This window comes from Candidatus Thalassolituus haligoni (genome assembly GCF_041222825.1).
GTDB lineage: Bacteria > Pseudomonadota > Gammaproteobacteria > Pseudomonadales > Oceanobacteraceae > Oceanobacter > Oceanobacter antarcticus.
The window spans coordinates 1,366,103-2,288,848 of sequence record NZ_CP139482.1 but is presented as its reverse complement, the minus strand read 5'-3'; the positions used below and the strand labels follow the sequence as shown (position 1 = coordinate 2,288,848).

The following is a 922,746-nucleotide window of genomic DNA, read 5'->3' as shown; positions in this document are numbered from 1 at the left end:
GCGGTGACTATCCTGGCCATGAGGGAGTTTGTCGAGTGCGGCCAGTGTGTTGATTGCCCCCAGCATTAACAGTCGTGCGGTGTCTTGCGTGCGGCACCACTGACTGACGAACAGTTGCGCACTGTTGATGCCGTGCTGGCGTAGGGCGTCGCCGATGCGGCTGGCGTGTTTTTCGCCATCGTCGGATAAATTTCTCTGGGTGGTGCAATCGGTCAGGTCAAAGTTGGCCGGGTCACCAAATCCGGGAGCACGGGCAGAGCGCATCATCAGAAAGTGGCCGGGTTGCTGTAATTGTTGCCACAACTGGGCCTCGGTGAGGGCAGGGTCTGCCTGCAGGGTAACGGGCAGGATCATTAATAGCAGGATGCGCTGCAGGTATGAAGACAGGCTGTTGGGTGCAAAGCGGTAGGTCTTGTTCTGAAAAGTCATAACGTCGACTCCTTGCCGGGACAGCGTAAGTGATAAAGCCTGGAACGCTGCCCGCAAGCAAGTCGCGATTGGTCAGCGTCGATAACGTCTGGTCAGGTCGCCGTAGGCATCTACCCGGCGATCGCGAAAGTAGGGCCAGATGCGTCTGAGTTGTTCAGTACGGCCCATGTCGATGCTGGCCATCAGCACTTGTTCGGTGGTGCGGTCTGCCTGGGCCAGGAATTCACCCTGGCCGCCACAAATAAAACTGTTACCCCAAAACAGAATGCCGTCAGTGACGCCGGTCGGGTCTGCTTCGTGGCCAATACGGTTGATGGCAATAACCGGCAGGTTGTTGGCCACGGCATGACCCCGTTGAACGGTGATCCAGGCGTCGGTCTGACGTTCGTTCTCATCCGCCTGTTCTTGGGGTTCCCAACCGATGGCGGTCGGATAGATCAGGATGTCGGCATCTGCCAGCGCCATCAGACGGGCGGCTTCCGGATACCACTGATCCCAGCACACCAGTACCCCCAGTTTACCGATAGACGTTTCAATCGGATGAAAACCTGGCTCATCCGCATCGCCAGGGGTGAAATAATATTTCTCGTAGAAGCCGGGGTCGTCCGGGATGTGCATTTTGCGGTAAAAACCGGCCAGTTCAGCCGAGCCATCGAATACCAGCGCGGTATTGTGGTAAACGCCCTTGGCACGGCGTTCAAAAATGGAACCGACGATCACCAGCTTCAGTTCAGCGGCCAGTGCTCCCAGGCGTTGTGCGGTGGGTCCGTCGATGGCTTCTGCCAGATCAAAGACACCAGCGTCCTGATGCTGGCAAAAATACGGCCCGGCATGCAGCTCTTGCAGGCACACCAGTCGGGCGTGTTGGGCCGCGGCATCCCGAATCAATTGCTCGGTACGATCCAGTGTGGCGGCCTGGCTGCCATGCCAGGCTTGTTGGATAGCAGCGACTTGTAACTGGGTTGAGTCAGACATGGCTGGTCTCCTGATGAATTTGCATGGTTAAGCAGTGCAGGGAACCGTACTGCTCGACGACGGGGCGGCAGTTGATCGGGTGAACCCAGTGGCTGGGGAAGGCCTGCATGATGCGCTCGACAGCGATGGCATCTTCGGCAACCCCGTAGATCGGTAACAATATGGCCTGATTGATGATCAGAAAGTTGGCATAGGTGGCGGGCAGGCGTTCGCCGTCACTGCTCAGAATCGGACTGGGCAGCGGCAGTGGAATCAGCTGATAGGGCTGGCCATTACGCTGGCGCAAGGTGTGTAATTCCTGCTCCATGGCATGCAGGGATGGGTAGTGGTCATCGGACTGGCGAGCCTTGCAGTAAGCAATGCTGGTTGGTGAACAAAAGCGCGCCAGGGTATCAATATGAGCGTCGGTGTCGTCGCCTTGCAGATGGCCGTGCTTGAGCCACAATACCCGGTCAATGCCGAGATCTTCGGCCAGTCGTGCTTCGATCATGCCTTTGGTCAGGGTGGGGTTACGATTCGGGTTCAGCAGGCAGTTTTCGGTGGTCAGCAAGGTGCCACGACCATCGGTTTCGAGGCTGCCACCTTCCAGAATCCAGCTACCAGCATGTAATTGGGTGTCGCCATAGGCACCCAATTGCTGCAGTGTCGCACTGATCTGGTTGTCTTTGTCATGACTGTATTTGCCACCCCAGCCATTAAACAGAAAGTCCACCAGCGTCAGCTGGCCGTTGCGATACACACTGATCGGGCCATGGTCGCGTGCCCAGGTGTCGTTGTTGTCGGCGCGAAAAATGGCTACCTGGGCATGATTCTGGTAGAGATGCCGCAGACGACTGGCATCCTGATCAGAGCCGCAACTGATGATGACTCGCTGATGCTGGCTGATGCAGGAAACCAGGGCGTGAAAGACCGGCTCGATACGAGGTAAAAAGGGTGCCCAGTCACTGGTTCTGGTCGGCCAGGTGAGTTGTACGGCAGTTTGCGGTTCCCATTCGGCGGGCATGCGTTTCTTCAATGACGGGCTCTCTCGATGCTGCTGCCGCTGCTGGCGGCAAACGAATGTGCTGAACTCTGGCCAGGGGGCAGGTTCTCAATGGCGCGATTATCGCAACTTTTGCCGCCGGGTACAGGGCGAGATTCGCCTTTGTCGTCGCTCTCGGGCAAACTTGCGCCTCCCTGAGTGGCTGGAGTGCCATCAGATGTCTTTCGGATTACAGGAACGGGTTAATTATGTCGTTGTCTCCGGGCAGTTTGCCGCTGGGAATTGGTCTGCGTTATCTGTCGGCCAAGCGCCGCAATCACTTTATTTCGTTTATATCAGCATCCTCCATGGTGGGCATGACTCTGGGGGTGGCGGTGCTGATTCTGGTGTTGTCGGTGATGAACGGATTTGATCGGGAGTTGCGCCAGCGCATTCTCGGGATGGTGCCACACGGTGTGTTGTATCAGGCCGGTGGCATTCAGGACTGGCAAGAGCTGGCCGCACGGGTGGATCAGTTTCCCGGTGTAGAAGCCAGTGCGCCGCTGACACGACTGCAAGGCATGATGGGGGCGAACGGTCGTGTCAGGGGAGTGATTGTGACGGGGGTGGCACCCGAAGCGGAAGCACGGGTCTCTATTCTTCCTGAACATATGACAGAAGGTTCGATAACCGATCTGTTACCCGGTGAGTACGGTGTGCTGCTGGGTGATTTGTTGGCACGCAGCCTGAATGTGGTGGTGGGTGACAAGCTGACGCTGATGCTGCCAGAGGCAACCCTCAGCCCGGCGGGTGTTATTCCCCGTGTACGGCGGCTGACGGTGGTGGGTATTTTTTCCGTCGGTGCCGAACTGGATTCCAATCTGGCGGTGATTCATTTGCAGGATGCGGCCAAGTTGGGCCGCCTGAACGGTGAAGCCGAGTCGTTACGCATCAAGTTCACTAATCTGTTTGAGGCACCGACATTGATCTGGCAGCTGGTGAATAAACTCGACGGCTTGTATTCCGGCAGTGACTGGACTCGTACCCAGGGCAATCTGTTTTCTGCCATCCGTATGGAAAAAACCATGATTGGTTTGTTACTGCTGATGATTGTTGCGGTGGCGGCCTTTAATATTATTTCTACCCTGGTGATGGTGGTCACCGACAAACAGGCAGATATTGCCATACTGCGCACTATGGGTGCCAAACCCCGTACGATTATGGCGATTTTTATGGTGCAGGGGTTGTCGATCGGAATCGTCGGGGTGGTGCTGGGTACGGTGTTGGGTGTGATTGCTGCCTTGACGATTTCGGATCTGGTGGCCTGGGCGGAGAAGCTGTTCGGTTTTCAGATTCTCAGTTCCGATGTCTATTTTATTTCCTACCTGCCATCACAATTGTTGTTGAGTGATGTGGCGGTGATCATGTCGGCGTCCTTGTTGTTGAGTTTTCTCGCCACACTTTATCCATCCTGGCGCGCTTCTCGAGTACAGCCTGCGGAGGCTCTGCGTTATGAATAATTCGGTTGCGGTTCTGATTGCCAGGGGATTACGTAAAACCTACACCAGTGGCCCACAGTCGGTCACTGTCTGGAAAGACGTGGATATAGAACTGGCGGCTGGCGAGACGCTGGCGATTGTTGGTTCGTCTGGTTCCGGAAAAACCACCTTGCTGAATGTGCTGGGCGGGCTGGATTCGCTGGATGAAGGACAGGTACTGCTGGCCGGTGAAGATGTTCATGCGCTGGGAGAAGCGGCGCGCACCCGTTTGCGTAACCAGAGTATTGGTTTTGTTTACCAGTTTCACCATTTGCTGCCGGAGTTTTCTGCGCTGGAAAACGTGATGCTGCCACAATTGCTGGCCGGGATTGCGACGCCCTTGGCCGAGCAGCGTGCATTAGAATGCCTGGAACGTCTGGGGATGGCATCGCGGCGTGATCACAAACCGTCCGAATTGTCGGGTGGCGAACGACAGCGTACCGCTATTGCCCGAGCAATCGTCAATCGGCCACGGCTGGTGTTGATGGATGAGCCAACCGGTAATCTCGATCAGCAAACCGCTGCTCAGGTTGAGGCGGTGATGCTGGAGCTGATCGAACAGGTAGATACTGCTTTTGTACTGGTGACTCATGATGAATCACTGGCGCGGCGCATGAATCGCTGTTTGCGGCTCAAAGGGCAAACACTGGTGCCTGTCGAGGTGGATGCCGTGGTGGCGTCGGCCTGACACCACTACCAACTCTCTCCTTGTTCGCTCTTTGCCGGTTCAGGGCTTGTTGTCGATTTCTTCGTTGGTGTCGGTAACACTGTTGTGTGTGTTGCTGGCGGGAGGGGTGGCAGTGTCGTGATGACCTGTCACCGCTTCCTTGACGGCTTTCGGGACTCGGGCCGCGCGTTTTTTCCAGTTGTCCCAGACGTGCTTGCGCCAGCTCCAATCGACAATAAAATAGCCGATAACTCCCAGTACAATACCGGTCGTGAGTGAACCGACCACCAATGGCTCCCAGACCTGGGCGAGTTCGGTCAGTACCCAGTTTAACGACAATTCGATATGAAATTCTCGCGTCGGGGTGCTGAGCATCCAGGTTCCGAGCAAGTAGGTGGCGTAAAACAGCGGTGGAATGGTCACCGGGTTACTGATCCAGACCAAGCCAACCGAGATCGGGACGTTGGCGTTGGCGTAAAATGCGATCAGTGCGGCTATACCCATTTGAAATGGCAACGGCAGGAATGCCGCAAATAGCCCAACCAAAAACGCTCTGGCGACGGAGCGACGATTCAGGTGCCACAGGTTGGTCTTGGCAAATAACGGTGACAGGAACTGCAGGGACTTGTTGGCCTGAACCTGTTCCGGTGTCGGGAAAATACGCTTGAAAAATTTCTTTGGCATGAGAGCCGCCGTTGCTTGAATGCGCGGCGATTATGCCGATTCTGCCAGGGAGTGGCAATGCAACATCTGTGTGTGGCAGCGGGCGCGGGCGTGATACTGGGAGTTCTGGTTCCTGGGAGCGGGTGTTTTTTACTGGCTCTGTGGATCATGCTACTTGTCGGGCGGCAGTTATGCCGTATTTGTCTGGCTCCGTCGGATGTTTCGTTAGCGGGCGCAGCTTGCCGTATTCTCAACAATGTCCGGGTTTTGGCTGTCGTGTCGGCGTTGTTGATCGCCAGCCTATATGGCCAGATCTGGCTGTCCTTCCAATTGCAGCACCGCTTGTCAGCCAGTCTGGATGGTACTGATGTCGAGCTGGTTTTGCGTATTGTTGCTCGCGAGGGCGACAGCTCGCCAGCATCCGGCTCATCAAGCAAGCCAGCACAACCAAATATCTATCAAAAAGTGACCGTTGATGTGGTGCAAGTGTTGTCGGTTGCTGACTTGCCGGAGGGGCAGGCCTTGCCACCCTTGCGGCGTCTGGTGCTTGGTTATTATCAGGGCGAGCCTGAGCTGCGAGTCGGGGAGGCACTTCAGGTGCGTGTCCGGTTACGGGCGATCCGCGCTTTTGCCAATGCCTTGCCGTTTGATTATGAAGCCTGGATGCTGCGTCAAGGCGTGGATGCCCGTGGCTATATTCGCGCTGTTATTCCAGCTGAGGGTGAGCTGAAAGAGCCACATCCTCTGGTCAGCGAGTCTTTGCTGTTGAATCTGCGCCAGCGCTGGTTGACACAATTACAGCAAATCCCCTCTGAAGCCGTTAGACGCTGGGTGTCGGGTCTGGTATTTGGGGTTCAGGATGCCTTTTTGCCCCGCCACTGGCAGTTGGCGCGGGATACCGGAACCCTGCACCTGTTGGTGGTGAGCGGCTTGCATCTGGGGCTGGTTGCCGGTGTATGTGGCGTGTTGGTTGGACTGGTCGTGCGCTTGCTGGCACCGGCGTATGAAATCAACGCCCGTTGGCGTTTGTGGGGAAGCGGGTTGTTGATCGCCGGGATGTGTCTGGTTTATGCGGTATTGGCAGGCGCTGGCATTGCCTTGCAGCGCGCCTGGATCATGTTATTGGTGGTATTGATTGTGCTGGGGCTCAGGCGTCGTCTGGCGCCGGTGGCTGCACTGTCCTATGCCTTTCTGATTGTACTGCTGGTTAACCCGCTGATGTTTACCGCCGCCGGATTTGGCTTTTCCATGATGGCGGTGGCCGCTTTGCTGTTGTTTCTGGGCGGGCGCCGTGTGAGCTGGCGGCAAGGCGTCTGGTTGCCGCAATGGCTGGTGTTTTGTGCGCTGCTGCCACTGATGTTGTGGTGGGGGCAGGCAGTTGGACTGGTACATCTGTTGTGTAATGCCGTTGCCATTCCGCTGCTGGGTCTGACGTTATTGCCGTTGGCTTTTCTGGTGCTGATTTGGCCTGCAGAGTGGGCGATCGAATGGATTGAACAGCTGGATCGTTTCTGGTGGCAGGGGCTGGAGATGGCTCTCGATTGGCCCTTGCCAGTGGTTACAGCGCTGCCTGATACCTTGCTGATCACTTTTATTCTGTTGCTACCGCTGGTGTATCTGGGATTGCGGCCCGGGGTGTCTTTTCTTGTGATGCTGGCGGCTCTGGCTGTGGTGTTTTCCCCCGCAAGCTGGCACGCCCCGGTAGCGCCACAGTTGCGCTTGCTGGATGTCGGCCAAGGCCAGAGTCTGGTTGCCAGTGTTGGCGGGCGGGCGCTGGTGTATGACCTTGGCCCGGCATTCGGGCCCGATTTTAGTGCCACAGAATTTATGCTATTGCCGTCCTTGCGGCGGCTGGGTAATCCTCAGGTAACCGACTTGATTCTCAGTCATAGCGATATTGATCATGCCGGTGGGCTGGAAGTCTGGTTGCAGCAATCGACGCATCATGTCAGTGGCTTTTCCGGTGCCGCCGCCCGGATCTGGCTGGGGCAACCGCCAGAGGCTTATCGGTCATTGATCCGGGATACGGCTGTGCGGTGGCCAACAGCCGCCGTGCGCAGCTGTCATAATGACGATCGATGGCGCAATTTGACCGATGATCACACTGCGGTGTTACCGGTTCGATGGCGGTTTCTGCGGACGTCTGAGCGTCTTCATGAGAATGACAATGATGCCTCCTGTGTGATGCAACTTGAGTGGTTTGGGCATCGAATCCTTGTGCCAGGCGATATTTCCCGCACGGCTGAGCAAACCCTGGTCGATCGTTATGGCGCTGAGTTGCGCTCGGACGTGCTGGTTGCGTCCCATCATGGCAGTGCCAGCAGCTCATCGGAGGTGTTTTTGCAACAGGTGGATCCACAGCAGGTGTGGATTTCGGCAGGATTTAACAATCGCTACCGGCATCCGTCCCCCGTCGTTATTACCCGCCTTGAACACTTGGGAATGGACTGGCTATCCACCATTGATAGTGGCGCAATCTCTATGGATCAGCGCGGGCGCGTGACGGCTGTTCGGGATGCCTGGTTACCCCCTTGGCGGCAACCTTGAGCGTCAGATTAAAAACGGGCCAGTAGTCAGGTGATGATAATGCAACAGCAACATGACCGGGCTGTCAGCGGAGATGTGACCGGGGTTTCAGCCTGTCGGGAAGGCACTGGTGATAGGCTTATACAAGCCGGGGGCTTGTGCTAGAGTAGCGCGCAAATTGACTTATGGAGAGACTGTGCATGTTTGAGATCATCCAGAGCGGTGGTTGGATGATGGTACCAATCATTCTGTGTTCGGTACTGGCATTAGGCATCAGTGTGGAGCGTTTCTGGACGCTGCGTGCAGTACAGATTGCTCCCCCGGACTTGTTGGCCAAGGTCTGGTCGTGGATGAAAAATAAGCAGTTAAATGCTGAACGTATCCGCGAGTTACAGGATTCCTGTCCGCTGGGGCGGGTATTGGCTGCTGGCCTGGTTAACTCCCGTCACGGTCGTCAAATCATGAAAGAAAGCATTGAGGAAGTGGCTTCCCACGAGATTCATGCCATGGAGCGCTATCTGAATGCACTCGGTACGGTTGCCGCTGTTGCCCCCTTGCTGGGGTTGCTGGGTACCGTTATTGGCATGATCAAGGTGTTCTCGGAAATCATGATTCAGGGCACAGGGCAGGCGAGTGTACTGGCTGGCGGTATTTCAGAAGCACTGGTCACGACGGCAGCGGGTCTGGTGATTGCCATTCCGGCCTTGGTTTGCCATCGCATGCTGCAGCGCCGGGTAGATGAAATTGTCGTCTTTATGGAACAGGAAGCCATCAAGCTGGTCGATGTTCTCCATGGTGATCGGGAAGTCGTCGATAACTCAGAGGCCCGGAAGTGAATTTCAAACGCCAGCAGCGAGAGGAGGTGACCGTCAATCTGACGCCTCTGATCGACATTGTTTTTTTGTTGCTGATTTTTTTTATGGTATCGACCACCTTTACTCAGGAAAGCCATCTGAGTATCGACTTGCCGGAAGCTGCCGCCAATGACCAGCGCGTGCCACCGGCATCGATTGAGGTGGTGGTCTCAACGGCAGGGGATTACTCCGTTAATGACCAGCCGCTTGTTAACCAGCAACTGGAGACGTTAAAGAGAGCCATTTTCAAGGTGCTGGATGGTCGCAAGACCGCCCCCCTGATTATCACCGCCGATGCCAATGCGACGCATGCGTCAGTTGTCCGGGCGATGGATGCGGCCGGTCAGCTGGGGCTGATCAATATCAGCATTACCACTCGACAGCCAGCCAATGAGCATTGATACCGATGACGCCCAGGTGGCGAACACGACATTGACGTTCGACGTCCAGACCCTCTATAAACGTCTGTTACGCTATGTCTGGCCCCATAAAGGGGCTTTTTTGATCAGCGTTGTCGGGCTGGCTCTGTACGCATCGGCGCAGCCGGTACTGGCTCATTTGATGGGGCTGGTTGAAGAGACGCTGCGCGAGCCAACGGAGCAGAAAATACTGTTGCTGATCGGCTTGTTGATGGGGACGTTTTTTTATCGTGGCCTTGGCACGTTTCTGGGCAAGTATTTTATCGCCATTGTTGGTCGTAATGTCGTACACGCCTTGCGGGTTGAACTGTTCAATAAAATGACACGGCTGCCAAGTGCTTTTTACGACGGCGAGTCGAGTGGTCGGCTGATCTCACGGGTCACCTTTGATGTTGATCAGGTGTCCGGGGCGTCGACCAGAGCTCTGACCACACTGATCCAGGAAGGTCTGACGGTCATTTTCCTGATGGGCTATCTGATTTATCTGGATTACACCCTGACGCTGGTGTTTCTGGTGCTGGTGCCGTTTATTGTGGCGGTGGTGGGGTTGGCCAGTCGCTTCTTTCGCCGCTACAGTCGCCGGGTGCAGCAGTCGGTAGGGGATGTTACCCAGGTGACCAACGACAGCATCAAGGGTTATCGCGAAGTACGCACCTTTGGCGGTCTGGGATATGAGCGCAAGCGCTTTATGGTGGCCAGTGAATACAATCGCAAGCAGGCGCTCAAGTTTGAATTGACCAACGCCATCAGCGTGCCACTGAGCCAGCAGATTGTATCCATCGGTCTGGGTGTGATGATTTATATCATGTTTCAGCGCGTTGCCGATGGCTCAATGACCAGTGCGGACTTCTTCCAGTTTATTACCGCAGCGTCGCTGATTGCCAAACCGTTACGGGCTCTGACCGATGTCAACGCCATGATTCAGCGCGGTATCGCGGCGGCGGAATCGATCTTCACAGTGCTGGATGCTGATGAAGAGCACGACCAGGGAACTCGGGAAATTGACCGGGCCAAAGGGGACGTGTCACTGGATGACGTGGTCTTGCGCTACGACGGCGCGGTTGAGCCAGCGGTTAACTCCGTAAGCCTTGATGTCACTGCCGGTACTTCGGTCGCCATTGTTGGTAAGTCGGGTAGTGGTAAAACCAGTCTGGTGAACTTGCTGCCCCGATTTTACGATGTCAGCGCCGGGGTCATACGGCTCGACGGCATTGACTTGCGCGAGCTGACGTTGGCCAATCTGCGCCAGCAAATTGCTATTGTCGGCCAGCAGGTGACCCTGTTTGATGGCTCGGTACGTGACAATATCGCCTATGGTACGTTGGGGAAGTATTCCGACGAGCAAGTACTGGCTGCTGCCCATGCAGCCCATGCGGATGAATTTATTGAGCAGTTGCCCGAAGGGTACAATACCCGCTTGGGTGAAAACGGTGTTTTGCTGTCGGGTGGTCAACGCCAACGAATCGCTATAGCCCGAGCCATTCTCAAGGATGCACCGGTGCTGATTCTGGATGAGGCAACGTCGGCTCTGGATACCGGCTCTGAACGTCATATTCAGGCTGCCATGGAAGAAGTCATGAAGGGGCGAACAACCTTTGTGATTGCTCATCGTCTCAGTACGATTGAACGTGTTGACCGGATTCTGGTAATGGATGGCGGACAAGTGGTTGAAGATGGAACCCATCATGAATTACTGGAGCACGGCGGCATCTATTCCCAGCTGTATCTGATGCAGTTTGGATCGGAAAGCTGATATGCCGGTCGCGGGAAAAAAACCAACCAGACTGGCAAGCTGGATCGAACAGCACTGGTACCGTTCGCCAATTTTTAACGCCTGGTTGTTGCCACTGCAATGGCTGTTCTGGCTGCTGGTGATGTCGCGGCGTATTTTTTATGCGCTGTTCCCGCCAGCGGCGGTGGCGGTTCCGGTGATTGTGGTCGGTAATATCAGCGTTGGTGGCACGGGTAAAACGCCACTGATCGTCTGGCTGGCCAATCGCGCCCGCGAGCTGAATATGCGGGTTGGTATTGTCAGTCGTGGTTATGGCGGCTCTGCTGAACATTATCCTCTGGAAGTAACACAAGACACACCTGCTGACGTCTGTGGCGACGAACCTCTCTTGTTGTTTGAACGCTTGGGATGTCCGGTGGTGGTGGATCCGAAACGCCGACGGGCAGTGGAATATCTGGCCGATAAGGTTGATCTGGTGCTGAGTGACGACGGCCTGCAGCATTACGCCATGCCAAGGGTCGCTGAGTTGGTTATTGTCGATGGCAAGCGCGGTTTTGGTAATGGTTGGTTATTGCCTATTGGGCCGTTGCGGGAACCGCAAACCCGACTCGACAGTGTTGATCGGGTGATTGTCAACGGCAAGGATTTTGTACTCCAGCCATTGGCGATGATCAACGCAGTCACTGCCGAACGAGCTGACCTGCTGACACTGGATGCCGGAGAGGTACACGCCGTGGCGGGCATTGGCTCTCCGGAGCGATTTTTTGGCACCTTGCGGCAACTGGGAATGACACCGATTGAGCATCCGTTTGCCGATCACCACCCCTTTACGCCAGAGGACTTGATGTTTGGTGATGACAAGCCCGTGGTAATGACCGAAAAAGACTGGGTGAAATGCCGGTCGTTTGTAAATAAAAATTGCTGGTATCTACCCGTAGATGCGGTGCCCAACCGTGCTACCCGACTGGCGCTGGATACCTTGCTGACAACCTGGGGAGAGAAATACCATGGATAAACAATTACTGGCGATGCTGGTGTGCCCACTGTGCAAGGGCAAATTGAAATACGAGGCCGAGGCACAGGAGCTGCTGTGCACTTTTGACGGGTTGGCTTTTCCAATCAGTGATGGGGTTCCGGTCATGCTCGAAGGTGAGGCTCGTCGTCTGTCGGTCGATGAAAAACTCGACAAGTCGCAATCATCCAATGTCGCCCGCTAGCATGGTAAAGAGAGTCGAACCGTCTTGATCCACCCTGAGGTGATACGTTCAGACGTTGATCTTTCTGCGATGAACACGCTGGCACTGCCTGGCTGTAGTGACTATTTTTCTCGCTTTGAAAGTGCTTCCGAGCTGCTGGATTGTGTTGAATGGGCGTTTGCTCAACAACTGCCAATCCGGATGTTGGGGGGGGGCAGTAATGTCCTGATGCCTCCTCGAGTATCCGGGCTGGTGCTGCAATCCGGTATGACCTCGATAGCGATGCGCTCGGCAACAAAAGAGATGATAAGCGTGGCTGTTGATGCTGGAGTCTGCTGGCATGACTGGGTATTAAAAAGCCTCTCGTTTGGCCATGGTCTTGAAAATCTGGCGCTGATCCCTGGCACTGTTGGTGCAGCACCGGTACAAAACATTGGTGCGTATGGCGTTGAAGTGGCTGAGTTGATTGAGCAGGTAGAAGGCTTTCAGCTCAGTACGCGTCAGTGGCGCATACTGTCGCGCCAGGAATGCCGCTTTGATTATCGGGATTCCATTTTTCGCCATGAGTTGGCGGATGATTTTATTGTGGTTCGGGTGGTGTTTTCACTCAGGCGGCAGTTCGTTGCCAATGTCTCCTATGCGCCGCTGGCACACTGGGCCGCTGAATATTTGTCCGACAAGAATGAACCAATGCTCACTCCTGAAGCCTTGGTCTCGGCCGTCTGTGCCATCCGTCAAACCCGCTTGCCCGATCCTCTGCAACTACCTAATGCCGGGTCATTTTTCAAAAATCCGTTGGTGACTGGCGTGATGGCAGCAGAGTTAAAAGCCTGTCATCCCGATTTGCCGCTGTATCCGGCACGTTTGAAACAGCAGCAAAAGCTCGCCGCTGGCTGGCTGATTGATCAGTGTGGCTGGAAGGGGCGGGGGCTTGGGCCAGTGCGTATGCATCAGCAGCAGGCGCTGGTATTAACCGCCCCAGAACCGGCAACGCTGGCGCAGGTACAGGCTTTGCAACAGGCTGTGGCGGACTCGGTACGGGCGCGTTTTGGTGTTGAACTGGAGCCTGAGCCGCGAATTTTTGGCGATTAGAAAGAGAATTCGCTCAGTACCAGTCCAGATTCTACGGTCCAGCGAATCATCCAGCCATGACTGTCGCTCCAGTCACCCAGAACCCAGCGTTGACGCTGGACACCCTGTTGTTGCCATTGGTGGGTGGCAGGGCGGTGGGTGTGGCCATGAATCATGCTATTGACGTTCGCATTATCCAGCGCCTGGTCTACTTCTGACAACGTAACATCCATGATGTTATTGTCTTTCATCTGGCCGCTTTTCTGGCTTTGGTCGCGGACTTTGCGAGCAAAGGCAATTCGGTCGTCAATGCTTTGGCTGAGGAATTGCTGCTGCCATTGTGGGTTGCGAAACATTTGCCGTACTTGCTGGTATTCCGTATCGCGAGTGCAAAGACTGTCGCCATGGAGTAGCAGGATCTTCGAATCGCCCAATGCGATGGTGGTGTATTCATCAATCAGACTGCCACCAATGCGCTGGCAAAAGTCGGATCCGAGCAGAAAATCACGATTACCATGCATGATAAAAATGTGGCAGCCGCGCTGGCTTAAATCAGCCAGCGCTTGCTCTACCTGACGGGTGAGTCCGGTAGCGATATCATCCCCGATCCAGACCTCAAAAAAATCACCCAGAATGTACAATGCCTCGGCATCGTCCAGTTGCTGGACAAATGCCAGAAAGCCAGCCGTCATCGCTGGCTTTTCAGGGGTCAAGTGCAGATCGGAGATGAAATAAACAGCCATTAGTCGATGATTTCCGCTTTTTCGATAATAACGTCTTCGGCTGGCACGTCCTGGTGGCCCATCTTGGTGGTGGTTTTTACTGCTTTGATACGGTTAATAACATCCATGCCATCAACGACCTTACCAAAGACACAGTAGCCCCAACCTTGCATGTTTTTGCCGGTGTGGTTGAGGAAATCATTGTCCTTGATGTTAATAAAGAACTGGCTGCTGGCAGAATGCGGATCCGAGGTGCGTGCCATTGCCAGTGTGCCGACGGTGTTTTTCAGACCATTGTCGGCTTCGTTTTCAATCGGCGCCTTGCCTTCGGGTTTTTCAGTCATGCTTGGGGCAAAACCACCACCTTGAATCATGAAACCATCGATGACGCGGTGAAAAATCAGGCCATCGTAAAAACCGTCTTTGACGTAGCTTTCAAAGTTCGCTGCAGTTTTTGGGGCTTTTTCGTGGTTCAGCTCAATCTTGATGTCGCCGAAATTGGTTTTAAGCAGGATCATATTCTGTCTTCCGGTTGTTGCATCACCTGTGGTGATACGTATGAATTCGTGTAACACATGCGTGTACGGGCGGGTATAATAGCGCCTTTTTTACGGGCTTACAGCGTTGCAAGCACTTGTCTGGCATGAGCGAATGCCATTCCGGTGACAGTAGCGGGTGTTGGCTTATTATTTTCTGCTTTAAGGTGGTTATGACAGACGCTCCTGCTCGTGGTAACAACTTCGTTGCCAAAATCATTGAAGAAGATCTCGCCAGTGGCAAAGTACAGCGGGTAGTTACCCGTTTTCCGCCGGAGCCTAACGGTTACCTGCATGTGGGTCATGCAAAATCCATCTGTCTGAATTTTGGCGTGGCCGAGCAGTTTGGTGGTGGTTGTAACCTGCGTTTTGATGACACCAACCCGGAAAAGGAAAGCCAGGAATTTATTGATGCCATCAAGTCTGATGTGCAGTGGCTGGGCTTTCAGTGGCAGGGCGATATTCATTACGCCTCGGATTATTTTGACCAGCTGCATGAATGGGCGCTACACCTGATCAAAACTGGTAATGCCTATATCTGTGATCTGAGCCCGGAAGAAGCGCGTCAGTATCGTGGCACCTTGACCGAGGCTGGTAAAAACAGCCCGTATCGCGAGCGCACGGTTGAAGAGAATCTGCAGCGGTTTGAACAAATGCGCCTGGGTGAATTTGATGAGGGCGCCTGTGTTTTACGTGCCAAAATCGATATGGCCTCCGGCAATATGAATCTGCGCGACCCGATTATTTATCGCATCCGCAAGGTGACTCACCATCAAACGGGTGACAAATGGTGTATTTACCCGACCTACGACTTTACTCATGGTCAATCCGATGCCATCGAAGGGGTAACTCATTCCGTCTGTACGCTGGAGTTTGAAGACCATCGCCCTTTGTACGAGTGGTTTATCGAGCATTTGCCGGTGCCGGCGCAGCCAAAACAGTATGAGTTTGGGCGCCTGAATCTGGATTATACCGTTACATCCAAGCGCAAATTAAAAGCGTTGGTTGATAATAGGGTTGTCAACGGCTGGGATGATCCACGTATGCCGACCATTTCCGGCATGCGCCGTCGCGGCTTCACCCCGCGTTCTGTGCGTAATTTCTGCGAGATGATCGGTGTCACCCGTTCCGATGGCATGGTAGATGTTGCCATGCTGGAACACGCCGTGCGTGATGATCTTAACCGCCACGCGCCGCGGGCTATGTGTGTGATCAATCCACTCAAGGTGGTGATTGATAATCTTGAAGAAGATCATCTGGAAATGCTCACTGCGGATTATCATCAAGAGCTGGATCTCGGCAGTCGTGAGATGCCTTTTACTCGCGAACTGTTTATTGATCAGGATGACTTCAAAGAAGAGTACAGCAAAAAATTCAAGAAGAAATTCACACCCGGCAAGCGTATTCGCCTGCGCCATGGTTACGTCATCGAGGCGACTGGCTACGAAAAGAACGATGCCGGTCAGGTCGTACTGGTGTGCGCCAAGCTGATAGCCAACACCTTGGGTGTTGATCCAGAAGATGGCGACAAACCGAAAGGCGTGGTGCACTGGGTATCTGCTACCCGGGGTGTTAAAGCTGAATTACGGCTGTATCAGCGGCTGTTTACCCACGCAACACCGGACAAGGTCGATGGCGACCTGATGCAGTTTGTTAATCCTGAATCCTTGATGGTTGTTCATGGTTGGATAGAGCCAGCACTGGCGGCGGTAACTCCTGAAACCCACTTCCAGTTTGAGCGTGAAGGTTATTATGTGTCCGATCGTCAAGACCATACGACGGCAGCGCCGGTCTTTAACCTGACCATCGGCCTGCGCGAAGATAAAGAACTGAAAAAGGATTAATCCCCGTTATGACACTGTCTATTTACAATACCCTGACCCGTCAGAAAGAGGCATTCAAGCCTCTGGTGCCCGGCAAAGTGGGCATGTATGTCTGCGGCATGACGGTTTATGACTTCTGTCATCTGGGCCACGCCCGTGTGATGGTGGCGTTTGATGTGATCGCGCGATATCTGCGTCATCGCGGTTTTGAGGTGAATTACATTCGTAATATCACTGACATCGACGACAAGATCATCACTCGTGCCAATGAAAACGGCGAGGCGTTTGATGCGCTGACCGAACGTTTTATTACCGAGATGCACAAGGATTCTGAGCTGCTGGGCGTCGAAATGCCTGATGCCGAGCCGCGTGCGACGGCCCATATCGACGATATTATTGCATTGGTTGTAACTCTGATCGAAAAGGGTTTTGCCTATCCAGCCGAAAATGGCGACGTCTACTATTCGGTGCGCAAGTTTGAGGGTTACGGCAAATTATCCGGCAAGGTACTGGATGAATTGGAAGCCGGTGCCCGTGTCGGGGTGGATGAGCACAAGCGGGATCCACTGGATTTTGTACTCTGGAAAGCCGCCAAGCCGGATGAGCCGCACTGGGAATCTCCTTGGGGTATTGGTCGCCCGGGTTGGCACATTGAATGTTCTGCCATGTCCAAATGCTGTCTCGGAGATACCTTTGATATCCACGGCGGCGGTCCGGACTTGAAGTTTCCACATCACGAGAATGAAATTGCCCAGTCTGAGGCAGCCAATGGCAAGCACTTTGTGAATACCTGGATGCATGCCGGGGCGGTGCGTGTTGACGGCGAAAAAATGTCCAAGTCATTAGGCAACTTTTTTACCATTCGGGAAATTCTCGACAAGTATCCCGCTGAAGTGGTGCGTTTTCTGCTGCTGTCGAGCCAGTATCGCAGCGCCATCAACTACAGCGAAGACAGCTTGAAAGAATCCCAGACCCGCTTGGAGCGTTTCTACAACGCCCTGGATGGTATTGGAGTGGGAGCGGTCGCCGATGTAGAAAACGATTTTTCGCTACGGTTTCATGCATCTATGGATGATGACTTTAATACACCGGAAGCCATTGCAGTGCTGTTTGAGTTGGCTCGCGCCATCAATAAGTCTGAAGGTGAAGAACAGGCAGCTTTGGCTGGGCAGTTACGTTATCTGGGGGGGGTTCTGGGTTGTTTGCAGTCTGATCCACAGGCCTTCTTTCAAGCGGGTGCTGGCGATGATGCGGGCTGGATCGAGGAGATGATCCAGAAACGCCTGGACGCCAAAAAAGCCAGGGATTTTGTGACGGCAGATGCGGTGCGCGATGAGCTAGTGGCAAGGGGGGTTGTTTTGAAAGATGGCCCTGAAGGCACTAGCTGGATCAAGCAGTAGCGCTTGTCGTCGCTTCTGGTTGTTTGAAAACAAAGCAGCCCGGCAAATAGCCGGGCTGCTTTGTTTTGTCGCGGAAAAATCAGCTATGAAGGTTTTCGCAGGCAAACAGGGTGTTTTCAAGTAGTTTGGCTCGGGTCATCGGGCCAACCCCACCCGGTACTGGTGTGATATGGGAGGCTCTGGCGGCTGCGCCAGCAAATTCCACATCGCCAATCAGACGGCCTTCCGGGGTGCGATTAATGCCCACATCAATAACAATGGTTCCTGGCTTGATCCATTCGCTATTCACGATGCCGGGCTTGCCGACGGCAACTATCAGCAAGTCGGCCTGACGGACATGCTGCTCCAGGTTTTTGGTGAAGCGGTGGCAGGTGGTGACGGTGCAGCCACGTAATAACAGTTCCAGCCCCATTGGCCGACCAACAATATTGGACGCGCCAACCACAACAGCGTGCATGCCGGTAATATCCTTGCCGGTGGTGTCTAGCAGATCAATGATGCCTGCCGGTGTACAGGGACGAAGCAGGGGGATGCGCTGGGCAAGGCGGCCCATATTAAATGGGTGAAAGCCATCGACATCTTTGGTGGGGTCTATTTGTTCGAGGATTTCATCAGCCCGCAAGCCGGCAGGCAGTGGCAACTGAACCAGAATGCCATCTACGGTGGCGTCCTGGTTCAGTTGTTCGATCAGATCCAGCAATACCTGCTGAGAGGTTGTGGCCGGCAGATCATAGGCCTTGCTGACAATCCCCACCTGCTCACAATCACGACGCTTGTGAGAAACGTACACCTGGGAGGCAGGATCCTCACCTACCAGAATGACGGCCAGCCCCGGCGGGCGTTTTCCCTGCTTCAGGCGCTCGGATACCTGCAGGTGAATATGGTTACGGATAGCTTCCGCCCTGGCTTTGCCGTCAATCAGTTGTGCTGTCATGAAATGAAAAACCTGTTGTATAAGTGCATCTGTGGCGATTTTCTCATGCTGGCGAAGGAAAACAAAGCGGCACGCAAGTGTCGTGCCTGTCATCAGGCTTTTTCTCTGCAAGTAGTGTGAAGTATTTGTTTTATCGAATTATTTTTAAATTTCAGTTGACCTGTAAAGGGGTGATCTATAATATGCGCAGCCACTTGAGGGGGTTGGTCGAAACACTGACTACTTTCAGGTTGTGTGACGGGGTATAGCGCAGTCTGGTAGCGCGCCTGGTTTGGGACCAGGATGTCGGGAGTTCGAATCTCTCTACCCCGACCATTTAATCTAAATGGTTAGATGGACATGCGCCCGTAGCTCAATTGGATAGAGCACCGGCCTTCTAAGCCGGGGGTTGCAGGTTCAAGCCCTGCCGGGTGCGCCATCAAGGCATCCCGAGCATTGATATGGTGGCCGTAGCTCAGTCGGTAGAGTCCAGGATTGTGATTCCTGTTGTCGCGGGTTCGATCCCCGTCGGCCACCCCACTTATCAAGCATATTCAGCAGTATCTACCGACTTGGCCGCCCAGGCTTGGGTGTATCTGTTCGATGGTTACTCCTCTGTTTTAATCTTCAGCTTTTCTCATCATTTTTTGTTCAGGTTTTCTGCGGTCGTTATTGACGGTCATTACTTTATGGCTCGTCTTGACCAGTCCGCCGGGATGCTGTTTTTGCCATGTTCCGTACCCAGTCATTCGTCTTGTTTTTTCGTTTTGTGTTTTGCCTGTGATGGCAATTTGCAGCGGTTTGTTTTCTCTCGTTTATTCGTCCTCTGGCTTGCGCTATACTTCGCGGCTTTCTGAATTGATGACCGGCGTTTGTCCGGTAGTGATCGTAAAAAACACTTTATCTGAGAGGCATCTATGCAAGTGTCCATCGAGACAACCAGTGGTCTTCAGCGTTGTATGACTATTGGCGTTCCTGCTGCGGAAGTAGAACAAAAAGTAACAGCAGAACTGAAGAAACTGGCCAAAGGTCGTCGTATTGATGGTTTTCGCCCAGGCAAGGTTCCTCCTGCAGTGATCAAGCGCATGTTCGGTCAGCAAGCTCGTTACGAAGCCATCTACCAGCAAATGCAGCAGTCTTTTTTCCAGACGGTGCAAGAGCAAGGAGTCAAGCTGGCAGGAATGCCAAGTTTTGAGCCTGTCGTCAATGAAGATGGCAAGGATTTGGAATTCAAGGCCACGTTCGAAGTGTATCCCGAGGTGGTTCTGGGTGACTTCTCAACCATCTCCGTTGAGCAAAAAACCGCTGCCGTCACTGACGAAGACATGGAAAAGATGGTGGATACCCTGCGTCAGCAGAACACCACCTGGTCAGAAACGGATGCGGCCGCTGAAGACGGTGATCGCGTAGTCATCGACTTTGAAGGTTTTGTCGATGGTGAAGCCTTTGATGGCGGCAAGGCCAGTGGCCACACGCTGACATTGGGTTCCGGTTCAATGATTCCTGGTTTTGAAGAGGCAATTGTCGGCTTTGTCGCTGGCGATGAGAAAACTATTGATGTGAACTTCCCTGAGGATTACCACAAGGAAGAGCTGAAAGGTAAGCCTGCACAATTCAAAATTACTGTGCAAAAAGTCGAAAAGGGCGAGCTGCCCGAGATGAATGAAACGTTCTTCAGCTCATTCGGTGTTGAAACTGCAGATGAAGCTGAATTCCGCGTTGAGATTCGCACCAATATGGAACGCGAACTAAAGCGCGCTTTGCGTACTCTGACCAAGCAACAGGTGATTGATGCTCTGGTTGCTGGTAATGAGATTGATGCACCTACGCCTCTGGTTGAGAGGGAAATCGATCGCCTGCGACAGCAGGCTGTCAAGCAGTTTGGCGGCCAAATGGATGCTTCACAGCTGCCTGCAGAGATTTTCAAGGGCCAGGCTGAGCAACGCGTCAAGGTTGGCTTGTTGATGAGTGCTGCGATTGAAGCGGCAGACATGAAGCCTTCCGAAGAAAAAGTGGCAGAGCTGATTGAAGAGATCGCTTCAACGTATCAAGAGCCTGAACAGGTACGTGAGTATTATTCAACTAATGCAGAGCAAAAGGCCCAGGTAGAATCTCTGGCGCTGGAAGATCAGCTGATTGAAAAAGTCCTGGCTGCAGCGACTGTTTCTGTGGTTGAAACCTCATACGAAGACGTGATTCGTTCTGCCAATGCCAACCAAGCAATGTAATAGTTGGTATTTTGGGGACTGACATACTCGTCTCCAATGGCTAAACTCGAAAACAGCCGCTAAATAGCGGCTGTTTTTGTAATAATGGTTCGATACTGGTTTTGTATGGGAGTAATGCTTTATGAATGATCAATTCACTCAGGGATCAGAAGTGATTCAGAATGCCCTGGTTCCTATGGTAGTAGAGCAGTCTGCTCGCGGCGAGCGTTCTTACGACATTTATTCCCGCCTGCTGAAGGAACGGGTGATTTTTTTGGTGGGGCCTGTTGAAGATCACATGGCCAACCTGGTGGTTGCCCAGCTGCTGTTTCTTGAGTCTGAAAATCCGGATAAGGATATTCATCTGTATATCAACTCGCCAGGTGGTTCGGTATCAGCAGGTTTGTCGATTTATGACACCATGCAGTTTATCAAGCCGGACGTCAGCACCATGGTGATTGGGCAGGCATGCAGTATGGGGGCTTTCCTGCTGGCTGCTGGCGCGGCGGGTAAACGCTACAGTGTACCAAACTCACGAGTAATGATTCACCAGCCAAGCGGTGGTGCTCAGGGACAGGCAACGGATATCCAGATTCATGCCCGTAATATTCAGCATACCAAGGAACGCTTGAACCGAATTCTGGCTCATCATACCGGCCAGAGTTACGACACCATTGCTGCCGATACCGAGCGAGACAACTTCATGACAGCGGATCAGGCACTCGAATATGGTCTGATTGATAAGGTTTTGACCCATCGAGGTCAATAAATTTTGCCTGACATGGGGTGGGAGGCTTGAAACCTGGCCAGTGTGCACCTATATATGAATGCTATGTACCAGAATGAGGCAGTCGAATGACCGACGATACTAAAGGCAAGGGCGAAGACGGCGGCAAGCTGCTCTACTGTTCGTTTTGCGGTAAGAGTCAGCATGAAGTGCGCAAGCTGATTGCCGGGCCTTCGGTGTTTATTTGCGATGAGTGTGTTGATCTTTGTAATGACATTATTCGCGAAGAAGTCCAGGAAGCCGATAACAAGGGCAGTTCTGACAAACTACCTACGCCACAGGAAATTCGTCTGACTCTGGATGAATACGTTATCGGTCAGGATAAAGCCAAGGTAGTTCTGGCGGTAGCGGTTTATAACCACTACAAACGCCTGCGCTTTGGCGAGGGCAAGGGAAAAGGCGATGTCGAGCTGTCTAAAAGTAATATCCTGCTGATTGGCCCAACGGGTAGCGGCAAGACTTTACTGGCAGAGACGCTGGCACGTCTGCTGAATGTGCCGTTCACAATTGCTGATGCAACCACGCTGACAGAAGCCGGTTACGTTGGTGAAGATGTGGAAAATATCATTCAGAAACTGTTGCAGAAGTGTGATTACGACGTTGAGCGTGCTCAGCGCGGAATTGTCTATATTGATGAAATTGACAAAATTTCACGCAAGTCTGACAACCCGTCAATTACTCGTGATGTTTCGGGCGAAGGGGTTCAGCAAGCGTTGCTGAAGCTTGTCGAGGGGACCGTTGCATCCGTGCCGCCACAAGGTGGTCGAAAACACCCGCAGCAAGAATTCCTGCAGGTCGACACCTCCAATATCCTGTTTATTTGTGGCGGGGCATTTGCCGGGTTGGATCAGATCATTCGTGATCGATCGGAGCGTAGTTCGATTGGTTTTGTCGCAACCGTAAAAGGCAAGGAAGACCAAAAATCGATTGGTGCTGCCTTGCGTGAAGTAGAACCGGTCGATCTGGTCAAGTTCGGTCTGATTCCTGAATTTATTGGCCGTTTGCCAGTGGTGGCAACACTGGATGAACTCGACAAGGACGCCCTGATTCGAATTCTTACCGAGCCGAAAAACTCTCTTGTTCGCCAATTCCAGAAACTGTTTGAAATGGAATCGGTAGAGCTTGAGATTCGTGACTCTGCTCTGGATGCCATTGCCAATTGTGCGATGGAGCGAAAGACCGGCGCACGGGGCTTGCGGTCAATACTAGAGGGAGCGTTGCTACAGACCATGTACCGCGTTCCTTCTGAGCCTGATATTGCCAAGGTCGTCATCGAAGATACTGTCATTAATGGTATTGCCGAGCCGATCATGATTTATGAGAGTGGTGATGTTGCTCGGGCTTCTTCAGAAAACGATTGATGCCTACCCAAAAATAAATAAAAAGGAGCCAATGGCTCCTTTTTATTTATTTGTCGCTTGTTTTTGGTAGTCGAAGCCCCCACTCTCAGAATATTGCTTTGTAGCAGAGACCTAATCTGATGAATCAAGAAGTGTTACCTCTCCTGCCACTACGTGATGTAGTGGTCTTTCCCGCTATGGTTATTCCCCTGTTTGTGGGGCGGGAAAAATCAATCAATGCTCTGGAAGAAGCGATGGCGGGTGATAAACGCATCATGCTTGTTGCCCAGAAGGACGCGGCCGATGACGCGCCTGGTATTGATGGGCTGCATTCCGTCGGTACGGTGGCGACCATTTTGCAGTTGCTGCGCCTTCCTGATGGAACGGTCAAGGTGCTGGTCGAAGGTGAAGAGCGGGCCACGCTGGAGCGCCTGATCGATGAAAGCGATCTGTTTCGTGGTCAGGTGCTGCCAGCCGGGACGCGAATACCCGATGAGCGTGAGAACGAGATTCTGACTCGCTCACTGACCGGCCATTTTGAACAGTACGTACAGCTGTCGAAAAAAGTCCCCAGTGAAGTGCTTTCCACTATTTCCGGCGTCGAAGATGTCAGTCGCCTGAGTGACACCATTGCCGCACATATCTCTCTCAAGCTGGAAGAAAAGCAGGAAGTGCTTGAGATGTTTGATCCGAAAGAGCGGGTTGAGCACTTGATGGAGCTGATGGAATCTGAAATTGATTTGCTCAAGGTCGAAAAGCGTATTCGCGGCCGGGTCAAAAAGCAGATGGAAAAAAGTCAACGTGAGTACTATCTGAATGAGCAAATGAAAGCCATTCAGAAAGAACTGGGCGACCTTGAAGATGGCGGCAACGAGTTTGATGAGCTGGCTGAGAAAATTGAAACCGTCGGCCTGACTCGCGAAGCAAAGGAAAAGGCTGAAGCAGAATTACGCAAGTTGCGCATGATGTCACCGATGTCGGCTGAGGCCTCAGTCGTTCGAGGCTATCTTGACTGGGTATTGAACCTCCCCTGGAAAAAACGCTCACGCCTCAATCACGATCTGATACGTGCCAAAGAGATACTTGATTCCGATCACTATGGTCTGGAAGAGGTTAAGGAGCGGATCCTTGAGTATTTGGCGGTGCAGAATCGTGTCAAGAAAGTAAAGGGTGCAGTTCTGTGCCTGGTCGGGCCTCCAGGTGTCGGCAAGACTTCTCTTGGCAAATCGATTGCGCGGGCAACTAACCGGCAGTTTACGCGTATGTCGCTGGGCGGAGTTCGGGATGAAGCCGAAATTCGTGGCCATCGTCGTACTTATATTGGCTCAATGCCGGGCAAGCTGGTACAACGCATGACCAAGGTCGGCGTACGTAACCCTTTGTTCTTGCTGGATGAAATCGACAAAATGGGGATGGATCATCGCGGTGATCCGGCTTCTGCGCTGCTGGAAGTGCTTGATCCTGAGCAAAACAACACCTTTGCCGATCATTACCTTGAGGTTGATTATGACCTCTCCGATGTGATGTTTGTCTGTACCTCGAACAGCATGAATATTCCTGGCCCGTTACTGGATCGTATGGAAGTCATCCGCATTCCCGGCTATACCGAAGCGGAGAAGGTTCATATTGCCCAGCGCTATTTGTTACCTAAACAGATTAAGCAAAATGGTTTGAAAACGGATGAAATTGAGCTTCCGGAAACTCAATTACGCAGCATTATTCGCCACTACACACGTGAAGCGGGTGTTCGTGGTCTTGAAAGAGAACTGGCCAAGTTGTGTCGCCGTGTCGTCAAGGCAAACATGCTTGATCAGACCACGACAACACGCGTGATTACCGAAGAACTGCTGGAAGAATATCTTGGTGTCACCAAGTATCGCTACGGCCTTGCGGGTGTCAGTAATCAGGTGGGACAGGTAACAGGACTTGCCTGGACCTCCGTAGGTGGCGAATTGTTGACGCTTGAAGCTGCAGCAACCGCTGGCAAGGGTCGTATTATCAAGACAGGCTCGTTGGGTGATGTAATGCAGGAGTCCATTCAGGCAGCTCTGACGGTCGTTAGAAGCCGTGCTGAAAGCTTGGGGATTAATGCGGAATTTTTTGAAAAGAATGACATTCATGTGCATGTGCCGGAAGGTGCGACACCCAAGGACGGCCCAAGTGCTGGCATTGGGATGGCAACAGCGCTGGCATCTGTCCTGACGGGTATTCCGGTTAAGGCCGAAGTAGCCATGACGGGTGAGATTACCCTGAGGGGCAAAGTGCTGGCGATTGGAGGATTAAAAGAAAAGTTGCTCGCCGCACATCGCGGTGGCATCAAGACGGTTATTATCCCCAAGGAAAACGAAAAAGACCTTAGGGATATACCGGAAAACATCAAGCAAGACCTGAAGGTCATTGCTGTAGACTGGATCGACGAGGTTCTGGATTTGGCGCTTGAGTCAAGCCCGGATGGTGTTTCTGCGCCAATTGTTCCGACAGAAGATGCAAGCGTCAGTAAGGACGAGGGTTCTCGCCCAAAGACGCATTGAGTCTGCTTGACGGTACATAACCCAGTTGGTATAAATCGACGCTCTTGAATTTCCTGTAGCGATCGCCCAGTCGCATAACAAGAATCTAATACTGCACACAGAGTGAGGGGATAAGTGTGAATAAGTCCGAGTTAATCGACGCCATTGCCGCATCAGCTGATATTCCAAAGGCAGCTGCTGGTCGCGCACTGGATGCCATGATCGAAAGTGTTGGTACTGCGTTAAAAGAGGGTGATCAGGTTGCCCTGGTTGGTTTTGGTACATTTATGGTGAAAGAGCGTGCAGAGCGTACTGGCCGTAACCCTCAAACAGGTGAGCCCATTCAAATCAAGGCAGCCAAGGTTCCTGGTTTCAAGCCAGGAAAAGCGCTTAAAGATGCAGTCAACTGATTTATCTGGTTTGATCTGGTAAGTTGGTTGGTTGATAGGCGGTCTGGCATGCCGGACGGGGTAATAACAGAAGACGTTGATGTTTAGCTGTTTTTATCCACCCAGAAAAAGAGCGCATCCTGGATGCGCTTTTTTTTATGTTGCTGTAGCGAATACCTGGAGGAACCATGCTACAAACAATGCGTGATAATGCTCAGGGCATTATTGCCAAGGTCATCGTGTTTTTTATTATCTTCGTTTTCGCCCTTTGGGGGGTCGAGAGCATTGTCAATATCGGGTCTGGCGATACGCCGGTTGCTGAAGTTGGTGATATCAAGGTGTCAGAACCTGAAGTTCAACGGGTGATCGAACAGCAAAAAGCCAACCTGCGTCGTCAGTTTGGCGAGCAGTTTGATGAAAACCTGTTTAACGACCAACTGTTGCGCCAATCGGCTATTGAACAGCTGATTCAGCAGAATGTGGATGCCGTTCAGGCCGATCGTCTGGGCTTGTATGCAGCCTCTGCTGTTGTCGATGAAGCCATTGTCAATATTCCGGCCTTTCAGCTGGATGGTCGTTTCAACAAGGAACAGTTCCTTAGTGTTCTGCGTCTGAATGGCTGGACACCTTTGACCTTTCGCGCCAATCTGGCCGAAGACATCAAGGTAAATCAAGCCCGACAGGCGCTCACCATGACCTCCATTCCGACGCCGTTCCAGGCCCGCTTTGGCGCCATGCTGAATAACGAGTTGCGAACAATTTCTTACATTGAAATCCGTGCTCGCGACCTGATGGATGATATTCAGCTCACCGACGACGATGTGCAGTCTTACTACGATGCTAACAGCTCCCGCTTTCAGACGCCGGAACAGGCCAAAGTCCGATACGTTGGCTTTGATCGTGCCGCCATGGCAGCTGATGAGAGTGTTTCTGAAGATGAGATCAGCAAGGCGTATGAAGACTATCTGAGCGATCTTTCTGAAAAAGAGCAGCGCAGTTCTCGTCATATTCTGATTGAGGCGGGTGCTGACCGCTCCAGCGAAGAGGCACTGGCCAAAGCGAATGAACTGAAGTCCAAGCTGGATGCCGGAGCAGATTTCGCCGAGTTGGCAAAATCGGATTCTGATGATATCGCCAGTGGCAGTAACGGTGGCGACCTTGGTTATGTTAGCCATGGGGCGTTTGTACCAGAATTTGAAGCCGCATTGTTTGCATTGCAAAAGGGCGAAGTTTCCCAGCCGGTCAAAACCGAGTTTGGTTACCACATAATTCAGTTGCTCGACATCAAAGCGCCTGAAGCAGACAGCTTGGAGAAGCGTCATGACGAGTTGGCGGAATGGATTCGTAATGAAAAAGCCGGTCAGCAGATTGCCGAGCAAACCCAGGAATTGAGTAATCTGGCATTTTCATCGGGTTCTGTTGATGAAGTTGCTGATGCCTTGGGGCTGAAGGTTCAGGAGTCTGGTCTTTTTACCCGTGATTTTGGTGAGGGCTTTGTGGCGAGTGATGCGGTGCGCCAGCAGGCATTTGCGGAAAACATGTTGCTGGATCGGGAGTTGAGCGATCTGGTTGAAACGGAAGAGGGAGTCTATGTTTTTGCCGTCTCCGAACATGATGAGCCGAAAACCCTGCCATTAACCGTTGTTCGTAATCAGGTTGAAAACCTGATTAAGCGCGACAAGGCTGGAGAACTGGCGCGTGCGATGGCTGACAAAATTGCAGCGGGTGAAGAAACGTCGGCAGCATGGGTATCGGTCGCGGTGAACTACTCGCAATCTGCCGAAATTCCGCGCGCTGCGCAGTCGCGGGCCTTCGCACTACAGCAGGGAGAGTTGGACGTAGTTGATGTTCAGGGTGGCGCTACCGTTGTCCGGGTTGATGCTATTCAGATTCCCGAATTGGCTGACCTGGTTGCCAGTGATGAAGAGCGAACCCAGATCGAAAATCGTTCGGCTCGTAACAGCATGACCAGTTACCGCAAGTGGTCGCAGGAAAATGTCGAGATCAAACGTCCAGGCGCCTGATTCGAACCGGTACGTCAAGAAAACAAAAAAGCCCGCGTTGATTGCGGGCTTTTTTGTTTTTACCGATCTGGCGGGGGATTACATATTCGGGTAGTTCGGTCCGCCGCTGCCTTCTGGTGTCACCCAGGTAATGTTCTGGGATGGATCCTTGATGTCGCAGGTTTTGCAATGGACGCAATTTTGCGAATTGATCTGAAAGCGCTTGCCGGCTTCATCTTCAATGATTTCGTAAACACCGGCCGGGCAGTAGCGTTGGGCTGGCTCATCCCACTGAATCAGGTTTACCTCCAGGGGAATGTCTTCGTCGGCTAATTTAAGGTGACAGGGTTGGTCTTCGGCGTGGTTAACATTGCCGATAAAAACCGAGTCCAGTTTGCTGAAGCTTAATTTGCCATCCGGCTTGGGATAGTCGATGGGTTTGCATTCTGATGCTGGACGCAGGGTGTCATGATCCGCTCGGGTGTCATGCAACGTCAGCGGCAAGGCCATGATGTTCTGATCAATAAAGTTGAACGCAGCACCACCCAAAGTACCCAGCTTGTGGAGTGCCGGGCCAAAGTTACGGCTGCGCTGCAGCTCTTGCCAGGCCCAGCTGCTCTCAAATGCCGTCGTAAATTCAGTCAGTTCATCATGACGGCGATCGGTGGCAATCGCAGCGATAACCGCATCGGCAGCCACCATGCCACTTTTCATTGCAGTGTGAACGCCCTTGATTTTGGCAAAGTTGAGCGTGCCAGCGTCACAGCCAATCAGCAGGCCGCCAGGGAAGGTCATTTTAGGCAGGCAGTTCAGGCCTCCTTTGGTAATGGCTCGGGCACCATAGGAAACGCGTTTGCCACCCTCCAGATATTGCGCAATCACCGGATGGTGCTTCAGGCGCTGAAATTCATCATAGGGGCTGACGTGTGGATTGGAATACGACAGATCTGTGATCAAGCCGACCACGACCTGACCGTCATCGCTGTGGTAGAGGAAAAAGCCACCGGATGATGAGGATTCATTGAGTGGCCAGCCGGTACCGTGCATGACCAGCCCTGGTTGATGTTTGGCGGGGTCGATATCCCACAGCTCCTTGATGCCTATGCCATAGTGCTGGGGATCCTTGCCTGAATCCAGTTGATATTCGCTGATCAGGCGCTTACCCAGATGACCACGACAGCCTTCTGCAAACAGAGTGTAACGTGCGCGCAGTTCCATGCCAGGCATGTAGCTGTCTTTCGGGTTGCCGGCAGCGTCGACACCCATATCGCCAGTGACGACCCCTTTTACCACACCGTCTTCAACAATCAGGTCTGCGGCCGCAAAGCCCGGGTAAATCTCAACGCCAAGCTCTTCGGCTTGCTGGCCCAGCCAGCGACAGAGGTTACCGACACTGACGACATAGTTGCCGTGGTTGTGCATTGGTTTGGGCACCGCCCAGCCGGGTGCTTGCACAGAGTGGCGGTCACTGAGCAGGAAGTAAACTTCATCTTTGCTGACAGCCGTTGTGAGTGGCGCACCGGATTCTTTCCAGTTCGGGAACAGTTCCGTCAGGGCGCGGTCTTCAATGACGGCACCCGACAAGATGTGGGCGCCAATTTCGGAGCCCTTTTCGACCAGGCAGACCGAAATATCATTGCCTGCCTCGTTGGCAGCCTGCTTGATGCGGCAAGCGGCTGCCAGACCAGAAGGGCCTGCGCCGACGATTACAACGTCATACTCCATCACATCACGGTCCATTCGGATCTCTCCTGTTAACAGTTAGAATTATTGGCTAAAGCGGTGCTATTCAGATTTGATTTCTTGTTGACGATTAGCAAATCATCGAGAAAACACATATTGTTTAATTGTTTAAAGGTGCAGCATTATACGTTCGTCCCTGTTTCAGGCAACTGAATCGCTTGGGAATGCTGCCGTTTTGGAAACAAACAGACCTCACTATTGACGTAAAGGTAAAAGACCAGAATAATTCTGCTGGTCGAAAGTCCCCTGAGTAGCGCCGTATCATCGCGTTATTGTGCAAATTGGGGTTGGAAATCCAATCATTTGAAGATAAGAGGAATCTATGAAGGTTCTCGTCGCTGTAAAACGCGTCATCGACTACAACGTCAAGGTGCGCGTCAAGCCGGATAATTCGGATGTTGATCTGAATAACGTCAAGATGGCCATGAACCCATTCTGCGAAATCGCTGTTGAAGAAGCGGTGCGCCTGAAGGAAAAGGGTATTGCCACAGAAATCGTCGTTGTTTCCATCGGTCCCAAGGTGGCACAGGAACAGATTCGCACCTCTTTGGCGCTGGGTGCTGACCGTGGCATCCTGATTGAAACCGAAGACAAGCTGGAATCGTTGACCGTTGCTCGCTTGCTGCAGGCAGTGGTCGAGAAAGAAGCCCCGCAGTTGGTGCTGATGGGTAAACAGACCATTGATAGTGACAACAATCAGACCGGCCAGATGCTGGGTGCCCTGACCGGCATGGCACAAGGCACCTTTGCCTCTGAAGTGCTGATTGATGGCGACAAGGTCAAGGTGACTCGCGAAGTGGATGGTGGCTTGCGTACCGTTGCACTGGATCTGCCTGCGATTGTTACAACAGATCTGCGTTTGAACGAACCTCGCTACGCGTCTTTGCCTAATATCATGAAGGCCAAGCGCAAACCTCTGGAGCTGACTACGCCAGCAGATTTGGGTGTGACCATGGGTTCAACCCTGGCGCTGCTGAAAGTCGTTCCACCGGCAGAACGCCAGGCGGGTATCAAGGTGGCCGATGTTGCAGAGCTGGTCGAAAAACTGAAGAACGAAGCGAAAGTGCTGTAAACAGGAGTAGATGAAATGAGTATTCTGGTAATAGCGGAACATGATAACGCTACTCTGAAAGGCGCCACGCTGAACGTTCTGGCAGCGGCTGCCGCGATTGGTGGTGACGTAGAAGTACTGGTTGCAGGCGCTGGTTGCCAAGCCGTTGCAGATGCAGCAGCGGCAGTAGCTGGTGTTGGCAAGGTGTTGCTGGCGGACAATGCTGTTTATGAACATCAGCTGGGTGAAGTAATGGGGGATCTGGTTGCCAACATCGGCACCAACTACTCGCATATTTTGGCGGCAGCCACCACGACAGGCAAAGATTTCCTTCCCCGTGCTGCGGCACTGCTGGGCGTTAACATGCTGTCTGATGTGATTGAGGTGGTATCTGACGATACCTTCTCTCGTCCGGTGTATGCGGGTAACGCTATCGCAACCTACCAAAGCAGCGACGCCATCAAGGTACTGACTGTGCGTACTACGGGCTTCGATGCCGTTGATACATCAGGTGGGGCGGCTGCCATTGAAACGGTTGCTTATATTAGCGATTACGCCAAGGCCGTCTTTGTTGGTGAAGAGCTGGCCAAGTCGGATCGTCCGGAATTGACCGCAGCCAAAGTCGTCGTTTCTGGCGGACGTGGCATGCAAAATGGCGATAACTTTGCCATGTTGTACAGCCTGGCTGACAAGCTGGGCGCGGCAGTGGGTGCATCCCGCGCAGCAGTAGACGCCGGCTTTGTACCCAACGATCTCCAGGTCGGCCAGACCGGCAAGATTGTTGCGCCAGGCTTGTATATTGCGGTGGGCATCTCGGGTGCGATCCAGCATCTGGCTGGTATGAAGGATTCCAAAGTGATTGTGGCAATCAACAAGGACGAAGAAGCACCTATCTTTCAGGTTGCGGATTACGGCCTGGTTGCAGACCTCTTTGATGCGGTTCCCGAGTTAGAAAAACTCGTTTAACATCAAAGTGTTGAAGGAGCCCGGCTGAGTCCGGGCTTTTTTTTGTCACCGATTTGTCATTAAATGGACATAAGCTGCGCCGACGTGCCGCCTTGTTGAAAAAGGATTGTTTTGTGGAAATTGTCGTTATTGGTGCTGGCTATATTGGATTGGTCACTGCTGCCTGTTTTGCCGAGATGGGTAACCGGGTGCATTGTGTCGATCCGAGATCAGAGGTCATCCAGCAGCTGAATAATGGTCTGGTGACTGTTGCTGAACCAGGCCTGGAACGTATCGTTCTCGATAATTACCGGGCTGGCCGACTGTTGTTTGGTACCAACCTCGGCCCGGCTGTAGCAAATGCTGCCGTGTGTTTTCTGGCCATTGGTAATCCGGGTGAGAGTGAAGGCGTTGCCGATGCTGCCGAGATTATTGCGCAAGCGGCACAGCTGGCTGATTGGCTGCAGGGTTATACGCTGATTGCCACAAAATCCACCGTCCCTGTTGGTACCACTGAAAAGATACGCGATGTCATGACAGCCCGTCTTGCCGATAGGGACGGCGTATCGTTTGACATGGTCGCCAATCCTGAATTTATGAAAGAAGGCAGTGCCATCGACGACTTTATGAGTCCGGATCGTATCATTGTGGGTCTTGATTGTGATCGCGCCCGTACCTTGATGGAAGAGCTGTACCAGGGGTTCTCTCGCAACCGTGACAAAATGCTCTACATGGGTATTCGCGATGCCGAAATGACCAAGTTTGCCGCTACGGCAATGTTGGCCACCCGGATTTCCTTTATGAATGAAATGGCGACGCTTTCCGAGTATCTCGGTGTGGATATCGAGCAGGTTCGCAAGGGTATCGGCTCGGACAGCCGGATAGGGTACTCGTTTATCTATCCGGGCTGTGGCTATGGTGGTTCCTGTTTCCCTCGCGACGTTCGCACGCTGATTGGTATGGCTCGGGAAAACGGCTTTGAAGCGACCCTGTTGGACGCGGTAGAAGCCCGTAACCAGGCGCAAAAGCGACGTCTGTTCGAAAAGCTGGCTGAGCGGTTTGGCGAGGACATGCAGGGTAAAACGATTGCCGTCTGGGGTTTGGCCTTCAAGCCCGGAACGGCCGACATGCATGAATCCAGTGCCATTGCCCTGATTAATCAGCTGGTTACTGCCGGTGCACAGGTGCGCGCCTATGATCCAATGTGTAATGAACTGGCTCGACAGCACTTTCCATCGCAATATTTTACCGATGGAGTGTTAGAGCTGGCGAACCATCAGTATGATGCAGTGGTCGATGCTGATGCATTGGTGCTGGTCACCGAATGGAAACCTTTTCGACAACCAGACTTCATCGTTATCAAGAAGCTGCTCCGGCAGCCAGTTATTATTGACGGTCGCAATCAGTATGATCCCCAGGTGCTTCTGGCCCAGGGATTTGATTACTCAGGTGTTGGCCGCAACGTTGGATAATTCATGAGCTCTACCCTTTTACAAGATCAATCCGCAGACGCCCTAGACAGTGCAGTAGCGTCACTGGTCGGCCAGTCGTCACTCCTTGAAAACGGCCAGAATACACCATCTACCAGTCTGGCTACCCGTGTGCCCTTTGGCTTCGCCAAACGCTTTGGGGTGCTGGTTGAAGGGGCTGCCGATGGTCTCAAAGTGGTTCACCGGGTGCCAGTTAGTGCCGAGGCCATCATGGAGGTGCAGCGTTTTCTGTCGCTGCCATTCAGGCTCGAAGGCGTTGCCGATGATGAATTTGACCGTCGCCTGGGGCTTTCCTATCAAACCGACTCGTCCGAAGCCATGGAGATGGTCGAGGGGTTGGGTGATGAAATGGATCTTGCCAGCCTGGCTGACTCCGTTCCTGAAACGGAAGACTTGCTGGAGCAGGACGGCGACGCACCCATTATTCGGCTGATCAATGCCTTGCTGACCGAGGCCATCAAGGAAAATGCGTCGGATATTCACGTCGAAACCTATGAAAAGCGCCTGGTTGTGCGTTTTCGGGTTGATGGCGTATTACGTGAAGTTGTGCAGCCCAAGCGCGCCCTGGCAGCCTTGCTGGTCTCCCGTATCAAGGTCATGGCCAAACTGGATATCGCTGAAAAACGGGTGCCGCAGGATGGTCGTATCGCCTTGCGCATTGGTGGCCGAGAGGTCGATGTCCGGGTGTCGACCATGCCGTCCAGTCATGGTGAGCGGGTCGTCATGCGATTGCTCGACAAAAAGGCCGGTCGCCTCAGTCTCTCCCAGCTCGGTATGTCAGAACGCGATCTGCGCACCATGCGCAATATCATCAGTCGGCCTCACGGCATTATTCTGGTGACCGGCCCTACCGGGTCGGGTAAAACCACCACACTGTACGGCGCACTGAGTGATCTGAACGACACCAGCCGTAACATTCTGACGGTTGAAGACCCGATTGAATACAGCCTGCCGGGGATTGGTCAGACCCAGGTCAACACCAAGGTCGAAATGACCTTCGCCAAGGGCTTGCGGGCTATTTTGCGGCAGGATCCAGACGTCGTCATGATTGGTGAGATTCGTGACCTTGAAACGGTCGAAATTGCCATTCAGGCATCCTTGACCGGCCACCTGGTATTGTCGACGCTACACACCAACACCGCCGTGGGTGCGGTAACCCGTTTGCAAGACATGGGCGTTGAGCCATTCTTGTTGTCATCCAGCCTGGTGGGTGTTCTTGCCCAGCGACTGGTGCGCGTGCTCTGCAGTGACTGCAAGGTGGCAGCCATCGCAGATGCCAGCGAATGTGAATTGCTGGGCATTCCCCAGGATCAGGCTCCGGAAATTTTCCACGCCAAAGGCTGTGACAAATGCAATCAATTGGGGTATCGCGGACGCCAGGGGATTTACGAAATTATTGAGGTGGATGAAGGCTTGAAAACCCTGATTCATGATCGGGCAGGGGAGCAGGCGATGACGTTACATGCCCGTAACCTTGGCCCCAGTATTAATCAGGATGGCATTCGCAAAGTGTTGGCTGGCAGCACCACCATCGAAGAGCTGCTGCGGGTTGCCAAGGGATAATTATGGCTGCATTTCTTTATCAGGCGCTCGATGCAAAGGGCAAGCAGCTTAAAGGCGTGATTGAGGCCGACAGCGCTCGGCAGGTGCGTCAGAAGCTGCGTGACAAGGGTTGGATGCCACTGTCGGTGGAATCAACCAGTGTCAAGCAGAAGAGCAGTGCCGGCGGACGAGGCCCCGGTATGTCGGTGCCGGATCTGGCATTATTGACGCGGCAGCTGGCAACCTTGATCGGTGCCGGATTACCCATTGATGAGGCGCTGAGAGCACTGTCCGAACAAACCGGCAAAGCCAAGATAAAGGCGATGATCCTGGCGATCAGAGCCAAGGTGCTGGAAGGCTACACCCTGGCCAAGGCATTGGCGGAATATCCCAAGGCGTTTCCGCATCTGTATCGATCAACGGTCAGTGCCGGCGAGCACGCCGGACATCTGGATGGCGTCTTGAATCGTCTGGCCGATTACACCGAAGCACGGCAGTCTGCCGATCAGAAGATCAAGCTGGCGGCGATGTATCCTCTTATTCTCAGTATTGTGGCGATTGGCATCGTTGTTGGCCTGCTGACGTACGTTGTCCCCGACATTGTTGATGTGTTTGTGAAAAATGGTCAGGAACTACCAGCACTAACGCAATTTATGCTCGACCTCAGTCATCTGATTACCGATTACGGCCTGTATATTCTGATTGCCGTTGTTGCCGCCGTGCTCTTGTTTGGCCAGGCCATGCGAAGTCCGGTATTTCGGGGGAAGTTTCATGCTTTTATGTTGGCAATACCCGGCATAGGTGGTTTTGCCAAGGATGCCAATACCGCACGATTTGGCAGTACGTTGGCGATTCTGACCAGTTCCGGTGTGCCACTGGTTGAAGCCATGCGTATCGCCAGCCAGGTGGTTGAAAACATACCAATCCAGAAAGCATTGGCCGAAGCTACAGTAGAAGTCAGCGAAGGTGGCAGTCTGCACAAGTCGCTGGATCACACCGGCTACTTTGCCCCGATCATGCTGCACATGATTGCCAGCGGTGAAAACAGTGGTGAGCTTGATGCCATGTTGGCAAAAACCGCCCAGCAGCAGGAAACTACGCTGGAAAATACAGTCTCAGCGATGGTCAAAATTTTTGAGCCCATGATGCTGCTGACCATGGGGGCGATTGTTGCCCTGATTGTTGCCGCTATCATGATGCCCATTCTTGAATTGCAAAATATGGTTCGTTAGGAGAAATACATGCAAACCCGCAAGCGCGTACAAGGTTTTACCCTGCTCGAAGTGATGGTGGTACTGGCCATCATTGGCAGCATCATGGCACTGGTCGCCACCAACATTATCGGTTCCGCGACGGATGCTCAGGTTAAAACCACCAAGAGCCAGATGAAGCTGATTGAGGGCGCTCTGGATATGTACAAGCTGGACAACTTCACCTACCCAACCACCGAACAAGGCCTGGAGGCATTGGTCAAGAAACCATCCTCTTCGCCGGAACCAAAGAACTACCGGAGCAGTGGTTACCTGAAAGGCAGCAAGGTGCCGACCGATGCCTGGGGTAATGAATTTTTGTATTACCTAGAGAAAGGTCAATACGAAATTGTCTCTCTGGGCGCGGATGGACAAGAAGGCGGTGAAGCAGAATACGCCGATATTTCTTATCCGGAATAATGTCTTACCTGGTGCCGGGCCTTGCCCGGCAAATGGTTCCTTGTTGTGACATCTCCCCGTCAGATCGTGTATCCACTCAGGTTGCGGCGTCAGTCGAGCGGATTTACCCTGCTTGAATTGATGGTTGTGCTGGTGATCATCGGTGGCCTGTTATCGTTGGTGAATCTGAATGCCAGCGACACCCAGATCCAGGATGAAACCGGGCGCTTTGCCACCACGCTGGTGATTGAGATGAATCTTTACCGGGAAGAAGCGGCCTATCGCAATCTTGACCTTGGTCTGGCAATGGATCGGGACGAGTTGATATTGCTGTCGTGGCAAGATGTTCGCCAGCAGGCCAACAAGGGCACTCTGTCAGTTGAAGAACTCAGCGAGATCGCCAAAAATCCCTGGCAGGCTTACTCCAGTGCTTCCCTGGGGGCACCCGAAGTGCCTGAAGGTATGACGATGACACTGGAGGTTGACGATGCCGAAGTCGACTTTGAAGCGTTGCTGGACAACGACAACGGTCCATTACCCGCCTTGCAGTTTCTATCATCCGAAGAATATACCGCGTTTGACCTGACCATCGGTCATGACGCTGACAGTCGCTTTGCCTTTGTCATTCATGGTGATGGATTTAATCCGGTCTGGAAGGAGCTGGTGCGTTATGAGCATTAACTCCAGATCAGGAGCGGGTGGTTTTACGCTGCTGGAAGTAATGATTGCACTGACCATTTTTGCCTCCATCGCCATTGTGATCAGTGGCACCACCAGCCAGGCCGCCAATACGCTGCTGACGCTGGAAAACAAAACGATGGCGTCCTGGGTCGCCGAAAATCGCCTCACCGAGATGCGTCTTAGTCATAGCCTGCCAAAAACAGGCTCCACCCGGGATTCCGTCAAAATGGTCAACCGTGAGTGGATTACTCTGACCAAGGTGGAAAAAACCGATTTTCCCGCTGTCGTGCGCGTGACTGTATCGGTGTCACTGGACAATGACCCTGATTATTCGCTTGTTAACCTCACTACGGTGATGGGTGAGCACGGATGATGCATCGTCCTCTGGGTTTTACCTTGCTGGAAGTGATTGTCGCCGTGGCCATCACGGCCTCAATCAGCGTCGGCTCGGTGCAACTGCTGAATACCATCATTGTGGCACGGGATTCGACGGAAGCACGGTCGGAACAGCTGGTCGCGTTGCAACGCCTGAATGCCGTTGTCAGTCGTGATGTCGAGCAATTCATCAATCGGCCTATTCTTGATGAGTACGGCGATGAGCAATCATCGCTGCGGCTCGAAGATGGCGATTACCTGCTGGAGCTGACCCGCACCGGCTGGCGCAATCGGCCCGGGATAGAAAATCCTCGCTCGGAATTACAGCGTATTGCCTACCGGCTGGAAAGCATCGACAGCGATACCTGTGAGGCGGCCAGGCGTCGACTCGCTGGTTGGGGAATAGAAGAACCTGAGGGTGATTGTCTGGTGCGTTATGTCTGGCCGGTACTGGATCGTGGTTACGACAGCGAGCCAAGAAGTATGGTGGTACTGGATCAGATAGATGGACTGCAAATATCCTTGCTGGCCGATACCATCAGTAGTGATGGCGAACGCACTGGCTCGGAGTGGTACAGCAGCTGGCCGGTATTGCAGAGCAGTAATGAATCCGTCATCCCACAAGGTCTGCGCTGGGAAATGACCTTGCCGGTGATTGGTGATGCAACGCGACTCTGGGTCCTTCCCCATGATGGCGAGGATCTCTGATGCGCCGCCAACAAACCGGAATAGCCTTGCTGATTGTGCTGCTGATTTTTGCCGTAGTCAGCGTTTTGGCAACGGTGCTGATTGAGCGCCAGTCGCGGGATATACAGCGTGCCACGGCGCAACTGGCACGACAGCAAGCGCGGGTGCTGTTGCAAGGCGTCGACAGCGTTGTCCGTAGTGGCCTGTATCTGGATTGGGAGAATGACCCGGATATCGACCATGGGCTGGAAGATTGGGCTATTGATCGTACCTTCCCGATGGATAACGGTCTGGTGTTTGTTCGTATTGCCGATGCCCAGGGTAAATTCAATCTCAACTGGTTGGCACCGGCTGCTAACAATCATACCGTGTGGCAACAGCGCTTTTATAATCTGCTGAATGAACTGGGGCTGGATGTTGATATCGCCGGGCGACTGGCTAACTGGATGGACGCCGACAGCCAGGTCGAGAACGATTATCTCAGCCTGGAGCCGTCCTATCGGCCAGCCTACCATACGTGCAAACATACCTCGGATCTGATGTTGCTCGAAGGCGTCGATCTCGATACCTATACTGCCCTGGAACCCTATGTGGTGTGCCTGCCGGTGACCACCCAGCTCAATATCAATACCGCGTCGGAGCTGGTGATGTCCGCACTGGATGCGAACTTCTCCATTGCCGATGCACAAGCGGTTGTTACCGCTCGTGGTGATAGCGGCCTGGCCAGTGTCAGTGATTTTATGGCGCTGGATGCCGTCAAAGGTTTTGCTTCAGGTGAAGACAACAGCACAACAGACAATACTGACGACTCTGACAATCAAAACAGCAGTACAAGCTCATCCAGCACCGCCAAAAACAAATGGTCAGCGGATGATTTCACCATCAAGACAGAATATTTTGAAGTGTTTGGTCGGGTAGATATAGGCACCTCCGGCGACTGGTCTGGCACCTGTGAATTCCTGCTGAAACGGGATGCCGGTAATGGCAACTTCAGCACCCTGTATCGCGACTATTCCCGTCGGGAGGCAAGACGTTTACCAGAGTTGCCCAACCAGAACGTATTGACCAATTAAACCTAAGCGTAAGTGATATGCAGCGAGAAACAGCATGAACACAATCAAAGTGAGCTGGCACGGGCGTGACGCCCAGTGGCTGGTGACGGATATCAGCAGCAATGCCGGCCCGGCTCGCAGCCTTGAAAGCTGGGCTGCAGAACAGCCCGAGCTGACCCAGATACGCATGGTGCTGTCGGCCGCCAATTACAGCTGTCACTGGATCGAGCTGCCAGGTGTATCTGGCCGACATCTGGCGCGGGCCTTACCTTTTGCGTTGGAAGAAAACCTGATCAACGACATCAGTGAATACCTCATCGTTCCAGCTGGCAAGATAGGAATCCGGGCACGGGCCTACGTAGCCTCCTGCGATCTGGTCGAACGCTTGCTGGAGCAAGCCGAACATTTACACCTCAGCGTGCGCGAGCTGATACCGGAAACCCAGCTGTTACCGGAAGCACCCACGGCGGTCTGGCAGGATCAGGGCTGGCTGGTAAAGTTGCCTGGTGTGTTTGAAGGTTGGGTGAATGAATTTGCCATGATGCCGGTGCTGGAATCGGTACTGGAAAACCAGCACGATCTGGGCATACTGACCATTCATACGGCGGGTCTTGATCAAGCCAATCTGCTGCGCACCACCATTGAAACCGGGTTTGCCGATGCCTTTGAGCGCATTGATATTTCCTCCGCCGCCAGTGAATCACCGCTGTCGTTAACCGCCAATACGCGCATGGTTAATATGCTGGTTGGCCCGTTTCAGATTCGCCAGACGCAGGAAGACAATCCGCGCTCCTGGTGGCGACCATTGGCAGCCATGACCGCAGCCTGCCTGGTGATCGCAGCTGCGACGCTGTTTGTTCAGAATCAACACCTGAGCAGTCAGGGACAGTATGTTTATCAACAAAGCCTGTCACTCTATAAACAACTGTTTCCCGGCGTTCGGGTGCGGGCGCTGGAGAGGGAGTTTCGCGGCAAGTTGGCGGAAGGGAATGGTAACTCCAGTCATGGCTTCGCTTATCTGATTAATGTCACTGCCAGTGCCTTTCAGGCAGTCAATATCAAAACCATCAAACTGGACTCAGCACGTTATAACGAGCGGCAGCAAGAGCTGGTTATCGAGGTTCAGGCCAGTAATCTCAACGATTTACAGACCTTGCGACAAGCCTTGTCCGAGCGAGGTCTGAGTGCTGAAGTGGCATCGGCCAGCAACGAGAACAACCTGGTTAAAGGTCGCCTGAAAATAGGAGAGTCGGCATGAGTTCATTGCTTGAGCTGCGCCAGCGCCTGACTGCCATTCCGCAGGTTCAGAGTGCAACAAACTGGTATGGCGCATTACCACCGCGCGACCGTCTGGTGGTTCGCGTTCTTGCCTGGCTGTTGGCTGCCGCACTGGTCTATATACTGGTGCTTGCCCCCTTGATACGGGAAAACCACATGGTGCAGCGGGATCTGACCAAAAAACTGGAAGTCTACAATTTGATTGCGGAAAACGCAGGCAAGTTTGGCGGGGCATCGCTCGATAAAACATCAGGGCCAATTCTGCCATTGGTGACACAGGCCGCACGCAGCGGCAATATCAAGCTGGATCGGTACGAGCAGGATGGCAACGGCGTGCGTATCTGGATCGACAAAATCGAATTTGATGTATTTATCGCCTGGGTTGAATCCTTGCAAATTCGTCACAGCATCCGGGTTAGCCAGATCACCGTCGATGCAGCCGAGATGCCTGGTCGGGTTGATGTGCGGGCTACGTTGGCGAGTGACTGACGACGCTGCCGGATCGCTTGACAAAGAATGGCTACCAATTGATAGCTTATAGCTATAACAATTTCGCAATTGACCCGAAACAAGCTAGCATGTGGCCCAGATTCCATTGCAGAGTGGCAGCCCGAACTATACTGCTTCGGGTGTCGACTGCAGTTATTTGACTGGCTCCCCGAAGCGGCTGGTCACTCACGGAGAACCCTTATGTCGTTTGATTTTGATTTGCTGGTGATAGGTGCCGGTTCCGGTGGCGTGCGTGCCTCACGTATGGCCGCTGCCAAAGGAGCAAAAGCTGCCGTGGTGGAGAACCGTTACCTAGGTGGCACCTGCGTTAACGTCGGCTGTGTCCCCAAAAAGCTGTTTGTCTATGCCTCGGAATACGCCGAAAAATTTGCCGAAGCAAAAGGGTTCGGTATTGACGGAGAATTAAAAAGTTTCGACTGGCCGACCCTGCGTGACAACAAAACCCGTGAGATAGAACGTCTGAACGGCATCTACGGCACGATGCTGGGTAACGCTGGTGTCACCACAATTAACGGCACCGCCAGCATCAAAGATGTCCACACCGTTACCGTCGAAGGTAAGGATTACAGCGCCGAGCGCATTCTGATCGCCACTGGTGGCTGGCCTTTCAAGCCGGATGTTCCCGGAGCAGATCTGGCCATCACTTCCAACGAAGCCTTTTTTCTCGAAACCTTCCCACAACGCGTTGTCGTCGTCGGTGGGGGCTATATCGCCGTGGAGTTCGCCGGTATTTTTAATGGCCTTGGTGCTGAGACAGACTTGCTGTATCGCGGCGAACAAATTTTGCGAGGTTTTGATTCCGGCGTACAGGCCTTTGCCGCCGAGCAGATTGCCAATAAAGGGATTCGTATTCAGACCCACGCCGACATCGAGGCAATCAGCAAGAATGAGCAGGGAGAACTTGTCTGCAAACTGAACAATGGCGACACCTTGATCACTGACTGTGTGATGTACGCAACCGGTCGGCGGCCGATGACCGATGGCCTGAACCTGGCAGCCCTGGGGGTTGAAACCCGCCAGGACGGTACTATTGTTGCGGATGATTTTTTCCGTACATCGGTGCCAAGTATTTACGCACTGGGTGATGTGATTGGAACGCCCGCATTAACGCCAGTAGCACTGGCTCAAGGGATGAAGTTTGTTGGTCAGCAGTTTGACAATGATACCCAGCCTCTGTCGTACGACAACATCGCCACCGCTGTTTTTTGTCAGCCCAATATTGCTACGGTAGGTCTGACCGAAGACGCTGCTGCCGAGCAGTTTGCCGGTGATCTGAGTGTGTACGAATCCAGCTTTCGTCCGATGAAACATACCATCAGCGGCATGCCGGAGCGTTCTTACATGAAGTTGCTGGTGCAAACCAGCACAGACAAGGTACTGGGTGTGCATATGGTAGGTGCGGATGCGGGTGAAATCATGCAGGGCCTGGCGGTTGCCATCAACGCCGGTGCTACCAAGGCCGTGTTTGACAGCACCATCGGCATCCATCCAACGGCAGCGGAGGAGTTTGTTACCATGCGGTCGAGGGCACGTTAACCTGTCGTAGGGACCGGCACCGTCCGTGTCCGTAAACCGGCACCGTCCGTGTCCGTAAACCGGCACCGTCCGTGTCCGTAAACGGGAAATCCTAAACAAAACCCCGAATTCCTCCATAGCAAATAAGAATCATTCGCATATATGGCCGATTACCTTTTAGGGTGTTACAGCAGACTGACAAGTTTTGGCTTGGTGATATTTAGATGTTTATGCTGGTATCGAAGCGCGGGATAATTTCGGTTAGTACTAGAGTCCCATCAGGCCGACGGCGTAAGGCAGTTATTGAAAGATTGTGGCCAAATCTTTCCTTACTCCAACGACCGTTTCGAATAGCTGCAAACTTAGCTTTGCCGCTAGTGCGTTTTTTTTGAAACGTCGTTTGGTTGGGTTATTCTAAAGATTCTTTGATGTTCATCCGGCAACCGGCGAAAAGCTGACCATGCGTTTTTTGAATCGTCCAAATAGCCCAAGGGTAGTTTCGTAGGCTTCTGCCAAGCTGGTAAAGGGAAGAGGAGTATTGCCATCGTCTGGGTCACCTAGCGCTAAAGATGTTAGATCAGACAAGTTTTCAATATGTTCCGTGGTGTCTTGCGGGACTGCAGTAAAACCTTCTTCTGCAGTGGAGTCCGGCGCTATGCTCTCCTCCATCATCTTTATCGAGACCGCAGTGGACGATGGGATATCCTCGGCGATACGGTGCGCAAATTCCATTAATTTAGGTTCGGCGGGCATGAGGAGCAGTGCGTCTTCATGTGCATTATTTTGCACTCTCAAAATTCTCCCCAGAACTTGTCGAAAATACAATTCCGTCTTGACTCTAGTAAGGTGACAGCACACCTGTAAACGCGGAATATCAGTCCCTTCGCTAATCATTCCTACCGAAACAATCCATTTGGTGTTCGCATTACGAAATTGTTGAATTGCCTGCTGGGAGTCTTCATGCATGTAGGTAACTATGGCCGGAATCTCTCCACAGATGTTTTCTAAAATTGTAGCGATGAGCATGGCATGCTCTACTGAAGCCGCCACAATAAGTCCACCCGCGTTGGGATTGGACTTCCTAATTGAGCTTAGGCTTTTCTGACTAAGTTCTATTAAGTATTGAATGAGCGTTCTGTTTTCAAGAAGTTGCTGGTAGGTGCAATGCGAGCTCTTTAGGAGATCATTAATCGAACGATACACATCCTCCTTGCCTTCGCATTTCACGGAAATTTTTTCATTGTCAATGCCGGTAATTCTAGGAGTGCGGCACACGCCATCCTTGATTGCTTGCGCCAAGCCGTAGGTATAGTCGCAATGGACCGTTCCTTCATGACATTAGGACGTCAATGCAATAGGGATGCGATCCGAACGCCATGGAGTGCCCGTCAGCGCAAGACTATATGTCGCATTACCTTGAATATGCTGGATGATTTTTTGGCCCCAGGCATTGGCGTTACCGAGATGATCGCCTGCGCAGTGGTGTATTTCATCAAATATCACCAGCGTACGGTGCGACGTCAGTAGTGACCAGAACGTTTGGTCGAGGTTGAGCATGGATTGATAGGTCAGCACATGGCCTTTCGCTCCCAACAGTCCATCCAATCGATATCCGAGAACGCCCTCCAATGTGGCCTGAAAGGAGCTGGAAACATTGATGGAAGGGGAGAAGCAGAACACTAGATCAATCTCACCACTATTCAGTAGTTTTTTCGCAACGGTAGACGCCATGAAAGTTTTACCTGCACCAGGCGTGGCCAGACAGAGAAAGTGGGCTTGACCATTACGGTGCCGAGATAAACAGCGTGACACAGCTTCACGCTGCCAACGTCTTAACTTCATAAGGGGTTACCGCAAATTGTTCGATGAGAGAAGACTTTCCAATGCCTTGATTTTTCCGAGGAGCAGGGCGCTACGTTCCCTTGCCTCAGCATAAAGAGACTGTGCTTCTTCGCTGAATTCAGGCAATTCTTTACAAAGAGATTCGTATTCCTCTGCCTCGCCCAATGCACACAACATGTCGGATCGGTGCTTGCTGAGTCTCTCACGTAATGCCGCGACAGGTTTTTTGGGCGGAATCTCTTTGGGTTTTGCTTTTGCTAGTGCTTTTACTGGCGGGGCAGCTTTGGGTGGCAAAGTAGAGAGTGCACTGGCCGGCTTCTTTATACTGGAATACTGAGATCTAAACTTTTGAGTAAGCTGGTATTTAGGCCAACCACCATCGTCTGGCAATTTCTCCATTAGTCCCGCTTTCATCAAACGCACCATATTTCGATAGACAAACTGTCTCGCCGGCTTCTTACTTTTGTGCGGACTTTCTGGGCGATCCAGATAGTATGTCGTCAACACCGCTACCGTGAAGGAGTCTCCTTGTAGCTCGGTGAGCGCATGAAGGAGTTCGGGTTTTATCTGAATCGTACTCATGAGGTATTTTGTCGCGTGTTTTGTCTCGAATTTCGCGACATTCTACATTGTCTCTATCATCGAGACAATGAAACCGTCCTCCTACTCACCTCATTACGATAAACTGCGCGCTTGGATGAAGCAAAAGCGTGAGGAGAGCGGTTTGTCCTTAAGAGCGGTCTCCGAGGAATTAGGCCGTCATCATTCTGTGATCGGGAAGATGGAGCAGGATCGCCGCAAGATCGAGCTTTTAGAATTTGTAGAGTACTGTCGTGTCATCGGTGCCGATCCCCATGAAGGACTTGACGTAATGCTCTCAAAAATCCGCTGAAAACGGAGCTTCACTTTCCATGCACAGTTACAGCGTGCTAGGCGCAGTTAGACCTAGCCAAATCAATCCAATGACTATGTGTATCTAATCCCCTCATTCGCTCCCTTCCCGGACCTCAGAGCACAATCATACTGAATCGCCCGGTTTTGATTTGGGTCAAGCTCTCAAGTGTAGGTTTGAACCATTATGCAATTGGGTTATCCTATGTAGAGATTGATCTTAATTTGGGTTGATGTGTGACTTCAAAATATACCAACAAAAGGCGCCTTCTTTGGGTGTTCATCGCGCTACTGGCCTATTCGGTACAGTCGTTAGCGTTTGTCGGTACCATGGATAATCCAGCATCTGCTCCTGCTGACCAAATGATGAGCGGGTGTCATGGTGACCACGATAAGTCGGTCAAACCCCACAGTGATAATACCCCTGCAGATTGTTGTGAGGATGGCTGTACTATGATGGGCTGTCACACCGCCAGCGCACTAGTCGGCAGCCTGAACACTCCTGTATTTAACGTGCGTCAAATGCAAAGTCAGAATGTTAACTTGGGTTTAGTCGCAAAACTATCCAGCTCCCTCTATCGTCCCCCAATTCTCCGCTAACACAGGATTAGTCCGTCTAAAGTCGGACCGTTAGCGGGGGCATTTGCCCTCAAAAATTTCATGCTCCGATTAATGGAGCCGAATATCGAGGGTATTCTCGTGAATCTTTTAACCAAAAGTCTAATTCTATTTGTTTTTGCCGTATTGGCTGCCTGTTCTGCGTCTGAGGCGCCAAAGGCGCAGGAAGGAATTGCGCTTGAAGTCTTCAAAAGTCCAACCTGTGGGTGTTGTGGTAAGTGGGTCACTCATCTTGAGGAATCGGGCTTTAACACCACCGTTCGAAATCAAAACTCGCTTGATAGCATTAAGAAAAAGCTGGGTGTTCCCGCCAATATGCAATCTTGCCATACCGGAGTGAGTGCGGATGGCTACTTTTTTGAAGGGCATATTCCTGCAAAGTTTGTTACGGCTTTTTTAGCTAACCCGCCGGAAAACGCCGCTGGATTGACCGTGCCAGGAATGCCAACCGGAAGTCCGGGAATGGAAATGGGCGATCGTTTTAAACCATACAGTGTGATTCTGGTGAAAAAGGACGGTACTACCGAGGTATATGCCGAAGTCGCGTCCCTTGAGGAGCAACATCAATGATCGGCAATTCACAATACAAAATACGCCCTTTGTGCGTGGCGCTCGCGCTAGTTTGGAGCGGCATTTCAGTCGATTTGCATGCTGAGCAATACAGTTTGCTGGAGGCCATCGAAAAAGCACAAACACAGGACCCATGGCTCGATGGGAGCCGGTTTCGTGAGGAAAGCTTAGAGTCTTTGAGTATTAGTGCGGGCACACTTCCCGATCCGACGGTCAGTCTCGGGATTGCTAATTTACCTATCGATAGCTTCGATTTTGCACAGGAAGGAATGACGCAGTTTAAGGTGGGTGTTAGCCAAATGTTTCCGCGGGGCAAGACACTGGCCCTGCGCCAGGAAAAGTTAGAAAAAATGAGCCAAATGCAGCCGCTTGTTCGGGAGGATAGAAGGGCACAAGTGTCGGTGACAGTGGCTCAGCTTTGGCTGGAGGTGTATCGCAGTCAAAAGACCATCGCATTAATAGAGCAAGATCGAAGCTTGTTCGAGCATCTTGTCGATGTGGCGCAGTCAAGTTACACCACGGCATCTGGACGAACTCGGCAGCAAGATCTGATTCGGGCGCAGCTTGAATTGACCCGTTTGGAAGACCGTTTGACGGTGCTGCGACAGCGACGGGAATCGCAATTGGCACAATTGGGGGAGTGGTTGGCAGATTCCAGCTATGAACTGGATATCGAAATGCCGAGCAATTTGGGAGCTGGACATCTCAACGATCCCCTGATTAATGAAATTGAGACAGACATAAGGACTCAGAAACTCGCACAAATATTGATGGCACACCCAAAGATTCGAAGTGTTGACCAGAAAATCAGCGCCGAAGAATCGGGAGTGAAACTGGCGAAGCAAAGCTATAAGCCACAATGGGGAATCAATGCTAGCTATGGGTATCGTGATGCCGATCCAATGGGTAATGATCGAGCCGATTTTTTCTCTGTTGGGGTGAGTTTGGATGTACCGCTATTCACCGGTAAGCGTCAAGACAAACAAGTGCAAGCGGCAGTCGCAGAGCGCGAAGCTATTAAAACCGAACGTACCTTGGTGCTACGTCAATTGCGTTCAGGCTTTGAAGCGGCCGAAAGTCAGTACCGCCGCTTACTCGATCGACGAGAACTCTACCGCTCACGGCTTTTGATTGAAATGTCTGAGCAGGCGGAGGCCTCATTGACAGCCTACACCCACGACGACGGTGATTTTGCCGAAGTGGTTCGTGCACGTATTGCTGAACTCAACGCGCGTATTGAGGCACTGAATGTCGAGGTCGACATTCACAAAATCGTTGCGCAGCTGAACTACTTCCTGAATCCCTCCCACAACAAAAATAGCGCAGTACTGACCGATGTGTCCAGTGCTTCTGGAGAGCTAATTGACCATGAATAACTCAAAAAAACTCACTCCCATTTCTATCGCGGCAGCAATTGGAGGCCTCGTCGCAGGTATTGTACTTACGTTGATATTTGCAGGAGGAGGAGAAACCAATAGCGGGAAATCCGCCTCAACGGAAAAACAACCACTGTATTGGGTGGCCCCAATGGACCCCAATTACCGCCGAGATAAACCTGGTAAATCGCCCATGGGCATGGACCTAATTCCCGTCTACGAAGGTGGTGAAAAGGCGAATGACGAAGGGCCCGGTACGATCAGCATTTCACCTGATGTCATCAATAATCTCGGTGTGCGGACTGGGCTGGTCGAGCGCAAGCCTCTGCACAGTGAAATCGTCACAGTAGGGTACGTCAAGTATGACGAAGATCAGCTGGTTCATATTCATCCTCGCGTTTCCGGTTGGGTTGAGAAGCTTTACGTGAAAGCGGCGGGGGACCGAGTCGACTTGGGTGCGCCACTGTATGCACTTTACTCTCCTGAATTGGTGAATGCGCAAGAGGAGTTAATGCTCGCCTTAAACCGTAAAAATTCGCGTTTAGTTCAGGCCTCAGAAGATCGTTTGAAAGCCTTACAAATACCGCCGGCGTTTATTCAGCAACTTAAGCGTACTCTCGCGATTCAACAAACAGTAACTTTCTATGCACCACAAAAAGGGGTAGTTGATAACCTTAATATCCGAGAAGGTTTTTTTGTTCAGCCGGGCACGACCATGCTGAGCATTGGAGCGCTCGACCAAGTGTGGGTTGAGGCGGAAATTTTCGAGCGTCAAGCCTCGCTTGTGAGTGTCGGCGACCCCGTCACGATGACCCTGGATTATCTACCGGGTAAGACCTGGACAGGACGCGTCGATTATATATACCCAACACTAGACAGTAAGACCCGCACAGTGAGATTGCGCCTGCGTTTCGACAATCCAGATGAAGCGCTTAAACCGAATATGTTTGCCCAAGTTTCGGTGCATGCAGATAGCTCCGAGCCGCTGTTGGTCATTCCTCGTGAAGCGCTGATACGTACTGGGAGCCAGGATCGCGTCGTACTCGCACTTGGAGAAGGCAGTTTTAAATCGGTTGCCGTGAAGGTCGGTCGGCAGGACCAATCCATTGCTGAAATACTCGATGGCCTTAAAGAAGGTGAAAAAGTCGTGACGTCGGCGCAGTTTCTCTTAGATTCTGAATCCAGCAAAACCTCGGATTTCAAACGTATGCATCATGGCGATGACAAGCCAAGTTCGGTGTGGGTCCCAGGCGAAATCCAAAGTCTTATGCTCAATCATCGAATGGTTACAGTCACCCACGAAGCCATTGATGCCTGGGAGTGGCCAGTTATGACCATGGATTTTCAGGTGAATCCTAAAGTGGATATCGAGGCTTTATCCCCTGGAACACGTTTACATATGGAAATTACCAAGTTGGACAGTGGTCAGTACGAAATAACGGGAACACATATTATGTCTTCTGCATCCGAAAAGGATGATGCTTCGAAAGCAGCCGATCACTCCACGAAGGGTCACAGTCAAATGAATCATACGGAAATGAACGATGGTCAAATGAATGAAACAAAGGCAACTAGCAGTCAAACGGATAATGGCGAGATTGATCATTCTCAAATGGACCATAGTCAGATGGATCACTCCAACATGGACCAAGACAACATGAACCACGGAGGGCAATAGATCATGATTGAATCCATTATTCGTTGGTCTGTGGGCAACCGTTTTTTTGTGCTACTCGCTACATTTATTCTTGTCGGTGTTGGACTGTTTTCCTTGAAGCAAACACCGGTGGATGCAATTCCGGATTTAAGTGACGTCCAAGTTATTATTAAAACGTCTTACCCCGGACAAGCACCACAGGTGGTCGAAGATCAAGTGACTTATCCACTGACGACAGCCATGTTGTCAGTGCCTGGCGCGGTTACTGTGCGTGGTTATTCCTTTTTTGGCGACTCATTCGTTTACATCATTTTCGATGAAAAAACGGACCTCTATTGGGCGAGAAGTCGTGTATTGGAATATTTAAGTCAAGTCGCTCCGTCTTTACCTCCTGCCGCTAAGCCACAATTAGGGCCGGATGCAACGGGTGTGGGCTGGGTGTACATTTATTCGCTGATTGATAGAACAGGCAAACATGACCTCAGCCAGTTGCGCAGCTTGCAAGATTGGTTTTTAAAATATGAATTGCAAACCGTGCCAGGCGTATCTGAAGTTGCTGCTATTGGCGGAATGGTTAAGCAATACCAAGTGACCGTGAACCCAGAAAAGCTGCGCGCGTTTGATATTCCACTATCGCATATTCAAATGGCCATTAAGCGCGCGAATCAGGAAGTAGGGGCTTCTGTAGTAGAAATGGCCGAAGCCGAATATATGGTTCGGGCGACCGGCTATATTCAGAGTGAAGAGGACCTTAGGAATATCCCGCTGGGTGTTAATGAAAACGGTACGCCTTTGCTATTAAAAGATGTTGCGGATATCGGTATCGGCCCACAAATGCGTCGCGGAATTGCCGAGCTCAACGGCGAAGGTGAAACCGTTGGCGGAGTTGTGGTGATGCGCTTTGGCGAAAATGCTCAAACAACCATCGATGGCGTCAAGGCAAAGTTGGAGCAATTAAAACAAGGTCTGCCAGAAGGGGTGGAAATTGTCACCGTATATGATCGTTCGGGATTGATTGATCGTGCAGTGGAAAATCTATGGCACAAGTTACTTGAAGAATTTGTGGTTGTGGCGTTGGTCTGCATGGTGTTTTTGTTTCATATTCGCTCATCTTTAGTGGCTATTTTCAGTTTGCCCGTCGGCATACTAACAGCATTTATGATCATGCACGCGCAAGGCATAAACGCCAACATTATGTCCCTAGGAGGTATCGCGATTGCGATTGGAGCGATGATCGATGGTGCTATCGTCATGATTGAAAATATGCACAAACATATGGAAAAAACACCACTGACAAACGAAAACCGCTGGCAAATTGTGGCTGAATCCGCGTCAGAAGTCGGGCCCGCTTTATTTTTTAGTTTGCTCATTATTACGGTGAGTTTTGTCCCAGTGTTTACGCTGGAGGCCCAAGAAGGTCGGATGTTTAGTCCGCTGGCATTTACCAAGACTTATGCCATGGCGGCGTCGGCTGCACTCGCAATCACTTTGGTCCCTGTTCTCATGGGCTACTTTATTCGGGGTCGAGTATTGCCCGAACATAAGAACCCGATAAACCGTTTTCTTACGGCCGTCTATATGCCGGTACTGAAAAAGGTGCTCACTTTTCCGAAAATGACGCTGGTTATCGCTGTATTGCTCCTTTCTACAGTGATGTGGCCGCTCGGAAAGATCGGCAGTGAATTTATCCCGCCATTGGATGAGGGGGATTTGATGTACATGCCCACCACTTACCCCGGTATTTCAATTGGTAAAGCCCGAGAGCTGTTGCAGCAAACCGACAAATTAATCGCGAGCGTGCCGGAAGTTAAAACTGTATTTGGGAAAATAGGGCGAGCAGATTCCGCTACTGATCCCGCTCCACTAACGATGATTGAAACGTTCATACAACTAAAGCCACAAAGTGAATGGCGCGACGGGGTTACTACCGAATCGTTGAAAAAGGAACTTGATGCTCTAGTAAAACTACCCGGTGTTACAAACGCTTGGGTAATGCCCATTAAAACCCGCATTGACATGCTGGCAACCGGGATTAAAACCCCCGTGGGGATAAAAATCGCCGGTCCGAATTTATCGGTTATCCAAGATATCGGCAAGCAGTTAGAGGTGATACTCAAAGATGTAGAAGGCACAGCGTCGGTGTACTCTGAGCGTGTTGCTGGCGGACGATATCTTAATGTGGATATTGATCGCGCTAAAGCGGCTCGTTATGGTTTGAATATCGCTGATGTGCAAGAAGTTATTGCATCCGCTATTGGTGGAATGAACGTTACCCAAACGGTAGAAGGGCTTGAACGCTATCCAGTCAATATACGGTACCCCCAGTCCTATCGGGATTCTCCACAGCAACTTGCTTTGCTTCCTATTGTCACCGCCCGAGGTGAGAGGATTGCCTTGGGTGATGTTGCTGATGTCATCATTGCCGACGGACCTCCAGGAATTAAAAGTGAAAATGCCCGGATCAATGGGTGGACATTCGTTGATATTGACGGCATCGATGTCGGCACTTACGTGGTAAATGCACAAAAAATCGTAGCAGAACAACTTGATTTGCCAGCGGGGTATTCAGTGGGTTGGTCGGGTCAATTTGAATATATGGAAAGAGCCAAAGAAAAATTAAATTACGTTATTCCTTTGACGTTGGCCATTATTGCCATTTTGCTGTTTATAAACTTCCGAAGTTTTATTGAGGTCGCAATTTTAATGGGCACCTTACCCTTTGCATTGATTGGCAGTATTTGGCTTATGTACTGGCAAAACTTCAACTTTTCTATCGCGGTAGGTGTGGGTTTTATTGCACTGGCAGGTGTAGCCGTAGAAATAAGCGTAATCATGTTGGTGTACCTCAATCAAGCTTGGCTTCGTGCTAAAGAACAGTCAGGTAAAGAGACTTTGTCCTTAGATGAGCTGCGTCAGGCTGTTACCGATGGAGCAGGACTTCGTGTTCGACCGGTAATGATGACTGCAGCGGCTGTGATTGTAGGCTTGCTCCCAATTTTATATGGGAGCGGCACAGGTTCAGAAGTAATGAGCCGTATTGCAGCACCGATGGTCGGCGGTATGGTGAGCGCTGTATTTTTAACACTACTAGTTTTGCCCGCAGTTTATTTTATGTGGAAAAAACGTGTCTCGTAACAACCAAGCCAGGTGCATTTAACTATGCACCTGGCTAGTTTTTAACAAGAAAGGAAATGAATAAATGAAAAATAAAATGTTACTTTCAAGTGTGGTTTTAGTCGTTATTATTGCATTGGGTGCATGTAGCTCGCAGACCTATCATAAAGCCCTAATGAAAGGTCAGATTGTAGATGTTGAAGATGGGAAGATAATGATGTGTATCGGTAGCCGAGAAGGCGCGAGTGAGGGGGATGAGTTTCGTGTTGTGCGTTCAACGTTTAGAAAAGATGTGGTTGAAGACGGAGAGTCGGATTACGAGCTAGTCGAAGTCGGGACCGTAAAAATATTAACTATCGTAAATGAACATTACGCTACAGCAAAAGTGCTGGATGGGGATGTGAAAATATACGATATCGCAGAAAAATAAGTAGTTTGTGGCTGCACTTAACCTTGTGACTTCGGGGTTAAGTGTCGTTTTGTCTTGGTTTTCGGGTAAGAATCGTAATTGTCCAGATTTGTTAGCAAGAAGAGAAAAGAAATCGATGCTGGATGAGTTTGGCAATAAATATCGCTCCGTGCGCCTGGTCTTACTCGCGTCGGGGAAGGCGTAAACGTATTTACAATGGGACAAACGTATGGCTAGTATAAACGACGTACCTGATCACGGCAGTGAGCCCGTGAGTGATAGCATTGCGGACCGATTAAATCGAAGTTGTTTTTGTAAAACATTGGACCGCACGCAGCTCCACACCTTTTTGCAGACCGATACTCTCAATCAAGATGTACTCGCCACCCATCCACAATTGTTCTCGAATACGAGCGTCTTTATTTCGCCACTTCATGCAGAGCAAATGCGTCACATTATTGGTGCGATTGCACAAGTTGTTAAACTTTCTGGATACGAGCGACAAGTATTAGAGCAGGCTCCTAACATAGGGACGAATGGTATGGAGACCGAAGGTGTATTTATGGGCTATGACTTTCACATGAGTGAACAAGGCCCAAAACTTATTGAAATTAATACCAATGCAGGTGGTGCATTACTAAATGCAGCGCTAGCGAATGCTCAAGTAAAATGTTGTCGTGTAGAAAATATACCTTTACCACTATTAAAAACAGACATTGAAGCAGAGTTCATGGCTATGTTTTTACACGAGTGGGCATTACAGCGCGAAGACAAGCCGCTTAAAGTCATCGCTATTATTGATGAAAATCCAAAGCAACAATTTTTATATCCTGAATTTGTAATGGCGCAACGTTTGTTCGAAAAAGCAGGATTAACCGCCGTTATTGCCGACCCTAGTGAGCTAGAACTTATTGATGGTAAACTTCAATGTCAAAATCAGATTATTGATTTAGTTTACAATCGGTTAACTGATTTCACCTTAGAACAGAAAGAAAATCTAGCACTGCGCCAAGCTTTTGAAACTAATGGAGTAGTTGTGACGCCAAATCCATATCATCACGCACTCTACGCAAATAAGCGTAATCTCATTCTATTAAGTGATGGGTATGCATTAGCTCATCTGGGAGCAAATGAAGGGGATATTGCTATTTTACAGGCAGGTATTCCAGCCACATATAGAGTTACGAATGAGAACGCTACGGAGCTATGGCAAGACCGAAAGCAACTCTTTTTCAAGCCTGCTGCGGGCTTTGGTAGTCGTGCGACTTATCGTGGCGACAAACTCACCAAGCGAGTATGGAATGAAATATTAAAAGGTGACTATGTCGCGCAAAAAATAGTGATGCCGAGTAAGCGAGGTATATTAGTCGATGGACAAGAAACGACTTTGAAGATGGATCTTCGCGCTTATGTTTATGCCGGCGAAATTCAATTATTGGCGGCCCGTCTTTATCAAGGGCAAACAACTAATTTTAGAACTGAGGGTGGTGGCTTCGCGCCAGTCTTTATTGCTGACCTAGCTCCTGACTGACGACTAAATCCAGGACCGACAATCTTTTGTTAAAAGTAGGGGAACAGTGACGCATCTCCCTGATCATTAGTACTGAAGGGCTAATAGATTAACCATAGTAAAGTCGACTGCAATAATGATCTATTGATTTCAATTTACTTTTAGTATTTAAAATCAAGAACTGGCCATCTACATATCCTCAAAGCGATTTGTCGATTGCACCATGCGCATCATTTCGTGCTCTTCTAACAATCGGAGTGACGTCAACATTTCCCGAGCAGAAGGTATATCCGCCCGCGAGGCGAGAAAACGATAAAGTTCAATTACCTGCTGGTGCTGATTGACAATTATCTCGATTATCTGCTCGGAATCAAGCTCGGAGAAAGGTGCATCGCAGTGTGCATGCTGAACGATAGGCCGTTTGTTGACATATTCGTAGCACCAAGTATTCAGTGCGTGTTCATTACCTGTGGTTTCAAAGCCATTGACAACCTTTGTCAGGCTTTCTTCGTGATCTGAGAGATAAGCTAGAATCATCCTAGCTCGTTCGTCGGTGTTCTTATCTGCACAGTGAGATAGGCACTGACTTAAGTGTTGGTGAAATTCCTTGGTCCAGATCAGTACATCTCTTAAGGTTTCAATTTGCATGATAATATCCTCTAACTATTTTTGTTTAGTTCCCGACTATTGATGTTAAATCGGCTGAGCGCACGCTGTACTCATACTCTTGTTAATGATGCGCATGCTCATTTTTATTGCTTTTTCCATACTTGAGAAAAGCCCATTCAGTGATCAAAATAGCCGTCATTGTTAGTATTGAAATGATGATAACGAAAGCATCAGAATTTATTTTTACCCAAACGAATCCACCCAAAACCACCAAATTTAAAAAAATAGAAATGCTGGGTATCACTGCATTTGCCTTTAAGTCTTCACGCAAGTGACGTAGAACACCCCATTGAATAGCGATATCCATAATCAAGTAAAAAACGATGCCTAAAGCAGCAATGCGCGTGAGGTCAAAGAATATTGTGAGAATTAAACCCAACACAACGGTGTAAACAAGCGTATGCTTTTGAATCCTACCTGACATGCCAAAATGGCTATGAGGTACAAGTTTCATTTCCGTTAGCATCGCGAGCATACGTGACACCGCAAAAATACTTGCAACGATGCCACCGGTTGTTGCCATGATCGCGATCGCAACGGTGAACCAAACGCCAATGTCGCCGAGTGCTGGCTTGGCTGCTGCGGCCAAAGAGTAGTTCTGGGTCTCGATGATTTCATCAAGTGATAGATTGCTGGAAACTGCGAACCCCACTAATAAGTAAATGACCACGCAAGCAGAAATGGAAATAATTATCGCCTTGCCGATATTTTTTTTGGGGTCTTTAACTTCCGATCCACTATTTGTAATAGTGGTAAACCCTTTAAATGCAAGGATGCCGAGTGCCGTAGCGCCAAGAAAATTGCCGATGCTACCTCCCGCTTCAGATTGACTGGCGAAGTCAACGTTAATTGAGTCTGCAACCCACACGCCGATCAAACCAAATATTATGATGCCAGAGATCTTGAGAACGCCAATAAACGAAGCAATACTCTGAATTAGTTGATTGCCTAACAGGTTGACAATAAAAGCAAAAATAATAAGACCTGCGCCAAGAAGTGAAACCATGTAACCGTCTTGATCTCCTCCGAACAATTGCATGCTATATGAACCGAATGTTCGTGCGAGAAAACTTTGAGCAATCACCATTGAAAAGTACATTAATAGTGCGTTGAAGGCCGTGGGCAAACTGTGACCATAAGCTTTATGAAGATACATGCCTATGCCTCCAGCGGAGGGGTAAGCAGACGATATCTTAATGTAGGAATAGGCGCTAAAAGACACAACAATTGCTGCAGCCAGAAAGGCCAACGGAAAAAGTGGGCCGGTCATCTCGGCGATCTGACCGGTAAGCGCAAAAATACCCGCGCCGATCATGACGCCTGTGCCTAGCATTACAGTGCCCCATAAAGACAAACTATTCGATTTATAATGACTTGATCGTTCAGTTTCTTGAGACATATTTTGTCCTTTCAATTTATTTTAATGAGAAGGGCCATCGACTGGAAGATGTATGGTGAATGTCGTGGAATGGCTATTGGATTGTGCGTGAATTACACCCTTGTGAGCTTCAACGATGGTTCTAACAATGGCGAGTCCTAACCCGGTACCGTCCCCGTGCCGTTGCCGAGAAGGGTCGACGCGATAAAATCGATCAAAAATACGCTCCAAATGTTCCGATAAAATTGTACTGCCTTCATTCGTGATAGAAATACCAACCATATCATTGGCAGTATCAACGAGAACTACCTTTATAGTTTTTCCTTCTGGTGTATGCCGAATGGCGTTCGATAGTAAGTTGGTCAATGCTCGTCGTATTAATTCACGGTCCCCAGATATATTGGAGGTGTTGCCAGAGATCGCCAAGGTGATGTGAGTATCTTCTGCGAGTGCTTCGAAAAAATCGAAAAGCGACTGAACTTCCTCCTGGATATTGATTGTCTCGAAGCTTGGGGTGATTAATCCGTTTTCACTTTTGGCAAGCCACAGCATATCGCTCGCCATTTTGCTCAGTCGCTCCATGTCTTCAAGATTTGAGTACAATAGTTCTTGGTAGTCTTCAGTTCTTCTTTCTTTACTTAATCCCACTTGTGTTTGCGTCACAATATTAGTCAGCGGCGTCCTTAACTCATGGGCTATATCAGCAGAGAAATGAGATAACCGAATAAACCCCTCTTCAATACGCGTTAACATATGGTTAAACGATTGAACTAGCGGTTTCAACTCTACAGGGACTGAGTGCATATCGAGCCGAGAATCTAATTTATCGGTCTGGATAAAATCCACTTGATCGCTTAGTCCTCGTAGAGGCTTCAGCCCTTGATGAACGCCCAGCCAAGCCGCGAATAATGTAAGAACACCGGCACCAAATAGAATCAACGCAACACTTTGCGTAAAGTTTTCGAGAAAGCCTTGGTGAAAATCTCTGTCGATCGCGCTTATAATACGATATTGATTTTTATCGATGGTTACCAAGGTTACGATGCCTCGATAGCCTCTATCTTTATTTCTCCATGTTTGCAGTGTGTTTGCCGTAATATTTTTTACCACAGGAAAGTCCGTGGTTGGCGGACGAAAATTTATATCTGATGAGCTGTAATGCAAGACGCCATTGCGTTCGACTTGATAATAAACGCCATGATGTCCAGATATCGCTTGAGAGAGTGCCTCTTGATTCTTGAGTATGTCAGTGGGCGATTGGTGAAGTGCTTTTTTAATCGAGTTAACCATCACATTAATTTCGTCCGCATCTTGTTCGATGAAATGATGTTCTATGGAAGAAAGCAATAATTGGCTGATCACTACCAGGCTTACACCAAATGCGGTAGCAACAAAAAAAAGCACACGCAGCGTCAAAGAGAGCGGTCGTCGTGTATGGCTAATCATCATTGCGTTCCAAGTCTAGGGTGTAGCCCATTCCTCTTATGGTATGGATGAGCTTAACGTCAAAACCTTCGTCCACTTTCTTGCGTAAGCGGCGAATGGCGACATCAATGACGTTAGTGTCACTATCAAAGTTCATATCCCACACTTGGGAAGCGATGAGTGAGCGGGTGAGTACTTCACCTTGTCGGCGAACCAATAATTCCAGCAAGCAAAACTCTTTGTGGCTTAGGTTAACTTTCTTTCCTTGTCGTGTGACGCGTCGTCGAGGAATATCCAGTATTAAATCGCCAATTTGAAGCTGATCCACTATTGCAGGAGCTTGACCTCGACGCAACAGTGTACGAACTCTCGCTAATACTTCTGCAAACGCAAAGGGTTTAACCAAATAGTCATCTGCGCCAAGCTCTAATCCTTTAACTCGGTCGTCGACATTGTCTCGGGCTGACAGAAAAAGCACGGGTGTCTTTTGCCCCGATTCGCGTATTGACTGAAGAATACGCCAACCATCCACGTCGGGAAGCATGACATCAAGAATCAAAAGGTCGAATTCTTCTGTCATGGCTAAATGGTGTCCATCGAGTCCAGTTCTCGCAAGCGACACGAGGAACCCAGCTTCACTCAATCCTTGTTTCAGATAATCGCCGGTCTTTTGTTCATCTTCTACTATTAAAAGTCGCATGCCGCTCCTCGATATCCTAAGCGTATAGTATGTCAAATCTAACCAACAACAAGGTGACGGTAAGATTACAGAATTGTCATCTTTGGGTCATGTGTGTGAAAGCCTTGGGCAGTATGGTGTATAGCATTGTTTAGTTCGAGAGTGATGTATGAGTGATTCCGATATGACCAATCTTATGTTGCCACGCCGACGCTTTGTTAAGGGGCTAGCGCTTGGTGGCGTTCTGGCGACAATGCCAAGTGTTTTGAGGGCTGGGCAGTTGTCTCCCCATACTCGCTTAGGCTCCGCACCTGTATTGCAAGGTTCAGAGATAAATTTAGTGGTTGGGCAGTCGCCGGTGAATTTCACGGGTGTGACTCGTCTAGCCACTACAATTAATGGGTCAATTCCTGCGCCAACGATCCGTCTGCGTGAAGGGGATGACGTCACGATTCGCGTAACAAACCGACTATCAGTGCCTACATCGATTCACTGGCATGGGATTATTCTTCCGTTTCAGATGGATGGCGTTCCGGGCATCAGTTTTAGAGGTATTGCGCCGGGTGAAACGTTTGTCTATCGGTTCACGCTCCAGCAAAGTGGTACATATTGGTATCACTCTCATAGTGGGTTCCAGGAGATGACAGGGATGTATGGTGCCCTGATTATTGAGCCCCGTGAAAAAGAAGTCATTCAATCAGACCAGGATTATGTGGTGCAGCTATCCGACTGGACTGATGAGGACCCGATGCGTGTCTTCAGTAAATTGAAAATCCAGGGTGACGTTTATAATTTCAACCAGCCAACGGTTATAGATTTTCTACGTGACGCTTCAAATGGCGGCATAAAAGACGCCATGCAAAAGCGACGGATGTGGAACCAAATGCGTATGAATCCTACGGATTTGGCCGACCTATCCGCATCAACACTGACGTATCTGATGAATGGCACCACACCTGCCGGAAATTGGACCGGTCTGTTCAAGAAGGGCGAGCGAATTCGGCTGCGGTTTATTAACGCCGCGAGCAACAGCTTTTACGATGTCCGTATTCCAGGGTTGGCAATGACGGTTGTGCAAGCAGATGGGCAAAATGTCGAACCTGTCAGCGTTGACGAATTTCGTTTTGGTCCCGGTGAAACTTACGATGTTTTGGTGGAGCCTAAAGACGATGCGTATACGGTTTTTGCACAGAGCATGGATAGAACAGGGTATGCGCGTGGAACATTAGCGACCGAGCGAGGCCTTAGCGCAGAAATTCCAGACCTCGACCCCGTTGAGTGGCTTGAGATGAAGGATATGATGGGTTCGATGTCTCACGGTGATGACGGCGCTGCGATGGATCACGCGGCGATGGGTCATTCCATGCCGGGTATGAATCACGGTGGCATGGCGATGGACCACAGCGTTCATTCCACACATCAAAACCCTTTAGCAATGCCCTCACAAACCGTGCGTCATGCCAGCACGGAATTTGGTCCTTCTGTCGATATGCGTGTGGATATGCCTCGCACCAGCCTCGACGATCCGGGCGTTGGTTTACGTAATAATGGTCGGCGAGTGCTGACGCTATCCGACCTGAGATCGCGAGATGGCATTCTTGATAGTGGCATACCCGAGCGTGAAATCGAACTGCATCTCACCGGTAATATGGAGCGCTATAGCTGGTCCTTTGACGGCTTAGAGTTCGGCAAAAGCACGCCGGTGCATCTGAAGCACCGTCAACGCGTGCGCGTCATTTTGCAAAACGACACCATGATGACCCACCCAATGCATTTGCACGGAATGTGGAGTGATCTGGAAAACGATAAAGGTGAGCCGCTGGTTCGCAGACACACGATTCCTGTTCAGCCAGCTCAGAGGATAGGCTTCGTAACGACACCGCACGATCTCGGGCGTTGGGCATGGCACTGTCACCTACTTTTTCATATGGATGCAGGCATGTTCCGCGAAGTGGTGGTGTCATGAGAATTATGAAAATTGAACAAATTATTAAAACAGCTTTTGCAGTTGGTGCGTTAACGCTTATAAGTCCGTTACTTCAGGCTCAAGAACATTCTGGTCATGGAACGATGAACCAGGAAAAAGTGACCGAAGAAAAAATGGACCACAAAAAAATGGGCCATGAAAGCGAGCTTGAGACTGAAATGCTAGAGACGTCCAAACCTCATTTAAGTGGAAATTCCGGATCAATGGATAACGACACAAATATGGGAGCAAATGTATCTGATCTTCGTGATCCGCATGCCTACTCTGGCGGATATACCCTTACCGAAGGGCCATATGTGCAAAGCGGGCCGCGACAATTAAAACTTGCTGATGAGCATGTCTTTAAATCGTTTCTCGCCAATCGCTTTGAATACGATAGTGACAGTGAAATAAGTCTTTATGATGTGCAAGCTTGGGTTGGCACGACTTACGATCGATTGGTTGTTAAGGCTGAAGGCGATATTAACAAGGGCACGCTCAAAGAAAGTCAAACCGATATTCTTTGGAGTCATGCTATATCCACTTTTTGGGACACCCAAATAGGCGTTCGAGTTGACAGTGCTGAAGAGGGCGAGTCCAGACAATGGCTGGCCGTGGGAGTACAAGGTTTAGCGCCTTATTGGTTTGAGTTGGATGTGGCGGGCTACGTTGATGTTGATGGTAGAACCGCGCTCGCTGTAGAGGTCGAATACGAGTTGATGCTTACACAGCGACTGATACTGCAGCCTCGCGCTGAAATAACCGGCTACGGTAAAGACGATGAATTCAACGGTGTTGGACAAGGCCTTTCTTCATCAGCATTCGGTGTGCGGTTGCGTTATGAATTTTCTCGACAGTTTGCACCGTATGTCGGCGTTGAACGAACAAAAATGTTTGGCAACACAGCCGACTTTGCGCGTTCTGCTGGTGAGACAAGCTCTGAAACACGTTATGTCGCGGGCTTGCGTTTTTGGTTTTAATTGTAAAAAAGTAAGTAATATTTTTAATTAGAGGATTTAAAAAATGAAAAAGAACATCGTCATATTATGTCTAGCATTTTCAAGTGCGTTGTACACAGTGTCCACGTTAGCGCATGATCCGAAAGAGCATATGGAACAAGCTGCAAAACCAGATTGTGCACCAATGGAAAAAATGGACCACAGCAAAATGGATATGAATGATCCTGTTATGCAAGCGATGATGAAAAAGTGTATGGGTAAGATGAAACATGATGAATCTAACAGTATAAAAGAGGTTGGCGAAGCCAGCGAAAACCATGGTCATGATCATCAAGAGGATTCATCCACAAAAAATGATAAATCGTCATCCCATGATCATGGATCCCACTGATTTGTTTGAATATATTTCTAGGACGTTTATATTTTTCGTATAATTGAATCGCATGGCTGTATCATTTTTATAAAAAGAGATCTCTATGAAAATCATTAAATACACTGCAATAATTTCCTTTGCTATTTTTATTGGCGGTGTTGGATTTATATATTCGGGAATTTATCCAATGGGGGCAGATGTTCCGCACAATAAATTAACCTATTGGGTGCTGGAAACTTTACGAGAGCAGTCTATAGCTAGAGCGGCAAAAAATGTAGTTGTGCCAGCCAATTTGGATGATCCAGATCGTTTACTGGCTGGTGGTGCTGACTATAATGATATGTGTTCGAGCTGCCATTTGAAGCCAGGGAAAATGCGATCTGATTTCAGTGAGGGCTTGTATCCAATGCCGCCAAATTTAAGCATGCAAAATGACGAACATGGTCATGCGCATGAACTGAGTGACGAAAAAGCAGCGGCGCGTCAATTTTGGATAATTAAGCATGGTATCAAGGCGTCAGGAATGCCTGCTTGGGGGCTAGGCCATGATGATAATCGGATTTGGTCAATGGTGGCATTTCTTCAGCGCTTACCTGATCTAAGTACAGAGCAATACCAAATAATTACCGCACGAGAACAAAGTGAAAAATGATGGGCGTCATTAAAGAAGGCTCCATCGCCTGATATTAGCTATCCGCTTAGTTGCTGGTTTGGGTAGCCATTTTTTAAGGACAATGAGCATTATCATGAATGAGAGATTAAAATTAATACCAATAGCCCTATTTTTAATAGTTTCTGCTGGAAAAGCTTATGCACACAATGGTGAGGATCCAAACAGGGAGTTGAGGAAGAGTACGGAGTACATTACTACGTATCAATCGGAATTTGAGTCCGAGAGTGATTTAAAGGGGATGAGAAAAAGTTTGGATGCTCAGCTAAATTCACTTCGATCGAGATTGCTCTTGTTGCGCAACGAGCTTGCGTCGGACTCCTCCGTACGCCGGTGCATAAATAAAGATTCGGAAATAGATTATTTTAAGGAGCTGGATCGTACATTAAAATCAAGCGATCGTTTTCTTAAGCAAGTAAACAAACTGTTGGATAGCGTAAAATAGCGTGACGGTGCAATGTCGCGATCACATTATTAATCAATTGAGAATATACGATGAAAAAACATCTTTTATTCGGGCTTATGGTTTTAGGGGTTATAGGTACATTGAGCGCTTGTGAAACGACAGGTTATACGCCAAGAGATAGTGGCGGTCATGGCGGTCATGGCGGTCATGGCGGTCATGGCGGTCATTCGCACTGATAATTATACTGGGGAGAATATCGTTGCTTTCCTATACGGAGAAACTATTCGCGTATAGAGTAATACATCTTCAATGTTCATTCGCTTAGGTTTATTGGTGTGCCAAAAAGGTTTGAGATATTTTGTGGGTTCCGTTTCTGCCGAGTTGAATGACGGTTGATTTTAAAACACATGTTTTCGTTGGCTCTATGCAAGACAAAAAATAACTCCTAGGTCTAATCTGATTGACTTAAATCAATATAATGAAAGCTCAAAACTGAGATAATACCCTTTACAATAGCGAAAGCTAATATTCTAGGTGAGACTATGACAAGCAAGCGATTTAAAGCGATAGTGTTAGTCTGGGTGCTGCTCAGCCAGCCCCTACTATCGCTTGCGTTTGCTTGTTCACCTGCAAGCGATTCACATGATCATAGTTCTCATGATCATGCTTCCATTGAGAACAACCTAGGCCAAATGGTGCAAGAAAAGCATCATAGTATTGACACTCACGAAACGTCAGCGCATGACCATCATGCTGCTACAAAAGTGATGTCCACGCATGACTGCGGCCCCTGTTTAAATGGAGATATGAGCCATTGTCAGTGCCATGCCGTAACGCACATGGGGCTCGGGGTAATGCTTAAAAGCTTTTCTGACTTTGAACCTACAGTTCATTACACTTATGTATTGGCTGCACACGATCAGTCTCTTATTCGTCCTCCCATTTTTGCCTAACCTAGGGCAAATCCGTCTGTCGTTTCCAAATTTGTTATCTGGAAAATAAATCCTCTTCCCGTGCATGTGTCTACCGCGGCATGTGAAGCTGAAGCGACAACATTTTTACCCTCCCTCTTTATACCAATATTATTTTTTTCATTTTTTTCATTTTTTTCATTTTTTTGTGCATGTGCAATATTGCGCCGGCATGTAAGGGGAGATATTCAATGCCTGTTAAATATTTGGCGGCGATAACCGTCGCTGCGTCTTCGTTATCAGCTGCAAATGCTAGTGAAATTGATAGCGCGCGATTCGTACTTAGCGGTTACGGTGACGTGAAATACGCGAAACCAGCGAGCTTCAGGACAGTAGTGCTTATAGCGCACGTTTCGTGCCGATATTTTTATTTAGTCTAAGTGACAAGATTCATGTCGAAGCTGAAACGGAGATCAGTCTAAATGCAGAAGGCGAAACCGAAGTTGAACTGGAATACGCCGATTTGCATTATTTTCTTACTGATACCACCACGCTTACGGCCGGTAAGTTTTTGGTTCCTTTTGGTCAATTCGGGCCAAACATTCACCCCAGTTGGATCAATCGTTCCCCTTGGACGCCAGGAATTTATGGCTCTCACGGTAGTAGCCAGGCAATGGAAGCATTGCTGCCCATTTTGAGTGATGTTGGGGTTGCCATTCAGCAAACCTTTGTTATAGGTAATCATCAAAAAATCTTTGTCGATTTATACAGCACCAATGGTCCAGGAATAGAAGCGGATGAGCATGAGGAAGATCTCGCAGAAGAAGCTACGGAAGAAGATGGACATGCAGAGCTTCCAGAGCTTGCGTTCGAAGCTGGTAGTGGTGACAACAATAAAAATAAGGCGTTTGGTGGACGCGTGGCTTATGCCATGTTGCCGGGTATTGAGGTCGGCACTTCCTATTACAGCGCCACGTATGATGACGATGAAATCTTAGATTTTACGGCCCAAGGATTTGATGTAAATCTGATTGGATCACATTATTTGGTGCGTGGTGAGTATATCGAAACTCAAACGGATGGTCTTGAGGAAGAGGAAGGCGAGACTGAGATCCACACCTTTAAACGAGATGGTTGGTATCTACAAAGTACTCTGCAAACAGGAAAGATTTGGTCATCGTTAGCGGGAACTGAATTGGTTCTCGAATACGCAGAAACCAATAAATTGGCAGAAGCCAGCCGATGGATGGTGGGCGTTAATTATTGGTTAGATGCCCGCGCGGTTATCAAGATCGCTTATGACGACACCGATGTGGAAGAGGGTGAAGATGATCAGCGCCTTGCCATTCAATTAAGTTACGGCTTCTAGGAGAATTTAACCATGAAATCATTTTCAAAAATATTACAAAAATCACCACTATACATTTCTGGATTCGTGTGGCTGGCGTTTAACGTAGCGTGGGCGAACGCAGAATCACAGCCCATAAACGGTGCGGAGGTGTTCAACAACAACTGCACGCGTTGCCACAATGCGCGTTCACTGGATGAGTTTTCTCTCGAAGAGTGGGCCGTGATCATGCCGCACATGCGTGAAAAGGCACATTTAACGGGTAAAGAAACGGATGCCGTGATGCAGTTTGTTGCATTGGTTAAAAATGATATTGGCGAAAGTAATACCTTTCAAAACAACCAACCAACCTTAAGCGGGAAAGCATTATTTACAAAATACAGTTGTCAGGGTTGTCACAGTATAAAAGGTAAAGGCGGTAGCGTTGGTCCAGCTTTAGATTCAATTGTTGGCAGCAAGAGTGAGGAATTTTTTATCCAAAAACTCAAAAACCCCCAATTCAATAATCCTTCGTCGCCCATGCCAAAAATGCCGTTGAATGGCGCAGAAATCGATGCGTTGTTGGATTATCTAAAAAACCTATAACTTAACTAAATACTAAAGGTACTAAACAATGAAAACTCAATTTGCAAGAATTACTACAGCTTCAATTATTTCAGTGGTGTTTGGTTTTTCTGTCGTCGTTTTGGCGGACGAAAATGAGCAACATAAACATTACAAGGCAACCATGCCAGAAAAATCGCATCAGGAATATGTGGATAAAAACGCAGAGCAAAGTAAGCAAGATGTTTCGACTGAGGAGTCGAAAAAGACACACCATAAGCATTACAAGGCCACCATGCCAGGTGAGTCTCATCAAGCCCATACCGACCAATCGAAAGATAAAAAGGAGGAAGAAAAGACTAAAGATGATTTAGAGCAGGCTAAAACACATAAGCATTATAAAGCCACGATGAAAGGAGAAAAACATAACCCATAAACTACTTGACCTGTGTCTTGCACGCAGGTTTAGAGTGCAAAAAAAGATTAAACATAGGATTAAAACCTAGGAATTTCTTTTTACTGTGATTGAGAGAGCCACATTATGCGAGTCAAAGAGTTAGCCAAAGAGCTTTGCGTCAGTGCAGAAACCGTTAGGTTTTATACCCGTAAAGGCTACTTGTCACCCACTAAGAGTCCCGGTAATGGCTATAAGGAATATGGTGCGAGAGACCAGGCTCGCATGCGTTTTATTCTCAGTGCGAGGGCACTTGGGTTTACGGTGGCAGATATTGGTGAAATTTTAGCGGTGGCGGACAAAAAGAGCACGCCGTGTCCTGTTGTGAGGTTGTTGATCGAGCAGCGTTTATTGGAAACTGAGGCACAATTTTCGGAAACCAAGAAATTGCGGGATCGAATGCGCCACGCGGTGCGTGAATGGAACGGACTACCTGATGCCGAACCCACGGGGCATATGATTTGCCACTTAATCGAAATTTTTTCACCTAATAACACGCGAGGATTAAACGATGAGTGAAACCAAAGGCCATTGCCATTCTGAGCAAGCCGAATCTTCCGCAGTGACATCAACGTCGTCGCTGATGACTGAATTAATTATTGAAGGAGCGGGTTGCGCCAGTTGCGTAGGTAAAATTGAAGGTGCACTGAAAGCGGTATCGGGTGTTGAGCACGCGGAAATGAATTTTGCGCAGCGTACCGTAAGTGTCTCAGGGACGGCAGATCCAGAAGCGTTAATTCACGCCGTGGAAAGTGTAGGGTACAACGCTAAAGTCGGTTCATCCGGCTCGGATCCAGACGCATTGGATGAAAAAGAACAAGCAGATCTGGCGTACTACAAAAAATTAATGCGTGAGACGTGGATAGCGTTAGCCTTGGGCGCACCACTAATGGCTTATGCGCTAATTACTGGTGAGATGAGCGTTAATACGACAACGGAACGAATTGTATGGTTGATTATTGGGATCCTCACCCTCGGGGTACTGCTTGCGTCTGGACGTCATTTTTATGTGGGTGCCTGGAAATCTTTCCTCAATCACTCTGCCAATATGGACACGCTAATAGCGCTAGGAACCGGTACTGCCTGGCTGTATTCCATGGTAGTGGTGTTTTTCCCAGAGGCTGTACCAGCCCAAGCGCGACACGTCTATTTTGAGGCGACGGCGATCATTATTGGCCTCATTGACTTGGGCTTGGCGCTTGAAATCAAGGCACGAGGTCGTACCAGTGAAGCCATAAAACGTTTAATTGGATTACAAGCTAAAACTGCACGCGTGATTCGAGACGACAAAGAGATCGATCTACCCATTGAACAGGTTTTATTGGGTGATTTGGTACGAGCCCGTCCCGGTGAAAAAGTTCCGGTGGACGGTACGGTAACGGACGGACACACGGCGATCGATGAATCCATGCTAACCGGTGAACCCATGCCAGTCGAAAAAGCGGAAGGTGACAAGGTGGCCGCAGGTACGCTAAACAAGACCGGTAGCATCGTTTTTAGGGCAACCCGTGTTGGCAAGGACACGGCGCTGGCGCAAATTATCAATATGGTGAAACGCGCGCAAAATTCGAAACCGCCAATAGGACGCTTGGCAGACCTTATCTCTGCGTATTTTGTCCCTGTTGTCATGATTGTCTCTGTCATAAGCGCTTTAGCATGGCTCAATTTTGGGCCGGCACCCGCGATAGCATTTGCCATTGTATCCGCCACGACGGTTCTGATTATTGCCTGTCCTTGTGCTTTGGGCCTCGCTACACCGATGTCGGTGATGGTTGGGGTAGGTAAGGCTGCTGAAGCTGGTGTGCTTATCCGCAATGGCGAAGCGCTGCAAACGGCTTCCAAAATTACCGCAATGATCCTCGATAAAACCGGCACGATAACTCTGGGATCACCCAAAGTTACCGATATTGTTGTAGCCCCTGGCCGCACCGAAGAGGAGGTGTTGCAGTTGGCGGCAAGTGTTGAAGCAGGTTCCGAGCACCCCTTAGCGATCGCCATTATCGAAACAGCGCAAGAAAAGTCTATCGAATTAAGTAAAGCCTCTTCCTTCAACGCCATTACCGCTAGGGGAGTCGAAGCAAACGTTGACGGGCATGAGGTGCTGTTTGGCAATGAAAAGCTCATGCATGAACGTAATATTTCGTTGGTCATAGAGGGAGTTAATTTTGTCGAAAAAGCCCAATTGCTAGCGGCCGAAGCAAAGACACCCATGTACTTTGCCATTGATGGTCAGTTCGCCGGCATTATTGCAGTCGCGGACCCCATTAAAGAAGACTCCATTTCAGCGATACAACGTCTGCAAAAAAATGGGATTCGCGTCGTCATGCTCACCGGCGACAACCGAGATACCGCCAAAGCGGTGGCAGAAAAAGTCGGAATTTCGGAATTTATAGCCGAAGTTCTCCCAGAGGATAAAGCAAAAAAAGTACAAGAATTGCAAATGGCCGGTGAAATTGTCGGGATGACAGGCGACGGTATCAACGACGCGCCTGCGTTGGCATTGGCTAATGTCGGGTTTGCGATCGGTACCGGAACAGACGTAGCCATTGAAAGTGCGGACATCACACTTATGCGCGGTTCGCTGCACGGCCTAGCCGATGCCATTGCCGTAAGTAAAGCCACATTGCGCAATATTAAACAAAATCTATTCGGAGCCTTTGTTTACAACATGGCGGGTGTTCCTGTGGCTGCCGGTATTCTTTATCCCGTGCTAGGGATATTGATGAACCCTGTCATCGCTGGTGCCGCGATGGCTTTCTCATCATTGACGGTCGTGACTAACGCAAATCGTCTACGTCTATTTAAAGCTAAAGAACACTGAGGGTAAATAGTATGTTAATTGTAAATATAGGTGGACTAATTTTAATTGCACTCATCGTGTGGTGGTTTTGGTTGTACAAGCCTAAAGCGGAAATATTGGGTGGAAATGACGTAGTCGTGGTTGTCGAAAATGGTGTGTATAAGCCCTCTCATATTTTATTGGATGGGAGTACTTCTCACGACATCACCTTTCTTAGAAAAGATGCATCCCCTTGTTCAGAAACTCTATTGATTCCTGAATTGGACATCAGTGAAACGTTACCACTCAATAAGCCGATTAAAATTCATATTCCAAATTTAAGTATTGGTGAGTACGCATTTCACTGCCAAATGCAAATGTACAAAGGCTCCATAAAAGTGGAAGGGGGTACAGCATGAGTCTATGTAAAGTCGTCGCTATTTTTGATGAGTTTCGTTTGGAAAATGTAGAAAATGAATTAATCAAACACGGCGTTCATGGTTTTACCTTACATCCCGTTAGGGGTCGTGGTCGCTACTTTGATAGCTTTAACGAAAACCATTTGATTAAACATATTCAGATGGAAATCTACGCAGCCAATGAACAGGCTAATGACCTTTGTCGCTTAATTTCAGAGGTAGCTTACAGCGGTTCTGAAAGTGAAGGTCTTGTATCCGTTGTTCCTGTGCAGGCACTGAGCTGGATTCATGATAAGAGACCGGCGCGAGCGAGTGATTTTTCGTTTAAGGAGTCTCGCAATGAACATTAATTCAATAAAAATCGCCACAGTTACCGCAGGTTACGTTGCTGGTGTTTGGGTACTTTGTTCAATAGCAGTCGTAATTGCGCCAGATACGTTGCGCTATATCTCCGGCGCCATGATGCATCTTGATCTTTCTCAATGGGATTGGGAAATGGGGATGGATACATTCGTAGTCGGGCTGTTGGCCTGGTCTTTTTTTTCATGGGTAACAGTGTGGTGCATTGTTACTCTCTATCAATATTCTCTGAGGAGCTTCTCATGAGTAACCAAAAACAATCGTTTTGGATGAGCCCTAAGGGCTTTGCATCTATGGGACTTATTGCATCGGTGACGTACTTTTTGCTGATGGAACATCGGCAGCATCTGTTTCTGTATTTGCCTTTTATTATTATTTTACTCTGCCCACTAATGCACATTTTTATGCACGGAGGTCATGGAGGGCACGATGATCATGCTGAGCACGATGAACAGGGTGAGGGTTCAGGTAATGAGTCCGAAGCCTATAAGCGTGGCCTGGAAGAGGGTCGCAAACAAACTCATAAACATAACTCACATTAAGGAGGCGTATTATGCACGGCGAATCTTCATACGGTTTGTGGACTTTGGTGATTTTAAATTCCGCCATTTTTATTTTTTTCGCATTTAGTTTTGTTAAACCGAAAACGAAAACGGATTGGCGAAGCCTTACCGCCTTTTCCGCTTTTATTGTCGCGTTGTTTACAGAAATGTATGGCTTTCCACTGACGATCTATTTTTTATCTGGCTGGTTGGCGGAAAAATATCCGGGTGTCGATTTTTTAGCACATGAAAACGGCCACTTGCTGCATACCTTATTCGGATTTGAGGGGAACGCACATTTCGATCCCTTGCATATCGCGAGCAATCTACTCATTTTCCTTGGGTTTATTCTATTGTCCTCCGCCTGGGCGGTTTTGCATAAAGCTCAGCAAACGCGATCGCTCGCAACCTCTGGCTGGTATGCGCGCTGCCGACACCCTCAATATATTGCTTTTATTCTAATTATGTTTGGATTTTTATTGCAGTGGCCAACCATTCCTACCGTCGTCATGTTTCCGATATTGGTCTGGGTATATATCCGTTTGGCCAGGCGTGAAGAGGCCATGGCCTTGGCCGAATTTGGTGACGAATATCGGGCTTATCAAGACCGTACGCCTGCATGGATTCCCGCGTGGAATGTCGCAAAAGAACCAACACATTCACACTAGTAAAGGAAAATTCTCATGACAAACACAGAACATCGATTAGGCGTTTCAGAAGTAAGCTTGGTAGTGCGTCATTTGAAGCTTGAAACAACTACGAAAGAAACGTTGGAACAGGCATTAGCTGAAATTGATCAGGTTTATGGAATTGACGCAGTATCGTTTGATGAAAAGTCTCACGTGCTCAACCTCGCGTACGACGCGACCAGAACCTGTATTGACGGGCTGGAAGAGATCCTCAAAGGACATGAAATTGAAGTCAGTCACGACTGGTGGACGCATTTCAAAGAAGGCTACTACCGCTTTGTTGATCAAAATATCCAGGAGAATGCAAAGACAGAGCCTTGGAGTTGCCATGGCAGTGCAAGTCAACCTACAAAGCGAAAAAAATAATAATTGCGGTGATAGGACGAAAATATGTTAAACGACTTTATCAATAAATCTCGTGTTGCCTATTTCTCCATGGAAATCGCGTTGCATGAAAATTTGCCGACGTATTCCGGGGGATTAGGCGTGCTTGCTGGCGACTCCATGTTGTCCGCAGCCGACTTGGATTTGCCAATGGTAGGAGTGACTTTGGTAAGTCGTGAAGGCTATTTTCGTCAGCATCTTGATTTGCACGGTAGGCAAACGGAATCACCCGAAACGTGGGAGCCTTCTGAGCATGCAACTCGTTTACATGTAAAAACGTCCATTCATTTGGATGGCGAAGACGTTTGGATCGGAGCGTGGTTGTACGAACTCAACGGACATATGAATGGAACCATACCTATCTTGTTGTTGGATACGTATCTTGATGAAAACACTCCCGAAAACCAAAAACTAACGCATTATTTATATGGAGGTGATTCACGTTACCGATTAAAACAAGGAGCCATTCTAGGTATAGGAGGAAAACGGATTCTACAGTCCTTGGGATTTAGTGTGTTTCGATACCATATGAACGAAGGGCATGCTGCACTTTTGGTTCCCGAACTTCTTAAACAATTTCCATTCCGGTCGGATGATGTTAAGGCTGGCGAGTTTCCGTTTGACCTACCGCGTGTTCGAGATTTATGTTGTTTTACGACGCATACTCCGATTGGTGCAGGACATGACAGCTTTGGTTACGATTTAGTGGAGGACGTGATTGGCGCCGAAATCGAAGTAACTATTCTTAAAAAAATGGCTGGCGACGAAAGTCTCAATTTAACGCGCTTGGCATTGAACGGAAGTCAATACGTGAATGGCGTGGCAAAAAAACACGCTGATGTCTCGCGTGAGATGTTTCCTGGTTACCGTATTCACGCGATTACAAATGGCATTCATCCACATCGATGGGTATGCCCGCAACTCGCTGAATTGTTTGACGAGTATTTACCTGGTTGGTGTCATGAGCCTGAATTACTACGAAACGTTGATGTAATCCCATGCGATCAATTATGGGAGGCCCATCAAACCGCAAAAACTCAGTTGATCAATCATATTAATCAAACTCAAAACGTATTACTCGAAAATGATTTACCGGTACTAGGGTTTGCTCGACGAATGACATCGTATAAGCGCGTGGATTTATTGTTTACAAACATCGACACCCTTAAGCAGATAGCGGCCCGGTACCCATTTCAGATAGTCCTTGGTGGTAAAGCGCACCCAAATGATCTTGATGGAAAACACCTTATCCAACAATTGCATATTCTCAGTGAGTCGCTTCGAGGCGATATTCCTGTTGTTTTTTTAGAAAACTACGATATTAGACAAGCCAAATTGCTCGTAGCGGGCAGTGACATCTGGCTAAACACGCCGTTACGACCTTTTGAAGCCTCGGGCACCAGTGGAATGAAAGCGGCTATTAACGGTGTTGCCAACTTGAGTGTCATGGATGGATGGTGGATAGAGGGATGTGTCGAGGGACAAACTGGTTGGGCTATTGGCGGTGTCTCGGAATCAGAAAACGGTAACGATGCGTTAAGCCTTTACCAAAAGCTCGAATGTGATGCTTTGCCAATGTATTACGAGCGTCGCTCCGACTGGGTCAAAATGATGAAAATCTGTATTCAAAAAAATGGAACGTTTTTTAACAGTCATCGCATGATGCGCCGTTATGTGTGCGAGGCGTATTTGTAGTAGTAAAAAGTCCAGTGAGCTCACAATAAGATGTTTTAGAGTGACCAGACAATCCCAACAATTTGTCTGTATAACAAGGTGAAAGTGTGGAACGTAAAGAACCCAATGACAATCGACGACGCTTTTTAGGCGTCGCCACCGGTTTTGTTGCAGGAGTCGGTGTGATGGGGGCGGCGATTCCTTTTATTGGATCGTGGCAGCCCAGCGCCAAGGCGAAAGCCATCGGCGCACCGGTGCAAGTGAATGTCGATAAAATTGAGCCGGGAGAGATGGTGAGTGTAGCGTGGCAGGGTAAACCTGTTTTCTTATTACGTCGAACTGAAGAGAGTCTCGCCATATTGGAAAGCGAAGAACACCTTGGTCAACTGCGTGATCCCGCATCTGACATTAATAATCAGCCCGAATATACCAAAAACAACACGCGAAGTATTCGGCCAGAGATTTTAATTGTTGTGGGTATTTGTACGCATCTAGGATGTGTGCCGGAGTATCGGGCGAACGGAATGATAGGTGTGATTCACAGCTTGTACTTTTGTCCCTGCCACGGTTCGAAATTTGATCTTGCAGGCCGCGTTTATAAAGGTGTGCCCGCGCCTACCAACCTCATCGTACCACCACATACATATATTAACGACAGTATCGTTGAAATCGGTACTGATAAAGCCACTTAGGAGTATCCCATGTCAAAAGCACAGCAGGAGTTACCCGATTTAAATTTGTCCCCTAAAACCATAGTGCTCGGCATTGTTGCCGCAGTTGTTTTATACCTTGGTTACAGTAGTTATTACACGGTTTCCGCAGAATCTGTCGGCGTGTTACAGCGCTTCGGACACTACCACCGTGTTGTAGAACCAGGGTTGCATTTCAAAATTCCCTTTGGTGTTGATACTGTTATTCAGGTGCCAATCAAGCGACAACTTAAAGAAGAGTTTGGTTTTGGAACGCCAGGAGCAACGTTTAAAGATCAAGTTGGTTCGAAGCAACAGTGGGCCTTGGAAACTACGATTGTAACTGGTGATTTAAATACGGCACTTGTCGAATGGGTGATTCAATTCCGCATTGAAAATGCCTTCGATTTTCTTTTTAAAGTGAGGGATCCCGGTGAAGCTCTTCGTGATATATCGGAGTCGGTAATGCGTGAGGTTGTGGGTGATCGCACAGTCGATGAAGTACTGACGATTGGTCGTCAGGAGATTGAAACCAATGCTCAAATACAGATGCAAAAAGTGGTTAACTTATACGAAATGGGGCTGCGTATTGACCAGGTACAACTCAAAAACGTAAATCCGCCCAAACCTGTGCAGGCGTCATTTGACGAAGTGAACGAAGCCCAACAAGAACGCGAACGCATGATTAATGTTGCACGAGGTGAGTATAACAAAGCGGTACCGCGCGCACGGGGTACGGCAGATCAAAATATACAGGGTGCTCAAGGTTATGCTATTCAACGTGTGAACGAAGCGCAAGGTGATGCATCAAAATTCGATGCCTTACTGGCAGAATATATTAAAGCTCCGAAAGTCACAGAACGCCGCCTGTATCTTGAAACTATGGCGGTAATCCTGCCAAATGTTGAACAGAAAATCATCCTCGATGCTAAGGCCGGAAATGTGCTGCCTCTACTCAATCTTGATCGTCAAAAAGGAGCAAGATAATGAATAAATTGCTGAGTATTTTTGCGCTATTAATTTTCCCCGTCATTCTTCTTTCCGTGCAGTCGTTTTATCGTGTTGATGAAACGGAGCAAGTCATCATTACGCAATTCGGAAAACCTGTGGGTAAGATCATTTCGGATTCAGGGCTGAAGTTAAAGATACCGTTTATTCAAAAAGTGAATCGTATCGAAAAACGTATTCTACTGTGGGATGGCGCGGCAAATGATATGCCCACAAAAGATAAATTGTATATTACGGTTGATACTTTTGGGCGGTGGAAAATTAAAGATCCACTGCAGTATTTCTTACGGCTTCGAGATGAGCGTAGTGCACAATCACGACTTGAAGATATTCTGGGCAGCGAAACTCGCAACGCTGTAGCCAAACACGAACTCATAGAGATTATTCGTACAACTAAAGATCGTAAGCCTGAGGTAGACCCTTTGTTGGAGATCGCAAAGATTAGTACCTTGCTTCCGATTCTGAGAGGCCGCCGACAAGTGGAGAAAGATATTTACACCGCTGCATCAAACAAACTATCTGAATTTGGCATAGAGCTTTTGGATATTCGTTTTAAAAGAGTAAATTACAATGAAAGTGTGCGCCAAAAGATATATCAACGCATGATCAGTGAGCGGCAACAAATTGCTGAGAGATTTCGTTCCGAAGGTGCAGGCGAGGCGAACAAAATTATCGGTAATAAAGAAAAAGACCTTCAAGAAATTGAATCGGAAGCCTATAAAACAATTCAAACAATTCAGGGGGATGCCGATGCAAAAGCCACGGAAATTTACGCCAACGCATACAATAAATCGAAAGAGTCTCGCGCACTTTATGACTTCGTAAAAACACTGGAGACCTATCGAAGCGTTGTCGACAATAAAACTACGTTGGTGATGACGACGGACAGCGCCTTATACCGAATTCTGAGTGAGGCTACAACGAGAGATGTAAAATGACTCGCGTTAAGTATTTCGTTGCAAATGAGCGCCTCTGTCCCGTGTGTGGCATGGAAGCCATACACGATGACTTATGGCGAATACATCTTGGTGTTCAGTACTATTTTTGTTCCCAACAGTGCGTAGATCGCTTTATTGCGCACCCTGGGTTGTATTGCGGTCGTCCGAAAACAGGTCCATCGGAAAAGCAGCAAGGCCGCATTCAAATTAAACGCCACCAGATTGTTTTTTCCGAAACAATCTCGACGGAAAACATTACAGAACTATCCAAGGCCGTGAGCGGTATGATGGGCGTTAAGGAATTTAATGCGAATCGCGAAGCTGTTTATGTAACTTACGACCTGATGGAAGTCTCGCTAGAGGATATTGAACGAACAATTGAGGGTGTACTTGGAAAGCTTGGTTCTCCTATGGTGGATCGTATCAAGCGGGGTTGGATTCATTACACCGAAGAGTGTGAATTAGAGAATCTGGCGCACCCCGCTGAAGAAGGGGGCTGCCATTAGTTCTATGCGTGAAGTGGTAAAAATGTATTTGCGCAAGCGAGCTGTCACAGTATTTTTCATATGTAATTGTCGCGTCAATTGATACCAGAGGAAACTATTATGCAAGTTGAAACATTAAGAGATGTTCTGCATTGGACCAAAGAATTTCATCAGCACCTAAGCCAGTGCTTATCGCATTGCGCTGAAAATAATATTAATGAGCGCGCACGCATGATTCTGGCCTATTTGTCCGATCACGAAAAACACCTTACAGATGTCGTTAACGGATTTGAAAAGTCGGGCGAAGAACATGCCCTTAATACATGGTTTTATGAATATGTTCAAAAACATCCGATCGTTCAGCATGTGCATTGTGACAAGCCCTTTGCCGAACTTGATGCCACGCAAATCATGGCGGTGATTGTCGAACAACACCAACAAGTTATCGAGCTGTATCGCGACCTTGCATCACGGGCAGACATTCCGTCATCGAGAGAGTTGTTGGAGGGGCTCAGCTCGCTGGAGGAGCACGAAATGATGCGAATGTCTCAATCGGCCAATCGTTTTGAAGACATGTAAAAATCTAATTTTATACTTACATACTACTACCACGTACGGAGATCACCATGACACTCAGCGTATTCAAGTTTGGTATATCCAGTGCAGTCAGTGCAGCGGTTTTGTGGCTGATTTGCAGTGTGTTGGTTATGGTAATACCGACCACGATGCTATCTATGTCCGGCGATATGTTGCATATGCAACTTAATGATATGGGCTGGCACTTGACGCTTTATGGGTTCGTTAAAGGACTGGTTGCTTGGTCCATTGCGGCGGGTGTCGCCGGATGGCTGCTGGCCGGGATTTACAACCGTTTGCAATAAGTGTTGATGTTCGTACAGCGGGTAGGTATCGCGCTAATAGTATCAATACGACGGGATTAGACCGTTGGAGCGCTTGCGCGTGCTTCCGTAAGTCGTCAAATGAGAGAAACGGCAGACGCTAATTAACTAACTCCTTCGAGTAATAGGGTGGCCACGACACAGATCAGTGTTACATCAATGATTTTAGGAGGTCTTTATGACCATAGACTTAAAAGGTAAAAAAGGGCTGGTCGTTGGCATCGCCAATGAGAATTCGATTGCATGGGGCTGTGCCAAAGCGTTTTACGAAGCCGGTGCCGAGCTGGCGATCACCTATCTCAATGGAAAAGCGGAACCCTATGTTCGGCCTTTGGCCGATAGGGCTAACGCCGCCATCATTGCGCCGTTAGATGTGTCGGATGAAACGCAAGTCACAGCGCTGTTTGATCGTATCCACAGCACCTGGGGTGAGCTGGACTTTTTAGTACATGCCATTGCATTTGCGCCAAGAGAAGACTTGCAAGGACGGGTTACGGATTGTTCGCGGCAGGGCTTTCTCAAGGCTATGGATATTTCCTGCTATTCGTTTATCCGGCTGGCACATCTGGCTGAGCCATTGATGAAGAGAGGCGGATCTTTACTCACCACAACGTATTATGGTGGCGAAAAGGTGGTGGGGCATTATGGTCTGATGGGGCCAGTAAAAGCTGCTCTCGAAAGTACAGTGAAATATCTTGCGGCGGAGTTGGGTGAAAAACACATTAGGGTCAACGCGTTATCCCCAGGACCAATTGCTACCCGTGCTACGGGCGGTATTGCCCATTTTGATGAACTGTTACAGCGAGCAAAGCAAAAGTCGCCGGAGCATGAGCTTGTTTGCATTAACTGCGTAGGGTCATATGCCCGATTCTTGGTAAGTGATGAAGCGCGCCTGGTTACCGGCAGTACCGTCTATATCGATGCCGGCTATAACATTATGGGAGCATAAGATGCGGATATTAGTCATCAATGCAGGCAGTTCATCGGTTAAATTTAGCGTCTTTGCGGATGACAAGAGCGTTTTTAAATCATCATTGGATAAGCTGGATGACGTCGTAGCGGCGGTGTCGCAGATTCCTGATATTTTGATAAAGAACGACATCGACAATCCGCAGGCGGTAGCACACCGCGTCGCGCACGGCGGGGAGGTGTTCAAAGATGCCTGCCTGATCGATGATGCGGTTATCAGCGGCATCGAGGCCAACAGTCCGCTGGCACCTTTGCATAATCCACCCAATTTGGCGGGTATTCGGATGGCGCAGACATATTGGCCGGACGTGCCACAAGTGGCGGTGTTTGACACAGCATTTCATCAGACTATGCCGCGTTATGCCACTACCTACGCCGTACCGAAAGCATGGCGGGATATGGGGCTGCAGCGGTATGGCTTTCATGGCACGTCCCACAAATATGTCATGCATCGCGTCGCGCAGGAATTGAATATATTGCCCACGGATTTACGCATCATCAGTTGCCATCTTGGCAATGGGGCCAGTGTGTGCGCCATTGATCGCGGCGTATCGGTGGATACTTCGATGGGTATGACGGCGCTGGAAGGCTTGGTGATGGGGACACGCTCTGGTGATGTTGATCCCGGCATCTTTGCTTTTTTAGCGCGTGAGGTGGGGCTGCCCGCCAAGCAAGTGGAAGATATTTTATATCATGGTAGTGGTCTCAAAGCGTTGTCTGGTATCGGTAATGATATGCGTGATATTGAGCAAAAAGCCGCTGCAGGGCATGTCAATGCCCAGCTGGCCATTCAGGTTTATGCGTACCGCGTCCGTAAATATATTGGTGCCTATGCCAACGCGATGGGCGGGGTTGATGTACTGGCATTCACCGGTGGTATTGGTGAAGGGTCTGCTTCAATGCGTGCCCGCATCTGTCAGCGCATGGAATACCTCGGTTTATATTTTGATGAGGATACCAATCGCGGGGTAAAACTGGAGGGGTTTGAAGCGCCGCAGCTACAGCAATCCCACTCGCGTATCCGGGTGATGGTCACCCGAACCCGCGAACAATGGATGATCGCGCAGGAAGCCTTACGGGTGCTCAAAGGCGAAGAAAAACGCAAGCCTCTGCCGTCCATCCCGATGGCGGTTTCTGCGCATCATGTGCATTTAACCGAACAAGCGGTTGAGGCGTGTTTTGGCAAGGGCCACACACTCACCAAATATAAAACATTATCTCAACCGGGTTTCTGGGCAGCGGAAGAAAAAGTCGATGTTATTGGCCCCGATGGCGAAATAACTAATGTGCGGGTGTTGGGGCCATGCCGCACACACAATCAAATTGAAATCGCAGAAACGGAAACCTTCAAGCTCGGTATTCATGCCGATATACGGCTTTCCGGTGATGTGGAAGATACGCCCACCGTAACATTGCGTGGGCCAGCGGGCAGCGTTGAAACGGATGGGCTGATTGTCGCCAAGCGGCACATCCATATGAATACCAAGGATGCCGAGAAATACAAGTTACAACACGGTGACGTGGTGGCGATGGCTGTTGACTCCGATGGGCGTGACCTGATTTTTCGGGATGTTGCCATTCGCGTCCACCCTGATTTCGTTACCGAAATGCATATCGATACTGACGAAGCCAACGCCGCCCATATTGAACATGGTAGCAAGGGCGATTTAACCCCAACTGCATGTGAAGCGACTGTTATTAGCTGCACATCCCATGCGCCGCAAACCTGCTGCGATAAACAATCTAGAAACCAGGATACTCATCATGCCTAAATCAACAAGCAAATCGAAAATGGCTCATATCACCCAAGCCACGCAATCACCCGCAGCACCATCAGTTGCGCTAGTCGCGACAGACAAAGAGAAAAAAGAGGGGGCTGAGAAAATCACATCATCACGTGACTGGGTATTTGACGCTTTGAACTATCATGTCGATGCGTGGCAGCGCTCGGTATTGTTTTTAGATACGCTGCGCCAGCGCGCCGATAACATGATCGAACATGAAAAAAATGGTATGCCGCCACTCTTGGATTTTCACTACGAAATGGTGCTTGATGCCCGGACCTTTGACTCGCCTGCCAATTACGCACTGCTGAAAATCACTCAGGTTGAAGATGTTTGCTTGGCGGACTGCTTAGATCCCGAAAAGCCACCTGTGATAATTGTTGATCCTCGTGCCGGACATGGCCCAGGTATTGGTGGTTTTAAACGTGATTCGGAAGTCGGGATCGCTATTCACGAAGGTTATCCAGTCTATTTTGTAATTTTTTATCCCGACCCTGCGCCTCACCAGACGGTCAATGATGTACTGCAGGCACTCAGGGTGTTCATAGAGGCCACCAAAAAACGCCACGAGGGTAAAGCGCCAATTCTTTATGGTAACTGCCAGGCGGGATGGATGCTGACCATCCTTGCTGCTGACTGTAAGGGGTTAACCGGCCCAGTGATCACCAACGGCTCACCGCTTTCGTATTGGGCAAGCAGTGAAGAGGGCAACCCCATGCAGATGCATGGCAGCCTGGCGGGTGGAGTTTGGCTAGCGCGCTTTTTTGCGGATGTGAGTAATGGCACACTTGATGGCGCATGGCTGGTGCAAAATTTTGAGAACCTAAATCCCGCCAATGCGTTATGGCAGAAATACTATAATCTCTACGCCAATATTGATACCGAGCGAGAGAAATTCCTGGACTTCGAGCGTTGGTGGACGGGCTTTTATAGCCTCAGCGAGGAAGAGATTACCGCCACCGTGGAAAATCTGTTTATTGGTAACAAGCTCGAACGAGGCGAGCTGCAGTTGGATGACGGATGCACGATAGATCTCAAAAATATCGCTAATCCACTGCTGATTTTTGCCTCACACGGTGACAATATTACCCCACCTCGTCAGGCATTACACTGGATACGCCAAGTCTATCCTAGTACCGATGCGCTTAAAAATGCAGGCCAGAGAATCGCCTATATGATCAATCCGAATGTCGGGCATTTGGGTATTTTTGTCTCAGCAAAGGTGGCCAAGCTGGAGCACCGCGCCATCCTGGAGCATGTGCGGGAAATGGAGGATTTAAGCCCAGGCCTATACGAAATGAAAATCATCAACCCGACCGGCGACCCGGATTGCAGCCATGATCAATATGAAGTACGTTTTGAAGAACGCCAGATTGAAGATCTGTGTGAGAGTATGCCAAGTGAGCCATTTGATACCGTGCGCCGCATTTCAGAGCTAAATGATAGACTCTATCGAGGGATGCTGCGCCCGTGGGTGCAGGCATTTGCCAACCCACTGAGTGCTGAGATATTGAAGAACATCCACCCTATGCGCGTAAGTCGGAAAATTTTTTCTGAAAAGGTCAACCCATGGATGTGGCATATAGAACAGTTGGCAAAAACAGTGGAAGAGCATAGAACCGAAACTCACCCCGAAGGTATTTTCTATAAAGCTGAACAAACGACCGGCCAGCACATAGCCAACGCCCTGCACGATATGAGCGATGCGCGAGATGATGGAATGCGCAAACTGTTTTTGCAGCTATTTGGTAAGGCGGATGTGTAAACGGGCAACGGATCAAGTAGGAGAGGGGACGAGTGACAATTAATCGCGCTTCGGACGCCGAAGTTCTGAACGACACACCTACGATGCGAATTGTGATTGTGGGTGGCGGAGCAGGGGGGCTGGAGTTGGCGACAAAGCTTGGCCGTGCTTACCGAAAGTCGACAGCTGTATCTGTGTTGCTTCTGGATAAACACCCTTTCCATGTATGGAAACCCTTGTTTCATGAGGTTGCCTCAGGATCACTGGATGTGGACATGGATGGCATAGATTTTCGCTCACACGCGGCTAACCACGGATTCGAATTCCAGCTAGGCACACTCGATACTTTAGATCGAACACGCAAAGAGATCACACTTGATTCGATCCTGGATGATGACGGCGCGGTTCTGATTCCTGAACGTTATATCGATTACGATATTTTGGTGATCGCTATTGGCTCGATCACTAATGATTTTGGTATTCCTGGTGTACGCTCGCACTGCTTGACCATTGATGACACCCATGAAGCGGAGCGCTTTCATAAAGGGCTCTTGAATCAATTCCTCAAAATTAAAGCCGAAAAAAAAGATTCACCTTTAACAGTCACTATTGTTGGGGCTGGGGCGACCGGGGTAGAACTCACCGCCGAACTTTATAAGGTAGCAGACTATTTGCGTGCATATGGTTTTACAAACATTGATCGCTCTTCGTTGATTGTTAATTTGATCGAAGCTTCCGGACGGATACTCAATGCGTTACCGCCGCGGATTGCGGTGATGGCCGAGCGGGTACTCAATGAGTTAGGTGTTCGAATCTTGGTGAACACAAAAGTCCAGAGTGTTGGCGCAACGGGTGTTTTTGTTGATGACGGTGCATTTCTTCCCTCGGATATTACTGTCTGGTGTGCAGGCGTAAAATGTCAGGAAGTGCTTGATCATATTGGCGGATTACCCACAAACCGCAACCACCAAATTATTGTCAACTCGGTTTTGCAAGCGGAAGACGACGAGTCAATTTTTGCACTGGGTGATTGTGCTGCATTCGAACAAGGCGACGGTACCTTAGTGCCACCGCGAGCACAATCGGCGCATCAAATGGCAGCGGTTGTCGCTACAAACATTCAACGACAGCTTAAAGGCCAAGCACTAAAACCCTTCCGGTACCGGGATCACGGCTCTTTAGTGTCATTCGCTGAATATACTTCTGTGGGTGTGCTGAGCTATATGACCAAGCATCGGGTTTTCGTGGAAGGAGGCATCGCCAAATACTTGTATGTCTCGCTCTATCGACTTCATCAGGTCGCGCTCCATGGCTATTTTAATACCTTTTTAATGATGATTGTTGGACGGATCAACCGCAAACTTCGGCCAAGGTTAAAACTGCATTAATGGCTATTCATACGTTCGGTTGCAATGTGATTTTCCTTTCTGAAAAACAGAGTGACGTGCACCATGCCAATTAACGTTACAGACGTTCTTTTTGTCGTGCTTGTACTCGGTGTAGTCGCGTTGCGTCCAGCGCTGGAAAAGCTCAGGCTTCCCGTGTCCGCCCTAGTCATTCTTGCTGGAATAGTAGTTGGGCCAGCGGGATTATCGCTCTTGGGTTTTACGGAAAGTATTCGTCTGTTTTCTGAATTGGCCGTGGTCTTAATTCTCTTCTATGCAGGACTAGAAGTGCAATGGGATCGCTTCGTTGTCGCTCTGAGGCCAGGATTTTGTGTCGCGCTGTCAGGGATCGTTCTGAGTGCCGTGCTTGGAATTCTTGTAAGCCTGAACTTCGAATCGAGTATGGAACAAGCCCTTTACGTTGGTGTGGCGCTGGCGGCCACCAGTATTGGGCTGAGCGTGCCCCTGCTAAAACAGGCGAATTTACTTAATACCCGGATGGGTCAAATACTCCTCGCCGCGGCAATTATTGATGATGTGCTTGCAATGTATTTTCTTTCGGCATTGCATACAAGTTTAAGCGCACAGGGAGATCTAGGGCGCATGTTTTTTGGCTTAGTCATAGGCGCCGTTGTACTGTTGCTCATCACCCTAGTCAACATCGGCTTTGCGGGATTGCTAAAGAAAACTTATTTCCATCAAAAAGTCATCATAGTGACGGTCTTGCTTTTTCTTGCCGCACTGGGATCTGGTCTTATTACTTGGTATGTCGATATGTCCATAGCGGTGGGCGCTTTTTTATCGGGTGCTGTGATGGCTTGGTCCGGTATAGCCCAGAAGTTTACTTTTCCTAAAAGCGTTTTCGAGCGCATATTCAGCGTCGCAACACCGGTATTCTTTTTAGCCATTGGCTTGCAAATCACAGCAGTTTCCATTGCGTCACAAACATTGTGGATATTTTCTATCGCGGTGACACTTGCCGCTATTGTCGGGAAAATATTTTCCGTATGGGCCGTTCCCTTGTCGATTTCAGCCAGGGACCGCTGGCTACTGGGTGTCGCGTTAATCCCACGTGGTGAAGTCGGATTGATCATTGCCGCATTAGGGCTCAAGCAGGCACATCTTACGCATCACGCCATGATGGCACTGGTTGTGATGACTGTGATCACAGCTTTGGTTGCTGCGATCGTGGTTCCCATCCTTGCACGGGGAAGAGAGTCGGTCACGAGTAAGGTATCCGAATAATGGGGAATAGACACTTTATGCTAGTCACTGACAACGCATCTTACAACGGGCATGTTCAACCGTGATCATTGTCGCGTTGGGAGCAAGCCTCGTCATGCTACTTTGGGCTGTCTGTTATCCACTGATTGTTCTGAGTATGCCTTATGCTCCCTTGATGCAAACGGCTTTCTTGCGAGCACTCCTCGGTGGACTGTTTCTATTGTTATGCGCTCTTGTCTTGCGGCGCCCATTTCCCAGATCCCTGCATGCTTGGGTGGCTATTACAGCGATTGGCTTAACCGCTACCACCATCGGCTTTTGGGGCATGTTCTACGCGGGGAGCTTGATTTCTCCGGGCTTGGCCACAGTACTGACGAACACCCAGCCGCTCATTGCCAGTGTTTTGGCAGGGATCATTCTCAAAGAGGTCATCCATCGTAAAGTGCTCGTAGGTATTCTTATTGGATTTTCTGGTATTTCCATTATCGGACTCAACGGCGCACTGGAACATAATGCGCAGACTGTATATGGCGTTATCTACGTAATCTGCGCGGCCCTCGGCATTGCGATCAGTAATATCTTGCTCAAAAAAGTGGCTAAGCGGATAGATATTTTCTATGCCATGGGCGGCCAACTGGTGATCGGTTCACTGCCACTGTTGGCCTTGGCTCCTTCACTAGAAACATTTCCTGTACTTTTCGTAAATTTAAATTACATAGTCATTCTTACGACACTGGCCATTCCGGGCACAGCGCTACCCTTCTTATTGTGGTATTGGCTGATGGATAAAGCGCCACTCAATCAACTCAATGTATTCAGTTTCTTAACCCCCATATTTGGTTTAGCTCTAGGGTGGGTTTATTTTTCGGAATCACTGCTTCTTTGGCAATGGGTAGGCGTGGTGGTAGTGTTTGTTGCGATAGTCCTTTCGATTCTTCCAGGCATCGAACGCTCACAGGCCGACTCTCGTGCGCGTTAACAAACCTGAACTCGGACAAAAGCGTGTGCGTCATGAGAAAGTGATTACCTAGACAGGGTTGAAGGTATTGACTTGCGTCTTGGACCAGCTTTTATTATCCGGTGGGTCATTCCAATCTAAATTGATGGCCGCTTTTTATTGATATGTTCAACTGAGGAGATAAAAATGACTGAAGTAAAAGAAAAAACACGCAAGAAGAGTAATAAATTAAAAAAGGAACTTCCTAAAATTGAAAGTGGTAAGTCTAAGAAACGTATAGAAGAATCCGAGAGTGTTGGTGATGAACTATCGGTTGAAGCGCGACAAAAGCTAATCGAAGAGACCGCCTATCGGCGTGCACTGGCACGAAATTTTGAAGGTGATGCTCAACTTGATGATTGGTTAGAAGCAGAAGCTGAAGTAAACGAAAAGTTTACGAAGGCTAAGGCTCTAACATAAGCCTTATGACCAAAAAAACTGGGGCCCGGGAAGCCAATTTCGGTCCGGGCCGTCCTTTACCTCTGGGCGTATCTCATGATTGCGATGGAATCAATTTTTCGTTGTTCAGTCGTCATGCGAGTGCGGTGACCTTATTGCTTTTTGAAACGCCTGAAGATGAATCGCCGCGTGCGATTATGAGATTAGACCCTGTTGAAAATAAAACAGGTGATATTTGGCATCTTGGTTTCGCCTCATCGGATGCCACACTGCTCTATCTATGGCAGGTCGATGGTCCCTTTGATCCAAGGGCAGGGCATAGATTCAATGGCAATTTGGCGTTGCTTGACCCTTATGCAACAGCCTTGGTGGGAACGGATTATTGGGACTTTGGTCGTTGCTGTACACATACATTTCAAGAGGCAGGAAGGGCAGTGGTGGCCCGTGATGCCGGCTATAAACCCAAGTGTTTGGTTCAGCATAAACAATTTGATTGGCAGGGTGATCGTCCACCAAAACATGCGTGGTCCGATACCATTATTTACGAGATGCACGTGCGTGGATTCACTGCTCATCATTCGTCAAGCGTGGAGAACCGCGGTACATACTTGGGTGTTGTGGAAAAGATATCGTATCTGCAATCGCTTGGAATTACTGCTGTCGAGTTATTACCTATCCAAGAGTTTCATGAGAATGAACTGCCGCGTACGAACCCTGTCGACGGAACGATGTTAAAGAACTATTGGGGGTATAGCACCGTTGGTTTTTTTTCCCCAAAAGAAAGTTATTCAAGTCGCGATTACCATGGCGCCGCCGTGAATGAATTCAAGACGATGGTAAGAGCGTTACATAAAGCTGGTATCGAAGTCATTCTCGATGTCGTATTTAATCATACCTCCGAAGGAAACCATTTGGGACCGACGTTAAATTTTCGAGGTTTAGATAATTCGATTTTCTACATCCTGGAAGAGGATAAGACATATTATAAAAATTATTCAGGTACAGGAAATACGCTGAATTGTAACCATCCTATTGTGCGAGATTTTATTCTAGATTGTTTGCGCTATTGGGTGATTGAAATGCATGTTGATGGGTTTCGTTTTGATCTTGCTTCAGTGCTAGGACGAGATGAACACGGTGATTTGTTATCGAACCCACCCTTGCTAGAGCGCATCGCTGAAGATCCGGTATTACGTGATGTTAAGTTAATCGCCGAAGCGTGGGATGCCGGCGGCGCCTATGAGGTTGGCAATTTCCACGGAGTGCGTTGGTCGGAGCGGAATGGACGATTTCGCGATGATGTTAGACGATTTTGGCGTGGTGACACCGGCATGAAGGGTGCGATGGCGAGTCGATTTTGTGGAAGTGCTGACATTTATCAAACGAACAATAAGCAACCCCTACACAGTATCAACTTTGTTACCTGTCATGATGGGTTTACCTTGGCGGATCTCGTCTGCTACGAACACAAGCATAATCTCTCCAATGGCGAAAATAATACTGATGGTACACACGACAACTTCAGTAGAAATTATGGCGTTGAAGGACCGTCAGATAAGCTTGAAGTTGAATCTCTACGGTTGCGAAATATTAAAAATATGTTGGCGACTTTGTTACTGTCTCGCGGCGTTCCTATGTTATTGGGTGGGGATGAAGTTCGCCGCAGCCAGAGAGGTAACAATAACGCCTACTGCCAAGATAATGAGTTATCTTGGGTGGATTGGACTTGTGTTGAAAAGAATGAGGAGCTGTTGGCTTTTACGCGTCAATTGATCGCGCTGCGCAAACGGTATTCGGTTTTTCGCACGCAGGATTTTTACAGTGAAAAAACGATCCGCTGGTTTGGTTCTTCATATGAAAACACACCAGAGTGGGACCAAGGAGAAGGGGTTTTGGGTTGCCTCCTTGAAGCAAGCGAGGACAATCAAGAGAAGTTCATTGTTTTGTTTAATGCGAGTGATCACTCAATCGAATTTAGTTTTCCAGAAGAATTAAATGTTCAGCAATGGATTTCGCTATTTGATACTTCTTTTCTCGTTGAGTTCAAGTTGGCTAACGAGGAGGGTGGCCCGAGGTTCGAGAAGAACAAGTATCAGCTTAGCGCCTACTCGCTCGCCATGTGTGTTGATAGGTTATAGATGTAATAATCGATGTTTTTTAAGCGAATTCAGAGAATAGGCGAGTAGCGGGTCTTATGGCAATTGTAGTCGTTATTTTAATAATATTGCTTAGCGTTAGTATGCATTATTATGTGTTGAATCGGTTGAACGCAGTGATCGATAAGAAAAAAAGCACGCAGCAATGGATGGTCTTGCTGACGGTTGTCTCTATCTTAATAGTGCACTTTATCGAAATATTGGCATTCTCCTTGGTCTATTGGCTATTTGATATCCACTTTGGAGTTGAAACACTGGAGGAGGCTGTATACCTCTCATTTCTATCGTATACCACGCTTGGTTTTTCAGATTTTGAGCTAAGTGACTATTATCGATTAGTTTTAGGTGCCGAAGCATTGTGCGGACTATTACTTATTGCATGGTCGGCTTCATTTACCTTTATTGCCATGCACCGATTATGGGAGTGTGATCAATGTGAGCGTTGAGGTTTGTTCACTATGATTTATTTGTCTATTTACAAAATAACAGGTTGCTACTATAGATTTGAGAGCATGCTCAACCGCCATACGGTACTTTCGGCCAGTAGGTATCGATCAATATAGGACACCGGTTCCCCCTAATTTAATAGATTTAACAACACGGCTTTTTGCGGTTTTCACCATCATTTGCATTAAGAGCTCAATGATCTACCGTCATTTACCTCAATAGTAACATGAGCCAACTCATCGACATCCTTTAGCGACTCTTTCACGTTTGTTATTGTAGGCTTACTCAGGGATGAGAAAACCTCAACTAATATGAGCGATCAAGAACAACAACTACCCTCTGATTGAATCGGTGGACATGGCACTGTGCCGTACGAGCAGAAAACACAGCAATCGCCTATCTGGGGTTTTAGGATGGAGTGACACTGCTGGCATTCATAAAACCATTGGCAGGCGTCGGTCGGCATGACTTCTGTTTTCTTGTATCCGCAACTGGGACAAGTCAATTCGGATTCCAGTACAACATTACGGTTCATTTGAAATAGTCTCAGCCAGTGTTGATGGATAGCCTGCATCGGTCGTGGTTTGTATTAGCTCTTGAACGGTTGTTTTTCGGTTTTCGAATCGTATAACGGCCCGCTTGGTTTTATAGCTTACGTCCGCACTTAATACACCGTCGACTTTTTCAAGCGCTTTTTTTATGGTGATAGGACACATAGCGCAATTCATTGTTGGTAGATGGAGTTCTACAACAATATTTTCTGCGTGCGCGCCAATTGCAGCAACAAACATTGCAATTGCAACTATTGAGCGGATGATCGTGTTTTTCATTTCTTCCTACCTGGTGACTAAACGAGTATTGGTATCCAGTATGGGCTGCTCACCATAGCGAATGCGATAAAAAGTGTGATTATGTAAATTATTTTCCGTCTGCGTCTTACTTTGGGAAAAGAGCACGCAGTACCTGAGTCACAGAGTGCTTGAGGTTTAAAAATTTGCCAGCCCGCGAATGTAAAAAATGATAGTACGAGCACGATGAAAAAAGGGCTATAAGGCTCTAGCACTGTTAGATTGGCGATCCATGCACCGTTAACGCCAATGACCAAGAGGAAGAGCGGCCCTACGCAACATAGGCTTGCACCAATTGCAGCGCCAATGCCACCAATAATCGACATGATGGGCGAGATTTTCAACATCAATTCCTTATTAATTGAATTCAACGAGTGTCAATGTCAACAATATAGATGCCGTACCTAAGTACGGAGTCAAGTCGTATGCTAAAAAAATAACGAACTAGGGTTGAAGGGAATCAATGATGGGGCAGTGGGATTTGTCGTCATTATCAGCGCATTGGTTCAGCAGCGTGGCGAGCGCTTTCTCAAGACGTTTCAAGTCATTCATTTTATCCTGAATCGTTAGTAATTTATGCTCTGCAAGCGCTTGAACCTGAGTGCAGGGGCGTTCCTCTATGCTCAATAGTGATATGACTTCGTCTAGTGTAAAGCCGAGTTCCTGTGCACGTTTTATAAAGCGTATTTTTGCAATCGTTTCATCTGGGTAGTGGCGATATCCTTGTGTCGGTTTTTCGGGCTGCACAATGAGCCCTTTCCTTTCATAAAAACGTACTGTTTCCACGTGAATACCAAGTTCATTGGCGAGCTTGCTTATCGTACGAGGCATACGCGATTTTGGCATTATTGTGTTTTTGCCTGTGTGTTGACTTCCACTGTGATGTGCGCCAACTCTGTTTGATTTTTTAGTAAACGTTTAATTTGATCTGGCTCCGTAGCCGAATCAGTCGCAACTGAAAGTATGCAAGCATAATGTGTTTTCCCAACACGCCATAAATGAAAATCGGTAACTTGCATGTCGAAGGGCATTTTGTGTACCTTTTCTTTAAGTTGTTGTGCAAAGGGTTTATCCATTTCAGCGTCGAGTAATACATTGGCTGTGTTTTTAATTAAGCCAACAGCCCAAATCGTTACCAGGATGGCTCCTACAATCCCCATCACAGGATCGAGCCAATTCGCCCCCCAAAGCTTACCGCCGAATAGTGCTACGATGGCCAAGAGCGAGGTTAAAGCATCTGTGATCACGTGCAAATACGCCGCACGCAGATTTAGATCGTGGTGGTGATGATCGTGATCATGATGACCATCATCGCCGTGATGGTGATGATGGCCGTCTTTCAATAGCCAGGCGCATACAAGGTTGACTAGTAGGCCTAGCACGGCCACAAGAATAGCTTGATCGTATTGAATGGGTGTTGGAGCTAAGAGTCGTGCCACCGACTGAAACAACATTAGCCCGGCAATACCCACCAGAAAAATAGCGCTGGTGTACCCGCCGAGCACCTCGATTTTCCAGGTGCCAAAAGCAAATCGTGGGTGTTGCGCAAACCGTCGTGCTGCGGCGTAGGCCGCAACAGATAGCCCCAGGGCCAATGCATGTGAACTCATGTGCCAACCATCGGCCAGCAAAGCCATGGAGTTAAACATCCATCCACTGGTGATTTCGGCCACCATCATGATGACAGTCAGAACCACCGCCCAGCGGGTATTGCGCTCGGCAAGTGGATTACCCTCGTCAAAAACATGATCGTGGATACGGTGGTTGGCTTCAACTTGCATAGTGTCTTGTTCCAAAATTTTGTGTAATATACTATACCCCAGTATACAATAACGCCGGAACCAATCAATGTCTCACACCGTCAAACAACGTGAAAAACTACTTGCTCGCGTTCGCCGAATCAAAGGGCAGGCCGAAGGGCTGGAAAAGCTACTTGCGAAAGACGGCGAGTGCAGTAAGGTGTTACAGCAAATTGCCGCTGTTCGAGGTGCCGTCAATGGATTAATGGGTGAAGTATTGGAAAACCACATTCGAGAGCATTTAGGTGTCCATGATATTACGCCTGAGGAACGTGATGCCGATGTTGAACAAGTTGTGAGTGTTTTACGCTCTTATCTGAAATAAAAAACACTGACATCCATGACATGCTAAAGCCTACTCGACTCAACATAAGATTAGAATCACCTTGCTTATTCTGAATTGTCGAAAGGTGGATTGCGAGCTTGGTATATGGAGTGCTAAACCAAACATAAAAAATTGCACTGAGTGCGTACAACACGCTAGTGGCTAATACGGCTACTTAACACCTTCAAATTCACCGGTAAAGTTCGCGTCGTAGACTTCACCGACGTCAGATATTAAAACGTACAATGTTTTTTTCTCACTTTCATTCAGCACCAATATAATGTAATAACCTTTACCCTTTTTAGTAATAGCTATGTTCTCGGCTGGTACCGAAGCCCAGGTAATTGGAAGTTGGCCAAAACCAAGCCCTGCGTCACGAGTGGTTAGATTAGTGGCAACATCAAGCGCTAGCGACTGTGCAGCAGATTCGGAAATGGGGCCATGGTCGCTATGCGCGAACAATGATTGAGATGTAAGTAGTGTCAGTACCATTAAAACGGTCGATAGAATTTTCATAGGTATGTCCTTTCGTTAATTTTTGGTGAAGCAGTTAATGGGAGTGATAATGTTCACCATCATGTGAATGCTTTTCAGGCTCAGTTTCTTGCTGCTCTTTTTGCTGTTCTGGCACTATCTCTGGAAACCTGCTCTGATTGAGGTCAAACTTCTTGGGGTAGTTTGCTAAAGGTGAGGATTCTCGCTGCATATTTTCGTGAGTATGGTGGTGGTCATCTTGATTCAGCGGAAAGTCATCGGAATAAGCGGTGTGCTGATAACCGTGTAATTGCATTAGTAACAGCAAGCCACCCGCCAGCATTAATGCCACATTGGCAGCCTTACTGAATCGCTGAAACGACGCCGTTTTTCGCCACGCAAGCAAAATGATCAGCATCACGCACAAGGCAATGATTTGTCCCACTTCAACACCCACATTGAATGAGAGGATTTTCAACACAAGGCCATGATCACCCAAGGGGAGTTGTTGCAGGCGTGTCGATAAACCAAAACCATGGATTAAGCCAAATATAAACACCATCCACGTTAAATTGGGTGATGACATTTGGAAATATTTTTTAAACCCGTCCAAGTTATCGAAAGCTTTGTAACAGACGGTTAAAGCAATAACGGCATCAATTAAATAGTAATTTGCGGTGATTCCCCACAGTGTTGCAAATACCAAAGTAATTGAATGGCCAACAGTAAACGCGGTAATAAATTTCAAAATATCGCGAAAGCGAGTTAAGAAAAACATCACGCCGAAAAGAAACAGCAAGTGGTCGTAGCCAGATAGCATATGCGTTGCACCCAGGTGCATATATTCAAAATAGCCTGCATTCAATATTCTGGCTTGATCTTCAGTCGACATACCGTGTGACATAGCATTGGTGCTAATGAAGCACAGCAAACCCATCGTTAATAGTCTTATCATAATGTCCTCAAACATTGTTATTTAAACGTTACTGTTACGTTAAAGATGCTTTATGCTTCTAAGCGTAATTAAGTTGTCGCTTATCTCGATGTACCAAGCGATAAAGCACCGGTAATACAAATAGTGTTAATAATGTTGATGAAATAATCCCGCCAATGACCACCGTGGCAAGTGGACGCTGCACTTCTGAACCTATACCAGTATTTAAGGCCATGGGTACAAAACCTAAGGACGCAACCAGTGCCGTTGTTAATACTGGGCGTAACCGTGTCAACGCACCTTCAACAATGGCTTTTTCAACACTTAAACCGTCGTGAATTAATTCACGAATAAACGACACCATCACCAAGCCATTTAAAATAGCGATGCCCGACAGGGCGATAAAACCAACCGCTGCGGAAATGGAAAACGGGATATCGCGCATCACCAAAAACAGAACACCGCCGGTAAGTGCAAGTGGCACACCGGTAAAAATAATAAGGGCGTCTCTAAACGAACCGAGCGCAAGAAACAGCAAGCCCACAATCATGATTAGCGTGATTGGTACTACCAGCGTTAAGCGTTTTGAAGCGGATTGTAACTTTTGATAAGTGCCGCCGTATTCCACCCAATAGCCCGCAGGAATGTCTACGGAGTCTTTAATTTGGGTTTGAATATCCGCAACAAAAGATCCCAAATCACGTCCGCGTACATTAGCGGTAACAAAGACACGGCGTTTGCCGTTTTCGCGGTTGATTTGATTAAAGCCTTCCAACAGCTCCATTGATGCTAATTCTTGCAAGGGAACAGCGCTGTCGTTCGCGAGCTGAATAGGTAGGTACTTTAAACGATCCATATCCGTTCGACGTGCTTCCGGTAAACGCACCACAATATCCGTGCGCCGGTCGCCTTGATAAAATTGGCCAGCGACTTCACCACCCAATGCAATAGCCAGCTGATCCTGCAACTCGCTCACCGCCAAACCGTATTGCGCTAGCACATCGATTTTGGGCTGCAAGGTCATAATCGGTAAGCCCGTGGTCTTCTCCATTTGCACATCGGCAATACCTTCCACACTGGAAATCGCTTGCTGAATGTCATTACCCAGTTTGTCCAATTGCTCAAAATCATCACCGAATATTTTAATAGCCAATTCTGCACGAACGCCAGAAAGTAACTCATTAAATCGCATCTGAATGGGCTGTAAAAACTCGTAGCGATTACCGGGAATGGGTTCAACCAATGCGGCTAAATCGTCCACAACTTGAGCTTTGGTTTTATTTGGATCTGGCCATTCATGGCGAGGTTTTAAAATAATGAAGTTATCGGCCACGCTAGGGGGAACAGCGTCTGTTGCTACATCGGCCGTACCTACCTTGGCGAAGATGCGTTCAACTTCTGGCATTTCTTTTATTTTTGCTTCAAGCGTTTTTTGCAAGTCTACGGCCTGACTCAACGAGGTTCCAGGAATGCGCAGCGCGTGCATCGCAATATCGCCTTCATCTAAATTTGGTACAAACTCACTGCCCAAGCGCGTAGCCACCCAAGCGGAACCCACTACCAATACAAGCGCGATCGCCACTACCGCCCAGCGCGCTTTCAATGCGATGTTCAATAGCGGTTCGTAAACAGAACGCGATACTTTAATAATCGCACTGTCTTTTTCTGTCACAGGTTTTTTGAACAACAACGCGATACACGCTGGAACAAAAGTAATCGACAACACAATGGAGCAGGCTAAGGCGATTACTACGGTTAACGCCATGGGGTGGAACATTTTTCCTTCCACGCCGGTCAGCGCAAAAATGGGCAAGTAAACGGCCGTGATAATAAACACCCCGAATAACGCAGGACGAATCACTTCACGTGTTGCCTGAAAAACAATGTCAAAGCGTTCTTTGGTGTCCAAGGTTTTACCGGGAGAAGACGCATGACTGAGGCGTCGTAAACAATTTTCAACAATGATAATGGCTCCATCCACAAGCAAACCAAAATCCAGCGCGCCCAGACTCATTAAATTGGCACTGACACCGGCATGCACCATGCCTGTCACCGTCATTAACATAGCGATCGGAATAACTGCGGCGGTCAACAGCGCCGCGCGTACATTGCCCAATAAAAAGAACAAGATGACAATGACAAGTAAAGCGCCTTCGAGTAAATTCGTTTGCACCGTTTTTAAGGTTTTATCGACTAGAGTGGTTCGATCGTAAACGGCCGTTGCCGTAACGCCTTCTGGCAAGCCTTGTTTGATTTTATCCAGTTTTTCTGCCACTGCTTTGGCCACGGTGCGACTGTTTTCCCCGACCAACATAAATACGGTGCTCATCACCACTTCGCGACCGTTTTGGGTGGCCGCGCCGCTGCGTAATTCTTTACCCTCTTCAATATTGGCAATATCTTTAATGCGTAGCGGCACACCTTGATCGCTGCGAATCACAATATTCCCGATGTCGTTGAGCGTTTCTTTTTGTCCGGGGACACGTAATAACCATTGCGCCCCGTTGTGTTCAACAAAGCCAACACCGCGATTTTGATTGTTATTTTGAATCGCCCGAATCACATCTTGTTGGGTGAGTTCGAACGCCAGTAGCTTTTCAGGTTCAAACGCCACTAATATTTCCCGCTTGTAACCGCCAATAGGATTCACTTCGACCACACCGGGTACTCGAAGCAGTTGCGGTCGAATAATCCAGTCGTGCACTGAACGTAAATCAGTGGGCGTTACCAGTGAGCCATCTTTATTGAGTGCGCCGGGTTCGGCGTCCACCGTAAACATAAAGATTTCACCCAAGCCTGTGGCGATAGGACCCAATTCAGGCTCGAGCAAGCGAGGAAGATTGGATCGTGCACTGGATAGGCGCTCATTCACCAACTGACGGGCAAAGTAAATGTCGGTGTCATCACTAAAGATAATGGTGACTTGCGAAAGCCCATAGCGGGAAACCGAGCGTGTGTATTGCAGGTTGGGCAAACCCGCCATAGCGGTTTCAATGGGAAACGTCACCCGCTGCTCAATCTCTTGTGGTGTGAAGCCTGGAGCCTCAGTGTTGATCATCACCTGTACGTTGGTGATATCGGGAACAGCATCAATCGGTAATTTGGTGAAATTCCAAATACCTAAACCACTGATGGCCAGCACCGCCACCATAATTAAGGCCCGACGCTGGATAGCAAATTGAATCAAATATTCAAGCATGATATTTCCTTAAAACGGGTAAACCTTAGTGGTCGTGAGAAGCGCCGGACTTTTCAATATCGGCTTTGATAATAAAACTGTTTTCTGTCACGTATTCGGTACCGGGATTTAGTCCCCCCAATACCTCCACCCATTCTCCGGCTTCACGCCCAAGCTCCAACATCCGCACCTCATATTCGTCGCCCACTTTTGCATACACCACGGTAAAGTCTCTGAAGGCCTGTAAGCCAACCCGTTTCACGGCAAGTGGTACGCTAAAGCGCGCGACTTCAATGTCACCAGTAATAAATTGACCCGCTGATAGCGTACTATTTTTATTGTCGATTTCTACACGTACGGTACTGGCTTGATTTGCCTTTAGCTGCGCATCAATTGCGTTCACACGCGCGGTCAATGCAGTCTCTTGCCCATTCACATGCAGGGTGACTTCGGCGCCCACAGCAACGCGTTTTCGATCAACTGAGAATACCGATAGCTCTGCCGTAAGTTTTGAGGTGTCAACAATCGACATCAAGATTCGGCCGCCACTTTGCTCACCAGGATTAGCAGCTTTGCTAGTGACGACGCCATTAATCGGTGAGCTAATGGTGAAACTTTTTAAGCTCTCATTGCTGTTGATGGTAATGAGCTTATCTCCAGCCTTTACCGTTTGTCCTAAGCGCGCATGTACTGTTGTTATTTCACCCTCAAAGCGCGCGCTAATGTTGCGCTCGGCGTCAGGTTGTGGGACCAACTTGCCGAACGATTCGATGGTTTCAACCAGCGTGGCTTCACCGGCTATGTCGGTTTGTATCTCCATCGCCTCCGCCACTGCGGGTTCGATACGTGTTCGACCTTCAAAGTTATCGTATTGCCATTGATGCGCAGTGCCCTGGTGGTTTGCTTTAATTGTGACTACAAACGAGTGCGGTTCATAAATCTCCATATCGCCGCGTAAAAAATCGGCTTGTGGTTTGAAGTTGATCGTATCAACTACATTACCTAAGCGAGTGAGCGTTACCACAAGCGAAACATCCTCCGGCTTGACGGGCTGTCCATCATTCATAATCCACACACGAAATTCCGGCGGTACACCCGTTTCAAAAATAGCGAGCTCCAGTACAAAATCTCCATCTTTCAATAGACGTCCGCGATGCTCACCTTTTTGAGGCTCCGCTTCTTTAGCTTCTGTTTCGGCGGCCAGACTGAAAGAGGTATACCCAAGAAAAGCTAAAGCAATAAGCGTAATCATAAAGGAGCGTAGATACATAAAAGGGCGTAGAAGAGAGTTAATCATTGGATATCCCCGTTGTTTTCAAATTCTTTTACAGATGAAGTTCCCATTAAATTCAGCCCCGTTAAACGCTCAATTTCCGTCAAATTGTTGTGCGCTTTTAAGCGTACATCGATCAATTCCATTTTCGTATCGAAGACTTCGTTTTGTAGCGCATACCACTCTCTGTAGCTGTATTTGCCGAGTGAATAAGCTTTTTGTGTTTCAACAAGCGCTCGCTCTAGGCGGGGCAATATTTTGTGTGTGAGTGCATAGTTGAGGTGATAGCTGTGTTGGAGTTCTTCGTACAACACGTAAAGCTGGGTAGAAAGTTGAATCTCTTTAGCGCGAGCGTCAGCCACGTAACGTGCCTGCTCGGCGCTAAGTGCCGAAATTTGATGTTTATTACGGGTGGATTTACCCAGTGGCAGGGATACGCCAAATGTTAGACCGTAATCTTCTGTCGCCTCATAGCGTCGGACCCCGGTATTGAATCGCCAGCGATTTTTTACCTCTTCACGGGCGAGTGTGATTTCAGTCTCGACAACCCGTTGTTGCGTTAAAAAATATTGAACTTGAGGGTTTTTGCTTATCCCGTTTTCCAACGCGTCATAACTAATCACCTGTTCTTTCAGCGTTAGCGCTCCGTTAACTCCAACAAAATCGACGCTAGAATTTCCCCACTGCGATGCCAATACCTTTTTAGCCGATTTTAATTCGTGCTGAATATCTTCCACCTCAAGTTCACGTCGCTCCAAATTAACCTCAGCTTGAAACTTATCAGCAGACGGAGAGCGCCCGGCATCCACCCGTTTTTGTATTTCTCTAAGTATTTGAACGGCGTGTTGCTGTGTGTTTTTAGCCACAACTAATCTTTCCTGATAGGCCAGCACTGTTAAAAACGCATGCGCCGTTTGCGCTGCAACATCGTAACGTTGAATGTCACGTTCAATTTCCAGTACGTTAGCCTTGGATTGGGCAGACTTGACGCGCTGATCAAGCAGTCCACCCTGTAAAACCCAACTGATACTGAGCGTTGATTGCGCGTTGTCGAGACCCGTGTGTTCGCCCGTACCGAGCGCATCTTCAAGCGTCAGATTAATTTCCGGCTTTTCACCAATAGCGGCTTGTTGGGCCTGCGCATTTGCACTCTTTACGCGGTATTGATAAGACGCAAGCGTTGGGTGGCTTTGCAAACTAAGCTCTACAGTTTGTGTGAGCGTCAATTCGTCACGAGGAGTTTCAGCTGCCATAAGGGGGGCCGATAGTGCGAAATAAATTGCTGTTCCGGAGAAGCTTGCAAGCTTAAGTAAACAACCAAAAAACCGATTGGTAGTCGGTTTTTTGGTTGTGCTAAAGGGGATAAACAATCGCATTAGCGTTCCTTTAAAAGCGTAAAGTTAAAATAGGTGATTTAGTGGCTAAATAGCCGTTCAAGCGCGTGATGAAGTAGATCTACAGAAAACGTGCTAAGTAGGGCTGCCGCTATGGAAAACGAAAAAAATAATAAGATCGGAAATGACTGACCTTTGTTATCGTTGAGGAGATACTCAATGCGTAAAGTCAATGGATGGGTAGAAAAATGGCAATTTGACAAGGGCATCGAACCTATAGACCGTTGACCTAAACTGAAAACGTTAAGCAGAGTTTTAGCGATTACCGTTTCATCGCTCATCGTAGATAACACAGATTCATCTGCGGCCTGCTCCAAGGCGAGTGAAAAATCATTATTCAGCTGTTGAGCAATAAACTTCGGGAAAAAAGCAGCCAATAGTGAAAACCCATATTTTCTTAATGGATCGTACGACCTTGCATGCGCTAATTCATGCTCAGCCACAACGATTGCTTCTTGTGAAGTTAACTGAGCGCTAAGACCACTTGTAATATATGACCTAGGGCTAAAAAGACCTGAGGTGAACGCCCGCGACTCCTCAGATTCGATCACCGTCAGGCCCTGCTTAGAATTAGTATTCTGTATAAAGAAATCGAGCTGATTAAGTTGCGTATTGGCCTTAACGGCTTTTACGATCTTGGTTAAGCATACGCTAAAAAAAACTATGCAAAACACACCTATCGATGCGCCGTGCCAGCTTAGAATTTCAAATTGGTAAATGTGATGCCAGTGAAGAAAAGTGGAAAACCATGTACCGCTATTTGACGTCAATTCTGGGAGAACGAGCAAAATAACACTGAATAAACTGATAACCCAGGGGAGAATACCGATGCACCACAAAATACCGATTTTGGTATTAGCCTGAAAGCGGTTAAGCGAATTCGAGATGAAATATATCGTCACGCTAATAAAAATCAGCGACGCGCTAAGACTGACAAAAATAATTGACAGTATATTCAAGCTCAACCCCCAATAGCCCAAAATCATTTAACGCCACCAGCCCGTGAAGCCGCACGCTTTTCTTCTATCAGTCGCTCGAGTTCATCCAGCTGTTCATTATCAAGATCCGACGACAGAGAGGAGAAGGCGGCGAGCAAAGGACTGTCTTTTGTTGAGCCAAAGTCACTGGCGATATCATTGATTAGCTGCCCTATAAAAGCACCGCGATTTATTGCAGCTTTGTATAGGTAAGCGTGCCCCTGTTTTTCTCGACTCAACAAACCCTTTTTGAATAAGCGATCTAGCGTGCTTTGGATGGTATTCAGCGTACCGCCGCGATTTTTTTCAAAATGTGCGAATACTTGTTTGGCATCCACTTCGCCAGTATCCCAAATATGCTGAAGCACTAATTTTTCGAGTTCGCCAAGATTCATAACATCAATCACACAGAATTTATACGGGCGCTACGGTAGCACACCAAAAACCGATTGCCAATCGGTTTTTGGTGTGCCTGCTTAACGGAAGAGCCCCTGATAATTAAGCTAGGTAGTTCAATCCATAGGCCTGACAGTGGCTCTGCAACGCGTAAATGCCAGCCTTGAGCGATTTGTGTCAATGCGCAAAACTCTGATCAATCGAGGCAAAAACCTGTCCGTAGCCGCAATTCGCGTGGAGCTACGCATTTGACAGGATAAGACGGTTGTTTGCTCTTATCGCTGATCACCTCAGGCCACACCGACCTTTTTGTTGTTTGGCGACGGGAAAGGCTCATGCGCAGTCAGCGGTGATCCTAACTAAATTCACAGCGCATTCAAATTATCATAGACGATTAAAATTAAAACCAAAGAGTTTGGTTAATTCGGGCTCATTTTTCCGGAATGACGACTAACCCTTTCATTCTTGCTCACCACCAAGCAACAAATGCATTTTCTCCATGAGTATTACGGCTGCGTTATTATTGAACTGCTGGCCTTCATCGATGTATTCCCAGACTGTGGCATCACTTTTCCAGCCTCCTTGTTTTTTGATCAACTCAAAATCGATCCGCTCTCTTGCGGCCGAAGTTGAAAGCCCCCTGCGAAAGCTGTGGCTGCTTAACTCTGGAACAAAGTCAAAACCGCACGACGTACCCAGTGTTTTTAAAAGCGCATTGATCGCTCCCGCGCTTAGCGGTTTATCTTTTATCTGATCCCAGCGATTGATCGGGCGGAAAAGCGGACCAGAATTGATCTCTGCGACCTCCAGCCAATCCTTTATTGCCATCGCCGCACAAACTTCGCGGGCGCCGTAGGGTAGGGCGCGCGTTTGCCCCAAGGCGTTCTGGTCCGTTTTTGAACGCGGCATCCTGATAACCAAGCCCTCAGGCTCCCAAACCAAATCTTGAACCCGAATGGACACCAGCTCACTCCTCCGAAAGGCACCGAAGAAACCGGTTAGGACAAGCGCCAGATCTCGGCATCGCTTATTAGCGGAGGGTAACTGCCTGAGATGGCTGACCATTGTCGCGATATGCTCGAGCCTTAACGCTTTGGCTTTACGTTTAGGTTGGCCGTGAGAACGTCTAATTCCTTCCATGGTTTTACGCACAAGGGGTGTATCAATCGGGTTTGACAGGCCTTGGTATCGATGCCATTGGCTCATAGCTGTGAGATGTAAATCCAGGGTGCGAACACTCAACGTAGGCGCCTTCGCCAGCAAATATTCAATTACCGAGTGTTGTTCTGTCGGCAAGCGGCCGCCCCATTTTTCGAACTGCTTGATAGCAGAGCGATAGGCTTTGCGCGTGTTCTCCGAGGTCGCAGCGCTGAGGTATTGTCGAAGGGTTTCTGACGCGCCTGGCGAAGGAAGGTCTGTACCGACAGTAAGCAACGGTTTTTCTGGGTAGGGACGGTTGTCAGTCATTGATCGCTCCCATAAGCGGAATACATTGAGATTCGGGGTTTGTACTGCAGTGGTACATGACAAATATATACGATTCTACTCTAACCCACGATAAGGGTGATTATCGTGGGTTTAAAAATCAAACTCAACTATACTTTCATAATCGTTATATTATGTTATATTACGGAATACATAATACGGTACTAAATTCTCACAGGTAAAACTAATGGCCCGACCCGGTGTGACTTACTATGACATCAGTCGAGCTGCTGAAGCGGTCAAGGCGCGAGGCAGCGACCCCACTATTGATCGCGTTCGGGAGCAGCTCGGAACGGGTAGCAAAAGCACAATTGCACCCTTGCTAAAACAATGGCGAAACAATGTTGAGTTGAGCATTGAGGAGTCTGATACTGGCTTGCCTTCGGATCTTATCAGTGCCGTGAAATCCTTGCGCGATCGCATCCAGCAAGCATCAGAAGAAGTGGTTGAGCAGGCGAAGAAGGACTATCAATCCCGAGTCCAGACGCTTGAGCGCACACTCGCTGACACACAAAAAGAGCTGTCTGAAGCCTTGGGTCGAGAACGAACCTTAAAGCAGCAAGTCACTGATCTTGAAACTAAATCTAGCAAATTAAATGGTGAGCTTAACGGCTTAGAATCCCGCTTCGCGGTGACCGAGTCCGAACGTAATGCGCTGCAAGCCCGTGCGCAGGAGCTAAAGGAAACAGTTTCTGAGTTAAAGGATGAAGGCAGAACGGTGCGCGATCATTTTGAGCATTATCAGGAAAAAATGGCAGAGGACCGCCAGCTTGAAAGAGGCCAGTTTCAGTCTCAGCTAAAGCAGCTACAGTCTCAGATTGAAGGTCAGGCCAGGCAACTGACACAGACTCAGAAAGAAAAAGAAGCTTATCGATCTCGGTATGAAAGCGCTCAGGGGCAGGCCGAAAAAGTTGCTTATGAAAATCAGGAGCTAAGACACAAACTGGAATCCGGAGGTACTCGGATCAAAGAACTAGAAGCGGAATGTGGCGCCAAGAACAAAGAGGTTATCGAATTTGATCGAAATATCAGCCAGTTAATGGCTCAAGTTCAGGGCCTGAAAGAACAGCTAGCATTCAAAAGCGTGACTTTAGAGGGTATTAAAACGGATTTTCAGGAGATTCGTGATTATGCAGATCGTCTTGAAACTGAGAATAAAGAAATTGCTGAAGAAAAAGCAGTACTTCATGGGCGTCTAGTACAATTGCAGGAATCCCTCGGATAGGATTACTGTCGATGCTGAACAGATAACATGTGGTCACAATGGCGTGTTGATAATGGCGAAGTCTATTCGGTTCAAAAATTGGGTTAATTAAAACTTCTGGTATGGATGTAGAGATAGTGAGTGAAACAAAAGAAATCCCACCTTTGCGTAAGATTAAGCAGAATGGTGAACGGTATTATCGCCGGCAGCCGATTGAGACCATGCTGGCCGAATGCGCGGCCGTGCCATTTGAATTGCTTGCAGACCGTGCACGCGTTACTGATAGACGTTCACAAGATTACATGCCTTCAGAAATTTTAGTTCATTTGGTTAGGCAAACGAAACACCAAAACTCGGACGCACAATTTAATGTACTTTACCCGTTGCTTGAGCGACGAATCCGTCAAGCGTGTCCGGCGAAGGAAGTTCGTGCGAACGGCACTGTTGCAGAGGTTGGCACATATGCTGATCTTCAGGAACATGTTCTTGAGCGTGTTGTGAAGCTCCTGCTTCGCGACAGATCAAAGTACGAGGAAAAGTTAGATATTTACGAGGTGGTATTTGATCGTGTCGTAGCGAAGCTGCGTGATAGTGCTTTTCGTAGTATGTTTTCCAAATACAACCCGTTGACTCCAATCGAATATGATGAAAGTGGCGAGGTAACGAAAGAAGTAGAGGAAAGTCTGGACCGGTATCGGCCAGATAATATGACACAAGAAGAGGAGTTTACTTACCGGTTTCAGTTACGTGCTGCGATTGGCTCTCTCCCAGAGGATGAAAGAAGGCTCGTTGATCTGGAAGAAGCTGGCTATCCTGACCAAAGTGAAAATCCAGAAGTAGAAACGATTGCGAAGCTACTTGGACGTACACCAAAAACAGTTCGAGCGATGCGTAAACGTGCTTATCAAAGCATACGTGAACGTCTCTGCATAGAGGTTGAAAATGACTAACAATATTAACTTTGACGACATACTCGATGAGTTCATAATGGAAGAACTGCTGGATCATTCGGTTCTTAAGAGCTATATCGACAGATACCCGAGCTTGGCACTGGAGTTGACAGATCTTTACCATGAGTTGGCACTGGCGGATGCTCGTAATAATTTGGCAAGCATACAGTTGGAAACAAGGCATTTAACTTCTGCAACAGCGCCTGACCATAATCGTGTTGAAGCAGCACTTGCTGGTGATGAACTCCGATCCCTAGCTCGGAAAGTTGGGTTGCCTAGAGATTTTTTTGCTGGTTTTCGCGACCGCAAAGTTCGGCTTGGCTCAATACCAGAGCCAGTTGTAACAGGTTTAGCCCGCGAACTGGGTGTTGCGGTTCATGTTTTGGTTGACTTCTTGCGAAGTCAACCTCGAACGAACACTGGTTTTGCTTTCAAGGCCGATGGAAAGCCAAACGAAGGAGTTGTTCTCGAGTACGATGAGTTTCTTGACAGTCTCGCCTTTACGGATCAGGAAGGACACGCACTGGATCGTTTTTGTCAATTAGATGGACATAGTTGAATTCGCACGACAGCGTGCAGCCGCGCTGCATGATGAGCTCCTCTGTGCTGGATATGATCCAGCACAGTCATATAAGTTTGTCTTGGCGGAAGCTGGGAGGCGGGATATCGAGGTTCGGGGGTATCCGGCAGGACACGCGATGCTCAATGGTGGTCGAGCCCTTTTTGACCCTGCCGGAACCATTCGTCACGAACGTACAGGCGATGTATTTCTGGATGCATTTTTCGTTGCTCATGAAATTGGACATGCCGAGCTCGGTGGACACACTGAAATCACGTCGAGTGTAGAGATTGATCCTACCCGTCCATCGGACGGCGGTGCATCCGGTGCCGAACGAGCGGTTGATTACAGTCGAAAAGCTCGGCAGGAAGTACAAATGGACCTCTTTGCGCGCGAATTTCTGTTTCCACGAGCGCTCGCTCGGCGCTGGTATCTCGAAGAAGGACTCTCAGCTCAGGCGATAGCGGAAAGGCTTCGAGCACCTTATGACATGGTCGCGGTTCAAATATTTGATGCAATCTGGCTTCCCACAATTAAATCGCAGGTTTCAGAGGGCGATCCGCCGAAACCATTAAATGACGCACAAAAACGTGCTGCACGCCACCGTGGTGGACCGCTGCTTCTGCGGGCAGGGCCCGGCACGGGGAAAACCCAGACGCTCATCGGTCGGTTGGAGGAACTTAGGAATTCTGCTGTTAAACCATCTTCCATTCTTGTTCTGACATTTTCAAATAAAGCTGCTGGTGAAATGACTGACCGGGCGATGTCCGCCTGGCCAGAAGCAGCCGGAGAGCTGACCATCGGGACCTTTCACTCATTCGGGCTAGACATTCTTCGGCGATTTCATGAGCGAGCCTCACTGCCGGCTGAACTGAGGCTACTTGATACCGCCGAAGCTGTCGCCTTGGTCGAGAATGAGTTTATTCGGCTGAACCTCCGACATTTTAGGGAGCTGCGTGATCCAACAGATGTTTTGAGGGACCTGCTAGCTGCAATTTCCCGTGCCAAAGACGAGGTGGTCGGTGATCAAGATTATAAAATACTTGCTCAATCGACATACGACACAGCTCAAACCGATGAAGAACGGATTCATGGCGAGAAGTGTTTAGAAATTGCTGAGGTATATGAGGCATATGAGACGCTTAAAGCCGAGCGTGGTGCGGTCGATTTCGGCGACCTGGTATCCCGTACCGTGAGGCTTATCGAGACTGACGCAGATGTGCGTGGGCAGTTATGCTCACGTTACTCTCATGTCCTTGTAGACGAGTACCAGGATGTCAATCGCGCAAGTGTCCGGTTGTTGAAGGCGTTGAAGCCTGACGGACAGGGACTGTGGGTTGTGGGGGATGCCAAACAGTCGATTTATCGCTTTCGTGGAGCATCATCCTTCAATATGGTGCGGTTTGAGACCGACGACTTTCCCGGGGGGCAGGCGATGGGGTTGACGGTTAACTACCGTTCTGTCCAAGAGGTTTGTGATGCATACGCAAGATTTGCGTGTGCAGATATGAGAGCTGCGGAAACTGGATTTCAATCGGAAGCACATCGAGGCTCATCCGGCCAAAAACCCGTTTTCGTAAGTGTGGGCACGAAAGACGACGAACTGAATGAGCTTGTTGCTCGGATCAATGCCTGCAAGGATAGTGGTATCACCTACATGAATCAGGCAGTCCTTTGTAAGTCCAATGATAGGCTGGCTGAAGTGGCCGCTTGCCTCGAAGCGCAAGGTGTACCTGTCCTGTTTCTGGGGCCTTTGTTCGACCGGCCGGAAACCAAAGAGGCGCTTTCACTGCTTTCTCTCCTCGTCGACCCGCGGGCGATGGCACTGGTAAAGGTTGCGACAACTCCAGAATTTTCAGTGCCGTTGGCGGACGTTGAAGCTGCTGCAAAGGACCTAGCTGATGCCTCTTCCCTGGAGCCACTTGCCTGGCTCAACATACTTCCCGCAAGTGAGGGCATCTCCTCCGAAGGTGCTAGCGGCTTTGCCGCTCTTGCAAAAGCGTTTCAGGGGCTTACGCCCGAGTTAACGCCCTGGAGGGCTTTCGCTTCGATCTACCTTGATCGCACTCGCCTTGCTGCCCGGTATGCAAATGGCCTGGCCGAAAATGAGTCGTTGCCTGCGATCGCACTGTGGCAACTGCAAAATTTTCTAAGATCGACGTATATTGAACGGCATGGTTACCCAATTGGAGATCTGCTGAACCATATTCGTCGACTCGTCATTTTGTCGGACGAGAGAGATTTGAGGGACCTTCCGGTCGCCGCTCAGTCCCTTGACGCCGTCCGCCTATTAACGATCCATAAGAGCAAGGGGCTTGAGTTCAAAGCCGTACATATGCCCTCGCTGTCCGCCGCTTCACTGCCTCAGTCTGCTAATCAAATTCGTGCCTTACCGCCTCCAAATGGATTAATTGATGGGGAAGGTATTCGGGGCCTCGATGCACTTAAGCCCGGACATGTTGAAGAACAGGAGTGCCTCTTCTTTGTCGCTTTATCCCGTGCAGAAGATCGCCTCTTTCTATACGCGCCCTCGAAGCAGCGAGGCGGTCGATCCCAGAAGTTGTCACCATTCATTGATCGCCTCGGCGATACGCTGAGGACTGAGGAGCCGTTGGTTAAAACCGATGCATCCCAAACGACCCCAAGGCGTGTAGACATCCAGTTTGAGGAAACGGTTACCCTGACGCCGGCACAGCTCACCCTCTATGACAGGTGTCCGCGACGCTTCTTGTTTACTCACGTTCTCAAGTTGGGAGGGCGTCGTACGGAAAGCGCTTTCATGCAAATGCATGCCGCCGTTCAACGTGCAATCGACGCTCTCTTGACCGACCCTTCGAATGAGACTCCCGACTTTGATGAGCACTGGCAGGCACGTGGTCCGGCTGAGAACCCAAATTCAGAAGACTATAAGGCGGCTGGACGTAGGCTATTCGATATTTTGATTGCCCTCCGCAAAGGCGACAAACCACTCACCCCGCGCGACCTCAAAATCGACATTGGAACGGCGAAGATAGTGGTTAAGCCCGATGACCATGTTGAGAAGAGCGACGGTCGGGTCGTTGTTCGTCGCATCTGGACCGGTCGCCAGACTTCTAAGGCTACTGAGTCACTCGATGCTGCTGCATACCAGTTGGCGGCTGGTCGGGATGCTGAAGTGGAGTTTGTTTTCCTTACCGATGAGGTCGCCGCTCCGGTCTCCTTGAGCCAGAAGATGCTCAATAATCGCCGCGACCGGATTGGCGAAGCAGTCGGCAAAATCCTGTCTGGAGATTTCCCTCCGAATCCCAATCGAACTTGCCCCCGGTGCCCGTACTTCTTCGTTTGTGACGATCCCCCAGAAGGGCTGCTCGTCAAAAAAAATCTCTTCTGATTTACCGGTCTGGTGAAAATGCTGCGATTGCCCTCCTGAAAGCGGGAGCATATTGCCCCCGCAGCTAACTAGAAGGACATGTCTTATGACAGATAATTCTCAAGACCAGAATCTCGATGAAATCGCTGACGCTGTTCATGACGGGCGTCCGCTCAAGCCTGGAGCCCGTTTTCGGGTATTGATCGCGGATGAAACGTTGGACTTCAAAAATCATATTTTTGCTGACCCCATGCCTTTGGGACGTCAGTTTATCGAAGCGACAGGTGGTGCCCCCGTTCACGAATATACCGCAACAGCTATCCTTCCCAGTGGTGATTTCGAGGATATTCGCCTCGATGAACCCTATGATCTGCGTGGTCGCGGTGCTGAGCGGGTACTGGTGGCCCGGACCGACCGCAAGTTCCTTTTCAAGATTGATGATAAGGATCTCGAATGGCCGAAGCGCTTCATTTCCGGTTTCGTCCTCAAAAATCTTGCTGCCCTTGCGGCTAACTACGCGCTTTGGCTGGATGTTCCAGGTGGCCATGACCAGAAAATCAACGATTGCGATCTCGTCGATCTCGGAAAACCTGGTGTTGAACGCTTCATCTCGATCATTGATCAGACAACAGAGGGCAGGGAGTTGATCCCATCCGGCGATCATGCCTTTCTTGAAAGCCGAGACCTTAGTTTCGACGTCATTAAGAGTGGCGGCACGTTAGGGGTGATTCTTAAAAGTTACTCGCTACCGAAAGGCAAGTACGACCATGATGTGGCTGATATCCTGATTATCTTGCCTCCCGGATATCCTGACTCGCCGCCCGACATGTTCTATACATCACCACGGATCAAGCTGACTGCTAGCGGACGGGAAGCTCGTGCAACGAATGTGAACCACAATTTTGCTGGCCGAGTCTGGCAGCGGTGGTCGCGTCACTGCCCTGCCTGGCGTCCTGGGGTCGATGGCCTGCAAACGATGGTGGCCCGGGTTCGTGTTGCCTTGGAAGAGGCACTCTCATGATAGTGGACTTCGATTTGGTTCTTCAGGCGTCACACGAAATACAGATCAGGTCATTGCTTGAAAGTCCAGACGGCCATGAGGCCGCGGCAACATTGCTATTTGGTGTTGCCGATATTGAGGAGGATCCATGGTCTGGAGTCCGACGTCGCCGGTTTGTCAGTCATGCCTTCCGGCCTATCACCCGGAGCGAAGTGGTCGACACCTCGCCGGTTCACATCACATGGACGACCGATAGCTTGATGCACCTCTTTGGGGAGGTCGCGCGGGAAGGATGGATTCCCGCCATCGTTCACACGCATCCAGGTGGGATGGCTGAGTTTTCGGAGCAGGATAATCGCAATGAAGCAGAGCTTGCCCGTACGGCAGAATTGAAGGGTACGCATGGCCTGATCAGCATCGTAATCAACAGCGATGGGGTGATGGCCGCACGGATATGGATTACGCGGGATCAGGTTGAGCCGATCGTCCGTATTCTTCATGCTGGATCACGCATTGCCTTAACCTCACCGGAAGCCAACATCGGACCGCCTGATTTTCTCGACCGGCAGCATCGGCTTTTTGGGGATGCCGCAAATCGCACGATTTCCAATCTTCGCGTTGGTGTAGTCGGCGGTGGTGGCACAGGCAGTGCGGTGCTTCCACTACTGATGCGTCACGGAGTTCAGAAGGTGATATTGTTCGAAAGAGATAAGGCGGAGCTTTCCAATCTTAATCGGCTTCACGGCAGCCGTCGCAAGGATATCGAAGACCAAACGTCCAAGGCTGAAATTCACCAACGTATGGTTCAAGAAACTGACATTGGAATGAAACTTGTCACGATCGACGCATTTGTTGGTGATCCTGGCACAGTGGATGCCCTAAAAGCGTGTGATGTCGTGTTTTCCTGCACAGATGATCACGCTGGCAGACTCGTCCTTAATAGGTTCAGTCGATTCTATGGTATTCCTGTTATCGATGTCGGCCTTGCCATGCAGCGCCGGCCGGACAGCGGCTTTGATCTCTTTGCTCGCGTCTCAACCTTAGTCGACGGCCATCCGTGCCTGCTATGTGGTCGACATATCGACCCGCGGCGTGCTCATGAGGAAGCACTTAAACGCCGTGACCCGGCAGGGTATGAAGCCTTAAAACAGGAAGCCTATGTACTTGGTGAGGGAGACCCGGCTCCAGCGGTGGCTGCATTTACGACGGAGGCCGGATGCATGGCTATCGGCGAACTCCTCGCTGCGCTTACCGGCTTTCATGGGCAGTCGGGCATGCATGCGACGCGTGTTCGGCGCTTTCACGCCGGTGACGATCGGTTTCCTGGTGTGACCTCAACACCTGGCTGTCCTGCTTGCCAGGATCCCAACACCCTTGGCCGTGCGGATGTCGAACCCTGTCTAAATATGGTGATCTGATTATGAAAACGTGGATTATAAATACTGCGAGACAGCTCGGCTTGCTCAAGGCAGATTTCACTGCGACTGAGAGAATGAGGTTGCCCTCGCATGGACAACGTGAAGATGAAGAATTTATTTTGGTCCGTGACGGCAGTGTATCTAAATGGGCCACATTTCGATGCCCAGGAGCTTGCGGAGAGCGGATTGACCTTTCTCTCAATCCTCACCAGCGCCCTCACTGGAAAGTTACTTTGGATTGGTGGCGTAGACCGACTGTTTCACCTTCAGTTCATCAACGTAACACCTGTGGCTGCCACTTTTGGATTCGTAAGGGGAACGTGGTTTGGTGTAAAGGGGGGTAACCCCACCCATAGTTCTAAATTATTATGAAGAGACAACTATGGGGCTGGTGGTTCAGCGTTGGGCCTGCAGTGGTGGCTTCAGCCTACGGTCGGAAATTTGCGGGTCAAATGCCGAGGGATCGTGTGGTTTCTAAAAGTGATGGATCATTTGCCCAAATTCATGGAGTACCAGTAATGCCATGGAAAGCTGTCAATGTGCCAGCCGATCTTGCCAAGATATGAAAAAACCTCACTAATAGCAGATGGATTTAAAGAAAAATACTTTAGGGGGTTGCAGGTAGGTGCGGTAGAAGGATTGCGATTCCTCCGTATGCTTACTGGCTCTCGCATCGATTCTCTTGTAAGGCCATGCTCAAAGGGGTCAGACTGAATACTTATATAATGACCAGGATTTACTGTGGGCGATTAAATATTTTACCTAAAACTGACGGAGGATGAGAAATCTATGGGAATCAAAACAGGTCCAAAAAGAATTGCAAAATCAACTGGTAAACCAGATAGGCGTCAGCGTGACAATAAAAGTACTCCTGGTAACACACCTTCGCTGAAGCCTCACAAACATAAGAAGGGCGATTAAGTATGTTTCTCAATTGGATGGGTTATGCTCGCGCTTACTCACCGCATTTTACCAGCTGCATTATTTATAACTATTATTGACGGATACGTTCCACCCAAGTGGCCGATATCCAACATGTGAAATGCAGTACTGAATCCATAGGAGGCGAGTTAGTGAAATTTATCCACGCAGCAGACATCCATCTCGATAGTGCTTTGCACGGATTAGAGCGATACGAGGGTGCCCCCGTAGAAGAAATCCGCAGTGCTACGCGCCGTGCCTTCGACAACTTGATTGAGCTAGCGATCGATGAGCAAGTGGCATTCGTGTTGCTGGTCGGGGATCTGTATGACGGGGACTGGAAAGACTATAACACCGGCCTTTATTTCGTTGAGCGCATGGGAAGGCTACGCGATGCCAGTATCCGTGTCTTTATCGTGGCTGGCAACCATGACGCAGCCAGCCAGATTACAAAGCACCTTCGCTTGCCTGACAACGTTACTCTATTTTCAACGAGAAAACCTGAGCGGGTTGTCCTGGACGATCTAGGTGTGAGCCTTTGCGGACAAGGTTTTGCAACAAGGGCTGTCACGGACGATATTTCACAAGGTTATCCGCAAGGTGACCCACAACTCCTGAATATCGGCTTGCTGCATACCTGCCTTGACGGTAAGCCAGGCCATGAGCCCTATGCTCCTTGCACGATTGATGGGCTGCGCTCCAAAGGATACCAGTATTGGGCATTGGGGCATGTGCATAAACGGGAAGAAATTAGCCAAGACCCATGGATTGTATTTCCGGGCAATATCCAAGGAAGACACATTCGTGAGATAGGACCAAAGGGCTGCACTTTGGTCACGGTGGATGGTGGGGAGATTGCTGAGGTAGTACACCGCGACCTCGATGTGATGCGTTGGTCCATTTGCGAGCTTGATGTTTCTGCTGCTGAGACGGTCGATGACATTTATGAACAAGTGCAAGAGGAGTTGCAGTCTTCATTGGATGCTGCTGATGGGCGGCCGGTGGCTGTGCGTCTGGTCCTGTACGGGACTTGTTCTGCACACCTGAAGTTGCATGCTGACCGTGAACGCTGGATCCAAGAGTATCGAGCCTTGGCAACCGGGCTCGGCGGTGCAGGTATCTGGTTAGAGAAAATTTCCATCAAGACGAAGCCCGGACTTTCTAGGGATGAGGTTCTTGACCGCGAAGATGCATTGAGCGGCCTGCTGCGAGCCATACAAAACATGGAGCTGGATTCCTCGGTTCTGGACGATCTGGCAGAGGAAATGTCCGTGCTTCGTCAGAAACTCCCTGCCGAACTGCTGGCGGGCGATGACCCCTTTGATCCAGCTAATCCGGAATTCCTCAAAGAGACGTTGGAGGATATCAAGGAGCTTCTCGCCAATCGTTTGCTGTCCACGGAGAATAAGTCATGAAGATTCGGGCATTGAATCTGGCAGCATTCGGGCCTTTTTCTGAGCGGGAGCTGGTGTTTGACGAGGTGGGGTTACATATTGTCTATGGCCCTAACGAGGCGGGGAAGAGCTCGGCTCTGCGCGGTTTAAAAGCTCTGCTTTATGGTATCGATGAGCGTACGCTTGATAATTTCAATCACGCGAATGATAAGCTCCGTATCTACGGCCATTTACAGAATGCTGATGATCGTGAACTTGCTTTTGGCCGGCGCAAAGGCCGGAAAAACACCTTGTTGTCTCCCGATGGTGAAGCGCTTGACGAACAGGCACTGGCGCCTTATCTCCAGGGCGTCACACCGGAACTGTTCGAATCGCTTTTCGGGATCGATCATCAGGCATTGGTGCAGGGAGGGAATGAGATCCTCGAGCAGAAAGGGGAGGTCGGCCAGGCACTGTTCTCTGCGTCGCTCGGTAGTCATACACTGCACGCCGTACTTGGGGATCTGGATGATTCAGCGAAAAATCTTTTTCTTCCCGCTGGTTCAAAGCCGCTGATCAATTCAGCTATTCGAACTCATGCGGATCTGAGAACAGAGATTAGAAAGTGTTCGCTCTCGTCCAGAGAGTGGGATGAGCATCGTCGTATATTGGCACGCACAGAGGAAGAGCTGAAGCGAATTCAAGCTGAACTGGCAGACCACCGGGCGGAGATAAATCGTTTACAGCGTATTCAGCGCGTTTTACCAAAACTCTCAAAGCGACGTGAGCTTTTTCAGGAGCTGGAATCCCTGGGCGACGTTGTCATCCTTCACGATGATTTTTCTGGACGTCGTCGTAAGGCAATCAATGAATTGGAGACCGCTCAAGCCATTGTGGGTAAGGCAGCCCCTCGTCTCGAAGGATTACAACAGCAACTGGCTGGGTTATCCACCAATCGGGCCTTGCTGAAACAGGCAGAGAATATTGAAGATCTTCATGCGCGCTTAGGTGGTCATCGAAAAGCAAAGCAAGATCGACCCCACCTTGAAGCAGAAACCAAGCAGTTAGTGGCGGATGCCGAGTCCATACTCAAAGAGAATCGCCCTGATCTCGAATTCAAGGACATTGAGCAATTGCGTCCCGTAGTGGCAAAGCGACTGCCTATTGCCAATTTGGGCAATAAAGAAGCCGTCCTGAATGCTCGGGCAGAACAGGTAGAGACCAGTCTGCGTGAGACAGAAAAGCGCCTACAGGCCGCCCGCAAGGAACGTGACGAGATCGCTGAATCAAGTTTGACGGATGCACTGCACCGTGCAATAACCGCCGCCAGGAAGCAAGGGGAGTTGGACGCATCGATCCAGTCCACTAAGAGTCAACTTAAAAGCCAGCGAGCAGAATGTGTTGCCGACCTTTCAAGACTCACGCTTTGGCAAGGTGAGCTGGATGAAATGGCCCATTTGGCGTTACCCAACCGAGAAAGCATCCATCAATTTGAAGAGAGCTACGCTGATCTCTCAAAACGTATTCGGCGGCTTGAGGAGAAAAAAGACGAGCTAATCGATGCTTTGCAGGATACAACGCAGAGGCTCGATGAAATCGAGCGCGTCGGGGAGGTGCCGACGGAGGTTTCTCTCAAACAAGCTCGATCAGAACGTGATGCAATCTGGCAGTTGCTGCGTCGCCAGTGGATAGGTTGTGAAGACGTATCAGTCGATGCGAATGAATACCAGAGTGAAGGCGCATTGCCTGATGCCTTCGAAAATCGCCTTGCAAGTGCTGATAAGGTATCTGATCGGCTGCGCCGTGAAGCGGACCGGGTTCATACGCTGGCAGGCCTTCAGGCCAAGCAGGAGGGAGGGCAACAGCAAGCTCAGAAGGTAGCTGAGCAGCTTGAGGCAACAAGCGCTGAAAAAGCTCAATTGGATTCAGATTGGCAGGAATTGTGGGCACCCTGTGAAATTGATCCACGGACTCCGCGAGAGATGCGAGCCTGGATGGATGCCTTTGAAAAACTTCGTGATCAGGTGGCACAGCTTAAGCTGTTGCGCCAAAAAGAGACTGAGCTTGAGCAGAATCGTAACACGCACCTCCAGAGGCTTAATGCACAACTGATTCAACTGGAAAGCGCAGCGTCGACATCAAACGAGCTTGAAATCGTACTCCTAGAATGCGAGACGTTAGCCGATAACCTGAATCAAGCCAAACGCAAACGGGATGCATTGAGTAAGGAAGTTAAGGATCGGGAATCTGACGTTGAATCTTTGAATGAAGAGCATCGATTGGCAACAGAAGCGCTCGAAGCATGGAGGGCACAGTGGGTAGCGCAGATGCAGAGTATTGGTTTGCGAAGCGAGACATCACCATCGGAGGTTGATGATTTCTTTGAAAATCTCAGAACATTGTTTTCGAAGCTGGGGGAAGTGGAGAAATTGCGGATAAGGATCGGTGCCATCGACGAAGATGCCGCAGCATTTCAAACCCAGGTAGAGGCGATGGCAGCCACTATTGCACCCGAACTGGGTGAGTTGCCGGCCGATGATGCGGTTGTGCGCCTCAATGCACTGCTATCTGAAAACCGGTCAAGACACACAAAACGGCAACAGATCGAAGAACAGGTCGAACAGGCAGCACAGGAAATACAGGATTCGAACGCTTCCATCCAGACAATGACTGATCGCCTGGATGCGTTATGTGTGGAAGCAAAATGCGATGGTCATCCTCAACTTGAGGCTATGGAACGTCGCTCGGCTGATTACCTCCGAATAAAGGCAGAAATTGATTCGATAGAACAGGAGATCCTGGATGCAGGTGAGGGCAGCACAATTGTCGAGTTGGAAACTCAAGCGGAGGGCATCGATCCGGATAGTTTGCCGGGACGAATTAGTGAATTGACAAACAGGATCGAGGATGAGCTCGAACCGAAACGTACTGAACTCGCATCGGCAAAGGGGCGTGAAGAAAAGGAATTGGAGCTTATGGACGCAAGTGATCAGGCAGCCACGCTCGCCGATCAGGCTCAGGCTACGCTTGCAGGTATTCGCTCAGGCGCTGAGCGCTATATTCAGGTGAAATTGGCTGGCAAGATATTGCGTGATCAGATTGAGCGTTATCGCCAGGAAAACCAAGGACCACTGGTCAAGCGCGCCAGCGAGCACTTCTCTGCACTGACACTTGGTTCGTTCGATGGTCTCAGGACCGATTTCAATGAAAGAGATGAACCCATCCTCGCTGGCTTTCGCTCAGGGGGAGAGCGTGTGACCGTGGAGGGCATGAGCTCAGGGACGCGGGACCAGCTCTATTTGGCGTTGCGTCTTGCATCATTGGAAAAATACATGGGATCATCTGAACCTATGCCGCTTATTGTCGATGACATCCTTGTGGAATTTGATGATGCTCGTTCACTAGCAGCATTAAATGCTTTAGCGGAATTGTCCGAAAAGACGCAAGTCATTCTGTTTACACATCATTCTCGGATTGTCGAGCAATCGAAAAAAGTTCATGGGCCGGTTTATGTTCAAGAGCTGTAGTTTGCGATGCGATTACCTTTTCTTCAGATTGGTAAGGCGAATAATTGACTCTCATTCGACGCTTAACTGTTGGCCGGGGTTTGAGTCGGCGCTATGCGTCCATGGCAGCTCACACCATAATTCCTCCTTTTTCAATTTGTACTTACTTATTTGCACGCGTTTTCGAACAATAGGAGCAACAGGTATGCAGCTCAATGACAAAAGATGAACCACCATCGCCAGGTTCACAAGCAGCAGGATTGCAAAGAATTATCTGTATCGATGCGCATATAGCTCGCAAGCGGATGGAGGTGAAGCTATCTGGTCACGCAAATATCAGTGGCAGCAATGGGTCTGGCAAAACAACACTGCTGAAGCTCGTGCCCTTTTTTTATGGGGCCACCCCTATCGAGCTGGTTGAGCGAGTTGGTAAAAAAACCAGTTTTACGGACTACTACCTAGCTCGTCCCACTAGCTTGATCATCTTTGAATACATGACCGCGCGCGGACTTAAGTGTGCTGTTGCCTATCGCCACGCCTCGGGGACGAAACCTGCATATCGATTTCTTGATGAGCCATTTTCTGTTGAAAACTTCAGCGAGATAAAGGACCGCGAGCCTGTGTTTATCGAAGGTCCTGCTCTTGGGCGGCATTGGACTCTCCTGCAGCTGGGACACAGTAAACAGCTAGATACGGTTATTGATTATCGAGCAGTTATTCAGGGAGACCGTAGTTTGGTATCTCGTTCCACTCAGGCACGAGAATTACTTGGGCTAGTCGCTATGTACTCTCTGGGTGGCGCCAAAGGGTCCATGGGACACATCAATAAAATGACTGCCGCCATCCTTTCTCGCCGGGGCAATATGGAAGGCATTAAGCAGATGATTGCTGAAATTATGCGAGAGGATCAGATTGAGTTGCCGCAAATTCAGCTTCATAAAAGTGTTCGTGAAATCGTAGCAGAGCTTACCGTGCTAAGGAACTTAGAGAAAAACGAAAAGCTGTTCCGTAAAGCCGTTGACCTAGGCACCAATTACCAAGAAAACAGCAAGCTATTGCGAGATGGTGCAAAAGAGCTTCGTGCTCACTTTGTCAAAGAAAGCGAGCTGGCTGAATCCTTAGAGAAGGCGATGCAGAGCAATAGAACGAGCATGGATGTGCTGAAGGCTAGGTGGGAAGAGGAGGGCGGAGCGATCAGAATGGAGCTGCAGGATACAGAACACGCGCGGGATAACGCAGAGAAGGATCGCGACCATTTGGATGACGCCAAGCAAGCCTGGATTGACGCAGATATTTTCAATAAGCTCCACAAGTTTGACAGTCTTGGTGAATTTGAGGCGGCGCTATCGGAATCTGAACACCACAAGCGAGTTTTGGAGGAGGGTGTTCGCGACCTTAAGCTTCACTATGATGAACTAGAGCAAAAAGAGACGCGTCGACACAATGAAACGAACACTCGCCTCACTGCCATCAAAGCCGAAAAAACAATGGCTGTTAACAGCGAAGAAAAACGCTGGCTTGAGGAAAAGAACGAAATTGATGGCCTCCGGTATCGCGCCGATACCAAGCACCGTCAAATGCGGGCAGACGATATCTCCAGTTTCAAAGGCAAAGTTACGGAGGCAGAATTTACAGCATTAAATATCATTCCAAGCGAAGACGAGAAACGTACAGAAGCCTTCGCTGAATCCGAGCGAGACCAATTCGAGCACAAGCTGGTTGATGCCAATGCTGCAGTGGAGCAAGCAAGAAGCCTTGTGGCCACGAAAAAGCAAGACGAAGAAAAAGCCGGGCAATTGCGCACAAGCGCCCACAAAAAAGTGAGCGAAGAAGACGAAAAGCTGGAGCGTCTAAAAGCACTGTGCAATCCAAAGTCTGGGAGCCTGTTATCGGAGCTTCGCAAGCATGATGAGGCTTGGCCCAACTCAATTGGCAAGGTGATTAGGGAAGACTTATTGGATAGGAGGGATTTATCGCCGGTGTATACCGAGGACAGCACTGGCAGCATTTTGGGTTGGACTCTCAAACTGGAGAGCTTGGATAAGCCTGATTGGGCCACATCACTTGAAGAGCAGGAGATGCGATTCGCCAAACAAGAAGAGTGTCTTGATCTGGCACAAAAGCAGCTTGAACTCAAAGTGTCTGAACACAATGGCGCCCTCAAGGCATTGAGCGATGCTCAAACTCAATATGAAGAGCGAAAGCGCGAGGCGGGACAGACTAATCGGCAGTACCAATCAGCCAAAGAAGCAGTACGAGCGCTTAGGTCTCAAAATCAATCAGCTGCAAACGAGAGGAAGGTTGCGGCGGTAGATCGTCACAAGGCGTTAAAAAAGTCGCTGAAGGAGTTAGAGCAACAAGTTGATAAGGAACTTGAGGACATCAGGGAAAGGTTTGCGATAAACCTGAAACTTGCTCATGATCAGTACCTTGTCCAGCTCGCGGAGTTGGCAGAGGCTGAGACGCTCGCGCAAGAGGCGGTAAAGGCGGAGACTCGTCATCACGAGAAAAGACTAAATGAAATTATCCACGAGTATAGAAACCAGTGCGCTCAAAACGGGCTGGACGAAGAAGCCTTAAACACAGCGATCAATCGCGTAAAGGAAGCAAAAGAAACATGTGTGAAAGTCAGGGGCTATCAGCAAGCAGTGTTGGAATACGGGCACTGGTTTAAAAATGAGTGGCCACGCCGGCCAGAGTATGAAGCAAGGCGCGCAGAAGAAAGTAAAAAGGCCGACGAGTTGAGTGCTCAATACAATGAGCAGGAAAGAAAACACAAGGCCGAAAGAGATGAGCGAAATGCCGCGTACGCCGAACTGCGCAACGCTAAAACGAAGGCAACAGAAAATAGTGAAAAGTGCGACCAAATGCTTAAGCGCGCTGAGTATACTTGGTTAAAAGAAACGGCAGATCAACCGCGGCCAATTGAGTCGGTGTTGGCGGATGTAGAATCCCTACTGCAGGAGCAGCATGATACTCTGAAAGAGGTGCGCAGTAGTGTCGGTAAAGTGGAGTCTGTCATCTCCGGGCAAGGGGACCGCAGTCAGATCACTGAGGTTTGGGAGCAGCTGCGTAAAAAGGCGGAGACCGCTACCAACGATATCAATAATATAGATGCACTGAATATCAATCTTACCCAAAGTATAGGTGAGCTCATTGGCGTACATCTACCCCAGAAAAAAGAAACCATCGGCTCATTTGTCCAGACCATCAGCGGTCAGTTGGAGGATTTTTATGTCGGACTCAAACATATTTCCAAACTGATCCAACAGCAATCTCGTGCTATTTCAGCATCGATCAGCGAAAAACAATATTTCGAAGCTATTGGCAACATTGATGTAAGCCTAAGCAGTCGCATCGATAGCCAGGACTATTGGCCTCACCTGGAAGAGTTTGCGGTGCTCTATGCCGAGTGGCGGGATGATGAGGGCATAGCCCTGCCTCCGGAGAGGCTTGGCGACTTGCTCATTAAAGTCACCGATATTTTACATCGCTCCAGAGTAGCAACTGGTATTGAGTCTGTATTCGACCTAGCCATTACCCTAGAAGAAAATGGACGTAAAGTGACAGTTACCAATGGGCGAGATCTGGAGAACGCCTCTTCTAACGGCTTGAGTTACCTGATCTTATGTTCAATTTTTGCTGGCATTACGCGCATGCTGTGCAGAGATTGGAGTATTCGAATCCATTGGCCAGTGGATGAGCTTGGCGTGATTGATTCCGTCAATATCGCCGGCTTATTTAAAATGTTAAATGATCACAACATTGTGATGGTTGGCGGATTCCCCACAACCGACCCTTTGTTGTTGCAACACTTTTTGGAGCGACATGAAATGCGCAAGGGTGTAGGGCTGGTGGATATTGCGGTGCCGGAAGATAAATTAGTGGCGCTAATGGAGGCACGACGTCACGCAGCGAACAACCAAGGAGTGACTGATGTCCAATGATGTGACTGAAGGAGTATTTTCAACGGTAGTGGAGGCCTTACTCATGGGCCGATTTATTTGTGAGTTCACCGATAGGGTTGCTTTTGACTACCTCCAAAAAGAAGTTTATCGCGATAATGTAAATGACTACCTAAACAAGATTGGACGCAAATTACAGCTAAGTAGTGCAGAGGATGTTTTTTACTGTGCGTACAGCACGATTGATTGCGCGGATAGAAAGTCCTCTGTTAAGTCGCAGTTCAACACGACCATAAATCAATTGGAGCCATTGGTACGCTGGTTGAAGCTGGCAATGTCTGCTTTGCAAAAGGAGGAGTCGATACAACCCGGAGATACCCTGCGCCAGGGCGAGCTGCTTACAGCGATCGAGGGCGCGCAAACATTAGCGGATGATTTGGCCAAAATTGTTAGAAGCGGTCACTTCGCTACGACTAGGGCAACGCCCAGGGACCAGCTCAATCACATTATGACGAAGCTGGTAGACGGCGAGTATCTAAAGCCCAATGAAGCCAAATCTACCACCTACACCGCTACTGGCAAGTGGTCGTATTTGTATGACGTGCTTGATTTTATCCATATACACGAAAGCATGGGCTCGGAGGACGATGAGCCGAGAGAAGAACAACAGGAGCTGATGCTTTGAGCTCGCGCGATGACGGAGTAAAAGTACTCCGTGCATTGGCCAAATATGGCGAGATGATTATGACAGCCTATGAAGAGAATAAAGGCTGGCTAAGCTATACCAAGCAGGATGCACGCGCGATCGATGATATGGATCGACTGCGTCTTGTTGTTGCTGATCATGGAGGTGATCGATATCGCTTAAATACTACAGTTGTAGAACTTCTCGATCAAAGTTTACGCACCAGTCGACTAAAGGTAGTGAATGCGAACATTGGCGAAGCCATTGAAGGTATTTTGTTTCTTGCTAAACAGTATCTAACAGCAAAGCAATCAAGAAGCCGGGCAGATGCCGATGGCTACCTAAATGAAATTGAATCCAATGTGATTGCTCTGTGTGACAGTATCGTTGGCCAAGCGCAGCTGATTTGGCGTCAAATAGATACAGACTTTGGCACTGTCTCGCAACTCTCAAGCAAGATTGCGCTCAACAAAAACACGCTGGAAAAGGTCAAGGCGCTTATCGCATCGCTGGAGCTCATTGACACGGAGGCGCTCTACGCTCTGGGCAGCCAAGACAAGGAGCTGCGCCTACTGCAAGTGCGATTGCCGATTGCCATCGACCAGGGTAGAAAGAACTTGAGCGATGCACTGCACCGTCTAAATAAAATGCTTTTCAGGCTGGGCCAGCTGGAGAGCAGGGCAAAACAGGTGGATGATTTTGTCCGCTATTGCGATACAGAATCAGCTACAGCGCTGCCAGAATATTCAGACAAAACCGATGTTCCAGTAGTGTTTATGGCGGTCCAGCCGCTTGACGCGTTCGGTGCCCCTGACCCATTGAATGGAATGCTGGAGCTTGATCTGGCTGATCTTGTGAGCGGTGTTCGCAGAGAGTTAGTTGAAAAAGAAGCGGCAGACGATATTGTGCCCATATCAACTGAAGCACCAGAAAATGCATTGGAGACTCTTGTTGTAACGCCATTTAAAGACGCAGTGAGAAATGTGTTTTTCAAAAGTCTGGAAGAAAGCCAAAGTATCAGTGGTATCGATAGCTTTGAAATGGCTCCGGATGGCATTTCTGTGGATATCTGGATTTACGGATTAATTGCTGAATACGCCGCAATGAGTGACTCGGATCGTTCGTTTTTTAAAGTTACATTCCCCGGTAAGGCAGGTGAGTTTTTTAACGGAAACTACTATGCCCAGGATGTTGTCATTTGCCCTCGATAAATAAAAAGCAAGTAAACATTATTGTTACTGCTATAAAAAATCAAGCTCGCGAAATTAAAGCCACAAGAACATGGTTAGAACTTGTAGCAGAGTTTTCACTTGGCAAAGTTAGCGCAAATAAGATTATCTTTAATAGGGATGATTATAAAAAGTGGCGAGAGATTTTAATTTCGCACTGTGGTTATGACCCTATAGCGACGACACTACAAGGAAATCGCACAGAAGTAACCAAGCTCACGCACCACGACAAGTGGGCGGGCGAGTCGGAACTGGCTAAACAGCTTTCAGTTACCGTGATAGGCGGAGACCTTATAACCGCTAACGGTCGATGCGCGGTAATCCCCGAAGTGGATTATCGGGTGAATAAGGAATACTTGAATCCAAGTGATTATGAAGCCTGTATGGTTGTCGAGAATTTCGAAGCCTTTATTTTTATTTACCGTTTTAACCTACCAGCGCTGGGTCATGTGCTTGTGCTTTACCGTGGTCACAATACCACCGCGCGATCAGTGACTGATTTTTTGCAGGTAGTTCAGGGTATTCCAATTATCGGGTTCACCGATCCCGATCCTGCAGGACTGGGTATTCTCAATGATTGGAACTGTTTCACTCATGCACTAATACCCGATCCTGCTAAAATCAAAGCAATCCCAAGCTTACACGATCGTTTTAAAGTGCAGCTACGAGCAAGGCCAAATATGAAGGCGGAACTTGAGGGAAAATCATTGCAATATGAAGCGTACGCAAACTGGATATTAGAAAGTGGTTTTGCCGGAACACAGGAGTTTTTGTGCAGCCGAGGAATTCCTTTAAAAATGGTGAAGCTACGCTGAAATTTTATCTAACTGGAAGCACTATTTCTATCCATATCTAAACGGAGGATTACTTGGCCCAGCAGGTGACATCTTTACATGCGTTTTTTGGGTTTGAGATTGGCACAGACCGAAGAGCATAAACTATGAAATTATTCTAAAGAAATATATTACCGATGAATTTCGGAGTATTTTTACCGATTATATTCAGCAGCAAGGCAAGATTCAAGGTAACCTGCTTGAGAAAGCTGATAGATGCAAGATATTATGTATCGCTAAAATTAATGGTGAATCAGTTGCAATTGGTGCTATAGAAATCAAAACATCTTCAGATTTTCCAATTCAAAAATCGGGACTCCCAAAATTAAGAAATGATTTCGAATGGGAACTTGGTTACATGTTTACAGCCTCAAAGAATACTGGGAAGGGCATAGCGAAAGAATGCTGGTTGAGAAATTTAGCAAAGGTAATCTAATGGCATCGACTGAAGTTTCAGATAATCCAGGAATGGCGAGCATATTGAAACAATTAGGCTTTTGTCGGGACGGAAAGACTTGGAAAAGCGACATTCATGGTAAAGACCTTTCTCGGAATGTGCCCAACGAATATGGATAGCCATGGACTGTTAGTAGCCTTAAAACGCACTGCATAGGCCTCTGAACAATGTTTTTCTGAGCCCAATAAAAAGCAGGGTATGCTAGATACCCCTTACTAATTCACATACGGTTCAGTATTCGACATAGTGTATATAAGCCTGTAAAGTAGTACCTCCTTAAGATCGCAGGTTTTACTATGGCCATCCCACAAACCAAACCTATTGCTTTATATCCCGCGTTCTCTGAACTCAAATCTTTGGATTTTGGCGAATATAAAGACCTCAAGCAGTTTCTGGAGTCTGGCGAGTCCTGGTGGCAAAACCATTGGGCTTGGGGCCGTGAGTTCCTTAGTTATGTTGGGCGCAACAAATCCGCACACACGTTTACACGGTTCAGAAATGAAACCGAGCGTTTTTTACTGTGGGGTTTTCTGTTCAAGGCCAAGCCTATGGAGCAATTGCGTAAAGCCGACATATTGGAATACGCTGATTTTTGCTGGCAGCCGCCGGTGGCCTGGATTTGTACGGCGAATCACGAAAAGTTTGTTTTTCGCAACGGTTATTACACACAGAATCCTTTATGGGCGCCATTCAAGCTTCAGCTTCCCAAAAAAACTCTGGAAGAACAGCTTCCAGACAAAAAGAAGTACAAGCCATCTCAGCAAACGCTCATGGCAACATTTACGGCCATTATTGCGTTTTATAAGTACCTAATGAATGAAGAATATCTTTATGGGAACCCCGCTCAAATCGCTAAGCCTGACTGCCGTCATTTCATAAAAGATGCACAAGTAAAGGAAGTCAGGCGTTTATCTGAATCCCAGTGGCAATATGTGTTTAATGTGGCGCTGGAATTGGCCGATCAGGACAGGAGTTACGAGCGCAGCCTGTTCGTGATTACCGCCATGAAAACCCTGTTTTTGCGGGTTTCAGAGCTGTCTGAACGGCCAAACTGGACACCGGTGATGAGCCATTTTTGGCAGGATTCCGATGGCAACTGGTGGCTAAAGATATTTGGTAAAGGCCGAAAGTTACGGGATATTACGGTGCCCAACAGTTTTATGGATTATCTCAAAAGATACCGACAGTTTCGGGGCCTGAGCCCCTTGCCGTCATCAGGTGAAAATCATCCCATTGTAGAAAAGATTCGTGGTCAAGGTGGAATGACGTCCAGACAACTAATTCGAATTGTCCAACACGTTTTCGATATGGCTTACGACAATATGAAACAAGCCGAGGGTGAAGACAATGCGCGTAAATTAAAGGAGGCCTCATCACACTGGTTAAGACACACTGGAGCCAGCATGGAGGTTGAACGCGGTCGTGCGCTGAAAGATCTATCTGAAGATCTAGGGCATTCAAGCATGGCAACGACCGATACTGTCTATGTACAAACCGAAAATCGCGTTCGCGCCGAAAGTGGGAAAAACAGAAAAGTAAATTAGTGACTTGCTGCTCTCAAGCTCTGTAGGCTATTTGCTCTTATTGCAGGCCACCTCGGGCGCTTCGCAGATTCCATTACTGTTTTAAAACAGGAGGAACTCATATCCGGTCGACGCGCATGTTAGCCAATCCGCCCACGCAATTCAAAGCCCACCGCAACTGATCCCATCTCATTCCTAACGGCCGCGCCTAGGTCATATATTTCAAGCTTCAAAAACCAAAACTATCAATCAGCTACCAATCAGCTACCGCTAAAAGATTGACGATGTCACCTTATGACCAGATTTGGAGACGAGAACACTCAATTGAATACAGACTACTTTTTTCCCAGTATCATTCGTTCTAAAATTGTATGAAATATTTTTAAAAAAATGGCTAAGGCCAGCTTGTCAGACTAAAAAATAAGCAGATTCACAGATAGTGCACAGATGTGGTGCGTTTTTTGGATCATACAATCCAAAATTTGCACAAAATTGAGGCGTGAGGCGTAAAGCGGGTGCTAGAAGAAAAACCGACAACAGAATGTTACCAGACTATTTCGAGCGCGTACGACTATTTTAACAGCGCGTTGTTTGCCGGGCAATTGCCTGATGTCATCATCACATTTCACCGACAGCGCAAAGTGATGGGCTATGCCTCCATCGGCCGGTGGGTCAACGAAAAGCGCCAGTATGTTGATGAGCTAGCCGTCAATCCCGAATACTTCGCAAAATACCCACTGATAGAAATTTGCCAAACCCTGTGTCATGAGATGACGCACATCTGGCAGGCTCACTATGGTTCACCCGGACGACGGGGTTACCATAACGCCCAATGGGCCAAAAAGATGGTGCAAATAGGATTGATCCCATCATCCACTGGGAAACCTGGCGGGCAGAATACGGGCGAATGGATGATGGACTATGTCTTACTTGAAGGCCCATTTCACAACGCCTGTAAAGAGCTCCTCAAAAAGGGTTATCGTCTGCCCTGGGTCGACCGCTACCCTGTCTATCGCCTGGAGCTACCTATTACTGCCTACGATGACAAAGGCACTGAATACGAACTGACCGAGAACTTAAATCCCAGACCAACTGCAGCAATCGCGCCCATGCGAGCTGAGAAAGACGCTTATGAAGACGACAATCTCAGTGAGCTGATCACTTCAAAGCCAAAACCGCGATCAGGACGCATTAAATATGCGTGCAAAACATGCCATATCCAGCTTTGGGGCAAGCCGGGATTGAACGTAGTTTGTGGAGACTGTAACAAAAAACTAAGTGAGGTAATTTAGAACTTGGGATAGGGGTTTTCAGGATGGATAATAACACTTCCTTAAATAGAATAACATTAGGAGTGTTCAATGTACACCAAAAAAATCAGTTCCACCGATAAAGAGTTCCACGATACCCCACCCCAGTTCAAAGCTGTAGACCGCAAGCGCTTTTTCTACGTCGAATCTCACTTCAAACAACTCATCACGCAGAACGTTCGTGGGCATGCCAATATTGTTTACTGCATCGTCACCTATGGCTACTTCAAAGCCACGGGTCAATTTTTTAATTCTGCGATCCAGGAAGATGTTGACTATGTAGCGGGCCGACTGAAGCTCAAGCAAAGTTTTCGCTGGGAAAGCTACAATACAAGCACCAGAAATCGCCATAGAGAAATGATTCTTGATGCGCTGGGTTTTAAGCCATTTAATCAAACCACCATTCAACCACTGTTGCCACTGATAAGAACGGACGCACGCTCACAGAAAAATCCCGATAAATGCTTTATTTCCGTCTGCGAATGGCTCTTTGAACACAAAGTCGAGACACCCGATTATAAAACAATTTGTGACACGGTCGAGTCGGTCTATAAAACGCACATGGACCAACAGATTGCCGTTGTTAAAAATATACTCTCGAACGATGGTGCTCAAAAACTCGATGCATTATTTTCAAAAGGAAAAAATACTTATGATGAGATGGAAACTTACAGAATTACGTTGCTGAAGAAACTCAACCAGTCAACCAAGACGTCTAAAATACGCGAGAATGTCGCGATATATGATACGCTCAAGCCGCTCTATGATATTGCACTTCCAATAGTAAGCGAGCTGGATTTTACAAAAGATGGACTTAAACGCTACGCACTATCCGTTCATCGGCGGCAGGTTTTTCAGATCAATCGCTTGAAAGATCATGACCGCCACCTTCACCTTGTCATTTTTATCACTCATCAATTTCAACAGCTGGTCGATATTCTGGTCGAAACGTTTTTGGCCTCGGTGAAAACGGCAGTGAACAAGGCCGAGAATCTTGCAAAAGAAGAATACTACAAACAACGCCAAGAGCAATCTGGCCATACGCAAGCGTTAGTAAAGGATACTGTTGATTTAGTGTCGTTGGTGGAAAAACTTAAAGAAACGCTGAACAACCCTATTCTGAGTGATTCAGAGAAAGTCGAAAAAGCGATTCGCTTGATAAGCCCGTCAAAAATATCCACAGAAAACGTAAACTCTCATGTAAAAGATGTCCAGGAGGACTTGGATAAAATCAGCGGGCAGGCTCTTGAAATGCTCTTTTTGGAAGAAGGAGCCACGTCGCTTCAGCTCAAGTGTAGCGATATTCTTCGGCGGCTCAATTTCGATTGTGATGTAAAAAGCAACAAGCTGCTAAAAGCAATATCGCAGTACCAAGCGAAAAACGGAAAGGTGGATGATAAATTCTCGGTCGGGTTTCTTACGAATTCAGAAACCGGCTACGTTGACACAAAAGACTCCTTCCGCGCAAAACTGTATCGCATTCTGCTCTATAAGCACACTGCCGCCGCCATTAAAGATGGCACACTGAGCATTGTTAACTCAAATCGTTACCGACAGCTAGAGCAGTATTTGATTTCGCGGGAATACTTTCATAAAAACCGGGATCACATTCTAAATTTAGCGGACATGGCTGATTTTAAAGATGTTAGAAAATTGGTTGAGCGCTGGGAGCTTGAACTGGATGCACAATACAAGGAGACAAACGAGCACATACTGGAAAATATAAATGAATATATTGAGACAGATGGTCTTGGCGGATTTAAGCTAACGTACGAACGAAATACTCGGGCTGAAGTGCTTTCAGAGATGGAAAGCGACGTGGCTTTGTTTCCGGATGATCAATACATTCGTATAGCAGAAGCGCTAAGTACAGTGAATGCCGCTTCAGGGTTTCTGGACGAGTTTGAACACAACAGTATCCGATACCGCAAGCCAAGACCCGAAGATAAAAATTTCCTGGCGGGAATAATTGCGCTAGGTGAACATTTGAGCGTGCCCAAATTATCTAAATTGGCGAGGGAAATTGAACTTGCAACCCTGGAATCCACGACCAATGGTTTTTTTACGCTTGAGAATTTGAGACGAGCAAACGATGCCGTTATCCGCTTCGTCAATCAACTTCCACTGGCCAAAGTGTTCATTGGAGACTACGGTCTGCAGACATCGAGCGATGGTCAGAAATGGACCGTCGCATATGAATCACTCAATGCAAATAAGTCATTTAAATATGGCGGTCGTGACCCCGTTGTATCGGCCTATACGTTCATAGATATCCGAGGCATGTTCCCTTACTCAATGGTGATCAGTGGCGCCGAATTTGAAGCGCACTATATGGTGGATGGGTTATTGAAAAATGATGTAGTGAAATCAGACCTTCACTCCACTGACTCTCACGGATACACGGAAGCCATATTTAGTCTTACGCATTTATTGAAATTTTCATTTGGGCCACGCATAAAAAATCCCGGCAAAAGAGTTTTATACTCCTTCAAAACCCCAACTTTCTATAAGAAAAAAAGCTATCCGATCTTTCCAAAGGAGCGGATTAATAAAGATAAAATTATTGATAATTGGGAAGATATTCTTCGTCTATGCGCGTCAATTAAGCTAGGCGAAGTTACAGCGTCTCAAATCTTCAAACGAATGAACTCATACTCAAAAAACAACCCTCTTTACGAAGCACTAAAAGCATTTGGAGGTATTCCAAAAACGTTGTTCTTGCTCCGGTATGCCGACGACGTGGGTATGCGAAAAGCCATCCACCGCCAGTTAAATAAAGGGGAGGCAGGGAATAAACTTGATCGAGCGCTGGCCATTGGACGAGCAGATTATGTGCAGACAATTAAAGAAGATCAGGAGATCGCAGAGACCTGCAAGCGACTACTTAAAAATGTCATCGTTTGCTGGAATTTTATGTATCTCTCCAAACGTCTGTCAGAAGCCAAAACAGATGTTGAGTATTCCCTGCTACTAAAGAAGATTAAGGCGTCGTCTATGCTGGCATGGGAACATTTTGTCTTTCATGGCGAATTTGATTTTTCACAGAACTCGCTAAAAGACTCTCAACAGATAGATCTACAAAAAATCCTTGATCCAGACCTGATCAAAGAATAATCGATCTTCGCTGTTTTACAGGAGAGTGGCCGCCACTCTCCTCGTTTTCCCAGATTTAACACCGATTTTTAGCATCGTTCCGGGAAAACAAATACTATATAACTTATTGTATTTAAACGTTATTTACGAAAACCTATCGTTGATTTTCGTGTTTTGTTTAGGATTTCCCGTAAACCGGCACCGTCCGTGTCCGTAAACCGGCACCGTCCGTGTCCGTAAACCGGCACCGTCCGTGTCCGTAAACCGGCACCGTCCGTGTCCGTAAACCGGCACCGTCCGTGTCGGCGGTGCACAAAATTCACCGCCGTCACGGACAGCCACGGTTAGCCGCAGAATACCAAGCGTACGCTGTCCATTTGCAGCTGGGCGGTTTCAATGGCTGTCAGTACCGAGAGGCGCTCCTGCTGTACATCAGTAATCAGTTGCGCTGGAATATTCGGGTTGTGCTGCGCCAGCGCTTGCAGACGCTGAAGGCGATCGTCAAAGGCTTCGTTGGCCTTGTTCGTCGCTCGCTGAATCATTTTGCCTAGCTGGCCGCCACCCAGTTTCTCAAGCTTGTGAATCAGCGGCTTGATCTCGTTCATCTTCTGTTCTGCCAGCCCCTTCGCAGTACCGCGTTTCAGAGGCAAGACAAACCCAGCCAAGTCTGGCTCGTTCACCTTCAGCTCACCCTTTGGGGTAAAGGTGAGGTGCATGGCGTCTGCTGGCAAATAGCGTTCAATCTGCAGATGCTTGGGGGCAGGGCAGGAGGCCACAAACTGTAATTGAATGAAGCAATCACCGGTTTTGTAATCGTGCTGCTCGACGTACCCGACGGAAGCATTACCAATAGGGCCGCTGGTGATCAGCTCCAGTGCCTGGTCTACAAACGGATGTTCCCAGCTGAGGAACTGCACATCATCGCGAGCCAGTGCCACTTCGCGGCGAGTGGTCGCCATAAAGCCGTCTTCCGGCAAGTATGGCAGATCCGGCACCAACATATGATCGCCGGGTGCCAGAGTGATGCAATCGTTGCCAAGATCAGCGACTTCAACACCAAAGGCGTCCGCAAACAGTTCAATAAAATCATTGAGTTCGGCTTCGTCTTCGATATGGGTAATGGTCATATCCCGAGCCAGCGAGCGGGAGCGTTTCGGGTGACAGGAGTGCAACTCCAGCAAGCGGTCACGTCCTTGCTCAAGTTGTTGCTGCAGTTCGATACATTCGTTGCTGAGCGTCTTGATCAGATCGTCAAGGTTGCCACCGGTCAGTACCGCGTCGTGCACCTGCTGACGATGGCGCTCCAGCAGAGTTTGTGCGGCCGGATTGGGCTGAGTAAACACATCCAGACCCTGATGCAACAGCTGCTGCCAACGGCCGGTCGCATGATCCTCAAATGCCAGACTATGAATCTGGATCTCACTGGCCTGGCCAATACGGTCAAGACGGCCGATACGCTGCTCGATCAGATCGCAGTTAAACGGCAAGTCAAATAACACCAGGTGATGAGCAAACTGGAAGTTACGGCCTTCGCTGCCAATTTCAGAGCAGAGCAACAGTCGCGCTCCCTGCTCTGTATCGGCAAAGTAGGCGGCTGCACGATCGCGCTCGACCAGATCCATTTGCTCATGGAACACCGCCACTTGCATGCCGTGTTTTTCCCAGAGATAGGCCTCCAGGTCGAGCACTGTGCTGGCGTGATGACAGATCAGCACCAGTTTGGATTTACCGGTTTGTTTTAACAGCGAGATCAGGCTGCTGACTCGTGGATCGTCCAGCCACCACTGCGCCTGGCCACGCTCGGGAAACAAGACCGCATTGATATCGTCTGGAGTTGGTTCGTAGGCCGGAGCAGCAAGTTGGCTCAAATTGGCGATGCGAGCAGGGAAGCCGGCGACACCATGGCGGGTGTTACGGAACATTGCCCGGCCAGGGCCACGTCGGTCTATCAGGGTATCAAGCAAACGGTTACGACCGTTGTCCTGCTCCAGTTCTGCTGCCATGTCTGGCAGCAGCTGCTGTAATTGGAGCTGTTGATCGGCGTTCAGTATCTCGTTTTCGACCAGTGCACCGGCCAGTTCGGCAATCGGCTGGTAGGCCTGTTGCTCTGTGAGGAATTCTTCCAGTGACGGGTAGCGTTCGGGATCCAGCAGCCGTAAACGGGCAAAGTGACCTTCAATGCCCAGCTGCTCCGGGGTGGCGGTCAGGAGCAGAATACCAGCACTGGCTTCAGCCAGATTCTCTACCAGCTGATAGGCGGGATCCTGATGTTCTGGCGTCCAGGTCAGATGGTGGGCTTCATCCACAACAATCATGTCCCAGTCGGCGTTGATCATGGCAACCGCCACGTCGGGTTCGTCCGCCAGAGACATGGGGCACAGATGGAGTTGGGAGCCGCCAAACAGATCGGTATTACCGTCTTCAATCGCTTCATCTATATCGGCTTGCTGCAAGATACTGAAGCGCAGATTAAAGCGGCGAATCATTTCAACCAGCCACTGGTGCAGCAGATGATCCGGCACCAGTACCAACACCCGCTGGATACGTTGTTGCAGTAACAGCCGGTGTAAGATCAAGCCGGCTTCAATGGTTTTACCCAGGCCAACTTCATCGGCGAGCAGCACTCGGGGAATAGCATCCTGAGTAACTTGCTGGGCAATATACAATTGATGTGGCAGCAAGCTGGTACGAGCGCCCAGCAGGCCATAGAAAGGGCGCTGGCGTAATTTGGTGATTTGCTGAAAACACAGCTGGCGTAGTTCATACAGACTGTTGTTGTCGATCTGGCCAGAAAACAGGCGATCAGCCGGCTGATTAAGCTGGATGGCACCGCTGAGCTGGATTTCAGAAACCGAGCGGCCGTTAGTAAAATAGAAAGCGATGTCGTCCATCACTTCAACATCATCGACCTCAATGACTGAGCCATCCTGAAGCGGCACGATATCACCAACTTTGAAAATTACCCGGGTCAGCGGCGCATTGTGGCTTGCGTAAGTGCGAACATCGTCAATTGTAGGAAAATAGAGAGTGACAGACCGAAAATCGACGCTTTGAACAAGACCCAAACCGAGATCGGTTTCAGCTTCGCTGATCCAACGCTGGCCAACTGCATACATAGTGATATTTATCCCGAGCTTTAAACAAGAACAGACGTCAGAGCGTGTGAGTTGCAAAACAGATCAAACGCCCGCGAGCGGCGCGAAGTCTACCGCATGCTCGCTTGTGAGGCCATGGAGACCGGCTGTTTGATGCGGGTTTCTGTGGGCGATAGATATTTTGGCGTATCAGCATGAATCAATGCCAGTACCCGTAAATGTCGGCAGCGGCTAGATAGTGAATCCTTGCGGATGTGAGTTATCAGGTAAGTAGGCATATAGAACGTCTCAAAAAACCCCAATACTTCCGATAATTGATATTATCGGAAATATTTGGTTGAGCAGTTTGGGCGGGCTATTAACGTATTTATTTAGGTTCTATTCCTGCCAGCTGGATCTCCAATTGCCGGATCCGGCCCAGGCTTATTGCTCCAGCTTCCGCCAGTTGGCGATTGTCAGCTGCCAGTCTTTCCTGTTCGGCGTTGCTGTTGACCACTGCCTGCGTGGCGCTTTCCAATAGCCCGTTCAGCCGCTGCTGTTCGTTTTGCTGTTCGGTCAGTTGTTGGCGGCTGGCGTCCAGGGACTCAAGGATATCCTTGTACTGCTGTTGTAGCTGGGCCAATCCGGTACGGCTGTGCTGCAGATGAATATCCGTTTCTCTGTGCGCCTGAATTTCTTTGTTCAGGGCTTGCTTCAAGGTATCAGCTTGCTGCGTTTGCTGTTCCAGTTGTTGTGCCTGGTTGGTATTGAGCGTGATCAGCTGGTGATGACTTGCTTGTGCTGCGGCCAGTTGTTGCTGCAAATCCATCAGTCTGTTTTCCAACTGCTGCCGGGAAAACTGGAATTGGTCGCGTTCCTGTTGGCGATCGCTGGCGATCTGCTGCTGGTAATGCTCGAAGTGCTCCCGGATGTCGCGGCTTTCCTGGCGCAGTTCGGTAATGGTTGCTCGGCACTCGACCAGTTGCTGGCGGGCTTCATCCAGTGTCGCGTCGCTTTTCACCAATTTCAGACTCTTCTGCTCCAGCGCCTGTGAAACCTGCTTGCGTTCGGTCTTGAGTCTTTCGACCCGCTCATCCGTATGGGCTTTTTCAGTCTCGGTCTGTTGCTGCAAAGCAACGACTTGTGCCAACTGCTGTTGCATTGCTGTCAGTTGTTGCTGGGTATCGGCCTCGATTTGGGCCACCTTTTTGTCGGCCAGTCCCTGGGTGTGTGCATGCACCGATTTGAGTGCTTGCACTAGCTCAACCGGCAGTCCGTCACTAGCTGTGCTCTCTTCGCGCTGCTGTCTCCAGCGTTTCAGCAAAGGCGCAATGGTGCTCTTGCTGCCAGTGCCGAGGTATTCCCGAACCTTGTCGACGGTGGGCTCTGTACCGGATTGGCTGATGGCATCGGCTGCCTGTTGTATGTCGCTGTATGCCACGCCTGCTCGTCCCATTTTTCCGCCTCAAAAACATATTACGTATTATGTAATATTACATAATTTTTCTAAAAAATACTTTTTTGATTGGTAAAAAATTAACCTACGATAATCAATGTTATCGTAGGTTAAAGACGTAAAAGCGTAAGCGCCCTTAAATCAGCCCCCTGTTACTCAATCTCATTCCTTGCTACAAACTCAGCTTAATGTCGCATTCCACGGCAGCAGTGCTTCAAGCCTTTCCAGGGTATCCGCCTCGGCGATGTGATCCAGTACATGCTGAATATATATTGACGGCTCCAGTCCGTTGGCCTTGGCGGTTTCGATCAGGGAATAGCAGGTGGCACTGGCACGGGCGCCTTGTGGTGTATCGGCGAACAACCACGCTCGGCGACCCACGGCGAAGGGGCGGATGGCGTTTTCGGCCAGCACGTTGCTGATATGCACATCGCCGCGCTCACAGTAACCCACCAGATAATCCCACTGGTTCAGGGTGTACTCCATGGCTTTACGGCTCAGGGAGCCTTTCATCACCTTACCGACATTGGCTTCGAGCCATGTTCTCAAGTCCTTCAGTTGGGGCAGGCTTATCTCCTGGCGGACACGGTGGCGCTCGGGAGCGCTCAGGTCTTTGATCTGTCGCTCGATCACATACAGCTTGTTGATGTGACTTAAGCCTATATCGGCTTTGGAGACCTTGGCCTTCTTGCCTTTCCCCTTTGTCTGCGCCGCTTTGGAGGCTTCGACGAACTTACGACGGGCATGATCCCAGCACCCAATTCGGGTGATGCCGTTGGCAGAGCACACCGGCCCATAACCGGAGTAACCGTCCGCCTGCAGGATGCCAGTGAAGTCGTCGAGCAGGCGCACAGGGACGCTGCCGGCACGGGACGGATCATAGGCAAACAACACGGATGGCCGATCGGGTGGCCCGCCCCGGATGACCCACATCCACTTGTCGGACTGGGCCGTTTTGCCATCCTCTTTCAGCACCTGTATCCGAGTCTCATCGGCCTGCAGGTAGTCACTGCTGTTCTGCACTTCGCGCATCAGGTTGATCAGCGGACTGAACACCTCGTCCAGCCGGATGATCCAGTGCGCCATACTGGTACGGCTGACTTCATGGCCGTGCCGCTTGAGCATCTGCTCCAGGCGGTACAGGGGGAGCCCGTCGGCGTACTTGGAGATGATGATGTAGGCCAGCAGTGATGTCGTCGCGATGCATTTGCCCAGCGGGTGAAGCGGTCGCGGTGCCGCAAGGATACGTTCTGCGTCATCGTGCTCGAAGACGGCTTTTTCCTGCCAGTATTCCAGCACCTTCAGCTGCGCCGGAATGAACTGCAGTTCTTCCTTCACCTTGGTGAAGAAGGTCTTGTTGGCCCCCGTTTTCTCTTCATCGCTCAGAGTCAGTTCGATGCGCTCACGCAGCAACGTATCAGAGAAGCCACGGTAGCGGCGCTTGCTCGAAGTGCGAGGATTATTTTCGTCGACATCATCTGGAAGCTGATCGCGTAGGGCCTCGATCTCGGCTTCCAGCTCGACTTCATCGAAGAGGTGGTGTTGGTGAGCCTGCTTCTCGCTGCTGGCGGCGAACTTCTGGACCTGCTTCAGACGCAGCAGTTCTTCGAGGAGTTGGATGTAGTTCTCGCGTTGCTTGATCGTCTGGTCGCGTTGCGCAAGTGCTTGATCATGCTCAGCCTCTTGAACGACCAGTTGTTGTTGCAAATCAGCCACAAACGACAGCAGTTCAGCGGCAGACAAGCCGCTGATACCGGGTGTTCCAACACGCTGTTTCGGTGATCTTTGCATGCCGTAAGTTATAGCAAAAACAGCCAGTTATGGCATGTAATAAGTGCTATCCAAGGGCCTCATACTGGAGGGTTTTATGACCCTTGAGCAGGCTGATGTCATAGCCGTCGAGTAACCAGTTGATCTGCTCACCGGTCAGCGGCAGCAGTTCGTCTGCCACCTTCGGCCACTTGAACTTTTCCTCGGCCAGCGCCTTGTAATAGAGCACGAAGCCGTTGTCTTCCCACATCAGGCATTTGATCTTGTTGCGCTGGCGATTGGTGAAGGCATAGAGCGCGCCGGTAAAGGGGCTGCGCCCCAGTTCCTGCTCGACCAACAGCGCCAGGCCACTGGCCTGTTTGCGAAAATCGACCGGTGCACGGTAGAGATAGATCTCGGGTGTGTCCACTGCCGGACGCAGATAACGGGATTTCATCAAAGCTGCCTCAGGATCATGCCCAATAGCTCAATATTGCCAGCGTGCATGCCAGTGATCGTCAGGCCACCCGGGAGGGCCAGGGTCAGCTCATCCATCGGCTGACTTGGCAGGCATGTGACACGGGCAAACCCCGAGGTGCCCTCTGATTGAAGTGGGTCACCGTCAGCCTTCAGGCGCTTGCGACGCCAGTAGGTGAACTGATGGTACGACAGCTCATGCTGCTTGCAGAAGACGGCCCCGGATAATCCAGAGTCGCGCCAGTTATCGAGTTGCTGTTGCCAATGCTGAGTGCGTTCTTGATGGGTCATGACGGATTCCTCGTGTGTGTGACGATGGAATCAGTCTGGAGCGGCGACTGGATGAAAAACAGGTGCTGATTCTTGGGCGCTTACGTAAAAGCGCCTTAGGCTCTGTTGTCTAACCGCAGTGATGGCTGCGTTACACGGGCAGCAATACCACGCCAACTCAGACTTCGTTGCGGAGACGATAATTCATGAGCAAGCCCCCGATCAGTAGTCCAGCCCTGCCCACCTCTGGCCAGAAACTATTGGCGCTGACGAATCAAGAGACCTTGCAGCAATACCTGTCTCAGGCAACGTCTGACAACACACGAAAAGCTTACCGCTCCGCTGTTCGCCAATTTGAAAAATGGGGCGGCCGCTTGCCAGCCAGCAAGGATGCCGTTATTCAGTATCTGTTGGCACGAGCACAAACATTGAATCCACGAACGCTGAACTTACATTTAACCGCTATTAGCCAGTGGCATTTACATCAAGGCGTTGCCGATCCAACCCATGATCCACTGATTAGAAAAACAATGACTGGCATTCGCCGCACCCATGGCAAGCCACAACAGAAAGCCCATGCCTTGCGCCTGGAGCATATTGCCAAGATGATCCGATGGTTGGATCAACAGCCGGAGCCACTGACACCAGCCAGAGACGCTGCCTTGGTGCTGACCGGTTTTTTTGGTGCCTTCAGGCGCAGCGAGTTGGTCGCCATTCGGGTTGAAGATCTTCAATGGGAGCCGGAGGGGTTGGTTGTTGCGTTGCCCAGGTCAAAAACCGATCAGCAAGGTCGCGGCCTATACCGGGCAATCCCCTTCGGGCCTGACAGCTGCTGCCCGGTTCGATCACTACGCCGGTGGCTGGCTGTCAGTGGCATCCAGTCCGGCCCTGTGTTTCGGGCCATCAACCGCTGGGGGCAGTTGCAGCCAGGAGCACTTAATCCGGCATCGGTTAATGAGTTGCTTAAAAAGCTGGGGCAACGCTGTCAGTTTGATTTTGCCGCAGAGCTCAGTGGGCACAGTTTCCGGCGCGGGTTATCGACCTCTGCAGCCAGAGAGAATGTAGAGGTCCGGCCGGTAAAAGCGTTGAATTTAGCCACTTCTAGCCTAACCTATTGAATATTATGGATTAATCAACCAGCAGTTCAAAAGTCATGGGCTTAACCTGCTTGGTTAGATCCAGCTCAAAACTTCCTAGCCGCCCCAAATGCTCGGTATGATACGGTGAGAATTCGGCCATAATGTCGCGGGTAATATTGTACCCTTCCGACTTCAATTGATTGAACACTTCGGTCATCGCGTTTACGTTGTATAAGATCGCGAAGTTGGCCAGCAAATGATTGTATTTAACGATTTTGCTTTGTTCGTGTCTCAAGTTTGCAGGAATTTTCCCGCCATTAGCAAAAAACAACCACCGGGCAAACTCATTGAACTCTTCGCTCTTACAGGTCGCTGCCTGGATTGTTTTGCGCAGATCAACGTCGGTAATGTATTCCAGCAAAAACATGGTTCTGACCACGCGCCCGAGTTCACGGAACGCAAAGTACAGCTTGTTTTTCCGGTTCTTTGTGCCGAACCGACGCAGGATTGTCGATGCGGTGATTTTCCCGGCTTTGACCGACATGGCCGTTCGCATCATATCCGCATAGTGCTTTTCAATGAGATCCCACTTGATTGGCTCTTTGAATAAGGACTGAATATGATCGAGAGCCATAGCGCGGTCAGGCTTGTAGAAACTGAGATCTTTAATATTTCGGATGCGCGGCATAAGCTTGATGCCCAGCAGGTACGCCAGACCAAACACCGGTGTAGATTGCGCTTGTGTATCCCCGTGAACGGTGTCCGGATTAAAGTCAGATTCGTCGTTGAGTAGACCGTCCAGGATATAAATAGCCTCATAAACACCACAGGGAATAAACCGGCTGAACAACGCAATGTAGGTATCTGAGACGTGGTAATAGGCAATGCCGCCATAGCTGCCGTAACGAATATGGTATTCCGATAGCAAATTATCTTCGTAGAGATCCCAGAGCTTGCCATCAGCGGACACACTATTGCCTGATCCCCAACACTCAATGAGCCGGTATTTTTTGTACTCGTTATTGATCTTCGCAATCGCTTTATCGAGACGGGCTTCCGTGGTGCGCTTTAAGTTAAGCCAGGCGACTTGCTTGCGGGAAACACCCTGCACAGATCGCACGGTTTCTGTGGGACCAATGTTGGTACCGTAACAAAACACGGTCAGGACAAAACGTAACTCCGGGTCGCTGATACGTGATTCGAAGCCCGACAACGGGCCAAAATGTTTATTCAGGTTCAGCCACTTTTCGACGTTAATAATCACATCAAGCAGGTTGATTTTGTCCAACCGATCGCGCAAAAGCGCTCCAATTTCTTCGATTTCTGGTAAGGGTTGATCAGGCTTTGGTTTACCGATAATCAGAGTCCCGTTTTCAATACGAACCAGTTCGTCCTCCGGGAATTGGCTGTCAGCTTTCCGGCAGCTCGTTTCCATGGACTCCTTCAGCGTTGTTGTAAATTCAGTATCACCGGCGACGAGCCCTACCTCCTCGCAATAGGTAGGCAACTGCGCTTCGTATTCTTCCCAGGTGATCATCTGCTCCCGGTAATCATCGAAGGTTTCACTGTAGGGAATGAACAAGTCACCGGTACTCAGTTCTTCAGCGATCCGTTCAAACACACACAGCTCAAAACAGGTTTTATTAACCTCCGTCACCTGTGCTGATTTGGTTGATTTTCCCGTGACTAATTTCCACCAGCTTTCGCGAATCCAGCGAATATTAATGACATTTCTGGAAGATGGATCGCTCGGATCGCATTGAATTGACAGGAACTCCGTGCGACGCTTTTTGTGCTTCAAAATAAACTGGAACGCATTGAGCAAGTCCTTGTCTTCCGTGGCCGATGCCAGGTTGAGTATTTCAATCGTACGAAACAAGGTCGATCGTTGCTTTTTATAGAGTTGAACCATAAACGGCAAATAGTTGTTACCTGCGAATGCCATATATTGTTCGCACATTTGCATTAGCTGATCACTGTTCTTTCCCAGTATCGGATCAAAAGCTGCCACCGAATCGGGTTTATCCAGATACACCTTGACCGTCCCAGACAACACAGAAATCAAATGATCGGTTTGCTTTTGATGGTCTGCAAGGTACTTCTCCAACAGCTTCTGCGCCGAGCGATCCATTTTTAACAGCAACTTGATAAAAATATCGGCGGCGTTATCCAGTGTTTGTGCGTATTGGTGCCGGATTAAAACGATGACGAGTGCGAGTCGCTTGTTCAGCTTTAGTTTCATCAATTCGGCGTAATCCAGGGCCTTGGCCTCGTTGATAAACTGCTGGTGTTTAACTGGCGGCAATCCCAAATCCGTGGGCAAAAGTGTCTGCAAGGACGTCAACCATTCCAAGTATTGGATATACGAATGGATATTGCGAGGGGTCGGGCGTTTGGGTTCATTTTTCAGCGTGCTCCAACCAAAACCATTCAGTCCTGTGCTGGATCGAAGAATATCGTTGATGCATTGGCGACTTTCAGACTCTAAAAAGCCACACAATTGATCGTAATACCGGGTGTTGACTTCAGATCTAGCGGTTTGGCAAATCCGCTCAAGCACGCTAAACGCCGGCAGCTCGTATCGCTCTTTGACCAAATATTCCAGAGTGACATTGATGATGTCCGGTAATGCCTCCTTGGTGGTCGCTGCTTCCAGTGCCCAAGTCTGCGCCAGTGCAGAGGTCTTGGCCGCATCGTAGGCTTTGATATTGAGATGGCGTCGAATCAGTTTTACATGGCGATCCTTCGCGCCCGATGTGTAATAAGTTTGGAGATCCTTCAGTGTCACCCGCGAACGACACTGGTTTTTGATGTGCGCGATGATCGGCTTGGGAACTTCGCCAAGACCAACGAATCGGCCCAAACGTTGTGTCGTCTTCAACTGAACCAGCAATCCCAAAAAAGAGGCACTTGACCGTCTACAGTGACGCAAAGCCCATTGCTGATCTTCCGTTGTGGGTGTGTAAATATCCCCCAACTCGTCTTCTGTGATATCTGATTTGATCCGTGGATAGGCTGTCTGATAGATGGCGACCATCGACTTAAATTTCCGCTGATAGTGGCATCAACGGATGACGCAGTCTGGCTAACAGGTTTTTAGCGGTCATTGGGATTCCTGGTGTTCAGTTTCGCCGACAATTTCTATAGCTCGTTTCTATTAGAATTTTCGATAAGCGCTAACCGCATGGCAGTCTTTTAGCAATTAGACGCTATTGTAATAACGAATGGACGATATTAAAATACCTAATAGACGTTTTTCAACCATCAATTAGCCGAGCGCTTATTTTATGTACCCACGTTATTCTGAAATCAATGTCAAAGAAGCGCTGAGCGACACCCCGGTGGTCTTTGTGATGGGGCCGCGCCAAGTCGGTAAAACCACTCTGGTGAAGGCGCTGATTGGTGAGATGGGCGCTGAAAACTGGGAATACATTACCCTGGACGATCAGGCCCAATTCGAAATTGCACAAGCTGATCCCGTCGGGTTCATCCGTAATCTGCCACCGAAACGAATTGCGCTCGATGAGGTTCAGCGCCTGCCTGAACTGTTCGTCTCCATCAAGCAGGCTGTGGATGAACAACGCACGGCAGGTCGCTTTCTCCTGACGGGTTCTGCCAATGCCTTGTTATTGCCCCGGCTATCGGATTCCCTGGCAGGCCGGATGGAATCGATACGCCTGATGACGCTTTCGGAGTGCGAAATCCAGGGTCGGCAAGCGGGCTTTCTGGCCAAACTGCTGGATCAGAAGGCACCCACCACCCAGGACATCCGTGTGCGGGAGCATCTGCTCCATCGCTTGGTGACCGGTTGCTTTCCAGAGCCTTTACAACGGACCAGCGAGCGGCGTTGTCAAGCCTGGTATCAACAGTATCTGAGCACCTTGACCCAACGGGATATCCGCGATCTGACCCACATCGATCACCCGGATCTCATGGCCAAGTTGCTCAAGCTCACCGCGTTCTATGCCGGCAAGCTGGTTAATTTGACAGAGTTGGGTGGCAAACTGGGCTTGGATCGGCTGACCATCAAAAAGTACATGGCCTTACTGGAGCAGTTGTTTCTGGTGGAACAACTACCGGCCTGGCATTCCAACGAATACAAACGCCTGGTGAAGACACCCAAACTGCACTCGGTCGATACCGGCATGATGTGCGCCGTGCGGGGCCTCAATCGGGAGCGTCTGCTGAAACAGCCAGGTGATTTTGGGTTGGTGCTGGAATCCTTCGTCTACAACGAATTGCGCAAACAGGCGGTGTGGATCGAGGAGCCCTTGAACTTCTACCACTACCGTGACAAGGACAAGGTGGAGGTCGATGTGATCATTGAAAACGCCATGGGCGATTGTTTTGCCATTGAAGTCAAAGCGGCGGCAACCTTGAGCACGAAAGATTTTACCGGCTTGAAACGCTTTCAAAGTGTGGCCGGCAAGCGCTTTAAAATCGGTGTCCTGCTCTACGATGGCGATCATACGACGGCCTTTGGTGACAATCTCTTTGCTGTCCCGCTGGGAGCGCTCTGGTCATGAACGAAAACCACACCATTGGCCAGCTGGCCAAGACAGCAGGTGTCAACGTCGAAACCATCCGCTACTACGAACGCCGTGGTTTGATCCGTCAACCACCCAAACCCGCAGAGGGATACCGTACCTACCCAAACGCAACCTTGGCTCGGATTTTATTCATCAAACGCGCCCAGGAACTGGGTTTTACGCTGGAGGAGATCAACAACCTGCTGTCATTGGGCGAGTCGCATTGCTCGGAAGTCCAGGAGCTGGCCGAAGCAAAGCTGGCCAGCGTGCGTGAAAAAATTAACGATCTACACCGCCTGCAACAGGTGTTGGAAGAGCTCGTCACACAGTGCCGGACCAATCCTGACAATGCGGCATGTCCTATTGTTGAATCCCTCCAACCTGCTCCTCGTCAATAAAAGGCATTGGACTTGACTCCGTACCTTGGTACGGGACTTACACTGATTTCACTAGGTCAATAAAGTGGAGTCGGCGATGGCAGGAAAAGAGTCATTCACCAACACAAGGCTACCTATCATCGGTGGCATTACCGCTGCCACCGTCGCCAGCCTGTGTTGTGTTGGGCCTTTTGTGCTCCTGTCACTGGGTATCAGCGGGGCCTGGATCGGTAACCTGACTGTATTGGAGCCCTACCGTCCCGTATTCATCATGCTTGTTATGTTGTTGCTCGGTTGGGCTGGCTGGCAGGTTTATCGACCGGTCGATACCTGTGAACCGGGAACCGTCTGCGCTGTGCCGCAAACTCGGAAACGGCGGCAAATGGTTTTCTGGATCGCTGCAATCGTGGCGCTGGTGCTCGTCACCAGCACCTACTGGATTCCTCTGTTCGCATGAACACTCTGGAGCTAACCATGCAGAAAATCATTCTCGGTCTCGTATTCACCATCGCCAGCTTCTCGGCCTGGGCCAAGCCACAAACCATCACGCTGGATCTGCCAACCATGAACTGTGCCATGTGCCCGATCACGGTCAAAAAGGCACTCACCAAGGTCCAAGGCGTAACAAAAGCCGAGGTCAGTTATGAGCATAAGCAAGCCGTAGTAACCTTTGAGGATTCCCTGACCAACGCTGACAGATTGGTCGAAGCGACCACCCATGCCGGTTATCCATCGACCATCGTGAAAACGGAAACACCATGATGCCAGAGGTGATTTTGCAGTCCGAGCTGACTTGTCCCGAATGCGGCCATAAAAAAACAGAATCCATGCCCACCGACGCGTGTCAGTGGTTCTACGAGTGTGAGCAGTGCCATGTTTTATTGAAGCCGAAGCTCGGTGACTGCTGTGTCTACTGTTCCTATGGCTCGGTACCATGCCCGCCCATACAGTTCTCACAAGGCAATAAAGACACAGGAACCTGTTGCGGCGGTTAAGTGGACCTCGCAAATCTGCATGTCACTCACCCGGTTAAGTCGATGATTTTCCAGTATCAATCCACCTTCAATGATCTCTGTAAGATTAAGGAGCGAGCCTTGGTAAGGCCTCTCTATCAAAACGGTTTCCAACCGACTGTAATTTTTACTTCTCTTGACTCTATAGCGCTATAGAGTTTACAATTGCGATCAATAATCATTAGCGATTCATGAATAAGAGAACACCGAGATGTTTGATTGCAGATTGCAACGCCTGAAACGAGCCACCCTTCATGCCATCATATTTCTGATGCTGCCACTTTCTCTATCTGCCGGGGCGAATGAAGCTGAGATCCCAGACAACGTTACTCAACTCCGGCAACTGGCACAGCTCGCTGAATACATAGGCGTTGATTATGCCGAAGCGGTGAAAAACGGTCAGGTAATTAATGACAATGAATATCAGGAGATGGTGGAGTTTTCACAACTGATTGTTAGCAAGAGCTCGCTGGCCGCCACTGCTGATGCAGAGTCACTCGCAGTGCAAGCAATGGCATTGCAGAGGGCCATCCATGATAAGAAAGGTGTTGATGAGATCCGTCAAATGAGTGCCAGCCTACGCGGCACATTGTTGGGATTGATGCCACATTTATCCCTGCCGGAACGGATATTACCTCAAGAAAAAATCCGGCCGGTATTTGAGACTAACTGCGGATCTTGCCATGGAGTATCTGGTCAAGGTGACGGAGTGCTGGCAGCACAACTCGATCCCGCACCCACGGACTTTACCGATAAAGAGCGGGCATTAAATCGATCAATTTTGGGTTTATACGACGCCATTACCAATGGCATTGACGACACCGCCATGCCATCTTTTCAACAACTAACGGAGCAAGAGCGTTGGTCAATGGCATTCTATGTCGGTGGACTCGCTTTTCAATCCAGCGAACCTACTCACAATGATTTGAATATTACCAAACTGCAGCTGATTAATCACAACCCACTGCAACTGGCAGCAGCACGCCCTGATATAACCCTACAAGCTTTGGAGAGTTTACGCGCTAACCCCTCGGCATTATTCAAGGCATCCCAAGATCCCTTGGCAATCACATGGAATCGACTTCAAGCCGCCCAAAAAGCGCATCAGAAGGGAGATTTTTCAACCGCAAGTGAACTCGCCGTCAGTGCTTATCTGGACGGTTTTGAACTGATTGAAAACAGCCTCGATGCGCATGACAAAGCACTGCGCCAATCCATCGAGTCCAACATGATGGCACTACGACAATTGACCAGCCGCCCCGACGTAAACGGAGAATTGGGTGCGCTAATGGCGGAGACGCGGCATTTGTTGGATGACGCACAACGTTTGTTATCAGAGTCCACCTTGTCCGAAGGAGCTTTATTCACTGCTAGTCTGGTCTTATTGTTGCGCGAAGGCCTGGAGGCATTGCTGGTTATCATTGCCTTAACGACGGTTTTGATAAGAACCGGGCGTCGGGATGCGCTTAAATATGTCCACATAGGCTGGATTGCGGCATTACTTGCCGGTGGTGCCACCTGGATCGCCGCTCAATCGTTGATCACGATCAGTGGTGCCAATCGTGAAATCATGGAGGGAATTGCCGCTTTATTGGCCGCGTTGGTACTGCTCTATGTTGGGATCTGGATGCATAGCAAAACCCAGGCTGCACAATGGCAAGCCTACATTCAGCAACATGTCGATACCCAACTTAAGTCTGGCACCTTGTGGGGGCTGGTGGCGTTGGCATTTGTGGCGGTTTACCGGGAGGTGTTTGAAACCGTATTATTTTATCAATCGCTGTTAACGCAGGCGGTATCAACCCAATATTCTTCTGTTGGTGGTGGCTTTGCGCTCGGTTTGTTGCTGTTAGCCATATTGGCGTGGGTGTTGATTCGCTTTTCCGTCAAGCTGCCGATCGCCAAATTCTTTTCAGCCACCACCTACTTGCTGCTAGCGCTCGCATTTGTCCTGATGGGCAAAGCTGTGTCGGCATTACAGGAGGCGGCCATCATCGGTATGACGCCATTACCTGTGAGTTTTGAGATTGACTGGATTGGCGTCAAATCCACCTGGCAAGGCGTGCTTGCGCAACTTTCGGTACTTCTGGTTTACCTGGTATTTTTAATACTATCCAAATCAAAACGCGCAACATCACCGCCGATAACACAGGCGTCCGATTTCAAGCGCGTAAGTGTTACCGCTTCTGATGCTGATTAGTGGTTAACGTTTGCAAGATGCCGCACTGTTCGATCGTCCTTTCACTGGAGCAGCTGCGGCGAAGTACTTTCAAATGCTCGCGCAGCTGAACCAGCTCCTGAATGCGCGTTTCCACTTGTTGAATGTGCGTATCCATCATGCGATTGACTTGATCACATTGCGCACCCGGTGAGCGTTTTAATGTGAGTAGCTGGCGGATCTCGGACAAACTGAGATCCAGGTTACGGCAGAGCTTGATAAATAGCAGCTGTTCGACAGCAGCTTCATCGTAAAGTCGAAAATTGCCGTCACTACGCTGTGTCGTGCACAGCAACTGTTCTTTTTCATAGTAACGGATAGTTTGCACCGAGCAATCCGTCTTTTTTGCCAGCTCGCCAATCTTCATTTATTCAATCTCTGTGCTTGACTCTATAGTAACTATAGAGTTTAAACTGCCCACCTTGGATAGAACAAGGGTTTTTTATGACGACCACATGCGGTGGCAATTGCCAAAATAACGCGACGGAGAACACTCCCCAAATTGCCGAAGTACACGACGCTTCTCATGGCGGCTTTGTTAGTGAGTATCATGTCCCCAAGATGGACTGTCCTTCAGAGGAAGGCATGATCCGTATGGCGTTGGACAGTGTGCATCCTAAAGTCACATTGGAATTCGATACCCCCAAGCGCAAGGTGAGTGTCTACCATGGTGATAACGCTGACCTTATTAAAAAAAGAATGCAATCAGTCGGTCTGGGCGCGAGACTTGTCAGTACAATGCCCGTCGCCAGCGAGTCCATCGCCCGTGCGCAGGCGTCTGCAAAACAGGAGGCAGAAAGAGAAGCTGGCATTCTCAAGTGGCTACTGGCAATCAATGGCATCATGTTTGTCATTGAAATTACTGTCGGCTGGTGGGCGCAATCCACTGGTTTGATTGCGGACTCCCTGGATATGTTCGCTGATGCCGCCGTCTACGGCGTGGCGCTGTATGCCGTAGGGCACAGTGTGCGGATGAAGTTGCGTGCAGCCCATTTTTCCGGTTGGCTTCAGATCATTCTCGCCTTGGGCGCTTTGGGCGAGGTGGTAAGGCGATTAGTATTGGGTAGTGAACCGGTTTCCACTTTGATGATGAGCTTCGGGCTTGTTGCCTTGGCGGCCAATGTGACCTGTCTGCTGTTGATTGCCAAAAGCCGGGATAGCGGCGCCCATATGAAAGCCAGCTGGATTTTCTCCGCCAATGACGTGATTGCCAATCTAGGGGTGATCCTTGCCGGTGGATTGGTGGCCTGGACGGGCTCACGTTATCCAGACTTGGTGATTGGCCTTATCATCGGTTTGATTGTGTTGAATGGCGCGCGCCGCATCTTGCAACTTAAGTCCTGAGACACCGCGCACAATATGAACAACAAGCAATCGTCTTATTGATACACCGCCAATAATAAAGATCCTCGACCTGGCTCGCTTTGACAGGCGGATAACAGGTAAACGAAAGGCGCCGGGACAATCTTTGATTGACTCCGCAATCAAAGGCGGTATGCTTTGCAGGTTATTCCATTTCATTGGGGTTATATTCGGTTTATGAGTCGAAAAGCACTGTCTTATCTGCTGTTAGTCTTGATTGCACTGCAATCAGTGACAGCTATGGCTGACGTGCATCCCCTTGATTATTCGGATACAGCCCCTTATTCCTCCGATGGCTCATCATCGGCAATGCTGGATAGCTCGACCGTTATTGATCCTGCAGATCAAAATACCGCGCCTGACGATCTGTTTCATTGCCATCACCATGGCTGCCATTGCCATGTCTATTTATCCGGTAACCTGACTCACTCAAACTTTTTGCATAAACATTCGTTGCATAACGACTCTCAAGCCCTCATTCCCGAGGCCCCATCCTCGTCGCTGTACCGCCCTCCAATCGCCTGATTTTACCGATTAAGTTTTTTCTGTGTTGCCGTTATCGCTGCAACGCGCGGTTTGAATTATCTTAAATAAGTAGGATCTACCATATGCTATCAATACGTACTGCGCCGGGTTCTGGCGCTACGGGTCGGCGGAATATCAAAAGCCGCTGCATTCTGTTCAGTTTATTATTTTTTATTTCTTCGTCGGGGCTTAACGCCGCACCTGGGGACTCAACGATCACGCTGACCAATGCGGTGCAGCGCTCCCTGTCACAAAACCCGTCTTTGAAAGTTTTTCCCTACCGCTACGCAGCCCTTCAAGGGCAGGCCGAAACAGCCGGGTTAAGACCGGCGTATGAGCTGGGATTTGACGCTGAAAATGTCGGGGGCACTGGGGACTTCAGCGGCGCAGGTGGTGCTGAACTCACCATTGCGCTGTCTTCGGTCATCGAAATGGGGGATAAGCGCGCGGCACGGCAAGGTGTAATCTCCCACAGTCGGTCGGTGCTCAATGCCAGCCGACAGGTGGAATCCTTGGCCTTATTGGGCGAAGTCACCCGCCGTTACGTCGATGTGCTAGCGGCACAGGAGCAGGTCACCCTGGCTGGCGAGGCCGCCCAGTTGGCGAGCGAGAGCTTACGCATTGTGAAAAAGCGGGCTACGGCGGGAGCGACACCCGAGGCGGAGGTCAAACGGGCACAGGCTGCTGCCGAGCAAGCCAAGCTCGCTTTGCTTTCGGAGCAGCAACGGCTCGCTTATTTGAAAGTGTCGTTGTCTGCATTGTGGGGGGTAACCTCGCCGGACTTTAACAAGGTGGAAGGTGATCTATTCCAGTTTGGCGAGGACGTGGCATTCGACCTGTTGTACGCCAAAGTTGAAAAAAATCCTGCGATAGAAATATTCGCAGCAGAGTCCCGCCTCAAAGAAGCGGAAATACGCCTTGCTCAAACCCAATCCAGTGCCGATATCAGCTGGTCGGTGGGTGTTCGTCGCTTGCAGGAAACCGATGATACCGCGTTGGTAGCGGGTTTCAGCATGCCGTTGTTTTCCGGTAAGCGAAATGCTGGCGCCGTTTCGATCGCGCTGGCCGAGAAAAATCAGGTGTTGGCAGAGCGCGACGTAATGCTGCTGGATTTACACACCCAGCTGTTCCGCGCCTATCACAACCGCAAACAAGCCATTGTCGCGGTAGAGACACTGCACACTGCCATCATTCCCGCCCTTGAGCAGGCCCTGATAGACACTCAGGCGGCCTATCAACGCGGTCGCTACGGGTATCTCGACTATGTCAGCGCGCGGCAGGAATTATTGAGCGCCAGGCGCACCCAGATCGAAGCGGCCGCAGCCGCCTTAACCTATGGCGCAGAAATTGAGCAGCTAACAGCAGAGCCCCTGGCCTTGACTCTGTATGGCGAAGACGACACATTTTCAGGATCAGAACAATGAAATCAAAAAACCACGTTAACAAATCTATCATCCATCTTCTGTTCAGTTGCTTCGCGATTGCGCTGCTATCCGGGCAAGCACTTGCCGAAACAGGTCATGGGGAGGAAGCAGAGCACGGCGAAGAAGGTCATATTGAACTGACCCAGGAGCAGATCCAACATTCAGGCATTACCCTGGTAACCGCGACTTCGGGCACCATCCGCGATGTTTTGCCAGTATATGGCGTCGTCGCCACCAACGCAGAGCGTGTACAGTCGGTAACGGCACGCTTCGACGGCGTTATTCGGGAAGTTAAAAAAAGTGTTGGTGATCCGGTTCGCAAAGGCGAAACCCTGGTGACTGTGGAAGCGAATGAAAGTCTGAAAACCTATTCGATAGTATCCGCACTCAATGGTGCCGTTACCCAGCGTAATGCAAACGCTGGCGAGCACACTACGGATATCCCGTTGTTGGTAGTACAGGATTTTTCAACGGTTTGGGTGGAGCTGTCGGTTTTTCCCAAGGATGTTGCTCAGGTTGAATTAGGCCAGCGGGTTCGCATTCTCAGTCTCGATTCGACCCAAATCGCAGAGGGAAAAATCATCTATATTGCGCCGCTTGGCCAAACTGGTAATCAGGCCATTATGGCGCGCGCTTTGATCGACAACCCGAATGGCATTTGGAAACCCGGTCTCTTTGTCAACGCGCAAATCACCCGCGCCGAAATAGCCGCTCCAATGGTGATCCGCAACGAAGCCTTGCAAATCGTCGAGGATAATCCTGTCGTTTTTGTTCGGGGTGAGGAAGGTTTTGAACCACGTACAGTGACTTTGGGGCGAACCGACGGTGAGCTAACCGAAGTGGTGGCAGGTCTGTCCGCAGATGAAGTGTATGTCAGCAAAAACAGCTTTATTCTGAAATCGGAGCTGGGTAAGGAGGATGCTGAACATGGACATTAATCAATGGCAATTAGCGGGGCTTACAGCGCCGAAATACCGTCAGAACTCTAGCCGGTCATACGAACCAAAATTAGGAGTTCAGCATGATCGATAAACTGATCCAATTTTCCATTGCACGCCGCTGGCTGGTGATGTTTCTGGTCTTGGTGGTTGGCGCCGTAGGTGTTTGGAATTATCAAAACTTGCCGATTGACGCGGTACCCGATATCACCAACGTCCAGGTGCAAATCAATACCGAAGCTCCCGGTTATTCACCGCTGGAAGTGGAGCAACGCATTACCTATCTGGTGGAACTGGCGATCACGGGGTTACCCTATGTGGAGAGCACCCGTTCGATATCACGTTATGCTCTGTCTCAAGTGACCGTAGTATTTGAAAAAGGCACTGACATCTATTTCGCCCGCAACCTGATCAACGAACGATTACAGCAGGCGAAAAGCGAGATGCCTTCCGGGATTGAGCCGGTAATGGGGCCTGTTGCCACAGGCCTTGGTGAAATCTTTCACTATGCGGTGCATGCAAAACCGGGCGCCTTGCAAGAAAACGGTGAGCTCTATGATGCAACGGCCTTACGCACCTTGCAGGATTGGGTGATCCGTCCCCAGTTGCGTCTGGTTCCTGGCGTCACCGAAGTCAATACCATTGGCGGTTTCGAAAAGCAGTTCCACATTACCCCTGAGCCTGCAAAGCTGCTGGCCTACCAGCTCAGCTTCGACGATCTGGTGGCGGCATTGGAGAAAAACAACGCCAACATCGGTGCCGGATATATCGAAAAAAATGGCGAACAATACCTGATTCGTGCCCCCGGACAGGTAGCTGACATCCCGGCGATCGAAAAAATCATCGTCGCCCGTCGTGACGGCCTACCCATAACCGTGGCTGACGTGGCCGAGGTTGGATTTGGTAAGGAACTTCGCACCGGTGCTGCGACACTCGACGGTGAGGAGACAGTACTGGGTACCGCCGTTATGCTGCTGGGCGGCAACAGCCGGACGGTTTCCCAGGCGGTGTCGGCCAAGTTACTGGAGATCAATAAAACGCTGCCTGAAGGCGTGATTGCCGAGCCGGTTTATAACCGTACGGTGCTGGTCGATAAAACCATTGCCACGGTACAAGCCAACCTGGCCGAAGGCGCGATATTGGTTGTTGTCGTGCTCCTGGTCATGCTGGGCAACGTCCGGGCGGCCTTGCTCACCGCAATGGTGATCCCTTTATCCATGTTAATGTTGATGACAGGCATGGTGCAAACCAAGGTCAGCGCCAATCTGATGAGTTTAGGTGCGCTCGATTTTGGCTTGATTGTGGATGGCGCGGTGATCATTGTCGAAAACTGCATTTTGCGCCTGGCCGGACGCCAGCACCATCTTGGGCGCACCTTAAAGCTGGACGAACGTTTTCAAACGGTGTTTGCGGCCACCCGCGAGGTATTTACACCGAGTTTGATCAGTGTATTGGTAGTGATTCTGGTGAACTTACCCATCCTGGCGTTAACCGGCGTGGAAGGCAAAATGTTTACGCCCATGGCCATGGCGGTAATCATGGCCTTGTTATCCGCATTGGTCTTGTCACTCACCTTCGTCCCAGCCGCTGTGGCTTTGTTTATGACGGGGCATATTGAGGAAAAAGACAATTTTATTGTTCGTCATTCCAAGCGGTTTTACGCTCCCGTATTGACCTGGGCGCTCAAGTTTCGCGTGCTCGTACTGACTGCGGCACTGATCTTTGTGGTTTTGGTCGGCGCACTGGCAACGCGGATGGGTACGGAATTTATCCCGAATCTGGATGAGGGGGATATTGCCATCCAGGCGCTACGGATACCGGGTACCAGTCTCACTCAATCCCTGGATATGCAATTTCGTCTGGAAAAGGCAGTTCTGGAAATCCCTGAAGTTAAAACCTACTTCGCGCGCGTCGGCACGGCCGAAGTCGCCAGCGATCCCATGGGGCCGAACATTTCCGATGGCTATGTGATGCTCAAGGATCACAGTGAATGGCCTGACCCTGACAAAACCAAAGCGCAGTTGCTGGAGGAAATCGGTGAGAAGTTATCATTATTGCCGGGTAATGCATTTGAAATCAGTCAGCCTATCCAACTTCGCTTCAATGAATTGATTTCGGGCGTGCGATCAGACCTCGGGATCAAAGTGTTTGGCGATAACCTGGAACAGTTGCTTAAATCGGGCGGCGAAATCGCGGCAGTTTTAAACGGTATCGAGGGTGCCGAAGGGGTTAAGGTCGAGCAGGTGTCCGGCTTGCCTATTCTGTCCATCAATGCGGATCGTTCAGCCATGTATCGCTATGGCCTGAACGTTGCCGATGTACAGGACGTGGTGGCCGCCGCCACCGGTGGTGAAGAAGCCGGCCTGATCTTTGAGGGCGATCAACGTTTCTCGATAGTGGTGCGGGTGGCCGAGCGCGTCAGGGGCGACTTGCGCGCGTTGGAGCGTTTGCCGATACCGCTGCCAGATGGCGGCTACGTGCCGCTGCGCGAAGTGGCTAGTCTCACGCTGGCCCCCGGACCGAATCAGATCTCTCGTGAAAACGGCAAGCGTCGACTGGTAGTCAGTGCCAATGTTCGCGGTCGTGATTTGGGTGGCTTTGTGGCCGAAGTTCAGGACAAAGTGGCGCAACAAGTGAAATTGCCACCTGGCTATTGGCTGGAGTACGGCGGCACCTTTGAGCAATTGCAATCGGCGTCCCAACGTCTCAGCCTGCTGGTGCCGGTGACACTGGTTATGATCTTTGCGCTATTGATGATGACCTTCGGTTCGGCAAAAGATGCGGCGTTGGTCTTTAGTGGTGTGCCGCTAGCGCTAACCGGTGGCGTTATCGCTTTGTGGTTACGGGATATTCCCCTCTCGATTACCGCAGGTGTTGGGTTTATTACCTTATGTGGTGTATCGGTACTGACCGGGGTCATGATGGTGTCGGCCTTTCGGGATGAACTCAATCGTGGTGAATCCGTCGAGCAGGCGATTCTGGGCGGCGCCATGTTGAGATTGCGGCCCATATTGATGGTCGCTCTGGTGGCCGCATTAGGCTTTCTGCCGATGGCACTTAATACCAGCACCGGAGCCGAAGTCCAGAGGCCACTGGCCACGGTGGTTATCGGCGGCATTATCTCTTCTACGTTACTCACGCTGTTGGTGCTCCCCGGCCTGTATCGACTGGCTTGGCGAAGGCCAAAAGCGATTGATAACAATGGCGAACCGATCGCTGAGTAATACCCGCTGGATCGCGGCAAGTATCCTCTTGCCGCGATCCATCTAACAGTAATAGCGAATTTTTTTGGAGTATTTACATGAAACAAGTTACGGCCTTTATCCACCACGTTCGATCCGCCGATGTCATCGATGCATTGCGTGATGCAGGCTACAAAAACCTATCAATACTCGATATCAAAGGGTCCTTGAAGCCTTTAGGGGAACGGGAACTGGCGTATTCAGCCGAAGCTGGCGTGGTTATCTCAGAAGTCCAATTGTCTCTGGTATGTGAAGACAATCAGGTGGATGAGGTGACCTCGATCATTCGAAAAACCGGGAAAATCGGACCTGACATATCCGGCTGGGTCTATGTCAGCCCAATCGAACAAGCCCTGCCCATCGGCGGCACGGAGGATCATTAATCGTTTAGCTACCCAACGCCAAGCCAATCATCGACTGGAGAAATAACGTATGCATCAACATTCGCACGATGATAGCTCCAAGCGAATGGGCTTGGCTTTTTGGTTAAACCTGATTTTTACCGTTATCGAATTCGTTGGCGGTTGGCTGACTAACAGTACGGCCATCATGGCTGATGCGGTGCATGATCTGGGCGACAGTCTTTCCATTGGCAGTGCATGGCTGCTGAACCGTCTGGGCCAGAAGTCCGCCAATCCTGAGTACACTTATGGTTATCGGCGGTTGTCGCTGTTCGGCGCCCTGATTAATGGTCTAGTGTTAATCGCGGGATCTATCTGGGTGCTGATTGCGGCTATTCCCCGTTTGTCCGATCCAGTCATGCCACATACCGAAGGCATGCTGGCGCTCGCTGTGCTGGGCGTGGCGGTAAATGGCTACGCCGCCTATCGTCTTAGCCAGGGAAAAACCTTGAACGAAAAAGTACTCAACTGGCATTTGCTGGAAGACGTACTGGGTTGGGTGGCTGTGTTGATTGTGGCAACGGTCATGCAATTCGTTGACTGGCCCATTCTCGACCCACTGCTGTCAATCGGCTTCACCTTGTTTATTCTGATCAACGTACTGCGTAACCTGTGGGCAACAGGGCGGTTGTTTTTTCAGGCAGTACCTGATCCAGATTTGCTGGAGAGCGTTCGCGAGTCCCTGATGTCACTCAAGGAAATCGACGACGTACACCATTTGCACCTCTGGTCCCTTGATGGAGAGCACCACGTACTGACAGCTCATGTCAAAGCCGTGCTGACGCAAGATCTGGCGAGATACGCACAGCTCAAGGCCACCCTCCAGTCAGCCCTGGAAACCTACGATCTGGCTCACACCACCATTGAGATCGAGCTGGCAGAAGAAGCTTGCCGGGATCAACCCGTGTCCAGCCAAATGGACCCGCATTAACAAGAGAACTTCGTATGTCCATCCTCTACACGCTCGGTTTGTTCATCATCACCGCTATAGCGGAAATAGTCGGCTGTTATCTTCCATACCTCTGGCTGAAGAAATCGGCATCCGCATGGGTTCTGCTGCCGGCAGCGCTCAGCCTGGTGCTGTTTGTCTGGTTGCTGTCTCTTCATCCGATCGCCGCGGGGCGGGTTTATGCGGCCTATGGCGGCGTCTATGTGTCGGTGGCCATACTGTGGTTGTGGGGTGTGGATGGGATTCGCCCGCATCTGTGGGATTTTGTTGGCGTGACCGTCACCCTGGCAGGGATGGGCATTATCATGTTTGCACCAAAATGATGTCGATCCTGCGGATTTACTTTCCCTTTTTTAGGGATTCAGCGTTCAGCAGCAAACTCATTTTCTCCATGAGTACTACAGAAGCGTTATTGCTGAGTTGTTGTCCTTCCTCGATATATTCCCAGACGGTGGCATCGCTTTTCCACCCACCTTGTTTTTTGATCAGCTCAAAATCGACTCGCTCTCGGGCTGCCGATGTAGAGAGACCTCGCCGAAAGCTATGGCTGCTCAAATCCGGTACGAAATCGAACTGACAGGCGTTGCCCAGTGTCTTGAGTAATTCATTAATGCCACCGGGATTCAGTGCTTTGGGTTGAACCTCATCCCAACGGTTAATGGGGCGAAAAACCGGACCTTCATTGATATCAGCCAATTCTATCCAGTTCTTCATGGCCGTAGCAGGACAGCAGCCTGGCGCACCGAAAGGTAATGCTCGCACTAAGCCGGCCCCTTGTTGATCGGTCTTGGAACGGGGCAGCCGAATAATCAAGCCTTCCGGCTCCCACACCAAGTCATTGGCTTTTATTGCGACCAGTTCGCTGCGACGAAAGGCCCCGAAAAAGCCCGTTAGCACCAGTGCGACATCCCGATACTTCTTCTTGCTGTCTGGTAGTTGCTGTAGATGCTTCAACATCAGCGCAATGTGTTCCAGGCGCAGCGCCTTGGCTTTGCGTTTGGGCTTCCCGTGGGTGCGACGGATGCCATCCATGGTCTTACGCACCAGAGGATCGCGAACAGGATCACCCAGTCCCTGATAATGGTGCCACTGGCTGATCGCAGTGAGGTGCAGATCCAGGGTCCGCGGATTGAGTGATTCGGCTCGGGCCAGCAGGTAGCGCACCACGGTGTCCCGAACCGTCGGAAGGCGACCACCCCATTTTTCAAACTGCCGGATGGCCGACCGATAGGCTCTGCGGGTGTTGTCGGATGTGGCTGCCTGGAGGTATTGCTGCAATGACTCGGCTTCCTGGCGTGCAACCAGTCTCGAATGTTCATTACGTAATGACGGTTCAGTGACCATTTTTGGCGATTTGCTGTTCATGAATAGGTCTCCTCTCGGCGTCGCTGAAAAGGCAGCTATGTACCGGTGTTACAAGTCGAAAATTTAAGGCTCAATCCATTAACCAACGATAACATTGATTATCATTGGTTAGATAATGAAATTCAAGCAACATTGAAAAGAGGAAATATAATGTTATATTACGTGTTATGGAATACATTACTAAATAATCTGAGAGGAACCTGCCATGGCCCGCGCCGGAGTCACGTACCACGATATCGCCAAAGCCGCTGAAGCCGTTAAAACGCAAGGCCAGGAGCCCACGGTAGATCGGGTACGGGAGCATCTGGGCACCGGCAGCAAAAGCACCATCGCACCACTGCTCAAGCGTTGGCGGTCGGACAACGGGGAAGCAGCCGCTGTCAGTGGACTGCCGAACGACCTCGTCGAAGTGGTAAAGTCCCTGCATGAGCGGGTACAGCAGATGGCGGATCATCGTATCGAACAAGCCCGCCGGGAATTTGAGGCATTAAATGAAGAACTCCGCAATGAGTTGACCCAAGCCAACAATGCCATCGCGCAACTTACTGCCCGACAACAGGACCTAGAGAACCAGGCAGAACGGCTGAGCAAAGAAAAAAGCGAGCAAAGTCAGTCCCTGGAAGACGTGCGTGTCAGCCTGGCAAATGCCGAGTCCCAACGGGACGAAGCTCTTACGCGAGCCAACGACTTGAAGGAGAGTGTCAGTGAACTCAAGCAAGAAAACCGGGATATCCGAGATCATTTCGAACATTACCAGCAGCGCACTGCCGAAGATCGCCAGCAGGAGCGCGAACAGTTCCACTTGGTAAGCCGCGGCCTGAAAGACCAGATTCAAGACCTGCAACTGCGACTATCACAGGCTGATTCAAAAGCGTCCGAGCTGGTTGACGCCAATGAGTGGTTACAACGACACACCCATGAACTCGAACAAGCCAATGCGATACAAAAAGGCACTCTGGATAGACAAGTGGCCGATATCCAGAAATTAGAGCATCAACTTAACGACGCCTCGGCAAAAAGCCGGGAGCAGCAGCATAAAAGCGAACAATTGGTGGATAATATTGCCGCACTCACCAGCCAGAAAGCAGACGTCGATAAGCAAGTGGCCGTACTATCTCAAGCGTTCGAGACCACTAAAGCCGATCTGATAGCCTCTCAGAATAGAGTGGAAGTTCTGTCCGATGAGTACAAGTTGATTCTTCAGGAAAAAGCGGTGATTCAGGGGCAGTTTAAGCAGCTTCAGGAGTCACTATCGCGATAAGGGCATTAGTCAGACTTTTGTCTAAAAAGCTTTATTAATCAATATGTTATATGCGAAGTGGCTAATTCCAACGCTTTTACCGGCCGGACCTCAATGTAGATTTTGAGCTGATCAAGCAACAGGGTGGCTGGAAAAGCGATGCAACGGTGCGCGGTTACATTGAGCACGGTGAACAGTTTAATAATAATGCTGCCCGCTCGTTAATGGTTCGACTGGCAGACATCATGGCTAACAAGTAACGACTACTCGGGTCTCGGGTAACAAGTCGCCTCGCCTGAGACGCTGATAGTTGCTATAACGGTTATTATATTTCCGATAATTTCAGGGTGCTGGCATTTCATGTCTACTGTTTCGTCCCCAATCCCCTTCATCGACAATCTGAATTATCTCAGTAGCCCGCTGACTGATGCTCGGCAGGTTATGTTGCGCCAGCCAGAGCTAAGAGAGATTGAAGGCTGTTTTGATGATCTGGTGCATTCGTTTGAATTCCTGGTCAGCTTTAATGGCTCAACAGCCACCTTTAATAGCTACCGCCGTGAAATTGAGCGCTTGCTGCAATGGACGTTCATGGTACGCCAATGTTCTCTCGGCGAGCTAAGACGGGCAGATATAGAAGATTACATCGGCTTCTGTCAGTCTCCCCCTCCTGGCTGGATCGGCACCAGTCAGGCGGCACGTTTTGGTAACAGTCAGGAAGGACGTATGCCTAATGACAAATGGCGTCCCTTTGTGATTCAGCCAGACAAGTCTTCGTTGTCAGGAGAGCGCCCGGATGTATTTGCGTTATCACAAAAAAGCCTCCAGTCGCTATTTGCCGTACTGTCCAGTTACTTCAATTACCTGATTCAGGAAGATTATCTCCAAACCAATCCGGTTGCCCTGATACGACAAAAAAGCAAATACCTTCAACGCCACGCCTACGCTGAACCCATTCGACGAATCTCCAATTTGCAATGGGACTACATTCGGGAAACCGTTGATTTGCTGGCACGAGAAAACCCGAAAGAGCACGAGCGCTCGCTATTTATCATGCTTTGCCTGTTTGGTATGTACCTGAGAATTTCAGAACTGGTTGCGGATGAACGCTCCTCGCCGATGATGGGAGACTTTCAGTGCGATCCGGATGGCAACTGGTGGTTGCGGGTTGTCGGTAAGGGCAACAAGGCCCGCATGGTCACTGTATCGGACGATATGCTGGATGCGCTGATTCGTTACAGAAAGCATCTTGGCTTGAGCCGCCTTCCACTTCCGGGCGAGCAGACACCTCTGGTGCCAAAACTGAAGGGGCGCGGCGCGGTCACCAGTACACGACAAATCCGCTATCTGGTGCAATTCTGCTTTGATACGGCGTTTGCGCGAATGAAGCAGGAGGGACTGGAAGATGAAGCGCAGGAGTTGCGGGTCGCCACGGTTCACTGGCTCAGGCACACCGGCATCTCAGAAGATGTTCGAACCCGTCCGAAAGAGCATGTCAAGGAAGATGCGGGGCACGCCAGTATGGCAACGACGGATCGTTACATTAATACGCAAATGCGCGAGCGCCATGCCAGCGCCCGCAATAAAAAGCTGAAGCCCGAGTATTAACCCGGGCCGGTATCAGGACATATGCTGCCCGCCATTGGCGGAGATATTGCTACCGGTTACAAAACCAGAATTCTCGCCAGCAAGGAAGCTGATTACATTTGCAATTTCTTCAGGCTTGCCGAAACGACCCACAGGAATGCCTTTCAGGATCTGATTACGGACTTCTTCAGGCACGTCCATAATCATACTGGTAGCAATATAGCCAGGCGATACGGTATTCACGGTAATGCCCTTGGCAGCAACCTCTTGGGCCACCGCCTTGGTAAAGCCATGCATACCCGCTTTTGCGGCTGAGTAGTTGGCCTGGCCAAACTGCCCCTTCTCTGCATTAACAGAAGAAATATTAATGATACGACCCCACTTCTTCTCCAGCATATCGTTGATTACCAGACGCGTCATATAAAAGACAGACGTCAGATTGGTGGCAATCACATCGTGCCACATATCTGGAGTCATTTTCTTCAGGGTTGTATCACGTGTGATACCACCATTATTAATCAGGATATCGACGGTTCCAAAGTCCTTGCGAATATTGTCGATACAGGCTTCACATGATTCCCAGCTGGTAATATTGCCAAAGCCAAGAGCGATGTCATAACCCTCGCTGCTTAGTTTTGCTTGCCACGCCTGCGCTTTCTCGTGCTTGCCTCCTGCATAGTAGCCCGCCACAACCTGATAGCCATCATCGTGCAATTGCTTACAGATGGCAGTACCGATGCCGCCGGTTCCACCGGTGACTAATGCAACACGTTTTGACATTCATCCACTCCTTTTGCTTTGCGGTTCACTAGAATTCCTAGCTTCGTACCAACTTATGACAACCCGGTGACCAGACTATGGCATATCGGGGCAACTGTCCCCTCGCAGTCATGCCAAATATTGACTCTGGCTCGTTTGGCTACACCTTACACCAGTTAGGATGAATGACGCATTGAGCTGGGTTATACTCCCTGCCCTTTTTCTGCCAGTCATCGCCTTTCATGAAGTTTGTCGTCAAGTTCTTCCCGGAAATCACCATCAAATCCAAGTCAGTGCGTAAGCAGATGACAAAAATCCTTCGTGCCAATTTACGCACTTTGACGCGCAAACGAGGCATTTCCGCCGACGTCCAGGATCGCTGGGACAGTTTGGTGATTGAGGTAAATCTATTAGACAACGAAGACGTTGTTACGGTTCATCGCCGTATGGTGCAAATCCTTTCTCACACACCGGGCATTGGTTATGCGCTTGAAATTGACGAACACCCGTTCGAATCATTGGATCAAGCGTACCAGTTGGTGCGTGAAGCCAATCGCGAGCAACTCGAAGGCAAGACGTTTTGCGTCAGGATCAAAAGGGCTGGCAATCACGACTTTACCTCCCATGATGCGGAAGTCTATATGGGCGGTGGATTGCTGAAAGAAACCGGCGCCACGGGTGTATCGTTGAAAAACCCGGATGTGGTGGTTCATGCTGAGTTGCGTAATGACAAGGTTCAAGTCGTCAAGCAGCGCATACCGGGATTAGGTGGTTTTCCACTGGGTAGTCAGGGAGATATTTTATCACTGATCTCCGGAGGCTTTGACTCAACGGTGGCCAGCTACCTGTTAACCCGGCGCGGTTTGAAAACACATTTTTGCTTTTTTAATCTTGGTGGTAGTGCCCATGAAATTGGCGTCAAACAAGTCGCCCACTATCTTTGGTCCTGCTATGGCGAAAGCCATCGGGTGAAGTTTGTTACCATTCCATTTGAAGCAGTTGTTACTGAAATTCTTGCCAAGGTCGACAATGGCCATATGGGTGTTGTACTCAAGCGCATGATGATGCGCGCAGCGTCACGGGTGGCCGACAATCTGAAACTGCCCGCCCTGGCAACTGGAGAGGCTGTTGCCCAGGTTGCCAGCCAGACCATTTCCAATCTGGCGATTATTGATCGGGCTGCCGAGCATATGGTGTTGCGCCCTCTGGCAGCGATGGATAAACAGGATATTATTGCTATTGCTCGCCGCATTGGTACAGAAACGTTTGCCGCCAACATGCCGGAGTACTGCGGCGTCATATCCGTCAATCCACTCACCCACGGTGAACGCAGCAAAACCGAAGCCGCCGAACAAGCCTTTGATTTTGCGGTATTGGAAGACGCCTTGCAGCGCTCGACCTATCAACGTATCGATAACGTTCTGGAAGAGATCGGTAGCGGACTGGAAGATGTCATGTTGCTAACCACGCCGGCGCTGACGGATGAAATCATCGATATCCGCCACCCAGCTGAAGCCGCTGATGCGCCACTGGAACTTGCCAACAATCCAGTCAGACTCATTCCCTTTTATGAGCTGGAAAGCCGCTTGGCGGATCTCGACACCAGTGGCAAGCAACGTTATCTGTTGTACTGTCAAAAAGGCACCATGAGCAAGATCCACGCGCATCACCTGAACCAGCAACATCAGGGACTGTTTGGTGTTTTTGCCGAAGGCAGCTGAGCGTCCCGAACCCTGGAGTCAGCAGTAAGCAGACAAAAAAACACCGCTCAGTAAGCGGTGTTTTTTTGGTAACGCTACGAACTCACGACCGATCTGCTAACCCAAATTACAGCCGGTTCAAGCCGTTTAATGCCGCCACGCGATACGCTTCTGCCATGGTCGGATAGTTAAATGTATTATTAACGAAGTAGCTCATGGTATTACCTTCGCCCTTCTGGTTCATGATTGCCTGACCAATATGAATAATCTCTGCCGCCTGGTCACCAAAGCAGTGAATACCAAGAATTTCCAGCGTCTGACGATGAAATAACAATTTCAGCATGCCGACACCCTCTCCCGTAATTTGTGCACGGGCGATATTCTTGAAAAATGCCTGACCTACTTCATAGGGTATCTTCTCTTCCGTCAGTTGACGCTCGGTTTTGCCAACCGAGCTGATCTCGGGAATGGTGTAAATGCCATTAGGAACCGAATCAACGTAATGAAAATCTGACGGACAGGCAATAACCGACCCGGCTGCACGGCCCTGGTCATAGGCTGCAGATGCCAGTGCCGGCCAGCCGATCACATCACCAATGGCGTAGACATTCTGTACCGCCGTGCGATATTCCTTGTCGACATCGATTTGGCCACGGGAGTTTGTTTCCAGGCCGAGATTTTCCAATCCCAAGTCTTTGGTATTACCACTGCGACCGGCTGCCCACAAGAAGGCATCTGCCTTGACTTTTTTACCGGACACCATGGTCATGGTGACATAACGATCGTTGCCTTCAACCGAGTCAAATTGCTCGTTGTGTCGAATCAGCGCACCCTTGTCACGCAGGTGATAGCTCAGGGCATCCGAGATTTCATCATCAAGGAAATTCAGTAATCGATCCCCAGGGTGGATCAGGTCAACCTTGACCCCCAGGCCAGAAAATATTGATGCGTATTCACAGCCAATAACACCGGCACCATAAATAATAATAGTGCGGGGAGTATGGCCCAGTTTGAGAATGGTGTCGGAGTCATAAATACGTGGGTGATTAAAATCAATACTGCTTGGACGCCATGGACTGGAGCCTGTTGCAATAACAATATGCTCCGCATGCAGACGGGTATTACTCATATTGCCTTGGTAAACGTCCACCGTATTGGCATCAGCAAACTTGGCTTTGCCGGTGTATACATTAATCCGGTTACGCCCATAAAATCCGGTTCGCAGCTTGACCTGTTTACCAATGACCTTTTCGGCACTTTTTAGTACCTGGGGAAACGAAAACCAGCGAGGTTCGCCAATTTCACGAAACATATTATTGGTATTGAACTGAATAATCTGTTTAACAGCGTGACGCAGTGCCTTGGAGGGAATTGTCCCCCAATGAGTACAATTACCGCCGACCATGTTCTTGTCTTCAATGACGGCCACCTTCTTGCCGTGCTTGGCAGCGTACATGGCTGCCCCTTCTCCCGCAGGACCGGCGCCAATAATGACTACATCATAACGGTAATCTGCCATCTAACAGTGCTCCCATCTTCCAGTTATTATTCAATTCCCAGCCCGGCCATAGTCTAGTGGAAATGACCCGACCGCGTTGTTAGCGTTTGGTCGCGTCGTAAAACTCGGCACTGGCCGACCGGGCCGCAGCAGCCTTGCTTTCTTTTTCGCATTTCTGCTTGTCACCACCGCAGACATCACAGGCGGACTCCATGCCAATCGCTGCCATGCCACCGCAGGAACCTGATATTGGTTTACGACCAAACAAAACACCAACGGCCATTGCCGCAACAATCATCAGCATGACCGCAAAGGCCACAATTATCATAGTCATAGGATTATCCTCATTGCTCGCTTCCATGAATAAGACCGGGGAAGCGATGTAAAAATTCGTCGGAGGCCAGTTCGGTAAAACCATTCTCAGTACGCACAATAGCGTAGGCGGTCAGCTTGTAACGATTGGCGAGTAAAATCGCCTGCTCCGGCCCAGCGACGTTAAGCGCCGTTGCCCAGGCATCCGCAAGGGCACAACTCGGATTCAGCACGGTGACGGAGGCCAGCTGATGAGTGATGGGATAGCCAGTATGCGGGTCGATCGTGTGGGAGTAGCGCACACCCTGCTCTTCAAAATAATTGCGATAGTCACCGGAAGTTGCCAGCGCAGAATCGCCTGGCTCCAGCACCAGCTGTACCTGTCGATCCATGGCATCCAGCACCGGTCGCTCAACAGCCACCCGCCAACCATTGCCATCGGACTTGGTGCCACGGGAGCGCAGTTCGCCACCAATTTCAACGAGATAAGAAATAATGCCCTGCTGCTCGAGCAGATAGCCAATCTGGTCAACGGCCCAACCCTTGGCAATGGCCGACAAATCGATATACAGCGGCTTGTCAGTTGAAAGTACACGATCATCAAGATGGATAGCGCTGGAGCCTATGCCAGAGAGTAATGCGTCGACTTCTTCCTTGGACAACTTTTGATCCCGATGTTTTCCTGGACCAAATCCCCAAGCATTCACCAAGGGGCCAACCGTAACATCAAAACGTCCTTCACTCTGAATGTACACTTCCAATGCCTGGGCCAGTACATCAGCCAATGCTGCGGAGACGACTTCAGCATTCAGTGCCTGGTTACGCCGATTCAACCGCGATAACTCCGATTCTGGATCGTAGGTGGACATGATTCGGTTGATGTCCAGCAGGCGTTGATCAACCAGCTGCTGAATGTTTTCAGCTCCTTCACTCTGGCCGATCCAGCTGATGTGGTATTGGGTTCCCATCGTCGGACCAGCGATCTTGACGACCGAATCTGACTGACTGCAACCCGTTATGGTGAAAATCACCAAGAGAACGATGAATAAATGCTTTAACATGGCAACCCCTGAAATGGCGGCGCCAGTATACAGCGAGTTAGCCCCGGATGCCCACCGCCCGCCAGTATTCTGACATGGAGTCCTGATCGATGAAAAAGATGATCTATACGGCGGTGCTTTTTTCTGTTGGTACCCTGCTGCTGTTCGTCGCTTGGATTTATTTCAGCACCTATCATCCCGCCGAACTGGAAAGTGCCAAACTCTCCTGCCCGACCGCGACGCCCAGCTATACCATCTCGGACGGGCCATTATCTGTCATGAGTTACAATGTGCAGTTTTTTGCTGGCAAGCACTATGTTTTCTATTTTGATTTGCCGGATAACCGCGGGCCGGATGATCGGCCAACGTCTCAGGATATCGCTACAACCACGACCGGGATTGCTGCGTTATTACAGCGAGAAGCGCCGGACATTGTTTTTCTCCAGGAAGTCCACCACAACGCGGCGGCAACTGACCATGCCGATCAGCTGGCAGAGCTGCTCAAGCAGCTTCCTGACGACATGTACCCCTGCATTGCCAGCACCTACTACTGGAAAGCCGATTATATTCCACACCCGAGGATCATGGGCAGCGTCGGCATGAAACTGATTACCCTCTCACGTTACAAGATCAGCGACGCTTTGCGTTATCGCCTGCCACAACCCCCTATGGATCTCGTGTCGGCACAGTTCTATCTCAAACGTGCGATTCTGGGCGTCAGTTTGCCGACTATCGATGGTCCCGAATGGCGACTGTTCAATACGCACTTTGATGCATTCGCCCAGGGCAGCGACACCATGAAAAGGCAGGTTGAAGTGGCAGTCAGCCTGATGCAGGAACAGGATCTGAGCGGATCACCATTTATATTGGGTGGCGACCTGAATCTGTTAATGCCGGGACAACTGGCGCAATTACAACCCAGTCAGCATTATCTCTACCAGGAAGCCACTGAGCTACAACAACTGCTTCGATGGCCATCTGTACCCGGTCAAGACAATATCCGCGATGCCGCCGCAGACTGGTTTACGCACTACCCGAACGACCCAGAAGTGACCGGGCCAGATCGAACCCTGGATTATTTGTTTTATAGTCAACGGTTATCTGTCGAATATGCGAGTGTCATTCAGTCGCTGGAGGTGCAGCAACTGTCAGATCACCTTCCGGTGAAAGCAGACTTCGTCATCACTAATAACAAAAAAGAATAACGACTACAGAAAAAGTTCCAGCAAATATATCTTTATGACTATATTTGAATTTTCAGACATGCCGTACACTCTCCACCAAGAAGGAGAATAATCCATGCAAGAAAATCTGTCTGAAGAAATGCTGGAACTGATCGCGCAGAGGTTTCGTTTGCTGTCTGATCCAATGCGCCTGAGAATTTTGCACCAGCTGCAACCGGGAGAAAAATCGGTTGGCCAACTGGTCGAAGCAACGGGCGCATCCCAGCCCAATGTCTCCAAGCATCTGTCTACACTGAGAACTCATGGCCTGGTGCGCCGCCGCCAGGAAGGCAACATGGCTTACTTCAGCATTGGCGCGCCATTTATCTTTGAGTTATGTGACTCAGTCTGTGACAGCATGAGAGAGGAGTGGGAGCAGCGGCAGTCGTTACTGGGGAGTTCTGGCAGCAGCCGTTAAGTTGCCGCCAATCCGCCAAGAGCCACTATCGCAATCAAGCCGGATGTTGCCACACCGACGGGTAACCGCCGGCATTACTCCTATCAGACCGTACGCACCTGTGCCAGATCACTATTGGCAATCCAGTAGTGGCGCCCGGCTTTTTCTGTATGCGCTGCCAGCCCAAGGCGCTCCCAGGTTTCCATAATCGAACGAAACTGGGATTTACTGACCCGGATATCATCCACTGCATGGGCATTGGGGCGACGACCAAGGAGCTGCTTTCGTACAGTGTCGGCGATAAAAGTTTCCAGGCACCCCCTCAGTCGATCCTCGCTTATATTACCGGCAAAGGAACTGTGCAGGGCCCGATACAGCTGATCCAGCCGGGCTGGCAGTATCATCTCCTCGCGAGAAAGATTACCGCCCTGGTACACTTTGGCGGAAACCATCAGGTTGACGGGTTTGCGGCTCATTTCAAGACGCTCTCGAACCGTCAGTGAGCCACCACCAAGATCAACCACGGCTGCGTCACCGGTCATGGCCGCATCCTGGCTACCGGTGACTGGCTCCTGCTTTTCCATCTTTTCGGTCCAGCGCACCCAACCAAAATCCAGTCGCGGCTCGATATTGTTGATAGCGGTTCTGGCATAGGACAATAACTCATCGCGTAAATGCCACAACTTGTAACTGACTTGCTGCGTCACCAACTGATAGAACCCTTTCAGCCGCCCTTGTTCTGGCGTCAGGGAGCCACCAACAGGAAGGTTTTTCAGAAATGCCAGTACCGGCTTGCCGATGGTTCTGGCATGGACAAATTCCCGGTGCAGATAACTGATCCCTGTCGGCGCCATGGGGCCGTACTCATCACCAACCAGCAGAATAAACAAATCTGCCAATTCGATTTGCTGGCGAGCCAGATCCCAATCGTAGCCATCACCATCCTCGCGACAGGAAAAACTGACGTTTGTCATGTTCAACCGGGCTAGCAAGCGTTCAATTTCATAACGCTCTAACTCAAGCCCTCGTTGATTGGATGCCAAATAAACCAACTGGCGTTTCCCATCTGGCATTTACACCACCGATCCCAAAATTGTCAAAAACAGCCTAAGATTGTCACTATAGCAGTGACATAATACGTAAAACATAGAAAATTCCACCCATCGTCAGCATTGAACCCAAAGTACTGACCGCAATGGCATTCGCAGTCAGCACATGGTTCGCCCCCATCGCTCGAGCCATGACAAAAGCAGCCGCGGCTGTCGGGCTGGCCATCATCAAGGCAACGACCCCAAGTTCAACACCGCGAATTCCCACCGTAATGGCTGACAACACGATCAGTACCGGCAAGATAACAAGCTTCAACAGGGATATTTGCAGCGCCGTTGAGTTGGCCGCCCTGAGAGCTCGGAAGTCCAGCGTACCGCCAACACTGATCAACGCCAGGGGTAATGTCATCTGCCCCAGACTACTGGCAGCACTGTGCAGTGGCTTGGGTAACTGCCATCCAAACAGACTGAAGGGCAATGCGAGCACAATGGCGATGATCAGCGGGTTTTTTGCAATCAGCAAGAGCTGGCCAGACCAATTTACACCTTGTCCTCTAGCCAGCACCATGACCGACAAGAGATTGTACATAGGGACACCAATGGCAAGTACCAGAGCACCGATCTGCGTGCCCTGGTCACCAAACGCGTACACCACCATCGAGATGCCGATAATACCCAGATTACCCCGAAACGAGGCTTGCACAAACGCGCTGATATCGGCCTCATCCACACCGGCTATCCGCGCCCATATGCCACTGAAGATGCAGCTGAATAAAATAGCCAGGGCGACAAAAATCACCAGGCCAAGATGAACACCGGAATCAAAATGTACTTTTGATATTGCCAGAAACACCAGTACGGGGAGAGTCAGTGTAAAAACCAGTCGGGAACTGACCGTAACAAAATGATCATCGATAAGACGACGCTGGCGCAAGATAACACCCAGAACCACAAGAAGAAATACGGGGAGTACTATTTCTCCTGTAAAAACAAGGGATTGCCAATACATTTGAATGTGGTTTCCTGTATATAAAGTCAAGGTTAAGTCAATCAGCCGGACACAATAACGCGCCAGTACCAGATGTAAATACAGTCCCGCTTTGTTATCATTCCGCGCTTGTTCACTTACCCTTGTTGATGTAGCCAATCATGACCCGCCTGAAAAAAAACCGATCACTCAAACGCATCCACAAGGTAAAGACCGGCAACGCTGCCAAATTAAAGCGTGAGGCTGGCAATGATCGCCAAACCGGCAAACGCGTCAAAAATCGCGTTCCCTCTGTTTTTGAGAAATTTCTGGCCGAAAACCCGGAAGCCAAAGCCGCATTAAACAAAGAGCAAGCAGAAAAAACAGCTGACAACCAAAAAAATCTCGTCAGCAACAAACCTGCTGCAGAAACTGTGGAGCCAGCGGTTGCGGCCCGACAGCCCAAGCCTGACTTGCCAGAACGCTCGTTGCTCGATCAGCTGGAAGACAAAGATTTCAAAGATATTTACTGATGAGCTGGTGGCAGGCCACGTCACTGGAACTTGAGTGTTTTCCTGCCGTACCCGAGCAGATCGCGCGCCCCTGGGACAGCGCTGACGAATACCTGATGGATCACCTTGATTGCGACACGCCCACCTTGCTGTTTAATGATCGTTATGGCGCACTGGCTTGTGCGCTGCAGCAACCTGTTTGCTGGCTTGATAGCGCCTGCGCACACCAGTCCAGTATTAATAACCGTCAACGCAACGGTCTCGACCAAACAGACGCTCGCTGGATCAATACCCCCCAACAACTGCAAGACAGCGATATTAGCCAAGTCATTATCCGGCTACCCAAAAACTTTGAACAGCTGCGTTACTGGCTGCAACTCTGTCGGGAACACCTTGACAGCCAGACCACTATTTATCTGGCGGGCATGGCCAAGCACATTCCCGTTCGCTGGTTGAACTGGCTGGAACAGCATTGCGCCCACTACCAGCAACTGCCTATCAAACGTAAAGCCAGACTGGTGCAGGTTCGCCACCCCGCCAACGATCCGGGCTTACGCTTGTGGCAGGAATATCAGGTTGGCCCGCTAAACATCCAATCCCTTCCAGGTGTGTTTTCCCGGGCCAGCCTGGATCCCGGCGCTGAGTTTCTGCTGCACACTCTGTCCAGCCCAGACACAATAACGCAAGCACAACTACCTGACGTTACCGGGAGGCTGTGTGATCTTGGCTGCGGCAACGGCATTCTTGGCTTATGGCTCAAGCAACGCCACCCGGAACTTCAGGTTATCCAGACCGATGACTACCTTCCTGCCGTTGAGTCGGCACAACAGAATGCGCTGAATGCAAACGTGGATATTGCGTGTCGTCACGGTCACAGCCTGAGTGCAGTCAGTGAGCCGCTGGACTGGGTCGTATGCAATCCACCTTTTCATGACGGCCATAAACAACTAAACAATATTGCCAGCGACATGTTCAACGACTCCGCCCGCCAACTGAAACCGCATGGCAATTTGCTGGTGGTTGCCAATCGCCACCTGCACTACCCACCCCTGCTCAAACGCCTGTTTGCACGGGTTCAACGGATTAACTCCGATCAGCGCTTCGTTATATTCTGGTGCCAGTCGCCCAGATAATGACCCCCTGACACCCATTACAGGACCTTCTTCCCTATGACACCTGAACATGCCGCCAGCCGCAGCGCCTATTGCCTGCTGTTAGCCCGCATCAATTTACCGCATATACAAATGTGGCAAGATGACCAACAGCTTGATGTTAGCCCCTACACCAAGCTGCTCAATAAGCAAACCGCCTTTCTCAAGGGTGAGCTGACCTCCCGCGCCAACCTGGAACGTTTTTTTGCCCAGTTCAGTGAATGGCGCTCAGAGCTGACAGAGTCCGACACCCTGGGCTGGCAAATCGTCGATCTGTGTAACGCCGCCTTGTATGCCTCTACCGAGTGCATTTTTGATGACGCCTGTGATGATATCGAACTACTCAACCAGTACGTCACCGATATTTATGCGCAAATGACCGAACTGGGTGCAGAAACCGCCGAACTGAAACACTACTTTGCCTCGATACAAAAAGAATTCCAGAGCCAGTTCAGCAGTTTGCGACACATTCCTGTGAGCAAGGATTTTTTTGTCTGGATGGCTGAAATGGACGTCAGTCTGTTCGGAGTCGCTGAATAGACGGAACCCGGGCTGGATCAATATAACGAAGTGAAACGACGCTAAACTGGTGCGTTTATTCAAGGGTGCATCTAAAGACGCACCCTCAATTCACTATCCAACCCGTACCCAGAACCAACACCATGATCCCTGAACTGCTCTCCCCCGCCGGCACCATCAAAAACATGGAATACGCATTTGCTTATGGTGCCGACGCGGTTTATGCCGGCCAGCCGCGCTACAGCTTGCGAGTGCGCAACAACGACTTTACCCTGGAGAAACTGAACCAGGGCATTTCTCAAGCCCATCAATTGGGCAAGAAGTTCTATGTAGCCAGTAATATCGCGCCCCATAACAGCAAGGTCGATACCTACATGGGGGATATTGCACCGGTGATTGCCATGCAACCCGACGCCCTGATTATGTCTGATCCCGGCCTGATCATGCTGGTCAAGGATCGCTGGCCAGATACCGTTATCCACCTGTCCGTGCAAGCCAATGTCGTCAACTATGCCGCCGTAGAGTTCTGGCGACGTCAGGGTGTGAGCCGGATTATTCTCTCCCGCGAGTTGTCGTTGCACGAGATCGCCGATATTCGCCAGCGCAGCCCGGAAATGGAAATCGAAGTCTTTGTTCACGGCGCCTTGTGTATTGCTTACTCAGGCCGCTGCTTGCTGTCCGGCTACATGAACCACCGTGACCCCAACCAGGGTAGCTGCACCAATGCCTGCCGCTGGAAATACGATGCTCATGAAGCCAGGGAAACTGACGCTGGCGACGTCATTCCTGCTGGAGCGCAAGAATTCGACCCGTCCGGGCCAGTATTCCGCCCGGATAAAACACCGACCCTCGGCATGGGCAGCAGCACCGACAAAATCTTCCTGTTACAGGAAGCGGGTCGCAGCAACGAATACATGCCAGCGTTCGAAGATGAACACGGCACCTACATCATGAACTCGCGTGACCTTCGTGCCATTCAGCATATTGACCAACTGGTCAAACTAGGCGTTCACTCGCTTAAAATCGAAGGCCGAACCAAATCTCACTACTATGTTGCCCGCACTGCTCAAGCTTACCGAAAAGCCATTGATGACGCGGCCAACGGACGAGATTTTGACAAAAACCTGATGAATACCTTGGAGAACATGTCTAATCGTGGCTATACCGAAGGCTTTTTTCGCCGCCACGTTCACGACGAATATCAAAATTACGAACGTGGTACATCGACCAGCACCGGCCAGCAATTTGTCGGTGAAAGCATGGGAATGACCGACGGTCGCTTGCGTATTGATGTGCGTAACCGCTTTGAAGTGGGCGACAGGCTGGAATTGATGACCCCAACGGGCAATATTTCGTTTATTCTCGAGCACATCCAGGATCGTCAGGGCAAATCTCGTCACGATGCACCAGGATCCGGTTTTATTGTTGATATCAATATCCCGGCAAATAGTGTGATCTCAAATGCGGAAAAGGTCATGCTGGTGCGAAACTTGCCCGATATTTGCTTGTAAGCCAGACTGTCCCTTTCAATTTACAGGATTAACCCACAGGATTTGCCATGCCGTTTCGTCGCTATCTGATCCAACTTGTCCTGCTGGCTTCACTGCCCTTCTTTGGCGTTAGCGCAGGTGCTGCTACCGAAACCGCACCGGATGAGCTGGTCAAATCAGCTGTCAGCCTGGTCACCAGCCACTTGACCAATGACAGGGCTCTGATCGAGACACATCCCGGCTATCTGGATCAACTGCTGTCGACCAGCATCCTGCCCTTGATTGACACCCGGCAAATGGGGAAAAAAGTGCTTGGCAAGTACTGGCGCAGAGCTTCTTCCGAGCAGCAAAGCCTGTTTCTGGAAGCGTTTCGCCGCAAACTGCTGAAAACCTATGCCGGTGCCTTCCGGGCTTATGATGACCAACCGGTTCACTTCCTGGACACCCGATATAACGGCCACAACAAGGCGCTGGTTCCCAGCCTTATTGAATTGAATGGCAAGCCGCCGTTGACCGTTGACTATCGCCTTTACCACAGCGCTCAGTGGCGTGTCGATGATGTCACCATCGCCGGTATGAGCCTGGTAAAAAGCTTTCGCGATCAGGTTCAGGCAATGATCCAGGAAAACGGCTTCAGTCAGGCCATGGTCAAACTGAGCAAGGAATATCCAGATGACCGGCCTGTGGTACGACTCGGATCCGATAGCTGGGCACCGTACGCCGGCAAGCAATTACTTGGTGACGGGATTGCAACCGAACTGGTGACAACGGCACTTTCCCGTCTTGGCTATCGCGTTGAAGTTGAATTCATGCCCTGGATGCGCGTACTGGAATCCACCAACAGTGGCGAAATCCAGGGTGTATTATCGACCTGGCCAGGTCAGCAAGATGATAAATGGCTGCTGTCCGATGCCTACCTTCATGGTCAGTTGCGCTTTATCAAATCCAAGAGCAGTGACTTTGAGTATCAGGGCAAAAATCATCTGAAAATCACCACACCAGCATTGCGCCTGGGCATCTACTCAGAAATAAATTATGGCCCCTGGCTGGACAACATAGATCGTTACTTCGCGGTTGAACCACGGGATTACTGCTCCCAGCTATTCCGTGACGTTGCCAACAACAATCTTGATCTGGCTCTGGTTGACGAATGGGTAGCCAGCACCGAACTGGCCAGCAATCCGACCATTGCCGAACATCTGGTGCTCGCCCCCGGCGACATTGCCAGAACCAGCATTCATCTGGCGATCAATCGCCAACTCAGCAACGCTTCCGCCCTCATTACTGGCTTCAATCACATGTTGCAACAGATGAAACAGGACGGGAGTTATCAGCAGATACTGGAAAAACACCAATACCCTTACCATGATTAAACAACGTATTCTTTATCAAGACAGCGAAATCGTCATTCTTAATAAACCGGGCGGGTTACTCAGCGTGCCCGGCTTGTATGACAAAGACTCGGCTTTTGGCCGTCTGCAAGCGTTGCTCGGTGAGTTGCATATTGTGCATCGCCTTGACCGCGACACCTCTGGCATTATTGTTTACGCCCGCAACAAACCGGCTCTGACCTGTATCCAGCAGCAGTTTGAAAAGCAGACCACTCGCAAGGTATATGAGGCGCTGGTAAGCGGGGAACCAAAAGGTAGCGGCGGGTGTATCAATCTGCCGATCATTGTCGACTGGCCCAACCGGCCATTACAGAAAATCAGCCATACAGACGGACGCTATGCCCTGACCCGCTGGCACAAGCTGGATGTTGATACTGACACGGAAGGCCGACGTACTACCCGGATTGAGATGTACCCCAAGACCGGCCGCTCCCATCAATTACGCCTGCACATGCAGCAAATTGGCCACCCGATCATCGGCGATCCCTTTTACAGCGCCAATTATTCGGAACAGACAACACCCACCATGCAGCTGCATGCCCGAGAATTGTCCTTTCGCCACCCCACTACCGATGAGCGCATGGATATTGTGTCGCCACCACCGTTCTGATTCGGCGTTATTGGCTACCCTGGCGCCGCTGCCAACCGGTCAGCAACAGCAGGTAAAACCCAAACAGAATGACGCCGCCCATGACAATGACAAGGGCAATGCCACCAAACAGATCCGGCGCTTTCATCAAGGTTGCCATCAACGAGTCCTGATAGTAAAAAAACCAGGCATGATCAGCTGGGAAAATCATTTCATGCAGGTGATAGAACACCTGCTTCGGCCCAATCAGGATAATCGACAACACCGACAGACTCATCAGCCCGCCCAGCAACGCCCCCTGAATTCGCCAGCGGGGTTTATGTCGCCGTAACAACAAGGTTCCGCCAACCACGACCACGGCAAAAAAAACGCTGACCAGCCGCAAGACATCGATTAAATTGGCAACATCCTGTAAATGAACCACCTCCGGTTGTCTCAACAGCGGGCGAGTGCTGCCACGATACTCAAACGTTATTTCTTTTAGCCCCTCACCCTGATGATGAACTGCTTCACTGATGGCATTAAACAGTCGGACATGTTCCGCCTTGTCGAGGCTGTCCAACCCACGAATAAAACGATTTTGCGGGCCATACCGATCGATATGCTCGCCAATATCATAAATATCGTACCAGCGTTCAAAGCCGTAATGAGCTGCCGCCAAACCAAACCACGATAATGCCAGCGACAGCAGCAACGCCGCGATTAGCACGACAAACCAGCCAAGCTGGTGTACGTTTTTCATCCTGCGCGCTCCCAGAAAGCAAGTAGCGATTTGGCCAACAATGCCGATTTTTCCGGTTCCAGATGCAGATGATGATGCCCCTCAACATCAAGGCGCTCTGCCATCGGCATCAATCCGAGTCGACGACAAAAAACAGCTTCGGGAACGATGCCCTCATGGGCACGAACCACTAACGTGGGCAAAGTCATTGCTCGCAGAAATTCCTCCACCATGGGCTCCGTCAGACGAAAAGCCGAAGGACGACGCAAAGCCGGATCGGTACGCCAGAACCAGCGTTGGTTACGCGGCTCCAGGTTACGCAGAATAACGGGCGCAATAACTTCCGCACCAACAAACGGCGTAGCCTTTATCCGTGCCGCAATGGCTTGTTCCGGATTGAGGTAACCCGTAAAACCAGCGCGAACCGATGTCTCCACATGACGCCGAAAGGTGTCGACAGCTTGTTCGTTGGTTTGGGTGACAGGGCCAATACCATCCAATAAAACGGTGCTGGCAAAACGTTCAGGGAAAGCCCCGGCCGCCAACACCAGCGCCGCAGCCCCCATCGAATGCCCCAGCCAGTGAACCGGTTGAGGAAACTGTTCGGCGACCCAGGCAATGGCTTCCGCAGGCGCCCAGATGGGATAGCCGCCTGGTAGCCAGGCCGATAAACCATGACCCGGCAAATCAATCGCTATCAAATAAATACCCGGTAACTGGTCAGCCAAGGCCGCAAAGCTGGCGGCATTATCCAGCCAGCCATGAACAGCAATCACCGTTGGTTGACCGGGTTCACCCCATGCCAGCCCTTCGATAGAACCACCTGGATAATCAAACTGTATCGCTTTCAAACTGGAACACCACCGACAACATTGCAAGCGGCTATTATGACAACTGACTTGATTGAGTACAGCTCGGAGGGAGCAATATCAGAGTCCTTCCAGTACCGGATACCAGACTGACTCTACGGACAAGCAACCGGGCCCGGCAATATCACCACTCAACACCCAACATTCAGCCGGTGACCAGGGTTGATCAAATACCTGCCCTTCGACCAGATAGGCTGCCAATCGTCCGACCAGCGGCAAATGGGACACCAGAATCACATCACCGTCCCGTTCAATCAGTTCATCCACTATCGGAGTAACATCGGATGACGGTATCAGCGAAGCATGATTTTCCATATCTAATGGCATCGATTCTGAAATCAGCGCCGCCGTTTGCTGGGCCCGATAATAAGGACTGACCCATATCTGTGGATTCTGCCATTCCTGCTCCGCCAGCCAACCTCCGGCGGCCTGAGCTTGATGTCGTCCCTTGTCGGTTAGACCCCGATGTTGATCATCAAGACTCCCGACGACTGCAGAACCATGGCGAACTATACAGATTTTCACAAAATATCAGCCTTTTTGTTCAAGGCGCTTCTTTATTGTTGGATCATCATTGACTACTGATCGGGCGACGTTGGAACGTTTTCTTCCGCAGTCGCAGTCAGTGTTGAAGGCCACTCCCGGAAGGGAAATGGCTTTTCGTCACTGCAGCCGGTCAGGTAATGCACCACCTGCTGGTAGTAAATTCCCAGCGCCTGGCAGAAACCACCCAACTCCTTGTGCGGATGGCCGGTCAGTAATCGTGACACCCATTGCACCAGTGTTGACAGCAACAAGACCAGGTCGAGGAGTCTTATGACAACAATAAAGATAACGGTATAAATTGTTCGAAGCCAAAAAGCATCTGAGGTGACATTGGTTTTGAAATTCGCGTCTGACATTTAACCCGCTCCTGTTAGATTTCGTGCTTGGGTAAGGCAAATTCTACATCTGACGCATGTTCACCGGTCATCAGCCCTCGAGCGACCATTCCGGGATCGGCGCCATTAAACAAACATTCGTAAGCACCCATCACCAGAGGCATATAGATACCTGAATCTTCTGCCTTGGCCCTGACATAGCGCAAGGTATTCACACCTTCAGCCACTTCACCCAACTCTTCGATCGCCTGATCAAGGGTTTTACCCTGGCCGATGGCATAACCGACACGAAAGTTGCGGCTCAGGGGGGACATACAGGTCACCACCAGATCCCCCACGCCCGACAAGCCAAGAAACGTCAGCGGGTTGGCTCCCATGGCATCCGCAAAGCGACTCATTTCTGCCAGCGAGCGGGTAATAATCATACTCTTGGTGTTTTCCCCCATGCCCAGTGCCGCCACGAAGCCGGAAACAATCGCGTATATGTTTTTTAACGCCCCACCCAGTTCGACGCCATAGACATCATTGGAGGCGTAAACACGCAAGTAATCACAACTCAAGGCTTCTTGAATATCGCGACGCAAGTCACTGTTTTCACTGGCAATAACGGTTCCTGCCAGTTCCTTGCGAGCAATTTCCTTGGCGAGATTGGGGCCACTGAGAACACCCACCGGGTTATCAGGGAACACCTCACGAATGACCTGACTCATCAATAAAAAACCGTCGGGTTCAATTCCTTTGGTGGTGCTGACCAATGCTTGTTGCGGGCTGATCAGATGAGCAAATCCGGAAATAACGTCTCTGACGGACTTGCTGGGTACAGAAACAAAAATTACATCTGCACCAACGACTGCTTCTTCAATAACCGTTGTTGCCTTGAGTGACGGGTTGAGGGCGATACCGGGCAGATATTGTTCATTGACGTGCTGTTGATTAATGCTGTCCGCAATATCCTGATTTCGTAACCACTGAATGGCCTGAATATTGTTATCTGCAAGAATATTGGCCGTGACCGTGCCAAAACTGCCTCCACCTATGATGGCTGCTGTACGGATGCCCACAAAAAATCTCCTGATGGGTTATTGGGTTCGACTGCATTCCAGAGTTTCAACCAGCTCACTGAAGGTATCGCGATTGCTGTCGTTAAGATCCATCAATACCTTGTGAGCTGAAATAATCTGATCGCGAGCGGCTTCTTCATCTACCGTATCATCTACCCAGTCCCGAAACTCGGCTTCATTGGCAAATGGCTCTTCCAGAATATGAAAAACATGGTCGAAACCCATGCTCATAAGAATTCGCGTAATACTGGGATCCGGGGAAAACACCGTCGGGGTGATATCAAACCGATCCCGACTTACGATGGATATTTTTGCCAGTTGGCCCAGCGTCGTGCTGTCGACGCCCTCAGCCGCTGACAAGTCGATCAACACATTGGCAAACATGCCATCGGAAAGCACCTGCCGAATGTATCGATCAAAGGCGACACACAGATTGAGTCGCACATCCCCTATCAGGCGCACAATCTCGACGCCGTGATACTGGGCTACCTGGATCTGACCCGACGTCATAGTTCACCTCGACCAATAGAGACCATCGCAATATCGTCAGGAACTTCCAACGCTTGTTCTGTTTCCAGCTCCAGCACAGACGTCAGTCCGTCCAGATCGCCCTGCTGGCCTTTAACCATGTCCAGCAGGCTTGCTTCTTTCTCTGTCAGGCTGGCAGCGGGAATAATTTCCAGCACACCATCCGAAAACAGTAGAAGCCGGAAGGCATCAGGAAGTTCCAGTCGCATGGTTTTGTATTCTGCTTCACGGAACAAACCAACCGGCATGCCTCGCCCTTCCAGATAATGACAACCTGAGGCATCCAGCAGCGCCGGCATCGGCAAATGGCCGCCGACGCTGTATTCCAGAACCAACTCCCGCGTATCCAGTATGCCGTAGAAAATGGTCAGATGCTTGTCCAGCCCGGTTGCCAGCATCTCGGAATTCATCCGCTCGAGCACCTGGGCCGGATGCAACAGATCATCGCTGGAGCCTCGACGAAAGTTACGCCGCAGGCGATAAGTGAGATTTTTAAGCAGGACAGTGACAAATGCCGATGAAGAACCATGACCAGACACGTCGGCGATATAGAAAACCAGCCGATGTTCTCCCAACTCAAAATAATCGAGAAAATCACCACTCAACATCAGTGAAGGAAAAATCCGATGGTCACATTGCAAACCGTTGTAGTTCAGGGGGTCGGGCAACATCCGCATCTGAATTTGACGACCGGCCATTTGATCGGTTCTCAGCTCATCCAGACCGCGCTTCAACTCCGTATTGGTTTTTTCCAGATGCTCACGATACGCAATGTTTTCTGCCTCAAGATCGGCACGCTCCAGCGCCCGCCTGAGCGCATGATGCAGCACTTCCAGATCGAGTATGGGTTTCACCAGGAAGTCATCAGCCCCCAGCCGCAAGGCTCGCACCACATCGTCCATTACCCCGGCACCGGATACCACGATCACTGGTAGCTCGGGGCGGCATTTTTTTAGCTGCTCCAGCCACTCGATACCGCTGGTACCAGGCATTCGCAAATCACAAATCGCAATATCAATATGATGACGATCGAGTTCTTGCCAGGCAGCTGCAGCGGAAGGTGCAGTTACCACCTGGTAATCGTAGTCCACTAAAAACGTGGCGATACTCTCGAGCACCGAGGGGTCGTCATCAATGACCAGCACATTCGCGGCCATTCGCATCTCCTAACACCGGAAAGCATTCAGAATAAGAGGTACACCTCGACAAGCAAGCCCACTACCAGACACAAATATCCGTGTCACTGGACCAACCCATCGTTGCCCCTACGGGGCAGGCAACATGGGTGCGAACACTAACGCCAAGCGAATCGCCATGCAATCCCCCACTTGTCCTGTAACCAGGGAATATTGAACTATACTGATTGGCATAATAGAAGAAGCCGCATACCGGCAAGCTATCAAGGAGGCAGCCATGAGCTGGCGTAATCACTATTCCGAAAAACGCGATTTCATCCGGATGTCGGTTAACACCGAAGCCAGTCTGGTGATAGAAAGTCACACATTGTCTTTGACCTGTATTGATTTGAGCACCACGGGTGCCCGCCTGATCTGTCATGCCGACAGCGGCCTGGAAGCTGGACAGCAGGGTGTGGTGACAATATCCAGCGGCGGCGGAACGACGACCCCTCTGGTTGCTGATGCCTCCGTCGTGCGGGTCAGTCGAACAGAAAATGAGAGCGAAGATATTGCCGTCACCCTAACAAACCTGCGATAGCGTCAATCAGCAGAAAGCCGACCACCAAAACGCTGCCAAGCTGTCGGGGCCGGGGCCGGCGTCTGAAGAAGCCTGGCAGAACGCCTGCGTTTTTACTGACCGCCCTATTTGAAGTAAGCCTGATCTGTCACGGTATGATCCGTCACATCGCGAACCCCCTGAACCTCAGGAATCTTGGCAATCAGACTGGCCTCGACGCCGTCTTTCAAGGTCATATCCACGGCACTGCATCCCTGGCAACCACCGCCAAACTTGAGAATAGCCAAACCGTCTTCAGTGAATTCAACCAGGCTGACTTCGCCGCCATGAGACGCCAGTCCCGGATTGATTTCGGTGTAGAGCAAATAATTGATGCGCTCTTCAATCGGGCTGTCTGCCGTCACCTTGGGCATCTTGGCATTGGGAGCTTTGATGGTCAGCTGCCCGCCCATGCGATCTTTGGCGAAGTCGATAATCGACTCCTCCAGGTACGGAATACTCATTCCCTCAACGTAAACCTTGAGCAGCTCCATCTGCTGCAACTTGTCATTATCATTCACTTCTTCCGGGCGACAGTAAGCCAGACAGGTTTCAGCGTAACGGGTACCGGGCTGAGTGATAAACACACGGACGGACATATCTGCTGCGGGCTGCTTGCTCAGCAAATCAGCCAGGTAAACTTCAGCATCCGGGGTAATCTTTACGTATTCGGTCATAAACGTATCCTCAAAACTGACCGCCATTGTAACGAAACCCCGTAGGTAGCGAAATACCCCACCAAAATAGTTGGATAAGACAATCTTATGCACCTCTGATATAATCTTGCGCCTTTTTTAATGTCGATCTGCAGTTCATCCGAGTGAGTCAAAGAGCAATGTCCAACGTCAGTCGCCAACGTCGCATCCAGCAGTTAAAAGAGAATCTTACCCAGCGCATCCACATCCTGGATGGTGGTATGGGCACACTGATTCAGTCGCATCAGCTGGAAGAAAAAGACTATCGCGGCGAGCGCTTTGCCGACCTGAGCCAGGAGATCAAGGGTAACAACGACCTGCTGGTATTGACCCAGCCTGACATTATCGCTGGCATCCACCGCCAGTACCTGGAGGCCGGTGCTGACATCCTCGAAACCAACACTTTCAATAGCACCCGAGTTTCGCAAGCAGACTACCAGCTTGAAGATCTGGTACCGGAATTAAACCGCGAAGCTGCTGCCCTCGCCCGCAGCGTCTGTGACGAAGTGGAAGCTGCGACGGGCATTCCGCGCTATGTTGCCGGAGTACTTGGCCCGACCAGCAAGACCTGCTCAATTTCACCGGACGTCAATGATCCCGGCTACCGGGCGATCACCTTTGATCAGTTGGTTGACGAATATACCGAAGCCACCGAAGCGCTGATGGATGGTGGTGCCGACCTGATTCTGATTGAAACCATTTTCGACACCCTCAATGCCAAGGCCGCCATTTTTGCGGTACAAGGAGTCTTTGAAGCGCGCGGCGAAGAATTACCCATCATGATTTCCGGCACGATTACCGATGCGTCCGGTCGCACCCTGTCAGGCCAAACCGCCGAAGCCTTCTACAATTCGCTGATTCATGCCCGGCCGTTGACTATCGGGCTGAACTGCGCCCTGGGAGCAGAAGAGCTTCGCCCTCACATTGAAGAGCTGAGCAACAAGGCCAAGTGTTTTATTTCCGCCCACCCGAATGCCGGCCTGCCCAACGAGTTCGGCGAATACGACCAGACTCCGGCAGAAATGGCCGCCATCGTTGAAGAATTTGCCGCCAGCGGCTTCCTCAACATTCTGGGCGGCTGTTGTGGCTCCACACCGGCACACATCAAGGCGATTGCCGCAGCGGTGGCAAAACACCCGCCACGGGTTATTCCAGAGATAAAGCCGGCCTGCCGACTGGCCGGGCTGGAGCCGTTCAACTTTGACGAAACCAGCCTGTTTGTTAACGTCGGTGAGCGCGCCAACGTCACAGGCTCAGCGGTATTCAAACGCCTGATTGTCGATGAGAATTACGACCAGGCCTTGACGGTAGCTCGTGAACAGGTAGAAAACGGCGCCCAGATCATCGACATCAATATGGATGAGGGCATGCTGGATTCTCAGGCCGCCATGGTGCGCTTCCTGAATCTGATTGCCGCCGAGCCGGATATTGCTCGCGTACCGATCATGGTGGACTCCTCCAAATGGGAAATCATCGAAGCTGGCCTGAAGTGCATTCAGGGCAAGGCGGTGGTCAACTCCATCTCGCTAAAAGAAGGCAAGCAAGAGTTTGTCGAAAAAGCCAAACGCTGTCTGCGTTACGGCGCGGCGGTGGTGGTCATGGCGTTCGACGAACAAGGTCAGGCAGATACTGAAGCCCGCAAGAACGATATTTGTGAAAAATCCTACCGTATTCTGGTCGATGAAGTGGGCTTCGATCCAGCCGATATCATCTTCGACCCGAATATATTTGCCGTTGCCACCGGCATTGAAGAGCACAACAACTACGCCGTTGATTTCATCAACAGCTGTCAGTTTATTACCAAAAACCTACCCCACGCCAAGATCTCTGGCGGTGTTTCCAATGTTTCATTCTCGTTCCGGGGCAATAACCCGGTGCGCGAAGCCATCCACTCTGTCTTCCTTTATTACGCCATAAAAAATGGCCTGAGCATGGGCATTGTTAACGCCGGTCAGCTGGCGGTTTACGACGATCTCCCGGCCGAATTAAAAGAGCTGGTTGAAGACGTCATCCTCAATCGCCGCGACGATGCCACCGACCGCCTGCTGGCGGTCGCCGAAAACTACCGTGGCGATGGCTCGGTCGCGGAGAAAGAAACCGAAGAATGGCGCACCCTGCCAGTCACAGAGCGACTGACTCATGCCTTGGTCAAAGGCATTAACGCCTACGTTGAAGAAGATACCGAGGCCGCCCGCCAAATGTTTGCACGGCCGATTGAAGTGATCGAAGGCCCGCTGATGGATGGCATGAATGTGGTTGGCGACCTGTTTGGCTCCGGCAAAATGTTCCTGCCGCAGGTGGTAAAAAGCGCCCGCGTCATGAAACAGGCAGTAGCTTACTTGCTGCCCTACATCGAAGAAGAAAAAAACGGCAAGTCTGAAACCCAAGGCAAAATCCTGATGGCTACCGTCAAGGGCGACGTGCACGACATCGGTAAAAACATCGTTGGTGTGGTACTGCAGTGCAACAACTTTGAAGTGATTGACCTGGGCGTGATGGTGCCTGCCGAAAAAATCCTCAAGGTCGCCAAAGAAGAGAACGTCGATATCATCGGCTTGTCTGGCCTGATCACGCCATCACTGGACGAAATGGTTCACGTTGCCCGTGAAATGCAGCGCCTGGACTACCATGTCCCCTTAATGATTGGCGGCGCCACAACGTCTAAAGCCCACACAGCGGTAAAAATTGAACCCCAGTTCAAAAATGACATTACCATCTACGTGGCAGATGCTTCCCGCGCTGTCGGCGTTGCCCAGAAACTGGTCACCCCGGAAGCCAAGCCTGCATTTATTGCCGCCACTCGCGACGAATACGTTCACGTACGGCAGCGTAATGCCAATCGCAAGGCCAAGGCTCTATTACCCTATTCACAAGCCGTGGCCAATGCCTTCAACTGTGATTGGGACAGCTACCAACCTGTCACCCCCAACCGGCTGGGTATCAGCGTATTCGATCATTTTGATGTTGCCGAGCTGGTCGATTACATCGACTGGACGCCCTTCTTCATGTCTTGGGAGTTGGCCGGTAAATTCCCCCGCATCCTGGAAGATGAAGTGGTTGGTGAAGCCGCCACCAATCTGTTCAAGGATGCCCAGGCCATGTTGCAACGTATCGTGGATGACAAACTGTTCCGCGCCCGCGCTGTCATCGGCCTGTGGCCTGCCGCCAAACGCGGCAATGACGACACCGTGATTTTCAACCCTGACAATCCAGCGGAGGAGTTGGCGGTGCTGCATCACCTGCGCCAGCAAACCGACAAGCCAAACGATCAGCCCAATTATTCACTGGCGGATTTTGTCACTCCGGAAGCCAGGCTGACCGATGGCAAACAGGATTACATGGGTGCATTTGTGGTCACCGCCGGCATCGAGGCCGAACAGTTGGCGCAAAATTACAATGCCAGCCATGACGACTACAACAGCATCATGATCAAGGCACTGGCCGATCGCCTGGCCGAAGCATTTGCCGAGTACCTGCACGAACAAGTCCGTCAGGACATCTGGGGCTACGCCCCGGATGAGCAAATGGATAACGAACAACGAATCAAGGAAAAATATCAGGGTATTCGCCCGGCTCCCGGCTACCCGGCTTGCCCGGATCACACCGAAAAGGCCACCCTGTTCAAATTGTTGGATGCAGAAGCCAACACCGGCGTATTCCTGACCGAAAGCTTTGCCATGAGTCCGGCAGCTTCCGTTAGTGGATGGTATTTGGGCCACCCGGACGCCAAATATTTTGGCCTGGGGAAAATCGGCAAAGACCAGGTTGAGGATATAGCGGCCCGCAAGCAGATGGATCTCGAGACCATGGAGCGCTGGCTCGCCCCTAACCTCAACTACGATCGCTGATTGATGCCTGCTGATCGCTGGCTCGGGCGACTGTTACAGGTTGAGCCACAGCGCCTGAGTCGTATATTTGGTATCGGCCTGCCCATTATCGGCGCCATGCTGTCACAAAGCCTGATCAACCTGATTGATGCCGCCATGGTCGGTCGCCTGGGTGATGCGGCGCTGGCTGCCGTCGGCGTTGGTGGTTATGCCTCGTTTATGATGGTCTCTATCGTCATGGGGCTATCTGCAGCGGTACAAGCACTGATTGCCCGCCGCATTGGTGCTGGCGCAACCGATAAACTACACGAACCGCTGATGGCCGGTTTGTTGTCAGCCGTCTTGCTGGCAGCACCACTGTCGTTGCTGTTTATCTTCCTCGCTCCCACACTGATGCCAGCACTGACCACCAATAGCGACGTCGCCGCCATCGCCACACCTTATTTTCAGTGGCGCACTGCGGCCTTGATTGCAGTAGCGATGAACTTTGTTTATCGGGGCTACTGGAGCGGCATTAGTGAAACCCGCCGTTACCTGCAGGTCCTGCTGATCATGCACGCAGTCAATATTTCGCTCAGCTACGTACTGGTTTTCGGAGTCGGCAACTGGCAAGGCATGGGTGCTGTAGGCTCCGGTATTGGCACTGCCATGGCGCTGGTATTTGGCAGCGCCATGTATTCCTGGCTGACCTTTACCAATCAGCGCCAGCGTCTGGGTCAGATCAAATTCCCCACCCGGCAAACACTGCTGCAGCTGATCAGACTGGCCTGGCCAAACTCGGCCCAACAAGCCTTGTTTGCCCTTGGTATCAGCATCTTGTTCTGGATCATCGGCCAGATCGGCACACAGGAACAGGCCATTGGCCACATACTGATCAGCCTGCAGCTGGTGCTGATTCTGCCTGCGGTTGGTATGGGCATTGCTGCGACCAGTCTGGTCAGTCATGCGCTCGGTGCTGGCAACCACAAGGACGCCCATCGTTGGGGATGGGAAGTCGTCAGAGTGGCCAGTTTTACGCTGGCCTTGCTTGGTTTGCCGTTATGGGTATTTCCGGAATGGATACTGAGAATTTTCACCAACGAGACGGGGCTGGTTCAGGCGGGGATTGTGCCATTGCAAATCACTGGTATTTTTATCGCCTTTGAAGTCACTGCGATGGTGCTGACCCAGGCATTACTGGGGGCGGGCGCCAGTCGTCAGGTGATGAAAATCAATCTGACCATGCAGTGGTGTGTATTTTTGCCACTGGCGTATCTGGTCGGGCCAGTCTTCGGCTTTGGGCTGATTGGGGTATGGGCACTGCAAGGCTTGCAGCGTGCAGGATTATCACTGATTTACAGTATGATTTGGCAGCGACGCCAATGGACCCATTTATCCGTCTAATATTATTCGGAGTGCCACTGCATGATTACCAGCAAGGTGATTGCACATCGAGGAGCCAGCCGCCTGGCACCGGAAAACACCTTGGCCGCGTTTCGTAAGGCCCGCGACGCCGGTGCTTCATGGATAGAAGTGGATGTGGCCTTGAGCGCTGATGGCCAGGCCGTGATCTTTCATGATGAAAAACTGAACCGTTGCAGTAATGGTCATGGCTGGCTGCTCAATCACACACTGGCCGAACTGCAGCGATTGGATGCTGGCAGCTGGTTTGCCGCTGAATTTCATAATGAGCAGATTCCTACACTCGAAGCCTTGCTGCTCTGGGCCGCCGAACAGTCGATAAATCTGAATCTGGAAATCAAACCGGTTATTGGCCGTGAAGCGGAAACTGTCGATGCCCTGGTGATTGCACTACAGGCAGCCCAGGCACGTCACAACCATATCGCCAGCCAGCTCCTGCTTAGCTCCTTCAACCCACTCGCCCTGACCCACGTTCGGGCTGCCCTGCCCACCATCCCACGCGCACTGCTGACCGAAGCCATCCCTGCCGATGCCGTTTTGCGGCTGCAACAACTTGACTGCGAGGGATTACATTTTTGCGCCGAACTGGTGGATCAAGCTGCAATCTTGGCATTAAACAACAGCGGCTTCAGCGTGCGCGCTTACACCGTCAACAATACAGCAGCAGCAGACGCCTTGATCGCAATGGGCGTAAACGCCATCTTCAGCGACATCCCGGATTTAGCCATCACATCGGCCCACATCATCTCAGACTGACTTGTTCGGTTTAGCCGAACGATATAAGGCATAAAAGTAATTACGATATAGATAAATAGTCGTTTTAAGAATAAAGCGGCTTTGGTAATGTTCGCCCAACTAATAAACATCACTGACCGTGCGCCAGTGTAAAAAAGCAACCGAGATACTATGTACCAATACGACGAGTACGATCAGCAGATCCTGAACGAGCGTGTTGCCCAATTCAAAAGTCAGACTGAACGTTATCTGGCCGGGGAAATCGCTGAAGATGAGTTCTTGCCGCTGCGCCTGCAGAATGGCATTTACGTGCAACGCTATGCACCCATGCTGCGAGTTGCCATCCCTTATGGTGCATTTAATGCCCAACAGATGCGTGTCTTGGCCAAGGTGGCCCGAGACTACGACAAGGGTTATGCCCACTTCAGCACCCGCCAGAATCTGCAGTTTAACTGGCCAAAACTGGAAGACTGCCCACAAATCCTGGCCGACTTGGCTGCAGTACAGATGCACGCAGTGCAAACCAGCGGTAACTGTATTCGTAACACCACCACCGACGAATACGCTGGGGTCGTTGCCGAAGAAATTGTCGACCCGCGCCCATACTGCGAAATCATCCGTCAATGGTCGACCTTTCACCCGGAATTTGCCTTTCTGCCACGCAAATTCAAAATTGCCGTCAACGCCGTCCCAGGCGAAGACCGTGCGGCCACTGAAGTTCACGACATTGGCGTACATATCATTCGTAACGACGCGGGCGAGCTGGGCTATCGTGTGCTGGTCGGTGGCGGCCTGGGCCGTACGCCAATCATTGGCGAAGTGGTACGGGAATTTCTGCCAGAGCAAGATTTGCTGACGTATCTGGAAGCCGTGATTCGGATTTACAACCAGTTTGGTCGTCGCGACAACAAGTACAAGGCACGCATCAAGATCCTTACCAAGGCACTGGGCGTTCAGCGCATGTCCGAATTGGTAGAAGCCGAGTGGCAGCGTATCAAGGATTCCGCCACCCGACTGACAGCCGCCGAGCTGGAGCGCGTCAAGAAACACTTTATAGACCCTGCCTATGCTGCACTGGAAAACAACCCGCCCGAACTGGTAACAGCCAAAGCAGAAAATCCTGCTTTCGTTCGCTGGCTGGGCCGTAACGTGCGCGAGCACAAGCAGTCAGGCTACGCCGTCGTAACCTTGACCCTGAAGCAGAAAGGCACCCCTCCCGGTGATGTGACGGCCGAACAGATGGATCAGATTGCCGACCTGGCTGACGTATTCAGTTTCGGTGAGCTGCGCTCTACCCACCAACAAAATCTGGTACTGGCCAATGTCGAGCAGCGTCAACTGTTCACCCTGTGGCAAAAAGCCAAGACGCTGGGACTGGCGACGCCCACCCTGGGACTGCTGACGGATATGATTTGCTGTCCGGGCGGTGATTTCTGCGCCCTGGCCAATGCCAAATCCATTCCGATCGCCGAAGACTTGCAGGTGCGCTTTGAAGACCTGGACTACCAGCATGACCTGGGTGAGATCGATCTGAACATTTCTGGCTGTATGAACGCCTGTGGCCATCACCACATTGGCAACATTGGTGTTCTCGGGGTAGATAAAAAAGGTCAGGAGTTTTACCAGGTATCACTGGGCGGCAACTCCGGTGGTCGCGGCCCGACATCGCTGGGCAAGATTCTTGGCCCATCGTTCTCACGCGAACAGCTGACCGACGTTATCGCCAAAGTGCTCGACGTGTATGTGGCGACTCGTCACACCGGAGAAAGCTTTCTGGAAGCCTACAAACGTATTGGTCATGACACATTCAAGGAGGCGGTATATGGCAAAGCTGATTAAAGATGGTGCGTTTGTAGCCAACGATGCCTGGACTCGTATAGAAGACAACGCCATGGCGGAAGAATACAGCCTGATTTCATTGGAACGCTGGACGCACCAACAAGCCGAGCTACAACCACTGGCGTCACGCGGCAAACTGGGTTTGTTTCTGAACAGCGACCAGACTGCTGATATGGTGGCAGAACAGTGCCGTAACTTTGCCGTCATTGCCGTCGACTTCCCCAAGTTTGCTGATGGTCGGGGCTACTCCATTGCCCGCCTGCTGCGCGATCAGTACCACTACGCCGGCGACTTGCGGGCTGTCGGTGACGTACTGATTGATCAACTGTTTTTTATGAAGCGAGTCGGCTTCAGCTCCTACGCTCTGCGCGACGACCAAAAAGAAGAGTACGCTCTGGCGGCTTTTTCGACATTCAGCCAACCTTATCAGGGCGCTATGGATGAACAACGGCCGTTGTTTGCACGTATCACTCGCTGATTTGATTCGCTGATTGAGTCAACCTGCCTGCAGGCTCCTTCGGGAGCCTGTGCTGTTTTCATCTCCTGTCATTACCGCCGCCCTTATCGGCGAATACTCAGCAACTCGCTATAGGCAACAAATCAAGCCATAACAGGCTGGCGGCTGCCGATCCGCTGACGTAACCTTGGTAATCTGGCAGAGGAGGCAAAAAATGCAGCAAGATATTGTTTTTTCAACTTTTTTGATTTTTGCAGGTGCCTCTGTACTGGCTACCTTCGCCTTATACACACGCCAGCCAGTGTTAATTGCCTACATTGCTCTTGGCGCATTGGTTGGCCCCTTTGGCATGGGTTGGATTGAACACCCGGAACAACTGGAAAACATGTCTCATATTGGCATTATTTTCCTGCTGTTTTTGCTTGGACTCGACATGCAGCCCAGTTCGCTCATTTCCGTTTTGCGGCAGGCCTCCACAGTCGGGCTGGTCAGCTCGCTGCTTTTCTTTATCGCCGGATTTGCCGTTACCTGGGTTTTTGGCTACAGCCAGATGGACAGCATCATCATCGGCTTGGCACTGATGTTCTCCAGCACTATTATCGGCCTGAAATTATTACCAACCACCGTTCTGCACCACAAGCACATGGGCGAATTAATGGTCGGATTACTGCTGTTGCAAGATATGCTTGCCATATTCACCCTGATTCTTCTGGGCGTCATGAAAGGTGAGAGCGACATGCCGGTCTGGCAGCCATTTCTTGCCTTGCCGCTACTGATCGGCGTCGCCTACCTGACGGTCAAAGGCATCTTGCTACCCTTGATCACCCGCTTTGATCGTTATCAGGAGTATTTGTTTATTCTGGCGATTGGTTGGTGTCTGGCACTCGCGGAGGGCGCACAACTGGTTGGGCTGACTTATGAAATCGGTGCTTTTATTGCCGGAATCACACTCGCCACAAGCCCCATTGCCCAGTTTATTGCCATCAGCCTCAAGCCGTTGCGCGATTTTTTCCTGGTGATGTTTTTCTTTGCCCTCGGAGCCGGCCTCAACCTTGGCATGTTGTCTTCCGTCGCCTTCAGCGCCATCGCCCTGGCCATCGTCGTGCTGACACTGAAACCCGTCGCCTTCAGAATACTGCTCCGACGTTTCAGCGAACGCACCAGCCTGGCCTGGGACGTGGGCTTTCGTCTCGGACAAATCAGCGAGTTCTCGTTATTGATAGGGTTTGTAGCTGTCGAAAGTGACTTGCTCACCGAACGTGGCTCACTACTGATACAAGCAACGGCCATTATCACCTTCGTGGTATCGAGTTATATCGTGGTGTTTAACTACCCCAATCCGATTGCTGTCAGCGACAAACTGAGAAGGGACTAGGGGGCGTTGATTTTTGTTTTCGAAGCAGTCAATGCAAGGCAAAAACAGGAGAAAAGGGAGCTTATGGTTGACAAATGACCGATTTGAGCCTGTTTTTAACACCGCAGTGGCAACGCAGGTAGAACATCAACAGCCTGCCAGACGGGGCTAACACCCCGTCCCTCACCATCATCAGCTTTTGCTGACCGCCTGCTGCTGCACCCGGTTCAGCACTGTGGTCACCGCCTTGCCAATTCCTCCCTGAACAGCAAAACCGATCCGCTCCTGCAGTGTCTTTCGGTATTCATAACGAACACTGAAAACATCCGAATTCGCACAGGCATCAACGATATAGTCATCGCTGGTTCCCAGCTCATCAATGAGTTTCAACTCAACCGCCTGCTGGCCGTACCAGACATCGCCATTAGCAACGGCGGTCATATCCAGCCTTGGACGATAACGTTGAATATGCTGTTTGAACAGAGTGTGCGTCTCCTCAAGATCAGATTGGAATTTGTCCCGAGCCTTGGCTGTATTCTGGCCGAACATGGTCACCGTACGTTTGTATTCTCCGGCGGTAAACAACTCGAAGTCGACATCATGTTTTTTCAGCAATTTATTGAAATTGGGCAATTGCGCCATTACGCCAATGGAGCCGACCAGTGCAAACGGCGCTGCCACGATACGATTGGCCAGACACGCCATCATATATCCGCCACTTGCGGCAACTTCATCCACGCAAATGGTCAGCGTGACACCCTTGTCGCGAATCCGTTTCAGCTGGGACGCAGCCAGACCATAGGTATGCACCATACCACCGGCACTTTCGAGGCGTAGTACTACCTCATCATCAGGTCGAATGGAGGTTAGAATTGCGGTAATTTCATGCCGCAACAGATCGACTTCACTGGCTCGAACATCACCATTAAAATCAATAACATACACTCTTTTCTTGATCGATTTAGACTCCAGCCCATCCTTGACCCGCTTGCGCTCGGCTTTTTCCTCCGCCTTGTCTTCCTTGTCGCGCTGCTTGTGCAAGGCTTTTAGTTCATCTTTCTCCAGCACCGCATCTTCAATCACTTCCTTGTACTCTTCGATATCATCATTCAGCCGCTTGACGACCAACTCCCCTTCGGTACGCGACTTATGACGCATACCCATACTGGCTACCGCCCCGAGCAACAAAATAATCGCTCCGGCAATGGTCACAGTCTTCAACAAAAACAACCCGTAGTCGGCAAGAAATTCCACGCACGATTCCTTAAATGTAAAACAGCTAGTCTACCTGAACCCGGTTAAGCAACAAGTTGCCAACCGGGAATAATCGCCCGAATTCATACGGTCGTTTGAATTCAAGTTGACACTTGTTCAAGTGCCACATAGAGTGTTGCCATGGTTAAACAAACCACTGCTAACTCGTTTAGATACCCAAAAGTCAGTGCATGACACTAACAATAAAGGAACAAGCCAATGACTTCCGTCGCAGATATTATCAACACACTGAACAACCGCTTCGATTCAGATGCCGCTGACGATCTGAATGCCACTTTCCAGTTCAGTATTGAAGACGGCGATGATTATTACATCACCATCAAAGACGGAACCTGCACCGTTGGCGAAGGTGAGAATGATGATGCTGATGTCACCCTGGTTATGAACACCGAAACCTTTGCCGGTATCGCCAGCGGTGAAACAGATGGCATGCAAGCCTTTATGTCCGGTCAATTACGCGTCGAAGGCGATATGATGCTGGCCACCAAAATTGGCGAATTGTTTCCAGCCTGATCGATCAAAACAAAAAAACGGGCTAGCGCCCGTTTTCTGACCAGTTACTTTATCCGCCTTTACCAGTCGCCACCTAGCGCTTTTTCTGCAACATCATTCAAAGGTTTGGCAGCAACACCAGTATCGGTAATATAAACCGCATACACCGCTCCGTTCGCCAGGGGCATAAAGACGGCACTCCCCATCTCTGCCTGTAACCAGAACCCGAATTTTTTGATCATGCTCCACGCATCAATAACCCCGGGCGTCGACAACTCAAACACCGTTCGTTCAGCCGTTCGCTCCTGCTCAAGTGACAAGAACCGCCCAGACAAGCGATCAAGCCGATACATCGGCGCCGCACTCAAGGCATCAAACGGGCCATACCAGGCCAGCAGTCGCACATCCAGCTGCCACTGGTCACCATGCAGGACATACCGTTCTTCTAGACCTTCTTCATCAACCAGGCTGATGTCGTAAACCTGCTCGCCGGTTTGATAAACACTGACCGTCAGCGCCGGAACATCCGGATGCGCCTGATCGTAACTCCATAAATCCAGAATGACATAAACCAGCAAGAAGCCACCGAACAACATCAGCATTCCGGCTGTACCTTTGAGCCACTGGATAAACCAGGATTTCCCCAACCACATAAACGCCACAATGACGAGAATCAGAAAAATAACAAAACCGAGAGAACTGATCAGGGTATCGTGCAACATATTAATCAGCTCTGCAGATGCACAAGACTCTCTTGCGCCAGTCGAATCGCCTCATCAGCACCCGCAGACTGACCATTAAGAGTATCGAGGAAATATTCAATTGCCGTTATCGCATCGGCAAATGCTTCCATTTTATGTTCTGCAATCGGTTCCCGAGCAGTCAGTACCTGTTGCGTAATAAACGTATTAAGTGCCAACAGGACATCATGTGCTGGCCGCTTATCCAGAAACAACAAGGCCCCGGCCACGTCGAGCAGGCTTTTACCCACATTTTTAACGTGGAGGTGATCACCATCCGACTCCAGATAACTGCCTATCGCCCGTTTGATCATCGCCAGCGCCGTCATGGATTCTGACACTACTGCAATACGGGCCTCTCTCAAGCTGATCGGGTCAACCAGCGCCTTGGTATCCAGGCCACTGTGCGATATGGCACGTAAATCCTGTTCCAGCCGGATAATACTGTCTGCCACACTGGCTGCGTTATCTTTCAGCCCACTGGAACCGGCTGCCCGCAACTGTTCTACCAGAGCCAGGGTGCGGCTGGCAGGCGGTGTCTGATTGGTGATCATCAGTGTGTCGCCAATCCGTGACAATGATGACAACAGGTCATCAAAATCTTCTTCCGTAATATCAATTCGTTCCACCAGATCAATCTGATCCTTAATGATCTGTAGCTCTTCCTGAAGTGCCGTCGCCAGGGATTCCATCGCAGCACTGTCCGGGCCACGCAATTGACTGCGGAACTCCACCAACTGGGATTCCTTGACGCCACGGCCAAGCTGAAATTCTTCCTGAATGACGCGAATCAAATCAGAATCTGGCTGGGCCAGAGAAACGATATGAATAAATTCTTTTAGCAGCCAATCTGGCTGCTTTTCGGCAAACGCCTTGCCTTCGGTGTCTTGAACGTGGCGCACCTGTTTATCAAGCTGCCCCAGCAGAATCAGACGCGCTGGCGTCATCTCAAATGATTGCTGAGACAAGGCATCCAGCGCGCCCATAACGGTATGCCAAAACAACCAGGAAGCGCCGCCCCGGCTTGCTTTTTCAAAGCGACTGATGGCGCGTGACATAACCAGCACCGGGCCACGTCGCCCCTGACCACGCATCAGGCCGAGCAACCCGAGCTGGTACATCTGACGAGCACGACGATACGGGAAACGCATCATGCCGGATTCCAGCTTCGGCATGACCACGCGCGGCCGTAAATTCACCAGGAAGAAGTAGGCTTCCGGCAGAGGCGCATCGTTACGCTCCCGCCGAATCTGGTTAATTGATGGCACCAGCAAACTGGGTGACAGCGGATAACCCGCCCCCAATAAATCGACAAATCGTTTCAGGAATACGATTGCCTGGGTAAATATCGTCAAGGTCTGATCCGACAGCCGCTCTCCACGAGCTGACCGACCGGTTTCTGCAAACTCTTCACACATACGCTCGCCAGCACGAAAATCCAGCATTTTAAAGGTGCCGCGCACCTGCTGAACCTCGGCAAAAAATGCGCGCAACTGATCTGGACTACCGGTTTCTGAATACACATCCAGCTGTGCTGCTGCCTGATCCAGTGCGTTGGCTACCTCGGCTTTTACCAGGTTCAACGACACTGCAAACGTTGACTCTTCGCTTCCGATCATTAGTTCTGCCATGAGTGTTTGTCGTATTCTGTGAACATTTGTTACCGCCATTCTATCCACTTCATATATTAATCGCGAAAGTTTTGCGACATTGAAGTGAAATAGCAGCCCGTTTGCAGGACAGAGCCATGCACAGGGTCTTTATACCCACAACTGTGCTACAGGGGACATCTATTTAATCCGGTGCTCACTCTGGGCTACCGGATGGTGCCGAATCACGAAGCCGACTTGCAGGCCTGACAGGTCAAGTCAAACGTCGGCGACACAGAGTCGAGATCATCCGGCAGCCCCCGGAGGGCGCGGGTTGCCGCCGTCCAGAGCGGTGTTGGCGAACTTGAAAAGGACTCGTCATTTCGCGGCATTCGCCGCCTTGCCCTGATCACCGGCAACACTCGCGCAGAGTCGTGCAGGATTAAATAGATGTCCCCTACAACTGCGGATAGTACACGGATAGTCCTCTAAGTATTGGACACAAGTTGCAAATAATTGAAAACCCATTACATTGCCTCGACCCCCAAAAGGGAGACGACCAAGGAATGAAGCATGACCGCGAACCTACCCTCTGCATTCATAAATAACTTTCTGGGGAACGCACCCCAGTGGTACAAGAAGACGATTATTGCCTTTCTGGCGTTTAATATTGTCAGCGTTTATACGCTGGGCACGTACATTACTGGCTGGCTTCTGATCGTGGAGTTCATCTTCACTCTGGCAATGGCATTAAAATGTTACCCGCTCCAGCCCGGTGGATTACTGGCCATAGAGGCCATTCTGCTTAATATGGCCCCTGCTGAAGTTGTCTACGAGGAAGCCCTTCATAACTTCCCGGTTATCCTGTTGCTGATGTTTATGGTGGCAGGTATTTATTTCATGAAAGACCTGCTGCTGTATGCGTTCACCAAGATTCTGCTTGGCGTGAAGTCAAAAACAGCGCTGTCTTTTCTGTTCTGTATAGTCTCCGCAATTTTGTCAGCATTTCTGGATGCGCTGACGGTAACTGCCGTTCTGATCAGTGTTGCCGTCGGCTTCTACAATGTTTACCACCGGGTCGCCAGCGGCAAACTGTCCAATACAGCTCACGACCATGGTTCGGACTCAGATCTGAAAGAGCATCACCGTCAGGATCTCGACACGTTTCGTGCTTTCTTGCGCAGTCTGCTCATGCACGGTGCGGTTGGTACTGCACTGGGCGGTGTCTGCACCCTCGTGGGTGAGCCTCAGAATCTACTGATTGCCAAAGTGGCTGGATGGGAGTTTTTTGACTTTTTCACCACCATGGCACCAGTGACCATGCCCGTCCTGGCCGCCGGCCTACTCACCTGCATATTGTTGGAAAAAACAGCGATGTTCGGTTATGGCACGCTGCTGCCCGATGACGTTCGTGGCATTTTGCAAGACTTTGATAACGAACAAAACGCCCAGATGACGCCAAAACATGCGGCACAACTGATCGTCCAGGCGATCGTTGCCCTGCTGCTTGTGCTTGGACTGGCATTCCACCTGGCCGAAGTCGGCCTGATTGGTCTCGCAGTCATTATCTTGCTGACCACGTTTAATGGCATTATCGAAGAGCATCAGATTGGCAAAGCGTTTGAAGAGGCCCTGCCATTCACAGCTTTGCTGGTGGTGTTTTTCAGTATTGTTGCCGTCATTCATACCCAGCATCTGTTTACACCCATCATCAGCTGGATTCTGGATACCAACAACGTCTCGCCATCAGCTCAACCAGGTGTTTTCTTTCTGGCCAATGGGGTTCTGTCGATGATCAGCGACAATGTCTTTGTCGCCACGGTCTATATTTCCGAAGTCAAGGCAGCGCTGGATGCTGGTCATATCAGCCGCGAACAGTTTGACCTACTGGCAACGGCCATTAACACCGGAACCAATCTCCCAAGCGTGGCAACACCCAATGGCCAGGCGGCATTTTTGTTCCTGCTAACCTCTGCCCTGGCGCCACTTATCCGCCTGTCTTATGGCAAGATGGTCATCATGGCGTTGCCTTACACCATTGTGATGACAGGTGTTGGCTTTATTGCGGTCACCTTCTGGCTCTGATGGGTTTTCCCAGACCAGGCTGACCAATGATAACAACATCATTGGTCAGCCATTCACGATCAGCCAGGCTCCCCACGACGCCAGACGGATCCTTCACTTTTTTTGTCTATCATATCCAGCATCCGGCCATGCATGGCAACTTCGTCAGCACTGGCCAGGATCACCGGCAGTTCAGCTTCTGCCGCCAGAGCCTGCAACAGACTGAGATCAAGCATTTCACCATCAGCCGAATTGTCATCGTCTACCGACAACATCAGATCCGTCTGCCCCCCCGTCATCATCAAATAGACGTCAGCGAGAATCTCCGCATCCAGCAAGGCACCGTGTAACTCCCGGTGACTATTGTCGATATCAAAACGTTTGCACAAGGCGTCCAGGGATGCCCGTGCGCCCGGAAACATCTCGCGAGCCAGTTTGAGAGTATCGAGCGAGGTACAAAATTCCAGCGTACGGGGCATACCCAGCAAGCGGAATTCGTGATCCATCATGCCAATATCAAACGCAGCATTGTGGATGACCAGTTCAGCACCCGCGATGAATTCACGAAACTCATCCACCACATTGGCAAACACAGGACAGCCTTGTTCGACTAGCCACTCCATGCTAATGCCGTGAACGGCTTGTGCCTCAGGGTCAATGTCACGCTGGGGGTTAATGTATTGGTGATAATGACGCCCCGTCAGCTTCCGCTCAATCACCTCTACACAACCAATCTCCAGAATACGGTGACCCTCACCGATACCCGTGGTTTCCGTATCAAGTACCACCTGCCTCATGACGTCACCTGCTCTACACCGCGATTGGCCAGTTGATCGGCCCTTTCATTACCTTCGTGTCCCGCGTGTCCCTTGACCCACTGCCACTCGATATGATGCTGCTGACAAGCCGAATCGAGCGCCTGCCACAAATCCTGATTTTTAACCGGCTGTCGGGCAGATGTCTTCCAGCCGTTTTTTTTCCATCCGGCCAACCATTGGTTGATACCCTGTTTCACGTACTGTGAATCGGTGGTTAACACCACCTCGCAAGGGCGAGTTAACGCTTCAAGGCTGCGAATCGCTGCCATCAACTCCATCCGGTTGTTGGTCGTATTGGCCTCACCACCAAACAACTCCTTTTCTACCTCACCAAAACGCAGTAACGCTCCCCAACCTCCGGCACCTGGATTACCTTTGCAGGCGCCGTCAGTGAAGATTTCAACTTTCATATCATGTATTCCAATTTAATCTGATGATAACTGACTGCTCTTCGCTGGCGGCAGTGTACCACCTGCCACCCGAACTGCCGGGACAGCCATGCCAAAGTCCGTGTTCAATTGCCAGCGCCGTGGCCGAATGGGTGTCATCCCGGCCACCGTCTTGCGTGCCACCATGATATAGGCATTGGCTGGCAACCAGGGATTGCCAGCCAATACCCGATCGAAGCGGCGACTGGATCCTTCCGACAGCAGCCGCAATGGCCACAAGTGCGCCACCGGCGTGACCGACTCCACCTTGAAATCCAGTAGCGTCAGCCAATCACTCAAGCGTGAAGCACCAACGCTATTAACCACCCACGGCAGGCGAGTAGACAGGGTAAAACAGCGCCGCAGCACTCCAAAAACACTGAGCGGTGAAAATCCGACCACGACCACATAACCGCTCGGCACCAGCACTCTGGCCGCCTCCCGAATCATTTGATGCGGACGGGCAGACAGATCCAGGCCATGCTGCAACACTACAACATCCACTGATTCGTTAGCCAAAGGCCAGGCGTCGTCCTGCATGCGGGCGTCACAATCAACGCCCTTGGCCCAAACCGGTGCCATCCGGAAGTAATGCCGCAGTCGTGCCCGCTTCAAAAACCGTGGCGTATTGTCCACCCCGGTATACAGCAGATGCTGACCATGAAAGTCTGCGACAACCTCTCTCAGCCAGCCGGCTTCAAGCGCCAGTAGCCGCCGTGCAGAGTCTGAATTGACCCACTGTTGATACACCTCGGATTTGATCCGGATACCCATAACACTCCCGCCGGAATAATCCGCGCAAACAAATCACTGCCGGCAACGTCTGCGATCGGGTTGCCAGCGTATGCGGCAATCTCTAGACTGTGCCGCGACTCTATCGACATTGTATGCACATGCGCCCTCTCTCTCTACCTGCACTACCTGTTCTGCTTGCTTCCTTTTTTCTCAGTGCTTGTGTCAGCCAGCCTGTTATCCCGGAAGACACGAGCTATCAAACCACCGCCACGGCCATCCCTATTGCAGAGCACTGGCAGGAGCAACCCGCCACTGCAGACTTTGATGATGTCTGGCCTCGCCTGCTGGACAATTTCGGTTTACAGCTGGAGCTAGATAACCCACGTCTCAAGGAACAACGCGACTGGTTTGTCAAACATCCAACCTATATGGAGCGAGTGACTCAACGCGCCGAGCCCTACATTTATTACATTGCCGAGCAAATCGAAGCACGACAGATGCCTGGCGAGGTAGCATTGCTTCCAATCGTTGAAAGCGCATTCGATCCCTTTGCCTATAGCCATGGCCGAGCTTCCGGGGTATGGCAATTTATCCCCTCAACCGGCAAGTATTTCGGTTTGCAGCAAGATTGGTGGTACGACGGTCGGCGCGACATCAGGGCGGCCACGAATGCTGCTCTGGATTACCTCAGCAACCTGGCCAACCAGTTCGATGGCGACTGGCAGCTGGCGTTGGCATCCTACAACTCGGGAGCGGGCACGGTTCGTCGTGCCATTCGTCGCAACCAGCAAGCAGGCAAACCTACGGACTTCTGGTCACTGGATCTGCCACAAGAAACACAAGCTTATGTGCCCAAATTATTAGCTCTGGCCCAGCTGCTCAAATACCCGGAAAAGTACAATATCCCGTTCAGCCCGGTCAGTAACACCCCCTTCTTTTCAGTGGTTGATACTGGTGGCCAGATTGATCTTGCCCAGGTGGCCGAAATGTCAGATACCGATCTGGAAGCAATCTATCGTTTGAATCCGGGTTTTAATCGTTGGGCAACCCGTCCCGACGGCCCACACCAGGTATTGGTACCCGTCGACAAACGCCAGGAACTGCAACTGGCACTGGCTGATTTACCGCCATCCAAACGCCTGCAATGGCATCGCTACACCGTCAAGTCCGGTGATAACCTGCAACTGATCAGTCGTACCTATCGCACCACACCCGATGTCATCAAAGAAGCCAACAACTTGCATAACAGCACCATTCGGGTCGGGCAGATCTTGTTGATTCCCGCCGCTCTCAAGAACCAGGAGGCATACTCCCAGAGCCTTTCACAGCGCCTCGATCGAACCAGGGCGCAACGCCAGCCGGGCAACACCAGCAAGGTTTCCTACTCCGTACACCCGGGTGACACTTTCTGGGAAATAGGCCGCAAGTACGGTGTAACCGCACGCGACATAGCCCATTGGAATGGCATGGCACCTGGCGACCCGCTCAGTGTGGGTCAAAAACTGACCGTTTGGGTGCCTCAAGGTAAAAATACCGCTGCGCGTTCAGCTCGCGAAGAAATCCGCAAGGTAACCTACAGCGTCCGCAGCGGCGACTCACTGGCGAGTATCGCGGGGCGTTTCCGGGTTTCCATTGCCGACATTCGCAAATGGAATCCAAACGACACCCGGAATAAATACCTGTACCCAGGGCAGAAATTATTACTCCATGTTAACGTGGTGCGCTGAAGGATCCATTCAGCAAACAGGGAGGGAATATGCCAGGCAGCTTCTACACTTCCCACCAGAGCCAGAACCCCCTGCGGACTGGCGGCCTCATCATCTGGCACACCCTTGTCAGCCTGTGCTGTATCGGGTTGCTGTGTGGCCCACTGACCACAAACGCAACGCAAATTGCCGACGCCGATGGGGTTATTACGGTAACGTACGCACCAGCCCCGCAGACGCTTGAGTGGCAAACACCGACGCCCACCCCTTGGGGTGACCCGACCGCAGCGTCCGGTGGCATTTTCCGCTTGTCGATTCAGGGAAAACCATCGACTCTGCGCCGATTTGGCCCAGAAACGCCAAGCGAGTTGAGCCAACTACTTGCCGATCTGCAATTACCGCTACTGGCCCGCCATCCGCAAACCGGCATGCCCATTCCCATGCTGGCCAGCCAGTGGGCAGTAGCAGATCATCGAATCACCTACCAGCTGACACCCGCTGCACTCTGGTCTGACGGCACCCCGATTACCAGCGGTGACATCGCCTTCACGCTGCAATTCCTCTCTGACTCCGCCAACAAAACCCCCTGGCAGGCGCACTCGCTACGAGCATGTATTCGCGGCATTGAAATTCATGATCAGCAACGCTTCAGTCTGATCACTACTGCGCCTGTTACCAAGCAGACATTACTTCAGATATCTGATTTGCGCGCCACGGCCCAACATTTCCACCAACCCAACCTGCAATGGCCAAGGCAATACGACTGGCGTCCTGAGCCAACCTCTGGCCCTTATCGCATCACCGAAGTAATACCCTCAGAGAGATTAATTATTAACCGCACCACCCCATGGTGGGGAGACCAACTGCCACAATTCGCCAACCGTTTTAATGCCTCTCAAATCCAGCTTCGCTTCACCAAAAGCCTGCAAGACAGCTACCAGTTACTGCAACGCGGAGATCTGGATGCGCTGGCGCTCAACAGCCAACAGAACTGGGATAGCCCAGTGGTCACGCAATTGCTTAGCCAACGCCCCATCACCCGGTATCGGCACTATTTCCAGGGTGCACAGCCGACGTCTGCATTACTGATCAATAAACAACACCTGCAGCTCATCGTTAAAAAAACCATCCTGACGCTGATCCATACAGGCTCGCTCAGCAGCCCATTTTTACAGCAACAGCTGGATGTATTCAAAACCCAGGGATATCAGATCAACGATCTGCCGCTGAGCCAGGGGGAATTGCTGGAACAGCTGAAAACCAGAACCTTTGATCTCGCCTGGGTCACACTGGATGGACTGAATGACACGACGGTTGCGGAGTACATAGCCTGGCTAACAGAGAAATCAACAGGGGCAAGTAACATTGAATTGAAACAGGATAAAAATCAGCAAGGTGTCAGCCAATATCTGGCCTGGCAATGGGCCAGGCTGCCTGCCTGGCTGGGAACACGCTACAGTAATGATCTGTTCAACCCGTTCGATCCTGTGACCGGAGGCTTGTTCTGGATCGATCAGCGGCTGAAAGCCACTGCCCTCGCGAGAGCGACAAAATTCACGCCCAACCAGACGCTCACCAGTGACGCTTACCGCGCCAAGAGCCAAACAATAAAACCCGTCGGGCCAGTTTCAGCCAATTTCAAATGACTGCCCTGCACTCGTCACCCAATAGCGTCCAGCTCGCTCTTCTGCCCAGTCGACCAGCTGATAATAGGCATTACGACCAAAGCGCGCCATTAACCCCGCCCTGATCTCAACACAGGGCAGCGGCTGCCCGCCGACCTCGGACAACTGTAAGGGGTGCTTCAATCCCAGCGTGAGCGTATCCCCCACATTGGTAATCGCATGAATGGCGTCACCATCACGCTCCAGCAAAACAATCTGAAATGGCAAATCCTCGACCTGGATACGCATTTTTTCTGCAGGGGTTACCAAAACATAGTCCTCGCCATCCTTGCGCAGAATACTGGCGAACAACCTGACCAACGCAGGGCGTCCAATCAGCCCACCTTCATGGTACCAATCGCCACGTCTATCTATGCGTATATCGATGTCGCCGCAATGTTCTGGATGCCATAGTTCAACGGGTGGCCTGGAGTCGTTCGGAACCATGCCGGCCAGCACAGACAAATCCTGCAAGGACATTTAAATCACCTGTTTGAATGTTGAAAAGAAGAACCATTACAACTGGATATGGAGGCTCGATCAATTGACGAATACCAACTGGCAAGAAATTCTGGCTGGGAGGGTGACAAGCAGAAATTCAGTGGTCACAAGACACAAAGTCAGGTGACTATTTATGACAGGAAAGTGCCTGTCGTTGGGGCGCATGAGTGAAGGATTTTTGTAACTGTTGATGGCGATACTGTATGGATTCACATACTGTATATTTTACGTTTGTGAAAAAAATATTTTATCTTTTTTTATCTTTGAGCAATGTTAGTGGGTACTTTCGCTGAAAGGCGCATGAATATTGGTGCCCGGAGCCGGAATCGAACCGGCACGACCGTAAGGTCGGGAGATTTTAAGTCTCCTGTGTCTACCGATTTCACCACCCGGGCTAACAGGCGATTACAGGTATCTGCTTTTATGTCAGATGCCTGTTAGAAACTTGGAGGCGCGAGCCGGAGTCGAACCGGCCTACGTGGATTTGCAATCCAGTGCATAACCGCTTTGCTATCGCGCCGGGAGTTCTCATCAAGAGCGAAGAAAACCGAAGAAAAACAAACTTCAGATCCAGTGCCTGGGTGACTGATGTTGAGATCCTTTCTTTTGACCACATTCTCATGAAGAGAAAATGGAGCGGGAAACGAGATTCGAACTCGCGACCCCGACCTTGGCAAGGTCGTGCTCTACCAACTGAGCTATTCCCGCAAAAGATGGGGCGCATTTTATATCAAACAAAAATACTGTCAATCTTTTTCTTAGATTTTAACCACTTAGACCCAAATCCTCACCGCTTCACGCACCTCGTAGTTGCGGCCATGCCGCTTTCAGATAGATCAACATCGACCATAATGTCAGCGCCGCCGCACCATACAGCAACACAACACCCACCCACTCGAGCACTGGATGCTCACGAGATGCCAACAGTAAAATAATGGAGATCATCTGCAACGCCGTTTTGATTTTACCCAACATGGATACTGCCACATTGGCACGCTTGCCCAGCTCTGCCATCCATTCACGCAGGGCCGAGATCACTATTTCCCGGCCAACAATAATCATCGCCGGGATCGTCATCCATGAAACGGCGTAATCCTCAACCAGCACCATCAGTGCTGCAGCAACAATCAGCTTATCCGCCACCGGATCAAGAAAGGCACCCAGAGGCGTTGCCTGGTTTAACCTGCGAGCCAGATAGCCATCAAACCAGTCAGTAATAGCCGCCAATGCAAATAACACGGCAGCCCAGCTTTTTCCTCCCCAGCCCAGCCAGTAATAACTGACCACCATCAGAGGAATCATCGCAATCCTGCCAACAGTTAACATGTTGGGCACATTCATAACACCATACCTGTTTCAACTTGATACGCCACCTTGCGTCTCCAACGACCTGTTTGCTCCATCAGGCCACTACTCACCGTGCAACTGTACAAAAATCTGATCTGCAAGCTTCTGACTAACGCCCGGCACCCTGGCGATTTCTTCTCGTGGCGCACCACGCATATTTTTCAGGCTACCAAAGTGCAACAGCAAAGCTCGTCGGCGTTTTGGACCTACACCTTGCAAGTCCTCCAGCTCAGATCGACCACGGGATTTTGCCCGCTGCTTGCGATGACCGGTAATGGCAAAGCGATGCGACTCATCACGCACCAATTGTAACAACCGAAACCCGTCATCGTGAGCGTCGGGGATTATAGGTTGTCGCGCCCCGGCTTCCCACAGAAATTCCCAACCGGACTTGCGAGTTTCTCCCTTAGAGATACCCCACAACGCGACGGTCGATATTTCAAGTTCAAGTAACACCTGTTGTATACGTGCCACCTGCCCCTTACCACCATCGACCATTAACAAATCCGGCAGATCGTTCTGCTCCTTCAGACGGGTAAGATGACGGGTAACGGCCTGCTCCAGCGCCGCATAGTCATCACCCGGTGTTACCCCCCGAATACTGAAACGCCGATACCGTTTTTTCGCCAGCCCCTCATGATCGTATACCACACACGATGCATAGGTTGCCTCGCCTTTGGAATGACTTATATCAAAACACTCTATTCGCGCAGGAGGGCGAACCAGTCGGAGCAACTCAGCCACCTGAGCCAGTTTTTTCCGGGCCACCTGATGGCCTGATATTTTAGCCTGTGCTCCAGAGCGGGCATTATCTTCTGCCATCGCACGCCACTGTCGCGGTTCGCCACGCACCCCCCGACTGTGACGTACAATACGTTCGAACCGCAGCCGAAGTGCTTCTTGCACAACAGCAATCTCATCGGCTGCGGCATCCACAATCAATTCCGCAGGCATCCCTTCGGCAGCGAAGTCGGACAGATAGAACTGGCCAATATAGCCAAGCAGCAAGTCCGCATGTTCTTCCCCGGCCGGATTATCAGGGTAATAATTTTTACTGCTCACCAGGCGTCCTTGACGAAAAGCCAGACGGTGGATACATATCACATTTTCATATTCCAGCAGCGCCCACACATCGGCGTCCTTGTTGCCGCTATCGACGCGCTGCTTCTCCTGCACCTGGCGCAACAATTCAATACGATCACGAATTTCCGCCGCGCGCTCAAAATTCAGCCCCCCTGAGGCATCGAGCATCTGCTGTTGCAGATTTTGCATCAACTGCTGGTTTTGACCGTTAAGGAATAGCGAGGCGTGATAAATATCCCGGCGATAATCCTCCTCAGAAACAAGGCCGACGCAGGGTGCCGAACAGCGTTTTATTTCGTACTGCAAACAGGGGCGACTGCGATGATTGAAGTAGCTGTCTTCACACGAACGCAACAGAAACAAACGCTGCAAATAGTTCAGCGCTTCACGCACGGCCGCCGAATTGGGATAAGGCCCAAAGTATTGACCACCACGACTGGATCGCTTGCCGCGACGATAAGCCAGCAAGGGAAAGGCATGATCTGACAAGTGCAGGTAGGGATAGGATTTGTCGTCTTTCAGCAGGATGTTATACGGCGGACGATGCTGCTTGATCAGTGTTTGTTCCAGTAGCAGCGCTTCGGCCTCACTGGCGGTGACCGTGACTTCGATATAATCAATACCGGACACCAAAGCTACCGTCTTGGTATTCAGTCCCCGCGAACGAAAGTAGCTGGAAACCCGATTCTTGAGGTTTTTGGCCTTGCCGACGTACAGTAGCTGTTGATCAGCACTGTACATCCGATAAACACCCGCTCGTTGGGTCAGCGTCTTAAGAAACGCTGAAATATCAAACCCGGACATTCAGCTACCGCTGTTGGCGTCAATCACCCCGTGACGAATCGCCAGACGGGTCAGTTCAACATCGCCGTCGATGCCTAGCTTCTCAAACACCCGGTAACGATAACTGTTCACGGTTTTGGGGCTGAGGAACAACTTTTCTCCAATCGCTGCCGGCTTCTGGCAGTTAACAATCATCAAGGCAATTTGCATTTCCCGTTCGGACAGATCATCAAACGGATTATGAAAACTCTCCTGAAATGGCTTCAACGCCATACGCTGGGCAATTTCGGTACTGATGTATTTCTGCCCGCGATGCACTTTCATAATGGCGTTGATCATCTCGTCAGCATCAGCACCCTTGGTAATATAGCCCGATGCCCCTGCCTGTAACAGACGCTGGGCAAAAGGATTATCATCACAGGCAGTCACCGCAATCACACGAATATCCTTAAAGCTGCGAGTAATCTTTCGGGTTGCTTCCAGCCCCCCGATACCTGGCATCTGAACATCCATCAGAATAACGTCCGGCTCATGGTCTTTGGCAAACTGGATTGCCTGTTCACCACTTTCAGCCTGTCCTGCGACTTCAATTCCCTTTGCGTCAGCCAGCAATGCTGAGATCCCTGAGCGCACCAGCTCATGATCATCGACTACCAACACAGAAATCAAAGGTTAACCTCGCTATTTATTAACTCACAAGCAACAAACTGCACTTATGATGATTCATTTTTGCCGAATAGTACCAAGTTGTTCACGCCGGATACATACGATTTCGTTGCCAGGCATACTTTAGCGGATTCAGATTTTTGGTCACTTCGACAACGCCCTCTTCGTGGTTGTGACGAAGAGTGAACCCAAGACGTCGATTCAAATTCAACATTCCCTGATTGTGTGGAAGCACTGTACCGAACATCTGCAGAACACCGCGATTAGTCAGGTAATCTATCATAATCTGCATAAGTTGCTTACCCAAACCTTCGCCCCGGCATTGATCGTCGACAATAACCGAATACTCTCCCGCCACATCATCCGGATCAATCCAGGCCCGTACCACGCCCATTAACCGGCCATCAATACAGGCTACGAAGGCCATTTCCCGGTCGTAGTCAATTTGGGTAAAACGCGCCAACTCGCTGTGATCAAACTGGCGACGGGCGCCAAAAAACCTCAGTCGTAATGATTCCGCGCTTAAACCACCATAAAAACGTTCCAGCAACGGCTCATCCTCTGCCCGAATGGGTCGCACCTGATAATGCGTACCACTGCGCCCCTGATACGATGACTCAAGTTCTTTAGGATAAGGCATGATGGCACTTTTGACCGGATGGCCGACTTCACCCGCAATACCAATGGCAATGTAATGCCCGACCCGTTGCCGAATGGCATTCACCTCCAGCGCGGCCAGCCATGGATGATTCAGCGCAATATGCGATAGCGCCACTAGCCAGCGCTCCAGTGTCACCAGCTCCCGCTCAATATTATCGGAGCGTTCTTGTAACACGGCGTAGAAATGACTGCGTTTGATCAGTTTTTCCGCCAGATTGGCATTTAACGGCGGCAGTGCCACCTGACGATCAACCAGAGTATCAACGGTTGTTCCACCACCGCCAAAAAACAGATAAGGGCCGATTTCAACATCGCGACCGATACCGAATGAAAACTGCAGATTATCGAGGGCTCGGTGCATGGTCTGAACGGTATACCCCAGTACCGGGCTTTTGGGAAAATGCTCGGCGATTTCAGTCTCCAGCTTTTCCGCACCTTCCATCAACTCATCCAGCGACTGGATATTCCGTACCACACTGCGCATCCGCTCTCGCGGATTACGTCCATAAGCAAAGGGATAAAGGTAATCACGGTGATGTACCCGCAACACCCACGGATCAGGTATGTCCGGTGCCGCCTCCAGCAGCTCCGACAATGACGTTCGATAGCGGTTTTCCGCAAACGCGAAGCCGTAAGCCTTGAGCAGCTTCCAGGCATAATTCGGCCATAAATAGTCGCCAGGCCGATGATTGTCGAGAATCTCCTTGTCGACATCCATATAAGCATTGGATATCGGTATCTCCAGACTTTCGGGTGTTTCTTTCAGTAATTCCTGAGTCAGCTGATGCCGTACCATGTACATATACGCCGTAATGGCATTATCCGGGGTATCGAACGTTGGCAAGCCTTGCTCGTCAAAAAAATCCCGCGATGTTTCAACCGAAAATTCACCAATCCAACTGGTGATAACACTCTTGTTGAAATTTTTGGCCACTTTTACCAACGCTTGCGCATTGGCCAGCGCATCAGTTCCGAGGCCGGGAATATAGATGACCAGCAAGGCATCCACCTGCTTGTCTGCCAGCAGGGTATTGGCAACCGCCGCCAGCTGCTGCGGTTGCAGCTCCGGATTCAGCAACAGCGGGTTATCGGTTTTGACGTACTCCGGCAACAAACCACGCAGGTGAGTACGGGTTTCGTCAGACAGGCTGGCCAGTGTCCCACCGTCTTGCAACAGCCGATCCAGCGCCAGAATGGCCGGGCCACGACCATTGGCAACCACCGCCAGCCTTGGCCCAAAAGATCCCCGCTGCCGCCGGAGCGCATCCACGCAGTGGAACATTTCATCGGTATCGTTTACCCGCAGCACACCGGCTCGTGCCAAGGTTTCATCGATCAGCGCATCCCGGCTACGTAATCCCTTGGGAGTACCGATCCGGTTCAGTGGATTTTCCTGAAAGCGGTTACTCTTTACCGCCAACACCAGCTTGTGACGTGATGCGGCACGTAGCGAGCGCACCAGCGCCTTGCCAGAACCGATTTCATCCAGCTGTACCAGAATCGTTTTAACGTGAGGTTCTTGCACCACAAAATCAATCAGATCCGAAAAACTGACATCCTGATTACGCCCCAAGGTCATGACGTGGGAGAATCCAACGTTACGACTAAAGGCCCAATCCATTACGCCAGAGGCCAGGGTTCCCGATTGACCTACATAGGCGATATTCCCGGCACGCACCGGAACATGCAGCATACTGGCATTAAGTTTTCGCCACGGCACCACCAATCCAAGACAATCTGGCCCCAATACACGAATGCGGGTTTGCTGAATGACTTGCTCAAGACGATCCGATGCCGGACGATACTGCCAGGATCGGGTTCTGGCGATGCCGCCGGTCAGTAACAACGCCGCTCCCACCCCCTTGCCATGCAGCTGCTTCAGCACCTTGGGCACTGTTTCTGCGGGCGTGCAAATAATCGCCAGATCCGGGGTTTCCTGCAATTGACTGATCCGACTCAGGGCAGGCACCCCGTAAACCTGAGTATAACCACGGGTATTGATCGGAATAATGGTGCCAGGAAACTCACCATTAAGCAGGTTACGAACAATCGCTCCTCCGACACTGCCGGGACGCTCGGAAGCACCAATCACAGCAATCACTTTGGGCCGAAAGAACAACTCGAGGGAACGAGTACCCATGTATTGTGATCCTTTAGTTGAGTTGGCCTGAGTGTAACGGCTAGATACACTGATAAAAACAGCAGAAATATGTCTTTATGAGCACAGGATACTACGCGTTTCACCAGCACTTTGGCCATGACACAGGCGAAGACCACCCTGAACATGCCAGCCGAATTCTGGCACTGGAGCAAATTCTTCACAAAACAGGCTTGTGGGATCAACTGACCATTCACGAAGGTCGATCCGCACACCTGCCTGATATTCTTCGGGCACACAACAAAGCCTATGTTAATGAATTGCATCTGATCCAGCCGGAACAGGGTCATATCATGATCGATGAAGACACCCTGATGTCTTCAGGCAGCCTGGAAGCCGCGCTTTATTCTGTGGGCACCACCACGCAGGCTCTCGATGACGTCATAAAAAACGTACATCGCAATGCGTTTGCCGCGATCCGCCCACCCGGACATCATGCCGAACGGGGCAAGTCCATGGGCTTCTGTTTTTTTAACAACACCGCCATCGCCGCACTCAGAGCCGCCGACGTTCATCACCTGCAACGCATCGCAATCTTGGATTTTGATGCCCACCAAGGTAATGGCACCATCGATATATTGCAGAATGACCAGCGTTTTTTACTGCTATCCAGCTTTCAACACCCCTTCTACCCTTACACCCACTATGAGCAAAACAAATATACCAACCTGATTAATGTCCACCTGGCTCAAGGTGCCACCGGCACAGACTTCCGCCAAGGCGTCGAAGAGCACTGGGCACCGGCACTGAAGCGCTTTGCGCCAGAGCTTATCCTGGTATCGGCTGGCTTTGATGCCCACAAGGACGACCCTATGGCCGAACTCAATTTCGAAGAGCAAGACTACGCCTGGATCAGCCAATGGATCTGCAACCAGTGCCAGAGCCGCAACATCCCATGGCTCGCCATTCTGGAAGGTGGCTACGACCTCAACGCCCTGGCACGGTCGGCAACGCTGTTTATTGCCGCCATGCTGCAAACTCAAGGAAAAGATTCTGTCGTCGGATTGGCAAAGGAGTAGAGTTTATGACTTGAGTATATTCAATCAAAAGACACTCCCAAGGTAGCAGGCTTGCCCCTGAAGAGTGTCCGGAATCATTAAGTCATCAGAACAGTTCCCCTTCATCCGCTTATTATTAAGGGACTGAGAAGCGCACTTGAATGGAAGAGCATGAGTCCTACACTCCGAGACGTCCTCAGGGAATGAAGCCAGATTTCAGAAATGAGTTCTCAGCCCGACAGTCGTAATTGTCGGATTCAAACGAATATCAGCATCGGCTCTTGCTCCCCCCATGGCAGGCAAAGTACCTGTTGCAGTGGTTTTAAGAAACACCTTGTTAATATCTATAATCAGCTCAAGCCTATTGCTAATCATCGCTTTCAAACCAGCGACTAAAACTGCTCCAGTCGCATCATTCACCTCAAACTCAGATATAAAACCGTCTTCAGTATCTGTAATCAGGGTATAATTATAACCAACACCAAGGTAAGGTTTTACCATACTATTAGTATTAAAATAGTGACTTACCGATAGAATGGCCGGACCATAGCTGACTTTGCCCAATTCGCCGGCAGATTCCAGCGCTCCCACCCCGGTCAACTTGGTCGTCATAGGAAGGCCTAATGCCAGCTTGGCAACCCATTGCGGCGATATGTCGTAAGTGACACCAAACGCCAAACCGATGTTATTGGTTGTGTCAGCATTCCCCCCCGACACTTCTATTCCACCGGCATAAGCAGTGACGTCAGTATCAAAACTTACGTAGGCAGCACCCAAATAGCCTCCCCAGCGTGAATTCTCTGCCCTAGCAGTCATGGATATACCTAGGATAGCTATAATCACGAGCCCTGCTAGAGGTTTTGTGTTGTTCATATCAGTTCTCCGGTTTTTTTATTCAAGAGTTTATTGGCCGCCGGTTGACAACCAGTCTTTAAATTGATCGTAATTTCTAGTAAATATTTAATTATTATTTGGATAAATCAAGACACACCAGGCATTATTTCCATAACTCAAGCCCACCAAATAAAAAAGGAATAACATTGATCAATTGCCGCAACCACCTCCAGAAAACTCAATAAATTTTTACTTATAAATTACCAAAAATCTCAACCGCTCACAGAAAACGATCAAAATCACTTACCTGAATCAGTGGCTTCATATTGGTATAATTCGAAATATCATTAAATATTTTATCACCACAACCAGAAAAAACCTTCTGAAAATCTTCGATTGATAAAAAGTAAATACAACCAATAACAAGGCAAGGTGCCAAATCACCAGATGGGCATCCACTAATTCCAACACCTATCTCTTGTCTAAGCAGTGTTTTTCCCATTAATGATCTCACCAGTAACATGTGGCGCTCTCGATAGTATTCATAATTTGAAATTGCACCATCATAACTCCTATTCATTAGGCCAACCTTAATCACCCACCTCCACTGAAAAATATGATTTAAGAATTAATCATAAACCCTAGAATTGTTACAACCAGATAGACCGGCGTAATATCAAAAAAATCCGTCCTCTAAGTGATCCCTATGATTCATTCTCGACAATTTACAGCACCGACCGTAATTCCATATTTATAAATCAACTTTTTCGCCACTGAACTGTAAAATCCAACCATCAATGTTTCTTTGATGAGAAAATGCACTACCATCGTTTCATTGGTACAGAAAGTATCTACATAATTTTTCTGCTCTCGCTGCTGCTGTTATTATTATCCGATCCAGCTAGCAATTGCACCTAGCTTCTTCGCTGCAACAGAATAGAACGCAAAACACCATAAAAACAATAAACTTTAGTATCTATTTTTAATGACCTACAGACAGAGACCAACCGAGCACTTAATGAAAAACACCGAAACCAGGCGAAAGGGCATTTATTCTGGCCATTTAAAATGCAAAAATAACGTCTATCAGAGATGAGGGATTACCGAGAGCAGCCCTGAAGAGATTTTCGTCCCTTCAAGCCTTGATACTTGAAATGAAAAAAACTATTTTAACCATGTGATAAAAAATAAAACTCTACCTCCAGTATCTTTAGGGGACATCTATTTAATCCGGTGCTCACTCTGGGCTACCGGATGGTTCCGAATCACGAAGCCGACTTGCAGGCCTGACGGGTCAAGTCAAACGTCGGCGACACAGAGTCGAGATCATCCGGCAGCCCCCGCAGGGCGCAGGTTGCCGCCGTCCAGTGCGGTGTTGACGAATGTGAAAAGGACGTGTCCTTTCGCTGCATTCGCCGCCTTGCCCTGAACAACGGCAACACTCGCGCAGAGCCGTGCAGGATTAAATAGATGCCCCCTTTAGCTCATCAATCGCAAAGAACGAACTAGGAGTTGAAGGTGTTAATACATCCACCCCTAAGGTATCGGAAAATTCAATTTCCGCAGCTTGAGGGATTTATTAACCCCTGCAACGCCCCAGCACAATCACCACTTAGGAGTGTGCAAATGAATATGACCACCCAAGCCCACACGTCCGAACAGTTTGACCATTGGTTGAATGATATTAACAACATCTGCGGTCGCTTTCAGGCCGAACCTGCGGGCGAACCATTCAGCGGTACCATCAAGGGGTATTACAGTGGCAGCCTCAAATTCAGTCATGTGCAAACCCAGCACTGCCGCCTATTCCGAACGGACGCCGATATTCAGGAAGACTTAAACGACCATTATTTTATGGTGTTCCAGCTGAACGGTTGCGCCCAGATACAACAGGCCGACAACCGTAGTGAACTCGCTTGCGGTGATATCTATCTGCTAGACAGTCGCCTGCCATTTGAACTGGTATTCACGAATCAGTCTCAGCAAATTTCGCTCATTTTGCCTCGCAACATCAGCAATCAGAATCAACACAATCACCCCCTGCCTACAGCAAAACGGCTGCATGCGCAGCTTCCCATGACCCGGCTGGCCAATAGCCTAATGCAGGAGCTGGGACAAAACCCCTCTTTGAACATGCTGGAAAGCGACGCTTTTCTAGATGCAATCAGTTCTTTGCTGACCCCACTACAAAGAGAAAAATTCCCTGGCAATTACGTTCAGGCGCGTCAATTTGACAAACTTCAGCGTCTGATTGACGCACATCTTACTGATGCGACCCTGACTCCGGCATGTATCGCCACCGAGGCAGGCCTCTCCCAGCGATCCCTGTATCGGCTGTTTACAGAACATGGAGGTGTAAAGACTTATATTCGAAATCGTCGACTGGATTTTTGTGCTCGAGAGTTGAGAACAGCCATTCATGTTGAAAAAATCGCTGCCGTTGGTTACAGCTTTGGTTTTGTAGATAGCAGCCATTTCTGCACTCGATTCAAGCACCGTTTTGGTCTGACGCCAGCAGCCTACCGTAAGCGCTACCGCCCCGACTAATACTTTGGCGGCAATTGATTGGTTGTTTTCGCCAGTTGGTTTCGCACCACTGCCAAACTAGTATTAGCCACACAGTATTCTTGCTATAAACAGGGTGACACTGTCGCTTACAACCACAGCGAACGATCGAACATATACAACCCAATAAAAAGAGAAAGCTTATGTATCGTTTCGATAACTACATTAACGGCATTCCTGCCGACATCAGCGCAAGCTTCCAGGTTTTTAACCCATCCACGACAGAAATAGCGGGCCATGCCCCAAAGGCAGATACAACCATCCTAGAGCAAGCAGTTGCCGCTGCTCATGCGGCCTTTCCTGTCTGGTCAGCTATTGAAGACCAGCAACGCCAACAGTATTGCCAAGCTATTGCAACCAAGCTTGAAGAGCACCATCAAGAGCTGGCAACTATTCTAACGTCCGAACAAGGCAAACCAATGCAGGGCACTGGCTCCATGTTTGAAGTGGGCGGTGCCATCGCTTGGACACAGTACACTGCATCGTTGGAGATGCCTGTAGAAGTGCTGCAGGATGATGAAACTGGCAAGGTTGAAATGCACCGTAAACCCATCGGCGTTATCGGTTCGATCACCCCATGGAATTGGCCATTGATGATTGCCGTCTGGCACATTATTCCAGCCATTCGCTCAGGTAACACCGTAGTTTGCAAGCCATCACCACTCACACCTTTATCGACTCTAAGGATGATCGAGCTGATGAACGAAGTTCTGCCAGCCGGTGTCGTAAATAGTATTACCGGCGGTGATGAGTTAGGTGCCGCAATGTCCGCTCATGAACAGATAGGTAAAATTGTATTTACTGGCAGTATTGAAACTGGCAAAAAAGTCATGTCATCGTCAGCTGAAACCCTGAAGCGACTGACCTTGGAACTGGGAGGTAACGATGCAGGTATCGTGTTGCCTGATTCCGACCCTACAGAGATTGCGCCAGGGCTGTTCTGGGGGGCCTTTCTCAATAATGGCCAAACCTGTGCCGCACTGAAACGTCTGTACGTCCACGAGTCCATTTATAGCAAGGTGTGCACGGCATTGGCAGAGTTTGCCAGCACCGTTACCGTAGGTGACGGCTTCCACCAGGACAGCGAGCTTGGCCCCATCCAGAATCGGATGCAGTTCAATAAGGTGAATCAACTGGTAAAGGATTCCGTCAATCAGGGTGGAAAGCTGCTGACCGGCGGTCCGGTGAGTGATAACAATACGCTGTTTTTCCCGGTCACCCTGATTGCCACCAGCAACCCGAATGACCCGCTGGTACGTGAAGAACAATTTGGACCAGCCTTACCTATCATTCCTTACAGTGATATTAATGATGCTATTGCCGCTGCCAATGATAATCCGACAGGTTTGGGTGGATCAGTCTGGAGTACTGATATTAATGCCGCCAAAAACATTGCTTTCCGAATGGAGTGCGGTTCAGTCTGGATCAACAAACACGGCGCGATCCAGCCGAACGCTCCGTTTGGCGGTATAAAGAGCTCTGGCATAGGTGTAGAGTTCGGCAAGGAAGGCTTGCTAGCCAACACCAATATCCAGGTAGTCTTCAGCTAAAAGGACATCTTAATCTGGTGCCAGTTTTGGGCGAGTGTTACTGCAAGCCAGAACGGTGTTGGCGAATTTGAAAAGGACTCGTCATTTTGCTCCATTCGCCGCCTTGCTCTGACATCCAGCAACACTCGCGCACGAATGCATGGATGCAGAAGCCAGAGGTTAGAGTTGTGCAGGATTTAACAAGAGCAGGAGATACCATATGATTTTACAACCTTAACCAATGCTCTCAATATTATCCAACATCACCACACAGCGGGCGAGCCACAGCTTTTATACCAACCCCATCAAAATAAAACATACCGAATCTTTTACTTCAATAGCTTGAAAAATAAAAAAATTAATCACAATAAAATTCTATTTATCATAGAGGATAAACTAAAGTTTAAATAATAAATTATTAAACCTTGGTTTATTGCGTATTCTAAAAATAAACACTACTGTAGAAGTACGACTATAAAAATATAACAAAGGGTCTTTAAGATGACTAAGAAAATTGCAATTATAGGTGCCGGAGCAGCGGGTCTTCACCTGGGTATCTACTTACGAAAAAATGATATAGACGTCACTATTTTTACTGATAGAAAGCCTGAAGAATATGCATCGTCAAAACTGCTCAACACCGTTGCACACCATTCGGTCACGATTGATCGGGAAAATTCCATGGGCATTAACCACTGGCCAAACGCTGGCTATTACGGTCATTACTACAACATAGGCGGAGAACATCCTATCAAGTTCTACGGCGATCTTAAACGCCCCAGTCGCGCAGTGGATTACCGTATTTATTTGCCGACCCTAATGCAGGATTTCGAAGAACTGGGCGGCGAGTTCAGCTATGAAGAACTGACCAAGGAAGATCTGGAGCCCATGTCCGAACGCTTCGATCTGGTCACCGTATGTGTCGGTAAATTTGCTTTTGCGGGATTATTCGAGACAAATGAGGCCTACTCGCCCTTTATCAAACCGCAGCGAGCTCTTTGCGTTGGCCTGTTCAAAGGCATTCGGGAAGATAAAACCCGTGCGGTAACTATGTCATTCGCACCAGGCGAAGGCGAGTTGATAGAGATCCCAACCCTTTCTTTCAATGGCATGTGTACTGCACTGGTTATGGAAAATCACTTCGGTGGCGACATGGAAGTGCTAATGAAGACTAAATATGACGACAATCCGCAGGCCTTCCTGGATCTACTATTGGAAAAATTGAAGAAACATCACCCGTTTGTTTATGAGCGTATCGACCGCAAAAATTTCGGTCTCGCCAGTAGCTCTCGGGATATTCTTCAGGGCGCCGTAACACCAACCCTTCGACAGGGCACGGCAACATTGCCTAACGGAAAAAGGGTGATTGCCTTAGGCGATATTCATGCCACCGTTGATCCGGTACTGGGACAAGGTGCCAATATGGCAACTTTTTCTGCCCAGATTATCGGCGAAGAAATTGTTCGTAATAGTGTATTGGATGACCGCTTTATCGAACATATTGAAGCACGCCGTGCTGATCGCGTTCAATGCGCTACCCGATGGACCAATTTTTGCTTGGACGCACTGCGTAAAATGCCAACCCCTTTCATGGAGTTTATTCAGACCATGAGCCAGAGCCGGGAGATGGCCAATGAGTTTACCGATAATTTCAACTACCCAGAAAAGCAGATGGATTATTTTTCCAATCCAGATCGCATCCAGAAATGGTGCGCAAAATACAGCTGATCGGCATTAGCTTGGGACTCAAAGATACTATTAAAACACTAACAGCGGGCGTTATGCGCCTGCCTATTTTAGATATTCAAGGTAACAATCATGACTGAAGTAGCACCCGTCGTAGACAGCCTGGATTTTCGCCAGGCAATTTCAAAATTTACCACTGGCATTGCCTTGGTAAGTAATATGCTGCCCAATGGCAAACCATATGGCATGACGATTAACAGTCTGACATCCATCAGTCTGGATCCCGCCACCCTACTGATTTCCCTTAAAAGTGGCACTATGCTCGATCTCATTGATGATACCGGTGTATTTGGTGTCAGCATCTTGAGCGCCAACCAACAAAATATTTCATCTAACTTCGCTCGCAAAGAAAAGGATGAAAAATACGATCAGAATTTTCTGATTCGTAATGATGTTCCAACACTGAAAGATTGTCTAGCCTGGTTTGAATGCACCGTTGATAAAAAGATTATTCAAGATGATCACACACTAATTCTTGGGAAAGTTAGTCTCTGTAAAAAAGCGGAGACTGAGCTGGCACCTCTAATATTTTTTTCTAGCAGCTATCATTTCCTTCCTGCAACACCAATGTGAGAGGCTGACGACATGACAATAGATCAATTTAAAATAAAAATGCTAGGGCATGGCATATTGATGATCCTTTCAACGCTGATATTCGGTATTGGTCTTTGGGTTAATCTGGTCGGAGGTTTCGAACTGTACCCAGGCTACATTTTGGAATTTAACATTCCGGGCACGCCTGAGGGATGGGCTCGAGCACACACAGGACCTGCGTTAAATGGAATGATGGTCATTGCCTGTGCCATTGCTCTACCCTACCTGAGATTTACGGAAACAAAAATCAGACTGCTGGCCTGGTTTGTTATTCTGGATGGTTGGTCTAATATAATTTTCTATCTTTTCTCCAATTTCTCCGGAAATCGCGCGCTGAGCTTTGGTAACAACATATATGGCCCAGGGGACATTTACAGCGTCATAGCACTGGCACCAGCATACCTGTTTGGTATACTGGCAGTCGTTGCTTTACTGATGATGGGTTCCAATTTGATTTCCAACAAGATCCACTCGTAACTGCATTCCTTTTCGATTCCCTTTCACCCGCAAGCCTTTTCGGGAGCAGGTTATTCTGCTCCTATTTTTTAATTTTTATAGTTCAAATACTATCTAAGAATTGAGTGCCCATCTATTAAATTTTGTGCCTGCGGTAGTTTCATATCAAAAATCCGGTTTGCAGATCAACGTGTCAATTTAAAACAAGTCGCTGTCATTCAGTAGACCCTCAGGGCGCGGGTCGCTGCCAAACAGAGCGGTTGGTGAATTTAGAGCTATCGGGACTAATAGAGGATCCTTAAGTCATTGTGATATTTTTTTCAGCAATGATGCCAGATTACAGCGCACAATGCGTGAATAGGATACGGCACCAAAAAACTAACAAGAGCAGCGCATTTATCTACTGTCTCGGCAGCCCCTTTTTTAGCCCATTGATGGCGACCGCAATTTTGGCCCACGAACGCTCACCAAGTTTCTTCATAAGATTGTGGCGATGCACCTTAACAGTCACCTCAGATATATTCAGTTCGGCACTGATCTGTTTGTTAAGCTTGCCATCCAGAACCAGTTCTAGCAGCACTTTCTCTCTTGGCGTCAGACACTGATAGCCGTTAACAATCGTCTGCTCTCGGCTTTGCTCTCTGCGAGCCTTGAGATCCTGAGCAATGGCACCTTCAATAACACCCAGCAGCGAACAGGTATCGAACGGCTTAGTAACGAAATCAAAAGCCCCCATTTTGATGGCATTTACCGCCATTCGAATATCTCCATGCGCTGTAATAAACACCATAGGGACAAAGCAAGATCGACGCTTCAGGTGTTCTTGCACTTCCAGGCCAGTCATTCTTGGCATTCGTACATCCATCAGAATGCAATAACCTCCGTCATTCAGTGCAAGGGTATCTAATGCATTCAGAAACTCACGGCCGCTACAAAATTCTTGATGGTTAATATCATGGGCTTGCAGTAAATTGGCCAGGCTTTCGCGCACCGAAGCGTCATCGTCAACCAACAGAATATTTTTTCTTATTTTCATGTGATTTTACCTACCACTCGAAAGAAGAACCTTGCACCTCTGGGCATTAGCGGTTCGTAGTCAAGAGAACTGCGGTGACTTTCAAGAATTCCGCGACAAATGGATAAACCAAATCCCAGCCCATCCTTTTTGTTGGAATAGAAAGGTTCGAATAAATTGTCGATCAGAGGGAATGCCAGACCAGGACCATTGTCTTCCACCGACATATTGACAAAGCCATCACTGGCATCACATCGCACCAGAATCTTTCCTGCAGTGCATTCATAACATCCTTCCAGTGCCTGAATGGCGTTCAGAATCAGATTTACGAATACCTGTTTTAGAGACACGGGGTCTGCGTAAATTTGGTGATCCTTCACAATGTCGAACTCAAGTTCGATACCCGCAGCCTGAGCCTCATAGGAAACGATCCTTGCAACATCTTTTAGCAGCTCGGAGGCCAAAGTAAAGTGCAGTTCCAGGGAGGAGCTTTTAACAAAATTACGAATAGAGGAAATCAATTCCACTGCACGATCTGCGTCGCGCCGAATAAGCCCCAGCGAACGATTCACGTGCTCAGGATTGGCTCGTTCGCCATTTAGCCAAAGGTCACAAGCATGAACATTCGACACAATCGCCGACAGCGGCTGATTGATTTCGTGAACAATAGAGCTGGCGAGCTCATTGACAATAGATATTCTGGAAAAACGTTCGATTTCCTTGCGTGATAACATCAGGCTTTCCCTGATGTGCTTTTTCTCGGTGATATCTTCGAAAATGCCCACTAGTAACACTGGAGCGGACACCGACGCTGGCACAACAGAAATACTCGAATTGACCCATACTTCCGTACCAGATTTGGAAATAAAGCGCATTTCATAGTGATTACTGGAACTGTCGAATTCCAACAATTCACCAAACCGGAACAAATGCGATGATACATCTTCAGTAGCGGACAAATCGAACACAGACATTCCCGTCATCTCATCGTCCTGGTAACCAAGTACCTGACTGAAGAATGGATTGGCATCTACCACATCCAGATTGCTATCGATCACAGCGATTCCAACGCAAGAATTGTTGAAAATCGCGTTCATCCGGTACTGAATTTCCTTTTGCTCGTCCAGCACATTCTGCAGATTGCTACGCGCTTCAATCAGTTCTCGAATCAGGCTGATCAAATCGTTGTTGTGTGTGGAGAGTTCCTCCCGGATTGATAGCTTGGCCTTGTGTAATTCGATGATATTGCGCACTCGCGACAAAAGCTCAGGAATAAAAAATGGTTTGGTAACATAATCATCCACGTAGCCCGACAACAAATCGATCCGTGCTTGTTCATTCTTATTGGCCGACAGCGCCAGAATAGGAACATCTTGTAGTTCAGAAGATTTCTTGATTTCTCGAATCAACTCATAACCGTCCATGCCAGGCATCATTAAATCGGTAATCAAAAGCAATGGGCGCGCCTGCCGAAGCGTTGTAAGAGCAGCTTGGCCATTACTAACAACTACAACCTGATAAGAAGAAGACAGTACCCGCAATAACATTTCAGCAACACCATCGTTGTCTTCTGCAAGCAGTACATATGACCCATCTGTCGTCAGCTGTTGCGGAGCCAGTACCTTATTGTCCTTTATCGGATCAGCAATATCCGGAGGTAATATCACCTGGTCTCCCTGAATGATTGATTCAACCGTATACACCAGGTCATCACCGTGAATGATATCCTCTCCAACTGGCAGATGAATCTCAAACCGAGTGCCGCTCGGCTGGACGTCTTCAACTCGGATGGAACCACCATGCAACTCACAATATTCTTTGACGATAGCCAATCCCAGACCGCTTCCAGCATGATAACCAGACCGCTGGTGGTTACCGGTCTGAAAACGATCAAACAGGGTGTTTTTGAGGTGTATTGGAATGCCGGGACCATTATCAGAGATAGCGACAACAACGACATCCTGAGAGCGACTAACGTCGCATTCGATCAGGCCATTGGCAGGAACCACCCGGATAGCATTACCCACAAGGTTGAATACGATCTGCCGCACCTTGGATACATCAACAGTGACTCTGACTGTCGGAGCGGCATGCAGAGTAATCTGAATAGAGCGCGATTTGGCATAACTGTAAAAATTGGATAGCACCGTCTGCACAATCTCACGAAGATCGCAGAGTTCGAAATTCATCATGGCTTTACCAGCATCGATTTTTGCGAGTTCTAACATTTCATCAACCAGATACAACATACTGAGGGCATTAGTACGGATTGACGACAATTCCATCGGGTCATCATTTTCACCGAGCCTAGACATCAGGATATCGGTATTACCTAGAATTAGGGAAAGCGGCGTTTTCAGTTCGTGGCTAAGGTTAGAGAAAAAATTCTTCTGGTTGCGCGACAATTCCTCATACTCTTCAAGCAAATTTATTAGCCGCTGGTTTTTCTGATCGACCTCTCTCTCAAGATTTTTTTTATCCGTAATATCGCGCCCTTCGGCCAGTATAAACGCCACGTCACCTTCACCATCGAACATTGGTTTCAGGCTGTAATCTGTGATTATTTTTTCACGTCCCTGGTTTTTACCAAAAACTTCCAAATCTTCACGAACAAACTGCCCGGCCAATGCCGACTGTACGAATTCACGCTGCTGATGCCCACTGAGCTCATTAACCTGAAACCAGGGAGAATCCCAGAAATACTGTCCCCGAACATCTTCAAGACGACAACCAACAGCCTCTAACGCAGGCAAATTGATATAAATAATCTTGCCTTCCAGATCCAGCAATCCGGCGAAATGGAACATATTATCCAGCACCAGACGAGCGTAATTATCAACAATATTCAGAACAGTCTCCTTTAGGGAACATCTATTTAATCCTGCACGGCTCTGCGCGAGTGTTGCCCTTGTTCAGGGCAAGGCGGCGAATGTGAAAATGACGCGTCCTTTTCACATTCGTCAACACCGCACTGGACGGCGGCAACCCGCGCCCTGCGGGGGCTGCCGGATGATCTCGACTCTGTGTCGCCGACGTTTGACTTGATCCGTCAGGCCTGCAAGTCGGCTTCGTGATTCGAAACCATCCAGTAGCCCAGAGTAAGCACCGGATTAAATAGATGTCCCCTTTAGCAAGCCACACCCATAATGTCATGACATGCAACTTTGATCCAGAATCACTGTATTCCCAATAAACCTTGGTTTATTTTTAATATATCGGCATGAATTATTACAATAATCTGAGACTGCAATTGATATGAAGCTGGACTTTAAAAAGGAGTTCGTAGTATGTAAAATGCTGAGTCGCGTCCACGCTTGTAGTGGTCAACCCATTTCGGATACGGTTTTAAGTTTTTCTTTCGCTGCGTGAGGGCTAATCCCTCCATTCGCGGTATGTTGCCGCTGCTGGTTGTAAGAACCCATCAGATAATGGCCAATATCCACCTTTGCTTCCTGTTGTGAACGATACTAAGTCACTACTGTCCGGTTAACCAAATCCCAGACCCAGCTGCCCTGTATCATCCGGCAAATCCGGTGGTTTTCTGAACACCTCCAGCAGCGGCATTCGCTGCATAAGTACCGATCCCAGTCGGATTGACACATTCCCCAAACGCCTTTCAGGGGCCACGCCTTGCTGGATCAGACGCAACAGCACATAGCTGATCATCGCCACTAAAACCTGCAATTTGACGGCGTTTTCTGACGTACCATAGAACTGTTTGATCTTGAGATTCTGCTTGATCCACTTGAAAAACAATTCAATCTGCCAGCGCTGTTTGTACAAATCCGCAATCGCCAGAGCGCTGCGTTTCAGGTCATTAGTGATGAAGACCAGCTCCTTGTCATCCTGCTGACGATGAAACACGACTCGCCTCAAGGTGCGGCCTTTCAGATACGATCGGGTCTTGTAACACACTTCGATTTTTTCATCCCTCACCACACCCACCCCTTTCGGTGGCAGAGACTTCGTGACCTTGTAATTCATATCTTTCTTCATCCGGCCCACAAACAGACAGCCCTCATTCACGAGCTTTTCGAGCCACGCCCCACCGTTATAGGCACGATCAAATACGTAAGTAGTTCCTTGAAAAACAGAGAGTTGAGAGATGGCGCGGCCATCGCTAACTCTAGCGTCGGTGATTTCAAAATAGATGGGCGTGTCGGCATTGGGATCGTAGACCGTATGGATTTTGACACCGCTTTTATTCTTCCGGAAATGGGCCCATTGGTAGCGTGACTGACAGAGGGAGATGGTGGTGGAGTCGATCAGTTGCACCTGAGTGATGACTTCCCGAAGACCTTTCTGTCTGGCCAAACGGGACAGCAAGCGAAAGAACAGCATGTAATAGACCAGCGTGGAGCGCTTTTGATTGGCATCGGCCAGTGTGCTTTTGCGAACGGGCTTCAGGCCCAGATGGTACAGACGGCGGGATTGAACATCGAGCTGTTCAACCAGCCCTCGCAGAGAGGAAGCACCACTCAGCTGACCCACCAGCAAGGCCACCAATTGCCCCCAGCATGACAAGGTTCGTGTGCGTTTGTCGGCCCGGTATTGATCGACGGTTTTCTGAAATTGATGACGAGGGATGACGTTGAGTAGCTGTGCCAGTACGGTGTTAGAATGTGCCAAGCCCGGTTCCTCTGAATGATGTCTGTGAGAAGCTTCATTTTACCGGAAACGGCATGGGAACCGGGCTCCTTTCTTTTGGCGAGTCAGTTAACCGGACAGAGGAAGGCATTTCCGATGTGACCCTGTATAGTTGGTTGAAACTATGCCGACAAGATGGAGTTCCCGTGCCCGGAAACCAGCCGACAGCCGATACCTGGTCACCCGATGCCAAGCTGGCTGTTGTCATCGAAACAGCGGGCTTGTCTGAAGTTGAGCGTGCGGCCTATTGCCGTGAAAAAGGCCTCTATGTTGAGCAGGTTCATAGCTGGAAAGCGGCTTGTTTACAGGGCGCAGCCATGCAGCAGGGCCGTGAGAAAGAAGCGCTGAAACAGCAGCGTGAGTCGAGCAAAACGATTAAAAAACTTCAGGCTGAAGTGAACCGAAAAGACCGTGCCTTGGCTGAAACCGCTGCGTTACTGGTGCTCTCAAAAAAGCTGGAAGCCTTGTACGGGGACGATCGGGACAACGAGGTCATTTGACCCCGATGACTGAGCGCACAAGGCTGCTTGAGTATTTTGATACGGCCGTGACCGATGGCGCTTCGCGTAAGCATGCTGCGGAACTGATCGGCATTCATCTCCGCACGTTGAAACGATGGCGCACTGAAAACGGTGCAGTTGCTGAGGATAAGCGACCACACGCCCCGAGATCGGAACAGCCACACCAGCTGACCCAGTCAGAGGAAGAGGCCATTGTGGACACCTGCAACCTGCAGGAATATCAGAGCCTGCCGCCCTCACAGATCGTACCGCGTCTGGCTGACAAGGGCATCTACCTCGCATCGGAGTCCACGTTCTATCGTGTGCTGAAAAAGCACCAGCAGCTCAACCACCGCGGCCGTGCTCAGTCTGCCAGAACAGTACCACAGCCCACCAGTTTTACGGCCACGGGGCCTAACGAAGTGTGGACCTGGGACATCAGCTACTGCCCATCGGAAGTGCGCGGCCAGCACTGGTATCTGTATCTGATCATGGACGTGTACAGCCGCAAGATCGTCGCCTGGGAGGTACATGATGCCGAGTCTGGCGAGCGTGCGAAACAGCTGGTTGAGCGTGCGTTACTGCGGGAGGGCTGCTGGCACAACCCGCCCGTGTTGCACTCGGATAACGGCGCACCGATGACCTCGTATACGCTCAAAGCACGGCTGGCGGAACTTGGTATGCTGATGTCATACAGTCGCCCACGGGTGAGCAACGATAACCCGTACTCCGAATCACTGTTCAGAACAGTCAAATACTGCCCTGCGTGGCCTTCAAAGGGCTTCAGCTCGCTGCAAGCGATACGCGAGTGGATGCTGGCGTTCTCGCATGCTTATAACGAAGAGCATCGGCACAGCAGCATCAACTTCGTTACGCCTGGTGCGCGTCACCGAGGCGAAGACCATGCACTTCTGGCTCACCGGAAAGTGGTGTACGAGCACGCTAAGCAACAAAATCCCAGACGCTGGTCTGGCGATACCCGAAACTGCAACGTTGCAGGAGCGGTATCACTCAATCCTGCAAAACTGCAGGAGATTGAACGGAATAAATGTGCTGCTTAAACGCAGTATTTTGGACAACTGGGTTGAAAACTACCGTAAGAAACGACGTTGTCTTTTCATGGAACACCTTTTTGGCGCAAGGTTACCACCTCTATGACTATCCGGGATTTAGTAGTAGACCACTATAGTTACGGCTGCGTTACGGCTGCCTGAAACGAAAAAGCCCTGGCTCTTACGAGCCAAGGCTTTGAAATAATGGCGGAGGGATAGGGATTTGAACCCTAGGTAGGCTATTAACCTACGCCGGTTTTCAAGACCGGTGCTTTCAACCACTCAGCCATCCCTCCGAACAGGGGCTTATATTACATTGTATTTTTATTCCGTCAACACTTTTCTATTAAATCAATGGCTTAGACGTATAGATGTTCTTCTCCCTGCATAGCTGAACGTTGGCTTTGCTAAGTAACCCGTGTCGGCCAGTAGATCCGTGACGGTGCCCAGAAGTCTGCGGCAATGCCTCGATCCTGGTCAGTGCTGGAACGATCTGCTGTTTGTCGTTTGTCGTTTGTCGCCTGGGTCAGGTGGGTGCTGACAATCAGCATCGTCTCGGCATCCACCCCGACCTGAGCGTTATAACACTGCTCAAAGCCGCCGCCGGAGACGGCATGATGCGAGACTCGTCGTCCGTCAGATTGACTTGATCAGTATCCCGAGGGCCGGGCTGCGGTGGTTTGCCCCGGGGCTTTTTTCCAGCGTCCCTCTGAGTCTGCCGTTTGGCCTCTTTTTGCAGGTAGTCGGCCTGCTCCTGTTCGAAGCGCTCTTGCGCTCGCGCCTCTATGATACGCTTGGCGTCAACCAGCGCTTCACGCCGGGCAATCTCGGCGGGGATATCCATACCACCATCAACCACAGATGCCTGATCCTCCGCCTGGACGGCGAGGGCGCTCACTTCGGCCTTGAGTTGCGTAGCCATAAATCAACAAACTGAGTAATACGGCAGGATGATGGGCCCGTGAGCCGCGCCCAGCATACTGTCGGGTTAGCTCAGACAGATCGAGCTGATCAACCACGTCGACGACAAACCGGGCCAGATGATCCTCAGGTAACCAGTCCTGAATGGATGGTGGAAGCAGGTGTCCCGATCGGCGATGACGAAATGTCCCATCATTAAACTCCAGCGGTGGCGTGCGTTGTTCCGATTATCTCACTTCGATTCTGCTTGGTTAAGTCCGACAGGCTGCTAGACACCTGATGATGCATTTCCCAAAGAACAAGGCACTTATGATCAATAACGTCAGGCCTTTATTACAGCATTCGAACCCGAAGCCGCCTCGATCACTGAGAAGTTTTCCGATTGCCGCAGATTGCCAACGATGCCTGACACTTTGGTCGCCGGTCAAATATTTTAGTCGTAACAGAAGGGCATGACATCAATCAGTCATACCCATCTGACATTCCCCAATGCTTTAAGTCAGCTCAGTATTTCTTCGATGGTGATGTAGTCACCCACACGGCCAGTCATCTGTTCAGCATCGGTATTAACCGGCAGCGTTTTCTTGCCTGGTCTCCAGCCTGCCGGGCAGACCTCGCCCGTTTTAGTGGCATACTGCCAGGCTTCTACCTGACGCAAAAACTCATTAACGTTACGGCCAACCGAATCAGCCTGTACTTCCTGTGCCACACAGACACCATCCGGGTTAAACAGGAAACGACCGCGTAATGCCACGCCTTCTTCTTCAATCAGCACACCAAAGTCACGACTGACTTCCTGAGTTGTATCGGCACCGATGGTCAACTGTAGACCGGCAAGAACCGGCTCCGTCTCGACAAAGCGCTTGTGCGAGAATTTGGAATCCACCGAAACAGCCAGAATCTCGACGCCCATTTGCTGAAACTCATCGTATTTAGCATTCATTGCCGCAATTTCTGTCGGACAAACAAAGGTGAAATCTGCCGGATAGAAACAGATCACGGCCCATTTACCCTTATAGTCTTCACTGGATACAGTAGTGTAATGCCCGCTTTTGGCATCATACGCATCCATAGTGAATTCCGGCATTTCGCGACGTACCATGGTTGAACTCATCGTCTTTTTCTCCTCAAAATTAGTCATTCCTGCATCAGCCTGCTCAGGCTTTTTTGGCTTACGTGGTTTGAGCGGTGTATCGCAACTCATAACGTTCTCCTCTGCTTGGTGCCGCAGCCTGTTGCCACAGCTCTTCGATTAGCGCCGTGGAACTCACATCGGCCGCCTATCTGCAGCCATAATATAACCAATTAGTTATATTTAAATATACAAATATTCATAAGAGCGATGGGTAAAGCCTATAGAGCAGAAAAAACACACATGACGCGCTATATACGCGCCATACAGAGGAAGGTGAGAATAAATAAAGGAGAGAAACAGACACGGATGGCAGAAAGCCATCCGGAGCCCAGCACGGGCACCGGATTAAATAGATAGTCCCAGATGGGTTACTCAGCCGCCGCCAGCGCCGTTTTCACCCAGCCATCAAAGGTCTTCTGGTTAGCTTTGATCCACAGGTCGGCATGCCGTTCGATATCAGCAACCGAGTCGTCACCATTGGCGATCATTCTGTTTTCCGCACTGACGGCATTGATCGGTAATTTCATAACGGCGAACAGTTTCGCCGCAGCCGGGTTGTTCTCCGTCCAGGTTTTGTTTGCCACAATGCGCTCGGCGTTGATATCAAAACCGTAGTCCTTGCCGTTCGCCAGCCGGGTATCCGTGCCATTCGGATTGGCAGAGTAAGGCACCTCCAGCCACACCACATCCCTGCCCGGTATCAATTTGCCAGACACCCAATATGGGGTCCAGGTGTAATACAGAACTGGCTTGCCCTCATTATAACGGGCGATGGTATCGGAAATAATGGCAGCGTATTGCCCCTGATTGTGGCTGATACGGTCACGCAGCTTGAATACATCCAACTGGTATTCAATCACGCCTTCGCAACCCCAACCGGCATTACAGCCAGCCAGATCCGCCTTGCCGTCACCGTTGGTGTCGAACAGTTGCGCCAACTTGGGATCTTTCAGGTCAGTGATTTTGCTGATGCCGTATTTTTCTGCGGTTTTTTTATCAATCAGGTAGCCCTGAGCAGCACCGTTGATATAGGTGCCCTGGCGGTAGAATTTTTCGTCACCTCCCGCATTTTTGTACATGGTGTTATGCAGCGGATACCAGTTCACGGTCGTGTAGGTCAAGTCGCCATTGGCAATAGCGGTATAACCGACACTGTAATCCACTTCCTTGATCGGCTTGATGTCATAACCCAGTTTGGCCAGTGCTTTATTGACAATGACGGTCTGGAATTTTTCTTCCGCGATCGGGCTGTGAAATGCCTGCACACGAATACCTTTGCCGGGCAGGTCAGCCCCGTTAACAACACTGCTCAATATCAGGGTAGCCACACTGGTAGCGAAGCCAGCCATCAAAGATCTGGTTTTCATAGTCGTTCCTGTTATGGGTTTCTGTTGATCAGTCTGAGCAGCAGGCCGACAGGGCCGACCTGATACCAGTGACGTGCGCCGCGTGCGCGGGCATCCTGACCCAGCGCCTGGGTCAGTCGATCGAGAATAATGGCGAGAATCACAATGCCGATGCCGCCCACTGCAGCCAGACCAATATCCAATCGGCCAATCCCCCGCAGTACCATCAGTCCCAGTCCGCCGACAGATATCATGGAGGCAATCACCACCATCGACAGACTCAGCATCAACGTCTGATTGACCCCAGCCATAATCGTGGGCATCGCCAGTGGTAACTGTACTTTAAACAGCAGCTGGCGCGGACTGGCACCAAAGGATGCTGACGCTTCAATCAGATCACCTGGAACCTGACGGATACCTAAATTGGTCAAGCGGATCACTGGCGGCATGGCAAACACAATGGTCACTACCACGCCCGGAACATTACCGATGCCGAACAGCATCACGATGGGTACCAGATAGACAAATGCCGGTGTGGTCTGCATGGCATCCAGTGTCGGCCGCAGCATGCGGTTTAAACCATTGCTACGGGCCATCAAAACGCCCAACGGCAACCCCAGCAGGATGCAGAAAAAGACCGAGGTGAGTACCAGCGACAACGTCGTCATGGCTTCACTCCAGGCGCCGATGGCACCCAGTATAACCATCCCCAGTGCTGTACCGATCGCCAGGCGGCCGCCAGCCAATTGCCATGCCAGCAGGGCAAACAGCCCTATCATCAGCAGCGGTGGGGTGCTGTTGAGCAATAAATCGATGGCGTTCAGTGTGGCATCAATCGGCACTTTGATGCCGATAAAAAACGACCGGAAATGCACCACCATCCAATTCAGTCCGTGTTCCACCCACTCTTGCAGCGGCACCCAGGCTTCTGGAAAAGGATCTGCCAAAGTGAATTCCACAGCCTCTTTGACACTGTCGTCCTGCAACCAGCTTTCGGTCTGATCGTTATCAGATGCTGGCTCCGCATTACCCCAAGGATTGGTTTCGGCACGATTATCCGCCGCAGAAGCGAATGGATTATCCTCTGGTTCACCTTTTGGCTCACCTTGGGGGTTGTTCGGTGTTGCGACGAAGGGATTGCTGTCGTCACTCATGAGGGCAGACTCCTTTCTTCATCTCCTGACGCACGGTCGAGGGTCTCCAGCAGGCGGGTTTTGGTAATACTGCCGATAAATTCACCGCCCCTGACCACCGGAACGGGATAGTCAGACTGGGCAACCGTCGCAATCAACTCGCGCACAGGCGTTCCGGCATCAACCGTTGTGGCATCGACAGCAGTGGTCAGGTAATGCTCCACCGTGGCACTGGCTTTTTCTTTTTCCAGTTCACTGAGTGATGCCACACCGACGAACTGCTGTTCGTCATCGACCACATAACCATATTCAATACCATTTTCCATCAACTGCTGCACCGCGCCTTCCACGCTGGCCGAGCTGTCGATGGTAGTCTGTGGCAGCACCTCTGCCACATGATGGGCGACATAGACATTGGCAATATCCACGCCCTTGAAGAAGGACTTCACATACGCATTGGCCGGATTTTGCAAAATATCGCTCGGAGTACCGATCTGAACCACTTCGCCGTTCTGCATAATGGCAATGCGGTCACCAATACGCATGGCTTCGTCGAGATCGTGGGAAATAAAGACAACGGTACGGCGGTGATTAGCTTGCAACTTCACCAGTTCATCCTGCATTTCCGTGCGGATCAGCGGATCCAACGCCGAAAAAGCCTCATCCATCAGCATAATGTCCGGGTTGTTGGCCAGCGCCCGTGCCAGACCCACTCGCTGCTGCATGCCGCCCGACAGTTCGTCTGGATAAGAACGGCCGTGCGCAGCCAGCCCCACCTGTTCCAGCGCAGCCTGTGCCTTACGGCGGCGTTCTTTTACGCCAGTACCCAACAGCTCCAGACCGAAGGCGGCGTTATCCAGCACACTCATATGAGGCATCAGGGCAAATGACTGAAATACCATGCTGATTTTTTTACGCCGCACGTCACGCAGCTGTTGCTGGTTAATCACAGCAATGTCCTCACCGTCGATCAAAACCTGTCCACGGGTCGGCTCTATTAATCGATTCAGTAGCCGTACCAACGTCGATTTACCGGAGCCAGACAAGCCCATAATGACGAAGATTTCACCTTTGCAGATGCTCAGGTTGACCTCTTTGACGCCAACTGTCTGTCCGGTGAGAGCGAAGATTTCGTCCTTGCCGATCCCCTGATCAACCAGCGCCAGTGCCTGTTCGGGATCAGCACCAAACACTTTGTAGAGGTTTTTTACTTCGAGTTTGATGGATGCTCTATCAGGGGGTGTCATGATTATTTATTTATAGCTGTAAGTATTTTCACCTTACAGAACTTTAGCCGTATTTTCAAAACATCGGGCCATTGACGAGACTAGAGGCAAAGATGCCTTAAAGCCGGAAAACAAGGCCAAACAGACGATTTCAAAGCCGCAAGAACGATTTTTCAGTCACTCCTACAGCCGGAGTAAAAGACATCACCTCCGCGAGAATCAGCAGGATAACCGAATTATTACATTCAACTCTAAGGAGTACCCAAATACCTTCGCACAGCTCTTCGATAGCGTTGCACCTACTGGGAATCCAGACGCCCTCTATGCGCACGCCCCCTATTGCGTCGATGCCAGGAAAGCCGCACCATTAGCGGCTACTCCAATATCCAGAACTTCAGTTTTATGGCCAGTTTTTCCTTACTGCTCACCGAAAGCCCATTCCCCGGCACTAGCCACCAACAGGCGCAGGATTTTATTCGTGCCGCGCTGGCGCTGGGGCATCAGATTCAGCGGGTATTTTTCTATCAGGATGCGGTGCTCTGTGGCAACAATCGCATTCAGGCCCCCCAAGGACAGCAGGATGTGGGTGAGCAGTGGCGGCAACTTGCCAAGGTCGGGCAATTTCCCTTGCAACTGTGTATTGCCAACAGCATTCGCAGGGGTATTGTCGACGCACAGGAAAGCGAGCGTTACGGCTTGTCGGGTGCCACTATCAAGTCCGGCTTTGAACTGGCGGGTCTTGGCGAAATGGCTGACGCCACCACTAACTCCGATCGCCTTGTGGAATTCTGATGTCAACGGATCAGCACAACCTCATTATGATTACGGCAGCACCTGTCGCCGATGCCGAACCGATCGATATGGCGCTGGCGCTGGCGGCGTTCGATCAACCCACCACGATGCTCTTTCTGGGCCAAGGTATCTACTGGCTGATCAATGGACAGCAGGCGCGCAAGCCTGGCGGCAAGTCTCCGTCTCGCCTGGTGGCAGCACTGCCGATGTACGAATGCGAAGCGATCTATTATGCCGCCAGTGACCTGGAGCCTTTGTGCCTGAATGCCGAGCAGCTCTCCAGACTGGCAACCGCTGCCACGGATGACGTCATCAGAACTCTGATCGCCTCCAGCCACCATTGTCTGAGTTTCTGATATGACCTTGCATACCCTGAACCTGGCCAACCCTGATGTGCTGCAACGCCTGCTGCGTTTTGCCAACCCGCAAGACAGCTTGCTGCTGACCGGTGATGGCGTTTATCTGCTGCCTCAGCTCAATGCCAACCCAGCGGCCATTGTCACGTACTATCGCCGCCCGGATGCCGACCAGCGAGGTCTCGATACCCGCTATTCTCCAGCTATTCCTATAGATGACGAAGCTTGGGTTAAACTGACCCTGACGCATCAGCGCCTTCTCACTTGGAAACAGTCATGACTGACACTGACAATCGCCTACTCAGCCCTCAATTACTCGACGCTCGGCTGCTCGATAAGGACGGTTTTCTGGTGAATCTTGACGACTGGAATCCGGCCATGGCAGCACAGTTGGCCCAGACAGAAAACATCCAGCTTACCGATGCACACTGGGAAATCTTGCGACTGCTACGGCAATTTCATGCCGAGTTTGACCTGTCGCCCGCCATGCGCCCGCTGACCAAATACATCAAAACCCACCTCGGTGCCGAACAAGCCAGCAGCATTTATTTACTCAAGCTGTTTCCTGGAAGCCCCGCCAAAATCGCCGCCAAAATAGCAGGGCTGCCACGCCCGGAGAATTGCCTGTGACCCAGATAAACACACCCGTCAGCTATAAAAACAAGCACCCTTTGGCGGATTTTGTCCGCATTTTTGCTCGTGGTAAAAATGCCAGCCGCAGCATGACCTTTGATGAAGCCAAATTCACTATGGGCGAATTGGTTGCCGGTCGTTTTGAACCGGAACAACTGGGTGCAATCCTGATGCTGCTGCGAGTAAAGGAAGAGACGGCGGAAGAACTGGCCGGATTTGCTGCCGCCATCAACGACCAATGGCCCGCTGCTGCTGAAGGCGCAATGGCGTATGACCTGGTCTGGCCAAGCTATGCTGGCAAGCGCCGTCAGCCTTTCTGGTGTTTGTTATCCGCACTGCTGCTGGAGCAAATGGGCTATCGCATTCTGTTCCATGGCAGTACCGCGCATACCGAAGGCAGGGTGTACCTGCACGAAGTTTTTGAACAACTCAACCTCCCCACCCTCAATACACTGGAACAGATCAATCACGGCCCCAGCCTGGCCTACCTGCCTTGCGCAGAAATCAATCCGGTGTTTCAACGCTGGCTGTCACTGAAGGCTATCCTCGGTGTTCGTTCACCCATCAATACCTTGCTGAAAACCATTGCACCGAGCGGAGTTGCCAGCGTTCAGGGGATATTCCACCCGGGGTATGCCATCACTCACGCCGGTGCCGCCGCAATCAATGGCAACGACATGCTGGTCATCAAGGGCGAAGGGGGTGAGTTTGAGGTCAATCCGGAGCGAGCCTGTCGTGCCCGTTATCATCTGAATGGTCAATCCGGGGAACTGGTCATTACCAACCAGCAAAGCCATTTTGCCGATAAACCGGAAGGCATAGAGAGCAGCCTGCTGACACGGTTGTGGCAAGGTCAGCTGACCAGCGATTACGCCTTACAGGCGGTCATTCACACCGCTGCACTGGCGCTGGTGACCATTCGCAAGCAACCAGAGCAACTGGAGGCCCTGATTGCAGAGTGTCATGCCGCATGGCAAGCACGGGACAAAACCAGGCTGGACAACAACAGGGAGTGATGACACCCGCCTGATCTGAAGATCAGGCGGTTAAAGTGCCTCATCAGCTGCGCCAGGCCAGCTTGCGATGCAGACTGACGACGCTGCCGATGATCGTCAATGTCGGTGCCTGCACCTCATTGGCAGCAATAAAGTCAGGCATATCGGCCAATGTGCCGATGTGCACTTTCTGATCGGGCAACGTACCCTTCTCAACCAAGGCGATTGGTGTTGTCGCATCCATGCCATGCTGAACCAGCTGCCGACAGATTTCCGCGATGCCGCCCAACCCCATATAGATAACCAGCGTCTGGTGCGGGTGAATCAGCTCGGACCAGGGCAGATTACAGCTGCCATCGCGCAGATGCCCGGTCACGAAACGAACGCTCTGGGCATGATCCCGATGCGTCAGTGGGATGCCGGCATAAGCAGCACAGCCGCTGGCAGCAGTGATACCAGGCACCACCTGAAAGGGAACGCCATACTGCGCCAGCAGTTCAATCTCTTCACCGCCACGACCAAAGATAAACGGGTCACCGCCTTTCAGCCGCAATACCCGCTTGCCTTTACGCGCCTCATCCGCCAGCCGCTGATTGATTTCTTCTTGTGGTACCGCATGATCACTTTTTGCCTTGCCAACATAAATGCGTTCAGCGTCACCCGCAATCAGCGCCATCACACCCGGCCCGACCAGGCGATCATAAAAGACTACATCCGCAGACTGAATCAGGCGCAAGGCACGAAACGTCAACAAATCCGGGTCACCTGGCCCAGCCCCGACCAGATACACCTCGCCCATGCTGGCTTCCTGACCGGCAAGTAACTGATTGGCCAGCAGTTGGGCACGCTCTGGCTGACGCGCCAGCACCAGCTCAGGCACGTTACTGCGCATGAATTTGCGCCAGAATGCCGTTCGCAACGGAGCAGCCAGGCGGTCTTTTACCTGACCACGCATGGCTTCAACCATTTCACCCAGCTGACGGTATTCCTGTGGCAAAAACGCCTCCAGACGCTGACGCAAATGGCGCGTCAATGCTGGCGAGGCACCACGACTGGAAATCGCGACCATCACGGGCGAGCGATCAATCACCGCCGGAAAGATAAAATCATTGTCGTCCTGATTATCAACCCGACAGACGAAACACCCTTGCTGGCGAGCAGCACTGGCGAGCACCGCATTCAGAATCTCATTATCCGTTGCCAGTACAACAAAAGCGCCGGGAGTAAAAACCTCCTGTTCACTGGCTTCACGAGCTTGCAACTGAATCGAACCCTGCTGTGCCAGACGGGCGATATCCACCCCCGCTGTTGGCGCTATCACGGTCACTGCCGCCCCCGCCTGAACCAGAGTGTGAACCTTGCGACTGGCAATCGCACCGCCACCAACCACATAAAATGGCCGAATGTCTCCTTTCAGAACCAGCGGCAATGTCATCATGGATTCAGTACCTCAAGGCCACCCATATACGGGCGCAAGACATCCGGCACGATCACACTGCCGTCAGCCTGTTGATAGTTTTCCAGCACTGCAACCAGCGTACGGCCAACGGCAAGGCCGGAACCGTTCAGGGTATGCAGCAGCTCGGGCTTGCCTGTTTCCGGGTTACGCCAGCGCGCCTGCATACGACGCGCCTGATAATCCATAAAGTTACTGCACGATGAGATCTCGCGATACTTGTCCTGTCCTGGCAACCAGACCTCGAGATCATAGGTTTTGGCCGCCGAAAATCCCAGGTCGCCACCACACAGAATCACCTTGCGATACGGCAAGCCCAGCTTCTGCAGAATTGCTTCGGCATGGCCTGTGAGTTCTTCCAGCGCAGTTTCAGACTGGCCCGCCTGAACAAATTGCACCAGCTCAACCTTGTCGAACTGGTGCTGACGAATCATGCCGCGCGTATCGCGACCATAGCTGCCCGCTTCACTGCGAAAACAGGGCGTATGAGCCACTTTTTTGATCGGCAACTCAGCCTCAACCACGCTGTCACGCAGCAGATTGGTCACTGGTACTTCGGCGGTCGGGATCAAATAAAAATCCTTGTCGCCTTGTGCTGCCGGGATACAAAACAGATCTTCCGCAAATTTGGGCAACTGGCCAGTGCCTTCCAGCGCCTCTCTATTCACCAGATAAGGGACATAGGTTTCTTCATAACCATGTTCTTCAATATGGGTATTGAGCATAAACTGGGCGAGTGCCCGATGCAGCCGGGCGATTTGGCCACTCAGAGCAACAAAACGGGAACCGGCAACCGCCGTACCCGCATCAAAGCTCATTCCCAGCGGCTCACCCAGATCCACATGATCACGGGCGCTAAAATCCAGTTTGACCGGTTCACCCCAGGTCAGAACTTCGATGTTGTCGTCTTCATCCTTGCCAGCAGGAACGTCGTCATGCGGTACGTTCGGAATGGCCATCAGCCAGTCGTGCAGGGCCGCTTCGGCTTCTTTGGCTTCGCTTTCGGCAACGGAGATATCGGAGTCAATGCCGCCCATCACCTGGCTCTTGGCGGCGTCCGGCGACATTCCCTGCTTGATCAACACACCCACCTGCCTGGAGGCTTTTTTCTTTTCGGCCTGCAAGGATTGGGCGCGGGTCAATGCGGACTTGCGACGCTCATCCATGGAGGAAAAACTGGCAGCGTCAAATTCAACGCCTTTTTTCCCCAGTGCTGCCGTTACGATTTCCAGGTTGTCGCGAATAAACTTGATGTCGAGCATGTGAATAAAGTCCGGATATGTAAAACGTCTAAATTGAGTTCGGGGCACATCCTGCAAGACCCTGTCGAGAACAGGCGTTTGCAGAGTTGCCCTCCGTATCAGCTATGGCTTTTAAGCAGACTGTTGGCCAGCACCATACCAGTACCGGTTGCCAGCAAACAGCCAATGACGGAAACGCCGATGTAGGCTGCAAATGCGCTATATCGCTGCTGCTGCAACAAGGCCACACTTTCCAGAGAAAACGTCGAGAACGTGGTAAAGGCCCCCAGAAAACCAACCATGGCCAACTGCTTGTGGTGCTCACTGCCCCACTGCTGCTGAACCAGCAAAACAAAGGCCAAGCCAATCACGAAGGAGCCTATCAGGTTCACTGACAGCGTGCCATACGGGAACGCCTTGCCCATCCAGCGGAATACGGTGCTGGCCACCCAGTAGCGGGAGATTGCTCCCAGGGCGCCGCCCAGTCCGATCCATAACAGGGCCATGATCATTCTCCTTCTATCTTGTCTATTCGGGCTGATCCGAATGATTGTGATGGTAACGCTGAATCGGCGACTGACGATTCAACTCTTTCAGGTGTTCCAGTTTCTGACCGATTTTACTCTCCAGTCCACGCTCTACCGGATGGTAAAAACAGGCGTCGCGTAATTCAGCCGGAAGGTAATTTTCTCCCGCCGCAAATGCACCCGGTTCATCATGGGCGTAGCGGTATTCCGCACCATAATCGAGCTCCTTCATCAGCCGGGTTGGTGCATTACGCAAATGCAGCGGCACCTCAAATCCTGGCTGTGAGGCAATCAGGGCGCGCACCTCATTATAAGCTTTATAAACGGCATTACTTTTGGGCGCACAGGCCAGATAAATCACGGCCTGGGCTAATGCCAATTCGCCCTCCGGGCTGCCCAGGCGCTCCTGAGTATCCCAGGCACTCATACACAGCCCCAACGCACGTGGATCCGCATTACCAATATCTTCACTGGCCATCCGCACAATACGCCGGGCCAGATACAGCGGATCACAACCACCATCCAACATTCGTACCAGCCAGTACAAGGCCGCATCCGGATCAGAACCACGAACCGATTTGTGCATCGCCGAAATCTGGTCATAAAAAGCTTCGCCGCCCTTGTCAAAGCGACGCCCTGGCTGAGTCAGCAGGGTATCAATCACTGCGGGAGTCAGTGCCTGGCCAGCAGCCAACTGCAAAGCAAATTCATAGTTATTCAGCGCTCGACGAGCATCGCCATCGGCCACCAGGGCGATACGTTGCAGGGCATCGGCTTCAGCAACAGCGGATAACTCGCCCGCTGTCAGCAAACGTTGCTCGGCCTGCTGCAATACCAGCAACACCTCGTCCTGGCTCAGGCTGCGCAGCACGTATACCTGGGCGCGAGAGAGCAAGGCGTTGTTCAGTTCAAACGAGGGGTTCTCGGTGGTGGCGCCAATAAACAGCAGCGTTCCGTCTTCGACATGAGGCAGAAAGGCATCTTGTTGGGACTTGTTAAAGCGGTGCACTTCGTCAATAAACAGCACCGTCATGATGCCTTGGGAACGATACATACGGGCCTGGTCGACCGCCGCCCGGATGTCTTTGACACCCGACATCACCGCACTCAGAGAAATAAATCGGGCATCAACATAACTGGCAACCAGCCGCGCCAGCGTGGTTTTACCGACACCTGGAGGCCCCCAGAAAATCAGCGAATGCAGTTGCCCTGCATCCAGCGAACGGCGCAATGGCGCGCCGGGACCAACCACATGGGTCTGGCCGACATATTCCTGCAGTGATTGCGGCCGCATGCGAGATGCCAGCGGTTCATAACCACCTGGCTGGGCAAACAGATCAGCAGAGCCTGAAGCCATCAGAAACCGGCACGGGCATCAATCACATCAACACCTTCTGGCACATCAAACACAAAGGCCATCCCATCCAGCGGCTGATTACGCGCAACGTTGCTGAGCTGAATATCCGTCACCTGACCGGTGGCGTCGGCAATGGTCATCGACACTAACTGATCAGCCTGATAGGCAAATTCGAGTGACTCGAACAATTGGCTTTTATCATGCGGAATCAAATGAAATACGCGCAAGCCATCCTGTTGGAACTGGCTAACCTCAAAGTTACTGGCAACATCTGCTTGCCGCCCACCCAGCAGCAAGGCAGGTGTATCCTGCACCCGCATCTCCAGATTACGGATGGTGACCTGCTCTAGATCCTGATCATAAACCCAGACCACCTTGCCGTCCGAGACCACCAGTTGCTCGTAAGGCGGACGGGTTTCCCAGCGTAATTTTCCAGGATTGGCAATCGCCAGACGCCCTTCGGTTTGTTGCAGCACTTGCCCTTGTTGATCCTGGACGGTCTGAACAAAATCAGCTTCCAGCGTCGTCGTTCCTCCCAATCGCTGTACAAAAGACGTCAGGGCAGCGTCATCGGCAGCCGCCACCAGAGAATAAAAAACAGCCGCCAGCAGTGTCAAAAACACCTTCGGCAACGGATGAAAAAAACGGTTCAGAGACAAAAAGACATCCTCAAATATTCCAGAATTTGTAACAACACCAGGGGGCGCTCTCAATGATTTGCCACAGCCTGTCAGCAGGATCGGTTTAATATTTGAGAACGTCACCGAAGTAACTTGTTGCTTTTGAGATTCATTAAAAAGGCCGATCCGGCGGCGCAGCAGCCATGACTTCACGACTGCCGTTATGGGCCGGAGGGCTCACCACTCCGGCAGCTTCCATCGCTTCAACCAGGCGCGCCGCGCGGTTGTAACCAATACGCAATTTGCGCTGTACCGATGAGGTTGAACATTTACCCGATTCCGTCACGAAGGCGACGGCCTGATCAAACAGCTCATCCTGTTCGTCGCCGCCTTCTCCAGCGGCCAGGACGGACTGTGATTCCTCCGACATCTGGGTAATTTCCTCCAGATAATCTGGTTCACCACGCAACTTCCACTCTGCCACAACCCGGTGCACCTCATCATCATCGACAAAGGCACCGTGTATCCGTTCCGGCAAAGCCAGCCCCGGTGGCATAAACAACATATCGCCATGGCCCAGCAGTTGCTCTGCCCCGCCCTGATCCAGAATGGTTCTGGAATCGATGCGGGAAGATACCTGGAAGGCAATACGTGTCGGAACGTTGGCTTTGATCAACCCGGTAATCACATCGACCGACGGCCGTTGCGTTGCCAGTATCATATGAATGCCTGCGGCACGAGCTTTCTGGGCGATGCGGGCAATCAGCTCTTCAACCTTTTTGCCCACCATCATCATCATGTCAGCGAATTCGTCGATCACGATCACAATATAAGGCAAGGGTTCCATCATTCGTGGCGTCGTGTCGTACGACTGCGAAATATCCCAAAGCGGATCCAGTAGCGGCTCACCGGCTGCAATCGCATCACGTACTTTCTTGTTGTAGCCCGCCAGGTTACGCACACCCATGGTCGCCATTAGCTGATAGCGCCGCTCCATTTCGGCCACGGACCAACGCAAGCCATTAGCCGCCTCTTTCATATCGGTAATAACCGGCGTCAGCAGATGTGGAATCCCCTCATAAACAGACAATTCCAGCATCTTGGGGTCAACCATGATCAGGCGCAGCTCTTCCGGTGTGGCTTTGAAGAGCATGCTCAGGATCATGGCATTGATGCCCACCGACTTACCCGAACCGGTAGTACCTGCCACCAGAAGGTGAGGCATTTTCGCCAGATCCGCCACAATCGAGTTACCGCCAATGTCATGCCCGAGCGCCAGTGTTAATGGCGATTTTGATTTGTCGAATTCGTTGGAAGACAGGACTTCGGAAAATGACACGATCGCGCGATTTTCGTTGGGAACCTCGATCCCCATGACCGATTTCCCGGGAATCACCTCCACCACTCGAACACTGATCATTGCCATGGAGCGGGCCAGGTCTTTTGCCAGGTTGGTAATTTTGCTTGCCTTGACCCCAGGCGCTGGCTGGATTTCAAAGCGCGTAATCACCGGCCCGGGCGCAACGGCAACCACAGCAATCTTGACGCCAAAGTCTGCCAACTTCTGCACCAGCAACTTCGACATCTCATGTAATCGTTCCGACGAGAAGCCACTTTTCTGATCGGTACGCGGAGGATCCAGTACCGCGATCGAAGGCAAGGGGGATTTTTCCTGGAACAGCGCACCTTGCAAATCGCGCTTGGCTCGTTCGCTAACCCCCGTGTCTTTTTTTTCCAGCGGCTGAATGGGAATCACCTTGTCTTCTGCAACAACACTCGCCGGTTTGGCTGCAGCATTCACCCGACTTGCTTCCTCCGGGTTGCGGGATGTTGCTGCAGCCGCTGGTGCAGCGGGTACACGCGGCGAAGGTGTCGAGGTGTCTGGCTCGGTCAACCATGGAATATCCGCATCATCCTCTTGCGGCAACGATGGACGACGGTTCGATCCTGCTGTTGCCGCAACAACTGGCTCCGGCGCTACCGCTACCAGCGGCATTTCAGACGCGGCAGAAAAAATATTATCATCGGCATCATCGTCAGCAACAGCAGAGGGAAATACATCCAGCAAACCGGCATCACCCAGCACCGGTTCCGAGCGCCCGCCACTTCGCGCCGCAGCAGTGGCCATATCGGCTTTCCGCTCTGGATCGACCTCACCAGCGTTGACCGGCTCGTCGTTACCCGCGCCCTTTTTCTTACCGATACCCAAGCGTGACCAGAACCCGGCTGCTGGGCTATCAACATCCATATCATTGCCCTGCGCATCCAGTAAATTGACATCATCACTGTCATTGTCGCTCGAGCCTAACACTGCAGCTGGCATCGAATGATCTTGCCAGTCACTAACCGCCAGATCAGACTTTTTCCTGCGGGAGAACAAGGCCAGCAGTGCTCCGCCAATCCGGTCAAATAACCCCAGCCACGAAAATTCGAGGAACAGCATCAACCCCAACGCCAAACCCGCTACAAGAATTACAACCGAGCCAGAAAAGCCAAACAGCGGTGAAAGAAAGCCAAAAACCGTTACTCCCAGGACACCACCAGAACCAACTGGCAACTCCTGCCCGAGCCAGATACTCAGGTGCGCCAGTGAACACAAAGCGGACAGCGTCAGGACAATACCGAAGCCCCGTAACAACCAAATGACCCAGCCCGCTCGATCCGGCTTACGGAACAGCAACCAGAGCTTCGCCAGTAGTAAAGCGGGCAAACCATAGGCAAGATAGCCGAAGCCATGAAACAGAATATCGGCAACAATGGCACCTACTTTCCCGACGGCATTATGCGCAGGCCCGGAGCCACTGGCAGACCAGCCCTGATCTGATGGAGAATAGCTGGACAACGCCATTAACAGCAGCAAACAGGCCAGCGTCAGCAGCAAAAACAAGGCATCCTGACGACGGCTCCATACGGCTGCAGCCTGAGCTCCGGAATTAGCATCAACGGCATCGGCCATTTCCGGTGTATCCTTAGACAAATCAATACCCTGCGACATCAATAAAGACCTGAGTTTACCACGGCTAAAACATGATTGATTGGTTGGATGAATGCGCTGATCCGCAATTTCCGGATACATCGAACGCTTTGAACGATCCCAATGGATTGTTGGCTGCCGGAGGAAAAATAACCCCTCTGTGGCTACATCATGCCTATTCCAGAGGTATATTCCCGTGGCATGGCCATGACGAGCCTCGCTTGTGGTGGACACCAGCGCCCCGAGCCGTCATTTTGGCGGACACTTTTCGTATTCCGCGCACCATTCGCAAAGAACTGAAACGCAGCCCACTGAGCTTTACCAGCAACCTGGCCTTCAGGCAGGTAATGGCCGCTTGCGCAGAAACCCACGCCAAACATTCAGGCACCTGGATCCAGCCAGAAATGATCGATGAATACCATCGCCTGGCTGCTGCCGGTTTTGCCTTGAGCGTTGAATGCTGGAACAACAAAGGTGATCTGGTTGGTGGTTTTTATGGCATCCGGATTGGCGTGGCCTTTTTTGGTGAATCGATGTTTTCCCGCCAACCCAACACCGCAAAATTGGCATTTGCCTGTGCTGCACCACAACTAATAGATAACGGTATAAAAATAATCGATTGCCAAATGCATACCGAGCACCTGGCCAGATTCGGCATTGTCACTCTCAGCCGCCGTCAGTTCGAAAGCCACCTGCACCAGGCGATTCAACGTATACCTACCAGACCTTTGTTGCCAACTTGGCTAAATAAGCCAGCAACAACCGGCTCCACCAGCCCTTCGGAGGTGCCACAGTGACCCGAATCATGCTACTCAAACCACAATCAACTCACCCCTGTGGTTATCTGACCAATCAGGAATCCGTCAGCCTGTATGTCGATCCCAAGATAGTTCCGGATGAATTCCTGCTCAGCCAACTCAACCTGAACGGCTTCCGCCGCAGTGGTCGCAGCCTCTATCGACCGGACTGCCCAAACTGTAACGCCTGCACGTCGGTGCGCATCCCGGTTGATCGATTTTCACCCAAACGTCGTTTCCGCAAAGTATTACAACGCCTGAAGCACTGGCAACTCAGTGTAGAAACACCTGCGATGAATTTGTACCCGGATTACGCAGCCTACATTGATGCACGCCATGCCGACGGCAGTATGTATCCGCCATCAAAAGAACAATTTAACGACTTCCTCGTCAACGGCTTCAACAATCATTTTTTCCTAGTTGCCAGAGAAAACGGCCACTTCAGGGCCTGCCTGGTATTTGATGTGTTTATGGATGGTTTATCATCTGTTTATTGTTTTTATGACCCGGCACTGACCCGCGAGTCACCAGGTACCTTTATGATCCTGCAACTGACCCGACTGACGGCAGCACTGAAATTGCCGCATCATTACCTGGGATACTGGGTGCCTGGCTGTACCAAAATGGAATACAAAACCGACTTCCAGCCACTGGAACAGTTCGTTAGTGGCAATTGGTGTAGTTATTCTGTCGTATAACTTTGATTATTGAAGGGAATTAGGGCAGAATGCGCCCGCTCTGTATATTCTCTAAACAGGTGATGAATGGCGAAAGACGATCATATTGAAATGGAAGGTGAGGTTATAGACACTCTGCCTAATACCATGTTCCGCGTAAAACTTGAAAACGGTCACGTGGTTACGGCTCACATTTCCGGAAAGATGCGCAAGAACTACATCCGCATCCTGACTGGCGACAAGGTCAAGGTTGAGCTGACTCCCTACGACCTTAGTAAAGGCCGAATTACCTATCGCGCCCGTTAATCGGTAGCGATATCTGTGCCCCTGCCTTAACAGGCAGGGGCACAGACTACCCCCCTCTTCAGGCAGGCACCTCTTCAGGCACGACAATCACTAACTCGCCGTCTTCGACCTGAACCAGTACATCCCCACCACGCGCCAATTCTCCGAACAGAATCTTTTCTGCCAACGGCTTCTTGACCTTTTCCTGCACCAGACGACCCATTGGGCGAGCACCCATTTTTTCGTCATAGCCATGCTCTGCCAGCCAGAAACGTGCATCATCATCGATATGCAACATCACGCGCTTGTCATCCAACTGCCCCTGCAACTCAGCCAGGAACTTGTCGACCACATTCAGAATCGTGTCTCGACCCAACGCCGCAAACTGCACGGTCGCATCCAGACGATTACGGAATTCTGGCGTAAAGAACTTTTTCAATTCTTCCGCACCATCAACCGTATGATCCTGGTGGGTAAAGCCGATACTGGCGCGACTCATGCGCTCAGCGCCCGCATTAGTGGTCATGATCAGAATTACGTTACGGAAGTCAGTCTTGCGACCATTGTTATCCGTCAGCGTGCCATGATCCATCACCTGCAACAGAATATTAAAGACCTCTGGATGCGCCTTTTCGATCTCGTCCAGCAACAAGACACAGTGTGGCGTCTTGTTAACCGTTTCCGTCAACAACCCACCTTGATCGTAGCCGACATACCCTGGAGGCGCACCAATCAAGCGTGAAACCGTATGACGTTCCATATACTCGGACATGTCAAACCGGATCAGTTCCATTCCCATCACATTGGCCAACTGACGCGATACTTCGGTTTTACCCACCCCTGTCGGCCCGGCAAACAAAAATGAACCAATCGGTTTTTGCGGTGCACTGAGGCCCGCACGGGACATCTTGATCGCAGTCGACAAGGTCTGAATTGCCTCATTCTGACCAAATACCACCATCTGCAACTTGTCTTCAAGCTTGAACAGCAGCTCTTTGTCATCCGCAGATACTGTTTTGGGCGGAATACGGGCAATTGCCGCAATCACCTGTTCTATCTCGGTGACATTGATCTGCTTCTTGCGCTTGCTGACAGGTAACAGCTGTTGCAACGCCCCCACTTCATCAATCACATCGATCGCCTTGTCTGGCAGATTGCGATCCGTGATGTAACGGTCAGACAGCTCTGCAGCGGCACGCAACGCCTTGTCTGTGTACTTGACGTTGTGGTGATCTTCAAATCTGGATTTCAGCCCCTTGAGGATTTTGTAAGTATCTTCAACGGAGGGCGCAGCCACATCAATTTTCTGAAAACGTCGTGTTAATGCACTGTCTTTTTCAAAAATCCCGCGAAACTCAGTAAACGTCGTCGAACCCACGACGCGAATCTCTCCAGAACTCAGCATTGGCTTCAACAGGTTGCTGGCATCCATGACACCACCCGAAGCGGCACCCGCGCCGATAATGGTATGGATCTCATCAATAAACAAAATGCCGTGAGGCTGGCGCTTGAGTTCTGCCAACAGGGCCTTCAGGCGTTTTTCAAAATCGCCCCGGTATTTGGTGCCAGCAAGCAAGGCCCCCATATCCAGGCTGTAAACCACGGCGTTATTAATCACGTCAGGCACTTCGCCATCGACAATACGTTTGGCCAGACCTTCGACAATCGCCGTTTTCCCGACACCGGAATCTCCTACCAGCAGCGGGTTATTCTTGCGGCGACGGGACAGAATCTGGATCAGTCGGCTAACCTCATGATCACGGCCAATCAGCGGATCAATCTTGCCTTCACGAGCCACCTTGTTGAGATTGGTCGCATACCCTTCCAGCGCATTACTGGCAGATGCTTCGCCATCTTCGTCTGCTGCTTCCGATGCACCGGCTGCGCCGGACTCATCATCCTGACCAGACACCTTGGAAATGCCGTGAGAGATGTAATTGACCACATCAATACGGGCAATATTCTGTTGTTTGAGAAAATAAACCGCCTGACTCTCCTGCTCACTAAAAATAGCAACGAGAACGTTGGCACCGGTAACTTCTGCCTTGCCGGACGACTGCACATGAAATACAGCGCGCTGAAGCACACGCTGAAACCCCAGGGTCGGCTGGGTTTCACGTTCGTCATCGGTATCCGGAATCAGTGGCGTTGTTGCATCCACAAAATCCGTCAGCTCCTTGCGCAAGCGCGGAACATCCGCCCCACAGGCTCCAAGTACGGCTGACGCTGCATCATTGTCGAGCAATGCCAACAATAAATGCTCTACGGTCATAAACTCATGCCGTTTTGAGCGAGCGTCTTTAAAAGCCTCATTCAGAGTAAGCTCTAACTCTTTGTTCAGCATTGATAGTCCCCCTAATCGTCAGCTGGTGCTACCTCGCACAGCAATGGATGCTGGCAATCTCTAGCATATTGATTCACCAACTCAGCTTTAGTTTCAGCAACATCCCGAGTGTAGATGGCACATACTGCACTGCCCCTGGTATGAACTGTCAACATAATCTGTGTGGCCTGCTCTGGACTTCTGTTAAAAAACCGTTGCAGCACGTCGACCACAAATTCCATGGGCGTGTAATCGTCGTTCATCATGATCACACTGTACATAGGGGGTTTCTTGAGGGCAGGTTTGGCATTTTCAACTGCCACCCCGCCTTCGCGATCGTCCCCAGGCTGATTGCTCATGTTTAATTCTAGTTGAGTTTCGGAAGTAAGGTACATAGCACTGATGATCTTGAAATTTGATTTCATGATACCCGTGCAAGCGAGGATGCTCTAGCGGCTTGACGCCTGACACCGCTATCAGTACTGTATTGGCCACGTCGTAATGATTGCTGCACCAACATGCGGGCAAAAAACAAGGAGGTATTGCGATGAAAACCGGAACGGTCAAATGGTTCAACAATGCAAAAGGTTATGGATTTATCCTTGCTGACGACAGCAAAGAAGATCTGTTCGCCCACCACTCCACCATCGTTATGGATGGTTACCGCACTCTCAAGGCCGGCCAGGCCGTACAGTTCGACACCAAACCAAGCGATAAAGGCACCCACGCCATCAACATCCGCGCCCTCGATGACACCCCTAATGACATACCGCTATCTGCAGATGACAATAGTCCGCCTGTATCTGCCTGAACTGGCCCACAGACACCAAGACAGAGACCTAAGCGAGCAAAGCGGACTATCACTGATTTGTTACATTTAGCGAATTATGCATTCCATGCCCAGCCTAAAAATGCGCTGACTTCCAATCAGCAGACATAAAAAAACCGCCTTTCGGCGGTTTTTTTATGTCTGAGCCATTACTTGGCCAAGCCATCCACAATGCTATTCAGCGTCAGACTGGGGCGCATAACAGCCTCAACCAAGGCTTTATTCATTTTGTAGTAACCGCCAATATCAACTGGCTTGCCTTGAACAGCAGCCAACTCAGCAACGATTTTATCTTCACTTTCCGACAGTGCCGCGTAAACAGGCGTAAAGATCGCTTTCAATTCAGTATCTTCATCCTGAGTTGCCAGCGCCTCGGCCCAATACATCGCCAGATAGAAGTGGCTGCCACGGTTATCCAGACCACCCACTTTACGAGCAGGCGACTTGTTTTCAACCAGGAACTTGCCTGTCGCGGCATCCAGCGCCTTGGCCAATACATTGGCTTTTGGCAAGCTGGCGAACTCGGCCAGGTGCTCCAGAGACGCAGCCAGCGCCATAAATTCGCCCAGCGAGTCCCAGCGCAGATAGTTTTCGTTGAGCAGCTGTTCAACGTGCTTTGGTGCAGAGCCACCAGCACCCGTTTCAAACAAGCCACCACCGCTCATCAGCGGCACAATCGACAGCATTTTGGCCGAGGTACCGAGTTCCAGAATCGGGAACAAATCCGTCAGGTAATCACGCAGAACGTTACCGGTGACAGAAACGGTGTTTTCACCCTTCTTCATGCGCGCCAGCGAGAAACGAGTCGCATCGGTAGGCTTCATGATACGAATATCCAGACCGTCAGTATCATACTGTGGCAGATAGGCGTTCACTTTCTTGATCAGCTCAGCATCGTGGGCACGATCAGCATCCAGCCAGAAGATTGTCGGCCAGCCGGTTGCGCGCGCGCGACTAACAGCCAGCTTCACCCAATCCTGGATAGGAGCGTCCTTGGCCTGACACATCCGCCAGATATCGCCAGATTCAACGCTGTGTTCCATCAGAACCGCACCAGAGGCATCAACAACGCGCACAGTGCCAGCGGCAGGAATTTCAAACGTCTTGTCGTGTGAACCGTATTCTTCGGCCTTTTGAGCCATCAGACCGACGTTCGGCACAGTACCCATGGTACGTGGATCGAACGCGCCATTTTCGCGACAAAAGTCGATGGCTTCCTGATAAACACCGGCATAACAACGGTCAGGAATCATTGCCAGAGAATCGTGCAACTTGCCGTCGGCACCCCACATCTGACCGGAAGAACGAATCATCGCTGGCATGGATGCATCCACGATCACATCGTTTGGTACATGCAGGTTAGTGATACCCTTGTCGGAGTTCACCATGGCAAGGTCAGCGCGAGATTGGTACACCGCAGCGATATCAGCTTCGATAGCTTCCCGTTCAGCATCTGGCAGAGACTTGATCTTGGCGTAAACATCGCCCAGACCATTCTTCACATCCACACCCAGCTTTTCGAAAGTGTCGGCGTACTTGGCAAACACATCCTTGTAATAAACAGACACCGCGTGCCCAAACATGATCGGGTCAGACACCTTCATCATGGTGGCTTTCAAGTGCAGTGACAGCAATACGCCCTTATCTTTGGCTTCGATCGCAGCGGCTTCGTAGAATTCGCGCAGCTTGGCAACATCCATACGAGAGGAATCGATTACTTCACCAGCCAGTAACGACAGCTTTTCTTTCAGAACCGTGGTTTCACCCGCCTCGTCCACCAATTCAATACGAACGTCGGTCACTGCAGGAATAGTTACAGACAACTCACTGCCATAGAAATCACCGTCTTGCATATAAGCAACACTGGACTTCGAGTCTTTGCTCCACTCACCCATGGAGTGCGGATTGGCGCGAGCATAAGCTTTGACAGATTCTGGCGCACGACGGTCAGAGTTACCTTCACGCAGCACCGGGTTTACTGCACTGCCTTTGATGCGATCGTAACGAACACGAATGTCTTTTTCTTCATCCGTCTGCGGATTAGCCGGATAGGAAGGCAGCTTGTAACCTTTTGCCTGCAGTTCCTTAACCGTAGCTTCCAGCTGAGGAATCGACGCACTGATGTTTGGCAACTTGATGATATTGGCATCTGGCTGCTTCGCCAGCTCGCCCAGGTAAGCCAGCTCATCCGGCTGACGTTGTTCTTCAGTCAGATATTCCGGGAACTGGGAAATGATGCGGCCAGCAAGAGAGATGTCGCGGGTTTCAACTGTAATGCCAGTCTGCCCGGCAAAAGCCTTAACAATTGGGAGTAAGGAATAGGTCGCGAGTGCCGGGGCCTCATCGGTGTCGGTGTAGATAATGGTAGGATTATTGATAGACATTCTTACTCCTGTTGTATTGTGCTGAAATTGCTATAGCGCTCGGATTCCCTTACAACCACTTTTGGCAGTTATACTTTGGCAGGAACCCGCAGACAAAGATGAAAACGAACGCGGGGATTACCCGAATTCGCCGGAATATCGCCCACTCCGACGATATTCCAATCGTGAAACGGCGCATAATTTGTAGTTTTTCTACAGAAATTGCAAGCTAGACTATCAGTTAGGTAGTTTTCCTACAGAACAATGAGCGCATATGGCCCTGCTTATTCTTGTCAACAAACCTTTTAACGTCTTGTCACAGTTTACCGATACTGAGGGACGAAAAACCCTCGCTACTTTAGTCGACATCCCAAAGGTCTACCCCGCAGGCAGACTGGATTATGACTCCGAAGGCCTGCTACTGCTCACGGATGATGGTCAATTACAGGCCAGAATTGCCAATCCGGCACAAAAAATGGAAAAAACCTATTGGGTACAGGTAGAAGGAATCCCCGACGAAAACAAACTGGAACAACTGCGCCAGGGTATTCTTCTGAAAGACGGGCCAACCCGCCCTGCCTACGCCGAGCAGATTGCAGAACCCCGACTCTGGCCCCGTAACCCGCCTATTCGCCAACGTGCCAACGATGTCACCAGTTGGCTGGAAATACGCATCACCGAAGGCCGCAATCGTCAGGTACGCCGCATGACCGCCCACATAGGCCATCCAACCTTGCGGCTGGTTCGGGCTGCCATAGGCCCCTGGGCACTCGGCACGTTGCCGCCAGGCCAATACCGCAGCGAAACGGTTCATATGCCAGCAACACCGGCACGGCCTGCTCGCGGCAACAGCAACAAGCACAACCGAGCGCACAAACCAGCAAGGAGCAAGCTGAGCAACGCCCACGCACCCAAAGCCAAACGCAAGCCCTGAAACGGAGCAGCGACACCCTGATCACACCACAAAAGCTCAGCAGGTTTTGGGGTTGCCGTCACAATCGTTTATCATTTGCCCTCGCTAACGCCAGGAGCCACCATGCCGAGTCGCTGGACACCCCACGCCACCGTTGCCACCGTTGTTGAGCAGGATCAACGTTTTCTGATGATTGAAGAGATTTGCGCTGGCGAAACGGTGATTAACCAGCCTGCCGGGCATATCGAACAGGGCGAGACCATTATCAATGCCGCCATTCGGGAAACGCTCGAAGAAAGCGGTTGGCAAGTCACCCCCACCGCCCTGATTGGCCTTTACACCTACACAGCTCCCACCAACGGCGTGACTTACCACCGTTACTGCTTCAGCGCCAGCGCCGACCAGTACCTGCCAGACAGCCCCTTGGATGACGGCATCCTTGGCCCCCGCTGGATGACCATTGAAGAACTGCGTAATTGCCCCAATCTTCGTAGCAGCATGGTTCTATCCTGCGTCGAAGATTACCTCGCTGGCAAACTATTTCCGTTAAACGCAATCGTTGAGCACCCGTAAGATGTCAAACCAGAACACCAAAGTCATTGTTGGCATGTCCGGCGGTGTTGACTCATCCGTTTCTGCCTGGCTGCTACTGCAACAAGGCTATCAGGTCGAAGGCCTGTTTATGAAAAACTGGGATGAAGATGACGGCACCGAATACTGCACCGCCAAAGACGACCTGGCTGATGCCCAACAGGTATGTGATGCCCTGGGGATTCATTTGCATCAGGCCAATTTTGCAGCCGAATACTGGGACAACGTCTTCGAATACTTTCTCGCTGAGTACAAGGCTGGGCGCACCCCCAACCCGGATATTCTCTGTAACCGCGAAATCAAGTTCAAAGCCTTTCTCGAATACGCCAAGGTACTGGGTGCCGAGCTGATCGCTACCGGTCACTACGTGCGTCGACGCGACACGGCTACCGGTCAAACCGAATTGCTCAAGGGGCTTGATCCGAATAAGGATCAAAGCTACTTCCTGCATGCCGTTGGCGGCACCGAGATAGCCCAGACACTCTTTCCGGTTGGCGAACTGGAAAAACCCGAAGTACGTAAAATTGCCGAAGCCAACGGGCTGGTTACCGCGAACAAGAAAGACTCTACCGGTATCTGCTTTATTGGCGAACGACGCTTTCGCGACTTTCTCAAACAATACCTCCCGGCTCAACCCGGACGCATAGAAACGCCCACAGGAGAGGACATTGGCGAGCACCAGGGGTTGATGTACCACACCCTGGGGCAGCGCCAGGGATTGGGCATTGGCGGGCTTGCCAACCATCCGGATCAGCCCTGGTTTGTGGCAGGCAAGGATCTCGAACGTAATGTACTGATTGCCGTACAAGGCAAAAATCACCCATTACTGTTTACCGACACCCTCACCACCGGCGCTATTTTCTGGGTCAACCAGGAGCCGGAAAACCTGCCACTACGCTGTACCGCCAAGGTGCGTTATCGCCAGGATGACCAGGCTTGTGTGATTGAACGCCAGGACAACCATGGCCAGATCGGCTACCGGGTCGTATTCGACAGCCCACAACGCGCCATCACTCCGGGTCAATCAGTGGTGTTTTATCTTAATGAAACCTGCCTCGGTGGTGGCGTCATCGAAACCACACAAAACAACAGGAAGCCAACATGACCGATCGTCGCCAGCAAGCCATCGCCATTGCCGCCGTCGTTCAGGCGGCCACCCTGGTGGAGCAACTGGCTCGCACCGGAGACATACCGCTCACCGATGCAACCCCCTTGTTGTCCAGCTTGTTTGAGCAAAACCCGGAGTCGTTTGATGCTATCTACGGCGACCCCGGTCACAGCCTGAACCTGGGTATCAACACCCTGTTGACCCTGGCTTCCGGCAAGGGCGGCGGCCTCAGCCCGGACATCACCCGCTATACCGTGGCCATCCTGCACCTTGAAAGCAAATTACGCCGCAATCAAAACATGATTACTGCCCTTGGCAATGGCATTCAGCAAGCTTCCCGCCAGGTGGAGCACTTTTCCATCAGCCACGAAAACACCATTGCTGCTCTGGCCGAACTCTACAAACAGACATTGAGCAACCTCAGCTTTCGCATTCACGTTACCGGCAACCCGACTCACCTGCAAAACGAACACACCGCCAACCGGGTGCGTGCATTACTGCTGTCCGGCATCCGCGCCGCCATTCTCTGGCGTCAGGTTGGCGGACGCCGTTGGCATCTGCTATTACGTCGCAAGCAATACCTCAACGCATTGGAACAGTTAGCGCGGCCAGAGGGTGACAACCAATGACCGCACTGAATCGCCGTTTCAGTACTGCGCCGATGATGGATTGGAGTGATTCTCATTGCCGTTTTTTTTGGCGGCAGCTATCCCGCCAGGCGCTGCTGTACACCGAAATGGTGACAACCGGTGCCCTGATTCATGGCAATCGTGAGCGCTTTTTGCAATACCACGACATTGAACACCCGATTGCCCTGCAGCTGGGCGGCAGCAACCCGGATGAGCTGGCCCAATGTGCCCGTTTCGCCCAGGATTGGGGTTACGACGAGGTCAACCTGAATGTCGGCTGCCCCAGCGACCGGGTACAAAACAACATGATTGGCGCCTGCCTGATGGGTCACCCACCGTTGGTCGCCGACTGCGTCAAAGCCATGCGTGACAGCTGTGATATTCCCGTTACCGTCAAGCATCGCATCGGTATTGATGATCAGGACAGCTACGAACATATGCGCGACTTCGTGGCCACCGTCGCCGAAGCAGGCTGTGAGGTATTTATTGTTCACGCCCGCAAAGCCATCCTGCAGGGACTCTCTCCAAAAGAAAACCGCGAAGTGCCACCGTTGAAGTACGACTACGTCTACCGGCTGAAACAGGAACTCCCGCAGCTGGAAATTCTCCTTAACGGCGGTCTGAAAACCCACGAAGAATCATTACAATGCTTGCAACACCTTGATGGCGTAATGGTCGGCCGGGAGGCCTACCAGAACCCCGGCATTCTACTGGATGTCGATGCGCTCTATTTCGAAAGTGCAGCTGCAGCCCCAAAGCCCCCGGTATCAAAAGCCGATGTGATTCGCCGCCTGTACCCCTACATTGAAGAGCAGTTGGGTAAAGGGGCAACGTTGCACCATATCAGCCGCCATACACTGGGCCTGTTTAATGCTCAGAAAGGCGCACGACTGTATCGCCGCCATCTCAGTGAAAACGCACACAAGAAAGGTGCCGGGCCGGAAGTCATGGAACAGGCGTTGGCGTTTGTCGAATAGCGTTAAGGACAACCAATGACGAAGACAGCTCAGCTTCTGTCATTGGTTGCAAATAAACACTCAACCTTTTGATTTATAAGGACTTACCTAACCAATCCGTTCAAGGTTTGGCGGTCAGCGTGGATTGATACGACCGGGCGCCATCCAGTGTCTTGACGTTTTTGACGTGGGTGAATCCCATCCCCGCCAGGGTTTCAGCAGCAATATCGGCACGCCGACCAGAGCGGCAATACAGCACCACTTCGTCATCCTTCGCCAGATTCAACTTGCCAATTTCTGCGGCTATTTGCTGAAAAGGAATATGTGCAGCGCTTTCAAGATGATCTTGCTGAAATTCCTCATCGGTACGTACATCCACAAACACGGTATCCGCCATCGTCAACGACGCTGTCAGCAGCAGCGGTACAATCAATAATTTTTTCATTGTATTTCCTGCACAAAGTAAGACATATCAATAATTCAAGCATAACTATAAAGGCATAAATAACACAGCCTAAATAGTATTCAACCGTACTTTTTCTTTTACCACAGCGATAGTCTTTAGCACTGCATCTACTGGGCCATGCTTAGGGGACGTTCTCAATTATTTGACACGGGGCCTGTCAGGGGGCTCGGTTTAATCATCGAGAACGCCCCCCTAAACATCTGTCCCCAACAACTGGTGAAACAGCAAGTTCCAGGGTGTTTCGGGTTATATCCCGGCAATGGGCAATAACTCGCAACCAAACCTTAATCATATAATACTCAGCTATGGTAAACTAAAAGGCAGGTCTGAAAACTGCGGCGCTTTATATGATGGCGTCTTAGAATCTGACCACCTCTTTATCATTTTTAACGCAGCAATCTCTACGCACACAGGCTTCAACAGCCCGCCATGACAGCGGTTTATTGTTGAACCAGGCCCATCCAGACTGAACAGGAATCATCATGCCCAAACCCAATTTTCGACTTCAGGCGCATCGTGCTCTTCGAACACCCAGCCTGCCAGCCCCACGCTTTGGCCCTCGCAAGCCCGTCACCAAATTAGTTGCTACAGTACCAGCCAGCCCGGCAGCGACAGATCTGACCGCTATAAAAACCAGCAAGATCTCCGACACTCAGCATTAATCAGGGTGTTAAAGCCCTTTCAGGCAAGCGCCAAAACAAACCAACTCCGCAACAACCCAACCCGTAACAACCCAACCCGCAACAACCCAACCCGCAACAACCCGAGATCGGATTGACACTGCGCCACGAGCAATCGTGGCGGAACCGACGGGTACGTCAAGCCAGATTCAATCTGAGAATCCGGCCATAAAATCCAGCCCCGCCTGGTGACGAATGGTCTTGCGATGATTAGCCCACAATTCTTTCACCCGCTGCTGATGACACTGCTGACGGTCCACCAACACTCGGGTCTGTAGCTGCCCCGCCCTTTGTCCCGCCATTAACGGAATCTTGCTGAATACAAACTGATTCGAAATCATGTCCATAAATGGGCCGGATTTACTGGTTGGCATAATAAACAGCAGCTGCAAGCCGAGACTTTCGGTGAGGTAGTTGATTACTTCCTTGGAGCGGGTCTCGTCCATTTTCGAAAAAGCCTCGTCCACCAGCACCATACGTAAATGCGTGTCACCGTCGTTAAAACGGAAGGCCGAAGTGATCGCCGCTGAGCGGATAATATAAGCGGGCGTTTCGAGCTGACCACCAGAGCCGGTACCGTACTGACTCAGGGCGATAGGTTCCTTGTTGGCAGGCTGTTTGTAAATTTCATAGCTGCGATAATTGCGGTAGTCCGAGATCCTTTCCAGCTCCCGCATCGCGTGCTGTTCGTCGTCGTCCAGCAGCATGGCCATCAACTGATCACGCACCCGTAACGCCGATTTCGGCAAGTCTGCATCAAACAGCGTCGCCCCCTCTCCCAGGGTTGGATTTTTGATCACTTCTTCAAAAAACTGCCAGTATGCCTTGTATTCCGGCACCCACTCCCAGTCAAACCAGTAACATTCCTGGTCGGCACCAAAACGATGGTGTGCCAACTCCTTGTTCAGGTCTTCCAGTACCCGTTTGCCATCGTTAATGGACTGATAGATTGAATGACAAAGATTGCTGACAAATGCATTATTGAAACTTTCCCGCAAGGTCGATAATTGCTGCTGCTTCGCCACCAGAATATTGTTTTTGAGGCGATTATGAATACGATCAATCTCCCGCAATAACTCACACAACGACTTGAAGAAGCCATCGCTGTGTTCCTGGCGATAATCCGGGTTATAAACAATGGCATCAAGGGTCTGGCAGTTAAGGTTGTGCTCGGCAATTTGACGTTCAACGTCATAGGCGGATCCGTTCAGTTGCTGCAACAACTCCCGCGCCTGCGCTTCAATACCATCGACCAATACCCTGCCAGCGTCACTGTCAGCCTGTTCCAGCACCTGCTCTACGTCCATCTCCGGCCACAAGGCGCTGACCCGACGCAATGCGACTTCGGCACGCTCCGCCTGGTCACTGGTGACCTCCTGGCGGGCACTGAGACTCTTGCACGTCGCTTCACTGTCTTTCAGCTGCTGGGTCAAACGCCCCAGAGAGCCATCAAGATCACGGATACGAACATCCTGTGCTTCGGCCTTTTGCTGCAGCTGTTCAAACTCCGTCTCTACATCAGCAAAATCGGTCAGATCAACCCGCTCCAGCAACTGCTCGGCTTGCTGGAGCTGATAGTGGGTATCAACCATCTCTTTCATCAGGTCGGCAAACGACACAGGGCGCAGCAGGTTGATGGCATCAAGTAGCTGTAGCGACTCTTGCCAACTGGCCTGAGCCTCATTGGCCTGATCAAGCAGCCCCGTCAGCTCCTGTTGCTTGGCCGCCAGCGCCCGATCTCTTGCCCCGACACCAAAGACCAGTTCGGCATCATCCAGATCACAGCGGTAAATCGAATAGGCACCGGAACCCAGCCCTTCACGCGTCACACCGCGACGGGTGCGCCGCAATGCCTCACTGTCGGGCACTTGCTCTACCATGCCATAGCTGGCTTGCAGATACGCTTTGGCGGTGGCGTGTTCAAACGTCATCAGCTGAATAATGGAATTGGACGGCAAGGTCAGCCGCTCGCAGTCCTTGCGCGCCTTTTCACCTTGCACCACACGGGCACGACTGCCGCCTGGAATACTGCGCACCAGCTGCGCCGCCTCGGCTTCAAACTCGCGCTCAACAATGATGGAGAAGCGTGCACCACCGATATAACCCTCAATAGCGCTTTGCCATTGTGAGTCCGAAACCTCGACGTAATCGGCCAGCACCCTTGGATCCGCCTGCGGACATTCGCGCCGGATCAGCTCCAGTGCCTGACGGACGAAGCCGGGATAATTTAATTGACGAGTTTCCAGACTGTCGATATCGGCCTGCTTCTGGCTGATCCGATGCTGCAGCTGTTGCAGCTTCTGTTCACGACGGTCTGCCAACCGCGACACTTGATCGCGAATACTCTGGCCTGAACGTTCCAGCGACTCATCAAGAAAGCGCTGACGCCAGTCATTCACCAGCCGCTGCCGTTCACGGGCGCGATCCAGATGTTGCTCCAGCGGTGACAGATCGATCCAGTCCTTGCCCAGCAAGCGCTGTAAATCGATGCTACTGTCATCGTTCAGTGCCAGCACGGCCCTGGCCTGACCCATCAGGCTGCGCTCGGCCAGCGACGGAACATCCACGCTGATACTGCTGCGCTGCATGGCGCTATAAACCTGCCCGGTTGCCTTGAATCCGGTTTGTAATTGCTGATCCTGCTCCAGCAGTGGTAACGCTTGCTGCTGTAATGCACGACGGTGCATGGCAATGGCCTGCTCGGCAGCGTCCTTGTCTTGCAAGGCACAGATGCCCAAGCGGCGCGCCTCCATGGCAATCAGCTGTTCACGCAAGGCACGGCGGCGCTCCTGCGCCAGTTCACGCTCCTGCTCGGCCTCTTGCAGGCGTGAGCCTAACTGTTGCTGTTGCTGTTTGGCGCTGAGGTAATCCCGCTGATCGGCCAGAAACCGGCTTTTGACTGCGGTGTATGTTAATACCTGATGTTCCAGCCACTGATCGATATAACGACTCGCAGACACTCGTCCACGATTCAGCCGCTCAATCGTAGCGGCGAGGGATTTTGATTCTGCTTCCATGGCGTGAATGGTTTTCATCAAGTCCGACACGGATCGAATCGCATCGCCGAGATCACGGGCTTCCAGAATTTCGTTGGCAACAAAGCCATTGATGCTCTTGACCGGTTTATAAGCCATAAAGCGCGAGAATGTGCGCGCAGCATTGATAGCCTCGCGCTCGCCAACAGCATCAAAGCGGCCACGCAACGCCCCGTACAAACGCCGCAGATACTGTTTTTTTGTGTCGTATTGTTCGATGTTTAGCGTCGTGGCACTGTCCTTGCCACCGGTAAGGCGATTCCCCAGCCACTGTTTGAGACGGTTTAAGGGCACAACCAGCCGATTGCCATCGAGATCGTCTTGCAGAAAGTCAGACAGCGTCAGCTGCTCACCGGCAACGATGTAAAACTGGATGTCATTCTGACGCGCTATTGGTTGACTGCCCGCTTTGTCGAGGGATGCCGACACGCCAATCACTGCCGTAAAGGCTTCGCCCGGCTCATTGCCGGTCGGATGAAATACCGCTGCCAGATACCCCACCGCACCATCAGGCCTGGCATAGCTGCCGTCATCACAGCCCAACACATAACTGGCCAAGGTGCGGACGTTTTTGCCCCGGCCACGCTGGGTGGCTTCATCCTGACCGGGGTTGTAGTTAAACAGCGTATCGTGGGCAGCAGTCATAATGGTCTGGATCGCATCCGCAGCCGTGGTTTTACCGGAACCGTTACCACCAGAGAGCAGGTTAATCGGGCCAAATTCAAATTCCGTCGCGGGAATATTGCCCCAATTCACATAGATAAACTTTTTCAGAAACATGGTTATTCCTCGCTGCCCTGCTGGCTGACTTTCGGCTGGCTGGCGTCATGTCTGGCCAGGTGGTCGCCAGGTGCTGTTTCAATCTCAGCAAACAGACTCGGGCCAGACCCTTGCTCTCTGTCGTCGGCTGTTGGTGTGTCTTGATTCGGGCAATTCGGGTTCTGGTCATCGACGGCAGCACCGGCAAGGTCTGGCGCTGGCTTCTCACCGTCCAGCACCTCGTCACCTAACACCTCGTCACCTAACACCTCATCAACTAATAAGGCAGACAGTACCTCGTCGGAGACATAACTCATGATCATCGGCCGAATACGTAACCAGGTATCGCCATCCGACAACTGCTCATCGCTGTTCAAATGCACCAGCCGCAGTTGGCGCAAGCGCCGGAACAGCGCCTTACGCTCGGTGAGATTGTCTGGCAGAGCCCGCTTCAGCAAGTTTTTCATGGCGATACCCAACGCCTCCAGCGGCACCATGACGCAACCTTGCTCATCCACGGCACCTTCTCTCAAGGCCTTGTCATATTGGGCGCGCAGTACCAGTGTCAAGGCAACTTCGTGCTGATTCAGCCGCACTCGAAAGGCCTGGCTGTGTTCAAAGCCGACATCCTCGGCCATACCCGGCACCACAGCACCAGGAGGAATCACCCGTAAAAAGCAAAAACGCCGGTCGTGCAATACCCGCATGCCAATCAACTGCAAGTAATCCTGCACCAGCTCATCAATACGCAAATACCGGTCGTATAGCTGTTGTTCAATCTGGCTTTCGTCACGGCAAATTACGCCGTAATCGAGTAGCCGCATCAATACTTCAGAAAAGTCGCGCAGGCTGATACCGGCCTTTTCCAGCTGTTTTTCAATCAGAGTCAACATGCGTTATTCCGTTGGCTGAGGCTGGTCTTTCGCCACCAGCTCGAAGATAAAATGATCTTTACCGATAAAATAGTGATCGGCATCACCGGGAGGCAAAGCCGCTTCTTCAGGCCGCTCCTGGCTGACGACAAAGCGGAACTCACTGCTGCTATCGGCAACCGCGCTGTCAGCAGCACCCAGACTGATGGCATGGGCGACAGCGATAAAATCAGCGGCGTTGTGAATTGGTAATTCGCGAGTGGAAACCCGTTGGCCGGAGCCAAGGTGAGATTGCAAATACCGGCGCAGCGCTTGCTGATTCACCAGAAATGCCTGATCCAGCAGCTGCTGGATATAACTTTGTTTACGCGCATCCATGTCTACCTCGCCCTGGCCTGGATCCAGTATCGCAGCCATGCGCTGACGGCTGCGAGGGGGTGCCAACCGCACTTGGGCCGGATCAATAAAGCCGATGGTGGGCACCGCCATTTGTTCACCGGCCAGGGCCAACAGCGCATCTTGTCGAGTCTGCGGCAACTCGGCCAGTCGCTTGCACACCGCCAGCACATCATTGTGCCGCTGCGATGCCAGATAGCTCATCTGCCGCATGATAATATCCGCCCGTTTGGTAAATCCCTGCAGCGCCCGCCGTAACGCCGGCAGCATGATTTCCGAGGCATTACCCAAACGCTGCTCAATGCCATCCAGAATCCACCACAGTAGCGACTGGCCAGGCTGCACCTGCTCGGGTAATAACTCACGTAAACGTTTTTCGGTGGCGATCTTGAACTTGTCATCCTTGCGCCGGATGGTACGAATCAAACCCTCAATCCGGTCACGATGGCGCTCGACATTATCCGCCGACAGCCGCACCGACAGATCCGGTTGAAAGCGGTTTTCCATAAAATCAAAAAAGGCATCACTGGCATGCTGAACCAGCAACTGGTCTTCCATTTCCTGCACCAGATCGCGCTTGCGTTCATCCAGTTCGGCAATCACATCGGTAAAATCACTGATAATACGTTCGGAATATTCAAAGGCATCCAGCAGATCATACACATCCCCGCGCTCAACAAAGCTTTCCAGCGCATTACGGGTGTTGCGGGTATTGCGATGCCGGGTGCGCGCCGTAGCGCGGGATTCGTTCACAAAAGGCTCGGTAAACTCGCGGCCGTACCGGGTCAATGAAAACGTGCTGTGTAACGTCGCCTGATCCACCTGCTTGTCGATCCAGCCATGCTCCATTAACAGGCTGAGAATCCACCCGGCCTGTTCCCGCGTGCCCCGGAACCCGGCTTGATCCTTGTCGGTTTCTTCACCCTCACCCAGATCATCGACACTGGCAAGCTGGGGCTTGCGCACCAGCACTTCCTGAAAAATCTCTACCAGCTGGTCACGCACCAGAGCATGGCCGTAATCCGCGTTGGCAGAGCTGTACGAGCGTTGATACAGCTCACTCAAACATGCGACCACCTGGGCGCGGTATTTGCCCGTCAAGGGGCGAAAAAAATGTTCTCGTTGCTGTAGAAAAAACATATGTTAGCGGGATCCATACCAAAAACAGACGTCAAGTATAGCCTGACGCCCGAGGGTTAAACGGCCAAATCAAAACAACGGCCAAATCAAAAATAGCGGAATCATAAACTGCGCGATACGCGGTTCAGCAATTCAATGGCAGCCTCGACTTCCACCTTGCGCACGGCAACACTTTCAATGTTGCAGCCCACCGGCACACCCAGAGTATCGGCAAAGGCCTTCAGTTCGCGCCAGTTGGCTTCGGAATAATTAACCGACTGTTCGAGAATATCGTGGGCATGCAGCAATTCATTTTCCAGCCAGCGTGGAATGCTGATCCCCAGCCATTTCATAAAATTCAGCGTTTGTACGGAACCACAGGGGGTCAGAGTGAAGATCACTGGCACCAGATCAATACCCTGCTCACGGCCAGCGTAATAATAATCGGACAGAAAATCTTTCGACGCCTGCAGATCGTAAACACCCTGGGAAATAAAAAACGAACAGCCCTGACGAATTTTTTCAAACACCCGCACATGTTCGTCGCCCTTGGCGCGATGACGCTCCGGGATCGTCACACCGCCCATCAGCAACTCTGGCCGTACCTGTTGTTTAAGATCGTAAGCTTCGGACATGGTCATACTGACCGACTGATCTTTTGAGGCCGCCCCGACAAACACGGTCATATTATTTGTGGCGGAGGCCTGATTGAGGAAGCGGCTTAATTCCTCACGTGAGTATTTTCCAGCGGCACGGTAAATGATTTTGGGCAAATCCAGAGCCGCCAGCTGGTGACGACTATAGTCAAAACAATCGAGGGTTTCGATGAATGGAAACGGGCGCCTTGCTGACGTCCGCGACGCCTCATCCTGAATATCGTACAGTACTAACCCGTCTATCGGCAGCGACTGCAACCGTTGCATTTGCAGCTTGGCGATCTCCACAATCCGTTCTGGATCGGTGCCTTTTTTCGGTGGCACTATGCCGTACAGCACAATGCCGCTTTCCCTGTTACGGATTTTTTCAGTAAGCATAATGACGATTCCAGAACCAGTGATCTCATAATCCACCGGCGCAGTCGGCAGATCAAACAAAGACGACATATTAACCCAGCTTGGCTTGAGGCGCTAAACCCCTGAATTGACAACTGATTTTGTAAATTCTGGGGAACCGGAGCAGCTCTCGGGTACTCCATACAGAAGGATATATATAGACCGATCGTACTGGCCCAACAGGCGGCCTGAATGGTAGGGTAAACACCTCTGAACGACAGGAAGCCTATTCACTACCCATGAACATACCCTCAACACGGCCAAACCCGCTGAACAAATTTTTAAAGATGGAATCCGCCGGTGGCATTCTGCTGATGCTTGCCGCATTGCTGGCCATTATTTTTGCCAACTCCCCACTGGAGTCCTTTTACAATCTGCTACTGGAAACGCCGGTAGAAGTCCGAATTGGTGCACTACACATCGCCAAGCCGCTGCTGCTGTGGATTAATGACGGCCTGATGGCCATCTTCTTCTTTATGGTTGGCCTGGAACTGAAGTACGAATGGCTCGAAGGTGAACTGCAAGACAAGCGCAACGTGGTATTACCCGGCGTTGGTGCCCTTGGCGGCATGCTGGTACCCGCACTGATCTATGTTTACTTCAACCACTCAAACGCCATTGATATTCAGGGTTGGGCCATCCCGGCCGCCACCGATATTGCGTTTGCCCTCGGCATCTTGGTGTTACTTGGCTCCCGCGTCCCCACCAGCATCAAAATATTCCTGACCTCGCTGGCCATTTTTGACGACATTGGAGCCATCGTTATTATTGCCGTGTTCTACACCGACAATATCTCCATGACAGCGCTCAGTGTTATCGCCTTGTGTCTGCCAGTGCTGTTCCTGATGAATCGATTTCAGGTTGAATCCAAAAGCGTTTACATGCTTTTGGGCGCCATTATGTGGGTATCGATGTTGAAGTCTGGCGTACACGCAACCTTGGCGGGCATTATTCTGGCGATGTTTGTGCCTATGCGACTGGATCGCCGCCCGGATTACTCACCCGCCCACCAGCTGGAACAAGACCTGCATCCGGTCGTGGCGTTCTTTATCTTGCCAATTTTTGCCTTCGCCAACGCGGGCCTGAACCTCACTGGAATCGGCATGGATCAGCTGCTGCACCCGGTGCCCGTCGGTATTGCGGCGGGCCTGTTCATCGGCAAACAGCTGGGTATTTTTGCGTTTTGCTGGCTCACCATCAAAGTCGGCTGGGCCAAATTGCCGACCGGTGTTTCCTGGCTAACGCTCTACGGCACCGCCACGCTATGCGGCGTCGGTTTTACCATGAGTCTGTTTATTGGTTCGCTGGCGTTTGAAGGCGGTGGCATCGACAACACCTTTGATGAACGGTTGGGCATTATTGTAGGTTCTTTGGCATCCGGCATTGTCGGCTTTCTGATCCTGAGGAAAAGCCTGGGCAAGCCTGCAGTAACAGCTAACAGCTAAACATCAGCATCAATGTTTAAACCAAAAAAAGCCCGGTCATCCTGACCGGGCTTTTTTTGAGGTGTTCCAGGGCACTGAAGGAACTCGATGGTTATAATGTAATCGCGTGATTATCTGGCATTGATCAAAGCAGCAAATTCAGTGTAGCCGCCAACGTGCTCGGCGCCGATAAATATTTGCGGCACTGTATCAACTGGCTTGCCGACGGTTTTTTCCAGATCCGCCTTGCTGATGCCTTCCACATTGATATCAATGTATTTGAAATCCAGTTCTTTGATTTCACACAGTTCTTTGGCACGACGACAGTAACCACAGCCTTCACGACCAAAAATAGTGACACGTTTCATAAGTATGTTCTCCAGCAGCAAAGGTAATGGCTGGCTGCCCAACTCAGTACCTGCATGAGTATAAAACAGGTACAAACCAGGGCCAGTCCGTAGTAGAAAGTATGCCCATAGTCTAAAGCGATAGAACACCCAGCGTTAAATCAAAATTTACTATAACAACCATAGCCATCCAGATAGTTGCCCAGATAGCCAATACACCCGACCAATCTGGCCAATGAACCCGGTGATGTGAATCACTACAGGCGGCATCAACCCGGTTGCAATTCAAATATTAGTATATTCTAATACAGGAATATTAATTCTGCGGGGCTTCTGCCGCCGCCCCAAAAGTTAACAAAGGATGCCATCTATGCTGACTTCACGTTTGATGCTGAGCCTTGGCCTGACTGCCCTGCTGGCCCTGCCTGCCGACGCTCTGGAAACCCGCACACTGCAAACCAGCCAGATTCCGGTGTTTTACGATCTCGAAGCCACGCTGGAAGCCGTTAACGAAAGTACCATATCGGCCCAAACCAGCGGTGCTATCCAGGCTGTCCATGTTGATATAAACGACCGCGTTAAAAAGGGCACCTTGCTGATCGAAATCGACAACACCCAGCAACAAGCACAATTGGCTCAGGCAGAAGCCCAGCTAGCCCAGGCAGAAGCTCAAAATGAAGACGCCCAGATTCTGCTCAAACGTAACCAGCGATTACTGAAACAAGGCACCATTTCCCAGGGCCTGTTCGATAGCGCCGAAGCCCAGGCCAAAAGCACCGCTGCGGCGGTGGCTGCAGCCAATGCCAACGTTCGCCAGGCCCGCACCCAGCTGTCCTATACCCGCGTCATTGCGCCCTATTCTGGTATCGTCAAGGCACGCATGGTACAGGTCGGCGAACTGGTGAATCCGGGTCAACCAATGATGACAGGGCTGGCATTACAGCCGTTACGTGCGGTGGCCGATTTGCCCCAGAGTATCGCCAGCCACTTTCAAGCCAGTCGTGATCAAGCCAGTCAGGCAGCAACCGCCATTCAGGTACTTGTCGGTGACCAGATGACCTCGATCAGTGCCGACAAAATCACACTTTATCCTTATGCCGATGCCCGTTATCACAGTGTCCGTCTGCGGGCCGAGTTACCGGCAGACGACAATCGTCATTTATACCCTGGCATGTGGGCACGGGTTCGCCTGCCCGCAGGTGCACGTGAAGGCATATTGATCCCCCAAAGCGCCATCGTCAGGCACTCCGAAGTGACCTCGGTTTATATTCTGGACGGCAAACAGTTAAAAATGCGTCAGGTGCGCCTGGGTAACAGCCGCAACGGCGAAGCAGAAGTTCTGGCGGGCCTCGTGGCAGGTGACATCATCGCCATCGACGGCTACGCGGCACTGGCTGCCATTGCCCAACAGGCCGTAGCGGCTACCTCCAACCACGCTGGAGAATAAACGTCATGTCCGCAGATAAGTCAGCAATGCTGGGGATTTCCGGCAAAACCGCCCGCGCTTTCCAGAATTCAGCCATCACGCCTTTACTGGCGCTGGTTGGCCTGCTGTTGGGGTTCTTCGCGGTGATGATCACCCCGAAAGAAGAAGAGCCGCAAATCGACGTAACCTTTGCCAACGTCTTTATTGGTTATCCGGGTGCCAGCGCCCATGAAGTGGAACAGCTGGTGGCCATTCCGGCAGAACAGGTACTGTCGGAGATCAAGGATGTCGACGACATTTTCTCCATCAGCCAGCCGGGCCAAGCGATTCTGACGATCGCCTTCAAGGTCGGCGTGCCACGAGAAACCGCCATCCTCAACCTCTACAACCAGGTACACAGCAACGCCGACTGGTTCCCTGAGAATCTGGGGGTCAGCCAGCCCGTCATCAAACCCATGGGCATTGATGACGTGCCGATCATGGCCATTACCCTGTCCTCGGACGATAACAGCGTTGCTGCCGCCGACCTGACCCAGGTCGCCCACGCATTGGAAACCGAACTCAAACGTATTCCCGGCACCCGTGACATCTACAGTATTGGTGAACACTCTGCCGTGGTGCAGGTAAAACTTGATCCGGCCCGCATGAATGGCTACGGCCTGGCGTTTGACGATGTCCGTAACGCGCTGATGAGTGCCAATGCCGGAGGTCAACGCCTGCCGCTGGTGCAAAACAACGAAGTCATTCAAATACAGGCCGGGGCATTCCTGCAAAACAGCGCCGATCTGGGCCAGCTGATTGTCGGCAAAACCACTGCCGGACTGGTCTACCTGGCCGACGTCGCCGACATTCACCAAGGAGCCGACACCCCTGAGCAATTTGTCATGCATCGGGATCTGGGCGACAGCAACAGCAAGGCCGCCGTGACCATTGCCATTGCCAAACAACCCGGCACCAATGCCATCGACATCACCCAATCGATTGAGCAGCGCCTGGTTGACCTCAAGGAACGCGTGATCCCCCACAATATAGATGCCGACGTTACCCGCGATTACGGCGTCACCGCCAAAGCCAAATCCGACAAGCTGATTGCCAAGCTGCTGTTTGCCACCACCGCCGTCGTGATTCTGGTATTGGCCACCATGGGTTGGCGCGAAGCCATCATTGTTGGCGGCGCTATTTTTATCACCTTGGCGATCACCCTGTTTGCCAGCTGGGTCTGGGGCTTTACCTTGAATCGGGTGTCGCTGTTCGCGCTGATTTTCTCCATCGGCATTCTGGTTGACGACGCCATAGTGGTGGTAGAAAACATTCACCGGCACCTGCACATGGGCAGCAAAAAACTGCTGGAAGCCATCCCCTGCGCCGTTGACGAAGTCGGTGGCCCGACCATTCTCGCCACCTTCACCGTCATCGCCGCCCTGATGCCCATGGCGTTTGTCTCCGGCCTGATGGGCCCCTATATGAGCCCCATCCCGATCAATGCCTCAACCGGCATGCTGATCTCGCTGGTGGTGGCTTTTGTAGTAACCCCCTGGCTGTCTTACAAGCTGCTCAAGCGCCATTTACCGGAAGGCACTGCCGCTCATGATGAAGAACAACCCGCCATCTCAAAGCTGCACCGGTTTTTCCAGAAGCTGATGTCACCGTTTCTTGAAGGCGCTGGCGCGACGAAAAAACGCATCCTGTTATTCGTTGGTATTACCGGCCTGATCGTGGTTGCCGTCGCGTTACCGGCAACGGAACTGGTGGTACTGAAAATGCTGCCGTTCGACAACAAATCAGAATTCCAGGTAGTCGTCGACATGCCGGAAGGCACCCCCGTAGAACAAACCCTTAGGGTGCTGGATGAACTGACCGACGAACTGATGCAAGTACCGGAAATCCGCGATGTCCAGCTGTATGCCGGTACGGCCGCGCCGATCAACTTCAATGGTCTGGTACGTCAGTACTACCTGCGGGGCTTACCGAATCAGGGCGACATTCAAGTGAACCTGGTCGACAAACATCATCGTGACCGTAAAAGCCACGACATTGCCCGCTCGGTACGGGAACCGCTACAAGCCATTGGCAACAGGCTGAATGCCAACGTCAAGATCATTGAAGTGCCACCCGGCCCACCGGTCATGGCCCCGATCGTGGCCGAAGTCTACGGCCCGGAATACAGTCGCCAGATCACTGCCGCCAAAGCATTACGTGGCCTGTTTGAAACCACCACCGATATTGTTGATGTCGACGACTACATTGAAGCCGATCAGCAAAAGTGGATTGTGAATATCGACCGCCAGCGCGCTTCCCTGCTCGGCGTTGCCCAGGCCAGCATCGTCCAGGCCATCAGCACCGCCCTGGGTGGCGAAGACGTCAGCTATCTACACACCCACGCCGATGCCGAAGACCACCCCGGCGCCAACAGCAAATACCCCTTGCCCATTCGACTTGAACTCAACGAAGGCGACAAGGTCGGCCTGAACCAGCTGCTGGTCATGAAAGTCAAAGCCGCCGACGGCAGCCTGGTATCGTTAGCCGACGTAGTCAGCATCCGCAAAACCATCACCGACAAGAGCATCTACCATAAAAATCTGCAACCGGTGGTGTTTGTCACCGCCGACATGGCCGGAGAACTCGACAGCCCGCTCTACGGCCTGTTTGGTATCTCGTTTGGAATGGAAGATGCCGGACTCAACTGGCAACAATGGTTTATTCAGCAACCTGCTCTCACTGACGACATCAGCATGAAATGGGATGGCGAATGGCAGATTACCTACGAAACCTTCCGCGATATGGGTATTGCCTACGGCGTCGGCATGATCCTGATCTACCTGCTGGTGGTTGGCCAATTTCGCAGCTACTTGGTGCCGCTGATCATTATGGCCCCGATTCCACTGACCGTGATTGGCGTCATGCCGGGCCACGCCCTGTTTGGTGCCCAGTTTACTGCCACCTCCATGATCGGCATGATCGCACTGGCGGGCATCATCGTGCGTAACTCCATCCTGCTGGTCGACTTCATCAATCAGCAGCTGGAAGAAGGCATGCGTTTTGAAGACGCCGTAATCACCTCCGCCGCAGTACGGTCACGGCCTATTGTACTGACCGCCGTCGCCGCCATGATTGGCGCATTCTTTATTCTGGATGATCCAATCTTTAATGGCCTGGCGATCTCACTGATTTTCGGCATCATGATTTCAACGCTGTTGACCCTGATCGTAATTCCACTGCTGTACTTCTCGCTGATGCCCAAAAACCTGGGCGAACAACTGAGGGGAGAAGTGGCAACATCATAAACGTCATCGCGTTATGACACGGTCAACCAGCTATTAGGCCCCATGTTTGGGGTCTAATAGCTGATAATGCCCCCCAAAAGATGCGGTGCTGGTTTGAAGCTGGCAGGAGGCCGGTCGTCCTGTTTTCGGTATGCCTGTTCTTTGCGTCACAAACCAGACTATTCACTCGTTACCGTTGTATTCCCACGCGGGGCATGAGAACGAGAAACTCCAGCGGCCAGTCAACCTACTTGCTTTTCCAGATTTGAGCCACGGCTCGATCACTGCCCAGCAGTCCAACGATCAGGCAGACCAGGCCTGCAATCAGAAAAATACTGCCTGGCAGTAAACCGCCCCACATGGCTGCTTTTACGGCAACGTATAACGCTCCACTGGCAATCACCAGAAACAGGTAACCGACCACCAGCAAGATTCTGCGAAATGAAGGTTTGTAACTGTATTCGCCTTCACCTTTTTCAAACAGGTTAAGAAGAGGAGCAAACAGCTGTTGTAGTTGGTTTTTCATAAACGTTATGGAGAGCCTGTATAAGAAGATCTGCGGCGGGAATCCGTTGCCAACGGCGCTTTGAGTATCGTTGGCTGTCGTTTGACCCGGCCAAAAGAGCGCTACAATATCAATCTTTGCTGTCGGAAACCAACGCCACCCCGGCCATCCACTCCGATCGCTCACTCTTGCCTCTATTGTCTATATTGCCTGCTGTCGATTACCTATCCAGTCGCCAGGAAGGGCCGTGCTGAATCTGCCATACCGCTGTGCTGAGCAGCAGTCCATACAACAAGCAAAACATCCACATGTTCCTGACGAATAGTTTTATGATGACGTAATCACACAGCATCCACATAACGACCCACACAGCTATCCCCCTCACAACGACCCAAAACCACCACAGGAGCCACTTGTGACTGATCTGATTGATATCCGCCACATCAAGGGTTGGCATGCCCATGTGTATTTTGATGCATCCACTCTGGAGCAAGCCCGCAATCTGTGTTTTGCCCTGGCCGAGACATTTCCAGCCATTCAAATGGGTCGAGTACATGAAAAACTTGTCGGCCCACATCCAGACTGGAGCTGCCAGTTGGCCTTTGCCAATGAGCTGTTTTCCAGCGTGATGGGGTTTCTGGCCTTGAACCGCCACGGTCTTACAGTGTTTATTCACCCGATTACCGGACAAGACTTGATTGACCACCGCGACCGAGCCATCTGGATGGGTGCTATTCGTCCACTCACACTGGAGAATCTGCCGGATTTTGGTGTGGTTTACGACCTGTTATCAAACCAGACTCTCTGATCGGAGGCTGCCAGGGACGTTCTTAATGAGAGAGCGGGTTACACCCGGCCCGTCGCTAAAAAAAGAGCTAACCTTGGTCTGGGAAGTTCATATGGAGCATTTATTAAATCGTAAGCTGAAAGGTAATCGTGGTACTCGCGTTAAAGAACATACACAGCGTGCAAAGAAAATAGCAGCTGTGATATGGACGAGATTTCACGTTGGCCCGTACCAATATCAAGTCAAGCATCTGAAGTGGTATCTGGATACAAAAAATTCGACACCTTAAGCCTGATACGCAGTATCGTCATGGGCTGACAGTAAAGAATATAATTATCGCATTGGGAAAGGAAAGTGACTGGAGAGGTGGGCTGGGTAAGTCTGGCTGGCGATGAAGTGTCGAACGCCTGCAATCCGACGGCACGCTTTGGTTTCCAATCAGTGCATATCGAGCAAGCTCGACACCCACTGACCGGACGCTATAGGTACTTTTTGGAATTCGTCAAACACTTACGTTTGATAACCCTAAGATTAGGTCTGCTTTGTTCTTTTATTAAACTCTCCCGCCCACACCTTTAAACTTCTCCACAAACGCAGCGATCTTTTGAAACACGTTCTGTTTTTTAGTCAGGTATTGCGGGTTTAACGGGCTCATCTTAGGCAGAATGGCATTGAGCTCTGTTCCTGCGTCGCTGGCATACTCCCGTTTAAGAGATGTCGTGATATAGCGCTTCGCGGCTTCGTGATTCAGGTTCTCAGTATTTATCAGCTCTTCTGCCTCACGCTGTTGTTCAACTTGGGCGAAGGAAAAGAAGGCTTCGATCACGCTGGCCTTCTCACCAATCTGGTCAAGGTCGGTTTGATTAATGAAGTCCACCACTAGGCTTTCTTTAGCGCGGTTGCCAAGGCTGGCACGGATCACCCGGCGCACTTCGTCAACCAAGTCGGCTTTGCTTTTAGTTTTCTTGTTGTGCTCGAAAATTAGCTCCAGAATGTAATCAAGGTTGATCTCTAGTGACTTGAGCAGGTCTACCTCAAACACCACGTCATCCCAGTCAATGGTGGATTTTTCTTTTTCCTCTGCCGATTTTTGGCGACGCTGCCAGTCACGGATGTCGTTGTAAGTAGAACGGTAATCCTGAATTTTTCGATCAGCTGGCAGGCGTATAGTCTGCAACTCAGCCAGTTTTTCATCATCTAAGTAATGTTCTGCTTTAAACGCCTCGACCGCTTCTGGGTCGCTCATGTCCACGTTTTGAAGGGCTTTCAAGCTGGCAAACTCATCATAGTTTTGCAGCACATTCTCTACGCGCAGGTATTCGCCAAAAAGTTTGGCAAAATCTTTTTTATCGGATTCTTTTTCAATGGCGGCCGGATCAGGAAAGCGCTGTTCCAACTCGCTCACCACATCCATAAAGCCGCGCCGCGCTTCACCGGTGACTACATCGGTAAAGCCATCCATGTATTCCTTGTAGCTTTTTTCTAGCACCACGTTTTTGGTATTTTTATCGCCAAACAGCGTGATAGCATCCACGGTTGCCTTTTCTAGGTCTCGGAATGTAACAATATTGCCGAAGGTTTTGGTGGCGTCATAAATACGGTTGGTGCGCGAAAAGGCTTGCATCAAACCGTGGTAACGCAGGTTTTTATCGACGAACAGCGTATTAAGCGTAGGGGCATCAAAGCCGGTGAGGAACATTCCTACGACGATCAGCAAATCAATTTCTTTGGTTTTCACCCGCTTGGCCAAATCACGATAGTAATTCTGGAAGCCGTTGCTATCGACACTGAAATTGGTTTTAAAGAAGGCGTTGTAATCGCCTATCGCCGCGTTTAAAAACTCTTTGGCGCTGCTATTCATGGCCCTATCCATGCCAGACAGATCAAAGCTTTCATCCAGAATGTCACCCACCGCATCCTGCTCTTCATTGGCGGCAAAGGAGAAAATGGTGGCGATTTTTAGCGGCTTTTCGCTATTTTTATTGGAAGGGTCAGCCTGCAAACTATTCAGCGACTCATAATAGAGCTTAGCGGCATCCACACTGCTCACGGCGAACATGGCATTAAAGCCTTTCGCGTTCGTCTGTAATCTATGGGTCTTCTGACGATAGGTGTTCAAAATGTACTGAGAAATTTCGCGAATACGCTCTGGGTGTAACAGCGCCTCTTTGTTTTCAGCGGCCGATAGTTTTTTCACGTCCTGCTCGGTTTCAATGGCCTTAAATTTGTGGCGCACATCGTTGTAGTCCACCTTGAACTTGAGCACTTTCTCATCGCGTATCGCGTCGGTAATTACATAAGAATGCAACTCACGGCCAAATACACTGGCAGTGGTTTCTGCACCTAAAGCGTTGAGCGGGAAGATGGGCGTGCCGGTAAAGCCAAACTGATAGAAGCGTTTGAACTTCTTGTTCAGGTTTTTCTGCGCTTCACCAAACTGGCTGCGGTGGCATTCATCAAAAATAAACACCACCTGCTTGTTGTAGATGGGCAGGTCGCCTTCGCTCTTCATCAGGTTGTTAAGCTTTTGGATGGTGGTGACGATGATTTTGTTATCGTTTTTATCCAGATTTTCTTTGAGCTTAGCGGTACTGTCAGAGCCGTTCACGCTATCGGGCGAAAAGCGCTGGTATTCTTTCATGGTTTGAAAATCTAAATCTTTTCGATCCACCACAAAAAATACTTTGTCGATAAACTCAAGCTCAGTGGCCAAGCGAGCCGCTTTAAAGCTGGTTAAGGTTTTACCCGAGCCGGTGGTATGCCAGATAAACCCGCCGCTTTCTGGCTTGCTCCAGGTTTTTGCCTCATAAGAGCTTTTCACCTTCCACAAAATACGCTCGGTGGCAGCAATCTGGTAGGGGCGCATCACCAGTAATGTGTCACTCACATCAAACACCGAATAATGCAGCAACACATTGAGCAGGGTGTGCTTCTGAAAGAAAGTCGCGGTAAAGTCTTTCAGGTCTTTAATCAGGTTGTTATCGGCCTTCGCCCAGTTCATGCTGAAGTCGAAGCTGTTTTTGTTACGCTGGGTGGTATTGGCAAAATAGCGGCTATCGGTGCCGTTAGAGATAACAAACAACTGCAAGTACTTATACAGCGAATCCTCGCTGTTAAAGCTCTCTTTGCTGTAACGATGTACTTGGTTAAAGGCTTCACGAATCGCTACGCCACGCTTTTTCAGCTCGATTTGTACCAGCGGTAAGCCGTTCACCAGAATAGTCACATCGTAGCGGTTGGCATGGCTGCCCGTTTGTTCAAACTGCTTGATCACCTGCACCTTGTTGCGGGTGATGGTGTTTTTATCCAGCAGATAAATATTTTTGATGCGGCCATCGTCAAACACAAAGTCGTGAATATAGTCATCGTGAATCTTTCGCGTTTTATCCACGATAGTATCACTAGGCTTATCCAGATACGTTTCCACAAAACGCCGCCACTCACCTTCGGCAAATTGCACATTATTGAGCGTTTGCAACTGCTCGCGCACATTGGCCAGCATGGCTTGCGGGTTATTCAAACCCGGCAGGTACTCATAGCCCTGATTTTGCAAATCCTGAATCAGCTCGCGCTCTAAGGCATCTTCGCTCTGGTAGCTCTCGGCCACTTTCCAATCTTTGTTGTATTTATCCAGAACGATAAAGTTGTTCGATTCAGCGATGGTTTTATAATCCATCATACGTCGTAATCCTTTTTAAGCAGTTTTTTAACTTCCCGATCAAAGTCTGATTCGATGCGTTGTTGCTTGTTAAATTGGTCGTATTCCGCATAGGCTTTTTGCTCAGCTAGCTTGCGAGACACTTTGCCGTAACCTTCAAGAATTTGATACTCATTGAATGCCAGAAACTTGTTCACGCTCTCGGTAAAGCTTTCCATGGTAAAGGTGTTACGCCGTTCAATAATGCCCTCGATGTAATCAAAAAACGCCGACACGGCACGTTCCAGCTTTTTAATGTCATCTTCACTTAAATAATTTTTCGCGACCGTCGCATCCGATTTTAATACCCGACCTTCCGGTGCATTTTTATAGGTGCTCATACCCATCAGAGGTTTGTTGGCATCGGCCTTCAGAGAAATAATCTCGGCGGCGGTATGGCCGGTAATGGCAAAATGAAACTTATCTTGCACATGGGCGTAGAACTGCTGGGTGGTTTGGGATTTTGAGTCGTAATCGATGCTGCACTCGGCGAAAATATCGGTAATCTGTTGATAGATGCGCCGCTCGCTGGCGCGTATAGAGCGCACCCGCTCCAATAGCTCACGAAAGTAATCTTTGCCAAATAAGCGGCCATTTTTTAAACGCTCATCATCCATGGCAAAGCCCTTGATGATGTATTCTTTGATCAGCGCTGTTGCCCAGATACGGAACTGGGTGGCCTGCGCCGAATTCACCCGGTAACCGACCGAGATCACTGCATCAAGGTTATAATATTGCGTCTGATAGTTCTTGCCGTCTTCGGCAGTTGTTTCCAAAATGGAAATAACTGAATCCTGCTGTAACTCATTGCTTTCAAATATGTTTTTCAAGTGCTTGGAGATAGCAGGCACCCCCACACCAAACAACTCAGCCATGCGTTTCTGGGTTAACCAGAGGGTTTCGCCGCTTAGCAGTACCTCGACTTTTACTGCGCCATTAGGGGCTGTATAGAGCAAAAACTCGGTGGTTTGGTCTTGCAGGCTCAGGTTAGGCATGGCTTTATCCTTGCGTCTCAACGGTGGCGCTGGCGGCAGCGTCTGCCTGCGGCCAAAAGCCGTAATTGCTGACCAAGTGGTTCAGTAGCAAGCCTACTGTATTCTTTTCAGGCCCACTGGATTCAGCGATGGTTTTGTATTCCTTCACAGTAGAAGCTCCCAATGGCCCGTTTTCTTAGCACCAATCCGTTTTACTAACGTTTGTTCTTTAAGCTTTTTGATTCTGCGCTCAATGGTACTGATCGCCTTACCCGTTTGCTCAGCCAACACCGCATTGGTGATGGTCGGGTCTATTCTCATAAATTCGAGAATGGTCTGATCGAGAGGAGACAATTTTAAACCCGCATTTAAACCCGCGTTTAAACCCGCATTTTTAATGGGCTGCGCCGAACCTTCCTCAATCGCATCCCGTATCATGTGCAGCATAAATTCGATAAATGGCGAACAATCGGTGTTGGCGGTGCTGCTGCGGATGGCCAGGTAATACGCCTGCTGATGCTGATACACCAGGCTTTCAACGGGGATATTGATAAAGATGGTTTGCCACTGCGACAGAATCAGGGTTTGCCACAACCGCCCCATACGGCCATTACCATCAGAGAAAGGATGGATAAACTCAAATTCGTAATGAAAAACGCAGCTGGCAATCAGAGGATGTATATCCGTATCCGCCAGCCAAGCCAGCAGTTTCTGCATCAGCTTTGGTACTCGATCGGCCTGCGGGGCCATATGCACCACCTGATCGCCCGACATGACACCCACGCCCTGACTGCGGTATCTGCCCGCTTCGTCAATCAAGCCTTTCATCAAAAGCCGGTGGGCGGCCAACAGATCCTTGTTATCAGCGGGCTGCCAGGTGCTGATAGCATCATACGCCGCAATGGCATTCTGCGCCTCCAACACCTCTTTGGGTGGTGCAATCACCCGCTTACCGTCAAGCATGGCGGTAATTTGCGTTTGTGACAGGGTATTGCCTTCAATCGCTAACGACCCCTGTACCGTGCGCATACGATTCACTTTGCGCAGACGCAGCAGTTTCTCCTGTTCAAACTCAGCGGTTAAGCGTCCAACCGCCTGGCTGATATCGGCCACAAGGTTGAGAATCTCAGCGGTGATGGTGAACGGCGGTTGATAGCCCATATCAGGCGGCTACCTCTAAATCTGGCTTGGGAAAGCTAAGCAGCAAATCGCGGTAATATTCGTATTGCTGTTGGCGCAGTTCTATTTCGCGGGGTAAGCCTTCGGTGATTGAGCTGGTTAGAGCGTCGAATTTATCCAAGATGGCGACGATGCGGGCTTGTTCGGCAAGTGGAGGAACTGGAACTTTCATTTTATTCAGTGCTGTTAGAGTAATAGTCTTTTGTGCTGCACCAACAGCTACTGCATTAGCTTGTTTAAAAAAATCAGAACTTTGAAGTACATGATATAGATATTTTGAAGTAACCACATTTTCATCCGGGCGTAAAATAGCGATGTGACGCTGAAATGTGAATTTTCTGTCATTATCTATAAAAACAGGAATGCCGAACGAACCCACAACAGTGTAGAGAATATCGTTTTTGCGTGCTTTGCGTTTATCATGAAGTGCATCATAGTAAGCCTCTGAAACAAATCGCGTATTGATAAAATCAATTTGCTTTGAATCTGAGACATTTGAAATGGTGATAAAAGGAATGCCCAAGTTGGTTTTTGGTGGTGCCTGATGATCACCATCAGCAATGCTGACGCAACAATATGACAGTTGCACCACTGGTACTTCGTCTTCAAAACTCAACAATTGGTCGCGGTAGTAGTTGTATTGTTTTTTGCGGGCGGTCAGCTCGGCGGTCAGCTCGGTGGTCAGCTCGGTGAAGGTGTCCAGAATGCGGACGATTTCGGCTTGGATTTCTAGGGATTTTTTGGGGTTTTCTGGGTAGGGGATGGGAACTGGGATCTTTTCAACCTGATGGCTCATCAATTTTGGATTACCCATACCTGAGTAAACGTGTTTCTTAGCTTCAATTGATAGCCAATAAAACAAAAACTTGTAGATCAGTATCGATTCATCATTGATTTTTATTGATCCACAAACGTTCGTAATTGAGAACTTTCCAGTTCGATGAAAGACTGTTCCAGCATTGGCTCCATCAGTGGTCCAACTAATATACTCCCCATCAAAATCAAACGTATCGATCTTTCCTATCATTCCATTATTTACAGTTTGAGAGCTATATACGGGGTAATCTCCAGCATTCTCAACGAGATAGCCTTTTGACATGACACGACCGCGTTTCAGTTTAGCTATATCTCCCAAGGCATTCCATTCCACACCAGTGCCTTCAAGCATTTTTACCATGCAGTCAATACTATTCATCGCCAACCTCTTCGCCTTCAATTTCCGCCACAATGGCGTCAATCTCGGTATGTAGCTGGTCAATTCTGGAGACAGTGGTTTTCAACTCGGCATTAAGCTTTGTTATATCCACCACTTCGCGATTGTCTTTGGCTTCTACATAGCTGCTGACCGACAGGTTGTAATCGTTGGCGGACACCTGTTCAAGGGGTACGGATTTAGCGAGGTGGTCAACATTCTCCTTGCTATCAAACACCGCCATGATTTGCTGGATGTGGTCACCGGTCATCGTGTTGGTATTGGTGTCTTTTTTAAACAAACCACTGGCATCAATAAACTGGGTGGTGGTATCGGTTTTATGTTTGGACAAGACCAGAATAGTCACCGCAATGGTGGTGCCAAAAAACAGGTTGGGTGCGAGTGAAATGACCGTTTCCACATAGTTATTATCCACTAAATATTTACGGATTTTTTGTTCGGCACCGCCACGGTAAAAAATACCGGGAAAGCAAACAATGGCGGCGCGGCCTTTGCTGGATAGGTAACTGAGTGCATGTAACACAAAGGCAAAGTCGGCTTTGGATTTGGGTGCGAGTACACCGGCGGGGGCAAAACGATCATCGTTAATCAGGGTGGGATCGTCACTGCCTATCCACTTCACGGAATACGGCGGGTTGGAGACGATGGCATCAAAGGGTTTATCATCCAGAAAGTGTGGGTCTGTTAAGGTATTGCCAAGCTGCATATTGAACTTGTCGTAGTTAATGTTGTGCAAAAATAGGTTCATACGGGCAAGGTTGTAGGTGGTGTGGTTAATCTCTTGCCCGAAGAAACCGTCTTCAATGATGTGATTATCAAAGTGTTTTTTGGCTTGCAGCAACAGCGAGCCGGAACCGGCAGCCGGGTCATAAATTTTATTGACGCTGGTTTGTTTGTGCATGGCAAGCTGAGCTATCAGTTTGGATACGTGCTGTGGGGTAAAGAATTCACCACCAGATTTACCGGCATTGGCCGCATAGTTAGAAATGAGGAACTCGTAAGCATCGCCGAACAGGTCAATTTGAGCGGCATCAGGCTTGTCATAAAAATCATGTCCAAAATCCAAACCTGCCACGCCTTTTAAAACCGCCGCTAAACGCAGGTTTTTGTCTTTAACGGTATTACCGAGTCGGTTACTGGTGGTATCGAAATCGGCAAACAAGCCTTTGATGTCCGGCTCCGAGGGGTAACCATTAGCGGAGGCCTCAATGGCGGAAAAGATGGCGGCGAGATCAGTGTTCAGGCTTTCGTTGTTGTTGGCGTTTTTAGCCACCGTGGCAAACAGCTGGCTTGGGTAGATGAAGTAACCCTTGGTTTTAATGGCATCGTCTTTGATGTCTGGAGTGATCACCTCATCGCTGAGCTTTGCGTAATGAATACTGTCGTCACCGGCCTCAATATAGAGGGCAAAGTTTTCGCTGATAAAGCGGTAAAACAGGGTGCCAAGGACGTATTGTTTAAAATCCCAGCCGTCTACTGAACCGCGCACATCGTTGGCAATGGCCCAGATTTGTCGTTGAAGGGCGGCGCGTTGTTGGGAGCTTGTCATGGTGGTGTTCCTGTTTTGTTTCTTGGTATTAGTCTTGGTATTAGTCGTTTACTGGATGTCGTTAACGTCTATTAAATGATCTTTATCGTTTAACGGGCCACCCTGTTTATTTTTGTGTAAGTTTATTGTGGTGTCAGCTCAAGTAGGTCGCCTACCTGGCATTCAAACAGCAGGCACAGCTTCTCAATGGCTTCCAGATCGACTTTCTGGGCCGTTTCCTTATAAAGCAGGGTCACCGTGGCGCGGCTGAGCCCCGTCTCTCTGGCAACGTCGGCAATACGCATCTTGTGTTCGCCCATCATGCGGGCAAGATGGCAGCGGATCATGGCTTTACCTTTAGCAGTTTGGTTTTAGAAGTAACACCGAAGCATACCACTAATTTTAAGTTTTCGTATCATTTTGTGAGTTCAAGTTAAACTATTTAAGACTGAAAGACCCCTGACTTTGCTCACTGGCAATTGAGCACGGAGCCGTTGGTTTTCTAAGGCAATCTCCAGAATGCATGCCTGAGCGTCTAGCAATTGGCTTAGCGCCTTATCGCGCTGCACCTCCAGTGCCTTCTGGTGCAAGGACTCTTGCCGGGTAAACAACCTTTCTACAAGCTGGCATCCAATGGCATCAGTACCCAGATGCTGCGCAATATGGTGCAGCAACTGGGTTACTCAAATACTCATTTTGGTGCAGCCGATCCCGAGGAACAGGGACAGGGACAGGCACTGCAACAGGCATTGGCGGCGTTATTACAACCCGCGCTGAATCTGCAACAACCAGCGCCTTCGTCGCTACGCGCCCTGGCAGAACAGCACATTATCCGCCTGTTGCAGGATCACCAGTTATCGCCGGAACGACTGGCCGATGAAATGAATATTTCCCGTCGCACGCTGTATCGTTTGTTTGAATCGGAAGGTAGCAGCATCTCGCACCATATCCTGCTGCTGAGACTGGATCGCTGTAGCGCAGAACTGGAGTGCCAGGAAGACTCTGCACTGTCGATTACCGACATTGCTTTCAAGTGGGGGTTTTCAGATGTGTCGCAATTTTCGCGCGCATTCAAACGCCAACGGGGCGTCTCACCGAGGGAGTATCGTCAACAATTACGTCAACCGGGCCTCCTGCCCGTTTTTTCTGTTTAAGACGCAGAGTAAACCGCTGACTGACAGCCCCATAATCCCGTCTGACGTCAGACGTTACTGTGCAGCCAGTGTTTATCCAGCGCAGCGATACCGGTACAGCCCATCAGGTTCAGACATCGAACCAGCTCTTGATCCAGAATATCCAGCACCCGGCCCGCACCAGAGGCACCGCCAGCGGCAACGCCATACAGCGTGGCGCGAGCCAGTAACACCCCTTCCGCACCCAGCGCCAGCGCCTTGACGATATCCGCACCGCGCCGAATACCACTGTCCAGCAACAGGCTGATTTTCCCTTTTGCCAGCGGGGCGATACGCGCCAGCGCTTCCAGGCTGGAACAGACCCCGTCCAGTTGACGGCCACCGTGATTACTGATCACCAGTCCATCCAGACCCAAGGCGATCGCCGCCAGGGCATCGTCTGGATGCATGACTCCTTTGAGGATTATTTTACCGGGCCAGCGGGCACGAATGGCTGCCAGTCGAGTCCAGTCGAGTCGGGTATCCAGTTGCTCCGCAATAAATTGCATGGCCCCCAGCGCGGTGCGTTCGCCCTCGGGTAAATAAGGATCCAGGTTCCCCATGGTCGGCAATCCGCCGGGCACCATCACCCGCCACAACCAGCCCGGATGCGCTAGCACATCCAGCTTGTTGCGCAAGGTCAGATCACGCGGACTGGCAAAATTGCGCCGATCCCATTCACGATTCCCCACCACCAGCGCATCACTGGTGACCACCAGCGTTGAGCAGCCGCTACGAATGGCACGATCCAGTAAATCTTTTTCCAGCTCCGGGGCTTTCAGGGCGTACAGCTGAAACCAGAGATCGACGTCCGGCACCTGCGCCCGAACATCTTCCATGGAAGCATTGGCAACCGTACTGAGGGTAAAGGGAATGCCCTGTGCAGCAGCAGTCCGTGCCAGTTCGATATCGGCACCGGGCCATAACATGCCGTTAAAACCACTGGGACCAATAGCCATCGGCAAGCGGCTGGGAGTGCCCACCAAAGTGGTTGCCAGTTCCGGTGGATCATTAGGCACCAGCGTCCGGCCTTGCAGCTCATAACGGCTGAAGATCGCCCGATTACGCTGCAGGGTCATTTCGTCTTCCGCCCCGCCCTGCAGGTATTCCCAGGCAAAACCCGGCAGCCGATGGCGCGCCAAGTTGGCCATTTCAGCAACACTGAGAATACGTTGCATATCGCAACCACGGTAATATCGTCGCATATCCGGTTTCCTGTCTGTCTGGTTGCACCATCAACCCGCTGCGCCATCCATTATCGGTTACAGCGGTTGCGTTCTTTTCTTTATCAACGCCCGGCGGATGATTTGCAACGTCGGCTACTGCGTTGCTAGCCGCGCCGCAGACACCGGCTCTTCAAGTTTGAAAACCTGCGTAAAAAACTGCGGCAGCTTGAGACGTACATCGTTTGCAGCGGCGGCGTTATAAGCCCACGGCCCCGCTGGCTGGACACAGTCGTCTTCCATACGGAATACCCTGCCGGTCTCCTGATTCAGCAAGATACCCTTGACCCCCTCACGGATCGTACAGCCGCGTAACGAACGCTCCAAACCGCTTCGAACCTTGTCCGACCGGATCAGATCAAACGCGTGTCCAGCATCTGGATAGCTGGTGATCTGAATATTGCCACCCGTCCCGGCACTACGACTGACGTAATGACGGCAGTTGTCGGCAGCATTCACCTGGTCGTCTGCGCCATGGTAGATCCGGATCGGAGCCTCGATCAGCACCTCATCTTCACGGTACTGAAAGCTGCAATCCGGATAAAACGAGGCAATCGCAGCAAACGACAGATCCGCCTGGCCATACAAGGATTGCATGCGCTTCATGCCAGCATACAAGGCAGCCTGACCGGATTGAGTGAACCCGATCAGACCGATACGCTTGCGGTCGATACCAGGGTGTTGTGCCAGCTGTGCAAGAGCAGCATAGGCATCCCGAATCAGCGCCATCCGGCGCAGGCTGGAGCTGGATTCGATCCGACCGTTGGTACTGTCGACCATAAAAGTGCCAATACCGCGTTGGTTCAGTAGCTCAACCCAGTCTTGCAGTTCATAGGTGTAGCCACTGGCACCGTACAACAGAATAACCACCGGATTATTTTTACCCGCTGGTAGTTTCAGAGCACCAACAATACCGGCACTCTCACCGCCCTTGCCACGCAGCAATTGCTGGTCGGACATGGTAACGGTGTTGAACGTTATTATCTGGGAAGAAACCGCTGCCCGGACACTGGTTGCAGATAAAAACAACCAGCCCAGCAGTACTGCAAGCAAGCACAGGCGGGCCCTTGTAATCAACATAATCATAGCTGTTCACCACCGTCGGGCTGCCTCTGATTGCCATCGACAGCCCGACGTCAAGACTCAGAAGTTAACGGTATAAGTGGTAGTGACGCGATATTCATCGTACCCAGAGGTAAAGCTGCGATCGATAAAGTTGCCACGCACATCAAAGGTCAGGCCTTTGAGTGACCCTTGCTGCAAGCTATAGGTCACATACAGGTTCTTCTCGGTTTCATTCTCGTCCGTCAGGCCGCCGACATCGATATCGGTACCCTTGATCATGCGCGCGAAAATCTTCAGGCCGGGCAAGGTGTCTTTGGCGTTATACATGTACACCAGACCCAGTGATTTTTCGTCCGGGCGCACAAACGCCAGGTTCGACCACTGCACCAGATATGGCTGCGGGATATAACCATTGAGGGTCGGGAAGAACTTGTCGTTATTCATTTTCTGGTAATTCACCATCACCGTGTGATTCCCCATGTTTAACGACTCACGCAGACCAAAGGCCTGGGTATCGTATTCGCCATTGCGAGCTTCACCGTCATCGCTGACGCGGAACAAACGCACGTCGGTGCGCGAGCCGACATCACCCAAACGGGTTTTATAGGTCAGACCGGCATACTGCTGCTTGTAGTAGTCGTTGAGCTTGCCCAGAAAGTAGGTGACATTCAGCGCCGTGGTGACGTCATAACTGGCACCCAAAAAGTCCAGGCCATCGGATCGCTTGTCATCGTTGCCACGAAAAATTGACATGCCTTCCTTGTCCGATGATTCGCGAGTGACGACTTCCCAATAACGACCGGCCGTCAACGCCAGGCCATCAATCTCTTTCGATTGCAGCATCGCACCTTCATAAATGGTATCCAGCTGGCGACTGGTATCATCCCAGGCAATCGGCAGGTGTGGTCGATGATCCCCGACGGTCAATTCGGTTTTGGAATATTTTGCCTTGAAGGTGGCACCGCTGCGGCCGTAGGTATCCGGTGCTTCGCCATCGGCATGAATCGGCACTGAGCCGTCATCACCATCGGCACTGATGATGTACGCCAACTGCGAAGACGCATCCAGACCAACCTGGATACGGGTATCGGTATACCCGGAGCTGTACTGCAAATCGGCAGCCTGGGACCAGCTGCCCACATCGTCGGCAGCGGTATCGTAGCTGCGCGTCAGATAGAAGTTTTTCAGGTCGAGTTTGACCTTGCCATCCGCAACAAAGTCAGCCAATGCGGTTGTTGGCAAGGCCAGCCCCGTCAAGGCTGACAGTACTATTCCGGTTTTACACAAATTGCACTTCATCATCATTGTTTCCTTCTGCTCTACATTGAGTACCAGTCATACCTGGCGTAACTTGATGCCGGCTTGCATGTGCTCACCGGCGTTCTCGCCTGGTAACAAGACGCCATGCGCCCTGTTGCCCCCGTCTACCGACGCAGTCAAATCCATGCTGCGTTCTTGTTATTGGTTACTCTGGTGCCACGCAAAAAATCATCTGCTGAAGTGATTCAAGCCATGCCGGGCGATACCGACTGTTCATTCAAACGGTGATAAGCACGGTTGAAATACATCAATCCGGCTTCCGCATTACCGATACGAAGCTCGCTGATACGGCAATAAAAAACGCTGTGGGAGCCCATTTCATGGCTCTCGTGAATACGACAATCGAAGTTGACCAGCGCCTGCTCCAGCGCCGGAGCGCCGGTTTCCAGGCAACTCCAATGATGTTTGGCGAAGCGTTGTTCGCTAGTGAGATCGCGATTGGCAAAATCCCCGGACACATCCAGATGCGCAGAACTCAGCACGTTCACACACAACACGCCGTTGCTTTTGAAATGATCATGCGCAAAGGAATTGCGGTTCATGCACACCAGCAAGGTGGGTGGCTCATCTGTCACACTGGTCACGGCGGTGGCGGTAAAACCAAACCGGCCAGCGTCACCATCGGTAGTGATCACAGTGACGGCACCACCCAGCAGGGACATGCCATTACGAAACAATCGGGTATCAACCATGGGGAATTCCTCAGTCATTCAGCCGGCTCAGATATCGAGTACCAGCCGGGGGGATTTGGCGCGTGAACAACACAACAGCATCTGGTCGTTGTCCTCTTTCTCTTCGTCGGTCAGGAAGACGTCGCGGTGATCCGGGATACCTTCCAGCACATCGCACAGACAGGTGCCACAAGTGCCCTGCTCACACGACACTTTCACCTTCAGGCCCGCTTCGGTCAGGGCCTGGGCGATGCTCTGGTGCTCACCGACGGTGACGCTGAGGTCGCTGGCTGCGGCGTACACTTCAAAGCTGCTGCCGCCGGTTTCAACCTCAACCTGGAAGAATTCTTTATGGATACGCTCATCGGCAAAACCCTTGCTGCGGGCAGTCGCCATCACCCACTCCATAAATCCGGCCGGGCCGCAGGTGTACATATGGGTGGTGTTATCGGAGCCAGCGAAGACCGCCTCCAGATTCACCCCGACGCCGTCGTGTTCGTCGTCAAAGTGGCAGTGCACCTGCTCGGCAAAGGCGCTGCTGGTGAGGTCATCGATAAACGCGCAGGAGCTGCGGGAGCGACCGCAGTACCACAGCTCAAACGGCTTGTTGGCGGCGTGCAGGGCATAAGCCATGGCGATCATCGGAGTGATGCCAATGCCGCCACCGATCAGAATCGAACGGCCGTCCGTCTGAGCCAACGGAAACAGGTTACGCGGAGCGCTGATTTGCAGTTCGGTGCCTTCAAACAGACGCTCGTGCACAGCAACAGAGCCACCACGAGAAGCGGGATCTTTTAATACACCCACCCGATAGGCGGAGACGTCAGCCGGGTCGTTACACAGTGAATACTGACGAATCAGATCATCACCCAGATGCAAATCGATATGGGCACCGGCGTCAAAACCGGGCAGCGGCTGGCCTTGTGGGTCGACCAGCTCCAGGGTAATCACACCTGGGGTGTGCTGTTCGCGCTTGCGGACGACGACCGTGAGCAGCTCGTCTGTCATGTGTATTCTCCATCCGGCCACGCCGGTTTTACTGTCGAAATCGTGCGGCTTGGTCGCAAGAAAAAGCCTTGTTGTGTGGTGTTTCTCGGGCAAGCCCGCGCCTGGGAGTGGCAAGTCAGGCAAGCCACTCTCACAGGTATCAGGTCGGGTTTGAGGCGGTCGTTTAGCGCATAAACAAGCCGCCGTTCACATCCCAGGTAGTACCGGTGGTGAAGTAGGCTTGCGGGCTGGCCAGCTGCACGACCACATCGCCAATAAAATCGGCGTCGCCGAGTTTTCCGACCGGGATGTTGGCCAACAGGCCAGGCAGGCGCTCTGCTGGTACGAGGGCTTTCACCATCGGAGAATCGATCGGGCCAGGGGCAATGGCGTTGACGGTGACACCGCCGCCAGCAAGTTCTTTGGCGAACACCTTGGTGAGGGTCAGAATGCCGCCCTTGGAGGCCGCATAGTGAGCACCGGTACTGGTGCCGCCGTTCTGTCCGGCCAGCGATGACATGTTGATAATGCGGCCATAGCCTTGTTTGGCCATGTAACCGCCCAGCACCTGACAACCGGCAAAGGTGCCGCCGAGGTTGATATTCACCACCTGGTTAAATTCTTCAAGGGTGATATCCATCACCGGAGTAGCACGGGTGACCGCAGCGTTATTGACCAGAACCTGCAGGCTACCCCACTGTTCCAGTACCACCGCGAGGGCGCTCTCAAAATCGCATTTGTGAGCGACGTTGAGGGCCACCGCCATCGCTGTTTCACCACGGATATCCAGTTCGCTGGCAGCGGCCTGGGCGGCGGCCAGATTAATATCACTCAGCACCACCTTGTAACCAGCGCCATGCAGACGCCGGGCAATATGATTGCCCAGCCCCTGGGCAGCACCGGTCACCAGGGCAACCTGAGTCGTTACAGAATCCGTCATGGAGTTATCCTTTCGCGGTTACCGATCGATCGTTAGAAAATAAAGCTGACTGTGCGCAAGAAGCCGTCGGCATGCAGCAGCTTCACAACTTTCTGGTCGATATAAAAGCCATCACTGGTGGGCTTCAGGCGGTACTCAATGTTGGCCGGGTAAGTCACCAGCTTGCCGTGACGCAGCTCGTTCAGCGTCATGGCACAGCGGACAACCACCTGGCTTTCGTCGGCTTCGAGAACACGAATACGGGACATCATGCGCACGGTATAACCCACCGCATCAGCCGAAACCGATTCACCATTTTCCAGCCGCGCCACTCGCATACGGCGCATGTCGGCGTCGTCCAGTGCCAGATTCAGGCTGTTGAGATAGTCGCTTTCGTTCAGGTCAGTGGGCACGATGTACAGACCGGCAGCGGTCCACAGCGACAACCATTCCTGATAGCCCTTGTGATCCAGCAAATCCGCTTCATAGCCGATAAATTCAGTGACCTTGGCCAGCAACTCGGTATTGGATTTCATGATTTATTACTCCCCTGGCTGTGCTGTTACGCTGGCGGCGGACATGACTTTCTTGTACTGCCGATACGCCGCTCGCATGCCGGTTTCAGAACACACCGCCCCTTGTGGATTACCGTCGGCGGAAGTCCGCAAGCGGGTCATACCCCGGTTCACCAGAATCCAGCCATCGTTACCCGCCATGGAGCCCTTTTGTACCCGTTCCCAGGCTTCGCCATCGTCCGGCGTACCAAAACCCATTGGCCCCTGAAAATGTTCGTGCAGGCGCATACGCTTGCGATTAAAGGCTTGCGGGGCACCGTCGCCACCCAGCGCTACGTGCTGAATTTCGGTTTCATTCACACTGACCGGGCGCAACACGCGGAAGAAGGCCATCGAGCAGGAAACGTTCGGGAACAGGTTGAGGTTAAAGCCAGTACCGTGGGCAGCACGCACCAGTTTTTTTACTTCATCATCGCTTCGGCCTTCGTCACGCAGGGCTTGAGCCAAGGCTTCAAAGCGCGCTGGAATCGGCTGGTCAAGATCCGCTTCAAGGTCAACCAGCTCCGGGATCATCACCATGACGCTGTGGCCGTGGCCGAGGTCTTCAACAAACCCTTCGCCGTCGAGGAAGTCAAAAATATCCGCCGTGGCATCATCCAGGGAGCTGACAAATGACTTGTGAACGATCGGAAAATGGTAGGCGTCGGTGGTATTTTCCAGCTGAATTTTCCAGTTACCCGGAAAGTTGAAGCGGTGCTCACCCAGTACTTTCATCGGATAGCCGCCGCCTTGCTTGGCAAACAGATCAATCCATTTTTTGGCGCCACCAAGAAAGTCGAGCAGAGGTTCGATGTCGTTGTTAAACGTGGCGAACACCATGCCCTGATAGGTGTCGAAGCGCAGGCTTTCCAGCGACATGTCTTTTTTGTCGAACACGCCGTCGTATTCTTCCGGCTTCGGTAATGCCCGTAATGAGCCGTCGAGGCCATAACCCCAGCCATGGTAAGGACAGGTGAGCGCTTTGGTTTTACCCTTGCGGCCTTCACACACCGTGGCCCCACGGTGACGGCAGCGGTTTTGCAATACGTGCAGATTACCTTTGCGGTCGCGGGTCAGAATCACCGGATGCCGACCGACAAACGAGGTTTTGAAGCTGCCCGAGTCTGGCACTTCGCTGTCATGCCCGACAAACACCCAGGTGTTGTTGAACACTTTATCCAGTTCTTCTTCGAAGATTGCCGGGTCGGAGTACAGCGACTTGTGGACGCGTCCTTCTTCGACCATCTCAGCCGCTTTCAGACTGATGTTGGCTAACTCTATCAATTCGCTCATGGTGCTTGTCTCTTGTTAATGGCCGGTGTTGGCAGGCAGTCAGGTGAACGGCGGAACCGGGTTACTTGTCCGGCACCGGCAGCGGTTCATCGCTTTGCCAATGGCTCACCGGGCGGCTGAACAGGTTGCGAGTCTGGAAGTGGGCAATGCGCCACTGACCCAGCTCCTTGCAAAAATCGATTTCGAGTCGAGCGCTGTTAAGGTGCGAACCACCGGCGCTGAACGTGGATACCTGAATCATGTTCCAGCTGCCGTGGGCCTGATCGCCATCCACCACAATCAGCTCGGAACTGAGGTAGTGGACGTTGAGAGCAAAATGCGGCGGTTCCACGCAATACTTGCCCAGCATCGCCACAATCGCGTCACGGCCCTGATGGCCACCAAAACTGTTGGCATAACGCCCACCCTTGCCTTCCCAGATGGCATCTTCGCTGAACAGATCCGCCAGCTGGGCCAGTGGTGTACTGCTATCCAGCACATCACACAGATCCATGTAGCGGTTGATACAGCTCCGAATGGCCTGCTCATCTTCCAGGGCAATCAGGCGTTGCCGGATCTCGGCAAACTCGGTGCGCTCGATCTCGTTCATCCCGGTATCCTCAACTGCGTTGGACGATCAGTTCACGACCGGTACGCGCTTCTACTTTGGCGTAGCGCCATAACTTGTACGGGGTCGCGCCAACGGCGGTGCTGCGGAACAGGTTGCAGCAGGCCACTACGGTGTCGTAATCGGCAACGTCGGCCATCAGGTAGGTGGTCCACGGATAGCCGGAAGAAGGGCCGACCATGCTTTGATCGTCGTCCATATTGCCGATCACGGTCACACCATCCATATCGTGAATAGCGTTCCACATCTCGCCAAAGGCCGCCCAGACATCAAGCTGTTCTTCCCGTGGGGCATCCATAAAGTTCTGGTTAATGCCCATGCAGAACAGTACGCGCAGGGGTTTCTTGTCAGTCATGGTGATATCTCCAGTCCGGTATCAGAGGTAGCCAGGCAGCGGATCATGTCCAAAAAACATGGCCCCGGCGTTTTTGTAGGTAATGGCACCCATAAAGGCGTGCTGGGTGGCCATCATCGAATCACGCACAATGCGTGACAGCGGATGGTCGTTGTAGGTGCTGGTCATGCCCGCGACCTGATAGGCAATACGAATCGCCTCGGCGCATTCATGCGTCAAGTTGCTGGTCGCCAGGCGAATCAGGCTGACCTGCTCACGAGACGGTTTTTCAGCGCCCTGGATCGTCTTCCAGGCGTCTTCAGTGACCTGATAGAAAAAGGCCCGTGATGAGCGTAATTTGGCTTCGGCCTTGGCGATCTCGATCTGGACATGTTCACGCTCGCCCAGATTCGGCGCACCGGTTACTGACTGGCGGCCAGCGGCCATGCCCTGAACCACGTCCAGAGCCTCACGCGCCAGGCCAGCCGTGGTGACAGACAACACCTGGGCCGCAAACGAAAGACTCGGATAAGTGAAAAAATCGGACTCGATATTAGGTTTGCCACCGCGCACAAACGTCCAGTCTTCTGGTACAAATACCTCATCCACCACCATGTCGTGAGAGCCGGTTCCGACCATGCCGATAACGTCCCAATTGGGTTCAATAGTGACCTGATCAGCAGGCATGACTGCCATCCGTGGCAGAGGCTCACCAGACTCCGGCTGAATGCCGACTCCGATCAGCGACGCCCCCATCGAACCGCTGCCAAATTTCCAGCGCCCACTGACGATATAACCGCCCGCTACTCGCCGCGCCGGCTGGGTCGGGAAAATCCCCCCCGCAAACACCACATCCGGGCCGTCGGCCCACACCTTGTCGATGGTCGCTACCGGCAGCGCGGCCAAATAAGCCGGGTTCATGCCAAAGCTGGCAACCCATCCGGCCGACCCGTCCGCAGCGGCGATAGCTTCCACCATTTGCAAAAATTCAAGCGGGCTGCGCTCGTCGCCTCCCAGCGCTTTTGGCACCATGGCGCGGTAAACGCCAATCTGGCGAAAACGTTCAACGATGTCCTGAGAGAGATAACGCTGACTCTCGAACTCATGTCGGCGCTGACGCACCTCGTCCAACAAGGCGTCAAATGCCGCCCCACCCCAGAGGGATTTATCGATCTGATATCCAGACATGACTCTCTGGTCTCCTGTTACTGTTCGTTGTTTCGAGTGGCTATCTGACTGGCTATCCGACTGGCTATCAGCGCTGCCACTGCACACAGCAGTTCGTCAGCTCCCCTGGCGGCCACCAGCTGTAAACCCACCGGCAGTCCGTCCTCACTGAGCAAGGGAATATTGATGGCCGGGTGGCCACTGAGATTAAAAGGTCGTACAAAAGCAGTCATACCCAGTAACGCTCGCGTATCGGCAGCGTTTTCTATCGATACCGGGCAATCCGGCATGGTGGGTAATGCCAACACCGGGCAATCGGTCAACAAGGCGTCAACCGCAGCCGAAAATTCAGTTCGAACCTGCTCTGCCAGAGCCAGCTCCTGATCCGTGGTCTGACCCGCTGCCAGCAAACGCTGGGCGACGTCGTCCCCGATCAGGCCTGACGCCAGTAAATGCTGGCAGGCGCTCCAACTTTCACGATTGATAATGCTCATACCGGCCTGATAGGCCTGCTCCATGCCTGGCAAAGTGACCAGATGAAGCGGCAGGTCCGTTGCCGCTATGGCGGCCTCAACGGTATGCTTTACCGCTGCGCTGGCATTGAGCTCAACCACCATGCCCAAACGCAGATTAGCCAACGCGGGGGCGTCGGGTTGCAGTGCCACAAAATCACAACAGATCGCTTCCATAACGGCCGTCAATGTTGGCATGTCCCGCGCCAGAGGGCCTACGCAATCCAGGGTTGACTCGGCAGGCATAACCCCGGCTCTGCTGACGCGACCATAACTGGGCTTGAGACCAAACACACCGCAACAAGCCGCTGGAATACGAACCGAGCCGCCGGTATCCGTACCCAGCCCGGCAGCGCTCAACCCGGCAGCCACGGCGGCGGCAGAACCGCTGGAAGAGCCACCGGGAATCAGGCCGGGAAAGCGTGGATTATTTGCTGTTCCGGTCCAGTGGTTCACACCGGTGGTACCGAATGCCAGCTCATGCAGGTTGGCCTTGCCGTTAATCTTCCAGCCGTTAGCCAGCAGCCGATCAACCACCTCAGCATGCTGCTGTGCTACGGGTGCCAGCTCCAGTGCCCGACTGCCTGCCCTGGTCGGGTAACCGGCGATATCGATCGTGTCCTTGACCACAACCGTCGGAGCCGCAGCAAAGCGATCAGCCGAGGTGAGGTTCAAAGCAGCAATCAGTATTGACATGAGATGTACCCTTGGTGAGTTAACCGGGGAGGCTGAAGTCTGTCTTCATGCTCCCCTGTTGCCTTTATAAAATCACCAAATTTAAAATTTATGTCAATTGAAAATTCAATTATTTTATCAAGAATCAACAAGGTGCAGAAAAACTTCAAATGTATCATTTTGGTGCATTTTAAATCTCTTGAAAAACAATCCTACAAATCCCAATGAAATATATAACTTATTGATTTATAAGTTATTTTTAAAACAAAAAGAGAATATCCAACTTTTTGAAGATCCTGAAACACCAACCAGCAATCGCCATTAAAGCTTGGTAAAACTTTACTTTCTCAAAAAAATTTGTCACCTTTTACGTCATTAAAAACAATAAAAACAAGCGTCAGAGGATCAATTACCGATGCCACCTAAACGCCCGTATTTACTCGAATTTTCTACTAAAAAACATGCCAGCATGCCCTCAGACCAATACCCGGCCATACTGACAACAGGCCCGATGGCGACGCTGAAACAGGCCGCACCAAAATTTTCTGGCACACATGCTGCTATGAGATACTCGCCCCCTCTCGACACTGAGGGGTCTATTTACCCAGCTCGCAAGGCACTGAAACAACACCGCGCAACTCTGCATACAGAATCAGGGTCGCGACCTACAACGAAACAACCTTGCCATCCTATGGAGATCGTCATGCTGTCGAAGAAACTGCTAACCACTCTGGTACTCGCTTCCTCTTTGGGCTGTTCTATTGCCCAGGCGGAAATCAAGATCGGGGTCGTTACCTCAGCCACCGGTCCGATTGCCCTGGTGGGGATCCCGCAGAAAAACACCGTCGCCCTGCTGCCAGATTCCGCTGGCGGCGAACGCATCCGCTACATTCCCCTGGATGACGGCAGCGACCCAACCGCCACCGTAAAAGCCTTCAAAAAGCTGATCGATGATGAACATGTGGATGCCATCATTGGCCCAAGCGGCTCCGGCAACGCCATGGGTGTGATCCAGTTTGCTGCCGAATCCGGTACGCCGATGCTGGCTCCGGTCGGTACTGCCGCAGTTGTGCTGCCAATGACGGAACAAAAAAAATGGGTTTTCAAAACCACCCAGAATGACGATCTGATCGCTGCCGCACTGGTCGATCACATGAAAAAGACCGGCGTCAAAACCATCGGCATGATCGGCACCGCCGACCCCTTTGGTGAAAACTGGTCAAAGGTTATGAAAGGCCTGACGGATGCTGCTGGCATCAAGATCGTTGCCAACGAACACTTCCAGCGTCAGGACACCTCCATCACAGGCCAATGCCTGAAAGTCCTGATGACCAACCCGGATGCCGTGCTGATTGCCGCGCCGGGCAGCTCGTCGGTGATGCCGCAAACCACGCTCAAGGATCAGGGTTACAAAGGCCAGATTTACCAGACTCACGGTGCTGCCCTGGATCCATTCCTGCGCCTCGGAGGCAAAGCGGTTGAGGGCACCATTCTGGCCGCCAGCCTGATGCTGGTTCTGGATGAAGTACCAGACAGCCCATCAAAAACAATCGCCCAGAAATACGTCTCCGACTACGAGCGTATTTATGGCAATAGCCCGGCGACCTTTGGCGGTAACGTCTATGACGCCGGTTTGCTGCTGCAGCATGCCATTCCGACAGCACTCAAGTCGGGCAAACCCGGCACCGCCGAGTTTCGTGCCGCTCTGCGTGACACCCTCGAAAAAACCACCGAAATGGCTGCTACCCAGGGGGTGTACAACATCACTCCGGCAGACCACAGTGGCTTTGATGAGCGTGGCCGTGAACTGATTATCGTCAAGGACGGTGATTGGAAACTGGTCAAGTAAGGCTGCGTGCTCCCGGCGCAAACGTTTCATCGTTTGCGCCTGAACGACCCCATACCTAAAAAAATACTGCTGTTGGCCCGCCCGCCAGGCCATGTTTTCTCAGTAACTCAAGGACTCAGAAGCAATGAATTTTCAGATCGCCGTTTTGCTGGGGCAGGATGGCTTAACCAATGGGGCTATTTATGCCTTGCTGGCACTGTCGATTTTGCTGGTGTTTACCGTCACCCGCATCCTGCTGATACCGCTAGGTGAATTTGTCACCTTCGGTGCACTTACCATGGCCGCCATTCAATTGGGCAAAACACCCTCCGTCGAATGGCTGCTGCTGGCATTGATGCTGGTCAGTTGCGGCATGGATCTTTATGACCAGCTGCGCACCCGCATCAATAGCCGCAAAATCCAGCACATGGTGCTCAAGGTCGGTTACGCCGTGGTAATGGTGATTCTGATGCAAACCCTGCCGCTGGCTGAACTGCCGATGGCATTCCAGGCGTTGCTCACCCTGGCGTTAATGGTGCCTCTTGGCCCCATCATGTACCGGATATTTTTTCAGCCGCTGGCCGACGCGCCGTCGCTGGTGCTGTTGATTGTGTCGATTGCTGTTCACGTCTCCATGGTAGGCGTGGGCCTGCTGTTGTTTGGCCCGGAGGGCGCTCGTACCCAGCCATTTTCCGACAGCAGTTTTGCGCTTGGCCCGGTGATGCTGAAAAGCCAGACACTCTGGGTCATCCTGGTATCCATCCTGCTAATCATTACCCTGTTTGTGGCCTTTGAACGCACGCTCTATGGCAAGGCATTACGGGCAACAGCGGTGAACCGTACCGGTGCCCGTCTGCTCGGTATTTCCCCGGTTTTTGCAGGCAAGGCTACCTTCGCCCTGGCGGCGTTTATCGGTGCTCTTTCCGGCATTCTGATTGCGCCGATCACCACCCTCTACTTCGACTCCGGTTTCATCATCAGCCTGAAAGGGTTTGTGGGTGCCATTATTGGCGGACTGGTGAGTTATCCGATCGCCGCCATTGGTGCGGTTGCGGTTGGCATGATTGAAGCGTTTTCCATGTTCTGGGCCAGCACCTATAAGGAAATTATTGTATTCACCCTGATTATTCCATTCCTGATCTGGCGCTCGATGACCAGCCACCACGTGGAGGACGACGAATGATCAAGCCACGCAATATGATGCTGGTGGGACTGGTACTGTTGATTCTGTCACCGCTGGTTTTACCCTCGTACCAGATTACCCTGCTGAACTACATCGGCCTGTATGCCCTGGTTGTACTCGGACTGGTGCTGCTCACGGGCGTCGGCGGTATGACCAGCTTTGGTCAGGCCGCGTTTGTCGGCCTCGGGGCTTACACCACTGCCTATCTGACCACCACCCAGCAGCTGCCGGAGTGGCTGGCATGGACCGCCGGTTCTCCCTGGATCGCCCTGGTGTTTGGCTTGCTGCTAACCGCTGTGGTAGCACTGCTGCTTGGCGCGCTCACTTTGAAGCTCTCTGGCCACTATCTGCCGTTAGGTACAATTGCCTGGGGTATTTCACTCTATTACCTGTTTGGCACCCTCTCCTCCATGGGTGGCCATACCGGCGTCAGTGGCCTGCCGTCACTGCAGCTGTTCGGTATCAGCCTCGACAAGGGAGAGAAGATTTTCTACCTGATCTGGGCGGCAGTAACAGGCGCCATTCTGATCAGCCGCAACTTGCTGAATTCACGGGAAGGACGTGCCATTCGTGCCCTTAAAGGCGGCCAGCTGATGGCGGAATCGATGGGAGTGAACACCTTCCGTTCCAAAATGGCGGTTTTCCTTATTTCAGCGTTATTTGCAGGCTTGTCCGGTTGGCTCTATGCCCACACCCAACGCTTTGTAAACCCGACCCCCTTCGGCCTGAGCATGGGTATCGACTACCTGTTTATGGCCCTGATTGGTGGTGTTGGCAGTGTCTGGGGAGCCTTGCTGGGTGCCGGTGTGCTCACCATGCTGAAACAATGGCTGCAAGATCTGCTACCCATACTGTTGGGCAGTGACGGTCAATACGAAAGCATTGTGTTTGGCTTGCTGATTGTATTCATGATGCAACGCGCCCCCGGCGGACTGTGGTCTCTGATCATCCGCCTGATACCGGCCCGCTATCAGGCCGATACCCGCCTCGTCGTCAATGAAGCCGCCGCCGATTTACCCCGACGACCGTTGCCAGCCCAGGGCACCCTGGTACTGGAAGCCATGAATGTCACACGCCGTTTTGGTGGCCTGGTGGCAAACAACAAGATGAACCTGCAACTGCATGCCGGAGAAGTACTTGCCCTGATCGGCCCGAACGGTGCCGGCAAGAGCACCATGTTCAACCAGCTGTCGTCGGTCGACACCCCAACCGAGGGTGAAGTCCGCTTCCTTGGCCAAAGTCTGAAAGGCAAAAATTCCCGTGCCGTCGCCGCGATGGGCATGAGCCGTACCTTCCAGCACGTCAAGCTGCTACCGGCCATGTCAGCGTTGGAAAACGTTGCCCTGGGTGCCCATATGCGAGGCAACCAAGGAGTGATCAGCGCCTCTCTGCATCTGGAGCGAGAAGAAGAGCAACGGCTGTTAAAAGAGGCCAAACATCAGCTGGAACGCGTTGGTCTTGGCGCGTATCTCTACGAGGAAGCCGGCAGTCTGGCACTGGGCCAGCAACGTATTCTCGAAATTGCCCGCGCACTCTGCGCCGATCCCTGCGTGCTGTTGCTGGATGAGCCCGCCGCCGGTTTACGCTTTCAGGAGAAGCAGGCGTTGTCGGAGTTGATCAAGAAGCTGAAGACCGAAGGCATCGCCATCCTGCTGGTTGAACACGACATGGACTTTGTGATGGGACTGGTTGACCGCATTGTGGTGATGGAATTTGGCGAAAAAATTGCCGAGGGGCTACCAGAAGAAATTCAGACCAACCCCGCAGTATTGGAAGCCTATCTGGGAGGTGCAGAATGAAAACGTCCCGCCGCACCTCGACTGCCACCAGCCACCCTCAGGAGCATGCCAACACCATGACTGATTCTACCGCGCTGCTTGATGTACGTGGTTTACGTGTTGCCTATGGCAAGGTGGAAGCCCTCACCGGCATCGACCTGACTTTGAAAGAAGGCCAGCTGGTGACCGTGATTGGCCCCAACGGGGCCGGTAAAACCACCCTGCTGTCTGCCATCATCGGCATGCTGCCCTCCAAGGGTAATATCCACTTTGATGGTCAGGACTACGTCAGCCCTGAAATCGAAACCCTGGTCGGACGCGGCCTGGGCCTGGTACCGGAAAAACGCGAGCTGTTCAACACCATGAGTGTCGAGGACAACCTGTTGCTCGGTGCCTTCCTGCGCTATCGCAATGGTGACGACAGCTACGAACAAACCCTGGCCGAAGTCTACAGCCTGTTTCCTCGACTATGGGAGCGCCGCCAGCAACAGGCTGGCACGCTGTCCGGTGGCGAACGCCAGATGCTGGCGATTGGCCGCGCCATGATGGGCAAACCGAGGCTATTGATGCTGGACGAACCCAGCCTTGGGCTAGCCCCCCTGATTACGCGAGAAATCTTCCGCATCTTTGCCGACCTGCGCCGCCAGGGAGTGTCGATCCTGCTGGTTGAACAGAATGCCCGCGCTGCCCTCAAAGTGGCCGACTACGCCTACGTGCTGGAAGGTGGTCAGGTTGCCATGCAGGGGCCAGCGGCTGAACTGGCCAACGACCCCAGGGTCATCGAAGCGTATCTGGGTCTGGCCAGCAAACACCAGGAGTTGCTCTCCAGCTAATCCGGGCAACTTGACCAGACAACCCATCTGGATAACCAATCCGGATAAAGACAGCACCCGCCCAGGCGGGGACTACCCACTTTTATCGGAAGATATGTTATGCGCATCTGTATTGCTGGTGCCGGGGCGATCGGCTGCACGCTCGCCGCCCGTCTGGCCGCATCAGGACAGCCCGTTAATGTACTGGCACGGGGAGCGACCCTGAAGCAGCTGCAACACCACGGTGTGCAACTGACCGATCTCGACGGCCAGCATCAGGTCGACGTCAATGCCAGTCATTCTGCCCAGGCGCTTGGCCCCCAGGATCTGATTCTGGTGTGCACCAAAGCCCCTGCCCTGCAGGCCATATTTGAACAGATACAGCCAATGATACATGCCGACACCGTGGTCATTCCCGTCGTGAACGGACTGCCCTGGTGGTATTTTCGTGGTATCGACAGCCGTTTTGCCAACGACCGGATTGATGCCATCGATCCCGACGGCGAATTGAATCGACTGGTGCCCGAACAGCATCTGATCGGCTGTGTGGTGTTTATCACGGCGACCCGCAAGGCTCCGGGAATTGTTGTTGCGAGCAACCCGCATCTGATGATTATGGGGGAGATTACCCACCAGCTGACAGACCGGCTGGAACAGGTGCGGCGGGTAATTGAACAGGCCGGTATTGAAGCCCGCGCCAGTGACACTATCCGTGACCAGATCTGGACCAAGGTAATCGCCAACCTGACCTCCAATCCCTTGTCCGTCGTCAGTGGTGCAACGCTGGAACAGCTCTACTCCGATCCGCATCTGCAACCACTGGTGCGTCGCATGCTGGACGAAACCTTGTTGGCAGCCGCCTCCCATGGTGCTCGCATTCGTTTTGACCCAGCCACGATTATGGCCATGGGAACCAGCATGGGCAGTGTCAAAACTTCCATGCTGCAAGACTTTGAAGCCGGCGCTCCGCTGGAGCTGGCGACCATTGGTCACGCCGTGGTCGAACTGGCCGAAAAAAATGGCATTGCCATGCCGACCACACGACACGTTCTGGCATTGGCCGAATTCCTGTCGCGCACAGCGTCTCAGACCAACCCCAACCCTATTCAGAACACCGCACAGTAAAAGGAACATCCCATGCAACAGACCATCGCCCGCCCGGATAACTGCAGTGAAGAGGAATGGGCACTGCGTATCAAACTTGCCCACTGTTACCACCTGATCGATTTTTTTGGTTGGACTGAAACCATTTTCAACCATATCTCAGCCCGTCTGCCAGCCCAGGGCGATCAGTACCTGGTCAATCCATTTGGTCTCAATTACACCGAAATAACACCGGCCAATCTGCTCAAGGTCGACGTTGATGGCCACAAGCTGGATGATTCACCCTACGATGCCAACCCGGCCGGATTCGCCCTGCACGGTGCCATCCATGCAGCACGTGCAGACATCCACTGCGTGATTCACACGCACACCAATGAAGTCTCTGCCATAGCACAGAAAAAAATCGGTTTTACCCACAACGACTTTTACGGTGCCCAGCTGTTCGGGCGCGTGGGCTACCATGCGTTTGAAGGCATTACCCTGTTCCAGGAAGAGAAACAGCGCATGCTCACCAGCCTGGGCGACAAGCATATTCTGGTACTGCGGAATCACGGCATTGCCGTTGGTGAAATGGACATTGAACGCACCCTGTTCCTGCTCTGGACTGTCCAGCGCGCGGCCGAAATCCAGGTCACGGCTGGCGCCCTGGGTGGTGAAGACAACCTGTTGGAAGAAGCCATCAGTCAGCGCTGTGCCGACCTGACCCAGATGCTGATCAAAGACAGTGGTTTCGCCAACAAATTTTTTAACGCCATGGTACGCAAAATGGAATCGGAGAAAGGCCCGAGCTGGTAATACATGCTGGCCGCACGGTTTTGGTAATACGGTTTTGGAAGCATCACTGCGGTGAAAGGCTGACACTGGTCACTTTTCACCCAGCACCCCTCCCCCACCCTTCATCGGTTACCGGGTGATCGGCGGTGCTTCCCTTTTTATTTACCGGTGCCCGGCTGAGGAGGAAGTCACCAGGGTAGCCGGCAATGCTTACCCGCGTATCGTCGCGAGCAGCGGTTTTAAGGGGCACCCTTGAGCCGGTTTCATTGACTGTGCATGTAAAACTTTTGTACAGTTTCTGCAGACCCCACGCCTGAGAGCCGGAATGACCAAGCCCATCCGATCACCCCGCAGTCAACGCTACAACCCCGCCAGTGAAGACTTTCATAAAGAAGATTTCCCTTTTTACTGGCTGGCCCGGGTTCACGGCCGCTATGTACTGGCCATGGAAAAGTCCCTGAAGAAGATCAATCTGGATATTCCACGTTGGCGCATCCTGTTTATTCTCAAGGAAGAAGGCATATCGAGCATTACCGAAATCGCTATTCATGCGGTTGCCAAATTGCCAACCGTGACCAAAACCGTCTATCGCATGAAGGACGACGGACTGGTCGACACCCGCCAGAAAAGTGATGATGGTCGGGTAACAGAAGTTATTATTACCGACGCCGGTCGCGAAGCCATTAGCAAAATCCAGCTGGTCACCCACGACCTGTTCCGTGAAAGCTTCAAAGGTATGAGTGATGCCCAGATCAAACGCCTGAACAAGCTGCTGGAAACCCTGTTCCACAACTTGCCAGAGCACTGATACCATCGCAGGCCACCGGTATTACACCAGTGGCTGCAACGCCCAAACCGTCTCATGCGCCGTCAACCGGTTTTTCATCACCCCTGCCACGTCCTGGGTTTCCAGCAGTGACAAGCGGTAATAGTCATCGTAGTGCTGATGTACTTCTTCACTGGCAACAGAGAAAGGCGGGCCATTCCGCTGCTCCTGATCGTATTCGTAACAAATCACCAGCTGCCTGGCGGTGGCGGTAATCGTTCGAAGATGCACGGTATATTGCTGACGCAGAGCGGGCGGCAAGGCAACCAGTGCGGCGCGGTCGTAAATGGCATCAACCGCTCCCAGCACATCGGCGCTGAGATCAAAAATATCGCCCACAAAAATATCAAGCGCTTCTGCCTGGTAAAGCAATAGAGACCCGACCTGGCGAATATCCGGCTCCACTCCCAGCTCATGGAACAGCCCCTGAATGGCTTTCTCACTCAGTTCCGCCCCGACGACCCGAAGGCCCTTGTCCAGCAACCAAGCGATATCCAGGGTTTTACCACACAAAGGCAAGAACACCCGTTGCCCTTGCTCCAGACCCAGATGGTCGTAACATCGAACCAGTGCAGGGTTGGCTTCACTGTTGTGAAAACCAATTTCTCCCCGCTCCCATTTTGCATGCCAGAAACTTGCGTCCATCCTGTTGCTCCCAAACGGTTATGTCACATCACCAGCGCATACGCGGTAGCGATGACTCATGCTGTAGCATACAAGTTCAGGCCGACGTCAGGTCAAGGGACTGCTAAAAATAGCATCAACAGAGTATCAGCATTGGCGTGAGACGTGAGACGCGAGACGTGAGAGATATCAGGAAAGGAGATGCAAAAATTGGCGAACCAAGCGTATACACACCGAGCAAGTGGCTGCTCCCGGTGCGCAGTGTGGTCCGTTTTTCCTGCGGTCATATCCTGTTGGCAATCCCCGTACCGTTCAGGCAGAGGTTGCCACGACTGACCGCTCAGTTATCAGCTATCAGCAATCTCTTCGTACATGCCAGTGATGTTGTCCATTTTTTCCAGCACCGCATCGGTAACCTGGTAGACATTTTGTGGTATGCAAGACCCTGAACAAGCGGCATTACACTGGGGCCGATAACTTTTCCAGCGATTGGAGGCCTGCTCCAGCGCCAGTGCAACTCTGGGAGAATTAAAACGAGAAGACATCAAGCTGTCCATCGACTCATCAAACATTTTGATGGCCGAGCGAAATTCCTGGTGAACGTCATCCGAACCCAAACCCCAGTGAATGGCGACACAGTTTTTGGCGATCCGTTGGGACAACATGCGCTGACGCCCGGCCACATTCACCAGACCGGTGAGTTTTTTATGTGACGCATGCGCAATGCCGTTAACCAGGTCATCACACATTTCCAGTAAGTCGTTGTTTTCACGTAGCAAGCTGATGGCTTTACGCTTGTCCGGCGTCCCCATCAAACGCACGCGATGCGCTGCCCATTCCTGCTCCACACGCCGGGTCAGGTACTTGATTTCTTCTGACGGGGCGTATTTTTTCAGTAATTCCAGACGCTTATCAAACAACTTAATGGCAGCTTCAAGCTGCGACAGCGCTGAATCAGGATTCAGGTTCGCCCCCACCATCAAATGGCATTTCATACAACGCTGCGTCAACATCCGCAAACTACCGGCGGTATTCACCGCCTTTGCATCCGTCATCGCAGCAGAAGACTTAGCCTTTTTATAAAGCACATTGTAAAACATGAAATACAAAATCACCGCAGCGACCGCGATAGGCAGCATACGTTCTCCTTGGCAAAGCGCCGGTCCGTCGAGCTAACTCGCGGGCCTGTTTCCCGGGATGAGAAACGACCCAAAACATTAGTTGCATTTAATAGGCGTCAAAATACAGCCGCTAATGCTGACGATCAATGTAAGATTGTCTATCAATATAAGCGAAAATAAAAAAACCTCGAACCGTACACAAAAATGACGCCAATCAACTAAAAATGGCACAAATTGGTTGCATTTATCTGCGCCAAGACACTTCAACTTACATACCGCTGTTATATAGATGACAACAACGCTCTTTAAATACTGCCAATAAAAAAAAGTAAGTTATTGATTAATATATATTTTTTAATAAAAAATACGCGACAGGCCAGATTGACCTGCGGAGGCAGATAAAAAGAGCCGAGCAACACATGGTGTAACGGATGTCATGAACACCCGCACAGAAGAGACAGAACCACGACGCCGCTGGTGCAATCGCGCTGGCAATCGTGGTGGTCTGGTGGCGCTATTGTGACCGTACCTATCAGGCAGGAAGAGGAGCTGCGGCCTGCTGCTGGCTAGCATCCCGTTGTTGCTGGTAACTCACCAGCCGTTCACACAGGTATTCGGCATCCTGACGAACCCCTGAAAAACGACCAGATCCCCAAGTGTGTAACCATGGCAAGCCGATAAAATACAAACCTGGTTGTAGCGTCACGCCGCGTTCGTGTTTCGGATGACCCTGGCCATTAAAGACCGCAGCATCAAGCCAGCTGAATTCCGGGCGGAAACCAATACACCAGATGATGGTCGAGATGCCAGAGTCGGCCAGATTCAAGCGGGTGCGCTCTTCAGGCAACTGCCAGACCGGGCGGTACACCGACGGGCCAATATCGGTCTCGATACCCTGCTTCTCGATCCAGGCGTCAATCCGTGTATTGATATTGTTGTAGGTATCGTCGGCGCTTTGCAGATTGTGATTCAGATTCGGTTCAAATATCAGCTGCGTACCATCCCAGCCGGTCATTAACCCGTACAGCTCCATACCTTCAATGGCAAATTGACGCAGATCGATATCCCGACCGCCATCACGACCAGTGACATAGTGGTTGGTGTTCTGCCGTACATTGCTACCCAACGGGTGCTCATTCACCGATATCTGGTAATAGCCCATGTCATCAAGCCACTCCACCACGTCTTTGCCTCGGTAAAAACGGGCCACACGGGGGGCATCGCCAGTAGCCAGAAACACCTGGCGACCTTCCAGATGCAGGTCTTCTGCAATCTGAGCACCGGACTGACCCGACCCCACCACCAGCACACCGCCATCAGGCAACTCGGCGGCATGTTTGTACTGGGCAGAATGGATCTGGTGCACCGTTTCCGGCAGACGTTCTGCCATCCGCGGAATCACCGGAATGTGGTAACCCCCGGACGATACCACCACCTGATCAGCGGTATAGTCTCCGTCACTGGTGGCGATGTGATACAGGCCCTGCTCGTCGGTGACCACCTGTTTAACCGTTACGCCTTCCCGTACGGGCGCATTCACCTTGCTGGCGAAGCGTTCCAGATAGGCCACCAGCTCTTGTCCTTTCATAAACCCGTGGGGATCGTCACCGTCATAAGGCAGAGCGGGCAAATCGCACTGCCAGTTTGGCGTGACCAAGGTAAAAGAATCCCAACGCTCGTGTTTCCAGCCATGCAGGATGGTGTTCTTTTCCAAGACGATATGGTTCAAACCTGCCTGCTGCAGGACATAACTCATCGATAAACCCGCCTGGCCGCCACCAATAACGACGACCTCGACATGCTGTTTGCTTGCTGTACTCATAACGATCTCTCTGTGCTGTTGCTCTGTTTGGCCCTGCTCTGCTTGATTCTGCTCTGCTTGATTCTGCTCTGCTTGATTCTGCGTCTTGACTGCTGGAACCATTACGACGCCCCCAACTCCCGGATCGCCGTGATTTCAATGCTGCCCTGCTGATCAGGGTAGCTCGCGGCCCGACGCTGGATCACTGCTAACTGGTCAGCGGCGCTGGAGCAGTAATAACCGTACTTGCTTGCCACTCGCTCGCTGGCTTGTCCCAGTGCCTGATCGGCACGCCGCACAAATTCCGCCAGCGTCATGGTGTCGCCCGGCTGGAAGTACTGCTGCAAGACGGTGGATGGTGAATAGCATTGTTCTTCCTGGCCATCCGGCCAGCGCACATAAAAATGAACGGCAGGCATATAGCCCTCCTTAAAAAAACGTCTGTCGAAAACGCATGTCGATAGTCTGCTGATAACAGCTAACGGCCAGGAGTCTGTCAGGCTCCTAGAAACCCGTGAGCGGTTGTTGCGTCAGGTCGTAAAAAATATCGTGTTGCTGATTAAAATCGACCATTAACTGGCCACCTTCGGTCAGCCTGCCAATCGCCGCAGCGGCAATATCACGACGATGAAAGCAGGCCAATAATTCGGCCAGCTGATCGGCTGTGGTGGTCAGCACATAGCCATAGCTGGGAAAGGCGCATAGCCAGTCTTGCCAGCACACTGACGCTGGTTTCGGAATCGACGCCAGATCAATCACCGCTCCGCAACGAGCGCTTTCCAGCAGCATGGTGCAGGTACCGAGCAAACCGGCCTGACTGATGTCCTTGGCAGCTACGGCCAGTCCGGCGTCGGCAATGTCCGCCAATAACGCCAGATCCCCTTGCAGTCGCTCCGCCGGAGCGGACGTTGCTGCATTCCAGTTCAGGCTGTTGCCCCGAAAGCTGCCACGCTGATCAATTGCCGCCACCAGGATCTGGCCCGGACGAGCAGCAAAACTGCTCAACAGCCGATTGGCATGGCCAACAATGGCGACCGCCAGGTTGGCGTGAGCGGCGCGTACGTTGGTGTGTCCGCCAACGATATGCACGCCGAGATGTAATGCCGCAGCACGCATGCCGCGAATCACTTCCTCCACGACACCAGGTTCTGCCGAACTCCAGGTGGCATTAACCACGGCTGTCGGGCGTCCACCCATGGCGGCAATATCACTGCAATTGACCATCACACCGCACCAGCCAGCAAACCAGGGATCCCGTTCCACCAGCTCCCCCTGCATCCCTTCAATCGCCAGCAACTGATATCCCCGACCGCCATTGGCTGCCAGAGGGATCGCGGCGGTATCGTCACCATTGGGATGCCAGTCGGCGGGTAAATCCGGCAACTGCGCACTGACGCGACGGATATCCTGCTTCATTCCCAGCCCGCTACGCTGGCGTACCACTTCCAGCAGCGCTGGCAAGGCCGGTGCATCCGTGAAAGTAAACGACTCCGTTAGCCGCGACATTATCTGGCCTCCTGTAGAGTGGCGCTGCCACTGGCAGGCATGCCCAGCAGCCCGGCCCAGCATTCGCTATTGCGCGGTTGGCGACGAGCGCGCAAAACAAACCCGCTGTTCGGAGTGTGGCAAGGCGGATACGCCGCCAGGTCCGCTTCCATCACTGCGTGCCGCTGCCCGAACAACAATGCGTAATGTCGGGTTGCCCAGTTCAGCCGCTGGAACAGAGCTTCATTCTGCTGCTGCACCGTTGCCATAAAACACTGGCAGCCCAGTGCGTGAGCACTGCTGACCGCCAACCGGATCAAGGTTGTACCGAGCTGTCCCTGACTGCGAAAAACCGGATCGACCGCCAACCGGGAGCCGTACCAAAGCCCCTCACCTTGGTGGTGAATCCGTACGGTGCCCACCACTTGCTGGTGCCAGCCGCCATAACTGCCCAATGCCACCAGCAGGTGTGCATGATCATCGGTGGCGTCGCGATCATCTTTTTCAAACAACCGCTGTTCTTCACAGAACACCTGACGCCGCAAGGCATGGGCTTGCTCAACTTCCCAGGGAAGGGTTGCCCATTTGATGGTGTAGTCGGAATAGTCGGGATAGGTCATGGGGTACTCCTCACTGCGGGTGACAGATGACGGATGAATTCAGATCAGCTGCACGTACCGGAAAACAACAAGGGCTGTGCTGCCACTGTGGCCGGTTGCAACAACGCTTGCTCATAACCGGACAAGGTTGAGCAGGCACCGCAACGGCCACAACCCGCCTTGATATCGGCGGCCAGCAGATTGCTCTGGTACAGACGCTGGCCCAGCGGTTTGAGGATGGATTCCATAAACTCCGCACTGGGCGGCGTATGGTCTTCCATCGGTGTGCCGCGAATCGGTACAAACGGCACCACAAACGGATACACCCCGATCTCTATCAGGCGATAGCTGATATCGAGAATGGCATTGGCGCTGTCACCCAGTCCCGCCAGAATGTAGGTGCTGACCTGACCGCGACCAAACACCGCCACGGCGTCTTTAAATGCCTGCATATACTGGGTGAGGTTGATCTCGGCCTTGCCCGGCATGATGCGCTGCCGCAGTTCCGGCGTGACGACCTCCAGGTGCATTCCCAGAGAGTCGATGCCAGCGTCTTTCATCCGCTGATACCAGGCCGGATCGTCCGGTGGCTCACACTGGCCCTGAATCGGCAAATCAACGGCGGCTTTGATCGCACGGGCGCTGTCGCACAAGACGCTGGCCCCACGGTCGGCTGTCGCCGGAGTGCCTGTGGTCATCACCATGTGTTTGACGCCATCCAGTTCAACCGCCGCCTTGGCCACTTCGGCCAGTTGTTGCGGCGTTTTGTGGGCAATGGTGCGTCCGGCCTGCAGTGATTGGCCAATCGAACAGAACTTGCAGGCCTTGCGGCGACTTTCGTAACGAATGCAGGTTTGCAATACCGTTGTGGCCAGCACATCGCGGCTGTGCAACGTGGCAATCTGTGAGTACGGAATGCCATCGGCAGTCACCCCGGAATAAATCCCCGGCGAGCTGGCAAAGGTGACGTCTGCAAGCGTTATCTGCTGACCGTCCTGCTGACGGATGATTTGCTCACCCTGCTCCAGACTGGCTACCGCAAACGGCGACTCCCAGGCCGACTCACTGTAAATCGGCACCATCAGCGTGGTGCCATTGATGGTCACCGCCTGATGATCCGACGGCCCGGCACCGCCCCGGCGGCTGACGTGGCGTTGATCCGGGTGCGTCAGGCGTAATCCACGAGTTTGCAGTTCGGTCAGCAAGTGCTGCTGCGATTCAGTTGAGGCATTCATCATGATCTCCCGGAACAAGAACAGCAGCAGACGTCAGCGCGGGTGCGGGTGCGGGTGCGGCGAGTGGCTGGCGATACTGCGCAGGCTGGTCGTTAATGGCGAGGCTGAGTAACTCTGGACGGGCGTAATGCCCAACCGAGTCCATCATGCGTTTACGTTTGGTAATCAGGGCAAAGTCGAGATCGGCGACCACCATGCCTTCACCGCTGGTCAGCGGTGCAGCCAGATGCTTGCCTTCCGGGGAAATAATCGCCGTGTTGCAGCCACCCCGTAACGCCTGTTGCAGTTTTTCGTCCGGGGTAATCGACTCAATTTGCTCGTCGGTCAGCCAGCCCGTGGCATTCACCACAAAGCAGCCCGACTCCAGCGCGTGATGGCGGATAGTCACTTCAATCTGGTCGGCAAACACCGGTCCGACCAGCGAGCCAGGAAACTGGCTGCAATGAATCTGCTCGTGCTGGGTCATCAGCGCATAGCGGGCCAGCGGGTTGTAATGCTCCCAGCAAGCCAATGCGCCGACCCGACCAGCGGCGGTTGCAGCCACTGTCAGTCCGGCTGCATCCCCTTGCCCCCAGATCATGCGTTCATGGTAGGTCGGCGTAATCTTGCGCCGTTTCAGCAATAGCTGACCGTCAGCATCAAAAATCAGCTGGGTGTTATACAGACTGCCGTAATCGCGCTCATTGACACCCAGTACCACCACCATGCTGTGCTTGCGGGCACGCGCTGCGACGGCATCGGTGACCGGGCCGGGAACCACCACCGCTTCGTCATACAGCCGCAGGTGTTCAGCACCACAGGCCACCGCCGGATACACAAAGGAGAAATACGGGTAATAGGGTAAAAAGGTTTCCGGAAACACGATCAGCTCCACACCGCGTGCTGCCGCCTCATCCATCGCATCCAATACCTTGGCCAGCGTACCGTCAAGGCTCCGGAGATCCGGAGCGATCTGAACGGCCGCGGCCCTTACCACCTGTTGATGGGTCGTCATGGCCGCGTTACTCCTACAAAGTCCAGGTATCGACAATCACCGCGTTGTCACGCATGTGCAGCAACTTCAGATCCATCACATCGAGCGGATTAATCGGCACGATACCTTCGATCAGGGATGGCTCGCCGTGGCCATACAGGGCTTGCAGGGCAAACCGGCAGCAATAGACCTTGCCACCTTCGGACATGAATTTTTTCAGCTGGCTGGCGTAGTTCAGATGACCCGGAAAGGCTTCATCACCCAGGGTCGGAAAACCCCGTTGCAACCCCAGCGTGACACCTGGGCCGTACAGCAAAATGGACGTTTCATAACCTTTGCGCAGCAAGCGGGTTGCTTGCAGCATGTTCACCAGGCCAATGGAGCCTTCGAACGCAACGGTGTGGAAAGTGACCAGGGCTTTCTCACCTTCTCGTGCCTTGACGTCTTCGAATACCTTTTCTTCGTAATCAACAAAAAAATCACCGTCTTTGTGTTTTGGCTGAGTCACTTTTGGCATTGTCATGCTCCTGTTAGATATAAGAATCAGATCGCTACCCTGTCGGCTTATGCAATCAATTAATGCAATCAAACTAGAGCAATCAGCTTGCCAATATCGCCAACATTGATTGCAATCAAGATACAATCAAACGTTAATAGTCTCCCTTCAAAAAGCGCTAAATTTTTTCTGACCCGGTTTTATGCGATCAATAAGCCATCAATTATTGTGCTTAAATTATGAATAAATGCCCGAAATAAGGGCCAAAAAAATGAAGATAGCACCAAAATGACACCATCAATATAATTACAAAGCAATATTCCAGCTCTGATCAAAAGCTGTGATACGATCACTTCAAATTGATTGGATCTATTGCGATGAACAATACCGAATTGCAACGCTGGACACGCCGACTCAGAAACAGCAAGGGCCAACCAGCCTACCGCTTGATTGCCGACCTGATCGCTGAAGATGTCGACAGCGGCCGGTTGCAGGCACGAGACCGGCTGCCAACCCTGCGCGATCTCGCCGCCGCGACCGGTATTAACTACACCACCGCCGCCCGCGCTTATGCGGAAGCCAAAAATCGCGGCCTGATTGACTCCCATCCCGGCTCCGGCACCTTTGTCAAAGGCAAGACCGCCAGTGTCCGCCCCAGTCTCGGCAGCTACGAGATGACCATGAACCTGATGATCGAACCGGCGATTCCGACCCTGATCGAGCAGGTGCGCGACAGCGCCATCAGTGTTCTGGCACAAAAGGATTTGTACTCCATGCTGCGCTATCAGGCGTTTGGAGGCACCCAGGAAAACAAAGAGGCCGCGCTGATCTGGCTGGACAAGCGTCTGCCCGACGCCAGCGCCGAACGGCTGTTGATTTGCCCTGGCATCCATTCGGCACTGGTCGGCCTGATGAGCACCCTGATCGACCCCGGCATGGAGCTCTGTGTCGAAAGCCTGGCGTATCCCGGAATCAAGGCCATTGCCGCGCAATTTGGCATCAAGCTGCATTCCCTGGAACGCGATAGCGATGGCCCGCTGGTACGCCCGTTTGAGGATGCCTGCAAGCAGGGCACCGTCGGGGCTATTTACCTCAACCCGACCATCCAGAACCCGACCACCTGCACCATGAGTCAAAGCCGCCGCGAAGTCCTGGCGGACGTGGCGTTACGCTATTCGATTGCGATTATTGAAGACGATGCCTACACCATGCTGGCAGACAGTCCGCCCACCAGCTTTGCCGAACTGGCACCGGAGTTGACCTGGTACATTACCGGCACCTCCAAGTGTTTTGGCCCTGGCGTTCGATCTGCCTTTTTGCACACACCGAGCAAGCGGCATTCCCAACGGGTGGCGGCGGCAATGCGGGCAATTAATGTGATGTCCAGCCCACTCACGGATGCATTGGTCAGCCGTTGGATTCTCGATGGCACCGCCGACGCCATGTTGAAGGCAACCCGTCGCGAGGCGATTGCCCGCTTGCGGATCGCTGAAGAACAATTGGGCATGCAGCGTATTGTGGCAGCCGAAGGCGCATTCCATCTCTGGTTAAAATTGCCCAAGGCCTCCGGCTGGAACCCTTCCGAGCTGGCGGTTCAGCTACGCCAGCTGGGCGTCAGCGCGGTCTCCAGCGCCGCCTTTTCAACCGACAACAACCCTCCAGATGCGGTGCGTTTATGTTTTGGTGGCCCCATCGGCCGCGATCAGTGGCAAGAAAGCCTGCACCAGGTGACCGATCTGATTGACCAACCGGCCTACCTGGCAACCGGTATGCATTAATCTTCCGCAGCGGCCGCAAAACTCTGTGACCCAAAACTCTGTGACCCAAAACGCTGCCACCAAAGACCGCTCTGGCTCAGTAGAACACGACTCTGTCGCCTACTCTGTCTCCTACTATGAGCCACTACTCTGGCGGCAACAATTCCGTACCATAGGTGGATCAGGAGCCTGTCGGACTTAGGCGTTCGTCGCGAGGGAAAGACTGGCTTGAGCAATTTTTGCGCAAATTTGAGGCGAATTGAGGCGAATTGAGGCGAATAGTGGTTCTATTTAACAATAATTTGCTCAAAAAAGAGCCAAATTCAGCTTTCCACAGTAGAGCAGCCCGAAGCCCGACCTAGCTGCGCTGCCAGTCAATACACCCTTCAGGAAGCTTGCATGGATCAGATTGCCACAACGATTCTCGCCTCTGGCAAGTCTGCCGTCGAGCTGGCGTTATTCGTCTTACTGCCGATTATGATTGTGATGCTGAGCCTGATGCGTTGGATGGAATCCAATGGCTGGCTTAACCGGATTGTCACGCTGACCGCGCCCTTGCTGAAGCCGTTTGGCCTGACCGGGCTCGGCGTATTTGCGCTGATTCAGGTAATGATGGTGAGTTTTGCAGCGCCACTGGCAACGCTGGCGGTAATGGCCCGTACGGGTTCTGCACCGCGCCATATCGCGGCGACATTAGCCATGGTACTGGCGCTGGCGCAAGCCAACGTGGTGTTCCCGATGGCGGCTGCCGGGCTGAATATCCCGATGACTCTGCTGATTGCCCTTGGTGGTGGCCTGCTGGCGGCAGCGGCGACGTATTACGTCTTTGGCCGACACCTGAGTCTGGTGGAACTGAATAACGATCAGGAACTGATGCCCGAGACCGAACCGCCACGGGGCATGATGGCGGTGATTCGCCGTGCTGGCAGCGACGCCTGGGAGATAGCCATTGGCGCCTTGCCGTTACTGGTGGTGGCTCTGGTTGCCGTCAATCTGGTGCGCCTGACCGGCGTGATTGAGCTACTGGAAGCGGCTCTGGCTCCCGCCTTTCTGACGCTGGGCTACCCGCCAGAAACCCTGTTACTGGCGATCACCAAATACGTCGCCGGTGGTACGGCGATGATGGGTATTGCCATGGATCAGTTTGCCAACGGCCTGATCGGGCCGCAACAAATCAACCTGCTCGCCGGGCTACTGCTCTGCCCGCTCGATGTCGCCGGTGTGGCGATTTTGTTATCGGCGGGCAAGCCTGTTGCTGCGGTTGCCAAACCGGCAATTTATGGCGCACTGGTTGGTGTCGCCTTTCGGGTTGTCTGTCACGGGCTGCTGTATCTGTAACTCCTAGCAGGCCGTTGAAACTCTTATTCGCTTCGCCGACAGAAGCTTTTTAACCCGATAATTCACGCTTATCTGGTTGTTTTCTGAGTGATTTTTCCGCTGGAAGCAGGATTCTCCATCCTGTTTCCGATCTTCATACGGATTGACCCTGTAACTTTGCCATTCGCACCAGGTTGTAGGCCATCATGGTCATTCTCCTGAGCGCCCTGATTTAGATGTTATCTCAAAATCCACTGGCTCAGGCTTAGGTTGACATACAGGGAACCCGTTCATCCAGTTTGATGGTGGTGAACAGAGGCTCCTGAGTAATGTCAGCGCCACGCATGGGAGTCCGGGAATCCATTGAAAAAGAGCATTTTACCGAAGCCAGTAGACATCAGGAATAAAATCAACAGCCTGCTAGAGCACCCTCAATCTCATCTATTCCTTTATTCGTTAGTAGTTTCATACTCGGAAATATAACGCCTCAAACACGGGCTTGGTGAAGTTGGCGGCTTTTTTGGAACAAAAAAGGTGACAGCTTTACCAAGTCCGAGTGCTTTGATTTGTTATAGCTTTTACTCATAGTGAGTCCACAGCCGAAGAATTTTGACCGCTTTATCCTCTTCTAGCACTTGGTAAACCAATCGATGTTGGATATTTATTCTTCGGGAGTATGCACCCGCCAAGTCACCAATTAGCTTTTCATAGGGCGGCGGCTTCTGATAGGGATCTTGCTCGATAATTTGCAGCAATTCTTGAGCTTTATTTTTAAGCTCTGATGAGGCGAGTTTGCGAGCATCTTTTTGAGCCTGCTTGGTGTAGTAGAGCTTCCAGGTCACCAATCAAGCTCCTGATTGCACTCGTCGAGCCCAGCGTCCATGCCTTCACGGATGGACTCCCGCATACCAGGCACAGCCAGCAAGTTCAGCGTTTCGCTTATGGCGTTCCAGTCCTCTTCTGCCAGAAGGACTGCATTCCCCCTTTTCCCTGTAATAACAATAGGTTGATGGCTGGCAGATGCCTCGTCAATCAAGGCATAGAGCTTAGTGCGGGCTTCTGTAGCGTTAAGTGTGGTCATAAGTCACCTCCAAATAACGAAGCGTACGCTTAAACGTACGCCGAGTCAACCAGCAGGCTATAACGCCGCCTTAAACGGCGCGAACTTGTGAGCGTCCGGCGACCAAAGGGAGCGTATTTGAAGGCTTTGTTATGCATTTTTACGTGCCAATTCCCTTATGAATTCAACGCCTTTCCTTGTAATGCCATTATTGAAGTATCCATTTTTTTCTAAATCTTCAATGTATTGATGCGGCATTTCATTCAACAACTGATCTACTTGCTTCTTAATACCAAGTGAGCTGAGATGCATAACTCGTTCAAGTCCGATTCCTTCAATAATACGTTCATATGTATATCTCTCTAACCCTGAATCAAAATCATCTCTAAGTTCCCTCTTCTTCATTCGCTCCATAAAGAGCCGCTTATTCATTCTATTTAATTCTTTCTGAGATTCTTCTAGCTCTTTTTCTTTTTCGGCCAACTCTGCAAGAACCTTCTCTTTTTCGTCTTGCTCAAGTTGGGATCTTTCTAACAGGTTACTAAGAATTGCGTTTCTCTCTTCAAGAACTTTTTCGATTTCTTGTTTCTCGCCTTCAATTTTCTGCTTTGTTTCTTTGGTCTCAGAATTGTAACTAGGGTCTCTTTGAAGCTGACTCCGCATTGCAGCGTAACCTTCATCTAGATTCCTAAGCTTTTCACCAAAACCACTTTCTATCTTTACCAAAAGCTGGGCAATGTCCTTCGTAAAGTTGTATGTATTATCATAAAAAGTGTTGCTTGTTTCTGTAGCTTTAAAATAGAAAAGCGCTGCTAAGCCAACAGAAAATAGAGCTAGAAGAAGCGAGAGGAGAGTTGGAAAATCTACCGTTAGATTAATTGGTGTCAAATATACCTTGTATGAAAACACTCCAACAATTATTAGTATTGAAATTGCTTTAACCCATTCCCAGAGAGGGAAACCTTCTTTTTTTTCTGTCTTATCGGTCAAGTTGCTACTCCTTCTTTGATGCATAACGCCGCCAACACAGGCCGAGCGATAGCGAGGTCCAGCCCATGCGCTTTTTGCATGGGCGATTGTGCTTGGCTTTGTTAGGCATTTATGTTTGATCAAACCTATAGTATAGAATGCCACTGTCAGGAAAGTAAGTTAATCGGAACCACTCATCAATATTCCGGTTAGCTCCCCAACACTTTATAACACCGTTCTGCGAAGGCAAGAATGGTTTAGTCATTCTCGGGACTACACACTGCTCTATGGGGGCTACATCGCCGGCTAAAGTTGATAGATCCAACTCTGAAACACGAAAAACAGCCTCAGAATAATAGTCCCCGTGCATATCAGGATAAGAAGAACTCTTAGCAAGTACCTCGTACCCATCATCGACTCTCAATCCCGCATTATTTTGGAGCTCGTCTTTGTAAAACGAATCCATTGGCCAAATGGCGGTAACAACAACGAACAGAAAGCCTACCAATAACAAAGATGAAACATACTTTCCAAATGGAACCTTTTTCCAAATTAAAAGAAGAATTCCGCTAAGAATAGCTAAGGGAAGGATTAAAACAATTAACCCAAGACCTATGTACGGGATAAGTTCCATGCGTATGCCTAACGCCTCGTTAAGCGGCGAAAAATAGTTGGCTATAATTTGTGAGGTACGAACAAAAGCCAACTGTTTTTTGTCCGTTTAAACGACTTGTTATGAGTATTACTCGAATTCAAGGTGCTCTGGTAGATTGCTCTTGAGCGAATACCAACTCGCTTTTTGAGAAACCCAAATATGATTTAGTTCTTTAGATTTTGGATCACCATCCAATGAACCCAAGCGTAAAACGATATGTTTAGTGCCGTCTTTTTTAGCATAGATTTGAGTTGCACAATTTGGACAGAAATATCTATTTTTGCCTGGAGATGATTCATAACAACCTAGTTTCACATCACCTACCAATTTAAAATCTGAATTTTGAACACCCGCAACACTTGAGAATGCAGAACCATGAGCTTTGCGACAAGTTTGACAGTGACAATGAACTATATCGCCTATTTGACCAGATATTTCATATTTAACATTACCGCACAAACAACTTCCAGTTACCATTGAAACCTCGATATTGGGATTACTCATAACGCTTTGCTAAGCGGAAAATAACGGTTGGCTATAATCGCGAAGCGATGGCCGACTGTTATTTTTCCGTTTAAGCAACTTGTTATGAATTATCTTCGTCAATGTCAGAATTTTCCATATCTTTCATTAAACTTTCATGTAGGTAAAATTCAAATGGCTCTCTTATATATCTTAACGGCCCCATACTTGGTCTCATTTCACTTAAAGCATCAACGATAATCTCTCGAGTATCTTCAGGTAATTCCATGAACGCTTCCCACTCTAGTGATAAGCTATGGAAAAAATCAGGTGATGTTCTAAGCTCGAAAAAAGTACCATCTTGCTTTATAAGGAACATTCTCGCTCGTGGAGAACCCATATTACGGCGTCTATAAAGAAACTCATCAGGTAAATCTGAAGCATCAATTATTTTTTCTATTTCTGCATATTGAAGCAACTCATCCCAAGGATGTTGCCCTTTAATTAAGAAGTTATGATCTTTAATACCTAATGATTTAACGAAATCAAGTAAACGCCTATATCGAACTACTCCTCGAGCAACATCTCTCTCATTTGTTGTACCTATTGAAGTCAATATTGCCGTTTTTAGATCTTCAAATTGTTCAGTTAAATTATCTAGGCGTTTAGCCTCAAATGCTTTTGTCCGTTGCTCTTGAATTAGTTTTTGAAAAAGTGAAGACCACTGTCTTCTGAGTGTGTCTTCAATATCTTGAAGTTTAGAAAAAGTAAACACACTATTTCCTCTAGCTCTATGCCTAAGGAAATTTATGAATTCAAAGATAAAAGAGGCAGTTTCTGGCTTTTCAATGGAAGGAAATGATATTTCATTAATAATTGATTTATCTTTGTTTTTTTCGTAAAGAGAATGGTCATGCCAAACTGCTGAGTCAACAAATGTAAATACTGGAATTCCAGACTCTACAGCTTTTAATATTTCAAGTTGAGTAACAGATAGATTGTCTTTTTTAATGAGAGATTTAGTACTTTTACTTTCATTATTCAGTACATCAAAATCAAGTTTTGCTAGCGCCTCAGGTACAGTTTTCCCACCAAACCTTGAACCAACAATAAGTACAACTACATCAGCATTTGCAACTTCATCGACACAACTTGTATGTGTATGTAATCTAGGATCGTACAAGAGATCACTATAATCACTCATTAAAGGCTCATGCCCCAAATTTTGTATAAATATTCTTAATTGTGATCTTATGACTGATAAGTCATAACATGTAGATGAAACAAATACTCTCAACCCTGCCATATACTCAATACTCCTTATAATTCATAACGCCGTGGTTTGGGGCCGTAGTGGAGCGCTAGCGGAACGGAGGTCCCAGCCGAAGGCGACAACACCACCTTGTTATGCTTACTCTGCAACAAGAGCTTTAACCTCATTTTCGGCACACCATTGAATTAAATGATCACTATGGCTAGTTTCACTAAAAACAACAATTGCCTCACAACTTTCTAATTTCTCTACCACCTGGAGTAGTTCTGGAGATGGAAACAAAAGGAGATATACCCATTTTTCTCTTGCGTAATATTCTTTCTTGAGTGTTACAGGTGACTCAAGGTTCACGGTAACCCCAGACTGCGAGATCGGTTTGTTGGTACGTAACTTATTGACGATTTGCTTACTAAATATTCTTTCTAGGATTTGGTCGCAATGTGATTTGTTATTTACACAAACTCGCAGATTACAGGCTCTGGTTTTTGCCTCCGATATTGAGAATTGATAGACACCTTTATGGGATGCCTCACTCAATTCAGAAAAATCCTTAATGTAACTATATCTATCGGTCATTCCTGACTCCTCTGGAAGCATAACAGTTTATTAGTGCGCATGCGCGGTTTCTGGGCAAGCCGGTTTCTGGGAAATCACCGTAACTACTTGAATAATAGGAAGTAAAATCCATTTCCAGATCAGTCCATTCTGTGAAAGCGAGCATGCGCATTAACTCCTTTGTGCCTTGCGCATTAATCTGTAAACCTGCGCAAAAAATTTCCGTGTATCAATGCCTTAACGATAACAACGTCCGGGAAAGCGCGCAAGGCTTCTGAAAAAGCGCGCATTGATTTGGGCAAACTTTCAATTATACTGGATATGCATACACATCAGATCAAGGAGTGATCAATGACTTCCAGCCCCTTTCTCAATGACATTCGCCGCTTTATGCGCACCCGCGGCTACAGCCTGCGAACCGAGAAAACCTATGTTTACTGGATTCGGTTCTTTATTCGTTACCAAAAGCGGAGACATCCCAAAGAGATGGGGGCTGCTGAGGTGGTGCAGTTTCTGGGGTTTCTGGCGAATGATCGTCATGTCTCGGTCAATACTCAGAAGCTGGCCTTGAATGCGTTGGCGTTTCTCTATAACACGTATCTGGAATTGCCTCTGGGCGACCTGGGCTTTCAACATGCCAATAAACCTGCCAAATTGCCTGTGGTGATCTCATCGCAGGAGGTCGGACGAATTCTTGCCGTGATGAACAATCGGGATCGGCTGATATTTTCGCTGCTATTTGGCTCCGGTTTGCGCATTTCTGAATGTTTACGGCTGAGAATCAAGGATTTCGATTTTTCTCGGCGAGCACTGACCGTACACAGCGGCAAAGGAAACAAGGACCGGGTGACAATTCTCTCCTTATCGCTTCAGACTGAAATTGAAGCAGCGATGGCCAGTGCCATAGAATTTCAGAAAATTGATAATACTCAGGGTGTTGGCCCTTCGTTGCCAGATGCCTTGGGGAGAAAGTATCCGAATGCCTTCCGTCAACCGGCCTGGATGTTCTTGTTTCCTTCCAGCGGTTTGTGTTTGCACCCGGATACCGGAGTGACCTGTCGGCATCATCTGCATCAGTCCGTCGCTCGCAAAGCCCTGAGCCGGGCCGTCACGGAGAGTGGTATGAACCACAAACGCGTTACCTGTCATACATTCAGGCATAGTTTTGCTACTGAGTTGCTACGTGCGGGCCGGGATATTCGTACCGTGCAAGAGTTATTGGGTCATACGGATGTTGCCACCACGCAGATCTATACCCATGTGATCGGCCAGCATTTTGCGGGCACTGAAAGTCCGATGGATCGGTTGATGATGTGAACGGCGGTTCCTGTCTATCGGATTATCGGACGGATTGACCCTGTAACTTTGCCATTCGCACCAGGTTGTAAGCCATCATGGTCATCTCAAGAGCGCTGTTGACCTTCGCCAGTCCTTTCACTTTTAACTGCCGTAAGGGGCCAACGGTCTTGCCCCAGCCGAAGGGTTCTTCGACCCGTTTACGCACAATCTGACTGGCAGCATAACCCACTTTATGACTGGTTCGACCATCGATGGCTGAGCCGCCGGGCCGTTTGTCATTGCGGGCAACATGGGGCGTGATGCGGTGCTTCCTGCATTCCTTCACAAACCCCTTGATATCGTAGTTTTTATCCGCGCCTACGGTTTTACGATGAGCCCCCGGCAGTGCTTTTAAAACCCGGACCGGATCATCAATGCTCAGGCCGACAAACCAGCGATAGAGCATGTTGTACTGAATCTGCTCGAGCAGTTGCCGTTCGCTGCGAATACTGAAGAGGATTTGCAGCAGCAAGGCTCTCAGTAAGCGCTCCGGAGGAATGGATTCCCGCCCACGCTCGGAATAGATCAGGCTGAGTTTCCAATCGATGTGGGTGAGCGCCTGATCGAACAGGGTTTTGATGGATCGTAAAGGGTGATCGTGTGGAACCCGTTCATCCAGTTTGATGGTGGTGAACAGAGGCTCCTGAGTAATGTCAGCGCCACGCATGGGAGTCCGGGAATCCATTGAAAAAGAGCATTTTACCGAAGCCAGTAGACATCAGGAATAAAATCAACAGCCTGCTAGGAGTCCGACAGGCTCCTAGCCACTCATTCAGTGTTCGTCATTGGCGATCATTTCACGCAAGCGTTTTTTGTTGATCTTGCCAACACTGGTTTTGGGAATTTCCGCCACGATATGAATGATTTCCGGAATCGCCCATTTATTGATACGACCACTGTCCACATAATCTTGCAGGTGCGCCTTCAGCAACTCCGCAGTGAGCTGGCTATCTTTCATGGCGACAACACGGGCCAGTGGCCGCTCGTCCCAGCGTTTGTCGGGCACGCCGACAACCGCGACTTCACTGACATCGGGATGCAGGCTGATCAGGCTTTCGATTTCCAGTGACGATACCCATTCACCACCGGTCTTGATCACATCCTTGATACGATCCTTGATCTGTAACACGCCACTCGGTTCGATGCTGGCAACATCGCCGGTGTGCATCCAGCCCCCTTCCCACAGCTCGGCGCTTTTTTCCGGCTCCTTGAAGTAACCTTGGGTTAACCAGGGGGCGCGCACGACGATCTCACCCATCTGTTCACCATCGTGTGGCAACTCATTCCCTTCCATATCGCGGATCTGCATATCTACCAGACCCACCGGAATACCGGTGCGGATGCGGTAAGGCATTTGTTCTTGCATCGGCAAGGCCCGCACACTGGCAGGCAGGTAACTGGCGGTGATAATCGGACAGGTTTCTGACATGCCGTAGGCGGTGAAAAACAGAATGCCGCGTTCAGCCATTTCGTTCGCCATGCCCAGTGTCGGGGCGCTGCCACCAGTCAGCATTTTCCAGCCAGACAGATCCGCCTCCTTTGCTGCCTCACAGTTCAGAATCATCTGCAATACCGTCGGCACACCGTGGGAAAAGGTGACCTTTTCGCTCTGAAACAGACCCACGAGGAAATTGGGGTCATAACGACCGGGGTATACCTGTTTGGCACCCAGCAGCGTGGCGACATAAGGCACACCCCAGGCATGAACATGGAACATCGGCGTCATCGGCATGTACACATCATCGGAACGGAATGCCCCCAGGCCGTCAATGCTGCCCAGCGTCATGGCGCTATTCAAGGTATGCAATACCAGCTGTCGATGACTGAAATAAACACCTTTGGGATTGCCGGTGGTGCCGGTGGTGTAAAACGTAGTGGCAACGGAGTTTTCGTCAAAATCCGGGAAATCATACTGTGTTTCGGCAGCGGCCAGTAATTGCTCGTATTCGCCCAGCGTATTCAGGCTGGTCTCGGTTGCACTGACACCATCGGTCAGTTGTACCACGCCGCGCAAGCGCGTCACCTGCGGTACGATCTGTTCAGCCACTGCCAGGAAATCGTCGTGTACCAACAACAGGTCGTCTTCGGCATGGGTCATGGTGTAACTGATCTGATCCGGGCTCAGGCGCACATTCACGTGATGCAACACGGCACCTATCATAGGTACGGCAAAATAGGCTTCCAGGTAACGGTGGCTGTCCCAATCCATCACTGCCACGGTGTCTCCTGCCTGTATACCCATGGTGGTGAGGACATTGGCCAGCCGACAGATACGCTGATACAGCGTGGTGTAGTCGTAGCGTATCAGGTCACGGTAAACAATTTCCCGCGTGGGTTCGTAGCGTTTGCCAGACAGCAGCAGGCTTTTGATCAGCAGTGGTGACTGGTACGCCTGCTCGGTGGGTGCCACTATTTTTGTTTTCATGGTTATTCTCCGGGTGGGACAGACAAGATAGGCTGTCTGCCTGAAACAAAAAAAGCCCTGACGCAATTCAGGGCAAATGGATCTCGATCAAGCGATGGAGAACCCAGTGTCAATTTCATCGAACTCTGTCATACCGCCGGGCATGCCGACGGCGCATCTCAGAACATAAAGCGGGTCGACAATTGCAGCGCTTTCATGCTTTTTTCAACCGCTTCACCACTGCTCATGGTGGCGACGTTCCATTTTGCCAATTCTGCACCAAAGCGCACCTTGGCCGTTGCTGTCCACATCAGGTTGGCATGCAATGACTTGGTGGTGTCAATACCGCCTTCTGCCGCGTCATCGTTGGCACCAGTGCGGGACATCATCAGCGTGGATGCCAATGCAGGCGACCAGACGTGGCGCAATGCCAGTGATGCACCCCAGCTGTCAAAACCCTGCAAACGCGGGCGAGCGGTATCTTCATTCGGGTAGCTGCCCAGGCCCATGTAACGGCCCAGCGCACCCTGATTGTATTGCAACCGGACATCATCGCTGCTGCCCAGCGGGAATTTGGCGGTCAAACTCAATGCCGAAGCGCGTTGGTGGTCAACGCCATCGGACAATTCCCGACTGACCGCTCCCAACGAGGCGTGACCCCAGCGGCCATCGGCATTGATACGCACCACCAGATCGGGCGTTTTGTTATCGTCACCGCCGTCTTCCGGATTTTCCAGCGCCAGCATCAGGCTGCCACCGCTGAACGGTTGGGTATAACGCACTTGCGTCTGACGCACAAAAATAGCTGAGGCATGTTGACCAAAGGCGTTCAGGTCACCCAATGCCGCCAGATCCATAAACGTCGACCAGGTCTGGCCAATCAACAGATTACCCCAGCTGCCGTAAGCGTGGCGCAAACGCAAACCATGACTGTTGGACACGGTTTCGGTGCCATCACTGCCGTAAAAATCCGCTTCCAGATGCGTGCTCAGTGGCTTGTCGCCCGCCATGGTGCGGGTTTTGATATACAACCGGGATTCCCGTGCAGTCATGTCCAGACGCTGACTCTGACTGTCGTCGGCCGCCTTGACATAAGGGGCACCCAGCAACGCATTTTTGCCATTAACGCCATGATCGGTGTACACCAGATCGCCGCGAACATAACCACCAATGGTCAGATGAGTATCGCCGATAACCAGAGCACCCTTGTCGCTGCTCACCAGAGCGCGCTGGCGTAAGGTTTCAACGTCATGTTCCAGTGCAGTCAAACGCTGCTGCAAGGCTTCCGGGGTGTCTGTTGCTGTACTGTCTGCAAATGCAAACGGTGACGCCAGTGTCAGTGTCTGGCCAGCCAGAATCAGGGCGATGGAAGTGCATGGGTATTTCATGGTGTTTCCTTTTTTGGTCGAGTCTTGTTGTTTTTATTGGTGTTTTTATTGGTTTTGGTGGTGTTTTTATTGTTGGTCTTGCCGTTGTTATTACTGTTGTTATCGGTGCTGCCAGCCAAGTGGCTGCCGTATGCCACAGACAACGCACTCTCCTCACCGCCGTCGCCAGGTACGGTTACTCGCGGATCGTGGCCCGGTGCTTTCGAAACAGACACGACGGCACCGGCGGTGCAAAAGCGACGATGCCGTGCACTACGTTTTCGATGGCGTAGAGGTCATCCGGGTTTTTACGCTCACGCGCGGTTTTGATACGCACCTGATACATGTCGTGCAGCAGCCGTCCGTCTGGCCGCAATCGGGCACGCTGGGCAAAAAAATCATTCGGGCGAGTACTTTTCATCGCTTTCATCACCACATCAGCCGTATCGCTGCCCGCCTGGCGAATGCTGTTCAGGTAATGACTAACGGCGGAATAGACACCAGCCTGCACCATGGTGGGCATGACGCCAGCACGGGCGAAAAAGCGTTCCGACCAGACACGGCTACTGTCGTCCCGATCCCAGTAAAACCCGGTGGTTAACCTCATATTGGCGGTGATGGCCGGATCCAGCGCTTTCACATTGGGGGTAAATACCAGCAAGCCAACCACTTCCATCGATTGCGTCAGGCCGATATCTGCCGCTGCCCGCAAAGCATTGACAAAATCTTCACCAGCGTTGGCCAATGCCACCACATCGGCCCCGGACGCAGCCGCCTGACGCACGTAAGGGGCAAAGTCGGCAGTCCCCAAGGGCACCCGCACCGAGCCAGTCACTACGCCACCCTGAGTCGTGACCACTCGGGTCGCCACCTCTTCCAACGCCAGACCGAAGGCATAATCTGCGGTGATAAAAAACCATTTCTTCTTACCCGCCTCGACCATTGGCTTGACGGTGCCATTCGCCAGCGCCACCACGTCGTAGGTCCAGTGGGCGATATAGGGCGAACAGGCACTGGTGGTAAATGCGTCCGAACCCGAACCGGATATCAGCACAATACGTTGCGCGGCATTGGTAACTGCGGTGACCGCCGATGTAACGGACGAGGCCACCAGCCCGGTGATCACGTCCACCTGCTCCCGCTCGACCCAGGTTTTGGCCTGCAAGGCGGCAGATTCCGGGCTGTTATGGTCATCGGCACTGACCACCTCAATCGGTTTACCCAACACAATTTCGCCAAAGTCCTCGACGGCCATGGTCGCGGCGGTAACACACCCTTCTCCACATACCGTGGCGTAGACACCACTCATATCCGCCATCACACCAATTTTGACCACGTCATCAGAAATAGCCGCAGGACTGGCCTGCACCTCGTCGCACACCGTGCCAACCAGCCACAACAGGGCCACCGCAGCCAGCGCTTGCTGCCAACGACGTGAAAAAAAACAAAAAGGAACAACGGACGGTGGGGCAAAGATAAAACGCATCATCTGGTTAGCCTGTTTTTATTATTTTTTGTCAGTGCCGCCGTTCACTCCGAATCAGAGCGTGTTGACGATCGCTGCGGAATCCATACTGAACAACGACTTGCACGCAGATTTGTCACAATTCCACCGAAATGTATCAAGCCGGTTTTTTGCCGGGTTTTGCCAGTACACTGCCACCACGGGATGGATGCTGCCGCGAGTACTGGCACCCCAACATATTCGCCAAAGCACCAAAGGCTCGCCGGTCGTGCCCACCCGTTTTATCCACCTGTTGCTGCTGACAAGAGTTTTCGTATGTTTTCCGGCATTCGCCTGGCGTGGCGTTTTTTCTCAGTTGTGGTACTGATCATCACCATCATGGCGGTGTCGGTGTACCTGTATTCCGTGCCACTGGTGCAAGACAAGGTGTATGAAATTGAACGCAATTCCGCCCGCCTGGCACTGGATAACGTTTATAAGCTGGCCGACAAGGCCTACGCCAATCTGGAAGGGTTCAAGGCACAGGCGCTGGACGCTAACAAAGAAAGCCTGCGCGCCGTGGTCACACTGACCGCCAGTCATATTGAATCCAGCCTGGCACTGGCCGAAGCCAACCAGATTCCAGCCGCCAACGCCTGGCAACAGGTGTTTGCCAGCCTGCGCCACTTCACCTACGGCAACGATGGTTATATCTGGGTGGTTGATCACCAGGCGCGCATGTTGTCGCACCCGGACACACGTTATAACGGCAAGACATTGGCCAGCTTTCAGGTTCCGGCAGTGGGCGTCATCGCCCCGATGATTGCCGCAGCGATCCGCAGCGGTGAAGGCTTCTATCAATACCCCTGGCAGCGAGTGGCCGGGCAGCAACCAACGGCCAAGCTGTCGTATGTCAAAGATTACCCACAGTGGCAGCTGGTGATTGGTTCGGGTCTCTATCTGGATGATCTGGAAGCCGCCGTGGCGCAACGCAAGCAACAGGCTATTGAAGAAATTCGCAAGGCACTCAGCACCATTCGTATCGCCGACACTGGCTATTTGTTTATTTTTGACCAGCAGGGCCAGATTATTGCCCACCCGAATACCAACATCGACCAGACCAATGCCATCGACCTGATCGACCCGGCCAGCGGACGCCGCATCGTGGAAGAACTGATCGAAGTGGCCGATACCGGCACCGAACTCAGCTATCGCTGGGACAAACCGGATGATCCCGGCGTTTATCGCTATGAAAAAATATCCATCGTCCGTCGCATGGCCAGTTTCGACTGGTACATCTGCGCCACCGTGTATGTCGCCGAACTGCAACACAGCTCGATGATTCTCAGCCAACGCATCATCACCATTACCGCCATCGCCATTCTGTTGGCGTTATTACTGGCGCTGTATTTTATCAACCTGATCTCGCAACCGATCCAGACCCTGGCGCGCACCGCCGAACGCGTACGTACCGGCGATCTGAGCGCCACCAGCGGCATTGATCGTCATGATGAAATCGGCACCCTGGCGCGCACCTTCGACTCCATGGTGTATCGCTTGCACAGCAACATCCAGACGCTGGATCAAAGTGTGCGAGAGCGCACCCACGCACTGGCGGCACTGGAAGAACGCCAACGCCTGATACTGGATGCCCTGCCCGCCCAGATTGCCTACCTCGACCGGCAACTGCGCTACGTGTTCGTCAACCAGGGTTATGCTGAACAATTCGATAGCAGCAAAGCCGCACTCCTGGGGCAACACATGAGCCAGATTGCACCTCCTGATCTGCTGGCAGCCATCGCCGAACCCCTGCAACAGTGTCTGAACGGCCACCCCACTACCTACGAATACAGCTTTAATCACCAGGGCCGCACACGGGTAACACGTCGCCAGCTGATTCCCGATTACGCCGGAGACCAGGCAGCCGCTGCCGAGGTGCAGGGCGTACTGGTACTGTCGCTCGACATCAGCCACGAAAAGGAATCAGAACGCCGCCTGGCGGAAGCCCAACGCATGCAGGCCACCGGGCAACTGGCTGGCGGTTTGGCCCACGACTTCAACAATCTGCTGACCATCATCCTTGGCAACCTCAGCGCCATGCAAGCCAGCCATCCCGGCGTCAACCCGACAACCAGCAGCCCCGACACCGACGCCCCACTGCAACACCACCTGGCTCCAGCTATCCGCGCCACCCACCGCGCCATCGACATCACCAAGCGTCTGCTCGCTTTTGCCCGACGTCAGCACCTCTCCCCCAGCCTGACCGACGTACGTCCCTTGCTGAAAGAAACCGCCCTGTTGTTACGCGGTTCACTGCCGGATCAGCTGGAACTGACGGTCGTCTGCCACACCCCGTTGGCGCTGTGTATTGATGCCGCCCAGCTCGAAAACGCCCTCATCAATCTGGCCTTGAACGCACGCGATGCCATTCTTCAACAACGCCCGACCGGGCCAGGACGTATCGGCTTTTACGCACACCAACAAACCTTGCCACAGGGGCTGCAACAAACCGACTCGCACTACGATGACGACGTACCCGCTGGCACCTATATCAATATTGGGGTGTACGACGACGGCCCCGGATTTCCGGCCGAAGTACAACAACGGGCCTTCGAGCCATTTTTTACAACCCGTGCCAGCAACAACTCCGGCCTCGGCCTCAGCATGGTATTTGGCTTCGTCAAACAGTCTGGCGGTTTTATTCGCATTCGCCCGGCAACGACGGATCCGGAATGGGCTGACGGGGAAGGCCGGAGTCAATCGAAAGACCCAGAGAAATCAGCCGACGGTGCCGCTATTTCATTACTGCTGCCACTAAACAGCCTTTCCTTGAGCGCGCCAACACCCCCTGAAACGACCGCCAGCGCCGCAACAGAGCCAGCACCACACCCCGAATCAGACACCGACAACACCGACAACAACCACTGGCAACTGGCCTTACTGGTTGACGACGACGCCGCCATCCGCCGCCTGGTACGGCCCTGGTTGCTGGCGCTAGGATACGTTGTGGTAGAAGCCAGCGACGCCAATGAAGCCAGCGACCTGATCGACAGCCTGGCGACCCTCGATTTACTCATCACCGACCTGTCGATGCCCGGCAACCGGGACGGCTGGCAACTGGCCCAACAAGCCCGCCAGCAACACCCCCACTTGCCCTATCTGCTGATCAGTGGCACCCCCTCGCATCCAGAACAACCAACGGATCATGGCGTATTACTCGCCAAACCCTTCACCAGAGACGCCATCCACCAGGCCATTACCCATGCTGTCACCCAATCCACTAACGGGCCATCCGCCGCTGGCAAATTGACACCACCGATCCAACCCGATCATCATCAGACAGAACAATAAGAAGAAGCACACCATGACCAACCACACCATGACCAACCACACCACGACCAACCACACCACGACCCACAGCAGCCATACCAACAAGGCACTGATCTACGTCATCGAAGACGAAGCCGACATAGCCACCCTGATTGCAGATGCCCTGCGAGCGTTCGGCTTTCGGGTAACCACCTTCCCGACCGGTCGCCAGGCACTGCAAGCGATACAACAACAGCCCGCCGATGTCTGCATTATTGACCTCGGCTTACCGGACATGGACGGCCTCACCTGCATCCGCGAACTGTCGGCCAATACCGACACCGGGCTCGTGGTACTGACCGGCCGGGACAGCCTGACAGACCGAGTGCTGGGCCTCGAACTGGGTGCTGACGACTACATCACCAAACCCTTTGACAGCCGGGAACTGGTCGCCCGCATATCACGACTGGTGCGACGGCTGGCGATCCAGCCACAACCCGGCACCTGCAGCCGCAAAGTCGCCCGGATTGCCCACTGGCAGTTCGACCCAGCCACCTTATTGCTCAGCCACGACAACGGCGACAACCACAACCTCAGCAGTGGCGAAGCCAACCTGCTGATGAGCCTGCTGCGCTCACCCAACCGCATCTTATCGCGGGAACAACTGATCTCAGACCAAACCATCCCCTACGACCGCAGCATCGACTCCCGCATGTCACGCCTGCGCAAAAAACTGGAACAAAACCCGCGCCAGCCAGTATTAATCAAAACCGTCTACGGCGCGGGCTACATGCTGGCCGGACGCGTCGAATGGCGACTGCTACAAACCGACCAGCCAGACTGAACCCACTCGCCTGAGACCACTACAAGAGAACTTGCTACCAACCGCCGTAAACTCGCAGACCGCCGTAAATTCATAGGAGGCAGCTTGCCGCTGAAACAGTATTGCTGAGCTGCCTGTGCGGCAGCGAACACAGTCAGGCCAATGCGCTCTTCACAGAGAATTTTCTGAGCTGCCTGTGCGGTGTTAACGGCCATTTAAAGTGACCCACCTCTGGCCATTAATTTTGATTCACCTTCGCGTGGCCTTTTGGCCACTTTAACCCTAACGTTCCCGGTTTTCTCTGGCCGGGGGCTCACGTAAAGGACTGGATTGTGATTCATAAAATCAAAGCGCTTCAGCTTTGGCACTGAGGTTTCTTATCCTTACAGCAACACGTACCAGTGAAGTTCTAAAAGCCGAGTGGACTGAGATCGATCTGAAAACGGCTATTTGGACGATACCAGCTGAAAGAATGAAATCGCGCCGAGAACACCGCGTTCCGCTAACAAAAGAATCAATTATCATTCTTAGAAGCCCCGCAAATCCATGGCAATCCCTATATATTTCCTGGGAGTCGATCCAATCGCCCTCTATCCAATATGGATTTACTTCAACTAATGCGTGGTATGGGTTACGGAGTCAATGAAGATCGGGGTGATTACGTCCCCACATGGATTCCGTTCGAGCTTTCGGGATTGGTCTGGAAAGGTCTCCAGCTACCCTAAAGACGTTGCAGATATGGCACTGGCAATATCAAAACAAGGTAAAAGCGGCCTACAGACGCGGAGATTTGTTCGAGAAGCCCCGAGCGATGATGGATGATGGATGATGGATGATGGATGATGGATGATGGATGATTGGGAATCATGGCTAACAAGCGAGAACTCAAAGAATGTCCCCGGAAACCAACCACGAACTTTATATGTACGTAAATCTGCCGTACAATTTCATCAATCACATGCAATGAGTACATGAGAATGGGTACAAGAACCGAGAGAATCGAAGCTCGCTTTCCTCCTGAGCTCAAGGCCTTGGCAGAACGAGCAGCCCTCGCCAGCGGCCAGACCCTGACAGACTACCTCGCCAACCTTGTACGCCTGGATGCGCCCAAGCGACTGCAATTAGCCAACGAAGTGATGTTGGCTAATGAGCAGTTTGATCAATTCCTGGTGGCCTGCGAGACAGCACAATCCCCAAGCAAAAAGCTGCTGAATGCTGCTAAAAAACTGGATGCCGAAGGCTACTGATCGGAAATATCGCATTGACACTAGAACAAGCCTTTGTCGTTGCCGATAAAGCTTCCCACGATCTGAAAACGTTTGATTGCGGTAAAACCGGAATGAACGATTTCCTTTCTCGCTTTGCGATCAAACATAACAAATTAGGTCTCAGCCGAACCTGGGTATTGCCTGAAGTTGTTTCGAAGGCAAACACAGAAACGGCCCCCACAGATTCAAAGAAAACCATTGCAGCCTATTTCACTTTATCTACTGCAACGGTATCCAGGGAAGCAATCCCCGCACAACACAGCCTACCCACCTACCCGATCCCGGTGATCATGCTTGCTCGTCTGGCTATTGATTCAAAGTATCAAGGACAAGGCTTAGGCGCTAAAACGCTGGTTACGGCATTACGGCAAGCTCGCACGCTAAGCCAATCGGGGTTACCTGCTTATGGTTTGATTCTGGATGTTCTAGACGAACAGGCACTGGGTTTTTACAACAGCTTCGAAGTCTTTCAGCCGTTTACTGATGAACCGATGAGGCTGTTTGTTGGCATGAAGACGCTTTCTGATCTTTAAATAACAGTTAATCAGCGGCTGTGGTTGCCTAACGTCTTTTCAGAACACCCAAGCGCTTTAGAAGCTTCTTTTCGTCCTCCATATTCCGTGATAGCCCAGGATGCAAGTCGGCGCTGAAACCATTTGGTTCGCTCATCCCACGAGCCTTCACCGAGCTCATGCACGGCAGAGTCATCCCGAGACCACTTGTCCCATTCTCCAATCGCCACCGTCACAGCTTCCGTTTCTGACTTCTGATCCAGCCAAACCATGATCAGTACGGCCAGTCGCTGCAAATCCCGCATATTTCCATTAAAAGGATGATGCTGGAACAACTGGTTTAATTCGTCCGTAACAGGTGCCAATTCTGGAATAGTCTCTGATCGTCGACACTCAGACCATACTGTTTGCCAATCTACGGTCAGATCTTCCCGACAAGACCGCAGAGGTGGAATTTCAACAATCAAATGTGCGATTCGATCGAGAAAATCCGGATAAAGCTAAGACCGTAGTTCATCAAAACTCAGATTACTGGCACAGACCAATTCAAAGTCACTGGTTTTCTCTTCGTTGCTGCCCAGCTGACGATATCAGTGCTTGTGATCTTGTAATGTCCTCACCAGCTCACGCTGTACATTCTTCGGCAGATCTTGCACCTCATCGAGAAATAGAATTTTCCTATCCGCTTCAGCCAAAAGTCCTTGTCGATCCCGATCCGCGCCCGTAAAAGCCCCTTTTACATGACCAAACAGCAAGCTCTCGGCCACGCTGGAATCGAGGCCACCACAGGCCAGAGCCACAACGTCCCGCTGTTTGATCTTGCTAATGTAAGTCTCGACTACACGGGTCTTACCAGTGCCTCGCTCGCCCAGAATTAACAACGGATGACCACTTAACTCCGCGTATTGCTTTAATCGTTGAAGCGACTGTTGACGAGCGATAGAGCGCGCTTCTGGCTCATAAATCGCTAGATCCGGGTTGATTGTCCGAGCCGAACGAATTTCAGCCAGATAGGTGGTGATCTTGAAATCAACCGATTTGAGGCTGGTTCTTTGCGTCTCCGGGTTGAACTGAGAAGACCACAACCGGGTTCCGGACGGAAATGCACCGCCAGCAGATACCACAACCAGACGCTGTGCATTGCGGGTGTGCCAGGAGAAATGTTGATGTGCAAACAGTCGCTGCAACCACGAACTCTCGGAACAACTGAGTCACAAACAAACAAATAGATCGCCTGATGATCCGTATCAACATTGAGAATATATTTCTGAGCTGCCTGTGCGGCAGCGAACACTTTGGAAACGTGGCTGTAATCAGCAAACCATTTCTGAGCTGCCTGTGCGGCAGCGAACTGCATGATGGTGCCTGATGGCCATGCGTTGGCTTTCTGAGCTGCCTGTGCGGCAGCGAACGTCTGCCTGCCAGCGTATGCCCAGGTCTTCCATTTCTGAGCTGCCTGTGCGGCAGCGAACAGTAATGACTTGAAGGCTCAGAAACTCGGACTTTTCTGAGCTGCCTGTGCGGCAGCGAACGCACACGCGCGGATAAACTCGGACTCAGGCCATTTCTGAGCTGCCTGTGCGGCAGCGAACGCTAACGGCGCGCCCTCGGAAATCTCCCACCATTTCTGAGCTGCCTGTGCGGCAGCGAACGTTTCAAGCTCAATCATTGAGTCGAGATCAGTTTTCTGAGCTGCCTGTGCGGCAGCGAACGCTCACAACCGAGGAACCCTGCTCGACGTTACTTTCTGAGCTGCCTGTGCGGCAGCGAACATATTCGTTTCACTCATACTCGTTATCTCCAATTTCTGAGCTGCCTGTGCGGCAGCGAACCAACACAACCGCCACATTGTCCGCGTTGGTGCTTTCTGAGCTGCCTGTGCGGCAGCGAACTGGATTATTGATGAGTTCCGCCGTAACGGCGCTTTCTGAGCTGCCTGTGCGGCAGCGAACCTGACCTGCCAAAGTTCGGCACCCTACCCACTTTTCTGAGCTGCCTGTGCGGCAGCGAACCTCGAATGTCAATTCGGCTTTGGTTTTGCGCTTTTTCTGAGCTGCCTGTGCGGCAGCGAACGACCTGCGGCCATACGGGCCGCGCGGATCTATTTTCTGAGCTGCCTGTGCGGCAGCGAACAAATCGGCGCAACCACGGGCTTGCTGCCAGTGTTTCTGAGCTGCCTGTGCGGCAGCGAACTGCCCACGGCCTGAGGACGGCGTGCGATTAGCTTTCTGAGCTGCCTGTGCGGCAGCGAACCTGCACAAGGGAAAACGCTGCCATGTGTGGCATTTCTGAGCTGCCTGTGCGGCAGCGAACCAAACCTTATTATTGAAATGTCGGAGCGGATATTTCTGAGCTGCCTGTGCGGCAGCGAACTCCTTTTGGCCCGTCCCTGTGCTCTATTTTTATTTCTGAGCTGCCTGTGCGGCAGCGAACAAGAATGCATTGTTATGTTGCGGTGCGCCTGCTTTCTGAGCTGCCTGTGCGGCAGCGAACGAGACGTTACACTGGAAGCATCAGTTGTTGATTTTCTGAGCTGCCTGTGCGGCAGCGAACAGGGCGCGGTGGGATATGCGTCTATTGAACTTTTTCTGAGCTGCCTGTGCGGCAGCGAACTTGTCGATGTTGCTATCTATGCCGCCCAACTGTTTCTGAGCTGCCTGTGCGGCAGCGAACATGCCGTGACTATATCAACATCCCGCTACTCATTTCTGAGCTGCCTGTGCGGCAGCGAACTCCGGTTCAGCGGTTACTGTCGACAATACGAATTTCTGAGCTGCCTGTGCGGCAGCGAACTCAATTGGGCTTAGCGCGGTTACACCGTCAAATTTCTGAGCTGCCTGTGCGGCAGCGAACAGGGCGCGGTGGGATATGCGTCTATTGAACTTTTTCTGAGCTGCCTGTGCGGCAGCGAACTTGTCGATGTTGCTATCTATGCCGCCCAACTGTTTCTGAGCTGCCTGTGCGGCAGCGAACATGCCGTGACTATATCAACATCCCGCTACTCATTTCTGAGCTGCCTGTGCGGCAGCGAACTCCGGTTCAGCGGTTACTGTCGACAATACGAATTTCTGAGCTGCCTGTGCGGCAGCGAACTCAATTGGGCTTAGCGCGGTTACACCGTCAAATTTCTGAGCTGCCTGTGCGGCAGCGAACAACTCCGTGCGGATGCGCTCGAATGTCAATTCTTTCTGAGCTGCCTGTGCGGCAGCGAACCTCTGGCGACATAGTGCCGTCAGTTGATGCGTTTTCTGAGCTGCCTGTGCGGCAGCGAACTGATCACGGCCAAAGCGCGCGATGGTGAGCGATTTCTGAGCTGCCTGTGCGGCAGCGAACTCGAATATGCTGGCTGGTAGGTCGATGGTTTTTTTCTGAGCTGCCTGTGCGGCAGCGAACTCGCTTGCTGATTTATCCCAATTCAATGCACATTTCTGAGCTGCCTGTGCGGCAGCGAACTGTTAGCTAATAAACGTCCAGATTAGCGGAGTTTTCTGAGCTGCCTGTGCGGCAGCGAACCGGACGAGTCTGGTCACGGCCTGCATCTGAATTTTCTGAGCTGCCTGTGCGGCAGCGAACGCCGCGCTTTCTGCGGTCGCTTTAGAATTATTTTTCTGAGCTGCCTGTGCGGCAGCGAACGACTTTATTCCGCAGTCGATCTGCTAGCTGGTTTTCTGAGCTGCCTGTGCGGCAGCGAACGAAATAGCAGCCACAAAAAAGCCCGGAGGTTTTTTCTGAGCTGCCTGTGCGGCAGCGAACGATCGGCCACCTCCGGGAATAGAGGATCACACTTTCTGAGCTGCCTGTGCGGCAGCGAACACCATGTTCTTGATGAAGTTATCGCGGTCTTCTTTCTGAGCTGCCTGTGCGGCAGCGAACCAATCTCCGACTTTGTTGTCGTCTCGCCTTCCTTTCTGAGCTGCCTGTGCGGCAGCGAACGCGGTGGTTGACCCGGATGGTGAGCCGGTGCATTTCTGAGCTGCCTGTGCGGCAGCGAACGCTAACGATGTGGCGGTGACGTTCGGCATGGTTTTCTGAGCTGCCTGTGCGGCAGCGAACGCTGTGATCATTGCGGACACGCCGGGCGGTCATTTCTGAGCTGCCTGTGCGGCAGCGAACGGTGTGCCGAAACGAACGAAGATTTACCAGATTTTCTGAGCTGCCTGTGCGGCAGCGAACGTACAGCGCAGCAAAGCACGGCCCCAATTTGTTTTCTGAGCTGCCTGTGCGGCAGCGAACGCGGTGAATGTCACCTCGCCGTCTTCCGTTGTTTTCTGAGCTGCCTGTGCGGCAGCGAACCCGGGCGGTCAGGTGGCCGGTATGCACGAATTTTTCTGAGCTGCCTGTGCGGCAGCGAACTTATCTCAAAAGGCTGGATTGTCGTTGTGCCTTTTCTGAGCTGCCTGTGCGGCAGCGAACAAAAACTCGCCAGCCCGGCGCTGCCCCATGTTTTTCTGAGCTGCCTGTGCGGCAGCGAACTGAAGTAGTTCTTGCGTTGAGCGCTGCTGGTGTTTCTGAGCTGCCTGTGCGGCAGCGAACGATTTGATTCGCAACATGCCGTCGTGGTCGATTTTCTGAGCTGCCTGTGCGGCAGCGAACGGCACCACCACCGAACTGCAACTGCTGAATCTTTTCTGAGCTGCCTGTGCGGCAGCGAACTTGGTCGCTGAGTGTCTGTAGTACGTCGGCTGTTTCTGAGCTGCCTGTGCGGCAGCGAACTGAGATCTCCCAGAACTCTGCGCCCGGCCAACTTTCTGAGCTGCCTGTGCGGCAGCGAACGTGCTCTGTTATTACACCGGCAAAAATTATCATTTCTGAGCTGCCTGTGCGGCAGCGAACGGGCTTAACGTCCATTACGGCCTGATTGATGATTTCTGAGCTGCCTGTGCGGCAGCGAACAATAACTCTAACTCTTTGCGGCCAAGCTTTCCTTTCTGAGCTGCCTGTGCGGCAGCGAACCGTCAGCGAGAATGTGACGGCCCAGGCCTGCATTTCTGAGCTGCCTGTGCGGCAGCGAACTATGGTTTTGATCGGACTGTAATCGTCTTTTTTTTCTGAGCTGCCTGTGCGGCAGCGAACTGGCGGATGCGTTTGCCAAGTTAAAGGCGTTCTTTCTGAGCTGCCTGTGCGGCAGCGAACATTGAGGTACGTGTACGCCGCGCACTATCAAATTTCTGAGCTGCCTGTGCGGCAGCGAACTCAAATGTCAGCTCGGCTTTGGTTTGGCGCCTTTTCTGAGCTGCCTGTGCGGCAGCGAACGTCGGCATTGGCCGCCAATTTCCGGTTGAATTTTTCTGAGCTGCCTGTGCGGCAGCGAACCTCGGTTTAAATCTATTTTTGCCAGAGCAATTTTTCTGAGCTGCCTGTGCGGCAGCGAACGTCTCCCTACTTCCCATCTCAAGAGGTTCTCGTTTCTGAGCTGCCTGTGCGGCAGCGAACTTGTTGAACTTGGGTTGTTTGAAAATAGCCAATTTCTGAGCTGCCTGTGCGGCAGCGAACGATTTATGAATTCCCGGCTGACATGATCCGCATTTCTGAGCTGCCTGTGCGGCAGCGAACATTGTCTCGGCAATCAGTCGTGTGCATGCCCATTTCTGAGCTGCCTGTGCGGCAGCGAACTCCACAATTCAGCCGCAACCGGTAACGATAGCTTTCTGAGCTGCCTGTGCGGCAGCGAACGTGCCATGTCTCGTTTGATATGCCGATATGCATTTCTGAGCTGCCTGTGCGGCAGCGAACTGCAAGACCATGTTCGGACTATCACCCATCGATTTCTGAGCTGCCTGTGCGGCAGCGAACGTCGCCCATGCTGGCTTTGTGTTCGGCTTTTATTTCTGAGCTGCCTGTGCGGCAGCGAACTGTAGCAATCTATAGCTAACCTGCTATTTTTTAAAGAGCTTCCTTGCTTTTATCTATTTTCACCCTATTTTTCAGAAAATATCCAAACCCTTTAAAATCAAGGGATTGGAATTCAGGCAAAAAAAAGGGTCAGAACCAGGGGATCGTCGCGGTACTGCTTAACCCATAACTGTTGAACGTCCCTGTAGCCGGTGCATCCAGCAGTTCGCCATGCTCGATATACACACGCATATCGTTGCCGTTCGATAAACTTTTGATTTGTACGAACGGCTGTTTGAGTTTTTTCTGCTGGCTATCCGGTATTTTGGCTTCAGCCTCTTCTTCATCCAGCCAGCCTTTAGCAATGGAGCGTTTACGTTTGTTCCAGGCGCTTTTGGCTTGCACTCGCCTGACGGTTCGATACCGGCGATCTACAGGAACAGGCTCAATAGTCGACACTCGGGTGTAATCACCCAAGCCTTTCATCCAACCGGTGCTCATCAGTTTGTCGAGTGCTGCGGCACTGCCATGCAAGCGCAGACGACCGCCCAGTCTTTTATCTACATCCGGAAAGCTGATGCCAACCTCACCCGCTGCAATCTGACTCATCCCCCGGTGAAACTTGGAGAACAGCGCATTCAGCAGCATCTGTTCTTCAAATTCAGGGTCTGGAAGCAATGTAATATCGAGGTAGTAGTCCATGGCTTAGTCCTTGTCTGATGAGCCGAAGACACCGCCGCGAATTAGAATGCCCATCACGTAGTGCTGATTACCGACCTCTGGCACTTCGCCTTTCAAAACCCACTTATCCAGCAGGTTGTAAAAGTCTTCCTTGGCCTTTGGCTGACGATACGCGGCACCACGGCTGGTAACAGAGCCATAGGGTTCAATGGCAATGGGGCCAAAGGTGTTGGCTTCTGAGTACCAGGTGTCGATGGTACGAATCGCGTTACCAATCTTCTGGGAGTGCATGGCGGCCTGGCCATCGACCTGATACAGAAATTTGCTCTTTTTGCTGTTACCAGAACCATCCAGAACCAGTTCTTGTGATGGGAAAATTTCTTGCCCTTCGCCCAAACGCACATAGGCTTCGACGCGCAACAATACAAACCCCTTACCGATCAGGCCGGTTTGAATCAGGTCTGCCAGCGGTTTAATGGACTCTGGTTGGGTGCCAAAATTACGCAAGTCAAAACTGTGAGCATCGAAGGTCCAGCTGTTAACTGCTTTGGTGCCTGACAGCTGGGAAACAACCACTTCAATCTGCTCAGCCCCTACCCGGTTACGCCACAGAAAGCGGCCATTAGCCAGGTTTTCAGCGTAACGAGCCGCCAGTTCGCTGAACTGTTCACGCTCAATATAGCCGTTAATGACATCCGCCAGCGCTTGCTGGTAATCGCCGTCGTTGCAGGCGGATGGCGTTGCCAGATCACCCAATACACGAAGGGTGAAACTGACTTTCAGGGTGTCACAGTCTTGTGGCAATGCAGCGGTATCGACGGTCTGCAAGTTAGGCTTCTGGATCTCGGCGTCGAGCTTGAGCGGGTCGTCGGCAATAGCCGCTTTCAGACGGTTAGAAATCGTGCCGCGTACAGACTTTTCCTGCACTTCAATTGCCTTCCATCCTTGCGTGTTGTCACGCTCTTCCCAGCGTCCGGCAAACATCGCGGCGTCGGAGTTGGCGTGCTTACGCTCAAAGGCCAATACGGATGCGGTTTTCAGCTTGGTTGCTGCCATGGTGTCTCTCCTTGATTAATACAATTCGTCGAGTGTGTTGAAGTCGTTGTCCGGGATGTCGATGTCATCGTCATCGCTGTTTTCTGCAGCCGTAACCTTCTGCGATGGAATTGCGCATAGGTAAGCATCGCCGTGGTGGCGGTACTGCCAGAGTAATTCGTCGGGTGATTGCAGACGGTGCGGGCTACACCATTCGCCAATGCTGTAAGCGCTTTCGACAAAGCGGAACGGCACCGAGTTATCGCGTGCCCGGTTTACCGTGCCTGCGTCATACAGCCGGGATATCGCCTGATAGCCCACCGCCAATGGCACCAGATAGCCTTTGCCAGTGCCGGGTTTGGGCTTGAGTTGCCATTCGGCTTTGGTTTCGCCGGGGATTGGGGCTTCGCCGTCTTCCAGCCCGGTCGGTTCTGGCTGGTAACACAGGGCAATAAAGTCGAGCCAGCTGTCCAGCAGTTCAGCGTCCGGATTCTGTTGCTGTTGCGCCTGGTGGTGCTGAGCCAGTAAGTCCGAACGATCCAGCAGCACAAATCCGGGGATCAGCCGCAGCATTTCACGGCGGAATACACGTTGACCATCGTCGCTGTTCTCATCCAGCTGCAAGTAACGAACACGGCCTGCTTGCGTGATGATGCCGCCCGCCAAACGCTGGGTAACCAGCCAATCCAGTATCTGGGCTTCAAATTGACGAATACGCTGTTCGGGCAGGTCGTCGCCCAACGACAGCGTCAACGGGTCGAATTCACACTCCAGCAGCAGACTGGCGGTCATATGCATACGGCCTTCCTCGTTGAAAGGCGCTGTGTTGCCATCCTTGGTGAGTGGATTGCGACTGAGTGCGAAGACATGTTCAAAGCCGCTGGGACGCTGGGTATGTACCTGGTGGTTATGGCAAATAATGCCCACCCCGCCCAAACTCGCCTGCTCACCCCATTTCGCCTGGCATTTACGCGACAGAGCGTGAGCAAAGCCGAGAAAGTTGGTCGGTGCCGGGAATCCCCAGGTCATGCCGGAAATGGCGTTGGCGTTTTCCACTTTCAGATGTTTGAGTAACAGCAGATGCTTCATACCAGCTCCTCCAGATCGATCATCAGCAGGTAAGCCTGACGCTGAATTTGTTGTTTGAAGTGAGCGGTCTCTACATCACTCATGCTCAGCTTTGCCTTCTTGCCTTTCTGATCAATGGCTTTGGACAACACCCGACCAAAGTTCAGGGCCAATTTTTTACACCAGGCTTTGCCTTCACGCTCGTATTGAAAGTCGGTGTCGTCGCGCGCCGGGTCTACCCAACAGGCTTCAGGGCTATTTCCCATCGGCTCTGCTGCCCAACCTGCCGGAAACTGCCGTAACTGCGCGGCGTACTGGTGCAGTTCATCGACCATCCCCGCGACCATATCCGCACGTTTTCGGCGTACATGGCGGTTGTTCAGGTCGTGCTGATTGGCCCATTCCAGAAAGCCCTTAAGCTCGTCCAGTTGCTTACGAATACGCCAGCGATAACCCGACCAGAAGGCATCGACCGATTTCGGTGGTTTGGACTGGAATTTCCAGATGGGAGGTTGAGCATTGAAGAGGTAAGTTCGACCTCCGCGCTGGCTGTTCAGCAGGGAAATATTCTGTGGTTTGGTGCCACCAAAGGTCTGAATCGCCAGATGCAGGTAATCCCGAGTGCCAACCTGCCAGAAGTTACCTTTGCGTCGGGCATCTCGCCCAGCCTTGGCATCGTCACTGAAGCGGGAGTGCTGCACACGCTGAAAGATGGCGTGATTGAGCGATGAAGCCGACAATGGGGCTAACAGGTGGTAGCCCGTTGATTCATCAAGCACAGGGAAATACAGCTGTTTGGCCAAGGTATGACTGGCGGGCTCCTTGATTTTGAGTGCTTCTTTGAAACCCGCCAACCAGTCAGCCCGTTGTTTTTCGTTGCCAAACAGTTCCAAATCCGAATGATCGTCTGCTGCCAGTTTATCCAGTAACCGCACACCGTCATGTTCCAGCAGCAATAAATTGGCAACATCCAGCGCTGCCGCATTACCCACCACATCCGCTTTAGTGACAGCCAAATCAGCCGAAGACAAGGTTCTACCTGATCCGGGCAAAGAACCAACAGCCAGCAAACTGGTGCCTTTGGCGTCGCTGTGGGTGTATTTCAGGGCATGGCTAACCAGGTTGATTTGCTTCGCCCTGCTTGCTGCATCCGTAAGCCAGGCGGCAGGTTTAAATTTGTCGAGCAGTTCTTGCTTGCGTTGATGCCAGTCCAATCGAAACTCGGCAAATTCGTCAGCCGATTTTTCTTTTTCCGCCTTGGCCAGCTCTTTTTCAAGCGGCTCCAGTTTGGTGGCACATCGCCCTTCGATGTATTCGCGGATTTTTTCAGTCAATTCCATTGCTTCTTTGACTCCAATCACTTGAGTTATCTCTATAGAATCATCATCGAAATAAATTTTCAACCAAGATATTGGTAAAGTCTAAATTTCAACTTCAACAATGACTAGCCGTGACACAATCAGCCCTTACCCAGGGCGACAACGTCTGTTGGATTAATTCAGTCAATTCCATAAACTGCCCGCCTACCGCGCAGGTAGCTCAGAAAAAGATGTCGGTTAAGTCCGAAATATTTTGCTGCCGCACAGGCAGCCATTATTGCACTTCACGGAAGACCCCTAGCCACGGATGGTATTGCCACGTTTCTGCACCGCTGTCGTTGAGCCGACGCAGGCGAATCTCACAAAACTGTTTACTGATGTCTGACACTTCCCGGCCCAGCACTTCCGACAGTTCAGCAATCAGGGCTTTTGCATCGCTTTGCAGCCACTGGGAGCAGCGCTGGGTAGCGAAAAGTTCGGGGTAATCAAATGCCAGTTTCTGTGGTGATAATTGCCCATCACTTTCCCGAATCAGATGGAAAGCCGGGTCTTCAGTGTCGTCTTGCTGATACAGCACATACGCATCGTCAGCGCTGGATTTGCGGAACGGTGTCCGTCGCTGCATTTCGGCGTGCCAGTCTGGAGACGGGGATAATTGCCACCAGCGATCAGCGGGGGTTCTGCCTGCAATCTGAACCGCCTTGTTTTCAAACAGAGAGGCAATCAGATGCAGGTGTTCAATCTGAACCAGACTGGTGCCGTCCTCAGCTCTGGCGGGCTGCACAATCCGGGGGATGGATGAAACAGCCTTCAAGTCTTGCTGATCCACACAGCGGCGTATTGCCCGATAATCGGCATCAAGACACAACCGGTTTGCGTGTCCTGCTGCTTTGGCCTCAAAACCGGGCTGGGTAAACACCAACCCGGTTTCAGAACGGTTATCTGCAAGCTGTTTAAGAGCCCGGTAGTTGTAATTCAGCACCAGCATATTCGGGCTTTGAGGTGGTTGTTTACGATGACGCTGAATGCGCCCGGCCAGCTGGATCAGCGAGCGCATGGAGCTGGGTTCGGCAATCGCCCAGTCGTAATCATGATCCCTACCCACCTCGGTTACCGGGGAACCAAGCACGACAAACAGGTGGTTTTGCTCCGGATACGTATCGAGTGCCGAACGAATTTCGGCTTGTTGCCAGAGTTGTTCCGGCTCATGGCGGCTCAGCGTAGTATCGAGCCGGGCCTCAATTTGGGATCGCACCAGCAAGGGATGCTGACTGTGATACACACAAAGATGCAGACGAGTATCCGCCGGTACGTCGCCCTCAATGAGATGTTTGGCCACAGCGGTCAGCGGGTTGATATTGGCCATACGAATCAGGCCCAGAGATACCCGCTTGCCGGTTTTCGGGTCCGTACCTGCATGGTGCTGATGCAGGCGCTGCATGCCTTGCCAGCAGCTCTCGGCTAGGGCTGCGATGATGCCGGTTTTATCCGAAGCCGTTGCAACATCCAGCACCTCGGCACAACGTAATGCCTTGCCGGGCTGTAAATCCGCTTGCAGATGTTTCACCCGTTGTTCAACAAAACCGGCGTTGGCTGTTTTGAACGCCTGCTGATCCAGACACTGGGCTGACGATGAATCAAACTCATCAAACCAGGCACAGCAAATTTGAGTGACCTGCCCAGGACTACCGCAAGCTTTGTCAAACTGTTCACGTCCGGCCCGATAGGCACTGAACAAGGCCGTCAGTATGGCAGGCGGCAAACTCGCAGAAGACAGCAACACACGACTGCCAAGCATGCCTGCCCAGTTCACCAGACGGCATAACGCGGGCAGATCGGTTGAATCAAAGTCATCCGGCTCGTCGAGCACCAAATCCGAGGTCAACAGGCGCAACATCGGAGCAATCTGTTTACCGCCTCGCACACCTTCGGTTGCTGGCATCAGGTGATCAATGGTGCAAACCAGAACAGGAGCACTGAGCAGCTGCAAGGATTTAGATGGTTTGCCATGAGCCGTTTGTCCAAGCCATCGACGCAGCGGGCCATCACTGAGCGTGCCGTCGTAGCTGACGTGTTGGGTGTCATCGAGCAGGTCTGTGGAGGATTCACTGCCGCTCTGTTGAGATTCAGTCGGTGTATCCAATTCATTGCGCCGACGATGCAACTCCTGTACTGCTTGAGAACCGACCAACACCGCCAACTCGTCGGAGTCCAGTTGCAGGCGCTCTTTCAGGGCATCGCCGGTTTGCAGGGTCAAGGTTCTCAGACCCAGGGCAATACTGAAACGACAACCGGGCTGCTCTGACGCGAGGCCGTACATAATACGGGCATTGGCGAAGGTTTTGCCCTTGCCGGTGGATGCCATATTCACACCAAAGAACCCCTGTTTGGCCGATGCCACCGACAAGCCCGTGGCGATGTCATAGGCTTTGTCCTGCCAACGATAAGCGGCGTTTTTGGTTCTGGCTTTCAGGGTTTTATGTGACACCAGTACCGGCAAACCTGAACGCAAGTTAGGGAGCTGGCGCGCCAATAACAGAGCATTCTGGCCAACGCCAATGTTGTGCTCATCCAGCCGCTGTTTGAGTGGACGCTTGCCATTGGCATCGCACTTATCAGTATTGGCGTAAACCCGGTAGCTGTCGTCCCACCATTTAGTCTGCTTGTCTGCAGCGGAGTAACTGTGGTCGGCCAGCATCAACGACAGCCGCGCCAGATGACTGCTGAAGTGATCCTGCAACAGCCAGTGATGTTCAGCATCAATCAACGCCGGTAATTTCAGCGCCCTCTGGGCCAACTGCCGCGCCTTGTCACACCAACGCTGACTGGCAATGGGCGTGCCTCTGGTGAAGGTAAACAGCTGTTCCCACTCTTCGGCAGTCCAGTCATTACGCAGACATTGGGAGGAATTCCAGGGGGCAAACCAGTCGCGGTGTTCAAGGGTGATTTTAGTAAGTTCGAGCTTTGGAATGCGGTCACTTTCGTTTTCAATTTCATCGGCTCGTTTGCCCTCACGAGTCGGATACACCGGCAACCGATGGTGACTGACAATCAGCCAACCGATGGTTTGTGCCAGTGGCATGCCCGCCAGCTGGATAAATGGATTGTTTAATGCGTCCTCTCGTTTCTGCTGGAACTCAGCCAGTCGGGTGAGACACACCTGATCATCCTTGGGCTGAATGTTTGCCAGTGTCTCCAGCCATTCTCGGTCACTTTTGCCACGTACAAACGCCACAAACATCAGCAGCGATAACCATTCATGACGTAATGGTTCCTGCATTCCACGTTGTCCACGCAGCTTGAGCTGAAACAGCACATTGGCTTTGCCGAAGTCGTGAAACAGCCCGGCAATACCTGCCATCAGCGCAATGGCTTCGGCGGTGTGCCACTGGTTCTCGGAGGCCGACTTCAGCACATCCCGCCCGGTCGAATTGGTCGGCACTCGCCCTTCTGCGTTGAATTTACGGGCGTTACCGACAATCCATTCCATCTCAACCTGATGCCTGCCCCGTACTCGATGACACACGACGGCGGTATTGCGCCGGGCGGTTTTGCGTAGCAGTTTGCGAACCGTAATCAGGCCTTCCTGCGTGACGGGGCCTTCCCAGCTCCGATCTCCCGCCCGTTCAAAAAACTGATCCAATACTCGACGGGTTTCGATCAGGGCTTTTTTGCCGCATTGGGATTTGATAATAACAATCACAGCGACTCCTTCTTGTCTGTCTGCTCGGCAACAGCCTTGATGGCGTCGATCATGCGGTCGAGTACGTCGTATTGCTGAAACAGGGTGATCAGCCGTTGGCGAAATTCCTGTTCGGAGTCCCCTTTCATGGCAGAGATAAAGGCGCAAGGCAGCACCACGGCGTCTTTGATCACATCGGCTACGTCAAATACTAACCCTCCGCGTCGGGTTTTGCCGTGTAACACCGCCAGTCCGTGGGGCAAGCCCAACACCCAGCAAGCGGTTGCCGCCAGGCCGTAAGCCAGATAGTTGCCGTGATCAAGAAAACGGTTGGCCATGTCAGTGCCGCCTCCCTGTTTGGCTCGTACGAAGTCGCCATAGCCAGTATTCAGGCATACCTGTTTGTACAGCGCCTTGGTCATGGTCGCTTCGGTTGTCAGTACGTCGGTACTGTTGCTGGCGTGCTCCAGCCGCTGTTCAAAGGATTGGATGATGGCGTTTAATCGGTCGTTAGATACCGGGAAGTCCAGTTCTCGTTGGCGCGCCAGTTTGCCCCAGATTTCGCGCAGGTTGTCGAGTCGGTAGCGTTGAAAATGGATTGCCGCATCCAGTCGTTTCTGGTCATCGAACCAGAAAGAGCACCACTGTTGCAGGTATTCGGTGGGTCGGTATTCGCTTTGTGAGGTCAGCCATTCGACATCGGTTTGTATGTCATTGGCGGCAAACAGGGGTGTTCCGCCGCCGCCACAAAACCCCAGAAGTACGCCTGCTTTGGCAAATTCGCGTACGGCAGCCTGGGTAATGGAGGTGCCAGTACCGAGCAGGATGACGGTGGTGTTGGCAATGGGGATGTTCCAGTAAAGCGATTCTTTTCCGGCTTCGGTGACGTATTCAACCCGACCGCCGTTGACCAGTACCCGGCAATATTGCAGGTAGTAGAGGTTGGCGCGTTTTGAATGCAAGATGGTTTTGAGCTCTGACGGGGAAAAATCGTCCATGGGTACACCATTCCGTGGTTTTATGTTGATTTGAGCATAGCGACAGCGGCTGGCGTTGTCATCGGCTAGAATCCATGCCTTTTGGTTTTCCGGTGCTTAGCCGTCGCGTGACTTTGTGGCGACCGTTGGGCGACCCACGCACAGGAGCGCAGGAGCCAGAGGGAGGTAGCAGGAAGGTAGAGGTGCCGTGTGAATGACCAGGAGCGGGGCTACCCACGCGGGAGCGTGGGAGCCAGGTGTAGCGCTTTAAGCAGGGGTTATTGCAGGGTCTCGAACGTGCCGTCGATATAACGAACCACCCAGGTGCCGTTTTCCTTGGTGATACGGCCGTAAACCACGTCGCGGTAGTTCAGGTAGAAGGTGGCGGTATCGAGGCTGTAGCTTTCATCCCACTCTGCCTGATTGGATGTCACGCAGCGTTCGTAGTCTCCTTCGTCGTTCACCAGGTAGGTGTACGGCAGTGGATCAGCGCCATTGGATTCATTCAGGAAGAGCGTCAGGGTGCTGTCTACCTTATCGGTGCTGCCATCATCCAGCGACAGCGAGACGCCGTCTTTGTAGATCGCCAGGCTGCCGGTGGTTTCGAAGGTGTAGTCGGTGCGGTAATTCAGGATAATCCGATCCAGAGACGAGCCACTGCCGATCGTTACATAGCCACTGGTAGAGGTACTGGAGTAGTCGTGGGACAAGGCTGCTGTTATGCGGTAGTCATCCACTGTCGGGGCATTGATGTATACATCCAGCAGGGTATCCGGCTGATTATCAAGGATCACTTCGGTCTGGAATCTGAGTGTGTTGAGGCCCAGTACCATAGGATCATAGAGGGTGCCATCCAGGTCGGCACTGCTGCTCTCCAGGTCGTCCAGTACCATGCAGCCATTGCTGTCGGTACTGTTGGCTGCCCATTCAACAAAATAGGTGCCCCGCCCGTCAATGGAGATACGCGACAATACGCCACTGGCCCACAGGGTGTTCACGTAGTCGGTAAAATCCGCTTCGCCGTAGTAACGGTTCTTTGGCTCGCAGGTATCCACGGCCCAGGTGCTGCCGTTTTGCACCAGATAGCATTCTTCGGTGTCGTAGGTGTTCACCAGTTCATCAAGATCATCATCGCCATCAACGTCGCTTTCATCCTCACGTTCAATGGTGGGATACAGTCGATAGCGTAATGATTCACCCAGCGGCACATGGATATCCAGGTACTCGACAGCCTGATTTTTGACGGTTTCTGAGCCGGTGGCATAGCTCAACAAACCGCTGGCGACGGTGCCTTTGGCAAAATCTGCGCTGCTGTTTGGTGTAAAGAAGCCGGTGAATGGAGCAAATTCCTGATCCGGGTAAAACTCGGCGGCGTTGGATGCGGCAGCACCAACGTACAGGTCGGCGTATTCATCGTCGTCGCCATTGTCACCCTTGACGTTGTCCGATACCCGGCTATCCAGTACGACGGTATCGATATTGAATCGCAGTGCTGAGGTTGCATCCAGCGGGTCTCGTACGCCCCGGTAGAACAGGCGGAAGTAACCATCAAATTCCAGCTCGTCTGCGGTGTTCAGGGTTGTCTGGTCGTAAAATTCAAAATCTCCCCAACGCAGTTCATAGCCGATAATTTCGTTGCTGCTGCTGTCTGCCAGCTGGGAAACTTCGTCGGTGTAATACACCCGCACAGCGGACGGCCGCTCAATGTCGTTATCGCTGTCATCGTTTTCGTAGTAGTGGTCAATATTAAAAACCAGATCGCCTTGCTGATAGGTGCCGACAATCAATACATCGATGGCATGGGAGGCATCTGGCTCGTCATCGTCATCGGTGGTGTTAACATCCGCGACCCGCTGACTGACGGTAATGGCACCATCGTTAAGTTTGAGTATGCCGGTTGCGCTATTGTAGCTGTCGATGCTGGTCAGCCAGGTCATGCTGCTGTCTTGGGTCGGGCAGCCAGCATTCAGATAACAGCTGGTATAAAGTTCATAGGTTTGCAGGTAAGCGTCGATCAGGGCCTGGAATTCATCGGCATTGTCGTCGCCCACGGCTTTGACCATATCCAGATAGGCATCTACGTCTTCGCGGTAGCCTTCTTCAAAGAAGCTGTCCTGGTAAGTACGCAAGGTATCGACAAACGCTTTGGTGCGCTGCAAACCGAGAATAAAGTCATCGTAGTCACCGGAACCCACCAGGTTTTCGATGGTTTCCGGGACAACAGCGGTCAGTTCGCCGTCTTGCAGCGCGGCAATATCGGTATCAAAGGTTCCGATCACTGTAGCAACATAGGTAGCTGCGGTGGTGTTGGTCACTTCCAGTGCGGCCAGGTTGTCCCGCGCCAGCTGGAACAGCTGCGCCAGACTCACAGTTTGGCTGTCACCGCTCTGCAACCACTGGCCGTCATTGGTAACGATATCGGCACCGACCTCGGCAACGAGTGTGGTATCACCAGCGTAGCTTTCTTCGAGGTGGCTCCAGGCCGAGACCAGCGCGCCATAACGAATCTGATCCAGCGTGCTGGCCTGGCTGCCGTTCCAGTTATCAATATGGGTCAGGTCAGCCGGACGGGTTGTCTGGATGTCTTCAACGCCGAGAAGGCGTGATAACTGGGAAACAGACTGCACTACTGACCAGGCCGAGTAATAGCCGGTTGTGTCCCACTCTGCCGTGGATTCCAGATACAAGCGCTCGTACGCCAATGTTGCCGCCAGATCGGTAAAGGGCGTCAGGCGAACCCGTTCATCGCTTTGCAAGTCGTAGGCTACCGTGCGCCACAGGCTACCGATAGCGCTATAGCGTTCACCAAAGGCCACCGTCGCAGCTGCCGTAACACAGCCATCCATCCACTGACACAAACGCGTTGTGCCTGGGACATCCAGATCGGTATCTTCAACCTTGCCAACCAGGGTGAACTGCTGAACTTCTTCGGATGCAATGGTCGCTTTTATCTCGCTGTCTTCATCGGTGTCGTATTCTGAGTGGCTCAAGCGACCTTCACTGTCAACAGACAGCTGCCCACCCTCAGTCACTGCCGTGGACCAAACGTAAGCGTCATCAAAATCACCCTGGCTTACCCAGACTTTGACTGACACCGTTGAACTTGAGCTACTGCCATTGGAGCAGCCCGTCAGCCCAACCACTGCCAACCCAACCACGGTCAACAGAGTTCCTGCCAACATCCCGCTATAACGCTTGTACATACGTAAACTGATCCTAACTTGCCTGGTCAAGCCCGGCGATTGCGACAGCCATCTCTGCCGATCCCAACGACCGAACCGAAAAATGGCGCTTATCATAACAGGCTTTGATCGACCCACCAGACCCGCCCGAGTTCAGAATCGTCAGTATTTGCCGGTAACTGCTGACCAATTGACGGACAATAGCGACCGCTAGGGGGGTTCTCAATGATTAAACCGAGCCTGCCGAGCATCAGTGGGTTTCAGAACAAGGCATGAGGAGCGTGGTTTGGCGAGCTAAACAAGTAACGAATAACGCCGTGCTGGAAGCTACTGGCCTCAGCCCCAAGGGTCATCAGGGTCAGGGTCAACATTCCGCCAAGCGGAGTTGTCGGATTTGAAAAGAACTCGCCATTCTCGGCGTCCAACGCCTTGCCTGACGGGATTTATCCTCCCGCCAGGCCGTGGCAAATAATTGAGAACGCCCCCTGGCAACCAATGCCGCAACTACGAAGGATGCAGAGCGCCCTCTACTCGGCTAAAATGCCCGCCCAATTCGAGGTGACCCCATCTATGCAACTGTTCGTCAACCAGCTAACCAATGTCGATTTCAGCTATCTGGACGCCCAGCGCGGGCTGGTTGGAGAAACCTGGCTTGCCTCAGTGATACTGGATGGTGTGCTGGATGAGCAGGGTATGGTCTGCGACTTTGGTGTGGTCAAAAAAACTCTGCGTTACTGGCTCGATGATCAGCTCGATCACCGTCTGCTGGTGCCCACGGAATCCGAGCGCCTCACGCATCAGTGTATTGATGGCCGTATTATTCTGACCTGGCAGTCCGACAAGGGTGATATCGAGCTGAATTGCCCACAGGAGGCGGTTACCCTGATCACGACCGACAGCATTACTGCCGTCAGTACTTCGGCCTGGTGTCGCGAACAATTAAAGGCCAGTTTTCCGGTCAACGTCGATCAGTTAACCCTGACGTTTACACCCGAGCACATCGACTCGGCGTTTTACCATTACAGCCACGGCCTCAAAAAACACAACGGCAATTGCCAGCGGATTGCCCATGGACACCGCTCGCGCATCGAGATTTTCCGTAACGGCGAGCGTTCAGACGAATTAGAACAACAGTGGGCGCAGCGGTGGCAGGATATTTATATCGGTACCGCAGCCGACCTGTGTTCTACCGACGACAGTAGCGAAGGCAGTAGCGACAAGCGCTACCATTTTGCCTACGACGCGCCTCAAGGGCATTTTGAACTGACCCTGCCGCGGTCGCAGTGTTATCTGATCGATACCGACACGACCGTCGAGCTGATTGCCGAACACCTCGCCAGCACCGTAGCTGCCAGCCTGCCCGGCCAGAGTATTCTGGTACGCGCCTACGAAGGCATCAACAAAGGGGCACTGGCTCAACAGCTGGCCTGAAATCAGCCTCGTTGCAGCGGCTGAGGCCGCTTAACATACGGTATTCAGCTGACATTATTGCCATCACCGGAGCCATATATGTCCGAGATACAACGGATTCAAAGCACAGAACGAATGAGCCGGATCGTCAAGCACAACGGTACGATTTACCTTTGTGGCCAAACCGCAGGAGAAATCGACTGGGATATTCAGGAGCAGACTCGTCGCTGTCTGACCAAAGTGGATAACCTGCTGAAAGAGGCGGACAGTGGCCGTGACAGGCTGTTATCGGTCACTATTTATGTACGCGATATGAAAGACTTCGCGGCCATGAACGAAGTGTACGATGGCTGGATCGCCACCGTCGAAAAGCCCGCTCGCGCCTGTGTTGAAGCCCGTATGGCACGGCCGGAAATTTTGGTGGAATTCAGTGTCATTGCCGCACAGTAGCGGCATTTAATAACAGTATTCAGTCACAGTGCGGCGAGCGCTCAGGCCGTACTGGCGATATTTTGCCGCAGTTTGCGCTGACCGATAACAAAGATGACCACCGCAATCGGCAGCAGCCACCAGAGCCATTCGTGCATCTGTTCGGCGTACTGACTGCCAAGCCAATACGCCACACCAAACAGCCCCGCCGCCCAGGCAATGATGGAACTGACATTGGCCACCGTAAAGGTTAAGCCGGGCACTCTTGCCAGACCGCAGGCAATATAACCGAAGGTTCGTAAACCCGGCATACAACGAATCAGCACCAACTGGTGCCAGGGCGCTTGTTGTAACGGCGTTACCTGACGCTGAATCATATCGTGCTGAAACTTGCGCGCCAGCCACGGCCAGATCAGGGCGCCGCGTCCCATCAAATACAAGGCCGAATCACCAATAAACATACCGCAACAGGTCGCCACGAATGCGACCTCTGGTTGCATCCGGCCACTGGCTGCCAGCATTGCCGCACCGATAATGGCCAGATCTTCCAGCATAAAGGTGGAGACAATCACCACTAGCACCAGCCAGGCGGGGTTATGCGATACAGCAAGCATGGAATCGAGCATAGGGGAAAATACCTTGGGAACCATCTATTCGCCGGAAAACTGAACGACCCACCATCCGACAGCCGTTGGCGGCGGCATTCTAACACCATGGACAACGACATTTGGGGGTCGTGCGTAAAAACTTCCGTCAACAGCTGAGAAAAAACGGTTTTTCCGGTAGACTTTCGCGCCTTTTTTAACAACAAGGTAACGATCGGCCATGGCCAGCCAATGCCCTGTCGTTCGCCTTACCTTCAGCAATCTGAACTCCAGCGGGAAATGTCTATGGAACTGTCTGCACTTACAGCAATTTCACCAATCGATGGCCGATACGGCAGCAAGACATCGGCACTGCGGCCGATATTCTCTGAATTTGGTCTGATCCGCGCACGGGTCGAGGTAGAAATTCGCTGGTTGCAGCGCCTGGCAGCTCACCCAGCCATCACTGAAGTACCCGCTTTCAGCGCCACCGCCAACGCCCTGCTCGACCACATTGTTGCTGACTTCAGCGAAGAGCACGCCCTGCGAATCAAAAAGATCGAAGCAACAACCAATCATGACGTCAAGGCAGTTGAGTACTTCCTCAAGGAACAGATTGCCGATAACGCCGAGCTGAATGCTGTCACCGAATTTGTGCACTTCGCCTGTACCTCCGAAGACATCAACAACCTGTCGCATGCGCTGATGCTGAAAGCGGGTCGTGAACTGATCAGTACCGACATGCAAGCCATTGCCAACGCCATCCGCGCCCTGGCCCATGAACATGCCGCTCTGCCGATGCTGTCCCGCACCCACGGTCAAACCGCCTCCCCAACCACCCTGGGCAAGGAAATGGCCAACGTGGTCGCTCGTATGGAGCGCCAGATCGCCCAATTGGGCCAGATCCCGCTGCTGGGTAAAATCAACGGTGCCGTTGGTAACTACAACGCCCACATCAGTGCCTATCCGGATGTAGACTGGCAAGCCAACGCTGATACCTTCGTCACCTCTCTGGGGCTGACCTTCAACCCCTACACCACCCAGATCGAGCCACACGATTACATCGCCGAACTGTTCGATACTATCGCCCGCTTCAATACCATCCTGATCGACTTCGATCGCGATATCTGGAGCTATATTTCATTGGGCTACTTCAAGCAGCGCACGATTGAAGGCGAAGTCGGCTCTTCGACCATGCCACACAAGGTTAATCCGATCGACTTCGAAAATTCCGAAGGTAACCTGGGCATCGCCAACGCCATCTTCGGCCATCTGGCTGCCAAACTGCCGATTTCCCGCTGGCAGCGCGATCTGACCGATTCCACCGTATTACGTAATATGGGTGTTGGCATGGGCTACAGCCTGATTGCCTACGCCGCCAGTATGAAAGGCATCAGCAAACTGGAAGTCAACGCAACTCGTATCGCTGCCGACCTGGACAACGCCTGGGAAGTTCTGGCAGAACCGATCCAGACCGTGATGCGTCGTTACGGCATTGAACAGCCGTACGAAAAACTGAAAGCATTTACCCGTGGCAAGGCGATTACCCAGGATGCCATGGGTGACTTTATCGCCAGCCTGGAGCTGCCAGACAGCGTCAAGGCCGAACTTAATGCCATGACCCCGGCCAGCTATATTGGCAATGCCGAGGCGCAAGCCAGAGCCGTTTGATCCCTGGCTCATAAAACCATTACTGTTGAGTTTTGGTGACCAGTTCCTGACACATTAAGCAACCGTCAGGAACTGGCAAACACGGCAACAACCAGCTCTTTTTCCCTTTACCGTTAGTTAGTCAAATGGCTTGGGCTGTGGCGTCCTCTCCGTTGACGGCGGCAGTATTGGCAGCATAAAAGACGGCTGCTCACCGGTCAGCGTTTTCAGGAATGCAACCACCCTGGCATTTTCTTCCGCACTGAATTTACGTCCCAATTGCAGACGCCCCATCAGATCCACGGCTTCGGTCAGCGTTTCTGCTTCGCCATCATGAAAGTACGGGTACGTCAGCTCGACATTACGCAAGGTCGGGACTTTAAACTTGAAGCGATCCGCGTCTTTGCCTGTCACGCCTGCCAATCCCTTGGCTGGATTTTTGGTGTCGTACGCAGCGACCAGACCCATTTTCTGGAAAGAATTCCCCCCCACCGCCGGGCCATTATGGCAGGCAACACAACCGGAATTTTTAAACAGCGCATAACCGGCTTTTTCATCGACGCTGATCGCACCGGTATCGCCCAACAGCCATTGGTCAAAACGGGAATTGGGCGTCACCAGTGTTTTTTCAAACGCGGCGATGGCATCAGTTACCTGATCAATGGTGAGTGTATCGGTGCCAAAAACCCGTTTGAATTCGGCCACGTACGGCGGAATCGACTTCAGTACATCCACGGCCAGCGTATGGGTAAACGCCATTTCTCCCGGATTGGCGATTGGCCCTCCGGCTTGGGCTTTCAGGTCAGCCGCACGGCCATCCCAGAATTGCGCAATATTCATACTGGAGTTCAGCACAGTGGGGGAATTAATCGGCCCCTGTTGCCAGTTGTGTCCGATGGATGTTTTCAGGTTATCGGTGCCGCCCATGCTCAGGTTGTGGCAGGAGTTGCAGGAAATAAACCCGGACTTGGACAGCCGGGGATCGAAGTACAGCTTTTTACCCAATTCCACTTCCGCCAGGTTAACATTTGCTACTGGCTCAATGGGTTGAATCGGCTCCGCCGCCACCGCACTCTGAACAGCTCCGATACAACCTAACAGTGCCAACGATGTCAGCCATATTTGTCGTTTCATATCTCTCCCTCTCTGATCGTATTGCATCAAATATTCTCCATGCCTGCATAGTTATGGCTGGCTGATTTATTAGCAATAACCTTATCAATAGAAACTTGAGCCGGATCAAAGTGGCGCGGCAGTATCCTCTGCCCCCTTGCATCTGCCCGGCAAAGCCCAAACAATACGCGCCTTTAAAATCAGCCATTTTGCATCAACGAGGCTTCTCAAAGCCTTTGCGTTGTGCACCCGTCAGGAACCCTCTGTATGCATATCCTTGGTGATCTCTCTGTTGAAGCATTCCTGCGCGATTACTGGCAAAAAAAGCCGCTGGTGATTCGCCAAGCCTGGCCGAATTTTCAACCCTTGCTGGCAGCCGATGAACTGGCTGGCCTGTCGCTGGAAAGCGAAATTGAGTCACGCCTGGTGATGGAGCACGGCACCGCTGGCCCATGGGAAATTCGCAAAGGGCCTTTTGATGAGTCCGCGTTTGCCGACCTGCCTGAAAGCCACTGGACACTGCTGGTACAAGCTGTTGATCACTGGATTCCGGAAGCTGCCGACCTGTTGGAACATTTCCGTTTTTTGCCCGGCTGGCGCGTCGATGACCTGATGATCAGTTACGCCGTCGATGGAGGCAGCGTTGGCCCGCATTACGATCAGTACGATGTATTTTTATTGCAGGCTGAAGGTCAGCGGGAATGGCGCATCGGCCAGATGTGTCATGAAGACTCCGCTATTCTCAAAGGGCCGATGATCCGGGTATTGGCGGCTTTTGAAGAAACCGAACGCTGGGTACTGAACCCAGGCGATATGCTGTACCTGCCGCCACAACTGGCCCATTACGGCATCGCCCAAGGGGAATGCCAGACCTATTCGATCGGTTTTCGTGCCCCCAGTGTTGCCGAACTGGCGCAATCCGCACTGGATCAGGTTTTAAGCACCAGCAGCGAAGACCAGCGTTATACCGATGCCGACTACAGCACTCATGAAGGCAGCAGCGGCGAAATATCTTCCGCCGCCAAAGCCCGACTGGCCAAACTGTTACAAGCGGTCTTGATGCAACCCGACAACCTCGGCGATATGCTCGGCAAGTTGATGACCGAAGCCAAGTATCCGGAGCACCAGTCCGAACGGTTGGATGACGACGATTGGGAACTCTGGCGCAGCCAGCACCAGCAACTGCCGGATTTACGCAAGAGTGAACATGGTCGTTTCGCTTTCCAGCAAACGGCAGCGGGGCTGGTTTTTTATGCCCAGGGGCAAGCGTCCACTCTCGATATTGAGGATCTGGAACTGGCACAATTACTCAGTAGTCGTCATCAGTACCCACGTGACGCGCTGGCCAACGTGCCTTGCTCGCAACAGGGTTACGAGCTGCTGCGCCGCCTTTGGTTACAGCAACTGATTTATCAGGTCGAATAACCTCATATTCAAGACAGGCTTAGCCCAATACACTGATACTGGATACACGCAACACCCCTGGAGGCACAGATGACTATTCGTATCGTTCGCACTCGCTGGACGGATCACCAGCACGGAATTCGGAGTGTCCGCGACCGCGTCTATATTCAGGAACAACAAATCCCCGCCAGCGAAGAATGGGATGACGCAGCGGATCATGCCGCCCACTACGTCATCGCCCTGGAAGGAGACACCGTGATTGGCTGCATCCGGCTGTTCAATAACGGTCACTTCGGACGCTTGGCAGTGTTGCCAGAATATCGGGCCAGCGGAATTGGTAGCCAGCTGGTCGGAGCCATCAAGACGTTGGCGGAAGAGCTGGGCATGCCCGCCCTGCTCGCCAGCGCCCAGTGCTCGGCGATGAATTTTTACTGGCAGCTCGGCTTTTATAATGACAGCAACTTTTATCTTGATGCCGATATTCCACACCTGGATATTGCCTTGCCACTCAGTGCTGCCGATTTGCCTGCGCGCTACGGCAATGCCTACCGTGCCGGCCAGGACAGCCAGCTGCATACGCTCACCACACCTTGTGAGCGGCTGGGATTTTTGCTGACCCAGTTGTGTCAACAGCCCGCGACCGTGGAGCTGGCTCTGTATGATCCGGAAAACCCGGACTGGCACCACCACTTGTTGATTTCGGCGCTGGTGAAATATCTGCGCCAGGGGCGACAACGCTTTGTGCGCCTGATTATTCGTCACGACAATCATATTGCCGACTTGCCGCTGTTCACCATGGCCCGACGTCTGGACAGCCGGGTGGCCGTAGTGATCAACAGCGAGGTCGCTATGACTCAGGGAGTATTGGGGAGGGATTGTTGGTTAGCAGAAGGAAAATCACGACCCGGTCTGGATAACGGTCACTTTATCGCCAATACCGCAGATGCTCGCAGTACCAGAACGGTGCAACAAGCCCTGACGGAGTGTTTTAACAGCGGCGCTCCCAGTAAGGAATTACGTCTGCGGTATTTGTAAGAAGCAAAGGGTACAACGACCTTACTGACTGATTTCTGCCACCCCAATCAACAGCAGGTGCACAACCACAACCACCAGTGTCAGATGACGCCGCAAACGGCGATAGACAGGCGAATACACCTCACGAAACAGCGGTTGCAGCTCCATCAGGTAAAGCACCAGATAACCGGCAACCAGTGCGATCAGGGTGAACTCTGATCCGATGATCGCAACCAGAACCCAGGCCGCCAGCCCCCATAAAAACACCGCGATCGACACGCCCGGCAGCCAATAGCCCATCCGCTGGTGATGACCCTGCCCCACGCCCCAGCAGGCACCGGCCATAAAGGCCAGAATCATTGCGGAATACGCCAGAAAAAACGCCAACGCTCCGGCAATACCAAACAGCGACAACACGGCAGCAATAATAAAAGGCAGCAGGCCGGAATAACCCAGCCACCTGACCAGACCTGGTTTGTGCTCTTCTGCCTGGCCTGATTGATCTGCCTGATCCGGTTCTGTCATGTTCCAACCCTCGTTATGTGCCGTGCACCTGGCCGCGACTGCAGACTGCAGACTGCACCCAGGAGTCTGTTGGACTTGGCGCTGATGACTACTGGCTCGCCGACATCGCCGCTAATAGCTTTTCTACCCGCATCACATCGTCCGGTGTGTCGATACCATGTCCAGGTGGCTGATCAATCACGGACAGATGAATACGTACGCCGTACCAAAGTGCCCTGAGCTGCTCCAGTGATTCGGCACCTTCCAAGGCACAAGGTTCCATTGAGGTGTATTGCTTCAGGAATGACACCCGGTAACCGTACATCCCCAAATGACGATAGAGCGGCAGTTTGGTCGTCATCACACCGGGACTGGCCTTATAGCCGTCACGATCCCAGGGAATGCTGGCGCGACTGAAATACATGGCAAACCCGGCGCGATCCAACACCACCTTGACGACATTGGTATCGAAAGCATCGTGGTCGTCGTGAATTGGCGTACACAGCGAACTCATCCCGGCTTCCGGCCGATCCAGCAAACTGGCAGCGGTTTTCTCGATCAGTTCCCGTGGAATCAGTGGCTCATCACCTTGCAGGTTTACAATCACGTCGTGGTCTTCCCAGCCACGCAGGCGGGCCACTTCGGCGATGCGCTCAGTCCCGTTTTCATGATCGACCGAGGTCATCACGACATCGGCACCAAAACCGCGGGCAACATCGGCAATACGCTGATCATCCGTGGCAACCACTACCTCATCAACACCCGCTTCCAGCGCTCGTTCGTACACGTGCTGAATCATCGGTTTGCCTGCCAGCTCGATCAGCGGCTTGCCAGGCAGACGACTGGAGGCGTAGCGTGCCGGAATAACAATTTTGTAGTTTTTCATAACATCCATCCAAATAACCTGTATCCAGTACTGCGCTTATCATAACGGCCACACACAACAATCCCACACAGAGGCAACTCTGGAAAATGTCACAACCCGTGATACTGACGATACCAGCTGACAAACCGCTCCAGCCCATCGACCAGACGCGTATTCGGTGCAAAATCAACATCGTCGATCAGGTCATCCACGTTGGCATGCGTCGCGACGACATCACCCGGCTGCATATCCATGTAATTGATATTGGCTTTGGTACCAAGGGCGCTTTCCAGCGTGGTGATAAACTCACCCAGCTCAACACTGTTGTGGTTACCGATATTGTAAATCTTGTACGGTGCCGTACTGCGGCTTTTATCGCCCGATTCAACCGTCCAGCCTTCAACACCACCCGGTATACGTTCCGTAACCCGCACCACACCTTCAACAATATCATCGATATAGGTGAAATCCCGACGCATCTTGCCGTGGTTGTAGACGTTGATGGTTTTGCCAGCAAGAATATTTTTGGTAAAGCCCCAGGCCGCCATATCCGGACGTCCCCACGGACCATACACGGTAAAAAAGCGCAAACCGGTTACCGGCAAGCCGTACAGATGGGCATAGGTATGAGCCATAAGTTCGTTGGATTTTTTCGTCGCGGCATACAGGGAAACAGGATGATCGACACTGTCCGAGGTCGCAAACGGCAACTTGCTGTTCAGCCCATAGACCGAACTGGAAGACGCAAACACCAGATGCGGCGTTTGTTGATGCCGACAGGCCTCAAGAATATTGACGAATCCCACCAGATTACTGGCAACATACACATCCGGGTGCTCAATCGAATAACGCACCCCAGCCTGGGCCGCCAGATGCACCACCCGATCAAACTGATGATGATCAAACAGCGTCGTCATCGCTGCCTTGTCGGCCAGATCCATTTCGACAAAGGTAAAATCGCCTTGTTCACGCACCCAGTCCAGTCGGGCGCGCTTTAGCGATACATCATAGTAGTCGTTCAGGTTATCAATACCGACCACTTCATAACCGTTGGCAATCAGTCGCTTGGCGACGTAAGAACCAATAAAACCGGCAATGCCGGTAACCAGCGCTTTCATTACTTCTGAACCTCAAACTCGGGCAACATTGCCTTGATATAGGCGTCTTCCAGGGGCATTCGACTGCCCAACACCAGGTCTGCCACTTCCCGCGCCACCCCACAGCCACCAGCAGCCTGGGTAACGTACTCAGCGCGTTCCTGCACCATCCAGAACGCATCAGCCGGTGCTACCGCAAAGCCGACTCGGGTCATCACTTTCAGATCGATGACATCATCACCAACGTAACAAACCTCGTCCGGGGTAATGCCAAGCAGCTGCATCACGGCTTCCAGGCAGGGCCATTTATCTTTGCTACCGGGGTAAAAATGCCGAATGCCAAGATCACGGGCACGCCTTGCCAGCGCATCGGAGCTTTTGGCAGAAATAATCGCGGTGGCGATACCAAAACTGTCGAGCAACTTGATGCCCACACCATCTTTCACATTAAAGTGTTTGACCAGCTCACCATCGGCGCTGTAAGTCAGCGTACCATTGGTTAACACGCCATCCACATCAAACACCACCAGTTTGACCCTGGCGGCGCGTTGTTGAAGGACTTCCGGTAACGGATTGATCCAGGACATCAAAACTCCTCTGTGTAAGTGCCTTACCGCTTGTAGTCGTCATTCACTCTCACCCGACCAAACGATCAAGATGATCGCCAAACAAACCGCATTGTACCCTGCAACGGCAACAACCGCACACGGCCACCAGGACGGTGTGATCCACAGAAGCAAAGCGAAACAGGTTATCCAAATGATCAGCGTGCGGAAGGACATCCGCCAAATGACAGGCACAAAAAAAGCGGCTAGCTGCCGCTTTTTTCTGATACCACATAATAGTGGTATCCCCAAGGGGATTCGAACCCCTGTTGCCGCCGTGAAAGGGCAGTGTCCTAGGCCTCTAGACGATGGGGACACATTTTTGAGAGTTTGGTGGAGCCTAGCGGGATCGAACCGCTGACCTCAACACTGCCAGTGTTGCGCTCTCCCAGCTGAGCTAAGGCCCCGTCTCAAAACGTGTGCGCATCTTACTTAGAGACCCAAAGTCCGTCAACATCTTTTTTAAAATAAATGCAAAAACAACCACTTAGACTGAAATTCACACAACGATCGGCTTATTCGCCGGCTATTTTGTCTGCCAATTGCTGATCAATAGCACGAGCCACTACGAAGTAGTCTTTCTCCATTTTTTTCAGCCGTTTCTTGCCAACACCACCCAATACATCAATCGCCACTCGTAAACGTGCCCGACTCATATCCGGCCCCAGTAACGCCATGGAATCCAGTACCGAGATCGTTGACGAGGTGCCTGCAATAGCAATAAAAAATGGAAACAGAAAATCACGGACTTTCAGTTCCAACTGCCCTGCCAGCGCAAACAAACGTTGCTCTATTTCAGGCTTGTCCCAATGACGAATGGCTTCCAACTGCCATAAACCGAACTGCAAGGTCTGCAAGCGCTTTTCTTCATCATAAGCCTTATGCTCGAACTGCTCGGCGGTTACCCTCGGCAACCCCGACAAAAAATGCCCAGTCAAAGGCACAACATCCGAAAATACTTCAACACGAGGCTGTACATGGGGTACCAGCGGCAACATGTTTTCGGCACGCAAACCCCAACTGGCGAATTTTTCACAGAACGCTTCCGGTGACAAGGCACGCAACCACAAGCTGTTCAGCCAACGCAACTTGTCGACATCAAACACCGGGCCACCCAGAGAGACACGCTGAATATCAAAGTTGGCGAACATCTCATCACGACTGAACTGTTCGCGTTCGTCGGGCATCGACCAGCCCATACGCCCCAGATAATTGAGCAAAGCCTCCGGCATAAAGCCCATACGCTCATAAAACATAATGGAGGTCGGGTTTTTGCGCTTACTCAGTTTGGTTTTATCCGGATTACGCAACAGTGGCATATGACATAACTGCGGCATTTCCCAACCAAAATATTCATACAGCAATTTGTGCTTGGGTGCCGAGTTGATCCACTCTTCACCACGAATCACGTGGGTAATTGCCATCAGGTGGTCATCCACCACATTGGCAAGGTGATAGGTTGGCATGCCGTCAGACTTCAGCAAAATCTGGGCATCTACCTGGGCCAGATCCAGTTCGATTGGGCCACGCAGCATATCATTGACGACACAGATACCCTCTTCCGGCACCCGCATACGAATCACAAAGGGAGCGCCCTCGGTTTCACGACGAGCCACTTCTTCCGCAGGCAATTCCAGGTCTGATGCTTTTAAGGCTGTATTTTTACCTTCGGCTTCACGACGAATGCGCAATTCATTCAGCTCTGCCGTGGTGCGGTAGCACTTGAACGCACATCCTTTGTCCAGCAGCTGCTGGACATGACTGAGATAGATATCACCGCGCTCGCTCTGACGATAAGGCCCATGCGGGCCACCCACATCCGGACCTTCATCCCACTCCAGACCCAACCAACGCAAACTATCCAGGATGGCTTGCTCGGACTCCGGCGTGCTGCGCTGCTGATCGGTGTCTTCAATACGCAGCAGGAACTGACCGCCATGCTGGCGAGCAAAGGCAAGATTGAAGAGTGCAATATAAGCGGTACCAACGTGCGGATCGCCCGTTGGAGAAGGCGCAACTCGGGTGCGGACTGTCATGATGTCTCTCAAAACCAGATGAATTCGGCCGGGATTATAGAGAAATCAGCTGCCGCTGGCACGGATTGTTGACAGATTCAACGGCCGTTAGCGATCGTTTCTGACAACGACCTCATATAGCCCATCAGCTGCTCGGAAGACTGCTCCATTTTCAGCAACCGGGATTTAACCTCCGTCACATTCGATCGCTTTAGCGCATCCAGAACTGCCATCCCACTTTGATGAAACGCCTGATGCGGTACCGATATACGGTCAGATGGCCCATTCCCGGCAATATGACGCTTCCCGCCACCCTCTTTCAACCAGCGGCTCAGGCGACATTCGATATGATCTGCCTGGCTTCCAAGCTGAGCCGCATCCGGTTTCAAAACAGCCTTGTAAATATCGTTTTTCCAGATCAAGTGATCAAGCGCCACCGCTTCCAGAAATGCGCCATCACTGCTATTTTTTAGCACCCGAACCGCGACGGCAGAATTGTCTTCCAGCTGAGTCAGCTGATCAGCCAGGGAAGCCACCTCTCCGGCAAGGTTGTTTCCATGTTCCCCTACCGACGATATCTGCACAGAAACCTGATCAACCTCGCTGCTTATCTGCTTGATCAGAGTACCGATTTCCTGGGTCGCCTCCGCTGTTCTACCAGCCAGCGTCCGGACTTCATCCGCCACCACGGCAAAACCACGCCCCTGCTCGCCCGCACGAGCTGCTTCAATGGCAGCATTCAGTGCCAGTAAATTGGTCTGCTCGGAAATCCCCTGAATCAAACCCACAAAATTGGCGATTCCTGCAGCGACCTGCTTCAACCCCGACACCGACTCGGCAGCATGTATCGACTGACTGCGAATATCATCAAGTTCTGCCGTTACAGAGTCCAGCGAGGCACGTACTCCGCCACCAGCCATGCGGGAGGATTGTGCACCAGCTGAAGCGTCCATCAATTCCCGCTCGGTAGTCGCCATCATTTGACCTACTTCACCAAGCTGTGCACTGCCACCCAACCATAAATCCACACACCCCAACCGGGCGACATCGTCTTCACGTTGCGCAAGCGTCGCTTTGGCGGCAGACGACTCAGACTGGAGTTGGCGCACCTGCTGGAGCAGGGCTTCCCTCTCCCGCTCCAATTTCAAAATAGCTTCATTGGCATCTGCCAGACGACGAGAACTTCCAAACATGGCGGCATTCCTGTGAACGGTACGTACGTCACTGAAGTCTAGTTCATGGTTTCAGAAATGATGGGGATTCCGCTTTCAAACGGGCCTGCCCTGCTCCTGCCGGACAGCAGGAGCAGCAATAAAAAGATCACGGGAATATAAGACTGGCCTGAAAGACCGGTTAGATAGGCTGCTATATTATAGAAGCCCGACGGGTTTCTTGTTCCATGGACATCGTAACCACCTCTGTAGATTCATCCAGAGAGTGCACCAATACTTTCTCTGACAACCCCTGACAGGCCTGCTTCATACCTTCTTCCACGTAAAAATCACCCGCAACCAAAGCCTCCCGCTTCAACCATTCAAGATACCGACGCCGAACCGCTGGCGCAGCAATATGACGACAGGTCCAGAAGTGATCAAAATCGGGCTGGCCATGAGCACAGACCGCCAACACCGGGTTGGCGTAAACAGCCTTACCGATAACCAGCAAGGGGATACCGTGGTGAATGGCCGACAAACCCGAAGTACTGTTTATCGTAATCATGCCTGCTGCATGACGGGCTAACAAACCCAAGGAACCGGTATCGATAATATCGACACAATCCGAAACACCCAGCCGCTGTGCTTCCTCATGAATGAATGACAAGTAATCGCAGTGACCCCGTTCCAGGGGATGTATTTTAAAAACCAGGCGGGTATGTAATGGAGCTGCCGCCGCAAATGAGCGCATCGATGTTGAGATCAGGCGTATCGAATTCCAGCCCAGCGCGGCCGCCTGCATATTAGAGTCTGCAGAAACCTGTAATGGCACCAGGAAAAAACGCCGGTCCCAGTGCTCCAGCAAGCCCTGGATAATCGTAAAATTCTTCCCCTGACCAGCAAAACGGCGATAGACGTTCCGACCCCAGCAAAAACACTCCTGCAGCAGCTCAAATCGTCGATGATAGAGCTGTTTCTGACGGCCAATACTCAGCAATGAACGGATGCCATAGTACACCGCGCCATAGCTGCTCATGCGTCCCAGACTTTTGTAATGTGTACCCACTTCGGGCGGTTCATCGCAAGGTTTGAGCGAGACCTCCGGCAGAACACCCGCTAAAGGTGAGCTGGCATTATTGCCACTCTCTTCCACGGTTATGAAACCTGGACGAATATAACCTTCCTCGAGAGACAGCACCCGAATACCCAAGCGCCCTGCCAGTTGTCTGGCAATACGATGAGCCGGACGCTCAGAACCAAACAGTACGATAACGTCAGGGCGAGAAGAGCCAAGGAACTCCCTCAGCCAACGACGCCAATCAGCAAAACCACCACGAAAATAAATGCGATTTTCAGGACAGGAATACAGCAAATCGCCGGGATTGAAACACACCCGCCACACATCCATACCTTCTGACGCGAAATGACGTTGCAGCCGTTTGAAAAACGGCCCGACAGGCCCCTGCAACAGCAAGACCCTGCCCGAAACCGAACGACCTTTGCTACAGGAGCCACTCCCCGCACTGGACAATTGATCCAGTAGCGTCAACGACTGGCGCAACTGCGATGTGTTATCCGTAACAACTTTCATCGAATTGGCTCCATACCAATAAATCTCACCTTTGCAATACTATTTAACGGCATGAACCAACAAAATACACCCAGACGTAAACGCCAGCTTAATCCGAACTCTGCCAGAATCAAGACTAGACCAAACAACAGACTTGGCGACTTTATTCTCCCCAAAATGGTGCAACTCAGGCGCAAGCTGGATTATCTGTGATCCAAATCAACATCCCAAACGGCCAAATCCAGCAATACAGGCAAGATGCAATTACCGTGCAAAAATAACATTTGCACCACTGACAATCACTGCACTAAAAATCCTGAAGCCTCTTTCTGCGCCAAACATCAACAGATTGCCTTAAACGATACAGCAACTCAGGACAAAACAGAGAATGCCAGATCCAACAAAAACAAAAAGGCACCAATAGGCACATAGACTCACGCAACCAGTTCATCAAAATCCTGGGAGACATCTATTTAATCCTGCACGGCTCTGCGCGAGTGTTGCCGTTGTTCAGGACAAGGCGGCGAATGCAGCGAAATGACGCGTCCTTTTCACATTCGTCAACACCGCACTGGACGGCGGCAACCCGCGCTCTGCGGGGGCTGCCGGATGATCTCGACTCTGTGTCGCCGACGTTTGACTTGACCCGTCAGGCCTGCAAGTCGGCTTCGTGATTCGAAACCATCCGCTAGCCCAGAGTGAGCATCGGATTAAATAGATGTCCCCCCTGGATTAACACCATAACGGTTTAAACACCCATCCCAAAGATTCAGAACCACAGATTCAGAACCACAGACCCTCTGCAACTGATGACCAGTGAACCAAACAGTTCCGTAAGCGGCTGAAAGCTCTGACAGCCTTTCCTCAATAAATGAAGAGAGTGTGATGAAATGCTTATTCAGGCACACGGCTGGCCGCTCAAGCCAGCCAACGAGAGCGTATCAAGCAGGACGTCGCAACCTATCGGGGGCTGCTCGACTGCGAAGAAGCTGGTTTTCTCTTAGTGATCGTGACCGCAAGCATGACCTTCTTCGTCAAAGTCGATGGCCATATACACAGCGCTTTGCGGAAAATCGGCGGGATAACACATAAAGTACTGGGTCGCATCATCGATGGGCCACCAGCAGGAGGCGGCGCGGGGAATGTCGGCCAGCTCTACACGTTCAATGCAGTAGTGTAATCCAAGGCCAATAATCTCAGGAAATTCCTGCTCAAAGCTGGCCGGAAAGCCGTCAACGGCAGTATCTGTTTTATCTTCCAGGCCCATCGCCTTGAGTTTTTCTTCCCACTCTTTTACCTGGGTGCACTCCACAAAAAAATCGGCCAGATAACGAGTGTGGTATTTTTTGGTGATACGGGCATTTGCCATATAAATTTCCTGTTGTAACTGTGTGTTGTAGCTGTGTGTTGTAACCGTAGTTGTAGCTGCGTGTTGTAGCGGCCTGTCTGTATAAAAGATGTTACCAGGGCAAAGACTGGCCATTGGCGTGCCAGAACCCACCGCTGTTATGAATCGTCAATTCGTCAATGCGGGCAACCAATCCTTCCGCTGCCTGTTGTGGCGAGATATCACCGGCAAAATTCACCATCCGGGTCTGCACAAATCCGGGGTGTAGCTGAGCCACGGCGATACCTTGAGGCTTGAGGTCTTCGGCCAGACTTTTGCCGAAGGCGTTAAGCGCCGCCTTGGATGCCCGGTAACCGTAATAACCACCGGAGCTATTATCAGCCATGGAGCCCATACGGCTGGTGATGTTGGTAATTTTGCTGCCCGCGCTCATCAGTGGCAGCAAGGTGTGAGCAAGACGCAAGGGTGCCAGGCTATTCACTTCAAACTGACGGCGAATCTGTTCAAAATCCATCTGCTCAAGCGTTTCGTTTTCAAAAATACCCGCGTTATTGACCAGAATATCCAATGGCCCGCCATCCAGCAGCTCGGCAACGATGGTTTGTAAACCCTGAACGGCTTCGGCGTCGGTCATATCGATACCGGCAATAATCTGATCCGCGAGCGTATCCAGCGCTTCGGATGATTCGCGGCAAACAGCCATAACGCGGTCTCCACGGCTGGAAAAATGGCGCACCAGCTCCAGCCCTATGCCTCGATTGGCACCGGTAATCAGTACATTCGCCATGTATTTCTCCTGTCTGGACTGTTGATCGGAACATTGCGCGCCATACTAACCAAGGGCTGTTCCGGGATGCAATGGCTACTGTGTTTATAACTGTGAACCGCAGTCCCGAGCTCTATAAACAGTAAAGCCACCCGACGGTGGCTTTACTGTTGACTGCAGGCATGAATTGGCACAGTCACACTGGATCTATTCGGTTAATCAATGGCTGATCAGATTAGGCTGGTGCCAGCTCCACCATCAATAACTGCATACGCTTGTGTTGCATTCTGAGCGCATATTCCAATTCCTGATAACGAGTTCTGATCGCGGCCTTCTCCCAACGACAAGCCAGTGACTGGCGCGTATTCGAGTAACGCTCACCTTGCAGACTGGTCCAGTCGTTCAGCATGGCCTTGAACTGGGCATACTCTTTTTCCAGCACCTCACTCCAACGCTGGTGATCGGCCTCTTTAAGTTGACGCAAGGCCAGTTCTTCCTTGGCACGCTTGAACTGCATCTGGATTTTGGCGCGCTGGATTTTAAAGTTGGACACGGTTCTCAGATTCGAGGCCAGCCCGACCCAGGAACAGGCCTGGATAAACCATTTGGTCGGATCCCAGTGATACCAGCGGATGCCGTTACGATAGTCGTTCTGAAAAATATGGTGGTAGTTGTGGTAACCCTCACCGTGAGTCAGAAAGGCAAAAAACGGATTGTCTCGCGCGGTATTTTCGTCGGTATAAGGCTGCGAACCCCATTTATGGGCGATGGAGTTAATAAAGAAAGTGACATGATGAGTGGTAAACAAACGCAGCAGCCCCGCCAGCAACAGCATACCCCAGACGTCGCCAAACACCAGTCCGAGCGCCACAGGCAGACCAACGTTCATGGCCAGCACGATCCAGACGTAGTATTTGTCTTGCCACATGACAATCGGATCTTTCAGCAGGTTTTTCACATTGGCGTAATCTGTTTTACCCGCTGGCCATTCTCGCAGCATCCAGCCGATATGAGAAAACCACAAACCGCGTTTGGCGGAGTATGGATCCTGGTCAACATCATCCACATGGCGATGATGCTTGCGATGACCAGAACACCATTCCAACACAGTATTCTGTAATGCCGATGCCCCCCACAGGGCGTACCAGATGCGTAGCGCCCAATGCGCATCGTAGGCATTGTGTGACCAGAGCCGGTGATAACCGCCCGTGATCGCCATCCCGGTTAACCAGGTAATGACAACATAGGCAACCCAGGCCGAAGTATCGTAACCATGGGTGAATCCGTACCAGGGAACCAATGTCAGTACACCCAGTGTGCTGACACTGAACATAATGGTGGGTGTCCAGTAAATGGGTGGTTTCTTGTTATTTTTACGCTGCTCAGCAGCAGATTGTGCTTGGTCGTTTTGGCTCATAGTACTCTTTCTTGTGACAATCGACGCAGTAACAGAGGTATTCATACTAAACCAGGATTGCGTAATCCGACATGCGCCTTCGGTGGAATATGGCAAGAAATTTCAAAAGGTTAGGAAAGACCGCTGTTCTACCCTTTCAGACAGCCCAAATCGGACGCCGTTCATGCTCATATACAACTTTAGTTATAATCAGCATAAATACGGTCATAAAAAAGCCGCGCATGTTGCGCGGCTTTTCAGAACGTATCAGTGATTAACCACCGAAGTCGTCCAGCATGATGTTATCAGGTTCAACACCCAAAGAGAGCAGCATGTTAATCACAGACTGGTTCATGATTGGCGGCCCACACATGTAGTACTCGCAATCTTCTGGCGCAGCATGATCCTTGAGGTACTGCTCGTACAGTACGTTATGGATAAAGCCGGTCAGACCCGTCCAGTTATCTTCTGGCAGTGGATCAGACATCGCCACGTGCCATTCGAAATTATCGTTCTCTTCTGCCAGCTTGTCGTACTCTTCCTGGTAAAACAGTTCGCGTAATGAGCGCGCGCCGTACCAGAAGCTGATCTTGCGCTTGGAGTGCAAACGCTTGAGCTGGTCAAAGATATGGGAGCGCATCGGTGCCATACCCGCACCACCACCGATAAAGACCATTTCGGCGTCAGTATCACGAGCGAAGAATTCACCAAACGGCCCGTATACCGTCACCTTATCACCTGGCTTCAGGTTAAAGACGAAGGTCGACATGATGCCAGGCTGAATACCCTGAGAACCCGGAGGTGGTGTTGCAATACGGATATTGAACTTCACCAGACCTTTTTCTTCAGGGTAGTTAGCCATGGAATAGGCACGAATAGTGTCTTCCTTGTTCACTGCCTTGATGTCGAAGAAGCCAAAACGCTCCCAGTCACCACGATATTGTTCTTCAATATCGAAGTCAGCGAAGTCAATCTCGTACGGTGGGCATTCCAGCTGAACGTAACCACCGGCACGGAAGTCAACGTTTTCGCCTTCTGGCAACGCCAGCGTCAATTCCTTGATAAAGGTCGCCATGTTGGGGTTGGAAACAACGGTTGTTTCCCACTTCTTCACACCGAACACTTCTTCAGGAACCTCAACCACCATGTCCTGCTTCACCGGTGTTTGGCACGACAAGCGCCAGCCTTCACGAGCTTCACCCTTGGTAAAGTGAGCAGCTTCGGTTGGCAGCATTTCGCCACCGCCATCAGTCACCTTGCATTTGCACTGTGCGCAAGTACCACCACCACCACAAGCAGACGACAGGAAGATGTTATTGGCCGCCAGCGTCTGCAACAGCTTGCCGCCCGCTTCCGTTTCAACTTCACGCTCGCCATTGATCATAATCTTGACGTTGCCGGAACTTACCAGTCGAGCACGAGCGCCAAGAATGATGAATACCAGTGACAAAACGATCACGGTAAACATCACTACGCCCAGAATAATTTGAATTGTTACGATATCCAAAACTTCGTCTCCTTACAGTGATACGCCAGAGAAGGACATGAAGCCAAGTGACATCAGACCTACAGTCATAAAGGTAATACCCAGACCCTGCAGACCTGCTGGCACGTCGCTGTACTTCAGTTTTTCGCGAATACCGGCCAATGCGGTAATAGCCAGAGCCCAGCCAACGCCGGAACCCACACCAAACACCGCACTTTCGGCAAAGTTGTAGTCACGTTCAACCATAAACAACACCGCACCCATGATGGCGCAGTTTACAGTGATCAGTGGCAGAAACACGCCCAGCGCGTTGTACAGCGCTGGTACATACTTATCCAGCACCATTTCCAGAATCTGCACCACAGCGGCAATCACACCGATGTAGGTCAGCAGCCCCAGAAAGCTCAGATCAACCGTCGCCATCTCCGGGGAAGCCCAGGTCAGCGCACCTTCTTTCAGCAAGTTGGTATAAATCAGGTTGTTGATCGGGGTACAAATACCCAGCACAACCACCACAGCGATGCCCAGACCAATCGCGGTCTGGATCTTCTTGGAGATGGCCATGAAGGTACACATGCCCAGGAAGAAAGACAGAGCCATGTTCTCAAGGAACACGGATCGGACGAACAGGCTGATATAATGTTCCATCAGTGACCTCCTGAGTGTTCGGTATTTGGCAGGATCTTGAATTCAGTCTGCTCAACCAGTTCTGTTTTCCAGCTACGTAACGCCCAGATAAAAAAACCGATAATAAAGAACGCCGATGGTGGCAACAGCAACAGACCATTGGACTGATACCAGCCACCGTCCTGAATCAGCGGCAGAATCTCAAAACCGAACAGCTTGCCGGAACCAAACAGCTCACGCACCGTGGCGACCAGAACCAGCATCAGGGAATAGCCAAGACCGTTACCAATACCGTCAAAGAAACTCAGCACCGGGCCATTTTTCATCGCGAAGGCTTCTGCGCGCCCCATGACGATACAGTTGGTAATGATCAGACCCACAAATACCGACAACTGCTTGCTGATCTCATAGGCGTAAGCCTTGAGGATCTGGTCAACCACAATCACCAGAGAAGCAATAATGATCATCTGCACGATGATACGAATGCTGTTGGGAATGTGATGACGGATCAGTGCAATACCAGCACTGGAAAACGCCGTTACCAGAGTTAATGCAATACACATTACCAGGGTCACATTCAGACTGGTAGTTACTGCCAGCGCCGAACAAATACCCAGAATCTGCACTGCAATCGGATTTTTGCCAAATAATGGCTCGGTAAGGACTCTCTTGATTTCAGACATATTACGCCCCCTGCCCTTTCAGTTTGTTCAACAAGCCACCAAATGCCTTGTCACTCATCCAGAACCGCACCAGGTTGTTCACACCACGACTGGTCAGGGTTGCACCTGACAGGCCGTCGACCTGATAGGGATTACCGGCTTCGGCACCACCTTTTACAACAGAGATCGCAACGTCGCCTTTGTCATTAAAGACTTGCTTGCCGACCCACAACGCTTTCCACTTGGGATTATCAACTTCACCACCCAGTCCCGGCGTCTCTGCATGAGAGTAGAAACCCAGCCCCACGATCGTATCCATATCGCCTTGCAGCGCCAAGAATCCGTACAGTGTGGACCAAAGGCCATAACCATGAACCGGCAGGATTATCTTGTCGATATGGTCTGCATCGCCCACGATAAATACCGCTGCGTATTGTTCCAGCCGCTTGATGCTGGCCTTGTCTTCATCGGAAGACAAGGCACGGGACAGCGCTGGCGTTTTTGACGATTTTTTCTGATCGAAATTTTCGATCGTCAAACCGGCATCACGGATTTGCTGAAGTTCTGCGTCGGTCGCAAAGCGTCCGGCTTCCAGATTAACAATACGGGTAGTGATCTGCTTGAACTGATCGGCTACCGGCTGGCCTTCAACGTACAAACCGGCCGCTTGTAATACCGCCGCCTTTTTATCGTTGGCCTTGTTTTCATTTTGTTTGCTACGCAGGCCTACTGCAGCACCGGCAACAATCACCGAGCACACCAGACACAGCAGAATGGCAACCGTCAGGGTTTTTTGAATGCTCTCGTTATTAGCTGACACGGGCAATCCTCCGCTTGATGTTTGCCTGTACCACAAAGTGGTCGATCAAAGGTGCAAACAGATTGGCAAACAGAATGGCCAGCATCATGCCTTCAGGGAAAGCTGGGTTAACCACACGAATCATCACCACCATGAAGCCGATCAGTGCACCAAAAAAGTACTTGCCAGTATTGGTCATGGAAGCCGATACCGGATCGGTCGCCATAAAAATCATACCGAAGGCAAAACCACCCACTACCAGATGCCAGTACCATGGCAAAGCAAACATATGATTGGTATCTGAACCAATCATGTTCAACAGCAGGCTGAACACCACCATGCCACCAAACACACCGGCCACAATACGCCAGGCCGCAATATTCATGGCCAGCAGTACCACACCACCGATCAGGATGGCCAGCGTGCTGGTTTCACCCATTGAACCCTGGATCGTGCCAAAAAACGCATCGCTCCAGCTAATGCCTGCATCAATAATTCCCTGTACCCCACCTTCGGCAGCATTACCCAGCGCGGTTGCACCGGTAAAACCATCGGCAGCGGTCCATACTGCATTACCCGACATATTGGCCGGATAAGCAAAGAACAGGAACGCACGACCGGTCAGGGCCGGGTTGAGGAAATTTTTGCCGGTACCGCCAAACACTTCCTTACCGATAACCACACCAAACGAAATACCCAGAGCAACCTGCCACAGCGGGATGGTCGGTGGTAACGTCAGCGCAAACAGCACCGAGGTCACAAAGAAACCTTCGTTCACTTCGTGGCGACGAATCGTTGCAAACAAAACTTCCCAAAAACCACCCACAATAAAGACAGTGGCATAAACCGGCAGGAAGTAGGCGGCACCAAAAACAAAGTTATCCCAGAAACTGGCCGCATTGTGAGCACCACCGCCCAGCAACACGATCAGGAATTCACGCCAGCCTTCAATGACCGTACCCGCACCCGCTGCCATGGCGTCATTCGCCTGCAGTCCGATGTTGTACATACCAAAGAGCATTGCCGGAAAGGTACACACCCAAACAGTAATCATGATGCGCTTGAGGTCAATACCATCACGCACATGTGCGGTGTTGTTGGTCACATTCGGGGGAGAAAACAGACCGGTATCAACAGCCTCATAAAGAGGATACATTTTTTCATACTTGCCGCCCTTTTCGAACAGGGGCGCCAGGTTATCGAGCATAGTTCGCAGACCCATAATCAGCCCTCCGCCTCAATTCGAGTAAGATTTTTACGCAGGATCGGGCCATACTCATATTTGCCAGGGCAAACAAAAGAACACAGAGCAAGATCTTCTTCATCCAGCTCCAGCGCACCCAGCGCAACGGCCGATTCCATATCTTCAACGATCAATGCGCGCAACAATTGGGTTGGCAGCATATCCAGCGGCATAATGCGTTCATAGGCACCTACGGGCACCATGGCACGCTCACTGCCGTTGGTAGAGGTTGAGAACGGGAACGTTTTCTTCATCAGATTGGACAGGTAAATCGGCATCACAGAAAAACGATTGGCGCCCGGTGTCAAGTAATGCAACAACGGCCGTTCACGTCCTTCGCGCAGTACACTGACCTGATTGTGGTAACGGCCCAGAAAGGCTTCAGCCCCTTCAGCCGTACGCCCACCAAACACCGAACCAGTAACAATACGATTCTCATCATCCACCAGTTCGCCAGCAGTCAACTGCTGCAAGCTGGCACCCACCAGAGTACGAACCAGACGAGGCTGCTTGACCTGTGGGCCTGCCAGAGCGACCACACGTTCGGAAGACAACTTGCCGGTGGTAAACAGAATACCGACGGCAATCACATCCTGATAACCCATGGTCCAGACGGTACGATGCTCATTTACCGGGTGCAGAAAATGGATATGGGTACCCGGCAGACCTGCGGGATGAACACCCGCAAATTCTTCCACTGCCTCGACACCAGCTGCTGGAATATTGGCACCCGCAGCCTTGCACACATACAGCTTGCCAGCCGTCAGGTTATTCAAAACCTGGATGCCATTTTTGAACGCTTCAGCCTGTTCAGCGATGATCAATTCCGGATTGGCCGCCAGTGGATTGGTATCCATGGCATTAACAAAAATTGCTTCCGGCGTGCTGTCCAGCGCCGGAACCCGAGAATATGGGCGGGTACGCAGAGTCGTCCACAGACCGGAATTCACCAGATTGGCCTGGACATCCGTTGCAGACAGGGATGACAGAGCATCCACTGGATAGCTATTAAAGGTTTCTTCATCGGAACCTTCAATTTTGATAACAACTGACAAGAATTTGCGCCGATCACCGCGATTAATCGCCTTGACCACACCCGCAACCGGTGAGGTGAACTGCACACCTTCGGTTTTCTTGTCTGTAAATAGGACTTGCCCCTTCTTAACCAAATCACCTTCCTGAACAGCCATCGTTGGCTTCATACCAACATAGTCCGCGCCCAGTATCGCAACTTCCGTTACGTTCTGGCCCGATGTGATGGTTTGCTCAGGAATTCCGGTGATAGGTAAGTCGAGACCTTTTTTAATTTTGATCATATGCCTCGCCTAATCACATGAGTGCCGACGTGCCAGATCCTCAACACAAACACACGAAAATGCCGCCAAAATCATCGTTGAAATCGGAAGCAGGCCCGTATTACTTGCAATTTGCATTGGGAAACAAGCACTTGGATACTCGTTTGCTAAGTTTACTAAGTGAAAAATCGGCGGTAAGTATAAAGATGCGCACCCGAATAATCTAGCGATCAAGGGGATCTGAAGACGATGCTTTAGAGGGAACGCTGTATACCAAAAGAGTACAAATTGACGGGGTACAACAACAAGAAACAATGACAGGGATCAATCGAAAGCAACTCAGCCGGAAGAGAAACACCCTTCTCTCCCGGCCAGCGCAGAGGCATTACCCGTCAGATTGCCCGATCAAAACAGCAACCGACGGGCAAACACTCAGTTTTTTACCGGATAGGTCGGATATTCCACGCCACACAACTGATGCGCAATACGGATCACCTGACGACTATAGCCATATTCATTGTCATACCAGACATAGAGGTTGGCATGATTGCCATTCACAATGGTGGCCTTGGCATCAACGATACCGGCATGACTGTTACCGACAAAGTCAGTAGAAACCACTTCCGGTGAATTTACCCAGTCAATCTGACGATGCAGATCTGAGCGCAAGGATGCTTCACGCAGGTACTCGTTAACATCATCAACACTGACTTCCTTGCTCAGGTTCAATGACAGAATTGCCATCGACACATTCGGTGTCGGAACCCGGATCGCATTACCGGTCAACTTACCTTTGAGTTCAGGCAGCGCCTTGGCAACTGCCTTGGCGGCACCCGTTTCCGTAATCACCATGTTCAGCGGCGCGGAACGGCCACGACGATCACCACTATGGTAGTTATCAATCAGGTTCTGGTCGTTGGTATAAGAGTGAACCGTTTCCACATGGCCACTGACGATACCGTATTGGTCGTTCATCACCTTCAGAACCGGCGTGATGGCATTGGTGGTACAGGAAGCCGCAGACAGAATCTTGTCGGTTTCGGCAATATCACCGTTATTGATGCCGTAGACGATGTTCTTGATATCGCCCTTGCCTGGCGCGGTCAGCAGCACACGGGCAACACCGTTGCACTTCAGGTGCTGACTCAGGCCATCTTCATCGCGCCACACACCGGTATTATCAATCACCAGCGCATTCTTGATACCGTAATCGGCATAATCAATCTCAGTCGGGCTGCCAGCGTAGATAATCTTGATCACGTTGCCATTGGCAATCAGGCATTCATTCTCTTCGTCAACCGACAGGCTGCCACGAAAGGTACCGTGAACCGAATCGCGACGCAGCAGACTGGCGCGCTTGACCAGGTCATCACCCTTGCCACGACGAACCACGATCGCACGCAAACGCAAACCTCGGCCACCACCGGATTTTTCAATCAAGATACGCGCCAGCAAACGACCAATACGACCAAAACCATACAATACGATATCGCGGTTTTCGCCATCTTCAGTGCTTTGACCAATCGCATCGCCCAACTCATCCGTCACAAATGCCCGCAAGTCACGGCCATTCGCTTCGGTACGGAACTTGACGGCCAGACGGCCAATATCGACGTGTACGCGGTTAACGTCCAGCTCCGCCAGGATCTGGAGAATCGGAAAGGTATCCTGAACAGAAACTTCCTGTTTCTCCATATGACGGACAAAACGGTGAGCCTTCAGAATATCAATCACAGAACGATTGATGATCGCACGGCCATACAAGGATGTGATCACATTGTGAGTGCGGTACAAACCACCAATCAGGGGAATCATGGATTCAGCGATCGTTTCGCGTTCCATCCATTCCTGCAAGCAGGTGTCGCGCATATCTTGGGTCACAGGCAAACCTTCCATTCAATTATTCGAGGGATCATTACGGTGCGGATTATGCACGCGCAGACCTGAGATCACAATCCGGCCAAAAAGCAACCTGCTTTGTAGAAAACCTACCTACTTTTTAAAACAACCTACGAAACATTACGAACCCAGCCCCATCAGCCACCAGCAAAATAACTACCTTTGCCGTCAGGCAACTCAAACCAGTCAATTAACGTAGTAAATTTCCAACAAAAAACCATACTTATTAGAAAATTTACCGGCTTTATCCCCTTTTAGCGCCTGGTTTTTGCAGCACAGGAACGCACAACCGCGCTGTTTTACGACATTTTTTACAGAAAAATCCGGCTTGATGTGACACTTTCAATACATTGGCAACAGCAGACCCTCAATTTGTGCACTATCGCTCAATACCTGTCAGTCGGATAACAATCGCCAACGACCAGTACCAAATCAGCTCATTCCGATCCATCCCGGATCAAACGCCAATATTCAGTTTCAACAACTTCGCCCACATCAAAACCGCAGCTGCTCAGCGGGAAACCTGTGACACCCTGTAAGCCATTGATTACACTTAGCCGTCTGTTGATCCTCACCCAATCACACCTGCCCGGAGAACGCATGACCAGTCCGATGACTCCCGACCTGCCGACCAAAGCTGCCGAACGTCGCTTCTGGGGCAATCTTGAGGGAGCAAGCCTGGCATTGGCCATTGCTCAGGCCGCATCGTCAAACAAGGGATTGACCCTGGTGGTTTGTAACGACACCACCAGCGCACTGCAGCTGGAAGAAGACATCCGTTTTTTTGCTGCCAACTTGCCGGTACTGTTATTTCCCGACTGGGAGACCCTGCCCTACGACGTGTTTTCCCCGCACCAGGACATCGTTTCCCAACGGATTGCCACGCTCAGCCAGTTGCAGGATATTCGTCAGGCGGTACTGATTATTCCGGTCGCCACCCTGCTACACCGCCTGCCACCCGCCAGCTTTTATCAGGGCCAAAGTTTTGCGCTGGATGTCGGTCAGCACTTTAATGTCGAGAACACCCGCAAACAGCTACAGGCAGCTGGCTATCATTGCGTCGATACGGTGTATGAACACGGCGAATTTGCCGTTCGGGGCGCCATTGTCGATATTTATCCAATGGGTCAGGAGTTGCCGTTTCGTATCGACATGTTCGACGACGAAATAGAAACCCTGAGAACCTTTGATCCCGAAAACCAGCGCACCCTGGATAAAGTCAATAGCATCCGGATTCTGCCCGCACGGGAATTCCCGCTCAATGCAGCGGCGATCAAGATGTTCAAACAGCGCTGGTTCGACTTTTTTGAACACAACCCGAACGACTGTTCGGTTTACGTCGACATCACTCAGGGTATTGCACCAGCGGGGGTCGAATACTACCTGCCGTTGTTTTTTGCCGATGATCTGGGCAACTTTTTTGATCACCTGCCCCGCAACACGCTGATCATCCACGATGCCGCTATCGAACAAGGTGCCAAACATTTCCGCAGCGATCTGGAGCAACGCCATGAAAGCCGTCGCTACGATCGCACCCGCCCGATCCTGACACCTGGCGAGTTGTTTATTGCCACCGAACAGCTGTTCAGTCACCTCAATGACTACCCGCGCATCCAGTGGTACGAAACAGAGATGCCCGCCCGTGCCGGTGCGATTCATTTTGATACCAGCCCAGCAGCCGACATCAGCGTTGATTCACGACTGGAACAACCGTTACAACGGCTGCAATCCTGGCTGCAGGCCAACCCGAACACCCGTATCCTGTTTTGCGCCGAATCAGCTGGTCGCCGGGAAGCGTTAAAGGAACTGCTCAACCGGATCAAGGTTCGAGCCAGTGAACATCCGGACTGGATAACGGCCATCAGCAGCAATGATCGCCTGATGCTGACCATTGCACCGCTCGGTAAAGGGGTCGTGATCGCCGGTAGCCCGGCGTTGGCGCTGATCACCGAAAATGAACTGTTTGGTCAACGTATTCGTCAGACCCGCCGCCGCAACAAACAAAAAACTGACGCTGACAACATTATTCGTGATCTGTCTGAGCTGAAGCCCGGCTCCCCGGTCGTTCACCTGGATCACGGCATTGGCCGCTACCAGGGGTTACAGGCACTGGATGCCGGTGGTCAGCTGAATGAATTCCTGGTGCTCGAATACGCCAGCAACAGCAAGTTGTACGTACCGGTTTCTTCACTGCACCTGATTTCACGTTATGGCGGTGCCGAAGACGGCGCCATCCCAATCAGCCGTTTGGGCACTGAAAAATGGGCCGTTGCCAAACGCAAGGCCGCCGAGAAAATCCGCGATACGGCCGCCGAGTTACTGGAAATCTATGCTCGCCGGGAAGCTCGCAAAGGCTTCGCTTTTAATGGCCCGGACGAAGAATACGAACGCTTTACCGCCGGTTTCCCCTACGAAGAAACCCCCGACCAGCAAACCGCCATTGATGCCGTAATCAACGATATGTGTTCACCACGGCCAATGGATCGTCTGGTGTGTGGCGATGTCGGTTTTGGTAAAACCGAAGTGGCTATGCGGGCGGCCTTTATGGCGGTTCAAAGTGGCAAGCAGGTCGCTGTACTCGTACCTACCACTCTGCTGGCGCAACAGCACTACCAGAACTTTGCCGACCGCTTTGCTGAATGGCCGGTCAAGGTCGATGTATTATCACGTTTCAAATCCGCCAAAGAGACCCAACTGGCACTCGAACGCATGTTGGATGGCAAAACCGATATCGTGGTCGGCACCCACAAGCTGCTGCAAAAAGACGTCCGTTTTGAGCATCTGGGGCTACTGGTGATCGACGAGGAACACCGCTTTGGCGTACAACAAAAAGAGCGTATCAAGGCTCTGCGGGCCAATGTCGACATCCTTACTCTCACGGCAACGCCGATCCCCCGGACACTGAATATGGCCATGGCCAGTATTCGCGACCTGTCGATTATTGCTACACCACCGGCGAAACGCCTGAGCGTCAAAACCTTTGTGCGCCAATACGACGAAGCCACCATCAAAGAATCCATTCTGCGGGAAATCCTCCGTGGCGGTCAGGTGTACTACCTCCACAACGAAGTCAAAAGCATCGAAAAACTCACTCGCGAACTGGATCAGCTGGTACCAGAAGCCCGCGTCGTCTTTGCCCACGGCCAGATGTCGGAGCGTGAGCTGGAAAGCGTCATGAGCGATTTTTACCACAAACGCTTTAATGTGCTGGTCTGTACCACCATTATTGAAACCGGTATCGATATCCCTTCCGCCAACACCATCATCATTGAACGGGCCGACAAGTTTGGTCTGGCCCAGCTGCACCAGCTGCGTGGTCGTGTTGGCCGCTCGCACCATCAAGCCTACGCCTATCTGCTGACGCCACCGCCAAAAGTCATAACCAAGGATGCCGAAAAACGCCTGGAAGCCATTGCATCAGCGCAAGATCTGGGTGCCGGTTTTATGCTTGCGACCCACGACCTGGAAATCCGTGGTGCGGGTGAACTCCTGGGTGAAGAGCAAAGCGGCCAGATCGAAACCATCGGTTTCACCCTTTATATGGAAATGCTCGAACAGGCCGTCAATGCCATGCGCTCCGGCAAAATGCCGTCTGACGACCTGACACCAAAACAGATGGCCGATGTCAATTTACACATACCGGCACTGATTCCTGACACCTACCTGCCCGACGTCAACACCCGACTGACGCTCTACAAACGGATTGCCAACGGCCAAAATGATAACGAATTAAAAGAACTGCAAGTAGAAATGATCGATCGTTTCGGACTGCTGCCGGATGCGGTAAAAAACCTGTTCCGCCAGACATCGCTGAAACTGCAACTCAACCCGCTGGGTATTGCCAAACTCGATGTAGGTTCCGACTCCGGTCGACTGGAGTTCAGCGCCGAAACCAAAATCAACCCCTTCACCCTGGTCAAGCTGGTACAAAGCAAATCCCACAGCTACAAGCTTGAAGGTGGCCACACCTTGCGTTTCTACTTCAACATGGACACTATCGACCGGCGCTTTAACGTCATCGACCAGGTGCTGACCGAACTGCAAAAGGAACTCTGACCCTTGAACCTGTTTCACTCCGTCAAAATGGCGTTATTTCTGAGCCTCGCCACACTGTTAACATCCCCCGCCAGCGCCGATAACCGGCAGCCGTTTGGCGACAACTGGTACCGGGCAGAAGTGATGTTGGTGGCCTACCGCAACGCCAGCGACATCGACCAGGAACTCTGGCCCAAAATAATCATCAACAGCGAATCGATATTTCCAGCGCCAACCACCAGACCCAAAAGATTTAACCCGGTGGTCGCTCTCTACCGTTACCGCCAACTCCAGAGGCAATGGCTTACTGCCCTCAAATTGCCAATCGTTATGTCCGATGAGCTATGGCAACCACTGGCACCACTATCAACACTCCAGCTGAAACGGGAAGCCAACCGCATCGACCCGCAAGCGGATATGGACGTGGTCTGGCACCAGAGCTGGCTTGAACCGGTGCAGGATGACGCCGGAGTCATCGTCCATGCAGTCAACCTGACCGATAGCGGCGAACCGGAAATACAGATTACCGGCGGCTTCAGCCTCTACCTTAGCCGCTATCTGCATATATCCACCGATTTGCATGTTCAGCATCTCAGCAGCCAAATGCCAACAGATCCGCAGCTGAAAACCCTCAACAGTAGCGTCGCCAACACCAGCACTACGTCGTTCCCCGTCATACAATCCATCGAAGAGCCGCTGACCATTCACGGCCGCTACCCGATACGGGCCACCGAAGTACGGCAGAAGCGCCGCATGCGCAGCAAGGAATTACACTATATAGACCACCCCATGCTGGGGATTGTGGTGATACTGACACCGGTTGAATTTCCAGACCTGACGGCTGAAGCAGCGCTTGACCCACAGGGCTGATACAGCCGTCTGACGCCAGAAGATTTCTCGTACCACGCTCCGCGTGGTAATGCAACGGTAGGCCGCAGCATGCCACGCAACGCGACATGGTTCCTGTAAAACTACAGCGACGGCAGTACTGCCGCCAGCAGGTCACGGACTTTATCCATACCACCATCCAACACGGCCTGAATATCTGCCATGGTAATTTCGGTGTCGCTGCGACCCGCAGCCGGGTTCACCACCAAGCACACGCTGGCATAGGGAATGCCTAACTCACGTGCCAGTACCGCTTCCGGCATACTGGTCATGCCGACCAGGTCACAACCAATACGCTCGAGATAATTCACCTCGGCAGTGGTTTCCAATCGCGGCCCCTGAGTCACTCCGATCACACCATAATCACTCACCGGCAAAGCCAGTGCCGCCGCCGCTGCAATCAGTGCCTGGCGTAATCCAGCGTCAAATGGCTCGGTAAAATCAATGTGATCCAGCGGTTGATAACTGCCATCAAAAAAGGTGTTTTCTCGCCCCCAGGTCAGATCAATCAGCTGATCTGGAATAACAAGCGCACCCGCTCCCATGTCGGCGTGAATCCCCCCTACCGCATTCACTGCCAGAATCGCTTCGGCTCCGGCTTCCTGCAATGCCAGCAGGTTGGCACGGTAGTTCACCTTATGAGGCGGAACCGCATGAGGGTGGCCGTGACGGGCCATAAACAGCACTTCACGCCCCTGCCAGAAACCTTCATGAATACTGCCCGACGGTGTGCCAAGCACCGTATTGATGTCGTGACGCACCGTAATATTTGGCCCCTCCAGACGGGTAAGACCAGTACCACCAATAATGCCGATACGCTGATAAGGCATACAAGCGCTCCTGCTAACAAATGAAAAGAGGGAGTACGCCCCAGCTCAGGACGCCAGAAAAAATCTTATATCCATCAGGACGCTGTCAGCGCCGCTAACCCGGAGCGAATACGTTCAAGTGATTTGTTTATCTCTGTCACGGCTGCCGCCTCTGCTGCCATCGGCGGCGGCTGATATTGCCAGCCCGACAGATCCAGCCGGGGCCGTCCTTGGGCCAAGGCCTGTTCGACATGCTGCAACACCTCCAACTCGCCCGACTGGCGATTACACACCACCAGCGCGTTGCAACCGGCGGCCATCGCCAGTTCTGCCCGGTGGCGGTAGCTACCATAGCGGGCGGCACCTTCCATGGTCAGATCATCACTGAAGACAACGCCGGTAAAACCCAGCTGCTGCCGCAACAGCGTCAGCCAGTGACAGGAAAACCCAGCCGTCTGCGCGTTATCCAGCGCTGGATAAACCACATGTGCGGGCATCACCCCTGCCATTCGCCCCGTTGCGATCAGGTAGTGAAAAGGCCGCATGTCGTAATCCAGCTGCGCCAAACTGCGGTGATCGACCGGCAACTCGCGGTGAGAATCGGCGACGACCGCACCATGCCCCGGAAAGTGTTTGCCCACCGCTTTCATACCAGCGGCTGCCATGCCATCAACCAAGGCAGCAGCCAGCAAGCTGACCGCCGCCGCATCGGTAGCAAAGGCACGATTACCAATCACCTGCGAACAACCACGTTCAATATCCAGTACCGGTGCGAAGCTGACATCCACACCACCACGAACCAGCTCCGTTGCCATCAGCCAGCCGATGTCCCGAGCCAGTGTCAGCGCCGATTCAGGCCGGGTCTGGAATATTTCGCCCAGCAGCGCCATCGGCGGCAAGCGGGTAAACCCCTCTCGAAAGCGTTGTACACGCCCGCCTTCCTGATCAACAAACAAGGGAATATCACGCCGGATATGACGAACATCCGCCGTCAGCTGCTGCAGCTGTTGCGGGTTCTGATAGTTGCGGGTAAACAGAATCAGACCGCTTAACGCCTCCGATTCCAGCACTGGCCAGTCTTCTTTTAGCAGTTGCGGGCCTAGCAGATCAGCAATCACCCCAATGGCTGCGGTATCCATCAAGACAGGTTGCGACATGGAATCCTCGCAAAACTGTGCGCCTGAATCCACACCAGGGTGTCGGTACTGATCAGATCAAACAACGCCAACAGATCATGATTACGCATGCGGATACAGCCATGGGAGCCGGGCACGCCCATCGGTTCGGAATCCGGAGTGCCGTGAATATAAATATAGCGGCGCATGGAATCGACCTGCCCCATGCGATTACGCCCGATTTCCAGACCCTGCAACCAGAGAATACGGCTTAAAATCCAGTCACGGGCAGGAAAATCCTTGGCCAACGCAGCGGAGTACACTTCGCCGGTAAAACGCCGACCGATAAATACCGAGTTTGCTGGTAAACCAGCACCGATACGGGCCGCCACGCGGTGCCACCCCCGTGGGGTGCAACCGGAGTTTTGCTGCTCCCCTGCCCCATTCAAGGCTGTCGATACCGGATAGATAATACAAACCTGAGCGGTTGTCAGTCGTAACTGTTGATCCGCAATTGAAATGTCAATCCGTGTTTCATCATACACAGGCTGAGACGGTGGCAACTGCTGTGGCATAACTGGCCTCCTGGCGTTAGAACGGTCGAATATCATTCCTGATGGGGCGCCTGAAAACCGGACGACAAAAAGGGCACCAGTTTGTCCACCACGCCATCAATCCCGGTACTGACACCGAGATCGTGTTTCGCCATCGCCGTCAATGACTCCACTCCCGATAGGGTAAACACGGTCGCCCCCAACATAAAGTGGATACGCCAAAAACGTTCTTCATCACTCAACTCCGGTGACGCTGCCGTCACCAGCTGCATATAACGCTCAAACACAGCGCCGTAATGGTTACGTAAAAACTTGCGCAAATGCCCCTGCTCCTGGGAATAGGCCAACCCCAGCAAACGCATAAAAATTCCCAGGCGGCGCGCATTGCCGCCACCGGCGGCCATCGAGGTTTCGGCCAGCAAGCGTAACAGCGCATCCAGTTGTGGCGACTGGCCTGCCAGACCGTGTTCGTAGCCCCGCAGCGCCTTGCCCAGATCATCACAAAACGGCGCCAGAAAACGGGCAAATACCGCCTGAATCAGCTCTTTTTTAGAGCCAAAATGATAATTCACCGCCGCCAGGTTCACACCCGCCCGAGTGGTGATATTGCGTAACGATGTTTCTGCAAAGCCCCGTTCGGAAAACAGTTCCTCGGCAGAATCAAGAATACTTCTGGCCGTGTCTTTTTGAGCCATAGTACCAGTAACCCCGGTATACAAATAGTGTTTCAAACATACGTTTAAAACACTATCCATGCAAGGTAAAGACAGGTAAGTCATTAATACCTAGTGGAAATTCACTCAATAGTTTCAGGCAACATTCGTTTTTTCTACATTTTTCAAACGTATATAAACGACCCGTCAAAGAAGGATCAAGGCGTCATACCGTTTGCTGCTACGGGTCAGAGAGAAGGGAATCTTTCGAGTTTGAGCACCATCAGAGTGCCCCTGTGCCTTGCCCACACCAGGGCGCAGGCGTATTAACGGCCTGCTTGCTTTGCGTCCTGCGCCGCCCAGAATTGTTTCTTGCGATAAATCGTTGAGGCACTGATATCCAGCATGGCAGCCGCCTTGGGAATATTACCCTGGTAGTGATCAATTGCTCTTTCGATAATCCGTTTTTCCTCAAGCCATAACGGCAAGATGGGGGTATCCGCAGCCACCGGTTCGTCTGCAACCACCGCAGGCTTCAGTACTGTTGAAAGAGCCGGAGCATTTTCCTGTTTTTGAAAAAAATCAGGCAGATGGCTCGTTTCAATCTGTTGTCCCTGGTTTAAAACAACCATGTTTCTCAGCACATTCGCCAGTTCTCGCACATTACCCGGCCATTGGTAACTCATCAGGCAATCGTTTACTTCACGACTGATGCCTTGAAAAGATTTGCCTTCGTCTTCGTTAAACATCTGCAGAAAAGCATTGGCAATACGCAAGATATCCTGCCCGCGCTCCCGCAGTGGTGGCATATGTATCGGGATCACTACTGTCCGGTTAACTGACCCGCCAAAAGAAAGGAGCCCGGTTCCCATGCCGTTTCCGGTAAAATGACGCTTACCACAGACATCATTCAGAAGAACCGGGCTTGGCACATTCTAACACCGTACTGGCACAGCGACTCAACATCATCCCTCGTCATCAATTTCAGAAAACCGTCGATCAATACCAGGCCGACAAACGCACACGAACCTTGTCATGCTGGGGGCAATTGGTGGCCTTGCTGGTGGGTCAGCTGAGTGGTGCTTCCTCTCTGCGAGGGCTGGTTGAACAGCTCGATGTTCAATCCCGCCGTCTGTACCATCTGGGCCTGAAGCCCGTTCGCAAAAGCACACTGGCCGATGCCAATCAAAAGCGCTCCACGCGGGTCTATTACATGCTGTTCTTTCGCTTGCTGTCCCGTTTGGCCAGACAGAAAGGTCTTCGGGAAGTCATCACTCAGGTGCAACTGATCGACTCCACCACCATCTCCCTCTGTCAGTCACGCTACCAATGGGCCCATTTCCGGAAGAATAAAAGCGGTGTCAAAATCCATACGGTCTACGATCCCAATGCCGACACGCCCATCTATTTTGAAATCACCGACGCCAGAGTTAGCGATGGCCGCGCCATCTCTCAACTCTCTGTTTTTAAAGGCACTACTTACGTATTTGATCGTGCCTATAACGCTGGGGCGTGGCTCGAAAAGCTCGTGAATGAGGGCTGTCTGTTTGTGGGCCGGATGAAGAAAGATATGAATTACAAGGTCACGAAGTCTCTGCCACCGAAAGGGGTGGGTGTGGTGAGGGATGAAAAAATCGAAGTGTGTTACAAGACCCGATCGTATCTGAAAGGCCGCACCTTGAGGCGAGTCGTGTTTCATCGTCAGCAGGATGACAAGGAGCTGGTCTTCATCACTAATGACCTGAAACGCAGCGCTCTGGCGATTGCGGATTTGTACAAACAGCGCTGGCAGATTGAATTGTTTTTCAAGTGGATCAAGCAGAATCTCAAGATCAAACAGTTCTATGGTACGTCAGAAAACGCCGTCAAATTGCAGGTTTTAGTGGTGATGATCAGCTATGTGCTGTTGCGTCTGATCCAGCAAGGCGTGGCCCCTGAAAGGCGTTTGGGGAATGTGTCAATCCGACTGGGATCGGTACTTATGCAGCGAATGCCGCTGCTGGAGGTGTTCAGAAAACCACCGGATTTGCCGGATGATACAGGGCAGCTGGGTCTGGGATTTGGTTAACCGGACAATAGTGCTTGGTTTTACGCGACTTGATTGAAGTGGTCATAAGGTATCCTCATTGCATTTTATATTAGTTTTTTATTAGCTGGAAAAAGCATTTAATCTTGAGCCAACCCCCATGAACGACCGATTTGCAATCAGCATTTGTTCCGGGGTTAAAAGAGGTATTGCAGTGGATGTGCCAACATTAAAAAAACGACCAAAACAGCATCAAATTCAACGACAACAGACCTTTAAAACCCACACAACTAATTGATTTACAAGGAATAAAAAAATTCAATAAATATTTATCCAGAAATTTTTCACAGATATTATTTCGTAAAAATCCTGCGTGCTTTCAAATTCACTTTTCATATTCAAACCGAAAATGCAGTTTTGATTCGCAAAATGAGAATTAATTTGGGAATGCATAATCAGCAGCCGTTTGGATCCATCTATTTAATCCTGCACAGCGCTGAGAGAGGTTGCTGGATGTCAGAATAAGGCGGCCAACACCGCTCGCACAAATGCCTACTGGTCATTCCCACGGAACCCAGCAGTTTCTAGAAAAACCCGGAATGTACCCGGCAGCTGAAGCTGTCGATGGCAAGCTGTCGATGGCAAGCTGGCACTGCAAATATCAACCACTGTGGGTTTACACAGTATTTTTTACTGTATATATTCACACCCACTGTACAGATAAACAGACATGGAAACTTTATGATCAAGCTCACCGCCAGACAGCAGCAGGTACTCAACCTGATCAAATCCGCACTGGAGGAAACCGGCTTCCCACCTACCCGAGCAGAAATCGCCAAGGAGCTTGGCTTCAAATCCCCCAATGCGGCGGAAGAACACCTGAAAGCACTGGCTCGCAAAGGCGCTATCGACATCATGCCTGGCGCGTCCAGAGGCATTCGGATTCTCGGCTCCGAACAGGAAGGGCTGCCTATTGTCGGCCGTGTGGCAGCGGGTGAGCCTATACTGGCCCAGGAACATATCGAAGAGTACTGCAACCTGCCCGCCAATTTTTTCAAACCGGCTGCGGACTATCTGCTGCAAGTACAAGGCGACAGTATGAAAAACGCTGGCATTTTTAATGGCGACCTGATTGCCGTTCACAAATGTGAAAGTGCCCGCAACGGCCAGATCGTCGTCGCACGGGTCGAAAACGAAGTCACCGTCAAACGCCTTGAAAAGAATCGTCACAAGGTCATCCTGCATCCCGAAAATGAACATTACGGCCCGATTATCGTCGACCTGCGCCAGCAAGAGTTTTATATCGAAGGTTTGTATGTCGGCGTTATTCGTCGCAATCACTAACCGTACGTCCCAGCCAGATACCACAGGGTAGTCACCATTCACGAGGTTTTGTATGCGTCAACTCAGCTTGCCAGTCGATCGTCAGCCCGCTTTGCCGTTTACGAATGCCGTGCCACTGAAAACCAGGCCAAGACCGTCTGGCAGCCTGACCGAGGTGATTGTATCGGATGACAGCACCATTCAGCCGCTGCAGTTACTGCCCATACTGGCCCACTGCAATTCCAGTGATCGCTGGCTGATGTGGCTAAGCCCGAACCGGACGCTGAACAAACAATGGCTGGCCAGTATGAATCTCGACAAGGCACCCGTGGTGCATATTGACCTGTGTGCAGATACCCAGAAAGTGTTGTGCCAACGGATCCTCGCCAGCGGCAACAGCCATTTGATCATCGAATGGCAAGGTGACATCAGCCAGCATCAACGTCGACAACTCCGTGAGTTGGCACGCCAGAGTGGCAGTCATGTCGTGCTGGTACAGATTCGCCAAAACCCCTGAGCTTATTCAGCGCAAAAAAAAACGGGCAGCAAGGCTACCCGTTTTATGGTTGATCATCAGCGCGTGATTTAATGCAGCGAATACGTATGCTCTGCTACATCAAAGTCATCGTCGACATCCATACCAGACAGCTCACTGACCTTGCGGACACCCGCTTCCAGCATGACACGCGCAACATCCATATGGTGCTCACTCAAGCTGGCCTTGGCATCCTCTGAAAAGTGAATCCGCATCAGTGCATCGCCGTCTTGCTCATCAGCCCGACGCAACGCAACGTCCCCATTGGAAAGCTCAATAATCTCGAAAAAGCGTGCCATATACCGTCTCACGAAAAATGGTCAACGAGTTTAACATAACCGGAGCGAACACACGCGAAACATAGCGTGCCACCCTTGTATTGCAGCACGCTCGCTCGTCGTTACAAGCATCACATCAAACAGGAAATCCGGGCAGACTACACCCGTGGAAAACGAGTGAAGATCAGGATTCGCGCTGATTGGCGCGCTGTTCATCAATCAACCGATGAAAACTTGCCAACCAGTGAGACACACTATCGTCTTCATCACTGCTAGCTGACGACGCAATCAACCCGGACACTTCCGTCGCCAGCGACGAATCTACCGCCTGCGTATCCGGCCAGCCGAGCTGCTCCACGACCTGCAAAAACCGACAAAACCAACTGAACGTATCCGCTGACAATGCTTGCCATTGACGCATATCCCCAGTGACCAGCGCGGTTTGTTGTAATAACTGAGTCAGTGAGTCAACCCGGTTTGTTACCCCGGCAGCCAGCGCCAACTCATTAAGATAACAACGATAGGCCGCGAACAGCTGGAGCAAGGCCGCATCGTCCAGCGCCTGCTGCAACGCAGGTTCCTGCCCGGCACAGATTTGCTCCTGCAACAGTCGGCATTGATACAGGCGTTGGTTGGTCTGGCCAACCCAGTTGATTGCGGCCATTGATCAGAAGTCCAGAGTCAGGCCAAAGTGCCAGCCATCGCCCAATTTGTAACGTTTATCCATGCCCTCCATCCGGATACCGTTGTAACGATAACCGGTGTAGATACGGGCGGTAGGAATAACGGCATACTGGGCACGCAAGTCACTGCTGATCAGATTTTCCGCATCGCCAAAAGAGACAACCGGGGGCGCGTAATAGGCATAACCGGCAACACTGACATCCGGCTGAGTCGGTAGCGCTGCCCGGAAGAAACCACCGACACCCAGCGCGGCACCGCTGTAATGATCGGTATCAAAGGCAAACGCCTTGGCACCCAGCCCGATATACAGATTGCTGTGAGGTTTGCGTAAATCGACCACATGCACACCGGCTCCCAGCATGTTGCCATCATCCATGTGATGCAGTGCTGACAGGTTGATGTGCAAACCGGAACCGGCCTGGGTGGCATCATAAGCAACCCGTACAGCATCGTCTGCCAAGCTGAGATCCAGCGCACCACCGGCCTGGGCAGAGACCGCCAGACATGCCAATGTGGAACCAGTAATAACCCGACGCATAGCCTGAGCAATTCCCTTCATAATTCCCCCGAAAAGAGTAAAACCCGAACCGCAGAACAGCGGCCGGGACATCAAAGAACAAGTGCGGGCATCTTAGCAGTGCCCGGCAATCGGTAACATGCACTGATTACAAAAACTGACGGAATACGGGGAAGATCGACACCACACGATGGTATGGTGTCGAGACGCTCTTTCTGGCAGCCTTATTTCATCAGATCCAACAGCAGCTTGTTCAGCTTGCCGACATATTCAGCCGGATTTTTCAGCTGGCTACCTTCCGCTAACTGGGCCTGAGCATGGATCAGTCCTGCCAGTTCGGCAAAACGATCTTCATCCGGTTCATTGTCCAGCCGCTCGATCAACGGGTGAGTCGGATTGATTTCCAGAGTAATTTCCGGTTCAGGCATTTTCTGGCCAGCCGCTTCCAGCATCCGCCGCATGTGACCGCCCATATCAAACTGGCCAACCACCAAACAGGCCGGTGAATCCGTCAGACGAGAGGTTACACGCACAGATTTAACCTCAGGCAATACCTTTTCCAGCCGTTCGGTCAGGTTCTTGTGGCTTTCCTGCAGCGTTTCCTGCTGTTTCTTTTCGTCTTCATCGGCGAGCTCATCAAGATCCAGCTCACCTTTGGTGATGTCCTGGAAGGATTTGCCATCAAATTCATTCAGATGGCCGACCATCCATTCATCTACCCGATCCGTCAGCAACAGGACTTCGATACCCTTTTTACGGAAATACTCGATGTGCGGGCTACCCATACCAGCGGCGTAGGATTCAGCCGTGATGTAATAAACTTTTTTCTGCCCTTCCTGCATGCGCGCAACATAGTCTGCCAAACCAACCGTCTGGGCTTCGCTGCCACTGGTTGAGGTGGCAAAACGGAATAACGCGGCAATCTTTTCCTTGTTGGCAAAATCTTCAGCCGGGCCTTCTTTCAGCACATCGCCGAACTCGTCCCAAAACTGCTGGTATTTGTCACTGTCGTTTTTCGCCAGTTTGGTCAGGGTATCCAGGATACGTTTGACCAGTGCCGAGCGCATGCTGTCGACCTGTTTGTCTTGCTGCAGGATTTCACGCGAGACGTTGAGAGACAGGTCATTGGAATCCAGCACACCCTTAACGAAGCGCAGGTACAGCGGCAGGAACTGCTCGGCATCGTCCATAATAAAGACACGTTGCACATACAGCTTCAGACCACGGGCTGTATCCCGATTCCACATATCAAACGGAGCCTTCGACGGAATATACAGCAGGCTGGTGTAATCCAGTTTGCCTTCCACCCGGTTATGCATCCAGGTCAGCGGCTCATTCCAGTCGTGGGAAATGTGTTTGTAGAACTCCTGGTATTCTTCGTCAGTCAGTTCCGAGCGCGAGCGCGTCCACATCGCCTTGGCCTGGTTGACGGCTTCTGGTGCCTTGCTGGCTTCAGCATCGGCAGCGTCGTCGTCCGCACTGATTTCCGGCGGCAAGAACACGGGGACGGCAATATGATCAGAATATTTTTTGATCAGCGAACGCAAACGGTAGTTGTCGGCAAACTCGGCTTCATCCGCTTTCAGGTGCAGGGTAATACGGGTGCCGCGCTCGGGCTTGTCGATGGTTTCCAGTGAAAACTCACCTTCACCAGCGGATTCCCAGCGAATACCTTGCTCAGCCGACTCGCCCGCACGACGGGTATCAACCACCACCTTGTCAGCGACAATAAAGGCTGAGTAAAACCCCACACCAAACTGGCCGATCAGCTGGGAGTCCTGCTTTTGATCTCCGGTCAGCTTGCCAAGAAACTCAGCGGTGCCGGATTTGGCAATCGTACCCAGATGGCTGATCACGTCTTCCCGATTCATACCGATACCATTGTCTTCAATGGTCAGGGTTCGGGCATCGGTATCAAAGTTGATATGAACAGCAAGCTCACTCTGCCCTTCAAACAGCGCATCGTTTTGTAACGCTTCAAAACGCAATTTGTCACATGCATCCGAGGCGTTGGAAATCAGCTCACGCAGAAAAATTTCCTTGTTGGAATACAAGGAGTGAATCATCAAATGCAACAGTTGTTTTACTTCGGTTTTAAAACCAAGCGTTTCTTTGCTGGCTACGGTCATGTCTGTCTCCTGTCTCAGTACACCCGGATCTGGTGCACTTCGTTACCTGTATCAAAAAAACGGCGACCACCGATTATCTCTGGCAGTCGCAACACGTCATGGCTACAAGGTGGGGACAGTGCGACGCATTTCAAGGCCAAAGCGCTGAACAGTAGGCGGAAACCAGCAACGAAGTTGCTGCAGCCGTTGCTCCAGCTCGGCATCATCGGCCAGCGCAGTGACGATCGCCGCCGAGCGTATGCCCGTGGCAGCAACCTGCTGAATGGTCTCGGGGGTAATACCTCCAATACAGGTTAACGGCACCGAGCCGCTGCGCTGTACCCAGCGAGCCAGTGTTGCGCATCCCAGCGGCGGATACTTGAGTATTTTGGAGAGTGGTTTGAATACCGGGCCAAACGCAATATAAGACGGCTGATAGTGCAACGCATGCAGTATCTCCCACTCGCTGTGGGTACTGATGCCCAGCATCAGGCCAGCCTCAGCCAACCGTTCAAGATCGGCTTCAAGCAGATCTTCCTGACCCAGATGTACCCCGTCGGCACCCAGTTCCAGTGCCAGTTGCCAGTCATCATTGATAAACAACATCACTCCGGCACGACGACACACACGAATGGCTTCCCAGGTATCGGCGCGGTAATCCGGCCCCAGTTTTTTAACCCGCCACTGCAGGCTGTCAATGCCCAGTTTGAGCAAGCGACGCAGGTGAGGAAGATTGTCAACCAGTCCATATAAACCGAGCTGTTTTGGCAACGGCGGAAAAGACCGGGTAAAAACCACGGGCGACGCGCTGGCAGTGGCTACCGGTAACAACCGCACTCCCTGTTGCTCAAACATACGGTGACGAACATCAGTAGCGAATAACTGGTGATAACCAGAGACGCGACGACTGGCAGCCGCAAGGCTGACCAGGGTATTGGCAACCGCCAGCACAACGCTGTCGTATCGACGCCATCCGGAAGCCAGCCCGACAGCCAGCGCCGCCGCCAGATGACAACCCGTACCGTGCGCAGACCAGGGCAACCGTGAGTGCAGCAGCATAAACGAGGGGGCCAATTGCTGTTCAGGATCGGTTTCATCCACGATCACATCATCCGTTACCTCGTCACCCTCTACCGAGAACGCACGCGGTGAGAGATACCAGTCGACCAACGGCGGATCAGCCTGGCGGTAACATTGACCATCACTGTCTTTCAAATCCAGTTGCGCAGCATCAATACCTGTTATCAATACCGCTTTCGCACCCGCTGCAAGCACCGTTTGAGCCGCAGCAAAAATCCCCTCCCGACTATGATCAACACTGCCGGTCAGGCGTAACAGTTCAGTGCTATTGGGAGTGACAATATCGACCAGCGCCAGCAACGCCGCATAGTCTGCCAGACGATGCCAGCTCGCCAGCCCGCCCCCGGTTGCCCCCAACACCGGATCCCAGACTATCGGAATGGCCCGTTGCTGCAACAACCTCAGCCGTTGTAGCAGCCAGCGAAACAGGTCAGCATCGGGCGGTATCCAGCCCAACCGCACCGCCTGTGGCCAGCCATCATCCAGCAATGCTGTCCATTGGGCATCCAGCATTGACAGCGTAATCGGCTCAATAGCCCGAACTCCCAGACTGCTTTGCGCGGTCATCGCAATGACCAGTGTGGCGCAATCCACGCCCATGGCCTGCGCCACCGCCACATCCGCTTGCATACCAGCGCCAGCCGAACAATCGGACGCAGTGAGTGACCAGATTCTGGCACGTTCAAGGGGTTCTGCTGGCGCATCGCAGTCACCCGCCGAAAAAAGCATTTTCATGACTCGTTTACCTCCCTGGATAACGTAGTGTGCGGCACGGCAGGCTCTGGCTGGTGCCAAAACGGCAGACCAACCGGTGGTGTTGACGGGCTGGCCTGTGGCCGTTCTGCCATCAAACCGGCGTCATAGGCCATACGCCCACCCTGCACCGCTGCAGCAAAGGCAGCGGCCATGGCGACGGGTTGCTCCGCCTTGGCGACAGCGGTATTCAGCAACACCGCATCAAACCCCAGCTCCATCGCCTGCATTGCCTGGGAGGGTTTGCCCAGCCCGGCATCAATCACCATGAATGCTTGTGGCAAGCGCTGGCGCAAGCGTTTCAGACCTTCCAGGTTTTGCAAACCACAGCCACTGCCAATCGGTGCTCCCCAGGGCATGACGCCGACACAACCGGCGTCCAGCAAACGCTGACACAACACCAGATCCTCGGTGCAATAGGGCAAGACCTTAAAACCCTGACTCACCAGTTCCCGCGCCGCGTCCAGCAACTCAAACGGATCCGGCTGGAGGCTGTAGTCATCGCCCATCACTTCCAGCTTGATCCATGAGGTCGCAAATAACTCACGGGCCAAATTGGCCATCAAAATGGCTTCCTTGGCGGAAAAACACCCGGCGGTGTTCGGTAGCAAACGTGCTTTGGTTGTCGCTACCGCCTCCTGTAGCAACGCCCAGTGGCCATTGTCTTCAATATTGCGTGCCGTCTGGCGGCGTAAAGCCACGGTCACAAAACCGGGACTGGCAGACCTGATCGCCTGTGCCATTACATCTGGAGACGGATACAGGGAGCTGCCCAACCACAATCGCCCGGCAATATTTTCCCCGGCCAATGCCACTGTTTGTCCTTCTGCTTCTGTTCGCGCTGTCATGATTCAACCTCCTGTCATTGCGCCCAACACATCAATACGCATGCCATCGGCCAGTTCCAGCTCATGATATTGAGCTGGCTGGATCAAGCACTGTTCAACCGCGACCACAAAATTGCCGTCAGCCGCAGGGCCAAATCCCTGCTGCCGCAACAGCTCGTCCAGTCGTGATACCGCCACCTCAAGCCAGTCACCGTTCAGACACACTTGCATCAGCAGACCTCCGGGTGAGCTGTCGTCCAGGCCACATGCCCAGCATCAGATTGCGATGGCAGCGCCAGACCCAGCGGTAATTGATACTCTTGCTGCAAGCTGCCCAGCAACGCCGGGGACAACAGAAAACCATGGCGATACAGGCCGTTAATGGCCAGATTCCCTGCGGTAGCGGTAATTTCAGGTTCATGGTGACTCAATGCCGGACGCAGATTGGTCGACAGTTCCAGAACCCGCGCTTCCGCCAGCGCCGGTGACAAGGCATATAAGGCACTGAGCATTTCCAGTGCGGAACGGACACTGACCGGTGAGCGATCTTGTGTTTCTATTTCGGTGGCGCCAAGGATGTAGCGGCCCTGCTCCCGAGGCACCAGATACAGGTGATATTTGGGATGCAGCAACCGCACTGGCCGCTGAATAACCACGTCCGGCGCTTCAATCCAGATCACTTCGCCTCTGACGCCACGCAACTGCGGACGCCAGGGACGGGCACCGACACCACAACAGTCAATCCACAAGGTCGCAGGGTGGCGTTGCTGGTTAACTCTCCAGCCACACACAGGGTCAGAGGCATCGTAACTCACCGGGCTGTTAGCGCGAATTTGCCCACCCATAGCGACAATGGCCTGGTGCAACAAAGCCAACAGTCGCCGATTTTCCAGATGCCCTTCCGGCTTCAGCCAGATACCACGCTGAAATTGCTCCGCCAACAAGGGCTCCAGTGCGGCTATTTGCTGACGATTTTGCCAGACAATACCCTGTTTTACGCCGATATTATGGCGCGTAAAACACCGTTCCATTTCGTCCAGCAACCCGTTATCCGCTGGGTGCGCGACCATCAGCGTGCCATCAGCACGAAAGTCTATCCTTGCCCCGGTATCAGCCGCCAGATCCTGCAGCAGCTTTGGCCACAATGCTAACGACTGCTTGCCCATACGAAAGACAGCCGGGCTGCACAGCGGCAATTCGCTGAACGGTGCGACCATCGCCGCTGCCGTATAAGCCGCTGCAGAATGAACCGCCGTCGTATGAGACGTCATTGCTGACGACGACTCAACAGCGTCGGCCTCAAACAGACAAACACGATAGCCCTGACGGGCCAGCCGCCAGCCAATCAGGCTACCCATCAACCCGGCACCGGCAATACATATTTCGTCGCTGGAGGTCAGTGACGCCAGCAAACCTGCCCTGGCCCCATTATGCATTGTCCAACGCCTCCCCCTTGCTTGCCGGGTGGTAGATTTCGCTGCCCTGCTGACGGAACTCCCTGGCTTTTTCTGCCATCGCCTGCTGCGCCTCATCGGCTGCGGCGGCGTCCCGTACTTCCTGGGAGATTTTCATGGAGCAGAATTTTGGGCCACACATGGAGCAAAAATGCGCCACTTTATGGCCTTCTTTTGGCATTGTCTCATCGTGATAAGCGCGGGCGGTTTCCGGATCCAGCGCCAGGTTAAACTGATCCTGCCAACGAAATTCAAACCGCGCTTTGGACATCGCATTGTCATGGAGCTGAGCACCGGGATGACCCTTGGCCAGATCTGCCGCATGGGCGGCAATGCGATAGGCCATCATTCCCTGTTTGACATCCTCCTTGTTGGGTAAGCCAAGATGCTCTTTTGGCGTGACGTAACACAGCATGGCGCAGCCATACCAGCCAATCATGGCAGCACCAATACCGGAGGTTATATGGTCGTAACCCGGTGCAATATCGGTGGTCAGTGGCCCCAGGGTATAAAACGGCGCTTCCTGACAGTGCTTCAACTGCTCGTCCATGTTCTCTTTGATCATATGCATCGGCACATGACCCGGCCCCTCAATAAAAGTCTGGACGTCGTGCTTCCAGGCAATTTGAGTCAACTCACCCAGAGTCCGTAATTCGGCAAACTGGGCGGCATCGTTAGCGTCGGCGATTGAGCCGGGACGTAAACCATCCCCCAGAGAAAAGCAGACATCGTAGGCTTTCATGATCTCGCAGATGTCTTCGAAATGACTGTAGAGGAAACTTTCCTGGTGATGCGCCAGGCACCATTTCGCCATAATGGAGCCGCCCCGGCTGACGATCCCCGTCACCCGTTTGGCGGTCAGCGGAATATGCGCCAGTCGCACCCCGGCATGAATGGTGAAATAGTCCACGCCCTGCTCGGCTTGTTCGATCAACGTGTCGCGGAACAACTCCCAGGTCAGGTCTTCAGCCACGCCGCCACACTTCTCTAACGCCTGATATAACGGCACCGTTCCGACCGGCACCGGCGAGTTGCGTAAAATCCACTCGCGGGTTTCATGAATATTTTGCCCGGTCGACAAATCCATAATGGTGTCGGCTCCCCAGTGGGTTGCCCAGACCAGTTTTTCTACTTCGTCGGCAATCGAGGAGGTGATGGCCGAGTTGCCAATATTGGCGTTTACCTTGGTGCGGAAATTGCGCCCGATAATCATCGGTTCACTTTCTGGATGATTGATATTATTCGGGATCACGGCGCGACCACGGGCCACTTCAGAACGCACAAACTCCGGGGTAATGGCAGCAGGAATACTGGCTCCCCAACTGTGCCCCGGATGTTGCTGCCGCACCGCCTCTTCTAACGACGGCTCAGTCAGCCCCAGATTTTCACGAATGGCGATATATTCCATTTCCGGAGTAATAATGCCCATACGGGCATAATGCAGCTGAGTGATGTTTTTTCCTGGCAGGGCACAACGTGGCTTGCGCTCAACCTTCATCCGCCATGGTTCATAACGTAAATCAACTTCGCGGGTCTGGCTGAAATGGGAACTGGGCTGGTGCAGTGCTTGGCTATCTGCACGCTCTTCGATCCAGCCTTGACGCAACGCAGGCAGGCCATGGGTAAGATCGAGAGTAAACGCCGGGTCGCTGTAAGGGCCGGACATGTCGTATACCCGCACCGGCGGATTATGCTCGGTTTCACCATTGGTCAACTGGGTTGGCGTCAGTTCGATTTCACGAACCCCCACCTTAATATCTGCGCGGGAACCGGTGATATAGACCTTGCTGGATGCGGGGTAACTCAAACGATCAAGCTGGGCCTGAGTCAGTGGTGACCCCGTGCTGGATGCGATGTCAGTCGAATTATTATTGGCGGAAGCCATACTTGATACCTCTCTGAAAAGGGAAAGGATCAGGCGGGCAAGCAGTACAAGAAAGAAAAGAGGCGGGAAATTGCCGATCACGTAACCTGGCGTCCGACCCGCTCAGCCAGTGATTGGCTGATTGCCTTGCACCGACGAGGACAAGAATATCCGCAGGCCAACATTACGTGACTTCTCTGTTCCCTACGCTGGCACTAACCAGATCAGGTTCAACGGGATCCGCAATTGCGATCTCAGCCTCCAGTGAGGCACCCCGACAGAATGTTTGCTCAAGCAGGTTAAACGCTATTTATTGCGCCGACAAGCCTTCATTGCCAAAAGACGAACTGAGCAGAAAATGCGCACGGGCAGTGGCAATCGGCTGTTGACGGTCATTCTGCCAGGCGGTGATAGCGACATTGGCGACACGGGCACCCTGACGCCAGATCTGGCAATCCACAAAGGTATCCTGATCACGTCCGGCGCGCAGATAATCCAGCGAGAAGTCGATCATTTTGGGTAATCCCATCGGTTCTGACCGAACCAGCACCTGAATCGAGGCCGCCAGTTCCATAAAACCACCGATGACGCCGCCATGGATCGCAGGTAATAACGGGTTACCGATATTGTCCGGATTTTGCGGCAGTCGGAACAATAATTCCCCCTCTTGCAGACTCACTTCGGCACCAATAACACCGGCATAAGGAATGCTGGACATCAAGGCCTGATAGTCACCCTGTATCCGGGCACGCTGGACAACATCGGCAAACTGTAAAACAGACAAGGCCGTCACAGGCTACCTCCACGAACTCCACTGGCCAAGGTACTGGCGGGCTGCAGATGCGTCAGGCGCATAAAAGTAGCGCAACATTTGGCAATTAATTCACCGTCGTTTTCCTGTATTACCCGGCAATCAGCAAACACGACGGTAGACGTAACCCGCTGAATACTGGCATAAGCCAACAGATTCTGACCGCTACGGGCAGAGCGCATGTAGTCGACCCGTAAATCCAGCGTGGGACACAACTCAAAGCCGGGTAAGGCGTTTACCACCGCCGTGCCGCACGCGGTATCCATCAGAGTGGTCAGACTGCCGCCATGCAAGGCACCCGTGACCGGGTTACCAATCAGCTCCGGCGCATACGGCAACTTCATCACCAGGCCATCCGCATCTGCGGAGACCAGCGAGATCCCCAATACCTGGCAATGCCGCAGCACCGAGATAAAACGTGTCGCACGTTCACAGCGTTCGAGATCGGAAATTGGCTCGGGAGTTTCATTGTTGCCCATAATTCACTCGTGATTTTTATAATTAACTTTTTGGAATCATACCCAAGCTGTGTTTTCGCGCAAGCGCCGTCCGGTTGCCATTTGCTGGCGTAACATCGTACGTCTCACCGGGGTCCCGTGCAGCATGCCGATTTGCCCAATGGCCAGATGGCGACTATTACTTAAAACTATTATTCCCATTCCGCCAACTGACGACCTGACTCTATGGCCACCCATATACTGATCTGTGACGACTCCAGTTTTGCCCGCAAGCAAATGGCCCGTGCGATTCCTCCCGACTGGGAAGTGGATGTTCACTTTGCCAGTGACGGTGCCGAGGGACTGAAAGCCATCCGCGAAGGCAAGGGTGAAGTAGTCTTTCTTGATCTGACCATGCCAAACCTCGACGGCTATGGCGTATTGGAGGCGATCCGCAAGGAAGACCTGCCAGCTATGGTGATTGTGGTATCCGGCGACATTCAGCCTGATGCCCAGCAACGCGTAATGGCCCTCGGCGCCATGGCCTTTGTCAAAAAACCGATCGACGCCGCCAAAGCCACCGCCGTACTGACCGAATACGGCATTATGACCCGGACCTGATATGAATACTCCTCCGACACTCGTATCACTGACCGACGATCAACGTGACTGTTACCAGGAGCTGACCAACGTCGCGATGGGCCAGGCGGCCGATCGCTTGGCACGGCTGCTGGATTCCTATGTGGTACTTCCTATTCCCAAGGTCAACCTGATAGAAATCAGTGACCTGCGCATGGCCATCGAAGGAGCCCGCGACGACGACGCTATTTCTGCAGTATGCCAGGGGTTTATCGGCTCGGGCATCGCCGGTGAAGCTCTGCTGCTGTTTAACGACACCAGTTTTTCTGACCTCGCCAGGCTGACACGTTATCAAGGTGAGCCGAATCATCAAGCCCAGTTGGAGTTGTTGATGGATGTCAGCTCCATCCTGATCGGTGCCTGTATTCAGGGCATTGGCGAGCAACTCGAAATTCACTTTAATCAGGGACATCCGGTGATCCTCGGGCAACATTGCAACGTCAGTGACATTCTCAAGATCAGCCATCAGAACTGGCGTCGAACGCTGGCAATTGAAATTCACTACACCATGGAAGCCGTCAATATCGACTGCGATCTGCTGCTGCTGTTCACCGAAGACTCAGTCGTACGCCTTAATCAGAAAATCGACTATCTGCTGGATTAACTATGAGCAATGGCAATATTGAGATGGGCGATATTCATTGGCTGATGGATATCCTGCAAAACATCGATGTGGGTCTGGTGGTGCTGGATCAGCAGTACAAGATTCGCCTCTGGAACGGCTTTATGGAAAGCCACAGTGGCATCAGCCCCCAGCTGGCCAAGGACAAGAACCTGTTCAGCCTGTTTCCGGATATTCCCGAGCAATGGTTTCGCCAAAAAGCAGAGCCGGTTTTTCAATTAAAAACCCGCACCTTTACCATCTGGGAGCAACGCCCCTACCTGTTTCATTTCAAGAACTACCGTCCTATTACCGGGCGCGCCACCTTCATGTACCAGAACACCAGCATTATCCCGCTGGAATCGGTGAACCGCAGTATCGACCATATCTGTGTGATTATTTATGACGTTACCGATACCGCACTCGGTAATGAAGAGTCTCATCGTCTCAGGGCCGAGTTAACCAAACTGACCCGGATTGATCCAGATACCGGATTGCTCAAGCACGATGCCTGGAACAACGAAGCTGAACGGGAATTATCGCGCAGCCAGCGCACCGGAACCCCCAGTTGCATTGCCCTGCTGCGGCACCCGGCTGGCACAACCACCCCACAACAACGCCAGGACCTTGCTCAGATACTGACGAAAACGTTACGGCAAACCGACCTGGCGACCCGCATTGATGACCAGCATCTGGCCGTATTATTACCTGCCAGCGATGAGGGCGACGTCCGTTTTTTTGCCGAACGGGTACGCAAAATGTTAGCAAGACAAATTAGCAATCACAGCAGTGTCAACCTTCACGCCGGAATTGCCCGAGCCTGGCCAGGATTTGCCACCGTCACCCACTGGTTTGACGCTGCCAAAAGTGTCATTCCTGCCGAGCACTCCGACCCGGATCATGTTATTCAGGTTTATGAAAAACCATCCACAGAATAAAGGGTCTATTGCTCGCCGCTCGACATAGCAGTCATGATGGCGGTAACTAACGAGTGATATAGAGAAATTATTCGACCCTTCTCTCACTCTGCCCGCTAGAACGGCTGCCGTCACACCGCTGTCATGGCAGGAATCTACCTTCAGGTTTTCACGATGGGAGCAACGGAATGAACTGGTGGCAACATGGAGTCGTTTACCAAATCTATCCACGCAGTTTTCAGGACTCCAATAACGATGGCATTGGCGATCTGCAAGGCCTGATCGACCGGCTCGACTATCTTAACGATGGCACCAGCAATTCACTCGGCATCGATGCCATCTGGTTGTCCCCCATTCATCCCTCACCGATGGCCGATTTCGGCTACGACATCACTGACTATCGGGATATTGACCCGATATTTGGCACCCTCGACGATTTTGATCAGCTGCTGCAACAGGCCCACCAGCGCGATATTCGTATTATTCTTGATCTGGTGGCGAACCATACCTCCGATCAGCACCCCTGGTTTATCGACAGCAGCCAACCCGGTTCAGACAAAGCCGACTGGTATCTCTGGCATGAGGAAAACACCCGCCCGAATAACTGGCAAGCCTGTTTTGGCGGTTCCGGCTGGAGCTGGCACCCAGGCCGTAAAGCCTGGTACTACCACTCCTTTCTGCCGCAACAACCCGATTTGAACTGGCGTAATCCGCAGGTTCAGCAAGCGATCCGGGAGGTCATGGAATTTTGGCTGGCACGTGGTGTAGACGGCTTTCGCCTTGATGTGGTCAATCTGTTTTACAAGGCGATCGATCTCAAAAACAACCCCACTGATTGGTTCAAACCAGCCCGCCCTTACGACCGTCAGAGACATATCCATGACCGTGACCAACCAGAAATGCATACCCTGCTCAAACAGATGCGTCAGTGGGTTGATCAGTATCCAAACCGTATGATGGTGGGAGAGATTTTCATCGCCGATTCCGATAACGCCAGCCTGCCCGCCAGCTATTGCGGTAACGGGGATGAATTACATCTGGCGTTTAACCTGGAATTTTTGCGCGCTCCTTTTTCGGCAGCCGCCTTCAGAAGTGTGATTCGTAAATGGATCGATTTGCTCGGCCACGAGAACTGGCCGAACTACACCCTCAGCAATCATGACGTCAAACGCCATATCAGCCGTTACGCCACCCATGAACAAACCCTTGATCGGGCGCGCTTGCTGGCTGCCATGCTGTTAACGCTGCGCGGTACGCCGTTTCTTTATTACGGTGAAGAAATCGGCATGCCGGAGCAAGCGGTTTCCCGACGCCAATTACAAGACCCGGTTGGCAAGCGTTATTGGCCCTTGCACCCTGGCCGCGATGGCTGTCGACGTCCCATGATGTGGGACTCGCCCAACGTCTTTTCCAACGTCACCAGCTGGCTGCCAGAAACCCGTTCGGAAGGAGTGACCGTCGCCGATCAGAGCCACAACCCCAGCAGCTTGCTCAGCTGGTATCGGCAGCTCGTGTGGCTGCGCAAACGCACCCCGGCCTTACACAAGGGCAAGCTCAAACTCATCGGTAGCCCCGACGAGGTACTGGCCTATGAGCGCTGCGATCAGCAGCGCTTGCTGATACTGCTGAATTTTTCCAGCCAGGCACAGCCAATTAACCTACATCGCCATGCGATTGATCAGTGTCTCGCCAACAGCCAGCTGGACGCCCCGCTCTTTCGCAACGGATCCTTGCTACTCCGACCGTTACAAGCACTGATACTGGAAATCAGCCCGGACTTTCCGCGCCGGGCCTCGGTTGCGCCATGAACTACTTAGCGTTGACCTGCAAACAACTGGTCACGATAAGCGTGTGATGGATAAATACCGAATATGCGGATATCGCGGGCGAAGTATTCCAGCTCATTCAGTGCCCGCTGCATATTGGCTTCCTCGGGATGACCAAGAATATCCGCATGAAACAAACTGGCTTCCATGCTGGCACCATCCATATAACTTTCCAGCCGCAACAGGTTAATACTGTTGGTGGCAAACCCGCCCAATGCCTTGTAAAGCGATGCAGGAATATTACGTACCGTAAACAACACGCTGGTAATATAGGTGATATCCGGCTGACGCACTTCGTGTTCATGTTCACGGGCAAAAACCAGAAAACGTGTAGTATTACCCATCACATCCTGAAAGTTTTCATGCACGACTTCCAACCCATACAACTCTGCCGCCAAAGCGGAGGCAATCGCCGCCCGATGCCGATCGTTACCTGCGGCAAGACGCTGGGCTTCCTGGGCCGTGTCCATCGTTGGCAACGCCTTCATTCCCAGATTAACGATACGCTGGTGGCATTGAGCCAACGCCTGAGGGTGAGAAGCGACGGCATCAATATCCATTAGCTGTACGCCCGGCAATGCCAGCAAACAGTGATTCACTGGTTCAAAGTGCTCGGTAATGGCGCACAGACGGGTACGGGGAATAATCCGATAAATTTCTTCCACCCGACCCGCAGTGGAATTTTCCAGCGGAATCATTGCACGATCGGCATGGCCCGCACTGACCAGCTCCAATGCCGTTTGAAAGTCTTCACAGGCAACGGCTTCCCAATCCGGAAAAACCCGACTGCAAGCAAGGTGAGAATAAGCACCCGCAGTACCTTGATAAGCGACACGGCCAGCCATGATTTTCTCCTGAATTCCTGTTCCGGCCATCACAGACGAAACCCGATATTTCGCACCAATGACGACCATTGGCACCAAAAAAGAGCGCTTTACGCACCAATTAAATACAACATCATCTTAATCTGTTGACCTGTCAAAAATTCAGCCCAACAGAGCTCGAAAGACAGAACACTGTGCTACTCGGCTAGCGACAGACTTTTCCCCGAACCAGGGCCGAAGTTCAGACATTGGCCAGTTTGACAAATGTTCTGGCACGGTCTCTGCAACAAAGCATACAGCAAGCCCCTGATATCTCAGCATAAACCCACAGCAGGGGCCAATAACCAGACGCTGACTCGTCAGCGAATGACCGACTTGCGAGGACTCTCATGACCACGACACTCTGGCCCGCAAAACGGCCTCTGGATGACCACCTGCGCACCACATTCGCCAGCAATCGTTCAGCCCTGAAGTCGTTACCTGAGCCATGGTTAAAGCAATGGCCGGACGTCTGGCTACCGGTCGCAACCTGGGTTGCCCAGCAAAAAAATACCCTCGGTGGTGTACCCGTCATTGGTATTCATGGCGGCCAGGGGTCTGGTAAATCCACCCTGAGTCAGGCACTGGCCAGCTTATACAAAGCCGCCCTGGGCTGGAACTGTGCCATTGTATCGATTGACGACCTCTATTTGGGTCATGACGAGCGCAAGGCGCTGGGCCAGTCTATCCACCCGCTATTGGCCACAAGAGGTGTCCCCGGCACTCACGACAGCGCCTTGGGTCGACAATTATTTGCCGACCTGAAACAACTGGAGCCTGGACAGTGTCTGACCATTCCTGCCTTTGACAAGGTCTCCGACGACCGGCTGCCAGAATCCAACTGGCACCAGATTGTCGGCCCGGTTGATCTGATCCTGTTTGAGGGCTGGTGCGTCGGCTGTCATGCCGTTGCAGACAGTCAGCTCGACGAGCCCGCCAACCAACTCGAAGCGACAGAAGATCCCGATGGCCACTGGCGTCGGTGGGTTAACCAACGGCTGGCCAGTGACTACGCCGACTGGTTTGCCATGATGGATCGACTGATTATGCTCAAGGTGCCTGGTATGCAAGCCGTATTAAACTGGCGTGGACAACAGGAAGTAGAAAACCGCAAGCACGCCAGAGGAGATCACGACCGCGGCCTGGATCACGCCGGATTGGTAAGATTTATCCAGCATTACCAACGCCTGACCGAAAATGCCTTGCGGGATCTGCCAGAGCATGCTGATCTGGTACTGGAACTGAATAACCAGCATGCTGTTAACCACATCAACTGATTGCCATCGCCGGGAGCGCTTTATGTCAACCCACGCAAGCAAATTTGATATTCCGACTTTACCACTGGTCGTTATGACCGATCTTGATGGAACCCTGCTCGATCATCATAGTTACAGTGCCAAGGCCGCAAAACCGGCCCTGAAGCAGTTACGGGAGCGACACATACCCGTGCTGTTCAATACCAGCAAAACCTGCGACGAAGTCACTGGCTTGCGCCACGAGCTGGATAACCGCTATCCGTTTGTCTGCGAAAACGGCAGCGTGATCCATATCCCCAAACCCGATGAAAGCGGCCTTAACAGCGAAGTGCTCGGCGTTAGCTACGTTGACATCCTCAAGACCTTGCACCAGCTGCACAAAGAAGGTTTTCGCTTCCGGGGATTTAACGACATGCCCGCCGCCGAAGTCGCAGCAATGACGGGACTGACACAAGATAACGCCTGGCTCGCCAAGAAACGGGCGGCCTCTGAACCACTGCTGTGGCACGACAGTGACGAGGCACTCGACCGCTTCCGGCAACGACTGGCGGAGTATCATTTGACCCTCACCAAGGGCGGACGTTTTTACCATGTAATGGGCACCACCAACAAAGCCAGCGGGTTAGAGTTTTTCCGTCAGTATTATCAACACCAATGGCAGACCACTCCCCGTCTCGTTGCTCTGGGCGATGGGGAAAACGACCGCGCCATGCTGGAAGCTGCCGATTACCCGATTGTTATTCCGGGTGAAAACCAGACCCTGACACTGCAGCATCCCGATGCCAGAACGGCTACCCACAAAGGGCCAACCGGCTGGAATACTGAAATACTCACATTATTAGAACAATTATCCAAGGAGCCTGGTCATGGCTGACTTTTACCAGAACGGAACGATCACCACCCTGCACAACCTGGTCGATCGCCCGCTGGAAGAAATGGAAAAAGAGCTACTGAGCTTTTCCCGCGTACGTCCGATGTCTCTGGTACTGCCCTCGCTTTACTCTGAACTTCAAGGGCCTGCTCTCGGCCACATCATTAACGAAATTTGTGAAGTTCCTTACCTTAATGAAATTGTCATCGGCCTGGATCAGGCCGATGAAGCAGAATACAAACACGCCAAGGATGAATTTTCTCGCCTGCCACAACATCACCGGGTGCTCTGGAACGACGGCCCACGACTGCGCAAGATTGACTCACTGCTGGAAGAAAAAGGTCTGGCTCCCAAAGAAATGGGCAAGGGCCGTAACGTCTGGTACTGCTACGGCTATATACTCGCCTCTGGCAGGGCGGAAGCCGTTGCACTGCACGACTGCGACATCATCACCTACGATCGCAGCCTGCTGGCGCGACTGATTTACCCAGTCGCCAACCCGTCGTTCAACTACGAATTTGCCAAAGGCTACTACGCCCGTATTGCTGATAACAAAATGAACGGACGCGTCAGCCGACTGCTGGTAACCCCTCTGATCCGGGCTTTAAAAAAGGTTCTTGGGCATAAAGAGTACCTCGACTTTCTGGACAGCTTTCGCTACCCGCTGTCCGGTGAGTTTTCCATGCGCGTCGACGTTCTGAACGATCTGAGAATTCCGAGTGACTGGGGCCTGGAAATCGGCGTATTGTCAGAGATGAATCGCAACTACAGCACCAACCGGCTCTGTCAGGTGGATATTTGTGACAACTATGATCACAAGCATCAGCCGCTATCAGCCGAAGATGCGGCGCTGGGCCTTTCCAAAATGAGTACCGATATCTGCAAGGCCATTTTCCGTAAACTGGCCACTCAGGGTGAGGTTTTTACCAACGAAACGTTCCGCACCATCAAAGCAACCTATTTTCGCGTGGCACTGGATTTTGTCGAAACCTATTATAACGACGCCCGCATGAACGGCTTGACTCTGGATCGCCACAAGGAAGAAGAAGCCGTTGAACTGTTTGCAGAAAACATCATGCATGCGGGCGATTATTTTCTTGAAAACCCAATGGAAACACCCTTTATTCCCAGCTGGAATCGGGTGATATCAGCCATTCCGGATATTCTCGATCGTCTTTACGAAGCCGTTGAAGAAGACAACGCCTGACGCTCTTTGGCAGCACCAGTCACCCGTGCGACGGAATCTCTGCCCGCAGGTGACTGGTGCTTACAGCGGCTGGTGACACCTCACTCGCTGGTTAACCACACCGTCTGATAAGGCCCCATCATCAGGGTTTCTCCCAGCGGCCCAGCCCCGGTCGCCAGCAAATCACTCATCCCCAATACCAGGAAACCCAGACTGGCCAACGGCAACTCCATGTGTCGCTCCGTCACGTTCGAGATGGCAAAAACAGTTTGGCCGCTATCGCCACAGCTGCGCTTGAGAATAAACAGATCTGAATTGATGCGGATCACCTCCTGACGGGCGTCAGGATGGAACGCAGGCTGACGCCGACGTATCCGGATCATTTCACGCAAGCGATCAAAGACCTCGGCCTGGGGAGTCACCGGGTTACCCAGCAACACATCCAGCTCTTCACGATTCCAGATGCGTCGATTAATGGATCGGGTGCGCCCGGTTTGTTCAACGTGAGCAAGATCGTTCGGACTGGCCGTCAGGCTGTGAATATAAACGGCTGGAATCCCCTGCATCGCCAGCATAATCGCCTGTGAGCACAAAAACCGCTGTACCTGAAAATGATCAGGGCCACGGCGGGTGCCCATACAGGCATCAAACAGAGCAATATTGATTTCGTATGGACTCTCTGTACCGTCGGGGTTTGCCTTCATACTGACGAAACCACCAAACTTGTGCATACAGTCAATCAGGTTTTCCACCTCGTGATCTGGCAGAATTCCTTCCACCGGACGCACGCCAATACCGTCGTGGGATGCGGTAAAATTAAGGTAGGTACAACCTTCCGGCAACGGCGGAATCTTACTGGCCCAATCGGCCAGATAATCAGACTTGCCACGATTCAGCGCATGTAATACCAGTGGCGGCAAACCAAACTGGTAGACCATGTGCGCCTCGTCTGAATGACCAAAATAACTGAGATTTTCAGCGACTGGCACATTGGTTTCAGTGATCAGCACCACTTCCGGTGCGACAGCTTCAACAATATCGTGCATCAGTTTGACCACTTCGTGAGTCTGCGGCAAATGAATGCAGTTGGTGCCGATTTGCTTCCACAAGTAGGCAATTGCATCCAGCCGAATAAACCGTGCACCCTGCTCAACGTAAAACAGCATGATGTTCATCATCTCAACCAGCACCTTGGGATTGGCGTAGTTGAGATCGATCTGATCTTCACTGAACGTCGCCCAGACATGACGAACACCACGGTGGGTATGGACGGGAGTCAGCAAGGGGGTATTTCGTGGACGGGTAACCGCTGCCACATCGGTACCCGGATCCACTTCGATAAAGTAGTCACTATAAGGCTCACAGTTCGCCACATAGTCGATAAACCACAAGCTTTCACGGGAACAATGATTAACCACCAGATCAGCCATCAGATCAAAATTTTTGGCAATACTGGCGACATCTTCCCAGTTGCCCCAGTCCGGATTCACCTGGCGGTAATCAATCACCGAGAAGCCGTCGTCGGAGCTGTAAGGGGAAAAGGGCAAGATGTGAACCGCATTCAGGGTATCTGCAACGTGTTCCTTGAGAAACCGACTGAGCGTCTGAAACGGTACCTCCCCCGCTTGCTGAACGCTGTTGCCATAGGTGATCAGTATGACGTCTTCCTGGCTCCAACGCTGTTCAGCGGCTGTTTTTCCACACCGGCTTTTGCGGCCTTCCATAAAATTAATACACAGACGTTCAATTTCAGCAGCCACATCGGCGGCCATAGTGACATCGGGATAAATATTCTGAAGACGTCTGGTAAGCCTGGTAATCAGGTCATTTGACATAAACTTTCCTGGTTAGCTGTCGCAATAGACTGAATTTACTGCCATTTTTGTGCCGTAATGACATATACGATGATAGATCGGCTCAACAAAACACTATCGGTCAGTAACGAAACGGGCCAGCAAATCAACGCCTCAGACCCCGCACACTCTCCAACACCAGTAGCCGAACCCGAACCCAGTCAAGAAGTCCGAAATATACTCAGTGGTACCTGAGACTGAAACAACAGGGTGCGAACCGGCATGGCAGCAATATTCTGGCGCTGACCCGGATCGCAGGCAGCATTGAACACCGAATTTTTTTCATCACCCTCGAAATGTAAAAAAATCTTCTGGCATTGGCTCAGCATTGCCCAGGTCAAGGTCATGCGTGGAATCGCCAGTTCGGTATCCATAACCGGGCAACTCCAGGCAGACCCACTCTCATCCAGACACCGGTCAAGCGCCGCCGAGTGCGGAAACCAGGACGCGGTATGGCCATCCGACCCCATGCCTAATACCGCTACATCCAGTCGTGATATTTGCTCGTGAAGGCTGTTTTCACAGGCCATAAATCCTGCCGCTGGCGTTAATGCCGAATTTTTGAGTGGCAGAAAATAGGCTGCCTTGGCCGGGCCTCTCAGCAGATGCTCCCGAACCAGCCCAGCATTACTGGACGGGTCAGACTCACCCACCCAGCGCTCATCCACCAACGTGACAAGAATATGAGACCAAGGCAGTTGCCGCTTGCCCAACTCTTCAAAAAAAGCCTTCGGGGTGTTGCCACCACTCACCGCCAAACAGGCCCTTCCCTTTTGTTCAACCCGCTCTTTCAGGCAAAGGCTGACCGCATCAGCCAGCTGTTTTGCCAGAACGATGGATGAATCAAAGCGATTGTCGCTCATGCAATACACTCCTAACTGTTTTCGACCCATAAACGTCCATCCTTGGCGAGCAGCAAGGTCGATGCCGCTGGCCCCCAGGTGCCCGAAGTATAGGGCTCTGGACGGAGATCCACGTCTTGCCAGTACTGTAGAATCGGATCCACCCAACGCCAGGCTTCATGCAGTTCATCATCGCGTAAAAACAAGGTGGCATTGCCACTCAAGGCATCAAACAATAACCGTTCGTAAGCTTCAGGCACCCGTGCCTTGCGATGATTAGCCGGATTCAGGCTCAGGTTCATTGGCCGGACACTCATGCCGGGCCCCACCCGTTTCTCACATAGCATAAGACGTACACCCTCATCCGGTTGCAAGCGGAACACCAGTTTGTTGGCCATGGTGCTCTTGTGCTGTAACGGAAAAATAGAGTGCGGTATTTCTTTAAAACTGACGACAATTTCACACGCCCGTTCCGCCAAACGCTTACCCGAGCGCAAATAAAATGGCACCCCAGCCCAGCGCCAGTTATCAATTTCAACCTTGGCAGCAATAAAAGTCTCGGTGTTGCTTTTGTGATGCACGCCAGGTTCCTCACGATACGGTGGAACCGGTTTACCATCCGACACACCTGCATCGTACTGACCGCGTACCACATTTCGGTTAATGGCTTCCCCGACAATGGGTTTGAGTGCCTTGAGTACCTTTACTTTTTCATCCCTGACCGCATCGGTTTCCAGTTTCGCCGGCGGCTCCATAGCCACAATACACAATAGTTGCAGCAGATGATTCTGGAACATATCGCGCATCGCGCCTACCTGTTCGTAGAACTCGGCCCGCTTCTCGACACCAATGGATTCTGCAATAGTAATTTCGATGTGATCGATGTACTTCTGGTTCCATTGAGACTCAAACAAGGAGTTGGCGAACCGCAACACCAACAGATTTTGCACCGTTTCCTTACCGAGATAGTGATCAATCCGGTAGATATGTGACTCATCAACATACTCTCCCACGGAGCGATTGATCGCCTGGGCAGACTCAAGATCGTGCCCTATTGGCTTTTCAAGCACCACATTGGTGCACGAACCAATCAAACCTATCTGCTTCAGCCCCTTGCAAATAGGCGAAAACAACGCAGAACCCGTCGCCAGATAAAAAACCCGGTTGGGATCCCCTTTCGCCAAAACATCGGCTAACACGCTATAAGCGGACTCATCCGTTGCATCAAGACTGACACATTGCAGTTTAGTGGCAAATTCAGTCCAGGCAGCTTCTTCGAGATATTCCTTGGCAACGTGCGTCGTCAATGCCTTGCGCACTTGCTCTATGTAGTCTTCGTGCTCAAGTTCCCTCCGAGTAACAGAGATAATTTTGCCTTCAGGCAAACGACCATCACGCTGAAGCAAGTAGAGTGCTGGCAGCAACTTCCGTTGCGCCAGATCGCCCATTCCGCCAAAGAGTACCAATTCAAACGGTGCACTGATCTGCATACATCCCCCGATCCCTATCTACGTAATGGAAACCAGAACCACAGCCGCTTCAGCTGAAATTCAGGCAAAAGCAGTGACTGCACAAAAAGTATAGGCAGAGTGCCACAAGTTGATTGCAATGCGACAATCAACCATCAAATACCTGCCCGGAAATGACCACTTCGGTCGACGCAGCAATCGGAGGCCATCCGGTACAGATCGTGCCGGTCTGCATAAACATAACAATCAGGCATGGCATCTGCATCTCCAAGAACCCCATACTGGCCGTGCAACGTGAGACCAACGGCCGATGTCTTCCCGGATATCGTGGCGTTTACAATCAGTTACCTTTGAGACATGATCACTGACGATCTGTGACATGACTCACAAATGACATAAACCAGCCTTAGTGTTCACGGAAATTTTTGTTTAATTGTTAATAAGAAGGATCGAATATGGTTCGCAAGTGTTTATTCCCAGTTGCCGGATACGGCACCCGTTTTCTTCCGGCGACCAAAGCCATGCCCAAGGAAATGCTGCCGATCGTTAACAAGCCACTGGTGCAATACGGCGTAGAGGAAGCCAGCGAAGCTGGCATGAACTTCATGGGATTTATCACTGGCCGTGGCAAACGCGCCATCGCCGATCATTTTGACATCAGCTTCGAGCTGGAACATCAGATTCAGGGCACCAGCAAAGAAACGCTGATTTCGTCCATTCGTAATCTGATGAATGAAAATGACTTTGCTTACACCCGGCAGAATGAAATGAAAGGTCTGGGACACGCCATCCTGACTGGACAGTATCTGATGGGCGACGAAGCCTTTGGTGTCGTACTGGCTGACGACCTTTGTGTTGCCGATGAAGGTGACGAAGGCGTATTGGCGCAGATGGTCAAAATTCACGAGAAGTATGGCTGTTCCGTTGTTGCAGTGCAGGAAGTGCCTGAAGACACCATTCACAAATACGGTGTTATCGCCGGAGAAGAGATTGAGCCAGGCGTTTATCGCGTCAGCAACATGGTCGAAAAACCAGCCAAGGAAGAAGCACCCAGCAACCTTGCCATTATTGGCCGTTACATTCTGACTCCAGATATCTTCCCTAAAATCGAAGAAACAGGTGCAGGCATCAATGGTGAAATCCAGATCACTGACGCTCTGCTGAAACAAGCCCAGGAAGGCAGGGTTATCGCCTATAAATTCCGTGGCCGCCGCTTTGACTGTGGCAGCATTGATGGCTTCGTCGAAGCAACCAACTACGTCTATCAGAATATTTTCCAGAAGTCCTGATCAGACGATCCTTCGGGGCTTCCCCGAAGGATCGCTCTCATACCAACACAACTCTCAGAATCTCTTAAGAAAAAGGCATTGACATAAAAAGAACCTGTCCGTATTATACGTCTCGCTGTTGAGAAGTTCCCCGATAGCTCAGTTGGTAGAGCAGTAGACTGTTAATCTATTGGTCGCTGGTTCAAGTCCAGCTCGGGGAGCCAATTCAACACTTCGGGGTATAGCGCAGTCTGGTAGCGCGCCTGGTTTGGGACCAGGATGTCGGGAGTTCGAATCTCTCTACCCCGACCAACTCTTCAGGGCCTCCCTGAACGATCGAATAAACATCCCCTATTGCCATTACGATTCATTTTTACATCCTCAAGTGCCAGATGTAACAAATGAGCCTTCTTATATTCATACTTTTCTATTAGCCTGTAGCGCCACATTCCAATAAATCCAATGCGATAAGCGCGGTGGCAAAACATGAGTCGTCTGGCCCGATCTGTACAATATCCGGTACCCTGCCACGAGTGCGGAGCAAACACAGCCCACACCCTTGACAACCTGATCAACACAAAAAAAATCACCTGCCGACATTGCAACCACCAATTCAATATTGATGGACAACTGAAGCGCAGAGTCAACCGGGCACTCACCGACCTGGCCGACTACATCTCTTTGCCAGAACCAGCAGAAGAAAAAACCACCACCGAAGACAACACCAACGCCTGAACAACATAGGTCATGACAAAACAGGGCCGACCGAAGCAAGACACAAAAAAAAAGCCGCCACTGGCGACTTTTTATCTTCAATCATCCGACCCTTACTTACTGATCGGCAATTTCCAGCAATTCAACTTCAAACACCAGTGCAGAGTTGGCTGGTATCTTAGGGCTCGGGCTACGCGCACCGTACGCCAGCTCCGCCGGGATAAAGAATTTGAACTTTTCACCCACTTTCATCAGCTGCACACCTTCGGTCCAACCAGGAATCACATTACCCAGTGGGAATTGAACAGGCTCGCCACGCTCAACCGAACTATCAAACACAGTGCCATCAATCAATGTACCGTGATAATGAACACTCACAGTATCCGCAGCCGTCGGCTTCGCCGCATCACCTTCAACAGCCGTCATAACTTCGTACTGCAAGCCACTTTCAGTAACCACGACACCTTCACGTTTGGCATTTTCAGCCAGGAATTCTTCTCCCGCCTTCGCAACCGCATCACTCAATGCTTCCTGCTTGCGTGTCTGCTCTTCCCGAATTTTCTCAAATGCAGACTGAATGACTTCATCAGTAATACGCTGATCCGCTTTTGACAGCGCATCCTTGATACCCGCCGCAATCGCGTCCGGGTTCATTTCAACATCTTCCTGAGACAGCTGACGGCCAATATTCAGACCCACGCCATAGCTTGCCTGGTCAATGTGGTTTTCCAATTTCACAGCTTCCTCCTGACCACATGCGGCCAACAACAGAGTACCTGCCAATACAACAGGTACTGATTTAATAAAACTCATGCTTGTCTCTCACGTTTGTTGAAATGAATGCTGGACAGGCAACTCTAAAGTCGAAAAGTTTCAATTACTGCATAATCAAAACCACTGCAGAGATACCCAGCGCACTGATTACAAGGCCTAACAGGCATAATGTCCAGACTTCGCACGGCGATCACACTCACGCTTCACGTTTGCGCACACCTGCAACTCAGCCGCGGATGATCTGGTAGCCACCTGACACTCATAATGACGATGCCTCAGGTCACGATCACTGAGATCTCCCATGACATCACCACAAGCCGCCAGAAAAAACACCAGAAAAATAGGGATAGTCAGAAACGCTTTCACAAAAAAAAAAAACCGATACATTTACATTGTTGCGAAGCCTCCCACAGCAGAGAGAGCCTGTCCAGCCTGAAAAACGCCACCACTGCTTCAAAACCTGCGAACAGCACCACAACCACTCCACCGTGCCTTTTGGCTAAGCCGTTGAAATAAATCGCAAATAAATATTTGACAGAGAATATTACACTGGCATAATACGCGCCACTTGATCGAGACAGCACTGGAATGCGCTAACACGACTCAAGTATGCAGTGGCTATGTAGCTCAGTTGGTTAGAGCACAGCATTCATAATGCTGGGGTCGATGGTTCAAGTCCGTCCATAGCTACCATTGATTCGAGGCCAGCCCTCATAAAAAGCCCATGTTCAGCGTGGGCTTTTTTGTATCTGCAAATCATACAAACCCGGCAGGGTGCCGGGTTGCATAATGGGTCAGGGATTCAGTCGCTGAATCTTCCAGATTTCCCGCTCCAGCTGGTATTCGACTCTGTCATGGAGGCGATGCTCGCCCCCCTGCCAGAATTCCATCCGGGAAGGTACCAATCGATATCCCCCCCAGTGATTTGGCACGGGAACCTCCTGATCCTGATATTCCACACTCAATTGGGTAAAGCGGGTTTCCAGCTCGGAACGACTCGCCAATGGCCTACTCTGTTGTGATGCCCAGGCCCCAAGCTGGCTTTCTCGAGGGCGAGAGTGGAAGTAGGCTTGCGCTTCTTCCCTGCTCATTGGCACGACCTCGCCCTGAATCTGCACCTGACGCTCGACCTTCATCCAGAAGAAATGCAGGCTGGCTTTCGGGTTAGTAGCGAAGTGTCGACCTTTGTTACTTTCATAATTGGTAAAAAAGACAAAGCCGTCATCGTCATATGACTTGAGCAACAATATTCGTTGCCAGGGCTGGCCATGCTCATCAACGCTGGCCACCGTCATCACCGTCGGCTCTTCCGGGGCGGTTGTACGGTAGTGCTCAAACCAGGCGTGAAATTGTGTCACCGGGTGCTCGGCGACTTTGGCTTCGTCGAGTCGTCCCTGAGTGTATTCCTTGCGAATGTCACTGAGATCAACCATGTTCTATTTACTCCGATAATTATCTCAACCGGCACCAAGTGCCGTAGCCCTTATGTAAGTGCCGCTACCATTAAAAGTGCCGTTAATAGCAGTGTGTCATCCGGGCGATGCCTCCGCATTGACCTGTCACCACCAAAGCCAGCCATGGCCAAATCTGCTACCATCCCCGCCCGGTTTTACCCACCAGCGCGGCTGGGCATCCTGACCGCAACTCACACAGGCACAACCTAAGGCAACAATCATATGTCAGATCATAACTACCCCACTGCATCCCTGACTCGCCGCCTGGCAGCACTGATCTATGACAGCCTGGTACTGCTCGCACTGTATATCGTGGTTGGTTTTGTGCTGGTAGGGATTGCAGCTGCCACCCACGACGGACAACCGCCTGGCGCCTTTTCGGCGTCGGTTAATCTGTCCGTTATGTTCTGCATCTGTTTCTTCTATTTCAGTTCATCCTGGCGGCGTGGTGGCCAGAGCATCGGTATGAAAGCCTGGCAACTCAAACTGGTCACAGAAGATACCGGGCCAATCAAGCTGTCCCATTGTATGTTGCGTACCGCGATTGGCTTTTTTTCGCTGGCTGCTTTCGGCTTGGGATTCTTCTGGGCGTTGCTGGATACTCGCGGCCGCAGCTGGCACGATATGGCATCCCTGACCCGTGTTGTGTTTATCCCGAAAACGGGTGATTAACGCGGCCCCGTTTGCTTATTCTATTGCTAACCTGCGCGCCGCAACAGCAACAACCCAACGCCCATACAGGCAGCTATCGGAATCACACTGGCCCACAGCGGTTCAAAGCCGAACACGATACTGGCGGGGGCCAGCAGTTCTTCTGCGTATTTGTACACCAGACCAACCAGAATTCCGGAGAAAATCCGGTAACCCGGTGTCACCGCCCGCAGCGGGCCAAAAATAAAGGAAATTCCCAGAATCACCAGTGCCAGCGTCCCCAGTGGCTGGGTAACCTTGCGCCAGAACGACAACAGATAGTTGTCTGCATTCAGCCCCTGTTTTTCCAGATAACGGGTATAGCTGAACAAGTTGGATATCGACATATCCCGAGGCTGTATCATTACCACACTGAGACTTTGTGGGGTCAGTTCAGTTTGCCAGTCCAGACTGTCCAGCTGTTGCTGGCTGGTCGCGGAGTCAGTGATCGTCATATCAATAACTGATTGCATTTGCCAGCTGGAGCGTTGATAAATTGCCCGCTCAGCCGACCGGATCCGTTGCAGGTTGCTGTCGTTATCAAAATCAAACAGGGTTATCCCATGCAATACCCCGTTGGGTTCGACGGCGGTAAAGCGCATAAAGGTATTACCCTCACGATGCCAGTATCCCTTCCCCTTGTTAGACAGCAAATCCCCCTTGCCTTGAGCCACCGCTTTCTGCGACTGGGCAATCCGCTCCAATACCGGAATCGCGTATTCGGCCAGGGCCATATTCAGCGCCATCAATAGCATCATCGGCTTGATCACCGCTACCGCAATACGCCCGACAGAGACCCCAGACGCTCGCATCACGGTCAACTCGCTGCTGGCTGCCATGCCGCCCAGACCCGCGAGACAACCGATCAGACAGGCCATCGGCATGTATTCATACAGCCGACGAGGCAAGCGTGTACCCATAAATTGCAGCGCATCGAGAAACTGATATTCACCTTTGAGTTGATCGAGTTCATCCACCAGCGTAAAAATAGCATCCAGCCCAACAATGACTACAGCCACAATCAGCGTAGCCACCATCACATTGTGAGCAACGTAGCGATCAAGACGATTCATAGCGCCCTCACCCGCCATTGACGCACCCACTCGGGTACCATCAGCAAGCCGATGGCGATCAACAGATAAACAAAGTGCAACCCCCACAAACCCACATCAGGGTTCAGCTCTCCCTTTTCCAGCATGCCTTTCATAGCAATCAGCAACGAGATGTAAACCATAAACAATATAATGGCAGGAAACAGCCGGGCGAAGCGCCCCTGGCGGGGATTAACGCGAGACAGGGGCACCGCCAGCAGAGTCACAATGGGCACCATCAGCACCATTGAAATACGCCACTGTAACTGTGCCTGCTGTTTGGGGTCATCGGAACCGAACAGCGCCAGCGTCGGCACCGCTTCTTTGCGCAGCTTGCTGCGCTCTTCCGGTTCATCGGCAATTTTGACACCATACAAATCAAAATCCAGCGCCTGAAATTCGAGGCTCCCCGGCGTCCAGTCGTAGCGTTTACCACGGTGTAATTCCAGATAACGGGAGCCGGTTTCGTCACTGACGTACTGGGTGCCCTTTTGCGCCAGCAACAAGCTATTGCCATCGGTAATAAACACATTGTTCATTTCGGTTTTATCATTTGAAAGCGACTCGGCATAGGTAACGCGGGTACCGCCTTTCATACTCTGAAACCGCCCCGGAGCCAGTAACTCAAACTCGGTCAGCTGTGCCTGTTTTTCATACAAGCCTTCCATTTTTTGGGCACCCCAGGGGCTGAGGTACAAGCTGAAGCTGCCCACCACCAGCATTAGCCCGAAAGCCGGTACAGCGGTATAGGCCAACAGGCGGGTATTCGAGAATCCGGTTGCGGTCAGTACCGTCATTTCACTTTCAGCGTACAATCGGCCGTACGCCAACAGGATTGAGATAAACAGCGCCAGCGGCAAAATCATTTCGAGAAACGACGGCAAACGTAATACCAGCGTAAAAAATACGATATCCAGCGAGACTTCACCGGCTGCAGCCGCAGCAAGTTGACGAATCAGACGACCACTCATCAGAATCATCAACAGCACGATGGTCACAGCAAACAGCGAGCCAGCCAGTTCCCTGGCCAGGTAGCGAAATATGATCAAAAGACTTAGACCTTGATTGAGCCGGAGCAAGAGTCGCGCACCATACCCAGAGACGGTTTGCTCTGCAACGACGACAAAACGCTTTGTTATCTGTGCCGCCCTTGAATTCCAGGAATATGGCGTCACATTATAGGGTGACTCATTATTCAGAACGAGCCGCTGAGAACAAATAGCAGGCCGTCTGCCACCAATGCCTTCCGCCAGGAGCTGACATGATTTACCAGGTATCCCAACAAACTGCCGCCGACATTCAGGCGAGCTGTATTGTGGTCACTCTCGACCAGTCAGGCAAGCTGTCTGACGCCGCCTCACAGCTTGATGAAGCCAGCCAGGGGTTTATCAGCCAGCGTTACGAACAGGGCGATATCTCCGGCAAACTGGCAGAAACCCTGCTGTTACCCGCCGTTGCCGGAGTCAGCGCTGGCCGCGTATTACTGGTTGGTACCGGCAAGGCAACACTGAAACCCGCCAGCGCCCAGAAAGTACTGGCTGCGATTGCAACGCTTACCAGCAAAATCCGTGGTGACATTGCCCTGGCGCTGACAGAAATGGCGACCGACGTACTGACAGAATCCTGGCTGGCCGAGCAAACCGCCATCGCCTACGCCAGCGCCCAGTACCGTTTTACGGCCACCAAAAGCACCGCAGACGATGATACCAAAACGCCCGACAGCGTGATCTGGCTGGGCAGTGATGTGGACGCCGCCTTCACTAAAGGCGCAGCGATTGGTGCCGGCATCAGCTTCGCCAAAGAACTGGCCAACATGCCACCCAATATCTGCACCCCTACCTGGCTGGCCGAAAACGCCGTCACCCTCACTCAGGATCAAGCCCTCGAAACCACCATTCTGGACGAAGACCAGCTGGCTGAAATGGGTGCCGGAGCGTTTGTTTCTGTTTCCAAAGGTTCCAGCGAGCCAGGCAAGATTATCGTTATGCAGTACCGTGGTGCCGATGATCCAAGCGCCGCACCACACATGATTTTGGGTAAAGGTATTACCTTTGATACCGGCGGCATCAGCCTCAAGCCCGGCCTGAAGATGGACGAGATGAAATACGACATGTGTGGCGCAGCCTCCGTGCTCGGCACCATGAAAGCCATTCTCGCCCTCAAGCCCAAGGTCAACGTGCTGGCCATCGTGACCAGTGCGGAAAACATGCCCGCCGGTAACGCCAGCAAGCCTGGCGATGTGGTGACCAGTCTGTCTGGCAAAACCATTGAAATCCTCAATACCGATGCCGAAGGCCGACTGGTGCTGTGTGATGCGCTCACCTACGGTATCAACAATTACAAGCCTGCCTCCATCGTCGACATCGCCACCCTGACCGGTGCTTGCATGGCCGCGCTGGGCGAAGTCAACTCGGGCCTGTTCACCACCGATGAAACCATGGCGGAACAACTGCAGACAGCAGCACAATACAGCAACGACAAAGTGTGGCGTTTACCGCTGGAAGAAGAGTATCAGGATCTGATCGATTCCAACTTTGCCGACATCGCCAATATTGGTGGCCCGCTGGCCGGTGCCACTACCGCCGCCTGTTTCCTGTCACGCTTTACCGAAGGTACACCTTGGGCGCACCTGGATATTGCCGGTACTGCCTGGGTGGGTGGCAAAGCCAAAGGCGCTACCGGACGCCCGGTCAGCCTGCTGGTGAACTATTTGCTGAATAAATAAAACGCCAGCTATTCAGCAAAGGTTTCTGGCGGCGGCAAAAAAGCCAACGCCAGAAGCCAATACCGCCTATACCACCTATACCACCTCGCTGTTTTTCCCATGCTCCAGCACAAAATCCACAAATGCCTGATTGGCTTTCGACAGGTAGCCATCCTTGCGCCAGGCCAAACACAAATCGAGCACAATGGGTGGATCGAACGACAAGGTAACCAGCTCCGGGTCATCTTCAGTGGCCATCTTCAGCAGTGTTGAAATACCAAACCCCTGTTTGACGATAGCGCGTATCAGCGGTAACAGATTGGTTTCGAAGTTAATACGCGGCTGGATGCCGGATTCTTCTGCCAGCCGGTCAATCACCTTGCGGTGAAAGTAGCCTTTGCGGAACAGCACCAGATCTTCCTGCAGAAACTCTGCCGGGGTAACGGCCGTTCGGCTGGCAAACGGGTGATCCTTATCGACCACGACGCGCATTTCCTCACGCATCAGGGTACGCGCTTCAATCGTGTCGGGGATGTCTTCCGCTTCAATCACAGCCAGATCCAGCTCGCCTTTTTCCAGCATTTGTTGCAGTTGCCAGGCGCCGCCTTCGTAAACCGAAAAGGTCAGGTTCGGGTAGCGATGGCGGAACGCCATAATAATCGGCGGGAAGTGATAGGAACCCAACATACTGGGAGTCCCCAGCTGCACAGCTCCCTGCTCCAGCCCGCGCAGCTCTTCCATTTCCAGATCGGCATCCGACATCACCTGCACAATACGCTGAGCTTGTACGTACAGCCGCTCGCCTTCATCGGTCAGTGAAATCTGGCGTTCATGTCGATGGAATAATGTCAGTTGCAGTTGCTGCTCCAGACGCTTGATCGCCATACTGACGGCCGGCTGGGCAACCTCCAGCACCTCGGCTGCACGGGTGAAGCTTTGTTGAGTGGCCACGTGATAAAAATAGGTCAGTGCCTTGTAGTCCATCGGCGGTCCTTTTTCAGCTCATTGGAAATCTGTCGTCCCAACCAAGTCATAATATTTATTGATACCATATATATCAAACATATATTTTTATGATAATAAACAACGTTTTATAGTGCTTGTCGTTCTGTTGTTCCTTCATCTTTGCGCGAGACTTCCATGATCACAACCGGTACCGCCGCCTGGTGGCGAATCACCATTGCCTTGTGTCTTGGCTCTTTTATGGTGTTTTCAAACCTGTATGTCACCCAGCCACTGCTACCCATGCTGGCGACGGAATTCAGTGTCACGCCACTGCAAGCAAGTTATTCGCTGACCTTGTCGACGCTGACATTGGGATTATCACTACTGGTGTATGGGCCACTATCGGATGTTATTGGCCGCAAGGGACTGATCGTTGGCAGTATGTGCGGTGCCGCGCTCACCGCACTGTTAATCAGCCAGGTAAGCACCTTTGAGCAACTGCTCTGGCTACGGGGATTACAGGGTGTATTTCTCGGCGGCTTGCCAGCCATTGCAGTGGCGTATATGGCCGATGAATTTGATGCTGATGCGCTGATGTCAGCCATTGGGCTTTATATTGCGGCCAATTCACTCGGTGGTATTGGTGGTCGTCTGATGGGTGGTTTTACGGGCGAACATCTGGGCTGGGGCAATGCATTTCTGGTGGTGGGAATACTTGGCGCTTGTACCTGGATGCTGGTCGCCTGGTTGTTACCGGCCCCTCGCCGTTTTATCGCACGGCCGTTCAATCTGCCATCCATGGGGCAAGACCTTATCAGTCACCTGACCAATCCGCTCCTTATCCCGGCCTTTCTGTTTGGTGGCCTGAATTTTTTTGTATTTATCAACCAGTACAGCTTTATTACCTTCGTACTGGAGGCCGAGCCGTACACATTATCGCCACAGTTTCTCGGCATGCTGTTCCTCACTTATCTGAGTGGCACTTGGGGTTCCACCTTGTCTGGCAAGTTCAGCCGTCGCTTTGGCCAGGCCAATTGCATGATGGTGGGGAGTGGACTGCTGATGATCGGCAGTCTCGTTACCCTGATTCCCTGGCTATCCACGATTATTCTCGGATTTCTGCTGAATGCCTTCGGCTTTTTCTTCGCCCACTCCAGCGCCAGCGCCTGGGTCAGCCGTACGGCTCAACACGCCAAAGCCAGCGCCAGTTCACTCTATCTGGTGTTCTACTATCTCGGTGCCAGCACCGGTGGCTTGTACCTTAACCTGTTCTGGCAATGGCAATACTGGCTGGGTGTCGTACTGGGATCCCTGCTGGTGCTGGCCGTTACCCTCGCCCTGGCGGCATGGCTAAAACACCAGACTTGCAAGCAACAATCCCGTCCATCCGGTCGAATAGCGCAAGAAAGCCAGTCGGTATCCTGACCGCTTTCACTGACGCCGCCAGCGGTATTCGATATTATCGGCGCTTTCCATACCGCGATGCACACAATGCCTATAACAAACCAAGCTGCTAATCGGACTGTATCTACCCGCGTCCGCTTGACCATCAAGCCGCTGATCTGGCTCATCGCCGCCATGATGACCGGTTGCGCCGCCCTCGCCAGCCAGCAATTTGAAGACCTGTTTGGTGAGTCATCACCCAAAAGTCGCTGGGTCGAAGCCGACAGTTTCGAGGGTCGGGTATTCCACCAGAATGTTCAACCACTATTGGAACAACGCTGCGTTCATTGCCACGCCTGTTACGATGCCCCTTGCCAGCTGAAGCTGACGTCGCCCCAGGGCATTGATCGCGGCATGCACTCCGAGCTGGTCTACGATGGTACCCGCCTGCTGGCCACCGCACCCAAACGACTGTATCTGGATGCTCACAACACCGAAGAATGGCGTGCAAAAGGTTTTCAACCCGTCCTGAACGAACGCCGTAATACCAGCGAGGCCAACCTTCAGGCCAGCTTGCTATTCCGCGCTATCACCCAGCGCCAGACTCAGGGAGCGTTCCATCAGACCGTGCTGCCAGACAGCTATGACTTTGGTCTGTCGCGGGATCAACAGTGCCCGACCGCCGAACAATACGATACCTTTGCCAGCCAGTATCCCGACTGGGGCATGCCTTACGGCTTGCCTGCCCTGTCTGATAGCGAATACACAACACTGACAGACTGGATTCAACGCGGAGGACTGTTACCACGACCGGCACCCTTGAACGGAAACCTGCAGGATCAGCTACAACAGTGGGAACAACGCTTTAATGCCCAGGGTGATCCGGAAAGCGAGCCGTACAAACGCCAGGCACTGGTCAGTCGCTATATTTATGAACATATCTACCTTTACAGCCTGTACCTCGGCGATGACACCAGTACTCGCTTTCATCTGGTCAGATCGCGCACGGCTCCCGGCGAACCGATTGACATTATTGCCACACGCAGACCCTACGATGATCCCGGTGTGGCCATACCTTACTACCGTCTGGTTGTCGATCAGGAGTCCCGTGTCGCCAAAACCTATATCCCGTTCCGGCTCAATGAAGCCCGCTGGGACAACTGGCATTCGCTGTTTTATGGCCATCCATACGCAGTCACCTCCTTGCCTGGTTACGATGAAGAAATTGCTTCCAACCCTTTCATTACCTTTCACGATATTCCGGTTGATGCCCGCTATCGCTTTTTGCTGGAACACTCGTTAGAAACCATCATGTCGTTTATCAAGGGGCCGGTCTGTCACGGCCAGGTTGCTGTTAATGTCATTAACGAGCAATTCTGGGTATTTTTTGTCAATCCGAACCTGCACTACGGCAGCGAGGCGTCAGACTTTCTTGAGAGCCAGGTACATCATCTCGACTTGCCTGCCAAAAACAGCAGTAACAGCCTGCCAATCAGCTCATGGATTTCCTTTTCAGATCAGCAAAAGGAGTACCTGAGTGCCAAATCCACCTTTATTCGCCAGGAAATGAAGGCTAACCACATCCTGTTGGATACCCGGCTGATATGGGACGGCGATCAGCAAACAGGCTCCAACAACCCCAATGCCGCACTCACCGTGATGCGCCACTTCGACAACGCCACCGTAATTCAGGGTTTGTTGGGCAAGCCCCCTAAAACCGCCTGGCTGATTGACTACCCGTTACTGGAACGTATCCACTACCTTCTGGTCGCCGGTTTTGACGTTTATGGCAACGTCGGCCACCAGTTGGTGACCCGTCTGTATATGGATTTCTTACGCATGGAAGGAGAAGTGAACTTTCTGCTGCTGCTGCCCAAAGAGGAACGCGAAAAGGTGCGCCGGTACTGGTATCGCGACACCAGCACCACCATCAAGGATTACATTTTCAGTGATCTGATCAGCCTCGATATTAACAGTGCCATCCCCTATCGCAGCAACCAACCGCAGATGGAGTTATATCGTCTACTGGAGCACAAACTGGCACCGGTGCTTAACCGGGACTATCAGCCGCAATCCGGCGCACTGTCGGGCACAGCATTAACCACACTTGATAGCCTGGAAGATTTGCGCGGCAGTGGCTTGCATCAGTTGCCCGAACTCAGCCTGCTGCTGGTGACACGTCAGCAGCAACCGCTGGAACTGATCAGTCTTGTCCACAACCGGGCTCATGCCAATATCTCCAGTCTGCTGGATGAGGAGGATGCGCTACGGCCGGAAGAAGACACCCTGACACTGGCGCGGGGCGCCGTGGGTGATTACCCCAATGTTTTGCTCCGGGTTGAAGAAGAGCAATTACCAGAACTGGTCAAACAGATCGCCAACATGCAAACCAGTGCCGACTACAGCGCCCTGCTCGACCGCTTTGGGGTACGTCGCAGCAGCAAGGATTTCTGGCAGGTCAGCGATGCGATTGGCCAGCTTTATCAGCAACAATGGCCGCTCAGATCCGGGATTCTGGACTACAATCGATTGCAAAACCGCTGATTCAAACAACCGTTGGTTATTTGCTGCGCTAACGCCAGGCAGAGAAAGCGCCGGGCGGGGAATCTCCGATCAGGCGTTTTTCCGCAATCCGGAGGCAACCCATAAACGCAGCACCACCCGTAACGCCCGTCGCCAGAGCGGCATTACCGACGGGCCAGATGCCTTCCAGCGCTGTAATTCCGCCACAATACGTTGTGGCGTGCTGAAGGTTCCGGTGGTGGCGCTCACATAGCAGGGATAACGTACCAGCGTGGCCGCCACCACCTCATTCAACGAACGTTGGCGAACACGTCGTGGGCAAGCCAAGATATCCTGGGTCAAGCCCCAACCGGCATAAAACGGCATACCGTAGCAGGTCACCTTTTTACCGCGCAGCAGTGCCTCAAACCCCAGCAATGAAGTCATGGTAAACACGGCATCAATATGCTCGAGCATTTGCGAGGAATCACCGTCCAATACCAGTTCGTCGCACAACGTCTGATAATCAGCAAGCGGCAAATCCTTGCTGCGCAAACCAGACACCACGTCCGGATGCGGCTTGTACACCAGCCAGGCATCCGGTTCTGCGGCGCGCGCCGACTGTAATAATGCCAGATTGGTTTTGATGCCGCCGGCCCCCATACGGATGGAGGCGTCCGACTCAACCTGGCCCGGCACCAGCACCACACGGCGAGATGGTTCAGCCAAGGCACACCCAGGCTTCCAGTCTTGTCCGGTCAGGTTATATTTGGAAATGCGGTTCGCGACGATAGTCTCGCGCAGCTGCTCTGCCAGAGCACAGTCGGCGGCTGAAAATTCATCCGTCGCCAGAATCTGCTCCAGACGAGAGGGTACCGAGGCATCGTAATACATGCCCACGTCATCCAGCACCCAGGAAAGTGGCCGGATCAGATCCGCTCCCAGCCCGGATGAGCGCAAAAAACCATCTTCAATACGCAGCACCCGAGCCGGTTGTCGCTCTGGTGCTTGCAACACTACCGGCAACCGCCGCACCCCCCACAAGGCGACGGTTGCCTGAGCCGGTATCAGGCTGGCGTCTTTACAGAAGGTCACCTCGGTGCCATTAAGAAAGGCACGCAAGATCGGTTTTTTCCAACGCGAAAAACCCAGCGCATGTACCGGCCCGAACTGATGATTACGCAACCATTGCTGCCGCTGTGCCGACAAGTAATCCAGCGTGGCTTCAATCCCGGTTTCTGCGTCCAGTTCCGGATCCCAGTAACGGCTGTAACCTACCAGAGTGGCGTGCACCAGCTGTTCCAGCGTCACGGGTGCTCCGGCCAGTGCAATCGCCAGACGGCGGCGCTCGGGTACTTCCATATCATCCTCGGTCAACCCCCATCCGGCGTAAAACGGCATACCAAAACAGCGCACCGGTTTTCCCCACAACAAGGCTTCAAATCCCATTTGTGACGTTACGGTGTAGACCTTGTCGGCATTGGCTAACAGTCGTTCTGGGTGACAGTTTTCTGCAATCAGTCGAATCCGTTGATGCGGCTGTAACGCTGCCAGATCAAAATGCCCGGCTCGGGATCGGGTAAAGGCGTCCGGGTGTACTTTCACCACCACCGTTGTTTGAGGATTTTCAGCCAGGGCAGCCTCCAGCATCCGCGTAAAAGACGCCGCACTGGCCAACCCAAAGGGAATGGAAGCATCCCCGGCCACCTGATCCACCACCAGCACAAATGACGACGGCAGCTCCCCGCTATAGTCAGGGGCGGCGTTGTATTTGGAAATACCGGCCTGTTGCCAGCGCTGAATCAAGTCGAAACTGCGCTGCTGTTGAGCCGTCGTCAGAGGCTGTGGGATCAGTTGTTCCAACCGCGAAGGCCGGGTGGCATCGTAATAGATGCCGATATTATCCTGCACCAGCGACAGTGCCTGATCTTGCCGACCTAACGAGCGTACAAAACCGTCTTCCAGCAACCACCATCGACGCTGCTGACGCACTCCTTGCTGCTCTGCCCTGAGGCCTGAACGCTTGCGCCCCCAACCCAGTATCTCGGCCTGGTTACGCTCAGAACCGTGCCCGTCCACCTGCCAGAATGCCCGCACAATCGGATTGGCCAGCAGGGCGCGGGAACTGGAGATAGCCAGCGGTCTGGGTCTGGCACGAGAGGAAACAGCAGAATCAGCAACAACAGGACGAGACGCCATGTAAATCCTTGGGCTGGCCAAATGGAGGGATAACGACCGTAACAAACAGCCAGTATTACTGGCTCCTTGAACGAATTATCATAGAACAAGTCATCAGCGAATCATAAAAAAGGACGCCGACGGCGTCCCTCTTTTATGGTTACCAAACCGGTTTACGGCTTGGCAAACAACTCGATTTACATCTGTTTTAACGACAGCTTGGCTCCAAGATATTTTTCCAGATCTGGCAATGCAAACGCGTCATCTTCAGACACCAGACTGATGGAAATACCCTTGGCACCGGCCCGGCCAGTACGGCCAATACGGTGGACGTAATCTTCAGAATCTTCAGGCAAGGTGTAGTTGAACACGTGAGAGACCCCATCAACGTGAATACCACGCCCGGCAACGTCGGTAGCGACCATAATACCCACCTGGCCTTCACGAAAGCGTTCCAGCGTTTTCAGACGCTTTTGCTGGTTCACTTCACCCGACAGCAAGGCCGCTTTAAAGCCACGCTTGATCAGCTTTTCACACAGGTTACGGGTGTGATCTCGACGATTGGCAAAAATAATACAGCGTTCCGGATTTTCTTCCTTGAGGAAGCGTTCCAGCAAGCCGAACTTGTCACTCTCGGCGACCAGATAAAAACTCTGGTCGACCCGATCAGTTGCCACCTGCTCCGGTTCAATTTCAATTTGCAGCGGATCACGGGTCCACTGGTCAATCAGGATACGCACATCAAAATTGAACGTGGCCGAAAACAACAAGGTCTGCCGATGATCTTTAGGAGGCGTCGCCCGCACAATACGGCGTACATCCGGGATAAAGCCCATATCCAGCATCCGGTCGGCTTCATCCAGCACCAGCACTTCAATCTGATCCAGGAAAACATCCTGACTACGCATAAAGTCGATCAGACGACCCGGCGTGGCGACCAGAATATCCACCACATCGTCACGCAATTTGCGCCGCTGCAACTCATAGTCCATGCCACCCATCACCGTCACGACGTTCAGGCCACTGTGTTTCGCCAGCCCTTCCGCATCCTTGCCGATTTGCATCGCCAGTTCACGAGTGGGCGCAACAATCAGTGCCCGAGGCTCACTGGCATAACGTTCGCCAGGAATAACCGTTAGCAAACGATTCAGAATCGTCAGCAAAAATGCAGCCGATTTACCCGTGCCAGTTTGCGCCTGACCAATGGTGTCGCGTCCGCGTAATGAAGCCGGCAGGCTTTCTGCCTGAATCGGCGTGCAATATTCAAAACCCAGATCATAAATGGCGTGCATGACGGACTCTGGCAGATCGAGATCGTGGAAACGGGTCTTCCCTTCCATCGGCTCAACCTTGAAGGTATCAGGATCCCAGGGTTCAACAGGCGCTTGTCTACTGCTGCCACGCTTGTCTGAACCATTATTCTTTGACGTATGTCTCTTGCTGCTCTGACTGCCGCTACGGCTGCCATGGGGCTGCTCGGCGCGTTGATGTTTTTCGTGGGCTGGTGCACCCTTGGGAGTATTGGTGGAAGTTTTGACTGCCCGGGATGGCTCTTTTGAAACAGAACGGGAAGCAGTGCCGGTGTCGGCTTTCTTGTTGCCTGCCACCGCCTTGATGATTTTCTTGAACAAAAGTGTCTCCAGTCAGAGTCGTTCCAGCACAAAAAGGTCGGCTGAAAATATTTCGTGGCGCTGATAATAGTCGAGTAGCGCGTTTTTTAATACTTCCGCACGTGCCGGAAGCCCGTGGTGATAGTAATGGCAGGCCTGCTGCCATACAGAGAGAGCAAACGCCTGGCGTCCGGCTGCGACCTCAACCGGGTCGCCGTCGAGATTATCCGTACTGATATAAAAACGTCGGCCACAGGCTTCCGACAATAACCACTCGACGGCCTGGGGTTTGATCTCTACCTGTTCAAACGCACGCTGTTGCTCGGCAGTACGGCCATCGGGCTCATACCAATAGCCAAAATCCACTTGCCGACGGCGTTGCTCGCCAGCAATACACCAGTGGCTTATCTCATGCAGGGCTGAGGCATAAAAACCATGGGCAAAAATAACCCTGTTGTAGCTGCATTGCCTGTCTGACGGCAGGTATTCAGGCTCTGCAGCACCGGCGAGCAGACGGGTGTTTTGTGCAGAGAAAAACAACTCATCAAACAGGCAGATCAAATCCGCTGTTTTCAGTGTGTCAGGGGAATAGGCGGGCTTGGACACAAACAACATCAACCAAAATCAGACAGTCGGTCATTGTATCAGGTGTGCCGGGAATTACCCGCGTGCCAGATGACGAAACGGCTATATTTTCTGCTTTTGTTAAACGTCAGGATTTCTCTCATCACCACCTCATCACCAGCAGGCGGTCTTGCAAAGTAGCAATAATCCGGGAGAATGCCGCGCTGCGCTTCAACCTTCTCTCCTTTTGCCCAGAGCTATCCGTCCCATGTCGTTTGCCAAACGCGAAACCCGCGCCCTGATCCAACTCACCTTGCCGATACTGGCAACCCAAATGGCGCAAATCGGCATGGGCACCGTCGATACCCTGATGTCTGGCTATGTCAGCACCCGAGATCTGGCTGCTGTCGCCATTGGTACCGCCTTGTGGTTGCCAGTCTGGCTGTTTCTGGCGGGCATCCTGGTGGCCCTGTCACCACTGGTTTCCGGTCTGAACGCCTCAAAGCAGCACCAGCAACTGCCTGGCCTGCTGGCTTCCTCTGTCTGGTTGGGTGCACTGTTGGGCAGTGTCTTTGGCCTATTGCTTTATCTGGCGGCTGATATTCTGCCATGGCTGATAGACGACTCGATCACGGCAACCCTGGCCGCCAACTATCTGATCGCCATCGCCATCGGCTTCCCGGCGGTCGGTATTTTTCTGGCATTCCGATTTTATGCCGAAGCCCTGAGCCAAGCCAGTCACGTCACTTGGATCATGCTCTCCGGGCTGGTTGCCAACGTTCCCGTCAACGCAGTATTTGTGTATGGCTGGCTGGGGTTGCCCGCCTTGGGAAGCGTCGGTTGTGGCATTGGCAGCAGCCTGATTTTTGTCTGCATGGCGATTGCCATGGCATTAAACACCCGTAAATACCGGCTTGGCAGCGACTCTTCGCTCAAGCATCTGATGCGCTCTCCCGCCTGGCAACATGTCCGCGACATATTGCGTATCGGGGTGCCCATCGGTATCGCCATTTTTTTTGAAGTCAGCCTGTTCACCGTGATTGCGCTGTTTCTGACCGACCTCGGGCCGGTGGTGGTCGCCGGACACCAGGTTGCACTCAACGTTTCTTCCATCACTTTTATGATCCCGCTAAGCCTGGGAATGGCACTCACGGTACGGGTTGGTCACTATCTGGGAACGGGCGATACCCTCCTGGCAAGGCAAACAGCCTGGCTCGGAGTGCGGCTGAACCTGGCGATAGCCCTATTTAACGCGATGCTGATTATCCTGTTAGCCGACACCATTGCTGGCTGGTACTCACCCGATCCGGAGGTTGTCGCCATTGGCGCGGTGCTGTTGCTGTATGCCGCCGTTTTTCAGCTGTCTGATGCAACGCAGGTAGCTGCGGCTGGCGCTTTGCGCGGCTACCAGGATACCTTTGTTGTGATGCTGATTACCTTTGTGACCTACTGGGTGATCGGACTGAGCTGCGGCTATGGTCTGGCATTTTATGGTGTGCCGTCGCTTGGCATTGAACCTGCTGGCGCGCCTGGTTTCTGGATCGGACTGGTCATCGGCCTGACTGCTGCTGGCGCGGCCTTGGTGATCAGGCTGAAACGGGTATCGCGCCTGCAACACGCAGAAAGCTGAAAGCCGGGCCAGCTACGATCACAAAACGGTTGGTGATCGTAGTTGGCCCGGCTTTAGTTGGACTCAGAAGTGAATTGGCTCAGGAAAACATAGACATAATTCTGCACAGCTCTGCGTTGCCAGGTTCAGTTAAGGACACGGATTGGAAATAACCCGGTGAATCGCGTTGATACGCCCGATCACTTCCTCACTCAGCACCACTTCTGCACTGGCGAGATTTTCTTGCAGCTGAGCCAGCGTGGTCGCGCCAATAATATTCGAGGTAACAAAATCCTGCTGGGTCACAAACGCCAGCGCCAGTGTCGCAGGTGACAAGCCCAGCTCTGCGGCCAACGCTACATACTGAGACACAGCCTCCTCCGCCTGCTCTCCCTTATAGCGGGAAAAACGCTCAAACAAGGTAATACGAGCGTTGGCTGGCAACTTGCCATTCAGGTATTTACCGGTCAGCACACCAAATGCCAGTGGCGAATAAGCCAGCAGCCCGACGTCTTCACGGATCGATACTTCAGCCATGCCAACTTCATAACTGCGGTTCAGCAAGTTGTAGGGGTTTTGCACCGACACCGGTCGCGGCCAGCCATTCTGGTCGGCAAGCTGGATCACCTTCATGGTGCCCCAGGCGGTTTCGTTGGACAGGCCATAGTGGCGAATTTTGCCCTGTTTGATCAGACCAACCAGCGCTTCCAGGGTTTCTTCCAGAGGCGTTGTGTCTTCTTGGTGGTTATGGGCGTAGCCGAGCTTGCCAAAAAAATTGGTGGTGCGCGCAGGCCAGTGTACCTGGTACAGATCCACATAATCGGTTTGCAGACGTTGCAGGCTGGTATCGATCGCTTCATTTACATGCTGGAGATCCAGTTTTGGCCCGTTACGAATATGCGTCATCCAGTCGCCAGGCCCGGCAATCTTGGTGGCCAGTATGATCTCCTCGCGCTTGCCGGAGCGGGCAAACCAGCTGCCGATATACTGTTCGGTACGGCCTTGGGTTTCGCTTTTCGGCGGCACTGGATACATTTCGGCGGTATCAAAAAAATTGATGCCAGCGGCGACCGCACAATCCATCTGTGCATGAGCTTCCGCTTCAGTATTTTGCTCGCCCCAAGTCATGGTACCCAGGCACAGCTGCGTCACATTCAGATCAGTATTGCCAAGTTTGCGTTTGAGCATGGAATCCTCCTCAAGTTGACCACAGTATAACGATAACGCGCCCGCTCGGTCGCCATACCGTCAAAACCCATTGTTCATCTGACTGCATCAATACTCGGCCTGGGCCTGTGGCTATTGCCCATAAACATTGCTAACCAAATGAACTCAGCCCCCCGCATCCGCTATATCTCGATGCGCCATCAGGCCCGTTTTATTACCCGCTATAGTTCTCCAGCACCGCATTAACCAAAGCCAGTCAATAATCCTGATGACTCTTTCATACAAAATGCAACTTATCAGACTCATGCTGTTCAGGATCAAGAAATCCGCCAACGGCCCGACATAGGATAAATTCATGGCAAGCAATCAAGGAAATAATATGAGTTTATTCAAGTGCTTCAGTACCCTGCCTGAAAATAAGGCCACCCTGGCGCTTCAAGCAGTCAAAGCAGCCAGCGCGTCACTGGATATTGATGAATCTATTCGTGCTCACAAGATTTGGCATAAACGCCTGACACACTACGTCGACCAACATGAGGCAAACTTGCTGGATCCTGAACTGATCGCTGATGACCAGAGCTGCATACTGGGACAGTGGCTATATTCGGATGGGCAACGTCACTTGGCTAACCAGCCTTGTTTTGTCAATCTCCAAAATCTTCACCAGCACTTTCACCGCGAAGCGGCTAGAGTCGTCAGCATGGGGCAAGAGCAACACGATGAAGAAGCCAGTGCCATGTTGCACGACAAACTTGCCCAGTTGAGTTCTGAAATCTACCAGCAGTTGGCCGACATGAAGACACTGCAACAGCAGCAAGACGGACATGACGAACGAGGATAGGTCGAAATTTTCCAGAAGCTGGAGCAACCCAGCAACAACACATCAGTCCGTCTGATCCGGTTCTTCAGACCAGCCACGGCGGCGTTGGTGGCTGAACCACTCACGGCGGTATCGATTGGCCCTGGCACGGTCGGGCAATATATTGATCAATTCAATCAGCAAGGCTTGGCCCTGTTTTTCCAGATTGTCAGGGCAAGGACGTCGAAGTAAACCAATCAGCAGTTTGAAGGCCTGATCGTATTGTTCTTCTGCAGCCAGTTCCTGTGCCAGTGCCAGCCGATTGGCTGGAGTGGGCCTATGCCGAAAACGCTGACGCAAGGCATCCAGGTTATTTTCACGCCGTTGCAGCAGGTGCCAACGCGACAGGGCCTGCTGTATTGCCGGGTCTCGCTGAATATGGGCAGCGGCATTATCGAGCAACACCGACACGTCTAACAGTAGTTGCGGTTGCTGTTTGCTGGCATCCATCAAGCGCTGACAATAACGCGCCACGTCAGCAGCATTACCTGGCTGCTGCTCAATCAGCTGACGCCACAAGGCCAGCCCCTGTTGCCAGTCCTGACGGGTAATACACTGCTCCGCCTGTTTGCGCAGCCGGTCACCGGGTTGCTGGATATAGGGTGCCAGCAGTTGGCGAATCTGGCCTTCCGGTAACGCTGTGGTGAAACGACTCACTTCACGACCATGATAGTAGAGCAGCACACTGGGCAGACCACGCACCTGCATGATGGCCATCAACTCTGGTTGCTGCTCCACATCCACTACCACCAGCTGCAACTGGGGTGAGAACTCCTGTTCAAGGCGTTCCAGCACCGGCAATAACGCCTTGCAGGGTGAGCACCAGCTTGCCTGGAAGTCGATCAACACCAGGCTGTTCTGCGACAGGCTGACGACATAGGGCAAAAAGGCGGAGGGTTCGGGAGGCATGTTGCTCATGAGTACGGCGTCTGAATACACCAGCAGAAGGGTACACGCGTTAATCCGGGCTTGCCAGAAAGCCGCCTGATAACCGATGGCGCTCGGGATACGTATAAAAAAGGTAGCGAACAATAAATGAAGGGACAAGGCAAAAATCGATGAAAAAGCGGACGTCTGCACAGATGTAGGCGTTCGAGTGACACCGGAAGCCAAAGCCAAGTTCAAGAGTGCCAAATAAGCATTGTGAGTCGATTTTTAACACCATCATTGCGAGTCCAGGAATTTATAGATACGCCCTTCAGGCTGTCACAGAGCATTGTTATCCAGTACAACTCACGGGATACTGCTGCCATGAATACATCCTCACCGTCTCTGCCCCCGGAACCGCCAGGTGGCAGCCATCATCGCCAACGAAATATCGTGCTGGGCCTGGTTGTTGTGTTATGGCTGGGCGGCACTGGTCTTGCCCTATGGTGGTTTCAGTCACAAACCATCCGGCCCTTTTTACCAGCGCAAAACTCCCCTGCCGCACTGAACACGCAAACACTGGAGGCCACACTGGCCAGCCTGCTCGTGCAGGCCGCTCCGACCGCTGTCCAGGCACCGGTCACCTTGGTGCATTTCTGGAATCCGGACTGTCTTTGTAATCAGGTCAGCCGCCGCCATTTTGATGGTCTGGTATCCGCCTTTGATGCCAGCCAGCTGCGGATTGTGGTGGTCGCTGCCGCCAACGCCAGCACTGAGCAATTAGCTGAATTCCGACGCCTCAACGGCCAGCGCATGGAGCTTGTCCAGGCTAATGGGCTGACCAGGCAGCTGCCATCCTCTCCCGCCCTGGCGCTGATCAAGGCAAATGGCCAGCTCGGTTATTTTGGTGCTTATGGTTTTGGTGCCTTATGCAGCGTGGCCAACGATGATTTTTTCCCCAATATGGTGCGACAAATGATCGACGGCCAGTACGGGCCGTTTGTCAATATCGCGGGCAGCGGCTGTTTTTGTCAATGGCCTGATCCGGTGTCAGGTACGAACTGAAGGGCGTTGATAACGCCGTCGCCAGACCTGACGGAGCAGTCGTTTACGGCTTTGGCGCAGCGCTTTGAGCAACTGTTTTTCGGCCTCAGCCTGTTGTCCACCAGCAGCATACAACTGCTGTTCCATGGTTTGTGCCAACGCGGATAAATCGTCGCTATCGTCACCCAGTGTTAACCCCAGCCGGGCGAGATAGTGAGTCTGACTCTCACCCATCTGAAAAGCCACTCCCAGCTGCTCACCGACGTCGACCAGTCGCTGCCAGGCCAATCCTACCGGGCTGGCTATTTTGACTGGGCGTTGCCAGCTGATCATCACGGCAATCACCAGAAACACCAATACGATGGCAGCCACCAGCCAGATCAGTAACTGCTGGTAATCGGCCCGCTGCAGGACATTACTGAGCAGGCTTTTCTGCCGTTTGCTATCGTATGACAGCACCCAGCGGTGCCAGAGGTAATTGACCGACTCCAGCTCCATACGCAGTCGGTTGAGCCAGGGAATCTGCCGAATCTGCCCCGGTGACAACAGCTTGTTTTCGAGGAAAGACCCCTCCTCCTTTAACGCCTGTTCAAGACCAAACTGAATTCGCTCCGGTGACACCACGGCCGTCGGGTCAACCCGAACCCAGCCGGTGCCATCCAGCCAGATTTCTGCCCAGGCATGGGCATCGTACTGACGTACCGTCAGATAGTTTTCGGCATCGTTCCACTCGCCCCCCTGATAGCCCACCACCACCCGTGCCGGGATTCCGGCCAGCCGTGCGGCGTAAACAAAGGCACCGGCATAGTGGGCACAAAATCCTAACCGGGTATCAAACAGAAAAGCGTCGATATCGTTATTACCCAAGGCCGGTGGCTTGAGGGTGTAGCGGAAACCCTGGGTACGAAAATAATCAATCAGCTTATTCACCAGATCCACCGGGGTATCACTGTTCGCCACCAGCCCGGCGAGCCATTGGCGCGTACGTGGATTGCCACGGCCTGGCAAATCAAGATTGTGCTGGCGCTGCTGAAAATCCAGGCGATGGCTGACCAGTTCACGGCTGAGGCCAAGGCCCTGATAACGTTTGCGCTGATACACTGGTGTGCGGTTAACCAGTACACCGGTCGAGGTCACACCTATACCGGGTTCCAGCGCCATGCCGTAACGCAAGGTGTAAAGCCAGTGGTTAGAGGTCGCTTCCTGAATAATTTCATAACGCAACACGCCAGTCGTCGCAGTTGGCAATGTTTCTCCGGAAGGAAACCAGCTCACCTCCCGATCCTGTTTCGAGAATCGCCAGGTACGTCCGTCATAACGATCCAGCACCAGCGCTCGCCAATAGAGTTGATCACGAGCCGGTTTTTGTTCACTGTCAAAGGTCGCACGAAATGCCAGCTCATCGGAGCGACTGAGTGAGGCAATATCCCCCGGTGCCATTTGATCGGTCAGCCCGGTGCGAGCCTGTTCTGACTGCAGATTGATACTCCACAATGGTGCTAAGCGCGGAAACAGCAGATAAAACACCAGCATCACCGGAATCGCGGTCGCCAACAGGCCAAACGCATAGCGGCTGGCCATCCAGGCGCCTCCCGTTTCACGGGATACCAGATGCAGTGACACCAAGGCTGCGGTCAGCAACCAGATCACTACCAGACCATACAGTCCCCAGAGCACTTCCTGTTCAAACAGAAAGCCGGTACCTGCCAGGAAGAAACAGAGAAAAACAACGATATAGCCATCGCGCTGGGTACGCATTTCCAGTACTTTTAACAAACAGGTGGCCACAAAAAAGGCGACCGCACTTTCCAGCGAGTATTGACCACTAAAACCGGCATAAACCCCACCAGCTACCGCCACCACGGCAATCAATTTGGTGATTTTGCCAGGATAAGGCAACCGGCCAAGGTGCATTTGCCAGCGCCAGAGCACGGCAGCTCCGGCCATTAGCCAGAAGATCAGCGGTAAATGGGAATAATGCGGTAACAGAGACAGCGCGCCACCACTCAGTAACCAGAACAGTGCTGGCCGGGGGATCTGCTGTTGACGGGCTAACAGCGTCATCGTCGGGTTCCTGTTGCTTCGTCAAGCCGGAACAATGCCAGTATTTTCAGACAGGCACCGAGATGGGCTTCCGAATGTGCCGGAGCCAGCTCCTGAGTCGGTAACCGCAGCCCGTATTGCCAACCCAGCTGATGAGCTTCCAGCACCCAACCACAGAGTTGCGACAAGCGCGGCTCCAAGTCGCCACGGGCATTGGCCCAGTCGAGCCAACAGCTTGCCCCTTCGTCACTGTCAAAGTCCTTGGTCATCAGCCCTTTGCCGCGTGCCAATTGTTTCCAGGCAATTTGCCGCATGGAGTCGCCGGGCTGGTACTGACGCAAGCCACGGAAATCCTGTTCGCCACGAACTTCCAGGGTTGCCCCGAGCAGTTCGCCATCACCGTCGCCACTGCGAAACACAAAAGGGGATTTTTCCGGATATGGGTACACCAGGGTGGAAAAATCCAGCTTGATCCAGCTCCAGGCACGAAATAATCCCAATGGAAACCGGCTTTCCAACAACAACCTGCCAGGTGACAGATAACCACGCTGGTGGCAACGATAACTGAGCGGGAAAGTGTCTGACTCGCCTCGATGAATGCTCAGCTGCTGCCCCGGATTATCCGGGTACTGTAGCCACAGACTGAGATGCTCCCGGCGCGGCATGGCGGCCAGACGTAGCGGAATATCGAACACCTGTCCAACGTGACCATTAATCGCTTCCCGGCTACTGATGCTCAGCCCTTTGAGATTACGAAAAGTCAGATACATGGCCGACAGGCCGATGCTGAATAACCAGAACGTCATGCCATAAATCAGGCTGTTCTGATAATTGATGGCGGTTACCAGCAACAGTACCACCAGCGCCAGATAGAGCAACCCGATCCGGGTCGGCACGATAAAAATCGACCGATGGCCCAGCACCATGGTGCGGGTTGCTGGCAGACGTCGATCAAGCCAGCGTTGCCAGCGATGGCCGAACAGACGTTTGATCGCGAATTGTCTTGCCACGTTTTACACCAGTACCGCAACCGAATTAAGTATGCGGGCCGACACACTGTGTGCCCCACCCTCCGCTGCATCGGCCAGGCGGTGGTCGACAACCGCAGGTAATACCGCCTGAATATCTTCAGGTAATACGTGCTGGCGTTCATGCACCAGCGCCCAGGCTCGAGCCGCTTGCAATAGCGCCAGTGCGCCCCGAGGCGACAGCCCATACAGATAACCGGACTCGTAGCGCGAAAAGGCAATAATACGCTGCAGGTAATCCAGTACCGATGCCGATGCGTGAATGTCGCGCACCTGCCGCTGCAGCTGCTGCAGTTGCTGCGGCGTTATTTGCGCTTGCAGCTGATTGGCCATATCCCGGCGGCTGGCACCTTCCAGTAATTGACGCTCGGCCTGCTCGGACGGGTAGCCCAGTGAGATGCACATCAAAAACCGGTCAAGCTGGCTTTCTGGCAGTGGAAACGTACCCGACTGCGACACCGGGTTCTGGGTGGCAATCACAAAAAATGGCTCTGGCAGAGGTCGGGTTTCGCCTTCTACCGTGACCTGACGTTCTTCCATGGCTTCCAGCAGTGCGCTCTGGGATTTTGGCGTGGCCCGGTTAATTTCATCGGCCAGCAATAGCTGACTGAATACCGGCCCCTCATGAAAACGGAAACGTCCCAAGTCGGAACCGGGTTCCTTTTCAAAAATACTGACACCGAGAATATCTGCCGGGAGCAAATCACTGGTGAACTGAATGCGGTTGTAATTCAGCCCCAGCACACCGGCCAGCGCATGGGCCAGGGTAGTTTTGCCCATACCCGGCAAATCCTCAATCAGCAAATGCCCATCGGCTAACAGGCAACTTAATGCCAGTTTGAGTTGCTCCGGTTTACCCAGAATAATCTGGTTAAGCTGTTGCAGGGCGGCGCTGACGGCGCTGGTCATATCGGGTCTCCGTTGTAATAACTGATCAAGTGGCTACGGCAGATGCCTGGACGGTCAAGAGTTTATGCCAGACCTGGAAAAGCAGGTCGAGAGTTAATAACCAATCACACGACAAACCGGGATATTACTGACGAGCAATGACCAGCAAGCAATGACCAGCGAGAAGTTGCGAACAAAATACGGTAGCCATAAAAAACGGGGCCGCAGCCCCATGTGATTCAGATCGGCTCAGAGTGCATCCAGCCCGCGTGCCAGATCTTTACGCACGTCGTTAATGTTTTCCAGCCCCACCGCAACGCGAATCAAGCCCTGGGTAATACCCGCCGCCAGACGTTCTGCTTCCGACAAGCGTCCGTGGGTCGTGGTGCCCGGATGCGTAATGGTGGTTTTGGCATCACCCAGATTCGCCGTAATCGATATCATCCGGGTGGCATCAATCACCTTCCAGGCTTCTTCCCGACCGCCAGCGACTTCAAACGACAGTACTCCGCCCGGCAGGCTTTGCTGCTTCTGGATCAGCTCGTACTGTGGATGCGAGGCCAGACCACAAAAGTTGACCTGTTTTACCTTCGGATGCTGTTGTAACCAGCAGGCCAGAATCGACGCATTGTCGCTGTGGGCTTTCATGCGCAGGCTGAGCGTTTCCAGCCCCTTGGTAAAGACCCAGGCATTAAACGGGCTCATGGTCGGGCCCGCAGAGCGCAGCACACCAATCACCGGTTCGATCAGCTCATGACTGCCCACCACCGCGCCTCCCAGACAACGACCCTGGCCATCAATGTATTTGGTGGCAGAATGCACCACCAGGTCGGCACCCAGCGCCAGTGGTTGCTGAATCACCGGGGTGCAGAAACAGTTATCCACCACCAGCAAGGCATTGGCTGCACCGGCGACCCGCGCCAGCGCTTCGATATCCGCGACTTCCGCCATCGGATTGGAAGGTGATTCAAGAAAGAACAGCCGGGTTTCCGGCTTGCAGTGGGCTGCCCAATCATCGGCATCGACCGGATTGACGTAATCGATATCGACGTTGAATTTACGCAGGAATTTCTCGAACAGCACAATGGTGCTGCCAAACACACTGCGAGAGCAGAGCACATGATCACCGGCTTTCAGGTGAGCAATCGCGACGGCATAAATAGCCGCCATACCGGACGCGGTGGCAGCACAGGCTTCAGCGCCTTCCATGGCGGCCAGACGCTCTTCAAAGGTACGTACCGTCGGGTTGGTATAGCGTGAGTAGACGTTGCCCGGATGTTCACCGGAAAAAGTTGCAGCCGCTTCTGCCGCCGAGCGAAATACATAACTGCTACTGGGGAAAATCGCTTCGGAGTGTTCCTGCTCCTGAGTGCGGTACTGACCGGCACGAACCGCCAGGGTTTCGATCTCGCAATCGGTCAGGTCTGATTGGTACGGAGCGAGTAAATCATGAATATCATTCATCGGGTTTCTGCCTTGTCTATGGCCTAAAAACGCAACAGGGCAGCGGAAGGCTGCCCTGTTGTTGATACTGATCAGGCGTCAAACACCTTCACAACCGGGTTGTTCAGGATTCTGCCTCGTTGTGCAGATCGATAGCAACATTGGCGATTGCCTTGCGGATACCTTTGGAGGAGTCGCTGCGCAAATCGGACAAGCGGCGGAAGTAATCGTCATCAATATCACCGGTGACGTATTCACCGTTAAATACCGAACAGTCGAACTCCGTGGCCGCTGTTTTGCTGCCTTCGAGACAAGCGGTGATCAGGTCATCCAGCTCCTGGTACACCAGCCAGTCGGCACCGATTGCCGTGGCAATTTCTTCCGTGGTGCGGCCATGGGCGATAAATTCTTCCTTGGCTGGCATATCAATACCGTAGACGTTCGGATAGCGCACCGCTGGTGCGGCGGATGCAAAATAGACGTTTTCTGCACCGGCATCACGCGCCATCTCGATGATCTGTTCGCAGGTGGTACCCCGTACAATGGAGTCATCCACCAGCAGTACATTCTTGCCACGAAATTCCAGATCCAGTGCGTTCAGTTTCTGACGCACGGATTTCTTGCGCTGTTGCTGACCCGGCATAATGAAGGTACGACCGATATAGCGGTTCTTCATAAAGCCTTCACGGTATTTCACACCGAGCCGGTTGGCCAGTTCCAGCGCTGAAGAACGGCTGGTATCCGGAATCGGGATCACCACATCGATATTGTGATCCGGATGCTCCCGCATGATCTTTTCCGCCAGTTTCTCACCCATACGCAGACGCGCCTTGTACACCGCGATGCCATCCATAATGGAATCCGGGCGGGCAAAGTACACTTGTTCAAACAGACAAGGGGTCAGGCGTACGTTTTCGGCACACTGCTGGGTAAAGATATCACCGGCTTCCGTCATCACCACACATTCGCCGGGTTCAATATCACGCTCGATCTGAAACCCCAGTGCATCGAGCGCGACTGACTCGGACGCCACCATGTATTCCGACCCGGTCGCGGTGTCACGACGGCCAAACACCGCAGGACGAATACCGTTCGGATCACGGAAGGCCACCACACCATAACCACAGATCATGGCAACGACGGCATAACCCCCACGGATACGTTCATGCACCCGGCGCACAGCACGAAAAATCATTTCTGGTGTTGGCACCAGCTGCTTCTGTTCCTGCAGCTCATGAGCAAAGATATTCAACAATACTTCGGAATCCGATGTGGTGTTGATGTGACGCAGGTCTTCACGGTAGATGTCCTGGGCCAACTCGGTGGTGTTGGTCAGGTTACCATTATGCGCCAACACAATGCCGTAAGGTGAATTGACATAAAAGGGCTGAGCTTCCGCCGAACTTGAACTGCCCGCCGTCGGATAACGCACATGACCGATCCCCATACGACCAATCAGGCGCTGCATATGGCGAGTACGGAAGACATCCCGAACCAGGCCATTGTCTTTACGTAGATAAAACTTTCCCTGATCACTGGTTACGATGCCGGCCGCATCCTGGCCGCGATGCTGAAGCACCGTCAACGCATCGTAAATAGACTGGTTTACATGGGTCTTGGCGACGATACCCACAATTCCGCACATTCGCGTATTACCTCAGAAATCAGACGGGATAGAGGACATCACCCGGTCAGCGGTGCCCGGCAGCGTATTACGCGCCCAGTCGGCCAGCATTTCCAGGTGAGGAATAAACATTGATTGCTGCCACCAGGGATCCTTTGGAACCATAGTGAACTGCAATCCATAAACAACCGCGACCAGCACAACCAGACCACGGATACAACCAAAGACCATGCCGAGTATACGGTCTGTGCCGCTCAGTCCGGTTAGCCGCACCACTTCGACAATCAGATGATTGACCATGGCGCCGATAGCAACAGTGCCCAGAAAGAGCACGACAAAGGCGGCGATCCAGCGTAATGAATTGGTTTCAATATAATCGGTCAGGAGGGTAGCCAGATTGCCACTGAACATCCGGGCCACCACAAAAGCCCCGACCCATACAATCAGTGACAATGCTTCTCGCACGAAACCGCGCTTGAGACTGATCAGGCTGGAGATTCCCAGCACCGCCAATATTACCCAATCAACGACGGCCATCTTGCTCTCACAGCGGATTTAATGAAGCGCGCAGTATAGGGTTTAGTACTGATTTCGACAACTGAAGAGACCGATTTGGGGTCATTTCGGGCCAGGAAAAGCGTCAACAACCCGCTCAGAAACAGGCATCGAACGTTATACCACACGGCTAAAAGCACGCTTCAATCGGCCTCTCAGAGCGTTAACGGGCGATAAAGCGCTTAATTCTCAGATCCTTGCGCTTTAATATTTTTTCCAGCTGAGTACGCAAGACCTCTGCCTGCTGCTGCTGCAGTTCCGGGCCAACAAACACCCGTGTCAGGCCATCGTCATCGGTACGGGAAAAGGCCTTGAAGCCCTGACCACGAATGTTATCGCGAAAACTGGTGGCATTTTCATTGCTGGAAAAGGCCCCCAATTGCACCACCCAAGCATAAGGTAACGCAGTTTCATCCAGATGGGCACGTTCGGGCTGTTTTTTGACCACTGCTGGCACCGGGTCATCAACCTCCGCCGTATTAACCGCTGGCGTTGCCAATTCGGCCGTGGCTTCACCACTGGCCAGCTGCTCCAGGTCAATACGAATCCGTTGCTGGTTCTGGACTTCAGCCCAATCAGGCATATCAGGCATCGGCGGCATATCCTGATCAATCGTCAGCCGCTGGCTGGAGCCATCAATTACAATCGGCACCGCAATCGCCAAGGCCACAACAGTGACAACAGCACCAAGAATGCGCTTGTTCAGATGCTTTTCCATGCGTACTCCCCGCTTTTTTGCTGGGCATAAATGAGTGTTAATGCCTGCTCAACGGTATAAAAAGATCCAACTACCAGCCAGTGTTCATCCGCCAGTGCGGTTTGCTGCAAATGCTTCAGGGCCGCGTTTACCGTCGGATAAACCGCCACCGTACGATCAACACCATCAACACCATCAACACCATCAACCGCCACAGCCTGAAAACGCTGCTCCAGCCCGGCGGCATCCAGGCCACGATGGCAGTCCAGTCCGGCCAGCTTCCACAAACGTGCGGCAGGTAAAGCCTGGACAACCTTTTCTACCGGCTTGTCTGCCAGCATCGCCAGCAGAATACCGTCGACCTCCAGCTCACGAGTTGCCAGGTACGCTGCCGCCTGCTCGTTGTGAGCCACATCCAGCGTCACGCTAAACGTACGGCCGTCAGGGCATTGGCAGCGCCAACCCTGTAAGCGGCCCGGAACCCGCAAACGCTTGAGGGTGTCCGCTACTTCTTGTTCGGGCAACAAGTGGCCAACCGCAGCCAGTGCCTGCAACGCAGTCGCAATGTTGGCTGCCGGAATAAAGCCACGAGGCAACACCCATTCCATCGACGTATCGTCATCCGGGTACGGCAAGAAACGGATGTTCAGCACAGCTGCATCACCTTGCACCCGCTCAGTCACATCAAAAGCTTCTCCGCGCCCCAGCCACATCCCTTCACAGGCATTCACCGTGGCCCGAGCACGTTCCGGGGGATTGGGTTGACCACAGACCAGATAGCGATCTGGCCGGGCGATAGCGCATTTTTCATAGGCAATGACATTCAGGTCGTTCCCCAGCCAGGCTTCGTGATCCAGCCCGATACTGGTGACCACCGCAACATCGGCGTCCACGACGTTTACTGCATCCAGACGTCCACCGAGGCCAATTTCCAGTACACAGGCGTCCAGATGCTGTTGTTTGAACCAGGCCAGCGCAGCCAGGGTACCGAATTCAAAATAGGTCAGCGGCTGTTCTTCGCGCGCCTGTTCGACCAGCGCGAACGACTGGCACAGGTCGGCATCGGAAATATCGCTGCCATTCACCGATACGCGTTCGTTATAACGCAAGATATGCGGTGAGTTATAACAGCCGACCGATAACCCTTGGCGCAACAACAAGGCACTTATCAGCGCCGAGGTAGTGCCTTTGCCATTGGTTCCGGCCACCATGATCACCAGTCCGGCAGGTCGCAGGCACCCCAACCGCTCTGCGACTGTGCGCACGCGATCGAGACCCATGTCAATCTCAGCAGGATGCACCGACTCCAGATGCTCGAGCCAACGCTTGACATTCCAACTACTGAAGTCAGTCATCCTGAATATCCTTCTTTGTTACGACCGGATTATTGCTGATCCATGGCGATGCGCATTTCCTGCATCAGCTCGGTGACCAGACGTCGGGCTTCAGCAGGGTTAGTGGCATTGTCGGCGATATGATTAACAATCGCGCTACCGACAATCACACCATCACAGACTTTGGACACCGCCGCTGCCGTGACACCGTTCTGAATACCAAACCCGACCCCCACCGGAATGGATACGTGCTGGCGAATACGCTGCAGGTTACGTTCAACGTCATCCACATCCAGCGCTTTCGAGCCGGTCACTCCTTTCAGGGAGACATAATAAACGTAGCCACTACCCGCCTTGCCGATGGCTTCAATACGGGCATCGGTAGTGGTCGGTGCGATCAGATACACCATATCCAGTCCGGCACTCTTGAAGATGGAATCAACGTCCGTGGCTTCTTCTGGCGGTAAATCTACCAGCAGTACCCCATCCACACCGGCCGTCACCGCTGCGGTCACAAAGGTGTCGTAGCCCATGGCTTCTACCGGGTTCAGATAGCCCATCAGTACAATCGGCGTGGTGGTGTTGGTGGCCCGAAATTCAGTCACCATGGCCAGCACGTCGCGCAGTGAGGTGTTGTGTTCCAGTGCCCGCTCACAGGCCAACTGAATAGTGGGGCCATCCGCCATGGGATCGGAAAAAGGCACCCCCAGCTCAATCAGGTCGCAACCGGCATCCACCAGCGCATGCATCATCGGCACCGTGGCTTCTTTTTGCGGATCACCAGCGGTGATGTAGGGGATCAGCGCTTTTTTGCCCGTTTCTTTCAAGGCAGCAAATAAAATAGCAATACGAGACATATCGAACTCCGATCCTTATGCAGTCACGCCATCAAGAGTGGCAATGGTATGAATGTCCTTGTCACCACGACCGGACAAGTTCACCACAATGACCTTGTCGGAAGGCATGGTGGCTGCCAGCTTCATGGCAAAGGCCACGGCATGGGATGATTCCAGTGCCGGCATGATACCTTCCAGCCGTGTCAGCTTGTGAAATGCATCGATCGCTTCAACATCGGTAGCCGCCACATACTGGGCACGACCAACGTCTTTCAACCAGGAATGCTCAGGGCCAACACCCGGATAATCCAGACCGGCAGAGATAGAGTGAGTGCCCATGATCTGGCCATTTTCATCTTCCATCAGATAGGTACGGTTACCGTGTAAGACACCAGGACGGCCCTTGCTCAGTGGCGCAGCATGGTCATCACCGTCCAGACCCAGACCACCGGCTTCAACACCATACATGGCGACTTCCGGGTATTTGATGTAGGGATGGAACATGCCAATGGCATTGGATCCCCCCCCGACACAGGCCACCAGAGCATCTGGCTGACGACCAATCTGCTCCAAACTCTGAACCTGGGTTTCACGACCGATGATGGATTGGAAATCACGCACCAACATTGGGTATGGGTGCGGGCCAGCAGCCGTGCCGATAATGTAGAAAGTATCGTCAACGTGAGTAACCCAGTGCCGCATGGCTTCGTTCATGGCGTCTTTCAGAGTCTTGGTACCGGAGGTTACCGACTCCACTTCGGCACCCAGCAGCTTCATGCGGTAGACGTTCAGCTTCTGCCGTTCAACGTCGGTCGAGCCCATAAAGACCTTGCACTCCAAACCAAAACGCGCCGCAACGGTGGCAGACGCCACACCATGCTGGCCCGCGCCAGTTTCAGCAATAATCTTCTTTTTGCCCATAAACTTGGCCAGCAAAGCCTGACCAATGGTGTTGTTGATCTTGTGGGCACCGGTGTGATTAAGATCTTCTCGCTTCAGAAAGATCCGTGCACCACCACAATGGTCACTCAGACGTTCGGCGTAATACAGCGGCGACGGACGCCCCACATAGTGCGCCAGGTCGTGATCGAAGGCTTTCTGGAAGTCTTCGTCATCACGCAGTTTCAGGTAGGTAGATTGCAGTTCATCCAGTGCCGCCGTCAGGGTTTCGGAGACGAAACGGCCACCAAAAATACCAAAATGGCCGCGTGCATCGGGCAAGTTGGCGTTTAATACATCTGCGTGTGCGTTTTGTTCAGGAGTTGTGTTGTTCGTTGTCGACACGATACACCTCGTTCATAAATGCCTGAATCTTGCTGGCATCCTTTATGCCTTTATTTCCTGGCCCGTCAGCCTCGACGCCTCCGCTCACATCCACCGCAAAAGGGTGCAGATCGCGAATAGCGGTTGCCACGTTAACAGGAGACAAGCCACCAGCAAGAATAATGGGTTTGTTTAAATCGTCTGGCACCAGCGACCAGTCAAAGGTTTCGCCAGTACCACCTGGAACACCAGGTTTGTAGCTGTCTAGCAGCAGAGACAAGGCACCTGGGAAGCGCACGCACGCCTCCACCATATCCGACGCTTGCCGGACACGGACTGCCTTGATGTAGGGGCGGTTGAATTGTTGGCAGAAGCCATCGTCTTCGTCACCGTGGAATTGGATAAGGTCAATTCTAACGGCATCCAGAACGCTTTGCACTTGTTCAACGGTCGGATTAACAAAAAGAGCAGTAACGGTAACGAAAGCCGGAATCACAGCGGCAATGTCAGCCGCTTGTTGCATATCAACCGCTCGCGGACTGGGTGGATAAAACACCAGGCCGATAGCGTCGGCACCGCTGTTTACCACTTTGATGGCATCTTCTACACGAGTAACCCCACAAATTTTGACTCGTGTGCGGATAACGGGCGTGGTCGACATTGCAAGGTTCCTGAACAAATACCGCGATGGTAGCAGAATTTGCCAGCAATGGCCGGGGTCAGGTGTGCCCTCATTCCCGTGCTCGGTGTGCGAATACGGATGCCGGGGCGGCTAGCAGGCAGGAACTTGGGAAGCAGTGACGCGTCAGCTGTCAGACAAAGCCAGTACGGGTTCCAGCAACAGTGGCCCAAATGGCTGACTGGGAATATCAAACTGCTGGGGGTATCGCACCCCGACAAAATGCAAGCCATCACCTGGCGCAGTAACGCCAGCCGCCAGCCGGGATTTGGCTTCCAGTACCTCCGCCATCCACTCAATCGGCTGATGACCTTCACCGATGGGCAACAAGACGCCAACAATGTTTCTCACCATATGGTAGAGAAATGCACTTGCTTCCAGCTCCAGCAAAATCAGACTGCCCCACTGCCGCACCTGGATACGATGCATGGTTTTAACCGGTGTTTTGGCCTGACAGTCTTTCGCCCGAAAAGAAGAAAAGTCATGCTGCCCCAGCAGCGACTGCGCAGCCTGGTGCATTCGGCCAGCATCCAGTGGGTAGCGCCACCAGGTTAACTGATCATGTTGCAACGCCTGGCGATACGGAGCGTTATTAATCAGATAGCGATAGCAGCGTGCCTGAGCCTTGTAGCGGGCATGGAATTCAGGGGCAACCTGACCAATCCATTGCAACGATACATTGGCTGGCGTGTTGGTATTAATTCCCATCAACCAGCCATAGTCACTGCGTTTTGAGGTGGTATCAAAATGAATCACCTGCCGCGTCGCATGCACACCTGCATCGGTGCGCCCGGCACAGGCTATCTCGACCGGGTGATTAGCTACTTTGGAGATAGCCGCTTCCAGAGCGGCCTGTATGGTAGGTTCGTTGTGATGTTTTTGCTTCTGCCAACCGTGGAAACAAGCGCCGTTGTATTCCACGATAGCAGCATAACGATAAGTATCAGACATTGATCAGATCAGTGAATCCAGCAGATTTTGTGCATCCTGCTTTTGTTGATCGCTACCTTCCTGGACAATCTCGTTCAACAGCTCGCGGGCACTTTCTGCCTCACCCATATCGACATAGGCACGAGCCAGATCCAGCTTGGTATCGCTGGCATCAGTACCGGACAAGTAGGCAAATTCATCTTCTGTCTCTGCCAGCTCATCCAGATCAATCGAATCTGCAGTAAACGACGGGATGTCCATGTCGCTGGCATCCGCATCCGATACGTCAGCCAAATTCGACTCGTCTGATGTGAAGTCTTCGAGTTCAGCCAAGTCTGGCAGAGCTTCAGCATCATCCAGCTCAAATGCCAGGTCTTCAAGTTCATCCAGTTGTGGCAGTTCATCAATCGCGACCGCTTCTGCCAACTCCAGCTCAGAAACTTCTTCTAGTTCCGGCAGCTCTTCAAAATCGAATTCCGGCAGTTCCTCTTCCAGGTCGGCCAACCCGGGCAAGTCTTCGAGTGGTTCCAATTGCTCCAGAGAAGTAGTCGCTGATGCGCCAGTCACATCGTCTTCGACAGTTGCCAGATCAAAATCGTCGAGTGCCGGATCGGCTTCGGCTAATGTCTCTGTACTTTCCAGTGCGCCTTCAGATTCCCGTCCGAATTCTTCCAGCTCATCCAGTTCGGGCAATTCCTGGTCGTCTTCACCACCAACAAGCAACCGAACCCCGGTCAAGTCTGCTTCGCTCAGCTTGGGCAGATCCGCCATGGAGTCCAGCGCATCCAGTTCTGCCTCCAGACTATCGAGGTCAAACTCCATCAACGTCTCGTCAGCAAGTTCCGGCGTTGTATCGGTCCGTTGCTCTGCGGCTGTTGTACTGGTCGCTGCGGTGTCGTCTTCAGCCACCACCGAGGCAAGCATTTCCAGCTCGTTATCCAGTTCGGCCAGATCAAGATCAAGATCCAGTTCACTGTCATCCGCTTCCAACCCGACAACCGGAGTTTGCTGTCCAGCGGCGTCTGTCACTGCTTCCTCTACATCTGGATCAGCCAATTCAGCAGTATCAAGCTCTGCCTCAAAATCAGACAAATCAAACTCATCCAGCGCCAGCTCAGCAGCTTCATCAATCGTATGAGGTGCTACTGGCAGGGTCACATCTTCACTGGCCACATTCAGCTCAGGGACTTCAAACTCCAGCGAGTGTTCTCCGTCGTCAACCGCCAGGGGCTCCTCAACAGCCTCTTCTTCACCCAGTTCTGGAATATCGAGACCATCAAGGTCAAATTCCATCACATTATCGCCGGACAAGGTGGCAGGTTCCTCAGCCGCTGGGGTGGCTTTTGCAAGTTCTTCCAGCAGATCATCAGATACATCAAAATCCATCAGGTTTTCATGTTCTGGCTCGCTGGCTTCCCCAACAGGTTCCGCAGTAATCTCTTCGTCATCATCGAAGGCGGACAGATCAAAATCCAGCCCCTGGTCATCGTCAGAAATCGTTACTTCGTCGACAATTTCTGCATGACCACCACCGGCCAGACTGTCCAGAGAGAAATCCAGTCCGTCGTCTTCCTGTGTATCGCCATCGTCGCCTTCGGCCAGGGCTGTTTCAAAGTCCATCGCATCAGCACCCAACACCGGCATTATATCGACGTCTTTTTCAGCATCCTTTTCAACGTCTCCAGCATCAGTTGCATCTGAATCCGTGTCGGTGATGTCGAAGGAGTCATCCAGATCGTTCTTGAACTCCATATCCAGATCGTCAAGTGAAATACTGTCGAAATCACTGTCAGTTACTGGTGTCATAGGACTGGTCAAGCGGAAGCGTAACTGCTCGGCTTCGCTCACATCGGCATCAGACGCAAAGCCCAGCAAGCGGGTTTCTTCATCTGCAAAAGCGCTGGCATCGTCAAGTTCCGACAGTACTTCCAGTAACTTCAGACTGAGGTCTGACCGGTCTGGCTGGGCTTCAATTGCAGGAGTCAGTTTACTTAACGCCTCATCAAAACGTCCGTACGCAATATCGGCGTCGACTTCGGTCAGCAATTTATCTCGGGTGTCGAAACTGTCGGTCGAAATATCCAGTGCATCATCGCCACTGAACAGGTCTGCTCCCAACTGGACACCCGTGTCGGAATCGTCATCCTCATGACCAAAACTGAACTGGTCAAAATCATCGGTATCCGGTGCCGCAGCATCGGCCATTTCGTCCTGAAGCTGCGCGGCGGCGGCTGTTCCGAGTGATTCTTCCTGCTTGCTTCCGCCGCCCAGACGTTTTTTCACTGCGGTATAAATCAGCGCGATCAGTAATAATATCGCCGCCAATACACCACCAAGCGTAATAGGATCCTGCAAAATACTGTCAAGCAGATCAGGCTCGGGACGTGGTGCTGGCACAACACGAGGTTTTGGACGTTCCGCCATCTCTGGCTTTGGCTCCGGCGCAGGTTGCGGCTTCACTTCTGCCAGGGCCGATTTGGAAGTCTCTGTCGCTGGCACGGCACGCTCAACAGCCCCTGCCACTTCCGCAGGCTGAGCCATGTCCGGCTGACTTGCAGGTGCCACCACAGACTTGTCTGCAGGTTGTTGTGCTGCATTAACCTGCATATTGGCAAGCTGGTCGTCTTTCAGGCTGACCAGGCGCTGTAACGCAGCGATCTGTTCTTCCAGGGCGGTCAGGCGATCAGCCAGATCGGCGTTGTCACGGCGGCTCTTGTCGAGGGTCTCCAGCGCGATGGCCAAATCGTTTTCAAGGACTTCCTGACGCCCATTACCGCGGCCGGCTACTTCACCGCTGGCTCCAGCCGAGTCGGATTGTTCGCCACGATCAGAGACCAGCCGCACCTCACCGCCGGTGGATGAGGCGCGTGAAGAAGGTGCAACAGCAGCTCGGCCGGTAGCATCCAGCTGTGCTGTACCAGCAATCGCCTGGTTCTGGCGGGCTACTTCACTGACAGCACTCTCAAAGCTGATCGCATGAATCTGGTCAGGATCAGGGATACGTAAGACCTGATGCGTTTTCAGGCGATTGATATTGCCGCCGATAAAGGCATCTGGATTGTGTTGCTGGATCGCCATCATCATTTGTTGTGGCGTGACACCGGTATCCGGTCGGGTAGCCAGTGAAATCGCCCATAAGGTGTCATTAGGCTGCACCATATAGGTCCCTGGCTCTGCGGACTGACTCTGCCATTGTCCGGTACTGCCACGAGTAGCAGCAGCTGGGCGAGCTGCTGGTGTCGCGGCGGGCACAGGCGCTGTTGCGCTACTGCTGGTTGTAGCCGCCGGGGCAGAAACCAGCGGTCGAAAGCTTTCTTCTGCAAAGGTGGGTGGATCGAGCAATACGGTAAACTCACGTACTACACGGCCTGACGGCCAGTTCAGCTCAACCAGAAAATTCAGGAAAGGTTCGGTTACCGCTTCACGGGTTGCTAATACGATTTTGTCGCCAACCACCTTGAATTTGATTTTGGTAAGGAAGTAGGAACGTTCAACACTGTAACGTTCAAAGGCGTCGGTACTGGCCAGTACCGGTTTGATTTCCCATTCAGAAAGGCCTTCTGAATCGACCAGGGCTATTTCGGCAGCCAGAGGCTGATTAAGCGCCGATTTGAGCGTCAACTCTCCCAGCCCTAATGCCAGTAGCTGAGTTGACATGGTCAAACTTCCGACCAGCAGCAAGGCGTTCGCAAATAGGCGCTTCATTGGTGCATCCTTGGTTGTCACTTTACGGCTTTATAGCCCAGATTAATCAAAATATTCCGATAGCAGATCTGCTGGTAAGCACTAATACTGGCAGAGCACAAGCAAGCGTAAGTATCAAGTATAACCAGTTCTGGCGCAATCGCTGCGACCGGTATGCGGCAATAAAACTGATATGAATGAAAGGTTTATGACGTATTCGAGATGTTGCGTATGAAAAAGCGGACTTCCGTCCGCTTTTATTGACCAATTTCTATGAACGGTTTAACAAAATCCGCAACATTCTGCGTAAAGGTTCTGCCGCTCCCCAGAGTAACTGGTCTCCAACGGTAAAGGCTGAAATATACTCTGGCCCCATATTAAGCTTGCGAATTCGACCGACAGGTATACTCAGCGTCCCGGTAACCGCCGCTGGCGTTAATTCCTTCATACTGGCCTCCCGATCATTCGGAATAACCTTCACCCAATCGTTATGAGCCGCCAGAATTGCTTCAATCTCTGCCAATGGCAAATCCTGAGTCAGTTTCATGGTCATCGCCTGGCTGTGGCAGCGCATCGCACCAACACGAACACAAAGGCCATCAATAGGAATCTGCCGATCCCCGGAACCCATGATTTTGTTGGCTTCAACCTGGGCTTTCCATTCTTCACGGCTTTGACCAGAATCCAGCTGCGAGTCGATATAGGGAATCAGGCTACCTGCTAGCGGCACACCAAAATGATCTTTTGGATATTCCTCACTATTGATAAATTCAGATACTTGGCGATCGATATCCAGAATAGCAGCTGCAGGATTGTCAAGTTGGTCACGAACATTGGAATGAATCGCTCCCATTTGCGTAATTAACTCACGCATATTCTGAGCACCGGATCCGGATGCAGCCTGATAGGTCATCGGCGCAACCCACTCAACCAGTCCTTTTTCAAACAGACCACCCAGCGCCAGCAACATCAAACTGACGGTACAGTTACCGCCCACGTAGGTTTTGATACCCGTATCCAGGCCCTGGTTAATCACATCAGCATTAACCGGATCCAGTACAATGATGGCATCGTCCGCCATACGCAAAGTGGACGCCGCATCAATCCAGTAGCCCTGCCAGCCGGATTCACGCAGTTTTGGATACACGTCCTTGGTGTAATCACCGCCCTGACAGCTAATGACGACATCCTGCTGACCGAGCGCACTGATATCGTAAGCATCAGCCAAGACACCGTTGTCTTTGCCGCCGAGGGCAGGAGCCGCCTTGCCTGCCTGAGATGTGGTAAAAAATTGTGGCGTTATCAGGGCAAAATCCCCTTCTTCTTCCATACGCTGCATCAGTACGGAACCCACCATGCCACGCCAACCGACTAATCCTGTTTTCAACATTTTCTATTACCTTGTTCTTGATACAGCAAAACCGCGACAGGCGCGGCTTGCATTCCAAACGAGCATCCGGAGTATCCGGTCAGTACAAAATAGCGCGGATTTCAAGACTGCTTTACAGCGCAGCCAGTACCGCTTCGCCCATTTCACTGGTACTGACACGGGTCATACCGGCAGAGAAAATATCTCCGGTACGCAACCCCTGATCCAGTACCTTGCTGACCGCTGCTTCAATAACATCTGCTGCCGCGCCTTCATTCAGGCTATACCGTAGCATCATGGCTACAGAGAGGATAGTTGCCAACGGATTGGCAAGCCCCTGACCGGCAATATCCGGAGCCGAACCATGGCAAGGTTCATACATGCCCTTGTTGTTTTTGTCCAGTGAGGCCGATGGCAACATACCGATAGAACCGGTCAGCATCGCTGCTGCATCCGACAGGATATCGCCAAACATATTGCCGGTTACCATAACGTCAAACTGTTTCGGTGCCCTCACCAGCTGCATCGCCGCATTATCGACGTACATATGGGACAATTCGACTTCTGGGTATTCTTTCGACAACTCTTCCATAATTTCGCGCCATAGCACGGTCACTTCCAGTACATTGGCCTTGTCGACCGAGCACAGTTTCTTGTTGCGCTTCATCGCCGATTCAAAGGCGACACGACCAATACGACGAATCTCGGATTCGTTATAAACGTAGGTGTTGTAACCTTCACGCTCGCCATTTTCCAGAGTACGAATACCCCGTGGCTGGCCGAAATAAATACCGCCGGTCAGCTCGCGGACAATCAGAATATCCAGACCGGAAACCACTTCCGGCTTCAGTGTCGAAGCATCGGCCAGCTGCGGGTACAGAATGGCTGGACGCAGGTTGCCAAACAGGCCCAGATTCTTGCGAATATCCAGCAATCCTTGTTCCGGACGTTTGGAGCGATCTTCCAACTTGTCCCACTGCGGGCCACCGACAGCACCGAGCAGAATGGCATCGGCAGCGATGGCCTTGTTCAGGCTTTCTTCCGGCAGCGGAAAGCCGGTTTCGTCGTAAGCCGTGCCACCGACCAGGCCATGATCTATTTCCAGCCCCAGTTTAAAGCGACTATTGATATGCTCCAAAACCTTGACCGCCTCGGCGACAATTTCAGGGCCAATACCATCACCTGGCAAAACCAGAATTTTCTTGCTCATTATTATTTCCTGTTACTTGCTGTGGCAGCAGTCATAGGCTGCCACTGTGATATTCATGGGGTTATCCAAGCCGACAAACGACTCAGGAGCCTGCGTTAAACAACCAGGGAGAAGACACGCGACGGGCTTCTTCGTAGCTACGAATATCATCCGCATCCTGTAACGTGAGGCCAATATCGTCAAAGCCATTCAACAAACAGTATTTGCGGAAGGCATCTACTTCAAAGGGTATATCCTGGCCATCGGGTGTCAGAATCAGCTGCTTTTCCAGGTCGATGGTGAGTTCGTACCCTTCGCTCCCGGCAACGGCCTTGAACAGGCGCTCTACCGTCTCTTCCGCCAGCACGATAGGCAACAAGCCATTCTTGAAGCAGTTATTGAAGAATATATCAGCGTAACTCGGCGCGATAACAACCCGGAAGCCGAAATCCTCCAGTGCCCAGGGGGCGTGTTCACGACTGGAGCCACAACCGAAGTTCTCGCGGGCAATCAGCACAGACGCACCCTGGTAGCGCGGTTGATTCAGCACAAAATCCGGATTCAGCGGACGCCCGCTGTTGTCAGCATCGGGCTGACCTTCATCCAGGTAACGCAGCTCGTCAAACAGATTCGGGCCAAATCCGCTGCGTTTGATCGATTTCAGAAACTGTTTCGGGATGATCATATCGGTATCGACGTTGGCACGATCCATCGGTGCCACAAGGCCGGTGTGTACAGTAAATGCTCTCATGGTATTACTCCGGATCAGAATTCACGAACGTCAACAAAGTGACCCGCAATCGCGGCAGCGGCGGCCATCGCCGGGCTGACCAGATGGGTGCGACCGCCATAGCCCTGACGACCTTCAAAGTTGCGGTTGGAGGTCGAGGCACAATGCTCGCCCTGCCCCAACCTGTCAGCATTCATCGCCAGACACATGGAACAGCCCGGCTCGCGCCATTCAAAACCGGCTTCGACAAAAATCTTGTCGAGACCTTCTTGCTCAGCCTGCTCCTTGACCAGACCGGAACCCGGCACCACTAACGCCTGTAAAACACTGTCAGCAACCTTGCGGCCTTGTGCCACTGCCGCCGCCTGACGCAAGTCTTCAATCCGGCTGTTGGTGCAGGAGCCGATAAACACACGATCCAGCTTGATATCGGTGATTTTCTGGCCCGGCTCCAGCCCCATGTAGGCATAGGCACGTTCAAAGCCGGCACGTTGGGCACCGTCCCGTGCGTCTTCCAGAGCAGGAACCGTGGCATCAATCGTGGTTACCATTTCAGGGGAAGTCCCCCAGGTAACCTGCGGCTTGATATCTTCAGCGCGCACCTCGACCACCTTGTCAAATACGGCATCGTCATCGGATACCAGATCCTGCCAGGCCGCCAGTGCCAGCTCCCACTGATCGGCGTTCGGGGCATAAGGGCGACCCTTGACATAAGCTGCCGTGATGCTGTCAAACGCGACCATACCGACACGAGCACCGGCTTCGATGGCCATGTTACACATGGTCATACGGCCTTCCATGCTCATCGAGCGAATGGCAGAGCCACCAAATTCCATCGCGCAGCCATTACCGCCAGCGGTACCAATGATACCGATCACGTGCAACACCACGTCTTTGCCGGTAATGCCCTTGCCCAGTTCACCATCGACACGAATCAGCAGGTTTTTCATCTTGCGCTGAATCAGACACTGGGTTGCCAGAACGTGCTCAACTTCCGAAGTGCCAATACCATGAGCCAAAGCCGCGAAAGCACCGTGAGTGGCTGTATGGGAGTCGCCACACACCACGGTCATCCCAGGCAGGGTGGCACCTTGCTCCGGGCCAACAACGTGAACAATGCCTTGACGCTTGTCTTTCATCTTGAATTCAGTAATGCCGAACTCATCACAGTTGTTATCGAGTGTTACCACCTGGATTTTGGATACCGGATCAACAATACCGTCGACACCAGACTCACGCTCGATGGCGGTGGTCGGCACGTTGTGATCCGGCGTCGCCAGGTTGGCGTCCAGACGCCATGGCTTGCGCCCGGCAATACGCAGTCCCTCGAACGCCTGGGGAGACGTTACTTCGTGCAATAACTGGCGATCGATGTAGATCAGTGCAGTACCATCATCGCGTTCTTTAACGACGTGCTGTTGCCAAAGTTTGTCGTACAGTGTTTTTCCGGTCATCGGTGGCTCCTTATTGGAATGCTCTGTTGACGGGTGTGCTTTCACGGTCTACGCCGCTTGATGAGCGGGTGATTGCCTTATGGTACTCACTCTGTTAAACAACACAAATTCATTCTTTTTCTATATTGAATTCCTAACAGGAATCAGAAGCCAATAACATCAGCAGCGACTTACTCCGAGGCCCAGCATGGATAGCCAACAACTTAAAGCCTTTTTGGCGGTTGCCCGCCACCAATCGTTTTCGCTGGCAGCAGAGCAGCTGTTTTTAACCCAATCTGCCGTTTCCAAACGCATTCAGCAACTGGAACAGCAGCTCGACAGCCCCTTGTTTGAACGCCACAACCGTTCCATCAGTCTGACCGAATCAGGCCAACGATTACTTCCAAAAGCACGTGAAATCCTTGAGCTGATGAATGACACCCAGATTCAGATCAATAATCTGGCAGGCTCCGTTGAAGGCACTCTCAGCATCGCTACCAGCCACCATATTGGCTTGCATCGAATCCCGCCTTTTCTGAAATCCTTTGTCCGCCAATACCCTGCGGTACGACTGGACATTCGTTTCCTGGGTTCTGAAGATGCTTATCAGGCCGTCGAGCAACGCCGGGTCGAATTGGCGCTGACAACGCTGGATGAACGGCAACCGGATCGGGTTACAGCGATCCCGCTCTGGCAGGATGACATGGTCTGTGTTTGTGCTCCTGGCCACCCACTTGCTTGCCAACAACAAATAAGCCTCTTCAGTCTGGCTGAAAATGTCGCTATTTTGCCAGAACCGGATACCATCACTTACCGGGTTGTCGACGCGGCTTTTCGAGATGCCGGTCTGACGCTGGAAACCCATATGCCGACCAACTATCTGGAAACCATCAAGATGATGGTCAGCGTTGGCCTTGGCTGGTCGGTACTGCCATCCAGCATGACAGACGATCAATTGTTTGTATTGCCCTGGCCTGGCGCTCCAATGATTCGGCCGCTGGGTGTTATTCATCTGGCAAACCGTACCCTCACCAATGCCGCCAGCGCATTTATTGCACTGCTAAGCGATTCAGCCACCGAACCGACCAACTTGATCCATGACATAGTGGCAACAGAAGGTGAAGCGTAAGCTGGGGATGTTGACGGTCAATACCAACGGGAAGTGGATCTGGATTCAACCCGCAAACCGGTCAACGTATTATCATTACCCCCTTGTACATCAATAACACGGGAGAAGCCGTTATGCTGGATATCAACCATTTGCTGGTCGTGCTCGACGCTGAACACCCTGAGCAAATAGCACTCGACAAGGCGCTCTGGCTTGCGGGGGTACTCAAGGCCGATGTCAGTCTGCTGACGTCGGTTTACGAACCTTACTGTGGTGACAGTTCTTCTCTGGAAGAAACCACCAAGCAGCAAATTCGCCGCGCACGTATTGATTCAACGGAGCGCTGGATTGAAAGCTTTGTACCGGAAGTACAGGAACGTGGCATCACGGTGCGTACGGAAGTCCACTGGCAGAAGCATCTGCATGAAGCCGTTATCGAATCCATGCGAGCGACAGATTACGATCTGGTTATCAAGGGGACTCACCCTCATAGCCTGATCGATCGCCTGTTCACCCATACCGACTGGAACCTGATGCGCCATTGTCCGGCTCCCGTACTGCTGGTGAAATCCCCCGCCGCCTGGCAACACAATCGTATACTGGCCGCCATTGATGCGACGTCAGTTGATGACGGCCACCAGCTTATTAGCGACAACATTCTCTCGTTTGCAGAACATCTGGCCGATCATTTTGATACCGATCTGCATATGGTTAATGCCTTTCCTCAGGTTGCCATTGCCTTTGCCATGGTTCCTGAAGTCACTGCGCCGGACGATATTCAGGCCTATATCACTGAACAGCATCAGGATGCCTGCGAGCAATTGGCCAAGAAATACAACATTCACGAGGATCACGTTCATATTGCCGAAGGGGAAACCGATACCGTCGTTGCCGAGACAGCAACTGCTGTGGCCGCTGACGTACTGGTAGTTGGCTCAGTCGGCCGCAGTGGCATTGCCGGTGTATTGATTGGCAACACCGCCGAGCAGCTGGTCGACAAAGTGCCTTGCGATGTGATAGTGATCAAACCGCAGGATGGTGTTCTGCCTGAAGCAGAATAGCCCTGCAAGTAAAAATCAAGCAAAAAAAACCGGGCCAAAAGAAAAGGCCCGGTAAAATTCAGGACAGAGAGTGAGAGAGCACATCCGGTAACAGAATAACGCCACTACCGGATGTGACCGGACTGAGTGCCAGCCCGGCCACAATGGTATGACTCACTTCCCGGATTAAGTTCCCGGCTTTTATTTTCTGACGCCCTTTTCTTTCAGAGTGGTTTCAATTTCAGCCAGGCACGAAGGATCATCAATCGTCGATGGCGCAGTATATTCTTCGTTATTGGCAATATTACGCAGAATCTTGCGCAGAATCTTGCCTGAACGGGTTTTTGGCAGGCGCTGCACCACCACCGCATGCTTGAAGCTGGCAACCGCACCAATCTGGTCACGTACGCGTTTGACCAGCTCTCGCTGCAATTCCTCTTCGTCAATATCGATGCCATCTTTAAGCAGGATAAGACCCAGAGGCTCCTCACCTTTCAGATCGCTAGCCTGACCAATGACGGCACACTCGGCGACAGCCGAATGCCCCGCCACCACTTCCTCCATTTCGCCGGTAGAAAGACGGTGACCGGCAACGTTAATAATGTCGTCGGTACGACCGAGAACAAACAGATAGTTATCATCGTCCAGATAACCGCCGTCGCCGGTAATATAATAACCGTCAAAGGTGCGCAGATAACCTGCCACAAAACGATCATGGTTGCCCCAGATGGTGGGCAAACATCCGGGTGGCAATGGCAACTTGATTGCAATACTGCCCTGTTCATTGGCGGCAACCGCTTTGCCGTGAGAATCCAGGATTTGCACGTTGTAGCCAGGCGAAGGACGGGTAACAGAGCCAGCTTTTACTTTGGCCGGTTCCAGCCCCATATGATTCCCGGCAATGGCCCAGCCGGTTTCGGTTTGCCACCAATGATCCACAATCGGTCGCTGAATGTGTTCCAGCACCCAGTCATAAGTCGGCGGATCCAAGCGTTCGCCAGCCATAAAAATGGTCTTCAGTTTACTGAGGTCATATTGCTGTGCCAGCAAACAGTCGGGATCTTCCTTCCGCACAGCACGAAACGCTGTCGGGGCTGCGAACAGACCTTTGACGCCATACTCCTCACACACACGCCAGAAAGCTCCGGCATCCGGCGTACGTACCGGCTTGCCTTCGTAAAATACGGTGGTGCATCCTGCCAGCAACGGGGCATAGACGATATACGAATGCCCAACCACCCAGCCAACATCCGAGGCAGCCCAGAAGACATCACCAATTTGCATGTCATATACCACGTCCATGCTGTATTTCATCGCCACGGCGTGGCCACCGTTGTCGCGAACCACCCCTTTGGGTTTACCGGTTGTGCCAGAGGTATACAGCACATACAAAGGATCTGTCGCCAGTACCGGCGTGCAATCTGCAGGCTCGGCGGCTGCCATCCCGATCTCCCAATCGAGATCGTAGCGATCATTCAATTCACAGCGACACAAATCACGCTGTAGCACAATGCAACGTGACGGCTTGTGAGCCGCAATGTCGATAGCCGCATCGAGAATAGGCTTGTACTCAATGATTTTGTTGACCTCAATACCGCACGACGCTGACACCAGAACCTTGGGTGCCGCATCGTCGATACGCATAGCCAGCTCACTGGCAGCAAAACCACCAAACACGACCGAGTGAATGGCTCCCAAACGTGCACACGCCAGCATGGCAATCGCGGCTTCCGGCACCATCGGCATATAGATAACAACCCGGTCGCCTTTCTCAACGCCCTGAGCCTTCAGGACACCAGCAAACCGGGCAACCGCTGCTGTCAGTTCTTTATAGGTATAAGAACGTTTGGTATTGGTGACAGGAGAATCGTAGATCAGTGCCAGCTGATCTCCACGCCCTTGCAACACGTGATGGTCGAGTGCCAGATAGGCCGTATTCAGTTCACCATCAGCGAACCAGCGGTCGACGCCATTCTCGTCTTTACTCAGGGTAACGTCTGGCACCTTGAACCACTGAATTCTGCCAGCCTGTTCCGCCCAAAAACCTTCAGGGTCATTGATGGATTTTTTATATTGTTGTTGGTATGTCATAAGCCTTCCCCACTTGACTGTCGGGATACGATAGGCCATGACGTATTCATCCAGCTATTCGACCAAGGGGGATCACACCTTGGTCTATATCTTACGACCGTTAGATTCTTTCAAGAGTATCTTTGCACACTAGCTGCTGCGAACAGCAGGCCAAAAAAAACCCGCCGAAGCGGGTTTTTCAGGAAACCGGAGGTAACAACTTACCAGCCAGTCTTTTCCTTCAGTGCTTTACCGATATCAGCCAGGCTGCGAACGGTGGTTACACCAGCGTCTTGCAACGCTGCGAACTTCTCATCTGCAGTACCTTTACCGCCAGAGATGATCGCACCAGCGTGACCCATACGCTTGCCTGCAGGAGCAGTAACACCCGCGATGTAGGACACTACCGGCTTGGTAACGTTAGCCTTGATGTAGGCTGCGGCTTCTTCTTCAGCAGTACCACCGATCTCACCAATCATCACGATGGCTTCAGTCTGTGGATCGTTCTGGAACAATTCCAGTACGTCGATGAAGTTGGTACCCGGAATTGGGTCACCACCAATACCAACACAGGTAGACTGGCCGAAACCGTAGTCTGTCGTCTGCTTGACCGCTTCGTACGTCAGGGTCCCTGAACGAGAAACGATGCCGACTTTACCTGGCAGGTGGATGTGACCTGGCATGATGCCGATCTTGCACTCTCCAGGAGTGATCACACCTGGGCAGTTAGGGCCGATCAGGCGAACGCCCAGCTCGTCACACTTAACTTTGGCATCCAGCATGTCCAGGGTAGGAATGCCTTCGGTGATACATACGATCAGCTTGATGCCAGCGTTAGCGGCTTCCAGGATCGAATCCTTACAGAAAGGTGCTGGAACGTAGATAACAGAGGCTTCTGCACCCGTCGTTTCAACCGCTTCAGCAACCGTGTTGAATACCGGCAGGCCCAGGTGAGTCTGACCACCCTTGCCTGGAGTAACACCACCGACCATCTTGGTGCCGTATGCAATTGCCTGTTCAGAGTGAAAGGTACCTTGAGCACCCGTAAAACCCTGACAAATAACTTTAGTATCTTTGTTGATTAAAACGCTCATGATTACCCCTTATTTGCCAGCTGCTGCGGCAACAACTTTCTGTGCTGCGCCAGTCAGATCGGTGTCAGCAATAATGTTCAGGCCACTTTCAGACAGAACCTTGGTACCCAGCTCTGCATTGTTACCTTGCAGACGCACAACGACAGGTACTTTCACGCCGACTTCCTTGACTGCACCGATAACGCCTTCAGCAATCATGTCACAACGCACAATACCGCCGAAGATGTTGATGAATACCGCTTTAACGGAATCATCAGACAAGATGATCTTGAACGCTTCAACAACACGTTCCTTGGTAGCACCGCCGCCCACGTCCAGGAAGTTGGCAGGGTTGCCGCCGTGCAGTTTGACGATGTCCATGGTACCCATGGCCAGGCCAGCGCCGTTAACCATACAACCGATGTCACCATCCAGGGCGACGTAGTTCAGTTCCCACTTGGCAGCGTGCGCTTCGCGCTCATCTTCCTGGGACGGATCGTGCATTTCCTGCAGATCCTTGTGACGGTATACCGCGTTGCTGTCGATGTTCAGCTTGGCATCCAGACAGTGCAGATTGCCTTCAGAAGTGATAACCAGCGGGTTCACTTCCAGCAGTGCCAGATCTTTGTCAGCAAACAGCTGCGCCAGACCCAGGAAGATCTTGGTGAACTGCTTGATCTGGTCGCCTTGCAGGCCCAGTTTGAACGCCAGCTCACGGCCCTGGTATGGCTGTGCACCAACGAGAGGATCAATCGTTGCTTTCAGGATCTTTTCTGGCGTTTCTTCTGCAACCTTCTCGATTTCCACACCACCTTCGGTCGATGCCATGAAAACAATGCGGCGGGTTGAACGGTCAACAACCGCTCCCAGATACAGCTCCTGAGCAATATCGGTACAGGTTTCAACCAGAATGCAGCTAACCGGCTGACCATTTTCGTCTGTCTGGTAAGTCACCAGGTTTTTACCCAGCCACTGGTCAGCAAACGCTTTGATTTCTTCTTTGGAAGAAACCAGTTTCACACCACCAGCCTTACCGCGACCACCAGCGTGGACCTGTGCTTTGACTACCCAACGGTCGCCACCGATTTCGTCAGCTGCAGCTGCTGCTTCTTCTGCTGTTTTGGCTGCCACACCTTTTGAAACTGGCAGACCGTACTGAGCAAAAAGCTGTTTACCCTGATATTCGTGAAGGTTCATCGCTTTCGTCCTGTTTCTTTTACTTTGTCGGGGGTTGCCCGACAGCCTGTGTTAACTGAACAGCCATTGTGTGGCGCACGGAGTGCCGAGTGTTCAGCAATATAAGCAAAGGCCCGGATAACCGGGCCAATGTTTTACATCGGGATTACTTCTTCGGGCGACGATTCGCTTTATGAATCGCAGCATTGTTCACAGCCAAAGCGGCCTCATGAACCGCTTCAGACACGGTTGGGTGCGCAAACACCATCATGCCGATATCTTCAGCACTGGAACCGAATTCCATCGCCACAACCACTTGCTGACACAGATCACCGGCATTGGGGCCAATCACGCTGGCACCCAGAATACGGTCTGTTTCAGCGTGAGCGATCATTTTGACGAAACCTTCCGTCTGATTCCCTGCCATGGCCCGACCATTGGCAGCGAACGGGAACATGCCCACGTTGTACGGTTCGCCTTCGGCCTTGACCTGTTCTTCCGTCTTGCCAACCCAGGCAATTTCTGGGCTGGTATAGATAACGGAAGGAATCACGTCGTAGTTCACCTGAGCTTTGTGGCCATGGATACGCTCGGCCACCATAACACCTTCTTCAGAGGCCTTGTGCGCCAGCATTGGGCCACGCACCACGTCACCGACGGCCCAGATTCCTGGAGCATCGGTTTTACAGGCTTCATCAACGTGAATAAAGCCGCGCTCATCCAGATTCACACCACTGTCACCAGACAGCAGACCGTCGGTGTATGGCTTGCGACCAACCGCAACAATCAGCTTGTCGAAAGTTTCGGTCTTTTCTTCGCCACCTTCCTGGAAGGTGACGGCAACAGCACCGTCTTTTATCTCAGAACCGGTCACACGGGCACCCAGACGAATGTCCATACCCTGCTTGGTGAACAGTTTCTGCGCTTCCTTGGCGACAGCCTGGTCAGCCACGTGCAAGAACTTGTCCTGTGCTTCCAGAACGGTCACCTTGGCACCCAGACGGCCCCATACTGAACCCAGTTCCAGGCCAATAACACCGGCACCGATCACACCCAGACGAGCAGGAACGTTCTTGAATTCCAGCGCACCGGTTGAATCAACAATAATATCGTCGGTCAGTGGCGTTGGCGGAATGTTCACAGGAACAGAACCGGTGGCGATGATGATATGTTCGGCTTCAATCAGTTCGGCTTCACCACCATGAGGAGTGAATTCCACTTTTTTGCCAGCCAGCACTTTGCCCGTGCCTTCCAGACCTGTCACACCATTGGCCTTGAACAAACCGGCAACACCCATGGTCAGGTTTTTAACGATCTGATCCTTGCGCGCCAGCATGGTGGCAATGTCGATAGACACTTCACCGGTGCTGATACCATGCAGATCAAAATCGTGTTTGGCTTCTTCATATTTATGTGACGTGTCCAGCAACGCTTTCGATGGGATACAACCCACGTTCAGACAGGTACCACCAAATACGCCTTTACCGTCTTTACTCAACCACTTGTCAATACAAGCCGTCTTCAGACCCAGCTGGGCGCAACGAATGGCAGCCACATAACCGCCAGGACCACCACCAACTACGACTACATCAAATTTCTTGCTCATTACAAATCCTTAATTTGTCGATTATACGTCCAGCAGCATACGTGCAGGGTCTTCCAGCAGGTTCTTGATGGTTACCAGGAACTGAACCGCTTCCTTGCCATCAATCATGCGGTGGTCATAAGACAGCGCCAGATACATCATTGGCAGGATTTCAACCTGGCCATTAACCGCCATCGGGCGATCCTGAATCTTGTGCATACCCATAATCGCAGTTTGCGGCGGGTTCAGGATCGGAGTGGACATCAGGGAACCAAACACACCACCGTTGGTGATGGTGAAGGTACCACCCTGCATGTCATCCATACCCAGTTTGCCGTCACGGCCACGCTTGGCGAAGTCACCGATAGTGCCCTCAATTTCTGCCAGACCCATGCTGTCAGTATCACGCAGTACAGGCACAACCAGGCCCCGTTCTGTTGATACGGCTACGCCGATATCCTGATAGCCGTGATAAACCATATCATTGCCATCAAGAGACGCATTAACAGCAGGGAAGCGTTTCAGCGCTTCTGTAGCAGCCTTGACGAAGAAAGACATAAAGCCAAGCTTCTGGCCGTGTACTTTCTCGAACTGGTCTTTATACATCTTGCGCAGTTCCATCACCGGCTTCATGTTGACTTCGTTGTACGTCGTCAACATGGCTGCATTTTGCTGCGCTTCAACCAGACGCTTGGCGATAGTCGCACGCAAACGGGTCATTGGAACGCGTTTCTCAATACGCTCACCCGCAACAGGTGCTGCAACAGGTGCTGCAGCAACCGGTGCGGCTGCCGCTGGCTTGGCAGTACCGGTTTTCAGATGATTAACAACGTCTTCCTTGGTGACACGGCCATCTTTGCCCGTCGCCTTGATATCCGCACCAGCCACGCCGTTTTCTTCTGCAATCTTGCGAGCCGCCGGGCTCATGATCAGATCACCAGTCGCGGCTGCAGGTGCAGTCTCCGCTGGCGCGGCTGCCGCAGGAGCCGTTGCTGCAACATCACCTTCAACAAAAATGGCCAGAACTTCATCGCTCAGTACCACTTCGCCTTCACCCTTGAAGACTTCCTTGAGTGTGCCATTCGCTGGAGCGACGACTTCCAGAACCACTTTATCGGTCTCGATATCAACCAGCAGCTCATCACGCTCAACAGCCTCGCCTGGCTGTTTGTGCCAGGTTGCTACCGTGCCATCGGCAACTGATTCAGGAAAAGTGGGTGCCTTGATTTCGATGCTCATTATTTTTTCCTTAAGGATTCCTGCGATTAGCCCTGAAGATCCAGAGCTTCACTAATGTATTGTTCAAGCTGCGCAAGGTGCAGCGCCATATAGCCAGCGGCTGGTGAAGCAGATGCAGCACGTCCCGCGTAGTTCAGTGTCATTCCCGGCTTCAGGTTGTTAATGGCACGTTGCATGTAATGCTGGCTGTTGTACCAGGCACCCATGTTTTTAGGTTCTTCCTGGACCCAGAAGATCTCTTCCATATTGGTATACGGAGCCAGAACTTCTTCCAGATCGTCATGAGGGAACGGATACAGCTGTTCAATACGGACGATCGCGATATCGTTGATTTCTTCAGCACGACGACGTTCCAGCAAATCGTAGTAGACCTTGCCTGAACACAGCAGCACACGACGTACAGCCTGTGTTTCCAGTTCGTCAATCTCATTGATCACCGTTTGGAAACGACCTTCGGCCAGTTCTTCCAACGTACTGGTTGCCAGTTTATGGCGCAGCAGACTCTTCGGAGACATCACCACCAGCGGTTTACGCACCGGACGAATTACCTGGCGACGCAGCATGTGGTAAACCTGTGCTGGCGTGGAAGGTACACAGATCTGGACGTTATGCTCGGCACACAATTGCAGGTAACGTTCCAGCCGCGCTGACGAGTGCTCAGGGCCTTGTCCTTCATATCCATGTGGCAACAGCATGGTCAGACCACACAGGCGGCCCCACTTGTGTTCGCCGCTGGAAATAAACTGGTCAAATACCACCTGGGCGCCGTTGGCGAAATCACCAAACTGAGCTTCCCAAACGACCAGACCGCCAGGGGTCGTAGTTGAGTAACCGTATTCAAAGGCCAGTACAGCTTCTTCAGACAACAACGAATCATAGAGATCGAATGCTGGCTGATTCTCACTGACATGACATAGAGGAACGTAACGGCTGGCGTCTTTCTGGTTATGCAACACAGCATGACGGTGGGAGAACGTGCCTCGACCCACATCCTGGCCGGTGATACGAACCGGGTAACCTTCTTTCAACAGGGTTGCATACGCCATGGTTTCAGCGTAACCCCAGTTAATCGGAGATGCACCGGCCCCCATGCGACCACGATCTTCCAGTATCTTGCCAACCTGACGCTGAACAGCAAAGCCTTCCGGTACTTCCAGCAACTTGTTGGAAAGCTCCTGCAATGCCTGGAGATCAAAGGTGGTGTCGGCATCGGCAGTCCACTCATGACCCAGATATGGCGTCCAGTCGACGAACAGCTCCTTGTTTGGCTCCTTGACGAGACTTTTGACCACGTGGCGCCCTTCATCAAGCGCCTTGCGGTATTCCTCTTCCAGATCTTTCACACCTTCAGCGCTAATCACTGCATCAGCAATCAACTTCGCCGCATACAGTTCGCGGGTGGTTTTCTGCTTCTTGATCTGTGCGTACATGATCGGCTGGGTACCGGAAGGCTCATCCGCTTCGTTATGACCACGGCGACGATAACAAACCAGGTCAATAACCACGTCTTTCTTGAATTCACGGCGGTAATCAGCAGCAATTTGGGCAGCAAACAAGACCGCTTCCGGATCATCACCATTCACATGCAGAATAGGTGCTTCAATAACCTTGGCAACGTCGGTGCAGTATTCAGTAGAACGAACATCTTCGCGCTTGGAGGTTGTAAAGCCCACCTGGTTGTTGATGACGATATGAATGGTACCGCCAGTCTTGTAAGCCCGAGTCTGGGACAACTGGAAGGTTTCCATAACAACACCCTGACCCGCAAATGCGGCATCACCATGCATTGAAATAGGAACAACCAGTTCACCCACCGTGTCTCCACGACGATCCTGACGAGCGCGTACCGACCCCTCAACCACTGGAGATACAATTTCCAGATGGGATGGGTTAAACGCCAGCGCCAGGTGTACTTCACCGCCAGAGGTCATCACGTTGGAAGAGAAACCCTGGTGGTATTTGACGTCGCCATGGGACTGGTATTCAGACTTGCCTTCAAATTCGTTGAACAGGTCAGACGTCTTTTTACCCAAGGTGTTGATCAGGGTATTCAGACGACCACGGTGCGCCATGCCGATAACAATTTCCTTGGCACCGTAAGAGCCAAAGCGCTGAATCAGTTCATCCATCAAGGGAATCAGTGACTCTCCACCTTCAAGACCAAAACGTTTAACACCGGGATAACGGGAACCCAGATATTTTTCCAGGCCTTCAGCCGCAGTCAGTCGCTCCAGCAAATGCAGTTTGACTTCTTTACTGTATTTGGGATGCGAGCGTGCGCTTTCCAGACGTTGCTGAAACCAGCGTTGCTCTGCGGTATTGACGATGTGCATGAATTCGGAACCGACGGTGCCACAATAGGTAGCCTCAAGCGCATCAACAATTTCTTTCAGCGTTGCTTCGTCCTGGCCAATAAACAGGGAACCAGACTGGAATCGGGTATCCAGATCAGCCTTCGACAAGCCATGGAAGTGTAAGTCCAGGTCAGGAACGCTCTGACGCTCCATCAGGCCCAGGGGATCCAGAGCAGCATGCTGGTGACCACGACCACGATAGGCGTTAATCAGCTGCAATACCTGAACCTGCTTGCGCTCGTGCTCGGTACTGACACTGCCCTGAGATACCGGGCGGTTGCGATGCTGATTTTTCGAAATGAGCAAAAACTGCTCACGGATCGGTTTGTGGGGTGTGTCGACGGTGACGCTTTCGTCGGCTCTTGGGAGTTGATCAAAATAATTACGCCACTCTTCAGGTACCTCACCAGGATCCTTAAGATAGGCTTCATAGAGCTCTTCTATGTAAGCAACGTTACCACCCGCTAACTGGGAGGTGCTCCATAGCTGCTCCATTGTTTGCTCGTGCATGTACGATCACCCTGTTCCTGTAAACATTGAGGACGATCACCAACAGAGTATTTTGCACCAACTCTAGCACTGCCAGGCGAGTTAGAGGGCCGACTGATAGGTCGCAAGGCCTCTGAGGTGAAGCAGGAATACCCTGGTCCCTCAATTACATTATTAGATTCGTAAAGCCGCGCTTTGTGGGCGTGACTTTCAAAAATTTTTCACGAAAACGGGCTGTGTGTCCAGCCCACTTACGTCTAACCGGCATTCCATAGAGTGCGGAATGCCGGCCAGTTGCCGTTTAAACCTGCTGGCTCAACAGCATGTTGCGAATATGACCAATTGCGCGGGTCGGGTTAAGACCTTTTGGACATACGTTGACACAATTCATAATACCGCGACAACGGAACACACTGAATGGATCAGAAAGATCATTCAGACGCTCTGTTGTTGCGGTATCACGGCTATCCGCCAAAAAGCGGTATGCCTGCAACAGACCAGACGGGCCAACGAATTTATCAGGATTCCACCAGAACGACGGACAAGCCGTTGAACAGCAGGCACACAGAATACACTCGTACAAACCATCCAGCTTCTCGCGCTCTTCCGGAGACTGCAGCCGCTCGATTGCAGGCGCAGGCTTGTTATTCAGCAAGAACGGTTTGATACGCTCATACTGGGTGTAGAACATTGTCATATCAATGACAAGATCACGAATGACCGGCATACCGGGCAGCGGGCGTAATACCAGCTTGTCCATCTTGCCTTTGGTCGCTTCAGAAATCGGCGTAATACAGGCCAGACCGTTCTTGCCGTTAATGTTCATGCCATCAGAGCCACAAACACCTTCGCGACAAGAGCGGCGATAAGCCATGCTCGAGTCCTGCTCTTTCACCAGAGCCAGAACGTCCAGAACCATGACATCCTTGCCACCAGGGACAGTAATGTCGTAATCCTGCATGTAGGGCGCAGAATCCTTCTCTGGGTTGTAGCGATAGATACTTACCAGCATTGCATACCTCCCATTAATAGGTACGGATTTTCGGTGGGAACGCTTCCATAGTCTTGGGAGCGAAGTTCACTGCGCGCTTGCCAATGGTCTTGGTTTGCGGGAAGTATACAGAATGGCACAACCAGTTTTCGTCATCACGTTCAGTGAAGTCGTTACGGGCATGTGCACCACGAGATTCCTTGCGTTCAATCGCCGCAACCGCTGTTGCATAGGCAGTTTCGAACAGGTTATCCAGTTCCAGAGCCTCGATACGGGCCGTGTTAAACGCACCGCTCTTGTCATCCAGAACGGTGTTTTTAAGACGCACACCGAGTTCATCCAGCATCGCCAGACCTTTTTCCATGCTTGGACCTTCGCGGAATACGCCAAAGTACAGTTGCATGGTTTTTTGCAGATCCGCACGAACGTCGGCAACACTCTCACCACCGCTGGAGTTATTCAGTCGGTTCAGACGCGCCATGGCAGCTTCAACATCGGCTTCGGAAGCATCTGCAGACTCAAATCCGTCACGGAAGCTTTGCTCAACCTGCAAACCAACGGCACGGCCAAACACCACCAGATCCAGCAGCGAGTTACCACCCAGACGGTTAGCACCGTGTACAGAAACGCAAGCTATCTCACCGGCGGCGTACAAACCCTCAACGACAACATCATTGCCGCTCTCGTCCAGAGTCAATGCCTGACCACCAATATTGGTAGGAATACCCCCCATCATATAGTGACAGGTAGGAACCACCGGGATCGGTTCTTTCACCGGGTCAGCGTGTGCGAACGTGCGAGATAATTCCAGAATACCTGGCAGCTTGGCATTCAGGGTCTCTTCACCCAGATGATCCAGCTTCAGGAACACATGATCGCCATCTTCACCACAACCACGGCCTTCCAGAATTTCCAATACCATGGAACGTGCCACAACGTCACGACCGGCAAGATCCTTGGCGTTTGGAGCATAGCGCTCCATGAAACGTTCGCCATCCTTGTTGATCAGGTAACCACCCTCTCCACGACAGCCTTCTGTAACCAGCACACCCGCTCCGGCAATACCGGTGGGATGAAACTGCCACATTTCCATATCCTGCATTGGCACGCCAGCACGGATAGCCATACCAACACCATCACCCGTGTTGATCAGGGCATTGGTGGTGGACTGATAGATACGACCCGCACCGCCAGTTGCCAGAACCGTTGCCTTGGCCTTGATATAGACAGTTTCACCGGATTCGATATCAATAGCGATAACACCGGCGACCTGGCCCTTGGAATTTTTCACCAGATCCACGGCATACCATTCATTCAGGAAGGTCGTGCCGCCTTTCAGGTTGCCCTGATACAGAGCATGCAGTAAAGCATGACCGGTACGGTCTGCTGCAGCACAGGTACGAGCAGCCTGACCGCCCTTACCAAAATCCTTGGACTGTCCACCGAACGGACGCTGATAGATTCGACCTTCTGCCGTACGGGAGAAAGGCAAACCCATATGTTCCAGTTCGAACACGGCCTGAGGGCCGACAGAACACATGTACTCGATAGCGTCCTGGTCACCGATGTAATCGGAGCCTTTGACGGTATCGTACATGTGCCAACGCCAGTCGTCGTTGGGATCATCGGAAGCGATAGCACAGGTGATACCACCTTGTGCCGATACCGTGTGGGAACGAGTTGGAAAAACCTTGGTCACACACGCGGTCTTGATACCCGCCTCGGTCAGCTGCAGTGCGGCACGCATGCCAGCACCACCACCACCGATCACGATGGCATCAAACGAAAGAGTTCTGATTGATGACATAACTTACACGCTCCAGAGGATATCGATACCCCAAACGAGGTAAACAAACAAAAACCCGACGCACACCAGTTGGAACAAAGTACGTACGCCAGCATTTTTGAGGTAATCGGTCGAGATGGTCCACATGCCAACCCAGGCATGAGCACAAATCGAAACCAGGGCGGCCATACTGAACACTTTCATCCAGGTATGAGCAAACAATCCCTGCCACTGAGCGAACTGCAAATCTGGTGAAGCCACCAGAAAGCCCACAAGAAACAGTGTATAGAGGGCCAGCACAACAGCACTAAGACGCTGTACTACCCAGTCATAAAGGCCACTACGGCCAAGATTTGTAACACTTGCTACCATACCCAAACTCCTGCCAGAAGAATTACGATCGCGCCTAGCACCAGAGTAATAATGGCACCGGTGTGTCCGCCTTCTTTGGTTTCACCAATTCCCATGTCCATCAACAGATGCTTTACACCCGCCACAAAGTGGTAACCCAATGCAGACAAAATGCCCCAGGCGATGAACTTGACTATCCCGTTATCAAATGCATTCGTCAGATTGGCGAAGCTTTCCGCAGACTCCAGCGATTCCGCCAGCGCCGTCAGCATAAAAGCGACGGAGAAGAACAGAATGAAACCGGATACACGATGGATAATGGATGCTTTGGCGGGAAGAGGGAGCTCAATAGTAGAAATATCCAAGTTTGTAGGTCTATTGCTATTCACGGCTCTTTACACTCTCTTATGGGCTCACTGCCCGCAAAACGGGAAGCGAGCGCGGGCTCAAGAAGACGACCTCCAGCCTGTACAAGTTTTGCACAAGTTTTGAGGCCGCGACAAATTATAGTCATGCACCTTCTCTTTTACAAACACTTAGCGCCGCGAGTTTACTACTATGGTATGTAGTGTTTACACGACGTACAGACACAATGCATCTGAGCGGTGCAATATACTCCGCTTGAATAGAAAGATATGCTCGACCCCATGGTAATTGACAAAACGAGTTCACAACCTATAGTGAACCCCCTTAATTAGAGGTAACGCCTTAATTACTGGGCTTAATTTGAACAGCAGGAGGCCTATCCATGGCTGACAAAAAAGCAATACTAACGGTCGATGGCATTGAAGAATCCCTGGAATTACCTGTATATGAAGGAACCCTTGGGCCGGATGTTGTTGATGTTCGTAGCCTGACTGGCAAAGGCCTGTTTACTTACGACCCCGGCTTCGTTTCCACCGCAGCCACTGAATCCAAAATCACCTATATCGATGGTGATGCCGGTGTTTTACTGCATCGTGGCTACCCGATTGAACAACTGGCAGAAAAGTCCGACTATCTGGAAACCTGCTATTTGTTATTGCACGGCGAGCTGCCATCTGCTGCAGAAAAGGAAACCTTTGTCAGCACAATCAAGAACCACACCATGGTTCATGAGCAATTGAGCCACTTTTTTAACGGTTTCCGTCGTGACGCGCATCCGATGGCCATTATGTGTGGCGTTGTTGGTGCCCTGTCCGCTTTTTATCACGATTCGCTCGACATTCATGACGACAATCACCGCGTTATTTCTGCCCATCGACTGATCGCTAAAATGCCCACATTGGCAGCCATGGTTTACAAATACTCCATTGGCCAGCCATTTATGTACCCGCGTAATGACCTGGGCTATTCCGAAAACTTCCTTCATATGATGTTTAATACTCCTTGTGAAGACCGTGAAGTCAGCCCCATCCTGTCCAAGGCCATGGATCGTATCTTCTTGCTGCATGCCGACCACGAGCAGAACGCCTCTACCTCGACTGTACGTCTGGCGGGATCTACCGGTGCCAACCCGTTTGCCTGTATTGCAGCAGGCATCGCAGCCCTGTGGGGGCCTGCACACGGTGGCGCCAACGAAGCGGTATTACGCATGCTGGCTGAAATTGGTGACGAATCCAACATCGACAAGTTTGTTGAACGTGCCAAGGACAAGGACGATCCGTTCCGCCTGATGGGCTTCGGCCACCGCGTTTACAAGAACTTTGACCCACGCGCCAAGGTGATGAAGCAGACCTGCGACGAAGTTTTGGCTGAACTGGGCATGGAAGACGATCCTATGCTGAAGATCGCCATGAAACTGGAAAAAATCGCTACAGAAGACGAGTACTTCATCAAGCGCGGTCTGTATCCAAACGTCGACTTCTATTCCGGCATCATCCTCAAGGCAATTGGCATCCCGACGGAGCTGTTCACCGTTATCTTCGCCACCGGCCGCACCCCTGGCTGGATTGCCCACTGGAACGAAATGATCAGCAGCGATTACCGCATTGGTCGTCCACGTCAGTTGTATACCGGGCACAAACGTCGGGATTATCCGGCCTGAATCCGATAAAATTATAAAAAAGGCCGCTTATTCAAGCGGCCTTTTTTATGCAACCGCACTATTAATGTCGTTATCAATTCCGCTACCATCAGATACAACCCCACTCATTAATAAACGTTTCTTCTGGATTAATCAGGATATCTAATAATGAATATTGCATTTATAGGTCTTGGAACAATGGGTTTTCCAATGGCCGGCCATCTGTCCAATGCCGGATTTAACGTTACCGTATATAACCGCACGGAGAGTAAAGCCGACCAATGGTTACAACAATATAGTGGTAAAAAAGCAATTACCCCGGCAGCTGCGGCTAAAGGAGCAGAAGTTATCTTGCTTTGCGCAGGCCGCGACAGCGACGTTGAGACACTGATGACAGGTCATGACGGGATTCTCGAGGGGATACGACAAAGTGGACAAAATTGTCAAAATGGACAAATTATTATTGACCACACAACCACCTCTTCTGTTCTTGCAGAGCGAATGAGTGTCACCGCCCAGCAGATGGGCTGCCACTTTGTCGATGCTCCCGTTTCCGGGGGTCAGCAAGGAGCCATCAATGGCCAGCTCAGTATCATGGTGGGTTGCGATGAACAGCTGTTGGATAAGGTAATCACCACCACAGCCCCCTACACCCGCGCCATTGCTCGGCTGGGTACTGCTGGCTTCGGCCAAAAGACCAAAATGGTCAACCAGATCTGCATCGCCGGATTACTTCAGGGATTGGCAGAAGCCATTCATTTTGCCCAACACAATGACCTCGATCTTGAGAAGGTAATTCAGGTTATTTCCCAAGGTGCAGCAGGTAGCTGGCAAATGAACAATCGCTACCAAACCATGCTCGATAATGACTACGACCATGGCTTTGCTATCGACTGGATGCGTAAGGATCTTGGTATTTGCCTGGATCAGGCCAAGCGCAGTGGTGTCGCCCTGCCAGTCACAGAACTGGTCGACCAGTTTTATGCCGAGCTGCAATTGATGGGCGAAGGTCGCAGTGATACATCAGTACTACTAAAGCGCCTGCAGCAACAAAAATAAGGCGCTGCCCAAGGTGACTTGCCCTGACACCACCGTCATTGTCGACCACCGGAACCGGGCAATCTGTCCACGGTAAACAGGATCCCGTCATAGCCGGGCAAACCTTGAGATCTGGTCTAGTATTAACCAATAAACGGGAGCAGAGCACTATGACCACCCATGATCGTCATTCCATTTCAGGACAAGCCCGACCAGAAGACAAGGAAATGGACTGGAGCCAGATAGGCGAAACACTGGCCATGCTCGCCTTGGCAGTTGCCCAGATTGAAACCTCGTTAACGGAGGGTGGTCAGTCGGTGGACAAGTTGTCGACCAATTTTACCGGCATGGCCAACAACACCTTGCGAATTCTGCAGATTACCAAGGATGAGCCGCTGCAGGCCGAGGAACCAACAGCCAGCCGCTTGCGCAGTGAAATTCACCAAATCGCCACAGAGGTCAATCAGGAAATCCAGGAAGCCATTATTGCTTTCCAGTTCTATGATCGCCTGACCCAGCGTCTGGATCACGTCAGCCGCAGTCTGGAGCACATGGGCCATTTGATGGCCGACGGAGGCTCCCGCTACCAGCCGAATGCCTGGCAAGGACTGCAACAAGAAATCAAGGGCTATTACACCATGGAAGCCGAACGCATCATGTTCGAACAGATCATGGCCGGCAAAAGTGTTGCAGAAGCTCTGGAGATCTACCACCACCATTTCCGTCAAAGTGCTAATGATACTTTCGACACCACCGACGAAATCGAGCTGTTCTGACAGGCTGAAATATCCCGATCATCAAAGCCTTCAGGGAGCAACGGTCACAATCTCCAACGTCTCCCCAACACGTAACTGTGCGATGTGATCAACGGTTGCGTTTTGCCCGAAGATCAGCCGCTGATTAACCAGACAATGCTGCTTTAAGGCCGCAACTACCTCTGACTGACGCTGCTGGGTCAGCAGATCTCGCGTCGGAATCACACAACGCTCACAGGGTTTGACCAACAACAACTGTCCATCAGGATGATCCAAACGCTGCCATTGCTGCTCAGCAAATGCCTCCCCACCCCGAACCACCACATTGGGCCGAAAACGCAACATATCAATTTCGACCCCAGCCGACTGGCTCAATACCGCCAGTGACTCTTCGCTGGTCACCAACAGCGGAAAGCCATCGGCAAAACTGACCCACTGCCCTGTTCTGGCAAAATCAGGATCAATCTGGCGATGACTATCGGCTGGCATAAACACCAACCTTGCTGGCTTGCCAAGAACGCTACTTAACCACTTGGACGCAGGTTCACCACAATCCAGGGCCTGAGCCGTATCCGACCAGATGGATACCGTCACATCCTGATCGACCGGCGTATTCACCACCAGATCCGCCATGCCTGCGAACCCCAACGTCAGTACACCTTGCTGAAGTTGCGTCTGAATCCCAGCCATCACTGGCAACTGGCGCTGGGTCAGAAAACGTCCGTCCGGATCCACAATCATATAACGACGATCACCTTCCGGCCCCTGGTGATCAAATGTCAGCCTGTCGACCCGATACCCTGCGCAGGACTTGACCGGATACAGATACAGACCGGTTATTTCAACGGTTGGCGTAGTCATGGCATCCCCTGCCTGGAAAAACACCCACAAAGAATAACGACTACACGGAAAATAGAGAACACTTTAACTCGAGCGGTTTTCCAGCTTGGTACGAATATGCCGCTGTACTTCGGCGGCCATCTCAAAGGGCGCAAATTTTGACAAAAATCCGTCGCAACCCACTTTTTCCACCATGGCCTTATTAAAATTGCCAGACAGCGACGTATGCAGTACTACGATCGTATCCTTGAGCACCGGATCACGACGAATTTCCGTCGTCAACATATAACCATCCATCTCCGGCATTTCTGCATCCGTAATGATCATCAGCAGTTCGTCGTTAATGTCCATGCCCTGCTCTTTCCAGTGCATCAATAATTGATAGGCATCCAGACCATTACGCGCCTCAACAATCGTCAGCCCCATGGGCACCAGCACCTGCCGCATTTGCTCAATTGCCACCATGGAATCATCCACGATCAGAATCTTCTTGCCCTGCACTTGGTTCAGCAATCCGCGGTCGTAGACATCATCCGACAACTGCGTGTTGTAGGGTGATATTTCTGCCAATACTTTCTCAACATCAATAATTTCGACAATACGACCATCCATCCGGCTGATGGCCGTCAGATAGTGCTGTCGTCCAGCGCCACTCGGTGGCGGCAAAATTTCATTCCAGTTCATATTCACAATGCGATCGACGCCCCCAACCAGGAATGCCTGCACCGTCTTGTTATATTCAGTCACAATAATCGTGGCATCGACGGCGTCCATGTTCAGTGGCCCCATCTGAATCGCCTGACGTAAATCCACGACCGGTACCGTTTGACCCCGTAAATGCGTCACCCCTCGCACAACCGGGTGGCAATCCGGAATACGGGTTAGTCGCGGCAGTCGCATCACTTCCTGAACTTTAAATACATTGATGGCAAAAAACTGGCTGCCACCCAGATGAAATAACAGGAGTTCCAGGCGATTCTGCCCAACCAGTTTGGTTCGGGCATCGACGCTGCTCAAGACACCGCTCATATTCAGCTCCAGTCACATATTCTCAACAAAGTGTAGACAAGACCGGGCAAAACGCATGGTTAAGCTAGACTGATAATTCAGATGCCAAAAATGGCCCTTGCTTTCGCTTGCTGACGAGAACCCATGAATGAGTGAAGTCACCGTCCCATTACTCGCCCGACAACCGATTCTCGACCAACAACAGAATATTGTTGGCTACGAATTACTCAGTCGACCTATCCCAAATGCTACTACTGCCTGGCAAGATGCCTATGGTGATCAGGCGACCAGTGAGGTCATCATGGGTGCCTACAATGAGATTGGCATTGACCGGGTAACCGGGGGATTACCTGCCTTTATCAACTTCACCCGTTACTGGCTGGAAAACCCGCCCTCGCTGTCTCCAGGAACCGTCGTTGCTGAATTACTCGAGCACCTGGATCTTGACGAAGCACTGATACACCACGTCAAACAGCTCCACCGACTCAAATATCAGGTGGCACTGGATGACTATCGAGGCACGCCTATACCGCTAGAGTTGCTGGACTACCTGCATATCATCAAGATCGATGTTCTGGATCTGCCCGTCGATACCAATCTGAAAACTCTGATTCAACGGTACCACCGACCCGGTCTGCGCTGGCTGGCCGAAAAAGTAGAAACCCGTGAAATGTTTGATGCCTGCCTGGAAGCCGGTTGTGAGTTGTTTCAGGGCTATTTTTTCAGCAAGCCACTCATCATGTATGGTCGTCGCATTCCGGATAACAAGCTGTCCGTGTTGAAATTACTCAAGGTACTGAACAATCCCGAAGTCGAAGTCGACGACATTCACCGGGTATTACAGGCGGACCCGCAACTGAGCTTCAAAATGCTGCAAATGGTCAACTCGGCCTACCTCGGCTGCACCACAGAAGTGACCTCCATCAACCGTGCCATCGTCATCCTGGGCTTTGACCGTATCCGCGCCTGGTCTAATTTATTGGCACTGGGCCGTCTGAATGACAAACCGAATGCGCTGCAAGAGCAAGCTGTTATTCGCGCCTGTCTGGCACGTCGCCTGGCCGGTCACTGGCCTGGAATTGATCAGGAAACCGCCTTTACGCTGGGGTTATTTTCGCTACTGGATGCCTTTGTCGATATCCCCCTCAAACACTTGTGCGAAAAGCTGAATCTGTCAGACAGCCTGAAAAATGCCCTGATGCGCAGAGCGGGAGGCCTCGGCCAGCTGCTGACATTGGTACAGAAACTGGAGCAGGCCGAGTGGGATGATCTTGACTGGTACGCGCTGGAACAGATCGGACTGCAAGCCGACGTTATCTCCAGTGCGTATGTTGATGCATTAAACGATGCCAGAGAACTGGTCGAAGCCCTGGCTTGACGGATTAGTTTATCCCCGTCAGTAGAATTTGCATTACCCGTGCCGGTGTTATCTCCTCATAGCAGGGCGGCTGCAGCTCGCCCTTGCCCGGGTAAAGACAGCTTTTCGACAAACACGGCGTGCAGCGGTACTGACTCCTCAACACCGTCATTGCAGGTCCTAACGCCCCTGTCAGTGAGGCATCGGTAGCGCCATAGATAGCCACAGCGGGCACTTCGAGCGCTGCCGCCACATGACACAACCCGGTATCGACGCCAACAATCGCTTCAGCATAAGCAAGATAGCCGGTCAGTTGATCCAGGCCCATACGTGGCAATACTTCAACACCGGCCAGCCCGGCAGCAATACGTAACGCCCGTTGCTGTTCCTCGTTATTGCCCCAAGGCAATACGACCAAACGGCCCGTCGCCACCACATCGGCAGCCAGCTGACGCCAGTAGCTCTCCGGCCACAATTTGGTTACCCAAGTGGTTCCGTGTAAAAACAGCCAGTAATGGGTAGCGTCCACGGGTGCTTGCCAGCGGCTGCGATCCAGACCATAACTGAAACGGGACATATCCAGTTCATATCCCAGTGCAACCGCAAACAATCGTCGCACACGGTGAATGGCATGCTCACCTCGCGGCACGGCAATGGCTTGATCATATGCCCTCGCCGCCAGAGATTCTCGTGCACTATGACGATCCAGCCCCACCTTGCGGCCACGGGCAAGACGCGTGATCAACGCACTTTTAATCAACCCCTGAGCATCTATCACCAGATCGTATTCCGTTGCGTTGACTGCTTGGTAGAAAGCGCGCATTTCCGACCGATTACCCGCTGCCAGCGGCTGTTTGCGCCAACGACGCCAAGCAACAGGAATGACCTTGTCAACGGAGGGGTGCCAAGCGGGAATATCAGCAAACGCCTCTTCAACCACCCAATCAACCGACAAGTCGGGCAGCGCCCGACGAGCATCCTCCAGCGCAGGCAAGGTATGAAAGACATCCCCCAGGGACGAGGTTTTAATCAGCAGAATTTTCACAACAGCATCCTGATACACAGTTGGGCGGAAAGTACCGCCTGCTCGCTCAGGATGCAAATTCTCCTCTGCACTTAACAAGCCTCCCTTGACAAGATCCAATGGCAGCGCAAGTATCGCAGCCCCGGAAAATATCACTCGCCTTGTTCATAGGAACCGTCACCGCATGATGCTCAGATCGTGGAAATTCTGGATCAGCCTTGCCATCCTGCTGGCCTTTATTATTGTGGTTGAACGCAGTTATGGCTGGTTGGCGGTATTGGCCAGCTGGCAACGCATCTCCACCGGTGAACTGACTATCGCCGTCACCCTGATGCTGATCAGCTATCTGTTGCGGGCACTACGGTTCTACGATTTTTTCCACCCATACTGTCACGGCCAGTGGTGGCGTCTGACTCGTATCACGGTATTACACAACTTCTTTAATAACCTGCTGCCAATGCGCAGCGGCGAAGCCGCGTTTCCCATGTTGATGAAAAACCACTTCAGTTGTCCGGTGCGCCATAGCCTGCCCGCCTTGTTATGGCTGCGACTGCTGGATCTTTACGTCCTGCTGGCATTGGCAGTCTGGACGCTGAGCGATATCCCCGACCATATCATCGCGGCTGGCTCAGCAGACATCTGGCTGTTGCAAGCTGGCTTGCTGGCACTGCCTCTACTGGTTTTGCCGGTGCAAAATCGTATCCGCAAGGTATTAAGTAACCACCCTGGTGCCATGGCCAACAAGATAGTCGACCTGATGCAGGTATTACCCTCATCCCCCTGGCCTTTTATTCGAGCCTTGTTCTGGACGCTGATTAACTGGGTGCTGAAACTGGCCATTTATGCTTGGGTGCTGCAGCAATTTATTGCGATCAGCTTTGGCCAGTCCTGGGTCGGAGCCAGTACCGGTGAACTGAGCAGTATCCTGCCCATTCATGGTGTCGCAGGCGCAGGCACCTACGAAGCCGGAATTGTTGCCGGATTATTGCCTTGGCAGCTGAATACGGCAGAGGCACTCGCGGCAGCGGTCAATCTGCATCTGTTTGTGCTCGGCTGTACCCTGCTGCTCACCGCAGTGATCACGATAGCCACCGGGCGATTGGGTCACAAACACCTGGACACAGGAGCGCTGAAAGATTAATTGCAGCTATGCAACGGTTGTCACGTTTTATCACCCGGCGCTTTTGGGTATCATCCGCGCACATTAAAGTCTGCAGAGTGGTAACCCCGTGATAGATTGTAGCAAGCCGTCCTTGTCCATCGTTATCCCCATGTACAACGAGATTGACAATGTCGGCCCCATGGTTGCCAGGGTGCACGAAGCCCTGACCAGCTATCAGGGTCACTGGGAACTGTTGGTGGTGGATGACGGCAGTACTGATGGCACGCCCCAGGCATTGCATCGCGAGTCCGATCTTTATGGCCCTCATGTACGGGTGGTTGAATTACGGCGTAACTTCGGCCAGACCGCCGCCATGCAAGCCGGTATCGACGAAGCACGGGGTGAACTGATCGCCACGCTGGACGGCGACTTGCAAAATGACCCGGCTGATATCCCCCGTATGATCGACCACCTGATCGAAAAAGACCTCGATTTGCTCACCGGCTGGCGCAAGAACCGCAAGGATGACTTGGTGATGCGCAAGATTCCGTCCCGTATCGCCAACCGTCTGATTGGCAAAATCACCGGGGTGCGCATTAATGACTATGGCTGCTCGTTGAAAGTATATCGCGCCGCTATCATCAAGCAGGTTCGCCTGTACGGTGAAATGCATCGCTTTATTCCTGCCTGGGTCGCGGCAGTGGTTCCCCCCAGCCGTATCGGAGAAATCGTCGTAACACACCATGCCCGCACCGCAGGCACCTCCAAATACGGGATTTCCCGCACCTTTCGGGTGATTCTCGACCTGTTGTCGGTCTACTTCTTTATGCGTTACCGCGCTCGCCCAGGCCACTTTTTTGGCATGATTGGCCTGAGCATGGGGTCTATCGGCACGCTGTTACTGATGTACCTGGCGGTGATCAAATTTGCTCTGGGTGAAGATATTGGCGGTCGACCGCTGTTTCTGATCGCCGTGGTCTGTGTCATCGCGGCGCTGCAATTCCTCACCACCGGTGTGATGTCGGAACTGATTTCACGAACCTATTTTGAATCCTCACAACGTCAGCAGCATCAGTATGTGATCTACAACCGTGGTGACGCGTCTGATGACCAGGAAGCCTGTTGGGCCGCCCCAGGCCAGGTAATCGTTGAGGCGGCAGATTCAACCGGCAAAGCCACCGACGATGCCAGCAGCCAAGGCTGATGGTCTTATGAAAATACCTCTCCCGGCAGGCATGCCACTGTGGCTGCTGCCGCTCCTGATCGGGCTATTTTCGCTCAACCTGAGCGGCTACCTGCTATTTGACCACGATGAAGGTGCCTTTAGCGAAGCCACTCGCGGCATGTTTGAACGTGGTGATTTTATTACCACCTGGTTAAATGACCGGGTACGTTTTGACAAACCTATCCTGATTTACTGGCTACAGGGCGTGTCTATCGCCCTGTTTGGCACCGAAGTCTGGGCCTTCAGACTGCCTTCCGTACTGGCTGGAATCGGCTGGTCATTATCCGTTTTCGCCTTTGCCCGTCACTATATCAGCCGCGATACCGGTGTTGCCGCCGCGATGATCTGTGCCAGCGCGTTAGGGATCAATATGATCGCTCATGTTGCCACCGCAGACGCGCTGCTGAATCTGATCCTGACAGCGACTCTGTTACTGATGTATCACCACAGTCAGCTCAGTCTATTACCGGACACCGCAGTTGCCTCTCGACGGGTTCTCTATGCTATTTACACCCTGATGGCACTGGGGGTACTGACCAAGGGGCCGGTGGCGGTGGCAATTCCTCTGATCGTCAGTGTGATTTTTTACCTCTGGAGCGGCCAGCGCGAGGCCTTGCTCAAGGCACTGTTTTTTATACCGGGCTGGCTGCTGTTTCTGCTCATCGCCGCACCCTGGTACATGGCCGAATATCTGGCCCAGGGGCAGGCCTTTATTGACGGCTTTTTCTTCAAACACAACGTCAACCGTTTCAACAACACCATGGAAGGCCACGACGGTGGCCTGCTGTTTTACCCCTTGGTATTGCCCTTTGTCCTGGCCCCCTTTGGCCCGCTATTGTTACGTATGTTACCCAGCATCAAAACCGTCAGCCGCGAACCGCTGAACCGCTTTTTATGGATCTGGTTTTTGTTTGTGCTGGTGCTGTTCAGTCTCGCCAGCACCAAGCTGCCGCATTACATTTTATATGGCTGCACCCCACTGGTGTTGCTGATGGCCCGCTACCGCTTCCAGTTACGCCGCCGTTGGCTGGCAGCTGTTCTGCCGCTACTGTTTTTTGCTCTGATGGTTGCCTTCCCGCTGTTGATTCCTACCATCAAGGCCGGACTGACCAACCCGATCGAGATAGAGACCGCCGAGCGGGCCGCCCAATATGTCAATCAGGACTTCGCGATGATTGCCGCAGTCTTCGGCCTGCTGTCACTGCTGGCAATTCTCTGGAAACGCCTGGCAATCTGGCACGGGCTGTTTTTAACCGGCGTACTGCAAACCTTGTTCGTCTGGTACGTATTTGCACCAGCGTTCAGTGAGGCGCAACAACGCCCCATCCATGATGCCGCACAGTTTGTGCGCCAGCTGGGGGTTGATGTTGTCACCCAATCGATCGATACCCCCAGCTTTAACGTCTATCTGGATCAGGTCACACCACGACGGGCACTTGAGCCTGGGGAAATCGGTTTTGGACGAGTCGACAGAATCCCCGACCTTGACCGCTATCAGCTGCTGTTCCAGTCTGGCCCGATCGTCATTATCCGGCGGCCGGATCACAACACACCGAGCAGTCACACAGAAACCTCCCCAACAACGGATGAAAACAATGACTGATCATCTGTCGCTGCGACGTCGCCATCTGACTCCGCTGCTAGCCGCTGCCGGGCTGCTGCTGCTGTTCGCCCTTGTGGTCGCCATCATGGATACCAATGCTGCCCTGTTTCTGATGCTGAACCAGGATGCCAGCCTGCTCCCCAATGCGTTGTGGGCAAACCTGACCTTCACCGCCGATACCGTATTCGCCATGTCCTTGCTGTTACTGCTAGCCAGCGTACGTCCTTCATTGTTTGCCCCCGCATTGGTACTACTGTTATTAGGAACCCTGTTTGTTCACGGCAGCAAGGCACTGTTTGATGCTGCACGACCAGCCGCCGTACTGATACCAGACAGCTTTCATATTATCGGCCCCGTGCTGCGCCACCACAGCTTTCCTTCTGGTCATGCCTTTACCGCGCTGGGCACCTGGACTCTGGTAATACTGGCATTGTCACCCCGCTGGCTGATGCCACTGTTAATCTTTGCACTGCTGGCGGCAGCCAGCCGTATCGCTGTCGGCGCGCACTGGCCCCTTGACGTACTGGTTGGTGCCGCCTGTGGTATTCTCGGTGCCTGCCTGTCAGCCTGGCTGGCACTCAAGTTCGACTGGTTACACCATCCAGCAGCGACATTCACCTCAGCCTCATTGTTAACGCTCGCCGCGCTCTATATGCCTTTTTTTGACAGTCGCTATCCGGACACACAAATACTGGCAAACCTGGTGGCACTGGTCGCACTGCTAACAGCCATCTGTCGGTTCTGGTGGCCTGCGCTGTCAAAACGACACCAAAAGGCAAATTCATCTTCTGTTTAAAGACAGATACAGGCAGTAACCGGGCATTTTAATCGCCCCCACAAGAGAATCGACATTTGATTACCGATTCTCAGTTAAGAATATTTTTCTTTATCCATTTTTGCCGTCTGCTATATAGTGGCTGCCAATTTCATGGAAATTGGGCCTTTAGACGGTTCATTACTTCTTTTTGAAACAATAATTCAACGTGTTTGTCGTACACTGGCACGTCAAAGCACAAACAATAAACTGTTCAGAGATCTGGTTATGCGTCGAGTGGTAGTTACAGGTATTGGCATTGTTGGTTGCCTCGGAAACAACAAGGACGAGGTGCTGACTTCATTGCGTGAACAGCGTTCTGGTATCCGTTTTATTCCGGAATATGCAGAGCTGGGGATGCGCAGCCACGTTGCCGGCCGCCCCCAGATCAATCTGGCAGAACACATCGATCGCAAAATTTTCCGCTTTATGGGTGATTCTGCCGCTTACTCTTATCTTTCATTAAAAGAAGCCATAGCAGACGCTGGCCTGAGTGACGACATGGTCAGTAATCCGCGTACCGGCCTGGTGGCTGGTTCTGGTGGCGCATCGACCAGTGACATTGTTGAATCCGTCGATATCCTGCGTGAAAAAGGTATCCGCAAGGTCGGCCCGTATCGTGTTACCCGCACCATGGGTTCTACCGTATCGGCCAACTTGGCCACGCCGTTCAGCATCAAGGGTGTCAACTACTCCATGACATCGGCCTGTGCCACCAGCTCACATTGTATTGGCCATGGTATGGAATTGATCCAGTGGGGCAAACAGGACATCGTTTTTGCCGGTGGTGGTGAAGAAGAACACTGGTCGCTCTCCATGCAATTCGATGCTATGGGCGCACTGTCGAGCAAATACAACGACACCCCGGCAAGCGCTTCCCGCGCTTACGACAGCAGCCGTGACGGCTTTGTTATTGCTGGCGGTGGTGCCATGGTCGTACTGGAAGAGTACGAACATGCCGTGGCTCGCGGTGCCACCATCTACGCCGAACTGATTGGCTACTCAGCCACCTCCGATGGCGCCGATATGGTTGCTCCGTCCGGCGAAGGTGCTGTTCGCTGTATGAAAGATGCCCTGCAGATGGCTGGTAACCCGACCATCGACTACCTCAACACCCATGGCACCAGTACTCCAGCCGGTGATATCACCGAATTAAAAGCTGTTGGCGAAGCCTTTGGTGATCAGGTTCCACCTATCAGCTCCACCAAATCCCTGACGGGTCACTCACTTGGTGCTGCTGGCGTGCAGGAAGCCATCTACACCATGTTAATGATGAAACACGGATTTATTACTGGCAGCGCCAACATCTCCGAACTGGATGAGGGAGCCGAAGGTTATCCGATTGTTTGCAATAACCGTGACGCCGAATTAAAAACTGTGATGTCCAACAGTTTTGGTTTTGGTGGCACCAACGCGGCCCTGATATTCAAGGCTCTGTGAGAGTCTGCCTGCGGGAGCAACGCGTTATAGCGACGGCTCCCGTGTTTGCATTTAACAGCCCGTCTCTGCGCTCGAACTATGTCCGACCGTAGTTTCGGGCTTGGTTGGTCTGGTACCTTGCCTGCCAGCCTAGTCCGATGATCGGCATATTACGGAATTGATCAACCATGTCTGAACAAACTGCACCCAAACAAATAGACCAACTGTTTCAAATCGCCGAACAACTTTCGGCAGATTCTTCCCTGTTTCCGGAATACGAAGACAATGCCGTTGACCAAAGTGTCAAGGGACTGGTCAAACCGGAACACTGCAAGACCGAGCTGTCCCGCCTGAGTACGCTGAACATCGATGAATACATCGAACAGGTCGTTGCTCCTAGCGAAAGTAGCCAGCGCCCTGGTGCCAAAGCAATTGTTGGCCACCTGATTCTGCGCGCCATCACTGAAGTTGATGACGGCCCGCTGTATGCAACAGAAGCCGATATGGATTTTAACGGCAAAATTCGCCGTGTCGGTTTTATCTGCCAGAATCGTGAGTACAGTAACGGCGCCTGGGGCCCACAACATCACAACCGAGCCGCTCAGCTGGCACGTTCCTACGCCCGCCGTGCGATGCCGATTGTTACCTTTATCGACACCCCGGGAGCCGATGCCGGTGAAGCCGCCAATGCCGGCAACCAGGCCCACAGCATCTCCCACCTGATCACCGAAATGGCTAACAATGATGTGCCAACACTGGGGATTATTTGGGGTGCCGGTTATTCCGGTGGCGCCATTCCATTGGCAACCACCAATATTCTGCTCAGTGCCCGTGATGGTATTTTCAATACTATCCAGCCTCAGGGGCTGGCCAGCATCGCTCGCAAGTACAACCTGTCCTGGCAAGAATGCGCCAAGTACGTCGGCGTATCCGGCTACGAACTGCGCAAAGCCGGTATTATCGACGGAATTATTGACTACGCCCCATCCGATGCAGACGAAAAACGTTTTAACCTGCATCAGGCTATTGTCACGGGTATCCAGTCGATTGAAACTAATGCGGCAGAATTCGCTAAAAACCACCCCTATATGATGGATCACTACAAGCAGTCCGTGGACCGCTTCCTGAAACCATCTGAAAAGCTGCAAAACCTGCAGAAAGACTCCAATTTTTTCCTCGCAGAAACGCCAACTGAACATATCAACGTTTTTGGTCTGACTTATCGCTATACCCGCTACCTGACACTGCGGCGCCGGATCCACTCCAGCACGGTTGAAAACTACGGCCGCCTGGCAGAGAAAGAGATTCCAGAAGGTCAACTGCAGCAGCGGCAAACCGCCGAAGCCAAACGTAAATTCCAGAACTGGCTGCAAGCCCCGGAAAAAATCGTCTACGACGACGCCCTGCATAAAAGCTGGAAATCCTTCTGGAGCAAGTACGAGGATCGTGACGAGAGCCGCTCAACCATTGCCCGTCTGTTCCTCGGCGAGCCCAAAAACAACTATCTGAAATCCAAACAGGAACTCTGTTTCAATCTCGGTCTGTACCTGTTTAACCGCTGGAAATCCGATGCTCCGGTCAATTTCCAGGGCCTGCTCGACTATCTTGAAAACTACAAGCAAAGCCGTTTCCTGCTACGTGCCAATGATGTACTCGACACCCAGGCCGTCGCCCGTTTCATCGAGAACAACGCCCACCCGCTAGCGGCTTACATTCGCGAACAGTTACCGCACAACGTGCATCAGGAACTGACCGAGGGTCTGGAAAAGGAAAAATCCAAGGGTGCCTTGAAGCAATCCATCGCTTCGGCACTGAATATTATCCTCAAAGGTGCCTTGATTCCCGAAGGCGTAAGAACTCAACTGAAGCTGTCCAGTCGCACGGATACCCTGGCCAACAGCATGACCAGTGCCAAGGTAGAAGCCAATCGCCGCATTCTGGAAGAGTCCCTGGCACCCTATATCCAGTTCCGCCAGGAAAACATCCAGAACCCGCAGCACCCGGACATCACCATTCTTGATGCGATCTTGCACGATGAACTGCGTTTCGAGTTCACTCAAGTCTGTCGCAACATGCTGGTATTTGGCCAACTGTACGACAACTTCATCAATAATCTGGTAAACGTCGCCAAGGAAGCCAACGAAGCCCGTGCGTTATCGCTGGAATCGCTCAAGGCACTGCTGGAAAAATCTCTGGCTGAAGCCACCAATGGCGACAGTTATACCGCACAGGAGCGGGAATCCTTCACCCATTGGCTGAGCTACTTCATCAAGAGTAGTCAGCGTGGCGCGTTCCTGAAATCGGTCGAAGAATGGAAAAAACTGGCCTTTCCGCGTCTGTCCGACACCCTGTTTGTGGTCATTACCTTTATCTTTGAAAAACTGATGCCCGAGTACCATGCCGCTGACCAGGAAGGCAAAGCCTACAGTGGCCGCATCAATCCGGTGTCGATTGGTCGCCGCAAGGACTTCTGGAACCGTCTGACCATGGCCTACCACGACTTGCTGATCCAGCAAGTGCTGGACGACACCAAGCGACAGAAGAAAACCTCCGCCGGGGCCTTGATTGAACGCTTCTTCAGCGATTTCCAGGAACTCAACAGCAGCTTGATGTCTGCCGATCCGGTGTCCTTCCCTGGCTTTCGCAGCTCTATTGAAAGCGCACTGAAAAAAGACATCACCCCCTGTGGTGTCATTACCGGTATCGGCACCATCCGTATCGGTGAACGCGAACAGCAAGTCGGTGCTCTGGTATCCAACCTGGACTTTCAGGCTGGCGCCTTCGATATGGCTTCGGCGGAGAAATTCTGCAAACTGATGGTTGAATGCGCCAAGCTGCACTTGCCAATCGTCTGCTTTGTTTCATCGGGTGGCATGCAGACCAAGGAAGGCGCTGCTGCGCTATTTTCCATGGCCGTGACCAACGACCGCATCACCCGCTTCGTGCGCGACAACGAATTACCACTGGTTGTTTTCGGTTTTGGTGACTGTACCGGTGGTGCCCAGGCAAGCTTTGTGACGCACCCGCTGGCGCAGACTTACTACTTCTCTGGTACCAACATGCCATTTGCTGGTCAGATCGTAGTGCCGTCCTATCTGCCTAGCACCTGCACCCTGTCCAACTACCTGTCGGTATCACCGAAGTCGATGGATGGCCTGGTTCGTCATCCGTTTTTTGACAACCTTGACGACCAACTGCGTGCCATTGACCCGGATATGCCCGTGGCCCGTCACTCCGTTGACGACGTCCTGGAGCGCGTGCTGCAAGGCTACGTCAGCGCCGAACGTCTGACGCCGGATACTGGCAAAGGCTCCACCGCTGCCAAGAAGTTCGGCAAGATTGACAAGATCCTGATCCACGCTCGTGGCTGTACGGCGGTGAAACTGATCCGCAAGGCCCAGGAAAACGACATAAAAGTGGTACTGGTACAGTCAGACCCGGACATGGACTCCGTTCCGGTCGATATGCTGGGGCCTGAAGACCGCGTGGTCTGTATCGGTGGCAACACCCCGGATGAATCCTACCTGAACGCCAAGTCGGTACTGCGCGTGGCTCATCACGAAAATGTCACGGCATTACACCCGGGTATCGGCTTTTTGTCTGAAAGCAGCCAGTTTGCGGCCTTGTGTGGCAATCACAATATCAACTTCGTTGGCCCGGCGGTTTCTTCCATGGAAACCATGGGTAACAAGTCAAACGCCATCAACACCGCCATGCGCGTGCAAGTGCCGGTAGTACCCGGATCTCATGGCATTCTGACCAGCTCGGCCAACGCGGCGGCGGTAGCGGATGAAATTGGTTATCCGGTACTGCTGAAAGCGGTACATGGTGGCGGTGGCAAGGGCATCCAGGTGGTTCACTCTGCTGACAAGATGCACACTCTGTTTCACCAGATTTCCACCGAAGCCAAGGCGGCCTTTGGTAACGGCGACGTGTATCTGGAGAAGTTTGTCACCTCCCTGCGCCACATCGAGATCCAGGTGCTGCGCGATATGCACGGCAATACCAAAATTCTGGGACTGCGTGACTGTTCGGTACAGCGTAACAACCAGAAAATCTTCGAAGAATCCGGTTCCACCATGTTGCCGCGCGAATTAGAGCAGTCTGCTTACGACTTCGCTTCCAAGCTGGCGAATGCCGTCGATTATGTCGGTGCCGGTACCGTTGAGTTCATCTTCGATCTCGATGCCGACACCATCTACTTCATGGAAATGAATACTCGTTTGCAGGTTGAGCACCCGGTAACCGAGTGGGTTTCCGGAATCGATATTGTCTCGACCCAGTTCAAAATCGCCGAAGGTGAATCCATTGCTGATCTGAAACCAGTCTCCAAAGGATACGCTATTGAAGTCCGTATCAACGCCGAGAAACCGGTGATCAAGGGTGATGAGCTGCAATTCGTGCCGACACCAGGGACGATCCGCCAGTGTGTACTGCCGCAAGAAGATTATATCGACCTGATCTCCATGGCGGCAGCTGGCAAACAGGTCTCGCCGTTCTACGACAGCATGATCGTGCAGATCATCTGTTATGGCGAAGATCGTGAAGACACGATTGCCAAACTGCGTGAATATCTGGATCGCGTCAAAATCACCGGTGTGTGCACCAATATCCCAACCGCCAAACGCGTGCTGGATGATGAAGTGTTCCGTAACGGCGTTTACGATACCGGTTATCTGCCGAAATTCCTCGATCGTATCAATCTCGATGAACTGATTGCCGATGTAGAGAAAGAAGCAGATCTGTCTGCCACTGCCGTCGATGCATCCGCCCTGAAAATCGAAGGTTCTGACGAACTGAAAGTGCTGTCGCCAACCACCAGCATTTTCTACGGATCTTCCTCTCCTAGCGAACCGGCGTTTGTCAAAGAAGGGGACATCATTGACGTGGAACATACTCTCTGCCTGATGGAAGCCATGAAAATGTTCACACCGCTGAGCCTGAAGCAGTTTAACCGGGCCGACGCCGAACTGTATCCGGCTGATCAAAAGTTCAAGGTCACCCGCATCATGAACTCCGATGGTCAACAGGTGAATCAGGGCGACCTGCTGTATGTTGTCAAGCCGATTATCGGGTAATGTTTGTCCCCCTTTCTGCCAGACTCAGTTTGGTAGAAAGGGGATATAAATATGGCAACAGTAATATAAAAAAACCGGTTCTGTCACCAGAACCGGTTTTTTTATTGATGATTTTTGCTGTTCGAAACCTTCAGAGTACAGCTTGCTGACCACCACCAAATCGACCCAACAACATTTTCACAATCCGCACGTAAGGGTGAGGTTTGAGTTCGATTTCAGCGACGACAGCACGATTCAGCACTTCAGCATAACCGCTGTACAAAGCAGCACTGTAAAACTGATACAACTCTTCCTTGGGCACAGACAATAATCGGGCTGCCACATCCAGTGTCGTTGGACGTGCGCTGAGCAAGGACGAAATACGATAAATATTGGGACTGGTATACAGACGCGTAAAGTTGGGCCATTGCCGCAACTGAATAACATCATCCTCACGACAGCCATCCAGCAGCCGTCCTCCAGACGATTGAAACGCCGCTTGCCAATAAAATTCACGAATATCACGACCACATTTTTCCACTTGAGAAATCAGTGGTGACGACTTCAAGCCACGTGCCCGATAAGCATCCGGAGCAGCAGCAAGCACCTCATCAAAGTCGATATTGTTAATCAGAAATCTGCCGGATCCTCCCAGCACAACCAGATACCGGTCGGTTGAACACAGGTAATCATCAGTATGGAAAAGCACCTGAATGTTCTTGCCAAACTGTACTGCCTTCTTGACCAGCCGATAGACACTGTCTTCCAGGTCGGTTGATCGCGCCCGTTGTTCCACCAATACCTTCATAAATGATCTCCGCCTTTACTGCTACTGCTATCAAGATGCATGCTGAACCGAGCCCGGGCTGTCCAGGCAACGCCGCAAGCGCACAGAGATCTGCCGTGTATCCAGCATCACCCGACCCAGATTAGAACTAGCGCCAGTTGCCACTGCCAATACAATCCCCTCACCCAATTCAGTCAGGTGCATAACACCAGCATCACCCAGCACCACCATTTGGCGGAATTCTCCGATACACATTTCATCTGTCGCCTTCTGGGCCAACATCAGTAACGATGCATTCATTGCAGCAAAGATGTCCTCATTGGTATCTTTATCAAGGGCGGCACCAAGCATTCTTCCCTCTCGGGTCATGACGGCTGCCGCCTTGGCGGATCCACGAGATGCTGACTGGCTAACAAACTGCTTCAGCGTATTTGCAATAGAGTTGGCTTCAGGATAATGGGGATCAATTTCAGGGAACATCGACAACCTCTCTTGGTTCCACTAAGCGCAATAACACTGCACTCTTTATGGTACCTTTAACGAAGTGCCAGCATATCACTGCCTGAATATCGCAGCCTGACACTGATCGCATTATTGACAACGGGAAATAAAGGAATCCCTACTTTGTGATGATATAGACACAAAAAATGTGAACCACTTCACATTTGTCTCACTCAAACCAAAACACTGAATCACCAAGACCAGCCACAGTGCTTCACTAAAATCCGAGCGCAACTTGGGGTGTCTCAGCCATAGCCGGATTACAAACGGAGACACGATCCCCCAGAGAATGTTTTTTCTCATCCTGCCGCTGCGCCAGATAAGCTTTGACGGATTGTCCCCTGGCAATCGCCAAGGCTTGCCAGCCTTCGCCCAGGGTGTTGGCTTCGCCACGACTGACCAGCGGGCATACCTGTAGCTCCAGCTCTGTTTTGCTGGCCATGATCGTGGCAACCTTGTCGAGGTAGGACTGATGGTCCGGACTGAGTGTGCTGTCCTGCTCGGCAAACGTCAGCGGATTAAGTCGTATGGCAAACAGCTGATCACTGGCAAGGGAAGCAATACTGATCAAGGTGCCATAGGGTTGAAAGGCCTGCTTCAGATAAAACAATGTGGCGGTTCTCACCGCCTTTTTGGTCACTTGCTGCAATACATCCTGAATGCCGATATCGGGATCATTCACTGCCCCCGTAAGCGGGACGTCGATTCTCAAATTGTTGTTATCGTCTTTCAGCACCGACAGCGCCGTTTCTAACGGCATCGAGATCTGCTTGCTGACACGATCAATGGTGTCCTGATCTTCCGGCTCGAAACGACTGTTCTGCAGTACCAACAGTGCCTTGCCCTTCATTTGTCCGTTAACAATATCGAGGTTGCTATCCAGTTTCAGCATGCCTTTCTGAACCTTGTAGCCCATTGCCTCAACCACATAGGGGCTGAAAGGAGGCAAATTCAGTTGACGCACGACCAACTTGAACTTGCCTTCTGGTAATCCCTGCCGCAACCCGGCATTCGCCGTAAATTCAATGCTGTTGTAGTCGTCCAGTCCAGCGCTCACCGACACAGGTACCGGTTTGCCAGTTTCGTTCAGCAAGGCAGCGGAATCCAGTTCACCGATACTGACTGCTTTCAGCGTCAGTGTACTTTTATGAGGTGGCGATACCGCCAAATCGTACCAGTAGATGCGGCTCGCCGATGGCTCTTCCGCACTTGCTTCCATCATGGTTACACCAGCGATATGAACCACCAAACCAGCCTCATCACTGGCCGACTCATCCATAACACCTTTGTTATTACCCGTGCTGCCCGTATTAATACTGCTTGTATTAGCCGCAACAGTTACCGCCGATGGTGATGGCAACCCGGCGATCAAACCATTTTCCAGCCGGGTCAGATGGGCTTGCAAGCCGGAGAATTGATGTACCCCGGTACTCAGGGTCTGGCCATCGAAGACAATCGACGGTACTTCATAACGCCCAAGACTGAACAACATCCCCTGCTTCCTGGCAATTGCATTGGCACTGTCGGGCAGCTGTAACGTCAAACCATTCACCACCAGCTGCTCCAGCGTCTGAACACTGCGATCAGCACGAATCCCGTTCAGGTTCAGCTCTTCCAGCGACACCGGCGGCTGGTTACCCACCACAGCATCGAAGTGTTTGAAGGTGACATCACCGGTCAATTCCGGATCACGCCGCCAGTCGTTGAGCGCCCCTTGCCAGCTAAAGATCAGTGGCTGCTTTAAATCGACTGGCTGCGGCTGACTGATATGCAACTCCGCCACTTGCAGAGAGCCTTGCAGATCAATGGGTAAATTTTCAGCGCTGTTTACCAGGCCAACGGTCATTTCATTGGCAGTGATACGAGCCTGTATACCGTCTTGCTGCCAACGCAGGTCAACATCATTGACGACGATGCCCTGCAACAACACCTCAAACTGGCGACTAACGGCGTTAGCACTGCTACTGGCATTGGTCGTCGTGGCCTGAGAATCAGCACTTGCTGGCGCTGCAGTCTCGTCCGCAGCTGCGGCGCTGGTGGGTAATTGCAACGGTAATCCGGCAATGTTGCCGTCATAGTAACGACCATCCAGCGATACACCGGCAATGGTCTGTTGCCCGACAGATAGCGTGATCCCATCAAACGCCAGTGTATTAGCCTGATATCGATTCAGGGCAAACAAGGTCACCGGTTCTGCTGTTGGGGTGACACTGGCATCGACGCGACTTTTAATACTGACGCCGTCGAGTTGGAATTGGCTCAAATTCTGTTGTTCTGCGTCGGCAACCAGCCCCTGCAGCTTCAGACTGCCAAACCCGGCCTGAGTCGTATCCAGCAACGTCAATGCTAATGGGCCGATAGCAAGATCACCGCTAACCCCCGGATCTGTATGCCAGTGCGTCAGGCGGCCTTGCCACTTCAGCAGCATCGGCTGATCCAGCGTCAGAGTTTGTGGTGTACCCGCAGGCAAGCCGGGTATCAGAGTGTTCAAATCCAGATCTGGCGCCAGGCTCTGCAATAATTGCTGGTTGCCGGACAGTCGATCCAGCGACAGGGTTGCTGCCAGTTCAATATCGTCATCCGTGCGGCTGTCAAAACCGCTTATATCGACGGAAGGCATACTCAGCTGAGTATCCAGGCCATCTTGCTGCCAGCCCAGTAACCAGTCTGTCAGACTGAGATTGCCCAGTCGAACAGCCCATGATGTTGATGCGGCGGTTGTCTGGCTGTTTTCAGTTGCCGTCTCAGCGCCGTTCGCTGCCAGCGGCAAAGAGAGTCCGGCCACCAGTAACTGATCCCCCTGACGGACAGCAGCAAGCCGTACCCCATCCAGTCGCAGCCGGGTAATATCAATCAGTTGGTGTTGAATCTGGCCAGTATCAATATCCAGCGTGAGCTGTCCGATACGGGTTGCTCCGGCACCCACTCCCGGATGTTGCAAGGTCACCCCGGTCAGGGTCAGTTCACCACTGATCACCGCCAACTGCCAGTCGGTCAACGTCAGTTGATAATCCTCACCCTGGTCGGCATACCATTGTTGCAACCAGGAAAGCGCCAGTGGCGGACCGGCAAAACGGATCAGCGGGATTGATAAAATCAGTAACACCAATAACAGCAGAAAAGAACGTCCCAGCCAGAACAGCCATCCCCGCGACACCGCTGTTGCAGAGGATGGGGATGAAGACCGGTTATTGGGTGACTTGCTGGCAGCCATGCTGTCTCCTGATAGTGCAAAAATAAGTTGCATACATTGTTACGTTGGTGCGCAGCCGCTGACCACCTGGCCTGTCACTATCCCCATAAAGCATCGCGTAAACCACTGGCCCTTTCGACCCGACTGGCCAGTCCCTGCTGCCAACAACTCTGACTGGTCAGCAAGACAAAGTGCTCACGTGCACGGGTAATGGCGGTGTATACCAGTTCCCGCGTGATCACCGCCTGCCAGACCGGAGGTAACAGCAGTTGCACAGCACGAAACTCTGAACCCTGGCTTTTATGGACTGTCATGGCGAAAGAAGTTTCATGACTGGGCAAACGACTGGGCAACAGCTGCCGGACACCACCATCAGCGGTCTGAAACACCACCCGCAGAGCACCACTGGCATCTGCCACCGTCACGCCGATATCACCGTTAAACAGACCGAGATCATAATCATTACGGGTAACCAGCACCGGCCTGCCAGAGTACCACAGGCTATCGAACGTACGCTTGAGCAGACCGGCACGGGTCAGCAATTCTTCAATGCGGGCATTGATTACCTCAACACCAAACGGCCCCTGCCGAGTCGCCACCAGCACCTGAAAATCATTAAACGCCGCCAGCATACGCTGGCTGTCCGCTGCCGCGACCGCTTCACAATAGTGGCGATAACCCTCAATCAGCACATCCTGCCATGGCTGGCTGCCGCCTACCGGCTCGCTGGTGTCGAGCGGATGCAGCAGTAACTCAATGTCGTCGTAGCGGGGAAACATATTCAACGCCGCAGTGACATCACCGCAGTTGGTCGCCGCCGCTAACTGACCAATGCCGCTGTTGGCATCAAAACGATGGGATATCTGCAGTTGCACCACGGCGTTAACCATTGGGTGGTGAGTGTCATCTGCCACGGAGTCGGGCCGACCAAGCGCCGGGTTATAACCACACAGGGATTCAACCTGCTGGCCAAAGTCGGTATCTGGCCAGTGGACAGCACCGGCATCACACAGATCAGCCAGTACACTGCCCGCTTCCACCGACGCCAGCTGATCCTTGTCGCCCAGTAACACCAGCCGTGCCGTCGGAGCCAGCGCACTCATCAGTTGATACATCATCGCCAGATCGATCATCGACGATTCATCCACCACCACACAGTCATACGGTAAATGCCGTTGTGGGCCAAAACGGAAGCCACCGGGGTGCCAGCCCAGTAACCGATGCAAGGTAAAGCTGACGTCCGGAATACGTTCTGCCATGGCAATACCACCCCGTAATTTGGCCGCCCGAATGGACTCGGTCATACGCGCTGCGGCCTTACCCGTAGGTGCGGCCAATGCAATGCGTAATGATGGCTGCAGCGTCAGCAAGGCACTCAGCAAACGCGTAACCGTGGTCGTTTTGCCAGTACCCGGGCCGCCGGTGATCACACTGAAATGTTGCAAGCAGGCGGTTGTCGCCGCCATTGCCTGCCAGTCGTGCTGGCCATCAAGCTGACGCGGGAACAGCGTCGTCAATGCTTGCCGTAAATCAGGCTGCTGCACACTCTGCTCCGCTGACAGATCCAGACGCCCCTTGATTTGCTGCTCCAAGCCACTTTGATAGAAAAAATACCGCGCCAGGTAGACACGTAATACCGGTTTACCCGCCACCTGTCGCTGCTCCAGCACCAGAGGCTGACCCTGATAAGCATCGGCCACCAACGTCTCGTCGTCACACGGACACCACCAGCAACCCTGACAAGAACGTAGCCAGTCGCGCCAATGTTCGATAACTGGCCAGCTGGCCGCCAGTTCCGGCAGCGGCGCGTGATCCAGTGGCAAACACACTTGTCCCCGGCCCAGTACCACCGACACCAACGCTGCAGCCAGATACAAGGCCTGCGCCTGCTCCGGCGGGCACTGTCCTTCGTACTCCAGCAGTTGCCGACTGAGTTGCTGATCAATCTCCCGCAGTCGCCCGGAATCCCTTAACCGCACCAGTAGCGGTGACAAGGATGTCCGCGCTGTTAATGGTGCCAGCACCGGTACCAGCCGACGCCCAGACGCAGACTCATGGATAACAGTGATCATAAATCCAGTTCTCCCTGAATCTGTTGTTGCGGAAGTGGTGTCGACAGCTGGCGTTCCTGAACCTCTGCCCGCTCCTGAACCTCTGCCACCCCGGTCTGACGCAGCAGCCGCTGCTGCCAGCGTTGCAGTGCTTGCGGATCGATGGCGCGAAAATAAACGCCGGGACACGGGTCAGATGGATGACCAGCACCAGCAACCGTCTTAGGGCCCATGCCCCGCAAAAACAGGTAATACACGCCACCGAGGTGACGCTGTGGCGCATAGTCCGGTAGCCGCTGCCGCAAAAACTGATCCAGTGCCAGGGTATAAATCCAGGCCTGCAAATCATAATGATGCTCCACCATGCTCTGCTGCAGCGCGGCTCCAGTGTAGTGTTGGGGCTGGTCGCCAAGATAATTCGATTTGTAATCCACCAGGTAATAACGCCCCTGGAAACAGAACATCAGGTCGATAAAGCCTTTCAGATAGCCCGTCACCGGGCTGAACTCCAGCCGTGGACGCCGGATACCTTCGACGTCGCGGTCGGATTCAATTAACAGGCTGTTGAGCTGCTCCGACCGCAACTCGCCAATCGGCAAGCAGAATTCCATTTCGTCCAGCCGTTGCTGTGACTCCAGCGCTGCCAGCGACAATCCCGACACTGCATCTAATGGTGTATTCACCACGCCAATCAGCCAGGCGGCCAGGCGGCCAGACAACGGCTGCTGAGCCTGGTTCTGACCATCGGTGGCGTCTGGTAACAAGCCAAAACGACTCAGCTCAGCGGGTAAAATGGTATCGGTCAGCGTCTCTCGGGTATGAAAATCCCATTGCTCCAGCACGCTGTGCAAACACGTACCGGCCTGGGCACCGCGGGGAAAGCTGATCGCCACCGATTCGGCAAAAGCCGTATCAAACAAGACCGGTGCTGACGACGGATTAACGTTAGTAGCGCTGCTGGACGGATTGCGGTTGGCTTCATCGAGGCGCAGATTATCAGCTTCCGCAAACCCCACCGGGTTGCCAGCGTCTGCCTCGGCAGCACTGGAATAGCCGGCTTCACTCGGCCCGGCGGCGTGATAACTCAGCGCCGTAAAACTGCTGACGCGCCACCACTGCTTCAGTCGGCGGGAAAAGTCCAGCGCCTGCGGCACACGAGTCGCGGCAGGCAACAGTGGCCGGTCACCGTCAGGCCAGCCCGGCCACTGGCTCATCTGAACCCTGTCACCAAGGTGCTGACCCAGTTGCTGATTCGCCGTCCCGGTCGTTTGCAGCAGCTCTCCCAGTGCCGAGGTATCCAGCAACCGGGTTTTCTTACTCATCGCCGCCGACAACCAGATAAAACAGCCCTGCACTGGTCGAGTCAGCGCCACGTATAACAACCGCATCATTTCTGCCTTACTGTCGCGGGTGGCCATCTCTCTGGCGTTTTTATCCGGATCCAGATTCACCACCACGCCCTGTTGCTCGTCGAAGTACTGCACCGACCGGGATCTGGGATTCAGAGCGTAACTGTCGCTCCAGAGAAAAGGCAGAAAGACCAGCGGATATTCCAGCCCCTTGGATTTGTGAATGGTGACAATCGACACCAGATTGGCGTCGGTTTCCAGCCGCAACTGGGCTTCATCACCACTGCTGGCTTCGTCCAGCACTTGTTCGGTAAACCAGCGCAGTAACGCCTGATGCCCACGCAAACGGCGACTGGCCTGCTGCAACAGTTCACCAAGATGCAACAGATTGGTCAGTATGCGTTCACCATCAACGAGCTGACGTAACCGCACCGCCCGGTCGTTATCGTTAAGCCAGCGCATCAGGCTGGCCATAATGCCATTGCGTAACCAGCAATCGTGGTAACCCTGAACCTGGGCCAGTTGTTGTTCCCAGGCGGCTTCCTCTACTAACAACTGGTGCAGCTGCTCACTGCGGTAGCCTTGCAGCGACGTCGCCAGCGCATTACGCACCGCCCGTTCGTTCGCCGGTTCGGCGATCGCGGCCAGCCAGCTCAGCAGCTCCGCCGCTTCCAGGCTGCGAAAGACCGAATGCCGCGACAGGAACACCGCTCCGACACCGGCTCGCGACAGGGCCTTTTTCATGATCTGGGCCTGTTTGTGACTGCGTACCAGCACCGCCATATCCCGCGCCAGTACCGGCTGATCGCCCAGCTGGCCGGTACCGGTCAATAATGCCCGAATACTGCTGGCACACTGCTGCGCACAACGCCAGACACCCTGATCGCGGTTTTCTTCCACCTCATCAAACCAGAGTTGCAGTGGTTGCGCTGGCACTGTGTCCCCGGCCAAAGTCAGCCGCAACGGCTGCTGATCTTCCTTGCCTGCGGCCTTGACTCGATGAAACGGAATATCGTCGTCGAAGACAAATGGCGCCGGATGCTCGGCAAACAGATCGTTAACTCCAGCAACCAGATCGCTATGACTGCGCCAGTTGGTATCCAGCGTAAAGATACGTTCCGGTTTCATCGCCCTGCGGGCTTCGATATAGGTAAAAATATCCGCTCCCCGAAAGGCATAAATGGCCTGCTTCGGGTCGCCAATGGCGGTCAGACCCCAGGCAGGCAGCGCAGCCGAGGCATGCTTATTGTTGCCGCCCTGATCTTCGTCAACGTGGCCCTGAGTGGCAGCCGGATCAGCCTTCAAAGTGGACGCACCAGCGGGATAATGAGCAGGATAAATAGTGGCAAAAATCCGGTATTGCAGCGGGTCAGTATCTTGAAATTCATCAATCAGGGCAACGGGATACAGGCTGCGAATCTGCTCTGCCAACGGTTGCCCCATCGGCCCACTCAGCGCCGTATCCAGTAACCGCAACAAGTCATCCGGAGACATCGCGCCAGCCTGCTCCAGCAACGCGATATAACGCTCCCGAACCTCACCAAACCAGACAACGGGTAACATCGAGCGCAGCTGTTGCAGCTGGGAAAGGTAGGGTTGCAGCGTTTCTACCAGTGCTTGTATCTGCTCGAACAGCGCGTGTTGCGGCGTTACGCCGTTCTTTTTGGTTTTCTCACGCAACATCCCGCTGCCAAAATGGCCGAGTTTGTCTGGCACATTGAACGAAAAGGGAGCGCTGAAGTACAAACCGATTTCCCGTATCCAGCCTGGCACCGAAGCCTTGCGATAGGAGTTGCCATTAAGATCCCCAGCCTGCAGCAGCTCCAGAATCTGCTGATCACCCAATTGCTGCCAAAGTTTGCCCACCTGCTCAAAGCAGCGTTCTGCATCGTGCCAGTGCTGCGGCAATAACACCTGGCCCGGCGCGGGTGAAGGAATAAAACAGGCGTCTGGCCGGGCAAACCAGTTGCGCACAGTCAACATCAGTTCGGCCGGTGTCGGAAACACCGCCGACAGCCATTCCGTTGCCAATACCTGCTGGTGATACAAGCCATTACGCCAGACATCCTCGCAGGCCTGGCGCAAATACTGATCAGCATCCAGCACCAGCTCGGCACTGAACATCACCCCGGTATCAAAGGCAAACTGCTTCAGCATGCGCTGGCAAAACCCATGAATGGTAAAAATACTGGCATCGTCCATGCGTGCCAGATTGGCCTGCAACCAGGTCGCCAGCGTTTGCAAGCCGGCATCATCCAGCCCCAGTTGCGCAACCCACTGGCCAAATAAATCATCATCAACGGGCTGGCCACCACGCATGCGCACGACATCTTCAAAATTATGACGGATACGCTCACGAATACGGCCACGCAACTCTTCGGTGGCGGCATTGGTAAAGGTCACCACCAACACCTGGTCACAGCTCAATTGCGCCAGACCCGTGTGATGCCCAATCAGCAAGCGACTGTAGAGACTGGCGATGGTGTAGGTTTTACCGGTGCCAGCACTGGCTTCGATCAACGACTGGCCCAGTAACGGAAAGGTGGATATATCCAGCGGATTCACCGTGGCCGTATCCGGGCTGACGGTGGCTACGGTGTTGGCGGGCGTATTGGTCATTGCTCATCCTCCAGCCGACGGTAATGTGCGACCAGCGGTTTCACCAGCCAGTCAAATCGTGCCAGCCACTCAGCTCGTTGCACTGGCTGTTCCAGCTGATCAGCCAGCGGCGGGAAACACCGCAGCATAGCCACCGACGCCAATTCACCGAATACCTGTTCGGCGGCTTTAGCCACCACATCCGCTTGCTCATCCTCTTCGGCCTGAACCAATTGCCAGAGCAAATCCGGCAACAATGGCTGAGGCTGGCACCAGCCACGTAAATAAAATGCCACGCAGGCCGCCAGAATTTCCCCGGCCTGTTGTTGTGACGGCGCCGTCAATTGGTGTCTCTCGACCTTCTTTTTACTGTCCAGGCCCAACACCAGCGTATGGGTAATGGCGTCGCCATGAACCCGTCGCGCCAATACCAGCTCCAGCCAGGCCGCCAATAGCTGTCTGCCGCGAATACCACCGGGTCGGTAACGGATCAACGTCGACCCGACACAATGGCCCAGCTCACCTTCGATTTGCCAGCACAGGGGAGAACTGGCGGGAAGCCGACCAGCTGCAAACAAACCGACCAGCTCATCAGCAGCCAGTTCAACCGGTGTTACCAGTGCTCGACTGGCAATAGCCGTTGTATCTGCACCAGCCTCTGCTGCGGTCTCTCGGGCAAGCCGTACCGCCTCGGTCAAAGGCAGCACCGAAGCCTGTAATTTTTGCGCCGTCAGTTGCCCCAACGCGTTCACCGGCAACTGGCCTAACGCCTGCAGACGCTCAAGGCGGCTGTTTTGGGCTTGCGGCTCTGGTTCTGACTCCGGTTCATGCGCCATGATTGTCTGCTCTCCCAACTGGCTGTCCAGCTCATCATTGCGATAAAGGTAGCGCTCCAGATGATCCAGTCCAAAGGGTTCTTCTGCCGGGTGATCTTGCCAGTAAGGCGTCAGGTTGGCGCGCAAGCGGCGCTTGAGAAAAAAATCCGCGTTGTTATTCAACGCACTGACTATATCCGTCAGCTCAATCGCCACTCGCTCACCCTCATGCAGCGGCAGCAATTCTTCGGGTAGCGGCAAGATGCTGGACAGAAAGTCGCTTTCGGCGGTTGATGGTGACAGCGGTTGATGACTGCCAGCCACCTTGGCCCACAGCGGATGGTAGCCAGTAATCCGATTGGCACTCATCGACTTGCTGACATTGGCAGCGGAGTCAGAATTGGTGGTATGGGCATCCAGCGGCAAATATACGCCAGCGCCAAAAGGTTGCAGCGGTATTTCTTCAATCAGCCACTGACGCATGGCACTGCGACTCTGCTGATGCGGTAATGACTGCTGCTGCGACAGGCAAAAGCTGTCGCATATATAGTCCACCAGTTCACTGACCAGTACCGAAGGCTGTTGCTCGTTGTTCTCCCGCACGCCATGGCCACGAAAGCTGATGTACAAGTGTTGCTGCGCTGAAGTCACTGCTTCCAGAAACAGATAACGGTCATCGTCGCGGCGCGAGCGGTCACCGAGACGGCGTTGGCCAGAAGCCAGCAAATCAAAACCGACCGGTGGTACCCGCCGGGGATAATCAACGTCGTTCATCCCCAGTAAGCACACGACTTTGAACGGAATCGAGCGCATCGGCATCAGCGTACAAAAATTCACCGGCCCGGCCAGAAAACGCTGCCAGCCACCTTGCTGCCCTAATTGTTCATTAAACCAGGCCCGCACCACTCGTCCGGACAGGGTGATGGCACTGGCACCACCATCTGTACCACCATCTGTACCACCATCTGTACCACCGTCCGCAGCTGACGGCGGGGTTGACGGTGATGCAGTTGTACCCGTATCGGTTGACGAACCCGCCACCACCGCGCTTTGTTCCAGCTCCTGCCGCCACAACATCAGCGCATCGCGCACCCGTTGCAGCGAACCGGCCTGCTGCTGTTGCTCCGCCAAACTGATGCCATCGGCGCGGCTGAAATCGGTACAAAAAAACTCATCCAGCAGCGCTGGCAAGTGGGTTAACCAATCGGCCGGATCTGTTAACTGGCCAAGGGTATGCTGCCAGTATTCCAGACCATCGACAAAACCCAGCAATTTACCAAGTAATTCTGCACCGGTGCCTTCGACCGCCGCAATCGGCCAGTCACCTTGCCAACCTGGTGTGTACTGACTACCGGGCAATATTTCTGGAATCATCAAGCCCAGCAATAACTGGCGTAATCCCTTGCGCCAGCTGTTTTGTTCAAACACCGGCAAGCCAAGACGGCCACGCTGCGCGCCATCCAGACCCCAGCGAATATTCGCTCGCGCCAGCCAGTCCTTAATGGTATCCAGCTCATTCTGGGCAATACCAAAACGGCCACGAATGGCCGCCACATCCAGCCAGTCTTGTACCTCAGTAATGGTCAGGCGACTTTCTGCCAACCCCAATAACGACAAGAAGGTTTCGATTAACGGGTTTTCCATCAATATCGACTGGTCGGCAATGGCCCAGGGGATTCGCAAACTATTGCCACCAACGGACTGATCGACACTGGCAAACACGGCATCGATATAAGGCGCGTACGCATCGATATCCGGCACCATCACCACCACATCACGGGGGTTCAACTCTGGATGGCGACTAAACCAGTTCAATAACTGATCGTGTAATCGCTGCACTTCACGTAGCGGGCTGTGGGCCGACACCAGCTTGAGGCTGTCGTCATCCGGCAGCACCACCTGTTTGAAACGACTGTGCTGCAATGCCTCGGCAGTAAATGCTGCCTGTTGGCGATCCTGCAATTCGAGAATATCGTGCTGTACGGATTGCAGCAGATTCATTTCATCTAACGACTGATCAGTATCAACCCAGGCTTCGACATCCAACGCCAGCTCGGTATCATGCACCAGTGTCAGAAAGTCACGTCCCAACTGACCCCAGCTGGCCAGTAGCGGATTGCCCCGATCGAGATAGGCCGCTGCTTCCGGTTGGCGCTGTAAAATTCGTAAGCGACGTCGATCATCAACAATATCGCCCCAGAAGTTACGGCACGGATTAAGCAGAAAAAAGTGCACTTCCACCACACTGGAAATAGCATCCAGCACCTGCCAGTAACTGCCTGGCAACGCCGCAATGCCGAATACAAACAGCCGTTTTGGCAAATCGGCCAGCCGTTCGGGATAACGGCGGACCAGCTCAGCCAACTGCTCCATCAACCGCGCCCGGTGAGCCAGGCTGTGACCCTGTTGCTCACTATCAGCCACCAGTGCCCGCCAAACCACCGGTTGCCACGGATGGCGACTGACATCGGCACCTTCGATCTGATTCTCACCGGCCTCCCAAGCCAGTAACCAATCCGGCCGATAGACCAGATACTGGTCAAACACATCGGCAATCGTCTGTGCCAGCTGATAACACTTGATGCCCTGCTCATCGTTATCGAGATAATGGGCAATCGCCTTGCACGGATGGTCATCATCTGCGCCAGCAACCAGGCCCGGCAGCAAGCGCATCAGTTTCCAGACCATCAATTGCTTGTCAAAATGGGAGCGTTCCGGCAGATCCGGCCGCAGCCGATTAAACACTTGCCAGATAAAACTGAACGGCAACGGAAACTCCAGCTGCGCTGACACCCCCAGACCTTCGGCGATGTTCAATTTGAGCCAATGTGCCATACCCTGACTTTGCACCAGAATCGCCTCCCGCTCGAAGGGCGACGGCGGGTTTTGCTGCATCAACGACAGCAAAATACCTTTCAGAACATCGAGATCATTGGAGTGGTAGAGTTTGAGCATGCAATCCGTTACCTGATGACCAACAAAAGTGTCATTCTAACAGGGACAGCCAGATTCACCGTCGGGCAAATTGCCTGCCACCTGACGGACGGTGCAGTCAGTTTGTTGGACGACTCGACAGCAACCTGATTGGCCATTATCTTCCCTGTCGCATTTTAATAACCAACCTCTCTTCAGGGATACGCCATGCCGAGCAGAATGGATGCCTATACCGAAAAACAGCGTGGGATCTATTACAACGCCTTCCGCCAGCCAATGGCACAACCTGAACTACAACTAACCGGGGCCAATCCACCAGCAGACAGTGGCCTGTTGCTGATATTACGCTACCCCGACGCCCTGACCCGGTTGCTGACCCAGGCCAGCACCGCCATCGGCGATGTTATTCCTGCCATTCCCTATGCCGCCGACAACCTGCATACCACCCTGGCAACCGGCAGCAAACTGACCCAAAGCACGGAAAACGAAGCCAATGCCCTGGAGATTCAGGTCAATAACTGGTTTATGAACCACGCTCTGCCGCTGGCACAAACCAGACTCGATCACATCTCTATCACCTTCACCGACTGGCTTTTCAACAGCAACACCCTGATTGCCGCCAGCAAAGCCAATGCCGGATTCTGGCAACTGGCCGAGCAACTGGTCGACAGCGCCAATCGGGCTGATATCGCACTGAGCATGCCCTGGGGCAGCCATATTACCGTCTCCCGTTTTCTCGCCGAACAACAATCGGCTGATAGTATTCGGGCAACCGTTCGGGGTTTGCCACCCCTACCCTGGACGCCCGTTTCACCCTGCGGTGTTGAACTGGTGCGTTTTCACTGTGATGCCCGAGGGTTTCGTTTTTTTCGCCGTGAAGACTGGTCTTGCTGATACTCATCAGGCTATCAGTGCCATGCAAAAAATCTGATAATTCAATGCGACATACGGTGTATATTCGCTCTCAAGCTGTAAACAGCATGACCGCAGTCACCCTCACCCAATCACAGGGTGACAACAGAAGGGTGCATCTGAAAATATAGCGCGCGATAAAAGGACAAGGCAAAAATCGACGAAAAAGCGCACGCTTGCGTTAGAGCGACGCAGGAAGCCAAAGCCGAGTGTATGAGTGATGCATGAGTATTTTGAGTCGATGTTTAACGCCGTCATGTCGAGCGCAATCATTTATAGATGTGCCCAGAACCATTCAGAACGGGGAAATATAACACCATGACAGAGGTTACCCGTGGTCGGCTGACCACTCGCACCATCGCCATGCCAAGCGACACCAATCCTGCCGGAGATATCTTCGGAGGCTGGGTACTCTCCCAAATGGACATCGCAGCCGGTATTTGTGCCGGTCAGCGCGCACAAGGGCGCGTGGTGACCGTCGCCGTTGACAGCATGAGTTTTATTCGTCCCGTCAAGGTCGGCGATATACTCGGCGTCTACACCGAAGTGGCCCACAGCGGCCGTACTTCCATGAAAATACACGTCGAAGCCTGGGTACGCCGTGGGCGCATAGGACAACGAGAAAAAGTCACCGAAGCGACGTTTAAATTTGTCTCTATTGACGACGACGGCGCACCAACGCCTATTCCGGATGAAAAAGACCTGCCCAAATACGTATTGGAAAACGGCAACTGCGAATTCTGATTTTTTGCGTCTTGTTTGTAGCAGCACACTATGGTGCCTGTGCCGCTACAAACAGATTATTATTCTTGCGCTTGGCCCACGCCTGATAACATCACGCTAATATCACTGAGATTCTCAAAAAACAGCAACATTGGCTATTCAGATATTGTCGCTGGCGGTATCGGTATTTTCATCGGTATCCTGCTGATACTCACTGGTATCACCAGGCCGTAACTGACGCTGCATGCCCATCAGGAAGTTGCGTAATATCTGGTCCTTGCATTCGCGGTAATGCCTATGACCCGGTTTGCGGAAAAAAGCACTCAACTCAGGCTTGCTTAAACGAAAACCAACCACCTGCAAGGTTTCGAGAATATCTTCTGCCTTCATATCCAGCGCAATACGTAATTTTCGCAAGATCATATTATTATTCAAACGCACTTCCAGCTCAGGCTGAATGCCATCCAGCTTACCGCGTCGGGTATTGATAAAACCGTTTAAAAAAGCTGCCAGATCGGTATCCGTGGCTTCCCTATAGGATTCATCACCTTCCTTTTTTAACCAGCCAGAGACCTGCTCTTTGGTAACGGTGTAATCTGCAGCGGCAAATATGTCCACCATCAGAGAATCTTTAAGGTCGAAAGTATATCGAATACGGCGAAAGACATCGTTATTGGTCAAAGTAAATCCTGTTGTGTCAGAAGCGGCGGAGTCATTACAGCCTGCCGGAATTGTACAATTCTAGCAGAATCAGCCAACCACAGGACGCATTAACACGGCCACAGGTGATTTTTAAGCCACCGGTTTTTAGTGACAGCTCGTACCAACGCGACTGAAATAGCGCTGATTTTTTTGTATACTCCGCGCCCCGAAAATCATCACGCTCCGGTTTTACGTTCCGGGCAGCGAGGACACCATGACACTTTCCCCTGTCTCCAGTGAGACTCCGGCAAACGGCCCCTTTGTAGTCTGCGCCATGTACAAGTTTGTAACCCTCGACAACGTCGAAGCACTGCGTCAGCCGCTACTCGACGCCATGCTCAAGCTGAACGTCAAAGGCACACTGCTGCTGGCTAACGAAGGCATCAACGGCACCGTGGCGGGTAGCCGTGAAGCCATCAACGGCCTGCTGGCTTATCTGCGTCAGGATCAACGCCTGACCAATATTGGCTACAAGGAATCCTACGACGATGAACAACCCTTCTACCGTACCAAGGTCAAACTCAAAAAAGAGATTGTGACGATGGGTGTCGAAGGCATCGACCCCAAACGTGTCGTCGGCACCTACGTCAAACCGCAAGAATGGAACGCGCTGATTGCCGACCCGGAAGTCTTGCTGGTTGATACCCGCAACGACTACGAAGTCGGCATCGGTACCTTCAAGGGTGCATTAGACCCAAACACCAAAACCTTCCGCGAATTCCCCCAATATGTGAAGGAAAACCTCGACCCGGAAAAACACAAGAAAATCGCCATGTTCTGTACCGGCGGCATACGCTGTGAAAAGTCCACCGCCTACCTGAAAGAACAGGGTTTTGACGAGGTCTATCACCTCGAAGGCGGTATTCTGAAATACTTGGAAGAAGTGCCTGAAGAAGACACCCTGTGGGAAGGCGAATGCTTTGTCTTCGACAATCGCGTGACGGTTAACCATAAACTGGAAAAAGGCGAATTCGACCAGTGTCATGCCTGTCGCCGCCCAATCACCGAAGCCGACAAACAGTCGGAACATTACCTGCAGGGCGTTAGTTGCCACTTCTGTATTGATGAATATTCAGACCAGCAACGCGACCGTTTCCGCCAGCGCGAACATCAGATGCAACTGGCCAAACAACGCGGCGAAGAACACCTGGGGAACGACCTGCAAGACATCATCGAACGGCGCCGTCAGGAAAAACTGGCTTTCAAGGAACAGCAGCGGCAACAAGATTAAGACGTGCGCCGAGAGCATGGGCCAGAGATTTGACAGTACCACACACGCAAAAACACCCGGCTCCTTTCAAGTCAGCTCTTTAATCGCTGCGGTGATGCCTTCTACACTGAGTGGATACATACGGTTTTCCATCAATTGCTGAATCATACCGAGTGAGCCATAAGGCCCCCACCATTGTTGCGGGGTGGGGTTAAGCCAGGCGACGTGAGGGAACTGCCGGGTAATGCGTTGTAGCCAGACCGCTCCGGCTTCGTCGTTGTAATGTTCAACGCTGCCGCCCACATGAGTCACTTCGTAGGGGGCCATGCTGGCGTCGCCGACGAAAATGATTTTGTAGTCGCTGCCGTATTTGTGCAAGACGTCCCAGGTGCTGATACGTTCCTGGTGGCGGCGGTTATTGTTGCGCCACACCGATTCATACAGACAGTTATGGAAGTAGAAGCTTTCCATGTGTTTGAACTCGGCACGGGCGGCGGAAAAGAGTTCTTCACAAGCGCGGATATGTTCATCCATGGAGCCGCCGACGTCAAAGAAGAGCAGGACTTTGATGGCGTTATGGCGTTCGGGCACCAGCTTGAGATCAAGGTAACCAGCGTTCTGGGCGGTGGCGCGGATGGTGTCGTCAAGGTCGAGCTGGTCAGCCGCACCCTGGCGGGCGAATTTACGCAGTCGGCGCAGCGCCACCTTGACGTTACGAATGCCCAACTCGATGCTGTCGTCGAGGTTGCGGTAGTTGCGTTCTTCCCACACTTTAACGGCTTTGCGATGGCGGCTTTCGCCCTGCTCTATGCGTATGCCTTCAGGGTTGTAGCCGAACGCGCCAAAGGCTGAAGTACCGCCAGTGCCGATGTTCTTGCTGCCGCCCTGATGACGCTTGGTCTGGTTTTCCAGTCGCTCCCGCAAGGCTTCGAGTATTTTATCAAGGCTGCCCAGCCCTTGCACTTCGGCTTTCTGGGCTTCGGTCATCACCCGTTCCATTTCCTTGCGCAACCAGTCTTCGGGCAGGTTCAATTCGTCGAGAGCACCCGAAAAGGACTCCAGTCCACTGAAGTAGGTGGCAAAGGCGCGGTCAAAACGATCGTAGTACTTTTCGTCTTTCACCAGACAGAGCCGTGCCAGCGCGTAGAACTCATCGGCGTCGGCGAACACCAGGCCGTGTTGCAACGCCCGCAGCAGATCGAGGTATTCTCGTACTGACGCCGGAACACCGGAGGCCCTGACAACCTGGAAGAAATCAATCAGCACAATCAGCTCCGGCGGCGGCTCATAAAGGCAAGTTTTTCTAACAGCTGTACGTCTTGCTCGTTTTTCACCAGCGCACCGTGTAATGGCGGAATCGCCTGGGTACCTTGCTTGTTTTGCAGGGCATCGAGGCCAATGTCGTCGGCCAGCAGCAATTTGAGCCAGTCGATCATTTCCGAGGTGGACGGTTTTTTCTTCAGACCTGGCACCTTACGCAGATCAAAGAACACATCCAGTGCCGTGCTGACCAACGCTTGCTTGATGTTGTCGAAGTGCACATCAACAATGCGTTGCATGGTGTCGCGATCAGGGAAGTCGATGTAGTGGAAAAAGCAGCGCCGCAGGAAGGCGTCGGGCAGTTCTTTTTCGTTATTGCTGGTGATCAAAATAATCGGGCGATGCCTGGCCACCACCTTTTCCTGAGTCTCGTAGACAAAAAACTCCATTTTATCGAGTTCGAGCAACAAGTCGTTGGGGAATTCAATGTCGGCCTTGTCGATTTCATCAATCAGCAACACCACGGGCTTATCAGCGTCAAAGGCTTCCCAGAGTTTGCCCTTCACAATGTAATTACGAATATCGTGTACCTGGTCGGAACCCAGCTGGGAATCGCGTAGCCGCGACACGGCGTCGTACTCATACAGGCCCTGATGCGCCCGAGTGGTACTTTTGATGTGCCATTGAATCAGGTCAGTGCCCAGTGCATCGGCCATTTGTTCCGCCAGCATGGTTTTGCCGGTGCCCGGCTCGCCTTTTAACAGCAGGGGTTTTTGCAGGGTAATCGCCGCATTGACCGCCATTTGCAGTTGCGGGGTGGCGATGTAGTCGCTTGTACCCTCAAAACGGGTACGCGTAGAACTAGAGCGGGGATCAGTCATGCAAACTCTCCGGGGTTTTCAGACTCCGCAGTATAAAAATACCGGCTGCTATTGGAAAGGGTCTATCAACCAAATGGAAAACATCAAATGAACACCATTCTGTCATCACGCTTTTGGGTGTCTGCCAACGCCCGTGTCTGCCAACGCCACGCTGACGTCCGTCAGGACAGCGGACATCTTTACGATTTTAAAACGTCGCACCCAGCGGCGACTCTTTTATATGTGACAAACGGCCTGCCCAGCCAGTCTCAGCAACTATGTCGAATGTCGAAGATCCACTTTGTCATATAAATGTCACAATTATCGGAGACTATGCCCGATTTTCCTGAACCAGGATAAAACCAACCGGATGAGCCATCGCCCTGTATGAACGATACCACTGCAAACGCTCCATCAACTGAGCAGAGCAACAGCCAGCTCTCCCCGAACGCCCATTGGCTGAACTGGCTGAAAATTGCCGGTCTCGTTTACTTTTTGCTAGTCGCTGTATCCATTATTGGCAGTGGCTTCAAATTATCTGCCGGAGAACATGCCAAGGAGCTGTTCGACTTTGCCAGTAACCCGCTGACAGGATTGATTGTGGGTACAGTCGCCACCGCCCTGATCCAGTCATCCAGCACGGTCACGTCTATTATTGTTGGTTTGGTCGCCGGTGGCTTGCCTGTTGAGATTGCCATTCCGATGGTGATGGGTGCCAATATTGGTACCACCATCACCAACACCATCGTCAGCCTTGGCCATGTTCGCCAGGGTGAAGAGTTTCGCCGGGCCTTTGCCGCCGCGACCGTACACGACTTTTTTAATCTGGTGTGCGTGGTGATCTTCCTGCCACTGGAAATCATGTTTGGCATGTTGCAGAAGATCGGCGGCTACATGGCTTCCTTGCTGGTCGGTGCTGACTCGCTGTCGATGAAAGGTGTCAACTTCATCAAGCCGTTGATCAAGCCACCGGTAAAATTTATCCAGCACCAGCTGGAAAGCCTGACGCCAGATACCGCCGCTGGCATCATTATGGTGGTACTGGGTATCGCGACCATTTTTGTCGTCATCACCCTGATCGGCAAACTGTTGAAGTCCTTGCTGGTTGGCAAGGCCAAAGACATTCTTCATGCCGCCGTAGGCCGTGGGCCGGTATCCGGCATTGCTTCCGGCACCCTGATTACCGTGCTGGTTCAGTCCAGCTCCACCACCACCAGCCTGATCGTGCCACTGGCCGGTAGCGGTGTCTTCAGCTTGCGGCAGATCTATCCGTTTACACTCGGGGCCAATATCGGCACCTGTGTGACCGCCCTGTTAGCAGCAACGGCCATTACCGGCCCCAATGCGGTATTTGCCCTGCAGATTGCACTGATTCACCTGATTTACAACATGATGGGCGTGATACTGATCTACAGCATCCCGTTCTTGCGTAACATTCCGCTGTGGGCGGCTGAGAAGCTCGCCAATGCCGCAGTGGCCAACAAGTTGTATGCAGGCGCGTATATTCTGGGCGTGTTTTTTGTCGCCCCACTGGTGTTGATTGGCGGAAGCCAATTGCTGGGTATTTAAGGGAACTCGTGACATGAGCGAAAACAAGCAGGAATTACAGCGCAAGATCGAAAGCCTGGAAGTTCGTCTGGCGGAATTGAAGACCCGCCTTGCCAGTGTTGAATCCGACGAGCAGCATGAAGCCATTGATCATCTCGATCAGTATCTGCAGGAAGTGGATCATGAGTACGATGATCTGCGTGCTTTCTGGCCGGTTGTGGTGAAAGAGCTACGCGGTCTGCTTGGTCGCCACTGAGCACCGGCTAAAACCAATAAAAAAGAGCGCCAGGCGCTCTTTTTTATTGGTCGGCAAACACACTTTATTACGCCATCACAATATCCTGACTCTGACCGGGTTGTAATGGATCGGCACCAAAACGGTTTTCTCCTTCTGTACCTTTGCTGACCGCAAAGTAGAGATAGATAAAAACACCCACCAGCGGTACCAGGTTAATCAGTACCCACCAGCCACTGCGATTACAGTCGTGCATACGGCGAATACTGACAGCCAGCGAGGGAACAATAATTGCCACGCCGTAAAAACCCAACAACACGCCGACCAGCATGGCTTCTGTCGCCGCAGCCAGTACGGCCAAGACGACGTAAATAACCAGGGTAAATAGATAGAACAGCCAGTATTCCTTCCGGCCCGAACGTCCCTGAAAATCCAGTGACCGCTTGAATGCAGTGATAACACTTTCCATAGTTGCGCTCCTTTGCCCCGTTTCCATGTCGGCCAGGTGCCGGGGATACACCTGAACGATCTTTATTCTACTGCGTTGGGTACGACATACCCTGACTAGCGTAGCAGTATGAGACCAAGGTCAAACTTTTGCTTCTGACGCTGTCTCCGGCGGCTGCATCAATGTAAAGACGGCCCCTTCTTGCTCGGTATTAATCGCCCGAATCGGATACGGAATCGTGATGCCTTCTTCACCATAGCGTTTGTGCAGAGCCTTGATAAAAGCGGATTTTACGGCAAAATTATCGACATACTCCCGCGCTCTTAGTACCACGGTAAAGTTAATGCTGGAATCGGCAAAGGAATGAAACATCACCCGAGGAGTGAAAGACGGTTCGGCCCCTTCTACCCGCTGCAAGACCTCGCTGGCGACCTCCTTGGTGATCACTTCAACCTGTTCCAAGTCGGAACTGTAGTGCACCCCGACTTCGACCAGCACCGACAATTCCTTGACCGGGTAGTCATAATTGACGATACGGGACTGGGAAATCTGACTGTTAGGCAAGATCACCGTGTTGTTTTGCAGCATCTTGATCCAGGTCGAGCGCCAGCCGATTTTCTGAACGTAGCCCTGCTCACCGGAATCCAGTTCAATAAAGTCACCCACCTGAAACGGCTTGTCGACCAGCAACTGCACACCGGAAAAAAAGTTCTCCAATGTCGGCTGCAAGGCCAGCGCCACCGCCAGAGAGGTAATCCCCAGTGAAGCAATAATCGGCGTAACCGACACCCCCAGAGTGCCCAGCAACACCAGCAACCCCAAGCCAAAGACCAGCCCGCGCAGCAGTCCACGGGCGATACCCTGACTGTTGTACAACAACGACGAGCTGCTCGCGTAATGCTCCAGGGTGCCGCGTGAGATACGATCAAAAAACACAATCAACGCCACAATCAGAAACACACGGGCCGAGTCACCGGTCACCGTGGTAAAAGTCGGACTACTAATATCGAAGTGTTCGAACAGCCGTTCTAGAATCAGCAGATGAAACCCCACCAACACAATCGTGATCGGTGCACTGAGTGCCTTGAGCAGCAAGGTATCGAAAAACCAGGGAGTACGCTGCGTTATCCGCCGCAACCGCGAAATAACAATTCCCTTCAGCGCCAGCATCAACAACAGAGATACCAGCGTGATACCCAGGGCGATACTCCAGGCTGGCAAATTAAATTCAGCCAGGTAGTTGGCCAGCTGATCCAGGTGGTTCATGTTTTCTCCAATCATTCAGCAGTCAATCATTGATAACCGTCAGGCGACCAATCTACCAATAGCGGCAGAAAACTGACACTACCGCAATGTTCACGATGATTAATTAAAAGCAGAGACAACCCGATGTGACGGAAAACATTAATGGAAAGCATGGAAAGCATGGAAAGCATGAACAAAACGAAAAGAAAAAGAAGTAAGGACAAGAAAATCGACCGCCACCCCACAAGCAGCAAACCGGCCCCACCGATACACTGCTGTGCCTGTTCTGTGCCCATATCCCGTATTCACATGCTGTTAAACAGACTCAACTGGCTGATGGTGGTGTAACTTTTTTGTGCGGCTTCCAGCAAGGTAGTTTGCATCGACATACGACTGACCGCTTCGGCCAAGTCCACATCCTGTAATTCCGACAATACTTGCTGATTCACCAGAGTAATATCCGCCGACAGCGAGCGGGTGTTATCCACCACATTCAGGCGCGCACCAATCTGGCTTTGGGTTCGGGAAACAGTGGCCAGTGCGTAGTCAAGATTGGTCAGGCTATCGGCAATCAACGTGGTCAAGGTGTTGGCGTCGTCGGGTGTGTCTTCGAGGTTATTGAGGCCATAGGCGAGCCGGTAAAGTGTATCTGTGACACTTTGTTTCGGGGTCGAACGTACCATCACCTGATCACCGGATTCCGGCGACCCGCTCAGCGTCAACGCCATGCCCGCCACCTCCAGCTCCCGGCCTTGAGCATAAGGCTGGTTGATCAATCCCTCCACTGGCCTTCCGTCGGAAGCTCGACGCACGGTAAAGTTTGCCTGTTCCGGCAACAGCGCCGACTCTGGATTAAAAGTAATCACCAGGTCGTCGGGATAAAAATCACCATAGGCTTCCTCGTCGATCACAAAGCCGGGATTGATCTGGGTCGTGCCCTGATTCAGCGGGTTCACTGCCGTGGTAAAGCTGTTCTTGACCGCTGTTACATCAACAAACAGGTCTTTACCAGAATCCCCTGTTGCAACGGTGGTGGTGGTGCCAATCGCAAGGAAACGCTGGCCTCCATCGCCCTGATATTCATAACGACCGTTAGGCATCTGTTGAAACGGCGCTTCCCCCCCCTGAAAACCGGCAAACATGTATTCACCATTGGCATCGCGGCTATTAAACAACCCGACCAGACTTTGCTGTATTTGCTCAACTTCAGCGGCAATGGCCTGCCGATCGCTTTTGGTCAGCGTACCGCCACCGGCTTCTACCGTCAGCTCTTTCAGCCGTGCGTAACTGTCGCTGATGCTGCCCAGCGTTACTTCTTCCAATTGCAGGCGATTGTCTGCGGCCGTCATATTGGTTTCAAACTGCTCACGCAGCGCCAGATCCTGCTCCAGTTGCAGAATTCTGGTAGCCGCAACCGGGTCATCCGATGGCGTCAATACCCGGCGGCCACTGGCCACCTGCTGCTGGGTTTTATTCAACTGTTGCTGGTTATCCAGCATATTGGCCAGGCCGGTTTTATGCATTTGCAGTGTGGTTATTCTCATACCAGATACCTCGCCATTGGCCCCGCCGGGGACTCACTGTGTGTTATCAAAAGGTTGAAATCAGAGTGTCAAACATATCGCGTGCCACCTGAATCACCTGGGCATTGGCGTTGTAAGCCAGTTCGTATTTCATCAGCGCAGCGGCCTCTTCATCAAGGTTGACGCCAGAAGCGCTGCTGTAGGCTGCTTGCGACGTGGTCAGCAGCACGTCACTGGAATCGCGGCTGGTCTGTGCTCGGCTGGTGGTTGCCCCAACCCGCTCGACCACGATGGCATAGGCTTCGGAATAGGTACTGGAACCATTAACGGTATCGCTGTTTTGCAAACCCGCCAGAGCCACGCCATTACGGCTGTCGGAAATACCGTTTTCATTGAAGCCGACGGTAAATTCATCGCCCACCACCACAGCCCCAGCAATGCTGACGTCTATCCCCCGATAGGTGGATTCAAACACCGGCTCGGCGGCAAACAGGTTATTCCCCGGCGTATTGGTGGCCAGCGTCATGCCTTCATCCAGCACCACCTTGAGCTGTCCTCCCATGGTCAGCTTGCTGGAGCCATAAACGCCAGTGCCATTCAGGGCCATGCGGGGCTGAAACGAGAGATTGCCACGTTCATCAATCGCCACATCCAGCTCGCCGTTAAAGGCAAATCCGGCGGTTTCCAATGCCTGACGAACACCGCTCAACAATGCTTCGCCAGAGCCGTAATTGGCGCTTAGTTCAATCTCAAAGCTGCCCTGGTTTTCAATCTCGAAAGCATAGCGATATGGCCCGCCCTGGCTGAAGTCGTAACCTTCGTATTCATTAAGAATATCGTAGGGGGATTCCCCCACCTGGGTCAGGCCAATCGCCTGGCCATTGCTGACGTCGAAGCCATCGCCATGATCACCACTGATATCGAGACTGAGGTCATCGCCGTTGAGTGCCGTGATGGTCAATGTCTCGCCATCGCTGCTGGCAACAATACCCAATTCCTGAAAAGCGTAATTGGCATTAATGCGCCCGGCGAGAAAATCCGGGGTAACCGGATCCGGTACCGTCTGCGGCCAGCTATCGTCGTACTTGCGTTGGCTTGGCCCCAGCGCTTCTGTCAGCACCACACCGTTCAGCGTGAAACCCATATCAAGAAAGCCGTTGTCGTCTTCGCTAAAATGACTCAACTGCACCGTAGTACGGGCAGACGCCTCGATGCCATCGTATTCGCTCAGCTGCTCGGCAATGGCTCGAGCCGAACTATTGGCAGCCGTATTCAGCCCCGGCAAGGATTCAGCCTGGCCACTGGTCGGATCGTTATAAGAAATTGAAAACCGTTGAGCCGCCAGGCCGTTACCAGCACTGACCGTTGCCGCTGGCTCTGGCGGCTGATAAGTGGCACGCACCGGCAACTGACCACTGAAACTGGTCATCGCCAGCTGGCCCTGCTCGCCCAGATTAATACTGTTGGTAATACCGGGAATATAGGTCTGGTTACTGATCGGCGGAAACAGCGGCACGGGTTTGCCCGGATCACTGTTGTCCAGCACGTCGTAGCGGTAAGCCGAGGTAAACCTCACCAGCAACGGCGGTGTCATTTGGCCGAGTTCATCAAAGGCGGCAGTATCCAGGCTGGTCACACTGCCAGCGCTAATGGCTGCGCTGCCCTGATTGCCAATCGCGGCATCCGTCATAATTGGTGAGGCCAGAGCGATTTGTTCTGCGCGGGTAATCACCAGTTCCATATTGCTGGCTTCGTTACGGGTAGGCATGATGCGAAACTCATCCCCGGCTTGAAAACTGCCGCTTTCAAGATGAATCTCAAAACCATCCACTGCCAGCACGTCTGGAAATGCACCGGAGATCGCCCCCTTCTGCACAATCTCGTTACTGTCGATCTGGCGGATACGGTAGTTAAAATTGTCCGGGCCGATAAATTCCAACTGATAATCACTGCTACTGACACTGCCCGCATCGGTGATATGCACGGATACCAACCGATCATCTGGGTTGGCATTGCCATCATCTCCCAGTGCACGGCGATAAGTCAGCGCCGGTTCATTGATATCCTGGAAGAAGTCTTCACCGACCAAACCTTCGTAATCCAGCCCCAGCTTGTGCTGCGCATTTATGGTTTCAGCAATCACCAGCGCCACCTTGCCGAGACTATTGACCACCGGATCCAGTACCTCGTTGCGGAACGCCAGCGTACCGCCCAGCGAACCACCGGTAATCTCATTCGTCACGGGAATGGCTTCATCATCACTGAGCAGATAAAGATCGTTGCGGGACGGATCACTCTGGCCCGTATCCGCCACCAGCCGGTTATAATCGTTGCCGACCACCAACGCCTGGCCCTTACCGATAAACACATTCAGGCGCGAGTCGCCCTGATCCACCACCGACACCTCCACCAGCGCCGACAGTTCAGTAATCAACCGATCACGCTGATCCATCAGCGCGTTGGGTTCTTCGCCCTGGGCCATCCCGACTGCAAACTGAATATCCTGGTTAAGCGTGGCAATGGATTCTGCGATCGCGGTGATTTCCTGCGCCATCACCCCCATCTGACCATTCAATACCAGATTCTGCTGATTCAGCTGATCACTGAGCACATCAAAGCGATCGGTCAACGCCGCTGACTGAGTCAACAACACCTCCCGCGCCGCCAGTGACGACGGATCATCTACCACCGTCTGCATCGCATCAAACATCGCTTCGAGACCAGGCTGAACGCCCGTCCCACTGTCTGCCAGCAAACTGTCTACCTGAGCGGCGTAGTCGGCCATGGTGTCATACTGATGAAAGGAGGCGGTATCCGACCAGACCTGATCGGATAAAAATTCATTATAGATGCGGCTGACAGAATCAACACTGACCCCCGACCCTAGCCAGTTGCCGCCACGAAACTGACTGTTACCCTCAGCAAAACTGACCACCTGGCGGCTGTAACCTTCGGTCGTGGCATTGGTGATATTGTTACCAGTGACCGCCAGCGCCGTTTGCTGCGCCTTCAGTCCCGAGATGGCAATATTGAGAATATCGGTCATTACTCGCCTCCGCTGACCGACGGACGGTCTTTATTCTTATCAACCTCAGCAGCCTTGCTGGAATCCGGGCCAATATCCGGCGACGGTTGCTGTACCTCGCCCTGCCCTTGTAACGTTTCGCTGCGAGCAATACGGCGGATTTTTGCGCCATACTCAGGATCCGTAGCATAACCGGCCTGTTGCAAGGCATAACCATACTCATCGCCGTCCAACCCCTTGCCCAGCGCCTGCTGATAACGCTCACTCCCGGCCAGAAAATCAGCGTAATCGCGCAAGCCAGCTTCCAGCGAAGCATAGGAACGGAAACTGGCGGTTTCTTTCACTCGAGTGCCATAACGGTATTCATGAGTCGTTACGTCCACCGCTTCACCCTGCCAGCGCTGATCAGCCTTGATACCAAAGAAATTAAAACTGTTATTGCCCTTGGCGTCGGCAATCATATGTTTACCCCAGCCGGTTTCCAGCGCCGCCTGGGCAACAATCGCACGAGGATCAACCCCCAGCTCAGCACCAATCACTGCGGCATGAGGATACAGAGCGGCAACAAATTCATCGGCAGAGGCAAACTGCTGCCCCTTGCTGCCGCTGCCAGAGGCAACGCTGGCCAGCGTTTTGGATAAAGATTCCGGCGATAATACGGAGGCTTGCGACACTGGCTCCCGCCTGATTACCGCAGCAGCAGCATCGCCCTGCTGCAACACCCGGTCGACTTCGGCAAGCGCCTCGCGCAGCGGCACACTGGCGACCCGACGATCAAACAGCTTCGCCTGATCCAGCTCTGGAGCGTCTCCGGCATCACCAAAGTTACTCATCAGCTGTTGATGGATAATATCTGCCAGCCCACGGCCAGAAGCCCCGCTACCACTGGCTTGCTGGCCCGACATCTGCAAGGCCAGCTGGTTATCGTACATACCCTGATAGAAGTCCCCCTCGGAAGAACCCATCAGCGAATCTTCAGAAAAAACCGCATTAGCCTGCCGCATCGAGCTGAGCATCATGTTCATAAACATCGACTCAAACTGCCGCGCTACTTCCATCAACGCCGCGCTCTTGTCCTCTTTACCGAGCGTACGAATGCCCTGCAGACTGTTGAGATCGGTGTATACATCCTGCGGATTGGTTACCACAGATGCTGAAGACAAGGCTGGGCTGACCTGCATGGCCGACTCCGGAAAATGACGTTATCAGGAGTACAGCAAGATGTTTGCCAACGCGATCAACACACGTTATTCAGTCGTTCTCAAAGGCCGACAAGTCGAGTACCTCTGCCGCCGCCCGAAACGCTTCCTGAGTTGCCGGTGCACCGCAATACGGCAAACTGTGCAGCAACACCTCACGAATCTCCTGCGGCGTACAGCCGTTATTCAACGCCCCACGAATATGGCCTTTTAACTCAGTCGGCGACTTTAACGCCGTCAGCATGGCAATCGTGACCAGCGAACGTACATTGCGCGGCAAACCGTCACGCTGCCAGGTCGACCCCCAGGCATGCTCGTTAATCCAGTCCTGCAAAGGCTCCGTCAGCGCGGTGGTATTCTCCTGCGCCCGCTGGACAAAATCGGCACCCATGACTTCGGTACGTACCTTGAGACCATTGGCCTTGCTCTGCTCCGACATAAACATTCTCCTGCCAGTCATAAAACGGTGATGGGATCACTACTGTCCGGTTAACTGACCCGCCAAAAGAAAGAAGCCCGGTTCCCATGCCGTTTCCGGTAAAATGACGCTTACCACAGACATCATTCAGAAGAACCGGGCTTGGCACATTCTAACACCGTACTGGCACAGCGACTCAACGTCATCCCTCGTCATCAATTTCAGAAAACCGTCGATCAATACCAGGCCGACAAACGCACACGAACCTTGTCATGCTGGGGGCAATTGGTGGCCTTGCTGGTGGGTCAGCTGAGTGGTGCTTCCTCTCTGCGAGTGTACAAACAGCGCTGGCAGATTGAATTGTTTTTCAAGTGGATCAAGCAGAATCTTAAGATCAAACAGTTCTATGGTACGTCAGAAAACGCCGTCAAATTGCAGGTTTTAGTGGCGATGATCAGCTATGTGCTGTTGCGTCTGATCCAGCAAGGCGTGGCCCCTGAAAGGCGTTTGGGGAATGTGTCAATCCGACTGGGATCGGTACTTATGCAGCGAATGCCGCTGCTGGAGGTGTTCAGAAAACCACCGGATTTGCCGGATGATACAGGGCAGTTGGGGCTGGGATTTGGTTAACCAGACAGTAGTGTCTTCAGCTACCAATCGCTTCCACTCTTCAAATAATGATTCCATTTGAGACATAATGCGTTCCTTGAGTTTGCTGCCTAACGCCTTGATTAACGGAGTAATATATTTGGCGCTATTTTTGCGGTTCAACGCAAAAATAGCGCCAAATATACGGAGTCCGTTGCATCTATTTGTTAGCATTATCAATTTTATATGACATGCTGTGACTTTTTGATTTTTTAGCATCCCTAGCTGGGGAGTCACCGAACATTCGCATATACTCACGACTAAATTGCGCTGCACTTTTATATCCGACACTCCAACCAGCCTGTTCAGAGGTATAACGTTCTTCAATCAACAATCGTCTGGCTTCCAATAAACGAAAACGCTTTTGATAACCTATAGGCGTCAATGATGTCACTTCTTTGAAGCAGGCAAAAAAAGCAGAACGACTCATGTTTGTTTTTTCAGATAACATTTGAATATCAATTTTTTCGGTCAGATTATCTTTTATATATGAAGCCACCTCCATAATTTTTTGTAGTTTATTACCGGATTTAAAGAACTGATAAAGCAATTCTCCATCAGAGCTTCGAAGCAAATGGTAAACCAGTTCTTTTATTAGCATTGGCCCGAGTATTTGAGCTTCTATTGGATTATTAAGTAATTTTACTAAGCGTGTTGCTGCATCTAACATGCTGTCACTAGCCTGGTGTACAAAAATAGAACGCAAATTTGACTTAGTAAAATGAGTTCGATGCATTTGTAATTTTGAGGAAATTTCACGTATAGATACAAAATCAAGACTCAGCCTTAAAGCAAGAAATGGCTTATCTCCAGAGGCCATCTCTATACAACTCATTACGGGAAGTTCAAGAGCACTGACTAAACAGTGGCCTTGACTTGCAATCAAAGTATCATTACCAAGCTCAATGTTCTTCGCGCCTTGAATAATAATTGCATAAGACGCTTGCCAATTATGTTTGATCATATTATTGACTGAAGAATGCTTTATTAGATCAACACCTGGCATCAACGTCTCGCTAATTCCATCTCTCATAGCATGGGACTGAATGATTTGCGCTAAATTCGAAAATCGACTGGACATTAGCACCTCCTGATGCAATTTAGCCTACCCTTTAAATTTGGATTATTAGGCAATAACTATAGACGATCAGATATACTCTTTGAAGCAACTATTATCTAGAATTATCGCTCAAATTACTTGGAGTAAGATAAAATGATTTTAGTAACAGGCGCCTCTGGTCACCTAGGCAAAGCGATAATTCGCAACTTAACTAACCTTTATCCGGCGAGCATGATTTGCGCACTTGCAAGACATGAAAGCAAGATGGCTGAGTTAATTCCTTTGGGAATACAAGTGCGGGTTGGTGACTATGACAATATTGAATCACTCAATCTTGCCATGGACGGGATTGAAAAAGTATTATTGATCTCAGGAACAGACGAAGACAATCGTGTAATCCAACATTTAAACGTAATTAATGCAGCTAAAAATGCTGGTGTTAGCTTTATCGCTTATACCAGCCGCCTTGTTAAAGATAACAACACATCTCAGAATCAATTAATGGATGGGCACTTTAAAACCGAAGCCCTTATCATTGACTCTGGTCTTGACTATCTTATTTTCCGAAATGGACTGTATTTCGATACCATCCCGACTTTTGTAGGTGGGGATCAAGTATTTAAAGTAGGTAATATCAGCGTGCCCGCAGGAAATGGTAAGGTGTCTTTTGTACTCAGAGCAGAATTAGGAGAAGCAATAGCAAAGGTACTCGTTAGTAGAGAGTTTAACAGAGAGATAATATCATTGACGGCCAACGTATCTTGGTCGCTTTACGACGTTGCCAAGGCACTCACAGAGATCTCAGGTAAATTCGTTACCTATACTCCTATTGAACGCTCAGAATTTGTATCACGAATGTTAAACCTAGGGCTACCGGAACTATTAGCCAACCGTTATGCTGATTTTCAAGGAGAAATCAAGCAAGGCATGCTTGAAGGCACAAGCACTTCACTCGAAAGAATATTAGAAAGAAAACCTACCCAACTAAAAGAGGGAATAAAAGCCGTATTCAATGTCACTCATTAGCACACTTAATTTAATCAAGACACATAAGACCTAAATTGGATTATATTTAATTAATGGATTAATCGTCATGGAGATCGGGATGCTAACGGGGCTGTAGAAAAACTATTTTCGAGAGCGATATTTCTTTCACATTCAAAAGCCATCGATATTCAGTAGTCACAGCCAACCTGAAAAATTCAAAACAGCCAGAAATAAATAAAGCACGATATAACGCATATTCGACCTCTATTTCCTGTTGTTTTCCTTGATTACCTGATCAGAGGTATCAATTTTTCAATATTGTGTACCGAAGCAAATAATTACCCTTGAGCCTGTACCTTCTTTTTACCCCGCAGCCAGTGACGCCCGCTATTCTTCCTAGGTGATCATTGTGGTGCGGTTTGGCTCCGCGATGCTCGACGTCCCTTTGCCGCATCTGCCGCCGTACTGCACATGCTCGGTTTGAGCGCTCCCTCATGCTGAAACCTTCGTCCTCTGTGCGCGTATTTTTGTACAACCAGCCCATGGATATGCGCAAGTCCATCGACGGGCTGGCTCTGATCGTGGAACAGCAGCTGGAGCAACGACCATTCGACGGTGATCTGTTTGTGTTCTGTAATCGCCAACGTGACAAGATCAAGCTGCTGTATTGGGAGCGCAATGGCTTTGTGCTCTGGTACAAGCGTCTGGAGATAAAACCACTATTCGCCTCAATTTTGCGCAAAAATCGCTCACACCAGTCTTTCCCTCGCGACGAACGTCTAAGCCCGACAGGTTCCTAGTGCTTGCTCACACGGTGGTAATGAGATGCCTGTTTTTGCCCCTGACGAGCACGGCCAAGTGACTGTTGCTGTTGTTGTATATCGGCCAGCAGGGTTTTTTCTGTTTGCAGCAGTTGCTGCAAAAAGGCTTCCTGCTCTCCGGTGATACGGATCAGCGAATTGATCTGGGTAAACCAGTCTCGCAGCAGGCGGTCTCGTGTTTCCAGGCGTGGCTGTACACCGTCGCGCACACCTTGTCGAATCAGTGACTGGATTTCCAGTGACAGCCCCTTGATCTGTTCGAACTGCTGTTCGAGGGTGAGTTCTCGCGGTTGCGGCTGTTTTGGCCGCTTGTTTGCTGGCTGCGCGGGCATTGTCATATCACAATCAACTCTGCCTTGAGTGCCCCGGCCTGTTTCATGGCTTCGAGAATGGCCATCAAATCCCCTGGTGCTGCGCCGATTTCGTTCACGGCCTTGATGATGTCGTCGAGCGTGACGCCTGGGCCGAAACGGAACATCCGGTTGTCGCCACCCTGTTCAATATTGATGTTGGTTTGCGGTACGACCACGGTATCACCATCGGCCAGTGCGTTGGGTTGTGTGACGTTGTAGTCTTCCTGAATTGTGACGGTCATGCTGCCATGGGTCACGGCGACGGGTTCTATGCGGACGTGCTGCCCCATCACTATGGTGCCGGTGCGGGAGTTGATGATCACTTTGGCGCGCTCATCGCCGGTTTCGATTTCAAGGTTTTCGATAATCGACAGGTAGGCTACGCGCTGACTGGTGTCGCGGGGGGCGCTGACCCGGATGGAGGTGGCATCAAGCGCTTCGGCAGTGCCTGGCCCCAGCAGGTCGTTGATTTTGTCGACCATATAGCGGGCGGTGGTAAAATCCGGTTGGTCGAGGTTAAACACCAGGCTGTCGCCACGGGCAAAATTGGTGGGAACCGCTTGCTCTACCGATGCGCCATTGGGAATACGGCCAACGCTGGGTACGTTAATGGTAATGCGCGAACCGTCATTGCCGTCTACACCCAGTCCGCCTACCACCAGGTTACCCTGAGCGATGGCATAGACATTGCCGTCCGCGCCTTTCAGCGGCGTAAACAGTAACTGGCCACCCCGCAGGCTTTTGGCATTACCCAAGGATGCGACGGTGACGTCTACCCGCTGGCCCGGTTTGGAGAAAGCGGGCAGATCGGCGGTTACCGATACTGCTGCGACGTTCTTGAGTTTCGGGTCGGTGCCGCCCGGCAGGGTGATGCCGAATTCCGCCATCATGTTGCGAAAGGTCTGGGTGGTAAAAGGGGCTTTGTCGCCGCTGCCATCCAGTCCTACCACCAGACCGTATCCCACCAGTTGGTTGCTGCGGATACCGGCAATACTGGTGATGTCTTTGATCCGCTCGGCCTGAACCGTCGTACTCAGCAGCAGGGCTATAGTCGCCAGCGCCAGCCATGGCCAGCGGCAACGTTTATGCGGCCGGATTGTTCGTGTATTCATGCTGACTCCTTGCTGCCGGATGCCCACGCCGCTGGCGTCGGTCAGCCACAGCGGAACTGTTCGGTTTGTTGCAGCAGGCCATTGGCATGACCGACTACGTCTTCGGAGAAGTGGCGAATGTCTCTTAATCCTTCGCTGCCTCGGGAGACCTGGGTCACGACCCGTTCCAGGCTGCTGACGTTTTCGCGGGTGGTATTGGCAATTTCTTCGATGCTGACGGCTTGCTGCTGATTACGCTCGTTGACCTGGTCGAACAGCTGACTGATGCGGGTCATTGCTGCGGCAGCTTCATCGCCCAGCGCTCGTGACTGGGTCACCTGGGTTTGCCCCTGCGACATGGAGGTCAGTAGCTGTTTCAGTTGCACCTGCATTTCTTGAATAATCTGGTTGATGGAGCCCGTCGCATTGACGGTTTTTTCTGCCAGCGCCCGCACTTCGTCGGCCACTACTGAAAAACCACGCCCGGCTTCACCGGCTCGCGCCGATTCAATCGCGGCATTCAGCGCCAGCAGGTTGGTTTGTTCTGCCAGGCCACCAATCATTGCGGTAACGCCATCAACCCGGTTCGACGAGGTACTGAGGCCATCGAGCTGGGATTGCAAATCATCAAACATATGTGACAGCTGTTCCATGGAACTGAGGGCGTTGTTGATCACGGTGCCTCCCTGGCGACTGGCTTGCTGGGCATCGGATGACAGGTGGTTGGTTTCGTCCAGGGCCTGGGCCATCTCGATCACGGTTTTGCTGACTTCCTGAATAGCACTGGATACCCGCAAGGTTTGCTGTTCGGTGTTGGCGCTGTCGTCTGTCTGGACCGACAGGGTCTTGTTCAGCTCGGCTGCTTGTTTTTGTAATGTCTTGCTGCTGACCTTGACCTGGGAGAGCACGTGCCCCAGCCGTTCGGTCAACTGATTGACGGAGCGTCCGAGGCGATCGAAATCGTCGTTGCTGCCGGTATTTTCTGGCATTTTGCGGGTCAGGTCGCCAGCCGCTATCCGTTCCAGTGTCTGCGCAGTACGGCTTAACGTGCCGATGGCTTTTCTGGAGGTCAGTAGCAATATCAGGATGCTGATCGCGGCAACGGCCAGTCCGGTAACCAGAATGGTGATCCGGGCGCTGTCGACGGTGGTAGCGGCCTCTGCGCGGGCGGTATCCAGAGTGGCCATCAATTGTTGTTGCTGTTGCTGCAGTAATTGCTGTAGCTCGCTGAGTGAAGCGGATTCGGTAGCGCGGTTCTGGTTGTAGCTGTCGATCAGGCTGACCAGGGTGTCCAGCTCGGTCTGGATCGTATTGAGGTGCTGTTCAAAGACTTCGGTGAGATTCATTTCTGCGACAAAAGCAACATAATCTGCCAGCGCGGTTGTCGCCGCCTCAATGGCCGCTGGCGTGCGCTGTTCCACCATATCGTTGATGCTGTCGACCATCAGCCGGTAAGCCTTGCGCATGTTGTAAAACTGGGCTTTGTTTAATGCTTCCAGTGCCTGTGTCAATTCACCCCGCTGGCCGGAGTTGACGTCTGAACCCATCTGTTGGCTATTTTGGTGTTCTTGTTTAAAAGCCCGACTCCAGCTGCTGAAGCTGTCGGTGATGGGTTGGGATAACGATAGATTTGCCTGCCGTAATTCACTCAATAGCTGTTGTTCCTGACGATGCAGCCCGGCCGCCAGCACCTGGTCGTTGCTCATCTGGCTGGATTCGGCAATACCGGCGTACAGTTGGCTCAGTTGTAACAACTGGCCATTTAACCGGGTGACCTGTTCAAACGCACGCGCCTGGCCACTGAACGCCGACAATGCGGCAGATATCAGTAACCCAAAGCCGATAGCCATGATCAGACCGACGACAATCAGGCTCTGACGGAACCCGGTCAACTTGCTTATCATATCCCCACCCCTTGATGATCTGTCTGCGGAACGTTTTTATCGCAGCATGTAATTACCTTAATAACCTTCATAACCTTAGCCGTGTTTTTATCATTTGCCCTGATTCTGCTTCGGGCACGACGAGCTATTGGGCTGTCAAAACAGCGAGCGTTGCGGTTTTCAGGTTCAGGCCGACCTTCCCTGGTCGCCCGGATAGATGTCACAAGGGCCACCAGGGCGAGGTCAGAATACGATCGACCAATCCTTGTTTGGTGCTGTTATTGAGGTTGCCACGCCCGCCAAACGAGATACGCGCATCGGCGACCTTGCTGCTGGCGACGGTGTTGTTCGGGGTTATGTCTTGCGGACGAATCAGGCCAATAATGCGGATGTACTCGTCCCCCTCACTCAGGGTCAGCCACTTTTCTCCGCGTATCCTGAGAATGCCGTTCGGCAGTACTTCGGCCACCGAGACGCTGATTTCGCCGCTCAGGCTATTGGAGCGGTCGGCCTCCCCTTTGCCTTTAAATTGTTTGTCGCTGTTGGTTTCTACCCCGAGGTTGAGGTTCTGCAATCCCGGCGTGGTGCCCAGAATCGTGCCGGCACCAACGCTGTTAGCCGACGATTTGTCGGCCTTGGTTTCTGCGGACTTGCTCGACTGGTACTGCTCGTCAAAAATCACCGTGATGATGTCGCCGACCCGCCGCGCCTGCTGGTCGCTGTACAGCCCCATGCTGTAGCGAGGCTGGTACAACGAGCCGGTAGCCTGTAGCGGTGGTTGCAAACTCTGGGCAGATACCGGGGCAAAATCCGGGTCGCCGGGGAAGACATCACGTTCCATCGGTACCGACGTACAACCACTGGCAAACATGGCAAGCGATAGCGATAACGAGAGAAACAGGCCAGATACTCGCAGTCCGAACACTCGGGTGTATTCAAGAGGGAGCTTGTGAGTCATCACTTTTATACCCCTCACCTAGACGTTCTGGGTCAGGAACTGCAGCATCTGATCCGCTGCCGAGACCACTTTGGAGTTCATTTCGTAGGAGCGTTGGACGGTAATCATTTTCACCAGCTCCTCCACAACTTCGACGTTGGAATTTTCCAGCGCACCTTGCTGAATCGCACCAAACCCCGCTTCATTGGGAATACCGCCTTGCGGTGCACCGCTGGCGGCGGTTTCCTGGAACAAGTTGCCGCCCATCGCCTGCAAGCCCGCCGGGTTGATAAAGTCCATGGTTTCAATCTGGCCGAGATCAATCGGCGTTGGATCCCCCGTCAGGGTGGCTTGCACAATGCCGTCGGTACTCACGGTGACGGTGCTGGCCTGATCGGGAATCGATATCTGTGGCTCCAGCGCGTAGCCGTTCACATTCACCACGGTGCCTTCATCATTGATATGAAACGTGCCATCGCGGGTATAGCCGATGCTGCCATCCGGCATCGCGATCTGGAAAAAGCCACGACCGTTAATGGCCATATCCAGCGGCTGATCGGTCAGCTGTAATGACCCGGTGGTGAAAATTTTCTGTGTCCCGGCGGTACGTACCCCGGTGCCCAACTGCAAGCCTGACGGCAAACGGCTGTCGGCTGAGGAGTTGGCACCAGGCTGACGTTCGATCTGATACAGCAAATCTTCGAACACTGGCCGATCTTTCTTGAAGCCGGTGGTCGCGACGTTGGCCAGGTTGTTGGAAACGGTGGTCAGTGCCAAGTCCTGTGCTTCCAGACCAGTCTTGCTGACCCAAAGTGCATTCATCATAGTGGTTAACCCTTATTGTCTGCCGCGCTTACTGGTTGCCCAGCAACTGTGTTGTACTGGCCGAATTTTCATCCACCCGCTTCATCAGTTTCACCTGCATTTCGTACTGCCGATTCAGCGCAATCAGACTGGTCAGTTCGCTGACGGCATTGACGTTGCTGCCTTCGAGAAAGCCATTGACCAGAGTGATATTGGCATCACCCTGTGCTGGGGGAGTATTGGGGTCGCGGAAGCGGAATAAGCCGTCCTCGCCTTTTTCCAGCAATTGGGCATCGGGGTTCACCAGCTTCAGTTGCACCGGCTCGGCAATACCGACCGGCTGTTCTCCAGCGGGCTGGATACTGACGATACCGGCACGACTGACTTCGATGCTGGTGAATTCCGGCAAGGTCACCGGGCCGCCATCACCGAGCAGTTGCAGGCCGGTGCCGGTCATCAGACGACCGTCGGAATCAACACTGAGATCGCCAGAGCGGGTATAGGCTTCCTGACCATCCGGGCCAACCACGGCAAACCAGCCCTCGCCCTCGATAGACACGTCCATGCTGCGACCGGTTTGTTGTAACGGTCCCTGACGAAAGTCACTGGCTGGCCGTTCTGTCAGGGCATACGCCCGTGATGGAAAATGCTCACCAAACACGCCCATGGCGCGGCTTTGAGTAAAGTCGGAACGAAACCCGGTGGTGCTGGCGTTGGCCAGGTTGTTGGCATGGGCCGACTGACCCAGCGTATTCTGGCGGGCGCCGGACATAGCGATATAAAGTGCCCGATCCATAATGTCCTCCCGGTGCTCCGATCAGCGGAGACCTTGTTCATGTGTGCCGCTGTGTTCAGGACGGCGTAATAACAAGAACAAAGCACGGCTTGTGCCAATAAAAAAAATTACTTTAATATCAATTGGTTAAAAAAAATATCGGCAGTAGTTATCTGACACAGTCAAAAAAACGGCAGCTGTTTGCCGCCCGTCGGCGAAGGGTTTAAAGATAATCAGGGAAGGGTTTGCAGATGATCAGGAAAGACGTGCCATGGTGCCCGCCGCATTCATACCTGCGGCGTTTATCAATACGCCATGCGGTGTCAGGGCAAGATCAGTTATCCAGCATTTTTTGCCAGAACAAGGCATGACCGGCTTCCGGATCGAGTTCGTAGCCAGCAAAGCCGTATTTCAGATACGCCTGTTGCGCTACATGATTGTTGGAAAGTACTTCCAGCGTCACCTTGCAGCAGCCCAGTAAACGGGCCTTGTGCTCTGCCGCTGCCAGTAATTGCTGGCTCAGCCCCAAGCCGCGAAAATCCGCATTAACAGCCAGGTCGTGAATGTTCAGCAAGGGTTGCGCCTTGAAGGTCGAAAAGCCTTCAAAAGCGTTGAGCAGCCCGGCGGGCTGATCATTGACATAGGCTATCCAGCTGTGGGCATAAGGCAGCGTGGCCAGGCGTGCCACCAGAGAGGCACGGCATGCCAGCGGCAAAGGTTCGCCGCCGCCCATTGGATCCGTTGCATACGCATTGAGTAACGCGACCAGATCAGCCGCGTGGCGGGGGTTCAGAAAGTCGACAGCAACGATATCGATTGCAGCGTGTACCTCGGTCATTATCCGGCTCCTGTAAACAAGCCGCATAGCCTAACACAGCGCTTTCGCGACGAGATAGGGTGTGCCATACCTCGTATCTCTAGCAGGCCGTTGAAATTCTTATTCACTTCGCCGACAGAAGCTTTTCAACCCGATAATTCACGCTTATCTGGTTGTTTTCTGAGTGATTTTTCCGCCGGAAACAGGATTCTCCACCCCGTTTCCGTTCATCAGACGGATTGACCCTGTAACTTTGCCATTCGCACCAGGTTGTAAGCCATCATGGTCATCTCAAGAACGCTGTTGACCTTCGCCAGCCCCTTCACAAACCCCCTGGTGTCGTAGTTTTTATCCGCGCCTACGGTTTTACGATGAGCCCCCGGCAGTGCTTTCAGAAGCGTTAGGGCAACTTCAGGAATAAAATCAACAGCCTGCTAGAGCACCCTCAATCTCATCTATTCCTTTATTCGTTAGTAGTTTCATACTCGGAAATATAACGCCGCCATAAACCGCGCGGCTTTATCGCGTCGGCCTGCCTTGCCTTGTTATGGGTGTTTTGGCAGAATATACCAATATTTGGTACAGGAGGCACCCCATGGCTAGAAACACCAGTATTACACTTGGCCCCCACTTTGACGAGTTTATAGCCACACAGGTTGAAAATGGCCGCTACGGCTCGGCGAGCGAGGTGGTGCGTGCCGGGCTGCGCCTGCTTGAAGAAACGGAAAGCAAGCTTGAAAGGCTCCGGCGCCTGTTGGATGAAGGCGAGCAAAGCGGTATAGCGGACTACTCCCTTGAAAACGTTATTGCTGAGCTAGATAACGAAGCCCACTAATGCGCTCATACCTACTCACCGCCGCCGCTCGAAAAGACCTTATTGATATTGGCCGCTTTACCGCTGAAAAATGGGGAAAGCGGCAACGCGACAAATACCTCAAGCAGCTTGATGATGCCTTCAAGCTGCTTGCTCGCCAACCTGAAATAGGCCGCGATGCGGATGACATAAAGGCCGGGTACAAAAAGTTCAGTCAGGGCAGCCATATCATCTTTTACCGAGCTGGCATGGAATCCAAGATCGTTGTGATTCGAATCCTCCACAACAGTATGGATGTGGATCAGCACCTCTAAATGTCACGCAATTTTCTGAACAAGCCAAGGGCGTGTTCTCCATGTTCGATAGCCATATCTAGAAACTCTCGATAATACTGTTCGTTTAGAATATTTTCTGAAATGGTATCGCGCTCTTTATTCGGAGTAAGCCTACCCATCAGCGGTAATTGTGCTATTTTATTTGGTCTTAACATACGAACCCAAGGCCCCATAGACTGCATAACCATGCCGAAGACATCAAATTGCTGCTTGTAGCCAAGGTACAGATCTTTATCGCCTTCTTCCATAACTTCAAACCATGCTGGCATGAATGGTTCAGAGTAAGTCATTAGGCCATCAAGTTTCTCAGCTACGGTGTGAGTAAAATGAGTTTCATACCATGACTCAAAAAACTGTGATTGAAAATCGGGCCAAGTTAACAATTCAATATTTGTTAAATCTGCTGAAGAAAAGGCCCCAGACTGAAAGCCAGTTTTGGCAACGATATAGCCAGCATTAACCCCTAGATCAGAAACTACTGTTCTGAAGCTGTGGACTACATGCTGCGGAATATTATTCTCCAGTTTTTACACTCTACGGCGATAGAATATTTTCTTCCTTTTATTACCTCTTCTGCATAGACATCTAGTTCTACGTCACCACGTACGGTTTCAATCTTTTTTTCTAATTCTACATTAAAGCCACACTGCTCAGCACTAGTGCGACCTGATTTTGGAGATCCTGCCATGAATCTGGCTCTTTGCTCGTAATCATGATTGAAACCTAACGCCTAAAAAAGCCGCGCATTTATGCGTCGGCTTGCTTTACTTGTTAGCACTTTTTACGATGCCAAAGCACGAAGAACAACACCAGGCTCTTTGGCGACAACATTTAGCAAAACCAATGCAGGCCCGTGAGGAGTACGATCACCTCGCTCCCAGTGACGGAGCGTACTCACACTGATGCCAAACGCAGATGCGAATTCATTTTGAGACATACCTACCTTTGCCCTAATTTTTTTTACATCCACTGGGCCGAACTCGTGAACGATTGCCTTTTTAACTTTACCCTCAGAAAATTCAATTGCTTCGGATAGGCCCTGTTTAATACTTGAGAAAGCACTAGTCATTTGAACCACCATAATGTTTGAGTAATAGTTGAGTTAATTTAGCAAGCCCATTGCGTTCGGCTTTGCTGATATTAGCCTTTTCGCCCTTACCAAAAACCGATAATAGAAAGAGAGGAACCGCTCCATTGTGATAATAATAAATCACCCTGACTCCACCGCTTTTCCCTCTTCCCTGAGCAGACCAGCGAAGCTTCCTGATTCCGCCTGTTCCCTGCATAAGATCACCGGATTGAGGGTGAGAAGCTAAGTAGTTGATAATACTTACCTTTTCATCAGGTTTGAGCAAGCCATCGGCTCGTTTCTGGAATTCTGGGAGTTCAACAATTGTCTGGATGGATACAAGTGTAATCCATTGGATCACACCTCGTCAATGCGTGGGTTTTGAGTGCTAACGCCCGGCTAACCGCGCAAATGTTAAATGGCGGCTTTTTTGCGTTTCTTTGCAAAAAAGGTGACAGCGAATATTTGTCCGTTTTAGCCGTTTGTTATGTGATAAATTCATGATAAAACCACTGATCAGATAACAATAAGATTGTAAGCCAAATAAAAATAAAAATGATAGCTGCAATATAACTTGTTGGTCTTTCTGTAGATTGTAGAGCTTTTATTTGGGCCGCCTCAATTATTTCAGGTGGTGTTAAATGAATTATGAGCGCTAAACCAAGTGGGACAATAATAATGTCATCGAGCAAACCAAATATTGGTATGAAATCGGGAATTAAATCAATTGGACTTAATGCATAAGCAACAACAAGAATAGCGATTATTTTAATATGCATTGAAAGTTTAGGATCACGAGATGCAAAATATACGGTAAGCGTCTGCTTTTTTAGCTCATTAGCTTTTTGCTTCAAAACTTCAAATATCATAATTGCGATCTACCTAATCTCACATAACGCCTGCCATAACCGGAGACAAAAAGTGGAGCGCAGCGTAGCTTTTTGGCGTCCGAGTTTATGGCTTTGTTATGCCTTTTCATGACATTGGCTGCCTAATGATGGTTTTCCATTTCTCTGGCGCAGCTCGCCTAATATCACTCAAATATATCTCGTGATGTTTGCCTCTTCTCTGGCTTTTATTCTCCTCAATAAATGAGTGAACTTTTTCTATCGTTGGCCCTTCCTCTGAGAAAGGGCCTATATGCATTATTTGTGCAGCCTTACCTTCCTCAAAAGATTCAAACCTTACCAACGGTAGAGATACCGGGTTTTTCTTGGTTTTCACTTGCTCTATTGCCTTTTCAACCAACTCTTCTGTAACAAGTTCTGGCTGCATGATCATAAGCGTCCATTTCCAGCCATCTTTATTATCGACACTGAAAGATGACATATCATCAGCCCACCAGAGTCCTTCTAGTGGCAGCACGCCATAATCAATGCCTAGTTCGCCCTTCTTAATCATGAATTTCAATGTATATGAAAGTGGATACAAGACCTCAATTGCATCTTGAAATGATTGTGCAGTGTTTGGGTCTCCTTCTCCATCGACCATGAGATAGTTCCATGTTGGCACGTCCACCATCTCAACCTTCTTAGCTGATGGCTTATAGAGGTGCTTGAATTCTTTTTTGTAGTCTATTTTTTCCATCGAACTTTCTCTTTTGAGGCATAACGCCCGGCTCACCGAGCAAATTTTGATGGCGGCTTTTGTGCGTTTTTTTGCACAAAAGGTGACAGTAAAATTTGTCCGGTGGAGCCGCTTGTTAAGTGCCAATAATAAATATAACTGAATACCCAATAATAATAACCATAGATTTTGTTTGGCCGATAACTCGTGACAAATGTCTAAGGGGTACCCTGTATGTCAACCTAAGCCTGAGCCAGTGGATTTTAAGATAACATCTAAATCAGGGCGCTCAGGAGAATCACCATGCCAAAACCTGCTACCACTGCTAATCCCAAAGTTGAACCCAGTCCCGCACTGGAAAAGCGGGTGCGCAGAGCCTTCAGTACCGAATACAAGTTATCCATCATCCAGCAAGCCGAGGCCTGCCAGCATGGTGAGTTAGGGGAACTGCTGCGCCGTGAAAAATTGTATTCCAATCAACTGTCTCAATGGCGTCGGGAACGGGCTGAACAAGGGCTGGAGGGTCTGAAAAAATCCGCCCCAGGTCCCGCGCCGAAGAAGACCGCTGAGCAAAAACGTATCGAACAGCTCGAAAAAGAGAACGAGCGGCTACGCAAGCAGATCGAGATTCAGAATGGCTGCCTGACGCTCCAAAAAAAAGCCTTGGATCTGCTGGACATGCTCGACGAGGACGCGTCATGAATCAGTTGCTGCAGGCACCATTACCCTCCGGTATTTCTGAACGCCTTGCTTGTCACGTGCTGGATATTTGTCGTAATACCTTTCGTGCCATACGCGCCCGTTATCATTTTTGCGGGCCGGTGAACCCACACCGACGAAAGCGCAAGGATACCCAACAGCCACGGGCCCTGAGTGTCGAAGAGCGTACTCAGGCAAAAGCGGTATTGAGCAGCACTGAGTATCAGGATCAACCACCGGCGCAGGTGTATTACAGCCTGCTGCAACAAGGCACCTACCTGTGCTCCATCAGCACGATGCACCGACTGCTGCGAGTCGATGGACTCAACGGCGAACGCCGTCTTCAGCGTCCGCGCCAGTCGCATGCCATTCCACGGCTGAAGGCGACCGCGCCCAATCAAGTCTGGACCTGGGACATTGCCAAGCTGCCGACCAGGAAGCGCGGTGAATACCTGTCCTTGTACGTGGTCATGGATCTGTTCAGCCGTTACATTGTGGCCTGGATGCTGTCACGCAAGGAAAACAGTGCGCTGTCCAGCCAGCTGATCATGGAAGCGCATGAACGTTATGACATACAACCCGGTACGCTCACGCTGCATCAGGATCGTGGCACCCCCATGACCGCCCACTGCTATCTGGATTTGCTGGGTGAGTTGACGATGACGGCCAGTCATAGCCGCCCCCGAGTGAGCAACGACAACGCGATGAGTGAAGCACAGTTCAAGACCCTGAAATATCAGCCGGACTACCCGGGCCGCTTCGACAGCTACGACCATGCGGTACATTGGAATGAGGACTATGTCCGCTGGTACAACCATGATCACCACCATAGCAGCCTGGCCGGTTTTACGCCCCATCAGGTGTTTAGCGGGGAATACCTTGAAATCGCTCACCTCCGGCAAGCGGCACTGGACGAGATGTACGCTCAGCACCCGGAGCGCTTCAGTAAAGGTCGTCCAAACGTACCGCTACCACCGGCCGAAGTCTGCATCAATCCGGTGCCAGAGGATGCTGATCAGGAGACAATCGAAAAAGGCGTGAACTTCCCAACGTTGCCACGGGCGATTACAAAAGCAATGTAATGTTTAAAAAACTGGCTCAAATGACGTTGACACGTTCCGGGTAGCTTGTCCTTACGTTTTTTATGATTCTGAAGTACAGGCCAACATAGCTGGCTTCACAGCTGAGTTCATATTATCCAAAATGGTTTGCTGACTTATTTCTATCAATTGACCTAGAAAATCCAAAACTGCTGCATTTTTCTTTAACTCCGTCTGCTCACCTATATCTAATCCCGATAAGCCGCCGCCGTGTATCACTACCGTATTCACCCTCTGTCCAAACTCAGTTTGATAAAACATCACGTTCTCGGCAATCAACTCACTTGGCACCTGTTTTAGTAATGCCTCGAAAATAGGTTTTTCTAACGCGGAATGAACATTCCGCATTATACATTCGCGTTCAGAATGCCCCCATTCTGTCTTCTTTTTTATGGTAGGCATCAAGGCGCGCCCCTCTGTACTGGCAATAATTTGGTGAATATCTATCTGCCTATACAGCTCCACCAACATACTCCTTTTCACTACTGAAGATGCTCTATCTTCATATGCGTTAGCTACACTATTCACTAAAATAAAAGCAACAAACCATGTATTTTTTTTCATTTATTAATCTCCAGTCTTCTTAATATCACTTTCAATCCGCTTACCACTTAACGCCGCCAACACAGATTCGAGCTTGCGAGCATCCTAGTGCTTGGCCTTGTTAGCAGTAAATTTCAGGCGCAATACTTGCTGCCCTGTTGGCTCATGGAGCTTTTCTTCTAATTGCTCAAAGCCATATTTTGAATAGAAGTTACGACCTATACTATTTACTTTAAATACCTCAACTTCAAGATTACCATGGATTTCTTGGGCTTTATCCATTAAGGCCTTGCCAATACCTTGACCATGACAATTGGGTTGAAGAAAAATTGCCCCAACTTCGTTGCCCATAAGTGCAATAAAGCCTTTAATCTCACCTCCAAGTTCGGCGACCCATGTATCTGTATTAGGCATATATATTTCAGCTACGTTTGTCCGCTCTTGAGCAATAAACTCATCGGTCATGAATGGATGAGCTAATCGTGTTGCCACCTCCCATGAATTAAGTACGCCCTCTAAATCTGAAACCTTATACTGACGAATGTGTGATTTCATCGTTTAACTCTCTGTGTATGAATTGATAACGGCTATTCTAATGAGTAGCGATCAATGCAGATTGAATAAAAACGACAATTTTCAATCAAATTCGAAATTACCATAGATGTCTATGGTGAGATCTCGGTCCAGTGCGTAATTAGCAGGTGTTTTGCCAATAGAACTTTTAAGGTGGCGAATAAAATGGGACTGGTCTGAAAAACCGAATTTGTTAGCAACATCAGTCCAATTGATGTCTTCTTTATTAAGCTGATACAAATCGTTAAGTATTTCTTCTAGGTGAATCATGGATTGAATTTGCTTCATGGATAGGCCTGTTACTCTTGCAAAGCTTCGCTCAATAGTACGCTGTGAACGATGTAACTTTCCTCCGATTTCAGATATAGCTGTATCGCCAACTAATAACATAATCTGACGAACTAAATGACTGTGCTTGTCTTCGTGAGAGTCCGATAACCAGGGCAAGAGCACTTCGTCCAGAATATTGCATACTTGTTTCTTTTGTTCCGCAGCATTAATTAAAAGCTGATCTAGATTAAATGTCCTAGAGCCAATGAGATGATTCACATCAATCATCTCAACCTTATCCAACTTTGAACTAAAGTTATTGATTTTTAAAGAATAGAGCGCCCCAATTTTAAATTTGACTCCAACAATCTTGAAAGGAGCCGAGTGATCCATCGTAAATGTTTTTAGGTGAGGGAATATCCAATGACTTCCACTAACATTTTGAGCTTTAGCGCTATGCGTATACTCATATTTACTATTCAAATTCGAAACAATTAAATGAGAAGAAGGATCTGGATTCAGTTTGGGATAGCTAAAGCTCTGATCATGTAATTCTTTTTCTAAAAACCAGTAGCACTCAACATATTTCGCTACATCCTCCATTTTCGGTGATAGCTTCCAGCTTTTCATTCAAACTCTCTTCCTCGTTGCTGACTATGCGGATGACTGCTAACGCCGCGCTCTGCGGCAAATTTGGAGCGCAGCGGAAAATTTGTCCGACAGCAGCGCCTTGTTAGGGCTGCCGAAATGATATGTTAGGGATATCACTTCTTTCTCCTGTTTTTCTTACGGGATTGTTTTGCAATTTTATTCTTATTCTTTCTTTTGCTGTTCTTGCTTTTAGTACTGATATTTTTTTTAGAGTTATTCTTTCGGCCAAATATCCCCTCTCTAGCATCCATTAGGATCGGCCTTGTTACATCTATTTTTACCTTTTCACCGGATTTCTCTGATAGATATATTTCGTCAAAAATGTCTGAGTAATCTGGAGAAAGAAAGATTAGATCCGCATCTTTTTCAATAACATCTTTAAGCCCACCATGTTTTAGTCCAAATCCAACATATTCCAATTCATCTGTGCCAAAAAGCTTGCCATGAAGCTGAATCCTTTCGTTCAAATATGTAACCAAGTGCTCTTCTTTTAACTCTAGATGCTTATATCCTTGAACTAATGACTCCAGATCAAACTGATTTATCACCCATGGATAAGGAGCCTCAGCGCTTTTTTCCAATAATAAGTTTAGGTTTGTTGCTAACGGGCCGTAATCGTCCCTTGTTAAACAGATGGAAAAAACATTGTCAAAATCATCAGGGTTGAGAGTTAACACAAGATTCGAGTCACCATCATAGAGGCTGACCTCGCTCCCTTTCGCTAATTGTCCCCTTATTCTCTCTGCTTGCTCAAACCCTTTCTGGATGCCTCTATTGCTGCGGAAGTGCCGTTTTATCCTCGTGTACGACTTCTCAGGATCTCTAAAGGGCTCTATTGGTGGAGATGCCTTAGCTTCTACTAAAAAAAGGTTTCTACCACTCACGATTATGGAGTCATGTTCGTGATGTAAATTCGCTGTTTCGTATAATCCGCTGTAAGCTATAGCCTCTTCTTTTAATAAGTCGAGAAAAAGACCCTCACCACTTTTCTCCAAAAGCATATCTCTGTGATGCAGAAATCTATCTCGCTTTTCGCTATTTAGGACAATCGTTTCAAGCTGATTTAAAAGCGAAGTGAATAGAGCATTTATAGATGGACAAAAGTAGTTGCTATCATTTGATTCTATAATCGGTCTTGATTCAGCAGGGTTTTCCTCTGTTATATAGGTAAATTCAATTCCCGCGCCTCGTTTTAAAGAGAAATAAGTTAAAAACTTTTCTATTTCCTCTTGGCTGTGATCTAGTTCGTCAGTTTTAAATGAAAACAGATTATTCATGTGCTCTAAGAATCTAGGTATAAAGCTAGAATATTCTGACTTGGCTGTTTCTTCTTTTAGACGTTGCTCACTCCAGCCTTCACTAGCTGCTGCATCAAGAAGCCCCAACCTAAGCTCCTTTTCCTTTTCAGCGTCCAGGTATAATTGATCCAGTTTATTTTGTTGGAGTTTGGCTATTAAGTTGCAAATATCAAGACAACTGGATATCGATAAGCCAATATGATCAGTTATATCCTGATCAAAACGTAATAAACCTTCATTGATGCGATTTGCAACTTGCTCAACTGACGCCATCAGAGATGTATTGAAATAGTGTAGGAATGCTGGCATAGCAACCTCTCTACACCTGTGCCACTCCTCCGAGAGGTCGTCCTTTTCTTCTTCAGAAGGCCAGAAGATTAAAGCATATAGTTGAAATACTTCGTTCAAACTGTCTATTAATTTGGAGGTGGACTTTTCATCGAGTGTTTGTGGTTCGCACGGTTCTTCTGTCTGCTGCATTATTCCCATCAGATAGAAGCACTGCTTAGCTGGGGATACAAGCCTTGAGTTTTCTTGGTCAGGAAAGGAATGTTTGCGTAACTCCATTGCAACAGTATTAAGAAGAGAAGAGGTCGAAAATCTCTTAACTAAGCCCTTTAGCTCTTCGATTTTCTCAATTAATTCTGTGTGGAGCTTTTCTTCCATCTGTGCTTCCTTGTTGCCCTAACGCCTCAAGAACCGGTGGCGTTTTCGCCATCCGAGTTGCTTGACTTGTTAGTTTGCTCTTGCGCTGTAGGACTATCTTTTTCATCAAGTTCTATTGAGGAATAACCATATTGCGCAGCTTGAAATAGTGAGAACAATACAGCAACGAAACCAAGCGCTTTTACAGTGGGCCGCTCAAGAAAAGTGTTAACTTTATTTCCCCAGTTCTTGTTGTGAACTATCACCTTATTTCGTTGAAGAAGGTAGTACATATGTTGAAACCAGTAGGCTTTGCACATGGTTGATTTGTGAAGCTTCACATACTCTTTAGCTGCAAAAGCATCAACTTCTTCTTTACCAGATAAACCATCACGGTGCTCGCCATCATTTAGCTTCATGAAACTAGCCATTCGAGGATGCTCTACACAGTTCTTCCCATAAATGGACAATATAAGTGAAGATAAATTAAATTTCTTAGAGTCTGGAATTCTTTTGCCGTCCTCACCAGAAAGAACTTTGTAGCGATGGATTAAAGCTTCAAATCCATAGTTAATATTGGACATATTCCAGTGCAGCCAAAACCCACCATCGTTTTCTGAAAGAAAGGAGAAAAACTGAGCTAGCATCTCCTTTTCTAAATCATCGTAATGCTCGTGGATATCCTCGCGTGGGATCTTATTCACTTCAGCAATCAAGTGGATAGAAAAGCTGTGCATGGTAGAGCTACCGACATGAAGCACGGCGATAGAGGTTATACGTGGAGAATAATTCTCATTATTATCATTCAAGTTCTGACACGAGTAATGAACAATAAAAAGACTTTTCTCGTTTTCATGCAGTTTTTTTAATGTCTCTTTAGCGTTCAATTAAAAATCCATATTCTGATTGCAAACTAACGCTCGGTTCAGCGGTGAGCGCAGCGAATCCGCTGCAACCGCTTGTTAAACATCGAACTGGCCCTGCGGGTTACTATAAGGCCGCACATCACTAGCGTGAACTTCCCTTATATCATCACCTAATAGTAGAAAATTACTGATATTTGGAACCGGTACAATTGAAAGCTGATCTTGTGACGAATTTTCAACTAGCGCCCTTAATTCCATAAGCAATCGACCGAGAGCATTAACGCCAACAAGAGTTTGTTGGTCAACCGGCTTAGCGCCCCAAAAATCATCTTTATTTGAACTCTCTACAATCGGATTCTCTCCCGATTCTTTCAACAGGGCGGAAAATTTTTCATAATTTTGAGCAAGTTTTACCCTTAGACTCCATTTCATAATGACTATACGGGTTTTCTGCCAGTCTTCCCTTGTATCAGCCCTATGTGGTTTTCCAACCATTTTTGCTGTCATAGGGCTACTTTGATGAATAATCTTCTTCTGAATTTCTGGATTATTCGGATAGCGACAGGCCTGATACAGTGCTTCTGTACTACGTATGTAAACGCCATTAACACACAGTGGGTATCCGGGAGCCATATTTGAAAACCCACCCCACTTTTCTGATGTCTTTTTAAATATGGCAGACTTGTCTCGTGTGTAGGTCCGAAAGTTATCCTTCAAGAAATCAGGATCCATACGTTTTCCTTTGCAACAATGGATACCATTTACTAAAAGGATGCGATGGGCTAGCAGTGGGATCACCCCACCAGAACGCTAATGGGTTGTTATTTGGGCAATTTCTAAAGCTAAAGACAGTAGAACCAAACCCGAACCCTCGGAATGTTGAGTATCCTAATGGCTTTACAACACCACTATTTTGAGAAGAAACCCCCATAATTTTTAGCCCATATTTAAACATAATTCGCTCATAAGCCTCTCTCCGTGGGCTCGAAAATATTTTATTTTTCACTCCATTTTTTTGTCTATATTTTGGGTCAAAACTTTCATTTCTAAACCAATTGTCATAGCCATCAAGATTGGCTATTGAATCTGTGGGCCAAAAAACCTCAGAATAGTCTTTTCTATACAATCTGTTCTCAAGACGATATTCTTCATAAGATAAAAAGACGAATTTGATATTTTTTCCTGATTCCTCAGCGATCTTTTTCAGCATTCTCTTAGTAGCCCACTGCCCATATGTATACCAACCTATTGTAATTACACATACGCGACATTCATCTGGAGCAATATCAATAATCCAGTCTTGCATGTCTGAGCGAAGCCTATTTCCCGAAAAAATGAAATCGTCTAAATATATAAATTCATCAGATTCTTTCCCTATAAGCTCGCCCACGCTATACCGCTGATTGATAGCCTTAACTAAAACATCGTTTAGCTCATCTTGGCTGCTCCCATTTTTCTGTATGTCAAGTAGAGATACAGACCTCCAATAGTTATCCTTTTCTTCACTATAGACATGGTCATTGTCAATCAAAGAATTAACAAATTGGGTGAAGTCATCGGCGGTGATGTAGTTCCTTTTAAGAATTTTTAGTGTTTCCAATAGGACAATTTCTTGCTCATCTTCATCAAATTGAGCTATCCACCTTTCCACATGCGAAGAATCGTAGGTTCCAAACTCTCCATCTCTATAGCCATCTATAATCTCAGCTATTTTTCTACATTCTTCAACATGCGGCATTTTCACTTCCTGTTTGCTCAGATTAATTTATGTTTAACAGTTTATTAGTGCGCATGCGCGGTTTCTGGGCAAGTCAGTTCCTGGGAAATCACCGTAACTACTTGAATAATAGGAAGTAAAATCCATTTCCAGATCAGTCCATTCTGTGAAAGCGAGCATGCGCATTAACTCCTTTGTGCCTTGCGCATTAATCTGTAAACCTGCGCAACAAATTTCCGTGTATCAATGCCTTAACGATAACAACGTCCGGGAAAGCGCGCAAGGCTTCTGAAAAAGCGCGCATTGATTTGGGCAAACTTTCAATTATACTGGATATGCATACACATCAGATCAAGGAGTGATCAATGACTTCCAGCCCCTTTCTCAATGACATTCGCCGCTTTATGCGCACCCGCGGCTACAGCCTGCGAACCGAGAAAACCTATGTTTACTGGATTCGGTTCTTTATTCGTTACCAAAAGCGGAGACATCCCAAAGAGATGGGGGCTGCTGAGGTGGTGCAGTTTCTGGGGTTTCTGGCGAATGATCGTCATGTCTCGGTCAATACTCAGAAGCTGGCCTTGAATGCGTTGGCGTTTCTCTATAACGCGTATCTGGAATTGCCTCTGGGCGACCTGGGCTTTCAACATGCCAACAAACCTGCCAAATTGCCTGTGGTGATCTCATCGCAGGAGGTCGGACGCATTCTTGCCGAGATGAATAATCGGGATCGGCTGATATTTTCGCTGCTATTTGGCTCCGGTTTGCGCATTTCTGAATGTTTACGGCTGAGAATCAAGGATTTCGATTTTTCTCGGCGAGCACTGACCCACAGCGGCAAAGGAAACAAGGACCGGGTGACAATTCTCTCCTTATCGCTTCAGACTGAAAATGAAGCAGCGATGGCCAGTGCCATAGACATTCAGAAAATTGATAATACTCAGGGTGTTGGCCCCTCGTTGCCAGATGCCCTGGGGAGAAAGTATCCGAATGCCTTCCGTCAACCGGCCTGGATGTTCTTGTTTCCTTCCAGCGGTTGAGTTTGCACCCGGATACCGGAGTGACCTGTCGGCATCATCTGCATCAGGATGTTGAAATTCTTATTCGCTTCGCCGACAGAAGCTTTTTAACCCGAGAAATCACGCTTATCTGGTTGTTTTCTGAGTGATCTTTCCGCTGGAAGCAGGATTCTCCACCCTGTTTCCGGTCTTCAGACGGATTGACCCTGTAACTTTGCCATTCTCACCAGGTTGTAAGCCATCATGGTCATCTCAAGAGCGCTGTTGACCTTCGCCAGTCCTTTCACTTTTAACTGTCGTAAGGGGCCGATGGTCTTGCCCCAGCCGAAGGGTTCTTCGGCCGAAAACTCTTTTGGGAAGCCCAGGCCTGCATCAAAGTGCCATCGACACTGAAATGATCGTTCGACAGGAGCTGTTGTTTTTGGGCCGAGGCAACCACTTCGGCAAATAATTCGGTGCTGACGTTATGGTGGATCAAGCGATCCCGATTGACGCTGAAAGTTGAGTGATCCCGGACCGGATCATCAATGCTCAGGCCGACAAACCAGCGATAGAGCATGTTGTACTGAATCTGCTCGACCAGTTGCCGTTCGCTGCGAATACTGAAGAGGATTTGCAGCAGCAAGGCTCTCAATAAACGCTCCGGAGGAATGGATTCCCGCCCACGCTCGGAATAGATCAGGCTGAGCTTCCAATCGATGTGGGTGAGCGCCTGATCGAACAGGATTTTGATGGATCGTAAAGGGTGATCGTGTGGAACCCGTTCATCCAGTTTGATGGTGGTGAACAGAGGCTCCTGAGTAATGTCAGCACCACGCATGGGAGTCCGGGAATCCATTGAAAAAGAGCATTTTACCGAAGCCAGTAGACATCAGGAATAAAATCAACAGCCTGTTAGGGGACATCTATTTAATCCGGTGCTCACTCTGGGCTAGCGGATGGTGTCGAATCACGAAGCCAACTTGCAGGCCTGACGGGTCAAGTCAAACGTCGGCGACACAGAGTCGAGATCATCCGGCAGCCCCAGCAAGGCGCGGGTTGCCGCCGTTCAGAGCGGTGTTGGCGAATGTGAAAAGGACGCGTCATTTCGCGGCATTCGCCGCCTTGCCCTGATCACCGGCAACACTCGCGCAGAGTCGTGCAGGATTATATATGTCCCCTCTACCTTAATGTCTTGTCACACTGGCGGATCAGATATTCAGGATCGACTGGGTTACCTGATCGGATGTTTCAATGGTTTTGGCGCTGGCCTGGAAGTTACGCTGGGCCACAATCAGCCGCACCAATTGCTCCGACAGGTCAACATTGGACTCTTCCAGTGCTGCCGATTGGATCTGCCCGAGCGAGGCGGTTCTTGGTTCACCAATGGTAGGGACACCCGATGCGTAAGATTCCGTCCAGCCAGTGCTGCCAACCGGTGTCAGCCCTTCCGGGTTGGTGAAGTTGGCCAACGCCACCTGGCCCAGTGTCTGGGACTGGCCATTGCTGAACTGGGCAAAGATAATCCCGTCGTTGTCAATTTCCAGACCGGTCAAACGGCCAGTGGTGTAGCCATCCTGACTGACCTGGTTGACCGAAAACGAGCTGCCATATTGGGTGCTGCCGCCCAGATCGATCTCGAAGTTGGAGCTGGTGGCAGGTTCCGTTAACGGCAACCCCCCTTCCAGTACATTCAGAGAACCGAGTGCACCATTACGGCTATCGGTGTCATCCAGTGGATCCCAGTTGGTTACAAACAAGGAGCCGGTGGCATCGCTATCGATGGTGCCATCCTGGTTAAAGTAAATGGTGTAACGCGCCCGAGTAGCTTCCAGATTGTCCGGGAAGTCCAGCGTCGGGTCGGGATCCCCGACATCCTGACCATCCACCTGAACGTACATGGCCCATTCGGCATCGGTCGCGGTGGCACTGGCAGAAGGCTCACGCACAAAGTACTGAGTCATGACATGGGAATTACCCTGGCTGTCGTAAATCGTCTGCGAGGTGGCATGGCTGTAGGTTTCCGGGTCGGCCGGATCAAATACGTTTAATACGTACGGTGAAAATTCACTCTCATTCAGTGAGCTGAAAATACCCGACAAGGCCGGATCCGGATTGGTCAGGGTGTAGCCTTCATTCATTACGATATCGACGCTACCGCCAATGGAAGCGGCGGTCGCGCCACTGGCGCTGCCACCCAATACCGCCGTGCTGGTGGTGGTGGCACCCGATACAATCAACGAATCGCTGGCGACCCCACTGCTCATTTCAACGGTGATGTCACGGCCGATGGCGTTACTGATTTCCAGATCACCGCTGGCGTTCAGTTCAGCACTGAAGCCTGGCAAGGTGGTGGTGCTGTAGGAATTAATTTCATCGGCCAGATCGGCCAGGCTGGTGGCGGTCAATAGCTGGCCGTTCAGGTTCAGCGTCATATCACCGCCAGGGCTGTTGTAGCCTGCTGCCGTCAGCGTCGCCACCGTATTGGACGACGCGGTGACGCCAGGTTGCTGATTCAGCAAGGCAACAATTTCGTTGGCTTCGCTGTTTTCTGGCAACAAAACGTCGTATTCATTGCCGTCAGGATCCACCAGCGTAACGCTGGTTTCCGGGTAACCATTGTTCACACCTTCAATCCCGAGGGTCAGCAAGTTACTGTCTGTCGGATTGATTTGCAGCGCCGCGAACAGCTCGTCATCGGTAATATCTGCACCGCTGGCGGTGACGTTGGTGACCGATATCTGTGATGCTTCTCCGGCTTCGGTAGCGCGGAATTCCAGTTGATATTGTGGAGGCGTGGTGTTGGGGATAATTTCTGCTGCAACAGCGCGTACGCCAATATAGGCATCGGCATCCTGGCTGTTGAGCTGGGCATTAATCGCGGAGGCCATTTCCTGTACCGATGAAAATTCCTGATCCAGCGAAATCAGTACCGAACCACTGCGGCTTTCAGGATCCGGGGCGGGCACGCTCAGGTTAATACGGAAGCTGTTGGTGCGATCCACGGCATCGCTGCCGTTAACGGCAAACAGGCTGTCAAAGCCCAGTGCTGTCAGCGCCTGTGGCTCGGTGGCAGAGGCGCTAATACCAATCCCTTCACCCGCACCGGTATTGAGGTTGGTAAATACCAGCTGGCCACCGACGGCATCGACGCTGACCTTGTCGGCCAGCCCACCAGCGCCGATAAACACATCGATCTGCTGCTGAATCTCGCTCGCCAGATCACCCATGCTGCTGTACGAACCCGGTGGAATGGTGATGGTAAATGGCCCGGCACCCTGAGCCGATGTGCTGGTGACTTCGAGCTGGAATTCGTTATTGGCGAGTACCGGTGCGACCCCGGCGTCGTAGCGGTTGGCGCTGGCAAAGCCGAGATCATCAAGACTCAAACCTGAAGACGTCGTGGCGTTGTTGGCAATTTGCACATAATCGCCCCGCGCTGCCGGGGTCTGAACCTGAAATTCGAGACGACCACTGCTATTCACCACCGCTACTTCTGGTGTCGTGGTATAGGTCGCTATCTGGGCGTTGATTTCCGTCACCACTTCCGCCGTGGTGACATTGGCAAAATCGCCTGGTGCCGCGCTGACCCAGCTGGCTTCCGACAATACCATCGGATAAGTCGAGCCGTTGCCACTGGCCAACGTAAAGGCCATGACATTACCCGAGGCGGTGCTGAAATCCTGGGCACCATAAATACTGCCTGCCGTCAGCGTAGCAAATTCTCCCCCCGAGCTGCCGACCATGGTCAGCGGTGGTTTGGCCGTTGTCCGAGTGGTAGTGGAAGTACCCGCAATACTGGTGAAATCGACGTTCAACGGGGTACTGCCGACAAACAGCAAGGAGCCTGCCGTACCGGCGCTGACCGGGCTACTGGCACCAAACGCAGTATCCCAGTCGGTGGTATTGGCAACCACAAAGGCACTGCCATCGGTCGCGGCATAGCCCGAGCGTTGAATGACCAGTTCGCCAGTACTGCCCTGGGTAGCAGTAAATTGCTGCGAACCAAATGCGCTATCCAGTGCAGTCTGAACATCCGCCAGAATATCGTTCACCGTCGAGCCAGCGGCAACCCCGGTCAGGGTCACCGTTTGGGCACCAGCGCCATCACCGGCATCAATATCCATTGTGATACTGGTGTAACCCGTGGTTGCAACCGTCGTCAGATCGGTTGCAAAAGCCAACTGCGACGGCGTGCCTGCCGTGGTCGGCTGCCCTGCCGCAACCAGTGTTGAAGCGGTGGATTCCAGAATACCCGAGTCCACCATGCCGATGGCCAGACCGGTGGTCGAAATCGTCGTGCCCTGCTGTTGCAGAATGCCCTCACCAGCATCGAGGTTCAGTTGCGCCTCCACCAGGCTGGTCAGCCGTGGTGCCTGGTTGGAGGCATCGATACTGAGGTCTTCAATAACGCCATTAAGATCACCGGCGGCACTGGCCATAAAGCCTTGCAGCCGTGAACCGTTGTTCGATACCACATAGCCGTCCTTGTCGAGCGAGAAAATCCCCGCTCGGGTAAACGACTGCGAACCATTATCAGCCAAGACAAAAAAAACATTGCCATCGATCGCCAGATCAAGCGCGTTATCGGTCGCGCTAATACTGCCCTGACTGAATTCCTGACGCACGTTAGCCACCTGCACACCGCTGCCGACCGGCGCACTGCCGCTACCCAGTAATGAGGTGGTGTAAAGATCACCAAATTCGGTACGCGATTCCTTAAAGCCGGTGGTGCTGGCATTGGCAATATTATTACCCGCTACCGACAGGTCGGTGGAAGCTGCGCTGATACCGCTCAAACCAATATTAAAAGCCATTAAACATTCCTCTTCTCACTGCCTGTCGTACACCATTCGGTGGTTGTCTTGCCCGCCTCGGGCAACGTCGGATAGCCAGGACTCATTATTCATCCAGAATCTGGGAGACATCAGCCAGCCCGGCCTTTTGGCCACCGGTCAGATTCAACGTGACCTGGCCACTGGAGTTCAACGTCACGCTGTCGACCCGCGAACTCATCTGCATACTGATATCTTCCGTTGTACCGGCAAGCGTGCCGGTCAGGGTGAACTGGTACTCGCCAGGGTCGTACGGTTTCAGCACCGCATTGCCCTCGCTGTCGAGTACCTGCTCGCCATTGTCATCCAGATAATATTCCTGCCGATTCAGATCAGCGGTTGTCAGCGGTACGATCTCGCCATCCATCATCAGGTTGAGACCATCCCAACGTACCGATACCGGGCCATCACTGTGGTTACCCAACGGGTATTGCTCCAGCAACTGGCCACTGCTGTCGCGAATCGACAACGTCAGGTTGCTGGCACTGTCGGGAATCTCGGTATAACCGCTCACCACCCCGCCACTCAGCAGCAGGCCATTCTGGTTGCCATCCACGATCACCGACTGACCCACCAGACTGGACGCCTGCAAGGCAGAATAGGAGGAGAACTCCGACATCATGCTTTCGCTGGTGGTGTTCAGTTTGTCGATGCCTTCTACTGCCGAAAACTGCGCCAGCTGGGCGACAAAGGCCTGGTTGTCCATTGGATCAAGCGGGTTCTGGTTGTTCAGCTGCGCCACCATCAGTTCCAGAAAGGCATCCTGACCCAGCTCATTTTGTTTACTCTGATTCTGTACCGAGCTGCTGCTTTCCGAGCGGTACTGATCGAGGATCGAGGCGGCTGAACTTACATCACCGATTGCCATAAACCTTCCCCTTATTGACCCAGTGTCAGCGTGCGCTGCAACATTTGTTTGGCGGTTTTCATTACCTCAACATTCATCTGATAGCTGCGCGAGGAAGACATCATGTCGGTCATCTCTTCCACCACATTGACGTTCGGGTAAAAAACATAGCCATCTTCATTGGCCATCGGATGATCCGGCTGGAAACGGGCCTGCAGCGGCGAGTCCTTTTCAACAATACCCAGCACCTGCACCCCGGCCCCGACATCGCCTTCCAGCTCACTGAACTGACTGTCTTTGTTCAGCTGCAGGGCTTGCTGTTGCATCACCGCAAACCAGGGTTTGCGTGCACGATAGGTTTCGTCGACCGAACTGGATGCACTGTCGGCGTTGGCCAGGTTCGATGCGGTGGTGTTCATCCGGATGGACTGGGCGTTCATGCCAGAACCGGCGATATCAAAGACGTTGGTTAATGACATGATCAATCTCCCCGAATGGCCCCTTTCAGGCCCTTGAATTTGCTGTTGAGAAACTCGAAGCTGGCGTCGTAATCAAGACTGTTGCGAGCATATAACGCCTGTTCGATTTGCGAATCGACGGTATTGCCGTCAATCGATGGCTGGCTCGGATTACGATACAACAGGGATTCATCCATTCGTCTGCGTCCGGCAATATGACCGGCCGACGTCTGTTCCAAAACCAGCCCGGTTGAATGGCGGGTATCCACCTTGTTACTGGCTACCGCCTGTTCCAGCGCCGACTGAAAATTAAAATCGCGGGACTTGAATCCCGGCGTATCGGCATTGGCGAGGTTATTGGCCAAGACTTCTGCCCGTTTAGCGCGCAGCTGCAGCGCTTCGTCGTGAAGACCCAGTGCGTTGTTGAAACTGATTGCTGCCATTGCCGCTTCTGCCCAAAATAGTTGCTCTGGGTGTAATAAAGCAACCGACGTGCCAAAAATAAAAACCTTTATTTTTCAATAAGTTAATATTAATTCCAGCAAAACAAGACGGTAACAGACAGAGGCTTTGCCGCTTCGGAGGCAAGCCGAGGCGAAAGGCGGCAACGGAGCAAAGACATACCGGAGGCATCGGTCAGGGTGACACAGAGGCAGCAGCAAAAGCCGGACAGGAACAAAAAAGCCGCTACCCGAAGGCAGCGGCTTATAAAGATCAAATCAGTTCGTGCTTAGTTCGCCGTGATTTGAGTCGTGCCTTCGATGCTCTTGTCGTAAGAGCTGTAGCCTTCGAAGTCAAAATCACCGTTAACGATCACAGTGGTACCAGCTGCGGAAGGGTTGGAAACCGGGCCCCAAAGAGTCCGGTCATCACCGCCCAGTTTGACAGCAATCACTTGGCTGGCATCGTCGACATCAGCAACCTCTATTGCATAGTCACCGTTCACTACAGTACTGGTGATAACGCCAATCACTTCAACACCATCCGTATCTGCAGCCAGTGCACGGGCTTCTGTCACACTCATGGCGGAAGAGCCAGCAGCGACCACCGGAATCGGACCGAAGTAACCGATTTCCGCTTCATAGCCAGCAGAAGGATCTACCGAAATATCACCAGGGTGCTGCACAACGTTGGTGATGTAGGCAAAACCGTTGATCTGGTTAAACAGATAAGGCCCGGTGTTTTCTGCGCCATTAGGAGCAGAGAAGATACGGGTCAGTTGCTTGCTGTCCAGATTATAAGACCAGACGAAGTTGTTGGCGTGCAAGCCGGTATCTTCGGTAATGATCAAGGTGTTATAGCCGACATAGGCGACGTTATCCGGGCCAGACAAACCGTCGGTTGAACAGGCGGAACCCTCGGCAATGCCCGCTACTTCACCCTTGACAGCACCGATCACAAACTCAGAACCGATGTCTGCGTTGCTGCCCAGCGACAACTCGTAAATACCGCCACACTGGTTGGCAGTCAGCTGTATATGGTTAGGGCCACCGGTCTCGTTGGAACCGTTCAGCATGCCTTTGACGATATTGGTGGTTGCCAGGTAGGCTTTGTGGTTATGGGGGTTGTAGGTGAAACCCTCTTCCTTGGCCATTTCCACCGTGGCACCCAGATAAGCGGCATAACGACGGGTTTCCAGACGCGAAGCGGCCAGCTCCATGCCAGACTTGAGCTTCAGACATTCCTGGCTACCCAGGTAATTGATGCTCTTGTAACCCAGTGCACAGGCACCACCGGTTGGTTCAACCGCATCAAAGATGTCGGCAAATGCCAGCGGGCTGTCGCCATTGACCAGCTCAGATACGTCGGCATCGGTGGCGTGGCCCAGGCTGATCCATTCAATATCAGCAGCGCCCATATAGGCATTGTCGGCGGCACCGGCATCGGTCTGGTTCCACTTCATGGCATACAGGGTACCGGCCGTCAGGTTCTCGGCCTCGTCTGCAATGTACATAAACAAACCGCCACCGGTGGACTGGTCATCGGTCAGGTACATAGTCCTGCGGTCTGGCATCACGTAAGGCACTTCGATCGACATGCGGGCAACCGAGTAGTGTTTGATAACGTCGGTAGTGACGCTGGAACCGTCAACGTTTACGGTCACTTCAACCGGATAGCCGTACCAGTATGGGTTAACCTGCAGCAAGCTCAGATCCGCGTGGTAATCCGCAATAGGATCATAGTAGCTGTCGATAGAACCGGTAGCCGCTGAACGGGCACGGGCATTGGGTTCGTACTCTTCGGCTGCCAGGTGGGTGTTCCACGGGGTAACAACCGCCGCACAATGATTGTAGCCGCCATGCACACCGGAAAAATCCAATGTCTGAGTGGAAACCGGCGTCAGATCACCCGTCGTGCTGTCTTGCTGCAGTTCCAGCAGATTCATGCCACCTGGAATATTTTCAAACTGGCTGACGGCAAAGATGCGATCGCCAATCGGCAGGATCGACATAAACTCGTTGTAGTTGGACACAAACAGGTTGGAACCGGCGCTGTCTTTTACCTGAGCGTAGACGTTACCGTCCACCAGCTGACCAGATTTCACCAGTGTTTTATAGCCGGAGTTTGCAACGGCAACCCCGTCGATGCTCAGACCGGTTGAGCCTATGACTTCAAACGATGCGGCTGAACCTTCAACCGGTACCGCCACTTCATCAAAGGCCAGAGTACCTTCGGTACGCTGGTTAACCGTATTCAGTGCGGTGTAAGCCGGTGCCGTATCGGCCAGTTCGGTGCCGCCTTTGGTATCTGTGGCTTCACCGCTGCCGGAACCCAGTTTGGTAATGGCGAAGTTGGTAATCTCCCAGGTCGCGGCATCGCCGCCAAACGCACCGGTGTAACGGAATGCAACAGACAGCGTCTGACCCGCATAGGCGGACAGATCAATATCACCAGACGCAGCAAACGCCCAGCCGCCTGCTGACCAGGTGGCCTGGGCAGTCAGATCGTCCCAGTTTGCAGACGTTACGTCACCGGTATAGTCGGTAGCAACCAGCAGCTGAATCTGGCTCAGCGGGTCGGTACCGTAGTTGTAAGCAGACTCGAAGTTCAGCACATATTCTGCACCGGCATCCAGCGTTGCTGGCACAATCAGCCAGTCATCACAGGCTTCGGTACCTTTGTAGCAGCTGATCTTGGCACCATAGCTGCTGTCAACTGCCCAGCTGATGGTGGCTTCACCCTGATCAACCACATCGTAGTTGTCCAGCGAGGTTTTGAAGTCGTCACTCAACACCACTTCGTCTTCAGTCGCAACTGCCTGACCCAGCTTGGTAATGGAAAAGTTGGTCAATTCCCAGGTCGCGGCATCGCCGCCAAACGCACCGGTGTAACGGAATGCAACAGACAGCGTCTGACCCGCATAGGCGGACAGATCAATATCACCAGACGCAGCAAACGCCCAGCCGCCTGCTGACCAGGTGGCCTGGGCAGTCAGATCGTCCCAGTTTGCAGACGTTACGTCACCGGTATAGTCGGTAGCAACCAGCAGCTGAATCTGGCTCAGCGGGTCGGTACCGTAGTTGTAAGCAGACTCGAAGTTCAGCACATATTCTGCACCGGCATCCAGCGTTGCTGGCACAATCAGCCAGTCATCACAGGCTTCGGTACCTTTGTAGCAGCTGATCTTGGCACCATAGCTGCTGTCAACTGCCCAGCTGATGGTGGCTTCACCCTGATCAACCACATCGTAGTTGTCCAGCGAGGTTTTGAAGTCGTCACTCAACACCACTTCGTCTTCGGTACCGGCATTCGTTGTTGGTACAGCGGTAGTCCCTGCAAAAATCTCCAGATCCACCCACACCATACGGTGATCGGAGCTTTCAATATCAGCTGCATCCACAGCGGTGACCAGGTAGTAAAGATCATCGGTTTCACGTGGCCAAAACACCCCACTCTGGGCAACGTTCAGGCCGTAGGCCGATGGCAATACGTAGTCCGCACGCATCGCCCAACCAGCAGTATGGGTCGAAGAATAGATGCTGGATGGCGTGTTATCAGTACCGGCAACCGAGGTAGGTACCTGGAAGGTGGTGCTGTCTTCATGCAGGTTCGGGTTCACCAGCGGCGACAGGGTCAGCTGTTCAATCGCCCGGACACCGTCTTTGGTATAGGCATCGCCTTCTTTGCCTGAAGCATTTTCGTCACCCAGAATGACAAAGCGGGTGTTTTCTTCCAGTGTTACCTCGGTTGCTGAACCGGTCTGGTCGGCGTAGAGGTAGTGACTGGTTGGGTCGATGTAGTCCGCCCACAAGCGAATTTCGTCGAAATTACGGATGCCGTTACGGTCTTCGTTGCCATCAAAGGTCGGAGGTGTCGGGTGTGACGCCAAAACGTGAACAAAGGTACCGTTAACGTTGACTGGCAGGTCAATGTGAGTCTTGGAAGACAGACGGAACACCGTCATTTCTTCATCGGTGTACCAGTTGCCATCGGTCACATTCCCTTCGCTATCCACGGCTGGTGGCACCAGGTGGTCCGGCATATCAGCCCATTTGAATTCCTGGAAGGTGCGAATATTGGCTTCATCAATCGGGTATTTGGAGAAAATCGCCATGCAGTACTGGCCATTGTAGTTACCAAAACCGTAGCGATCTTCTGGATCCAGGCTGTCACCGTCCTTGTTGAAATCGACCGCCACAGCTTCTTCAATCGGCGCACCGGTGTTGCAGTAGTTGGTGTTGCCGTTATCACCGTAATACACGTATGGATAAGTGACCGCATCGATGTCATCCGCCTGAGCCACTGCCAGGTAGTCTGAGTTGAAGGTGGTCACCGTGGCACCGTCGTCGTTACCGTCAATTTCATTCAGCAACAGGATATCCGGGTTGGCGCGCTGGATGATTTCAGCGATTTTTTGTGCCTTGCGGTATTCACCGCCAGCAAAAGCCGTGTTCTGCTCACCAACCGCTGCTTGCAGGTCGAAGCCAGCATTAAAGGTGGCAATACGGAAGTCACCGGCTTTGGCAGGCATCGCATAGACAGAACCGGGGGCCACATCGACAAACAGGCTGGCGGTTTCGCTATTGCTGTCGCTATCAGTGACCGTCAGGGTAACCTCATAACGACCGGCATCAGTAAAGGCGTGGCTGGCCACCGCAGCGGTCGCGGTGGAGCCATCACCGAAATCCCAGGAGTAGCTGTAGGGAGCACCCGCACCATTGACTGCAGCACCGGTGAACTTGTAGTCACGTTCGGTGTAGAAGCTGTCACCGGCAACGGTAATTTCTGCCGCCAGCGGGAAATCACCGGTACCGTTACCCTTGATCAGAACATCATCCACTTCCCACTTGGTGGCATTGGCAACCGGGTAAGCATAGTGAAAAGCGATGTAAATTGGCTGGCCGACAAAGTCCGACAGGTCAACCGTACCGGAATCGGCAAATTCAAAGCTGCCAGGAGACCAGGTAGCGCGATCCGATATATCAGTCCAGGTCGCCGCCCCCACATCTCCAGCGTAGTCGCCAGACACCACCAACGACAGCTGATCAGTACCGGTACCGTAGTTCCAAGCACTGTTAAAGGTCAGTTGCAGATCTTCGAAATTGGTGACATCCAATGCCGGAGTAATCATCCAGGCGTCACAGGCACCGGCACTGGCGTAGCAGTTAGCGACGGCGAACAGATCACCGGCATAGCTTTCGGTGTGCCATTCATTGCTGCCTGCAATGCCGTTCACCTGAGTCCACTTGGCCATGGAATCAGACTCGAAGTCGTCTTCAAACAGCTTGATTTCGCGGGCGGGTTCACTGTCGTCGATACGGGTCACACTGACGGTCAGGGCCTGCTGATCAGACAGTTGATTGTCGCTGACCACCAGGGTCACCGTCAGTTCGGTCAGGTTCAGGCTGTCGTCGTTGATAGCAGCAACACCGGCATCGGTCAGCACAACAGTTGAGCCAGCGATCGCAAAATAACCTTCGTTATCGCCATCCAGGCGGTAGAACAGCTCGTCACCTTCGGCATCCGTTGCACTGAAGGTCACCACGACAGTAGTTGCGCTAACACTGTCTTCAGTGACGCCATTCGCAGCGGCGGTCAATTCAGGCGCGGTATTTTCTGCCACGGTATCATCGATACGGGTCACCGCCACAGTCACCGTGTCAGCGGTGGAAAGCGTGCCATCCGACACGGTCACGGTCACTGATAACGCGGTGAGATCCAGGCTGTCGTCATTGACGGCGTTAACCCCCTGAGAGGTCAACAGTACTGAATCACCGGAAACCGTGAAGTAGGTATTGTTGCTGAGCGTGAAAGTGAGTTCATCACCTTCTGCGTCGCTTGCGGCCATGGTCGCAATCACGGCACCGGCAGAGACACTGTCTTCTGTCAGCGTACTGCCAGCGGTCAGGGTCAGCTCAGGCGCTGTATTCTCAATGGCTGCGTTATTGTCATTGTTGTCATCAGAACCACAACTTGCCAGTGCCAAAGAGGCGACCAACACAGAAAGCGGCAACAGCCGCTTCGGTAGTGTCGGTGCCTCAGACAACAGCAAACCGTTTTCGGTTGCTTTAGTCATCGGGGTTTCCTCGTTCCTTTAGAGTGTTTGGGATTCGAAAGTCCTGACCCGCGGCTCAACTGCGGGCAACTTGGCTGACACGACGCTTGAGCGTTGCAGCCAGAGCCAGAAACACCAGCAAGACAGCAAAAGAAAACGCCCCGCCCTTGCGATCCCCGGAGGTCTCGCTGACATTTGCTGCGTTTTCGTTTTCTTCACTGTCGGGTGTGGGTTGCCAGGTACCTGGTGGCGTAATCACGGGTTCCTCTACGACGGCGGAGTCCGGGTCTGAAATAACCGGACTGAGGTCAGGCCATTGCAACCTCAGGTCGTAGTGGTACTGGCGATTGGCTGGCAGCACGGGTACACGATCCTGATCAACCGTCGCAAAGACGTTGACCGGCTCTCCCAACACAGCGTCTCTGCCCAGATAAAAGGATTGTTCTGATACGGTGCGCTGATAAGCCTTGTTGAGGGCCAGCGCACGTTCGGTAGAAGGGATTAACAGCGTATAGACGTCGGCCTGGCCAACCGCCCTTGAGTTAACGGAGCCATCGCCGTTAAACCAGCGTTGGGTCATCTCACCGTTCTGGCGAAACTCGTCGCCCCCGCCCACACGTTCCAGGTAGGTCGCAATTTCACCGATTTTCTCACCATAGTTGGGGGCGTCTTCCATGCCCTTGAGGTTGATATAACCCCAACCTGCGGCACCGGTGACTTTGCGTGGAAAGGCCAGCGTGCTGTCGATATGGGTGCCAATCGTGGTATGGCAGCCCATACAGAAAAAGTTTTCTTCGTAGTTCTGCAGTCTGAGATCACCCGACTCGTCTTCGATCCAGCCCTGAATCTGCCACCCCAGCTTGTTATTCATACCCGCCTGGGGAGCAGGTTTTGCCCAGGAATAATGCGGCAGTTTTTCTTCCGCCTTTTCGCGCTGCTCCTGGTTGAAGACATAACGCAAGGCCACTTCCGAAAGCGTGCGATATTTGCGGCTATAGCGCAGTTCTTTCAAGCGACGTGATGGCGCTATCGAACCGTCGCCGCTGACATCGAGATAACGAACGGTATGGATAAACTCGGTACCAACAGGGTACTGCTGACGTTCGACGATCTTATCGGCAGCAGCTCCCAGATACTGATCACGTCGGAGCATCCGCACTGCAGTGCCCAATAAGTTGTCACCATCAAGATCAAGGCCAATCAGGGATTCATTCGTGACCGGAATGGAGATGCTATCAAGATCCTTGATCGCCATTTCCACCAAGGACAAATTCAGCAGATAAAGTGCACGATTTTCATTTCCCCCGGTGTCCTGCCGGAACGCCAGTGGCAGACGAATAATCACATCATCAAAATTGCCGTTGGTCGGCCAGAAGGTACTGGGCAAGGGTTTATAGTTGAACGCCACCCAACCTGAACCATCGCGGGCAAAGCCCTGATCATCGAAGGCGACACCGGGATCAGCAAGACCCGTAAGATCCGGCGTATAGCCCGCAACAGCGGTGTTCATCAGCGCGCTGTAATTGTCCTGACGCACATATTCAAGAATGCTGTCATCCGTAACGCTGGCTATTTCTGCCAGCCGGGGCTGGAACAGGTTTTCCCAGTGGTTGGTTGCACCAATGACAGAAAAGCTGTAATCACCCTGAATATCGGCATCATCCATATAGTTGATGCGCGTTCCTTGCGGATGGCTCTGGTGACAGATGTAGCAGGGATTATATTTGCCAGCCGTTTGGGTATAGCACTGCGGCGGGATAACGGCTTCGTGGTTATACATGGTCTCGGCATGGGCCGACCAAGACCCAGCCGCCAGCGCACCCCATAGCAGACGCTGCAGTTGTTGCTGCCATGTACCCAACACCTTGTTTACCACAATAAAAGCCCTGCTGCGCCCGTTGCCCACCGGTCGTCAACAGACGAATATTTTGACGTTGCGTGACAAAGCACCACACAAGTTTCCAGAAATTGACCGGGAGGTGCACTGTGAAGGTGCAAGATGAAAGATTCGTGTTATTTACATTTCACTCAGGTTAAAATTTATATTCCTATCAATAATAGCTATTACGATTGCTTGTTTATTCTTTATTTGGCATAAACATGAGCCGCTCAAACACCCACTACAGCACGCTTCGTAAAAACGCTTATATGCTTTATCGAATCACGCCTGTGCTGGAAATCGGAGGTTGTTGGCGGAGAGTCCATCGAGGGGGGCAACCAGCGGGGAGCAGAAATCCCGCCAGGAAATGAATACATAAAAGTACGCTTGAAAGCGGTGCTCGGTCATCAACAGGCCGAGCCAGGTGATCGGCGATTAGATCAAGATAGTGACGAGGATAAAATACAACGAGTCATCAGCCCTTGCCACGCAAGGCATCCGCAAACACGCTGACCGCCTTGACCGCTTCACGTGAACCATCACGAATGCGCACAATCACGTTCCCGGCTTGCAGAGCCAGATCAACCCCGCGCTGCGCCTGCTCCTGACAGAGGCTCATACGCTGAATGGAATCATCCGTACCACTTTGTATTTTTTCGATCATGGCGGAAATCTCCTGAGTAGACTGGGCAGTGCGCCCTGCCAGCGAACGGACTTCATCGGCAACAACCGCAAATCCCCGACCCTGATCTCCAGCCCGTGCCGCTTCAATGGCGGCATTTAATGCCAGCAAGTTGGTCTGGTCGGCGATGCCGCGAATGGTGTTGACGATGGTGGTAATCTGTTCAGACTGACGACCCAGCTTTGAAATGGTGTCGGCAGAGCTGCTGACGGTTTCAGCAATACGTTGCATTTCTGTAGCGGCATTCTGGATGATTTCGGTACCGGAAATAGCGGTTTGTTCTGTTTCCGCAGCGATGTCATAGGCGCGTAAAGCGCTGTTCGCTTCCTCACGATTTTGTTCCACATTGGAAGTAATATCCGTAGCAATCTTAATGATCTTGTAGAGTTTTTTATCAAGATCAAATACGGGATTGTAAGACGCCTCCAGCCAAACGTTATCCCCGTTACTATTACGCCGCAAAAACTGACCGCGCAGATATTTTCCGCCATTAAGATCGCGCCACATGCTCTGATATTCGTGACTGTTGGCGTAGTCATTACTGCAAAACATACGATGATGCTTACCCTTAATATCCTCCAACCGATAACCCATGGTTTTCAGGAAATTATCATTAGCCTTTATAATCGTACCATCCGGGTTGAACTCAATGACCGCAGCCGAGCGACTTAATGCGGTAAGTCGGCTTTCCATGTCGTTGTAGTCATTTATTTTATCGGTAATATCCGACGCGATTTTGATAACACTGGTGACCTTACCCATTGCGTCCCGCACCGGATTGTAGCTGGCTTGCAGCCAGATTTTGTTGCCATCACGATCCTTGCGCCGAAAAGAACCCCGCTTGAATTCTCCACCTGCCAGGTCACTCCAGAATTGACGGTACTCAGTGGAATTGGCAAAGCTGTCCTCACAAAAAATCCGATGGTGCTTACCGATAATTTCATCCAATTGGTAACCGGTAACTTCCAGGAAATTGCTGTTGGCATCAATGATGGCACCATCCATATTGAATTCGATCACTGCCATGGAGTTATTCATGGCTGCCACGATCGCTTCGTTGTGATGCAAGGCAGGATCAGTAACCGCCGACCGGGCAATAGATGAGCGCGAAAACCACATATTATAATTCCTGCCAGTTATGTAAAAAGCTTCTTACAAGGATAGTTCTGACCGGCGGGTTGTCAGGTGCAAGACCTAAAAATAGGCATCTGTGGCAGGAATGACATGACCGATAGCGGATTGATTTACCCAGACCAAACCTGACGGTTCGCCGCAATGGCGGATGTTAGGTGACAGATCACGAACACAAAACCAGTCGCCATAAGACCAAAAAATGCAGGCCATCTATGATCACAAGCCAGCTCAAACGAAGGCCACACGATAGAAAACTGTACGGATGTACAACTGTATATTAGGCGAGATATTAGGTTTAAATTAGGCGAGGGCTAAAACCGGATGGGGCCGATTTTATAACTTATTGAGAAGTAAGGAGAAATTTGGTCGGGACGGAGTGATTCGAACACTCGACCCCTTGCACCCCATGCAAGTGCGCTACCAGGCTGCGCTACGCCCCGACACTCTGAAACAGAGGCTGTTCCAGAAGTCACGCATTATACTCAAGTAGTTGATAGATGGAAGTTTTTTTACCGTTCGGCCAGCAAGGACTCTACTTCTTTAAGATCGGCAATCATGGATTTGATCAGTGCCTGATCCATCGCCGCCGCATTCTGGTTATCACCATCTTCCAGCCGCTGGCGAGCGCCCTGAATGGTGTAACCTTCGCCATATAGCAATGCACGAATCTCGCGCACCAGAATCACGTCCTGGCGTTGATAATAACGGCGATTGCCACGACGTTTTACCGGGCTGAGCTGTGGGAACTCCTGTTCCCAGTAGCGCAACACATGGGGTTTGACATCGCAAAGATCACTGACTTCTCCAATCGCAAAGTAACGCTTTGCAGGGATTGGCGGCAGTTCATTATTGTGGCTGGGTTCCAGCATAAGCTTCTACTCGAACCTTCAGTTTCTGGCCGGGTTTGAAGGTAACAACGCGGCGAGCAGAGATGGGAATCTCCTCGCCGGTTTTTGGATTACGCCCAGGGCGCTGGCTCTTGTCGCGCAGGTCGAAGTTACCGAAACCGGATAACTTGACCTGCTCGTTTCGGCGCAGGCTGTCACGGATCTCATCAAAAAACAGATCAACCATGTCCTTCGCCTCACGCTTGTTAAGACCAAGTTCCTCGAACAGTTTTTCTGCCAGTTCGGCTTTGGTCAAGGCAGCCATGCTAACCCCTCAGCGTTGCTCCAAGTGTTTGCTCCAATTGTGACAAGACGGCATCAACCGAATCGTTCACTTCTTGGTCAGTAAGAGTGCGCGAAGGATGTTGCCAGGTCAAGCCCAGGGCAAGACTTTTTCTATCTGGATCAATGCCTTTGCCCTCATAAACGTCAAACAGGTTGAACTTTGTGAGGTATTTCCCGGCATGACTGCATATCTGTTCCAGTACGTCATCAACCGCCACATCCTTAGCCACAACCAGCGCCAGATCCCGACGCATCTCCGGAAATTTTGACAGCTCGGCAAAGCCTGGAATAGCGGTTTCACGCACAGTATTCAGATCCAGTTGAACCAGATACAAAGGCTGCCGGATACCCAGCGGTTTCTGCAGGCTTGGATGCAGTGCACCCATAATACCTACCGCTTGCCATTGGCCGTTTTCGCTGCATTTTTCGATGGCTGCGCTCTGGCCCGGATGCAATGCCGGATGCTTAACCGTAACAAAGCGGTAGGAATCACGTTGGCCGGTACGGGCTAACAGAGATTCCACATCTCCTTTGACATCAAAGAAATCAATCTCAGCATCAGCATCACCCCAGGACTGAGATAAGCGTGTACCTGTCGCAGCAAAGGCTAAGGTCGGAATCTGCTCCAGCCTGTCACCTTGCGGCACAAAGCGTAACCCGGTTTCAAATAAACGCACCCGTGACTGCTGACGTTTGAGGTTGTAACTCACCGCCTGAACCAGTCCGGCCAGAAGATCAGTACGCATCACCGACATGTCGCTGGAGATCGGATTCAGCAGCGCAATCGGCGTATGATCCGGGTCCATGGTTTTTTGTAACTGAGGCTCAACAAAGCTGTAGGTGATCGCTTCCTGATAGCCACGGGCCACCAGATGGCGACGCAGATCCCCGATCGCCAGGCGATTTTCAGGAACACGGGCCAGCGGCGAAGCAGCCTTTGGCAAGCTCACAGGCAAGTTTTCATAGCCATAAATGCGCGCCAGCTCTTCAATCAGATCCGGTTCAATGGCGATATCAAAACGATAACCCGGTGCGGTGACCTGCCAGCCATCTTCCACAGAGGTAAGAACCATGCCTAAACGGGTCAGAATATCTTCAACTTCGTCGTCCGCCAGTGCGATACCAAGAACAAGCTCAATACGCTTCCGGCGCAGATGAATATGAGCAATATCCGGAAGATTCTGCTCACTGACAACTTCCACTATCGGGCCAACCTGACCGCCACAGATATTCACTAACAGTCCACTGGCACGTTCCATAGCCTTAGCTGCCAGATTGTAATCCACTCCACGCTCAAAGCGGTGTGAGGAATCCGTATGCAAGCCGTAATGACGGGCACGTCCGGCAATCGACAGCGGGCTGAAAAAGGCTGCTTCCAGTAACAGATCCTGCGTCGTCTCCGACACCCCGGAATGCTCGCCTCCCATAATACCGGCGATAGCCAGTGGTTTTGAGTGGTCTGCGATCAGCAGAGTATCGTCTTTCAGTTCAACTTCCTGACCATCCAGCAACGTCAGCTTTTCACCCTGCTCTGCCATCCGCACACGGATGCCACCGTCAATCTTGGCCAGATCAAATGCATGCATTGGCTGACCCAGTTCAAGCAGTACAAAATTCGTCACATCAACCACAGGGTCAATAGAGCGGATACCGCCACGGCGTAATTTTTCCACCATCCATAACGGGGTTGCCGCCGTCAGGTTCACACCTTTAACAATACGGCCGAGATAGCGCGGACAGGCAGCAGAAGCCTGAACATCAATACTGGCTTTATCATCAATCACCGGAGCCACAGGCTCAACGACAGGATTGGTGACTGCTGCTTTGTTCAGTACGCCAACTTCACGGGCCAGACCTGCCATACTCAGACAATCGGCACGATTTGGTGTCAGGTCAACCTCAATGATGCTGTCATCAAGGTTCATATATTGACGGAAATCTTCACCAACCGGCGCATCCGCAGCCAGTTCCATCAATCCGTCGGAGCTTTCTGCCATGCCCAATTCTGCTTCGGCACACAACATACCGAGTGATTCAACACCGCGCAGCTTAGCTTTTTTGATTTTGAAATTTCCCGGAAGCACAGCACCAATTTTAGCGAAAGGAATCTTCAGTCCTTCCCGTACATTAGCCGCGCCACACACAACCTGAAAAATATCCGTACCATCAGACACCTGGCACAGACTCAGTTTATCGGCATCCGGATGCTGTTCACACTTAACGACTTCTCCAACCACGACGCCGGAAAATTCACCCGCAACGGCCTCAATACCATCAACTTCCAAACCAGCCATCGTTACCTGATGTGCCAGTTCTTCGGTGCTCACCTCAGGCTGCACCCATTCGCGTAACCATTGTTCGCTGAATTTCATGTTTAGCTAAATCCTGTAATGAGCGATTAACGGAACTGCTGTAAAAAGCGCAGGTCGTTTTCAAAGAATAAACGCAGGTCGTTAACGCCATAACGCAACATTGCCATGCGTTCCATTCCCATCCCAAAGGCAAAACCGGTGTATTCTTCCGGATCAATTCCCACATGGCGGAATACTTCCGGATGCACCATGCCGCAGCCGCCAATTTCCAGCCAGCCGCGCTTAGTGCCATTAGGAGTTTCGACTACCCACTCGATATCAATTTCTGCCGATGGCTCAGTAAACGGGAAATACGATGGCCGCAAACGCACCTTGATATCCTTCTCAAAAAAGGCGGCCATAAATTCCTGCAGAATGCCTTTCAGATCAGCAAAGCTGACGCCTTTATCAACCAGCAAACCTTCCATCTGATGAAACATAGGGGAATGGGTCTGATCGTAATCGCAGCGGTAAACACGACCGGGACAGATAATGCGCAACGGTGGCTGCTGGGCTTCCATGGTACGAACCTGAACCGGTGAGGTATGAGTACGCAGCAAACGACCGGCATCAAAATAAAAGGTGTCGTGCATGGCCCGCGCCGGATGATGCGACGGTATATTCAATGCCTCGAAATTATGAAATTCATCTTCAATTTCCGGCCCTTCCATCACCTGAAAGCCGGCACCGGCAAAGAATGATTCAATGCGTTCAATGGTGCGGGTTACCGGGTGCAGACTGCCTTCCTGCAGGCCACGGCCCGGCAGCGTAATATCGATAGTTTCAGATGCCAGTCTGGCATCCAGCGCAGCCGATTCCAGCGCCTGTTTGCGGCAGTTGATGGCGTCCTGAACCTGGTTCTTGGCTTCGTTAATCACTGCACCGATTTTGGGACGATCTTCCGGGGATACATTACCCAGATTTTTCATCAGGGAAGTGATTTCCCCTTTTTTACCCAGAAACTGAACTCGAACCTGATCCAGCGCGGCCACATCCTGCGCGTCGGATACAGCGGCCAGGGCTTGCTGAGTCAGGGCCTCAAGGTTTTCCATCGCTGATTCCATCGTTGTCTTGAATTTGGACAAAAAAATAGGGGAATCGCCTTGGCTCATCCCCTATTTCCGTTGCTTCAGACAGTGATAGATCTCACCGCAAGAAGCTGATTTTGGCGTTGCAGTTGCCAACCAGATAAATCCGGTTGGCAAGGCAAGCCAGAGAAATTACAGGCTGACTTTGGCTTTTTCAACCAGAGCCGCAAATGCTGCTTTCTCATTTACTGCCAGATCCGCCAGTACCTTACGGTCAATTTCAACAGAAGCTTTTTTCAGGCCATTGATGAATTTGCTGTAAGACAATCCGTTTTGACGGGCACCCGCATTGATACGGGCAATCCACAGTTGACGGAACTGACGCTTCCTTTGACGACGGTCACGGTATGCATACTGACCGGCTTTGATCACGGCTTGCTTGGCAACACGGAATACACGTGAACGTGCACCATAATAACCTTTAGCCAGCTTCAGAATTTTTTTGTGACGACGACGAGCGACTACACCACGTTTTACGCGAGCCATATTCTATCTCCTGGACTTAAAGGTTAGGCAACATGCGGATAACAAGCTTTTTATCTGAGGCATTAACCTGGTTCATGCCGCGCAGATGACGCTTACGCTTGGTGCTTTTTTTGGTCAGGATGTGGCTGCGGAACGCATTACGGTGTTTGAAGCCGTTGGCAGTCTTTTTAAAACGCTTGGCTGCTGCGCGCTTAGTTTTGATTTTAGGCATTTGGGTACTCCAATAGTAGTGGTGCGCACAGAAACTAAGACCCTGTACTACACCTGCCGTTACACCCGCTCTGGCCTCAAGGCACGGACGGGATCTGTTCAGTAGTCGGCAGAAAAACAGAAACCCCTGCGTTAGCCGGGGTTTCTGGATTTCGTTTGAAGAACCGGACTACTTCTTCTTGCCTGGTGCGATCACCATCACCATCTGGCGACCTTCCATCTTGGGATGTTGCTCAACAACACCCATCTCAGCCAGATCAGCCTCGACACGTCTCATCAGCTCCATACCGATATTCTGGTGGGCCATTTCACGGCCACGGAAGCGCAGGGAGACTTTCGCCTTGTCACCGCCTTCCAGGAAGCGCTTGAGGTTACGCAGTTTGATCTGGTAATCCCCTTCTTCAGTACCAGGGCGGAATTTCATTTCCTTGATCTGAACCTGGTGCTGCTTTTTCTTGGCTTCGGCTTTCTGCTTTTTCTCTTCGTAAAGCTTCTTGCCAAAGTCCATAACCTTACAAACAATCGGGTCACCGTCTGAGATCTGTACCAGATCCAGTTCGGATTCTTCCGCTATTTGCAGGGCTTCCTGGATGCTAACTACCCCGACCTGATTTCCATCGGCGCCGATCAGCCGGACTTCGGTTGCACGGATCTGATCGTTAACGGCAGCCCGATCGTCGTTGCGGCTGCCTCTTCTATTGTCGCGTCTGATATTCAGTTCTCCATTCCAAACCGCCCGCGCTGGGAAATAGCACTATCGAGGAGGGCTTGGAACGCGTCAATAGTCATTACGCCTAGATCATCTCCCTTACGAGTGCGCACAGCTACGGTGTTTGCTTCAACTTCTTTATCCCCTACCACAAGCAGGTAAGGTACCTTGTGCAAAGTGTGCTCACGGATTTTAAAGCCGATCTTCTCGTTTCTCAAGTCCGCATTCGCCCGATACCCCCTGGATTTGAGTGTTTTTGCCAAATTCTGACAATATTCACCCTGATTATCGGTAATATTCAGGACTGCCACCTGTTGCGGTGCCAGCCAAGGCGGCATTGCGCCCGCGTAATGTTCAATCAGGATTCCGACAAAACGTTCAAATGAGCCAAGAATGGCCCGGTGTAACATCACTGGGGTTTTGCGCTCGTTGTCTTCGTCCACATATTGTGCACCCAGACGCTCTGGCAACATGAAGTCGAGCTGAATGGTGCCACACTGCCATACCCGGCCAATGCAATCGCGTAGCGAGAATTCGATTTTCGGGCCGTAGAAGGCACCTTCGCCTGGCTGCAGTTCCCAATCCAGACCGGCTTCGTTCAGTGCGTCTTCCAGCGCGGCTTCAGCCTGATCCCACAGGGTTTCATCACCGATACGGCCTTCCGGGCGCGTCGACAGCTTCATTTCGACAACATCGAAACCAAAGTCCTTGTACACATCCAGTGTCAACTTGATGAAGTCGGCCGCTTCCTGACGAATCTGGCTTTCGGTGACAAAAATATGTGCGTCGTCCTGAGTAAAGCCGCGAACACGCATAATACCGTGCAAGGCACCCGAAGGTTCGTTACGGTGACAGGAACCAAACTCAGCCAGACGCAGTGGCAGGTCGCGGTAGCTCTTCAGACCCTGGTTAAACACCTGAATATGGCATGGGCAGTTCATCGGCTTGACGGCGTAAGAGCGCTTCTCTGACTCCGTAGTGAACATGGCGTCCTTGTAATGTTCCCAGTGACCGGATTTTTCCCACAGGGTACGATCCACCACTTGTGGCGTCTTGATTTCAAGGTAACCAGCGTCGTTCTGCACCTTGCGCATGTACTGTTCCAGTACCTGGTAAATGGTCCAACCATTCGGGTGCCAGAACACCATGCCCGGCGCTTCTTCCTGCAGATGGAACAAATCCAGTTGCTTGGCCAGTTTGCGGTGATCACGCTTTTCCGCTTCTTCCAGACGTGTGAGATATTCTTTCATCTCTTTCTTGTCGTTCCAGGCGGTGCCGTAAATACGCTGTAACTGCTTGTTGTTGGAGTCACCGCGCCAGTAGGCACCGGAAACACGCTGCAGCTTGAAAATACGCATCACACGAGTGTTCGGCACGTGGGGGCCAATACACATGTCGATATATTCTTCATGGTGATACAGACCAACAGCGGTTTCGCCCTTTTCGATCAGGCCATCTACAAGCTCAACCTTGTACTCTTCGCCACGATCCACAAACACCTGACGGGCCTGTTCTATCGGCGTTATTTCCTTGATCACCGGATAATCTTGCTTGACCAGTTCCTTGATACGCTTTTCGATGGCAGCAACGTCTTCCGGTGTAAATGGACGCTCATAGTCGATGTCGTAATAAAAACCGTTGTCGATCACCGGGCCGATAGCCATTTTGGCGGTTGGGTACAACTGCTTGACCGCGTGGCCAACCAGGTGGGCAAAGGAGTGACGGATCACTTCCAGGCCTTCCGCATCCCGACCGGTAATCAACGTAATATCAGCATCGTCGGTAATCAGTTCGCAGGCATCCACCAACGTGCCGTTGATACGGCCACAGACGGTAGCTTTTGCCAGGCCAGGGCCAATATCTTCGGCCACTTGCATCAGGGTTACCGGTTGCTCGAACGAGCGTTGAGAACCATCGGGGAGGGTAATAACAGGCATAGTATTTCCTTGGTCAGTGGTGGCCCCTACGACAGGCCACATGCAATCACAAAATTCAGGCGGAGTACTCTAACGTCACACTTGCGAGCTGTAAACCTGACAGCGCCCCCGGACAGTGCAAGATAATATTTCCGTAACATTAAAGTGCAAACGAAGGCCCGCAGAGTGCCGCCAGATACCTGTCCACGACAACTGGCATGCTGACTCAGAGAGAACTCCGCTCTCCCTGCCTCGCAGTTTCCCCTGACGATCTTCGCCACAGGCCGGAAAAGGCGACCCATAGCCCGGATTACTTCGCCTGATAGCGCCGATTCAGGGCAGCAATCATCCTCTGTTGCTGACAGACGGGTGTTATTAAGTGATGGTAAATTATGGCGCAGCTCTTGCTGCCCAGATCAGATACCTCTCAACCAGTGTGGCTTCTGCATGACAAGCGCCCTGCTCCATATTGAAAACACCGTCTGCGACGAAGTAAATTCCTTCGCCCACTCGCTTTCAGCCTGGCCGCAACAATACGATCAGGTTGTACCCGGGCATTTTCACGGTCGTTTACAAGATGTTCAGTTACCGTCTGTACGGCTGTTCAGGGAGACCATGAACCTGTCGGTTGCCCAGCATACTCGTACCCCGGAAGGGAAAATCAGCGTGCTGATTCCAATCTCGCTCGATGGTAACAAAACCTCGGATCAGGCACGCTGCGTCGCCAGTCATGGCGTTACCTTGCTGCCCTACCAGAATGATTTCTTTTTTGTTGGCCCGGCCAATACCGATTACATCGTCATCTCGCTCGATCAGCAGCAACTGAGCACGTTGCTGACCGAGGATGATATGAGCGAGCTGCTGTCGGCCCAGCGTAGTTACGAAGTACCGGTCAACACCCAACGTCTGACCGAATTACAAAACCAGGCAGAAACGCTGTTAAATCAGCTGCTCAAACTGCAATCTGGCACAGACGACTGCCATTTTGCTTTTCCAGACAGCGCCGAACTGATGCAGGTTGAAGAGCGCAAAGCCATCCGGCGAGCGGCTCTGGAGCAAGCAATTCAGCACCAGTTGATCGACATGACGCTGGATCTGTTTACTCCAGCGCAAAAAAGCAAACCCGCGATGCGGCCATTGGGTAACCACCACCACTATCTGGTACGCAGCTGTCATGAGTATGTGTTGTCGGAGCAGGGCGCAGACGACAGCGTACTGGATATCTGCAAAGCGCTGAACGTACCTCGACGAACGCTTAACTACAGTTTTGAACGGGTCGCAGGTTGCTCTCCGGCACAGTACCTGAGAGCCGTCAAATTGAACGCCGCCCGGCGGGAGCTGTTGTCCAGCGACTTGCCGATTGGCTCAGTCGCCGCCAACTACGGTTTTTATCATGGCGGTTATTTTGGTCAGGAATATCGTCGTCTGTTTGGTGAAACCCCGAGTGATACCCGATCAGGACGCAGGCAACGCAGGCTCTGACGCACCCCATCCGCAGCTTCAACTGGCGACGCCTGCACGCTGGGACGCTGCAGCATTCGGTTCATCAACCAGTAACTGAGCGCCCCGCTCAACAAAATGACACCCCCCAACCACTGATCAACGATGCTCGGTAACGACAACGGCAGCAGCTCCACGACAAGACTTCCCCCCGGATATTCCGTTACTGCGGTTGTCATACGGTACAGCAATGGACTCAGCAACATAGCCAGCCCCAGCCCTACCAGCGGCAACAGCATCACCAGACAGACCGTATGAGAATGTTGTTGCACTCGCTGTGGACTTGAACACAGCCACAAGCCACCCAATGCCATCGTCCATTTACCCATGGCATAAAACAACGGGCTGTCCATCAAGGGTTGATGCAGAACGGGCAGCATGCCGCCCCAGGCCAAGACACCGGCTATGCCCAATCCGAACCAGAACAGCAGTGACTGCCATTGCCCATCCTCCTGACTGTTACTGTCACGGGTATGGCTGCCCGCTGGGATACTGGCCTCCATAAAAGCCGCCAACCAGAGTATCGGCACCAGATGATGGACAACCACACTCTGCCAGCTGTGCAGCCAGATTGAATGACGCGCCAGCGTATCCAGCCAGGGATTCATTGCCACCAGAAACAACAATGCGGCCAACCAGAAGAGTGGCCGTTTCCAGCTACCAGACCGTCGAGCCACAAACGCGACAACCAGCAGAATCAACAGGATTTCAAGCCAGAACAGGCTGTTCAGTGCAAACATGGCTTTCTCCACTTGGCTTGCTGCATCAGCTAACGGGCGTCTGGCCGTTAGCTGATGCTTTCAACGACGTGCTACGTCAACAACATCCACTACGTGCTCGTACTCTTTCAGCTACCGCAGCAATCGCTGCTTTCATCACTAACACCATCACCCACACCCACACCCACACCCACACCCACACCCACACTGCGATGATCCTTACCGGCGGGCAGATCCATGGCCGGATTGGCGTCAAAGAAATTATTGGGTTTGAGTTTGAAGCCGACGTATTCCACCGGCATCACCGGGAAATCTTCCGGCTTGCAGATATGGGTGTGACCATAGGTGTGCCACAACACAAGATCGGTATTTTCGACATTCCGGTCTTGCTGGGTATACACCGGCAAACCGTCGCCCTTGTTCTGATTCGGATAGTTACCCGTGCCATAACGTTCAGCCGGATCATAAGGCGTTACCCAGACATGATTGGCAGCAAACCCGGCACGTTGGCCAATATAGCTATCGGCCTGCGCCAGCATCACCGGATTGTGTTCTGCCATCAGCTTGTAACCGGGATGATTGCCAACCGCGTTGGTTTTGTTGGGGTTGATGACTTTCCAGAAACGCCCGCTTTGGCCGTTCGCTTCCCGAGCCGCTTGCTGCTCTGAGGCCAACGTGGTGACTTCGGTATTAAACGCATTCCCCCAGGGATTACCTTCTCCGGTTGGTTTGGGACTGAAGTTGGTTTCCAGTACCGAGTTTTGTTCGCCATCCAGCATCATATGCAAGCGGGCATTGAAGAAGTGCTGGTGCGACGGGCCATATATTTCCGGTGTGACAATACCGCCACCACACTCAGGTTTGGTACCTGGCACCATACCGGCGGTCTGGATAATACCGGTCAGTTTGGTCTCCATTTCAATGGTGCCATCCTGATACAGATACCAGTAAAACCCATAATCATAGTTGCCGACGGTACAGAAAAAGCTGATCACCAGACGACGGGAGCGGCGTACCTCAAAGACGTCCGTACGGAATTCGTAGTGCTTCCACAGCGTGCCGTAATCTTCTTCGTGCATACACACGGCGTTCTTCATGGTGAAGGGTTCGCCCTTGTCATCCACCGCCGGAATATCAAAATAATGAATCGCGCCGAGACAATCGCAGCCTAACTCCAGCTGATTAGCCAAACGGCCGAGACCATATTCACCGCCATCAAAGGCGCATTTCCAGTAATGGTTCAGCGCCGTATCCGAATACGGCACTGCCATATCGGTGACGCTGGCGCGATAGATAATTGGCCGGACTTGGCCCTTGTCGTTGTAGCCGAGCTGATTCAGTACCAAGCCTTCCCGCGGTGTAAAACCAACCCGGAACTGCCAGTTTTGCCAGCTGACTTTCCAGCCGTCGACGCTGAAACTCACCCCTTCCGGCTGCACAATGTGTAATGGTTTAACATCGGAACGTGGCTCCCCCAGCGACGGGGTATCGTAGTTACGCTTGGTTTTTGGAATTGGGGTATCCCGACCGTCGTCGAGCAGCTCGATAACCTTGCCTTCGTTCAGGTCGATAATAGCCACCAGCCCTTCAATCGGATGGGCATAGCCGTTATCGGTAAATTTATCGCGATAAAAAGCAACGCCGCGCATCAGCCGTTTGCCCTTGTACTTGGGATCATCACCAAAGTAGCCAAACGACCAGGGATCGATCTGGATGTTTTCGATGTCGGCATCGGTCAATCCACGACGCTTGACCGCAGCACGCCAGTCAGCGTCATGCTGGACGATATCGACGCAGGTAAAAAACTCTTCCACCATAATAGGTGCTTGTCCGGTCACGTCAGGATCAAGCTGCTGCCAGTCCGTCACCTCCTTCGCCACCAGGTCGATCATGGCTTCGAACATAGCGCCGTTACTTTTATCCAGCACGGTGGCAAAGGCACGGCGGGAAAATGGCTGACCCGCTTTAAAAGCCAGTACTTCAGCTTTTGGCGGTTCTTCCAACTGCAGATACGGAAAACGACAGCTATCACCCAACTGCTGCGTTTCCTTCAGGATCGCCGCCGCCAGCGCCAGTTCTTCCAATGTCAGGGGATCCAGTGGATGAACCGGGGTTGTAATGGTGGCAGATGCCGTGGTCGGATTGGATGCGCAACAGGTCTCGCTCATGATGTATCCCTCATTATTCAGTGAATACAGCCATGCTAGGCAGAAGCATCAACGTCGTTATCGCAAAGTGGCAAAATAACCCGGCGCAGAAAAAACGCTCGAATTCCGACAACAAACCATGACATTTGGCGGCATAACTCTCACACTGCGCGCTTTACGCCCAAATGTTGAGGACAACACTGCCATGAATGCCCTGATTCCCATTGCCAATGGCAGCGAAGAACTGGAAGTCATCACCCTGGTTAACGTACTGCGGCGGGCGGGTATAAACGTCACACTGGCCTCCACAGGCCCGGAGCGCAACGTCCGCTGTGCTCGCTCGACCGTGATTGAGGCTGACTGCCTGCTCGGCAAACTGGCCATTAATCACCCGTTTGATCTGATCGCCGTTCCTGGTGGTATGCCCGGTGCCGCTAACCTGGCGACATCGCTGGGACTACTGCATCGAATACAGCAGCAAGACCGGGCCGGCAAATGGGTCGCCGCCATCTGTGCCGCTCCGGCAGTGGTATTGGGTGCCGCCGGTGTAACCGCAGGCCGAGTCATGACCGGTTACCCCGGCTTTGGCCCCTTGCTGGTGCAATCTGGTGCCCTCATCAACAACACCGATGATGTGGTGGTCGATGGCAATCTGATCACCAGCCGTGGCCCGGCAACGGCCTTGCCTTTTGCGCTGACGCTGGTGGAATTGTTATGCGGCAAGCCGATACGGGATGATGTGGCAGCGGCCATGTTGTATCAGGATGGATCCGTCTCTTCATGATGACGACTGCGCCTGGCCAGTAGCGCCGGGAAACACCGGGCAGATAACACCGGGCAGATAGACAAATCCGGGCAAACCAGTGTCCGGCCCGTCAGCCCAACAGCTTACGCATCAGTTCTGCTGTACTGCTGACGCCAAATTTCTGCCGGATAACCGTGGCCCGATTGGCGACGGTTTTGGCACGGATACCCAGCTCCTCGGCGATGGTCTGATTGCTTTTGCCTTCCAGCAGACGTTCGGCAATTTCGCGCTCTCGCGCTGCCAGAATCGCCAGTGGATCGATGACCGTAGCGCCGTACCTGGCTGCTGCCGTCAACGGGCGGCCCTTGGGCACGTCGCCAACGGCCAACAACGATTCAAACCTCGACTCTAGAAACGACTGTCCAGCAACGACCCGATTCACCGCCTTCAGCATTACCGCCGGTGGACTCGATTTGGACAAATAGCCCAACGCCCCGGCGTTCAGCGCCGCACGAATAACCGTAGCTTCTTCGTACATGCTGAACATCAGAATCCGGGCGTCCGGCTTGACACCAATCAACTGCCGACACACTTCAATACCCGACAGATCAGCCATATTCACATCAAGTATCAGAATGTCGGGAGCATGCTGGAAAAACAGCAAGGCGGCATCCGTTCCCGATCCGGCTTCAATCAGCTGCACGTCATCAATCATCGCCGCCAACAGAGAACCGTAACCCTGTCGTACCACGGCATGATCATCTGCCAGCAAAATCGTCAGTGCCATCACTCTTCCCCTTCAGGGTAAGGAAGTTCGGCGGTGACCCGTGTCCCTTGCGGACTAAAATCTACCGTCAAGGTACCGCCCAATAGCCGCGCTCGCTCAGCCATGGAACGCAGGCCAAACCCGGCAATGGCATCTGACGACGCACTGCCATTATCTTGCACCTGCAGTGTCACTTGTTGCTGACCGTCGGTGGTCAGAGAAATCCGGACTTCTGTAGCCTCCGCATGCCGAACGGCATTATTCACGGCTTCCTGCACCAGCCGATAGACCTGGGACGCATCATCCTCGCTCCAGCCAGGCCAGTGATCTCCAGACAAGACACATTGAAGACCGGTAGTTTGCCCGGTACTGCGCAACAGTTCTTCCACCGCCGCTTGCAAGCCCAGTCGTTCCAGCACCACCGGATATAGATTATTGATGATGCGGCGAAACCCCATATTAATGGCATCACACCCGAGCAGAATACGTTCACTGGTTTCCAGCAACTGTTCCGGTTTATTCAGCTGAAAAGGCAGCACACAGGAATGTACCCGAACACCCGTCAGTTGCTGACCAAGATCATCATGTAATTCCCGCGCCAGCGCCGAACGTTCCTGCTCCTGAATTTCCATCAACGTGCGGGTAAGAAAACGGTTTTCATTACGGGCGCTCTCCAGTGATTCGGTCATTTCGTTAAAATGCGAGGCCAGATCATTCGCTTCACGCAGGCTGTAACGACCCAAGCGGGCATGCAGATGCCCCTGCTGTACCTGATCAAAGGCTGCCAGAACGTCCGCCAACGGCCGCAATCCTGCACGCACTCCCAGATAAATAGCCAGATTGGAAATCAGGGCACAGCCACAAAACAACCAGAACAACCAGCTGGACGAATGCCAGACCTCTTCAATTTCATCGCGATCATCGGAAATCAGCACCACTTTTTTGCCATTGCTGTCGGTCAGGGCTAGCTGATAGCCACGTCCGGGATGGTCAAACAAGGATTCAAACCAGGCCGGGACTGAATCTCCAGCCGGGCGTTCGACAGCATTTCCAGCAACCTGCACATGGCGCAGACTACTGCCCACCAGCGCCAGTATTTGCTGTGCCTGGCCGGATTGGATCAATGCCTCAACCACCGGTTTCATCGCCTGTTGCTCGCGTAGAACATCCTCTCTCCCTTGCACCAGCAAGGTTGCCAGACTGACAACCAACGCCAATGCAAAGGTGCTGTTGACCATCAGCAGGATTTGAGTCATGACATTCATACAGCCACTCCGATTGCATCCTTACCTGGTTGCCAACACCATCCCCGCACTCGCCGCAGCCACAATCGCCGCCGCAGCCACAATTCCCGTAACCACAATTCCTGCACTGTCGGCTTGCGATCAGAACGCCAGTTTGATGCCAGCCTTGAAGGTTCGTGGTGCACCGGGGCCAACAAAGCTGTCCTCTTCAAAGCCGGGGTAGGCTTCACCCAACACGTCATCCGCTTCACCATAAACACCAAAGGTTTCGTATTCGCGATCGAATACATTAACGACGCGACCATAGATTTCAATGGCGGCGGTTGGCGCGTAGCTGGCCCGGACATTCACCAGGGCATAACCAGCCAATTGCTCATTTTCATTGGCCTCATCACCACGGAAGTACTGGCTGCTACGATATTGAATATCGCCACCCACTGACACTTGTGGCAACAGGTTCCAGTCGGCAGCCAGTTTGAGATTGTGCTGCGGCAAGCCGGGAATACGATCCCCGGCTTGCACCTGACGATCAGAACCCCGTGGATTATTGGGACTGAATGACACAAAGGGTGTCTCAAACGTCGCCCGCATCCAGGTATAAGAAACAGCAAGTCGAACGCTTGTCCAGTGACCTGTCATGCCCAGCTCGGCCCCCAAGCGACGGGTTTTCCCCACATTGGCAAAATACCCTTCCGACGGCAAGCCTCCGGCTTGCTGAAACAGAATATCGTCATGACTGGTAGTGCGGAACAGGCCCGCCGTCCAACGCATATGTTCGGTCGCTGTGCCTTTCAGACCCGCTTCCACGGAACGGGTAACCACCTGTTCAAGCGGAGGATCAGACACAAAACCGTTTGGTAACTTGCAAGGGTCATTTTCGTCTGCACAGCTGAGTTCTGCCGGACTGGGTGCTCGCGACGCCTCACTGTAACTGGCATACAGATTCAGGCCACTGTCGAACACATAGGCCAGCCCCAGCATCGGATTAAGCCGGGCAAAGGTGTGGTCGCCATCCAGCGATCCCGGCCCGGATTCCAACTGATCCTGCATCTTGATATGGACATGATTGTATCGGGCGCCAACCGTCACACTGAGCTGATCATCCACAGCCAACGTGTTGCTAAAAAACACGCCCATGGTCTGGGTATCGGTTTGCAGGCTGACTTCAGACTCACTGTCGTAAAGGCCAATGGCTGTGACGTCTCGGGCATCCCCCGGCTCATCGTTATTGAGAATGGCAAAGCCGGTACGTGAGCGAAAGTGAATATCGGCCTGATCCAGTGTCACACCAGTGGTAAACAGGTTGTCCCGCCCGGCGACTGGTACAGAAGACGCCAACTGCAGACTGAAGCCCTGACTGCTTTGTTCGGTGCGGGAGGTGTTCAGAGTACCGTCGACGTCGTCGGCATCAATATCCAGCCCCAGCTCGGCGGCTATCGCTTCCAGCGTGTCATCGTCATCGTAACCCACAAAGGTGACTGGCTCTTCGTCGCCACCGGCTTCGTCTTCTTCACACAGGGTGTCAGCACCATTAAGCAAGCATTCTTCGTAATCCGAGTCGTCACCATTTACCGTGGTGGTGAGGTTGCGGCGCAGATAAATATTACCGGCCAGCTGCAAGGTATCCGAGAACCAGTGATCACCATCCAGGGCAAAATAATTCAGTCGGTTGCGAGTGATATCCGGATTGGTATAAATAGCGCTGCGGCCTTCGATATCCATCAATGCCTGGGGCACAGCACCATTACCGATCATTTCGTTGTCATCCAGCAAGACTGTCAGATTCAACGAGCTGTTCAGCGAGCGCCAGCTCAGTACCGACATGGCCTGGCGAATATCGCTGCCAGAGGCATCACGCCAGCCATCTTCTTCTTCACGATTGAGTAATACGTAATAGCCAACGTCTTGATTACCCAGCTGGCCATTGCCACCGCTCTGGAACTGAGCCTGCCGGTAGCCAAACTGACCAGCCCCAAATTCCAGCTCATTACCCTGGCTGTTAAAACCATTTTTCACCGCCATCGCAATTGAGCCGCCCAGCGTATTCTGACCAAACAGCGGATTAGAGCCGGAATACAAAGTCATGTGGTTGACCGCATCGGTCGGGAGTAAATCCCAATTCACCGTATCCCCAAAAGGCTCATTAAAACGCACGCCATTGAGATAGACAGACACCCCCTGAGGCAAACCCAACAGCGGTGACGCGGTAAAACCGCGATACTGGACATCCGGCTGATACGGGTTACTGACGGCTTCATTAATACTTACCGAGCCCAGTTGATAACGCATATGTTCGGTAATGCTTTGCGCCTGGGTGCGCTCCAGGTCGGCACTGCCAAGACCTTGTACCGGGCTGACCAGCTGATCCTCCCGTACCCCGGCTCCAGCCACCGGCGTTGGCGCAACCACTACAATTTCTTCTGTCAGATTACCCATGTCCGACCAGGCGGCCAGAGGCAGCAGCCAACCGGCCAGGCTGCCTAACACCTTCCTTGAAGAATGACCGTTTGCGGGAAAACTCAGAAATGCCATCAGCCTCAGCCTTATTGTTATTATCAGATGCTGATATTCTGAACGGCGGCATGTCTGCTGGCTGTTCCCCGACCGTTGCTGATAACGACTGCTTTGGCACTAGGTGAACGGGATAGGGAAATCTTCCCGATTGTTCTTTCAATGGTTCCTTCAAGTCAGGAAAATAAAGATGCAGATAGTAATAATGAAGGAAAAAGCAAAAATATTGTGCCAAGGCAGGGGTTTTCGACTAACTTTACTACTTTAGACCCCCATACAAAACGCCAAGGTAGAATAGCTGACAGTAGCAGCACGGGGTGTAATGGGTAAATTACAAAAATAAAGAAACAGGAGTAGCTACCATGTTGACACTCCAGACCAGCCACAGTGCATCCGACGGCGCTTGTGACGCTGTCCCCAGCCAGAGCTCCCAGCCTGATATGACTGATACAACTTCAAGTGCAGAATTGCCGTCCAGCCCGCTGACGGAAAGCGAGACCCCGGTCTACAAACTGCTGATTGCCGATGATCACCCGTTGTTCCGGGAAGCCATTGCCGACGTTATTCGCAACCGCTACCCTAATTCAGACATTGTCGAAGCCGAAAATCTCGAGTCGGCCGCCGTATTGGCGAGTGCCCAGGATGATCTGGATCTGATCCTGCTCGACCTCAATATGCCTGGCATGAACGGCCTCAACGGCTTGATCCAGTTACGTAACGAATCCCCTACCATTCCCGTCGTCATCATCTCGGCTGAAGAAGAAAAAAGCGTGGTACTGCAAGCCATGACTTATGGTGCCGTGGGTTTTATCATCAAGTCCCTGCCACGGGAAAAAATGACCCAGGCACTCGAACAAGTGTTAGCAGGCCAGGTGTACCTGCCATCCGATGTTATTCGTGCCACTGATGACGGCCGCTCACGCCAGCGCCGTATTCAGGATGAAAACCTGATTCCCCCGGAAATGCTTAACAGCCTGACCCGCCGACAGTTACTGGTACTGGAACGCATGGCCAGCGGCGAATCCAACAAACAGATTGCCTACAACCTGTCGATTGCTGAAACCACCGTCAAGGCACATGTCTCGGCCATTTTACGCAAGCTCAGTGTGCACAACCGTATCCAGGCAGTACTGGCCGCCAGCAATGTAGACTTTAACCAATACCTGCGGCGCTGATTTCCCTCTTATTATTGTTAAAAGAAAAAACCGGGCGATGCCCGGTTTTTTATGTGTTGACCGAACTAGCCGCCATGATCCTGGGCCATAATCACACTGGCTGCCCGCGCCGCATGCAATTTTTTATAGCTGTCGATCAGGCGCACATGCTTGTCGAGCCCATCCAGATTCATGCTGGTTTCTTCCAGCCCGTAAAACCGCACCGACCCATCCACAGACCCCAACGCCGCCGCCAGACGCTCACCACCAAACATACGACCGAAGTTACGGGTGAAGTCGGCCAGTGCCAGTTCATCGTCCAGCATCACTTCCAATACGCAATTCAGTGCCTGATAAAACAGCCCACGCTCGACGGTGTTGTCGTTAAATTGCAGGAAGGTTTCGACCAACTCTTTGGCTTCCTCGTGCTGACCTAACGCCAGATAGACCAGCAATTTCAATTCCAGTAGAGTCAGCTGACCCCAGGCACTATTGTCGTCAAATTCAATGCCAATCAAGGTCGTGATATCGGTGTAGTCATCCAGCTCGCTGGCTTCCAGACGCTCCACCAGATCGACCAATTGTTCCTCGTCCAGACGGTGCAGGTTAAGAATATCGTCGCGGAAATACAGCGCCTTATTGGTGTTGTCGTAGATCAGATCATCAACCGGATACACTTCGGAATAACCCGGCACCAGAATCCGACACGCTGGGACACCCAGGTCATTATAAGTGGCCATATACGATTCCAGACCGATCGTTTCCAGAATACCAAACAGGGTCGCGGCTTCTTCCTGATTGGCATGCTTGCGTTCGTCCGGGCTGGCATCCGCCTGTAGCGCCACAGCGAAATCCCATTCCACAAAATCAACATCCGCCTTGGCACTGAAAAAACGCCAGCTCACCAAACCGGTAGAGTCGATAAAGTGCTCAACAAAGTTATTCGGCTCCGTCACCGCATTGCTTTCAAACGTCGGTTGCGGCAAATCGTTCAGACCTTCAAAACTGCGACCTTGCAACAACTCCGTCAGCGAACGCTCCAGCGCCACCTCAAAACTCGGATGCGCCCCAAATGAAGCAAATACACCGCCGGTACGGGGGTTCATCAGCGTCACACACATCACCGGGAACTGACCGCCCAACGAGGCATCCTTTACCAGTACCGGAAAGCCCTGCTCTTCCAGCCCCTGGATACCCGCCACGATACCCGGATATTTGGCTAACACCTCATCGGGAACATCCGGCAGCGCAATTTCATCTTCCAGAATCTGGCGCTTGACCGCCCGTTCAAAAATCTCCGACAAACACTGCACCTGAGCTTCCGCCAGCGTATTACCGGCACTCATGCCGTTACTAAGAAACAGGTTTTCAATCAGATTGGACGGAAAGTACACCGTTTCACCATCGGACTGGCGCACAAATGGCAGCGACACAATACCGCGCTCACTATTGCCAGAGTTGGTGTCGAACAGGTGTGAGCCGCATAACTCACCGTCGGCGTTGTAAATGGCCAGACAATAGTCATCCAGAATGGCTTCTGGCAACTCATCGTTCGGTCCAGGCTGAAACCACTGTTCATTGGGGTAATGCACAAACTCGGCATTGGCAATTTCTTCACCAAAAAACTGGTCATTGTAGAAGAAATTGCAGTTCAGCCGCTCCAGAAACTCCCCCAGCGCCGACGCCAACGCACTCTCTTTGGTCGCACCCTTGCCGTTGGTAAAACACATCGGCGACGCCGCATCACGAATATGCAGCGACCACACATTGGGCACAATATTACGCCAGGAGGCGATCTCGATCTTCATCCCCAGATCCGCCAGCAGCCCGGTCATATTGGCGATGGTCTGCTCCAACGGTAAATCCTTACCTGGGATATACGTCGTGGCCTGCTCGTCCGCCGCCGTACCCACTAACAGCAGTGCCTGCGAGTCGTCATCGAGGTTATCCACCACCTCAATATCAAACTCGATACCGGTCTGAATCGCCCGCTTTACCGTACAACGCTCCATTGAACGCAGAATACCCAGCCGGTCTTTCTCCGCAATACCCTCAGGCAACTCCAGCTGAATCTTCAACAGCTGCTTGTAGCGGTTCTCAGGGTCGACAATATTGTTCTGTACCAGCCGCAAATTCTCGGTTGGAATATCCCGTGCAATGCAGTACACCTTGGCAAAATACGCCGCACACATCGCCGACGACGCCAGAAAATAATCGAACGGCCCCGGCGCAGAACCATCGCCTTTATAGCGGATGGGCTGATCCGAGATGACGGTAAAATCATCAAACTTGCCTTCGAGACGAAGGTTATCGAGAAAATTGACCTTGATTTGCATGAAGAGTACCGCATTGGAAAGAGTGGCCAGCGCGGTGACAGGTAGAAAGCGTCGCCCGCGTTGTGGAAGCTGGGCGCTATTATCCAGATTTTCAGCTGGAGTGTCGCGGGGAGCGGGGTTATGAACTCGGCTTGTGGCCCAGTTCACTCCGGGATGTGTGGTGACCGAAAGAGGTCATGCTTCAGCAAGGCCTGATTGTGACGCAACCCAAACTCACCAGCCCCTCCATATCTTCAATAAAATACCCCAGCGCCCGCCGTTCTATCTTTCTGATTCCAGCTTGCTGTGCGTCCGTCAGATTGTGATACCGCGAAGCAGCTCCGAAATCTCCAAACAATAAATGCCCGTCGGCATTGATCAGGGTGTTGTGAGCGTACACATCACCGTGGCAGATTTGAGTGGCTTCAAGGTGCTCCACCAGGCTGGTCATTTGCTTAATCAGGCAGTCGGCCAATTCGCGGCTAAGGGCTTGGCCTGCGGTGAAGGTGTCGCGGGTGCAGCTGTCGAGGCTGGGTGGCTGACCCAGATTGCTGTAGTCGTGTGGGATCAGCTTCATCACCAGGGCATCAAAGGCGGGTTCTGTTACCTGCGCCAATGCGGTGACCAGATTGGGATGCGGTGCGACCGACAAACAGGCGGCCAGTTCGTCTTGCGGGTAGCCATCGCTGGTGACGCCGCCATGAAAGACTTTCACGGCAACGTCCGGGTCGATGCCTGCCGGGGCTGATTGCCAATAAGCGCGGGAAATCACACCTGAGGCTCCACGACCCAATACGTCTCCCATTTCCAGGTCGCCACGGGCAACGGTCAACACGTTGTGATGAGATTCATGACGTGGGCAGAAGGGGTTGCCGGAGAACGCCAGCCAGGCCAGATTGGGCAGTTCGAGCAACTGATCGGGAAATACGTCAAACTGGTTGGCGGATATTCGCAGTAAGCCCAGTTTGTTCAGCCTGCTGATGCTGTTTGGCAGTGCGGTCAGCCGGTTGCCCGCGAGCATGAGTTTTTCCAGTGCACTCAGGTTGCCGAAGTTGCCAGGTAATTGGCTAATGCAGTTGTCCGTCAGAATCAGCCAGCGCACATTAGGCGGCAGGCAGGTTGCGGAAACGTCACGAATCTTGTTGTGCTTAAAGCCGACCATCGTTAAGGAATGGCAGAGACCAACGCCTTCGGGGATATGTTCGAACTGATTATCCGAGGCGAACAGGATTTTCAGTTGACTGAAACGATGCAGATCACCCGGCAGGTCAGTAAGCTGGTTACCGGACAAATCGAGTACTTCGAGGGTATCGGCAAGGCTGTAAATTTCTTCCGGGAACCCGCAGAGGCCTGCCGCTAATTTGAGGTGGCGGCTACCAGCCAGTTCGCCGCTGCGCAGTTGAGCAAGAGTGTGCATTAAAATCCTGTAGGCGTCGCTACGATTGAGCCAATCAAGCGGTGCCGGAGCGGTTGGTCATCACGAAGAGTGGTCGACACGAAGCCGAAATGTAACGTGAACTCTATAGGGCAAAGTATCACCTGCCAACTGAATCTGATCAGCTACCGCGCAGTTGCTCAAACCCCATATGAACCCCTACCAGCACACTGCCCGCCGCCAGTCCGGTCACGGCATTCAGCAGCACGCTCACCAATCCGCCTAAAACGCTGCTGACGGCAGGCAAGCTGGCAATCTGTTCAGCGGCATCGGCAGAATGTTCTATCGCGTGATGAATCAGCGGTACGCCATGTACGAGTATCGCACCACCCACCATAAACATGGCGGCGGTGCCAACGACGGAGAGAAATTTCATCAGCCAGGGAGCAGCGGCGACCAGCACCCGACCGATGGCTTGCCAGGTGGAGGTGGACGTCCGGGTCAGATAAAGGCCGAGGTCGTCGAGTTTGACGATACCGGCAACCAATCCATACACAAATACCGTCATCAGGACAGAGATTCCGGCCAATACAATCAGCTGTTCCATCAGGGTCGCATCGGCCACGGTGCCAAGGGTGATAACGATGATTTCAGCGGAGAGGATAAAGTCGGTACGAATGGCGCCTTGGATTTTGTCTTTTTCAAACGCCACCAGATCAAAATCCGGATCGGTCAGGGCTTTGAGCTGGCCTGCGTCAGCGTGTTTTTTACCGTGCTGCAGCAAGGCATGAATCAGTTTTTCTGCGCCTTCGTAACACAGGAACGCACCGCCCAGCATCAGTAATGGGGTAATCAGCCAGGGGATAATGGCACTGATCAGCAGCGCGGCAGGCACCAGAATCGTCTTGTTGCGCAGCGATCCCACGCCGACGGCCCAAACCACGGGTAATTCCCGGTCGGCCCGAACACCGGTGACTTGCTGGGCATTGAGGGCCAGGTCATCACCGAGTACTCCGGCGGTTTTTTGTGCGGCGACCTTGGTCATGGTAGCGACGTCGTCAAGCAACGTGGCGATGTCGTCGATCAGGGTAAGAAGGCTGGCTCCGGCCACGATAGGGTTCCTGCTAGGGCGAGTGATGGGCGTCAGTATAAGGCCTGTCCCCCGCCGCTGGCGGAGGATATTGGCATTTTTATTGACATGAAGAGTTTAGATACCGCGCTGAGCACATGGGCGATACAGCAAGTTGCTCACGCAACAATGGCGTGGTGAATCATATGATGAATCATGGCCTTGAGTTTGGCCGGGCGCACCGGTTTGTTCATCAACCGATAGCCCAATTCCCGCACTTCCTGTTTGAGTACGTTGGTGTAGTTGGCGGTAATCATCAGTACCGGGGCATCCAGCCCCTGCTCTGAGCGCAGCCGCGCTACTACGTCCAGCCCGGTGACGCCGTTGTCGAGGTGATAGTCGGCAATAATGAGATCGATACCGGCGTCCAGCTCTGGCTGCTCTTGCTGCAATTCTTCGTAGCTTCGTACCGCCACGACATCAAACCCCCAGCCACTGAGCAGGACGTCCATGGCGTGACAAATGGAGGCTTCGTTATCCAGTACCAGTGCTCGCCGTCCCAGAAACTGTTGATTGCCCAACAGCGCCAACCCTGGCGTTGTTGCCTTGCGAGCCAGCTGGCGGCGTCCATAAGGCACCAGTACCGAGAAGCAGGAACCGGATCCCAAGGTAGACTGCACCCGGATGGGGTGACCCAGAATCCCGGACATCTTGTCGACAATCGCCAGCCCCAATCCCAGTCCCTTGTCGCGGGCGGTGTCTTTCTGGCTGCCACGATTGAATTCAAGAAAAATCTCTTCCAGCTTGTCTTCGGCAATGCCGTCGCCGGAGTCCCATACCTGGATTTCCAGCCCCTCTTTGCGCCGACGGCAGCCCAGCGTAATCTTGCCCTGCCGGGTGTAGCGTACCGAGTTGGTAAGGAAGTTACGCAGGATCCGCGCTAACAACTGTGAGTCTGTCAGGATCACCGCCGAGGTGGCAATGTACTCAAACGCCAGACCGGAATCGGCAGCCAGGGTACGGTATTCATTCGCCAGGTTGCCCAGCAGGTCACCGGCACGGAACGCGGTAATATCCGGTTTGACCACGCCTGCATCCAGTTTGGAAATATCCACCAGCGCCGCCAGCAGGCTCTCAACGTCTTCCAGTGAATAATTGAGCGAGAACACCAGCTGGCGTGTGCGTTCGTCGAGGTTGTGTTCCATCAACGAGGCACAAAACAGCCGGGCGGCATTCATCGGCTGCAACAGGTCGTGGCTGGCGGCGGCGAGAAATTTGGTTTTACTGTGGTTGGCTTTTTCTGCTTCCTGCTTGGCATCGCGCAGCCGCTGCTCCATTTGCACCCGCTCTTCGATTTCCTGACGCAACTGACCGTTCAGCTCAGTCAGTTCCTTGGTGCGGTCTTCCACCCGTTGCTCCAGATGCTGATACGCCTGAGTGAGCGCTTCGGAGGTACGGCGAATTTCAGTAATATCCTGAATCAGAACGTAAAATCCCTGCACTTCGCCGTTGGCGTCCTTTTCCGGTACATAATTTTTGACGACGTGGCGGATTTCGCCGTTGGGAGCCGGATCGGTAATTTCAAAGTTGACGCTGCGCCCACTGAGCGCCCGTTCGATATAGGGGCGCAGGCGCACCATCTGCTCGGGCTGGATAATATCTTCCATATGGCGGCCCAGAATGACCTCGCGCTCGTAACCGTACCAGGTTTCGTAGGCACGGTTGGAGAACACCATGGTGAGATCCTTGTCGACATAACCAATCAGCGCCGGCACGGTGTCGGTGATCACTCGGACACGCTGTTCGCTTTCTGCCAGTGCTTTGACAGCCCGGCTGCGTTCCGTAATGTCGGTGTACGTGTTGACAAACTCGCCATCCGGCATCGGATGCGTGCGGATTTCGAGCACCCGGCCATTGGACAATACCTGTTCCAGCTGTAAACAGGGTCTGCCCTGATCATCCCGCGACAAAGGGTTCAGATCGTCGACTTCGGTCAGCTGCATCAGGCGCGAGAAGCTGAAACCGCTCACCAGCGCGGTTTTGCTTAAGCCGGTCAACTCGGTAAAGCGGTGATTCCAGGTTTCCAGATTCTGGGCCTGATTGACCAGCACCACCCCCTGGGAAAGGTTATCGAGGGTATTTTGCAAGGTTCGGGATTTGGTTGCCAGCGCCCGCTCTCGTAATGCGCGCTCGTTTTCAATCAGGGCACTGATGTCCTTGTACAGCACCACCAGGCCACCATCCCGAGTCGGACGCTCGCTGACATGCACCCAGGTGCCGCTGCGCATATGGAACACCTTGCCATCACCTGGCAAGGCACCGTGACCCGTGCTGACGGCTTCGCCATAATAACGATCAATCAGACGATGATGCTGCGACAGTTTGTGGATCTGTTGCTGATCCATGCCAGGAGAAATTTCGATTCCAGAGCTTTGCCAGAACTGGCTGAAACGGGAGTTAGCCAATACCAGCTTGCGGTCGGCGTCGTATAGTACAAAGGCATCGGAGATGCTTTCAATCGCCTGGCGCAGCAGGTCGTGGGCATTGGTTGCGGCGGCACTGGCCCGTACCAGTTCGACATTGGTGCTTTTGAGACTGTGCATCGCCTCATTCAGCGCTTCGGTGCGTTCTCTCACCTGTTCGGCCAGATAGACGGAATGCTTGAAGTTGTCGTAGGCGCCGTCTGAATTCTCTGGCCCGGCTTCAACCCGGTGCATCAACGCCCGGTTGATTTTTTCCAGGCGTCGATTCTTGTCTTCAAATTCAGCCAGTCGCCGTTTGAGATCATCGACCTCTGCGCTCAATAGTCAGCCCCTCCCAGCGCCACCCCAGTGAACGTCTGGTTTAAATGCATACCGTTAAACTGCTCACCATAGGTATTAAAGCCAATCACTTTATGGCGGGCAAACATGGCTGACGCGGATGCCATCAGATCGAGATGATCCAGCTCCAGCCGCCTGAAGATACAATCGTAGCCCAGAATCAGCTGCGGTGTGCCAATTCGCTGGCTGATGTCTTCAAATAGCCCATCGAGCTGCGCCAGCATGTCGGCGGAACGCGAACGAGTCAGCACAATGCCGGTATCCACAGCGCAATAAAACGACAGGCTGTTATCCGGGTTCACTTTCTGGATCGCGCGCGGGTAATAGCGTTCGCCAATTTTTACCGACAGCGGATTAAGGGCAAACACTTGCGGACTCAGCGTCTCCAGCGGTATATCCAGAACCCGTGCATACTCCAGCGCTGCGGGTTCGGCATTGATTTCAAACACCCGCCGTTCCAGTGGATCGGCATCGGTGACCACCAGCTTGTCTTCGGTTGGTAGCAGGTGATGAATACTGAAGGCTTCAAAATCAAAAGCGGTATTCACCAGTAACAGAATAGCGGCGTTGGTATGGAAACGGCCTTCGTAATACACATGGGTCTTGCTGTGACACATATCATCGGCGGCAGAACCACCGAGCAAAGGAATGCTGCCCAGATGGGCATTCAGCAGGCGCAACAGCCGTTCTTCTTCGACCGAAAGACCGTCCAGCAAGGTCAAAGCGAAGGTATTGCCCTTGATCGGCGCGACCTGACGCTCACGACAGCTGTCGAGCATCTGATGAATCAGCCCTTGGGCATCCGAAAAACTGAAACGGGACAGATCCGACATCAGCGCCGACTGGACGGCAAACGACGATGCCGGAAAACCAATCGCGGTAATGCTGCCACTGCAATAACCAAACGGTGAAATTTCACCGGCCGTGGTACAACCGACCAGATCAATGCCGGAAAAACAGCCGCCGAGTGCTTTCGCCAGCGCATCAAAGTCAAAATCGTTGGAACAGAAAAACACCACCTGGCTCAGTTCGACATCAGACAAGGCCTGATACAGCTCTTGGGCCGCGATCTCAGGATCCTGATTGACGGAACAGGCGGTTTTAATACCATCGTACTGTTTTGGTTTTAATGCCAACATCGTTTCCACTCCCTGCTGGACGCCGTAGTCGCCGGATACCAGATCCGGATATAGCCCCGAAGACCAGCACCCGCTAAAAACGGGCGTAACCATCATCAACTGCGGACAGTACGAGTTTACTTAACCGCAAAGAGCAGGAATATGCTACTTCCGACCCCGTACTACTACCGATTGCAGAGGGATCAGACTGCTTGCCACAGTCCAGAACACGGATCAAAAAAACAGCCATAACCCAGTAGGGGACATCTATTTAATCCTGCACGACTCTGCGCGAGTGTTGCCGGTGATCAGGGCAAGGCGGCGAATGCCGCGAAATGACGCGTCCTTTTCAAGTTCGCCAACACCGCTCTGGACGGCGGCAACCCGCGCCCTCTGGGGGCTGCCGGATGATCTCGACTCTGTGTCGCCGACGTTTGACTTGACCCGTCAGGCCTGCAAGTCGGCTTCGTGATTCGACACCATCCGGTAGCCCAGAGTGAGCACCGGATTAAATAGATGATGAGATGGACGCTCCCCATAGGATCCAGCGTCAAATGCGCTAAGGTTTTGTTACCAGCAAAACGTCAATATGAGGAGCGTCCACATGAATGATATTAGTACCATCGCCATCGATCTTGCAAAGTCCGTTTTTCAGATCTGCATCGTCTCCGGGCACAACAAGGTATCGAAGCAGTTACGCCTCAGCCGGGAGAAATTCAGGCAATTCATGCTGGAGCAAACACCCTCCAGAGTCGTCATGGAGGCCTGTTATTCCTCGCATTATTGGGCCAGGTTATTTCAGCAACAAGGCCATCAGGTACTGTTGATTCCGGCCCAGCATGTCACGCCATTTGTGCGGGGCAACAAGAACGATCAGAACGATGCTCTGGCCATTTATGAAGCATCCATGAGACCCAATATCCGGTTTGTACCGATCAAGTCATTGGGTCAACAGGATGTTCAGAGCCTGCATCGAATGCGAGAACGGCTGGTCAAGGATCGCACTGCGCTTTGCAATCAGATGCGCGGTTTGTTGACGGACTACGGTTATATCTTTCCCATCGGGATCAATGCTGTGTTTAAAGGGTTGCGCGAGATTCTGGAACAAGGTGAGCTGTCTGGCATGATGCAGTCGGAGTTGAATTGGACATTGACTGAATATGACCTGTTATCGCGTCGGATTGATCACATTAACGAAGAATTAAAGCGTTATGGCGAACAGGATCAGCAATGCCAGAACCTGATCTCTATCCCTGGAATCGGGGCTCATATCGCGACGGCCATCAAGAGTACGGTGGGCAATGCGGAGGTCTTTCATAACAGCCGGGATTTTGCGGCGTGGACGGGGTTAACGCCGAGACAAAAGGCCAGTGGTCATAAATCGGTGATGTCAGGGATTACCAAGCGTGGGGATGCCTACTTGAGAAAATTACTGGTGCAGGCTGCACGTCACACACTGCGCTGGGCCAAGCGAAACGAAGACACAAATCTGGCGCGCTGGATGATAGACATCGTCCAGCGTCGCGGATTGCACAAGGGCGTTGTCGCCATTGCGCATAAACTGGCGCGGATTATCTGGAGCGTTTTGACACGTCAAACGGTCTTTAATCCGGCCTGAAAGCAAGAACCCATCGGGTAGTCGTTGTTTGATGATGTAACGGGGCAATCCGTCCCTGGTAGAGCCTGAGCGGGACACGATCGGCGTGGCCAGATCGAATAGATGTTAAAGGTGCCAGGGTTCGGATTTCATCAGGGCTGCGGGAGCTGATCCCGATCAGAAGCCGGATATATGTCAGAACTGCCACTGTCATCGCAACGAACGACGAAGGGTCAACAGGAAAAAAGAAGGGCATTTGGAGGTGCCAGGGTGAAGTCGTCCTTGACACCGCGGGAGCGTCTATATATGTCCCCTGTAGCATTAACAGCAAAGGATGGCCAGGCCATCCCTTGCTGGTGCTATTTTACTGCGATATTACGACCAGCCAAGTCATGGCTGGACGGAGTTACAACTGACCGCATACTCGGACAGCCGCCATCAGAATGTAACAACAGCACCCAGCGCCACAGTGGTGGTTTCAGCCGTTGCCGATTCGGCCTTGTCCCACTCGCCGACCAGAATCAGGTTGCTATTAACCGAGTGGAATACCGCCAAGGTTTTGTTTTTCAGATCCAGCTCCGCGCCGCCGTCTGTAGAGCCGCCATCGTTGTCGCCTTTGGACACAACCAAGCGCGTCGCACCCAGAGTGTAAGAAGCTTGCAACAGCTTGCCATCCACTTCAGCGCTGTCAGCGGTCAGAATATTACCCAAACCTGCGGCACCCACACCTTCCGCAGTGAAACCGGAAGCCGTCAATGCGACACCCGCAAACTTCACGTTCAGACCATAAGAGACACCTTTCGAGGTCAGCGACGTTCCCGCTTCTTTGGATTCCTGATTCATGTAACCCAACCAGCCTTTGGCAGAACCACCATCAAAATCCAGTGCGTAAGAGCCTTCGGCTTCGATACGCGGACGGCTTTCTTCAGATGCAGCAGAACGCTTGTTAGGATCCATCAAACCCACGGCCAGGTTAAAACCACCCATCGCTGGCATACGGTAAGTAATCTGGGAATTGGGCATCGGGTACAAATAACCAGTACCGATATTACCAAACGAGACGTTGCCGCCATCGTCGGTCACCGTCATGGTCTGACCAAACCCCAACAGCATTTCGTCACCAAAAATATTGGAGCGGTTAAACAGACCAAAGTCTTTACCCACCAGTACCTGACCAAAGTCACCGTCCACGGTGGCATACACCTGACGTGCATCGATCAGTGTTTCCGTACCGGCGTCTTCCGCGCCACGGTTCAGGTCAGTATCGCTGGTGCTGATCCACAAGGAAGAGCGGCCACCCACCGTCAAGCCATCAATCTCTTTGCTGAAGTTGAAACCAATGTAGTTCGGCAGAAAGCCCATTTTCACGCGGGATTGAGACACGTCATTAGCACCGTCAGCACTGCTGTCGCTATTGACGTAGAAAGTATTAAACAAACCATCCACAGAAAAGGTGGTCGCATCCTGGTCGTACAGAGTGATAGCGGCAGATGCCTGCGCACTGATAGCCACAGCGGCCGCGATTGGCAGCAACTTGAAGATGTTATTATTTTTCATTTTGTATTGCCCTGATTGTGTTGTTTTTGTCGTACAGGGGTCAGTGACTCTGCTCCACTCCCTGACCACCGCTTTCGCAACGGGTCAGGAAAAAAAGATGGCTCAGGCCGATCAGACCCGAGCCACCTGAAACAGGAACACTCTGAAGCGGTGCAGGACTGTCGCCCTGAACAACGTTTTCCACTATCCGTTGTCCTTGCATCCACAGCTATCATCCCTTCAACGGCAATCATGCCCCCTTTGGTTGCACATCATTGGTGCACAAAAATTACGACGCCAAAGTCGTGACACCTACATCCTTGGTATTGGAAAAAAGTACCAATCCGGTGACAACAAGGTTGCCTGTCACCCCGCCAGCGGGCGTCATATGACGCTTTAGTAGGTTGCTACCAGATCCCAAAGAAGCATTGAGGATGACGCCACGCCGCCTAGGATGAGAGCCATAGTCATAAAAATAATAATCAAGGAGTTCCCATGCGATCCTGGTCTGCGCACGTGCTGCTCTGGTTCTGTTTGTTGAGCCTTGCCAGTTTGCCGTCAGCCACCATGGCCAACGGGCAAGACGACCAAGCTGCACCGTCTGACACCATCAGTGGCATGATCCAGCAGCTGTTTCCCAAAGCAACCCGTATTGAGCCAAAACAACAGGACTACCCGGTCTACCCGGTTTACCAGCTCAACGAGCTACTGGGTTACGCTTATGAATCCAGCGACATCAGCGATTTGCCGGGGTTTTCCGGCCGACCTATCCGACTGTTGATCGGTCTCAGTGCCACTGGCCGGTTTACCGGTATTCATATTCTCGAGCACCATGAGCCAGTGTTTTTACACGGTCTGGGGCCGGAGCCGCTGTATCAGTTTATTGGCCAGTATCAGGGCCGATCACTCACTGAACACATCGTTATCGACAGTCACAAGGTGGGCGACGCAGCCACCGATGGAGTGGTCTACTTTGACGGGGTATCCAAGGCCACCGTATCGGTGATTATTATTAACGACACGGTGTTGTCTTCAGCGCTCAAGGTCGCCCGCCACAAGCTGGAAGGTTTTGCCCAGGCCGCCGCCGCACAACCCATCATGGACAAGTTTGAACCATTGAACTGGCAGCAATTACTCGATCGCGGCTACGTCGGCCATTGGCGGCTTGAGCTGGCAGATGCGGAACGCTCGCTGGGAACCGACCTCGGCAGCTACCCGTCACTGCGCGAGGCAAAACCGGGTGAAGCCTTTACCGAACTTTGGTACGCCTATATCAATGCGCCGTCCATTGGCCGCAACCTGTTGGGCGACGATGGTTTTGCCCGCCTGCAACAGCGGCTCAAACCGGGCCAGCAAGTACTGGCAGTGATGTCCAACGGGCTGTTCCCTCACGTACCTGAAGACTTCAAACCCGGTACGGTGCCTGGACGACTGGCGTTACAACAGAGTCAGCTGGCCGTTGAAATGCGCGATATGGATGTACTCGATCGTCATATTCAACTGGTGGCCGACGGCATACCTGCGTTCGACCAAGCCAATCTGTTCCAGGTAGGAGGCAATGCCGGGTTTAATCCCGGTGCCGACGCCGCCCTGATTCTGAATATGGAACTGCCACGTAATCATCTGATGATCGACCGGGCACATTTTGAAGTGCCGGTGACACTGCCCGCCGAGCTGTTTGAACAGCTCACGGTGGAAGACGCCACTCCTCGCGCACCCTTATGGGTTGGCCTCTGGCAGGATCGCTGGCTGTCCATCACCCTGGTCAGTATCAGCCTGATACTACTGACCATTCTGTTTACCTGGCAGCGTTTTTTCACCCGTTTCCCACGTGCTGTGCACGGTTTCCGTTGGGGCTTTCTGGCGTTTACAGTCGGCTATCTCGGCTTTTATGCCCAGGGTCAGTTGTCGGTGGTCAACATCTACACTCTGCTGTTGAACATTTACGATGGCTTTAATATTGGTATTTTTCTGCTCGACCCGGTGATTTTTATCCTCTGGACGTACACTTTTGTCAGCCTGTTCATTTGGGGCCGAGGGCTGTTTTGTGGTTGGCTCTGCCCGTTTGGCGCGTTGCAGGAAATGGCTTCCTGGCTGGCCAAACGACTGGGCATCCGCCAACGCCGGATTGCCGAGCCGCTGCATCGCAAGCTGATTCTGATCAAATACCCGCTGCTGATCGGACTGCTGGGAACGGCTTTTTATTCACTGACGCTGGCAGAGCAACTGGCCGAAGTAGAGCCGTTCAAAACCAGCATTACGCTCTATTTCTACCGCTCTTGGCCCTTTGTGTTATACGCCGTCGCCTTGCTGGCCGCCGGGATGTTTGTTCACAAGTTCTACTGTCGCTACCTGTGCCCATTGGGTGCCGGTCTGGCCATTATTGGCAAGCTGCGGCGGCTGAACATGCTCGACCGGGTCGATCTCTGCGGCTCCCCTTGCCAGCTGTGCAAACGCCGTTGCGAGATCAATGCTATTCGTAACGACGGTGCCATCGATTACGACGAATGCATCCAGTGCCTGGAATGTGTGGTGATACTGAGAGACGACGAGCAGTGTGTTGACAGCATCAGCGCGCGAAAAAAGGAGCGGCGGCAGGCCAAAGCCAGGTTACTGGCAACCGATGCGGCACAATAACAACATGAGCAAGCACAACCTGTGCGACCAGAATGATCGCAGCAGGTTACGCACACGTAAGGACAGCACACGTAAGAACGGCCAGGCCAGTTACAATAACCAGGACACTTCACCGTCGTAATGATAGCTCTGGCATTCGCTGCTGATGACATTACCGTTGTAACTGACATTGGCCGTGGAGTTGCTGACGCCAGTAAAACGATTGTCAGACAGATTGATTTGCGCTGTCAGAGTATTGTCTAAGTTGAAGAGTTCGTTCATAAGCACGCGATAGTCGGCACTGAACTGGATTAGATCGCCAGACTGGCTGACAGGCTGAGGTTCAGGCATTTGCCAGTAACCCCAGTGGTCACCGACAAAATGGCCAGCATCCAGATCAATGACAAAAGGTGCGTAATCGTAACCGAGGCTCATCGGGTGACTGTCGTCATCACAGTCCGTGATCATAATGTCTGAGAACACCAGAGCCAGATGCTCGGTACTGCTCATATCCAACAAGTGACGACTGACACTGGACAGTGTCAGTTGATAGTCGACCTGGCCTTCGTCATAGCTATCATCGTCTTCATCCTCATAAGTCACATTGGGATAAATGGCAATACGGTATGTCAATCCAGCACTGACCGGAAATATAATCACTTGATTACCACTCCACTCAAATGACAAGTCACCTGCTGGTTGAGCGTTATATTCCACCACCTCAAGCGCAATATCGCCAGAACTGCCTTGTAGAAACTCACTATGCAGGATCACACTGATATAACCGCTGGCCGGGGCGGTATGAAGATAGTAATGATGGTTCGGTTCATCGTAGTCAATTTCTTCATCATAAATGATCGAAGCTTGTACCAGGGTATTATGTGCAAGCTCCGTATTCTCACCATCGTAACTGGCGCTGCTCAAGGTCGGGTTGGTATCCTCCAGCAGCGGGGTGATGCCGGAAGAATCGCCACCATCGCCACCATCGCCGCTTGAGCCACTATTACTGTCGGCGCCAGAAGAACCGCCACAAGCGCTGAGCAGCAAAGAAAAAACAACAGCAGTAAACTGTAGACGTGCTTTCATACAACAGACTCCTTATCAGGGTATTTCTGTTGTCAACGCAGTCGACCGACATTGGTTGACACCTGTTTGCCCCGACATGCCTGTTAAAAAGCTTCTTTGTGATGGAGTCGACAATATTCTATATTGGGCAATCGTACCCGTGAGGACAGTGGTGGCCGCCGCGGTTGACACAGTCTGTCTCTTTGGCGGGTAATTAACTGTCAGACGTTCTGGAAAAATAATGGCAATAGCCACTGCGCAACAGCAAGAATCTACCGCCCGACTAACCCCTTGGCACTAGATACCCGACGCTATCGTAGTCTTTACCTCAGGTAAGGAACCGGTTTACTGTTTTCTATTATTACAAGAATAATGACGCACTCTGTTGTGTGCTTCGGGACCATTTAGCTATGTCTGACTCCATTTCCAACCTGAGAAAATTTGTCGCGCCGGAAATCATCTTTGGTGTCGGTGCCCGCAAAACCGTGGGTAATTTTGCCAGAAATTTTGGCGCACAACGGGTGTTGATCGTCACAGACCCTGGCGTGATTGCCGCTGGATGGGTTGCCGACGTGCAGGACAGCCTGCAGGAAATGGACATCGACTACCGGATTTTTTCTGCCGTCAGCCCCAACCCGAGAGCCGAAGAAGTCATGGCAGGTGCTGCGTTTTACAACGAAGAAGGCTGTAACCTGATCGTTGCCGTCGGCGGCGGCAGCCCGATGGACTGCGCCAAAGGCATCGGGATTGTCTCGGCCAATCGCCAGCACATCCTCACGTTTGAAGGCGTCGACCGGATTCATTCGCCGATTCCGCCATTGATTTTTATCCCGACCACCGCCGGAACCTCGGCAGACGTGTCCCAGTTCGCGATTATTTCCGATCAGGACAGTCGGATGAAAATCTCCATCATCAGCAAGGCGGTGGTGCCGGATGTCTCCTTGATTGACCCGGAAACCACCCTGACGATGACCCCTTTCCTGACCGCCTGCACCGGCATTGATGCCATGGTGCATGCCATCGAGGCCTTTGTCTCCACCGCCAGCGGCCCACTGACCGATATGCACGCGCTGGAAGCCATCCGGTTGGTCTCCGGTAACCTGCCAGCCCTGGTCGATAATCCTGCCGATATTGCCCTGCGCGAACAGTTGATGCTGGCCTCACTCAAGGCTGGACTGGCGTTTTCCAATGCCATTCTCGGTGCCGTACACGCCATGTCGCACAGCCTGGGAGGCTATCTCGACCTGCCGCACGGTCTCTGCAATGCCATTCTGGTCGAACGGGTGATCGACTATAATTACAGTCATGCGGAAGACCGTTTCCGCGTTGTCGCAGACACCCTCGGCATCCAGACCAAGGGCAGAAGCAATGCCCAGTTGCGTCGTCAGCTGGTCGACAATATCAGTCAGCTCAAGGCTCGGGTGGGTCTGACCCAGAGTCTGGGTCAATCCGGCGTCAGCCTGGCGGATATTCCAGAACTGTCTGGCAAGGCACTGACCGACCCTTGCATTCTGACCAACCCGCGCAAATCCAATCAACGTGATGTAGAGGTGGTCTATGAGGAAGCGTTATGACCATCCCCACGTCTCCGGCTCAGACACAAACCAGAACAACGGCTTGAGCAACAGCCTGAACAGCAGTAACAAACACAATAACGAACACAATGCCGAAGACCAGGCGCTGATACAGAACCTGATCGGCCTTGGTGCCTTCTCGGCGCGCAAAAGCTACTACCCGGAACTGCTGCAAAAAATCGACGAGCTGGAAAGCGAGAAAGAACGCTACCAATGGCTGTTCGAAAACGCCCTGCATGGCATCTTCCAGGCCAGAGCCAGCGGCGGCATCAGTGGTGCCAACCCGGCCATCGCCCGTATGTGCGGTTACCGCGACGCCAACGAATTCCGCTTTTCCGTCACCTCGTTGCGTAACGACCTGTTCTACGATCCCGACGATCTCGATCAGCTGATGCTGCGCGTCAATCAGCTCGGCCCGCAACAGTCGTTTGAAACCCGCTTCAAACGCAAACTGGGGATGGAGCCACTGCCGGTGTCCATCAACGTACTGCTGAAAGACCGTGAACAAGGGCTGATCGAAGTGTTTGTTCACGACATCACCGAACGTAAACGCGCCCAGGCTGCCATGGCCCGCATTAACAACGAACTGGAACAGCGCGTCGAAATCCGTACCCGTGAGTTGCAAGCCGCCAAACAAGAAGCCGAAGCCGCCAACGCCAGCAAGGACAAATACCTCGCCGCCGCCAGCCACGATCTGTTGCAGCCGATGAATGCCGCCCGCTTGCTGGTAGCCACACTGCAAGAACGCCCGCTCGATAGCGACAATCAGATTCTGGTTGAACGTATCCATACCGCGCTGACCGGCGCAGAAGAACTGCTGGCCGATTTACTCGATATTTCCCGGCTTGATGCCAATGCCGTCACTCCCGACAATGAAGAATTTGCCGTCAGCGATTTGTTTAACACGCTCTACAGTGAATTTCAGCCCCAGGCCCAGCAAGCCAGCCTGGCATTACACATGGTGCAAAGCCGCCTGCGTATTCGCAGTGACTCCCGCCTGCTGATGCGCATTTTGCGTAACTTCGTCAGTAACGCCATTCGCTACACCCCGGCTGGCAGAGTCTTGATTGGCTGTCGTCGGCGTGGTGAACAGCTGCAATTGATGGTCTGTGATTCCGGCCCCGGTATTGCCGAACACCAGCGTAGCGAGATTTTTCGTGAGTTTCGCCAGCTCGATAATGCCAACCAGGGACGCAGCAAGGGCGTTGGTCTTGGCCTCGCCATTGTCGAGCGGATTGCCCGCATGATGGATCACCCGGTGGCGATCCACTCCCGTGTCGGGGTCGGTAGCTGCTTCTCTGTCACCGTGCCGCTGGCTCATCCGGATGATCAGGTCAGCAGTCCCTGTGCCGACCGGGCGGATACGGTGCCCGAAGGACTGGCGACCAGCGCTCGGCTTGACCACGTGCGCGTACTGGTGATTGATAACGAAGAAACCATCCGCCTCAGCATGAAAAGCCTGCTGCAAGCCTGGGGCTGTAACGTGATTACCGCCAGTAATGGTGAAGTCGCCCAGGATGCCTGGTACCACTTTCGCCCGGATATTGTGCTGGCCGATTACCACCTCGACCATAATGAAACAGGTACTGCCGTGATTCGTGCGCTGGCGACCGAGGATTCCGATGTTTTAACAACTCCGCTGATCGTGATCACCGCCGACCGCAGCGACGACATCCGCCAGGAAATCACGCGTCTGGGGGCAACCCGACTGAACAAGCCGGTAAAACCGGCCAAGCTCCGTGCGTTGATGGCCTATTTACTGGAACAATAAATAACGGGCACCACATGACAGGCACCACATGACAAGCACCACAGCTTACACTTGGCCATTATTCAGCGGCAAGATACTGCCCCAAGGCAGTTTGTATACCTGTCGTCAGGGTGGCCAGATCGTCGTTGTTCATCACAAAGGGCGGCATCACGTAAACGCAATCGGCAAACGGGCGTACCCAGATTCCCTGTGCCACACATAACGGCTGCAGCTCGGCCACATTAGCCGCCTGCTCCAGTTGCACCACACCAATCGCGCCCAATACCCGCACATCCTTGATGCCCGCCTGACCCCTGAGTGGCGTCAGCCCTTGCTCCAGCTGCTGTTCGATACGCTGCACCTGAGTTTGCCAGTCGGATTCCAGCAACAGGTCGATGCTTTCACACGCCACTCGACACGCCAGCGGATTACCCATAAAGGTTGGCCCGTGCATAAAACAACCGGCGTCTCCCTGACTGATGGTTTCCGCCACCAAGGTCGTCGCCAGCGTCGCTGACAAGGTCATATAACCACCGGTAAGTGCCTTGCCAAGGCACAGGATATCCGGTGTGATATCGGCGTGTTCACAGGCAAACAGCTTGCCGGTACGGCCAAAACCGGTGGCAATTTCATCGGCAATCAATAACACATCAAACTCATCACACAAGCGCCGGGCAGCACGCAGATAGTCCGGATGGTAAAAGCGCATACCGCCAGCACCCTGCACCACAGGTTCAAGAATCAGCGCCGCCAGGTGCTGGTGGTGTAACGCCAACGCCTGACGCAGTGCGGCGATATCCGCAGCCAGAATCGAGTCGTCCCTGGGTTGGTCGTGCTGAAGTGGCCCCGTTCGGGGGAAAACCGCCTGAGGTTCACGAACAAAATGCTGCGCCGTCAAAACACCGGCAAACAGATGATGCATACCCCGCTGTGGATCACAGACTGACATCGCGCCCATGGTGTCGCCGTGATAACCGCGCTGCAGTGCCAGTAATCGCTGCTTCTCCGGCTTGCCCCGAGCCTGCTGGTACTGAATCGCCATTTTCATCGCAACTTCGACCGCCACCGAACCAGAATCGGCCAGAAACACCTTGTCCAGCCCTGGTGGTGTCAGTGCCACCAGCCGTCGCCCCAAGGCAATCGCAGGTCCATGGGTCAAACCACCAAACATCACATGAGCCATGCTATCCAGCTGCTCGGTCGCGGCCTGATTGAGGCGCGGATGATTGTAGCCATGTACCGCACACCACCAGGATGCCATGCCGTCGATCAATTCGCGGCCGTCACGCAAGCGCAAGCGCACCCCACTGGCCGACGCCACTTGCCACACCGGTGACGGTGTGGTCATCGAGCTATAGGGGTGCCATAAATGGTGGCGATCAAACTCGGTATCGGTCAATGCCGATTCAGACCAGGGTTTGGCGGCTTGGTGATCATGACCTGTCATCATTCGCTCTCAAAAAAATCAACAAAACAGAGGTTAACGGATTTCAGTCTTCAACTCCGCTACAACCCACTGACAAACCGCCCTGGCGGCGCTATTTCAGCCTTTTTGCTAAACAGCCGGAGCCACCCTCACCATTAGTAAACCAAAGCTTGCTGACCGTATTGACCTGTTCCGCCACCGTCTTATTGTCAAGCAGCCAAGTACTGCCCACTCACTGATACGAATACAACCACAGGTCGACCCCGTTACCATGCCCAGTTCCTGCTCTACGCCCTGGCAACAACGCCTGAATGACGCCAGCCAACAGCGCCGCAATCTCAATCAATGGCGTCAGCGCTCAACCCTGAGCAGCCAGCAAGGGCCGCTGGTTGAGCGGGACGGCCAACAACTGATCAATTTTTGCAGCAATGATTACCTCGGCCTGGCAGCCAGTGGCGCAGCAGCACTGGCCCACAGTGCCCAGCGCTGGGGTCTGGGCAGCGGTGCATCACACCTGGTCTGCGGGCATTCAAGCGCCCACGAGGAATTGGAACAGGCGTTAGCCAAACACACCGGGTATCCGGCAGCCTTGTTGTTTTCGACCGGTTATATGGCCAATGTCGGCTGTATCAATGCCTTGACCCAGCGCGGTGATCTGATCCTGCAAGACAAGCTGAACCATGCCTCCCTGATCGACGGTGCCTTGCTCAGTCGAGCCGATTTCTTGCGTTATCGCCATCTCGATTACGCCCAGCTGCAACAACGGCTGGAACATCGCCAACAACAACTCCAACAACGTCAACAACGTCAACAACAGCCCCAAAACACTCAAGCACTGACACTGGTGGTCAGTGACAGTATTTTCAGTATGGATGGCGATCTGGCGGATGTCGCCAGGCTCAGTCAGATCTGTCAGCAGCAACAAGCGTTGTTGATGGTGGATGATGCCCACGGCTTGGGCGTTATCGGTACCCATGGTGCAGGTGTCCGTTCGGCCTTTGATCTCGGCGCCGCACAACTGCCGGTTTATATCGGCACGCTGGGCAAGGGCCTCGGCGGCTTTGGTGCCTTCGTCGCCGGAGATCAAAACCTGATCGACTATCTGGTGCAGTTTGCCCGCCCCTACATTTACACCACCGCCCTGCCTCCCGCCGTTGCCGAGGCCATGCTGTCGAATCTCGAACGTCTGCAAGATGATGCTCTGCGGCAAACCCTCAATCAGCATATTCGCTATTTTCGCCAGCAGGCCAGCCAGCTCGGGCTACAGTTGATGCCATCGGTATCACCGATTCAGCCTTTGATGATCGGCGACGAAGCCGCTGCCATGGCCATCAGCGCTGAATTGCAGCGGCGTGGCTTATGGGTCACGGCGATTCGCCCTCCCACTGTGCCCGATGGCAGCAGTCGTTTACGTATCACCCTGACCGCCGCCCATGCCACCGAGCAGATCGACGCACTACTCTCTGCGCTGGATGAACTGATCCCTGAGTCGTTGCGCAGCGCTACTGACAACGCGCTGCCGTCACAGGGAAGCACCCTGTGAGCCAGGCCGATTTCTGGGTGCCACTGAACGCCCACACCGCCTCAAGGTCCGAGCCGCTGTGGTACTGGCTGCCCGGCTGGAGCTTCACGGCGACTATCTTCGAACCCTTGCTGGCCGCTCTGCCGGGCAGGCATCTGGGCCTCGACTATCGGGCGTTCTATCAGTGCCTGACTCAATCCGGGCAGACCCCCACTTTCAACGATGCTGTCACACTGTTGCGTCAGACCGCCAGCGCTGATGCGCTCTGGGTCGGCTGGTCGTTGGGAGGAGCGCTGGCCCATGCCACGCTTTCTCATGACCGGCTTTCTCACGATATACAGAGCCAGGCAGCGGCCGGTACCACGAGCAGAATTCAGCCACGGGCGCTGTGCACCCTCGCCACTGGCAGCCGTTTTCTCCGCCAGTCAGACACGTCGCAACAAGGGATGGATGAAGCCACATTCAGCGCTTTTCGTAACGGCTTTGAGCGCTTCCCCGCCAAAACACTGAAACGTTTCCTCGCCTTGTGCTGCCAGGGAGCGGAACAACCACGAGCTTGCATCGCGGCCTTGTCCAGCCAGCAATTAACTGATCAATATGCGCCGCTGCTGGCCACCTCGCTGGACTGGCTGACTCAATATCAACTCGACGACCACCAGCTCAACAACCAACACGCTGACATCTTACGACTGGCCTGGTACGGCCAACATGACGCGTTGCATCCGGCCGGACTGACATCCAGCGCAGCGCTGTCAACGATACCATCTTGCGGCAGCAGCCACGCCCTGTTGCTGGAGCAAGCCACCATTCCCCTGTTGCAACGCGCCTTGCTCGAACTGATAAACGCCAGCGCCGGGAAGCAGCCATGAATCCACTCCCGATGCGCGACAAACGCCAGGTCGGACAGCAGTTCAGCCGTGCGGCGCGCAGTTATGATCAGGCCGCCACAGTACAGCAATGGGCACAACAGCAATTACTGCAGCGCTTGCAGCAGCATCTGCCAGACGGTCTGCACGGCCACTGGCTCGATATCGGTTGCGGCACCGGTGCCGCCCTCGAACCACTGGCCGCCATGGGAGCGCAACACATCACCGCGATTGATATGGCCGCCGGAATGCTGGAGGTGGCAGCCCGACGTCCGCTGTCAGCGCCAGGATCGTCTTCTCAACCACAGTGTTCCCGTACCCTGTTGTTAGCGGATGCCGATCAGCTACCGCTGGCGGCTGGCCGTCGCTCCGATACTACGATCGACAGCACAATCGATGCTGCCCCCGACGTTAGCCAACAGTCCCCCTGTGGGGCGATTTCCAGCCTGATGCTGCAATGGAGCGAAGCCCCGCAACAGACTCTGGCAGAGTGGTATCGGGTACTGGCTCCTGGCGCAACCCTTGCCATTGCCACGCTGTTGCCCGGCACCCACCGCGAAATTGCCGCCACCTGGCAGCAGATAGATCACTTCCGCCATATCAACCGCTTTGCCAGTGCGGTGGAGCTGAGCATTGCGCTGCAACAGGCCGGTTTTGATATTCAGCTGCAGCAACAGGCCAGCTATCAGGAACACTACCCGGATAGCCTCAGCCTGTTACAGGCGTTAAAAGCGATTGGTGCGACGAACGTCAACAGTGGCCGCCGCCCAGGATTGGCCGGACGCCAGCTGATCCGACTGTTTGATCAACACTACCCCAAAGATGCCAACGGCCAATGCCCGTTGAGCTACCAGCTCTGCTGGATATTAGCGACCAAACCCGACCACGGATAAGACCCATGACGCCTGCTGCCCCCGCTCTGCCCAACCGCCGCGTATTTATTACCGGAACCGATACCGATGCTGGCAAGACACTGATCTCCGCCGCGCTGCTGGCAGCCGCTGGCCGGGCGGGCTATCAGACCTTTGGGTTAAAGCCAGTCGCGGCCGGATGCGAGCGCATAACAGATGGCAACGCACAGCACCCCGGCCAACTGCGTAACGACGATGCACTGCTGTTGCAACGCTTCAGTAATGTCGAGCAGCCCTATGCCATCCATAATCCGTTTGCATTTGAGGCCGCGATCGCACCCCATATCGCCGCCCGGCAAGAACAACGACCGCTGAAGTTGGATGAGCTGACCCGTGCCTGCCGCCACTCTCTCGCAACAGCGAATGCCAGCTTTGAACTGATCGAAGGTGCCGGTGGCTGGCTGGTACCAATCAATACCATCCATTCACTGGCCGACCTCGCCGTTGAACTCGACGGTGACGATGCGCAACAGCCACTGGAAGTGATTCTGGTGGTCGGCTTACGTTTGGGATGTATCAATCATGCCTTGCTCAGCGTCGAAGCCATACGCTCTCGCGGGCTGACACTGGCAGGCTGGGTCGCCAATAGCCTGAGTCCAGCCATGGATGTCGAACAGGCCAACCTGGAATACCTGACCGACGTCCTGGCGCAGCAACACATTCCCCTTTGGGGTCATGTGCCGTACCTCAACATGCTGGAACAAGCGGCTGATACTCCGCCACAGCAGCTGCTCGACAACAAGGCCCATGCTGCCCTGCGCGCCAGTCAGTCTCTGGAAGCGATGTTCAGCTGATATCCCACACGGATAGCACCGTGAAGGTCAATAAAGGTAAAACATCTCAAAAATCCTGCCAGAATCTCGCCAGAGTGCAGCATTTTTAACACCAACACGGTCACATAACGCCAGTGCGGTTTGATGCAGGGTAAAAATGCCCTGTGTACACTGTACCTTCAGGCAATACTGCTACACCCAGGGGCCTGAACGAAGCCCCTCGAATAAATCAACCCCGGCAACCAAAAGAAGGACTCTTGATGAATCACATCAGCAAACAACTCGTGGCAATCTCTCTGGCATCCAGCTGCGCTTTCAGCGCATTGGCACACGGTAATGACGACGTTGAAGATGCTATCGAATACCGCCAGTCGGTGTTCCACCTGGTCGGCACCCATTTTGGCCATATGGGCGACATGGTGAAAGGCAAGAAAAATTTTGACGCGGTGGAATTCCAGTATCGCGCCAACAGCCTGGACGCGCTGGCAAAAATGCCGCTGGAGGGCTTTACCGTACCTGGCTCCGACAAAGGTGAAACCAAGGCCAAGCCCGCCGTATGGGAAAAACCGGAGCTGTTCCGCGAGAAGCTGACCAAGTTTCAGAAGGATTCAAGCGCGCTGGCCAAAGCCGCTCAATCCGGCAATATGGACACCATCAAACCGGTATTTATGGAAACCGCCAAAAACTGCAAAAGCTGTCATACCGACTTTAAAAATCGTTAAAACCGGTTATGCCATCGCTCAGGGTGCAGGCCATCAGGCCTGCCTCCTGATCCCGCTATTCACACCCGTCCATTCCCAACTGCCTGCACGCAGCAGCAGCCATCAGCCATCAGCCATCAGCCATCAGCCAGCCACAATCAAATAGTAGCTGACCGCCCACAACAGCAGAAACACCCCCCAGGCGCGCCATGCAGGTACCAGAACAGGGGCCTGAACATCCCTCAAATCATCTCGCTTTCCCGTTACCATCGCCTGCACCAGCGGCTCACCCCGCCATTGATGCAACACCACCGCCGCAATATGCAGCACCACCAGACCGATGATCAGATTAAAATTCAGGTGATGCCACTGGGTCAGCCAAGTCGCGGTATCCGCAGAGACCCAGCTCGCCAGCGGCCCTTCGGTAAAAATTTCATCGGTGGCAAACAGTCCACTGATCCACTGCAGCGCAATCAGCAGCAGTAAAGCCACCACCATCAGCGCACCCAGTGGATTATGTCCGGCATGACGCGGCACGCCCTTACCCACTAACAGGCAACGGGCAAAGTGGGTGACCGCTTGTGGCCCCTGCACAAAATGACTGAAACGTGCGTTCGATGATCCGAGCACACCCCATACCAATCGGGTCACCCAGAGAGCAACCAGGCATGCCGCCAGACTCATATGCCATTCCATCTCTCCCTCTTCCGCTGTCCACCAGCAAGCAACCAGTAACATGACCTGTAACCAGTGGTAGCCACGAATAAAACCGTCCCAAACCTTCATAATCACCTCTCTTCCATCACTCTATATTCCGTTTTGCCATAACCAGTTTACGAGATCAGCGCTATCATTTTCTGTAACAAACCGCGTTTCGCAGCACAAAGAGCGCTGATTGCCGCCCGGATTTGGCAGATTTACCAATAATGACAAGGGGCGGTTGCCTAAAACACGCTAATGACTGGCATAATAACCGCCATACGCATTTAATGCCGATCCGGCAACACGCTGGCGAAAGGCAGCGGCAGATGTTTAAAAATAAACAGGTCACCGTTACGACATGAGGATTTTCATGAGAGCGATCGTCTCAGCAGGCTGTCTTTTATTGCTCACTGCTTGTAGCCATCAATCGTACATCCCGTTTACCCAGGAGCTGCGTTTCAGCGAGGGCTTTAACAACGCCGATCTGCAACAGCTACAGTATTATGTCTGCCCGCCGTTCAAGGCCGAACGCCAGTTCAGGATGGTCGAAAAAAACATCTCCAGCGGCAAATTGATTCGGCGTCAGGGACAACTGGTGAATGAAGTCGTCGTGCCGCAATGGACACCGGGCGTTGCTGTCCAGGTGGATGAGCACTTTCTGGCGGTCAGTTTTGAAGAAGGTACGGCGTTAACTTTTGGTGTGGAACAGGGTCTTTCTCAGGGGGATTACACTCCACTTGGCCGCAACAAGGATGATCACTTTCAGGTGTATTACGATGGCGAATGGTATTACACCATTGATAACACCGCTGGCGAATGCGAAGGCAAGGTCTATTCGCAACCCCGGCTGTGGATTGATGCAGATTCGCTAAAAGAAAAGACGACGGAACGCAAGGTACTTCAAGGACGCCGTATCGAATAACACGCCAGTCTATGTTCGAAGCCCTTACTTTATATGATGCTGACGAAGCCATGCTCAAGCGCATGGCCTCTTGGCGCTCGACAAAATAGCCACCCTGGTGCTGCCGGCACCGCAACATGACTGGATATTGGGCCTCCCAGTCATGGCTTTCTGGCAACCCTCCATTGTGCCCTCTCCTTCCCTTTACAAGACCTGCTCACACCCACCCAATCATGGCGCGACGGTAACTTAACCATCAGCGGATACACAACGTCCGATTCGTGACTACACTGAAATACGAAATAACTGACCAAACGACCTTGTGTTGTTGAGCCATCAGACCATCGTGCGAGGTAGTAATGAACGCCCCAGTTGAAACCAGCAAAAACCGGCTGTTTACCAAAATTGTTATCGCTGCTGTTATCTGCTTTGGCGTTGCCATGGCGGTACTGATTTTTATAGCCACCGGCCTGGCCAGTAATGTCCTGGAAGCACGCGCGCATGCCAGCATTCAGCACACGGTGAAGGACAAAGCCGGACAAATTGATGTGGTGCTGCAGAAACAATTACAAATCAGCCAGATCATCGCCAATGCACCCGCAGTCGTCGACTACGCTGCAGGTTTCGCTGACACCGGTCAGCAAGACCAGCAACTGCATGACCAATTACGCCGTTATCTTGGCAAGGTTATGACTGATGGCGCCGGTGTTTATGAAAACGTCTTTATCATGCTCAACGACTACACACTTGGTGTTGATGGCATTGGCGGTAAATCCGAAGGCTTTTCAAGAGCGAATGAAGATGTCGATGCTCGTACCCTGTTATCGGATGACGTCTCAATTGGTCATACCCTGCTTTCCCCGGTGACCGGCCGTCCTGTGTTAATGATTACAGCACCGGTCAAAAACCGTTCCGGCAAGGTAGTCGGCACGCTGAATACTCCGATCGATCTGCAAAATATCGCTTCCCGGCTAATCAATGATGACAGTGAAAGTAATAATTTCCTGCTGGATAGCCATGGACTGGTGCTGTCATCTGAAAATAAAAACCATTTTCTCAAACTCGACTTTTCCAAAGATGCTCACCTGCAAGACTACTTCAGTCAGATTCAATCCGGCCGTAATGCCACCGGCCACTTCCAGCTTGAAGGGATTGATTATATTGCCAATCACCAGGCTTTTAACGATGGCAAACTGATTCTGGTTGCCGCCCTGCCAGTGTCGGAATACACCGCACCGCTGATCAGTTTACGCCAACAAATGATGACGACGGCAATCATCTGTACCGTCGTTGGTGCACTGGTGCTGGTATTGCTGGTCTATGCGATCACCCGGCCACTGTTACAGCGTTTGACCACTGCCATGCAAGCGGCAGAACGTATTGCTCAGGGAGATTTAAGCCAGGACATCCAGGCCAGTGGCAACGATGAAGGAGGACGACTACTCAGTGCCCTGGGCCGGATGCAGAACGACTTGCGTCATACCGTGAGCCAGATCATGACTTCCTCCAAAGCACTGACAGGTACGGCCACCGAACTGACTCGTCAGGCCAATACCTCCAGCAACTCCTTGCAAAAACAGCATACCGATCTCGATCAGGCAGCGGTTGCGCTGTCAGAAATGGCCAGTGCGTTTCAGGAAGTTGCCAGCAATGCCGCCTTGGCTGCAGATGCCTCGGTCGACGGAGCAGAACAGTCACGAGCCGGACAGGCCAGCGTCAACAGTATTGTCAGTGCCATTACCGGGCTGACCAGCGAGACCGAAGCCACCGCCGAAATGATGACCACTCTGGCGGGTCAGCTGGGCAAAATCGGCACCGTACTGGATGTTATTCGAGCCATTGCCGAACAAACCAATCTGCTGGCGCTGAACGCCGCGATTGAGTCAGCCCGGGCCGGAGAAAGTGGCCGGGGATTCGCCGTTGTCGCTGACGAAGTTCGCTCATTAGCGCATCGTACCGAAGCCTCGACACGAGAAATCTCCACCATTATCAGCGAAGTGCAGAATGGCAGTGACAAGGCAATGAACGCAATGAACAGCAGCAATCTCAGTGTCAAACAGGCGCTGGATATATCGCGCAAGTCCGGCGAAGCCCTCGATCAGATTGCCACGGTCATCAGCCAGATCAACGATCGTAACCTCAATATTGCCAGTGCGACAGAAGAGCAATCCAGTATGGCGCGGGAAGTCAACGAGCGGTTGAGTAACGTGCGTAATGCTGCCGACCAGACCGTCAGCAGTGCGGAACAAACCCGTTCCTCCTGTGAAAACCTCAACCAGCTGGCCAGCGAACTCGACAAGATGGTAAACCGCTTCCGGGTCTGACTCTCAACGTCCCGTCACAACCACAACCACAGCCACAGCCACAGCCAGCGGGAGCGTGCACAACCCTCCCGCTGGCGGTTAGCGATCCAAACAGACGGCTTTAAACAGAAGCCGCCGCCAGTAATTGATCATAAAAGGCGAACTCCCGCTGCAACACAACCGTACGGTTTTGCGCTTGCCGGAAACCATGGCCCTCCTCATCAAACAACACGTACTCGGTTGTTACCGCCCGCCCCTGCAAGGCATCAAACAACTGGCGGGTTTGTTGTGGCGGCACCACCCGATCCCGGCGGCCCTGAAAGAAAATCACCGGCAGCTGGAAATCATCCAGCTGGAAAATCGGCGAACGCTGCCGATAATACTCGGCAGCGGTTTCAGGATCACCGATCAGCCAAGACAGATAATGTGATTCGAACTTGTGGGTATGCTCATTCAACAAGGCCAGATCACTGATCCCGTAAAGGCTTGCGCCACCGCCAATCCCGGCCGCTGCCGCCCGCGAGTCTGACAACACCCGCAATACCGTATAACCACCGGCACTGTTGCCACGCACCAGTATTCTGCCCGGTAGCGCCCAGCCCTGAGCCAGCGCGTACTGGCAAGCCACCAGCACATCCTCCACATCCAGCAGCCCCCATTGCCCTGCCAGACGTTGGCGATAACGCCGACCAAAACCACTGCTACCGCGATAGTTCAGCGTTAACAGACCAAAACCTCGATCGCACCAGAACTGCTTTTGCGGATCAAAACTGCTGTCGGCCATCGAAGTCGGCCCTCCATGCAACTGAATAATCAGTGCCGGTTGATGAGCGTCCGAATATTCTGCTGTCGGCGGGTAATACCAACCGAACAGCGCTTGCTCTGCCGGTTCAAACGCTGTCATACAAGTCATGACACAAGGCTGGGGACGGGTAATCACAGCAGGCATAACCCCGACATCCAGCCTTGCATGACATAACGCTGAATCACGCCCTGATTGAAGCGACAGATCCCAGCTCACCAACTGCGATGCCGAGTCCCAACGTTCCTGCAAGGCGTAATAACGCCCGCTCTGTGCATTCCAACACAGGCCATGGTAGCGGGCAGCCGCAGAGTCATTGGGTGACAGACGCTCAAACATACCGGATTGAGGATTCAGCCAGCCGATGCCCGCTTGGCCCTGTTGGAAAAAACTGGCCACCACGCCTGCGGCACCGGCAACCCAGTGACGCAAACCCAATTGCCACTGAGCCGTCGCAAACTCTGCCGCCAGCTGGAACACCGGCTCCAACGACGATTCAGAAAGATAACGGTATAAATTCCAATAAGAATCCGCCTCCTGCTGCCCAGGTGACAGCATGCCTGCTGATTGATCCGAGACAACCCATAACTCACCGTTGGCCAAAAAGCCTGGCTGACATAACGAGACCTCGGTTTGTCCCGGAGTGGCGGCGGTGACCAGCGACTGAAGCTGCCCTGCGGCATCCAGCTCCGCCAGTTGCAACGTTGTCGATCGCCAAGGTTGATGAGGATGATTCCAGCATAACCAGGCCAGCGCACAACCATCTTCTGCTAGCGCCGGACTGGAATAAAAATCCCACCCTTCTGCCAGTAGCTGGCGTTGCGGTACGGCGAGTGGTTGAGAGAGCAGCGGTATTTGCTGCGTTTGCTGCGTGGTCAGGCTCAGCGCCACCAGCCGATTGACCGGCTCCGGCGCAGGCCCGGAATGATCTTCTTCGACCGCCAGTACCCGCTGGTGAATAGCATCCCACACCAGGTCGCCATACCGGCAACCCTGGCGATGAAACAGGCGTTCAGGAGCCGACACCGCCGCCAGACCATTGGAGAGATCCACTCGATACAACGCCTGATCGGCTTCATTAACAAAAATCAGCCCATTCGCAAACAGGCACCAGCTACCGCCGCCGTATTCATGTGCCCGGCTGCGGGCAGAAAATCCTGTTGGTGTAACAACACTGGGGTCTAACGGCTGTGTGGTTGCTGTCGCCACCAGCACCCGGTTAACAGCCGTGACCGGATCAAATTCCAGCCAGCCAAGCCAGCCACCGGCACTGCGCAGTTCAGCCCATTGCTTCCCTTGAGCCGCAGCCTGCTGGGCGCTGATGGCGGTCATTCGCTGCGAGCAATAATATCAAGTGCCATCCGCTGATTACGGGTATTACGGGCCAGCAATGGCGATTGTGGTGCAACCCCTGCTGCCAGCTGCTCGGCCTCGTTGCGTGCCGCCACAATTTTGCTGTGGTGCTCCGACTTGCTGCACACCGGATCGGCATTGGCGGCATCACCGGTCAATTTGAATGCCTGACAGCGGCAACCACCAAAGTCCTTTTCTTTTTCATCGCAAGAGCGGCACGGCTCCTTCATCCATTCGTAACCGCGAAAGTGATTAAAACCGGTGGAGCGATACCAGATGTCGGCCAGTGATTCGTCTTTGACGTTGGGGAACTGAATCGGCAATTCCCGAGCACTGTGACAGGGCAAGGCGGTGCCATCCGGGGCAATAGTGAGGAAGATATTACCCCAGCCGTTCATGCAGCCTTTTGGCCGTTCTTCATAATAATCCGGGGTCACAAAAATCAATTTCGGGCCTTTGCCATTTAATTGATCCCGGTACTGATTGGTAATGGCTTCGGCTTTGATTAACTGTGTTTTGGTGGGCAGCAAGTGAGCACGATTGATAAACGCCCAACCGTAGTACTGGGCAATGGCCAGTTCAACGAAGTCAGCCTGCAACTCGATCGACAGTTCGATGATCTTGTCGATTTGCTCGATATTGTCGCGGTGAATCACGAAGTTAAGCACCATCGGATAGCCTTGGGCTTTTACTTCCTTGGCCATCGCCAGCTTCTGCGCGAACGCCTTCTGACTACCGGCTAACTGGTTGTTGAGCTCTTCGGTGCTGGCCTGAAAACTGACCTGAATATGATCCAGCCCCGCCGCCTTGAAATCAGACACCCGGCGGTCGTCCATGCCCAGCCCGGAGGTGATCAGGTTGGTGTAATAACCCATGTTGCGCGCTTCACGAATCAGCACTTCCAGGTCACGACGTAGCAAGGGTTCACCGCCAGAAAATCCCAGCTGGGCCGCGCCCATCTTGCGGCCCTGCTCAAACACACTGAGCCACTGATCGGTGGTGAGCTCTGCGCCACTGCCGGTCAGATCAAGCGGATTGGAGCAGTAACTGCATTGTAATGGACACTTGTACGTCAACTCAGCCAGCAGCCAGAACGGTCGTCCGGCACCGTGAGGGTTATCCGCCGAAGGCTGAATAACCGGGTTAGCCAAAGGTGATCCAGTTGTGCTCATGGGCGACTCCGAGAAATTCAATGATATCGGCACTCAGGTCACCGGCTTCCGGGAACTTCTGTTCCAGCAGCGCAATAATATCGGCCCCGGAACGTGTGCCATCCACCAGCGCCATGATTTCTCCGGCACTGCCATTCAGTTGCACCATGCCTTCCGGGTACAGCAGGACGTGTGACTGCTGGCTTTCTTCCCATTGCATCCGGTACAAGCGGTTCAGTAGCGGTATCTGCTCGGCGGTGATCATCGATAAGCCCCGTGGTGATAACGCACCGGGTTGCCCATACCGTCGGCTTCGATATTGTGGTACGGCGCCCGGTTTTGATAATAAGCCATGGTCATGGCATCCAGCATGGTCCAGAGAATATCCAGCTTGAACTGCAGAATATCCAGCGCCCGCTCCTGCTCCTGACGGGTCACAAAATGATCCAGCGTCACCCGCAAGCCATGCTGCACATCGCGCCGTGCTTCACTCAAGCGACCACGAAAATACTGCAAACCCTGCATATCGATCCAGGGGTAATTTTGGGGCCAGGTATCCAGTCGTGACTGATGAATTTCCGGGGCAAACATCTCGGTTAACGAGGAGCAGGCGGCTTCTTGCCAGCTTGAGCGACGAGCAAAATTCACATAGGCATCAACAGCAAACCGCACCCCCGGTAGCACCAGCTCCTGTGACAGCATGGTATCGCGATCGATTCCGACCGCTTCGCCCAGCATCAACCAGGCTTCAATACCACCATGGGCGCCGTCGTAACCGTCGTGATCGAGAATACGCTGCACCCACTGACGGCGCTCATCCCGGTCGCGGCAGTTGGCCAGCACATTGGCGTCTTTTACCGGAATATTAATCTGATAGTAAAAACGATTGGCGACCCAGCCACGAATTTGCGCTTCGTTGCATTCGCCGTTGTGCATCGCCTGATGATAAGGGTGGTGAATATGGTACAGCGCCCCTTTGGCGCGCAGGCGTTGTTCAAATTCTTCGCGTGACCAGGGCGGGTTACGGTGGTGTTCTGTCATGCTGTGTCTCCACCTCAAAGAGGTTACTGATGGGGATATTGTTATTGTTCTGCGCTTCCCCTCACACCGGCACCTCAAGGGGGACATCCATTTAATCCGGTGCCCGCTCTGGGCTTGCGGATGGTTTCGAATCACGAAGCCGGTGGTTGTTTGTTATTTTTTAATGCCCAACGCCCGTTAGATATCGATTTCCATACCATCGAAGGAAATCTCAACCCCCTGTGCCTCGACGATGGCGCGTTGCTCCGACTCTTCGTTCAAAATCGGATTGGTGTTGTTAATGTGAATCAACACTTTGCGAGCATCCGGGTAATTTGCCAGCACCTCCAGCATACCGCCGTCGCCCGACTGGGCCAGGTGACCCATCATCTGGCCGGTCGACTGGCTCAAGCCCATATTGATCATTTCGTCATCCGTCCACAGCGTGCCGTCCACCAGCAGGCAATCGGCCTTTGCCATCCAGGGCAACAGGTGATCTTCAATAACGCCCAGCCCCGGCGCATAAAACAGCGTGCCCCCGGTGGTCGTGTCTTCAATAAAAATACCGATATTGTCGCCCGGCATGGGGTTGCCACGGCGTGGCGAGTACGGCGGTGCATTGCTGTCGAGCGGCATGGCGGTGATTGTTAATGCTTCCATACCGGGTATCGAGAACGAACGGCCATCCAGCGGAATCTCATGATGCGCCGGACCGCCGTTCCACTTTGTCAGCATGCTGAACAATGGAAACCCGCTGCTGAGGTCTTCGTGCACCGGCGCGGTGGTGTATACATCCAGCGGCAGACCTTCCCGCAACATCAACAGACCGGTGCTGTGGTCAATCTGACCATCCATCAGCACAATCGCGTGGATACCGGTATCACGATCCTGACGCGCAGGCTGCAACGGCGTAAAGGACGCCAGCTGGGCACGAATATCCGGCGAGGTATTAAACAGCAACCAGCGTTCGCCATCGGCAGAAACACAAATAGAAGACTGGGTGCGGGCGGTGGCCTTGATGGTGCCGTCTCGATAGCCCTTGCAGTTAACGCAGTTACAGTTCCACTGCGGGAAGCCGCCACCGGCAGCGGAGCCGAGTACGTGAATTTTCATAGAATGGCCTGTTATCGGTTGTTCTAATTATTGTTTTGCTGGTACGCACAGCCGCTGTTGATCGCTGGAGATTCGGTTGCTCTTACAGCTGCAAAAAGACCGTCAGCAGTTGCAAAAATGCCCGGGAATAGCAACTACGCCCAGGCATTTAAAGGAACACACGGTTCCACCTTTCGGGTTTCAGGCATTGGCAGAGAGATGAACCGATGCCTGTATCCCCTCAAGGCTTAACGGTGGCTGAAGTACATGGTGACTTCGAAGCCAATACGCAGATCGTTGTAGGCTGGTTTAGTCCACATAGTTGTTTCCTCTTATTGTTATGAAACAGGTTTATTCCTGCTCCCTGAACAGCTTCCCAAAGCATCTGTGAGTGAACCAGAACACCTTGGGTCTATGGATACACACCGTAGGTCTTACACCCATTGAATGGGGAAACCCGGTTGTGAACACCACCAGCCTTCAGGCCGCCAAAATGATTGGCACTGCCGTTACTGATGATGATAGATCCAGTTTCTTCCACTCGCCGAATTCTTTAAAGGCTACTTTAGCGCCCTGAATATAGGCCCAAAGTATTGGTTTTAACCCACTGGTCACGACGATGGAAATCTGGTTGTCATCGTAAGGCGTGTACTCCCCGGTGTGTCCTGCTACCGGTCTCGGCTTTGGATGGCGGTGGGCAGAGTTTTTCCACCAGAAAGTCGACAAACACCCGTACTCGGGCGGGCATGTTGGCTCCCCCAACAAACACTGCATGTATGTCTTCAAAGTCTCGGGGGTTAAATGCTTCCAATAACGGCACCAGCTCCCCTTTCGCCAATTCTTGTTGAATATGAAATAAACCAACCCGAGTAATGCCCACCCCTTGCAATGCCAATTGCACCAAGGTTTCACCGTTGTTCGCCTGAATATTGCCACTCACCGGTAACATGGCGTACTCATTGTTCTGGCGGAATGGCCACCCCGGTTCAATCCGCCGGAAGCTGAAATCAAGGCAATTGTGATGCACCAGCTCGGTCGGCGTTTGTGGTGTTCCTTCACGCTCAAGATACTCCGGTGACGCCACCACCATACGACCAGTTGCTCCCAAGCGGCGGGCCGTCAGTGGGCTGTCGGCCAACGCGCCAAACCGAATCGCTACATCGGCCTGTCCCGCCAGCACATCGGATATTTCATCACTCAACTGCATGTCCACCAAGATATCCGGGTAGCGACGGCTGAACTCCTGCAACAAGGGCACAATCACCATACGTCCATGCGCCATGGCCGAACTGACCCTGACCCGGCCTGTGGGTCTGGCTCGGTCGGCAATGGCCGACTCGGTATGATCCAGATCGGCCAAAATTCGCCGGGCCGCCAAGGCGTAGTCTTCGCCTTCACGGGTTAATCGCAAGCTGCGCGTGGTGCGTACCATCAACTGCACCCGCAAGCGTTTTTCTATTCTCGACACCACTCGGCTCACCGCCGATGGCGTCAGCCCCAACTCTCGGGCCGCACCACTGAGCGACCCGGCACAGGCCACCGCCAAGAAAATCGCCATATCTCCGGTACGATCGGTTCTACCCAACTCCATGATGCGCCTCCTGTGTCGTTAATGTGTGTGTTTATCTGTGTGTTTTGGCGTGTTCGTGGTACTGAAGCAGCAGCAGAATATTAAGCCAACTTGTGATTCTTACGCACAGCTGCCTGACCGACAAGCGATCTATTCAGGGCTACAGCATGCCACTATATTGCCGAAAGCATAAATACGGGAGCTTTAGCAATGAAACTGAATACGCCACTACTGGCACTGGCCCTTGGCGCCTTCGCCATTGGCGTGACCGAATTTTCCCCGATGGGTATGTTGTCGGTGATCGCCAGGGATCTGGATGTCAGCATTCCCAGCGCCGGAATGCTGATCAGCGCCTACGCCTTTGGTGTGGTGATTGGTGCTCCGATCATGACCCTCGGGTTCGCCAGCATGTCACGACGGCGGCTGTTAATGCTGTCGATGAGCATATTCACTCTGGGTAACCTGGTTTCTGCTCTTTCCGACAGTTACACCACGCTGCTGATTGGCCGCATTATTACTTCGTTTAATCACGGTGCCTTCTTTGGTGTCGGTGCTGTGGTGGCAACCCAGCTGGTGCCCGCCGACAAACGAGCCAGTGCTGTAGCGGCGGTATTCTCCGGCCTGACCATTGCCAATATCGGCGGCGTGCCACTGGCCACCTGGGTGGGCGAAACCATCGGTTGGCGTAGCGCCTTTTTGGGTATGACAGCACTCGGCTTGATTACTCTGGTGGCCCTACGTGTTTCATTACCGAAGCTGGCTCTGGATGGCCAAACCAGCATGGCGGATGAAATCAAGGTGTTGAAGCGTGGATCGGTGTTATTTGCGCTACTACTAACGGTGGTGGGGGCCAGCTCGATGTTTACGGTGTTCAGCTATATATCGCCGATTTTACTGGACGAAACCCACGCCAGTAGCCTGTTTGTTACCTGTATGCTGGTGTTGTATGGCGTCGGGCTGGCCGTGGGTAACTATCTGTCTGGCCGGTTTGCCGACCGTAACCTCAGTGGTGCGCTGATTGTCTGCCTGGTCGCAACCATTCTGTTGCTGGTTGTGTTTGCCGCGACGATGCAATCTGCGCTGATCGTCGCCCCGGTGATTTTCCTCTGGGGGATTTCAAGCTTTGCCATTGTACCTCCCTTACAGGCGTTAGTGGTGCGCGAAGCTCATGATGCCCCCAACCTGGCTTCGGCCATGAACATTGGGGCTTTTAATCTGGGTAATGCTTTCGGTGCCGCGCTGGGTGGTGGCGTGATTCACCTGGGTTTGGGCCTGCCTGCTGTCGCACTGGCCGGTGCTGGCACATCCGCTGTCGGACTGGTGTTGGTACTGCTGTTTCAGCAGAGCAAGAAAAAAGCGCAGCTGGCCGCAGCCTGAAGCGACCCGGTCTAAAACGATGAATTTTCTATTAAAAAAACGCCGTATTGCATACCGGTCTGCCGCTGTCTATAGTCCCGTCTCCGTGACCGTAGACGCCACCCAAGCAGCGCTTTGTCCCATCAATACGCTATCCGCAACGGCCTTTCCAACCAATTCGGAATCACGGATGTATTCATCACGAAACTGCATTATGGTTGCTGAAAATTCATCGTTTATCATTCGGGAGAGCTGGCGTGAGTGCTTCTTCGTTTCTGTCGTTGAACAAGGTCACCAAACGCTTTCAGACCCAGGAAGTGCTGACCGGGTTTGACCTCACCATTGAGGATGGCGAGTTCTTTACCATCCTTGGCCCCTCCGGTTGCGGCAAAACCACGGTGCTGCGACTGATTGCCGGTTTTGAAACACCGGATGAAGGTCAGGTTATTCTTGATGGTCAGGACATCAGCCAGCTTGATGCAGAAAAGCGCCCGACCAATACCGTATTCCAGAGCTACGCCCTGTTCCCCCATATGACGGTGTTCGACAACGTCGCCTTCGGCTTGAAAATGGCTGGCACCGACAAGGCAGACATCCTCTCACGGGTGAGCGACGCCCTCACAGTTGTACAGCTGTCCGGTTTTGAGCAACGCAAACCTCACCAGTTGTCTGGCGGTCAAAAACAGCGGGTCGCCATCGCCCGTGCCATCGTCAATCGCCCCAAAGTACTGCTGCTCGACGAGTCACTGTCGGCACTGGATTACAAGCTGCGCCAGCAAATGCAGATCGAACTGAAGCGCATCCAGCGTCAGCTGGGCATCACTTTTATCTATGTCACCCACGATCAGGAAGAAGCCTTGTCGATGTCCGACCGGGTGTTAGTCATGAATAATGGCCAACCCCAACAAGTCGGCACGCCACGAGAAATTTACGAATCGCCGGTCAACCTGTTTGTGGCGCGCTTTATCGGTGAAATCAATGTATTTGATGGCCGTATCACCCAATGCCTGGACGACTACGAATACATGGCCGAAATCCACGGCAAGGAATGGAAAATCATTGCCAACCAGCGACTGGTTGCCAACGAAGCGGTGCACGTACTGCTGCGCCCGGAAGATCTGCGTATTGAGTACATAGAAGACGCCGACGAACGCCCCGGCTTTTTTGGCAGCGTGGTGGAACGTAACTACACCGGCAAAACCCTCGACTCCGTGATCAAGCTGGACAACGGCCATACCTTGGTCGCCAGTGAATTTTTTGATGAAGACGACCCGGATTTTGACTACAACATTCAGCAAAAAGTCTGGGTCAACTGGGTGCATGGCTGGGAACACGTGATCAGGGCCGATGGCCTCTGAACGGCGGGAGAACAAAATGCTGAAGCACATCAATTTCCGCCGGGTTGTTATTGGCCTGACACTTGGTTGGCTGGGACTGTTTGTCCTGCTACCCCACCTGATGGTGATACTGACCAGCGTTTTCACCACCGATTCCGAGCATTTTGCCGTCTGGCCCATCACCTTCGACAATTACCGTCAGGTGATGGATCCAATCTACGCCGGAGTATTCCTGGACAGCCTGGTGTTGTCGGGTATCACCACGCTGATCTGCCTCGCTGTCGGCTACCCGTTCGCGTTTTTGTTATCCCGCATGACCACCACCGTCCGGGCCTTGTTACTGTTTATGATGGTGGTGCCCTTCTGGACCAACAGCCTGATCCGGATTTACGCCATCAAAATGCTGCTGGGTAAAAAAGGTCTGTTTAATACCCTGCTGGTGGGCAGTGGTATCATCGACCAGCCCATGCAACTGATTTACACCGACTTCGCGGTGATATTCGGGCTGGTGTATATTCTGCTGCCTTTTATGGTGTTGCCACTGATGGCCAGCTTCGACAAACTCGACCCCGCGTTAATTGAAGCCGGACGTGATCTCGGAGCCGGTGCCCGCCAGCGTTTTGTGCAAATTATTCTGCCACTCACCATGCCCGGCGTCATTGCGGGCTGTTTGATTGTCTTCTTGCCTGCCATGGGCATGTTTTATGTCGCCGATCTGCTTGGTGGTGCCAAAAGCCTGCTGCTTGGCAACGTCATCAAAAACCAGTTTCTGGTGGCACGTGACTGGCCCTTTGGTTCGGCCTTCAGCGTCTTCCTGATTGTCTTAATGGGTTTGTTGCTGTGGTTGTACTTCAAAGCCAACCAGTACGTCCAACGCAAGGGAGGCATGGATGACCAGAATCTCTAACACCGGCGTCTGCAAATGGCTGTTTATCGGATTGGTCTTTCTGTATTTGTACCTGCCGATGGCGGTGCTGGTGAGCAACTCGTTTAACCAGTCCCGCTACGGTTACACCTGGTCCGGCTTTTCATTCAAGTGGTATGAAAAACTCTGGCACAACGACGCCATGATGCAGGCGTTCGGCCACTCGCTGTTAATTGCCATGCTGGCCGCCAGTGCCGCCACTCTGCTTGGCACCCTGATGGCGCTGGCCATCCACCGCTACCGGTTCCCGTTGAAAGCCTCCGCCAGCAGCCTGTTATTTGTGTTGATGATGTCGCCCGATATTGTCCTGGCCATTACCTTTCTGATTATTTTTATCGCCTTGGGAGTCCAGCTCGGGTTCTGGTCGTTGCTGATTGCCCATATCACTTTCTGTCTGCCGTTTGTGGTGATCACCGTTTACGCCCAGATGAAAAGTCTCGATCCCAATATTCTCGAAGCCGCGCAAGACCTCGGTGCCAGCGAAGCACGTATTTTTAAAGTGATCATTGTGCCACTCATGGCACCGGCCATCTTGGCGGGCTGGCTGTTGAGCTTTACCTTGTCGCTGGATGACGTAATTATCAGCTCATTTGTTACCGGCCCCGGCTTTGAAATCTTACCAATCCGTATTTTTTCGATGGTAAAAGTGGGCGTATCGCCCGAAGTCAATGCATTGGCTACCCTGCTACTGGTGATGTCGCTGGTACTGGTTGCCGTAATATCCTCTCTCATTAAAAGGCAGAAATCTTGATGACAATGACCTCTGTATTTCGTTTTGCGTCCACCACCGTGGCGGCATTGATGGTGGCGATGTCTGCCAGCGCAGCTGACAAGGTCGTGGTGTATAACTGGACCGAGTACATCCCGGAAGGCGTACTGCAAGAGTTCACCGCAGCAACCGGCATCGAGGTGGAATACAACACTTATGAAAGCAACGAGGTGATGTATTCCAAAATCAAGATCCAGAATGCCACTGGCTATGACGTCATCGTGCCATCTGCCTACTACATTTCCCGCATGGCCAAAGAAGGCCTGCTGGCAGACATCGACAAAAGCCAACTCAGCAACTTCAAACACCTCGACACCACCCTGCTGAACAAGCCTTACGACCCCGGCAACCAATACAGTGTGCCTTACACTTGGGGCAGCACCGGTATTGGCATCGACACGGCAACGATCGACAAGAACAGCATCAGCAGCTGGAAAGACCTCTGGGATCCAAAATGGAAAGGCAGCCTGCTGCTGACCGATGACGTGCGGGAAGTATTCCAGATGGCACTGGCCATCAACGGCCACTCCGCCAACACCCGCGATCCGGCTGAAATAAAACAGGCTTACGAACTGTTGAAGAAGCTGATGCCCAATGTGCTGGTATTCAACTCTGACGCCCCACGCGAGCCTTATCTGGCAGGCGACGTCAGCCTCGGTATGATCTGGAACGGCGAAGTGATCATGGCGCAGGAAGACATGCCAGAAATGGACTACATCTACCCGTCCGAAGGCGTGATTCTGTGGGTCGACAGCTTCGCCATTCCCGCCAACGCGGAACATAAGGACGCCGCCCTCAAGTTCATCAACTTTATGCTGCGCCCTGACATTGCGGCCCGTACCGTGGATTACATCGGCTACGCCACCCCCAACAAGGATGCGCTGGCGCTGCTCGACGAAGAAACCCGTAGCAACCCGATTATTTTCCCATCACAGGAAATCATCAGCCATGGTGAATTCCAGGAAGATGTCGGTGAAGCAGCCAATGCGTTGTTTAACCAGTACTGGGAAGCATTAAAAACCGGGATGTAGCTGGATTGCTCTAAACCGGTCACTATTACGTTCCAGATTATTCGAACCAAGTTGTAGCAATGACTGAATCCAGACACGAACCACCCCTGCGGGGGCCTTCGGAACACAGCATCCGCGATCAGATTGTGGAGGCGGCCACAGAACACTTCGGACACTATGGTTATGAAAAAACCACCGTGTCCGATCTGGCCAAAGCCATTGGTTACTCCAAGGCTTATATCTACAAGTTCTTCGACTCCAAGCAGGCGATCGGAGAAGTCATATGTGCCAATCGACTCGCTGAACTGATGCAAGTTGTCGACGCTGAAACAGCGGATGCGCCCAACGCTTCTGAGACTCTGAGGCGTCTTTTTCTGGCGCTGGTCAACGGCGGCAGCAACCTGTTTTTCCATGACCGTAAACTCTACGACATTGCTGCTGTCTCCTCGCGGGAGCATTGGCCATCGGCTCAGCAGCACTGTGAGCACCTGCGCTTACTCATCCAGCGAATCATTCGTGAAGGGCGCGAGTCGGGTGAGTTTGAAACCAAAACGCCACTGGACGAAGTCGCCGATGGCATCTACCTGATCATGCGGCCATACGCCAATCCGGTGCAATTACAACACAACCTGGAACAGGCACCAGAAGCGGCAGACCTGCTGTCGACACTGATATTACGAAGCCTGGCACCTTAGGTGTTTTTGGTGCCCTGATGGAATGGTGTGTTCTGCTCTCTCGTATTTCTGTTCCCTTTATCGGTAACAGTCATTCTTCACCGAGGCTTGTTCATGGCCCCATGCGGTTAAACCTGCAGCGGTTAAATCTGCAACCGGTGCACATTCACGTAAGCCGCTAAAAGATGGCGGACAATAAATCAACGAATGGGGCTAGGGGACGTTCTCAATTGGTCAATCGGATCTGCTGAGAGCCCGTTGGCTTCAGAACAAGGCATGAGGAGTGCCTCCTGTGTTTAATAAACAGGGCGAGCTCAATAAGCGACGAATAACACCGTTCTGGAGTCAACTGGCCTCAGCCCGAAGGGTTATGGTTAAAAATCCATCATGCGGTGTTGTTGAACTTGAAAAGGGCTCACCATTCTCTGCGTTCAACGCCTTGCCTGATGGATTTTTTCTCCATCACAGGACGCGTTAACTAATTGAGAACGCCCCTTGGTATTCACCACTCTGTGACCATTGACTTTTTTGGTCACAGGAAACAGGATTGGCGCTTGTTCTGTTTATCAAACAAGGGAATCCATGTTTCCACATCCATCCACTCTTATCGCCGCTGGTTTGTTGTCTCTCATGCTGGAAGCGTGTGGAGGCTCTACTGCCATTGAAGATCCCCGTAATAAGCCCCTGCTAGTCAAAGCCGCTACCGTTCAGCAGGCGTCCGATAGCTCGCGCTCTTTCAGCGGCGTTGTCGCCGCGCGCGTGCAAGCTGAACTGAGCTTTCGTGTCTCTGGCAAGGTGCTGGAACGCTTGGTCGATACCGGACAAACGGTCAAACGTGGCCAGCCACTGATGCGGCTCGACCCGATAGACCTTGGCTTGCAAGCGCAAGTACAACAACAATCTGTCGCCGCAGCTCATGCCTTGGCCAGACAAACCGCACTCGAGGAAACACGTTATCGCGACCTGATCGACACCGGAGCCGTTTCGGTATCGGCCTATGAACAGATCAAGGCCGCAGCGGCTACTGCCAAGGCTAATCTCAGCGCCGCAGAAGCCCAGGCGATGGTTTCCAGCCATGCCTCTGGCTATAGCACTCTGGTGGCAGATGCCGATGGGGTTGTGGTGCAGACCTTGGCCGAACCCGGACAAGTCGTCAGTGCCGGACAATCCGTGGTTCGACTGGCACAGGCCGGGCAGCGGGAGGCCATCATTCATCTGCCAGAGACCCTGCGTCCAAACGTAGGATCGGTCGCTCAGGCAACCCAGTATGGCAACCCGATTGCCCCTGTCAGAGCGACACTGCGCTTACTTTCCGACGCTGCCGACCCCGTCACCCGCACCTTCGAAGCACGGTATGTACTGGAGGGAGATCTGTCTGCTGCACCGCTCGGCGCAACCGTTACCCTGCAAATCACCGCAGGCCCAACGCCAACCCGGAGTTTACAAGTACCCATCGCGGCCGTTTATGACTTTGGCAAAGGCACCGGCGTATGGGTCATCGCTGGCACTCCGGCAACAGTGACCTGGCGACCAGTCCAGCTGCAGGGCTTGGGCTACGAGCTGGCCAAGGTCACAGGCAATCTCCAGCCTGGAGAACAGATCGTGGCACTGGGCGCACAGCTGCTGCGAGATGGAGAAAAAGTCAGACTGGCACAACAGGACAGTGTTGAGGAACGGCTATGAGCCAGCCGCGTTTTAATTTGTCTGCGCTTGCCGTTCAAGAGCGCTCCATTACCCTGTTTCTGATCATCCTGATCTTTATTGCTGGCACACTGTCGTTCTTCAAGCTGGGACGGGCAGAAGATCCCCCCTTTACCGTCAAACAGATGACCGTGATCACGGTATGGCCGGGTGCTACAGCGCAAGAAATGCAAGATCAGGTGGCCGAGCCGCTGGAAAAACGGCTGCAAGAACTGACCTGGTACGACCGTTCAGAAACCTACACCCGTCCCGGCATGGCCTTTACGACCCTGTCATTACTCGACAACACACCGCCAGCAAAAGTGCAGGACGAGTTTTACCAGGCCCGCAAGAAGCTTGGCGATGAAACCAGAAATTTGCCCGCAGGCGTCATCGGGCCGATGATTAATGACGAATATTCTGATGTGACTTTTGCCCTCTTTGCTTTAAAAGCCAAAGGCGAACCGCAGCGGTTATTGGTCCGTAATGCCGAATCATTGCGCCAACGGTTGTTACACGTCCCTGGCGTGAAAAAGGTCAATATTCTTGGCGAGCAACAGGAACGTATCTTTGTCTCCTTTTCTCATGAGCGGCTGGCCACCTTGGGGGTCTCACCGCAGGACATTTTTTCAACACTGAACAGCCAGAACATGCTGACCCCTGCAGGCGCGATCGAATCCACCGGCCCGCAGATTTTGCTGCGTCTGGAAGGCGCTTTTGATGAGCTGCAGAAAATCCGTGACACACCAATTGCCGCGCATGGGCGAACCCTGAAGCTGTCCGACGTGGCCACGGTCGAGCGTGGTTATGAAGATCCGGCAACGTTTATTGTCCGTAACGACGGCGAACCCGTGCTGCTCCTCGGCATCGTGATGCGCGAAGGCTGGAATGGCCTGGATCTGGGCAAGGCGCTCGACACCGAGACGGCCAGAATCAACGCCGATATGCCGCTGGGTATGACACTGAGCAAGGTAACGGATCAATCGGTAAACATCCGCTCAGCCGTAAACGAGTTTATGGTCAAGTTCTTTGTCGCACTGCTGGTGGTGATGGTGGTTTGCTTCATCAGCATGGGTTGGCGGGCAGGCATTGTCGTCGCGGCGGCTGTTCCACTGACCCTGGCGGTGGTGTTTCTGGTCATGGCGGCCACCGGTAAGAACTTCGACCGTATTACCCTGGGGTCACTGATTCTGGCGCTGGGTCTGCTGGTCGACGATGCCATTATTGCGATCGAAATCATGGTGGTCAAAATGGAGGAAGGCTTCAGCCGTATAGCGGCGTCGGCCTACGCCTGGAGCAGCACAGCAGCCCCGATGCTCTCTGGCACCCTGGTGACAGCGATCGGCTTTATGCCTAACGGCTTTGCCCAATCGACCGCCGGTGAGTACACCAGCAATATGTTTTGGGTTGTCGGTATCGCCCTGATCGCTTCCTGGGTGGTGGCGGTGGTGTTCACCCCCTATCTCGGTGTCAATCTGCTAGCAGAGCACCGATCTGTCACAGGCAGCCACACAGCCCTGTATGACACCCCCCGTTATAACCGTTTTCGCCGCGCACTGGAGCAGGTTATTGCTTATAAATGGCTGGTGGTTGGTGTCGTCATTGCCTCGTTTATAGCCGCCGTGCTTGGTCTGGGCAGCGTCAATAAACAGTTCTTCCCAACGTCCGACCGGCCAGAGGTTCTGATCGAAGTACAGCTGCCTTACGGCACGTCGATAAAACAGACCAGCGCCACCACTGCCAAAATAGAAGCCTGGCTGCAACAGCAGGACGAAGCCAAAATTGTCACTTCGTACATCGGCCAAGGTGCCCCGCGCTTTTATCTGGCAATGGCACCGGAGCTGCCCGACCCTTCGTTCGCTAAAATTGTCGTGCTGACCGACAGTCAGGAAAAACGCGATGCACTCAAGTTGCGTATGCGTGAGGCGGTTGCTGCCGGATTGGCACCCGCAGCACAGGTGCGGGTTACCCAGCTGGTATTTGGGCCGTATTCGCCATACCCCGTGGCTTATCGGGTGATGGGACCGGATCCGTCCAGACTAGGTGAAATTGCATCTCAGGTAGACGCTGTGATGCAAGCGAATCCGATGATGAGAACCGTCAATAGCGACTGGGGATCACGGCTTCCTACGCTGCATTTTTCACTCGACCAGGATCGTATCCAGGCAATGGGTCTCACCTCCCAAGCCATCGCCCAACAACTGCAATTTTTGCTCTCCGGAGTAGCCATCACCAGCGTCCGCGAAGGCATTCGTTCCGTCGAGGTCATTGGCCGTGCCGCAAGCGACATACGTAACGATGCGGAGAAAATAACCAACGTCACACTGATAGGCTCCGCCGGTCAGCGCATCCCACTGTCCCAGGTTGGCGAAGTCAGCGTGCGTATGGAAGATGCCGTTTTACGCCGCCGTGATCGCACACCAACCATCACGGTACGTGGTGATATTGCTGACGGCCTGCAGCCGCCCGACGTCTCCAAGGTAATCACCAAAGAGTTACAAACCATCATCGATCACCTCCCGACCGGGTATCGGATTGAGCAAGCGGGTGCGATTGAGGAATCAGGCAAGGCCAGTCAGGCCATGTTGCCGCTGTTTCCGATCATGATTGCCATGATGCTGCTGTTTATCATCCTGCAAGTACGCTCCATCTCCGCGATGACCATGGTGTTCCTCACCGCACCACTGGGCTTGATTGGCGTCGTACCGACACTGCTGCTGTTCCAACAGCCGTTCGGCATTAACGCCCTGGTCGGCTTGATCGCGCTATCGGGCATTCTGATGCGTAATACCCTGATCCTGATTGGACAAATTCAGCACAATGAACGCAAGGGATTGAGTCAGTTCCACGCCGTGATCGAAGCGACCGTTCAGCGTTCTCGCCCGGTGCTGCTCACCGCGCTGGCGGCGATTCTGGCTTTTATCCCACTCACGCACTCCGTGTTCTGGGGAACGCTGGCTTACACCCTAATTGGCGGCACCCTTGGCGGCACAATGATGACGTTGGTGTTCTTGCCAGCGCTGTACGCCATCTGGTTCAAGATTCGCCCCGCCAAAACGGCAAAAATACAGCCAATATGAAAGGTAAACGGCCAGTAAAACTTTCTTGTCATTTACTGGTCATCTGCGCTCATCAATCTATTTATAGGGCGTATCTGAAAATGTGCCCTATAAATATTGCGGCATATCATCCCCCGTCAGCGGATGCCGACCGTGACAAAGAGAAATGTAATGATGAATATCAATCGCCAAAAACGAATCGTCGTAACAGGAACCGGTCTTGTCAGCCCGCTGGGCTGCGGTGTTGAAACAGTCTGGCAGCGACTCTTGTCGGGACAGTCTGGTATCCGCAACCTCCCCAGCGAGATTACCGACGGCACCGGTATTACCGTCGGTGCACAAGTACCGACCTACGAGCAAGACAGCGTCGCAGGCTACGACCCGGATCGACTGCTTTCGAGCAGGGATCGCAAGCGGATGGATCGCTTCATCGAGTTTGCACTCATGGCGGCCCACGAAGCGCTGGAACAGGCAGACTGGCATCCAACCGCCGAAACAGACCAGCAACGGACGGCGACCATCATCGCGTCAGGGGTTGGGGGGTTTGGAGCAATTGCGGATGCCATTCGCACCACCGATAATCGGGGGCCACGCAAATTATCACCGTTTACGGCAACCTCCTTTCTCGCCAATATGGCAGCCGGATATGTCTCTATTCAGCATGGATTCAAAGGCCCACTCGGTGCCCCCGTAACCGCTTGTGCGGCGGGTGGGCAAGCCATCGGCGATGCTGCCAGACTGATCCGGAGTGGCGAGGCCGATATCGCCATCTGCGGGGGTACAGAAGCCGCGATTGATCGGGTAACCCTCGGCTGTTTTGCTGCTGCACGAGCGCTGGCCACGGGTTTTGCCGACTCCCCTCAAGAGGCTTCACGCCCTTTCGAACGCAACCGCAACGGTTTTGTTATGGCCGAAGGTGCAGGACTGCTGGTGATTGAATCACTTGAGCACGCCCTCGCCCGTGGCGCGCAACCACTGGCAGAGTTGTCAGGCTATGGCACCAGCGCCGACGCCTATCACCTGACGGCAGGCCCTGAAGACGGTAGCGGTGCGCGACGGGCGATGGAACAGGCGCTGCGACAGGCTGACGTAAACCCCGCCGATGTGCATCACATCAATGCCCACGCGACCTCAACTCAAGTCGGCGACAAGGGCGAACTGGCTGCACTTCGTGCGGTATTCGGCAACGGCTCCGGCGTTGCCATCACCTCCACCAAATCCGCCACGGGTCATCTGTTAGGAGCCGCCGGGGGCATTGAAGCCATCTTTACGGTGCTGGCGCTTCGCGATCAAATCGTGCCGCCTACACTCAACCTAATTCATCCCGATCCGACAGCAGACGGACTGGATCTGGTTGGTCTGCAAGCCCGGAAAATGCCGATGACCTATGCCTTGTCGAATGGGTTTGGTTTTGGCGGCGTAAATGCCAGCGTCCTGTTCCGTCGCTGGCAGCCGGAATCGTAAAGGAATCATCTGATTTAATACTGCACGGCTTTTGCGAGAGAGACTATTTCAAAAGCTGTCATCCGCCGTCAGCACCTGAACGTCGGCTTCACCATCGGCTGGAACCGTCACCACCAGCCGCATGGGCTGGCAGCAGACGCTGCAATCTTCTACGTATTCCTGCTCTGGTGCTGAAAGATCAATCAATATTCCGATCAGTTCGCCACAATAGGGGCAGCCAATTCGTTTTTCTTGCAGTAGGTGCATAAGGGGACTTCTATTTCCATTTACGGTATTCGCCAGGAGTCTTGCCTAACTGTTGGTGAAACATGGCAATAAAAGTAGAAGCCGAATCATAACCCAGGCCAAGGGCAATGGCCGTTATGGAATCACGACTGTCTATCAGGCGTTGCAGTGCAATCTGTAACCTCAGCTGTTGACGCCATTGTTGGAACGTCAGCCGGGTTTGTTTCTGAAACAGCCGTTGCAATGTTCGCTCCGATGCGCCGACTTGAGCGCCCCACTCGGCCAGCGTGCGGCTGTCTTCTGGCTGTTGCTGCAGCTGGTAACAGATTTTGAGAAGCCGTGGATCGTCAGGTAAAGGCAGGAACAGCGGCGCAGGCTTGGCGATGGCAATTTGGTCGCGCAGTGTACGGAATAAACGCCCACAGGGGCTGTGCCATTCGTATTGGATGGGCTGTTGTAATGCCTCCAGAATCAAGGCTCGGAGCAGCAGCGAGATCTCAAGCACCTGACATGCGGTGGGCAACGACACACCGGCTGCTGCGGTGATGTAAATACTGGCGATTTCAGCGCCATTCAGGGTCGAGATTTCATGTGGTTCATCCGGAGGTACCCAGACGGCCCGGTCTGGTGGCAGCAAATAGCGGCCCGACGGTGTAATCACATCCAGTACACCCTGGCCGGAGTAAACCAGCTGTCCCCAACCATGGCTGTGGGCGGGTACAACTGTCTTTGCCGCCAGCTGACGATGCAGCACGCTGATCGGGCGCATGGGCTGGCGACTGGAGGGCGTGAGCAGGGGAACACGCTCCCAGTCTTGGCGGGTTTTCTGCATAAAGTGTCATATTGTCTGGAGTCCGACATTCAGTTTATGGCTAAAGTCCGGGTGATGCTATTTATGTCAGCAATCATCCTGGAGTACTTTGTGAAAGCAGCCATCGTCAATAACTTCAATCAAATGCCGGTATACGGTGTAATTGATGCGCCAGTAGTGGCAGAGAATGAGCAGTTGGTGTTTGTCCATGCCGCCGCAATCAGCCAATTGACAAGGCTGAAAGCTGCCGGCAAGCATTACAGCAGCGGATCCCGCTTGCCCATAGTGCCAGGCGTTGATGGTGTCGGTAAGCTGGCCGATGGTCAGCGGGTATTTTTTGCTTTTCCTGGTGGGCCTATCGGTTCCATGGCGGAGCAGGTCGCCGTCAAAAAAACCTGGTGCGTGCCAGTGCCAGATGCAGTGGATGATGTCACCGCTGCAGCAATTGCCAATCCGGGCATGTCGTCCGTTGCCGCTCTGGAGTGTCGTGCCCATTTTCAACCGGGTGAGGTGGTGCTGATTAATGGCGCAGCCGGTGCCTCCGGTCGACTGGCGATTCAACTTGCCAAACATATGGGCGCTGCAAAAGTGATTGCCACCGCCCGCAATCCACTACAGGAGCCTGAATTACGGGCATTGGGTGCTGACGCCTTTATTTGCCTGCAGCAACCGCCTCAAGAACTGACCACGGCCCTGCGGGATGTGATCGCAGCGTATCGAGTGGATATTGTGCTCGATTATTTATGGGGGGTTCCGGCTGAATGTATTCTGAATGCGGTGTCGCTGATCGCCGTCGGTCATGGACAAAAGCCGCTGCGCTTTGTGAATATTGGCTCACTGGCCGGTACTTCGCTGACGTTGAATGCCGCTGTTTTACGGGCACACAATCTTGAACTGATGGGCAGCGGACTGGGCAGTGTCTCGTACGATGGCTTGATAAACAGCATCGCCAAAGTTCTGCAGTGGGTAGAGCCGGCAGGGTTGTTGATTGCTACTCAATCGATGCCGCTGGAGCAGGTTCATGAAGCATGGCAAATGACAGGGCCAGAGCGGATGGTGCTGACGTTGTAGCCGTTAGTCCTCATCCAGCGGATAAATCGATTCGGCGTAAAGTTGCAGGTCTTGCATCCAGTGCAGCTTGCGTGAGTCATCCATCACCTGCTCTGCCGCCAGCTGCAATTCATGGGCAAATTGCTGGAAATTTAATGCCCGACAAGCGGGGTTGTTATGAAACAGGCGTTCGCGACGCACGCTTTCCCAACGCAGACGATCATCGCCTTCCAGCGTTTCCGGGAAGTTTCTGGCGCGGTAGCGGAATAACATCTCATCGCCGCGACGATCCTTGAAGCGCCCCTGAAATGAAGGCAGATCCCACGGCGAGGCGTTATGCAGTTCGTTCATCAGATTACGATCAGCGGGCGAGAAAAAGCCATCGTACAACTGGGTATCCACATCAGTGTGCGCGGCAAACTCACGCTCGGCAAACACCTGTTGTAGCTTGGCGGTGATATCCACGCCCTGCTTGATCATGCCCAGATGCTTGCGCAAGGTATCACCACTGAGGTTCCAGCGTGCGGCCTGATCCGGCGTCAGGGTTTTGGCTGGTGCCAGCACCGGTGACTTGTTGAGGTGCAGCTCTTTTAACGGCAAGCGCTCCACTCCCTCTGGCAAGTCATCGGTTTTGGTAAACACCCGCTGGCGAATTTCTTCCGCTGTCAGCTCAAACAGTGGCGTCGGATCCTGGTGCAGGTCGAATACAATCACGCTGTTTTTGTTTTTCGGGTGCATGCACAAGGGAACAACGATCGCCATGCAGCCCTGCTCAACGGGAAACATACCGGAGATATGCACCAGCGGCTTGCGCTGAGCCACATCGATCAGATCGGCGACGGCTGGCTTGCGGCGCAGCTCAAATAGATAACGGTATAATCTTGGTTGTTTATCACGAATCAAGCGCGCCAGGGCAATGGTTGCCCGCACATCAGACACCGCATCATGGGCTTTGCCATGATTAAGACCATTGGCAGCGGTGAGGTGCTCCAGCTTGAAACTGACCCGGCCGTCTTCGTGTTGTGGCCACTCAATACCGTCCGGGCGTAGTGCATAGGCACAACGCACCACATCCAGCAAATCCCAGCGGGAATTGCCGCCCTGCCACTCCCGTGCGTAAGGATCAAAAAAATTGCGATACAAGGCATAACGGGTGAATTCGTCATCAAAGCGGATGCTGTTGTAACCGGCGCTGCAGCTGCCCGGCACCGAGAACACCTCATTAATCTGGCGAATAAACTCAACCTCGGGCAACCCCCGTTGCTGACAGTCCTGCGGTGTTATGCCGGTAATCAGCACCGCTTGCGGGTGTGGCAGGTAGTCATCGCTTTGTTTGCAAAACAGCTCGATCGGTGGCTCGATTTCATTCAGGTCTTCGTCGGTACGAATGGCAGCAAACTGTGCCGGACGATCCCACGCCGGGCTGGCTCCAAAGGTTTCGTAGTCATACCAGACAATGCTGCTCACATGATTCTCCTGCTAACGCCGACGCTGTACCCGGACTCTGTGCATCCGGTCAAATAGGTGCGCATGGTAACAGCTTGAACCCCCACCACGCACGCCGCCCTTACTGTACGGTCATAACGCCCGAGACAAACCGACGGTACGATTCAAACCGTGACGGACTTCCCTAATATGCCGTGCACTGTACAATGGCCACGCTTTTTTCCTTTGTGCAGGTTGGACGGATCAGCTCGATGTCTTTATTCAAGAAGTTTCTGAAACCAAAATGGCAACACGCCAATCCGGATGTTCGACGCCAGGCACTGGCCGAGATGGCCGCCGAACAACTCACCAATTTTATCGACACGGAGCCTGAAGCCGAACTTCGCAAGGCTGCGGTGATACGTATTCGTGATGAAGCCCTGTTGGAAAGCCTGTTGGGCCACAACCATCAGGATGTTCGTGATGCCGCCCGCGAACACTGGCTGACCCTGCTGTTGCCCGCCTCGGCAAACATCAACAGCATCACTCACAGTGCCACGCTGGTGCGTATCGCCGGATTGACCCGAGACCAGCAGCTGCGCCTCGACGCCATTGCGCGAATTTCCGATCAGCACGAACGTCTGTCGATTGCCCGAGACCACCCGGTCGCCAAAGTGCGTCTGGCCGCTGCCGAAGGTATCGACCAACGGGCGCTGTTACAGCAATTGCTGGAATTTGCCCAGGCCAAAGACAAGGCCGTCTATCGACTGTGCAAGGAGCGACTGGCTGCCGCCAAAGCGAATCAGGAAGCCATCGCAGCCCGAGAACAACAGATTACTCATGTGTTGGATCAGGCCGCTTATCTGAATCGGGTTGGCTATGGCCCCGATTTTAACGGCCGCCTGCAGGTATTGCAGCGCCAGCAACAGGAGCTGGACGACAGCCTGACCACAAGCCAGCGCCAAGCACTGGCAGCAGAACTGGTCAAGGCCGCCCTGATTCTTGAACAACACGACGCTGAAGAACAGCGTCTGGCAGAACAGCAACAACGCCGTACAGAAGCTCTGGCGGCACAGCAACAGCTGATTACTGAGCTCGACGATGCCCTGACAGCAGCACCGGCCAGTGCCGATCCGGAACAACTGAAACAGCAATTACTGACGCTTGATGAGCGCTGGCGTGCAACTCAGGCAGAGCAAAAAGCCGCCGCCGACGCCCAGCGACAGTTCGAAAATACCATGCAACAAGCGCTCGCCTTGCAAGCCACTCTGGAACAAGTCAACGCCAAACAGACTGAGCTGGCACAATGGCTGGAGAAAGATCTTCCTGCCGATATGCGCGGCTTGCAACAGGTGATCCAGGGCGGCAAAAAATGGCAAGCCCAGCTGAAATGGCCAGCCCATCTGGAACAACCGGAATGGCTGGCGGCCCTGTCTGGCAAGCGTCAGCTGGCAGAAGCCCAGCTGGCCAATCTGGAAAACCAGCAAACAGCCCGTACTGATGCACTGCAACGCCAGCTCGACACGCTTGAACAGCACATCGACGACGGTCACCTGAAAGACGCCAGCAAGCTCTATGGTCAGGTTCACCAGAGCCTGCGCCAGATTGACAGCAAGGCTGCCCATGCCTTCCAGAACCGCATCAAGTCTCTGGCGGCGCGGCTGAATGAAATGCGTGACTGGCAAGGTTTTGTCACCACGCCGAAAAAAGAAGCCCTGTGCGAGTCGATGGAAGCCCTGGTCGACGCCGATATCAGCCCCGATGTACTGGCCGACAAAATCCAGGTACTGCAGGATGAGTGGAAAACACTCAATTCCTCACAACCAGACAAGGAATTATGGGATCGTTTTCAGGCCGCTGGCGACAAGGCTTTCGAACCATGCCGGGCCTGGTTTGCCGACGTTGCACGGCAACGGGAAACCAACGTTGAATTACGTAATCAGCTGATCGACGAATTACGTCACTACGAAGCCCATCTCGACTGGGATAACGCCGACTGGAAAGTGGTGCAGAAAACCCTGGAAACCGCTCGGGAAGTCTTTCGTAGCTATTCGCCGGTTGATCGGGCAGCCCACAAGGATACCCAGGAACGCTTCCGTGACATTTGTGACGCCGTTTACAGTCACCTCAAGGCCGAATACGACCGCAACCTGGCGGCCAAATCCGCCCTGGTTGAAGACGCCGCAGCACTGGCAGAAGCGGATGATCTGGTCGATGTCGTGGATCGCGTCAAAGAGTTGCAGCAGCAGTGGAAAGAGATCGGTATTACTCCACGAGCACCCGATCAGAAATACTGGCGCCAGTTCCGCAGCCAATGTGATGCGGTTTTTGCCCGCCTTGATGAACAGCGTACCGAACGCAAGGCCGAATTGAATGGCCGGGTAACAGAAGCAGAGGTGCTGGTTAATCTGGCAACGGAATTACCCGCCAGTGCATTGCCAGCTGCAGATGCACTCGAACAGCTCAGTCAGTACGAACAACAGTTTGCAGCCATCGAACTGCCCCGCTCCGCCCATCAGCGGCTGCGCAAGCAACTGACGGACGTTTCCGCTCAACTGGACGACCGCCAGACTGCCCAGAGCCAGGCCGCTGAACGTCAACGCTGGCAGGGTTTGCTGGATCGATTACAAGCGCTGGCCGATCACAATGAAACACTCTGGCACGAGGCCGAACAGCTGCCGGCTGCTTACCCATTGGCCGCGTTTGAACAACGTTGGCAAATGGATCAGGAAACTTCCGTTTCTGTCGACACCGAGGCCGCCCGCGACCTGTGTATTCGGATGGAAGTCATTGGCGGGCTGGAATCTCCGGCTGACGATCAGGGTCGGCGCATGCAGCTGCAAGTGCAACGCCTGGCACAAGCGATGGGGCAGAGTATCGGACACACCGATGAACGTCGCACACTGGTACTTGAATGGCTCGAAACGCCTGCCAGCGCATCCCAGCAACAACGGTTTATTCAGGCATTAAAAGCGAGTCTGGATTAGGGGTTTTCCACTTCGAATAAGCGCTGGAAAATGGCATTCCCTGGTCAGTTCAGGGAATGCCAGCCAATAACCGTTCATCCCCTGCTTGCGGATCCGCAGCAGAATCGATTTACTCGGAACACAAGAATCAGCTACTGTTTGACCTGCCTGAAATATAATCGGCCACGGCGCTGTCCCGTGCCTGTTATCCCCATTAGCCAGGCTTATTCGTCAACGCACGGCACAATGACAGGGAGGGTATGGCATGTCTGTTGCTCATTCATTGATGGCCGCGACCCTGCTGTGCTGGCTGACTTGCAGTCTTTCCAGCAGCGCCATAGCCATGGCCAGCCCGGCAGGAAAACCGGTTTTACATCCTCTGTCTTCACTCACAGCCGTACATTCCCAACAGGGTAACTTCATTCCTGAAGTGGTTATTTCCGGGTTGGAAAACCCCTGGGCCGTCGCCTTTATTAACAACGACAAACTGCTGATTACCGAACGTCCCGGTCGCCTGCGTATCGCCAGCCACGCCTACCTGAACGACGACTCACCGTTTTTGCTCAGCCCGCCCATTACCGGTTTACCCGACATCTGGACCGGAGGTCAGGGGGGGTTGCTGGATGTCGCCTGGCATGATGACTGGGTCTATTTCAGCTACGCCGAAGCGGGCGACCTGCTGACCAATTCGACCGCCGTGATGCGCGCCAAACTCATCGACAATGGCAACCGCAGCTACCGACTGACGCGGCAACAATTACTGTTCCGGCAAGCCCCGAAGTATCTGTCACGCGCCCACTTTGGCTCACGTCTGGTATTTGACCAACAGGGTTACCTCTATATCACGCTCGGCGAGCGCTTTTTTCCGCGCAACGATGCCCAAAACCTGGAGAACCACCTCGGCAAGGTCATACGACTGAAAGCCGACGGTACCGTACCCCATGACAACCCCTTTGTTGGCCAACGAGGGGCAATGCCGGAAATCTGGAGTTATGGCCACCGCAATCCTCAGGGCGCCGCCATCAACCCGGCCACCGGTGAACTCTGGATACACGAACACGGCCCCAAAGGCGGCGATGAAATCAACCTGATCAAACCCGGACACAACTATGGCTGGCCAGTAATCACCTATGGTGAGGAATACATTGGTGGCAGCATTGGCGAGGGAACACACAAGGACGGCATGGATCAGCCATTGTATTACTGGGTGCCTTCGATCGCGCCATCCGGCATGGCCTTTTATACCGGATCGGCCTTTCCTGAATGGCAAGGCGACCTGTTTGTCGGCTCCTTAAAATTCCACCAACTGGTCAGGCTGGAGCTGGAAGGTAACAAGGTGGTCGCCGAAGAACGGATCAACATTCCCGACCTGGATCAGCGTATACGCGACGTAGTACAAGGACCGGATGGCCTGCTGTATCTGGTAACCGATGATGCCGATGGCAAGATTATCCGCCTGAAACCGGCACCTTGAGCGGATCGTTGGTTGCCACCAAAGCGGCAGTCGGCGGAAAGAGTTCGTTAAACCGTGTCTGAACGCTTGCGAATCACAAACCGGTAAACCCCATCAAGCTCTTCCTGCAACAGCATTTCCTGTTCCAGAAAACCGCAAAAACGGGTGAAATCCCGGCGCGTCGAAGGATCTGTTGCCAGTACCTCGATACAATCCCCCAATGCGGCATCGTTAACCAGATTGTGCAGCAGCATGACGGGTTCCGGGCAAAACAGGCCGCGGGCATCCAGCTGATGCTGAATCGGCAAATGGGTCGTGGTTTCTGACGAACTCAAGGGTAACTCCAGTCAGTAAAGGGACAATAAATGAGGCAATATAACGGATAGCGGGCTCAACAATTCAAATAAGAAGCCGAGTGAAGCCTTTGCTCAGCGCTTTTTCTTTGCTCGCTTTTTACGTAAATAATCCTTAACCGGTGTTTTACGATTCGGTAACGCCTGTTCAAAACGTTCACGGATCGATTCCACCCTGGCTTCCTTGTCACGGTGGGAACGCTCATGACGATGTTTTTCGCTGGCTGACGCAAAATCCACCACAGTGTCGTTTGCCATAACGGCTTACCTCCTGACCGGTATATACTTCAATGCTAGCTATAGACCCATAATTATACCAATGAATCCTTGCCGACCCGCATTTCCTGTCGATACTCAGCTTGCCAGCATTACGGCACAACTGGCAACCCACCAGACCTTACTGCTGACTGCTGAACCCGGTGCCGGTAAAACAACCCGCGTACCGCTAGCGCTGCGAGCAGCACCCTGGCTCGCCGGACAGCAGATTATCATGCTCGAACCTCGTCGTCTGGCCGCCCGCAATGCCGCTGTGTTTATGGCCAGCCAGCTGGGAGAAGCCGCAGGCGAACAGGTAGGCTACCGGGTTCGGCTCGACAGCAAGGAATCTGCCCGTACCCGGATATTGATTGTGACCGAGGGTATTCTGACTCGGATGCTGCAAGACGATCCCGAATTGGCAGGCGTTGGCCTGGTCATTTTTGACGAATTCCATGAGCGGCACCTGAATAGCGATCTGGCACTGGCACTGGCGCATCAATGCCAGCAGCTGCTACGACCAGATCTGAAACTGCTAATCATGTCAGCCACGCTGGACACCGATGAGCTGTCGCAGCGGCTGCAAGCACCCCTGCTCCACTGCCCTGGCCAGGGCTTTCCGGTAACGCTGGATTACCGGCCACCACAATCGGCCAACGAGTCACTCAGCCAGCATGCCAGCCGGGTGATTCATGAAGCACTGCGACGCAGTGACGGCCACCTGCTGGTGTTTTTGCCCGGCGTGGCCGACATCCGGCGTCTCGGCGATGAACTGGAACGACGTTACCCACAGAACGATTCCCTGGATTCCCTTAAGGTAATGCCGATTCAAATACTGCCACTGCATGGACAGCTCAGTGAGCAGCAACAAAAACAGGCCCTGGCAGATTTGCCCGCAGGCCAGCGCAAAATAATACTGGCCACCAATATTGCCGAAAGCTCATTAACCCTTAACGGCGTCACCTGCGTGGTTGACAGTGGCCTTGAACGACGTATGGAGTTCAGCCCGACCAACGGTCTCAGTGAATTAAAAACCCGCCCGATCAGCCAGGCATCCGCGACCCAACGCATGGGGCGCGCGGGTCGGCAGCAGTCTGGCCATTGTTACCGGCTATGGCCGGAAAGCACGCACCAGCAGCGCCCACCCCATATTGAAGCGGAGCTGCTGAATGCCGATCTGGCACCGCTGTTACTGGAACTGTTGTTATGGGGCGCCGAGGTCGATGAGTTACTCTGGCTCGATTCGCCTCCAACGGCGGCACTCAATCAGGCCCGCAGTCTGCTTCATGGTCTGGGTTACCTCTCATCCCCCGACAGTAACGTCCTGTCTGAGCATGGCCAACAATGCGCCCGTCTCGGTATTGAACCCCGTTGGGCCTCCGCCCTGGTGGCAGCCCAACAACAAGGGCAAGCTCGCCCGGCTGCGGAATTGATCGCGTTATTACAGCAATGGCCCCACCAGCAGCGCCGCAGTGACGATGTCGAGCGACTGTGGAATGCCAGCCGTTCGACGCCGTTGTGGCAACAACGGGTCGCCCCTCTGGCTCAGCGCTGGCTCAAGTGCTTGCCCGTCGGCACAACCCGAGCTACCAGTGGCGCACCGGTGGCATTGGCTCGCTGGGCCTTGCTGGCCTTCCCTGAACGATTGGCCCGCTGCCGCTCCAACAGCAGTGCACCAGGCACTGGCAATACCCACAATGCCTTACGCTATCTGATGGCCAGCGGCAGCGGTGCGGAACTGCACCCGAATTCCGACCTGATCGGCAGCCCTTGGCTGGTGATTCTGGATCTGTCGGGCGCGGGCAACCATCTGATTCGTCTCGCCATTGCCATTGATGAGTCTGAACTGGCGGCCACTCTGGCAGCCAATCCGCATTGGCTGTCACAGCACACGGTGGTGCAATGGCAGTCACAAGGCAACTTACTGGCGGAAGAACAAAGTCGGATTGGTGAATTGATTTGGCGTCGTCGCAAGCTGGACACGCTCGGCAGCCAACAATGGCAACAGGTCTGGCGTGACTATTTTAATTCGGCGGCCAGCTCCGCAGTCAAGGTTCAGCAGCGGCTGGCCAGCCTCAACTGGAATGCGGAAGCCACACAGTTACGGCAGCGGCTATTACTTTTGCACAATCATGACCAGTGCCAGAGCACTACGGGAGGCTGGCCGGATGTCTCCGACCAGGGCTTGCTCGCACGTCTGGATGACTGGCTGTTACCCTATCTGGATGGCTGTCGTAATGAACGGCAACTGCAGCAACTCAATTTGGTGACCCTGCTGACCAGCCTGCTCGACTGGCCGCAACAACAACAGCTGGAACAACTGGCTCCGACCCATTGGCAGGTTGCCAGTGGCTCCCGTATTCGTATTGATTACACGGAGACACCGCCAGTACTGGCGGTCAAACTGCAGGAAATGTTCGGTTACCCGCAACAGCCTGCGGTACTGTCAGGGCGTCTGGCGCTGAAAATCCAGCTATTATCACCGGGCCAAAAACCTCTGCAGGTGACTCAGGATCTACCCCATTTTTGGCGTCATGGTTATGCCGAGGTGCGCAAGGAAATGCGTGGCCGTTACCCCAAGCACCCCTGGCCGGAAGACCCGCTCAGTGCCGAGGCAACCGCGTTGACCAAAGCGGCACTGGCCCGGCGTTTGGCAAAATCATCTTGAAATAGTCAGAGCTACTATTTGGGCATATCTGGACATATCAGGGTTTATCGAGAAAAGGCTCAACCTTGCTGATCAGACCGGCGGCGGTGGGGGCACCCAATTCTGCGGCCTTACTGGCATCAGCCATCGCCGCCTGGTATTCCTGCTTGGCAAAATAGGCATTGGCCCGTGCCAGCAAGGCATCCTGGGTTTCACCAAAACGGGAGATGTAACCATCCCAGAGGGCCACCATGTCGTCCCAACGCTGCCGGCGGGTAAGCAGATTATCCATCAGTACAAACCACTCGGGACTGGCATTGGGTGATGCCAGCGCCACCTCCGCATCACTTTCGGCATTGGCCAGTTTTCCCATTCCCAGCCAGGTGACTGCCCGCTGATAACTGGCCGGACCATCCGCAGGATCCAGCATCAAGGCTTTGCCAAGATAGTCCAGAGACTCATCTGGATGACCACTCTCTCGGGCGCGTAAGCCCAAGCCAGTCAGACTAGTGACCAGCTGGGTACGATAAAGACGAAGTTTGGCTGATTCTGGATCAATTTCCGTGGCATAAGCCAGTTCTGCCGCCGCATTACGATATTGCCGCAAATCACCATAGATCTGTGCGCGACCCAGATAACTGTCGGCATCGGCAGAATGCAGTTGCAGCGCCTGAGCAAAATCATCCAGTGCCTCAGGATAGTCTTTCAATGCCAACCGCGCTTCTGCGCGCTGACGATAAAAACCGGCAACATTGCCATAAGCCAGGGCGCGGCTGAATCCAGCTTCCGCCGCTACATACTGGCGACGCCCAAGCTGGGCCTCAGCCAGTAAGGCCTGTACATATCCGGGCAATATCGCCAGTGCCGGATTACTGGCCTTATTCACCATAATCCTGTTGGCAAAGGCCTGCATTCTGGCTTTCGAACCACCCCAGCGGGGTGTTAGAAAACTCAGTTCTGTTCGTGCTACCAGCAGCGATTCAGGCACAACCTCCAGCGCATGCTGCAGGTAAACCTGATGCTGGGAATCATCTCCCAGGGCCACCGCCGCACCGATCAGTAAACTGTAGGCCAGTCCCGAACGCGGATTCACTCGCAAAGCGGCATCAATATCGGTCAGGGAGGCATAAAAATAGCGCCGCATGGCGTCAGTTTGTTCAGGCGAGCGATTGGCAGTTGACTGGTGGTAAATATCCCAACCCAGCCCGGTCAGGTAGGTGGCACGGGCAAGATACGGATACTCCAGGCTGGCATAGGTGCGCACCCAGTCATTGAAGTAATGTTCCATGCCGGGTTTACCCAAATCGAACACTTGATAGACAGCTGCCAAGTGCGACTCAGAACGGATATCCTCATCCAGCGTCCGCTGATATTGCTCCAGGCGGTCATTCAGCACACCAAACTGGCGTGCCCGCAACAACTTGCGTAAATGCAGATAATCGCGACTGGAGATACCTTCCAGAACAATCGACGAGTGGGAGGCAGGATGCTTGCTCTGGCTGACAAAAGCCTGTTCTGCCGGGTTTTCGGTATTACGTCCGGAAGGAGCACGATCAGAAAAGTGGCTGCGGCCATCACTGTCGACCCATTGGTAGACCTGAGCAATCACCTGAGACCCCATCAGGCACGACAATAACAGTGCAATCCAGACAAGGTTCATGGCAGCTCCAAAATAATTCAGGCAATTATATTAATGGAATTCTTGATAAAAAGGTGTCGGCCTTTTCACATTGATGAATGATAACGTGGAATTACCTGATGCGATTAACTCAGGCTGCGCAGGCATGGAAATTTGCGACGGATATTAGAGTAGCGCCAATATGTCGTGGCGCTACTCTTGTTACAACGGTTACAACGAAAATTGTTACAACGACGATGACAGCGTTTATTACAGCCTTATCAATAAATGCTCATCCACCGATGATTGATTAAAGGCGCTGCAGCAGCTCGGATTTTTTGTTGGAAAATTCCTGCTCTGACAAAATCCCCATATCTCTCAGGCTGGCGAGTTTTTCGATCGCAGCAAAGACATCATCACGATTGCCGCCATTGTTTTGCGGTTGTGCCGGTGCCGACTGAACGGGTTCTGGCGCACGATTACTGGTATTGGACGCTGGTGAAGAAGCAGAGGATTGGTCAAGAAAAGGATTATGACCAGAAACAATCGGCAGACTGGTCAGATACACTGTACCAAACTGGCTGCTGAACGTTAGCGAACTACCACCACCCTGCTGCTGGCTAACACCACCAATCTGGTGTTGCTGGGTATCGTAAACACTGACTTGTCCATTGGAGTCGAGCGCCAATCGATGACAATGCGGGAAAATAGCGTAACGAATATTATTTTGAGCACCCGACGATGAGGGGCTACCCAGCTCTGACGGCCACCAGTTGTTGGACTGAAAACCACCCTTCCCGGATGCACTGGCAGCTGGCGCTTGAAATATCATCTGGCCACCGGCAAGAATCGACGCGATTTCACTGCACAGATTGTTGACCGTATTTTTCAACCCATTGTTAAACATATCGCCAACCATGGTCATGCCGCCACGCATCCATTGGCCACCACCGCCCAGTTCCGGGCAATAAAATTGCGCCATGGTGCCGTTACCGTTAATAACAGCCTGAATCATGCAAATTACCGCGTCACTGGACAGTCCATACCGACTACCCAAGTCATTAACAATACCCTGACCATACTCTGTTAAATTGCTCATAATAATCTCCTGCTGCGTGACGACCTTTTGGCGCCACCATACAGCATCTACAACGGGAATGTGTGACATTTATAGTGAATTTCAAGGCTATTTGAGTAGCTGCCAAACACACTGAATAAACAAGTATTCCCGGCAAGAAAGTGTTACCCGAATCACCCGCTACCGGCACTTTTGTGCACCATAACGGGTCGGGTAAATCACCTGCTTTAAAGGCCCTGAGCACTCATTGGAATGACCTCCCTGCCATCCAGTTGGCGAGCATCCTGCCAATGTAAAAACTCGTCCAGCGGTAAGGCAGGACTGTAAAGAAACCCTTGCAGGCATTCACACCCCATTTCCCGGAGCATCTCCTTCTGATCCAGTGTTTCCACGCCTTCGGCTGTCACATCCAGATGCAGTACCCGACACAAGGCCATGATTGCCTTGCAGATTTCGACATCATTGGGATTACCGGGCAAGTCCCGGACAAAGCTGCGATCAATCTTGACTCGATCAAAGGGCAAATCTTTCAAGCGCCCAAGCGATGAATAACCAGTACCAAAATCATCAATGGCCAGATGCACTCCCAGTCGGCGGATACGTTCAAGCTGTGGCAATAATGGCGCACTGGTTTGCAAGGCGGTTTCGGTCATTTCCAATTCCAGCTGGTCTGCTGGCAATTGGTAACGCCTGAGCATATCGGCAACGATATCTGGAAACTGGTCATCTGCCATTTGTCGTGACGATATATTGACCGACAGACGCATTCCCCTGAGACCGGTTGCATGCCACTGCGCCAGTGTGCGACAACACTCTTCCAGCACCCAGATGCCTATTTCAATGATCAGCTCACTTTGCTCTGCCGCAGGAATAAAGCGATCCGGCAACAACAAGCCCAGTTCTGGATGCTCCCAACGTAATAGAGCTTCGGCCCCACACACCCGCCCATCGCTGGCCGACAACAACGGCTGATACCCAATCAGAAACTGGTTCTGTTGCAAGGCCTGACGCAGATCCGTTTCTATTTTAAGGCGTTGCCGATATTCCTGATCCATGGCGAAATCATAAAAGCAGTAACGATTCTTACCCAGTTTTTTGGCTTCGAACATGGCCGTATCTGCGGCCCTTAACAGCTCCTCCGCTGTGCGCTGGGAGTCTGTCGACAACACCAGACCGGCACTGGCACTGATGTGCACCCGCTCACGGCTCAGGGTGACTGGCTCCGCCACAGCACTTAAAACCTTACCAGCTACCGTCTGTAACGACTGCTGGCTGCTGTCGCCGCACAGCATGATGACAAATTCATCCCCGCCCATACGTGCTACAAGATCTTCTTCACGCAACACCCCCACCAACCGCTGGGCGACCGTTTGCAGCAGCTTGTCACCTTCGGCATGACCCAGTGTATCGTTAACCCGTTTGAAGCCATCAAGATCCAGATAGAGTAAACCGAGTCGCTCATCGGGTTTTCGCTCCCGAACCCGTTGTTCAAGTAATCGTTCCAGCCGTACCCGATTACCCAAACCGGTCAGAGAGTCGACAAAGGCCATGCGGATGATGCCCTGCTCAGCTCGCCGTAATTCAGAAATATCCGCAATATTAATGATATAGCCTGTCACCTGGCCTTGTTCATCCAGTACTGAGCTGATGTGCTCCCAAGCGGGGAAGATATCGCCATTTTTGCGCCGACAGGCGATTTCACCACTCCAGTCCTGCCGTTTTGGCAAGGCATCGACCGGCATCCGGTCATGATGACGCCGCGCGTAAATCAGTGGCCCTGGCTGCTGCCCCAGCAGATCGTCGCCAAAGCCGGTCATTTTTGTAAAGGCCGGATTCATTCTCAGGACGTTAAAGTCAGCGTCGGTCACCAGCAAGCCTTCGGAGGATGACTGAAACACCACATTGGCCTGATTCAACAGCGCCTGGGCCAGGTACTCTTCATGCACATCATGGAGAATACCGATCATAAACAACTCTTGGTCAGGTCCTCTGACCACACTGGCCAGCAAGCGAGTCCAGCGGTATTCCCCTCCCACCGAAGCTGCCAACCGCAGCAACTGCGACAAGCGACTTTTTAGTCCCAGCTGTACCCGGAAATTGTCCAGATCATCGGGGTGTACGACGGAGAGCAATTCTTCAATATTCATGCGGTATCCGTGCTTGTCTGACCGGGCCTCTGGCTCCGCCAAGGCCTGAGACAATTCCGGGTGCCACTCCCACACTTTCATATGGGCTGTTTCCAGCGCCAGATGTAAGCGTTCCGCAGAAATCCGGATTTCCTCATCGGCCAGATAGCGGGCAACAGCCACCTGGATTGCCGCGTCAATTTCACGTCGTTCAAACGGCTTGACCAGATAGCCATAAGGCAAGCTGGCAATGGCACGGCTCATCGTCTCGCTGTCGGTATAAGCCGTCAGGAACACCACCGGAGTGCCAAACTGTTCGTGTATCAGCAAGGCGGCTTCCGTGCCCAACAAATTGCCCGCCAGATGAATATCCATTAACACCAAGTCGGGTCGCTGCTGTGCTACCAACTCCAGCGCCTCTTCGCCACTACTGGCAATCGCAATGGCATCGTGACCCAGGTCGATCAGAGTCATGCGCAAGTCCAGCGCGGTAATACGTTCATCTTCAACAATCAGGATACGCTGTGGCTTCATTTTTCCATTCCTGCTGTCACTTCTTCACTCGGTAATTCAAGTCGAAAGCAAGTGCCTGGCACGTCTTCAAGAAGAATCGAGCCATTCATCTGAGCCACTAACCCGTGTATCAATTGAAAGCCCAAGGTCGGACTGCTTGCTGGATCTATCCCGACAGGAATACCGACCCCGTCGTCATGCACGGTCACCGACACTCCAGATTGTCCAGAAGAGAAGCCAATCGCGATGGCACCACTCGTGCGATCAACAAACGCATGCTTGATGCAATTGGTCACCAACTCGTTGATGTAGAGTCCAAACGGCTGGGCAACCCCCAAAGAAATATGAATCTGTTCCGGATTCGAATACACCTGCAACTGAATGCCCTGCAGCTCTGACAGATAACTGCGTTTCAGCAAATCAATCAGCCGATTGGCGTAAGCCACAACATCGACCTGGTCGAAGTGTTTCTGTTCGTAGAGCAGTTGGTGAATCAGCGCCATTGCCTGAATCCGCCCCTGGCTTTCGACAAAGTAGCGGCGCATGTCTTCTGGCACTTTGCGGGTTTGCAGACTGAGCAGACTGGACACTACCTGGAGGTTATTTTTAACCCGATGATGTACTTCGTTAAGCAATGAGGTTTTTTCATCCAGCGCCCGTATCAGATCTTCCTGAATCGATTTTTGCACCGAGATGTCCATCACCGTGGCCAGTGTCCTTGGCCCATTTCTGAATGTCAGCGGTGTCAGCCCTACCTCCACAGGGAACATTGAGCCATCCTTGCGCACCGCAAACAGTTCACGTCGTGAGGCCATGGTGCGTGCCTCCGGCAAGCGACGATAGCTGGCGCGCAAATGCACGTGGCGCTTAGCCTGTTCTGCCGGAATCAGCGCCTCGACATCCAGTGACAGCAGTTCTTCCACACTGTATCCAAACATTTCTGCCGCCCGCCGGTTAGCGAGGTTGATTTTACCTTCGCTATCCACCAGTACCAGACCATCAGCGGTACTGTCGACGACCCGTCGAAAACGTTCTTCGCTGAATTTGAGTTTGTCTTCGCTGGCGACCCGCGCCGAGACGTCGATCGCTGAAGAAATCAGATGTGTGACCCTGCCTTGCTCGTCCAGCAGCGGTGACATCATAAAGTCGATGGTCATACGGGTATCGTTGATCATCCGTACCACGACATCATAACGCACCGTTTCTCCGGCAGCCGCCCGTGCGATTGTCTGCTTCATCTGCTGCTGGACATTTTCGTCATAATTCCACCAGAAACAATCCCAGTATGGCTTCCCCACCACGTCATCCAGGGTAATGCCAGCAGCTTCCAGCGGTGAGCGATTGGAATCCAGCACCACCCCATCAGTAGAGAGAATACCGACAAAGGCAAACAGGCTGTCGAGCATCCTCCGCACCAGGACATTGGCGGCTTCTCTGGTTCGTTCAAGCTGCCGCGTCATGGTCATGTTTTCCGCCACGACCAGTACGCCAATCACTTCCGTTGTCGCATCGTTATTGGCGAATATAGGTAAATAGGAACCGAGCCAGCGGGAGTCCTTGCCTGACAACGATGGTGTTTCGCCCTTGACTTCAAAGTTACAAAACCGTTTACCCGTTGCCAGCACCTCATCCAGCATGGGCACAATCACTGGCGCCAGCTTGGGCAGTACTTCGCTGACACTGGCGCCAATATGGCGGTCAGCAGCGAGGCCGTTAAAGTTGGTCAGGGTTTCGTTAATGCAGAGGTAACGCTGATCACGATCCAGAACGGCCAGACCTAGCGGTGAATCTTCCAGCAGAACGTCAAATGCACCCGCCTTGACGCGATTAATGTCCAACAGAGAATCCTTGTTCATATATAGGGGCCATCGGTTTTTTTTTGAGTATAGAAAACGAAGGCCACTTGGCATGACAATATACAAACCGTGCTAAAAAAATCCTGGTTAGATCAAATATGCATTATTAATCATGGCAACCCACGACCATTGCCGCCACATCTCTTCCAATGAAAACGCCCAACAGCACAATACCTGTTTCTGTCAGAACTACCGGGATGTGGATGCTTGCAAGCGAGCAAGTACCGCTGCCAGATTGCAGCAGTACTCTGGAGAACAAACAGACGATGGATTAATCCTGAGACAGGGTGTCCAGACGAATAGAGTGTGCGGCAACAGGCTTACTTTTACTCACCCGATCGAGCAAGTAGAACAGCGAGTGATAAGGGATTTCGCCATGCCGCGCCAGGCCAATCTCGCAGGTGCGACTGGTTGAAATGCCTTCCTTGCAGTCCTTGACCTGGCCTCGCAGCGACGCCAGCGCCGAGGCGTTCAGCTCTGGCAAAACAAACCCCTTGTCGCCAGCAAAGCCGCAGCAGCTAATGTCTTCCGGCACCACGACTCGGGTGGAGCACTGCTTTGCCAGTTTGATCAGTTCAGTGCCTAACCCCTGCTTGGTGGTTGAACAGGTGACATGCACGGCAACTGCGTCATCCACGGGTGTGATAGCCAGTTTCGGCACCAGATACCGATTGGCAAAATGCACCGGATCGAGCAGCTGAATACGCTTATCCAGTTGCTGGCTCATACGAAATACGCAAGGGCTGGTATCGATCAATACTGGAATACGGCCCATATCACTGGCCACCAGCAACGCCTGGTTCAGCTGTTCCCGCATGGCATCTGCCTGCTCAAACATGCCCTTGCTCTCCAGTGGCATACCGCAACAAAACGCCTGTTGATCGGCCAGCTGGGTCACTGTGAGACCGGCTTTTTTTGCCAGATCCAGCGTTACCTGCTGCAAACTGCGCTGGTCATCGTCCTGCTTTGCCGACCCCATATTCCGGCTGGCACAACTCGGAAAATACACCAGATCTACCCCGACTCCGGCCACTTCCGGTGTCGGCGCCAGCGGCCGGGCGCTACCGCTGGCTTGCGGCATGGCATCATGCCATTGTGGCAGCGCATCGAAGGTCAGTTTGTTGGCCACCTTGCTGATACCTGCCAGTGCGGAATCCCCAATCACCGCACGGGTCAGATCCAGCATTTTCAAACCGGCACGCGTGCCGTTGGCAACCAGCTCAAAGTGTCCGGCAACCCAGTCCGCCCGGCCGCCATAACGGGCGTTACGCTCGCTGCGCAAAAAACGACTGAGGTCGCCGGTATTGATGTCCACCGGGCAGGCCAGACTGCACAAGCCATCCGCAGCACAGGTATCAATGCCTTGATACTGGTAGTCACTGAGTAATTGTTCGTACTCATCAGAGCGATGCAAGTTGGCGTGCTGTCGCTCCAGCCGACTCAGCTCACGCATCACCACAATCCGTTGCCGAGGCGTCAGTGTGAGGTTTTTCGACGGGCACACCGGTTCACAAAAACCGCATTCAATACAGCGGTCGATCAGGTCGTGGGCTTCCGGTATCGGTTTCAGGTGTTCGATATGAGTACGCAGATTGCGGGTCAGAATCACTTCCGGGTTGAGGATACCAGCCGGGTCAAACGCCGCCTTGATACGCCACATCAGCTCATACGCCTGTGCCCCCCACTCCAGTTCCACAAAGGGTGCCATGTTGCGCCCGGTGCCATGCTCGGCCTTGAGCGAACCATCGTAACGACCAACCACCAGCACACAGACTTCGTCCATAAAATCGGCATAACGCTGAATTTCAGCAGCGTCGGTAAAATTCTGGGTAAACACAAAATGCAGGTTTCCGGCCAGAGCATGGCCAAAAATAATCGCTTCGTCGTAGTGGTATTTGCTGAACAGCTGCTGTAATTCCAGCACTGCGGGGGCCAGGGATTCGACCGGAAAGGCGACGTCTTCGATGATCACTGTGGTGCCTTTTTCCCGCACCGCGCCGACGGCCGGAAACAACCCCTTGCGAATATTCCAGTAGCGCTGACAGATGTCTGCATCGATGGTAAAGGCGTTACCATGCAAGGTATCAAATTCAGCCAGCACTGCGGTCACGGCGGCCAGACGCTGGTCGAGTTCTTGCTGGCTGGTGCCACGAACCTCCACCAGTAAACAGGCAACGTCGTTAGCCAGTGCAGCCAGATAATCGGGCATGCCTGGTTTGTCTTCCACACAGCGTAAACTGGCGCGATCCATCAGTTCCACCGCCGCTACCGGAGCGCTGGCCAACGCGGTGACTGCACGACTGGTGCGTTCGATATCGGCAAACATCAATAAGGCCGACGCCTTGAACGCATGTTCTTCTACCGTGCGATAGACCACTTCTGAGACAAATCCCAGCGTGCCTTCCGAACCGACCATCAAGTGCATCAGGATGTCGATCGGGTCCTGAAAATCAACCAGGGCATTAAGGCTGTAGCCAGTGGTGTTCTTAATTGAGAATTTTTTGCGGATACGGGCGGTCAATTCCTGATTGGCAGCCACCTCGTCACGCAGCGAGGCCAGTGTGGCGATCATCTCGGGCTGGCGTTTTACAAATGCCTGTCGCGACGCCGGGTCGGCGGTATCCAGGATCGTGCCATCGGCCAACACCAACCGCATTGAGTCGATGGTCTGATAGCTATTCTGGGCTGTGCCACAGCACATGCCAGAGGCGTTATTGGCAACAATACCGCCAATTTTACAGGCATTGATGGATGCCGGATCCGGGCCAATCTTGCGTTGGAACGGTGCCAGTTTACGATTGGCATGGGCACCGATAACGCCAGGTTGCAGCCGCAGTTTGTCACCGTTCTCCAACACGTCAATACCATTCCAGGTTGGTGCCAGACGAACCAAAATACCATCTGTGACGGCCTGACCAGACAGACTGGTGCCTGCCGCGCGAAAAGTGACGTGTACCTTGTGCTGGCCAGCCAATAACAACAGTTGCACCACCTCGGCTTCTGTATTCACCATCACGACGGCCTGCGGTATCAACCGATAGAAGCTGGCATCGGTTCCCAGCGCCAGCGTCCGCAGCGCATCGGTGATGATTCGATCAGACTCAATCACCTGCCCCAGTTGCTTCAGAAAATTTCTATATTCGGGTTTCATTGCTTATCCCTGACGACACCGGCTTGGCGGTACCGCCGCAAAATCAGTTGTGTTCATCAGCTCAGTCGCTGGCGCATTCATCCTGCACGCATTCATCCTGCACGCATTCATCCACTAACAGCACCACCAGCTCTTTTGGCCCATGGGCGCCATAAGCCAGGGTTTGCTGAATATCGGCGGTTTTACTGGGCCCGGAAATCAGCAACAGGTTGGTTGGCAGCTTACCCTGCCAGCGTGGCTGCTCGATCAGTTCGGCAAAGCCGGATACCAGATCGGCTTGATGCAGCAGAATGATGCTCAGCGGCGGCACCAGCGACAAGGTTCTTGGCTCCTCTGCGCCGGTGGCCACCACCAGCGTGCCGGTTTCCGCCAGTGCCGCAGTGGCACGACTGAAACCGGCCGACATCTCGGTGAACAATCGCACTCGCATACGACTATCTGCGTACGCTTCCAGCGCCTGGTCAAAGCGCGACAGACGGAGTTCCGGCAGGCGGCTGGCCAGCGCGTCGGCCAGTTCCAGATTAGCGGGGCTTTGGCCCAGGCAGAGCTGATCCAACCGTTTTTGCTGCAGCAGTTCAACCAGTTGCCCAATCCAGTTGGCCCTGTTGCATTCAATTACCTGGGCGTGATTGGCCGTCATCAATTCGATGAAACGGGCTTTCCAGGCGGTTTCCGGCAAGCGCGGCATGGCGGGCAAGTCGCCGTGGTTAACCGCCGTCGCCTGTTGCGCTTGCCCTTGGCGCAAGCGCTCGAGAATTCGGGTTTTACTGTTCATTGCTATTCTCTCTGCTATTGGCTACCGGAGATGCTTGCGCGGCAATACCCGCCTTGCGGGCCAATTCATGCAGGCTGTAGGCTGCAGGTTTTGGCATCGAACGAGTGTTCGTCCAGGGGGCCAGTCTGGCGGGCATCAGCTTGCGGCCACGGGTCATTAGCCTGGTCGTCAGCCGGTACAACCAGGGCACCTTGTGCACCAGACTCCAGCCTTGCCAGATCAGACTTTCGGCCAGCGTACGCTTGCTGCCGGTTCCTTCCACATGCGTCTGGCCATTTTGCTGACGACTCAGTGGTGCCACTGCCTCAGCCCGCAGATCACGAATCAGATCTGGCAACGGGATACGTACCGGGCAAGCCTCGCCACAGGCACCATTAAGCGAGCAAGCGTTGATCATGTCTCCATGAACCGCCAAGCCGCCAGCCGAACCCAGCTGGGGTGTCACCACCTGACCAATCGGGCCAGGATAGGTCGAGCCGTAGGCATGACCGCCAATCCGGGCATACACCGGGCAATGGTTCATACAGGCACCACAGCGAATACATTGCAGGGTCGATTTCAGATCCGGGTGGTTGAATATTTTCGAACGACCGTTATCCACCAGCACCAGATGCACCTGCTCCGGGCCATCCAGTTCGTCCGTCTGGCGCGGGCCAGAGATCATATTAACGTAGGTGGTAATCAGCTGGCCGGTGGCAGAGCGCGGTAACAGGGTAAGTAACTCCGGTACATCACTGAGACTTTGCACCACTTTTTCAATGCCCGTCACGGCAATATGTAGCGGTGGCACGGTCGTGCACATACGGCCATTACCTTCGTTCTCTATCAGTAACAAGGTACCGGTTTCCGCAATCGCCATATTGACGCCAGAGATACCGGCATCAGCATGACGGAATTTCTCCCGCAGAATGGCGCGGGCATTACCGATCAGATCATCCACCTCTTCGCTGTAAGGTACCGGGTCACCTTCAGGGGTCGTGGCGCGACTGTGCATCAGCTGGGCGATTTGCTGTTTGTTTTTATGAATCACCGGCATCACGATGTGGGATGGCGCTTCTTTGGCCAGCTGTACCAGATACTCGCCCATATCACTTTCCAGACATTCGATCCCTCGGGCTTCCAGATAGTGGTTCAGCTCAATCTCTTCGCTGACCATGGATTTGCCCTTCACCACGGTATCGGCCTGATTGGCATCAAGAATGCCATGGATGATTTGATTGGCCTGCTCGGCAGTATCGGCCCAGTGCACCTGAATACCGTTGGCAACCAGGTTGGTTTCCAGTTGTTCGAGTAAATCCGGCAGCTTCGCCAGACTGCGCTGGCGGGCGGCTTCACCCCGATCACGCAAGGCTTCCAGTTCGACCGCATCTGGAAAGACACTCTGACGTTTGCCCATCAGAAAGTCACTGGCTCCCCGAAAACTGGCCCGCAGGGTCTCGTTTTTTAGTGCCATGCTGGCGCGAGCCTTGAAGTGGCGCGCCTGCATATCGGCAAACTCGTGTTCTTCCTGATCAACCAGGGTTTTTAATTCAATAAACGCTGAGGTTGACGAATTCATGCTTCACCTCCGGTCTGATCCAGGGATGCTCGTACCAGCGTTGCCAGGTGGCGTGTCGGCATGGCGCGGGCCTTGCCCTCGGCCGCCAGTACATCCAGCGTGCCGCCAATATTCATCAGACAGCCGCAATCAGCACTGGTAATCACATCAGCCGCTGTGGCTGACATCGCCATGGCCTTGTCGTGTGCCATCGCTGCCGAAATCTCCGCCTGCTTCACCGCAAAAGTGCCGCCAAAACCACAACATTCGGTAACCCGCGCCGGCTCCACCACCTGAACACCCGGCAGACGGCCGACCAGTTCCCGGTGCTCGGCCGCCACTCCCATGCCCCGCCGCGACGAGCAAGAGGTGTGCAGTGCCACTCGTTGCTCCGTTAGGTTGGTAATACCACGAGACTCAAACTGAATATCGAGAACGTTAATCAGAAATTCGGAGAACTCATAAGTACGTGCTGCCAACGCCACCGCCTGCGGCGCTTCCGGCTGGCCACGAAACAGCGCCGGGTACTCCAGATGCACCATACCGGCACAAGATCCCATCATCACTACAACGGGAATGTCCTCTGCAAAAGCTAACAGCTGACGCCGGGCAACGGCGCGGGCTTCGTTTTCGTAACCGGAATTCCAGGCTGGCTGGCCGCAACAGGTTTGTGCTTGTGGAAACACCACCTCAACGCCCTGGCTCTGTAAAACCGCAATCGCGTCCATCCCCGCCTGGGGGAAAAAACTGTCGACCAGACACGTGCCCATCAGGTACACCCGCGATGGTCGGGATGGATAGCTGCGCCGCCGTGACGACAGGGAAAGGGTCATGAGGATTCCACCTATACGGATGCCAGGTGCACTGCGTCAGTAGCCCGGCCGCAGGAATCACGACCGACATCGCAGAAAACACTTGCAGTTATTATTGTGATTGAATAAATTGGTCTTACCAATTTACCAAAAATACAACGCCAAATTACCTCTGAATATTGTCGGGGTCAATGGACAACTGTGGCCGCTACCGATCAAAGTCGCACGTCTGGCGTAAAATCAGCCACCATGGCGCACTTGATGGCACATTTGATGGCACACCGTACACAGGATTTCCCATGACCCAACGCATCCAGAGTCAGAAAATCTCCGCTATTATTGCTGGCCAGCTGGAAAGCATGATTATTGAAGGCAGTCTGGAACCAGGGCAGAAAATGCCGACCGAACGTGAATTGGCTGCTCGCTTTGACGTCTCTCGCCCTTCCATTCGCGAGGCGCTGAATCAGCTGGAGACCAAGGGACTGGTCAGCCGTCGGCAGGGCGGTGGTACCTATGTTGCCACCGCCCTTGGCCATTCTCTGGCCGATCCACTGCTGGAATTGTTTCAGAGTCACCCGGAGTTTAATTACGATTTGCTGGAATACCGCCATGCGCTGGAGGAAGTCGCCGCTCACTATGCGGCCCTGCGGGCGACGCCGGAAGACCATGCCATTATTGAACGTCGTTACCAGGAATGGCTCGACGGGCATCAGGCCCGACTCGGCGCCAAAGCAGAAGCCGAGCTGGACTGGCGCTTCCATTTATCCATCGCCGAGGCATCACACAATGCCGTCCTGTTGCATTCCATGCGGGCATTACTCAGCCTGTTCAAACAGACCATTGCCACCAACCTGACCTACCTCTACACCGAGGAAGGACGTCGGGATACCATCCGCCTGCAGCATGAAGCCCTGAAAAATGCGGTGATCCAGCGTAATGAAGACGACGCCCGACAGGCCGTCAATAACCATTTGGCCTTTGTTGAAGAAACGCTGCAGCAGAGCAGTCGCTTTGAAAGTCATGCCCAGCGCGCGCTGCGACGTTTCTCGATGATTCGCTAGGTGTCTGTTGTTTGCCATCCAATCAACATTCATCCCGCTTGATCAGCTGCTGCACCAGCGCCACCAGTGGTTCCAGCCGGAAGGGTTTGCTGAGATAGCCATTCATGCCGGCTTCCAGGCTAATCCGTTCATCTTGCGCTGAAGCATTGGCCGACAGCCCGATCACCGGGGTATCGATCTGGTAGTACTCCCGTAACAGCCGCGTTGCTTCAAGCCCGTCCAACACGGGCATCTGAATGTCCATCAGTACGATATCAATCGGCTGTAGCCCGTTCAGCAAGACGTCAACCGCTTCATGACCATTTTCTGCACACACCAGGGTCGCCCCACGCCGGCCCAGCATTTCACTGACCAGCTTGCGATTCACCGCGTTATCATCAACGATCAGGATGCCAATCCCCTGAAGCGACAACGACTCCGGCGCTGGCACACCACTGGCGAGGTCTGTGCCAGGACGTGCATCGACCTGATCAGCCTCAGTTTCTGCAATGGCAAGCGCTGACGAAGACATCTCAGGGCCAACATCCGGCAATGCCAGAGTCAAAGACACGCCAAATTGACTGCCTTTATCTTCTTCACTGCTCACCAGCAATTCGCCTTCCATCGCTTCCACCAGCGAACGGGTAATACTCAACCCGAGACCGGCACCGCCATAGTGGCGAGTATCCGAGCCATCCACTTGCTGGAATTGCTCGAAAATCAGCGACAGCTTGTTTGCCGGAATACCGCGACCGGTGTCGTTCACCAAAAATCGGAGCCGGACATGATCCTCACCCAAATGGATCAGTTGTACCGCCAGCTCAACCACACCAGCCGCCGTAAACTTTGCCGCATTGCTGATAAAATTGATGAGTATCTGGGTCAATCTCAGTTCATCACCGCAGACGCATTGCGGGATATCGTCGTCCAGGGTCAACGCTGCCTTGACGGGCTTGTCTCCCAGCAAGGCCTTGAGGCTGTCCATCACACTTTCCAGCATACGATGCAGCGGGAACGGCTTTGATTCGATCTCAATACCCACTGCCTGAATTCTGGAAAAGTCGAGAATATCATTCACCAAAGCCAGCAAGTGCCGCGCCGACGCCAGCGTCTGACTGGCATAACGGTGCACATGGGGTTCGGTTGTTCGAGTATCAATCAGGGTCGCAAACCCCATGATGGCATTCAGTGGGGTACGTAATTCATGGCTCATATTGGCAAGGAACTCGGACTTCGCCTTGTTGGCCACTTCCGCTTCCGTCAATGCCGCCTCACTTCGGGCATAAGCTTCCTGCAATTCGGTGGTGGCAACCGCCACTTCACGTTTGAGCACTGCCGGTTCGTTCATCAAATGCCAGAACATCCAGCCCAGTAAAGGGGCGACAATACAAAAGACCAGCCACAAGACAATCCGTTGCGGCAACAGGTAGTGGTAATCCAGCGCCCGACTGGCACCTATTTGCCAAGAACCTCCTGGCAAAATAACCGATGCAACCACCGGATCTCGCTCAAATACCTTGGCATCACCAAAGAACACATCGCCCTTGGCGCCCAGTGCATCCTTGCCACGCACAGCCAGATCCAGCCAGTATTCATGCTTGGATAATCCGGCTTCCAGCAACAACCGTTCGATATCGAGCAGTATGGTGGCGAAGCCCCAAAAAAACTCGCCCTCATTGCCCATCAAATAAATCGGATTGCGGGCAATGATCGCTCTGCCCCCCTGAACCAGGGAAATCGGCCCGGCAATGACATAACGACGTTCGTCAATAGCACGCTTGACGATCTTCCGGCGCGCCGGATCCGCCAATAAATCGTGACCCAGCGCCTTGCCATGGTGTTCTTTGTTGGTCATATAACGGACGACCGCGCCCGGCGCCAACTGCAAGCTCATCACGCCATCGGTATTCTGCTGGCTACTGGTCGCAAACACCTCGAATTCCTGTTCGGTAAAATTTGGTTGCGCATGAACAAAAGCCGCCAAGCCATAGGTCAACTGCAGGTGCTGGTTCACTACGGCAGACAGGCGGTTACTTACCTCATTGATACGGGTCTTGGCAATAATGGTCTCTGAGGCCTGTTGCTGGGCAACCAACAGCCGATCCATGTACAAAAAGACCAGACCCAGGCCGACCAGCAACACAACAGGAAGCAAATATTTGCGCATGGCACTCCGGGTGATCGCAAGGTAGTTTTTATCCCACGCTCCAAGACTAGCCCACTGAATACAATCCGGGAGAGAAGCCGCCGACAATTACTATGCCCAACTGTCATTCCTGCTCAGGCAGACTCAACGAGTCTCGGAACCGATCCACTCAACCCGGTATAAATCGCGGCGCCGATCGAGAAAATTGGTCACCGACCCTTCATTTTTGACTTCCTGAAGTTTGGCCAGATCAACATCCACAATCAGTGTCATTTCAGTATTGGGGGTGGTTTCCGCCATGATGGCATCGTGTGGAAAAGAGAAGTCGGAGGGTGAAAACACCGCCGTCTGGGCATACTGTATATCCAGGCTATCCACTTGTGGCAAGTTACCAATACTGCCAGCGATCGCCACATAACATTCATTTTCAATGGCCCGCGCCTGGGCACAACGGCGGACACGCAAATAGCCATTTTTGGTATCGGTCCAGAATGGCACCAGCAAAATCTGCATTTCCTGTTCACTGAGGATACGTGCCAGCTCGGGGAATTCGACGTCATAACAGATCAGAATACCGACCTTGCCAAAGTCAGTCTGGAACAATTGCAGTTGATTGCCGCCCTGCATGATCCAGTCGCGTTTTTCGTGCGGGGTAATATGGATTTTTTTCTGTTCTTCCACCGAGCCATCGCGGCGCATCAGATAGGCTACGTTATACAACTCATCATTTTCGATCACCGGCATGGAACCGGCAACAACGTTGATATTGTACGACACCGCCAGGCGGGATATTTCGTCCTTGATTTGTTCACTGAAACTGGCCAGGTAGCGGATTGACTCAACGTAATTTTTATCCGGTGCCATCCCCATCAGCGGGGCATTAAAAAATTCCGGAAACAACGCCACATCACAACGATAGTCAGCCAGGGCATCAATAAAATACTCAACCTGTTGCAGGACTTCCTGAACGCTGTGCATTTCTCGCATTTGCCACTGCACACAGCCAATCCGGGCCGAGGTTTTCTGGGCACCAAACAGTTTGGCTTCGCGCGCTTCATAATAGATATTCGACCATTCCAGCAGGGTCGCATAGCCATGAGATTCCTTGTCGTCGGGTAAATAGCCCTTGATCACTCGTTTAACATCAAAATCGTTGGCCAACTGGAATGTCAGAATCGGATCGTAAAGCTCCTTACGTTTCACCGCCTGGATATATTGTTGGGGCGTCATCTCGCGTGAATGATCCTGGTAACCAGGAATCCGGCCGCCGGCAAATATGGCGCGTAAATTGAGGTTCTGACACAGCTCCTTGCGCGCTTCGTACAGCCGACGTCCGAGACGCAGGTTGCGGTAATCCGGGTCAACAAAGACGTCAACACCGTATAACACATCACCATCTGGATCATGTGATGCCAACGTTTCATTACCAGTGATTTCTTCGTAGGTGTGGTCGTCACCAAAATTGGCGTAGTCCACAATGACGGCAAATGCAGCCGCCACAACACGGCCACCGTCTTCAATACAAATTTGCCCTTCCGGGAAACGGTTGAGCATTGACTGATAGTTTTTTAACGGCCAGCCACCGCCCAGACCGGGATACACCTTATCCATAATCGACTTGATGTCGGCGTAATCTTTTTGGCGCAGACTGCGCATCAGCAAGCGAACATCATGGGTTGGATCATTAGGCTGGGTCATAAAAGCAACTTCCTGAAGAATAAGAACCTGTAAACGCCATTAAGCCGTGAAAGTTCCCGCAAAGTCACCCTGATAAAGTCACCTGACCAACGTCAGTCTGCTGGTGTAAGAGCTGGTGAAAGCATCCTTGCCAGAAAGTGCAGTCGTAGCACTGGTCTCAATTCAAGCCCTTGGCTTGCGCCAGTTCGACTTCCAGTAACAAGCGTCCAAAGATCAGTTTGGTTACATGGGCCTTCATTGCGGAATGTAATTCCAGCACGGCCTGCATCCCTTGCCCTTGCTCATCATCCGGTATCGTCACGGTATGACTGAATTGATGATCAACCCAGACCTGCTGCATCCGTGCGACCACTTCGTCCTGAAGTGCTGTTTGAGCGTCACGCTCGGATAATATCGTACGGATAATATTTTCCAGTATTGCCCATTCCGCATCCGCATCTACGGGAATATTAAAAGGTATTTGCATCCTGACCTCGGTTTTCATCAATGAAACCCGATGCTAACACGGGGAACGTGATCTGCTCCTCTCCATCACCCCAGACCATCACCCCAGACCATCACCCCAGACTATCACCCCAGACCATCGCAAGGTTAACGGTCGTTGCTGTCAGCTTTAGGTGGGCGCGGCATATGAGCCGACATTTCCTCTTCTGTCAGCACACCGTCACCATCGGTATCCATCTCACTGAAGTGCTCAGCCAGCGGTGGAATACTGGCAGCTTCATCACTAGGGGGCGTTCTCAATTAGTTAACGCGTCCTGTTATGGAGAAAAAATCCATCAGGCAAGGCGTTGAACGCAGAGAATGGTGGGCCCTTTTCAAGTTCAACAACACCGCATGATGGATTTTTAACCATAACCCTTCGGGCTGAGGCCAGTTGACTCCAGAACGGTGTTATTCGTCGCTTATTTAGCACGCCAAACCACACTCCTCATGCCTTGTTCTGAAGCCAACGGGCTCTCAGCAGGTCCGATTGACCAATTGAGAACGCCCCCTAGAGATCACACCATCCGAGTTACTATCCAGATCAGCGAATGCCGGTGGTCGCTGACCATGCTGGCCACGCTCTCCGTCCCTATCATCCGCCATTGCCAAACCGCTAATCGTACACAACAGCAGTACAACACCCGCCAATTTATTCATCGATTCACCCTGGAATAACAATCTTTTTTGAACCGTCATTGTGCCGCTAACGCACGTAAGAGGGTGTCAGATAACGCAGAAAAGCGTTGGAAAGTGCGACTAACAGATGTTCAAAGCAGTGAATCGGAGACACAAAAAACCGGCCAAAAGGCCGGTAAACAAGCAGTTCCCTGCAATCGTCGGACTGCGGGAACACAAAAGAGCCAACCCCCAAATTGTTGGCTCTTTTACTTCACACGCGAGGTGAAGGACTTACAACAGTACTCGACGGATATCCGCAATCATCGCCACCAGCGTGGTAAAGAAGCGGCCACAGTCAGCACCGTTGATCGCACGGTGATCGTACGACACAGCCAGCGGCAGCAAATTGCGCGGAACAAATTCCTTGCCATTCCAGACCGGTTTCATCTGTGCCTTGGAAACACCCAGAATGGCCACTTCTGGCGCATTCACGATCGGTGTAAAGCCGGTACCACCAATGGCACCCAGACTGGAGATGGTGAAGCAGCCACCCTGCATATCGCGAGGTTTCAGCTTGCCATCTCGAGCGGCCTTGATCAGGTCGTTGGTTTCCTTGGCAATCTGGTAGATACCCTTTTTATCAGCATCACGCAGTACCGGTACCATCAGGCCGTTTGGTGTATCGCAGGCAATACCGATGTGCACGTAGTTCTTGTGCACCATATGCTCACCGTCGTGGTGCAGCGATACGTTAAAGCTTGGCTCTGCACGCAGCGCCATCGCTGCCGCCTTGATCAGGAATGGCATCGGCGTCAGTTTGACACCCGCCTTTTCTGATTCCGCTTTCATTGACTTGCGGAATTCTTCCAGATCGGTGATATCAGCTTCGTCGAACTGGGTCACATGAGGCACGTTCAACCAGGAACGCGACATATTAACCGCCGTCACCTTCTTGATTTTGCTCATCTTGACCATTTCGATTTCGCCAAACTGGCTGAAATCGACTGCCGGGATCGGTGGAATACCAGTCCCGCCGGTCACGGCAGCCTTGGCAACGGGTACTTGCTCGGCCCGCTTCAGTGCTTCCTTGACGTAGTTGCGAATATCATCCTTGGTAATACGACCGCGAATACCGCTGCCTTTCACCTTGCCCAGATTCACACCCAACTGGCGCGCCAGGCGACGGGAAGAAGGACCCGCGTATACGTCGGTAGGCTTGGCTTCTGTTTCGGCCAAAGTACCGGCCTTTGCAACAGGTGCCTGGGCTGGGGCTGGAGCCGCAACAGGAGCCGCCGCAACAGGCGCTACCGGAGCCGCAACAGCCGCAGGCGCTGCTACTGCTGCGCTTGCAGGTTTGAAGATGGCGTACAGATCACCTTCGCTGACGGTATCGCCTTCTTTCACCTTGAAGCCCACCAGAATACCGTCTTCCGGTGCCGGGACATCCATGGACGCCTTGTCGGTTTCCAGTACAATCAGTGAATCTTCTGCTTTTACTGCGGTGCCCGGAGCCACACACAATTCAATCACGGTCACACCATCAGCACCGCCCAGATCCGGCAAGGCCAGTTCCATTTCGGCAGCAGGCGCTGCGGCAGGCGTAGCAACAGCCGCCGAAGCTGCAGCAACAGGGGCTGCTGCTGGCTCTACAACCGATACCGCAACGTCAGCTGCACCAGCAACTTCCATGATGGCGTAGACATCTCCTTCTTTGACTTTACTGTCAACCGCAACCTTGAACTCGATAATTTTACCGGCTTCAGGGGCAGGAACATCCATCGATGCCTTGTCAGTTTCAAGTACCAGCAGTGAGTCCTCTGCGGCAACTGTAGTACCAGGCTCGACACACAGTTCGATCAGGGTAACTTCGTCGGCACCACCCAGGTCTGGAATGATCAGTTCTATCTGTTTGCTGCCACCACTGGCAGTAGCTGCAGGAGCTACTACAGGAGCTGGCGCAGCAGTTGGTGCAGGCGCAGGCGCTTCAACCGGTGTCGCAACCACTGCGGTTTCACCCGCAGCGGTTTCCAATACCAGAATCGGCGCGCCTTCGTTGATCTTGTCACCAACGCTGATCAGCAATTCAATCACCTTGCCAGCCGCCGGAGAAGGTACTTCCATCGAGGCCTTGTCGGTTTCCAGCACAATCAGATCCTGATCGACTTCCACCATGTCGCCAACAGCAACCGAGACTTCAATTACATCAACGTTTTCCGCACCACCAATATCGGGCACTTCTACAGTCATTTTGCTCATATCAGTCTCCTGTCAAACTGTGGTCGGATCAGCTTTGTTGGCATCGATGCCCAGCTTCTGCCGCACTTTTGGCAACTCTGCTGTGTCGAACTTGCCCTGCTTGGCCAGGCTGGTCAGTGCCGCCAGAACCACAAAGCTGCGGTCGACTTCAAAGAAGTGACGCAGTTTTTTGCGGGTATCCGAACGTCCGAAACCATCGGTGCCCAGCACTTTGAAATCACCCGGCACATAGGCGCGCAGTTGTTCACCATAGGTCTTGATGTAGTCGGTAGACAGAATAACCGGGCCGTCCTGCTCACTCAGACACTGGGTGATGTACGGCACTTTCTGTACTGCTTCAGAGTTGATCAGGTTCCAGCGCTCACAGGCCTGTCCATCACGCGCCAGTTCGTTAACACTGGTCAGACTCCAGACATCGGATTCAACACCATAGTCTTCACGCAACATAACCGCAGCGGCTTCCACTTCACGCAGAATCGTACCGGCACCCATCAACTGAACACGAGGCCCGCTGGATTTCTTGCCTTCTTTCAGCAAGTACATGCCTTTGATAATGCTGTCTTCAGCACCTACTGGCATTTCCGGATGAACGTAGTTCTCGTTCATGGTGGTGATGTAGTAGAAGCAGTTTTCCTTGTCTTCGTACATACGCTTGAGACCATCCTGGATGATCACCGCCAGTTCGAAGCCATAGGTAGGGTCATACGACCTGCAGTTTGGAATGGTATGCGCCATCAGGTGGCTATGGCCATCCTGGTGCTGCAGACCTTCGCCGTTCAATGTGGTACGACCGGCAGTGGCACCAATCAGGAAGCCACGGGCCTGGATATCACCGGCCAGCCAGGCAAGGTCACCAATACGCTGGAAACCAAACATTGAGTAGAAAACATAGAACGGTACCATCGGGCAGGCACTGTTACTGTAAGCTGTTGCCAACGCTACCCAGGCAGACATGGCACCGGCTTCGTTGATGCCTTCCTCCATGATCTGGCCTTTCTTGTCTTCCTTGTAGTACATGATCTGATTGGAGTCATGCGGGGTATATTTCTGACCGGCTGAGGAGTAAATACCCAGTTGGCGGAACATACCCTCCATACCGAACGTACGGGCTTCGTCAGGCACGATAGGCACAATACGCTTGCCGACTTCTTTGTCTTTCACCAGCTGCGACAGTACCCGGACAAATGCCATGGTCGACGACTGCTCGCGATCACCGGAACCGGTCAGCTGGCCTTTGAAGGCTTCCAGAGCCGGAGTTTTCAACGCTTCAAAATCGGCACGACGGGAAGGCACAACGCCGTTCAGCTTGTCACGACGTTCCTTCATGTAACGCATTTCAGGGCTGTCAGGCGCTGGACGGTAATAAGGAACCGTTTCCAGTTCGTCGTCGCTCAGCGGGATACCAAAACGGTCACGGAATTTACGCAGTGCGGCTTTATCCAGTTTCTTCACCGAGTGCGTCGGGTTTACCGCCTCGCCTGCTTCACCCAGACCATAACCTTTCACCGTCTGAGCCAGAATCACGGTTGGTGATCCCTTGTTCTCCATGGCTTCCGAGTAAGCAGCGTAGACCTTGAATGGGTCATGGCCACCACGGTTCAGATTAAAGATGTCGTCGTCCGACATATCCTTGACCAGTTCCAGCAGTTCTGGATATTTGCCAAAGAAGTGCTCACGGGTGTAAGCGCCACCGTTGGCCTTGTAGTTCTGCAACTCGCCGTCACACACCTCGTCCATACGCTTCTGCAGCAGACCGGACTTGTCTTTTTCCAGCAGTACATCCCAATGACGACCCCAGACCACCTTGATGGTGTTCCAGCCAGCACCACGGAAGACACCTTCCAGCTCTTGCATGATCTTGCCGTTACCACGCACAGGACCATCCAGACGCTGAAGGTTACAGTTAATCACGAAGACCAGGTTTTCCAGCTGCTCACGGCCTGCCAACGAGATAGCGCCCAGTGTTTCCGGCTCATCACACTCGCCGTCACCGAGGAATGCCCACACTTTACGATCACCACGAGCGACCAGATCACGGGCGGACAGGTAACGCATCACGTGCGCCTGATAAATCGCCTGGATCGGGCCAAGGCCCATGGAAACGGTCGGGAACTGCCAGTAGTCCGGCATCAACCACGGATGCGGGTAAGAAGACAGACCACCGCCATCAACTTCGCGACGGAAGTTGTCCAGTTGGGATTCATCAAAACGGCCTTCCAGATAGGAACGGGCGTAGATACCGGGTGAAGAGTGACCCTGGAAGTAGATCAGATCGCCAAGATGGCCATCATCGTTGCCACGGAAGAAGTAGTTAAAACCGATGTCATACAGGGTAGCCGCAGAAGAGAACGATGCAATGTGACCACCAAGGCCTTCATCATTGTCGTTAGCGCGCATCACCATGGCCAAGGCATTCCAGCGAATCAGCGAGCGAATGCGGCGCTCCATAAACAGGTCGCCCGGCATACGCCGTTCCTTATCGACAGCGATGGTGTTGCGATACGGTGTAGTAATGGCGGCGGGCAGGTCGACGCCTTTCGACAGAGCGTGATCAAACAGTGCTTTCAGCAAGAAGGCAGCACGCTCGGGGCCTGAGTGGCGAATGGTAGCGTGGAGTGAATCGAGCCATTCTTGTGTTTCGTAGATATCGACATCTTGTGTCATACGGAACTCCCAGTCTTCTTATACATGCGCCCGGATCAGGCGCGGGTGAAGGCCTTGTGAGCCTGGTAACCCCTAAAATCTGGTCTTATCGATTATCCTTTTTACGATAATCGACAATATCTGACCCCGTTTTATAGGCTAAAAATTCTTGGTCTCTGGTCGTAATACTCCGAGGGTCAGGAGTAGCAGGCCCAGACGACGGGCGACAGTCTGCCGCGTCCCAAACAAGAAAACAACGCCTCCCCGTAGTTTTTTTACAACCAGGCAACGTTATTTCCCGTCAAACACGCAAAGAAATGAAAAGCCAAATATCGCCCTCCACACCCTATTCCCACTGAACTATAAGCACTGAGAATAACCAGAATCACTGCAAACTATGGATGATTTTAACGCCAGCATCGATTTTCGATGGAAATATCAGGCACGTTTTGCCTAGCCACTGGTAAATAATTTACCGCGTACCTTTTTCCGGAATTCACCCGGCGACTGCCCCTGTAACCGACGAAAGATCTTGATAAAGTAGCTGCTGTCGCCAAAACCCGTTTCTTGTGCAACATCCGCAACAGACAAGTTACTGTGCTGCAACAATTCTCGGGCGGCCTGACAGCGAATGGTCTGCTGATACACCAGTGGCGTTACTCCAACGACCTGTCTGAAGCGGCGCATAAACTGCCGTTCACTCAACCCGGCCCTTTCTGCGAGCAGACCGAGTGAAAAAGGTTCCCGCAAATACTGGCGCATCCAAGCCTGCACCAGTGCAATCTCTTCATCCGCGTGTCGTGCACCCTCACCAATAGAATACACCTTGTTTTCGAACGGTTGCCGTACCTCTGGAGAGAACTGCTGCTCAATTTGCAATGCCATCTCCCGCCCCCAGGTCTGACCAATAAAATGAATCACCATATCGGCCCCGGAGTTAACGCTGGCAGCACAATAAATACGCCCGGCCTGGGTCAACAAATGCTGGCGCTGTAACAGCACCTGTGGGTAATCGGCGGTAAAACGATCCTGATAATGCCAATGCGTCGTTGCTGGCTTGCCGTCAAGAATACCGCTGGCGGCCAACAAACAGACTCCGGTACCCACCGAGATCACACTGGCTCCTTGCCGATATTGTTCAGCAATCCAGCCAATAACGCTGGCATGGGTCTGTAACACTCGCCGAGGGTTGCGCCAGAGGGCCGGTACGACCACCAGACTGGTGGATTCAATTTCAGCCAGGGTTCGATCCGGACAAAGTCTCAGCCCCCCGAGACTGGATATGTCACCCGGCTCCGCCACTCCGGTTTCAATGTTGAAGCTCACGTTACCCTGCCGCGCTACTTTTAATCGGGCACGTACTGCTTCCAGCATTTCGATCGGGATTGCAATACTGGAAGTCAGCATTTGATCAACCAGCAATACCGTCACATGTTGCAACAAAGTGTCTCTCCCATGTTTCACATAACGACAATATCATTTTATCTTTTGTCCATATCAACCTACTAGGTGGAAATTTGATGCCCGTAAGATAGTGAAAATACTTTTTGGGCCTCGATTATGAAAAATCTGGCAGTAATAACCGGTTTTGGTGGAATCAATGCCGCAGGCCGCAGTTCGGGCCATCATGCGTTTCGCCGCATGATTCTCGACTCACTCACCGGTGCCAAACGCGAACAGACGCTTGCCAGCCTTGCCAGTCTGATGGCAACCACGGATGAAGATGCCATTCTGAATGGCACCCTGGTACGCGAATGGGACAATGTGCCATGGGATGCCAAGGCGGTGCCTTTTCACAAACCGTTCAAGGATGAAGACGGCAACCCCTGCTGGCGCCTGACGCACCGTCGCCTTGCCGTACAAAGCGCCGGTCAGCTGCCCGCGGGTTTTGACCCGGCAACCCTGTATCGCTCACTGCACCACCCGCGTGGTTTGCAAATGGCCGTCTATGCCGCATCTGATGCCCTCGGCTCGCTGGGAATCGACTGGGAAACCCTGTGCCAGCACGTCGGCCCGGATGAAATAGCCGTTTATGCTGGCTCATCCATGGGTCAGCAAGACAGCAATGGTAACGGTGGCATGATGCAGTCGGCCTTACTGGGCAAGCGCACCTCATCCAAGCAATGCGCCATGAGCATGAACCAGATGCCGGCCGATTTTATTAACGCCTATGTGCTTGGTAACGTCGGTACAACTGGCTGTATGTCTGCGGCTTGCGCCACCTTTTTGTACAATTTGCGCCTCGCCAGAGAAGACATAGAAAACGGCAAGCGCCGTGTGGTCGTAGTGGGCAATTCCGAAGCCCCCTTGGTGCCGGAAATCGTCGAAGGTTACAACGCTATGACGGCACTGGCGTCGGAACAGAAACTACGGGATCTGGACAATATTCCCGCCACTGCAGCGGCGGATCTCCGCCGCGCCAGCCGACCATTCGGTGACAACTGTGGCTTTACCATTGCAGAATCGGCGCAGTTTTTTATTCTGACGGATGACAAACTGGCGCTGGAGCTGGGGCTGACCATCCACGGCAGCGTTGGCGATGTTCAGGTCAATGCCGACGGCTACAAGAAGTCTATCTCCAACCCTGGTATCGGCAATTACCTGACCATGGGCAAGGTCGTTGGTAACGCCCGCCGCCTGCTTGGTGAGGATGTCTTGCGTCACGGCACCTTTGTCCATGCCCATGGCAGCAGCACGCCCCAAAACCGGGTAACGGAATCCCATATCTATCAGCAACTGGCCAGTGCCTTCAAACTGGAAAACTGGCCGGTAACGGCCGTCAAGGCTTATGTCGGACACTCCCTGTCCGCCGCCTCCGCCGATCAACTCAGCGCCACACTGGGAACCTGGGCCGAGGGGTTTATCCCCGGCATCAAAACAACCCACAAGATTGCGGATGATGTGCACCAGCAACAGCTGGAATTTGTCCTGCAGGACAAGCAGATCGACCCGGCCGAACTCCCGGTTGCCTTTATTAATGCCAAAGGCTTTGGCGGCAATAATGCTTCCGCCATGATTATTTCACCGGCCAAAACCCGCCAGCTGATCGCACAGCGTTACAGCGCAAGCGAGCTCAGTCACTACCAGAATCGTAATGAAACTGTGGCAGAAACTGCACACCGGTACGACAGCGACGCCACCGCAGGAACAACCCGTCCACGCTATCACTTTGGCGAAAGTGTGCTGGAGCCTGCCGATCTGACCATCAGCGACCAGGAAATTCGTATTTCAGGGTGGGATCAGGCCGTTCCTCTTTAAGGCCAGCCTGCGGTTACCTGGGTATTTGTCTGTCGCTGTTGGCATTGACACTTCTGAGCTTTACTCGTTTGCTATCACCAGCCAAGCTCAGAGGATCTCCAGGCAGCGCGCGTCCAAAGCACGGGCAAATCACTCAGGAACTGACGAATTTGCGGCTGAAACCTCATTGCTGGAAGTAAATGATCAGTAGACTATCAGATCGATTCACCCACTCGGGCCAAGGAAAACATGGAATACAAGATTATCTTCGGCGGGCAAGTAGGCGCTGGTAAAACGACCGCGATTGCCGCTATCAGCGATGTACCGGTAGTCAAAACGGAAGCCAGAGCCAGTGACGACGTTGCCTTGCGTAAAGACACCACCACTGTGGCAATGGACTATGGCCTGATCAATCTTCCTGGTGGCGAGAAAGTCCACCTGTTTGGCACTCCGGGCCAGACCCGCTTCAGCTTTATGTGGGACGTCCTGACCGTAGGTGGCTTGGGATTGGTGCTACTGATCGACAATGCCGCAGCCAATCCGGTTGAAGATATGGTCACCTATGTTGAAGCATTCCGTAAATTCATTGACAACAATGCTTTGGTTGTTGGTATTACGCGTATGGATCTATCGACCAATCCGCCGCTGGCAGCCTACATCAGCAAGCTGCAAGAAATGGGAATCAATGCACCGGTATATGAAGTGGATGCCCGCAAGGCAGAAGACGTCGAAGTCATGCTGATGAGCCTGCTCTCTATTCTGGAGCTGGGCTTGAAGTAGAAGCAATAGTTAACAGCAGTCATGGTTGATAATGGTTGAAGTAATGGCGCTACGTGGCAAATCAGCCTTGCCGGGCATCCAGACCCGATTGCACGACGCCTGTTCCAAAAGGAAACCAAGTAATGAATGAAACCTCTACACATCCCGAAGCGACGCGGATTTTTGCCATATTACGTAGCATGATTTCAAACTCCGAAGGGGCAATACTGGCCACTGCCACCATGACAACCGACGGTCTGATTATTGCCTCCGCACTGGGAGACGGTATTGATAGCGATATTTTTGCAGCCATGAGTGCTTCCTTGCTGGTACTGGCAGAGCGTGCCTCCCAAGAGGTAGATATCGGCGAACTGAATCAGGTGATGGTCATGGGTAGCCAAGGCGTTATGCTACTGACGCATATCGGTCAGGATGCAGTGCTTGCCGTCTCGACCACACCGTCTGCCAATCTCGGCCAGGTGCTGCTGGATACCACTAACGCAGTCACTGCGTTACGCAGCCTGCTCGACTAAAGAGACATGCTGACGGGCTTGATTTGTATAATCCATCGCACTAGTGTCTGCACAACCAACCGACTCAGGAATAGCACCACATGATCAAGGTTATTATCGATCGTCGTATCGCAGACGATATGGAATCGACCTATGAAGATGCCATCAAACACACCCTGCGGGCGATTCTGGAAGCGCCTGGTTACGTTTCCGGGGCCTCCTATAAAGACGCCAGAGATCACCATCACCGCATTATTATTACCAATTGGCAAAGCTTGCAGGACTGGGAACGCTGGGCAGTATCCAGTGAACGCCGCGAAGTCATTGCCGCAATCCAGCCAATTCTGATGCGTGAAGAACGTATCAGTATACTGACTGCCTGATTCAGACTCAGACGCTACTCAGCCAACGATGCTGCAGCCACTTCACCGCAGCATCCAGGGCTTCATCCAGCAACAATTCGCGGGTTTTACCAGAACGTTTTGTCGGTTGAAAGTCGTGATCACCGCTGTCCAGCCAGAGCAATTCAATCTCATCAGACCAGTGCCTCTCGCCAAATAATGCCGAGATCTCAGCCTGCTTGCCAAACGGATCCCTGCTGCCTTGTAAAATCATCAATGGCACAGAGATACGGTCAAAATGCTCGACTCTGAGCGTGTGTTCCTTGCCGGGTGGATGAAAGGGATAGCCCAATACAATAACCCCGGACAAATTAGCCGGAGCCAGGCCCGGCAACGCCAGCATCGAGGCAACGCGTCCACCCATTGACTTGCCAACGATCACCACCGGCTTCTCCATCGCACGAACAGCCTCACCCAATTCCTCCACCAAACGATCAACCGGCGGTGGCGGGCGACGTTTTCCAGACACCCGCGACTGGGCCATATAATTAAATTCCACCCCGGTTACGGTAACGCCCCTGGCCTCGAATCCCTCTCTTGCCGCGACCAGAAAATCCGAATCAAGACCCGCACCGGCACCGTGAACCAGTATAATGTCAGGATTCTGGTGATTGGCTTCTGTCTGAAAACAAATTTTCTCTGTCATTTGGTGTTACCACTTTGGTCGCAATTTGCGCTTTTCAAGCGCTCGATTTATGTCGTTTTTGGCTTCATTGCGTTAGGTCAAGGTCAACAAAGACGTCAGCCTTATGATAACCATCACCGCTACAAACACCGGATTACCGGTATTTATAACGGAAAACAGCCCGAATAACAGTCGAGTAAGGCATATCACTTATTGATATTAATTCTCAATTACAATGGGCAAACAGGATGCATTCCCCGAATGCTATATCCCTGAAATATCAGGCAGTTGCCGGACGTTTATTTGCAAAGCGGCAATAACCGCCCGATAATGTGTCGCCAAAATTTAGAACCCTCAATCCCACGCTGTTATTGGAATCCAATCATGAGCACAGCAATCGACCATCCCGAATACAACTACAAGGTGGTAAGACAATTTGCCATCATGACAGTTGTGTGGGGCATAGTTGGCATGACAGCCGGTGTATTCATCGCTGCCCAGCTGGCATGGCCCGCACTCAACTTTGATACCCCATGGCTGTCTTTCGGACGCTTGCGCCCGCTGCACACCAACGCGGTTATTTTTGCATTCGGCGGTAGCGCCCTGTTTGCAAGCTCCTACTACATTGTGCAGCGTACCTGCCGTACCCGTCTGTTCTCGGACACACTGGCCAGTTTCACTTTCTGGGGCTGGAACACGGTCATTGTGCTGGCAGCCATTACCCTGCCAATGGGCTTGACTTCCACCAAGGAATACGCCGAACTGGAATGGCCAATTGATATTCTGGTTGCCATTGTCTGGGTTGCCTATGTGGTGAACTTCCTTGGTACGCTGGCTATCCGCAAGGAAACGCACATCTACGTGGCCAACTGGTTCTTTGCCGCCTTCATGATCATGATCGCGATTCTGTATATTGGTAACAACCTGGCGATCCCGGTTTCCCTGACCAAATCCTACTCTATCTACGCGGGCACGATTGACGCCATGGTGCAGTGGTGGTGGGGTCATAACGCTGTCGGTTTCTTCCTTACAGCAGGCTTCCTCGGCATCATGTACTACTTCGTTCCCAAGCAAGCTGGCCGCCCGGTGTATTCCTACCGTCTGTCCATCGTGCATTTCTGGGCACTGATTTCGATCTACGTCTGGGCTGGTGCTCACCATCTGCATTACTCTGCTCTGCCAGACTGGGCACAAACCTCCGGCATGGTAATGTCGCTGATTCTGCTGGCTCCCAGCTGGGGCGGTATGATTAACGGTATGATGACGCTGTCTGGTGCCTGGCACAAACTGCGTACCGACCCGATCCTGCGCTTCCTGGTGGTCTCCCTGTCGTTCTACGGCATGTCGACCTTTGAAGGCCCGATGATGGCCATCAAGACCGTTAACGCCCTCTCCCACGATACTGACTGGACTATTGGCCACGTACACTCCGGTGCACTGGGCTGGGTTGCCATGGTCTCTATCGGTGCCATGTACCACCTGATTCCGATCATGTTCGGCCGCAAAGCGGGCGAAATGCACTCCATTGCGTTGATTAATGCTCACTTCTGGCTGGCCACCATTGGCACCGTATTCTACATCGTTGCGATGTGGGTTAACGGCATCATGCAGGGCTTGATGTGGCGCGCGGTCAACCCGGACGGCACGCTGACCTACAGCTTTGTTGAATCCGTCTCGGCCTCACATCCCGGATATGTTGGTCGTGTTATCGGCGGCGCACTGTTCCTGACGGGCATGCTGATCATGGCTTACAACGTCTACATGACCGTGCGTGCGGCCAAGAAAGACATTGCCGCCACGGCAACCGCTCAGGCGTAAGGAGTTATTGAGATGATTAAGCACGACACTATCGAAAAAAGTATGCCATTAATGGTGGTACTGATCGTCATCGCTCTTAGCTGGGGTGGGCTGGTAGAAATTGTGCCGCTCTTCTTCGCCAAGGACACCAACACGCCAGTTGAAGGCTTGATGCCATTAAAGGCGCTGCAGCTGGAAGGCCGTGATATCTACATTCGCGAAGGTTGCCATGTATGTCACACCCAGATGGTACGTCCATTCCGCGCCGAGACCGAACGTTACGGGCCTTACTCTGTGGCGGGCGAATCCGTGTACGAACACCCGTTCCTGTGGGGCTCCAAGCGTACCGGTCCGGATTTGGCTCGTGTCGGTGGCCGTTACTCCAACGAATGGCACCGGGCGCACCTGTATAACCCGCGTGACGTTGTGCCTGAATCCATCATGCCGTCCTACCCCTGGTTGTTTGAAGACAAGGTAGATGGTCGTGATACACCGAAAAAGATGAAAGCCCTGCGCATGGTCGGCGTGCCATACACAGATGACGACATCGAAGGTGCCAAAGCGGCCGTTGATGGCAAACCCGAAATCGAAGCTCTGGTTGCGTACCTGCAACAGTTGGGCACAGTGATCACTAAACGGTAATCCCATGGATATTAACGACGTGCGCGGGCTGGGTTCGATCTTCGCTCTGATAGCGATGCTGGCAATCTTCTGGTGGGCCTATGGCTCCAGTCGCAGGAAACGTTTCGAAGACGATGGGGATATTCCATTTCTTGATGACGATGATGGCCTCCCCAAGCACGGCGATAAAGATCGGAGCAAGTAATTATGTTAAGTACTTTCTGGCAAGTATGGGTTTCCGTCATTGTACTGGGATCCATTATTGGCTGTGGTGTGCTGATCATGTACACCAGTCGCGGTATGCGCAAAGAAGAAACCGACCAGACCACCGGTCACAGCTATGATGGCATTGAAGAAATTGACAACCCGCTGCCACGCTGGTGGGTGTTCATGTTCTGGGGCACCATTATTTTTGGCCTCGGCTATCTGGCTTCTTTTGGTCTGGGCAACTACCAGGGATTCCTGACCGTTACCGTAGACGGCAAGGAAGTTCCCTGGAGCCAGACCAATCAGTGGAAAGCGGAAGTCCAGGCGTTCGACCAGGAAATCGCACCTCTTTATGCCCAGTACTCCTCAACTCCGGTTGCTGAGCTGATTCATAACGATGATGCGTTACAAACTGGTCAGCGCCTGTTCAAAAGTAACTGCTCGGTCTGCCACGGCAGCGGTGCCAAAGGTGCGCTTGGCTTCCCTAATCTGACGGACAAAGACTGGTTGTATGGCGGTGCTCCGGCACAGATCGTCCAGACCATTACCAACGGTCGTCAGGGTGCCATGCCGGCTTGGGGTGCCATTCTGGGTGATGAAGGCATTAACCAGATGGTGAACTATGTTCGCAGCTTGTCTGGCCTGAAGCACGATGCCACTCTGGCAGAGGAAGCAGCGCCCAAGTTCTTGCAAAACTGTGCCATTTGTCACGGTGCCAACGGCAAGGGTAACCAGATGATGGGCGCCCCTAACATGACCGATGAAACCTGGTTGTACGGCGGCTCCAGCAAGCAGATCGAAATGACTCTGCGTTATGGCCGCAGCGGTAAAATGCCTGCCCATAAGGAAATCCTTGGTGCTAATGCTGACGCCAAGATTCACCTGCTGGCCACGTACGTTTACTCATTGTCCAACAAGTGATGTCATGATTGCCTCAGCCAACCGCTCGCATAACCACAATGTTGAGCTGCGGCAATGAACGGGGAAAAAGCGGCCAATGGCCGCTTTTTTTCGATATATCAACTGCGTACGAACTATATAATCACAGCATTATATAGATCCGCTGACGATCCGAAGGTGCCTTTTGGGCCCCCACCCGCTACGCCAGCCAACACAAGCAAACAAGGTGATTAGCTGTCATGAGTAACATCCCTGTCAAAGACGTCACACCCAAGTCCGAGAGCATGTACGCCAAGCGTGAAAAAATATATGTACGAGAAATTATCGGTTTCTTTCAGAAACTGAGAACCTATTCATTGTGGGCACTCATGCTGGGTTACTACGGCACGGTATGGATTAACTGGGGTGGTCGCCAGGCCGTCTACTTTGATCTACCAGCTCGCCAGTTCAATATTTTTGGTGTCACTTTCTGGCCTCAGGATTTTATTCTGCTGTCATTCGCGCTGATTATTGCCGCCTTTGGACTGTTCACGATTACCAACCTCGCAGGCCGGGTCTGGTGTGGCTACACCTGTCCCCAATCAGCCTGGTCATTCCTGTTTATGTGGATCGAAGAACGCGTGGAAGGCAGCCGCAATCAACGCATCAAGATGGACAAGGAAAACATATCCACCAGCACACTGCGCAAAAAAGCCCTCAAACATACCCTGTGGCTATTTGTCGCACTCGCAACCGGGGTCACCTTTGTTGGCTACTTCTCTCCCATTCGTGAGTTGATCCCGGATATGTTTTCGGCTGCACTGAATGGCTGGGAGATTTTCTGGATTGCTTTTTTCACCTTGGCTACTTACATCAATGCTGGCTGGATGCGTGAGCAAGTGTGTATTTACATGTGCCCTTATGCCCGTTTCCAATCGGTAATGTACGATGCCGACACGTTAGCGGTTTCCTACGACATTAATCGCGGTGAGCCGCGCGGAAAACGCAGTAAAAAAGCCAAGCAGGAAACTGATACGACCCAACTGGGTGATTGTGTCGACTGCTCACTGTGTGTCCAGGTATGTCCAACCGGCATTGATATTCGGGACGGCCTGCAATACCAATGTATCGGCTGCGCCCTCTGTATCGATGCCTGCGACTCTATTATGGATAAGCTGAACAAACCCAAGGGGTTGATCCGTTACACCACAGAAAACGAACTGGAAGGCAAGCAAACCCACCTGATGCGCCCCAGACTGCTGGGCTATGCCTTTATGCTGCTGGTTATGCTGTCTGCTTTTGTTTATGCCATTGCCAGCCGGGTTCCTTTCGAGCTGGATATCGAACGGGATCGCGGCAGTCTCTATCGGGTCACACCCAACGATACTGTCACCAACAGCTATACCCTGAAAATGATGAATATGTCGCAACAACCCCGAACCTACCAGCTCAGGGTTGAAGGACTTCCGGCCGTCCATATGGATGCGCCCGAAACCTATGAAATCAGGGTTAATGAACTGCGCGAGATTACGGTCAACCTTGAAATTGACCCGGCGATTGCCAAGCTTCCCTCCAGTAAAACCGACATCGAATTTGTCGTGGTGGATCAGCAGGATGGCAAAGAAGTTGCCCGCGAAGAGAGCCGCTTTATCGCCCCAAGAAACTAGCGAGCCTCATCCCTGCTGTTGCTCAATGTGGGCTAGCGGGGCTAGATTTCAGTGCGCCCCGCGCTCTGCTCTGCATCAAGTCTGCTGACGATGACTTGCCGAGGACTCTAGAGACTCGCCGCCCAAGTGGTTACACTTGGGCGGCATTTTTTCGGGCAGCGGAACCCTGGAGCAATAATAGACCCCAACAGGCCCTGCCAGCAGTCGAGATCCCAGAGAGCACTATGAAATCAGATACCCAGCCTGCCCAACCCTGGTACAAAGAACCCTTAATGTGGCTGATTGTCGGAATTCCGGCCGTCACCGTTTGCTGGGGTATGGTCATGATTACCCTCGCAGTCAGCACCAAGGATTCGCTGGTAAGCGACAGTTATTACAAGGATGGCGTCAGCTATACCGAAAATATCGAAATGGACCAACACGCGGCGCGTCTGAACATCCGCAGCAGCCTGGTGTTTACCAACCACGAAGCGCGCCTGACACTGGAAGGACAGCTGGATAAAGAACCGGATGCACTGTTGCTAAAACTGATTCATCCGACTCTGCAGGATCAGGATCTCGACGTCATACTGCAGCGGATAGAGCCAGGTCTCTACGTCGGAGCTGCCGAAATAAAGCTACCTGCCCGCCGCTACTTGTGGTTACAAAGTCCTGATCAGGGCTGGCGAATACGCTCGACAGAACGACTGGAAGACAGCAAGGTTGTGCAATTAAACGCCCAATGACACGGCATTCCAATACCAGCCAGTGTTTTCATTGCGGTGAAAATGTCAGCCAGTCGACAGCAGAACGCTGGTCAGCCCTGATCGACGGCCAGTCACAACCGATGTGCTGTCCGGGTTGCAAGGCCATTGCCGAAACCATCGTCGCCAGTGGTCTGAAAGACTATTACAAGCACCGCACCGCACTGCCAGAACTGTCTCCGGCTGAGCTCGATGATGATGCACTGCAAGCCCGGGATTCGCTGACCTTGTACGACAGCGAGGCGATGCAGCGGCGTTTTGTTGCGCGGCTGGACAACGGTATGGCAGAGGCAACCCTGGTGATCGATGGCATCAGCTGCGCCGCCTGTGCCTGGTTGATAGAACATCGCCTCAATGCCTTACCGGGTGTCGATCAGGCCGTTCTCAACCTCTCCAATCACCGCCTGGTTGTACGCTGGATAGCGGAGCAACTGCCGGTTTCCAGTCTGATCGAACAAATCTACCGCCTCGGCTACCGCGCCTCGCCTTTTTCTGCCACCGTCGCCGAACAGCAACGCAATGACGAAGGTAAACGCAGCATCCGCCGTCTCGCCGTCGCGGGTATCGGCATGATGCAAGTGATGATGCTGGCGGTGCCGCTCTACGTTGGTATGGCCCAGCAATACGAAATTTTTATGCGTCTGGCGTCCATGCTGCTGACGCTGCCGGTTGTGCTATACGCTGCCCTGCCGTTTTTTGAAGCGGCCATCCGCGATTTGAAAGTCCGCCATCTGACCATGGACGTACCGGTATCCCTGGCCATTATTCTGGCCTTCTGCGCCAGCATCTGGAGCACATTCAACCAGGGGAAGGAGGTCTACTTCGACTCGGTTTGCATGTTCACGTTCTTTTTGCTGCTGGGGCGATTTCTGGAAATGCGCGCCCGCCACCGCATGGGGAAATCCGGCAACAACCTGCTGACCTTGCTGCCCAATGTCGCCTTGCGGCTGAGCGACGATACCCCGACAGCCACCGAAACGGTGATCGCCAGTGAAGAGGTCAAGCCAGGGGATTTGTTGCTGATCAAACCGGGACAGGCGATTCCGGCCGATGGCATTGTTGTCAATGGCCAGAGTTCCGTCGACGAAGCAGCACTGACCGGAGAATACCTGCCGGTTACCAAACGCCATCAGGATCATCTGATTGGCGGCACTATCAATATCGAAAGCCCGATCACCATGAAAGTAACCGCAACCGGTGCAGAAGCCCAACTGTCGACCATTGTGCGCCTAATGGACAGAGCACAGCAGGAAAAGCCCAAGATTGCCCTGATCGCCGACCGTGTTGCCAGCCACTTTGTTGCCGCCGTTTTGCTGATTGCTTCGGGTGTGTTGCTGTTCTGGTGGTGGCAAGGTAATGATCACGCGTTTTTTATTGCCTTGTCTGTGCTGGTTGTCACCTGCCCCTGCGCCCTGTCGCTGGCGACACCTACTGCCCTGACCGCTGCGACCGGCGCCCTGCGGGAAGCCGGTTTGCTGATCAGCAAGGGCCATGTACTGGAATCTCTGCCAACCATAGATCGGGTTGTCTTCGACAAGACCGGCACTCTCACCCAGGGCAAACTCACCATTGAAGACGTGGTATTGGCAGGTGACCTGGATAGAGAAAGCATCCTCGCCGTTGCTGCCGGTCTGGAAAAGTCCAGCAGCCACCCGATTGCACGCGCCTTTCGCCGTATTCGTCCCGCCACAGTGAGCGATGTCCAGCAACAGACCGGTGCCGGTATCTGTGGTTTCTGGCATCCAACGGCAGAACAGTCCCTGCCCGTTCGATTGGGTCGGCCCGATTTTGCTGTGCCAGCCACGGCCAAACCCGATACCAGTCATCTGAATCAGCAGGAGGGACAATGGCTGTTGCTCAGCGTCAATGAGCAAGCCGTTGCCTGGATTCGACTGGGCGACAGCGTCAGAAAATCCGCGACCAGCCTGGTCAGAGGCTTGCACCAACGCCAGATAAAAACGGCGCTGCTCACCGGCGACCCCGGTGCTTCTGGCCAACTGCTGGCAGCACAACTGGGTATCAACGACGTATGGATCGGTTTGTCTCCCGAGCAAAAGTTGCAACAGGTGCGCCTGTGGCAACAGCAGGGAGAACGCGTTTTGATGGTCGGAGATGGCATTAACGATGTGCCGGTACTCGCTGGTGCTGATATTGCGATTGCCGTCAGCGATGCCAGCGACCTGGCCAAAACCAGTGCTGATGCGCTGGTGACCAGCGGACGCCTGGACAGCCTGCTGCAGGCTCTGGACACCGCCAGCCGCACCCGGAAAGTGATATACCAGAATATTGGCTGGGCACTGTTTTACAACCTGCTTGCCCTGCCAGTAGCGGCCGCAGGTTACATTCCCCCCTGGGCGGCAGCCATCGGCATGTCGTTCAGTTCCCTGTTGGTGGTCAGTAACGCCTTGAGGCTGTCCCGGATATCCAAACCGGATGCTGCCGATAGCCACCCACAGACATAATGCCGGGTTATAACGGCACCCATTCGCCCAGCATGACGGACATAACATGGATATTATCTACATACTTGTTCCACTCTCGATCGTCCTGATCAGTATCGCCACCCTGATTTTTTTCTGGGCAGTACGTAGCGGTCAGTTTGATGATCTGGAGTCGCCAGCCCACAAGATTCTCTTTGATGACGACCCTGAGGAAACGACGGCCAGCGCCGAAAAACCGCCGTCAACAACAATCAACCCACCGCCTGCAGCACCAGACGCCACATCACCTGACAAATTGTCGTGATTGAACCACTGTCACTGCTCACCGCATTACTGCTGGGCTTGTTTGGTTCCAGTCATTGCCTGGTCATGTGTGGCGGTATTGCGGCAGCCATTGGCAGTCGCTCACAGCATCAACCGCTATTAACCGCCTTGGCTTTTAATGGCGGACGAATCACCAGCTACGTAGTGGCTGGGCTGATAGTCTCTGTACTTGGCTTATGGCTGCAGCAACTGAATGACCTGCTGACGCTGGTATTACGCACACTGGCTGCCGTGATGCTAATGCTGATGGGACTCTACATCGCGCGCTGGGCAAGCTGGCTGACCCGGATTGAACAGCTCGGTCAGCACCTGTGGCGTCTGCTACAGCCCGCCACCAAACCATTACTGGCACAACAATCAGTCAGCAGCCGCTTTCGTCTCGGATTGCTGTGGGGATGGCTTCCCTGTGGCCTGGTCTACAGTACATTAAGCTGGGTCGCCGCTAATGGCGATCCTCTCAAGGGTGCACTGGCCATGGCCTGTTTCGGACTGGGCACACTGCCTGCCCTGTTTGCCAGCGGCCTCGCCGCCAGCAGCCTCAATCGATTACTCAATCACAACGTCAGCCGTCGCATCGCCGGACTCTTGCTCATCAGTTATGGATTGTGGACCGCAGCGGCCATCTGGCTATAGTCAGCCAACTGTAATACCTTGACCAATGTCTTGACAGTCACCCTGTGAGCTAAGACCATACGAAAACTAATGGAAAACAGTTGTTCCGTTTGTCACGGAAAACCAGACACGGTGAGCTCAATGAAAACAAACCAAGTTGCACATCCTCCCTTGCGCGGCAATCAGCCCCACTGCCAGACTTGCTCCCTGAATGCTCTGTGTCTGCCACTATCGCTCAGCGACAGTGATATGGAGCGGCTTGACGATATTATTCGCCGTGGCCGACCCATCCAGAAAGGCCAGCTGTTATTCCAGCAAGGGGATGAATTCCAGTCGGTATTTGCAGTACGTACTGGTGCCCTGAAAACCTATACCCTGGCCAGCAACGGCGAAGAGCAGATCACCGGCTTTCACCTCGCCAGCGAACTGATTGGGTTAGCCGGTTACGATGCCGGAGATTACCCACTCACCGCCAAGGCACTGGAAACAACCACCGTGTGTGAAATTCCGGTGCACCAGCTGGAAAACCTCACCGACGAATTACCCGATCTGCGTAAACAGCTGATGCGCACCATGGGTAATGAAATTCGCCACGACCAGAACATGATGCTGCTATTAAGCAAAAAGAACGCCGAAGAACGTGTGGCCTCCTTTTTACTGGATATTTCCAACCGCTATGCCCGCCGAGGCTTCAGCGCGACTCACTTCCGGCTGCCCATGTCCAGGGTCGACATCAGCAATTATCTTGGTCTCGCGGTTGAAACCATTAGTCGGGTATTTACCCGCTTTCAGAAAAATGCGCTGATCGAAACCCAAGGCAAGGAAATCATTGTGTTGGACATGAACAGTCTTTATGAGATGGCAGGCCTGAGTGCTCACCTCGAATGCGACGACAAGGCCACCACAGAATAAACCGATCAGTAGCAGCAGGCAGCCCGCAACCGTTCGGCAAAACACCGGACATATGTGGCTGCTACTGCTCCGCAGTATCCCACGTGCACGCTGACTCACGGTTAACAGATTTGACAACCTTCCCTGTCAGTCATAGCTTGGCTGAATCGAACATCCAGCACAGCAACTCTTGCTGACGACAGCCAATCTATTCGCTAGAATTCGCCGCCTGATTTTTAGCCCGTGTTCCATCCCAGAACATCCAGGAGTTTTCCCAGCATGACTGCCGACGTCATCGATCGCAAAGAACGACTCGAATTCAACAAACTGCAAAAACGTTTGCGCCGTCATGTCGGCAAGGCCATCGAAGACTATTGCATGATTGAGGAAGGTGACAAAATCATGGTGTGTCTGTCTGGAGGCAAAGACTCCTACACCATGCTCGACATATTGATGAGCTTGAAGAAAAGCGCCCCGGTTAACTTTGAACTGATCGCAGTCAATATGGATCAGAAACAGCCGGGCTTTCCTGAGCATGTTCTGCCGGAATACCTGAGCAAGCTGGATGTGCCCTTCCATATTGTCGAAAAAGACACCTACAGCGTCGTCATGGACATTATTCCGGAAGGCAAAACTACTTGCGGTCTGTGCTCACGCTTGCGGCGCGGTACCCTGTACGGCTTTGCCGAACACATTGGTGCCAACAAAATTGCCCTCGGACATCACCGCGACGATATTATCGAAACCCTGTTCCTGAATATGTTTTATGGCGGCAAGCTCAAAGCCATGCCACCCAAATTACTCAGCGACGACAAGAAGCATGTACTGATCCGTCCGCTGGCCTACTGCAAGGAAAAGGATATCGAGGCGTTTGCAGCAGCGCGGGAATTTCCGATCATTCCCTGCAACCTCTGTGGGTCGCAGGAAAACATGCAACGTCAAAACGTCAAAAACATGCTGCATGAGTGGGAAAAAATCCAACCAGGCCGCAGTGACAACATCTTCGCAGCCATCTGTAACATAGCCCCCTCACAGCTGGGGGATCTTAACCTGTTCGACTTTGTTAACCTGCAAAAGCAGCAAGACCAGTCACACCTGGCCACGCGGCTGGATATTGTAACGATCGAATAGCGTCTGCCATGCACATACACCAATCACCCGTCTGAGAGTGCGGCCACGACTTGAATGGGTGAAAAACAGCCTGCTAGGGTAAACCACCACTCAGATGCCGGGTAACTGCGAATTGGTAATCTCCGGGCGCACCAACACGAATATCAAGTCGGTAACGTCGTCCGTTGACACTATCCTCTGCCTGGCTTTGCAACAGACAATGGTCTTTTTCGAGCTGTGCCACTGGCATCTCCACAGCAACGTCAAACTCCGTTGCCAATTCCTCAATGCTCCGGGTCGAAATCACCTCAGCCTCACTACCTGCCACACCAAATCGTATCCACTGTAAATACAGGCCGTGACCGGTTGGGCCACGTGTACGGATCACCCGGACATAGCCACTGCCAGACGCCGATTTCCACGGACAAACACTGACCACGGTATCAATCATCACCGGTAGCCGGTAGATCCCGGCAAAATCGCCAGGGCCAAAGGGTGTTTCCGCGACAACCGCTATTGCGACACTCCAGCACCAGCAGGCCACTATCGCTGACACGGATCTTTGTACACTGCCTGATCTGTTCATAAATCCTCCCTGATCATCAGACTAGCAGCTAAATCAGGTCAGCCAGCGATGAGTGACCTCGCCGGGCTTGTTGTCCCACGCCGGTCGTGAATAAGTCACAGAGAGAATGGCATAGGTCTGTTCTCCCTTTGGCAAACGCACAATCACTTCATCATCCACGTACTTGCCAGCCAAACCACGGGCCAGCGGCGCATCCATACTGATATAGCCATGTTTGAGATCGATTTCATCTTCTCCAACCAGGCGATAACGATGAATCGCTTCGTCATCATCCTCCAGTTCAACCCAAGCGCCAAAATACACCCGGTTGAGATCTGCGGGCGGGCGATCAATCACGGTCAAAGCTTCGAGGCGTTTCAATAAAAAACGTACCCGACTGTCGATTTGGCGCAAGCGCCGCTTACCGTAAATATATTCGGCATTTTCTGAGCGATCGCCCAGTTTGGCAGCATCGGAGACTTCCTGAGTCACTTTCGGGCGTTCAATACGCCACAAATACTCGTATTCTGCCCGTAATGCCTGCTCTCCCTCTGGAGTAGAAAGCAAACTGCGTTGCGGCAGAGGTTGTTTGTCCAAAGGGGTTGAAGACGGGGGTTTGGAAGGTGCTTTCATACGAAACTATTGGCTGCATCAAAGTGGTTCAAACGAACATTGAGTGACTGCAAGCAGCCACCGAGTACTCACAAAATGATCACGATTACATGACAGCCAGGCACACAAACAGATTTATTGCGGCCGTCATGATGGAGCAACATCGACATGACACTTTAGCAGGTTACGACTACCGATGGCTGACTTCTCTATGGTTAAACGCAGCGCCAAAATCATGCTTGGAATCCTTCTCGTTATCGCTGGTGTTATTGTCACGCCACTACCTATTCCCTTTGGCCTCATCATGATATTTATCGGTCTGTCGCTGCTGGTCAGCACAGTTCCACGAGTGCGGGAATGGCTACGACGGCAACGGCACCGTTATCAGGAATTTTCCGGCCAGCTTAATGCCATCAAAGGCAAGCTGCCACGCTTTGCCCGCAAACTGATTGAAGACACGGATCCTGAGCGCCCCTGACGCGGCAGCCAGACCACAGCTGTGATATTCTGCCGCCATGCTGAACCTCAAACGCGAACAGATCAATCCACCTGACGAAAGCCTGGATACCCTGCAGCAGCTGCTCTCCTGTCAACTGCAGGATGGCCAGTGTCATACCGAATACCAGCTGATCCAGTGGCTCAAGCAGCCGGTTCCCGGCGTTTTCCAGCACGACGCCCTGTCCGACTCGCTGACCCTGTTTCGTTGTCACTTTCTGGTGATGCACTGTTTGTATCGACTGCGGCTGGAATGGCTCGCCCAGCAGGCTGGCTGGCTGAGTATCGAACCTCTGGGGGTGCAGTTACTGCCCTGGGATACCCGCCAGGCGAGCGATAACCAGCATGTCTGCGAAGCCGATTCGCTGGCACGCTATTACCTGGATCTGACTCACCTCAGTACCGACCGTGAAACCGTCGACAAGCTCTTGCGTGGCATCTGGCAACAAACCCTGACACCCGACCAGCGCCGCAACGACCTGCGCTTGCTGGAGCTGAAAGAAGGGGCCAACGAAGCGGATATTCGACGTCAGTATCGCCGCCTGGCGATGCGTCATCACCCGGATCGTGGCGGTAACGTCAGCCACTTCCAGGCGCTGCTGGCGGCGTATCAACGCTTGACGCTCTGACGATCCACAAAGTACGACTTATGAGAGTACCAACAATTGTACTAATCGTTTGCACTTGAATAACTCACTTGAATAACCACTCGAATAACAACTTGTTGTCATTCGCTCTCTTTTTCTCCAACACGATGAGCGTTTTATGAAGTATCTCGCCTTACTCGGACTGCTGCTGGCTGCCTCAGCCAGATCCGACCTGGTCATTCTGCAATATCACCATGTAGACACGGCAACGCCCGCCACCACCAGTATCAGTCCAGCTGATTTTGAGCGCCACCTGCAGCTGCTGGCGTCCCTCAACAAGACCATCGTTGATCTGCCGCAAGCGATGGCCGCATTACGCCAGGGCAAGTCGCTACCCGACAACGCCGTCGCCATTACCTTCGACGATGCCTATGAATCCATTTATCGCAACGCCTTCCCGAAACTGGCCCGACGCCATTGGCCCTTTACCATTTTTGTTAATCCGAGTGCCGTCGACGCCGAATACGATGGCGTCATCCGCTGGCACCAGTTGCGCGAGATGCAACAACAAGGCGCCACCATTGCGAATCACAGCATGGATCATCCGTATCTGATTCAGCGTCCAAAAAATCTCAGCTTGGACCAATGGCTGACCCAGCAGGTCGAAACCGCCGAACAGCGTATCAAACAGGAAATGGGTCATTCCGACCGCTTGCTGGCTTATCCCTATGGCGAGTATTCACTGGAGATCACCCGGTGGCTCAAAGCCCATGATTATCTGGCCTTTGGCCAGCATTCCGGGGCGGTCTCTAAGGCGTCGCTTTGGCAGGCGATTCCTCGTTTCCCGGCAGCCGGAGACTACTCCGACCCGGACACCCTGAACGACAAGCTGCGAACCCTGGCCATGCCCGTCAATGACAGTTCACAAGTCGATCCGGCACTGGGCCACGAAAACCCGCCGACACTGGTGTTGACGATCGAGTCAGCGGATATCAAACCCGACAGCTTGCGCTGCTTCGCTGGTGGCGAAGGGCAGATCAGCCACCAGACCAGCGTGTCGGGCAAGACCATTACCTTGCAAACCCGTGCTCACCATCCAATTATTCAGGGTCGCAGTCGTTACAACTGTACTGCGCCAAGCATCAGTAAATCCGGCTATTTTTACTGGTATTCCCAGTTATGGATCAACACGAGCGTGGAAAACCGTTGAGATGAAAACGATCCAGTTCCCGTTCCCGCAGCTGACAATCTGACAGGTGCAACGCCAACAAACGCCGAAAGCCGGGGCCATGATCAAAATGGCGGATATGGCAAAGTTCATGGACTACGACCAGTTCAATCAGGTTTTCTGGCATATGGATCAATGCCAGATTCAAATTGATGTAACCCTTGCGTGACAAGCTGCCCCAGCGAGTACGCATTTTTTTGACCCGCAGTACCGGTCTGACGACGCCATACTGTTGAAACCGGGGCCACCAGAAATCCAGCAAGGATTCAAATTTGGCTCGGGCCTGTTGCCTGAGCCATTGTTCCAGGATAGCTTGGCGTTGTACTTCTGTGACTCTTCTTGGGACTTTTAACAGCTCACCACCGATTTCAGGAAAAACAACGTCATCTTCAACCAGCGCCAAGGTGTGACCCAGGAATCTCAGCGCGCTTTCGCTGCGACTCTTGTTGGCCTTCCACTCACGACGACGCTGCACCAGCCACTGTTCGTGACTTTCCAGAAACCGGTTCACCTGAGTCTTGTTGGAGCCCAGCGGAATACGCAGATCGATTTCACCCGCCGGGTTCAGCACCAGTCGCAAACTTTTGCGTTTCATCGCCTGAATATGGAGAACAACCTCCTCTCCATCCAGCGGGACAAGCAATTGTTGTTTGTAGCCTTTCATAAGCCTGCTAGCATTGGCTCCGACTTCAGGAGCGCCGAAATGAATGATCTAAATGATATCCCAGCCATGACCGAGAACGAACTGGAAACCCTCGGGGTTTTGCTGGAAGACGAAGCAGAACGCCAGGACAGCTTCGATTTTTTTGCTGTCCACGGTCTGATTACCGCCTTGCTGACAGGTCCAGTCGAGTTCGATATCCAACGGGTATGGGATTGTGCGTTTGACGAAAAACTGGGCTTCACCAGTGTCGAAAAAGCCACTGTTACCGAGTTACTGGGCAAAATGATTCGTGAAATCCAGGCCTGGCTCGATTCTGGCCAAGATTTCCCCGTGCCAAGCGAACTGACTCTGGCAGATGAAGAAGACGAACCCCCCATCGAAAGCTGGGCCATCGGCTTTATGACTGGCGTTATGCTGCAAGAGGAAGACTGGTACAACCGCGATGAAGAAAATGTCGCCGAAAGTCTGTTCCCAATCATGTATGCATCTGGCCTGTTCGCCGACGAAGAAGAAATGGCCGATATTGATGACGACATCGAATTGTCCGATCAGGTCTGTGGTGGTATTCCGGCGGCCGTCATTGATCTCTACCTGTTTTTCCATAGCCAGAGTTAACGCTACCTCAGCACTGGCAACAGAACAGTATTAGCTTGCAATAACACAAAAAAACCCGGAGCCCTTGCAGGGTTCCGGGTTTTTCTTCGCCGTTCATAACAGACTGGACAGCTCAGGTATTATCCCTGACCCACACCTCGACACGACGATTTTTCATTTTCCCTTCCGCCCGGTTTACCGAGGCAACGGGCAGATATTCGCCATATCCCACCGATAATTTAGGGTAAATACCGTTTCGCACCAGCTCACGACGTACTGCCATCGCACGTAATTTGGACAACAATTTGGAGCGTTTTTCAGTTCGCTTCTTGTCACCAAAGCCGATCAATACCACTTCCGCATCGTTACGACCCTGGTTTTGCAGGTAGTCCACCAGGCGCTCAATGTCTTTCATCGCCTTGTTATCCAGCGATGCGCTGCCTTCACGAAAACGGAAGTTAATGGTCAGACGCTTGGCATCATTGGTGATTTCACGAAAATCCTGGGGTAACTCACCGTAAAACTCAGGTACCACTTCTTTTAATTCCTGCGAGATAAAACCGGAATCCGCAACCACCTGCTGGCCTTCGTTCTTCTGCACAAAATCCATAAATTCAACCACATACGGATTTTCCGGAGCATCGTCCGTATACATAAAAAGACGCCGAGCCAGAGCGTAGTCTTCCGTGGCCACGGTCAACTTGTTCGGTTTCAGCGCTTTGGCACTGCCGTCAGAAACCGCCAGCAATTTTGATTTCCGTACCGACGATAATCCGACAAAACCGATACCACCTTTATCGGCCGCCACCTCATCCGATAGCACCGCGTTCGATTCAAAGCGTTTGGCGGATTCAATCAAGGGTTTTTTACCCAGCACCATGCCCTGGAAACTGTCCCAGGTACCAGAGTTCTCGTCACGGGCATAGACATGGATAGCACCAGGACGACCGCCGACTTGCGACCAGTCTGAATAGCCGCCGGAGAAAATCTCGGAAATTTCTTCCACACTGAGCTCGCCGACAGGATTAGACGGGTTGACAACAATGGCCAGACCGTCAATACCTATGATGTGCTCAGCTGATGGACTGCGCATATCGGCGATGTCTCTCAGCAAATCGGCCTCCTTGCCCTTGATTGGACGAGAAGCCGCCGCTATGTCCGCAGCACCATTGGCAATCCCTTTAAAGCCAGTACTGGAACCGTGCGCAGCAATAGCGACTGTCAGGCGGGTACCGGTATCGGGCAAGAATCCGCTGACAACCTGCTCATTACTGACAAGCGTACTACGAATCTGGACGTCTTTAGCGCCTTTCTCTTCGAGGTATTTTCTGACCAGATTAGGACCCAGTTCGGCACCAATGGTGTTGGAACCATGGATAGAAAACAGATGGACTTCGCCATTAGCGGGCAAACCGGTGAAGGGTGGCAAAATCCCTGCGTTGACAGTTGCAAAACACAGCATGGCAAGCAGAGCCAAACAAGTACGAATTGGTGTCATAATTCTGGCTTCAGGTCGAAAGTTCGGCGCGATTGTATGAATATTCAATGACACTTTGGTTACAAGGTTGCCTGATTGACGTTCTGTTTAACGATCCGGCATTTCAGATAAAATCCCTTTCATTTCATAAGGTTAATACACCAAGAAGTCGATTTGATGAAAGCCACCGAGACAATATCTTGAGTAGTGCTTCACGATCACCTGCTCATGATCCCCTGCCCTCGGGGGCGTTCTCAATGATTCGATCGGCCTGTTGAGTGGCAACGGCTTTCAGAACAAGGTAAAGGAACGCTATTGCCTGGTGAATTTTTTATCCACAACAGGCTTCGTTTTATCATTGAGAGCGCCCCTGGGAGACTGTCGGGCTTAGTGCTGCCCCGCGCATTGCGGTGACTCGGGCACTGTTGACTGCTCTTGCCACTCCTGCGGCGAATACAAATGCAACGCCAAGGCATGAACCGGCTTTTGCAATACATCCGCCACCAGGCTGTACACCTGCTGATGTCGGGCCACCAGACGCTTGCCGGTAAATGCCTCGGAAACCAGGATCAATTTATAGTGCGAGTCCATCGCTGGGCCAGCGTGCATGTGACTCTCATTAATCAGCTCAAGATGAACCGGTGACAACGACGTCATCTGTTCAGCAATATACTCTTCTGCATTCATACAAACTCCGGTTACTACGCCTGTGATGTATGCGTATAATCCGCCGCCCCGAGCCGTAACTCAAGTCCAATCCTCCCCAGAGTGACCCGGAGCACTACATGCAAGATACCGATAGCAACAGTACCCAAAGCCTGATCGACAAATATTATCAGGAAGAGCAGGAACGCCGCCTGCAAGAAAAAACCCAGGCTGAAATCAGTGTAAAAATAGAACCTGCCGATCTCGCCATGCTGAATATGATTGCGCGCCGATTTAGCAAAAGCCGCGATGAAATCACCCGAGATGTCATGTCGACCGCACTGATCGACCTGTTCAGCCGCCTTGAATCCGGCGAGCGCAAGCTGCTGGCACGTGATGCCGATGAAGCCACACGCCAACTGGCAGAAGAAATTGCGGAAGAAAATGGCGTAACAGATGTCGATATCAGACAGGGCCAATGGACGACGCATGAAAAAAATATCGTCAAACTGGAACGTAAGCGCGCCAGAGAACAGGAAAAACAGCAAGAATTACTGGCCAGCGCGCAAAAAGTGCTGGATCAAACCGCGACCAGTGCAGTCACCAGCAAAGTGACTGCCACTACGGATACAGATGCAGCTGATGAATCGGAAGAACTTTCTGCAGAGGGCATGAAGCCCTCCAACGAGGCCGAAGCGACATCGGTGTTTTCAGCAGGCTAAACATGCCCGAGCGATGCTTGTTTGCTCGCGCTCCGGCATGTCGCTTTGTCGCTTTGTCTGATTACCCGGACAAAGCGACGAATTTACTCAGCGTCGATTCGACTGCCCGAACGAAGGCTTACTTGCGCCAAAGACGCAGTTCGCGGAATTCACCGGGTCCGGCTTCCATCCACAGCACTTCAGCCTGATCCGAAAAAACAAATTTGTTGCCAACCAGGAAACCGGCGCGACGCCGACCGGATACCGTTGCCGAGGCCTGACGGCCCTGACGCTTGGCACTTCGAGCGAAATCTTCTTGCAAGACATCCATACAATTGTCTCCAACTTGACCAATTCCACAGGAATTTTTCGACCACGGTCAGGTTATCGAGCAAATATGACATTCAAATAACGTCCAATTGCTCACGGGCGGTTGCTCTCACCGGGCCGATCGATACAATGTGCCGCCCTAATTTATTCAGGTCAACCGGATTACACACAATGGCAGTCCAATGGTTCCCAGGGCATATGAACAAGGCCCGCAAGAAGATCAGTGAAGCCATGCCGGATATCGATCTGGTGATTGAGGTGATGGATGCGCGCCTGCCGTTTTCCAGTACCAATCCCATGGTCGATGAACTGCGCCGCAATAAACCCGTGATCAAGCTGCTGAACAAGCAGGATCTGGCCGACCCAAAAATCACCCAGGCCTGGGTCGAGTATTTCAGCCAGCAAACCAACACCCAGGCATTACCCCTGGTCGCCGAAGACAAATCACAACTGAAACGACTGCTGACCCTGTGCCAGAAGATGGGCAGCGTTCGTACTGATCGTAAACAGGCCATGCGGCTGATGGTGATGGGCATTCCCAATGTGGGTAAATCAACCCTGATCAATGGTTTGGCTGGACGCTATATCGCCCGCACCGGCAATGAGCCAGCGGTGACCAAGTCCAATCAGCTGATCGACCTGAAAAACGGCATGGTGTTATCCGACACGCCGGGGATTCTCTGGCCCAAGTTTGAAAATGAGCACAGCGGTTATCGCCTGGCCGCCAGTGGCGCCGTCAAGGACACGGCAATCGAGTATCAAGACATCGCCAGCCACACGCTGGCTTTTTTGCTGGTGCAATACCCTGACCTGCTGATACAGCGCTACAAACTCAAGGAAAAGCCGGCATCGGCGGCAGAGGCACTGGAAAGTATCGGTCGCAAACGGGGATGCTTGCGACCAGGCGGAGTCATTGATTTACACAAGGCTGCGGAACTGGTGCTGCACGAGTTGCGCTCTGGCAAACTTGGCCGTATTTCTCTCGAAACACCGGATATGATTGCCGCAGAGCTGGCCGAGATTGAAGCACGCCAACTTGAAGAGCAAGCCCGATTGGAAGAACAACGACGCTTGTTGGAACAACGCCATCGGCGACCACGAGAACCCGGCTCTGACGCCTCGGAAAATCCATAACCCGGCAGACTCTGCCGGGCTGGGGCGTCATTGTTGGTTACTGTTCTTGGCTAACACGCTTGGCTAAAAACGGTTGGTTAAAAACGGTTGAGCGGTAACTTGAGATAAGCGACCCCGTTATCCTCGGCTTCAGGCAACGCCCCGGCGCGGATATTGACCTGCAACGAAGGCAGGATCAATCGAGGCATCTCCAGACCGCGATCTCTCTCGGTGCGCAAGGCAACAAACTCTTCCCGGCTAATACTGTCCCGAACGTGGATATTCTGATGCCGCTGCTCGGCAACCGTCACCGAACTGATCAATTCCCGCCCGTCTGGTGGATAATCGTGACACAAATAAAGCCGCGCCTCGTCGCCCAGTGCAAACAGTTTCTGTATTGAGTCATAGAGGGTATTGGCATCGCCACCGGGAAAGTCACATCGCGCAGTACCAGTATCCGGCGCAAACAAAGTGTCGCCAATAAACGCCAACTGATCATCCACCACATAACTGACACACGCCGGGGTATGACCAGGGGTAGCCAAAACCCGAATCTGATGATTGCCCAGGATCAGGCTGTCGCCTTCTGCGACCAGCACATCAAACTGATGGCCGTCTGCGACAAACGATTGCGGCTCATTAAACACTTCCCTGAAAATCCCCTGCACTTTCTTGATCGGTTGCCCAATCACAATATCCGCACCGAACTTGCGGCGCAGATAGTCAGCCGCTGTCAGGTGGTCAGCGTGCGCATGGGTTTCCAGCACATAAACCAGACGGCTGTCTTGCTGCGCCAATTGCCCAAGAATAGCGTCAATGAACCCGGTGCTGGTGCGCCCGGATTTCTGATCAAAATCCAGCACCGGATCGACAATCAGCGACAGGTGATGCTCTGTGTCTTCCAGCCAATGGGTGTAAGTGGATGTATCCTGATGATAAAAACTCTGGATTCGCATGTCAGCCTCCGTATTCTTGAACTCAAAAACAACTATATTAGAATATTCTTATTTAGCAATACTTGATATACACTGTCACTGGTTCCTTCCAGCAGCCTGATGAGATTGCGGTTATGTCACTATCTTCTTTCGACACCCAACGCCAGCCCGCCGTGCGTCTGCTCAAGGCCCTCGCCAACGAACACCGGTTAGCCATACTCTGCCTGCTCAGAAGTGGAGAAATATCCGTTACCGAACTGGGCCGTCAGCTTCCACTCAGTCAATCTGCGCTGTCGCAGCACCTCGCCTGGCTACGGGGAGAGCATCTGGTAGCCAGCCGCAGAGAAGCACAATGCGTATTCTACTGCCTCGTCGATGACAAGGCTGTGCGTGTTATCCGGCTGCTGAATGAATTGTACGGAGACGATACCCCTCATGTTTAATACCCTGCGTAATTATCAGCGCGAGTGGCTGTCTGCCGACTTGGCAGCGGGCCTGGTTGTAGCGATTCTGCTGGTTCCCCAAGGCATTGCCTACGCCTTTCTGGCTGGCCTGCCGCCCCAGGCGGGACTGTATGCCGCGCTGTTACCCTTGTTTATTTATGCCATGCTCGGCACCAGTCCCAGCCTTGCTGTTGGCCCTGCTGCCATCGTGTCATTAATGACGCTGGAGTCCCTGCAACAACTGTCTACCCCTGGCAGTGCCGAATTCAGCCAGCTGGCGGCGGCCTTGGCTGTATTGACCGGGCTGTTTCTGCTGCTCTTTTATTTGATCGGTCTAGGCCGCTGGACAACGTTTATCAGCCATTCCGTCATTTCCGGTTTCTCCAGCGCTGCCGCTATTGTCATTATTATTAACCAGAGTAAATCACTGACCGGCATGTCAGTACCCCGGCAGGAAAGCCTGGCCGATACCTTGTGGTACGTACTGCAACATCTGGAACAAGCGTTACCGGCAGTCATGCTGCTGTCTGCTGCGGCGATTCTGCTACTCAAGGCATGGCCAAGTTTATGCCGCATGCTGATTACCCATCGCTGGAAAATGATGAGCGAATTATTGGGCCGAAGCGGCCCACTGGTCTTGATTGTGCTAGGAATTACGCTGGTGCCAGCGCTGAATTTACCCGCCGAAATTGTTGGTGATATTCCCTCTGGGTTACCTCAGCTGGCATTTCCACACCTGAACAGTGAGCAATGGCAATCCCTGCTCCCTTCCGCGTTGCTGATCGCACTGATTGGTTATCTGGAAAGCCTGTCCGTAGCAACCGCGATGGCCAGGCGGGCGAAAACCTCCGGACTGAACCCTAATCGTGAATTGCTGGCGTTGGGCATTGCCAACCTCGGTGCGGCGGTTTCGCAAGCCTATCCGGTTGCTGGCGGATTTGGACGCAGTATGGTTAACCAAGCGGCCGGAGCACGCAGTCAACTGGCGGGTCTGATCACTCTGGCAGGCATCATTCTGGTACTGGTCGTTGCCACCAGCTGGTTCACCGTCCTGCCCAAGGCATTACTCGGTGCCATTATTGTGGTGGCGGTCATTCCACTGATCAATTTTCAGGATGGCCTGCACGCCTGGCGCTTCCAGAAAAGCGATGGACTGGTATGGCTGGTCACCTTTATGGCGGTATTGGCAACCAATGCCGAATTGGGTATTTCACTCGGTATTTTGCTGTCCTTAGTCCTGTACCTGCGCCGTTCCAGTGAACCGCATATCGCCGAAATCGGTCGTTATAAAAACAGTGATCATTTCCGCAACGTCCAACGTCACCAAGTCAGCACCTCACCTCAAGTGCTGATGATCCGGGTCGACGAAAACCTCTATTTCGCCAATACCCATTATTTGAACGAGTATATTATTCATCGCCTTGAGCAGACTGACGATATCCGCCATGTGGTCTTGGTCGGCAGTGCGATCAACCATATCGACTTTAATGGCTACGAAGGATTATTGGAATTACACCAGCAGTTACAACAACTCAATATTCTACTGCACATGGCTGAATTCAAGGGGCCTGTCATGGACAGACTGGAAAGCACCGACTGGCTGGAGCGCATCAAGCCAGGGCAGGTCTTTTTTACCGCCAGTGACGCCCTCAGAGAACTGGGTCATGTCTGACCGTCACCCTTTCTGCTGCCCCGACCATTCCTGCACCGGACAAAACCCGCAGAACCAGGCAACGCCTCAGTCCTTGCCCTCAAAACGGGTGGATTCCGAACGCCCGACCTATGCAGTATCCGGCCATCGCTCAGGCCCTCGTTTTCGGATTCGATACCGTGAAAGCAGTCATCCTCAAGGTATCTGTGTATTCTGCCCACCGGCACCAAACGTGTAAGCCACCCACAGAATATGCTCTTTTAAACGCATTCCTTAACTTTTGCGCTGAAATGTTTATCATCCCAGCAAACTCTTTTAGTGGCTTTTCCCATGCTTATCCTGACCGCAGTCATCGGCATCGCAGTTATAACCCTTCTTTCTCTCTACGCCTGGCACCTGACCCATAAGGTCAGACAGGTCGAGGCAGAACAACAGGCGCAAGCTGCTACCGCAGAACAGCAGCTGCGCCGCCATCAGCAAGGTCTGGTTCAAGATGTACGTTTTTTGGCCCGGGCGATACTGAGTGATCAATGTGATATCACCGAAGGGGTATTACGACTGCATCACATTATCAGCGGTCTTGATCCATTAGTCTGGCAACATGACAAATTAACTGTTTTACGCACCTTCCATGAGCAGGTCGCCGATATGCCTATCCTCGATGCCTATAAAAAACTCGCACCCAAACAGCAGTTTGCTATCGACACGCGGCGCATTCACCTGGAAGGCGAATACAAGGCTTCTATTGAACACGCATTGGGATGGCTGGTCGAATTCAAGTTTCCGGATCTTGTTCTGCTGCACTAGCCAGCATTCACTAGCCAGCACTGGAACACCAAGCGTCTACGCCAACAGTACCAGGACAGTCATCCCGCAAAGCCAGCTGGCTAATGAGCGCCCAAAGACGTATTCATATGAACGTTCCAATAGGTTCCAACAATCCGCTAAGGAGTCTGTATGACTTTTCGCACCGCACTGATGGCCCCGCTTGTGTTTGCCTGCCTGCCCGCCCTGGCGGACTGGCAGGTTAATAACGATTCGATCGTCGCCTTCCAGACCACCAAGAACATTAACAAAGTTGAAAGTCACCAGTTCAAACACGTTTATGGTTCCGTCAACAGCAGCGGCGCTGCCATGATCAATATCGATCTGACCAGCGTTGAAACCGGTATCGAGATCCGCAACAGCCGGATGAAATCCATGCTGTTTGATACCGATAAGTTTGCGACTGCCGTGCTTCAGGCCAAGATTCCCGACTCCGTCATGACCTCTCTGGAGCAAGGCCAGCCCACTCGCTTTACCCTGTCTGGCTCACTGTCGTTACATGGCAAGCGCGTCCCGGTCAGTACAGAAGTATTGGCCACCCCGGCTGCCGATGATTCCATGGTCGTCAGTAGCCTGGCCCCCATTCTTGTTAATGCCGCTGATTTTGGGCTTGAAGGCGGTATCGAGGCGCTACGAAACGTCGCCAGCCTGGCATCCATCAGTCAGGTTGTACCAGTGGAATTCACCCTGATACTGAATCCAGAGTAATCCGGCTCGTCAGATCCAGCGCGCACAACGTCCCGATTGTGCGCGCGATCCCGTCCATCAGGTAACGGCTCATCACCCAAACACGCAGCTACATCGGATGAAATTTGTTAAACTGCCCGCCACTCTGTTTAAATCTCGCCTGGTAACTGTCTTTGATTCTGGTTTTTGACTCCGGTGTTGGTGGCCTTAGTATCGTCAGGGAAATACATCAATTACGTCCCGATCTGACAGTCCACTATCTAATGGATACTGCCGCCTTTCCTTATGGTACTCACGAGGATCTGGCCCTGACCCGACGGATTGTGTGCTTGTGTCAGCAAGCGGTTCGTGCGCTGCCGGTAAAACTGCTGGTTATTGCTTGCAACACTGCCAGTACACTGGCACTGGACTCACTCCGCCAGGTACTGGATATTCCTGTAGTGGGCGTCGTTCCCGCCATCAAAACGGCCGCAGAACAATCAGCGAACGGCGTTATCGGGCTGTTGGCAACGCCGGCGACTATTGGTCGCTCTTATACAGATCAACTGGTAAAGGACTTTGCCGGGCATTGTGAGGTAAGACGGCTAGGTAGCCGACCACTGGTTGAGTGGGCCGAAACCCTGATCCGCTCACCCGACAGCATCCACGACGTAATGGCAGAACGAATCAGGCAACACCTTTCTCCCTGGGTGGAACAATCGCCTTGCCCTAGCCATATCGTACTGGGTTGCACCCATTTTCCACTGCTACGGCCATATCTGACCTTGCTCTGGCCGTCGATCAACTGGGTAGACTCCGGCGCGGCGATTGCTCGCAGGGTAAACCACTTATTGGGAGCGGCACTGCAGACCGACACTAAAACCGCTATCGGTCATCTCTATTTGTATCAAACCCGTGGCATTGCAGACGCAAAACATCTGAGTCAGTTCTGGTCTACTGGTTATCTGCCAGAGAGTATCAGCCCAGACTGGATCCAACTGAATGTGCCACAGATCATTGGCAATACAGCAAACACAACGTGTACAAGCAACCACCTTGTATAACTATTTATTAATTGAGTATAGTGCTCAGGTATTTCGGAAATCTGGATAAAACATGTCAAAACTCGAAATCCTTTACAGTGAGGTTCTGACCGAACTGGGGGAAGACATCACCCGCGAAGGCTTGCTGGATACACCCAAGCGTGCCGCCAAAGCCATGCAGTTCCTGACCAGTGGCTATGACGCCAATCTCGAAGAGGTCGTCAATGGTGCCGTTTTTACCAGTGACAATGACGAGATGGTCGCGGTGCAGGGCATCGAGTTTTACTCTTTGTGTGAACATCATGTGCTGCCCTTTATCGGGCGTTGTCATATTGGTTATCTGCCCAACGGCAAGGTACTCGGGTTATCAAAATTTGCCCGCATCGTCGACCTGTTTGCTCGCCGCCTGCAAATCCAGGAAAACATGACCAAGCAAATCGCTGAAGCCGTCGAAGAAGTCACCGGTTGTCGAGGTGTGGGGGTCATCATGGAAGCGCAGCATATGTGCATGATGATGCGAGGGGTGCAAAAACAGAACTCCATGATGCGCACTTCCGTTATGAAAGGTGACTTCCGCAACAATGCCGCCACCCGCAGCGAGTTTATGCGTCTGGTAGGAATGTAACCCTGCATCACCCATCACATGACCGGCAGTAGCCACCCCCACATATCAATAATGTGGCAGGCCTTATAACAAATCCTGACAAACTTCTGATCAAGTCTGAAACTCGCCGTACATGGCCGTAGTGCTCACGCAGAATGAGCACAGACTTGTCAGGAGATACGCCAGACAACTGACAGATAGACTCAGCCAGCAACAAGATGATTGGTGTGTACTTTTTACAGCCGCAGGAAAGCAACAATATTTATTATCAGAAAAATCTCGAAAAACACGTCATTGCTACTGTACGAAACACATCCCCCCGGATGCCACCATCCATCTTATATTCTACTTGTCACCTAAGGTAACAAGCGGAAACAAAGCCATTGTGAAAAAAAATGTAATTGCGATTAATCATCACAGAGCGTAGATTCAGATGTGAGAAAGGAGAAAACAATAAACAATGAGAGGTAATGGAATATGAAAAATCACCTATTGGCAATTGCCATACTGCCTTTTCTTTCAGCAGCCTGCATGGCCGATAACACCCCGGTTACCTCATTAGATGGCAACCATACCCTGCAACTGAAAAACTCATCATCACGTGATTATTTTTATATCACAGATGCGTATACCAGCTCTATTTATAATGACCAGTCCAGCGCCGGTATACAGCGCCTGGAACTGACGGTTAAATCAGACCTTATCAGTGGCCGAGGAGTGGGAATATCTCTTTATGACGCCATTACAATAGCCACTGAGTGGGAGCATTTGGCAAAACTGGAAAGTCGACTGAATGCCTTGGTAAAAATGCTGGATACCCGCCTTCAACAAGGCGATTCAATTGTGATCGAATATACGCCAGGGCGCGGCTCTGAAGTTATTGTCAAAAATGAATATATGGGTATTATTCAAGGTCATGACTGGTTCAATGCCCTGACCCAGGCATCCATGACAACAAAGACTCCCCTGGACACCCAGATGCTGCAAGCACAGACTCGTCAACTCGATTCCGGTATAGCGGCGACCATTTTGTAGACTTATCATCAACCGGTTTGATGCTTTTTCCTTAAGGGTATTCCCATTCATTTGGGCATTAAAAAAGCGGCAATAGCCGCTTTTTTAAAAAAACATATGATTACTGCGGTCAGAATTTATAGCCAGCAGTCACTAATATGACCAGAGGATCAATTTCTACGTCCAGAGCATCATTAAGTTTGGAATCAATATCAATTTTGTATAAAGCAATATTCGCTAACCAGCTAGCATCTATATCATAGTTAACGCCCAAAGAATAAGCCAAACCGGTGCTCTTATCCAAGTGCTTTGCCGCCATACCTTCATCAAAGAAGAATGTGTGGTTCAAACCCAGACCAACATAGGGCTGAAGTGCTGATTCCGGAGATAACGGGTAATACTGGACAGAAATCGTCGGTGGCAACTGTTTGGTTGTCGCAACCTTGTTGCCATTGGAAGTGACTTCATGTTCAAAAGGAGTCGCCGCCAACAGTTCCACACCGACCTGCGGGGTCGCCATATAGGTCAGAGTCAGACCCAGCTGAGTGTCATCCTCAATCTGATAGTTAGTACCTTCAATGGGATCATCCTTAGGCTTGACCTGAACCAGACCCGCCTTGACGATAATATCACCTGCTTCGTAAGCCATGGCCGGGATAGCAGATACCGCAATAGCAGTGGCCAGCAAAGTTTTGATCAGTTTCATTTTGCACTCCTTGATTCCGTGCGCTTGATAGATGAGTGCAGAGTACCTGCCTTCTGGTGCACAATTTTGATGCAAATCAAGCATTCAACGCCCCAAAAAAAAGACATTTAACAAACTTGTGGCAGGTCAAGTTGAGCCAGTCACCCTGATTTGTGGATGCCGGTATGGCACGCTTCTTTCATCGCCAGACAACAAAAAAACGTTAGCTGGGCTACAGTTAGGTAATCCCTGATACTATTACCAACCGTTCCTGCTGGCTGGCCGGTTTCAGCTTGGCGCTGGTACGGAGGCTCTGCCCCATTACGTTGAACAGCATCAAAAAAGTGCCAAATCGGTCTGCAAAACCCATCAGGACATGGCCCTGCTGAAAATACTGACCAAAGGGTTCCCACTAATGGCGGCTTGTAATGGCAACTTGGTTTGGCCAGGAAATTTTTATACCGACGACAAGCAAATCGCTACTTGACCCAGACCTGAAAGCTGGCCAAATAGCGATCAGTACTCCCAGAGCATTATTCTGAGTAACATCCGGAGAAAATCATGGAGTTGACATTTGATTGAGCAATTTTCTGCGGCATTTGGCACGCGGATAGGAAGACAACTGCTCTCATATCTGCTGCTGGCAAATTTCCTGATTGCCATGCTTTCCTATGGCTGGATACTGATTGACGACTATCAGCGAGGCACCCAGCGACTGCAAAACAATTTGGTAAAGCTGGAAGCCAGCTATGAAAACAGCCTCGCAATCAGCCTCTGGAATTTTGATGCCGAACAGTTGCGCACTCAACTTGAAGGGATGCTCAATTTTGACGGCGTTGAGTACATTGCCATCGACAGCGCTGACTTCGGCTACATAGAAACGGGGCTCAAACCCGGCGAAATCGATATCCGCCACCAGTTTGAAGTCTATTATGAAGAGAAGGGGAATCAGACTTTTCTTGCAACTCTGACCATTCTCGGCAGTTATGAGCAGCTGCGCCAACAACTCGAAACCCGTGCGTTTAACATGTTATTGGTACAGTTGTGCCAAACCATCGCCATCTCACTGATTTTGCTGTTATTGATCCATCATCTGATTACCCGTCATATACGCTCACTGTCAGACTGGGCCAGAACCTTTTCGATTCAAACCCCCGACCACCCTGTTGCACTTCAGCATCGTTCCCGCGTTGCTCCGGAAAAACGGGATGAGCTGGATGCCCTTGCCTTTGCCATCGAACAAATGCGCCAATCATTACTCAGTGACATGCAGTTGCGTGATCAGGCCAGAATCGAGCTGGAAGATACTCATAATCATCTCAATATGGCAATTGAAAACACAACAATGGGCTTCTGCCGTTATCTGGTTCGAGAAGACCGGATGGAAACCAACCGCAATTTTTGTTATCAGTTACGCACAGACCAGGAAGCGCTGAACCGTATCGACAATCCGTTGCATGCAATATTGGAACGCTTGAACTCTGATACTGGTGTTGAACAGCGAGAGCGCGTTTACCAGCTGCTGCAAGGACGTATCAAACGAGTGCAGGGCAAGTTTTCATTACTCAAGTTCAACGGCCAGGAAGGTGTGTTTGATATCAGTTTCCAGGCTATCCGCTTTCACAATAATCGCCCGGAAGAAGTACTGATTTGCAGTGTTGACCATACCGCTGAATATTATGCCCGCAAACAGCTGCAAGAATTGAATCTTCGAATGGAAACGGCATTACGCCAGCAACAGGACGAATTCCAGCATCTGGGCATGGTGCAAAGCAGCGATCTCGATCGTTTGCGACGAGAGTGTGACCACCTGCGCCACCAGATGGCCAACCGACAACGTCCTTCACTGTTGTCACTGGTCACCCCTTCGCTTGAAACTGCCGCGAAGGCTGCTGAACCGACCCTCGCGGCGCCACTAAATGTGACCATTCACGCGTTTAATGTGCTCACAGGCCCAGCGAAGCAATCTGTCGACCTGGTGCAATTTATCCAACGCTACCTGACTCGGGCGAAATCAACGGCTGCTCTGACGACACCACTATCTCTGATTATTGATGTCAAACTGGCATTGATTGAATTTCTGCTTGAACATTTACTGATAAAACCATCCAGAAAAAGTGATGCCACACCAGCACTCGCACTCGCACTGCACAATCAGACGCTGAGCATGACCGTTGCGTTGCGCGCTGGAACCCAACCGCCACCGCACGCACCCTGGCCTCGACTCTTGCAAGGAATCTGCGAAGAAATTGTCGATATGGAGATCAACGGCCATATTCTCTGGACGGATGATTCATCCTGCTTCACCGCCACCATCAAGTTAAATCTGGAAGATCTCTAGCGATGCGCGTTTTCCACACCCTACATTGCAGCACTCATGCCTAGCCGTGCTCCCTGGGAAGTCTTGCGTCTTCTCAATCGGGCACACCCGATCGGCAACCCAGCCCTGGCCACTCCGGTGTCGACCTTATTATCAGGCTCACTACAACAGCTGCTTGAACACGTTGATATAGCCGCGATGAGCACACAGCATGGAGATCAGCTGGGGCCAGCCGATCAGGAAATGCTCTTCCAGATTCTTCAGGCCAGTATTGACGGACTGGAAATGGCGTCCTGGTGGATGCGCTATACCCGGCTGTCAATACCATGGCTCGACATCAAAATGGCAGCAACAGCAAGCACCCTCAATCTTACGATCAGCATTGCTCCAGAGCTTTCGGATGAACTACCAGCCAGAGTCAAAAACGACCTGCATCAATACATGTTGGGGTATATCAACGCCCGGCTGCTCAGAGGCATGATCGACCTTGGCCTGGTTGATAGCCAGCTGACCTCCCTGAATACGCTCCGCCAGACTCTGACACTGACCTTGCCTTCCTCTGACCAACGTCCGTCAACGATTCCGTCGATAAAGGCGCGCCGTCAATGCCTGCAACGCCTGTCCAACCAGCCTGCCAGCAACGATGATGCCGGAGTCCAGGTCTGGCAATGGTTACAAAGAGAACCTGACGCGCCTGGCGTCGATGCCTGTGCCAAAGCATTGCAGATCAGCAGCCGCACCCTCAATCGCAAACTCGCTAATCTGGGAACACGTTACCAGTCATTACAGGAATTGCACCGCAGCTCACTGGCACTTCAGGGTATCGAACAAGCAGATCTGCCACTGCGATTACTGGCACAACAACTGGGTTACGATAACCCGGCAAACTTTGGCCGTGCCTGCCGCCGCTGGTTCGGTCAATCCCCCAGAGCATTACGCCGAGCACTGCAGTCTGGCCCCCAATATGAACTTCACCGGTAATTTTTGGTCTCACTGAGTCATCTATACAACGAGAAGGTGGCCCGCATGCACACGCCCATTCATACGCTGACTGATTTGTTTCGCCAGCTTGGCTTACCACACAGCGAAACGGAAATCAGTACTTTTATTGATCGTCACAAACCTATTGGCCAACATTCCCAGCTCTCAGAATTGTCCTTTTTTACGACGTCACAACAGCAGTTCCTGAGCGAATCACTCAACGAGGATGCCGACTGGTCGGAAGTGATCGATACCCTGGATACGCTACTGCGACAAGAACCTGATATTCGCCCCTCGTAAAGTCAATCAAGCGGTCTGCAAGCCGGAGATAGAGGTATTTTGGTAATAAATTCGGTTGCTGCCAGTCGCTGCAAACCGTACATTCCACTTCCCGGTTTTCAGATAAGAGGTAGCTGTGGCCTATCCACATTTTATTGCTGTTGACGCCAGCTCCTACGAGGAAGAAGCGCATCCCATTGCCATTGCCTGGTCAATGGCGGATGGCTTGATCAAGACAACACTCATCCAACCCGATGATGGCTGGAATGACTGGGACTATGCTCTCGAAGATATACATGGCATCAGTCAAGATACCCTCTATCAGCGCGGGGAAACTACCTGGGCAATTGTGCGTGAGCTTGAGAATGACCTGGAACAAACCTGGTTAATGACCGATGATCCCGAGCGCATCGAACCTCTGCTGACCAAAATCTATGAGGCTTGCAATCGCGAACTCAGTATCGAACTCGGCAACCATAGTGAAGAAATCACCGACCAACCAGCACTGGCGGAAGCCACAGACCAGTTGTTTCATCACCAACTGACCTGCGATGAACGCGTACTGATCATGCTACAGCTGTGGGCCAAACAGCATGGACTCACCGACAAACTACCCGAACAGGATCTGGAGCAGGACTGACCAGGGCAGCCCCGTCCAGACGAACAACTTGCGACTACGGCACGCAGCGTGCGTGAGAGGGACAAGGATCATCCTCTGTATGACCGATCAGACTTTCATGAACTTGCCGGGAAGCTGCTTCGCCGCCAAGCCCGGCATGACTGATCGTATCCAGCCCTTGCTCCCGCAACGTCTGCGCAACCTGTACCATCGCCTTGAGTGCAGGTTTCACCTCTTCCCAACGACGGGTTTTCAAGCCGCAATCCGGGTTCACCCAAAGGTTGCGTAGCGGTACAACGGCAGCCGCTGCTCTCAATATCGAAGCCATCGCCTCAGTATCCGGTACATTCGGGCTGTGAATATCATAAACACCTGGGCCAATACCATTGTGATAAGGCCGACTGGCCAGGCCGCCCAGCAATTTACTCGCTGAACGCGCGGTCTCCAGCGTAATAACATCGGCATCCATAGCTTCGATCGCTGGCAGAATATCGTCAAAATCGGCGTAACACATGTGCGTGTGAATCTGGGTCTCAGCAGCAACAGCGGTGGTTGCATAACGGAAGCTATTGACGGCCCAGGCCAGATAATCCGCCCGCTCGGCCTGCTTTAATGGTAATGCCTCACGTAATGCCGGTTCATCCACCTGGATCATGCCGATTCCAGCAGCTTCCAGTTCGGCAATTTCGACTCTCAGGGCAGCCGCAAGCTGATAGGCGGTTTGAGACCAGGGTTGGTCATCACGAACAAACGCCCATTTCAGCAAGGTCACTGGACCGGTCAACATTCCTTTCACCGGACGCTCACTCAGGCTGGCCGCATAACGACTCCATTCCACCGTCATGGGTTGCAGTCGCTCAATATCCCCAAAAATCAGCGGCGGTTTGACACAACGGGAGCCATAACTTTGTACCCAGCCATGGCTCGATACAGCAATGCCCTCCAGCAACTCACCAAAATATTCCACCATATCGTTACGTTCGGCTTCGCCATGCACCAGTACGTCCAGGCCGATGTCCTCCTGAACCCGGATGCAGTGTTCTATTTCCGTCAGCAAGCCCTGATGATAGACCGATGGGTTGATATCGCCCTGGCGAAACCGTTGGCGCAACTGACGAATCTCAGCCGTTTGAGGAAATGAGCCAATCGTTGTTGTCGGCAATAACGGCAACTGCCAGCGCGCTTGCTGACACTCAGCTCGCTGCTCATACGGCAGGCTGCGTTGCCACTGCTGGCTGGCCGCCGTTTGTGCCACCAACTTGACCGCAGGCTTGTGAACCATGAGCGACTCGTGGCGATCAGTAATACAGTCTGCTTGCTGCTGCCAGGCCAGGCGGTTTAATGTCGCTGCGGTGTTGAGCCCGTCACGTAATAGACTGCCCTCTTCCAGTTTTTGCTGTGCAAATGCCAACCAGGGTAATACCGCCGGAGTCATACGCCCGTCCGTTTCGGCTTCATTATCAACATCATAGGGTACATGCAGTAACGAACAGGAGGTCGAAACCCAGAGACGATCGCCAAGTTGTTCAGCGACCGGCTTCAACAAGCGGTAACAGGCATCCAGATCCGTACGCCAGATATTGCGCCCCGAGATAGCGCCAACAGACAGCACCTTGTAAGGCCCCAGCTTATCCACCAGCGCGCCAAGATCATCGGTTCCTGCCACCTGATCGATATGAAGCCCCTGCACCGGTAACCCCAGCGCCACAGACTGATTACGTTCCAGGCTGCCAAAATAACTGGCCAGAAGGATATTCAGACCGCCAAAACGCAGGCTGTGATAAGCCGGTTCAAATGCTTGCCGCCAGTCATCTGGCAGATCCAGCGCCAGTACAGGCTCATCCAGCTGCACCCAGTCGATACCTTGTTCTTTCAACAAACAGAACAACTCACTGTAAATCGGTAAAAGTCGTGGCAACAGGCTCAATCGATCAACACCCTCTGCACTTTTAGCCAGAAAGAGATACGTCATCGGACCAAGAATGACCGGTTTAACCTGATCAGTCAGCGCCTGGGCGGCGCGGATCTCATCCAGCAACCACTCAGGCTGCAACTGGAAGGTATCGTCAGCGCGACACTCAGGCACCAGATAATGGTAATTGGTATCAAACCATTTGGTCATTTCCGCAGCGTGGCAGGGTGTTCCTGACGGTGCCCGTCCCCTGGCCGTCAGAAACATCTGATCAATCCGATTATCCGTGGTTTTTACCCGTTCTGGTAAATGTCCCAGCAGTACCGACGTATTCAGTACGTGATCGTAAAGAGCAAAATCCCCGACCGTGAGCCAATCAACGCCAGCGGCAAGCTGACGTTGCCAATTGGACTCACGGATGCGGGTTGCTATCGACAGCAACTCTGGCTGACTGACGTCACCAGCCCAATAACCTTCCAATCCACGTTTAAGCTGGCGTTGTTCACCAATACGAGGGAAACCAGGAATATGAAACTTCGTCATGTTTTTTCTCTGAATCATGAAATTAATGCTGATTCTGGCAGGATTTATTTATGAGAAAAAACGAAATAAATTGAACTTATATTGAGAAATATTAATTCAGAGCAACAATGAACAAACCAGTAGTACTTCTGCAAGACTATCCAATCACCTTGTCCCCCGGATAACGTGTGATCCAATCACGGCCACCGTCCGTTACATCGACACCCGCTCGGTTGCAGCCGCAGCAGAACCTCCTGCGAGACACAAATCGGCAGGATGTGCCTTGCGAATAGTCAGCAGCACATGGCCAAGCGTCAATCCCCATTTACTCATACGGGTTTCGTTGACGATGGTTTTCTCGTTCACCAGAAACATCCAGTCATCCATACGCAGCGTGATCTGATCGTCATCCGCACCGTAGTTCAACAGGTAGTTCATATGCAAACTGTTACCAGCAAAGGTCATGCGAGCTGGCTCCACCACGTCATTAGCCGTCGCCATATAGGCTCCATCACGATCCGGCACGAGGGTCCAGATGCGTTTTTCATAATCCCCCAGATGCCGATCAGCAAACTGAAAAACTTCATCCAGGGTACCGATGCCCGCTGAATCCCAACTGGCCAAGATGCGGGCATTAAAATGGCGGGTCACCCTGCCGCGATAATCTTTTACGATACCATCCGCGCATAGCCGCCCATTAAAAAATGTCTTGGGTATCAATGTCGGCGTGTTGGCAACGTACTCCTGAACGGTGATGCTGCTGCACCCGAGAAGCCCCACAGAGGCAGTGGTAAGAACAACCATAAAAATAACCGGTTTCATAAAACACTCCCTTAAAGCGCTGCTGTCATTCGGTGATTGATACACCACAATCAAGACCAAAAACCTATACAGTATTATACAACAACAAAATCAGGAATCTGCAAAGCCGTCTGCAAAAGGGGAAAGCCGCTACAATGAAACTCAGTCGTTCTGGCGGGTACGCTTGATAAAATGCGCCTGGCAATCAGGAGAAACCAGCGTATAGATACTGTACTTCTTTTCGCCAGCCTGAATATAACTGGCAACTTCTTTTTGCCGACTGGGCCAGTGGCGCTTCAACACCAGCGCGGGGTGAAAAACGACAGCGGCCTTGAATAACTTCTTTGCCAAGGTGTCACTGGCGACCACGGCATCACGATCGTTGCACTCGGGTTCAGCGTTCGCAACATCAACCGCAATGATCATCACCATGCCAAGACAGAAAGAACGAACAAGCCACATAACAGCAACCACTACACAGTCATCAGAAAGTTGCTTTACAGCCTAGCAGGTTATAGTAAGTGATGGCTTTTACAGGGAATGGGCATGAGTGCCGACAGCCAGAGCCAGGCAAAATTCACAGTGCAGGTACAGAGCAGAGGATGGGTAAACAAGAAGGTGGCAGCAAGTCGGTTGGGCTAATTTAACCGCCTTACTGCCATTTTTTAACGTCACACTAACCACGACAGTTCCACTTTATGCCGGGGGACACGCGCCCCCAACAATGTTCCAGCACTTACCGATCAATACGCAGTGAAACCCGACGTTCCTGCTCCTTCAAGCCTTCCATGGTTCCCACCAGCAGCGACAACAGTAATGCCACTACCACCACAGCAATCAGTACTGCCAATACGCCGGGGTCAAGCGTCGCCTTATACTGCAAAAGCGACAGGCCATCCGCAGGGGAATGGCTATAGTTCATATGCATTGCCGCCATACCGGTATAGTGCATGCCACATACAGCAACTCCCATCACCATGGCACTGAGTATTCTCAGCATCAGCGTATGGACATTAAATGCCAACCATAACGCACAGATCGAAGCACCCACCGCAATCAGGATGGACGCCCCGACCAGAGCCGGGTCGTAAATCATTTCACCCGGCATCACCATCGCTTCCATTCCTGTGTAGTGCATGGAAGCCACACCAAGCCCGGTGATAAGACCGGCACTCAATAACCGCATCAGGCTATCCGGGTTACGCCCTACAACATACAAGCCCAATCCGACAACCACGACGGCCAACACCAATGATGCCAGTGTCATTCCCAGGTCGTAACCAAAATCAACCGGAGTATCAAATGCCAGCATGCCGACAAAATGCATCGCCCATACACCACCCCCACCCAAGGCAAAAGCCGATCCAACCACCCAGAACCACAGATTTTCCGGGCGCGATGTGGCCATACCTTTGGCAAGTTTCAGGGCGGTATACGAACCCAGTACAGAAATACAGTACGAAAGTGCGACCAGCGCCAAATTGTACTCAGAAGCCATAGCCACCTCACAGTTCAGAAAGCGTCAGATCGGATAACCGTTCCACTTTCTGAGTAAAAAACACGACGAAAAAACCGCCAAATCAAATGCCAGACATCATTTCGAACAACTCTGACGCAACTATTGTATAGGTTTTATATAATATTGAATAGAAACCGTACATTAAAAATGTAGCACAATTTGTCATAAGCACCTCAAAACGCATATAAAATCTGACATAAATCAATAAATCCAACAAGCCATGTATCGACAAAATCAAAAAAATAGCGTCAAGAGTTTAAAAAATCGCGGTCATTTCATACAATTCAGAACCAAAAAGTCATAAAAAACCCATTCTTAATGATAAAAAATCAAAAAATGATGCAATACATGTACAAAAATAGGGGTTTTAATTCTTAACAAAGTTACAAGATGGGGGAGAGATGGGGGAGAATCCCCTGGTAATAAAAGAGGGATGAAGCGCGAAGACTGCCGTCTGATCAAAAAACCAGCGGCAGTCAGATCAAATCGAATGGCTACAGAGAAGCGGCCAGCACACTGGCCTGTCGAATGGCTCGTTTGGCGTCCAGTTCACCGGCAAATTCAGCCCCTCCCACCAGATGAATACCGGTTACACCGTCTGTCATCAGCGCTTTTAGATCGTGGTAAAGCCGATTCACGGACTCCTGCCCGGTACACACCACAATGTGATCGACTTCCAGCAGACGCTCTTCAGTCTCATCTCCACGTACGATACGGATATGCAAGCCCTGATCATCGATACGGTCGTATTGTACCCCTGCGATCATTTCGACCTGCTTCATCTTCATGGTGGCACGATGCACCCAACCGGTGGTTTTATTCAGCCCTTTACCCAGCGCCGACGCTTTTCGCTGCAGCAGATACACCTTGCGGGGCGAGGCATCCACTACCGGAGCAACTAATCCGCCCCGTGCCTGACTGGTGACATCCACGCCCCACTCAGCATGCCAGTGCTTCGCATTCAGTGTGGTGGATTGCCCTTCCTGAGTAAGATACTCGGCGACATCGAAGCCAATACCACCAGCACCCATAATGGCTACTCTTGAACCCAGCGCCAGTGGTTCACTCAACAATTGTTGATAAGTAATTACCCTGGCATTGTCCAGCCCTGCCACCTGCGGTATACGCGGCTCAACACCAGTGGCGATCACCACGTCATCAAAGCCGGACTGGCTCAAGCTGTCTGCCTCCACTCGCGTCGACAAGCGCAGGTCGATCCCCAGTTTCTGAATCATGGCCTGGTAATAGCGAATGGTTTCGCGAAACTCTTCCTTCCCCGGAATACGGGATGCCAGATTAAACTGGCCACCGATAAAATCCCGCCCCTCAAACAGAGTGACCTGGTGGCCACGCTGGGCAGCCACAACAGCGCAGGCCAGCCCGGCAGGACCCGCTCCCACCACTGCAACCCGTTTCGGTTGCGTGGCCGGTTGCCATACCAGCTCGGTTTCATGACAAGCACGCGGGTTCACCAGACAGCTGGCACGTTTGTTTTCAAAGGTATGGTCAAGACAAGCCTGATTGCAGGCGATACAGGTGTTGATCTCGTCTTCACGACCTTGTTCGGCTTTCAGCACCCATTCCGGGTCTGCCAGAAACGGTCGCGCCATAGCAACCATATCCGCCTGGCCTTGAGCCAGGATGGCTTCTGCGGTTTCGGGCATATTAATGCGGTTGGAGGCGATAACAGGAATCGATACTGCCTGCTTCACTTGCGCGGTCGCCGCCACAAAAGCCCCCCGAGGCACCGAGGTCACAATGGTCGGCACCCGAGCTTCATGCCACCCGATGCCTGTATTCAGCAGAGTAACACCGGCTTTTTCCAGCTCATGTGCCAGCTCGATGATTTCCTCGGCGGTAGAACCACCATCAACCAGATCCAGCATCGAAAGACGAAACATCACAATAAAATGCTCACCGGCTCGAGCACGAATCTCGCGGATCACTTCAATAGCAAACCGCATTCGATTGCGATAGCTGCCACCCCATTCGTCGGTGCGCTGGTTGGTACGTGCATTCAGCATCTGGGTAATAAAATACCCTTCCGAGCCCATAACCTCGACGCCGTCATAACCGGCTTTTTGCGCCAGTCTTGCCGCACGGCCAAAATGCTTGATGGTGGTACGAATCTGCCCGGCAGTCAGCTCCCGTGGCTTGAATGGCGTAATCGGCGACTGAATCGCACTAGGCGCAACGTTTAAGGGCGTATAGCCATAACGGCCAGCATGCAGGATTTGCATCAGGATCTTGCCATCATGACGGTGCACCGCGTCCGTTACCTTGCGATGAAACGGCACTTGCCATGAACTGATCAGCTTGGAACCAAATGGCAACAGGTCGCCGACCCGGTTCGGTGCAAAACCACCGGTCACGATCAAGCCTACCCCGCCTTTGGCCCGCTCCTCAAAATAAGCCGCCAGTTCATTGAAGTGCCAGGGACGGTCTTCCAAACCGGTATGCATGGAGCCCATCACCACCCGGTTTTTGAGTTGCGTAAAACCAAGATCAAGGGGCTGGAACAGATGGGTATAGCGGCTCATGGGTGCATGCTCTGATTATTATCGTTACGCCCAGTGTAGTGCGTACTGGCGGCCAAACAATAACCATACAGAGCAAATAAAAAACCCAACGGAACATTGGCCGCGTTTTTATCGCCATTATCCCAGCGTCCGGCCTACATCAGCAAGATCCATACACCGCCAGCAAAAAAGCATAGCGACGTAACATAACGCACACGATCCAGCGGAATCCGCTGTAGCAATGCCTGGCCAAACCAGATCACCGGCACATTCGCAATCAACATCCCAAGCGTCGTACCGAGCGTCACCAGCATGGGCTGTTGCCACTCTGCAGCCAGTAAGACCGTTGCAATCTGGGTTTTATCACCCAACTCAGCCAGTGAGAACAGCACCAGAGTGGCAAAAAACGCACCGAACGCCAGAAACCGGGATTCGCCGCCATCGTCCTTGTCCGGAATCAGCACCCATAACCCCATCGCCATAAAACTGCCAGCCAATAGCCAATCAATCCAGCCATCACTCAGCCATAGCTCAAGGCGATCACCGAGCCACACTCCGAACCAGGCAGACAGGCCGTGATTGACCAGCGTCGCCAGCACAATCGCCAGCACAATCGCCCATTTATTACGGAATTTGAGCGTCAGAAACAGCGTCAGCAGCTGGGTTTTATCACCCATTTCAGCCAGCGTGACCGCAACAGCAGAAGAAAAAAAAGCGGAAGAGAACAGCGAGTCAGGAGAATCTATCATTTATCGTTACCGGGCAGCAGACACCAAAGACGAATGCTGGCAGCCACCCATGGAACCAGTATTCGTCTCAGGTCTTGTCCAATACCAAGGTATTTCCTGCACCATGAGCATGAGGCCCAAGTATGTTGACGCAGGATACGAACGTTGTTTTTTACAAAATAAAAATAACCAACGCTCGTCAGACTACTCCCCCAAGAGAGGGCTGCAATCTAGCGCTGAACGCACGGTTTGTCAAAACCTTAAGCCGCCGCTCCGAGCAACTTAGAGCCATCGGCAAGATAACGGATTCGAACATACTGCGATGACTCAGTGACTGGTACGGGATGCACGCTGACGGGCATCTACTGTGCGTTCCGGTTCAGGCAAGGAGGCAACAACAGCGTCAATACAGCCCAGAACTTGTAATACCGCCAACAGATTGGACAAGCTGACGCTATCGGTTCCTGCTTCCAGACGCTTGATTGTCGAGCGGCTAACACCCGCCTCACGAGCCAACTGCTCCTGGCTAAGATTCGCCACCAGCCGCGCAGCTCGTACCCGCAAACCGACTTCAGCCAACAGCCCTGACACACTCAATTCTTGATAACTCATAACAAGGCTCACTATTTTTATAGCCGTGGTGTTTGGGTTCACGGTCCCCCTGAATAGCCGGTCAATACAGAGTTCAAAGTCAAGCAACCTGCAGATTAGCCTGACCAACCGGTCTCTGTAGGTATAGCTGAAAAACAGACGTTCACCATAAAGAACCCCGAACACCGCAACCCGTGCTATTGAGTAAACCTCAAGGTACACTCGCGGCCCGATATTCAGTCGTTGGAATTCCCATGGCCATCAAGGCAACCATTTGTAAAATCGAACTGGCCGTGTCAGACATGGATCGCCACCACTATCAAACGTATAACCTGACACTGGCGCAACACCCTTCCGAAACTCTGCTGCGATTAATGACCCGAATTGCGGTGTTTGCCTTGAATGCAAGTGACACCCTGGAATTTACCCGTGGACTCAGTACCGATGACGAACCGGAACTGTGGGTAAGAGACTACAGCGACCAGACCCTGCTCTGGATTGAGCTGGGCCAGCCGGATGAAAAACGCATTCGCAAAGCCTGCCAAAAAGCCCAACAAGTACGCATCTACGAATATCATGGCCGCACCGCATTGCCGTGGTGGGACAGCCTCAAAAACAGCTGTACACGCTTCAACAACCTCAGCGTCTACAACCTCGACGCCGATGCCATAGAACAGTTGGAGTCGCTTTACGATCGCACCATGCGCTTACAGGCCAATATCCAGGATGGCACACTTTGGCTGGGTAATGACCAGGGCAGTATCGAAATACAACCCCAACAGCTGCACCCTCTCAGTGACTGACATCACCCGGCCGCCATGCTATTCATCAGCCATCCCAGCAGTAATACCTGCGGCACGGTCACCAGCGGCAGGAAAAGAGCGATTTTCCAGCTGCGGGTGGTGTCTTTAAGCGACATGATCTCGGTGTAATCCGTCGCGGCACCCGCCATCAGGAAGGTAAAGCCATTGCCCGGTGCGGCAGCACGGGTGACCAAGTCGGCTGCAATCGGACTGGAACCCTCCGAGCAGACCTCAATCACCGTCGCTGCCAGCAGGGTTAGTAGCAAGCCTCCGGCACTGGCACCAAACCAGACACCGAAACTGTCTTCTGGCACAAAAGCCCGCACCAGCGCCACCAGCACCACACCGAGAAAAACCCAACGCAGTACAGTTTTGGATTCTTTCAACCCTTGCCAGAACATCATTGCCAACCCGGATAACGTCCAGTCTTCATCTTGCCAGACTTGCTTCAGCGTTGCTCTGACATGAACCTTCTGGGGTTGTTGATGATTAGGATTGGCAGGTAGCACACCGGTGACCACCAAACGGTCAAAAATCAAACCACTGACCCAGGCAATGGCCAGCGAAGCAACGATAAATACCAGCGTCCATTGCAAACCGATCAGCCCAATCAAAATCAGCGTCAGCGTTAATGAATTCCACGGACTGGCAATCAGAAAGGCCATCACCTGACCAATACTGGCACCACGCTCATACAACTTCATACCAATCATCAGAATGCCGTGATTACACAAATCCAACATCAGTCCCGCCAGAGTGGCACGAAAAATCCCCTGCCGCGAACCTGCCTGCCCCAGCACCGACATCACCAGTTCACGAGGAATACGCCCCAGCAAACCAACAAACAAGGACGCCGAGATAACTCCCCACCACATGGCGTTCACCATTTCGAACGAGGTGTGCAACAGGGTCGCCAGCCAGCTCGGGCCAACCTGACCCAATAGTAGCCAGCCCAGGTAACCTGCCACCACAAAGCTGCCACTACCCCACAACACCCAGTCGAATGTTTTGGCTGGCCCGCAGCAGCCAGTGTCGTCTGCTGTCGAACCTCCACCACAACAGCTGGCAGCCACCGGCGTACTGGCAACCGTTACACTGCCGCAACAGCTTTGCACCGCCACGCCCGCTTTTACAGCAGATTCACCGGCAAGCGGCGAGCTGTTCCCACCGCAACAACTTCCAGATTCACTCATATTGCGCTTCACCGCCCCCCTGCAAATCAATGCCAAATATTCTCATCCACGTACCTTGCCGAAATAACGCAGCAAGACCCGACAATTTCGCCCAACCCGACTATCCTTACACTATCCATACTCAAACCGGATTTATCCATGCCGAAAAAGGCGCAGCCACGACAGCTTTCGGTAAAAACGCTTTATACACTTCTGGTCATCAGCTATTTGACACTCCTGTTTGTCTGGCTGGCCGGATTCCGCTACTGGGTCAGCTATCCTGCCGACATGGCCATGGCAGCAGCCCAGCAACAACGCGGCATAGAAAGCCTGGCACAAGCCTTGTCACTTGCTCAGGAACAGCTCCAGATAATGACCAACGACCATGCCCAGTGGGATTACAGCTGGGATTTCATCCATAGCAGCCACGATACAAACGATAATCTGAGCGCCAATTTTATCGTGTCGACTTTTGCCTCATTATCACTCAATGGCGTGATGATTCTGGATAGCACCCAGACTCTGCGGGCTGGCTATCGCTACAGCAACGGACAGCTGGAGCACTACTCGGGCACCACCGACCACTTGCTGCCACCGATTCTACAAACAGTTTTGCTTGGCAGCACCCCAGCCACTGCCATGACACTGATCGATGGTTTCCCCACCATGATTGCGGCCAATCCGATCTCCCGCTCCGATGGCACAGGCGAAGGTGTTGGCTGGATGGTGTTTATGAAACGTCTGAACAACACCATGTTGGGCGACTTTGAACGCATTACCCGTCTGAACATTGCCACCGTTGCCATCACCGACCCCGCCCTGGGATTTGATGAGCCGGTCACCAGCGCAATGATCAGTGCCATACGCTGCTTGCAAGACCCGTTCGAGCAACCCGTATACTGCCTGAAAATCACCGACCCGGATCTTAGCCTGCCGCATCTCTTGAATATGAATACCCTGCAGGAAATGCTCATCATTGGTGCAATTCCCGCATCCTTATTCTCAATCATTCTACACTTGATTATCACTCCTCTTAAAGTCGCCAATAGCCATTTGTTACGCAACCTGAAATTGGGGCATTTAAAAGAATTGCCGCTCACCCAGTCGTTTTACATCACCGAGATAGCCCAGCTGGCCAACTCACATAATCAGTTGGTAGCTACTATTCGGGATCAGAACCAGCGCCTTGAAGTGCTCAGTCACACCGACGCCCTGACCGGAGTGCGCAACCGACGTGGATTTGACCGTATGCAGGAAAGAGCCTGGTATCGACTCTGCCGCAATCCGTTATCCATGGCACTGATCATGATCGATATCGACTACTTTAAGCTTTATAACGACCGCTACGGTCATCAGCAGGGAGACCAGGCATTGCAGCAGGTTGCGACGGCACTGTCGAAACTGGCTCGGCGAACCGACGAGGAAATTGCCCGCTTTGGCGGCGAGGAGTTTGTCTTGCTAGTTTATGCTGACAGCCGCGAAGAGCTTGAGCAGTTATGTACTCAAGTAACCAATGCCATCAGAATCCTGGCAATACCCCACCCGGATTCCGATGTCAGCCACCGGTTGACCATCAGCATGGGAGCCGCCTGGATTCACCATGGCGGGCCATGGCTAGGGTTTATCTCCGCCGAAGAATGGTTACAACTGGCAGATCAGGCACTGTACCTGGCCAAAAATAACGGCCGTAACCAATATCGGGTGATTGATGTTGCCTCGCTGCGACCTGCGGCAGGTAGCGATTCAGCCGATGGCGATTTAGCCGACGGCAATACTGCTGACAAGGGTTTCGCGGGCAGACAGTCAACATCCTGGCCAGAATAGCTAGAAAGAATCGCCTGCGCCTGGAACACCAAACCCTGCTGTGTACTGCTGACTGGTTTACAAGGTCACAGTTACCGCATCGGCACTGCGTTTTGCCTTGTCACGCGCCAGCGCTTCAGACTCAGCTCTTGCCAGAGCGACCCCCAGACGCCGCTTGCCCTGCACCTCCGGCTTGCCAAACAGGCGCAGCTGGGTGTCCGGCTCCATCATGGCAGTAAACAGATTGCCGTATTGCATCGTCGTTGAACGTCCTTCTACCAGGATCACCGCTGACGCAGAAGCCCCGAACTGACGAATGGACGGGATTGGTAATCCCAGAATCGCCCGTGCGTGCAAGGCAAACTCTGACAGGTCTTGCGAAATCAGCGTGACCAGCCCGGTATCGTGTGGTCGTGGAGAGACTTCACTGAAAATAACCTCATCCCCGCGCACAAACAATTCAACGCCGTACAACCCCCAGCCACCGAGTTCAGTGGTCACGGTGGTGGCAATCTCCTGCGCCCGTAGCAAGGCCGCTGCGGTCATTTGCTGCGGTTGCCAGGATTCCTGATAATCACCGTCTTGCTGGCGATGGCCAATCGGATCACAAAAACTCGTCACCGTGCCACCGCACCCATCACTGTGACGGACAGTCAATAATGTGATTTCAAAGTCAAAATCCACAAACCCTTCGACAATCACTTTCCCCTGCCCTGCACGACCACCTTCTTGCGCATAACGCCAGGCCGGAGCCAGCTCTGCAGCCGTTCGAACAAAGCTTTGTCCTTTACCAGACGAACTCATGATCGGCTTGACCAGACACGGCAAACCGATCGTATCAACAGCCGCGTAAAAATCACTTTCTGAGGCCGCAAAACGATAACTCGACGTGGGTACTCCAAGTGTCTCTGCCGCCAGACAACGAATGCCTTCACGATTCATCGTCAACTGAGTTGCACGGGCAGTTGGCACAACCCGAAACCCTTCACTTTCCAGCTCTGCCAATGTCGCCGTCGCAATGGCTTCAATTTCCGGCACGATCAAGGCTGGTTGCTCTTGCTGAATCACCGCACGCAAGGCCTGACCGTCAAGCATATTGATCACATGACAACGATCTGCAACCTGCATCGCCGGAGCGTTGGCGTAGCGATCCACCGCAATCACCTCACACCCCAGGCGCTGTAACTCAATGACCACCTCTTTGCCCAGCTCTCCAGAGCCACACAACAGCACTCGGGTCGCGGTAGCTGAAAAAGGGGTACCGATAACCGGGGCATTCAGGACAGCAGCAACATCAGACATAATCAGACTCTCTGGCAAGCAAATCAGCACCGGGCCGGATCATCCGCCTAACGCCAATAAAAATGAATAACAACAAGAAATACCGACTCAGGAAGAGGGGGCTATAACAAACACATTACCTGATACCAGCTCCCGCTGATGACACCGCGTCAGTACATCGCGCTTGTCACTGTTCGACATCCGGCCCCACTGGCTGATTTCCATACCGGAGCGATAACACCCCTGGCAAATGTCCTGGTTATCCAGCACACAGACATGAACACAAGGGGATTTTACCGGCAATTCAGTTCCGGCAGATGGCGTCGTATCCGTAGACAAGAGCGGCCTCCAGCAGCAGTAAGCGAAGGGGTGAATGCTACCCGTTGGGTCTGATCAGAACAAGACAGTGTCGATTACACGTCTTCAGGGTCTTCTGCGGTAGCGGGTACAACCGTACCCAGCGCAATCTCAGCGGCAAAATAACGATTCAGCATCTCCGCAGTAATGTAGGCCGTCAGCCCCCAGATCCGAAAACGTTCAAATATCCAGGTCGGCATACGAATACCATCCCGCTGGAAATACCCGGATGGCGGCTGATCAAAAAATGCCAGCGGTACATGAAACAGGCAATCCAGCTCACGCGGGTCTGCCGTTAACGCCACATCATGGGGAATCACCGCCAATACCGGCGTCACCAGAAAACCGTATTTGGACACCACCTGATCCAGCATGCCCACCACCTGAACATACTCGGGAGACAAACCGACTTCTTCATGGGCTTCACGTAATGCCGTTGCCACCAGATCATGGTCGGTATCGTCGCGTTTGCCGCCTGGAAAGGCGACCTCACCCTGATGGGTGGGCATATCGGCAGCTCGCCGGGTCAGTAACAATGATGGCTGATACGGATGATCAGTAACTGCCACCAACACGGCGGCTTCGCGCAAACCGGCACGGGAAAAACGTCTGGGTTGATGGCCTTGCCATTCCCCGGACAAACGGAAAAAAAGATCGGATTGATTCATGATTAACAGTCTAGTAGGGAGACCTTTCGATCACCAGAAAAAGCTCAAGACAAGATTTCAGAGCAGGCTAATAAGTTGAAGCAGATTATCGGCCAAAGTAGATTTTTTTGCTCAAACCTGCGTGACAATACTGTCAAAAATATTTCTAAAGTAAATTCAACAGGTTAGACAGGTTAAAAAACAAAGCGACAAGATTCTTTACATCTTGTTACTGAGGTAGACTAGATTTCACAAAGTGCAAGCAAGTTCCCAAAAATTTCCAAGAGGCCAGTGCTGTGAAGATGCCATCCTTCGACGAACTGAGAAAACTCGCCGACAGCAACCCGGAACAACTGGAAGCCTTAAGACAGCAAATGATCGAAGAAACCATCAACAACGCTCCGCCAGCTTTTCAGCGGCGTCTGCGTGGGCTTCAGTTTCAGGTCGATATGGAACGCCGCCGCGCCAGAAACCCGATGGATTCCTGCATCCGCGTCTCAAAAATGATGCACGATCACCTGTACCAGATGCGCCAAACCATCAACAGCGCAGAAGTCGATACCCGCTCGGCCCTTGCTGGCTTCACCAGCGCATTACCCAGCAACCAGGCAATCATGGAAGCAACCAGCGTCAAGGCAACAATCAACCCGAATAGCAGCACGGTGATTCCGTTTCCGCAGCTTGCCAATAACTAACAAGGTATACTCATCCCGTGGCAGCCATACCGACTGCCCATTGTGTGATCGCAGCAACAATTGAGGACGGGATGAAATACTGCAGCCAATGTGCCAGCATCATAGAACGGCGCATCCCTGAAGGGGACAACCGCGAACGCGACATTTGTAGTGTTTGCAACACCATATTCTATAGCAACCCCCGGATTGTCGCGGGTACATTACCCGTGTATCAGGGCAAAATACTGCTGTGCAAACGCGCTATTGAGCCACGCCTGGGGTACTGGACGCTGCCGGGCGGTTTTATGGAAAATGACGAAGGTACCGAGCAGGCGGCATTGCGAGAAACCTGGGAAGAGGCACGTGCAGAGGTGACCATTTCGTCGTTGTTCAGCATGATTTCAGTGACTCACATCAGCCAGGTACATGTGTTTTTTCTGGCCGATCTGCCTCGACCCGAGTTTGCATCCGGCCCGGAAAGTCTGCAAGTTGAACTATTCGCCCCCGCCGACATTCCCTGGCAATCCCTGGCGTTTGCAACGGTCGAACAGACATTACGACGCTATCTCGACAACCCGAATCCACCTCAGCCGCACATTTTCAACATCAGCCGTAACCAACTGAGTAGCGAATAAATTACGACGATCGCTGGCCCGGTGAATACCTCCAAATACCCTGGTTCTTTTCAGGGCAATTCTCAGGGCAATTCCGCTTCATCCACCAGCCGCACCAGATCAAACGCTGGCTCTTCATAGGGATGCGCCAGCCGCAACGCCGCCAGCACAGCACGAATATGATCATCCGCTGACACCAGCTCAACACGATACTCTGTAACCGTTTCTAACGTTTCAGGCTGACCCAGATAAGGATTCGCGGCTGCCGAGGGACAAAACTGTCCACTCCCCAGCACTTGCCAACAACACTGACAGTACTCGCCAATCTGACCGCCTCCCGCCGCAAAGACCGCCTGTTTGACCTGTTCCAGATGGCTTACAGGTACATAAAAGCCTAATTTGTACATCATCATAATGCCTCAACAAGTCGATCACACACCCCCATTCACTGAGTGGTAAGCTGCTCCAGCCCATTAAGAATATGCAAGGCCTGCTCACGGCTATCACCACAAAAATCGGCTTCAGCCTTGAAGCGGTCACATACGGCTGGCCGCTCTGGTGAGCCAAAGATACAACAGAGATTATCCGCCGACAGTTGGGCGCAGCGTTCTCCTGCCAACTTGCCATTAGGCATACCCGGAATCGGCGAGCTGATCGACGGTGCGATACAACAGGCTCCACAACCAAGACGGCATTCCACTGGCAATCTCCTCAAACAGGTATAAATAAGCAACCAAAGCCGGTTCAATGTAACCGACCGTTGCAACCAAGCCTGACAGTATAGCGCTCAGATTCAGACAGAGGAGTCGCTATCGAGGCTTTACTGACCGAGTGTTGTATCATTACTGATCGCTGATAAACACTGTATTAATATCCAGCATAATATTCTCACACTCTTGCCATCCAGCGCCCTGTGGTTTAGCCTTCCCGGCACTCTCCATGTATCCAGGACGTCATGCCATGAAGGCCATCGTTTTTCGCTCGGTCTGTACGCTAGCGCTACTTGCTTCCAGTCAACTGGCCTTCGCGGCAGACACCAGCAAGGATGACTTTACCAATTTCCGGTTTGGTATTGCGGCCACCACCCTGGATATCGATCCCGGAGCAGATTACTTTCCCAGCTCCGACGACACCGGCGTTTCTCTGTTTGCAGAGTTTCCACAAACGGATCACGCGGCATCTCGCTTCCTTATGTACCGCATACATCAGGACGGCAAGGACGTCACCGGTTTTGAAACCCAATTAATGTGGGGTTGGGGATTGTCTCAGCCCGGTTTCCGGCTTTACACCGGCCCGGCCTGGCACCGCGAAAAAATCGTTCTGCAGGGCAACAGCGGCCGCCAGATTGGTGTGTTTAATGGCTGGGGCTGGCAGATTGGTACAGGTTACCAACTCGGTGCTGTCACCCTCGATATTGCTGGCACCTTCCGGGACGATCAGGATTATCGTAATCAAAACCGCCGGAGCGGCGCTGCCGGGCAACGCCCAAATGTCTGGCTCACCAGCGCCCTGATCAGCTATCGTTTTTAACTTGTGAGCGCTTTCACTTGAACGCTGTTACCTTGGGAATCTTATGACCAACCCTGTCACTGTCCGCTATATGTCCCGTTCCGAAATCGAGAGCCTGATGTACAGCCTGACTGCTGCCACCAATAATGAGCAGGCCCAGCTGTTTGAGGCTATTGCGCGCCGCTTGCTGGAAATCATTGAAGAAGATAATCGCTAGCGGGCGTTCTCAATGATAGAGCGCAGCCTGTTGTGTGGGCTTGCTCTGAGAGCACCCGGCAGGGCCGCTCCAATAATTGAGCACGCCCTAGCCGCCCCGAAATCCTCTTCGCGGCGGAACTTAACCTCCTAGCTGCTGTTCCAGCTGCTGGCAAAGCGTCTTCAGCGCCTTGATTCTGGCGAAGCGTTTATTGTTGGCTTCAATCAGATGCCAGGGAGCCACTTCGGTACTGGTACGCTCGACCATATCATTGACGGCTTGCTCATAATCAGCCCAGCGCTCGCGATTACGGTAGTCATCATCGGTAATCTTGTGGCGCTTGTAGCTGATTTTTTCTCTTTCTTTAAAACGCTTGAGCTGCTCATCCTTGTCGATATGCAGCCAGAATTTCACCACCACCGTACCGTGTTCAACCAGCTGTGATTCAAAATCATTGATTTCACTGTAAGCCCGTAACCATTCTGCGCGGCTGGCAAACCCCTCCACCCGCTCTACCAACACCCGCCCGTACCAACTGCGATCGTAGATGGTCACCCGCCCATCTCGGGGAATATGGCGCCAAAACCGCCACAGGTAATGATGTGCGGCTTCTTCATCGGTTGGCACCGCAATTGGAATAATCTGATAGTTACGCGCATCCAGCGCGGGGACGATGCGCCGAATCAGGCCGCCCTTCCCTCCGGCATCCCACCCTTCCAGAACGATCACCATGGAAACCCGTTGCTGGTAGGCGCGACGTGCCAGCAGCGACAGTTGTCCTTGCCAGTGTTCCAGCTGCTGGTGATAACTTGTCTTGTCGAGTGCCAAAGTCAGATCCAGATTGCCCAACAGGGTTTTCTGACGATGAATCAGCGCTACAGCTTCAGCATTTTCATCTTCCAGCGGGGTATCTGAACAGGTATGTAACGCCTGGTGGTGCTGTATACGCTCAAGCAAATGTTCGGCAACCGTGATATCACGATAATGCGGATCGGTACTTTCAATCACCACCCAAGGCGCTTCTGCGGTACTGGTTTGACGTAAAGTATGCTCAGCAATTGAGCGGAAACTGTCGTACAGCGCCAGATGACGCTTGTCTTTTTCCGTCACCCGCCAGGCGGTTGCCGGATCCGCTTCAAGCTGCTGCAACCGCAACTGCTGTTGTTCTTTGGAGAGATGCAGCCAAAGCTTGATCACCAGTGCGCCATCTTCTACCAACATGCGTTCAAAAATACGAATATGGGCAAGGTAGCCGTCCAGCTCAATGTCATTCAGGGTTTTGGCCACCCGTTTTGCAATCGGATCACTGTACCAGGAGCCGATGTACAGACCGATATGGCCTTTCTGTGGCAAGGCTTGCCAGAAGCGCCAATAATCCGGACGCTCACGCTCATCCTGAGTTTTGTCGTCAAACGCCAGCGTGCGCAGGTAACGAGGGTCAAACCATTCGTTCAGGCGATTGACCAGCACGGCCTTACCCGCACCATCACTGCCAGACACCAGTACAATAACCGGAAAGGATTCATCTAATAGCGCCTGCTGCATCTCCAGTAACCGGGTACGTAGCGACGGAACCTGTTGATCAAATTCCTCACGAGACAACGACTGCCCCAGTTCAGCAACCTCAAACATACGCTCTCCATCCTTTTGTTTACCTGTTGAGCATAGAGCCAGCCCGTTATGAATGCGAGCACAGCCATTACCGTCAGGTGGCCAACCATGACGTCAACCACCAGGATCAGATGCCCGCTACCGTTATACCAATACAGGTTGCTTGTGTTTTGCCAAACCAGCCACACGCTGGAAACAGAGATTCAATTAAGCAGGAGACTGGAAGAGAAAGGTGGCTCAAACAGGAAATAGAACTGAACCCCGAACAGGGCAAAGGCAAGAGCAAAGGCAAGAGCAAGGGAAAGGGAAAGGGAAAGGGAAAGGGAAAGGGAAAGGGCAAGGGCAAGGGCAAAAAGACACAAAAAAGCCCCGGTTGGGCCAAATCCAACCGGGGCAATCTTCCTGAGCACAGAAGATTCGTAACCCTATTCGTCAGAACCCAGCACGCCAAAGATTTGCAGCAGGCTGATAAACAGGTTGTAAAGCGATACATACAGCGACACGGTCGCCATGATGTAGTTAGTTTCGCCACCATGAAGAATATTACTGGTTTCGTAAGCAATCAGGCCGCTCATCAGAATGACAAACATACCGGATACCGCTAACGACAAGGCTGGCAATTCAAAAATGACCGCACCAATCGATAATACAAACGCCATAATGATGCCGACCATCAGCGTCTTGCCCCAACCAGACAGGTCTTTACCGGTCGACAGCACCCAGCCAGACATACCGAAGAAAATCAGACCGGTTGTACCCAGAGCACTCATAATGATGCTGGCGCCACCAGGAAGACTGGCGTACATCGACAGGATCGGCCCCAGGGTATAACCCATAAAACCGGTCAGGGCGAAAACAGACAAAATCCCCAGCGCGCTTTCCTTGGTTTTGTGCACCAGGAACAGCAAACCAAAATAACCGACCAATGTCAGAATAAAACCGGGATGTGGCCAGCCCATTGACATTGACGTACCGGCCACCGCTGCGCTGAATAACAGCGTCATGGATAGCAGCATATAGGTGTTGCGCAGAACCTTACGGCCATCCACAGAGACCGCTTGATCCTGAGCTGATCCCATCGGCAACGACGTCACGTCGGCTTGCGATGGTTTGGAATTGAGATAATCTGGACGACTCATACAGTTTCTCCTGATGAATACTATTTAGAGCAGTTTTGCATTGTGAAAAGCATTGTACGGAGCCGCAATAAAAAATAATATTCGAATTATCTTATATTCATTGCTCGGTTTTTTCGACCTATGCACCGTATCAACTACAAACATCTACAGTACTTTCATAGCGTTGCGACTGAAGGCAGCATCCAGTTGGCGGCTATACGACTCAACGTCACGCCCCAAACGATCAGTGGCCAGTTAAAAATGCTGGAAGAAGATCTGGGTGTCGCTTTATTTGCCAAGTCGGGACGAGGCCTGGAGCTGACCGATGCCGGTCGGGTAGCACTGGACTACAGTCGGCAAATTTTTCAGCTCGGTGATGAATTACAGGAAGTGATGAACCTGGGCATTACCGAAAGACCCACTGAATTTCGGGTCGGTATCGTCGACGCCCTGCCCAAATCGATAGCCCATCGTCTACTGAGTCCAGCGATGTCGCTGCCAGGCACCATGCGAATTGTTTGTCATGAAGAGCAAATGTCAGTGCTGCTGGGAGAGCTCGCTGTCCATCGGCTGGATCTGGTACTGGCAGACAGCCCGATTCCACCAGGGATGAATATTCGCTGCTTTAACCACCTGCTAGGACGCAGCCGTCTGGCCTGTTTTGCATCCTCCGGGTTAATACAACAACAGGGCAATCAGAAATTTCCCGATGTTCTGAATGAAGCCCCGGTACTGCTACCAACCGACACGGCATCCGGATTACGAACCGACCTGCTGAGCTGGTTTAACCGTACCGGCATTGCGGTAAGAATCGCCGGTGAGTTTGACGACTCAGCCCTGCTAAAGGCCTTTGGCAGCCAGGGACATGGCTATTTTTTTGCCCCCGACGTCATCCGCGAGGAGATTTGCGCAAAATACCAGGTGCAGTGTGTGGGGACGGTGCATGAATTGATGCAGGAATTTTATGCCATCTCAGCAGAGCGACGCATCAGTCACCAAGCAGTAGCAGCCATCACCCGTCAAACACCGCTCGGCGAGATCAACTAACGCCCGGAGCAGACCTGCCATACTACTCGGCCACCAGTACCTCTGCCCGCCAGTTCGCAGAGCCATTACCCAGAGCCTGAGCCAGACGGGGTAACACAGCTTCCATACGTGCCTTCAGGGTATAAGGCGGATTAATCAGAATCATCCCCGATGCCGTCATGCCACGAGCATCGGTGTCCGCCGCAACACCCAGTTCAAACAGCTGGATATTACGCAGCCCCGATGAGCGGAATTGCCGTTCCATCTGGTCGATACGACGGCGTTCAACCACCGGATACCAGAGCGCATAAGTCGCTGTCGCCATCCGTCGATGTGCTGCAATCAGTGTGGTGACGGCGGTCTGATAATCGGTTTTGATTTCATACGGCGGATCCATCACTACCAGGCCGCGCTTGATGGTCGTCGGCAGTAGCGCAATCAAGCCAGCAAAACCGTCTTCGCCTCTGACTTGCACCCGGCGATCTCGGTACGTCATCTGCTCCAGTATGGCCAGATCCTGAGGATGCAGTTCATACAAAAAAGCCCGATCCTGCTCACGCAAATAAAACTGCCCTAACCAGGGAGAACCCGGATACACCGGCTCTCCAGCACCCTTCTGGCACTGTTCAACGGCATGAAGATAGACCTTCAACTCCGGCCAGTCGGCCGCCGACAATCGACCAATACCGGTGAGATATTCGTTATTTTTTGAAGATTCAGCCGATTCCAGCAAGTAGATACCAGCACCCGCATGGGTATCGATATAGACAAAGGGCTTGTCCTTGCGCTGCAGGTATTCCAGTACCTCCACCTGAATCAGATGTTTGAGTACATCGGCAAAATTGCCAGCATGGAAAGAATGGCGATAACTGAGCATAAGCACTCCGGTCTATTAACGATAACACCAGCGAATCCCCATGAGCGGGTAAAAGGCACCGGAGCCATAAACAATAATGCCGCTGCTTCCGAACAGGAAACAGCGGCATGTCAGATCAAACAACAGCCTGTCAAGGGCGGTCGTCGACCTCTTCTTCGGTTTCTGGTGGAATCAGATCCTCACGACTGAGGTTCATCAGCAATAGAATATTCGCCGCCACATAAATCGACGAATAGGTACCAACTACCACACCGATCATCAACGCCAGGGCAAAGTTGTGGATCAGCTCACCGCCCACCACCAACAAAGCCAACAGCACCAGCGCCGTGGTAATCGAAGTCATCAGCGTACGATCCAGCGTCTGGTTCAGCGATTCATTCATAATGCCAATGGGATCACTGCGGCGCAAAATACGAAAGTTTTCCCGAATCCGGTCCGCCACCACAATGGTGTCGTTCAGCGAGTAACCAATCACCGCCAGCACAGCAGCCAGCACCGTCAGGTCGAATTCCCACTGGAACAGTGAGAACAGCCCGAGAATAATCACCACATCGTGGAACAGTGCAACCACGGCTCCAACTGAAAATTTGAACTGGAAACGGGCTGCGACATAGATCATCACTACTGCCAGCGCCAGCAGCAACGCCAAACCGCCCTGGTCGCGCAATTCTTCACCAACGTTGGCACCGACAAACTCACTGCGCATCAGCGTCAACGGATTGCCCTCAGCCGCAGCTTGCAGCACCGTCAGTACCTCATTGCCGAGACTATCGCGGAAGGCTTCCGACATCCGTACCAAAATATCGGTTTCAGAACCAAAGTTCTGCACCGTCACATCCTTGTAGCCAGCATTTTCCAGCGCCGCAGAAATATCATCCAATGGTTGAGGTGTGGCGTATTGAACCTCCAGCAGCGTACCACCGGTAAAATCCAGCCCCAGATTCAACCCTTGCACCGCCAGTGAGCCAATCGACACCAGTAACAACAGACCGGATAACCACATCGCACCCAGACGCAAGCGCATAAAGTCGAAGGTATTATTCATCAGACCTTACCTCCGATAGACAGGGATTCAATACGACGGCCACCATAAAGTGCATTGGTCAATGCACGGGTCAGCATAATGGCGGTAAACATGGAGGTGATAATGCCGAACGACAGAGTAACCGCAAACCCTTTCACTGGCCCAGTGCCTGCCGCAAACAGAATCACCGCCACAATCAGGGTGGTCAGGTTGGCATCAAGGATAGTAACAAACGCCCGGTCGTAGCCTTCGTGAATTGCCTGTTGCGGTGAACGCCCGGCACGTAACTCTTCGCGGATACGGGAAAAAATCAGCACGTTGGCATCCACTGCCATACCAACAGTCAGTACGATACCGGCAATACCGGGCAAGGTCAGTGTTGCCCCGACGATACTCATCATGGCAATCAGCAAGACGATATTGGCCAGCAAGGCAACATTGGCGATCAAGCCAAATGTCCGGTAGTAAACCAGCATCAACACCAATACCAGCCCCAGTCCCAGGATCACTGAGTTAATACCCATTTCGATATTTTCTTTACCCAGGCTCGGGCCAACCGTGCGCTCTTCAACAAAGTACATGGGTGCCGCCAGTGCCCCTGCGCGCAGCAACAAGGCCAGCTCGGATGCCTCAGCAGACTCCAGACCAGTAATACGGAAACTGGAACCCAGTGTGCTCTGGATCGTGGCGAGGGAAATAATTGATTTTTCCACCACCTGAATGGTTTTTGGTGTTTCCACACCGTCTACGACTTCATACGTGGTTTTCGGCTTGCGCTCGACAAACAGCACAGCCATACGACGCTTGATCGACTTGCGGGTAACCTGAGTCATCACCGCGCCCCCTTTGGAGTCAAGGTCGATATTGACTTGAGGAAAGCCATTTTCATCAAAGGAAGGCTGCGCATTGGTCACGCTGTCGCCGGTTGTAATAATGGTTTTTTCCAGCCGAGCGGTACGGAATTCATCACTGCGGAATGGGTATTCCTCAGTCGTAAAACGATTGGCACCCGGATCGGCTTCAAGGCGGAATTCCAGATTGGCGGCCTTGCCAAGAATCTTCTTCGCTTCTGCCGTGTCCTGCACACCGGGCAATTCCACCACAATACGGTTACTGCCCTGACGCTGCACCAATGGCTCGGCGACACCCAACTCGTTCACCCGGTTACGCAAGGTGGTCAGGTTTTGTTTGAGGGCATAATCTTCCATTTCCTTGATTTTCTGTTCAGTAATGGTCAGTTCCAGGCCGTACTGATCGGAAATCCTGGTTTCCTTGCGCAAAAATTCAGGATACTCGCGAGCCAGAAAGCTGCTTGCCTCATCCCGGACTTTCGCATCGACAAACTGCAAGACCACCTGATTGCCTTCAATCAGCACCCGGCGATACTTGATCCCCTCTTCCCGTAGACGCGTACGTAATTCTTCACGGTAATTTTTTACGCGACTGGCGAGATAATCTTCCATATCCACTTCCATCAGGAAATGCACACCACCACTGAGATCCAGTCCCAGTGTCATGGGGCCAGCACCCATCGACAACAACCAGTCAGGTGTTGTCGGAGCAAGGTTAAGCGCTACGATATAGTCATCACCCAACTCGCGCTGTACCAGATCCTTGGCACCCAGCTGCTGGGAAGAACTGCCAAGCCGGAACAACGCACTGCTGCCGTTCACTTCATCAGCCAGCAAGTCGACATTGTTATCGGCCAGAATGGTACGCACTCGTGACATCACGCTGGCGGACATTTCGGCACCGGCACGGGTAGGCGTGACCTGCACCGCCGGATCGGGCGGATACAGGTTAGGTGCGGCATACACAACCGCAAGCGCCAATACCACCAGTATCAGCAGGTTTTTCCAGAGAGGGTACTTGTTGAGCATAATCTGCCCTTATGAAAACTCGATTCGGATATGCCAGCGACCGCTGGGCGGGCACTGGCATCATCAGGAAGGATCAGCCCAGAACGTCTTTGATTGTGCCTTTGGGCAGCACCATGGTCACGGCTACTTTTTGCACTGGCAGTTCAATACCGTTAGCCACTTCCATAACCACAAAGTCTTCAGTGACCTTGGTCACTTTGCCCAGCATGCCGCCAGCCATCACTACTTCATCACCCTTCGACAGGTTGGTAATCAGATTTTTGTGCTCTTTCTGACGCTTACTCTGCGGACGCCACAGCAAGAAGTAAAAAATCAGCAGAAAACCACCCAAAAACACCAGCTGACCAGTAACGCCCATCGGCGCATCAGTACCTTCAGCCATGGCAAACCCGGAAAAGGTCAACGCCATCACAGCAAACAAAGCTTTCATGAAATACATTCTCCAAAAACAACAGACGCACCCTAACAGGGTAAAGCGACATAATTTTTACGGTGTGCGCAAACCAGGGCTGATCAAGCGATCCTGAGCCTGTGCATGAAGATACCCGCCGATATCCGGCTCTGTCAGCCAGCTTGCGATATGGGGTTAAAACCCGCTAAGCACAAGTCTGATCGTCAGTATTATTTTCCAGCGGTGGTGTTGTACCGCCGCGTTTGGCGTAAAAGTTATCAACAAAGGCCGCAAATGTACCTTCTTCGAGGGAGCGGCGCAAACCGGCCATCAGTGTCTGGTAGTAATGCAGATTGTGGATACTGTTCAGCGTTGCACCGAGAATTTCCCTGCATTTATCAAGGTGATAGAGGTAAGCACGGCTGTAATTCTGACAGGTATAGCAGTGGCATTCCGGATCAACCGGCCCGGTATCACTGCGATTGGCAGCATTACGCAATTTCACCACGCCGAATGACGTAAACAAATGACCGTTACGGGCATTACGGGTTGGCATCACGCAATCAAACATATCGACACCACGGCGAACGCCTTCGACCAGGTCTTCCGGTTTGCCAACCCCCATCAGATAACGGGGTTTGTCGCGAGGCATCTGCGGCGCGGTATGCGCCAGTATTCGCAACATGTCGGGTTTCGGTTCACCCACACTCAAGCCACCAATGGCGTAACCATCAAACTCAATATCAAGCAAACCTTGCAAGGACTCATCTCGCAGAGGTTCATACATGCCGCCCTGGATAATACCGAACAGCGCGGACGGATTATCACCATGCGCCGTTTTTGAGCGCTGCGCCCAGCGTAATGACAAACGCATGGAATCCGCCGCTTCTTGCTCCGTGGCCGGGTATGGTGTGCACTCATCAAAAATCATCACGATGTCAGAGCCCAGATCACGCTGCACGGACATCGAACTTTCTGGCGTCATCAACACCCGATCACCGTTGACAGGGGACTGAAAGGTCACACCCTCTTCGGTGATTTTGCGCATCTCACCCAGGCTGAACACCTGAAAACCACCCGAATCCGTCAGGATCGGCTTATCCCATCCCATAAAATTGTGTAACCCCCCGTGCAATTTGATCACCTCAGTGCCAGGGCGCAGCATCAAATGAAAGGTATTACCAAGAATAATCTCTGCCCCAAGCGCTTCCACCTGCTGCGGATTCAAACCCTTGACCGAGCCATAGGTGCCTACCGGCATAAACGCTGGCGTCTGGATGTCACCACGGGGAAACGACACCGTACCGCGACGCGCATTGCTGGTCTCGTCAGTCGTGTGCAGGGTAAAACTCATGGCGCATTGGCGCTTTGGGGTCTCGGACGTCATTCAGATTCCTGTGGGGCATTAAAGTCGGCGGAAAGACCGGTCACTTGCGGACGCGTCAGCAACATGGCGTCACCATAACTGTAGAAGCGATAACCGGAAGCTACCGCGTGCCGATAGGCATCCAGTGTGTGCTGCTGCCCGGCAAACGCCGAAACCAGCATAATCAGTGTGGATTCCGGCAAGTGAAAGTTGGTCACCATCATATCCACCGAACGGAACGAATAACCGGGGTAAATGAAAATCCGGCTATCGCCATAAAAAGGAGCAATTTCGCCACTCTGACTGGCACTTTCGAGGCTGCGCACCGACGTAGTACCAACGGCGATCACCCGCTTGCCTGCCGCACGGGCAGCCTTGACCGCAGCGACAACGTCAGCATCCACTTCGATGTATTCAGCGTGCATCTGGTGCTCCAGAACATTCTCCACCTTGACCGGCTGAAAAGTTCCCGCACCAACATGCAAGGTCACAAACGCCATATTGACGCCCTTGTTTCGCAAGGCCGCCAGCATGGGTTCATCAAAGTGCAACCCCGCCGTCGGAGCTGCAACCGCTCCCGGTTTCTCGGCATACACCGTTTGATAACGCTGGCGATCAAAATCGCTGTCTTCGCGCTCCATATAAGGCGGCAGCGGCATATGGCCCGCTCGCTCCAACAACGCCAGTAACGCCTCATCGGTAACAAAGCGCAAATGAAACAGATTGCCTTCCCGGCCCAGCACTTCCACAACACATCCGGCAACCGACAAGGTTTGACCGGGTTTTGGGGAACGCGATGCACGAACATGGGCCATGGCTTCATTACCATCGAGCATGCGCTCGACCAGTATTTCCACTTTGCCACCCGAGCTTTTCTCGCCAAAAAGCCGGGCCGGGATCACACGCGTATTATTAAAGACCAGCAAGTCACCACTGGATACCTGCTCCAACAAATCCATAAAACGCGCATCGGTAGTCTTACCGCTGACACCATCCAGAATGAGGAGGCGTGAACCACTACGTTGAGGCGTTGGATAGCGAGCAATCAGCTCATCCGGAAGTTCAAAACTGAAATCACTGGTTTTCATGATATTTATGGATCGCAGAAAATAAGGGGCAGTCAGACGGAGTACCCGTACCAACAGACAATGACCGCAAGGTTACCCAACAAGTCCCGTTAAGTTAAGAAATAACTTTCAAAAATATTTGACAGGAAAAATTTCGACTGTAGTATACGCGGCCACTGACAGCTACTAATTCAAGCCAGAGTGGCGAAATTGGTAGACGCAGGGGATTCAAAATCCCCCGCCTTTGCGGGTGTGCCGGTTCGAGTCCGGCCTCTGGTACCAGAATCCTTGTAGTTGTCAGGCGGATTTATCTGTAAGCCCAGGTGGTGGAATTGGTAGACACGCTGTGTTCAGGTCGCAGTGAGCTATGCTCGTGGGAGTTCGAGTCTCCCCCTGGGCACCATTATCAAAAGCAGCAACGACCCTGTCGTTTGCCCTTAATGTAATGATGGTAATGGTAAAGCACGATAAATCGTACGACTGGTCGAGGCAGCCAACCTCGGGACTGGACATAACCAGTCAATAAAAATGCCCAGGTGGTGGAATTGGTAGACACGCTGTGTTCAGGTCGCAGTGAGCTATGCTCGTGGGAGTTCGAGTCTCCCCCTGGGCACCATTTGATTATTTAACTCTGAAATTTTTTCTGCTGCTTTGAAAAGCAAAGAAATTCGGGTGTTCGAAACCCCTCATTCCGGTTGTACTCTAACAGCTTGGAAAACACCAATCTGAGCACCTCTCTTGTCTCCTAATCGCTCAGAAGCCCGCATCTTGTAAGGGACATACTCATCAGAGATCTCAACGGTGCCTTGTTTTTGAGAGTTTCTCCGTCAAAAGCACCTTGTTTCGTTCTATTTTTTGTCGTTCTGCCTCTCCAGATTGTGCGCCATGTTTGAATGGCTGTATTCCAGCAGCAGATCCATCGTCTTTGCTATTTTAGGATGCGTTGCCACGGTATCTATGGATAGGGTCTTGCTTCGATGTCATTGCATTATTCTGAATCGGGGTAATACCTGCTGTTCCTGACCGAGTTATTTCTCCCTACGCCGCAAGACACTTGGCTCCAGACCTAACACCTGACAGGCTTCAGCAATCGAGTAACCTTTTCGGTAACCAACGTCTTTTGAGCTGCAATCCTACTGCAACGGACTGACGTTTTGACTCATAGACACCCATTATTGGCGCCAATATAACGCCAATAATGGGTGTCTAAAATCATTGAACGCCCTTGCAGGCAGGATGTTAGTTACACTGCAGCCGGTACGCTTTGGTGAACACGCCGATGACGCTCCCGAATCCGCTCCGGGTTGAGCAAGACTCTGGCCAGTGCAGGCAGTAGCACCAGCGCTCCAAGCATGTTCCAGAGGAACATAAAGGTCAGCAGGATGCCCATGTCTGCCTGGAATTTGATCGGCGACAGCATCCAGGTGGCAACGCCAATGGCCAGTGTGACGCCAGTAAAGCTGACGGCCTTACCGGTAGAGCGCAGGGTTTCCAGGTAGGCATCTTTGAGCGACAACCCAGAGATTAACAGCGCCTCCAGCCGGTTGTAGATATAAATGCCGTAGTCAACGCCAATACCAACACCCAAGGCAATCACTGGCAGTGTGGCGACCTTGACGCCGATTCCCAGCCAAGTCATCAGCGCCTGTCCCAGTATCGATGTCAGTGCTAATGGCAGCAGGATACAGGCGACGGCGGTGAGCGAGCGGAAGGTCAACAGACACAGGCAAAACACCACCACGTAAACAAAGATCAGCATGGTGTCCTGGGCGTCAGCGATCACCTGGTTGGTGGCCGCTTCGATCCCGGCATTACCGGAAGCCAATTGCAAACGCATCGGAACCGCGTCTATTTTGCCTTCGGCAATGGCGTTTTCGATGGCATCGGCACGCATACCAAAATAGATTTCATCCACCTGATCATCGTACTCGACCTTGAACGCTTCCACCGCATTCACCACCGTTTTCAGCGTCTCCGCCTTGTGATCATTCAGATAGATAATGACCGGAGCCATGGAGCAGTCAGCGTTCAACAGCCCACTCGGCGCCCGCTGAATAGAGGTATTCAGGATGGTCTGGTTGCGCGACAAGGCATACCAGTTGAGGTTGCCTTCATTCATCGCTTTGGTAACCAGCTTGGAGACCGTGACCAGCGACAGCGTAGACTGCACGCCGGGTACGTTTTCCATTTGCCACATAAACCGGTCCAGTACATCCATAACCTTGAAGGTATTACACATTTCGATCGGTGTTTCGGCCATCACTACCATCACATCCGAACTGGTGGAATAATTCGCCACCATAAAATCGTTATCCTGGTTGTAGCGGGAATCGGCACGTAATTCCGGTGCGCCCTTGTCCAGATCTCCAATTTCCAGATCCTGGCTGTAATAAAAGCCGCAGGCTCCCAGCACTAACGCCAGTGAGATTGCCACGACGGCATAGCGTTTTTCAGTAAAGTGACTGAGCCACTGCCAAATCACCGGGTTGGCTTTTTCTGCCTTTTGCGCTTGCGCAACGCCAGAGGGACTGATGCCGATATAGGACATGACAATCGGCACCAGCACCAGGTTGGTCACGATGATCATGGCAACCCCGACCGAAGCCGCAATAGCCAGCTCCTGAATCACGCCAATATCAATAAACAACAACGTCAGAAACCCCATGGCGTCACTGAGCAAGGCCAGCATGCCCGGTACATACAAGCCACGAAACGCCTGACGCGCCGAAGACATTTTATCCAGCCCCTGGCCGGAATGAATGGCAATGCCGTTAATCAGCTGTACGCCATGACTGATGCCGATGGCAAACACCAGAAACGGCACCAGCACCGAATAAAGATCAATACTGAAGCCCAACAGTGCCAGCGCTCCGAGCTGCCAGACTACGGCAATCAGCGATGCGATGATTGGAACCAGCGTGCCTTTCGGACAACGAGAGTAGAGATACAGCAATACCGCCGTCATCAGCATCGCCGCCAGAAAGAAGTAACCAATGGAGACCGCGCCATCCAGCAGATCACCCAGCTTTTTTGGCGTACCAGTGATGTAGATGCGTATTTTGTCAGAGCTGTACTGATCGCGAATCCGGTCTTCGAGCTGATGTGACAACGCCTGGTAACTGAGCTTTTCACCGGTTTCCGGATTGAGATCCACCAGCGGGACGTTAATCACGGTGGAAGAAAAGTCATTGGCAACCAGCCGACCGACCTGTCCCGATTTGAGAATATTCTGCCGTACTTGCTCGATACTGGCCGGGCTGCCATCGTAATTAGCCGGAATCACCGGCCCACCCTGAAAACCTTCTTCGGTTACTTCGGTCCAGCGGGTATTCGGCGTCCATAACGATTGCATACCAGAACGATCGACACCGGCAACAAAAAAGACATCGTCGTTAATTTTGCTCAGTGTTTTCAGGTAGTCATCATCAAATATATCTCCCTCCACGGCGGCCACCGCAATCTTGATATTGGCCATACCGCTTTTCATATCATCCTTGTGCACCAGGTAATTCTGGATGTAGGGATGATTCAGAGGGATGTACTTTTCGATACTGGAGTCGAGACGAATCTGGGTCAGGCCAAATGCAAACACCAGGGTCAGCACACCAAGCACCATCAACACCAGCGAGCGATTATTAAACAACACTCGCTCTAACAAGGGTTCAGTTTCCGGCGAGAGAATAAAGTGTTCGGGTTCGGTCGAATAATGATGTTTCTGAGTCATGATTACTGCGCCTCCGCGGCCAGTTGTCCGCCGGAGGAAACTCCGTCTGCTGTGGTCATGCGGGCAGCGCTGATCAGCTCGCCACGACGATTAATACGCTGTACACCGGCTTCGCCCACCAGCACAAAGCCCTCTTCAGTCACCGCCAAACCAGCAATGCCCTTGCGCCCTGTCAGATTGATCACCTGGGTGTCCTGGTGTTCCAACCGAATCAGAGTACCGGAATTCCCCACCAGCACCCGTGTGCCGTCTGTCATGGCCAGGCCCTGAAACAACGTTTGTTCGTTGTTAAGCGCCAATTCTGTCCAGCGATTGCCCGCATCGGTCGATTGAAACAGATGGCCACGTAGTCCCATCAGCGTCAGAGTATTACCGGAACTGATCATGCCGAACAACGAGCCGTCGTACGGAGACTCCAGAGCTTGCCAGCTATGGCCTTGATCGGTAGAAGTAAGAATAAGCCCCAGCTCACCCACGATATACAATTGGCCATAGGCGGCCTGTACCAGGCTGTTGAGATGGGAGCGCTCTGGCAAAGGCAGACGTGAGGTAAATTCCGTCCAGCTTTTACCGCCGTTACTGGTTTCAAAGGCCATGCCATAAGCACCAACAGCAAAGCCATGTTGGGCATCAAGAAACAGCACATCCAGCAATGGCTTGGTTGAACCCACGGAGACGTCGTACTCGGCATCCTCAACAGCAAAGGTGGCGGCTTCCAGTGCGGCTTCAGCGTCTTCGAGTACCTCATCACCAACATCTGACGCCATTGATACAGCAGCTTCGGCTTTGGCAAGTAACCGTTCGGAGGCAACGACCATGGCATCATTGGCGGCAAAACCATCCAGCTGTTTATGCCAGCTCATGCCACCGTCAGCCGTCGCCAGTACGACGCCATCATGGCCCACGGCCCAGCCAGAACGGTCACCAACAAAGGTAACGGCCGTCAGTGTCACACTGACCGGCACCTGCGCTTGCTGCCAAAATTGGCCATTGTCATCGGAATACAGAATATGGCCGAAGGCACCCACTGCCACCAGGCGATCACCGGCATGGGTAATATCGAGTAGTAACGCGGTATGCGCTTTAACGCTGGCTTGCGCCGGGGTCTGTAAGGGATCAACCCACTCTGCCAGTACGGTCGTCGTCCCCAGAGAGAGGGTTACCATGAAAAAACACGCCTTGATAAAACGCATCAAGAACTCCGTTATTATTATGTTGAATGAGACAGAAAACTGCCCTTATGTGAATTAAAGGAACAGGTCTATATCCTTAATGTGTGGATAATCGCATGACTTGGGGTATTTGCCAACCTGGCACCCACAGAACTCAAACCTGAACTCAACCCGGAACCTGTTATCCCGGAACCTGTTATCCCGGAACCCAAGCCAGAACGAACCCAAACAGGGTAAGAAGCAACCAGCACGTTGTCCGTCCAGCACAACAGCGAATGGGCTCGCCCCATTCAGTCGATATCCACCGTAATCCCCTCTACAGCCTGGTCAAAGCGACGCATCCCTGCTTGCCCGGACTCCAGCCCGGTCACGCTATAGCTGCCGGTATCGAGATCGTGAATAACAGTTGCTGCAGGCAGCACGGCGGGTAACTCATAAAAGCTTTTTAACAGCGCCAGGCCGAGTCGTTGCAACTGGCCATCAGCGCCATAAAAATCGGCCAGAGCAATCTGCCAACTGTCTTCATCAACATAATAGACCCGTTTGCTATAGGGGTTTGTCGCGCCTTTTTTCAGGGTTCCATCCACCACCCAAACACGATGTTTTTCGAATCGCAGCGCAGCGCTGGCCAAATGTCCCGGTTGCAGTAACACGGCATCAGCCAGAGCCTCAAACCGATAATTATTGTAGGGAATATAGAGCTCGCGCTTACCCAGTAGCATCCAGTGATATTGCTGTGGAGAACCGCTAAAAAGCGACACATCATCAGCGCTGCGAAGGTCGGTGTTCCAGCTATCTGGCCACCCGCCCTGCTGGCGACGATAGCTATGTTCCACGCCCTCCCGCAATTCCAGTTGATGCGTCGTCCGCAACAATCCTTGTCCAACGGCACTCCATTGACGCTGGAACAGAGTCAGATCCTTGCGTTTACTGCGACCGTTGCGGCGGTCGGGTTCGCAATGGGCCAGAGGCAACAGACAGCGGTCACGCTGGAAATAATACGGATAGTCTTCTTGCACTCGCCAGTTGATGACGTGCTGCTGCTCGCCAGACACCTGAATTTCACGCCAGCGAGCCTGTAGCTGCTCCCCTCGCCAACTGGCCAGATGATTCCAGATCACCTGCTGACCATTGTCCGGCAGCGGAAATGGGATACCGCCCCAGGCATAATAAAACCCGGAGCCATCCCGACTGGTTTCTGTACGTATGACATTTTTATAGGTTTGCTCATACACCGTATCCGGTGCGGCAGCCGTTCGATGAGAGGGGTAAACCGACAAGTAGGCACTGCCCGGATAACGTTCCAGCAATGCCTGCAAGCCGGGAGTTACAAAGTATCGATAGTCGGACAGGTTATCAGCCGATAAGCGCAACAGCTCGGTTTCATCGGCAAAGGGATCAATATGCGGCTGGCCAATAGCCAGATAACCGAGAGGAGGCATCCGCAACCCACCACGCCAGACCGGAATATCGGTGCCATTACCGGCGCGTATTGCGCCCAGTGGCGTCAGCTCATCAGACAGACGAGTCGCACGGGCCAGTCGCTCTGTCAGCTGCGCATCGTCCAGCTCGGCGGCAAGATAATCTGTCTGTTGACTAACACCTTGCGCTAATGCGCCAGGTGCCAGCCCCGCCAGCAACAGACATGTCAGCAACAGCCAGCGCCACAAACAGATAATCCTCAGGCCAGGCTTTTACTGACCACTTCGTAGACATCACGAGACAGGTCAGGCTGGGCCGCCACCCGTTCCAGTTGGGCCTTCATCTGTTCAGATAGCTCAGGGATCAGGCGACGCCACTTGGTCAGCGGTGTCAACAAACGTGAGGCAATCTGTGGATTGGTGGCATTCAGTCGAATAATCGCATCGGCCAGCAACTGATAGCCGCTGCCATCTACTGCATGAAAATGGCACAGGGCCTGATTGGCAAATGCACCAATCACCGAGCGGATCTTGTTCGGGTTACGCCAATCAAAGGCTTCATGTTCCAGTAACTGCTGAATACGACTGAGTGTACCGAGATCTGCAGAACCGGACTGTACCGACAGCCACTGGTTCACCACCAGTGAATCGCTTTGCCACTGCAGATAGAAAGCATCCAGACTTTGCTGCGCCAGCTCGTCATCACCGCTATTGATTAACGCCACCAGCGCTGCCATCTGATCGGTCATATTATCCGTGCTGCCAAACTGCGCCAGCGCCTGGCGAATACCGGCATCCGACGCCACGCTCCAATAACTCAGAGCGAGGTTTTTTAACGTCCGGGCTGCCATTTGCTGTGGCTCCGGCTGATATTCGGCATGACTGACCAAACGCTGATAACAGGCGGCAAACTGCTCGTTCAGGGCCATCGCCATGGCCAGACGAACCCGCTTGCGACCCAGGTGAATCGCATGAGGATCTACCGGATCACTGAATTCAGCAATATAGGCTTCCGATGGCAAAGTCAGCAGGTAGCTGACCATGGCAGGATCGAGGGTTTCGTCAGTCAGCAACTGCACCATCACCTGCCGGGCATCTTCCGGTAATTCGAATTCATCCAGTCGGGCCTGATCAATCCAGTCCAGCATCAACCGCTGACCGGCATCCCAGCGATTAAAGCCGTCGCTGTCGTGTTGTAACCGGAACAACAGTTCTTGTGGCGACTGTTGAAACTCGACTTTGACCGGTGCCGAAAAATCACGGAATAACGACAACACCGGTGGTTGTGCCAGCCCCGAGAACACAAAGGTTTGTTCGGCTTCGGTAAAGTGCAGCACCTGGCTGGCGCTGGTCCAGGTTTCCATACCGGCGCTATTGAGCGCTGGAGCCACCTGTACCGGCAAGTCCTGACCATCGGCAGCAATCAGACCCAACTGCACCGGAATCCACATGGGCTGCTTGCCGGTTTGCCCTGGAGTGTCCGGGCATTGTTGACGCAAGGTCAGATACAGTGCCTGCTCATCTTCGCGATAATCGACAGCAACGCTGACCACTGGAGTACCGGCTTGCTTGTACCAGAGCTTGAACAGGGTCAGGTCAACACCATTGGCGTCTTCCATGGCGGCGACAAAATCGTGAATGGTCACGGCCTGACCATCATGGCGATCAAAATACAGATCCGATCCCTTACGGAAGCCTTCCGCCCCAAGGATCTTGTGGATCATCCCCACCACCTCGGCGCCTTTTTCATAAATGGTAACGGTATAAAAATTGGCGATCTCGATAAAGGAATCCGGCTGCACCGGGTGCGCCATTGGGCCACCATCTTCGGCAAACTGTACCGTACGGACCATCTTGGCGTCTTCAATCCGCTTGACCGTAGCCGAGTGCATATCTGCCGAGAAGCTGGCATCACGGAATACGGTAAACCCTTCCTTCAGGCTGAGCTGGAACCAGTCGCGACAGGTCACCCGGTTACCCGACCAGTTGTGGAAATATTCATGCGCCACAATGGCTTCAATACGTTGATACGCCGCATCGGTAGCGGTCGCTGGATTGGCCAGCACACAGGAGGAGTTAAAGATATTCAACCCCTTGTTTTCCATCGCACCCATGTTGAAATCATCCACGGCCACAATCATGAAAATATCCAGATCGTATTCGCGACCGTAGACTTCTTCATCCCAGCGCATCGAGCGCTTGAGCGCATCAAGGGCGTAGTCGGTTTTATCGATGTTCTGTGGCTCAACAAAGATTTTTAACGTCACGTCACGACCACTCATGGTGGTGAAACGGTCTTCTTTATTCAGCAAATCACCCGCCACCAGGGCAAACAAGTAGGCAGGCTTGCGGTGTGGGTCAAGCCAGGTGACCTTGCGACGACCATCCGCCAGCATCTCATCCGCCGTACAGTTACCGTTCGACAGCATTACCGGATAACGGCTGCCATCGGCAATGATATGGGTGGTGAACACCGACATCACGTCCGGGCGATCCAGATAGTAGGTAATGCGGCGAAAACCTTCGGCTTCGCACTGGGTACAATACATCCCGCCAGAGCGATACAAGCCTTCCAGTGCGGTATTGGTAGCCGGGTAGATTCGCGTCACTATGGTAAGGAAATGCTGTTGCGCCAGACCGGTGATGCTCAGCGTCTCATCCGTCACGGTATAACGCCCGGTGCCCAACACGTCGCCATCCAGTGTCAGTCCCAGTAATTCCAGCTGCTGGCCATGCAGCTCCAACACACCGGACTGAGCACCTGCGCTGTTGGCTTCCAGCGTTAATACGGCAGTTACGACGGTCGCATCGTCCTGCAGATCAAAAGTCAGTTCCGTCTGGCTAATCCAGTACTCGGGCTGGCAATAATCTTTCAGGTAAATACTTTGAGGTTGAGCGTCACGCATGTATCTGTTTCCTTCTGAAGTCGGTTCTCTCTGCAACCCTGACCATCTGATCATAAAACGGTCGTTGTTATCGAGCAGGAGTATTAGTCAGATCGCGTCAATATTTAGTCAGAGTGATCTGATAACTGGTGTATTTGCGCAGGTTGATGACGCCGCTATCCAGCATCAGATACTGCCCCTTGATGCCGAGCAGCCGGCCCTGCACGTCTGGTGTCTTGTCCAGATTGTGGCTGGTTACCTTGGTCGGGTATTCCAGCACAGGGTAATGAAATCTTTGCGACAGTGTGGCATCAGCGGATAACCATTCAATGGCGTGTTCGCCAAACTGCTCGGCCAGCCCAAGGATACGACGGTCAAATTCATCAAACAGGGCGTCGCGTTCAGATGCCAGATCCAGCAAGGGGTTCTGACCTTTCAGCATCGTCCGCCAGTTGGTCTTGTCGGCCACCCGCTGACGCAGCAGATCTTCCAGCACGCCAGACACCCGCCGACTGGCTACTTTTGCAATCGCTATCCCCTGCACAGCACCTTGATCCAGCCAACGGGTTGGCAGCTGACCGGCACGGGTAATGCCTACCTTGATACCGGAAGAATTGGCCAAATAGACGTAATGGGGCTGAAAGCAGACCTGCTCCGCCCACTCCGGCTCACGGCAGGTACCGAGGTGAAAATGGCATGTTTCCGGACTCATCATGCAACGATCGCATTGCGCCAGCTTGCTGAAACACGGATAACAATACCCCTGACTGAAACTTTTACGGGTGTGGCGGCCGCAAGCACAACAATGAATCGTACCGTTCCAGTTCAGCGCCAGACGCTGCCCCAGCCAGGCGTTCATATCGATCTGGTCGCGCCCCAGTGACAGCTGATAAGCCACTTGCCCTTCGGCATCGGCGGTCGCGGTCATCTTGCTGAGGCTGCCATTGTAGCTGTCTGTCATGCCGCTATTGCAGTGTCAGCGGCTGAACGTTGTCATCGCGCCCAATAATATCCACATTGCCGCTGGCACAGGCGCCACCGACATAACCGACCCGCTGATCGGCTGGTACCTGGTGGGTTATTTCATAATGCAGAATCGCTTCCAGGCACAGCTCGCGCTGGCCTTGCTGCAAGGCAATGCCATTAGGCCATTTGCCCAGCGCCACGGCATTTTTCAGGTTTTCATAGACGTCCGGCGTCAGGGACTGAATCAGATCTTGCAAGGTCATAGGTTACCTCCAGACAATTTTTTACGTATTGGGCGTTGCAGGTCGCCGGGCTGGCCACACGGTCGCCAGCAACATACCGGAGATCAGCCCACCCAGATGAGCACCATGGGCGATACCGGTCAGACCCGGTACCAGAGTGTCCCCCATCATGGTCAGCAGCAGCCAACCGGCCATCACCGGCAATAACATGGGTGGCACGGAGTACGCTATCTTGCGTTGATACTGGCGCCAGCCAATCCAGCCCAATAGCCCCAGAGTCACACCAGACAACCCGCCAAAGCCGGGGCCGCTATACCACCATTGCGCCACATTGCCCACCAGCCCGGTAAGCAGCGTCAACAACAGCAACATCCGCGAACCATCGTGCTGCTCGACATTACGACCAAGAATCCACCACCACATGCCGTTAAACACCAGATGCATCAGCGAAAAATGCACCAGTAACGGCTTGAGCCAGGCTAATAGCCCGATATCCAGATAAGCGGCAAAATTCAGCCGCTGATCCGGCCAGAGGCCATCTCCCGGCCGAACCCAAGGCAACCAGTCGGTGGATAGCTGCATCCAGCCAAAGATCAGCACCAACAGCACAGAAACACCCAGTGTCACCGGAATTCTGGTTAACATCAGAATCAGCGACACCAGCGGCCGGGTGCTCACCGGCTCGATTTCTGGGGCATCCAACTGACCTTCCCGCCACTGTTCGACCCAGGCCCGAACCTGGGGAATATCGGCCGGATTAGCCAGATAGATGTGCTGCTGGCCATCCACCATCACTACCCGATGAGCGATACGATGTGCCCATAATTGTTGTGTGATCGGCGACAGGTCGACCGTCGCGCCTGCTACCAGTACCAGCAAAGCTTCCATCAGCGCTCGTTTTTTTCCACTCTGACCCAGGTAAATTTACTGGGTTGCAATTGATGTTCGGTATCCATGCGGTAAGCAACCAGGCGGCCATATTTGACCGCACTGTAATCAATGCAGGCCAGGTTGCTGCTTAACGGCGAGGGGATACCTGCCATCCAGTAATGACCAAAAAACAGCGGCTTTTCCTCAGCACTGTAAAACAACAGCTGACGTTTTTCCGCGTCACTCAGCAGCGAATGCTGCAGGTCATCTGGCAGTGGATCCGGTTGAAAAAGGACATCACTGTAGCGACTCGGTTCATGCTCCCAGAATTTGGTGCGAAAAAACTGCCTCACAAAACCATCCTTGGCGGTCATGGAACGTCCTTGCGGTAATTTCAGCGATGTACCGCGCAGCATCCGATCCAGGAACTGATGCAAGAAACTGGACGTATCAACCGATTCCACCAGCAAATCACGATCCAGCTGGTTACCACCATAGCGGGCAATATATTCCGCAATCATGTCGCTGTCCCAACAGGCATGCACCACACGAAAATGGTCGTATTCGGCAAACAGCGGCCGTTCCAGAAACCAGTCGAGCATTTCGTTCAACTCTTGTGGATAATTGGCAAACTGCTCCATGGTGGCTTCGACGATGCGGGTATTACGACGGGTATGCTCGCGTAAAAACGGCTGACGCATACCGGCCGGTGCTTTGGTGCAATAGGTAATCAGATTGTATTCATGATTCCCCATCAGCATTTCTGCTTCACCGGCATCGACCATGTTCTTGACAATTTCGCAGGCCAGGCGGATGTGCGGGCCACGATCAACCACATCACCAACAAAGACTGCCTTGCGGTTATTGTGACGATAAACACCGTGCTGCTTGCGGTAGCCCATTTGCTCAAGCAAAGTTACGAGGGTCTGCCCACAGCCGTGTATATCGCCGATCAGGTCATATCCCTGATGCATGTTCAGTCTCCAAGGTTACTGCTCCAGCCCAGTTTGGTGCGGCAGATTTCGTAGAAATTATGCCCTTTGGGGTGAATCAACTTCAGCTTGTGCGCTTTTTTGCGAATGGTAATGGTATCGCCCGGCGCGCATGGAATATGGGTCTGGCCATCACAGCTGAGCGTCGGGTAAATATCCAGGTCGCCATCAACATGGATTTTGATTTCGCTTTTGCCATCCACCACAATCGGCCGACTCGACAAGGTATGAGGAAACATCGGCACCAGCACCAGGGCATCCAACTTGGGATGCATGATCGGCCCGCCTCCCGACAACGAATAAGCCGTAGAGCCGGTTGGCGTCGAGACAATCAGGCCATCCGAACGCAGGTTGTATACATACTGCCCTTCAATATACAGATCGAAGGCAATCATTCTGGCCGACTTGCCCGGATGTAATACCACGTCATTCAGGGCAGCGGCGGCACCAATCGGATTACCATCGCGCTTGACCTCGGCATCCAGCAAAAAGCGCAATTCGCTGGTGTACTCGCCCTGTAAAACGGCCAGCACCTCATCGCACATGCCTTCGTCCGGACTGATGTCGGTAAGAAAACCGAGACGCCCACGGTTAATCCCCAACACCGGAATATGATATTTGGCTAATGCACGGGCAGCACCCAGCAAACTGCCATCGCCGCCGACAACAATCACCAGATCACAAATCTCACCCAGCAGATTAACCTTGCTGACCTGCATATTGTGACCAGGAATCACCTCGGCAATACGATCGTCCAGAATGACGTAGTACCCTTCATCGGTCAGAAAGCGGGACAATCGCTTGACGGTTTCAATGACCTTGTTACTGTTCAGGCGGCCAATCAGGCCTATATTGCGGAATTCTTCCATCACCCTAACCCAAGTCGTTGTTATCGATGCGGCCTGTACCCGGCGCTGTTATGGTACCCAATCCTGCCAAGCTGATACTGCCAGTGTCGGGAATGTAAAGGGGACATCTATTTAATCCTGCACGGCTCTGCGCGAGTATTGCCGTTGTTCAGGGCAAGGCAGCGAATGCAGCGAAAGGACGCGTCCTTTTCACATTCGTCAACACCGCACTGGACGGCGGCAACCTGCGCCCTGCGGGGGCTGCCGGATGATCTCGACTCTGTGTCGCCGACGTTTGACTTGACCCGTCAGGCCTGCAAGTCGGCTTCGTGATTCGACACCATCCGCTAGCCCAGAGTGAGCACCGGATTAAATAGATGTCCCCTAAAGTGCGCGATTTATATCACAGCAACTACCAAAAGGCTTGTTGACCTGACGCATGCAAACGCCTGACGACCCCTTTTTCCAACTGACTGACAAGCATCTGCGTGATCTGACATGGGCGCTGACGTCACCATCGTTGCTCGACTGCTCCTGGTCAGCCGCACAGCCACAATGGTTTCCCCAGCTGCAGCAGCAAGCCGGTTCGCCTGCCAGTTGGCAGCGTATCAAGCACTCCAAACACAGTCGTCTGGGCCTGATATTCGAGTCGCTCTGGCACGAATGGTTACAACACAGCGACTGGCGCTGGGACGCCAACATCCAGATTTCCCAGTATGGCCGTACATTAGGTGAGCTTGATTTGCTGATCGATACTGGTGAGCAGCACTGCCATATTGAACTGGCGCTGAAGTTTTATCTTGGCATCGGCAACGACTGGATCGGCCCCAATCGGCGTGATCGACTGGCCAACAAAATACGTCATACCCGTGAACAACAGCTGCCGCTGTCTCGCCAGGCTGAAGCACAGCAGCAGCTGGCAGCAATGGGCTGGCACCCCACAGACTCCGAAGCGGTGTTTCGCGGCTGTCTGTTTTATCCTGCCGACAGCACCGTTACGGCGCAACTTCCGCAAGAAGTCAATCGACAGCATTGGCAAGGCCGCTGGTGTCACGCCAGTGCCGTGCCGAACCATATCACCGAAGGTTTCTGGGTAATTTTAGCGAGAGACGAATGGCTCAGCCCGGTACTGTCGCCAGTTGCTGCCAGTGCTGCCGATGTCATCCAGCTGCTTGGCTGCCATTTTCGTCACTTGCAGGTTCCGCTCTGCCTTGCTCGGGTAAAACCGCTGCAGCAACAGTCAACCGGGCAGCAGCAATGGGCCGAACAGCAACGCTGGATGGTGGTTGCGGATCGTTGGCCAGACTGATTTTGCTCAGCAGTCAATGTCCAAGCCGATACCCCGTCGTCCCTGCAAACCACCACCATGAATCAGCAACACGGATTTGCCCTGCCAGAGTGACCGCTGCTGCAAAAAAGTCTCTACCAGAGCAACGCCATACACAGGGTCAAGCGGCAAACCCTGCTGATCGAAAGCAAGAATACGTTCCCGCAACACGTCGGATTGCGCCCCGAACCGGCGCGCCACAGAGGCAACAAGCTGCCATTGCCTGTCAGCGAACTCTTGCTGCCAACGCCGTTCCATAGCACCGTCATCAGCCACAGTATTCACCGCCATCAGCACCACATGCGGCGGCAAACGCGGCAGCAGATGTGCTGCGGTTGTGCCGCTGCCAACGGCCAGCCAGACCTGATCATATCGGCTGCAAACCCTGGCAAGCTCATCAAACGCCTGCCCACCAGGATCTTTGCCGTTCTCCAGAACGGCCAGCGTCTCTCTAGCAGTCAATAAAGCACCGCCTTCACCCATAAAATAGCTGTCTGTCACGCGTGACCAATGACGCTGCCAAGCCTGGTGATAGCGTTGCCGGTATTCAACTTTGGACAGAAAGACCAACTGCATACCCCAGTCGGCGCAATCCTGCAGGGTTGCGGTCAGCGGCAGATGTTCATAACCACGGATCAGGCCGGTAGTTGGTATTCCCAGGCGCTGCCCCAGAAAAGCCACCGCATGCAGGTGATTAGACCAGACACCGCCTGGAGTAATCCAGCCAGGCTGGCGACTCGCCTGCCAGGGCTGCCAGTGACACAAGAGTTTGAACAGTTTATTGCCCGACAGTACCGGATGAATACGATCCAGCCGCAATACAGCAACCCCGGAGACATCCATTCCGGCAATCTCCGGAAAAGGCTCAACGTTCAGGCAGCGACACAGAGACAAAAATGATTCAACAGCCGTGAGACAATCCGTGCGGGAGAAAAACACCAGTAAAAACCACCCTCAATATTTGCGTTTTTCCTCCGGATCCGACGGAATTCCGTGAGGGTCTCGCTCAACATCCGCTTCACGGGACAGTGCTTGCGACAATTTATCTTCTTTTATCAGCCCGCCATTAAAGAGGGCATTGGTACGTTCCGACAAGTCCCGGATACGTTCGTTTTTTTCCGGGTACTGCAAATCAAATTCAATCAACAACTTGCGTGCTGCCTTGTAGTAGCCACTGGCGGTAACCACATCGCCACGCTCTGCCGCCACATCTCCCTGGGCAGTAAAGGTATCGACCTCCCGCTCCAGCAACGTCAGCCGTAAATAACGACGATATTCGTTCAACGTGGTGGCCGATATCTGTTTGCGCTTCGCCATCGCCCCCAGTGCTTTCAACACTCGGCTGAACTGCTGTTTGGCAAAGCGGATTTCACGATCACTCTTGAGTACAATTCTGGGTTCCTTGTTCTCCAGTATCTTATGTCGCAGGGATTCGATATCAACTGGTGGCAGTGCCTCAGAGTCAACTTGAACCTTGCCCTCTGGCCGGGTTTCACGCGCCAGCTGATACAGCTGTTCGACCCGTTCCAGCACCAACAGCTGCAGCTCTTGAAGGTTGTCCACCACCATCAGAAATTCCAGCGCTTCTTGCAATTCTTCTGCCCTGCTGGCAATCAGACGGGCTTGCATCCGTTTCGACTGCTGCTTCTGCTGATGCCGACCGTAAAACACCATTCCCAACATCAACAGAGCTATCGGCAGTGCAAGCGCAATGACCATTCCAATCGCAGACATCTGAAACCAACCTCCGGCCCCACGGCGGTGGGAAGTGAAATAAAAGCAAAGCCGGATCTTGTCAATAATACAACCTGCCAGCGTGACCTTCAGGGGACATATATTTAATCCGGTGCTCACTCTGGGCTAGCGGATGGTTTCGAATCACGAAGCCGACTTGCAGGCCTGACGGGTCAAGTCAAACGTCGGCGACACCGAGTCGAGACCATCCGGCAGCCCCCGCAGGGCGCGGGTTGCCGCCGTCCAGTGCGGTGTTGACGAATGTGAAAAGGACGCGTCATTTCGCTGCATTCGCCGCCTTGCCCTGAACAACGGCAACACTCGCGCAGAGCCGTGCAGGATTAAATAGATGTTCCCTTCAGTCTAGCAACGATTGGCCAGGCTGCAGGAAACACCTGGGTATCCATCTTCCACAGACCGGGCAAAAAAACGATATTTTACCTGCGAATCTGTCCCACTCTCAGCCACTGAGAATGGATTATGTAGAGAAGTTCCTTGCTTCAGGCTTGACCAGACCCTGGGGTCTACCTATAAAGTGTCGCGACTACTGGGATGAGTTAACACGTTTTTTAAGGGTAAAGCGGAGAATATGGGCAGATCGCTGGTAATTGTGGAATCGCCTGCCAAGGCGAAAACCATCAATAAGTACTTGGGTAAGGACTTTATCGTCAAGTCCAGTATCGGCCATGTGCGCGATTTGCCTACATCCGGTTCCGCATCGACAAGCGATCCGAAAGAGCGCGCCAAACAGGCCGCCCTGACTCGCAAGATGTCGCCGGAAGAAAAAGCGGTCTACAAAACCCGCAAAGCCAAAGAGCAACTGATTAATCGCATGGGGATCGACCCCGAGCATGGCTGGAAAGCCCATTATCAGATATTGCCTGGCAAGGAAAAAGTCGTCGACGAACTGAAGCGTCTGGCCAAGGATGCCGACCAGGTCTATCTGGCGACGGATTTGGACCGCGAGGGAGAAGCCATCGCCTGGCACCTTCGTGAGATTATTGGCGGTGAAGACAAGCAGTACCGTCGCGTGGTGTTTAACGAAATCACCAAAAAAGCCATTCAGAAAGCGTTTGAACAGCCTTCCGACCTGAACATGAATCGCGTCAATGCCCAACAGGCACGACGTTTTCTCGACCGCGTAGTGGGTTTCATGCTGTCGCCCTTGCTGTGGAGCAAAATTGCCCGTGGCCTGTCGGCCGGACGGGTTCAATCCGTTGCCGTACGCCTGATTGTTGAACGCGAACGCGAAATCCGCGCCTTTATTCCGGAAGAATACTGGGAAGCCTTTGCCAACCTCAGCACCGACGCCGGTGAAGTGCTACGTGCGCAGTTGGTCAAATATCAAGGCAAGGAATTCCGCCCGACCAACGAAGCCGATACCACCATTTTGGTGGACCAGCTGCGCCAGCTGCCCTTCTCGGTCAGCAAACGCGAAGACAAACCCACCAGCTCCAAACCGGCTGCGCCGTTTATTACGTCAACGTTGCAGCAGGCCGCCAGTACCCGCATGGGTTTCAGCGTTAAAAAAACCATGACGCTGGCCCAACGTCTGTACGAAGCCGGTTACATTACCTACATGCGTACCGACTCCACCAACCTCAGTCAGGATGCCGTTGCCAGTGTGCGCGACTACATTCAGGACAAGCTCGGTAATGAATACCTGCCAGAACAACCCAGAATCTACAGCAGCAAGGAAGGGGCACAGGAAGCGCATGAAGCCATTCGGGTTTCTGATGTCGCATTACGTGCCGCCGATCTCAGCAGCATGGAGCCGGATGCCCAGCGTCTTTACGACCTGATCTGGCGCCGCTTTGTGGCTTGCCAAACCGCCGATGCAAAATTCACCAGTACCAGCATTACCACCAGCGCCGGCGACTTTGAATTAAAAACCCGAGGCCGAGTGATCCGCTTTGATGGTCATCTGCGAGTACTGACCTCCGGCGGTGGCAAGGATGATGACGTGTTGTTGCCAGACGTCACCGAAGGTGATCACCTCAATCTCGTTGAGTTGGAACCCAAACAGCATTTCACCAAACCCTCACCGCGTTTCTCTGAAGCCGCACTGGTAAAAGAACTCGAAAAGCGGGGTATTGGCCGACCGTCGACCTACGCCTCGATTATTTCCACCATTCAGGAACGTGGCTATGTCAGCCTTATGGGACGTCGTTTTTACGCTGAAAAGATGGGCGACATTGTTACCAGCCGCCTGGTTGAAAACTTCGACGACCTGATGGACTTTGGTTTTACCGCCAGCATGGAAGAAAAACTCGACCATATTGCCGACGGTGACAGCAACTGGACTGAGGTACTGGATAATTTTTACGGCGGCTTCCAGAAAAAACTGGACAGTGCCGGTGAAGATGGCGGTATGCGTCCGAATACCCCGGTCGATACCGACATCCCCTGCCCGACCTGTGGCCGCCATATGCAAATCCGCACCGGCTCCACCGGCGTATTCCTCGGCTGCTCTGGCTATTCATTGCCCCCTAAGGAACGCTGTACCCAAACCTTGAACCTGATTCCTGGCGAAGAAGCCATCTCCGCCGATGAAGACGAAGAAGCGGAAAGCCGTCGGCTGATGGAAAAACGCCGCTGCCCGATCTGTGACAGCGCCATGGACAGTTATCTGCTGGACGAACAGCGCAAGGTACACATTTGTGGCAACAACCCGGATTGCAGCGGCTTTGAGGTTGAAAGTGGCCAGTTCAAAATCAAAGGCTATGACGGCCCCACGCTCGATTGCGACAAGTGCGGTAGCGAAATGCAGCTCAAATCGGGTCGCTTCGGCAAATACTTTGGCTGCACCAACAGCGAATGTAAAAATACCCGCAAGCTACTGAAAAGTGGCGAAGCCGCACCACCCAAAATGGATCCGATTCCAATGCCGGAGCTGCAGTGTCAGAAAGTAGACGATACCTACGTCTTGCGTGATGGCGCCTCCGGCTTGTTCCTGGCCGCTAGCCAGTTTCCGAAAAACCGCGAAACCCGTCCACCGCAAGTACAAGAACTGCTAGCCCACCAGGCCGAACTGCCGCAAAAATATCATTACCTGCTGGATGCACCACGAACCGACAAGGACAACAATCCTGCCGTCATTCGTTACAGTCGCAAAAGCAAAGAACAATACGTGATGTCAGAAGTGGAAGGTAAGGCCACGGGTTGGTCAGCCTGGTACACAGACGGAAAATGGACTGAGGAAAACAAGAAAAAAAGCCCAGCCAAAAAGACGACAAAAGCCGCTGAAAAATAGTCGCTGCTTCACACTTTAGACTGAACCGGCAAACTCTCGATCTAGGAGTTTTGCCGGATTCAAATTTCTTTGTTTGATTGCTAACTTCACCTTTCCAGCCAACAAGGAGATGTTGAAATGCAATCATTCAAACCCGCCATGATTACCCTGCTGATGGCCCTGTCGTCCGTTGCCTGCAGCGAACCCGCCAATAGCCAGTCCTCCAGCACTGCCGTCACACCCAACGCTGATCTCTCGGTAACACTGCAACCACCACAACAGCCCCTGCAGACGCCCATCGTACTGGCAGCCAACGATTCCCCAGCCAAAACCACAAACGCCATTGAAACAACCACAGAGAAAGCCACAACCACCAGCAAGATCAATATCAATACCGCCAATGTGGCTGAATTGACCCGCATGACCGGGATCGGCGCAGCCAAGGCTGAGGCGATTGTGCGCTACCGGCAGGAAAATGGCCCCTTTGCCACTGTCGAAGACCTGGCTCAGGTGCGTGGTATCGGCTCTGCCACGATAGAAAAAAACCGCTGGCTGGTTACGACCAAGTAACCCCGTCTGGCTGCACAACAAACGGGGATCAAGCAGTACCCCGTGTTGTATCAGACATACCAATCCGGCTATGCCCCAACACCCAGAAGCTGAGCAGGCGATAGATGAAATAACAGATAAATCCGGCAAACAAGGTATCACTGAGGAAATGCCCGCCCTGGGTTATTCTCACCAGACTGACCCCCGCCCCCACCGCAATACCGAGCCACAACCAGACCCGGCGCCGGGTCCACCAGGCAAACACCATCAACCAGAATCCCATCGCCGAATGACCACTGACAAACGAACGGCACTTGCCATGGCATTGATCAGCGATAACAAATGCCGGACTGAATCCACTTTCGCCACCAAATTCGACCACCTGTTTCGGGCGCGGTCGCTCGAAACCCTCCTTGAACACCGAATGCACCAGCAGACCAGGCCCTATCAATAGGGTCAGCAGTAAAAACAGCCATACCCGCCGCTGACTGGAGGGCAGCCCATGTGACCAGAAAGTTAATCCCAGCCCCATCAACAACAGGGGTACCAGAGCATAAGGCAGATACCGAAACAAACCATACACCGCGAGATTGAGTGGACTGTCGCGATAAGGCCAGCTGGCTGAATCACTATCGTAAAACCAATGGCTGACAGCAAGATCCAGCCCCGGCCAAAGCCAAAAGAGCAGAACCAGCAATAGAAAAAGCAACCAGTCGACATGCTGTTTCAGAAAAAACACGTTTTACCACCTCAAACAGATAAATGCGGCGCAAAGCATAGCGGCAACCACAACGCAAAAGCCATCAAATCACTCCGGCGAATCCTCGGCAGTACCCCCTGGCTCGGTCACCAGGGTCAGAGTCGGCAAATGCAAAATGTACCAGCTGACTCCCAGTCCAATCAGCGGCAACACCACTTTTGGGGCCAATGAGCTCAGTAATACGAAAGCAGTCACCAGCAGTGACGTCCACATCAGCAACAAGGTATAAATCTTTGCTTTCATTGGCATGCCTTTACCATCAAGGTAATAAAGCAGGTACTTGCCCAAGGTTGGATGCCCGATCAGCCAGCGATAGAAGGTTGGCGAACACCGCACAAAACAGGCAGCCGCCAGTAATAAAAATGGCGTGGTGGGTAAAACCGGCAGAAAAATCCCCGCTGTTCCCAGTGCCACGGCCAACCATCCCAACAGCATCAGCAGCCAGCGCAATAGCGGATTAGCCACCTGATGGCGCAGGCTTGTATCTGGTGTTTTAACAGACGATTCGGTCAATTCAGGAACAGCCATGGGTTCAGCCCCCGTCATAAAAACCTGAGTATAGCCTGCTGGCTCTAGCCATCCAGAGGGAAGCCCCTTCTGCTGTAAAGCTAGAGGGAACCGTCAAAGCACCGACTGAAATTGACCCATCGTTGCACACACCGGACAATGGCTGCAGCCTTGCAGCGGGTACACCATCCTGCAGCACAGTCCAATCGCAGTGATCCCCAAAATACCCTTGGCAACAAACAGGATTTCCGATGAAAACGACACTGGAACAGTGGCGCATGTTCAAGGCAGTAGTTGACCATGGTGGTTACGCCCAGGCGGCCGACGCCATTTTCAAAAGCCAGTCCACCATCAGCTACGGCGTGCACAAACTACAGGAGCAATTGGGAATCACCTTGCTGGAAGTGGAAGGCCGCAAGGCGGTGCTGACAGAACACGGTAAAGTGATGCTGCAACGGGCAACCCGGTTGCTGGAACAGGCGGAAAGCATGGACAAGGCGGCTGATATTTTGCAACAAGGTGTCGAGCCTGTCATACGACTCGCACTGGATATGATTTTCCCTTATGAACGGCTTTTTTGCCTGTTGCACGACTTCTCCAGTCACTTTCCCGACACCCGGGTTGAGTTAACCGAATTTGTTATGAATGGTGGCAACGACATGCTCGAACGAGGGGAAATTGATCTGCTGGTGACTCCGGTGCTGCCCTCTGGTCACCAAGGCCAACTGATCCACAGAGAACAGTTTGTTGCCGTCAGCAGCCCGGATCACCCTCTGCAACAAGGCCGCAAGCTGACTTACGACGATATTACCGAATATCGCCAAATTGTGATGCGAGACAGCAGTCGCCAACGCCAGGACTCCGGCTGGCTGGGTGCCCACCAACGCTGGACGGTGTCCCATACCTACACCAGCCTGAACATCGTCCGCCGGGGGCTGGGTTACGCCTGGTTGCCACTGAGCTGGATTGATCATGATTTGCAGCAGGGAATCCTCAAACCATTACCGCTGGCAACCGATTGCAGCCGCTACGAAGATCTGTTCCTGATCGTCGCCAATCCAGGCAGTGCTGGCCCGGCTACTCGTTACCTGCAGTCGCTGTTGGGACTCTGCTCGGATTACATAAACAATCCCTGAGTACCACCCCGACCAAGGGAGTTACCATCAGGATCGGGAGTGAGAAGGCGTGTTCCAGCAAGCTGTTATTACTGTGGCGGCGCGATGGGAGCGACATAAGGGCACTCCGGCAATTTGGTACAAATCCAGAAATACTGCCCGGCAAACTCACCAGCGGTCGCCAATGACAGTTTCAACGGCGATTGACAACGGGGACAGGCATTTTTGTGCTCCGAAGCCGGCGTGGCTTTTTTATCGACAACCTCTGCTGCGCCAGAGGTTGCAGCGCTTTTATCGACGTCTTCGTGAGTTTCGGCAACACTGTCTTTTACGACCGCTACGTCTTCTTTCACCACGACCTCGTCAGCCTCAGCCAGTGTGGCTTCTTCAACGTCGTCGTCGGAATCCACCTGCCGGTACTGGGAAATACCTTCATCCTGTTCATCAAACAGCGCATCCAGCTCCGCCGTTTGATGGCTGAGTGAACCTTCCATATAGCCACCACTCTCTTTCGGCAGCAAGTAATTCACCCGATCACGTATTTCCTTGATGGTATAGCCACGCTTCATATCCACCAGCAATACCGGCAAATTGGCCGACTCGGCGGACTTGCGCAACACCTCACGCTGTGCCTTGCGTAAACCTTCGCGCTCATTCATGCCGTCCAGCTCAATAACACCAATCACCGAGAAATCGCGGGAATCACACAAAACAAAGTCAAAACGCTGGGTGGCCAGCTGTTCCGCCGCAAAATGGGATTCTTCAAAGTTGAGATCCGACCTTGGATTAAGGATATCTGACGCCCGGACTTTACAGAATATCTCGGTTTTGTCAGAAACTGACGTTTTGAGGTCACCATAAAACAGCCGTTCGAGCGGTGTCAGCAGCGGGCCTCCAGCCACGTAAGGGAAATTTTCATCATTGCGCCGTACGGGCGTGGCAACATTCACTTCTTCAATGGGACGCCGGATTCTGTCTTCCGGGATATTATCCCTGACAGGCTGATATGCGGGTGGCGAACGGCGATCCTGACTGGCGGCGCCAGGTTGTTCCTTGCTTGGTGCATCACTGCTTGGTGCATCACTGTTCGGTGTGTATTGGGGCTGGGGTGTAACGGGCGCTTCTTTTTCCGTGGTTTTTGCGCTTTCCGGGCTATCTCCCGGAAACACCAGATCCTCGACTGACTCCCCGTCCATCTCGGCATCTTCGTCAAGAATTTCATCTTCCATATCAACAGGCATGGCGACCGGCACGGTAACTGGCAGCGGCGTCACCTGAGGTGCCGGAACGGTGACAGCCGGCCCGGATTCAGTCCCTGAAGAGCTGGAGCTTTTGCGAGATGTCAGCGCCTGAACAGAAACCAGCACCACTGCCACAACCAAAGCAATTAGCACCAGTGCGATCAATAACACCAATATCTCGAGCACATCCATAGTACGGAAACCTCATAACTGACAGGTAATAAAACATTAATTGCCCAAAGGGTAGTCAGCCAGAATCACCAAGGAGACGCCAAAACAAAAACGCTCCTGCCGCAGTGATCTTCACTCAACAAACTACACTCTGACAGCATAGCAGAAAGCACGAATCGTACCTTGCAACAGAGCGGTAACAAAAATTCCCGGCCATTATCAGAGCCGTTTTACCTAACAACAACTGCCGATCGAAAAAACACCAAAACTTTACAATTAAAGACAAAAGTCCGAGGTGTCATGCAAAACAGTCTCGGTAAACAGGTGACGGGGTGCCAACAGCCAACAATTCAGGCGGATTCGTTGACGTCGTTTCGCACCTTGTCTGCATGTGCTTTGAAAGGCGCGGCATAACGACATTCAGGGAAAGTACTGCAAGTCCAAAGCAGTTGGCCAGCAAATTTACCGGATTTGGGCTTGCGCTTTACCAGCGTCGCCTGGCAACGGGGACAGTGCGGTTCGACAGTAAGAGACGCCGGGCTTGCCTGCTTCAGCGAACGCCGAATAGCCTCGCGACCCACTTCCGATACCCGTGGCAAGGTGTCTGAGGTAACACCGATCGATGTTGTGTCCGTCGCATTTACCAGACTGGCGGGCTCAGAGGCAGGTGTGGGATCATCCGTAACCGGGGCTGCTACACCACGTTCTTCCACCCATTCCAAGCCAAGATCGCTGGAGAAATCAGCCACAAGGTTTTCTGGCTGCTGCTCATTCACCAGTGCAGACAGGGAAAATGGATTTGCTGCTTGCCCATCATCTGAATCCATCCTTTCCGTTGTCAGCATGTCATCACCAGGTAAGGGCGGCACCAGCAAGGTTGATGGATACTGACTCTCCATACCATTCCGCTGAGCACCGGACGGGTCAGCTGAGAAAGAAGACGTAACCGATGGGTAACCGGCCAACTCCCGGATTTCCTTGATCGAACTCCCCCGCCGAGCATCCACCAGCATTATTTTCACGTCTGCCGCCTGACAGGCAGCAGTCAGGAACTCGTTCCGTTTCTGCCGCTCGTCATTACTTTGGGAGGCATTATCCAGCTCAATAACGCAACGCACACTCAGATCGTCCGGATCACATAATACAAAGTCGAATTCCTTTTGTACGATGCGGTCAAAATGGAAGCGCCAGATTTTGGGATCCAGTCCGGAACGGGGCTTGATCACATCCACTACTCTCACCTTGCACAAGATCAACGCCGATTTTCCTAACGCCGATTGCAATACGCCATAAAAAGAGTACTCAGCAGGCGACAACACCGGGCCAACTGCAACATAAGGCAAGTCACTCTCTGACGCCCGTCTGATAAATCCTGTCCAGACAATAAAACCAACAGCAACCAGAATGGTTACACCCAAGCCGACGATCAGGTAATCCATGCGTATCTCCGCTGTATATTTCGAGCGAACTTTACAAAAAATTACTACTAATAAACACCCGGAGAGTGACGTTCATATGAATAACCGGACAAAACGTAAAAAGTACACAATCTGGGGCCACAGCAAGCTCTGGAACTCGGAGTGGTTTTTCAATCTCACGACGATATCATGGTGATTTTTGCACCATATTGGCGCAAAAATATTGTTTTGGCCCTCCATACCGGTCGATTCCCATAACAAATTAATACAACAAAACCCCCTGAAATAGCTCAGCCACCACATCACTCAAATACAAAAAGCCTCAGGGCAAGGCGGCATGACAGCAAACCCGCACTGTCTACGTCAGCCACTTTCACAGGAAGACAGAGCAGGTACCATGCTTCCGATACGACATTGGCATAAAGATCGCTTGCAACTCTGCTGTTAATTCAGTGAAATAGTCCATCAAATAGACGGCTAGGGTTCCGGCAGCAGCGTGCTGTGACTGGTCCGAGAGCCGTCGACCTCACCGATGTGGCAACAGTGCGCCTGCACTGCCTGACACCTGATCGGAGGTTACACGGCGGGATAAAAGCCCGGGAGACATGCAAAACAGTCTGGTGACTGTTCTGCCGGAGGTCTGGCGTTTTGGCAGACCAATGTTTCAAGCCGTTAACCCTGATTCAGGAGTGTACATGCCATTTGCTATACCCCGTATTTTCCGATACCTCCCAGAACATCCGACCAGCAGCGATTCGACATCCTTTTGTCTGAGTTCATACTTACTGCGAATTACCCGCATCCAACAACCAGCACTGGCCTCGCGCCATGCCGTTTAAGGAGAACCCGATGAGTCCCTTTCAATCTGGCCCAACCCTTTATCAGGACACCCTGACTGGCGGCAGCCACTGGTCGATGCGGGTACGTAAAGGCACCCTGCTGACCCTGACCGATCTGGAAGGCGGTGCCAATGTTGGCCTGCTGCTGTACAACCCCAACGACCTGCTGGAGAAGTACAACGCCCCCGACAGTCTGAAGTGCCAACATACCTTCAAACTCACCCAGGGCCATTGCCTGTACTCCGATATGGGCCGCGTCTTAGCCTCCATTGTCGAGGACGACTGTGGCTGGCACGACACCGTCTGCGGCAACATGAACAAAACCATGCAGGCCGAACGCTGGCCGCCGGTAACGTACCAGCAGGGACGCAATGACTGGACCCAGAATGGCTACGACAGCTTTATGGTCGAGCTAGCCAAGTACGGCCTCAACCGTAAAGACATGGCCGCCAACCTCAACCTGTTCAGTCAGGTGTTTACCGACGACGAAGGTAACCTCAGTTACCAGCCCGCTGGCAAAGCGGGTGACTCCGTTACCCTGCGCTTTGAAATGGACACCCTGGTGATTCTGCATACCTGCCCGCACCCGATGGCCGCTCCTGCGACCGGCTTTGCCGCATACCCGCGCAAACCGGTGCAGTACGCCCTGGCCAAGGCAATGCCGGTGGCAGACAACGACAACTGCAAGAATCACTGCCCGGAAAACCAGCGCGGATTCCAGAACACCTTGTTATACACATTCATGGACTGACATCCGTCTGAGGAGCAAAGATTATGATTAAAGCAAGCACGCTGCACCCGGACGACGCCAGCTTCCGCCAAACCGTCGCTGCCGGAGACTATTTCCTGCACCGTATTGAAGCCGGTCAGACCCTTCGTATTCTCGACCTCGAAGGCAACCAGGCCGCCGATACGCTGTTCTACAATGCCGACGATGTCAGCGAACGCTACAGCGCCATGGACACCATTCGCGAACAGGGCAACGTCTACCTGACCGCCGGTTCCATCCTGCGCACCAACGACAACAACCCGTTACTGGAAATCGTCGCCGACACCTGTGGCCGCCACGACACCCTCGGTGGTGCCTGTGCCACCGAATCCAACACCGTGCGTTACGCACTGGAAAAAAAATGCATGCATGCCTGTCGCGACAGCTGGATGCTGGCCATCAACGAGCATGAAGAATACGGTCTCGACAAAGCCGACATCACCCACAACATCAACTTCTTTATGAACGTCCCAATCACTGCCGACGGAGGCTTGACCTTCGCCGATGGCATCTCCGGTGCCGGTAAATACGTTGAATTAAAAGCCCTGAAAAACACCCTGGTGCTGATCTCCAACTGCCCACAGTTGAACAACCCGTGTAACGGTTATAACCCGACACCCATCGAAGTGTTGGTGTGGGAGTAACCCAAGCGGCCAAACTGCAGGATGTAATCGCCGCAGGCGTATTACATCCTGTATTGGGTAAAAGCCAACCAGCACCGAATAAAAACCGGCGGGACGACCCGCGCTGGTTCCAGAATATTCGCAGGACGGCCTGCGAGCTGAACAACGGAGCCTGAACGCTCATGCTGACCAAAGTACTGATTGCCAACCGTGGCGCCATCGCCTGCCGTATCATCCGCACCCTGAAAAAACTGGGTATTGGCTCAGTGGCCGTTTACCACCAGCAAGACCAACACTCCCTGCATGTACAACAGGCCGATGAAGCCGTTTGTCTCGGTGAAGGCCCGGTCACTGCCACTTATCTGAACCAGGATCGTATACTGGCAATCGCCCGCCAAACCGGTGCCAATGCCATCCACCCCGGCTACGGTTTCCTCAGTGAAAACCCCGATTTTGCCAGTGCTTGCAGTGCAGCGGGCATTTACTTTCTTGGCCCTCGCCCGGAGCACATGACCGCCTTTGGTCTCAAGCACAGCGCCCGCACCCTGGCCGAACAGAATAGCGTGCCACTGCTACCCGGCACCGAACTACTCACCGACCTCACCGCCGCCCGCGACGCTGCCAAACACATCGGCTACCCGGTGATGCTGAAAAGCACCGCCGGTGGTGGCGGTATCGGCATGCAACTGTGCTACAGCGACCAGGAACTGAGCGGAGCCTGGGATAGCGTCAAACGCCTGAGCGCCAACAACTTCGCCAATGACGGCGTGTTTCTGGAAAAATTCGTCGAAAAAGCCCGCCACATCGAAGTGCAGGTCTTTGGCGACGGTAACGGCAACGTCATCACCCTGGGTGAACGCGATTGCTCCTTGCAGCGTCGCAACCAGAAAGTCCTCGAAGAAACCCCAGCCCCTGGCCTGACCGATGCCCAACGCCAGCAATTGCAAACCACCGCCCGACGCCTGACTGCTGCCGTAAACTACCAGAGTGCCGGTACTGTCGAGTTTATTTTTGATGCCGCCAACGGCCAGTTTTACTTCCTCGAAGTGAATACTCGCTTACAGGTAGAACACGGTGTCACTGAAGAAGTCTATGGCGTTGATCTGGTGGAATGGATGGTACGTCTACCAGGCGTTCAAGCCGGTAAAGACAACCTGCACCTCGATCAATACCAGGCCACGCTTCAGCCTGTAGGCCACGCTATTCAGGCCCGTATCTACGCCGAAGACCCGGCACTGGATTTCCAGCCGTCTGCTGGTTTATTAAGCCGCGTTGAATGGCCAGATGCGGTTGAGCAAGGTCGTTTAAGAATCGATACCTGGGTCGAATCCGGCACCACCGTGCCAGCGCTGTTCGACCCCATGCTTGCCAAAATCATCGTCACGGCCGACAGCCGTGCACAGGCGCTTGCTGGTCTGTCACAAGCACTGGCAAGCAGTGAACTGTATGGCATCGAAACCAACCGCGCCTACCTGCGCGATATTCTGGCCGACCAGCGCGTCAATAATGGCGATGTTTACACCCAGCTGCTGAAAACCCTGCACCATGCACCGCTCACTCTTCAAGTCATCGCCGCAGGCACTCAAACCACCATTCAGGACTTACCCGCTCGTATCGGTTATTGGGACATTGGCGTACCGCCTTCCGGCCCCTTCGACAGCTACTCGTTTGAGCTGGGTAACCGTTTACTGGGTAATGCCACACAGGACGCCGGGCTGGAAATCACCCTCAAAGGCCCGATCCTGAAATTCAACACCACCACGCGGGTATTGCTGGCAGGTGCTCACACCCAGGCCAAAATCACCCACGCGAACGGTGTGATCGAGATTCCGGAATTCTGGAAACCCATATCGGTGCAAGCCGGAGATATACTCGATACCGGCGCGGTCAGTGGTGCCGGTGCACGAGCGTACCTGTTAATAGATGGCGGATTGCAATGCCCGGACTACCTGGGTTCCAAATCCACCTTCACGCTGGGACAGTTCGGCGGTCACAATGGTCGCGCCCTGTTGCCAGGCGATGTCTTGCACCTGCAGTCCGTCAGCACACCCGCCATCAACCCAGCCATTGATGCCCTGTTGCCAGCCATTACCCACGAATGGCAATTACGGGTAATTTATGGCCCCCACGGTGCACCAGAATTTTTTACTGAAAGCGATATCGAACGCCTGTTTGAACACACCTACGAAATTCATTACAACTCCAGCCGCACCGGTGTACGGCTGATTGGCCCAAAGCCGGAATGGGCACGCACTGACGGCGGCGAAGCCGGCTTACACCCGTCCAATATTCACGATAACGCCTACGCTATCGGCACCATCGACTTCACTGGCGATATGCCCGTCATTCTTGGCCCCGACGGCCCCAGCCTGGGGGGCTTTGTCTGTCCGGCGACAGTCATCACCGCCGACCTGTGGAAACTGGGCCAGCTAAAAGCCGGTGACAAAATCACATTTATTCCGGTGTCGCAAACCACCGCCGTTGAACTGTTTAACCAGCAAGCCGCCAATCTGATCACCTTGACAGCCGCCAATGCGGTGACGGTGGAAGACTACCGTCCGGCCTCCCCTGTCGTCGCGAAAATCAGCACCGACAACCACCCGACGGGTGTTATCTATCGGCCGTCCGGCGACCGCTACTTACTGGTTGAATACGGCCCGTTACAACTGGATATTCGCCTGCGTTTTCGGGTTCACGCGCTGATGCAATACCTGCAAAGCCAGCCGATCAAAGGCTTGCAAGAACTCACACCCGGCATCCGTTCGCTGCAACTACACTACGACTCCACCGTATTGCCGCAAGACCAGCTGCTGGATTTGCTACAAGCCGCCGAAGGCCAGCTTGGTGACCTCGAAGGCGCCGAAGTGCCATCGCGTATTGTGCATCTGCCCTTGAGTTGGGACGATGAGGTATGCCGACTGGCAGCCGAGAAGTACATGCAATCTGTGCGCGCCGATGCCCCCTGGTGCCCGGACAACATCGAATTTATTCGGCGAATTAACGGCCTGGATTCGATTCAGGAGGTGAAAGACATCGTCTTCAACGCCAGTTATCTGGTGATGGGCCTGGGGGACGTTTATCTCGGTGCCCCGGTAGCAACACCGGTTGACCCATGCCATCGATTGGTTACCACCAAATACAACCCGGCCCGTACCTGGACGGCGGAAAACTCCGTCGGTATTGGCGGTGCTTACATGTGTATTTATGGCATGGAAGGCCCAGGTGGCTACCAGTTTGTCGGCCGTACCCTGCAAATGTGGAACCGCTACAAACAAACCAGGGAATTCACCCAGCCCTGGTTGCTGCGCTTCTTTGATCAGGTACGCTTCTACGAAGTCAGCCACGACGAACTCACCGACATTCGCCAGCAGTTTCCCCACGGCCAATACCCGATCAGGATTGAAGAAACCACATTCAACCTCAGCCAGTATGAAGCTTTTCTGGCGCAACAATCGTCCGGCATCAGCGCATTCCAGACCGAACGCCAGAAAGCCTTCCAACACGAACTGGAAGACTGGAAACGTACCGGCCGCTTCAATTACGACAGTGAACCAGCTGCCACCGAACAGGAAGAAGAACGCCCGTTAGCAGACAGTGAATTCAGCGTTGAAAGCCACATCGCCGGCAACGTCTGGCAATGTCTGGTAAAACCCGGCGACCAGGTGGCAGCCAACCAGCCGCTGTTGATTCTGGAATCGATGAAAATGGAAATAGAAGTCTCCAGCCATCAAGCGGGTACAGTAGTAGAAGTGGTCAAGCAAGCCGGGCAAGCTGTCGCACCGGGCAGCCTGTTGGTGGTATTGAGGGAAGATTAAGAACTTACTGGTACTGGCTCCTACGCGTCTGCATGGAGCCCCAGGTTAAAGCCCTGATCCGCTGATTGTGTATCCGAGGCTTACTCGTTTGCCGTTACCACGCAAAAAAATAAAAGCGTCAGCTCACTCGCAAATACACCATGGTCTGGTTAACCAGCTGGTAGGCAATTTCACCGAATGTGATTGGGCCGTGCATGCGGTCGGTTTTTTTGCCTTCCAGTTCGCCATACATATAATTCAAGATGCAGTTACAACAGAACGCGATTTCGCCATTGTCGTGCGGTACTTGTTGGCTAAAAGCTTCGGCATATGGCGGTATGGAGCTTGCCAGTCGGTATTCTAGTCCGGAATACACTGGAGCGTAAAACTTCACTTCGCCGGTTATTTCGTCCACGCTCTGGAAACTGACGTTGATGTAAGCACCGCAATAGTCAGCCACCAATGGCAAGCGGGTATCCGAACGACTTGAGCGTAAATATTCGACCAGGTTGGTTCGTATACCGTCAATTTCTACATCTTTAGCGGAAAAGCCGGATTCCGGGAATCGAATCACTGGCCCGGCACCGGGTCTGAAGAGGTTAATAATTTCGATACCAGCGGACTTGTCGTCATCAATAGCGACGTGCATGGCAACGGCCAGGTTATCGTGAAATTCACCCGTTGGGCCAAATATCACCTTCGGTTTGACCGTGGCCAGGTCATCCAGATGTACGCCTGCAACCCAGCCTACCAGTGGTTGCAGGTACATGCCGTCGAATTCCGGAGCATCCTGGGCAAAGCGCTCATGCACCCGAGAGAAGGCGGGTACGATCAGTACGCTAAAACCGTTATCCGGCGCGTCATTACACACTTCTTCAATGCTGGTTACGTCGTAGGTACAGAGGCCAGGCGCGCCACTGGCAGCAGGCAGTTCGTTGACAAATACCTTGTCGCGACTGCATAAGCCGCCATCGTCACCCATAAAATACGGAATGGTGCCGCCGATCCACAAGCCGGTGGGTAATTTGCGTAATGCCGATTCATCCCCGGCAATGCTGACACCACGACCTGTCTGAATAATCCGTGCAGCTTCTTCCACGCTCATCAGATGGCCGGGGACTTTTCCTGCAAGAATCTTCGTCAGTGGACGTTCAACTGTTTCCAAACTCATTGCACCGCCTCCATGATCTGTTCAATTTCACGGCCTGCCGTGCCCTGGTTCTTTTCGAAATAACGGCGTAATTGCTGAACTTTCAGCATCCGCACCTCTTCATCATGGGCCATGGCGTATTGCTGCCGCAGACGCATCAACAATAAGCGTAATCCAAGGTTACGCATTTCCAGTTCTCGTTCTCCGCTTAATAGCTCTCTCCAGATGGCAGTTTCTGCCGCAGGCAAAGATTCTTCCAGGTCATTGCTGGCCACAACAACCTTAGGTTCGGGTACTTTTGGGCTAGCAGTTCTGTCGAGATTCGAACCCATCTTGCCGGTATCAAGGCCGTGTTTAAACTGCCACAGCATATCTGCGTCCAGCTCCAGCAAGCGAGCAATGGTACCCAACGACATACCTTCGGTGAGCATGGCAATCACCTGTTGGCCCATAGCGTTGGTGAAGGGCGCGCAGGCATCACCACACCAAGGGACATTGGGTAATACGCCATTTTCCGGGTAGTCAATGCGAACCGTGCATTTCAGCACACCCAGACTGGTGTGACGCCATACCTTATAGTGGCCAAAATTCTGGATCGCACGCCGGGAGCCAAACCAGCCAGAACGTGCCTGGCCAATACACACTTCAACACGCTGATGGGACTTGTTGATACGAATATCGTGAATGAGCCATGGAGATGAAATCCCCATCAGCTGTTCGATAGATTCATGATTCATCGGGCTGTCCTCTTGTTTTTATTATGTGCCTTAATTGCGTCCCATCAGGGCTGACATGCCAGTGATGTGTGAGCAAATAACCGCTGTCAGCTCTGGTTTGAACGGGCAACGGCCTTGAGCTCAACAATGGTCTCAGGCAAGTCTCACTATGGTATGCCCACGACTCTCTCGTCATATCAAACCAACGGTGTAAATCCCTTCCTCTTTTGGGAGTAAGACCCTTGCTATCACACGTCATACCCAACTGTTAATCTTTGGTAAAATCATGCAATAACTTGATGTAGGCCATTCGGGCACAGCATTATTTCCGTTTAACTGTCGTGGTTCCCAGACATGGATGCTTACTATGACCACACCCGAAGACACACAACCTGTTCAACAAAATCACCTTTGGCAACATCCTCCGCAACTGCCACTGCGATCCCTGCAGGGCAGCTTCCAGATCACTCCCCATGGTTCAAGTATACCCATCGCCAAGAGCCATAAGCTGTTTCAGACACACCACGCGAGTAATAATGCCGACACGGATACGTCCGATCCCGCTCTCATCGCCTGGTATTTACCCCTTGGTGATTTACGTCCCGACGTCCTCCTGCCATCAGGCAATATTTTTCAGTGCCGAATCCAGGGAGATTGTTGGTTGTTTAATCTACAGATCTGTGATCAATCTCTGTGTGATAGCGCCTGGATGTATGTTGAAAACGATTTGGGCACTGGCGTTAACGGACTAGTGGGTCTGGATGCAAGTCTATTCAGCATGGAGATTTGCTAACCCTGGCATTCTTGATGGCGGTACCGGAATCAGGCACAATCATGTGAATAAAAATACATAGTGAATATATTTTAATTCACAGATATAGGAATCACATCGCATGTTTGAGGATCTTCTGTACAGCCAGGACAAGGGCATTGCCTTGTTACAACTCAATCGACCGGGAGTATTGAATGCTATCCGGGTACAGACCTATCTGGATCTGATTGCAGCACTGACTGCCGCAGAGCAGGATGAACAGGTTAATGTGATTGTATTAAGCGGGTCTGCCACGGCTTTCTCTGCCGGGAACGATCTCAGTGATCTGCTGCCTGGCGGTAATCTGTTAGCCGTCAAAGAAGGAGTCGCGGGTATTTTCCATACTCTGGCAGCCTTGACAAAACCACTGATTATCGCACAAGAAGGTGTTGCTATTGGTATTGGTGCCAATATTCTGTTACACGCCGATCTTGCGTATGCGGGTAAAAGTACCCGTTACTCATTGCCCTTTGCCAAAATTGGCGTTACCTCTGAAGGTGCCTGCTCGGTTTTACTGGCTGAAGCCGTTGGCCCGAAAGTGGCGGCTGAATTATTACTGAGCGGACGTTTTTTCAGCGCCAGCGAAGCACAGCAATGGGGACTGTTAAACCAGGTCACCGAAGACGGTGAAGCCTTGGATAACGCCCTGGCGATAGCCCGACAAATTAGCAAGAACTCTCAAGGTTCTATCCGGGCGATCAAGCGATTGGCAAAGGAAGAAGGGCATGTCGAGCGTGTAGACCGTGCTGTTGCTATAGAAATGCAGCTGTTTGCTGAGCTGCTACAAACAGAAGAAACCCAGTTACGTATCAAGCAAGTGCTGAGCAAGCAATAACGTCAGCTGGTTGGTCGCGGGGGTTAAAGCAAGGCCCCATCATCGTTGCGAGGGGCGATCAATCGAACCCCTACTCGATTACGCCCTGAGCGTTTGGCATCGTAGAGGCCCTGATCAGCCCGATCAATAATAGGCTCGTAATGTTTTTCCGCCATCGAGCTGGCAATACCAAAACTGGCAGTCAGGTGCTCAATCACAGGGAAGTGATGACTGGAAATTTCCACTCGCAGCTTTTCGGCAAGCTGGCTGGCCCCCACCATATCCGTCATCGGACAGACGATAACAAACTCTTCCCCGCCCCAGCGTCCGACAATATCGATCTTGCGAATAAACTCCCGCAGCAATGTAGCCAGCTCAACGATGACCTGATCACCGACCGGGTGGCCATGGGTGTCATTAACGTTTTTAAAGTGATCGATATCCAGCATAACAATACTGAACGGGTGTCCAGAACGATTGCTACGTTCCACTTCACAGGTGAGTACTTCATCCAGCTTACGGCGATTATACAAACCCGTCAGGCGATCGGTAATCGCCAATCGCTCCAATATTTCGGTCTCTTTGCGTCGGACTTTCTCTCGGGTTTCCGAATCTACCAGCGCTTGGGTTTTCTGTTCCAGCTGGCTGCTCATACGATTAAAATTACCATACAAGCGATCGATCTCGGCAATGCCCACCGACGTCAGCTTTTCCATCACCAGCTGGTCACCCAACGAGCTGGTCAGATTGGACAAGCGCTCAATCGGATCCGCAACCCGTTTGGCCAAATGACGTGACTTGTTTTCCAGATAAAGGAAAAACAGCACATAAAAAACCACCATGATGCTGATTGCCACAAAACCCACCTGATTACTGATGGAGTGTAATTCACTCATCGGCGCCAGCAATGTTGCTTGATCAACCAGGGTAATAATGTGCCAGCCGGTAGTAGGAATTCGCTGGCTATTCAGCAGATAGTCAGCACCATTGATACTCAGACTGTATTGACCATTAGGACTGACATCATTCAGGACATCAGTCATTTTCCGACGAATGTCATCGTTGCTACTTTTGAGCAGATTAAATTCTTCTGGCTTCTCTACCGTACTACGAATAGCGGATACAGCGACAGGGTGACGTAATTCTTTCAGTTTCAGTAGCTGTTCCACGCTCTCTGGCATCGCCAGAATTACCCCATCCTGATCCACCAGAAAGCGACTGGTGCCTCTGGGTAATTCAGCATCAAGAATGGCACGAACAAAGGTATCAATGGTGATATCCAGACCACTGACACCTTCAAGAAAGTCACCGCGATATACCGGCACAATAACCGACACCAGCCAGCCCTGCCCGGCCGGATCCAGGTAGACGCTGGTCCAGACCGGCTTCCGCTCTGGGTTGTGTTTTTTATCCGCAAGAAAATAGAAGTTATAATCTTCCATATGCAGACCAGAGCCATACTGAACCGGTGCATTCTCCATAAACGGATATAATCGATTCATGTCGTCCCAGGTATTCAGATATGCCTGAGATACCAATGGATTCTGGTTTACCAACGCTTTGAACATGGGATCAAGTTGCTCAGAACACCAGGCTTTTCGAAGTACCGCCTCGGTTGCCGCAGTGCTGGCAGAGAAATAAAGCGATGCACCGCCATTATCAAATGCTTTATACAAGGCACCATTCGGATGAGTACGGAACAGGCCTGTCGGTACAACGCCCTTACAACGCTCGGGATGGGCAAAAAAATCCTCATGTGCCCTTTGCATCAGTGCCGCCATCCGGCTGACTTCCGCCAGCTGGCCATCAACCAGGTTGGCCTCACGAATACTGATGCCTTCAAGGTTACTGACAACCTCTTCAACAAACGCATTCTGATGATGGTCTGACAGATAGGCGTTTACGCCGAAGTACAATAACAACAACAATAATTCGATGGCGAACAAGGGCACCAGAGAGCTGGTCAGAAAACTACGGTAGATTAAGCTCTGCAGCTTGATTGATCTCAGCATCACATTCGCGACCTCAATCGAGGCCTTCTGGATCCATGAAAGTTTATGGGAATTTGGGATACGCCTGATTATACAATTCAGTATAACTTCATTCCGTATATATCCCCATACGAGTTTGACTACTTTCAGTCATTAGAAATAGTTGGCCAATTTTGTCCACACATGTGGACAAAGCCTTTTGCCGACGAATGATCCGCCATCGGCTTCCTGTGCGGCAAGCGATGGTTCTTCCAGAATCCATTCACATACGGCTGGCACTCGCTACCCAATAACGAATTTTGTTGCATTGCAGCTGCGCACAAAAAAGGCGGCCCGAAGGCCGCCCAGCTACAACACCCAAGTGGGGTGTGAACCCGTTACGAGAACTGGTTCATGGTGTTGTCTTTACCAGAAGCTTTCAGGGCGTTATCACCTGAGAAGTATTCCTTGTGTGCATCACCCATGTCAGAACCGGACATGTTCTGGTGCTTGACGCAAGCGATACCCTGACGGATTTCCTTACGCTGTACGCCCGCCACATAACCCAGCATACCGGCTTCACCGAAGTACTCTTTGGCCAGGTTGTCGGTAGACAAGGCCGCAGTGTGGTAAGTCGGCAGAGTAATCAGGTGATGGAAGATGCCCGCTTCACGAGATGCATCCGCCTGGAAGCTCTGGATACGACGATCGGCTTCGATTGCCAGCTCGGTTTCGTCATAGTCAACGCTCATCAGAGCCGCACGGTCGTAAGCAGAAATATCCTTGCCTTCAGCGGCAAAGGCATCAAATACCTGCTGACGGAAGTTCAGTGTCCAGTTGAATGACGGGCTGTTGTTGTAGACCAGCTTGGCATTCGGCACTTCCTTGCGGATCTCGTCCATCATTTCCTTGATCTGACCCACATGTGGTTTTTCAGTTTCGATCCATAGCAGGTCAGCACCGGCCTTGATGGCTTCGATACAGTCAAAGACACAACGTTGTTCACCGGTGCCACGACGGAACTGGAACAGACCGGATGGCAAACGCTTCGGACGCAGGATCTTGTCGCCACGCTTGATCACCACGTCACCCTGCTGCATGTCGTCAATCGTGATTTCTTCACAATCCAGGAAGCTGTTGTAGATGTCGCCAGAATCACCTGGCTCATTCACAACGGCGATCTGCTTGGTCAGGCCAGCGCCCTGGGAATCGGTACGAGCAACGATGACACCGTCGTCAACACCCAGCTCCAGGAAAGCGTAACGCAACGCACGCAGCTTGGAGTGGAAATCGGCATGAGGAACCGTCACTTTGCCGTCCTGGTGACCACACTGCTTCTCGTCAGCAACCTGGTTTTCGATCTGCAGGCAGCAAGCACCCGCTTCGATCATCTGCTTGGCCATCAAGTAAGTTGCTTCTTCGTTACCAAAACCAGCATCGATGTCAGCAATGATCGGTACTACATGAGTTTCATGGTTGTCGATCTGGGTCTGAATGTCAGCAGCCTTGGCTGAGTCACCAGCTTCGTTCGCAGCATCCAGCGCACGGAACAGCTGATCCAGTTCGCGGGCATCGGCTTGACGCAGGAAGGTGTACAGTTCTTCGATCAGACTGGCAACCGCTGTCTTCTCGTGCATGGACTGGTCAGGCAGAGGACCAAACTGTGAACGCAGTGCAGCAACCATCCAGCCAGACAGGTACAGGTAACGACGCTTGGTGCTACCGAAATGCTTTTTGATCGCAATCATCTTCTGCTGACCAATAAAACCGTGCCAGCACCCCAGAGACTGAGTGTACTGAGAGCTGTCGGCATCGTAGGCAGCCATGTCTTCACGCATGATCTTGGCAGTGTACTTGGCGATATCCAGACCAGTCTTGAACTTGTTCTGGGCACGCATACGTGCAACAGACTCTTCAGAGATACCTGACCAGCCAGCACCGGCGGCTTCTTTCAGGGCAGCAACAGCTTTGATGTCGTTTTGGTAAGCAGACATGGGTTCGTCCTTTGTCATATGCATTTTGGGGTATGCAGCGGATGGCTCCTGATCTGTTGCCGGATGCTCATCGCCGCTTGCCAATGAATACTATGGACATCGAACCCATAATTGAAATCAATAGGACGTATTCTTGCTATTCACCTAGAAAATACACTACCAAGGTATCAACGATTACATCCAGAGTATCAGCTCCGGACTTTGACAAGGTGCTCTGCTGCTGCGGCTGCACTGGACCAGGCCCATTGAAAGTTGAATCCACCCAGATGACCGGTGACATCCACCACTTCACCAATAAAGTACAAACCTTGATGATTTTTGCTTTCCAGGGTTTTGGAAGACAACTCATCGGTATCGACACCGCCAAGCGCCACCTCGGCAGTACGATACCCTTCAGTGCCAGCAGGCTTGACCTGCCAGTGGTGAATACGTTGGGCCAGATCATCCATTTGTGCCCCATTCAACGCGGACAAGGGTTGATCGGCGGCGAATCCCACCGCAGCCAGCCAGCATTCGGCTATTTTTTGTGTCAAACGCTGACCCAGCCAGGTTTTGACCAGTTGCTTAGGGGTGGTGTGCTGGGCTGAGCGCAATTCCACCGCCGCATCAGCTTCTGGCAACAGGTTAATCGTCAAGCTATCACCGGGCTGCCAATAGCTGGAAATCTGCAGCATCGCCGGGCCACTCAATCCCCGATGAGTAAACAGCATGTCTTCCAGAAAATGTTTGCCATTACAGCTGACATCAACACGGCAAGCGTTACCCGACAATTCACTACTCAGCTGCTTGAGCTGGCTGGTCAGAGTAAACGGCACCAGTGCGGCGACCGGCTCATAAACCGCCAGACCAAACTGGCGAGCGATCTGATAACCAAAACCGCTGGCACCCAGGGTCGGAATGGATGGCCCACCCGTTGCTATCACCAGTGCATCACAGTGATATTGCTGAGTACTGGTCTGCAAACGGTAGCCGCCAGCAGGCTCCGCCGCGACAGACTGGATGCTCGTGTCGAGCTGGATATCGACCCCAGCCTGGTCACACTCGCTCAGCAGCAGGTTGAGAATGTCGCTCGATTTGTTATCACAAAACAGCTGACCATCCTTTTTCTCATGCCAGGCCACACCATGCTTGTCGACCAGCGCGATAAAGTCCCACTGGGTATAACGACTCAGGGCAGATTTACAGAAGTGCGGGTTATGACCAAGATAGCGCTCAGGCTGGATGTCATAGTTGGTAAAATTACAGCGTCCGCCACCGGACATCAGAATCTTTTTGCCCGCCTTGTTGGCATGATCCAGCAGCCGCACAGAACAGCCGCCAGCGGCCGCCAGTGCGGCGCACATCAACCCGGCGGCACCCGCCCCGATAATGATGACATTGGTGTGATTTTTCATTCGTTTATCCAAACTGTAGCGACTCCAACAAGCGCTTGCCGCAAGGGAATTGACTGGTATTATGCGTTCGATTCATTACCGACCACGGGAAACACGCTATGGAGTTATTTGATCGCAAGGGACTACTGGAAGCGACCAAACTCTCCCCTCGCAAACTCGACATGCTGCTGCGGCTATTAAAAGGCCCAACTCTGACTCGTATTTACGACAAGCTGGATGCCAAGCAGGGCATCGATATGATTGAGGAATCGCTCCACTATCTGAATATCGAGCTGGATTATGACGACGCTGTACTGCGTCAGGCCATTCCGGCAACGGGACCTTTTATCACCGTTTCCAACCACCCGTTCGGCTTCCTCGACGGCGTTATCCTGCTACTGCTGATTTGCCGTATTCGCCCGGATTTCCGCGTCGTTGCCAACTATCTACTGAGTTATTTTGCTCCGATTGCCGATCTTTTTATTACGGTTAATCCGTTTGAAAAAGGCGGCCCCAAAGGCATGGGCGGCATGCGTAAATCACTCGGCCAACTGAAACAGGGGAATGGCCTCGGGCTGTTTCCTGCCGGTGAAGTATCCACCTGGTACAAAGGCCAACGCGGCATCAGCGACAAAACCTGGCCCATCGCCAGTGTGCGCCTGATCCGTAAAGCCAACGTACCCGTTATTCCGGTGTATTTTCACGGCCGCAACAGTGCCAGCTTTCATATTCTGGGCAAAATTCATCCAGCCCTGCGAACACTGAGAATTCCGGCCGAATTCCTCAAAAAACGCAAGTCCACCATTCATCTGGGCATCGGTGAAGCCATTACTCCAGAACAGATAGCCGCCTGCACCACCGACGAGGCGCTGCGTGACTTCCTCCGTCAGCAAACCTATCGTCAGGCTGAGCAGTTTCACTCGTTGCCACTAAAACGCTGATTGGCTGACCTTAACGCGTGGAGTCCGACTCCAACAAAGCCCTGACCGGCGCGTAACTGCGCCGGTGAATGGCGCAAGGTCCCAAGGTGTGCAGCGCTTGCAGATGCACTTTTGTCCCGTAACCCTTGTGTTGGGCAAAACCGTAACCAGGATACACCTTGTCCAGTGCCAGCATTTCCCGATCACGGGTGACCTTGGCGAGCACAGAAGCGGCAGCGATGGCCTGTACCAGACTGTCGCCCTTGATCACTGCGGTTGCAGCAATGTCGAGCGGTGGCAAGCGATTGCCATCCACCAGTGCATATTCAACATCACCCGACAAACCGGCCACCGCACGGGTCATCGCCAGCATGCGGGCGTTGAGAATATTGATGTCATCTATTTCTGCAACGGTCGCACGGGCAATGGCGTAATCCACAGCCGACTCAAGAATCTGTTCGTAGACAATTTGCCGACGTTTTTCAGTCAACTTTTTTGAATCATCCAGCCCTGGGATGGGCCTGTCCGGGTGTAATACCACTGCCGCCGCAAGCACGTCGCCACACAACGGCCCGGCTCCGGCTTCATCAATACCGCAGTAGACAAGTCCCTGTTCAATCAGGGACAGTTCAATATCAATCATGGGATAATATTCGGTTAGTGCGCGTCCTGGCGCATGTCTGCACCAGCGGCCTGTTCTGGTTCGAGCAATTCAATGACGGCTTTTGCGGCTTCATGATCCGCATTACGTCGTAATTGCCGATGAATAAACTGGAAGGTTTCGTGCAACTGGTGACGGGTATCCTGATCTTCAAGACAAGTGATCAATTCGTGCGCCAGCTTCATCGGCGTCGCTTGCTCCTGCAAGACCTCAGGTACCAGCTCTCGCCCTGCCAACAGATTGGGCAAAGAGATAAAAGGCTGTTTCAGCATACGACGTAACAGGAATGCCGTAACCTTGTTGACCTTGTAACTGACCACCATTGGCCGTTTCAGCAGCATCGCCTCCAGTGTTGCGGTACCAGACGCCAGCAAAATCACATCGGCCGCCGCCATACAGGTATGGGACTGGCTCAGCACAATAGTAACCGGTAACTTCAGGGGCATATCCGCCAGCTGGGCTTCCAACTGGTTACGACGATCCACACTGGCAGCCGGAATCACAAACTGCAAGTCGGCACGTTTGCGTAACATCAGCTGGGCAGTTTCAAGGAACAGCGGGCCGAGACGTTCCACTTCACCACCCCGGCTGCCGGGCATCAGACACACCAATGGTTTGCTGACATCCAGTCCCAGAGTTTCACGAGCGGGGGTTTTTGGTGTTTCAAACGGAATCTTGTCCGCCAGATGATGGCCCACAAAACGTACCGGAATACGGTGTTCTTCGTAAAAACGGGCTTCGAACGGAAACAACGTCAACATCAAATCGACAGCACGGCCGACTTTTATCACTCGTTTCTGACGCCAGGCCCAAACCGATGGACTGACGTAATGAACCGTTTTGACGCCCCGCGCTTTCAGTTTTTCTTCCAGCGTCAGATTAAAATCCGGGGCATCGATACCGATGAGCACATCCGGCGGATTCTCACTCCAGTATTGCACCAGTGATTTGCGGATTTTCAGCAACTCAAACAGACGGCCCAGTACCTCGACCAGACCCATGACAGACAGTCGCTCCATCGGATACAGGCTGTCAAAGCCCCGAGACTGCATCAAAGGGCCGCCAATACCTTCAAAAATCGCATCCGGGTAGCGTTCGCGTAGCGATGTGAGCAAGCCAGCCCCGAGCATATCGCCGGAGGTTTCGCCCACCACAATGGCGATCCGCTTCACTAGCGAATAATCCCGCGACTGGAATCTTTCAGGCTGTCGAACAGCACATCCACTGCCGCTTCGATTGCTGCGTCTTGCTCCAGCTTTGCTAATGCTTCCGTCAGGGTCAAGCCCTGACGATAAACCGTTTTATAAGCATTACGCACGGCACTGATGGCTTCAGCCGAATAGCCGCGACGGCGCAGCCCTTCGGCGTTGATACCGTGGGGTTCTGCCGGATAGCCCAGAGCCATAACATAAGCCGGGATATCTTTCAGTACCACGGTACCGGCTCCGGCCATGACGTGTGCACCGATCTTGCAAAACTGGTGCACTTGTGTCGCACCGCCAAGAATCGCCCAGTCACCCAGGTGTACATGGCCAGCCAGATTGGTGTCGTTGGCGAGGATACAGTTATCGCCAACAACACAGTCGTGTGCGACATGCACATTCACCATAAACAGGTTATGGCTGCCGATACGGGTTTCGCTGTTGTCTTGCACCGTACCACGATGAAAAGTGCAGCTTTCGCGAATCACGTTGTTGTCGCCAATGACCAACCGGGTTGGTTCGCCCGCATATTTTTTGTCCTGGCAGTCTTCTCCCAGCGTGGCAAACTGATAAACCCGATTATGCTTGCCAATACAGGTTGGCCCCTTGATCACGACATGAGGGCCAATCACGGTACCGGAGTCGATCACTACGTCTGCACCGATAATGCTGTACGGACCGACTTCAACGTCATCAGCCAGTTGGGCAGACGGGTCTATGATGGCCGTAGGATGGATCATGCCGGCTCCATATCTCGTTCAGCACAGGTAATCAATGCTGAACAGGCCACTTCGCCATCCACCAGTGCACGGCAATCAAATTTCCAGATACCACGACGGGTGCCGGTAAAACGGGCTTCCAGAATGACTTGATCACCAGGCACAATCGGTCGCTTGAAGCGTACATGATCGGCCCCGGCAAAGTAGTACAACATGGTCGGCTTGCGCTTTTCACCCATCATGGTCATACCGAGCAAACCGGCAGACTGAGCCATGGCTTCCAGGATCAGGACGCCCGGCATCACCGGATGACCGGGGAAGTGGCCATTAAAAAACGCTTCGTTAATGGTGACATTCTTGATGGCACGAATCACTGGAGCATCTTCAGACTCAAGATCTACTTCATTGATACGGTCAACCAACAGGAACGGATAACGGTGTGGCAAAAATTCCTGGATCGTTTGGACTGGTTGCGGGTACATCAAGCTTTACCTTCTTGGATTTTCTCTAATTTCTGCAGCCGTTTGGCTATCGAATCGAGCTGTTTAAATCGTGCGGCGCTACGACGCCACTGTTTGGCTGGCATATGTGACGTACCCGACGCGTAGGCTCCGGGTTCATCAATCGAATTTGTAATCAGCGTCATTCCCATAACATGTACTCCATCAGCCAGCGTCAGGTGTCCGGCAAGCCCGACACCACCCGCCAAAGTGCAGCCTTTACCGATTCGGGTGCTACCGGCGATACCTACGCAACCCGCCATGGCCGAGCCTTGGCCGACATACACGTTGTGAGCAATCTGGATCAGATTATCGAGAATAACGTCGTCTTCGATCACGGTATCTTCAAGTGCACCGCGATCGATACAGGTATTGGCTCCGATTTCGACATTATTACCGATACGAACGCTGCCCAACTGGGCAATACGTTCCCACTTGCCTTTATTGGGAGCAAAGCCGAAACCATCGGAACCAATCACGGCGCCGGATTGTACCCGAACCCGATCACCAATGCTTATCCCATAATACAGCGTTACGTTGGCATTCAGCAGACAATCATCCCCAATAATGCAATCACTGCCAATAACGCATCCGGCACCAATCTCGGTACCCGCACCGATACGGCTGTTACGACCGATCACCGCACCCGGCCCAATCATCACCCCATCACCCAGTACAACGCCTTCATCGACAAATGCGCGGGGATGAACACCGACAGGCGGACATGGACGATTGTCAAACAGCTGGGTCGTTTTTGCGAACGCCAGATAGGCATCGTCAACAACCAGTGCAGCACCGACCACATCATTGATGAGCGCAGGACTGACGATAACAGCGGCTGCCAGGGTAGTACCAAGTTGCTTGCGATAGGCCGGATCTGCGATAAATGTAACGTCATTGGCACCTGCCGATGACAACGTCGCCACGCCGCCAATCCGTGTCGAACCGTCGCCACGGACTTCTGCGCCAAGGTGGCTGGCCAGTTCGGATAAACTCAGCTCCATCGATGTGCCCTTACTAATGAAATGATAAAGCGTTATTTTCCGTTCAGGCGTTCAAGCAGCGGCTTGGTCAGGTCGATAGCCGGTGCACTGTACACAACCGCTCCTGCCTGCAACACCAGGTCGTATTTGCCTTCCTCGATCAGCGCCTTCAACAACTCTTCCAGCTCTGGTAATTTCGACCGGAAAAATGACTGCCGCCATTTCTGATCCTGCTGCTGCAGTTTTTCCAGATAGAACTGACGTTCCTTGCCCTTCTCTTCGTATTCACCCACCAGCTTGGCCAGTTCATCCTGGCTCATGATAGCGCCATCGGTTTCACGCTTGTCCTTCAGCGTCATCATGGCTTTTTCTATTTCACGCACTTTGCTGATGGCAGCGCCATTATCTTTTTCAAACTTTTGCGCACCGGACTTGGCTTCTTCAGACAGAAACAGGGCACGCTCCATATCCACAACGCCAACCTTCAATTCAGCTGCCGCCAGCGGTGACAGTAGTACAGCAACCAAAAACAGAAAAACACGCATCCCAATGCTCCTTTAAATTGCAATTGTGCTGGATGTCAGCATTAAAAAACCTGACCAAGAGAGAACTCGAAGCCTTCCGTACGATCCCCTCGCTGGTCATTCAGTGGTATCGAATATACAAAGGTCAGCGGACCAATAGCTGTTATCCAGGTCAGGCCGACACCAGTACTCAAACGTAAATCAGACAAGTTCAACCCCTCCGTACAATACGGATGTGACGTTAATGAAGGAACATCCGCATCATTGGGGGTATAGCAGCTATCAGTAAACGTATTGCCAGCGTCAAAGAAGAGCACACTACGCAATGAGCTGCGATCTTCAACAAACGGGAATGGAAAAATCAATTCCAACGACGCTTCGGCCAGCATATTACCACCCAGTGAGCGAGCGGTTTCATAATAGGCAGGCGCAGTCACCGCAGAGCCATCAGCGTCGGTGTCGTAAATTGGCTTGTACTGGCTGGAGTTGGAAACAGCAACAGCAGCACCATCTTCATCGGTTTTATACACCACGGTAGGTGCTGATGAGTCGACCACCGGCTTGCCCAGCTCATCGGTCTCATACAATACATTGCCGTCACTATCGGTTTGTACCACAGGTACGACCGTGTACTCCGGCAAGCCGCGTGGCCCCAGACTGTTGCTGGTATAACCACGCACCGAACCAAGACCGCCGGAACGGAAGTTCTTGAAGAAAGGCAATTGCTTCTGATCACCATAACCGTTGGCGTAGCCCAATTCTGTCCGCACCCGGAATGACCAGTCTTCAAACAAGGGGAAGTAGTAGTTGGCGGTGTAGCCCAGCTTGTAAGTCGTCAGGTCACTGCCGGGAACACCCAGATCAACCGACAGTTTTTGTTCGATACCGGCAGTCGGGAACATACCCCGGTTCAGGCCGTTGTAACGCCAGTTCAGACCCAGGGTGTACTCGTCAAAGTCATCCCCTTCGGTATCCAGAAATTCCAGAATTTCGGCAGGAACCGTCGATCCTTCAAACATATGGGTATTGGTAAATCCGGCGCTCATCGACAGTCGCTGGCGACGGGTGATCGGATATCCGAACGTCACGCTGGCGCCCTTGGCATTGGTTTGATAGTCACTGACAGAGCTCAGGCTATTGTAGTCTGTTTCCCGATAGAACAAGTTAAAGCCACGACTGACACCATCAATGGTGTAATAAGGATCGAGGAAAGAGAAGTTGTACGATTGCACCGTCTTGTTCTTCTGCACACTCATGCTCATGCGATTGCCGGAACCCAGAAAATTATTCTGGCTGACACTGGCACCCAGAATCATACCGCTGCCACCGGCATAACCGATGTTGAAGTTCAGACTGCCATTCATTTGTTCTTCAACGTTGTAGTCAACGTCAATCAGATCATCCGCCCCCGATACCGCAGGTGTTTCAACCGTCACGGTTTTGAAAAAGCCCAATTGGTTAAGACGGTTTTTACCGGCTTCGATCTTTTCGGTCGATGCCCAACCACCTTCCATTTGCAGCATTTCACGGCGTAACACTTCATCCATGGTGCTGTCGTTACCACTGAAATTGACACTGCGAACATAGGTGCGTCGTCCTGGCTCGACAAAAAAGGTCAGGTCAACTTCCAGTGTTTCGTCATCGGGTTTGGGGCTGCCATCCACCTTGGCAAAGGTATAACCGTCATTACCCAGGCGGCGAATCATGCCTTCACTGCTAGACAGTACCTTGCTGCGCGAGAAAACGTCACCAGGCTGAATATTGTAGAAACGTTTGAATTCGTCTTCATCCAGTACCAGATTACCCGCCAGCCTGATATCCCGGACTTTATAGACATCACCTTCCGTGACGTTCACCGTGATATAAACACCATCTTTTTCTGGCGCAAGTGCGACCTGGGTGGATTCAATATTAAAACGCAGGTAGCCGCGATCGTAGTAATACGAGCGCAGGGCTTCTTGATCTGCTGCCAGTTTTTCCCGTGAGTACTTGTTATCGCCAGCGTACCAGGACCAGAAGTTGGATTCCTGCAAGCTGAACTGTTTCAGCAACTCGTCATCCGAAAACGCCTGGTTACCCACAATATTGATGTGCGCAATCGCCGCCACATTGCCTTCTTCAACGTTGATTTTCAGCGCCACCCGATTACGCGGCAGTGCCTCAACCACGGTTTCGATATGAGCATCGTAACGCCCCTGCATCACGTACTGGCGTTCCAGTTCGAGCGCGATACGTTCCAGTGTCGAGCGTTTGAACACCATCCCTTCTGCCAAACCGGCCAGCTTGAGGTTATCCAGCAGCACATCATCCGGAATAGCCGAGTTGCCTTCGAGTTCAATTTGGGTAATGGTTGGTAACTCAACCAGTTGGAAGATCAGCACCTGGCCGTCACGATACACCTTGATGTCGTTAAAAAAGCCGGTAGCAAACAAACGCCGTGAGACGTCTGCCAGGCGATTGCCGTCAATCCGGTCACCCGCATTGATCGGCAGCCGCTCAAACACGGTACCTGCAGACACTCGCTGCAGCCCCTCAAGACGAATATCTTCAATTACAAATGAATCATCAGCACAGGCAATCGAAGAAAACAGCCCAACAAGCAGGGAAAACAGCAGCGAACGCATGAAAAATGTAATCCAAAATTACGCGACTTTCGAAAGTTAAAGTCGACCGATATCGTTATAAAAGGCAACTGCCATGAGGCTGAACAGCATCACAATGCCCATCTGCATCGCCACTGTCTGTACCCGTTCCGGTAGTGGTTTGCCGGTTACGGCTTCTGCCAGATTAAACAGAATATGACCACCATCCAGCATGGGTACCGGCAATAAATTCAGCACACCCAGTGATACACTGAGCAACGCCAGAAATTGTATAAAGGATTCCAGCCCTCCCGAGGCCGAAGCGCCGGCTACTTTAGCAATGGTAATAGGGCCACTCAAGTTCTTTACCGAGAGATCGCCTGCCAACATTTTCCAAAGGGAATCAAGGGTAAAAGTAATCAGATCCCAGGTTTTGCCCGTTGCACGCAGCATCGCCGTCAATGGATCGGCCGAACTGGTACTCAACCATTCTGTCGGAACTTCAGGTTGCACCGTACCCACTCCGGCAAATCCGATCTGGCGACCATCGTCCAGCGTACGGCTGCCGGGTAACAGGGTCAGCGTTTGCCTGTTACCATCACGCAACACCTCAACCTGCAGTTCGACACCGGCACGTTGCTGCACCAGCTCGACCCAGGCAAACCAGTCCTTGATCGCCATGCCGTCAACCGCAACCACCTTGTCGCCAGGCAAAAAACCGGCTTGTTCTGCAGCGCTGCCTTCGACCACAGAACCGACCAGCGCCGGCACCTCAAGCTGGCGCGGCTGAATCCCCAGAGACCCCATTGGATCGGGCTGTTCGCTCTCGGACAGCCAGTTCTGAATCGCCAGCTGCACGGGTCGCTGAATGCGATTACTGTCTTCAAGCGTCAAGGCAATATGACCGCTTTCGCCCAAATGATTGATCAAGCGCCAGTTAACATCTTCCCAGGTGGTCGTCTGGTGACCATCAACAGCGACGATACGATCACCCGCCTCAATGCCAGCAACGGCCGCCGGGGAATCATCAACTACCCGGCCAACATCTGATATCACACCGGTAGTGCCGACCATAAACAGCACCCAGTAAGCCAGAATGGCAAAAATAAAATTGGCGAATGGGCCTGCGGCAGCAATAAAATTACGCTGTGAAACCGATTTACTGTTGAAGCTTTGATCCTTTAAATGCGCGGGCACCTCGGCTTCGCGTTCATCCAGCATCTTAACGTAGCCACCCAAGGGTAACGGTGCCACCGAGTATTCGGTTCCACGCTTGTCCCGTACAGAAAACAATGGATTGCCAAACCCCACTGAAAACCGCAGCACCTGGACACCGCAACGGCGGGCAGCCCAGAAATGACCGTATTCATGAACCACCACCAGCACACTGATGGCGACGATAAACCAGAGAATTGTCACGCATCCACCTCGTTTACAGAACCTTGCAGCAACAGGATCGCCTGATTACGGGCCCACTGATCAGCCATCAGTACCGTCTCCAGACTCTTCACCGTTGTCGCTTCATGGGCATCCATCACCCGTTCGACGAGCGTTGGAATGGTACTGAAGGGAATTCGTTCCCCAAGGAATGCCTCAACGGCAATTTCGTTAGCAGCGTTTAATACCGTTGGCATGGTGCCACCCACGCTAAATGCCCGTCGAGCCAGAGCCAAACAGGGAAAAGTCTCTTCGTCAGCGGCCTCAAAATCAAACCGGCCAATCGTCACCAGATCCAATGGCGCAACGCCGGAAGTGATTCGTTCTGGCCAGGCAAGACCGTAGGCAATCGGAGTACGCATATCGGGCTGGCCCAACTGAGCCATGACCGAACCATCACAATATTGCACCAGACTATGGATAACACTTTGGGGATGCACCACCACCTGAACCTGATCCGGTTGGCAGTTAAACAGAAAACAGGCTTCGATCAACTCCAGTCCCTTGTTCATCAGGGTGGCGGAATCGACCGAGATTTTTTGCCCCATGGACCAGTTCGGATGAGCAACCGCCTGGGCCGGGGTGACCGCTTCAAGCTCTGCAGACTGCCAACCCCGGAATGGGCCACCGGAAGCCGTCAATAAAATCTTGCTGATACCATGCGGAGCAAAGTGGCCACCGTAGTGTTCAGGTAGCGACTGGAAAATCGCATTATGTTCGCTATCAATGGGCAGTAACTCGGCCCCACCCTGTTTGATGGCCTCCATAAAGAGAGGCCCAGCCATCACCAGCGCTTCTTTATTGGCCAGCAATACACGTTTACCGGCGCGGGCGGCGGCCAGCGATGGCAACAATCCGGCAGCACCAACAATCGCCGCCATCACCATATCGGTATCCTCATGGCCTGCGACCCAGGCTAACGCCTCCTCACCAGACAAGACCTGGGTAGGGTGACCGGCAGGCAGCCGACAACGAACCGCATCGGCACCGATGTTATCCAGCATGACCGCATAATCAGGCGAGTGTTTAAGCACCTGAGCAGCCAGTTTTTCTGCATTAGTAGCAGCGGTCAGTGCAAAAACCCGGTAACGCTCAGGATGACGGGCGATCACATCCAGTGTGCTGCTACCAATCGATCCCGTCGCTCCCAAGATGGTCACTGCACGGATCATTGACCAAACCCCCAATCAAGCAGGTGAATACATAAGGCAAATACCGGAACCGCTGCCGCCATACTGTCGATCCGATCCAGCACCCCGCCGTGTCCCGGCAACAGCGACGAGCTGTCTTTTATACCGCGATGGCGTTTCATCATGCTTTCGACCAAATCCCCGAGTACGGAAACAACCATGGTGATTACGGCAATCAGTAACATTTGCAAATAATCGTCACGCGACATCGGTTGCAGCCAACGATCCAGCCCCAAACCAAACAGTATCGCGACCAGAGCTGCGGTCGCCAGCCCACCCCAGAACCCAGCCCAGGACTTACCCGGACTGACATGGGGAGCGAGCTTGGTATTTCCCCAGCGCTTGCCAGAAAAATAGGCACCGGTATCTGCGCCCCAGACAATCAGCATCACAAAAATAATCAACAATGAGCTGTGAGGTTGTACCTTGAGGTGCATGAAACCGACCCACATTGGCACCAGCACACACAGACCCAGCGCCCCTCTGACCGGGCGGGAAGTCCATAAACTGGTTCCGCCGGGATAACGTTTGACCAGGGCAAAGGCGACGATCCACCACAACGCTCCAACGGCGAGGTAATACACCAGTAACTCCGGGCGAATCCGGAGGACACGGGCACTGATATAAAGACAAACAAACACCATCAAGGCGTAGGCAACCCGTCCCCAGCGACGCTCATAACCCGCGATATTGGCCCATTCCCAGGCTCCAATAGTGGCAATGGCGGCAATAAAGATGGCAAATTGTTTCAACGGCAAAAAGAAAATGCCGATGACCATCAGGGGAGCGAGCACCAGAGCGGTGATCACACGCTGTTTAAACACGGCTGGCGGTTTCCTTCAGCTGGTCATCAGTTCGGCCAAAGCGACGGGTTCGATCCGCAAAGGATTCAAGCGCCTGGCGATATTCTTGTTCTTTAAAGTCTGGCCAATACACCGGAGAAAAATACAGCTCGCTATACGCGCACTGCCACAACATAAAGTTACTGATACGTTGTTCGCCGCCGGTGCGAATCAATAAATCCGGTGCCGGATATTCGCTCAGCCAGGTGTATTGATGCAAGGTATGTTCGTTGATATCAGCGGGATCCAGACGTCCTTGCTGTACCTCAATCGCCATTTTCCGACAAGCCTGGGCAATGTCCCACTGACCACCATAATTGGCGGCAATCACGATGACCATGCCAGTATTGTTCGCTGTCAGCGTCTCCGCATCGGCAATCAACTTTTGAATACGTGCCGAAAAACCGTTTTTATCGCCCATGACGACCAGTCGCAGTTTATTACGATGCAGCCGTTTGACTTCCCGCTCCAACGCAACCGTAAAGAGCTGCATGAGTGCAGACACCTCCGCTGCCGGACGACGCCAGTTTTCACTGGAAAAAGCAAACAGGGTCAATACCTCGACCCCTGCCCGCGCCGACACTTCAACCGCCTGACGCACAGCATCAACCCCCGCCTTATGGCCGGCGATACCTGGCAAATGACGCGATTTGGCCCAGCGATTGTTGCCATCCATAATCATGGCAACATGACGGGGAACGCGGCCAACAGCCGCGTTTTTATCATCGATACTGGTAGACATGAAGAATAATCAGACCTGCATCAGATCTTTTTCTTTCTGCGCCAGATGAGCATCCACTTCGGCGATAAACTTATCGGTCAGCTTCTGAATCTGATCCTCACCACTGCGCTCTTCATCTTCGGAGATCATTTTTTCTTTCAGCAGCTCTTTGATGCTGCCATTGGCATCGCGACGAATGTTGCGAATGGAAACTCGCCCTTTTTCGGCCTCTGAACGCGCCAGCTTGATAAAATCCTTGCGGGTTTCTTCGGTCAGCATCGGCATATGCAGGCGAATGGTATCACCGGAGGTGTTCGGATTCAGACCCAGATCAGACTTGAGAATAGCCCGTTCAATCACCGTGACCATGGCTTTTTCCCATGGATTGATCGCCAGCGTACGGCCATCTTCAACAATCACATTGGCTGCCTGAGCAATCGGTGTCGCGGTTCCGTAATAATCAACGCTGATGTTATCAAGAATGGCGGGGTTCGCCCGGCCGGTACGTACACGCTTGAAGGCATCCAGCAATGAGGACACACTTTTGCCCATTCGTTCTTCTGCATCTTGCTTAATATCTTCGATCATACTCATTGTTCCTCGCTTACAATCAATGTGCCGTCGTCACCGCCAGTGACCAGACGGGCAAGCACACCAACTTCATTCATATCGTAGACCCGCAGCGGCATTTGATGATCACGCGCCAGGCATATAGCGGTCAAATCCATCACACCCAGCTGCTTTTCCAGAACTTCCTGATAAGTCAGGGTATCGTACTTGGTCGCACTGGGGTCTTTCTTCGGGTCTGCAGTATACACACCATCCACGTTGGTGGCTTTCATTACCACGTCAGCATTGATCTCGATGCCACGCAAACAAGCCGCCGAGTCGGTAGTAAAAAAAGGATTGCCGGTACCTGCAGCAAAAATAACCACATCCCCAATATCCAGCGCACGAATAGCACTGCGACGGTCATAATGATCGACCACGCCACTCATCGGAATCGCAGACATGACTCGCGTGGTAATATTGGCGCGCTCCAGCGCATCCCGCATCGCCAGGGCATTCATAACGGTTGCCAGCATCCCCATGTGATCTCCGGCGACACGATCCAGACCCGATTCGCTCAGTTTCTTGCCGCGAAACAGGTTCCCACCACCAATAACCAGACCAACCTGAACACCAATACCCTTGAGCTGCCCAATTTCCAGCGCCATACGATCCAGCACTTTGGGATCAATGCCGAAATCCAGCTCACCCATCAGGGCTTCGCCACTCAGCTTTAACAAGATACGTTTGTATTTAGGACTCTGCTGTTTAGCCATGACCGACTCCATTAGCGTGTATTGGATACAAATATGCCGGGCGACCCCGGCATATTCAGGTTGGGACAATCCCTGATGTTTTGCCCCGATTTTGTATCAGCCTTTCAGCTGTGCAGCAACCTCTGCAGCGAAGTCTACTTTCTCAACTTCGATACCTTCACCCACTTCCATACGGATGAAAGAAACAACGTCAGCACCGGCTTCTTTCGCCAGCTGACCAACAGTCTGATCAGGGTTCTTGACGAACGGCTGATCCAGCAAGCTGTTTTCTTTCAGGAACTTGTTGATACGACCAACCATCATTTTTTCAACGATCGCATCCGGCTTGCCTGCCATATCTGGCTGCGCCTTGATAATTTCTTTTTCTTTTTCCAGCACTTCTGCGGGCATGTCTTCACCACGAACCACACGAGGGCTGGATGCAGTGACGTGCATGGCAATGTCTTTGGCGACGTCTTCACTACCACCATTCAATGCCACCACACAGCCAACCTTGCCATTGGAGTGCAGGTAAGCTCCCACAACACCGGCCTCAATAACCACCGGACGACGAACAGTAATGTTCTCACCGATCTTCTGAACCAGCGCCATACGCGCCTCTTCCAGGTCGCCTGCCATCAGCTTGGCAACGTCGGTCTCACGAGTATCTGCCAGTTTGGCAACCACCAGATCTGCAAAGGCATTGAAGTTTGAATCGCCAGCAGCAAAGTCAGTCTCGGAGTTCACTTCTACAACAAACGCAACACCGTCCTGAACCTGAATACGCAGCTTGCCTTCGGCAGCAGTACGGTCAGCTTTCTTGGCCGCTTTCAGACCGGAATTCTTACGCAGGTCTTCAATTGCTTTGTCGATATCACCGTCATTGGCAGTCAGAGCTTTTTTGCACTCCATCATACCCAGACCAGTACGTTCACGCAGTTCTTTAACCAGAGCGGCCGATACGTTCGCCATAATCCCAATCCTCTTTTGTTAACTTGTCTTCAATTTCTTGCTTAAAAAAAAGGGGGCACGCCCCCTTTTTTACCGACCCGAGTTGTCAATTACTCAGCAGGTGTTTCTGCTGCAGGTGCTTCTTCAGCAGCCACTTCAACAAACTCGTCTGCAGCCGGGCCATTCTGCTGCTTGCCTTCCAGAACGGCATCTGCAACAGCAGAAGCATAAATCTGGATAGCGCGAATGGCATCGTCATTGCCAGGGATTACGAAATCGATACCGTCCGGGTTGGAGTTGGTATCAACAATACCAACAACCGGGATACCCAGCTTGTTAGCTTCCTGAATCGCAATACGTTCATGGTCAACGTCGATTACAAACACCATATCTGGCAAACCGCCCATTTCCTTGATACCACCAATGGAGCGTTCCAGCTTCTCCATTTCACGGCTACGCATCAGGGCTTCTTTTTTGGTCAGTTGCTCAAATGTACCGTCAGCTTGTTGCGTTTCGAGGTCACGCAGACGACGAATAGACTGACGAATGGTTTTGTAGTTGGTCAGCATGCCGCCCAGCCAGCGGTGCGCCACAAATGGCATACCGGCACGTTCGGCCTGTTCCTTGATGATCTTGCCAGCAGCGCGCTTGGTACCAACAAACAGAATCTTGTTGTTACGGGCAGCGATGCCTTCAATTTTAACCAGAGCCTCATTCATCGCCGGAACCGTGTGTTCCAGATTGATGATGTGAATCTTGTTACGTGCACCAAAAATGTAACGACCCATTTTCGGGTTCCAGTAACGAGTCTGGTGACCAAAGTGAACGCCTGCTTTCAGCAGGTCACGCATATTTACTTGTGCCATATCTAATACCTTATACAGTTGGGTTAGGCCTCCACGTACCCAATGAGTCGACTGCACAACCGAAGTTGGCAGCACCCCGACACATCGTTGTGGCACGTGTGTGATTTAGTTGCCGGTACAGAGTCAATTACTTGCCCTGCCCCGACGGTGCTTACAGCGCGCGCTTTATACCACTTTGAAGCCATCGAGACCAGAGCCATAGCTTTCCTTGTCACGTACAATTACATTTAATGATTGTTCAACACTGCGGTCACAACCGATACAATGGCTCATCTACCAGCGGAATTCTGTATCTATACATGACTGTTACCATCAAAACGGCTGAAGAAATTGAAAAAATGCGCGTTGCCGGGCGCCTGGCAGCTGACGTCCTTGAAATGATCGGGCCTTATGTCGTCCCCGGTGTATCCACGGGAGAACTGGATACCCTGTGCCACAACTACATCGTGAATGAACAGCAAGCCATCCCGGCACCACTGAATTACAACGGCTTCCCCAAATCCATCTGCACCTCGATCAACCAGGTGATTTGTCACGGCATTCCCAGCAATGACAAAATCCTGAAAAAAGGCGACATCATCAACATCGATATTACAGTCATCAAAGATGGCTACCACGGCGACACCAGCCAGATGTTCTTTGTTGGCGAGCCAATAGCGGCAGTGAAGCGCCTGGTGGAAATCACTCAAGAGTGCCTCTACCTGGGTATTGATATGGTACGTCCTGGTGTTCAGTTGGGTGACATCGGCGCCGCTATCCAGAAACACGCAGAATCCAATCACTACTCAGTGGTACGTGAATACTGCGGCCATGGCATCGGCAAAACCTTTCACGAAGACCCTCAGGTACTGCACTACGGCAAGCCGGGTACCGGTATGGCACTGGAAGAAGGCATGACCTTTACCATTGAACCCATGATCAACCTGGGTACCCGCTTCAACAAACTGATGAAGGATGGCTGGACCGTGGTCACCAAGGATCGCAAACCGTCCGCCCAGTGGGAGCACACGCTATTGGTCACGACATCCGGAGTGGAGGTGCTGACGGCACGCCCGGGTGAAAAATACCGGGCTGGCGCATGATCCTGGAGCGACCTGAACTGAAGCTCGCTGACCAGCCAGAGCTTTTGGCCCGGCTGGCGGCATGCTCTGGGCCAATTCCGGTCATCCGCGAAGTACTGCAACAAACCCAGCAAAAGGCCGATGCGTATTTTCGCGCCACACTGGATGCAGAAACCCCGGTGCGATTTCGTTCAGCACAAATGGACACCTTGTTGGCCTGCCTCTGGCAGCACAATGGCCTGCAAAATGACAACCTGGCTCTGGTAGCGGTCGGCGGTTACGGACGTGGAGAACTACACCCCTACTCGGACATCGATCTGCTATTGCTCTGTCGCGACGAAGCAGCCATCACCACCAGCTCTGAACAGCTGCAAGGGTTTATCACTCTGCTTTGGGATCTGAAGCTGGAAGTCGGTCATAGCGTCAGAACACTAGACGATTGCCGCAAGGAAGCATCGAAAGACCTCACCATTATTACCAACATGCTTGAAAGCCGAATGATCGCCGGTACGGCTGAACTCTACGCTGACCTGAGGAACATTATCGACAGCCCGGATATGTGGCCTGCGGCAACTTTTTTCAAAGAGAAATGGCACGAACTGGAAAAACGTCACGACAAGCATAACGACTCCGAATACAACCTCGAACCCAATGTCAAAAACTCGCCAGGGGCCTTGCGTGACATCCAGACCGTCAGCTGGGTGACCACACGATACTTTGGTGACGGCAGCCTCAAGGCACTGGAGAACCGGGGCTTTCTGACCGAGTTTGAATTCACACGACTGGCCGGCAGCATGAAATTTCTCTGGCAAGTACGTTACGCCCTGCACATGCTGGCAGGACGGGAAGAAGACCGCCTGTTGTTTAACCTGCAACGCCAGATTGCCAGCCTGCTGGGATTTGAAGATGACAACGATCATCTCGGTGTCGAGCGCTTTATGACCCGCTTTTACCGCAACCAGCTCTCAACCACCGAGTTATGCGATCTGTTGTTGCTGCATTTCAACGAAGATTTCATGAAAAGCCATGAAGGTATCGAGCCAGTAACAGTCAACGAACACTTTGTGCTGTTTAATGGTTACCTGCAAGTGACTGATCCACAGCTGTTTGCCCGCGAGCCCGCCTGGTTATTAAAAGTCTTTGTCCTTTGTGCCAACACCCCCGACCTGAAAGGTGTTCATTCCGATACCATTCGTGCATTACGTGATCATCGCCATCTGATTGACTATACATTCCGCACCAACCCCGCAAACAATGCCTGTTTTATTGATCTGATTTGCCACAAAAATCACGTCGTGCGTGAATTGTCACGCATGATGCGCTACGGCATTCTCGGACGTTACATTCCCGAGTTTGGTCGTATCATCGGCATGATGGAGCACGACCTGCTGCACATTCATACCGTCGATGACCACAGCTTCCGCATGATCCGCATGTTGCGCCAGCTGCGCTTTTCCAGCCTGCGTAACCAGTACCCGCTGGCATCCAAGCTGATTCATCGCATTCAGCGCCGCGAAGTCCTGTATCTGGCCTCCCTGCTGCACGACACTGGCAAGGCTCAGGAAGGTGATCATTCCAGTAACGGCGAAGCCATCGCCCTGCAGTTTTGCAGCCAGCACAATCTGCGCCCCACCGATACCCATATGGTCTGCTGGCTGGTCGCCAACCACCTCACTATGTCGTACGCAGCACAACGGCTCGATCTGAACAATCCGGATGACATTCACCAGTTTGCATTGGACATTGGCGACCAGCATCACCTCGACATGCTCTACCTGATCACCCTGGCCGATATGATCAGCACCAATCCCAAGCTTTGGACCAGCTGGCGTGCAGAGCAGATGCGATCGCTGTATTTTAATACCCAACAAGCCCTGCGTCGTGGTCTCGCCAATCCATTAAACAAGGAAGACTATATCGAGGAAATTCAGCAGGAAGCCTTGTCGCAACTGACAACACAGGGACTGAGCCGGGAGCAAACCCTGGCGATCTGGGGCGACTGTGGTGATGATTATTTTCTAAGAGAAAGTGTTGACAACATTCTCTGGCACACCCTATCCATCGCTGGGCATGGCAATAAAAGAGATCCACTGATTTCCATTCGCCAAACCTCTGACCGGGATCGGGAAGGTGCCACACAGATTTTTATTTACATGAAAGACCAGATCGACCTGTTTGCAGTCACCACTGCCACCCTGGATCAGCTCAACCTCAATATTCAGGATGCCCGAGTCATGACCTCCGAATCAGACAACAAGGCCGTTGATACCTATATCGTTCTGGATGAGAACAACCGTCCGATCAATGACCCACAACGCCTGGACACCATCCGTCACGCCTTGATCACTGCGCTGGAGAACCCGGAAGAATACTCCACGATCATTCAGCGCCGCACTCCGCGTCTGCTCAAGCAATTTCCAGTCGAGACCCAAGTCACCATGAGCAATGATCCTCACATGCAACGCACGGTGCTGGAAGTCACGGCAGCCGACCGCCCGGGATTACTGGCACGCGTGGGTGCTATTTTCTCCGAGTTTGGCGCCCAGATGCAGGGAGCCAAGATTCTCACCGAAGGTGAACGAGTATCGGATATTTTCTACATCGTGGATCAGAATGGAGAACCGTTTTCCGACCCGGTGTTATGCCAGCAACTGCAACACGCCATTATATTAGGCCTGGATGATCAGATTCAGGCACAAACGGCTGTTTAATAGATCATTCCATAGCCTTTCATTCGATTTATTCGATTGATAACCGGTAAATTATCCTCAGCAGCCAGAAGAAAGACGGTGTAGCCTTCTCACATTATCAGGAGAATGTTATGTCCCAGCGTTACCAGAAAATCATTCGCAGCCACGCCAGTTCTGATGGCGATGGCGTAAAAATTCAGCGTGTCGCACTCTTTAACGACACCGCCTCCGATCCATTTCTAATGATCGACGAACTGCGATCAGACAACCCGGATGACTACATCGGCGGCTTCCCGCCCCACCCTCACCGGGGCATGGAAACCCTGACCTATTTGCTTCAGGGCGCACTGGAACACAAGGATCACCTTGGTAACCGCGGCCTGATCAACAGTGGTGGCGCACAATGGATGTCGGCCGGACGCGGCATTATTCACTCCGAAATGCCGTCGCGGGAAATGGACGCACTGCATGGCTTCCAGCTCTGGATTAATCTGCCTGCCAGCGAAAAGATGAAGACACCGGGGTACCGTGATGTTGCCGCTGATGAAATTCTGCACCAAACGGCTGCCTGCGGTGCTCAGCTAAAGCTGATCGCCGGACACTGGATCATCGATGGTGAAAACTATGTCGCACCATTGGCAACCATCGCAGCCAACGCTGGCATTGCCGACATACACCTTGACGCTGGGCAACAGCTCACTTTGCCAATTACTGCTGGCCATAGCGCCATGGCCTATGTTTATCAGGGTCTCTTAACTGACATGAACCACAGCCAGTCTCTGGTTATGTTTGACACCGCTGAAGAAATAATCACGCTGAATGCCGCCAGTGATACCGATCTGCTACTGCTGACGGGACGCCCGTTGCGAGAACCAATAGCTCACTACGGGCCATTTGTGATGAACAGCGTCGAGGAAATCGAACAAGCCATTGCCGACTACAACGCTGGCCGTTTTGGCCAATAACCACGACCAGTTATAACCGGCACTGCAGCCAAAAAGCCAACCTACTCGGTTGGCTTTTTCCGATGTAACGGTGCAAAGCCTTCGCCATCCGTGACATTACTTTTACGCGTACTCGGACGACTCCCTACAGCAGCAGGACGGTTCCCTTCCGCTGTACGGCTTCCAGCAGCGGGTCGGCTCCCCGCAACAGCAGGTCGGGATGGACGCGGCCCGGTTCTGGCTGGCTTGCCATCACGACCGGACGGAGCAGCTTTGGTCTTTGGTTTACGCTTACCAACAGATGCCGCCTTGCCCGAAGCCTTGAGTTTTTTCGGGCCTTTGTATACCGCCACCAAGCCTTCAATTTTGCGCGGTTCCATCACAACCTGAATATAACTTTCGATCGCCGCCTTGAGATTCCATTCATACGGAGAAATCAGACTGATGGCCAAACCCGACTTGCCTGCCCGGCCAGTACGGCCAATACGGTGAACGTATTCATCGCCCTTGCGCGCCAGATCATAATTGATCACCAGATCCATTCCCTCAACATCCAGGCCACGCGCCGCCACATCCGTCGCCACCAGAATATTACGTTTGCCTTCCCTGAGCGTCTGCATCACATACTTGCGCTCATCCTGGGTCATTTCGCCGTGTAGCATGGCAACACCGTTACGATGACGACGAACAAATTCTGACAGGCGTTCGACCTCGGTGCGTTTGTTAACAAAAATTAACGCCTTTTCGTAGGTTTCATGCGCCAGTAACCAGGCGATCAAGCGGTCTTTATGAGCGTTATCATCCGCCAGAATCCGCTGCTGGGTGATTAAACCGTGCTGCTCCTGAATGGTATGGGTAGTGATTTCTTCAGGATTTTTCAGCAGATTGGCGGCAATTCGGCCAACCCCTTCATGGCGCAAGGTCGCCGAAAGCAGCATGGTCTGACGCTCGTTATTACAAGCGCGACGAATGATGTCCATATCTTCGGCAAAGCCCATATCCAGCATACGGTCGGCTTCATCCAGAATCAGATATTCCAGATCGCCCAGATCACACGTACCACGTTTCAGGTGATCCACCAGACGACCTGGCGTTGCAATAATCAACTCCGGATTTTTACGCAGCAACGCCGCCTGATACTGGAACTCTTCACCACCACACAACTGCCCGACACTGAGTGTCGTCAGGTCACAAAAATGCTGACACACCTTGGTCACCTGGGTAGCCAGCTCTCGGGTGGGACACATAATCAACGCACGGGTTGCGGAGTTGGGCGCATCCCGATCCAGTAACCCCTGCATCACGGGCAACAGATAGGCCAGGGTTTTACCACTGCCCGTCTCGGCACAGACCTGAATATCCTTGCCCGCCAATGCCAGCGGCAGTACTGCCTGCTGCACCTCCGTCGGAGCTTCCAGAGACAATTTTTCCAGGCCAAGCGCCAGGCGAGCATTCAGGGGATAATCAGTAAACACGTAGACGCCTCACAATAATATTGCGGCGATTATAACAGCCGGATGACAGAGACACCCTGAATTAAACGAACTGTCACTGCATCTCTTCAGACTGAAGGCAATTGACCGTAAACTGGCCATATCAGGATTATCAAAAACGGAAAACGATAATGACGTACACACCCAAACTGACTATCAACACATCCTTGCTGCTTTCGGGAATCACCACCGCCCTGATCTTGGCCGGTTGCGCCACCAGCCCCACCGGACGTACCCAATTGATGGTAATCTCACCAGAAAAAGCCATCAGCGAATCCAAAAGCGCCTACCTGAGCACCGTCAGCGAGCTGGAAGAAAGCGACCAGCTGGTCACCGACCCCAAGCGCATCAGTCGCATCAAAACCATTACCGGAAGACTGATCACAGAAGCGGTTGCCAAATACCCGAAAACAGCCAGCTGGGAATGGAGTGTGGCCATCATTAACGACCCCGACACCTTGAACGCCTGGTGTATGGCCGGCGGTCGTATGGCTATTTATACCGGCATTATCGACCAACTCAATCTGACCGATGATGAAATTGCCCAAATCATGGGGCATGAAATTTCCCACGCGCTGGCCAACCACACCGCCGAGCAAATGTCGCGGGCCATGGTGATCAATGCCGGCCTGGCGGCAACAGCTGCTGCTACCGACAACAACGCCATCGCCCTCTCGGGTGGTGCCATGGCAGCGAAGTATGCCTTGCAACTGCCCAACAGTCGGACTGCCGAAAACGAAGCAGACCGTATCGGCATCGAGCTGGCTACCCGTGCTGGTTATTCCCCGACCTCCGCCGTTACGCTCTGGGAAAAAATGCAGAAAGTCGGTGGCAGCTCCGGGCCGGAGTTCTTATCAACTCACCCGTCATCTGGCAACCGCGCCAAGGAACTGGGTAAACTGGCTCCGGAAATGAGAAAACTCAACCCAACGGCCAAAAAGTCTGCGGTTTATCCGGTGACCATCGTGCAGTAACGCATAATAATAAGAGGACGGGGGTAGCGCCCCGTCCCTAACTCTGGCTGTCCCTGTCCATTACAACATCAGCTCGGCAGATGCCTCAACAGCCACTGACGGCAACCCACCACAGCCTGATTGTCGTTGTCTTCCAGCAGTATCTGGCCAAAGGTTACCAGCGTTGTATTTTCCAACGGACTCAGGCTTGTCTCTGCCAGCGCCATCTTGAGCTGGCGTAAAAACTTGCGATTGCGCACTAACAATTGTTGAATACAAGCCAGCGCGTCTTGTGGCTGTTGCTGTAACTGAAGAGCATAAGCCTGCATCAGGATACACGCCACCGAGGTGCGTCGACATCCCCGTACCAGCGCCACCAGCTGTTCACTTTTCTGCTGTTTCAGGTAAACCAGTGCCAGCGCTTCTTGCAACCACACTGGCGTGGCTGGCTCTCGTGCAACCAGTTGTTCCAGCATATCTTCATTATCCACATCACCGTCAACGTGCTCGCAACAATCCAGGTAGTAGTCGTATGCCAGATCCCAAAACGGCTGATTGGCCTTTAAACGCCCAGGTAACGTCAGCTCAGCGGGTAAGGATAAACAGATATTCATTAACACTTCCCGACGCTTGAACCCCAATATCATTCTGAATATACCAAAACAACTGAGCTGGTTAGGGCTGTCAGCAGTGTCGTCTGCTTCTGGATAGGGCAGCGGCTGCGCCATATCTGTCAACCGCTGAATCACCTCAATATGATTCAGCAAGGCTGGGGCCTGACGTAATATGTCGATCCAGCGAGTATCTGGCAGCAACCAACGCATGTCATCGGCCATTTCCCGGAAATGGTCGTCACCTAACCTTCGCTCTTGGCGCTGAGCCTGAGAGAGACAGTCTTGTTCCATCAAGCTCAGCTGCTGTATCCATGCCTTATAGTCTTGACGGTATTCCGCTTTCAGAATTCGTGACGCCTCGCCTTTAACGACCTTGAAGTCACACGCAGACCCGGTAAAGGTATTTTCAGACCTCTCAAACAGCGAGAGTACCTTTTCGACATTCACAATATACGGATCGGCCAACGCTAAAGCCGCAGTCTCTTCGCGCACATCTAACAGGTTTTCGATCCTATCGAGTTGTTGAAGATAAAGCGCCTTGCCTTCCTTCACCACTTGATTGACGAACTCCAGAATCGGGGTGCCCTGTTGATACTTTTTCTGCAATCGGGCTTGCCAGAATTTGGCTCTGGCGCGTACTTCCGCATCTTCGGCAACAGCGCACAATATGGTCAGTTCCGTCATTGGCAATTCGTACTGGTCAGGATCCAGACGCATCGCCTGCTGCAAATATTGCCGGGCTTCTGCTGCCTGCCCTTGTTCAAATACAAACATAGCCAGACGCTGATAGGCAAGAGACTGTACCGACGGTGCGCGTTTGCATTCGGTCAGTTGCTGCATCAAAGCAAATCGTTCGTCATCCAGCTGCACTTCAAGCAACGCATCGAACAAGGTACTCACCAGCTCCTGATGCTCGTTTCTGAGTTTTGCGGGTTCGCAGGTCAGATAACGCCCGACCGTCACCACGGCATCGAATGCCATTTCCGTCATCGCATGTTCACAGAACAGAGCGGCAGCGGCGGCTGTCCAGCCTGGCTTTTCCGCCAACGCCAACAACTGCTGGTTATTCATTGCTGACAAGGCCAGCAAAAATAGATCGGCAGGTACAGGCAGCGGAAAATCACTCAGCGCGACACAGCATTTTTTGAGCTTTTTGCCCGAGCCACAGAAACAGGGATCATTGCGCCCCGGAAAAGCCGGAGCCACCAAAACAAACTGATTCGAGGATTTGGGCAGTAACTGAAACAGGTACTGCCCCAGTGTATCCGACTTGAAGTCAGCGGCCGGTACCGCCATCGTCTTTCTGAACAGTGTCAGAAAATGATCAAGATTATCATGGAGTAGTGCGTCAGACAGGGCTTCAGCCATCCACGCCATCGTCTGCGAGTTATTGTTCATATTACTGATCCAGAAACAGGCTGAACTGCCCTGGGGCAGTTCGGGTGCGTACCAAAATGCAAAACAAAAACAGTGAAACCGAATTACGCCAGCGGCTTCATATGCGGAAACAGGATCACATCTTTAATGGTGTGTGAGTTGGTAAACAGCATTACCAGACGGTCAATGCCGATCCCTTCACCTGCGGTTGGCGGCATGCCGTATTCCAACGCGTTGATATAGTCGGCATCGTAGTGCATCGCCTCATCGTCACCAGCGTCTTTCTCTTCGACCTGCTTGCGGAAGCGGGCCGCTTGGTCTTCCGCGTCGTTTAACTCGGAGAAACCGTTGGCCAGTTCACGACCGCCGACAAAGAATTCAAAACGGTCGGTCACAAACGGGTTGGCATCGTTACGACGCGCCAGCGGTGATACTTCCCACGGGTATTCAGTAATAAAGGTGGGCTGATCCAATTGCTCTTCAGCGGTTGCTTCGAAGATTTCACAAATGTACTTGCCTGCCCCCCAAGCGGCCTGCTTGGGCGAGTCTTTGATACCGACCTGCTGGGCGTACTGTTTCAGCGTGTCGATATGGGCTTCAGCATGATTCAGCACGTCGGCGTCCATTGCAGGGTTGTACTTCAGAATCGCATCAACCATGGTCATGCGTTGGAACGGCGCAGCAAAGTCGTAGGTTGATTCGCCATATTCAATGGTAGTGTTGCCCAGCACCGATTCGGCAATAAATTTCAACATGGATTCGGTAATGTCCATCAGGTCGCGGTAATCCGCATAGGCCTGATAAAACTCGATCATGGTGAATTCAGGATTATGGCGGGTGCTGGTGCCTTCGTTACGGAAGTTACGATTGATCTCGAACACCTTGTCGAAACCGCCCACCACCAGCCGCTTCAGATACAGTTCTGGCGCGATCCGCAGGAACATATCAATACCCATGGCATTGTGATGGGTTTCAAAGGGTTTGGCCGTTGCGCCACCCGGAATGCTTTGCAGCATGGGGGTTTCCACTTCCATAAAACCGCGCTGGGACAAGAAGTAGCGAATGCCTTCAATGATTTTTGAACGCATCAAAAACGTGTTACGAGTTTCTTCATTGATGATCAGATCGACATAACGCTGACGATATTTCATCTCCTGATCACCCAGACCATGAAACTTGTCTGGCAGTGGCCGCAAGGACTTGGTCAGGATGCGCAGGTTGGTAATGTCATCAATTTCAACGTACAAATCGCCCTTGCCAGATTTCTGCAAGGTGCCCGCCACGCCGACAATATCGCCGATGTCCAGCAGCTGCCACGCTTCGCTTTCTTTCTGCTTCGGTTTGGCAAGGTAAAACTGGATCGAACCGCTGCTGTCCTGAATCCCGACAAATGGGCCGCCACGACGCATCACACGACCGGCAACCACGACCGGGTGCTGCTCTTCCGCCAGGGTTGCCTTGTCTTTTTCGCCATGCTTGGCTTTTAATTCACCCGCCAAATGTTCACGCTTGAAGTCATTCGGGTGGCCATTTGCCAAGCTACCTTCACGCAGCTGTTCCAGCTTGGCGCGACGCTCGGCAATCAGTTTGTTTTCTTCCTGGGCGGTTTGATTCTGTTCGGTCATTGTTTAACCCGGTTCTGTATAGGGTCGGACGTCGAAGTCAGACGTCGAACCTTATATGTATGGTTTTCAGATCAGACGTCAACACACGGACGTCAGACACTATGTACTCTGTGCGCGGTAGAGATGGCTTGCCGCCGACATGCAATCGGGCCAAGCCACTGACCAGCATCACAGCCCCTTTTTCAGGCTCGCTTCAATAAACTGATCCAGACCGCCATCCAATACCGCTTGCGTATTGCGGGTTTCGACCCCGGTGCGCAAATCCTTGATACGGGCATCGTCGAGCACGTAAGAGCGAATCTGGCTGCCCCAGCCGATATCCGACTTGGAATCTTCCAGCACCTGAGCAGCGGCATTACGTTTTTGCAGCTCGAACTCGTACAACTTGGCCTTCAACTGTTTCATGGCCTGGTCTTTGTTCTTGTGCTGCGAGCGATCGTTCTGACACTGGGTCACGATATTGGTCGGCAAGTGAGTAATACGCACTGCGGATTCCGTCCGGTTAACGTGCTGACCACCGGCACCGGAAGCCCGGTAAACGTCGATACGCAGATCCGACGGATTAATCTCGATATCGATATCGTCATCCACTTCCGGTGATACAAACACAGAAGAGAACGAGGTATGCCGACGGTTGCCGGAATCAAACGGACTCTTGCGCACCAGTCGGTGAACGCCAGTCTCGGTGCGTAGCCAGCCATAAGCGTACTCGCCTTCAACCCGGATGGTCGCGCCCTTGATACCGGCCACTTCGCCATCGGATACTTCCATCAACTCGCCCTTGAAACCATGAGCTTCAATCCAGCGCAAATACATCCGCAACATCATATTGGCCCAGTCCTGGGCTTCTGTACCACCCGAGCCGGACTGGATTTCCACGTAAGCATTGTTGGCATCCAGCTCACCGGAGAACATACGACGGAATTCCAGCGCCTCCAGTTGTTGCCGCAGGTCGGCCAGTTCAGACTCAACTTCAGCGACCGCCTCTTCGTCGTTTTCCTCAACGGCCATATCGAGCAAGTCTTTCAGATCTGCAAGGCCGGTATCAAGGGTGTCGATGGTCTTGACCACCGCTTCCAGCGCGGAACGTTCCTTACCCAGCTCCTGAGCGCGGGCAGCGTCGTTCCAAACGTCGGGTTGAGCCAGTTCCTGCTCTACTTCTTCCAGCCGTTCAGTCTTGTTGGCATAGTCAAAGATACCCCCTAAGCACGTCGGTGCGCGCCGTGAGGTCTTTGATCGTTTCGATGATTGGATTGATTTCCAAAGGGATACCTGTCTGTGTCACTGGTCTGTAAGTCGGTTGTCCCCCACCGTAACGATGAAAGAACAAAAAAGAGGCCGATATTCTACAGAAATTTATAACAGACAGCCACGACGACAGGCAGGTTCACCGTTGCGTGGCCACCGAACCGCCCGTGCGTGGCATTGGTATTTCGGACAGAGACGGTGCTCGTTCCGGACAGGGACAGTGCTCCTTCCGGACAGAGACGGTGCTCGTCCCTACCTGTGGCCGCCGAACGCCTCCGTGCGTGGCATTGGTATTTCGAACAGAGACGGTGCTCGTTCCGGACAGAGACGGTGCTCGTCCCTACCTGTTGTTGGTCAGTTGGTGCTTTATCCAGTTATTTAATGCGTCGGCGACCCGTGATGCAGGTACAAACTCCTGTTCCAACCGACCTTTCGGGCTGTTGAGCAAGTACAAATAAAACTGCTGTTCTGCTGTCGTCAGCCCATTTGGAATTTGCTCTCCTGCTGGAGCCGGTTCTACCACGGCAGCACCAACATGGAATGCTTCGAACGTGGCCTGATCCATCAGTACCGAGCCTATTGCCGGGCGCAGCTGTCTGGCGCGCGCCAGCATGGTTAAGCCCCAGCTGTCCATATCACCCCAATAGAGAATCTGTTTACCGTCAAAGACCCGCGACGCCAGCCAGCCCAGATCCAGACCTGCCCCCAGAATCGCAATGGCATCCAGCTCCGGTAACAGGTGTTCACAGCGTTCGTTTTCGATCACCAAAATACGACGGCAAGGCAAGGGGGTATCAGCCAGTTCACGGGTGCTCAGTCTTAGCCGCTTAAAGGGCAACAGCCCGCTGGTCAGAGGTTTCACCAGCAGCCAATGGTCGGACTCAACCGCTGCATCCAAAAAAGCGTGTAGCCCCTGCTCGCTGGCGGTGCCGTTATAACGCTCGTCCAGCAGTCGTTGCAGTAGCTTGGCGTTACGCTCCATAAATTTAGTATCCACCCCAAACCCTGCCATCAGACGCAGAGGCCTGCCTTGCGCTGCACCGGGCGACAGTGAATCAGCCAGAGAAGCGGTGGTGATCACGTCCTCAACTGGTTTATTGCGCCACAGCGAGCGCTCACGAATCAAGGCGGCGTGGTACACCTGACGCACACGACCGCTAAAAACCAGCTGCTCCAATATCCGGAACTCTTGCTGCACCTGTTCATTCTCAGTAGCAGCGACCCATTCGGTTGGTGTGTGCAAGCGCCAGCACAACGGCAGTTCAACCGCATCCGCCGCAGCCCGGTATTTCACCGCTGTAAAAATGACCTCTCCGACCGTGACAGCCTGCCAGGCCTGCACTTGCTGTCGCACCTCAGCGGTATGGCGGGCAAACTGCTCACCGGAAGGTTTGCCAATCATCAACTCAACCGGCCAGGCCGCCTCTGACAACAAGCGTTCAAGCCGAAGCTCGGTCTGTTGCCATTGCCTGCTCAGCTTTTCTGCCAGATCAGCTGGAAGTTTCATCATTGGCATCTTCCGGCTGACGAATACGTTGCACGCTGCGCTGCTGATACACGATATCGAGTTCCTGCCAAGTCAGCGCGGTCAAGGTCGATGCCATCCCCCGTCGGTGTACCACAATGGCCGAACGCGTGTGATTGCGTAACAACCGCATTTCCTTGTTGGGAGTAATAAACAGCGCGTGTAAACCAAACTCCGTTAGCGCAGCGATAATGCGCCCCGCCACAACATGGGAACTGCGCGAAAAAGCCTCATCCAATACAATGGTGCCAAACAGGGGCCGATTACTGCCATCCGGGCACAGCGCATACGACAGCGATGCCGTTAACACATACGACGCAATAATTTCTTTTTCACCACCGCTGCCACCCTGGGAGCCACTGCGGGTTTCCATCACGCTGCCGGTTGCCCGATCGATGACTGACACCTTGAATTCGAGCCGGAAACGCGGATCAAGCAAGGCCTTGGCGGGTTGGGTGCGCTGACGCTCACAGGCATCCCGCAACAGCGCAATAATGCCGCGCAGCGCTTTGTACTGGCTTTCGCCGTCGTCTTCGACAAAGCGGGCCGATCGCAACGTGGCAATGGCCCGATTAAAAGTTTTCAGACTTTCATGTACCACCTTGCCTGCCACCAGTTGCAGATAACGTCCAGCTTGAAAATCCACACGCCGCAAGGTGCTGTTAACTTCTTCCAGCTTGTCTTCGATACGTTCTACTTCGGCCTCTACCGACATTAGCAACTGGGTGACACCATCGTCAGAGGAACGGTTCAGATATTCTTTGAAGCGGTTTTGCTTCTCTGGCAATGCCTCTTCTGTAAGTAGCTGCAAACGCTGCAAATAGTACGGTACATCAATCAGCTCGCTGCCGGTTTCTGCCAGTGCACCCCGGTCTTCCGTTTTGGCCTTGACCATGGCTCGGGTCAACTCGTTCACCACATTGGCGTGCTGCTTGGCCAGCGTATCGAGTTGCTGTTGCAATGCCTTGGCTGCGGTGTGTTCCAGCTCATCCAGCTCTGCCAGCCGAGCCAGGCTGAACGCTGCCGCAATATCAGCGAACCGGCTAGCGGCTAACTGACGCTGGGATTCCAGCAATCCGGCTTCGGCCCGACGCCAGACTCGGGATTTTTGCGTTTCAGCGTTCTTCAGTTGTTGTTGCCAACCTTCGCTCTGGCGGTTCCGCAGAATCCGTTCATCATCCAGTTGTTTCAGCTGCTGGTTGGCTAGCTCATACGCTGTTTTGGCCGCCGTAACGTCGGAATCGGGGGCTGTTAGTCGTACCAACTGTTCTTGCACATGAGACAGTTCGCGCTGCGCCTGTTCGGTATTCATCAGATCGAACTGGATATCCAGCAGCTGCTGCGACAACATCTGTCGGTGCGTCAACTCAGCTACCGTCGCTTTTGCCCGTTCAACGTCTGCAGCCTGTTGTTTCAAGGTGACCTGAGCTTGCTGACGTTGCTGCTGGACACTGTTCAAACGATCCTGATTGTCGAAGCCCGTTTGCCAGTCCTGATCCAGCCGCTTTTGATCCTGTTTGTCGAAAAACCGAGCCTTGCCAGAGGTTAACCCTTGTTTGGTGATGGCATGTTCGGTATGTCGCAAATCGTCCGGGCTGTTGACGCAGTGCAGATCCAACCCAGCTAACAGGTGTTTGACAGCTTCCCGATAAGGATGCGGTTTGTAATCCAGTTTTTGGGTAAAACCATCGTCCATAAAACGTGCAGTTTGGCTAGGCTGCTTGACTTCAAGGATACGTACATGCAGCTGGTTATTACGCTGATTGACCCAGCGCAGCGCCGCTGCGACCTGTTCCGGTAGCACCAGAATACGCAAGCGGTGACTGCCAATCGCCCGTTCGATAGCGCCACGCCAATCCCGTTCTTGCTCTTTTATCTGCACCAGCTCAGCCACAAAAGGCAATTCATCCTCTTGCAGACCCAGTTCATCGGCCAATAGCGCCCTGAAAGTATGGAATTTGGCCGGGATATTAGAACCGGGCCGCTGCTGGATCGCGGTTATTTCAGCCTCCAGTTGCCGAATATTCGAGCGAATTGCCTGGGCGGCGGCACCCAGCTGAAAGCTGGCTTCATTAGCCTGCTCAAGCGTGTGGCCAAGCACTTCGAGACCCTCGGCTATCACGCGCTGGTTATCCGTTAACGCGGCACGGCTCAGACTATCGTCTAGCCCCAGATTACGACTCATACGTTGATAGTGGCGGGCGTTCTGGTCACAACGATCCAGATTGTTCTGTTTCTCGTGAATCAGTTCTTCCAGATTACGAATATTATGGCCACCCAACTGCAAGTACTGCTCACGCAGGGCATCGCAGCTGCGCTGTTGCGCCTGGACACTTTCTTCCGCATCGACACAGCCTGCCTCGGCGCTTTGAACCTCCGTCACCAGGCGAACACACTCCGCTTTCCAGAGCTGATACGCCTGCTCCCCAAACCAGATGGGCAAAATATCAGCCAGTTGCCGTTGCTCCATCAGTTGGCCATCAATCAGCTGATATTTTTCCCAGTGGGCTTTGACCGGCTCCAGTGAGCGTTGCTGTCGCCGGGCCACTTCCAGCTCTTCATGAATGGCCGTCAGGTCATCGAAGCTGTCGGCCACTTCTAACGCCCGCTCAAACTGGGATGAATCGTCCAGTACCAGCTCGCGGAAAATATCATCAATACTGTTCAGTTGCTTCAGACCAGCCGCCCGATTCAGCAAGTTAAAAGCGTTCTCGCGCACTTCGAAAAAATCCCGAACTCTGGCCAGATAGCCTTTTTTAGCCGGGTAATTCCACAACCCTGTGGTGGTTTTTTCCAGTTTCCGCAGCGCTCGCATACCGCCTTCCTGATGCACTTCCAGCCAGTACTGCAAGGTCTGTTCAGCTGCGGTGGTAAAAAACCAGAGTTTTTTCAAATCAGACGGGGTCGAGCTGATGTCGTCAAACCATAGCAACGCGCCCAGGCGAGCCACGTCCTGACCATTCGACAAGATGGCACAAATACCGGTGACGGTTTTGCCGGATCGAGCGATATGCGCCTGGCCTGCACCGCCATCCCCAGGGCCAGAGACCCCGCGCACATACGAGACCAAATCACGGTCGCTTTCGTGACCTCCCGTCGATGCCAGGTTGTATTTGGGGTTGGCTGTCAGCAGTGTCATCAAGGCATCCACCAGGGTGGTTTTACCACTACCGGTTGGCCCGACAATCGCGGTACCTTCGGCATCAATCTCAGCACTGTGCGGGCCGCCAAAACCACCCCAATTAAAGATTTCCAGTTGTTGCAGACGGTAGGTGGGCTCGCACCCGAACATCTCTTCCTGAGCTGGCATTACGGTTATTCCTCCCGCGCCGAATCATCAGGCTGACCATCGGCCTGCTCACGCAGACCGTTCAGCAATGCTTGCAGGTTTTCCGGGTTGGCCAAATGAGCAATGACAGGACGAATAGTCACCCGGTCGTGGCTGTCCGGGGCGGTGACCAGCCCATGTCCTTTGAGCTGATCCAACAAGGTGATCATGCGATTGCGTTCTTTCGATTCACTGCCACTGTCGCCCAGATACAACTGCAACTGTGGCACCAGTTCATCAATCGCCACCACGGCGTCCGCCGCACCCACACCGGAATCCTGCTCGTAGTTAACAAAATACTGCCGCAATATCGCCACCAACAGTGATTGCTCCAGCGTCAGCCGTTGCTTGCGCACCAGCGGGTGCGACCAGTCGTCTTGCTCCTCGGTCTTTTCAGCCGCCACCACTTTCAGGAACACCAACCCGCGAATGTCATCCACCTGAGCTTGTAAATCCAGCGGTTCCAGAATGGCGTTGATGGCTTCCAGATTCACCACCGCTACCCGATACACATTGGGCTTCAGCGTTTGCTCCAGCAAACCGGTATTCAATAGCTGCTGAGCGGTGTCGCGCAAGCGGCGGTCGGTACGTTCAACGCCAACAACGCCAACAACGCCAACATCAGGAGCGATAACTTGGGGAATACTGCCCTCAGCATGATTATTTTCAGACGATTTTTCAGACAAGTGCGGCGGTTTTTCTGGTGGCTGCGCCGTCGGTTCATCAAAGATACTGGTCATATTCAGAATTCCCAGTCCATGCCCGCAAACGCGGCCGCATCCAGTGACAACAACGGCAGACTGAAGGCCCAGCGCCGGTGCTCAGCATCTGTCAATTCCAGTGATTCGGTGTGGTTCCCGGTTATATCAATACCCGCTTCACGGGCCATTCCAATCCACAAGGCAAAAGTTTCCAGGTCGTGAGTGGGCGGTAATTGCTCCGCCAGCTCCACCAAGCTTAACGGCCGCCCGGCAGCTGCCAATACCGCCAGGGTTTCAGCAATCACCACGTCGCGATCCAGCCCGTCCAAGGCCGCCCAGAACTCCTCGTCGAGATCACCCAGATTGGCCTCTGCGGCGGTAAAATCCAGTGTTTGTTCTGCCGGGTTCTCCAGGTTTTTAAAGCGTAACCGCTCCACCAGCGGCACATTGGCCAGCGCAAACCCCAGCGGCGGTAACGGCGACTCGGCGCGCCGGACTTTTTGCCGTTGCCAATCAACGTCCAGCGCAGCTTTCATAATCTCTGTCAGTATCTGACCGACTTTATGGTGCTCGGCCGCCAGGCCACTTTTCAGAAAACCGCGTACATCCTGTTCACTGCGCGCGCGCGCCTGCAGCACCAATTTACTTTCCTGCGCCAACCGCAGCCGCAACCATTTCAGATCTGTCAGCTGATTGCGGTTCAGTGCTTTAGGCGCTGCCGGATGAGCAAGAATGGTACGAATGCGGTGATTCATATTCTCCAGCTCAATGGTTTGTCGCAATTGCTGAATAAAGCCATCAAATACCCGACCTTCTGGAGTATTTAACAAGGCCGCCTGACCATCCAGCAACCGATCCACCACAACGCCGCGATGGGTCCCCTCAGCCATAATAGACTGGCGCAACAACCGATCTGCCTCCCGCCAGGAATCTTCCACCCGACGAAAATCAGCACTCAACCCGGTCGCCAAGGAAAAGATTTCACGAATACCTTCAATCGCCTCTACGTTAGACAACACCGGAATATCACCCGCCTCCGCAGCGGCCAGCTCCTGCTGCAATTGGGCTATACGCCCCTGCAACGAGGCAATACGACTGGCCGGATTGGGATTAAGCCCGGTTTCGAGTTTTTCTATTTGCGACTGAACGACTGATAGACGGGATGCCGTCGATGTCATGATACGGTTATCGAGGGAATCGACAAACTGAATCGCCGTCGCCAGAGCATCGGTGGCGTACAAACGCTGACCGCGTTCAATCACCAACCCACGCTTGATCCATTCCCGTAACTCGCGCCCCGCCTGTTGACGGGTATTGTCTGGATCAATAGCGAACTCATCTTGCCCGGCATACGCTGCCAGCATCTCCGACAAAGCCTGCAAGGCATCCTCTTCCGCGATACCGTTCTGGGCATGCTCAAATAGCGTGGTTAAACACCCCAGAACCAAAGGCGCACGTGGCGACGCCAACAAACGCCAGGCAGGATGCTGCTGACGCGCATGGATGTACTGGCGAGTACGTTGTTGGGGGGAGAAGTTCATGGACGGCTTCCGCTACTGATTCTGTTCCGGGCACCATGGCCCGGTACTTCCGGGGATTACATCACCTGTTGCAAATTCACACCCAAAGGTGGCGGCTATAATCAGTCTACTGCGTGTCGCGATGCTGATATCGCGAGTGATATTACCGCCGCATCGCCCAAATCACCAAACCGACCACCAGCAAAAAAGGCAACGCCACAACCAACAGTCTGAATGCCATCATCAACAACAGTACACCCAGGATAAAACACAACGGCCCGATAACCACAAACTGGATCAGAGTCCACATTGCTCGATACCCTCCCCGCTGCCAGCATAGTTGATGAGATCCCGCTCTGTCACCCTAGTTGTCCAGTAGGCGTGGCCCCTGAAAGGCGTTTGGGGGAGGTGTCGATCCGGCTGAAATCGGTACTTATGCAGCGCATGCCACTGATGGAGGTGTTCAGGAAACCACTGGATTTGTCAGATGATACGGAGCAGTTGGGGCTGGGATTTGGTTAACCGGACAGTAGTGTCTTCATCTACCAATCGCTTCCACTCTTCAAATAATGATTCCATTTGAGACATAATGCGTTCCTTGAGTTTGCTGCCTAACGCCCGCATTTGCGGCTGGTTTGGAGCGCAGCGGAAAGCCAGTCCGACAACATGCGCTTGTTAGCGCTTGACTTTAGTGTATATGATAGCAATATACAAAAATGATTAATTGGAAGCAAATTACTGGCTTTGACTGGGATGCTGGAAACGAGCGAAAAAATGAGGAAAAACATGCTGTTAGCCGCTTTGAAGCTGAGCAAGTGTTTTTTAACCAGCCCTTGCTGATTTTGGCAGACCAAAAACACAGCCAAAACGAAGCGCGATACCACGCCTTGGGAATAAGTAATGAGGCTAGGTTGCTGCATATAACTTTTACCTTACGCTCTGATGATACTTTGATTCGTGTTATTTCAGCTCGTGACATGCACCGGAAAGAGAGGAACATTTATGAGCAAAGTTAAAACCGTACCTAAGTTTAAAAATGAAGCCGAAGAGCGAGCTTTTTGGGAAAAGCATGACTCTAGCGAATACCTTGATTGGACGCAGGCCCAATCTGTTGCGATGCCGAATTTAAAGCCTTCTACAAAAACCATATCTCTCAGATTGCCAGAAGGCTTATTGGATAGTATTAAAATCGAAGCCAATAAACGCGATATGCCCTATCAATCTCTCATCAAAGCCTGGCTCGCTGATGATGTAAAGCAGAGTCGCAATGCCTGATGGAGTGCTAACGCCAAGTTAAACGGCTGCCGAAGCGTAGCGTAGGCAGTCCCCCGCTCTGTCACCCTAGTTGTCCAGTAGGCGTTTTCGATCATGAGTTTGGCTTCACCGCCGCTGGAGGCGATATTTTCAAATTTGAAGATTTTATAGAGCTCGACTGGCTCGCAGTTAATCAGGATATCTTGCATGGGGGTTCCAGTATAAAAATGGCGGTTTATCGGTACGCAGATGCAGGGCGTTGAGCTTGATAAAGCCTGCGGCGTCTTTCTGGTCGTAGGCACCGGCATCGTCTTCGAAGGTAGCGGTGGCTTCGTCGAACAGTGAACCTGTAGCCTTTTCAGATGCACCACTGGATCTGAGCCGGTACGCCGCCGCTGGCCACTCCGGTGGACAGGAGGCGCGCTATGAGCCAGCTTGAACAGACCCTGAAGCGCTATCGAACCCTGCGTCTGAATGCCCTATACCTGGCCAGTCATGAACTGACACAGCGTCATGGCAGCCGGGTGCAGCGCAACCTGAAACAGGCCGGGTTCTCGTCGGAAAAACACCTGAAAGGCTTTGACTACCACCATCAAACCACCCCATCAAACCACCATCAGCAAACGTCAGGTGAACGCCCTGCTGGACTTCCGCTTCCTTGACGAGCGCCACAACCTGATCCTGATTGGGCCACCGCCACAAAGCGGTGGAAGCCGGTTACCGGGTGCTGTTCCGCAACGCCCTGACCCTGTGGAGCTGGCGGAAAAGAAAGGCGAGCTGAAAAAGCGGCTGAAACAGCTGGGGGGAGTTCTTCCATGAGGACGATGTGGCGGCACCGATCATCGACCGGATTATCCACCACTCGCAGGTGTTTATGATGGGCGGTGAGAGCTACCGGCTGAAGCAGAAACTGGGCAGTTGATGCTCAGAAAGTGGGTCAATTTTATTGGCCAAAGGTGGATCAAAATAGATGGCCATTGACATTCTGGTCAACAAAATCGGACACATTATTTTGCTAATTTGTCGTACTCTACGGGTTTCTGATCACCGTTCGATGAATGTGGCCGTCCAGGTTGGTTGTAGTACTTGATGCTAACCGTCACAATTGCTTCATCTGAGCCTGTGCCAGCAGGCAACCAGTCATGCTTCATCTTCGTATCTGGCCGCAATCCGAAAGACCTGACACCCGTTTTGTGAAGCACTGACGACTGTAAAGAAATTGATTCTTAGCCAATTGATACCGAGCGACATTGAATGGACGCCTCCGGCATTTCACTCAAGACAACCGCCAGCGGCCTTGTTAATCTCTGCTCTTCAGCGCAAAAGCCTTGGCCTCTAACAATAAGTGTCTCTTCTTCAACAAGCGCTTCACTCTTCTATTTTCAGGTATTTTTGTTATGACGTTATCTCTGGTTCTGACTGTAATTGCCGACGACAAGCCTGGCATCGTGGAAACAATGTCTGCTGTTATCAGCCGCCACAACGGCAACTGGACGGAGAGCCATCTTGCCAGTCTGGCGGGTAAATTCGCCGGTATTGTGCTGGTAACGCTGGATGAATCCGATGACGCCGGGTTGCAAACGGAGTTGGCGGCGCTGTCGGCCAGTGGTATCGAGATTAGAGCAGAACGGGGTTTGCTGGATCATGGCGATACACATCAACTGAATTTGAGTCTGGTGGGTAACGACCGTCCGGGTATTGTCCGTGAGGTGTCTCGTGTATTGGCGTCATTGGGTGTGAATGTACTGGAGCTGAACACCGAGTGTGTTCAGGCTGAAATGTCGGCGCTGGCGCTGTTCAAGGCCAGAGCGGAACTGCAGGTGCCCGATACGCTGGATCATGAGGATCTTACCGAGGCGCTGGAGCAGCTTAGTGATGAGTTGATGGTCGAGGTAACGCCCGCCTGATCAGACGGGCGACGGGCATTACATTTATTGTCAATGGACGGCTCAATTATCCCGGTCGCGTCGTAAAATTACAGTCTGCCAGGTGACATTCGGGCGTTCAAGCAGATCACCTCTCCCGGCACGTGGGGTGAGTTCTTCCACCGAGAGTTTGAGTGGCTTGGCGATAGCCCGGACTTCGACCGCACTGACCGGATACATGGGTCGTTCCGGGTCACCGGAACCACTTCGTAGAGTAATCACGATGACACCGGTTTCGGCCAGTAATTGCACCAGCCGCCGCAACGCCAGCGGACGATGGGCAATCGACAGGTGCATCCACACCGCCGACAGCAGGATCAGGTGATAATCTGCATTCGGCACTTTAGCCAACGACGGTAAGGCATCGTCTATCCATACCAGTTTGTCTTGCCCAAGTTCGAGTGCTTGTGAACGCTGCTGGCCAATATCACGCATGCCTGCTGCAGGTTCTACTGCGGTTACCTGCCAGCCTTGCTGAGCCAGCCAGCAGGCATCACGACCGCAACCGGCACCCACATCCAGTGCTCTGGCCCCCGGTTGAACCGGAACCAGTGGCAGCCAGCTTCCATGCACCTGTTCAACAGAGAGTCCGTCGTAACAATCAGCCAATCGCTTGGCATGGCGATGGTAAAAATCAACACTGGCAGTGGGGGATGGCATGACAACCTCAAAAAGAAACGCCATCGCTACGACAATCGTAACGATGGTTTGCGCTCACCCTATCACAACGCCGGTGAGGGGCAAGATTTCAGACAACAGATCAACAAGCGCTCAGGGTTTGTTGCGGGCCTTGCGGTGTTTATCGAGTTTGATCTGACGGATGTTAGCGGTTTTGACAACCGACTCTGCCCGTCGTTTGGTGCGATGGCGGATGTCTTTCTGTTTGTCTGAGAACGGGTTTTCTCCCTGTCGGAATTCCACCCGGATCGGCGTGCCCTTGATATCCAGCACGCGACGGAAAGTATTGGCCAGATAACGTTTGTAGTCGTCTGGCAAGTCGTTCACCAGGTTACCGTGAATCACCAGTACTGGCGGATTCGAGCCACCCTGGTGAGCATAACGCAATTTTGGTCGACGGCTGCGTACCATCGGCGGTTGGTGAGTCGCTACGGCATCTTCCAGAATCCGGGTCAGCATGTTGGTTTGCCATTTACCCATGGCTGATTCGTAGGCCTGGTCCACCGACTCGTACAAGTGACCAACGCCTGTGCCATGCAGCGCGGAGATAAAGTGCATATCGGCAAAGGTGAGGAAGTCGAAACGGCGGTCGAGCTCGTCTTTGACCCGCTTCTTTTCGTCCGCATCCATGCCGTCCCATTTGTTGATGGCAATCACCAGTGCCCGACCAGCGTTGAGTACAAAGCTGAGCATGTGCAGGTCTTGTTCAACAATGCCGGTACGGGCATCCAGCACCAGAATACAGACGTGGCAGTCCTGAATCGCTTGCAGCGTCTTGATGATGGAGAACTTTTCGGCTGCTTCGCTGATATTTTTGCGGCGGCGTATCCCGGCGGTATCAATCAGGGTGTAATCCTGGCCGTGTCGCTCGTAGGGAATATAAATACTGTCGCGGGTGGTACCGGCTTCGTCATACACCACGACCCGGTCTTCCCCCAGAAAGCGGTTCACCAGAGTAGACTTGCCGACATTGGGACGCCCGACGATGGCTATTTTGATGCCTTTGACATCGAGCTCTTCGTGGACGACTTCGGTGACGTGTCCTTCTTCGTCTTCCTCCCAGACGTAGTTCCACTCATCCTCGGATCGGGCGACAGGTTCATCGTGGCTGACGCCATGCAGCTCGTCCATAACGTGATCAATCAGGGTAGAGACACCGCGATTGTGCGCCGCCGCGATCCCCAGAGGTTCGCCCATTCCCAGTTCGTACATTTCAATCAGTACCACATCGGGGTTTTTGCCGTCGATTTTATTCGCCACCAGATACGCCGACTTGCCGCTCTTACGCAGGTAATTGGCAATCATCCGATCACCTTCGAGAATACCGGCGCTGGCATCGACCATAAAAAAGACGATGTCGGCTTCCTGTATCGCCTGAAAGCTTTGAACCGCCATGGCTTCGTCGATACCCACTTCCTCGCCGCTGATACCGCCGGTATCAATCACGATAAACGGGCGCTCACCGACCTTGCCTTCACCATATTTGCGATCGCGGGTCAGCCCGGCAATTTCCGCTACCAGTGCATCGCGGGACTTGGTAAGACGATTAAACAGAGTGGACTTGCCAACATTGGGACGACCCACCAAAGCGATGACTGGAACCATGAAATACCTCAGATAAAAAGGGGAGCCAATAAGCTCCCCGGAAAAACGACCGTGATGGCCAGTAACGACAGACTGACTATTCTGCTACCGTCACCAGCATCACGTCACCGGCATTGGTGTAGACCACAATGCCCTTTTCAGTGATCAATACCGGGCTACGAACGCCAAAGTCACGACCGTGCAGCTGACGCCAGCGTGTGGCTTCCGACTGGTTAGGATAGCTGACGTGCAAGGCATTGGGAACGAGGGATAAACGCGCCAGCAAGGTGCCATCCACTTGGCTCAGGAGATAAAGAAATCCTTCGCTGTCGGTCACTACCAGGTTGTTCCGGTAGGCTTCAACAGCCCCCAGTTGACGCCCCTGCAAACCGCTCTGGGTCCAGACCGGATCACCGCCATATACATCAAAGGCCTGGATTCTGCTGTCGTCCAGGGTCAGGTATACGTTGCCCAGCGATAACGCCGGGCTGGTGTAGCTGGAGCCGTCTTCTTCCCAGCGGGTTTCACCGGTTATGGTGATCGCGGCCACTTTACCATGATAGCTGGCGGCGTAGATCAGCTTGTTGTCCACCACGACGGTGCCATCAGCATCCACCAGTCGTTCCAGCTCGGAGCGGCCTTCGGGTGTGGCCAGACGCACATCCCAGCGCGGAATCCCCAAACGTTTGTCGAGCGCAATCACCTTGCCATTCGCCAGACCCAGTATCACCAGTTCACCGGATACAACCGGCGCGGCAGTACCACGTACCGACAGAATCGGCATGGCGGTTTCGTACGACCAGCGTTGTTCACCGCTGAGCAAGTCAAAGGCAGACACCCGGCCGTCAATGGTGTGAACGTAGACACTGCTGTCGTCCACTCCGGCGGCAGCAACGGCCTCACTGGACAATTGGGCTTGCCAAACTGGCTCCCCCTGCTGTGCCGAAATGCTGTGTAATACACCGTCAACGGTAACCAGCAGCAGATTGTCTCCGGCCAACGTCAGGCCTGCTGACACTGGCATATCCAGTGTCTGATGCCAGCGTTCGCGACCGCTGTCCAGATCCAGCGACCATACCGACCCGGAGGTATCCGCGACGTAGAGTACATTACCATTGGCGACAGGCTGCAAGCGGCTGTACTGGCTGCCAGGGCCGTCACCAATGCTGTTGCGCCAGACAATATCCAGACCGCTACGACCCAGTGAGGAGATATTCTCGGCTGGCGGTTGCGGTTGGGAGGAACAGGCGCCAATCAGCAAGGCAGCCAGCAAGGCACCAACACGTGCCAATATCAGGCGTACAGGCATCAGGCGTCCTCAGCCGCGATCAGAAAATCGGCCTTGCGCTGCAACAACTGGGTATCGACCCCCAGTTCAGAGGCCGCGTCCAGAGCTTCGAGATAAGCGGTACGGGCAGCGGCCTTGTCGCCCTTACGGAACAGCGCATCCCCACGGGCTTCGAGGTACTGCGGCGCATAGGCCGGGTCTGGCACTTCATTTACCAGTGCCAGTGCGGCATCCGGGTCATTCAGTTCAACCAGTACGTCTGCCAGACGGGCCGTAGCCAGATATTTCACCGGTGCTTCTGCACTGTCGACCAAGACTCGCAGCTCGTCTGCAGCACTGTTCATGTCACCGTTGTCGGCAGCAAAACGCGCCAGAAACAGGCTGGCGAACTGGCTGTAACTGCTGCCACTGAAGTCGTTTTTCAGTTTTTCGGCCAGTACCACGGCTTCTTGCTGGGCGGCTTCATCATGGGTGGTTATCGCGGCGGCGGCTTTTTCTGTCATGGTTGTATACAGTGCTGACGCGGTTTCACCGGTTGTCTGTTGCTGATCCTGGTAGAAGTTCCAGCCCATCCAGCCACCGGCTACCACTATGATGGAAACGAGTGTGCTTTTGCCGTGCTCATTCCACCAGCGCTTGAGCATTTCTGCCTGTTCTTCATCCGTACGCAGTTCCGTCATGTCCTGGCTACCTTATTCGTATTCGTTATGTTCATTCGATTTTTATTCGAAATGTATTCAATATGTGTATGACTGAGCGAGCGTTATAGAGGTTACAGCATTGCCTCAGCCAGCCAGTCTGACAAACCGGCCTGCGCAACGGTTTGCTGTTCGGCATCGTTGCGCAAATCTTTGATAGTGATCTGTTGCTCAGCCAGTTCGCTTTCGCCGAGTAACAAGGCAAAGCGGGCGCCACTCTTGTCGGCTTTTTTCATCTGACTCTTGAAGCTGCCACCACCGCAGTGGGTTTGTATCCGCAGCCAGCTGTGTTCTTCCCGCAGGCTATCGGCCAACAGCAAGGCCGTCAGATCAGCACCCTCACCCATGGCACACAGGTACAGATCAACGGTTTGGGTAACTGCTGGCGGAATCACGTCCAGGGTTTCCAGCAACAGGATCAGGCGTTCAACCCCCATGGCAAAACCCACTGCTGGCGTCGGTTTGCCACCCAGCTGTTCCACCAGACCATCGTAACGACCACCGGCACAGACCGTACCCTGGGAGCCGAGCTGATCGGTGACCCATTCAAACACGGTCTTGTTGTAGTAATCGAGTCCACGCACCAGACGCTGGTTGATTTCGTAGCGGATACCGGCGGCATCGAGAATAGCGCGCAGTTTGGCAAAGTGCTCCCGACTGTCGTCATCCAGATGGTCATGCAGCTGCGGCGCATCAGCCAGCAGCGCCTGGGTGTCAGGGTCTTTGGAGTCCAATACTCGCAGCGGGTTGCTTTCCAGACGACGCTGGCTGTCTTCATCCAGCTGGTCTTTGAACTGACTGAGGTATTCCACCAGTGCGGCGCGGTATTCAGCCCGCGCGGCGTTGCTGCCCAGGGTATTCAGTTGCAGTGTGACCGCATCGGTGAGGCCGAGTTGCTGCCACAAACGGGCCGTCATCAGAATCAGTTCGGCGTCGATATCGGACGTGCTGATGCCAAAGGTTTCCACTCCCACCTGGTAGAACTGGCGGTAACGGCCTTTTTGTGGCCGTTCGTGGCGGAACATCGGGCCGGTGTACCACAGCCGTTGGGTCTGGTTATAGAGCAAGCCGTGTTCTTCACAAGCACGGACGCAGCTGGCGGTGCCTTCCGGGCGCAGCGTCAGGCTGTCACCGTTGCGGTCTTCAAAGGTGTACATTTCTTTTTCGACGATGTCCGTCACTTCGCCAATGGAGCGTTTGAACAGATTGGTCTGCTCGACAATCGGCATACGGATTTCGTCATAGCCATGTCCAGCCAGCAGATCCTTGACCGTACCTTCCAGGTACTGCCACACCGGGCTTTGCGCAGGCAGAATGTCGTTCATGCCGCGGATGGCTTGTATTTTCTTGGCCATAATCTCTGGGTTATTCCTGTAGTTCTGCAGTCTCAAGTTCTGCTTTGTTCTGCGGTCTCAGCTGGAGACAATCAGATGTTCACGTTCTTTGTCGAGCTGGTCGGCACGTTCACGAATCAGACGTTCGAGATCATCTACCAGGGTATCGTTATTCAGTTTGCCCGCCGGTTTGCCGTCGATGTACACCAGGTTAGGCTGACCACCGGCCAGCCCCAGGTCGACTTCTTTGGCTTCTCCTGGCCCATTCACCACACAGCCAATCACCGCCACGTCCATATTGGTACGGATGTCTTCGACCCGGCTTTCCAGGTCGTTCATGGTTTTGATGACGTCAAAATTCTGCCGTGAGCAGCTTGGGCAGGCAATAAAGTTAATGCCACGGGAGCGCACTTTCAGCGACTTCAGCATATCCCAGCCGACCTTGACCTCTTCAATCGGGTCGGCCGCTAATGACACTCGAATGGTGTCGCCAATGCCGTCCCATAACAGCAGACCAAGACCAATCGAGGATTTTACCGTGCCACCACGCAAGCCACCGGCTTCGGTGATGCCCAGATGTAACGGTTGTTCGATCTGGCTGGCAATCTGACGATAAGCGGCCACCGTCATAAAAATATCCGATGCTTTCAGGCTCAGTTTGTATTCCTGAAAGTCGAGGCGATCGAGAATATCGATATGGCGCATGGCGGATTCCACCAGCGCTGCGGGGGTTGGCTCGCCGTATTTCTTTTGCAGGTCTTTTTCCAGCGAACCGGCATTAACGCCAATGCGGATCGGGATATTGTTGTCACGTGCGGCATCCACCACCGCCCGTACCCGATCTTCACGACCAATATTACCGGGATTGATACGCAGACAATCGACACCCAGTTCGGCAACCCGCAGGGCTATGCGGTAATCGAAATGAATATCGGCTACCAGCGGAATAGTGACCTGCTTGCGAATCTGACCAAAGGCTTCTGCGGCGTCCATGGACGGCACCGAGACTCGCACGATATCGGCTCCGGCGTCCTGAGCCCGCCGGATTTGCGCGACGGTGGCGGCTACATCGGTAGTTTCGGTGTTGGTCATGGTCTGAATCGAAATCGGTGCATCACCGCCAACAGCGACGTCGCCCACCATGATCTTGCGGCTTTTGCGACGTTTGATCGGATTTTCAAAATGCATCAGTCTGTCTCGCTCGCTTGTGCCTGTGATCAATCTTTGGCGCTGCCCAGGGATTCCTGGTACAGGCGATACTCGTTGGAGTCGGGGAATTGTTTTTTCAATTGCGTCGCTAACCCAATCACTTTGTCGGTATCCTGGTAAATGGTCGCCAGTTTGATACCCAGCCACAGGCTGTGAGACGTGTGACGGGTGTTACCCTTGATCACCAGTCGATCCAGCCGGTCAAAATACTTGCGTGATTCGTCGTAACGCTGGGCCTCGAACAGCAAGGTCGATGCGTTCACCAAAGCGTCAACGTTGTACGGCGACAAACGCAGGGCTTCGAGATAATTATCAATCGCTTTTACTGGTTCATTCTGGCGGTAATAGTTCATTGCCAGGTCGTTGTAGGCATTGGCACGACCGTCGTAATAACGATCACCGGCCGCAGTCTCAAGCCATTTTTCGGCCTTATTGTATTGCTGCATCTGGGCATACAACCGACCCAGGTGATGTTTTGCGGCGGCGTAAGAACTGTCGTTGGAGATCGCCTTGCGCATAAACTCTTCCGCCAGGTCGTATTCTCCTTCCATTTGCCAGACCAGCCCCATCGCGTCGTTGGCCGGTGCATGGTCAGCATCAATCGACAGCGCCTTTTGCAGCCGCTGACGGGCCAGATCCGGGCGATTCTGTTTCAAATAGCCAAAACCGAGCTGGGTATAGTTTTCCAACGCCTTGTCCGGGTTCTTGTTTTTTTGCAAACGGCTTTCGGTGGTAGTGACACAGGCCGTCAAAACCAGCGTCAGGGTAATCATGAGCAGTTGCTGCAAGGTGTTGCTGAGTTGTCTCATACCTGAGGGCCTTATTGGTTGGAATCCAGTTGCACCGCATTGATATAGCGCTCGCTGCGGCGCGTACGATCCTCGACCTTGCCGACCAGCTGGCCGCAAGCGGCGTCAATATCATCACCGCGTGTCGAGCGTATCGTTACAATATGATTCTGACTGACCAGATGATCGCGGAAACGGTAGACACGATTATTACTCGGACGTTTGTAACCTGAATTCGGGAACGGATTAAACGGGATCAGATTGATCTTGCAGGGCACCTGTTTCAGCAGTTCAGCCAGCTCGATGGCATTTTCCAGGCTATCGTTCACCCCTTCCATCATGGTGTATTCAATGGTGGCTTTGCGACGATCAGGCAGTCTGGCCAAATAACGATTGGTCGCGGCAATCAACTCGGCAATCGGGTATTTGCGATTGATTGGCACCAGTTGGTTACGCAGCTCGTCATTCGGGGCATGCAGAGACACAGCCAGGGAGACATCGGTCACTTCACCCAATTTATCCATCATCGGCACCACACCCGACGTACTCAGGGTTACCCGACGTTTGGACAAGCCGTAGGCGTTGTCTTCCATCATCAGGTGCATGGCGTCAACCACGTTGTCGAAATTCAACAGCGGTTCGCCCATGCCCATCATGACCACGTTGGTAATACGACGTTCACGCCGTTCACCTGGTCCATGAAAGCTCATCGCAGCAACGTACACCTGGCCGATAATTTCGGCCACACTCAGATCGCGGTTAAAACCCTGTTTGCCGGTGGAGCAAAAGCTGCAATCGAGCGAGCAACCAATCTGTGAGCTGACACACAGGGTGCCGCGTTCTTTTTCGGGTATGTAGACGGTTTCAATCGAGCTGCCTCCAGGCATCCGCATCACCCATTTGCGGGTGCCATCGGTAGAAATATCTTCGTAGACCACTTCAGGCAAGCGTATTTCTGCGATCTCAGCCAGTTTGGCGCGCAGGGGCTTGCCCATATTGGTCATTTTTTCAAAATCGGCTTCGCCATACTGATGGATCCACTTCAGCATCTGCTGGGCACGGAATTTCTTTTCACCGATATCGATGAAAAAGGCTTCCATTTTCGCTGGAGACAAGCCCAGCAGATTGATCTTTTGAGTGGTATCGGTCATCGAGCTGTTACCTGGCGTAGCGCTTCCGAGCAGGAAAATACAGAACGAACGGGAGCAAACCGCTCCCGTTCAGACAAAATCAACGGGCGCAGATTTCGTCGGCAGAGAAGAAATACGCGATTTCACGAGCCGCAGATTCGGCAGAGTCAGAACCATGTACTGCGTTGGCGTCAATGCTTTCAGCGAAGTCAGCGCGGATTGTACCGGCAGCGGCTTCTTTCGGGTTGGTAGCACCCATCAGTTCGCGGTTCAGCAGGATAGCATTTTCGCCTTCCAGTACCTGCACAACAACCGGGCCGGACGTCATAAAAGCAACCAGATGCTTGTAGAAAGGACGTTCCTTGTGCTCAGCATAGAAACCGCCAGCTTTGTCGTCGCCCAGGCGAACCATTTTGGCTGCAACGATGCTCAGGCCGGCCTTTTCAAAACGGGCCATGATGTCACCGATTGCATTTTTGGCAACTGCGTCTGGTTTAACGATAGACAGCGTGCGTTCAACAGCCATGTATTTGCTCCAATAGTAATAAGGTATTCAGGGGTTTAAAAATCCGGCGGATTATACGCACGTTTTGATGAAAGGTGTACGCGTGTGACGTCTCTCTGACATAACACTCAACGTCAGACCCGGCGGGTTTGTTGGCGTAACAACGTCACGACCCGGCTAACCTGCTCAATGGCGAAGTCAATATCCTCCGCCGTGGTGTAACGGCCGATACTGAAACGCAACCCGGCATGCGCCAATCCGTTGCTACGACCAAGCGCCTTGAGCACATAGGAAGGCTCCACACTGGCAGACGTACAGGCCGACCCGGACGACACCGCAACCTGAGCCAGGGAGGCCAGCAGGATTTCGCCATCAACCCCGTCAAACGACAGGTTCAGGTGTCCGGCAACACGCTGCTGCGGATGGCCATTAAGATACACGTCGCCCAGCGCCAGTAACGCCTGTTCCAGACGGTCACGCAGCGCACAAATCCGTGCTACTTCTTCCGTCAACTGCTCGGCAACCTGCTGTGCGGCGGTGCCGATACCGACAATCTGGTGCGTTGGCAGCGTGCCCGAACGCATACCGCGCTCATGGCCACCACCATGAATCTGGGCATCGACGTGGGCTTGCGGCTGACGCCGCACGTACAACACCCCCATGCCCTTGGGGCCATAGAACTTGTGCGCCGATACCGACAGCAGATCGACTCGCCAGTGGTTCACATTGACCGGTAGTTTGCCGACCGCCTGGGCCGCATCGACATGCAACAGCGCCGGATGATCACTGAGCTGCGCCGCCACCGCCGCGATATCGGTCAAGGTACCAATTTCGTTATTCACCGCCATCAGCGATACCAGTACGGTATCGTCTCTCAGCGCATCGCTGACCTGGCGGGGATGAATCAGGCCATCCGCATCCGGTGCCAATAAGGTAATGTCCACGCCCTGCTGTTTCAGCCAGTTCAGGGTGTCGAGTATTGCCTTGTGCTCGATGGATGAACTGATGATATGACAGGACTTGCCAGGATGATGGCGACGGTAATATTCAACCACACCCTTGAGCGCCAGGTTGTTGCTTTCTGTCGCTCCCGAGGTCCAGACAATTTCACGCGGATCGGCACCCAGCAGGTCGGCTACCTGACGACGGGCTTTTTCAACCGCCTGCTCAGCCTGCCAGCCAAAACGATGGGAACGCGATGCCGGATTGGCGAAATTGCCATCCATGGTCAGACAAGCGGCCATGGCTTCGGCAACCACCGGATCAACCGGTGTGGTGGCAGCGTAATCGAGGTAAAGGGTTTTCATTGCAAATCCAAATCACGTCAGGCGGAGGTAGTATTGTGGCGACTCCGCCACGCGGGTCAAGACATCGACAACGCAGTATCGGTGTTGTGTCAGCTGTTATCAGTGCCGGGCACGGCGGCCAGAAGCAGAACGCTGACCACCGCGCAGCAACATATATCAAACCTGCTCAGCCATTCATGGCGTCAGACAAGAAGGCCTTGATACGATTACCCGACTGCATATCCTGACGGTGTGCCGTATTCTGGATCTCCTGCCTGACAATCAGCTCTTGCAGACTGATCGCTGACAGAAAGTCGTGAATCTGGTCACTCAGGTCAAGCCACAGATGATGGGTCAGGCACTCGTGTCCTTCCTGGCAATCGCCGCGCTTGTTACAACGGGTGGCATCCATCGACTCATTAACAGCGTCGACGATTTCCGCAACATTGATGGCACCCAGCTCACGACTGAGGCGATAACCACCGCCTGGGCCGCGCACACTCGATACCAGTTCACAACGCCGCAAACGTGCAAACAATTGTTCCAGGTACGACAGCGAGATGCCCTGCCGACCCGATATATCATTCAGGCTGACAGGGCCATTCTCAGCGTGAATGGCCAAATCCAGCATGGCAGTCACCGCATAGCGGCCCTTGGTTGTCAGTCGCATATAAAACTTCCTCCGATCGGATCGGCATTATGTTTATATCCGACTAATACCGTCAACTATTGCAGTCAACTATATCTGCATAAAGTCCGTCAATTTGGCCCGCTTCAAGTCTCTCGGTTGTACCAACATCCTGTTGCCCACTATCTTGCTTGCACTATTTTGCTCACCCTCAAGCAGGGCCATTGTGGTTCGTGGTCTCTGGCATGTCATCGTCTGCAGAGTCAGCGCCGGCACTGCGCTGCTGGTCATCCAGATCACCGAGGCTGACAAAGTGCTCACGCTCCAGTTGTGGCAACGCATCATCACAACTGTGAATACCAACCTGATGCAGCGCCTTGCACATACGATCAATCTTGCTGTCCACCGCATCCATATGATCCATCATATTGTGAATCGAGCGGGCAATCGGATCCGGTGTGCCATCCGCAATACCGTAGGCATCAAACCCCAGTTTCTCGGCCATCCGTACTGTGCCTTCCGGCAACGGCTTTTTCTTGCCCGCGACCCGTACAATCCGACCTGGAATACCCACCACCGTCGCACCTTCGGGAACAGCCTTGGTGACCACCGCATTGGAACCAATACGAGCATTCTTGCCCACCACGATTGGCCCCAACACCTTGGCACCAGCACCGACCACAACGCCATCCTGCAAGGTCGGGTGGCGCTTGCCCTTGTTCCAGCTGGTGCCCCCCAGCGTTACACCGTGATACAGCGTGCAATCGTCACCGATCTCGGCGGTTTCACCAATCACCACACCCATGCCATGGTCGATAAAAAATCGTCGTCCAATCGTCGCACCGGGGTGAATTTCAATGCCGGTCAGCCAGCGGCTGAAGGTCGACAGCAAACGCGCCAGCCATTTGAACCCGCGCCGCCAGAGACCGTTGGCCAGCCGATAATGCAAAATGGCGTGTACGCCCGGATAGGTCGTCAGTACTTCAAACGTGTTTCGAGCCGCAGGATCGCGTTCGAACACACAGGCGACGTCTTCACGGAGTTGCTTAAACATCAGAGCGGTTCCCTTGAGATGCATCCCCCATCAGCGACTGATCATCCGGTTGCTGTGGCGGTTGCTGTAGTGACGGTTGCTGTGGTTGCTGACCCGGGCTACGCACAACCAGCTGTTGAACCGCAGCCAGCATGCCACGCACCATATTGATTTCCATCTTGTCTGGCTCCGCCCGCTGATACAGGCGACGCAATCGGGTCATCAGTTGCTTGGGTGTATTGGGGTCGAGGAAGCCAATATCAACCAGCGTTTGTTCCAGATGCAGAATCATACCGTTCAGTTCCTGATGGGTTGCCGGTGGATGATCCCATTCCACTCCCCAGCGCTGGCCCATAACAGCCTCAGTCCCGATACCCGCGACCGCAGCATCCATCGCAGCCAGACGCATTTCGTAACACAACACCTGAATCGCCTGAGCGACATTCAGCGAAGAAAACGATTCAACCGTTGGTATATGGACGTGTGCATGACAAAGATGAAGCTCTTCATTGGTCAGCCCTCGAGACTCGCGCCCAAATACCAGGGCAGCACGAGCACCTGTAGCGGCAACGTTGCACACACTGCTGGCAGCCTGGCGCGGCGTCATTAACGGCCAGGGGATATGTCGACTGCGAGCACTGGTGCCCACCACCAGACTGGCGTTGGCAACCGCTTCTTCCAGCGTCGGCACAATGCGCACCCGCTGTAAAATGTCATCGGCTCGCGACGACCGGGCCAGCGCTTCGTCATTAACGGTGGCAATCGGGTCAACCAATATCAGCTGGCCAAGCCCCATATTTTTCATCGCTCTGGCTGCTGCGCCGATATTGCCGGAATGCGTGGTATTCACCATCACGATGTCAATGGCATCGAGCAGAGGATAATGGTCACCTGCGTCTGAAATCACTTCACCCACCTTTACGTTCATCTGTGACGCCGTCTGGAGCTGTGGCCATTGGGACATGACTCGCTGCCTGCATCCCCTTCAAGCCAACAAAATGACGCAGGAACGGCTAAAAACCGCGAAGTGTAGCTAAAACGTGCTTCGCCAACCATAGCAGTGCTGATATAATCGCCGGTTCCCTCGTTCTTTAAGAGATAGTTATCGCAATGCAGCCCATGGTGAACTTGGCGTTGCGCGCTGCGCGCAATGCGGGTCAGGATCTGGTCCGCCGACTGGACCGCTTCGATTCGTACCAAAGTACGGATCAGGAAAAAGCGAAGTTTATTGCAGACTGCACCATTGGTCTGGAAAAAAGCATCATCTTTGAACTGAAAAAATCCTACCCGGAGCACAGCTTTAACGGCCGTGAAACCGGTCTGAACTCTGGTTCCGAAAAACAACCGGTATGGCATATCTGCGTCATTGACGATATCGCCAACTTCCGGGTCGGTATTCCTGCGTTTGCCATCATTGTTGGCTGCCAGATCAATGGCAAGACGGAACACGCGGTGATTACCAATCCAATCAACGGCGATGAGTTTACGGCTTCTCGTGGACGCGGAGCCCAGTTAAGCGGCCGCCGTATCCGTTGCGGCAACATCAACAACCTGGCTGACGCCATCGTGGGTTATACCCAGCCGGTGGGGGTAGGTGAAGAAGCCTACGCCCAGCGAGAGCGGATTATGAAGCTGATGAGCAAAACCTACGAGTTGCGCAACATCGGTTCCAACGCCCTGTCTATTGCCTATGTCGCTGCTGACCGCTTCCAGGCCGTAGTACTGAGTAACGTAGATGAATTCAGTCTCCTCGCCGGAGGGCTGATCGCTTCCGAAGCGGGCTGCCTGATGTCTGACATGAACGGCGAACCGCGCATACGTCAGGGAGCCAACCTGATTGTGAGTAACCCGCGACTGTTAAAAAGCCTGTTATTAAAAGACTAGCAGGCTGTCGGACTCAGGGCTGTCCTGCTGCGGAAAAGGTCGCAGGTTACGAAAAGTGCTTTCGAGACAGTGGGCGCACACCGGGCTTCCCTATCTGGTCTATGCTTGAAGTGTACTCACTCAAGCAGGTCTGGAGGCGGAAATCATGTTGCACTATTTGACCTTGTTGCTGGCATGGCTGGGGGAAGCACAATTATGCGACCAGCCCAGCCTGCATCTCTCTGAGGATCCGTCCTCGGCATAATAACCGGGACAGAATCGCCATAAAAAAAGCGGCAAACGCCGCTTTTTTTATGCTGCATCAGGACGGCTTATTGCACCGCTGACACGTCTTCTGCTTGCGGGCCCTTGTCGCCCCGTACCACAGTAAACTTGACTCTTTGCCCTTCAGCCAGAGAGCGATGCCCCTGACCACGGATTGAACGAAAATGCACAAAGACATCTTCGCCACTATCCCAGGTAATAAAGCCAAAACCTTTTTTGACATTAAACCATTTCACTACACCACGCTCACGACCATCCTCAACGTCTTCCTCAACAATTGTGCCCGTACTGCGACCACGAGGAGGCTGCTCAGCACCAGCCAGAGAGACAACCAGCAAACCCGCGACAAAACCGGCAACAAAGACAATCAGCGGTAGCGCCATCGGCAACTGTACATCACCCATCAACCCCTGAAACGACAACCAAAAAGCAACTGACACAATAACAGCTGTCAGCAAAGCGAGACTTAATTTACGAACCATTGCGATACCTGTAATTAACGTTTAAAACTGTTTTATATTCTGGATCATAGCGGCAATCAGCCTCCCTGCATGAAATCCTAAATCTCTTAAAAAATCAATATGATAGCAATTGCCCCTCAACACAGTGAGCAAACCCGAATGAGTAACACCCCAAACGCCCCTGAACTGATCCACGCACTGGATCGTATCACCGAACTGGAAACCCGGCTGAGCTATATGGACGAAACGGTCGAGACACTGAATGATCAGATAACCCGCTTGTCTGCAGACTTCACTCTGGCCCATCAGGCCATGCAGCTCATGAACCGCCGTCTGGAACAATTGGCCGCCAACACAGGCGATATAAAATCCGCCCAGGATGATGCACCACCCCCCCATTATTAACCTCACCGGGCTGGCAGTATATGATCAACCCTGCATCGCTCCGATGACAGCAAACAAGGATATTACGGATGAACCGGCTTTCCCGCTGGCACCTACGACTACTCGGCTGGCTCCAGGCACTGCTATACAGCCTGCTTAAAACCCGCCTGATAGGCCCAGCCCAGCAGCAGCCAGCTACCGGCGGAACTCTGCGGGTTTATGCCTTGCTCTACCCCTCATTGGCAGAAACCCTGGTAATTGACCGTGAGGTACAAACACTCGACTGGACCGGCCCACTGGATGATAACAGCCCACTCAACCAGGCAGGACTGCAGCCTTTTTTTCACGTCTATCGCCGCTCTGGCAGCCCCTTCCGCAAAGCAGGCAAGCCAGTGATCTGCAAAGCGCTGAAGACACTGGCCGAGTGGCAGCTGGCTCACCCCGATCGCGATATTGAAGTGATACCGGTACGGGTATTCTGGGGACGGGGGCCAGAAAAAGAAGGTTCTTTTCTGCGCATCTGGCTGCAAAACAGTGGCACCCTTGGCGGACGTATTTTCACCCTGATGGCCATCCTGTTTAATGGCCGCAATACCTTTGTGCACATCAGCCGCCCGGTGTCGATGCAACGACTGGCACAAGATACTCGCACACCCACACGACTGGCGCGTAAAACAGCCTTGCTGCTGCGTATCCACTTTCGACTGGTCTCCGCGACCGTCATCGGGCCAGACCTGTCCCATCGGCGCACCCTGATCAGCCAGATCCCTAACCGCCCGCTGGTACAGGCGGCGATTGAACAGGCCATGCAGGAGCGCAGCCTGACGCTGCCCCAGGCGCGTCAGAAAGCACTGAAATATGCCGACGAAATTGCCTCCAATATTTCCTATACCACCGTGCGATTTATGGATGTATTACTGAGCTGGGTGTGGAATACCCTCTACGATGGGGTTCAGGTCAGCCATATTGATCCGTTAAAAACTGCCGCCAGAGACAACGAGATTATTTATGTCCCTTGTCACCGCAGTCATATTGATTATTTGCTGCTGTCTTATGTGCTTTATCACAATGGTCTGCAAATCCCGCAAATTGCCGCCGGTATTAATCTTAACCTGCCGGTTGCCGGGCCAATATTACGCCGCAGCGGCGCATTTTTTATGCGCCGATCGTTTCGCGACAACCCGCTGTATGCCGCCGTTTTTGACGAGTATTTACACAGTATTTTTACTCATGGCTATGCCGCTGAATATTTTGTTGAAGGTGGCCGCAGCCGCACCGGCAGGACACTGCAACCCAAAGCCGGGATGCTGGCCATGACATTACGCAGCTATTTGCGCGATGCCCGCAAGCCCATCCTGTTTATGCCGGTTTACCTGGGTTACGAAAAAGTCTTTGAAGCGGGCAGTTATCAGCAGGAACTGAAGGGTAAGAAAAAGCGCAAAGAAAGCCTGCTCGGCGTGATTACCACACTGAAGTCGTTCCGGCGCAACTTTGGCAAGGTACAGGTCAACTTTGGCGAACCGATTTATCTGACCGAATTTCTCAATCAACAACAGCCGGACTGGCGTGAACAGGATTATCAGGCCAATCACTATCGCCCCGACTGGGCACGCCCGGTGGTCGACAATCTGGCCCGCCGTATCGTCACTGGCATCAATCAGGCAACCTCGGTCAATCCGATCAACCTGGTCGCCATGGCATTACTGACAAGCCCACGAGAGGCCATGGAAGAAGCAGCACTGATCCAGCGGCTGGAAAACTGGGCGGCATTAATCGTCCAGCAGCCCTTGAGTAGCCGCACGCAAGTCACCCAGGGTAATGCCGCCGAGTGGCTTCAGCATGCCGAAACCCTCGGCAGTATTCAGCGTCAGAGCCACAGCATGGGTGACCTGATATACGCTGATGATCGCCAGGCGATCGCATTGACCTACTACCGCAACAACGTCCTGCATCTGCTGGCGATCCCCTCGGTGCTGAGCTGCTTGCTGATACACCGCCAACCGCTGCAACCAGAGCAATTACGATCACTAATCCAGACCCTCTACCCCTACTTGCAGGCAGAGCTATTTTTGCCCTGGTCAACAGCCCAACTGGACACCGTTATTGACGGCTGGCTGGCAACCCTTTGCGACGCCGATTATCTGGAATGCAGCGACAATCACTACTGCGCCGTGGATGACAGAGAGGCCAGCTATACCGAACTCACGGCACTGGCCAAGCTGATGATGCCGACACTGGAACGCGACTATCTGGCCCTGGCGCTGCTCCGACAACGACGTTCAGGCACCTTGACAGCAGAGCAGCTGGAGCAACAATGCTCACTGATTGCACAGCGGGTCAGCTTGCTGCATGGCTTGAATGCACCGGAATTTTTTGACGCCACACTGTTTCGCACGCTTGTCTCACAGCTGTTAGATCAGGGCATATTGAGTCAGCAAGCGCATAACGTACTGGCGTTTGGTGATGCCCTGGTCGCACTGACCGAACAGCTGGAGCAAGCACTGGACGGCAGTGTGCGGCACAGTATTTTGCGTTGTATCTGAGTCCTGACCCTGCAACCCTGAACACTACAGGACACAGCAGCCACTGTCAGAGTGGTGCCACCTTGGCCAGCACATAGACATCGAAACGATTGGACTTGCCCGTCAGGGCATAAGAAGGGGGCCGATTGGCCAGAGGCTTGGCCTTGCGCCCCCGCTTCACCACCACCCGACAGCGAGCGGTTTGCAGCGCCGCATCCAGTAGCCCGTCGGCGTCGGCGTCACCACCCACCAGTGAACGAAACGCCTGCATATCCTTTTTAACCTGGGCCGAACCTTTGGCATCCTCACCAAACATCGGATCAAGATAAACCACATCCGGCTGACGCGATGCCTCTGTTTCAGCAACCAGCAGCTCATGACTGGAGCCAAACGACAATCGAATACGGGCAACAATCTCTCCGGCCTCGATGTCTTGCCGCCCACGTATCAGGCCATCATCCAACAGCGCCGCCACAACCGGCTGACGCTCATGGGCAACCACCTGACAACCAAGAGTTGCCAGCACAAAGCTGTCTCGTCCCAATCCTGCTGTCGCATCAATCACACTGGGTTTATAAGCACCCGAGACGCCAACAGCCCTGGCAATATCCTGTCCCATGCCACCGCCAAAACGGCGCCGATGAGCTGCAGTACCGCCGGTAAAGTCAACCCGTACAACCGCCTTGCCAGCGGCCCCTTCACGCAATGACAAACCACTGTCATCAAGACAAAGGTGAAAACCGGGATTCCGCAGTTGTTCCACTGGTGCAGGGATCAAGCCATATCGACAGGCCCACACAGCGGCTTCAGCCGCGCGCTGCGGGGCCAGACAAATCAACTCAGACATAGCTGGCTGATCAACATCAGACAAAAAACAGCAACAGCAGCACACCCAGCAGCAAGCGATAGATCACAAACGGCAACATGCCCAGCTTATCGACCAACTGCAGGAAGTAGTGAATTCCGGCCCAGGCACTGATGCCAGACACCGCCATCCCCAACAACAAATGGAACCAGTCAACACCCTCTGCCGCCTGCAGCAATTCCACGACCTTGAGGCCAGCGGCAGCCAGAATCAAGGGAACCGATAACAGAAAGGAAAAACGCGCCGCATCCAGACGATGAAAGCCCAGAAATAGCGCCGCCGTCATGGTAATGCCTGAGCGGGATGTCCCTGGTATCAACGCCAACGCCTGAGCAATACCAATCGCCAGCGCCAGTGCCACAGTCATTTCGGTCAGGCTGCCACGATGCGGCTTGCAGCGATCAGACACACCCAGCACGATACCGAAAACAATCGTCGTGATCGCAATCACCAGGGTCGAACGCAAATTGGCTTCGATATAATCCTGACCCAGTAACCCCACGATCACAGCCGGTACCGTAGCAATGGCCACCAGCCAGGACAAACGCCCATCTTCATTAGGCGTGCTGGTAAATCCGGTCGTCACCCAACCCACGATCATGCGTTGCAGCTCATTACGGAAATACCAGACAACCGCAAGCAAGGTGCCAAAATGCACTGCGACATCAAAAGCCAACCCCTGATCTGGCCAGCCGAACACCTGTGAGGGCAAAATCAGGTGAGCGGAGCTGGAGATCGGTAAAAACTCGGTAATCCCTTGCAGGATCGCCAAGACGACTGTTTCAAAAATTCCCACGATTGGTTCCTCAGCGTTTGAGCAGGCTTGGTTGCTCGTCCAGTTTTTTCCAGGCGACAGAGTCGCGCAAATATACGGGGGGGAAATCCTCGAAGCCAGCAAATTCCCCCCGCTGCCAGGCATTGGCGACCTGATCGACCGCGTAGTGACTCAAGGGTTCAATACCGTCAACGACAGACAGTGCAGGTAATCGATCTTCCAGTGTCAGCAGCGCTACGCCATTACCGGCCAACACGCAGTTATAAGGATCGATTTGATGCGCCTGCAGCATGTACTGCAAACCATCCACACAACGCTGTGGGTCACTGACCTGCTCAACGCCAACCAGCCGACAAAGCAGTCCATCCTGCTCGTCATTCCGTTCGTAGACAGCCCAGAAGACCTCGCCCATATGCGCATCCAGCACAGTCACGACCTGACCCACCGTCGTTTCGGCCAGTGCCTGTTGTGCCAGCAACTGCAAGGTCGAAAAGCCATAGACCGGCAGGTTCAACCCCAACGCAATACCCTGAATAACACTCACGGCGATACGGATACCGGTGAATGAGCCGGGGCCACGGGCAAAAGCCAGACCATCCAGAGCTGTTTTGTCCACCCCGGCCACCTGCAGCACCTCGTCGATCATCGGCAACAGCCGCTGGGCATGGCGGCGGGGTTGTCTTTCGGTAAGATCCTGGACACCAGCGGCCGAGATCAGACTGACAGAACACAACGCCGAAGAGGCATCAACAATCAGCAAATTGGCCATTCCAAACCCTGCCTTCTGTTAAAAAACGCGCAGTATAGCAGAGCAAACCCGACTCGCTGACAGAATCAGCAGACCTAAAAAAAGCTCCCGAAGGAGCTTCTTTCCAGCGATCTGGGGATTAACCCAGCGCTGCCATCACGGTATTGGTAATGTCTTGCAGCGAGCCAACACCGGGAATATGACTGTATTTCGGTGAATTGGCATCTTGTTTGGCTTCCAGCTGCTTGTAAAAAGCAACCAGTGGTTCGGTCTGTTCGTGGTAGATCGACAGGCGCTTGCGGATGGTCGCTTCCTGGTCATCATCACGCTGCACCAGATCTTCGCCTGTCTCGTCGTCTTTGCCAGCCACTTTAGGAGCATTAAAGACCACGTGGTAAACACGGCCTGAACCAGGGTGAACGCGACGACCACTCAGACGTTTGACGATTTCTTCATCGTCCACATCAATTTCAACCACATTATCGATCGTCACACCGGCTTCCAGCATGGCTTCTGCCTGCGGAATCGTACGAGGAAAACCATCGAACAGGAAACCGTTAACACAGTCGTCCTGAGCAATGCGTTCCTTGACCAGATCGATGATAATTTCATCCGATACCAGACCACCCGTTTCCATGATTTCCTTGACCTTGAGACCAAGCTCGGAACCGGCTTTGACTGCCGCACGCAGCATGTCGCCGGTCGATATTTGTGGAATTTCAAATTTTTCACAAATGAACTGAGCCTGAGTGCCTTTGCCTGCACCAGGTGCGCCCAAAAGAATTACGCGCATGCGCTTCCCCTCGTTGTTAGATTGGTTTGGATCCATCTGGTCAAAATTATGATTATTTTTTAACCAGCCAAAAAATAGCTGTAACCTTACTCTGGCACAGGTCTGATCTCAACTTATTGTGACCAAATTCCCGCCAGAGTAACGCACGACTTTGGTATACCGCTTTGATTGTTATCATTTTAACGCGGCGTACTACGACCTGAGGCATTATCCCCAGGTCGTACAAAACCCACTAACCTGGTCAAATCAGTGCTGAGTCAAAACAGGATATTACCCGTTTCACAAAGCCTCTGTGTAGTACTGGTTTGACACAGGTAATTGCTTACCCGGCAGACAACAGCGGCCAACGGCAAGAGAACCCCGTTAACCGGTATTCCTCATGCCTGCTGCAATCCCGGCCATTGTGACCATCAAGGCTTGCTCAACCAGCTGGCTGACAATTTCCGGATGTTGCCGTTCACGATACAACAACTCCACTTGCAAATAGTGCAACGGATCGGTGTACGGATCACGTACTGCCATGGAATCTCGCAATATTGGATGGCTGGCAAGCAAGGCCTGTTGGCGATTAATCGCCAGCACCAAAGTCTTAACCTTATCAAGACGTTGGCGCAACTGGCTACCCAATAACTGCAACTCTGGTTCGACCAGACGAGCTTCATAATATTGGGCAATCGCAGCATCGGCTTTAGATACCACCATTTCCAGCATGTCGATATAAGTACGGAAAAACGGCCAGTCCTGATACATCTGCTGCAAAACCGGCAAATCGCCCTGTTGTTGGCAGTCATCCAGCGCTTCGTCCGAGCCAAGCCAGGCGGGCAACATCAGCCGCATCTGGGTCCAGGCAAAAATCCAGGGAATCGCCCTCAGAGTTTCGATACCACCACCCGCCTTGCGCCTTGCCGGTCGACTGCCCAGCGCCAGTTTGCCCAGCTCCGGTTCCGGCGTCGCGCTGCGAAAATAGCGCACGAACTCAGGAGTATCTCTGACCATGGCACGGTAGGATGCAACCCCCCGTTCCGCCAGACGAGTCATTTGCTCACGCCACTCGATGCGGGCTGGCTCAGGTGGCAGTAAATTGGCTTCCAGTACCGCAGACACATAGATTTTTAGATTACGGCGGGCCACATCTGGCTGGCCAAATTTGAAGCGGATCATTTCCCCTTGCTCTGTCACCCGCAAACCACCGGCCACGGAACCCGGCGGCTGAGCCAGAATCGCCCGATGGGCCGGGCCACCGCCACGACCGACGGTACCGCCACGGCCATGGAACAGGGTCAGGGAAATACCGGCGTCACTGGCCGTCCGGGTCAACGCTTCCTGGGCCTGATATTGCGCCCAGACAGCGGCTAACTGGCCGGCATCCTTGGAAGAGTCAGAATAACCAATCATGACCTGCTGCCGCTGCTCGCAGTAACTCCGATACCAGTCGACAGCCCACAGCTTGCTCATCCGCAATGACGCCTGTTGCAGATCGCCCAATGTTTCGAACAGTGGCACCACCGGGAAATGCTCACGCACACCGGCATCCTGCAGCAACAAGGCAACGGCGAGAATATCCGAGGGTTCGCTGGCCATGGAGATAATGTAACAAGACACCCCGTCTCCGGCTTCCGTCGCCAGTACCGCAACCGTCTCCAGAACCTCACGGACTTCCGCCGACGGCTGCCAGTGCTTGGGTACCAGAGGTCGCCGGGACGCCAACTCACGGAGCAAAAACGTCTGCTTTTCGTCTTCCGTCCAACTGAGGTAATCACCCCAGCCATAGTACAAACAGATTTCCTGCATCACACCGGCATGGCGCGAGGATTCCTGTCGGACATCCAGGCGTACCAGCGATACACCAAAACAGGCCACCCGGCGAATGGTATCGAGTAACTGGCCGTCGGCAATGGTCTCCATGCCTTGCTCCAGTAAACTGCGATAACACAGGGTTAACGGCTCCAGCAGCTCATCATCCCGAGTCAGAGGGTTTCCGCTGGTCTCTTGCTGTTTGATGCAACCATTGGCCCACTGCTTGGTATCCACCAACCGTGACCTTAACGCATGCAGGCAGGCCCGATAGGGTTCGTCCGGGTCATTAGGGTAGGCCCGCCGGAGTTCTGCTGAAGCCGCCGCCATCGACAACTGATTACCCAGCGTATCAATGTCACGCAGATACAGGTCGGCTGCCATCCAACGAGCCAGGTAAAGCACTTCTCGCGTCACCTGCGCCGTGACATTCGGATTGCCGTCACGGTCACCGCCCATCCAGGAAGCAAACCGTACCGGTGCGGCATCCAGCGGCAATACGGAACCACCACGCGCCAGCAATTGCTGATCCAGATCCCGCATCATTTGCGGCACCGCCGCCCAAAGCGAATTTTCCACCACCGCAAACCCCCAGCGGGCTTCATCCACTGCCGTCGGACGGGTTTTGCGAATTTCGTTGGTGTGCCAGATTTCTTCAATCAGCCGAGCCAGGCGTTGATCCAGTTCACCCAGCAGGGGGTGCTCATCATGCAGATCATCCCGTTGCTGCAACAAGCGAGTGATGGCGTCGTATTTCTGAATCAGGGTTCGGCGCGTAATTTCGGTAGGATGGGCCGTCAATACCAGTTCAATATTAAGGCTGGCGATGCGCTCACTCAAACCGTCAACCGCCACACTTGCGGTCTCAAGCCGTTCCAGTAAATCCGGAAACATGGTATCCAGACCCGATTGCAGTGCTTCGGCACGACGCCAGCTGCTGCCGTGTTGCTGATCAGCAATATTGGCCAGATTGAGAAACTGGTTAAAGCCGCGCACGACAGGCAGCAAGGTTTCTTCCGGCAGGTTTTTCAGCGTTGTCAGCAGCTGTTCTCGCTCACCCGAGTCGCCACCGCGAGCACGTTTGGCCTGTTTGCGAATGGACTCGATTGAGTCCAGTACCTCACGGCCCTGACTGGCCTGGATGGTATTGCCCAGCATCTTGCCCAGCATTTTCACCTTGTCGCGTAATAGTGGATCCAGCTCGCTCATCGATTCGCCCTCCTGAATGATCGGTTTTACGTCAAATAGTCACGTGACAGAGCTGGCAGTTGTCTTTTTTTGCCCAGGTTGTCCCGTTGTTTCCGTAAGTTTTCTGAACCTTCACTGCAATTCATACCAAAATAAAAGGACATTGTGAAAGGAGATTAATATGAAAGCGTCTGCTCTGATGGCCCATTGGGAACAGGAATATGGCGATCCGGTCGGTGACCGCAGCTATCCGATTTCACTCAACGTCAAGGATGCGGCTCGTGTAGAGGCCTTGCTGGAAATGTTCCCAGGTCTGTCGCAGGAACGACTGTTACGCGATCTGGTGCATGCGGCGTTAAATGACCTTGCCAGTGGTTTCCCCTATGTTGCCGGGAATACGGTGGTCGCACGCGACGAAGAGGGGTTTCCGGTATATGAAGATATAGGGCCTACCCCGGCATTTCTGGAGTTGACCCGCAAACACCTGGAGCAAGCCAATAACGACAAACATTAGCATTAGCTTTCAGGCCAGGCCTGACTGTCATTGGCCCTGTTGATCTGCTTCCGCAATCAGCAGAGCCATGGCTGATTCGGATCAGTCTGCTTGCTGCTGTTGTCATTTTTCCTGTTGCCGTTTTTCCTGTTGTTTGGCGATTTGCCAGGAGGTTTCCATCTCTCTGAGAGTTACCTGGTGCCAGCCACCCGCCGCCTGGGCACGCTCTTCGACCACCGCAAAACGCTGACTAAAACGCTGGTTGGTGCCACGTACTGCAACCTCGGGATCAATATGGTAATGACGTGCAAGGTTGGCCACGGCAAACAGCAGATCACCAATTTCAGACTCCAGCCGCTGATGGTCATTCGCATCCATCTCGACAATCACTTCATCCAGCTCTTCACGAATCTTGTCGACCACCGCGTGGGGATTATTCCAGTCAAATCCGACCGTTGAGGCTTTTTTCTGCAATTTTACGGCGCGGGTCAAACCCGGCATGGTGGCTGGAACAGAATCCAGTAAACGAGGCGGATGGGGTGTCGGCTTGGCGGCATTCTCTGCTGCCTTGATAGCCTCCCAATGGGCATTGATCTCGGCTGCTTGCGGTGTTATCGATGGATCACGTTCGCTCTCCAGCGTACCAGCCGGAAACACATGAGGGTGACGACGAATCAGCTTGGCCACCAGACGGTCGATAATACTGGCGACCGAAAAATGCTGCTGTTCGACACCCAATTGACCATAAAAAATCACCTGGAACAGCAGGTCACCCAATTCCTCTTCGAGATGAGGCCAGTCCTGGCGTTCGATGGCATCAGCGACTTCGTAGGCTTCCTCCAGCGTATGGGGCACGATGCTGGCGAAGTCTTGCTGCAGATCCCAGGGGCAACCCGTTTTCGGGTTGCGCAACCGGGCCATCAGCGTCAGTAAATCGTCCAGCTGATACATCAGGACTGCCCCCCGCGAATACGGCGGGCCGACATGATGTTGGGCAGTTGTTCGATTTTTTTCATCAAACGGCCGAGGTTTTCCAGGCTTTCGACTTCCACCGTCAACTGCATACTGGCGGTATTGTCGCCCTGGTTCGACTGGGTATTCACGCCGATTACATTAACCCGCTCATTCGCCAGTACCGCACTGACGTCACGTAACAGGCCGGTACGGTCATACGCCAGAATCGACATTTCGACCGGGTAGGTGCGGGTCGGTTTGACGCCCCAGGTGACTTGCAGGACACGACTTGGCTCAATCGCCTCCAGGTGCAGCAGATTTTCACAATCGCTGCGATGCACGGTCACACCACGACCAATGGTGACATAGCCGCGAATATCGTCGCCGGGTAACGGTTGACAACATTGCGCCATTTGAGTCAACAGGTTGCCCACACCTTCAATGTAAATATCGTCCTTGCCCGGTTTGACGGTTGTCTCCGCCGTCTTGCGAGCCAAGGGTAATTCTTGCTGGGGCTGCCCGACATCGGCCTGACGCAGTACGGCATGGACAATTTGACCGACACGCATATCACCAGCGCCGACCGCAGCAAACATGTCATCGATCGACTTCATGTTCATATTCTGGGCGATATCGTGCAGGGGTTCCTGCGCCAGATCCAGACGATCCAGTTCACGCAGTACCAGCGCACGTCCTTCATCGATGTTCTGATCCCGCGCCTGTAACTTGAACCAGTGCGCGACTTTGGCCCTGGCCCGGCTGGTATGGATATACCCGGACTCTGGATACAACCAGTCACGGCTGGGGTTGGCATTGGGATGAGTCAGAATTTCAATCTGTTCACCGGTTTTGAGAATGTAGGTCAAAGGCACTATGCGGCCATTAACCTTGGCACCACGACACTTGTTGCCCACTTCGGTATGTACCCGGTAGGCAAAATCCACCGGTGTTGCACTCGGCGGCAAGTCCACCACATGACCATCCGGGGTAAAAACGTAGATACGATCCGGATTGATGTCGCTGCGTAATTCCCGTGCCAGTTCCGGCAGGTCATCCAGTTCTTCGTGCCATTCCAGCACTTGTCGCAGCCAGGCAATTTTCTGTTCGTAGCCGTGATCCTTGCCGTTGGTATCGGTACCCTTGTACAGCCAGTGAGCACAAACACCCAACTCAGCGTCTTCGTGCATGGCATGGGTACGAATCTGCACTTCAAGCACCTTGCCTTCCGGGCCGATCACGGCGGTATGCAGGGAGCGGTAACCATTTTCCTTGGGATTGGCGATGTAGTCGTCGAACTCGTTGGGAATATGGCGCCAGAGCGTGTGCACGGTTCCCAGCGCGGCGTAACAATCGCGCAGCTCGGGCACCAGAATGCGGACAGCACGGATGTCGTATATCTGGGAGAAATCGAGGTTTTTGCGACTCATTTTACGCCAGATGCTGTAGATGTGTTTGGCTCGACCATACACATCACAACGAATCCCATAACTCAGCAGTTCTTCCCGCAATACCTGCACCACACCATTCACATAGTCCTGGCGGGCAATCCGTTTTTCATCCAGCAAGCGCGCAATCTGTTTATAGGAGTCGGGCTGCAAATAGCGAAACGCCAGATCTTCCAGTTCCCATTTGAGATGACCAATCCCCAAACGGTGCGCCAACGGCGCATAGATATTAAACACCTCTTCAGCCACTTTTTTGCGGCGATCTGGCGGAGCGTCCTTCACAGCACGAATGGCGGATGTACGTTCGGCCAACTTGATCAGCGCCACTCGGACGTCATCAATCATGGCAACCAGCATCTTACGCAGGTTGTCGACCTGGGCTTCGCGCTGCCCCAGCACGACATCATCCGACGAGTTCTGAATCGCGCTGATGGCCGCCATGCGCAGCACACCCTCGATCAATTTGGCAACGGCGCCACCAAAATCACGCTCTACCCGTGCCAGCGACAGCCGCCCTTCCCGTACGGCACGGTAAAGCACGGCGGCCACCAGCGACTCGGTATCCAGCCTCAGATCCATCAGCAGCTGTGCCATTTCAATGCCCATCTGCACACTGTCAACCGACCAGTAGGTCTGATTGGCAATGGCTTCATCAGACAACTGTTTGGCCAGCTGCAATGCTTTTAATAAAACCTCAGGATCCCGAATCTCGTAACCTTGGGTAACACTTTCTAACCAGCGTTCGGCATCCAGTGACCCGTCGTGCCAGAGGGGGAGATCGTCTCTTACCTTAACCACGGCGCTTGTCCCGGTAGCTGAGCAGCACCATGGTTTCAACATGATGCGTCTGGGGAAACATATCCATAATTCCTGCCTTTTCTATCTGGTAGCCAGCCGCAGCCAGCGTACTCAAGTCCCGCGCCAGTGTCGCTGCGTCACAAGACACATAAAGCACCTGCGATACCTTACGGGCGTTCAGTTCCTGCATAAGGGCTGCCGCACCTGCTCGTGGCGGGTCCAGCAACACCTTGTCGGGTGCCGGCAGGTGAGCCAGCACGCCTGAATTGGATAAATCTGCTTCAATCGCATGCAAGGACAACGCCAGAGATTCAGCCTGACGCTGCAAACTGCTGACCATGTCGGCCTGAACCTCCACCGCACTGACATGCTGGCAACGTCGGGCCAGTGGCATACTGAAATTGCCATGTCCGGAAAACAGGTCCCAGATCACGTCCTCTTTTTGCGGCTGCAACCATGCCAATGCCTGTTGCACCATGGCGCGATTGACCGGGCCATTGACCTGGAAAAAGTCACTCAGTTGCATTTTTAATGGCTGCTCATCCACAAAATGAACCAGCTCGACCGGTTGTTGCGGGAAAATGCACACCGACGGTTCGTCACGCCCCGGATTGAGCCACAGCTGCAATGACGAGTCAGCACTCAGAGATTCAGCCAGCGAGCACAATGATTGCTGATCCGCCAGCGAGAGCGGTTTGAGAATACGGAACACCAGCGCCAGTGCATTGTCGGCCGCGACTACTTCAATCTGGGTAATACGATCACGTCCCTGCAGGGTCGAAATACCGTCGCGCCAGCGCATCCAGTCCAGTGCCGGTAACGCAGGCAAAACTGGGCAGCGATCAATATTGGTCAGATGCTCGGAAGCAGCTTCACGAAAACCGAGAAAATTACGCTGTTTGTCTTTGCTGAAGCGCACTCCCAAACGCGCCTTGCGCCGATAGCCCCAAGGTTCTGCGGTTATCGGCGGTGCCCATTCCGGCACCACCAGCCCCTGACGACTGAACTCCCGTTCGACACGCTGTTGTTTAAAGTTAACCTGGGCGGGATACGCTAAATGCTGCAAATCACAACCGCCACAACGCTGATAGTGAGGGCAGTCCGGTATCACCCGGTCTGCTGCCGGCTGCTCAATCGATACCAACCGAGTCATCCAGACTTTTTTGCGGCGGCCGTCCAGGCGGACAGTGACCTGCTCACCGGGCAAAGCGCCGGGCACAAAATAGACATCACGGCCAAGGCGAGCGACTCCCTGTCCATCCGACGTCATATTATCAATATTCAGTTGCAAGGTTTTTGCCGTGACCACCCGTATCTCCTGAGCAAATGCCAGCTAGATACATCTCCGCTGGCGAGTAACGGCGCACAGTATTGGTACTCTCGGCGGGATTGCAACCCTGAAGCCCGGTCACAATCAGATTGACGGGGGTTTCGGCGGTTATTCCTGCTCCGGAGCAAAAATACCTGAGGATAAATAGCGGTCGCCACGATCACACACAATAGCCACAATCGTGGCGTTCCGCAGCTGCAACGCCAGCTGCAACGCCGCATACACCGCACCACCGGATGAAACACCACAAAAGATGCCTTCTTCACGGGCCAGCTGGCGCATGGTGCTTTCCGCTTCGTGCTGGCCGATGTCGAGTATCTGATCGACGCGTTGACGTTCAAAGATAGTGGGCAGGTATTCTTCCGGCCAACGACGAATGCCCGGAATCGATGCGCCGTCCGAGGGTTGCAACCCGACGACACAGACCGCCGGATTCTGCTCTTTAAGATAACGGGAGATGCCCATAATCGTTCCGGTGGTTCCCATGGAACTGACAAAATGGGTAATCCGTCCAGCGGTTTGTTGCCAGATTTCCGGGCCGGTGCTGGCATAATGAGCCTCTGGATTGGCCATATTACCGAACTGGTTCAGTACCTTGCCCTGACCTTGTGATTGCATCGACAACGCCAGATCACGGGCACCTTCCATGCCGTTGCTGACCAGAATCAATTCCGCGCCATAGGCTTGCATCGCCCAGCGTCGCTCCATCGTGCTGCTGTCTGGCATAATCAAGATCATACGGTAACCCATCATCGCAGCGGCCATAGCCAACGCAATCCCGGTGTTGCCGCTGGTCGCTTCGATCAGCGTATCACCAGGCTGAATATCACCTTGCTGTTCGGCCAGGCGGATCATTGACAGTGCCGGTCGGTCTTTCACCGATCCTGCCGGGTTATTGCCTTCCAGCTTCAGTAATATCTGGTTGCCGTCCGTATTGGCACCCATACGCTGCAATCGCACCAGCGGCGTGTGGCCGACGCAGTCAGCAATGGTTGGATAATCAATGTCAGGGGTCGCCAAGGTCGTCACAATAGTCACCTTACCTATTCTTTATATAACCAAATACGACACATAGTACGTGTTAATCCGACCATTCGTTAATAACAATTACTGATTTCCATAGAGCTTTTTACCACCCTTGCATCTGCCTTTTTTATCCCTTCCCTAACCCTTGCTGAGCCCTTGCTGAGCCCTTGCTTGCGCCACCAGCACAGGGAAATTGCTATTTCCGAACACTTTCCGAACACTTTCCGTGCGTCTACCGGCGAGCCGGTGAGTGATTGCGTGTACTGCTATTACTCAGTACTCTTCGTTTTCTTTTTTCGACCTGCAAGCAGGTTGCCTGGCGAGCACCATGAAAACCTGGAATCTTCAACATCGCGTATTGTTAATGGGGCTGCTGCCAGGTCTTATTGTATCGCTGGTACTTGGCAGTTATTTTATCAGCCAGCGTTTTCGCGACCTCAACGATCTGCTCGACCAACGCGCACTGGCCATGGCAAAACAGCTGGCACCGGTCTGCGAATGGCCACGTTACCATTGGCAACGTGGCCATTCTGCAGAACATCGCCAACAACATGTTGGAAGAACCGGACGTTCGCTCAGTCAGTATCTACAATCAGGATATGGAACTGATGGCCCATGCCGGGCCACGCATGATCAGTAATCAGCTATCCGATTCAACGTTAAGACGCGGCCAGTTACACCTGATGCATACCAGTGAGTCGGTGCGGGTGCGCACACCGGTTCTGGCGCAAAATCTGATCATTTCTGATCAGGTATCCACCCAGTTTTTTGCGGAACAAGCAGCCGAACCCAAGTTACTGGGATGGGCTGAGCTGGAATTGTCGGTCAGTAATACCCGCCTGGCTCGCTACCAGCATGCCGCTTCGTCGCTGACCATGATCCTGGTAACCCTGATCAGCTGTTTTTTCCTCGCGGTACGTATCAGCCGCCAGATTTCCCGGCCAACCATCAGTATTCTGCAAGCCATTCATGCACTGGAAGATGGCAAATACGAAGCCCGAGTTCGTGTCGAAGGCGGTGGCGAATTGAGCGAAATGGCCAGCGGGATCAACAGCCTGGCAGCCGGACTGCAACAAACCAGTGTTGAACAGCAGCGCAGCATCGAGGAAGCCACTCGCGACATGCAGGAAACCATGGATGATCTGGAAATCCGTAACCGCCAGTTGCTGCTCGACCAACGCGAAGCCCAGGAAGCCAGCCGCCTCAAATCCGAGTTCCTTGCCAACGTCAGTCACGAACTGCGGACACCGCTAACCGGTATCAAAGGCTATGTGCAGTTAATGGAGCGTACTCGTCTCAGTGAACGGCAAAGCGATTATATTGACACCATGCGCAAGTCGTCCGATGACCTGATGCGCATCATTAACGACATTCTCGATCTGTCCAAACTGGAAGCCGGTAAACTGATTATTGACCACAGCGCCGTCAACCTCCGGGACGTCGCTGAGGATGTGTTGATTGCGTTAACACCGGACGCCATTAACAAGCAACTGGCACTGTCTCTAAAAATCGATGCCGACGTTCCCTGTCAGTTGCAGGGTGATGAACTGCGCCTTAAACAGGTGCTGACCAATCTGGTTGGTAACGCGATCAAATTCACTGAATCAGGCTCAGTGGCTGTTTATATCAGCTTGATCAATGTCCGTAACAGCCAGGCCAGCATCAATATTGACGTTCGGGATACCGGGATCGGACTGTCACTGGAACAGCAAAAACGGCTGTTTAATGCCTTTAGTCAGGCCGATGCCAGCACTGCCCGGCAGTTTGGAGGCACCGGCCTTGGCCTGATTATCTCGCGGGCCCTGGTGCAAGCAATGCATGGTGATATTCGTGTCGAGAGCCACCCGGGTGAAGGTTCGGTGTTCAGTTTTCACTTCAGCACCGATCTGGATAACAACCCTCCGGCCGCACTGGAAAGCCTGCACCCAGGCCACATTGCTATACTCGACGGACATCCGGACAGCAAACACAATCTGTGTACACTGTTGGCAGAATGGCAACTGGTCAGCACAGATTGTGCTTCGGTCAAGGAACTGGAGCAGTTGTTGCTGAACACGACTGACAGGCCGGACGCGGTCATTATCACCGTCGAAAGCGATTACCTTGGCAGCTCTTTGTGCCAGCAAATCTCCCGACAGCTGGTTCCCTACGGTGTGCCAATTATTACCTTGGTAGACAGCCTCAGTCACGACCATCTGGATCAGCTGCGTCACTACGGCGCCTTTGCCTGTATGACCCGGCCATTCAGCAGCCGCAAGCTACATGCACTGTTGTCAGACATCCTGAACGGTGAATCGGTTGATGACGAACCACCTGCCATGCTGCGGCAGTTGCATCAGACACCCGGTCTTCCACCCCATATTCTCGCTGTTGATGATAATGATGCCAATCTGCGCCTGGTCGTTACCCTGTTGCGCGACCTCGGACTACCGACCTATGGTGCATCATCCGGTCAGGAAGCCATTAATATGATTCAGCAACAACATATCGATCTGGTGTTTATGGATATACAGATGCCAGGAATGAATGGACTGGAAGCCACCAAACGGATTCGCACGTTACCGAACAAACAAGGAATTCCAGTGGTCGCATTAACCGCGCATGCCATGGCGGATGAAAAACAACAGCTGCTCAAGGAAGGCATGAATGACTATCAGACCAAACCTATCTCAATGGACCAACTGGTGCAGTGTATTCACCACTGGACCGGTTTTATGCCACCAACAGAACCTCTGCAGGAAGCATCCGAAACCGACTACGGCGTAGACCCGCTGGATGAACAGAAAGATCAACCCGGACTGTTTTCGCTGGAGCTGGCACTGCGCTGCGCCAGTGGTAAACCGGCACTCGCCTGCGACATGATGGATATGTTGTTAACCTCATTACCCAAGGAGCTGCAACGTATCCGGGAGCTGTGGGAAGAAGAAAACCTGGTCGACTTGCAGGCAGCGGTACATCGTCTGCACGGTGCATCACGTTACTGTGGTATTCCAGCCCTCAGACATGATCTGGAAGTGTTGGAGACAACGTTAAAGAGCAAGCAATTTACGGCCTTGCCGGATCGGGTACGGTGTATGGTTGCGACCGCTGAAAAACTGCAACAATGGTCCGCCCACTACGACTGGCGCAGTGCCATCACCAACAGCAACCAGGACTGAAACAGGTCACCCAGTCAACTAACGCGACAGCACGGCAAAGGCCAGTACCCACGGCTGTTCATCAGACAGGCTGAGCAGTGCCTGACGGCCTTCCAATTGCTGCAAACGGTCAGCGGCAGCACCAAACAGTGCAACCACCGGTGCTCCCTGGGCGCTACGCAGAACCTCCAGTTGCTGAAAACCCACGCCTTGTGCAATCCCGGTTCCCAGGGCTTTTGCCAAGGCTTCCTTGGCGGCAAACTGCTTGGCCAGAAAGTTGATCGAACAACCTCGCGCCCGCCACACGTCTTGTTCAGCCGGGGTCAGAATGCGCTGTACCAGCCGTTCCCCCTTGCGACGAAAAACCGCCTCGATACGATCCACCCGAATCATATCGGTACCGACACCAATCACTGCCGGCGATAAAGCAACGGCCAGACTTGCTGCGGTCACGACGAGGCATCAGCCAGTAAGGTGCGCATCTCGGTAACCGCGCGCTCTATACCCACAAACAGCGCATGGGCAACAATTGCGTGACCAATATTCAATTCATTGATCTCGGCAATAGCCGCAATCGGTTCAACATTGTGGTAATTCAAACCATGCCCGGCGTTCACGATCAAACCACACTGATGCGCATACTGTGCCGCTGCCCGAATCCGTTGCAGTTCTTCCCGAACAGCCGTCGCTGCCGTTGCATCGGCATAGCGCCCGGTATGTAATTCGATCACCGGAGCACCCGTACGAACCGCAGCGTCAATCTGGGCCAGATCCGGGTCGATAAACAATGAGACAACACTGCCAACCTGCTTCAGGCGTGTCACCGCAGCAGTAATCTGGGCTTCCTGACCCATCACATCCAGACCACCTTCGGTCGTCAATTCTTCCCGTTTTTCAGGTACCAGGCAGACACATTCCGGCTCAACTTCTTCGGCCAGTTGCAGCATCGCTTCGGTGACGGCCATTTCCAGATTCATGCGGGTGGTCAAGGTTTCTTTCAGCACGTAGACGTCACGGGTCTGGATGTGACGCCGATCTTCACGGGGATGGATGGTGATGCCATCAGCACCGGCCTGTTCAGCAACAAAAGCCGCTTGTACCGGGTCGGGATAACGGGTACCACGGGCCTGACGCAGCGTCGCTATATGGTCGATATTGACACCAAGAAGAACACGGCCATCTTTGATCACAAAAAATATCCTCAATCAGTTGGGTTTGAACGCTAACAGCGATTAAAGCGGGAGTGGTGCGCTACTCACAGAGGGTTAAACATCAGCAGGCAGATCGAATAACCGGCGGCTGTTTAAAGGCTGCGCCAGCCATTCCGATAACGCCTGTCGCAGTATGTGCTTGGCGACCCGTAACTCAGGCAAGCGTAATTGTCCTTGATGAATCGCCAGTAACACTTCGCCGGGAAATCCCCCGCTATCCCCAGTGGGTGCAAACCCGGACTGCGGATCAAAACAATAACGCTCCGACGCCTGAATCGCATCGCCTTTTGTATCCAGATGCCAGTGAAAGCCGAACCCCAGATCCGACAACAGCTGATACTCAAACATGCGTAACCAGGGTTCTGCCGCCTGTTGCCCGGTGAGAGCAGCCAGAGTGCGAATATATCGCTGATACATACCCGGCAGGGCTTCTCCTTGAGGTAACAGGCGAATCAACAGTTCGTTCAGATAAGAAGCGCAAAACAGGGCGTTCTCTGTCAGTACAAAGATGTGCTCTGGTTCGGCCAGCACCAGTCGGGGCCAGTCTTGTTCTGCTTGCCATGCGCCACGATAGATTTGATGCAGTTGCACTGTTTGCCGTCTTGGTGCCAACAGTAGCCGATGACCATCTCGTTCACACAAGGCGTTCACCAGCCAGCCTGATTCACCCACCGGCCGCCGGTGCAAAACCACCAGCGCTTGCATCAGGAACGATCGTCGTAACCCAGACTACGCAGGGCTCGTTCGTCATCAGACCAGTTGGTTTTGACTTTGACCCACAAATTCAGCATCACTTTGCAGTCAAACAGGATTTCCATGTCCTTGCGAGCATCCTGACCGATCTGCTTGATGCGGGAGCCGCCATCACCGATCACAATCCGTTTTTGTGACGGCCGCTCAACCAGAATCAAGGCACTGATTTCTGCCAGCCGCCCATCATGGGTAAACTCTTCTATTTCAACCGTCATGGCGTAGGGTAATTCGTCACCCAATTGGCGCATGATTTTTTCTCGCACCAGCTCGGCGGCCAGAAAGCGTGAACTGCGATCGGTAATCTGGTCTTCCGGGTAGAAATACTGAGCTTCTGGCAAATAACTGTTAATCAGCGATTCCAGCCGATCAACGTTACGACCGGTCTTGGCACTCAGCGGCACGATCTGGGCAAACGCATAACGTTCAGACAAGGATTGCAGGTACGGCAACAATTCTTCGTCCTTGTCCTTGATAAAGTCGACCTTGTTGACCACTAGCACCACCGGAGCCCGCTGCTGGCTGACAGCCTGCAATACCATGTCGTCTTCATCGGTCCAGCGTGTCCGGTCAACCACCATAATGACCAGATCAACATCCTTGACTGCCATTGTTGCCGCCTTGTTCATATAGCGGTTGATGGCCTTTTCCTGACGCAGGTGCATGCCGGGTGTATCGACATAAACTACCTGAATATCATCTTCTGTCTTGATGCCTAATATCTGATGACGGGTGGTTTGCGGCTTGCGCGAGGTAATGGACAATTTTTGCCCGAGAATACGATTAAGCAATGTTGACTTGCCAACGTTGGGGCGACCCACGATGGCAACAAACCCGGTACGTTGTGTCATTTTTCTTCCTCACTGATGCCGAGTTGGGTCAGCAGCTGCATTGCAGCAGCCTGCTCTGCAGCCCGACGACTGGCACCTTCGGCGACCTGGGGTTCGGCATCCTGAATACGAACTTCAACCTTGAATATCTGCTCGTTGGTCGGCCCGGTCAACGCCAGCACGTTGTATTTTGGCAGCGGTAAATGTTTACCTTGCTGATGTTCCTGCAAACGGGTTTTGGGATCCTTGATCGGATCTTCCAGCGATAATTCATCCAGCCGGGTTTTGTACCAGGCAAGAATACACCCGCGTGCCGCGTCCAGACCGGCATCCAGATAGATAGCGCCGATAAGGGCTTCAACCGTATCGGCCAGAATGGATTCCCGCCGATGACCACCACTTTTCAGCTCACCAGAACCCAGGATCAGAAAATCACCCAGTCCAAATTCGCGGGCCAGATCGGCCAGCGTCTTGCCCTTGACCATACGTGCGCGCAAACGACTGAGTTTACCTTCACGAGCCAGACCAAAACGCTGGTAGAGGTCTTCAGCGATGACAAAATTGAGAATGGAATCACCCAGAAATTCGAGGCGTTCATTGTTCGTGCCGCCTTTGCTGCGGTGGGTAAGCGCCAGGGTCACCAGTTGTTCATCATGAAAGGTGTACCCCAAACGCTGGGAAAGTTTTAACAGAGGGTCATTCACTTATTCAAATTCTTCGTGATGAGAAAATTGGCCAACGACATACAGGTTACCCATGAAATGCTCTTTGACTTCGTAATTCCAGTCCATCGTCAATACGCCCTTGCTGCGCGTCGCAACCAGGCCATCAAGGGAAATATTCAAGCTATTGGAACGAATACGGGCGGCCAACACTCCGTGTAAATCCTTGACCGAACTGGTGCCGGTGACTGTTTTCGACTTGTGCATTGTTTCCAGCACCTGTTGCAGCATGCGGTTGTCCCAATACATAGGAACAATGGCAATTCCTGCCTTGGCAACCACACCGACGATCAACAGGATCACCATGACGGCGTAAAACGACAGACCAGATTGTTTTTTCATTAATCATCTACCTTGAGAACAGCCAGAAACGCTGATTGTGGAATTTCAACACTACCTATTTGTTTCATCCGTTTCTTGCCGTCTTTCTGCTTCTGCAACAGTTTCTTCTTGCGACTGACGTCGCCACCATAACATTTGGCGGTGACGTTTTTACGTAACGCCTTGATGGTCGCCCGGGCGACCACTTGATTGCCCATCGCCGCCTGAATAGCAACATCAAACATCTGGCGCGGAATCAGTTCTTTCATTTTTTCTGTCAGCGCGGCACCACGACGACGGACATTGTCGCGATGCATAATCACCGCCAATGCGTCTACCCGTTCACCATTGACCAGCACATCCAGACGCACCAGAGGGGCCGGTTCAAAACGACTGAAGTTGTAATCCAGCGATGCAAAACCCCGGCTGGCTGATTTCAGCCGATCGAAGAAGTCCATCACCACTTCGCCCATGGGTAATTCGTACTTCAGAGATACCTGGCTGCCAGTGTATTGCATATCAAGCTGGACACCGCGCTTATCGATACAGAGCGAGATGACATTGCCCAGATATTCTTGCGGCACCAGAATATTGGCTTCCGCAATCGGCTCACGCATCTCAGTGATTGAGCCAATATCCGGCAACTTCGATGGGTTATCAACCTCAATAACATCACCCTTTTGGGTAACCACCTGATAAATAACCGTTGGCGCAGTCGTGATCAGATCCATGTCGTATTCACGTTCCAGCCGTTCCTGAATGATCTCCATATGCAACATGCCCAGGAAACCACAACGGAAACCAAAGCCGAGAGCATCAGAGTTTTCAGGTTCGTAAAACAGCGAGGCATCGTTCAGCGAGAGTTTTTCCAGGGCGTCACGGAAGCTTTCAAAGTCATCCGAACTGACGGGAAACAACCCGGCATACACCTGTGGTTTGACCTTTTTGAAACCAGGCAACGCCCCGGTGTCCGGAAATTTGGAACTGACAATGGTATCACCCACCGGCGCACCGTGAATGTCCTTGATACCGGCCACCATATAGCCGACTTCACCGGTGCGCAGTTCTTTCTTTTCGTGACGTTTGGGCGTAAAAATACCGACGCCATCGACCAGGTGATCCCTGCCCGTGCTTTTGAGACGTATTTTGTCACCCTTGCGAATAACTCCGTTTTTCACTCGAACCAGAGACACAACGCCAAGGTAGGAGTCAAACCAGGAGTCGATAATCAGTGCTTGCAATGGGCCATCAATATTCCCTTCAGGAGGCGGAATATGGGCAACCAGATCTTCCAGAACATCTTCTACATTAAGACCGCTCTTGGCACTGCAACGAACCGCTTCGGTGGCATCAAGACCAATAATATCTTCAATTTCCTGGGCGACTTTATCCGGATCTGCCTGAGGCAAATCCATCTTGTTTAATACCGGGCGAACTTCCAGACCTTGCTCAATAGCGGTGTAACAGTTGGCAACGGATTGAGCTTCCACCCCTTGCGCCGCGTCGACCACCAGCAATGCGCCTTCGCAAGCAGACAGGGAGCGTGACACTTCGTAGCTGAAATCAACGTGCCCAGGGGTATCAATAAAGTTCAGCTGATAGGTTTCGCCATTTCTGGCGACATAATCCAGCGTCACGCTTTGGGCCTTGATGGTGATACCGCGCTCGCGCTCAATATCCATAGAGTCGAGCACTTGCTGCTGCATTTCCCGATTGGTCAAGCCGCCGCAAATCTGAATAATCCGATCTGACAGCGTGGATTTGCCATGATCGATATGGGCAATGATGGAAAAGTTACGAATGTGGTCCAGGTGGCTCACAGAATGACATCCAGGCAGCAAAAGAAATGGGGCGGGATTTTACTTGAAAGCGGCATATATGGCTAATGAAGACTCAAACAGACCGCGCCGACAACGAATCAGACACAACAAAGGCAACCCTGAGGTTGCCTTTGTTGTGTCACAGAGAGCCTGCTATTTCGGTACGTGTAACGGGATAAAGAGCGCTGCACCACGGCGAATGATGCGCATCGGAACATTACGATCACCTGGCAGCCCGGCAATGACCTGTTTAAAATCATCCAGATCGTTGATGTTTTCTCCGTGAATCATGGTGATTACATCTCCTGGCATCAAACCGGATACTGCCGCAGGGCCATCACTGACCGCTTTGACCAGAACCCCGCCAGAACCCAGTTTGCGCCGCTGACTGTCGTCCAGTTCAGCCACCAGAACGCCCATTGCGTCACTGTTGAATTCACCGGGAGGGGTATTGGATGCCAGCGTTTGCGTCTGCACGTTCGATAACACTCCAATTTCAACATCAATGCGTTTGCGCTTGCCGTTTCTGACCAGGTCGATACGGGCACTGGTGCCGGGTTTTACCCGGCCAACCTGATGGGGTAAATCAGACGACAGATAAATGGCCTCGCCGTTAAAACGGGTAATAATATCGCCACTTTTCAAACCCGCTTTCTCCGCCGGACTATCAGGAACCACTTGGGCTACCAGTGCGCCCGCTGCTTTATCCAGTCCAAACGACTCGGCCAGATCCTTGCTGACTTCCTGAATCACCACACCCAGCCAGCCACGACTCACCTTGCCTTTTTCCTTCAGCTGATCAGCAACATCCATGGCCACGTTAATCGGAATCGCAAATGAAACCCCCATAAAACCACCAGAGCGGGTATAAATTTGCGAGTTGATCCCGACCACTTTGCCATTCAGATTAAACAGTGGGCCACCTGAGTTGCCCGGATTGATCGCCACATCTGTTTGAATAAAAGGGACATAATTTTCGTTCGGCAAACTGCGTCCTTTGGCACTGACAATCCCTGCCGTCACGGAATAGTCAAAACCGAACGGCGAGCCGATAGCAACCACCCATTCGCCAACCTCCAGCGCATCGGAATCACCCAGTGCAACAATCGGCAGATCATCAGCTTCGACCTTGAGTAACGCCAGATCGGAACTCTCATCGGCACCGATCAACTTGGCTTCCAGCTCGCGCCGATCATTCAGACGGACAACAATTTCATCAGCATCCTTGATCACGTGATTATTGGTGAGGATATAACCGTCATGGGAGACGATAAAACCAGAGCCCAGTGATGTCTTTTCCTGCTCACCACGCGGCGAAGGCATTTGCTCGCCGAAAAAGTGCCGGAATATTTCAGGCACATCCTCAGGCAAGCCGTAGCGCTGTTGATAGGAACCGGACAATCCGGCGCTGACATGCTGTACCGTACTGATATTAACAACCGCCGGAGACGCTTCTTTTACCAAATCACGAAAATCCGGCAAGCTGGCATGCACCGCAGAAGCCAGTAGTAAGACAACGGGGAACAGTAATTTGAATATTCTGGTCATAGAGAGCCCTTAACAGCAATACCGAGATGATGATTAACACCAAGGTGATGGTGAACCAACGTAGCAAGTAAGTACTATAGATTCGATTTTGTGGTCAGAATTCCGAACACACAGAAACAATTGCAGGAAGCCACTGGTGGCGTTTCAGATTGGCAATGTAACGAGCCAGCAGAAGTCCTCCCGCCAGACCCAGCACACCGACCAGCAAGGCAGCGACATCGCCACCGGATGCCTGTCCGGCCGCTGCGCCAAGAATCAGGCCGATCAGCGGAGTACCGTAGAGTGTGGCCGCGCTGGCCGCAAGACTGCCGGAGGGCAAATCCAGTACCACTTGCTGGCCTGGCTGAAGAACATATTCCGTCGCAACCCACAATCGTACCGGCTTGCCCAGACTGCTGAGCGTCGCCTGACCACACCCGGAACGGGCATTACAACTGCCGCAAGCACTTTGCTGCAGTCCTTCAACCCAAACGCCACCGGCGGCGATTTCTTTTACTTCAACTACTTCATGTGGCATGGACTTATCTCCCCGACACCGGATTGTCACCAGCATGGCGAACAGACAGAGCTATCCGCTTGGCCGTCGCCATTGGTAATTCACCAACAACGGTAATGCGCATATTACGCTCACCATCACGCTGGTGGCGAACAACCGCAGCGGTCGCACCCCAACGCCGACTCATATCAGGCATGGAATCCTGTTCTACCTGATCCACAAACAAGGTAAAGGCTGACAAACCGTCGCTGTACATCAATGCATCACGGCTGGCAGCATCACGCTCTACCGACAGGGCAAATCCAGGGGGCACCCATTGCGGATACCAACCCTGCTGATGTTCAACCATCGTAGTAACACCAGGGGTAGCAAGATGTGATACGTATTGATGACTGCCTGGAGGTACTTCAAACTCTGACGCTGGAATAGCCTGGCCGATGGTAATCTGGGCAAACTGGTAGCGTTCGATGACCTTGCGCGACCGGTCAACCAGATCGGAACGTAATAACAGACCGGTTTCTTCGTCTAGCCACAGATTCTGCCCAAAGCGGAAGGTATCGTTTGGAATAACCTGGATTTGCAAGGCATTACGCCCGGCGATTCTCTCTGGACGAGCTTGTCGAAGCTGGTAATAGGAATCCAGTGCCGGTAGATGAGGATCAATCCCTGACAACAGGTTGGCAGACTGATCATAAAGACGCAGTGCCTGGTCATCAGGATGGGTGCAACTGACGTCTTGCCCGGCCCGAATGATTTCCCTCGGGTTGCCCGTCAGATGGGAGATTTTCTCATACTCGATCCCATCCGCCATGGCGTGGCTGATAGCCATGGTGTGCCAGAGTTGGTCGTTGCCAAACACCAGAACGCCTTGGTAATTGGTTTCCTTGATGGCATGAGACATACGTTCAAGCCACTGCCTGGGGTCAGTGAAACCTGCAGCCCCAGCAGCCGAACCAACGCCAGATGCCTGATCACCCGAACCTGCCGAACCAGCACTCGCAGGAGTTGCCAACACCAGTCCCAAGGTCAGAAGAAACCAGACAGACTTCACTGCTGGGCGTCTCCGCCTTGCTCAAAGCTGGTTACCCGGGCGAATGGCATTAACCCCCGACCAGTATTCAGTGCCGCATGCTCACTGTGCTGCATAACATAGTCATGCAGACGATTCTGGGCATCGCGTAACTGCTGTTCCGTCAATGTCGACTCAGCGGCACTGGTATCCATTGATGCCAGACTGACATTGCCGCTATTAAAATTCAGGCCGGTTTCAAACGCTGCGTTCGCGGGTGCCGATACGGTAATATCCGAGCCAGCGACACGTTTGCTCTCTGCGGCTTGCACATCAGCCGACGCCACAGCATCCGCTTTCACCAAACCGACCTCATCGATTACCCGCACCCCCAGCAGCACTGCCAAAGTAACGGAAGCGGCAACAGCGCCAGACGCAATCCAGCCACTGCGCTTGCGTAGCGAGTGACCCGGCTCTGCGATGACCGGGGACTGGGCGTCATCGTTATCGCTGGTTTGCCTTGCAGGTACTTCATCCATGGGTTCACCCGCGATGGCCTGCATAATCCCTTTCGACAAATCCACCGTGGTGACGGGTTCTTCACGCATCAGCGCACCCATCAACTGATAACGGCTCCAGCGCTCACGCAGCTCCTCATCTTGCTCAAACTGATTCAGAGCACGGCGTACTTCGAGTTCATCGGCTTCACCATCTACCAGAGCCGAAAGAGATTCATTCATGCGATCATTCATTATTGTTACCTTCCAGACCGTCAAGCAGTGGCCATCAGCAATGGCTGCATTTTCTTGTCTATCGCTTCACGAGCCCGGAAAATCCGGGAGCGAACCGTACCAATTGGACAATCCATTGCTTCAGCAATTTCTTCATAGCTGAGCCCATCCATTTCCCTCAATGTAATTGCCATCCGCAAATCGTCTGGCAATGCTTCTATCGCACCGAAAACAACGTCGCGCAGCTGATCCCGTTGCAGCAGCCCATCCGGCGTTTCAATATCCCGCATGGGACTATAATCGCCAAAAAACTCGGCATCATCTGGATCGATGTCATGGGTCGGTGTTTTACGACCACGACTGACCAGATGATTCTTTGCTGTATTCACAGCAATCCGGTACATCCAGGTGTAAAACGCACTGTCACCACGAAAATTGGGTAACGCCTTATAGGCTTTTACAAACGCTTCCTGGGTCACATCCTGCGCTTCAGCAAAGTCGGAGACAAAACGCCCGACCAGTGACAGGATGCGATGTTGATATTTGAGCACCAATAAATCGAAGGCGCGACGATCCCCTTTCTGAACCCTTGCGACCAGTTGTCGGTCCGTATTTTGATGATCTGTCATGCCTTGTTCCGACGCCTTATTGGGCTGTTTTGTCAAAATTGCTGTGCTGGTCACTGTACGGGCCTCCATTGTGGCTGTAAATGAAAGACCGAACCTCTTTGGGAAAGTTCAGGAATATTTCTGCAACAAGTGTTCTGTAAGCGCTTTGACTGGCATTATAAAGCCATTCCGTTAACTGAAAGCTGGTGAAAATGAGCGAACAACTGACCTTCGACGTCCTCATCATCGGCAGCGGAGCTGCCGGTCTGACACTGGCTTTATCGCTGCCTTCGCATTTGCAGGTCGCCGTGATCAGCAAAGATCAGCTTGATAGCGGATCGACTCGCTGGGCACAAGGTGGTGTCGCTGGTGTACTGGATGCAACAGACAGTGTCGATGCCCATGTATCAGACACCCTGATTGCCGGTGCCGGGCTGTGTAACGAATCGGCGGTGCGCTTTACGGTAGAAAATTCCGCTTCCGCCATTCAATGGCTGATTGATACCGGCGTGCCCTTCACTCTTGACGGCATTGCCGAACAGGGCGGCGACCAACGATTCCATTTAACTCGCGAAGGTGGCCACAGCGCCAGGCGTATCATTCATGCCGCCGATGCAACCGGGCTGGCCATTTCAGACACTCTGATCGACCGCGCCAAGGAACAACCCAATCTTCACCTGTTACACCAATACATCGCTGTCGATCTGATCACTCGAGACAAACTCGGCCTCGATGGGCAAGCCTGTATTGGCGCTTACTTCCTCGATAAGGATAACCGCAAGGTCGCCGCGATTACTGCCCGAGCAACCGTCTTGGCCACCGGCGGTGCCAGCAAGGTGTATTTATACACCACCAATCCGGATACAGCATCAGGCGATGGCATCGCCATGGCATGGCGCGCAGGCTGTCGCATTGCCAATATGGAATTTAACCAGTTTCACCCCACATGTTTACATCATCCGCTCGCTACATCATTTTTAATCAGCGAAGCCGTACGGGGTGAAGGTGGCAAGTTATTACTGCCCGATGGCAGTCGTTTTATGGATCGTTTTGATGCCCGTGGCGAACTCGCCCCCAGGGACATCGTCGCCAGAGCCATTGACCACGAAATGAAGCGTCTCGGGGCCAATTGCCTGTATCTGGATATCAGCCACAAACCGGCTGATTTTATTCGTCATCATTTCCCAACCATCCTTGAGCGTTGCCTGGAACTGGGTATTGATATTCAGCGTGAGCCGATTCCCATTGTGCCCGCCTCGCACTACACCTGTGGTGGTGTTGTGACCGACCATTTTGGTCGCACGGATATCGACGGACTCTACGCGATTGGTGAAACGGCCTGCACCGGATTACACGGGGCCAACCGTCTGGCCAGCAATTCCTTGCTCGAATGCCTGGTTTATGCCCGGTCAGCAGCCACGCATATTATTGACAGTCTGAACTCGGTGCCCGACATTCCTGACGTACCCGCCTGGGATGCCAGTCTGGTGACGGATTCTGATGAAGATGTGGTAATTGCCCACAACTGGGATGAATTGCGCCGCTTTATGTGGGACTACGTGGGGATTGTCCGAACCACCAAGCGGCTGCTGCGCGCCAAGCATCGGGTACAATTATTACGGCAGGAAATTCAGGAATTCTACAGCCATCATCGGGTTACAGCCGATTTGCTGGAACTGCGCAACTTGGTCGACGTCGCCGAAATTATCATTCGCTCCGCTCTGCTGCGACGCGAAAGCCGGGGCTTGCACTACAGCCGAGACTACCCCAATCCGTTACCAAGAGCATTTGACACTGTCATAACAGCCAAACATCTGCGTGAACTGGGAGAACTTTAACGTCTAACGTCAGTTCGCCTTAATAACAGCACGACCGACAGTTACAGCTCACTGTAAAGCACTCGCTGCAGCGCCTTGAAATGCTGCACAGACTCAAAGTCACGGCAGCGTAACACCAAACCTTGCCAAGGCCAGATCGAATACCGCAATACCAGTAAACGACTACGCCGGATACTGCCCGACCGCCAGCGTACCTGGCGGATATTGCCACTGCGGTATATCAGCCGCCACTGCGGGAAAGCGGCTGTCATGTCGCTTTCCGGTAATTTCTGCAAGCAGATAACAGGGTCTTGTTTCCAGTACCAGAGCCAGTAAACCGCAACCGTCAGCAGGCTGGCAAACAATGTCAGCCATAGACCGTAACGGAACACAGACAGCATCATGCAAAACGCCAGCAGTGCCAGCACATCCAGTACGATCTGCCAGCGCCCGGTTCGAAGCTGCCATGCCAGCTCAGGGGGTTCGTGCATGTTCCAGCACCCGCAAAACAATTTTATGGATCTCTGGATCTTCCGGAACAACCCGCTCCAGAAACCAGGCAAACAAATCGGTATCTTCATGCTCAATCAGCGCCTGATAGCGTAATTGATCTTCACGCTCCAGCGTGCGGTAGACTTTTTCAACAAAAGGTATCAGCAGCACATCCAGTTCCAGCATACCGCGACGACTGTGCCACCACAGACGTTTAACTTCAGTTTCGTCGATCACATTACTCTCCTGTTCAATGGCCTCAGTATACCAGCGCGACAACTTCCTTGAACCTGCAACATCGACTGTATTAACCGCATGCGGGTCATGCCCCGGCAGCGCAAACCGGGGTACACTGGCTTGAAGGAGGAATCTATGAACAATATCCGTACTGCGCCAACCCCGTTAGATAACCAGCTGCCCTGCTTCTCGCTGTTGGAAGTGACAGGCCCTGATGCTGCCCGACTGCTGCAAGGCCAACTGACTTGTGATGTTACCGGGCTGGCCGATGGCCAGTGGACATTAGGGGCTTGTTGTAATGCCAAAGGGCGAATGGTTGCCAACTTTCTGTTAGCTCGAACAGACGATCGTTTCGTCTTTCGACTGGCGGCGGATCTGGCCGAATCATTTCAGCGTCACCTCGGTAAATATGCAGTGTTTTACAAGGTAACGCTAACACCACTGCAGGCCGCCATCTTCGGTTACCAGATGCCAAACCCCAAAGCGGAACACTCCGTGCTCAACATCGACGGCCAGCTGTTACTGAACTGGCCAGATGGCAGGGTTGAACGATGGGCTGATACAGCGCCAGATTCCCTGACGGATACCGTGCCACTGAGTAGCGCAGCCTGGCAACAGCTCGATATTCAATCAGGACTGGTATGGGTCACCCAGGCGAGCGTCGAACACTGGATACCGCAGCATATCGCCTGGGATAAACTGGGCGGCGTCAACTTCAAGAAAGGCTGCTACACCGGACAGGAAGTCGTCGCCCGCGTGCAATATCTTGGCAAAGCCAAGAAACAGCTGGTTGGTGCTGTCAGCACGCCCGGCTCTTCAGCTGCTTTTCAGCCTCCAAGCCTGCTAAGCAATATCGAGGCTGCAGGTAAAACCGTCGGTGAAGTGGCCAGTTGGAGTGGGGATCGTGGTTTACTGGTTTTGAATGGTGAGCCACAAGGAGCACTGACGCTCGAAAACGACACCCCGATTACCACAACCCCACTGCCCTTTGCCACCCGCTCGCCAGAATCGGCGTAGATTATAGATCCGCAAAAGGATGGTGTTGCCGTTCCCACGGTGATGCCATCAGCGCTTTTATCCAGCCATCAGGGACGCTGGCTGGCGTTGCATGCTGCCATCTGGGGGTCGACCCTCGCTCAATCAGCAACGCCCGGATACCTTCGACCAGATCTGGATGCCGACAGGCTTGCCAAGCCATTGCCAATTCCAGTCGTGCGGCTTCGACCAAGCTCATACGCCAGCCAGCAGCAAGCTGTTCAACCACCAGTCTGGCAGATGCCGGACAACCAGCATGATGCTGCGTTAACCCGCGCTGGATCCAGTCATCCTGATACGGGTTCGCAGCCGGTAGTGCTACCTTTCCCTGCCTGATCACAGGCTCCATCATTGTTGTGATAACGGACTGTGTACGCTGCCAGTCACTGGCTGGTGCGGTAACAGCCGACTGGGACTGCAAGCGGCTTAACAAGGTACGCACCAGCAACTGATTGTCGGGCGTGCGGCTACTCCAGCTGAGCTGGCGTAATTGCCCAATCATTGCTTCAAGATCGCCATCCGCCAGCTGATAGTCGATCAAATGCTGAGACAAGGCATCAGTCGAATTGACAGGTGCGCCGGTTAATCCCATCCAGTGACCCAGAGCCGAATCTATACGCGACAAATACCAGGTACCCAGTACATCCGGAAAAAGTCCGATACGCACCTCTGGCCAGGCCAGCTGCATCGACTCAGTACCAATACGGTGATTGGCGGTCAGAAACAACCCGAGTCCCCCACCCATTACATACCCGTGCCCCCAGGCAATAAGTGGTTTGGTAAACCGATGCAGCTGTATATTGGTTTTGTATTCCAGCTCAAAAAACTGATCCGCTCGCTTGAGTCCGTTGGCATCAGCGCAGGCAATGCCATCGTAAAGCTGGCGAATATCACCACCACTACTGAAACAGCGCCCCTCGCCACGAATAACGACAGCAACAATACGCTTGCTCTGCTGCCAGCGTGCCAACCGGCGTCCTATCGCCTGGATCATATCTCGGGTTAATGCATTCATCGCCCGGTCGCGGTTCAGGCTCACAAGACCAATCTTGAAGCCGCCCTTGGCGGACAGCGTCTGAAACATAACGTCAGGGGGTGTACTCACACTTCTATTCCTTTGGGCTGGATGCTGGCCGGATCTTTCCAGCTCGGGGGAAACCTCTGAGATGGTACACTCCACTCAAATCCGAGCCAAAACGAATCTGTTATGACCATTGTCTTATCCGTGCTGATCGTGTTTTTACTGGCTGGCACCATTGGCACCCTGTTGTATCTGACCCAGGACGAAGCAGGTAAATCCCGCCGCCAACTGGCACAACAAATTGACGCGGAATATCAAGGTTACGCAGCCCTGGATCGCGAACTCAGAGCCGCCGGATTTGACTTGTTTCACCACAGCCAGATTCGCCACGGGCGGCACCAACTCCGCGGTCACTGGCACGGGCGAGCGTACAAGATCATGGACTACCCGGTGATTGCCGCCAGCGGCATCTCCCAACAAACGCTGATCCTGATCGAGTGCGATAGTAAACACGTTGGCAAACTGAAGGCCACACCTGCAAAAAATCATCAATCACGTCAACTCGACCAGTTTATAGATCCACAGCCTGATGCTTTCATCCGTTTGAAGACCTCTGAGCTGCCACCATCCCTGCGCCAATGGAAGATCGCTGCCATCAAACCCCATGCGGTACGGATAAAACTGAACGGTAATTTCAGTCATTGGCTTGAACAACACGACACCGTCAGCATCGAATTGAGCGATGCTTTTTTACTGATTTACCGGCCAGACAGCCTCTTGTTGGCAGACAATATCAGCTCTGCTCTTGCCCTGGCCAAGGATCTTGCCGACATATTAGAGACATAAAAAAACCGCTATATGAGCGGTTTTTTATGTCTGGGAGCCAGAGCCTGTCTGGCCCTGGGCTGTTCGACAGGCTTCTCGTCTGATCAGGACGACGCAGCCATATATTCCCGGCGTTGTTCTTCGCCTTCAATATACTTGATCCACTGATCCGCCGTTTTAACAGCGGCATCATAGCTGCGGGCCTTGGCAAACGCTCCTTTGGCATCGGTCAATTGACCGAGGTTAAACAGCACCAAACCCTGCAGAATCAAGGCCGAATGTGGCTGTTGCAACCCACCTTGCTGGATTGCCAGGTTAACGTTTTTCAGTGCCAGATCCCATTCCTGACGTTCAGTATGGATCTGAGCCAGTTTGAAGTAGTCACTGCCCTCATGCGACAGGTTAGCGGCCTTGGTCATTACGCCAATCGCACGATCGTATTCCTTCGCCAGCATCCAGGCATCACCCAGCAAAGACATATTACGAGCCGTTTCCTTGATGACTCCCTTCTCCATACCCGCGACCAGAATATTGGCTGCCTTGTAGGGAATATCCTGACCCAGCAAGGCTTGTGAATAATTCACCAGTTCGCTTTCCTTGGTCAGCATGCCTTGCTCAAACGCGGTTTCCAGAGTTGCCAGTTCTTTTTTTGGCTGATTCAACTCACTGTAGACGGCCGCCAACTGCACCCAATATTGTGGCTTCGGATACAGGGTTGCCAGATCTTGCAGGCAACGAGCCAGATTATTAAAATCCTTGTTCTGATAATAGACTGCCCGTTCCAGCATCAACCAGTTTTCACGAGGAACTTTACCCGTTTCCTTGGTCATGGCAATTGCCTTCTTCACATCTGGCAATGCCTTGCTGTATTGCTCAATCTGGAAATAAATCTGGGCCCGCAGCACGTAGGATTCGGCATTGGCAGACTCAACAATAGTGAACCACTTGTTCAAGGGAACCAGTGCTTTCTTGTAGTTTTCCTGAATCAGATACAACTTGGCCAGGCTGTACAGCGTTGTCTGCTCCAGGCTTTCAGGGATATTATCGACCGACAACACCTGCTCGTAAGCAGCAGACGCATCCTTGTATTTTTCCTGGTTAAAATAAACGTACGCATACATGTTGTACGTCATGGCGGTCTCATAGGAGTTACGTTTGCGCTTCTCCAGAGACTGCAGTTCTTCCAGTGCTTCCTTGTATTTTTTGGCATCGGCCAGTTCACGAGCACCATCCAGTTTTTTGTAAATAACCGGACGCATGGTCGCAGAGCGACGGACACGCGGCTTGCCTGTATCGGCACTGGATTGCTCTTCAGCCTGGACGCTGGAAGCGCCCACACTCACAAAAGACAGAGTGAATACCATTAAACCAGCATTCAACAAGGCGATTGGCTTTTTCATGCTACCTCCGGTTATCTGCCGTTTTTCTCAAGTTCAAAGCGAATAATATTGCGGACACCTTTTACCTCTACCGGTTTCCCATTTTCCACTTTTGGCTTGTACTTGAATTTCTTCACAGCAGACAGCGCTTCACGGTCGAAAATGTTTGGCGGAGCCGCTTCAATGACGACAGGGTCAACCACGGTTCCCAGACTCGTCACCGTAAATTCCACAACGACGTATCCTTCGATGCCTTTCTGGGCGGCGCGACGCGGATAGTTAGGAGCGACTTTAACGATTGGCAAAAAATCACCATCGCCAGAACCACCAGACAAACCGGCATCGACATTCAGTTCAGCCCCCATATCAAACCCGCCCACATCAAATCCCTCAGCGGATGCCTTGGCAACCTGGGGTTTTGGCATATCAGGCTTGGGTGGCTCTTTTGCAGCCACCGGCGGCTTTTGCGGTTTGCGTTCCTTGGTTCGAACCTCATCGTCCGGCTTGCTCATGACGAAGCTTTCGATGCGGCCAAAATCATTCTCGTTGAGTACAGAGCCACCAGTACTGATCAGGCTCTGCATCATCCAGAAAACGGCAAAGGTCGCAACCGCTGCAACGGCCAGGGCTGCACCAAAGCGTAGCAGGGTTGGGAACATAGCTAGCGCTCCTCTGTTGCCAGAGATACGTCATATACCCCAGCGGCCCGTGCAGCATCCATAACGGCGACCAACTGCTTGGTTTTAGCTTCCTCATCCGCCTGAATTACCACCGTACCCTGCGGGTTTTCGGCATGCATACGTTCGATGTTGGCCCGTACCTGGCTTTCATCGACATGGCGTTTGTTAATCCAGATTTCACCAAGATCATTGATGGCAATCAGGATATTCGCACGTGGTTTGGCGGTCGAAGTACTGGCATCAGGACGATTCACTTCGATACCGGATTCCTTGACAAAGGAAGCCGTCACGATGAAAAAGATCAGCATGATAAACACTACGTCCAGCATCGGCGTAATGTCGATTTCGCCTTCTTCAGCCTGTGGGGTCAAATTTGAAAAACCGCGTCTCATAGCAATCTTCTCTTGAATTAGTGATCGAAGGTCAGCTTGTCTTCTATGCGGATCTTTTCACGCTTGATATAGCGATCCAGCAAGGACTGGGCAAACACACCGGTAATAGCACCAACCATACCAGCCATGGTCGGAATCGTAGCCTTGGAGATACCGGATGCCATGGCCTTGGGACTACCATTACCCAGGAACGCCATAACATCGAATACCTCAATCATGCCACTGACAGTACCCAGCAATCCGAACAGCGGTGCCAGGCCGATCAACATCTTGATGGTGCTCATATTGGCAGAGAGTTCAAAAGACAGCTGACCAATCAGATCCTGACGAATCTGATGCGCTGTCCAGGAGCGACGTTCGTTACGCGCCTCCCATTCGGTCAATGCCGTCTTTACAGACGTGCGGTAAACGAACAGGAAGTAGCCAACACGCTCAAGAACCAGCAACCATAGAATAAAAACCAGCCCACAGATGGCGTAGAGGACATCGCCTCCACGCTCCATGAACAGGTAAACGGGTTCGTACAGTTCACCAAACATGATGACTACGCCGCTTTAGCGTGTTGTTGTTCAGACTGGCGAGCCAGAATACCCGTCGCTCGCTCTTCCAGAATCATCATCAACTCGCGACTGCGGTTGTTGGTGAGGGTGTGCAAAAACACACAAGGAATCGCAGCAACAAGACCCAGAACCGTCGTTACCAATGCCTGGGAAATACCACCAGCCATCAATTTTGGATCACCGGTACCAAACAGGGACATGGTTTCAAACACATCGATCATACCGGTTACCGTACCCAGCAAGCCCAGCAGCGGTGCAACCACCGAGATAATCTTGATCCAGCCAATGGCCCGCGTCAGCTTCGGCACTTCAGCAGAAATGGCTTCGCCCAGATGCAATTCCAGCGTTTCAATGTCAGCGTCCTTGTTGGCTTGGAATACTGCCATCACGCGGCCCAGAGCGTTGTCTTCACGCGGCGTATCAGACGCCATCTGCTTGCGAATACGGCTACCTTCAGCGATCAGCACCAGCATGCGCCAAACCGCCAGCAAGATACCAATGCTACCCAAAACAATAATGATGTAACCAACCACACCACCCTGGTCAACACGGTCACCCAGCTCAGGTGACTGACCCAGAATTTTCAGCAACTGACCACGGGAAGGGTCAATCCAGAAACTGGTCAGCGTCGTACCGGAAGCACTTTCCAGCTCTGCAGCCGGGCCGGTGTAACGCCCACCCGGTTGCTTGTCCAGCTCAACCAGACGACCTGAATCCAGATCCCAGTTCAGGTACTTGCCATCAGATACCACGTTAAAACCACCAACACGGATCACTTCTTTTTGGGTGGTTTCACCCGTCGGTACAACCACAGCGGCAGTGTATTGGGAAATACGACCGCTATAAGTCATTTCACGCTGCATCTCGAACCACAACTGTTCAAGTTGTTCGATGGATGGCAACTTGGAAGAAGAACCGGCAGTGATGATCAGATCACGCAAAAACACATCACGCCCAGGCAGTTCAGAGCTGACAACAGAACCTTCAAACACCGATTTGGTGTCGCCCGCCACCTGCTGCAAAACACCAAACAGTTCCTTCAGAGAACCCATGCGGTTAGTCAGACGTTCTTGCGCTTCTGCCACGGTCGTTTCGTTAGCCTGAAACTGAGCTTCTTTGCGCTCACTGTCTTTTAATAGGTTGTCGCGATCACGCTTGGCGTCCGCCAGCATCTTTTCCTGGGTAACCTTATCGGAATTGAAACGCTTGAGGCGCTCTTTAAACTCCTGGTTATCACGTGCCTGACCCTGCTTGACCAAGTTCAGCAGTGAATCAACAGAGACCGCCTCGGCAGCAACAGCGGTGTTAACACCCAGAGCCATGACGGCAGAGAGTACGATTGCCTTGAAATTCATTATTTGGCCTCCTGAGGTGCAGCAACAGGTACTTTGATCAGATCTGGCGCAGCTTGCTCACGCGCAATACGGATACCCGCCATCAGCTTGCTTTTCATGGATGGCTCAAGCATTTCCCACTGTTTTGCAGCGCTGTTCCAGACACCCAGAACATTGCCATCAAGGGATTGATACATCAGGGAAATACGACCAACGCGCAAGAAATCCACTTCGCGACCATCCAGCGTGCCACGATAGGACTCGATGGTACGGCCATAGTCAATTTCAGCCTGATAGGCTTCCATGACCTTGCGGTATTTTTCCGCAACCGTTACATCAGAACGACCCATCAGCGCCTTGAGACCTTCTACGCGCTTGGAACGTTCGTCGACCAGAAAAGGCACATCGACTTTGACAAACTGATCAATGGAATCGATCATGCGCAGCATCAATGGTGTAATCTGCCGCTCGACCAGGGTTACTTTTTCAATACTGTCTTCGATACCAGCCAGCTCGTTGTCCTGAGCCGCAAGCTGCTTGTCGAGCTGTTCGACGTAGACCTTCAAACCGTCTACTTCCTTGACAACACCGCGATACTCGCGCTCCGCAGCACGAATGCTGTTATCGATAGAATCGATTTTTTGCTGAGACGCCTGTGCGCTATTAACGCGGCTGACACCCTTATCGATCGCCGTGTTCACATCGGCGGCAGTTGCGCCAAACACAACACCGGCGCTGAGAATGGCTGCGGCCAGAATATTTCGAGTTCGCAGTTGCATTGGCATATGTATTACCCGTATAGACTCCGTGATGCCTGTTGTAGAAACAGACTCCCCAATTTGAATGCGCACACTACTCAAGCAATATGACATTTCTGTTACATTGCTCACACTCTGCAACATATCTTGTATAGATAGCCATCATGACATCCATAAATGACAATCGCGTTAGCAATAGCAATAAAAACGGCGCCCGAGGGCGCCGTTTTTATTTGTAGAACTCACCCCTTATTCAAAGAGGCTGTCCATTCGATTACTCAGCAAAAGTTGTTTCTGGAGCATCCTGATCAGCAATGCCATCCATAGAACCATCGATTACCCAGCCAGCCCACCATGCATCAGCAGCAGCGGTACCAGGAGCAACAGCGCCAACATAGTTGGTGTTTTCAAAAGCGAAACCTGAACCGTTATCAACAGGTTCCCAAGAGCTGACAGTGTACTCAGTCGTTGCCGTCAAAGCAGCCGCATCCGTCAGGTCAATGGCAACAGCACCAACAACACCAACTTCAGAATCAGCAGCGCGCTTGGTGTAGAAGCCATCTGGAGCACAATCGCCGATAACGTTAACCAGAGTGACGTTGCTGTCAATAGTACCAGCATCAGTACCCGTCGCTGCGTCATCTACGCGTACACAAGATTCCCAGTTCACAACTGCAGTGTTGTAGATACGAGTCGTCAGAGCACCACGCAAACGCATACCGTATTGTCCAGCAGTCACTTTGGCACCAACCAGAGTAATGTTGGCCAGAGCGCCTTCAGTCTCAGGAACGTACTCTTCATCGGAGGAGTTGGCTTCGATACCACGTGGATCGTTAGAACCGCTAGGGGTAGTCAGATCAGGGTTTTTGCGCACGATAGCGAACTGAATGTTGCCTTTGTAGCCAGTATCAAAATCGATATCGTCGTCGTCGTTACCAGTCAGAACTACGTGAGTTACGTTAACAGTACCGCCGAACCACTCGATACCGTCATCCAGGTTGTTGTGAACCTGTACGTAATCGATAGTAGTACCGTGACCAACACCCATCAGGGTCAGACCGTTCACTTCATTGTTTGGACCAGCAACTTTACCGGCTTCAGCAATACGAACGTATTTCAGCACACCGCTGTTGTCAGCTGGAATATTACCACCGTAGTAACCTACGCCGTCGCCGCCTTCACCCTGTACGTTACATACGGCTGTTTCGTCATAAACGGTAGTGTCATCAGGTCCGTCAGCAAAACAGGCCCCGGTGCCACCCTGGCCATACTGAGGAGCCAGACCCTGGATGATTACACCACCCCACTCTCCCAGACCGTCGAAGTTTTCGTCAGTCAAAGAGCTGAAAGTGATCGGCGCATCCTTGGTGCCTTCAGCCATCAGCTTGTTACCACGAGTCACGATCAGAACGCCATCGTCAGAACCACGAACGTCAGTACCTGGCTCGATGGTCAGAGTGACGCCGTCAGCCTGAGCTGCAGTGACATCAGACGCTGCAGTGAAAGAGGTATTACCACGACCAACACGTACCAGACCGTCCAGAACATACTGAACATCCGCAGTCATGGTGAAGTCTTCGTTGATGGTACCAGTGACAACACACTGATCACCGGCAGTGTTACATTCCAGGAACGTTGGTGTCTCTGAGACTGGAGTGTCATCGTTATTACTATTACTATCACTGTCACTACCACAACCAACCAGTGTCGCTGCCACAATAGCAACTGCCAGGTAATTTTTATTCAGATTCATTCTATCTTCCTCAATTTAAGAACGATTGCTTTAGAAAGTGCACAAAGTCTCGTGCACTTTCATGTCACTACGATTACAAAAATCAGAATTGATACTCGACGGAAGCATTAAAGTCGGTACCAACGTAATAACTTTCGATTGCCTTGCCATCTCGTGAATACGTCACGGCTTCATCAGTGATGTTGGCAACCTTGGCTTTGACAGCCAGGGTTTCGCTGACATCGTAGCGATACACAATGTCAAAGGTGGTACGACCGTCTTCCATGATCGGCGCCAGCTCGCCACGACTGGTCGCATAAATGCGATCGTCAAAATAGTTAACCAGCAGAGTCAGGGATTGACCGGTCGACAGCTCGTCAATACCAAATTGCAGATTTCCGAGATATTTTGATTGCCCCTGTAATTCCCGGGATGAAGTACCTTCAAGGCGCTCCGCTTCGGAACCGGACAGATCAACATTAGAATCCACATAAGCGAAGTTGCCAGAAACAAAGCCACTCCAGAGATCCGTTTCCAACGCATTGATACGGAAGTCCATTTCAAGGCCGGAGAGTTCTGCACTAGGCACATTGTTATAGGTGTAACCGGTTGCCGCACTGCCATCGCCATCAACCACTGAGCGCTCAATAGGGTTGGTTACATCCTTATAAAACAAGGCAACGGTGACGCTTTCTTCTTCCGAAAAATAGTATTCGCCACGCAGATCCAGGTTGGTGATATCCGAAATTTCCAGATCAGGATTACCGGTCATCGGCTTATCGGTTTCAGGATCGTATTGAATAGACTCTGAACGCTCAGTAATACCCGGACGAGAGATTGTTTGGGTAATACTGGCTCGAAGTTGCGTTTCTTCCGTTGCCCGCCAGTTGGCAGACAACGCCGGTAACACATAACTTTCATCCAGCGTATTGGAGGAGTCGGCAGAGTTCGGATAGCGGAGTTCCTGAGAAATACTTTCATAACGCAGACCTGCCAGTACGGACAGGGTATCCATATCCAGCTCGCCCGAGGCATACAGCGCCACAGTGTCTTCATCCGCATTATAGCTATCGGTAGAAGCTGTCGTGCCCGTAAAAGTCACTACGCCATCATCAACATTTGCATCGCTGAAGATATCATCCAGGCTTGCGGTAGCATCAACGGCGTTACCATTGACAGTACGATTCGCATATCGCGCCAGTTCTACATCCCGGCTTTTGGTGGTGTAACTGAAACCCGCCTTGGCTTTCAACATAAGGTCGTTCAGCATGATTTCACTGGTGATATCGGAACCAAGATCAACCGTTGTTTCAGTCAGATCAGAGTAACGACGTTCAACCGTTCCCTGGAAGGCAAAATCGTTATTGGTACCCGTTGCACGACCGTAGGTATAACTACGGCGATCTGGTTCATACCGAGAAGTCTGGGCAATACCTGCACGCCACTGAACCGTATCATCACCCAGTAGGTTAAAGTAATGCGTACCGGAAAATTGCTGTCCCAGATACTGGCGTTCAACCCACTGCAGCAGGGTTGATTTCAGCTCCTGATCCTTGCCTTCGTCAACGATCTGACTCACTTTGGTCGTATCGTCAGTCTTGCGCAGCAAAACGGTTTTGCTTTCAAGCAACAAGTCTGCATTCTCGATGCCGTAATAGAAGTAACCTGCCAAATCAATATTACGCTTGGTACGCTCATAAGTGCCGACTTCACTCAGGTCGTTCACTTGCGCATCGTGACGTGCAGTCCACTCATCGCCGTAACTGAATGCACCATACACACCGTGAGTTGCGTCATTCCCTTCAGCAACATGCCCGTAGGATACAGCGAAGCCACGATCTGGTTTCGCTTGCACCTGTTGAACGCCATATTGATGATCAAAAGACTGTGTCAACTTGATACGTTCGTCAGTTGTAATAAAAGTAGGTACGTTGTAGCCACCATCGGTGAAGCTGTCGGCATAAGACGGCTGCTCACGGGTACCATCATCAACACCCAAAAAATCAGTACCACCGCCTTCATAGCTGTTAACGTCACTGAAAGTTGTACGGGAGTTCATGCCCAGCTTGACGCTTGCCTTACCACCAGTGAATTCGGGCATGCCCTTGGTGGTCATGCGGATCGCACCACCAGTAGAGTCTCCAGGAAGATCCGGCGTGAAGCTTTTCTGAATATCAATGCCACCCAGTACTGAAGAAGGGAACAAATCCAGAGGCACGTCACGACGCATTGGATCGGTACTTGGCATCAGGCTACCGTTCAATGTGGAAGAAATGTAACGACCAGCCATACCACGAATAATAGCGAACTGGCCGCCAGCAACGGCGACACCCGCAACGCGCTTGAGGGCAGATGCTGCACTTGAATCACCAAAGCGAGCCATTTGCTCTGAGCCAATGGAATCGAGCACGGCTGATGAATCACGCTCTTGAGCTGTTGCCGTCGATGGAATGTAGGAACCCACCGCAACCACTTCTTCGATCACGCCGTTGCCAGACATACCCAGCGTCAGGTTAACGCCGGTGTTGACGTTGGCCATCACGCGCACACCACTGACGGTCTGCTGACCATAGTTCGGGTGGGCAATAGCGACATCGTAGTTGCCACGTGGCAGTTCAAAAGAGAAGAAACCATCTTCATCGGTGACAACCGCCAGGTCGGTGCCAACCAGCGAGATGCTTGCGCCAGTCACTGCGCCACCGGTTTCTTCCGATTGCAGATAACCGGAAATCTGCCCCAGCGCTGGAGTTTCGTCCTGGCCCGGCGTGTAAACGAGTACGTCTTCGAGGGCTTCGCCACCCAGAACATCTACCTGGATTTCGGCATTCTGATCGCCGCTATCGGTATTGAACTCAAAGTCACCCAGCCATTCCCCAAATTTGGACAATTCAACTTTGTGAGCGCCGCTGTTGATATCGAAACTGACAAAACCGGTTTTACCGATCAATTGCTTTTGACCATCAACACTGACTGCTACATCACGCATGGATGCACCGTCTTCGGTGATATAAAATACGGCTTCACCAGCCATCACTTGAGAAACGAAAAGCGTTGACGCTGCGGTAAGCAACACTCGTGTCGGTTTCATTGAGCCCCCTGAAAGATTTTGGGATATTAAGTTCGGGATAAAAGAGTGGCATTTCGCCGAGGAGCGCCGGAATTCCAGAGGTTTGCCGACATTGCTTCGGTGATGAACTGCTAACAAACAATCACCCGCACCCTATTTTGAGGCTGCAGTATGTTTCCGAAATATTTCAAAAAGGTTGCTCAAATATGACACTTGTGTGACAGCGATTTTGAGACAGACAGGAAGTAAATAGAGGTGCTGTCAGACCAGAGCCGATCTGACAGCCAGTTTGATGGGATATAAATCAGCCTTGGGAGAGCAGCTCTCGCAAGTCGGCGATGGCAGCATTGGCACGAGAAATATAAGACGCCATCACCAGTGAATGATTGGCGAACAGCCCAAAACCACTGCCGTTCAGAATGACTGGCGACCAGACTGCTTCCTGGGTGCCTTCCAGTTCACGAATAATCTGGCGCAAGCTCACCAGAGCATTTTTCTTTTCCAACACGTCGTTAAAATCAACTTCGATAGCCCGCAACAGATGGGAAAGCGCCCAGGCACTGCCTCTGGCTTCATAAAAAACATCGTCAATTTGACGCCATGGGGTTTTCACTTCTTGATCGTAGTCGCTTGGGGTCGCTTGACGAGCGGCGCTGTCCCCTGCCAGATCAGTATTCAGACGGCGTTTGCCGACCGATGCACTGAGTCGCTGCGACAAGCTGCCAAGGCGGGTTTCAACATCCAGCAGCCATTGCCGGAGGTTGTCAGAACGGGCATAAAACTGAGCCGTTTGTTCATTCGGGTCTGACAACCGCTGCAAATAAGCTTCCAGGGCATCCAGTCCACGACCGTATTCCGACTCGGTGGAAGGCACCGCCCAGCTCTCGTTATCAAAATTCAGCTGTGGTTCTGCGATGGCCAGATCCTTGTCTTCCGTTGACTGACTTTGAGAGCGGCTGAAGTCCTTGCGTAATGCCCGGGAAAAATCCCGCACCTGAACCAGTACGCCAAATTCCCAATTGGGAACGTTGTCGAGCCAGACACCAGGAGGAAACACATCGTTACTCAGATAGCCACCCGGCTTGTGTAGCAGGGTATCGGTTATCGTAATCAGCGTACTGGTGGTGGTAAACCCGGTCACCGGGCTTACTCCCATGGCTTCCGCACGACTATTGGCGGATTCCCGGACGGCAAAGGCATCCGGTTCACTGCTCCAGATAAATCCCAACACCAGCGACACCAGTAAATAGATCACCAGTAATACCAACACACCGGTACGCACCGTGCTGCCGTCCGACCACCAGTCTTGCAAACGTACTGTCAGCGATGAAAAGCGGGGTTCTGCTTGATCACTCATTCAACCGTTTCCTGTATTCAGACCAACTCCAGTTCTCTGCAACCCGAGAACCCTGTACTGCAATTTAACCATGTTCACTCATGACTTCACATGCCCATCATTCTCCGACAGGTATTACCACAGCGGTAGAGACTGCAACAGCGCTACCGGAGCGATATACTGGCCGCTTTGCTCCGCCGGGAGCACAGCATCTGCAGAGACGTCAGCCAGATATGTATTCGTTATCACCAGTGGCTATTGCCCATACTCCGTTCCGGGAAAAATTTGCTATTCCAAGACAGCCCATGCTCGCCCCAGCGGCGGTGGGAGAAATACAACTGCTGCCGCCTTTTAATGATCCGCTGGCCTTTGACGGACTCGAACAGGTCAGCCACGTTTGGTTGATTTTCCTGTTTCATCAGGCCATGGCAGCACCGGGCAGCGTGCCACGCATGCGAGTACGACCGCCGCGTTTGGGAGGCAACAGTAAACTCGGCGTCTTTGCCACCCGCAGCAGTCATCGCCCCAACGCTATCGGACAGTCGTTAGTTAAAATCGAACATGTCCAGACGGACACTCTACTGGTCAGTGGTGTCGATTTGCTCGATCAAACGCCCATCATCGACATCAAACCTTACGTCCCCTACGCCGATAGCATCGACACCGCCTGGAATCATATTGCCGCCGCCGCACCCGTGCCGATCCGGGTTGACTGGGAAACAACGGCGCTGGAGGCGGCATTACAACTGCAGCAACAGACCGGCAAACCGCTGATTGCCTTGATCGAACAGTGCCTCAGCCAGGATCCCAAACCGGCTTATCAACAGCCCTCTCCAGAACGCCAATACGGCACCCGGCTGTGGGACATTGATATTGGCTGGCACTACCCGACACAAGACTGCATTTGTGTTGATCGTGTACAGAGATCCTCTATTTAATCCGCTATCCGCTCTGGGCTTTTGAATGGTGTCGAATCACGAAGCTGGTTTGTACCCCTGGACACAACAATAGGAACCATCTGTCGGCGATGATCCAGTCCGGTGCTTGGCCATTTCATCACGCACCATAATAAGAATATTTTATTTACCACAATCTGATTTTCATCAACAAAATTTTGTAACCTGATGAATAAGATGGAAAATATTTTCTGGCATACAGGATGCTTCGGATACACGGTAGCCAGCCATCAAACAACGACCATCAATAACAATACCAACACCCAAACAACCACAAGTAATGGAGAGAACATGACACCGGAACAGATTACGCTTGTACAAGACAGCTTCGCCAAGGTTGAACCCATCGCCGACACGGCTGCCGAACTGTTTTATAACCGCCTGTTTGAACTGGATCCGTCAGTACGGCCGATGTTCAAGGGCGACATCACGGAACAGGGTGCCAAACTGATGACCATGATTGGTGTCGCCGTGCGCAGCCTTAACAATCTCGAAGCCATCCTACCGGCCGTGCAGAATCTGGGGGTTCGCCACCTTGAATACGGCGTCACCGACGCGCATTACGACACGGTCGCTGCCGCCTTGCTGTGGACGCTGGAGCAGGGCCTTGGCCCGGATTTTACCCCTGCAACCAAAGACGCATGGACGGCAACCTATGTCACATTGGCGACCGTCATGAAGGATGCCGCCCACGCGGCTGAAGCCTGAGGCGGCGGAAGTTGTGATCTGGCAGCTGTTGCAAACACAGCGCCGGATTTGCAAACCTGAAGCAGACGCGATGCGTCACAACCTGACGATATAACGACCGTACCGCGATTTCCTGCAATCGGGGCCAAGTATCAGATTAAACGGGTTTTTTACCCGCCATAGCAGTAGAATTCCTGTTTCAGACAAACAAGTAGATGGAGATACGTGTTGTCCTGGAAGGATATATTGCCGGGTGTGCTGTTACGCCACCGTCCCGGCACCGCCGAGCAAACGGGTACCGAGACCAGCACCGCCACTGCCGATCAATATGGCGACAGCGGTCAGGAGCTCTCGCAAGACACCCTTGCCCGGTTACGGGCCAGGCAACTGCTCACCATCGCCCGACTGACGCCTCTCAATGCCGTCGCCAATGTTTTTAACGTCATACTGTCATCCATCGTGCTCTGGGGCATTGTCCACCCTGCGATCATTCTGATTTGGTCAGCTCTGATATCGCTGCTGATGGGGGCCTCGGTGGTCGGCTGGTACCGTATGGTCAAACGCCCGCAACCACCGCAATATGCCCGTGAGCAAACCCTTCATCGTGCCACCTGGCATGCCGGACTCATCGCTCTGCTATGGGCACTTCCCCCCGCATTTCTGTTCCATCAAGCCTCTGCTGAGCAGCAACTGTTTCTTACTGCGATCAGTGCCGGGATGATGTGCGCAGGCGGATTTGCGCTGTATACACTGCCTGCTGCAGCCCAGCTATTTACCGGTATCCTCGGCGCGGCATCAGTGATCGCATTGGCCAGCTCCGATCTGGCGTCGCGCCTTTATCTGATTCTGCTGTTGCTGATGTACCTGACGATTCTCCTCGTCAGTATTGTTCACGCCGGAAGGGTATTCCGCGCTCACGTTCTGGCAGAAATGACCTCAGACAACCAGAAGCAAGTCATCAGCCTGTTGCTGAATGATTTTGAACAAAGCACCGCCGATGTGTTGTGGGAAGTCGATGCCCAGCTGACATTTCGCCGTACCAATAACAAGTTATCTGAACTGTTTGGCAATGACAGCGAAGAGCTGGGCAGCACCGATTTTTTGTCTCTGGTGCAACTCAGTCAAGCCCGGCTCACAGACAACATCCAGAAACTTGCACACTCAGCGTATACCGCGCTGAGTACTGCCTTGAAGGGAGGTAGGGCTTTCCGCGATATTGAAGTCCCGATGTGTATTAATCAGCGCACCGTCTGGTGGGCAATCACCGCCAAGCCCACCGTCAAGGGTGGCTGGCGCGGTGTCATTTCTGATATCACCGAATCCCACCAGGCACAGCAGCGCATCTGGCAACTGGCTCATGAAGACAATGTCACGGGTCTGACCAATCGCCATGGTTTTCAGACTGGAATAGAGTCAATTCTGGCACCGCTGGATCTGGCCAGGCCGAATCAGGAATTAAGGGCGCTGCTCTCCATCGACCTGGATCGTTTCAAGGCGGTAAATGACGCTTTTGGTCATGATGCCGGCGACAAGCTACTGCAGGTGGTCGCCGATCGCCTGCGCAGCCATACCCGCCCGCAGGATCTGGTCGCCCGCATCGGCGGCGATGAATTTGGCCTCATTCTGCAGCAACTCGACAATCACGAGCAGGCGTTGGAGATTGCCGAACGGCTGGTCGCCAGTATCAACCAACCATGCCAAATCGATAGCGCCAGTATTCTGGTAGGCGCCAGCATTGGCGTCGCGTTTATCCCGGAAGATGGCGCTCAGCAAGACGTTATTCTCAAACACGCCGATCTTGCACTCTATCAGGCCAAGGCCAGAGGACGTGGCAAGGTGGTACGGTTTGCCCCCACCATGGCCGCCACAGCCCAAACCCGACACCGTATCGAACAGGCACTGCGAAGCGCCTTGCAACAAGAGACACTGACACTGGCCTACCAGCCGCAACGCCATCTGATCAACGGCAAAGTCACGTGTGTTGAAGCGCTGGCGCGCTGGCATGACCAGCAGCTGGGGCAAATCGCCCCCGCCCTGTTTATCAGTGTGGCGGAGGAATCCAGCCTGATTCACACGCTGGGGCAGTTATTGCTGAATCAGGCCTGTCAGCAACTCAGTCGCTGGCCAGCCAACTTGACGGTGGCCGTTAATATCTCGCCGCTGCAACTGGCCAATCCTGACATCGTTAACCAGGTCGCCGACACCCTCAAGCGCCACGACGTCGCCGCAGACCGCCTTGAGCTGGAAATCACCGAAACCGCACTACTCGACGACAGCCACAATGCGCTGGACAAACTTCATCAACTGAAAGCCCTGGGTGTCAGAATCACCCTCGACGACTTTGGTACCGGCTATTCATCGCTGGTTTACCTACGCTGTTTTCCGTTCGACAAAATCAAGATTGACCGTTCATTTGTCAGTGAAATGGCACAAGAACCCACGGCACGCACCATTGTGGGTGCCATTATCCAGATGGCCAGCGCCCTGAATATGGCCGTTGTGGCAGAAGGTGTAGAAGAGCAGCAGCCTCTGGAGCTGCTGCAACAATTGGGCTGCACCATAGCCCAGGGCTATCACATATGCCGCCCACTGGCACCAGAGGCTGCTGCGGCCTACCTGGAACAATACAACTGAAACCGGCTTTTTAATCACATCAGGATTTTTTGCAGTAAGCCGCAATAATCACAATACGCTGGCCATTCACACGGCCTTCAATGTGTTTGGGGTTATCACTCAGTGAAATACCCCGTACCGCAGTTCCCCGTTTGGCCGTCATACTGGTGCCTTTGACATCCAGATCCTTGATCAGCGTCACGTTATCTCCAGCAACCAGCACCACACCATTCACATCCAGCGTGGGTTCTGCGTCCTCAGCACCAGCAGCGGCTTCTGCCCACTTGCGGGTATCATCTTCCAGATACAACATCTCCAGCAAATCCTGGGCCCAGGTCTCGCTACCCAGACGCTTCAGCATACGGAATGCCATGACCTGAACGACCGGCACCTGACTCCACATACTGTCGTTCAGACAGCGCCAGTGATTCTGATCCGGCTCGGCACCGTCTATCTGGGCCAGACAAGTACCACACAGCAGAATATGGTTATCCGACGATGCCAGCTCTTGTGGCGGTACAGCCCATGGCGACAAGTTCTCTGGCGCTCCGCACAATTCACAGCGGTGGCCACTACGTTCCAGCAAAGTGTGTTCAATGCTCACCGGATTACCCCTTCAGAAAAAGCGGGCATTATGCCCGATGAATGAGGGAATACCAGTCAGCGAACAAAACAGCACAACGAACGCCGTATATTCGGGTAAACTGACCACCGATTTTTTACAGCTGTGAACGCCGAATGACCCACCAGGATACCTTTCTGATTACCTACTCCGACCTGCTGACTGTTTGGCAGGACTGGTTAGACACCATTCCCCACCCGCCTCTCGACCGCTGGCTGAAACAACGTGCCAAATACCAGAAGCGTTATCATGGTGGTTACCGCATGGCGATCGACAACGCCATGATGGACGCCATGCGCTATCGCCAGCTGGCCGACGCGCTGGAGCACAGTTTTCAGGATCCCGGTTTCGACGATTGGGTGGGATGGGATCAATCCTGGTCACCCAACAATAGCACCGAGGCAGCACCGCAACATTTTTGGCACTGGCTGCAATTACGCAGTGAAGCCGATTGGCGCACTCCGGAAGTCGCCCAGCAAAAAGCCCGCCGCGAACACTTTATCGAGTTTCGCCAACGGGTTGCCAATACCTCGGATAATGCTCTGTTTATGCTCTGGCATGGCCTCCGTCCAGGCTGGGAACCGGCCCTCAAGCGACGAGCTGAAAAATCCGGCTGGAACGACGATACACTGCAACACTGGATCGAGCAGCAAACCCACCGCCCACCCCTGTGGTTGCGCCAGGTGGCCAGCCAGACCAAACCGGATGACGAGTCACTGGAACGGGCACTGAAACGCGATGGTGTGATTGTGCATCAGTACCCGGTCACTCTGGGGGAGCGTAGCTATACACTTCATGCCGCCGAAGGCGGTAATGACGTCATCCGCAGCGATGCCTTCAAGGCCGGAAAGGTAGAAATTCAGGATGCCGCCAGTCAGCTGATTTGCGAAATGGTCGACGTCCAGCCAGGCCAGAAAATCTGGGATGCCTGCGCTGGAGCAGGCGGCAAGACCCTGACGCTGGCATCCGCGTTGGGTAAAAAAGGCGCCGTCATTGCGACCGACTTGCATCAGTACAAGCTGGATGAGCTAAAAAAACGCGCCAAACGCGCTGCCATCGCCAACATCCGCAACTTTGTCTGGGATGGCGAAGCACCACTGCGCCTGCCGATTGAAATTGCCCGTCAACAGGGTTTTGACCGCATTCTGGTCGATGCCCCCTGCACCAATGCCGGCACCTGGCGCCGGAACCCGGATGCGCGCTGGCGTCTGACGGCAGAGAACACCCGCGAGCTGCATCAATTGCAGTTCAACCTGCTTGATCGTGCCGCCAAATCACTCAGAGCCAACGGCCGTCTGATCTACGCCACCTGTAGCTGGCAAGTCGAGGAAAATGAAAGCGTCTGTGGCCGCTTCCTCGAAGCCAACCCGGACTTTATTCTGGTCAAACAGACCTTGCTGGGCGCTCCGCTAGTGGATAGCGACACCATGTTCTGTGCCGTATTCAGCAAGGCCTGATACTGCCTAACTCGGGTTGGTCATCTTCTGCTTGGCAATCAGGGTGTGCAGTGCGCGCACCCTGACAGCGACCATAAGCCACCAAAGTACAAGCACCATCAGAGCAAGACATCGCCCGGAGCCGGGCGATGATTAATGAACAGCGGTTACCGGATAGCAGTCAGATACAGAAAGATTGCAGCGGGGGGAAACCGTTAAACTCAACCGCACTGTAGGTAGTGGTGTAGGCACCGGTTGAGAACCAGTACATACGATCGCCCATTGCCAGGTTCAGTGGCAGTTCATATTTGTAGTTTTCATACAGAATATCGGCACTGTCACAGGTTGGCCCGGCAATCACACACTCTTCTGCTTCACCCTTTTTCTCGACATACAAAGGGTACTTGATGGCTTCGTCCATGGTTTCAATAAACCCCCCGAACTTGCCGATGTCGGTGTACACCCAACGATGTAATCCAAAACGGGTCTTGCGACTGATCAACACCACTTCACTGACCAGTACGCCAGCGTTAGCTGCCAGCGAACGGCCTGGCTCCAGAATCACTTCCGGGAACTCGTCACCAAAGTCTTCACGCAGGTAACGGGTAATTTCCTCAGCGTAGGTTTCCAGCTCGTTGGTACGACTGATGTAATTAGCCGGGAACCCCCCCCCCAGGTTGATCATCTGCAGCTTGATGCCATCTTCTTCTTCCAGCCGCTCAAAAATCCACTTCACCTTGGCAATAGCAGAATCCCACACGCCAATTTCACGCTGCTGGGAACCCACATGGAATGAAATACCATAAGGCACCAGCCCCAGATCACGAGCCAGAATACACAAATCCAGTGCCATATCGGTCTGACAGCCAAATTTACGAGACAACGGCCAGTCGGCGGTTTGCGCACCTTCCGTCAGAATACGAATAAACACCCGTGCACCCGGTGCTGCACGGGCGATGTTACGCAAATCAGCTTCACTGTCGGACGCAAACAACGTGACACCCTTGTCAAAAAAGTAACGGATATCCGCTGCTTTCTTGATGGTATTACCAAAACTCACACGGTCGCCAGAAACGCCCTGCGCCAGTACCTTGTCCAGTTCATAACGGGATGCCACATCAAAATTACAACCACGCTGCTGCAAAATAGCCAGCAGTTCAGGGGCCGGATTGGCCTTCACGGCATAATAGGTTTTGGCATACGGAAAACAGCGGATCAAAGAATCCAGTTGCCGGGCAAACAGCTGTTTGTCGACCACCAGACAAGGGGTTTCCTGCTTGTCGGCAAAGGCTTTGATACGCGCAAAGGTGTCGGCGTCGTAGTAGTCTTCTGGTTGAGTGAGCATCTGGCTCGTTGTCTCCTCGAAATGATAGCAGTCAGCGTTGGTGCTGACGGGAAGGCGCAAAGATAGGGGTATTTTCGAGAAGTAAAAGCGCTTTTTTTTTCTCTTGACGATCTTGAAACATGATCGTTACAACAGCCCTGGGACACTCCGGCAGTCAGCTTGCCGAGCCACTCTGAATACCACCGCTACCGAGCCTTGGCAGACATGAAAAACGCCCTTTCCTGACACCACCAAGTCAGCAATACCTTGACCCAGATCGTTTCGATACTGCCGTACTGTCACCGGAAAATGCTATAAACCCGTTAATCAATATTTCAACCTGGCCCGCAAAACCAAAAGGATGCCCCATGAGCTGGAACGATCTCTATCAGGAAAAACGCCTGACCCCATCACAGGCAGCGGAGCGGCTGAGTGATTGCAGCAATCTGATTCTCGGTATGGGGGTTGCCATGCCACCGGCCCTGATTACGGCGATTGCCGCTGCCTACAAGGCCGAGACACTGCCAGCACTGAATATCTACTACATGCACGGTTCAGCGACCTTGCAGGAACAACTGCTGACGCCCGCCATGCGCGGCAAATTTACGCCCCGTTGCCTGTTTCTGAGCAGCCACGACCGCCTGGCCCTGCATGCCAACGCCGAGCATCCCTGGATCGAATTTGTGCCGTCTGCCTTTCACCAGGTCGGACGCTTGCTGACTGAAAACATCACCCCGGATTGCCTGATGGTAACCGTGTCACCCATGGACAAACATGGCTACTTCAGCCTTGGTACCAACGCCGATTACAGTGCCACGGTGATCCGCAAGGCACGCAAGGTCATTGTCGAAGTGAACCGCCACATGCCACGCACCTTTGGCGAGTGCTCAGTACATATTTCAGAAATTGAAGCCCTGATTGAAGCCGATGTACCACTCAGTGAAGTGCCCAACGTTGAGGCTTCAGATATCGACTGGGCCATTGCCCGACAGGTAGCCGAACGGATTGAAAACGGCGACACCCTGCAAATGGGCGTGGGGGGCGTTCCTAATGCGGTATTGTCCATGCTGGAACACCACCAGAATCTCGGCCTGCACTCCGAGCTGTTTTCCCCGGCCATGGTCAACCTGATTCAGAAAGGTGCCCTGAACGGACGGGTGAAGCGGGTTATGCAGCACAAGCACGTCTTCACTCTGGCTCTGGGCGATCGCGCCATGTTTGATTTTATGGACGACAACCCCTCAATCGTGGGTTTCCCGGCCTCCTGGGTCAACAATCCCAGCGTCATTCGCCAGAATCCCAACATGGTGTCGGTCAACTCCGCCATCGAGGTTGATATTACCGGCCAGATCAATGCCGAGCAGATTCTCGGCAACCCGTTTTCCGGTACCGGAGGCCAGCTGGATTTTGTTCGTGGGGCTTACGGCTCGGAAGGTGGGCGTTCGTTTATCGCCCTGCACTCAACCGCCAAGGGCGACAGCCTGAGTCGTATCGTGCCGCAATTAACCGGCGGCACCGTGACCGATACCCGCATGGATGCACACTACGTCGTGACCGAATACGGCAATGTCTGCCTGAAAGGCCTGTCGATACCGCAACGGGTTAACGCCCTGATTGGTATTGCCCATCCCAAATTCCGTGATGAATTGACGCAGCACGCTTTCCGGTTGGGATTGTGCCACTGAGTCCAGATGACGTCAGCGAAGGCCAGATGCGCTCGATTTGATGAAAAATCCGGGGCCAGCAGGCCCCGGCAAAGCAGTCACCCGGTGATGGATCCCGGTGGCTGAAGTCGAAGACAGTTACTCGTTGTCAGCGGTGTGGGATACCGAATACTTGATCGCAACGTTGCGGGTCTGCTGGAAATCCTCCAGCGACATACCACGGAAGCTGGCGTACAACTCTGGATTGGATACGCCGCGCACCGCTGCGGTTTTTTCAATCAGGAAGAAAATCACCCCGTAATGGATCATTTCGATCCACTGGTTATGGCGCAACATATCGCGCTCTTCCTCCGTCAACCCATACTGCTCATACAGCGTTTCTGGATCCTCAAGGAAGGCCTGGCGATGCTGAGGGACAATCAATTCATGCAGAAACTCGTTCATGCGCCATGCCTTGCGGCTGGTTTCGTAGCTGAACGGATAGGTGCCCTCAAGCTCCTCGGAGCCAGACAACTGGTGTGTCATCTTGGCTCGTACCGCCTGTTGCTGCGGTTCTGGCATATCTTCACCCTGGTCTTCCAGTACCAGCGTGGCAATGTTAGTCATGGACGGCAAATAGGTCGCACGATGGACTCGTTTTACCTGATCAGACAGCGCGCCCCGCATGATCAGCCACATAATGACTTCGGCACCTTCCCAGCCTCCCCGTTTGGCGTATTCACCAATCGTCAGCTCGGTCAGTTGCTCAGGATCACTCTCGAGTAAATCAAGAAACTCTTCGTCCCAGGCTTGATTGGTAAATCCACAGCGCTCGCCATGTACCTGATGCGACAAACCACCCGTTGCCACAACCGCCACACGCAGGTCTTCCGGATAACTCTGAATTGCCTGGCGCAACGCCTTGCCCAGCTTGTAACAGCGCCCAGCACTGGGAACCGGCCACTGCAGTACACCCACCTGTAACGGCACGATGGAACCTTTCCAGCCATCCTCATCCAGTGCGATCATCGACAGCGGCGAAAAACAGCCATGATCAATGCCTTTGTTCTGGAAAAACGACATATCAAATTCTTCCGCTACCAACACCTGGCCAATATGGCGGGCCAGCGCCGCATGGCCTGGAATCGGCGGAATTGGCGTAACACCACCACCTTCATCCGCAGGCTTGTATTCATCATCCACGCCCATGACAAAAGCGGAATAATGGTCGAAGAAAAAAGAGGTTATATGATCGTTATAAATCATGAATATCGCATCAATATCTTTTTGCTTCAGCCAATCACGCACCACCTCGAAGTTATCAAAGATCGGCTTCCAGGCCGGGTCGGCAGCCTTGTTATTGAGCTTGCCGGAAATAATGGTTGGAGAATGAGACAGGCCAAGGCCGCCCACGATTGTGGCCATATGCTGTTTCCTGCTGGTATGGTTGTTTTAGTTGCGACTATGCTAACCAGCCTGACCCGCTAGCAACACCCCGGAGCAGGAAACCCATCGTTTCCGCAAAAAAACACGTCACCCAAACAGGATTACGATCCAACCATGCTCTGGAACCTCGATGACTTGCCAATTTTTCTAGCCGTTGCCGAACACCAGGGCATATCGTCTGCTGCTGATTACCTGGGGATGGCAAAATCCTCGGTCAGCAAGGCCATTACCCGGCTGGAAAAAGGGCTCGGCGTGCGCCTGTTTGAACGTAACAGTCGTCAGTTTCGTATTACCCACGAAGGGGAAGCTTTTTATCAGCATTCGCTGGCGGTACTGGAGCGCGCCCACGAAACCGAAGCAGCAATGTCGGCCTTATCGGGTAAACCCTCCGGCAAACTGGTGGTTTCCATGCCGATGTCGTTTGGCCGGGAAATCTTTTCGCCCCACCTGGCCCGTTTCCGGCAGTTATATCCCGATATCGAACTGGAGCTGAACATATCTAGCCAGAGTGTTGATGTTATTCGTGACAGTATTGATATCGCGGTGGTAGTAGGCGCACCCAAGGACTCTGAACTGATATTAAAAAACCTCTACACCAGCCAATTATTATGTGTTGCATCACCTGGCTATATCCAATCTCTGACTAACGAAATACTCAGCCCGGAAGATATTACCGACCATATTCAGGTTATTGAAAAACGTTATGCCAACATGGCGTTACCCTATCGCACGTCCGTCAGCAACGGCAGATTAAAACCACCCGCCAGCGCGATCAAAATCAACGACCCCTGCAGCGTTCGGGACGCTGTCGCCGCAGGCTGTGGCATCGGTCTGATTCCAGACCAGTATTGCCACCGTTTTATTCAGGATGGTCAACTGCTGCCAATTCTGCCGGGGCTGGAATTTCACCGGGACATTTCACTGATCTCCGCTGTCTACGCCAGCCGCCGCACCACGGCGCACAAAACCGCGCTGTTTCTCGATTTTCTTGGCGACATCTGCAAACAACTGCCGCAAAAAAATGGCCCGCCAGCAGGCTGATCGAACAAGGCTATCCATCGGATGGACTTATCAAGGTCATCTCGCTGGTTTAAGGTAGCGGCATTTGATGTCTCGGAGGCAACCGATGGTTGATGGCCACTATTGCTTCCCCAGTACTTTTGCCCGACAGATGCCCGAGTCTTAACTTTATGCTGAGTTTTTTTGAACGACTGATCAATCCGTTTCCACCACAACAACCAGAACAACCGCCCAAAGGCTTGTATGCCTTTTGCCGCCATTACAGCAAAGGCGTTGAAATTCCGCTGGCATTCATGTCACTGCTCACCGCACTGGGCGCCATTCTGGAAGTCTCCCTGTTTGGCTTTATGGGAAGCCTGGTCGACTGGTTATCCGAAAAGAATCCCGCCACTTTTTTGCAGGACGAAAGCGCCAGCCTGATCTGGATGTCCGTCGTCATCCTGGTACTGATGCCATTAACCAGTTTCCTGCATTCTGCTCTGGTGCATCAGACCTTGCTGGGTAACTACCCGATGAAAATTCGCTGGCTGGCGCATCGCTACCTGTTACGTCAGAGCCTGGCCTTTTATCAGGATGACTTTGCCGGGCGAATCGCCACCAAAGTCATGCAATCCGCTCTGGCGGTGCGGGAAACCGTCATGAAGCTATTGGATGTACTGGTGTACATTCTGGTGTACTTCACTGCCATGGTCGCTATCGTTGCAGTGGCCGACTGGCGTCTGATGCTGCCCCTGCTGGGCTGGCTGGCCGCCTACATCCTGATCCAGATCTACTTTGTACCGCGTTTGAAACGGGTCGCAGCGGAGCAAGCCGACGCCCGCTCCCAAATGACCGGCCGGATTGTCGACAGCTACACCAATATCCAGACCGTGAAACTCTTTTCCCATAGCCAACGCGAAACCGAATACGCCCGCGATTCCATGAAGGAATTCATGACCTCGGTGCACCAACAGATGCGACTCGCCACCGGCCTCAACGTTATGGTGCAATCCATCAACTACGTGCTGGTGTTCGCCGTGGCGGCGCTGTCAATCTGGCTCTGGATGGACAGTGCCATCAGTATCGGTGCCATCGCCATCGCCGTCAGCCTGGCCTTGCGGATTAACGGTATGTCGCAGTGGATCATGTGGGAAGTGGGTGCCCTGTTTGAAAACCTGGGTACGGTCGCCGATGGCATGAACACCTTGTCAACACCACTGAGTGTGCTGGACACACCGGCTGCCAAACCGCTGACGGTCAGCCATGGAAAAATCGACCTGGACGCCGTCAACTTCCAGTATCAGGGCATCGATTCCGACACCCACCGCCAGGTCTTCGAGCAACTGGATATTCACATCAAGGCTGGAGAAAAGGTCGGTCTGGTAGGCCGCTCGGGGGCTGGTAAATCGACACTGGTGAATCTGCTGCTGCGTTTTTACGACATTGAGAGCGGCACGATTCGTATCGATGGCCAGAATATCGCCGAAGTCACCCAGGACAGCCTGCGCGCCAACATCGGCATGATTACCCAGGATACCTCGTTACTGCACCGTAGCGTCCGCGACAATATTCTGTATGGTCGCCCGGACGCCAGCGAAGACGATCTGATTGAAGCTGCACGTAAAGCCGAGGCCCTGGACTTTATTGCTGGTCTGCACGACCCCCATGGTAACAAAGGCTTTGACGCCCAAGTCGGCGAGCGCGGTGTAAAACTGTCCGGTGGCCAGCGCCAGCGTATTGCCATTGCCCGAGTGCTGTTAAAAGACGCACCGATTCTGATTATGGACGAAGCCACGTCGGCGCTGGATTCCGAAGTAGAAGCCGCCATTCAGGCCAGCCTGTACAAACTGATGGAGAACAAAACCGTCATCGCCATCGCCCACCGGTTATCAACCATTGCCGCCATGGATCGCCTGATCGTGATGGATCAGGGCCGCATCGTCGAGCAAGGGTCACACCAGCAGCTGCTGGATCAGGGGGGCATCTACGCCCAGCTCTGGGACCATCAAACCGGCGGCTTTATTGGCGCAGACTGAACCACGTTATTAACGCTTAACGGCAGCGCGGCCCAAAGGGCCGTGGCTCCTTGGCGGATTTATCCAGACCGTTTTTCATCGCAATTTGCTGGTTTCTACGCCCCAGCAACCGGTACTGCAACCAACGCTCAAGACGTAGTGCCGACCACTCGCCCCGTTTCCAGCCCTGATTAAACAACCGTTTGGTCGCAGCCACAGCATCCGGTGACTGTTGCGCCAAGCGTTCTGCCAATACCATTGCCTCTTGCAACGGTGCCGGACTTACCTGTGTCACCAGACCATAGTTATGGGCTTCACCGGCACTGAACACTCGCCCTGTCATGGTCAGTTCTTTGGCAATATCCTGCCGGGTCAGATTGGTCAGGCTGGTCAGAATACTCATGTCCGGTATCAGGCCCCATTTCATTTCCATAATGGAAAAGCGCGTTTGCACAGCGGCAAAACGAAAATCCGCCGCCAGCGCAAGCTGCAAACCACCGCCAAAACAGTTGCCATGCACAACCGCAATGACAGGCACCGGCAAGTCACGCCAGCACATGGCAATTTGCTGGGCCAGATTGGTTTTGCTCCAGGGCCACTTCAATAACAAACGCGGGATCATCCAGGGATCTTTACTGACGGCAGAAAAATCCAGCCCGGCACAAAACGAATCCCCTCGGGCCGCCAATACCACCACCCGGATCGAACGATCCCGACGAATATCCTGGGCGCACTGGATCAGTTGCTGAAACATCGGCCGATCCAGACCATTCAACTTGTCGGGACGGTTAAGATAAACCACGGCAATATGCTGATTCACTTCCCAGCTCACACGCTGTGTGGAGGGAGAGCGGGTCGGTTGGGGAGTAGCAGTCATGGCATACGGATCCGGCAGAAATATGTCAGCCATACTTCCATAACTAAGCGTCATGAGCTATGACCGGAGAGTACAGAAACATGTCTTTGCGGTACGAGACCGAAAACAAAAAAACGCCGTGTTGTTTTATAAACAGCACGGCGTTTTTATTATCGTTCAACATCTATTCAAGGCATTTATTCAACGCATTTATTCAATGCCTTGTTTTACTTGGCTACTTTTGCAATACGGCGTTGCACATAGGAGCCTGGAGCATCTTCAATAGCTGGCAAGGCATCGCTGCCGGGCTGACGGGCATCAACCTCTTCCATGCCGCCCTGCTTGAGTATCCATTCTTGCCAGTCAACCCACCAGGAGCCTTCGTTGTGACTGGCACCCTGATACCACTCGTCAGCGTCACCCGGCAAAGCGTCGTTGGTCCAGTAACCGTATTTTTTCTTTTGTGGCGGGTTAACGATACCGGCAATATGGCCGGATCCTCCCAATACAAAACGGTTCTGACCGCCCAGTACCGTGGCACCCTTGTAGGTACCCTTCCACAAGGCAATATGATCCTGAGCACAGGAGATAAAGTAGCTGGGTGCACTGATCTTGCTAAGGTCAATTGGCACACCATCCAGCGTAATACCATTCGGTTCGATCAGCTTGTTGTAGAGGTACATATTACGCAGGTAGAAACTGTGCATGGCCGCAGGCAGGTTGGTACTGTCGGTATTCCAGTAGAGTAAATCGAACGCTGCCGGGCGCTCACCCATCAAGTAGTTATTCACGAAGAATGACCAGAACAGGTCGTTTTCGCGCAAGGTGCTAAAACTGAACGCCATTTGGCGGCCGTCGTAATAGCCCACCAGATCCATTTGGCGTTCCAGCGCCGAGATGGCCGTTTCATTAATAAATACGCCAATTTCACCCGGCTCGGAGAAGTCCAGCAAGGTATTCAGAAAGGTGATTGACTTGATCGGTGCCTTCCGTTTCTTCTTGAGGTAAGCCATGGTCGCTGCCAGCAAGGTACCACCGACACAGTAACCAATAGCATTAACTTCTTTTTCTCCGGTGGCTTTCTGAATGGCATCAACGGCCGCAATCGGGCCTTCCAGCATAAAATCGTCAAAGCCCTTGTCGCGCAGTTCCGGGCCAGCATTGACCCAGGAGATGCAGAATACGGTATGGCCCTGGTCCACCAGCCATTTCAGGAAGGAATTATCTTCGCGCAGATCGAGGATGTAATATTTATTGATAAAGGGTGGAATCACCAGCAACGGACGTTTGAATACCTTGTCAGTTGACGGGGCGTACTGAATCAGCTGCATGACGTCATTCTGGAACACGACCTTGCCTGGTGTAACGGCAATATTACGACCAACCTGAAACGCACTGGTATCGGTCATCGCGATGTTCAGCGATCCCTTGACACTGCCTTCCATATCTTCCATCAGATGATCCATACCGGTTGCCAGGTTGGAGCCACCAGTTTCAAGGGTTTTGCGAATCACCGCAGGATTCAGGGTAGGGAAGTTGGTGGGAGCAAGGGCATTGATATACTGACGAACAAAGTATTCTACTTTCTGGCGAGTATGATCACTCAAGCCATCGGTATCCGTGATCATCTTCATCAGAGAATTGCCCTGAATCAGATACAACTGCTTGATATAGTCAAAAACCGGATTCTCATCCCATTCTTCGTTTTTGAAACGACGATCCGACGGGTCCGGTTTGATAATTGGATCCGGAGTCTGTCCCAGAAAGCGCAATACCGTATTTTGATACAATTCTTGCTGCTGCTTCATCAGATCCATCTGATCAGCAATCAGTTTGTTGGGGTTGTCCAGCATCGCTGAACCGACTTCCTGCAGTGCGGCGGAGAAATCGGACAATACAGACGCGGCTGGGTCTTCCCCCGAAGTCGGCTGAACAACCGCCTTTTCCCAGAAGAGTCCGTACTGTTCTGCCAGACGACCTGACATCTCGTAAAAATCGCCGACTGCGACTTCAAAGTTTTCCTTGGTCATATTTGTCAAACCCATAATCCGAAAAGAAGAAAGAAAAAAGGCCACCCTTGGGTGGCCTCAGAAACTTCGACCAGGATTAAGCGGCTTTGGTAGCTGCTTTAGTCGCTGGCTTTGCAGTAGTAGCAGTAGTAGCCGCTGTAGTGCGAGCCTCTTCCATGATGCCTTCTACCTGGGATTTGAACTCCATGGCCATGTCAGAGAAAATTTTCGCATCTTCCATGATTTTCTTGTTCAGCGAGGTGGCAGCTTCAGCCTGTGCAGCAGTGTAAGCACGCATACCTTCTGCGTCTTTCACGTCAGATGCTTTCTTCATCTGATCCAGACCCATCTCGGCATAGCTCTTGATGGCGGTCAGTTGGAAGTCAGTCATTTTTTCCATGTTTTCAACAAACAGGCTGTTGAACTTGGACATAGGCGCATACATAGTTTTCGCTTGTTCTGCGAATGCATTCAGGACGGTATCTTGCATGGTTTTGCTCCTTCAAAAGGTCGTGGTTAGCAAGTATTGCCACAGCCATACTAGCCTATGGCGTTTTACACTTAAATGACAAAAAAACAGAATTGACAGACTTTGTTGCCTCAAATCACAGCTTATTTCACATTTTATTTAAATCGTCGGAAATTTGGCGCTAACCATGACTTTTAATGGCTCATTTTACCCCATAACAACCGTTAGGTTCTAACGGTTGTTAGAAGAACGACTGTGAAACCGCATAGTACCTGACTATCACTCGTTAGAATTTTCTTCGCTTTTTCCGGCCATCATGCCAAACATCAGCTGTTGAAACTGGGTCATGGCATTCATGCTTTCACTGAACAGGGGTTTATATAGCGACATGGCATCATAACCCTCTTCTCCGGACTTCATTTTTTCCATCATTTGGCTAAAAACTTCCTGCTGGAATTGCTGAACGTCCGGTAACCCCATAACCCGGCGAAATTCTTCTGGCGTTAAATCAAAACTGACATTTATTTTCATATTTTTGTTCCTTTTATTTCTTATCAATCTGAATAATATACTGCTTATTCAAGTTCTATTTTCATGCCTTGCCAGGCAACGATCAGTGCCAAAATGGCAACAGCCGCTGCTCCGATAAACACTTGCTCCCCACCCAAATGCCAAAAATAGCCGCTCAGCCAGGCCCCCAATGCTCCGCCCAAGCCAAATCCGGCACTGGAATACAATGCCTGCCCCTTACCCTGGTTGCCAGCAAACAGCACCGGGACATAGCGGATACAGACAGCATGCAACATGGCGAAGGTGAATGCATGGGAAACCTGGGCCAACAATAGTACCCATACCTGCTGTGGAAAGGCGGCGATCAAGAGCCAGCGCAGTGCCGTCATCGCCAGGCTGGCCAACAACCAGTGGCGTAAACTCAGCCAGCGTAACAACCACCGCATGCGCCAGAACAAAATCACTTCAGCTATCACGCCCAGTGCCCAAAGTAACCCCACGCTGGCAGATGAGTAGCCATTCTCTTCCAGGTAAATACTGAAGAAGGTATACAGCGGCCCATGGCTCACCTGCAGTAACAGATTAACCAGTAAAAAGGCCATCACTGGCCAGCGCCCAGACAATTTCCAGATTGAGCTCCCGGCTCCGTCGCCAGTCGGAGCCTGACCCGTACTGATCCGTGTCAGCCTCCAGCTATTGATCACCACACCCAACATCAGCACCAGCATGATCACAGGCAGCCATTGCACACTGATGTATTCAAACAGCCAACCCAACAAGGCGACGGTAATCACGAAGCCGACCGACCCCCAGAGGCGGATACGACTGTAGTCTTCCAGGCTGTTGGCAATGGCTTGCATGGTCAGCACTTCGTATTGAGGCAACATCGCTGACCAGAAGAAGCCATACAGCAACATAACGCCCACCACCGGCCAGAAACCATCCACCCACCAGATCGCACTGAAGCAAACGGCAGTCAGCAACCCGGCAATACGGGCCATGTGCAAGGGCGTTTGAAAATGACGGCTCCAGTGAGCCCAGAGCATGGGAGCAACGATACGGATCAGGGAGAAAGCAGCAATGGCACTGCCAATAGCGCCATAATCAAAGCCAAGGGATTGCAGATATGGCCCCCAGTAAGGGGCATTACAGCCAACCAGCGAGAAAAACAGCGCATAAAAAATCGCCAGGGGTTGGCGAACCTGGCGATGGGTATCAGACACCGATAGCTCCGTCAGTGACCTGTTTGACCAGCAAGTCCAGAAATAATTGGTGTACTGCAATACACGTCGCCATTCTGGCCACGGTGACGCAACAAATGGTCGCAGACCACAATGGCCATCATAGCTTCAGCAATGGGCGTGGCACGAATCCCGACGCAAGGGTCGTGACGTCCTTTGGTCACCACTTCGATCGAGTGGCCCTCAACATCGATAGACTGCCCCGGAATGACCAGGCTGGACGTTGGTTTCAGAGCGATATGGGCAACCAGATCCTGACCCGTAGAAATCCCGCCGAGAATACCGCCAGCATGATTACTGAGAAACCCTTCCGGTGTCATTTCGTCACGATGTTCTGTGCCTTTTTGTGCTACCACGTCAAAGCCATCACCAATTTCCACGCCTTTTACCGCATTGATGCTCATCAAGGCATGAGCCAGATCGGCGTCGAGGCGATCAAACACCGGCTCACCCAGACCCGGCATCATGCCACTGGCAACCACGGATATTCTGGCACCGACCGAGTTGCCTTCCTTGCGTAATGCCGTCATGTACTCTTCCATCGCCGAGACCTTGCTGGCATCTGGACAAAAGAACGGGTTTTGCTCCACCTGTTGCCAGTCAAACTGGCTGTTATCTATAGCAATAGGACCCAGCTGGGACAGATAGCCACGAATCTCTATGCCTTTTGCAGCCAGTACTTTTTTGGCTATCGCGCCAGCAGCCACCCGCATGGCGGTTTCGCGAGCCGATGAACGACCACCACCACGATAGTCACGAAAGCCATACTTCTGGTTATAGCTGTAATCGGCATGGGCCGGACGGAATGTGGTAGCAATATTGGAATAATCCCTGGAGCGCTGATCGGTATTTTCGATCATCAGTCCAATCGGTGTGCCAGTGGTTTTGCCTTCGAATACACCTGACAGGATACGCACCGCATCGTCTTCACGACGTTGGGTGGTATAACGCGACGTACCCGGTTTGCGACGATCCAGATCACGTTGCAGATCGTCTTCATTCAGCTCGATGCCCGGAGGACAACCGTCGATAATGGCACCCAATGCCAAGCCGTGACTTTCACCAAAGGTGGTCACGGTGAAAAGTGTTCCAATGCTATTTCCAGACATAGTAATTCCGAGGTAGCGGCCCGGCTGACCGAGACAAGGGGCAGCAACAGGGGCGTTAAATTCAATCTGTATAAAAATCAGTAAAAATAATCAGTCATCAGAGTGCAGTTCAGACAATAGCTCCAACTCGCGGGCTTGCAGTACAAACACGCCGTGGCCTCCACGTTCGAAGTCTGGCCAGACAAACGGCAATTCCGGGAAGGCAGCTTCCAGAGCAGGCCAGCTATTGCCCACCTCCACCACCAGCAAACCATCATCACTGAGATACTGCCGGGCCTGACGGAGCATAATCCGCACCAGGTCGAGGCCATCCTCTCCCGCTGCCAGCGCCAGCGCTGGTTCATGCTGGAATTCTTCCGGCAGGCTAGCCATATCTTCCGCATCAACGTAGGGGGGATTGGAGACAATCAGATCGTATTGGCCATGGGCTGCAGCAAACAGGTCAGATTGTAATGCCTGAACCCTGTGTCCCAACCCATGGCGCTGGATGTTTTCCTCTGCCAGCGTAAGCGCATCAAAGGAGATATCCAGCAACTCGACTTCGGCATCCGGGAACTGTACAGCGCAGGCAATACCGATACAGCCTGAACCGGTACACAGGTCAAGCATACGCTGTGGTTTACCCTCACCCTGCCACCAGGGCAAAAACTCATTCTGAATCAATTCTGCAATCGGTGAACGGGGTATCAATACCCGCTCATCCACCACAAACGGCAAACCACAAAACCAGGCTTGCCCGGTCAGGTAAGGTGCCGGAAAGCGGCTGTCTATGCGTTCAACGACCAGTGCAATAACGGATTCACGCTCTTGCCGTGTCAGCCGGGCACTGTACCACTCAGGGGATAACTCCCATGGCAACATCAGCGCATGCGTCACCAGCAGTCGGGCTTCATCCCAGGCATTGTCGGTGCCATGGCCGAAGTAAATGTCGAATTCGTTCATACGGCTGGCCGACCACCTCAGCATATCCTGAATGGTACTCAGCTCTTCAATTGCCGCGGAGGCATTCTGATGCAAATACATTTACTTGCCCGACTAGGAAATCAGCTTAGTTTACTGGCTGCCTGCAGAAATGTCGCGAGCGACAACAGGACAAGGCTCAAATCGATCCGAAAGAAAAATCGTTCGTATCAGACAAGCTTGCTGAGTAGTCAGCTTGCCGTGACGTATCGGATCTCAGACCACATCCTCAAGCCATACGCTGACCGTAAGGACTGCAGCTACCCTGCTCAAAGGCATCCAGCGCTTTTTCGGCAATATGGCGTCCCAGTTCAATCATCTCTTTGGCGCGGTAGAACTCATACATTTCACAGGATTCAATCGGCATATTGATCATCAGATCGGGCGGATAAGCGGCGGTTTTGAAGCGGGTGAGCGACAGCTGCATGGTTTCAAACATCTGATTCATCATTTCCAGCTTGCCGATATTTTCATCGACATGACTGGACGCATCGGCCCGACGTTTCGAATCCAGCCAGCTGGTCGCCTTGTCTACCACCGAGTTGAACCAGTCGCGTTTTTGCTGGCCGGTGTCTTCGCGGGCAAAGACAAAATCGCCTGGCATGGCCGCATCCGAGTTCAGGTCGACGGCAAACAGATAATCGGCATGAATGGAGATACAGGGAGAAATCGGTAATGGATTCAGCACACCACCATCCACCAGCGTTCTGCCATTAATCTTCACCGGGTGCAAAATACTGGGAATTGCCGCCGAAGCCCGAATCGCCAAATCCAGCGACCCACGTTGAAACCAGACTTCTTTTTTGGCCGTCATATCAGTTGCGACTGCCGTAAAGGGAATGTCCAGATCCTCTATCAGGCAGTCCTCCAACAATTCGCTGATCATGCTGAACACACGATCACCACGAATCACTCCACTCGACAGCAAGGACACATCGACCAGTTTGAGCACATCCAGATACCCCAGCTTGCCAACCCACTCGCGAAAGAGCGGTAACTTGCCAGCGCAATAGAAACCACCGATCACAGCCCCCATGGAACAACCCGAGATACCCACGACGTTATAACCACGAGCCTCAAGCACATCCAGTACACCAATATGGGCATACCCCCGTGCACCACCGCTGCCTAACGCCAACGCGACTGTTTTCGTCATTTTTATCTCCGTGGCCAAAATACAAAACGCAAGGCAGGTACCAGACTGCCATCGGGAGGCAACGCCAACGCCGCCTGCCCACTGACATTCAACTCAGCTCCCGCATCAAAACTGGCGACCCGCAACTGCTGCGCAAGGCGGTCAGAACAGGTCTGATTCACCGACATATCATTCGACTGATAACAGTGCACCACCAGAAACAGACGCTGCTGTACGCCCTGTGACAACGACGTCAATACATTCAGCAATGGCGCACTGGCAACGCTATCGAACTGGCCATCAGTGACCTGAAATCCTGGCAGCCAACCGCTGCTGATACTTAACATACTGCTGATATCTGCACGGTTAACCACTCCCGGCAGCACGTTGTCTGAAGTCTCAATCATATCCAGCCCCACCACCGTCTGACGTGGGCCACGCTGGGTAGCGTAGACCAGCAGCAGTGTTGCCGAAGCTCGCTGAGTCGACAGCGTCGCCGCAGCAGTTGGCGGCAAATAAATCACCATATAGCGCTGTTGATTGTCCCTGCCCACCAAGCGACCGTTTTCAAAGATTTCATTGGCCCAGAAATGACTACTGCCACAATCCAGATCCTGACACTGGTACAACACTCGCGCCGACATCCCTTGTGCCAACTCATTTTGCAGCGGTTCCAGCAAGCCGTCCAGATCCAGTTTTTCACTGGATTCCCACGCCAATCGCCGTAAAGAACCGGAGATCCTCAACTCACGATCCGCAAAGGTCACCGCCGCCGCACGTTTCTGCGCCGACAACACCAGACGGAAATGATCAATCGAAGAGGTTCGATCCGTCAGCACCCGCGCCCCCACCGGGGCAACCAGCTGACTGAAACGATCGTCATCCGCCGCCTCGACCGGTAATACACACAAGACCACAAGCATCATCAGAATGACTCGACATAAGCTATCGCCGACCCGGTTATTTTGCTGCCGATTTCCAGTCACAGAACTACCTCAATACCAATATTCAATACTCATTATAGAGTACAGCGTAACACGAGCCATGCCCGCGACTGCGGCAATCATATCGACCAGCAACAGCTTTACTACAACGCAGCGTTCCAGATTGCTACACTGCCGGCTTCGAATTCAGCGACACCGAGTCCCCATGTCACGCCTTTATCCTATATTGCTGCGATCCCTGCCTCTGACACTGCTGTTTCTGGGAGGTTGCCAGGCCAGCTTGTCAACTCGACCGGATACTCAGAGCAAGGCATCGCTCACCTATTCCAATGAGCAACAAGCAGCCGTTCAGGAACAATTGGACAATGCCAGCAACGACTATTTTCAACAGCTGGCTGACCGCTTTCCTGAACGGGCCAGAGCACTGGGAATAGAGCCTGAAGCCGCCTGGTCAACGCTATCCGCCACCAGCCAGAACGGCATCTATCAGCAGCTGCAACAACAGAAGCAACAATTACAAAGTCTGCCGCTCGATGCTCTGCCAGCACAGCAACAACTGGTTGCCAGTACGCTGATCTACCGTATCAACCAACAACTGGACTGGCGCGACTGCGACAACAACAGCATGCCACTAGGCAGTGAGCACGACTGGCTTAATCTGCTTGAAACCAGCCTGTCGAAAGATACTCGGGTCGATAACATCCCCGGCTTCCACCGTTACCTCAAACGCCTTGAATCCGCTGCGCTGCTGTTGCAGCAATGGCAGCAGCAAATCAGCGAACGCAGTCAGCGCCACGTCGTCATGCTGGGCAGCAGCCGCAAGCGCACCTTGCGCCAGCTTGACCAGATGATGTCTGGCTACCCGTTTACCGACAGCCCGGAACCATCTACCCTGTGGCGCGATATTCAAACCCGGTTGACACCGCTGGATCTCTACCCGTCCAGTCACGAGGTACTCGAAAGCAAGGCCGCCAGCATCCTCACCAACCATTTATTACCCGCCTTGCGGGCACTGCGTCATCAACTAGCTGAACTGCCCGTGCAAACCAGCCTGAGCTGGCAACAACAGCCCAACGGCGACGCCTGCTACCGTTTGCAATTGACCGAGATGGGCAGTGCAGAATCTCCCGAACTGTTACAGGAAATATCCAAAACCCGCCTCTCTGCCATACAGCAACAACTGGTTCAAGAGCTGACCCTGGATCCAGCCCAAACACTGGCTCCCCAGTTGCGCGCCTGGTTGGCATCACACCGGATACAACCGTCACAGCCCCAGCAGGCCACGCGTGAGCGCTTGCAACAGCTGAACCAGCAGCTCCCCCAGCTGTTTGCTTACCTGCCCACCACAGTGCTGGTGATTCAACCCAGCCAGGACGCCAGTGTCATCAGCCCCTGGTATGAAGCCCCCAGACCAGCACTGGAACAGCCGGGTATCTACTGGACCGTCGCCAATCACCCGGCCAGCAGCTGGCGTTGGCCACTGGATCTGTACCGCAATACCCTGCCGGGCAAACACCTGCAAGTAGCACTGGCGCAGGAAAACACGCAATTGCCCGACTTTATGCGTGCTCCCATCAACGACGACTTTGAACCGGGCTGGTTGTCCATCGCCGCCGAATTGGCAGCCGATCTTGGCGGCTATCAGAATGCCGGAGAACACGCCTGGGTATTGCTGGATGAAATGGAACAGGAGCTGAATCTTATTCTGGATATCGGCATCCATCTTTATCAATGGCCGCAAGACAAGGCCATCCGCTATTGCCAGATCAACAGCTTTCTGTCGGAACAGGATTGCCAACAACGCCTGCAACAGATAATGGAAGCACCCGGACGCCTGGCTCGTCCGGCAATCTCGCGCGCCAACCTGCTGAGCCTGATTCAGTCGGCTGAATCCGAATTGGGGAAAGACTTCGTCGGCCAACAGTTTTATAGCGACTGGCTGGCAGCCGGACTGCTACCACCAGCACTGTATGGCCAATGGTTGAGGTTATGGGTGGCGCAGTAACAGAACAACCAGACAGTACGGGCGCTTGTCCGTATTGTCGAGGTCGTGAGTAATGTGGGCTACCTGAGCGTTTTGAGTCGAGTTGTAACGCCGTGCGCTTGAACCCCCTAGCGGTTCCCGTTACGGAATACCAAACGATTATTCACATCACGGCTGCTTTTGATACGCTCACTGTGATCAATAGCCTGTTGCTGTTTGGCCATACGATCATACAACAACACATTGACGGTGGCCCCCAGGTTCATGCAACCAATGGTTGGAACATAAACCACAGCATCAGCCACATCAATGATGGACTGATCGACAGATCCATCTTCCGGGCCAAAGATATACAAGGCATGATCAGGATGAATAAATTCCGGTAACGGAGTTGCCCCGACAGCAAACTCAACACACACCAGCGTCCGATGCTGTCCGGCCAATTCAGTAAAAGACTCAACCGCGCTCAGTTCAATATGCTGGCTAGCGTTCTTGGTATCCTGATGATATTTTGCCGCTCGCGCAAATCGCTTGCCGGTATAATAAATGGCACTGGCACCATAACAACCGGCAGCACGCATTACCACACCTACATTAGAAGGGCTTTTGGGGTTGCATAACGCAATAGCGGACGACCTTGTTTGTTGCACGATGTATTCCCAATACTGGTTATATTCGAGCGCATCATACTAAAAAATCCCCCTTTTATAAACCGGCAGCTGAATATCAAAAACACAAAACCAGAAATTTCACAGGAATACCTGGCTCCTGCACTCCTGCACTCCTGCACTCCTGTATAGTAGCCAGCAGTGTCCATTGCATTCCCACATAATGCGTAGAAACAAGAACAGTCTATATTTTACCAACCGGGCCTGAGTATTAAAAATATAAAATCAGAAAGCTTCATCGTACTGAAAACAGATAATAAAAAATAAAAATTCAAATTTTAAAAAATTTAGTTTCCCAGAGCAAGTACCACACTCAGGCCTGCTAACACTTCGTAGCACTCCAGTAGCCCGTCGTTATCTGAGCGGCTACTGGAGGCCGTTATTATCGGTGCTGTGCAGTTAGATCTGTTACTTCACAGGTGACAGCAGGTCTGGATTGGTCACCAGGTTTCTGACACCGTGTGCGTGATCTTCATTAAACACATTACCCTTGCACCACAGACCAACCGTGGCAATGTTCACCTTGGCTACCTTGGGTCTGACACTCCATGACACTTGGAAAGGCGAACCGGCTTCATTGTAGCCAGGGCCTGTTGTAGAACCGGCATATTGCACCGGGTAACCAGTATCAGTCGGTATATTCAACGCTTGATGCACACCATTACGGACACCCTGTTGAGTCAGCTGGCCAAAGTCCAGAGCACTGCTGTCATTTACCAGAACAAACACCTGTGTTTCTACACGCAACTGGGGATTGCCGATCGATTCATCCAGACAAGCGCGCGCCCAGAGTTGGCCCAGGGGCAACCTGTGCAGTTGAATGCACATAATGAACCTCAATCGTGTCTCCCGGAACCAGGCTGCCATGCTCACTCGGGCAAATATCTTCGGTAACGGCTGTGAGTTCACCAGCACTCAGTGACCCAGTATATTCATAACCACTTTGATAACCATGACCATCGCCATTGCCAGCATAGCGGGTAAATTCCCCCCCCTTGTGCTCGGCATTTTTGTGGAAGTGGATATTACACAAATTCATATATTCAGAGGCAGGAGCCGCACTGAATACACGGTTGTTCTTACCATCAGTTATATCAATATCACGAGGAGATTGAGGGCCAAACCCCTTACCTGCGGTATTTTGTGCCAACATGTGCTGCCACCACCTGATCGGAAACCGGCTTATGCTCAGCAGTATGATGATGTTCGACACTGGCACAGCTCGCCAGCAAGGTCGTCGACGTAAGTAACACAGCAATTTTTGTTCTCATATTTATCATACCCATTATTAGTGAACGATAAATATTAATTCAGATATTCTGAACTTGCGACCAAAACAACAATATAAAATAAAATTTTTACCAGGACGCCAAAAAAGCGCCCTAGTTCAATCAATCAGTGCTGCGCAATGCCATTAACGTAATTCGGATTCTTCATGCAGGAGCGGTGATCAATGACACCCAGCGGACGCAAGCATCCTCCTACAGATTTCTATAATTCTTCGTCCCCGGTGAAGTCAACGGCAGTGCAGGTCACCTTGAATTCCAATACCAACTCACCTGCCATACAACTGTTGGCAGCCACCGCCATCAAGCCATTTCAGTACCAAGACCCCGTTCCAAAGTCATTAAAATATTTCGCCATTCACATTCAGCGCCTCCTCCAGGCTGGCATAGCTCATCAGCACACATTGGCCAGAGTACTGTTTTCTCAGCTGATTGATCGCCATCAACAGTAACATTACCAACTGAAATGCTTGCAATAACGACTCAGGAGCTCCGGCGTTTTGCAGATCATCGTAATGCTCCGCAGCAAACTCATAAGCTTCCGTTTCCCGACGTCGCCAGTCCTCCCCCTCCGACTGTTCCAGTGTGTCGAATACCTGATGCACCTGGCCTACCTGAATGGCAAGATCAGGACGTCCACGACTGAACAGACCGTTGTCATAACTGCGTAAAAACAGATCGGCCCAGGTAATCACCGAATAGCCACAGCCTGCCGTCGGCAAAGTAGGGTGAAATGGATCGCGCTGTTCACAAATAAACCAACGCTCTGAACGACCAACGACCGATTCGTTGTCTGCTACAGGCTGGCGCCACAAGGTGGCGGGCAGCAGTGATGATTCTGATCGACTCATAAAGTGTCCCTCGTTGATGTCTGCTTGGATAGACTTCAGCAAGGATCAGGCCAGTAAGAAGAAATGGCTTTATTTCAACGAGTTAGATAAAAACACAAACGCATCAACACAAAAACGGCAAAAAATCGCCGCCAAAACCTGCAGGTCAGCGCCAGAACTCTGACAGCGTAAAAACACAACCGGGAAAAAGAGGCAGGACAAGGCAATATGAGAAGCGATACGGGACGCACAATGAGAGAACTCCTCAGAACGTCAAACAGCGGCCAATCCTCCGCGCCGCTGCCCCACCAGAAACATGCAACAAATGCCGAAGCCAGTCGCATTAACCGGCTCCTATTTCTCCTCCAGATCAAACGTCTTTTCGCTTAAATGATGGCGTAACCGGTGAATCGCCACAAAAACCACCACCACAATCACCGGCAAAGCGATACCTTTAAGCATATAGGGATCAACCTGCAAGCCAAATGCCTTGAGACCATCCGCACCAATACCCACCAACGCCAGAATGTAATAACAGATCACTACCACCGACAACCCTTCGACCGTTTGCTGCAACCGCAACTGCAACTCACTGCGTTTGTTCATCGACGTCAGCAAACGCTGGTTCTGCTCCTGAATCGACAGATCCACACGAGTGCGCAGCAAACTGGTTGTGCGGTGAATACGACGCGACAAATCTTCCAGCTGATCTCGCACCGAATTACAGGTTTTGATGCCTGGCGTTAATCGCCGCTCAAGAAATTCCCGCAAACTCTGCACCCCGTCCAGCGGCTCCTCTTTCAACTGGTCGAGACGGTCACGCACCAGATCGTGATAGGCCTTGGCCGCCGCAAAACGGAAATTGGTATCTGAGCGATAACGCTCCACATCCGCTGCCAACTGTGACAATGACTTCAACAAATCACGGTCTTCAAACTGGTTTTCCAACTCCGAAATATTCTGGATCAACTGCGCCAGACTGGTCTCAACCCGAGTCAGCTCATTGCCCATTTTACGCGCCACCGGCAACGCCAGCAGCGACATCAAACGATAGGTTTCCAGCTCGAACAAGCGCTGCACCAAGCGCCCTGTCTGATACGGATTCAACCCCTTGTTCACCGCCACAATGCGACCAAAGCCATCACTGTGTAAACGAAATGCCGTCCACACCAACGCCTGGCCGCTGGCGACGGATGCACCCGATACCCGCTGCCCTTCAAACCAGTCGTACAACTGTTTTTCATCCGGCGTATCGTTCACCAGCGACAGATTCACCGCCACCACCAACTCACCCGGCATCGCCGCCAGCCAGTCTTTTGGAATAAACGCCAGCGCATCAGTCGCAAAAGGCTCCTCGGTCGCGACGATAAAGGTAAAGTTGGCAAACTCCAGATGGCGCTCCCAACGTAACTCAAAGCCCCCAAAATCCTGATACAAACAGGACGAATCCGGGTCCGGTGCTGGCACACTGTAACGGCGACACAACTCCACCACATGGGCATGCAACTCCTGCCGATTATCGTTCAGCTTGACCGTAAAATGAGCCACCTGGCAACTCCCCTCAATTACCGGCGACGGGCGATTATGCAGCTCCTCGTACAACACCGATCGCATTGGATGAACGTTGAGAGACAGACTGGGACTGGCGATATCCGGCGCATGTGGACTACTGATCATGAGTCGATAACATCCTGAATTGTCGAAAAATAATGCCAGCCTACAGGGAACAACACCCTGTCGCCAAGGTGTCTATTAGACCCAATACCGGAGAGCTATTCCTGCTCTGGCAAGCAAGCAGCCTGAAAATCTGACCGGCAGAACTCACAACCAGAACAAAACCAAACCGGCCTGGCACTATTCAGGTCGCTGTCGATAAAACAAGCCTAACAACCGATAGACATCAGGCAAGGTTTGTTTCATCAACTGAGGTGCCTCGAAAAACGTTTCACTACACACCGCAAAAAATTCCGCCGGGTTTGACAGCGCATACTCATCCAGAGGCAACACTTTATGATGCAGATAAGCCTTGTTCAAACCGTCCCACGCTGCTGTAAACACATCGTGCCATTCGCCAGGGCGCATATCAGGATGCATCGGTGGTGCGCCATTGGCGCCATCACGCAACATATCCAACGTATGCGCCAACTCATGAATCACCACGTTACTGGCCTTGCCATGACGAACGCGCTCCCCGCTATGTAATACCGAATCCCACGACAGAATGACCGGCCCCCGCTGCCAGGCTTCGCCACTCAATCCCGGTGCCTGTGCGTGAACCACCCCATCAGCGCTGCGATAAGGCCGGTTGGGAACAAAATCGCCCTCATAAACAATGACCGTTTGCCAGTGGTCGTACCACGCCAGGCCAAGATTCAAAACAGGCACACAAGCCATGGTGGCAATTTTCAGACACATCGCCTGAGTCAGTTCAAAACCGCCACCGGCAGTAAAGTCCTTATGCACCAGCAACCGAAACGTCAAATGACGTAGCTCATCGCGCTCACGCCCCTGATAACGTGCCATCACTGGCCAATCAGCAACAGCCGCCTCCCACTGCTCTGTGGTAAACCCCTGCTGGTTAATACGCCGAACTTCCAGCCAATGTTTGATTGCTTTCAACAACATCGTATTTCCTTCAATACCCGTCACCAGCCTGAGCTGTTTTTAATCGCCAGGTTTTAGTCGCAGGTTTTGTTAAAAGGTATGTATTTGCGCGGCAGAAAAATAGCAATGACGGTTGCCGAGTAATAACGACTACTTTTTTACAACCAAATTTACAACCGAAAGCCGCCGTCTTCATCGAGCAATTGATCCAGCGAGACGGAGAGATTGCTGGCAACGTCCTGTTGCCAGCCAGTCAGCCAGTCACTCAATGGCGAATCTTCCGGAACAGCGTGTTCAGCCGCTTGCAGTTGCTGCAATGTCAGGTCGGAAAAAAAATGGTCAAGGGTGAGCAGACGCATATCGGGCAACCATATCCAGCTGTCGTCCTGGCTTTTGGTCACCCAGCCCGCCTGCTGAAAATGCTTCAGCAACGCCGACAGCTCTGCTGCCGGAATGCTGCGCAAGCGCTGCCGCAGGTCGCGTTCACTCATGCCCTTGCCTGCTTGCTGGCCCTGGTAAAGCGCAGCAGCCAGAGCCAGTCGTTGCCGTAACGGGTCGCGCACCGAGCGCGATTCCGGATGGCTGAGGGCATAGCTGAGTTCAGCACCAAACAGCAACAGCATCCAGCTGAGGTAAGTCCACATCAGGAACAGCGGAACAGCGGCAAAAGCACCGTAGATCAGTTGGTACGACGGAAACATACCGACGATTTTGGCGAACAGGTATTTGCCGGTTTCAAACACAGTCGCCACCACCAGCGCGGCAATCACGGCATCTCTGGGGGGAACCTTGCAGTTGGGCACCATCATATAAACAAAGGTGATGGCGGCCACGGTCATCGACCAGGGCACCAGCCGGGCAAAGGAAGGAATCGACGCCGTCACGTCCATCCCTTCTGGCAATACGCTGAGCGAGGCCAGCAGTGAGCTGACCGCCTGAGCAGCACCAAACAGCAACGGCCCCAGGCTGAGGACTGCCCAGTAACGAAAGAAGCGTTGCAACGTCGAACGTGAGACTTCGACCTGCCAGATTTTATTGAACTGCTGTTCGATGGTTTGCAGCAGCATCAACGCGGTAAAAAACAGAAATACCACACCAATCCAGGTCAGCTCGCGGGCCTGCGCACTGAAGCGCACCAGATAGTTGGAAATCATGTCACTACCCTCAGGCATGACGTAGGCCAGCAGGTTAGTGTGTGCTTGCGCACCCCATTCTTGCAGGGACGGGATGGCACTGAGAATAGCGTAGGTCACGGTAATTACCGGCACCAGGGCAAACAAGGTGGTATAGGTCAGGGCGGCGGCATCGCGCCTGCGCTCCATGGATTCGAACCGTTTGAGGGTTTGCCAGATCAGTCGCAGTACCCGGCGACCACGGCGGAAAGCGGTGAGCATCTAGGGCTTCCTTGTTACAATCGCTGCCAATTGGTTGACAATTTGAGAGTGTGCACAGCATGAGTGATATACAGATCTACCACAATCCCCGTTGTTCCAAGTCGCGGGAGACCCTGAAACTGCTGCAGGACAAAGGCATTACACCCGTGGTCGTGGAGTACCTGAAAGACGTACCGTCGGAAGATGAGATTCATCAGCTGATCCAGCTGCTCGGCTTCAGCAGCGCCCGTGAGCTGATGCGCACCAAAGAAGAAGAATACAAACAACAGAACCTGGCCAGTGCCGATGAAGCCACTCTGATCCGCGCCATGGCCAACACCCCCAAACTGATAGAACGCCCGATCGTCATCAACGGCAACCAGGCCCGTATCGGCCGCCCACCAGAACAGGTGCTGGAGATTCTTTGATGGCATCTGCCCCGTATGTATTGGTGCTGTATTACAGCCGCCACGGCAAAACCGCAGAGCTGGCACGGCTGATCGCTCGCGGTGTTGAGCAAGCCGGAATGGATGCTCGCATTCGCAGCGTGCCGCCGGTATCACCGGATACCGAATCTTCATTGCCGCCGGTGCCGGATACCGGTGCAGTGTATTGCAGCCAGGATGATCTGCGCCACTGCGCCGGATTGGTAATGGGTAGCCCGACCCGTTTTGGCAATATGGCCGCGCCGCTGAAATACTTTCTCGACAGCACCAGTAGCCTGTGGCTGAGCGGTGCGCTGGCCGACAAACCCGCCGGAGTATTTACCTCAACCTCATCCTTGCATGGCGGTCAGGAAAGCACCCTGCTAACCATGGCATTGCCGTTATTGCACCACGGCATGGTGTTCGCCGGTATTCCCTATCGTCATGCCGAACTCAGTGATACCCGCTCGGGTGGAACGCCTTATGGCATGAGCCACTGGGCCGGTGCCAACAATGAGCAAGCTATCAGCGCGCCAGAAAAAGCCCTCTGTCTGGCCCAGGGAAAACGGGTTGCAACGCTGGCCACCGCCCTGCTTAACAGTCACGGAACGGGAATCTGATATGACCCAATTACCTGCCGCTAGCCGTCCGTTTGTTGCCAAGGCAGCACTGGCCTACCGTGTACTGGTGAGCAGCTACATTGCTATGTTGCTGGTATTACTGGGCGCGACGCTCAGTCATCCACCGCCAACCGCCGAACCCGGCCTGATGCTATGGCTAACCGGTATTGGCATCGCGCTATTCAAGGCCTTGCCGCTGATGCTGTTTATACCCGGCCTGGTGGCACGCTCTCACAAGTCAGCTTCCTGGCTGGCTTATATGATTTTGCTCTACTTTGTGGTGTCGGTACTCGGAGTCTTTACACCAGGCAGCGGCATCTGGGGTTGGCTGCTGGTGCTCGCCAGTCTGGCGATTTTTGTCAGTGCGATTCTGTTCACCCGCTGGCAGAAGCGAGTTGAGGCAGGCTTGTAAGGCGTCATCCTGGGAGAGCGGGCCGCGCTGTGCCGTAATCATCAATCGTCACCCCACGCGTCTCATCCAAGGCGTCATCCTGGGAGGGCGGGCCGCGCTGTGCCGTAATCATCAATCGTCACCCCACGCGTCTCATCCAAGGCATCATCCTGGGAGAGCGGGCCGCGCTGTGCCGTAATCATCAATCGTCACCCCACGTGTCTCATCCAAGGCGTCATCCTGGGAGGGCGGGCCGCTGTGCCCGCCAACCTCCTCCATCCGAATCCGGGGTATTTTACAGCGCGAGTGCGGTGATTTCCCTACGGATCGGTAGCGTCCAAACGGCTACTGGTCGTCTTCCCACTCACCATCGGTGTCGTCATCGGCGATTTCAGTCAGAATGGCGGAGCCACACTTGGCACATTTGCCTTCCACTACCACGACGCCATCCATTTCATATTCTTGCGGCTCGACCATGCCGAGGTCGGCTTCCATACACTCGTTACACCAGGTCTGGCTCAGGAAAGCATCCTGGTCGTCTTTTTCTCGGGCAAAAAAATTGCGTTCGATGCGTTCCATTTATTTCTCTCTCAGGTCAATCGGGCCAATACCCGCCAATACGGTTTTGTACCGGCATTCGACGGGCATTGTAGGGGATTTCCGCTGGAAGGGAACATCTGCGGGTTGTTCTGTTTTGCTAAAATTTTCTATTTTTTCGAAACATTTGACGATATTTATCCGCTTTTTAAGAAATGAATATCCCAATAGCATCGACACCAGTATCAACGCCTGTATCACGCCCGTTGCGGTGTTTACTTCCGCTGCCCGACTCACACCACACCACACCCACACTCTCACCACACTCACCCCGCAGGAGAACCATATGATCTACTTTCGCCCCTCGCAACAACGCGGCCATGTCAATATCGGCTGGCTGAACAGTTTCCACAGCTTTTCGTTTGGTCACTACCATGCGCCGGAGCATATGGGTTGGGGATTATTGCGGGTGATCAACGACGATACTGTGGCTGCCAGCGCCGGGTTTGAAGCCCACGGTCATCGGGATATGGAAATTATTTCCTATGTACTGGAAGGTGCTCTGCGCCATCAGGACAGCACCGGTAAAACGTCCGTATTGAAGGCCGGAGAAATACAACGCATGACCGCAGGCAGTGGAATTGTGCATTCCGAATTCAATCAGTCCCCGGAAGCTCAGGTACACTTTCTGCAGATATGGATTCACCCAAACGAACGCGGGCTGGAGCCTGGGTATCAACAGCGGCAAGTACCACAGCAAGGGCCTCTGACTGCGATTGTGTCGCCCGATGCGCGGGGGAACTCACTGAAGATCCATCAGGATGTGGTGATCTCCCGGCTGCAATTACAGCCGGGCGAGTCCATCACCTTGCCGGTTGGCAGCCGCGCCGGGTATTTGCATATGATTGAGGGCAGTGCCGCAGTCAATGTTGTCGATCAACCGCTTGGGCCAGGGGATGCCGTGGGCATTATGGCGGCAACCGGGCTGACGCTAAGCGCAACAGCTGACACTCACCTGACCGCGCTGTGGTTCGATCTGCCCGCTTTCCATCGTCCGGCCTGATCGTCAGAACGGTCGATTTTTAATCGCCGTCATTTCGAGCGCAGTAATTTATATATGTCCCCTATAGACGACTGCTCCCAAAGGAATAGATGATAGCGGCCGCTGAATAAAACCTGCCCGGCAGCCAACCGGGTTTATCTAACGCTTTCTGAAATACTTTCCAGGTATCGTCATGCTCACCCTCCACCACCTTAATAACTCTCGTTCCCAGCGTGTGCTCTGGTTATTGGAAGAGCTGGAAATTGATTACCAGATTACCTTGTACGAACGCGATCCCCACACTCTGCTGGCACCAACCAGCCTGAAGGCCATTCACCCGCTGGGGAAATCTCCAGTGATTACCGATGGCGACTTGTCGCTGGCAGAGTCGGCGGTGATTCTTGAGTATCTCAACGATGTCTATGGCCAACGGCGCTTCTGGCCCGGGGACAGCCCGTCGTCGTTATGGCAATGCAAATACTGGCTGCATTATGCCGAAGGCAGCCTGATGCCCTTTCTGTTAATGACGCTGGTGTTTCAGCGTATCAAAGCCGCACCCGTGCCCTTTTTTGTCCGGCCTGTCGCCCGTGGTATTGCCAACAAGGCACTCGACAGTTTTGTCTCGCCCAATCTGAGCAGCCATCTGGATTACGTCGAACGGCATCTGAGCAAAAATGAATGGTTTGCCGGTGAGCAGATGTCGCTGGCGGATTTTCAGATGAGTTTCCCACTGGAAGCCGCCTTGCAGCGAGGTGCAAGCGCCAAGTCGCACCCACACCTGGCGGCCTGGGTAGCACGAATTCACCAGCGCGATGCCTACCAGCGTGCATTAACCAAAAGCGGGCCGTACGCCTACGCCTGACGGGGGTCAGTGGCTGACCGAATGCCGTATCACAACCCTGCCAGTTCGGTCAGCACCGCATTGCTACTGGCATCAAACAGTGAGAAACGGGTACGGCTGTCACTGGGGGTAATCCCGACCCAGCGTTTGAAGGCGCGGCGGAAGTTGGTACTGTCGTTAAAGCTCAGGTGCGCGGCGACCTGTTCGTTGTTCCAGCCACACACATACAACAGATAAAGGCTCATATGCAGCCGTGACTGATCCTGCAATTGCTGAAAATGGCAGCCATGCTTGCCCAGTTTGCGCTTCAGGGTTGCCGGGCTCATCTCCAACCGTACGGCCATGTCGGGGAGCGTCATCGGTTCACGCACCCGCTCCAGCAGCAGCCGGTACACCCGTTCCGGCAACGACGCCGCTGGCAAGCCTGCCAGTATCAATTCACATTGACGCTGAGCCACCTGATAGGCCGTCGCCGACCCTCGTGGCCACTCCTGATCGAGCCACTTGCGCTCGATCACCATCACATCCATGCCGAGGTCGAACCAGAGCTGGTCGCCCAGATTCACCTGATACTGTTCTTCATAATCCGGGCGGCCATAACTGAAACCGTAACGCCAGGGCAGTCGTGTGGCACTCATCCAGCGACTGAACGACGTCAGGGACGACATCGCCGCCTCGACCAGAAAGCGGCGGTCGCCCTGATAGTTGCCCAGGGTCAGCCAGTGGACGTAGCAATAACGCTCATCGGTGACCACAAAGGGCGTTACCCAAGGAGACAGCACCCGCCGGTAACTGACCAGCGCGTCCAGTGCCTGACGTAATGACCCAGCATTACCCAGCAAGCTGCTGGCGCTATCGTAGTGCCCTGGCCAGAGCGAGGCACCCCAGCGAAACGACAATTCCGGCTCCTTACTGAGCTTGCTGGCATTACCCACCAACAGCCCCGCCTGAGTTGCTGACATCATCACCTGTCCTTGCAAAATATCTTCATAAAACAGGCCGGTGCCACGCAGAATCTTGTGGCTGCAAATATCACGGGAACGTAACAGATCGATCAACAACGCTGGCTGATAATGCGCAGCAAAAATACGCTCATCGCACTCATACCAGGTGGGTGTCGTCATTTCAGGCAACCTCGCCAAAACCGGAACCCGACTTGGCATTGGCCAGCGCCTGGTTGGCGCGTTTGATCAGCAGGTCGGACGGTTCGCCCTGCCAGTCTGCCAGGCCGATACTGATGGTCTGGTAAAGGGTTTCGCCGCTGGTTTTATGCTTGTAGGCAAAATGCTGCACGGCCCGGCTCAGTTCGGCGGCAATGCTTTTGCCCTTGTCTACACCGGTGTCTGGCAGCAGTACGGCAAAACGGTCGGCGGCATAACGGCAAATCAGGTCGTCCTGACGCAGGTTCAGCAGCATCAGTTCCGACAGTTCATACAGCAGGGCGTCGCCTTCCCGATGACCATGCAAACGGTTCACCTCAGCAAAGCGATCAACATCCACCATCAACAACACCATCTTCTGGGCGGGCAGCTGGGTCATCACGCCTTGCAGTTGTTCTTTCAGGTAGTCAACCCGGCCCAGCTGGGTCAGGTTGTCGATAAACCGATGCTCCCGAAACAGCTGTTCACGCTTGCGCAGTTGCTGATTGATCGACAATTGCTCCTGATGCCAGTGCACCAGTCCATAGGTCAATAGCATCACTCCCACGGGCATGGCGCCGGATTCGAGCCACTGATCCCAGAACTGCTCGGCAGGCAAACGGATAAATTCATCCAGGTTGTCCTGCCACATAGCCAGAAACATAAACCCCAGCCCCAGAGTCAGCAAATCGGTCACCCGCCCCGCCGGACGGCTGCCAAGAATCAGCATCATCCAGACCGCCAGCGCAATCGCGGTGCCGCCTTCGCCCAGTACATCCAGCCAGTCAATTTCTGCCCACTGTTTGGCGTCGCCCATGATCAGGCTACCAACCAGCCCGCCAATGGCGAGGCCAAACACCAACAGCAATTTGCGCTGGTGTATCCCCAGAGTCGAGAACATCCCCAATCACCTATCCAGACCGTTGAGTTACCGGAAACACACCTGGAACTACCAGCCGATGTGTCTCTGTGCGTGGTCGGCATTAAAACATGATCATCCGGTTACGGGGCTTCAGGGGTCATATCGGCTCAGTAAAAGTTGCCGTAAATCCGATGAATTTTTTATGACAGCCAGCCTGGGGGCTGGCAGGGCGATTCGAGCCAGTTAATTCCGTGAGTCATAGCAATAAGGTTCATTTCAAAGACCCGCTTCGACCACCAAACCATGGGTTAATTTGGATCATTACGACATCAAACCACGGCTTTTTAACACTCCTTTCCGACCACCTACGTGGTTGCCAAAGAGACGGTAACAAAAGTGTCACAGCCAATTTCTACCGTCGCGACTCCTGACAAGAGACTCACTCTCGCCCCAAGGCCAGCTAACGAGACTGCCCGGGCCAGAGCCATTATTTCAACGGAGAGCAGAAGTGAAACTGTTAATCAAACCTCTGGTAGCCAGCATTGCCCTGGCATCTGCCGCTCTGGCGCAAGCCGATGGCATCGTCGAAGGCCGTATTATCGACGCGGCTTCACAAACCATTTACAAAGGTGCGGTTGTGCGCCTCGAAGAAGCCAAACGTCAAACCCTGTCGGGTCAAGCGGGTCGCTTCCGTTTGCCACCAGTCCCCGCCGGTGACTACACCCTGACCATTACCCTGGGCGACAAGACCCTGGATTCCCGTCGGGTTACCGTCATCGACAACGACGTCACCAGCGCCAACGTGGTGGTTAACGAAGGCGACGATATGATCGACGAAGTGCTGGTCTTTGGTCAGGCGGCACGGATGCAACGCGCCCTCGATCGCCAGCGTTATTCCGATCGTATTATCAGCGCCGTCAATGCCGACGCCATCGGTGAACTGCCCGATTCAAACGCGGCAGAAGCCTTGCAGCGTATTCCCGGCCTGTCGATTGAACGCGACCAGGGCGAAGGCCGCTTTGTTCGTGTGCGTGGTATGGGATCAGACTACAACTCGGTATCCATCAACGGCACCCAGATTCCAGCACCGGAAGCCGGAACCCGTTCAGTGGCGCTGGATGTGATTCCATCCAATCTGATCAGCTCGCTGGTGGTCACCAAGTCTCTAACGCCTGATATGGACGCCAACTCTATCGGTGGTGCAATCGAGATTGAAAGTATCTCGGCACTGGATCGTGAAGGGTCGTTTTATAATGCCGACCTCGAATACAGCTACGACGAACTGACCGACAACACCAACCCCAAACTGTCTCTGGGTGGCGGTACGACCCTGGCACTGGGGGGCGAACGTCGTTTGGGTATCGCCGCTGCGGCCAGCTACGAAAGCCGTGACTTCGGTTCTGAAAATACCGAAACCGGCGGCAAGTGGGATGGCGATGAGCTGGAAGAAATGGAAATGCGCGATTACACCATCAATCGTGAACGGATTGGCGCGGCACTGAACCTCGATTATGAGCACGACATCAACAACGCCTTCCACCTGCGCACGCTGTATTCAGAATTCAGCGATGACGAACAACGCCAGGCACTGGTGGCGGAATTTCAGCAACTGGTCATTGAAGATGGAGAGGAAGAGCGTGACGGTACTTCCCGTGCTTCCGGTGACAGCGGCCTCGGCGAAGTCGCCCGTGAACTGAAGGATCGTAAAGAAACCCAGACCATCAAGTCGGTGACCCTGGGTGGCGAACACTTTATCAACGACTGGACTGTCGAATACGACCTGGGTATGTCCAGCGCCAAGGAAGAAGAACCGGATTCCATGGACAGCGCTGTCTTCACCGCTGACGTAGATAACATTGGTTTTAACGGCAGCAAAAAACCCATCCTGTTCGGCAGTGAGCTGTACGATGCCAGCAACTTTGAACTCGACGAAATCGAACGGGTACACAGTCATTCCACCGATGATATGAACGTCGCCAAAGTCGATATCACCCGCGACCTGATTGTGGCGGACTACCCGGCCATGGTGAAGTTTGGGGGCAAGCTGAAAAGCCGTAAAAAACACATGGATGTCGACATTCGCAAATATGAAGCCGATGACATTTCCATGTCCGATTACGTATCCGGTAGCGTCGACTACGGTCTCGGCAACTTTGGCCCAGCCTTGAACGACAACCAGTTACGTGCGCTGATGCATACCCTGGCAGCAGACTCCGAAGCAGAAGCCGCTGCCGTGGCAGAAGGCTTTGTTGACTCACTCATTGAAGACTACACCATCGAAGAGGACGTCAACGCTGCTTATGTTATGGGCCGTATTGATATGGATGAACTGCAGCTGATTGGCGGTCTGCGTCATGAACAAACCAAACAGAAGAGCAAGGGTTACCAGATTAATGGTGACGATAATGAAGCCGCTGTCAGCCGCACACACTTCACCAACGACTACTCTCATACACTGCCTTCCCTGCTGGCCAAACTGGATGTAGCGGCCGATACCCAGGTGCGAGCGGCCTGGACCAATTCGGTTGTGCGCCCGACCTTCGAAATGATTCGTCCAAACGTGGCCATTGACGGTGATGAACTGGAAGCGGGCAACCCCGACTTGAAACCACTGGAATCCAGTAACCTGGATCTGGGGATCGAGCACTTTATGGGTAACGCAGGGGTGATTTCTGCCTTTGCCTTCTACAAGAATATCGACAATTTTGCCTACGAAACCGACGTCGCCAACGATGCCTATTACAACAGCCTGGCGGGGGAGGAAGACACCACCACCACCACATTTGAAAATGGCACATCCGCGACGGTAAAAGGTCTGGAACTGGCTTACTCACAAAAATTTGCCACACTGCCAGCACCGTTCAATGGCTTGTTATTGTCTGCCAACGTGACCTTTGTCGATTCCAAGGCAACGATCACATCCGACGATGGAGACGAGCAACTGAGCCGTACCATCAGCTTGCCGAAGCAGTCGGATACCACCGGCAACCTGGTGGTCGGGTACGAGAACGACACCATCAGCCTGCGTCTGGCCGCCAACTACAAGTCCGACTATCTGGACGAAGTCGGCAACCTCGAAGACAGCAGCGGAGACATCAAACAGTCATCGCAAACTCAGGTGGACTTCAACGCCTCCTACAAGCTCTCCGAGCAGCTGAAAGTACGCTTCAAGGCCGCCAACCTGACCGATGAACCGTATTACACCTACCAGGGCAGCGAACAATACAATGCCCAATATGAAGACTACGGCCCAACCTACAGCCTGGGTGTGAGCTACTCCAGCTTCTGACGCCAGCTCTGCACCGGTACTGCCGGTGCCGCCCACAACCCTGGTGACGTTTCGCCGGGATTGTGGGGATTGTTACGTCTGGATACCCGCGTTGGCACCTATCGGGTTATGCCCCATTGCTACAGAGAATTGTTATGACAGTACAACGACACACCCCCACATTACTGAGCATGGCCATGATTGGCCTGACGCTCACGACCCTGTCCGCCTGTTCGGGTCTGAGTGCCAGCTCGGAATCGTCAACGGCCTCAACGACCCAGGTTCAGGCTACGGCCTCGACCATGACCAAGACAATAACCACTGGGGAACACCTGCTGGTGTTGCCGGGTCATCACTCTTTCAGCATTGGGCCAGACAGCCCGGCGCAACTGACCGACACCCAGACCGGCCAACCCGACTGGCAGGCCAGCTGGCGTGGCGAACTGCTCGATGCCCGCGAAATGACAGCAAACGGCCAAACAGTCATCAAGATTGTCAGCCTCGACCAGCAGAACCAGTTACACCTGCTGACGCTGGTAGCCAGCACAGACACGAAGAGCGGTTATACCCTGCAGCAAGACGCCGTCAGCGCACCCTTGCAACAGCCACTGGAAGGGCTGTGCTTGTACGCACCGTTAAGCAATAGCCAGCCTGCGAACCTGCAACTGTTTTTGCTCGGCGAAGACGCCATGGCCCGACAGCTGGTATTAAACCCGGCTGCAAACGGTTCAGCTTCACCGCCGCACACGACTCAACTGAACACCACCCTGCTGCGTCAGTTCGCCACCGCACCCGGTGCCCAATACTGTGTTGCCGATGACCAGCGCGATACGCTCTATATCAGCGAAGAAAGTGTCGGTGTATGGCGTATGAACGCACGGGCAGAAAGTGATGCCGCCCGCGAGATGATCGATCTGACTCACCCGTTTGGCCATATTCAGGGGCAAGCCGGAGCCATCACCCTGAGCCAGGGCAGCCTGTGGCTGGCCGAAAGTGAAGGACATCGCTTGCACCAGTATCAACAGGATAACGGTCGTTATCTTGGCCACACCCTGCTGGCCGAGACCATCGCCATCGATACCCTGCTGACCTTGCCGCAAGATACCCGGGCAGGAGCACTGGATAAACACAGCGGCAGCCTGATCACGCTGGAGCTGCCCTCACTGCCTGCCATTGAAGTAACCGATGTGATCACGACCGTAGTTGCCAATGGCGAGACTCAGCCGGTCAAAAAAGCCGGTGACGCCGCCGATGATCCAGCGATATGGGTAAACCCGAACCAGCCAGATGCCAGCCGTGTTCTGGGCACCAACAAAAAGCAGGGGTTATACGTCTACGACCTTGATGGCACAGAGTTGCAGGAATTACTGGTGGATCGGGTCAACAACGTCGATCTGCGTCAGGGGTTCCACTATCGTAACCAGCCAATGGACATCGCCGCCGCCAGCCAGCGCGATCGCCACTCCATTGCCCTGTTCCGCATCCAGCCGCAAACCGGTGTGGTCAGCAGCGCAGGAGAAATCGTCACCACTCTGGACGACGTCTACGGTCTTTGTATGTATCAAAACCGTGCCCGCCAAGTATTTGTATTTATCAACGATCAGGATGGACGTTATCAGCAGTACCAGATTCTGGATAGCGCGACTGGCTGGCAAGGCCAGTTGGTGCGGGAATTTGCCGTCGCCAGTCAGCCAGAAGGTTGCGCCGCTGATGATCGCGCCCAGCGGCTGTTTGTTGGTGAAGAAAACCGCGCCGTCTGGACGCTGCCAGCGGAGCCGGATGCCACGACCGAAATGTTGGAAATAGCCAGCGTTGGTGAATGGCTGCACGCCGATATCGAAGGCATGGATATTTATCAGACCGCCACGGCCAACTATTTGCTGGTATCCAGTCAGGGCAACGACAGCTACGTACTGTTCAACGCTACTCCGCCGTATCAGTATATCGGTCGTTTCCGCGTTGGCCTCAACGCTGCCAAAGGGATTGATGGCGCGTCTGAAACCGATGGGCTGACCATCAGTTCCGCCTTTTTGGGCGATCAATACCCGTTGGGAATGCTGGTTGTACAGGATGGCCGTAACCTGATGCCGGAACAAAATCAAAACTTCAAATACATCGACTGGCGCGAGATCAAGACCCTGTTTGACTTGCAGTAAGCGGCACGCTTTAAATAAGTTAAATAAGCGCTACTTAAGTTAGTCAGGTAAAAGAACCAGCCGTCTGGCTCAATACGGATCAAACAATGAGCAATTCAGGCCAGTGTGCGACGATCGAGACGGAAGAGATGTCTTACCAGCTCGGGGGTTGCTAGCGTTAGTGGGGCGGTGCCCCTCAAGCTCGCATTGGTAATGCTTTCCTTCATAGAAGCAACGTTGGCCGGGAGCAATCCCGGCTTTTTTTGATTTTTTGTAGCCTGGTTTTACCTCACCCTGCCAGCTCATCCAGCTGGCGTTCTGCTTCAGCTTTTATCGGGCTGCTGCGTCAGTACTGCAGCCAAATCATCGTCATCTGGCATTCCAAAGCTGGACCAGGATTCCACCACCTTGCCATCGGCATTCAGCAGATACTTGTAGAAATTCCAGCGTGGTGCACCAGCCTGGCGGGCCATTTCCTGAAACAACGGATGCGCGTCAGCACCCTTGACTGGTACCGGAGCCATCATGGTAAAGGTGACACCGAAGTTCTTGAAACACACGTCTGCGGCTTCTTCTTCGGTCTTGGCTTCCTGATCAAAACTGTTGGACGCCACGCCAATAACCACCAGGCCACGATCTTTATAGGTTTCATGCAGTGTTTCCAGGTCGGCAAATTGCCCGGAAAAACCGCAATGGCTGGCAGTGTTTACCAGCAGCACCGGGCGACCGTTAACGACGTCGCAGACATTGAGTATCTTGCTGCTGTGTAATTGCTTCATCTGTTGATGGAACACCGCCGGGCAGACTGCGGCTTGAGAGCGCACCTGCGTGGCGGGTTGAGCAGCGTCGCTGGCCAACACCGGAGCTGCCTGCAACAGCAACCAGATCAGCAGCAGGCTGGCCGCCAGCAACAGCCAGACCGAGCCAGACCACGACGGTGTTATTGCCACTGGTTGCGGCACATGGCGTTGCCGCTCTCGCTCTGCAGCGGCGCTGTCGCGGCGTTGTCGCAGGGCCTGCTGGCGGCGGTTTGCTGCCATACGGGAACGTGTCATATCAACCTCCAACGAATTATCTGACGTCAATAAAGTTATACATAGTCTATACAAAAAAGCGTCAAAACAAGGGTTTTCGTTCGATAATGGCACACAGCGATCACTATCAGGATGAACTCCGCGATAACAAGCCGGATTCACCCTTTCTTGCCTGCTCCTTCGGCAATACGTTTGACCACGCGGGAAGCCGCCACAAAACCAAACGTCCCCGTCACCATAGTGGCAGAGCCAAAGCCGGATGCGCAGTCCAGCCGGGTGCTGTCGCCCGCAAATGCTTTCATCTGGCAGACCGAGCCATCCGGTTGCGGATAGACCAGCTGTTCCGTGGAAAAGACACAGGGAATGGAATAATTACGGCTGGAGTTACGAGAAAAACCATACTCCCGCCGCAGCAAGGAACGCACCTTGCGAGCCAGCGGGTCATTGGTGGTTTTATTGAGATCGGCAATCTGGATTTGGGTCGGATCAATCTGTCCACCCGCAGCGCCTGTGGTTACCACCCGAATCTTGTAACGTTTGCAAAAAGCCAACAGCGCCGCCTTGTTCCTGACACTGTCGATGCAATCCACTACGTAATCAAAATGATCGTACTGATCACCCGGTGCCAGTATCGCTGCCATGTTTTTGCTGGTGAGAAAATCCTCAACCGTCTGAACATCACACTCAGGATTGATTTGCAGCAAGCGTTCATGCATCGCTGCGACTTTCATTTGTCCGACGCTGCCCGTCAGGGCGTGAATCTGGCGATTGGTATTGGTCACACAGATGTCGTCCAGGTCGATCAGTGTCAGGGCACCAATTCCAGAACGGGCCAGTGCCTCTGCTACCCAGGTGCCGACACCGCCAATCCCCACCACGCACACACGCGCACGCGATAAACGTTCAAGGCCGGAAACGCCGTACAGGCGGCCAATGCCACCGAATCTGTCTGTATATGCTGGAGTCACTGCTACCTCTGAATGCTACTCGTCATCGCCACCGGCGAGAGGCGCAAGTATATCAGAGCTGGGAAACGCGGGTTTTACCGGGAAATCGAAGCCAGCGAGAAGTCTGACTGATACGTTGTAATGGAATTTCTTCAGCATGAAATGCGGCTTCAAGCACGCGCATTTGTTGCGGCTCAATCAACCCCAACAACCCTTGTCGCAACTGTGGAATGGGTGCAATCCGTGCGGTCAGGGAATCCACCAGCAAAGCAAGAAAGTCGGGCGACAGATGCGCATGGTCGTAGTGATTGATCATCAGAACAGTGGCGTCATCCTGCAATTCGAGGGAGAGGTTATCGCCTTTGAGTAATGGGCCTTTGATGGCAGAGAAGAAGGTATCGAGGTCTTGCTGGAAATGGGAGAGATTATGGGACGTGGCGGCAGCGGCAAGTGCATCCATCCAGAGTTGCCGAAAACGCCTTGGCGATACCTCATCTTCGACAACTTTCAGTTCAAGACGGGTGCCTTCTGTAACTGCACCCTCTTCTGTAACCGCGCCTTCACTGACCGATTCGACGTCATTCAGAGCAACCAGAAACCAGGACTTTCCCAGTAACTCGAAGTATCCGTACGTCTGTTCACCGGCAGCCAGTACCGGAGTCGTCAGTACCAGCAACATCATGAGTACCGATATACGCTTCATAACTACAGCCCTACTCGGATTGAAATGGCTTGGGAATCCTTTACCTGTTGACCAGGAAAAACCCTGTTTCACGACCTGCCCTACGCTTGGTGTAACAAACGCGGCTGTAAAAACAAGCAGTCACATGACCTGTCGTGCCTTTCTGTATTCCTTTCAGATGATCCAACGTTAGCATGACAAATTGGAAACAGGCAGCGCCGTTAACGGGTATTCATCACAAAACGGAAAGGAATGTCGAACTCAAAATCTGGCCCCAGCAAAATACCGGGCAACTCGCGATACGGTGCGGCCCGTTCTGCTGCTCGTACCGCTGCCGAGTCCAGTACGGTATGCCCGGAAGTTTCACTGATAACAGCGGTTATCAAGCTGCCATCCCGATTCAACTTCAGCGCAACCCGCGCAGTCCCTTCCAGCCCGCGCCGCAACGCCTGCTTGGGATACAGCACCTTGGCATTGGCACTGGTTAACAGATCGCGATAATAACGCGCTTCTGATTGCTGCCGTTCGATCAGCAATGCTTCCTGTTTTCTCTGCTGCGCTTGCCGGGCTGCCAACTCAGCGGCTGCCTGCTCTTCTGCCAGGCGTAACGTCTCCTGCTGTTGGTCTGTCGATAACGCCTCCGCCACCGGATCAGATAAAGCTGACAATGGGGTCTCATCAAGCTCCGGTATATTCATCATCTCCATGCCGGGTTCCGGCTGCGACTCTGCTGGTGCCATGATGTCCGGGCTGGGTTCTGTTGCAGCCGGAGGCAATGTCACTGCGGCAACAGTAACTCCAGCAACAGTCACTCCAGCAGCAGTCACTCCAGCAGCAGTCACTCCGGCAGCACTACCCTGGCCCGCAATTACAACGGCAGCAGCTGAAACTGATGGTTTGGCGCTATTATGTTGCTCAACCGTAACCCAGCTTTCGATCACTTGCTGACGCCCGGCGGCCGGTTCAATTGCCAGTAACCGGGCCTGTTGTTCAGCTCGCTGGTTGGCCGACATGTGAATCAGATCATCCTTGAATTTTTGCGAACGCGGGTACTTGCCCACCCAAACCGTCACCAGTGCCCGTACAAAACCGGGATCATCCAGCTGTAGCACGTCAACCGCATTGATAGTCACCCGCGTCTCACCGGTCTCGTTCGAGATCAGCAGCTGATCTCCCATGAGCAGATCATCTTTCAGCAAGTGCATAAACCGGGTGACCTGGGTAACCCGCTGATTCATTTCTGCTTCGCTGAGATTAATGGCCAGGCCCTCGTTCCAGAGGCGGTAGAAACGCCTGGGGGAGAGTTCATCTGCCAAGATGCGCATTTCCAGCCGCAGTGGCTGGGCAGAATTCAGCCAGGCTTCACTGTTGGCGCTGTCGCTATAGACCGATGCCAGATAGACATCGTTATCGAGACGCCGATAAACAGCGGCGCCCTGCAATTCGAGCGCTGCAGCTTCAACCACCGTCACGGATAACAGTACAACAAGGAACAGGGTAACCAGGCGCATAACAGATCTGTCGGTAAGGTGCGTTGAATCAGTCTAGGAGCGAAAGGTTACAGAATCTTGTCGTGCAAAAAACGGCCTGGCAATCGATCCGGTGATCAACACCGGTAGGGATCATCAAACCGCATTGAGATTTTTGCTGCCGGGGTGGTAGCACCTTGCGGAGGAGTGTCAGAGAGGCCAATTAATCCAGATTCACCAGATGAATCTGGTCGGTAGACAATGCCAGGCTAGCGGTAATGCGTTGCAACGTATGGGGATAACGGATGTCATGCAGGCTGATGCCCGACAGCACCAGCGTCAGTACCTGATTGATACCACCCCAGTTACCCGCCAGCGAGCAACTGTCGGTGATGTCGCAATCAGACTCAACGGTACTGCATTCCGTCAGACTCACCTTGCCTTCAAAGGCTTCCACAATCGCCAGCAAGGGAATCTGTTCCGGACTGCGCGCCAGTCGGTAGCCACCACGAGAACCACGCCGGGCCTGTACCAATCCGGCATCGGCCAACACTTTCAGCACCTTGCGGGCGGTCGGCAACGACACGCCGATACCGGTGACAATGTCGTCAGTGGATTGCTGGGAACCACCGCTTTGTGCCAGATGGTTCAGCACCAACACGCCGTAATCGGTCATTTTGCTGATTTTCATTGATGACTTTTACCCACTTGCCGTCCGTCACCCCCGTTTCAGGAACAACCCGAGCGGATACGGAAACCGGTTTATCAGCAAAGCATACCAAACTGGTATTGATTCTGGTAATACCGTGAGTACTTGAGTAGAATGCTGGGACTAACGAAATGATGATATCAGCACAGCCGGATCCATACTGGCCTGATGTGCCCGGTTACCACCGCATAGCAGTTGGCAAGCCCTCTTCTCGCGGTTTGCGACCAGGAACGGAACGATGTCATCCGACCGAGAGATAGCGCCATGACCGATACCATAAATCCCGTTCTGACCGACCCCGTACCAAATCAGGAAATCCATCAACGTTTCCGCAAGGAATACGCGGCTGGATTTATCAGTGATATCGAATCAGATACCCTGCCGCCCGGCCTGAATGAAGACGTGGTGCGGTTTATTTCCGCCAAAAAAGGTGAACCCGAGTGGATGACCGAATGGCGGCTGAAAGCCTATCGCGCCTGGCTGGAAATGGTCGAGCCAGAATGGGCTCATGTCAGCTATGACAAGCCGGATTTCCAAGCACTCTCTTATTATTCAGCACCCAAAAGCATGGCCGATGGGCCAAAAAGCCTGGATGAAGTGGATCCCAAGCTGCTGGAAACCTACAACAAGCTGGGCATCCCGCTGCACGAACAGCTGATGCTGGCCGGGGTCGCAGTCGACGCCGTCTTCGACTCGGTTTCTATCGCTACTACCTTCCGCGACAAACTGGCGGAAGCCGGTGTGATCTTTATGCCGATTTCCGAAGCCGTGCACAAGCACCCGGAACTGGTGAAAAAATACCTCGGCACCGTCGTACCGCAGCGCGACAACTTTTATGCTGCCCTCAACTGCGCTGTGTTCTCCGACGGCTCATTTGTCTACATCCCCAAAGGCGTACGCTGCCCGATGGAGTTGTCGACCTACTTCCGTATCAACGAAGCCAAAACCGGCCAGTTTGAACGTACGCTGATTATCGCCGATGAAGGCTCACACGTTTCCTATCTCGAAGGCTGTACCGCGCCGATGCGCGACGAAAATCAGCTGCACGCCGCCGTAGTGGAACTGATCGCCCTCGACAACGCCGAAATCAAATACAGCACCGTGCAAAACTGGTATCCCGGTGACGAAGAAGGCAAAGGTGGCATCTACAACTTTGTTACCAAACGAGCCGTTGCCCATACCAATGCCAAGGTCAGCTGGACCCAGGTTGAGACCGGTTCAGCCGTCACCTGGAAATATCCGAGCTGCATCCTCAAGGGTGACAACTCGGTAGGCGAGTTTTACTCGGTCGCACTGACCAACAACTATCAGCAGGCCGACACCGGCACCAAGATGATTCACCTGGGCAAAAACACCCGCTCCACCATTATCTCCAAGGGTATTTCTGCCGGTAAAAGCCAAAACGCCTATCGCGGTCTGGTGCGCATGAATCCGAATGCCGAAGGTGCCCGTAACTACACCCAGTGTGACTCGCTGCTGATTGGCGACCAGTGTGGTGCCCATACTTTCCCTTACATCGAAAGCAAGCACCCGTCAGCGGTGATAGAACACGAAGCAACAACCTCTACCGTCAGCGACGACCAGCTATTCCTGTGTCGCCAGCGCGGCATTGATACCGAAAAAGCAGTGTCCATGATTGTGAACGGTTTCTGCAAAGAGGTGTTCAAGGAACTGCCGATGGAGTTTGCCGTAGAAGCGGGCAAACTGCTGGAAATCAGCCTTGAAGGGTCAGTGGGATAATTCATTGTCGGAGGTCTGAGGCCAGACGCAAAACACCGAATCATGTCCGACGTCTGGCATCCGGCGTCCGTCCAAAACACATTAAAGCGTCCGACGTCTGGCACCGACGTCCGACTACAGAAGACAGGAACCACCATGATCAGCATTAAAAACCTGCACGCCAAAGTCGAAGACAAGCCCATTCTCAAGGGCCTCAACCTGGACATCAAACCCGGTGAAATCCATGCCATCATGGGTCCTAACGGCGCAGGCAAAAGCACACTGGGTAATGTCCTGGCGGGCCGCGACGGTTACGAAGTCACCGCCGGTTCGGCCACTTTGAATGGCAAGGATATTCTGGCACTCAACGCAGAAGAACGCGCTCGCGAGGGCCTGTTTCTGGCATTTCAGTACCCGGTTGAAATTCCCGGTGTTTCCAATCTCGAATTTCTCAAAGCCTCCGTCGATGCCATTCGTGCCTACCAGGGCAAGGAACCGATGGATTCGGTCAGTTTTTTGAAAATGGCTCGGGAAAAAATCAAGGCAGTGAATCTCGACCAGAGTTTCCTCAAGCGTGGTGTCAACGAAGGTTTCTCCGGTGGTGAGAAAAAGCGTAACGAGTTGATGCAAATGATGATGCTGGAACCTTCCCTGTGCATCCTTGATGAAACCGACTCCGGTCTCGATATCGACGCTCTGCAAGTGGTGGCAAATGGCGTTAATGCCATGCGTGATCCCAACCGCTCTTTCATCATCGTCACCCACTACCAGCGCTTGCTCGACTACATCATCCCGGACTACGTTCACGTCCTTGCTGATGGCAAGATCGTCAAATCCGGTGGCAAGGAGCTGGCGCTGGAACTGGAAGAGAAAGGCTACGGCTGGCTGGAAAGCGAGGCGCAATAACATGGTAGAGACGAATCCGGCTGCCAGCTTTCAGCAGCAGCAACTTAATCAGCAAGATACTATTGCTCCCCTGGACTGGTTGGCTGACATTAACCATGCCGGTCGTGCAGCCTTTGCCGCTGCGCCGTGGCCAAATCGCAAAACCGAGGCGTGGAAGTATTGCTCGCTGAAAACCCTGGCGGCAGACAGCTACAGTGCTGCTGTTCCGGTTACACCAGTCGATGCCGATACGCTGGCCAGCACCATCACCATCGCCGGGCTGGACAGCTACCAGCTGGTACTGGTGAATGGCCAGATCGATACCGCATTGTCGAGCGCCCTGGCACTGGAACAGGTGGTGCTGTTTGCCGATGCCACTAGCGAGCAACAAGCGCGGATTGTCGAGCGTTTGTCTAACGCCCGTCATCAATCGAATCATCACCTGTTTAACGACCTTAACGACGCCGCGCTCAGCAGCGGCGTGCTGATCACCATTGGTCGTAACAGCCCGCTCGACAAACCACTGCAAATCTGTTCAGTCAATACCGGTGCCGATCATGCCTACAGCATCAACAGCCGAGTATTGGTGGAGCTGGAAACCAGCGCCGAGCTGACACTGATTGAGCAGTTTGCCTCCGTAACACAGAGCAGCGACAACAGTTTTACCAATAACCAGACGGATATTCTGGTCGGCGATAATGCCCGCCTGACCCATTATCGTCTTAACCAGATGCAGCAAGCCGCCGCCTTTATCGGTACCAGCCGTATCGATCTGCAACGGGATGCCCAGTACCTGGCGTTTCACCTCGGACTTGGCTCGGCGCTGACCCGTAATGACCTGGTGGTCAACCACAATCGTGGTGGCTCACACTCGGAAATTTCCGGTGTCTACGTCCCCCAGGAGTCGCAACTGGTCGATTTCCACACCTGTATCGAACACGTCGCTGCCCAGTGCACCAGCAATGAAGTGTTCCGCGGCATTATCAACGACCAGGCCAAAGCCGTATTCAACGGCCGCATTCATATCCACAAGAATGCCCAGAAAACCCTGGCGGAACTGAGCAACAAGAACCTGTTACTGACCAACAAGGCCGAAATCAACACCAAACCGGAACTGGAAATCTACGCCGACGACGTTAAATGCGCCCACGGTGCGACCGTTGCCCAACTGGATGACAAGGCCCGCTTCTATATGCAAAGCCGGGGCATCAGCGAACAGGAAGCCCAGGTCATGTTGAGCTTTGGTTTTATCAACGAACTGCTGGAAGCGCTGCCACATCCCGCCGTTGGTGACTGGTTACGCCCGCTGCTGGCGCAGCGTTTTGGTCGTGTCCAGGCCTTTACTCACGAGCAGATCGAGGCACTGTCATGATCGACGCCTATTCCGCAGAGACCCGCCGTTACATCGACAATATCCGCCAGGATTTCCCGGCGCTGCAACAGCAAGTGCATGGCAAGCCACTGGTCTATCTCGACAACGGTGCCACCACGCACAAGCCAAACGTTGTGATCGAAGCCGAAGCGACGTTCTATCGTACGGTCAACTCCAACGTCCACCGCGGTGCCCATTACCTCAGTGACGTCGCGACCGAGCAGTTCGAAGGTGCCCGTAAAGTCGTGCAGGAATTCATCGGGGCGTTAAAACCGGAAGAAATTGTCTGGACCCGAGGCACTACCGAAGGTATTAACCTGGTGGCATCCACCTGGGGCCGCAAGCACATTGGCAAGGGTGACCGCATTCTGGTCAGTGAAATGGAACATCATTCCAATATCGTGCCCTGGCAAATGCTGTGCGCACAGGTCGGCGCAGAACTGATCCCGATCCCGGTCAAGGATAACGGCGAACTCGACCTGAACGCCTTGGCCGAATTGATGGAGCCACGGGTCAAGCTGATCTCCGTTGCGCACGTCTCCAACGCCCTTGGTAGTGTCAATCCGATTCCGGACATTGTCCGTATGGCACGGATTAACGAATCCGTGGTGATGGTTGATGGTGCCCAGGGGGTCTCCCACTTTGATGTCGATGTGCTGCAGCTGGATGTCGATTTCTATGCTTTTTCCAGCCACAAGTTGTTTGGCCCGACCGGTATGGGTGTGTTGTACGGCAAGGAAGAACTGCTCAATGACATGCCGCCCTATCAGGGCGGTGGTGAAATGATTGAACACTGCTCTTTTGCTGGCACCACCTACAACCAGTTACCCTACAAGTTTGAAGCGGGCACCCCCAATATTGCCGGTGCGATTGGCCTGGCTGCTGCCATCAACTACCTCAACGGTCTCGATCGCAAGGTACTGGTCGCCCAGGAAGAGGCTCTGATCCAAAAAGCCCACGCCATGGCGCTGGAGTTGGGTGGTATCCGTATCATCGGCGAAGCGGCCAAAAAAGCCTCCGTCTTCAGTTTCCTGCTCGACGGTGCGCACCCTGCGGACGTCGGCACCCTGCTCGACCAGCAAGGCATTGCGGTACGTACCGGCCACCACTGTGCCATGCCATTGATGGAACGCCTTGGCGTACCAGGAACCGTGCGGGCCTCGATGGCGTTTTACAATACGCTGGATGAAGTGGATGCCCTGTTCAAGGGGCTGGAAAAAGCCAAGATGTTTTTGCTGTAATGATTCGTGACCGATTGAGGACACACACATGAGTATTGAAACCTACGACCCGAACGCCGCTGCCGAAGTCAGCATGACCGACGCGGCGATTCAACACGTGCGCAAAATGTTGGCCAAAAATAATGACAAAAGCGGCGTGCGTCTGGCTGTCAAAAAGAGTGGCTGTTCAGGATTCAAGTACGATATTGAATTTGTTGATGCTTCCAGCCCTGGCGACCAGGTAGTCCAGGTCGCCAGTGACGTGATCCTGTACGTCGCCGAAGATGCCAGAGCCTATGTCCGTGGCACCGAAATCGACTTCACCAAAGAAGGCCTGAACAGCATCATCAAGTTCAACAATCCCAATGCCCGTGATTTGTGTGGCTGCGGTGAATCCTTTTCGGTGTAACCTTGCCATGTCTCCTTGGTATGTACCTTTTCAGGTCATGAGGTCATGCTGAGGTGCCATCCATGCCACAACTGCTGAACGTCCGGAGATATTGCACTGACCCGGCGTGATGCCGGTATCAAAACGGCACCCACTCAGCAAAATTTCAGCGACAGGTAGCTTCATTTATGGAAAAACGCATGGTCGTTTCGCTGGCTGCATGTCCAGCGCGACAGGTTCCTTCCGGTATTCCTGCCACCATTCCGCCCGGTGTCTTTGTCACCATCAATCAGGCACTGGGTGGCAATTATACGGTCACCGTTAACGGCAACATGATGCGGGTTGATGGCACCGATGCGGCCGCGCTGGGCCTGCAAGCAGAACAGATTGTCTTCGAGGATCACGGCGATAACGTGGTTCGGAAAGAACAGGTTGAGCAAGCATTACGGACGATTTTCGACCCGGAAATTCCCATCAATTTGCTCGACCTGGGTCTGATTTATGGCATAGAGATTGACGGTCATCAGGTCAACATCCGCATGACACTGACCGCACCGACCTGTGGCATGGGACCAGTACTGATTTCCGACGTCAAATATCGGGTCGCCAAAGTCCCCAATGTCAGTGCCGTCAACGTCGAACTGGTGTTTGAGCCACAATGGCATCGTGACATGATGACCGAAGAAGCCCAGCTTGAAGCAGGTCTGTTTTTCTGACAGACCCTGTTTGCCTCGCCTGCCGGATACTTGGCTTGATGTCCATTATCCGGCACGCCTTGTTACCTCTGGCTATCTTGCATACGACACCTGCCCTTGAGACAAACACCGCATGAAAATGACCGAAACCCCTGAGCAAGTTGTGCTCGAGCCATCTGCAGATCCTGCCAGCGCCTGTCTGATCTGGCTGCATGGCCTGGGAGCGGACGGCTACGATTTTGTGCCGGTGGTACAGCATATGGCGAGCTTGATAGATACATCACAACTGCGCTGTATTTTCCCCCATGCCCCCAAACGGCCAGTCACGATGGCCGATGGCGCAGCCATGCGCTCCTGGTACGATATTATGGCGATGACGCCAAAACGCACCATCGACCCGGATCAGCTGGCCGACTCAGTGAATCGGCTGTATCAGCTGATTCAACAACAAATTGATATGGGCATACCTTCCTGGAAAATTGTGCTTGCCGGGTTTTCCCAAGGAGGGGCGGTTGCTTATCAGGCCGCAACCAGCTTTGGTCAGCCACTCGGCGGGCTGATTGCTCTGAGCACCTACATTCCCGATGGCACTCGGGTGAATCCGTTCAAGGTTCATCCTGCCAATAGCCAGCTGCCAGTCATGGTTGCCCATGGCACGGTGGATCCGGTTGTGCCGATCTCGCTGGCGATGGTGGCGCTGGAACAGCTGCGCCACAACGGCCTGCAACCACTCTGGCGCAGCTATCCGATGAAGCACGAGGTTTCGTACCCGGAAATTGAAGACGTCAGCCGTTTTCTCAGTGGCTGCTTGGGCCAAAATCAATCCTGATGCAAGCGGAATCGCTCTGCCAGCGTCATCAGATTGCCCGCCAGTTCACGCTGCTGGCCACCGGTCTTGCGCATAAACTTGCCGGTGGCCACGGTCGACTCTGATGAACGCTGAATAGCCATCATGTTCTGGCCCAGCTCTTTATTGGTCGTCACCTGCTCTTCTGCCGCTGCGGCCACCTGATCAGACATATCCCGGATACTGCGGACAGCGGAACGTATTTGGGCCAGCTCTCTGGCGACGGTACCCGACAGCTCGACCGTTTGCCGCGCCACTTTCTGCGATTCTTCAACAGAATGATAGGCGAGCTGTGAATCTTGCTGGAAACGGCCAACAATCCGGCCGATTTCGGCAGTAGACTCTTGTGTTTTTTGCGCCAATGACCGGACTTCATCCGCGACAACAGCAAACCCCCGGCCCTGCTCTCCCGCACGGGCAGCTTCAATCGCAGCATTCAGCGCCAGCAGGTTGGTTTGCTCGGCAATAGCCTTGATCACCTCCAGTACCCCGGCAATGGCATCACTGGAACGGTGCAAATCCTGAATCACCTCCGCCGCCTGATTCATCTGGGTATTGAGGTTTTCAATACAACCCAGACTGAGATCGACCGTTTCACCGCTGCTGTCGGCCGTTTGATTGGCCTGGCTGGCCTGGTCAGCCACTTGCTGGATGCTGTAGGCAATGTCCTGCGTCGCCTGTTCCAGCTGACTGACAGCGGTCGCAGCACTCGAGGTTTCATCCTGCTGTACCTGCATCCCTCGGGTACTCAGCGAAATAGTCATGTGATTCTGAATAGCGATCAGGTTCATTTCTGTCGCGCTGATGGCAATCTGGGAAACGGTTTCTTCCATGCGCTCCAGTAATTGATTACAGGCGGTCGCCACTTCGCCCAACTCATCCTTCAGGTAGACCGGCACCCGCTGAGACAGATCGAGTCCCTGACTGATGGCCACAATTTGCTGATGCAGCACCTTGACCTGACGATAAAACATGCCGGACACCAGTAGCGTCAGCACGGTAGAGAGGATCAGGAAAAACAGCCCGAGCAGAATAATGTTCCAGTAAGCACGGCTGACGTCCGCCAGACGAGACGAGGCCGTATCCAGCAACACGGCTTCGAGTCCATTCTCCAGTACCTTGAGTTGATTGATACGTGCGGTCGAGGCAGCAAACCAGTCACTGGCGGCCACTCCGAACCCGCCCGTAGTGGCATATTGATGCGCCATCGCACGGTAGTCCGCAACAGCACGCTGGAAGGCCGATCCCAGAAAGGCGTCAAATTGTTGTCTGCCTGCGGCATTGGAAAATTGATAAAACGAGTCAAGATAGGCGCTTTGCTCGGTTTCCAGACGGATAAAACGGAGGTACAAGCCCGCTGAAAACTCGTTGGCACCAAAGGCATTACTCAACACCGCACGCTCAATACCGGCGCGCTCTTTGCCTTGCAGCAAATTGTAATAGGCCTGCAATTGGCGGGAAATCGCACCATCACTGGTATAGTCCGTCGCAATCGCCGACAGCGCCAGCAAGTGGCGGATAATACCGGTATAAAATGCCAGCGCATCGGGCAAGTCGAGTGCCAATCCTGCAACACCGGAGCGTACATCAGCCAAACGCTGCAAGTCGGCTTGGGCGGTCGTAATCACCGCAGCTACCTTGGGATAGTCAGACAGGTCAGTATGATCGAGCAGCACTTCCCAGGCTTGTAATTGGTCATCACTGACACGCCGTTGTTGCGGCAGTGTCTCACTGAATGACGTGCCCTGACTCCCCAGGAACCCGGCCGACAGACCACGTTCTTTTTGTAACTCATGCGCCAGCAGACTATTTTGTCTGGCCAGATTAACCAGCACTGAAATCGCCTGCATTTCGCTTTTCTGTACCGACCTCACACTCACATCTTCGGCCAGTAAATACACCAGAGCAATCAGAGGCACAGTGATCATCAGTAACAATTTACCTTTTACTGACAAGCGTGAAAGTAAGCTCATATCTGTTCCCTCTGTCCTTGTACGCATGTTGTTCCACATGGCCATAAATAATCAAACTCTTTTCAGACTAGAGGATGTTGCTGAAAATGCAGCACGTCACCCGTCTGAGATTGAATAAATCACTCGCCCAGCGATACCGGTTACTGACTGGTCAGGCATCGTGAACGATGGTTTGGCAATCCGTACCCGCAGCATCCGCTGGCAGTTGTATCCCCATATAGCGCCCTCTGCCCTGCTGTTTGGCCTGATATAACTGGATATCAGCGGCCTTGATCAGATCGGCGCGATTCATGGTTAAATTTGGTTTCACCGTTGCACCTCCCAGGCTGACAGAAACCTGTGATGCCAGGGGAGATTCCGCATGAGGTATCGCCAGGGTTTCAATACTGAGGAGGATATCATTGGCGACTTTTTTGGCGCCTTGCTGGTTGGTATCCGGCAAGAGGCAAACAAATTCCTCACCGCCATAACGCGACAAGCTGTCACTGGGGCGTTTGAGCACCGCCTTGATGGTCTGTGCAACCCGGATCAGACATTGATCCCCTTCAAGATGGCCATAATAATCGTTGTAACGTTTGAAGTAGTCCAGATCCACCATGATCAGCGACAGTTCACGCTGCTCGCGCAAGTCCTGCTTCCAGTTCAGCTCCAACGTCTCTTCAAAACGACGGCGATTGGAAACGCCGGTCAGTCCGTCTTGCAAGGCACTGGCACGCAACAAGTCACGTTGAATCTTGACCGCTATATGGGTTCGCACGCGGGCATACACCAGCACCGGATTAACGGGTTTGGTAATAAAGTCCACCGCCCCCACATCAAATCCGCGCAGCTCATTTTCAACTTCCTGCTGTGATGACACAAAAATAACGGGGATATCTGCGGTCATGGCATCTGCTTTTAACTGCCGGCAAACGGTATAACCATCAATGCCGGGCATCATGATATCCAGCAAGATCAGATCCGGTTGCTGCTTGCGGCAAATTTCAATAACTCGACGACTGTCTGTTGCCATTGATACCTGGCATTCGTTTTTAAAAATTTCATTCAATACCCGGATAATCAGTGGCTGATCATCCACAACCAGCAAACGGGGCAGTCGATCCAACCCCGGAATCCATTCATTAAACGATCCTGCGGTATTCATTGATCCCCCCGCATCTGGCGCAGTGTCTGCCTGGCCTGTTCAAATTCAAGACTTCCAATCTGCATAATCAACGGCTCCAGCCATTGCGGATAAGCAGAGCGGATCACTTCTGGACAGCATTCCACCATTTCCACGACCTTCATATCGCCATTGTCCAGGCTGGCATCAAGACTGTTCAGCCAGTTTGCTATTTCCTGATCCTCTTCGCCTGTCACAGAGCTCAGGGGCCTGTCATACACACCAGGCTGGCTCGAGACCAGGCTCCCGGCCATTGCTTTTGCCTCCGGCATACCATCAAGCGCCTGCACCGCTTGCTGTAATGCCACGACAGAGCGCTCAGACAAGTGCCTCAATTCGGCGATCAGGCTATCGCTATCCGGCAGGTTGTTCCCCTCCGAACCGGCCTGCACAAACACCGGCTCCAGCGCCGCAGCACGCTTGGCCAGACCGATCGCCCCCATCGTGCCTGCATTGCCTTTCAGGGCATGCAGTGTGGCAGCGGCCTCGGGCCAGCCCGCCGACTGCAGCTGCAGCGCCAGTTTTTCCAGCAGTACGCCAAAATCTTCTTTTATCGTCGCCAGCAAACGCGTGTAGATCTCCTGTTTGCCACCGAAGCGGCGCAAAATGGTAGCAAGTGGCTCGACCAGTACGTCAGTCTCACCACCACTTTGCTGGTCGTTCGCCATTACCGGTCGGGACGGAGATCTGGCAGGATCAATGGTAGCAAGAATGGCTGTGACGATACGATCGAGATCGATCGGCTTGCCCACATGCCCATTCATACCCGCCTCAATACATTCAGCATAGTCATCCAGTGACACATTGGCGGTCATGGCCAGTATCGGCAATTGTTCCTTGCTGACACGGGTACGAATCAATCGGGTCGCTTCCAGGCCATCCATGCCGGGCATCTGGATGTCCATCAGTACCAGGTCGTAAGGTCGCGCATTGTCGCTAACGCGATTCACGCCTTCCTGTCCACTTTCAGCCAGATCCACCCGAGCGCCCTCCAGTCGTAACAATTCACTGACTATTTCACGATTGATGCCGTTATCTTCCACGACCAGTAAATTCACGCCCTCAAGCCGGGGTTTGGCCAAGCCGGTGATGACGTTGTCGTCGATCTGCTTGCCGTTCAGCAGCTCGTTGGCAACGTGATACAATTCTGCTGGCGTCACCGGTTTACAGAGGAAGGCAACCTCTTCTGCCGCTTCGGACAAGGGCTGACAATGATCATCCAGGACGCCAAGGACAATGACCGCAGGAGCCTGGCCCATTAATGGTGCAACCCTGAGTCGCAAGATTAATTCCTCAACCCGGATACCCACTATCGATGCATCCAGCAGCACCAGATGCACTGGCTGCTCACGCTGGTTGGCTTGCTCAATATAGTCAACCGCAGCAATCCCATCCAATGCCTGAACCATTTCCCAGTGTGCCGCTTCGCCCAGACGCATTAACGGTGTTGCCACCAGCGATTTGTTTTCAACCAGTAACACCCGGCGGGGCGGATTTTCGGCAGAGGCCAGATATGTGCTGCGATTGTCCGTCCGTTGCAGTTTTACATCGAACCAGAAACGGCTGCCCCTATCCTGCCTGCTTTCCAGCTGCAACTCGCTGCCCATCAGCTCCACCAGGCGCTTGCAAATGACCAGCCCCAGCCCGGTGCCACCAAAATGCCGACTGACTGACGCTTCGGCCTGAATAAAGCCGGAGAAAATACGTTGCTGCTGTTCGTCGGAGATACCGATCCCGGTATCGATAACCTCAATTCTCAAATCCATCGACGGTTCACTGTCGGCCAAAATACTGACCCTGACCATGACATGGCCTGACGGCGTAAACTTCAGCGCATTGCCCGCCAGGTTGATCAATACCTGCAACAAGCGCTTGCTATCCCCTTCGAATTGAACGGGTAAGCAGGGGGTAATATCAAACACCAGTTCAACCGGTTTTTGGCCCAGATTTCCTGCCATCACAACACCCAGAGTACGTAACAGCTCGTTCATATCGAAGGGGTGAACATCCAGCGCTAATTTACCGGCTTCGATTTTGGAATAATCGAGCACATCGTTTAGCAGCAGCAGCAGCGAACGCCCGGCATTCTGCGCCTTGGACAGGTAATCCGACTGGCGCTCGGTCAGCTGGCTTTGTTGTAACAGGGCCAGCATGCCCAACACAGCGGTCATGGGGGTACGGATTTCATGACTCATATTGGCCAGAAAGGCGGATTTAGCCGCACTGGAGGCATCGGCCTGATCTCTGGCATACCGCAGGTGTGCTTCATGCAGTATCTGTTCGGTGATGTCCTGATTGATGCCGGTGATACGAATCACCCGACCATGACTGGCGCGCTCGGCACGAGCAGCGCATTGGATATGCCGGATGTTGCCATCGGGCCAGACAATCCGGAACACAGTGTCAAAATAGCCAACATCCATGCAGGTTCGCAGCAACGACTCAGCCATAACCTGATCGTCCGGGTGTACTCGTTCCGACCAGCGCTCCAGTTCCAAGTCTTCATTTTTCAACTCAACCGGCTGTTGATACAGGCTGAACATACGATCATTCCAAGTCAGTAGCTCGGTATCGGTATCCCAGCTCCAGACCCCCAATTCCGCCACTTCAGCGGCCATTTCCAATTGGCTGATAGCACTTTGAACCACGCGCTGATGCTGATAGTGCTCGGATAAATCGGTCAACACGCCGACCACAATCAGACCGCCATCCTGTTCTACAGCACCAAAGCTGATCTGCGCCGGAAACAGGCTGCCATCATGACGCATCGCCTGAATTTCCTGCTCAAATGTACGGTTACTGCCTGCAAAGGCTTCGATATCGATCAGCAGTGAATGCATGAAATTATCCGTGACGGCATCGACCGACGGCGGCATCAACATGCGGATACTGCTGCCGATGATTTCCCCGGACGAGTAACCGAACAGCTGTTCTGCCGCCGGATTAAACAGCTTGATGTTACCGGAACGATCCATGGTGATAATCGGATTGACGGCAGTATCGAGAATGGCCTGGGTCGTCTTGAGGCTTTGCTGCAATTTCATTTCGGTGCGTTTGCGATGAGTGATATCAAAGACAATGCCCAGATACCCTGTCACCTCGTTGCTGTTTTCAGAGCAAATTGCCGTGACCGATACACTCACCGTCAAGCGCTTGCCCTGGCGCGTCATGTAGGTCCACTCGCGGGTTTCTGCGCCTTCCCGTTCGGGTAACGCCACCAGCACATCAAAACCGTCAACCGATACGCCGAGGGCTTCCGTCAGCTGCTGTGCCCGTTGTTTCAGTTCATCACTGTCATGAAAAATCACTGGTGTACGGATGCCAACCATCTCCTCTGAACAGTAGCCCAACATACGTTCGGCACCCGAGTTGAACAGCGTAATCACACCTTCTTTAGTGGTGGCGACAATGCCGACTTCTGACGATGAACGCAAAACGCCCTGCAGTAATTGGTTGATCCGATCGGCCTCACCAGTGCGTTGTTCGACTTGTTGTTCCAGTTTGTGCTGCAGTTCAAGCACATGCGCCTGCGCCTGCTTTTGGCGAGAAATATCACGAATGGTCTGCGACAACCCAACCAGACGACCACTGGCATCGCGGATCCCCGAGGCCGAAACCGAAACATCAATCAGCTGACCATCCAAAGCCAGACGCCGGGTTTCCAATGGCCGGACATGCAACCCCCGCTTCACCACCGAGGTCAAGATACGTTCACTTTCCTGCTGCAGGTTCTCCGGTACAATGCGCTCCGTCAGCGACGTTCCCAGCATGGTCTCGGCCGGAAAGCCCAACAAACGCTCGGCACCACTGTTCCAGCTGGTGATGATGCCATCGGCATCAGTACTGACAATGCCATCAACGGAACCGTCGACAATCGCCGCCAGGTGTTGACGCTGTGACAGGTATTCCCCGCGACGCATGCGCCCGCTGATCAGCAGATACAGCAACATGGCCAAGAGCAGGTTAACAACCGCGCCCACCACGGCCACCTGAACCGGTGAGACCAGATGAAGACTGGCAGCAAACCCTGGCTGCGGGATCACCTCTATTTGCCACTGACGGCCAAAAACCGCACGCTGGACAGCAGTCGCCTGTACTACTTGGGACGAGTCTGATGTGGATTCTTTCAGGGTGGAATAAAATACTTCCGGATGTTGGTTATCGGTTATATCGGTAAAGCGCAGACTGACAAGGGCATCATTTTTCTTCAGATCGGCCAGCACTTGCCCCATCAGCAAGGGGGCGTAACTCCAGCCAAGCAATTGTTGTTCACGCTCTTCAGGTTGCAGCGGCGTCACCGGGATACGATAAACCGGTAGCAGAATCAGAAAGGATTGCAGCCGCTTACCAGCAGTTTGTACCAGAGTAATGGGAGCCGTTAACTGCACATCACCCAATGTCATCGCTGCGATAGCGGCATTACGACGCGCTGACTCCGAGGCAATATCAAGACCGACGGCTTCAGCGTTGCCAAGCAGTGGCTCAATGTACTCAATAATAAACCGGTCGCCTTCGTGTCTCTGGATCTGGCGAATGCCAAAGTGTTCCCGCACCTTCTGTTGATCAGCAAGGTAACCCGGCAATGCTTGCTCAGAGACTTTACGTATAAACCCAAACCCCCGCGCTCCCGGAAATTCCTGATCCAGATTGCGCGTCATGGCATAGCTTTTTATTGCCAGTTCATTCAGCCGGTCGCCTGCGACCAACACCACGCCACGCATACCGCGCAGGCCATATTCATAAAGGTTAATGCGGTTA

At 52.5% G+C, this 922,746-nt stretch carries 794 protein-coding genes, 16 tRNA genes, 6 pseudogenes, 1 CRISPR repeat array and 3 riboswitches (2 of these 820 only partly in view); of the genes and pseudogenes, 346 read left to right on the top strand and 470 right to left on the bottom strand.

Annotation, left to right across the window (positions count from 1 at the left end; all coding sequences use genetic code 11):
- The 3 genes from SOJ49_RS10260 to SOJ49_RS10250 form a co-directional block, all read right to left on the bottom strand.
- A protein-coding gene (locus SOJ49_RS10260) for a histidine phosphatase family protein (RefSeq protein ID WP_369854414.1) crosses the window boundary here: on the bottom strand, positions 1-429 show its 5' portion. The gene continues 186 nt to the left of window position 1, outside the view; the window shows 429 of its 615 coding nt (coding positions 1-429); it begins with the start codon at positions 427-429; its stop codon lies off the left edge, out of view.
- A gap of 72 nt (positions 430-501) precedes the next feature.
- Positions 502-1,404 (bottom strand): carbon-nitrogen hydrolase, encoded by a 903-nt coding sequence (locus SOJ49_RS10255; RefSeq protein ID WP_369854413.1) that lies wholly within the window; start codon positions 1,402-1,404, stop codon positions 502-504.
- Positions 1,397-2,407 carry an agmatine/peptidylarginine deiminase gene (locus SOJ49_RS10250; RefSeq protein WP_369854412.1) on the bottom strand — a complete coding sequence of 337 codons (1,011 nt, stop codon included), beginning with the start codon at positions 2,405-2,407 and terminating at the stop codon, positions 1,397-1,399. The genes SOJ49_RS10255 and SOJ49_RS10250 overlap by 8 nt, the downstream gene beginning before the upstream one ends.
- A gap of 227 nt (positions 2,408-2,634) precedes the next feature.
- Between SOJ49_RS10250 and SOJ49_RS10245 the strand changes: the two genes are divergently transcribed.
- Both SOJ49_RS10245 and SOJ49_RS10240 read left to right on the top strand, forming a co-directional pair.
- The gene (locus SOJ49_RS10245) at positions 2,635-3,885 is read left to right on the top strand and encodes a lipoprotein-releasing ABC transporter permease subunit (protein ID WP_369854411.1); all 1,251 of its coding nucleotides are present in this window, start codon (positions 2,635-2,637) and stop codon (positions 3,883-3,885) included.
- Entirely contained in the window at positions 3,878-4,591 is a 714-nt protein-coding gene (locus tag SOJ49_RS10240) for an ABC transporter ATP-binding protein (RefSeq protein ID WP_369854410.1), read from the top strand. The genes SOJ49_RS10245 and SOJ49_RS10240 overlap by 8 nt, the downstream gene beginning before the upstream one ends.
- A 39-nt stretch (positions 4,592-4,630) precedes the next feature.
- On the opposite strand, the gene SOJ49_RS10235 is transcribed toward SOJ49_RS10240, so the two are convergent.
- Positions 4,631-5,254 carry a DUF2062 domain-containing protein gene (locus SOJ49_RS10235; protein WP_369854409.1) on the bottom strand — a complete coding sequence of 208 codons (624 nt, stop codon included), beginning with the start codon at positions 5,252-5,254 and terminating at the stop codon, positions 4,631-4,633.
- Positions 5,255-5,311: 57 nt separating this feature from the next.
- On the opposite strand from SOJ49_RS10235, the gene SOJ49_RS10230 reads away from it, so the two are divergent.
- The 7 genes from SOJ49_RS10230 (at position 5,312) to murB (ending at position 13,052) form a co-directional block, all read left to right on the top strand.
- On the top strand, positions 5,312-7,780 hold the full coding sequence (locus tag SOJ49_RS10230) for a DNA internalization-related competence protein ComEC/Rec2 (RefSeq protein WP_369854408.1): 2,469 nt from the start codon (positions 5,312-5,314) through the stop codon (positions 7,778-7,780).
- A gap of 179 nt (positions 7,781-7,959) precedes the next feature.
- On the top strand, positions 7,960-8,595 hold the full coding sequence (locus SOJ49_RS10225; protein ID WP_369854407.1) for a MotA/TolQ/ExbB proton channel family protein: 636 nt from the start codon (positions 7,960-7,962) through the stop codon (positions 8,593-8,595).
- Entirely contained in the window at positions 8,592-9,014 is a 423-nt protein-coding gene (locus SOJ49_RS10220) for an ExbD/TolR family protein (RefSeq protein ID WP_369854406.1), read from the top strand. The genes SOJ49_RS10225 and SOJ49_RS10220 overlap by 4 nt, the downstream gene beginning before the upstream one ends.
- On the top strand, positions 9,004-10,785 hold the full coding sequence (gene msbA / locus SOJ49_RS10215) for a lipid A export permease/ATP-binding protein MsbA (RefSeq protein WP_369854405.1): 1,782 nt from the start codon (positions 9,004-9,006) through the stop codon (positions 10,783-10,785). The genes SOJ49_RS10220 and msbA overlap by 11 nt, the downstream gene beginning before the upstream one ends.
- A gap of 1 nt (position 10,786) precedes the next feature.
- On the top strand, positions 10,787-11,779 hold the full coding sequence (gene lpxK / locus SOJ49_RS10210) for a tetraacyldisaccharide 4'-kinase (protein WP_369854404.1): 993 nt from the start codon (positions 10,787-10,789) through the stop codon (positions 11,777-11,779).
- Positions 11,772-11,981, top strand: coding sequence for a Trm112 family protein (locus SOJ49_RS10205; protein ID WP_369854403.1), 210 nt, complete (start codon positions 11,772-11,774; stop codon positions 11,979-11,981). Before lpxK ends, SOJ49_RS10205 begins: the two co-directional genes overlap by 8 nt.
- A 24-nt stretch (positions 11,982-12,005) precedes the next feature.
- A complete protein-coding gene (gene murB, locus SOJ49_RS10200; protein WP_369854401.1) occupies positions 12,006-13,052 on the top strand; it encodes a UDP-N-acetylmuramate dehydrogenase in 1,047 nt (348 codons plus the stop codon).
- On the opposite strand, the gene SOJ49_RS10195 is transcribed toward murB, so the two are convergent.
- Together SOJ49_RS10195 and SOJ49_RS10190 are read right to left on the bottom strand one after the other, a co-directional pair.
- Positions 13,049-13,774, bottom strand: coding sequence for a UDP-2,3-diacylglucosamine diphosphatase (locus SOJ49_RS10195; RefSeq protein WP_369854400.1), 726 nt, complete (start codon positions 13,772-13,774; stop codon positions 13,049-13,051). The two genes, murB and SOJ49_RS10195, sit on opposite strands and share 4 nt — an antisense overlap.
- Positions 13,774-14,271, bottom strand: a complete 498-nt coding sequence (locus SOJ49_RS10190; protein ID WP_369854399.1) for a peptidylprolyl isomerase — start codon at positions 14,269-14,271, stop codon at positions 13,774-13,776. Before SOJ49_RS10190 ends, SOJ49_RS10195 begins: the two co-directional genes overlap by 1 nt.
- Before the next feature lie 191 nt (positions 14,272-14,462).
- Here SOJ49_RS10190 and SOJ49_RS10185 point away from each other — a divergent pair, with 191 nt between their 5' ends.
- Together SOJ49_RS10185 and cysS are read left to right on the top strand one after the other, a co-directional pair.
- Positions 14,463-16,133 (top strand): glutamine--tRNA ligase/YqeY domain fusion protein, encoded by a 1,671-nt coding sequence (locus SOJ49_RS10185; RefSeq protein WP_369854398.1) that lies wholly within the window; start codon positions 14,463-14,465, stop codon positions 16,131-16,133.
- An 8-nt stretch (positions 16,134-16,141) separates the two neighbouring features.
- The gene (cysS, locus tag SOJ49_RS10180; protein WP_369854397.1) at positions 16,142-17,512 is read left to right on the top strand and encodes a cysteine--tRNA ligase; all 1,371 of its coding nucleotides are present in this window, start codon (positions 16,142-16,144) and stop codon (positions 17,510-17,512) included.
- Between the two features lie 79 nt (positions 17,513-17,591).
- Here cysS and folD read toward each other — a convergent pair whose 3' ends face one another.
- Positions 17,592-18,446, bottom strand: coding sequence for a bifunctional methylenetetrahydrofolate dehydrogenase/methenyltetrahydrofolate cyclohydrolase FolD (gene folD / locus SOJ49_RS10175; protein ID WP_369854396.1), 855 nt, complete (start codon positions 18,444-18,446; stop codon positions 17,592-17,594).
- Between the two features lie 238 nt (positions 18,447-18,684).
- Between folD and SOJ49_RS10170 the strand changes: the two genes are divergently transcribed.
- The 9 genes from SOJ49_RS10170 (at position 18,685) to SOJ49_RS10130 (ending at position 27,682) form a co-directional block, all read left to right on the top strand.
- Positions 18,685-18,761, top strand: a tRNA-Pro gene (locus SOJ49_RS10170).
- A 26-nt stretch (positions 18,762-18,787) separates the two neighbouring features.
- A tRNA-Arg gene (locus tag SOJ49_RS10165) sits at positions 18,788-18,864 on the top strand.
- A 25-nt stretch (positions 18,865-18,889) separates the two neighbouring features.
- Positions 18,890-18,965: transfer RNA gene (locus tag SOJ49_RS10160), tRNA-His, on the top strand.
- A gap of 377 nt (positions 18,966-19,342) precedes the next feature.
- A complete protein-coding gene (gene tig, locus SOJ49_RS10155; protein ID WP_369854395.1) occupies positions 19,343-20,653 on the top strand; it encodes a trigger factor in 1,311 nt (436 codons plus the stop codon).
- 121 nt (positions 20,654-20,774) lie between these two features.
- Positions 20,775-21,401, top strand: coding sequence for an ATP-dependent Clp endopeptidase proteolytic subunit ClpP (gene clpP, locus SOJ49_RS10150; protein WP_369854394.1), 627 nt, complete (start codon positions 20,775-20,777; stop codon positions 21,399-21,401).
- A gap of 86 nt (positions 21,402-21,487) precedes the next feature.
- Positions 21,488-22,780, top strand: a complete 1,293-nt coding sequence (gene clpX, locus SOJ49_RS10145; RefSeq protein ID WP_369854393.1) for an ATP-dependent Clp protease ATP-binding subunit ClpX — start codon at positions 21,488-21,490, stop codon at positions 22,778-22,780.
- A gap of 119 nt (positions 22,781-22,899) precedes the next feature.
- Complete coding sequence (gene lon, locus SOJ49_RS10140) at positions 22,900-25,290, top strand: endopeptidase La (protein ID WP_369854392.1); 2,391 nt, start codon at positions 22,900-22,902, stop codon at positions 25,288-25,290.
- A gap of 116 nt (positions 25,291-25,406) precedes the next feature.
- Positions 25,407-25,679 (top strand): HU family DNA-binding protein, encoded by a 273-nt coding sequence (locus SOJ49_RS10135; RefSeq protein ID WP_369854391.1) that lies wholly within the window; start codon positions 25,407-25,409, stop codon positions 25,677-25,679.
- Positions 25,680-25,846: 167 nt separating this feature from the next.
- Positions 25,847-27,682, top strand: a complete 1,836-nt coding sequence (locus SOJ49_RS10130; protein WP_369854390.1) for a SurA N-terminal domain-containing protein — start codon at positions 25,847-25,849, stop codon at positions 27,680-27,682.
- A gap of 78 nt (positions 27,683-27,760) precedes the next feature.
- Here SOJ49_RS10130 and SOJ49_RS10125 read toward each other — a convergent pair whose 3' ends face one another.
- A complete protein-coding gene (locus tag SOJ49_RS10125) occupies positions 27,761-29,401 on the bottom strand; it encodes an electron transfer flavoprotein-ubiquinone oxidoreductase (RefSeq protein WP_369854389.1) in 1,641 nt (546 codons plus the stop codon).
- Positions 29,402-29,726: 325 nt separating this feature from the next.
- Between SOJ49_RS10125 and SOJ49_RS10120 the strand changes: the two genes are divergently transcribed.
- The 13 genes from SOJ49_RS10120 (at position 29,727) to gorA (ending at position 42,200) form a co-directional block, all read left to right on the top strand.
- Positions 29,727-30,476 carry an electron transfer flavoprotein subunit beta/FixA family protein gene (locus tag SOJ49_RS10120; protein WP_369854388.1) on the top strand — a complete coding sequence of 250 codons (750 nt, stop codon included), beginning with the start codon at positions 29,727-29,729 and terminating at the stop codon, positions 30,474-30,476.
- A 15-nt stretch (positions 30,477-30,491) separates the two neighbouring features.
- Positions 30,492-31,421 carry an electron transfer flavoprotein subunit alpha/FixB family protein gene (locus SOJ49_RS10115; protein WP_369854387.1) on the top strand — a complete coding sequence of 310 codons (930 nt, stop codon included), beginning with the start codon at positions 30,492-30,494 and terminating at the stop codon, positions 31,419-31,421.
- A gap of 113 nt (positions 31,422-31,534) precedes the next feature.
- Positions 31,535-32,872 (top strand): UDP-glucose/GDP-mannose dehydrogenase family protein, encoded by a 1,338-nt coding sequence (locus tag SOJ49_RS10110; protein WP_369854386.1) that lies wholly within the window; start codon positions 31,535-31,537, stop codon positions 32,870-32,872.
- Between the two features lie 3 nt (positions 32,873-32,875).
- Positions 32,876-34,453 carry a type II secretion system ATPase GspE gene (gspE, locus tag SOJ49_RS10105; RefSeq protein ID WP_369854385.1) on the top strand — a complete coding sequence of 526 codons (1,578 nt, stop codon included), beginning with the start codon at positions 32,876-32,878 and terminating at the stop codon, positions 34,451-34,453.
- Positions 34,454-34,455: 2 nt separating this feature from the next.
- The gene (gene gspF, locus SOJ49_RS10100) at positions 34,456-35,664 is read left to right on the top strand and encodes a type II secretion system inner membrane protein GspF (protein ID WP_369854384.1); all 1,209 of its coding nucleotides are present in this window, start codon (positions 34,456-34,458) and stop codon (positions 35,662-35,664) included.
- Positions 35,665-35,673: 9 nt separating this feature from the next.
- On the top strand, positions 35,674-36,102 hold the full coding sequence (gspG, locus tag SOJ49_RS10095; RefSeq protein ID WP_369854383.1) for a type II secretion system major pseudopilin GspG: 429 nt from the start codon (positions 35,674-35,676) through the stop codon (positions 36,100-36,102).
- A gap of 45 nt (positions 36,103-36,147) precedes the next feature.
- A complete protein-coding gene (gspH, locus tag SOJ49_RS10090) occupies positions 36,148-36,762 on the top strand; it encodes a type II secretion system minor pseudopilin GspH (protein WP_369854382.1) in 615 nt (204 codons plus the stop codon).
- Entirely contained in the window at positions 36,752-37,135 is a 384-nt protein-coding gene (gspI, locus tag SOJ49_RS10085; RefSeq protein WP_369854381.1) for a type II secretion system minor pseudopilin GspI, read from the top strand. The genes gspH and gspI overlap by 11 nt, the downstream gene beginning before the upstream one ends.
- A complete protein-coding gene (gspJ, locus tag SOJ49_RS10080) occupies positions 37,132-37,845 on the top strand; it encodes a type II secretion system minor pseudopilin GspJ (RefSeq protein WP_369854380.1) in 714 nt (237 codons plus the stop codon). Before gspI ends, gspJ begins: the two co-directional genes overlap by 4 nt.
- Positions 37,845-38,897 carry a type II secretion system minor pseudopilin GspK gene (gene gspK / locus SOJ49_RS10075; RefSeq protein ID WP_369854379.1) on the top strand — a complete coding sequence of 351 codons (1,053 nt, stop codon included), beginning with the start codon at positions 37,845-37,847 and terminating at the stop codon, positions 38,895-38,897. The genes gspJ and gspK overlap by 1 nt, the downstream gene beginning before the upstream one ends.
- Before the next feature lie 34 nt (positions 38,898-38,931).
- Complete coding sequence (gene gspL / locus SOJ49_RS10070; RefSeq protein ID WP_369854378.1) at positions 38,932-40,134, top strand: type II secretion system protein GspL; 1,203 nt, start codon at positions 38,932-38,934, stop codon at positions 40,132-40,134.
- Positions 40,131-40,643 (top strand): type II secretion system protein GspM, encoded by a 513-nt coding sequence (gspM, locus tag SOJ49_RS10065; protein WP_369854377.1) that lies wholly within the window; start codon positions 40,131-40,133, stop codon positions 40,641-40,643. The genes gspL and gspM overlap by 4 nt, the downstream gene beginning before the upstream one ends.
- A gap of 201 nt (positions 40,644-40,844) precedes the next feature.
- Positions 40,845-42,200 (top strand): glutathione-disulfide reductase, encoded by a 1,356-nt coding sequence (gorA, locus tag SOJ49_RS10060; RefSeq protein WP_369854376.1) that lies wholly within the window; start codon positions 40,845-40,847, stop codon positions 42,198-42,200.
- Positions 42,201-42,611: 411 nt separating this feature from the next.
- Here the strand turns inward: gorA and SOJ49_RS10055 are convergent, their stop codons facing one another.
- From SOJ49_RS10055 to SOJ49_RS10045, 3 genes are read right to left on the bottom strand one after another with little or no spacing between them, the layout of a single operon-like run.
- Positions 42,612-43,478, bottom strand: coding sequence for a DEAD/DEAH box helicase (locus SOJ49_RS10055; protein WP_197019448.1), 867 nt, complete (start codon positions 43,476-43,478; stop codon positions 42,612-42,614).
- A 39-nt stretch (positions 43,479-43,517) separates the two neighbouring features.
- Entirely contained in the window at positions 43,518-44,021 is a 504-nt protein-coding gene (locus SOJ49_RS10050) for a DEAD/DEAH box helicase (protein ID WP_369854375.1), read from the bottom strand.
- A 6-nt stretch (positions 44,022-44,027) separates the two neighbouring features.
- A complete protein-coding gene (locus SOJ49_RS10045) occupies positions 44,028-44,603 on the bottom strand; it encodes a hypothetical protein (RefSeq protein ID WP_276783134.1) in 576 nt (191 codons plus the stop codon).
- Here SOJ49_RS10045 and SOJ49_RS10040 point away from each other — a divergent pair.
- The 7 genes from SOJ49_RS10040 to SOJ49_RS10010 all read left to right on the top strand — a co-directional run bounded on the left by SOJ49_RS10040 (position 44,602) and on the right by SOJ49_RS10010 (position 54,187).
- The gene (locus SOJ49_RS10040) at positions 44,602-44,913 is read left to right on the top strand and encodes a helix-turn-helix domain-containing protein (protein WP_369854374.1); all 312 of its coding nucleotides are present in this window, start codon (positions 44,602-44,604) and stop codon (positions 44,911-44,913) included. The two genes, SOJ49_RS10045 and SOJ49_RS10040, sit on opposite strands and share 2 nt — an antisense overlap.
- Positions 44,914-45,611: 698 nt before the next feature.
- A complete protein-coding gene (locus tag SOJ49_RS10035) occupies positions 45,612-46,100 on the top strand; it encodes a DUF411 domain-containing protein (RefSeq protein WP_276783133.1) in 489 nt (162 codons plus the stop codon).
- Positions 46,097-47,476 carry a TolC family protein gene (locus tag SOJ49_RS10030; RefSeq protein WP_369854373.1) on the top strand — a complete coding sequence of 460 codons (1,380 nt, stop codon included), beginning with the start codon at positions 46,097-46,099 and terminating at the stop codon, positions 47,474-47,476. The genes SOJ49_RS10035 and SOJ49_RS10030 overlap by 4 nt, the downstream gene beginning before the upstream one ends.
- Positions 47,469-49,154: an efflux RND transporter periplasmic adaptor subunit gene (locus tag SOJ49_RS10025; protein ID WP_369858058.1), complete on the top strand. Its 1,686-nt coding sequence runs from the start codon at positions 47,469-47,471 to the stop codon at positions 49,152-49,154. Before SOJ49_RS10030 ends, SOJ49_RS10025 begins: the two co-directional genes overlap by 8 nt.
- A 3-nt stretch (positions 49,155-49,157) precedes the next feature.
- Complete coding sequence (locus SOJ49_RS10020) at positions 49,158-52,268, top strand: efflux RND transporter permease subunit (RefSeq protein WP_015486854.1); 3,111 nt, start codon at positions 49,158-49,160, stop codon at positions 52,266-52,268.
- Positions 52,269-52,332: 64 nt separating this feature from the next.
- A complete protein-coding gene (locus tag SOJ49_RS10015) occupies positions 52,333-52,677 on the top strand; it encodes a hypothetical protein (protein ID WP_025265547.1) in 345 nt (114 codons plus the stop codon).
- 208 nt (positions 52,678-52,885) lie between these two features.
- Positions 52,886-54,187 carry a hypothetical protein gene (locus tag SOJ49_RS10010; RefSeq protein ID WP_025265546.1) on the top strand — a complete coding sequence of 434 codons (1,302 nt, stop codon included), beginning with the start codon at positions 52,886-52,888 and terminating at the stop codon, positions 54,185-54,187.
- A gap of 168 nt (positions 54,188-54,355) precedes the next feature.
- On the opposite strand, the gene SOJ49_RS10005 is transcribed toward SOJ49_RS10010, so the two are convergent.
- The 4 genes from SOJ49_RS10005 to SOJ49_RS09990 all read right to left on the bottom strand — a co-directional run bounded on the left by SOJ49_RS10005 (position 54,356) and on the right by SOJ49_RS09990 (position 58,338).
- Positions 54,356-54,814: a hypothetical protein gene (locus SOJ49_RS10005; protein ID WP_025265545.1), complete on the bottom strand. Its 459-nt coding sequence runs from the start codon at positions 54,812-54,814 to the stop codon at positions 54,356-54,358.
- An 82-nt stretch (positions 54,815-54,896) separates the two neighbouring features.
- Entirely contained in the window at positions 54,897-56,234 is a 1,338-nt protein-coding gene (locus tag SOJ49_RS10000; RefSeq protein WP_025265544.1) for an APC family permease, read from the bottom strand.
- 21 nt (positions 56,235-56,255) lie between these two features.
- Entirely contained in the window at positions 56,256-57,659 is a 1,404-nt protein-coding gene (locus SOJ49_RS09995) for a heavy metal sensor histidine kinase (RefSeq protein WP_369854372.1), read from the bottom strand.
- Complete coding sequence (locus SOJ49_RS09990; protein ID WP_276783128.1) at positions 57,652-58,338, bottom strand: heavy metal response regulator transcription factor; 687 nt, start codon at positions 58,336-58,338, stop codon at positions 57,652-57,654. Before SOJ49_RS09990 ends, SOJ49_RS09995 begins: the two co-directional genes overlap by 8 nt.
- A gap of 148 nt (positions 58,339-58,486) precedes the next feature.
- Here SOJ49_RS09990 and SOJ49_RS09985 point away from each other — a divergent pair, with 148 nt between their 5' ends.
- The 32 genes from SOJ49_RS09985 (at position 58,487) to SOJ49_RS09830 (ending at position 87,917) form a co-directional block, all read left to right on the top strand.
- Positions 58,487-60,283, top strand: coding sequence for a copper resistance system multicopper oxidase (locus tag SOJ49_RS09985; protein ID WP_369854371.1), 1,797 nt, complete (start codon positions 58,487-58,489; stop codon positions 60,281-60,283).
- A 5-nt stretch (positions 60,284-60,288) separates the two neighbouring features.
- Positions 60,289-61,263, top strand: a complete 975-nt coding sequence (locus SOJ49_RS09980; RefSeq protein WP_075274559.1) for a copper resistance protein B — start codon at positions 60,289-60,291, stop codon at positions 61,261-61,263.
- A 43-nt stretch (positions 61,264-61,306) separates the two neighbouring features.
- Entirely contained in the window at positions 61,307-61,633 is a 327-nt protein-coding gene (locus SOJ49_RS09975; protein ID WP_075273559.1) for a hypothetical protein, read from the top strand.
- Between the two features lie 85 nt (positions 61,634-61,718).
- Positions 61,719-62,267, top strand: coding sequence for a cytochrome c (locus SOJ49_RS09970; protein WP_025265539.1), 549 nt, complete (start codon positions 61,719-61,721; stop codon positions 62,265-62,267).
- Between the two features lie 966 nt (positions 62,268-63,233).
- Positions 63,234-63,644 (top strand): hypothetical protein, encoded by a 411-nt coding sequence (locus SOJ49_RS09965; protein WP_025265538.1) that lies wholly within the window; start codon positions 63,234-63,236, stop codon positions 63,642-63,644.
- A gap of 373 nt (positions 63,645-64,017) precedes the next feature.
- Positions 64,018-64,971: a porin gene (locus SOJ49_RS09960; protein WP_197019447.1), complete on the top strand. Its 954-nt coding sequence runs from the start codon at positions 64,018-64,020 to the stop codon at positions 64,969-64,971.
- 12 nt (positions 64,972-64,983) lie between these two features.
- On the top strand, positions 64,984-65,535 hold the full coding sequence (locus SOJ49_RS09955; protein ID WP_369854370.1) for a cytochrome c: 552 nt from the start codon (positions 64,984-64,986) through the stop codon (positions 65,533-65,535).
- A 28-nt stretch (positions 65,536-65,563) separates the two neighbouring features.
- Positions 65,564-65,929 (top strand): hypothetical protein, encoded by a 366-nt coding sequence (locus tag SOJ49_RS09950; protein WP_015486870.1) that lies wholly within the window; start codon positions 65,564-65,566, stop codon positions 65,927-65,929.
- Positions 65,930-66,034: 105 nt separating this feature from the next.
- Positions 66,035-66,466, top strand: coding sequence for a MerR family DNA-binding protein (locus SOJ49_RS09945; protein WP_015486871.1), 432 nt, complete (start codon positions 66,035-66,037; stop codon positions 66,464-66,466).
- Positions 66,459-68,768: a heavy metal translocating P-type ATPase gene (locus SOJ49_RS09940; protein WP_015486872.1), complete on the top strand. Its 2,310-nt coding sequence runs from the start codon at positions 66,459-66,461 to the stop codon at positions 68,766-68,768. The genes SOJ49_RS09945 and SOJ49_RS09940 overlap by 8 nt, the downstream gene beginning before the upstream one ends.
- Positions 68,769-68,779: 11 nt before the next feature.
- Positions 68,780-69,145 (top strand): cupredoxin domain-containing protein, encoded by a 366-nt coding sequence (locus SOJ49_RS09935; protein ID WP_015486873.1) that lies wholly within the window; start codon positions 68,780-68,782, stop codon positions 69,143-69,145.
- On the top strand, positions 69,142-69,495 hold the full coding sequence (locus SOJ49_RS09930; protein ID WP_015486874.1) for a P-II family nitrogen regulator: 354 nt from the start codon (positions 69,142-69,144) through the stop codon (positions 69,493-69,495). The genes SOJ49_RS09935 and SOJ49_RS09930 overlap by 4 nt, the downstream gene beginning before the upstream one ends.
- Positions 69,485-69,751, top strand: a complete 267-nt coding sequence (locus SOJ49_RS09925; RefSeq protein WP_015486875.1) for a DUF5676 family membrane protein — start codon at positions 69,485-69,487, stop codon at positions 69,749-69,751. Before SOJ49_RS09930 ends, SOJ49_RS09925 begins: the two co-directional genes overlap by 11 nt.
- Complete coding sequence (locus SOJ49_RS09920; protein ID WP_015486876.1) at positions 69,748-70,047, top strand: DUF2933 domain-containing protein; 300 nt, start codon at positions 69,748-69,750, stop codon at positions 70,045-70,047. Before SOJ49_RS09925 ends, SOJ49_RS09920 begins: the two co-directional genes overlap by 4 nt.
- 11 nt (positions 70,048-70,058) lie before the next feature.
- On the top strand, positions 70,059-70,715 hold the full coding sequence (locus tag SOJ49_RS09915; protein WP_015486877.1) for an isoprenylcysteine carboxylmethyltransferase family protein: 657 nt from the start codon (positions 70,059-70,061) through the stop codon (positions 70,713-70,715).
- Between the two features lie 15 nt (positions 70,716-70,730).
- A complete protein-coding gene (locus SOJ49_RS09910; RefSeq protein ID WP_015486878.1) occupies positions 70,731-71,102 on the top strand; it encodes a hypothetical protein in 372 nt (123 codons plus the stop codon).
- 24 nt (positions 71,103-71,126) lie between these two features.
- Positions 71,127-72,815, top strand: coding sequence for an alpha-glucan family phosphorylase (gene glgP / locus SOJ49_RS09905; RefSeq protein WP_015486879.1), 1,689 nt, complete (start codon positions 71,127-71,129; stop codon positions 72,813-72,815).
- An 86-nt stretch (positions 72,816-72,901) separates the two neighbouring features.
- Positions 72,902-73,486, top strand: coding sequence for a ubiquinol-cytochrome c reductase iron-sulfur subunit (gene petA, locus SOJ49_RS09900; protein WP_276783104.1), 585 nt, complete (start codon positions 72,902-72,904; stop codon positions 73,484-73,486).
- Between the two features lie 9 nt (positions 73,487-73,495).
- Positions 73,496-74,470: an FtsH protease activity modulator HflK gene (gene hflK / locus SOJ49_RS09895; protein ID WP_276783103.1), complete on the top strand. Its 975-nt coding sequence runs from the start codon at positions 73,496-73,498 to the stop codon at positions 74,468-74,470.
- Positions 74,470-75,429, top strand: coding sequence for a protease modulator HflC (gene hflC, locus SOJ49_RS09890; RefSeq protein WP_276783102.1), 960 nt, complete (start codon positions 74,470-74,472; stop codon positions 75,427-75,429). The genes hflK and hflC overlap by 1 nt, the downstream gene beginning before the upstream one ends.
- Entirely contained in the window at positions 75,426-75,935 is a 510-nt protein-coding gene (locus tag SOJ49_RS09885; protein WP_276783100.1) for a hypothetical protein, read from the top strand. Before hflC ends, SOJ49_RS09885 begins: the two co-directional genes overlap by 4 nt.
- Before the next feature lie 99 nt (positions 75,936-76,034).
- Positions 76,035-76,493: an ATPase gene (locus SOJ49_RS09880; RefSeq protein WP_276783098.1), complete on the top strand. Its 459-nt coding sequence runs from the start codon at positions 76,035-76,037 to the stop codon at positions 76,491-76,493.
- A gap of 47 nt (positions 76,494-76,540) precedes the next feature.
- Positions 76,541-76,795, top strand: a complete 255-nt coding sequence (locus SOJ49_RS09875; RefSeq protein ID WP_276783097.1) for a DUF5676 family membrane protein — start codon at positions 76,541-76,543, stop codon at positions 76,793-76,795.
- A gap of 196 nt (positions 76,796-76,991) precedes the next feature.
- Positions 76,992-77,762 (top strand): enoyl-ACP reductase FabI, encoded by a 771-nt coding sequence (fabI, locus tag SOJ49_RS09870; RefSeq protein WP_276783096.1) that lies wholly within the window; start codon positions 76,992-76,994, stop codon positions 77,760-77,762.
- Positions 77,695-79,554: an acetate/propionate family kinase gene (locus tag SOJ49_RS09865; protein ID WP_369854369.1), complete on the top strand. Its 1,860-nt coding sequence runs from the start codon at positions 77,695-77,697 to the stop codon at positions 79,552-79,554. The genes fabI and SOJ49_RS09865 overlap by 68 nt, the downstream gene beginning before the upstream one ends.
- Positions 79,547-81,331 carry a DUF3141 domain-containing protein gene (locus SOJ49_RS09860; RefSeq protein ID WP_276783093.1) on the top strand — a complete coding sequence of 595 codons (1,785 nt, stop codon included), beginning with the start codon at positions 79,547-79,549 and terminating at the stop codon, positions 81,329-81,331. Before SOJ49_RS09865 ends, SOJ49_RS09860 begins: the two co-directional genes overlap by 8 nt.
- A gap of 32 nt (positions 81,332-81,363) precedes the next feature.
- A complete protein-coding gene (locus tag SOJ49_RS09855) occupies positions 81,364-82,698 on the top strand; it encodes an NAD(P)/FAD-dependent oxidoreductase (protein WP_369854368.1) in 1,335 nt (444 codons plus the stop codon).
- Between the two features lie 63 nt (positions 82,699-82,761).
- Entirely contained in the window at positions 82,762-83,940 is a 1,179-nt protein-coding gene (locus tag SOJ49_RS09850; protein WP_276783091.1) for a cation:proton antiporter, read from the top strand.
- Between the two features lie 61 nt (positions 83,941-84,001).
- A complete protein-coding gene (locus SOJ49_RS09845) occupies positions 84,002-84,898 on the top strand; it encodes a DMT family transporter (protein ID WP_276783090.1) in 897 nt (298 codons plus the stop codon).
- A 165-nt stretch (positions 84,899-85,063) separates the two neighbouring features.
- Complete coding sequence (locus SOJ49_RS09840) at positions 85,064-85,336, top strand: DUF2934 domain-containing protein (RefSeq protein ID WP_276783089.1); 273 nt, start codon at positions 85,064-85,066, stop codon at positions 85,334-85,336.
- Positions 85,337-85,341: 5 nt separating this feature from the next.
- Positions 85,342-87,453: a glycogen debranching protein GlgX gene (glgX, locus tag SOJ49_RS09835; protein WP_276783087.1), complete on the top strand. Its 2,112-nt coding sequence runs from the start codon at positions 85,342-85,344 to the stop codon at positions 87,451-87,453.
- Between the two features lie 56 nt (positions 87,454-87,509).
- Positions 87,510-87,917 carry an ion channel gene (locus tag SOJ49_RS09830; RefSeq protein ID WP_276783085.1) on the top strand — a complete coding sequence of 136 codons (408 nt, stop codon included), beginning with the start codon at positions 87,510-87,512 and terminating at the stop codon, positions 87,915-87,917.
- Positions 87,918-88,237: 320 nt separating this feature from the next.
- Here the strand turns inward: SOJ49_RS09830 and SOJ49_RS09825 are convergent, their stop codons facing one another.
- From SOJ49_RS09825 to dmeF, 5 genes are all read right to left on the bottom strand, one after another.
- Positions 88,238-88,453, bottom strand: coding sequence for a GDCCVxC domain-containing (seleno)protein (locus SOJ49_RS09825; RefSeq protein ID WP_276783083.1), 216 nt, complete (start codon positions 88,451-88,453; stop codon positions 88,238-88,240).
- On the bottom strand, positions 88,443-88,748 hold the full coding sequence (merP, locus tag SOJ49_RS09820; RefSeq protein WP_349373407.1) for a mercury resistance system periplasmic binding protein MerP: 306 nt from the start codon (positions 88,746-88,748) through the stop codon (positions 88,443-88,445). Before merP (SOJ49_RS09820) ends, SOJ49_RS09825 begins: the two co-directional genes overlap by 11 nt.
- 17 nt (positions 88,749-88,765) lie before the next feature.
- Complete coding sequence (locus SOJ49_RS09815) at positions 88,766-89,092, bottom strand: mercuric transporter MerT family protein (RefSeq protein WP_338353342.1); 327 nt, start codon at positions 89,090-89,092, stop codon at positions 88,766-88,768.
- A gap of 118 nt (positions 89,093-89,210) precedes the next feature.
- A complete protein-coding gene (merR, locus tag SOJ49_RS09810) occupies positions 89,211-89,552 on the bottom strand; it encodes an Hg(II)-responsive transcriptional regulator (RefSeq protein WP_369854367.1) in 342 nt (113 codons plus the stop codon).
- A 59-nt stretch (positions 89,553-89,611) separates the two neighbouring features.
- On the bottom strand, positions 89,612-90,547 hold the full coding sequence (gene dmeF / locus SOJ49_RS09805; protein WP_369854366.1) for a CDF family Co(II)/Ni(II) efflux transporter DmeF: 936 nt from the start codon (positions 90,545-90,547) through the stop codon (positions 89,612-89,614).
- 67 nt (positions 90,548-90,614) lie between these two features.
- Here dmeF and SOJ49_RS09800 point away from each other — a divergent pair, with 67 nt between their 5' ends.
- On the top strand, positions 90,615-90,890 hold the full coding sequence (locus SOJ49_RS09800) for a metal/formaldehyde-sensitive transcriptional repressor (protein ID WP_369854365.1): 276 nt from the start codon (positions 90,615-90,617) through the stop codon (positions 90,888-90,890).
- Positions 90,891-91,061: 171 nt separating this feature from the next.
- Here the strand turns inward: SOJ49_RS09800 and SOJ49_RS09795 are convergent, their stop codons facing one another.
- From SOJ49_RS09795 to SOJ49_RS09760, 8 genes are all read right to left on the bottom strand, one after another.
- Complete coding sequence (locus SOJ49_RS09795) at positions 91,062-91,406, bottom strand: DUF6488 family protein (protein ID WP_369854364.1); 345 nt, start codon at positions 91,404-91,406, stop codon at positions 91,062-91,064.
- 34 nt (positions 91,407-91,440) lie between these two features.
- On the bottom strand, positions 91,441-92,256 hold the full coding sequence (locus SOJ49_RS09790) for a HupE/UreJ family protein (RefSeq protein ID WP_369854363.1): 816 nt from the start codon (positions 92,254-92,256) through the stop codon (positions 91,441-91,443).
- Positions 92,257-92,377: 121 nt separating this feature from the next.
- Entirely contained in the window at positions 92,378-95,497 is a 3,120-nt protein-coding gene (locus tag SOJ49_RS09785) for an efflux RND transporter permease subunit (RefSeq protein ID WP_369854362.1), read from the bottom strand.
- Positions 95,498-95,522: 25 nt separating this feature from the next.
- Positions 95,523-96,773 carry an efflux RND transporter periplasmic adaptor subunit gene (locus SOJ49_RS09780; RefSeq protein WP_369854361.1) on the bottom strand — a complete coding sequence of 417 codons (1,251 nt, stop codon included), beginning with the start codon at positions 96,771-96,773 and terminating at the stop codon, positions 95,523-95,525.
- Positions 96,770-98,125 carry a TolC family protein gene (locus SOJ49_RS09775; RefSeq protein ID WP_369854360.1) on the bottom strand — a complete coding sequence of 452 codons (1,356 nt, stop codon included), beginning with the start codon at positions 98,123-98,125 and terminating at the stop codon, positions 96,770-96,772. The genes SOJ49_RS09780 and SOJ49_RS09775 overlap by 4 nt, the downstream gene beginning before the upstream one ends.
- Before the next feature lie 38 nt (positions 98,126-98,163).
- Positions 98,164-99,129, bottom strand: coding sequence for a M56 family metallopeptidase (locus SOJ49_RS09770; RefSeq protein WP_369854359.1), 966 nt, complete (start codon positions 99,127-99,129; stop codon positions 98,164-98,166).
- Positions 99,126-99,515, bottom strand: coding sequence for a BlaI/MecI/CopY family transcriptional regulator (locus tag SOJ49_RS09765; protein ID WP_369854358.1), 390 nt, complete (start codon positions 99,513-99,515; stop codon positions 99,126-99,128). Before SOJ49_RS09765 ends, SOJ49_RS09770 begins: the two co-directional genes overlap by 4 nt.
- Before the next feature lie 460 nt (positions 99,516-99,975).
- Complete coding sequence (locus SOJ49_RS09760) at positions 99,976-100,983, bottom strand: tyrosine-type recombinase/integrase (RefSeq protein ID WP_369858018.1); 1,008 nt, start codon at positions 100,981-100,983, stop codon at positions 99,976-99,978.
- 205 nt (positions 100,984-101,188) lie between these two features.
- On the opposite strand from SOJ49_RS09760, the gene SOJ49_RS09755 reads away from it, so the two are divergent.
- The 16 genes from SOJ49_RS09755 to SOJ49_RS09680 all read left to right on the top strand — a co-directional run bounded on the left by SOJ49_RS09755 (position 101,189) and on the right by SOJ49_RS09680 (position 128,337).
- Positions 101,189-102,226, top strand: a complete 1,038-nt coding sequence (locus SOJ49_RS09755; RefSeq protein ID WP_369858017.1) for a DNA-binding protein — start codon at positions 101,189-101,191, stop codon at positions 102,224-102,226.
- 116 nt (positions 102,227-102,342) lie between these two features.
- The gene (locus tag SOJ49_RS09750; RefSeq protein WP_369858016.1) at positions 102,343-103,155 is read left to right on the top strand and encodes a hypothetical protein; all 813 of its coding nucleotides are present in this window, start codon (positions 102,343-102,345) and stop codon (positions 103,153-103,155) included.
- Complete coding sequence (locus SOJ49_RS09745) at positions 103,148-103,714, top strand: hypothetical protein (protein WP_369858015.1); 567 nt, start codon at positions 103,148-103,150, stop codon at positions 103,712-103,714. Before SOJ49_RS09750 ends, SOJ49_RS09745 begins: the two co-directional genes overlap by 8 nt.
- A gap of 139 nt (positions 103,715-103,853) precedes the next feature.
- A complete protein-coding gene (locus tag SOJ49_RS09740; protein WP_369858014.1) occupies positions 103,854-107,084 on the top strand; it encodes a UvrD-helicase domain-containing protein in 3,231 nt (1,076 codons plus the stop codon).
- Between the two features lie 85 nt (positions 107,085-107,169).
- A complete protein-coding gene (locus SOJ49_RS09735) occupies positions 107,170-108,084 on the top strand; it encodes a multiubiquitin domain-containing protein (protein WP_369858013.1) in 915 nt (304 codons plus the stop codon).
- Positions 108,081-109,481 carry a ThiF family adenylyltransferase gene (locus SOJ49_RS09730; protein WP_369858012.1) on the top strand — a complete coding sequence of 467 codons (1,401 nt, stop codon included), beginning with the start codon at positions 108,081-108,083 and terminating at the stop codon, positions 109,479-109,481. The genes SOJ49_RS09735 and SOJ49_RS09730 overlap by 4 nt, the downstream gene beginning before the upstream one ends.
- 2 nt (positions 109,482-109,483) lie before the next feature.
- The gene (locus SOJ49_RS09725) at positions 109,484-109,825 is read left to right on the top strand and encodes a DUF6527 family protein (RefSeq protein WP_369858011.1); all 342 of its coding nucleotides are present in this window, start codon (positions 109,484-109,486) and stop codon (positions 109,823-109,825) included.
- A 729-nt stretch (positions 109,826-110,554) separates the two neighbouring features.
- Entirely contained in the window at positions 110,555-111,817 is a 1,263-nt protein-coding gene (locus SOJ49_RS09720; protein WP_369858010.1) for an exonuclease SbcCD subunit D, read from the top strand.
- A complete protein-coding gene (locus tag SOJ49_RS09715) occupies positions 111,814-115,302 on the top strand; it encodes an AAA family ATPase (RefSeq protein WP_369858009.1) in 3,489 nt (1,162 codons plus the stop codon). The genes SOJ49_RS09720 and SOJ49_RS09715 overlap by 4 nt, the downstream gene beginning before the upstream one ends.
- Positions 115,303-115,496: 194 nt before the next feature.
- On the top strand, positions 115,497-119,228 hold the full coding sequence (locus tag SOJ49_RS09710) for an ATP-binding protein (RefSeq protein WP_369858008.1): 3,732 nt from the start codon (positions 115,497-115,499) through the stop codon (positions 119,226-119,228).
- Positions 119,218-119,871, top strand: a complete 654-nt coding sequence (locus SOJ49_RS09705) for a hypothetical protein (RefSeq protein ID WP_369858007.1) — start codon at positions 119,218-119,220, stop codon at positions 119,869-119,871. The genes SOJ49_RS09710 and SOJ49_RS09705 overlap by 11 nt, the downstream gene beginning before the upstream one ends.
- Positions 119,868-121,082 (top strand): hypothetical protein, encoded by a 1,215-nt coding sequence (locus SOJ49_RS09700; RefSeq protein WP_369858006.1) that lies wholly within the window; start codon positions 119,868-119,870, stop codon positions 121,080-121,082. The genes SOJ49_RS09705 and SOJ49_RS09700 overlap by 4 nt, the downstream gene beginning before the upstream one ends.
- The gene (locus tag SOJ49_RS09695) at positions 121,070-121,915 is read left to right on the top strand and encodes a hypothetical protein (protein WP_369858005.1); all 846 of its coding nucleotides are present in this window, start codon (positions 121,070-121,072) and stop codon (positions 121,913-121,915) included. The genes SOJ49_RS09700 and SOJ49_RS09695 overlap by 13 nt, the downstream gene beginning before the upstream one ends.
- Positions 121,916-122,686: 771 nt before the next feature.
- Positions 122,687-123,934: a site-specific integrase gene (locus SOJ49_RS09690; protein WP_338353337.1), complete on the top strand. Its 1,248-nt coding sequence runs from the start codon at positions 122,687-122,689 to the stop codon at positions 123,932-123,934.
- 494 nt (positions 123,935-124,428) lie between these two features.
- Positions 124,429-125,205, top strand: coding sequence for a SprT-like domain-containing protein (locus SOJ49_RS09685; protein ID WP_338353336.1), 777 nt, complete (start codon positions 124,429-124,431; stop codon positions 125,203-125,205).
- A 69-nt stretch (positions 125,206-125,274) separates the two neighbouring features.
- A complete protein-coding gene (locus SOJ49_RS09680; protein ID WP_349373410.1) occupies positions 125,275-128,337 on the top strand; it encodes a Tn3 family transposase in 3,063 nt (1,020 codons plus the stop codon).
- A 323-nt stretch (positions 128,338-128,660) separates the two neighbouring features.
- On the opposite strand, the gene rapA is transcribed toward SOJ49_RS09680, so the two are convergent.
- The 5 genes from rapA to SOJ49_RS09655 all read right to left on the bottom strand — a co-directional run bounded on the left by rapA (position 128,661) and on the right by SOJ49_RS09655 (position 135,363).
- Positions 128,661-131,432: an RNA polymerase-associated protein RapA gene (rapA, locus tag SOJ49_RS09675; RefSeq protein ID WP_369858004.1), complete on the bottom strand. Its 2,772-nt coding sequence runs from the start codon at positions 131,430-131,432 to the stop codon at positions 128,661-128,663.
- A 346-nt stretch (positions 131,433-131,778) separates the two neighbouring features.
- The gene (locus SOJ49_RS09670; RefSeq protein ID WP_369858003.1) at positions 131,779-132,831 is read right to left on the bottom strand and encodes a DNA-binding protein; all 1,053 of its coding nucleotides are present in this window, start codon (positions 132,829-132,831) and stop codon (positions 131,779-131,781) included.
- Positions 132,832-133,026: 195 nt separating this feature from the next.
- A complete protein-coding gene (locus SOJ49_RS09665; RefSeq protein WP_369856357.1) occupies positions 133,027-134,637 on the bottom strand; it encodes an IS66 family transposase in 1,611 nt (536 codons plus the stop codon).
- A 46-nt stretch (positions 134,638-134,683) separates the two neighbouring features.
- Entirely contained in the window at positions 134,684-135,052 is a 369-nt protein-coding gene (tnpB, locus tag SOJ49_RS09660; RefSeq protein WP_369856358.1) for an IS66 family insertion sequence element accessory protein TnpB, read from the bottom strand.
- Positions 135,052-135,363 carry an IS66 family insertion sequence element accessory protein TnpB gene (locus tag SOJ49_RS09655; RefSeq protein ID WP_369856038.1) on the bottom strand — a complete coding sequence of 104 codons (312 nt, stop codon included), beginning with the start codon at positions 135,361-135,363 and terminating at the stop codon, positions 135,052-135,054. Before SOJ49_RS09655 ends, tnpB (SOJ49_RS09660) begins: the two co-directional genes overlap by 1 nt.
- A gap of 185 nt (positions 135,364-135,548) precedes the next feature.
- Between SOJ49_RS09655 and SOJ49_RS09650 the strand changes: the two genes are divergently transcribed.
- Entirely contained in the window at positions 135,549-136,460 is a 912-nt protein-coding gene (locus SOJ49_RS09650; RefSeq protein WP_369858002.1) for a tyrosine-type recombinase/integrase, read from the top strand.
- Positions 136,461-136,470: 10 nt separating this feature from the next.
- Here SOJ49_RS09650 and SOJ49_RS09645 read toward each other — a convergent pair whose 3' ends face one another.
- A complete protein-coding gene (locus tag SOJ49_RS09645) occupies positions 136,471-139,458 on the bottom strand; it encodes a Tn3 family transposase (protein ID WP_369858001.1) in 2,988 nt (995 codons plus the stop codon).
- Between the two features lie 250 nt (positions 139,459-139,708).
- On the opposite strand from SOJ49_RS09645, the gene SOJ49_RS09640 reads away from it, so the two are divergent.
- From SOJ49_RS09640 to SOJ49_RS09615, 6 genes are all read left to right on the top strand, one after another.
- On the top strand, positions 139,709-140,947 hold the full coding sequence (locus SOJ49_RS09640) for an ATP-binding protein (RefSeq protein ID WP_369858000.1): 1,239 nt from the start codon (positions 139,709-139,711) through the stop codon (positions 140,945-140,947).
- Positions 140,944-141,348, top strand: coding sequence for an Hg(II)-responsive transcriptional regulator (gene merR / locus SOJ49_RS09635; RefSeq protein WP_015485717.1), 405 nt, complete (start codon positions 140,944-140,946; stop codon positions 141,346-141,348). The genes SOJ49_RS09640 and merR (SOJ49_RS09635) overlap by 4 nt, the downstream gene beginning before the upstream one ends.
- Positions 141,349-141,424: 76 nt before the next feature.
- Positions 141,425-141,784: a mercuric transporter MerT family protein gene (locus SOJ49_RS09630; protein WP_015485718.1), complete on the top strand. Its 360-nt coding sequence runs from the start codon at positions 141,425-141,427 to the stop codon at positions 141,782-141,784.
- A gap of 17 nt (positions 141,785-141,801) precedes the next feature.
- Positions 141,802-142,089: a mercury resistance system periplasmic binding protein MerP gene (gene merP, locus SOJ49_RS09625; RefSeq protein WP_050660120.1), complete on the top strand. Its 288-nt coding sequence runs from the start codon at positions 141,802-141,804 to the stop codon at positions 142,087-142,089.
- Positions 142,089-142,322, top strand: coding sequence for a GDCCVxC domain-containing (seleno)protein (locus SOJ49_RS09620; protein WP_276667984.1), 234 nt, complete (start codon positions 142,089-142,091; stop codon positions 142,320-142,322). Before merP (SOJ49_RS09625) ends, SOJ49_RS09620 begins: the two co-directional genes overlap by 1 nt.
- A gap of 229 nt (positions 142,323-142,551) precedes the next feature.
- Entirely contained in the window at positions 142,552-144,540 is a 1,989-nt protein-coding gene (locus SOJ49_RS09615; RefSeq protein ID WP_075274246.1) for a cytochrome c/FTR1 family iron permease, read from the top strand.
- Here SOJ49_RS09615 and cadR read toward each other — a convergent pair.
- Positions 144,518-144,925: a Cd(II)/Pb(II)-responsive transcriptional regulator gene (gene cadR, locus SOJ49_RS09610; RefSeq protein WP_025265560.1), complete on the bottom strand. Its 408-nt coding sequence runs from the start codon at positions 144,923-144,925 to the stop codon at positions 144,518-144,520. The genes SOJ49_RS09615 and cadR overlap by 23 nt on opposite strands.
- A gap of 77 nt (positions 144,926-145,002) precedes the next feature.
- On the opposite strand from cadR, the gene SOJ49_RS09605 reads away from it, so the two are divergent.
- The 8 genes from SOJ49_RS09605 (at position 145,003) to SOJ49_RS09570 (ending at position 153,722) form a co-directional block, all read left to right on the top strand.
- The gene (locus SOJ49_RS09605) at positions 145,003-145,902 is read left to right on the top strand and encodes a cation transporter (protein ID WP_011711494.1); all 900 of its coding nucleotides are present in this window, start codon (positions 145,003-145,005) and stop codon (positions 145,900-145,902) included.
- A 195-nt stretch (positions 145,903-146,097) separates the two neighbouring features.
- Entirely contained in the window at positions 146,098-146,445 is a 348-nt protein-coding gene (locus tag SOJ49_RS09600) for a hypothetical protein (protein ID WP_369857999.1), read from the top strand.
- An 83-nt stretch (positions 146,446-146,528) separates the two neighbouring features.
- A complete protein-coding gene (locus SOJ49_RS09595; RefSeq protein ID WP_369857998.1) occupies positions 146,529-147,869 on the top strand; it encodes a TolC family protein in 1,341 nt (446 codons plus the stop codon).
- Complete coding sequence (locus SOJ49_RS09590; RefSeq protein WP_369857997.1) at positions 147,866-148,807, top strand: efflux RND transporter periplasmic adaptor subunit; 942 nt, start codon at positions 147,866-147,868, stop codon at positions 148,805-148,807. Before SOJ49_RS09595 ends, SOJ49_RS09590 begins: the two co-directional genes overlap by 4 nt.
- An 83-nt stretch (positions 148,808-148,890) precedes the next feature.
- Positions 148,891-152,031, top strand: coding sequence for an efflux RND transporter permease subunit (locus SOJ49_RS09585; protein ID WP_369857996.1), 3,141 nt, complete (start codon positions 148,891-148,893; stop codon positions 152,029-152,031).
- 77 nt (positions 152,032-152,108) lie between these two features.
- Positions 152,109-152,432 (top strand): P-II family nitrogen regulator, encoded by a 324-nt coding sequence (locus SOJ49_RS09580; RefSeq protein WP_369857995.1) that lies wholly within the window; start codon positions 152,109-152,111, stop codon positions 152,430-152,432.
- Between the two features lie 49 nt (positions 152,433-152,481).
- Positions 152,482-153,381, top strand: a complete 900-nt coding sequence (locus SOJ49_RS09575; RefSeq protein WP_369857994.1) for a cation diffusion facilitator family transporter — start codon at positions 152,482-152,484, stop codon at positions 153,379-153,381.
- Positions 153,382-153,395: 14 nt separating this feature from the next.
- Positions 153,396-153,722 carry a YnfA family protein gene (locus SOJ49_RS09570; protein WP_369857993.1) on the top strand — a complete coding sequence of 109 codons (327 nt, stop codon included), beginning with the start codon at positions 153,396-153,398 and terminating at the stop codon, positions 153,720-153,722.
- 16 nt (positions 153,723-153,738) lie between these two features.
- Here the strand turns inward: SOJ49_RS09570 and SOJ49_RS09565 are convergent, their stop codons facing one another.
- On the bottom strand, positions 153,739-154,764 hold the full coding sequence (locus SOJ49_RS09565; RefSeq protein ID WP_369857992.1) for a site-specific integrase: 1,026 nt from the start codon (positions 154,762-154,764) through the stop codon (positions 153,739-153,741).
- Between the two features lie 205 nt (positions 154,765-154,969).
- On the opposite strand from SOJ49_RS09565, the gene SOJ49_RS09560 reads away from it, so the two are divergent.
- Both SOJ49_RS09560 and SOJ49_RS09555 read left to right on the top strand, forming a co-directional pair.
- Positions 154,970-156,025 (top strand): DNA-binding protein, encoded by a 1,056-nt coding sequence (locus SOJ49_RS09560; RefSeq protein WP_369857991.1) that lies wholly within the window; start codon positions 154,970-154,972, stop codon positions 156,023-156,025.
- 339 nt (positions 156,026-156,364) lie between these two features.
- Complete coding sequence (locus tag SOJ49_RS09555) at positions 156,365-157,609, top strand: tyrosine-type recombinase/integrase (RefSeq protein WP_369857990.1); 1,245 nt, start codon at positions 156,365-156,367, stop codon at positions 157,607-157,609.
- A 12-nt stretch (positions 157,610-157,621) separates the two neighbouring features.
- On the opposite strand, the gene phbB is transcribed toward SOJ49_RS09555, so the two are convergent.
- Positions 157,622-158,368: an acetoacetyl-CoA reductase gene (phbB, locus tag SOJ49_RS09550; RefSeq protein ID WP_369857989.1), complete on the bottom strand. Its 747-nt coding sequence runs from the start codon at positions 158,366-158,368 to the stop codon at positions 157,622-157,624.
- Positions 158,369-158,589: 221 nt separating this feature from the next.
- On the opposite strand from phbB, the gene thiI reads away from it, so the two are divergent.
- Positions 158,590-160,068 carry a tRNA uracil 4-sulfurtransferase ThiI gene (gene thiI, locus SOJ49_RS09545; protein ID WP_369857988.1) on the top strand — a complete coding sequence of 493 codons (1,479 nt, stop codon included), beginning with the start codon at positions 158,590-158,592 and terminating at the stop codon, positions 160,066-160,068.
- A 106-nt stretch (positions 160,069-160,174) separates the two neighbouring features.
- On the opposite strand, the gene sthA is transcribed toward thiI, so the two are convergent.
- The 3 genes from sthA to SOJ49_RS09530 all read right to left on the bottom strand — a co-directional run bounded on the left by sthA (position 160,175) and on the right by SOJ49_RS09530 (position 162,918).
- Positions 160,175-161,566 carry a Si-specific NAD(P)(+) transhydrogenase gene (gene sthA, locus SOJ49_RS09540; RefSeq protein WP_369857987.1) on the bottom strand — a complete coding sequence of 464 codons (1,392 nt, stop codon included), beginning with the start codon at positions 161,564-161,566 and terminating at the stop codon, positions 160,175-160,177.
- 79 nt (positions 161,567-161,645) lie between these two features.
- Positions 161,646-161,879, bottom strand: coding sequence for a (Na+)-NQR maturation NqrM (gene nqrM, locus SOJ49_RS09535; RefSeq protein WP_369857986.1), 234 nt, complete (start codon positions 161,877-161,879; stop codon positions 161,646-161,648).
- Between the two features lie 10 nt (positions 161,880-161,889).
- Complete coding sequence (locus SOJ49_RS09530) at positions 161,890-162,918, bottom strand: FAD:protein FMN transferase (RefSeq protein ID WP_369857985.1); 1,029 nt, start codon at positions 162,916-162,918, stop codon at positions 161,890-161,892.
- An 89-nt stretch (positions 162,919-163,007) separates the two neighbouring features.
- Here SOJ49_RS09530 and SOJ49_RS09525 point away from each other — a divergent pair, with 89 nt between their 5' ends.
- Positions 163,008-164,102, top strand: coding sequence for an endonuclease/exonuclease/phosphatase family protein (locus SOJ49_RS09525; protein WP_369857984.1), 1,095 nt, complete (start codon positions 163,008-163,010; stop codon positions 164,100-164,102).
- Between the two features lie 94 nt (positions 164,103-164,196).
- Complete coding sequence (locus SOJ49_RS09520; RefSeq protein ID WP_369857983.1) at positions 164,197-164,538, top strand: ArsR/SmtB family transcription factor; 342 nt, start codon at positions 164,197-164,199, stop codon at positions 164,536-164,538.
- A gap of 83 nt (positions 164,539-164,621) precedes the next feature.
- On the opposite strand, the gene SOJ49_RS09515 is transcribed toward SOJ49_RS09520, so the two are convergent.
- Both SOJ49_RS09515 and SOJ49_RS09510 read right to left on the bottom strand, forming a co-directional pair.
- Positions 164,622-165,590, bottom strand: coding sequence for a DUF4062 domain-containing protein (locus tag SOJ49_RS09515; RefSeq protein WP_369857982.1), 969 nt, complete (start codon positions 165,588-165,590; stop codon positions 164,622-164,624).
- A 46-nt stretch (positions 165,591-165,636) separates the two neighbouring features.
- Positions 165,637-166,500, bottom strand: a complete 864-nt coding sequence (locus SOJ49_RS09510; protein ID WP_369857981.1) for an AEC family transporter — start codon at positions 166,498-166,500, stop codon at positions 165,637-165,639.
- 215 nt (positions 166,501-166,715) lie between these two features.
- Between SOJ49_RS09510 and SOJ49_RS09505 the strand changes: the two genes are divergently transcribed.
- The 6 genes from SOJ49_RS09505 to SOJ49_RS09480 all read left to right on the top strand — a co-directional run bounded on the left by SOJ49_RS09505 (position 166,716) and on the right by SOJ49_RS09480 (position 172,206).
- Positions 166,716-167,066: a hypothetical protein gene (locus tag SOJ49_RS09505; RefSeq protein ID WP_369857980.1), complete on the top strand. Its 351-nt coding sequence runs from the start codon at positions 166,716-166,718 to the stop codon at positions 167,064-167,066.
- Positions 167,066-168,178 (top strand): class I SAM-dependent methyltransferase, encoded by a 1,113-nt coding sequence (locus SOJ49_RS09500; RefSeq protein WP_369857979.1) that lies wholly within the window; start codon positions 167,066-167,068, stop codon positions 168,176-168,178. The genes SOJ49_RS09505 and SOJ49_RS09500 overlap by 1 nt, the downstream gene beginning before the upstream one ends.
- 36 nt (positions 168,179-168,214) lie before the next feature.
- A complete protein-coding gene (locus SOJ49_RS09495) occupies positions 168,215-168,736 on the top strand; it encodes a hypothetical protein (protein WP_369857978.1) in 522 nt (173 codons plus the stop codon).
- A gap of 122 nt (positions 168,737-168,858) precedes the next feature.
- Complete coding sequence (gene yegQ / locus SOJ49_RS09490) at positions 168,859-170,226, top strand: tRNA 5-hydroxyuridine modification protein YegQ (protein ID WP_369857977.1); 1,368 nt, start codon at positions 168,859-168,861, stop codon at positions 170,224-170,226.
- Between the two features lie 47 nt (positions 170,227-170,273).
- Complete coding sequence (locus SOJ49_RS09485; protein ID WP_369857976.1) at positions 170,274-171,578, top strand: ABC transporter substrate-binding protein; 1,305 nt, start codon at positions 170,274-170,276, stop codon at positions 171,576-171,578.
- Positions 171,571-172,206, top strand: a complete 636-nt coding sequence (locus SOJ49_RS09480; protein WP_369857975.1) for an RluA family pseudouridine synthase — start codon at positions 171,571-171,573, stop codon at positions 172,204-172,206. Before SOJ49_RS09485 ends, SOJ49_RS09480 begins: the two co-directional genes overlap by 8 nt.
- 7 nt (positions 172,207-172,213) lie before the next feature.
- Here the strand turns inward: SOJ49_RS09480 and SOJ49_RS09475 are convergent, their stop codons facing one another.
- From SOJ49_RS09475 to SOJ49_RS09445, 7 genes are all read right to left on the bottom strand, one after another.
- Positions 172,214-172,927 (bottom strand): DUF1461 domain-containing protein, encoded by a 714-nt coding sequence (locus SOJ49_RS09475; RefSeq protein ID WP_369857974.1) that lies wholly within the window; start codon positions 172,925-172,927, stop codon positions 172,214-172,216.
- On the bottom strand, positions 172,924-173,757 hold the full coding sequence (locus SOJ49_RS09470) for an alpha/beta fold hydrolase (RefSeq protein ID WP_369857973.1): 834 nt from the start codon (positions 173,755-173,757) through the stop codon (positions 172,924-172,926). Before SOJ49_RS09470 ends, SOJ49_RS09475 begins: the two co-directional genes overlap by 4 nt.
- 78 nt (positions 173,758-173,835) lie before the next feature.
- A complete protein-coding gene (gene sixA / locus SOJ49_RS09465) occupies positions 173,836-174,300 on the bottom strand; it encodes a phosphohistidine phosphatase SixA (RefSeq protein ID WP_369857972.1) in 465 nt (154 codons plus the stop codon).
- A gap of 53 nt (positions 174,301-174,353) precedes the next feature.
- A complete protein-coding gene (locus SOJ49_RS09460; RefSeq protein WP_369857971.1) occupies positions 174,354-174,677 on the bottom strand; it encodes a DUF4389 domain-containing protein in 324 nt (107 codons plus the stop codon).
- A gap of 14 nt (positions 174,678-174,691) precedes the next feature.
- The gene (locus tag SOJ49_RS09455; protein ID WP_369857970.1) at positions 174,692-175,717 is read right to left on the bottom strand and encodes an NAD(P)H-dependent glycerol-3-phosphate dehydrogenase; all 1,026 of its coding nucleotides are present in this window, start codon (positions 175,715-175,717) and stop codon (positions 174,692-174,694) included.
- An 18-nt stretch (positions 175,718-175,735) separates the two neighbouring features.
- Positions 175,736-176,227, bottom strand: coding sequence for an STAS domain-containing protein (locus tag SOJ49_RS09450; RefSeq protein ID WP_369857969.1), 492 nt, complete (start codon positions 176,225-176,227; stop codon positions 175,736-175,738).
- Positions 176,224-177,402, bottom strand: coding sequence for a SpoIIE family protein phosphatase (locus SOJ49_RS09445; RefSeq protein WP_369857968.1), 1,179 nt, complete (start codon positions 177,400-177,402; stop codon positions 176,224-176,226). Before SOJ49_RS09445 ends, SOJ49_RS09450 begins: the two co-directional genes overlap by 4 nt.
- A 256-nt stretch (positions 177,403-177,658) precedes the next feature.
- Between SOJ49_RS09445 and SOJ49_RS09440 the strand changes: the two genes are divergently transcribed.
- A complete protein-coding gene (locus tag SOJ49_RS09440; RefSeq protein WP_369857967.1) occupies positions 177,659-177,961 on the top strand; it encodes a PilZ domain-containing protein in 303 nt (100 codons plus the stop codon).
- A 104-nt stretch (positions 177,962-178,065) separates the two neighbouring features.
- On the opposite strand, the gene nfuA is transcribed toward SOJ49_RS09440, so the two are convergent.
- Positions 178,066-178,656, bottom strand: a complete 591-nt coding sequence (gene nfuA, locus SOJ49_RS09435) for a Fe-S biogenesis protein NfuA (protein WP_369857966.1) — start codon at positions 178,654-178,656, stop codon at positions 178,066-178,068.
- Between the two features lie 158 nt (positions 178,657-178,814).
- Here nfuA and metH point away from each other — a divergent pair, with 158 nt between their 5' ends.
- The 6 genes from metH (at position 178,815) to SOJ49_RS09405 (ending at position 188,308) form a co-directional block, all read left to right on the top strand.
- Entirely contained in the window at positions 178,815-182,522 is a 3,708-nt protein-coding gene (metH, locus tag SOJ49_RS09430) for a methionine synthase (RefSeq protein ID WP_369857965.1), read from the top strand.
- 3 nt (positions 182,523-182,525) lie between these two features.
- Positions 182,526-183,884: an MATE family efflux transporter gene (locus SOJ49_RS09425; RefSeq protein ID WP_369857964.1), complete on the top strand. Its 1,359-nt coding sequence runs from the start codon at positions 182,526-182,528 to the stop codon at positions 183,882-183,884.
- Positions 183,885-183,905: 21 nt separating this feature from the next.
- The gene (locus SOJ49_RS09420) at positions 183,906-184,658 is read left to right on the top strand and encodes a glycerophosphodiester phosphodiesterase family protein (protein ID WP_369857963.1); all 753 of its coding nucleotides are present in this window, start codon (positions 183,906-183,908) and stop codon (positions 184,656-184,658) included.
- 150 nt (positions 184,659-184,808) lie between these two features.
- Positions 184,809-186,476: a nitrite/sulfite reductase gene (locus SOJ49_RS09415; RefSeq protein WP_369857962.1), complete on the top strand. Its 1,668-nt coding sequence runs from the start codon at positions 184,809-184,811 to the stop codon at positions 186,474-186,476.
- Positions 186,460-186,954, top strand: coding sequence for a DUF934 domain-containing protein (locus SOJ49_RS09410; RefSeq protein ID WP_369857961.1), 495 nt, complete (start codon positions 186,460-186,462; stop codon positions 186,952-186,954). The genes SOJ49_RS09415 and SOJ49_RS09410 overlap by 17 nt, the downstream gene beginning before the upstream one ends.
- Before the next feature lie 193 nt (positions 186,955-187,147).
- Positions 187,148-188,308 (top strand): cation:proton antiporter, encoded by a 1,161-nt coding sequence (locus SOJ49_RS09405; protein ID WP_369857960.1) that lies wholly within the window; start codon positions 187,148-187,150, stop codon positions 188,306-188,308.
- Between the two features lie 171 nt (positions 188,309-188,479).
- On the opposite strand, the gene sohB is transcribed toward SOJ49_RS09405, so the two are convergent.
- Entirely contained in the window at positions 188,480-189,541 is a 1,062-nt protein-coding gene (sohB, locus tag SOJ49_RS09400) for a protease SohB (protein ID WP_369857959.1), read from the bottom strand.
- Between the two features lie 219 nt (positions 189,542-189,760).
- Here sohB and SOJ49_RS09395 point away from each other — a divergent pair, with 219 nt between their 5' ends.
- On the top strand, positions 189,761-190,075 hold the full coding sequence (locus SOJ49_RS09395) for an SCP2 sterol-binding domain-containing protein (RefSeq protein ID WP_369857958.1): 315 nt from the start codon (positions 189,761-189,763) through the stop codon (positions 190,073-190,075).
- Between the two features lie 59 nt (positions 190,076-190,134).
- On the opposite strand, the gene SOJ49_RS09390 is transcribed toward SOJ49_RS09395, so the two are convergent.
- The 3 genes from SOJ49_RS09390 to SOJ49_RS09380 all read right to left on the bottom strand — a co-directional run bounded on the left by SOJ49_RS09390 (position 190,135) and on the right by SOJ49_RS09380 (position 192,775).
- Positions 190,135-190,776: a hypothetical protein gene (locus SOJ49_RS09390; RefSeq protein WP_369857957.1), complete on the bottom strand. Its 642-nt coding sequence runs from the start codon at positions 190,774-190,776 to the stop codon at positions 190,135-190,137.
- 5 nt (positions 190,777-190,781) lie between these two features.
- On the bottom strand, positions 190,782-192,425 hold the full coding sequence (locus SOJ49_RS09385) for a hypothetical protein (RefSeq protein ID WP_369857956.1): 1,644 nt from the start codon (positions 192,423-192,425) through the stop codon (positions 190,782-190,784).
- A gap of 203 nt (positions 192,426-192,628) precedes the next feature.
- Positions 192,629-192,775, bottom strand: a complete 147-nt coding sequence (locus SOJ49_RS09380) for a hypothetical protein (RefSeq protein WP_369857955.1) — start codon at positions 192,773-192,775, stop codon at positions 192,629-192,631.
- 181 nt (positions 192,776-192,956) lie between these two features.
- On the opposite strand from SOJ49_RS09380, the gene nhaB reads away from it, so the two are divergent.
- Entirely contained in the window at positions 192,957-194,468 is a 1,512-nt protein-coding gene (nhaB, locus tag SOJ49_RS09375) for a sodium/proton antiporter NhaB (RefSeq protein WP_369857954.1), read from the top strand.
- Between the two features lie 59 nt (positions 194,469-194,527).
- Here the strand turns inward: nhaB and dnaQ are convergent, their stop codons facing one another.
- Genes dnaQ through SOJ49_RS09360 form a run of 3 tightly spaced genes read right to left on the bottom strand, consistent with a single transcriptional unit; the run spans position 194,528 to position 196,467 of the window.
- Positions 194,528-195,244 carry a DNA polymerase III subunit epsilon gene (dnaQ, locus tag SOJ49_RS09370; protein WP_369857953.1) on the bottom strand — a complete coding sequence of 239 codons (717 nt, stop codon included), beginning with the start codon at positions 195,242-195,244 and terminating at the stop codon, positions 194,528-194,530.
- On the bottom strand, positions 195,241-195,675 hold the full coding sequence (gene rnhA, locus SOJ49_RS09365) for a ribonuclease HI (RefSeq protein ID WP_369857952.1): 435 nt from the start codon (positions 195,673-195,675) through the stop codon (positions 195,241-195,243). Before rnhA ends, dnaQ begins: the two co-directional genes overlap by 4 nt.
- Positions 195,676-195,690: 15 nt before the next feature.
- Positions 195,691-196,467: a class I SAM-dependent methyltransferase gene (locus tag SOJ49_RS09360; RefSeq protein WP_369857951.1), complete on the bottom strand. Its 777-nt coding sequence runs from the start codon at positions 196,465-196,467 to the stop codon at positions 195,691-195,693.
- A 119-nt stretch (positions 196,468-196,586) separates the two neighbouring features.
- Between SOJ49_RS09360 and SOJ49_RS09355 the strand changes: the two genes are divergently transcribed.
- The gene (locus SOJ49_RS09355; protein ID WP_369857950.1) at positions 196,587-198,155 is read left to right on the top strand and encodes a LysM peptidoglycan-binding domain-containing protein; all 1,569 of its coding nucleotides are present in this window, start codon (positions 196,587-196,589) and stop codon (positions 198,153-198,155) included.
- 29 nt (positions 198,156-198,184) lie between these two features.
- Positions 198,185-199,780 carry an ABC transporter substrate-binding protein gene (locus SOJ49_RS09350; protein ID WP_369857949.1) on the top strand — a complete coding sequence of 532 codons (1,596 nt, stop codon included), beginning with the start codon at positions 198,185-198,187 and terminating at the stop codon, positions 199,778-199,780.
- Here the strand turns inward: SOJ49_RS09350 and SOJ49_RS09345 are convergent.
- The 8 genes from SOJ49_RS09345 to SOJ49_RS09310 form a co-directional block, all read right to left on the bottom strand.
- Positions 199,763-200,278, bottom strand: a complete 516-nt coding sequence (locus tag SOJ49_RS09345) for a DUF1285 domain-containing protein (protein ID WP_369857948.1) — start codon at positions 200,276-200,278, stop codon at positions 199,763-199,765. The two genes, SOJ49_RS09350 and SOJ49_RS09345, sit on opposite strands and share 18 nt — an antisense overlap.
- A 329-nt stretch (positions 200,279-200,607) precedes the next feature.
- Positions 200,608-200,694, bottom strand: a tRNA-Leu gene (locus SOJ49_RS09340).
- A gap of 51 nt (positions 200,695-200,745) precedes the next feature.
- A tRNA-Cys gene (locus SOJ49_RS09335) sits at positions 200,746-200,819 on the bottom strand.
- Positions 200,820-200,931: 112 nt separating this feature from the next.
- Positions 200,932-201,007 (bottom strand) — tRNA-Gly (locus SOJ49_RS09330).
- Between the two features lie 87 nt (positions 201,008-201,094).
- Positions 201,095-201,640 carry a CDP-diacylglycerol--glycerol-3-phosphate 3-phosphatidyltransferase gene (gene pgsA, locus SOJ49_RS09325; protein WP_369857947.1) on the bottom strand — a complete coding sequence of 182 codons (546 nt, stop codon included), beginning with the start codon at positions 201,638-201,640 and terminating at the stop codon, positions 201,095-201,097.
- Positions 201,641-201,709: 69 nt separating this feature from the next.
- Entirely contained in the window at positions 201,710-203,470 is a 1,761-nt protein-coding gene (gene uvrC / locus SOJ49_RS09320; RefSeq protein ID WP_369857946.1) for an excinuclease ABC subunit UvrC, read from the bottom strand.
- A gap of 63 nt (positions 203,471-203,533) precedes the next feature.
- Positions 203,534-204,181, bottom strand: a complete 648-nt coding sequence (gene uvrY / locus SOJ49_RS09315; RefSeq protein ID WP_369857945.1) for a UvrY/SirA/GacA family response regulator transcription factor — start codon at positions 204,179-204,181, stop codon at positions 203,534-203,536.
- A gap of 82 nt (positions 204,182-204,263) precedes the next feature.
- Complete coding sequence (locus SOJ49_RS09310) at positions 204,264-206,978, bottom strand: GNAT family N-acetyltransferase (RefSeq protein WP_369857944.1); 2,715 nt, start codon at positions 206,976-206,978, stop codon at positions 204,264-204,266.
- A gap of 77 nt (positions 206,979-207,055) precedes the next feature.
- Between SOJ49_RS09310 and SOJ49_RS09305 the strand changes: the two genes are divergently transcribed.
- A complete protein-coding gene (locus tag SOJ49_RS09305; RefSeq protein WP_369857943.1) occupies positions 207,056-208,015 on the top strand; it encodes a histone deacetylase family protein in 960 nt (319 codons plus the stop codon).
- Positions 208,016-208,210: 195 nt separating this feature from the next.
- Here the strand turns inward: SOJ49_RS09305 and SOJ49_RS09300 are convergent, their stop codons facing one another.
- The 3 genes from SOJ49_RS09300 to SOJ49_RS09290 form a co-directional block, all read right to left on the bottom strand.
- On the bottom strand, positions 208,211-208,867 hold the full coding sequence (locus SOJ49_RS09300) for an OmpW family protein (RefSeq protein ID WP_369857942.1): 657 nt from the start codon (positions 208,865-208,867) through the stop codon (positions 208,211-208,213).
- Between the two features lie 241 nt (positions 208,868-209,108).
- Entirely contained in the window at positions 209,109-209,408 is a 300-nt protein-coding gene (locus tag SOJ49_RS09295) for an EthD family reductase (RefSeq protein WP_369857941.1), read from the bottom strand.
- A gap of 685 nt (positions 209,409-210,093) precedes the next feature.
- Positions 210,094-210,240 carry a hypothetical protein gene (locus tag SOJ49_RS09290; protein ID WP_369857940.1) on the bottom strand — a complete coding sequence of 49 codons (147 nt, stop codon included), beginning with the start codon at positions 210,238-210,240 and terminating at the stop codon, positions 210,094-210,096.
- Positions 210,241-210,346: 106 nt separating this feature from the next.
- Here SOJ49_RS09290 and feaR point away from each other — a divergent pair, with 106 nt between their 5' ends.
- The 5 genes from feaR to styC all read left to right on the top strand — a co-directional run bounded on the left by feaR (position 210,347) and on the right by styC (position 215,739).
- A complete protein-coding gene (gene feaR, locus SOJ49_RS09285) occupies positions 210,347-211,375 on the top strand; it encodes a transcriptional regulator FeaR (RefSeq protein ID WP_369857939.1) in 1,029 nt (342 codons plus the stop codon).
- Positions 211,376-211,536: 161 nt separating this feature from the next.
- A complete protein-coding gene (locus SOJ49_RS09280) occupies positions 211,537-212,943 on the top strand; it encodes an aldehyde dehydrogenase family protein (protein ID WP_369857938.1) in 1,407 nt (468 codons plus the stop codon).
- Positions 212,944-213,423: 480 nt separating this feature from the next.
- A complete protein-coding gene (gene styA, locus SOJ49_RS09275) occupies positions 213,424-214,650 on the top strand; it encodes a styrene monooxygenase subunit StyA (RefSeq protein WP_369857937.1) in 1,227 nt (408 codons plus the stop codon).
- A 90-nt stretch (positions 214,651-214,740) separates the two neighbouring features.
- Complete coding sequence (locus SOJ49_RS09270; RefSeq protein ID WP_369857936.1) at positions 214,741-215,241, top strand: flavin reductase family protein; 501 nt, start codon at positions 214,741-214,743, stop codon at positions 215,239-215,241.
- 12 nt (positions 215,242-215,253) lie between these two features.
- The gene (gene styC, locus SOJ49_RS09265; protein WP_369857935.1) at positions 215,254-215,739 is read left to right on the top strand and encodes a styrene-oxide isomerase StyC; all 486 of its coding nucleotides are present in this window, start codon (positions 215,254-215,256) and stop codon (positions 215,737-215,739) included.
- A gap of 379 nt (positions 215,740-216,118) precedes the next feature.
- Here styC and SOJ49_RS09260 read toward each other — a convergent pair whose 3' ends face one another.
- The 3 genes from SOJ49_RS09260 to SOJ49_RS09250 form a co-directional block, all read right to left on the bottom strand.
- On the bottom strand, positions 216,119-216,754 hold the full coding sequence (locus SOJ49_RS09260) for a response regulator transcription factor (RefSeq protein WP_369857934.1): 636 nt from the start codon (positions 216,752-216,754) through the stop codon (positions 216,119-216,121).
- The gene (locus SOJ49_RS09255) at positions 216,751-219,540 is read right to left on the bottom strand and encodes an ATP-binding protein (protein WP_369857933.1); all 2,790 of its coding nucleotides are present in this window, start codon (positions 219,538-219,540) and stop codon (positions 216,751-216,753) included. Before SOJ49_RS09255 ends, SOJ49_RS09260 begins: the two co-directional genes overlap by 4 nt.
- A gap of 679 nt (positions 219,541-220,219) precedes the next feature.
- A complete protein-coding gene (locus SOJ49_RS09250; protein ID WP_369857932.1) occupies positions 220,220-221,362 on the bottom strand; it encodes an IS4 family transposase in 1,143 nt (380 codons plus the stop codon).
- Positions 221,363-221,415: 53 nt separating this feature from the next.
- Here SOJ49_RS09250 and SOJ49_RS09245 point away from each other — a divergent pair.
- A protein-coding gene (locus tag SOJ49_RS09245; RefSeq protein ID WP_369858057.1) for an IS3 family transposase occupies positions 221,416-222,941 on the top strand; the annotation gives its coding sequence in 2 pieces (ribosomal slippage) (positions 221,416-221,862 and positions 221,865-222,941; 1,524 coding nt in all).
- Between the two features lie 196 nt (positions 222,942-223,137).
- Here SOJ49_RS09245 and SOJ49_RS09240 read toward each other — a convergent pair.
- From SOJ49_RS09240 to proV, 6 genes and pseudogenes are all read right to left on the bottom strand, one after another.
- Positions 223,138-223,228: transfer RNA gene (locus tag SOJ49_RS09240), tRNA-Ser, on the bottom strand.
- Between the two features lie 198 nt (positions 223,229-223,426).
- A pseudogene (locus tag SOJ49_RS09235) lies at positions 223,427-224,059 on the bottom strand (IS5/IS1182 family transposase); the annotation flags it as partial.
- A gap of 293 nt (positions 224,060-224,352) precedes the next feature.
- Positions 224,353-224,967 carry a peroxiredoxin gene (locus SOJ49_RS09230; RefSeq protein ID WP_369857931.1) on the bottom strand — a complete coding sequence of 205 codons (615 nt, stop codon included), beginning with the start codon at positions 224,965-224,967 and terminating at the stop codon, positions 224,353-224,355.
- A gap of 389 nt (positions 224,968-225,356) precedes the next feature.
- A complete protein-coding gene (gene proX / locus SOJ49_RS09225; RefSeq protein WP_369857930.1) occupies positions 225,357-226,355 on the bottom strand; it encodes a glycine betaine/L-proline ABC transporter substrate-binding protein ProX in 999 nt (332 codons plus the stop codon).
- Positions 226,356-226,366: 11 nt separating this feature from the next.
- Entirely contained in the window at positions 226,367-227,488 is a 1,122-nt protein-coding gene (gene proW, locus SOJ49_RS09220) for a glycine betaine/L-proline ABC transporter permease ProW (protein ID WP_369857929.1), read from the bottom strand.
- On the bottom strand, positions 227,485-228,714 hold the full coding sequence (gene proV, locus SOJ49_RS09215; protein WP_369857928.1) for a glycine betaine/L-proline ABC transporter ATP-binding protein ProV: 1,230 nt from the start codon (positions 228,712-228,714) through the stop codon (positions 227,485-227,487). Before proV ends, proW begins: the two co-directional genes overlap by 4 nt.
- 318 nt (positions 228,715-229,032) lie before the next feature.
- On the opposite strand from proV, the gene tusD reads away from it, so the two are divergent.
- Genes tusD through SOJ49_RS09190 form a run of 5 tightly spaced genes read left to right on the top strand, consistent with a single transcriptional unit; the run spans position 229,033 to position 231,490 of the window.
- The gene (tusD, locus tag SOJ49_RS09210; RefSeq protein ID WP_369857927.1) at positions 229,033-229,485 is read left to right on the top strand and encodes a sulfurtransferase complex subunit TusD; all 453 of its coding nucleotides are present in this window, start codon (positions 229,033-229,035) and stop codon (positions 229,483-229,485) included.
- Complete coding sequence (locus SOJ49_RS09205; protein ID WP_369857926.1) at positions 229,485-229,841, top strand: DsrE family protein; 357 nt, start codon at positions 229,485-229,487, stop codon at positions 229,839-229,841. The genes tusD and SOJ49_RS09205 overlap by 1 nt, the downstream gene beginning before the upstream one ends.
- Before the next feature lies 1 nt (position 229,842).
- The gene (locus SOJ49_RS09200) at positions 229,843-230,121 is read left to right on the top strand and encodes a DsrH/TusB family sulfur relay protein (protein WP_369857925.1); all 279 of its coding nucleotides are present in this window, start codon (positions 229,843-229,845) and stop codon (positions 230,119-230,121) included.
- Positions 230,118-230,471 carry a TusE/DsrC/DsvC family sulfur relay protein gene (locus SOJ49_RS09195; RefSeq protein ID WP_369857924.1) on the top strand — a complete coding sequence of 118 codons (354 nt, stop codon included), beginning with the start codon at positions 230,118-230,120 and terminating at the stop codon, positions 230,469-230,471. The genes SOJ49_RS09200 and SOJ49_RS09195 overlap by 4 nt, the downstream gene beginning before the upstream one ends.
- Positions 230,468-231,490: a glycosyl transferase family protein gene (locus SOJ49_RS09190; protein WP_369857923.1), complete on the top strand. Its 1,023-nt coding sequence runs from the start codon at positions 230,468-230,470 to the stop codon at positions 231,488-231,490. The genes SOJ49_RS09195 and SOJ49_RS09190 overlap by 4 nt, the downstream gene beginning before the upstream one ends.
- A gap of 43 nt (positions 231,491-231,533) precedes the next feature.
- On the opposite strand, the gene cysG is transcribed toward SOJ49_RS09190, so the two are convergent.
- The 7 genes and pseudogenes from cysG to SOJ49_RS09155 all read right to left on the bottom strand — a co-directional run.
- The gene (gene cysG, locus SOJ49_RS09185; protein ID WP_369857922.1) at positions 231,534-232,907 is read right to left on the bottom strand and encodes a siroheme synthase CysG; all 1,374 of its coding nucleotides are present in this window, start codon (positions 232,905-232,907) and stop codon (positions 231,534-231,536) included.
- The gene (gene serS, locus SOJ49_RS09180; RefSeq protein ID WP_369857921.1) at positions 232,904-234,187 is read right to left on the bottom strand and encodes a serine--tRNA ligase; all 1,284 of its coding nucleotides are present in this window, start codon (positions 234,185-234,187) and stop codon (positions 232,904-232,906) included. The genes cysG and serS overlap by 4 nt, the downstream gene beginning before the upstream one ends.
- A gap of 98 nt (positions 234,188-234,285) precedes the next feature.
- Positions 234,286-234,672, bottom strand: coding sequence for a fluoride efflux transporter CrcB (gene crcB / locus SOJ49_RS09175; RefSeq protein WP_369857920.1), 387 nt, complete (start codon positions 234,670-234,672; stop codon positions 234,286-234,288).
- Positions 234,673-234,694: 22 nt separating this feature from the next.
- Positions 234,695-236,050, bottom strand: a complete 1,356-nt coding sequence (locus SOJ49_RS09170) for a replication-associated recombination protein A (RefSeq protein ID WP_369857919.1) — start codon at positions 236,048-236,050, stop codon at positions 234,695-234,697.
- Positions 236,050-236,709 carry an outer membrane lipoprotein chaperone LolA gene (lolA, locus tag SOJ49_RS09165; protein WP_369857918.1) on the bottom strand — a complete coding sequence of 220 codons (660 nt, stop codon included), beginning with the start codon at positions 236,707-236,709 and terminating at the stop codon, positions 236,050-236,052. The genes SOJ49_RS09170 and lolA overlap by 1 nt, the downstream gene beginning before the upstream one ends.
- Before the next feature lie 133 nt (positions 236,710-236,842).
- A pseudogene (locus SOJ49_RS09160) lies at positions 236,843-238,321 on the bottom strand (DNA translocase FtsK); the annotation flags it as partial.
- Positions 238,322-239,125: 804 nt separating this feature from the next.
- Positions 239,126-239,518: pseudogene (locus SOJ49_RS09155) on the bottom strand (DNA translocase FtsK 4TM domain-containing protein); the annotation flags it as partial.
- Between the two features lie 179 nt (positions 239,519-239,697).
- Between SOJ49_RS09155 and aat the strand changes: the two are divergent.
- The 3 genes from aat (at position 239,698) to infA (ending at position 241,424) form a co-directional block, all read left to right on the top strand.
- A complete protein-coding gene (aat, locus tag SOJ49_RS09150) occupies positions 239,698-240,441 on the top strand; it encodes a leucyl/phenylalanyl-tRNA--protein transferase (RefSeq protein WP_369857917.1) in 744 nt (247 codons plus the stop codon).
- On the top strand, positions 240,438-241,139 hold the full coding sequence (locus tag SOJ49_RS09145; RefSeq protein WP_369857916.1) for an arginyltransferase: 702 nt from the start codon (positions 240,438-240,440) through the stop codon (positions 241,137-241,139). The genes aat and SOJ49_RS09145 overlap by 4 nt, the downstream gene beginning before the upstream one ends.
- 66 nt (positions 241,140-241,205) lie before the next feature.
- Positions 241,206-241,424 carry a translation initiation factor IF-1 gene (infA, locus tag SOJ49_RS09140; RefSeq protein WP_028292799.1) on the top strand — a complete coding sequence of 73 codons (219 nt, stop codon included), beginning with the start codon at positions 241,206-241,208 and terminating at the stop codon, positions 241,422-241,424.
- A 58-nt stretch (positions 241,425-241,482) separates the two neighbouring features.
- Here infA and clpA read toward each other — a convergent pair whose 3' ends face one another.
- Positions 241,483-243,747: an ATP-dependent Clp protease ATP-binding subunit ClpA gene (gene clpA, locus SOJ49_RS09135; RefSeq protein WP_369857915.1), complete on the bottom strand. Its 2,265-nt coding sequence runs from the start codon at positions 243,745-243,747 to the stop codon at positions 241,483-241,485.
- An 11-nt stretch (positions 243,748-243,758) separates the two neighbouring features.
- On the bottom strand, positions 243,759-244,085 hold the full coding sequence (clpS, locus tag SOJ49_RS09130; RefSeq protein WP_369857914.1) for an ATP-dependent Clp protease adapter ClpS: 327 nt from the start codon (positions 244,083-244,085) through the stop codon (positions 243,759-243,761).
- Between the two features lie 188 nt (positions 244,086-244,273).
- Here clpS and SOJ49_RS09125 point away from each other — a divergent pair, with 188 nt between their 5' ends.
- On the top strand, positions 244,274-244,537 hold the full coding sequence (locus SOJ49_RS09125; RefSeq protein WP_369857913.1) for a cold shock domain-containing protein: 264 nt from the start codon (positions 244,274-244,276) through the stop codon (positions 244,535-244,537).
- Between the two features lie 167 nt (positions 244,538-244,704).
- Here SOJ49_RS09125 and SOJ49_RS09120 read toward each other — a convergent pair whose 3' ends face one another.
- On the bottom strand, positions 244,705-246,939 hold the full coding sequence (locus tag SOJ49_RS09120; RefSeq protein WP_369857912.1) for an NADP-dependent isocitrate dehydrogenase: 2,235 nt from the start codon (positions 246,937-246,939) through the stop codon (positions 244,705-244,707).
- A gap of 253 nt (positions 246,940-247,192) precedes the next feature.
- On the opposite strand from SOJ49_RS09120, the gene SOJ49_RS09115 reads away from it, so the two are divergent.
- The 5 genes from SOJ49_RS09115 to dusA all read left to right on the top strand — a co-directional run bounded on the left by SOJ49_RS09115 (position 247,193) and on the right by dusA (position 251,136).
- Positions 247,193-247,852 (top strand): pseudouridine synthase, encoded by a 660-nt coding sequence (locus tag SOJ49_RS09115; protein ID WP_369857911.1) that lies wholly within the window; start codon positions 247,193-247,195, stop codon positions 247,850-247,852.
- A gap of 102 nt (positions 247,853-247,954) precedes the next feature.
- Positions 247,955-248,404 carry an NUDIX hydrolase gene (locus tag SOJ49_RS09110; RefSeq protein ID WP_369857910.1) on the top strand — a complete coding sequence of 150 codons (450 nt, stop codon included), beginning with the start codon at positions 247,955-247,957 and terminating at the stop codon, positions 248,402-248,404.
- A gap of 1 nt (position 248,405) precedes the next feature.
- Positions 248,406-249,527, top strand: a complete 1,122-nt coding sequence (gene mnmA, locus SOJ49_RS09105; RefSeq protein ID WP_369857909.1) for a tRNA 2-thiouridine(34) synthase MnmA — start codon at positions 248,406-248,408, stop codon at positions 249,525-249,527.
- Positions 249,524-250,159: a high frequency lysogenization protein HflD gene (gene hflD, locus SOJ49_RS09100; RefSeq protein ID WP_369857908.1), complete on the top strand. Its 636-nt coding sequence runs from the start codon at positions 249,524-249,526 to the stop codon at positions 250,157-250,159. Before mnmA ends, hflD begins: the two co-directional genes overlap by 4 nt.
- On the top strand, positions 250,156-251,136 hold the full coding sequence (gene dusA / locus SOJ49_RS09095; protein ID WP_369857907.1) for a tRNA dihydrouridine(20/20a) synthase DusA: 981 nt from the start codon (positions 250,156-250,158) through the stop codon (positions 251,134-251,136). Before hflD ends, dusA begins: the two co-directional genes overlap by 4 nt.
- A gap of 100 nt (positions 251,137-251,236) precedes the next feature.
- Here the strand turns inward: dusA and SOJ49_RS09090 are convergent, their stop codons facing one another.
- The 5 genes from SOJ49_RS09090 to SOJ49_RS09070 all read right to left on the bottom strand — a co-directional run bounded on the left by SOJ49_RS09090 (position 251,237) and on the right by SOJ49_RS09070 (position 259,476).
- Complete coding sequence (locus SOJ49_RS09090; RefSeq protein ID WP_369857906.1) at positions 251,237-251,560, bottom strand: rhodanese-like domain-containing protein; 324 nt, start codon at positions 251,558-251,560, stop codon at positions 251,237-251,239.
- Between the two features lie 850 nt (positions 251,561-252,410).
- Positions 252,411-256,076, bottom strand: a complete 3,666-nt coding sequence (locus tag SOJ49_RS09085; protein ID WP_369857905.1) for an ATP-binding protein — start codon at positions 256,074-256,076, stop codon at positions 252,411-252,413.
- 2 nt (positions 256,077-256,078) lie between these two features.
- Entirely contained in the window at positions 256,079-256,948 is an 870-nt protein-coding gene (locus tag SOJ49_RS09080; protein WP_369857904.1) for a DUF4194 domain-containing protein, read from the bottom strand.
- A gap of 3 nt (positions 256,949-256,951) precedes the next feature.
- Entirely contained in the window at positions 256,952-258,388 is a 1,437-nt protein-coding gene (locus SOJ49_RS09075; RefSeq protein ID WP_369857903.1) for a Wadjet anti-phage system protein JetA family protein, read from the bottom strand.
- A 176-nt stretch (positions 258,389-258,564) separates the two neighbouring features.
- Positions 258,565-259,476 carry a methylenetetrahydrofolate reductase gene (locus SOJ49_RS09070; RefSeq protein WP_369857902.1) on the bottom strand — a complete coding sequence of 304 codons (912 nt, stop codon included), beginning with the start codon at positions 259,474-259,476 and terminating at the stop codon, positions 258,565-258,567.
- Positions 259,477-259,733: 257 nt separating this feature from the next.
- Between SOJ49_RS09070 and nhaA the strand changes: the two genes are divergently transcribed.
- Positions 259,734-260,939: a Na+/H+ antiporter NhaA gene (nhaA, locus tag SOJ49_RS09065; RefSeq protein ID WP_369857901.1), complete on the top strand. Its 1,206-nt coding sequence runs from the start codon at positions 259,734-259,736 to the stop codon at positions 260,937-260,939.
- Positions 260,940-261,049: 110 nt separating this feature from the next.
- Here the strand turns inward: nhaA and SOJ49_RS09060 are convergent, their stop codons facing one another.
- Complete coding sequence (locus tag SOJ49_RS09060; protein ID WP_369857900.1) at positions 261,050-261,286, bottom strand: GrxA family glutaredoxin; 237 nt, start codon at positions 261,284-261,286, stop codon at positions 261,050-261,052.
- 349 nt (positions 261,287-261,635) lie between these two features.
- On the opposite strand from SOJ49_RS09060, the gene SOJ49_RS09055 reads away from it, so the two are divergent.
- Together SOJ49_RS09055 and SOJ49_RS09050 are read left to right on the top strand one after the other, a co-directional pair.
- Positions 261,636-262,712 (top strand): efflux RND transporter periplasmic adaptor subunit, encoded by a 1,077-nt coding sequence (locus SOJ49_RS09055; RefSeq protein WP_369857899.1) that lies wholly within the window; start codon positions 261,636-261,638, stop codon positions 262,710-262,712.
- A gap of 5 nt (positions 262,713-262,717) precedes the next feature.
- Positions 262,718-265,975, top strand: coding sequence for an efflux RND transporter permease subunit (locus tag SOJ49_RS09050; protein WP_369857898.1), 3,258 nt, complete (start codon positions 262,718-262,720; stop codon positions 265,973-265,975).
- Positions 265,976-266,201: 226 nt separating this feature from the next.
- Here the strand turns inward: SOJ49_RS09050 and SOJ49_RS09045 are convergent, their stop codons facing one another.
- Positions 266,202-266,480 (bottom strand): hypothetical protein, encoded by a 279-nt coding sequence (locus SOJ49_RS09045; protein ID WP_369857896.1) that lies wholly within the window; start codon positions 266,478-266,480, stop codon positions 266,202-266,204.
- Positions 266,481-266,892: 412 nt separating this feature from the next.
- On the opposite strand from SOJ49_RS09045, the gene SOJ49_RS09040 reads away from it, so the two are divergent.
- On the top strand, positions 266,893-267,267 hold the full coding sequence (locus SOJ49_RS09040; RefSeq protein WP_369858056.1) for a DOPA 4,5-dioxygenase family protein: 375 nt from the start codon (positions 266,893-266,895) through the stop codon (positions 267,265-267,267).
- A 532-nt stretch (positions 267,268-267,799) separates the two neighbouring features.
- Here the strand turns inward: SOJ49_RS09040 and SOJ49_RS09035 are convergent.
- From SOJ49_RS09035 to SOJ49_RS09010, 6 genes are all read right to left on the bottom strand, one after another.
- On the bottom strand, positions 267,800-270,925 hold the full coding sequence (locus SOJ49_RS09035) for a type I restriction endonuclease subunit R (RefSeq protein WP_369857895.1): 3,126 nt from the start codon (positions 270,923-270,925) through the stop codon (positions 267,800-267,802).
- Positions 270,922-271,938, bottom strand: a complete 1,017-nt coding sequence (locus SOJ49_RS09030) for a virulence RhuM family protein (RefSeq protein WP_369857894.1) — start codon at positions 271,936-271,938, stop codon at positions 270,922-270,924. The genes SOJ49_RS09035 and SOJ49_RS09030 overlap by 4 nt, the downstream gene beginning before the upstream one ends.
- Positions 271,939-272,082: 144 nt before the next feature.
- Positions 272,083-273,078: a Fic family protein gene (locus SOJ49_RS09025; protein ID WP_369857893.1), complete on the bottom strand. Its 996-nt coding sequence runs from the start codon at positions 273,076-273,078 to the stop codon at positions 272,083-272,085.
- 1 nt (position 273,079) lies between these two features.
- Complete coding sequence (locus SOJ49_RS09020; RefSeq protein ID WP_369857892.1) at positions 273,080-274,291, bottom strand: restriction endonuclease subunit S; 1,212 nt, start codon at positions 274,289-274,291, stop codon at positions 273,080-273,082.
- Positions 274,284-275,858 (bottom strand): type I restriction-modification system subunit M, encoded by a 1,575-nt coding sequence (locus tag SOJ49_RS09015; RefSeq protein ID WP_369857891.1) that lies wholly within the window; start codon positions 275,856-275,858, stop codon positions 274,284-274,286. The genes SOJ49_RS09020 and SOJ49_RS09015 overlap by 8 nt, the downstream gene beginning before the upstream one ends.
- A 122-nt stretch (positions 275,859-275,980) precedes the next feature.
- On the bottom strand, positions 275,981-276,184 hold the full coding sequence (locus SOJ49_RS09010) for a helix-turn-helix domain-containing protein (RefSeq protein ID WP_369857890.1): 204 nt from the start codon (positions 276,182-276,184) through the stop codon (positions 275,981-275,983).
- Positions 276,185-276,421: 237 nt separating this feature from the next.
- On the opposite strand from SOJ49_RS09010, the gene SOJ49_RS09005 reads away from it, so the two are divergent.
- Positions 276,422-276,991 (top strand): helix-turn-helix domain-containing protein, encoded by a 570-nt coding sequence (locus tag SOJ49_RS09005; protein WP_369857889.1) that lies wholly within the window; start codon positions 276,422-276,424, stop codon positions 276,989-276,991.
- 47 nt (positions 276,992-277,038) lie between these two features.
- Here SOJ49_RS09005 and SOJ49_RS09000 read toward each other — a convergent pair whose 3' ends face one another.
- The 12 genes from SOJ49_RS09000 to SOJ49_RS08945 all read right to left on the bottom strand — a co-directional run bounded on the left by SOJ49_RS09000 (position 277,039) and on the right by SOJ49_RS08945 (position 288,357).
- Positions 277,039-278,214: an alpha-hydroxy acid oxidase gene (locus SOJ49_RS09000; protein WP_369857888.1), complete on the bottom strand. Its 1,176-nt coding sequence runs from the start codon at positions 278,212-278,214 to the stop codon at positions 277,039-277,041.
- Between the two features lie 114 nt (positions 278,215-278,328).
- Complete coding sequence (locus tag SOJ49_RS08995) at positions 278,329-279,318, bottom strand: dienelactone hydrolase family protein (RefSeq protein ID WP_369857887.1); 990 nt, start codon at positions 279,316-279,318, stop codon at positions 278,329-278,331.
- A 57-nt stretch (positions 279,319-279,375) separates the two neighbouring features.
- Positions 279,376-280,599: an OprD family outer membrane porin gene (locus tag SOJ49_RS08990; RefSeq protein WP_369857886.1), complete on the bottom strand. Its 1,224-nt coding sequence runs from the start codon at positions 280,597-280,599 to the stop codon at positions 279,376-279,378.
- Between the two features lie 203 nt (positions 280,600-280,802).
- A complete protein-coding gene (locus SOJ49_RS08985; protein WP_369857885.1) occupies positions 280,803-281,309 on the bottom strand; it encodes a flavin reductase in 507 nt (168 codons plus the stop codon).
- Positions 281,310-281,336: 27 nt separating this feature from the next.
- On the bottom strand, positions 281,337-282,296 hold the full coding sequence (locus tag SOJ49_RS08980) for a 2Fe-2S iron-sulfur cluster-binding protein (protein ID WP_369857884.1): 960 nt from the start codon (positions 282,294-282,296) through the stop codon (positions 281,337-281,339).
- A gap of 163 nt (positions 282,297-282,459) precedes the next feature.
- The gene (locus SOJ49_RS08975) at positions 282,460-283,215 is read right to left on the bottom strand and encodes an SDR family NAD(P)-dependent oxidoreductase (protein ID WP_369857883.1); all 756 of its coding nucleotides are present in this window, start codon (positions 283,213-283,215) and stop codon (positions 282,460-282,462) included.
- A gap of 32 nt (positions 283,216-283,247) precedes the next feature.
- The gene (locus tag SOJ49_RS08970) at positions 283,248-283,730 is read right to left on the bottom strand and encodes an aromatic-ring-hydroxylating dioxygenase subunit beta (protein WP_369857882.1); all 483 of its coding nucleotides are present in this window, start codon (positions 283,728-283,730) and stop codon (positions 283,248-283,250) included.
- Between the two features lie 6 nt (positions 283,731-283,736).
- On the bottom strand, positions 283,737-285,041 hold the full coding sequence (locus SOJ49_RS08965) for a Rieske 2Fe-2S domain-containing protein (RefSeq protein WP_369857881.1): 1,305 nt from the start codon (positions 285,039-285,041) through the stop codon (positions 283,737-283,739).
- Between the two features lie 61 nt (positions 285,042-285,102).
- Positions 285,103-285,630: a nuclear transport factor 2 family protein gene (locus SOJ49_RS08960; protein WP_369857880.1), complete on the bottom strand. Its 528-nt coding sequence runs from the start codon at positions 285,628-285,630 to the stop codon at positions 285,103-285,105.
- Between the two features lie 10 nt (positions 285,631-285,640).
- Positions 285,641-286,003 (bottom strand): IacB protein, encoded by a 363-nt coding sequence (locus SOJ49_RS08955; protein WP_369857879.1) that lies wholly within the window; start codon positions 286,001-286,003, stop codon positions 285,641-285,643.
- 21 nt (positions 286,004-286,024) lie between these two features.
- Entirely contained in the window at positions 286,025-287,170 is a 1,146-nt protein-coding gene (locus SOJ49_RS08950; protein WP_369857878.1) for an acyl-CoA dehydrogenase family protein, read from the bottom strand.
- Positions 287,171-287,187: 17 nt separating this feature from the next.
- Entirely contained in the window at positions 287,188-288,357 is a 1,170-nt protein-coding gene (locus SOJ49_RS08945) for an amidase (RefSeq protein ID WP_369857877.1), read from the bottom strand.
- 682 nt (positions 288,358-289,039) lie between these two features.
- Between SOJ49_RS08945 and SOJ49_RS08940 the strand changes: the two genes are divergently transcribed.
- The 7 genes from SOJ49_RS08940 to SOJ49_RS08910 all read left to right on the top strand — a co-directional run bounded on the left by SOJ49_RS08940 (position 289,040) and on the right by SOJ49_RS08910 (position 296,623).
- Positions 289,040-290,185, top strand: a complete 1,146-nt coding sequence (locus SOJ49_RS08940; RefSeq protein WP_369857876.1) for an ABC transporter substrate-binding protein — start codon at positions 289,040-289,042, stop codon at positions 290,183-290,185.
- A gap of 124 nt (positions 290,186-290,309) precedes the next feature.
- Positions 290,310-291,347 (top strand): branched-chain amino acid ABC transporter permease, encoded by a 1,038-nt coding sequence (locus SOJ49_RS08935; protein ID WP_369857875.1) that lies wholly within the window; start codon positions 290,310-290,312, stop codon positions 291,345-291,347.
- Entirely contained in the window at positions 291,344-293,146 is a 1,803-nt protein-coding gene (locus SOJ49_RS08930; protein ID WP_369857874.1) for an ATP-binding cassette domain-containing protein, read from the top strand. The genes SOJ49_RS08935 and SOJ49_RS08930 overlap by 4 nt, the downstream gene beginning before the upstream one ends.
- Positions 293,147-293,202: 56 nt before the next feature.
- Positions 293,203-293,958: an ABC transporter ATP-binding protein gene (locus SOJ49_RS08925; RefSeq protein WP_369858055.1), complete on the top strand. Its 756-nt coding sequence runs from the start codon at positions 293,203-293,205 to the stop codon at positions 293,956-293,958.
- A gap of 99 nt (positions 293,959-294,057) precedes the next feature.
- Positions 294,058-295,062 (top strand): ketopantoate reductase family protein, encoded by a 1,005-nt coding sequence (locus SOJ49_RS08920; RefSeq protein WP_369857873.1) that lies wholly within the window; start codon positions 294,058-294,060, stop codon positions 295,060-295,062.
- 12 nt (positions 295,063-295,074) lie between these two features.
- Positions 295,075-295,836: a class II aldolase/adducin family protein gene (locus SOJ49_RS08915; protein WP_369857872.1), complete on the top strand. Its 762-nt coding sequence runs from the start codon at positions 295,075-295,077 to the stop codon at positions 295,834-295,836.
- Positions 295,837-296,140: 304 nt separating this feature from the next.
- Positions 296,141-296,623, top strand: coding sequence for a MarR family winged helix-turn-helix transcriptional regulator (locus SOJ49_RS08910; protein ID WP_369857871.1), 483 nt, complete (start codon positions 296,141-296,143; stop codon positions 296,621-296,623).
- A gap of 21 nt (positions 296,624-296,644) precedes the next feature.
- On the opposite strand, the gene tmpT is transcribed toward SOJ49_RS08910, so the two are convergent.
- The 9 genes from tmpT to SOJ49_RS08865 all read right to left on the bottom strand — a co-directional run bounded on the left by tmpT (position 296,645) and on the right by SOJ49_RS08865 (position 304,996).
- The gene (gene tmpT, locus SOJ49_RS08905; protein WP_369857870.1) at positions 296,645-297,286 is read right to left on the bottom strand and encodes a thiopurine S-methyltransferase; all 642 of its coding nucleotides are present in this window, start codon (positions 297,284-297,286) and stop codon (positions 296,645-296,647) included.
- A 326-nt stretch (positions 297,287-297,612) separates the two neighbouring features.
- Positions 297,613-298,404, bottom strand: coding sequence for a type IV pili methyl-accepting chemotaxis transducer N-terminal domain-containing protein (locus SOJ49_RS08900; RefSeq protein WP_369857869.1), 792 nt, complete (start codon positions 298,402-298,404; stop codon positions 297,613-297,615).
- A gap of 514 nt (positions 298,405-298,918) precedes the next feature.
- Positions 298,919-300,208: an MSMEG_0569 family flavin-dependent oxidoreductase gene (locus SOJ49_RS08895; RefSeq protein WP_369857868.1), complete on the bottom strand. Its 1,290-nt coding sequence runs from the start codon at positions 300,206-300,208 to the stop codon at positions 298,919-298,921.
- A 101-nt stretch (positions 300,209-300,309) separates the two neighbouring features.
- On the bottom strand, positions 300,310-300,606 hold the full coding sequence (locus tag SOJ49_RS08890) for an MSMEG_0570 family nitrogen starvation response protein (RefSeq protein WP_369857867.1): 297 nt from the start codon (positions 300,604-300,606) through the stop codon (positions 300,310-300,312).
- 85 nt (positions 300,607-300,691) lie between these two features.
- Positions 300,692-301,693 carry a sll0787 family AIR synthase-like protein gene (locus SOJ49_RS08885; protein ID WP_369857866.1) on the bottom strand — a complete coding sequence of 334 codons (1,002 nt, stop codon included), beginning with the start codon at positions 301,691-301,693 and terminating at the stop codon, positions 300,692-300,694.
- Complete coding sequence (locus SOJ49_RS08880; protein WP_369857865.1) at positions 301,693-302,292, bottom strand: MSMEG_0567/Sll0786 family nitrogen starvation N-acetyltransferase; 600 nt, start codon at positions 302,290-302,292, stop codon at positions 301,693-301,695. The genes SOJ49_RS08885 and SOJ49_RS08880 overlap by 1 nt, the downstream gene beginning before the upstream one ends.
- A gap of 44 nt (positions 302,293-302,336) precedes the next feature.
- Complete coding sequence (locus SOJ49_RS08875) at positions 302,337-303,506, bottom strand: MSMEG_0568 family radical SAM protein (protein WP_369857864.1); 1,170 nt, start codon at positions 303,504-303,506, stop codon at positions 302,337-302,339.
- Positions 303,490-304,500, bottom strand: coding sequence for a Nit6803 family nitrilase (locus tag SOJ49_RS08870; RefSeq protein ID WP_369857863.1), 1,011 nt, complete (start codon positions 304,498-304,500; stop codon positions 303,490-303,492). The genes SOJ49_RS08875 and SOJ49_RS08870 overlap by 17 nt, the downstream gene beginning before the upstream one ends.
- Before the next feature lie 13 nt (positions 304,501-304,513).
- Positions 304,514-304,996 (bottom strand): MSMEG_0572/Sll0783 family nitrogen starvation response protein, encoded by a 483-nt coding sequence (locus SOJ49_RS08865; protein WP_369857862.1) that lies wholly within the window; start codon positions 304,994-304,996, stop codon positions 304,514-304,516.
- Between the two features lie 356 nt (positions 304,997-305,352).
- On the opposite strand from SOJ49_RS08865, the gene SOJ49_RS08860 reads away from it, so the two are divergent.
- Positions 305,353-306,753, top strand: a complete 1,401-nt coding sequence (locus tag SOJ49_RS08860; protein WP_369857861.1) for a PLP-dependent aminotransferase family protein — start codon at positions 305,353-305,355, stop codon at positions 306,751-306,753.
- Between the two features lie 378 nt (positions 306,754-307,131).
- Entirely contained in the window at positions 307,132-308,070 is a 939-nt protein-coding gene (locus SOJ49_RS08855) for a nucleoside recognition domain-containing protein (protein WP_369857860.1), read from the top strand.
- 557 nt (positions 308,071-308,627) lie between these two features.
- Here the strand turns inward: SOJ49_RS08855 and SOJ49_RS08850 are convergent.
- From SOJ49_RS08850 to SOJ49_RS08820, 7 genes are all read right to left on the bottom strand, one after another.
- A complete protein-coding gene (locus SOJ49_RS08850; protein WP_369857859.1) occupies positions 308,628-308,891 on the bottom strand; it encodes a Txe/YoeB family addiction module toxin in 264 nt (87 codons plus the stop codon).
- Positions 308,888-309,130 (bottom strand): type II toxin-antitoxin system Phd/YefM family antitoxin, encoded by a 243-nt coding sequence (locus SOJ49_RS08845; protein ID WP_008252702.1) that lies wholly within the window; start codon positions 309,128-309,130, stop codon positions 308,888-308,890. The genes SOJ49_RS08850 and SOJ49_RS08845 overlap by 4 nt, the downstream gene beginning before the upstream one ends.
- Positions 309,131-309,259: 129 nt before the next feature.
- Positions 309,260-310,099, bottom strand: coding sequence for a hypothetical protein (locus tag SOJ49_RS08840; RefSeq protein WP_369857858.1), 840 nt, complete (start codon positions 310,097-310,099; stop codon positions 309,260-309,262).
- A 109-nt stretch (positions 310,100-310,208) separates the two neighbouring features.
- Complete coding sequence (locus SOJ49_RS08835) at positions 310,209-310,712, bottom strand: hypothetical protein (protein ID WP_369857857.1); 504 nt, start codon at positions 310,710-310,712, stop codon at positions 310,209-310,211.
- A gap of 108 nt (positions 310,713-310,820) precedes the next feature.
- Positions 310,821-311,237, bottom strand: coding sequence for a GFA family protein (locus SOJ49_RS08830; protein WP_369857856.1), 417 nt, complete (start codon positions 311,235-311,237; stop codon positions 310,821-310,823).
- An 82-nt stretch (positions 311,238-311,319) separates the two neighbouring features.
- The gene (locus tag SOJ49_RS08825; protein WP_369857855.1) at positions 311,320-312,501 is read right to left on the bottom strand and encodes a DUF4062 domain-containing protein; all 1,182 of its coding nucleotides are present in this window, start codon (positions 312,499-312,501) and stop codon (positions 311,320-311,322) included.
- A gap of 105 nt (positions 312,502-312,606) precedes the next feature.
- Complete coding sequence (locus SOJ49_RS08820; protein ID WP_369857854.1) at positions 312,607-313,044, bottom strand: hypothetical protein; 438 nt, start codon at positions 313,042-313,044, stop codon at positions 312,607-312,609.
- 330 nt (positions 313,045-313,374) lie between these two features.
- On the opposite strand from SOJ49_RS08820, the gene SOJ49_RS08815 reads away from it, so the two are divergent.
- Complete coding sequence (locus SOJ49_RS08815; protein WP_369857853.1) at positions 313,375-314,340, top strand: integron integrase; 966 nt, start codon at positions 313,375-313,377, stop codon at positions 314,338-314,340.
- A gap of 22 nt (positions 314,341-314,362) precedes the next feature.
- Here SOJ49_RS08815 and SOJ49_RS08810 read toward each other — a convergent pair whose 3' ends face one another.
- The 5 genes from SOJ49_RS08810 to SOJ49_RS08790 form a co-directional block, all read right to left on the bottom strand.
- On the bottom strand, positions 314,363-315,028 hold the full coding sequence (locus SOJ49_RS08810; RefSeq protein WP_369857852.1) for a transposase: 666 nt from the start codon (positions 315,026-315,028) through the stop codon (positions 314,363-314,365).
- Between the two features lie 105 nt (positions 315,029-315,133).
- Entirely contained in the window at positions 315,134-316,786 is a 1,653-nt protein-coding gene (locus tag SOJ49_RS08805; protein WP_369857851.1) for a fatty acid--CoA ligase, read from the bottom strand.
- Between the two features lie 158 nt (positions 316,787-316,944).
- A complete protein-coding gene (locus SOJ49_RS08800; RefSeq protein WP_369857850.1) occupies positions 316,945-318,153 on the bottom strand; it encodes a DcaP family trimeric outer membrane transporter in 1,209 nt (402 codons plus the stop codon).
- On the bottom strand, positions 318,150-318,296 hold the full coding sequence (locus SOJ49_RS08795) for a hypothetical protein (RefSeq protein WP_369857849.1): 147 nt from the start codon (positions 318,294-318,296) through the stop codon (positions 318,150-318,152). The genes SOJ49_RS08800 and SOJ49_RS08795 overlap by 4 nt, the downstream gene beginning before the upstream one ends.
- Positions 318,297-318,328: 32 nt before the next feature.
- Positions 318,329-319,621, bottom strand: a complete 1,293-nt coding sequence (locus tag SOJ49_RS08790) for an ABC transporter substrate-binding protein (protein WP_369857848.1) — start codon at positions 319,619-319,621, stop codon at positions 318,329-318,331.
- A 291-nt stretch (positions 319,622-319,912) separates the two neighbouring features.
- Between SOJ49_RS08790 and SOJ49_RS08785 the strand changes: the two genes are divergently transcribed.
- From SOJ49_RS08785 to SOJ49_RS08765, 5 genes are all read left to right on the top strand, one after another.
- Positions 319,913-322,927, top strand: coding sequence for a cache domain-containing protein (locus SOJ49_RS08785; protein WP_369857847.1), 3,015 nt, complete (start codon positions 319,913-319,915; stop codon positions 322,925-322,927).
- Positions 322,928-322,940: 13 nt separating this feature from the next.
- Complete coding sequence (locus SOJ49_RS08780; protein ID WP_369857846.1) at positions 322,941-323,729, top strand: response regulator transcription factor; 789 nt, start codon at positions 322,941-322,943, stop codon at positions 323,727-323,729.
- Positions 323,730-324,069: 340 nt separating this feature from the next.
- Positions 324,070-324,354: a tyrosine-type recombinase/integrase gene (locus tag SOJ49_RS08775; RefSeq protein WP_369857845.1), complete on the top strand. Its 285-nt coding sequence runs from the start codon at positions 324,070-324,072 to the stop codon at positions 324,352-324,354.
- A 331-nt stretch (positions 324,355-324,685) separates the two neighbouring features.
- Positions 324,686-324,955 (top strand): DUF1778 domain-containing protein, encoded by a 270-nt coding sequence (locus SOJ49_RS08770; protein ID WP_369857844.1) that lies wholly within the window; start codon positions 324,686-324,688, stop codon positions 324,953-324,955.
- A gap of 14 nt (positions 324,956-324,969) precedes the next feature.
- Positions 324,970-325,509, top strand: a complete 540-nt coding sequence (locus tag SOJ49_RS08765) for a GNAT family N-acetyltransferase (RefSeq protein WP_369857843.1) — start codon at positions 324,970-324,972, stop codon at positions 325,507-325,509.
- Positions 325,510-325,520: 11 nt separating this feature from the next.
- On the opposite strand, the gene SOJ49_RS08760 is transcribed toward SOJ49_RS08765, so the two are convergent.
- The 9 genes from SOJ49_RS08760 to SOJ49_RS08720 all read right to left on the bottom strand — a co-directional run bounded on the left by SOJ49_RS08760 (position 325,521) and on the right by SOJ49_RS08720 (position 343,285).
- Positions 325,521-325,853, bottom strand: coding sequence for a hypothetical protein (locus SOJ49_RS08760; protein ID WP_369857842.1), 333 nt, complete (start codon positions 325,851-325,853; stop codon positions 325,521-325,523).
- 225 nt (positions 325,854-326,078) lie between these two features.
- Complete coding sequence (locus tag SOJ49_RS08755; protein ID WP_369857841.1) at positions 326,079-326,675, bottom strand: sigma 54-interacting transcriptional regulator; 597 nt, start codon at positions 326,673-326,675, stop codon at positions 326,079-326,081.
- 77 nt (positions 326,676-326,752) lie between these two features.
- Positions 326,753-331,341: direct repeats of the CRISPR family, unit length 28 nt; unit sequence TTTCTGAGCTGCCTGTGCGGCAGCGAAC.
- A gap of 129 nt (positions 331,342-331,470) precedes the next feature.
- A complete protein-coding gene (gene cas6f / locus SOJ49_RS08750; protein ID WP_369857840.1) occupies positions 331,471-332,022 on the bottom strand; it encodes a type I-F CRISPR-associated endoribonuclease Cas6/Csy4 in 552 nt (183 codons plus the stop codon).
- Positions 332,023-332,025: 3 nt separating this feature from the next.
- Positions 332,026-333,057, bottom strand: coding sequence for a type I-F CRISPR-associated protein Csy3 (gene csy3, locus SOJ49_RS08745; RefSeq protein ID WP_369857839.1), 1,032 nt, complete (start codon positions 333,055-333,057; stop codon positions 332,026-332,028).
- A gap of 15 nt (positions 333,058-333,072) precedes the next feature.
- Positions 333,073-334,125: a type I-F CRISPR-associated protein Csy2 gene (gene csy2, locus SOJ49_RS08740; protein ID WP_369857838.1), complete on the bottom strand. Its 1,053-nt coding sequence runs from the start codon at positions 334,123-334,125 to the stop codon at positions 333,073-333,075.
- Positions 334,122-335,444, bottom strand: a complete 1,323-nt coding sequence (gene csy1, locus SOJ49_RS08735; protein ID WP_369857837.1) for a type I-F CRISPR-associated protein Csy1 — start codon at positions 335,442-335,444, stop codon at positions 334,122-334,124. Before csy1 ends, csy2 begins: the two co-directional genes overlap by 4 nt.
- Positions 335,445-335,697: 253 nt before the next feature.
- Positions 335,698-339,126, bottom strand: coding sequence for a type I-F CRISPR-associated helicase Cas3f (gene cas3f, locus SOJ49_RS08730; protein ID WP_369857836.1), 3,429 nt, complete (start codon positions 339,124-339,126; stop codon positions 335,698-335,700).
- Entirely contained in the window at positions 339,123-340,103 is a 981-nt protein-coding gene (gene cas1f / locus SOJ49_RS08725) for a type I-F CRISPR-associated endonuclease Cas1f (protein ID WP_369857835.1), read from the bottom strand. The genes cas3f and cas1f overlap by 4 nt, the downstream gene beginning before the upstream one ends.
- 257 nt (positions 340,104-340,360) lie before the next feature.
- Positions 340,361-343,285: a hypothetical protein gene (locus SOJ49_RS08720; protein ID WP_369857834.1), complete on the bottom strand. Its 2,925-nt coding sequence runs from the start codon at positions 343,283-343,285 to the stop codon at positions 340,361-340,363.
- A gap of 549 nt (positions 343,286-343,834) precedes the next feature.
- Here SOJ49_RS08720 and SOJ49_RS08715 point away from each other — a divergent pair.
- Positions 343,835-344,695: a 6-pyruvoyl tetrahydropterin synthase family protein gene (locus SOJ49_RS08715; protein WP_369857833.1), complete on the top strand. Its 861-nt coding sequence runs from the start codon at positions 343,835-343,837 to the stop codon at positions 344,693-344,695.
- A 78-nt stretch (positions 344,696-344,773) separates the two neighbouring features.
- Positions 344,774-345,124 carry a RidA family protein gene (locus tag SOJ49_RS08710; protein WP_369857832.1) on the top strand — a complete coding sequence of 117 codons (351 nt, stop codon included), beginning with the start codon at positions 344,774-344,776 and terminating at the stop codon, positions 345,122-345,124.
- Between the two features lie 41 nt (positions 345,125-345,165).
- Here the strand turns inward: SOJ49_RS08710 and SOJ49_RS08705 are convergent, their stop codons facing one another.
- The gene (locus SOJ49_RS08705) at positions 345,166-345,729 is read right to left on the bottom strand and encodes a DedA family protein (protein ID WP_369857831.1); all 564 of its coding nucleotides are present in this window, start codon (positions 345,727-345,729) and stop codon (positions 345,166-345,168) included.
- 264 nt (positions 345,730-345,993) lie between these two features.
- Between SOJ49_RS08705 and purB the strand changes: the two genes are divergently transcribed.
- On the top strand, positions 345,994-347,358 hold the full coding sequence (gene purB / locus SOJ49_RS08700; protein WP_369857830.1) for an adenylosuccinate lyase: 1,365 nt from the start codon (positions 345,994-345,996) through the stop codon (positions 347,356-347,358).
- A gap of 117 nt (positions 347,359-347,475) precedes the next feature.
- Here the strand turns inward: purB and SOJ49_RS08695 are convergent, their stop codons facing one another.
- Positions 347,476-348,471 (bottom strand): cytochrome-c peroxidase, encoded by a 996-nt coding sequence (locus SOJ49_RS08695; protein ID WP_369857829.1) that lies wholly within the window; start codon positions 348,469-348,471, stop codon positions 347,476-347,478.
- Positions 348,472-348,717: 246 nt separating this feature from the next.
- Here SOJ49_RS08695 and SOJ49_RS08690 point away from each other — a divergent pair, with 246 nt between their 5' ends.
- Both SOJ49_RS08690 and SOJ49_RS08685 read left to right on the top strand, forming a co-directional pair.
- Entirely contained in the window at positions 348,718-349,875 is a 1,158-nt protein-coding gene (locus SOJ49_RS08690; RefSeq protein WP_369857828.1) for a cupin domain-containing protein, read from the top strand.
- Positions 349,876-349,944: 69 nt separating this feature from the next.
- Entirely contained in the window at positions 349,945-350,889 is a 945-nt protein-coding gene (locus SOJ49_RS08685; RefSeq protein ID WP_369857827.1) for a GNAT family N-acetyltransferase, read from the top strand.
- 21 nt (positions 350,890-350,910) lie between these two features.
- Here SOJ49_RS08685 and SOJ49_RS08680 read toward each other — a convergent pair whose 3' ends face one another.
- The 9 genes from SOJ49_RS08680 to SOJ49_RS08640 form a co-directional block, all read right to left on the bottom strand.
- Complete coding sequence (locus tag SOJ49_RS08680) at positions 350,911-351,393, bottom strand: DUF3429 domain-containing protein (protein ID WP_369857826.1); 483 nt, start codon at positions 351,391-351,393, stop codon at positions 350,911-350,913.
- Positions 351,394-351,481: 88 nt separating this feature from the next.
- Positions 351,482-352,258, bottom strand: coding sequence for a 3-deoxy-manno-octulosonate cytidylyltransferase (gene kdsB, locus SOJ49_RS08675; protein ID WP_369857825.1), 777 nt, complete (start codon positions 352,256-352,258; stop codon positions 351,482-351,484).
- A gap of 89 nt (positions 352,259-352,347) precedes the next feature.
- Positions 352,348-353,355: an NAD-dependent epimerase gene (locus tag SOJ49_RS08670; RefSeq protein ID WP_369857824.1), complete on the bottom strand. Its 1,008-nt coding sequence runs from the start codon at positions 353,353-353,355 to the stop codon at positions 352,348-352,350.
- A complete protein-coding gene (locus tag SOJ49_RS08665) occupies positions 353,355-353,921 on the bottom strand; it encodes a KdsC family phosphatase (protein WP_369857823.1) in 567 nt (188 codons plus the stop codon). The genes SOJ49_RS08670 and SOJ49_RS08665 overlap by 1 nt, the downstream gene beginning before the upstream one ends.
- Positions 353,922-354,179: 258 nt before the next feature.
- Positions 354,180-354,255: transfer RNA gene (locus SOJ49_RS08660), tRNA-Glu, on the bottom strand.
- A 15-nt stretch (positions 354,256-354,270) separates the two neighbouring features.
- Positions 354,271-354,346, bottom strand: a tRNA-Ala gene (locus SOJ49_RS08655).
- Positions 354,347-354,454: 108 nt separating this feature from the next.
- The gene (gene gltX / locus SOJ49_RS08650; RefSeq protein WP_369857822.1) at positions 354,455-355,975 is read right to left on the bottom strand and encodes a glutamate--tRNA ligase; all 1,521 of its coding nucleotides are present in this window, start codon (positions 355,973-355,975) and stop codon (positions 354,455-354,457) included.
- Between the two features lie 77 nt (positions 355,976-356,052).
- A complete protein-coding gene (locus tag SOJ49_RS08645; protein WP_369857821.1) occupies positions 356,053-357,147 on the bottom strand; it encodes a methyl-accepting chemotaxis protein in 1,095 nt (364 codons plus the stop codon).
- 172 nt (positions 357,148-357,319) lie between these two features.
- Complete coding sequence (locus tag SOJ49_RS08640; protein ID WP_369857820.1) at positions 357,320-358,699, bottom strand: hypothetical protein; 1,380 nt, start codon at positions 358,697-358,699, stop codon at positions 357,320-357,322.
- Positions 358,700-359,205: 506 nt separating this feature from the next.
- Between SOJ49_RS08640 and SOJ49_RS08635 the strand changes: the two genes are divergently transcribed.
- Entirely contained in the window at positions 359,206-359,352 is a 147-nt protein-coding gene (locus SOJ49_RS08635) for a hypothetical protein (RefSeq protein ID WP_369857819.1), read from the top strand.
- A 326-nt stretch (positions 359,353-359,678) separates the two neighbouring features.
- Here SOJ49_RS08635 and SOJ49_RS08630 read toward each other — a convergent pair whose 3' ends face one another.
- The 10 genes from SOJ49_RS08630 to SOJ49_RS08585 form a co-directional block, all read right to left on the bottom strand.
- Entirely contained in the window at positions 359,679-360,047 is a 369-nt protein-coding gene (locus tag SOJ49_RS08630; RefSeq protein ID WP_369857818.1) for a hypothetical protein, read from the bottom strand.
- Between the two features lie 91 nt (positions 360,048-360,138).
- The gene (locus SOJ49_RS08625; RefSeq protein WP_369857817.1) at positions 360,139-360,813 is read right to left on the bottom strand and encodes an SDR family oxidoreductase; all 675 of its coding nucleotides are present in this window, start codon (positions 360,811-360,813) and stop codon (positions 360,139-360,141) included.
- Positions 360,814-361,027: 214 nt separating this feature from the next.
- Positions 361,028-362,209 carry an acyl-CoA desaturase gene (locus SOJ49_RS08620; protein WP_369857816.1) on the bottom strand — a complete coding sequence of 394 codons (1,182 nt, stop codon included), beginning with the start codon at positions 362,207-362,209 and terminating at the stop codon, positions 361,028-361,030.
- Positions 362,210-362,462: 253 nt separating this feature from the next.
- Positions 362,463-363,656, bottom strand: coding sequence for an NADH:ubiquinone reductase (Na(+)-transporting) subunit F (nqrF, locus tag SOJ49_RS08615; RefSeq protein WP_369858054.1), 1,194 nt, complete (start codon positions 363,654-363,656; stop codon positions 362,463-362,465).
- A gap of 51 nt (positions 363,657-363,707) precedes the next feature.
- Positions 363,708-364,322: an NADH:ubiquinone reductase (Na(+)-transporting) subunit E gene (gene nqrE / locus SOJ49_RS08610; RefSeq protein WP_369857815.1), complete on the bottom strand. Its 615-nt coding sequence runs from the start codon at positions 364,320-364,322 to the stop codon at positions 363,708-363,710.
- A complete protein-coding gene (locus SOJ49_RS08605; protein ID WP_369857814.1) occupies positions 364,322-364,984 on the bottom strand; it encodes an NADH:ubiquinone reductase (Na(+)-transporting) subunit D in 663 nt (220 codons plus the stop codon). Before SOJ49_RS08605 ends, nqrE begins: the two co-directional genes overlap by 1 nt.
- Position 364,985: 1 nt before the next feature.
- Positions 364,986-365,783: a Na(+)-translocating NADH-quinone reductase subunit C gene (locus tag SOJ49_RS08600; RefSeq protein WP_369857813.1), complete on the bottom strand. Its 798-nt coding sequence runs from the start codon at positions 365,781-365,783 to the stop codon at positions 364,986-364,988.
- Positions 365,773-366,984, bottom strand: a complete 1,212-nt coding sequence (locus SOJ49_RS08595) for an NADH:ubiquinone reductase (Na(+)-transporting) subunit B (RefSeq protein WP_369857812.1) — start codon at positions 366,982-366,984, stop codon at positions 365,773-365,775. Before SOJ49_RS08595 ends, SOJ49_RS08600 begins: the two co-directional genes overlap by 11 nt.
- Positions 366,985-366,986: 2 nt before the next feature.
- Positions 366,987-368,321 carry a Na(+)-translocating NADH-quinone reductase subunit A gene (locus tag SOJ49_RS08590; protein WP_369857811.1) on the bottom strand — a complete coding sequence of 445 codons (1,335 nt, stop codon included), beginning with the start codon at positions 368,319-368,321 and terminating at the stop codon, positions 366,987-366,989.
- A gap of 411 nt (positions 368,322-368,732) precedes the next feature.
- The gene (locus SOJ49_RS08585; protein ID WP_369857810.1) at positions 368,733-370,181 is read right to left on the bottom strand and encodes a glyceraldehyde-3-phosphate dehydrogenase; all 1,449 of its coding nucleotides are present in this window, start codon (positions 370,179-370,181) and stop codon (positions 368,733-368,735) included.
- 618 nt (positions 370,182-370,799) lie between these two features.
- Between SOJ49_RS08585 and mfd the strand changes: the two genes are divergently transcribed.
- Positions 370,800-374,255: a transcription-repair coupling factor gene (gene mfd / locus SOJ49_RS08580; protein ID WP_369857809.1), complete on the top strand. Its 3,456-nt coding sequence runs from the start codon at positions 370,800-370,802 to the stop codon at positions 374,253-374,255.
- A 3-nt stretch (positions 374,256-374,258) separates the two neighbouring features.
- A complete protein-coding gene (locus SOJ49_RS08575) occupies positions 374,259-375,104 on the top strand; it encodes a CsiV family protein (protein ID WP_369857808.1) in 846 nt (281 codons plus the stop codon).
- A 101-nt stretch (positions 375,105-375,205) separates the two neighbouring features.
- Here the strand turns inward: SOJ49_RS08575 and SOJ49_RS08570 are convergent, their stop codons facing one another.
- The 5 genes from SOJ49_RS08570 to SOJ49_RS08550 form a co-directional block, all read right to left on the bottom strand.
- Positions 375,206-375,952, bottom strand: coding sequence for an S-methyl-5'-thioinosine phosphorylase (locus SOJ49_RS08570; RefSeq protein WP_369857807.1), 747 nt, complete (start codon positions 375,950-375,952; stop codon positions 375,206-375,208).
- Between the two features lie 74 nt (positions 375,953-376,026).
- Positions 376,027-377,088: a beta-N-acetylhexosaminidase gene (nagZ, locus tag SOJ49_RS08565; RefSeq protein WP_369857806.1), complete on the bottom strand. Its 1,062-nt coding sequence runs from the start codon at positions 377,086-377,088 to the stop codon at positions 376,027-376,029.
- Positions 377,070-377,621, bottom strand: coding sequence for a L,D-transpeptidase family protein (locus SOJ49_RS08560; protein WP_369857805.1), 552 nt, complete (start codon positions 377,619-377,621; stop codon positions 377,070-377,072). Before SOJ49_RS08560 ends, nagZ begins: the two co-directional genes overlap by 19 nt.
- A 32-nt stretch (positions 377,622-377,653) precedes the next feature.
- Positions 377,654-378,295, bottom strand: coding sequence for a TetR/AcrR family transcriptional regulator (locus SOJ49_RS08555; protein ID WP_369857804.1), 642 nt, complete (start codon positions 378,293-378,295; stop codon positions 377,654-377,656).
- Between the two features lie 284 nt (positions 378,296-378,579).
- Entirely contained in the window at positions 378,580-379,077 is a 498-nt protein-coding gene (locus SOJ49_RS08550; RefSeq protein WP_369857803.1) for a helix-turn-helix domain-containing protein, read from the bottom strand.
- A gap of 101 nt (positions 379,078-379,178) precedes the next feature.
- Here SOJ49_RS08550 and SOJ49_RS08545 point away from each other — a divergent pair, with 101 nt between their 5' ends.
- The 3 genes from SOJ49_RS08545 to SOJ49_RS08535 all read left to right on the top strand — a co-directional run bounded on the left by SOJ49_RS08545 (position 379,179) and on the right by SOJ49_RS08535 (position 382,119).
- The gene (locus SOJ49_RS08545) at positions 379,179-380,321 is read left to right on the top strand and encodes an IS4 family transposase (protein ID WP_369857802.1); all 1,143 of its coding nucleotides are present in this window, start codon (positions 379,179-379,181) and stop codon (positions 380,319-380,321) included.
- Positions 380,322-381,020: 699 nt separating this feature from the next.
- Positions 381,021-381,623 (top strand): transcriptional repressor LexA, encoded by a 603-nt coding sequence (lexA, locus tag SOJ49_RS08540; RefSeq protein ID WP_369857801.1) that lies wholly within the window; start codon positions 381,021-381,023, stop codon positions 381,621-381,623.
- A 52-nt stretch (positions 381,624-381,675) separates the two neighbouring features.
- Complete coding sequence (locus SOJ49_RS08535) at positions 381,676-382,119, top strand: cell division inhibitor SulA (RefSeq protein ID WP_369857800.1); 444 nt, start codon at positions 381,676-381,678, stop codon at positions 382,117-382,119.
- Positions 382,120-382,187: 68 nt separating this feature from the next.
- On the opposite strand, the gene SOJ49_RS08530 is transcribed toward SOJ49_RS08535, so the two are convergent.
- From SOJ49_RS08530 to SOJ49_RS08480, 11 genes are all read right to left on the bottom strand, one after another.
- Positions 382,188-382,436, bottom strand: a complete 249-nt coding sequence (locus tag SOJ49_RS08530; protein WP_369857799.1) for a hypothetical protein — start codon at positions 382,434-382,436, stop codon at positions 382,188-382,190.
- A 163-nt stretch (positions 382,437-382,599) separates the two neighbouring features.
- Positions 382,600-383,079, bottom strand: coding sequence for a DUF6586 family protein (locus tag SOJ49_RS08525; RefSeq protein ID WP_369857798.1), 480 nt, complete (start codon positions 383,077-383,079; stop codon positions 382,600-382,602).
- Positions 383,080-383,082: 3 nt separating this feature from the next.
- Complete coding sequence (locus tag SOJ49_RS08520) at positions 383,083-383,658, bottom strand: YfaZ family outer membrane protein (protein WP_369857797.1); 576 nt, start codon at positions 383,656-383,658, stop codon at positions 383,083-383,085.
- Between the two features lie 182 nt (positions 383,659-383,840).
- Positions 383,841-385,745, bottom strand: coding sequence for a molecular chaperone HtpG (gene htpG, locus SOJ49_RS08515; RefSeq protein WP_369857796.1), 1,905 nt, complete (start codon positions 385,743-385,745; stop codon positions 383,841-383,843).
- Positions 385,746-385,847: 102 nt separating this feature from the next.
- Positions 385,848-387,539, bottom strand: a complete 1,692-nt coding sequence (locus tag SOJ49_RS08510; RefSeq protein WP_369857795.1) for a thiamine phosphate synthase — start codon at positions 387,537-387,539, stop codon at positions 385,848-385,850.
- Entirely contained in the window at positions 387,536-388,405 is an 870-nt protein-coding gene (locus SOJ49_RS08505; protein WP_369857794.1) for a thiazole synthase, read from the bottom strand. Before SOJ49_RS08505 ends, SOJ49_RS08510 begins: the two co-directional genes overlap by 4 nt.
- 3 nt (positions 388,406-388,408) lie before the next feature.
- Complete coding sequence (locus SOJ49_RS08500; protein ID WP_369857793.1) at positions 388,409-388,615, bottom strand: MoaD/ThiS family protein; 207 nt, start codon at positions 388,613-388,615, stop codon at positions 388,409-388,411.
- A complete protein-coding gene (locus SOJ49_RS08495; RefSeq protein WP_369857792.1) occupies positions 388,615-389,820 on the bottom strand; it encodes an FAD-dependent oxidoreductase in 1,206 nt (401 codons plus the stop codon). The genes SOJ49_RS08500 and SOJ49_RS08495 overlap by 1 nt, the downstream gene beginning before the upstream one ends.
- Positions 389,813-391,723 (bottom strand): phosphomethylpyrimidine synthase ThiC, encoded by a 1,911-nt coding sequence (thiC, locus tag SOJ49_RS08490; protein ID WP_369857791.1) that lies wholly within the window; start codon positions 391,721-391,723, stop codon positions 389,813-389,815. The genes SOJ49_RS08495 and thiC overlap by 8 nt, the downstream gene beginning before the upstream one ends.
- 163 nt (positions 391,724-391,886) lie before the next feature.
- Positions 391,887-391,989: riboswitch (TPP riboswitch) on the bottom strand.
- Between the two features lie 23 nt (positions 391,990-392,012).
- Positions 392,013-392,495, bottom strand: coding sequence for a PaaI family thioesterase (locus SOJ49_RS08485; protein WP_369857790.1), 483 nt, complete (start codon positions 392,493-392,495; stop codon positions 392,013-392,015).
- On the bottom strand, positions 392,492-392,992 hold the full coding sequence (locus tag SOJ49_RS08480; protein ID WP_369857789.1) for a PaaI family thioesterase: 501 nt from the start codon (positions 392,990-392,992) through the stop codon (positions 392,492-392,494). Before SOJ49_RS08480 ends, SOJ49_RS08485 begins: the two co-directional genes overlap by 4 nt.
- A 204-nt stretch (positions 392,993-393,196) precedes the next feature.
- Between SOJ49_RS08480 and SOJ49_RS08475 the strand changes: the two genes are divergently transcribed.
- The 4 genes from SOJ49_RS08475 (at position 393,197) to SOJ49_RS08460 (ending at position 396,915) form a co-directional block, all read left to right on the top strand.
- Positions 393,197-393,571 carry a response regulator gene (locus SOJ49_RS08475; RefSeq protein WP_369857788.1) on the top strand — a complete coding sequence of 125 codons (375 nt, stop codon included), beginning with the start codon at positions 393,197-393,199 and terminating at the stop codon, positions 393,569-393,571.
- A gap of 1 nt (position 393,572) precedes the next feature.
- Complete coding sequence (locus SOJ49_RS08470; RefSeq protein WP_369857787.1) at positions 393,573-394,193, top strand: histidine kinase; 621 nt, start codon at positions 393,573-393,575, stop codon at positions 394,191-394,193.
- A gap of 2 nt (positions 394,194-394,195) precedes the next feature.
- The gene (locus SOJ49_RS08465) at positions 394,196-395,128 is read left to right on the top strand and encodes a diguanylate cyclase domain-containing protein (protein ID WP_369857786.1); all 933 of its coding nucleotides are present in this window, start codon (positions 394,196-394,198) and stop codon (positions 395,126-395,128) included.
- A 167-nt stretch (positions 395,129-395,295) separates the two neighbouring features.
- Positions 395,296-396,915: an alpha-amylase family glycosyl hydrolase gene (locus SOJ49_RS08460; protein WP_369857785.1), complete on the top strand. Its 1,620-nt coding sequence runs from the start codon at positions 395,296-395,298 to the stop codon at positions 396,913-396,915.
- Positions 396,916-396,920: 5 nt separating this feature from the next.
- Here the strand turns inward: SOJ49_RS08460 and SOJ49_RS08455 are convergent, their stop codons facing one another.
- Positions 396,921-397,778 (bottom strand): prephenate dehydratase, encoded by an 858-nt coding sequence (locus tag SOJ49_RS08455; RefSeq protein WP_369857784.1) that lies wholly within the window; start codon positions 397,776-397,778, stop codon positions 396,921-396,923.
- A 368-nt stretch (positions 397,779-398,146) separates the two neighbouring features.
- Between SOJ49_RS08455 and SOJ49_RS08450 the strand changes: the two genes are divergently transcribed.
- Genes SOJ49_RS08450 through SOJ49_RS08440 form a run of 3 tightly spaced genes read left to right on the top strand, consistent with a single transcriptional unit; the run spans position 398,147 to position 401,130 of the window.
- Positions 398,147-399,073 (top strand): hypothetical protein, encoded by a 927-nt coding sequence (locus SOJ49_RS08450; RefSeq protein ID WP_369857783.1) that lies wholly within the window; start codon positions 398,147-398,149, stop codon positions 399,071-399,073.
- A gap of 22 nt (positions 399,074-399,095) precedes the next feature.
- A complete protein-coding gene (locus SOJ49_RS08445) occupies positions 399,096-399,926 on the top strand; it encodes an HAD-IIB family hydrolase (protein ID WP_369857782.1) in 831 nt (276 codons plus the stop codon).
- Positions 399,919-401,130 carry a glycosyl transferase gene (locus SOJ49_RS08440; protein ID WP_369857781.1) on the top strand — a complete coding sequence of 404 codons (1,212 nt, stop codon included), beginning with the start codon at positions 399,919-399,921 and terminating at the stop codon, positions 401,128-401,130. Before SOJ49_RS08445 ends, SOJ49_RS08440 begins: the two co-directional genes overlap by 8 nt.
- Before the next feature lie 80 nt (positions 401,131-401,210).
- Here the strand turns inward: SOJ49_RS08440 and SOJ49_RS08435 are convergent, their stop codons facing one another.
- The 3 genes from SOJ49_RS08435 to zwf form a co-directional block, all read right to left on the bottom strand.
- Positions 401,211-402,944, bottom strand: coding sequence for a sugar phosphorylase (locus SOJ49_RS08435; RefSeq protein ID WP_369857780.1), 1,734 nt, complete (start codon positions 402,942-402,944; stop codon positions 401,211-401,213).
- Between the two features lie 179 nt (positions 402,945-403,123).
- Positions 403,124-403,825: a 6-phosphogluconolactonase gene (gene pgl / locus SOJ49_RS08430; RefSeq protein ID WP_369857779.1), complete on the bottom strand. Its 702-nt coding sequence runs from the start codon at positions 403,823-403,825 to the stop codon at positions 403,124-403,126.
- Between the two features lie 11 nt (positions 403,826-403,836).
- Positions 403,837-405,294 (bottom strand): glucose-6-phosphate dehydrogenase, encoded by a 1,458-nt coding sequence (gene zwf / locus SOJ49_RS08425; RefSeq protein ID WP_369857778.1) that lies wholly within the window; start codon positions 405,292-405,294, stop codon positions 403,837-403,839.
- Between the two features lie 434 nt (positions 405,295-405,728).
- Here zwf and galU point away from each other — a divergent pair, with 434 nt between their 5' ends.
- The 4 genes from galU to SOJ49_RS08405 all read left to right on the top strand — a co-directional run bounded on the left by galU (position 405,729) and on the right by SOJ49_RS08405 (position 407,276).
- Positions 405,729-406,562 (top strand): UTP--glucose-1-phosphate uridylyltransferase GalU, encoded by an 834-nt coding sequence (gene galU / locus SOJ49_RS08420; protein WP_369857777.1) that lies wholly within the window; start codon positions 405,729-405,731, stop codon positions 406,560-406,562.
- Positions 406,563-406,689: 127 nt separating this feature from the next.
- Positions 406,690-406,765 (top strand) — tRNA-Asn (locus tag SOJ49_RS08415).
- 11 nt (positions 406,766-406,776) lie between these two features.
- Positions 406,777-406,853 (top strand) — tRNA-Pro (locus SOJ49_RS08410).
- Positions 406,854-407,027: 174 nt separating this feature from the next.
- Entirely contained in the window at positions 407,028-407,276 is a 249-nt protein-coding gene (locus SOJ49_RS08405; RefSeq protein ID WP_369857776.1) for a hypothetical protein, read from the top strand.
- Positions 407,277-407,372: 96 nt separating this feature from the next.
- On the opposite strand, the gene SOJ49_RS08400 is transcribed toward SOJ49_RS08405, so the two are convergent.
- Positions 407,373-408,068, bottom strand: a complete 696-nt coding sequence (locus SOJ49_RS08400; protein WP_369857775.1) for an FKBP-type peptidyl-prolyl cis-trans isomerase — start codon at positions 408,066-408,068, stop codon at positions 407,373-407,375.
- 577 nt (positions 408,069-408,645) lie between these two features.
- On the opposite strand from SOJ49_RS08400, the gene SOJ49_RS08395 reads away from it, so the two are divergent.
- Positions 408,646-408,722: transfer RNA gene (locus tag SOJ49_RS08395), tRNA-Met, on the top strand.
- Positions 408,723-408,823: 101 nt separating this feature from the next.
- Here SOJ49_RS08395 and pdxH read toward each other — a convergent pair.
- Positions 408,824-409,462 carry a pyridoxamine 5'-phosphate oxidase gene (gene pdxH / locus SOJ49_RS08390; protein WP_369857774.1) on the bottom strand — a complete coding sequence of 213 codons (639 nt, stop codon included), beginning with the start codon at positions 409,460-409,462 and terminating at the stop codon, positions 408,824-408,826.
- Positions 409,463-409,705: 243 nt separating this feature from the next.
- Here pdxH and SOJ49_RS08385 point away from each other — a divergent pair, with 243 nt between their 5' ends.
- The gene (locus tag SOJ49_RS08385) at positions 409,706-410,155 is read left to right on the top strand and encodes an RDD family protein (RefSeq protein ID WP_369857773.1); all 450 of its coding nucleotides are present in this window, start codon (positions 409,706-409,708) and stop codon (positions 410,153-410,155) included.
- A gap of 26 nt (positions 410,156-410,181) precedes the next feature.
- Here the strand turns inward: SOJ49_RS08385 and lptG are convergent, their stop codons facing one another.
- Both lptG and lptF read right to left on the bottom strand, forming a co-directional pair.
- Positions 410,182-411,246 (bottom strand): LPS export ABC transporter permease LptG, encoded by a 1,065-nt coding sequence (gene lptG / locus SOJ49_RS08380; RefSeq protein ID WP_369857772.1) that lies wholly within the window; start codon positions 411,244-411,246, stop codon positions 410,182-410,184.
- Positions 411,243-412,313 (bottom strand): LPS export ABC transporter permease LptF, encoded by a 1,071-nt coding sequence (gene lptF, locus SOJ49_RS08375; RefSeq protein WP_369857771.1) that lies wholly within the window; start codon positions 412,311-412,313, stop codon positions 411,243-411,245. The genes lptG and lptF overlap by 4 nt, the downstream gene beginning before the upstream one ends.
- A 212-nt stretch (positions 412,314-412,525) precedes the next feature.
- On the opposite strand from lptF, the gene SOJ49_RS08370 reads away from it, so the two are divergent.
- The gene (locus SOJ49_RS08370) at positions 412,526-413,989 is read left to right on the top strand and encodes a leucyl aminopeptidase (RefSeq protein ID WP_369857770.1); all 1,464 of its coding nucleotides are present in this window, start codon (positions 412,526-412,528) and stop codon (positions 413,987-413,989) included.
- 75 nt (positions 413,990-414,064) lie between these two features.
- On the opposite strand, the gene SOJ49_RS08365 is transcribed toward SOJ49_RS08370, so the two are convergent.
- Positions 414,065-414,952 carry a LysR family transcriptional regulator gene (locus SOJ49_RS08365; protein ID WP_369857769.1) on the bottom strand — a complete coding sequence of 296 codons (888 nt, stop codon included), beginning with the start codon at positions 414,950-414,952 and terminating at the stop codon, positions 414,065-414,067.
- Positions 414,953-415,108: 156 nt separating this feature from the next.
- On the opposite strand from SOJ49_RS08365, the gene SOJ49_RS08360 reads away from it, so the two are divergent.
- Together SOJ49_RS08360 and SOJ49_RS08355 are read left to right on the top strand one after the other, a co-directional pair.
- The gene (locus tag SOJ49_RS08360; RefSeq protein ID WP_369857768.1) at positions 415,109-416,338 is read left to right on the top strand and encodes an MFS transporter; all 1,230 of its coding nucleotides are present in this window, start codon (positions 415,109-415,111) and stop codon (positions 416,336-416,338) included.
- A gap of 117 nt (positions 416,339-416,455) precedes the next feature.
- Positions 416,456-418,840: a fatty acid cis/trans isomerase gene (locus SOJ49_RS08355; RefSeq protein WP_369857767.1), complete on the top strand. Its 2,385-nt coding sequence runs from the start codon at positions 416,456-416,458 to the stop codon at positions 418,838-418,840.
- Between the two features lie 69 nt (positions 418,841-418,909).
- Here the strand turns inward: SOJ49_RS08355 and SOJ49_RS08350 are convergent, their stop codons facing one another.
- From SOJ49_RS08350 to SOJ49_RS08340, 3 genes are all read right to left on the bottom strand, one after another.
- Positions 418,910-420,997, bottom strand: a complete 2,088-nt coding sequence (locus SOJ49_RS08350; RefSeq protein ID WP_369857766.1) for a capsular polysaccharide biosynthesis protein — start codon at positions 420,995-420,997, stop codon at positions 418,910-418,912.
- Between the two features lie 176 nt (positions 420,998-421,173).
- Complete coding sequence (gene rhlB, locus SOJ49_RS08345) at positions 421,174-422,607, bottom strand: ATP-dependent RNA helicase RhlB (RefSeq protein ID WP_369857765.1); 1,434 nt, start codon at positions 422,605-422,607, stop codon at positions 421,174-421,176.
- Positions 422,608-422,619: 12 nt separating this feature from the next.
- Entirely contained in the window at positions 422,620-423,201 is a 582-nt protein-coding gene (locus SOJ49_RS08340) for an elongation factor P hydroxylase (protein ID WP_369857764.1), read from the bottom strand.
- Positions 423,202-423,418: 217 nt separating this feature from the next.
- Here SOJ49_RS08340 and SOJ49_RS08335 point away from each other — a divergent pair, with 217 nt between their 5' ends.
- Positions 423,419-424,780 carry an MATE family efflux transporter gene (locus SOJ49_RS08335; RefSeq protein WP_369857763.1) on the top strand — a complete coding sequence of 454 codons (1,362 nt, stop codon included), beginning with the start codon at positions 423,419-423,421 and terminating at the stop codon, positions 424,778-424,780.
- A 129-nt stretch (positions 424,781-424,909) separates the two neighbouring features.
- Here SOJ49_RS08335 and SOJ49_RS08330 read toward each other — a convergent pair whose 3' ends face one another.
- Positions 424,910-425,947 (bottom strand): NADP(H)-dependent aldo-keto reductase, encoded by a 1,038-nt coding sequence (locus SOJ49_RS08330; RefSeq protein WP_369857762.1) that lies wholly within the window; start codon positions 425,945-425,947, stop codon positions 424,910-424,912.
- A gap of 358 nt (positions 425,948-426,305) precedes the next feature.
- Between SOJ49_RS08330 and SOJ49_RS08325 the strand changes: the two genes are divergently transcribed.
- A complete protein-coding gene (locus SOJ49_RS08325) occupies positions 426,306-426,767 on the top strand; it encodes a CZB domain-containing protein (protein WP_369857761.1) in 462 nt (153 codons plus the stop codon).
- 42 nt (positions 426,768-426,809) lie between these two features.
- Here the strand turns inward: SOJ49_RS08325 and SOJ49_RS08320 are convergent, their stop codons facing one another.
- Positions 426,810-427,703 carry a tetratricopeptide repeat protein gene (locus SOJ49_RS08320; protein WP_369857760.1) on the bottom strand — a complete coding sequence of 298 codons (894 nt, stop codon included), beginning with the start codon at positions 427,701-427,703 and terminating at the stop codon, positions 426,810-426,812.
- Between the two features lie 333 nt (positions 427,704-428,036).
- Between SOJ49_RS08320 and SOJ49_RS08315 the strand changes: the two genes are divergently transcribed.
- A complete protein-coding gene (locus SOJ49_RS08315; protein WP_369857759.1) occupies positions 428,037-428,717 on the top strand; it encodes a DUF6436 domain-containing protein in 681 nt (226 codons plus the stop codon).
- Here the strand turns inward: SOJ49_RS08315 and SOJ49_RS08310 are convergent.
- The 17 genes from SOJ49_RS08310 to leuC all read right to left on the bottom strand — a co-directional run bounded on the left by SOJ49_RS08310 (position 428,703) and on the right by leuC (position 450,442).
- Positions 428,703-430,760, bottom strand: coding sequence for a DUF3488 and DUF4129 domain-containing transglutaminase family protein (locus SOJ49_RS08310; RefSeq protein ID WP_369857758.1), 2,058 nt, complete (start codon positions 430,758-430,760; stop codon positions 428,703-428,705). The genes SOJ49_RS08315 and SOJ49_RS08310 overlap by 15 nt on opposite strands.
- The gene (locus tag SOJ49_RS08305) at positions 430,757-431,749 is read right to left on the bottom strand and encodes a DUF58 domain-containing protein (protein WP_369857757.1); all 993 of its coding nucleotides are present in this window, start codon (positions 431,747-431,749) and stop codon (positions 430,757-430,759) included. Before SOJ49_RS08305 ends, SOJ49_RS08310 begins: the two co-directional genes overlap by 4 nt.
- Positions 431,750-431,752: 3 nt before the next feature.
- The gene (locus SOJ49_RS08300) at positions 431,753-432,676 is read right to left on the bottom strand and encodes an AAA family ATPase (RefSeq protein ID WP_369857756.1); all 924 of its coding nucleotides are present in this window, start codon (positions 432,674-432,676) and stop codon (positions 431,753-431,755) included.
- Between the two features lie 228 nt (positions 432,677-432,904).
- The gene (locus tag SOJ49_RS08295) at positions 432,905-434,119 is read right to left on the bottom strand and encodes an O-succinylhomoserine sulfhydrylase (RefSeq protein WP_369857755.1); all 1,215 of its coding nucleotides are present in this window, start codon (positions 434,117-434,119) and stop codon (positions 432,905-432,907) included.
- A gap of 103 nt (positions 434,120-434,222) precedes the next feature.
- Positions 434,223-435,743, bottom strand: coding sequence for an amidophosphoribosyltransferase (gene purF / locus SOJ49_RS08290; RefSeq protein ID WP_369857754.1), 1,521 nt, complete (start codon positions 435,741-435,743; stop codon positions 434,223-434,225).
- A 12-nt stretch (positions 435,744-435,755) separates the two neighbouring features.
- On the bottom strand, positions 435,756-436,259 hold the full coding sequence (locus SOJ49_RS08285) for a CvpA family protein (protein WP_369857753.1): 504 nt from the start codon (positions 436,257-436,259) through the stop codon (positions 435,756-435,758).
- Positions 436,260-436,440: 181 nt separating this feature from the next.
- Positions 436,441-436,995, bottom strand: a complete 555-nt coding sequence (locus tag SOJ49_RS08280; protein ID WP_369857752.1) for an SPOR domain-containing protein — start codon at positions 436,993-436,995, stop codon at positions 436,441-436,443.
- Positions 436,980-438,329 (bottom strand): folylpolyglutamate synthase/dihydrofolate synthase family protein, encoded by a 1,350-nt coding sequence (locus SOJ49_RS08275; RefSeq protein ID WP_369857751.1) that lies wholly within the window; start codon positions 438,327-438,329, stop codon positions 436,980-436,982. The genes SOJ49_RS08280 and SOJ49_RS08275 overlap by 16 nt, the downstream gene beginning before the upstream one ends.
- Before the next feature lie 29 nt (positions 438,330-438,358).
- Positions 438,359-439,165, bottom strand: a complete 807-nt coding sequence (trpA, locus tag SOJ49_RS08270) for a tryptophan synthase subunit alpha (protein ID WP_369857750.1) — start codon at positions 439,163-439,165, stop codon at positions 438,359-438,361.
- 15 nt (positions 439,166-439,180) lie between these two features.
- The gene (gene trpB, locus SOJ49_RS08265; RefSeq protein WP_369858053.1) at positions 439,181-440,365 is read right to left on the bottom strand and encodes a tryptophan synthase subunit beta; all 1,185 of its coding nucleotides are present in this window, start codon (positions 440,363-440,365) and stop codon (positions 439,181-439,183) included.
- A 34-nt stretch (positions 440,366-440,399) separates the two neighbouring features.
- The gene (locus SOJ49_RS08260; protein WP_369857749.1) at positions 440,400-441,068 is read right to left on the bottom strand and encodes a phosphoribosylanthranilate isomerase; all 669 of its coding nucleotides are present in this window, start codon (positions 441,066-441,068) and stop codon (positions 440,400-440,402) included.
- A gap of 144 nt (positions 441,069-441,212) precedes the next feature.
- The gene (truA, locus tag SOJ49_RS08255) at positions 441,213-442,037 is read right to left on the bottom strand and encodes a tRNA pseudouridine(38-40) synthase TruA (RefSeq protein ID WP_369857748.1); all 825 of its coding nucleotides are present in this window, start codon (positions 442,035-442,037) and stop codon (positions 441,213-441,215) included.
- A gap of 3 nt (positions 442,038-442,040) precedes the next feature.
- Positions 442,041-445,721, bottom strand: a complete 3,681-nt coding sequence (locus SOJ49_RS08250) for a FimV/HubP family polar landmark protein (protein WP_369857747.1) — start codon at positions 445,719-445,721, stop codon at positions 442,041-442,043.
- Between the two features lie 250 nt (positions 445,722-445,971).
- Positions 445,972-447,090, bottom strand: coding sequence for an aspartate-semialdehyde dehydrogenase (gene asd, locus SOJ49_RS08245; RefSeq protein WP_369857746.1), 1,119 nt, complete (start codon positions 447,088-447,090; stop codon positions 445,972-445,974).
- Between the two features lie 112 nt (positions 447,091-447,202).
- Positions 447,203-448,279 carry a 3-isopropylmalate dehydrogenase gene (leuB, locus tag SOJ49_RS08240; protein WP_369857745.1) on the bottom strand — a complete coding sequence of 359 codons (1,077 nt, stop codon included), beginning with the start codon at positions 448,277-448,279 and terminating at the stop codon, positions 447,203-447,205.
- A gap of 82 nt (positions 448,280-448,361) precedes the next feature.
- On the bottom strand, positions 448,362-449,009 hold the full coding sequence (gene leuD, locus SOJ49_RS08235) for a 3-isopropylmalate dehydratase small subunit (protein WP_369857744.1): 648 nt from the start codon (positions 449,007-449,009) through the stop codon (positions 448,362-448,364).
- A gap of 14 nt (positions 449,010-449,023) precedes the next feature.
- Positions 449,024-450,442, bottom strand: coding sequence for a 3-isopropylmalate dehydratase large subunit (gene leuC, locus SOJ49_RS08230; protein WP_369857743.1), 1,419 nt, complete (start codon positions 450,440-450,442; stop codon positions 449,024-449,026).
- A gap of 187 nt (positions 450,443-450,629) precedes the next feature.
- On the opposite strand from leuC, the gene SOJ49_RS08225 reads away from it, so the two are divergent.
- The gene (locus tag SOJ49_RS08225) at positions 450,630-451,550 is read left to right on the top strand and encodes a LysR family transcriptional regulator (RefSeq protein WP_369857742.1); all 921 of its coding nucleotides are present in this window, start codon (positions 450,630-450,632) and stop codon (positions 451,548-451,550) included.
- 113 nt (positions 451,551-451,663) lie between these two features.
- Complete coding sequence (gene uspE / locus SOJ49_RS08220) at positions 451,664-452,590, top strand: universal stress protein UspE (RefSeq protein ID WP_369857741.1); 927 nt, start codon at positions 451,664-451,666, stop codon at positions 452,588-452,590.
- Between the two features lie 180 nt (positions 452,591-452,770).
- Here the strand turns inward: uspE and SOJ49_RS08215 are convergent, their stop codons facing one another.
- The 10 genes from SOJ49_RS08215 to sdhC form a co-directional block, all read right to left on the bottom strand.
- Entirely contained in the window at positions 452,771-454,660 is a 1,890-nt protein-coding gene (locus SOJ49_RS08215; RefSeq protein WP_369857740.1) for a propionyl-CoA synthetase, read from the bottom strand.
- Positions 454,661-454,860: 200 nt separating this feature from the next.
- Positions 454,861-455,733, bottom strand: coding sequence for a succinate--CoA ligase subunit alpha (sucD, locus tag SOJ49_RS08210; RefSeq protein WP_369857739.1), 873 nt, complete (start codon positions 455,731-455,733; stop codon positions 454,861-454,863).
- A gap of 9 nt (positions 455,734-455,742) precedes the next feature.
- Complete coding sequence (gene sucC / locus SOJ49_RS08205) at positions 455,743-456,909, bottom strand: ADP-forming succinate--CoA ligase subunit beta (RefSeq protein ID WP_369857738.1); 1,167 nt, start codon at positions 456,907-456,909, stop codon at positions 455,743-455,745.
- Between the two features lie 145 nt (positions 456,910-457,054).
- Complete coding sequence (gene lpdA / locus SOJ49_RS08200) at positions 457,055-458,494, bottom strand: dihydrolipoyl dehydrogenase (RefSeq protein ID WP_369857737.1); 1,440 nt, start codon at positions 458,492-458,494, stop codon at positions 457,055-457,057.
- 21 nt (positions 458,495-458,515) lie between these two features.
- On the bottom strand, positions 458,516-459,712 hold the full coding sequence (gene odhB, locus SOJ49_RS08195) for a 2-oxoglutarate dehydrogenase complex dihydrolipoyllysine-residue succinyltransferase (RefSeq protein WP_369857736.1): 1,197 nt from the start codon (positions 459,710-459,712) through the stop codon (positions 458,516-458,518).
- A 26-nt stretch (positions 459,713-459,738) separates the two neighbouring features.
- Positions 459,739-462,576 carry a 2-oxoglutarate dehydrogenase E1 component gene (locus SOJ49_RS08190; RefSeq protein ID WP_369857735.1) on the bottom strand — a complete coding sequence of 946 codons (2,838 nt, stop codon included), beginning with the start codon at positions 462,574-462,576 and terminating at the stop codon, positions 459,739-459,741.
- 280 nt (positions 462,577-462,856) lie between these two features.
- A complete protein-coding gene (locus tag SOJ49_RS08185) occupies positions 462,857-463,567 on the bottom strand; it encodes a succinate dehydrogenase iron-sulfur subunit (protein WP_369857734.1) in 711 nt (236 codons plus the stop codon).
- Positions 463,568-463,580: 13 nt separating this feature from the next.
- Positions 463,581-465,353 (bottom strand): succinate dehydrogenase flavoprotein subunit, encoded by a 1,773-nt coding sequence (sdhA, locus tag SOJ49_RS08180; RefSeq protein WP_369857733.1) that lies wholly within the window; start codon positions 465,351-465,353, stop codon positions 463,581-463,583.
- 3 nt (positions 465,354-465,356) lie between these two features.
- Positions 465,357-465,704 carry a succinate dehydrogenase, hydrophobic membrane anchor protein gene (gene sdhD, locus SOJ49_RS08175; protein ID WP_369857732.1) on the bottom strand — a complete coding sequence of 116 codons (348 nt, stop codon included), beginning with the start codon at positions 465,702-465,704 and terminating at the stop codon, positions 465,357-465,359.
- Entirely contained in the window at positions 465,698-466,048 is a 351-nt protein-coding gene (sdhC, locus tag SOJ49_RS08170) for a succinate dehydrogenase, cytochrome b556 subunit (RefSeq protein ID WP_369857731.1), read from the bottom strand. The genes sdhD and sdhC overlap by 7 nt, the downstream gene beginning before the upstream one ends.
- A 383-nt stretch (positions 466,049-466,431) precedes the next feature.
- Here sdhC and gltA point away from each other — a divergent pair, with 383 nt between their 5' ends.
- The 3 genes from gltA (at position 466,432) to SOJ49_RS08155 (ending at position 469,502) form a co-directional block, all read left to right on the top strand.
- Positions 466,432-467,709 carry a citrate synthase gene (gltA, locus tag SOJ49_RS08165; protein WP_369857730.1) on the top strand — a complete coding sequence of 426 codons (1,278 nt, stop codon included), beginning with the start codon at positions 466,432-466,434 and terminating at the stop codon, positions 467,707-467,709.
- 147 nt (positions 467,710-467,856) lie between these two features.
- On the top strand, positions 467,857-468,747 hold the full coding sequence (locus SOJ49_RS08160) for an NAD(P)-dependent oxidoreductase (protein ID WP_369857729.1): 891 nt from the start codon (positions 467,857-467,859) through the stop codon (positions 468,745-468,747).
- Positions 468,748-468,896: 149 nt separating this feature from the next.
- The gene (locus SOJ49_RS08155) at positions 468,897-469,502 is read left to right on the top strand and encodes a hypothetical protein (RefSeq protein WP_369857728.1); all 606 of its coding nucleotides are present in this window, start codon (positions 468,897-468,899) and stop codon (positions 469,500-469,502) included.
- A gap of 30 nt (positions 469,503-469,532) precedes the next feature.
- Here the strand turns inward: SOJ49_RS08155 and SOJ49_RS08150 are convergent, their stop codons facing one another.
- Both SOJ49_RS08150 and SOJ49_RS08145 read right to left on the bottom strand, forming a co-directional pair.
- Complete coding sequence (locus SOJ49_RS08150; RefSeq protein WP_369857727.1) at positions 469,533-470,342, bottom strand: MOSC domain-containing protein; 810 nt, start codon at positions 470,340-470,342, stop codon at positions 469,533-469,535.
- Between the two features lie 63 nt (positions 470,343-470,405).
- Entirely contained in the window at positions 470,406-471,350 is a 945-nt protein-coding gene (locus SOJ49_RS08145; RefSeq protein WP_369857726.1) for a chemotaxis protein CheV, read from the bottom strand.
- Between the two features lie 127 nt (positions 471,351-471,477).
- On the opposite strand from SOJ49_RS08145, the gene SOJ49_RS08140 reads away from it, so the two are divergent.
- Positions 471,478-472,707 (top strand): EAL and HDOD domain-containing protein, encoded by a 1,230-nt coding sequence (locus SOJ49_RS08140; protein ID WP_369857725.1) that lies wholly within the window; start codon positions 471,478-471,480, stop codon positions 472,705-472,707.
- A gap of 4 nt (positions 472,708-472,711) precedes the next feature.
- On the opposite strand, the gene waaC is transcribed toward SOJ49_RS08140, so the two are convergent.
- Positions 472,712-473,731, bottom strand: coding sequence for a lipopolysaccharide heptosyltransferase I (waaC, locus tag SOJ49_RS08135; RefSeq protein ID WP_369857724.1), 1,020 nt, complete (start codon positions 473,729-473,731; stop codon positions 472,712-472,714).
- 163 nt (positions 473,732-473,894) lie between these two features.
- Between waaC and SOJ49_RS08130 the strand changes: the two genes are divergently transcribed.
- From SOJ49_RS08130 to SOJ49_RS08105, 6 genes are all read left to right on the top strand, one after another.
- Complete coding sequence (locus SOJ49_RS08130; RefSeq protein WP_369857723.1) at positions 473,895-474,851, top strand: lysylphosphatidylglycerol synthase transmembrane domain-containing protein; 957 nt, start codon at positions 473,895-473,897, stop codon at positions 474,849-474,851.
- A 130-nt stretch (positions 474,852-474,981) separates the two neighbouring features.
- Positions 474,982-476,016, top strand: coding sequence for a glycosyltransferase family 2 protein (locus SOJ49_RS08125; protein ID WP_369857722.1), 1,035 nt, complete (start codon positions 474,982-474,984; stop codon positions 476,014-476,016).
- 7 nt (positions 476,017-476,023) lie between these two features.
- Entirely contained in the window at positions 476,024-477,640 is a 1,617-nt protein-coding gene (locus tag SOJ49_RS08120) for an ArnT family glycosyltransferase (RefSeq protein ID WP_369857721.1), read from the top strand.
- The gene (locus SOJ49_RS08115; protein WP_369857720.1) at positions 477,633-478,436 is read left to right on the top strand and encodes a phosphatase PAP2 family protein; all 804 of its coding nucleotides are present in this window, start codon (positions 477,633-477,635) and stop codon (positions 478,434-478,436) included. The genes SOJ49_RS08120 and SOJ49_RS08115 overlap by 8 nt, the downstream gene beginning before the upstream one ends.
- A gap of 246 nt (positions 478,437-478,682) precedes the next feature.
- Positions 478,683-479,894: a beta-ketoacyl-ACP synthase I gene (gene fabB / locus SOJ49_RS08110; RefSeq protein WP_369857719.1), complete on the top strand. Its 1,212-nt coding sequence runs from the start codon at positions 478,683-478,685 to the stop codon at positions 479,892-479,894.
- A 167-nt stretch (positions 479,895-480,061) separates the two neighbouring features.
- Positions 480,062-484,951 carry a biotin carboxylase N-terminal domain-containing protein gene (locus SOJ49_RS08105; RefSeq protein ID WP_369857718.1) on the top strand — a complete coding sequence of 1,630 codons (4,890 nt, stop codon included), beginning with the start codon at positions 480,062-480,064 and terminating at the stop codon, positions 484,949-484,951.
- A 130-nt stretch (positions 484,952-485,081) separates the two neighbouring features.
- Here SOJ49_RS08105 and SOJ49_RS08100 read toward each other — a convergent pair whose 3' ends face one another.
- The 6 genes from SOJ49_RS08100 to recC form a co-directional block, all read right to left on the bottom strand.
- Complete coding sequence (locus SOJ49_RS08100) at positions 485,082-485,738, bottom strand: hypothetical protein (RefSeq protein ID WP_369857717.1); 657 nt, start codon at positions 485,736-485,738, stop codon at positions 485,082-485,084.
- A 30-nt stretch (positions 485,739-485,768) separates the two neighbouring features.
- A complete protein-coding gene (locus SOJ49_RS08095; protein ID WP_369857716.1) occupies positions 485,769-486,197 on the bottom strand; it encodes a roadblock/LC7 domain-containing protein in 429 nt (142 codons plus the stop codon).
- A gap of 238 nt (positions 486,198-486,435) precedes the next feature.
- On the bottom strand, positions 486,436-489,432 hold the full coding sequence (locus tag SOJ49_RS08090) for a DUF748 domain-containing protein (protein ID WP_369857715.1): 2,997 nt from the start codon (positions 489,430-489,432) through the stop codon (positions 486,436-486,438).
- Positions 489,433-489,509: 77 nt separating this feature from the next.
- Entirely contained in the window at positions 489,510-491,483 is a 1,974-nt protein-coding gene (recD, locus tag SOJ49_RS08085; protein WP_369857714.1) for an exodeoxyribonuclease V subunit alpha, read from the bottom strand.
- Entirely contained in the window at positions 491,480-495,430 is a 3,951-nt protein-coding gene (gene recB, locus SOJ49_RS08080) for an exodeoxyribonuclease V subunit beta (RefSeq protein ID WP_369857713.1), read from the bottom strand. The genes recD and recB overlap by 4 nt, the downstream gene beginning before the upstream one ends.
- Complete coding sequence (gene recC / locus SOJ49_RS08075; RefSeq protein WP_369857712.1) at positions 495,427-499,179, bottom strand: exodeoxyribonuclease V subunit gamma; 3,753 nt, start codon at positions 499,177-499,179, stop codon at positions 495,427-495,429. Before recC ends, recB begins: the two co-directional genes overlap by 4 nt.
- A 186-nt stretch (positions 499,180-499,365) precedes the next feature.
- Between recC and SOJ49_RS08070 the strand changes: the two genes are divergently transcribed.
- Both SOJ49_RS08070 and SOJ49_RS08065 read left to right on the top strand, forming a co-directional pair.
- Positions 499,366-500,052, top strand: coding sequence for a hypothetical protein (locus SOJ49_RS08070; RefSeq protein ID WP_369857711.1), 687 nt, complete (start codon positions 499,366-499,368; stop codon positions 500,050-500,052).
- Between the two features lie 336 nt (positions 500,053-500,388).
- Entirely contained in the window at positions 500,389-500,814 is a 426-nt protein-coding gene (locus SOJ49_RS08065) for an acyl-CoA thioesterase (RefSeq protein WP_369857710.1), read from the top strand.
- Positions 500,815-500,952: 138 nt separating this feature from the next.
- Here the strand turns inward: SOJ49_RS08065 and SOJ49_RS08060 are convergent, their stop codons facing one another.
- Positions 500,953-501,474: a DUF1456 family protein gene (locus SOJ49_RS08060; protein WP_369857709.1), complete on the bottom strand. Its 522-nt coding sequence runs from the start codon at positions 501,472-501,474 to the stop codon at positions 500,953-500,955.
- A 235-nt stretch (positions 501,475-501,709) separates the two neighbouring features.
- Here SOJ49_RS08060 and SOJ49_RS08055 point away from each other — a divergent pair, with 235 nt between their 5' ends.
- Positions 501,710-502,726 (top strand): rhodanese-related sulfurtransferase, encoded by a 1,017-nt coding sequence (locus tag SOJ49_RS08055; protein ID WP_369857708.1) that lies wholly within the window; start codon positions 501,710-501,712, stop codon positions 502,724-502,726.
- Between the two features lie 66 nt (positions 502,727-502,792).
- On the opposite strand, the gene SOJ49_RS08050 is transcribed toward SOJ49_RS08055, so the two are convergent.
- Entirely contained in the window at positions 502,793-503,971 is a 1,179-nt protein-coding gene (locus SOJ49_RS08050) for a VWA domain-containing protein (RefSeq protein ID WP_369857707.1), read from the bottom strand.
- A gap of 2 nt (positions 503,972-503,973) precedes the next feature.
- Positions 503,974-504,846, bottom strand: coding sequence for an AAA family ATPase (locus SOJ49_RS08045; protein ID WP_369857706.1), 873 nt, complete (start codon positions 504,844-504,846; stop codon positions 503,974-503,976).
- Between the two features lie 366 nt (positions 504,847-505,212).
- On the opposite strand from SOJ49_RS08045, the gene SOJ49_RS08040 reads away from it, so the two are divergent.
- Together SOJ49_RS08040 and SOJ49_RS08035 are read left to right on the top strand one after the other, a co-directional pair.
- A complete protein-coding gene (locus SOJ49_RS08040; RefSeq protein WP_369857705.1) occupies positions 505,213-506,394 on the top strand; it encodes a Na/Pi symporter in 1,182 nt (393 codons plus the stop codon).
- 13 nt (positions 506,395-506,407) lie between these two features.
- Positions 506,408-506,629 (top strand): hypothetical protein, encoded by a 222-nt coding sequence (locus SOJ49_RS08035; protein WP_369857704.1) that lies wholly within the window; start codon positions 506,408-506,410, stop codon positions 506,627-506,629.
- Positions 506,630-506,696: 67 nt separating this feature from the next.
- Here the strand turns inward: SOJ49_RS08035 and SOJ49_RS08030 are convergent, their stop codons facing one another.
- From SOJ49_RS08030 to SOJ49_RS08005, 6 genes are all read right to left on the bottom strand, one after another.
- Positions 506,697-507,077: a DUF805 domain-containing protein gene (locus SOJ49_RS08030; RefSeq protein WP_369857703.1), complete on the bottom strand. Its 381-nt coding sequence runs from the start codon at positions 507,075-507,077 to the stop codon at positions 506,697-506,699.
- 120 nt (positions 507,078-507,197) lie between these two features.
- Positions 507,198-508,322 (bottom strand): mechanosensitive ion channel family protein, encoded by a 1,125-nt coding sequence (locus SOJ49_RS08025; protein ID WP_369857702.1) that lies wholly within the window; start codon positions 508,320-508,322, stop codon positions 507,198-507,200.
- Positions 508,323-508,606: 284 nt separating this feature from the next.
- Positions 508,607-509,845 carry a flagellar hook-associated protein FlgL gene (flgL, locus tag SOJ49_RS08020; protein WP_369857701.1) on the bottom strand — a complete coding sequence of 413 codons (1,239 nt, stop codon included), beginning with the start codon at positions 509,843-509,845 and terminating at the stop codon, positions 508,607-508,609.
- A gap of 46 nt (positions 509,846-509,891) precedes the next feature.
- Positions 509,892-512,870, bottom strand: coding sequence for a flagellar hook-associated protein FlgK (gene flgK, locus SOJ49_RS08015; RefSeq protein ID WP_369857700.1), 2,979 nt, complete (start codon positions 512,868-512,870; stop codon positions 509,892-509,894).
- Positions 512,870-514,030, bottom strand: coding sequence for a flagellar assembly peptidoglycan hydrolase FlgJ (gene flgJ, locus SOJ49_RS08010; protein ID WP_369857699.1), 1,161 nt, complete (start codon positions 514,028-514,030; stop codon positions 512,870-512,872). The genes flgK and flgJ overlap by 1 nt, the downstream gene beginning before the upstream one ends.
- Positions 514,031-514,100: 70 nt before the next feature.
- On the bottom strand, positions 514,101-514,487 hold the full coding sequence (locus SOJ49_RS08005) for a carboxymuconolactone decarboxylase family protein (protein ID WP_369857698.1): 387 nt from the start codon (positions 514,485-514,487) through the stop codon (positions 514,101-514,103).
- 141 nt (positions 514,488-514,628) lie between these two features.
- On the opposite strand from SOJ49_RS08005, the pseudogene SOJ49_RS08000 reads away from it, so the two are divergent.
- A pseudogene (locus SOJ49_RS08000) lies at positions 514,629-514,739 on the top strand (DUF4372 domain-containing protein); the annotation flags it as partial.
- Between the two features lie 60 nt (positions 514,740-514,799).
- Positions 514,800-514,908: pseudogene (locus SOJ49_RS07995) on the top strand (transposase); the annotation flags it as partial.
- A gap of 366 nt (positions 514,909-515,274) precedes the next feature.
- On the opposite strand, the gene SOJ49_RS07990 reads toward SOJ49_RS07995, so the two are convergent.
- Complete coding sequence (locus tag SOJ49_RS07990) at positions 515,275-516,195, bottom strand: AraC family transcriptional regulator (protein WP_369857697.1); 921 nt, start codon at positions 516,193-516,195, stop codon at positions 515,275-515,277.
- 132 nt (positions 516,196-516,327) lie between these two features.
- On the opposite strand from SOJ49_RS07990, the gene SOJ49_RS07985 reads away from it, so the two are divergent.
- A complete protein-coding gene (locus SOJ49_RS07985) occupies positions 516,328-517,200 on the top strand; it encodes an SDR family oxidoreductase (RefSeq protein WP_369857696.1) in 873 nt (290 codons plus the stop codon).
- A gap of 455 nt (positions 517,201-517,655) precedes the next feature.
- Positions 517,656-517,961, top strand: a complete 306-nt coding sequence (gene tnpB / locus SOJ49_RS07980; RefSeq protein WP_369857695.1) for an IS66 family insertion sequence element accessory protein TnpB — start codon at positions 517,656-517,658, stop codon at positions 517,959-517,961.
- On the opposite strand, the gene SOJ49_RS07975 is transcribed toward tnpB (SOJ49_RS07980), so the two are convergent.
- From SOJ49_RS07975 to SOJ49_RS07945, 7 genes are all read right to left on the bottom strand, one after another.
- Positions 517,958-518,320: a hypothetical protein gene (locus tag SOJ49_RS07975; protein WP_369857694.1), complete on the bottom strand. Its 363-nt coding sequence runs from the start codon at positions 518,318-518,320 to the stop codon at positions 517,958-517,960. The two genes, tnpB (SOJ49_RS07980) and SOJ49_RS07975, sit on opposite strands and share 4 nt — an antisense overlap.
- Positions 518,317-519,447 carry a flagellar basal body P-ring protein FlgI gene (locus SOJ49_RS07970; protein ID WP_369857693.1) on the bottom strand — a complete coding sequence of 377 codons (1,131 nt, stop codon included), beginning with the start codon at positions 519,445-519,447 and terminating at the stop codon, positions 518,317-518,319. The genes SOJ49_RS07975 and SOJ49_RS07970 overlap by 4 nt, the downstream gene beginning before the upstream one ends.
- A 41-nt stretch (positions 519,448-519,488) precedes the next feature.
- On the bottom strand, positions 519,489-521,330 hold the full coding sequence (locus tag SOJ49_RS07965) for a methyl-accepting chemotaxis protein (protein WP_369857692.1): 1,842 nt from the start codon (positions 521,328-521,330) through the stop codon (positions 519,489-519,491).
- 199 nt (positions 521,331-521,529) lie between these two features.
- Positions 521,530-522,267, bottom strand: coding sequence for a flagellar basal body L-ring protein FlgH (locus SOJ49_RS07960; RefSeq protein WP_369857691.1), 738 nt, complete (start codon positions 522,265-522,267; stop codon positions 521,530-521,532).
- 18 nt (positions 522,268-522,285) lie between these two features.
- Entirely contained in the window at positions 522,286-523,071 is a 786-nt protein-coding gene (gene flgG, locus SOJ49_RS07955) for a flagellar basal-body rod protein FlgG (RefSeq protein ID WP_369857690.1), read from the bottom strand.
- 28 nt (positions 523,072-523,099) lie between these two features.
- Positions 523,100-523,846 (bottom strand): flagellar basal-body rod protein FlgF, encoded by a 747-nt coding sequence (flgF, locus tag SOJ49_RS07950; RefSeq protein ID WP_369857689.1) that lies wholly within the window; start codon positions 523,844-523,846, stop codon positions 523,100-523,102.
- A 313-nt stretch (positions 523,847-524,159) separates the two neighbouring features.
- Complete coding sequence (locus SOJ49_RS07945; RefSeq protein ID WP_369857688.1) at positions 524,160-524,663, bottom strand: GNAT family N-acetyltransferase; 504 nt, start codon at positions 524,661-524,663, stop codon at positions 524,160-524,162.
- Positions 524,664-525,237: 574 nt separating this feature from the next.
- On the opposite strand from SOJ49_RS07945, the gene SOJ49_RS07940 reads away from it, so the two are divergent.
- Entirely contained in the window at positions 525,238-525,477 is a 240-nt protein-coding gene (locus tag SOJ49_RS07940; RefSeq protein WP_369855792.1) for a type II toxin-antitoxin system ParD family antitoxin, read from the top strand.
- Complete coding sequence (locus tag SOJ49_RS07935) at positions 525,477-525,770, top strand: type II toxin-antitoxin system RelE/ParE family toxin (protein WP_369857687.1); 294 nt, start codon at positions 525,477-525,479, stop codon at positions 525,768-525,770. Before SOJ49_RS07940 ends, SOJ49_RS07935 begins: the two co-directional genes overlap by 1 nt.
- Here the strand turns inward: SOJ49_RS07935 and SOJ49_RS07930 are convergent.
- The 6 genes from SOJ49_RS07930 to SOJ49_RS07905 form a co-directional block, all read right to left on the bottom strand.
- Complete coding sequence (locus SOJ49_RS07930) at positions 525,767-526,081, bottom strand: hypothetical protein (RefSeq protein ID WP_369857686.1); 315 nt, start codon at positions 526,079-526,081, stop codon at positions 525,767-525,769. The genes SOJ49_RS07935 and SOJ49_RS07930 overlap by 4 nt on opposite strands.
- A 206-nt stretch (positions 526,082-526,287) precedes the next feature.
- Positions 526,288-526,479 (bottom strand): hypothetical protein, encoded by a 192-nt coding sequence (locus SOJ49_RS07925; protein WP_369857685.1) that lies wholly within the window; start codon positions 526,477-526,479, stop codon positions 526,288-526,290.
- A 93-nt stretch (positions 526,480-526,572) separates the two neighbouring features.
- Positions 526,573-526,860: a NadS family protein gene (gene nadS, locus SOJ49_RS07920; RefSeq protein WP_369857684.1), complete on the bottom strand. Its 288-nt coding sequence runs from the start codon at positions 526,858-526,860 to the stop codon at positions 526,573-526,575.
- On the bottom strand, positions 526,853-527,221 hold the full coding sequence (locus SOJ49_RS07915) for a type II toxin-antitoxin system RelE/ParE family toxin (RefSeq protein ID WP_369857683.1): 369 nt from the start codon (positions 527,219-527,221) through the stop codon (positions 526,853-526,855). The genes nadS and SOJ49_RS07915 overlap by 8 nt, the downstream gene beginning before the upstream one ends.
- A 124-nt stretch (positions 527,222-527,345) precedes the next feature.
- Positions 527,346-527,729: a YkvA family protein gene (locus SOJ49_RS07910; protein ID WP_369857682.1), complete on the bottom strand. Its 384-nt coding sequence runs from the start codon at positions 527,727-527,729 to the stop codon at positions 527,346-527,348.
- Between the two features lie 106 nt (positions 527,730-527,835).
- Entirely contained in the window at positions 527,836-528,447 is a 612-nt protein-coding gene (locus SOJ49_RS07905) for a GyrI-like domain-containing protein (RefSeq protein ID WP_369857681.1), read from the bottom strand.
- 282 nt (positions 528,448-528,729) lie between these two features.
- Here SOJ49_RS07905 and SOJ49_RS07900 point away from each other — a divergent pair, with 282 nt between their 5' ends.
- Together SOJ49_RS07900 and SOJ49_RS07895 are read left to right on the top strand one after the other, a co-directional pair.
- Positions 528,730-529,128, top strand: a complete 399-nt coding sequence (locus tag SOJ49_RS07900) for a transposase (protein ID WP_369854611.1) — start codon at positions 528,730-528,732, stop codon at positions 529,126-529,128.
- A complete protein-coding gene (locus SOJ49_RS07895) occupies positions 529,065-530,207 on the top strand; it encodes an IS3 family transposase (RefSeq protein WP_369858052.1) in 1,143 nt (380 codons plus the stop codon). The genes SOJ49_RS07900 and SOJ49_RS07895 overlap by 64 nt, the downstream gene beginning before the upstream one ends.
- A gap of 60 nt (positions 530,208-530,267) precedes the next feature.
- On the opposite strand, the gene SOJ49_RS07890 is transcribed toward SOJ49_RS07895, so the two are convergent.
- The 7 genes from SOJ49_RS07890 to SOJ49_RS07860 form a co-directional block, all read right to left on the bottom strand.
- Positions 530,268-530,789: a hypothetical protein gene (locus SOJ49_RS07890; RefSeq protein ID WP_369857680.1), complete on the bottom strand. Its 522-nt coding sequence runs from the start codon at positions 530,787-530,789 to the stop codon at positions 530,268-530,270.
- A gap of 84 nt (positions 530,790-530,873) precedes the next feature.
- Positions 530,874-531,323 (bottom strand): GNAT family N-acetyltransferase, encoded by a 450-nt coding sequence (locus tag SOJ49_RS07885; protein ID WP_369857679.1) that lies wholly within the window; start codon positions 531,321-531,323, stop codon positions 530,874-530,876.
- A gap of 81 nt (positions 531,324-531,404) precedes the next feature.
- Positions 531,405-532,241: a helix-turn-helix domain-containing protein gene (locus SOJ49_RS07880; RefSeq protein WP_369857678.1), complete on the bottom strand. Its 837-nt coding sequence runs from the start codon at positions 532,239-532,241 to the stop codon at positions 531,405-531,407.
- Between the two features lie 134 nt (positions 532,242-532,375).
- Positions 532,376-534,226 carry a hypothetical protein gene (locus SOJ49_RS07875; protein ID WP_369857677.1) on the bottom strand — a complete coding sequence of 617 codons (1,851 nt, stop codon included), beginning with the start codon at positions 534,224-534,226 and terminating at the stop codon, positions 532,376-532,378.
- 26 nt (positions 534,227-534,252) lie between these two features.
- Positions 534,253-535,092: a hypothetical protein gene (locus tag SOJ49_RS07870; RefSeq protein ID WP_369857676.1), complete on the bottom strand. Its 840-nt coding sequence runs from the start codon at positions 535,090-535,092 to the stop codon at positions 534,253-534,255.
- A gap of 75 nt (positions 535,093-535,167) precedes the next feature.
- Entirely contained in the window at positions 535,168-535,803 is a 636-nt protein-coding gene (locus SOJ49_RS07865; RefSeq protein ID WP_369857675.1) for an NADAR family protein, read from the bottom strand.
- Entirely contained in the window at positions 535,793-536,809 is a 1,017-nt protein-coding gene (locus tag SOJ49_RS07860) for a hypothetical protein (RefSeq protein ID WP_369857674.1), read from the bottom strand. The genes SOJ49_RS07865 and SOJ49_RS07860 overlap by 11 nt, the downstream gene beginning before the upstream one ends.
- A gap of 344 nt (positions 536,810-537,153) precedes the next feature.
- On the opposite strand from SOJ49_RS07860, the gene SOJ49_RS07855 reads away from it, so the two are divergent.
- Positions 537,154-537,828 (top strand): phage integrase N-terminal SAM-like domain-containing protein, encoded by a 675-nt coding sequence (locus SOJ49_RS07855; RefSeq protein ID WP_369857673.1) that lies wholly within the window; start codon positions 537,154-537,156, stop codon positions 537,826-537,828.
- A 292-nt stretch (positions 537,829-538,120) separates the two neighbouring features.
- Here SOJ49_RS07855 and SOJ49_RS07850 read toward each other — a convergent pair.
- From SOJ49_RS07850 to thrS, 17 genes and pseudogenes are all read right to left on the bottom strand, one after another.
- Positions 538,121-538,627: pseudogene (locus SOJ49_RS07850) on the bottom strand (transposase); the annotation flags it as partial.
- Positions 538,628-538,997: 370 nt separating this feature from the next.
- The gene (locus SOJ49_RS07845) at positions 538,998-542,603 is read right to left on the bottom strand and encodes a flagellar hook-basal body complex protein (protein ID WP_369857672.1); all 3,606 of its coding nucleotides are present in this window, start codon (positions 542,601-542,603) and stop codon (positions 538,998-539,000) included.
- Positions 542,604-542,688: 85 nt separating this feature from the next.
- Positions 542,689-543,489: a flagellar hook assembly protein FlgD gene (locus SOJ49_RS07840; protein WP_369857671.1), complete on the bottom strand. Its 801-nt coding sequence runs from the start codon at positions 543,487-543,489 to the stop codon at positions 542,689-542,691.
- Positions 543,490-543,500: 11 nt separating this feature from the next.
- Positions 543,501-543,947: a flagellar basal body rod protein FlgC gene (gene flgC / locus SOJ49_RS07835; protein ID WP_369857670.1), complete on the bottom strand. Its 447-nt coding sequence runs from the start codon at positions 543,945-543,947 to the stop codon at positions 543,501-543,503.
- Positions 543,948-543,949: 2 nt separating this feature from the next.
- Entirely contained in the window at positions 543,950-544,369 is a 420-nt protein-coding gene (gene flgB, locus SOJ49_RS07830; RefSeq protein WP_369857669.1) for a flagellar basal body rod protein FlgB, read from the bottom strand.
- Between the two features lie 287 nt (positions 544,370-544,656).
- On the bottom strand, positions 544,657-550,443 hold the full coding sequence (locus SOJ49_RS07825; protein WP_369857668.1) for a DUF5017 domain-containing protein: 5,787 nt from the start codon (positions 550,441-550,443) through the stop codon (positions 544,657-544,659).
- A 55-nt stretch (positions 550,444-550,498) separates the two neighbouring features.
- Positions 550,499-552,286, bottom strand: a complete 1,788-nt coding sequence (locus tag SOJ49_RS07820; RefSeq protein WP_369857667.1) for a hypothetical protein — start codon at positions 552,284-552,286, stop codon at positions 550,499-550,501.
- A 490-nt stretch (positions 552,287-552,776) separates the two neighbouring features.
- Complete coding sequence (locus SOJ49_RS07815; RefSeq protein ID WP_369857666.1) at positions 552,777-554,102, bottom strand: methyl-accepting chemotaxis protein; 1,326 nt, start codon at positions 554,100-554,102, stop codon at positions 552,777-552,779.
- 378 nt (positions 554,103-554,480) lie between these two features.
- A tRNA-Pro gene (locus tag SOJ49_RS07810) sits at positions 554,481-554,557 on the bottom strand.
- A gap of 69 nt (positions 554,558-554,626) precedes the next feature.
- Positions 554,627-554,986, bottom strand: a complete 360-nt coding sequence (locus SOJ49_RS07805; RefSeq protein ID WP_369857665.1) for a MerR family transcriptional regulator — start codon at positions 554,984-554,986, stop codon at positions 554,627-554,629.
- The gene (gene ihfA, locus SOJ49_RS07800; protein WP_369857664.1) at positions 554,964-555,269 is read right to left on the bottom strand and encodes an integration host factor subunit alpha; all 306 of its coding nucleotides are present in this window, start codon (positions 555,267-555,269) and stop codon (positions 554,964-554,966) included. The genes SOJ49_RS07805 and ihfA overlap by 23 nt, the downstream gene beginning before the upstream one ends.
- 1 nt (position 555,270) lies before the next feature.
- Complete coding sequence (gene pheT, locus SOJ49_RS07795) at positions 555,271-557,661, bottom strand: phenylalanine--tRNA ligase subunit beta (RefSeq protein ID WP_369857663.1); 2,391 nt, start codon at positions 557,659-557,661, stop codon at positions 555,271-555,273.
- Positions 557,662-557,687: 26 nt separating this feature from the next.
- Positions 557,688-558,692 (bottom strand): phenylalanine--tRNA ligase subunit alpha, encoded by a 1,005-nt coding sequence (pheS, locus tag SOJ49_RS07790; protein WP_369858051.1) that lies wholly within the window; start codon positions 558,690-558,692, stop codon positions 557,688-557,690.
- A gap of 168 nt (positions 558,693-558,860) precedes the next feature.
- Positions 558,861-559,214 carry a 50S ribosomal protein L20 gene (gene rplT / locus SOJ49_RS07785; protein WP_303433717.1) on the bottom strand — a complete coding sequence of 118 codons (354 nt, stop codon included), beginning with the start codon at positions 559,212-559,214 and terminating at the stop codon, positions 558,861-558,863.
- A gap of 16 nt (positions 559,215-559,230) precedes the next feature.
- The gene (gene rpmI / locus SOJ49_RS07780; protein ID WP_303433719.1) at positions 559,231-559,425 is read right to left on the bottom strand and encodes a 50S ribosomal protein L35; all 195 of its coding nucleotides are present in this window, start codon (positions 559,423-559,425) and stop codon (positions 559,231-559,233) included.
- 168 nt (positions 559,426-559,593) lie between these two features.
- Positions 559,594-560,136 (bottom strand): translation initiation factor IF-3, encoded by a 543-nt coding sequence (infC, locus tag SOJ49_RS07775; RefSeq protein ID WP_369858050.1) that lies wholly within the window; start codon positions 560,134-560,136, stop codon positions 559,594-559,596.
- A gap of 2 nt (positions 560,137-560,138) precedes the next feature.
- On the bottom strand, positions 560,139-562,070 hold the full coding sequence (gene thrS, locus SOJ49_RS07770) for a threonine--tRNA ligase (protein ID WP_369857662.1): 1,932 nt from the start codon (positions 562,068-562,070) through the stop codon (positions 560,139-560,141).
- 426 nt (positions 562,071-562,496) lie between these two features.
- Here thrS and SOJ49_RS07765 point away from each other — a divergent pair, with 426 nt between their 5' ends.
- The gene (locus SOJ49_RS07765; protein ID WP_369857661.1) at positions 562,497-563,531 is read left to right on the top strand and encodes a helix-turn-helix domain-containing protein; all 1,035 of its coding nucleotides are present in this window, start codon (positions 562,497-562,499) and stop codon (positions 563,529-563,531) included.
- Here the strand turns inward: SOJ49_RS07765 and SOJ49_RS07760 are convergent.
- Together SOJ49_RS07760 and SOJ49_RS07755 are read right to left on the bottom strand one after the other, a co-directional pair.
- The gene (locus SOJ49_RS07760; RefSeq protein WP_369857660.1) at positions 563,459-564,289 is read right to left on the bottom strand and encodes a hypothetical protein; all 831 of its coding nucleotides are present in this window, start codon (positions 564,287-564,289) and stop codon (positions 563,459-563,461) included. The two genes, SOJ49_RS07765 and SOJ49_RS07760, sit on opposite strands and share 73 nt — an antisense overlap.
- Before the next feature lie 107 nt (positions 564,290-564,396).
- A complete protein-coding gene (locus tag SOJ49_RS07755; RefSeq protein WP_369857659.1) occupies positions 564,397-566,436 on the bottom strand; it encodes a primary-amine oxidase in 2,040 nt (679 codons plus the stop codon).
- A 184-nt stretch (positions 566,437-566,620) separates the two neighbouring features.
- Here SOJ49_RS07755 and SOJ49_RS07750 point away from each other — a divergent pair, with 184 nt between their 5' ends.
- Entirely contained in the window at positions 566,621-567,199 is a 579-nt protein-coding gene (locus SOJ49_RS07750; RefSeq protein WP_369857658.1) for a DJ-1 family glyoxalase III, read from the top strand.
- A gap of 91 nt (positions 567,200-567,290) precedes the next feature.
- Here SOJ49_RS07750 and SOJ49_RS07745 read toward each other — a convergent pair whose 3' ends face one another.
- The 3 genes from SOJ49_RS07745 to SOJ49_RS07735 form a co-directional block, all read right to left on the bottom strand.
- Positions 567,291-567,947 carry a response regulator gene (locus tag SOJ49_RS07745; protein ID WP_369857657.1) on the bottom strand — a complete coding sequence of 219 codons (657 nt, stop codon included), beginning with the start codon at positions 567,945-567,947 and terminating at the stop codon, positions 567,291-567,293.
- Complete coding sequence (locus SOJ49_RS07740; RefSeq protein ID WP_369857656.1) at positions 567,947-569,191, bottom strand: ATP-binding protein; 1,245 nt, start codon at positions 569,189-569,191, stop codon at positions 567,947-567,949. The genes SOJ49_RS07745 and SOJ49_RS07740 overlap by 1 nt, the downstream gene beginning before the upstream one ends.
- 120 nt (positions 569,192-569,311) lie before the next feature.
- On the bottom strand, positions 569,312-571,702 hold the full coding sequence (locus tag SOJ49_RS07735; protein ID WP_369857655.1) for a TonB-dependent receptor: 2,391 nt from the start codon (positions 571,700-571,702) through the stop codon (positions 569,312-569,314).
- A 341-nt stretch (positions 571,703-572,043) separates the two neighbouring features.
- Here SOJ49_RS07735 and SOJ49_RS07730 point away from each other — a divergent pair, with 341 nt between their 5' ends.
- Positions 572,044-572,856, top strand: coding sequence for a response regulator (locus SOJ49_RS07730; protein ID WP_369857654.1), 813 nt, complete (start codon positions 572,044-572,046; stop codon positions 572,854-572,856).
- A gap of 65 nt (positions 572,857-572,921) precedes the next feature.
- Here the strand turns inward: SOJ49_RS07730 and SOJ49_RS07725 are convergent, their stop codons facing one another.
- The 5 genes from SOJ49_RS07725 to nosP form a co-directional block, all read right to left on the bottom strand.
- Positions 572,922-575,171, bottom strand: coding sequence for an OsmC domain/YcaO domain-containing protein (locus SOJ49_RS07725; RefSeq protein ID WP_369857653.1), 2,250 nt, complete (start codon positions 575,169-575,171; stop codon positions 572,922-572,924).
- 181 nt (positions 575,172-575,352) lie between these two features.
- Positions 575,353-576,567, bottom strand: coding sequence for a leucine-rich repeat-containing protein kinase family protein (locus SOJ49_RS07720; protein ID WP_369857652.1), 1,215 nt, complete (start codon positions 576,565-576,567; stop codon positions 575,353-575,355).
- Between the two features lie 139 nt (positions 576,568-576,706).
- Positions 576,707-577,636 carry a DUF808 domain-containing protein gene (locus SOJ49_RS07715; RefSeq protein ID WP_369857651.1) on the bottom strand — a complete coding sequence of 310 codons (930 nt, stop codon included), beginning with the start codon at positions 577,634-577,636 and terminating at the stop codon, positions 576,707-576,709.
- Positions 577,637-577,773: 137 nt separating this feature from the next.
- A complete protein-coding gene (locus SOJ49_RS07710; RefSeq protein ID WP_369857650.1) occupies positions 577,774-580,398 on the bottom strand; it encodes a NahK/ErcS family hybrid sensor histidine kinase/response regulator in 2,625 nt (874 codons plus the stop codon).
- Entirely contained in the window at positions 580,395-581,555 is a 1,161-nt protein-coding gene (gene nosP, locus SOJ49_RS07705) for a nitric oxide-sensing protein NosP (RefSeq protein ID WP_369857649.1), read from the bottom strand. Before nosP ends, SOJ49_RS07710 begins: the two co-directional genes overlap by 4 nt.
- A 304-nt stretch (positions 581,556-581,859) precedes the next feature.
- Between nosP and SOJ49_RS07700 the strand changes: the two genes are divergently transcribed.
- Together SOJ49_RS07700 and SOJ49_RS07695 are read left to right on the top strand one after the other, a co-directional pair.
- Positions 581,860-582,006, top strand: coding sequence for a hypothetical protein (locus SOJ49_RS07700; RefSeq protein WP_369857648.1), 147 nt, complete (start codon positions 581,860-581,862; stop codon positions 582,004-582,006).
- A 132-nt stretch (positions 582,007-582,138) separates the two neighbouring features.
- On the top strand, positions 582,139-583,152 hold the full coding sequence (locus tag SOJ49_RS07695; protein ID WP_369854977.1) for an IS110 family transposase: 1,014 nt from the start codon (positions 582,139-582,141) through the stop codon (positions 583,150-583,152).
- 417 nt (positions 583,153-583,569) lie between these two features.
- Here the strand turns inward: SOJ49_RS07695 and SOJ49_RS07690 are convergent, their stop codons facing one another.
- Positions 583,570-584,688 carry a porin gene (locus SOJ49_RS07690; protein ID WP_369857647.1) on the bottom strand — a complete coding sequence of 373 codons (1,119 nt, stop codon included), beginning with the start codon at positions 584,686-584,688 and terminating at the stop codon, positions 583,570-583,572.
- A 474-nt stretch (positions 584,689-585,162) separates the two neighbouring features.
- On the opposite strand from SOJ49_RS07690, the gene SOJ49_RS07685 reads away from it, so the two are divergent.
- Complete coding sequence (locus tag SOJ49_RS07685) at positions 585,163-587,304, top strand: 4Fe-4S binding protein (protein WP_369857646.1); 2,142 nt, start codon at positions 585,163-585,165, stop codon at positions 587,302-587,304.
- A 90-nt stretch (positions 587,305-587,394) separates the two neighbouring features.
- On the opposite strand, the gene SOJ49_RS07680 is transcribed toward SOJ49_RS07685, so the two are convergent.
- On the bottom strand, positions 587,395-588,369 hold the full coding sequence (locus SOJ49_RS07680) for a hypothetical protein (RefSeq protein WP_369857645.1): 975 nt from the start codon (positions 588,367-588,369) through the stop codon (positions 587,395-587,397).
- 389 nt (positions 588,370-588,758) lie between these two features.
- Between SOJ49_RS07680 and ercA the strand changes: the two genes are divergently transcribed.
- On the top strand, positions 588,759-589,922 hold the full coding sequence (ercA, locus tag SOJ49_RS07675) for an alcohol dehydrogenase-like regulatory protein ErcA (protein WP_369857644.1): 1,164 nt from the start codon (positions 588,759-588,761) through the stop codon (positions 589,920-589,922).
- On the top strand, positions 589,906-591,693 hold the full coding sequence (locus tag SOJ49_RS07670) for a NahK/ErcS family hybrid sensor histidine kinase/response regulator (protein WP_369857643.1): 1,788 nt from the start codon (positions 589,906-589,908) through the stop codon (positions 591,691-591,693). Before ercA ends, SOJ49_RS07670 begins: the two co-directional genes overlap by 17 nt.
- Positions 591,694-591,751: 58 nt before the next feature.
- Here the strand turns inward: SOJ49_RS07670 and bioA are convergent, their stop codons facing one another.
- A complete protein-coding gene (gene bioA, locus SOJ49_RS07665) occupies positions 591,752-593,122 on the bottom strand; it encodes an adenosylmethionine--8-amino-7-oxononanoate transaminase (protein WP_369857642.1) in 1,371 nt (456 codons plus the stop codon).
- A 247-nt stretch (positions 593,123-593,369) separates the two neighbouring features.
- Here bioA and bioF point away from each other — a divergent pair, with 247 nt between their 5' ends.
- The 5 genes from bioF (at position 593,370) to SOJ49_RS07640 (ending at position 597,892) form a co-directional block, all read left to right on the top strand.
- Positions 593,370-594,641, top strand: coding sequence for an 8-amino-7-oxononanoate synthase (gene bioF, locus SOJ49_RS07660; protein ID WP_369857641.1), 1,272 nt, complete (start codon positions 593,370-593,372; stop codon positions 594,639-594,641).
- The gene (locus tag SOJ49_RS07655; RefSeq protein WP_369857640.1) at positions 594,638-595,489 is read left to right on the top strand and encodes a hypothetical protein; all 852 of its coding nucleotides are present in this window, start codon (positions 594,638-594,640) and stop codon (positions 595,487-595,489) included. The genes bioF and SOJ49_RS07655 overlap by 4 nt, the downstream gene beginning before the upstream one ends.
- Entirely contained in the window at positions 595,486-596,379 is an 894-nt protein-coding gene (locus SOJ49_RS07650; protein ID WP_369857639.1) for a methyltransferase domain-containing protein, read from the top strand. The genes SOJ49_RS07655 and SOJ49_RS07650 overlap by 4 nt, the downstream gene beginning before the upstream one ends.
- A 5-nt stretch (positions 596,380-596,384) precedes the next feature.
- The gene (bioD, locus tag SOJ49_RS07645; RefSeq protein WP_369857638.1) at positions 596,385-597,191 is read left to right on the top strand and encodes a dethiobiotin synthase; all 807 of its coding nucleotides are present in this window, start codon (positions 596,385-596,387) and stop codon (positions 597,189-597,191) included.
- 239 nt (positions 597,192-597,430) lie between these two features.
- Entirely contained in the window at positions 597,431-597,892 is a 462-nt protein-coding gene (locus tag SOJ49_RS07640) for a cytochrome c (protein ID WP_369857637.1), read from the top strand.
- Between the two features lie 123 nt (positions 597,893-598,015).
- Here SOJ49_RS07640 and SOJ49_RS07635 read toward each other — a convergent pair whose 3' ends face one another.
- Entirely contained in the window at positions 598,016-598,657 is a 642-nt protein-coding gene (locus SOJ49_RS07635; RefSeq protein WP_369857636.1) for a cytochrome b/b6 domain-containing protein, read from the bottom strand.
- A 286-nt stretch (positions 598,658-598,943) separates the two neighbouring features.
- On the opposite strand from SOJ49_RS07635, the gene SOJ49_RS07630 reads away from it, so the two are divergent.
- Positions 598,944-599,495 (top strand): hypothetical protein, encoded by a 552-nt coding sequence (locus SOJ49_RS07630; protein ID WP_369857635.1) that lies wholly within the window; start codon positions 598,944-598,946, stop codon positions 599,493-599,495.
- A 338-nt stretch (positions 599,496-599,833) separates the two neighbouring features.
- Positions 599,834-601,798: a methyl-accepting chemotaxis protein gene (locus SOJ49_RS07625; protein ID WP_369857634.1), complete on the top strand. Its 1,965-nt coding sequence runs from the start codon at positions 599,834-599,836 to the stop codon at positions 601,796-601,798.
- Positions 601,799-601,898: 100 nt separating this feature from the next.
- On the opposite strand, the gene SOJ49_RS07620 is transcribed toward SOJ49_RS07625, so the two are convergent.
- The 7 genes from SOJ49_RS07620 to SOJ49_RS07590 all read right to left on the bottom strand — a co-directional run bounded on the left by SOJ49_RS07620 (position 601,899) and on the right by SOJ49_RS07590 (position 608,786).
- Complete coding sequence (locus tag SOJ49_RS07620; protein ID WP_369857633.1) at positions 601,899-603,911, bottom strand: alpha/beta hydrolase family protein; 2,013 nt, start codon at positions 603,909-603,911, stop codon at positions 601,899-601,901.
- Positions 603,908-605,104, bottom strand: coding sequence for a pyrroloquinoline quinone biosynthesis protein PqqE (gene pqqE / locus SOJ49_RS07615; RefSeq protein ID WP_369857632.1), 1,197 nt, complete (start codon positions 605,102-605,104; stop codon positions 603,908-603,910). Before pqqE ends, SOJ49_RS07620 begins: the two co-directional genes overlap by 4 nt.
- On the bottom strand, positions 605,076-605,348 hold the full coding sequence (gene pqqD, locus SOJ49_RS07610) for a pyrroloquinoline quinone biosynthesis peptide chaperone PqqD (RefSeq protein WP_369857631.1): 273 nt from the start codon (positions 605,346-605,348) through the stop codon (positions 605,076-605,078). The genes pqqE and pqqD overlap by 29 nt, the downstream gene beginning before the upstream one ends.
- On the bottom strand, positions 605,345-606,124 hold the full coding sequence (gene pqqC / locus SOJ49_RS07605; RefSeq protein WP_369857630.1) for a pyrroloquinoline-quinone synthase PqqC: 780 nt from the start codon (positions 606,122-606,124) through the stop codon (positions 605,345-605,347). The genes pqqD and pqqC overlap by 4 nt, the downstream gene beginning before the upstream one ends.
- Before the next feature lie 177 nt (positions 606,125-606,301).
- Positions 606,302-607,216 carry a pyrroloquinoline quinone biosynthesis protein PqqB gene (gene pqqB, locus SOJ49_RS07600; protein ID WP_369857629.1) on the bottom strand — a complete coding sequence of 305 codons (915 nt, stop codon included), beginning with the start codon at positions 607,214-607,216 and terminating at the stop codon, positions 606,302-606,304.
- A 227-nt stretch (positions 607,217-607,443) separates the two neighbouring features.
- Positions 607,444-607,515: a pyrroloquinoline quinone precursor peptide PqqA gene (pqqA, locus tag SOJ49_RS07595; protein WP_283171941.1), complete on the bottom strand. Its 72-nt coding sequence runs from the start codon at positions 607,513-607,515 to the stop codon at positions 607,444-607,446.
- A gap of 314 nt (positions 607,516-607,829) precedes the next feature.
- Positions 607,830-608,786: a LysR family transcriptional regulator gene (locus tag SOJ49_RS07590; protein WP_369857628.1), complete on the bottom strand. Its 957-nt coding sequence runs from the start codon at positions 608,784-608,786 to the stop codon at positions 607,830-607,832.
- 189 nt (positions 608,787-608,975) lie between these two features.
- Between SOJ49_RS07590 and SOJ49_RS07585 the strand changes: the two genes are divergently transcribed.
- The 9 genes from SOJ49_RS07585 (at position 608,976) to fabF (ending at position 621,039) form a co-directional block, all read left to right on the top strand.
- The gene (locus SOJ49_RS07585; protein ID WP_369857627.1) at positions 608,976-610,142 is read left to right on the top strand and encodes an MFS transporter; all 1,167 of its coding nucleotides are present in this window, start codon (positions 608,976-608,978) and stop codon (positions 610,140-610,142) included.
- 236 nt (positions 610,143-610,378) lie between these two features.
- The gene (gene potA / locus SOJ49_RS07580) at positions 610,379-611,479 is read left to right on the top strand and encodes a spermidine/putrescine ABC transporter ATP-binding protein PotA (protein WP_369857626.1); all 1,101 of its coding nucleotides are present in this window, start codon (positions 610,379-610,381) and stop codon (positions 611,477-611,479) included.
- 16 nt (positions 611,480-611,495) lie between these two features.
- Positions 611,496-612,365: a spermidine/putrescine ABC transporter permease PotB gene (gene potB, locus SOJ49_RS07575; protein ID WP_369857625.1), complete on the top strand. Its 870-nt coding sequence runs from the start codon at positions 611,496-611,498 to the stop codon at positions 612,363-612,365.
- Complete coding sequence (potC, locus tag SOJ49_RS07570; RefSeq protein ID WP_369857624.1) at positions 612,349-613,134, top strand: spermidine/putrescine ABC transporter permease PotC; 786 nt, start codon at positions 612,349-612,351, stop codon at positions 613,132-613,134. Before potB ends, potC begins: the two co-directional genes overlap by 17 nt.
- A complete protein-coding gene (locus tag SOJ49_RS07565) occupies positions 613,134-614,183 on the top strand; it encodes an extracellular solute-binding protein (protein ID WP_369857623.1) in 1,050 nt (349 codons plus the stop codon). Before potC ends, SOJ49_RS07565 begins: the two co-directional genes overlap by 1 nt.
- A 59-nt stretch (positions 614,184-614,242) precedes the next feature.
- The gene (locus SOJ49_RS07560; RefSeq protein WP_369857622.1) at positions 614,243-614,857 is read left to right on the top strand and encodes a TetR/AcrR family transcriptional regulator; all 615 of its coding nucleotides are present in this window, start codon (positions 614,243-614,245) and stop codon (positions 614,855-614,857) included.
- Positions 614,858-615,418: 561 nt separating this feature from the next.
- On the top strand, positions 615,419-616,519 hold the full coding sequence (locus tag SOJ49_RS07555) for an efflux RND transporter periplasmic adaptor subunit (protein WP_369857621.1): 1,101 nt from the start codon (positions 615,419-615,421) through the stop codon (positions 616,517-616,519).
- Positions 616,516-619,596, top strand: coding sequence for an efflux RND transporter permease subunit (locus tag SOJ49_RS07550; RefSeq protein WP_369857620.1), 3,081 nt, complete (start codon positions 616,516-616,518; stop codon positions 619,594-619,596). Before SOJ49_RS07555 ends, SOJ49_RS07550 begins: the two co-directional genes overlap by 4 nt.
- Positions 619,597-619,746: 150 nt before the next feature.
- Positions 619,747-621,039: a beta-ketoacyl-ACP synthase II gene (fabF, locus tag SOJ49_RS07545; RefSeq protein WP_369857619.1), complete on the top strand. Its 1,293-nt coding sequence runs from the start codon at positions 619,747-619,749 to the stop codon at positions 621,037-621,039.
- Between the two features lie 48 nt (positions 621,040-621,087).
- Here the strand turns inward: fabF and SOJ49_RS07540 are convergent, their stop codons facing one another.
- The gene (locus SOJ49_RS07540) at positions 621,088-621,285 is read right to left on the bottom strand and encodes a CPXCG motif-containing cysteine-rich protein (RefSeq protein ID WP_369857618.1); all 198 of its coding nucleotides are present in this window, start codon (positions 621,283-621,285) and stop codon (positions 621,088-621,090) included.
- A gap of 10 nt (positions 621,286-621,295) precedes the next feature.
- A complete protein-coding gene (locus tag SOJ49_RS07535) occupies positions 621,296-622,096 on the bottom strand; it encodes a helix-turn-helix domain-containing protein (protein ID WP_369857617.1) in 801 nt (266 codons plus the stop codon).
- A 63-nt stretch (positions 622,097-622,159) separates the two neighbouring features.
- Between SOJ49_RS07535 and SOJ49_RS07530 the strand changes: the two genes are divergently transcribed.
- On the top strand, positions 622,160-623,146 hold the full coding sequence (locus SOJ49_RS07530; protein ID WP_369857616.1) for a zinc-binding alcohol dehydrogenase family protein: 987 nt from the start codon (positions 622,160-622,162) through the stop codon (positions 623,144-623,146).
- 3 nt (positions 623,147-623,149) lie between these two features.
- Here SOJ49_RS07530 and sbcB read toward each other — a convergent pair whose 3' ends face one another.
- Positions 623,150-624,592, bottom strand: coding sequence for an exodeoxyribonuclease I (gene sbcB, locus SOJ49_RS07525; RefSeq protein WP_369857615.1), 1,443 nt, complete (start codon positions 624,590-624,592; stop codon positions 623,150-623,152).
- 230 nt (positions 624,593-624,822) lie between these two features.
- On the opposite strand from sbcB, the gene SOJ49_RS07520 reads away from it, so the two are divergent.
- Positions 624,823-627,537: a DUF349 domain-containing protein gene (locus SOJ49_RS07520; RefSeq protein ID WP_369857614.1), complete on the top strand. Its 2,715-nt coding sequence runs from the start codon at positions 624,823-624,825 to the stop codon at positions 627,535-627,537.
- 244 nt (positions 627,538-627,781) lie between these two features.
- Positions 627,782-628,990 (top strand): PQQ-dependent sugar dehydrogenase, encoded by a 1,209-nt coding sequence (locus tag SOJ49_RS07515; protein WP_369857613.1) that lies wholly within the window; start codon positions 627,782-627,784, stop codon positions 628,988-628,990.
- A gap of 47 nt (positions 628,991-629,037) precedes the next feature.
- Here SOJ49_RS07515 and SOJ49_RS07510 read toward each other — a convergent pair whose 3' ends face one another.
- Positions 629,038-629,223: a sulfurtransferase TusA family protein gene (locus tag SOJ49_RS07510; protein ID WP_369858049.1), complete on the bottom strand. Its 186-nt coding sequence runs from the start codon at positions 629,221-629,223 to the stop codon at positions 629,038-629,040.
- A gap of 174 nt (positions 629,224-629,397) precedes the next feature.
- Positions 629,398-629,580 carry a tRNA (uracil-5-)-methyltransferase gene (locus tag SOJ49_RS07505; protein WP_369857612.1) on the bottom strand — a complete coding sequence of 61 codons (183 nt, stop codon included), beginning with the start codon at positions 629,578-629,580 and terminating at the stop codon, positions 629,398-629,400.
- Between the two features lie 61 nt (positions 629,581-629,641).
- On the opposite strand from SOJ49_RS07505, the gene hrpB reads away from it, so the two are divergent.
- Complete coding sequence (hrpB, locus tag SOJ49_RS07500; RefSeq protein ID WP_369857611.1) at positions 629,642-632,245, top strand: ATP-dependent helicase HrpB; 2,604 nt, start codon at positions 629,642-629,644, stop codon at positions 632,243-632,245.
- 37 nt (positions 632,246-632,282) lie between these two features.
- Here the strand turns inward: hrpB and SOJ49_RS07495 are convergent, their stop codons facing one another.
- The 8 genes from SOJ49_RS07495 to SOJ49_RS07460 form a co-directional block, all read right to left on the bottom strand.
- Positions 632,283-633,884 (bottom strand): DUF4124 domain-containing protein, encoded by a 1,602-nt coding sequence (locus SOJ49_RS07495; RefSeq protein ID WP_369857610.1) that lies wholly within the window; start codon positions 633,882-633,884, stop codon positions 632,283-632,285.
- A 268-nt stretch (positions 633,885-634,152) separates the two neighbouring features.
- Entirely contained in the window at positions 634,153-634,941 is a 789-nt protein-coding gene (locus tag SOJ49_RS07490; RefSeq protein WP_369857609.1) for an SHOCT domain-containing protein, read from the bottom strand.
- 206 nt (positions 634,942-635,147) lie between these two features.
- Complete coding sequence (locus tag SOJ49_RS07485) at positions 635,148-637,580, bottom strand: EAL domain-containing protein (RefSeq protein ID WP_369857608.1); 2,433 nt, start codon at positions 637,578-637,580, stop codon at positions 635,148-635,150.
- Positions 637,577-639,415, bottom strand: a complete 1,839-nt coding sequence (locus SOJ49_RS07480) for a PAS domain S-box protein (protein WP_369857607.1) — start codon at positions 639,413-639,415, stop codon at positions 637,577-637,579. Before SOJ49_RS07480 ends, SOJ49_RS07485 begins: the two co-directional genes overlap by 4 nt.
- A 271-nt stretch (positions 639,416-639,686) precedes the next feature.
- The gene (locus SOJ49_RS07475; RefSeq protein WP_369857606.1) at positions 639,687-642,566 is read right to left on the bottom strand and encodes an FAD-binding and (Fe-S)-binding domain-containing protein; all 2,880 of its coding nucleotides are present in this window, start codon (positions 642,564-642,566) and stop codon (positions 639,687-639,689) included.
- 61 nt (positions 642,567-642,627) lie between these two features.
- Positions 642,628-643,341 (bottom strand): lactate utilization protein C, encoded by a 714-nt coding sequence (locus SOJ49_RS07470; RefSeq protein WP_369857605.1) that lies wholly within the window; start codon positions 643,339-643,341, stop codon positions 642,628-642,630.
- Positions 643,331-644,899, bottom strand: coding sequence for a LutB/LldF family L-lactate oxidation iron-sulfur protein (locus tag SOJ49_RS07465; RefSeq protein ID WP_369857604.1), 1,569 nt, complete (start codon positions 644,897-644,899; stop codon positions 643,331-643,333). Before SOJ49_RS07465 ends, SOJ49_RS07470 begins: the two co-directional genes overlap by 11 nt.
- Positions 644,896-645,711: a (Fe-S)-binding protein gene (locus SOJ49_RS07460; RefSeq protein ID WP_369857603.1), complete on the bottom strand. Its 816-nt coding sequence runs from the start codon at positions 645,709-645,711 to the stop codon at positions 644,896-644,898. The genes SOJ49_RS07465 and SOJ49_RS07460 overlap by 4 nt, the downstream gene beginning before the upstream one ends.
- Before the next feature lie 278 nt (positions 645,712-645,989).
- Here SOJ49_RS07460 and SOJ49_RS07455 point away from each other — a divergent pair, with 278 nt between their 5' ends.
- On the top strand, positions 645,990-646,751 hold the full coding sequence (locus SOJ49_RS07455) for a GntR family transcriptional regulator (RefSeq protein WP_369857602.1): 762 nt from the start codon (positions 645,990-645,992) through the stop codon (positions 646,749-646,751).
- 22 nt (positions 646,752-646,773) lie between these two features.
- Here SOJ49_RS07455 and SOJ49_RS07450 read toward each other — a convergent pair whose 3' ends face one another.
- From SOJ49_RS07450 to SOJ49_RS07420, 7 genes are all read right to left on the bottom strand, one after another.
- Positions 646,774-648,897, bottom strand: coding sequence for an ATP-binding protein (locus tag SOJ49_RS07450; protein ID WP_369857601.1), 2,124 nt, complete (start codon positions 648,895-648,897; stop codon positions 646,774-646,776).
- Between the two features lie 123 nt (positions 648,898-649,020).
- Complete coding sequence (locus tag SOJ49_RS07445; RefSeq protein WP_369857600.1) at positions 649,021-650,574, bottom strand: GNAT family N-acetyltransferase; 1,554 nt, start codon at positions 650,572-650,574, stop codon at positions 649,021-649,023.
- Positions 650,575-650,731: 157 nt separating this feature from the next.
- A complete protein-coding gene (locus tag SOJ49_RS07440) occupies positions 650,732-651,040 on the bottom strand; it encodes a hypothetical protein (protein ID WP_369857599.1) in 309 nt (102 codons plus the stop codon).
- 125 nt (positions 651,041-651,165) lie between these two features.
- The gene (locus SOJ49_RS07435; protein ID WP_369857598.1) at positions 651,166-651,318 is read right to left on the bottom strand and encodes a hypothetical protein; all 153 of its coding nucleotides are present in this window, start codon (positions 651,316-651,318) and stop codon (positions 651,166-651,168) included.
- A 651-nt stretch (positions 651,319-651,969) separates the two neighbouring features.
- Entirely contained in the window at positions 651,970-653,934 is a 1,965-nt protein-coding gene (gene aceF, locus SOJ49_RS07430; RefSeq protein ID WP_369857597.1) for a pyruvate dehydrogenase complex dihydrolipoyllysine-residue acetyltransferase, read from the bottom strand.
- A gap of 12 nt (positions 653,935-653,946) precedes the next feature.
- Positions 653,947-656,598 carry a pyruvate dehydrogenase (acetyl-transferring), homodimeric type gene (gene aceE / locus SOJ49_RS07425; RefSeq protein ID WP_369857596.1) on the bottom strand — a complete coding sequence of 884 codons (2,652 nt, stop codon included), beginning with the start codon at positions 656,596-656,598 and terminating at the stop codon, positions 653,947-653,949.
- Between the two features lie 432 nt (positions 656,599-657,030).
- Positions 657,031-658,020: a GlxA family transcriptional regulator gene (locus SOJ49_RS07420; protein WP_369857595.1), complete on the bottom strand. Its 990-nt coding sequence runs from the start codon at positions 658,018-658,020 to the stop codon at positions 657,031-657,033.
- A gap of 117 nt (positions 658,021-658,137) precedes the next feature.
- On the opposite strand from SOJ49_RS07420, the gene SOJ49_RS07415 reads away from it, so the two are divergent.
- The 4 genes from SOJ49_RS07415 (at position 658,138) to SOJ49_RS07400 (ending at position 661,468) form a co-directional block, all read left to right on the top strand.
- Positions 658,138-659,835: a beta-ketoacyl synthase gene (locus SOJ49_RS07415; protein ID WP_369857594.1), complete on the top strand. Its 1,698-nt coding sequence runs from the start codon at positions 658,138-658,140 to the stop codon at positions 659,833-659,835.
- 228 nt (positions 659,836-660,063) lie between these two features.
- Positions 660,064-660,594 (top strand): ATP/GTP-binding protein, encoded by a 531-nt coding sequence (locus tag SOJ49_RS07410; protein WP_369857593.1) that lies wholly within the window; start codon positions 660,064-660,066, stop codon positions 660,592-660,594.
- 122 nt (positions 660,595-660,716) lie between these two features.
- Complete coding sequence (locus SOJ49_RS07405) at positions 660,717-661,106, top strand: roadblock/LC7 domain-containing protein (RefSeq protein WP_369857592.1); 390 nt, start codon at positions 660,717-660,719, stop codon at positions 661,104-661,106.
- An 80-nt stretch (positions 661,107-661,186) separates the two neighbouring features.
- Entirely contained in the window at positions 661,187-661,468 is a 282-nt protein-coding gene (locus tag SOJ49_RS07400; protein ID WP_369857591.1) for an antibiotic biosynthesis monooxygenase, read from the top strand.
- Between the two features lie 7 nt (positions 661,469-661,475).
- Here the strand turns inward: SOJ49_RS07400 and SOJ49_RS07395 are convergent, their stop codons facing one another.
- On the bottom strand, positions 661,476-662,132 hold the full coding sequence (locus SOJ49_RS07395) for an alpha/beta fold hydrolase (protein WP_369857590.1): 657 nt from the start codon (positions 662,130-662,132) through the stop codon (positions 661,476-661,478).
- Between the two features lie 363 nt (positions 662,133-662,495).
- On the opposite strand from SOJ49_RS07395, the gene ccoN reads away from it, so the two are divergent.
- From ccoN to ttcA, 11 genes are all read left to right on the top strand, one after another.
- On the top strand, positions 662,496-663,929 hold the full coding sequence (gene ccoN / locus SOJ49_RS07390) for a cytochrome-c oxidase, cbb3-type subunit I (protein WP_369857589.1): 1,434 nt from the start codon (positions 662,496-662,498) through the stop codon (positions 663,927-663,929).
- 15 nt (positions 663,930-663,944) lie between these two features.
- Positions 663,945-664,550: a cytochrome-c oxidase, cbb3-type subunit II gene (gene ccoO / locus SOJ49_RS07385; RefSeq protein WP_369858048.1), complete on the top strand. Its 606-nt coding sequence runs from the start codon at positions 663,945-663,947 to the stop codon at positions 664,548-664,550.
- A gap of 4 nt (positions 664,551-664,554) precedes the next feature.
- The gene (locus SOJ49_RS07380; protein WP_369857588.1) at positions 664,555-664,734 is read left to right on the top strand and encodes a cbb3-type cytochrome oxidase subunit 3; all 180 of its coding nucleotides are present in this window, start codon (positions 664,555-664,557) and stop codon (positions 664,732-664,734) included.
- Between the two features lie 2 nt (positions 664,735-664,736).
- Entirely contained in the window at positions 664,737-665,657 is a 921-nt protein-coding gene (ccoP, locus tag SOJ49_RS07375) for a cytochrome-c oxidase, cbb3-type subunit III (RefSeq protein ID WP_369857587.1), read from the top strand.
- Between the two features lie 218 nt (positions 665,658-665,875).
- Entirely contained in the window at positions 665,876-667,282 is a 1,407-nt protein-coding gene (gene ccoG, locus SOJ49_RS07370; RefSeq protein ID WP_369857586.1) for a cytochrome c oxidase accessory protein CcoG, read from the top strand.
- 224 nt (positions 667,283-667,506) lie between these two features.
- Positions 667,507-668,007 carry a FixH family protein gene (locus SOJ49_RS07365; RefSeq protein ID WP_369857585.1) on the top strand — a complete coding sequence of 167 codons (501 nt, stop codon included), beginning with the start codon at positions 667,507-667,509 and terminating at the stop codon, positions 668,005-668,007.
- Entirely contained in the window at positions 668,004-670,487 is a 2,484-nt protein-coding gene (locus SOJ49_RS07360) for a heavy metal translocating P-type ATPase (RefSeq protein WP_369857584.1), read from the top strand. Before SOJ49_RS07365 ends, SOJ49_RS07360 begins: the two co-directional genes overlap by 4 nt.
- Before the next feature lie 46 nt (positions 670,488-670,533).
- Entirely contained in the window at positions 670,534-670,770 is a 237-nt protein-coding gene (gene ccoS / locus SOJ49_RS07355) for a cbb3-type cytochrome oxidase assembly protein CcoS (RefSeq protein ID WP_369857583.1), read from the top strand.
- Complete coding sequence (locus SOJ49_RS07350) at positions 670,767-671,423, top strand: sulfite exporter TauE/SafE family protein (RefSeq protein WP_369857582.1); 657 nt, start codon at positions 670,767-670,769, stop codon at positions 671,421-671,423. The genes ccoS and SOJ49_RS07350 overlap by 4 nt, the downstream gene beginning before the upstream one ends.
- Before the next feature lie 120 nt (positions 671,424-671,543).
- Positions 671,544-672,314, top strand: a complete 771-nt coding sequence (gene fnr, locus SOJ49_RS07345) for a fumarate/nitrate reduction transcriptional regulator Fnr (protein ID WP_369857581.1) — start codon at positions 671,544-671,546, stop codon at positions 672,312-672,314.
- A 258-nt stretch (positions 672,315-672,572) separates the two neighbouring features.
- Positions 672,573-673,424, top strand: a complete 852-nt coding sequence (ttcA, locus tag SOJ49_RS07340; protein WP_369857580.1) for a tRNA 2-thiocytidine(32) synthetase TtcA — start codon at positions 672,573-672,575, stop codon at positions 673,422-673,424.
- A 73-nt stretch (positions 673,425-673,497) separates the two neighbouring features.
- On the opposite strand, the gene SOJ49_RS07335 is transcribed toward ttcA, so the two are convergent.
- Positions 673,498-673,989 (bottom strand): hypothetical protein, encoded by a 492-nt coding sequence (locus SOJ49_RS07335; RefSeq protein ID WP_369857579.1) that lies wholly within the window; start codon positions 673,987-673,989, stop codon positions 673,498-673,500.
- A 33-nt stretch (positions 673,990-674,022) separates the two neighbouring features.
- The gene (greB, locus tag SOJ49_RS07330) at positions 674,023-674,601 is read right to left on the bottom strand and encodes a transcription elongation factor GreB (RefSeq protein WP_369857578.1); all 579 of its coding nucleotides are present in this window, start codon (positions 674,599-674,601) and stop codon (positions 674,023-674,025) included.
- 175 nt (positions 674,602-674,776) lie between these two features.
- On the opposite strand from greB, the gene SOJ49_RS07325 reads away from it, so the two are divergent.
- From SOJ49_RS07325 to SOJ49_RS07315, 3 genes are all read left to right on the top strand, one after another.
- On the top strand, positions 674,777-675,058 hold the full coding sequence (locus SOJ49_RS07325; protein ID WP_369857577.1) for a PGPGW domain-containing protein: 282 nt from the start codon (positions 674,777-674,779) through the stop codon (positions 675,056-675,058).
- 37 nt (positions 675,059-675,095) lie between these two features.
- Positions 675,096-675,704, top strand: a complete 609-nt coding sequence (locus SOJ49_RS07320; RefSeq protein WP_369857576.1) for a DNA-J related domain-containing protein — start codon at positions 675,096-675,098, stop codon at positions 675,702-675,704.
- A 136-nt stretch (positions 675,705-675,840) separates the two neighbouring features.
- Entirely contained in the window at positions 675,841-676,872 is a 1,032-nt protein-coding gene (locus SOJ49_RS07315) for a polysaccharide deacetylase family protein (RefSeq protein ID WP_369857575.1), read from the top strand.
- Here the strand turns inward: SOJ49_RS07315 and SOJ49_RS07310 are convergent.
- A complete protein-coding gene (locus SOJ49_RS07310) occupies positions 676,847-677,554 on the bottom strand; it encodes a M48 family metallopeptidase (protein ID WP_369857574.1) in 708 nt (235 codons plus the stop codon). The two genes, SOJ49_RS07315 and SOJ49_RS07310, sit on opposite strands and share 26 nt — an antisense overlap.
- Before the next feature lie 39 nt (positions 677,555-677,593).
- Between SOJ49_RS07310 and SOJ49_RS07305 the strand changes: the two genes are divergently transcribed.
- Positions 677,594-678,169, top strand: a complete 576-nt coding sequence (locus SOJ49_RS07305; RefSeq protein ID WP_369857573.1) for a YecA family protein — start codon at positions 677,594-677,596, stop codon at positions 678,167-678,169.
- 112 nt (positions 678,170-678,281) lie between these two features.
- Here SOJ49_RS07305 and SOJ49_RS07300 read toward each other — a convergent pair whose 3' ends face one another.
- Entirely contained in the window at positions 678,282-679,646 is a 1,365-nt protein-coding gene (locus SOJ49_RS07300) for a substrate-binding domain-containing protein (RefSeq protein WP_369857572.1), read from the bottom strand.
- Positions 679,647-680,012: 366 nt separating this feature from the next.
- Positions 680,013-680,312 (bottom strand): BolA family protein, encoded by a 300-nt coding sequence (locus SOJ49_RS07295; RefSeq protein ID WP_369857571.1) that lies wholly within the window; start codon positions 680,310-680,312, stop codon positions 680,013-680,015.
- A 98-nt stretch (positions 680,313-680,410) separates the two neighbouring features.
- Between SOJ49_RS07295 and SOJ49_RS07290 the strand changes: the two genes are divergently transcribed.
- Positions 680,411-680,992: a hypothetical protein gene (locus SOJ49_RS07290; RefSeq protein ID WP_369857570.1), complete on the top strand. Its 582-nt coding sequence runs from the start codon at positions 680,411-680,413 to the stop codon at positions 680,990-680,992.
- A gap of 118 nt (positions 680,993-681,110) precedes the next feature.
- Here the strand turns inward: SOJ49_RS07290 and SOJ49_RS07285 are convergent, their stop codons facing one another.
- A complete protein-coding gene (locus SOJ49_RS07285) occupies positions 681,111-681,302 on the bottom strand; it encodes a hypothetical protein (RefSeq protein ID WP_303434601.1) in 192 nt (63 codons plus the stop codon).
- Between the two features lie 170 nt (positions 681,303-681,472).
- Here SOJ49_RS07285 and ylqF point away from each other — a divergent pair, with 170 nt between their 5' ends.
- Positions 681,473-682,435: a ribosome biogenesis GTPase YlqF gene (gene ylqF, locus SOJ49_RS07280; RefSeq protein ID WP_369857569.1), complete on the top strand. Its 963-nt coding sequence runs from the start codon at positions 681,473-681,475 to the stop codon at positions 682,433-682,435.
- 77 nt (positions 682,436-682,512) lie between these two features.
- Here the strand turns inward: ylqF and SOJ49_RS07275 are convergent, their stop codons facing one another.
- Positions 682,513-683,370, bottom strand: coding sequence for an MBL fold metallo-hydrolase (locus SOJ49_RS07275; protein ID WP_369857568.1), 858 nt, complete (start codon positions 683,368-683,370; stop codon positions 682,513-682,515).
- A 113-nt stretch (positions 683,371-683,483) separates the two neighbouring features.
- Between SOJ49_RS07275 and SOJ49_RS07270 the strand changes: the two genes are divergently transcribed.
- The 7 genes from SOJ49_RS07270 (at position 683,484) to SOJ49_RS07240 (ending at position 689,616) form a co-directional block, all read left to right on the top strand.
- The gene (locus SOJ49_RS07270; RefSeq protein WP_369857567.1) at positions 683,484-683,792 is read left to right on the top strand and encodes an ArsR/SmtB family transcription factor; all 309 of its coding nucleotides are present in this window, start codon (positions 683,484-683,486) and stop codon (positions 683,790-683,792) included.
- A complete protein-coding gene (locus tag SOJ49_RS07265) occupies positions 683,785-685,464 on the top strand; it encodes a SulP family inorganic anion transporter (RefSeq protein ID WP_369857566.1) in 1,680 nt (559 codons plus the stop codon). The genes SOJ49_RS07270 and SOJ49_RS07265 overlap by 8 nt, the downstream gene beginning before the upstream one ends.
- A 309-nt stretch (positions 685,465-685,773) precedes the next feature.
- Positions 685,774-686,250: a DUF2489 domain-containing protein gene (locus SOJ49_RS07260; protein ID WP_369857565.1), complete on the top strand. Its 477-nt coding sequence runs from the start codon at positions 685,774-685,776 to the stop codon at positions 686,248-686,250.
- 150 nt (positions 686,251-686,400) lie between these two features.
- Positions 686,401-686,976: a YceI family protein gene (locus tag SOJ49_RS07255; protein WP_369857564.1), complete on the top strand. Its 576-nt coding sequence runs from the start codon at positions 686,401-686,403 to the stop codon at positions 686,974-686,976.
- Positions 686,977-687,128: 152 nt separating this feature from the next.
- The gene (murI, locus tag SOJ49_RS07250; protein WP_369857563.1) at positions 687,129-687,998 is read left to right on the top strand and encodes a glutamate racemase; all 870 of its coding nucleotides are present in this window, start codon (positions 687,129-687,131) and stop codon (positions 687,996-687,998) included.
- Between the two features lie 52 nt (positions 687,999-688,050).
- Complete coding sequence (folE, locus tag SOJ49_RS07245) at positions 688,051-688,602, top strand: GTP cyclohydrolase I FolE (protein WP_369857562.1); 552 nt, start codon at positions 688,051-688,053, stop codon at positions 688,600-688,602.
- Between the two features lie 456 nt (positions 688,603-689,058).
- Positions 689,059-689,616, top strand: coding sequence for a chalcone isomerase family protein (locus SOJ49_RS07240; RefSeq protein WP_369857561.1), 558 nt, complete (start codon positions 689,059-689,061; stop codon positions 689,614-689,616).
- A 109-nt stretch (positions 689,617-689,725) separates the two neighbouring features.
- On the opposite strand, the gene SOJ49_RS07235 is transcribed toward SOJ49_RS07240, so the two are convergent.
- Positions 689,726-690,301, bottom strand: coding sequence for an OmpW family protein (locus tag SOJ49_RS07235; RefSeq protein ID WP_369857560.1), 576 nt, complete (start codon positions 690,299-690,301; stop codon positions 689,726-689,728).
- A 553-nt stretch (positions 690,302-690,854) separates the two neighbouring features.
- Between SOJ49_RS07235 and SOJ49_RS07230 the strand changes: the two genes are divergently transcribed.
- The 4 genes from SOJ49_RS07230 to SOJ49_RS07215 all read left to right on the top strand — a co-directional run bounded on the left by SOJ49_RS07230 (position 690,855) and on the right by SOJ49_RS07215 (position 694,500).
- Positions 690,855-692,621 (top strand): hypothetical protein, encoded by a 1,767-nt coding sequence (locus SOJ49_RS07230; RefSeq protein WP_369857559.1) that lies wholly within the window; start codon positions 690,855-690,857, stop codon positions 692,619-692,621.
- A 36-nt stretch (positions 692,622-692,657) separates the two neighbouring features.
- Positions 692,658-693,581, top strand: a complete 924-nt coding sequence (locus SOJ49_RS07225) for a helix-turn-helix domain-containing protein (protein WP_369857558.1) — start codon at positions 692,658-692,660, stop codon at positions 693,579-693,581.
- 45 nt (positions 693,582-693,626) lie between these two features.
- Positions 693,627-693,881, top strand: a complete 255-nt coding sequence (locus SOJ49_RS07220) for a DUF2789 family protein (protein ID WP_369857557.1) — start codon at positions 693,627-693,629, stop codon at positions 693,879-693,881.
- A gap of 115 nt (positions 693,882-693,996) precedes the next feature.
- The gene (locus SOJ49_RS07215; protein WP_369857556.1) at positions 693,997-694,500 is read left to right on the top strand and encodes a hypothetical protein; all 504 of its coding nucleotides are present in this window, start codon (positions 693,997-693,999) and stop codon (positions 694,498-694,500) included.
- Positions 694,501-694,534: 34 nt separating this feature from the next.
- Here SOJ49_RS07215 and metE read toward each other — a convergent pair whose 3' ends face one another.
- The 7 genes from metE to SOJ49_RS07180 form a co-directional block, all read right to left on the bottom strand.
- Entirely contained in the window at positions 694,535-696,934 is a 2,400-nt protein-coding gene (metE, locus tag SOJ49_RS07210; protein ID WP_369857555.1) for a 5-methyltetrahydropteroyltriglutamate--homocysteine S-methyltransferase, read from the bottom strand.
- A gap of 192 nt (positions 696,935-697,126) precedes the next feature.
- Positions 697,127-697,735 carry a DUF3833 domain-containing protein gene (locus SOJ49_RS07205; RefSeq protein WP_369857554.1) on the bottom strand — a complete coding sequence of 203 codons (609 nt, stop codon included), beginning with the start codon at positions 697,733-697,735 and terminating at the stop codon, positions 697,127-697,129.
- Positions 697,736-697,876: 141 nt separating this feature from the next.
- A complete protein-coding gene (locus SOJ49_RS07200; protein ID WP_369857553.1) occupies positions 697,877-698,176 on the bottom strand; it encodes a hypothetical protein in 300 nt (99 codons plus the stop codon).
- A gap of 274 nt (positions 698,177-698,450) precedes the next feature.
- The gene (locus tag SOJ49_RS07195) at positions 698,451-699,212 is read right to left on the bottom strand and encodes an MHYT domain-containing protein (protein ID WP_369857552.1); all 762 of its coding nucleotides are present in this window, start codon (positions 699,210-699,212) and stop codon (positions 698,451-698,453) included.
- Positions 699,213-699,727: 515 nt separating this feature from the next.
- Positions 699,728-701,773, bottom strand: a complete 2,046-nt coding sequence (locus SOJ49_RS07190; RefSeq protein WP_369857551.1) for an FAD-dependent oxidoreductase — start codon at positions 701,771-701,773, stop codon at positions 699,728-699,730.
- 134 nt (positions 701,774-701,907) lie between these two features.
- Positions 701,908-702,501, bottom strand: coding sequence for a TMEM165/GDT1 family protein (locus SOJ49_RS07185; RefSeq protein WP_369857550.1), 594 nt, complete (start codon positions 702,499-702,501; stop codon positions 701,908-701,910).
- Positions 702,502-702,506: 5 nt separating this feature from the next.
- A riboswitch (yybP-ykoY riboswitch) is annotated at positions 702,507-702,705 on the bottom strand.
- A 102-nt stretch (positions 702,706-702,807) separates the two neighbouring features.
- Positions 702,808-703,092, bottom strand: coding sequence for a helix-turn-helix transcriptional regulator (locus SOJ49_RS07180; protein WP_369857549.1), 285 nt, complete (start codon positions 703,090-703,092; stop codon positions 702,808-702,810).
- A gap of 233 nt (positions 703,093-703,325) precedes the next feature.
- Between SOJ49_RS07180 and SOJ49_RS07175 the strand changes: the two genes are divergently transcribed.
- The gene (locus SOJ49_RS07175; RefSeq protein WP_369857548.1) at positions 703,326-703,874 is read left to right on the top strand and encodes a YaeQ family protein; all 549 of its coding nucleotides are present in this window, start codon (positions 703,326-703,328) and stop codon (positions 703,872-703,874) included.
- A gap of 2 nt (positions 703,875-703,876) precedes the next feature.
- On the opposite strand, the gene SOJ49_RS07170 is transcribed toward SOJ49_RS07175, so the two are convergent.
- A complete protein-coding gene (locus SOJ49_RS07170) occupies positions 703,877-705,067 on the bottom strand; it encodes a permease (RefSeq protein WP_369857547.1) in 1,191 nt (396 codons plus the stop codon).
- Between the two features lie 138 nt (positions 705,068-705,205).
- Here SOJ49_RS07170 and SOJ49_RS07165 point away from each other — a divergent pair, with 138 nt between their 5' ends.
- Positions 705,206-706,870, top strand: coding sequence for a diguanylate cyclase (locus tag SOJ49_RS07165; RefSeq protein ID WP_369857546.1), 1,665 nt, complete (start codon positions 705,206-705,208; stop codon positions 706,868-706,870).
- A 57-nt stretch (positions 706,871-706,927) separates the two neighbouring features.
- Here the strand turns inward: SOJ49_RS07165 and purT are convergent, their stop codons facing one another.
- From purT to SOJ49_RS07150, 3 genes are all read right to left on the bottom strand, one after another.
- Positions 706,928-708,151, bottom strand: a complete 1,224-nt coding sequence (gene purT / locus SOJ49_RS07160; RefSeq protein WP_369857545.1) for a formate-dependent phosphoribosylglycinamide formyltransferase — start codon at positions 708,149-708,151, stop codon at positions 706,928-706,930.
- An 87-nt stretch (positions 708,152-708,238) separates the two neighbouring features.
- Complete coding sequence (locus tag SOJ49_RS07155; RefSeq protein ID WP_369857544.1) at positions 708,239-708,469, bottom strand: DUF1289 domain-containing protein; 231 nt, start codon at positions 708,467-708,469, stop codon at positions 708,239-708,241.
- A 74-nt stretch (positions 708,470-708,543) separates the two neighbouring features.
- Positions 708,544-709,155 carry a CoA pyrophosphatase gene (locus SOJ49_RS07150; RefSeq protein WP_369857543.1) on the bottom strand — a complete coding sequence of 204 codons (612 nt, stop codon included), beginning with the start codon at positions 709,153-709,155 and terminating at the stop codon, positions 708,544-708,546.
- A gap of 281 nt (positions 709,156-709,436) precedes the next feature.
- Here SOJ49_RS07150 and SOJ49_RS07145 point away from each other — a divergent pair, with 281 nt between their 5' ends.
- A complete protein-coding gene (locus SOJ49_RS07145) occupies positions 709,437-709,829 on the top strand; it encodes a DUF3135 domain-containing protein (RefSeq protein WP_369858047.1) in 393 nt (130 codons plus the stop codon).
- 71 nt (positions 709,830-709,900) lie between these two features.
- The gene (locus SOJ49_RS07140; RefSeq protein WP_369857542.1) at positions 709,901-710,443 is read left to right on the top strand and encodes an NUDIX hydrolase; all 543 of its coding nucleotides are present in this window, start codon (positions 709,901-709,903) and stop codon (positions 710,441-710,443) included.
- A gap of 62 nt (positions 710,444-710,505) precedes the next feature.
- On the opposite strand, the gene SOJ49_RS07135 is transcribed toward SOJ49_RS07140, so the two are convergent.
- Entirely contained in the window at positions 710,506-710,835 is a 330-nt protein-coding gene (locus SOJ49_RS07135; RefSeq protein ID WP_369857541.1) for an NGG1p interacting factor NIF3, read from the bottom strand.
- A 32-nt stretch (positions 710,836-710,867) separates the two neighbouring features.
- Positions 710,868-711,122: a YkgJ family cysteine cluster protein gene (locus SOJ49_RS07130; protein WP_369857540.1), complete on the bottom strand. Its 255-nt coding sequence runs from the start codon at positions 711,120-711,122 to the stop codon at positions 710,868-710,870.
- Between the two features lie 260 nt (positions 711,123-711,382).
- Between SOJ49_RS07130 and SOJ49_RS07125 the strand changes: the two genes are divergently transcribed.
- Both SOJ49_RS07125 and SOJ49_RS07120 read left to right on the top strand, forming a co-directional pair.
- Positions 711,383-711,952 (top strand): hypothetical protein, encoded by a 570-nt coding sequence (locus SOJ49_RS07125; RefSeq protein WP_369857539.1) that lies wholly within the window; start codon positions 711,383-711,385, stop codon positions 711,950-711,952.
- Between the two features lie 43 nt (positions 711,953-711,995).
- Positions 711,996-712,148, top strand: a complete 153-nt coding sequence (locus SOJ49_RS07120; protein ID WP_369857538.1) for a cell developmental protein SirA — start codon at positions 711,996-711,998, stop codon at positions 712,146-712,148.
- Between the two features lie 120 nt (positions 712,149-712,268).
- On the opposite strand, the gene pap is transcribed toward SOJ49_RS07120, so the two are convergent.
- The 3 genes from pap to SOJ49_RS07105 all read right to left on the bottom strand — a co-directional run bounded on the left by pap (position 712,269) and on the right by SOJ49_RS07105 (position 714,877).
- A complete protein-coding gene (gene pap / locus SOJ49_RS07115; RefSeq protein WP_369857537.1) occupies positions 712,269-713,759 on the bottom strand; it encodes a polyphosphate:AMP phosphotransferase in 1,491 nt (496 codons plus the stop codon).
- 182 nt (positions 713,760-713,941) lie between these two features.
- Entirely contained in the window at positions 713,942-714,148 is a 207-nt protein-coding gene (locus tag SOJ49_RS07110; RefSeq protein ID WP_369857536.1) for a hypothetical protein, read from the bottom strand.
- Positions 714,149-714,163: 15 nt separating this feature from the next.
- A complete protein-coding gene (locus tag SOJ49_RS07105; protein WP_369857535.1) occupies positions 714,164-714,877 on the bottom strand; it encodes a Bax inhibitor-1/YccA family protein in 714 nt (237 codons plus the stop codon).
- A 120-nt stretch (positions 714,878-714,997) separates the two neighbouring features.
- Here SOJ49_RS07105 and nhaR point away from each other — a divergent pair, with 120 nt between their 5' ends.
- Complete coding sequence (gene nhaR, locus SOJ49_RS07100) at positions 714,998-715,903, top strand: transcriptional activator NhaR (protein WP_369857534.1); 906 nt, start codon at positions 714,998-715,000, stop codon at positions 715,901-715,903.
- Positions 715,904-715,925: 22 nt separating this feature from the next.
- On the opposite strand, the gene SOJ49_RS07095 is transcribed toward nhaR, so the two are convergent.
- The 6 genes from SOJ49_RS07095 to queA all read right to left on the bottom strand — a co-directional run bounded on the left by SOJ49_RS07095 (position 715,926) and on the right by queA (position 722,508).
- Positions 715,926-716,759 carry a 23S rRNA (adenine(2030)-N(6))-methyltransferase RlmJ gene (locus SOJ49_RS07095; protein WP_369857533.1) on the bottom strand — a complete coding sequence of 278 codons (834 nt, stop codon included), beginning with the start codon at positions 716,757-716,759 and terminating at the stop codon, positions 715,926-715,928.
- Positions 716,760-716,889: 130 nt separating this feature from the next.
- Positions 716,890-717,804 (bottom strand): protein translocase subunit SecF, encoded by a 915-nt coding sequence (gene secF, locus SOJ49_RS07090; RefSeq protein ID WP_369857532.1) that lies wholly within the window; start codon positions 717,802-717,804, stop codon positions 716,890-716,892.
- Complete coding sequence (gene secD, locus SOJ49_RS07085) at positions 717,804-719,663, bottom strand: protein translocase subunit SecD (RefSeq protein WP_369857531.1); 1,860 nt, start codon at positions 719,661-719,663, stop codon at positions 717,804-717,806. Before secD ends, secF begins: the two co-directional genes overlap by 1 nt.
- Positions 719,664-719,736: 73 nt before the next feature.
- Positions 719,737-720,072, bottom strand: a complete 336-nt coding sequence (yajC, locus tag SOJ49_RS07080; RefSeq protein WP_369858046.1) for a preprotein translocase subunit YajC — start codon at positions 720,070-720,072, stop codon at positions 719,737-719,739.
- 187 nt (positions 720,073-720,259) lie between these two features.
- Positions 720,260-721,441 carry a tRNA guanosine(34) transglycosylase Tgt gene (tgt, locus tag SOJ49_RS07075; protein WP_369857530.1) on the bottom strand — a complete coding sequence of 394 codons (1,182 nt, stop codon included), beginning with the start codon at positions 721,439-721,441 and terminating at the stop codon, positions 720,260-720,262.
- The gene (queA, locus tag SOJ49_RS07070) at positions 721,438-722,508 is read right to left on the bottom strand and encodes a tRNA preQ1(34) S-adenosylmethionine ribosyltransferase-isomerase QueA (RefSeq protein WP_369857529.1); all 1,071 of its coding nucleotides are present in this window, start codon (positions 722,506-722,508) and stop codon (positions 721,438-721,440) included. Before queA ends, tgt begins: the two co-directional genes overlap by 4 nt.
- Before the next feature lie 174 nt (positions 722,509-722,682).
- Here queA and SOJ49_RS07065 point away from each other — a divergent pair.
- From SOJ49_RS07065 to SOJ49_RS07055, 3 genes are all read left to right on the top strand, one after another.
- Positions 722,683-722,769, top strand: a tRNA-Leu gene (locus SOJ49_RS07065).
- 35 nt (positions 722,770-722,804) lie between these two features.
- Positions 722,805-722,890, top strand: a tRNA-Leu gene (locus tag SOJ49_RS07060).
- A 127-nt stretch (positions 722,891-723,017) separates the two neighbouring features.
- Positions 723,018-723,103: transfer RNA gene (locus SOJ49_RS07055), tRNA-Leu, on the top strand.
- 627 nt (positions 723,104-723,730) lie between these two features.
- Here the strand turns inward: SOJ49_RS07055 and SOJ49_RS07050 are convergent.
- The 9 genes from SOJ49_RS07050 to SOJ49_RS07010 all read right to left on the bottom strand — a co-directional run bounded on the left by SOJ49_RS07050 (position 723,731) and on the right by SOJ49_RS07010 (position 735,628).
- Positions 723,731-726,211, bottom strand: a complete 2,481-nt coding sequence (locus tag SOJ49_RS07050) for an RND family transporter (RefSeq protein WP_369857528.1) — start codon at positions 726,209-726,211, stop codon at positions 723,731-723,733.
- A 2-nt stretch (positions 726,212-726,213) separates the two neighbouring features.
- Positions 726,214-727,404 (bottom strand): WD40/YVTN/BNR-like repeat-containing protein, encoded by a 1,191-nt coding sequence (locus SOJ49_RS07045; RefSeq protein ID WP_369857527.1) that lies wholly within the window; start codon positions 727,402-727,404, stop codon positions 726,214-726,216.
- A 269-nt stretch (positions 727,405-727,673) separates the two neighbouring features.
- On the bottom strand, positions 727,674-729,053 hold the full coding sequence (locus SOJ49_RS07040) for a DUF1329 domain-containing protein (protein WP_369857526.1): 1,380 nt from the start codon (positions 729,051-729,053) through the stop codon (positions 727,674-727,676).
- Between the two features lie 11 nt (positions 729,054-729,064).
- On the bottom strand, positions 729,065-731,710 hold the full coding sequence (pepN, locus tag SOJ49_RS07035; protein ID WP_369857525.1) for an aminopeptidase N: 2,646 nt from the start codon (positions 731,708-731,710) through the stop codon (positions 729,065-729,067).
- A gap of 97 nt (positions 731,711-731,807) precedes the next feature.
- A complete protein-coding gene (locus SOJ49_RS07030) occupies positions 731,808-732,650 on the bottom strand; it encodes a DUF2797 domain-containing protein (RefSeq protein WP_369857524.1) in 843 nt (280 codons plus the stop codon).
- Between the two features lie 4 nt (positions 732,651-732,654).
- A complete protein-coding gene (locus tag SOJ49_RS07025) occupies positions 732,655-732,918 on the bottom strand; it encodes a YeaC family protein (protein ID WP_369857523.1) in 264 nt (87 codons plus the stop codon).
- A gap of 21 nt (positions 732,919-732,939) precedes the next feature.
- Entirely contained in the window at positions 732,940-733,785 is an 846-nt protein-coding gene (locus SOJ49_RS07020) for a rhomboid family intramembrane serine protease (RefSeq protein ID WP_369857522.1), read from the bottom strand.
- Positions 733,785-734,741, bottom strand: a complete 957-nt coding sequence (locus SOJ49_RS07015) for a metallophosphoesterase (protein WP_369857521.1) — start codon at positions 734,739-734,741, stop codon at positions 733,785-733,787. Before SOJ49_RS07015 ends, SOJ49_RS07020 begins: the two co-directional genes overlap by 1 nt.
- Before the next feature lie 2 nt (positions 734,742-734,743).
- Positions 734,744-735,628, bottom strand: a complete 885-nt coding sequence (locus SOJ49_RS07010) for an NAD(+) kinase (RefSeq protein WP_369857520.1) — start codon at positions 735,626-735,628, stop codon at positions 734,744-734,746.
- A gap of 165 nt (positions 735,629-735,793) precedes the next feature.
- Between SOJ49_RS07010 and SOJ49_RS07005 the strand changes: the two genes are divergently transcribed.
- Positions 735,794-735,940, top strand: a complete 147-nt coding sequence (locus SOJ49_RS07005; RefSeq protein ID WP_369857519.1) for a hypothetical protein — start codon at positions 735,794-735,796, stop codon at positions 735,938-735,940.
- A 106-nt stretch (positions 735,941-736,046) separates the two neighbouring features.
- Complete coding sequence (locus tag SOJ49_RS07000) at positions 736,047-736,916, top strand: DUF1853 family protein (RefSeq protein WP_369857518.1); 870 nt, start codon at positions 736,047-736,049, stop codon at positions 736,914-736,916.
- Between the two features lie 6 nt (positions 736,917-736,922).
- On the opposite strand, the gene SOJ49_RS06995 is transcribed toward SOJ49_RS07000, so the two are convergent.
- From SOJ49_RS06995 to SOJ49_RS06985, 3 genes are all read right to left on the bottom strand, one after another.
- Complete coding sequence (locus SOJ49_RS06995; protein WP_369857517.1) at positions 736,923-737,828, bottom strand: hypothetical protein; 906 nt, start codon at positions 737,826-737,828, stop codon at positions 736,923-736,925.
- Between the two features lie 60 nt (positions 737,829-737,888).
- A complete protein-coding gene (locus SOJ49_RS06990) occupies positions 737,889-738,668 on the bottom strand; it encodes a hypothetical protein (RefSeq protein WP_369857516.1) in 780 nt (259 codons plus the stop codon).
- A gap of 144 nt (positions 738,669-738,812) precedes the next feature.
- Positions 738,813-738,959 (bottom strand): hypothetical protein, encoded by a 147-nt coding sequence (locus SOJ49_RS06985; RefSeq protein ID WP_369857515.1) that lies wholly within the window; start codon positions 738,957-738,959, stop codon positions 738,813-738,815.
- Positions 738,960-739,257: 298 nt separating this feature from the next.
- On the opposite strand from SOJ49_RS06985, the gene topA reads away from it, so the two are divergent.
- Together topA and SOJ49_RS06975 are read left to right on the top strand one after the other, a co-directional pair.
- Positions 739,258-741,921, top strand: a complete 2,664-nt coding sequence (gene topA, locus SOJ49_RS06980) for a type I DNA topoisomerase (protein WP_369857514.1) — start codon at positions 739,258-739,260, stop codon at positions 741,919-741,921.
- A 117-nt stretch (positions 741,922-742,038) separates the two neighbouring features.
- On the top strand, positions 742,039-742,470 hold the full coding sequence (locus SOJ49_RS06975; RefSeq protein ID WP_369857513.1) for a ComEA family DNA-binding protein: 432 nt from the start codon (positions 742,039-742,041) through the stop codon (positions 742,468-742,470).
- A gap of 28 nt (positions 742,471-742,498) precedes the next feature.
- Here the strand turns inward: SOJ49_RS06975 and SOJ49_RS06970 are convergent, their stop codons facing one another.
- Both SOJ49_RS06970 and SOJ49_RS06965 read right to left on the bottom strand, forming a co-directional pair.
- Positions 742,499-743,188 (bottom strand): phosphatase PAP2 family protein, encoded by a 690-nt coding sequence (locus SOJ49_RS06970; protein ID WP_369857512.1) that lies wholly within the window; start codon positions 743,186-743,188, stop codon positions 742,499-742,501.
- A gap of 69 nt (positions 743,189-743,257) precedes the next feature.
- Entirely contained in the window at positions 743,258-743,737 is a 480-nt protein-coding gene (locus SOJ49_RS06965) for a YbaN family protein (RefSeq protein WP_369857511.1), read from the bottom strand.
- Positions 743,738-743,967: 230 nt separating this feature from the next.
- Here SOJ49_RS06965 and SOJ49_RS06960 point away from each other — a divergent pair, with 230 nt between their 5' ends.
- A complete protein-coding gene (locus tag SOJ49_RS06960; protein WP_369857510.1) occupies positions 743,968-744,852 on the top strand; it encodes a LysR family transcriptional regulator in 885 nt (294 codons plus the stop codon).
- 68 nt (positions 744,853-744,920) lie between these two features.
- Here SOJ49_RS06960 and SOJ49_RS06955 read toward each other — a convergent pair whose 3' ends face one another.
- Together SOJ49_RS06955 and SOJ49_RS06950 are read right to left on the bottom strand one after the other, a co-directional pair.
- Entirely contained in the window at positions 744,921-746,264 is a 1,344-nt protein-coding gene (locus SOJ49_RS06955; protein WP_369857509.1) for a DUF2726 domain-containing protein, read from the bottom strand.
- A gap of 329 nt (positions 746,265-746,593) precedes the next feature.
- A complete protein-coding gene (locus SOJ49_RS06950; RefSeq protein ID WP_369857508.1) occupies positions 746,594-747,682 on the bottom strand; it encodes a DUF2726 domain-containing protein in 1,089 nt (362 codons plus the stop codon).
- A 445-nt stretch (positions 747,683-748,127) separates the two neighbouring features.
- Positions 748,128-748,266: riboswitch (guanidine-I (ykkC/yxkD leader) on the top strand.
- A 244-nt stretch (positions 748,267-748,510) separates the two neighbouring features.
- Here SOJ49_RS06950 and SOJ49_RS06945 point away from each other — a divergent pair.
- The 3 genes from SOJ49_RS06945 to uca all read left to right on the top strand — a co-directional run bounded on the left by SOJ49_RS06945 (position 748,511) and on the right by uca (position 753,707).
- Positions 748,511-749,251: an urea amidolyase associated protein UAAP1 gene (locus SOJ49_RS06945; RefSeq protein ID WP_369857507.1), complete on the top strand. Its 741-nt coding sequence runs from the start codon at positions 748,511-748,513 to the stop codon at positions 749,249-749,251.
- 23 nt (positions 749,252-749,274) lie between these two features.
- Entirely contained in the window at positions 749,275-749,913 is a 639-nt protein-coding gene (locus tag SOJ49_RS06940) for an urea amidolyase associated protein UAAP2 (RefSeq protein WP_369857506.1), read from the top strand.
- 161 nt (positions 749,914-750,074) lie between these two features.
- Positions 750,075-753,707, top strand: a complete 3,633-nt coding sequence (uca, locus tag SOJ49_RS06935; protein WP_369857505.1) for an urea carboxylase — start codon at positions 750,075-750,077, stop codon at positions 753,705-753,707.
- Positions 753,708-753,825: 118 nt separating this feature from the next.
- Here uca and SOJ49_RS06930 read toward each other — a convergent pair whose 3' ends face one another.
- Together SOJ49_RS06930 and SOJ49_RS06925 are read right to left on the bottom strand one after the other, a co-directional pair.
- Positions 753,826-754,857: a hypothetical protein gene (locus SOJ49_RS06930; RefSeq protein ID WP_369857504.1), complete on the bottom strand. Its 1,032-nt coding sequence runs from the start codon at positions 754,855-754,857 to the stop codon at positions 753,826-753,828.
- Entirely contained in the window at positions 754,854-755,573 is a 720-nt protein-coding gene (locus tag SOJ49_RS06925) for a hypothetical protein (RefSeq protein WP_369857503.1), read from the bottom strand. Before SOJ49_RS06925 ends, SOJ49_RS06930 begins: the two co-directional genes overlap by 4 nt.
- A gap of 346 nt (positions 755,574-755,919) precedes the next feature.
- Here SOJ49_RS06925 and SOJ49_RS06920 point away from each other — a divergent pair, with 346 nt between their 5' ends.
- Positions 755,920-756,345, top strand: coding sequence for a DUF427 domain-containing protein (locus tag SOJ49_RS06920; protein ID WP_369857502.1), 426 nt, complete (start codon positions 755,920-755,922; stop codon positions 756,343-756,345).
- A 100-nt stretch (positions 756,346-756,445) separates the two neighbouring features.
- Positions 756,446-757,198, top strand: a complete 753-nt coding sequence (locus SOJ49_RS06915; RefSeq protein ID WP_369857501.1) for an enoyl-CoA hydratase/isomerase family protein — start codon at positions 756,446-756,448, stop codon at positions 757,196-757,198.
- 23 nt (positions 757,199-757,221) lie between these two features.
- Here the strand turns inward: SOJ49_RS06915 and SOJ49_RS06910 are convergent, their stop codons facing one another.
- The 3 genes from SOJ49_RS06910 to SOJ49_RS06900 all read right to left on the bottom strand — a co-directional run bounded on the left by SOJ49_RS06910 (position 757,222) and on the right by SOJ49_RS06900 (position 762,535).
- Entirely contained in the window at positions 757,222-759,189 is a 1,968-nt protein-coding gene (locus SOJ49_RS06910) for a diguanylate cyclase (RefSeq protein ID WP_369858045.1), read from the bottom strand.
- Between the two features lie 356 nt (positions 759,190-759,545).
- A complete protein-coding gene (locus SOJ49_RS06905) occupies positions 759,546-761,141 on the bottom strand; it encodes an isocitrate lyase (protein ID WP_369857500.1) in 1,596 nt (531 codons plus the stop codon).
- Between the two features lie 188 nt (positions 761,142-761,329).
- A complete protein-coding gene (locus SOJ49_RS06900) occupies positions 761,330-762,535 on the bottom strand; it encodes an NAD(P)/FAD-dependent oxidoreductase (protein WP_369857499.1) in 1,206 nt (401 codons plus the stop codon).
- A gap of 98 nt (positions 762,536-762,633) precedes the next feature.
- On the opposite strand from SOJ49_RS06900, the gene SOJ49_RS06895 reads away from it, so the two are divergent.
- Positions 762,634-763,455 carry a lysophospholipid acyltransferase family protein gene (locus tag SOJ49_RS06895; RefSeq protein WP_369857498.1) on the top strand — a complete coding sequence of 274 codons (822 nt, stop codon included), beginning with the start codon at positions 762,634-762,636 and terminating at the stop codon, positions 763,453-763,455.
- Positions 763,456-763,465: 10 nt separating this feature from the next.
- Here SOJ49_RS06895 and rnhB read toward each other — a convergent pair whose 3' ends face one another.
- The 15 genes from rnhB to rpsB form a co-directional block, all read right to left on the bottom strand.
- On the bottom strand, positions 763,466-764,077 hold the full coding sequence (rnhB, locus tag SOJ49_RS06890) for a ribonuclease HII (RefSeq protein ID WP_369857497.1): 612 nt from the start codon (positions 764,075-764,077) through the stop codon (positions 763,466-763,468).
- Positions 764,078-764,091: 14 nt separating this feature from the next.
- On the bottom strand, positions 764,092-765,225 hold the full coding sequence (gene lpxB, locus SOJ49_RS06885; protein ID WP_369858044.1) for a lipid-A-disaccharide synthase: 1,134 nt from the start codon (positions 765,223-765,225) through the stop codon (positions 764,092-764,094).
- Positions 765,226-765,266: 41 nt separating this feature from the next.
- Positions 765,267-766,037: an acyl-ACP--UDP-N-acetylglucosamine O-acyltransferase gene (gene lpxA / locus SOJ49_RS06880; protein ID WP_369857496.1), complete on the bottom strand. Its 771-nt coding sequence runs from the start codon at positions 766,035-766,037 to the stop codon at positions 765,267-765,269.
- Positions 766,034-766,498, bottom strand: a complete 465-nt coding sequence (gene fabZ, locus SOJ49_RS06875) for a 3-hydroxyacyl-ACP dehydratase FabZ (RefSeq protein WP_369857495.1) — start codon at positions 766,496-766,498, stop codon at positions 766,034-766,036. The genes lpxA and fabZ overlap by 4 nt, the downstream gene beginning before the upstream one ends.
- A complete protein-coding gene (lpxD, locus tag SOJ49_RS06870; protein WP_369857494.1) occupies positions 766,498-767,520 on the bottom strand; it encodes a UDP-3-O-(3-hydroxymyristoyl)glucosamine N-acyltransferase in 1,023 nt (340 codons plus the stop codon). Before lpxD ends, fabZ begins: the two co-directional genes overlap by 1 nt.
- A 32-nt stretch (positions 767,521-767,552) precedes the next feature.
- Positions 767,553-768,044, bottom strand: a complete 492-nt coding sequence (locus tag SOJ49_RS06865; protein ID WP_369857493.1) for an OmpH family outer membrane protein — start codon at positions 768,042-768,044, stop codon at positions 767,553-767,555.
- Between the two features lie 41 nt (positions 768,045-768,085).
- Positions 768,086-770,647: an outer membrane protein assembly factor BamA gene (gene bamA, locus SOJ49_RS06860; protein WP_369857492.1), complete on the bottom strand. Its 2,562-nt coding sequence runs from the start codon at positions 770,645-770,647 to the stop codon at positions 768,086-768,088.
- Positions 770,648-770,683: 36 nt separating this feature from the next.
- A complete protein-coding gene (gene rseP / locus SOJ49_RS06855) occupies positions 770,684-772,024 on the bottom strand; it encodes an RIP metalloprotease RseP (RefSeq protein WP_369857491.1) in 1,341 nt (446 codons plus the stop codon).
- A complete protein-coding gene (ispC, locus tag SOJ49_RS06850; protein WP_369857490.1) occupies positions 772,021-773,214 on the bottom strand; it encodes a 1-deoxy-D-xylulose-5-phosphate reductoisomerase in 1,194 nt (397 codons plus the stop codon). The genes rseP and ispC overlap by 4 nt, the downstream gene beginning before the upstream one ends.
- The gene (locus SOJ49_RS06845; protein WP_369857489.1) at positions 773,211-774,056 is read right to left on the bottom strand and encodes a phosphatidate cytidylyltransferase; all 846 of its coding nucleotides are present in this window, start codon (positions 774,054-774,056) and stop codon (positions 773,211-773,213) included. The genes ispC and SOJ49_RS06845 overlap by 4 nt, the downstream gene beginning before the upstream one ends.
- Complete coding sequence (gene uppS / locus SOJ49_RS06840; RefSeq protein ID WP_369857488.1) at positions 774,049-774,816, bottom strand: polyprenyl diphosphate synthase; 768 nt, start codon at positions 774,814-774,816, stop codon at positions 774,049-774,051. Before uppS ends, SOJ49_RS06845 begins: the two co-directional genes overlap by 8 nt.
- Positions 774,817-774,825: 9 nt before the next feature.
- Positions 774,826-775,383, bottom strand: a complete 558-nt coding sequence (frr, locus tag SOJ49_RS06835) for a ribosome recycling factor (RefSeq protein WP_369857487.1) — start codon at positions 775,381-775,383, stop codon at positions 774,826-774,828.
- A 2-nt stretch (positions 775,384-775,385) separates the two neighbouring features.
- A complete protein-coding gene (pyrH, locus tag SOJ49_RS06830; RefSeq protein WP_369857486.1) occupies positions 775,386-776,120 on the bottom strand; it encodes a UMP kinase in 735 nt (244 codons plus the stop codon).
- A 96-nt stretch (positions 776,121-776,216) separates the two neighbouring features.
- Entirely contained in the window at positions 776,217-777,071 is an 855-nt protein-coding gene (tsf, locus tag SOJ49_RS06825) for a translation elongation factor Ts (protein ID WP_369857485.1), read from the bottom strand.
- 89 nt (positions 777,072-777,160) lie between these two features.
- Complete coding sequence (gene rpsB, locus SOJ49_RS06820) at positions 777,161-777,916, bottom strand: 30S ribosomal protein S2 (RefSeq protein WP_369857484.1); 756 nt, start codon at positions 777,914-777,916, stop codon at positions 777,161-777,163.
- A 299-nt stretch (positions 777,917-778,215) separates the two neighbouring features.
- On the opposite strand from rpsB, the gene map reads away from it, so the two are divergent.
- From map to SOJ49_RS06805, 3 genes are all read left to right on the top strand, one after another.
- Positions 778,216-778,998, top strand: coding sequence for a type I methionyl aminopeptidase (gene map, locus SOJ49_RS06815; protein WP_369857483.1), 783 nt, complete (start codon positions 778,216-778,218; stop codon positions 778,996-778,998).
- Positions 778,995-781,688 (top strand): [protein-PII] uridylyltransferase, encoded by a 2,694-nt coding sequence (gene glnD / locus SOJ49_RS06810; RefSeq protein ID WP_369857482.1) that lies wholly within the window; start codon positions 778,995-778,997, stop codon positions 781,686-781,688. Before map ends, glnD begins: the two co-directional genes overlap by 4 nt.
- A 110-nt stretch (positions 781,689-781,798) precedes the next feature.
- Positions 781,799-782,632, top strand: a complete 834-nt coding sequence (locus SOJ49_RS06805; protein ID WP_369857481.1) for a pirin family protein — start codon at positions 781,799-781,801, stop codon at positions 782,630-782,632.
- A 41-nt stretch (positions 782,633-782,673) separates the two neighbouring features.
- Here the strand turns inward: SOJ49_RS06805 and SOJ49_RS06800 are convergent, their stop codons facing one another.
- Positions 782,674-784,086 (bottom strand): DEAD/DEAH box helicase, encoded by a 1,413-nt coding sequence (locus tag SOJ49_RS06800; RefSeq protein WP_369857480.1) that lies wholly within the window; start codon positions 784,084-784,086, stop codon positions 782,674-782,676.
- Positions 784,087-784,235: 149 nt separating this feature from the next.
- On the opposite strand from SOJ49_RS06800, the gene SOJ49_RS06795 reads away from it, so the two are divergent.
- A complete protein-coding gene (locus SOJ49_RS06795; protein ID WP_369857479.1) occupies positions 784,236-785,078 on the top strand; it encodes a M48 family metallopeptidase in 843 nt (280 codons plus the stop codon).
- A gap of 68 nt (positions 785,079-785,146) precedes the next feature.
- On the opposite strand, the gene SOJ49_RS06790 is transcribed toward SOJ49_RS06795, so the two are convergent.
- The 8 genes from SOJ49_RS06790 to SOJ49_RS06755 form a co-directional block, all read right to left on the bottom strand.
- Complete coding sequence (locus tag SOJ49_RS06790) at positions 785,147-787,069, bottom strand: SEC-C metal-binding domain-containing protein (protein WP_369857478.1); 1,923 nt, start codon at positions 787,067-787,069, stop codon at positions 785,147-785,149.
- Positions 787,070-787,152: 83 nt separating this feature from the next.
- Positions 787,153-788,673 carry a lysine--tRNA ligase gene (gene lysS, locus SOJ49_RS06785; protein WP_369857477.1) on the bottom strand — a complete coding sequence of 507 codons (1,521 nt, stop codon included), beginning with the start codon at positions 788,671-788,673 and terminating at the stop codon, positions 787,153-787,155.
- A 168-nt stretch (positions 788,674-788,841) separates the two neighbouring features.
- Positions 788,842-789,943, bottom strand: a protein-coding gene (gene prfB / locus SOJ49_RS06780) for a peptide chain release factor 2 (protein WP_369858043.1) whose coding sequence is annotated in 2 segments (ribosomal slippage) — positions 788,842-789,864 and positions 789,866-789,943 — 1,101 coding nt in all. Because the reading frame shifts where the segments join, the coding sequence is not laid out codon by codon here.
- 318 nt (positions 789,944-790,261) lie between these two features.
- A complete protein-coding gene (locus SOJ49_RS06775) occupies positions 790,262-791,431 on the bottom strand; it encodes a DUF3322 domain-containing protein (RefSeq protein WP_369857476.1) in 1,170 nt (389 codons plus the stop codon).
- The gene (locus SOJ49_RS06770) at positions 791,412-794,756 is read right to left on the bottom strand and encodes an ATP-binding protein (RefSeq protein ID WP_369857475.1); all 3,345 of its coding nucleotides are present in this window, start codon (positions 794,754-794,756) and stop codon (positions 791,412-791,414) included. The genes SOJ49_RS06775 and SOJ49_RS06770 overlap by 20 nt, the downstream gene beginning before the upstream one ends.
- 5 nt (positions 794,757-794,761) lie before the next feature.
- Positions 794,762-795,514, bottom strand: coding sequence for a DUF4194 domain-containing protein (locus tag SOJ49_RS06765; protein ID WP_369857474.1), 753 nt, complete (start codon positions 795,512-795,514; stop codon positions 794,762-794,764).
- A gap of 2 nt (positions 795,515-795,516) precedes the next feature.
- Positions 795,517-797,016 (bottom strand): DUF3375 domain-containing protein, encoded by a 1,500-nt coding sequence (locus SOJ49_RS06760; RefSeq protein ID WP_369857473.1) that lies wholly within the window; start codon positions 797,014-797,016, stop codon positions 795,517-795,519.
- A gap of 142 nt (positions 797,017-797,158) precedes the next feature.
- The gene (locus tag SOJ49_RS06755) at positions 797,159-797,305 is read right to left on the bottom strand and encodes a hypothetical protein (RefSeq protein ID WP_369857472.1); all 147 of its coding nucleotides are present in this window, start codon (positions 797,303-797,305) and stop codon (positions 797,159-797,161) included.
- Positions 797,306-797,711: 406 nt separating this feature from the next.
- On the opposite strand from SOJ49_RS06755, the gene SOJ49_RS06750 reads away from it, so the two are divergent.
- The 6 genes from SOJ49_RS06750 to SOJ49_RS06725 all read left to right on the top strand — a co-directional run bounded on the left by SOJ49_RS06750 (position 797,712) and on the right by SOJ49_RS06725 (position 800,156).
- Entirely contained in the window at positions 797,712-798,011 is a 300-nt protein-coding gene (locus SOJ49_RS06750; protein ID WP_369857471.1) for a BrnT family toxin, read from the top strand.
- Positions 797,998-798,270 (top strand): BrnA antitoxin family protein, encoded by a 273-nt coding sequence (locus tag SOJ49_RS06745; RefSeq protein WP_369857470.1) that lies wholly within the window; start codon positions 797,998-798,000, stop codon positions 798,268-798,270. The genes SOJ49_RS06750 and SOJ49_RS06745 overlap by 14 nt, the downstream gene beginning before the upstream one ends.
- Before the next feature lie 404 nt (positions 798,271-798,674).
- Positions 798,675-798,911, top strand: a complete 237-nt coding sequence (locus tag SOJ49_RS06740) for a hypothetical protein (protein ID WP_369857469.1) — start codon at positions 798,675-798,677, stop codon at positions 798,909-798,911.
- Positions 798,880-799,068, top strand: a complete 189-nt coding sequence (locus tag SOJ49_RS06735) for a hypothetical protein (RefSeq protein WP_369857468.1) — start codon at positions 798,880-798,882, stop codon at positions 799,066-799,068. The genes SOJ49_RS06740 and SOJ49_RS06735 overlap by 32 nt, the downstream gene beginning before the upstream one ends.
- 7 nt (positions 799,069-799,075) lie before the next feature.
- A complete protein-coding gene (locus SOJ49_RS06730; RefSeq protein WP_369857467.1) occupies positions 799,076-799,171 on the top strand; it encodes an ATP-binding protein in 96 nt (31 codons plus the stop codon).
- 475 nt (positions 799,172-799,646) lie between these two features.
- Positions 799,647-800,156 (top strand): glycine cleavage system protein R, encoded by a 510-nt coding sequence (locus tag SOJ49_RS06725; RefSeq protein WP_369857466.1) that lies wholly within the window; start codon positions 799,647-799,649, stop codon positions 800,154-800,156.
- A gap of 42 nt (positions 800,157-800,198) precedes the next feature.
- On the opposite strand, the gene SOJ49_RS06720 is transcribed toward SOJ49_RS06725, so the two are convergent.
- The 13 genes from SOJ49_RS06720 to SOJ49_RS06660 form a co-directional block, all read right to left on the bottom strand.
- Positions 800,199-800,834: a class I SAM-dependent methyltransferase gene (locus SOJ49_RS06720; RefSeq protein WP_369857465.1), complete on the bottom strand. Its 636-nt coding sequence runs from the start codon at positions 800,832-800,834 to the stop codon at positions 800,199-800,201.
- A 111-nt stretch (positions 800,835-800,945) separates the two neighbouring features.
- Positions 800,946-802,457, bottom strand: a complete 1,512-nt coding sequence (gene der, locus SOJ49_RS06715) for a ribosome biogenesis GTPase Der (RefSeq protein ID WP_369857464.1) — start codon at positions 802,455-802,457, stop codon at positions 800,946-800,948.
- Positions 802,458-802,533: 76 nt separating this feature from the next.
- On the bottom strand, positions 802,534-803,745 hold the full coding sequence (gene bamB / locus SOJ49_RS06710; RefSeq protein ID WP_369857463.1) for an outer membrane protein assembly factor BamB: 1,212 nt from the start codon (positions 803,743-803,745) through the stop codon (positions 802,534-802,536).
- Entirely contained in the window at positions 803,745-804,404 is a 660-nt protein-coding gene (locus tag SOJ49_RS06705) for a YfgM family protein (RefSeq protein WP_369857462.1), read from the bottom strand. The genes bamB and SOJ49_RS06705 overlap by 1 nt, the downstream gene beginning before the upstream one ends.
- 92 nt (positions 804,405-804,496) lie before the next feature.
- On the bottom strand, positions 804,497-805,777 hold the full coding sequence (hisS, locus tag SOJ49_RS06700; RefSeq protein ID WP_369857461.1) for a histidine--tRNA ligase: 1,281 nt from the start codon (positions 805,775-805,777) through the stop codon (positions 804,497-804,499).
- A 57-nt stretch (positions 805,778-805,834) separates the two neighbouring features.
- The gene (gene ispG / locus SOJ49_RS06695; RefSeq protein WP_369857460.1) at positions 805,835-806,944 is read right to left on the bottom strand and encodes a flavodoxin-dependent (E)-4-hydroxy-3-methylbut-2-enyl-diphosphate synthase; all 1,110 of its coding nucleotides are present in this window, start codon (positions 806,942-806,944) and stop codon (positions 805,835-805,837) included.
- 29 nt (positions 806,945-806,973) lie between these two features.
- Positions 806,974-807,774: a tetratricopeptide repeat protein gene (locus SOJ49_RS06690; RefSeq protein WP_369857459.1), complete on the bottom strand. Its 801-nt coding sequence runs from the start codon at positions 807,772-807,774 to the stop codon at positions 806,974-806,976.
- A gap of 11 nt (positions 807,775-807,785) precedes the next feature.
- Entirely contained in the window at positions 807,786-808,904 is a 1,119-nt protein-coding gene (gene rlmN, locus SOJ49_RS06685) for a 23S rRNA (adenine(2503)-C(2))-methyltransferase RlmN (protein WP_369857458.1), read from the bottom strand.
- A gap of 79 nt (positions 808,905-808,983) precedes the next feature.
- Positions 808,984-809,409 (bottom strand): nucleoside-diphosphate kinase, encoded by a 426-nt coding sequence (gene ndk, locus SOJ49_RS06680; protein ID WP_369857457.1) that lies wholly within the window; start codon positions 809,407-809,409, stop codon positions 808,984-808,986.
- A gap of 113 nt (positions 809,410-809,522) precedes the next feature.
- Positions 809,523-810,695 carry an aminotransferase class V-fold PLP-dependent enzyme gene (locus SOJ49_RS06675; RefSeq protein WP_369857456.1) on the bottom strand — a complete coding sequence of 391 codons (1,173 nt, stop codon included), beginning with the start codon at positions 810,693-810,695 and terminating at the stop codon, positions 809,523-809,525.
- Between the two features lie 166 nt (positions 810,696-810,861).
- Positions 810,862-811,344, bottom strand: a complete 483-nt coding sequence (gene iscR, locus SOJ49_RS06670) for a Fe-S cluster assembly transcriptional regulator IscR (protein WP_369857455.1) — start codon at positions 811,342-811,344, stop codon at positions 810,862-810,864.
- Between the two features lie 169 nt (positions 811,345-811,513).
- Positions 811,514-812,356 (bottom strand): serine O-acetyltransferase, encoded by an 843-nt coding sequence (gene cysE / locus SOJ49_RS06665; RefSeq protein ID WP_369857454.1) that lies wholly within the window; start codon positions 812,354-812,356, stop codon positions 811,514-811,516.
- Positions 812,349-813,263 carry an RNA methyltransferase gene (locus SOJ49_RS06660; RefSeq protein ID WP_369857453.1) on the bottom strand — a complete coding sequence of 305 codons (915 nt, stop codon included), beginning with the start codon at positions 813,261-813,263 and terminating at the stop codon, positions 812,349-812,351. The genes cysE and SOJ49_RS06660 overlap by 8 nt, the downstream gene beginning before the upstream one ends.
- Before the next feature lie 182 nt (positions 813,264-813,445).
- Between SOJ49_RS06660 and SOJ49_RS06655 the strand changes: the two genes are divergently transcribed.
- On the top strand, positions 813,446-814,219 hold the full coding sequence (locus SOJ49_RS06655) for an inositol monophosphatase (RefSeq protein WP_369857452.1): 774 nt from the start codon (positions 813,446-813,448) through the stop codon (positions 814,217-814,219).
- A 311-nt stretch (positions 814,220-814,530) separates the two neighbouring features.
- Here SOJ49_RS06655 and SOJ49_RS06650 read toward each other — a convergent pair whose 3' ends face one another.
- Positions 814,531-814,923 carry a cold-shock protein gene (locus SOJ49_RS06650; protein WP_369857451.1) on the bottom strand — a complete coding sequence of 131 codons (393 nt, stop codon included), beginning with the start codon at positions 814,921-814,923 and terminating at the stop codon, positions 814,531-814,533.
- Between the two features lie 180 nt (positions 814,924-815,103).
- Here SOJ49_RS06650 and SOJ49_RS06645 point away from each other — a divergent pair, with 180 nt between their 5' ends.
- Together SOJ49_RS06645 and plsB are read left to right on the top strand one after the other, a co-directional pair.
- Positions 815,104-815,349, top strand: a complete 246-nt coding sequence (locus SOJ49_RS06645; RefSeq protein WP_369857450.1) for a SlyX family protein — start codon at positions 815,104-815,106, stop codon at positions 815,347-815,349.
- Positions 815,350-815,417: 68 nt separating this feature from the next.
- On the top strand, positions 815,418-817,871 hold the full coding sequence (gene plsB / locus SOJ49_RS06640) for a glycerol-3-phosphate 1-O-acyltransferase PlsB (protein ID WP_369857449.1): 2,454 nt from the start codon (positions 815,418-815,420) through the stop codon (positions 817,869-817,871).
- 46 nt (positions 817,872-817,917) lie between these two features.
- Here the strand turns inward: plsB and SOJ49_RS06635 are convergent, their stop codons facing one another.
- The 5 genes from SOJ49_RS06635 to ppc form a co-directional block, all read right to left on the bottom strand.
- Complete coding sequence (locus SOJ49_RS06635; RefSeq protein ID WP_369857448.1) at positions 817,918-818,697, bottom strand: class I SAM-dependent methyltransferase; 780 nt, start codon at positions 818,695-818,697, stop codon at positions 817,918-817,920.
- Positions 818,698-818,713: 16 nt separating this feature from the next.
- Positions 818,714-819,511 (bottom strand): undecaprenyl-diphosphate phosphatase, encoded by a 798-nt coding sequence (locus SOJ49_RS06630; RefSeq protein WP_369857447.1) that lies wholly within the window; start codon positions 819,509-819,511, stop codon positions 818,714-818,716.
- 10 nt (positions 819,512-819,521) lie between these two features.
- The gene (tsaB, locus tag SOJ49_RS06625; RefSeq protein ID WP_369857446.1) at positions 819,522-820,259 is read right to left on the bottom strand and encodes a tRNA (adenosine(37)-N6)-threonylcarbamoyltransferase complex dimerization subunit type 1 TsaB; all 738 of its coding nucleotides are present in this window, start codon (positions 820,257-820,259) and stop codon (positions 819,522-819,524) included.
- 118 nt (positions 820,260-820,377) lie between these two features.
- Positions 820,378-821,031, bottom strand: coding sequence for an adenylate kinase (adk, locus tag SOJ49_RS06620; protein WP_369857445.1), 654 nt, complete (start codon positions 821,029-821,031; stop codon positions 820,378-820,380).
- Between the two features lie 363 nt (positions 821,032-821,394).
- The gene (gene ppc, locus SOJ49_RS06615) at positions 821,395-824,034 is read right to left on the bottom strand and encodes a phosphoenolpyruvate carboxylase (RefSeq protein ID WP_369857444.1); all 2,640 of its coding nucleotides are present in this window, start codon (positions 824,032-824,034) and stop codon (positions 821,395-821,397) included.
- 160 nt (positions 824,035-824,194) lie between these two features.
- Between ppc and SOJ49_RS06610 the strand changes: the two genes are divergently transcribed.
- Positions 824,195-824,527 carry a type 1 pili tip component gene (locus SOJ49_RS06610; protein WP_369857443.1) on the top strand — a complete coding sequence of 111 codons (333 nt, stop codon included), beginning with the start codon at positions 824,195-824,197 and terminating at the stop codon, positions 824,525-824,527.
- A gap of 102 nt (positions 824,528-824,629) precedes the next feature.
- Here SOJ49_RS06610 and mazG read toward each other — a convergent pair whose 3' ends face one another.
- The 4 genes from mazG to cysM all read right to left on the bottom strand — a co-directional run bounded on the left by mazG (position 824,630) and on the right by cysM (position 829,978).
- Entirely contained in the window at positions 824,630-825,457 is an 828-nt protein-coding gene (gene mazG, locus SOJ49_RS06605) for a nucleoside triphosphate pyrophosphohydrolase (protein WP_369857442.1), read from the bottom strand.
- Positions 825,457-827,703, bottom strand: a complete 2,247-nt coding sequence (gene relA / locus SOJ49_RS06600; RefSeq protein ID WP_369857441.1) for a GTP diphosphokinase — start codon at positions 827,701-827,703, stop codon at positions 825,457-825,459. Before relA ends, mazG begins: the two co-directional genes overlap by 1 nt.
- On the bottom strand, positions 827,696-829,012 hold the full coding sequence (gene rlmD, locus SOJ49_RS06595; RefSeq protein WP_369857440.1) for a 23S rRNA (uracil(1939)-C(5))-methyltransferase RlmD: 1,317 nt from the start codon (positions 829,010-829,012) through the stop codon (positions 827,696-827,698). Before rlmD ends, relA begins: the two co-directional genes overlap by 8 nt.
- Before the next feature lie 129 nt (positions 829,013-829,141).
- Positions 829,142-829,978: a cysteine synthase CysM gene (cysM, locus tag SOJ49_RS06590; protein ID WP_369858042.1), complete on the bottom strand. Its 837-nt coding sequence runs from the start codon at positions 829,976-829,978 to the stop codon at positions 829,142-829,144.
- Between the two features lie 409 nt (positions 829,979-830,387).
- Between cysM and SOJ49_RS06585 the strand changes: the two genes are divergently transcribed.
- Positions 830,388-830,699 (top strand): hypothetical protein, encoded by a 312-nt coding sequence (locus SOJ49_RS06585; protein WP_369857439.1) that lies wholly within the window; start codon positions 830,388-830,390, stop codon positions 830,697-830,699.
- Positions 830,611-833,217 carry a response regulator gene (locus tag SOJ49_RS06580; RefSeq protein WP_369857438.1) on the top strand — a complete coding sequence of 869 codons (2,607 nt, stop codon included), beginning with the start codon at positions 830,611-830,613 and terminating at the stop codon, positions 833,215-833,217. The genes SOJ49_RS06585 and SOJ49_RS06580 overlap by 89 nt, the downstream gene beginning before the upstream one ends.
- An 18-nt stretch (positions 833,218-833,235) precedes the next feature.
- On the opposite strand, the gene acpS is transcribed toward SOJ49_RS06580, so the two are convergent.
- From acpS to rpoE, 12 genes are all read right to left on the bottom strand, one after another.
- Positions 833,236-833,649: a holo-ACP synthase gene (gene acpS / locus SOJ49_RS06575; RefSeq protein ID WP_369857437.1), complete on the bottom strand. Its 414-nt coding sequence runs from the start codon at positions 833,647-833,649 to the stop codon at positions 833,236-833,238.
- Positions 833,646-834,386 carry a pyridoxine 5'-phosphate synthase gene (gene pdxJ, locus SOJ49_RS06570; protein WP_369857436.1) on the bottom strand — a complete coding sequence of 247 codons (741 nt, stop codon included), beginning with the start codon at positions 834,384-834,386 and terminating at the stop codon, positions 833,646-833,648. Before pdxJ ends, acpS begins: the two co-directional genes overlap by 4 nt.
- A gap of 75 nt (positions 834,387-834,461) precedes the next feature.
- Positions 834,462-835,112, bottom strand: a complete 651-nt coding sequence (locus SOJ49_RS06565) for a DNA repair protein RecO (protein ID WP_369857435.1) — start codon at positions 835,110-835,112, stop codon at positions 834,462-834,464.
- On the bottom strand, positions 835,112-836,008 hold the full coding sequence (gene era / locus SOJ49_RS06560; protein WP_369857434.1) for a GTPase Era: 897 nt from the start codon (positions 836,006-836,008) through the stop codon (positions 835,112-835,114). Before era ends, SOJ49_RS06565 begins: the two co-directional genes overlap by 1 nt.
- Positions 836,005-836,691, bottom strand: coding sequence for a ribonuclease III (gene rnc, locus SOJ49_RS06555; protein ID WP_369857433.1), 687 nt, complete (start codon positions 836,689-836,691; stop codon positions 836,005-836,007). The genes era and rnc overlap by 4 nt, the downstream gene beginning before the upstream one ends.
- Complete coding sequence (locus tag SOJ49_RS06550; RefSeq protein WP_369857432.1) at positions 836,692-837,051, bottom strand: DUF4845 domain-containing protein; 360 nt, start codon at positions 837,049-837,051, stop codon at positions 836,692-836,694. It abuts the gene before it with no gap.
- Complete coding sequence (gene lepA, locus SOJ49_RS06545) at positions 837,051-838,850, bottom strand: translation elongation factor 4 (protein ID WP_369857431.1); 1,800 nt, start codon at positions 838,848-838,850, stop codon at positions 837,051-837,053. Before lepA ends, SOJ49_RS06550 begins: the two co-directional genes overlap by 1 nt.
- A gap of 153 nt (positions 838,851-839,003) precedes the next feature.
- Complete coding sequence (locus SOJ49_RS06540; RefSeq protein ID WP_369857430.1) at positions 839,004-840,398, bottom strand: DegQ family serine endoprotease; 1,395 nt, start codon at positions 840,396-840,398, stop codon at positions 839,004-839,006.
- Between the two features lie 94 nt (positions 840,399-840,492).
- Positions 840,493-840,915 carry a SoxR reducing system RseC family protein gene (locus tag SOJ49_RS06535; protein ID WP_369857429.1) on the bottom strand — a complete coding sequence of 141 codons (423 nt, stop codon included), beginning with the start codon at positions 840,913-840,915 and terminating at the stop codon, positions 840,493-840,495.
- 4 nt (positions 840,916-840,919) lie between these two features.
- Positions 840,920-841,945, bottom strand: a complete 1,026-nt coding sequence (locus tag SOJ49_RS06530; RefSeq protein WP_369857428.1) for a MucB/RseB C-terminal domain-containing protein — start codon at positions 841,943-841,945, stop codon at positions 840,920-840,922.
- On the bottom strand, positions 841,942-842,655 hold the full coding sequence (locus tag SOJ49_RS06525) for a sigma-E factor negative regulatory protein (RefSeq protein WP_369857427.1): 714 nt from the start codon (positions 842,653-842,655) through the stop codon (positions 841,942-841,944). Before SOJ49_RS06525 ends, SOJ49_RS06530 begins: the two co-directional genes overlap by 4 nt.
- Positions 842,656-842,675: 20 nt before the next feature.
- Positions 842,676-843,263 carry an RNA polymerase sigma factor RpoE gene (gene rpoE / locus SOJ49_RS06520; protein ID WP_303433412.1) on the bottom strand — a complete coding sequence of 196 codons (588 nt, stop codon included), beginning with the start codon at positions 843,261-843,263 and terminating at the stop codon, positions 842,676-842,678.
- A 191-nt stretch (positions 843,264-843,454) separates the two neighbouring features.
- Between rpoE and nadB the strand changes: the two genes are divergently transcribed.
- Positions 843,455-845,080 (top strand): L-aspartate oxidase, encoded by a 1,626-nt coding sequence (nadB, locus tag SOJ49_RS06515; RefSeq protein ID WP_369857426.1) that lies wholly within the window; start codon positions 843,455-843,457, stop codon positions 845,078-845,080.
- A gap of 41 nt (positions 845,081-845,121) precedes the next feature.
- Here the strand turns inward: nadB and SOJ49_RS06510 are convergent, their stop codons facing one another.
- Both SOJ49_RS06510 and SOJ49_RS06505 read right to left on the bottom strand, forming a co-directional pair.
- Positions 845,122-845,550 (bottom strand): hypothetical protein, encoded by a 429-nt coding sequence (locus SOJ49_RS06510; protein WP_369857425.1) that lies wholly within the window; start codon positions 845,548-845,550, stop codon positions 845,122-845,124.
- Positions 845,534-845,788: a succinate dehydrogenase assembly factor 2 gene (locus SOJ49_RS06505; protein WP_369857424.1), complete on the bottom strand. Its 255-nt coding sequence runs from the start codon at positions 845,786-845,788 to the stop codon at positions 845,534-845,536. Before SOJ49_RS06505 ends, SOJ49_RS06510 begins: the two co-directional genes overlap by 17 nt.
- A 135-nt stretch (positions 845,789-845,923) precedes the next feature.
- On the opposite strand from SOJ49_RS06505, the gene SOJ49_RS06500 reads away from it, so the two are divergent.
- Positions 845,924-846,805, top strand: coding sequence for a folate-binding protein YgfZ (locus tag SOJ49_RS06500; RefSeq protein ID WP_369857423.1), 882 nt, complete (start codon positions 845,924-845,926; stop codon positions 846,803-846,805).
- 1 nt (position 846,806) lies between these two features.
- On the opposite strand, the gene SOJ49_RS06495 is transcribed toward SOJ49_RS06500, so the two are convergent.
- Positions 846,807-847,928: an enoyl-CoA hydratase/isomerase family protein gene (locus tag SOJ49_RS06495; RefSeq protein ID WP_369857422.1), complete on the bottom strand. Its 1,122-nt coding sequence runs from the start codon at positions 847,926-847,928 to the stop codon at positions 846,807-846,809.
- Between the two features lie 102 nt (positions 847,929-848,030).
- On the opposite strand from SOJ49_RS06495, the gene SOJ49_RS06490 reads away from it, so the two are divergent.
- Positions 848,031-848,690: a hypothetical protein gene (locus tag SOJ49_RS06490; protein ID WP_369857421.1), complete on the top strand. Its 660-nt coding sequence runs from the start codon at positions 848,031-848,033 to the stop codon at positions 848,688-848,690.
- An 83-nt stretch (positions 848,691-848,773) separates the two neighbouring features.
- Here SOJ49_RS06490 and SOJ49_RS06485 read toward each other — a convergent pair whose 3' ends face one another.
- From SOJ49_RS06485 to SOJ49_RS06445, 9 genes are all read right to left on the bottom strand, one after another.
- Positions 848,774-850,069: a tetratricopeptide repeat protein gene (locus SOJ49_RS06485; protein WP_369857420.1), complete on the bottom strand. Its 1,296-nt coding sequence runs from the start codon at positions 850,067-850,069 to the stop codon at positions 848,774-848,776.
- 11 nt (positions 850,070-850,080) lie between these two features.
- Positions 850,081-850,707 carry an energy transducer TonB gene (locus SOJ49_RS06480; protein WP_369857419.1) on the bottom strand — a complete coding sequence of 209 codons (627 nt, stop codon included), beginning with the start codon at positions 850,705-850,707 and terminating at the stop codon, positions 850,081-850,083.
- Positions 850,708-850,709: 2 nt separating this feature from the next.
- On the bottom strand, positions 850,710-851,120 hold the full coding sequence (locus SOJ49_RS06475) for an ExbD/TolR family protein (RefSeq protein ID WP_369857418.1): 411 nt from the start codon (positions 851,118-851,120) through the stop codon (positions 850,710-850,712).
- Positions 851,121-851,137: 17 nt separating this feature from the next.
- Positions 851,138-851,659, bottom strand: a complete 522-nt coding sequence (locus SOJ49_RS06470; protein WP_369857417.1) for a MotA/TolQ/ExbB proton channel family protein — start codon at positions 851,657-851,659, stop codon at positions 851,138-851,140.
- Positions 851,660-851,664: 5 nt separating this feature from the next.
- Positions 851,665-853,035 carry a MotA/TolQ/ExbB proton channel family protein gene (locus SOJ49_RS06465; RefSeq protein WP_369857416.1) on the bottom strand — a complete coding sequence of 457 codons (1,371 nt, stop codon included), beginning with the start codon at positions 853,033-853,035 and terminating at the stop codon, positions 851,665-851,667.
- Positions 853,035-853,799 carry a DUF3450 domain-containing protein gene (locus tag SOJ49_RS06460; RefSeq protein ID WP_369857415.1) on the bottom strand — a complete coding sequence of 255 codons (765 nt, stop codon included), beginning with the start codon at positions 853,797-853,799 and terminating at the stop codon, positions 853,035-853,037. Before SOJ49_RS06460 ends, SOJ49_RS06465 begins: the two co-directional genes overlap by 1 nt.
- 247 nt (positions 853,800-854,046) lie before the next feature.
- Positions 854,047-855,525: a hypothetical protein gene (locus SOJ49_RS06455; RefSeq protein ID WP_369857414.1), complete on the bottom strand. Its 1,479-nt coding sequence runs from the start codon at positions 855,523-855,525 to the stop codon at positions 854,047-854,049.
- Between the two features lie 82 nt (positions 855,526-855,607).
- The gene (locus SOJ49_RS06450) at positions 855,608-858,592 is read right to left on the bottom strand and encodes a TonB-dependent receptor domain-containing protein (RefSeq protein ID WP_369857413.1); all 2,985 of its coding nucleotides are present in this window, start codon (positions 858,590-858,592) and stop codon (positions 855,608-855,610) included.
- Between the two features lie 283 nt (positions 858,593-858,875).
- Positions 858,876-859,928 (bottom strand): DUF2333 family protein, encoded by a 1,053-nt coding sequence (locus tag SOJ49_RS06445; RefSeq protein ID WP_369857412.1) that lies wholly within the window; start codon positions 859,926-859,928, stop codon positions 858,876-858,878.
- 212 nt (positions 859,929-860,140) lie between these two features.
- Between SOJ49_RS06445 and tsaA the strand changes: the two genes are divergently transcribed.
- From tsaA to SOJ49_RS06430, 3 genes are all read left to right on the top strand, one after another.
- Positions 860,141-860,845: a tRNA (N6-threonylcarbamoyladenosine(37)-N6)-methyltransferase TrmO gene (gene tsaA, locus SOJ49_RS06440; RefSeq protein ID WP_369858041.1), complete on the top strand. Its 705-nt coding sequence runs from the start codon at positions 860,141-860,143 to the stop codon at positions 860,843-860,845.
- Positions 860,846-861,154: 309 nt separating this feature from the next.
- The gene (locus tag SOJ49_RS06435; protein ID WP_369857411.1) at positions 861,155-861,571 is read left to right on the top strand and encodes a globin family protein; all 417 of its coding nucleotides are present in this window, start codon (positions 861,155-861,157) and stop codon (positions 861,569-861,571) included.
- A 207-nt stretch (positions 861,572-861,778) separates the two neighbouring features.
- The gene (locus SOJ49_RS06430; protein WP_369857410.1) at positions 861,779-864,184 is read left to right on the top strand and encodes a putative bifunctional diguanylate cyclase/phosphodiesterase; all 2,406 of its coding nucleotides are present in this window, start codon (positions 861,779-861,781) and stop codon (positions 864,182-864,184) included.
- 19 nt (positions 864,185-864,203) lie between these two features.
- Here the strand turns inward: SOJ49_RS06430 and SOJ49_RS06425 are convergent, their stop codons facing one another.
- On the bottom strand, positions 864,204-864,767 hold the full coding sequence (locus SOJ49_RS06425) for a PhnA domain-containing protein (RefSeq protein WP_369857409.1): 564 nt from the start codon (positions 864,765-864,767) through the stop codon (positions 864,204-864,206).
- A 134-nt stretch (positions 864,768-864,901) separates the two neighbouring features.
- On the opposite strand from SOJ49_RS06425, the gene SOJ49_RS06420 reads away from it, so the two are divergent.
- On the top strand, positions 864,902-866,242 hold the full coding sequence (locus SOJ49_RS06420; protein ID WP_369857408.1) for an RsmB/NOP family class I SAM-dependent RNA methyltransferase: 1,341 nt from the start codon (positions 864,902-864,904) through the stop codon (positions 866,240-866,242).
- Positions 866,243-866,402: 160 nt separating this feature from the next.
- On the opposite strand, the gene SOJ49_RS06415 is transcribed toward SOJ49_RS06420, so the two are convergent.
- The gene (locus SOJ49_RS06415; RefSeq protein WP_369857407.1) at positions 866,403-867,566 is read right to left on the bottom strand and encodes a type III PLP-dependent enzyme; all 1,164 of its coding nucleotides are present in this window, start codon (positions 867,564-867,566) and stop codon (positions 866,403-866,405) included.
- Between the two features lie 347 nt (positions 867,567-867,913).
- Between SOJ49_RS06415 and SOJ49_RS06410 the strand changes: the two genes are divergently transcribed.
- Complete coding sequence (locus tag SOJ49_RS06410; RefSeq protein WP_369857406.1) at positions 867,914-869,230, top strand: acetyl-CoA hydrolase/transferase family protein; 1,317 nt, start codon at positions 867,914-867,916, stop codon at positions 869,228-869,230.
- A 117-nt stretch (positions 869,231-869,347) separates the two neighbouring features.
- Here SOJ49_RS06410 and SOJ49_RS06405 read toward each other — a convergent pair whose 3' ends face one another.
- On the bottom strand, positions 869,348-870,613 hold the full coding sequence (locus SOJ49_RS06405; protein WP_369857405.1) for a gallate dioxygenase: 1,266 nt from the start codon (positions 870,611-870,613) through the stop codon (positions 869,348-869,350).
- A gap of 135 nt (positions 870,614-870,748) precedes the next feature.
- On the opposite strand from SOJ49_RS06405, the gene SOJ49_RS06400 reads away from it, so the two are divergent.
- Both SOJ49_RS06400 and SOJ49_RS06395 read left to right on the top strand, forming a co-directional pair.
- Entirely contained in the window at positions 870,749-871,675 is a 927-nt protein-coding gene (locus SOJ49_RS06400; RefSeq protein WP_369857404.1) for a LysR family transcriptional regulator, read from the top strand.
- A gap of 149 nt (positions 871,676-871,824) precedes the next feature.
- Complete coding sequence (locus SOJ49_RS06395) at positions 871,825-873,669, top strand: ABC transporter ATP-binding protein (protein WP_369857403.1); 1,845 nt, start codon at positions 871,825-871,827, stop codon at positions 873,667-873,669.
- A 16-nt stretch (positions 873,670-873,685) separates the two neighbouring features.
- On the opposite strand, the gene SOJ49_RS06390 is transcribed toward SOJ49_RS06395, so the two are convergent.
- The 9 genes from SOJ49_RS06390 to SOJ49_RS06350 all read right to left on the bottom strand — a co-directional run bounded on the left by SOJ49_RS06390 (position 873,686) and on the right by SOJ49_RS06350 (position 882,863).
- Complete coding sequence (locus SOJ49_RS06390) at positions 873,686-874,558, bottom strand: crotonase/enoyl-CoA hydratase family protein (protein ID WP_369857402.1); 873 nt, start codon at positions 874,556-874,558, stop codon at positions 873,686-873,688.
- Positions 874,559-874,731: 173 nt separating this feature from the next.
- Entirely contained in the window at positions 874,732-876,534 is a 1,803-nt protein-coding gene (phaC, locus tag SOJ49_RS06385) for a class I poly(R)-hydroxyalkanoic acid synthase (protein WP_369857401.1), read from the bottom strand.
- A 76-nt stretch (positions 876,535-876,610) separates the two neighbouring features.
- Entirely contained in the window at positions 876,611-877,003 is a 393-nt protein-coding gene (locus tag SOJ49_RS06380; protein ID WP_369857400.1) for a phasin family protein, read from the bottom strand.
- A 258-nt stretch (positions 877,004-877,261) separates the two neighbouring features.
- The gene (locus SOJ49_RS06375) at positions 877,262-877,513 is read right to left on the bottom strand and encodes a DUF6489 family protein (protein WP_369857399.1); all 252 of its coding nucleotides are present in this window, start codon (positions 877,511-877,513) and stop codon (positions 877,262-877,264) included.
- Between the two features lie 44 nt (positions 877,514-877,557).
- Positions 877,558-878,715, bottom strand: coding sequence for an MFS transporter (locus tag SOJ49_RS06370; protein ID WP_369857398.1), 1,158 nt, complete (start codon positions 878,713-878,715; stop codon positions 877,558-877,560).
- 11 nt (positions 878,716-878,726) lie between these two features.
- Positions 878,727-879,842, bottom strand: a complete 1,116-nt coding sequence (gene aroC, locus SOJ49_RS06365; protein ID WP_369857397.1) for a chorismate synthase — start codon at positions 879,840-879,842, stop codon at positions 878,727-878,729.
- A 90-nt stretch (positions 879,843-879,932) separates the two neighbouring features.
- A complete protein-coding gene (gene prmB, locus SOJ49_RS06360; protein ID WP_369857396.1) occupies positions 879,933-880,865 on the bottom strand; it encodes a 50S ribosomal protein L3 N(5)-glutamine methyltransferase in 933 nt (310 codons plus the stop codon).
- Between the two features lie 166 nt (positions 880,866-881,031).
- Positions 881,032-881,958 (bottom strand): patatin-like phospholipase family protein, encoded by a 927-nt coding sequence (locus SOJ49_RS06355; protein ID WP_369857395.1) that lies wholly within the window; start codon positions 881,956-881,958, stop codon positions 881,032-881,034.
- A gap of 2 nt (positions 881,959-881,960) precedes the next feature.
- Positions 881,961-882,863 (bottom strand): DUF4892 domain-containing protein, encoded by a 903-nt coding sequence (locus SOJ49_RS06350; RefSeq protein ID WP_369857394.1) that lies wholly within the window; start codon positions 882,861-882,863, stop codon positions 881,961-881,963.
- A 223-nt stretch (positions 882,864-883,086) separates the two neighbouring features.
- Between SOJ49_RS06350 and SOJ49_RS06345 the strand changes: the two genes are divergently transcribed.
- The gene (locus tag SOJ49_RS06345; RefSeq protein WP_369857393.1) at positions 883,087-884,886 is read left to right on the top strand and encodes a DUF885 family protein; all 1,800 of its coding nucleotides are present in this window, start codon (positions 883,087-883,089) and stop codon (positions 884,884-884,886) included.
- Positions 884,887-884,993: 107 nt separating this feature from the next.
- Here the strand turns inward: SOJ49_RS06345 and SOJ49_RS06340 are convergent, their stop codons facing one another.
- The 7 genes from SOJ49_RS06340 to SOJ49_RS06310 all read right to left on the bottom strand — a co-directional run bounded on the left by SOJ49_RS06340 (position 884,994) and on the right by SOJ49_RS06310 (position 891,647).
- Positions 884,994-885,446, bottom strand: coding sequence for a TrmH family RNA methyltransferase (locus SOJ49_RS06340; RefSeq protein WP_369857392.1), 453 nt, complete (start codon positions 885,444-885,446; stop codon positions 884,994-884,996).
- A gap of 495 nt (positions 885,447-885,941) precedes the next feature.
- The gene (locus SOJ49_RS06335; protein ID WP_369857391.1) at positions 885,942-886,262 is read right to left on the bottom strand and encodes a delta-class carbonic anhydrase; all 321 of its coding nucleotides are present in this window, start codon (positions 886,260-886,262) and stop codon (positions 885,942-885,944) included.
- Between the two features lie 37 nt (positions 886,263-886,299).
- The gene (locus SOJ49_RS06330; protein ID WP_369857390.1) at positions 886,300-886,686 is read right to left on the bottom strand and encodes a delta-class carbonic anhydrase; all 387 of its coding nucleotides are present in this window, start codon (positions 886,684-886,686) and stop codon (positions 886,300-886,302) included.
- A 474-nt stretch (positions 886,687-887,160) separates the two neighbouring features.
- Positions 887,161-887,670: a hypothetical protein gene (locus SOJ49_RS06325; RefSeq protein WP_369857389.1), complete on the bottom strand. Its 510-nt coding sequence runs from the start codon at positions 887,668-887,670 to the stop codon at positions 887,161-887,163.
- Positions 887,671-888,003: 333 nt separating this feature from the next.
- On the bottom strand, positions 888,004-889,326 hold the full coding sequence (locus SOJ49_RS06320; protein WP_369857388.1) for a DUF3422 family protein: 1,323 nt from the start codon (positions 889,324-889,326) through the stop codon (positions 888,004-888,006).
- A 177-nt stretch (positions 889,327-889,503) separates the two neighbouring features.
- Positions 889,504-890,274 carry a zinc-dependent peptidase gene (locus SOJ49_RS06315; RefSeq protein ID WP_369857387.1) on the bottom strand — a complete coding sequence of 257 codons (771 nt, stop codon included), beginning with the start codon at positions 890,272-890,274 and terminating at the stop codon, positions 889,504-889,506.
- 149 nt (positions 890,275-890,423) lie between these two features.
- Complete coding sequence (locus tag SOJ49_RS06310) at positions 890,424-891,647, bottom strand: YihY family inner membrane protein (RefSeq protein WP_369857386.1); 1,224 nt, start codon at positions 891,645-891,647, stop codon at positions 890,424-890,426.
- A 59-nt stretch (positions 891,648-891,706) separates the two neighbouring features.
- On the opposite strand from SOJ49_RS06310, the gene arsC reads away from it, so the two are divergent.
- The 3 genes from arsC to SOJ49_RS06295 are packed head-to-tail and all read left to right on the top strand — an operon-like array spanning position 891,707 to position 893,083.
- Positions 891,707-892,054 carry an arsenate reductase (glutaredoxin) gene (arsC, locus tag SOJ49_RS06305; protein ID WP_369857385.1) on the top strand — a complete coding sequence of 116 codons (348 nt, stop codon included), beginning with the start codon at positions 891,707-891,709 and terminating at the stop codon, positions 892,052-892,054.
- Positions 892,054-892,671, top strand: coding sequence for an NAD(P)H:quinone oxidoreductase (wrbA, locus tag SOJ49_RS06300; protein ID WP_369857384.1), 618 nt, complete (start codon positions 892,054-892,056; stop codon positions 892,669-892,671). The genes arsC and wrbA overlap by 1 nt, the downstream gene beginning before the upstream one ends.
- Position 892,672: 1 nt before the next feature.
- Positions 892,673-893,083 carry a DUF2069 domain-containing protein gene (locus tag SOJ49_RS06295; protein ID WP_369857383.1) on the top strand — a complete coding sequence of 137 codons (411 nt, stop codon included), beginning with the start codon at positions 892,673-892,675 and terminating at the stop codon, positions 893,081-893,083.
- Positions 893,084-893,407: 324 nt separating this feature from the next.
- Here SOJ49_RS06295 and SOJ49_RS06290 read toward each other — a convergent pair whose 3' ends face one another.
- Positions 893,408-893,641, bottom strand: a complete 234-nt coding sequence (locus SOJ49_RS06290; RefSeq protein ID WP_369857382.1) for a hypothetical protein — start codon at positions 893,639-893,641, stop codon at positions 893,408-893,410.
- Positions 893,642-893,945: 304 nt separating this feature from the next.
- Here SOJ49_RS06290 and SOJ49_RS06285 point away from each other — a divergent pair, with 304 nt between their 5' ends.
- Together SOJ49_RS06285 and SOJ49_RS06280 are read left to right on the top strand one after the other, a co-directional pair.
- Positions 893,946-894,662: a pirin family protein gene (locus SOJ49_RS06285; protein WP_369857381.1), complete on the top strand. Its 717-nt coding sequence runs from the start codon at positions 893,946-893,948 to the stop codon at positions 894,660-894,662.
- 172 nt (positions 894,663-894,834) lie between these two features.
- Positions 894,835-895,503, top strand: a complete 669-nt coding sequence (locus tag SOJ49_RS06280) for a glutathione S-transferase family protein (RefSeq protein WP_369857380.1) — start codon at positions 894,835-894,837, stop codon at positions 895,501-895,503.
- A 29-nt stretch (positions 895,504-895,532) separates the two neighbouring features.
- On the opposite strand, the gene SOJ49_RS06275 is transcribed toward SOJ49_RS06280, so the two are convergent.
- Both SOJ49_RS06275 and SOJ49_RS06270 read right to left on the bottom strand, forming a co-directional pair.
- Positions 895,533-896,606, bottom strand: coding sequence for an AraC family transcriptional regulator ligand-binding domain-containing protein (locus tag SOJ49_RS06275; RefSeq protein WP_369857379.1), 1,074 nt, complete (start codon positions 896,604-896,606; stop codon positions 895,533-895,535).
- Position 896,607: 1 nt separating this feature from the next.
- Positions 896,608-897,522: a GGDEF domain-containing protein gene (locus SOJ49_RS06270; protein ID WP_369857378.1), complete on the bottom strand. Its 915-nt coding sequence runs from the start codon at positions 897,520-897,522 to the stop codon at positions 896,608-896,610.
- 469 nt (positions 897,523-897,991) lie between these two features.
- Between SOJ49_RS06270 and SOJ49_RS06265 the strand changes: the two genes are divergently transcribed.
- Both SOJ49_RS06265 and SOJ49_RS06260 read left to right on the top strand, forming a co-directional pair.
- The gene (locus SOJ49_RS06265) at positions 897,992-900,772 is read left to right on the top strand and encodes a TonB-dependent receptor (protein ID WP_369857377.1); all 2,781 of its coding nucleotides are present in this window, start codon (positions 897,992-897,994) and stop codon (positions 900,770-900,772) included.
- Between the two features lie 134 nt (positions 900,773-900,906).
- Complete coding sequence (locus SOJ49_RS06260; RefSeq protein ID WP_369857376.1) at positions 900,907-902,907, top strand: phytase; 2,001 nt, start codon at positions 900,907-900,909, stop codon at positions 902,905-902,907.
- Positions 902,908-903,209: 302 nt separating this feature from the next.
- Here the strand turns inward: SOJ49_RS06260 and SOJ49_RS06255 are convergent, their stop codons facing one another.
- The 5 genes from SOJ49_RS06255 to SOJ49_RS06235 all read right to left on the bottom strand — a co-directional run bounded on the left by SOJ49_RS06255 (position 903,210) and on the right by SOJ49_RS06235 (position 907,709).
- Positions 903,210-903,941, bottom strand: a complete 732-nt coding sequence (locus tag SOJ49_RS06255) for a glutathione peroxidase (protein ID WP_369857375.1) — start codon at positions 903,939-903,941, stop codon at positions 903,210-903,212.
- Between the two features lie 137 nt (positions 903,942-904,078).
- Positions 904,079-904,888 (bottom strand): tRNA cyclic N6-threonylcarbamoyladenosine(37) synthase TcdA, encoded by an 810-nt coding sequence (gene tcdA, locus SOJ49_RS06250; RefSeq protein WP_369857374.1) that lies wholly within the window; start codon positions 904,886-904,888, stop codon positions 904,079-904,081.
- A 52-nt stretch (positions 904,889-904,940) separates the two neighbouring features.
- A complete protein-coding gene (locus tag SOJ49_RS06245; RefSeq protein WP_369857373.1) occupies positions 904,941-905,570 on the bottom strand; it encodes a hypothetical protein in 630 nt (209 codons plus the stop codon).
- A 200-nt stretch (positions 905,571-905,770) separates the two neighbouring features.
- Complete coding sequence (locus SOJ49_RS06240; RefSeq protein WP_369857372.1) at positions 905,771-907,060, bottom strand: TonB family protein; 1,290 nt, start codon at positions 907,058-907,060, stop codon at positions 905,771-905,773.
- Positions 907,061-907,241: 181 nt separating this feature from the next.
- Positions 907,242-907,709 (bottom strand): SUF system Fe-S cluster assembly regulator, encoded by a 468-nt coding sequence (locus tag SOJ49_RS06235; RefSeq protein ID WP_369857371.1) that lies wholly within the window; start codon positions 907,707-907,709, stop codon positions 907,242-907,244.
- Between the two features lie 282 nt (positions 907,710-907,991).
- On the opposite strand from SOJ49_RS06235, the gene sufB reads away from it, so the two are divergent.
- The 7 genes from sufB to SOJ49_RS06200 all read left to right on the top strand — a co-directional run bounded on the left by sufB (position 907,992) and on the right by SOJ49_RS06200 (position 914,835).
- Positions 907,992-909,467, top strand: coding sequence for a Fe-S cluster assembly protein SufB (gene sufB / locus SOJ49_RS06230; RefSeq protein WP_369857370.1), 1,476 nt, complete (start codon positions 907,992-907,994; stop codon positions 909,465-909,467).
- A 135-nt stretch (positions 909,468-909,602) separates the two neighbouring features.
- Complete coding sequence (gene sufC / locus SOJ49_RS06225; RefSeq protein ID WP_369857369.1) at positions 909,603-910,352, top strand: Fe-S cluster assembly ATPase SufC; 750 nt, start codon at positions 909,603-909,605, stop codon at positions 910,350-910,352.
- Position 910,353: 1 nt separating this feature from the next.
- Positions 910,354-911,703, top strand: coding sequence for a Fe-S cluster assembly protein SufD (gene sufD / locus SOJ49_RS06220; protein ID WP_369857368.1), 1,350 nt, complete (start codon positions 910,354-910,356; stop codon positions 911,701-911,703).
- On the top strand, positions 911,700-912,944 hold the full coding sequence (locus SOJ49_RS06215) for an aminotransferase class V-fold PLP-dependent enzyme (protein WP_369857367.1): 1,245 nt from the start codon (positions 911,700-911,702) through the stop codon (positions 912,942-912,944). Before sufD ends, SOJ49_RS06215 begins: the two co-directional genes overlap by 4 nt.
- Before the next feature lie 28 nt (positions 912,945-912,972).
- A complete protein-coding gene (locus tag SOJ49_RS06210) occupies positions 912,973-913,332 on the top strand; it encodes a HesB/IscA family protein (RefSeq protein WP_369857366.1) in 360 nt (119 codons plus the stop codon).
- A gap of 167 nt (positions 913,333-913,499) precedes the next feature.
- Positions 913,500-914,027 carry a putative Fe-S cluster assembly protein SufT gene (gene sufT / locus SOJ49_RS06205; protein ID WP_369857365.1) on the top strand — a complete coding sequence of 176 codons (528 nt, stop codon included), beginning with the start codon at positions 913,500-913,502 and terminating at the stop codon, positions 914,025-914,027.
- A 112-nt stretch (positions 914,028-914,139) separates the two neighbouring features.
- Positions 914,140-914,835, top strand: coding sequence for an alpha/beta hydrolase (locus SOJ49_RS06200; RefSeq protein ID WP_369857364.1), 696 nt, complete (start codon positions 914,140-914,142; stop codon positions 914,833-914,835).
- Here SOJ49_RS06200 and SOJ49_RS06195 read toward each other — a convergent pair.
- The 3 genes from SOJ49_RS06195 to SOJ49_RS06185 all read right to left on the bottom strand — a co-directional run.
- Positions 914,826-916,826, bottom strand: coding sequence for a methyl-accepting chemotaxis protein (locus SOJ49_RS06195; protein ID WP_369857363.1), 2,001 nt, complete (start codon positions 916,824-916,826; stop codon positions 914,826-914,828). The two genes, SOJ49_RS06200 and SOJ49_RS06195, sit on opposite strands and share 10 nt — an antisense overlap.
- A gap of 151 nt (positions 916,827-916,977) precedes the next feature.
- Positions 916,978-917,970: a diguanylate cyclase domain-containing protein gene (locus SOJ49_RS06190; protein ID WP_369857362.1), complete on the bottom strand. Its 993-nt coding sequence runs from the start codon at positions 917,968-917,970 to the stop codon at positions 916,978-916,980.
- Positions 917,967-922,746, bottom strand: the 3' portion of a protein-coding gene (locus SOJ49_RS06185; RefSeq protein WP_369857361.1) for a PAS domain S-box protein. 170 nt of this gene lie beyond the right edge of the window; the window shows 4,780 of its 4,950 coding nt (coding positions 171-4,950); its start codon lies beyond the right edge, outside the window; its stop codon occupies positions 917,967-917,969. Before SOJ49_RS06185 ends, SOJ49_RS06190 begins: the two co-directional genes overlap by 4 nt.

Bases quoted from the DNA above. Each gene is read 5' to 3' on its own strand.
- SOJ49_RS09515 (WP_369857982.1), bottom strand. From the start codon at position 165,590: ATGCCAGATGGGAAACGCCAGTTGGTTTATTTGGCATCCAATCAACGA.
- metE (WP_369857555.1), bottom strand. From the start codon at position 696,934: ATGACGAAGTTTCATATTCCTGGTTTCCCTCGTATTGGTGAACAACGC.
- SOJ49_RS07985 (WP_369857696.1), top strand. From the start codon at position 516,328: ATGATTTTAGTAACAGGCGCCTCTGGTCACCTAGGCAAAGCGATAATT.
- lpxB (WP_369858044.1), bottom strand. From the start codon at position 765,225: ATGCTCGGGGCTGGCTTGCTCACATCGCTACGCGAACGCTACCCGGAT.
- SOJ49_RS07020 (WP_369857522.1), bottom strand. From the start codon at position 733,785: ATGGAAGCTTTGCTGGTACTGGTAGCAGGCGCGACGGTCGACCTGTCG.
- SOJ49_RS08120 (WP_369857721.1), top strand. From the start codon at position 476,024: ATGAAAATACCTCTCCCGGCAGGCATGCCACTGTGGCTGCTGCCGCTC.
- SOJ49_RS08475 (WP_369857788.1), top strand. From the start codon at position 393,197: ATGGCCACCCATATACTGATCTGTGACGACTCCAGTTTTGCCCGCAAG.
- SOJ49_RS07725 (WP_369857653.1), bottom strand. From the start codon at position 575,171: ATGCAAATCAAGGTCAATTTTCTCGATAACCTTCGTCTCGAAGGCAAG.
- SOJ49_RS09655 (WP_369856038.1), bottom strand. From the start codon at position 135,363: ATGACCCATCAAGAACGCACTCAGCATTGGCAACAGCAACTCGATAAC.
- SOJ49_RS06405 (WP_369857405.1), bottom strand. From the start codon at position 870,613: ATGGCCACAATCGTGGGCGGCCTTGGCCTGTCTCATTCTCCAACCATT.
- flgJ (WP_369857699.1), bottom strand. From the start codon at position 514,030: ATGCAGGTCAGCCCAGCCTTGTCTTCAGCATCTGTGGTAACCAATCCG.
- pgsA (WP_369857947.1), bottom strand. From the start codon at position 201,640: ATGAATGTGCCCAACATGTTAACTGTTGGCAGGATTGCGATGATTCCT.
- SOJ49_RS07120 (WP_369857538.1), top strand. From the start codon at position 711,996: ATGACCAACCCTGTCACTGTCCGCTATATGTCCCGTTCCGAAATCGAG.
- thiC (WP_369857791.1), bottom strand. From the start codon at position 391,723: ATGGCTTCCGCCAATAATAATTCGACTGACATCGCATCCAGCACGGGG.
- SOJ49_RS08125 (WP_369857722.1), top strand. From the start codon at position 474,982: ATGTACAACGAGATTGACAATGTCGGCCCCATGGTTGCCAGGGTGCAC.
- SOJ49_RS06450 (WP_369857413.1), bottom strand. From the start codon at position 858,592: ATGAAACCGACACGAGTGTTGCTTACCGCAGCGTCAACGCTTTTCGTT.
- SOJ49_RS09665 (WP_369856357.1), bottom strand. From the start codon at position 134,637: ATGCAAAGATCACCGAAACAGCGTGTTGGAACACCCGGTATCAGCGGC.
- SOJ49_RS06895 (WP_369857498.1), top strand. From the start codon at position 762,634: ATGGAGTTATTTGATCGCAAGGGACTACTGGAAGCGACCAAACTCTCC.
- SOJ49_RS10195 (WP_369854400.1), bottom strand. From the start codon at position 13,774: ATGGCTGTTTATTTCATCTCCGATCTGCACTTGACCCCTGAAAAGCCA.
- SOJ49_RS08695 (WP_369857829.1), bottom strand. From the start codon at position 348,471: ATGAAACGACAAATATGGCTGACATCGTTGGCACTGTTAGGTTGTATC.
- SOJ49_RS07560 (WP_369857622.1), top strand. From the start codon at position 614,243: ATGACTGAATCCAGACACGAACCACCCCTGCGGGGGCCTTCGGAACAC.
- flgB (WP_369857669.1), bottom strand. From the start codon at position 544,369: ATGGCAGCAATCAGTTTCAACAACGCACTGGGTCTTCACGACGAAGCG.
- SOJ49_RS08360 (WP_369857768.1), top strand. From the start codon at position 415,109: ATGATCACAACCGGTACCGCCGCCTGGTGGCGAATCACCATTGCCTTG.
- SOJ49_RS07925 (WP_369857685.1), bottom strand. From the start codon at position 526,479: ATGGCAGGATCTCCAAAATCAGGTCGCACTAGTGCTGAGCAGTGTGGC.
- SOJ49_RS07825 (WP_369857668.1), bottom strand. From the start codon at position 550,443: ATGACTAAAGCAACCGAAAACGGTTTGCTGTTGTCTGAGGCACCGACA.
- SOJ49_RS09790 (WP_369854363.1), bottom strand. From the start codon at position 92,256: ATGTCGACTGAAGATCAAGCCAGAATATTGAATGCAGGCTATTTTGAA.
- merP (WP_349373407.1), bottom strand. From the start codon at position 88,748: ATGAAAAACACGATCATCCGCTCAATAGTTGCAATTGCAATGTTTGTT.
- SOJ49_RS09420 (WP_369857963.1), top strand. From the start codon at position 183,906: ATGATTACCAGCAAGGTGATTGCACATCGAGGAGCCAGCCGCCTGGCA.
- nosP (WP_369857649.1), bottom strand. From the start codon at position 581,555: ATGTTGGCATTAAAACCAAAACAGTACGATGGTATTAAAACCGCCTGT.
- SOJ49_RS09605 (WP_011711494.1), top strand. From the start codon at position 145,003: ATGACGACCACATGCGGTGGCAATTGCCAAAATAACGCGACGGAGAAC.
- ttcA (WP_369857580.1), top strand. From the start codon at position 672,573: ATGACTGCCGACGTCATCGATCGCAAAGAACGACTCGAATTCAACAAA.
- SOJ49_RS07470 (WP_369857605.1), bottom strand. From the start codon at position 643,341: ATGAACAGTAAAACCCGAATTCTCGAGCGCTTGCGCCAAGGGCAAGCG.
- nqrF (WP_369858054.1), bottom strand. From the start codon at position 363,656: ATGTTTACCGTGATCGTTTTGTCACTGGTATTCATCATTCTTGGCGCT.
- SOJ49_RS07555 (WP_369857621.1), top strand. From the start codon at position 615,419: ATGTTTCCACATCCATCCACTCTTATCGCCGCTGGTTTGTTGTCTCTC.
- SOJ49_RS09525 (WP_369857984.1), top strand. From the start codon at position 163,008: ATGAAAAAGATGATCTATACGGCGGTGCTTTTTTCTGTTGGTACCCTG.
- SOJ49_RS08925 (WP_369858055.1), top strand. From the start codon at position 293,203: ATGACTGATTCTACCGCGCTGCTTGATGTACGTGGTTTACGTGTTGCC.
- SOJ49_RS09090 (WP_369857906.1), bottom strand. From the start codon at position 251,560: ATGAAAAAATTATTGATTGTACCGCTGCTGCTGACAGCGTCGTTGACG.
- SOJ49_RS09530 (WP_369857985.1), bottom strand. From the start codon at position 162,918: ATGTTAAAGCATTTATTCATCGTTCTCTTGGTGATTTTCACCATAACG.
- gspF (WP_369854384.1), top strand. From the start codon at position 34,456: ATGGCTGCATTTCTTTATCAGGCGCTCGATGCAAAGGGCAAGCAGCTT.
- SOJ49_RS07815 (WP_369857666.1), bottom strand. From the start codon at position 554,102: ATGTGGTTTTCGCGCTCATCTATTGCCCGGTCGGCGGTTACTGATCCT.
- SOJ49_RS07200 (WP_369857553.1), bottom strand. From the start codon at position 698,176: ATGTGGCTTGTTCGTTCTTTCTGTCTTGGCATGGTGATGATCATTGCG.
- SOJ49_RS09990 (WP_276783128.1), bottom strand. From the start codon at position 58,338: ATGCGACTTTTAATAGTAGAAGATGAACAAAAGACCGGCGATTATCTG.
- SOJ49_RS07005 (WP_369857519.1), top strand. From the start codon at position 735,794: ATGCAGCGAAAGGACGCGTCCTTTTCACATTCGTCAACACCGCACTGG.
- thiI (WP_369857988.1), top strand. From the start codon at position 158,590: ATGAAGTTTGTCGTCAAGTTCTTCCCGGAAATCACCATCAAATCCAAG.
- SOJ49_RS08055 (WP_369857708.1), top strand. From the start codon at position 501,710: ATGACACTTTCCCCTGTCTCCAGTGAGACTCCGGCAAACGGCCCCTTT.
- SOJ49_RS08680 (WP_369857826.1), bottom strand. From the start codon at position 351,393: ATGACAGAACCGGATCAGGCAGATCAATCAGGCCAGGCAGAAGAGCAC.
- SOJ49_RS08635 (WP_369857819.1), top strand. From the start codon at position 359,206: ATGCAGCGAAATGACGCGTCCTTTTCACATTCGTCAACACCGCACTGG.
- gorA (WP_369854376.1), top strand. From the start codon at position 40,845: ATGTCGTTTGATTTTGATTTGCTGGTGATAGGTGCCGGTTCCGGTGGC.
- SOJ49_RS08005 (WP_369857698.1), bottom strand. From the start codon at position 514,487: ATGTCGGAGCAGAGCAAGGCCAATGGTCTCAAGGTACGTACCGAAGTC.
- SOJ49_RS07840 (WP_369857671.1), bottom strand. From the start codon at position 543,489: ATGGCAATCGGTGATGTAAGTTCAGCCGCCTCGATCCTCGATCAGTAC.
- SOJ49_RS08860 (WP_369857861.1), top strand. From the start codon at position 305,353: ATGAACAATACCGAATTGCAACGCTGGACACGCCGACTCAGAAACAGC.
- SOJ49_RS08160 (WP_369857729.1), top strand. From the start codon at position 467,857: ATGAATATTGCATTTATAGGTCTTGGAACAATGGGTTTTCCAATGGCC.
- SOJ49_RS06535 (WP_369857429.1), bottom strand. From the start codon at position 840,915: ATGCCACATGAAGTAGTTGAAGTAAAAGAAATCGCCGCCGGTGGCGTT.
- SOJ49_RS06525 (WP_369857427.1), bottom strand. From the start codon at position 842,655: ATGAATGATCGCATGAATGAATCTCTTTCGGCTCTGGTAGATGGTGAA.
- leuC (WP_369857743.1), bottom strand. From the start codon at position 450,442: ATGACCGGAAAAACACTGTACGACAAACTTTGGCAACAGCACGTCGTT.
- uca (WP_369857505.1), top strand. From the start codon at position 750,075: ATGCTGACCAAAGTACTGATTGCCAACCGTGGCGCCATCGCCTGCCGT.
- rnhB (WP_369857497.1), bottom strand. From the start codon at position 764,077: ATGATTGATATTGAACTGTCCCTGATTGAACAGGGACTTGTCTACTGC.
- SOJ49_RS08835 (WP_369857857.1), bottom strand. From the start codon at position 310,712: ATGGAACTTATCCCGTACATAGGTCTTGGGTTAATTGTTTTAATCCTT.
- SOJ49_RS09125 (WP_369857913.1), top strand. From the start codon at position 244,274: ATGAAAACCGGAACGGTCAAATGGTTCAACAATGCAAAAGGTTATGGA.
- SOJ49_RS07520 (WP_369857614.1), top strand. From the start codon at position 624,823: ATGTCTTTATTCAAGAAGTTTCTGAAACCAAAATGGCAACACGCCAAT.
- recB (WP_369857713.1), bottom strand. From the start codon at position 495,430: ATGACCAATACGCCCGCCAACACCGTAGCCACCGTCAGCCCGGATACG.
- SOJ49_RS10010 (WP_025265546.1), top strand. From the start codon at position 52,886: ATGGCTAGTATAAACGACGTACCTGATCACGGCAGTGAGCCCGTGAGT.
- SOJ49_RS07415 (WP_369857594.1), top strand. From the start codon at position 658,138: ATGAAAAATCTGGCAGTAATAACCGGTTTTGGTGGAATCAATGCCGCA.
- SOJ49_RS07455 (WP_369857602.1), top strand. From the start codon at position 645,990: ATGACCCAACGCATCCAGAGTCAGAAAATCTCCGCTATTATTGCTGGC.
- SOJ49_RS06260 (WP_369857376.1), top strand. From the start codon at position 900,907: ATGACAGTACAACGACACACCCCCACATTACTGAGCATGGCCATGATT.
- clpS (WP_369857914.1), bottom strand. From the start codon at position 244,085: ATGAGCAATCAGCCTGGGGACGATCGCGAAGGCGGGGTGGCAGTTGAA.
- ppc (WP_369857444.1), bottom strand. From the start codon at position 824,034: ATGAGCGAGCTGGATCCACTATTACGCGACAAGGTGAAAATGCTGGGC.
- SOJ49_RS07740 (WP_369857656.1), bottom strand. From the start codon at position 569,191: ATGAATGTCATGACTCAAATCCTGCTGATGGTCAACAGCACCTTTGCA.
- flgF (WP_369857689.1), bottom strand. From the start codon at position 523,846: ATGGATCGGGCACTTTATATCGCTATGTCCGGCGCCCGCCAGAATACG.
- SOJ49_RS07670 (WP_369857643.1), top strand. From the start codon at position 589,906: ATGAGGAAGCGTTATGACCATCCCCACGTCTCCGGCTCAGACACAAAC.
- lysS (WP_369857477.1), bottom strand. From the start codon at position 788,673: ATGACCGAACAGAATCAAACCGCCCAGGAAGAAAACAAACTGATTGCC.
- SOJ49_RS07590 (WP_369857628.1), bottom strand. From the start codon at position 608,786: ATGGAGTTGGGTAGAACCGATCGTACCGGAGATATGGCGATTTTCTTG.
- SOJ49_RS06455 (WP_369857414.1), bottom strand. From the start codon at position 855,525: ATGAATCTGAATAAAAATTACCTGGCAGTTGCTATTGTGGCAGCGACA.
- purT (WP_369857545.1), bottom strand. From the start codon at position 708,151: ATGTCTGATGTTGCTGCTGTCCTGAATGCCCCGGTTATCGGTACCCCT.
- SOJ49_RS09785 (WP_369854362.1), bottom strand. From the start codon at position 95,497: ATGCTTGAATATTTGATTCAATTTGCTATCCAGCGTCGGGCCTTAATT.
- SOJ49_RS07285 (WP_303434601.1), bottom strand. From the start codon at position 681,302: ATGGATGTCTTGCAAGAAGATTTCGCTCGAAGTGCCAAGCGTCAGGGC.
- cadR (WP_025265560.1), bottom strand. From the start codon at position 144,925: ATGAAGATTGGCGAGCTGGCAAAAAAGACGGATTGCTCGGTGCAAACT.
- lpdA (WP_369857737.1), bottom strand. From the start codon at position 458,494: ATGAGCAAGAAATTTGATGTAGTCGTAGTTGGTGGTGGTCCTGGCGGT.
- thrS (WP_369857662.1), bottom strand. From the start codon at position 562,070: ATGCCTGTTATTACCCTCCCCGATGGTTCTCAACGCTCGTTCGAGCAA.
- tmpT (WP_369857870.1), bottom strand. From the start codon at position 297,286: ATGGACGCAAGTTTCTGGCATGCAAAATGGGAGCGGGGAGAAATTGGT.
- SOJ49_RS08070 (WP_369857711.1), top strand. From the start codon at position 499,366: ATGCCGAGCAGAATGGATGCCTATACCGAAAAACAGCGTGGGATCTAT.
- ccoN (WP_369857589.1), top strand. From the start codon at position 662,496: ATGAGCACAGCAATCGACCATCCCGAATACAACTACAAGGTGGTAAGA.
- potC (WP_369857624.1), top strand. From the start codon at position 612,349: ATGACCAGAATCTCTAACACCGGCGTCTGCAAATGGCTGTTTATCGGA.
- SOJ49_RS07295 (WP_369857571.1), bottom strand. From the start codon at position 680,312: ATGAATGCAGAAGAGTATATTGCTGAACAGATGACGTCGTTGTCACCG.
- SOJ49_RS09920 (WP_015486876.1), top strand. From the start codon at position 69,748: ATGAGTAACCAAAAACAATCGTTTTGGATGAGCCCTAAGGGCTTTGCA.
- SOJ49_RS07885 (WP_369857679.1), bottom strand. From the start codon at position 531,323: ATGAAATCACACATTCGTCAGTATAAGGTTTCAGATTTAGAGGGCGTA.
- SOJ49_RS06390 (WP_369857402.1), bottom strand. From the start codon at position 874,558: ATGGCTGACATATTTCTGCCGGATCCGTATGCCATGACTGCTACTCCC.
- SOJ49_RS07625 (WP_369857634.1), top strand. From the start codon at position 599,834: ATGAACGCCCCAGTTGAAACCAGCAAAAACCGGCTGTTTACCAAAATT.
- SOJ49_RS08555 (WP_369857804.1), bottom strand. From the start codon at position 378,295: ATGGCTCAAAAAGACACGGCCAGAAGTATTCTTGATTCTGCCGAGGAA.
- lexA (WP_369857801.1), top strand. From the start codon at position 381,021: ATGATCAAGCTCACCGCCAGACAGCAGCAGGTACTCAACCTGATCAAA.
- SOJ49_RS06245 (WP_369857373.1), bottom strand. From the start codon at position 905,570: ATGAAGCGTATATCGGTACTCATGATGTTGCTGGTACTGACGACTCCG.
- SOJ49_RS07535 (WP_369857617.1), bottom strand. From the start codon at position 622,096: ATGCAGAAAACCCGCCAAGACTGGGAGCGTGTTCCCCTGCTCACGCCC.
- ccoP (WP_369857587.1), top strand. From the start codon at position 664,737: ATGTTAAGTACTTTCTGGCAAGTATGGGTTTCCGTCATTGTACTGGGA.
- SOJ49_RS09015 (WP_369857891.1), bottom strand. From the start codon at position 275,858: ATGACAAGCTCCCAACAACGCGCCGCCCTTCAACGACAAATCTGGGCC.
- secD (WP_369857531.1), bottom strand. From the start codon at position 719,663: ATGCTCAACAAGTACCCTCTCTGGAAAAACCTGCTGATACTGGTGGTA.
- SOJ49_RS07550 (WP_369857620.1), top strand. From the start codon at position 616,516: ATGAGCCAGCCGCGTTTTAATTTGTCTGCGCTTGCCGTTCAAGAGCGC.
- SOJ49_RS10125 (WP_369854389.1), bottom strand. From the start codon at position 29,401: ATGGACCGTGATGTGATGGAGTATGACGTTGTAATCGTCGGCGCAGGC.
- SOJ49_RS08115 (WP_369857720.1), top strand. From the start codon at position 477,633: ATGACTGATCATCTGTCGCTGCGACGTCGCCATCTGACTCCGCTGCTA.
- SOJ49_RS08450 (WP_369857783.1), top strand. From the start codon at position 398,147: ATGACCACGACACTCTGGCCCGCAAAACGGCCTCTGGATGACCACCTG.
- SOJ49_RS09030 (WP_369857894.1), bottom strand. From the start codon at position 271,938: ATGCCTAACCTGAGCCTGCAAGACCAAACCACCGAGTTTTTGCTCTAT.
- SOJ49_RS06270 (WP_369857378.1), bottom strand. From the start codon at position 897,522: ATGTTCTCGACTCTGGGGATACACCAGCGCAAATTGCTGTTGGTGTTT.
- SOJ49_RS08710 (WP_369857832.1), top strand. From the start codon at position 344,774: ATGTCCGAGATACAACGGATTCAAAGCACAGAACGAATGAGCCGGATC.
- SOJ49_RS08970 (WP_369857882.1), bottom strand. From the start codon at position 283,730: ATGAAATCCAATACCGAGTTGCTGGCCAAGGTCACTGAATTTATCGGC.
- SOJ49_RS08155 (WP_369857728.1), top strand. From the start codon at position 468,897: ATGACCACCCATGATCGTCATTCCATTTCAGGACAAGCCCGACCAGAA.
- SOJ49_RS06900 (WP_369857499.1), bottom strand. From the start codon at position 762,535: ATGAAAAATCACACCAATGTCATCATTATCGGGGCGGGTGCCGCCGGG.
- fabF (WP_369857619.1), top strand. From the start codon at position 619,747: ATGATGAATATCAATCGCCAAAAACGAATCGTCGTAACAGGAACCGGT.
- SOJ49_RS09745 (WP_369858015.1), top strand. From the start codon at position 103,148: ATGACTAACAATATTAACTTTGACGACATACTCGATGAGTTCATAATG.
- SOJ49_RS10050 (WP_369854375.1), bottom strand. From the start codon at position 44,021: ATGAAGTTAAGACGTTGGCAGCGTGAAGCTGTGTCACGCTGTTTATCT.
- SOJ49_RS08455 (WP_369857784.1), bottom strand. From the start codon at position 397,778: ATGGCTGGCCGTGTCGCTTATCAAGGTACTGCGGGTGCTTATTCTCAC.
- SOJ49_RS09450 (WP_369857969.1), bottom strand. From the start codon at position 176,227: ATGACGTCGGGTCAGATCCAGGTAGCCCAGTATCACGGCGTCGAGATT.
- SOJ49_RS06965 (WP_369857511.1), bottom strand. From the start codon at position 743,737: ATGGCTGTTCCTGAATTGACCGAATCGTCTGTTAAAACACCAGATACA.
- merR (WP_015485717.1), top strand. From the start codon at position 140,944: ATGAACGAAAACCACACCATTGGCCAGCTGGCCAAGACAGCAGGTGTC.
- SOJ49_RS06200 (WP_369857364.1), top strand. From the start codon at position 914,140: ATGAAAATGACCGAAACCCCTGAGCAAGTTGTGCTCGAGCCATCTGCA.
- SOJ49_RS09565 (WP_369857992.1), bottom strand. From the start codon at position 154,764: ATGAACAGCAAATCGCCAAAAATGGTCACTGAACCGTCATTACGTAAT.
- SOJ49_RS09300 (WP_369857942.1), bottom strand. From the start codon at position 208,867: ATGAACAACACAAAACCTCTAGCAGGGCTCGTGATTATAGCTATCCTA.
- adk (WP_369857445.1), bottom strand. From the start codon at position 821,031: ATGCGCGTAATTCTTTTGGGCGCACCTGGTGCAGGCAAAGGCACTCAG.
- SOJ49_RS06660 (WP_369857453.1), bottom strand. From the start codon at position 813,263: ATGAACGTAAAGGTGGGTGAAGTGATTTCAGACGCAGGTGACCATTAT.
- SOJ49_RS09390 (WP_369857957.1), bottom strand. From the start codon at position 190,776: ATGTTGCACGATACCCTGATCAGTTCTCTCGGTTTTGTTATTTTTCTG.
- der (WP_369857464.1), bottom strand. From the start codon at position 802,457: ATGGTTCCAGTCATCGCTTTGGTGGGTCGTCCCAATGTTGGCAAGTCC.
- SOJ49_RS06445 (WP_369857412.1), bottom strand. From the start codon at position 859,928: ATGAGTGATCAAGCAGAACCCCGCTTTTCATCGCTGACAGTACGTTTG.
- SOJ49_RS09555 (WP_369857990.1), top strand. From the start codon at position 156,365: ATGTCTACTGTTTCGTCCCCAATCCCCTTCATCGACAATCTGAATTAT.
- flgL (WP_369857701.1), bottom strand. From the start codon at position 509,845: ATGAGAATAACCACACTGCAAATGCATAAAACCGGCCTGGCCAATATG.
- SOJ49_RS08460 (WP_369857785.1), top strand. From the start codon at position 395,296: ATGAACTGGTGGCAACATGGAGTCGTTTACCAAATCTATCCACGCAGT.
- SOJ49_RS10030 (WP_369854373.1), top strand. From the start codon at position 46,097: ATGATCGGCAATTCACAATACAAAATACGCCCTTTGTGCGTGGCGCTC.
- SOJ49_RS09520 (WP_369857983.1), top strand. From the start codon at position 164,197: ATGCAAGAAAATCTGTCTGAAGAAATGCTGGAACTGATCGCGCAGAGG.
- SOJ49_RS09195 (WP_369857924.1), top strand. From the start codon at position 230,118: ATGACTGACACTGACAATCGCCTACTCAGCCCTCAATTACTCGACGCT.
- SOJ49_RS06290 (WP_369857382.1), bottom strand. From the start codon at position 893,641: ATGGAACGCATCGAACGCAATTTTTTTGCCCGAGAAAAAGACGACCAG.
- SOJ49_RS07875 (WP_369857677.1), bottom strand. From the start codon at position 534,226: ATGGAAGAAAAGCTCCACACAGAATTAATTGAGAAAATCGAAGAGCTA.
- lptG (WP_369857772.1), bottom strand. From the start codon at position 411,246: ATGAATCGTCTTGATCGCTACGTTGCTCACAATGTGATGGTGGCTACG.
- SOJ49_RS08930 (WP_369857874.1), top strand. From the start codon at position 291,344: ATGATCAAGCCACGCAATATGATGCTGGTGGGACTGGTACTGTTGATT.
- SOJ49_RS09080 (WP_369857904.1), bottom strand. From the start codon at position 256,948: ATGTTGACTCTGATTGAAAAACAGCTGGAAAAGGCCGGTATCAGCCTG.
- SOJ49_RS07170 (WP_369857547.1), bottom strand. From the start codon at position 705,067: ATGAGTGAATCTGGAAGTTGTTGCGGTGGGAACAGCTCGCCGCTTGCC.
- proX (WP_369857930.1), bottom strand. From the start codon at position 226,355: ATGAAAACCAGATCTTTGATGGCTGGCTTCGCTACCAGTGTGGCTACC.
- SOJ49_RS09725 (WP_369858011.1), top strand. From the start codon at position 109,484: ATGAAAACGTGGATTATAAATACTGCGAGACAGCTCGGCTTGCTCAAG.
- SOJ49_RS09010 (WP_369857890.1), bottom strand. From the start codon at position 276,184: ATGATCCGCTGCCATCTTGCCCGCATGATGGGCGAACACAAGATGCGT.
- SOJ49_RS07945 (WP_369857688.1), bottom strand. From the start codon at position 524,663: ATGACCGAGGTACACGCTGCAATCGATATCGTTGCTGTCGACTTTCTG.
- SOJ49_RS08335 (WP_369857763.1), top strand. From the start codon at position 423,419: ATGTCGTTTGCCAAACGCGAAACCCGCGCCCTGATCCAACTCACCTTG.
- hflD (WP_369857908.1), top strand. From the start codon at position 249,524: ATGACCGATCGTCGCCAGCAAGCCATCGCCATTGCCGCCGTCGTTCAG.
- SOJ49_RS09440 (WP_369857967.1), top strand. From the start codon at position 177,659: ATGAGCTGGCGTAATCACTATTCCGAAAAACGCGATTTCATCCGGATG.
- SOJ49_RS07015 (WP_369857521.1), bottom strand. From the start codon at position 734,741: ATGCATCAGGGATATGACCTGATCGGCGATATACACGGCTGTGGGCAG.
- rplT (WP_303433717.1), bottom strand. From the start codon at position 559,214: ATGGCTCGCGTAAAACGTGGTGTAGTCGCTCGTCGTCGTCACAAAAAA.
- SOJ49_RS10190 (WP_369854399.1), bottom strand. From the start codon at position 14,271: ATGATCCTGCTTAAAACCAATTTCGGCGACATCAAGATTGAGCTGAAC.
- SOJ49_RS08620 (WP_369857816.1), bottom strand. From the start codon at position 362,209: ATGAGCCAAAACGACCAAGCACAATCTGCTGCTGAGCAGCGTAAAAAT.
- SOJ49_RS07490 (WP_369857609.1), bottom strand. From the start codon at position 634,941: ATGAGCAATTTAACAGAGTATGGTCAGGGTATTGTTAATGACTTGGGT.
- SOJ49_RS08955 (WP_369857879.1), bottom strand. From the start codon at position 286,003: ATGACTGACAAGAAACCCCTGCGCGTACTGTTCTGCATGGGCATTAAC.
- sucC (WP_369857738.1), bottom strand. From the start codon at position 456,909: ATGAACCTTCACGAATATCAGGGTAAACAGCTTTTTGCTCAGTACGGT.
- nqrE (WP_369857815.1), bottom strand. From the start codon at position 364,322: ATGGAACATTATATCAGCCTGTTCGTCCGATCCGTGTTCCTTGAGAAC.
- SOJ49_RS08665 (WP_369857823.1), bottom strand. From the start codon at position 353,921: ATGTCCTGGATCAATCCGTTACCGGAAGTCCTTCAACAACGCGCCGCC.
- SOJ49_RS08510 (WP_369857795.1), bottom strand. From the start codon at position 387,539: ATGAAAATGCTTTTTTCGGCGGGTGACTGCGATGCGCCAGCAGAACCC.
- SOJ49_RS07175 (WP_369857548.1), top strand. From the start codon at position 703,326: ATGGCCATCAAGGCAACCATTTGTAAAATCGAACTGGCCGTGTCAGAC.
- SOJ49_RS06805 (WP_369857481.1), top strand. From the start codon at position 781,799: ATGTCCCAGCGTTACCAGAAAATCATTCGCAGCCACGCCAGTTCTGAT.
- SOJ49_RS06720 (WP_369857465.1), bottom strand. From the start codon at position 800,834: ATGCCATCCCCCACTGCCAGTGTTGATTTTTACCATCGCCATGCCAAG.
- SOJ49_RS09885 (WP_276783100.1), top strand. From the start codon at position 75,426: ATGACTCGCGTTAAGTATTTCGTTGCAAATGAGCGCCTCTGTCCCGTG.
- SOJ49_RS06750 (WP_369857471.1), top strand. From the start codon at position 797,712: ATGATTAATTGGAAGCAAATTACTGGCTTTGACTGGGATGCTGGAAAC.
- sufD (WP_369857368.1), top strand. From the start codon at position 910,354: ATGGTAGAGACGAATCCGGCTGCCAGCTTTCAGCAGCAGCAACTTAAT.
- SOJ49_RS08915 (WP_369857872.1), top strand. From the start codon at position 295,075: ATGCAACAGACCATCGCCCGCCCGGATAACTGCAGTGAAGAGGAATGG.
- SOJ49_RS07565 (WP_369857623.1), top strand. From the start codon at position 613,134: ATGACAATGACCTCTGTATTTCGTTTTGCGTCCACCACCGTGGCGGCA.
- SOJ49_RS06510 (WP_369857425.1), bottom strand. From the start codon at position 845,550: ATGCACGAACCCCCTGAGCTGGCATGGCAGCTTCGAACCGGGCGCTGG.
- SOJ49_RS08780 (WP_369857846.1), top strand. From the start codon at position 322,941: ATGACCAACCACACCATGACCAACCACACCACGACCAACCACACCACG.
- fabZ (WP_369857495.1), bottom strand. From the start codon at position 766,498: ATGTACCCGCAACCAGTCCAAACGATCCAGGAATTTTTGCCACACCGT.
- SOJ49_RS09050 (WP_369857898.1), top strand. From the start codon at position 262,718: ATGTCCGCAGATAAGTCAGCAATGCTGGGGATTTCCGGCAAAACCGCC.
- gspE (WP_369854385.1), top strand. From the start codon at position 32,876: ATGAGCTCTACCCTTTTACAAGATCAATCCGCAGACGCCCTAGACAGT.
- SOJ49_RS09270 (WP_369857936.1), top strand. From the start codon at position 214,741: ATGACTGAAGTAGCACCCGTCGTAGACAGCCTGGATTTTCGCCAGGCA.
- uvrC (WP_369857946.1), bottom strand. From the start codon at position 203,470: ATGTACAGTGCTGATCAACAGCTACTGTACGTCGGCAAGGCCAAAAAC.
- SOJ49_RS09460 (WP_369857971.1), bottom strand. From the start codon at position 174,677: ATGTCAGACGCGAATTTCAAAACCAATGTCACCTCAGATGCTTTTTGG.
- tnpB (WP_369857695.1), top strand. From the start codon at position 517,656: ATGCTGAAACCTTCGTCCTCTGTGCGCGTATTTTTGTACAACCAGCCC.
- SOJ49_RS06705 (WP_369857462.1), bottom strand. From the start codon at position 804,404: ATGACGGAACTGCGTACGGATGAAGAACAGGCAGAAATGCTCAAGCGC.
- ccoG (WP_369857586.1), top strand. From the start codon at position 665,876: ATGAGTAACATCCCTGTCAAAGACGTCACACCCAAGTCCGAGAGCATG.
- SOJ49_RS07910 (WP_369857682.1), bottom strand. From the start codon at position 527,729: ATGATATTTGAAGTTTTGAAGCAAAAAGCTAATGAGCTAAAAAAGCAG.
- SOJ49_RS08535 (WP_369857800.1), top strand. From the start codon at position 381,676: ATGCGTCAACTCAGCTTGCCAGTCGATCGTCAGCCCGCTTTGCCGTTT.
- SOJ49_RS08225 (WP_369857742.1), top strand. From the start codon at position 450,630: ATGGATAGCCAACAACTTAAAGCCTTTTTGGCGGTTGCCCGCCACCAA.
- rpsB (WP_369857484.1), bottom strand. From the start codon at position 777,916: ATGGCACAAGTAAATATGCGTGACCTGCTGAAAGCAGGCGTTCACTTT.
- dnaQ (WP_369857953.1), bottom strand. From the start codon at position 195,244: ATGAGGCAGGTGGTACTTGATACGGAAACCACGGGTATCGGTGAGGGT.
- SOJ49_RS08215 (WP_369857740.1), bottom strand. From the start codon at position 454,660: ATGACATACCAACAACAATATAAAAAATCCATCAATGACCCTGAAGGT.
- SOJ49_RS09055 (WP_369857899.1), top strand. From the start codon at position 261,636: ATGCTGACTTCACGTTTGATGCTGAGCCTTGGCCTGACTGCCCTGCTG.
- SOJ49_RS08560 (WP_369857805.1), bottom strand. From the start codon at position 377,621: ATGCCACAGCAGTTGCCACCGTCTCAGCCTGTGTATGATGAAACACGG.
- SOJ49_RS08980 (WP_369857884.1), bottom strand. From the start codon at position 282,296: ATGACAGACGAGCTGCTCACGGTCGTCGTCCGCAAGCGCGAACAGCAC.
- SOJ49_RS06410 (WP_369857406.1), top strand. From the start codon at position 867,914: ATGAGCTGGAACGATCTCTATCAGGAAAAACGCCTGACCCCATCACAG.
- prmB (WP_369857396.1), bottom strand. From the start codon at position 880,865: ATGTATTTGCATCAGAATGCCTCCGCGGCAATTGAAGAGCTGAGTACC.
- SOJ49_RS08095 (WP_369857716.1), bottom strand. From the start codon at position 486,197: ATGTTCCCTGAAATTGATCCCCATTATCCTGAAGCCAACTCTATTGCA.
- SOJ49_RS09950 (WP_015486870.1), top strand. From the start codon at position 65,564: ATGAAAACTCAATTTGCAAGAATTACTACAGCTTCAATTATTTCAGTG.
- phbB (WP_369857989.1), bottom strand. From the start codon at position 158,368: ATGTCAAAACGTGTTGCATTAGTCACCGGTGGAACCGGCGGCATCGGT.
- sufC (WP_369857369.1), top strand. From the start codon at position 909,603: ATGATCAGCATTAAAAACCTGCACGCCAAAGTCGAAGACAAGCCCATT.
- sthA (WP_369857987.1), bottom strand. From the start codon at position 161,566: ATGGCAGATTACCGTTATGATGTAGTCATTATTGGCGCCGGTCCTGCG.
- SOJ49_RS09955 (WP_369854370.1), top strand. From the start codon at position 64,984: ATGAAATCATTTTCAAAAATATTACAAAAATCACCACTATACATTTCT.
- SOJ49_RS08595 (WP_369857812.1), bottom strand. From the start codon at position 366,984: ATGGGTCTGCGAACTATGCTCGATAACCTGGCGCCCCTGTTCGAAAAG.
- SOJ49_RS06275 (WP_369857379.1), bottom strand. From the start codon at position 896,606: ATGACGACACCCACCTGGTATGAGTGCGATGAGCGTATTTTTGCTGCG.
- SOJ49_RS08310 (WP_369857758.1), bottom strand. From the start codon at position 430,760: ATGACGCTGTTAGCCCGTCAACAGCAGATCCCCCGGCCAGCACTGTTC.
- SOJ49_RS09020 (WP_369857892.1), bottom strand. From the start codon at position 274,291: ATGAATAGTATTGACTGCATGGTAAAAATGCTTGAAGGCACTGGTGTG.
- SOJ49_RS06940 (WP_369857506.1), top strand. From the start codon at position 749,275: ATGATTAAAGCAAGCACGCTGCACCCGGACGACGCCAGCTTCCGCCAA.
- SOJ49_RS08330 (WP_369857762.1), bottom strand. From the start codon at position 425,947: ATGCTCAAACGCAAACTTGGCAATACTGATCTGAATGTGACGCAGCTG.
- SOJ49_RS07505 (WP_369857612.1), bottom strand. From the start codon at position 629,580: ATGGCAAACGACACTGTGGTGGATTTTGCGTCAGCCAGCGAAAAACAT.
- SOJ49_RS09925 (WP_015486875.1), top strand. From the start codon at position 69,485: ATGAACATTAATTCAATAAAAATCGCCACAGTTACCGCAGGTTACGTT.
- SOJ49_RS07310 (WP_369857574.1), bottom strand. From the start codon at position 677,554: ATGAAAGGCTACAAACAACAATTGCTTGTCCCGCTGGATGGAGAGGAG.
- SOJ49_RS09560 (WP_369857991.1), top strand. From the start codon at position 154,970: ATGGCCCGCGCCGGAGTCACGTACCACGATATCGCCAAAGCCGCTGAA.
- SOJ49_RS06645 (WP_369857450.1), top strand. From the start codon at position 815,104: ATGAGTAACACCCCAAACGCCCCTGAACTGATCCACGCACTGGATCGT.
- SOJ49_RS06490 (WP_369857421.1), top strand. From the start codon at position 848,031: ATGACCATTGTCTTATCCGTGCTGATCGTGTTTTTACTGGCTGGCACC.
- SOJ49_RS07400 (WP_369857591.1), top strand. From the start codon at position 661,187: ATGATCAAGGTTATTATCGATCGTCGTATCGCAGACGATATGGAATCG.
- styA (WP_369857937.1), top strand. From the start codon at position 213,424: ATGACTAAGAAAATTGCAATTATAGGTGCCGGAGCAGCGGGTCTTCAC.
- SOJ49_RS07685 (WP_369857646.1), top strand. From the start codon at position 585,163: ATGCGATCCTGGTCTGCGCACGTGCTGCTCTGGTTCTGTTTGTTGAGC.
- nadS (WP_369857684.1), bottom strand. From the start codon at position 526,860: ATGACTAGTGCTTTCTCAAGTATTAAACAGGGCCTATCCGAAGCAATT.
- SOJ49_RS07960 (WP_369857691.1), bottom strand. From the start codon at position 522,267: ATGACTCACAAGCTCCCTCTTGAATACACCCGAGTGTTCGGACTGCGA.
- rapA (WP_369858004.1), bottom strand. From the start codon at position 131,432: ATGTATGCAGTTGGCCAGCGTTGGATCAGCGAAGCTGAAACCGATCTC.
- SOJ49_RS09935 (WP_015486873.1), top strand. From the start codon at position 68,780: ATGTTAATTGTAAATATAGGTGGACTAATTTTAATTGCACTCATCGTG.
- nfuA (WP_369857966.1), bottom strand. From the start codon at position 178,656: ATGACCGAATACGTAAAGATTACCCCGGATGCTGAAGTTTACCTGGCT.
- SOJ49_RS07865 (WP_369857675.1), bottom strand. From the start codon at position 535,803: ATGGATCCTGATTTCTTGAAGGATAACTTTCGGACCTACACACGAGAC.
- purF (WP_369857754.1), bottom strand. From the start codon at position 435,743: ATGTGCGGAATTGTGGGTATCGTCGCCAAGACCCATGTAAACCAGTCT.
- pap (WP_369857537.1), bottom strand. From the start codon at position 713,759: ATGTTTGAGGTTGCTGAACTGGGGCAGTCGTTGTCTCGTGAGGAATTT.
- yajC (WP_369858046.1), bottom strand. From the start codon at position 720,072: ATGGCGTTGACCTTTTCCGGGTTTGCCATGGCTGAAGGTACTGATGCG.
- SOJ49_RS06485 (WP_369857420.1), bottom strand. From the start codon at position 850,069: ATGAAAAAGCCAATCGCCTTGTTGAATGCTGGTTTAATGGTATTCACT.
- SOJ49_RS06235 (WP_369857371.1), bottom strand. From the start codon at position 907,709: ATGAAAATCAGCAAAATGACCGATTACGGCGTGTTGGTGCTGAACCAT.
- SOJ49_RS09620 (WP_276667984.1), top strand. From the start codon at position 142,089: ATGCCAGAGGTGATTTTGCAGTCCGAGCTGACTTGTCCCGAATGCGGC.
- SOJ49_RS10040 (WP_369854374.1), top strand. From the start codon at position 44,602: ATGAGGTATTTTGTCGCGTGTTTTGTCTCGAATTTCGCGACATTCTAC.
- SOJ49_RS10000 (WP_025265544.1), bottom strand. From the start codon at position 56,234: ATGTCTCAAGAAACTGAACGATCAAGTCATTATAAATCGAATAGTTTG.
- SOJ49_RS08440 (WP_369857781.1), top strand. From the start codon at position 399,919: ATGGCTGACTTTTACCAGAACGGAACGATCACCACCCTGCACAACCTG.
- proV (WP_369857928.1), bottom strand. From the start codon at position 228,714: ATGACACCCCCTGATAGAGCATCCATCAAACTCGAAGTAAAAAACCTC.
- SOJ49_RS06770 (WP_369857475.1), bottom strand. From the start codon at position 794,756: ATGCCAGCTCAGGAAGAGATGTTCGGGTGCGAGCCCACCTACCGTCTG.
- SOJ49_RS08625 (WP_369857817.1), bottom strand. From the start codon at position 360,813: ATGGCGAATGTACTGATTACCGGTGCCAATCGAGGCATAGGGCTGGAG.
- SOJ49_RS07620 (WP_369857633.1), bottom strand. From the start codon at position 603,911: ATGACCGCCATCAGCGCCCAGCAGGCTGCGGCTCAAGGGAAGCAATGG.
- SOJ49_RS08525 (WP_369857798.1), bottom strand. From the start codon at position 383,079: ATGGCCGCAATCAACTGGGTTGGCCAGACCAACCAACGCCTGTATCAA.
- SOJ49_RS06990 (WP_369857516.1), bottom strand. From the start codon at position 738,668: ATGTCTGCGATTGGAATGGTCATTGCGCTTGCACTGCCGATAGCTCTG.
- SOJ49_RS08890 (WP_369857867.1), bottom strand. From the start codon at position 300,606: ATGCCTGCCGTTCATTTTTATGTGCGCTGGCCGGATGGCCAGGAAGAA.
- SOJ49_RS06925 (WP_369857503.1), bottom strand. From the start codon at position 755,573: ATGAATCATGAATCTATCGAACAGCTGATGGGGATTTCATCTCCATGG.
- SOJ49_RS09915 (WP_015486877.1), top strand. From the start codon at position 70,059: ATGCACGGCGAATCTTCATACGGTTTGTGGACTTTGGTGATTTTAAAT.
- SOJ49_RS07305 (WP_369857573.1), top strand. From the start codon at position 677,594: ATGAATGATCTAAATGATATCCCAGCCATGACCGAGAACGAACTGGAA.
- SOJ49_RS06985 (WP_369857515.1), bottom strand. From the start codon at position 738,959: ATGCAGCGAAATGACGCGTCCTTTTCACATTCGTCAACACCGCACTGG.
- SOJ49_RS08815 (WP_369857853.1), top strand. From the start codon at position 313,375: ATGACTTCCAGCCCCTTTCTCAATGACATTCGCCGCTTTATGCGCACC.
- ispC (WP_369857490.1), bottom strand. From the start codon at position 773,214: ATGATCCGTGCAGTGACCATCTTGGGAGCGACGGGATCGATTGGTAGC.
- hisS (WP_369857461.1), bottom strand. From the start codon at position 805,777: ATGGCCAAGAAAATACAAGCCATCCGCGGCATGAACGACATTCTGCCT.
- SOJ49_RS06210 (WP_369857366.1), top strand. From the start codon at position 912,973: ATGAGTATTGAAACCTACGACCCGAACGCCGCTGCCGAAGTCAGCATG.
- SOJ49_RS09830 (WP_276783085.1), top strand. From the start codon at position 87,510: ATGGCAATTGTAGTCGTTATTTTAATAATATTGCTTAGCGTTAGTATG.
- pqqB (WP_369857629.1), bottom strand. From the start codon at position 607,216: ATGAAAATTCACGTACTCGGCTCCGCTGCCGGTGGCGGCTTCCCGCAG.
- kdsB (WP_369857825.1), bottom strand. From the start codon at position 352,258: ATGAAAAACTACAAAATTGTTATTCCGGCACGCTACGCCTCCAGTCGT.
- SOJ49_RS10005 (WP_025265545.1), bottom strand. From the start codon at position 54,814: ATGCAAATTGAAACCTTAAGAGATGTACTGATCTGGACCAAGGAATTT.
- SOJ49_RS09970 (WP_025265539.1), top strand. From the start codon at position 61,719: ATGAAAATCATTAAATACACTGCAATAATTTCCTTTGCTATTTTTATT.
- SOJ49_RS07165 (WP_369857546.1), top strand. From the start codon at position 705,206: ATGCCGAAAAAGGCGCAGCCACGACAGCTTTCGGTAAAAACGCTTTAT.
- SOJ49_RS09205 (WP_369857926.1), top strand. From the start codon at position 229,485: ATGTCAACGGATCAGCACAACCTCATTATGATTACGGCAGCACCTGTC.
- SOJ49_RS09995 (WP_369854372.1), bottom strand. From the start codon at position 57,659: ATGATTAGCCATACACGACGACCGCTCTCTTTGACGCTGCGTGTGCTT.
- SOJ49_RS08845 (WP_008252702.1), bottom strand. From the start codon at position 309,130: ATGACCACACTTAACGCTACAGAAGCCCGCACTAAGCTCTATGCCTTG.
- SOJ49_RS09405 (WP_369857960.1), top strand. From the start codon at position 187,148: ATGCAGCAAGATATTGTTTTTTCAACTTTTTTGATTTTTGCAGGTGCC.
- flgG (WP_369857690.1), bottom strand. From the start codon at position 523,071: ATGATGAATGCACTTTGGGTCAGCAAGACTGGTCTGGAAGCACAGGAC.
- leuD (WP_369857744.1), bottom strand. From the start codon at position 449,009: ATGAGAGCATTTACTGTACACACCGGCCTTGTGGCACCGATGGATCGT.
- tsaB (WP_369857446.1), bottom strand. From the start codon at position 820,259: ATGGCCAATTTGCTGATTGTTGATGCCTCTTCGGCGTTGTGTTCTGTC.
- SOJ49_RS07380 (WP_369857588.1), top strand. From the start codon at position 664,555: ATGGATATTAACGACGTGCGCGGGCTGGGTTCGATCTTCGCTCTGATA.
- SOJ49_RS08985 (WP_369857885.1), bottom strand. From the start codon at position 281,309: ATGGTTGATACCCGATTGTTTCGTAATGGCATGTCCCTGCTGGGTGGT.
- SOJ49_RS06755 (WP_369857472.1), bottom strand. From the start codon at position 797,305: ATGTGGACTCTGATCCAGTTTGTGGTTATCGGGCCGTTGTGTTTTATC.
- SOJ49_RS08785 (WP_369857847.1), top strand. From the start codon at position 319,913: ATGTTTTCCGGCATTCGCCTGGCGTGGCGTTTTTTCTCAGTTGTGGTA.
- SOJ49_RS09500 (WP_369857979.1), top strand. From the start codon at position 167,066: ATGAGCTGGTGGCAGGCCACGTCACTGGAACTTGAGTGTTTTCCTGCC.
- serS (WP_369857921.1), bottom strand. From the start codon at position 234,187: ATGCTCGACATCAAGTTTATTCGCGACAACCTGGAAATCGTAACGGCA.
- potB (WP_369857625.1), top strand. From the start codon at position 611,496: ATGCTGAAGCACATCAATTTCCGCCGGGTTGTTATTGGCCTGACACTT.
- SOJ49_RS07900 (WP_369854611.1), top strand. From the start codon at position 528,730: ATGCCAAAACCTGCTACCACTGCTAATCCCAAAGTTGAACCCAGTCCC.
- SOJ49_RS08875 (WP_369857864.1), bottom strand. From the start codon at position 303,506: ATGAATGCCTCAACTGAATCGCAGCAGCACTTGCTGACCGAACTGCAA.
- pheS (WP_369858051.1), bottom strand. From the start codon at position 558,692: ATGGAAAACCTTGAGGCCCTGACTCAGCAAGCCCTGGCCGCTGTATCC.
- SOJ49_RS08945 (WP_369857877.1), bottom strand. From the start codon at position 288,357: ATGTCAATACTGATTGCTGCTTTGAACCTCACCTCGGCTGATCGCTTT.
- SOJ49_RS08405 (WP_369857776.1), top strand. From the start codon at position 407,028: ATGAGTCGTCTGGCCCGATCTGTACAATATCCGGTACCCTGCCACGAG.
- SOJ49_RS09200 (WP_369857925.1), top strand. From the start codon at position 229,843: ATGACCTTGCATACCCTGAACCTGGCCAACCCTGATGTGCTGCAACGC.
- SOJ49_RS07220 (WP_369857557.1), top strand. From the start codon at position 693,627: ATGCACACGCCCATTCATACGCTGACTGATTTGTTTCGCCAGCTTGGC.
- SOJ49_RS07360 (WP_369857584.1), top strand. From the start codon at position 668,004: ATGACACGGCATTCCAATACCAGCCAGTGTTTTCATTGCGGTGAAAAT.
- SOJ49_RS06420 (WP_369857408.1), top strand. From the start codon at position 864,902: ATGACCCACCAGGATACCTTTCTGATTACCTACTCCGACCTGCTGACT.
- cas6f (WP_369857840.1), bottom strand. From the start codon at position 332,022: ATGGACTACTACCTCGATATTACATTGCTTCCAGACCCTGAATTTGAA.
- csy3 (WP_369857839.1), bottom strand. From the start codon at position 333,057: ATGGCAGCAACCAAGCTGAAAACCGCATCCGTATTGGCCTTTGAGCGT.
- SOJ49_RS09850 (WP_276783091.1), top strand. From the start codon at position 82,762: ATGCCAATTAACGTTACAGACGTTCTTTTTGTCGTGCTTGTACTCGGT.
- SOJ49_RS07630 (WP_369857635.1), top strand. From the start codon at position 598,944: ATGAGAGCGATCGTCTCAGCAGGCTGTCTTTTATTGCTCACTGCTTGT.
- SOJ49_RS07690 (WP_369857647.1), bottom strand. From the start codon at position 584,688: ATGAAAAATAATAACATCTTCAAGTTGCTGCCAATCGCGGCCGCTGTG.
- SOJ49_RS10025 (WP_369858058.1), top strand. From the start codon at position 47,469: ATGAATAACTCAAAAAAACTCACTCCCATTTCTATCGCGGCAGCAATT.
- ndk (WP_369857457.1), bottom strand. From the start codon at position 809,409: ATGGCTGTTGAACGCACGCTGTCTATCGTTAAACCAGACGCAGTTGCC.
- SOJ49_RS09585 (WP_369857996.1), top strand. From the start codon at position 148,891: ATGATCGATAAACTGATCCAATTTTCCATTGCACGCCGCTGGCTGGTG.
- SOJ49_RS07315 (WP_369857575.1), top strand. From the start codon at position 675,841: ATGAAGTATCTCGCCTTACTCGGACTGCTGCTGGCTGCCTCAGCCAGA.
- SOJ49_RS07010 (WP_369857520.1), bottom strand. From the start codon at position 735,628: ATGGAAGAATTCCGCAATATAGGCCTGATTGGCCGCCTGAACAGTAAC.
- SOJ49_RS09985 (WP_369854371.1), top strand. From the start codon at position 58,487: ATGAGTGATTCCGATATGACCAATCTTATGTTGCCACGCCGACGCTTT.
- SOJ49_RS08790 (WP_369857848.1), bottom strand. From the start codon at position 319,621: ATGATGCGTTTTATCTTTGCCCCACCGTCCGTTGTTCCTTTTTGTTTT.
- recD (WP_369857714.1), bottom strand. From the start codon at position 491,483: ATGATCACTGTTATCCATGAGTCTGCGTCTGGGCGTCGGCTGGTACCG.
- SOJ49_RS08325 (WP_369857761.1), top strand. From the start codon at position 426,306: ATGAGTTTATTCAAGTGCTTCAGTACCCTGCCTGAAAATAAGGCCACC.
- pqqC (WP_369857630.1), bottom strand. From the start codon at position 606,124: ATGACAGAACACCACCGTAACCCGCCCTGGTCACGCGAAGAATTTGAA.
- SOJ49_RS08885 (WP_369857866.1), bottom strand. From the start codon at position 301,693: ATGTCGCGGCTAACGGAGTCGTTTACTTTCACGGATGCACCGGCCTTG.
- SOJ49_RS08630 (WP_369857818.1), bottom strand. From the start codon at position 360,047: ATGGCAAATGCCCGTATCACCAAAAAATACCACACTCGTTATCTGGCC.
- SOJ49_RS09945 (WP_015486871.1), top strand. From the start codon at position 66,035: ATGCGAGTCAAAGAGTTAGCCAAAGAGCTTTGCGTCAGTGCAGAAACC.
- SOJ49_RS07190 (WP_369857551.1), bottom strand. From the start codon at position 701,773: ATGAGCCGCTATACCCATCTGTTCCAGCCCCTTGATCTTGGTTTTACG.
- SOJ49_RS06470 (WP_369857417.1), bottom strand. From the start codon at position 851,659: ATGTTTGGTGAACTGTACGAACCCGTTTACCTGTTCATGGAGCGTGGA.
- SOJ49_RS07290 (WP_369857570.1), top strand. From the start codon at position 680,411: ATGCAAGATACCGATAGCAACAGTACCCAAAGCCTGATCGACAAATAT.
- SOJ49_RS06190 (WP_369857362.1), bottom strand. From the start codon at position 917,970: ATGAATACCGCAGGATCGTTTAATGAATGGATTCCGGGGTTGGATCGA.
- dmeF (WP_369854366.1), bottom strand. From the start codon at position 90,547: ATGCAAGTTGAAGCCAACCACCGTATCCACGATCATGTTTTTGACGAG.
- yegQ (WP_369857977.1), top strand. From the start codon at position 168,859: ATGATCCCTGAACTGCTCTCCCCCGCCGGCACCATCAAAAACATGGAA.
- SOJ49_RS09680 (WP_349373410.1), top strand. From the start codon at position 125,275: ATGTACACCAAAAAAATCAGTTCCACCGATAAAGAGTTCCACGATACC.
- SOJ49_RS10250 (WP_369854412.1), bottom strand. From the start codon at position 2,407: ATGCCCGCCGAATGGGAACCGCAAACTGCCGTACAACTCACCTGGCCG.
- SOJ49_RS07940 (WP_369855792.1), top strand. From the start codon at position 525,238: ATGGCTAGAAACACCAGTATTACACTTGGCCCCCACTTTGACGAGTTT.
- SOJ49_RS07335 (WP_369857579.1), bottom strand. From the start codon at position 673,989: ATGAACAGATCAGGCAGTGTACAAAGATCCGTGTCAGCGATAGTGGCC.
- SOJ49_RS06395 (WP_369857403.1), top strand. From the start codon at position 871,825: ATGCTGAGTTTTTTTGAACGACTGATCAATCCGTTTCCACCACAACAA.
- arsC (WP_369857385.1), top strand. From the start codon at position 891,707: ATGAGTGATATACAGATCTACCACAATCCCCGTTGTTCCAAGTCGCGG.
- gltA (WP_369857730.1), top strand. From the start codon at position 466,432: ATGGCTGACAAAAAAGCAATACTAACGGTCGATGGCATTGAAGAATCC.
- SOJ49_RS06675 (WP_369857456.1), bottom strand. From the start codon at position 810,695: ATGAAAACCCTTTACCTCGATTACGCTGCCACCACACCGGTTGATCCG.
- tgt (WP_369857530.1), bottom strand. From the start codon at position 721,441: ATGACGTCCGAGACCCCAAAGCGCCAATGCGCCATGAGTTTTACCCTG.
- SOJ49_RS09415 (WP_369857962.1), top strand. From the start codon at position 184,809: ATGTACCAATACGACGAGTACGATCAGCAGATCCTGAACGAGCGTGTT.
- SOJ49_RS07930 (WP_369857686.1), bottom strand. From the start codon at position 526,081: ATGACTTACTCTGAACCATTCATGCCAGCATGGTTTGAAGTTATGGAA.
- bamB (WP_369857463.1), bottom strand. From the start codon at position 803,745: ATGCCTGTACGCCTGATATTGGCACGTGTTGGTGCCTTGCTGGCTGCC.
- SOJ49_RS09710 (WP_369858008.1), top strand. From the start codon at position 115,497: ATGACAAAAGATGAACCACCATCGCCAGGTTCACAAGCAGCAGGATTG.
- SOJ49_RS08935 (WP_369857875.1), top strand. From the start codon at position 290,310: ATGAATTTTCAGATCGCCGTTTTGCTGGGGCAGGATGGCTTAACCAAT.
- uspE (WP_369857741.1), top strand. From the start codon at position 451,664: ATGCTGGATATCAACCATTTGCTGGTCGTGCTCGACGCTGAACACCCT.
- glnD (WP_369857482.1), top strand. From the start codon at position 778,995: ATGATCCTGGAGCGACCTGAACTGAAGCTCGCTGACCAGCCAGAGCTT.
- SOJ49_RS08105 (WP_369857718.1), top strand. From the start codon at position 480,062: ATGTCTGAACAAACTGCACCCAAACAAATAGACCAACTGTTTCAAATC.
- SOJ49_RS09775 (WP_369854360.1), bottom strand. From the start codon at position 98,125: ATGCGATTGTTTATCCCCTTTAGCACAACCAAAAAACCGACTACCAAT.
- SOJ49_RS06955 (WP_369857509.1), bottom strand. From the start codon at position 746,264: ATGGATGTGCTCGAGATATTGGTGTTATTGATCGCACTGGTGCTAATT.
- SOJ49_RS06950 (WP_369857508.1), bottom strand. From the start codon at position 747,682: ATGGATTACCTGATCGTCGGCTTGGGTGTAACCATTCTGGTTGCTGTT.
- SOJ49_RS07700 (WP_369857648.1), top strand. From the start codon at position 581,860: ATGCCGCGAAATGACGCGTCCTTTTCAAGTTCGCCAACACCGCTCTGG.
- gspL (WP_369854378.1), top strand. From the start codon at position 38,932: ATGAACACAATCAAAGTGAGCTGGCACGGGCGTGACGCCCAGTGGCTG.
- SOJ49_RS07855 (WP_369857673.1), top strand. From the start codon at position 537,154: ATGACTTCCAGCCCCTTTCTCAATGACATTCGCCGCTTTATGCGCACC.
- pdxH (WP_369857774.1), bottom strand. From the start codon at position 409,462: ATGGTTGATCTCAGTGACATTCGCAAGGAATACACTCAGGGACGACTC.
- SOJ49_RS08605 (WP_369857814.1), bottom strand. From the start codon at position 364,984: ATGTCTGAAATCAAGAGAGTCCTTACCGAGCCATTATTTGGCAAAAAT.
- SOJ49_RS06350 (WP_369857394.1), bottom strand. From the start codon at position 882,863: ATGATGCTTGTGGTCTTGTGTGTATTACCGGTCGAGGCGGCGGATGAC.
- sucD (WP_369857739.1), bottom strand. From the start codon at position 455,733: ATGAGCGTTTTAATCAACAAAGATACTAAAGTTATTTGTCAGGGTTTT.
- SOJ49_RS08340 (WP_369857764.1), bottom strand. From the start codon at position 423,201: ATGTTGTTTGTGTCCAAGCCCGCCTATTCCCCTGACACACTGAAAACA.
- SOJ49_RS08590 (WP_369857811.1), bottom strand. From the start codon at position 368,321: ATGATCAAAATTAAAAAAGGTCTCGACTTACCTATCACCGGAATTCCT.
- SOJ49_RS10245 (WP_369854411.1), top strand. From the start codon at position 2,635: ATGTCGTTGTCTCCGGGCAGTTTGCCGCTGGGAATTGGTCTGCGTTAT.
- SOJ49_RS06295 (WP_369857383.1), top strand. From the start codon at position 892,673: ATGACCCAATTACCTGCCGCTAGCCGTCCGTTTGTTGCCAAGGCAGCA.
- SOJ49_RS06945 (WP_369857507.1), top strand. From the start codon at position 748,511: ATGAGTCCCTTTCAATCTGGCCCAACCCTTTATCAGGACACCCTGACT.
- SOJ49_RS09575 (WP_369857994.1), top strand. From the start codon at position 152,482: ATGCATCAACATTCGCACGATGATAGCTCCAAGCGAATGGGCTTGGCT.
- SOJ49_RS07095 (WP_369857533.1), bottom strand. From the start codon at position 716,759: ATGCTCAGTTATCGCCATTCTTTCCATGCTGGCAATTTTGCCGATGTA.
- SOJ49_RS08190 (WP_369857735.1), bottom strand. From the start codon at position 462,576: ATGCACGAGCAAACAATGGAGCAGCTATGGAGCACCTCCCAGTTAGCG.
- SOJ49_RS07475 (WP_369857606.1), bottom strand. From the start codon at position 642,566: ATGAAACCCGAATATAGAAATTTTCTGAAGCAACTGGGGCAGGTGATT.
- SOJ49_RS09385 (WP_369857956.1), bottom strand. From the start codon at position 192,425: ATGGCAGAACTAATGATCGGAAGCGAAGAGTCAACGTTTGCAGTGTCG.
- SOJ49_RS06765 (WP_369857474.1), bottom strand. From the start codon at position 795,514: ATGACCAGTATCTTTGATGAACCGACGGCGCAGCCACCAGAAAAACCG.
- SOJ49_RS07495 (WP_369857610.1), bottom strand. From the start codon at position 633,884: ATGAACCTTGTCTGGATTGCACTGTTATTGTCGTGCCTGATGGGGTCT.
- SOJ49_RS07860 (WP_369857674.1), bottom strand. From the start codon at position 536,809: ATGCCGCATGTTGAAGAATGTAGAAAAATAGCTGAGATTATAGATGGC.
- SOJ49_RS10255 (WP_369854413.1), bottom strand. From the start codon at position 1,404: ATGTCTGACTCAACCCAGTTACAAGTCGCTGCTATCCAACAAGCCTGG.
- ihfA (WP_369857664.1), bottom strand. From the start codon at position 555,269: ATGGCTGCCTTGACCAAAGCCGAACTGGCAGAAAAACTGTTCGAGGAA.
- SOJ49_RS07965 (WP_369857692.1), bottom strand. From the start codon at position 521,330: ATGATAAGCAAGTTGACCGGGTTCCGTCAGAGCCTGATTGTCGTCGGT.
- SOJ49_RS07745 (WP_369857657.1), bottom strand. From the start codon at position 567,947: ATGGCACTGACGATTTTGCTGGCAGATGATCATGCCGTGGTACGACAG.
- SOJ49_RS06540 (WP_369857430.1), bottom strand. From the start codon at position 840,398: ATGACCAGAATATTCAAATTACTGTTCCCCGTTGTCTTACTACTGGCT.
- SOJ49_RS10020 (WP_015486854.1), top strand. From the start codon at position 49,158: ATGATTGAATCCATTATTCGTTGGTCTGTGGGCAACCGTTTTTTTGTG.
- SOJ49_RS08705 (WP_369857831.1), bottom strand. From the start codon at position 345,729: ATGCTCGATTCCATGCTTGCTGTATCGCATAACCCCGCCTGGCTGGTG.
- folE (WP_369857562.1), top strand. From the start codon at position 688,051: ATGTCAAAACTCGAAATCCTTTACAGTGAGGTTCTGACCGAACTGGGG.
- tsf (WP_369857485.1), bottom strand. From the start codon at position 777,071: ATGGCGAACGTATCGGCCGCTCTGGTTAAAGAACTGCGTGAACGTACT.
- SOJ49_RS09310 (WP_369857944.1), bottom strand. From the start codon at position 206,978: ATGGGTACTCGTTCCCTCGAGTTGTTCTTTCGGCCCAAAGTGATTGCT.
- pyrH (WP_369857486.1), bottom strand. From the start codon at position 776,120: ATGGCTAAACAGCAGAGTCCTAAATACAAACGTATCTTGTTAAAGCTG.
- era (WP_369857434.1), bottom strand. From the start codon at position 836,008: ATGACACAACGTACCGGGTTTGTTGCCATCGTGGGTCGCCCCAACGTT.
- SOJ49_RS09615 (WP_075274246.1), top strand. From the start codon at position 142,552: ATGTTTGATTGCAGATTGCAACGCCTGAAACGAGCCACCCTTCATGCC.
- SOJ49_RS10120 (WP_369854388.1), top strand. From the start codon at position 29,727: ATGAAGGTTCTCGTCGCTGTAAAACGCGTCATCGACTACAACGTCAAG.
- SOJ49_RS07460 (WP_369857603.1), bottom strand. From the start codon at position 645,711: ATGACCCTTTCCCTGTCGTCACGGCGGCGCAGCTATCCATCCCGACCA.
- SOJ49_RS09360 (WP_369857951.1), bottom strand. From the start codon at position 196,467: ATGGGTATCCGGATCAAATCCGAGGTGTATCAACAGTGGGTCAATTCA.
- SOJ49_RS06380 (WP_369857400.1), bottom strand. From the start codon at position 877,003: ATGCAAGATACCGTCCTGAATGCATTCGCAGAACAAGCGAAAACTATG.
- SOJ49_RS09875 (WP_276783097.1), top strand. From the start codon at position 76,541: ATGACACTCAGCGTATTCAAGTTTGGTATATCCAGTGCAGTCAGTGCA.
- flgK (WP_369857700.1), bottom strand. From the start codon at position 512,870: ATGACCGATATTCTCAATATTGCCATCTCGGGACTGAAGGCGCAGCAA.
- SOJ49_RS07880 (WP_369857678.1), bottom strand. From the start codon at position 532,241: ATGAAAAGCTGGAAGCTATCACCGAAAATGGAGGATGTAGCGAAATAT.
- SOJ49_RS09580 (WP_369857995.1), top strand. From the start codon at position 152,109: ATGAAACAAGTTACGGCCTTTATCCACCACGTTCGATCCGCCGATGTC.
- SOJ49_RS09305 (WP_369857943.1), top strand. From the start codon at position 207,056: ATGAGCACAGGATACTACGCGTTTCACCAGCACTTTGGCCATGACACA.
- SOJ49_RS08995 (WP_369857887.1), bottom strand. From the start codon at position 279,318: ATGATTATGTTGATTACAAGGGCCCGCCTGTGCTTGCTTGCAGTACTG.
- clpA (WP_369857915.1), bottom strand. From the start codon at position 243,747: ATGCTGAACAAAGAGTTAGAGCTTACTCTGAATGAGGCTTTTAAAGAC.
- lpxD (WP_369857494.1), bottom strand. From the start codon at position 767,520: ATGGAGCTGAGTTTATCCGAACTGGCCAGCCACCTTGGCGCAGAAGTC.
- SOJ49_RS07255 (WP_369857564.1), top strand. From the start codon at position 686,401: ATGACTTTTCGCACCGCACTGATGGCCCCGCTTGTGTTTGCCTGCCTG.
- SOJ49_RS08685 (WP_369857827.1), top strand. From the start codon at position 349,945: ATGACTATTCGTATCGTTCGCACTCGCTGGACGGATCACCAGCACGGA.
- SOJ49_RS06375 (WP_369857399.1), bottom strand. From the start codon at position 877,513: ATGAAAATAAATGTCAGTTTTGATTTAACGCCAGAAGAATTTCGCCGG.
- SOJ49_RS08800 (WP_369857850.1), bottom strand. From the start codon at position 318,153: ATGAAATACCCATGCACTTCCATCGCCCTGATTCTGGCTGGCCAGACA.
- SOJ49_RS09505 (WP_369857980.1), top strand. From the start codon at position 166,716: ATGACCCGCCTGAAAAAAAACCGATCACTCAAACGCATCCACAAGGTA.
- phaC (WP_369857401.1), bottom strand. From the start codon at position 876,534: ATGACCAAGGAAAACTTTGAAGTCGCAGTCGGCGATTTTTACGAGATG.
- SOJ49_RS07530 (WP_369857616.1), top strand. From the start codon at position 622,160: ATGTCAGCAATCATCCTGGAGTACTTTGTGAAAGCAGCCATCGTCAAT.
- SOJ49_RS08910 (WP_369857871.1), top strand. From the start codon at position 296,141: ATGACCAAGCCCATCCGATCACCCCGCAGTCAACGCTACAACCCCGCC.
- hrpB (WP_369857611.1), top strand. From the start codon at position 629,642: ATGAATCCTTGCCGACCCGCATTTCCTGTCGATACTCAGCTTGCCAGC.
- SOJ49_RS08315 (WP_369857759.1), top strand. From the start codon at position 428,037: ATGAATACATCCTCACCGTCTCTGCCCCCGGAACCGCCAGGTGGCAGC.
- SOJ49_RS06475 (WP_369857418.1), bottom strand. From the start codon at position 851,120: ATGAGACGCGGTTTTTCAAATTTGACCCCACAGGCTGAAGAAGGCGAA.
- SOJ49_RS08280 (WP_369857752.1), bottom strand. From the start codon at position 436,995: ATGGAAAAGCATCTGAACAAGCGCATTCTTGGTGCTGTTGTCACTGTT.
- SOJ49_RS06240 (WP_369857372.1), bottom strand. From the start codon at position 907,060: ATGCGCCTGGTTACCCTGTTCCTTGTTGTACTGTTATCCGTGACGGTG.
- SOJ49_RS07485 (WP_369857608.1), bottom strand. From the start codon at position 637,580: ATGAAGCCACAGCGTATCCTGATTGTTGAAGATGAACGTATTACCGCG.
- SOJ49_RS07320 (WP_369857576.1), top strand. From the start codon at position 675,096: ATGCTGAACCTCAAACGCGAACAGATCAATCCACCTGACGAAAGCCTG.
- SOJ49_RS08920 (WP_369857873.1), top strand. From the start codon at position 294,058: ATGCGCATCTGTATTGCTGGTGCCGGGGCGATCGGCTGCACGCTCGCC.
- proW (WP_369857929.1), bottom strand. From the start codon at position 227,488: ATGAGTGACGACAGCAATCCCTTCGTCGCAACACCGAACAACCCCCAA.
- SOJ49_RS08030 (WP_369857703.1), bottom strand. From the start codon at position 507,077: ATGGAAAGTGTTATCACTGCATTCAAGCGGTCACTGGATTTTCAGGGA.
- SOJ49_RS08275 (WP_369857751.1), bottom strand. From the start codon at position 438,329: ATGACTGACTTCAGTAGTTGGAATGTCAAGCGTTGGCTCGAGCATCTG.
- pheT (WP_369857663.1), bottom strand. From the start codon at position 557,661: ATGAAATTCAGCGAACAATGGTTACGCGAATGGGTGCAGCCTGAGGTG.
- SOJ49_RS09115 (WP_369857911.1), top strand. From the start codon at position 247,193: ATGGCCCTGCTTATTCTTGTCAACAAACCTTTTAACGTCTTGTCACAG.
- SOJ49_RS09690 (WP_338353337.1), top strand. From the start codon at position 122,687: ATGGCCATCCCACAAACCAAACCTATTGCTTTATATCCCGCGTTCTCT.
- SOJ49_RS07025 (WP_369857523.1), bottom strand. From the start codon at position 732,918: ATGACCTTGCAAGATCTGATTCAGTCCCTGACGCCGGACGTCTATGAA.
- SOJ49_RS09035 (WP_369857895.1), bottom strand. From the start codon at position 270,925: ATGATGGATTATAAAACCATCGCTGAATCGAACAACTTTATCGTTCTG.
- SOJ49_RS07325 (WP_369857577.1), top strand. From the start codon at position 674,777: ATGGCTGACTTCTCTATGGTTAAACGCAGCGCCAAAATCATGCTTGGA.
- SOJ49_RS07515 (WP_369857613.1), top strand. From the start codon at position 627,782: ATGTCTGTTGCTCATTCATTGATGGCCGCGACCCTGCTGTGCTGGCTG.
- SOJ49_RS06550 (WP_369857432.1), bottom strand. From the start codon at position 837,051: ATGAAAAAACAATCTGGTCTGTCGTTTTACGCCGTCATGGTGATCCTG.
- SOJ49_RS09910 (WP_015486878.1), top strand. From the start codon at position 70,731: ATGACAAACACAGAACATCGATTAGGCGTTTCAGAAGTAAGCTTGGTA.
- SOJ49_RS08320 (WP_369857760.1), bottom strand. From the start codon at position 427,703: ATGAGCAACATGCCTCCCGAACCCTCCGCCTTTTTGCCCTATGTCGTC.
- plsB (WP_369857449.1), top strand. From the start codon at position 815,418: ATGAACCGGCTTTCCCGCTGGCACCTACGACTACTCGGCTGGCTCCAG.
- SOJ49_RS08260 (WP_369857749.1), bottom strand. From the start codon at position 441,068: ATGTCGACCACGCCCGTTATCCGCACACGAGTCAAAATTTGTGGGGTT.
- SOJ49_RS08480 (WP_369857789.1), bottom strand. From the start codon at position 392,992: ATGGGCAACAATGAAACTCCCGAGCCAATTTCCGATCTCGAACGCTGT.
- SOJ49_RS09715 (WP_369858009.1), top strand. From the start codon at position 111,814: ATGAAGATTCGGGCATTGAATCTGGCAGCATTCGGGCCTTTTTCTGAG.
- aceE (WP_369857596.1), bottom strand. From the start codon at position 656,598: ATGACACAAGATGTCGATATCTACGAAACACAAGAATGGCTCGATTCA.
- ylqF (WP_369857569.1), top strand. From the start codon at position 681,473: ATGGCAGTCCAATGGTTCCCAGGGCATATGAACAAGGCCCGCAAGAAG.
- SOJ49_RS08990 (WP_369857886.1), bottom strand. From the start codon at position 280,599: ATGATGAAGTGCAATTTGTGTAAAACCGGAATAGTACTGTCAGCCTTG.
- SOJ49_RS07235 (WP_369857560.1), bottom strand. From the start codon at position 690,301: ATGAAACTGATCAAAACTTTGCTGGCCACTGCTATTGCGGTATCTGCT.
- SOJ49_RS07050 (WP_369857528.1), bottom strand. From the start codon at position 726,211: ATGACTCAGAAACATCATTATTCGACCGAACCCGAACACTTTATTCTC.
- SOJ49_RS08720 (WP_369857834.1), bottom strand. From the start codon at position 343,285: ATGTACAAGCGTTATAGCGGGATGTTGGCAGGAACTCTGTTGACCGTG.
- aroC (WP_369857397.1), bottom strand. From the start codon at position 879,842: ATGTCTGGAAATAGCATTGGAACACTTTTCACCGTGACCACCTTTGGT.
- SOJ49_RS07585 (WP_369857627.1), top strand. From the start codon at position 608,976: ATGAAACTGAATACGCCACTACTGGCACTGGCCCTTGGCGCCTTCGCC.
- SOJ49_RS07125 (WP_369857539.1), top strand. From the start codon at position 711,383: ATGAAGGCCATCGTTTTTCGCTCGGTCTGTACGCTAGCGCTACTTGCT.
- nhaA (WP_369857901.1), top strand. From the start codon at position 259,734: ATGAACATACCCTCAACACGGCCAAACCCGCTGAACAAATTTTTAAAG.
- SOJ49_RS07765 (WP_369857661.1), top strand. From the start codon at position 562,497: ATGACAAGCGCCCTGCTCCATATTGAAAACACCGTCTGCGACGAAGTA.
- SOJ49_RS07410 (WP_369857593.1), top strand. From the start codon at position 660,064: ATGGAATACAAGATTATCTTCGGCGGGCAAGTAGGCGCTGGTAAAACG.
- flgC (WP_369857670.1), bottom strand. From the start codon at position 543,947: ATGTCATTAACCAACGTCTTTGATATCGCCGGTTCTGGCATGAACGCC.
- SOJ49_RS07720 (WP_369857652.1), bottom strand. From the start codon at position 576,567: ATGCACACTCTTGCTCAACTGCGCAGCGGCGAACTGGCTGGTAGCCGC.
- merP (WP_050660120.1), top strand. From the start codon at position 141,802: ATGCAGAAAATCATTCTCGGTCTCGTATTCACCATCGCCAGCTTCTCG.
- pepN (WP_369857525.1), bottom strand. From the start codon at position 731,710: ATGCGTGACGCTCAACCTCAAAGTATTTACCTGAAAGATTATTGCCAG.
- SOJ49_RS08100 (WP_369857717.1), bottom strand. From the start codon at position 485,738: ATGAAGGTATTGGTGGAACAACGGGCGCGATCAACCGACCTGGAAGAC.
- leuB (WP_369857745.1), bottom strand. From the start codon at position 448,279: ATGAGCAAGAAAATTCTGGTTTTGCCAGGTGATGGTATTGGCCCTGAA.
- SOJ49_RS06465 (WP_369857416.1), bottom strand. From the start codon at position 853,035: ATGAATTTCAAGGCAATCGTACTCTCTGCCGTCATGGCTCTGGGTGTT.
- SOJ49_RS06345 (WP_369857393.1), top strand. From the start codon at position 883,087: ATGTCACGCCTTTATCCTATATTGCTGCGATCCCTGCCTCTGACACTG.
- SOJ49_RS08445 (WP_369857782.1), top strand. From the start codon at position 399,096: ATGTCAACCCACGCAAGCAAATTTGATATTCCGACTTTACCACTGGTC.
- SOJ49_RS06910 (WP_369858045.1), bottom strand. From the start codon at position 759,189: ATGCTGAGATCAATCAAGCTGCAGAGCTTAATCTACCGTAGTTTTCTG.
- SOJ49_RS09735 (WP_369858013.1), top strand. From the start codon at position 107,170: ATGACAGATAATTCTCAAGACCAGAATCTCGATGAAATCGCTGACGCT.
- SOJ49_RS09780 (WP_369854361.1), bottom strand. From the start codon at position 96,773: ATGATTAACTCTCTTCTACGCCCTTTTATGTATCTACGCTCCTTTATG.
- SOJ49_RS07140 (WP_369857542.1), top strand. From the start codon at position 709,901: ATGAAATACTGCAGCCAATGTGCCAGCATCATAGAACGGCGCATCCCT.
- SOJ49_RS08295 (WP_369857755.1), bottom strand. From the start codon at position 434,119: ATGAATGATATTCATGATTTACTCGCTCCGTACCAATCAGACCTGACC.
- SOJ49_RS08350 (WP_369857766.1), bottom strand. From the start codon at position 420,997: ATGGCGTCTCGTCCTGTTGTTGCTGATTCTGCTGTTTCCTCTCGTGCC.
- SOJ49_RS09425 (WP_369857964.1), top strand. From the start codon at position 182,526: ATGCCTGCTGATCGCTGGCTCGGGCGACTGTTACAGGTTGAGCCACAG.
- SOJ49_RS09170 (WP_369857919.1), bottom strand. From the start codon at position 236,050: ATGGCTTCAGGCTCTGCTGATCTGTTTGCCCAGCCAGGTGGTTATGAA.
- SOJ49_RS08500 (WP_369857793.1), bottom strand. From the start codon at position 388,615: ATGCAAGTGTGTCTGAACGGTGACTGGCTTGAGGTGGCGGTATCACGA.
- tnpB (WP_369856358.1), bottom strand. From the start codon at position 135,052: ATGAAATCCCGTTATCTGCGTCCGGCAGTGGACACACCCGAGATCTAT.
- asd (WP_369857746.1), bottom strand. From the start codon at position 447,090: ATGTTGAAAACAGGATTAGTCGGTTGGCGTGGCATGGTGGGTTCCGTA.
- SOJ49_RS06310 (WP_369857386.1), bottom strand. From the start codon at position 891,647: ATGCTCACCGCTTTCCGCCGTGGTCGCCGGGTACTGCGACTGATCTGG.
- SOJ49_RS07205 (WP_369857554.1), bottom strand. From the start codon at position 697,735: ATGAAACCGGTTATTTTTATGGTTGTTCTTACCACTGCCTCTGTGGGG.
- folD (WP_369854396.1), bottom strand. From the start codon at position 18,446: ATGACAGCACAACTGATTGACGGCAAAGCCAGGGCGGAAGCTATCCGT.
- SOJ49_RS07150 (WP_369857543.1), bottom strand. From the start codon at position 709,155: ATGAATCAATCCGATCTTTTTTTCCGTTTGTCCGGGGAATGGCAAGGC.
- ercA (WP_369857644.1), top strand. From the start codon at position 588,759: ATGTCTGACTCCATTTCCAACCTGAGAAAATTTGTCGCGCCGGAAATC.
- SOJ49_RS09640 (WP_369858000.1), top strand. From the start codon at position 139,709: ATGTACCCACGTTATTCTGAAATCAATGTCAAAGAAGCGCTGAGCGAC.
- SOJ49_RS10235 (WP_369854409.1), bottom strand. From the start codon at position 5,254: ATGCCAAAGAAATTTTTCAAGCGTATTTTCCCGACACCGGAACAGGTT.
- SOJ49_RS08465 (WP_369857786.1), top strand. From the start codon at position 394,196: ATGAGCAATGGCAATATTGAGATGGGCGATATTCATTGGCTGATGGAT.
- SOJ49_RS07465 (WP_369857604.1), bottom strand. From the start codon at position 644,899: ATGAATTCGTCAACCTCAGCGTTTATTGAATTAAAAACCCTGGTTGAT.
- ispG (WP_369857460.1), bottom strand. From the start codon at position 806,944: ATGCATTTTGAAAATCCGATCAAACGTCGCAAAAGCCGCAAGATCATG.
- SOJ49_RS09600 (WP_369857999.1), top strand. From the start codon at position 146,098: ATGAGTCGAAAAGCACTGTCTTATCTGCTGTTAGTCTTGATTGCACTG.
- cysS (WP_369854397.1), top strand. From the start codon at position 16,142: ATGACACTGTCTATTTACAATACCCTGACCCGTCAGAAAGAGGCATTC.
- SOJ49_RS06905 (WP_369857500.1), bottom strand. From the start codon at position 761,141: ATGTCTGCTTACCAAAACGACATCAAAGCTGTTGCTGCCCTGAAAGAA.
- SOJ49_RS08530 (WP_369857799.1), bottom strand. From the start codon at position 382,436: ATGGCACGCTTTTTCGAGATTATTGAGCTTTCCAATGGGGACGTTGCG.
- SOJ49_RS08640 (WP_369857820.1), bottom strand. From the start codon at position 358,699: ATGAAAGTTGTTACGGATAACACATCGCAGTTGCGCCAGTCGTTGACG.
- bioF (WP_369857641.1), top strand. From the start codon at position 593,370: ATGCCCAGTTCCTGCTCTACGCCCTGGCAACAACGCCTGAATGACGCC.
- hflC (WP_276783102.1), top strand. From the start codon at position 74,470: ATGAATAAATTGCTGAGTATTTTTGCGCTATTAATTTTCCCCGTCATT.
- SOJ49_RS09410 (WP_369857961.1), top strand. From the start codon at position 186,460: ATGGCAAAGCTGATTAAAGATGGTGCGTTTGTAGCCAACGATGCCTGG.
- SOJ49_RS10185 (WP_369854398.1), top strand. From the start codon at position 14,463: ATGACAGACGCTCCTGCTCGTGGTAACAACTTCGTTGCCAAAATCATT.
- SOJ49_RS08690 (WP_369857828.1), top strand. From the start codon at position 348,718: ATGCATATCCTTGGTGATCTCTCTGTTGAAGCATTCCTGCGCGATTAC.
- SOJ49_RS09395 (WP_369857958.1), top strand. From the start codon at position 189,761: ATGACTTCCGTCGCAGATATTATCAACACACTGAACAACCGCTTCGAT.
- SOJ49_RS08400 (WP_369857775.1), bottom strand. From the start codon at position 408,068: ATGAGTTTTATTAAATCAGTACCTGTTGTATTGGCAGGTACTCTGTTG.
- SOJ49_RS09795 (WP_369854364.1), bottom strand. From the start codon at position 91,406: ATGAAAATTCTATCGACCGTTTTAATGGTACTGACACTACTTACATCT.
- SOJ49_RS06255 (WP_369857375.1), bottom strand. From the start codon at position 903,941: ATGACACGTTCCCGTATGGCAGCAAACCGCCGCCAGCAGGCCCTGCGA.
- SOJ49_RS09110 (WP_369857910.1), top strand. From the start codon at position 247,955: ATGCCGAGTCGCTGGACACCCCACGCCACCGTTGCCACCGTTGTTGAG.
- SOJ49_RS07480 (WP_369857607.1), bottom strand. From the start codon at position 639,415: ATGAACAAGGATTCTCTGTTGGACATTAATCGCGTCAAGGCGGGTGCA.
- cysE (WP_369857454.1), bottom strand. From the start codon at position 812,356: ATGTTTAAGCAACTCCGTGAAGACGTCGCCTGTGTGTTCGAACGCGAT.
- SOJ49_RS07270 (WP_369857567.1), top strand. From the start codon at position 683,484: ATGTCACTATCTTCTTTCGACACCCAACGCCAGCCCGCCGTGCGTCTG.
- SOJ49_RS07180 (WP_369857549.1), bottom strand. From the start codon at position 703,092: ATGAGTTATCAAGAATTGAGTGTGTCAGGGCTGTTGGCTGAAGTCGGT.
- SOJ49_RS07845 (WP_369857672.1), bottom strand. From the start codon at position 542,603: ATGGCTTTTAATATTGGTTTGAGCGGTATCAGCGCAGCTTCCACCGAC.
- tsaA (WP_369858041.1), top strand. From the start codon at position 860,141: ATGTATTCGTTATCACCAGTGGCTATTGCCCATACTCCGTTCCGGGAA.
- SOJ49_RS08250 (WP_369857747.1), bottom strand. From the start codon at position 445,721: ATGAAGCGCCTATTTGCGAACGCCTTGCTGCTGGTCGGAAGTTTGACC.
- SOJ49_RS07260 (WP_369857565.1), top strand. From the start codon at position 685,774: ATGCTTATCCTGACCGCAGTCATCGGCATCGCAGTTATAACCCTTCTT.
- SOJ49_RS09860 (WP_276783093.1), top strand. From the start codon at position 79,547: ATGCCTAAATCAACAAGCAAATCGAAAATGGCTCATATCACCCAAGCC.
- crcB (WP_369857920.1), bottom strand. From the start codon at position 234,672: ATGGCCCTGTTATGGATCGGACTGGGCGGCGCCCTGGGAGCAATCTCC.
- SOJ49_RS08435 (WP_369857780.1), bottom strand. From the start codon at position 402,944: ATGTCAAATGACCTGATTACCAGGCTTACCAGACGTCTTCAGAATATT.
- SOJ49_RS09345 (WP_369857948.1), bottom strand. From the start codon at position 200,278: ATGTCCTTGCAGGATTTGTCTGTGCTGGCCGGCATGGTTCCGAACGAC.
- SOJ49_RS09350 (WP_369857949.1), top strand. From the start codon at position 198,185: ATGCCAGGCAGCTTCTACACTTCCCACCAGAGCCAGAACCCCCTGCGG.
- SOJ49_RS08830 (WP_369857856.1), bottom strand. From the start codon at position 311,237: ATGAGTAATCCCAATATCGAGGTTTCAATGGTAACTGGAAGTTGTTTG.
- cysM (WP_369858042.1), bottom strand. From the start codon at position 829,978: ATGGGTGCCAATACGGACGGCAACCAGATATTACTGAAGCTGGAAGGC.
- nagZ (WP_369857806.1), bottom strand. From the start codon at position 377,088: ATGTCGCAACCTGTCTTGATGGATACCGCAGCCATTGGGGTGATTGCT.
- SOJ49_RS09085 (WP_369857905.1), bottom strand. From the start codon at position 256,076: ATGTTTCTGAAAAAGTTTATCTATGTGAATTGGGGCAATATTCCCGCG.
- SOJ49_RS07045 (WP_369857527.1), bottom strand. From the start codon at position 727,404: ATGCGTTTTATCAAGGCGTGTTTTTTCATGGTAACCCTCTCTCTGGGG.
- SOJ49_RS08645 (WP_369857821.1), bottom strand. From the start codon at position 357,147: ATGTTTGGAAGTTCTCGTCGTCTGGCAGATGCCAATGAAGCTATTTTG.
- gspI (WP_369854381.1), top strand. From the start codon at position 36,752: ATGAGCATTAACTCCAGATCAGGAGCGGGTGGTTTTACGCTGCTGGAA.
- secF (WP_369857532.1), bottom strand. From the start codon at position 717,804: ATGAATAATACCTTCGACTTTATGCGCTTGCGTCTGGGTGCGATGTGG.
- SOJ49_RS07405 (WP_369857592.1), top strand. From the start codon at position 660,717: ATGAATGAAACCTCTACACATCCCGAAGCGACGCGGATTTTTGCCATA.
- SOJ49_RS09930 (WP_015486874.1), top strand. From the start codon at position 69,142: ATGAGTCTATGTAAAGTCGTCGCTATTTTTGATGAGTTTCGTTTGGAA.
- SOJ49_RS07890 (WP_369857680.1), bottom strand. From the start codon at position 530,789: ATGAAAAAAAATACATGGTTTGTTGCTTTTATTTTAGTGAATAGTGTA.
- SOJ49_RS09965 (WP_025265538.1), top strand. From the start codon at position 63,234: ATGACAAGCAAGCGATTTAAAGCGATAGTGTTAGTCTGGGTGCTGCTC.
- SOJ49_RS07755 (WP_369857659.1), bottom strand. From the start codon at position 566,436: ATGAGCGAGACCTGTTGCGCATCCAATCCGACCACGGCATCTGCCACC.
- SOJ49_RS07750 (WP_369857658.1), top strand. From the start codon at position 566,621: ATGAATGCCCTGATTCCCATTGCCAATGGCAGCGAAGAACTGGAAGTC.
- SOJ49_RS08810 (WP_369857852.1), bottom strand. From the start codon at position 315,028: ATGCGTGGCGCTGACATTACTCAGGAGCCTCTGTTCACCACCATCAAA.
- SOJ49_RS08715 (WP_369857833.1), top strand. From the start codon at position 343,835: ATGCAACTGTTCGTCAACCAGCTAACCAATGTCGATTTCAGCTATCTG.
- SOJ49_RS06320 (WP_369857388.1), bottom strand. From the start codon at position 889,326: ATGATCAGTAGTCCACATGCGCCGGATATCGCCAGTCCCAGTCTGTCT.
- cas1f (WP_369857835.1), bottom strand. From the start codon at position 340,103: ATGGACGATTTTTCCCCGTCAGAGCTCAAAACCATCTTGCATTCAAAA.
- SOJ49_RS09650 (WP_369858002.1), top strand. From the start codon at position 135,549: ATGAGCAAGCCCCCGATCAGTAGTCCAGCCCTGCCCACCTCTGGCCAG.
- SOJ49_RS08495 (WP_369857792.1), bottom strand. From the start codon at position 389,820: ATGCATAATGGGGCCAGGGCAGGTTTGCTGGCGTCACTGACCTCCAGC.
- SOJ49_RS08865 (WP_369857862.1), bottom strand. From the start codon at position 304,996: ATGCCAAAAGTGACTCAGCCAAAACACAAAGACGGTGATTTTTTTGTT.
- SOJ49_RS08140 (WP_369857725.1), top strand. From the start codon at position 471,478: ATGAGTGAAGTCACCGTCCCATTACTCGCCCGACAACCGATTCTCGAC.
- SOJ49_RS07540 (WP_369857618.1), bottom strand. From the start codon at position 621,285: ATGCACCTACTGCAAGAAAAACGAATTGGCTGCCCCTATTGTGGCGAA.
- SOJ49_RS06740 (WP_369857469.1), top strand. From the start codon at position 798,675: ATGAGCCAGCTTGAACAGACCCTGAAGCGCTATCGAACCCTGCGTCTG.
- SOJ49_RS09290 (WP_369857940.1), bottom strand. From the start codon at position 210,240: ATGCAGCGAAAGGACACGTCCTTTTCACATTCGTCAACACCGCACTGG.
- SOJ49_RS07650 (WP_369857639.1), top strand. From the start codon at position 595,486: ATGAATCCACTCCCGATGCGCGACAAACGCCAGGTCGGACAGCAGTTC.
- SOJ49_RS08505 (WP_369857794.1), bottom strand. From the start codon at position 388,405: ATGACAGCGCGAACAGAAGCAGAAGGACAAACAGTGGCATTGGCCGGG.
- msbA (WP_369854405.1), top strand. From the start codon at position 9,004: ATGAGCATTGATACCGATGACGCCCAGGTGGCGAACACGACATTGACG.
- pgl (WP_369857779.1), bottom strand. From the start codon at position 403,825: ATGAGCGACAATCGCTTTGATTCATCCATCGTTCTGGCAAAACAGCTG.
- SOJ49_RS10205 (WP_369854403.1), top strand. From the start codon at position 11,772: ATGGATAAACAATTACTGGCGATGCTGGTGTGCCCACTGTGCAAGGGC.
- styC (WP_369857935.1), top strand. From the start codon at position 215,254: ATGACAATAGATCAATTTAAAATAAAAATGCTAGGGCATGGCATATTG.
- bioD (WP_369857638.1), top strand. From the start codon at position 596,385: ATGACGCCTGCTGCCCCCGCTCTGCCCAACCGCCGCGTATTTATTACC.
- SOJ49_RS10045 (WP_276783134.1), bottom strand. From the start codon at position 44,603: ATGAGTACGATTCAGATAAAACCCGAACTCCTTCATGCGCTCACCGAG.
- SOJ49_RS09070 (WP_369857902.1), bottom strand. From the start codon at position 259,476: ATGCTTACTGAAAAAATCCGTAACAGGGAAAGCGGCATTGTGCTGTAC.
- SOJ49_RS08300 (WP_369857756.1), bottom strand. From the start codon at position 432,676: ATGACCAGCGCCGTCAGCGCCGCCCTGCAACAGCTTAACCAGATTATT.
- SOJ49_RS09255 (WP_369857933.1), bottom strand. From the start codon at position 219,540: ATGTTCCATTTCGCCGGATTGCTGGATCTGGAAGGCAAGATTATTTAT.
- SOJ49_RS09260 (WP_369857934.1), bottom strand. From the start codon at position 216,754: ATGAAAATAAGAAAAAATATTCTGTTGGTTGACGATGACGCTTCGGTG.
- cysG (WP_369857922.1), bottom strand. From the start codon at position 232,907: ATGATGACATTGCCGCTGGTTCTGAAAGGAGACATTCGGCCATTTTAT.
- SOJ49_RS09060 (WP_369857900.1), bottom strand. From the start codon at position 261,286: ATGAAACGTGTCACTATTTTTGGTCGTGAAGGCTGTGGTTACTGTCGT.
- SOJ49_RS07805 (WP_369857665.1), bottom strand. From the start codon at position 554,986: ATGCTGGAACCCAGCCACAATAATGAACTGCCGCCAATCCCTGCAAAG.
- SOJ49_RS08065 (WP_369857710.1), top strand. From the start codon at position 500,389: ATGACAGAGGTTACCCGTGGTCGGCTGACCACTCGCACCATCGCCATG.
- SOJ49_RS09485 (WP_369857976.1), top strand. From the start codon at position 170,274: ATGCCGTTTCGTCGCTATCTGATCCAACTTGTCCTGCTGGCTTCACTG.
- SOJ49_RS06930 (WP_369857504.1), bottom strand. From the start codon at position 754,857: ATGAGTTTGGAAACAGTTGAACGTCCACTGACGAAGATTCTTGCAGGA.
- SOJ49_RS06500 (WP_369857423.1), top strand. From the start codon at position 845,924: ATGAACAATATCCGTACTGCGCCAACCCCGTTAGATAACCAGCTGCCC.
- mnmA (WP_369857909.1), top strand. From the start codon at position 248,406: ATGTCAAACCAGAACACCAAAGTCATTGTTGGCATGTCCGGCGGTGTT.
- SOJ49_RS07730 (WP_369857654.1), top strand. From the start codon at position 572,044: ATGTTGACACTCCAGACCAGCCACAGTGCATCCGACGGCGCTTGTGAC.
- nhaR (WP_369857534.1), top strand. From the start codon at position 714,998: ATGCACCGTATCAACTACAAACATCTACAGTACTTTCATAGCGTTGCG.
- uppS (WP_369857488.1), bottom strand. From the start codon at position 774,816: ATGTCTACCAGTATCGATGATAAAAACGCGGCTGTTGGCCGCGTTCCC.
- SOJ49_RS06280 (WP_369857380.1), top strand. From the start codon at position 894,835: ATGCTCACCCTCCACCACCTTAATAACTCTCGTTCCCAGCGTGTGCTC.
- clpX (WP_369854393.1), top strand. From the start codon at position 21,488: ATGACCGACGATACTAAAGGCAAGGGCGAAGACGGCGGCAAGCTGCTC.
- SOJ49_RS06330 (WP_369857390.1), bottom strand. From the start codon at position 886,686: ATGTTGGCACAAAATACCGCAGGTAAGGGGTTTGGCCCTCAATCTCCT.
- SOJ49_RS06415 (WP_369857407.1), bottom strand. From the start codon at position 867,566: ATGCTCACTCAACCAGAAGACTACTACGACGCCGACACCTTTGCGCGT.
- SOJ49_RS06460 (WP_369857415.1), bottom strand. From the start codon at position 853,799: ATGCCAATGCAACTGCGAACTCGAAATATTCTGGCCGCAGCCATTCTC.
- SOJ49_RS08035 (WP_369857704.1), top strand. From the start codon at position 506,408: ATGAGCGAAAACAAGCAGGAATTACAGCGCAAGATCGAAAGCCTGGAA.
- SOJ49_RS09765 (WP_369854358.1), bottom strand. From the start codon at position 99,515: ATGAATCTTGGCGAACTCGAAAAATTAGTGCTTCAGCATATTTGGGAT.
- SOJ49_RS08975 (WP_369857883.1), bottom strand. From the start codon at position 283,215: ATGACGGATTCTGTAACGACTCAGGTTGCCCTGGTGACCGGTGCTGCC.
- SOJ49_RS09295 (WP_369857941.1), bottom strand. From the start codon at position 209,408: ATGAATAGGAGTTATGATGGTGCAATTTCAAATTATGAATACTATCGA.
- SOJ49_RS09480 (WP_369857975.1), top strand. From the start codon at position 171,571: ATGATTAAACAACGTATTCTTTATCAAGACAGCGAAATCGTCATTCTT.
- SOJ49_RS07275 (WP_369857568.1), bottom strand. From the start codon at position 683,370: ATGCGAATCCAGAGTTTTTATCATCAGGATACATCCACTTACACCCAT.
- SOJ49_RS08900 (WP_369857869.1), bottom strand. From the start codon at position 298,404: ATGCTGCCTATCGCGGTCGCTGCGGTGATTTTGTATTTCATGTTTTAC.
- trpA (WP_369857750.1), bottom strand. From the start codon at position 439,165: ATGTCTCGTATTGCTATTTTATTTGCTGCCTTGAAAGAAACGGGCAAA.
- SOJ49_RS06655 (WP_369857452.1), top strand. From the start codon at position 813,446: ATGCAGCCCATGGTGAACTTGGCGTTGCGCGCTGCGCGCAATGCGGGT.
- csy1 (WP_369857837.1), bottom strand. From the start codon at position 335,444: ATGGAATTGACTGAAAAAATCCGCGAATACATCGAAGGGCGATGTGCC.
- hflK (WP_276783103.1), top strand. From the start codon at position 73,496: ATGTCAAAAGCACAGCAGGAGTTACCCGATTTAAATTTGTCCCCTAAA.
- SOJ49_RS09825 (WP_276783083.1), bottom strand. From the start codon at position 88,453: ATGAACCGTAATGTTGTACTGGAATCCGAATTGACTTGTCCCAGTTGC.
- SOJ49_RS06435 (WP_369857411.1), top strand. From the start codon at position 861,155: ATGACACCGGAACAGATTACGCTTGTACAAGACAGCTTCGCCAAGGTT.
- SOJ49_RS07680 (WP_369857645.1), bottom strand. From the start codon at position 588,369: ATGAAAGCACGTCTACAGTTTACTGCTGTTGTTTTTTCTTTGCTGCTC.
- SOJ49_RS09645 (WP_369858001.1), bottom strand. From the start codon at position 139,458: ATGGTCGCCATCTATCAGACAGCCTATCCACGGATCAAATCAGATATC.
- SOJ49_RS07635 (WP_369857636.1), bottom strand. From the start codon at position 598,657: ATGAAGGTTTGGGACGGTTTTATTCGTGGCTACCACTGGTTACAGGTC.
- SOJ49_RS09760 (WP_369858018.1), bottom strand. From the start codon at position 100,983: ATGACTGACAACCGTCCCTACCCAGAAAAACCGTTGCTTACTGTCGGT.
- odhB (WP_369857736.1), bottom strand. From the start codon at position 459,712: ATGAGCATCGAAATCAAGGCACCCACTTTTCCTGAATCAGTTGCCGAT.
- SOJ49_RS08950 (WP_369857878.1), bottom strand. From the start codon at position 287,170: ATGTCTGGATATCAGATCGATAAATCCCTCTGGGGTGGGGCGGCATTT.
- SOJ49_RS07195 (WP_369857552.1), bottom strand. From the start codon at position 699,212: ATGGCTTCTGAGTACAATTTGGCGCTGGTCGCACTTTCGTACTGTATT.
- greB (WP_369857578.1), bottom strand. From the start codon at position 674,601: ATGAAAGCACCTTCCAAACCCCCGTCTTCAACCCCTTTGGACAAACAA.
- SOJ49_RS09980 (WP_075274559.1), top strand. From the start codon at position 60,289: ATGAAAATTGAACAAATTATTAAAACAGCTTTTGCAGTTGGTGCGTTA.
- SOJ49_RS06775 (WP_369857476.1), bottom strand. From the start codon at position 791,431: ATGATGAAACTTCCAGCTGATCTGGCAGAAAAGCTGAGCAGGCAATGG.
- SOJ49_RS06745 (WP_369857470.1), top strand. From the start codon at position 797,998: ATGAGCAAAGTTAAAACCGTACCTAAGTTTAAAAATGAAGCCGAAGAG.
- SOJ49_RS09380 (WP_369857955.1), bottom strand. From the start codon at position 192,775: ATGCCGCGAAATGACGAGTCCTTTTCAAGTTCGCCAACACCGCTCTGG.
- SOJ49_RS08770 (WP_369857844.1), top strand. From the start codon at position 324,686: ATGGGTACAAGAACCGAGAGAATCGAAGCTCGCTTTCCTCCTGAGCTC.
- SOJ49_RS09595 (WP_369857998.1), top strand. From the start codon at position 146,529: ATGCTATCAATACGTACTGCGCCGGGTTCTGGCGCTACGGGTCGGCGG.
- wrbA (WP_369857384.1), top strand. From the start codon at position 892,054: ATGGCATCTGCCCCGTATGTATTGGTGCTGTATTACAGCCGCCACGGC.
- SOJ49_RS10240 (WP_369854410.1), top strand. From the start codon at position 3,878: ATGAATAATTCGGTTGCGGTTCTGATTGCCAGGGGATTACGTAAAACC.
- bamA (WP_369857492.1), bottom strand. From the start codon at position 770,647: ATGCGTTCGCTGCTGTTTTCCCTGCTTGTTGGGCTGTTTTCTTCGATT.
- SOJ49_RS06610 (WP_369857443.1), top strand. From the start codon at position 824,195: ATGAAAGCGTCTGCTCTGATGGCCCATTGGGAACAGGAATATGGCGAT.
- topA (WP_369857514.1), top strand. From the start codon at position 739,258: ATGGGCAGATCGCTGGTAATTGTGGAATCGCCTGCCAAGGCGAAAACC.
- SOJ49_RS09730 (WP_369858012.1), top strand. From the start codon at position 108,081: ATGATAGTGGACTTCGATTTGGTTCTTCAGGCGTCACACGAAATACAG.
- SOJ49_RS08150 (WP_369857727.1), bottom strand. From the start codon at position 470,342: ATGACTACGCCAACCGTTGAAATAACCGGTCTGTATCTGTATCCGGTC.
- mazG (WP_369857442.1), bottom strand. From the start codon at position 825,457: ATGTATCAGCTGGACGATTTACTGACGCTGATGGCCCGGTTGCGCAAC.
- SOJ49_RS07905 (WP_369857681.1), bottom strand. From the start codon at position 528,447: ATGGAAAAAATAGACTACAAAAAAGAATTCAAGCACCTCTATAAGCCA.
- fabI (WP_276783096.1), top strand. From the start codon at position 76,992: ATGACCATAGACTTAAAAGGTAAAAAAGGGCTGGTCGTTGGCATCGCC.
- fnr (WP_369857581.1), top strand. From the start codon at position 671,544: ATGAAAACAAACCAAGTTGCACATCCTCCCTTGCGCGGCAATCAGCCC.
- sdhD (WP_369857732.1), bottom strand. From the start codon at position 465,704: ATGGTAGCAAGTGTTACAAATCTTGGCCGTAGTGGCCTTTATGACTGG.
- tig (WP_369854395.1), top strand. From the start codon at position 19,343: ATGCAAGTGTCCATCGAGACAACCAGTGGTCTTCAGCGTTGTATGACT.
- SOJ49_RS09840 (WP_276783089.1), top strand. From the start codon at position 85,064: ATGACTGAAGTAAAAGAAAAAACACGCAAGAAGAGTAATAAATTAAAA.
- SOJ49_RS09800 (WP_369854365.1), top strand. From the start codon at position 90,615: ATGTCTCACACCGTCAAACAACGTGAAAAACTACTTGCTCGCGTTCGC.
- bioA (WP_369857642.1), bottom strand. From the start codon at position 593,122: ATGATGACAGGTCATGATCACCAAGCCGCCAAACCCTGGTCTGAATCG.
- SOJ49_RS07265 (WP_369857566.1), top strand. From the start codon at position 683,785: ATGTTTAATACCCTGCGTAATTATCAGCGCGAGTGGCTGTCTGCCGAC.
- SOJ49_RS09570 (WP_369857993.1), top strand. From the start codon at position 153,396: ATGTCCATCCTCTACACGCTCGGTTTGTTCATCATCACCGCTATAGCG.
- SOJ49_RS07185 (WP_369857550.1), bottom strand. From the start codon at position 702,501: ATGATAGATTCTCCTGACTCGCTGTTCTCTTCCGCTTTTTTTTCTTCT.
- SOJ49_RS06325 (WP_369857389.1), bottom strand. From the start codon at position 887,670: ATGAGTCGATCAGAATCATCACTGCTGCCCGCCACCTTGTGGCGCCAG.
- glgX (WP_276783087.1), top strand. From the start codon at position 85,342: ATGACCAAAAAAACTGGGGCCCGGGAAGCCAATTTCGGTCCGGGCCGT.
- SOJ49_RS07760 (WP_369857660.1), bottom strand. From the start codon at position 564,289: ATGTTTGCACTGAACAGCCTGTTCTGGCTTGAAATCCTGTTGATTCTG.
- SOJ49_RS08090 (WP_369857715.1), bottom strand. From the start codon at position 489,432: ATGGCTGCCAGCAAGTCACCCAATAACCGGTCTTCATCCCCATCCTCT.
- pqqE (WP_369857632.1), bottom strand. From the start codon at position 605,104: ATGAGCACAACTGGATCACCTTTGGCTAACCCGGTTATTCAGCCTTCG.
- SOJ49_RS09880 (WP_276783098.1), top strand. From the start codon at position 76,035: ATGCAAGTTGAAACATTAAGAGATGTTCTGCATTGGACCAAAGAATTT.
- rpmI (WP_303433719.1), bottom strand. From the start codon at position 559,425: ATGCCTAAAATCAAAACTAAGCGCGCAGCAGCCAAGCGTTTTAAAAAG.
- glgP (WP_015486879.1), top strand. From the start codon at position 71,127: ATGTTAAACGACTTTATCAATAAATCTCGTGTTGCCTATTTCTCCATG.
- purB (WP_369857830.1), top strand. From the start codon at position 345,994: ATGGAACTGTCTGCACTTACAGCAATTTCACCAATCGATGGCCGATAC.
- SOJ49_RS06975 (WP_369857513.1), top strand. From the start codon at position 742,039: ATGCAATCATTCAAACCCGCCATGATTACCCTGCTGATGGCCCTGTCG.
- SOJ49_RS09495 (WP_369857978.1), top strand. From the start codon at position 168,215: ATGACACCTGAACATGCCGCCAGCCGCAGCGCCTATTGCCTGCTGTTA.
- nhaB (WP_369857954.1), top strand. From the start codon at position 192,957: ATGACCGCGAACCTACCCTCTGCATTCATAAATAACTTTCTGGGGAAC.
- SOJ49_RS10225 (WP_369854407.1), top strand. From the start codon at position 7,960: ATGTTTGAGATCATCCAGAGCGGTGGTTGGATGATGGTACCAATCATT.
- htpG (WP_369857796.1), bottom strand. From the start codon at position 385,745: ATGACCGTAGCCAGCAAAGAAACGCTTGGTTTTAAAACCGAAGTAAAA.
- truA (WP_369857748.1), bottom strand. From the start codon at position 442,037: ATGTCTGATACTTATCGTTATGCTGCTATCGTGGAATACAACGGCGCT.
- SOJ49_RS06400 (WP_369857404.1), top strand. From the start codon at position 870,749: ATGCTCTGGAACCTCGATGACTTGCCAATTTTTCTAGCCGTTGCCGAA.
- SOJ49_RS08130 (WP_369857723.1), top strand. From the start codon at position 473,895: ATGATGCTCAGATCGTGGAAATTCTGGATCAGCCTTGCCATCCTGCTG.
- SOJ49_RS08385 (WP_369857773.1), top strand. From the start codon at position 409,706: ATGTCAGATCATAACTACCCCACTGCATCCCTGACTCGCCGCCTGGCA.
- gspK (WP_369854379.1), top strand. From the start codon at position 37,845: ATGCGCCGCCAACAAACCGGAATAGCCTTGCTGATTGTGCTGCTGATT.
- SOJ49_RS07975 (WP_369857694.1), bottom strand. From the start codon at position 518,320: ATGACAATGCCCGCGCAGCCAGCAAACAAGCGGCCAAAACAGCCGCAA.
- SOJ49_RS08145 (WP_369857726.1), bottom strand. From the start codon at position 471,350: ATGAGCGGTGTCTTGAGCAGCGTCGATGCCCGAACCAAACTGGTTGGG.
- SOJ49_RS09355 (WP_369857950.1), top strand. From the start codon at position 196,587: ATGCGCCCTCTCTCTCTACCTGCACTACCTGTTCTGCTTGCTTCCTTT.
- SOJ49_RS07735 (WP_369857655.1), bottom strand. From the start codon at position 571,702: ATGGCATTTCTGAGTTTTCCCGCAAACGGTCATTCTTCAAGGAAGGTG.
- SOJ49_RS09590 (WP_369857997.1), top strand. From the start codon at position 147,866: ATGAAATCAAAAAACCACGTTAACAAATCTATCATCCATCTTCTGTTC.
- SOJ49_RS06920 (WP_369857502.1), top strand. From the start codon at position 755,920: ATGACCACACCCGAAGACACACAACCTGTTCAACAAAATCACCTTTGG.
- SOJ49_RS06790 (WP_369857478.1), bottom strand. From the start codon at position 787,069: ATGAACAATAACTCGCAGACGATGGCGTGGATGGCTGAAGCCCTGTCT.
- rlmN (WP_369857458.1), bottom strand. From the start codon at position 808,904: ATGACCGATACCACTCAAAAGATCAATCTGCTGGGCTTGTCTCCAGCG.
- SOJ49_RS10130 (WP_369854390.1), top strand. From the start codon at position 25,847: ATGCTACAAACAATGCGTGATAATGCTCAGGGCATTATTGCCAAGGTC.
- SOJ49_RS10015 (WP_025265547.1), top strand. From the start codon at position 52,333: ATGAAAAATAAAATGTTACTTTCAAGTGTGGTTTTAGTCGTTATTATT.
- nadB (WP_369857426.1), top strand. From the start codon at position 843,455: ATGAGCGAACAACTGACCTTCGACGTCCTCATCATCGGCAGCGGAGCT.
- SOJ49_RS07935 (WP_369857687.1), top strand. From the start codon at position 525,477: ATGCGCTCATACCTACTCACCGCCGCCGCTCGAAAAGACCTTATTGAT.
- mfd (WP_369857809.1), top strand. From the start codon at position 370,800: ATGACCAGTCCGATGACTCCCGACCTGCCGACCAAAGCTGCCGAACGT.
- SOJ49_RS07510 (WP_369858049.1), bottom strand. From the start codon at position 629,223: ATGCTGCTGCACAATCTGGTTAACGATGCCGCATTGGGGGATTGTATC.
- aat (WP_369857917.1), top strand. From the start codon at position 239,698: ATGATTGATTGGTTGGATGAATGCGCTGATCCGCAATTTCCGGATACA.
- sufT (WP_369857365.1), top strand. From the start codon at position 913,500: ATGGAAAAACGCATGGTCGTTTCGCTGGCTGCATGTCCAGCGCGACAG.
- SOJ49_RS06795 (WP_369857479.1), top strand. From the start codon at position 784,236: ATGACGTACACACCCAAACTGACTATCAACACATCCTTGCTGCTTTCG.
- SOJ49_RS09770 (WP_369854359.1), bottom strand. From the start codon at position 99,129: ATGATTTTGGGCTATTGGGGGTTGAGCTTGAATATACTGTCAATTATT.
- gspM (WP_369854377.1), top strand. From the start codon at position 40,131: ATGAGTTCATTGCTTGAGCTGCGCCAGCGCCTGACTGCCATTCCGCAG.
- SOJ49_RS08570 (WP_369857807.1), bottom strand. From the start codon at position 375,952: ATGCCTTATCAGCGTATCGGCATTATTGGTGGTACTGGTCTTACCCGT.
- lpxK (WP_369854404.1), top strand. From the start codon at position 10,787: ATGCCGGTCGCGGGAAAAAAACCAACCAGACTGGCAAGCTGGATCGAA.
- SOJ49_RS09475 (WP_369857974.1), bottom strand. From the start codon at position 172,927: ATGAAAAACGTACACCAGCTTGGCTGGTTTGTCGTGCTAATCGCGGCG.
- SOJ49_RS09230 (WP_369857931.1), bottom strand. From the start codon at position 224,967: ATGAGTTCAACCATGGTACGTCGCGAAATGCCGGAATTCACTATGGAT.
- SOJ49_RS07970 (WP_369857693.1), bottom strand. From the start codon at position 519,447: ATGAATACACGAACAATCCGGCCGCATAAACGTTGCCGCTGGCCATGG.
- SOJ49_RS08895 (WP_369857868.1), bottom strand. From the start codon at position 300,208: ATGAGTACAGCAAGCAAACAGCATGTCGAGGTCGTCGTTATTGGTGGC.
- SOJ49_RS06215 (WP_369857367.1), top strand. From the start codon at position 911,700: ATGATCGACGCCTATTCCGCAGAGACCCGCCGTTACATCGACAATATC.
- SOJ49_RS09045 (WP_369857896.1), bottom strand. From the start codon at position 266,480: ATGAAAAACCAACTACAACAGCTGTTTGCTCCTCTTCTTAACCTGTTT.
- SOJ49_RS08825 (WP_369857855.1), bottom strand. From the start codon at position 312,501: ATGGCAGGGTTGAGAGTATTTGTTTCATCTACATGTTATGACTTATCA.
- SOJ49_RS07695 (WP_369854977.1), top strand. From the start codon at position 582,139: ATGAATGATATTAGTACCATCGCCATCGATCTTGCAAAGTCCGTTTTT.
- SOJ49_RS08285 (WP_369857753.1), bottom strand. From the start codon at position 436,259: ATGGCCGTCGTTGATTGGGTAATATTGGCGGTGCTGGGAATCTCCAGC.
- SOJ49_RS09705 (WP_369858007.1), top strand. From the start codon at position 119,218: ATGTCCAATGATGTGACTGAAGGAGTATTTTCAACGGTAGTGGAGGCC.
- SOJ49_RS06285 (WP_369857381.1), top strand. From the start codon at position 893,946: ATGATCTACTTTCGCCCCTCGCAACAACGCGGCCATGTCAATATCGGC.
- SOJ49_RS08045 (WP_369857706.1), bottom strand. From the start codon at position 504,846: ATGACTGATCCCCGCTCTAGTTCTACGCGTACCCGTTTTGAGGGTACA.
- SOJ49_RS08520 (WP_369857797.1), bottom strand. From the start codon at position 383,658: ATGAAGGGAATTGCTCAGGCTATGCGTCGGGTTATTACTGGTTCCACA.
- SOJ49_RS08370 (WP_369857770.1), top strand. From the start codon at position 412,526: ATGATTTACCAGGTATCCCAACAAACTGCCGCCGACATTCAGGCGAGC.
- SOJ49_RS06340 (WP_369857392.1), bottom strand. From the start codon at position 885,446: ATGCGTGCTGCCGGTTGTTATGGTGCCAGTGCCATTTATTATACCGGC.
- SOJ49_RS08670 (WP_369857824.1), bottom strand. From the start codon at position 353,355: ATGAAAGCGCTGGTTACCGGCATTGCCGGTTTTATTGGTTCTTACGTC.
- SOJ49_RS06865 (WP_369857493.1), bottom strand. From the start codon at position 768,044: ATGCGTGTTTTTCTGTTTTTGGTTGCTGTACTACTGTCACCGCTGGCG.
- SOJ49_RS07105 (WP_369857535.1), bottom strand. From the start codon at position 714,877: ATGAGTCGTCCAGATTATCTCAATTCCAAACCATCGCAAGCCGACGTG.
- csy2 (WP_369857838.1), bottom strand. From the start codon at position 334,125: ATGAAGCATCTGCTGTTACTCAAACATCTGAAAGTGGAAAACGCCAAC.
- dusA (WP_369857907.1), top strand. From the start codon at position 250,156: ATGACCGCACTGAATCGCCGTTTCAGTACTGCGCCGATGATGGATTGG.
- metH (WP_369857965.1), top strand. From the start codon at position 178,815: ATGTCCAACGTCAGTCGCCAACGTCGCATCCAGCAGTTAAAAGAGAAT.
- nqrM (WP_369857986.1), bottom strand. From the start codon at position 161,879: ATGACTATGATAATTGTGGCCTTTGCGGTCATGCTGATGATTGTTGCG.
- ccoS (WP_369857583.1), top strand. From the start codon at position 670,534: ATGGATATTATCTACATACTTGTTCCACTCTCGATCGTCCTGATCAGT.
- SOJ49_RS07450 (WP_369857601.1), bottom strand. From the start codon at position 648,897: ATGCGCAAATATTTGCTTCCTGTTGTGTTGCTGGTCGGCCTGGGTCTG.
- SOJ49_RS07145 (WP_369858047.1), top strand. From the start codon at position 709,437: ATGCCATCCTTCGACGAACTGAGAAAACTCGCCGACAGCAACCCGGAA.
- SOJ49_RS08940 (WP_369857876.1), top strand. From the start codon at position 289,040: ATGCTGTCGAAGAAACTGCTAACCACTCTGGTACTCGCTTCCTCTTTG.
- gspJ (WP_369854380.1), top strand. From the start codon at position 37,132: ATGATGCATCGTCCTCTGGGTTTTACCTTGCTGGAAGTGATTGTCGCC.
- SOJ49_RS06315 (WP_369857387.1), bottom strand. From the start codon at position 890,274: ATGTTGTTGAAAGCAATCAAACATTGGCTGGAAGTTCGGCGTATTAAC.
- SOJ49_RS07440 (WP_369857599.1), bottom strand. From the start codon at position 651,040: ATGCAAATACCTTTTAATATTCCCGTAGATGCGGATGCGGAATGGGCA.
- SOJ49_RS09940 (WP_015486872.1), top strand. From the start codon at position 66,459: ATGAGTGAAACCAAAGGCCATTGCCATTCTGAGCAAGCCGAATCTTCC.
- zwf (WP_369857778.1), bottom strand. From the start codon at position 405,294: ATGCAGATCAGTGCACCGTTTGAATTGGTACTCTTTGGCGGAATGGGC.
- SOJ49_RS06480 (WP_369857419.1), bottom strand. From the start codon at position 850,707: ATGTTCCCAACCCTGCTACGCTTTGGTGCAGCCCTGGCCGTTGCAGCG.
- clpP (WP_369854394.1), top strand. From the start codon at position 20,775: ATGAATGATCAATTCACTCAGGGATCAGAAGTGATTCAGAATGCCCTG.
- infA (WP_028292799.1), top strand. From the start codon at position 241,206: ATGGCGAAAGACGATCATATTGAAATGGAAGGTGAGGTTATAGACACT.
- fabB (WP_369857719.1), top strand. From the start codon at position 478,683: ATGCGTCGAGTGGTAGTTACAGGTATTGGCATTGTTGGTTGCCTCGGA.
- lon (WP_369854392.1), top strand. From the start codon at position 22,900: ATGAATCAAGAAGTGTTACCTCTCCTGCCACTACGTGATGTAGTGGTC.
- SOJ49_RS10115 (WP_369854387.1), top strand. From the start codon at position 30,492: ATGAGTATTCTGGTAATAGCGGAACATGATAACGCTACTCTGAAAGGC.
- SOJ49_RS07000 (WP_369857518.1), top strand. From the start codon at position 736,047: ATGCAAACGCCTGACGACCCCTTTTTCCAACTGACTGACAAGCATCTG.
- SOJ49_RS09000 (WP_369857888.1), bottom strand. From the start codon at position 278,214: ATGCGACGATATTACCGTGGTTGCGATATGCAACGTATTCTCAGTGTT.
- SOJ49_RS06915 (WP_369857501.1), top strand. From the start codon at position 756,446: ATGTTTGAGGATCTTCTGTACAGCCAGGACAAGGGCATTGCCTTGTTA.
- gltX (WP_369857822.1), bottom strand. From the start codon at position 355,975: ATGACAGTCCGCACCCGAGTTGCGCCTTCTCCAACGGGCGATCCGCAC.
- SOJ49_RS08820 (WP_369857854.1), bottom strand. From the start codon at position 313,044: ATGACCGATAGATATAGTTACATTAAGGATTTTTCTGAATTGAGTGAG.
- SOJ49_RS07030 (WP_369857524.1), bottom strand. From the start codon at position 732,650: ATGACAGACAGCTACAATGGCAGCCTCAGCAAGATGACCGCGACCGCC.
- SOJ49_RS10230 (WP_369854408.1), top strand. From the start codon at position 5,312: ATGCAACATCTGTGTGTGGCAGCGGGCGCGGGCGTGATACTGGGAGTT.
- SOJ49_RS08805 (WP_369857851.1), bottom strand. From the start codon at position 316,786: ATGAAAACAAAAATAGTGGCACCCACCGAGCAGGCGTACCAGTCACCA.
- SOJ49_RS08365 (WP_369857769.1), bottom strand. From the start codon at position 414,952: ATGGACTACAAGGCACTGACCTATTTTTATCACGTGGCCACTCAACAA.
- queA (WP_369857529.1), bottom strand. From the start codon at position 722,508: ATGAAAACCAGTGATTTCAGTTTTGAACTTCCGGATGAGCTGATTGCT.
- frr (WP_369857487.1), bottom strand. From the start codon at position 775,383: ATGATCGAAGATATTAAGCAAGATGCAGAAGAACGAATGGGCAAAAGT.
- SOJ49_RS07300 (WP_369857572.1), bottom strand. From the start codon at position 679,646: ATGACACCAATTCGTACTTGTTTGGCTCTGCTTGCCATGCTGTGTTTT.
- SOJ49_RS08965 (WP_369857881.1), bottom strand. From the start codon at position 285,041: ATGAGCGAATTGATAGAGTTAGCCAACATCAGTCTGAAAGCGGCTGAG.
- SOJ49_RS08855 (WP_369857860.1), top strand. From the start codon at position 307,132: ATGGATCAGATTGCCACAACGATTCTCGCCTCTGGCAAGTCTGCCGTC.
- recC (WP_369857712.1), bottom strand. From the start codon at position 499,179: ATGCTCAAACTCTACCACTCCAATGATCTCGATGTTCTGAAAGGTATT.
- SOJ49_RS08960 (WP_369857880.1), bottom strand. From the start codon at position 285,630: ATGAACGAGATCGAGCGCACCGAGTTTGCCGAGATCCGGCAACGCCTG.
- SOJ49_RS09815 (WP_338353342.1), bottom strand. From the start codon at position 89,092: ATGTCGATTATTGGTGGCATTGGCGCTGCAATTGGTGCAAGCCTATGT.
- SOJ49_RS08025 (WP_369857702.1), bottom strand. From the start codon at position 508,322: ATGAACCACCTGGATCAGCTGGCCAACTACCTGGCTGAATTTAATTTG.
- SOJ49_RS06195 (WP_369857363.1), bottom strand. From the start codon at position 916,826: ATGAGCTTACTTTCACGCTTGTCAGTAAAAGGTAAATTGTTACTGATG.
- SOJ49_RS09755 (WP_369858017.1), top strand. From the start codon at position 101,189: ATGGCCCGACCCGGTGTGACTTACTATGACATCAGTCGAGCTGCTGAA.
- SOJ49_RS09120 (WP_369857912.1), bottom strand. From the start codon at position 246,939: ATGTCTATCAATAATCCTACCATTATCTACACCGACACCGATGAGGCC.
- iscR (WP_369857455.1), bottom strand. From the start codon at position 811,344: ATGCGACTGACAACCAAGGGCCGCTATGCGGTGACTGCCATGCTGGAT.
- SOJ49_RS07365 (WP_369857585.1), top strand. From the start codon at position 667,507: ATGAAATCAGATACCCAGCCTGCCCAACCCTGGTACAAAGAACCCTTA.
- rpoE (WP_303433412.1), bottom strand. From the start codon at position 843,263: ATGACAGATCATCAAAATACGGACCGACAACTGGTCGCAAGGGTTCAG.
- gspG (WP_369854383.1), top strand. From the start codon at position 35,674: ATGCAAACCCGCAAGCGCGTACAAGGTTTTACCCTGCTCGAAGTGATG.
- SOJ49_RS06565 (WP_369857435.1), bottom strand. From the start codon at position 835,112: ATGCAAGCGCTGGTGGTTTTGCACCGGCGGCCGGTGGGTGAATCAGGC.
- lpxA (WP_369857496.1), bottom strand. From the start codon at position 766,037: ATGATCCATCCTACGGCCATCATAGACCCGTCTGCCCAACTGGCTGAT.
- SOJ49_RS07990 (WP_369857697.1), bottom strand. From the start codon at position 516,195: ATGTCCAGTCGATTTTCGAATTTAGCGCAAATCATTCAGTCCCATGCT.
- sufB (WP_369857370.1), top strand. From the start codon at position 907,992: ATGACCGATACCATAAATCCCGTTCTGACCGACCCCGTACCAAATCAG.
- SOJ49_RS07640 (WP_369857637.1), top strand. From the start codon at position 597,431: ATGAATCACATCAGCAAACAACTCGTGGCAATCTCTCTGGCATCCAGC.
- SOJ49_RS09025 (WP_369857893.1), bottom strand. From the start codon at position 273,078: ATGGGCTATCAACCGCCGTTCACCATCACCGCTGAGATTCTCAACCTT.
- map (WP_369857483.1), top strand. From the start codon at position 778,216: ATGACTGTTACCATCAAAACGGCTGAAGAAATTGAAAAAATGCGCGTT.
- pqqD (WP_369857631.1), bottom strand. From the start codon at position 605,348: ATGATCACCGCCGAGCAGATACCGCTACTGAACCGCTTGTACCGGATG.
- galU (WP_369857777.1), top strand. From the start codon at position 405,729: ATGGTTCGCAAGTGTTTATTCCCAGTTGCCGGATACGGCACCCGTTTT.
- SOJ49_RS09740 (WP_369858014.1), top strand. From the start codon at position 103,854: ATGCTCAATGGTGGTCGAGCCCTTTTTGACCCTGCCGGAACCATTCGT.
- SOJ49_RS08880 (WP_369857865.1), bottom strand. From the start codon at position 302,292: ATGACCTATCCCGACTATTCCGACTACACCATCAAATGGGCAACCCTT.
- SOJ49_RS06725 (WP_369857466.1), top strand. From the start codon at position 799,647: ATGACGTTATCTCTGGTTCTGACTGTAATTGCCGACGACAAGCCTGGC.
- SOJ49_RS07225 (WP_369857558.1), top strand. From the start codon at position 692,658: ATGCCTAGCCGTGCTCCCTGGGAAGTCTTGCGTCTTCTCAATCGGGCA.
- SOJ49_RS07135 (WP_369857541.1), bottom strand. From the start codon at position 710,835: ATGATGATGTACAAATTAGGCTTTTATGTACCTGTAAGCCATCTGGAA.
- SOJ49_RS08185 (WP_369857734.1), bottom strand. From the start codon at position 463,567: ATGCTGGTAAGTATCTATCGCTACAACCCAGAGAAGGATTCTGCGCCC.
- SOJ49_RS06760 (WP_369857473.1), bottom strand. From the start codon at position 797,016: ATGAACTTCTCCCCCCAACAACGTACTCGCCAGTACATCCATGCGCGT.
- SOJ49_RS06690 (WP_369857459.1), bottom strand. From the start codon at position 807,774: ATGAGACAACTCAGCAACACCTTGCAGCAACTGCTCATGATTACCCTG.
- rnhA (WP_369857952.1), bottom strand. From the start codon at position 195,675: ATGAAAGTTGAAATCTTCACTGACGGCGCCTGCAAAGGTAATCCAGGT.
- SOJ49_RS09630 (WP_015485718.1), top strand. From the start codon at position 141,425: ATGGCAGGAAAAGAGTCATTCACCAACACAAGGCTACCTATCATCGGT.
- SOJ49_RS07445 (WP_369857600.1), bottom strand. From the start codon at position 650,574: ATGACCCAGCCTAATGATCCAACCCATGATGTTCGCTTGCTGATGCGC.
- SOJ49_RS09975 (WP_075273559.1), top strand. From the start codon at position 61,307: ATGAAAAAGAACATCGTCATATTATGTCTAGCATTTTCAAGTGCGTTG.
- SOJ49_RS08870 (WP_369857863.1), bottom strand. From the start codon at position 304,500: ATGACGACCCATCAACAGGTGGTAAGGGCCGCGGCCGTTCAGATCGCT.
- SOJ49_RS06635 (WP_369857448.1), bottom strand. From the start codon at position 818,697: ATGTCTGAGTTGATTTGTCTGGCCCCGCAGCGCGCGGCTGAAGCCGCT.
- SOJ49_RS06580 (WP_369857438.1), top strand. From the start codon at position 830,611: ATGTTGGAAGAACCGGACGTTCGCTCAGTCAGTATCTACAATCAGGAT.
- SOJ49_RS07395 (WP_369857590.1), bottom strand. From the start codon at position 662,132: ATGACAGAGAAAATTTGTTTTCAGACAGAAGCCAATCACCAGAATCCT.
- aceF (WP_369857597.1), bottom strand. From the start codon at position 653,934: ATGAGCAAAATGACTGTAGAAGTGCCCGATATTGGTGGTGCGGAAAAC.
- SOJ49_RS08470 (WP_369857787.1), top strand. From the start codon at position 393,573: ATGAATACTCCTCCGACACTCGTATCACTGACCGACGATCAACGTGAC.
- sdhA (WP_369857733.1), bottom strand. From the start codon at position 465,353: ATGTCATCAATCAGAACTCTTTCGTTTGATGCCATCGTGATCGGTGGT.
- SOJ49_RS06585 (WP_369857439.1), top strand. From the start codon at position 830,388: ATGAAAACCTGGAATCTTCAACATCGCGTATTGTTAATGGGGCTGCTG.
- SOJ49_RS06355 (WP_369857395.1), bottom strand. From the start codon at position 881,958: ATGACGAAAACAGTCGCGTTGGCGTTAGGCAGCGGTGGTGCACGGGGG.
- SOJ49_RS07240 (WP_369857561.1), top strand. From the start codon at position 689,059: ATGAAAAATCACCTATTGGCAATTGCCATACTGCCTTTTCTTTCAGCA.
- SOJ49_RS08040 (WP_369857705.1), top strand. From the start codon at position 505,213: ATGAACGATACCACTGCAAACGCTCCATCAACTGAGCAGAGCAACAGC.
- SOJ49_RS09445 (WP_369857968.1), bottom strand. From the start codon at position 177,402: ATGGCCGCGAATGTGCTGGTCATTGATGACGACCCCTCGGTGCTCGAG.
- SOJ49_RS06960 (WP_369857510.1), top strand. From the start codon at position 743,968: ATGAAAACGACACTGGAACAGTGGCGCATGTTCAAGGCAGTAGTTGAC.
- SOJ49_RS09280 (WP_369857938.1), top strand. From the start codon at position 211,537: ATGTATCGTTTCGATAACTACATTAACGGCATTCCTGCCGACATCAGC.
- SOJ49_RS09865 (WP_369854369.1), top strand. From the start codon at position 77,695: ATGAAGCGCGCCTGGTTACCGGCAGTACCGTCTATATCGATGCCGGCT.